The sequence below is a fragment of the Pseudomonas sp. REB1044 genome, from assembly GCF_038813925.1.
Lineage (GTDB): Bacteria > Pseudomonadota > Gammaproteobacteria > Pseudomonadales > Pseudomonadaceae > Aquipseudomonas > Aquipseudomonas boreofloridensis.
Genome location: NZ_CP046139.1, coordinates 516044 through 1433080, shown reverse-complemented (window position 1 = coordinate 1433080; position 917037 = coordinate 516044). Strand labels below are relative to the sequence as shown.

Genomic DNA, 917037 nt, shown 5'->3' with positions numbered 1-917037 from the left:
ACCGGCGTCTTGTCGTCCACGGTGCGGATAGCCTCCAGTAGCGTGGCCGACAACGCGGGCAGATCCCTGGCACTGCCTTGGACTTGGTCATACCAGCGCTGCATGTCAGCCAGCGCCGCATGCTCGGCCAGACCGCCGCGCTTTTCAGGGGCCGGCTCATTGACCAGATTGAATGCAGCCACCGCGGGATGATCCTTCAGCGCCTTGGCCAGATCGCGCCAAAAAGCGGCGGATTGCTCCCAGTAGCGCTTGTCCTGCCACAGACGATCGTCAAATTGGTCCTGGTTGTTCTGCGCCCAGCGCATGCCCGGCAACGACAAGGGCGCGATGACCACTTTCAGGCCCGAGCGATGCGCACGATCCAGCACCGCCACCAAGGTCTGCAGATCGGCCTGAGCCAAACCCGCGTACTCATCGGCATCTCCCAGCAGGAAATCCCTTCCTGCGGGCTGCCACTTGTCATAGGACAACCGCACCCAGGACGCACCGTAGCCTTTCAAGGCGTCGAAATAGGCTTGATCCGGCGGCAGTCGATTGAAGCTGTTGGCGCCGTGGCGCGGTTCGTCCCAGAACGCGATCAGATCGGCGGCCAACGCCGGAAGCGGGGTCAGGGCCAGCAAGCTGGCGAGCAGTCGGTCACGCATGGCGGGTGTCCTGATGAGTCGAAGAGCACCGAGCCTAGCCTCGCTAATCACGGGAAGTATCTGCTATGCATGAAGGGCGATTCCGAACTGACGCCTCCAGACCGATCAGCCCGCCAGCGCCAAACCGACTACGACGGCCAACTCGATCAACTCCAGCAGAGCCCCAGCGGTATCGCCCGTGGTGCCGCCCAGACGCCGGCACATCTGCCGACGCAGCCCGACGAACACCAGTAGCGCCAGCAGGGCCACCCCTATCGCCGTCCAGCCACCGAGCACTACACAGACGGCCACGCTTCCCGCTAGCACTCCGCGCGCCGCGCGCCTAGGCAGGTGTTCCGCCAAGGCCGCCCCCAGACCACCAGCCCGCACATAAGGCGTGCACAGGAACAGCCCGAGCAAGGCCGTGCGCCCCAAGATCGGCGCCAGCATCAGCCAGGCAGCCGCTCCCCGCTCGACCAGCACCCACAGGGCACAGAACTTGAGCAGCAGCACCAGCATCAGCGTGACCACAGCGATCGGCCCGCTGCGCGGATCCTTCATGATCTGCAAGGTGCGCTCGCGATCGCCGAAGCCGCCCAGCCAGGCGTCGGCGCTGTCGGCCAGACCATCGAGGTGCAGCGCGCCACTGAGCAGCACCCAGAGCGCTAGCAGCAAGGCAGCCTGCAGCGGCGCCGGCGTGCTGTGCAACAACGCGCTGGCCGCCCACAGCAACACGCCGAACAACGCCCCGACTGCAGGGTAGAACAGCAGCGAACGTCCCATCTGCCGCGGCTCGGGCATGCCCGCCAGCGTCACCGGCAGGCTGCTCAAAAACTGCAAGGCAATCCAGAACGGCAGCATCACGCCCGCTCCGTCAACTGGCCGTCGGCCGCCACGTCCAGACGCCGCAACGCTCCGTGCCCGACCTCGACCTGCAGCAGCTGCTCGCGTGGCAAGCCGCGGGCGCGCGCCAACAGCAGGCGCATGACGCCGCCATGGGTCACCAGCAGCACACGCTGCCCCGTATATCGACCCGCCAACTGCTCGACGCTGCGCTGCACGCGCTCGGCGAAATGGCTGACCGGCTCACCGCCGGGCGGGGTGCAGGCATAGGGATCGGCCCAGAAACGCCCGAGCAAATCGGCTTCGGTCTGCATGATCTGCGCCGCGCTGCGCCCCTCCCACTCGCCGAAATGCAATTCGCGCACCCCCGCCTCCACCTGCACCGGCAGCGCCAGGCGCTCGCCCAGTTCCTCGGCGAAGCGTGCGCAGCGCTGCAAGGGCGAGCTGACCAGCACGTCCCAGGGACCACCCTCGCTCACCGCTGCGCGCATCTGCGCCCAGCCCTGGGCGGTCAGGGCATCGTCCAGGCTGCCACGCAGCCCACCACCGCATTCGGTTTCGCCATGGCGCAGCAGGTCGAGGATCATGCCGGGCGATCCGCCACGGCCGCTTCGGCGAAAGTCGCCATCTGCCCGTGCAGCGCGCATGCCAGGCGCATCAGCGGCACCGCCAGCGCCGCACCGCTGCCTTCCCCCAGGCGTAGACCGAGGGCCAGCAGCGGCTGGGCCTGCAGTGCTTCGAGCACGGCGCGGTGACCTGGCTCCGCGCCCTGATGGGCGAACAGCAGCCACGGCTGGCATTGCGGGTTGAGGCGCACGGCTACCAGTGCGGCGACACTGCAGATGAAGCCGTCCACCAGCACCGCCACGCCCTGCTGGGCACAGGCCATGTAGGCTCCAGTCAATGCCGCGATCTCGAAGCCGCCGACGCAGGCCAAGACACGCAACGGCTCATCGCCAGACAGCGCATGCAGCGCCAGCGCGCGCTGGATCACCTCGGCTTTGTGTTGCACGCCTGCGCTGTCCAAGCCTGTACCCGGCCCGCTCAACAGGTTGGCCGCGCAGCCCAGCAAGGCGCTGGCCACGGCTGCCGCGGCCGTGGTGTTGCCGATGCCCATCTCGCCACCGATGAACAACTGGGCGCCCTGCTTGGCAGCGCGCAGGGCGCTGTCGCGGCCGGCGCCTAATGCCGCCTGCAATTGCGCCTCGCTCATCGCCGGCTGGCGGGCAAAGTTGGCCGTACCAACGCCCAGGCGCAGGTGATGCACGCCCGGTAGGTGCAGGGTGGGATCGACAGTGCCCAGGTCGATCACCTCCAGCGTCGCGCGCAGTTCGCGCGCCAGTACGCTGATCGCCGCGCCTCCCCCGACGAAGTTTCGCAGCATCTGCCCGGTCACGGCCTGGGGATAGGCGGAGATGCCCTCCTCCACCACACCATGGTCACCGGCGAAGAGGCTGATTGCCACGTGTTCCAGGCTCGGCCGCTCGCAGCCTTGGAGACCGGCCAGGGTGACCGCCAAGGTTTCCAGTTGGCCCAGCGAGCCGGCCGGCTTGGTCAATTGCTGCTGACGGGCGCGCGCCTGCTCCATGGCGTCAGAGTCGAGGGGATGGCAGGCATCGAGCCACCAGGAGGAAGTCATAGAGCAGGTCCTTTAAGCGTGAGAGGAAGGCCAGCGACCGTGAGCACGACACGCTCGCAGCGCTCGGCCACGGCCTGGTGCAGCCAGCCGGCCAGGTCGACGTAACGACGAGTCAGCTCGCCCATGGGCACTACACCCAGGCCGCTTTCGTTGCTGACCAGAATCAACGTGCCCGGCAGACTGGCAAGGCCATCGAGCAGGGCGTCACGCTCCTGAGCCAGGCGCTGGGCATCGTCGAGCATCAGCAGATTGGTTAGCCACAGGGTCAGGCAGTCCACCAGCAGACAGCGCCCTTCGGCGGCCTCGGCGCGCAACACCTGCGCCAGCGCCAGAGGCTCCTCGATCAGCCCCCAGTCGGCCGGGCGACGCTCGCGGTGCAGGCGCACGCGCTCGTTCATCTCGCCGTCCAGCGGCTCGCTGGTGGCGATGTAGGTGACCGGCAGGCCGCTGGCCACGGCCAGTTGTTCGGCCAGGCGACTCTTGCCCGAGCGGGCACCGCCGAGAATCAGGTTACGCATGTCAGGCGACTCCACACAGTGCACGCAGATGCGCAGTATCCAAATGCTGTTCGACCAGGTCGGCTAGACGCTCGATGTCGCGCTCGCGCAAGGCGTGGTAGTCGACGCGCTCGACCGCCTCGAGCCCGGCCCAGCGCAGCAACGCCGCGCACGAATCGCTGCCCTCGAACAGGCCATGCAGGTAGGTCGCCAGGATCTGCCCGTCGGCACTCAGGGCACCGTCGGCGCGGCCATCGGCCAGCCGTAGTGCAGGCCGCTCCAGCGCCGGGCCCTGGGTGACGCCGGCATGGATCTCGTAGCCGCTCACCGCCGCCTGCTCCAGGCTCAGCACGCCGCTGACGTTGCGCAACTGCTTGTCGGCTTCCAGCACCGTCGCGTAGTCGAACAAACCCAGGCCTTCGCTGCTCCCGGCCGGACCTTCCAGGCCCAGCGGATCGTGCACGTGCCGGCCGAGCATCTGCAAGCCGCCACAGATGCCGATCAGCTTGCCGCCGTAGCGCAGATGACGGGCGATGGCGCGCTCCCAGCCACGCGCGCGCAACTGGGCGAGGTCGCCACGTACGCTCTTGGAGCCGGGCAGGATGATCAGGTCGGCCGGCGGAATCGGTTGGCCGGGGCCGATGAACTGCACGTCCACCTGCGGGTGCAGGCGCAACGGGTCGAAGTCGGTGTGATTGCTGATGCGCGGCAGTACCGGCACGATCACCTTGAGCAGCCGATCGCCCTTGGTCGACTGGCGTCGATCGATGCCGTCCTCGGCTTCCAAGTGCAGGTCGGTGACGTAGGGCAACACCCCCAGTACCGGCTTGCCAGTGCGCTGCTCCAACCAGTCCAGCCCCGGCTGCAACAAGGCGATGTCACCGCGAAAGCGGTTGATGACGAACCCTTTCACCCGCGCCTGCTCGCTCGGCGAAAGCAGTTCCAAGGTGCCGACCAAATGGGCGAAGACCCCGCCGCGGTTGATGTCGGCGACCAGAATCACTGGGCAGTCCACCGCCTCGGCGAAGCCCATGTTGGCGATGTCGCCGGCCCGCAGGTTGATCTCGGCCGGCGAGCCGGCACCTTCGACCATTACCACGGGATAGGCCGCACTCAGGCGTTGGTGCGAAGCCAGTACCGCTTGCAAGGCGATGGCTTTGTAGTCGTGGTAGGCGACCGCGTTCATGCTGGTCACCGCGCGGCCATGGACGATCACCTGCGCGCCGGTATCGCTGTTGGGCTTGAGCAGCACCGGGTTCATGTCGGTGTGCGGCGCCAGGTTGCAGGCCTGGGCTTGGACGGCCTGGGCCCGGCCGATCTCGCCGCCGTCGGCGGTCACGGCGCTGTTGAGGGCCATGTTCTGTGGCTTGAAGGGGACCACGGCGATGCCCTGGCGCAGCAGCCAGCGGCACAGCGCGGTGACCAAGGTGCTCTTGCCAGCATCGGAAGTGGTGCCTTGCACCATGAGGGTCGTCATGCCGATTCCTTGTGATAAGCCTGCAAGGCCTGACGCAGGCGCTGTTCGTCCGCCGCATCGCCAGGCAAGCCGAAGCGCAGCGCCGAGGGCGTCTCGAACAGGCGCACGAGAATACCGCGACGGGCGAGGAAGTCCTGCAACTGCGCGGCGCATGGATGGCGCAGGTACTGGAACAGGTCGCAACCGCCGCTGACCGGCAACGCGCAGCCCTCGAGCAGCGTGGCGAGTCGCGCGCTGGCCTGAGCACAGCGCTCGATCTGCGCCCGTTGCTGCTCGACGTCGTCCAGGCAGGCCTGGCCGACGATACGGGCCGGGCCACTGACCGTCCAAGGCCCCAACGCGTGGGCCAGTGCTTGCAGCAGTGGTGCTTCGGCCATCACGAAACCCAGCCGCACACCGGCCAGGCCGAAGAATTTGCCGAACGAGCGCAACACGATCAGTCCGGCGCGCCCGGCTTGATCGACCACGCTGAGGGCCGGCGTGTTGTCCATGAACGCTTCGTCCACCACCAGCCAACCGCCGCGCCGGGCCAGACGCGCATGCCAGTCGAGCAACTGCTCGCGCGACACACAGCGTCCGGTCGGGTTGTTGGGGTTGACCAGCACCAGCACATCGAGGCTGTCCAGGGCGTCCTCGACCTGGGTTTCGTCGAGCTCCAGCAGGCGATGTCCGGCCTGGCGCCAAGCCTGCGGATGCTCGGCGTAACAGGGCCAGAGCACGCCGACCCGACCTCGCGGGCGCAGTTGCGGCAGCGCCTGGATCGCTGCCTGCGAACCGGCCACGGCAAGCAGTTGCGCCACGCCGTAGTAGCTGCGCGCCGCCTGCTCCAAGCCGTCCTCGACTTCAGGCAGCCGCGCCCAGGCCTGCGCCGGTACTTCAGGAATGGGGAATGACCATGGCGCGATGCCGCTGGACAGGTCGAGCCAGTCCTGACGCGCAATGCCGTATTCGCGCACCGCGCGCAACAAACGTCCACCGTGTTCAAGCATACAGCCAGGCTCCCAGGCAGATCACCAGCAACCACAGCCAGACACCGCGCTGCACCAAGCTCCAGCCACGCTCGATGGCGTCGGCGTCGGCCGCCAGCCCTTCACCCAGCCGCGCACGGTCGTGCAGCTCGCCGTGATACACCGCCGGGCCACCCAGCTCGACATCCAGGGCGCCGGCGCCGGCGGCCATCACCGGGCCAGCATTGGGGCTGTCCCAGTGCGGCGCCTGGTTGCGCCAGCAGCGCAGCGCCAGACGGGTCTTGCCGAGCAGCGCGTAGGTCAGCGCCACCAAACGAGCGGGCACATAGTTCAGGGCATCGTCGATGCGCGCCGCCGCCCAGCCAAAGCGCTCGAAGCGCGCCGTGCGGTAGCCCCACATGGCATCCAGGGTATTGCTCAGGCGATACAGCACCACACCGGGCGCACCGGCCACGACAAACCAGAACAGCGCGGCGAACACCGCGTCACTGCCATTTTCCAGCACCGATTCGGTGGCGGCGCGGGCCACGGCGGGAGCATCCAGCTCGGCGGTTTCCCGGCTGACCAGGTAGCCCACGCGCCGCCGCGCTTCGTCCAGGTCACCCTGGCGCAGGGCCTGGGCCACTGGCAGCACGTGCTCGCCCAGGCTGCGCATGCCCAGCGCGCAGTACAATGCCAAGGCTTCCACCAACCAGCCGATGACCGGCAGCCAGGACAGGATCAGCGCCAGCAGGGTCAGCGGCACCACCGCCAGGAACCAGGCGCTGACCCCATGGCTGCGCCACCCTCGTCCGCCGGCGTTCAGGCGCTGCTCCAAACGGGCGGCGAAGTTGCCGAAGGCCACCAATGGATGGCGTCGCTGCGGCTCGCCCAGCAGCGCGTCCAGCGCGACGCCCGCCACGGTCAGCAAGGCGATGCTCATGCCGGCGTCCCCCACTGGTTCTCGTAGAGCATCTCGCTCAGCGGGCGTTCGCGGGCCCAGTCCTCCAGCACCAGCATCGGCGCCTCGTAGAACTGCGCCACCGGGCCCAGGCACAGCACGGCCACCGGCTGGGCACCGGCCGGCATGCCCAGCAGTTCGGCCAGCGCCTGCGGGTCGAACAGCGACACCCAGCCCATGCCCAGCCCCTCGGCGCGTGCAGCCAGCCACAGGTTCTGGATGGCGCAGGCGATGGAGGCCAAGTCCATTTCCGGCAGCGTGCGACGGCCAAAGATGTGCGGCTCGCGCTGATCCATCAAGGCCGCGACCAGCACTTCAGCGCACTCGCCGATGCCCTCGACCTTGAGTTTCATGAAGTCGTCGGAGCGCTCGCCGAGCGCCTCGGCGGTGAGCACTCGCTCCTGCTCCACCAGTGCCTGGATGCGCGCGCGCAGCGTGGGCTGGCTGATGCGGATGAAACGCCACGGCTGCATCAGACCGACACTGGGTGCCTGATGCGCGGCCGCCAGCAGCCGGGCGAGCAGCGTCGGCGCCACCTCGCCGCCGATGAAGTGACGCATGTCGCGACGCTCGCCAATGACGCGATAGACCGCCGCGCGCTCGGCCGCACTGAAGGCATGTGGGTTCATGGTCGCAACAGCGCCGCCGCCGCCTCTGGATTGGAAGGAAAATAGAAGTGCACGTAAGAGGCCGTCAGCCGGCCCTGTCGATAGACTGCTTCGTTGCCGCGTCCGCCGTTGGGACTCTGGCCCCGGGCGATGGGAACCAGGTCGGTGCTGGTCAGCGAGTGATGGTAGGTGTGGCCACGCAGCGCACCCTCGGGCAACTCGACTGTCTGCAGCGCCAGTGCGGCCAGACGCTTCTGCATCACCGCTTCGCCGGGCAGCAGGCCGAGCAGCTCGACGCGCTCGCCGGACACGTCGGTCAAGGCCTGGAGTAGATAAAGCATGCCACCACATTCGGCGAGCAACGGCTTGCCCTGCGCATGATGGGCACGGATCGCCTGGCACATCGGCGTGTTGGCCGCCAGGGCAAGGTGATGGAGCTCGGGGTAGCCACCCGGCAGATACAGACTGTCGACCACCGGCAACTGGCTATCATGCAGCGGCGAAAAGAACACCAGTTCGGCGCCCTGGTCGCGCAGTAAATCAAGGTTGGCGCCATAGAGGAAGGCGAAAGCCTCGTCGCGGGCCACGCCGATGCGCACGCCGGCCAAGCTGGCCTGCCGCCGCTGGGCTGGCGGTTTGACGAAACTCACCGGTGGCGGCAGGGCTGCATCGCAACTGGCGCCCAACGCCTCGGCAGCGGCATCCAGGCGTGCGTCCAGGTCGTTCAGCTCGCTGGCCTGGACCAGCCCCAGATGACGGCTGGGCAGCTCGATGCCGCGCTCGCGGGAAAGCCCACCGTACCAACGCAGGCCTTCGGTCAGGCTGCCTTCGAGCAGTTGCGCGTGGCGCAGGCTGCCTACGCGGTTGGCCAACACGCCGGCAAACGGCAGGTCGGGCTGATAGCGCGCCAGACCCAAGGCCAGGGCGCCAAAGGTCTGGGCCATGGCAGTGCCGTCGATCACCGCCAGCACCGGCACGCCGAAATGCCGCGCCAGATCGGCGCTCGAGGGCGTGCCGTCGAACAGGCCCATCACACCTTCGATCAGGATCAGGTCGGCATCGGCAGCCGCCTCCCACAACAGGCGACGGCTTTCGGCCTCGCCGATCATCCACATGTCCAACTGGTACACCGGCGCGCCGCTGGCCCGCTCGTGGATCATAGGATCAAGAAAGTCAGGCCCGCACTTGAACACTCGAACCCGGCGTCCAAGGTTGCGATGCAGACGCGCCAGGGCGGCGGTGACGGTGGTCTTGCCCTGGCCGGAGGCAGGGGCTGCGATCAGCACCGCCGGGCATTGCCGAGTGCCTGAGGTCACAGCTCGACGCCCTTTTGCGCGCGGATTCCGGCCTGGAAGGCGTGCTTGAGCATACCCATCTCGGTGACGGTATCGGCCAGTTCGATCATTTCCGGCTTGGCGCCGCGGCCGGTGACGATGACATGCTGCATCGGTGGCCGTGCCTGGATATCGGACAGGACCTGATCCAGCTCCAGATAGCCGTGCTTGAGGGCGATGTTGAGTTCATCGAGCACCACGAACTGCACGCCAGGGTCTTGCAGCAGCGCGCGTGACACCTCCCAGGCGGCTTCGGCGGCAGCGATGTCACGCTGACGGTCTTGGGTTTCCCAAGTGAAGCCCTCACCCATCACGTGATAACGCACCTGCTCGGGGAACCGCCGGAAGAACAGCTCTTCGCCGGTGCTGTTACGGCCCTTAATGAACTGCACAACACCGCACTGCATGCCGTGGCCCATGGCACGGGCGAGCATGCCGAACGCCGAACTGCTCTTGCCCTTGCCGTTGCCGGTGAGCACCAGCAGCAGGCCGCATTCGTTGGGGGAGTTGGCGATGCGTTCGTCGATCACCGCCTTCTTGCGCTGCATGCGCGCCAGGTGGCGTTCGTCGCGTTCGGGGATTCGCTCATGTGGGTACTCCGCAAGCTGTCGACGCGCCGGTCGGGCACTCGCGGGTGGGCACCAGGCAGCGACAGGTAATCAAGGCAGGCAGGCGCAGACGGGAGCACGCAATGGCCGCGGACAGACCACGGGACCGCGCGCATCACCCTCCGTGATGCCGTTGGCAGTGACAGGCCGGTCTCCGGGCTCATGAGTTGGGCTCTGGCCCGAAACCGCGCGCCTTCCCGGACTCTGCCCAGTGGCCATGCGCGGCCTTGACTCACCTACCGTTGCGGGGGCAGCGCCGGACTCGCGCCCTGCGGCGCCCACCGGCTTCCCAGTTTCACTCTGCCGGAGGCTGTCCGCAGAGCACCTGAAACACGCGGCGAAGGTTAGAGGGTTGCACCGGGAGCGTCAATTGAACACGGATGGCGAACGACTCTTCAGGGCGCTTGTCTGAAGAACAAGGAAGTGATATCACATAGCCATCAATCGGCTGAACGCGATCATAAATAAAAGGAGAACGCGTCATGCAAGGCTTGATCATCCACAACCCGCACCTGGAGTTCCTGCGACCGGTATTCGAGCGCTGGGTCGAATGCATCGACCGCTTCAATCAGATCCACGGTGAAAGCGACGCCCCCTACTGGCATGGCGCCCAGGCCAATGCCGGCCTGCTGGCCGCTGCCGCCTGGCAGGCCGAGCGTGTCACGCTGCAGCAGTATCAGGGCAAGAAACAACGTGACGAAGGTGACCGCGAGGGACGTTGCGACCTGTGCATCGCCGATGCCGAACAATCCCTGCATTTGATTACCGCGCAGCGTTGGCCAAAGATCGCCCGACTGGACCTCGCCACCGCCCTGCAAGAAACCGCCGCACTGGCGCGCCTGTCGGTCTACCCCAGCCAGTTCAAGGCGGGGGCTCTGTTCATCAGTCCGTGGAAGGCCGGCCAGCATGCCAGCCCGGAAGAGTTGCAGGACATGGTCGACGACCTGAGCAAGCACACGGCCTGCGCCATCGCCTGGTACTTCCCTTACGCTTATCGCAAGCTGCACAACGAAGCAGGGCAGTATCACCCGGGTGTGGCGGTGTTGATCAAGCAGGCGTGAAGCACTAGGGGCCGGTCAGCGGCCCCACGTCCGCCCGCTAGGGATTCTGTGCCAGATGGCCCGAGGGATTGAGCACTCGTTTGGCCTGCAGGTAGGCCCTGGACCAGTAGCTGTTGGACAGGTAGTCCAGGCGCACGGTGCCACCGCTGGACGGCGCATGCACGAACCGCCCCTCGCCCACATAGATGCCGGCATGGCTCACCCGGGAACCGCCCGCGGTGGCGAAGAACACCAGATCGCCCGACTGCAGCGCGTTGATGTTCACAGTCGGCGCGCGCATGACGATCATCTCGCGGGTCGAACGCGGCAGGCTGATGTTTGCCGCATCGCGATACACATAGCCGATCAGACCACTGCAATCGAAGCCCGAGTCCGGGGTATTGCCGCCCCAGCGGTAGGGTGTGCCCACCAGACCGATGGCACGGATCAGCACATCGTCGGCCACAGGCGAAGAGGACGGTTGATCGACGAAGACCACCGGCGGCTTGACGGCGGGTGGCGGAGTGGGAGCACGGCTGGAACAGGCGGCGAGCAGAGCCACCATCGAGAGGAATGCGAAGCGCGTCATGATCGCCATGGGTCAGAACCTGTCTGAAACCGATCGGCCGCAGCCGATGAAAGAGTTGAGAATTTAGATTAGACGCTATTCGTAAATGCGCACGGCGACTCGCTTTTCAGCCAGTCGCCGTGTTGAGAGTACAGCAAAATGCTATTAGTTTCGTGACAACGTGGTGGTCGGTGCCATGGCCAAGGCGCGCTTGGCTTCGAGGAAGGTTTTGCTCCAGTAGCGATCACCGAGGCTGTCGATGCGCACGCCACCGCTGCGGCGGCTGCTGGAGTGGATGAACTGGTTGTCGCCCAGGTAGATGCCAGCGTGGCTGACACGGCCACGGCCATTGGTGCTGAAGAACAGCAGGTCGCCTGGCTTGAGCTTGTTGCGCGCCACTTTAGGGGCGTCAACGTTGATCATCTCGCGGGTGGAGCGCGGCAGGTTCATGCCCGCCTCTTCGCGGAACAGGTAGCCGATGAAGCCGCTGCAATCGAAACCGGACTGCTCCGAAGTGCCACCGAAGCGATAGCGGGTGCCGATCAGCGCCATGCCACGCTCGAGAATGCTGTCAGCCAGCACCGGGAGCTCGTAGGGTTTGCTATTGCGGGAAAAGGCCTGGAGGTCTTCTTCGGTGGCCAGGTCTTCCTCGTCGAACACCGACGAGTGCGAAGCCTTGGCTTTGGCCGCGCTCTGCGCGGTCACCGAGGGGCGATCCTGGGGCTGGGAAACTGGGCCTTGGGCCGCGCAGCCAAAAAGCAGGGTCACGAGTGCGAGGGGCACGAGGGGTGCGAAGCGCTTCAGCATGGGCACGACCGTGTCTGGAATCCGTTGGAAGGGGGAAACTATGCCTTCTATCGGAATCATTTGCAAATTTTATCGAAGAAAATGTGACTTCTGTGTTCTAAGGCGTCGGCGACCTCTAGAACTACCAGCCAAGCGTCTCTTTAAGGAAGGGGATGGTCAGCTTGCGCTGGGCCTGCAAGGAGGCCTGATCGAGACGTTCGAGCAGATCGAACAACGCACTCATGCTGCGCGTGCCACGGGTCAGAATGAAGTGTCCGACTTCGTCAGTCAGGTGCAGACCGCGCCGCGAGGCACGCAATTGCAGAGCGCGCAGCTTGTCTTCGTCGGACAAGGCGCGCATCTGGAACACCAGCGCCAAGGTGAGTCGCGATTTGAGATCGGCCAGTTTGATCGGCAGCTCGCGCGGCGAACTGGAAGCCGCCAGCAAAAGACGCCTGCCGCTGTCGCGCAAGCGATTGAACAGGTGGAACATCGCCTCTTCCCAATCGGCCTTGCCGGCGATCACATGCAGGTCGTCGATGCACACCAACTCGTACTGCTCCAGGTGATCGAGCAACTCCACGCCACGCTCGAGCAATTGCGCCAGCGGCAGGTACACCGCCGGCTCGCCGAGTTGCTGGAAGCGGTGAGTGGCAGCCTGCAAAAGGTGCGTGCGCCCTGCCCCCTGCTTGCCCCACAGATAGATGAGACTCTCGGTCCAGCCGGCGTCCGCTTCGCACAGCCGCTCGACATAGCCCAATGCTGCGGCATTGGCGCCCGGATAATAGTTGATGAAGGTGGCGTCATCGCGCAGGCGCACACCCAGGGGCAACTGGATCGGTTTCATGCTGGCTGGCGGTCGCGAGGACCAAAGGGGACCTTTGGTGAAAGTGTGCAAAGTCTATACCTGGCGGACGGGCGGCACAATCGGGCAAGGAAATAGAGCCTGCCAAATCAGAGACTTGGCTGGGTTTTGGTCCCAGTAGCGGTTTTAGCCTTATCGCGACGGTCTTTGAATCCGCCACGGCCAAGCGCTCACGCAATAAGCAGGCCGACATTCTACGCAAAAAACGCAAAGATTCTTAGCCCAATACCTGGATTATCAGTAAACCTGCATTCAATTAGCGTGGAGTCATAAAAAGCGCTCGGTCTGCGCTCGCGGATTCGGGCAAATCCCTGCTGTGACACCCCAGAGATCGCTACCGTGACCCAGCATCTATTACGCCCTTTGCAACTTGGCCCGTTCACGCTCCCCCACCGCATCGCCATGGCCCCGCTCACGCGCTCCCGGGCTGATCGACACACAGCGGCGCCAGGCCCACTCAACGTTGAGTACTATCGTCAGCGAGCCAGTGCGGCGCTACTCATCACCGAAGCCACGCAAATTTCGCAGCAGGGCCAGGGCTATGCCTGGACCCCGGGCATCTACACAGAAAAGCAGGTCCACTGCTGGCGTGCGGTGAGCCAAGCCGTTCACCAGGAGCAGGGGCTGATCTTCATGCAGCTCTGGCATGTGGGGCGCGTGTCCCATCCCTGCTTTCAACCGTACAACGGCCGTCCGGTTGGTCCCAGCGCCCTACCGGTGCCCGGCCAGACATTCATCCTCGACGCCAACGGCAATGGAACCTGGGCCGAGATTCCCGTGCCACGCGAACTGACGATCGAGGAGATCGCCGCCATCATCCACGACTATCGCGTCGCCGCACGCAATGCCTTGCGTGCCGGAATGGACGGCGTAGAGATCCATGCCGGTAACGGCTACCTGCTCGACCAGTTCATCAATAGCAGCAGCAATCAGCGCAATGACCGCTATGGCGGCAGCATCGTTTCGCGCGTGCGGCTTCTGCTAGAGGTCGTCGAGGCGGTCGTTGGCGAGATTGGCGCCGAGCGGGTCGGCGTACGCATGACGCCCATGGGGCGTTTCATGGGCATGGGCGACGAAACGCCCGAAGCCACCTTCACCTACGCCGCGCGTCAACTCAACCGCTGGCCGCTGGCCTACCTGCATCTGGTAGAGCCCGCCGTAGTGGGAACTACCCGGGCAGAGGAGCACGACCCTGCCTGGGACAACATGATGTCACTCATGCGCGAGTCATGGCTGGGGACACTTATCGTCGCCGGCGGTTATGACCCGCAAAGCGCCGAGCAGGCTTTGGCCAGCGGGCGCGCCGACATGATCGCCTTCGGCCGGGCGTTCCTGGCCAACCCTGATCTGCCACGGCGCATCCGCGAGGGACTCGCCTTGAACGCACCTAGCCCAGAGTCATTCTTCGGCGGCGACGCCTGCGGCTACACCGACTATCCCTTCCACCCCTGAACCCGCTACACGCCAACGCTTGCCGATTCAGGTAACTGCAGCGGTCGGCGCCCTTTTCGGAGACACCCGTCATGGCCTTGCACACACTGGCTCACTATTCGATTCGCACCACCGACCTCCAAGCCTCCAGACGGTTCTACATCGACGTGATGGGGCTGCGCGAGGGCTATCGCCCGCCGTTCGATTTTCCAGGCGTATGGCTGTACCTGGGGGACGACGAACAGCAATTCGGCGTGGTGCACATCATCGGTATCGACGCCGACAATCCACACGGTCTGTTGGACTATCTAGGCGGAGCAAGCGATCAGGCAGAAGGTACCGGAACCCTGGACCATATCGCCTTCCTGGCCACCGACCTGCAGGGCTTCCACCAGCGACTGAAGGCAGCCGGTCACCGTTGGCGCGATCGTCTGGTTCCCAGCCTGGGTCTGCATCAACTGTTCGTCGAAGACCCCTCCGGCGTGACCCTCGAACTCAACTTCCCAGCCAGCGAAGCTATAGCCGCCGGCCTCGACACGCCTCGCTGATCCGCTCAACGCCAAGGAGAAATACCCATGAACACGACTTCAGCATCCCGTCGCGCAATCATCGTCGGCGGCTCACTCGGCGGCCTGTTCACCGCCAATCTGCTGCTGCGCAACGGCTGGCAAGTGCAAGTGTTCGAGCGTGTAGCCGATGCCCTGACAGGCCGCGGCGCGGGGATCGTGACCCATCCGCAACTACTCGATGGGCTGCTCAAGGCCGGCGTGAAAGTAGACGACGACCTTGGGGTACGAGTATCGACCCGCGTCACCTTGCACCAGGATGGCACCGTGGAGGCCGAACACGAGCTACCGCAACTACTCACGGCCTGGAGCAGGATGTACCACGTACTGCACCAGGCGCTGCCGGCCGAGCACTACCTGACCGGACGCAGCGTACGTGCAGTCCAGCACTTACCGGACCGGGCGCGGGTGATCCTCGATGACAACAGCGTCCATGAGGCTGATCTGGTGGTCGCTGCTGACGGACTGCGCTCGCGAATCCGCCAACAACTGATGCCCGAGGCTCAGTTGCAGTATGCCGGCTATGTCGCCTGGCGCGGCCTGGTCGAGGAACAGGACCTTTCGGACACCACGCGCCAAGCGCTGTTCGACCGCTTCGCCTTCTGCCTGCCACCGCACGAGCAAATCCTCGGTTATCCGGTGGCTGGCGCGCTCGACAGCACGCGCGTGGGCCAGCGACGCTATAACTTCGTCTGGTATCGCGCCACTGATGAACAGCACGCACTGGCCGATATGCTGACCGACGAGCATGGAAAACGCTGGCCCGATGGAATTCCACCTGGACTCATCCGCGGCCAGGTCATTCAAGACATGAGACAGGCAGCACATCAGTTGCTGGCACCAGCATTCACCGAGGTGGTGGAGAAGACCTCGCAACCACTGTTCCAACCGATCTATGACCTGCAAGTGCCGCGCATGAATCACGGCCGAATCGCGCTGCTGGGTGATGCGGCCTTCGTCGCTCGACCGCACTGCGGGATGGGCGTGGCGAAAGCCGCCGGGGATGCCATGGAGTTGGTCAACGCGTTGGCTGGCACGGCCGATGTGAGCGCTGCACTGGCGTCGTACAGCCAGCGCCGTACGCCCTATGGCGCAGCAATCGTGCAGCACGCGCGCCATTTGGGCGCCTACATGCAAGCACAGCTGCTGAGCGACATGGAACGCACCATGGCCGAGCGCTATCGCACCCCTGAAGCCGTCATGCGCGAAACCGCCGTCGATCCAGAGTTCTAAACCAAGCATTGCGCAACACGCAAAGCTCAATAGCGATGCCCCCCTGTTATCAGGCACTGGGGTCCGTGCCAACATCGACTCACCTCAAAAACGCTATGGAGTGTACGCCATGAATCTAACCATTACCTTGACCTCCGACTTCATCTGCCCATGGTGCTTCGTCGCCGAACGCCGCCTGCAACAGGCGCTGGACAGCCTTGAGGAAAAACCCGAGGTGCAGTATCAGTGGCGTCCTTATCTGCTCAACCCTGACATGCCGGCCGAAGGCATGGACCGCAAGGTGTACCGCTCGAACAAGTTCGGCAGTTGGGAACGCAGCCAGATGCTCGACGCGCAAACGGTCGCCGCCGCCAAAGGCGATGCGCTGACCTTCAACTATCCGGCGATGCGCCGAACCCCCAGCACGCTGGCCGCGCACCGCCTGATGCTCTGGGCCGATGCTCAGGGCCAGGCCCATGCGCTGGCCGACGCCATTTTCAGCGCCTACTTCGAACAAGGCCGCGATATCGGCGATGTGGCGGTACTGGCCGCGCTGGCCGGAGAAGTCGGCCTGAACGCCGAGCAGGCCGCTGATTACCTGCGCAGTGACGAGGGACGCGACCGCATTTTCGAGTTGGACCGCCAAGCGCGCGAACGCCAGGTACGCAGCGTGCCACTGGTCGAGATCGGCACCGGCGTGATCAGTGGCGCACAGGCTCCGGAAGCTTTCCTGCATGCCTTGCAAATGGCCGTTGATCACGCTTGAACGCCACGCCTGGATCAGGCCTCGCCGGACGAATTGGAGGAACACCGCATGACCCCTGCACAGCAACCCAACGCTATCATCATCGGAGGCTCGCTCAGCGGCCTGTTCGTCGCCAACACCTTGCGCTCGATCGGATGGAACGTCGACATCTACGAGCGCTCGCCCGCCGCGCTGGACAGTCGCGGTGGCGGCGTAGTGCTGCAACCTGAAGTGCTCACGGCCTTCAAATTCTCCGGCATCGAACCGGACCAGGCAGTAGGCGTGCGATCCCACAACCGCACCGTACTCAACCGCCGCGGTGATACGCGGAGCAAGCAGTACGCCCCACAAACCCAGACCTCGTGGAACACCATCTACCACCACCTCTATCAGGCGTTGCCCGAGCATCACTATCACCGAGGCAAGACCTTCACCCACTTCGAGCAGGACGGGGACACCGTGGTCGCGTATTTCCAGGACGGCACGAGTGTGCCTGGCGATCTACTGATCGGCGCGGACGGCGGCCACTCGCAAGTGCGTCAGCAGGTACTGCCGGGGTGGTGCCGAGCTATTCCGGGTACGTGGTGTGGCGGGGGCTGGTCGAAGAACCGCGACTCTCCGAAGCGTCCAAGGCGCTGATCTACGAGGACTTCGTGTTCCAGCCAGACGCGGAGTCGCTGATGCTCGAGTACATGGTGCCTGGCGTCGATGGCGCGAGCGACGTACAGCGCCGACGCTTCAACTGGCTGTGGTACCTGAAGGCGGCACCTGGCCCCGAACTCGATGCCATTCTCACCGACAAGAACGGGCGCCGTCGCGAACATTCCATCCCACCGGGCGCCATCGCTCCCGACCAGGCCCGCCGGTTCATCGAGCGCGCGCGTGAACAGATCAACCCGGCCTTCCTGGAGTTGATCGAACTGACCGAAGACATTTTCGTGCAGTCGATCCTCGACCTCAAAGTCCCACGCATGGTGTTCGACCGCGTGCTGCTGCTGGGCGATGCTGCATTCATCCCGCGCCCGCACACTGCAGGCAGCACCGCCAAAGCGGCGCATAACGCCGTGAGCCTGGCCAAAGCACTGGCGGACCACGACGACCTGAGCACGGCCCTGAAACGCTGGGAGGTCAGCGCACTGCAGGAGGGCACAGCAATGAGTGACTGGGGTATCGACATGGGTAATCGGATCATGAACATCACCGCTTAGATGTGCTTGGCACCTGCGCCCCCCACCCCGCTAAAGCTGCCCACTTTCGGCCAAACGACTACCCAGACGTTTGGCCGATGGCGTTTCCATGCACCGCCGAACAGGTAACGCGCCTTCTACGGGTGGCAACTCTCAAGGGAATCTATGCATAGCGCGCAACGCTGTTAGCCGTATCCCCTCGCTTATCAGGCTATTGCCGCTTCCATACCATTGAATCCAACACACGGACGCTCGCAATCGTCAGCGCCCGCTCCCGATTCCCCTGATGAGATGCAGTTATGAACAGATCACAGAAAATCGCCTTATCGTCGATCGTGGCACTCGGCGTGATCGCCGTCGCCTTGAAACTGACGATTCCCAACGGCCTGTTTGGCGCAGGCGACTCGACGCCGGCCCTGATCGCCCCGCTCAAGGTCGCCGTTGCGCCGGCCACACGCGAACAGCGTTTCGTACAGCGCAGAGGAATCGGTGAAATCGAGGCCGCGCAACAGGTGCTGATTACGGCTGAAACCGGCGGCAAGGTGACGCGCATCCTGTTCAAGGCCGGTGACGCGGTGAAAAAAGGCGACCTGCTGATTCAACTCAACGACGCGCCTGAACAAGGTCAACTAGCCAGTCTCCAGGCTCGCTTGCCCAATGCCAAGAACCGCTACGACCGCGCAGTGCGGTTGCAGGCGCTGAGCGCGTCGACCGTTGAAGACCTGGAGCAGAAGAAAGCCGAATACCAGCAACTCCAGGGCGACATCCGTAACATCCAGGCCAGCATCGATCAGAAACAGATCCGCGCACCTTTCGACGGTCAATTGGGCGTGCGCCGCGTGAATTTGGGTGAATACGTCGGATCCGGCGCACCCATCGTCTCTCTGGTCAACCCGAACACCATGTACGCCAACCTCATCATGCCCGAGGCGGTGCTCGCCGATCTGACGGTAGGGCAACAGGTTGCGGTGCGCAGCGACGCGTACCCAGGGAAGATCTTCAACGGCGTGCTGACCACTGTCGAATCGATGATCGACCCCCAAACGCGCACGATCAAAGTCCAGGCCACCTTCGATAACTCCGACCGGGCATTGCGGCCGGGATTGTATGTCAACGGTGTCATCACCAAGGCCCAACGCTACAGCGTGATCACAGCGCCGGATACGGCCATAGGCTACAGCAGCTACGGCGATTACGTCTTTGTCGTCGACCGCAGCCAGACCCCACCGCAGGTCAGGAAAGTCAGCGGCGTCAAGGTGGGTGAGCACTTCGACGGCAAGGTCGAGTTGCTTGATGGCATCGAGGAGGGCCAGGAACTGGTGACCTCCGGACAACTGCGCCTGTACGACAAAGCCAAGGTCGAGGTGCTGCCCAGCGATATCGTCTCGATCGCCCAGAGCGATGCCAAGCGTTCCCTCCAATAGTTCGGCGATCAGGAAAAGTTTCCCATGAAATTCACAGACATCTTCGTCCGACGCCCTGTGGTGTCGCTGGTGCTGAGCCTACTGGTGCTGCTATTGGGCCTGGTCGCCGCCAGCAAACTGCCCATCCGGCAATACCCGGCGATCAGCAGCGCCACGCTGACGATCACCACCAAGTTCCCCGGCGCCTCGCCGGACACCATGCAAGCGTTCGTGACCCAGACCATCGCCCAATCGGTGGCGACCGTGGAAGACATCGACTACATGACCTCGAGCTCGATCCAGGGCCAGAGCCTGATCTCCATTCGCCTGAAGCTCAACGCCGATTCGAACAAGGCCATGACCCAGGTGATGGCCAAAGTCAGCGAGGTCAAATACCGGTTACCGCAGGCAGCCTACGACCCTGTGATCGAGAAGAGCGCCGGTGAAGCGTTGGCAGTGATCTACGTCGGCTTCGCCAGCAAGACCATGACCACCGCCGAGATTTCCGACTACATCGAGCGCGAGGTCAAACCGCAGTTGTCTTCGATCAAAGGCGTGGGCAGCGTGATCATGCCCGGCTCGCAGAAAATGGCCATGCGCATCTGGCTCGATGCCGACCGTATGTCGGCCCATGGCATCTCGGCCAGCGAGTTGTCCGACGCGCTGAAGGCCAACAACGTGCAAGCCGCGCCTGGCCGCGCCAAGGGTTACTTCACGGTCAACGACATCAGCGTCAACACCGAGTTGAAATCGGTCGACGACTTCCGCGACATGGTCGTCAAGAATACACCCGAAGGGATCATCCACCTGCGAGACATCTCCAAGGTCGAATTGGGTTCAGCGTCGGTGGACAGCAGCGCGCTGATGGACGGCGAAAACGCGGTCTACATCGGCCTGAACGCAGCGCCCAGCGCCAACCCGCTGGATATCGTAGCCGATGTCAACCAGGCTCTGCCCAGCATCAAGGCCAGTGCGCCCGCCGGGATGACCATTGCCATTCCCTACGAACAGGCGCGCTTCATCAGTGCCTCGATCGATCAGGTGCAGCACACCCTGATCGAGGCCATCGTGATCGTCATCCTGGTCATTTACCTCAGTTTGGGCAACCTGCGAGCGGTACTGGTGCCCGTGGTCACCATTCCGCTGTCAATGCTTGGCGCCACCATCTTCATGGTCGCGCTGGGCTTCAGCATCAACCTTCTGACCCTGCTGGCCATGGTGCTGGCAATCGGTCTGGTGGTGGATGACGCGATCATCATCGTGGAGAACGTGCACCGTCATATCGAGGAAGGTAAGTCGCCCACCATTGCTGCGTTGATCGGTGCCCGCGAAGTGGCCAAACCGGTGATCGGCATGACCCTGACCCTGGCCGCCGTCTACGCGCCCATCGGATTCATGGGAGGCCTGACAGGCGAGCTGTTCAAGGAATTCGCCTTCACGCTGGCCTCCTCGGTCATCGTGTCCGGCTTCATTGCGCTGACCCTTTCTCCGGTAATGAGCTCCTACCTGCTCAAAGCCCACGGCCAACAAAGCTTCGTGTCGCGAATCTCAGAGTCCTTCTTCCACACTCTGAGCACAGGCTATGAGCGCATCATTCAGCATTCGCTGCGCCACCGCTGGATCACGGTAGTGTTCACCGCAGCGCTGATTGCCTCGCTGCCGGTCTTGCTCAGCCACATCAAGACCGAACTGGCACCGGTCGAAGACCAGGCCATCGTATTCACCATGGTCAAATCGCCGCAGAACGCCAACATCGACTACGTCGAAGCCTTCTCGCGTAAATGGAACGATGCCCTCAAAGATATTCCCGAAGGCGATTTCACTTGGCTCATCAACGGCAGCGACGGGATCTCCAACAGCATCGGCGGCGTGAACCTGGTGGACTGGTCCAAGCGTCACCGCGAAGCCGGGCAGATCCAGGCCGACATGCAGGAGCGCGTGGGGAGCATTGAGGGCAATAACGTGTTCTCCTTCCAATTGCCACCGTTGCCTGGATCCACGGGCGGGCTGCCGGTGCAGACCGTGGTCAAGGGCCCAGCCGATCACCAGGCGGTGTACAAGGTGATGGAGTCGATGAAGGAAGCCGCTCGCGCCAGCGGACTGTTCGCGGTCGTCGACAGCGACCTGGACTTCAACAACGCCATGGTCAGGCTCGACATCGACCGGACCAAAGCCAACCGCTTGGGCGTCACCATGCAGGACATCGGCGACACCTTGTCGGTGCTGGTCGGTGAAGACTACATCACCCGCTTCCAGATGCAGGGCCGCAGCTACGACGTGATTCCCCAGGCGGTCCGTGAGCAGCGCCTGACCGCTGAGTCGCTGACCGGTTACTACGTCAAGAGCAGCTTCGGCGGCCAGGTGCCGCTGTCGAACCTGGTGAGCATCTCGTACTTCACTGCGCCCAACAAACTGACCCAGTACGATCAGATGAACGCTTCGACCTTCCAGGCGGTGCCAGCCCCCGGCGTCACCATCGGCCAAGCCGTAGATTTCCTCGAACAGTACATGAAAACTCAGCTACCCCCAGGCTACAGCTATGACTGGTTGTCCGACGCCCGCCAGTACAAATATGAAGGGGGTTCGCTGAGCCTGGCATTCGTGTTCGCGCTGATCGTCATCTATCTGGTGCTCAGCGCTCAGTATGAAAGCCTGCGTGACCCACTGATCATCCTCATCAGCGTGCCGCTGTCGGTCTTCGGGGCACTGGTGCCGCTGGCACTGGGAATGGGCACCATCAACATCTACACCCAGATCGGTTTGGTCACGTTGATCGGCCTGGTGAGCAAGCACGGCATTCTGATGGTGGAGTTCGCCAATGAGCTGCAGCACGAGCAGCGCATGGGCAAGGTGCAGGCGGTGATCGAAGCCGCCAAGGTACGGCTGCGGCCCATCCTGATGACCACGGCTGCTATGGTGGTCGGGCTCATTCCACTGATCTTCGCCAGTGGCGCGGGCTCCCACAGCCGGCACGACCTGGGTGTGGTATTGGTGTTCGGCATGCTGGTCGGCACCCTCTTCACCCTGTTCGTGGTGCCGGTGACCTACTCGTTCATCGCCGTCGACCACAATGGCGGGCACAAGTCGCAGCGTGAACGGGAGCTGGAAGACGCCAGTCTGTACACCTGACCGCAAGGGCGGCCTGTTACCCAAGCGTACGCACAGCGCGCCAGTCTATCGACCGGCGCGCTGTGCGTTCAGCCCTGAGTACCCCTGCATTCCCAATAAGGCGGATCACCGAATTGCTCGGCGAGAAAATCAATGAAGGCGCGAACCTTCTTCGAACCTCGACGGGTTGGCAGGTACAGGGCATGCACCGACTCATCGTCGTTGTCGATCCCCGCACGCCACTGCCCCAGCACCTGAACCAGGCGTCCGGCGCGAATATCATCTCCCACCAGCCAACTCGGCATGAGAATGATGCCTAGACCATTGAGCGCGGCCTCACGCAGCATCTGCGAATTGTTGGCACGCAGCGGCCCAGAGACCTTGACCGACTCGACCTGCCCATTGGTGAACTGCCAGACCTGGCCGCCAGTGCTGTACGAAAACCGCAGACACCGGTGCTGCTCCAGATCGATAGGGTTCTCAGGAATGCCATGCTTGAGCAGGTACGCCGGACTGGCGCACAGCAGACGGGTGTGGGGTGCCAGACGGTGGGCGATGACGTTGGTGGCGTTGATCCCACCCAGGCGAACGGACAGGTCCAAGCGCTGGGCAGCCAGGTCGACCACGTGGTCATTGAGGTCGATATCCAGGCTGATGCCGGGGTATAGCTCGATGAACCGGTGCAGGATCGGCGCGACATGCAATTGCCCGAACGCTACCGGCAGGCTCACGCGCAACAGGCCAGTGGGCGGGCCGTCGGCTTCGGCGACCTCGCGGTGCGCGCTTTCCAGGTCCGTGAGCAGACGCTGCGCATGCTCGTAGTACACCTCCCCTGCTGCGGTCAGCGACACTTTACGTGTCGTGCGATGCAGCAGGAAGGTCGCCAAGTGACGCTCCAGGCTGTCGACCTGGCGGATTACCGACGATGTGGCCACTTCCAGATGGCGGGCGGCAGGCGCGAATCCACCATGCTCGACAGTGGTGACAAATGCTTTGATCGCGGCGAAGGTATCCATGAGGCCGATCCTTACAGTGATAGAGGTCTGTGCGTTGTACGCATAGATGCTTCGCTATTTAACCGGATTATCAGGGCAAGGCAAAAGCAATAAAGTTGATTCATACCGAAGACGCAGCGGATAGCTCGGTGCTACCGCCTCGTCGATGCCATTGAATCCTTGTGGAGCACACCTGATGACGCCTTCGACCCTCCATTATTTCTACGACCCCTTCTGCGGCTGGTGCTACGCCGCCGCCCCGATGGTCAGCGCCGCCCAGGCCATCGACGGCTTGACCGTGCAGCCCCACGGCGTGGGCATGCTCTCGGGCGATCAAGCCATCGACATGAGCGCGCAATGGCGCGACTTCGTCAGACCCCACGAACAGCGCATCACCGCCCTGAGCGGCCAGACCTTCGGAGCGCCCTACGTCGACGGCGTGCAGATGCGCACCGATATCCACTTGGACTCCACACCGCCGATCGCCGCGATGCTGGCTGCCGAGCAGTTGTCCGACCAAGGCGTCGAGATGGTCAAGCAATTGCAACATATGTACTACCAGCAAGGCCGCGCCATTGCCGAGCGCGAAGTCCTGCTCGAAGCCGCGCAAGCGATTGGCCTGGAGCCCAAAGCGTTTGGCGACGCCCTGGATCGGCTACTGGGTGATCGGGTCGAAATGCACATCGATGCCAGCAACGCCCAACTCCGATCGCTGGCCGCCAGCGGATTTCCGACCTTCGCCCTTGAGCGCGATGGGCAATTGCAGGTGCTGCCTCTGGGCCGTTACCTGGGGCGCCCGGAGAAATTTGCCGATGCGCTCACCCAACTGATGAGCGACGAACCTGCCGCGTGACCGATGCCTGTCCTCACCGCCAAGGGCAGGCCTGGCATTCCACTTTCGATCGAGATCTCGCCATGAAACGATCACTGCTGTCCGCGGGCCTGACAGCCTTCATCCTGAGCGGTTGCTCATTGATTCCCGAGTACCACCGGCCCGAGACGCCCGTCGCTACCCAATGGCCGCAAGGCCCGGCTGACTCGCCAGCCGCAGCAGCGCAGGTGGCGGCGGCCGAACAAGGCTGGCGCCAGGTGTTTCAGGATCCGGCACTTAAGCAGTTGATCCAGACCGCGCTGCTCAACAACCGCGATCTGCGCGTGGCCGCCTTGAACATCCAGGCCTATCGCGCCCAGTACCGCATCCAGCGCGCCGAACAGGTGCCACAAGTCTCGGCCAACGCCAATGGTAGCCGTCAACGACTGTCTGCGCGGGTAAGGGACAGCGGTAACGCCGGCATCGACAGTCAGTACGCGGTTACCTTAGGTGTCAGCGCTTATGAGCTGGATCTGTTCGGTCGGGTGCGCAGCCTCAGCGAAGAGGCCTTGCAGACCTACCTGTCCTCCGAACAAGCCCGCCGCTCCATCCAGATATCACTGGTCGCCAGCGTCGCCAACGCTTATTTCACTTGGCAGGCCGACCAAGCCCTGCTCGCACTGACCCAAGACACCCTGCATTCCTACCAGGAAAGCTTCGAGCTAACCCGCCAGAGCCATGACATCGGCACCGCTACCGCACTGGAGGTCAGCCAGGCGAAGACCTCCGTCGAAAGCGCCCGCGCCAATTACGCGAAATACCAGCGCCAGGTGGCGCAGGACCGCAATCAGCTTGCGCTACTTTTGGGTACCAGCCTCCCGGACGATCTCGCCAAGCCTTTGGAGCTGGAGGCCGCTCAAATGGCGCAGGTACCGGCGGGTCTGCCTTCGGACCTGTTGACTCGACGCCCCGATATCCTCCAGGCAGAACACCTGCTGCAAGCCGCCAATGCCAATATCGGCGCGGCACGCGCGGCATTCTTCCCGAGCATCAGTCTGACCGCCAATGCCGGCACATTGAGCCCGGATATGGGTGGGCTGTTCAAGGGCGGATCGGGCACCTGGCTGTTCCAACCGCACATCAACCTGCCGATCTTCACCGCAGGCCGCCTGAAGGCCAATCTGGATTACGCCAAAATCCAGAAGAACATCGACATCGCCCGCTACGAGAAAACTATCCAGACCGCCTTCCAAGAAGTGGCCGACGGGCTGGCGGCACGCACTACCTATGCGGCGCAGTTGCAGGCCCAACGCGACCTGGTCGGTGAAACCCGCACCTATTATGAGTTGGCCGAGCAACGCTATCGCCTGGGCGTGGATAACCACCTGGTGTTCCTAGACGCCCAGCGTAGCCTGTTCGGCGCGCAGCAGGCGCTGATTCTGGAACGTCTTTCGCAACTGACCAGCGAAGTCAACCTGTACAAGGCCTTGGGCGGCGGTTGGCAGGAAGACTCACACATACGCGATGCCGGTGACATCGCACTCAACCGTCTGAACAGGAAGTCATGACATGAGCCTGAACACGCCTCAGCAAACGCTTGCAGCGTTGATCGAATCCGGTGTCAAGAAAGCCCATCTGCCTATACACAAGATGCTGATCCTGGGTTTCATGGCGGGTGCGCTGGTGGGCATGGCTTATCTGCTCTCCATCCGGGTCAGCACGGTGATCCCCGAGCAATGGGCATCGCTGGCGACGCTCCTGGGCGCGGCCGTTTTTCCGGTCGGCCTGGTCCTGATCATCCTCGCCGGTGGCGAACTGCTCACCGGCAACCTGATGAGCGTGTTCCTGGCCCGCCTTGCACGGCGCATCACCCTCAGGGACTTGATCCGCAACTGGCTGATCGTCGGTCTGGCCAATGCCCTCGGCGCGATGTTCGTCGCGTACGCCTTTGGCCACGTGGTGGGCCTGAGCGAAGGGATCTACCTGGAGCACACCCTGCACGCCGCCCACGGCAAAGTTGAACCGACGTTCGTGCCTACCTTCGTCTCGGCCATCGGCTGCAACTGGTTGGTCTGCCTGGCGGTATGGATGTCCTACGTCGCTCGGGACATGACCGGCAAGATTCTCGGTATCTGGTTCCCGATCATGGCTTTTGCGGCCATCGGCTTCCAGCACGTGGTCGCCAACATGTTCCTGCTGTCGGCGGCGCTGTTCGCCGGCGACCTGAGCGTTGGCCAGGTACTGGGCAACGTGTCCAGCGTCCTGCTCGGCAACGCCGTGGGCGGCATCGTTTTCGTCGGCCTGGCGTTCTACGTCTCCTACGCGTCTCCAAACAAAGCCTCAGCGCGTGGCCAGCGGGTCAACGTGCTGGCACTCGAGCCTGGTAGTCCGGCCAAGCCCGGCCCCCAACGTGCAACATCGAACTGACCCACCCCTGATGAGGAAAAGACCATGAGCACTGTCCATAATCTCCCTGTTTCCCAGACTCCGGTACAGGACGCCGAGTACTTCGAGTACAGCAAGGCCGCCAACCCCATCGCCGCCAAGCTGATTTCCCAGGTTCCCTTCCAGACCTTTCCCAGCTCGCTCTACAGCGACGGCCCGAGCCGAATCGTGGCACTGGACCTGAGCGAGCGCCTGGGCACCGAAGGCCCTGCCACCAGCCCGGGGCTGAGCGCCAACTTCATCCGTCTCAATGCCGGCGACAGCTTGACGCTGCAACCCAATGCCACGTCTCAAGTGCTCTATGTGATCGAAGGTGCTGGCAGCTTCACCTATGGCAGCGAATCCTTCGACTGGGACCGTGGCAGCTTCATCACCATGCCGGGCATGCACGACACCGTTCTCAAAGCCACCCAGGACGCGCGGTTGTACTACGTGCATGACGAGCCGCTGCTGCGCTACCTCGGAGTCAAGAGCGCCAGCGAACGCTTCACCCCGACGCTCTACCCGGCCGAAGTGGCCAATGCCAAGCTTCAGGAAGCTGCAAACGACCCGCGTGCATCTGACCGTAGCCGGGTCAGTATCCTGCTGGGCAACAAGCATTTCCCTCAGACCCGTACCGTGACCCACGTGCTCTGGGCCATGTACGGCATCGTGCCTTCCGGTGCCGTGCAGAAACCGCACCGTCACCAGTCCGTGGCGTTGGACTTCATCATCGACTGCCCACCTGGCTGCTACACCCTCGTGGGTACCGCCTTGGACGACAACGGTCAGATCGTCAACCCGACCCGAGTCGACTGGGAGCCCGGCCTGGCCTTCGTCACCCCGCCTGGCTACTGGCACGCGCACTACAACGAGTCCAAGGACCAGGATGCCTACCTGATCCCAATCCAGGACGCCGGTCTGCAGACCTACCTGCGCTCGCTGGACATTCGCTTCAGCTGATAGGCACCGTCATCTTGGGCTGACGCACCGTCGGCCCCTTCCAATCATTCCCCTGAGCCAGGCGGCGGTTGCCCCCTGGCGAGGTACCCCTCATGTCCACAGTCAATGCGCAACTACTCATCTGGGCACCCACGGATAAAGTCTGGGAGAAAATCGCAGGCTTCGGCTCGTTGGCGTCATGGTGCTCCAGCGTGAATACCTGCCACTTGTCCGACGACGGGCTGTATCGCTACTTGCAGACCCGAGACGGTGACAGCGTGGTCGAACGGCTTCTTGGCTACTCGGAAAAAAATCGTTTCTACAGCTACACCATCACCTCGGCACCGTTTCAAGTAGAGGCCTATGAAGCCACCTTGAGCGCTACCGCATCCGGCCCGGATGCGACTCTGGTGACCTGGAGCTGCGAATTTCGCGCAGGTGCGAAGGAGACGGATACGCTCAGGCATGCTTTCGCGGAGTTGTTCCATGCAGGATTGCAGGACTTGCGCAACGCCCTCGAACTGCCGCGCAAGTCGTGAACGGATGACCACGTGCCGAGGCGTCAGTCACCTGCAGGGGATGTGATGCCTCGGCGCTGCAGTGCGCGCTGGTAGATGCCCTGGCGCGCTTTGATCATGGGGTCAGCGCTCGGCGAGATACCATCAGGCAGATTGCCTGGATTGAACCCCATCCGCTGCTGTTGCTGCAGCTGATCGGCAGCAGGTACCAGGCGTTCGAGCGTGATCTCACCCAGCTCCAACTGTGGGTTGCTGGCTGGCCAGGCGATCGACCCATCGGCGCTGTTGTCGCGCGCGGTGGCCAGTTGCAACACCAGGCGAAGGCGAATCGGCCCGGCGGCCAAGCGTGCGGCCAGCTCCTCCTGAAGGTAGTCCTCAGGCATCGCAGCGGCCTGTGACGAGCTGAGTACACCTGAGGCCAGCATCGGTTCGATGCGGTAGCGCCCCACGTGCAACTGCCCCTTATCATTGATGAACTGAAACGCATTGACGCCGTAGTAGGCAATCCCGGCATAACTGCGTGGCGCCGGCTTGGGCGTCTCGAGAAACGCTTTGGCCTGGGCATGGGTGGCCAAAAACGCTTGCAGCGGACGCTCATCGGGAGTCGAGCCGCCATTGGCTGCGATCCCGCGTAAAAAGGCCAGAAACGCCTGGGGGTGGCGACTGGAAAACCGTTGAAGGAATGACTGACGATGTCTGTCGAGCTGCCGTCGGGCAACGCGAAGCGTATGGCCAAACCATGGGGGCTGGCCATGGGATCGCCGTCCGCCGTGCCCGGCAGGCCGCTGAAATTGGAAAACCGCGCCATCACTGCAACCGGCTCGCCTTGCAGATGCGCGGCGCGGCTGAGGGTACGCGCCTGTGGGCTGGCAACGAAAGTACCGCTGAGCAATAAGCCCTTGGCATGCGCGACACGAAAGCCCGGATGCTGACCGAACGTTGCGTACAGCGCATCGAGCAAAGCGTCATAAAGCGCATCTTGATTCATCGAACTGCTCCAGCAGGAAGATTCCACCGCGTGAGGTCCTTTACACGCCTGGACCGGGAAGGGTACCGCGCAGAGCGAAAGGCTCGAGGCGACCAGGACAGCCCGCAGACACGGCCCTGGTCGTTTAAGTGAGGCAGGCACGTCAGCGACGCATGCCTGGATTGAGCGCTATGTGCTTGTGCTCGAGGAAATCATCCAGCGCCGCCAGCCCGTTGAGCCGCCCTTTGCCCGATTGCTTGTAGCCACCCTCTTCGAACTCGTCATACACCACCGCCCAGTCGTTGATCCACACAGTCCCGGCTTCGATGTCACGCGCCGCACGCATGGCCAGGTCGACATCTCGCGTCCAGACGCTGGCCGCCAGGCCATACTCGCTGTCGTTGGCCAACTCGATCGCCTCAGGCTCGCAACCGAACAGTTGAACGGTCAGCACTGGCCCGAATACCTCTTGATGGACGATAGGCAGCGCCGGGTCGTCGACCTGAAGCAGCGTCGGGCGATAGAAGGCACCTTTGCCCAAAGGGCCCTCGGTCACCGCACCACCACGCACAATCACTTTGGCGCCGCTGGCGATCGCCGCTTCGACCAAACGCTCGACGCGCAGAACATTCTGTTTGTCGATCAGCGGCCCCATTTCACTGGCCGGATCCGTTGCGGGCCCCACCTTGATCGCCTGCAGCGCAGTCGCCAATCGCTCGATCAGCGCCGTGGCGATATCGCGGTGCACCAGCAGACGCGAACCGGTCATACAGAACTGCCCGGCGAACACGATCAGTGCCTGCACCAAGGTCGGAACCACGGCATCGAGATCAGCATCGGCGAATACCACCATTGGCGTCTTGCCACCCAGTTCGAGACCGAAGCGTTTCAGGTGAGCCGCGCCGACCGCCGAGATCGCCCGTCCTGTCGCCGTGCTGCCGGTAAAACTGATAACCGGAACCTTGGGCGATTCCACCAGCAGCTTGGAACCCTCCATGCCCAACTCGCTGAACAGGTTGATCACGCCTTTGGGCAGCGACTTGGACTGGGACAAGATGCGGGCGATCAACGCGTTGGTCTGTGCTGTCTGCCCAGGCATCTTGATCACCGTGGTGCACCCTGCAGCCAGTGCTGGGGCCAGGGAGCGGATCAGCAGCACTACCGGCGAGTTCCAGGGCACGATGATTCCGGCCACGCCGACCGGCTGGCGGATCATCAGCGACAGCTTGCCAGGCGCAGGCTCAGCGCTGCGGCCATACTCGGTTCGGGCTGCCGAGGCGTAATAGCGCAGCTTGGACGGCACCATCGAGACCTCGAACTCGGCTTGAGACTTGAGCTTGCCATTCTCCAACGCCAGCAAATTGATCAACGGCTGGGCATTGCGCTCGAACGCATCGGCCAATTCCAACAGCACCCGCGCGCGCAGCAGCCGATCATCTTTCCAGGCGCTGTCCCTGAACACCCGGCGCGCGGCTTCAATGGACAGCCTCGCCTCTTCACGGCTGCCGTCGGCGTAGCGCCCAATGCACTCTGAAGTTGCAGGATCAATCGACATCTTTTGTTGTTCACTGTCGACCCAGTCACCGTCGATCCAGTTGAAAGCAATCATGGGTTGCATACCCGTACTACTCCTTACCCTCGTAAAGCGCGGCAATTTTCTCGGCCGGAGCGATCACCGTGATAGTGGTGGCTACTGACGGAACGTCAGACAGAATGGAAGCGTCGACCACGCTCAGTCCCTCAAGGCCGCTGACACGAGCCTGCGCATTGGCCACAGGCGGTGGAGTGCCAGGGTTCACACCGGTACGGTCGAGGTAGGAGGGTGGGAGGTGCCCAGGGGAGGCGGACACCGATCCAGATCGAATGAATGACCCGTCGCCACCGACAGCGCATGCCCCCTCCCCCTCTCGCTGAGTCGCCGCAGAAGCACAGCCCCGGCGCCGACGACGTCGCAATGGATTCGGCCGCTGCGCAGATCTGTCACACATCGGTCCGCGATGGCATTTTCCATCTCTGCCGTCATATCTAATTCCTCAATCGTTTCGCCTACGGACAGCCGGTACTTTAGGAGAGAGACGCAGGACTCATAAGACGGCGAAAACCAAACGGTCGATTCGTCTAGGCCGAACCCTCCTGCAATGGGCGGTCGGCATCGAGGATCATGCTGTCCCACGGCGAGGGCTCGCTGATCTGTTGCGAAAGGAAGGTGGCGAGCGCTTTGATTTTGGGCGAATCGCGCCGGGAGGGTCGATAGACCAGCGAAAAGTGTCCACCCGGTGGCGGGTGATCGGCCAATACCACCTGCAACTGCCCAGACGCGATCGCCGTTGCTGCGAGGAAGGTCGGGAGAATGGCCAGGCCCATGCCCGCCTTGGCGCATTCGAGCAACTGAAAGCCATTGTCGGTGCGTAGTCGACTGCGAACTCGGAATGACTTCAGTTCGCCGTTCACCGCAAGGGTCCACATGCCATGGGGCTCGCGATTGAGATAAAGCATCGCATGGTGGTCCACCAGGTCTTCGGGCTTGCGTGGAGTGCCGTGACGACTTAGATAGTCGGGGCTGGCGCAGATCACATGACGATTGGGTGCCAGGGTTCTACTGATCAACGTGTTGTCCTGCACCTGACCGATGCGAATAGCCGCGTCGAAGTCATGCTCTTGCAGACGCAAATGGCGGTCGTCGAACTCGATATCCAGATTCAGCGCCGGATACAGGCTCGCGAACTGCGCCATGATCGAGGCCAAGTGGCCACAACTGAAGACCATGGGCGCGGACAAGCGCAGGTTACCGGTCAGGTGAGTGCTACGCAGCGAGATCGAATCCTCGGCGCGGGCGACATCCTCGAGGATACGCACGCACTGGCTGTAGAAGGTCTGGCCCGCCTCGGTCAAGGTCAGTTGTCTGCCACGCTCAAGCAGAATGCAGTGCAACCGCATTTCCATTTGGCGAATGCGCTGGCTGATAACGGATTTGGCAATTCCCATTCGACGTGCGGCGTCAGCGAAACTGCCGCTGTCCACCGCACTGACGAAACTTTGCATCTCGGACAGTTTGTTCATGTTTCCCCACAAGATCGACACAGCGATGTCCGAATGGCAAAGATCCGGCGAGGAAGCAATACACTGCGGTTCAGGACTTCTTATACGCCAATGCACGCGGCTGTGAACCGCTACCCTCGCGGACAGAGCAACGGCCGCTTTGAAGTACAAAGCGTAAAGAGGCAAGTCGGACAAAACTAATTAGTTCTCCCGATAGCAGCTATCACCCGCAGTGACAGAACCAGCAACGCTGATGCTCCACTCGCCTGGGCAATGCGCAAGCGCCAATGCTGGCAATAGCTGGAGTCGCCCATCAGCGCAATGGAGCAGCTCGCCGACACCTTTCGAGGCCTGGCCGTGGCGAAGATGGGCAGATCATGGGAAAGGCAGGATTCGTGCCTCATCAAATTTCAGCCAATAAAAAACCCCGAGTGCTATTAGCAACTCGGGGTTTTCTAAATATGGCGGAGAGATAGGGATTTGAACCCTAGGTACTGTTGCCAGTACAACGGATTTCGAATCCGTCCCGTTCGACCACTCCGGCATCTCTCCAGTGGCGCGCATCATACCAGCGTTTTCGTTCCTGGCAAACTTTTTTTGAAAAAATTCGCGTGGTATCAGACGCTTGCGTGAAGGCGCAGATTACAACGGCACGCCCACACGCTTGGCGACTTCTTCGTACGCCTCGATGACATCACCCAGGCCCTGGCGGAAGCGGTCCTTGTCCATCTTCTTGCGGGTTTCCTTGTCCCACAGACGGCAGCCGTCAGGGCTGAACTCGTCGCCCAGTACGATCTGGCCGTGGAAGACGCCGAATTCCAGCTTGAAGTCGACCAACAGCAGGCCAGCGTCGTCAAACAGCTTGCTCAGCACGTCGTTGACCTTCAGCGACAGCTTCTTCATCTCCACCAGTTGCTCGGCGGTGCCCCAGCCGAATGCCACCACGTGAGATTCGTTGATGAAGGGGTCGCCCTTCTCATCGTTCTTCAGGAACAGCTCGAAGGTGGAAGGCTCGAGTTTGATGCCCTCCTCCACGCCCAGGCGCTTTACCAGGCTGCCAGCAGCATAGTTGCGCACCACGCACTCGACCGGAATCATGTCCAGCTTCTTGACCAGGCACTCGTTGTCGCCCAGCAGCTTGTCGAACTGGGTCGGCACGCCCGCTTCTTCGAGCTTCTGCATGATGAAGGCGTTGAACTTGTTGTTGACCATGCCTTTACGATCGAGCTGCTCGATGCGCTTGCCGTCGAACGCCGAGGTGTCGTTACGGAACAGCAGGATCAGGCGGTCGGCGTCGTCGGTCTTGTACACCGATTTGGCCTTGCCGCGGTAAAGTTCGTCGCGTTTTTCCATGATGGGCTCCGCTTGCTTGAATGGTTGGGCTAGGCGATTTCGCGCCAGTCGAGCCCGTGTTCCTGATTCGCCACCTGGAGCCAGTCCGGGTCGCACCCCAAGGTGTCGACGAAGCACTGACGCGCCAGTTGTGGCAGGTTGTTCTTGCTGCTCAGGTGGGCCAGCACCAGATGCTGCAGGTGTCGCCAGCCCAGCTCGGCCACCAGGTTGGCGGCCTGATGGTTGTTCAGATGGCCCTGATTGCCGCCGACCCGCTGCTTGAGAAAGTACGGATAGTGCCCGCGAGCCAGCAGATCACGGCAGTGGTTGGCTTCGATCAGCAAGGCGTCGAGGCCTTCATAGCGTTGCAACAGGCGCGTGTCGTAGCTTCCCAGGTCGGTGAGCATGCCGAAACGGCGGCGGCCGTCGCTGACCACGTACTGCAGTGGCTCCTGCGCGTCATGCTCGACCCGTGCAGCGCTGACCTGCAGGCTGCCGACCTCCAACACATCGCCACAACCGAGAAAACCGGCGACCTCCACCGGCTTGCGCATGCCGCGCAGCGTGCCTTGGCTGAGGTACACCGGTACATTGTAGCGCCGCGCCAGCAACCCAACGCCATGCACGTGATCGGCATGTTCGTGGGTCACCAGCACAGCGCTCAGCTGTGCGGCCGACACCCCGAGCAGCGCCAGGCGCCGCTCGGTTTCGCGCAGGGAGAAACCGCAGTCGACCAGGACGAATGTGTCGTCGCTGGCGATCAGCGTGCCATTTCCCTGGCTGCCGCTTCCCAGTACCGCGAAGCGCACTTAGCCCAGTCGGTCCTGGATGGCGCTCAGCACGCGACGGGCCACATCGGCCGGCGCCACGGTGTTGATGTTCTTCTCGACGGTGACCTGAACGTTCTCACCCACCTTGCTCAGGCGAACCTGATAACGCTCGGCGCGGGCTTCACGCTCTTCCTTGCTCGGCGCACTGCCGAACAGGCGACTGAAGAAGCCGGGCTGATCGTTCTTGTCCTCGGGTTTCTCGGACAGGTTGATGTAGTACAGGCCCAGGCTGCGGTTGATGTCCTCGACGCGCCACTCGCCCTGCTCCAGCGCACGACCTACGCCCGACCAGGCGCGGTCCAGGTCGGAACCGAGGAACAGCACCGGGTTGCCGCTGCCGTCTTCGGTCAGGCTGACCTGGCTGGGCACGTCGAAGTCGCGCTCGGCGAGCAACGACACCGAACCACCCTTCTCGGCGCTGCGGTTCATGCTGGCCAGCAGTTCGTCGACCAGCAGTGCATCGACGCCCGTATTGCTCGACGTGCTCGGGAAATCGGGCTCGGCACTGCTGCCGGCCGGACGCTCGACGCTGACCACATAGACTTCCGAGGTGTTGCGCTGCACACCCGGCTCCATGCGCACCCGTACACGTACTTCGCTGTTCGGGCTGCTGGAGGTGCTGGCCAGACGCTGGCCGAGCGAGGCGGACAGCTCATCGAAACGCTGCCAGGTGGTGTTGAATTCGCCAGTCTGCGGGCGCTCTTCGGCAATGCGGAAGCCGTTGTCCTCGAAATACTGGCGGGTAACCGGCCAGACCTCGGCGGGCGAGCGTTGAGCCAGCACCCAACGATTGGCGCCACTGCGCTGCAGGGTGAACTCGCTGACGTCGGCGCTGGCCGACAGCGGCTGCGGACGAGGCACCTCGAACTCGCCGGTGGCGGTGTCGTCGGCCACGTTGCGCGGGATCGGCAGCAGCGGATCCATGCGTTTGACATGCGTGGCGTCCGGCGGCAGCTGCATGGGCGCAGTGGAGTGCGCCTGCAGGTAATCGCTGCCGCGGTCGCGGAAATAGCCATCTTCGCCCCAGAGCCAGCCGCACCCACTGGTGCTGGAGATGATCAGGGCGAGAGCGGAAAGACCAGCCAGTCGCTTCATGCGGTGTACTTCCTCGATTAAACCAGTACGCCGGACTGGCGCAAGGCAGTACGGACTTGTTCGTGACAACCCTGGCTCAGCCAGGTGAGCGGCAGGCGAATACCTTTGTGCATCAAACCCATTTCAACCATCGCCCATTTCACCGGGATCGGGTTGGCTTCGCAGAACAGGTTCTTGTGCAGCGGCATGAGTCGATCGTTGATCTCGCGGGCCTTCTCGGCATTGCCCGCAAGGGCGGCCTCGCACAGATCGGCCATTTCGCGCGGAGCGACGTTGGCGGTGACGGAAATATTGCCCTTGCCGCCCAGCAGGATCAGTTCGGCAGCGGTCGGATCATCGCCGGACAGCACCAGGAACTCTTTGTCGACGCCTTCGATGATCGCCTTGGCACGGGCCAGGTCGCCCGTGGCTTCCTTGATGCCGATGATGTTCTTGACGCTCGACAGGCGGATCACGGTCTCGGCCTGCATGTCGCAGGAGGTGCGGCCGGGCACGTTGTACAGAATCTGCGGGATATCGACGGTTTCGGCAATGTGCTTGAAGTGCTGGTACAGGCCTTCCTGGGTCGGCTTGTTGTAGTACGGCACGACCAGCAGGCAGGCATCGGCTCCGGCGCTTTTGGCATTCTGCGTGAGGTGCACGGCCTCGGCCGTCGAGTTGGCGCCGGTGCCAGCGATCACCGGGATGCGGCGCGGGCTGCGCTTGACGCGCTCGACCACGTGCTTGATGACCAGGATGTGTTCTTCGACGTCGAGGGTGGCGGACTCGCCGGTAGTGCCGACGGCAACGATCGCGTGAGTGCCTTTTTCCAGGTGGAAGTCGACCAGTTTATCGAGGCTTTCCCAATCCAGACGCCCTTGTGCATCCATGGGTGTGACGAGTGCCACCATACTGCCCGCGATCATGAACCTGCTCCTGCCGGAAAAAGAGAGCGGTAATGGTACTGGCGCCATCGACCTTGCACAAGCGAAGCTGGCGGGCGGAGCATTCCCCTCGGCGCCGCTTTTCGCTACCCTTGACCCTTTGATCGGCGCAGTGCAGCCCGCCGGGCTGTCGACGGTGCCTTCAGTCGGTGTTTCAGCGTCCTCGGGCGCTACCCACACCGGCCACGAGCAGGCCTGCCGTCGTCCTGCGCCGACCGCTCATCGCTTTAGGAATGCTGCATGTCCACCGCTCCCCGCGAACAGTTCCTCGTCATCAGTGCCCTGGGCCCCAATCCCATGGAGCTTGCCAATGTCCTCAGCCGCGCGGCTTTTGAAAACCGCTGCGCGGTGGTCACCTCGCGCCTGTCGCGCCACGGCGAAACCAGCGCCCTGGTGCTGCAGGTCGGCGGCAGCTGGGATGCCCTGGCTCGCCTTGAAACGACCTTGCCAGGTCTGGGCAAGAAGCATGGCCTGACCCTCGATGTGGTGCGCAGCGCGGAGCAGGAGGTCCGCCCTCAAGCCCTGCCCTACGTCGCCTACGTCAGCGCCGCCTACCGCCCGGACATCGTCAACGAACTGTGCCAGTTCTTCCTCGATCACCGCGTCGAACTCGACGCCATGACCTGCGACACCTACCTGGCGCCGCAGACGGGCAGCAGCATGCTCAATGCCCAGTTCACCGTGATCCTGCCAGCCGGCACGCAGATCAGCTGGCTGCGCGACCAGTTCCTGGACTTCGCCGACGCCTTGAACCTGGATGCGCTGATCGAACCCTGGCGCCCACAGAACCCTGTCTAAGGAGTCATGCCCATGGCCGTAGCCCTCGATCAACCCGTCACCGACTTCCAGGCCCAGGCCACAGGCGGTCGCACCGTCACGTTGTCGGAACTTCAAGGCAAACAGGTGGTGCTGTATTTCTACCCCAAGGACAGCACGCCGGGCTGCACGACCGAAGGCCAGGGTTTCCGCGACCAGCAGCCGGCATTCGAGGCCGCCAACACCGTGATCTTCGGCGTCTCGCGCGATGGCATCAAATCGCACGAGAACTTCAAGGCCAAGCAGGGCTTCACCTTCGAGCTGATCAGTGACAAGGACGAAACGCTGTGCAAGCTCTTCGACGTGATCAAGCTGAAGAAGCTCTACGGCAAGGAATACCTAGGCGTCGATCGCAGCACCTTCCTGATCGACCAGCACGGCGTGCTGCGGCAGGAGTGGCGCGGGGTCAAGGTGCCAGGGCACGTGGATGCCGTGCTGGCGGCCGCGCAGGCGCTGAGCAAGGCGTAGGAGCAGCCCGGACGGGTGGTGGGTGAACCCGTCACCCGGCCGCCCCGAACCTAGAGCATCGGCGCAACCGTAGGCTCCTGCCGCGGCCAGGCATCGAGTACCGCCTTGAACAAGGTCGCCAGCGGAATGGCGAAGAAGATCCCCCAGAAACCCCATAGCCCGCCAAACAGCAGTACCGCGCAGATGATCGCCACCGGGTGCAGGCTCACCGCTTCGGAAAACAGCAGCGGCACCAGCACGTTGCCGTCCAGCGCCTGGATGATCGCGTAAATCGCCATCAGGTAGATGAACTGATCGCCCCAGCCCCACTGGAACAGTGCGATCAGCGTGACCGGCACGGTCACCACCACCGCCCCCACATAGGGCACCACCACCGACAACCCGACCAACAACGCCAACAGCGCGGCATAGTTGAGCCCCAAGGTAATGAAGGCGATGTAGGTGGCGCTGCCGCAGATCAGGATCTCGATACCCTTGCCACGGATGTAGTTGGCGATCTGCCGGTTCATTTCATCACCCACCCGGGTCAGCAATCGCCGCTCGCGGGGCAGGTAGCCGCTGACCCAACGGGCGATCAGTTCGCGGTCCTTGAGGAAGAAGAACACCAGGATCGGCACCAGCACCAGGTAGATCATGGCATTGACCAACAGCGGCAGGCTCGACAACGAGAAGGTCAACGCCCACTGACCGAACTTGCCGATTTCGCCACGCACCGACTCGATGGCCCGCAGCACCTGCTCGTCGGAGACCAGATGCGGGTAGCGCTCGGGTAGCAGCAGCAACAATGACTGCCATTTGCCGAGCATGCCCGGCAGTTCGTTGAACAAGGTGATCAACTGATGCCACAGCAACGGCACCAGCACCAGCAGCACCACCGCCAGCGCCCCGAGGAACAGCGCAAACACCAGCCACACCGCCGCACGCGTGGGCACCCTGAAGCGCTCCAGGGCATTGACCAGCCCCTGCATCAGGAACGCCAACACCATGCCCGCCAGCACGGGCGCGAGCATGCCGCCGAGGGTGAGGACCACCGTGAAAGCGAGAAACAGCAAGACCGCCAACACCACCGCTTCCTCATCGGAGAAGTAGCGCTGCATCCAATCACGAAGCACCTTGAACATTGACGATCCTTGCAGAAAAAGACTCAGGCCTTGCGCAGCCAATAGGTGTAGACACCGGACTCGGCAGCCTCGGCCAGCAAGCTGTGACCGGAGAGCTGGGCAAAGGTGCGGAAATCGCGCTGCGAACCGGCGTCGGTCGCCACCACCTTGAGCACTGCGCCACTGTCCAGTCGATTGAGCGCCATCTTGGCCTTGAGCAGCGGCAGCGGGCAGTTCAGCCCACAGGCATCGAGTTCGGCGTCGCAGGTCGGGGTATCGGTCATCGCGCGGGCTCCAGGGTGTGACGACAGGCAGGGCCGCTAGGATACCTGCACTGGTCTGCGCGGTGCGAGCGGGCTACAGTAAGCGCTTTGATCGACACGAGCTTCGTGCATGAACCTACTGCGCCCCACCCTGCTGACGCTGGCCTGCCTGATGGCCCTTCCTGGCCACGCCGACGACCTGCCGTCGCTGGGTGATGCCAGCTCCGCAATCGTTTCGCCGCAGCAGGAACACCAGCTCGGTCGCGCTTGGTTGAGTCTGCTGCGTGGCCAGGTCAATCAGCTCAACGATCCACAACTCAAGGACTACGTCGAGACCAGCGTGTACAAGCTGGCCGAAACCAGCCAGTTGCAGGACCGCCGCCTGGAATTCATCCTCATCGACAGCCGCGAGCTGAACGCCTTCGCCGCGCCCGGCGGCATCGTCGGAGTCAACGGCGGCTTGTTCCTCAACGCCCAAACCGAGGGCGAGTATGCCTCGGTGCTGGCCCACGAATTGGCGCACCTGTCGCAACGCCACTTTGCCCGCGGCGTGGAGGCCCAGCAGCGCATGCAGTTGCCGATGATGGCCGCGCTCCTGGCCGGTATCGTGCTGGCCGCGGGCGGTGGCGGCGATGCTGGCATCGGCGTGATCGCCGGCACCCAGGCGGCCGCCATGCAGGAACAACGACGTTTCTCCCGGCAGAACGAGCAGGAAGCCGACCGCATCGGCATCCTCAATCTGGAAAAGGCCGGTTACGACCCACGCAACATGCCGAGCATGTTCGAGCGCCTGGCCCGGCAATACCGCTACGATGCCAAGCCCCCGGAATTCCTGCTGACCCACCCGGTCACCGAATCGCGCATCGCCGACACCCGCAACCGCGCCGAACAGGCGCCCAAGGGCGGCGTCGAAGACAGCATGCGCTATCAACTGATTCGCGCCCGCGTCGCCCTGACCTACGAAGGCACCCCAGGGCTTGCAGCCAAGCGTTTCCGCGCCCAGCTCGATGAAAACCCCAACCTCGATGCTGCCCGCTATGGCCTAGCGCTGGCGCAAATCAAGGGCGGTCAGCTCAACGAAGCGCGCGAGAACCTCAAGCCGCTGCTGGCCAAGGCACCCAACGACATTACCTACAACCTCGCGCAGATCGACCTGGACATCACCAACAACCGCCTGGCCGACGCCCAGCAGCGCGCCGAACGCATGCAGGGCTTGTATCCGGGGAACTACCCGCTCAAACAGGTACGCGCCGACCTGCTGGTCAAGCAGAGCAAACCGGCCGAAGCGGAAAAAGTGCTGGACGATCTGGTGAAGAATCGTCCGGACGATCCGGATGTCTGGTACGACGTGGCCGAGGTACGTGGTCTGTCGGGCAATATCATTGGCCTGCACCGGGCGCGGGCCGAATACTTCACCTTGGTCGGAGATTTCGAACAGGCGATTCAGCAACTGGACTTCGCCAAGCGCCGGGCGGGCACCAACTTCCCACTGGCCTCGCAGATCGAACAGCGTCAGCGGGAGATCATGGAGCAGCAGCGTATGGTCAAGGAGATGATGCGCTGACCAACGAAAAGGGCCGCTCAGCGGCCCTTTGCACGTCTGCTCAGGCGTTGCCGGAAAGCTTCATCCGCGCCGCCTGGGTAAAGTCCAGCATGCGCTTGAGCGGCTTGATCGCACGGGGAATCAGCGCCGGCTCCACGAAGATTTCGTTGCTGCCCTGACGCAGGCAGTCCAGCGTGCGCTCCAGGGTGTTCATCGCCATCCACGGACAGTGCGCGCAACTGCGGCAGGCTGCGCCGTTACCCGCGGTCGGCGCTTCGATGAAGACCTTGTCCGGACACAACTGCTGCATCTTGTAGAAGATGCCGCGATCGGTGGCGACGATGAAGGTGGTATTGGGCAAGGTCTGCGCAGCCTTGATCAACTGGCTGGTGGAGCCCACCGCATCGGCCAGCTCGATCACCGACTCTGGCGACTCCGGGTGCACCAGCACCGCTGCGTCCGGATACAGCGCTTTCATATCGGCCAGTTGCCGCGACTTGAACTCTTCGTGGACGATGCAGGCACCGTCCCACAGCAGCATGTCGGCGCCCGTCTGCTTCTGAATGTAGCGCCCCAAGTGCTGGTCCGGCCCCCAGATCAGCGTCTCGCCGTTGTCCATCAGGCTCTCGACGATTTCCAGGGCGCAACTGGACGTCACCACCCAGTCCGCGCGCGCTTTCACCGCCGCCGAGGTGTTGGCGTAGACCACCACGGTACGCTCGGGATGCTGATCGCAGAACGCCGAGAACTCTTCCACGGGGCAACCCAGGTCCAGCGAGCAGGTCGCCTCGAGGGTGGGCATCAGGATGCGCTTTTCCGGGGTGAGGATTTTCGCCGTCTCGCCCATGAAACGTACCCCAGCCACCACCACGGTGTCGGCCGGATGGTTGTTGCCGAAGCGGGCCATTTCAAGGGAGTCGGAAACGCAACCACCGGTTTCTTCGGCCAGCGCTTGAATCACGGGATCGCAATAGAAATGGGCGACCAGCACTGCGTTCTGCGCCTTGAGCTCGGCAGCGATGGCCGCACGGTAATCGGCCTCTTGCTCGGGCGTCAGCGGATGGGGCTGCTTGGCGTCAAGATGGGCTTGAACCAGGAGACGTTCGGAAATCTGAGTCATGATCGCTGGACCTGCATGCGCGTCGATCGAGTGTATCACCCGGCCCTGGCAGATCGGCTAAAGGTGCCGCAGACCCCAGATGGCGGGTCATCGCGGCCCACCTGCGGGCACGGATTGTTATTCGGACGGCGAAGGCTACAGGCAATCGGGGCAATGCAAAAGCGCTTTTTCAGACAGCTGAATCGCCCACCCCCTGCGGCATTGCACCGTAGGGGACAGGCGACTCGCCAGACAACGCCTGAGCGATCAGCCTTGAGGCGACAGTACAGCCAGTTGCGCGCTCATCATCATGACGAATTCCTCGACCGGCATCTTCTTGCCGTTGAAGTCGACCATGCCGTCGGCGTAGTTCAGGCTCGACACCACGTCATTGCCCTCGACAGTGGCCATGCCGCTCTGCAACGCCATCACGCCAAGCATCTCGCCGGCCTGGCTGGACTGCATGGCGATCGCCTGGGCGTCGGTCTGACCGTCGAGCAGCGCCTGTAGGGTGGTGAGGTCGCTGACCATCGCCTTCGACACCGTCAACTTGCTCTGCAGGCGCGAGACCAGTTGCTTGATCAGTTGATCAGGCGGCAGGTCGAAGGAGGTGGGGTTGGCGAAGTCCATGCTCAGATTGAAGCGACTCTGGCCATTGGCGGTCTTGAACGACAGTTCCTCCAGCGCGAACTGAGGCTTGTCGGCCAGCAGCTTCTGCAGATCGGCCTTCACCTTGGCCTCTTCTTCGGGGGTCATCTGCGGCGCCATTTGCCCTTCGCCCTGGGCAGCGGCTGCCTGCAGCTCGGGCAACTTGCTTTGGTACCACTCGAGCAGTGCCTGCGCCGCTGCCATATTCACCGACTTCATGCTCATAACCATCTGGCCACTGCCCACCTGGCGACCGGCATAAGTGATATCGGACACCTTGTACTCCACGCGCCCGCCTACCCGATCCTTACCCTCGGCAGTAGACAAGCTGTTCTGCTCCAGCCCTTTGACTACCAGGACCTCTTGCTTGGGCCCGAGAGTGGCCTGCAGATTGGCCAGATACAGGTCGAGATGGCCAAGATAGAGCATGTCGTGACCGGACTTGCTGAGCTCGCCGCCCATTTTGAAGCCACTCATCTGTACCTTCACCGGCGGATGGTCATCACCCACCAGGGTCATGTCGAGGCGCTGGGACTCGCCATGGATCTCGAGGTCCTTGCCTTCCTTGTCGCCCTTGAGCAGCAGTTGCATGCCACCGAAGTCCAGGACATTACCGTCGCCTTCATCGAGTTTGACCGGTGCCAGCTGGATATCGCTCTGCACACCACCGCCGTAACCCAGGGCGACATGACCGACGACGGGCGATTTGTCGCCTGCGGCGGCGAACCAGGACGCTGTGGTGTCGTCCTTCTGCAGGTGGCTATTGCTGACCGCCATCACCGGCAACAGCTTGAGCACTTTGACCCGCGACCAAGGGAAAGGGCCATGCTCGATGTGGTCGTTGACGCCCACCTCGAAACTCACTGGCTCACCATCGTTCAGGCGCAGATCATTGGCCTTCAGACGATATTGGGCGTCACTGGTGAATAAGTGCTGGTCCAGCGAGACCAACTCGATGGTCATGGTCCCACCGGTGCCTACCAGGGCTTTCTGCAACTCCGCGTTGCCGCGCGTGATGGATTGCTCCAGCTCGGCGGGCAGTTGCTTGCCGGTATACCAGGCGCCGGCGGTGGTGACGACGGCGATGGCGACGGCCAGGCCGGAGAGAATGCCTACTGATTTCTTCATGAATAGAACCGTTTGCTGTCCATATGGCTGAGGGGACGCAGCGCTTGCGCCGGGTACGAAGGGTAGCACTGTCGGCGGTTCAGGCGATCACGCGTTCGTGAGTTTTTGCTGCAGTTGCCTGTCGCCGACCCGTCGACACCCATCGCCCAGGAAGGCTCAGCGCACCTCTCGCCTGCTGACATAGCCTAGGAAGTCGTCGAGGTCGGCACTGCTGAGCATGCGGGCGACCTCCTTCACTTCTTCTACTGGCCAGTTCCACCAGGCCGCGTCGAGCAAGGCCTCACGCACCGGCTCATCGAAACGCCATCGAATGAACTTGCAGGGATTGCCACCGACGACCGCATAAGGCGGTACGTCCCGCGACACTAACGCACCTGCCGCGACGATCGCGCCGTGGCCTATCGTCACTCCGGAGAGGATCACGGCATTGGTACAGATCCAGCAATCGCTACCGATAACCACATCACCTTTACTGGGTGCGTAGTCCTTGATGTCTTCCAGGCCGTCGATCATGGCTGGGAACGGGTAAGTGGTCAGCCAATCGGTACGGTGCTCGCCGCCTAGCAGAATCTGAACGCCCGCAGCGATAGAGGTGTAGTTGCCGATACGCAATACCGCGTCATCCCCGAAATCGGCGACCTCAGGTATGCCATAGCTCCCTACGCCCACGGTGCTGCGTGGATAGCGAAGGCGAATTTTCTCGGCAGCGCGCTCGAGTTTATCCATTGCGCGAAGCCGCTTGCGCTCCCGACGGTGAGCCAGGAGTGTGAAAAACTTCATGCCAGGTGCTCCTAGATCGGCATCAACGATGGAAAATAAGGCGCTTGATGCGTCTGAATGTGGTCTTGTTGTAGTGACGTAGAGGGATACTGCGCAGAAGACTCCATGCATAGGGCTTATCGTCGACCACTGCATATTTCAACGCTTTGTGTACCAGCACCGTACGTGCATGGTCGTAGCCGGGACGTTCCTTGTAAGGCGCAATGGCCTGCAAGTCAGCCTCGAGCATCACTCGGTACTTGCGCGACAGGTTGCCAGGATGGCGCCGATAGCGTGTAACGCACACCGGCAACTCATGAACCTGGTAGCCCTGCGCGGCAATACGCAGCGTCATCTGAAAGTCCTGAACCTTGATCGACGGGTCGTAGAAACCCGCATCACGTAGCGCCTGCATGCGATACAGCGACGTCGGCGCGCCTGTGACGACCGCGTCATACAGTATCTGGGCAAAATCATAGGTTCTGATGGCACTGCGGCGCTGCGCCTTGATATCACGGCCTTCGCTATCCATGTAGCTGATGAGCGCTGCAACACAGCCAACTTCCGGGTGCGCGTCCAGGTAGGCTGCACGCACACTCAAGGACTGGGGGAGCATCAAATCATCCAGATCAGGCGTCGCCACATACACCCCGCGTGCATGTTTGAGCCCCGTATTGAGCGCACTGCTGACCCCCTGGTTGGCTTGGGTCAGCAGCGTGAACGAGTAGGTTGACTGCAGGGCCTGCAGCATTGCCAGGCTCTGATCTGAGGAACCATCATCAACGATGATGACCTCGAAGTTCGGATAGTCCTGCGCGAAGATGCTTTCAAGCGCCGCATGAAGGAAACGTTCAGCGTTGAAACAGGGCGCAATTACCGATATCAGCGGGCGTGAGGCGATGTGACCGGGTGAAGAACCTTGAGTCATTATAATTCCAGCCTCTTGGCGCCGAGCGTCGTACGACCATCGGCATGGGTCAAGCTACAAAAAATCAAAAGTATACCCATCCTGGTGAAGTCCGAACCTCAAAAATTAAGATCATAGAAATTCCCTATCGGTAGAGTTGGCTTAATTAATTTAGTTTCGCGACCGCGCCTGCTTATCGTTGCCGTTGCACAACAACGACGATGACTATCAGGAGTTCCAGCCATGAAGCCCGTGACATCCCCCTACCCCGCTAGCCGCCTGCTGTTGACGGCCAGTTTCTGCGCCAGCCTGTTCTGCAGCGCTGCCCAGGCCACCCCGCTGACCCGCGATAACGGCGCGCCGGTGGGTGACAACCAGAACTCACAGACCGCCGGTGCCAATGGCCCGGTACTGCTGCAGGACGTACAGCTGCTGCAAAAGCTGCAACGCTTCGACCGCGAGCGCATTCCAGAACGCGTGGTGCATGCCCGCGGTACTGGCGCCCACGGCGAGTTCACGGCCAGCGCCGACATCAGCGACCTGACCTCGGCGAAAGTCTTCCGCCAAGGTGAGCACACCCCGGTATTCGTGCGCTTCTCAAGTGTTGTGCATGGCAACCACTCGCCGGAAACGCTGCGCGATCCACGCGGTTTCGCCACCAAGTTCTATACCGCTGACGGCAACTGGGACTTGGTCGGCAACAACTTCCCGACCTTCTTCATTCGCGATGCGATCAAGTTTCCCGACATGGTCCACGCCTTCAAGCCCGATCCTCGCACCAACCTGGACGACGACTCGCGTCGCTTCGACTTCTTCTCCCACGTACCAGAGGCCACGCGTACGCTGACCCTGCTGTACTCCAATGAGGGCACGCCGGCCAGCTACCGTGAGATGGATGGCAACAGCGTGCACGCCTATAAACTGGTCAACGCCAAGGGCGACGTGCATTACGTGAAGTTCCACTGGAAGAGCCTGCAAGGCCAGAAGAACCTCGACCCACGGCAGGTGGCCGAAATCCAGGCCCGCGACTACAGCCACATGACTCACGATCTGGTGACGGCGATCGGCAAGGGCAACTACCCCAAGTGGGACTTGTACATCCAGGTGCTCAAGCCCGAGGACCTGGCCAAGTTCGACTTCGACCCGCTGGACGCCACCAAGATCTGGCCTGACGTGCCCGAGCGCAAGGTGGGCCAGATGGTGCTCAACCGCAATGTCGAAAACTTCTTCCAGGAAACCGAACAGGTGGCCATGGCGCCGTCGAACCTGGTGCCTGGCATCGAGCCTTCCGAAGACCGTCTGCTGCAGGGGCGCCTGTTCGCCTATGCCGATACCCAGATGTACCGCATCGGTGCCAACGGCCTGAGCCTGCCGGTCAACCGCCCGCGTAGCGACGTCAATACCGTCAACCAAGACGGTGCGATGAATGCCGGCCACACCCAGAGCGGCGTCAACTACCAACCCAGCCGTCTGCAACCCCGGGACGAACAAGCCAGCGCCCGCGCCGTGCAGACGCCCCTGAGCGGTAGCACCCAGCAGGCGAAGATCCAGCGCGAGCAGAACTTCAAGCAGACCGGTGAATTGTTCCGTTCCTACAGCAAGAAAGACCGTGAGGACCTGATCCAGAGCCTCGGCGAGGCCTTGGCGATCACCGATGAGCAAAGCCGCTACATCATGCTCTCTTACTTCTACAAAGCCGACAGCGACTATGGCACGGGCCTGGCCAAAGTGGCCAAAGCCGACGTGCAGCGCGTGCGCGACCTGGCAGCGCAGTTGAAGGACTGATCTCAGGCGCCAGCCCTGGCAATTAGCCGGGCTGGCCTCCATCGCTTGCAGGAGCCCCATCATGCTCAAATGGACCACTGCACTGTGCCTGTCCCTGTGCGCGCTGTGCGCTCAGGCCGGCGACCCGCCGCCGGTACAGGATCAACTGCGCGACTATTTCCTGGACGCTGCCCGGCGCGGCGACCAGGCCATGCTCGAAGCGTTCGTCAAGGCGCACTATGACCTCGATGTGCAGGACAGCACCGGCTACACCGCGCTGATTCTTGCCGCCTACCATGGCCACCTGGCGGCGGTCGAGCAACTGATCGACGCCGGCGCCAACCCGTGCAAGCAGGATACGCGCGGCAACACGGCATTGATGGGCGCGATCTTCAAGGGCGAAGTCCGCATCGCTCGGCGCCTGATCGAAGCGCCGTGCAGCACGGACCAACGCAACGGCGCCGGCCAGACCGCGGCCATGTATGCCGCCTTGTTCAACCGCCACGATCTGCTGCAGGCACTGGCCGAGCACGGCGCTGACCTTCAAATCCAGGACGCACTGGGCAACAGCGTGAACAGCCTGAGCAGAGGTGAGCTCAATGGCGGCCAGCGCCGCTGATCTGTTGCACCAAGCGAGCGTCCTTCCTCCACGGGCAGGCTTTGGCAATGTGCTACTCTGCGCCGCGCGCGCCGGTGTGAAATCGGCTGTCAGCTCGAAGGAAGCGGGGCCTCAAGGCCCAGGTCAGATCAGGACTCCCCACTCATGCCGTTCTACAAGAGCATCAGCTCGCTACGCGCCCTGGCCGTAGTGTTCGTCGTTCTTTATCACTTCAAGATTCCCGGTTTCGACGCTGGCTTCATCGGGGTCGACCTGTTCTTCGTGATTTCCGGCTTCCTCATGACCCGCTTGATCATCGGCGGATTGCAGGCCGAACGCTTTTCCCTGGTCGCCTTCTATGCGGCCAGAGCCCGAAGGATCATTCCCGCGCTGGCACTGCTGTGTCTGACGCTGACCCTTCTCGGGTACTTCTTCCTCGCCACCGACGACTATCGAGAACTGCTGCGCACCATCAAGGAAAGTCTGCTGTTCTCTTCAAACCATTATTTCGCCCGGGACGGCAGCTACTTCGATGCGCCCTTGCATGAAAACTGGTTGCTGCATACCTGGTCATTATCGGTGGAATGGCAGTTCTACCTGCTCTACCCGCTGATTCTGATGGCGCTGGCCAGATGCTGCGCGATGCACACACTGAAGTGGCTGGTCGCGGTGCTGGGCGTCTGTTCGTTGGCCCTGTCATCTATTTACAGCTTCAGCCATCCCGTGGCCTCATTCTTCTTTCTCCCAACGCGGGCCTGGGAAATGATCGCCGGCGGCCTGGTGTTCCTGTTTCCACTGAGCCTTTCGCCCCGCGGCAAAAGCGTCTGCGAAAATGCAGGGCTCCTCGTCATTGCCGGGTCGATGATTGGGCTATCGGCAGACATGGCGTGGCCGGGTTACATGGCGCTATTGCCCGTGATCGGCGCAGCATTGGTTATCCAGGCCAACGCCAACAGCGCCTTCGCCGTTACGCCCCCTCTGCAGTATCTCGGCAAGATTTCCTATTCCGTTTACCTGTGGCACTGGCCGCTGGTGGTAGTGCTCTACACCTGCGGCCTGCTCGACAGCACGACGGCCGTCGGTTGTGCGATCCTGCTGACGCTCGCGCTCGGCGCTCTGTCCTATCACGCCGTCGAGGCCAGGACCCGCACGCTTACCCGTCCTGCACTGGGGCTGCTGAGGTACGCAGGCATCGGCGTGCTGGTCACCGCGATCGCGGTGATCACAGGCTCGGTCATCAAACACCAGCCTGCTCTGCGCTGGGTGCAAGACGAAGAGCAACCGCACTATAAAAGCGTGCTCTACACCCAGCATTGCAACAGCAACGCCTTCGGCGCCGATGAGTGCGTGCTGGGCGAAGGAACGATCAACGCCATCATCCTCGGCGACAGTCACGCCCAGTCCACCGCTGCCGCATTGATGCTGGAAAACCCAGGTGCTGCGCTCGGCTGGGCGCGTGCAGGCTGTCCGACCCTGCTCGACTTCCAGATGGGCAACAAAGAGGTCGAAGACCCATGCAAACGCTTCAATGCCGACAAGTTCTCTCAACTTGAACAGGCTTACCCAGGCGTGCCGCTCTTTCTGTTCAGTCGCGCCGGGCTGTACTCGGACCAACGCCGCCCCAGCGGCTACAGCCTGTACTTCGCTGGGAACACACATCAGAAAGCGCCGGCGTACGAACGATCGTTCATCCAGGCCTACACCGATACCGTCTGCAGCCTGGCCAAACAGCGCCCGGTGTATGTGCTCAAACCGGTTCCAGAAATGCCGTTCAACGTGTTCAAGGGCCTGAACCTGCACAAGCGTATTTTTGGCGACAGCACGGATATCTCGGCGCCCTTGGAGGACTACTTCGAGCGTAATCGGCTGGCACTCAAGGCTATCGAGACAGCCACGGCGCACTGCAATGTCATCGCCCTCGACCCCGTGCCTTACCTGTGCCCTGACGGCGAATGCCTCGGCTCGAAGGACGGCTTGCCCCTTTATTTCGATGACAATCACTTGGTGGATGCTGGCAATCAGCAAATGCGCCAAGTGTTCAGCGGGCTGTTGAACAGGCCGTAGTGCCGCGACGCTATCTTGACCGGCTATCTCGGCACGGGAGCGCCCACAGACTTCGGCTTGTTCAGCGTGACCGGCTTCGACAGCACGGCACTGTTCGTCTGGATCAGCAAGACCTTCGATCTGAGCTACGAAGCGTTCGAAGCGCCCTTGGATGTCGTCCACCATTTCCTCGGTAAATGGGTGGCCTGGGTCGTGGTAGCGCTGCACATCGCCGCTGCGGCCTTCCACCATTGGGGACGCCGCGATGACGTCCTCAAACGCATGCTGCCCCAGTTCAGACCCTAAAAGCGCCCGACGCGCCCAGGAATAGCGATGAACCGATCACAACGCATGCTGCCGGTGGCCATCGCCGTGTTGCTCGCCAATCACCCTGTGCAGGCGCTTGAGTTGTACGCCGACGATGATCGTCACGTGAACGCTGACATCACGGCCGTGTGGGGCACGTTCAACAGCCGCAAGAACTACGACGGCACGTCGGGCGGTTCCACATGGCGTGAGGGGTTCATCAAGTACGGCCTGAGCGCCGACCAACGTCTGAGCGCAACGAGCGCGCTGTATGGCAGCCTGAACTGGGTAAGCTCCGGCACCTGGGGTGATGGCGATGCTGCCGGGAACACGAACGGCTCCGAACGCACCACCAAGATCGAGGACGCTTTTCTGGGCTGGCGCTCGGGCGACCTGTTCCCTGCGCTGGGCAAGGACGGCATCGACTTCTCCGCAGGCCGCCAGACCCTGCGCGTGGGCAGCGGCTTTCTGATCAACGACGATGGTCCGAACCTGGGCAAAGGCCCAGCCGAGGGGCATTGAACCGTGGTGGCGCTTACTACCTGGCGGCACGTCACGCGTTTGATCGCACCGCTCGGCTCAGAATCGGCGGTGATGACGGCCTGCATGGCAGCCTGCTGTGGCTGAAGTCCGACAATCGCGCCCAGGCCAATACCGAATTGGCCGCCGGCACCTTGGACTACACCCACGCACTGGGCACCCTGGGGCTCACCTGGATTCACGGCATCGACGTGGACGACCGCTGGGCCAGCGTTTCACAGAGTGCTCGCAAGGACATGGACGTGTACAGCCTTCGGGGTGAAGGCAATGCGGGCATCGACAACGCCCACTTCGCGTTTGAATACGCTCACCAGAACACACGCGGCGGTGCTGAGCAGGCGTGGTATCTGCAGGCTGGCTACGGCTTCGACCAGTTGCCTTGGACGCCGCAGATCACCTATCGCTACAGCCGCTATTCAGCCGGCTGGGATTCGCTGTTCAGCGGGCTGGCCAGCGGCTATGGCACTTGGCTGCAAGGCGAAGTCGCCGGAAACTATGCCGGCCCCTTCAACAGCAATGCTGGCGTGCATCATCTGGGGCTCAAGGCAACGCCCAGGAGTAACCTGACGGTTGGCGCGCTGTACTTCGAGTTCGATACGTTGCGCACCCGCGACCGACTAAACCTCGCAGCCAGGGAACTGGACCTGTATGTCGAGTGGGCGATCAACGATCACTTGATCGTCACCCCGCTGGTGGGTCTGTATCAGCCGCGCAAGGATGAGCACGATGGCGGCAATCAGGTGGGCGGCAGCGGTACCAACCTCTATAGCCAGTTGGTGGTGGCCATGCCGTTTTGAAGCGCTCCGAGGGAAATTCGGATAGCCAGACACGAAAAAGCCCGCCAATGGGCGGGCTCCTCGTATGAATCTCACCGGGTGCGAGATGGGCATCAGCACGGGTGCGCGTTGCCGCTGTCTCTCACTAACCGCTGTGAAAATGGTGGGTCGTGTAGGATTCGAACCTACGACCAATTGGTTAAAAGCCAACTGCTCTACCAACTGAGCTAACGACCCGTTGGATGGCGCGTATATTACTGATTTCTCACATGAAATCAACACCCCATCGTATTTTTTTCAAAAATAACGTGTCGGATCCGCGACCCCTGCGGCCTTGAATCCCTCGGCGCGCAAGCGGCAACTGTCGCACTTGCCGCACGCGCGGCCGTCGTCGTCAGCCTGATAGCAAGACACGGTAAGGCTGTAATCCACACCACGCGCCACGCCCGCTTGGACGATCTGGGCCTTACTCAAATTTTGCAGCGGTGCCTGGATCCGGAATCCCTGCCCTTCAACGCCAGCCTTGGTGGCCAGATTGGCCATGCGCTCGAACGCTTCGACGAATTCGGGGCGACAGTCCGGGTAACCCGAATAGTCCACCGCATTGACGCCAATGAAGATGTCCCGCGCTTGCAACACTTCGGCCCAGCCCAACGCCAGCGAGAGGAAGACGGTATTGCGCGCCGGCACATAGGTGACCGGAATCCCTTCTGTGGGTGCCTCGGGCACATCGATACTGCTGTCGGTGAGCGCCGAGCCGCCGATGCCATCGAGATTCAAGCCAATCACCTTGTGCTCGACCACCCCTTGGTCGCGGGCGACGCGCGCCGCTGCGTTGAGCTCGGCCCGGTGGCGCTGGCCGTAATCGAAGCTCATGGTGTAACAGCTATAGCCGTCAGCCTTGGCCATCGCGACCACGGTGGCCGAGTCCAGCCCGCCCGACAGCAGGATCACTGCGCGTTTATCAGTCATGTCGTTTACTCTGTTGATCAGCGTCCAGGTTCGTCATTCCACAGCAACTTGTGCAATTGCAGTTGGAAACGAACCGGCAGGTTGTCTGCGATGATCCAGTCGGCCAGATCGGTCGCGCTCACTTGGTGATGGCTTGGAGAAAAGAGCACCTCACTGACGCGTTGGTCGAGGTTGTACTGGATCAACTTGGATACGGCCCAGTCATAGTCCTCGCGCGAGCAGATCACGAACTTGACCTGATCGTTGGCCGTGAGGTGATCGATGTTCGCATAGAGATTGCGATGAGCCTCCTGCGAGCCTGGAGTCTTGAGGTCGACCACGCGGCTGACACGGGTATCCACCTGCGAGATATCCAGCGCTCCGCTGGTTTCCAGCGAAACTTCGAAACCGGTATCGCACAGGCGCTTGAGCAGAGGCAGGGCATTGGGCTGAGCCAAAGGTTCGCCGCCGGTCACGCAGACATAGCGCGGACGATAGCCGGCAACCTGCTCCAGGATATCGTCCAGAGTGCGTACGGTGCCGCCACTGAATGCGTAGGCGCTGTCGCAGTACTGACACCGCAATGGGCAGCCGGTGAGACGCACGAATACGGTGGGCAACCCAGCCGTGCGTGTTTCACCCTGCAAAGAGTAAAAGACTTCGGTGATGCGTAATGTGTCTTGCATGATCGCCACGGGCGTGACAGCTATACAGGCTGACCGCCTCCGTCAGGCACTGTCACGGACTCGACATGGCGTTATCCGCGACAGCGTGTTTACGAAAAAAGGGCACAGAGTCTAACGAAAAAACCCGCGACGGGCGCGGGTTTCTTTCGAACGGTAACGCTCAGAGCTTCTGCAGATCGCGCTGTGCCAGTTGTGCGGCTGAGGTGCCAGGATACTGGTTGATAACCTGCTGCAGGATACCCTTGACCTTGTCCGTATGGCCCAGGCGTCGCTCGACGTCAGCCAGTTTGTACAGGGAATCAGGAACCTTGCTGTGCTTGGGGTAAAGCTGACTGACCTTGGCGAAAGCCTGGCTGGCACCTTGTAAGTCGCCTTTGGCCAGATTCACCTCACCCAGCCAATACTGTGCGTTTCCGGCGTACTGGCTGTTGGGGTACTTGCGCAGGAAGGCCGCGAAAGCCTGGCTGGCCTTGTCGAAGTCTTTCTGCTTGATCAGATCGAAAGCGGCGTCATAGAACAGCTTTTCTTTCGCCGGATCGGCTGGCTCGGCATTGGCTGCCGGTTGCTGCGCGGCGCTTGCACCGGCAGCAGCACCTGCGGCGCCGGAGGCACCACCGGTGGAGGAATTATCGGGTGTTGCGGCGGGTGCAGCGGCTGCACCGCTGTTGATGCGCTTGTCCAGATCCTGGTAACGCTCCAGGTTTTCCTGCTTCATGCGCGACACATCGTTCTGCAGCTCTTCGATGATGCCTTGCTGGCGGGAGATCTGGTCCTGCATCTGTTGCAGCTGCAGGAACAGCTGGCCCTGCGCGGACGCAGGAGCCGAAGCCCCTGCGCCGGCATAGGCGCCGCTCGTGCCATAACCCGAGGGCGGATAGCTGCCCCCGTTGTCATCTACTACAGGAACCGCAGCCAGTGCCGAGAGCGGCAGGCTGAGGGCGAGGACGGTTACTACACGGCGGCCCATACGCATGAGAACTTACTTACGCAGTTCTACGCGACGGTTCTGAGCCCAGGACTGCTCGTCGTGGCCGGTGGCAACCGGACGCTCTTCACCGTAGGAAACCAGTTCCAGCTGAGCAGGGGAAACGCCCTGCAGAACCAGGTAGCGCTGAACGGCCTTGGCACGACGCTCACCCAGAGCCATGTTGTACTCGCGGGTACCACGCTCGTCGGTGTTGCCTTCCAGGACAACGCGATTGCCGTTGGCTTTCAGGTCCTTGGCGTGAACGTCCAGAGCGCGCATGGCTTCTGGCTTCAGGTCCGAGCTGTCGTATTCGAAGTAGAAGGTGGTGATAGCGCGCAGAGCGGCTTCTTCGCTCAGGGAACCGTCGACAGCGCCGGTGTTTGCACCGTAGCCAGCGTTAGGATCAACTGCTGCGCCTTCGCCAGCATTGTCACCGCCCTTCGAGGAGCAACCTACGGCCACAGCCATGGCCAGAGCCAGCGCAGCGAATTTACCAAACTTCAGCATTTCCATCGTGAAACTCCTAATGAAACCCCAGTGTGTTAAGCAATATTGTTACGCCGCAATCAGTTCAGGTAGGGGGACCAGGACGGTTCTCTGACTTCGCCTTGAGCGGTAGGAAGTGGGAGCCTCACACGGCCGTTAAGCGACACGAGCATCAAGACTCCCCGGCCCTGCTGGCGGGTGGCGTAGATTAGCATGGTGCCGTTGGGCGCAACAGTGGGAGACTCATCAAGACTGGTTTCGGAGAGAATCTTTACACTTCCGCGCTGCAAGTCCTGTGCCGCCACCTTGAAGTTGGTGAAACCGTCCTGACGATGGATCATCACCAGCGTTTTTTCATCTGCCGAGAGTTTCGGGTTGGCGTTGTAGTTACCGACGAAGGTGACACGCTCGGCGCCACCACCACTGACCGACGTTTTGTAGATCTGCGGCTTGCCGCCACGGTCGGAGGTGAAGTAGAGGGTGTTGCCATCTTTGCCCCAGAACGGCTCGGTATTGATACCCGGGCCAGCAGTGACGCGGCTGATCTGACGCGAACCCATGTTCATCACGTAGATGTCGGGGTTACCGTCCTTGGACAGTACGAACGCCAGGCGATTGCCATCCGGCGACCAGGCCGGCGCGCCGTTGAGGCCTTCGAAGTTGGTGATCTGCTCACGACGACCGGTGTCGATGTTCTGCACGAAGATGCGCGGACGTCGCTGCTCGAACGAGACATAGGCGATGCGCTTGCCATCGGGTGCGAAACGTGGCGACAGGATCGGTTCGCGAGACTGCAGCAAGGTCACCGCACGCGCACCGTCATAGTCGGACCGCTGCAGGGTGTAGCGGGTGTTGTTGGTCGAGAAGCGCTCGGCGGTCACGTAGAGCATGCGCGTGGAGAACGCGCCCTTGATACCGGTGAGTTTCTCGAACGACTGGTCGGCGATGTAGTGCGCCATGTCACGCAACTGATCGACGCTGCCGCCGACGCTGCCGGTCAGCACCTGCTGCTCGGTCGCGACGTTGAACAGCGCGTAGCTCACCTGCAGGCGACCGCCTGAAGGCACCACGTTGCCGACCATCACATACTGCGCGCCCAGCGCCTTCCAGTCACGGAAGATGACTTCGCTGGCCTGGGTCGGCTGGCTGATCATGTTCTGCCGTGGAATAGGCGCGTAGTAACCCGAGTTACGCAGGTCGTTGCCAATGATGTCGGCCATGTCCTCGGGTAGCACGCTGCCGCCCTGCAGGCCGAATGGCACCACTGCGATAGGCGTTGCCCGGTCGCTACCGCTGGTGACCAGGATGTTCTTTTCCTCTGCCACCGCCATGCCTGCCACGCAGCAGAGCACGACCAGCAGTCCTCTCAGACGTTTAATCACAACGCAAGATCCTCAGGTGTAAATGTCATCTTGAACGAACGATACGGATTGAATTCGTTCGGCTTCAAGCCCTGCATTTCGGTCAATCGGCCGATGTTCTTCACAGCCGCTACCGCCGAACTGTCGAACGGCCCGTCGCCACTGGACTTGGCCACACTCACGTTGGTGATGGTGCCGTCCGGGAGCATGTTGATCTGCAGCACTACCGTCATGCCTTTGCGAGCCGAGGGCGGCCTTGCCCAACCTTCGGCAGCGCGCATACGGATCAGGTCATCGAAATCACCCGCCACTTGGTCGCCCTGCTCGTCGGCCAGCGCCTGCTGTCGCTCGGTGGTGTCGGACAACAATTCGGCCAGCGCCTGCGCCTTCTTGTCCTCAGCAGCCTTGCGAGCCGCTTCCTGAGCCTTTTTCTTCTGCGCATCCGCAGCGGCCTTTTTCTTGGCCTCCTCGGCTGCTTTCTTTTTCGCGTCCTCGGCTGCCGCCGCTTTCTTCTTGGCGTCCTCGGCCGCTTTTTTCTTGGCGTCTTCAGCGGCTTTCTTCTTCGCCTCTTCGGCAGCCGCTTTCTTGGCCTCTTCTTCAGCCTGCTTCTTGGCTTCGTCCTCGGCCTTCTTCTTGGCGATGTCAGCCTGCTGTTTCTTGGCCTCTTCTGCCTTCTTCTGCTCGGCGGCTTTTTTCGCGTCGGCGGCCTTGGCAGCCTCTTCGGCTTTCTTGGCCTCAGCGGCCTCACGAGCTTCTTCGGCCTTTTGAGCAGCGTCGGCTTTCTTTTGTTCCGCCGCCTTCACCGCTTCCTGCTCGACCTTCTTCTGCTCCATCTGCTCGACTTCAGTCTGGCGCGAGGCGGTTTTCTTAGCCTCCCCGGCAATCTTCTGATTGGTCTGGGTGGTTGCCTGACTCTTGGACTTGAGCTGATAGAGCGTAGCCTGGACGATCGGTTTGGACGGCGGCAGCTCAGGCGTCATGGCAAAGCTGACGAACAGCAGGGCGAAGACCAGGACATGCAGGCCGATGGCCCAGACGCTGGGCCAGAAGTAGCTTTCCGAGGCGGATGGCTCTCGCTGTTGCATCAGGGCGCCTCGGTAATCAGGCCAACGTTACCGACACCGGCCTTCTGCAAACCGCCCATGGCGCCCATCACTGCGCCGTAGTCGACGGCCTTGTCACCGCGGATGAACACCTGGGTCTGCTTGCCCTGGTCACGACCAGCAGCGATGATCTTGGTCACCGCGCCGGTCATCTCTGGCAGGGTCATGGCCTTGGCCATCTGCTTGTCGGTATCGACTTCGCTGCCCAGGTTCCAGTAGTAGGTCTTGTCGGCCTTGATCGAGATGGTGAGGATCTGGACGTTGTTGTCCTGCGGCAAGGCTTCGCTGGAAACCTTGGGCAGGTCGACCTTCACGCCCTGGTTGAGCATGGGTGCAGTCACCATGAAGATGACCAGCAGCACCAGCATCACGTCGATGTAGGGCACCACGTTCATCTCGGCGACCGGCTTGCGTTTGTGGCGAACTCGGGCCATGGATGTCTACCTGATTACTCTTCGCTGGTGTGCACTTTGCGGTGCAGAATCGCCTGGAACTCGTCGGCGAACGTGTAATAGCGACCGATCAAGGTCTCGCTGCGCGCGGCGAAGCGGTTGTAGGCGATGACCGCCGGAATCGCGGCGAACAGGCCGATCGCAGTGGCGACCAGAGCCTCGGCGATACCCGGAGCCACAGTGGCCAGGGTCGCCTGCTGGGCGCTGGCCAGTCCGCGGAAGGAGTTCATGATGCCCCAGACGGTACCGAACAGACCGATGTACGGACTGGTGGAACCGACAGTCGCCAGGAACGGCAGGCTCTGCTCGAGCTTTTCTTCCTCACGCGAGATGGCCACGCGCATGGCGCGTCCTACGCCTTCCATGACCGCATCAGGGTCGACCCCCGGCTGCTGACGCAGGCGCGAGAACTCCTTGAAACCGGCACGGAAAACCTGCTCCACACCGGAATCCGGATCTGGATTGCTGCCTGCCTGTCGATACAGTTTGGACAGGTCGATACCCGACCAGAAGCGCTCCTCGAAAGCGTCCAGCGCACGACGACCGGCGCGCAGCATGGTGCTGCGCTGGAAGATCATGATCCAAGAGGTCACCGAGGCTGCCACAAGAGTCAGCATCACCAGCTGAACCACCACACTGGCATTGGCGACCAGGCTCCACATGGAGGTATGGTCGACGACGTTTGCTTCCACGCTTATTCTCCTGCGTTCGATTGAGTACCCGAGCCGTGCGCGATGAACGCGTCGCGCAGTTCGACGGGAATGGCCCGGGGTTTGAAAGTGTCGGCGCGCACGGCGGCCACCAGGAACTGCCCTTCGCAGAGCAGCGTTTCATCCTTTTCCCGCCACACCTGCTGCACGAAGCGCAGGCTGGCGCGATTGAGTTCAAGCACTTGCGCAGTCACTCGAAGCGCATCGTCCAGTCGCGCAGGCGCATGATAGCGGGCCTCACTGGAGTGGACGACGAACAACAGGCCCTGCTCTGCCAGCTCAAACTGGGAAAACCCCAGATGGCGCAGGCACTCTGTGCGAGCACGCTCCATGAATTTCAGATAGTTGACGTAGTACACCACCCCACCCGCATCGGTATCTTCGTAATAAACCCGACAGCGATGTGCGAACGGCTCTGGCCGATTTTGCGCGCGCATACTCTAGTGCTTACTCCTCAGCTTGCCAATCCGCTCCGGCAACTGTTTTTTTGCCTGGAAATGGGATGATGTTCGCTCTGCCTCAAGGTGCTGGCGCTATGACCACGAAATGCCCGATTTGATCGATTACAGATCGTCAGGATCGGAAAATTCTCCTCCCTCGGCAAAGCGTCCAGGAATGTTCAGACCAAAATGCAGGTAGGCATGGCGGGTGACCACACGACCGCGTGGCGTGCGCATGATATAGCCCTGCTGAATCAGATAAGGCTCCAGCACATCCTCGATGGTATGGCGCTCCTCGCTGATGGCCGCAGCCAGGTTGTCGACGCCCACCGGACCGCCGTCGAACTTCTCGATCATGGTCAGCAGCAGGCGTCGGTCGGAGTGATCGAAACCGCGCTCGTCCACGTCAAGCAGGTTGAGCGCCATGTCAGCGATGTCTTTGCTGATCTGGCCTTTGCCGCGAACCTCGGCATAGTCACGTACACGGCGCAGTAGCCTATTGGCGATACGTGGCGTACCACGGGCACGACGGGCGATCTCGAAGGCGCCCTTGTCTTCGATGACCAGACCGAGAATGTGCGCGGAGCGGCTGACGATGGTTGCCAGGTCTTGATTGCTGTAGAACTCGAGGCGCTGGACGATACCGAAGCGATCGCGCAGTGGATTGGTGAGCATGCCAGCGCGCGTGGTGGCGCCGACAAGCGTGAAGGGCGGCAAGTCCAGCTTGATCGAGCGCGCCGCCGGCCCTTCACCGATCATGATGTCGAGCTGGAAATCCTCCATGGCGGGATAGAGCACTTCCTCGACCACCGGAGACAGGCGGTGGATTTCGTCGATGAACAACACATCGTGCGGTTCCAGGTTGGTCAGCATCGCCGCCAGGTCGCCAGGGCGCTCAAGAATGGGGCCAGATGTGCTCTTGACCGAAACGCCCATTTCATGGGCGATGATATTGGCCAGCGTGGTCTTGCCCAAACCTGGCGGACCGAAGATAAGGGTATGGTCGAGCGATTCGTGGCGACCGCGCGCGGCCTGGATGAACAACCCCATCTGCTCGCGCACGACTGGCTGGCCGATATAGTCGTCCAGGCTCAAAGGACGGATGGCGCGGTCCTGAACCTCTTCGCGATCCCGCCCGCTGGCGGCGATGAGACGGTCGGCTTCGATCACTTGACGATCATCCCCTTGAGGCTGTGACGGATGAGCTCTTCACTGCTCATGCTCGTCTTGTCCTTGATCGCCGACACCGCCTTGCTCGCTTCCTGCGGCTTGTATCCCAGCGAGATGAGAGCACTGACCGCATCGGCTTCGGCACTGGAGGTACTGGCCACCGGCAGCGGACCATCGGACACCAAGGTGAACATGGCAGGCGACGATTCCCAGGCCTTGAAGCGGTCCTTGAGCTCCACCAGCAGGCGCTCGGCGGTCTTCTTGCCAACACCGGGCACACGCACCAGGGCAGAGGCGTCCTGAGCCTGCACGCAGCGCACCAGCTCATCCACCTCCAGGCCCGACATCAGTGCCAGCGCCAATTTCGGACCGACACCATTGAGCCGGATCAGCTCGCGGAACAGCTCGCGCTCGCGTTTTTCGAAGAAGCCATAGAGCAGGTGAGCGTCCTCGCGAACCACCAGATGGGTATGCAAGGTCACCGTTTCACCGACCTTGGGCAGGCGGTACAGCGTCGTCATCGGCACCTCCAGCTCGTAGCCCAGGCCATTGACATCGATAATCAGGTGCGGCGGCTGTTTCTCCGCCAGGGTGCCACGCAAACGTCCAATCACGTTCCGATCCTTTCTCTAGACTGCCCGGCCAGTGACCGGTCAACCCTATCAGCAAATACGGCGGGTGAACGCGCCACCCGGACAAAATGTGTATCAGCGCATGAAGTGGTTACAGGCGCAAGCGGCCTGCGCGTCGACGCGCAGTCGTCAGGCCGTGCGGCACCAGACTGGAGCGTGTATGGGCGTGGCACAGGGCGATCGCCAGCGCATCGGAGGCATCGATCTGAGGTTTCTGAGTCAGCTTGAGCAGGTGCATCACCATCAGCATCACCTGCTCCTTGTTGGCCCCGCCGCTTCCGGCCACCGACTGCTTGACCTGACTGGCGGTGTATTCGGCGATCTCAAGTCCCGCCTCGGCGGCAGCGACGATGGCGGCACCACGGGCCTGGCCCAGTTTGAGCGCCGAGTCGGCGTTGCGCGCCATAAACACCCGCTCGATGCCCATGGTGACGGGACCGTGCAAGCGGATGACCTCGCTGACACCGCGAAAGACGATCTGCAGCCGCTCATGCAGCTCACCGCCGCCAGTGCGGATACATCCCGAAGCCACGTACTCGCAGCCACGCGGCGTATGGCGTACAACGCCGTACCCGGTGATGCGCGAACCGGGGTCGATACCTAAAATCAGCGTCATAAGGCCTGCAGTTGTCAACACGTTGCGTCGGCTGCTTCGCTGCGGCGACTTGCCCACGAAGCAGCCCTGAAGGCCAAGAAAACCTTAGCCGAGTTTGTCCATGATCTCGTCGCTGATCTGCGCGTTGGAATAGACGTTCTGGACATCGTCCAAGTCCTCGAGCATATCGATCAACTTGAGCACCTTCTGTGCAGCGTCTTCATCGAGCTCCGCACTGGTGGTCGGCTGCATGACGATTTCCGCGTCCGCAGCCTTGAAGCCGGCCTCCTCCAAGGCGCTACGCACGGCGTAGAAAGCGCCGAAGGAGGTGAAGACATCGAAGGAGCCGTCGTCATTGCCGACCACATCATCGGCATCGGCCTCCATGGCCGCTTCCATCAAAGCGTCTTCCTCGATGCCCCGCGCGAAGCTGATCTGGCCTTTGCGCTCGAACAGGTAGGCCACAGAACCATCGGTGCCCAGGTTACCGCCGCACTTGGCGAACGCGTGGCGCACGGCGGCAGCGGTGCGGTTGCGGTTGTCGGTCATGGCCTCGACCATGATCGCCACGCCACCCGGACCATAGCCCTCGTAGCTGAGCTCTTCGACGTTGTCGCTTTCGTTGGTGCCGGCGCCGCGCGCCACTGCGCGATCAATGATGTCGCGACTCATGTTGGCACCCAGGGCCTTGTCCAGCGCCAGGCGCAAACGCGGGTTGGAGGACGGATCGCCGCCGCCCTGCTTGGCCGCGACGGTCAGTTCGCGGATCCACTTGGTGAAGATCTTGCCTCTCTTGGCATCCTGGCGTTCTTTGCGGTGCTTGATGTTCGCCCACTTGGAATGACCGGCCATAACGACTCCAAATTCGTGAAACAGAAACAGGTTCCGCCCCGAAGGGCGGAACGCGAAAATCCTGCGCGGCAGCGCGAGGCGCCCCGCTCACGGGGCGCACAGATCGATCACTCGACCTTGGTCTGCTCACGCAGGCGGATGTGCAACTCACGCAGCGCCTTGGCATCGACCTGGCCTGGAGCCTGGGTCATGACATCGGCGGCGCTCTGGGTTTTCGGGAAGGCGATCACTTCTCGGATCGACTGAGCGCCGGTCATCAGCATGACCAGGCGATCCAGACCGAAGGCCAGACCACCATGGGGCGGCGCACCGAACTTCAGGGCATCGAGCAGGAAGCCGAACTTCTCTTCCTGCTCCGCGGCCTCGATGCCCAACAAGCGGAACACGGCCTGCTGCATTTCCTTGCGGTGGATACGGATCGAACCACCGCCCAGCTCAGTGCCATTGAGCACCATGTCGTAAGCGCGCGACAGGGCACCGGCCGGATTGGCTTCGAGCTCTTCAGGGGTGCACTTGGGCGCGGTGAACGGGTGGTGAAGTGCGCTGAAACTACCGTCATCGTTCTCTTCGAACATCGGGAAGTCGACGACCCACATTGGCGCCCACTCGCAGGTCAGCAGATCGAAATCGTGACCCAGACGGATGCGCAGCGCGCCCAAGGCTTCACTGACGACCTTGAACTTGTCGGCACCGAAGAACACGATATCGCCATCGACCGCGCCGACGCGATCGAGGATCACCTCGAGGTTGGCCTCAGGAATGTTCTTGACGATGGGCGACTGCAGGCCTTCGACACCCTTGGCACGTTCGTTGACCTTGATGTACGCCAGGCCCTTGGCACCATAGATGCCGACGAACTTGGTGTACTCGTCGATCTTGCTGCGCGGCATGGCAGCGCCGCCCGGTACGCGCAGGGCGGTGACGCGGCATTTGGGATCGTTGGCAGGACCAGCGAAGACCTTGAAGTCGACATCCTTCAACTGGTCGGCGACATCCACCAGTTCCAGCGGGTTACGCAGGTCAGGCTTGTCGGAGCCGTAACGGCGCATGGCTTCTTCGAAGGTCATGTGCGGGAAGTCGCCGAACTCCAGATCCAGCACTTCCTTGAACAGCTTGCGGATCATGCCCTCGGTCAGGCCCATGATCTCGGACTCGTCGAGGAAGCTGGTCTCGATGTCAATCTGGGTAAACTCTGGCTGGCGGTCAGCGCGCAGGTCTTCGTCGCGGAAGCACTTGGCAATCTGGTAGTAACGGTCGAAACCCGCCACCATCAGCAACTGCTTGAACAGCTGAGGCGACTGCGGCAGTGCGAAGAAGCTGCCGGGGTGGGTGCGGCTGGGCACCAGATAGTCGCGGGCGCCTTCTGGCGTGGCGCGAGTCAGGATCGGCGTTTCGACGTCCAGGAAGCCGTTTTCGTCGAGGAAGCGGCGGATGCTGCTGGTGATGCGTGAACGCAGACGCAGCTTGTCGGCCATTTCCGGACGACGCAGGTCGATGAAGCGGTAGCGCAGGCGGGTTTCCTCGCCGACATCGGAATACTCGTTCAGCGGGAACGGCGGCGTTTCGGCTTCGTTGAGCACGTTCAACTGATAGCCCAGCACTTCGATGGCGCCGGAGGCCATGTTCGCATTCACTGCGCCGTCAGGACGCTTGCGCACCTTGCCGGTGATCTGCACCACGTACTCGCTGCGCACGCGGTCGGCGGCGGCGAAGGTGTCGGCGCGATCCGGATCGAACACGACCTGGGCCATGCCTTCGCGGTCACGGATATCGAGGAAGATCACCCCGCCGTGGTCGCGACGACGGTGGACCCAGCCGCAAAGGGTGACTTCCTGGCCGTCCAGGCTCTCGTTCAGTTGGCCGCAATAATGGCTGCGCATCATGATCGTGGTTTCGCTTCTCGTGATTCGTGTAGTCGGTGGCGGTCTTGCATGCCCTAAAGGCTAATAGTGCAAGACCCTGTCGCTGCAATTCAACTCAGTCGGCCTTGTCGCCGGCCAGGTTCTTTTTCGCGCCGGTCTTGAAGTCGGTTTCATACCAGCCACTGCCGCTCAGGCGGAAGCCGGGAACCGAGAGCAATTTCTTCAAGGCGGGTGCCTGGCAGGCGGGACATTCGGTCAACGGCGCTGCGCTGGTCTTCTGCAACGCCTCCAGGCGATGGTCGCAAGACGCGCATTGATAGTCATAAAGGGGCATGAAGGTCTCTCGTCAACCACAACGCAGGCTGCCATGGCAGCAAAAAGCGCGATTATATATGGTTGTGCCGTACAGCGCAGCCCGCCCAGCGATCAGTGCGTCCGTGGCGGATCCAGCAGCCATGCGACGCAGATCACCCGGATCAACCCACTGAAGTTGCGCACACCGCCTTGACGCAGATGCACTTCGCGGTCGACATAGGACAGCACAGCGCTGACCGAGCAACCGTTGGCCTGAGCGATACCCTCGAGAATTCGCCAGTAGACGGCCTCCAGACGCAGGCAGGTGGCGAACCCATTGAGCCTGACCGAACGCGAAACCGGCACGACCAGCATCATGTCGAAGTCTGCCCTGAAAGGGTCCTTGCAATCCTTGCTCGGCCAACCACCATTTCTGCTCCCCTGCCCCATAGATGCGCCCCTCGACGCTGATCGATCGCCCCTGGAGCAACAGCGCCAGGATGGCGCAATGAAGCGCCGTTGAGGCGTTACAGAGCAGCAGCAAGCGTTTCCCACCAACGAAAAGGCCCGGAGTTCACACGCGACCCCGGGCCTTTTGGCGCACAATCACACAGGCAGTACAGCGTTACTGGCCGTCCAGCAGCACCCGCAGCATCCAGGCAGTTTTCTCATGGACCTGCATGCGCTGGGTGAGCAGATCGGCGGTGGGCTCATCGCTGACCTTGTCCACCACCGGGAAGATGCTACGCGCAGTGCGCACCACAGTTTCCTGCCCCTGCACCAACTGACGGATCATTTCGTCGGCGGGCGGCACCCCGGCCTCCTCTTCGATCGAAGAATGACGTGCATAGAACGCGTAGGAACCCGGTGCTGGAAAGCCCAGCGCACGAATGCGCTCGGCAATCGAGTCGACGGCCAGAGCCAATTCGTTGTACTGCTCCTCGAACATCAGGTGCAGCGTACGAAATGAAGGCCCAGTGACGTTCCAATGGAAGTTGTGGGTCTTCAGATACAGCACATAGGTGTCCGACAACAGGCGCGACAGCCCTTCGACAATGGACTTACGGTCTTCTTCACTGATACCGATATCAATAGCCATGAATCTCCCCTTTCCATAAGGCTTGACGATCAAGCAGACCAAACGACTGTACCAAGATGCGTGGGACGCTTCCCATGAAACGATTCAATCGACCCGTTTACGGTAGCCGGTTTGAGAAGCCCCTGGCTTTACTGTTAAATAGGCACCGTGCCACCCGTGCGGACCGTTATTGCCGGGTGCATAGGCTGACTGTCACGTGATCGCGCCCTCAGTTTTCGCGCACCGTGCCATCAGCTCTTCCTGTGATCGGCCTTATCCACCATGTGAGCCCACCTAATGTTCAAGATCGTCCATCTGGTGACGGGCGTCGCAGCTTTGCTGCTCTCGCTCATACCCAGCCTCAGAACCGACGCTGCACCTCTACTGCAACAACCCGAAGCCCTTTACCTGGCCCTGCTTGGGCTAATCAACCTGGTATTGGCGCCCGTGGTACCGCTTTACTACCGCACCCTGCGTCAACGGCTACAGAATTTGACCAGCGCTTTGCTAGTGGCCGCGGTCATCCTTCAGACCATTACCTTGCTTGCCCGCCCCGAACTCGGCAGCCTGTGGGCGTTACTGTGCGCAGCCCTGGCGGTGCTTCTGCACCTGTTCGCCGGTTTCGCCCGCAGCCCACGCCTCGCACGCAGCAGCCCTGCCGACGCGGCGCAGACCAGCAAGCGCGACACCGGAACCGTGAAGTGGTTCAACACCTCGAAAGGCTTCGGATTCATCTCGCGTGATAGCGGCGATGACATCTTCGTGCACTTTCGCGCCATCCGTGGCGAAGGCCACCGCGTCCTGGTCGAAGGCCAGCGCGTGGAGTTCTCGGTGATGCATCGCGACAAAGGCCTGCAGGCCGAAGACGTGGTCGCGGTGTCACGCCGCTGACCCCAGCCGCCTCCGCCGCCCTCAGTAATGAGGTGGTGGAGGCTCATCCTCTCCGGCTTCGTACTGGCCAACCATTTCCTCATAGCGCTTGAGCAGTTCAGCCATCTGCAATTGCAGGCGCTCGATCACTCGACTCTGTTCCGCCAATTCATCGTTGAGCGCCTGAATAGTGTCGTCCTGAAAGGCTTGGCGCGTTTCCAGCTCTATGACGCGTGGCTCCAGCGACATTTTCAAATCTCCACGAAACCATCGAGCGCCAGCGCCTTGATGCGTTGACGCAGGGCGTCCACCTGACCTGGCGTATAATCGCGTGCAGGCACCTTCCCCCACACCGGCGCGGGCCATGCTGGATCCGTGCGGTGGCGGACGACGACGTGCATGTGCAACTGGCTCACCACATTGCCCAGCGTGGCGACGTTCATCTTGTCGGCCGCAAACTCGACCTTCAGCGCCTCGGCCAGCGCCGTCACCTCGACCCACAATTGCTGGCGATCAACTTCGTTCAGCTCGAATAGCTCGCATACATCGGGGCGCCGGGGCACGAGAATGAACCAGGGATAATTGGCATCCCGACTGACCAACAGACGGCACAACGGCAAATCCCCCAGCACCAGTGAATCTTGTTGTAGACGCGCATCCAGAACAAACACCACAAACCTCCCCACTCGTGACGATCCGGCTTGGGCGCCGGAAAAGCGCAAGCATACCTTGGCGACGGCGCCCCAGGCAGGCCATACGCCCCACAGGATGAAGCCGCCGGAACCCAATGCACCGCAAGCGGTAACACTGCGCTACTTTTCGCACCAAAATGAGGCGAGGAAAACACCCATTCAACAGTCACACAGCACAAACTACTCAGCATGAACAGTCGACGGTAACACCTTGACCTGAAAGCCAGCATTCGAACGCGGCCAGCACTCACCGCACGGCATACCATCAGACACTCGACACCCCATGTTTTCGGGCGATCTGAGATGCCCACCCGCCATTTGTGAAAATTTCATCAAACGGAACAGTTTTTGTGCATGCTTGTTGCATTCAGAAAAAGCCAGGTCGACAGGTCATCCGCGCAGGCAGCACAGGCGCGGTAAATGACAACAGCGGCAGGATTTGCCACGAGACTTGCTTCCCTGCCATTACGGCTGCGTTACGAGGAACAAGCAGCGCCGAGTTTGTATAACCCTGATCAAGGGGGCGTGATTTGCGACATGGAAATAACTGTCAGCGACACGACCATAAACTTACCGAAAGGTTCCGTTTTTGGTGTCGCCAAGATTACCCAGCGTGATATACATTTTTCGCGGACATAAAAAGAAAGCGCTGCCCCGTATAACCAAAAACAGTTGGGCGTAGCGGTACTCTTCCTAAACCAAAGGAGCAAATCACGATGCGCGTGATGAAGTGGAGCATGATCGCCCTGGCTGTTGCAGCAGGGACTTCGCAGATGGCTGTCGCCTCTTCGCAGGACGAGTCCAAGGGCTTCGTCGAAGACAGCAAGCTGAACGTTAAGATGCGGAACCTGTATTTCAGCCGTGATTTCCGTAACCGTGAAAACAATCCTCTGGGGCCGACCCAAAGCCGCGCAGCTGAGTGGGGACAGGGCTTCACTGGCACCTTCGAATCTGGATTTACTCAGGGCTCCGTAGGTGTGGGTGTAGATGCAATCGGCATGCTGGGCATAAAGCTGGACGGCGGTAAAGGCACGTCGGGCACAGGCCTCTTCCCCACGGGATCGGATGGTCGCTCGGAGGATGACTACTCCAAAGGATACGGCGCGGTGAAGCTTCGTGTCTCCGACACCGTGCTCAAGTACGGCGGCCAATTCACTGCACTGCCAGTATTTGCGACCGATGACAGTCGACTGCTGCCAGAAGCCGCCGAAGGTTTCTTGCTAACCAGTAGAGAAATCAAAGGCTTGGAGCTGAACGCAGGTCATTTCACGCGCCTGGATGCTCAGGCCGCTAGCTACAAAGACAGCATTGGCGGCCTCGACAATAATCGCATCAAGAGACCCGGCCTGACCGAAGCAAACTTCTTCGGGGGCACCTACACGATTACAGATGGCCTAAGCACCAGCCTCTACTACTCCAAAGTCGAGGACTACTGGCGTAAATACTACGGCAACGTGAATTGGGCGGTGCCACTCTCCGACAAGCAGGGCCTGACGTTCGACTTCAACATCTATGACACCAAGAGCGTTGGCAGCGCCAACTACAAAGCCTACGATGGTGACAAGCTGGACAACCGTGCTTTCAGCCTCTCGGCCGCCTACAATCTCGGCGCGCACACCTTTACAGTGGTTTACCAGAAAGTCACCGGCGACGGCGACTATGGTTACGGCGTCGATGGCGGCGGTACCGTGTTCCTAGGCAACTCCGTGGCCCGATCCGACTTCAACGCCGAAGGTGAAAAATCCTGGCAGGCGCGCTATGACCTGAATTTCGCCGAATTCGGCGTGCCCGGCCTGAGCTTCATGACCCGGTACGTGCGCGGGACCGGCGCCAACGTTGCTTCTCCAAGCGACCCCCTTGTTTCTATAAACAACGGCAAAGAGTGGGAGCGTGACATCGACGTGAAGTACGTCCTGCAGGAGGGCCCTGCCAAGGATCTGAGCTTCCGCGTCCGCCAGGCCACCTACCGCTCCAGCGATGGCGTCTACTACGGCTCTAATTCGATCGACGAACTGCGCCTGATCGTCGAATACCCGCTGAGCATCCTGTAAGCCCCGGCTTGCATCGTTGCGCCACGAAGAAGCCCGGCATTCGCCGGGCTTTTTCATGGCTGACAAAGGCAGGCGCCCTGGGGCATCCTGTACGCCTTCCTCTGACGCCCGTACAATGCGGGGTCTTTTCAAATACTCAGGCAATCGACACGGCTTCCCATGCGCACCAGTCAATATTTGCTCGCCACCCAGAAAGAAACTCCGGCAGACGCCGTCGTCATCAGCCACCAGCTCATGCTGCGCGCCGGCATGATCCGCAAGCTGGCCTCCGGCCTGTACACCTGGCTGCCGATGGGCCTGCGGGTAATGCGCAAGGTCGAGCAGGTCGTGCGCGAAGAAATGAACGCTGCCGGCGCCCTCGAAGTGCTCATGCCCAGCATCCAGCCCGCTGAACTGTGGCAGGAGTCTGGGCGCTGGGAGCAGTACGGCCCTGAGTTGCTGCGCGTGAAAGACCGTCATGACCGTGAGTTCTGCGTGGGCCCGACCCACGAGGAAGTGATCACCGACCTGGCGCGCAACGAGCTGTCCAGCTACAAGCAATTGCCACTGAACATGTATCAGATCCAGACCAAGTTCCGCGACGAAATCCGTCCGCGCTTCGGGCTGATGCGTGGCCGCGAGTTCATCATGAAGGACGCCTACTCCTTCCATGCCGACCAGGCTTCGCTGCAGGAAACCTACGACCGCATGCACCAGGCCTACACCAACGTCTTCACCCGCCTGGGCCTGGACTTCCGGCCCGTGCAAGCCGACACCGGCTCCATTGGCGGTAGCTACTCCCACGAATTCCACGTCCTGGCCTCTTCCGGCGAGGACGATGTGATCTTCAGCGACAGCTCCGACTACGCCGCCAACATCGAGAAAGCCGAAGCGATTCCGCGCGAAACCGTGCGCCCGGCACCCACCGAAGAACTGCGCCTGGTCGATACGCCCAACGCCAAGACCATCGCCCAATTGGTGGAGAGCTTCGGCCTGCCGATCGAGAAGACCGTCAAGACCTTGATCGTGCGCGGCAGCGAGGAAGGCAAGCTGGTTGCCCTGGTGGTACGCGGTGATCATGAGCTCAACGAAATCAAGGCCGCCAAGCTCGAACAGGTCGCCGACCCACTGGTCATGGCCAGCGACGCGGAATTGCGCGACGCCATCGGCGCCGGCGCAGGCTCGCTGGGCCCGCTGAACCTGCCACTGGAATGCGTCATCGACCGCTCGGTCGCCTTGATGAGCGACTTCGGCATCGGCGCCAACATCGACGATAAACACTACTTTGGCGTGAACTGGGAGCGCGATCTGCCGGTGCCACAGGTGGCCGACCTGCGTAATGTGGTCGAAGGCGACCCGAGCCCGGATGGCCAAGGCACGCTGGTGATCAAGCGCGGTATCGAGGTGGGGCACATCTTCCAGCTCGGCACCAAGTACAGCGAAGCGCTGAAGTGCCAGGTACTGGGCGAAAACGGCAAGCCCGTAGTGCTTTCCATGGGCTGCTATGGCATCGGTGTCTCCCGCGTGGTTGCTGCGGCCATCGAGCAGAGCCACGACGACAAGGGCATCATCTGGAATGATGCCTTGGCGCCGTTCCAGATCGCCCTGGTACCCCTGCGCTACGAAACCGACGCCGTACGTGAAGCCACCGACAAACTGTATGCCGAGCTGACGGCGGCTGGCTTCGAGGTGCTGCTGGACGACCGCGACAAGAAGACCAGCCCCGGCATCAAGTTCGCCGACATGGAACTGATCGGCATCCCACATCGCATCGTCGTCAGCGACCGAGGCCTGGCCGACGGCAACCTGGAGTACAAGCACCGTACCGAGCAGGACGCACAACCGCTGCCACTGAACGAAGTGCTGACCTTCCTGCAGGCCCGCATCCGCCGCTGACCCATACCGCACGAGTGACCATGTCCAAGCGAAGTACCTTTACCCTGGGGGGCGCCGCACTCTGCGGCGCCCTGTTCCTCAGCGGCTGCGCCAACCCGATGTCCCAGCGCAGCGAACACGAGGAGCGTGTCGAGCGCAAACTGCTCGAACACAGTCTGCAGATCGATGTCGGCGAGCCCAAGGTCATGGAGCTGCCGCAACGACGCGTGCGCGTCAACGAGCAGCGGCGCTTCGAAGTCACCGAGTTCGAGGTCACTCGCCGCTACGACCGCTACACGCCCTACCAACCCTGGCGGGAGATCTACGAGATTCCGCTGGGCGCGGTGGCCGTGGTGGCCGGCATCGGTGCCAATGTGGTCAACGTGCTCACCTTCGATAGCTTGCCCGAAAGCGTCACCCACGATTGGCTGAGCTATGGCCTTGCTGGGCTCAATCCGTTCATGAACGTGCAGTCCAACGGGCGTGCCCAGCAGAACCTGGCGGGCATCAGCGAAGTGCAGAAGGACCAGCGCGAAGAATTCACTCGCCTGCCATGGAACGAGCGCCTGGTCGAGGTCAAGGCCGGCAGCAAAACCCATGAACTGACCACTGACAAGAATGGCGTACTGCGCCTGAACCTGCTCGACAGCCCGTTTGCCGAGCAGAACCTCAATCGTGTCGGCACGCTGCACCTGGCGGTCGTCGACGAGGACAGCGGTATTCGCGGCGACGCCAGCCTGCTGGTGAGCGCCGGCCTGCGCAGCAAGCTGGTGGAGGCGCGCGAGCTGATCTTCGACGACCTCGAGGACGATGACGTGGGTCAGTGGGTACACCGGGTCAAGCGCCTTTCGGAGCTGGGCCTGGAAGAGGAAGCCAGCGAGCTGGAGCAGAGCCTGATCGAACTGACCCGTAACGATCCGGAGCTGCAGCAGGAATTCCTCAAGACCCTGACCAAGGAAACGGGCCGACTGGTTGCCGATCCAGGCGAGCGATAGCCGCCAGCACCCTGAAAGGGCCGCAATGCGGCCCTTCCTTTATAGCGTGGAAAATAACTCCAGCTGCTCATGGGCTCCGCGCAAGTCACGAAGCCGCACCCCGACCCCCAGCAATCTCACCGGCTTGCCGCCGCGAGCGAACGCCTGACTGAGCAGTTGCCGGTAGCTCTCCAGATCCCTGCCCGCCCCTGCCTGCTCCAAGGTGGTCTGACTGAAATCATGGAACTTGACCTTGACGAAGGGCTTGTCTGGCCGGTAGCTCGCGTCCATCCGCGCGATCCGCTGATTCAAGGTCTCGAGCAGGTCTGGCAATTTCTCCAGACAACTGCCCAGATCCGGCAGGTCATTATCGTAGGTGTTCTCGACGCTGACCGACTGACGCCGGCTGTCGGTCTGCACGGCACGCTCGTCGATTCCATGGGCCAGCCCCCACAGCCGTTCGCCGAAGCTGCCGAATTCGCGCACCAGGCTCAGACGTGACCACGCTCGCAACGCCTGGCACGTATCGATGCCAAGTCGCGACAACTTGTCGGCAGTGACCTTGCCGACGCCATGCAAGCGGGCAACGGGCAACTCGGCGACGAACGCTTCGACCTGCTCCGGCCTGATCACGAACAGCCCGTTGGGCTTGCGCCAGTCGCTGGCGATCTTGGCGAGGAATTTGTTGGGCGCCACTCCGGCAGACACGGTGATGTGCAGGGTTTTCGCGACACGCCGGCGGATATCTTCGGCAATGCGCGTGGCGCTGCCGGAAAACCACTGGCTGTCGGTGACATCCAGATACGCCTCATCGAGCGACAAGGGCTCGATCTGGTCGGTGTAGTCGCGAAAGATCGTGTGAATCTCCCTGGAGGCTTCACGATAGGCCTCGAAGCGCGGCTTGACGATCAACAAGTCGGGGCATAGCTTCACGGCGTGCCCTGAGGACATCGCCGAACGTACCCCGTAGGCCCGCGCCTCATAATTGCAGGTGGCGATCACCCCGCGCTGACCCGGCTGCCCGCCCACGGCCATGGGCCGACCTGCCAGACGCGGGTCGTCACGCATCTCGATGGCCGCATAAAAGCAGTCGCAATCAATGTGGATGATCTTGCGCAGAGACATGGATGACCGTCACCACTGTAAATTCATACAGATATTACAGCATGGCTTCCATGTGCCGTCAGCCCCGACATGCACTGTCAAACGCATCCGTGCGCACCTAGCGACACCGCTGAAACAGCATTGCCCAAGAGGCAACATCGGGCGATGCTCACCCGCACAACGCTAAGAGATTGAACCAAAAAGGTTTTTTTGAAATAAAGCTTGACTCCCTCAAGGATCTGCGTAGAATTCGTTTCCACAGGCGCGGGATGGAGCAGCCTGGTAGCTCGTCGGGCTCATAACCCGAAGGTCGTCGGTTCAAATCCGGCTCCCGCAACCAGATTCGAGAGAAGGCCACTATTCACACAGTGGCCTTTTTCTTTGCCCTGGAAAAATATTCCTTAAAATCAAAGATTAACGCTTGACACCCCAGCTACATTGCGTAGAATGCGCACCACTGACGCGGGATGGAGCAGCCTGGTAGCTCGTCGGGCTCATAACCCGAAGGTCGTCGGTTCAAATCCGGCTCCCGCAACCATATTCGTCAGAACAGGCCCCGCCTATCCCAGGATAGCGCGGGGCTTGTTGCGTTCGGCGTTTAAAAAGTTTCGCCTGCGCACGCTGTAGCCGTCTGCCACCTCAATGAACTAACTTTAACTAACCTGAAACGGATAAAGCTGCTCCACCCGGAGTACTATCTGGACACGTTTTCCAAAGGGACTTTCACTTGGCCGCACGTCTCCTCTGCCTCGCGCCCGTTGTCCGAGGTATCTCATGACTTCCAGCTCTCCCGATTCCCAGGCCCCCATCACCGCCGCGCTGCCCACTGCCGCACAGCGCCTGCCGTGGCTGGAGCGACTGAGCAAATATCGCCAACCTTTAGGGCTGGCAATCACGCTGCTGCTGTTCGCCATGGCTTTGATCGCCTGCCGCCACCTGCTCAGCGAGCTGGACATCTATGCGCTGCACGACGCCATGCTCAGCGTGCCGCGCCAGGCATTGCTCGGTGCGTTCGTCGCCACAGCGGCAGGTTTCGTCATTCTGCTGGGCTACGAGTGGTCGGCGGCCCGCTATGCTGGCGTCAAGCTGCCGCCCAGGATCATGGTGCTGGGCGGCTTCAGCGCGTTCGCCATCGGCAACGCCATCGGCCTGTCCATGCTGTCAGGCGGGTCGGTGCGCTATCGGCTTTACGCAAGGCAGGGCATCGGCGCTGCCGAAGTGGCGCGGATGACCGTTTTCGCTAGCTTGTCGTTGGGTTGTGCTCTGCCACCCTTGGCTGCGCTGGCAACGCTGAGCGATCTGCAATCGGCCTCTACTGCGCTGCGGCTGTCGCCACTTCTGCTAGGCAGTATTGCCACTGCGGTGCTGCTGGCGAGCGTGGTCCTGGCCGTCGGCCTGTATCGTCGCCGTGCCGAAGAGCAGCCGCTGGCCGACAACCTGCTGGTCAAGCTGGGCCGTCGCACGCTGCGCTTGCCCAGCGCGCGCCTGACCGGCCTGCAACTGCTGATCACCGCACTCGACGTGGCCGCGGCTGCCACGGTGCTCTACCTGCTGCTGCCCGAGGCGCCGCCCTTCGGTGCGTTCGTCCTGGTGTACCTGTTGGCCCTGGCGGCCGGGGTACTCAGCCACGTTCCTGGCGGTGTCGGCGTGTTCGAAGCCATCCTGCTGGCAGCCTTCGCCAATCAGTTGGGTGCTGCGCCCTTGGCTGCCGCGCTGCTGCTGTATCGGCTGATCTACGTGGTACTGCCGCTGCTGGTCGCCTGCGTGCTGTTGCTGGTCAACGAGGCCCGTCGCCTGCTGTTCACGCAGCAAGCGATCAAGGCTGCCTCGGGGCTGGCCGCTCCGGTGCTGGCCATCCTGGTCTTCCTCTCCGGTGTGGTGCTGCTGTTCTCCGGCGTGACCCCTGAGATCGACAGCCGCCTGGAGCACATGGGCTTTCTCATTCCGCATCGACTGATCGACGCTTCGCACTTCGGTGCCAGCCTGATCGGCGTACTGTGCCTGCTGCTGGCCCAGGGGCTGCGGCGACGCCTGTCGGCAGCCTGGCTGCTGACTACCATCCTGCTGCTGGCCGGTGCCTTGCTTTCGCTGCTCAAGGGCTTCGACTGGGAAGAGGCGTCGATGATGATCTTCACCACCGCCCTCCTTGCGCTGTTCCGCCGCTCGTTCTACCGACCCAGCCGCCTGCTCGAACTGCCCTTCTCGCCCATTTACCTGGTGGCCAGTGCCTGCGTGGTCGGCGCCTCGGTCTGGCTGCTGCTGTTCGCCTACCAAGACGTGCCTTACAGCCACAGGCTCTGGTGGCAGTTCACCCTCGACGCCGATGCCCCGCGTGGCCTGCGCGCCGCGCTGGGCAGTGCGGTACTGCTGGTGATCGTCGCGCTGACCTGGCTGTTGCGCACTGCGCGTCCGGTCATCCACCTGCCCACTGAAGAAGAACTGCAGCGCGCCAACCGCGTCCTGCTGGCCTCCGACCAGCCCGACGGTGGTCTGGCGCTGACCGGCGACAAAGCGCTGCTGTTCCACCCCAACGACAATGCGTTCCTCATGTATGCCCGTCGCGGCCGCAGCCTGGTCGCGCTGTACGATCCGATCGGTCCGGCCCAGGAGCGCGCCGAGATGATCTGGCAATTCCGCGACCTGTGCGACCTGCATCACGCTCGCCCCGTGTTCTACCAGGTCCGCGCCGAGAACCTGCCGTTCTACATGGACATCGGCTTGACCGCGATCAAGCTCGGCGAGGAGGCGCGGGTCGACCTGGGCCGCTTCGACCTGGAAGCCAAGGGCAAGGAGATGAAGGACCTGCGCTACACCTGGAACCGAGGCGCACGCGACGGCCTCACTCTGGAAGTCCACGAGCCGGGCATGGCACCCCTCGAGGAACTGCGGGAAATCTCAAATGCCTGGCTAGCCGGCAAGAACGTACGCGAAAAAGGCTTCTCCCTCGGCCGCTTCAGCCCGGAGTACCTCAAGCACTTCCGTATCGCCCTGATCCGCTTCCAGGGCCGCCCGGTGGCGTTCGCCAACCTGCTGGAAACCCACAGCAACGAGTTGGCCAGCCTGGACCTGATGCGCGCCCATCCTGAAGCGCCGAAGCTGACCATGGAATTCATGATGCTCGGCCTGATCCTGCATTATAAAAGCCACGACTACGCCCGCTTCAGCCTGGGCATGGTGCCGCTGTCCGGCCTGCAACCACGCCGCGGCGCCCCCCTGACCCAACGCCTGGGCTCGATGGTGTTCCAGCGCGGCGAGCAGTTGTACAACTTCCAGGGGCTACGGCGCTTCAAGGACAAGTTCCAGCCGGACTGGGAACCTCGTTACATGGCAGTGCCTGCCGGGCTTGATCCCCTGGTCGCACTGGCCGATACCGCCGCCCTGATTGCTGGCGGCCTGACTGGATTGGTGAAACGCTGATGATCCGACGTTACTGGCTGTACCTGCTGATCCCCGTGCTGCTGGCCGCATTGGCCGGCGGCGTGGCCTTCTGGATGTGGACTCGGCCTGCGCCCGAAGCCCGAATCGAACACCTCACCCTGGACGATGGCAGCAACCTGACCCGCGTCACGCCCGGCGTGCGGGCCAAGAGCCTGGTGGCCGTCGGCGTGCCGCACGATCAGGCACTGACCGACAAGCAACTGCTCGACCTCAGCCAAGCCGGCGAAGCGCAGCTGGTGCAGGTGATCCTGCCGACTGGCGACTGCGGCAAACAGCAAGTGGCGCTGGACCAGGCCATGGCCAAGCTGTCCGGGAAACCGACCCTCGTCGCCGGCATCGGTCCAGGCGCCTCCCAAGCGTGGCGCTGGCTCGCCGCGCAACGCGACGACAAGGCGCGCGCCATCTCGGTGGACTTCAATCTCGAACAGCCTGGCTGCCAGGTGGCGATGCCCAAGACGGCTGCGCACGGTCACTGGAACGTAGCCTGGAACGACAATCCGGATGACGCCAGCGCCGCCTTCGTGCGTGATCAGCCCAATGCCGAGACCAGCATCAGCGACTATGACATTCACTTGCCGCAAGTGCTCAAGGCCCAACTGACGCAGGCCTTGGTAGGCCGCGACGGCAATGCGCTGGCCATTCCCGTGGTCGAGGTGCCGGCCGGACAAACCACGGACACCGTCACCCTGTTCCTCTCCGGCGACGGCGGCTGGCGCGACCTGGACCGCGATGTCGCCGGCGAGATGGCCAAGCTGGGCTATCCGGTGGTTGGTATCGATACGCTGCGTTACTACTGGCAGCACAAAACCCCTGAGCAGAGCGCCGCCGACCTGTCGGAACTGATGCAGCACTATCGTCAGAAATGGGGCACCAAGCGCTTCGTGCTGACCGGCTACTCGTTCGGTGCCGACGTGTTGCCGGCCATCTACAATCGCCTGCCTGAAGCCGATCAGAAACGTATCGACGCCGTCATCCTGCTGGCCTTCGCCCGCAGCGGCAGCTTCGAGATCGAAGTCGAAGGCTGGCTCGGCAAGGAAGGCCAGGAAGCACCGACCGGCCCGGACATGGCCAAGTTGCCGGCTGCCAAAGTGGTGTGCATCTACGGCGAAGAAGAGACCGACGAAAGCGGCTGCACCGACAAGACCGCGGTGGGCGAGCGTCTGAAACTGCCAGGCGGCCACCATTTCGACGAGAACTACCCGGCGTTGGCCAAACGCCTGATCGGTGAGATCGAGACCCGCCAGGGCAAATCGAACGTCGCCGAGCAGTAACAGCACAAGGGCCGCATCGCGGCCCTTGTAGTTTCATTCAGATCTCGACCTGGGTGCCCAGCTCGATCACCCGGTTCAGCGGCAGGTTGAAGAAGCGCAGATTGCCGTTGGCATTCTTCAGCAAGAAGGCGAACAGGTTGCTGCGCCAGCGCGACATGCCTACCAGACGTGAAGCAATCACCGTCTCGCGGCTGAGGAAGTAGGTGGTACGCATGGGGCTGAAATCCAGCGCATCGAGATGGCACAGGCGCAGCGCTGCCGGCACGTCCGGCTCATCCATGAAACCGAAATGCAGCAGCACCCGGAAGAAGCCGTCGCCATAGGCTTCCACCTCGAAGCGCTCGGCCTCCGGCACCCGTGGACGGTCCTCGCTGATCACCGTCAACAGCACCACCTGGCTGTGCAGCACCTGGTTGTGCAGCATGTTGTGCAACAGCGCGTGGGGCACAGCGTCCGCCCGCGCAGTCAGGAACACTGCGGTGCCTTCGACCCGGTGCGGTGGCTGGACACGGATACTGCCGATGAACACGGGCAACGGCAGCGCGCCCTCGTCGATACGCTCCACCAGGATCTGCTTGCCACGCTTCCAGGTACTCATCAATACGAACAACACGATCCCCGCCAAGACCGGGAAGGCACCGCCCTGGACGATCTTCGGCACGTTGGCAGCGAAGAACAGCCCGTCTACCAGCAGGAAGCCCACCAACAAGGGGACAGCCAGCAGCGGCGGCCACTTCCACAGCAGCAGCATCACCGCAGCGACCAGAATGGTGGTCATCAGCATGGTGCCCGTCACCGCGACGCCGTAGGCCGCAGCCAAGGCGCCAGACGACTCGAAACCGATGACCAGCAACACCACACCCACCATCAGCGTCCAATTCACCGCGCCGATGTAAATCTGGCCCTGCTCATCGCTGGAGGTGTGCTGGATCTGCATGCGCGGCACATAACCGAGCTGGATGGCTTGGCGAGTCAGGGAGAAGGCCCCGGAAATCACCGCCTGCGAGGCAATCACCGTGGCCAGGGTCGACAGCGCCACCAGCGGCAGCAAGGCCCAGTTCGGGGCCAGCAGGTAGAAGGGGTTGCGCGCCGCCTCCGGGTTCTGCAACAGCATCGCCCCCTGGCCGAAGTAGTTGAGCACCAGTGCTGGCAGCACCAAGGCGAACCAGGCCCGGGCAATGGGCTTGCGGCCGAAATGGCCCATGTCGGCGTAGAGGGCTTCGGCGCCGGTCAGCGCCAGCACCACGGCCCCAAGAATGGCCACGCCCATGCCCGGATGGACGATGAAGAAGTTCAGCGCCCATCCCGGATTGAACGCCTTGAGTACCTCCGGGCTCTGCTGGATGCCGTGCATGCCGAGCACCGCGAGCACCAGGAACCACACCACCATGATCGGTCCGAATGCCTTGCCGATCTTCTCGGTACCGTGCTTCTGTACCAGGAACAACGCCACCAACACCACCAGCGAGATCGGCACCACCCAATGGTCGATACCCTCGAATGCCAGCCCCATACCTTCAACCGCCGACAGCACGGAAACCGCCGGCGTGATCATGCTGTCGCCATAGAACAGCGAAGCGCCGACCAGCCCGCAGCCGACCATCAGCATGCGCAAGCGCGGGTATTCAGCCGTGGCGCGTCGCGCCAGTGCGGTGAGTGCCATAGTGCCGCCCTCGCCCTGGTTGTCCGCGCGCAGGATGAACATGACGTACTTGAACGACACGACCCACAGCAGCGACCAGAGAATCAGCGACAAAATGCCCAGCACCCCGTCATGGTCAACCTGTACGCCGTACCCCCCGGTAAAGACTTCCTTGAGCGTATACAACGGGCTGGTGCCGATATCGCCATAGACCACCCCCACAGCTGCCACCAGCAGGCCCAACGGCCGTGCCGCCCCGTGCCCGCCCTCGGCGTGACTGCTTGCCTGAACCATCGACCACTCCCGCAGACGGCCCCACCGGGCCGATAGTATTCGCACCGGACGCACTGCGCAGACTTCAAAGCACAGCCTGAGACGTCCGAACCGCCGTCGTGCTCCAGCCATTGGCGACAGCCAGAGTCGACGGCGCGAAGCATAGCGCAGCGCTCGTCGCTTTTGTGCTGGTCAAGCGACCCCGTGCTCGCTAGAATTGCGCACTTTTTGATCAGAGGCGCTGAAAACGCCCGCCTGGATCGCTCCGCCAACGGCCGGGGCGACCTGTTTCAATACCGAGGTTAGCCATGTCCACCACTCCCGCCACGCCGAAGGTCGGCTTCGTCTCCCTGGGTTGCCCGAAAGCCCTGGTCGACTCCGAGCGCATCCTCACCCAACTGCGCATGGAAGGCTACGAAGTCGTACCGACCTACGAAGACGCCGACGTGGTGGTGGTCAATACCTGCGGCTTCATCGACAGCGCCAAGGCCGAATCGCTGGAAGTGATCGGCGAAGCGATCAAGGAGAACGGCAAGGTCATCGTCACCGGCTGCATGGGCGTCGAGGAAGGCACTATCCGCGACGTGCACCCCAGTGTGCTGTCGGTCACCGGCCCTCAGCAGTACGAGCAGGTAGTCAACGCCGTTCACGAAGTGGTCCCGCCGCGCCAGGACCACAACCCGCTGATCGACCTGGTACCGCCTCAGGGCGTCAAGCTGACCCCGCGTCACTACGCGTACCTGAAGATTTCCGAAGGCTGCAACCACAGCTGCAGTTTCTGCATCATTCCCTCGATGCGCGGCAAGCTGGTCAGCCGCCCGGTCGGCGAAGTGCTCAGTGAAGCCGAGCGGCTGGTCAAGGCGGGCGTCAAGGAGATCCTGGTGATCTCCCAGGACACCAGCGCCTACGGCGTGGACGTCAAGTACAAGACCGACTTCTGGAACGGCCGCCCGGTCAAGACGCGCATGCTCGAACTGTGCGAAGCGTTGAGCAGCCTGGGTGCCTGGGTGCGCCTGCACTACGTGTACCCCTACCCCAATGTCGACGACGTGATCCCGCTGATGGCCGCCGGCAAGATCCTGCCGTACCTGGACATCCCCTTCCAGCACGCCAGCCCGAAAGTGCTCAAGGCCATGAAGCGCCCGGCCTTTGAGGACCGCACCTTGGCGCGCATCAAGCAGTGGCGTGAGCAGTGCCCGGAACTGGTCATCCGCTCGACCTTCATCGTCGGTTTCCCCGGCGAGACCGAGGAAGACTTCCAGTACCTGCTCGATTGGCTCACCGAAGCCCAGCTCGACCGCGTCGGCTGCTTCCAGTATTCGCCGGTCGAAGGCGCCCCGGCCAATGACCTGGGCCTCGACGAGGTGCCGGACGACGTCAAGCAGGATCGCTGGGACCGCTTCATGGCTCACCAGCAAGCCATCAGCAGCGCACGCCTGCAACTGCGTATCGGCAAGGAGATCGAGGTATTGATCGATGAAGTCGAGGAGCAGGGTTCGGTCGGCCGCAGCTTCTTCGATGCGCCGGAGATCGACGGCAGCGTGTTCATCGACGGCGATCACGGCTTCAAGCCCGGCGACAAGGTGCGCTGCCGCATCGTCGATGCCGACGAGTACGACATGTGGGCCGAACCCCTCTGAGCGGCATCCCCGGTGGCGGCGTGACGGTTTCCCAACCGCCTCGCCCGCTGCTATGGCCTCTACGATAATCCCAGGCGCTCACCATGACCTCGACGCTGACGCTCCATACGCCGCACTACACGGACTATCCGGAGCTGGTGCGCGTCTGGGAGGCCTCCGTCCGAGCCACCCACGATTTCCTGCCGGAGCACTACATCGTGCTGTTGCGCGAGCAGGTCCTGAACCGCTACCTGGACGCTGTGATGCTGACTTGCTGCCGTGATGGCGCAGGCCGCATCCTCGGTTTCGCCGGCGTGTCCAAGGGCCATGTAGACATGCTGTTCGTCGCCCCGGAGTCCCGTGGTCAAGGCGTCGGCAAGAAATTGCTGCGCCACGCCATTGAGGTGCTCGGCGCCGAGCGTCTGGATGTCAACGAGCAGAATACGCAAGCTTTGGCTTTCTACCTGCACGAAGGCTTCGAGGTGACGGGACGCTCGGACACCGACGGGCTGGGTCAGCCGTATCCGCTGCTGCACATGCAACTGCGGGCGATCGCCGGGTAGGACCGGGCCTTGGACATCGTATGAAGGGGCCCGGCTCGCGCAGATTGCCCGCCGCAGTCCAGCAGGGACGGGTACAATGAGCACCTTTCCCTGCCCTGCGAATACCTGCTCATGTCCGAACCCGTCCGCCTGTCAAAACGCCTCATCGAACAGCTCGGCTGCTCCCGCCGCGAGGCCGAACTGTATATCGAGGGTGGCTGGGTCACCGTCGACGGCGTGGTCATCGAGCAACCGCAGTTCAAGGTCGAGTCGCAACAGGTGGCGTTGCTGCCTGGCGCACGTGCCGAGAGCCTGGAACCGGTGACACTGCTGCTCAACCAACCCGCTGGGATGGACAGTGAAACGGCCCGCAGCAGCCTGAATATGGCCACACTCAGCGAAGCCCATCGCGAGGGTGTGCGGCCACTGCATGGTCATTTCGCCCGCCTCAACTGCCTGGCCCCGCTGGAGCGCGGCGCCAGCGGCCTGCAGGTCTTCACCCAGGACTGGCGGGTGACCCGCAAGGTGGAAGCCGACCTGCGTCGCCTCGAGCAGGAATACATCATCGAGGTGCGCGGCCAGGCTACTCCACAGGCCCTGGAGCGGCTGGCGCGAGGCGCTACACGCAACGACGGTGAGCTGCCTCGGGCCAAGGCCAGTTGGCAGAACGAAACCCACTTGCGCCTGGCCATCAAGCACCCACAACCCGGGCAGATTTCCGAACTATGTGCCTACCTGCGCCTGGAAATGCTCAGCCTGCGTCGCATCCGGCTCGGCGGTGTGTCGATGGGCAAGCTGGCACTTGGGCAATGGCGCTACGTGGCCGGCAGCGAACGTTTCTAAGCGATACAGCCGCCCTTCTGGGTGGCCTTGAAAAGGATTCGACTCACATGATCCACAACGATGTCCTGCGCAGCCTGCGCTACATGCTCAAGCTGAACGACGCCAAGATGGCCGAGATCATTGCCCTGTCCGGCCTCGAGGTGAACCCGGTGGTACTGGCCGGGTACATCAAGAAAGAAGACGAGGCCGGTTTCGTGCGCTGCCCGGAGCGGGTCATGGCGCATTTTCTCGACGGCCTGGTGATCCACCGTCGCGGCAAGGACGACACCCGTGCGCCGCAGCCGGTGGAGTTGCCGGTGACCAACAACACCGTCCTGAAAAAACTGCGAGTGGCCTTCGAACTGAAGGAAGACGATCTGCACGTCATTCTCAAGTCGGTCGATTTCCCCGTATCCAAGCCCGAGCTCAGTGCCCTGTTCCGTAAAGTCGGCCACGACAACTACCGCGCCTGCGGCGACCAGTTGCTGCGTAACTTCCTCAAGGGTCTGACCCTTCGCGTGCGTGGCTGAGACGACCATGCAACACAGCGTCTCGCCAGTCGGCATCGTTCGCTCCTGCTTCAAGGAAAAGTTCGCCATTCCCCGTCAGCCGCGCCTGGCGCCTGCGGCTCGCGGCGTGCTGGAACTGCTGCCACCGTTCGATCAAGGCGAAGCGGTACAGGGCCTAGAGCAGGTCAGCCATGTCTGGCTGCTGTTCCTGTTCCACCAGGCCTTGGAAGACACACCACGCTTGAAAGTGCGTCCTCCACGCCTGGGCGGTAACAAAAGCATGGGGGTGTTTGCCACCCGCGCAACCCACCGACCCAACGGCATCGGTCAGTCAGTCGTGCGTCTGGACGGCATAGCGCCCGGGCGGCTGCTGCTGTCAGGGATCGATTTGCTGGACGGCACGCCGGTACTCGACATCAAGCCCTATGTGCCCTATGCCGACTGTATCGAGGATGCACGCAACCAGATGGCCAGCGATGCGCCACAAACCATCGCTGTTCAGTGGGGCGAAAGCGCTTTGTCCCAGGCGCGCGAGCACGCTCTGCGTTTGGCAGAACCGTTGGTTGAGCTCATCGAGCAATGCCTGGCACAGGATCCACGTCCGGCTTACCAGGTGCCATCGCCGGAGCGCGTGTATGGCGTGAAGTTCTGGGATGTACAGGTGCGGTGGCATTATCCGCACCCAGCGCTGATCGAGGTGCTGGAAGTTGCAAGCGAAGGCTGAATGCTGCTTTCGCCAACGGCCATGCCGCAGGTGAAACCAGTGTGATAGAGACTTGCAGGCATAAAAAAACGCAGACTGGGTCTGCGTTTTTTTGCTGGACTCGCCTTACTTCTCGACGAAGGCCCGCTCGATCAGGTAATCACCTGGCTCGCGCATGCGCGGGGAGATCTTCAGGCCAAAGCTATCCAGCACTTCGCTGGTCTCATCGAGCATGCTCGGGCTACCGCAGATCATCGCACGGTCATCCTGCGGATTGATCGGCGGCAGACCGATGTCGGTGAACAGCTTGCCGCTGCGCATCAGGTCGGTCAGTCGACCCTGATTCTCGAACGGTTCGCGGGTCACAGTGGGGTAGTAAATCAGCTTTTCGCGAACCGCCTCACCAAAGAACTCGTTCTGCGGCAGATGCTCGGTGATGAACTCGCGGTACGCGACTTCATTCACGTAGCGTACGCCGTGAACCAGGATGACCTTCTCGAAGCGCTCATAGGTTTCAGGATCCTGAATCACGCTCATGAACGGCGCCAGGCCGGTGCCGGTACTCAGCAGATAGAGGTGCTTGCCCGGATTCAGGTCATCCAGCACCAAGGTGCCGGTGGGCTTCTTGCTGATGATGATCTCGTCGCCTTCCTTCAAATGCTGCAGTTGGGAGGTCAGTGGACCATCAGGCACCTTGATGCTGAAGAACTCGAGATGCTCTTCCCAGTTGGGCGAGGCGATCGAGTAGGCACGCATGAGCGGACGGCCGCCTTCCTGCTGTAGGCCGATCATCACGAACTGACCGTTCTCGAAGCGCAGGCCCGGGTCGCGGGTGCACTTGAAGCTGAACAGGGTGTCGTTCCAGTGGTGCACACTGAGGACACGTTCGTGGTTCATGTTGCTCATCGAGTGGGGCTCCTGAAGAAAAACGCAGCGCGCACGGGCGCACAATTGCGCGATAGTTTAGGGGCAGCGGGAATATCTGTTAACTTAATTATCAAGATAAGTGTTATCGGTTATATAGATATGCGATTCACGCTTCGTCAACTTCAGGTCTTCGTCGCCGTCGCCCAGCACCAGAGCGTGTCGCGGGCTGCCCATCTGCTGGCGCTGTCGCAGTCGGCCGCGAGTACCTCGATCACTGAGTTGGAACGCCAATCCAGTTGCCAGTTGTTCGATCGCGCCGGCAAGCGCCTGAGCCTCAATGCCCTGGGACACCAACTGCTGCCGCAAGCCGTGGCGTTGCTCGACCAGGCCAAGGAGATAGAGGACCTGCTCAATGGCAAGTCTGGCTTCGGCTCGCTGGCGGTCGGCGCAACCCTCACCATCGGCAACTACCTGGCGACCCTGCTGATTGGCAGCTTCATGCAGGTGCACCCGGAAAGCCAGGTTAAGCTGCACGTGCAAAATACCGCGCACATTGTGCACCAGGTGGCGCACTACGAAATTGACCTGGGTCTGATCGAAGGCGACTGTAGCCATCCTGACCTTGAGGTGCAGCCCTGGGTCGAAGACGAATTGGTGGTGTTCTGCGCGCCCCAGCATCCAATGGCGAAAACCGGCCGGGCCGACATCGCGGCGCTCTCCCAGGAAGCCTGGATCTTGCGCGAGCAAGGCTCGGGCACGCGTCTGACCTTCGATCAGGCCATGCGCCATCACCGTGCCAACCTGAACATTCGCCTGGAACTCGAACACACCGAGGCGATCAAGCGCGCCGTGGAATCGGGCCTTGGCATCGGCTGCATTTCCCGACTGGCCCTGCGCGATGCCTTCCGGCGCGGCAGCCTGGTGGCGGTGGAAACACCGGAGCTGGATCTACTGCGGCAGTTCTATTTCATCTGGCACAAACAGAAGTACCAGACCTCGGCCATGCGCGAGTTTCTCGAACTGTGCCGCAATTTCACGGCCGGCGTGCGACGTAGCGATGAGATCGTGCTGCCGGCCATCGCCTGAGCTCTAGCCGAGCAGGATCACACCCCAGACCAGTGCAACCATGCTCAGCGCCACCAATTGCGCCGCGCTGCCCATGTCCTTGGCGTTCTTCGACAAGGGATGGCGCTCCAGCGAGATGCGATCGATGGCAGCCTCGACTGCCGAGTTGAGCAATTCGACGATCAGCCCCAACAAGCAGACGGCAATCAGAATGGCGCGCTCGCCCCGGCTGACCGGCAACCAGAAGGCCGCGGGAATCAACAGCACATTGAGCAGTACCAGTTGGCGAAAGGCCGCCTCGCCCTTGAAAGCAGCGCGCAGGCCGTCCAGGGAGTAGCCAGCTGCATTGAAGATACGTTTCAGGCCGGTCTGGCCCTTGAATGGCGACATGAAGGTCCACCTGAGAAAAGCCGGCAGGCTAGTGCAGGCCGGGTCAAAAAAGCGTGAAGCCGCTCGCGTCAGTGCGTCGATACCGATTCAAGTTGTTGCAGCAGCAGCGCAGCCTGCGTCCGGGTGCGCACACCCAGCTTGCGGAAGATGGCCGTGACGTGGGCCTTGATGGTGGCCTCGGAAACGTTCAGTTCATAGGCGATCTGCTTGTTCAGCAAGCCTTCGCAGACCATGGTCAGCACCCGGAACTGCTGCGGCGTAAGGCTGGCGAGCCCCTCGCTGGCAGCCTTGGCCTCGGCCGAAACATCGATTTTGTCGAACGCCTGGGGCGGCCACCACACCTCGCCGTCCAGTACCTTCTGCACCGCATCTTGAATGGTTTCCAAGGGACTGGACTTGGGAATGAAGCCGCTGGCACCGAATTCGCGGGACTTGACCACCACCGCCGCTTCTTCCTGTGCGGACACCATCACCACCGGAATCTGCGGATACTGCCCACGCAGCAGGACAAGCCCGGAAAAACCGTAGGCGCCCGGCATGTTCAAATCGAGCAAGACCAGGTCCCAGTCGGCTTTTTCGGTGAGGCGGGTTTCCAGCTCGGCGATGCTGGCGACTTCCACCAAGCGCACCTGTGGCCCGAGACCGAGGGTCACGGCCTGGCGCAGCGCGCTGCGAAACAGCGGGTGGTCATCGGCAATCAGGATTTCGTATGTAGCCATCGATCCAGGGGTCCTGTTCTGTGTCGAGCACGGCAACGGCGACTTCGTGGCCGAATCGGCGCCAAGGATGCCGAGCACCGTGCAGAGGGTCAAGCCAATTACCGAGCGGTTTGGCGCCTGCGGCCGTTCTGACAGTATGAACCTGTCCGGCCGGCCTGCACCTTGGACTATAGGAAGGTATGCAAGCGCCGATGCGCCTCATCGTCGGGGTCCAGTGCCAAGTGCCGTTTGCCACTCAGGTAATGAAGGCTGAAGACATCGAGGTAGGCGTCCAGCGCTTGAGAGGCGCGTTGATCGCCGGCCAGATCCAGGCACATGGCGGCCACTTCGGCAGTACAGAAATGATCATCGCGCTTGGAACGGCGCAGGCGATAGCGCGACATCTGCTCGGCCTCCAGACTCAAGACCGGAAAGCGGTCGAGGTAAGGGCTCTTGCGAAACATCTTGCGCGCCTCGGTCCAGGTGGCGTCGAGGAGGATGAACAGCGGCCGTTTGCCGGGATCGCATGCCACCTCGTTGACCACGCGCTGCGGCTCGACGAACTCGCCGGGAAATACGATATAGGGCTGCCAATGGGGATGCTCGAGCAGTGCCAGCAGACGCAAATCCACGTCTGTGCGCTGCCAGCCAAAGGCCCAGGTGTCCTGGATCAGGTCGGCGATCAGCCAACCTGTGTTGGTCGGTTTCAGCGGTTCGGTATCATGCATCACCAGGCACATACCCGCACGCGCATCGACACGGGGCTTCCAGGCGCACAGGCAATGGCTGGCAATCACTCGGCAGTCCGGACAACGCTCGGCGCGTGAACCACGGGCGATAAAGGGTTTATTGCTGCGAGCCAGACGCTCGGCGCGCAGGCGCGCGACGGCATGACTCATGGCTGCAAGCCTGCAGCGGAGATCGGGACGAACACGGAGGCGACTCGACGGGAACAAAGGCCGCAGTTTACCAGAGCGCATACAGGATTGGCGTGCAGACCCCTGCTGCCCGCGCCTATAATCGACGCCTCGCGGCGCCCGACGCTCAGACCGGGTCAGTTCATGGAACGCCGCCCCTCTGCACCTGTCCAAGCGCCAGTCACCGAACCAGGAGAGATTCATGCTGCGTCTTATCATCCCGACCCTGAGCCTGATGCTCGCCCTGCCATTGGCAGCCCAGGCGGCGTCCAAACAGGACTACGAGCTGGAGCAGATGCTGCAGAAGGTTGCCAAGAAAAGCAGTGTCGGCACACCTCGCGCCATCAATGAGGATATCCTCGACCAGGGCTACACCGTGGAGAAGGGCAAGGCGCTGGTCAATCATCTGAGTGTGAGGGCCGGGCAGGCTGCGGACATGCAACGAAACCCGGAAACAGTTCGCGACCAGTTGGGCCTAAGTGTGTGCCACAACACCGGTTATCGCCAGTTGATGGCCAAGGGCGCGGTAATGGTGTACCGCTTCACGGTGTACAAGACCAATCAGCCGATCATGGACCAGGCATTCGATTCAGCCAGCTGCCAGGCCGGCAACAAGAAGAAGTAACTCGACACTCGTCGGTTCCCCGCGCGCCGTTGAGGTTCATCGGCGCGCAAATTCATGCCCTCCCCATCTTGCCCTCCAATCACTCCATCCGTTCGTGCTGAGTCCCCCAATCGGCGTGACTGCCGCCTGGCGTCTAGATTGACAATCAACGCCGGCCGCAAACTTACTCACTGAGCGGGCGCGCCAAGGTTCGCGCGCGGGGTACAAACCCAATGCAATACTCCGCCTGTACACTCCAACGTCAGCCATTATTGACACATGCAGCGTTGTGATCGGGACATGAGGTCAGCCGGTCGAAAGTGTGCTGCACAAGGAGACGTTGAATGCCCTATTCTTCCAATGAGCAGTTATCCGAATACTTCAGCGGACAAGGCCTCGACCTGAGCGCCGTCGACGGACTGCTCCAGCAAGCGGCGCCGGACAGCCCCAACCTGCCACTCTATCGCGACATGATGCTGACCATCCTGCGCATGGCCTGTGATGATGCCGACCGCTGGAACGCCAAGATCACGCTACAGGCGCTGCGTGAACTGGAGCATTCATTCCGAATACTGGAGCGCTACAAAGGGCGACGCAAAGTCACCGTATTCGGCTCCGCACGCACGCCCCAGGAACATCCGATGTATTCCCTCGCGCGTGAGCTCGGTGCCACGCTGGCGCGTTCGGAGCTCATGGTCATCACAGGCGCCGGGGGCGGCATCATGGCTGCGGCCCATGAAGGCGCAGGCGCTGAAAACAGTCTGGGTTTCAATATCAGGCTGCCGTTCGAGCAACATGCCAATGCGACAGTGGACGGCACGGACAAGCTGCTGCCCTTTCACTTCTTCTTCATCCGCAAACTGTTCTTCGTCAAAGAGGCCGATGCCTTGGTGCTCTGCCCTGGCGGATTCGGCACCCTCGATGAAGCACTCGAAGTACTGACATTGATCCAGACCGGCAAAAGCCCTTTGGTGCCGGTGGTCTTGCTGGACTCGCACGATGGCAGCTTCTGGCAGGAAGCGCTGGGCTTCATCAGCCGTCAGTTGGAAGAGAACCGCTACATCTTGCCGCGAGACCTGAAACTGGTACGCCTGGTACAGAGCGCCGAAGAGGCCGTGCAGGAGATCAATCAGTTCTACAGCAACTACCACTCAAGCCGCTGGCTGAAGAGCCAGTTCGTGCTGCGCATACAGCATCCCTTGAGCGAGGCAGCACTAGACGAGGTTCGAGATACATTTGCCGACTTGTGCCTGAGTGCAAGCTTCGAGCAACTACCCGCTAGCAGTGCGGAGCAGGAGGACGAACGTTACAGCCACCTGACCCGCCTGACCTTCGCTTTCACAGGGCGAGATCAAGGCCGCTTACGAGAACTGGTGGACTTCATCAACCTGCCGGAAAACTGGTGTGAGTCCATGCCAAAGCATGCGACTGAACCAAATCAGGAAGCCTTGAAGAGTGGCTGAATGAAAAACGGCCGTAAGGCTGACCTGACAAGCACCTGTCAGGTCAGCCTTACGGCCGTCAGTCATCAGGATCGCGCCCGCTAAGCAGTCGACCGATCATGTCGAGAGAAAAACCTCGGTACGCCAAAAAACGTGTTTGCTGCGCCCGGCTGCGTGGGTCTCGAGGACGCTCGCCGCTGAATTTCCGTTGCCAGACGTCACGCAATCGAGCTGCCCAGTCGACGCCGCTATCACGCAGCGCTTGCTCCACATCACCCCGATCCAACCCGCGCTGGCCCAATTCCTCACGAATTCGCGAGGGACCGTAGCCAGCATTGGACCGATAATGGATGAAGCTTTCCAGATAGCGGGCCTCACTCAAGAGCCCTTCTTCAGCGAGCCGATCAAGGGCAGGCTCGATCAGCTCATCAGTAGCGCCACGCTGGCGCAGCTTGCGGATCAACTCAACCCGACCATGTTCGCGGCGGGCGAGTAGATCCATGGCAGTGCGCCGAACGGCAACGGGCGTGTCGAGTACGACGGACATTGGCGCTCAACCGTGTGGATCAGTAACCGGCGTCTGCATCGGCTACGTCGCTGGCATCTGCCTGGGCGGCTGCAGTCTTGCCCGCAGCAGCTACCGCGCCAGCATTGAGCAGCTTGTCGCGAATCTGCTTCTCGATTTCAGCACCGATGGCTGGGTTTTCTTGCAGGTACTTGGCAGCATTGGCCTTGCCCTGACCGATCTTGTTGCCTTGGTAGCTGTACCAGGCACCGGATTTTTCGACCAAGCCTTGAGAAACGCCCAGGTCGATGATCTCACCATTACGGTAGATACCCTTCCCGTAGAGAATCTGGAACTCGGCCTGACGGAACGGTGGTGAGACCTTGTTCTTGACCACTTTGACGCGGGTCTCGCTACCGACCACTTCGTCGCCTTCCTTCACCGCGCCGGTGCGGCGGATGTCCAGACGTACGGAGGCGTAGAACTTCAGCGCGTTACCACCGGTGGTGGTTTCCGGGCTACCGAACATCACGCCGATCTTCATACGGATCTGGTTGATGAAGATGACCAGGCAGTTGGCGTTCTTGATGTTACCGGTGATCTTGCGCAGCGCTTGGGACATCAAACGGGCCTGCAAGCCGACGTGCATGTCACCCATCTCGCCTTCGATTTCAGCCTTGGGCACCAGGGCCGCCACGGAGTCGACGATGATCACGTCAACGGCGTTGGAGCGCACCAGCATGTCGGTGATTTCCAGGGCCTGCTCGCCAGTGTCTGGCTGGGAGACCAGCAGATCGTCGACGTTAACGCCAAGCTTGCCAGCGTACTCGGGATCAAGGGCGTGCTCGGCATCGACGAAGGCGCAGGTGGCACCACTTCTCTGAGCTTCGGCAATGACCGACAGCGTCAGTGTGGTCTTACCCGAGGACTCCGGACCGTAGATCTCGACGATCCGGCCCTTTGGCAGACCGCCAATGCCGAGGGCGATGTCCAGCCCCAGGGAGCCGGTGGAGATGGCGGGAATCGCTTGGCGCTCGTGGTCGCCCATGCGCATGACCGCGCCCTTGCCGAATTGGCGTTCGATTTGACCCAGGGCCGCAGCCAAGGCGCGCTTCTTGTTGTCGTCCATTGAAATCCTCACGTGTTCGACTTGGCCCTGATGGCCGGGAATACCTGTATAAGTAGCCAGTATTATTCCACAGGGAATTCTTTCCGCCTACCCCCGTCCAGCGATTTACTCCCCGCCAAGCTGTAACAAGCCGTCTAACGCGGCCAGCACCGTTTGCCGCCGTACCGCTTCGCGGTCGCCGTCGAACTGGCGGCGCTGGCTGACGACGCGCGCGCCATCGGCCCAAGCCAGCCATACGGTACCCACAGGCTTGAGCGGCGAGCCGCCGCCCGGCCCTGCAATACCACTGACAGCCACGGCGAAACGTGCACCGCTAGCGGCCTGCGCGCCACGGACCATGGCCTCGACCACTTCCTGACTGACCGCACCGACCTGCTCGAACAGCGGCGGCGGCACGCCAAGCTGGCGCGTTTTCTGAGCATTGGAGTAGGTCACATATCCGGCTTCGAACCAGGCCGAACTGCCGGACACGCGGGTAATGGCCTCGGCGATGCCACCGCCGGTGCAGGATTCGGCGGTGCTCACCTGTACCTGAAGACGGCTCAGGTGCTCGCCCAGGCGTGCAGAAAGAACGGTGATGGGGTCCATGACAGGCTCCTGGGTGACAGCGCACTACCCTACCACCCTCGCCCGCCCAGGCAAGTGTTCAAGGTGCCAGCGCGCGAATGTAGGCCTGACAGGCACGCAGGGCGATCATTGCGCGGTCGCCGTCGTCGGTGATGGCGATAATTCGTCGAGCATGCGCCGGGTCAAGTCGGGCGCGTACGGCGCCATGATCCACGCCGCCGGCGCCGGTGGCGGCGGGCACTGGGGCGCAGGCGGTGTCGCGCTCGACCAGGACCGACAGGCGCAGATCGGCAGTAGCAAGGCGGTCACGCAGGCGAGCTTGATTGTGTTGGGCATCGGTCAGTTCCTGGAAATGTCTGGATTCACTGTCGCTCAGGCGGGCCTCGAGCCCCAGGCGCTGTTCCTGCTCGCGACGCAGTTGGGCATGCAGCACCTCGGCCTGCTCGACCCGCTGCTGCGCCTGCAACTGCTCGGACTCGGCCAGCAATCGCTCGCAGCGCCAGCCCTGCACCTGCCAGGCCAAGGTGGCCGCCGTCAGCATCAGCACGGCGCACACGGCAACCTGCCAGCGGCTCAGCACAGCACCTCCCGGGCACGGGCCCAGAGCTTGAGGCGCTCGTCGAGGCCATTCAGGCCGCCGTTGATATGTCGGGTGATGCGGTTGAACTCACCCTGGTCAGCCAGGGCATTGAGGCCTCGCGACTGCCAGAACCACGCCGCTGATTCGCTGGCCCAGCGTGGTTGCTCGAGCAGTTGCGGTTGCGCCAGCAGGCGCTCGTCGCCGAACAGCGCACGACTGCAGGCCTGGTAGTTGTTGCGCCCGGTCACTTGGATCAGACCTCGGCCACGGTACAGCTGACCGTCGCCATCGGCCTGTGGCGTATTACCCAGGCGCAGCGCCAGCGCACCGGTGTCGTAACGCGCCAGATAGGCATCACTGCCCAACTCCCTGACGTAGCGCAGTTGCCCTGACTCATGGCCGATCTGAGCCAGGAAGGCGGCCACACGCTTGGGATGATCGATCTGCCAGTGCGCCATGGCGGCGTTGAGCGGATCGATGAACAGGCCGGCACGTTGGCCGGCCAGGGGAAAAATCTGAGTGAGTTGCGTCTCGGTGAGCATGCGCCACCTCCGTATCACGAAAAAAGCCCAGGCAATGCCTGGGCGGTTTCAGAGGGTGATTGAAGGCGTCGGGTCAGATGCCCAGCGAGGCCATTTCCAATGGCGAGCGGTAGGTCGCCGCAGCCTGCGCGATGCAGGCGCGGGCCTGGAGGTTGGCCTGGCTCAGATCATCGATGAGATCGGCAATCCGTTGCGCTTCCTTGAGCATCCACATCCGTGAGTACACGGCGGCGGCAACGCCGCCGACAACGACGATCAAGTTGGAGAAGAGCTCGGCCAGCCGTTGCGAACAAAGGCTGATCTGCTCGACGGTGGTACGCACCACTTCCACCACCTCCTCGTTGTAGTCGAGGTTATTGGCCACGCTGGCCCCCCAAATGCTGGTGACCAGCGCCTTGCAGTCCTGAATTTCCTGTGCGGTGAGCGACATGATGACATTCTCCATTGCTATCAGTGGGATCGGCGGACATCTCCGCCAAGTGATCGCTCGAAGGCGAAGGCTCGAAGCACGAGGCTTTCACATGATTCAAGGTGCGGCAGCGACCGCATTTGATCTGGAGCTCGGAAGCGGGGGTGATGCGCGCCAGCAGCTTCTTGCACTGGCCGCAGCGAAAGTCGACGAACATCGGCGGCTCCTTTGCGGATGGATTGGACCGACTCACGCCTTGAGCGAGCCGGCCTTGCGGGGTCGATGGCCTTTGCTTGCAGCCTTGCCGGTCTTGCCACCATTGCACTGCACGGTGGTGCGCCAGCCCGACGGGGTGAACACCTGCTCGACCGAATCGATCAGGTACTGGCCATCGAGGCCGTCGACGAAACCGCTGATATCGAGGCTGCGCTCGACGAACAGGTCGGTGCGCCCTGGCATGTCCAGACGCACATGGGCCGTATCGCGGTTGAAGCTGGCCAGGTGCGCACGCGCTGCCTGCTCGGCAGCGGCGCGGTTGGGGTACAGATGACGGTCCATGTGCACCGGCCGGGCGCTGCCCGAGGTGTTGTCGTTAACCAACTCGACCACCTCGCGGGCGCCGCTGGCCGGACTCTGGTGGCAGGTGCGCACCGCCTTGCGCGAGGCCTTGTCGTCCAGGCGAAACTGCCACTGGCTGACCTCGCTGCGCTTGAGCGTCACTACCCCCAACGCCTGGCCGCTGGCGCTCTGGCCGCCTTGGCGCGGCAGCACCAGCAACTGGCCGTTGGCAAGCTTGGCGGTGCTGTCGTACTGGCGAGCCAGTCGGGTAATGAAGTTGAAGTCCGACTCGCGAAACTGATCGACCCGCGGTACCACCCGCGTGACTGGGCAGATGGCCTGCCAGCCGTTGCGCGCACCGATCTCAGCGACGATGCGCTGCAACGAGACATTCTCCCAACTGCCACTGCGAATGGTCCTGCCACTGCCGCACAGGTCGCTGGCCTTGCCGCGAATGACGAGGGTGTCCGGTGGACCGGACAGCTCCACCTCATCGACCGTGAAGCGGCCGAGCAAGGTTAGCGGCTGACCGGCATAACCCAGGTGCACCTCCAGCACCGCGCCACGTGACGGCAGGGCCAAGGCGCCGTCACGGGCGTCGATGCGCAATTCGAAGTCGTCGGAGTCCAGCCCCGGCTTGTCAGTGGTACGCAGCGACAGTAGACGGTCGTTGATCAGCGCGGTGATGTCCTGGCCGTCGGCGCGGATGCTGAAGACGGGTCTCATGATTCAGGTCTCCATTGCAAAAAAAACAGGGGCACTCAGTCCCAAAGCTGCACGGCGCTGGCCATGGAGGTCGGTAGGTCCGGCAGCAGGATGACCACCTCGGCAGGCAGCGGTTGGGGGACGTCCGCCAGTCCTTGATTGGCCTGCAGCACGGCTTCCACCGTGCCCTGCAGATGGCCGTAATAGTGCTGGCAGAGGGTATCGAGCAGATCGCCGTCAGACGTTTTGCAGATCTTCGCCATAGCGTGTGAACTCCAGTGAGAAACCCTGTTTGCGTGGAATGCCACCGGCCAGCAGGTTGCTCTGGTCTTCGTCGATGCTGGTCAGGCACCAGTTGCCGAGCACCTCGCCGTAACCGGTGGTCAGGCTCAACGGCAGCAACTGCCGACCGATGCTACGCAGGGTCTGCAACTGGCCCAGGCCACCTTTGAAGGAGGGAAAAATCGCCCCCGAATGCTGATGGTTTCCTCGCCTTGGGCGACGGCCTGCTGGGCGCTGTCACGACTCAAACGCTCCTGCGCAGCCCAGCGGAAACGGGTCTGCCGGCGCAGTTGGTCGAACGCGGCGGTGTCGAGGTTGAAGTAGTAAGGCGCTGCATTGGGCTTGAGTGGCTGCAGCACCAATAGATGAGGAAAGGGTTTGACCGCCTCGGCGGCCGGGGTGGTGAGTGGCGCAAAACCGAACGCGGCCAGTACCCCGCGGCCGACGGCACGAACGTCGCCGACCACTTTGCGGATCGCCGCCCCCGCCTTGCCCAAGTGCTCTGAAAAGGTGTCGATGCGTGCCTGGACCTTGCGCACCTCGTCGACCGTCTTGTCATAGCGGGCGATCACTTTGTTCACTCGCCCGTGCGCCGAGTCGAGGGCGCGCATCGTGCGCTGCAGGCGCTTGCCAATCGCCGGCCCAACCCAAGGCAAGGCTTCGAGTTCGCTTGCCGCCTGCTTGACGTGGTCCACCGCCTGATCCATCGGATCGAGCATGGCACCGGCACGCCGACGACCCTCTTCGCCCGCCTTGACCAGGGCGTGCAGTGCACCTTGCAACTGCTCCAGGTAGGTCATGAATATCGCTCCCGTTCAAAAGCCTCGCAGAGGATCCGCCAAGCGGGCCTCCTCGGCCCTCTGCCGTTTCTCCAGCACGCTGCGCACGGCCGCTTCCAGGTCCAGCGTCAACTGGTCGTGGTCAAAGGCCGGGCCTTGCACCGTGATGGGGATGTGGGTGGTGAAATTGAGTGGCTGACTGACCACGGCCTGCGCAGTCGCATTGACGGCGACGGGCGGCGGCGACACGTCTTCGGGCAGCATGCTGCTCGTTGCGGGCACCGTGACCTGCGCCGCCGGTCGTTGCAGACTCACCGACAGCGGGAAGCGAATCGGTATTGGCGCGATGCCTGGCATGGTCGACATGCCGGGCATGGTCGGTGGCCATGTCGGGTTGCCCACTGCGCTGGAAGACGATTCGGCAGGTCGCTGATCGCGCGTGACATTCGGCGCCTGGCGGGGCGCATGGGAAGACGGCTTGTCGACGACACGTTCCAGCGAAACGACAGGTTTTACCTGGACCGGCGTTGGCTCTGGCGACCCGCCGGCTTTGTCCAATTCACCCCTTGCTGCCGCCTCCGAGGCCTGCGCCTCAATCTTCGGTAGCCCCACCGTAGAAGCCGGCCTTGACGGTTTCTGACGGAGTTGGACGGGCCGGGGCTTGGTGCCTGCCGCCGCGTGACCGGGAATCTGAATGTCGAGTGGTGGCAAGGGGGCGATGCCCGGTACGAGCGAAGGGCTGGGGATCCTGGGCGGCCAGAGCGGTCTGTCGGGCGTGACGATCGACTGGGCGCGCTGTTCGGTGGTGCTGGCCATCACGGGTTCAGGACCCTCGGTCACAAGCGCTGAGGCGTCCTGCGGTTGTAGCGAGATCGCTTGTGGCGGTGACGCCGCTGGCTCGTCAGCGCCTTTTGCAGCTTCTGCCTCGGATGAAAAGAACGTCGCGCCAATGTAGCCACCGATGGCCGAACCGAGTTGATCGCCTAGGAAATTACCAATCATCACGCCCATCGGTGCGGCTTGAGGCAAGCCCATCCAGGTGAGCGCCGCCCCTGCTCCGGCGCCCAACAACACACCGCCCACTGCGCCACCATAACCGGCACCGCGCTCCTCGGCCGTTTTGGCGGTCGCGGCGGTGTACGCCCACTTGGCAGCCCCTTCAACGGCCAGCCAGGTCACAGGATTGTAAGCCAGCCCCTTGCTCAGTGCGGAAGTGAGTGAGGGCAGCGGCCCACGCCAGAGACGTTGCTTGGCCGACTCCCAGAGCGCTGCGCCGCTGGCGACAATGCCAGTCGTGGCGACCGCATCCTTGATGGTGTGCATCATCTTCGAATACGGATCGACCTGCGGCGGCGCCGCCACGGCTTGTGGCGAGGAATCGGTGTTGCTTGCTCCCACGGCGGGCGTAGCCATCAGTGCTTTGCCGATGACCGGCCCTGCTTTGTCGGCGGCCATGCTGAGACCGATACCGCCTACCTCCGACGCTACCTTGCCAGCAGTCCGGTTGAACAGGAACGCGCCTGCCGCCTTGCCTAGCAGCCCTGCCAAAGGCGCTCCGAACGCGCTGATATAGCCGGCAACCTGTTGCTCGGGCGTCTTGGCATTCAAGGTAGTGAAAGTACCCTTCAACGCGATGTCCAGAGCCGTACCGGATCGTGCACCCCTGGCTTCCTCAAGCGCCCTGTGTACACGGGAGGGCTCGACTGCGGCGACCGGTGACCTCGAAACCGTCTCGCCCCCGGCAGTCCGAGGTGACTGCGCAACTGCGGCTGCGGACTTCACCGGGCGCGATGCGCTTCGCTTGGTCCGCTTAGCCCTGTTTCGCGATCTGGAGGGCCGGACTCTTGGCTCAGGTTCAGCGGTAACCACGGTCGGCGCAAGAACAACGGCGCCCTTTTGTACCGCCCCCTCGACACCTGAATTGACGTTAGCAATCGAGGCAGTCGGGCTGCCCATTCCAGGGACACTGGGCTGCGCTTTGCCGTCCGGGAAGGACGCAGCAGCATAAGGTGCACCGAGGCCGGCAAACGCCGGCCTGTAGCCCCCTGCGCAGCGATTGATGCGGGTCCAGACGCGTGGGTGTCCCCCATCGCGCTCCAAGGGGGATGCCACTGCCCCGCAACCGGGGATGCCTGCACAGGCGCATAATCGTAAGACGCCCAGTGATCAGCAAACCTGGCGCGGTAGGCCTCGAACGCATTCGGGGAGGCCGAACGGGATGCGTAGGCCTCCCCAGAACACTCTCTGGTTGTTTCGCCATGCAGTACTCCTCTCAATCCGACAGCCACCAGGCCATGTCGCTGAACGACATGGCCATGATTTCGCTTGCGGAAAAGTTCAGCTCCTTGGCCAGCCGCCTGGCGGCGGCCTTCTGCCGGGCAGGGTCAAACCGCGTCGTCCTGCACCAGGCGAAAGTACCCGGCCTGCAAGCGGCCGTAGTCCTTCAGGGTCAGGCCTTCGAGGTCCTTGATGCCGACTTCGGCCAACGACGCGAACAGGTTCAGTTCGCGCTGCTCGTCATCCTTGGCCCCGCCAGCCTGGGCGTTGCGCATGTCACGCACCGTCGGGGCGCGCAGCGACAGGCTGTCGACCTGCACGCCGTTGGCCTCGCTGGGACGCGACAGGCGCACGGTGACGCGCTCGGCGGTCAGGTGCAGCCAGGTCGGCTGCGTAGTCTGCTCAGTCATCCGGCGCTCCTTACAGGCCCAGCGCAGCACGCTGCGCCGCCAGTTGATCGACGCCGTCGATGACCCGCTTCATGCCCAGAGCATCGATCTCGTAGACCAGGCGACCGTCGACCTCAAGCTTGTAGTAGGTCAGCGCGACGCTGTGCTTGATCTCGGCCTTGTCGCCGGACTTCCAGTCGCCCATGTCAATTTCCTTGAGCGAACCGCGCAGGGTGACGATGACCGGATTGATCTGGCCCTTCAGGCCCTTGAAGGCACCGCGGAACGTACCGTTGAAAGCGGTGCCGTCGGCCAGGCCGAAGAACTTCAGCGACTCGCGGCGCACGCCGGTGGTGGTGAAGGCCGCCTCTTGCTTTTCCATGCCCTGGTCCATGTGGACCGGCATGTCCATGCCACCGGGACGGTGCTCTTCCATCTTCAGGGTGAGCTTGGGCAGGGTCAGGCTGGGGACATCGCCCTGGAAGCTCACACCGTCGACGAACAGGTTCAGGTTGGCCAGGGTTTCGGGAATCATTGCCATGTAGATGCGCTCCTTAAGCGGCGGTATCGAGGACTTCGGTCAGCCACTGGTTGGTGACTTCGACGCGGAAATTGGGGTTTTCGGCAGGCGGGACGTCAGTGAAGCGGATGTTCCAGTACACCTTGCCCTGCTCCAGTTGGCTGGCGGTGTTCAGCTCCGGGTCAGCGAAGACCTCGAAGTTGATGATCGCGCCCTGGTTCTTCAGGTCGCGCATGAAGGCCTGCAGGCCCTCGGTGACGTCCTTGACGTAGGTGGCGGTGATGGAGCGGTCGACGGCCCATTTGTGGCCGTAGAGGATCGCGTCCATGACGATGTCCAGGGTGCGCACGCGGGTGACGAAGGCCCATTTCGGATCACTGGACAGGGTGCGGTTGCCCCACAGACGGAAGCCGTCGTCGCGGATGATGGTGGCGATGTTGGCGTTGTTCAGCAGATTGGCGCGGCAGCTGTCATCGCCATCGAGGAACTCCACCGGACGGGTGGTGCCGGTGATGCCCACCAGCTCCTTGTTCGACGGCGAGGCCCAGAAGCCGTACTCGCGGTCGGTCCAGGCGAACAGACCCGCGACCCAGGCCGAGCTCGGCGCATCGACCGTGGCCTCGGCGGCGGTGTCGAAGTAGCGCACGCCTGGGTCGACCAGGAAGGCACGCTTGGCACCGAAGTTCTTGGCGTAGGCCACGGCCGCTTCATCGGTGGTCGCCGGACCGTCGATGATGGCGATGCCACGCAGCTTGTCGGCCAAGGCCACCAGCGCGGTACCGACCGCCTGGGTGGCGCTGTGCTTGGGGGCGACCAGCAAACGGGGCTGGGCGTTGAACCGGCTCTTGCCGTCGAGCAGGGCCTGCAGGCCAGTACGCTTGCCATCGGCCAGCACGCTACCGATGACGGCGGCGGTCTGTTCGGCCGAGTCGTCGAGCTTGGCCACGCCACAGGCGACGATCACCGCCTTGGCGCGGCTGTAGATGGCGCGGCAGGCCTTGGTGATCGCCGCATCGGCGCCGAAGGCGGCGACCGCTTCGCGTTCGCTGGTGATGAGCACCAGGTCGTTGGCCTTGGCCGAGACGCCGGCCCCTTCGGTGAAGGTGTCGACCAGGCCGATGATCGAGGACGACGGCAAGGCAATGTTGCGGGCGCCGGTGTCGACGTTGGTGACGGTGACGCCGTGGAAGAATCCACTCATATAGGGTTACTCCGATTCAGATATGAAAAACCCCGCAGAATGCGGGGTCCAATGGGATGGCGCTTTGGCATAGCCGCAGGCCGTGTAATCAGCTGACTAAAGTGAGCGTTTGAAACCTCTTATCGGCGAGGCATTAGGACAGCTGCTCAATGCTCTTATCTGGAGTGAGCAGGCGTTCGAAAGAATCTAGAAGCGCTGTGATGCTCTGGATTTTATCGACGAACTCTTGGTAGCGGGCCTGTCTGACTTCGCCGTCCAAACTCAGCAGTTCTTGTTTGCGCAATCGAATACCAGCCAATGCTTCGAGTGCATCACGACGTTGTACAGCCTTATCTAGAATCAGATCGGCTGCCCCTTTTAGTTGAAGGCCAGTGACAGCAGCGTAATGGGTGATCCAGCCTCCTCCATCGCCCTCATATCCCGCTTCGCGATAAGCACTAGCAGCCTTTTCACGGGCTGCATACTCGGGTTCGAAACGAACCCAAGCCGCGTAGGCGAAAGCCACATAGTCATCGATACGATGAAACAGTTCGTCAACGCTCGGCCAGGTAAGTGCAGACTCGACAAGCCGAGGAAGTGGTTGGGAAAAATCGATTACTTTTCCTTCGCTTTGCCCCTTCAATAATTGCCCGTGGAGCTCATCAGTAATCGCTTGAGCATCCGCAGGTAACGATAGCGACACTTCGTCGCTGTAAAACGCTTTGTTTTCGCTGCTTGCATAAATGGTCATTTCGGTTCCATGAAAGAAATCTCAAACTTCACGGGCGTGCTCAATAACCCAGCGCACGCCAGTGGATAGCACGAGCGTTATTCGAGTAGTTATCGTTGAATACCTGGCCTTCAAAGCCTGTCAGACTTGGAAGGCTGTGACTGACCTCTTGTCGTGACAGGCGATAGGAGGCATCGTGGTCGTAGTCGTCGATTGCGATGCCTACCGTAACGACGAGGCTCAAACAGGCAGCTGAAAAAGCGACCGGGAACACTGTGTCAATGGTTAGACTGGAGGCGCCCAGGAGGGAATGACGCGTGCCCCACTGCTCAATCAGCCCATTCGGTAACCGGTAATAACCCGAAGTCCCCAAGTACTTGGCCCAAGGCTGCCGGAGGTGGTCAACTCCGGTACCCAGCATCAACCACCTTCCCACCTCAATGCATGTCAAGTCCACGTAGGTATCAGGTGGAAGCTGTCGCGCCAGTTTCGACGATGGGCTTGCTAGGCTTGCCTGTATTTCGTCGGAGCCTTGAGGTGAAATTGCCAACTGTTGAGAACCCCAGTTGTGAATTCTGATCGTAATGCCTGGGCGACTTGCGAACAGTGCGGAGTTGGGCACGACATAGCCCTGGGCCCACCACCCCAAAAATGCACGACCCCCCCACATGAGCGACCGTACCTACAACCACATCGCTGCCGTTGTAAACCGACACACTATTGAATTGCTGGCCTCGCGCATTTACGAAGTCTGTGTTGGCCACGGCTGTATTGACAGTGAAACGCGGCTGCGTCGGAGCCGTGGGATTACCGGTGAACATCGGACTGGCCAGAGGCGCCTTGAGGGCAAGCGCGCTGTCCACCTGAGCAGTCGTGTAAACGTCGGTCAAACCATAGCCGTCAACAGTGGTTGGATTCGTCGCCGAGACTACGCGCCCGTACTTGTCGACCACTACACTGCGATAGGTACCAGCAGGCACACCGGTACGACCGAACGCCATCTCATAATCCTGCGCACTGACGCCGACCGTGATCGGCCCATCGCTGACCAACTGCCAGCCACTGTCGCCGTTGACCGTGCCGCGCTCGACCAGCACCAGCAGGCCCGGGGTGAGCTTGGCGTCGGTGTCTGCATCGCGACTGCGGGTCCAACTGCCCGCCGCAACCAAGTAGAGACCATTGTCCTTGGCATTGGTCTGATTCTTCACCAGCACCCGCGCGCCGGCAGACAAGGCCACCCCATCCACGGACTGTATACCGCTCAAGGCGATGTTGGTGGTGGTTGCCACCAACACCGAATGCTTGAAATCCTGCTTGGCCAACTCCTCGCTGACCCACTCTCGGGTAGCCAGCACTACCGCTGGGTCGATCTTCAATTGCACATTGCTGGCGCTGCTGACCACCAGGTTCATGCGCACCACCTGGGTACGGCCAGAGCCTTGACTGAGCAGCGGTTTATAAGTGGGTGCGCAGTTGGCCACAGCGACCATGTCGCCATCGGCGTCGTACAGCGCAATTTCACGGATCCACTTACCGCCGACGTCTGCCGGAATGACCTGTTCGGCGACGATGATTGCGCTGTTCCTGTCGTCCACCTTGAGTTGGTTCAGCGGCGCACGGCGCCATTCATTGAGCAGACTGACCTGGGTGGCATTGGGCGTGGGGTCGGTGCCGTTGGCATCGCCCACGCCCATGTGAGTGATGGTCCATGGGATGCCCAAGGCATCCGCGTTGGCCTGCTTCGCCGCACCCACGTTGGTGAGGATGGCGTAGAACTGGGAATTCTGATCAACCATGTGCAATGTCCAAGGTATCGATTGTGTGTTCGCGGCCGCCGCGACCAATGACGCCGTTGACGGCGATGTCGCGGGCTGCCAATGGATAGATGTCGAGCTCGTCGCCATCCTGTAGCGCGCAGCCGAAGTACAGACCTCCCTTGCTTTCCAGGCTGATCACAAGCCCTGTCATGTGCCGACTGACCGGGCGCGCGTCGTCGATCAGCGCCGACAGCTCGTTGTAGGTCCGTTCGCTGATACCGGCGTCGGCAACGCCGACCTTCAGCGCGAAGGTGCCCGGCACGCCGGCAGGCTTGGCTTGCCACCATTCCTGCACCTCGATGAGGTAACCGAATGGCTCGACCACTCGCCTGAGGGCGCCGAGGGTGCCCTTGTGGGCGTGGACGAAGAAGGTGGAGCGGATCACCGAACGCTTGATCGCCTCGCTCCAGCTGTCGTCCCAGCGGTCCACCGACCAGGCCCAGGCCAATTGGTAAAGCAGATGCGCCGGGCAAGTGTCGGGGTTGTACAACTGGCGCAGGGTGACTTTCAGGTCCTCGTCGCTCGCGCGTTCCAGAGCCCGCTCCAGCGGTGTGCGATTCAGGGGCAGGAGACTGTTCATATCAGCCTCCGCGCTTGAGATCGAAACCGGTGCACCACGCTGCCTGAGCCTTGCTCGGGCGAATGTCGGTCCAGTCAATCAGCTCGACCCGGCTGACGCCGTCGATGTGCAATTGCGCATCGATGCCCGAGCGGGCTACCTCGACGCCCAGCCGACGGCGAGGGTTGACCCAGGCCTGCAAGCGGCGCTGGCACTCGCTGAGGATGGCCTCGTATTCCGGACCGCTGTCGGCCATGTGCAGCACCGCGTTGATCCGATACGGCAGCACCTGGGCGCTGCGCACATTGACCCGGTCAGCGACCGGGCGAATGTCGTCATCGTTGAGGTAGGCGCTGACTTCGTCGAGCAGTGCCTGGGAAGCCACGCCCTGGTCATCGATGCTCAACACCGTGACATCGACCACTGCCGGCGACGGACTTTCGGCGGTCGCGTCAGCGACCCGCCCCGAAGCGTTACGGGCGTGGAGGATGTAGCTGTTGCGCGGACCGGCGGTGGTGAGGCCTTCATAGACCAGTTGCACCCGCTCGCGCAGGGCGTCGTCTGACTCGAGAATGGCCTCGGTGGGTGGCAGACTGGTCGAGTCGGCGGGCTGGACCACCAGGCGCTGCAGGGCGACGTTGGCGGCCAGTTGATCGAGGTCGCTGCCTTGGGCGTACGCCAGCAGCAAGGCCTTGGCGGCATCGTTGACACGGGCGCGGTTGAGCAGTTTGCGGTAGGCCCCGACTTCGAGCAGCTTGGTCACCGGATCGCTCTCCAGTGGCGCGGTCCAGTCATCGCCCATGTGTGCACGGAAGGTGTCGAGGTCCGCCTGGTAGAGCGCCTCGAAGTCCAGGTCTTCGAGCAGTTGCGGCGCCGGCAATTTCGACAGGTCGACCTGACTCATACGCTCACCTCCACCAGGGCTTCATCGCCCAGGTAGCGGCCGCTCAGCGCTAGGCTGACCTGGCCATCGAGCACCGCCACGACCTTGACCCGCTCCAGCTTGAGGCGCGGCTCCCAGCGCCCCAAAGCGCGGGCGACCTCGGCCTGAACGGCACTTTTCCAACCTTCATTGACCGGCAAGTCGACATAGCGACGCAGCTGACTGCCGTATTCTGGGCGCATGCGCCGACTGCCCAGGGGCGTGGTGAGGATGTCCTCGATGGACTGGCGCAGATGGGCGATACCGGCCAGCGGCTGACCGGTGCGGCGGTCCAGTCCGATCATGGGGCGCCTCCCGGTAAAGCCTGGGCGCGTTGATAGGCATCCATGGCATTCTCCTGGCGTAGAAATGCCCGCGTTGCGGGCGGGTTTCAGTGTTTGTGATTGGGTGTGTTGCCGGCGGTATCGATGATGCGTGCGCCGCCGAGGATGTCGGCACTGACGGTCAGCGGGCCGTTGATGGCGACCTTGCCGGTGAGGGTGATGTTGGCGGCGTCGAGGGTGACGGCGCCGTCCGTCAGTACCAGGGTGCTGGCGCCCACCTTGATGCGGGCGGTGCCGGTGGGCAGGTCGATGTCGTAGCGCTTGGCCTGCCAGTCGTAGATCAGCGAGCCACCGTCGGCGAAGCGCCAGACTTCGGCATGCTCGCGGGTGTCCGGCGCATTGCCAGCGTTGCCGTAGAGACCCGCGAAAAACGTTCCTTGGGCGGGTTCGCCGCTGGGACTGAGCAGAACCCCCTGCTCGCCCAGGCTTGGCGCTCGCCAGTGACGGGCCTGACCGGCGGCCTGGGCATGCCAGCGCACCCAAGCGCTGGTCCAACCGCTGCCGTCGGACACCCGGACCCTGGCCGCGGCCAGGTCAACCGCCACCACTCGACACGGGATGACCAGGCTGGCGAGCATGCGATCATGCAAGGCACTCACATAGCTCATGCCAGGTCCTCCGGGGCGAAATAGTGCGGTTCGTTGCCTTTACCGGTGTCAGGGCTGAAGCCCAGCTTGAGGCTACCGGCCGGCTCATCGGGCCAATCCCATTGCAGCTCGCCGAGCAGCACGGGTTGGTCCCATCGTACTCGCCAGCCTGAGCCTGCGAAGAAAGCCCGCACGTTGCGACTCGGCTCGACGAATTCCAGGCCCCAGAGTTGCTGGCGCAACAGGTCCATCACTTGCGCCGCCAGGACGCTGCCCTGCAGACGCGCCTGAGGGTTCGAGGCAGCCGGGGTGATGTCCGCCTCGAAGGTGGTGACCAGCACCGACCGACCATCCCTGGGCGCTGAGTCGGCGACCATGCGCACGATGCCGTGGCGCAGTGACGGCAACGCCGGTGCCTTTTCCGCTTCGGTATAGGTATCGACCGACGCCAGTTCCGGAATCGCCTCTCGAATGGTTGCAGTCAAAGCCGCGTGCAACGTGGCCAATTCGCTCATGAACATCGCTCCTATTGCTCTTCCCTCAAGCCAAGGCGCTTGGCTGCCCAGCGCTCGTAAAGGCCGATGGCGACATCGGCACCGGCCATGGCGGTGAGGCAACCGAAGGCGCTCGCGCTCCAGATCGACATGCCGCTGGCGTACAGCAGCATCACCGTCGAGACCCCGCACACCATGCAGGCCCCCGATCGCAACGCCAGACGCCGCAGCAGCGACCACCCGCGAGCACCGGCTTTGTCGGCCCGCCACATCTCGCCGGACAAACCGCCCAGCAGTGCCAGGACGATTACCAGCCAGAGCGGCATTTCCAGTAACGTCTGTTGCTCGCTCGTCACTGTCCTGTCTCCTGTGTAATGGCCGTCGGCGACTGCCGACGGATCCCTTGCCGTATCACGCGGCATTCCAAAGGGTCCGTTGGCACAGGCCCTTCAGTAATGCGTTGTCGAACCGCCGGCCACAGCTGGTGACGCCGGGCGGTTCCGCTTCAAATTGGTGACTCCGACCGCGGCCGCCTGCCCGCCGGATAACTGATCGTGGTGCTTTACGCTGCACACCCGGGCCAGTTGCCAACCCTCTGAACAGTCAAGGCCTGTTCATCGCTGCCTGTGTATCAACCGGTTACTGACCGGCTTGGGACACAGGTTATGCATCTATGCATATGCAGTCAATGCATTTTTGAAAATATTTTTGCACCGGGAAATGCTTATATGCATGAAAGCTTTGGGAGCTGTGGCTTGTAGGGGTTTTCGCTAGGTGGGAAGCGGGGCTGGTGCAGCGGAGGGGGCGTGAGGACATCGCAGCCGGTCGAGATGGGCATTCAACAGGCATGAAAAAACCCGCCTAGGCGGGTTTTAGTGAAGTCATACACAGTCAGCGTGCGTACATGCCCCACCAGAAAACGTGGCCGAGCAAGCTGATCTGCTCATCCTGCATCTGTTGGAAGCTGTAATCCTCGTCGGGGTGCTCGTCCCGGTTGAAGCTGCGCAGGCGAATGCCGGTCGGCAGGCGATACACTTGTTTGACCCGCAATTGGCCATTGTGATTGATGGCATACAAGTCACCATCGATGATATCCCCGATGGCGCATTTACCCGTGTTGACGCCGACGGTGGCGCCGTCACGCAGCACCGGTAGCATGCTGTTGCCACGCACCGTGACACACTTGGCCTGGTCGAACTGCACACCGTTGTGGCGCAAACTGCGCTTGCCGAAACGCAAGCGGGCACGCTCGCTTTCCTCTATCACGAATCTTCCTGATCCTGCTGCCAATTCGACCTCTCGAAGGAAGGGCACGGACACCTCGTCGTCCTCGACGGGTGTTTCATCGTCCCACAAGCTGATATCGCTCAATTCCGCATGGCCTTGGAGGGGCTCAGCAGCACGGGAGTCGCCCAGCTCGAGGCGACCGCGCAATTGATCGGTGCTCACGCCGAAATACTCGGCGATCCTCGAGACGTGCTTGTCCGACGGATCGACTATTTTCTCGCTGAGAATCCGCGACAAGGTGGATTGAGGGACGCCCGTGCGCCGATGCAGCTCCGTCGGGGACAGGCCGTGGCGATCGAGCAATGCTCTGAGTACTGAGGCTACGTTGCGCTTTTGCATAAAATGCATAGTGCTCGGGTTTTTCCAGAAATGCAAATGCATGTTCAGCCTGCTGCCCTGCAGTGGCCGACAAAAGCCTGTACCATTGCCGGTTTCGAAATAGCCACCAGACCACTGCTCCAAGGCCCTGAATGTCTGATCTCTCCGCACACACCCCGATGATGCAGCAGTATTGGAAGCTGAAAAACCAGCATCCAGACCAGCTGATGTTCTACCGCATGGGCGACTTCTACGAAATCTTCTACGAAGATGCGAAAAAAGCCGCGAAACTGCTGGATATCACCCTGACCGCTCGGGGCCAGTCGGCAGGTCAGTCGATTCCCATGTGCGGGATTCCCTTCCACTCGCTCGAGGGTTATCTGGCCAAGTTGGTCAAACTCGGCGAGTCGGTGGTGATCTGCGAGCAGATCGGTGACCCGGCCACCAGCAAAGGGCCCGTCGAGCGTCAGGTGGTGCGCATCATCACGCCTGGCACCGTCAGCGACGAGGCTTTGCTGGACGAGCGCCGCGACAACCTGATCGCCGCCGTTCTGGGCGATGAACGCCTGTTCGGGCTGGCCGTGCTGGACATCACCAGTGGCAACTTCGGCGTTCAGGAAATCAAAGGCTGGGAAAATTTGCTGGCCGAGCTGGAGCGTCTGAATCCGGTCGAGCTGCTGATTCCCGACGATTGGCCGCAAGGCCTGCCGGCGGAGAAGCGCCCAGGCGCGCGGCGCCGCGCCCCCTGGGACTTCGATCGCGATTCAGCGCGCAAAAGCCTGTGCCAGCAGTTCGCGACCCAGGACCTGAAAGGCTTCGGCTGCGACAAACTGACCTTGGCCATCGGCGCTGCCGGTTGCCTGCTGGCCTACGCCAAGGAAACCCAGCGCACCAGCCTGCCGCACTTGCGCAGCCTGCGCCATGAGCGCATGGACGACACCGTGATCCTCGACGGCGCCAGTCGCCGTAACCTGGAGCTGGACATCAACCTGGCTGGCGGCCGCGACAACACCTTGCAGTCGGTCATCGACCGCTGTCAGACGGCCATGGCCAGTCGCCTGCTCAGCCGCTGGCTGAACCGTCCTCTGCGCGACCTCAAGGTGCTACAGGCGCGCCAGGACTCGATTCGCTGCTTCCTCGATGGCTACCGTTTCGAAAAGCTGCAACCGCAGCTCAAGGAAATCGGTGACATCGAGCGCATCCTCGCGCGGATCGGCCTACGTAATGCGCGTCCGCGCGACCTGGCGCGACTGCGTGACGCCCTCGGCGCCCTACCAGAATTGCAGAACGCCATGGCCGAACTGGAGGCGCCGCACCTGGCGCGTCTGGCGGCGATCACCGGCACCTACCCCGAGCTGGCGAGCCTGCTCGAACGGGCGATCATCGACAATCCTCCCGCAGTGATCCGTGATGGCGGCGTACTCAAGACTGGCTATGACAGCGAGCTCGACGAACTGCTGGCCATCAGCGAAAACGCCGGGCAATTCCTGATCGACCTTGAAACCCGCGAGAAAGCCCGCACCGGCCTTGCCAACCTGAAGGTGGGTTACAACCGCGTACACGGCTACTTCATCGAGCTGCCAACCAAGCAGGCCGAACAGGCTCCAGCCGACTACATCCGTCGCCAGACGCTCAAGGGTGCCGAACGCTTCATCACGCCTGAACTCAAGACCTTCGAAGACAAAGCTCTGTCGGCCAAGAGTCGCGCCCTGGCCCGAGAGAAGATGCTCTACGACGGGCTGCTTGAAACCCTGATCAGCCACCTTGCTCCGCTGCAGGACAGCGCGGCCGCGTTGGCCGAGCTGGACGTGCTGAGCAACCTCGCCGAGCGTGCGCTGAACCTCGACTTGAACTGCCCACGCTTTGTCGACGAGCCGTGCATGCGCATCGAGCAGGGTCGCCACCTGGTGGTCGAGCAAGTGCTGACCACGCCCTTCGTGGCCAATGACCTGGGGTTGGATGATCGCACCCGGATGCTGATCATCACCGGACCGAACATGGGCGGTAAATCCACCTACATGCGCCAGACCGCACTCATCGTGCTGATGGCCCACATCGGCAGCTTTGTCCCAGCCGCGCGCTGCGAGCTGTCGCCAGTGGACCGCATCTTCACCCGCATCGGCTCGAGCGACGACCTCGCCGGCGGTCGTTCGACCTTCATGGTGGAGATGAGCGAAACCGCGAACATACTGCATAACGCGACCGAGCGCAGCCTGGTACTGATGGACGAGGTGGGCCGCGGTACCAGCACCTTCGATGGCCTCTCCCTGGCATGGGCTGCCGCCGAGCGCTTGGCGCAAGTGCGCGCCTACACGCTGTTCGCGACCCATTACTTCGAGCTCACCGTATTGCCGGACAGTGAGCCGCTGGTGGCCAACGTGCACCTCAATGCCACTGAGCACAACGAGCGCATCGTCTTCCTGCACCATGTCCTGCCAGGTCCTGCCAGCCAGAGCTACGGCCTGGCAGTGGCGCAGTTGGCAGGCGTGCCGACGCCGGTCATCCAGCGCGCCCGCGAACATCTCGGTCGCTTGGAAACCGCGAGCCTGCCCCACGAACCGTCGATGACTCGGAGCACGCGCGAGCCGCAGGTACCGCATCAGAGCGATCTGTTCGCCAGCCTCCCGCACCCCGCCATCGAGAAGCTGGGCAAGCTGGACCTGGACGACATGACGCCGCGTCAAGCTATCGAAATGCTATATCAACTGAAAAACCTGTTATAACGGCGATCCGCGCAAGCTGGTAGAATCCGCCGCGGTTTGCCGGAGCTGCAGGTTATTAGCCTGGCCAGCAGTCACCGTGAACCGCGCCGCCCTCAAAGGAAGGGTGCGCCGCCGTCGCCTGAGGAGAGAATTAGAAATGACCTTCGTCGTCACCGACAACTGCATCAAATGCAAGTACACCGACTGCGTGGAAGTCTGTCCGGTGGACTGCTTCTACGAAGGCCCGAATTTCCTGGTCATCCACCCGGACGAGTGCATCGACTGCGCACTGTGCGAACCCGAGTGCCCGGCCCAGGCAATCTTCTCCGAAGATGAAGTGCCATCGGGTATGGAGAACTTCCTCGAGCTCAACGCCGAGCTGGCCGAAATCTGGCCGAACATTACCGAGCGTAAGGATCCGCTGCCGGATGCCGAAGAGTGGGATGGCAAGACGGGCAAGATCGCTGATCTGGAACGTTGATCCACTCAGCGTTTCAGAACGAAAAAAGGCCCGTCAGGGCCTTTTTTGATGTCTCGGATTCGGAATCACACCGGATCGGAGGCTGAATCGCAGACAAAAAAAGGGGCGGTTTGACCCGCCCACATTTTTTCCGTAGTCCCTGCTTGTCCCTTTCATCATCCTGATGAATCGCATCCTGCGATGTCCTTGGCAATCATCCTTGAAAGCCTGCGCCAGTCCGTCGGCGCAGTTCAGATACTACTGTTTTCCCTGAGGGGAGCAACCAGCGCACCTTACAAGATGCTACGACAGCAACACATTTACATATCTATAAAGTACCTATAAATCATAGACTTATAAAAACAGCCAAGCTGCAAACGACAATACTTTACTTACACTACGCATGAAGGCTTACAGCTTTGGTAAGTGATCTCCTACAGCCCAAACTGCAAAGCGACCAGCATGAAACATTTCCATCGCCCACAAAAATGCCCCGGAATCAGCGGGGCATTGTCGACTGGCCTGCAGGCGGTTACTGGAACAAGGATTCGCTGGAGAGCCCATTCTTCTCAAGAATTTCACGCAGACGCTTGAGACCTTCGACCTGGATCTGGCGAACCCGCTCCCGGGTCAGACCAATTTCCAAGCCAACATCCTCCAGCGTACTGCTCTCGTGGCCACGCAGGCCGAAGCGGCGGATCACGACTTCACGCTGTTTGTCGGTGAGTTCGCCCAGCCATTGGTCGATGCTCTGGGAGAGGTCATCATCTTGCAGCAGCTCGCAGGGATCGGTGGGGCGGTCATCGGTAAGCGTATCGAGCAGGGTTTTGTCCGAATCAGGACCCAGTGACACGTCCACAGAGGAGACTCGCTCGTTGAGGCCCAGCATGCGCTTGACCTCGGCCACCGGCTTTTCCAACAACCCGGCTATTTCCTCTGGGGATGGCTCGTGATCGAGCTTCTGGGTAAGCTCGCGCGCCGCCCGAAGATACACGTTGAGCTCTTTGACCACATGGATCGGAAGACGAATGGTGCGGGTCTGATTCATGATCGCCCGCTCGATGGTTTGGCGAATCCACCACGTGGCGTACGTGGAGAAGCGGAACCCACGCTCGGGGTCGAACTTCTCGACCGCGCGGATAAGGCCCAGATTACCCTCTTCGATGAGATCCAGGAGCGAAAGACCACGATTGACGTAACGCCGAGCGATCTTCACCACCAAGCGCAGATTGCTCTCGATCATGCGCTTGCGACCTGCAGGATCACCCTTCTGGGAAAGACGCGCGAAATGCACCTCTTCTTCAGGAGAGAGCAGCGGTGAAAATCCGATTTCGTTGAGGTACAGCTGCGTAGCGTCGAGCGCACGGCTGTAATCGATGTACTTGTGCTGTTTGAGCGATGAGCCGGACTTGGCCCTGGTCCGAACCGGAGGTACTACAGGTTCGTCTGACACCACATCCGTTTCCAAAACGATGCCTGTCTCCATCACTAGGAGGTCATCGTCGATGTCAAACTCCGGCGCTTCTTTGCTGAGAGCCATTGTTATAGTCCTTTGCTGAGTTCGAACCTCAGACTCTAGCGTCACCTGATTCCCTGGCAGCGCTAAAGCCTGTCCCCGTTACGTCCTCAGGAACAGGCTGGTGCAACAATCAACGGCGTGGCAGAAATTGTAGAGGGTCGACGGGTTTGCCCTGGCGGCGAATTTCGAAATGCAGCTTTACCCGATCAGTGCCTGTGGACCCCATTTCCGCGATCGTCTGCCCTGCCTTGACCTGCTGCCCCTCCCGAACCACGAGCCTGCGGTTATGGCCGTAGGCACTGACGTAGGTATCGTTGTGCTTGATGATGATGAGCTCGCCGTAGCCCCTCAAACCGCTCCCGGCGTAAACCACAGCACCGTCAGATGCAGCAAAAACAGGCTGTCCCAAATCACCGGCGATATCAATGCCTTTATTCAAACTACCGTTTGAAGCAAATTTTCCAATCAACACGCCATTGGCCGGCCAGGTCCAGCCACCGACAGCACGTTCAGCCGCTGGCACTTGAGTCACGACTGGCGCAGTGGCAACAGAGGGGGCAGTTGCCGACTTGTCACGATTTGTTGCTGGAGAAGAGGATGCGCCGACAGGACGCCGAGTGACCGTGGTACGGCTCGACGACGATGGGCCTGAAGTGACTACCGTGGTGCTGCCACCGGAGCCGCTGCTGAAGCGAATCGGCTGACCAGGACGAATGGTGTAAGGCGGCGCGATACCGTTGCGGGCGGCCAGCTCTTTGTAATCCCAGCCATAACGGAATGCGATGGAGAACAAGGTGTCACCCGGCTTGACCACGTACTGGCCGGACGTCACGGTGGGACGCTTGGGCGCCGCGCTATTGCGATCGACCACCCGGGCGCCACTGGAACCGGAGCTGGAGCATCCCGCCAGCAGGGTTCCCATGGCCAGCGCAATCACCAGTAGCTTGAAACCCGACCAATCCTTGCGCTGCCGAATGATTGTGTGACCCACCCGCGCTCCCCTCATGGTGCCGAAATCTGGATAAGACGATATGCAATATTGTTGCAATTATAACCGAGGCCAACGTGATTGGCTGCTGCGCTCACGCGTGCGGCAATTGTAAGTGGGATTGCCTCATACCGCCTGATAGACAGGCAGGCGCCGCAAGAATTCGTTACGGATGCAAATATTGACGATTCGACGCTGGCCCTCAGGCCAGCGGTCCATTGAGCAAAGGCACGAAACGCACAGCGCCCAGCGCCCGTCGAGAGAAACCGTGCTCCTCACGCACGATGAGCAGCAGTTGCTGAGCCTCCCCCGCTGGACCGACCGGAATCACCAGACGGCCACCCGGTGCCAACTGATCGAGCAGCGCCTGCGGCACTTCCGCTGCCACTGCGGTGACGATGATGCCGTTATAGGGCGCCAAAGCAGGCCAGCCCTCGCACCCATCCCCCCAACGGAACACCACGTTGCGCAGGTTCAACTCGACCAGTCGCTCCTTGGCGCGATCCTGCAGTACCTTGATGCGCTCGACCGAAAACACTCGCTCCACCAACTGCGCCAGAATGGCGGTCTGATAGCCCGAACCGGTGCCAATCTCCAGCACCTTGTCCAGCGGGCCGGCCTCGAGCAGCAATTCGCTCATGTGCGCAACCATGAATGGCTGAGAGATCGTCTGGTTATGGCCGATAGGCAGCGCAGTGTCTTCGTAGGCTCGGTGCGCCAGGGCTTCGTCGACGAACAGATGGCGCGGTGTGCGGCGGATGGTCTCGAGCACTTGCGTGTTGGACACGCCCTCTTCGTACAGGCGCTGAATCAGCCGCTCGCGGGTACGCTGCGAGGTCATGCCGATACCGCCGCGGCGTTGCAGATCGTCCTGATCGCGCATCAGAGCAAGCCCTCCAGCCAGCTCTCCAGGCCTTCGAAAACCTCCTTGAAGGTTCGATCCAACTGCAACGGGGTAATCGAGACGTAGCCCTGCATCACAGCATGGAAATCGGTCCCCGGACCACCATCCTCGGCGTCACCGACCGCTGCGATCCAATAACCCTCCTTGCCCCGTGGGTTGATCACCTGGGTCGGGACTGCCGCACGCGCACGATGACCCAGGCGGGTCAGGCGCACACCACGGATATGCTCAAGCGGCAGATTGGGAATGTTGACGTTGAGCACGGTGCGTGGCGGCAGTTGCAGACGCGACTGCGCCGCCACGACCCGTCGAGCCACATGGGCTGCCGTCGGCAAGTTGTCTGGCTGGCGCGACAACAGGGAGAACGCCAGCGACGTACCGCCGAGAAAGCGTCCCTCCAGCGCAGCGCCGACCGTACCGGAATACAGCACGTCGTCCCCCAGGTTCGCGCCCAGGTTGATGCCGGACACCACCATGTCGGGGGGTTCTGGCAACAGGCCATTGATCCCCAAGTGAACGCAATCGGTCGGTGTGCCGTTGAGGCTGATGAAGCCGTTGCCCAGTCGCGTGGGGTGCAGCGGGCGGTCGAGCGTCAGCGAACTGCCAGCACCGCTCTTGTCTTGGTCCGGGGCGATCACCGCACACTCGGCATGATCCTTGAGCGCATCGTAAAGCGCAGCGAGGCCGGGAGCGGTGACACCGTCGTCGTTGGAAATCAGAATACGCATGGGCTGTCCGTCTGCCCTGCCGGCACCAGATCCACAAGCTCGCGCACCACGACGGTGGCGAAGCATCCGGCCGGAAGGACGAATTCCAGTTGCAGGATATCAGGCTCGGGATAATGCCACGTCAGGCGCGCAATAGGGAGCCGCAGTATGCGCCGTTCGTGATCCAGTCCCGCCTTGCCCAGCCACTGACACAGCGCCGGTTGCCGTGCACCGACGGCGCTTTCCAGCGCCGCCACAGCGTCACGAGTGGGTGGCAGCCCTGCGCCCCACATCGGTCCAGTGGGATGCAGATCCAGAATGGCCAGCCTTCGATCAGAACATTCCGCCTCGCTCGCCGGAAAGAAACTACGGCTATCTGTGAATGCCAGCAGGTCACCGACCTGACCGAGGTTCCAAGTCCCCTCGGTCACTCGCGCAGCCAGCACCTGATTGAACAGATAACTGCGCGCCGTGGAGAGCAACCGCGAACGCACGTTGCGCTGTTCCGGCAACGCTTCGCGAGCGGCCCAGCTCAGGGCGTCGTGGACATTGCCACCGGCATGACCAAAGCGCTGGCTACCGAAATAATTCGGCACGCCGTGCGTCTTGATCCGTTCCAGACGCGCATCCAGCGCCGAATGATCGGCATTGAGCGCCGTGAGCCGCAACCTGAAACCATTGGCCGAATGCGCGCCACGCTGCAGCTTGCGCTGATGGCGAACCCGCTCGAGCACCCGCAGGCTCTCATCCTCGGCCCGGGACAGGTCCGGGTCGGCCTTGCCCGGCAGGTGAAGACTGAACCACTGGCGGGTCAATGCCTGGCGGTCTTTCAGCCCGGCATAGCTGATGGCACGCAACGGCACGCCTGCGGCACGAGCCAGGCGGCGAGCCGCCTCCTCGGTATTGAGCTCACGCTTTTCCACCCACAGCCACAGGTGCTCGCCCTGGCCAGACAGGGGAATGTCCAAGACTTCGTCGACTTGAAAGTCTTCGGCGGTCGCCTTGAGCACCGCGCAGCCCAGGGCCTCGCCGCTGGCGCGCGGGCCCAGCAGTTCCAATTCGGTCATGAGGCCAGCAGCAGGGCGACCGCATGCACGGCGATCCCCTCCTCCCGCCCGGTGAAGCCCAGCTTCTCGGTGGTGGTGGCCTTGACGTTGACCTGGTCGAGTTGGACCTGCAGGTCTTCGGCGATCAACTGGCGCATGGTCTCGATGTGCGGCGCCATCTTCGGCGCCTGGGCGACGATGGTGGCGTCGACGTTACCGACCTTCCAGCCCTTGGCCTGCACGACGGCGAGGACGTGACGCAACAGCACGCGGCTGTCCGCCCCTTTGAATTGCGGGTCGGTATCGGGAAAGTGTTTGCCGATGTCGCCCAACGCAGCCGCGCCGAGCAAGGCATCGCTCAGGGCATGCAGCAGCACGTCGCCATCGGAATGGGCCAGCAGGCCGTATTTATGGGCAATACGCACCCCACCCAAGGTAATGAAATCACCGTCGGCAAAACGGTGCACATCGTAGCCGTGGCCAATACGCATAGAAAAACGCCCTGATTGAGTCAGGGCGGGATTCTACCTGTATTTGCAGCCGCAGGCTGCTCGGAAACGGCACGCTGCAAGCTACAAGCTACAAGCTACAAGCTACAAGCTACAAGCTACAAGCTACAAGCTACAAGCTGAAGCCAAGCCTAGCGCGGGCTGCTTCTCTCTTGCCGCTTGCCGCTTGCCGCTTGCCGCTGTTTTTCAACCGTGCAACGCACGGGCGTGATGGCGCAGGTGGTCATCGATGAAGCTGGCGATGAAGTAGTAGCTGTGGTCATAGCCCGGTTGCAGGCGCAGGGTCAGGGCATGCCCGGCCTTGCGAGCGGCCTGCTCGAGCGCCTGAGGCTTGAGCTGTTTGTCGAGGAAATCGTCGCGATCGCCCTGATCGACCAACAGCGGCGGGCAGTCGCTCGACTCTGCCAGCAACACGCTGGCGTCCCATTCGCGCCAGCGCGAGCGGTCTTCGCCCAGGTAGCGGGAGAAGGCCTTCTCGCCCCAGGGGCAGTCCATGGGATTACTGATCGGCGAGAACGCCGAAATCGAGCGATAGCGCCCCGGATTGCGCAGCGCGCACACCAACGCGCCGTGCCCGCCCATGGAATGACCACTGATGCTGCGCTGCTCGGAGGCCGGGAAATGCGCCTCGATCAAGGTCGGCAACTCATGCACCACGTAGTCGTGCATCCGGTAATGCTGAGCCCATGGCTGCTGGGTGGCATTGAGGTAGAAACCGGCACCGAGGCCGAAATCCCAGGCCCCATCAGGGTCGCCCGGCACCTGCTCGCCACGCGGGCTGGTATCCGGCGCGACGATGATCAACCCCAGCTCGGCGGCCAGGCGCTGGGCGCCGGCCTTCTGCATGAAGTTCTCGTCGGTGCAGGTCAGGCCACTGAGCCAGTACAGCACCGGCAGTTTCCCGCCCAGCTCAGCCTGAGGAGGCAGATAGACGGCGAATACCATGTCGCAGCCCAGCACTTTGGACGTGTGCCGATAGCGCTTGTGCCAGCCGCCGAAGCTTTTTTGACAGGAGATGTTTTCCAGGCTCATGGCTGACCTCAGAAGTGGATCACGCTGCGAATGCTCTTGCCTTCATGCATCAGGTCGAAGGCTTTGTTGATGTCTTCCAGACCCATGGTGTGGGTGATGAAGGTGTCCAGCGGAATTTCGCCCTTTTCGGACATTTCCACGTAGCTCGGCAGCTCGCTGCGGCCGCGCACCCCGCCGAACGCCGAGCCGCGCCAGACGCGCCCGGTGACCAACTGGAATGGCCGGGTGGCGATTTCCTGGCCAGCGCCAGCGACACCGATGATCACCGACTCGCCCCACCCTTTGTGGCAGCATTCCAGCGCCGCACGCATCAACTGGACATTGCCGATGCACTCGAAGGAGAAGTCCACACCACCATCGGTGAGATCGACGATCACTTCCTGGATCGGACGATCGTATTCCTTGGGGTTGATGCAATCGGTGGCGCCCAACTGGCGAGCGATCTCGAACTTGGCCGGGTTGATGTCGATCGCGATGATGCGCGAGGCCTTGGCCTTCACCGCACCGATGATTGCCGACAGACCAATGCCGCCCAGACCGAAGACGGCCACGGTATCACCCGGTTTGACCTTGGCGGTGTTCAGTACCGCGCCGATACCCGTGGTTACGCCGCAGCCCAGCAGGCAGACCTTCTCCAGCGGAGCCTCCTTCTGGATCTTGGCCACCGAAATCTCCGGCAGCACGGTGTACTCGGAGAAGGTCGAGGTGCCCATGTAGTGGAACAGTTGCTGGCCTTTGTAGCTGAAGCGAGTGGTGCCGTCCGGCATCAGGCCCTTGCCTTGCGTGGCACGGATGGCCTGACACAAGTTGGTCTTGCCGGAGAGACAGAATTTGCATTTGCCGCACTCAGGCGTGTACAGCGGAATGACATGATCGCCCACGGCAACCGAAGTGACACCCTCACCGACCGCCTCGACGATGGCGCCGCCTTCGTGGCCGAGGATCGAGGGGAAAATACCTTCTGGATCCGCGCCGGAGAGGGTATAGGCATCGGTGTGGCAAACGCCACTGGCCACCACGCGCAGCAGCACTTCGCCCGCCTTGGGCATGGCCACGTCGACTTCGACGATTTCCAGGGGTTTCTTCGCTTCGAAGGCAACGGCAGCGCGGGACTTGATCATCAGGCTCTCCAGCAGGGTTCTATTGAGAGAGGCAGTGTAATTCACCAACTTTTGATAAATAATCCCAGCACTAGCAAAACATTATTGCCATGCAGGGATAATCAATGACCAGCCGCTGGGAAGGGATCGATGAATTCGTAGCCGTTGCAGAGGCCGGGCAATTCACCGCAGCGGCCGAGCGCTTGGGTGTGTCTTCTTCACATATCAGCCGACAGATCGTCCGACTGGAAGAGCGGCTACAGACCCGCCTGCTGTATCGCAGCACGCGGCGAGTGACCCTGAGCGAAGCCGGGCAAACCTTTCTACAGCACTGTCAGCGCCTGCAGGACGGACGCGAAGAGGCGCTGCGGGCGATGGGCGATCTGGCCAGCGAACCCAAGGGCTTGCTGCGCATGACGTGCGCCGTGGCCTATGGCGAACGCTTCATCGTGCCGCTGGTGACACGCTTCATGGCGCGCTATCCACAGCTTCGGGTGGACGTGGAATTGAGCAACCGTACCCTCGACCTGCTACACGAAGGCATGGACCTGGCCATCCGCCTGGGTCGCCTGCAGGACTCCAGGCTGATCGCCACGCGGTTGGCACCGCGGCGCATGTACCTGTGTGCCTCGCCGGCCTATCTGGAACGCTATGGCCGTCCCCACAGCCTGTCGGAACTGGCCCGACACAACTGCCTGGTCGGCAGTTCGGACCTGTGGGTGCTGCAGCAGGATGGACGAGAAATCAGCCAGCGCGTGCAAGGCAACTGGCGCTGCAACAGCGGTCAGGCAGTGCTGGACGCGGCGCTACAGGGCATGGGGCTGTGCCAACTGCCGGACTACTATGTGCTCGAACATCTGCAAAGCGGCGCGCTGGTGTCACTGTTGCAGGCGCACCAGCCACCCAATACCGCCGTGTGGGCGCTGTACCCGCAGCAGCGGCATCTCTCGCCGAAGGTTCGACGATTGGTGGATTACTTGAAAGAGGCGTTGGCGGGATTACCGGAGTATCGGCAAGACTGACGCACGGCGTTTGGAGCGCAGGCGTCTCAGCGCCGACCAGCCCAGCGCTGGCGCAACCATTCCAGATCCTCAGGGCGAGTGACTTTGATATTGTCACTGCGCCCTTCGACCAGGCGTGGAGCCAGCCCGGCCCACTCGACGGCGGACGCTTCGTCGGTCACCGCCACATCCGCGACCAGACACTCGGCGAGTGCACGATGCAGCAGACCGAGCCTGAACATTTGCGGTGTATAGGCTTGCCACACGGTACTGCGATCGATCGTGGCACTGACGCGGCCTTGGGCGTCAGCACGCTTGAGGGTGTCGCGAGCCGGTACAGCCAGCAGGCCGCCGACAGGATCGTCAGCCAGTTCCGACAGCAGTTTGTCCAGGTCACTGCGAGCCAAGTTCGGCCTGGCCGCATCATGTACCAACACCCAGTCATCATCGGCAGCGCCTTGCGCATGCAACAGCAGCAACGCATTGAGCACCGAATCGGCACGCTCGCGCCCGCCTGTCGCGCGGCGGATGCGCGGGTCGCGAGCGCAGGGCAAGCCTGGCCAGAAGGGGTCGTCTTCGGCAACGCTGACCACCACACCCTTGAGCAGCGGGTGGTCGAGAAAACGGTCGAGGCTATGCTCGAGGAGTGTCTGCCGGCCCAGTTGCAGATACTGCTTGGGACGGTCGGCAGCCATGCGGGCGCCAACGCCCGCGGCAGGAATCACGGCCCAGAAGGCTGGCGTCTGTTGGGTCATTTCTGTGGCAACTGGTAGAGGGTTTCGCCCTCCTTCACCATTCCCAATTCGTGGCGAGCCCGTTCTTCCACGGTTTCCATACCTTTCTTCAACTCCAGCACTTCAGCGTCGAGCACGCGATTGCGCTCCAGCAGCCGCTCATTTTCAGCATGCTGGTCGGCGATCTGCTGCTGCAACTCGGCCACTTGCGCCAGACTGCCATTGCCTACCCACAGGCGATACTGCAAGCCTGCAAGCAACAACAGCAGAACGAGGAACAACCAATAGGGACTGCGCATGAAGGTATCCAGGATAAAAGGCCGCCGCAGGCCGCAGCGAGCTTCCGATAGCACGAAGCCTGGCCGAGGCCAGGCTTCGATGACAGAAACCAGTCTGAAAGCGCTGAAAGCTCAGTAAGAGCGTTCAGACAGCCACGGCTGCTGCCTTTTTACCATCTCTCGCTCAGCCGCGAAACTCGGCGCGGCCACGGTAGACGGCCTTGGCACCCAATTGTTCCTCGATACGCAACAGCTGGTTGTACTTCGAGACGCGGTCGGAGCGGCACAGCGAGCCGGTCTTGATCTGGCCAGCGGCAGTGCCCACAGCCAGGTCGGCGATGGTGGAGTCTTCGGTCTCACCGGAACGGTGCGAAATGACCGCAGTGTACCCAGCCGCCTTGGCCATCTGGATGGCTTCCAGGGTTTCGGTCAGCGAGCCGATCTGGTTGAACTTGATCAGGATCGAGTTACCGATGCCTTTCTCAATGCCTTCCTTGAGGATCTTGGTGTTGGTCACGAACAGGTCGTCGCCGACCAGTTGCACCTTGGCGCCGATCTTGTCGGTGAGGATTTTCCAGCCCGCCCAATCGGACTCGTCCAGGCCGTCTTCGATCGAGATGATCGGGAAGCGCTCGGTGAGACCTTTGAGGTAGTCGGCGAAGCCTTCGGCATCGAACGACTTGCCTTCACCGGACAAGTTGTACTTGCCGTCTTCGTAGAACTCGGAGGCGGCGCAGTCCAGGGCCAGGGTCACATCGGTGCCGAGGGTGTAGCCCGCTTTCTCGACTGCTTCGGCGATGGCAGCCAGTGCATCTTCGTTCGAGGCCAGGTTCGGGGCGAAGCCACCTTCGTCACCCACGGCGGTGCTCAGACCACGGGCCTTGAGCACGGCTTTGAGGTGGTGGAAGATCTCGGTACCCATGCGCAGACCGTCGGAGAAAGTCTTGGCGCCGACCGGCTGGACCATGAACTCCTGAATGTCGACGTTGTTGTCGGCGTGCTCGCCGCCGTTGATGATGTTCATCATCGGCACCGGCATGGAGTACTGACCTGGGGTGCCATTGAGGTTGGCGATGTGCGCGTACAGCGGCAGGTCCTGGTCCTGTGCAGCAGCCTTGGCGGCCGCCAGCGACACGGCGAGGATGGCATTGGCGCCGAGTTTTGCTTTGTTCTCGGTGCCGTCGAGTTCGATCATCGCACGGTCGAGTGCTTTCTGGTCGCAAGGGTCCTTGCCCAGCAACAGATCACGGATCGGACCGTTGATGTTGCCGACGGCTTTGAGCACGCCTTTGCCCAGGTAACGGCTCTTGTCGCCATCACGCAGCTCGAGCGCTTCGCGCGAGCCGGTGGAAGCACCGGACGGCGCACAGGCGCTGCCGATGATGCCGTTGTCGAGCAGTACATCGGCTTCCACGGTGGGGTTGCCACGCGAGTCGAGAACTTCACGACCTTTGATGTCGACGATCTTTGCCATTGTTGTAAGCACTCCAGAATTGACGAAAACAACGCAGCTTGAGGAATTCTTGCCTTGCGCCAGGCGGACATGCGATCGGCAGGCCGGGCCAAGGACGCCTCCGACCGGCAGATCGGAGGCGGAACGGGCGGTACTTTACCCGAGAAATGGGTTTTACGCGGTTTCTACCGTCGGAAAACTCTTCACCAGGTCGTCCAGTTGCTTGAGCTGCGCCAGGAACGGCTCCAGTTTGTCCAGACGAAGCGCGCAAGGACCATCGCACTTGGCGTTGTCAGGATCCGGGTGCGCCTCGAGGAACAGTCCGGCCAGGCCCTGGCTCATGCCCGCCTTGGCCAGGTCGGTGACCTGAGCACGACGGCCACCGGCCGAGTCGGCGCGACCGCCCGGGGTCTGCAGCGAATGGGTGACGTCGAAGAACACCGGGTACTCGAACTGCTTCATGATGCCGAAGCCGAGCATGTCGACCACCAGGTTGTTGTAGCCGAAGCTCGAACCACGCTCGCACAGAATGAGCTGATCGTTGCCGGCCTCCACGCACTTGGCGAGGATGTGCTTCATCTCGTGCGGCGCCAGGAACTGCGCCTTCTTGATGTTGATGACCGCGCCGGTCTTGGCCATGGCCACCACCAGGTCGGTCTGGCGCGAGAGAAACGCCGGCAACTGAATGATGTCGCAGACCTTGGCTACCGGTTCGCACTGGTAGGGCTCGTGCACATCGGTGATCACCGGCACGTCGAAGGTGCGCTTGATCTCTTCGAAGATCTTCAGCCCTTCTTCCATGCCCGGGCCTCGATAGGACGTGACCGAGGATCGGTTGGCCTTGTCGAAGCTGGCCTTGAACACATACGGGATACCGAGTTTCTCGGTCACCCGTACATATGCTTCGCAGACCTTCAGAGCCAGGTCACGGGACTCCAGAACGTTCATGCCGCCGAACAGGACGAACGGCTTGTCGTTGGCGATCTCGATGTTGCCGACGCGAATGATCTTCTGGGTCATGGATCAGGCCTTGTTCTTCTGCTTCAGAGCAGCCTTGACGAAACCACTGAACAGCGGGTGGCCGTCGCGCGGGGTCGAGGTGAACTCCGGGTGGAACTGACAAGCGACGAACCATGGGTGATCCTTGGATTCGACCACTTCGACCAGTGCGCCATCTTCTGAGCGACCGGAAACCACCAGACCCGCATCAACCAATTGCGGCAGCAGGTTGTTGTTCACTTCGTAGCGGTGGCGGTGACGCTCGGTGATCACGTCCTTACCGTAGCAATCGTGCACGTTGGAGCCGGCCGCCAGTTGGCAGTCCTGCGCGCCCAGGCGCATGGTGCCGCCCAGGTCGGAGGCTTCGCTGCGGGTTTCGACTGCACCGGTGGCATCGGCCCACTCGGTGATCAAGCCCACGACCGGGTGGCCGCTGTTGCGATCGAACTCGGTGGAGTTGGCATCCTTCCAGCCCATCACGTTACGGGCGAACTCGATCACAGCCACCTGCATCCCCAGGCAGATACCCAGGTACGGCACCTTGTTCTCACGGGCGTACTGCACCGCAGTGATCTTGCCTTCCACGCCGCGCAGGCCAAATCCGCCCGGTACCAGAATGGCATCGGCACCTTCGAGCAGGCGGGTGCCCTGGTTCTCGATGTCTTCGGAATCGATGTAGCGCAGGTTGACCTTTGTGCGATTGGTAATGCCGGCGTGGCTCATCGCTTCGATCAGCGACTTGTAAGCATCCAGCAGTTCCATGTACTTGCCGACCATGGCGATGGTGACTTCGTGCTCAGGGTTGAGCTTGGCATCTACCACCTTGTCCCACTCGGACAGATCGGCACCGTTGCACTGCAGACCGAAGCGCTCGACGACGAAATCGTCCAGCCCCTGGGCATGCAGCACGCCTGGGATCTTGTAGATGGTGTCGACGTCTTCCAGGGAGATCACCGCGCGCTCTTCAACGTTGGTGAACAGGGCGATCTTGCGACGCGAAGACGCATCGACCGGATGGTCGGAGCGGCAGATAAGGACGTCAGGCTGCAGGCCAATGGAGCGCAGCTCCTTCACCGAGTGCTGGGTCGGCTTGGTCTTGGTCTCGCCGGCCGTGGCGATGTATGGCACCAGGGTCAGGTGCATCAGCATGGCGCGCTTGGAGCCCACTTCGACGCGCAACTGGCGAATCGCTTCGAGGAACGGTTGCGACTCGATGTCGCCCACGGTACCGCCGATTTCCACCAGGGCCACGTCGGCATCGCCGGCACCCTTGATGATGCGGCGCTTGATCTCGTCGGTGATGTGCGGGATGACCTGGATAGTGGCGCCCAGGTAATCACCACGGCGCTCCTTGCGCAGCACGTGCTCGTAGATACGGCCGGTGGTGAAGTTGTTGTTCTGGGTCATGGTGGTGCGGATGAACCGCTCGTAGTGGCCCAGGTCGAGGTCGGTCTCGGCGCCATCCTGGGTGACGAATACTTCACCGTGCTGGAACGGGCTCATGGTCCCCGGATCGACGTTGATGTACGGGTCCAGCTTGAGCATGGTGACCTTGAGCCCCCGCGCTTCCAGGATGGCCGCCAGGGAAGCCGAGGCAATGCCTTTCCCCAATGAAGAAACAACACCGCCCGTGACGAATATGTAGCGCGTCATGAAAAACCCTAGAAGTCTGCGTTAAGGCGGTCAGCGCCGCCGGAGAAAGCGAAGGAAGGCCGAAGCCCCCGATCACCTGCGTCAATCACAGTGCATCTCGAACAACTGCCGCGTCTGTACAGACCGGGGGTATCCCCAGTGTGGAGTTCGCTCGTCATTTTAAGAATCAGCCCAGCAAAAAACTGCTTGGTAATCGGCAACCGCTGTGATTTCGAGGAAGCCACAGAAGTTGTATCAAGAAGGGAGGGTAGTCTACCGGAATGTCGGCATCAGCTCAAACCTTGCACGCGGCCCGGCGGCTGCCACTGCAGTTGCCAGTCGCTCTGCACAAGCGCTGGCAGGTTGGCCACGGCCAGCAGGCGCGAGCCTTGATAGAGTAGCGGCAGGCGTTGGCGGACGAAGTGCGGAAGCTGGCGCTCATTGAGCAGACGCTTGAGGTCGCGCTCGCCACGCCCAGGCACATTCAGCCGCTCGCCGCCCTGGCGATAGGCAATGCGCAGCCCTTCGGGCGGTTTTGCCCCCTGCAGCCAAACCGCGCCATTGCCAGGCAGGATCAACGGCTGATCGGGATCAGGCCAACCCCATTGGCCAGCTTCCCACTGGCGCCAATCATCGCCCAGCCACCAGAGCCGCCCGTGGCTGCGCTGCAACTCGCCATCGGTCAGGCGCCAGATCGGCTGGGCATCAGGCGCAGCGTCGCGTAGCGCGTTCCAGCCGGCCCAGTGCCTGGCGTCAGGCAGCCGGGTACGGCGGCTGAGCCAGTACTGCAACGCATTGCGCTGACGCGCCGGCGACAACGCACGCACGGCGCCCAGATCCAGAGACGCGAGCCCCAGCCAAGCGAAGGGCGCGCCCTGCTCGGCCGAACGCAAATCCTCGGCAGCCAGTTCATCGAGCAGCCCCAGCGCCTCGCCCAGGTGCTCGGCACTGCGGGCCATCTGCTGACTGGCTTGCGGCCAACGCTGGCGCAGTTGCGGCATCACCTGAGCCCGCAGGTAGTTGCGCGAAAATCCGACGTCCTGATTCGACGGGTCGTCGATCCAGCTCAACCCCTGCGCCTCGGCGTAACGCTGCAAGTGCTCGCGTGAGTCGGCCAGCAGCGGCCTGACCAACATCCCCTGCCCCAACGTCCGCGACGACGGCATGGCCGTCATCCCACGCAAACCCGCCCCACGCAGGAGCCTGAACAGCAGGGTCTCAGCCTGATCGTCGAGGTGCTGGCCAGTGAACAAGACATCGCCCGGGCCAAGGCGACTGGCCAACGCGGCGTAGCGCGCGTCGCGTGCAGCCTGCTCCAGGCTGGCACCCGCTGCGACCACCACGGGGATGACCTCCAATTCGACGCCCAGGGCATCGCACACAGCGCGACAGTGCTCGGGCCAGGCATTGGCGGCAGTCTGCAGACCATGGTGAATGTGGAGGGCGCGCAAGGGCGGCGCAGGATGACGACGACAGTGAGCCGCCAGGCGATGAAGCAGAACGGTCGAGTCGAGTCCGCCAGAGAAGGCGACGAACCAGGTGGGGGCGTTGAGCCAGGGGGTGAGGTCGAGCATCACAGCCTCACAAGGGGCGCATAGCGCCCCCGGGATCCTATCAGAGACCGTAGCTCATCAGGCGGTCGTAGCGGCGCTTGAGCAGGGCGTCCTGGTCAAGCTTGCCCAGCATGCCCAATTGCTCGAGCAGGTCGGCACGGATGTTGGCGGCCATGGCAGCCGGGTCACGGTGGGCGCCGCCCAGCGGTTCGCCGATCACTTTGTCGACGATATTCAGGCTCTTCAGGCGCTCTGCGGTGATGCCCATGGCTTCAGCAGCGTCTGCGGCTTTGTCGGCGGTCTTCCACAGGATCGAGGCACAGCCTTCCGGCGAAATGACCGAGTAGGTGGAGTACTGCAGCATGTTGAGTTGGTCGCACACGCCGATGGCCAGCGCGCCGCCCGAACCACCCTCACCGATCACGGTGGCGATGATCGGCGTTTTCAGACGCGCCATGACCCGCAGGTTCCAGGCAATCGCTTCGCTCTGGTTGCGCTCTTCGGCGTCGATGCCGGGATAAGCGCCCGGGGTGTCGATGAAGGTCAGGATCGGCATCTTGAAGCGTTCGGCCATCTCCATCAGACGACACGCCTTGCGGTAGCCCTCCGGACGCGGCATGCCGAAGTTGCGCCGCACCTTTTCCCGCACCTCACGACCTTTCTGGTGACCGATGACCATCACCGGTTTGCCGTCCAGGCGCGCGGTGCCGCCAACGATGGCAGCGTCGTCGGAGAAATGACGGTCGCCGTGCAATTCCTCGAACTCGGTGAAGATGTGCTCGATGTAGTCGAGGGTGTAAGGACGACGCGGGTGACGCGCCAGGCGCGCGATCTGCCAACTGGTCAGGTTGCCGAAGATACTTTCGGTCAGGGTGCTGCTCTTGTCTTGCAGACGGGCAATTTCATCGCTGATGTTCAGCGAGTTGTCGTTGCCAACCAGGCGCAGGCCTTCGATCTTGGCTTGCAGGTCGGCAATCGGCTGTTCGAAATCGAGAAAATTCGGGTTCATAGGCATCCGTCTTGGGTCTACGGCCAGGCGGCCGGCCGGTTGATCCGTTTTGGCGCCATACCTTACGGGATCTGGCGCCTTGAGGTCGAGATTAAAATGCGTCGTTTCAACGGTATTGCAGGAAGACGTTCTCACGCCCGAACTGGTCACGCAGTGTCTGAATCAAGCCATCAGCAGGGTCGATCGACCATTCGTCGCCAAACTGCAGCATGGCCTTGGCGTCGCTGCCGGTGTACTCGAGGGTGATCGGGCAGCCACCGCGATGACGCGTGATCAGCTCACCCAGCCACGTCAGGCGATCGCCCTTGAGCGCCTCATGGGCAATTTTCAGGCGCAGACTCTCGGCCAGCTTGGTGCGCGCATCTTCGAGCGTCATCACCTGCTTGACCCGCAGCCGCAGGCCACCGGAGAAGTCATCGTTGCTCACCTCGCCCTCGACCACCACCATTGCGTCGTTTTGCAGCAGCGCCTGGGCGGCCATGAAGGCGTCGGCGAACAGCGAGGCTTCGATGCGCCCGGAACGGTCGTCGAGGGTGACGAAGCCCATCTTGTCGCCTTTCTTATTCTTCATGACTCGCAGGGCAATGATCATCCCAGCGATGGTCTGGGTCTCGCGCGACGGCTTGAGATCGACGATGCGCTGGCGGGCGAAGCGGCGGATCTCGGCTTCGTATTCATCGATCGGGTGACCGGTGAGGTAAAGCCCAAGGGTGTCCTTTTCGCCTTTCAGGCGCTCCTTGAGCGTCAGGTCGCGCACCCTGTGGTGGTTGCCATAAACGTCGGAGTCCTCTTCGACGAACAGCCCGCCAAACAGGTCGATGTGACCGCTGTCGGCGGTGCGTGCAGTCTGCTCGGCCGCCTTGATCGCCTCTTCGAGCGCCGAGAGCAACACGGCGCGGTTGCGGTCGATGTTGGCGTGGTAGGCCTTGATCTCGTCATGGAAGTGCGGACCGAGACGGTCGAGCGCACCGCTGCGGATCAAGGCGTCGAGGGTGCGCTTGTTGATGCGCTTGAGGTCCACGCGGGCGCAGAAATCGAACAAGTCCTTGAACGGCCCGCCCTCGGCGCGCGCCTCGACGATGGCTTCCACCGGCCCCTCGCCCACGCCTTTGATCGCACCCAGGCCATAGACGATGCGCCCGTCCTCGTTAACGGTGAACTTGAAGTCGGAAAAATTCACGTCCGGGGCGTCGAGGCGCAGCTTCATGCTGCGTACTTCCTCGACCAGCACCACCACCTTGTCGGTGTTGTGCATATCCGCCGACAGCACCGCCGCCATGAACGGCGCCGGGTAGTGGGTCTTGAGCCAGGCGGTCTGGTAAGAAACCAGGCCATAGGCAGCGGAGTGAGACTTGTTGAAACCGTAGCCGGCGAACTTCTCTACCAGGTCAAAGATGTTTCCTGCGAGGTTCGCATCGATGCCGTTATTGGCACAGCCTTCGATAAAGCCGCCACGCTGCTTGGCCATCTCCTCGGGCTTCTTCTTGCCCATGGCCCGACGCAGCATGTCGGCGCCACCCAGGGTGTAGCCGGCCATCACCTGTGCAATCTGCATCACCTGCTCTTGATACAGGATGATGCCGTAGGTCGGCGCCAGCACCGGTTGCAGACCGTGGTACTGATAGTCAGGGTGCGGATAAGCCAGCTCGGCGCGACCGTGCTTGCGGTTGATGAAGTCGTCGACCATACCCGATTGCAGCGGGCCAGGGCGGAACAGCGCCACCAGTGCGATCAAGTCTTCCAGGCAGTCGGGCTTGAGCTTCTTGATCAGCTCCTTCATGCCGCGCGATTCGAGCTGGAATACGGCCGTGGTTTCAGCCTTTTGCAACAGCTCGTAGGTCTTGCGGTCATCGAGCGGGATGAAGTCGATGTTGACCTCGGGCAGGTCCTTCTTGGCCTGCTCGCGGTTGATGATCTCCATCGCCCATTTGATGATGGTCAGGGTACGCAGGCCGAGGAAGTCGAACTTCACCAGGCCGGCGGCCTCGACGTCATCCTTGTCGAACTGGGTAATAAGGCCGCCGCCTTCTTCATCACAGGCGATCGGCGAGAAATCGGTGAGCTTGGTCGGCGCGATCACCACACCCCCGGCGTGCTTGCCGGTGCCGCGGGTGACCCCTTCGAGCTTGAGCGCCATGTCCCAGATTTCCCGGGCGTCCTCATCGCCCTTGAGGAAGTCGCGCAGGATTTCTTCCTGCTCGTACGCCTTCTCCAAGGTCATGCCCACTTCGAACGGAATCATCTTCGACAGGCGATCGGCCAGGCCATAGGACTTGCCCTGCACGCGCGCTACGTCACGCACCACCGCCTTGGCAGCCATGGTGCCGAAGGTGATGATCTGGCTGACCGCATTGCGCCCATAAGCTTCGGCCACGTAGTCGATGACCCGGTCGCGGCCGTCCATGCAGAAGTCGACGTCGAAGTCGGGCATGGAAACACGTTCAGGGTTGAGGAAACGTTCGAACAGCAGGTCATAGGCCAGCGGGTCGAGGTCGGTGATCTTCAGGACATAGGCCACCAGCGAGCCGGCACCCGAACCACGGCCAGGCCCCACCGGGACGCCGTTGTTCTTGGCCCACTTGATGAAGTCCATGACGATGAGGAAGTAACCCGGGAAACCCATCTGGATGATGATGTCCAGCTCGAACTTCAGCCGGTCCAGGTAGACCTGGCGTTTCTCATCGTAGTCAGGCGTGGTTTCCTTCGGCCAGAGTACCGCCAGACGCTCTTCCAGGCCTTCGTGGGACACGTGGCGCAGGTAGTCGTCGATGCCCATGCCATTGGGCGTCGGAAAATCGGGCAGGAAGTATTTGCCCAACTGCACGGAGATGTTGCAGCGCTTGGCGATCTCCACGGTGTTGGCGATCGCGTCTGGCAAGTCGCTGAACAGCTCGGCCATTTCCTCGGCCGACTTGAGGTATTGCTGATCGCTGTACAGACGTGGACGGCGCGGATCGTCCAGGGTCCAGCCTTCGCCGATGCAGACACGGGTTTCATGGGCGTCGAAGTCGGACTGCTTGATGAAGCGCACATCGTTGGTTGCCACCAGGGGCGCGCCGAGCTTGTCTGCCAGGGCCACGGCGGCGTGGACATATTCTTCGTCACGCGCGCGATTGGTGCGCTGCACCTCAACATAGAAGCGCTCGGGCAGCATCTGCATCCAGTCGCGCAGCAACGCCTCGGCCTCATCCTGACGGCCGGCCAACAGCGCCATGCCGATATCGCCTTCACGCGCGGCGGACAAACCGATCAGCCCTTCGCTGGCCGGGGCAATCCACTCGCGCTGGATGATGACCAGGCCGTTGCGCTGGCCATCGGTCCAACCGCGAGAAATCAGCTCGGTGAGGTTGCGATAGCCTTCCGGGCTCATGGCCAGGAAGCAGATGCGCGACAGCGGCGCTTCCGGCTCGGCACCGGCCAGCCACAGGTCGGCACCACAGATCGGCTTGATGCCAGCCCCCATGGCAGACTTGTAGAACTTGACCAACGAGCACATGTTGCTTTGATCGGTGATCGCCACCGCCGGCATGTTCATTCCGGCCAGGGCCTTGGCCAGCGGCTTGATCCGCACCAGGCCATCGACCAGGGAGAATTCGGAATGCACGCGAAGGTGAACGAAGGAGACCGGCATGGAGGATCCTGTGACAGCGATGAACGACAAAGGCGCGATTGTAGCGTAATTGGCCGCAAGGATTGCGACCGCTGCTCGCGCGGCGGGAGCGGTTAGATCAACGAAGAGGTGTGCCCGACCCGCGCCTCATAGGCGGCACGAACCGGCGCGAAGGAACGCCGATGAATCGGCGTCGGACCCAGCCGCGCCAAGGCTTCGAGATGCACTGGCGTTGGGTAACCCTTGTGTCCGCCGATGCCGTATCCCGGATAGATCAGCTCGAACGCGCTCATTTCGCGATCACGGGTAACCTTGGCCAGGATCGACGCGGCGGCGATGGCCGGCACTTGCGAGTCGCCCTTGACCACCGGCGAGGCAGGCACGGCCAACTGCGGACAGCGGTTGCCGTCGATCAACGCCAGTTTCGGCTGAGTGCTCAGTCCATCGACGGCACGCTGCATGGCCAGCATCGTGGCATGCAGGATGTTCAGTCGATCGATTTCTTCGACACTGGCGCGAGCGATGCAGAAGGCCAGCGCCTTTTCGCAGATTTCCTCGAACAGCGACTCGCGGCGTGCTTCGGTCAGTTTCTTGGAGTCGTTCAAGCCGAGAATCGGCCGATCCGGATCGAGGATCACCGCGGCGGTGACCACGTCACCGCACAGCGGACCCCGACCCACCTCGTCGACACCGGCAACGAGTTCCTCGACCAGCTTGAAATCCAGTCCCATCTGCATATCAGTGCTTCCCGAGCAAGGCCAGCACGGCCTCGGCAGCCTGGTTGGAGGCGTCGCGGCGTAAGGTGCGGTGGATCCGGTCGAAACTGTCGGTCTGCTCGCCACCCTCGCGCACCAGCGGTGCCAAGGTCGTGGCAAGGGCCTCAGGCGTGGCGGCGTCCTGCAACAACTCAGGCACCAACAGGCGCTGGGCGAGCAGGTTGGGCAAGGACACGTAGGGGCTGCGAACCATTCGCTTGAGAATCCAGAACGTCAACGGTGCCAAGCGATAGGCCACCACCATCGGACGCTTGTACAACAAGGCTTCAAGGGTGGCCGTGCCGGAAGCGATCAGCACCGCATCACACGCCGCCAGCGCCAGGTGAGACTGACCGTCGAGCAGCGTCAGTGGCAGATCGCGGCCTTGCAGCATCTGCTCGAGCTGTGCACGGCGTGCCGGGTTGGCACAGGGAGAGACGAAGCGCACTCCAGGAATCAAGTGCTGCAAGCGCTTGGCCGTGTCCAGGAACACCTCACCCAAGCGTCCGACCTCACCACCGCGACTGCCCGGCATCAGTGCCACCAGCGGTCCATCGCCAAACCCCAGAGACGCGCGCGCAGCACTGCGATCGGCTTGCAGGGGAATAGTGTCGGCCAGCGGATGACCCACGAAGCGTACAGGCACGCCTTGCTCTTCGTAGAACTTCGCCTCGAAGGGCAGCAGGGTGAGCATCAGGTCGCAGCCTTCGCGGATCTTGAACACCCGCTTCTGCCGCCAAGCCCAGACGGAGGGGCTGACGTAATGCACGGTCTTGATCCCGGCCTGACGCAGCTTCAATTCGATGGTGAGGGTGAAGTCCGGTGCGTCGATGCCGATGAACACGTCGGGCTTCTCGCCGATCAGCGTCTGGATCAGGTCCTTGCGGCGCTTGAGCAGTTCGCGCAAACGTCCCAGCACCTCGACCAGACCCATCACCGACAGGCGCTCCATGGGGAAGTAAGACTGCAGCCCTTCGGCCTCCATCAGAGGACCACCGACGCCAATGAAACGGACGTCGGGGTGACGTGCCTTGAGCGCACGCATCAGACCCGAGCCTAGGATGTCGCCGCTGGCCTCACCGGCGACCAGCGCTACGCAAAGTGAGGCCATGTCAGCGCGTGATGCCGCGGGCGGAACTGAGGATCGACTGACGGAACAACTCGACTTCAGGATTCAGAGCCGCCAACTCATCCAGTTCCTTGACTGCGTCCTCCACCGTCAAGCCCTGACGGTAAACGATCTTGTAGGCGCGTCGCAGGTTCTGGATCACGTCATCGCTGAAACCACGACGGCGCATGCCTTCGAAGTTCATGCTGCGCGCTTCGGCCGGGCTGCCGAACACCGTGACGAATGCCGGCACATCCTTGCCAATGGCCGTGCCCATGCCGGAAAAGGCGTGGGCGCCGATGTGGCAATACTGATGCACCAGGGTATAGCCAGACAGGATCGCCCAGTCACCTACATGCACATGGCCGGCCAGCGCCGTGTTATTGACCAGGATGCAGTGATTGCCGATCACGCTGTCGTGGCCGATATGGGCATAGGCCATGATCAGGTTGTGGTCACCCAGCGTAGTCTCGAAGCGGTCCTGAACGGTTCCACGGTGAATGGTGACGCCTTCGCGGATCACATTGTGATCACCAATCACCAGACGGGTAGGCTCGCCCTTGTACTTGAGGTCCGGGGTGTCTTCACCGATGGAACTGAACTGGTAGATACGGTTGTGCCGGCCGATTCGGGTCGGCCCTTTGAGCACTACGTGCGGGCCGATAACACTGCCCTCCCCGATTTCGACATCGGGGCCTACGATCGACCAGGGGCCAATCTCGACACCGTCAGCCACCTTGGCCGACGGATCGATGATCGCCCGCGGATCAATCGAACTCATAGGGAGCGTTCCGCACAGGTGATCTGGGCCGAGCAGACCGGCTTGCCGTCGACCAGAGCACGGCACTCGAACTTCCAGATCATGCTTTTGCGGCTGAGGAACGTGGCTTCGAGTACCAACTGATCGCCGGGCAGCACCGGCTGGCGGAAGCGCAGTTTGTCGGAGCCGACGAAGTAATAGAGCGTGCCATCGGCAGGCTTCGCATCGAGCATCTTGAACCCGAGAATCCCGGCTGCCTGGGCCATCGCTTCGATGATCAGCACGCCAGGCATGATCGGATGCGCCGGGAAGTGACCGTTGAAGAACGGTTCATTGATGCTGACATTCTTGTAGGCACGAATGCTCTGGGCCTCGAAGTCCAGGTCCGTGACCCGGTCCACCAGCAGGAACGGATAACGGTGAGGCAGGTATTCGCGAATCTCGTTGATGTCCATCATTTCGGGGGGAAGCCTGTAATAAGAATAGGGAGCGCAGGTGCTGACCACACGCTCCTTTTGCAGTCCAAAGAGGAGCCAGCGAGCGACTGTTCACTCTTGCTCAGGAAATGGTATCAGCCTTCTGATGCCGGCTGGCCACCTGAGGTCACGGTGTCGACACGTTTTTCCAGTTGCTGCAACCGTTTGGACATGTCGTCAAGCTGCCGAATCCGCGCAGCGCTCTTGCGCCATTCGGCCAGAGGCTGCATGGCGGTGCCGGAAGAATAGCCACCGGGCTCGGTAATCGAGCGGGTCACCATGGTCATGCCGGAGACGAAGACGTTGTCGCAGACATCGATGTGACCGACCATCCCGACGCCACCTGCGATCATGCAGTGCTTGCCGATCCGGGTGCTACCTGAAATACCGACACAGGCAGCCATCGCGGTGTGGTCACCGACCTGCACGTTGTGAGCAATCTGGATTTGGTTGTCGAGCTTGACCCCATTACCGATGCGCGTATCGGAAAGCGCCCCTCGGTCCACCGCAGTATTGACACCGATTTCTACATCGTCGCCGAGCGTAACACCACCAATCTGCGCGATCTTTTGCCAGATGCCTTTCTCAGTGGCGAAACCAAAGCCCTCACCGCCAATCACTGCGCCGGACTGAATCACCACGCGCTTGCCGATGGTCACATCGTGGTACAGCGTGACCCGCGGCGCCAACCAGCCGCCCTCACCGATAACGCAACGTGCACCTACGAAACAATGGGCACCGATGGTGACGTTCGCCGCGATGCGTGCGCCACTCTCGATCACCGCGAACGCGCCGACGCTGGCACTGGCATCCACCTGTGCATCCTCTGCAACAACGGCGCTAGGATGTATACCTGCCACAGCCTTGGGCTTCGGATCGAACAGGTGGGAGATGCGCGCGTAAGCCAGATACGGATCAGGCACGATCACTGCGTTGCCGGTGAAGCCCTCGGCATCCTCGGCCGTGATCAACACCGCCGCCGCCTGACTCTCGTCGAGGAATTTGCGGTACTGACGATTGGCCAAAAAGCTCAACTGCCCGGGTCCGGCTTCCTGCAAGGTCGCCAGACCGGTGATCGCAAGCGACTCGGGGCCACTGAGTGTGGCCCCGAGGGTGTCGGCCAACTGGCCGAGCGTGATGGTCAGGGTCATATCAACGCGCTTGATTCATGCGCTCGATAACCTGGCGGGTGATGTCGTACTGAGGTTTGACATCGATTACCGCGCCACGCTCGAGAACCAGGTCGAAACCGCCTTTCTTGATGACTTCTTCCACAGCACCATCGAGCTTGGGCTTGAGCTGCTTGAGCATGTCGCGGTCAGCAACGGCTTTGGCCTCGTTCAGTTCCTTGGACTGGAACTGGAAGTCGCGAGCCTTCTGCTTGAATTCAAGCTCCAGGCGCTCACGCTCAGGCTGCTGCATCTTGTCGCCGCCCTTGATCAAGCGGTCTTGAATGCCTTTGGCGCTGCTTTCGAGGGTCTTGAGCTGGTTGAGCTGTGGACCAAACTTTTTCTCGGCGTCAACGGCGTACTTCTTAGCCGCATCGGATTCGAGCAGCGCCATCTGGTAGTTCAGAACGGCAACCTTCATTTCGGCGAAAGCCGGGGTGGCGACCAGCGCCGCGGCCACTACGGCCAGTTGAGTCAACTTACGCACGATGCACTCCTGGATAAACCGTTGTCGTTAAGCAAGGGCCCGCTTAGAAAGTCTGGCCCAGAGAGAATTGGAATACCTGGGTTTCGGCGTTGTTCGGCTTCTTGATCGGCGTTGCCAAACTAAAGCTCAACGGACCCAGCGCGGTGATCCAAGTTACACCCAGACCGACGGAGCTCGCCATGTCCGAGAAACCGACCTTGGCGCAGTCTGGTTTGGAGCCACAGTTGGTGTCGAACACGTTACCGACATCCCAGAATACCGAAGTACGCAGCGAGCGCTGATCCTTGACGAATGGCAGCGGGAACAGCAACTCGACACCACCCTGCACCAGGACGTTACCACCGAAGGCCAACGGATCCTGATCGGGATCACGAATGGTGCCTGGGTTTCGACCCGAGCTAGGCGTGCTTCGCGGCCCAAGAGTGTTGTCCTTGAATCCACGCACGGAGTTGAAACCACCCGCATAGTAGTTCTCGTAGAACGGTAGACCCGAAGTGCCACCAAATCCATCGCCATAACCCAGCTCGGTGTGCAGACGCAGGGTGTAGTCATTGCTCAGAGGCTTGAACACCTGGCCGCGGTAGTCGAGCTTGTAGAACGACAGGTCGCTGCCCGGAACGGTGGTTTCCAACGTCAGGCTTTGAGAGTGACCACGGGTCGCCAGGACACCTTTGTTCAGGGTGGATTCGGACCAGCCGATCGACGCCTTGAAGTTCAGGAAGCTATCGCCTTCCTTGTTGAGGAAGTCGAAGATCTCATCCACGGTATAGCGACCGGTTTTGATCTTGTCCTGCTGCACGGTCAGGCCGTAGGTCAGACGCGATGTTTCGCTGATCGGATACCCCAGGCTGACACCGGCACCCAGGCTGTCCACCGCATAGCTGGCCACGTCGACATCGAGGTCGTCATAGTCGGTCTTGCGATAGAAGGCGTTGTAGCCCAGGCTCACGCCGTCTGGCGTGAAGTAGGGATCGACGAAACCGAAGTTGTAGCGGGTCTGGTACTGGCTGCGGGTCAAACCGATGGAGACCTTGTTACCGGTACCGAGGAAGTTGCTCTGGCTGATCGAGCCACCGAGAATCAGGCCGGCGCTCTGGGCGAAACCAACGCTGGCGGTGATCGAGCCGGACGCCTGCTCCTCGACCGCATAGTTGACGTCGACCTGGTCATCGGTGCCCGGCACAGACGGAGTCTCGACGTTGACTTCCTTGAAGAAGCCCAGGCGCTCGAGACGGGTCTTGGACTGGTCGATGAGGTAGGTGGACGCCCAGCCGCCCTCCATCTGACGCATCTCACGACGCAATACTTCGTCTTCGGTCTTGGTGTTGCCGCGGTAGTTGATGCGGTTGACGTAGGCACGCTTGCCCGGATCGACGACGAACATGATGTCGACGGTGTGATCCTGATCGTTGGGCTGCGGAACGCCATTGACGTTGGCGAAGGTGTAGCCTTCGTTACCCAGGCGTCGGGTAATCAGGTCGGACGTGGTGGTCATGACCTTGCGCGAGAACACCTGACCGGGCTGGACCAGCATCAGCGACTTGACCTGGTCTTCCGGCACCTTGAGGTCGCCGGACAGCTTCACGTCACGAACGGTGTACTTTTCACCTTCGTTGACGTTGACGGTGATGTAGACGTGCTTCTTGTCCGGCGTGATGGACACCTGAGTGGAGGCGATGTCCATGTTGATGTAGCCGCGGTCCAGATAGTAGGAACGCAGGCGTTCCAGGTCACCGGACAATTTCTCGCGTGCATACTTGTCATCGTTCTTGAAGAACGACAGCCAGTTGGTGGTCTTCAGCTCGAACAGTTGAGACAGCTCTTCATCGCCGAATACGGTGTTGCCCACCACGTTGATGTGCTGGATGGCAGCAACCGTACCTTCGTTGATCTTGATCTTCAGGCTGACGCGGTTACGTGGCTGCGGCACCACTTCGGCGTCCACCTCAGCCGAGTAGCGACCTTGGGCCACGTACTGGCGCTGCAGTTCGTTACGAACGCCTTCGAGAGTCGCGCGCTGGAAGATCTCGCCTTCGGACAGACCGGACTGCTTGAGGCCTTTCATCAAGTCGTCGGTGCTGATCGCCTTGTTGCCTTCGATCTCGATGCTCGACACCGATGGACGCTCGACCACGTTGATGATCAGGACATTGCCATCGCGATCCAGTTGAATGTCCTGGAAGAACCCGGTCTTGAACAGGGAACGGGTGGACTCCACCAAGCGCCGGTCATCGACCTGGTCGCCCACATTCAACGGCAACGCGCCGAACACGCTGCCGGCGGAAACCCGCTGCAGGCCGTTGACACGAATATCGGAGATGGTGAAGGACTCGGCGTGAACTTCAGCGATCATCAGTGCGGAGAGCACCGCAGTTAGCAGCAGACGTTTCATGAAGTCCTTTTATTCCAACTGGCAATAAACAACCCGCCACCGCAGTACGGCGGCAGGTTCGCAATAGAGCGAAGCGTTAAAGTCGACCCAGATCGTTGATCAGGGCGAGCAACATCACCCCTATGACCAAACTGATACCGATCTGGACCCCCCAACCTTGCACCCGATCGGAAAGCGGACGACCGCGCGCCCACTCGATCAGGTAAAACAGCAAATGCCCCCCATCCAGTACCGGGATGGGCAGCAGGTTCAGAACCCCCAGGCTTATGCTCAGGTAGGCCAGGAAATTCAGGAAATCCCCAACGCCCGACTGGGCTGAAGCGCCCGCCACTTTAGCAATGGTTATCGGTCCGCTCAAGTTTTTTACCGAGAGCTCGCCGAAGAGCATTTTCTTCAGCGATTCGAGGGTCAGGACACTCATGTTCCAGGTCCGCGACAAGCCCTCGCCGACCGCTTCGAGCGGTCCATAGCTAACCTCGCGGAGCATGTTCGCCGGCCACTCGCCACCCTTGACGCCCGCACCGAGGTAGCCTGCTGCCGCCTGGCCCTCGCCCTTGCTGGCAAGGGTCACCGGCAGCTCCAACTGCGCGCCGTCTCGCTCGAGGCGCACCTGGACCTGGGTCTTGGGATGGGCACGGACCCGGTCGACGACTTGCTGCCAGTCGCTCACGGCCGTCCCGTCCAGCGCCAGCAGCCGATCGCCGGTCTTCATGCCCGCCGCGGCTGCCGGGCCTTTCGGATCGATCTCGGCCAGCACCGGCGGCAATACCGGACGCCATGGGCGCAAACCCAGTGACTGGATCGGATCAGGCTCGTCGGCCCCTTTGAGCCAATGGTCCAGGCTGATCTCAAGCTGACGCTCGAGCGTGGCGCCCTCGTCGCGCACACCGACGCGCAAGCTTCCGCTCTCGCCGAGGCGCCGAACCAACTGCAAGTTGACTGCGGACCAACCGTTGGTCGGCTTGCCATCGATGGAAACGATTTCCTGCCCAGGCATCAGACCCGCTGACGCCGCCAGGCTGCCCGACTCCACCGCACCGATGACCGGACGCACCTGTTGACTGCCGAGCATGGCGACCAGCGAAAAGAACAGGATCGCCAGCAGGAAATTGGCGATCGGACCGGCAGCGACGATCGCGATACGCTGCCCCACCGGCTTGCGATTGAACGACTGCCCGAGCAGTGCAGGTGGAACGTCGCCTTCGCGTTCGTCGAGCATCTTGACGTAACCACCCAGCGGAATCGCCGCGACGACGAACTCAGTGCCATGGCGATCATGCCAACGCAGCAGCGGCGTGCCGAAGCCCACCGAAAAACGCAGCACTTTGACCCCGCACTTGCGCGCCACCCAGAAGTGGCCGAACTCATGAAACGTGACCAGTACACCCAACGCCACCAAGGTGCCGATGATCATGTAGAGCGCTGTCATATCCATCTCCGAATGCTGTTCAGCCGGGCTTTTGGCCGACAGGGGTCAGCGACCGTGGCGCCTCAACCATGCCTGGGCATGCTCCCGGGCACGCTGGTCGGCGGCGAACACAGCCTCCAGCGAAGCCAGCGCGACGACCGGCTCCTGCTCGAGGACCTGCTCGATCATACTCGCGATTTCCGGGAAGCGGATACGCCCCTGGAGGAATGCCTCCACCGCCACTTCGTTGGCCGCATTGAGCACGGCCGGAGCGCTATTGCCGGCTTCGGCTGCCGCACGCGCCAGTCGCAAACACGGGAAGCGCTGCTCGTCGGGCGTCTGGAAATCCAGACGCGCTATCGCGAACAGGTCCAGCGGCGCGACACCCGAATCGATTCGCTGCGGCCAAGCCAGCGCATTGGCGATCGGGGTTCGCATGTCAGGATTGCCCAACTGCGCCAGTACCGAGCCGTCGACGTAGTCGACCAGCGAATGAATGACGCTTTGCGGATGCACCACCACTTCCACAATCGAAGGGGCGGCATCGAACAGCCAGCACGCCTCGATCAGCTCGAGTCCCTTGTTCATCATGCTGGCCGAATCGACGGAAATCTTGCGCCCCATCGACCAATTCGGATGAGCACAAGCCTGCTCGGGCGTGACATCCATCAACGCGGCCGCCGAGGTGTCGCGGAAGGGCCCGCCGGACGCCGTCAGCAGGATGCGACGCACCCCCACCTGCGCCAGACCTCGGGAGTAATCCCCAGGCAGGCACTGAAAAATTGCGTTGTGCTCGCTGTCGATGGGTAGCAGCACGGCGCCGCTGTCGCGCACCGCTTGCATGAACAGCGCGCCGGACATCACCAGCGCTTCCTTGTTGGCCAGCAACACCTTCTTGCCGGCGCGCACGGCTGCCAGGGTGGGACGCAATCCCGCTGCACCGACGATGGCGGCCATTACCGCGTCCACTTCGCTGGCGCAGGCGACCTGACAGAGCCCAGCCTCCCCTTCCAGCACTTCGCAGTCGCAACCTGCCGCCACCAGCCCGTCACGCAGGCGAGACGCGGAACGGGCATCGGGCACGACCGCATAGGCTGGACGGTGTCGCAGGCAGAGTGCCAGCAACTCCTCCAGACGCGAGTAGCCCGTCAAGGCGAACACTTGATAGCGGTCGGGATGACAGGCGATCACGTCCAGGGTGCTCAGGCCGATCGAACCGGTCGCCCCGAGTACGGTGATGCGCTGCACTTGGCTCACATCACACCCCATTCGGCCGCCCAGAGCAGCACAGCGAACATGGGAATCGCCGCTGTCAGGCTGTCAATACGGTCGAGCACGCCGCCATGCCCAGGCAGTAGATTACTGCTGTCCTTGATGCCTTCGCGGCGCTTGAACATGCTTTCAGTCAGATCCCCAACCACCGACGACATGACCACGATCAGCGCGCCGACCAGGCCGAGCAGAATCTGTCCTATGCCCCAGTCGCGCACCAGACCGACCACCAGCGTAATCAGCAGGCTCACCGCCATGCCGCCGTAGACACCTTCCCAGCTCTTGCCAGGACTCACCTGCGGCGCCAGCTTGCGCTTGCCGAAGGCACGCCCGGAGAAATAAGCGCCAATATCCGCCGCCCAGACCAGCACCATCACCGACAGGATCAAGCCGTTACCCAGCGGCCAGTGCTTGAGCAGCACCAGGCCCTGCCAGGCCGGCAGCAGCACCAGCAGGCCGATCAGCAGCCGGCAGGCGGCACTGCCCCACAGTTCGCTGCTGCGTGGATAGGTCAGCACCAGCCAGGTCGCCAACCCCCACCAGATCACCGAAGCGCCCAGCACCCAGGGCGCCAGGTCGGGCATGAGGTAGAGCAGCATCAGCGCTCCGGCGACCACGGCAGCGTAGGCCAGGCGCAGCGGCTGGGCGGTCAGCCCGGCCAAACGTGCCCATTCCCAGGCGCCGACGGTGACCACGAAACCGATGAACAGCGCGAAGTCGGCGCCGCCGAGCAGGAAGAATCCGCCCAGCGCGACCGGCAGCAGGATCAGCGCGGTAATGATGCGTTGTTTAAGCATTAAGCACGGGCTCCAGCTTCGACCTGCTCGCTGGTCTTACCGAAGCGGCGCTGGCGCGAAGCGAAATCGGCCAACGCAGTGCGCATGGCCTCGTGTTTGAAGTCCGGCCAGTAGAGGTCGGAGAAATACAGTTCGGCGTACGCCAACTGCCAAAGGAGGAAATTGCTGATGCGGTGCTCGCCACCGGTGCGAATGCACAGGTCGGGCAGCGGCAAATCGCCGGTCGCCAGGCAGGTCTGCAACAACTCAGGGGTAATGTCATCGGCCCTCAGGTGGCCAGCCTGCACTTCGCGTGCGAGACGTTGAGCCGCCTGGGCGATATCCCACTGCCCGCCATAGTTGGCCGCGACCTGAAGAATGAAGCGGTCATTGCCGGCGGTCAGCGCCTCGGCTTCGCGCATTGCCGCCTGCAATTCCGGATGAAAACGCGAACGATCGCCGATGATGCGCAGGCTGATGTTGTTGTCATTCAGGCGCTTGGCTTCGCGGCGCAAGGCCGAAAAGAACAGCTCCATCAACGCACCCACTTCATCAGCCGGACGCTGCCAGTTCTCGCTGGAGAAGGCGAAGAGCGTGAGCACTTCGACCTTCGCCTCGGCACAGACCTCGATCACCGCACGTACCGCATCGACGCCCGCCTTGTGCCCGGCAACACCGGGCAACAGGCGCTTCTTCGCCCAGCGGTTATTGCCGTCCATGATGATCGCGACATGACGCGGCACCACAGACGGTGCCGCCAGCTTGGTCTTATCCATGAACAAACCCCGGCCTCAGACGGCCATCAGGTCCTTTTCCTTGTCTTCCGTAGCCTTGGCGATCTGCGCCTCGAAATCCTTGATCAGCTTGTCGATGTCGGCGCTGGCGCGACGCTCTTCGTCCTCGCTGATTGCCTTGTCCTTGGACAGCTTCTTCAAATCGCCCAGCGCATCACGACGAATGTTACGCACTGCAACACGGGCATCTTCAGCGGCCGCTCGGGCCTGCTTGGTGAAGCCCTTGCGGGTCTCTTCGGTCAGTGGCGCCATCTTGACCAGCAGCAGCTCGCCCAGGTTGGTCGGGTTGAGGTTCAGACCGGCACTGCCGATAGCCTTGTCGATTGCGGCCAGCATGTTGCGCTCGAAAGGCACCACTTGCAGCGTCTGGTTGTCCTTGACGGTCACGTTCGCCACGCCGGTCAGCGGGGTGTCGGTGCCATAGTAGGGCACCATCACGCTACCGAGTACGCTTGGATGCGCCTTGCCGGTACGGATCTGGCCAAAGGCATGGGCCAGCGATTCCAGCGACTTCTTCATCCGCTCCTGAGCGTCTTTCTTGATTTCGTTGATCATTTTTGAACTTCCTCGATCAGAGTTCCTTCAGCACCACCATGCACGATATTCAGCAGGGCGCCGGGCTTGTTCATATTGAAGACACGCAGCGGCATCTTGTGATCACGGCAAAGGCAGATTGCCGTCAGGTCCATCACGCCCAGCTTGCGATCCAGCACTTCATCGTAAGACAGATGATCGAACTTCTCGGCATGCGGGTCTTTGAATGGGTCTGCAGTGTATACGCCATCCACCTTGGTTGCCTTCAATACCACGTCGGCATCGATTTCGATGGCGCGCAGGCAAGCGGCGGAGTCGGTGGTGAAGAAGGGGTTGCCGGTGCCGGCGGCGAAAATCACCACTTCCTTGGCGTTCAAGTGGCGCATGGCCTTGCGACGATCATAATGATCGGTCACGCCCACCATGGAAATCGCCGACATGACGACGGCGGTGATGTTCGCCCGCTCCAGGGCATCGCGCATGGCCAGAGCGTTCATCACGGTAGCCAGCATGCCCATATGGTCGCCAGTCACTCGGTCCATGCCGGCAGCACTGAGGGCTGCACCACGGAACAGGTTGCCGCCACCGATCACCAGGCCGACTTGAACGCCGATGCCGACCAGCTGGCCGACTTCCAGCGCCATGCGATCCAGGACCTTGGGGTCGATCCCGAACTCTTCCGAGCCCATCAGGGCCTCGCCGCTAAGTTTGAGTAGAATGCGTTTATAGCGAGCCTGATGACCACTACCCTGCTGAGCCATTGCGAATCTCTCCTGCGGCGTTTGTAAAAAATCTGGCGGGCTGTATCAGCCTACGCGTAACTCTAACGTGACGCAGCGAATGCGTCAGCGAACAGCGGCCTGATAAACCGCGGCCGCTTTGACAAAGAGGCTGCGCGCGTGAGCGGGCAGCCTCTTCGGGGCGACAGACGGGGCTGTCTTACTGCTTGGCGGCAGCGACCTGGGCGGCAACTTCTTCAGCGAAGTTGTCGACCGGCTTCTCGATGCCTTCGCCGACTTTGAAGTAGGTGAAGGAAACGATTTCAGCGCCGGCTTTCTTGGCCAGATCACCGACCTTGACTTCCGGGTTCATGACGAACGCCTGCTCTTTCAGCGAGGCTTCTGCCTTGAACTTGGTGATACGGCCGTTGATCATGTTCTCGACGATGTTTTCCGGCTTGCCGGCGATCTTGTCGGCGTTGAGTTGCAGGAAGACACCCTTCTCGCGCTCGATGGCCTCGGCGGAGATTTCCGACGAATCCAGGAACTCGGGGTTCGAGGCTGCAACGTGCATGGCAATGTTCTTCGCCAGCTCAATGTCACCGCCTTTCAGAACGACGACAGCGCCGATCTTGTTGCCGTGCAGGTAAGCACCGACAACGTCACCTTCAACGCGCACCAGGCGACGGATGTTGACGTTTTCGCCACACTTGGCAACCAGGGCCTCACGATCAGCCTCACGCGAATCAATCAGTGGAGCAGCGTCGGTCAGCTTCTGAGCGAAGGCCTCTTCCAGGCTTTCGGCGACGAAGTGCTTGAAGTCGTCTTGCAGGGCCAGGAAGTCGGTCTGCGAGTTCACTTCCAGCAGAACGGCGGATTTACCGTCGGTCTTGACTGCGATGGCGCCTTCAGCGGCGACGTTGCCGGCTTTCTTGGCGGCCTTGATGGCGCCCGAGGCACGCATGTCGTCAATGGCTTTTTCGATGTCGCCGCCGGCCTTTTCCAGGGCCTTCTTGCAATCCATCATGCCTTCGCCGGTACGCTCGCGCAGTTCTTTGACCAGCGCTGCAGTAATTGCTGCCATTTCAAAATCCTCTTGGAAAGTTTTTCAACCATTCCACCCGTGCATCACGGGCGTTCTAAATCTGCAAATCCACTGTCTTCACACCTGCCCGGCACATGATGCGCCCGTCGGCTGACAGGAGGATTTCAGGTGGCAAAAAGGGGGCCAAGCCCCCTTTTCGCGTACCAAGTAGACGCTGGGCGTCAATTACTCGGCCGCTGGTGCCGCCGCTTCTTCAGCGTAGACTTCGGTGCCGCCAGCAACGTTGTTGCGGCCGCGGATGACAGCGTCAGCCATCGAAGTCATGTACAGCTCGATAGCGCGAATGGCGTCATCGTTACCTGGAATGATGTAGTCGACGCCTTCCGGGCTGCTGTTGGTATCGACGACGCCTATGACCGGGATGCCCAGCTTGTTGGCTTCGGTGATCGCGATGCGCTCGTGATCGACGTCGATGACGAACAGTGCGTCAGGCAGACCGCCCATGTCCTTGATGCCGCCCAGGCTGCGATCCAGTTTTTCCAGATCACGCGAACGCATCAGGGCTTCTTTCTTGGTCAGCTTGGCGAAGGTGCCATCGTCGGCCTGGGTTTCCAGGTCGCGCAGACGCTTGATCGAAGCACGGATGGTTTTGTAGTTGGTCAGCATGCCGCCCAACCAGCGGTGGTCGACATACGGCGAGCCGCAGCGTGCTGCTTGCTCGGCGACCAGTTTGCCGGCCGAACGCTTGGTGCCGACGAACAGGATCTTGTTCTTGCCCTGGGCCAGGCGCTCGACGAACGACAGTGCGTCGTTGAACATCGGCAGGGTTTTTTCCAGGTTGATGATGTGGATCTTGTTGCGCGCGCCGAAAATGTACTTGCCCATTTTCGGGTTCCAGTAACGGGTCTGGTGGCCGAAGTGCACACCGGCCTTCAGCATATCGCGCATGTTGACTTGGGACATGATAGTTCCTTGATAAGTCGGGTTGGGCCTCCACGTATCCCAATGACCAACCCACGGATCCTGAGATCCCGGGCACCCAGGCCATCGTGTCGACACGTGTGTGGGTTAGAGCTGACGGGGACACCCCCGAAAGCGGCGCATGTTATACCACAGACTCCCACGGGTAGAAAGAGCCGCGAGCTACAAGCTGCAAGCTACAAGCTGCAAGCTGCAAGACGAAGCGGCGGGGGATGACTCACCTGCTTGCGGCTTGCGGCTTGCCGCTTATCGCTGCCGCGTGGCGCTGGCGGCTCTGATAGAATGCCGGTTTTCCCGTTTTGTTGGGCGCCGCTCGGCGCCGTAGAGAGCCTGTCATGACCGTTACCATCAAAACCGCAGAAGACATCGAGAAGATGCGCATCGCCGGCCGCCTGGCCGCCGAAGTTCTGGAGATGATCGAAGAGCACGTCAAGCCCGGTGTGACCACCGAGGAACTCAATCGCCTCTGCCACGACTACATCGTCGATGTCCAGCAAGCGATCCCCGCTCCGCTCGACTACAAGGGCTTTCCCAAGTCGATCTGCACCTCGATCAACCATGTCGTCTGCCACGGCATTCCCAACGACAAGCCGCTCAAGAACGGCGATACGCTGAACATCGACGTGACCGTGATCAAAGACGGCTTCCACGGTGACACCAGCCGCATGTTCCATGTCGGCAGCGTCGCGCCCTGGGCCGAGCGGCTGTCCAAGGTCACCCAGGAATGCCTGTACAAAGCCATTGAACTGGTCAAGCCAGGCTGCCGCCTGGGCGACATCGGCGAAGTGATCCAGAAGCATGCGGAAAAGAACGGCTTCTCCGTAGTGCGCGAGTTCTGCGGTCACGGCATTGGCCGAGTGTTCCATGAAGAGCCGCAGATCGTGCACTACGGCAAGGCCGGCACGGGCATGGAACTCAAGGAAGGCATGACCTTCACCATCGAGCCGATGATCAACCAAGGTAAAGCCGACACCAAGGTGCTGGGCGACGGCTGGACGGCGGTGACCAAGGACCACAAGCTCTCGGCACAGTGGGAGCACACCCTCGTGGTGACCGCCACGGGCTACGAAATCTTCACCCTGCGCAAAGACGACACCATCGCCCGAACCTCGGCGTAAATTCAATTCAGGAAGGCGACCCGATGCCCCAGGTGGATCCCGAGTTGTTCGATCGCGGCCAGTTCCAGGCGGAGCTGGCGCTCAAGGCAAGCCCTATCCCCGCCTTCAAGAAAGCCTTGCGCCAGGCCGGCGAGGTGTTCGACAGGCGCTTTCGCGAAGGCGCCGAGATTCGCCAGTTGATCGAGGATCGCGCCTGGTTCGTCGACAATATCCTGCAGCAGGCCTGGAATCAGTTCGACTGGGGCAACGTGGACGGCATCGCCCTGGTGGCGGTGGGCGGCTATGGCCGCGGCGAACTGCACCCCTGGTCGGACATCGACCTGCTGATCCTGCTCGACTGTGCCGAGCACGAACAGTACCGCGATGCTATCGAGCGCTTCCTGACTCTGCTGTGGGACATCGGCCTGGAAGTCGGACAGAGCGTTCGCACGGTCGAGGAATGCGCCGAACAGGCGCAAGCGGACCTGACGGTGATCACCAACTTGATGGAAAGTCGCACCGTGGCCGGCCCTGAATCCCTCCGTCAGCGCATGCTGGAGGTCACCAGCACAGCGCACATGTGGCCGAGCAAGGCGTTCTTCCTGGCCAAGCGCGCCGAACTTCAGGCCCGGCACCACAAATACAACGACACCGAATATAACCTCGAGCCCAACGTCAAAGGCTCGCCCGGCGGTCTGCGCGATATCCAGACCGTGCTCTGGGTCGCGCGCCGTCAATACGGCACGCTCAACCTCAACGCCCTGGCCGGCGAAGGCTTCCTGCTGGAAAGCGAGAACGAACTGCTGGCCTCCTCCCAGGCCTTTCTCTGGCGCGTGCGCTATGCCTTGCACATGCTCGCCGGGCGCGCTGAGGATCGCCTGCTGTTCGACCACCAGCGCAGCATCGCCACGCTGCTCGGCTATGGCGACGACAACCCCAAGCGCGCCATCGAGCAGTTCATGCAGCAGTACTACCGGGTGGTGATGAGCATCAGCCAGCTGTGCGACCTGATCATCCAGCACTTCGAGGAAGTGATCCTGGCCGATGACAGCGGTAGCACTCAGCCGCTCAATGCGCGCTTTCGCGTGCACGATGGCTATATAGAAGCGGTCAGCCCCAACGTGTTCAAGCGCACGCCCTTCGCCATGCTCGAAGTGTTCGTGCTGATGGCCCAGCACCCGGAAATAAAGGGCGTTCGCGCCGATACCGTGCGCTTGCTGCGCGAGCATCGTCATCTGATCGACGACAAGTTCCGCCACGACATCCGCAACACCAGCCTGTTCATCGAGCTGTTCAAGTGCGAGATCGGCATCCACCGCAACCTGCGCCGCATGAACCGCTACGGCATCCTTGGCCGCTACCTACCGGAGTTCGGCCTGATCGTCGGGCAGATGCAGCACGACCTGTTCCACATCTATACGGTCGATGCGCACACGCTCAACCTGATCAAGCACCTGCGCAAGCTGCAGTACACCCCGGTGTCGGAGAAATTCCCGCTGGCCAGTAAGCTCATGGGGCGCCTGCCCAAGCCTGAGCTGATCTACCTGGCAGGCCTCTACCACGACATCGGCAAGGGCCGTCAGGGCGATCACTCCGAGCTTGGCGCCGTCGACGCTCAAGCCTTCTGCGAACGCCACCAGTTGCCGGCGTGGGACTCCAGACTGATCGCCTGGCTGGTGCAGAACCACCTGGTGATGTCCACCACCGCCCAGCGCAAGGACCTCTCCGACCCTCAGGTCATCCACGATTTCGCCTTGCACGTGGGCGACGAAACGCGCCTGGACTACCTCTACGTGCTCACCGTGGCCGACATCAACGCCACCAACCCGAGCCTGTGGAACTCCTGGCGCGCCAGCCTGCTGCGCCAGCTCTACACCGAGACCAAGCGGGCGCTGCGCCGAGGCCTGGAAAACCCGCTGGACCGCGAAGAGCAGATCCGGCAAACCCAGAGCGCCGCGCTGGACATCCTGATTCGCGAGGGCACCGACCCGGATGATGTGGAACAGCTCTGGTCGCAACTGGGCGATGACTACTTCCTCAAGCACACCGCCGCCGACGTGGCCTGGCACAGCGATGCGATCCTGCAGCAGCCGGCCGACGGTGGCCCGTTGGTGCTGATCAAGGAAACCACCCAGCGCGAATTCGAAGGGGGCACGCAGATCTTCATCTACGCCCCCGACCAGCATGATTTCTTCGCCGTGACCGTGGCAGCGATGGCCCAGCTCAACCTGAACATCCACGATGCGCGCATCATCACCTCCAGCAGCCAGTTCACCCTCGACACCTACATCGTGCTCGACAATGACGGGGGCTCGATCGGCGACAACCCGCAGCGGGTCAAGCAGATCCGCGAAGGGCTGACCGAAGCCCTGCGCAACCCCGAGGACTATCCGACCATCATCCAGCGTCGCGTGCCGCGCCAGCTCAAGCACTTCAACTTCGCCCCGCAGGTGACCATCCACAACGACGCCCAGCGGCCGGTGACCATCCTCGAGATCATCGCCCCGGACCGCCCCGGTCTGCTGGCGCGCCTGGGGCGAATCTTCCTGGAGTTCGACCTGTCGCTGCAGAACGCCAAGATCGCCACACTCGGCGAGCGCGTGGAAGACGTGTTCTTCATCACCGACGCCGACAACCAGCCCTTGTCCGACCCGCACCTGTGCAGCCGCCTGCAGGAAGCCATCGTCCAGCAGTTGCAGGCCGGCCAGACCCACGATAGCAGCGCCACCCGCGTGACCTTCTGACGATTACGAGACCTTGCGCCGATGAACCATGCCTTGACCCAGCTTCAGCCCTACCCCTTCGAAAAGCTGCGCGCCCTGCTGGGCAGCGTGAAGCCTGCGGCGGACAAACGCGCCATCGCCCTGTCGATCGGTGAGCCGAAGCACGAATCCCCGGCGTTCGTCGCCAAGGCCCTGGCCGACAACCTTGACAAGCTCGCGGTCTACCCCAGCACCCTGGGCCTGCCTGCCCTACGCCAGGCCATCGGCCAATGGTGCGAGCGGCGCTTCGGCGTACCGGCTGGCTGGCTCGACGCCGAGCGGCACATCCTGCCGGTCAACGGCACCCGCGAAGCACTGTTCGCCTTCACCCAGGCGGTGGTGAACCGGGCTGACGACGGCCTGGTGGTCAGCCCCAACCCCTTCTATCAGATCTACGAAGGCGCAGCGTTGCTGGCCGGAGCCATCCCGCACTATTTGCCGTGCCTGGAAAGCAACGGTTTCAACCCGGACTTCGGCGCCGTGCCAGCCGAGGTGTGGCAGCGTTGCCAGATCCTGTTCCTGTGCTCGCCGGGCAACCCGACCGGCGCACTGGTGCCGATGGACACCCTCAAGCAGTTGATCGCGCTGGCCGACGAGCATGACTTCGTGATCGCCGCCGACGAATGCTACAGCGAGCTGTACTTCGACGAAGAGGCGCCGCCACCGGGTCTGCTCAGCGCCTGCGCGGAGCTGGGTCGCAACGACTTCAAGCGTTGCGTGGTGTTCCACAGCCTGTCCAAGCGCTCCAACCTGCCGGGGCTGCGCTCAGGCTTCGTGGCGGGCGACGCCGAGATCATCAAGCCCTTCCTGCTGTACCGTACCTACCATGGCTGCGCCATGCCGGTGCAGACCCAACTGGCCAGCATCGCTGCCTGGCAGGACGAAGCCCATGTGCGTGCCAACCGCGACCAGTACCGCGCCAAGTACGAAGCGGTGCTGCAGATTCTGCAGCCGGTGATGGATGTCCAGCGCCCCGATGGCAGCTTCTACCTGTGGGCCAAGGTGCCGGGCTGCGATGCCGACTTCACCCGCGACCTGTTCCAGGCCGAGCACGTGACCGTAGTGCCGGGCTCCTATCTGTCCCGTGACGTGGACGGCGTCAATCCTGGAGCCGGGCGCGTGCGCATGGCGCTGGTGGCACCGCTGGCCGAGTGCATTGAGGCGGCGCAGCGGATCCGCGCGTTTCTCCAGGCTCGCGGCTGAAATGCTGCGCTAGCGCACCGTTCCCAGATTCGCCTCACTCATGTCCAGCTCGCCCAGCACCTGACGCACCACTTCATCGCCGACCAGGTGCTGGCGATGCAGGCTGTAAAGCTCCAGGCGCTGAGCGCGCAACGCGCGCAGGCGCAGGCGGCGCTCCAGCAGGTCCATCTGCTCGGCCAGGGCGCGGGCTTCGGCCGTGTCACTGTAGCTTTTCAACTGGTCGCGGTACTCGGCCATCAACCGTGCCTTGAGCTCGACGGCCTGTGTGGCCAGGGCCGCGTCCTGCTCGGCACCGGCGTCCACCACATCCTCGGCCTCCAGCGCATGCACAGCGGCCTCGGCGGTGCGTCGCCACGCCTCCTTCACCTCCTGATGCAGGCGCTCGTCGGGGCTCAGCGTGATACCGCGCAACAGCAGCGGCAGCGCGATGCAGGCACTGACCAGCGACAGCAAGATCACGCCGGCGGCGATGAAGATCAGCAGGTCGCGCTCGGGGAAAGGCTGGCCGGCACTGATCAGCAGCGGCACCGACATGACACCGGCCAAGGTCACCGCACCGCGCACGCCGCCGAGGGTCAACAGCCAGCAGGAGCGTGCACTGGGCACCATCACCAAGGCCGGCTTGCCACGCCAGCGCCGCACCGCGCCGATGGCGCGCCAGACGCTCTGCACCCAGATGTAACGCAGCAGCACCAGCGCCACGAAGATCGCCACCACGTCCAGGCAACGCCAGGCCAAGGTTGGCCACAGCGACGTTTCGTGGCTGACGACCGCCTTGATGATGTCCGGCAGTTGCAAGCCCAGCAGCAGGAAGATCAAGCCATTGAAGGCGAATTCCAGCAGCGACCAGACACTGCGGTTGAGCAAGCGTGTACTGGTCTGGCGCGGCAGCAGGTCGAGCCAGCTCTGCATCATGCCCGCCGCCACCGCCGACAGAATACCCGACACGCCCAGGCGCTCGGCCAGCACATAGGCCGCGAAGGGCAACAGCAGCATGAACACCACGTGGGTCGCCGGATCGTCCCAGCCACGGGCGATCATCCAGGCGCGCAAGCGCCCCACCAGCCAGCTCAGCGCAACGCCCGCCGCCAGCCCGCCGATGGCCACCAGGACGAAGCTCAGGCTGGCGTCAGCCAGGGAAAACACGCCGGTGATGGCCGCCGCCAGGGCGAACTTGAAGGTCACCAGGCCCGAAGCGTCGTTCATCAAGGCCTCGCCCTGGAGCATGTGCATCAGCGGCTTGGGCAGACGGTCCTGGGTGATCGCCGAGACGGCCACGGCGTCGGTGGGCGACAGCACGGCGGCCAAGGCGAAGGCCACAGGCAAGGGGATGCTCGGCAGGATCCAGTGAATGAAGTAACCCGCGCCCACCACGGTGAACAGCACCAGCCCGACCGCCAGCCCCACCACCGGCCCGCGCAGGCGCCACAGCTCGCGCTTGGGCATGCGCCAGCCGTCGGCGAACAGCAGCGGGGGCAGGAACAGAAACAGGAACAGCTCGGGATCGAGGGCCACATGCAGGCCCAGGGTCGGCCAGGCCAGCAGCGCTCCGGCGCCGATCTGCACCAACGGCAGCGGCAGCGGCAACAGGCGCCCGAGCAACTTGGAAACGCTCACCAGCATCAGCAGGATGAGGACGGTATAGGCTGATTGCATCGCAAGGTTTCCTGACTACGGGGTGAAGAACTGACCAACGGATCGGCCATGGCCGATGTTACCGGCTCGCGGCCAGCGCTGCCGCTGAACGATGGTCGCAGGCGCATGGCGCGCTCTGGACCCTGCTACTCGACCGGACATGACATAAAGGGTTCCAAAGCACAGGGCAGCCAGCCGTGGCGCCCTCGGCATCGATCCCGCATAATCGCCCCACCCATTCTTCGAGGAGTATAGGGTCGGCTCGGCCAGCGCCGACGGCCCAGGCATTCAATGGCATACACTCTCTACGGCATCAAAGCCTGCGACACCATGAAGAAGGCCCGTACCTGGCTTGACGAACAGGCCATCGACTACGCCTTCCACGACTACAAGACCCAAGGCATCGACCGTGACAGCCTCGAGCGCTGGTGCGACGAGCATGGCTGGCAGGTCGTGCTCAACCGCGCTGGCACCACCTTCCGCAAACTCGACGACGCCAGCAAGGCCGATCTGGATCAGGCCAAGGCCGTCCAACTGATGCTGGCGCAACCGTCGATGATCAAGCGTCCGGTGCTCGATCTGGGCGAGCGCACGCTGGTCGGCTTCAAGCCGGACCAGTACGCCGCAGCCCTCTCCTGAATTCGCTCCATACCCTTTTCGTACGAGGTAATTGCATGTCCACCACTTTGTTCAGCCTGGCCTTCGGTGTCGGCACCCAGAACCGCCAGGGCACCTGGCTGGAAGTCTTCTACGCACAGCCATTGGTCGCACCGAGCGCCGAACTGGTCGCCGCCATCAGCCCGATCCTCGGCTACGAGGGTGGCAACCAGGCCATCGCCTTCAGCCCGGCCCAGGCCGCGCAACTGGCTGACGCCGTAAAAAGCGTGGACGCCAACCAGCATGCACTGCTGACCCGCCTGGCCGAAAGCCACAAGCCGCTGGTGGCGACGCTGATCGCCGAAGACGCCGCGCTCACCTCCACCCCCGAGGCGTACCTCAAGCTGCACCTGCTGTCGCATCGCCTGGTCAAGCCGCATGGCGTTTCCCTGGCCGGCATCTTCCCGCTGCTGCCGAACGTCGCCTGGACCAACCTGGGCGCCATCGACCTGAGCGAACTGGCCGAGCAGCAACTCGAAGCACGCCTGAAAGGCGAATTGCTGGAAGTCATCTCGGTGGACAAGTTCCCGAAGATGACCGACTACGTGGTGCCGAGCGGCGTGCGCATCGCCGACACCGCCCGCGTGCGCCTGGGCGCCTACATTGGCGAAGGCACCACCATCATGCACGAAGGCTTCGTCAACTTTAACGCCGGCACCGAAGGCCCGGGCATGATCGAAGGCCGTGTGTCGGCCGGTGTGTTCGTCGGCAAGGGCTCGGACCTGGGCGGCGGCTGCTCGACCATGGGCACCCTCTCCGGCGGCGGCAACATCGTGATCAAGGTCGGCGAAGGCTGCCTGATCGGCGCCAACGCCGGCATCGGTATCCCGCTGGGCGACCGCAACACCGTCGAAGCCGGTCTGTACATCACCGCAGGCACCAAAGTGAACCTGCTGGATGAACACAACGAGCTGGTCAAGGTGGTCAAGGCCCGTGACCTGGCCGGGCAAACCGACCTGCTGTTCCGCCGCAACTCGCTCAACGGCGCCGTGGAGTGCAAAACCCACAAGTCGGCGATCGAGCTGAACGAGGCACTGCACGCGCACAACTGAGTGGCAGGCCGCGCGCCCACCCCCAGCGGTTCGAAGTGCTAAGATCGGGTCTGGCAATTGCTGTCAGACCCGATTTTCATTCCAGGCCCCGCACTCATGTTCCAGCCCTCCCCCTGGCGTGCCGATTTTCCCGCCATCGCCGCCCTGCAACGCCAGCACCAGACCTACCTGGACAGCGCTGCCACCACGCAAAAACCCCAGGCGCTGCTCGACGCCATGAGCCACTACTACACCCAGGGCGCCGCCAACGTTCATCGTGCCCAACACTTGCCCGGCGCCCTGGCGACCCAGGCGTTCGAGTCCAGTCGGGCCAAGGTCGCTGCCTGGCTCAATACGGGCGATGCCGGGCAGATCATCTTCACCCACGGCGCCACCTCCGCGCTCAATCTGCTGGCCTACGGCCTGGAGCATGGCCTGCAGCCGGGTGACGAAATCGCCGTCAGTGCACTGGAACACCACGCCAATCTGCTGCCCTGGCAGCAACTGGCGCAGCGTCGCAACCTGCGTTTGGTGGTCCTGCCGCTGGACGCCCAAGGCCAGATCGACCTCAACCAGGCACTGCAACTGATCGGCCCGCGCACCCGCCTGCTCGCGGTCAGCCAGTTGTCCAACGTACTCGGTACCTGGCAACCGCTGCCGGCCCTGCTGGCCCATGCCCGCGCCCAAGGTGCGTTGAGCGTGGTCGACGGCGCTCAAGGGGTGGTCCACGGCCGTCACGACGTCCAGCAACTGGGCTGCGATTTCTACGTATTCTCCAGCCACAAGCTCTATGGCCCCGATGGCGTCGGCGTGCTCTACGGCCGCACCGAGGCCTTGCGCCAAGTACGTCATTGGCAATTCGGCGGTGAGATGGTGCAGGTGGCCGACTACGACCAGGCCAGTTTCCGCCCGGCGCCGCTGGGCTTCGAAGCCGGCACCCCGCCGATCGCCGGGGTGATCGGGCTGGGCGCGTCCCTCGATTACCTTTGCGCTCTCGACCCCGCCGCAGTGGCCGCCCATGAAGGCCTGCTGCACCGGCACCTGCTGCACGGCCTGGCCGAACGCGACGGTGTCCGCCTGCTGGCCAGCCCGCAGGCCGCCCTGGCGAGTTTCGTCGTGGAGGGCGTGCATAATGCCGACATCGCCCACCTGCTCACCGAACAAGGTATCGCCGTGCGTGCCGGGCATCACTGCGCCATGCCGCTGTTGAAAAGCATGGGACTGGAAGGCGCGATTCGGGTGTCACTGGCGCTGTACAACGACAGCGACGACCTGCAGCGCTTCTTCGACGCCCTCGATCAAGGCCTGGAGTTGCTGCGATGAGTCTGCCGCAACAAGCCCATGAGGCACTCGAAACGTTCAACCGCTGCCAAGGCTGGGAGCAGCGTGCCAGGCTGCTGATGCAGTGGGGCGATCGGCTGCAACCCTTGGACGATGAGCACAAGGTCGAGGCCAACCGCGTGCATGGCTGCGAAAGCCGGGTATGGCTGGTGGCCGAACGCGTCGACGAGCGCTGGCAATTCAAGGCCAGCAGCGACGCCCGCCTGTTGCGCGGCCTGCTGGCCTTGCTGCTGGCGCGCGTACAAGGCCTTGGCAACCACGCGCTGGCCGACGTGGACCTGCGCGCGTGGTTCACCCAACTGGGCCTGGAACGCCAACTGTCGCCCTCGCGCAGCAACGGGCTGCACGCCGTGTTGCAGCGCATGGCCGAACTGAGCGCCCACGCCTGAGGCGCACTACGCGCAACGCAACGGTCAGTCGGGCTTGGTCCGCTCCGACGGCCGTCGAGCACCGGCCACCAGCTTTTCCACGGCCTTGCTGACCGCCACCATGGCGAAGGTCGCGGTCACCATCATTACCGCGCCGAAGCCGCCGGCACAGTTCAGGCGCACGCCGTCGCCGACGAAGCTCTTTTGCAGGCACACGCTGCCATCGCCCTTGGGGTAACGCAGTTGCTCGCTGGAGAACACGCAGGGCACGCCATAGTTGCGGCTGACATTGCGCGAAAAGTTGTAGTCGCGGCGCAGGGTGGAACGCACCCGCGACGCCAGGGGGTCGTTGAAGGTCTTGTTGAGGTCGCCGATCTGGATCTGCGTCGGATCGATCTGCCCGCCTGCACCACCGGTGGTGACGATGGCAATCTTGCGCCGCCGGCACCAGGCGATCAGCGCCGCCTTGGCCTGCACGCTGTCGATGCAGTCGATCACGCAGTCCAGGTCTTCGGTGATGTGTTCGAGCAGGGTCTCTCGGGTGACGAAGTCAGCCACCGCATGCACCGTACAAGCCGGATCGATGGCGCGCAGACGCTCGGCCATGACCTCGACCTTCGGCCGCCCCACCTGGCCCTCCAGGGCATGGGCCTGACGGTTGGTGTTGCTGACGCAGACGTCGTCCAGGTCGAACAGGCTGATTTCGCCGACGCCACTGCGCGCCAGCGCCTCCGCCGCCCAGGAGCCGACGCCGCCGATGCCGACCACGGCCACGTGGGCCTGGCGCAGGCGCTGCAGCCCTTCGTCGCCGTACAGCCGGGCGACGCCGGCGAAGCGTGGATCTTCTGTGCTCATGCTGCTACCCCGAAAAAACCGGGGCGCATTATAGGCCATGCGCGCCCGTCAGCCAGGTCTTGTCGACGCGATGCGTCCCCGGCAACCCGGCATTAGGAAAGAGCCTGTCAATCCTGCTTTAATGTCCAATCGTAAGTCGGCTGTGGCCGGCTCGGGGCTGTTTCTGCACCGCCCACACCCGAACCTGGATTCGCCCTGGCTCTTGCCTGCACCTTGCCTGGAAGCTCACGCACTTATGTCATCACGCAAATTCGGTCTCAACCTGGTGATCGTCCTGGCCATCGCCGCGCTGTTCACCGGCTTCTGGGCGCTGATCAATCGCCCGGTATCGGCGCCGGCCTGGCCGGAACAGATCTCTGGTTTCTCCTATTCACCCTTCCGCCTCGGGGAGAGCCCGCAGAAGGGCCAATACCCCAGTGAAGACGAGATGCGCCAGGACCTGGAGCAACTGAGCAAGTTCACCGACAACATCCGTATCTATACCGTCGAGGGTACCCAGGCCGAGATTCCGCACCTGGCCGAAGAACTGGGCCTGCGCGTGACCCTGGGCATCTGGATCAGCACCGACCTGGAGCGCAACGAACGCGAGATCGAGAAAGCCATCGGCTTGGCCAACAGCTCGCGCAGCGTGGTGCGGGTAGTGGTAGGCAACGAAGCGCTGTTCCGCGAAGAGATCACCCCCGAGGCGCTGATCCAGTACCTGGACCGCGTGCGCGCGGCGGTGAAGGTGCCCGTGACGACCAGCGAACAGTGGCACATCTGGAAGGCGCACCCTGAGCTGGCCAAGCATGTCGACCTGATCGCCGCGCACATCCTGCCGTACTGGGAGTTCGTGCCGATGAGCGACTCGGTGCAGTTCGTCCTGGACCGCGCCCGCGACCTGCGTCATCAGTTCCCCCGCAAGCCCCTGCTGCTGTCGGAAGTGGGCTGGCCGAGCAACGGCCGCATGCGTGGCGGCGCCGATGCCACCCAGGCGGATCAGGCGATCTACCTGCGAACCCTGGTCAACACCCTGAACCGCCGCGGCTTCAACTACTTCGTGATCGAAGCCTACGACCAGCCCTGGAAAGCCAGCGACGAAGGCTCGGTCGGCGCCTACTGGGGCGTGTTCAACGCCGAGCGCCAGCAGAAATTCAACTTCGAGGGGCCGGTGGTGGCCATCCCGCAATGGCGCGCCTTGGCGGTGGCCTCGGTGGTGCTGGCGATGATCGCCCTGGCCGTGCTGCTGATCGACGGCTCGGCGTTGCGTCAGCGCGGTCGCACGTTCCTCACCTTCATCACCTTCCTGTGCGGCTCGGTGCTGGTGTGGATCGCCTATGACTACAGCCAGCAATACAGCACCTGGTTCAGCCTGACGGTAGGCGTGTTACTGGCCCTGGGCGCCATCGGCGTGTTCATCGTGCTGCTCACCGAGGCCCATGAGCTGGCCGAAGCGGTCTGGACTCACAAACGACGAAGAGAATTCCTGCCGGTACAAGGCGACACCGCCTACCGGCCCAAGGTGTCGGTGCACGTGCCCTGCTACAACGAGCCACCGGAGATGGTCAAGCAGACCCTCGACGCCCTCGCCGCCCTCGACTACCCGGACTACGAAGTGCTGGTGATCGACAACAACACCAAGGACCCTGCGGTGTGGGAGCCGCTCAAGGCCCACTGCGAAAAGCTCGGCGAGCGCTTCCGCTTCTTTCACGTCGCGCCGCTGGCCGGCTTCAAGGGCGGTGCACTGAACTACCTGATCCCGCACACGGCCAAGGATGCCGAGGTGATCGCGGTGATCGACTCGGACTACTGCGTGGATCGCAACTGGCTCAAGCACATGGTGCCGCACTTCGCCGATCCGAAGATTGCCGTGGTGCAGTCCCCCAGGACTACCGCGACCAGCACGAAAGCGCTTTCAAGAAACTGTGCTACAGCGAATACAAGGGCTTCTTCCACATCGGCATGGTCACTCGCAACGACCGTGACGCGATCATCCAGCACGGCACCATGACCATGACCCGGCGTAGTGTGCTGGAGGAACTGGGCTGGGCCGAATGGTGCATCTGCGAAGACGCCGAACTCGGCCTGCGGGTGTTCGAGAAAGGCTTGTCGGCCGCCTATGCCCACAACAGCTACGGCAAGGGCTTGATGCCCGACACCTTCATCGATTTCAAGAAACAGCGCTTCCGCTGGGCCTATGGCGCCATCCAGATCATCAAGCATCATGCCGGCGCCCTGCTGCGCGGCAAGGGCAGCGAACTGACCCGTGGCCAGCGCTATCATTTCCTCGCCGGCTGGCTGCCCTGGGTGGCCGATGGCATGAACATCTTCTTCACCGTCGGGGCGCTGTTGTGGTCGGCGGCGATGATCATCGTGCCGCACCGCGTCGATCCGCCGCTGATGATTTTTGCCATCCCGCCGCTGGCGCTGTTCTTCTTCAAGGTCGGCAAGATCATCTTCCTCTACCGCCGCGCGGTGGGGGTGGACCTGCGCGATGCCTTCGCCGCCGCCCTGGCGGGCCTGGCGCTGTCGCACACCATCGCCAAGGCGGTGCTCTACGGCTTCTTCACCAGCAGCATGCCGTTCTTCCGCACACCAAAGAATGCCGACAGCCATGGTCTGCTGGTGGCCATCTCCGAAGCCCGCGAAGAGCTGTTCATCATGCTCTTGCTGTGGAGTGCGGCGGCCGGCATCTGCCTGGTGCAAGGCCTGCCCAGCTCCGACATGCGCTTCTGGGTGGCGATGCTGCTGGTGCAGTCGCTGCCGTACCTGGCGGCCTTGATAATGGCCTTCCTGTCCTCGCTGCCCAAACCGGCGCACACCGCGGTCGAGCCGCAGCAGGCTTGAGGCCCTGTGCAGTGCAGGGGTGCATCGCGTCCCCTGCGCCGGCCCGTTTGATATAAGATAACGCCCCCAGATTTTTCGCCTTGCCTTGCCCCCGGAGTTCTCCATGACGGCCCCAGCCGAGCTCTCGCCTACCCTTCAACTGGCCTGCGACCTGATCCGCCGCCCCTCGGTGACGCCGGTCGATGCCGACTGTCAGACCCAGATGATGAATCGCCTGGGTGCGGTCGGCTTCCAGCTCGAGCCGATGCGCATCGAAGATGTCGACAACTTCTGGGCCAGTCACGGCCAGCAGGACGGTCCGGTGCTGTGCTTCGCCGGTCACACCGACGTGGTGCCCACAGGCCCCGTGCAGCAATGGCAGCATGAGCCCTTCGACGCGCTGATCGATGCCGACGGCATGCTCTGCGGCCGCGGCGCCGCCGACATGAAAGGCAGCCTGGCCTCGATGGTGGTCGCCAGCGAACGCTTCGTGCGCGACTATCCTGATCACCGCGGCCAGGTCACGTTCCTGATCACCAGCGACGAAGAAGGGCCAGCGCATCATGGCACCAAGGCTGTGGTCGAGCGCCTCAAGGCACGCCAGCAGCGTTTGGACTGGTGCATCGTCGGCGAACCCTCGAGCACGTCCCTGCTCGGCGACGTGGTGAAGAACGGCCGCCGCGGCTCGCTCGGCGCGCACCTCACCGTGCGCGGCAAACAGGGCCACGTTGCCTATCCACATCTGGCGCGCAACCCGATCCACCTGGCGGCGCCCGCGCTGGCCGAGCTGGCGGCCGAGCATTGGGACCAGGGCAATGCCTTTTTCCCGCCGACCAGCTTCCAGATCTCCAACCTCAATGCCGGCACCGGCGCTACCAATGTCGTGCCGGGCGAACTGACCGCGCTGTTCAACTTCCGCTTCTCCACCGAGTCGACCGTAGAAGGCCTGCAGCAGCGCGTGGCGGCGATCCTCGACAAGCACCAGTTGGACTGGTCGATCGACTGGGCACTCTCGGGCCTGCCGTTTCTCACCGAGCCGGGCGAGCTGCTCGATGCGGTGTCGTCGAGCATCAAGGCCGTCACCGGCCGTGACACCCAGCCTTCGACCAGCGGCGGCACCTCCGATGGCCGTTTCATCGCCACCCTGGGCACCCAGGTGGTCGAGCTGGGGCCGGTCAACGCCACCATCCACCAAGTGGACGAGCGCATCCTGGCCAGTGACCTGGACCTGTTGACGGAAATCTACTACCAGACCCTGGTGCGGTTGCTCGCCTGATGCTGGCCTGCCCCCTCTGCCAGGCGCCACTGGCGCAGCTCGACAACGGCGTGGCCTGTGCGGCCGGCCACCGTTTCGACCGCGCTCGCCAGGGCTATCTGAACCTGCTGCCGGTGCAGCACAAGAACAGCCGTGACCCGGGCGACAACCAGGCCATGGTCCAGGCCCGCCGCGATTTCCTCGACGCCGGCCACTACGCGCCGGTGGCCGCGCGACTGGCGCAACTGGCTGCCGAACGCACCCCCGGCGCGTGGCTCGACATCGGCTGTGGCGAAGGCTACTACACCGCACGAATCGCCGAGGCGCTTCCTGCCGCCGACGGCTACGCCCTGGACATTTCCCGGGAGGCGGTCAAGCGTGCGTGCCGGCGCGCCCCGCAGCTCACCTGGATGGTCGCCAGCATGGCCCGCGTGCCCATGGCCGATGCCAACTGCGACTTCATCGCCAGCGTCTTCAGCCCCTTGGACTGGCGGGAAGCGAAACGCCTGCTGGCGCCGGGCGGCGGACTGATGCGCGTGGGGCCGACCAACGGCCACCTGATGGAACTGCGTCGCCTGCTCTACGATGAAGTGCGCCCTTACGCCGACGACAAGCACCTGGCTCTGGTGCCAGCAGGCATGCAGCACGCCCACAGCGAGGTCCTGGAATTCACCCTGACCTTGCCCGAAGCCCAGGCCCGTGCCGACCTGCTGGCCATGACCCCGCACGGCTGGCGTGCCAGCGCCGAAAAGCGCACTCGCGTGATCGAGCAGCCCGCGCCCCTCGAGGTCACGGTATCCATGCGTTATGACTATTTTGTGCGCCAAGACTGAGCACACCAGGAGCCCTGAAATGCGCCAACCCGATATCGAAATCTACCTCAAGGACGCAGACGTCGATCACAAGCAGATTGCCGCCTGGCTGACCGAGGCCCTGGGCCCGTGCAGCGAGTGGAAGCAGAAAGGCCAGACCTTCAAGTGCATGGCCGGTAACATCCCGGTCACTTGGTTACCCAAGGCTGTAGGGAAATGGAACAGCCTCTACCTGGAAAGCGACCAGACCCCATGGGTCGATGACATCGCCTGCGCCCGAGCCGCCTTCGCCGCGCTCAACGTGGAAGTGCGCTGCGCGCCGGGCAGTTGGGCCGAAGAAGACGGCGAAGAAGACGCCGACCGCTGGATCCGCATCAGCACTGACGGCGAAGAAGAAATCACCTGGCGCACGTGAAAGCAGCGGCGCGCTTCAGGAAAGCAGCGGCGAGCTTCAAGCTTCAAGCGGCAAGACCGGTGAACTCACGTCGGTATTGGCATCGCTTGCAGCTCGTCGCTCGCCACTCGTAGCGGTCTTAGAGGCCGACGACGTCCTCGGCCTGCAGGCCTTTCTGGCCCTGCACCAAGGAATATTCCACCTGCTGTCCCTCGACCAGGGTGCGGTGACCCTCACCGCGGATGGCGCGGTAGTGGACGAAGACATCGGCTCCACCCTCGCGCTGAATGAAGCCAAAGCCCTTGGCATCGTTGAACCACTTCACGTTCCCAGTCTCACGAGACGACATCTGCAACACTCCGGATTTTTATTTTCAAGATCGCCGTGCAGACAGAGGATTTTCTTCCTCTGGCTACGCAGCTTGCGGAAACTTCCTGCAAGGTGCGGACCGAGTATCTGTCGGATAACAAAAATTTTTATGACATGGCTTCAAATGGCCTATTTTTGCTGAACTTATGCCGATACGGCAGCCTAACTTGCTGGTATATCTCCTGAAACATTTTCCCAGGGCAATCACCCCATGACCCGTTCTCCCCTGCGCCGCCTGATTTTCGGTGCCCTGCGTCGCGTCCTGTACCTGTGGGTGCGCTCCGAGACCATCAACCAGTCCTCGCTGACGCTCAACCTCGACCGCAGCCGACCGGTCTTCTACGCCCTGCCTTCACCCTCGCTCACCGACCTGGCGGTGATCGACCGCGAGTGCACCAAGGCGGGGCTGCCCCGCCCGGTACTGCCCGTGGCCGTCGGCCCGCTGCACGAGCCTGCGGCGTTCTTCTACTTGACCCCCGACCCGGACTGGCTCGGTCGCCAGGACAAGCGCGGCGCACCGCCGACCTTGCAACGGCTGGTGACCACCCTCAGCGAACACGCCGAGGAAGATGCACAGATCATCCCGGTCAGCGTGTTCTGGGGGCAGACGCCCGCCAGTGAGAACAGCCCGTGGAAACTGCTGTTCGCCGACAGTTGGGCAGTTACCGGGCGTTTGCGCCGGCTGCTGACCGTGCTCATCCTCGGACGCAAGACCCGCGTGCAGTTCTCCGCACCCATCCACCTGCGCGAACTGGTGCAGCACAACAAAGGCCATGAACGCACGGTGCGCATGGCCCAGCGCGTGATGCGGGTGCATTTTCGCAATCTGCGCACGGCGGTCATCGGCCCGGATATTTCCCACCGGCGCAATCTGGTCAAGGGCCTGGTCCACGACCCGCTGGTTCGCCAAGCTATCAGCGACGAGGCTGAGCGCGAGAAGATCCCCTACGCCAAGGCCGAAGCCAAGGCCCTGCACTATGGCAACGAAATCGCCTCGGACTATACCTACACCGCGATTCGCTTCCTTGAAGTGGTGCTGAGCTGGTTCTGGAACAAGATCTACGACGGCATCAAGGTCAACCACATCGAGCAGGTGCAAGAACTTGCCCCCGGCCATGAGGTGATCTATGTCCCCTGTCACCGCAGCCATATCGATTATCTGCTGTTGTCCTACCTGCTGTTCCGCAACGGCCTGACGCCGCCGCACATCGCCGCGGGCATCAACCTCAACATGCCGGTCATCGGCAGCCTGCTGCGCCGGGGCGGCGCCTTCTTCATGCGCCGCACCTTCAAGGGCAATCCGCTATACACCGCCGTCTTCAACGAATACCTGCACACCCTGTTCACCAAGGGTTTCCCGGTGGAGTACTTCGTCGAGGGCGGACGCTCGCGCACCGGGCGCATGCTGCAACCGCGCCCCGGCATGCTGGCGATCACCCTGCGCAGCTTCCTGCGCTCATCGCGCACGCCGATCGTCTTCGTACCGGTGTACATCGGCTACGAGCGCGTGCTCGAAGGCCGCACCTACCTGGGTGAGTTGCGCGGGGCAAGCAAGAAGAAGGAGTCGATCTTCGATATCTTCAAGGTCATCGGCGCGCTCCGGCAGCGCTTCGGCGAGGTCTACGTCAATTTTGGCGAACCCATTCACCTGAACGGCTTCCTCGACCAACAACAACCGGGGTGGCGCGAACAGGACCTGGCGCCGCAGTTCCGCCCGACCTGGCTCAACGACACCACCACGCACCTGGGCGCGAAGGTGGCCCAGCACCTGAACGGCGCGGCGGCGATCAATCCGGTCAACCTGGTGGCCTTGGCGCTGCTGTCGACCAGCCGCCTGGCCCTGGACGAGCGGGCGCTGATCCGCGTGCTCGACCTGTACCTGGCGTTGCTGCGTCAAGTGCCCTACTCCGCGCACGTCACCCTGCCGGAGGGCGACGGTCGCGCGCTGATCGAGCACGTCAGAGGCATGGAGCTGCTGTCCGAACAGAAAGACGCGCTGGGCCGCATCCTGTACCTGGACGAAGCCAACGCGGTGCTGATGACCTACTACCGCAACAACATCCTGCACATCTTCGCCCTGCCGGCGCTGTTGGCGAGCTTCTTCACCAGCAGTGCACGGATGAGCCGTGAGTTGCTCGGGCAGTACGTGCACGCGCTGTATCCGTACCTGCAGGCCGAACTGTTCCTGCGCTGGACACCCGAAGCGCTCGACGAAGCCATCGATCAATGGCTGGCTGCGCTGGTGGAACAGGGGTTGCTGCGCGAAGAGCACGGGGTGTACCTGCGTCCGGCACCGAGTTCACGGCAGTTCGTGATGCTTACCCTGCTGGCCCGCGCCATCACTCAGACCCTGCAACGCTTCTACATGGCCACCTCGCTGCTGCTCAACAGCGGCCAACACAGCCTGGACGCCGAGGAACTGGAAGCGCTATGCGTGATGATGGCCCAGCGCTTGTCGATCCTGCATGGCCTCAATGCACCGGAGTTCTTCGACAAGACACTGTTCCGTCACTTCATCCAGACCCTGGTCAGCGAAGGCGTACTGCAACCGGACGACAGCGGCAAGCTGGGCTACCACGACAAGCTCGGCGAACTGTCCGAAGGGGTGGCAAAGCGCGTGCTGTCGGCGGAGCTGCGCCTGTCGATCCGCCAGGTGGCGCTGCATCGGGACGATACCCCCGTCGCGTGATAGGGTGCATGTCTGATGCCCATCGGTGCGCGGATCGGAGCCGATCCGCGCACCGAGTTCGATTCACTTTCTGCCCTCAAGGACGCCTTCATGATTCGTTCCTCCCTGCGCTTGACCACCCTGTGCGCCGGTCTGCTGCTGTCGGCCAGCGCCCTCGCCCTGTCGCTGGGCAACCTGTCCCAGCAAGATGCTGCCGGCGGCCTCAAGGACGCCCTGACCCAAGGCGCGCAGATCGCCGTCAAGCAACTGAGCACGCCCGGCGGTTTCAGTGACAATCCCGATGTGCGCATCGAGTTGCCCGGCAAGCTCGGCAAGGCGGCCCAGGCCATGAAAATGTTCGGCAAGGGCGACCAGGTCCAGGCTCTGGAAACCAGCATGAACAAGGCGGCCGAAGCCGCTGTGCCGCAGGCCCAGGCGATTCTGGTGGACGCGGTGAAGAAGATGAGCGTGACCGATGCCAAGGGCATCCTCAGCGGCGGCGGCGAAGCGGCGACGAAGTATCTGGACAAGAGCAGCCGCGAGCAGATCCGCGCCAAGTTCCTGCCGATCGTCAAGCAGGCCACCGACAAGGTCGGCCTGGCCCAGCAGTACAACAGCTTCGCCGGCCAGGCCAAAGGCCTGGGCCTGATCAAGGACGACGCCAACATCGAGAACTACGTGACCGAAAAAGCCTTGGACGGTCTGTTCGAGATGATCGGCAAGCAGGAGCAGAGCATCCGCCAGAACCCTGCGCAAGCGGCCACCAGCCTGGCCAAGAAGGTCTTCGGCGCGCTCTGAGCCTCTCCGCATCCCCTTCGCGGGCGCCCTGCCCGCGAAACACCGCCAGTCACCGCCCGGCCGACTGGCGCTGAGGCTGATCGCACACGATCGACCGCGGACGCCCACTTCCTTTCCAGGCGAATGCCTACCTGTCACATGCGACCTGCACCCTAGGGCTCTGTGCAGCGTGTTCGCGCGTTCGCGCCGACCGCCGCTACATGACGCGAGTGCCCTTTTTGCGCCAGGAGTCGATGACATGAGGCCAGAAATCGCTGTACTTGATATCCAAGGTCAGTACCGGGTGTACACGGAGTTCTATCGCGCGCAGACCGCAGAGCGGACCATCGTTCTGGTCAATGGCTCGCTGGCCACCACCGCCTCCTTCGCCCAGACCGTGCGCAGCCTGCATCCGCACTTCAACGTGGTGCTGTACGACCAGCCCTACGCCGGCAAGTCCAAGCCGCACAACCGCCATGAGCGGCTGCTGAGCAAGGAGACCGAAGCGCATATCCTGCTGGAGTTGGTCGAGCACTTCCGGGCCGACCACGTCATGTCCTTTTCCTGGGGCGGCGCTTGCACCCTGCTGGCTCTGGCGCACCAGCCGCAACGGGTGAACAAGGCGATCATCAGTTCGTTCTCGCCGGTGATCAACGGCCCCATGCGCGACTACCTGGAGCGGGGCAGCCAATACCTGTCGGCCTGCGACCGCCCTGGAGTGGGCAATCTGGTCAACGACACCATCGGCAAGCACCTGCCCTCACTGTTCAAGCGTTTCAACTATCGCCACGTCAGCAGCCTGGACAGCCACGAGTACGCGCAGATGCACTTCCATATCCACCAAGTGTTGGATCATGACCTGCAGCGGGCATTGACCGGGGCGCGCAACATCGATATTCCGGTGTTGTTCATCAACGGCGAGCGTGACGAATACACCACGGTCGAGGACGCCAGGCAGTTCGCCCGGCATGTGGACAGGAGCGCGTTCAGCGTGATTCGCGACGCCGGGCACTTCCTGGACATGGAGCACAAGGCAGCCTGCGAAGACACCCGCAGCGCGATGCTGGGTTTTCTGCAACCGGCCCGTACACCTCGGCAGCGCTATGGCTATGAGGCGGGTCAGCAGGCGTTGGCGGGGTGAGTACAGCGTGGGGTGGGGCCTGCCAGCCGTAGACAAGCGCTGCTGCAAGGCTTTTTTGCTGCTTGGACTTTCCAGGACACCAGGATTCTGGTAAAAAGTCGGGCTGCGAAGCGGGTATAGTTTAGTGGCAAAACGAAAGCTTCCCAAGCTTTAGTTGAGGGTTCGATTCCCTCTACCCGCTCCACATTCTTCGCACTGCGCATCTGATTGCAGCCCCCAAAGAGCCCTCGGCTCTTTTTTCATGTCTACGCCCTTCGTTGACCTGCCCCATCGCTTTGCTCGCCGCAATCGGCTTGAATTCAGCCCCCACGACACGCTGCATGAGACTTGCAAGCGAAGCGGCTTCAGGTGCATATCGCTCCTGCGCACCCAGAAATCATCAAAGGACTGCCCATGTTTCTTTCCCGCTGGCTGCCGGGCCTGGCCAACCTCCTGCACTACCGCCGCGAATGGTTCCGCGCTGATCTGCAAGCCGGCCTGTCGGTGGCGGCGATCCAGATTCCGATCGCCATCGCCTATGCCCAGATCGTCGGTTTGCCGCCGCAGTACGGTTTGTATGCCTGTGTACTGCCGATGATGGTCTACGCCTTGATCGGCAGCTCACGGCAACTGATGGTCGGCCCCGATGCGGCCACCTGTGCGATGATCGCTGGCGCCGTGGCGCCCTTGGCGATGGGCGATCCGCAGCGGATCGCCGAGTTGTCGGTGATCGTCACGCTGCTGGTCGGGGTGATGCTGATCGCTGCCGGCGTGGCCCGCGCCGGCTTCATTGCCAGTTTCTTCTCGCGGCCGATCCTGATCGGCTACCTCAATGGCATCGGCCTCAGCCTGATCGCCGGGCAACTGTCCAAAGTGGTGGGCTTCAGCATCGAGGGTGACGGCTTCATTCTCAGCCTGATCAATTTCGTCGAGCGCCTGGGCGAGATCCACTGGCTGACCCTGGTCATCGGCCTGGGCGCACTGGCGCTGCTGATCTGGCTGCCGTGCCGCTATCCGAAACTGCCCGCAGCGCTGGTCACCGTTGCCGTGTTCACCCTGCTGGCGGGGCTGTTCGGGCTGGACCGCTTCGGCGTGGCCATCCTCGGCCCGGTGCCGGCCGGCATGCCCGAACTGGCCTGGCCGCAAAGCACCTTGGCCGAGACCAAGAGCCTGCTGCGCGACGCGCTGGGGATCGCGACGGTCAGCTTCTGCAGCGCCATGCTCACGGCGCGCAGCTTCGCGGCCCGGCACGGCTATGCGATCAATGCCAATCACGAATTCGTCGCCCTGGGCGTGAGCAACCTGGCGGCGGGGCTCTCCCAGGGCTTTGCCATCAGTGGCGCCGACTCGCGCACCGCGGTCAACGACATGGTCGGCGGCAAGAGCCAACTGGTGGGCATCATCGCCGCCTTGGTCATCGCGTTGATCCTGCTGCTGTTCACCGCGCCCATGGCCTGGATTCCTCAGGCGGCACTCGGCGCGGTGCTGCTGATGGCGGGCTGGGAGCTGATCGACGTGAAGTCCCTGGGCAAGATCCGACGCCTGAGTCGCTTCGAGTTCTGGTTGTGCCTGCTGACCACGCTCGGCGTACTCGGCCTCGGCGTGCTGCCGGGCATCGTCTTCGCCGTGACCCTGGCCATCCTGCGGCTGCTCTACACCATCTACCAGCCCACCGACGCCGTGCTGGGCTGGATGCCCGGCATCGAAGGCCAGGTCGATGTGCGCCAGCATCCGCAGGCCCGCACCGTGCCCGGCCTGGTGGTGTACCGCTTCGACGATGCCGTGCTGTTCTTCAATGCCGACTACTTCAAGATGCGCCTGCTCGAAGCCGTGCAACGCGAGCCCGATCCACAGGCGGTACTGTTCGACGCCGAAGCGGTGACCAGCATCGACGTCAGTGGCATTGCCGCCTTGCGTGAGGTACGCGACACCCTCCAGGCGCAAGGCGTGCACTTCGCCATCGCCCGCGCCCGCGGCACCTTCCTGCGCATGCTGGTGCGCTCGGGCATGGCCCGCGAGATGGAGGACCGCTTGCTGTTCGGCTCGGTGCGCGCTGGGATTCGGGCGTATCGGGTTTGGCGCAATCGTGAGCGAGGCGACCGCTGATCACGATCACGCGCAACCGCGATTCATTCAGGCAATCAAAACCCTAACGCCTGCAACACCTGCCCTTCATCCGCCACCGCCGGTCGCTGGTAAAAGCGCAGCAACGTCCCGGCCCGGTTGGTGAAAATGCCATCCACCCCGGCGTCCATCGCCTTGGCGAAGTCTTCGCGATCGTCCAGGGTGTAGGCATGCACCAGCAGGCCACGCGCGTGGCTGGCCTGGTTCATCCACGGCTGGATCAGGTCGGTGTAACTCTGCTCGCCCAGGCGGCTACGCTGCGCGGAGGGACCGGTGCCGATGGCGCCGCCGGCCTTGGCGGCATCCAGCCAGCGCAGCAGCTCCTTGCGGTCCTTGGGCGCCTGACGCGCATAGAAACGTGCTTTGTCCTGCTCGCCCGAGTCGGCGAAGTCCTGGCCCGACTTGGGTTCGATGCTGCCCTTGCCTACCCACAGCAGCAGAATCTTCGGCACCTGCGGCATCTCCTGGTGCAGCAGGGCCAGGCTGTCGCGGTCGAAAGTCTGCAAGATCACCCGCCCAGGTCTGTCGAGCCAGCCACGGGCCTGGAGCCGCGCCTTGAGCTGGCGTTCGATGCCGGGAAACTGCTTGGGCACCTTGGTTTCGATGTACAACCCCGGCTGACGCTCGGGATTGCCCTCGGCGATGTCGATCACTTCATCGAGGGTCAGGATCTGCTGCCCGGCGAAGCTCGCCCTGGCGCGCTGCGGGTAGGCCTGGTTGAACCAACTGCCAGCGTCCAGCGCTTTCAGTTCGGCCAGGGTGAAGTCGCTGACCGGACGCCCGGCACGCCCTGGGAAGCGCGAGGCGACGTCGCTGGTGCGCGCCAGCACATCGTCATGCACCACCACCAGCACATTGTCGCGGCTGCGTTGCAGGTCCAGTTCCAGGTAATCGGCGCCCAGCTCGCGCGCCAGCAGATAGGCCGCAGCGGTGGATTCAGGCGCGTCGAAGGAGGCCCCACGGTGAGCGATCACCGCTGGATAGGGGATGGACTGGGCCTTGGCCAGGGCCGCACCGTCATCGGCTCGGACATCCATCGTCGACAACAGCAAGCCCAGCAGGGGCGCTACGCGTATACGCATGTTCAGATCCTCTCGGGCCGCACCCCGCACGCGCGGCGCAGCGGATTCCTTGGAGGGCCAAGCCTCTCACAGCTTCGATGACATGCTAAAGTCCCCGCTCACCGCTGCCCCACGGATGCTCGATGCCCTCTCTCGATTCTCAGCTCGCCCAATGGTCCGATCTCGATGCCCGCCACCCCTGCACCGCCCTGCTGCTGGGCAACGGCGCCAGCCGCGTGTTGTGGAAGCCGTTCGGCTATTTCTCGCTGTACGAGCAAGCGCAGAAGGCCGGGCGCAAGAGCGGCCTGGCGATCAGCGACCAGGCGCTGTTCAAGTCGCTGGGCACCGAGCTGTTCGAGCCGGTGCTGAGCATGCTCAATACCACGGTGCGCACCAATGCCGCCCTGGCGATCAACTCCACCGCGCCGCTGAACCGCTACTACTCGATCAAGGAAGCGCTGATCCACGCCCTGCGCGCCGTGCACCCGCCGCATGCGCTGTTGTCCAGCGCCACAATGGCCACGATCAACGCGGCCCTGCGTCAGTACCGCAGCGTCTACACCAGCAACTACGACCTGATCCTGCCGTGGGCGATGGAACAGGCACCGCAAGGTTTTGCCCAGCTGTTCGATGACGAAGGCTTCTTCGATGTGCGCCGCACCGCCAGCCCCGGCACCCGTGTCCTGCACCTGCATGGCGGCCTGCACCTGCTCAAGCTGCCCGACGGCAGCACGCGCCAGCGCAGCGCTATCGGCGCCGAACTGCTCGAAGGCGTTGCCGTGAACATTCCCGGCGAGGTGCCGCTGTTCGTCAATGAAGACCGCAGCGAGCACAAGCTGCGGGCCATCCGCCAGTCGGACTACCTGTCCTGGAGCCTGGCCCAGCTTGCGGGCGAACAGGGTGGCCTGTGCCTGTTCGGCCAGCACTTGGACAGCAGCGACGAGCACCTGCTGCTGGCCATTCGCCAGGCCAGGCCGAAACACCTGTGCATCGCCATCCGCCCTTTGAACGACGCCTCGATCCTCAACCAGAAGCAGCATTTCACCGAGCGCCTGGCCGGTGCGGTCGATGGCGCCCTGCACTTCTTCGACGCCAGCAGCCATCCGCTCGGCGCCGCCGAACTGGCCCTGCCCGTGCCCCTGACCCACGCCCGGCGCCTCTGAACGAGGCGCCACGCCTGGCTAGCAAATGTAAATAATTCTCGATAAGATCCGCACCCTTTCTCCAGGCCAGCCCGGAAAGCGTGCATGCAGCGCCTCAAGCCCGATCCCGCCCCCGCCGACACCTGCCGCAGTTTCTACGCCGAAATCCTGCATTTCCTGCGCAAGCGCATGGACAACGCCAGCGATGCCGCAGACATGACCCAGGACGTGTTCGCCCAATGGCTCGGCTACCGTGACCGGGCCAAAGTCGAGCAACCGCGTGCCTTCCTGTTTCGCATGGCACGCAACCTGCTGAGCGATCACTGGCGTCGGCAACAGGTGCGTCAGAGCGTGCTGGAGGAGACGACCATCGACCCCGCCACCAGCGCCAACGATCCCCTCGATCACGCCCAGCGCCGTCAGCGCTTGGAACAATTGCGCCAAGTACTCGCCGAGCTCTCGCCGCGGCGACGAGAAGCCCTTATGCTGCACCGCTTTGAACGCCTGACCCAGGCGCAGATCGCCGAACGCATGAATATTTCCGTAAGCATGGTCGAAAAGCACATCGCTGCGGCCCTGCTGCACTGCAAGCAACGGCTGGACAGTGAAGATGGCAGGGAGCAGCCGTAATGAGCCTCACCGACGAGACCGATCCACGCCCGCTCGACGCCCAAGCCGCCAGTTGGTTCACGCGTAACCGCAACGCGACAACGCGCGAGCAGCGCAAGGCCTTCGCCCAGTGGATTCGCCATCCCGAGCACGCCCGCGCCTACCGTCAGTTCGAGCAACTGTGGGCAGACATGGCCGCGCTCAAGCAGGTCAACCACCCCGTCGCGCGGGTGCAGTATCGATCGCCGCGTTGGCGTCCACTGATCGCCACGGCGGCGGCGCTGCTGTGCGCGCTGCTGGCGGGCAACCTGGGCAGCGGCAGCACGCCGATACGCCAGGCCCTGGTCGCCGGTAGCACGATGCGCAGCCTGCACTTGCCCGACGGCAGCCAGTTGTACGTCAATGCCCGCACCCGTGTGCAACTGGACTTCACCGCACAGCGACGGCTGATCACGCTGGAACAGGGCCAGTTGTACATTGACGTGGCGCCAGACAAGGAGCGGCCGCTGTTCGTCGATGCCGGCAGCGCGCTGGTGCGCGTGGTCGGCACCGGCTTCGACCTGCGCCGTGGCGCACGCGAGTTGACCCTGAGTGTCGCCCATGGCCAGGTCGCCTTCGAAACCTCCGGCGAGAACCAGGCGCCCATGCTGGTCGAGGCCGGCCAGCGCGTCACCTACGAGCCGTCTCGTGGCAGCCTGCTGCGCCAGAACCTGGGCGAGCAGCGCGTGGCCGACTGGCGCGACGGTCATGTCAGCTTCAGGAACCGCGAACTGGCGAGCCTGATCGATGAACTGAGCCTGTACCGCCAGCAGCCGGTGCTGCTGGCCGACCCGAACCTGGCTCGCTACAAGGTTTCGGGCAATCTCGACGTACACGACCCCGACGCGCTGCTCAACGCGCTGCCTGCCTTGCTACCGGTGAAAACCGTGCGCCTGGGCGATGGCCGTTTGCGCATCGAGCACCGCGCGCATTAATTTGAGAATTTTTATCATTCGCAGGTGAGGATTTTTCCCAACACCGCGTCTCCTTCCCCGCCTGCCGGATGAACGGTGGGCTTTTTTCCGGCCATTTGCCGTTTGGGGGAATCCATGTCGTCTGCGTTGCGTCCGCTGCAAGCCTTGCCCGTCCGTCCTACCCTGCTGGCCTTGTGCCTGAGCCTGAGCCTGGCCGCCCAGGCCGCGCCTGTGCAATTGGACCTGCCAGCGCAACCGCTGGCCCAGTCGCTGAGCCAACTGGCGCAGCAGGCGCAGGTTCAGTTGCTGTTCGATGAAGCGCTGCTCAGCGGTGCGCGTGCACCGGCCCTGCGCGGCGCCTTCGAGCCACAGGACGCCATCGCCCGCTTGCTGACCGGCAGCCGCTTCGCCCTGGTGCGCGTGGGCGAGACTTTCGTGGTGCGTCAGCACGAGCCTGTCGCACCTGGCGAAGCCGCACAGGCGGATAACAGCATTCAGCTCGGCGCCCTGAGCATCGTCGGCGACGGACAGCAGATCGGCCCGCAGAACGTCGGGCGTTCGACCCTGGACCAGGAACAGATCGACCGCTACCAGCCCAGCAACATCCCCAGCGTGATCGCCACCCTGCCCGGCGTGAACATGGGCGGCTCGGCCAAGCCGGGCGGTCAGACCATCAATATCTGGGGCCTGGGCGATGCCGAAGACGTGCCGATGACCGTCGATGGCGCGACCAAGAGCGGCTTCGAGCGCTACCAGCAAGGCACCGTATTCATCGAACCCGAGCTGATCAAGCACATCGAGGTGGAGAAAGGTCCGCACTCGGTCAAGACCGGCAACGGTGGCTTCGGCGGCAGCGTCAACATGACCACCAAGGATGCCGGCGACCTGCTTCAGGACGGCCGCAACAGCGGTGCCATGCTCAAGTACGGCTATGCCAGCAACGATCACCAGCAGGTGTACAGCTCCGCGCTGTTCGGGCGCAGCGACGACGGCCGTATCGACGGCCTGGCCTACCTGACCAAGCGTGACGGCGGCGACATGAAGCTGGCCAGCAACCTCCCCGATCCCGACGGCGCTTACCCGATCAATCCTACCCGCCTGCCCAACAGCGCGCTGGACCTGGAAGGCGCACTGTTCAAGGGCAACCTGCACGTGAGCGACGAACACAGCCTGGGCTTTTCCTGGTCGCGTTCGCAGAGCGAACGCTGGGCGCCGTTCTCTTCCACGGCCTATCCGACACCGCCGAGCGCCGCCAATATCCGCCGCTACGGCTACGCCGCCGCACTGACCCGCTTCCTGGCCAACCGCACCACCACCGACACCACATGGTCGAGCACCTACACTTATCAGCCGTTGGATAACCGTTGGGTCGATCTGGAGGTCAAATACTCCGACTCCGACACTCAGCAGACCGACGAGCGACCTGCGACCGCGTTCTTCCAGCCAGCCACCGGCGGGCGCAAGATGGATACCGAGTACCGCGACCGCATGCTTGCAGTCACCAACACCAGCCTGTTCGAGACGGCAGCGCTGGAGCACGCGCTGACGGTTGGCGCGCAGATCCGCCGGCACAACCGCGACACGCAGATGTGGATGCCTGGCAGCCTCTACGAAACTGCGCGCTACAACTACGGCCACTATCAGCCCTACTTCATGCCCAGCGGCACGGTGCGCAGCCAGGGCTATTACCTGCAAGACGCCATCACCCTGGGCGATGTCACCCTCACCCCATCGCTGCGCTACGACCAGGTGACCAACGACGGCAAGCCCAATGATGCGCCGCTGTACGACAACCCCGCCGCCGGCCACGACTACAGCGCCAAGACCTACCGCGGCTGGTCGCCGCGCCTGGCACTGTTCTGGAAGGTGACGCCCAATGCTGCACTGTTCGCCGACTACAGCAAGACCTGGCGCGCGCCGGTGCTCGACGAGCAGTATGAGGTGCAGGGCAGCGGCAGCCGGACCGCCACCAGCCGCGACCTCGACCCTGAACGCATCACCGCATTGCGCGTGGGCAGCGTGTTCGACTTCGACAACCTGCTGTCGGCCAACGACAGCGCCCAGGTGCGCACCACCCTGTTTCGCAACCATATCGAGGACGAAATCTTCAAAGCCACCGGCATCGGCTGCCCACAGCAGTTGCTCACCGGCGGCTCCATCGCCAACACCTGCGGCGGCGGCCTGATGTCCAACTACCGCAACATCGGCGATGTGGTGATCAAGGGCTTCGAGATCGAGAGTTTCTACGACGCCACCTACCTGTTCGGCTCGGCGTCGTTTTCCTGGATCACGGGTCGGCACCAGGGCGCCTACACCAACCCCTGGGGACCGGACGTGTGGGCCAAGGACATCCCTGCGCCCAAGTGGATCACCACCCTGGGCGTGAAGATTCCGGCCTGGGACGCACGGGTCGGCTGGACCGCGCAGTTCGTGCGCAAGACCGACCGCCTGCCCAGCGACCGCTACTACAGCGGACCCGGCAGTGTGCTGGGCGACCGCTACTACGACCAGTACGCCAACGGCCGCTATCAGATCCACGGTCTGTTCGCCAACTGGAAACCGCAGCAGGCCTACCTCAAGGGCACCGAGGTGAACCTCACGGTGGACAACCTGTTCAACGAGTCGGCCCGGCCTGAGCTGTCAGGGGAGAATGCGCTGATGCAGGGGCGCAATGCCAAGGTCAGCGTGACGCGGTTCTTCTGAGTGACGATACGCTCAGCCGGGGATCAGGCCGTCGGCACGCAGCAGGGTTTCCAGGCAGTGCTCCTGCACGCCGTAGAACGCCTTGAGCTGGGCGATCTTCTCCAGCAGCGCGGCGTTATCGCCGGCCTGGCGGCGCTTGACCGCCAGGATCATCTTGTTCTTGTTGGTGTGCTCCAGGGAGATGAACTCGAACACCTTGGTCTCGTAGCCGCAGGCCTCCAGGTACAGCGCACGCAGGCTATCGGTGAGCATTTCGGCTTGCTGGCCCAGGTGCAGGCCGTACTGCAGCATCGGTTGCAGCAAACCCGGGCTGTGCAACTGCGGGCGGATCTGCTTGTGGCAGCACGGTGAGCACATGATGATCGACGCGCCGCAGCGGATGCCGGTGTGGATGGCGTAGTCAGTGGCGATGTCGCAGGCATGCAGGGCGATCATCACCTCGATGGCCTCGGGCACCACGCTGCGCACGTCGCCGCACTCGAATACCAGGCCCGGATGCTGCAGACGCGCCGCGGCGGCGTTGCACAGTTCGACCATGTCCGCACGCAGCTCCACGCCGGTCACCTGCGCTTCGCGGCCCAGGGTGTGGCACAGGTAGTCGTGCATGGCGAAGGTCAGGTAGCCCTTGCCCGACCCGAAGTCGGCCACCCGCAGCGGTTGCGTCTGGGTCAGCGGCGCACTGGCCAGGGCATGGTCGAAGACTTCGATGAACTTGTTGATCTGCTTCCACTTGCGCGACATCGACGGAATCAGGGCGCCTTGCCCGTCGGTCACGCCCAGGTCGCGCAGGAACGGCCGCGACAGCTCCAGGTAACGTTTCTTCTCCCGGTCGTGGCCGCTGCTGGCCTGCTGGCTCGGCGCCTGGGCAGCGTGGCGCTGCAGCAGCGCCTTGCCTTTCTTGCTGAAGCCCAGTTGCACTTCGCCCTCGGCGGTGAACAGGTGAGCATTGCGAAACTGCTCGGGCAGCAGCTCGGCCACCAGCGTCAGCGCCGCGTCCAGGGGCAGGTTGCGGGTGATGTCGCGGGTCTGGTGGCGATACACCAGCGAAAGGCAGGCCTGGCCCTTGAGCTGCACCGGTTTGGCAATGATGCGCTGCAGGCTGCCGTCGGCCCCGACAGGGCGCGCCAGCACCAGTTTGAGCAGGTGCTGGCGGTGCAGGGCGTCGCTCAGCAGGCTGAGAAATTGGTCGCGGGCGTCCGGCGCAGGTGTGGCGGAAGACATGAAAGGAGCAGCCTCGAAAATGCGTGATGGCCGGCATTCTACAGGGTTTACCGGCCGGCGCCCGAGGCTCAGTCCAGGACCACCAGTTGATTAGTCAGTTGATTGCGCCGCCCAATCGAAGGCAGCGTGCGCCCCAGCAGTTCGCCACAGGCATCGATGCACTCGACGAAACCTTGCAGGGTGCTGCCTTGGTTCACCCGCTCGCTCAAACGCGCCACCAGTGCCGCACGGACGGCATCGTCGAGGTGTCGGGCGGTGCCTTGATCGGTAAGGATGGTGACGAAGCGCTCGGCCTCGCAGACGAAGATCAGCACGCCACTGGTGCCGGCGGTGCGCTGCAGGTGCTGCTCGTGAAACTGCTGCTGGGCGAAAGCGGCGGCGCGGCGGCGGCGCAGCAAGCGCGGTGCCAGGCGGGCGGCCAGCCAGGGCGTGCGCAGCAACAGGCAGAAGGCGACGAACAGCAGCACTTGGGTCACCAGCAAGCCGCGCAGGCCCGGCCAGCCAAGCAGCCACTGCAGCAGCGCCGGCAGCAGTACGGCCAACAGCGCGGCCCACAGCAGGGGCAGGTAAGGATAGTCGTCGGCGCGACGGGCCAGTACGGCCACCAGTTCGGCATCGGTGCGCTGTTCGGCGCGGGCGATGGCTTCGGCCACCTGGCGGCGTTGATATTCGTCGATGGGGATCATGCCCGGAGGTACTCGCTCGTTCTTATTGTCGTGGTCCCGGCGACGGGACGCCGGCAGTGTATCTCATCGGCACGCGCTTATAGGGCATAATCCGCCGCAGCCGCAGGGCGCAGTACGGCCAGCGCACCACAACAACAGTCGCCGCGAAGCCACAGCGGCGAGCGAATCGATGGATGATGGAATTGATGATGAAATTGCCGTTGCTGGGCCTGGCCATGGGCCTGGTCAGTCACGTGGCCCTGGCGGCCCCCTCCGCCCCGCCTCTGGAAGACAAGGCGGCCTTCATCGACCACCTGATCGGCCAGATGAGCGTCGAAGAAAAAATCGGCCAGTTGCGCCTGATCAGCATCAGTCCGGAAATGCCGCGCGAGAAAATCCGCGAGGAAATCGCCGCCGGGCGCATTGGCGGCACCTTCAACTCGCGCACCGCCCCGGAAAACCGCCCGATGCAGGACGCGGCGCTGCGCAGCCGGCTGAAGATCCCGATGTTCTTCGCCTACGACACCCTTCACGGCGAACGCACGATCTTCCCGATCAGCCTGGGCCTGGCCGCGACCTGGGACATGGACGCCATCGCCAAGGTCGGCCGCACCTCGGCCATCGAAGCGTCGGCCGACGCTCTGGACATGACCTTCGCGCCGATGGTCGACATTGCCCGCGATCCGCGCTGGGGCCGCACCAGCGAAGGCTTCGGTGAAGACACCTACCTGACCTCGAAGATCGGTCAGACCCTGGTCCGCGCCCTGCAGGGCAAGAGCCCGGCCGAGCCGGACAGCATCATGGCCATCGTCAAGCACTTCGCCCTGTATGGCGCCGTGGAAGGCGGGCGCGACTACAACACGGTCGATATGAGCCTGCCGAAAATGTACAACGACTACCTGCCGCCGTACCGCGCCAGCCTCGACGCCGGTGCAGGCGGGGTGATGGTGGCGCTGAACTCGATCAACGGCGTGCCGGCCACTGCCGACACCTGGCTGATGAACGACCTGCTGCGCAAGCAGTGGGGCTTCAAGGGCGTGACCATCAGCGACCATGGCGCGATCCAGGAATTGATCCGCCACGGCGTGGCCCGTGACGGCCGAGAGGCGGCCAAGCTGGCGATCAAGGCCGGCATCGACATGAGCATGAACGACACGCTCTACGGCCAGGAGTTGCCGGGTCTGTTGAAGTCCGGCGAAGTCACCCAGGCCGAGCTCGACCAGGCCGTGCGCGAGGTGCTCGGCGCCAAGTACGACATGGGTCTGTTCAAGGATCCCTACGTGCGTATCGGCAAACCCGACACCGACCTCAAGGACTACTACGGCGAAGACCGTCTGCACCGCGAGGCCGCCCGCGACGTGGCTCGACGCAGCCTGGTGCTGCTGGAGAACCGCGATCAGACCCTGCCGCTGAAGAAGGCGGGCACCATCGCCCTGGTCGGCCCGCTGGCCGACGCCCCCATCGACATGATGGGCAGTTGGGCCGCCGACGGCCGGCCCGAGCACTCGGTGACCGTGCGCGACGGCCTGCGCCGTGCCACCGAGGGCAAGGCCAAGCTGGTGTATGCCCGCGGTTCGAACATCAGCGGCGACAAGGCCATCGTCGACTACCTGAACTTCCTCAACTTTGCCGCCCCGGAAATCGTCGACGACCCGCGTCCGGCCGCCGTGCTGATCGACGAAGCGGTCAAAGCCGCGCGTCAGTCCGATGTCGTGGTGGCCGTGGTCGGCGAGTCGCGTGGCATGTCCCACGAGTCCTCCAGCCGCACCACCCTGGAAATCCCGGCCGTGCAGCGCGAGCTGATCAAGGCCCTGAAAGCCACCGGCAAGCCGCTGGTGCTGGTGCTGATGAACGGCCGTCCGCTGTCCATCGCCTGGGAGCGCGAGCAGGCCGACGCCATCCTGGAGACCTGGTTCAGCGGCACCGAGGGCGGCAATGCCATCGCCGATGTGCTGTTCGGCGACTACAACCCGTCGGGCAAGCTGGCGATCACCTTCCCGCGCTCGGTCGGGCAGATCCCGGTGTACTACAACCACCTGAGCATCGGTCGCCCCTACACCCCAGGCAAACCCGGCAACTACACCTCGCAGTATTTCGAGGAGCCTAATGGGCCGCTGTATCCGTTCGGCTACGGTTTGAGCTACAGCCAGTTCGAGCTGTCGGACCTGGCCCTGTCCAAGACGGCCATCAAGCGCGGCGACACCCTGCAGGCGGAGGTGACGGTGAAGAACACCGGCAAGTTCGACGGCGAGACCGTGGTGCAGCTCTATGTCCAGGACGTCAGCGCGTCCATGAGCCGCCCAGTCAAGGAGTTGAAGCACTTCCAGAAGGTGCTGCTCAAGGCCGGCGAAGCGCGCACCCTGACCTTCGCCATCAGTGAGGACGACCTGAAGTTCTACAACGGCCAGTTGCAGCATGTCGCCGAGCCGGGACAGTTCAACGTCCAGGTGGGATTGGACTCGCAAGCGGTGCAGCAGCAGAGCTTCGAGCTGCTGTAGCGCGCAGGTACCGCTCCTGCAAGGGATCTGCAGGAGCGGCCTAGGTTCGACACGGCCAACAGCCCCCCAGGACCCGCCCATGCCTTCATCACTGCGCGCCCTACGTCTGGGCCTGATCATCCTGCTGATCCTGATCGGCACCGCCCTGAGCGCCAGTTGGGCCATGCAGCACGCCAAGCGCCAGGCGATGCAGGCCGATGCACGGCGGGCCAGCGAACAATTGACGCTCTACGCCAATGGCCTGCACACACTGATCGAGCGCTACCGCGCCCTGCCCGCAGTGCTGGCGCTCGACCCGCAGTTGATCGACGCGCTGCGCGGCCCGGTCGGCGAACCCCTGCAGCGCGTGCTCAACCACAAGCTCGAACGCATCAACGGCGCGGCCAATTCCTCCACCCTGGAGCTGCTGGACCATACCGGACTGGCGGTGGCCGCCAGCAACTGGCGCCTGCCGACCACCTATGTCGGCTCCAACTACGGCTTTCGCCCTTACTTCAAGCAGACCCGCGTGCAGGGGCGCGGCAGCTTCTATGCTGTCGGCGTGACCAGTGGCGTGCCCGGCTACTTCCTCTCCAGCGCAGTCACCGACGAACAGGGGCGCTTCCTCGGTGCGATGGTGGTCAAGCTCGAATTTCCCGAACTGGAACGCGAATGGCGGCAAGGCAATGACGACGTGCTGCTGGTCAGCGACGCGCGCGGGATCACTTTCATCGCTAACCAGAATGGCTGGCGCTACCGTGAACTGCTGCCGTTGAGCGACGACGACCGCGCCGAACTGGCCCAGACCCGCCAGTACGACAAGCAACCGCTGATACCGCTGCCGCATCAGTTGCTCAGCCGCTTCGATGAGCGCAGCACGCTGCGCCGGGTGAAGGGGCCGGAGGGCAGCGCCGACTACCTCTGGGAAAGCCTGCCGCTGACCACCGAGGGCTGGACCCTGCACCTGCTGCGCAAACCCCAGGTGAGCGAGGACGCCCGCAACGCCGCCTTGCTCGGCGCGGCGGTGTGGTTGAGCCTGGCCTTTGCCGTACTGTTCGTCAGCCAGCGCCTGCGCATCGCCCGCCTGCGCCAACGCAGCCGCGAGGAGCTGACGCGTCTGGTGGAAGCCCGCACCCGCGAGCTGCGCACCGCCCAGGAAGGTCTGGTGCAGTCGGCCAAACTGGCCGCGCTGGGGCAGATGTCGGCGGCCCTGGCCCATGAAATCAACCAGCCACTGACCACCCAGCGCATGCAACTGGAGACCCTGCGCCTGCTGCTCGACCACGGTCGTATCGAACAGGCCCGCCAGGCACTGGAGCCGCTGGAACACATGCTCACGCGCATGGCCGCGCTCACCGGCCACCTGAAGACCTTCGCCCGCAACAGCCCCGGCGGGCTGCGCGAACGGCTGGACCTGGCCGGTGTGGTCGACCAGGCGCTGGAACTCATGGACACGCGTCTACGCAGCGAGCAGGTCGAGGTGGCGCTGTATCTGGCGCGCCCGGCCTGGGTGCGCGGCGATGCAATCCGTCTGGAGCAGGTGTTGATCAACCTGCTGCGCAACGCCCTCGACGCCATGCTTGACAAGCCTTACAAGCGCCTGGAAATCCGCATCGAAGCCGGCGACGGGCAGTGGCGCCTGAGCGTGCTCGACTCCGGCGGCGGCATCGCCCAGGCCGATCTGGCCAAGGTTTTCGACCCGTTCTTCACCACCAAGCCCGTGGGCGAAGGCCTGGGCTTGGGCCTGGCGATTTCCTATGGCATCGTCCATGAGGCGGGCGGTCAGTTGCAGGTCGACAATCTGCCTGGCGGCGCCCGCTTCACCCTGACCCTGCCCCGCGACCTGGAGCCTGCATGTTGAATTCAGTGATCGTCGTCGACGACGAAACGAGCATCCGCACGGCGGTCGAGCAGTGGCTGAGCTTGTCCGGCTTCAGCGTGCAACTGTTCGCCCGAGCCGAAGAGTGCCTGGCGCAACTGCCCCCTCACTTTCCCGGGGTGGTCATCAGCGATGTGCGCATGCCGGGCATGGATGGCCTGCAGTTGCTCGAACGCTTGCACGCACTGGACGCCGAACTGCCGGTGATCCTGCTCACCGGCCACGGCGACGTGCCCATGGCGGTGGACGCCATGCGCAACGGCGCCTACGACTTCCTGGAAAAGCCCTTCACACCGCAGCACCTGCTGGGCAGCTTGCGCCGGGCGCTGGAGAAACGCCAATTGGTGCTGGCCAACCGCGCATTGCACCAACAGGCCGATTTGAAGGAACGCCTGCAAGGCACCTTGCTCGGCATGTCGCAAGGCTTGCAGCAGTTGCGCCGCCAGGTGCTGGAGTTGGCCGCACTGCCGGTCAACGTGCTAATTCGCGGCGACACCGGCAGTGGCAAGGAACGCGTGGCGCGCTGCCTGCATGACTTCGGTCCACGCTCAGAAAAACCCTTCGTGGCACTGAACTGCGCCGCCATCCCCGAAGCGCTGTTCGAAGCCGAACTGTTCGGCCACGAGAGCGGTGCGTTCACCGGCGCCCAGGGCAAGCGCATCGGCAAGCTGGAATATGCCAATGGCGGCACGCTGTTTCTCGATGAAATCGAAAGCATGCCGCTGGCCCAGCAGGCCAAGCTGCTGCGGGTGATTCAGGAGCACACACTGGAACGCCTGGGTGGCAATCAGAGCATCCGCGTCGACCTGCGGATCATCGCCGCGACCAAACCCGATCTGCTCGAAGAGGCCCGCGCCGGGCGCTTTCGCGAAGACCTGGCCTATCGCCTGAACGTCGCCGAGCTGCGGCTGGCGCCCTTGCGCGAACGGCGCGAGGACATCCCCCTGCTGTTCGAGCACTTCGTGCGCACCGCCGCCGAGCGTCTGGGCCGCAGTGCCCCGCCGCTGTCTGGCGCGATGCTGGCGCAGTTGCTGGCGCGCGAGTGGCCGGGCAACGTGCGGGAACTGGCCAATGCCGCCGAACGCCATGCCCTGGGCCTGGACTCGACACCGGTCGAACCTGCGCCGGGTGCGCACTCGCTCAGCGAGCAAATGGAGGCCTTCGAGGCACAGTGCCTGCGCGCGGCGCTGCGTCAGCATGGGGGGGAAATCAAGGCGGTGATGGAAGCATTGCAGCTACCGCGACGCACGCTCAACGAGAAAATGCAGCGTCATGGCCTGACCCGTGAGGATTTTCTCGATCCTCAATGAGCGGATTATTGCCCACGACCGCGCTTGGATAAGCGGAAAACCGCTCATGACGGGTCATGCGTGCCATGTAGAGGTGCAGCGGGAAATCCTGCCAAGGCCTCAGCCACGAGGCCTAGCGCCCTGAAACGGCGCAGCGTGCTCCCATTTGGCACAGCTTCTGCAATCCCTTTTTCAAGCGCGACCCTGCGCGTCTCACAAAAACAACGAAAAAGGTATCCCCTGATGGATAACGCCACCACCCTGCCCACCGGGGCGGCCACTGCGCCCGCTGCCGAAAAGACCACCGCCAGTCGACTGAAATCGATCTTCAGCGGATCGATCGGCAACATGGTCGAATGGTACGACTGGTACGTCTACGCCGCCTTCTCGCTGTACTTCGCCAAGGCCTTCTTCCCGGCTGGCGACACCACCGCACAATTGCTCAATACCGCCGCCATCTTCGCCGTGGGCTTCCTCATGCGTCCGATCGGCGGTTGGCTGATGGGCCTGTACGCCGACCGCAAGGGCCGCAAGGCGGCGCTGATGGCCTCGGTCCTGCTGATGTGCGCCGGCTCGCTGGTCATCGCCTTGACTCCGGGCTATGAAACCATCGGCGTCGCAGCGCCCGTGCTGCTGGTCATCGCGCGCCTGATGCAAGGATTGTCGGTCGGCGGCGAATACGGCACTTCCGCCACCTACCTCAGCGAGATGGCCAGCAAGGAGCGTCGCGGCTTCTTCTCCAGCTTCCAGTACGTGACCTTGATTTCCGGCCAACTGATCGCCCTGGCGGTGCTGATCATCCTGCAGAACACCCTGACCACCGAGCAGTTGTACGCCTGGGGCTGGCGCGTACCATTCGTGATCGGCGCGCTGTGTGCAGTGGTGGCGCTGTACCTGCGCCGCGGCATGGAAGAGACCGCCTCCTTCACCAAGAAGGAGAAATCCAAGGAAAGCCTGATGCGCACCCTCATGCGCCATCCCAAGGAACTGCTGACCGTGGTCGGCCTGACCATGGGCGGCACCTTGGCCTTCTACACCTACACCACCTACATGCAGAAGTACCTGGTCAACACGGTGGGCATGAGCATCAGCGACTCGACGACGATCTCGGCCGCGACGCTGTTCCTGTTCATGTGCCTGCAACCGATCATCGGCGGGTTGTCCGACAAGATCGGTCGACGTCCGATCCTGATCGCCTTCGGCGTGCTCGGTACGCTGTTCACCGTGCCGATCCTCAGCACCCTGCACACCATCCAGAGCTGGTGGGGCGCGTTCTTCCTGATCATGGCGGCACTGATCATCGTCAGCGGCTATACCTCGATCAACGCGGTGGTCAAGGCCGAGCTGTTCCCCACCGAGATTCGCGCCCTGGGCGTGGGCCTGCCGTATGCACTGACCGTGTCGATCTTCGGCGGCACGGCCGAGTACGTGGCGCTGTGGTTCAAGAGCATCGGCATGGAGACCGGCTTCTACTGGTATGTCACCGGCTGCATCGCGTGCTCGCTGCTGGTCTACGCGACCATGAAGGACACCAAGCAGCATTCGCGCATCACCACTGACTGAGTGACAGTGCTCGGGGCCGGGGTCGCACTCGCGATTCCGGCCTGCGTTTCAGACCATTCCCACCCCAGCCAAGGCTTGGCACACTAGGCGCTTCGTTCATCCCAGAGGAAGGGCCGCGGCCCTGTACCGATGTACTACTACGAACCCGCCCTAGGCCACGGCCTGCCCCATGACCCCTTCAACGCCATCGTCGGTCCCCGCCCCATCGGCTGGATCTCCTCCCATGATCGCGACGGCCGCCTGAACCTGGCGCCTTACAGTTTCTTCAATGCCTTCAACTACATCCCACCGATCATCGGCTTCTGCAGCGTCGGTCGCAAAGACAGCCTGAACAACATCGAGCAGACGGGCGAGTTCGTCTGGAACCTGGCCACCCGCCCTTTGGCCGAGCAGATGAACCAGAGCTGTGCAGCGGTCGCGGCCGACGTCGATGAGTTCGACCTGAGCGGCCTGACACCCGCCGCCTCGAAGGTGGTGAGCGTGCCGCGTGTGGGCGAAAGTCCGGTGAACTTCGAGTGCAAGGTCACGCAGATCGTGCAGCTCAAGCGCGCCGACCAGGCGCTGGTGCCTAGTTGGTTGATCCTGGGCGAAGTGGTCGCCGTGCACATCGCCGAGCACCTGCTCAAGGACGGTCTCTATGACACCGCCGCCGCCGAGCCTATCCTGCGTGGCGGCGGCCCGGCGGACTACTTCGAACTGGGCAACCTGTTCCAGATGCGTCGCCCACAGGCCTGATCACCAGATCAGTTCACCCGCGTCATCGACGCCCTGCAGGCGCTCCAATTCGGCGCTGGCGACCGCATCGGTCGCCACTGCCGAAGCCAATACCTGGCCCTCGAGGATCTTGTGAAAACGCGGTGCACCGCCGCCGTTCAGGGCTTTCACCGCGATTGCCGGGTGATAGCCACCGCCCTCGGCTGGAACCATCGCCGAAACGGCTTCGAAACCTGGGAATTCTCTGCGTGCCATTACTGCCCTCCAGCAGTCGATCGAAGGGCGCAATTCTACTGCAAGCGCAGGACCGATGCGGTCAGTCGAAGGTGTGCAGGTCCATGCTTGCCACCACCCGCTCCTGCACCAGGTCGCCGAACAGCGTGAGGGTGGGCGAGGCGAAGTAGCGACTCATGGCCTGCTGGTCCTGCCAACTGCCGGTGAGCAGCCAGAGGTCGGCATCGGCCTGCGAGCGCTGCACGCTGAAGGCCAGGCAGCCGGGGCTGCGCTGCGAAGGCTCGAGCAGATCGCGCAGGCGCATGCCGAGTTCTGCCGAGCGGCCGCGGCTGGCACGGATGAAAGCCAAGTGGGTGACCGGTTGCTGCAGGGTCATGATCGATCTCCTTGAAAGCCGGCGAGACGGGAAAGCCAGGCTGCCAAGATTAGGATCCGCCCGATGCGGGGCGTTAGGCCAAAACTGCCGGTCGATTGCCTGATCCTGTCAGCGTGCAGGATCAGGCAATCGACCGGCAGTATCTGGCTAGCGCTTGGCGTTGCCCAAACCTATGCTGGCCCCGTCCCTGAAGGAATTCGACCATGACCACAGCCCTCGCCGCCCTCGATCCGACCCTGGAGCGCCAGCGTCAGGAACTCGCTGACCTGATCCTGCGGCACGCCGGCGATCCTCATGGACCGCCCTCGGCCATCGAGCAGTTGTACCTGTCACGCTACACCGACAACATCCGCTCCAAGCCCGGACTGGCGCTGCCCGCGCTGTGCGTAATGGCCCAGGGCAGCAAGAGCCTGTTCCTCGGTGATCAGCAGTATGCCTACGACCCCCTGCACTACATGGTGGTGTCGGTGGCCATGCCGATCAGTCGGGTGCGCCTGGACGCCAGCCCGCAACAGCCGGTGCTGGGCCTGCGCATTGACCTGGACGCCGCCGAGATCAGTCAGTTGATCGCCGAAAGCGGCCCGATGCTGGTGCCCAACGTGCAGTCCGGGCTCGGGCTGTACGTGGAGCGCACCGACCCGTCGCTGCTCGATGCCCTGCTGCGCTTGGTGCGCCTGCTCGACACCCCGCGTGATATCCCGATGCTTGCTCCGTTGTTTCGCCGCGAGATCCTTTATCGTCTGCTGCGCGGCCCGCAGGGGCATCGGCTGTACGAAATCGCCCTGGCCAACAGCCAGACGCACCGGGTGAGCCAGGCGATCACCTGGCTCAACCAGCATTTTCACTTACCGCTGCGCATCGAGGAGTTGGCCCGGGAAGTGAACCTGAGTACCTCGACCTTGCATCATCGGTTCAAGGCCGTGACCTCCATGAGCCCGCTGCAGTATCAAAAGCAACTGCGCCTGCAGGAGGCGCGGCGGCTGATGATCAATGATGGCCTGGAGGCCGCGGTGGCAGGTTACCGAGTGGGCTATGAAAGCCCTTCGCAGTTCAGCCGTGAGTACAGCCGGCTCTACGGCGCACCGCCGATCCGCGACATGGCGCGCTTGCGCTCGGGTGCCAGCTAGCGGCGAATCAGTAACCGACGGTGAAACGCTGACGCGAATGGGCCGGCTTCTCCAGCTCGTCGATCAGGGCGATGGCATAGTCGGCGAAGGTGATCCAGCTCCTGCCGTCGGCGCCGATCAGCAGATGGTCCAGGCCCAAGGTGTAGCGCCCGCTGCGCTCGCCTTCGACGAATTCGGCCGAGGGCGAGAGGAAGGTCCAGTCCAGCTCCGACGCTTGGCGCAGTGCGTCGAGAAAGCGTACCCCGGCACTCGCTTCGGCCTTGTAGGCGTTTGGAAAGTCAGGGCTGTCGATCACCCGTTGCCCGGACGGCAGTAGCAAACTACCGGCACCGCCGACCACCAGCAGGCGCTTGACCCCGGCGCGCTTGACCGGGCCGATGATTGCCTGGGGTTCGAGGGTGGAGAAATGCGCGGCACTCAACACCGCATCGACGCCGCTGACGGCCGCTTGCAGTGCGTCACCGTCTTTGGCGTCCAGCGCCTTGACCGTGACGCCTGGACGTCCTTGCAGCGACGACGGGTCGCGGGCGATGGCGACCACCTGATGGCCCCGGCGCACGGCCTCTTCCAGCAACTGGCTGCCGGCGCGGCCGGTGGCACCGATGATTGCGATCTTGCTCATGGGAAACACTCCATCAAGGTTGTAAGGGGTTACCACTTCATTTCACCTTTCGCGACCTTGGCGCTGAGCTCGAGCGAGCTTTCATCGGCCAGGTTCGGATAGCGCTGCTTCATGGCTGTGATCAGCGTCGCCGCATCGGCAGCCTTGGCGGTTTCGCTGTCGAAGGCGCGGATGTAATCGGCCGTGAAGCGCACGGCCTCCAGCGAGCGACTGCCCTGTCCCAGGTAATGGCCAGGGATCACCGTACGCGGCGCCAGGTGCTCGATGTGCGCCAGGGTCGCCAGCCAGTCGGTGTGGGATTGGGCTGACTGGGTGTCGGCCATCCACACATGGATGCCCTCGGACACCACCACACCGCCGACCACCGCTTTGATCGAAGGAATCCACACGAAACTACGGTCCGGCTGCGGCCCATCCAGGCCCATCACTTGCAAGGTCTGACCTTCCAGTTCCAGGCGATCGCCTTGCAGCACGTGCGGCACGATCAGCTTCGCGGGCTTGTCGTTGCCCATCTGCGGGCCCCAGTAAGCGAGCTTGGCTTCTCGGGTCTGGCGGATGTGCGCAACGGTAGCGGCGCAGGCCACCACCTTGGCTTTGGGGAAGGCGCGCGTCAGGGTGTCGAGACCGAAGTAGTAGTCCGGATCGCCATGGCTGATGTAGATGGTGGTCAGGCGCTTACCGCTGGCGCGCAGTCGCTGCACCACCTGCTCGGCCTGCGACTTGCCGAATTGGGCGTCGATCAGCACCGCGTCGTGTGCACCGCTGACGATCACCGAGCTGACCGGAAACAGTCCATCGTGGCCGGGGTGGTAGACGTCCAGTTGCAGGGCCGGTCCGGCCTGGGCGTACCCAGTCAAGGCGGCGCAGGCCAACAGCAGGGCGCGGAGGGAGGAAAGAACGGACATGCGAAGATCCTGTGAAAGAGAAGGATTGCGCACAGCTTAGTTGCCCAATTCGTTACAAAAAATGCGATGCTTGGACATAGTTTGTTTCTGAAATCGAGCGAATCATGGACCGTCTTACTGCCATGCGGGTGTTCGTCAATGTCGTCGATCTCGGCAGCCAATCGGCGGCTGCGGAGTATTTGCAACTGTCCAGGCCGGTCGTCTCGCGCTACCTGGCCGAACTGGAGACCTGGGTCGGCGCCCGCCTGATGCAACGCACCACGCGCAAGCTGAGCCTGACGGCGGCGGGCCAGGAAATCCTGCCGCGCTGTCGGCAAATGCTGGAGTTGGCGGGGGATCTGCAAAGCGCCGTGCGTCAGCCCGACGAAGCCCCTCGTGGCGAGTTGCGCATCAGCGTCAGTACCTCGTTCGGCTACGCGCAACTGGCCGACGCAGTCGCTGAGTACGTACACCGTTATCCCGGAGTGAAGGTGGAATTGCAGATGCTCGACCGGACGGTCAATTTGATCGAAGAGCGCATCGACCTGGCCATCCGCACCAGCAATGACCTGGACCCCAACCTGATCGCACGACGCCTGACCGTCTGCCGCTCGGTGGTCTGCGCCAGCCCCGCCTATCTCAGCGCCCACGGCGTACCCCAGCAGGTCGAGGATCTGGCCGCGCACAATTGCCTGACCCATGCCTACTTCGGCCATGGTGTATGGCATTTCGAGGTGAACGGGGAATCGGTGGCGGTGCCCGTGCAAGGCAACATCAGCGCCAACGAGGCACTGACCTTGCAGCGAGCGGCGCAGGCGGGTGCGGGCATCGCCATGCTGCCGACCTATCAGGCCGCCTCGGCCTTACGCAGCGGCGAACTGGTGAGCGTGCTGCCCCATGCGCGTCCACGTGAGCTGAACCTGCATGCGGTGTACACCTCGCGCAAGCACATGCCGGCGACCTTGCGCAGCATGCTGGACTTTCTTGCCCAACGCTTCGGCGACGACTCGGAATGGGACTGCGACTGAGCTGAATACAGGATCATTCAGCAGGAGTGGTAGCGCTCATCTGACCTATGCTTGCAGGTATCCCTGTAAGCATTGCAGGAGGTCGACAAGATGGGTATCAAATCCAGACGCTGCGTCATCGTCCTGGCCCTGGTGGCCGTGGCCGGGCTTTACGCCTCGGCCTGTTGGCGCGTCGAACTGCTGCGCAGCCAGCCCGCTAGCGCAGCCAGTTGCAGCCACGCACACTGCATACCGCACACCGCGACCTTGAGCGCCCTCAGGTAGCGCGGCAGTTGCCGCTCACTCCTCGACGCTCATGTACTCCTTGGCCCAGCGGATGTAATCCTCGGGCTGCGTATAGGTGTGCGAAAGCTCGGTGGCGCTGAGGTTCTCGGACTTGTTCTGCTGACCGCGCTGCAGGCGTAGGCAGTCGTAGGTTGCCTTGATGGCAGCGAAGTACGCCGCGTGACCGTCCACCACGATGCGCACGCCCAGGCGCGCCAGGCGCTCGTCGTCGCGCAGATTGGGGTTGCCGTAGCTGACCAGCATCAGCGGCACGCTCAGGTGCTGGCTGATCTGCTCCAGTTGCTCGAAATCCTTCACGCCAACCATGCAGATGCCATCGGCACCCGCCTTCTGGTAGCTCTGGGTGCGGAAGATGATTTCTTCGGTGCTCAGTACCCCGGCATTGGTACGGGCGATGATCGACAGCGAGGTGTCGACCCGCGCTTCGAGCGCTGCACGAATCTTGCCAACGCCCTCTTCCACGGAAATCAGGTCGGTGGACTTGCGACCGAATTGGGCCGGCAGCAGGGTGTCTTCGATGGTCAGCGCAGCGACACCGGCACGCTCCAGCTCAGTGACCGTGCGCATCACATTCAACGCATTGCCGTAGCCGTGGTCGGCGTCGGCCAGCACTGGCAGTTGAGCGACGCGGCCGATGCGGGTGGCCTGCTCGACGAATTCGCTGAGGGTGATCAGGGCGAAGTCAGGCGCGGCCAGTACCTGCAACGAGGCGACGGAACCACCGAGGATGCCGACCTCGAAGCCCAGGTCGGCGGCGATGCGTGCAGACATGGGATCGAACACGGACGCTGTGTGATAGCACGAACCTGAGGCGAGGAGTTCGCGAAAGGCAAAACGCAGATCTTGGTGGGACGCTTTGGGCATGGTCACTCCGCATGAAGATGGAATTCGAACTGGCTGACTACCGACTCCTGCCGGGAAACACGTTGCCGGGTGTGACTATGATCACAGGCACCATGCAGAGAGTGGAATAGACGGCGTGGGAATACGGCGATGCGGAAACCTGGAGCAATGTGCACCAAATGGGTGCAATCCAGTGTATTTCGGCTGCTTTGATCGCCCACGATATCACGCTGCCCTGATACTCCGGGTGAAAGCAGGTATGCCGATCGCGCATAGGCGATGCAGGTAGTACATAGGAAGCTACCTAACTCAGGTTACACTTTGCGACACGCTCGCCACGGCCCCGCACTTTTCATGAAGGCTGGCGACGCGCTTTTCTTCATCACCCGACCAGAAGGTGTGAACCGTGACCGCCGCCCTGCCCCCGCCGTCTTGCGCAGCGTGCTCAGCGCGCTGATGCTGGCGATTCTTCTCGGCGCCCTGGACCAGACCATCGTCGCCGTTTCCCTGCCCGCCATTTCCGCGCAGTTCAACGATGTGGGCCTGCTGGCCTGGGTGATTTCAGGCTATATGGTGGCCATGACCGTGGCGGTGCCCATCTACGGCAAGCTCGGCGACCTGTATGGTCGGCGCCGAATGATCCTCACCGGTACCGCCGTGTTCACCCTGGCCTCGATCGGCTGTGCCCTGGCGCAGAATATGGAGCAACTGGTGCTGGCGCGCGTGCTGCAAGGCATCGGCGCAGGCGGAATGGTCTCGGTGAGCCAGGCGATCATTGGCGATTTCGTGCCGCCACGTGAACGCGGGCGCTATCAAGGCTACTTCAGCAGCATGTATGCGCTGGCCAGCGTTGCCGGCCCGGTGCTGGGCGGCTGGCTCACCGCCTATCTATCGTGGCGCTGGGTGTTCTGGATCAACCTGCCGCTGGGCGTGTGCGCCTGGTGGGTGATCCGCCGCGCGTTGCAGGGAATGCCGGTCAGACGGCGGCAGGCGCAGGTCGACTACCTCGGCGCGCTGCTGCTGATCGTCGGGCTGGGCAGCCTGCTGCTGGGCATCACTTTGGTCGGCCAGGGCGCAGCCTGGACCGCACCGGCGGTGCTGGCCCTGTTCGGCTGCGCAGCGCTGGGCATGTCACTGTTCATCGCCCATGAACGGCGCTGCCCTGAGCCGCTGTTGCCCTTGAAACTGTTCGGCAATTGGGTGGCGGTGTTGTGCTGGTGTGTGATTTTCTTCGCCAGCTTCCAGTCGATTTCTTTAACCATGCTCATGCCGCTGCGCTTGCAGAGCATTACTGGGGCCGGGGCCGACAGCGCAGCACTGCATCTATTGCCTCTGGCCATGGGACTGCCGCTGGGGGCGTTCACCGGCGGCCGCCTGACCAGCCTCACCGGACGCTATAAACCGCAGATTCTGGCTGGCGCGGTGCTGATGCCGCTGGCGATCGTCGGCATGGCCCTGACCGCGCCGCAGTCCGTCTGGCTGAGCGGGGCGTTCATGCTGCTGACCGGCATCGCCTGCGGATTGCAGTTTCCCACTTCGCTGGTGGGCACGCAGAGCGCGGTGGACATCAAGGACATCGGCGTGGCCACCAGCACCACCAATCTGTTCCGCTCGTTAGGCGGTGCAATGGGCGTAGCCTGCATGTCCAGCCTGTTGCTGGCGCTGTTGCAGGTCGGCGGATTGCACAGCGTCGGTAATCCTTTGCTCGGCAGCCTCCAAGGTAGCGTGGCCGATGCGTCGAATCAGGCGCACCTGACGCAGACATTCAGCTATCTGCTGCTGGCCAGTGCAGGGGTCGCGGTGCTGGGGCTGGTCGCGGCGCTGGTATTGCCGGATCGACAGCTGCGCGGTCATGACTGAGAGCGCATCAGGATCGATAATCCCCCGTTAATCCTGCGGGGAAAGACTTCCTCACAAACCTTCACAAAGTCTTATTTGCGCAGCGCGGGGCTCAAGCGCAGCATATCCAGCCCTGCATCGACCCATTTGTCCGCATCGCGCAACAGCTCGAAGCTGTCCGGCAGTAGCAGCCAGCGCCCGATCAGACCGTCGATGTAGGCAAACATGGCGATGGCCGCCCGCTCGGTATCCAGATCGACGGGTAACTGGCCGCGCCGAGCGGCATTGGCCAAGGTTCTGCTGATGCCATCGTGGCATTCGGCGACAGCCTGCTGCCGTTGCTGGCGGATTTCACACATTTCATCGGTGAACTCGCACTTGTGATGCAAGATCTCATTGATGCGCCGGGTCCGGGCGTCGAGCACCAGCTCGCTGAACACTTGCACCAGCAGTTTGCGCATGCAGCCGAGCGGGTCGGGTTCGTCCTCGCTCTCGCCAGCGCGTGCCAGGTGGTCATGGGTTTCGTGCAGGCTGTCGAGCAACGCCTGCACCAGGTCGGCTTTGTTGCTGAAGTGCCAGTAGATCGCACCGCGGGTCACGCCGGCGATCTCGGCGATATCGGCCAGGGTGGTACGAGCGACGCCACGTTTGTAGAAGGCGCGCTCGGCCGCGTCGATGATCTGCGCGCGAGTCTCCTGTGCTTCCTCTTTGGTACGACGAACCATGGCAGCTCAACCTCATCAGAACCCCACGCGATGGGCGCGCGGGTTGTACCGGGCGCGCCTCTGCAGGGCGGGTCCCGAATGCATTGATCACGTACTGCGGTAGTAGCCTGATACCACCACCGCGCTATTTACAAACAACCATGAATGTAAGTATATTCGTTAGTAAGCTACTTATCCACCGAATAGCGTTTTTTCTGACAATACTCTTCCACTATTCTTGAGCTCCCCCTGCTCCTGCGACCCGAGGATCCTCATGCACTTCAAGCCAGCCGTTACCGCCCTGGTATCCGCCGTCGCCTTGGCCACCCTGCTCAGTGGCTGCAAGAAAGAAGAGGCCCCGCCTGCCGCGCAGACGCCTCAGGTCGGCGTCGTCACCTTGCAGCCCCAAGCCTTCACGCTGACGTCGGAACTGCCGGGGCGTACCAGCGCCTACCGCGTGGCCGAAGTTCGGCCACAGGTCAACGGCATCATTCTCAAGCGCCTGTTCAAGGAAGGCAGCGACGTCAAGGAAGGGCAGCAGCTCTACCAGATCGACCCTGCGGTGTACGAAGCCAACCTGAGCAATGCCCAGGCCAACCTGCAGGCCACGCGCTCGCTGGCCGGGCGCTACAAGCAGTTGATCGATGAGCAGGCGGTGTCCAAGCAGGAATACGACGACGCCAATGCCAAGCGTCTGCAGGCCGAGGCCACACTCAAGAGCGCGCAGATCGACCTGCGCTACACCAAGGTACTGGCACCGATCAGCGGCCGCATCGGTCGCTCGGCGGTCACTGAAGGCGCGCTGGTGAGCAATGGCCAGAGCAACGCCCTGGCCACTATCCAGCAACTCGACCCGATCTACGTCGACGTTACCCAGTCCACCGCCGAACTGCTCAAGCTGCGCCGCGACCTGGAGAGCGGGCAGTTGCAGAAAGCCGGCGAGAACGCCGCCAAGGTCCAGCTCATTCTCGAAGATGGCAGCACGTTCGCGCGCGAAGGTCGCCTGGAGTTTTCCGAGGTCTCGGTCGACGAGTCCACCGGTTCCGTGACCCTGCGCGCCGTCTTCCCCAACCCGGACCACACGCTGCTGCCAGGCATGTTCGTGCATGCGCGCCTGCAGGCTGGGGTCAACGCCAATGCGATCCTGGCGCCCCAGCAAGGGGTGACCCGCGACCTCAAGGGCGCGGCCACCGCGTTGGTGGTGAACCAGGACAACAAGGTCGAACTGCGCCAGCTCAAGGCGACCCGCACCTTGGGCAACGAGTGGTTGGTCGAGGATGGCCTGAAGGCAGGCGACCGCCTGATCACCGAAGGTCTGCAGTACGTGCGTCCAGGTGCCGAGGTCAAGGTCAGCGAGGCCACCAACGTCAAGAAGCCGGGCAGCCCTGACCAGCCCAACTCGGCGAAAGCAGACGCCAAAGCGGAGTAAACCATGTCGAAGTTCTTTATCGATCGCCCGATCTTCGCCTGGGTGATCGCCTTGGTGATCATGCTGGTCGGGGCCCTGGCAATCCTCAAGCTGCCGATCAACCAGTATCCCAGCATCGCGCCGCCGGCCATCGCCATCGCCGTGACCTACCCGGGCGCCTCCGCGCAGACCGTGCAGGACACCGTGGTGCAGGTCATCGAGCAGCAGCTCAACGGCATCGACAACCTGCGTTACGTGTCCTCGGAGAGCAACTCCGACGGCAGCATGACCATCACCGCGACGTTCGAGCAGGGCACCAACGCCGATACGGCGCAGGTCCAGGTGCAGAACAAGCTCAACCTGGCCACGCCCCTGCTGCCACAGGAAGTACAACAGCAAGGTATCCGCGTCACCAAGGCGGTGAAGAACTTCTTGCTGGTGATCGGCCTGGTGTCCGAAGACGGCAGCATGACCAAGGACGACCTGGCCAACTACATCGTCTCCAACATGCAGGATCCGATCTCGCGTACCGCCGGTGTCGGTGACTTCCAGGTGTTCGGTGCACAGTACGCCATGCGTATCTGGCTCGACCCGGCCAAGCTCAACAAATACCAACTGACCCCGGTAGACGTGCGCACGGCCGTGACCGCGCAAAACGTCCAAGTGTCCTCAGGGCAACTGGGCGGCCTGCCTGCCATGCCTGGCACCCAGCTCAACGCGACCATCATCGGCAAGACCCGCCTGCAGACCGCCGAGCAGTTCGAGAAGATCCTGCTGAAGGTCAACAACGACGGTTCGCAAGTGCGCCTGGGTGACGTGGCCAAGGTTGGCCTGGGCGGCGAAAACTATGCCGTCAGCGCCCAGTTCAACGGCAAGCCGGCCTCCGGACTGGCAGTCAAGCTGGCTACTGGCGCAAACGCCCTGGATACCGCCAAGGCGCTGCGCAAGACCGTGCAGGACCTGGAGCCTTTCTTCCCGCCAGGGGTCAAGGCGGTGTTCCCGTATGACACCACCCCGGTGGTCACCGAATCGATCAGCGGCGTGATCCACACCCTGATCGAAGCGGTGGTGCTGGTGTTCCTGGTGATGTACCTGTTCCTGCAGAACTTCCGCGCCACCATCATCACCACGATGACCGTACCGGTGGTCCTGCTGGGCACCTTCGGCATCCTTGCCGCAGCGGGTTTCAGCATCAACACCCTGACCATGTTCGCCATGGTGCTGGCCATCGGCTTGCTGGTGGACGACGCCATCGTCGTGGTGGAAAACGTCGAACGGGTGATGTCCGAGGAAGGGTTGCCGCCCAAGGAGGCGACCAAACGCTCGATGGAGCAGATCCAGGGCGCCCTGGTGGGTATCGCCCTGGTGCTGTCGGCGGTATTGCTGCCCATGGCCTTCTTCGGCGGTTCCACTGGCGTGATCTACCGGCAGTTCTCCATCACCATCGTCTCGGCCATGGGTCTGTCGGTGCTGGTGGCACTGGTCTTCACCCCAGCGCTGTGCGCAACCATGCTCAAGCCGCTGAAAAAAGGCGAGCACCACACGGCCAAGGGTGGTTTCTTCGGTTGGTTCAACCGCAACTTCGATCGCAGCGTACAAGGCTATGAACGCAGCGTCGGCGGTATCCTGCGCAACAAGATCCCGTTTTTGCTGGCCTACGTGTTGATCGTGGTGGGCATGATCTGGCTGTTCATGCGTATCCCCACCGCATTCCTGCCCGAAGAAGACCAGGGCGTGCTGTTCGCCCAGGCGCAGACGCCGGCCGGCTCCAGTGCCGAGCGCACCCAGGCGGTGGTCGACCAGATGCGCGAGTACCTGCTCAAGGACGAAGCCGACACCGTGTCGTCGGTGTTCACCGTGACCGGCTTCAACTTCGCCGGCCGCGGCCAGAGCTCGGGCATGGCCTTCATCATGCTCAAGCCCTGGGGCGAGCGCTCGTCGGAGAACAGCGTCTTCAACCTGTCGACCCGTGCGCAGCAGCACTTCTTCGGCTTCCGCGATGCCATGGTATTCGCCTTCGCCCCGCCTGCGGTACTGGAGCTGGGTAACGCAACCGGCTTCGACGTCTTCCTTCAGGACCGTGCTGGTGTCGGCCACGAGAAACTCATGGAAGCGCGCAACCAGTTCCTCGCCAAGGCCTCGCAGAGCAAGATCCTGGCCGGGGTACGCCCGAATGGCCTGAACGATGAACCGCAGTACCAACTGATCGTCGACGACGAACGCGCCAGCGCTTTGGGCGTGACCATCGCCGATATCAACAACACCCTGTCGATCGCCCTCGGCGGCAGCTACGTCAACGACTTCATCGATCGCGGCCGGGTCAAGAAGGTGTACATCCAGGGTGAAGCCAATGCCCGCATGAGCCCGGAAGACCTGCAGAAGTGGTACGTGCGCAACGGCAAGGGCGAAATGGTGCCGTTCTCCTCCTTCGCCAAAGGTGAATGGACCTACGGCTCGCCGAAACTCTCGCGCTACAACGGCGTGGAAGCGGTCGAGGTGCTCGGCGCACCGGCGCCCGGTTACAGCACCGGTGAGGCGATGGCCGAGGTCGAACGCATCATTGGCGAGTTGCCAAGCGGTGTGGGCTTCTCCTGGACCGGCATGTCCTACGAGGAAAAACTCTCTGGCTCGCAAATGCCCGCGCTGTTCGCCCTGTCGCTGCTGTTCGTGTTCCTCTGCCTGGCAGCGCTGTACGAAAGCTGGTCGATTCCGATCGCCGTGGTCCTGGTAGTGCCCCTGGGCATCATCGGTGCGCTGATCGCCACCAGCTTGCGCGGCCTCTCCAACGACGTCTATTTCCTGGTCGGACTGCTGACCACGATCGGCCTGGCGGCGAAGAACGCCATCCTGATCGTCGAGTTCGCCAAGGAGCTGCACGAACAGGGCAAGAGCCTGTACGACGCGGCAATCGAGGCGTGCCGCATGCGTCTGCGCCCTATCATTATGACCTCGCTGGCGTTCATCCTCGGCGTGGTACCGTTGACCATCGCCAGCGGCGCCGGTGCGGGCAGCCAGCATGCCATCGGTACCGGCGTGATCGGCGGCATGATCAGCGCAACCGTGCTGGCGATCTTCTGGGTACCGCTATTCTTCGTCGCAGTGTCGTCGCTGTTCGGCAGCAAAGAGCCGGAACACGACTTCACCCCTGAAACTCCACGTAATGAGGCTGGGCAATGACCAAGTCTTTGCTGTCCCTGACAGTCACCGCGTTCATTCTCGGCGGCTGCTCGCTGATTCCCGATTACAAGACCCCGGACGCTCCGGTGCCCGCGCAGTGGCCACAAGGCCCGGCCTACTCGCCGACCGAGTCGGCCGACGTGGCCGCCGCCGAGCAGGGCTGGCGCCAGTTCTTCAACGACCCGGCGCTGCAGAAGCTGATCCAGACCGCGCTGGTCAACAACCGCGACCTGCGCGTGGCGGCGTTGAACATCGACGCCTACCGTGCGCAGTACCGCATTCAGCGCGCCGACCTGTTCCCGGCGGTGTCGGCCACCGGCAGCGGCAGTCGCCAGCGAGTGCCAGCGAACATGTCGCAGACTGGCAACTCGAACATCAACAGCCAGTACTCGGCGACCCTCGGGGTCAGCGCTTACGAGCTGGACCTGTTCGGCCGCGTACGCAGCCTCAGCGAGCAGGCCCTGGAAATCTACCTGTCCAGCGAACAGGCACGGCGCTCCACGCAAATCAGCCTGGTGGCCAGCGTGGCCAATGCCTACTACACCTGGCAGGCCGATAAGGCGCTGCTGGTGTTGACCCAGGACACGCTGAAGAACTACGAAGAAAGCTTCAACCTGACCCGTCGCAGCAACGAGGTGGGGGTGGCGTCAGCGCTCGACCTGAGCCAGGCGCGCACCGCCGTCGAAGGCGCACGGGTCAAGCTGTCGCAGTACCAACGCCTGGTGGCGCAGGACCTCAACAGCCTGACCGTGCTGCTGGGTACCGGCGTGCCGAGCGATCTGCCGGCTCCGCTCAAGCTCGATGCCGACCAGCTCGCCCAAGTGCCGGCCGGCCTGCCGTCGGACCTGTTGCAACGCCGGCCTGACATCCAGGAAGCCGAGCATCAGCTCAAGGCCGCCAACGCCAACATCGGCGCGGCGCGCGCGGCGTTCTTCCCGAGCATCAGCCTGACCGCCAATGCTGGCACCCTGAGCCCGGACATGGGCGGCCTATTCAAGGGCGGCTCGGGCACCTGGCTGTTCCAGCCGCAGATCAACCTGCCGATCTTCAACGCCGGCAGCCTGCGCGCCAGCCTGGACTACTCGAAGATCCAGAAGGACATCAACGTCGCCAAGTACGAAAAGACCATTCAGACGGCCTTCCAGGAAGTCTCCGATGGCCTGGCGGCACGCAAGACCTTCGAGGAACAGTTGCAGGCCCAGCGCGATCTGGTGGCGGCCAACCAGGACTACTACCGCCTGGCCGAGCGCCGCTACCGCATCGGTATCGACAGCAACCTGACCTTCCTCGACGCCCAGCGCAACCTGTTCAGTGCCCAGCAGTCGCTGATCAGCGATCGTCTGTCGCAGTTGACCAGCGAGGTCAACCTGTACAAGGCCTTGGGCGGTGGCTGGTACGAGCGCACCGGTCAGGCCAATCAACAGGCTTCGATGCAGGCGCCCAAGGGCTGAGTGATCAGCCTTCGACACAGAGCCCACCCTTGCGGTGGGCTTTTTGTTGTCCGGTTTTCAGCGACCGCCTGCCGCCTGTGACAGCGGTTCGCCGCAGCGATGTCTGCGCGTCTACGCCCTGACGCGCTGGAGCGCAACAATACGTTCGATTACCGCCCCATTCCGCTCGACACGAATTGCCTGGCGCCAAGCCCATCACGCACCATCGGCTACGCAACGTTGCACAAGTTCTCAAGAAAAGCGTCGACCTATGGGCACTCCCGTAGGGCCTCGGCTCGCCCAATAAAAACAAGAGATCCAAGACAGATGAGCATTCTGCAACCTGCACGCCCGTTGCTGCCGGGCCTTCTGGCCCTGTCCTGCACCCTGCCCGCCTTCGCTGACGACGGCGGTTTCGCAGAGGATGCCAAGGCCGCTCTCAACCTGCGCAACTTGTACATCAACCGCAATTTCGTCGATCCGGCCAGAGCTCAGGGCAAGGCCGAGGAATGGACACAAAGCTTCATCCTCGATGCCCGCTCGGGCTTCACCCAAGGAACCGTGGGCTTCGGTGTCGATGTGCTGGGGCTGTACTCGCTCAAACTCGATGGCGGCAAGGGCACGGCCGGCACGCAACTGCTGCCGGTGCACGACGATGGCCGACCGGCGGATGACTTCGGTCGCCTGGGCGTAGCGCTGAAGGCGCGGGTTTCGCAAACCGAACTCAAAGTCGGTGAGTGGATGCCGGTATTGCCGATCCTGCGTTCGGACGACGGCCGCTCGCTGCCGCAGACGTTCCGCGGCGGTCAGATCACCTCCAAGGAGATCGCCGGCCTGACCCTCTACGGCGGCCAGTTCCGCGGCAACAGCCCGCGCAATGATGCCAGCATGGAGGATATGGCGCTGTTCAGCCGCCCTGGCTTCACCTCCGACCGCTTCAACTTCGCCGGCGGCGAGTACAGCTTCAACGACAAGCGCACCCAAGTCGGGCTGTGGCATGCCCAGCTCAAGGACATCTACCAGCAGCAGTACCTCAACCTGATCCACAGCCAACCCCTGGGCGACTGGACCCTGGGCGCCAACCTGGGCTACTTCATCGGCAAGGACGACGGTGCCGCCCGCGCCGGCAGTCTGGACAACCGCACGGCGTCGGCGATGCTCTCGGCGCGCTACCAGGGCCACACGTTCTATGTCGGCCTGCAGAAGGTCAGCGGCGACACCGAGTGGATGCGGGTCAATGGCACCAGCGGGGGCACCCTGGCCAACGACAGTTACAACGCCAGCTTCGACAATGCCAAGGAGCGCTCCTGGCAGGTCCGTCACGACTTCAACTTCGCCACCGTCGGGATCCCTGGGCTGACCCTGATGAACCGCTACATCAAAGGCGACAACGTACAGACCGGCACGGTCACCGATGGCAAGGAATGGGCGCGGGAAACCGAGTTGGCCTACGTCATCCAGTCCGGCACTTTCAAGGACCTCTCGCTGCGCTGGCGTAACTCCAGCATGCGGCGTGACTTCAACACCAACTCGTTCGACGAGAACCGTCTGATCCTCAACTATCCGTTGAGCCTGCTCTGACAGGCGCGAAATCGCTACAGCGAGTCGCAAGCAGGCTATTCTGATGGGCAGCACTCACTTGTCCTAAAGGCGACAAGGGATCCTGCCCTGATGGAGGCACAACCATGAAGACCCTCGTCGAACACCTGAGTCAGTACGCGGCCTACCACCGTGACCCGCGCAACATCACCACCCACTTCGTCGGCATTCCGCTGATCGTGCTGGCGGTCAGCATCCTGTTGTCCAGGCCCGGCTGGAGCGTGGCGGGCCTCTGGTTGTCTCCGGCATTGCTGGTCGCGGCGGCTTCGGTGTGGTTCTACTTGCGCCTGGACCTGCGCTGGGGGCTGCTCATGGGCACATTGCTGGGGCTGTGCCTATGGGCAGGGCAATGGCTGGCGCAACAACAAACCGGCCTGTGGCTGAGCATTGGCCTGGGCCTGTTCGTGGTGGGCTGGATGATCCAGTTCATCGGCCACGCCTACGAAGGACGCAAGCCAGCCTTCGTCGACGACCTGAGCGGCCTGATCATCGGGCCGCTGTTCGTGGTGGCGGAATTGGCCTTCATGCTTGGCCTGTGCCCCGACCTGAAACGCGCCGTGGAGGCCAATGCCGGGCCGGTGGCGATACGCCGCAAACCCGCAGCGGCGTAACCGTTCACTGGCGTCGGCTGGCAAGCACGCATGGCCGACGTTGCGCCCTACTCGCGCGATTCGACGCCCAGCTCGTCCCACACCGACTCGGCCAGGTGGAACGTGGCATTGGCCGCCGGAATGCCGCAGTAGATTGCGCTCTGCATCAGCACTTCCTTGATTTCCTCACGGGTCACGCCGTTGTTGGCGGCCGCGCGCAGGTGCAGCTTAAGTTCATCATTGCGGTTCATGCCGATGAGCATGGCGATGGTGATCAGGCTACGGGTGTGGCGCGGCAGCCCTGGGCGGGTCCAGATGTCGCCCCAGGCGTGCCGGGTGATCATTTCCTGGAACTCGCCGTTGAAGTCGTTGAGCTTCTCCAGACTGCGGTCCACGTGGGCGTCGCCCAGCACCGCGCGGCGCACGTGCATGCCGGCGTCGTAGCGTTGTTTTTCGTCCATGGGGCGCTCCTCAGTGGGCCAGCAGAAAATCGAGCACGCAACGGCTGAACGGCTCGCCGACTTCGACGTTGGACAGGTGCGCGGCCTGGAAGCCAGCGTATTGCGCCCCCGCGACATGCGCCTGGATGAATTGCCCGCCCGACGGTGGCGTGACCGCATCGGCTTCGCCGGAAATCACCAGCAGCGGCACCGCGATGGCGCCCAACTGGTCACGGAAATCGGCATCGCGCACAGCCGCGCAATTGGCCGCATACCCTTGCGGCGAAGTGCTGGCCAGCATCTCGGTGATGCGTGAAACCTGCTCGCCATGGGCCGCCGACCACGCCGGCGTGAACCAGCGCTCGATGGAGGCATCGCGCAGGCCACGCATGGCCGCCGCGCCGTCTCGCAGCACCGTTTCGATGCGCGGGTTCCAGGTGTCCGGCGAGCCGATCTTCGCCGCCGTATTGCACACCACCAGGCGCAGCAGGCGCTCACCGGCGTGAATGCCCAGCCACTGGCCGATCAACCCGCCCATCGACAGGCCGCAGAAGTGCGCGCGCTGGATGTGCAGGCCATCGAGCAAGGCCAGCACATCATGGCCCAGTTGTTCGATGCTGTACGGGCCTTCGGTGACCTGCGAGTCGCCGTGGCCGCGGGTGTCGTAGCGCAGCACGCGAAAATGCGGGGTCCACAACGGCATCTGGGTGTCCCACATGTGCAGGTCGGTGCCCAGCGAGTTGGACAACACCAGCACCGGGGCATGCTCGGGGCCGTCGAGTCGGTAGTTCAGTACGCCATCGGGCAGTTGCAAATGCGCCACAGCGGTCTCCTTCAGACAGTCAAACGTTGATGTTCAGCCACTGCGCGCGCCACCCAGACACGGGCCTGACCGAGGTAGTGGGCGGGATCGAGCAAACGGTCGAGTTCTTCGCCGCTGAGTTGCTCGGTCACCTGGCGTTCATCGCCGAGCACGGCGCGCAGGTGGCGCCCCTCGGCCACGGCGCGCTGGCAGCACTGTTCCAGCAAATGGTGGGCGGTATCGCGCCCCAGGCGTTGCGCCAGCACGATGCTCACCGCCTCGGCCAGCACCAGACCTTGGGTCAGTTCCAGGTTGCGGCCCATACGCTCGGCGTCCACCTCCATGCCCTCGGCGATCAGCCGTGCCTGCTGCAGCGCGCCAGACACTAGGCAGCAGATCTCCGGCAGGGTTTCCCACTCGGCATGCCACAAGCCAAGGCTACGCTCGTGCTCCTGGGGCATGGCGGCGAACAGCGTCGAGAGCAGGCCGGGCACGCGGGTCGCGGCGCCGATCAACACCGCCGCGCCTACTGGATTGCGCTTGTGCGGCATGGTCGAGGAGCCGCCTTTGCCGGGCGCCGAAGGCTCGAACAGTTCACCGGCCTCGGTCTGCATCAGCAGGCTGACGTCGCGGCCGAACTTACCCAGGCTGCCGGCGATCAGGCCCAGCACCGAGGCGAACTCCACCAGCCGATCGCGCTGGGTGTGCCAAGGCTGTTCGGGCGAATTCAGGCGAAGTTGCGCGGCCAGCGCTTCGGCCACCGGCAGCGCCTTGCTGCCCAGCGCGGCCAGGCTGCCGGAGGCGCCACCAAACTGCAGGCAGGTCAGGCGCGGGCGCAGTTCGCGCAGGCGCTGGCGGTGACGCGTCAGCGCACCCAGGACACCGGCCAGTTTCATGCCCAGGGTCACAGGCGTTGCATGCTGCAGCCAGGTGCGCCCCACCAGCGGCGTATCGGCATGCTGCAGGGCCTGCCGGGCCAGGGCCTCGGCCAACCCAGCCAGCTCGACTTCGATCAGGTCCAGCGCGTCACGCAATTGCAGCACCAGGCCAGTGTCCATGGCGTCCTGGCTGGTGGCGCCTAAGTGGACGTAACGCTCGGCCTCGGGCACACCGCTGGCGACCACTTTGCCCAGCGCCTTGACCAACGGAATGGCCGAATTGCCGGCCACCGCGATGGCCTGGGCCAGGGCCTGGACATCGTAGCGCTCGGCCTTGCACGCGGCCTCGATGGCCGGCACCGCCGTGTGCGGTACCAGCCCGACACTCGCCTCGGCGCGGGCCAGGGCCGCCTCGAAGTCGAGCATGCCCTGTAGCCGGCCACGGTCGGAGAAAATCGCGCGCATCGCCGGGGTGGTGAAGTAAAGATCGAATAGCTGGTTATCCGCCTGACTCATCGAAACGCCTCAGTGATCGTGGTGCAGGTACGCCGCCTGCTTGGGCAGGCGCAGGCTGAACAGGAAGGCGATAGCCATCATTGCCGTCACGTACCAGTAGAAGGTGTTCTCCATGCCCAGGCTCTTCAAGCCCAAGGCCACGTACTCGGCGGAACCGCCGAACACCGCATTGGCCACCGCGTAGGCCAGGCCGACGCCAAGGGCACGCACTTGCGGCGGGAACATCTCGGCCTTCACCAGGCCGCTGATGGAGGTGTAGAAACTGACGATGCACAGTGCCAAGGTCACCAGCACGAAAGCCATGAACGGACTGCTTACGGTTTTGAGCGCCATCAGCAGCGGCACGGTGAACAGCGTACCCAACGCACCGAACCACAGCATCGAGTTACGTCGACCGATGCGGTCGGAGAGCATGCCGAACAGTGGCTGCAGGATCATGAATAGAAACAGCGCGCCGGTCATCACGAAGCTCGCGCTCTTGGCGTTCATGCCGGCCGTGTTGACCAGGTACTTCTGCATGTAGGTGGTGAAGGTGTAGAAGATCAGCGAACCACCCGCGGTGTAGCCCAGCACCGTGATGAACGCGGCGGTATGGTTGCGGAACAGCCCGGCGATGCTGCCGGCGTCCTTGTCCTGACGGGTTTCGGCGCTGCTGGTTTCCTTCAGCGAACGGCGCAGCATCAGCGAAATCAGCGCAGCGACGGCGCCGACCACGAAGGGAATGCGCCAGCCCCAGGCGCGCAGCTCTTCATCGCTGAGCAGTTGCTGCAGGATCACCACCACCAGCACCGCCAGCAATTGGCCGCCGATCAGGGTGACGTACTGGAACGAGGCGAAGAAGCCGCGTTGACCGCGCAGCGCCACCTCGCTCATGTAGGTCGCGGTGGTGCCGTACTCGCCGCCCACCGACAGGCCCTGCACCAAGCGGGCGAACAGCAGCAGCGCCGGGGCCCAGGCGCCGATGCTGGCGTAGGTCGGCAAACAGGCGATCAGCAGGGAACCGGCGCACATCATCAGCACCGAGATCATCAACGAATGCTTGCGTCCGTGACGGTCGGCCAGGCGACCGAAGATCCAGCCGCCGATCGGTCGCATCAGAAAGCCCGCCGCGAACACGCCGGCGGTGTTGAGCAGTTGAACGGTGGGATCGCCCGATGGGAAGAAGGCGGGGGCGAAATAGATGGCGCAGAAGGCGTAGACGTAGAAGTCGAACCATTCCACCAGATTGCCCGAGGAGGCACCGACGATAGCGAAGATGCGGCTTTTGCGCTCTGCGCCCGTGTAATGAACTGAGGTCATGGGTTGCTTGCTCCTGGAGGGATACCGTGAAGTCTAGACATACCCGGTAACAGTCTCGTTCCGCCTCGGGTCTGACCAGTGGCCATGCGTCGTATTGACCGGCCCCATCACGGTTGAATCCGCGATGAGGCCGACGCGCATCAGACCCGCTCGATCGCCAACGCCAGGCCTTGCCCCACGCCTACGCACATGGTCGCCAGGCCCTTGCGCCCGTCGCTCTTCTCCAATTGATGCAGCGCCGTCAGCACCAGACGCGCGCCGCTCATGCCCAGCGGATGACCCAGGGCGATGGCGCCGCCGTTGGGATTGACCTGCGGCGCATCGTCGGCCACACCAAGCTCGCGCAGCACCGCCAGTCCTTGGCTGGCGAACGCTTCGTTGAGCTCGATGACATCGAAGTCGGCCACGGCGATGCCCAGGCGCTCGCACAGCTTGCGCACCGCCGGCACCGGGCCGATGCCCATCACACGGGGCGCGACACCCGCACTGGCCATGCCCAGTACCCGGGCGCGCGGGGTGAGGCCATGTTTTTTCACCGCCTCGGCGGAGGCCAGAATCAATGCCGCTGCACCATCGTTGACCCCCGAGGCATTGCCGGCCGTGACGGTCTTGTCGGGCCCGTTGACCGGTTTGAGCCGGGCCAGCGCTTCCAAGGTGGTGTCAGGACGCACGTGCTCATCCTGCTCGACCCAGGTCTCACCCTTCTTGTGGGCGATGCGCACTGGCACGATCTCCTCAGCGAAGAAGCCGGCGGCTTGGGCGGCGGCCGCTTTCTGCTGGCTGCGCACAGCGAAGGCATCCTGGTCGGCGCGCGACACCTGATAGTCGTCGGCCACGTTATCGGCGGTCTCGGGCATGGCATCGACGCCGTACTGGCTTTTCATCAAGGGATTGACGAAACGCCAGCCGATGGTCGTGTCTTCCAGCTTCATGGCACGCGAATAGCCGCTTTCGGCCTTGCCCATGACGAACGGCGCGCGCGACATCGACTCCACGCCACCGGCAATGGCCAGCTCCATCTCACCGCTGGCGATAGCACGGAACGCCGTACCGACCGCGTCCATGCCCGAGGCACACAGGCGGTTGAGGGTGACACCGGGAACGTTCTCCGGCAGCCCGGCCAGCAGCAGCGCCATGCGTGCGACGTTGCGGTTGTCTTCGCCGGCCTGATTGGCACAGCCGAGGAACACTTCGTCGAGCTGCGCCCACTGCACCTGTGGATTGCGCTCGATCAGCGCCTTGAGCGGGACGGCCGCCAGGTCGTCGGCGCGAACGCTGGCCAGGGCGCCGCCGAAGCGGCCGATCGGCGTGCGGATGGCATCGCAGATGAATACCTCACGCATCAGGCTTCTCCTGCGCTTTGGCCGTGGGCGGCGGCGGTGCGTGCTTCCAGGTCGCGCAGCGCGGTCAGTTCGTGATCGCTCGGCGCTTGCGTGGTCTGCACGCTGTCGGCGAAACGGATGGCCCAGCCAGTGGCGGCGACGATCTGCTCGCGCGTCACGCCTGGATGAATCGAAGTCACCACGAACTCATGGCTGCCGGCTTCCGGCTCCATGATGCACAGGTCGGTAATGATCCCCACCGGGCCCTCGCCCGGCAGGCCCAGGCGCTTGCGCGAGTCGCCGCCTTCGCCATGGCCGACCGACGTCATGAAGTCGAGCTTGTCGACGAAGGCGCGCTTGGACTGCTTGAGAATGATCAGGACCTGCTTGGCGGAACCGGCGATCTCCGGCGCGCCGCCCGCGCCCGGCAGGCGGGTCTTGGGCGCATGGTAGTCGCCGACCACGGTGGTGTTGATATTGCCGAAGCGGTCGACCTGCGCGGCGCCGAGGAAGCCGACGTCGATGCGTCCGCCCTGCAGCCAGTAACGGAAGATCTCGCCGGTCGGCACCACGGTGTCGGCGGTCTCGGCCAGTTCACCGTCGCCGATCGACAGCGGCAACACGCTGGGCTTGGCGCCGATGGGGCCGGACTCGTAGATCAGCACGACGTCGGGGGAAGAGGTCAACCGTGCGAGGTTGGCGGCCTTGGACGGCAGGCCGATGCCGACAAAGCAGACCGCGCCGTTGCGCAGGCGTCGGGCGGCAGCCACGGTCATCATTTCCGAGGTGGAGTAGCTCATTGTGCGGCCTCCAGCGTGCGCTTGAATTCGGTGAAATCGGCGGTGCCGCGGATGTAGGTGTCGATCCAGGCGGTGAAGGCTTCGCGGTCGCGCGCGATCGGATCCCAGGCCTGGTAGAAGCGATTGTCACGCTCGTAGTAGCCGTGGGCGTAGGAGGGATGCGCACCGCCCGGCACCAGGCACACGGCGCTCAGGGCCCAGGTCGGCAGCACGCAGGCGTTCATCGGTGCCTGCAGGTCGTCGACGATCTCCTCGACGGTGACGATGCAGCGCTTGGCCGCCAGCGCGGCTTCCTTCTGCACGCCGAGGATGCCCCACAGCAAGACGTTGCCCTTGCGGTCGGCTTTTTGCGCATGGATCACCGTGACGTCCGGGCGCACCGAAGGCACGGCCGCCAGTACTTCGCCGGTGAACGGGCAGGTGACTGACTGGATCAGCGGGTTGACCTTCGGCAGGTCGGAGCCGGCGTACGCGCGCAGCACCGCGAACGGCAGGCCGGAGGCCCCGGCGACGTAGGCATTGGCCAGGTCAGCGTGGCTGTGCTCTTCGATTTCGAGGGCGTGCGGCCATTGCTTCTCGACCGCGTCGCGCAGGCGGTGGAGCGAGCCGACACCGGGGTTACCGCCCCAGGAGAAGATCAACTTGCGGGCGCAGCCAGCGCCGATCAGTTGGTCGTAGATCAGGTCTGGGGTCATGCGCACCAGGGTCAGGTCACGCTTGCCCTGGCGAATGATCTCGTGGCCGGCGGCGGTGGGAATCAGGTGGGTGAAACCTTCGAGGGCAACACAGTCGCCGTCGTTGACGAATTGCTTCACGGCGTCGTGAAGCGAGAGGATTGCTGCCATTGCAGACTCCTGGTCAGGCTGAGTCGAGTACGGGTGCAGCGGGGCTGCGATGGGTTCAGAGTAAGGAGGCTGGTGGAGCGCTACAATCCGATAATCGACCTTTTGGGCGGTTATCGAACGCTTTGAGTGGTGAGTCCGTGCTATCGATGCAGGCCCGTGTCGAGGGTAAGACGGCGCGCTCACCCTCGGCCGGCGCCATGGATCACGTCGCGTCGGCGTGACTCACCAGTCCTTTCACGATCACGCCCACGGCCGCCAACGCAGCAGGCACCAGCAAGGCGGTGAGCACCTGCTCGAAGGTCCAGCCGAGCCCCAGCAAGGTCGCGCCGCTCCAGGCACCGAGAATCGCACCGAAGCGACCGATACCCAGCATCCACGACACGCCCGTGGCGCGCCCCTGGGTCGGATAGAAGCGCGCCGCCAGAGACGGCATGGCCGACTGTGCACCGTTCACGCACATGCCTGCCACCAGCACCAGCACGGCCAGCAAGGTGATGTTGCCCAGGCTCTGGCCGACGGCGTAGGCGAAGATCCCGGCCAGCAGGTAGAACAAGCCGATCACCTTGTGCGGATTGAAGCGGTCCATCGCCCAACCCACGGCGACCGCGCTGAGCACACCACCGAACTGGAACAACGCGCCGATGAACGCGGCCTGCTCCATGCTCGCGCCGCTGTCGCGCATCAGCGTCGGCAGCCAACTGGTCAGCAGGTAGACGATCACCAGGCCCATGAAGTAGGTCAGCCACAGCAGCACCGTGCCCAGCCCATAGGTGCCGGAGAAAATCACCGCGAAGACGTTGCGCGTGGCCACGGCCTTTTGCTCCGGTACGCTGAAGCTCGCCGCTTGTGCCACCACGGCCGGGGCAATCGGCGCCAGGGTGCGGCGTACCTTGTCGGTCCCGCGATTGCGCACCACCAGAAAGCGCGCCGACTCCGGCAGCCACACCAGCAACACCCCGGCAAGCAACAGCGGCAGCACGCCGCCGAGCACCAGCAGGCTGTGCCAGCCGTAGGCCGGGATCAGCTTGGCAGAGACGAAGCCACCGCCAGCCATGCCCAGGTTGAAGCCGCAGAACATGCTGGTGACCAGCAACGACTTCAGGCGCTCAGGGGTGTACTCGGACAACAGCGTGGTGGCATTGGGCATGCCGGCGCCCAGGCCCAAGCCGGTGAGAAAGCGCAGCACCAGCAACTGGTCGACGTTGGTGGCGTAGGCCGAGGCCAAGCTGAAGCCGCCAAAGACCAAAACAGCGCCTACCAGCACACCCTTGCGGCCGAAGCGATCAGCCAGCGGCCCCGAGCCCAGCGCACCGAAGACCATACCGATCAGTGCCGCGCTCATCACCGGGCCCAGACTGCCCCGGTCGATACCCCACTCCTGGGACAACGCCGGGGCGATGAAGCCCATGGCGGCGGTATCCAGTCCATCGAGGAAGACGATGAGGAAACACAGGATCACCACCCGCCACTGATAACGCGACAGCGGCTGGGCATTGATGAAGGACTGGACGTCGAGGCATTGGCCGACGGCGGATTGCGGTGTGGTCATAGTGGTTATCCAGAAGAGGGGCGCAAGTACACCGCTGCGCCAGGCAAGGCACAGGGCTGGTGGAACCGGGTACGGGCGTTGCGATCAACTGGGTCGGCGGGCAACTGCGCCAGGCAGCGAGGGGACAATGGTCATGGAGGTCTCTCGTGTTGTTATTGTGCGGTCGGCGCTGCCGACCGTTGCGAGAAACAGTAATCAGCGCCAGACGAGGGCGCAATCGCTGCACAGCGACATTGTGCGTTTATCGAACAGGAACTGCTGCGTTGGTCATTCAACCGAGCAACTGATGGCAGAGGTCGCGACTGGCCGCCAGCAGGATCGGCAGAAAGCGCTGCTCCAGCTCGTTACGAGTAACCCGGCCGACATGGGTGCTGACGTTCAGCGCCGCCAGCACCTGCCCGGACGCGTCGTAGATGGGCACGGCGATCGAACGCAGGCCCTGCTCCAGTTCCTGATCGACCACGCACCAGCCTTGGGCGCGGACCTGTTGGATGCAGGCGAACAGCGACTCCGGGTCGTTCAGCGTACGGGTGGTACGGGCCTTGAGGTCGGCACGCTCGAAATACTCGCGAAGGCTGGTGTCGTCCAACGCGGCGAGGAGGATACGACCCATCGAGGTGCAGTAGGCCGGCAGACGACCACCGACCGAGAGGTCGACCGATATCAGACGCTCCACCGTCGCCGAGCGGGCGATATAGAGAATATCGTCGCCTTCGAGCGTGGCCATGTTCGCCGCTTCGTGAAGCTGCTCGCTGATGCGGTCCAGATAGGGTTGGGCAGAAACGGCCAGGGGCGTGGAGGACAAATAGGCATGGCCGAGTGTCAGCACCTTGGGCAGTAGCGAATACGTACGCCCGTCGGAGGTGGCATAACCCAGTTTCATCAGGGTATGCAGGCAACGGCGCACAGCGGCGCGGGGAATTTCTGTGCGGTGGCTGATCTGCGCGATGGTCAGGTGGCGCTTGCGCTCCTGAAACGCCTGGATGACCGCCAGACCGCGCGCCAGCGAGGTCATGAAGTCGGGATCACCCGTGAATGCCTGGATACGTTTGGCCGGGGACGCCACGATGGGCGGAGCCAGCGCGGGAGCCACTGGCGGCAGTGGATCGCTGGGCGGAAAAGACGGGGTTTCATCGTTCATCGGCAGACCTCAAAAAAACGGCGCTTTGTGCGATTATCGAACAAACGGCCGATAATCGCAATTGACCGCCGACACGTTTGCTTATACCTTTCCAGTGCCCTTGTGGCTTCTTTGGAGAGACTGGTCAGGTACCCACCGTTGAAGACTCGAGGCAGCGGCCTTGCCCCACGGCGAGGCCGTTTTTATTTGCGCGACTCAGCGCGCGAACTTTTCCAAGATGTCTTCCTCAAACTTTCCAACACCCGCGTGCCTTGGCCGATGCGTTAGTTCGACGTACTTCACAGCCTCCGGCAAGTTCACCAGGAACTGCGTGTGCGGGCGTGGAGCACTGGTTATACTCCGCGGCGCCGGCCCTACCCGGTGTTGAACATGGAACCCAAAGCCTTTCGCAGCCACAGCGCTCGCCCCGGGCTATTTCAACTTAATTCAGGTCGATACTGTGACGAAAGATGAACTGCGCGCCGAACTCGAGCGCCAGGCAGAACGTTACAAGGATGTTTATGGTGGCGAAGTCACCACCTATGCTGCCCAACCGGAACCGGAACGCAAACCTTGGCGCAAACGTGCCAGCTTGCTGGACCAGGCATTTTCCGAAGAACTGGAAAAGATGGAAAAGGAACTGCGTCCAGTTGAACCGGAGCGTTGATCCTGCGCTCACCGGACGTCTGTTTTTTACGGAAGCTGACGTCCGGTGAGGCAATTCAAATGGCTCAGAAATACGTGCACATAAATTTCATACGACCGTTTTAAACGATAGATACCCTCCGGTGCTTGAGCGTTACCCTCCGATTCGCTGGATTTTGCGCTTTTTAGCGCAGTCGCCAGGGATTGATACGCATCAACGCTTTTCCGGATTCGACGGTTAAATCGTCCCGCCAGCGCGTCGAGGGTGCATCGATTGCCATGGTTTTCTGGCATAATCCGCCCCCCTACGACCGCCAGACAACCTTCATGATCGATTTATTCAGCGGACTGGATGCCTGGGTAGCCGTGAGCCTGGTGCTCGCCCTTACCTTCGTGCTTGCCTTCGAGTTCATCAATGGCTTTCATGACACCGCCAACGCGGTGGCCACCGTCATCTACACCAAAGCCATGCCGCCGCACCTGGCCGTGTTCTTCTCGGGTGTCTTCAACTTCCTCGGCGTTTTGCTCGGCGGTGTCGGGGTGGCCTATGCCATCGTCCACCTGCTGCCGGTCGAACTGCTGATCAACGTCAATACCGGGCACGGACTGGCGATGGTGTTCTCGTTGCTCGCAGCCGCCATCACCTGGAACCTGGGCACCTGGTACTTCGGTATCCCGGCTTCCAGTTCCCATACCTTGATCGGCTCAATCCTCGGTGTGGGCCTGGCCAACGCGCTGCTCAACGACATCGCGCTGGGCGATGGTGTCAATTGGCAGAAGGCGATCGACATCGGCCTGTCGCTGGTGGTTTCGCCGATCGCTGGCTTCGCCATCGCCGCCCTGGTGCTGATCGGCCTGAAGTGGTGGCGCCCGCTGTCGAAGATGCACAAGACCCCGGACCAGCGCCGCAAGCTCGACGACAAGAAGCACCCGCCTTTCTGGAATCGCCTGGTGCTGGTGATCTCGGCCATGGGCGTGAGCTTCGTGCACGGCTCGAATGATGGCCAGAAAGGCATCGGCCTGATCATGCTGGTACTGATCGGCATCGTGCCGGCCAAGTTCGTCCTCGACCTGAACAGCACCACCTACCAGATCGAACGCACCCGCGACGCGACCCTGCACATGAGCCAGTTCTACCAGCGCAATGCCGCCACCCTCGGTGAGTTCCTGGCGTTGGGCAAGGCCAAGTCGACCGATCTGCCGGAGCAATTCAGTTGCAACCCGCAGCAGACCGAGCCGACCATCGCGGCGCTGCAGACTTCGCTGCAAGGCGTGACCGACTACCGCGACCTGAGCGCCGAGCGCCGGGTCGAGGTGCGCCGTTACCTGCTGTGCCTGGACGACACAGCGAAGAAGGTCGGCAAGCTGCCGGGCCTGGACAGCCGCGAGAAGTCCGATCTGGACAAGCTGCGCAAGGACCTCACCGCCACCACCGAGTACGCGCCGTTCTGGGTGATCGTCGCGGTGGCGCTGGCATTGGGCCTGGGCACCATGGTCGGCTGGCGCCGCGTGGTGCTCACCGTCGGCGAGAAGATCGGCAAGCAAGGCATGACCTATGCCCAGGGCATGTCGGCGCAGATCACGGCGGCCTGCGCCATCGGCATGGCCAACGTGTTCAGCCTGCCGGTGTCGACCACCCATGTGTTGTCCTCGGGTGTCGCCGGCACCATGGTCGCCAACAAGAGCGGCCTGCAGAGCAGCACGGTGAAGACCATCCTGATGGCCTGGGTGCTCACCCTGCCCGCCTCCATGGGACTGGCCGCCGGCCTGTTCTGGCTGGCGTCCAAGGCCATCGGCTGAAGCGTATTGCGATAGGAACGGCGCCCGGCCGTTCCTATCGTCTGCTCAACGCTTCTTGCCGCCCAACAACGACCCCATCAACCCCCGCACCAACTGCCGACCCAACTGGTTGGCGGCTTGGCGTACCGCCGATTTGATCGCCTGCCCCGCTGCGCCCTGCAGAAACTCCCCGGCCTTGTCGGCGAAGCTCTCCTGCTCGGCCTGGGGCTGTGGTGCCGGCTCGACCGGCTCACCCTTGCGCTGGGTGAGCCGTTCATAGGCCGACTCGCGATCGATCGGCTGGTCATAGCGCCCGGCCAAGGGCGAAGCGGCGATCAGCGCGCTGCGTTCGGCCGCCGTCAGCGGCCCGATGCGCGATTGCGGCGGGGCCACCCGCACACGCTGCACCAACTCAGGCGTGCCCTTGTCCTGCAGCGTGCCCACCAAGGCCTCGCCAATGCCCAACTCGGTCAACACCGCCAAGGTGTCGAACGCCGGGTTCGGGCGAAAACCCTCGGCCACGGCGCGCAGCGCCTTCTGCTCGCGAACGGTGAAGGCCCGCAGCCCGTGCTGGATACGCAAGCCCAGCTGGGCGAGCACCGCATCCGGCAGATCGCTCGGTGACTGGGTAACGAAGTACACCCCGACGCCTTTCGAGCGGATCAGCCGCACCACTTGTTCCAGCCGGTCCTGCAAGGCCTTGGGCGTGCCGTTGAACAGCAGGTGCGCTTCGTCGAAGAACAGCGCCAGCACCGGTTTGTCCGCGTCGCCGCGCTCTGGCAGTTGCTCAAACAGTTCCGCCAGTAACCACAATAGGAAGGTCGCATAGACCTTGGGCGCTTCGTGCACCAGGCGACTGGCGTCGAGCAGGTGAATGCGCCCGCGACCGTCGGCATCGACCCGCAACAGGTCCTCCAACTGCAGAGCCGGTTCGCCGAACAAGGCCTCGGCGCCCTGCTGCTCCAGGGTTGCCAGGCGCCGCAGCAACGCCTGGGTGGAGCCTGTGGTCATCAACGCCCGGTCATCGCCAAGCAGTTGCGGGTTGTCCCTCAGGTGCGCGAGCAGCGCCTTGAGGTCCTTGAGGTCGAGCAGCAGCAAACCTTCTCGATCGGCGACCTTGAACGCGGCATACAGCGCCGCTTGCTGGCTGTCGGTGAGCTCCAGCAGGTTGCCCAGCAGCAACGGCCCCATTTCGCTCAAGGTAGTGCGCAGTGGATGACCGCTTTGCCCGGCGATGTCCCACAGCGTCACCGAATAAGCCCGCGGTTGGTGCTGCAGCCATGGCATGTCGGCGATACGCTCGGCCACCTTGCCCGCAGGCGCACCGGCAGCGCCCAGCCCACACAGATCACCTTTGATGTCGGCGGCGAAGACCGCCACCCCGGCATCGCTGAACACCTCGGCCAGGCGCTGCAGCGTGACCGTCTTGCCCGTGCCGGTGGCCCCGGCGACCAGGCCGTGACGGTTGGCCAGACGCATGGCCTGGCCAACGGGCAGGCCGTCAAGACCGGCACCTACAACGATTTGCGAAGAATCTGACATCTTCTTTCTTCCTCTTCTCAAGCTTTGCCCCAAGGCGGCCGATAGCCAGAGGCGTTAATGGCCCAACTGCAGGAAGCAACCCACCAGGCCCGCAAAATTGTTGCGCTGTTCTTTCTGCTGCTGTGCGTTGTGCGAGCGACCCGATAAACCTTAGCGGACCGGATTACGTCATGAACAAAAGCCTTCGTTTCAGCCACAAGATTCTCTTGGCGGCGTCCCTTATCGTGATACTGGCCTTCGCGCTGTTCACTCTGTACAACGATTACCTCCAGCGTAATGCCATTCGCGAAGACCTGGAGAACTACCTGACGGAAATGGGTCAGTCCACCTCGACCAACATCCGCAGCCTGTTCGAAGGGCGTATCCGCCTGGTAGAGAACCTGGCGCAGAACATTGCCCAGAGCCCCAGCGACGCCGAAACCCTGATGGGTCAAAAAGCCCTGATCTCCAGCTTCCTCACGGTTTACCTGGGCAAGGTCGACGGCGGCTTCAGCGTGCGCCCCGACAGCAAGATGCCGGACGGATACGATCCGCGCGTGCGCGGCTGGTACAAGGACGGCATGAATGCCGGCGGCCCGATCCTCACCGAACCCTACATCGACGCCACCACCGGCAAGATGGTGATCGGCGTAATCGACAAAGTCTCCACCAGCGTCGGCGTGGTCGGCGGCGACCTGGCGCTCGATGGTCTGGTGCAGATCATCAACTCGCTGAACTTCGGCGGCCTGGGCTATGCCTTCCTGGTCAACGACCAGGGCAAGATCCTGGTGCATCCTGACAACGCCCTGGTGATGAAGCCGCTGACCGAAGCGTTCCCGCAAAACACCCCGAAACTGACCGGCAAACTCACACAAGTCGAGGTCGACGGCCACCAGCGCCTCATTACCTTCACCCCGATCCAGGGTCTGCCGTCGGCCAACTGGTACATCGGCCTGTCGGTGGATAAAGACAAAGCCTTCAGCATGCTCAGCACCTTCCGCACTTCTGCGGTGATCGCCACCGTGGTGGCGGTGGTGATCATCATCGCCCTGCTCGGCCTGCTGATCCGCGTCCTCATGCAGCCGCTGATGACCATGACCCGCGCTATGGAAGACATCGCCGAGGGTGAAGGCGATCTGACCAAACGCCTGACGATCCATAATCACGACGAATTCGGCGTGCTGGGCAGTGCCTTCAACCGCTTCGTCGAACGCGTGCATGGCTCGATCCGCGAAGTGTCGTCGGCCACAGAGCAGGTCAACGAGGTGGCCATGCGGGTGATCAGCGCCTCCAACTCGTCGATGCACAACAGCGACGAGCAGGCCAACCGCACCAACAGCGTGGCCGCCGCCATCAATGAACTGGGCGCCGCGGCCCAGGAAATCGCCGGCAACGCCGCCCAGGCCTCGCAGCATGCCAGCTCGGCACGGCTGCTGGCCGAAGAAGGTCAGCAGGTGGTGGAGCGCAACATCCAGGCGATGAATCGCCTGTCGGACCTGATCGTCAGTTCCAGCGCCAACATCGAAACCCTCAACGACAAGACCGTGAACATCGGTCAGATCCTCGAAGTCATCACCAGCATCTCCCAGCAGACCAACCTCCTGGCACTGAACGCCGCGATCGAAGCGGCACGCGCGGGCGAAGCGGGACGAGGGTTCGCCGTGGTCGCCGACGAAGTGCGCAACCTCGCCCACCGCACCCAGGAATCGGCGCAGCAGGTGCAGTCGATGATCGAAGAGCTGCAAGTCGGCGCCCGCACTTCAGTGGAGACCATGGACCAGAGCCAGCGCCACAGCCAGGACAGCATGCAGATCGCCAACCAGGCCGGTGAGCGCCTGGGCAGCGTGACCCAGCGCATCGGCGAGATCGACGGCATGAACCAGTCGGTCGCCACCGCCACCGAGGAACAAACTTCCGTGGTGGAGTCGATCAACATGGATATCAACGAAATCAACATGCTCAATCAGGAAGGCGTGGAAAACCTGCAGGCTACCTTGCGTGCCTGCTCCGACCTTGAGCAGCAGACCGTCCGCCTCAAGCAGCTGGTCGGCAGCTTCCGCATCTGATCCGCCACTCGCCGCGCTGTCTGCGACACCCGTCGCAGGCAGCGCAGCGTGCCCCACCCCGATCGAACGAACCCGGCCCAGCCAAGGTCAATCGTTAGGCGCGTCACCCCCGGCCTGTTACCGCCGGATGACAGACCCGAAGACGATCCCGGAGGGATGCTGATCGTGCACATCGCTGACATCACCATGTTCTATGCCCCCGCCAGCGGCGGCGTACGGACCTATCTTGATGCCAAACACCACCGTCTGGATGCCATGGCCGGCGTGCGTCACAGTCTCCTCATTCCCGGGGCCCACGCCCGCCATGCCGACGGCATCTATCACGTGCCGGCGCCGCCGCTGCCGTTCGGCAAGGGCTACCGTTTCCCCGTGCGTCTGGCGCCCTGGTGCAATGTGCTGCGGCGCTTGCAGCCAGACCTGATCGAAGTCGGCGATCCCTACCTCACCGCCTGGGCGGCGCTGGAGGCGCGGCGGCAGTTGGATGTGCCGGTGATCGGCTTCTACCATTCCGACCTGCCACTGTTGGTCAGCAACCGCATGGGCAACTGGTTCACCCCCAACGTCGAGGCCTATGTCAGCAAGCTGTATGGCAACTTTGATCGGGTGTTGGCGCCCAGTCAGGTGATGGCCGACAAGCTGCGCCGTCTTGGCGTACGCGAAGTGCATGTGCAGCCACTGGGTGTCGATCTGCAGACGTTCCATCCGAGCAAACACGACGATCAGGTTCGCGCCGAACTGGGCTTGCCCGATACCACGCGCTTGCTGGTGTTCGCGGGTCGCGGTTCGCGGGAAAAAAACCTGCCGGTGCTGCTCGAGTGCATGCGCCAACTCGGCAGCCCCTATCATCTGTTGCTGGTGGGCTCGGGCATGCCGGCCAGCGTGCCGGAGAATGTCAGTGTGATCGACCACTTCTGCCCGGCCGATGAAGTCGCGCGCCTGCTCGCCAGCGCCGACGTGCTGGTGCATGCCGGCGACCAGGAAACCTTCGGTCTGGTGATTCTCGAGGCCATGGCCAGCGCTACGCCCGTGGTGGCGGTGCGCGCGGGTGCGTTCGGCGAAATCGTCACCGACCAGTGCGGCCGCCTGTGCCGCCCAAACGATGCCCGCGCCATGGCCGATGCCGTGCGTGAAACCTTCGAGGGGGACGTGGGCGCCCTGGGCGCGCAGGCCCGGCGCCATGTGGAGCAGCACTATGCCTGGGACTGCGTGGTCGATGGCCTGTTGCAGCACTACCAGGCGGTGCTCGGTCACCAACCCCAGGTGCGTGCCCATGCGTGACGCCCACACCTCTGCGCGCAGCCTCATGCTGGTGCTGCACGACGTCGCCCCGGAAACCTGGCCGGACTACCAGCCCTTCGTCGAGGCCATCGACGCCCTGGGCGAGGTGCCCATGACCTGGTTGGTGGTGCCGGACTTCCATCACCGCAATGCCCTGCATCGCTCACCGACCTTTTGTCGCTTGCTCGACCGTCGCCTGGCACGCGGTGACGAGCTGGCGCTGCACGGTTTCTACCACGCCGATGACGGCCCCGCACCGCGCGGGCCAGGCGAATTCTTCATGCGCAGGATCTACACCCATGAAGGTGAGTTCTATGCGCTGGAGCAGCAAGAGGCGATGCAGCGCCTGGAGGCAGGCCTGGAGTTGTTCACGGCCTTGGGCTGGCCGGTGTCCGGCTTCGTCGCCCCGGCCTGGCTGATGAGCGAAGGCACGCGCCAGGCCGTGCGCCAGTTGCCCCTGCGCTACACCAGTACCCCGCAGCATCTGTACAGCCTGCCGGATTTCACCGCGATCGAAGCACCGGGCCTGGTCTGGAGTGCGCGCAGTGCCTGGCGCCGGGGTCTGTCGCGAGTGCTTTGCGACTGGCAGGTGCGGCGTTGGCACAAGGCCGAGACACTGCGCCTGGGCCTGCATCCAGTGGACATGCGCCACGCCAGTTCGCGCGACTACTGGCTGCGCACCGTGCACGAGCTGGTCGAGCAAGGGCGCCAACCTTTGACCAAATCCGCCTGGCTGGAGCGCAGGTTGTCTGCATGAACCGCCTGCTCTGGCTAGGCCTGGCGTTGCTGGTGGCTGTGCTGGTGCCCGCTTGGCTTGGCGGCGGCGAGCTGTTGCCGCGCCTGCAGCGATTCGATCCCGGACTGATGACGACCCTGCTGGGCATGATCGTGCTGTGCTGGATCATCAACGCGGCGCGCCTGCGCCTGCTGCTCGGCCAGCAAGGCGCGCAACTGGGCCGACTGCGCAGCCTGGGCGTGGTGATGGCCACGGAATTTGCCATCTGCACCACCCCCGGCGGCAGCGGTGGCCCGCTCACCTTGATGACCCTGCTGGCGCGCGAGCGCATCGGTGCGGCGCGCAGTGGCGCGGTGTTCGCCATGGATCAATTGAATGACCTGCTGTTCTTCTTCTGCGCCATGCTGGCCATCGCCGGCTATGCCCTGTCCCACAGCCTTGGGCGTAGCCAGGAAGGCATGCTGCTGGGCAGCGCGGCCTTGCTGTGCGTGGCGTTGGCGGTGATCGTGCTGCTGTCGCGCTATCGCCGCGCGATGATGCGCGTTAACGGGCGTCTGCTGCGGCGTCTGGGCGTTTCGGCAGCGCGGCTGCGGCGCTGGGCGCGCAAACTGTTGCATTTCGTCCACGCGCTGATCGACACCTGGCGCCTGCCCAAGCGCATCCTGGTGCTGGTCTTCGCGCTCACCTGCGTGCACTGGAGCCTGCGCTACAGCGTGCTGTATCTGGTGCTAAAGGGACTGGGTGTGGACCTGGCGTGGATTCCGAGCTTTCTGGTGCAGATGCTCTCGCTCAGCGCCGGTCAATTCAGCCTGCTGCCAGGCGGTGCGGGGGCCGCCGAGCTGACCTCGGCCACCCTGCTGTCACCGCTGGTGGGCAGCTCGACTGCGGCGGCGGCGATCCTGATCTGGCGCGCCATCACCTACTACTTCTACCTACTGGCCGGGGGACCGGTGTTCGTCTGCCTGCTGGCGCGTCCGCTGCTGGAGCGCTGGCGTCGTCAGGCCGGTTGAGCTGCGCCCAGAGCTGGGCGGCGCCCTCGAACGCCGTGCCGAGCTCATCGCTCAGCGCATCGGGGTCATAGCGGGCCAGACAGCCTTCGCCAAGGGTTGGCGTGGGCTGAGCAGCGGCTTTGTCACGCGGATCGGCCATCGACGCCCCTTTTGTCTAAGTCAGTCGAACACCACGGTCTTGTTGCCATGGACCAGCACGCGGTCTTCCAGGTGGTAGCGCAGGCCACGGGCCAGCACCATTTTCTCCACGTCACGGCCGAAGCGAACCATGTCCTCGATGCTGTCGGCGTGATTCACCCGCACCACGTCCTGCTCGATGATGGGACCGGCGTCCAGCTCTTCGGTCACGTAGTGGCACGTGGCGCCGATCAGCTTGACCCCGCGCAGGGCCGCCTGATGATAAGGCTTGGCGCCGACGAACGATGGCAGGAAGCTGTGGTGGATGTTGATGACCCGCTGCGCGTAGTCCTGGCAAAGTTGCGGCGGCAGGATCTGCATGTAGCGCGCCAGCACCACCACGTCGGCACCGTACTCGGCGACCAGACGCGACACTTCGGCGAAGGCCGGTGCCTTGTCCTTCGGATCGACCGGCACGTGATGGAATGGAATGCCATGCCACTCGACCATGCTGCGCAGGTCGTCGTGGTTGGAAATCACGCAGGGAATGTCGCAGTCCAGCTCATCGGTGTGCCAGCGGTGCAGCAAATCAGCCAGGCAGTGGGACTCGCGGCTGGCCATCAGCACCACGCGCTTCTTCTGCGCCGAATCGGTGATGTGCCACGCCATGGAGAATTCGTCGGCAATCGGCGCGAAGGCTTCGCGGAAGGCTTCCAGGCCGAACGGCAAGGATTCGGCGCGGATTTCATGGCGCATGAAGAACCAGCCGCTCTGCTCGTCGGAATGGTGGCTGGCTTCGGTGATCCAGCCGTTGTACAGGGCCAGGAAGTTACTGACCTTTGCCACGATGCCGACACGGTCGGGGCAGGCAATCGTCAGGCGATAGGTGCGCATCAATGAAAACTCCGAATACTTCGCAAAGGCGCATATTCTAGCCACCTGCCGAGAAAAACGCAGTAGTCATCGACGGGTCGGTCGCCGCTGGGGTAGCGCTTGATGCAGTGTCGACGCGCGACCCTGCGCAGAGAAAAAGGCGCAGCATTACCCGGTTAAATTTTCTTAATCTTCACCGTGTTAATTGTTGCTTCAACACATTTCAACATGTCCACTGATTATTACTTGTTTACTTGCGAGTATCGCCTGTCTATTATTGGCGCACTGTCTCCCTGTACATTTACCAAGGAACACCCCATGTCCCTGATCAACGAATACCGCGCCACTGAAGAAGCCATCAAGGAACTTCAAGCTCGTCTGGCCAACCTGTCGCAAGATGACAAGCTGAAAAAAGAGCTGGAATTCGAAGGCAAACTGCGCACGCTGATGGGCGAATACTCCAAGTCGCTGCGTGACGTCATTGCCCTGCTCGACCCAGAGTCCAAACTGAGCAAAGCCCCACGCGGCGCGGTCAAGACCACCGGCACCAAGCGTGCACGCAAGGTCAAGCAGTACAAGAACCCGCACAATGGCGAAGTCATCGAAACCAAAGGTGGCAACCACAAGACCCTGAAAGAGTGGAAAGCCAAATGGGGCGGTGATGTGGTCGAAGGTTGGTCCACGTTGCTGGACTGATCCTGCAGTTGCTGATCCCGTACAAAAAACGCCAGCGCATTGCTGGCGTTTTTTATTGTCTATCACTCTGTCAGGCTGTAGTCCGAACGCAATTGCCGCGCATGCACCAGCCACGCCTCGAGCACCGCGCGTCCACCCTCGCCAGCCCCCTCCATGTGCGCTCCCGCCGCCTGCTCGAAAGCCTTCAACGTGTTGGGTGCACCCAATCCGGGATCCATCAGGCGTTGCTGACAGAAATGTTGCCAGCGCTGCTGCTCCTGCGCACTCAGTGTCTCGTTGAAGTTGCGCGCCCGATAACGGAACAGCAATTCAGGCAGGCGCTGATCGTCGAACATCCACTGCCCGTCGGCCAAGTGTCGCGGCTCACTGAGTCGAACTTGCTCGCACAGGCGTCGATCACGGTCGCCAATAAATCCGTCATACAGTTGTTGTTCGGGATCTTCGCTCGGGGCAAATTCCTCGGCGCCGTAGATCTCCCCAAGCTTGTCTTGCCACGCCCCCTGCTGCTGAATCAATCGTTCGGCGCGCTCGTTCACGTGCGACATATCCAGGCCTAACCGTTGTTGATCGACCGGGCGTAACACACTCAAAGGTGCCACCACTGGGCACTTATTGATGTGCACCAACTTCAGCGGAACGGGTAGTTCTCCGTCAGCCATTTCGTCGCGACGCCGGTACAAACGGCGACGCAATGCTTCGGCACTTTCCCCTATCAAAGGCAGGGTTTCCATGTGCAGGTCGCATACTATCAGGGCATTACGGTTGCGCGGATGCCAAGCCAACGGTAATACCACGCCCAAATAACTGCGTTCGCTGGAAAAGCGACCCGAAATATGCACCAGGGGTTGCAGCAGATGAATTTGCTCCATCACCTTGTGCTTGCTACGCAACTGGAACAGCCAGTCGTAAAGCCTGGGCTGTCGTTCACGCACTCTTCGCGCCAAGGCGATGGTAGCCCGCACATCGGACAGCGCCTCATGGGCCTGACCATGTTCGATGCCATTGGCCTGGCTAAGCAACTCCAGGCGCAAGCTGGTGCGGCCGTCCTGCTGTGGCCAGACGATGCCCTCCGGGCGCAAGGCATACGCGGTGCGCAGCACGTCGATCAGGTCCCAGCGGCTGTTGCCGCCCTGCCACTCGCGCGCATAAGGATCGAAGAAATTGCGGTACAGGCTGTAACGGGTCACTTCGTCGTCGAAGCGCAAGGTGTTGTAACCGGCGCCACAGGTGCCCGGGCGCGCCAACTGGGCGTGCACGCGGGTCATGAAATCCGCTTCGCACAGGCCTTTTTCGGCCAACTGTCGCGGGGTGATGCCCGTGACCAGGCAGGCCGCCGGATGCGGCAGGATGTCGTCGGAGGGACGGCAATACAGGTTGACCGGTTCCTCGATCTCGTTCAGGTCGAAGTCGGTGCGCACGCCGGCGACCTGCAGCGGTCGATCGCAGCGCGGGTTGATGCCGGTGGTTTCGTAATCGTGCCAGAAGATGCTGGAGCTCACGGTGTCGTCCTGTACAAAGTTCGCGGACGAGTCTACCGGACGAACAACCTCACGCCGACTCGTTGAGCGGCCTGAAGCTGAAGAACTCGCGCAGCGAGCGCACGAACTCGTCGTACTCGCGCGGCGCCTGCAACAGCATGAAGCCTGCATCGTAATAGCCGGGGGTCTGATCCTCGCGGCTCCACAGGCAACTGGCGGTCAGGTTGATGAACTGGTGACCGCCCCCTGCAAGCGGCACGCGCAGTTGCAGCTCGAAATCCGGGCCGACCATGATGGGCAGTTGGCTGATCACCATGACGCCATGCTCGGAGGCGTTGCCCAGAAAACCGATCTCCTGATCGGTGAACCGGTTGAACACTCTGAGCACGTAGGGCAGTTGGTGTCGATCGATCTGTCGTTCGGTGAACATGATTCTCCGTACCTTCCAAATGAGCAGGTACCGTCGGCGCGTTGAAGGTACTGTAGAGCCTAGCTCAGCCTGCGGCGCAGGCACGTTGAAATCATCGGTCGAGGCAATCAGCGCCAGGGCGCGGCGGGTGCCGCGTGTATGACAGCCGCTTCGCCACGCAGATGGCCAAGCTGCTGCAACGTCTGCAGACGCGCCTGGGCGCGATAGGCGTACTCGTTCTGCGGGTAGCGCTGGATCAGGAACTGATAGGTCTGCGCCGCATCGACGTAGAGTTTCTGCCGCTCCAGACACTGCCCACGCAGCATCGCCACTTCGGGGTGAATGAACGGCCGCGCCCGGCTGGTGCGGTCGACCTGCGACAGCTCCAGCATCACACGTTGGCAGTCGCCGCGGTCATAGGCCCGGTAGGCATTGTTCAGATGGTGGTCCATGGACCAACGGGTGCAGCCAACGACACTGGCCGCCATGACTAAAACGATCAGGGCTCGCATGGGAATCTCCTTTGCTGCACAGCCTATCGGCCGCGTCCAAGGATTCTTCAGCCGCAAGCGACAAGCTGCAAGCTGCAAACAAAACCAGCCCCCGCCGCCACCCGCGCTTTTTCTTGTAGCTTGCCACTTGTAGCTTGCAGCTTTTCCCCCCGCCTCCTGAGTGACTACAGCCAAATTCAGGAGTAGCCTTTCGCTGCGCTTCACTATAGGAGTCTGTGCATGACCATCCGCCGTACCAAAATCGTCGCCACCCTGGGCCCCGCCAGCAACTCGCCCGAAGTGATCGAACAACTGATCCTCGCTGGCCTGGACGTGGCACGTCTGAACTTTTCCCATGGCACTCCGGACGAGCACAAGGCCCGCGCCCGGCTGATCCGTGACATCGCCGCCAAGAATGGCCGCCATGTCGCGCTGCTCGGTGACCTGCAAGGCCCGAAGATCCGTATCGCCAAGTTCAGCAACAAGCGCATCGAACTGAAGATCGGTGACACCTTCACCTTCTCCACCGCTCACCCGCTCACCGAAGGCAACCAGGACATCGTCGGCATCGACTACCCCGACCTGGTCAAGGACTGCGGCGTGGGTGACGAGCTGCTGCTCGACGACGGCCGTGTGGTCATGCGCGTCGAAACCGCCACTGCCGATGCCCTGCATTGCGTGGTGATCGTCGGCGGTCCGCTGTCCGACCACAAAGGCATCAACCGCAAAGGTGGCGGCCTGACCGCTCCGGCGCTGACCGAGAAAGACAAGGCCGACATCAAGCTGGCCGCCGAAATGGACCTGGACTATCTGGCCGTGTCCTTCCCGCGCGATGCCAAGGACATGGAATACGCCCGCAAGCTGCGTGATGAATCCGGCGGCAGCGCTTGGCTGGTGGCCAAGATCGAACGCGCCGAAGCCGTGGCCAACGACGAAACCCTCGACGGCCTGATCGCCGCCTCCGACGCGGTGATGGTCGCCCGTGGCGACCTGGGCGTGGAAATCGGCGACGCCGAGCTGATCGGTATCCAGAAGAAGATCATCCAGCACGCCCGCCGCAACAACAAAGCGGTGATCGTCGCGACCCAGATGATGGAGTCGATGATCCAGAACCCGATGCCGACCCGTGCCGAAGTGTCCGACGTGGCCAACGCCGTGCTGGACAACACCGATGCGGTGATGCTGTCGGCCGAGAGCGCCGCCGGTGCCTACCCGATCGAAGCCGTGCAAGCCATGGCGCGCATTTGCCTGGGCGCCGAAAAGCACCCGACCAACCAGCGCTCCAGCCATCGCCTGCACACCACGTTCGAGCGCTGTGACGAGAGCATCGCCCTGGCGGCCATGTACACCGCCAACCACTTCCCGGGCGTGAAGGCGATCATCGCCCTCACCGAAAGTGGCTACACCCCGCTGATCATGTCGCGCCTGCGCTCGCACGTGCCGGTGTTCGCCATGTCGCCGCACCGCGCCACCCAGGCCCGCGTCTCGATGTTCCGCGGCGTCTACCCGATCGCCTTCGATCCGGCTTCGCAGCCGGCCGACAAGGTCAGCCAGGCAGCGGTCGACGAGTTGCTCAAGCGTGGGCTGGTCGAGCAAGGTGACTGGGTGATCCTGACCAAAGGCGACAGCTACCACACCATCGGCGGCACCAACGGCATGAAGATCCTGCACGTCGGTGATCCGCTGGTCGGCTGACCCTCAGCCCGAGGCGCTCTTACGGCCCATCGCGAGTAACGCCGCGATGGGCCGTAAGGCGCACCATCCCTTCAAGCCCTCTCGCTGAACACTTCGGCCAGCACCTGGTTCCTCGGCACCCCGGCCAGGAACAGCCGACGCGCCACCTGCTCCACCCACTGCGGCGAACCACACACCAGCGCCACCGTCTGGCGCGACGACACCTGAAACCCCGCCAGCGCCTGCTCCGCACCTTCTCGGCTCACCTGCTCGACACGCACCCGCTCCCCAGCCAATGCCTGCAATGCCTCGGCCAGGTAAGGTGTGCGGGCCACATGCAGGATCCTGATCGGCCCCTCATGCCCCTGACGCAGTGCTTCGCGCAGGATGCTCCACAACGGCGCCAGTCCCGTTCCCGCCGCCAGCAGCCACAACGGCCGCGTCTGCCAGTCTGGATCGTACTGCAGCGCGCCACCGCTCAATGCGCCCAATGCCAATGCATCCCCCACCTTCAGGCCCCGCGCCTGATCGCAGAACGCACCGGGTCGGCGGCAGTCGATGTGGAACTCGAGCAAGGCGTCTTCGCCTGGCAGGCTCGCCAGCGAATAGGGCCGCGCCACCGGGCCCAACCACAGCAGCAGATGCTGGCCGGCGCGGTAACGCAGCGCGCGTGCCGGACGCAGGTGCAGGCGCAGCACATCACCCAGCCAGTGCACCGCGCTCACTTCAGCCGGCACGCCATCGGTCTGCGGGTCGAACACCGCCACTCGAAGGTCGCCCGTCACCTGACACTGACAGGCCAGGCGCCAGCCCTGCTCACGGGCGTCCGTGCTCAGCGCCTCGGGCCGCGCATCGTCGGGCAGCCCGTCCAGGCAGCGCACCAGGCACGCCTGGCAACTGCCGGCGCGGCAGCTATAGGGCACGTTCAAGCCGGCGCCGTTGAGGGCGTCGAGCAGGTTGCTGCCGGAGGGCACCGCCCAGCAGCGGTGGCCCACGCAGAGTTCGGGCATTCGGGGTTTCTCCGCCGATTGAGTGGTCATCGTCGCGCCATAGGAGCGCCCGGATGACGCTGTTCGTGTAAGAGCGGCCTGGTATCGCGACACCGCGGCAACGATTCTAAGCCCCTCGCCTGCTTGGCGCTGCAAAACTGCGGCCAGCATCCGACCGACCTTGGTCCAGCGCGCGTGCAGGTGTACCGCGCCAGGATGCGCGCTATACTGCCGCGCCCTTTTTGCGCCGGCCTGACCTGCCGGCGCGCCTTGCAAGGTGATTCGACGCGCTGGTCGGCGGTGTCGAGGCCTTTACGAATGTTCCCGTCTTCAAGAGGAGCGCGCAGCATGACCGTGATCAAGCAAGACGACCTGATTCAGAGCGTGGCCGACGCCCTGCAATTCATCTCGTACTACCACCCCGTCGATTTCATCCAGGCGATGCACGAGGCCTACCTGCGCGAAGAGTCGCCAGCAGCCCGCGACTCGATCGCCCAGATTCTGATCAACTCGCGCATGTGCGCCACCGGCCACCGGCCGATCTGCCAAGACACCGGCATCGTCACCGTGTTCGTGCGCGTGGGCATGGACGTACGCTGGGACGGCGCGACCCTGAGCCTGGACGACATGATCAACGAAGGCGTGCGCCGCGCCTACAACCTGCCGGAGAACGTCCTGCGCGCCTCGATCCTGGCCGACCCGGCGGGCGCGCGCAAGAACACCAAGGACAACACCCCGGCAGTGATCCACTACTCCATCGTGCCCGGCGACAAAGTCGAAGTGGACGTGGCCGCCAAAGGCGGCGGCTCGGAGAACAAGTCGAAGATGGCCATGCTCAACCCGTCCGACTCGATCGTCGACTGGGTGCTCAAGACCGTGCCGACCATGGGCGCTGGCTGGTGCCCGCCCGGCATGCTCGGCATCGGCATCGGCGGCACCGCCGAGAAAGCCGCGGTGATGGCCAAGGAAGTGTTGATGGAATCCATCGACATCCACGAATTGAAAGCCCGTGGCCCGCAGAACCGCATCGAAGAGATCCGCCTGGAGCTGTTCGAGAAGGTCAACCAACTGGGCATCGGCGCCCAGGGCCTGGGCGGCCTGACCACCGTGCTCGACGTCAAGATCATGGACTACCCGACCCATGCCGCCTCCCTGCCGGTGTGCATGATCCCCAACTGCGCGGCCACCCGTCACGCCCACTTCGTGCTCGATGGCTCCGGCCCTGCGGAACTCGAAGCGCCGTCGCTGGACGCCTACCCGGAAATCGTCTGGGAAGCGGGTCCGAGCGCGCGCCGGGTCAACCTCGACGACATAACCCCGGAAGAAGTCGCCAGCTGGAAGCCAGGCGAGACTGTCCTGCTCAACGGCAAGATGCTCACCGGCCGCGACGCCGCGCACAAGCGCATGGTCGAGATGCTCAACCGTGGCGAACAACTGCCGGTGGACCTGAAAGGCCGCTTCATCTACTACGTGGGTCCGGTCGATCCGGTCGGTGACGAAGTGGTCGGCCCAGCCGGCCCTACCACTGCCACGCGCATGGACAAGTTCACCCGCCAGATCCTCGAACAGACCGGTCTGCTGGGCATGATCGGCAAGTCCGAGCGTGGCCCGACCGCCATCGAGGCGATCAAGGACAACAAGGCCGTGTACCTGATGGCCGTCGGCGGCGCGGCCTACCTGGTGGCCCAGGCGATTCGCAAGTCGAAGGTCCTGGCGTTCGCCGAGCTGGGCATGGAAGCGATCTACGAGTTCGAGGTCAAGGACATGCCGGTCACCGTGGCGGTGGACAGCAACGGCGAGTCGGTGCACATCACCGGTCCCGCCTTGTGGCAGAGCAAGATCGCCCAGAGCCTGGCGGTGGAAGTGAAGTAACCTACGTCCAGCGCTACAAGAAACGCCCGGCTCGCCGGGCGTTTTCGGTGATGCCCACCTGTGCTGAATTATCGATCTTGGCTCTGGGCCCTTTAGCGACACAGGCCGGCAGCCCCAACTGACATTTTTGTTAGTTCACAACACGAATCTTCCACTCTACCGTCCATCTATGCCGACCTGTGGAGATTCGATCATGTCCAAGACTCCTTCGCCAAAACCGCAATGGCTTGACGAATTCAGCCTCTATCTGACTTCCCGCAGTGACCGTGTCTACAACAATGGTCGCCAGCAGCTCGAACTGACCGTGCTGATCATTCCAGCCGACGGTCAGACGCTGAGTGATGCGCAGTTCGACTCCATTGGCCTGGCCTACCAGAGCGAAAACGGCGAGTGGCTCGACCTCGCCCAACAGGATGCGGCCTGGTTCTATGAGACCGCGCATGACCCACGCTATGACCACTATCCCTCGATCACCGATATGTCGGAGCCTGTGGTGGTGCCTGCGTACGCGAGCCACGGTTGCCTGAAACGGCTCTATGTCCGCTGCAGCGCAGCGCAGGGCGAATCGATCAACGTGCGAGGCACTATCATGGGTGCGACCGACACCGTGTTCTCGACGCCAGAGCACGTGGTGACGCTCATCGCCGAGCAATCGCCCACCTACGGCTTTCCCGAAGATTACGAGTGGCTGAAAAGAACGCGAGTGGGTGACCGGCTGTTCGAGGGCAGCGATATCTGCGATGAACACTTCATCATCGAACATACGCTGCGCCCCAAGCACGTGGCGTTTTCCTCTGCCCAGCTTGCACAGCCCGTGACCCATAGCGGTCAGTTGATACGCTGGGGCGATATCGACCCCTCTGCCAACCGGGCGAGCTTGGTCAGCCTTGCGTTTCCAGGATCGGCGGATGTGACGCTGACCAGCACAATACAGGCCGACCCTGCATTGAGCCAGCGGCTGGTCAAGCAGCCCATCTCGTCCAGTCAAGGGCAGATCGTCGTTGTACTGCAGGGCGAACCCGAGGTGCCTCGCACATTGTCGGGCAATGCCGAGCACGCCCCATTGCAGATCGAAGCCTACGACCGCCATGGCGCCCGGCACCCGTTGTCGATTGATTTCAAAACGCCTGACGACCGTTTTGAACTTGACGTGGCCAGTACATTCGAGGCTGAGCTACAGGATGTCGCCAATATCAGTTACTTCAGGGTCGCGGGCTTGAATTCGTCCACCGACGGGGCTCGCTGTCCGCTGTACAACAACGGTCGCCAGCAGACTTATGTGCAAGTGATCATCGAGGCCACCGACGAGAGAGACCAAGTTATTACAATTCCGGACAGCGTAATCAATAAAATTACGCTGGTGGATTACAACACGGGCGCGGCATTACCGGGCAGCTACACCATTAGTCGGTCTCGGAGCGCGGTCGACAAGCGCTTTGTGTATTACCCCACACAGATCGCCGGCGATGAGTCGTCGGCGGCCGAGACACTCCGTCAGAGTGTGACCTTCTACATAAAAACCTCGACCACTGAAAACAGACGAATTGCTGCCAAATTGATACACGGCGGAAAAACGTATCACACCTACGACCCGTCGCTCCCTGCGGGAGACGGAAAAACCCAGTCGGGACGATCCAACACTTCCGCGATGATCGAGCCCAAGATCCAGAACTACCATTTCGAACAACAAAGTGACTATGTGGGTGTTCAAAAGGATCTGGGGGTAGGTCTAGACCCATACATCAGCGACGTCGACCGTTTCGAAGTACGTCTTAAAGAGGGACTGGCGCACCACCTTGTTTATTCAAGACACTCAGATAACCATTTCGGCTGGTTTCACAGCGGAAACGCCTGGAAATATAACTGGATCTACATGTTCCAATTCAATGGAAACACCTCGAGGAAAGCCGTCAAGGGAGCGATTTACCAGAACCTTACAGTTCCTGACAATGCATTTTGTTTAGCGCGCGTGCGTGTCACTAGCGTCAACTGGTCGGACGGCGCGGCATCTCAAGAACGGGGGTGCGCTATACCGTTTGTGACGAGCAGGGGAACGAGCATCGTGTATGGGTGATTTCCAAAGAGCGTATGAATCGAGTGACCCTCTGAAAGGTTTCATTCCTCTCTCACTTTCGTTCATACGGAGAATGATGTCATGCCTAACTTTCATACCGATCCGGCGCTGTGGCTCGAAACGTTCAAAGTGGAATTGACCTCCGCCAGTGCCAATCTTTATGGTAATGGACGGCAGCAGTCTCAGATCCGATTGACCGTCGAATTGCAAACGGGCCAGCCGCCGCTTACCGAGGCCCAACAAAAGAGCCTCAAACTTGTTCTGGAGCGGGACGACGGCACGTATGAGCCTCTACCTTTCGAGGGGGCAAACGCTCTTTTGTGGGCGCAGACCTCCGTTAAAGACGAGCGCTACGATCTCATGCCCGGATCCGGCACGCAGGCACCCATTGCGCCTGATACCGCGCGTGCCTTTAGTAAGGTGATGTACGTCACCACGCGTGCAGCGGGCGGTGCCAACGCAAAACTGCGCGCGATGATTCAAAAGGATGAGCGCACCACGTACTACACCGACAACGAATCCGGTTTCGATTCCTATGTCATTCTCTCCACCATCACGCCGCCCACCTTTTCAGAAGGTGACTACGTCTGGGTCCGTTCTTATGAGCGCGGCAATATCAACAATGTCTTTCTCCACGAATACAAGTTGCAACTCAAGGGGCTGGGTCTGTCATCACCCACTCAGACGATTGCCCCCGGAATGATCCGTTGGCAACGTAACGAACCCAGCGAAACCTATGCGACCTATGTAGGCATGGCTTACCCAGGCACGGACAAGACCGTCCACTACGAAAGTGCGATCAAAACCGGTAACACGTTCGTACCTGCACGCCAGGCCAACACCCCAGGTAATGACGCACTGGTCCTGGTGCTCAATGGCGCCGACAACATCAACTTTTACAGCGACGGACTGGACTATGGCGGCCCATGTTCAGTCAAAGTCACAGATCGCCACGGTAATGAACATATTCTTTCCTTCGCCTTTGCCAGTGAAGGAAGCGATCTGGAGCGGCGAAGCAAAATCGTCGTGAGCTATTCATGACTTCTGCCCGCCCTTGATCACAAAGCGCCTGCTCACCTGATAGGAAGGCCTGCCCATGACCCACTCCCGTGCCGATGAGTCCAGTGCCACGCCCCACCTCTTCAACGCCAGTGACATTCATACTCAGGGCAACAACTTCCTGCACGCGGTGCAAACCAGTGCCGACCCGCGCACGGGTCAATTCAACATGGCGATCACTGTTCCACTGGGCCAAGCCAATTTCATGGGTGGCCCTAACTGGTCGTTCACGCTCTCCTACAGCATCTTGTCTTCTCAGCAGGACAGCGGTTTCGGTCTGGGTTGGTCGTTGCAGTCTACGCAACTGACGCGTCGGCAGAACATCTGGACCCTGCGTCTGTCTTCTGGCGAACAGTTCGTAGTTGACCTGTCGCAATCAGATTTGCAACCCGGTGGCCGATTAGTGCTGGAAGACTTCAAGCTGGAATCCATGCAAGTCACCCGGCTGGACAGTGATGATCCCAACGGCGAAATGCGCTTCAGAATCTTCCACAAGACCGGCGAGATGGAGTTTCTTCAGCGGCTCAATGGATCAGGTGACACCTACCTGTTGTACGAGATGCGCAGCGCTGAAGGTCATCGTTTGCATTTCGACTGGCTCCGGGCCAACGACCTTTACCACCTGATGGCGGTGCGCGATGAGCAGCGCACACTCCTGCGTTACGACCGCATGAAAAAGCACGTGATCCTGGAGCCAGGATCACCCATCGAGTCCACCCTCCAATTGATCCAGAGCAATGGCGAACTGAGCCGATTGATATTGCCCGAAATCGACATGCCATTTGTTTTTCACTACATCAATCGGCAGGTAGGCGACCAGTTTCTACGCTTGCCGGATCGTCTCAGTGGGCCGCTCGGTGCACTCGATACCATTAACTGGAGCAGCACGCTCAGCGCCTCCCATGCCTTGCCGAAGAATGCGCCCCTGGCCTTCGTGCCCCGTGTCATCAGTTGGCTGCACAGCGATGGTCCGTTCTCAACGAGCTTGTTGCGCCGCTATGGCTGGAGTGGATCGCGCAACTACCTGGGTGGCGGCAGCAGTCAGGCCTTCGATTGGGAAGCGGGGCACGACTCGCTCTATCGATTAACGACGCGTTACGAGTACAGCAATACCGAAACACAGATCAGCGGAGATCTACGCACGTTGGAGTGGCTTCAAGCCACCGAGCGGCTCCATGCAACGGTTGCGCAGATCGACACCGAGGCCTTGTTGACGACCCTGCTCGCCGCTGACGTGGTGGCCGAGAATGCGACGATCACGCGGACCTGGGACCGGCATCACCTGCTGATCAAGGAAGTGACCCTGAGCGGGACGTGTGAAACCACACGAGAAACCCAATACGGCGTCGATTACGCAAAAACCTGGAAAGCACAGATTCCCCAATGTCAGTTACCGCACCAGATATCGACCACCTACCGCGACACCCTGACCGATCGTACGCTGACCGAACTCACCACCCATGAGTACGATACGTTCGGCAATACGCTGCGCACCTGCTTGCCCACGCTGGTCGAGGAAGTCAGCGACTACTACCCCGCCTCTGGTGAACTGAAGGGCTGTCCCGCCGATGCGTCCGGCATGGTGCGTTTCCTCAGACGCAAAACCATCCACCCTGCGCCGGACTGTCCGGGCGAAGCACCAACGCTCTACACCTACTACGAGTACGATGCCCTACCGTCGCTGATCACGGGTGACCCTGACCATGCGGTGGCGTGCCTTGAGCAATTGGGTGACGCGTGCTCCGAGGAAGTGATCGAGAGCACCGAACAAAGCTATGAGCGCCAGCAGGGCGAACACTATGGTCGGCAAAAGAAAGTCGTTACCACCCTCAATGGCAAATCCACCACGATCCTGTTCGATTACCGCATCACCCGCGATGCCAATGAACCCCCGCTGCTGTGGACCACGACCAAGACCCAAGGCTTTGAAAACAACGAACTCACCACCTCCAGCAGCGAAGACGCGCGGTCTCTGCTCAGTGGCCTGACCTACTGCCAAGTCAGCACGGCCGGCGTGCGGACGCTCTATACCTACGACCGCCTGGGTCGCGTCATCCGCACCCTCATCGCCCAGGGTACGGCGTTCGAAGTCGAACGCACCTGCAACTTTCACCTGGATGATGAGTTCGTTGCCCAGCACGCACCGCGCATCGGTGACGAACTGACGTCGATGGTGGCACTGGAAGAAACCGATGCCACCGGCCAGCGCAAGCGGACCTGGCTCGATGGCAGCAGCCGCGCCGTGCTGATTCAACTCGAGGACATCGACAACAGCCCTGACATTTTTCGCGACGTCACGGTTTTGAGTTACGACGCGTGGGGACGTGAAATCGAGGAAATTTCAAAAGACTGGGACAGCGACGGTGAATGTCTATTCGCCTTGACGTCCAGCACCGCCTACGACGACTGGGGGTTTGTGTGCCGTCAGACTCATCCCACAGGCGTCATGACTCACACCCTCACCGACCCAACGCGCAGGACGGTCGCCACTTGGCAGGAAGGCACCGACGGAACACTGACGAGTCACCAGACCACCACCTCGAACGCGGCGGGAAGCCCACTGCAAACGGTGCGTTCAGACGAGAAAGGACAGACCGCAGTCACCACCCGATTCACCCGCGACGGTCTCGATCGGGTGATCGAAATGCGCACTGAGCCTCGCGACGGTCTGGCTCGGATCACCGAATTCGAGTACGACTGTTATTCACGACTCATCGCACGTCTGGAGCACATTCGCCAGAGCGAAGAAGACGAAGACTACCCCATTCGCATCACCCGCTGGCAGTACGCCGCGCACAGTGACGCCGAGCACCCTGAGGCGCTGTCTGTGGAAGTGGTCAAAAGCGGCGATGAGCCCCGGAGGTGCGCCATGAATAGCAGGCCTCAGACCAATGTGCTCATGCTGGCAACACAGGACTTCGACGGTCTGGACCGTCCACTGAGCCTGTGCGTCGGCGGCCGTAGCACGCACTACCGTTACGTTGCCAATCAATTACCCGCAAGCTGCCATGTGCTTGCTGATGGCCAGGAAGTGGAATATGGCTATGTTCCAGCACTGGGTAACCTGGTTCGCCAGATTCGAGCGCAAGGCGAGGCCCCCCAGGACTACAGCTACGATCCGTTGCTCGGCCTGATTCAGACTCGCAAGGGCGCACTTGGCCAACAAACGACAACCTACAACGCCAGTGGCCAACCCAGTACCGATACGTGGTCGGTGGAGGGGCCAAGTACCTCACCACTTGGCATCACAGCCTCTGTCGGCGCCTGTTGGGGCTCGAAGATGCGAGCAAGCTGACGCACAGCCGCGATTACGATGAACATGGAAGGCTCTGCCAATTCCAAATCGATCAGATCACCTGCTGCATCGATTACGACGAGCTTTCCCGACCTTGCACTCACACCACCACCGATTCTGCCAGCGGACAAACCCTGGTGCGGACCCAGACGTTCGACCACCTCGGCCGCGAGCTGACTCGCCGCTTCGTCTACACTGACGGCAATGTGACATCCACCCAAGTGCAGACGTTGACCTACACCGATCTCGATCAGATCAAGACCCGGCATTGGCAAGAGGGCACCCGCCAGAGCCAGGAAAACTATCGGTATGACGTGTTGGGTCGCCTGGTGCTGTATACGGCGACACCGGGCATCACCCAGGATCCGTTCGGCAATTGGGTGGTCGAGCAGTCTTTTACCCTGAATCCGCTGGATGGCTACGACAGCGTGCGCACTACCTTTGCCGATGGCAGCAGCGATCAGGCCAGTTATCACTACGACAATGCCGAGGATCCCTGCCAGGTCACCGCTATCGACCACACGCATCCCAGTTGGCCCGCACGGATCAGCTTGAGCTACGACGCACGTGGCCGCCTGGCTTCCGATAGCCTGGGCCGTCGCCTGACATGGGACGCTCAGGACCGCGTCACTCAGGTGGAGTACCAGGGTCAGGTGTGTACCTATGGCTACGATCCAAGTGGCAACCTGTGTGATCGCCAGATCGGCACGCAAACCAGCCGCGCCTTCTACAGCGCCGACCAGTTGACCCACGAACAGCGCGGCGATGATTTGATCCAAGTGCTAAGCGATGCAAATGAGCGCTTCGCGCTGAACCGTCTGACCCAGGATGTCCGTCAAGGTGTCATGTTGCTGGGCTGTGATGGGCAAGGCAGCGTCTGCGTGGAAGCCGACTCTCAGGTTCGCCACCGCCACTACACTGCCCATGGAGCGGAGGCGACAGCGCCAACGCTTGGGGACAATCCTTTCGGCTTCGCCGGTGAGCGTCGCGAGCCTCTGACGGGCTGGTACATAGCGGGCGGATACCGACCTTACGACCCACTGCTGCTGATGTTCCTCGCCCCGGACAGCGCGAGCCCATTCGCTGAGGGTGGAATCAATGCCTATGCCTACTGCGGTGGCGATCCCGTCAACCGTATCGACCCGGACGGCCATGGTGCGTGGGACTGGGTGAAGGTAGGAATGGGTATCACACTGGGTGTGGTGGGAGCCGTGATCAGCTTCGGCGCCTTGGCCCCAATCCTAGCCGCGGGCCTCAGCGCGCTGACGGTAAGTGCGGTGCTCTCTCTGACTTCCGCCACTCTCGGTATCATCTCTTCGGCCACAGGGGTGGCATCGACGTTGTTCATGTTGGCCGATAAGGACAGCAAAGCGGGTGAAGTCCTGGGTTACATCTCCCTCGTCACTGGGTGGGCCAGCACCATTACAGGGGCAGGCGCGAAGTATCTGGATTGGCGTAAAGAGACCGTATCGCCTAGGGGCTTCTCCCTGAACCGAGCCAGATCCAGGTCCTCGAGTACAGACGGCCTAAACATCGGCACATTCCGAGCGCGTACATTCAGAGCAGGGTCGCGCAGTGCCTCCACTTCGCCCAGCCTCTCACTGCGTACCCCCTCAGGAAGCCCGGTGTCGCAAGGAGCCGCCCGCGCGCTCAACAACCCAAACACTCAGCTCCTGGAAACGCCTGGGATCGAGATGGACGTGCTCAATCGGCCGGGCACGCTGCGCACAGGCAGCACTTCGACGGGGATAGGCCCACGCACGCCATCGCCATCGCCATCGCCATCGCCATCGCCCAGCGTCAGCTCGGCGGACGTCGCCTCCAGCCCGCCCCCGCGGCCGGGTGAGTTGAGCACGGCGGGCCACACGCCCCCACCTCATAATCGTTTCGGACAACTGTCTGCCGACACGAATGGCGCGGGCAGCCCATTCGCCGCCCGCGGCTCGGCCTCCCAACGGCCACCCGTAGAAAGATTGTTCGGTTACTACTATTCCATGGGCCACTTCTGATCAACCACGGACGAAGGTCATGGCCATGAAATCATCGGCAGGGTTGTCGGTCGCCAGGCGTTCGACGGTCTGGGACGCCAGATCACGGTCGAGGTCGGTGGTCGCCGCACAGGCTTCGACTACCAGCCGGGGCGGTTGCCGACCTGTGCCAACCAGCTTGCCGATGGCACGCGCATCGCCTACACCTATGAAGCCAACCTGGACGAGCGCCCGCTGACCATCGCGCCAACCGGCGGGGCGATCCATGCCTTTGCCTACGATCCTGTCTTAGGTCTGCCGTCGTCGCGCAGCGGCCCGCTCGGAACTCTCGAGTTCAGACACGAGCGGTCCGGTCGGCCAGTGGAAGACGTCTTGACCATCGATGGCCAAGTGCACTCGACGCAGTGGCGGTACTCGCTGAACAAGCAACTGTGCGGTTTAACGAATGCCCTAGGTGCCGACCATACGTATCACTATGATGCTTCCGGGCGACTCGCCCAGCATGTGCAGGGCGAAATCACCACCACCTTCACCTTCGATACTTTCTCGCGCATCGATACCCTCACCACCACCCATGGCAAAAACACCTTGGTCCGCACGCTCAACTATGACAGCCAGGGCCGCGAGCACAGCAGAACCTTCAGCCTGGACACCGCTGGCAAGCATCAAAAGTGCACGCAGACGCTGGGCTATACCGACCTGGATCAGGTGGCCATACGAACCTGGGAAGACGGCGATCACAACGGGGGGAAACCTTCAGTTACGACAATCTGGGACGCCTTGTGCGCTACACCGCCGACATCGCCGTCGCTCCAGAGGATCCGTTCGGCAACCGCGTGATCGAGCAGACTTTTGCTCTCAACGCGCTTGATGGCTATACCGAAGTCCACAGTCGGTTCGCCAACGGCGGCACCGACCAAGCCACCTTCTTCTACGACAACCCTGCGGATCCCACCCAAGTCAGCCGCATTACGCACACCTACGCCAGTTGGCCCGCACAGATCGACCTGACCTACGACGCCTGTGGACGCATGATCGCCGACAGCCTCGGTCGCCAGCTCACCTGGGATGCCCAGAGCCGTCTGGCTCGCGTCGATTACCAAGGCCAGCGCTGCGACTACCGGTATGGTCCCAGTGGCGAACTCATCGACCGGGTGCTGGATGGCGCGCTTACCCGCTGCTTCTTCAGCGGCGACCTGCTGACCCATGAGCAAACAAGCAAAGAGGTCCAGCAGTGCATTGGCGACAGCGGCACGCTGTTCGCGCTCAATCGGATTACCGAGGGCGTGCGCAAGGTCACCCTGATCGGTTGCGATGCACAGCGCAGCGTGCGTGTGGAAGCCGACGACACGCTGCGGACCCGTCGCTACAGCGCGCACGGCGCCGAGACCGAGGCGGCTGGTAACGGCCCGTATGGCTACGTCGGGGAGCGTCGCGAACCTTTGACCGGCTGGTACATTCCAGGCGGCAACCGTCCCTACGACCCCATGGTGATGGGGTTTCTGAGCCCCGACGATGAAAGCCCGTTCGGACGTGGTGGCTCAATCGCTATGCCTACTGCGGGGGCGATCCGATCAACCGCATCGATCCAGACGGCCATGCCTGGTGGACATGGGTGATCGCAGGTGTCGGCACAGTATTGGGCGTGGTGGGCACCGTAGCCACGCTTGGCGCTGCAGCCCCGGCTTTCGCAGCCCTCCTCGCCGGGGTCTCTCCACCCTGACCGCCACCAGCGTCATGGCGATGACGGCTGCCACCTTGAGCGTCGTGGCGCTGGGAACCGGCATCGCATCGACGGTACTCGAGGCGACCAATACCGACTCGAAAGCAGCCAACATCCTGGATTCAAGTGGCAAGATGGTGCGGCCAGAACGGGTGGCGCTCGAAATACAGGACTGGATGGTTGCTAACGGTAGACCAGACGGAGAACCCTTTACCTTGGTGGCGTGCTGGGCGGGTAAGTCCGGCGCAGCCAAAAGGTCAGCGACGTGACAGGAAGGCCGGTGACTGCGTACATGGACGCAATAATGGTGGAAGATCCCCTCATGTCCACGAAACTGACCAATAAAACCGTCCCCATGGCCGAGGCGCCAAAATCCTGGTGGGCCAGCCTCACCGGGCAGCCCACGCAGCACACACCTGCACCGTCGCGGATTTTCATCCCACAGGTCCGAATCGTATAAGCGCCGGAGCCCGAAAGACCGACGCCCACTCGCCCACGGCCCTGCCGGGTCACAACGCTGTTGGACGCAGTGGCTTCAGTCGATGGCCATGTGCTCAGGCCAGTCGCGTCGTGTCAGCACTTGCCCTTCGCTACGCAAACCCACCACAGCGTCCAGGTCCAGTTCGCCCACCAACCACTGGCTGTGAGCGGGCATCAGGTGCTCGCTCTGGGCCAGCACCCCATCGCTCGGCATGCCATGGTCCGGCGGCACATACAAACCGGCGCGGCCGATGTTCTCGTCCAACGCTGGCGACCAGGGCGCCAGCCCCACGGTCGGGCTCTGCAACACCGCCACCTGGTTCTCCAGCGCCCGCGCCTGGGCGCCGATGCGCACGCGGTGATAACCGGCCTCGGTGTCGGTGCAACTCGGCGCCAGAAGCAAGTCGGCGCCCTGCTCGGCCAGACGCCGTGCCAACAGGGGAAATTCAGTGTCGTAGCAGATCAAGATGCCCAGACGCCCCAGCGCCGTATCGAACACCTTCAGGCCCTGCCCGGCGGCAATGTTCCAGTGCTCGCGCTCGAAGCGGGTCATCATCAGCTTGTCCTGAAAACCCAGCGCACCGCTTGGACCGAACAGCCAGGCACGGTTGCGATAGCGGCCATCGGCGTCGAGCACCGGCAGCGTGCCAGGTTGCAGATACACCCCCAAGTCTTTGGCGAGGCCCTCGCACAACGCCCACCAAGGCGCGACCAAAGGCTGGATACCGGCGATCGAACCGTGCAGGTCACTGCGCTGGTCGGGCGGTAACTGGCCACTGAGCGCCAGCCCTGCGTACTCGGGCAGCAGCAACAGTTGGGCACCGCTGCGCGCCGCTTCGACGCACAGGTCGCGCAGATGATCGGCATAGGCATCCCAGGTTTCATGCAGTTCGATGGCGTACTGGCACGCTGCGAGCCGAATCATGGCAACAGGTCCTTGAGCCAGAACGACAAAGTCTTGTCCGACACATCGTCCTGATCCAGGTCGCGCCAGGCATAGGTGGTGCGCAACGATGCCTGATGAAGAAAGCCGCGGTTGCGCCAGAAACCATGCAGTGGCTTGTAGTCATCGGGCCGCAGCGGGTGTCCGTTGGGACGCTCCACGGTGCAGAACGTGCAGTAGTGAAAACCGCCGAGCTTGTGCGCATAGGATTCGCGCTCGATGAAGAAGCGCACGCCCAGCCCACGCCCCCGATAGGCCGGCAACAGCACGGACTCACCGAAGTAGTAGACGGTATCCGGGTCGCGGCCTTGATCCAGGAAAGGCTGGCGAAAGGCATCGGTTTCGTCGCCCAGGGGCAGGCCGGTGGAGGCGCCCACCACCTGGCCGTCGTCCACCGCCAGCACCACCAGGCTGCGCTCGGAGGCCATGTAGGTGGCGAGGTAGTCGGATTCGTACTCCGGCGTGCCGTCATAGAGGTAGGGAAACTCGCGAAACACCGTCAGGCGCAGGCGAGCGAGGTCATCGAGGTAAGGCGCGATGGCAGCGCCGTGCAGCAGGCGTATTTCCATGCGGGACGGTCGTTTTGTCGATAGGGATGACGCGCTCGGCTAAGCCGGGCCTGAAGGGAAACCCTATCATCGGCGGCACGCTCGGCCCTTTCCCCTCCGCGACAGGTATTTCTCCATGACCGCTACCGAACTCGTCACCGCCTACTACGCCGCCTTCAACGCCGGTGACATGCCAGCCTTCCTCGCCCTGCTCAGCGAAGACGTGATCCACGACATCAACCAGGGCGAGCGGCAGATGGGCAAGGCCCGCTTCGCCGCCTTCATGCACAAGATGAACCGCTGCTACCGCGAGCGCCTGGCCGACATCGTGGTAATGCAGAACGCCGACGGCAGCCGAGCCGCCGCCGAGTTCACCGTGCACGGTGAATACCTGGCCGACGACGAAGGCCTGCCCGCCGCCAACGGTCAGACCTACGTGTTGCCGGCCGGGGCGTTCTTCTATATTCACTGCGGCAAGATCGCCCGGGTGAGCAACTACTACAACCTCAACGATTGGCTCGAGCAGGTGAGCTGAAGCCGGTCACCCCCACTCACGAAATGCGTGTACCCAGCACCTTGAGAAACGCTGCCAGCCAGGCCGGATGCGCAGGCCATGCGGGCGCGGTGACCAGATTGCCATCGACATGGGCCTGGTCCACGGCAATGTCCACGAATTGCCCACCGGCCAGCTTCACTTCCGGCGCACACGCCGGGTAAGCACTGCACCGCCGCCCCTGTAGCACGCCGGCAGCGGCCAGCAGTTGCGCGCCGTGGCACACCGCGGCAATGGGTTTGCCGGCCTGGTCGAACGCCCGTACCAAGGCCAGCACGCGTTCGTCCAGGCGCAGATATTCCGGGGCGCGTCCGCCAGGGATCACTAGGGCGTCATAGCGTTCAGCACGCACCTGGACGAAATCGAAGTTCAGGGCGAACTGATGACCCGGCTTCTCGCTGTAGGTCTGGTCGCCTTCGAAGTCGTGGATGGCCGTGCGCACCGTCTGCCCGGCGATCTTTTCCGGGCAGACCGCATGCACGGTGTGGCCCACCATCTGCAGGGCCTGGAACGGCACCATCGCCTCGTAGTCTTCGACGTAATCACCCACCAGCATGAGAATCTTCTTGGCCGTCATCGCATCCACTCCTTCGTGTGCAGGGAACATTCCCTGCACCATAGTCGGCTTCGTCGATGACCGATACTGCGCGCCGCGTCAGCTGCGCCGGTCGAGCAGAATCACCACCAGTCGGTCGAGCCAGCCCCAGAGCCGTTGCTGCGCCCGCCGCCACAGTGGCCGGGCTTTCCAGTGATCCAGGTCGACCTCTTCGCTGAGCGCGAAGTCGCGCTGAAAGCTGGCCACCACCGTTTCGGTGAACGGCCGATCCAGTGCTTCCAGGTTGGCTTCCAGGTTGAAGCGCAAGTTCCAGTGATCGAAGTTGCATGAGCCGATGCTGACCCAGTCGTCCACCACCGCCATCTTCAGGTGCAGGAAGCACGGCTGGTACTCGAAGATGCGCACGCCGGCGCGCAGCAGGCGGGGATAGTAACGATGGCCGGCATAGCGTACCGACGGGTGATCGGTGCGCGGGCCGGTGAGCAGCAGGCGCACGTCGACGCCGCGTTGCGCGGCACGGCGCAACGAGCGACGCACGCTCCAGGTCGGCAGGAAATACGGTGTGGCCAGCCAGATGCGCTGCTGGCCACCGCTCACGGCGCGCACCAGCGCGCGCAGGATGTCGCGGTGCTGGCGGGCATCGGCGTAGGCCACCCGGCCCAGGCCCTGACCCTGCGCAGGCATCCTCGGCAGGCGCGACAGACCGAAGCCTTGGGGCGGACGCCAGGCCGTGCGGCGGTGGTTGGCATGCCACTGGCGGTCGAACAGCAGTTGCCAGTCGAGCACCACCGGACCTTGCATGCGCACCATCACCTCGTGCCACTCGCTGGTGGCATGACCAGGCGTCCAGAACTCATCGGTGACCCCGGTTCCCCGACAGCCGCCCACTGCTCGTCCACCAACAACAACTTGCGATGATCGCGGTACAGGTTGCGCAGGCCGCGGCGCCAGTGCAGAGGGTTGTACAGCCGCAGTTCGACGCCCGCGGCGTGCAACCGCTTGCGCAGGGCCGTCGCAAAGGCCAGGGCACCGTAGGCGTCGAACAGGCAGCGCACGCGCACGCCGCGTGAGGCTGCATACTCCAGTGCCTCCACCACCGCCTGGGCGCAGGCGCCCGCTTCGACCAGGTAGAGCTCAAGGTCGACCTGACGCTCGGCGCGCTCGATCGCCGCGAGCATGACAGGAAAGAACTCGGGGCCGTCGACCAGCAGTTCGAACTGGTTGCCATCCCGCCAGGGGAAGACCGGCCCTGGCATGTCAGCGGGCGGTGAAGATCAGCACCGCATTGACCGGTACCGACGGGTTGATCGACTTGAGCCCGGCGAAACTGCGCAGCGTTTCCAGACTCGGCAGCAGGTCGAAATCCTGGGCCTGCAACACCAGCGGTTCCAGGGTCACCACCTGAAAGCGGCGCTCGTCCAGACGCGTGACCAGCAGCAGGGCATTGTAGGTGTGGGATTGGTCGCGCAACGTCACTGTCACCGGCAGGCGCAGCTCCAATTGGGCGCCATTGGCCAAGTCGCTGACCGGGCGCAGGTCCAACTGGGCGCTCACCGTCGCCTCGGGAAAGCGCGCCACCTCGAACAGACCGTCACGCATCCGTTCGTCGCGCAGCGGGATGCCGCTGCTGACCGAATCCATCTCGATGCTCAGCCCCGCCGCGCCCTTTCGGTCGATGGTGCCGTGCAACACCAGAAAGCGTTGCACGTCGGCGGTGTCGCCGTTGTTACCGGTGATGAACGACAGGCGCGAGGACTCACCGTCCAGGTGCCAGTTGGCGTGGGCAGGCAGGCACAGGGCCAGGAACAGCGCGGGCAGCAGACGCAGCAGCATGGAGATACCTCGGAAAGCGAGACCGCCAACCTTACCGCGTGGCCATTCACGGCAGCAAGCGACAACCCTCGCGCGGCCCCTGCCACGCCGCCTGGCTCTGACGGCCCAGCCCTTGGGCGAGCGCGCGGCGGGTGTCGGTGTGCTCCTCCAGGCGCGTGAGCGGCAGGTACTGCTTCACATAGCCCCGGCAATAGCCCTCGTCCCAGCCCATGACGAAGCGGCATGAGCAGTACTCCTTGGCCGAGTAGGCCGGCAGGATGCCGGGGAAATCCACCAGTGCCTGGCGCTCGAACCAGGCCCAGATCGCCATGCCCAGCAGGGCTATCGACAGCACCCCATACCGACGCTTCATCGCACCTCCTCCCCCAGTGCCGCCAGCACCCGCTTGAGCAACTCGTCATGGCGGTAGCTGCCATCGCGGTCGTCCGCGTAGCGAACGATCACCAGTTTCTGCGTCGGCAGGATGTACAACGCCTGCCCCCAGTGGCCGAGGGCAGCGAAGGTGTCGGTGGGGGCGTGAGGCCAAGGACGCGGCTGGGCGGGCAGCGGCTGATTCAGCCACCAGTGACCACCCGGGTTGGCCTCGCCTGGCACCGGCTCGGCCTGGGGAACAGCGTACGGTTGAACGTCACCCAGTCGGCGGGCAGCAACTGCCGGTCGCGCCACCGCCCATCGCGCAGCATCAGCAGGCCGATGCGCGCCAGGTCGCGGGCGCTGAGGTAGAGGTAGGAGGAGCCCACGTAGGTGCCAGCGCCGTCGCGTTCCCACACCGCATGGGCAATGCCGAGGGGCTCGAACAGTGCCTGCCAGGGATAGTCGGCGTAGCGCTCCGGCGCCAGCATGCCGCGCAGCGCGGCGGCCAGCAGGTTGCTGTCGCCGCTGGAGTAGACGAAGCGCCGCCCGGGCGTCTCGGCCTGCGCCTTGCCGGCCGCATAGGCGGCCATGTCGTGGCGGCCGCGGGTATAGAGCATGGCCACCACCGAAGAGTTGAGCGGCGCATACTCGTAGTCTTCCTGCCAGGCAAGACCACTGGCCCAGTGCAGCAGATCCTGCAGACGCACCTGCGGGTGCGCCGCGAGTGCCGGGTAGTAGCGCGCAGCCGGATCGCCGAGCTGGAAACGTCCTTCCCCCTGGGCGATGCCCAGCAGCGTGGCCAGCACACTCTTGCTGATCGACCAGGTCAGGTGTGGCGTGTCGGCGGTGGTGGGCGCTGCGTAGCGTTCATGCAGGATGCGGCCATCGCGCACGATCAACAGGGCGTCGCTGCGCACGCCACGGCGCTCGACGTCATCGCGCGGGGCGAAGGCGTAACGATCCACCGCTTGCCAATCATAGTGTGCGGGATCTTCCAGCCATTGGCTGTCGGGCCACGCCGTGGCCAGCGCCGGCAAGGCGAACAGTTGCAAACAGCACCACAACCCTCTGTTCCAGAACATCAGCATCTCCCGCCGCAGGCACTGCGTGCAGCTTCCCATCTGCGCATGACAATCCGGCGGCGACGCACCGCCCAGCCTGTCATGCAAGCATCACTAAAGAGTCATGGAGGTGACACTGCCTCTACCTAGGCTGACGTTGCACAACAAAGCCGACCGGCCGCCCTTGGCTGGCTTATGGAGACTCGCAATGACTCGGATCGCTCGCTCTGGCCACAACAGCACTGAACGCCGTCTGCAAGCCCAACGCTTGGTCGGCGCCGCGGCCCTGCAGGAAGCCCAGGCCCTGCGCTACAAGGTGTTCAGCGCCGAATTCAAGGCCAAGCTCAAGGGCGCCGAACACGGCCTGGACATGGACGACTACGACATCCATTGCCGCCACATCGGCGTGCGCGATCTAGCCACCGGGCAGTTGGTCGCCACCACCCGCCTGCTCGACCACCAGGCCGCCAGCAGCCTGGGGCGTTTCTACAGCGAAGAAGAATTCAGCCTGCACGGGCTGCTGCAACTGCAAGGCCCTATCCTCGAGCTGGGCCGCACCTGCGTCGATCCGGGTTACCGCAATGGCGGCACCATCGCCGTGCTCTGGGGCGAGTTGGCCGAGGTGCTCAACGAAGGCGGCTACAGCTACCTGATGGGCTGCGCCAGCATCCCCATGCAGGATGGCGGCGTTCAGGCCCATGCGATCATGCAGCGCCTGCGCGAACGCTACCTGTGTAACGAACACCTGCGCGCCGAACCGAAGAAGCCGCTGCCGTCGCTGGCTTTGCCGAACAACGTCATCACCGAGATGCCGCCGTTGCTCAAGGCCTACATGCGCCTGGGGGCGAAGATCTGCGGCGAACCGTGCTGGGACGAAGACTTCCAGGTGGCCGACGTGTTCATCCTGCTCAAGCGCGACGACCTCTGCCCGCGCTACGCCCGTCACTTCAAGGCGGCGGTCTGATGCCGAGCGTGCGGGCCAGTGCCCGCCTGGTGCGCCTGATGCTGGTGCTGCTGCTGGGCGTGGCCATGGCCACGCTCATCGCCGTCGGCGAACGTCTTGGCCTGCGCGCCGGCAGCGAACGCCGCCAGCGCTGGAGCTGCCGCTTCATGAAACACCTGGTCGGCGCCCTGCCCTTCGAAGTGCGGGTGATCGGCACCTTGCCGCAGCAACCGATGCTCTGGGTCAGCAATCACATTTCGTGGACCGACATCCCATTGCTGGGCATGCTCACGCCGCTGTCGTTCCTGTCCAAGGCCGAAGTGCGCCAGTGGCCGCTGGCCGGCTGGTTGGCGGAGAAGGCCGACACCTTGTTCATCCGCCGCGGCGGCGGCGACAGCCAGCGCCTGCGCGAGCAGATCGGCGCGCGCCTGGGCCAGGCCTGCCCGCTGCTGATCTTCCCCGAAGGCACCACCACCGATGGCCGCGCCCTGCGTACCTTCCACGGGCGCCTGCTGGCGGGCGCCATCGATCACGGCACACCGGTCCAGCCGGTGGCTATTCAATACCTGCGTGAGGGCGAGCCGGACCCGATTGCGCCGTTCGTCGGCGACGACGACTTGCTGTCGCACCTGCTGCGGCTGTTCGGCCAGGCGCCTGGCCAGGTACTGATCCACCTGCTGCCGCCCTTGCACAGCCAAGGCAAGGAACGCGCGGTGCTGGCATTGCAGGCTCAGCAGGCGATCCATCTGGCGCTGTATGCCGAGCAGGAAAGCGAGCCGCTGCCGCAACGCCAGGCCAAGGCAGCGTGAGGCATCGCGGGCGCGGCGCGCTCAGCGTCGCGTTGCCGCAAATGCCTGCAACTGCGGGTAGAAGGCGCGGAAATCAGCCGTCAGTGGCTCGTACAACGCTTCCAGTTCAGCCATCACGCCGAGCAGCGCTTCGGGCCGCGACAGCCGTCGCCCAATGCCTCGAAACACCGCCTCCAGCGTCGCGAAATCGGCATAGGCCCCCAACCAGTCATCTGCGGCCATTAACGGCGCAATCCGCGCCAGGCGTCCTGGCAACTCGGGCTCGGCTAGCAGCACCTGGTAGAAGCGCTCGGTGAACAGCGCCAGCGGCTGCTGGGCGTAATCCTGCCAATGCAGGGCCAGGCAATGGTCGAAGAACACGTCGAGCACGATGCCGGCAAAGCGCCGCCGCTCTTTGGGAAAGCGCGCCAGCGCGGCCAGCACCAGGGGATGGCTGTCGGTATAGGTATCGATGTGACGGTGCAGCCTGATCGCCGCTTCGAGTTCGGGAGCGAAGCGGCCTTGCAGCGAGCCTTTGACGAAATCGCCATACAGGCTGCCGAGCAGTTGCTGGGGCGCAGGGCCGCCCAAGTGGAGGTGTGCCAGATAATTCATGGCGGCAGTCTAGCACCGCCGCCGCACATATCGTTATAACGCGATATAACGATTTCGAACCAACTCAGAACGGCTCGGTCTTTATATATCGCGAGCAGACGATCTATATTTCGCTCTATCGCGATATACCGCTACAGACCACGAGCCCAGCCATGCCCCTCGATCTCGACGACATCATCAAAGCCCTGACCCATCCGGTCCGCCGAGACATTCTCAATTGGCTCAAGGACCCCGCCGCGCATTTCCCAGAACAGCATCACAGCACCGAGTTCGGCGTGTGCGCCGGTCAGATCGACCAGCGCTGCGGCCTGTCCCAATCGACCGTGTCGGCGCACCTGGCCACCTTGCAGCGCGCTGGCCTGATCAGCAGCCAAAAGGTCGGGCAATGGCATTTCTTCAAACGCAACGAGTCGACCATCCAGGCCTTCCTCGAACAGATGAGCCAGGAGCTTTGACCGTTACCCCACTTGTGCGGCGCCCTCGGGCGCTGCCTTCACCGTCCACCCTACCCTTGCGAGGCTTCTGACATGACCACGCTTTTCGATCCGATCACCCTGGGCGACCTAACCCTGCCCAACCGCATCATCATGGCCCCGCTGACCCGCTGCCGCGCCGACGAAGGCCGCGTGCCCAATGCGCTGATGGCCGAGTACTACGTGCAGCGTGCCAGCGCTGGGCTGATTCTCAGCGAAGCCACCTCGGTGACGCCGATGGGCGTCGGCTACCCGGACACCCCCGGCATCTGGTCCACTGAGCAGGTGCGCGGCTGGCTCAATGTGACCCAGGCGGTGCACGCTGCCGGCGGGCGAATCTTCCTGCAACTGTGGCATGTCGGGCGCATCTCCCACCCGTCCTACCTGAACGGCGAACTGCCGGTGGCGCCTAGCGCGATCAAGCCTGAAGGCCATGTGAGCCTGGTGCGTCCGCTGAGCGACTACCCCACGCCGCGCGCGCTGGACACCGAAGAAATCGCCGACATCGTCGAGGCCTACCGGATGGGTGCAGAGAACGCCAAGGCCGCCGGCTTCGACGGCGTGGAGATTCACGGCGCCAACGGCTACCTGCTCGACCAGTTCCTGCAGAGCAGCACCAACCAGCGCACCGACCAGTACGGCGGTTCGCTGGAAAACCGTGCGCGGTTGATGCTGGAAGTCACCGATGCGGTGATCGAGGTGTGGGGCGCTGCGCGCGTCGGCATGCACCTGGCGCCACGGGCCGATGCCCATGACATGGGCGACGCCAACCGCAGCGAGACCTTCACCTACGTTGCGCGGGAGTTGGGCAAGCGCGGCATCGCCTTCATCTGCTCGCGCGAGAAGGAAGCCGACGACAGCCTCGGCCCGCAGATCAAGGCAGCGTTCGGCGGTCCTTACATCGTCAACGAGCGCTTCACCAAAGCCAGCGCCAATGCCGCCCTGGCCAGCGGCAAGGCCGATGCCGTGGCGTTCGGCGTACCCTTCATCGCCAACCCGGATCTGCCAGCACGTCTGGCGGCCGATGCTGCGCTGAACGAGCCGCACCCTGAAACCTTCTACGGCAAAGGCCCGGTGGGCTATATCGACTATCCGCGTTTGTGATCGCGCAGCAGAGAATGAGCCGGCCCGGCTCATTCTCTGCCTTCAGTCGATCATCTGACGCGTTGGGCAGGCCGCTTGACGTTGGCTATCGCGCGCAAGCCTGGTTCGTGACCGACCTGATATTTTTGTCAGTTTCCAAACAAAGGCCCACACCGCTCAATAGAACATCACACACCCCCGCCGCTTCACCGGGAGCCGATGATGTCGACAACACCGCACCTCCATGCGCCAAGGGAGCTACTGCCCAGTCCCACGGTGGACTATGCCGAAAGAGGGGCATTGGACCCCGACAAGGTACCTGCCAGTGGTACCCGCATCCGGGTACTGACAACCGCCAACACTCAGGTCGGTGACATTCTCCATGTCTACTGGACAGGGCCGGAAAACGACGAGAACGACTCGCTTACCGACTACATGCCGATCAACGCACAAAATGCGGGGCGCGAGATTCCTTTTCCTGTCGCCAAACGATTGGTGTCTGCCAACGAGGGGCAACAAATTACAGTCGGTTACGAAATCGAACGGGAACGACAACGACTCCCCTCCGAGGTACTGCGCCTGACAATCGGCGGTGCGCAAGGCCAATACCCCCGGCCTAAAGTGGTACAAGCCCCTGCCGACACGCTTGATCCCATGACGGCGCGCAACGGAGTCGAGGTCGTGGTCACCTATCCCACCATGAGCACAAGCCAGAACATCACGCTGCACTGGCAGGGCACGCCGGGTGCAGGGACCCCCGATCCACAATCCGAACGGGGTAGTGCGTCGGGAAGCCAGTCTTTCGACATTCCTGCCGCAGTCGTCGGGGCCAATGTCGGTAAAAGCGTGACGCTTTACTACCGCGTGACCTCGCAAAATGCTGAGCCGATAGCGTCAGAGCGCACGATACTGACGGTATCCCCCTTCGCCGCGACCGACCTACCCAGCCCAGACGCTGAGGAAAGCCGCAATGCAACGCTCGACCTCAGCACCTTCGCATCGGATGCCCACCTCACGACCGTACCCTGGCCGCTGATTGCCATCGGACAACGTTTTTGGATGCAGGCTGAAGGTGAGAACAGCGACGGCTCGCGTTACTCCAAGGCTGTTGCCACCGCCCAACTCGTTACATCCTCACATCTCAACGACGGACTGCGCTTGCCACTGGCGCGCAGGGATCTGGAAGGCTTGCGCAACAACAGCACGCTGACACTTTCGTTACGGGTCACTTTCGACGGGGCCAATGATGCTGCCTCGGCTCAGCCATTTACTCCGACGAACCTGCGGGTGGTGGTGCAACCTGCAGCAGCGCTACCTGCTCCGGTCATCATCCAGGCAGTGGGGGGCAAACTTGACCCTCTGAATGCCCTTGGCTCGGCCATCGCCAGGATCCGTTATCCCGATATGCTCCCGAGCGACACACTGGTGCTCTATTACCGAAACGATTCTGGCACATACGTGCCCGTAGACGGCTATGTGTCAGGCAGTGTCACCCAGACCCAATACATGAACGTCCCACACGCAATAGTGGCATTGCACATCGGACGCTCTCTGGTCATGCAATACCGATTGACTCGGGCCGACGTCAATCTTCCCGACGCCAGCAGCGAGGAGCTCAAGCTGGACATCCAGCCTTTTTCGCCAGAGCTGCTGCGCGCGCCCATGCCTGAGCAAGCCGTCAACGGCGTACTGGATCTTAAACGCTTCGCCACGGATGCAGCACTGGTGCTAGAAGATTGGTTCTGGATGGCCGCTGGGCAACGGCTATGGCTCACCGTCAGCGGCACGCTCGCCAGCGGCAGGCCTTTCAGTCGCAAGCTTGCCGAAGCACAGCTCATCACCGCCCAACAGGCGGGGCTGGCCTTGGTCTATACATTGGAGAGAAGCGATCTGGCATCGCTCGAATCGGGCAGCGAACTTCACTTCGAAACCTCGGTGAATTTCGAAGGCAACGACCGAAAGTCACGCGCATTGGCCTTCCCGGCCTCGAAGGTCACGATCCGCCTCTAACTGCGCAGGCAAAGACTCGAGCCCGCGCAATCACCAAGGTGAGTGAGCGGGCTCGAGCGTTTTCAGAAGTTGTAACGCAAGCCGAGATTCACACCATAGGGCTGCTCGATGTTTTCGCCGTTGCTGTATTGGAACTCGCCATGCAACTGCAATACCTCGGATACCTGAGCCGCCAGGCCGACGGCGAATTCTCCGCGGGTGCCGGACAGGTCGTTGCTGAAGCGGTTGTCATTGACCCTGACCTTGTTGCCCTTTATGAACTCATGAGCCGCAGCCGCCTTGACATAGGGCTGCACAGTTGCGCCCCCCTCGAGCTGAACATTGCGCCCGAACTGAGCCCCCATCTTGCCCAGCACCGAATCGGCACCGTCACTGCGCGCTCGCAAACCGTTGTCCAGCGAGTAGCTGTCAGAGCCGACCCACAGAGTCGACAGTTGAGTGAAGGGTTCCACATACCAGCCACCGTCGAGTTTGATGTGTTTGCCGACTTCGACCGAGGCGCCCAGGCCGCTGTTGTCATAGCTGCCTTTGCTGCGCACGCCATCACTCATGATCACATCGCCGCGATTGTCGAAGCGGTTGTACTTGATCACGCCGTCAACGTAATAGCCGGCGTCGGACATCCACGTGGTATAGGCACCCACATAGTAGCTCTTGACCTCGCCGGACGACCCCAGGCTGAAGCTCAGGTCAGATTCGCTGTAGCCGCCCATGACCCCAACCAGCCAGCGCCCATCGTAGCCAGGCACAGCGCCGTCGGCACCGACGCTCAGTCCGCTCTGACTCTGCTGGTAGGCGACACCGCTACCGGCGGACGTATTGAACCGATTGCCATAGCTGCGCATCCAGACGCCCTGCCCCTGCCCCAGGCGCAACTCGCCCATACGGGTCCGCAGCGACGACAGCTCGCCATACCAGACGGTGGGCGCTGCACTGAACAATCCGAGGACTACGCGAGCGCCAGGGGTGACGATCGGGCCGCCCCCGTCATCGACCTTTTGCACCAGATACCAGTTGTCGTCGTTCTCGCCCTTTTCCAGGGTATAGACGAACGCTCCCCGATCGACATCGTTCTGCAGACCGAACTGAGCACTACCGCCCCCGGTCTGCACGAGCAGTTGCGGCTTGGCACCGTCCTTGGGTTCGCTGCCGGTGCTGCTGACGCTCAACTGGTGATTGCCATTGGCCTCATTCCTGACCACCAATTTGTCGCCTTCGGATTCGGCCAGATCGACCTTCATCACGAATACGCCATTGCCCGACAAGCTATCGACGGTCAGGGTCTTGAATCCTCCGGATACCGTGCCATCGGTATTGAGCACTACCCTGCCGCCATTGAGCGAAAGGTCCTTCACTCCATCGCTCTGCAATTGACTCAGCACCCAGGTGGCGTTGTCGATCCCCAGGCTTCGCACATTGCTCATATTGCCGGTCAGGGTCGCCTGATTACGCAGGGTGACATCTGCATTACTGCTGGCATCGACCACGATATCGCCTTGAAGCGCGCTGTCGTCGACAACAAAGTCTGCCGTCATGCCCCGATTGACTTCCAAAATGTTGCCGTTGCTCCCAGAGAGCTGGCTCTTGTTTCCCACCAGAATATGCGCTGTGCCCTTGTTGCCGTTACCACTGTCCCTGACAACGATGGCAGCGCCGTTCTGGCCCACCACAGTGGAACCATCGAGGTTGACACGCGCCTCGGGCGCCGCAGTGTTTCGATCCTGGCGCATTTCGATACCCGAAGTTGCGCCAGTGATGGTTGTACCTTGCGAGGCATTGAGTGTCGAACCCAATATGAACGCCCCCACGCCGCTGGTCCCAGTGACGGAGGTACCCGCCAGATCCAGCGTACTCCCACTCGCAAAGCTCACGCCGCTTTGGCCAGTGATGCTGCCGCCAGTGGCACTCATGGTCGAAGCCAAGGCGCCGGTGGCGCCAAAGCTGCCGCCGGTTACCGTCGCATTGCTCAGGCGCGCCGAGCTGCCATCGGTCAGAGACAAGCCGGAAGCCAAGCCTCGCGCTTGAATCGTACCGCCATCGACGACCACACTGGAGCCACTGCGCGCCTCCACATCCAGGACACTGCCGCCCGAAACCACCTCGAGGCTGGAGCCGTTGAGCAAGGTGTAGAAATCGGATTCAGGCGCATCGACACGTGCGCTCTCCCCGTCGAGGGTCTTGGCATGGGCGAAGCCGTTGACTGTCATCGCTACCAGGGTGGCGACAAAGGTGAGGCGTGAGGTGTGCGTATAAAGGGCCATGCTGAGTCTCCTGCGTTGAATCGCCTTCCTGATTCTGCTCAGCGCATTCGAATGGCGGCAGATCATGTCCCCAACTCCAGGCCTACTTACTGCCGGCCCCGGAAACATCATGGCGAAAATTGGATGGCCGCGGATTATCCAGATCCTTTGAGATCATTTATGTAGGAATTTTCCGGGCCTTTTAATGAATCCATGGGTCTGCAACGCCCTTTACGGTTGCTCAGCCTGGTCTGCAGCGTGATAGGTGAACGGATCGCCCTTGCCATACTGGCTCTCATCCAACCGAATCACTGGCACCCAGAGATGGGTACGGGCCTTGTACTTTGTCTGGTACACCTTGGCGTCCGCCCCGGCTCCGGCCTTGCCGGCAATGTAATAGAAGGCTTCGATCGGCAGTTTCTCGCCGATGTTCTGAGGCCAGGTCTGGATGAGTATCTCGTTCCAGCCAGAATTCATGTTGGGCAACGAGGTGGCCCTGGCTTGCAAGGCGGCCAGGAACTGAGAGGGCACCTGGGTGCTGAGCGAGCATTGGTAGCCTGAGTCACGCACGCTACGCGCGTGACTGACCCACTGCGCGGCAGTGGTGACGTTGATTGCGGCGCAGGAGCTCTGGTCGACGACGCTGAAGGTGCGCAACCCACAGCCGTTATTGATGGCGTTGGTCGCAGTACTTGCGTTGTAAGGGTAGATACAGCGCAAGGTCTGGGCCTTTCCTTGAGCGATGGCGGTTTCCTGGTCCGTGAAGATGAAACCACTGCGTCCGAACAGACCGGGGGTATGGGAATCCATGCGGCTGAATGAGAACGACACCGATCCCAGCCTTTGCGAACCCGGACTTGGATTCCAGGGATCGAAGGCGTCGTTGTTCGTGCCCCGCGTTATCACGCCACTGCAGTAATAGGCCGGGGTATTGCCGGCGCAAGCCGCGGGTAGCGCCCGATAACGTTCGTTCAACCGCGCAGCGACGAGTTCTCCAGGGGACAAGGCGGATTTGACGATCTTCAGATCCAAAGGTGCGGATATCACCAAAGGTTTACCCTCTCGCCCTAGGCTCGCTGTGATGCGCACGGTCTTGTCCACGTTTTTGGCGACATCGTCCTTGTTGATCTGGAAGCGGATATCTCCGGTGCCGTCATAGCGTTGCGTGGGCGGTTCCAGGCGGTCTACCCCCTGCCAACGCAGTCCGACGATGTCATCGCGGCGCAGCGCTGAACCGTCTACCTTGATCGGAGTGCTGACACCGATCCGATTGAGATCAAGCTCACCCTGCACCCCCTGCTCGGCGATGGGCGCGGCTATCGGCGACGGCGTCAGTATCCGCGCACTAACCGCCTGGGAAATACGCAGTGGATTACCATCGCCTCCCACGCTCGCCGTGATCATCACCGCGCTACCGAAATTCTGGTCGACGATGCTCGGCGGTACTTTGAACAGTACAGGCCCGATGGTCCCAATCTTCTGCACGGGCAGCGTACTGGTCACGCGGCCCATCCATTTAAGGCCGACGGTATCCCCCAGTTTCATGGCGGGATAGTCGACTTCGACCGTCGCGTCACCGTTACCTGGAAGATAGTCCCCCCCGGGCCAATCCCGACCAACTTCGGTGCAGGAATATCGAAAGGCAACGACTGCACGACCTGTACGTCGAGCGGTTTCGAGATGATCAACGGCAAGCCCGTGACACCGACGCTGGCGGTCACTCGTACGGTCGTGCCGACATCGCTCTGGACCACACTTCTGGGCACCTTGAACACCAGCGTACCGACCTGTTCGACCTTCTGCACCGGCAGGTCATGGGACTGCTGACCGCGCCAACGCAAGCCAACGGTATGGCCTGCAACCATCGACGCATAGTTCACATGCACGCTGACCTGATCACCGAAACTGTCAAGACCGATCACCCGATCGCGACTTTCGACCAGGATCGGCGCCGGCACCTCGAAACGCGCGAGGTCCGCGTTCTCGCGTACGCCTACGTCCTGCCCCTTATCTGTGCATCCCGCTGCCATGAGCAGTACTGAGCTGAGCATGGCTATCCACATAGTGACTTTCATGGCATCACGCCTTGATCCGCTGGGTTATAGGTGAATGGGGCGGCCTGATTCTGGAAGTTGACTGAGATCAGCGGAACCCAACGCTGGGTTTGGTTTCGGAACTTCTGCTGGAAGACCTTGGCATCAGCCAGGCTGGCCGCCTGACCAGCCTTGTAGAAGAACGCCACGATAGGGAGCTTTAATCCTGAGCCGGCTGACCACGTCTGGATCATCAGTTCGTTCCAGGCATTGTTGAGATTGGTCGTAGGATTGCGCCTGGCCTCCTGGGTGAGTTCGAACTGCTGTGGGACCTGCACGCTCAAGGAGCACTGGCGGGACTGATTGGGGATATTGAGGGTAAACGCCTGCCACGTCGCGAGCGTGGTCGCTGGAGGCGCCGTCATGGCGCAGGTACTCAAGTCGGTAGGGCTTGTGCTGGGAATGTCGCGCGAGCCGCAACCTTTGGTGAGGGCCTGATCCCTGCCCGTTCCGGCATCAAAAGGATAGATGCACAGCGGCTGCACCGACTTGCCCAGCTTTTCGGCCTCGTCCAGGGGGGCAAAAATGAAGCCCGCTGCACGATAGGTATCGCGAACCACGGCATCCTTGCGCATATAGGAGAATGACGTGCCGCCAATTTGGATCTGGCTGCTGCTCGGATCCCACGGATCGAAATTGCCGTTATCCACTGAACGTACTATTACGCCATTGCAGTAGAAGGCCGCACGATTGTTGGCACATGCACCGACGCTGTTGTAGAGCGCATCGAGGCGGGCAAGGATATCGGCGCCGGTGGGTTGAACGATTGCCACTGTCAATGGCGGCGAGACCACGATCGGTGTCCCGTTGCCCCCACGGCTAGCCGTCAACCGGACTTCGCCATCTTTGTCCTGGAGAAAAACGCTGCGATCGACCTGAAAGGTCACCGGACCCGGGCCGGCGGCCGTGACGATGGGCGTCAGATACTCCGTCTTGCCCTTGATCAGGACGCGTATCGTCGAACCTGCAATCGTTCCCGGATCGTCGAAGACCACCGTCACCTTGTCCGCCACATCGTTGAGATCTAGTCGTCCCGGGGTCGCTTCGGTCACCGTGGGTGCAGCGATGGTAAGCCGCTCTCCCACCACCTTGACGCTCACCCCTTGGGAAATCAGCAAAGGCCCGCCCGCGCCTACACTGGCACTCACTACCGCGGCGCTATCGGCGTCATCGGCCATCTGAGCGGTGGAGATTCTCAGCGTCGCGGGCCCTACCTGCTGCACCGTGAACACAGGACTCCAATGAGACAGCTTGCCTTTCCAGAGCACCCTGATCGTGTCCCCCACTTTCATGGTGGGGTAATCGACAACCACCCGTGCATCGCCCTGGCTCAGATCGTACTCACCCTCGGCATTGAGCCCTGTTACCACAGGCGTGGGGATCGGCAGGGCCAAATCATCCTGTACCGCTACCGTCAGTGGATCGGAAATGATCAGCGAAGGTATACCTTCTCCCCCCACGCTGGCCGTCAATCGGGCCGTACGACCAGTATCCTTGGCGATCTCCGCTTTGGGTATCCTGAAGACCAGAGTGCCAATCTTGCTGACCCGTTGCGTCGGAGCACTAAACTCGCCCGCCCCTTTCCAGCGCAACCCGACCACGTGACCGACTGCCATGTCGGGATAGCTGACGTGAACCGTCACATAGTCGGTGAAATTGTTAAGCCCCAGCGTATGCTGACGGTTGATCACCTGCCCTTGGACCAGCAGTGGTGCCGGAACGGTGAAGTCGGCCGCCGCGATACCGCTGGTTGTCATGGTGACACCTGTGTCCTGGGTATCATCAGACGCAGTGCGAAGGGTGCTGCAAGCGCCGAGCGTCAAGATACTCACTAGCAAGAGCACGCTCCGAACGCATGACCTTGTGTTCATGATGAAAGCTCCTTGAGTGCCATCCCGTCCTGGCCCCGAACAGGGTCAGGACGGATGAGTCGCCTCGGATTGATGTGCGCTTACAGCTTCAGCCTGAGCACCTGCGAGAAAAGCAAGCGCTCCGTGGGCAGTTGGCGATAGATGCTGTAGTTCACCAGCACCGTTTTCCCTGCGTTTTCGGTGACCCAGGCTTGATTGATCACGAACTCAGTACCGTTGGGGTTTACCAACTTGGTATCCGTTTCCCTGAGCTGTACGCCATCCCAACGGACCTTGACCGTGTGATTCGCAGCAGCCTGGGCATAGCGCACCGTGACGGTGCGGCTGGCTGCGGCATAGCTGGGTGGCCCCAGCAGAATCGGCTGTCGCGCAACAACCAACGACAACACATCGGAAGACTCCCGGCTTGCACCGCCCCTGCGCAGGACGGTGTAATTGACCGGTACGGTCTGTCCGATCGAGTCGATCAGCTCCATTCTTGGCACTTGGAAAATGAGATCGATCAGCGCCCCCACGGTGACAATCTCAGAGCGCCACGCCGAGCGTGGATTAAGCCAGCGCAACATCACCGTGTCGCCAGCAGCCATGCCGGCATATCTGCGCACCGTCACCCTGACACTGGATGCGGAGTAGAAATCGTTCATATCCAGTCGGTCTTTGTTTGCACCAGTGGCTTTCTGGACCTCTGGCACCTGCAGACTCTTCTCCACGACTGTGACCCGTGTCGGCGGAAAGTTCTGCACATTGGACGAGTCGTTGACGCCTTCGAAGTTCACCTGCAAAGTCAGGCTCAACTGCTCACCCATCTTGAGCAAGGTCAACTGGCTTCGCTGAATGGGGAGCTCGAGTTTTCCGTTTTTGACATCATCGGCGTTGAGGGTCACGTTGGTCCTGAATGCGTGCAGATAATCCCCGCCCGTTTTCAGCGTGCCACGCCCGACGAGCCAGTAGCGCTGCCCCACCGCGGCGAATGGCCAGAGCTCAACGCGCAATTGGGCATCACCGGTGAAACTCTTCAGGTCAAGCTCGCCATTGACCGCCTGCACTAGTACGGCTGTTTTCAGGTCGGTCGATTGCAGGTACTGAATTCTCAGCGGCAGTACACCTGAGTCCCGGTCATTGCCACCCCGACTGCGTGTGTACTTGACTTCCACGGTCTTGCCAATATTGGCGCCAACAGCCGTGGCCGGCACATCGATATTGACGAAACCCGCCGAGCGCCCTGCGACAGGCGCGATGGTCGGAGTACCAGGCCCTGAGACCCCCACCCACTGCAACGTGATCTGATCGCTTTGCACCATTGCTGGATACGCAACTTTCACCACGGCTTTGGCCCTGGCAAGTATCGGGTTGAGTACCCCAGCTGGCGCACCGTCAACCTCAGGCTCAGGCAGATCTCCAGCGCCCGCCCCATCGGTGACAAGTACCTCCAGCACCGGAAAGCCCTGCGTCTGCGCAAAATCATTGGTGCCCGCGAAGTTGACCTTGAGTGTCAGACGCAGAGGTTTGTCGAGCTCGAGCTTTTCAAGCTCTGATCGTTCGATCTGAGTAATGACCAGGCCCGCACTCACTTCAGCCGCTGTAACCGAGACGTTCTGGCGGAACACGTGATCGAAGTTGCCGCCGCCTTTGAGCGTGCCGGTGCCCGCAAGCCAATAACGCTGTCCTTCAGCGATGAATGGCCAGGGCTTGACGCGTAACGTGGGATTCCCCACGAAGCGGTCCAGATCCAGTTTACCTTCGCGTGCTTCATCGAGCGTGGGGCGTTCCAGATTCCGGGCATTGAGATACTGGATACGCAAGCTCAGCACCTGCGAATCACGTGTGGAGCCGCTACGCGTCCTGATGTAACTCACCTCGACGCTCTTGCCGATGTTGGCCCCGACCGCGCTGGCCGGCACGTCGATATCGACGTAGCCACGGGTGTTGCCAGGGACTGGACTGATCGATGGCGTTCCGGCCCCCGCTACGCCCTTCCAACTGAGTGTGATCTGGTCACTGGCCGTCATCTGCGGATAGGAGACCCGCACCCGCGCACCTGTCCTTGCGTTAATCGGATCCAGCACGTTGCCAGTACTACCGGTTACGACCGGTTCAGGCAGATCGCCCACCCCCACCCCGCCTGTAACTACTACCTCACAGGGCTCGAACGCCTGGGCGTTGAATGGATCGTTTTCGCCTTGGAAATTGACCATGAGGTTCAAGGTGAACGGCTTACCGGACGCCAGCGTCTCCAGTTCGTTTCGATAGACCTCCATCGCCAGTCCATCGCTGACCTGTGCTGCGACGACGGGAATATGCGACCTGAACTCGTAGCGATAAGCGCTGCCGTCAGCTTTCTCGCCAGTTCCTACCAGCCAATAACGCTGACCTGTCGCGATGAAGGGCCAAGGCTCGACACGCAGCAAAGGGCTGCCCGTAAACGAATCCAGATCCAATTGCCCATTGTTGACATGATCGAGTCGTAGCTCGCTCAGCACGTTCTTATCGAGGTCATCGACTACCAACTCCAGCACCTGCGATGCAGTGGCAATCCCATCTCGGGTGAGGATGAAACTAACCTGGACTGATCGACCAATACTCTTACCCACCGTGGCGACCGGAATCAGGACGTCAACGGAACCCGAAGCCTCTCCAGAGACCGGTTGCACGGGTGGCGCATCGACCCCTCGCCATCTAACCTCGATAAGATCACTCGCCTGCATACCTGGGTAGCTCACCGTCACATGTGCGCCATTGCGCGCCTGCATGGGGTCTAGGAGGCTACCGGCAGCCTCTTTGACTGTCGGGGCCGCCAATTCGGAGGACAACGCTCGAATCTTCAGCGTGAAGATATCGGAGTCCAATGGCCGGTTGAGCATCCGGCAATAGACTTTGACGTCTTTCTCGATATTGCGGGTGATGTATTTCGGATCGATCTCGAACGCCTGATCCTGTTGAGCCTGATTACCGGTAAGGGATCGTTGCTCACGATAGGTATCATCACCCTCAGTCTGTGTGGGCCTTCCCACCACATCTCAAGCTCGTCACCCGCCGCGAACAAACCTTTGCGGCAGATCACCGTCGTGCCGTTGGGCGCATCCTTGGGATCCAGCACATCGCCCTTAGCATCGCGTACCTCAGGACGTGGCATGGGTGAATTCTCTTTCACCGTCAGGCTCTGCTTGCCAGACATCGAGGTGGCGCCACCGATACTGGTGAGCGTGTAGTAGAGTTCGAGCGAGCCTCCGGCGATATGCTGGACAACGGCCTTGTCAAACAGCAGCTCGATGGGCTTGCCCACCTGAACTTCCTTCACGGTGACAGTTCGGTTGTGATAACTGACGCCTCCAGAGCGGGTCTTGCCTATCCATTCAACGAGCAATAGGTCACCTGCTGCCATGCTGGCGTACCGCTCAACCCTCACACTGGCCCCGTGCGCCGGTACCGCGACAGGGTCCAATGTCGAATTGTCGGCCTCCAGCACTCTGGGCGCCGCAAGCGAAATACGCCCAACCACCCGGATGCTCGTGCTTCGAGATACCGGGTTGGCGCCTGCGAGGAGCTGGTATCTGAGCCGCGCTTGCCCCTGCAGCACTGCGGCCACCTCGGCTTTCGGCACCTTTACGACTGCTCCAGTGATCAAGTCTTGGGCCACTACGGTATGCAGGAGGTTGAAGTCTGGCAGCGCCCCACCGCCTGCACTTTCGCCCTTCCAGGTGAGAATCAACCGATCATTGAGCTTGATACCCGTATAGGGTCCCAACACCACGTCCAAGTCGCCAGTCAACGCTTCATAGTCCACACGCCCTTGGTCGTCGGCACTGGGAACGCGAGGCGCATCCAGCGTCCCACTGCCCAGATCCACCACGCCACCGGCCGATGGTGACCATTTCGAGCGGTTGTTGACCTCATCGCGGATCTCATAGCGCACCACCAACTGGTCGGTATCGCCCGCCCGCGCGATGACGTCCTGATCGACGTGAATCGTGAACGACTGAACACCCGAGGGAACTTCCAGCTGCACCATCTCGCCGTGCCAACTGAGCCAGGCGATGTCTCCTACCTGTCGGTTCTCGTAAGAGTCGATGATGACATCCACGCCTTTGGCTGCCTGATTGGCATCGATCACTGAGGGGATGCCCCCGGGCGCTGTGAGGTTTTCGTTGATCTCGGTGGAAGGGTCAGGATCGACGCCGCCCGGAACCTCGCGCTTGACCATGACATCCAGCGGCGTGGACTCATCGGGTATGGGGGCCAATGGATCTTCCCAGGTGTAGTGCACGCGGCCGCTGCCCTCGGGGATACGCGACGGTGCGACCAGAAATGTCATTTGCGACCCATCCGCGGGCAGGTAAATCTTGCTCTCCAGGAGCACACCGTTCCAATACAGCGTGATGATGTCGTCTGGCTGCAGATGCACCGCCAGCACCGTCACCGCGAGCGGGCGTCGCTCATCGTCCAACAGGTGCTGGCCCACGCCGCGGCCCTCATGGGCGGCAGGGATGCTGGGCGGTGGGAGACGGGGAGGCACCCTGCGTGTAGCCTGCACCGACGAGAGTGATTGATCATGGTTCATGTTCAGCTCCTGACGCTGGCCGCCGGATCAACCGGCGGCCGCGTTGCCAGATACGTTCATCGAACGATGGCCTGCACAAGCCTGGAAGGCGCTTGCGCAGGAGACGATAGATTCAACGCGTGGGGATCGGGCAGGTTGGCGATCCACTTTCCCGGACGGCTACAGGCGTCCGATTCGCCTCCGACTTCACCGGCGTCACGGGTGTGAGTTTTGGATTGGTGGCGGTGTAATAAGGCGTGGCAGAGCCGCGGCACACAATGAACGCCCATGCTCGCCGAACCTCAGCCGTGATATAGCCCTGATCGATATGTTTCTGCACGACGGTGATCGGGGCCAAGGTATCGGTCGCCGCCGGAATATCCTTCCCTGGTCTACTGTTCGTTGAATCGTCCGCACTCAAATAAATCTCGACGATGTCGCCGACCGCCATATTGATGTACGCGTCGATTCGCAACGGCAGGTCCGATGCGGCTTCCACGCGTCCAATGGCACCGTTTGCGTTCAGCCGCGTGAAGACCGGTTTTGCGAGTGGAGTTCCCCCGCCAGGCAGATCGGCGCCACTGAGCACCTTCACAGTCTGAGCGGGCGAGAGCGAAGTGTTCGTCTCCCCGCCAGCGCCGAATGGCCGGGTGACCGTATAGCTCATCGACACCTCGCCACTGCCTTCGGCCAAGAGTAGAGCCGAAGGTACGGGGCGCTCTAGATCAACGGCCCCCGAAGCTTCTCCCGCCGTGACTGGGTCAAGCGGGTGAGGTGATTGTGAGCCCCATAGCAAGGCCAAGCTGTCGCCAGCCTCGAAAAGAACATTGCCATCGACCGTTTCAGGAGAAATGAACAGTGTGGCGTCAATTTTCAAGTCTTCAGGCGAGAGCTCATTCGTTGCTCCTGAATCGCCGCCGACGATATCTGCCGGTTTGAGGTTTTCGTGTTCTGGGGTCTCTGGATCAGGATCCGTACCTCCCGGAACCCGCAGTTCGACCTCGACCACAGCGGGTGCAGCGGGTTTACCGATAAGAGAACCACTGCGCCAGAGCTCGTAGGTGACGTCGACCGAGCCAGTTTGCTTGTCAAGGATGAGCAGATTGTAGAGCAACATCACTTCAAGCAAAGGCTCGACAGTGGGGATGGTGGTAATCGGCGCCGGATCGGCCCGTTGCGCCCCCCAAATCACTATGATCTGGTCACCGACCGAGGCCTCGGGGAACAGAGGAATCTGGACCACGACCCCAGCTCGGGCATGCTCATCCAGAATCAGACCTTCACTGTCGAAGATCGGTACGATCGGCGTAGGCAGAGGGTTGACCGGAGCATTTTTCAGCAAAAGCTCCAGTACACGCGGCTGCGATACGATCGAACGATTGCCGGCTTTATCGACGATCTCATAGGTGAAGGTGATAGGCGCCAAATCCGGCAGCGCTTGCAGTTTGGAAAGTTCAAACTCTGCGTCTGTATATCGGCCCGAATTCGTGACGGTGAACGGTCCGAATGTCACGTCTTGGGTACCGTCAGTGGCGGTGACGGTAATGAGGTCTCCTGATTCTTGATTGACGTACCCTTTGATCTGTACCGGCAACTTGTCTGCCACGAAATCACTGATGAGAATTCGATTACGGGCCTCGACCAAACGAGGGAACTCGATAGCTGCAAGTGTTTCAGGGGTATGGCCACCCGGTGGCAGCTTATCGATGCGCAGCAGGCGGGTAGGACCAGGATCACCGTCAGGGTCCGGGAAAGGAATACTGTTATAGCCGAGCGTGAAGGTGACATCTTGCCCCTCCGCGACCGAGTCCCAATTAGACGCGAGAAAGGTCAACACGAATTCGAAGTTAGGATCCGCTTTCTCAGTGGCAGTAATTTGATGTTGTGCCTCTGGGCCAGTGAGCTCCTGGCCATTCCACGTCAGAACGAGTATGTAGTCCTCTTCGCTCTCAGGCCAATTGGGGATAACCACCTGGAGGTCTTTATCCTGATCAGCCACCGGCAATATCACATCGTCGATCAGGCCAGAAATCTTCATCTCGGGGAGGTCGAGAATGCCTGGATCCTGGGTAAGTTTGATCGAGCGCGCACCGGGCTTCACCTGAACACTGCTGCGTTGAATCACTGTATTATCTGCGGTCATGGTAGAACTCCGTAGTGTCAGCTTACCTATGAAGTAACCTTGCACGTGCTATTTGAATAACCGCTTAAGTTATCAAATCACAGGCACACGTTCTCGCGGGCTAATTCATGCAGCACATGAATTAGCGAACTCGTTATTCGGAAAACTTGCAAAGCGATCCGGACGGCCAGGGTGTGTAACTCTTCGGCCAAAACAGTACCCCTCAGCCTCGAGGGCACCCTGTTTAGGGTTCACCTGTTCGTTCGCTATCGCAGTGCTGCAAAAAAACTTAGCAAGAATGGACGCACCGCACACCTGACAAAACTGATAGGTCGACTCGGCAGATCGGCCCTGAGCTTCAGCTGACATTTTTACCAGTTGCCGGCCTAGGCACATTTACTTACGGTCGGTGCAGCGCCGCTAGGGCGCCGCGCTGACAGGGCGCTAACGACACCATCAACCCTGCAAGGGATCCGCCATGTATCCATACCCCGTCATACTGAAGCTGAGCGTGCTTGCAGTAAGCCTGGCTCTTGGCCACACGGTGGCAGTGGCGTCCTCCGGGCCGGAAACGGCAACGGCGCTGCAGGCGCGTTACGATGACGCCCCCGTCAACTGCGGCAGCAGCAATAAACCTCGGTTCCTGTGCGCCGGCGTGATCCTTCGAGGCACGACCCACCTGAATCAGGAAAAAAGCTGGAACCCCTCACCCGAAGAGCGCGCCAACGGCGGCACGGCCTACATGTATCTGGCCAAGAATGCCACTTTCAACCGCCTGGCCTTCAACGATACCGACGGCTATATCATCTACCCCGGTGACGACCGACCGACAGGTATCCAAGCCTTGCAGGTGCTGTGCTTCTTTCCAGCCGATGGAGGGCAGCAAACACGCTCCGAGCAGGGCTGTGGGCCGTCACAAGTGGGCGGAGCCAGCAGTCGAGCCTGCCACTTGCAGGGCATCAGCACAGCCCAAGGCTGGCTTGCCAACTACGGCAATCATCCCGGCCGACAATGCGGCTTTTCGGTCGTCAGCGGATTGGGGCAGGTCGCGGTAAGCGGCTTCAACGCTGGAGTGGGGGCCACGGCACTGCTGCCGGCCACACCCTACAAACAAAACAACGAATTGCGTGCAGAGACCTGGGACATGGATATCCCGACCCGTCTGCCGATCCAGGCATTTTTCTATCTGCACGACAGGCCGTTGGGATTGCCCAAAGCGCAGCAGGCTCAACGCAGGTTCTATCAGGAGACCGGAACATTCGTCCCGATCATTACCCTGACATTGCCACAACCTGGGCGCGATGCCCGTTTCGACTATGTCGAAGCGTCCCAGGCCAAGCTCGGTGATGTGATCTGCGCACGTTACTTCGTGTCCGGCCACTGGTTCGAGCGCAGCGATGTCAATCCACCTAAGAAGGAATGGGCACTTGGCCTGGTGCCGACAGACTGCGCCCGGGCAGTGAAGGCGAACCCGTCAGCGGATGCGGAAAATGCTGCGGATCGAGAAATGCGTGAAAAATTCAGCAGCGATTGGCAGTGGGTCCAAAATGACAACGGCGGCATGACCCAACAGATGGTCTGCCACATGCGTATTGCCCATGACAAACCGGAATGGAACCTTGAACCCTTCCGCCCAAACCGGCCGCTGGAGGACTACCTCAGAGCCGGCTGCAATTTGCGTTGAAACGCGATTCGCTCAAGGTCGCGCGTTGAGCTGCTGCTGAAGGTTTTGAATTTGGCTTTGCAAGGTGTTGAGGCTGCGGGTGGTCTGGCCACGGAAGGCATCGAACTCCTGCACGGACGCCCCCGCAGCCTGCGCGGCCGGACGGTTGTCGGCCTGGCTCTTGAGCACCAGCACATCCTGGGCGAGGCTGTCGATGGCCGCGCCTTGCTTCTTCAGGTTGGCCACTTCGCCACTGAGGCTTTTGAGCTGACCATCGAGCTTGCCACCGTCCACCTGACCCGACTTGAGCGCCGCCAGCTCGCCATTCACCGCCTTGAGCTGCTCCTGCAACTGGGCCTGCATCTCGGTGAGCGCTTTCTGCTGCGCGGCGGTCTGCTCCAGCACCTGCTCCAGACGCTTGCCCATATCACCCGCCTGACCAGCGACACCTTCCTGCTGCTTGCCCTGCTCAGCCAACGCCGCCTGCAACTGGCTGATCTGTTGCTTCAGGGCTTCGCTGCCAGAGCTGTTGCTCGACTCGCTCGCCTCCACCTTGCCACTGATCACCTGCAACCGACCCGCCGCTTCTTCACTGATGCGGGCGAAGCTTTCCTGGGTGGCGACCAGTTGCTGCTCCATCAGCGAAATCTGCTGATAGCTCCACCAGCCAAGACCGCCGAGGGCGACGAACGAGGCCACCAGCAGCGCCCATAGTGGCCCGCTGCTGGCGGGACGTTCGGCCTTCTGGCGCACGCGGGCCACATGGGTCGGCAGCAGTTCGTCATCGTCGGGCGTACCGGCTCTGAGAACGGGGACGTCATCGAAATCGTCGTGGGCATCGTTGCGCATGGGTAGGTTCGACCGAACTGATAGCAAAAAAGGCACATTATAAACAGAGCAGGCGACGTCGTGATGACCGTGACCGGTTCGGCGGATTCAGCGCGAGCCCGGCAGGTGCTGCCACCAGGTGCAGAATTCATCCAGGGCGGTCCACAGACTGACCTTGGGGCGATAGTCCAGATTATGCCGGGCGCGGCTGATATCGAGGGTGAAATCCTGGCTCATCACCTGCACCGCCGTGCGGCTCAGGGTGGGTTGCGGGCGGCCGGGCCAGAGCAGGCAGGCGGCCTCGTTGACGGCGGCCATGCTGTAAGCAAGGCCGTAGGAGCGGTAGCGGGTGACCTGCGGCAGTTGCATCTGGCGCATCACGTAATTGACCACATCCCACACCGGCAACGGCTGGCCGTTACTGATGTTATAGGCCTGGCCGAGGGCCGGCGCGTCGGCGAACAGGGCGCTGAGCAACGCCTCGTTGAGGTTGTGCACGCTGGTAAAGTCGACCTTGTTCAGGCCATTGCCGATGATCGCCAGGCGCCCCTTCTGCTGCAGGCGCATCAGCCTTGGGAAGATGCTCGCGTCGCCGGCCCCGGTGACCAGGCGCGGGCGCAAGGCCAGCACCTCGAGACCGAACTCCTGGGCACCGAAGACCTTCTGTTCGGCCAGGTGCTTGGTCAGCGCATAGTGGTCGTGGAAGCGCCGCGGCACCTGGTCCTCACGCACCTCCAGACGCGAGCGGCCGGTGAAGCAGATCGACGGCGAGGACAGGTGCACCAGGCGCCGTACATGCTCTTTCAAACAACCTTCGACCACGTTCTCGGTGAGCACCACGTTGCCGTGATGAAAGTCCTGATAACGCCCCCAGGTGCCCACCGCCCCGGCGCAATGCACCACCGCATCAACGCCTTGACACAACCGCCGGGCCACCTCGGCATCGCCCAGGTCACCCGGAATGAACTGCGCGCCGCGCTTGACCAGATGCTCGACGCCCTCGGCGCGACGGCCGTTGACCCGCACCTGCAGGCCCTGCTCCAGGGCGAAGCGCGCAAAGCGCCCGCCGATGAAGCCGCTTGCGCCGGTGACCAGAATTCGCATGTAAGACTCCGCCTTGCCAGATTACAGATGCAGTTGACGCTGCCCGTGCCTACAAGGGCACCAGCCACGCCGGCGCCGACTGGCGCAGGTGTTCGGTCAAGTCGGCGAGCAGTTGCCCGCCATTGCGCCAATGATGCCAGTACAACGGCACGTCGATGGGGGTATCGCTGCAGATTTCCATCAACTGGCCGCTGGCCAACGGCTCGCGCGCTTGCAACTCAGGCACCAGTCCCCAGCCAAGCCCGGCTCCGGTCAGACGCAGAAAACCCTCGGAGGATGGACACAGGTGATGGATGAAGCCGTCGCTCAGGCCCAGGGACGCAAGGTAACGGTGTTGCAGGAAGTCGTCGGGGCCGTAGACCACGGCGGGCGCGCGGGCCAGGCGCGCGACCTCGAAGCCGCGAGGGAAATACCGGGCCATGAAGGCCGGACTGGCCAGCGCGCGGTAACGCATCGCTCCCAGCGCCAGACTGCGTGCGCCGGCCACTGGCCGCTCGCTGCCACACAGGCACGCCGCCACTTCGCCGGCGCGCATGCGCCGCAGGCCGACGTCCTGGTCCTCCACCACCAGGTCCAGCAGCACCTGCTGGCCGGCGCAGAAATCGCCCACCGCACCTGCCCACCAGGTGGCCAGGCTGTCGGCGTTCAAGGCGATGCGCAGGCGCTCAGGGATGCCCTGCTCGTCCAGTGCCGGCACCTGACGCTGCAGGTCGCGCTCAAGCAGGCGCACCTGCTGGACATGGTTGAGCAACTGCCGCCCGACTTCGGTCGGGCTTGGCGGCGTGGCGCGTACCAGCACTGGCTGACCGACCCGCGCCTCGAGCAGTTTAATGCGTTGCGACACCGCCGATTGCGACAGGCCCAGCACCTGGGCGGCCCGCTCGAACCCACCCTGCTCGATGACGGCCGCCAGTGCGGCGAGCAATTTGTAGTCGAACATCGATTTCACTAATGCCTAATCAGCTTTATTTGTTTTTCTTATACCTCTGCGCTCAGCACAATGGCCAGCCTCTTCTCAGGCAACCGCGTCGCACCTTGCAGTGGCGCTCTTGGAGTCTATGGCCATGTGGCAAAGTTATATGAACGGCATGTTGGTGGCTTTCGGCCTGATCATGGCCATCGGTACGCAGAACGCGTTCGTCCTGGCCCAGAGTCTGCGCCGCGAACACCATGTGCCCGTGGCACTGCTGTGTGTGGCCTGCGACGCGCTGCTGGTGGCCGCAGGTGTGTTCGGACTGGCCACCGTGCTGGCGCACAACCCGATGTTGCTCGCAGCGGCGCGTTGGGGCGGCGCGCTGTTTCTGATCTGGTACGGCGCCAAGGCGCTGCAGCGCGCCTGCTCGAAACAGAGCCTGGCGCAGCAGGAGGGCCAGGGCCTGCGCTCACGGCGCGCGGTACTGCTCAGCGCCCTGGCGGTGACCCTGCTCAACCCCCACGTGTACCTCGACACCGTGCTGCTGATCGGCTCGCTGGGCGCCCAGCAGAGCGTCCCCGGTGCTTACGTGGCAGGGGCTGCGAGCGCTTCGCTGGTGTGGTTCTTCACCCTCGCGCTGGGCGCCGCCTGGCTCGCGCCCTGGCTGGCGCGCCCGACGACCTGGCGACTGTTGGACCTGATGGTCGCGGTGATGATGTTCGCGGTGGCAGCGCAGTTGATTCTCGGCTGATCGCCACGCGGCCTCCTGTCGCTGTCGCCACCCTCGCGCCGGAACCCTTAATCCCTATAGTTGTTGCGTGGTTATGCGCGGGGGCCGGTGCTATGATCGAACGCTTACGTCGCAAAGAGTAAAGACTCGCCGACGTACAAAGGGCCGCCCGTGATCGGCCCTGCGCAAACCGCGAACTAGACCTGAATCAGGAGATCCACCATGGCTTTTGAATTGCCGCCGCTGCCCTACGCCCACGATGCCCTGCAGCCGCACATCTCCAAGGAAACCCTGGAGTATCACCACGACAAGCACCACAACACCTACGTCGTGAACCTGAATAACCTGGTCCCAGGTACCGAATTCGAAGGCAAGTCGCTGGAAGACATCGTCAAGACGTCGTCGGGAGGCATCTTCAACAACGCCGCGCAGGTCTGGAACCACACCTTCTACTGGAACTGCCTGGCGCCCAACGCCGGCGGCCAACCGACTGGCGCCCTGGCCGATGCCATCAACGCTGCCTTCGGTTCCTTCGACAAGTTCAAGGAAGAGTTCACCAAGACGTCGGTCGGTACTTTCGGCTCCGGCTGGGGCTGGCTGGTGAAGAAGGCTGACGGCTCCCTGGCCCTGGCCAGCACCATCGGTGCCGGCAACCCGCTGACCAGCGGCGACACCCCGCTGCTGACCTGCGACGTCTGGGAACACGCCTACTACATCGACTACCGTAACCTGCGTCCGAAGTACGTCGAGGCGTTCTGGAACCTGGTCAACTGGGCCTTCGTGGCCGAGCAGTTCGAAGGCAAGACCTTCAAGGCCTGACCGAGCCTGAAGTGGTTCCGGACCGGAGGATGAACTGAATCCCCTTGGTCTGAGCCAAGCCGCTCAAGCCCGATGCCCCTCAAAAGGCATCGGGCTTTTCATTTTCAAGCCCCCTGATATTTCTGTCAGTTGCTAGATGTGCATGGATCGGCCGACTCTTTGAGCGCCTATATCACCCACTTTTCACCGGTGTGAAACAGTCGAGGAGAGACTCATGAGCGAAGACTTTGGTGGATTCGACTGCATTACGATCGATGAGCGCACGGGCCGCGGACACTTCCAATTGCCGATCGCAAGTTTTCTGGATATCGGCGCTGGACCTGCCTTCACACTTGAACTGACCGGCAGCCTGACGGATATGGCGTTACGGCTTTTCGGCTATGGCACGTGGTCGCTTTACTGGGGAGGACTGGGCAGTTCGACCTCACGCTTGAGCCTCAACGACCTGCCTTGCATCAATGAGCAGCGAATTTCCTGCCAGGTCGATATGCACGGATTTGTACGCGGCAATGATTATCTGCTGGATGCCAGCGCCTTCACCAAAGCCCGCGTCGCCAATGTCGAAGAAAATGACAACTACAAATCAGACACCCACGAGAAACATATCTGCGTGATGCTGAAGAATGGCGTCGCTCAAGTGTATGAATTGGTGAGCACTGGGAAGAACGCGTTGGGCAACGTTCTACTGACCCAAGTGGTGGCGCCCACCGGTCAGTCGGTAGAGCTCACCTGGATCGACAAGGCTACACAGCCTCGGTTAGCCGCAGTCAGCGACGCGCAAGGCGATTTGCTGCAGGTAAAATGGCAGGCGGACAAACTCAGTCAGCTGCGGGTCTATCCAGACACCGACCAGGCGATGACGATCCACGCTAAACATGAAACAGACAGTATCGAACTCGCGTTGAGCGGTGCAGGCACATACGCCACCAAGAAAATCTATCGCTTGGCCCTCACGGGCCAGCGTGTCGAAAAACTCGAAGTGATCCGTACCTACGATGAACGCGGTGACCACCCACTGACGGATACGGCACTCTTTACGTACAACAAATCAGCGGTGGCCAGCTACAGCCTGCTGCTACACGGCCAAACGCACGCCAATCGATTCACAGCCGCCTATCGTTACGCCGATGACAGCAAGCATAACACCAGCACAACGACCGTAACCTGCACGCAAGGTACGTGGGTCGACAACGATGGAACATCCAAACCCCATACGCTGGGTAAATATACCTACGTGTACGAGGGAGGCTGGCTCAATTCGTCTACCTTCGAAGTGGACGGCAGCGTAGTAAAGACTACGCACGAACTCAGTGTCGTCAAACATAAGAATCGAAGCCAAATTACGACGACCCGCTCACAGGATGGCCAAGAAGATGGAAAAGTGACTTGGCAATTTGATGCCTACGGGAATTTGGTGGCATATGAAGATGCCGACACGCTCACCGAATGGACATACTACAACGACTACGAAGTCTACAATATCAAGGAAGAAAATGAGAGAGTGTCAGAGATCGACCTCGAAAACTGGTTGAGTAAGTGGCACCTCGCTGCAGTGGATTACGCCAATCCGGTAGGCTTGGGCTTTTACTTCTTTGGTAACAAGGGCCTGACATGGTATACCGTCGCGCACACCACCGGTGACCTTGTCCCACACGGGCACCGATTACGCACAAAGCGCGTTCCAGCTCCCTATCGAACTGAAGTATCCCGGTAGCAGCGCAGGGTTCTCATCCCACCCTGAGTCAGAACTGGTGTTTGTACGCAAGCAGGGCACACTGCATGCGCAGAGGCTGAACTTCTATGGCTATGCGAAGCTGACGCCTATCCAGCAGCCCCACGTGAACAGAGCGCACGTCTTGGTGCCGTCCCGAAAGCTGACCATATTCGAGCCAGCATTCGAACGTACGGATATCACGGAACTGCAATTGAACATCGCCAAACGCTGGGCGAAATCCTACGTCGACAGTCTGAAAGCGCAACTAAAGGCCTCACAGGATGAAGAAGAGCGTAGTGCATTCAAGGAGATGATGGCCAGTCTGGATAGATCTTTGGCGTGGCAGAGTAAACAGAACTCGACAGGATTCAAGTTGAAAAAGCCGTGGGCGGCAGACGCGATGCAGGTCGAGGAATTGCTCTACGAAACCGACAAGAAAAAGCCGGGATTTGGTCGAGTCACTACAAATACCCTGTATGCCCTCGATTGTGAAGGGGCAGAGATTGCCTCTACCAAAGTCATTACCTCTGTGACCTACAGTCAACCGCAGGGACATCCGCGCGCACTGACCCGACTCGTGAAAGTGGTATCCCCCGAGAACGAGCCCAGTGTGTCCAGCAGCACGCTATCGACGCTGACCAATACCTTGCTGAATCGAGTCGATGCCGAGGGCACCGATACCCAGTGGACGTACGACAAAACCGGGTGTCTGACGAACGTCAAGTCCACCCGGGCTGGAGCAGTGGTCCATGAAACGACGCATACGCGCACGCAGCTTGCATCAGGGTATTTGCAGCATGAGGTTCATGAGACCGGAACCACACTGGCCAGTCGTCTGACCGTCGATGCGCAGGGACGAGCCCTGGAAACCTCGATCACCTACGATGGTAAAAACTGGTTGCTGATGGCGTCAGCCGATTACGATGATCTGGGCCGCCAGTGTGCGACGAGGATCTTCGATTACGATGCGGGACACCAATGCCTGCATCAGTTGGAAACGCTGTATACCTTTCTCCAAGACCAATCAGGTCATACCACCACCTCAAGACTCAAAGATGCCGCAGAAAACGTACTGGATAGCAAGTCGGTCGACATCACCTACAGCGCCCATTCCAGAAAAGCCGTGCACGGCAATTTCAGCTATGCAACTAGATGGGATCCGGTAACAGGCACTCTGACGGAGGAGTCGGGCCTGGACAAGGCCAATCGAGGCACATTGCAGATCAACTCGGTTTTCGATGCTCAGGGCCGCAAGACATCCATCGAGTCGCGCAGACTGGATGTGAAAAACGCCGCCCTGCTCAGCGCTACTCAGTTGAGCTACTCCGAGGATGGCTTACTCGCTGGCGTGCACCGAAAAGCGGGCGGGCAATCATTCGAGCAAACATTTGAATACGATGAACACGGCAGACTGATCAAGCAGAATGAAAACGGCTTGATCATCGAAAACCGATACTCCGCCGATAATCATTCCTCGTTCGCCAACGAGGCAACACTGACGCGGGTCAGCACTGACAATAACGAAAAAACATCAAAACCTATTGTGCTCGGTTCACAAACGGTCGATGCCCTTGGCCAACTGCATACCCGGACGGTCAATGGGGTCGTCGAGTCGTTCACGGCGTCGGACGATACCCCCAACGACGGATCTCCTCCTCCCCTAAAAGCATTTTCATCGACGTGGGACAGCGCCACTCGGACGCTGGATGTTCTCTGTCCGGTGAGTTATGAGCTGGATGGAAAGATCATCGAATCGTTGAACACCCGCACGCTTTACAGCCTGCGGGGCCAGATCCTGAAGAAGAAAGACATCGTAGGCCAGACCACCGCTTATACTTACGATGCGTTTGGTCGGGTCACCGAGCAAGTCAATGAGGTCTGCAAAACGACTTTTACCTACCAGGATGATGGTCTGCTGTCCCAGGAATGCATAGAAGACGTTGGAAAAAAACGCACGCTCACCGTTCACTATGCCTACGATGCACTAAGTAATGAAGTATCACGCACCTTTACATGCCCGGGCATGGCAACTCATGTATTGAGCCGCACGCTCTCGGCGGACGGCCAACTGACCAGCAGCACGCTGAAGGTCGGGAACGATGAACACTCGAGCGACCGCTATGTTTATGATGCACATGGACGGCTGATCAAGTGGTCGGGCAGTGGAAAACACTTCATGTTCCATGAAGGGGCCATGGTCGAACAGGTTTTTGACTATGACCTGCTCGGCAATGTCACCCGCACTCAATACATCGAAAAGATTGGGGGCCCGGCACTTCTCGATGGAGCCCTGTATTCGAAAGATCCTACGTGCCGCAAAAGCCGGGGTTATTGCACAAACACGGCACTCAAACGATCAAGAGCGATAATCTCGGCCGCTGGCTAGGAAGAGACGCCAGCTTCTACGGTAACGGCCAACCTAAAAAGTCGGGCTCCTTCGATGTAAAGGATATGGTCACCTATACACACGGTTACGACGACCTGGGCAGACTACGCAGCGTACACTCCAGCAGTAATTTTTCCGAGAGTTACCAGTTTCATTATTTCGCTGGCAGCGTTTACGCACGCTCCAAGGTCAGGATGGTCGACTCCAAAAAACCGCCGCTTCGCGACTACCATGTCTTGGTGAACGACAGCCCAGGCTGTTACAGGCAACAGCGCTGGACCGATGGCGAGCTCGTCTCTTCGAGTTTCGAAATGCGCGATGCCAGTGGCACGATATTTGCGAATTTCGGCGACGACGATACCCTCGAGTATCACACCTATTCGCCCTACGGATATCGAGCGTTTCAAAGCCGGTCCAATGTCTGGCTCGGGTTCAAAGGCGAGCCCATGCTACCAGACGGCACTTACTACCTGGGCAACTACCGGCTCTACAACCCAGAGTACTTGTCGTTCCAGAGCCCGGACAGCTTGAGTCCTTTCGGCCCAGGTGGGCCGGCCGCGTATGCCTACTGCGGTGCCGACCCCATCAACTTCCATGATCCCAGCGGCCACCAACGGGTCGCCCAGTACTCTCGCAAGGTATCCGGCACCTTGTTGGAAAGTAAGGAGTTTCGTTACGCGATGGCAGCGGTCGGGGTCATGACCGCACCCTTCACCGGCGGCACCTCCTTGGGTCTCGCGCTGGCAGTTACCGGACTTGCGCTGATCTCGTCTGGATTCGAGATCGCGTCGTTGGTTCTGGAAGACAGTGACCCGCAGCTCTCACAAACCTTGGGTTATGTATCACTCGGCATTGGTCTCTCAGGAGCGGCGGTGGGTGCGCTCATCGCGGGACGGGCGGCGACCCGGATAGCCACACGCTCAATGGCCAGTCGCTCAGCGCTCAGGACGCGGCCCATGATCCCGGGCAACTTAGGTGGCAAGACGAACGGCCTGAAACGATTCGGTCAATTGTCGCGCGGTGTCCAGACCGTCACGCTACCCCGGTTCCAGCGAATCCCTCAATGGTATGAAGAGGCCGTAACAGGACCCCAGGCGAAAATGCTGTGGGGCTCGGACATGGCCGTCGTTCACTCCGATATTCAGGAGCCAATGATCCGCATCGCGCGGCGTAATTCCATGAGCGATATCCACATCTATTCGGGCGCTCATGGCAGTAAAGTCGGCGACAACTGGACGAGCTATAAAAATGCCTCGGGCAAGGTCACGGTCCGGCGAGACCCTTACCTGAACGATGGTGAATTTTTTGCAGAGGATACTGGCGCCTACAAGCACTCCGTTGCCCGCCACCGAACCCGAAGACTGGTCTCGCAGGAGCAAGTGGACTTCTACAACGCAATCCGATACACCAACGATGATTACCGACAGGTTCGGCAGAACCTGCGCAAACGCAAGATTCATATTCATGATCTGCGGGGGCCGGACGGAAAAGGGATAACAGTGGATGAACTCCAGGCCCTGGAGTCGAAACCCGGACACCATATCGGAGGTTTCTGTTACTCAAGAAACGACGAACGCTGGTTGCACGAGTACGGATTACCGCCCGTGATCAGTTATATCGATTAGGGCCTGTGCCAAGGCTGGTGAGCCGCGCCTGGTGACCTCGGTCGCTTCGACGGCCCAAGCACTCCCCCGGAGTGCTTGGGCCGTAAGACAGAACCGTTCGAGGTCATTCCCCGCCCCGCGGCTTCAGCAACGGGCTATTCTTTGGATTTCTCCAACCTGCCCCATGCTCGATCCGTGCCCTTGCACCGTGCACGAAGGTTGACGCCTGCATGATCCTGCCCTCCAGCGCTTGCCCCGCGCCCATAGCGCGCTAACATCAACCATCTGGAAAGTTGACGCAGGACATTCAAGTCCCCGGGTCGCTTAACCGATACAATCACCAGGGTGCATCCAGCGACGGGCTCCTCGCCTGCCGCGGCAATCGGTCGATAGTGTATTGCCAGGGTTGATGGCAAAATAATGGCATGCGCATGGATTAAGGAACCCCCTTTGAAGCTGGAATTTCGGAACAGCTTGTCCGTCAAGTTGCTCAGGGTCGTGCTGCTGGCGGCGCTCGCGGTGGGCGTGGTGCTCAGTTGCGCGCAGATCGTCTATGACACCTACAAGACCCGCCAGGCCGTCGACAACGACGCCCAGCGCATCCTCGACATGTTCCGCGACCCGTCCACCCAGGCGGTCTACAGTCTCGACCGAGAGATGGGCATGCAGGTGATGGAAGGTCTGTTCCAGGACCAGTCGGTGCGCATGGCCTCCATCGGCCACCCCAACGAGACCATGCTCGCGCAGAAATCCCGCCCGCTGCAGGACATGCCACTGCGCTGGCTGACCGACCTGATCCTCGGCCAGGAACGCACCTACACCACGCAACTGGTCGGCCGTGGCCCCTACAGCGAGTACTACGGCGACCTCAGCATCACCCTCGACACCGCCAGCTATGGCGAGGGCTTCCTGGTCAATGCGGTGATCATTTTCATCTCCGGCGTGCTGCGCGCCCTGGCCATGGGCCTGGTGCTTTATCTGGTCTACCACTGGCTGTTGACCAAACCGCTGTCGAGGATCATCGAACACCTCACCCAGATCAATCCGGATCGACCCAGTCAGCACCAGATCCCCCAGCTCAAGGGCCATGAACGCAACGAACTGGGGCTGTGGGTCGACACGGCCAACCAACTGCTGGCCTCCATCGAGCGCAACACCCACCTGCGCCACGAAGCCGAGACCAGCCTGCAGCGCATGGCTCAGTACGACTTCCTCACCGGCCTGGCCAATCGTCAGCAACTGCAGCAGCAGTTGGACAAGATCCTGGCCGATGCCGGACGTCTGCAGCACCGGGTGGCGGTGCTGTGCGTGGGACTGGACGACTTCAAAGGCATCAACGAGCAATTCAGCTACCAAGTGGGCGACCAATTGCTGCTGGCCCTGGCCGATCGCCTGCGCGCCCACAGCGGTCGGCTCGGTGCCCTGGCGCGCCTGGGCGGCGACCAGTTCGCCCTGGTCCAGGCCAATATTGAACAGCCCTACGAAGCGGCGGAACTGGCGCAGAGCATTCTCGACGACCTGGACACCCCGTTCGCCCTCGACCACCAGGAAATCCGCCTGCGCGCCACCATCGGCATCACCCTGTTCCCGGAAGATGGCGACAGCACCGAAAAGCTGCTGCAAAAAGCCGAGCAGACCATGACCTTGGCCAAGGCCCGCTCGCGCAACCGCTACCAGTTCTACATCGCCAGCGTTGACAGCGAGATGCGCCGCCGCCGCGAGTTGGAAAAGGACCTGCGCGAGGCGCTGCCGCGTAACCAGCTGTACCTGGTGTACCAGCCGCAGATCAGCTACCGCGACAACCGCGTGGTGGGCGTCGAGGCGCTGCTGCGCTGGCAGCATCCAGAGCTGGGCATGGTGCCGCCGGACCAGTTTATTCCCCTGGCCGAGCAGAACGGCAACATCATCAGCATCGGTGAATGGGTGCTCGACCAGGCCTGCCGTCAACTGCGCGAATGGCACGACCTGGGCTTCAGTGACCTGCGCATGGCCGTCAACCTGTCCACCGTGCAATTGCACCACGCCGAGCTGCCACGGGTGGTCAACAACCTGTTGCAGGCCTATCGCTTGCCGCCGCGCAGCCTGGAATTGGAGGTCACCGAAACCGGCCTGATGGAAGACATCAGCACCGCCGCCCAGCACCTGCTCAGCCTGCGCCGCTCCGGCGCGCTGATCGCCATCGACGACTTCGGCACCGGTTATTCCTCGCTCAGTTACCTGAAGTCGCTGCCGCTGGACAAGATCAAGATCGACAAGAGTTTCGTCCAGGATTTGCTCGACGACGATGACGACGCCACCATCGTTCGCGCCATCATCCAACTGGGCAAGAGCCTGGGCATGCAGGTCATCGCCGAAGGCGTGGAAACCGCCGAGCAGGAAACCTACATCATCGCCCAAGGCTGTCACGAAGGTCAGGGCTACCACTACAGCAAGCCGCTGCCGGCGCGTGAGCTCACGGCCTTCCTCAAGCAGGCCCAGCGCAACCAGGTGTCGGTGCTCTGATCGGCAGCGACCTCGAAGGTCGCGGCAACGCCATTTTCGCGAAAAGCGCCACTGACGCTTTACATCAAATGCAAATCTTTCGCATCATGTGCTGGTTCAGCGTGCCATCACGCACCGGCCGCACCACATGGTCCAACCACACGACGCAGGGATACTCACAATGATTCGAATGCCTCTGGCCTCCGCCAGTCTGCTGGCCATCGCCATCGCTCTCGCCGGTTGCGGCGAAGGCAAGGACGACAAGGCTGCCGCCCCGCAAGCCCAGGCACCGGCTGCCAGCACCGCTGCCAGCACCGCTGCCAGCGCGTCGGCAGCGGTCGACGAGGCAGCGGCCAAGGCCGTGGTCAAGCAGTATGCCGACATGGTGCACGCGGTCTACAGCGACTCGCTGAGCACCGCCAAGCACCTGCAAACCGCCATCGATGCATTCCTCGCCCAACCCAACGACGACACCCTCAAGGCCGCCAAGCAGGCCTGGGTCGATTCGCGCGTTCCGTACCTGCAAAGCGAGGCCTTCCGCTTCGGCAACACCATCATCGATGACTGGGAAGGTCAGGTGAACGCCTGGCCGCTGGACGAAGGCTTGATCGACTATGTCGACAAGAGCTACGAGCACGCCCTGGGCAACCCCGCCGCCAACGCCAACATCATTGCCAACCCGGAAATCCAGGTGGGCGAAGACAAGATCGACGTCAAGGACATCACCCCCGAGAAGCTCGCCAGTCTGAACGAGCTCGGCGGTTCGGAGGCCAACGTCGCCACCGGTTACCACGCCATCGAATTCCTGCTCTGGGGCCAGGACCTCAACGGCACCGGCCCTGGCGCCGGCAATCGTCCAGCGTCGGACTACCTGGAAGGCCCAGGCGCCACCGGTGGTCACAACGACCGTCGCCGCGCCTACCTCAAAGCGGTGACCGATCTGCTGGTCAGCGACCTGCAGGAGATGGTCGACAACTGGGCACCGAACGTCGCCGACAACTACCGCGCCTCGCTGGAAGCCGAGCCGGTCAAGGACGGCCTGCGCAAGATGCTGTTCGGCATGGGCAGCCTGTCGCTGGGCGAACTGGCGGGCGAGCGCATGAAAGTCTCGCTGGAAGCCAACTCGCCTGAAGACGAGCACGACTGCTTCAGCGACAACACCCACTGGTCGCACTTCTACGACGCCAAGGGCATCCGCAACGTCTATCTGGGCGAGTACACCCGTCCCGACGGCTCCAAGGTCAGCGGCCCGAGCCTGTCGTCGCTGGTGGCCAAGATCGACCCGGCCACCGACGCTACGCTCAAGGCCGACCTGCAGGACACCGAGGCGAAGATCCAGGTGATCGTCGACCACGCGCTCAAGGGCGAGCACTACGACCAACTGATCGCCGCCGACAATGCCGCCGGCAATCAGATCGTGCGCGACGCCATCGCCGCCCTGGTCAAGCAGACCGGCGCCATCGAGCAGGCCGCCGGCAAGCTGGGCATCGACAACCTGAACCCGGATACTGCAGACCACGAGTTCTGATTCGGGCAAGGTGACTGAAAGGGGCGGCCTTTGGGTCGCCCTTTTTCATGGAGCAGGCGTGGCGGGCGATCCTGGTCCTGTGCACCGGCCGCAGGCTTTTCAACCGGTAGTTGCAAATTGCTCTTATTCAAACATCCCCGTTTTGCTAAGCTTGCCGCCGGTTTTTCGCTCATGCTCAGGATTGTCGATGTCCTCGCCGCTGTCCCGACTGCCCCTCTTGCTGCTGGCTAGCGTCCTGGCCGCCTGTGACGACGCCCCGCGTTTCACCCAGGCCGAGCCCGGCGAAGCCCTGTCCGGCGGCCAGGCGACGGTGCTGCGCAGCGACCGCAATGCCTATTCCATGCCATCGGCCAATCTCACGCCCGAGCGGCGCCTGAATTTCAGCGTCGGCAACAGCTTCTTCCGCAATCCCTGGGTCATCGCGCCGTCCACCACCACCGCACGCGACGGCCTGGGCCCGCTGTTCAACACCAACGCCTGCCAGAACTGCCATGTGCGCGACGGTCGCGGGCACCCGCCCGAGGCCGATTCGAACAATGCCGTGTCGATGCTCGTGCGCGTGTCGATTCCTGACCAACCCGCCTACGTCAAGGAAATCCAGCGCCTGGGCGTGGTGCCCGAGCCGGTCTACGGCACTCAATTGCAGGACATGGCCATTCCCGGCGTGCGCCCCGAGGCCAAGGTGCGGGTGGACTACAGCGTCGAGCCGGTCACTTTCGAGGATGGCTACCAGGTCGAATTGCGCCGCCCGCGCCTGCAGATCACCCAGCTCGGGTACGGCCCGATGCACCCCGACACCCGTTTCTCCGCGCGCATCGCGCCGCCGATGATCGGCCTCGGCCTGCTCGAAGCCATTCCCGAAGCCGCGATCCTGGCCAACGAAGACCCGCAGGACCGCAACGGCGACGGCATTCGTGGCCGCGCCAATCGGGTCTGGGACGACGCCCAGGGCAAGACCGTGGTCGGCCGCTTCGGTTGGAAGGCCGGGCAACCGAACGTCAACCAGCAGAACGTGCACGCCTTGGCCGGCGACATGGGCCTGACCAGCACCCTCAAGCCCGAGGACGACTGCACAGCAGCGCAGGTCGAGTGCCTGGCCGCGCCCAACGGTGACGGCCAGAACGGCGAGAAGGAAGTCAGCGACAACATCCTGCGGCTACTTACCTTCTATACCCGCAACCTCGCCGTGCCCGCGCGGCGCAAGGTCGACGCACCCCAGGTCCTGGCCGGCAAGACTTTGTTCTTCCAAGCGGGCTGCCAAGGCTGCCACACCCCGCAATTCACCACCGGCAGCAACAGCGAGCCGGAGTTGGCCAATCAGCTGATTCGCCCCTACAGCGACCTGCTGCTGCACGACATGGGGCCGGGCCTGGCCGACAACCGCAGCGAGTTCGCTGCCGGTGGTCAGGACTGGCGCACCCCGCCGCTGTGGGGCATCGGCCTGAGCGAAACCGTCAGCGGCCACACCCAGTTCCTGCATGACGGCCGCGCGCGCAACCTGCTCGAAGCCGTGCTCTGGCACGGTGGCGAAGCCGAGGCCGCACGCCGTCACGTACTGACCTTCGATGCCGAGCAGCGCGCCGCGCTGCTGGCGTTCCTGAACTCACTGTAATCGCGCAAGGAGCCGGGCATGTTCCGACCCAAACTGTTGTTCACCAGCCTCGCCGCCATCGCCCTGGGCGCCTGCTCGCCGCAGGATCCGCAAGCCGTCACCTCGGCCGCCATCGCCCAGCAGGTGATCCTGCCCACCTACAGCCGCTGGGTCGAAGCCGACCGTCAGCTGGCCGCCAGCGCGCTGGCCTACTGCGAAGGCAAAGAGAGCCTGGACAGCGCCCGCGCCGACTTCCTCAACGCGCAGAAAGCCTGGGCTGAACTGCAGCCGCTGCTGGTCGGACCGCTGGCCGAAGGCAACCGCGCCTGGCAAGTGCAATTCTGGCCAGACAAGAAGAACCTGGTCGGTCGCCAGGTCGAGCAACTGGTGGCTGGCGACACGCCGGTCGATGCCCAGGCGCTGAGCAAGGCCAGCGTGGTGGTGCGTGGCCTGTCGGCCTACGAGTACATTCTCTTCGACAGCAAGCCGGACATCGCCAGCGCCGAGCAGAAGGCGCGCTACTGCCCGCTGCTGGTGGCCATCGCCGAGCACCAGAAAGCCCTGGCCGAGGAGATCCTCAAGAGCTGGAACAGCACCGACGGCATGCTCTCGCAGATGACCAAGTTCCCCAACCAGCGCTATGCCGATTCCCACGAGGCCATCGCCGATTTGCTGCGGGCCCAGGTCACCGCACTGGACACGCTGAAGAAGAAACTCGGTGCCCCCATGGGTCGCCAGAGCAAAGGCATCGTCCAGCCACTGCAAGCCGAGGCCTGGCGCAGCCATTCCTCGCTCAAGAGCTTGGAAGCGTCGCTCAAGGCGGCTGAAACGGTCTGGACCGGCGTCGACAACAAGGGCCTGCGCGGACTGCTGGGCAAGGACCAGAGCGCGCTTGCACAAAAGATCGACGATGCCTACGCCACATCAGCCAAGCTGCTGGCCGACAATCAAAAGACCTTGGGCGAACTGCTCGCCGACGATACCGGCAAGCAGACCCTCAACCAGATCTACGACAGCCTCAACGTCGTCCACCGCCTGCACGAAGGCGAACTGGCCAAGGCGTTGAACATTCAGCTGGGCTTCAACGCCAACGACGGTGACTGATCATGCTGCGACGCCAGGCCCTCAAACTCGGTAGCGTAGTGCTCAGCGCCCTGACGCTCGGCGGCTGGACGCTGATGCGCAACAAGGGCAGCGAGCCGCTGTTGCTGTCGGCGCGCGACGATGCCGAGGGCGGCCACTATGCCGTGGCCTATCGCCTCGACGGCACCCAAGTGTTCGCCACCCAAGTGGCCCAGCGTTGCCATGCCATCATCCATCACCCCGAACAGCCGATCGCGCTGTTCGTGGCCCGCCGTCCCGGCACCGAGAGCTACCTGATCGACCTGCGCGACGGACGCCTGCTGCAAACCCTCGCCTCGCAGCCGAACCGGCATTTCTATGGCCACGCGGTCATCCACAAGGACGGCCACTGGCTGTACACCACCGAGAATGACACCCGTGATCCTGGACGTGGCGTACTGGGGGTGTACCGGTTCGAGGGCGAGCGTCTGGTGTACACGGGTGAACTGTCCACCCACGGTATTGGCCCTCACGAGGTGGCCTGGATGCCCGACGGCGAAACCCTGGTGGTGGCCAACGGCGGCATTCGCACCGAGGCCGAAAGCCGGGTGGAAATGAACCTTGATGCCATGGAACCGAGCCTGGTGCTGATGCAACGCGACGGCACGCTGCTGAGCAAGGAAACCCTGACCCAGCAGATGAACAGCGTGCGCCATTTGGCAGTGGGCACCGACGGCACCATCCTGGCCTGCCAGCAGTTCATGGGCAGTGCCGAGGAGACCGCCGAGCTACTGGCAATCAAGCGCCCCGGTCAGCCGTTCCAAGCGTTTCCGGTAGCGGATCGGCAGTTGCAGTCGATGGCCCAGTACACCGCCAGCGTCGCGGTGCACAGCGACCTGCGCCTGGTAGCGCTGACCGCGCCGCGGGCCAATCGACTGTTCATCTGGGACATGGACAGCGGCGCGGTGAAACTCGATGCGCCGATGCCTGATTGTGCCGGCGTTGGCGCTGTCGCAGACGGTTTTGTGGTGACCTCCGGGCAAGGGCGTTGCCGGTTCTACGACTGCCGACAGCGCGAGCTGGTGGGTAAGCCGCTGAACCTGCCTTCAGGATTGTGGGATAACCACCTGCATCTGGTGGGATGATCCAGGCCTGCCCGGGCCACGTTGCTGAGACAGCATGTTTTTCGGCAAAAACGCAAAGGGCCGCGAAGCGGCCCTGAAGTGCTGGAAAATCCAGGCGTCAGCCAAACGGCCTCAAGCCTTGGCGCATGCCGAACAGAAACAGCAATAGATCATTATCCGGTTTCGCCTGCCCCTGCTCCGCCTTGGCCACACGCGGCAACGCGCACTGGCCGGCAGCATCGCTCTTGCTGAACACCGTGGGCCGCGCTTCGCCCCAAGAGGCAGCAGCGACGGTGGTCACACCCAACGCCCCTATCAGGAACAAAGCTCGAGCTATTTCTAGTTTCATTACCCTAACCCTTTGACAGCGCTGCCAAACGCACTCTGATAAAAGTAGAGCAGAGTTTCAAATTCTGCCGTGTTCAGCGACGAATGGCGCCGAAGCTGGCGCAAGTCGTTGTAGGCAGCACGCTGACAACTGATGCGTCGGCGGCATTTTTCCAGATCCAGCAACGCCACTTCAGCGCGCATCTGATCATCCTCGCCGATCACCTTTACAAAAACATGCTTGCCGTACAGGCAGCCGTGTTGCCAATGCCCCAGGTGCATGCGTGCCAGATTAGCCGCCAGTTCTTCGAGCATGCGCTCGTGCAGCACCTGCGGATAACGCTCACGGGCGCCCTCGGCATGCCAGGTATCCAGGTCGACGAACCCGTCCAGCGCCTCGCTGACCAACAGCGCACGCCATTGTTGATCGGCGTCGCGCTCGGCACCGGCGAACACGATGCGCGGAACACGTACCCCCAGTTGTTCGAAACGGGTGAGCGCATCCAGCTCGCGCAACACTGTCGGACGGCCGAACGGATGTAACAGGCTGCGATAGATATGCCCTACCTGACGCTTGGCGTAGAGCAGTTGACCGCTGCCATCGTCCAGACGCTGAACGCCGCTTTCGCCACCGCGGCGCTGGTTAGGCGCTTCGACCCACTCGCCCTGCTGCTGCCAGTAATAGTCGAACCGCGACGTCTGATCCCGAACTGTTGCCATGAAACCGTTACCCCTTGCGTAATACGTAAACTCGCCACATGGCATAGAACGGGAGGAAGTCCAGTCGTTCCTGAATCCTGAAGCCTGCCGAAATAAATTCCTGCTCAACCGTAGCAGCAGGTAACACAAAGCGATTCTGGTAACTGTCCTGCTCCACCTTGGCGCGGCGGCGTGCCTCGAGCTTCTGCCGGCGCCAGGCTTTGAAGTTGCCATCCACCCACAGCGAAAGTATCACGCTGTCGCGACTAACCCGCTGAAATTCAGAAAGAATCTGCTTGCGGTGAGCGGGATCGCCGATGTGGTGCAGCAGACGCATACAGAAGATGCTGTCAACCGCGTTGTCAGGCAAATCGATGGCAAAGGCGGAAGTCTGCAAAGGTCGTACCCGCGCGACGACCTCTGGCGATTGCGCGGCACAGGCTGTCTCGATCATCGCCGCCGAGTTGTCGGCGCCAATGATCACGCGGTTGGGCTTTTCTGCCAGCAACGGCCAGAAGCGGCCGGCACCGCACGGCAGATCGAGCACCAGACCCGGTTCACCGGCCAGCGTCAGGGCGCGACGGGCGAGTTGCTCGTCGCGAGTGTGGGACAGACGCCGGGCCAGTCCTTCCTGGTGCTTGAGCAAGTACTCCCGCGCGTGTTGCTGGTCGTACTTTTCGGAAAACGCGAGTTTGATAGGGCTACGCATGGACGATCTCCTGAATCGATGCCGGCCACCTTAGGCGGGCAAGCGTCGGCATCAGGTCATGACCGTGTGAAAAATCTGTCACACCAAGGAGATAGGTCTTACGAGATATGTAGAATAGGGTACTAGATCAGCGGGGCTTGAACAGCCCCGCGCTGTTACTGGGCCGGCTCTTGCTCTTGGAGCACCGGACTGCCCTGGCTGAGATCGACCTGAAAGCGGCAGCCGTGGGGCGAGGTTGCGGTGAGGGTCACCCGCCAGCCCTGGTCATCGCAGATCCGCTGCACCAGCGAAAGGCCCAGGCCGAGCCCTTCGCCACGGCGCTCGTCCCCGCGTACGAACGGCTTGAACATGGCCTCGCGCTGTTCCTCAGGAATGCCCACACCGCTGTCCTCGACGCTGAAGCCACTGGCTTCCAGGCTCAGGCGGATATAGCCGCTGTCGGTGTAGTGCGCCGCATTGCGCAGCAGGTTGCCCATCACCGATTGCAGGAAGGTGGCGTTGTACAGGGTCGCACTGGCGCTGACCCGACCGTCGTAATACAGCGTCAGGCCTTTCTGCTCGATGGTGTCGCGCCAGACGCCGATCAGGTCGTCGCCCACCTCGCGCAGGCTCGCCCGCGAGGCCACCGCCCCTTCGTCGCGCTGGGCACGCGCCAGCATCAGGAAGGTCTTGACCAGCTCGCGCATTTCCTCGGTGGCCCGCGCGATGCGCTCCACCTGACTGCGTGACCGGCTGTCCAACCCTGGATTTTCCATCAGCAGCTCGCACGAGGTGGCCAGCACCATCAACGGGGTACGCAACTCATGGCTGACGTCGCTGGTGAACAGGCGCTCGCGGGTCAACGCATCGCGCAGCCGACCCAGGGTGTCGTCGAAGGCCACGGCCAATTGGCCGACTTCATCGGCCGCGTAGTCCGGTGCCAGCGGCGGTGCCAGGCCGAGCAGTTGATCGCGATGACGCACCTGGCGAGCCAGGCGGATCACCGGCGCCATCACCCGGCGCGCCAGCAACCAGCCGAGGAAGGCCGCCAGTGCCAGGCTGAGCACGAAGCCCACGGTCACCACGGCGAACAGCACCCGTTCGCGCTCCTCGAAGTCACTCTGGTCCTGCAGCAGGACGTAGTGGCGGCCGTCCACCACCTCGACCATGGCGTGGTAGGACAGTTGGTCGCGGAATACCTCATGGAAGCCGGCTTCCAGATGGCGCAGGTCCTTGGGTAACTCGAAATCGTCGCGCCCGCCGTCGAAGTAGAACAACTGGTCCGGACGCGGGCGATGGCTCCAGTCGCTGACACTGTCCATGCGCAGCAGGCGCTGCAGATCGCCACCGAGCACCGAGGAAATCAGCCGCTCTTCGACCAGGTGGACGGTGGCGACGATGCCGAAGGCGAACGCCCCGGCGACCAGCGCGCTCATCAACGCGAAGGCGATGATGATGCGCTGGGCAAGGCTTTGCTTAAACTCCATCGCGACCCTCGGCGAGGCGATAGCCGACGCCATGGACGGTATGCAGCAGGGGCTTTTCGAACGGTTTGTCGATCACTTGGCGCAACTGGTGCACATGGCTGCGCAGGCTGTCGCTGTCGGGGCAGTCATCGCCCCACAGGGCCTCTTCGAGCACCTCGCGGCGCAGCACGTGCGGGCTTTTCTGCATGAGCACCGCCAGCAGTTTCAGGCCCACTGGGTTGAGTTTGAGCAGCTTGCCCTGCCGGGTTACCTCCAGGGTGTCCAGGTCGTAGCTCAGGTCGGCCACTTGCAAGGTGCGCCGCCCGCCGCCCTGGGCGCGACGCAGCACCGCTTCGATGCGCGCCGACAGCTCGGACAGGGCGAACGGTTTGAGCAGGTAATCGTCGGCACCGGAACGGAAGCCCTGCAGGCGGTCGTCCAACTGGTCGCGGGCGGTGAGCATGATCACCGGGGTGTCGCGGCGGGCGTCTTCGCGCAGGCGCTTGCACAGGGTATAGCCATCGATGCCCGGCAGCATGATGTCGAGCACGATCAGATCGTAGTGTTCGGTGGCGGCCAGGTGCAGGCCCGACAGGCCGTCCTGGGCGCAGTCGACGGTATAGCCTTTCATGCCCAGGTAGTCGGCCAGGTTGGCGAGGATATCGCGGTTGTCTTCAACCAGTAGAATGCGCATCGGGGTCTCCTGTGCGGCGCTTCGCTGTGCGCGGCAGGCGCAGCTTACGGCCAATGGCCAGGCATCGCCAGCCTTGACGAACATTCAAGGCAACTGACGTTTTTTTCACGCAAGCTTCACGCACCCAGCATAGCGACAGCCCGAGAATGCCCGATCTTTTGTCTCGAGCCCGTGCCTCAGGAGCCGCCATGCACCCCACCCGTCCCCGTCCGATCAATCTCTGGCTGTACCTGGGTGTTCCGCTGGCGGTCGCGGTGGCGCTGCTGTTGCTCGAACTCACCTCCCTGGACATGGACCTGGCCAAGCTGATGTTCGATCCCTCGGCCGGTCAATTCATCGGGCGGCGCAGCTACTTCCTGGAGACCGTGCTGCACGACTGGGTCAAGCAGGCGGTGATCGGCGTAGGACTGCTCTCGGTCGGTGCGTTGATCCTCAGCTTCCTCTGGTCGGGCCTTTCCAGTTGGCGCCGCGAGTTGGGTTGCCTGGTGCTGGCGCTGACCATCTCCACCGGCATGGTCACCCCGCTCAAGCAATTGACGGGCGTGCAATGCCCATGGAGCCTCACCGAATTCGGCGGCAAGGAAACCTATAGCAAGCTGCTCGAAACCCGTCCGGCCACCGACAAGCCAGGCCTGTGCTGGCCGGGCGGGCATGCCACCACCGGTTTCAGCCTGTTCGCCCTGTTCTTCATGCTGCGCGACCGCAAGCCACGCCTGGCCCGCGCCGCATTCGGCCTGGCCGCAGGCCTGGGCATCGTGCTGTCACTGGGCAGGATGATGCAGGGCGCGCATTTCCTCTCGCACAATGTCTGGACGGCGGTGTTCTGCTGGCTGATCGGTCTGGGCTGCTATTACCTGCTGCTGTATCGCCATGGGTCGACGCAAGCCGCGCTGGCCGAACGCCGGTTGGCGTGACGCCGGGCCGACTCACTCAGGGCAGGGGCTCGCGCGCCCTGACCCGTACCTGCTGCGCCGGTACCCGGGCATGCCATTGCACCACGCCGAGCGCCTCCACCTGGAACTGGCTGCGCACCACCTGCCCCGCTTCCTCGAAGGACAACTGCAACAGGAAATGCCCGCTGTTGAGCAGCAACCCTTCGCTGAGCCGGGTGAAGGTTTCGTCGTCCACCGCCCCCAGCGCCTGACGCAGCGCCAAAGCATCGACATACCCAGAAGGCGGATGATTGCTGACGATCCGGCTCAGCAGCGCGCGTGAAAAGCGGCCTTCGTAGAGTGCTTCGAGCAAGGGCAGGTGTTGCAGGTCGAGGGCGTTGGCATTCAACCGCCAAGCGCCGGTCAGCGGCAACGCGCAGAGCATCGGGTAGCGCGCCTGGCGCAGCGCATCGGGCTCGAGCAGCAGGTTGAGCTCACTGGTATCGACCATGGGCTGGTTGGCGGCCAGGCGCGGCGGGCGCTGACGCAGGTACTGCGCACTCTCGGCGCCGTGCAGGCGACTGTCGCTGTCGGCGTCGAGCCAGTCGGCCAAGGCATCGACCAGCCGCTCGGCCGCCAGGTCGTCACCGAGCAGACGCCGCAGTTGCCGCTCGGCGCGCTCGGCATCCTCGCCGAGCAGCGCGTTGACGTTGAAGCAACTGTGCTGGTCGCGCACCTGCAAGCGCGCCGTGCCTGCACCGAAGTCATAGCTCAGCGCCTGACCGCGCAGGGCCTGCCAGAACAGCGGACTGGCGCGCCAGGCTGGATCGCGCAAGGCCTGGCTGGCATAGGCCAGGCCCGCCTGTTCCATGGCGCGAATCTGCACGCGCTGGCGCAGCAAGCGGGTTTCGTCCACCTGGCGCCGTCCCTCCTCCACCAGCCAGGCCAGACCCGCCGCCAGCATGCCCAATGCCAGCATCACCATCAGCAGGGCCACGCCCCGTTGTCGTTCGGCACTGTTCACAGGGCGCCTCGTCGTTCATCGAAGGCGACAGTCAACAGGGCGGGTGTTGCAGAGAGATGGCAGCCGTCACCTGAGCGTCATCTGAGCCAGGCAGGATTGGCGCTCTTTTCGCGACCTGACGGAGTTTTCGCAGATGGGTGGTATTGGCATCTGGCAACTGGTGATCGTGCTGTTGATCGTCTTCCTGCTGTTCGGCACCAAGCGCCTCAAAGGCCTGGGCAGCGATGTCGGCGAGGCCATCCAGGGCTTTCGCAAGTCGATGGGCGGCGAGAGCGACAGCAAAGCTGCAGCCGACACCCAGGTTCAGGCGCAACAGTCGACGGAACGCCAGGGCTGATGTTCGAGGTCGGCTTCAGCGAGCTGCTGCTGGTGGGCATCATTGCGCTGCTGGTACTCGGTCCCGAGCGACTGCCGTTGGCGCTGCGTAGCGTCGGTCGGGGTCTGGGCCAGGTGCGCCGGGCGATGAACCAGTTGCGCGCTCAGGTCGAGCGGGAGATCGACCTGCCGGCACTGGACAGCGCGCCGCTGCGCGCACTCGAACAGGAGATCCGTGAAGGCGTGCGCCTGACCGAGGCCCCGGCCAAGGAGCCCACGCCATGAGCCTGGCCCTGCCCGAACACAGGGCCCTGCCGCTGACCGAGCACCTGCGCGATCTGCGCCGGCGCCTGCTGCGCATGCTGCTGGCCCTGGCGCTGGTGTTCGCCGCACTGTTCCCCTTCGCACAGACGCTCTACACCCTGGTCTCCGAACCCCTGCGGCGCTACCTGCCCGAAGGCGCGAGCATGATCGCCACCAGCGTCACCTCACCCTTTCTCACGCCGTTCAAACTGACCGCGATGTGCGCCGTGTTCATCAGCATGCCGCTGCTGCTGCATCAGGTCTGGGGCTTCATCGCCCCGGGTCTGTACCGGCGGGAAAGACGCATTGCCGTGCCGCTGCTGGTGTCGAGCATCCTGCTGTTCTACGGCGGCATGGCGTTCGCGTTCTTTCTGGTGTTTCCACTGATGTTCGCGTTCTTCGCCAGCGTGACACCGGACGGGGTGGCGATGATGACCGACATCGGCCAGTACCTGGACTTCATCCTGGCGCTGTTTCTGGCGTTCGGCCTGGCATTCGAAATCCCGGTGGCCACCTTCATCGTGGTGTGGGCGGGGCTGACCGATGTCGCCAGCCTGCGCCGCAGTCGCCCTTACGTGATCGTCGGCTGCTTCGTGGCCGGGATGATCCTGACGCCGCCCGATGTGTTTTCCCAGACCCTGCTGGCCGTGCCGATGTGGCTGCTGTTCGAGGCGGGCCTGCTGGCCTGCGCCGCGCTGCGCGAGAGTGTCAGATTTTTTGTGTGCGGGCCGATAACGGCCTGCCGTCAGGCTGGCCATGCTTTTACCAGGTCGGCCTGATAAATCGATCTCCGTACAGCATCGCGAATTGATTCATCGCATTTTTCCAGTCATGGGCCGCTGAGCCCCAGTTTGCCGTGATGTTCCGCAGCCCCAGCCAGATCAGCTTGGTGGCGGCCTCATCCGTTGGGAAGTGACCACGCGTTTTGATGATCTTGCGTAGCTGGGCGTTGATGCTTTCGATCGCGTTGGTCGTATAGATCACTTTTCGAATGCCCGACGGGAAGACAAAGAATGGAATCACTCGATCCCAGGCTCTTCTCCATGCCGCAACTACCGTTGGGTACTGTTTGCCCCAAGGGCCGTTTTCAAAGGCATCCAGTGCCTGCTCAGCCGCCTCGGCGTTGATGGCCTGATAGATCGGCTTGAGCGCTTTGGCCAGATCACGACGCTTATCCCACGCTGCATAATCGAGACTGTTGCAGATCAAGTGGACGATGCATGTTTGCAGCGTGGTGGCCGGAAACACGGCGCTTAGCGCATCTGGCATCCCTTTGAGGCCGTCGGTGACGGCGATCAGCACATCCTCAACGCCGCGCGTCTTAAGGTCATTGAAGACCTTCATCCAGAACTTCGCACCTTCGGTATTTTCGATCCAGATCCCGAGAATATCGCGCGTCCCATCGGGTAGAACGCCCAGCGCCAAGTAAATCGCTTTGTTGCGCACAAGCCCTTCTTCGCGAATCTTGACTCGCAGCGCATCAAAGAAAATGACCGGGTACATCGGCTCCAGCGGCCGCTGTTGCCACGCGCCGATTTCCTCCATCACCTCGGCCGTGACCGAACTGATGAAGTCGTGCGAAACATCCGTTCCGTACTGTTCAGAGATGAATGCGCGAATTTCCCGAACGGTCATGCCTCGGGCATACATGGCGATGATCTTGTCATCGAAGCCGGTGTAACGGCGCTCATGTTTGGGAATCAGGATGGGCGCAAAACTACCGTCTCGATCACGGGGGATATCCAGCCGCAGCGGCCCCTCTCCAGTCAGAACCGTCTTGCCAGTCCTGCCATTGCGCTGATTGGTTTCATCCTCTGGACGCTGCGCGCCCGGCAGATACCCCAGATGGTGACTGAGCTCGGCGTTCAAGGCCCGTTCGATCAGCGCCTTCTTGAATGCCGCAGAGGCATCTTCGATAGCCTCCGCAGTCATCAGGCCCTCACCGAACTGCTCAAGCAGCTCCTTGGGGATTTTTGGTAGGTCACGCAGGGGTTTCTTCTTGGTTGGCATACATGCACCTCTTGCTCATGTTATGCCCGAACACAAAATTTCTGACATACCCCGCTGCGCTCGCCGCAGCCCGCCGGCGAAACCTCGGCATAGCCTGCACAACGGGAAGGGGTTGCAGGCTCCAAGCAGCCCAGCGCTACTCACATGCTGGAGACTTCACCTGCCGATGAGTCTCCCCCATGACCGCCGCGACCCTGCATACCACCTTCGCCCTGGACCGCCTGACGCAACTGGCCGAGCACCTTTCTTCGGCGCAGCTCCACTCGCTGCTGGCCCCGGTGTTCGGTGACGACCTGCCTGCCACGTGCTACCAGGGACTGCATGACGCACTGCGCAACGGCACTGTGCGTAACCCCAGTCACCGGATCGACCCTGAATTGCCCGGCAAAGCCTGCTACGACAACCTCACCCGCTGCATCCACCTGCACCCACAACTGATCGCCGATGCGCGCCAGGCGCCGCAGGCGAGCTGCGAGCTCGCCACCGTGCTGCTCCACGAGTTCGGCCATCATCTGGACAACCTGCTGCGACACGATTACGCGCTGCTGCGCGAGCAGGGCACAACGCTGGCCGAAGATGCCGTACTCGAGGAAGGCGCGCGTTTCGCCTACCTGTTCAACTCGGCTGCGCATAGCCAGCCAGGTCTGCACTGGGTCGCACGACTGGTCGAAGACCAACGCAGCCTCAGCTTCGAAGTCGAGGGGCAGGCATTGCAGGTGTACCTAAGTCAGCACCAGGGTGAACAGGCGCAACGGATCGAAGCCGCCACCGGCTCGCGCGAAGGCTTTTCGGCTGGACGCGGCGACAAGAATCGTCCAGAGCTGTCATGGGGTCACGAGTCGATCGAAGAGGACCTGAAGCTGGCCGGTTTCAATGCTCAGCAACGCCAGGCCATCTATTTCGGCAACTGGCTGCGCGACTATTCGCAGTTGCTCGACCCCAAGCTGGTCAGAGCACCCGACGCGCCCAAGGACTTCCCGGCCAAGCTGTCGCGCGAGGTGCTGACGCAATTGGTCGACCTGCTCGCGCTCAGGGCCTTTCCCAAGCTGCAAGACACGCCGCAAGGGCGCAGCGAGTACACCGTGACGCCGCAGATGCTGGGGGTCTATCGGCCCAGCGAACACATCGACAACCCGTTCAACCCCAGCCCTGCAGCCTCGGATCCACGCCGCATCGACCCGGATTTCGAAGCACCTGTGGGCAAGGACGATGCGTTGTTGCAGGTCGACGCGAAAACCTCGATGAAGCGCTACATCAGCACGTCGGTCGAATTCATGTGCGAACGCCTGGGTGTGGCCATGGCCGAAGGCCCGACCGCCAAGGGATTGCGTGAATTCGGCGCTGCCTTGCATGTGTTGGAGGACTACTTCGCCCACTCCAACTACGCCGAACTGGCCCTGCGCCAACAAGGCCACGACACGGTGCTGACCTGGACCGCACAGGCCGACTGCACCCACGGCTGGCCAGTGGTGACCGGCATGTTCGGCGGCAGCGATGTGATCGCCAGCCTCGCCGAGCCCATGGCCAAGGTGCTGTTCCCGGTGTCCGCCGGCTTCAAGGAGATCACCCCCGGCCAGCGTGCCGACGAAGAACTGGCGCTGCTGATCCTGCTGCGCGATCACCCCGATCCGAAGTGGCAGGAATACCTCAAGACCTCACTGGAGGTGCGCGACACCCTGGCAGATATCCCCGGCTTCAATGGCGTGCGCCTGGTGTCATGGATTCTCGGCTCCCCCCTGCGCGGGGTCGCGGACCTGACCAAACTTGGCTACCAGGCCATTCTCAACCTGGCCGGCAACGCGGTGGACGACATCCAGACCCTCACCCAGGGCAACCCGATGCTCACCGGCTCCACCCACCCGACCCACTCGCAATTGGCCAAGGACCATGACGTCCACCCACTGCACACCTTGGCGACACTGATGGCCCGCGTGGCGGTGCGCGAGGTCGGCTTTGCCCTTTACAAATACTGGGAGGGAGGTCGCCTGCGCGATCCGGTGAAGGTCGCTCGTACATTCTTCACCCACCCCAACGACAGCGACTGGCAGCACGAGCTGGTACGCACCTGGGCCAGCGAGCATCCCGACAAGATTCGTCAGGCCAGCGACGCCAGCGTGTTCGAAAAGCTCCAGATTCCCCACACCGCAACCGTGGATAAATCGGTCTGGGAACGTCTGGCCGGGCTGTTCGACTGACCGCCTGAAAACGACAAGCCCCGGCAGAAGACTGACGGGGCTTGTCGATTGCAGCGCGTCACCGCGAGAACGACGACGCTAGGCTCTGTTTTCAACGCAGCATGAACGAGTATCAAGGCTTTTCAGACAGAGCCTAGTAGTCGGCCAGCGGCCAGACCTCGTACGCCGGCGTCTGGTAAGGATGGCTGTGCTTCAGAGCGGCGACTACCTGAGCGACATGCTCATCGGCCACCACCAGCTCGACCTTCCACTCCTCCACCGCCTCGACCTGACCGGCTCGCCCGATGAACGGCTGGCTGCCGTCCAGCGGGCGAAACTGGCCCTGGCCCAGGGTTTGCCAAGCGCAGTGGTCATAGTCGCCGATACGCCCGCCACCGGCGGCGAACACAGCGGCCTTGACCACCTCGACATGGCTGGCAGGCACGAAGAAGGCCAGCTTGAACACTCAGTTCACCCACACCCGCGCGTTGCGGAACATGCGCATCAGCGCGGCATCTTCCTGCCACTCGTCCGGGCGCCAGGAGTTCTGCACGGCACGGAACATCCGCTCAGGGTGCGGCATCATGATGGTCACGCGGCCGTCGCGGCTGGTCAGGCCGGTGATACCCCGGGGCGATCCGTTCGGGTTCGCCGGGTACTGCTCGGTCACCTTGCCGTGGTTGTCGACGTAGCGCAGGGCCACGCAACCAGACACGTCGGCCTCCAACAGCGCCTCTTCGCTGGCGAACTCGGCATGGCCCTCGCCGTGGGCGATGGCGATCGGCATGCGCGAACCGGCCATGCCCTGCAGGAAGATCGAGTTGGACTTCTGCACCTCGACCATGGCCACCCGCGCTTCGAACTGCTCCGAGCGGTTCCGCACGAAGTGCGGCCAGTACTCGGTGCCGGGAATCAGCTCATGCAGGTTGGACATCATCTGGCAGCCGTTGCACACGCCCAGGGCGAAGCTGTCGGTGCGCTCGAAGAACGCCTGGAAGGCGTCGCGGGCGCGGCTGTTGAACAGCGCCGACTTGGCCCAGCCTTCACCGGCACCGAGTACGTCGCCATAGGAGAAGCCGCCACAGGCGACCAGGCCCTTGAACGCCTCGAAGTCGACGCGACCGGCGAGGATATCGCTCATGTGCACGTCGATGGCCGCGAACCCGGCGCGGTCGAAGGCCGCAGCCATCTCGACCTGACCGTTGACGCCCTGCTCGCGCAGGATCGCCACTTGCGGACGCACGCCTTTCTTGATGTACGGGGCGGCGACATCCTCGTTGACGTCATAGCCCACCTTGACCGACAGCCCGGGGTTGTCTTCCTCGAGCAGCGCGTCGAATTCCTGGTCGGCGCACTCGGCGTTGTCGCGCAGGCGCTGGACCTGGTAGCTGGTTTCGGCCCACTGGCGCTGAAGCAGGCGACGGTCGTCGTCGAACAGCACTTCGCCATTGAGGCTGATGGACACCTGGCCATTGTTGACCGGCTTGCCGATCACCGCCACGCACTGTTCGCCGATGCCGGCAGCGCTGAACTGGGCCAGCACATCCGGGGTGGCGTCCTGGCGTACCTGGATGACCGCACCGAGTTCTTCGTTGAACAGGATGGCGGCGACGTCGCGACGGCTGTCGGTCAGCGGATCGAGGTGCAGGTCGAGGCCGCAGTGGCCGGCGAAGGCCATTTCCAGCACGGTGACCAGCAATCCGCCATCGGAACGGTCGTGGTAGGCCAGCAGGTGGCCGTCCTCATTCAGGCCCTGGATCACCGCGAAGAATGCCTTGAGGTCTTCGGCGTCGTCCAGGTCCGGTGCCTGGGCTGCGAGCTTGCCGAAGGTCTGCGCCAGGATCGAGGCACCCATGCGGTTCTTGCCACGGCCCAGGTCGATCAGGATCAGGTCGGTTTCGCCCTTGTCCATGCGCAACTGCGGGGTCTGGGTCTTGCGGATGTCGGTCACCGGGGCGAAGCCGGTGATGATCAGCGACAGGGGCGACGTCACGCTCTTGTCGACGCCTTCATCGGTCCACTGGGTCTTCATCGACATCGAGTCTTTACCGACCGGGATGGTGATGCCCAGCTCCGGGCACAGCTCCATGCCGACGGCCTTGACGGTGTCGTACAGGCGGGCGTCTTCGCCGGGATGGCCGGCCGCGGACATCCAGTTGGCCGACAGCTTGATGTCGGACAGCTTGTCGATACGTGAAGCGGCCAGGTTGGTGACGGTCTCGCCGATGGCCATGCGCCCGGACGCCGGGGCATCGAGCAGGGCCAGCGGGGTGCGCTCGCCCATGGCCATGGCTTCGCCGGTGTAGACGTCGAAGCTGGTGGCGGTGACCGCGCAGTCGGCCACCGGCACCTGCCATGGCCCGACCATCTGGTCGCGGGCCACGAGCCCGGTGATGGTGCGGTCGCCAATGGTGATCAGGAAGCTCTTGCTGGCCACCGCCGGGTGGTGCAGGACGCGCTCGACGGCGTTGTCCAGGTCCAGCGCGCTGGGGTCGAAGTCATCGCCCAGTTCGGCTTCGCGGGTGACCGAACGGTGCATGCGCGGCGGCTTGCCCAGCAGCACGTCGAGCGGCATGTCCACCGGCGTGTTGTCGAAATGGCTGTCGGTGACGGTCAGGTGCGGCTCGGCGGTGGCTTCGCCGACCACGGCGAACGGGCAGCGCTCGCGCTCGCAGATGGCCTGGAAGCGCTCGAAGTCTTCGGCGCTGACCGCCAGCACGTAGCGTTCCTGGGATTCGTTGCTCCAGATTTCGTGCGGGGCCATGCCTGGCTCGTCGTTGGGCACGTTGCGCAGCTCGAAACGACCGCCACGGCCGCCGTCGTTGACCAGTTCGGGGAAGGCGTTGGAGATGCCGCCGGCGCCCACGTCATGGATGAAGGCGATGGGGTTGGCGTCGCCTAGCTGCCAGCAGCGGTCGATGACCTCCTGGCAGCGCCGCTCCATTTCCGGGTTTTCCCGCTGCACGGAGGCGAAGTCCAGATCGGCCGAGCTGGCGCCGGTGGCCACCGACGAGGCAGCGCCGCCGCCCAGGCCGATGAGCATGGCCGGGCCACCGAGCACGATCAGCTTGGCGCCGACGGTGATCTCGCCTTTTTGCACGTGGTCTTCGCGGATGTTGCCCATGCCGCCGGCGAGCATGATCGGCTTGTGGTAACCGCGCACCTCTTCACCGTGGGGAGTATTGACGGCCTGCTCGAAGGTCCGGAAGTAGCCGGTCAGCGCCGGACGACCGAATTCGTTGTTGAACGCCGCGCCACCCAGCGGGCCCTCGACCATGATGTCGAGGGCATCGACGATGCGCTCCGGCTTGCCGTAGGCCTGCTCCCACGGCTGCTCGAAGCCGGGGATACGCAGGTTGGACACGGTGAAGCCGGTGAGACCGGCCTTGGGCTTGGCGCCACGGCCGGTGGCGCCTTCGTCGCGAATCTCGCCGCCGGAACCGGTGGAAGCGCCGGAGAACGGGGCGATGGCGGTCGGGTGGTTGTGCGTCTCGACCTTCATCAGGATGTGCACCGGCTCCTTCACCGCGCCGTACTGGCGGGTTTCAGGGTTCGGGAAGAAGCGGCCGGCGACGCTGCCGACGATGACCGAGGCGTTGTCCTTGTAGGCCGACAGCACGCCTTCGCTGTGCATCTGGTAGGTGTTCTTGATCATGCCGAACAGGCTCTTTTCCTGAGCCTGGCCGTCGATGTCCCAACTGGCGTTGAAGATCTTGTGACGGCAGTGTTCAGAGTTGGCCTGGGCGAACATCATCAGTTCGATGTCGTTCGGGTTGCGCTTGAGGCCTTGGAAGGCGTTGACCAGGTAATCGATCTCGTCTTCGGCCAGGGCCAGGCCCAGCGCGACGTTGGCTTTGGCCAGGGCGTCGCGACCGCCAGCGAGGATGTCCACCGAGGTCATGGGCTTGGGCTGGGCATGGTTGAACAGGTCGGCGGCCTGCTCCAGTTGGCCGAGCACGCGCTGGGTCATGCGGTCGTGCAGTTCAGCCGCGACACACGCGGCATCGGCCTCGCTGAGGTTCCCGGCGACGTAGTAGGCGATGCCGCGCTCCAGGCGCTGGATCGACTGCAAGCCGCAGTTGTGGGCGATGTCGCTGGCTTTGGAGGCCCAGGGCGAAATGGTGCCCAGGCGCGGCACGACCAGGAACAGGCGGCCGTTGGGCTCCTGTACCGGTACGCTCGGACCGTACTTGAGAAGACGCCCCAGCACCTGCTGCTGGTCGACGGTCAACTCGCCGTCAACGTCGGCGAAGTGGGCGAATTCGGCATACAAACCAGAAACAGCGGGGACTTTCTGGCTCAGTTGCTCGAGTAATTTACCGTGGCGAAAGGCAGAAAGGGCAGGAGCGCCGCGCAGGATCAACATCGTCGGGACAGCCTCAGGAAGGGGTGTACTTGGAGGCCGTGCATTCTAGCCTAAATGAATGGCTTTCGGCACCCGCTGTACGCCATGCCGGCCGGGCGGTTGAACCGGACTTTCGGGTCAGAAAAGCAGCGGCAAGCTACAAGCTACAAGCGGCAAGAAAGAGCGAATTGCGCCACGCCCGCTTTTTCTTGCAGCTTGCCGCTTACCGCTTGTAGCTTGCTCCTTGCTGCTTGCCGCTCAAAAGCTGCTATCAGACTCCCTGGTCGTTGTCGAGATATGGCGCCAGCAGTGCTTTGCGTATACTGCACCCCATGTTCGCCCACACTGCTTTGCGCCAGCGTTGCGCCAGATGGCTTTTCGCAACCGGACTCTTCCTGATGCTCGGTGCCTGTGTTGAAAAACCCAGCACTCTCGAGCGTGTGAAGGAGGACGGTGTGCTGCGCGTGGTCACCCGCAACAGCCCGGCCACCTACTTCCAGGACCGCAACGGCGAAACCGGCTTCGAGTACGAATTGGTCAAGCGTTTCGCCGACGATCTCGGCGTTAAGCTGGAGATCGAGACCGCCGACAACCTCGATGACCTCTTCGCCCAGCTCGGCAAGCCGGCCGGCCCGGTGCTGGCCGCCGCCGGGCTGGTCAGCAGTGCGCAGCGCCAGACCCAGGCCAAGTTCTCCCATCCGTATCTGCAAGTCACGCCTCAGGTCATCTACCGCAACGGCCGCTCGCGTCCCACCGAACCCAAGGATCTGGTAGGCAAGAAGATCATGGTGCTCAAAGGCAGCAGCCATGCCGAACAACTGGCCGAGCTGAAAAAACAGTATCCGACGCTAGAATACGAAGAATCTGACGCGGTCGAGGTGGTGGACCTGCTGCGCATGGTCGACGAGGGCCAGATCGACCTCACCCTGGTCGATTCCAACGAGCTGGCGATGAACCAGGTGTACTTCTCCAACGTGCGCGTGGCCTTCGACCTGGGCGACGCTCGCGACCAGCGCTGGGCGGTGGCGGCCGGCGAAGACAATAGCCTGCTCAACCAGATCAACGACTTCATCGACAAGGCGCAGAAGAACGGCACCCTGCAGCGCCTGAAGGACCGTTACTACGGCCATGTCGACGTGCTCGGCTATGTGGGCGCCTACACCTTCGCCCAGCACCTGCAGCAACGCCTGCCCAAGTACGAAAAGCACTTCAAGAGCTACGCCAAGACCGAGCAGGTCGACTGGCGCCTGCTGGCAGCGATCGGCTATCAGGAGTCGATGTGGCAGCCGGAGGTCACCTCCAAGACCGGCGTGCGCGGTCTGATGATGCTGACCCAGCGCACCGCCCAGGCGATGGGCGTGTCCAACCGGCTCGACCCACGGCAGAGCATCATGGGCGGCGCCAAGTACTTCATGCTGATCAAGGAGCAACTCGACGACAGTATCGCCGAGCCGGATCGGACCTGGTTCGCACTGGCCGCCTACAACGTCGGCACCGGTCATCTGGAAGACGCCCGCACCCTGGCCAAGCGCGAAGGGCTGAACCCGAACAAGTGGCTGGACGTCAAGAAGATGCTGCCGCGCCTGTCGCAGAAGCAGTGGTACAGCAAGACCAAGTACGGTTATGCCCGCGGCGGTGAACCGGTGCACTTCGTGGCCAACATCCGCCGCTATTACGACATCCTTACCTGGGTGACCCAACCGCAGCTCGAAGGCCAGGTCGCCGAGGGCAACCTGCATGTACCGGGCGTGAACAAGGACAAGCCGGCCGAACAGTCGCCGCCGATGTAACCCGCGCCCGCGCTACCAGCGCCACTGCCGCTCGCCACTGCTGGCCTCAGGCCCCAGCCATTGTGCGCCACGCAGCAAGGGTGTCAGCGCCGCCTGGGGCTGCACCGCGAAGGTCAGCCGACCCCGCCGAGCCCCCAAGAAAGCCTCCAGATAGGCCCGGTGCTGCCCCGCCAGCGCCAGCGCCCCCTGCACCCGCCAGTCGTCGTCGCACTGCAACTGCAACCACCCCTCCCCCAACGCCATCGACCATCCACCCCATGACTTCGCGCCTGCCCATACTGCTTGCCATCGACACCGTCATCCTCAACCCACTTCATGTTGGGCCACGGATATTGGGCAGGCTGGGTGACAGTTTGATGGCAGAAATCGGACACGCCTGGCGAAAAGGTTAGGCAAATCTTGTTACTAATAGCGCCAGGTTTTAAGCGCTCATTAACATTTCTGCCAATGAATCATCACACTTGCCGCCTAGAGTCGCGGTTCCCTCTGTTCAACCACTACAAGGAACCCCTGATGAGTCGAGAAAGCGGCGACAACCTGGACCGGAACCCCAGCAGCAACCTGCCGATGGCCAGCGTGATGGATGCCTACCTCAGTCGTCGCACGGTGATGCGCGGCAGCCTCGGTGCGGCCATCGCGATGATCGCAGGAACCGGCCTGACCGCCTGCTTCGACGGAGGTGGCGGCAGTTCCCACCATGACGCGCCGACCACTCCGCCGCCCACCACCGAACCCCCGGCCAAGCTCAAGCTGGGCTTCCAGTCGATCGCCGGCTCGCGCACCGACGCCTGCGTGGTCGCCGCTGGCTACAGCGCTTACGTGATCGCGCCGTGGGGCACCCCGCTCAACAGCAATGGCAACCCGTGGAAGTCCGACGGTAGCAACACCTCGACCGACCAGGCCAATGCCATGGGCATGAACCATGACGGCATGCACTTCTTCCCCATCAATGGCAGCTCCGAGGACGGTCTGCTGGCGATCAACTTCGAGTACATCGAAACCGACGCCTTGCACCCGAACGGTCCGACCGTGGATGCCGCCGGCAAGCGGCCGGTGGAGGAAGTGCGCAAGGAGATCAACGCCCATGGCGCCGGCGTGGTGCGCTTGAGCAAAGTCAACGGGCGCTGGCAGGTGGTGCAGAACGACCCGCTCAACCGTCGCTTCACCACCGCCTCGCTGATGGATATCGCCGGGCCGATGCGCGGCACCGATCACGTCAAGACCAAGTTCTCGCCGACCGGCACCCAGGCCCGCGGCACCAACAACAACTGCGGCAACGGCTACACCCCGTGGGGCACTTACCTGACCTGCGAGGAAAACTGGCCGGGCATCTTCGTCAACAAGGCCACGCGCTCGGCCGATCAGGTGCGCATCGGCGTCAGTGCCACGCGGGGCCAGTACCGCTGGGAAACCGCTGCGGGCGATGCCAGTGAAGTGCAGGACGAATTCACCCGCTTCGATGTCACCCAGACTGGCGCCAGCGCCACAGACGACTACCGCAACGAAGCCAGCACGTATGGCTATATCGTCGAGATCGACCCCTACAACAGCGCCACGCTAGCGGTGAAGCGCACCGCCTTGGGCCGCTTCCGCCACGAGGGCTGCTGCCCGGGACTGCCGGTGGCCGGTAAGCCGCTGGTGTGGTACACCGGCGACGACTCGAACAACGAGTACCTGTACAAGTTCGTCTCCGAGGCGGTCTGGGATCCGGCGGATGCCAAGCCCGCCGACCGCCTGGCCACCGGTGCCAAGTACCTGGACAAGGGTAAGCTCTACGTGGCGCGCTTCAACGCCGACGGTTCGGGTGTCTGGCTGCTGTTGGACGTGGCCACGCCAACCATCGCCGGCAGCACCTTGGGCGCGCAGTTCGGCGACCTGCCGGGCATCATCCTAAATACCCGTGGCGCAGCGGACGCGGTGGGCGCGACGCCCATGGACCGTCCGGAATGGACTGCAGTCAACCCGCTCAATGGCGACGTCTACCTGACCTTGACCAACAACAGCGCGCGTACCGCGGCCAAGGTCGATGCGGCCAACCCGCGGGGGCCGAACCGTCACGGGCACATCATTCGCTGGCACGACAGCGACGATCACCAGCGTTTCACCTGGGACATCTTCGTGTTCGGCGCCAATGCGGGCGGGGCACCTGAGATCAACCGGTCCGGGCTGACCGAACTGAACCAGTTCGCCAGTCCCGACGGCATGAGCTTCGATAGCCGGGGGGTGTTGTGGTTCGAGACCGATAACGGTGAGAGCAGTGTCACCAGTTACACCAACGATCAACTGCTGGCGGTGATTCCGACTGACCTGGTCGATGCGGCCGGTAAGCAGGTGCCGGTCAATGCGCAGAACCAGGTGGACTTGCGGCGGTTCTTCGTTGGGCCCAATGGGTGTGAGGTGACGGGGATTACCTTTACGCCGGATAACAAGACGTTGTTCATCAATATTCAGCATCCGGGGAATTGGCCTTATACCGATAAGGCGACCGATGTGACGCCGGCGGGGGGAAGGTTCGGCCGCGGGCCTCTACGGTGGTGATTCAGCGGGATGATGGGGGGTGATTGGGACGGCTTGAGGTTTCTGGGGTTTTGGGTTTTTTGGGGTGATTATCCGTTGGCTTTGGTGGGGCTGGGTATGTCAGAAATTTTGTGTTCGGGCATAACATGAGCAAGAGGTGCATGTATGCCAACCAAGAAGAAACCCCTGCGTGACCTACCAAAAATCCCCAAGGAGCTGCTCGAGCAGTTCGGTGAGGGCCTGATGACTGCGGAGGCTATCGAAGATGCCTCTGCGGCATTCAAGAAGGCGTTGATCGAACGGGCCTTGAACGCCGAGCTCAGTCACCACCTGGGGTATCTGCCGGGCGCGCAGCGCCCAGAGGATGAAACCAATCAGCGCAATGGCAGGACTGGCAAGACGGTTCTGACTGGAGAGGGGCCGCTGCGGCTGGATATCCCCCGTGATCGAGACGGTAGTTTTGCGCCCATCCTGATTCCCAAGCACGAGCGCCGTTATACCGGTTTCGATGACAAGATCATCGCCATGTATGCCCGAGGCATGACCGTTCGGGAAATTCGCGCATTCCTCTCCGAGCAGTATGGAACGGATGTTTCGCATGACTTCATCAGTTCGGTCACGGCCGAGGTGATGGAGGAAATCGGCGCGTGGCAACAGCGGCCGCTGGAGCCGATGTACCCGGTCATTTTCTTTGATGCACTACGAGTCAAGATTCGCGAAGAAGGCCTTGTGCGCAACAAAGCGATTTACTTGGCGCTGGGCGTTCTACCCGATGGGACGCGCGATATTCTCGGGATCTGGATCGAAAATACCGAAGGTGCGAAGTTCTGGATGAAGGTCTTCAATGACCTCAAGACGCGCGGCGTTGAGGATGTGCTGATCGCCGTCACCGACGGCCTCAAAGGGATGCCAGAGGCGCTAAGCGCCGTGTTTCCGGCCACCACGCTGCAAACATGCATCGTCCACTTGATCCGCAACAGTCTCGATTATGCAGCGTGGGATAAGCGTCGTGATCTGGCCAAAGCGCTCAAGCCGATCTATCAGGCCATCAACGCCGAGGCGGCTGAGCAGGCACTGGATGCCTTTGAAAACGGCCCTTGGGGCAAACAGTACCCAACGGTAGTTGCGGCATGGAGAAGAGCCTGGGATCGAGTGATTCCATTCTTTGTCTTCCCGTCAGGCATTCGAAAAGTGATCTATACGACCAACGCGATCGAAAGCATCAACGCCCAGCTACGCAAGATCATCAAAACGCGTGGTCACTTCCCAACGGATGAGGCCGCCACCAAGCTGATCTGGCTGGGGCTGCGGAACATCACGGCAAACTGGGGCTCAGCGGCCCATGACTGGAAAAATGCGATGAATCAATTCGCGATGCTGTACGGAGATCGATTTATCAGGCCGACCTGGTAAAAGCATGGCCAGCCTGACGGCAGGCCGTTATCGGCCCGCACACAAAAATCTGACACTCTCGTGGGGCTTAGCCACCGGATATTCACCCAAAACCACCTCCCAGAAATCCCCCAACCAAAGAAAACGAAAAAGCCCCACACAAGGCGGGGCTCTTCGTTTACAGCAAGGTGGGGAGGACCTTACATCATGCCGCCCATACCACCCATGCCACCCATATCCGGCATGCCACCACCGGCCGGCTTGTCTTCCGGCAGATCAGCAACCATCGCCTCGGTAGTGATCATCAGACCACCGATCGAAGCAGCCGCTTGCAGGGCCGAACGAGTCACCTTGGCAGGATCCAGAATACCCATCTCGATCATGTCGCCGTACTCGCCAGTCGCAGCGTTGTAGCCGTAGTTACCCGAACCCTGCTTGACCTTGTCGGCCACCACGCTCGGCTCGTCACCGGCGTTGGCGGTGATTTGACGCAGCGGTGCTTCGACAGCGCGACGCAGCAGTGCGATACCAACGTTCTGGTCTTCGTTGTCACCTTTCAGGTCGGCGATCGCAGCCAGGGCGCGAACCAGGGCAACACCGCCGCCAGGCACCACGCCTTCTTCGACGGCAGCACGGGTAGCGTGCAGGGCGTCTTCGACACGGGCCTTCTTCTCTTTCATTTCGACTTCGGTGCCAGCACCGACCTTGATCACGGCAACACCGCCGGCCAGCTTGGCCAGACGCTCTTGCAGCTTCTCACGGTCGTAGTCGGACGAGGTCTCTTCGATCTGCGCACGGATTTGCTTGACGCGTGCTTCGATGTCGCCGTCTACACCCGCACCGTCGATGATGGTGGTGTTTTCCTTGGACAGGATCACGCGCTTGGCGTTACCCAGGTGCTCCAGGGTAGCGGTTTCCAGCGACAGGCCGATTTCTTCGGAGATGACCTGGCCGCCAGTCAGGACAGCGATGTCCTGCAGCATGGCCTTGCGACGGTCGCCGAAGCCTGGGGCCTTGACCGCAGCGACCTTGACGATGCCGCGCATGTTGTTGACCACCAGGGTAGCCAGGGCTTCGCCTTCGACGTCTTCGGCGACGATCAGCAGCGGACGACCGGCTTTGGCCACGGCTTCCAGAACCGGCAGCAGTTCACGGATGTTCGAGATCTTCTTGTCGACCAGCAGCAGCAGCGGGCTGTCCAGCTCGGCGACCATGGTGTCAGGCTTGTTGACGAAGTACGGCGACAGGTAGCCACGGTCGAACTGCATGCCTTCGACGACGGACAGTTCGTTTTCCAGACCCGAACCTTCCTCGACAGTGATCACGCCTTCCTTGCCGACTTTTTCCATGGCTTCGGCGATGATTTCACCGATGGAGTTGTCGGAGTTGGCGGAGATGGTGCCGACCTGAGCGATGGCCTTGGAATCGGCGCACGGCTTGGACAGGTTCTTCAGCTCGGCGACGACGGCGGAAGTGGCCTTGTCGATACCGCGCTTGAGGTCCATCGGGTTCATGCCGGCAGCGACAGCCTTCAGGCCTTCGTTGACGATGGCCTGGGCCAGGACGGTGGCGGTGGTGGTGCCGTCACCGGCCGCATCGTTGGCCTTGGAAGCGACTTCCTTGACCAGTTGCGCGCCCATGTTCTCGAAGGCGTCTTTCAGTTCGATTTCCTTGGCGACCGAAACACCGTCTTTGGTGATGGTCGGCGCGCCGAAGCTCTTGGCCAGGACCACGTTGCGGCCTTTCGGGCCGAGGGTCGCTTTTACCGCGTCAGCCAGAACGTTGACACCAACGAGCATTTTCTTGCGAGCGGAATCGCCGAATTTTACGTCTTTAGCAGCCATGATCGTTTAATCCTTGGAATTCTGTGGAGTAACGGGAAGTCGGGGAAATCAGCCTTCGATGACGGCCAGGATTTCGTTCTCGGCCATGACCAGCAGGTCTTCACCATCGACTTTCACGGTGTTGCTGCCCGAGTACGGGCCGAAAACCACTTTGTCACCCACTTTCACGGCCAGCGCGCGCACTTCGCCGTTATCCAGGACACGACCGGTGCCGACGGCGACGACTTCGCCACGGTTGGGTTTTTCAGCGGCCGAACCTGGCAGGACGATACCGCCAGCGGTTTTCGATTCTTCTTCGCTGCGACGGATGACGACGCGGTCATGCAGAGGACGAAGCTTCATTGTCGATCTCTCCTAATGTGTGGTTTTCATCGGCCGGTGTGACACCGGCGGGTTGAGCTATCCGGCGTTGCCGGTGGGGGCCCGCACCGGGCGAGCCCCACATGTCATGTCTGGTGTCGCCACCAGAAACCTTGCGGTGACCACTACATGAGGCCGCGCAGTTCGATTACAAGGGTGAAGCTGGAAATTTTTTTCTCCCAGCCGCCTATAAATGAACAAGCCCGCGCCACCGAAATGGCACGGGCTTGATAGACAGGGGCCTGGTTACTGATCGCGGCGCTCGTACTCGCCCTCGATGACATTGGGGCGATGACCGCCATCACGCGGCTGCCCATGCAGCGGGTCATCCTGGAACGCACGCTGGCGGGTGGCCTGGGCCTCGGCACGCTGGCGCAGTTTGCGCGCCGCCAGATGGCGAGTGAAGGGCAGCAAGCACAGCAGACCCAGCACGTCGCTGATGAAACCCGGCAGCAGCAGCAAGCCACCACCGACCGCCAGCATCATGCCCTGGAACATGTCTTCGGCAGGCAACTCGCCACGCTGCAGGCTCTCACGGGCACGCAGCGCCGTGGCCAGGCCCGCGATACGCATCACCAGCAGCCCCAGGGCCGAGCCGGCAACGATCAGCAGCAAGGCTGGGAAGAAGCCAATCGCGGCGCTGACTTTGACGAAGACGAACAACTCCAGCACCGGAAAAATCAGGAACAGCAATAGAAAAGCACGCATCAAGGATTCCTCGACGGAAGTGAACCTTCCAGTAAGACCATCAGATGGATGCCGATGCTGCGGAGTTCAACCCCGATTCATTTCGTAAACCGGCCAGCGGTCAGCACGCGCCAGCAAAACCAAGGCTTCGCGTACTTGTGTCGGCGTATTGCAAATGCTGGGAAACGCCAGCCAATGGATCGCATGGCCGATGCGCAGGTGCAGCCCTTCGCTGTCGATGCCGACCAGTTCGGCAGGCACACGGCGCGGCAGAGCACAGAGCTCGACATAATGTGCGATGGCGCTGGCATGGTCGCTGTTCATGTGCGCAATCATGCTGGCCTCGACCGCGCCAGCGAAGGGGTTGGCCAGGGTCACCTGATCGAGCCAGTGAATGGCGCCAAAGCCACCGATGTAGCGGTGACGCACCGGCTCCAGCACCCAGAAATCGAAGTCGTGGGCCTTGTGGTAGTCGCTGGCATCGGGGAAGTAGCGGTAGTAGCGGTCGGCAGCAGCCTCGATGGCTGCCGACTCGGCCAGCTTGCGCGCCTCGGCCATCACCGTCAGGCGCCCCACGGCCTGCACATCCTCAGCCTCGCGCTCGCCCACCAGCAACGAGCACTTGGGATCTTGCTGCAGGTTATGGGTGTGCTGGGCAATGCGGCTGATCAAGAGCAGCGGCCGCCCTTGCTCATCGAGGCAATAAGGCACCACCGAACCGAAGGGAAAGCCGGGCATGGATTTGGACAGGGTCGACAGCACGCCGCGGTATTCCTTGAGCAGCAGCTCCCGAGCGGGTCGAATGGCGTGGGTACTCACAGCGGGTCTCCTTGGCGGTCAGCTACGGAAAGCAGCTGCAAGCTATTAGCTACAAGCGGCAAGAAAAAGCAAGCGTGGGACGTGCCTCTGCGGCACCTCCCACCACTCTTCTTGACGCTTGTGGCTTGCCGCTGCCTTACCAGGCGACGCCGAAGCCTGCGGTGTAGCGGGTCTTGTCCAGGTCGCTGTCGCGGGTGCCGCGGATCAAGTCTTTCTCGGCCTTGAGGTTGAGGGAGGCCCAATCGGTGACCTTGTAGCGCAGGCCCACCTCGGCATCCAGCGAGTAATCGGCCACCGAACCGATCGGCTTGCCAAGCTCGCCGTTGGTGAAGAACTCGATCTTCTTGCCGATCAGGTAGCGGTTGTAGTCCCACTTCACGGCGGCGGAATAGAAGTTGTCCTTGCCGCCGTCGCTGTACTCGTAGTCGGTGCGGTTGATCAGCGTTCCGAGCGAGAAGGCGCCCAGTTCGTTGTCCCAGAACTGATAGCCCGGGCCGGTACCGACCGTGCGCTGGCGCGCCAGGTCTTCGATCATGTCGCGCTTGTACTCCAGGCGACCCTGCCAGAACCACTTCTCGGTGAGGAAGCGGTCCAGCGCGTACTCGGCGCTCCAGTTGTTGGTGGTGGTCACGTCGTCCTTGGTTTCGCGGTTGTACTCGCCTTCGGCGGTGTGCCGCCAGCGGCCGTGGCGGGCGGTGGTCTTGAAGTCGATGTCGTAGTCGTCGGTGTTCTTCTCGGCGCGCTTGTAGTCCAGCGCCAGGTCGACGTTGCCCTTCCACATGAAGTCTTCCACCAGCGGGCGCGGCTTCATGATCTGCTCGATGCTGGCGAGCTCGACGGTCTTGGGCGCCTCACCGTTGGCCAGGATCACTTTGCCGGACTCGGCAGGCTTGAGCGACTTGGCTTTCTCGCCGGTCTCGGCATCCTGCTTGACCAGCAACTCCTGGTCGCTTTCCAGGGTCTTGATCTGCTTCCAGTCCAAGGCAATGTTGCCGCCATAAGGCGTCTGCAGTAGCAATTTGCCGCCATCGAAGACCTTGATCTTGCCGGTCAGGCGGTCACCGTTTTTCATCCAAACGGTATCGGCGAGGACGGGCGCTGAAAGGGAAGCGGCGAAGAGGCACAGCAGGGCTCTAGAATACATAAGCAAATTTGCGTTCGATTGGCTGGAAACGTCGGGCATTATCCAGATACCCGAGATCGGAGCAAGGAAAGACCAGACCTATGCCTACGAGTTCAATTCTCATTTCGCTCATTCATTTGGGTGCTTTCCTTCCCAACCCAGGGATAGCCTGATGTTGGAACAATCGATTCCGCACAATGGGGACCCTCAAGTCCGACGAACGGCACTCTATGTGGTGCTCGATCAAGTGCCCGCAGGCAAGGTGGTCAGCTACGGCCAGTTGGCGGAAATGGCCGGTCTGGGGCGAGCGGCGCGCTGGGTCGGGCGTACCTTGGGCCAGTTGCCGAGCGACACTCGCCTTCCCTGGCACCGTGTGCTGGGCGCCGGCGGACGACTGAGCCTGGCACCGGGCACCCCCTCTGGCGACGAGCAGCGCGCCAGGCTGCGCGCAGAGGGCGTGAATGTCGCCAACAATCGCGTGGATATGTCGCGCCATGGCTGGCGCCCGATGGAGCACAGCGGTTAGAGTGCGCGCTTTGTTTTCGCAAATTTGAGGCAGATGTTGGCCCATGCCCCGTAAAACCTGGCGCGCTGCGCTCGCTGCCTATGCCAGCCCGTCAACGCTGGTGCTGTTGTTGCTCGGCTTTGCCGCTGGCCTGCCCTACATGCTGGTGTTTTCCACGCTCTCGGTGTGGCTGCGCGAAGCGGGAGTCGCCCGCGAAACCATCGGCTACGCCAGCCTGATCGGTCTGGCCTATGCCTTCAAGTGGGTCTGGTCACCGCTGCTGGACCAATGGCGTCTGCCGGTACTGGGCGGTATGGGCCGACGTCGCTCCTGGTTGTTGCTGTCACAAGTGCTGGTGGTGGTGGGGTTGATGGGCATGGGCCTGTGCGACCCGCAGAAGCACCTGTCTTGGCTGATTGCCCTGGCGGTGCTGGTAGGGTTCGCCTCGGCCACCCAAGACATCGCCGTCGATGCCTACCGCCTGGAAATCGCCGACGACCAGCGCCAGGCCGCCTTGGCGGCCAGCTACATGGCTGGCTATCGGGTCGCTGCACTGCTGGCCACCGCAGGCGCGCTGTTCTTCGCCGAATGGTTTGGCTCCACCGGTTTCAGTTATCTGCACAAAGCCTGGACCGGCACCTATGTCCTGTTCGGCGTGCTCATGCTGCCCGCGCTGTTCACCACCTTGGTGATGCGCGAACCGGCGGTGCCGCTGCGCACCCAACTGTCGGCCGCGCGCTATGGCCTGATGCACCAGTTGGCCTCGGTGTTCGTGCTGATCATCCTGTTGGTGTCGGTACCGGCAAGCTTCACCCAGATGTTCAACACCGACTGGGCCAGCGTGGTGTTCGGCAATGCGACGATGCTCGACCTGCTGCGCGAAGACCGTGCCTTCCTGCGCCTGATCCTGTACGCGCTGCTGACCTGGGCCTGCCTGTCGTCCATGGGCCGGCGTGGCCTGGCGCCGGTGCTGACGCCGGTCAACGACTTCATCGTCCGCTATCGCTGGCAGGCCCTGCTGTTGCTGGGGCTGATCGCTACCTATCGAATGTCGGACACGGTGATGGGCGTGATGGCCAACGTGTTCTACATCGACATGGGCTTCACCAAGGATCAGATCGCCAGCGTGAGCAAGATCTTCGGCCTGATCATGACCTTGGTGGGTGCTGGCGTCGGCGGGCTGCTGATCGTGCGCTTCGGCATCCTGCCGATCCTGTTCATCGGCGGCATCGCCTCGGCGGCCACCAACATCCTGTTCGTGATGTTGGCCGACATGGGACCGAACCTGGAGATGCTGGTGGTGACCATCTCGCTGGATAACTTCAGCTCAGGGATGGCCACCTCGGCCTTCGTCGCCTACCTGTCGAGCCTGACCAACCTGAAGTTCTCTGCCACCCAATACGCGCTGCTGAGCTCGATCATGCTGCTGCTGCCACGCCTGATCGGCGGCTACTCGGGCGTGATGGTGGAGAAGTTCGGTTACCACAACTTCTTCATCATCACAGCCCTGTTGGGCGTGCCGACGCTGATCCTGATTGCCCTGCACTGGCATCAGGAGATCAAACGCGGCAAGCAGGTCGAGGCGCAAACCCAGACGAGCGAGCAGCCCTGATCGGTCGCCGCGCAGCAGTGATCGATTCACGCGCGCCTCAACCCGCGACGACCCCTTCCCCGCCCGCCCGCCAACGATGAACCACAGCGGCCAGATCGCCAGTGCACCGGCGATCCCCGCCGCCAGCGCGAAGTGCAGCAAGCTGGCGCCGGCGCCGATCATCGCCAGCAACGCGCCGCCGAGCCCCAGCAGGGCGATGGTGATCATGCCCAGCATGGCCGAGACCAGCCCCTTGCTCTGCTCGCTGGCAAACAGCGTCATGCGGTACAGCACCGCGTTGGCCACACCCAGGCCCAATGCGTACAGCGACATGCCGGCCACCACGCTGATCACCGTCGGTCGTAGCCAGGTCGCCAGCACCAGCAACCCCAGACCCGCCAGGTAAGGCCACAGCGCACCGCGCACCAACACGGGAAGCGGGTAACGGTCGGCAATCCGGTTGATGATCAGATTGCCCAGGATCAACCCGCCGAACACCGGCAATTGCCACAGGGCGTAATCCAGAGTGCTCAGCCCTTCGTCATGGATCAGCAGCACCGGCGACAAGCCGATCCAGCCAATCAGTGGCAGCCCCACCAGACCCAATGCCGCGCTGCCAGCAACGAACTGACGGTTCCTCAGCAGTTGCCCGTAGCCGGCCAGCAGCGGCAGCAGATGGATCGGCGTGAACGCCAGGCGCGAGCCATCGCGACGTTCCACACCCAGGGTTTCGGGCATCAGCCGGTACAACAATCCCCAGCACAGCAAGGCACCGACGGCGAAGGCCACGAACAGCCAGCGCCAGTCCAGCCATTGCAGCAGCAAGGTGCCGACCAGCGGTCCGAGCAACGGCGATAGCAGGGCGATGTTGGCCATCAGCGCCATCATCCGCACCGCGTCCGCTTCGCTGAAGGCTTCGTTCAGCGCCGGATAGCTCACCGTCACCACGAAGCCCAGGCCGATGCCCTGCAGCAGGCGCAGCAGGTTGAACAGACCAATGTCCTGGACCCAGAAGGTCGCCAGGCAGGCAATGCCGAAGAAAATGCAGCCACCCAGCAGCAGCGGGCGACGGCCATAGCGGTCGGCCAAGGGTCCGATCAGCCACTGCAGCAGCACGCCGCCGAGCAGGTAGAGGTTCAGCGCATGGGGAATGAACTCGGGACTGGCCTGCAGGTGGTCGACCACCACCGGCATGGCCGGCATCACGGCGTCGCTGGCCAGGTAGGTGAGCAACTCGAACAGCGCCAGGGTGAGGCCGAAGAGCAGCGCGCGCAGAGGGGTGATGTACAGCAGTGGTTTCATGGTGGGGTATCGCGGCAAGGCAAAGGGAGGGCCAGGGTATATGCCATAAACGGCGGGCCAGTGTTGTGAGCAAGTGTAAAGGTGCGATTCGCTGACCCTGCTGAGACGGCAAAAGGCCGCGCTTGCTAGGGAGATTCCCTGCAAGCGCGGCCTTTTGCCGCTGCGAAGCCGACTATGCGCCGGCCTTGGAGACGCGCTTATTGCGCAGCCGCCTCCTGCACCACGCGAATCACCCGCTGCGGGAACGGGATGTCGATGCCTTCGGCCTTCAGCCGGTCACGGGCCTGCTCGTTGAGCATGAACATCATGTCCCAGTAGTCGGAGGTCTTGGTCCACAGGCGTAGCGAAACAGTGATCGAACTGTCGCCCAGGTTCGACACCACCGCCACCGGCGCAGGATCGGCCAGTACGCGCGGATCCTTGGCCAGCTCCAGCAACACATTGCGCGCTTTCTGCAGGTCGGCTTCGTAATCGACGCCGACATCGAACACCACCTTGCGCGTCGGCTGGCGGTTGGTGTTGGTGATGATGCCGTTGGACAGACTGCCGTTGGGCAGGATCACCGTCTTGTTGTCACCGGTGCGCAGCACGGTATGGAAGATCTGGATGCTGTCGACGGTGCCGCTGACGCCCTGGGCTTCGATCCAGTCGCCAATGCGGAACGGTCTGAACAGCAGGATCAGCACGCCGCCGGCGAAGTTCGCCAGGCTGCCCTGCAGCGCCAGACCGATGGCCAGTACCGCACCCCCCATGGCAGCGACGAACGAGGTGGTTTCGATGCCGATCATCGACGCCACGCTGATCGCCAGCATCACTTTCAACGCGATATTGGCCAGGGTGCGAATGAAGCCCTGCAAAGCCGGATCGGCGACGCGCAAGCCCACCAGCCGTCCCAGGCGGTCACTGATCTTGCTAGTGACCCACCAGCCGATGGCGAGTGTGAGCAGCGCCAGCAACAGGCGGCTGCCGTAGGCCATGATCAAGGGAATCCAAGTCTGGGACTGGCGAACCAGTTGGTCGACTTCGGCGTTCAAATCCATGTTCTTCTCCTGAATGCCTGACGGCAGGTCTTGAATGAAGCAGGCCGCCGTGCGTCCAGCGGCCCGGAACCGATGGACCGCTCATGCCGCCATCGGGTTCCTGGGAAAAGCCTGATCAATCGCGGAAGTTGTTGTACTGCAACGGCATCTCGAATTCCTTGGTGCGCAGCAGGGCAATGGCTTCCTGCAGGTCGTCACGCTTCTTGCCGGTGATGCGGACCTGCTCGCCCTGGATGGCGGCCTGGACCTTGAGCTTGGCATCCTTGATGGTGGCGACGATCTTTTTCGCCAGGTCCTTGTCGATGCCCTCGCGGAACTTGGCTTCCTGCTTCTTCTCCTTACCGGAGGCGTAGGGGTCTTGGGTTTCCAGGCACTTCACGTCGATCTTGCGCTTGACCAGTGCCAAGCGGAGGATCTCCAGCATGGCCTCGAGCTGGAACTTCTCCTCAGCAGTCAGCAGTATGGTCTGATCTTTGTCCTTGAACTCGAAGGTGCCCTTGCCCTTGAGGTCGTAGCGGCGGTCCAGATCCTTGATAGCGTTGTCGACCGCGTTCTTCACTTCGTGCTTGTCCAGTTCCGATACCACGTCGAACGACGGCATGGGTGTTCTCCATAAAAAAGCGCGCTCGATGCGAAGATGGAGCGCGTCGGGTTTGACGGTTAAAATGCCCGCTCATTATAACGGGTTGCGAAACGCAGATGAGCAGCACCTGGCACATTCTCGGCGCCGGCAGCCTCGGTAGCCTCTGGGCCTGCCGCCTGGCGCGGGCGGGCAAAGCCGTTCAGTTGCTGCTGCGCGACCACCAGCGCCTGGCCGCCTACCGGGCCGCCGGTGGGCTGACGCTGGTCGAAGCGCAGCAGACCACCTCGTTCGCCATTCCCGCGCAGTGTTGCGACGACAGCGGCCCGATCCGTCGTGTGCTGGTGGCCTGCAAAGCGTATGACGCCGCGGCTGCCGTCGCCCGCATCGCCCCACGGCTGGCGAGCGACGCGCAGTTGATCCTGTTGCAGAACGGCCTGGGCTGCCAGGACGAGGTGGCGGCGCTGGTCCCCAGGCGCGTTGCATTTTCGCTTCCAGCACCGAAGGCGCGTACCGTGAGCAGGACTGGCAGGTGCGCTTCGCCGGCCAAGGCTTCAACTGGCTAGGCGACCCGCTGAATCCAGCCCAACCTGACTGGTTCGTCGACCTGCAAGACGCCGGCATCCCCGCCGAGTGGACCGTGGACATCCTCACTCGCCTGTGGCGCAAGCTGGCCCTGAACTGCGCGATCAACCCGCTGACAGTGCTGCACGACTGCGCCAACGGCGGCCTGCTCGGGCACCTGGACGCAATCGACAGCCTGTGCCGGGAGCTCGGCGAGTTGCTCGAACAGGCCGGCCAACCCCAGGCCGCGCAGGATCTGGCCGAGGATGTGCAGCGGGTGATCCTGGCCACCGCGGCCAACTATTCTTCCATGTACCAGGACGTGCAGGCCGGACGCCGCACCGAGGTGCACTACCTGCTCGGCTACGCCTGCCGGGTCGCCAAGCGCCATGCCGTGGCGACACCTGCCCTGGAACGCCTGCACCAGCGGCTGGTCGATAAGCTGCAGGCGCGCAACCTGCCCTGCGACTAACGTCGCCCACCCTTCCACACGGACCTTGCCATGACCTTGCGCCAACGCCTGGAAAACCTCCCGGTCGGGCAGAAACTGCTGGCCGCGCTGCTGGTGCTTTTGGTGACCATTCTGCTCGTAGCCAACCTGGCCTTCATCAGCGCCGCCTACTGGATCACCCAGGACAGCATGGGCCCGCAAGCCCTGCAGACCATTGGCCGCCTGGTGGCCAATCCCCAGCTTTCGGCGCAGGCCAGCGAATCCGCGGAGGACGCCCACGCGCTGCTCAAGGAGTTGAACAGCTACACGCCACTGCGCGCCGCGGTCGTCTACGGCAGCGATGGCAAGCTGCTTGCCCAGCTCCATCATGGTCAACCGCTGAGCATGCCCAAGCGCTACCGCAACATCGACGGCTGGCGCCTGACCGAATTTCGCAATACCCAGTTGATCGCCCTGCCGCGCCCCGGCAACCCGCCCGCGCACCTGCTGCTGGTGGCCAGCAGCGAGCTGCCGATGGCCTTCTACACCGGCACCCTGTCGGCGAGCCTGGCGATCCTGGTGTTCAGCGTGCTGCTGTGGCTGGTCATCGCCCGGCAGATCAAACGCTTGATCACCCAGCCGATCAACCGCCTGGAAGAGTTGTCGCGCCAGGTCACCCGCGAAGAGAGCTACGCCCTGCGCGCCCAGCGCGGCAACGACGACGAGATCGGCAGCCTGGCCGCAGCCTTCAATACCATGCTGTCGCGCATCGAGGCGCGCGAAGACCAGCTTAAGCGTGCCCGCGACGAGTTCCAGTCGGCCTATGACCAAGCCCAGGGCCTGGCTGAGGAAACCCGCCACACCAACCGCAAGCTGGAGCTGGAAGTGCAGGTGCGCAGCAAGATCGAGAAGAAGCTCACCGGCTTTCAGAACTACCTCAACAGCATCATCGACTCCATGCCTTCGGCGCTTATCGCCCTCGACGAACAGCTCTACGTCACCCAGTGGAACCAGGAGGCCACGGCGCTCTCCGGCACGCCGCTGCACCAGGCGCTGAACCAGCCGATCTTCATCGCCTTCGAGCCACTCAAGCCGTTCCTGCCGCAACTCAAGGACACCGTGCAGAAGCACCGGGTGGCCAAGATCGACCGGGTCACCTGGCCCAAGGACGACGAGCCGCGCCACTACGCCCTGACCTTCTATCCCTAACCGGCGGCGGCGGACGCGGCGTGGTGATCCGAATCGACGACATCACCCAGCGCCTGTCGCTGGAGGAAATGATGGTGCAATCGGAAAAGATGCTCTCGGTGGGCGGTCTGGCGGCGGGCATGGCGCACGAGATTAACAACCCGCTTGGCGCGATACTGCACAACGTGCAGAACATCCGCCGGCGATTGTCGCCGGAGTTGCCGCGCAATCAGCAGCAGGCCGAGGAGTTGGGCATCGAACTGGCTACCGTCAACCGCTACCTGGACAGCCGCGAGGTGCCGCAACTGCTCGAAGGTATTCGTCAGGCAGGCGCGCGCGCAGCGAAGATCGTCACCCACATGCTCAGTTTCAGCCGCCGCAGCGATCGACAACTGGCGCCCTGCGACCTGCCCGCCCTGATCGACCAAGCGCTGGAAATTGCCGGCAACGACTTCGACCTGACCGGCGGCTTCGACTTCAAGGGCCAGGCCATCGTCCGCCAGTTCGATCCCGAGTTGGGGCCAGTACCGTGCACGGCGAACGAACTGGAGCAGGTGCTGCTCAACCTGCTGAAGAACGCCGCCCAGGCCATTCACCAGCGCCCGGCGCCCAGCGAGCCAGGGCGCATCGTGTTGCGCACACGGCTCAATCCCCCGTGGGCCGAGATCCAGGTGGAAGACAACGGCGTGGGCATGCCCGAGTCGGTGCGCAAGCGCACTTTCGAGCCGTTCTTCACCACCAAGGAGATCGGCCAGGGTACGGGCCTGGGGCTGTCGGTGTCGTACTTCATCATCACCAACAACCACAAGGGGCAGATGGAGGTGCACTCCACCCCGGGCCAGGGCACCTGTTTCACCCTGCGCCTGCCCCTCAGTCAAGCGGGCGCGCACCGCTCGCAGCAGACGGAGGCATGACATGGGCTATCGCCTGTCGAAGATCTACACCCGCACCGGTGACCAGGGCGAAACCGGCCTGGGCGATGGCCGCCGCGTGCCCAAGGACCACCCGCGCATCGAGGCCATGGGCGAGGTGGACATGCTCAACAGCCAGTTGGGCCTGCTGCTGGCGGGACTGGCTGAACACGGATTGGTCGAACTGAGCGAGGTGCTCGAACCTTGCCAGCACCGGCTGTTCGACCTCGGTGGCGAACTGGCGATGCCCAGTTACCAGGCGTTGAACCAGGCGGAGGTGGGCCGACTTGAAGCGGCCATCGACCGTTGGAACGACGAACTGGGACCGTTGAAGAACTTCATCCTGCCCAGCGGCTCGGCCTTGGTGGCCCAGGCCCACGTGTGCCGGGCGCAGGCCCGTAGCGCCGAGCGGCGGTGTCAGCAGCTCAACGCCCTGGAGCCGTTGGAAGGGGTGGGGTTGGCGTACATCAATCGGCTGTCCGATCTGCTGTTCGTGGCGGCAAGGATTATCGGAAGACGCCAGGGTATTGCTGAGGTGCTGTGGCAGGCGGCGGAGAAACCGCAGGGATAGGCGGACGGCGGCAGAACGTGGGCCGCAGCGCGGCCCTGCCCTGCTGCACCAGAGCCAAACTCGTCAGACCTCAGGCCAGAACGCCCGAATGCCTGCAACGCCCTGCCCGCCCACCTGCCAGGCACGCGCTCGGTCCTCAGGACCGACGCCACCCAACAGAAACACCGGATGCTCGAACCCAGCGATCAACCGCTGCGCTTCGCCCCAACCGATTGGCGTCGCGTCGGGGTGCGTTTGCGTCGGCTGCACGGGCGACAGGGTGACGAAGTCCACCCCATCTGCCGGGCCAGCTCCAGCTCCTCGGCGCCATGGCACGAGGCCGCCAGCCAACGGTCGGTGGGAAACGGACGGCCTTTGGCGGCGTACTTGCGCAACTGCGCCGCAGTCAGGTGCCAACCGGCGGAAGGAAAGTCGCCCAGCCACTCCAACGGCCCCTTGAGCATCAACTGCGCCTTGCCCGCGCACAGTCCTACCGCATCTACCGCCACATCGCGGTACTGCGGGTCGTACATGTCCGGGGCACGCAGTTGGATCAAGCGGATGCCGTCAGCCACCGCTTTCTGGATACCTCGCAGCAGTTGCGGTGTTTCCAGGCCGTCCGGGGTGATCAGATACCGGTCGGGCAACCGCGCTGCAGCGACGATCGGTGTGTTGGCCTCGGGGAAGCTGTACTGCGGCAACTCGCGCGGCGACACCCAGGCCAGCGGCTGGCCCTCGGCACCGTGGGGCTGGCCGCGGAACGCGGTGACCTCACGCACATCCAGCAGCACGTGCTTGTCCGGATAATCGTGACTGACCTGGATCAGCGGACGCGAAGCGCCGACTTCGATGCCCAGCTCCTCGCGCAGCTCGCGGGCCAGCGCCGTCTCGACGTCTTCACCCGATTCGACCTTGCCACCGGGAAACTCCCACAAGCCGCCCTGATGCTGGGAGTCAGCACGCCGGGCGATCAGGATGCGGCCATCCTCGCCGCGAATCACGGCTGCCGCGACATGCACCCGCTTCATCCGGCACGCTCCGCCAGACCGGCTTGCTGCCAGGCCTGGAAGGCCGGCCAGTTGTAGATCGTCTCGATGTAGGCCGCAGCCTCCGCCGGCACGGCCACGCGATAGGTGCGCAAACGCACGGCCACCGGGGCGAAGAAGGCATCGGCCAGGCTTGCACGACCGAACAGGAAGGGACCGCTGTCCTTGGCCACCAGGCGGCACTCGGACCACAGCGCGACCATGCGGTCGATGTCGGTCTGCACGTCGAGCGGCACACTGTCCAACGCCTGATTGCGCGACAGGTCGAACGGCATAGCACCGCGCAAGGCGAAGAAGCCACTGTGCATCTGCGCACAGGCCGAGCGGGCCTGAGCGCGCGCGGCCACGTCCGCCGGCCACAACTGCGCCTGGGGATGCTGTTCGTTGAGGTACTCGGCGATGGCCAGGGAGTCGGCGATGGTGCCGTGTTCGGTCTTGAGTACGGGTACTTTACCCGTGGCCGAATGGGCCAGAAGACGCGTGGAGGTATCGGCCTGGTTAAGTTTGACGAGCGTTTCCTCATAAGGCACGCCGGCCAGTTCCAGAGCCAGCGCACCGCGCAGGGACCAGGAGGAATACAGCTTGTCGCCGATGATCAGGTGATAGTTCATGGGGTCGGCTCCATCGATCGGAAGAGATGGGGCCGCCCTGCGGCCCCGGGTGTATCAGGTACGGTACTCGGCGTTGATCTTCACGTACTCGTGGGACAGGTCAGTGGTCCAGATCGTCTCGCTGCACTGGCCCCGGCCCAGCTCGATACGGATGGTGATCTCTTCCTGAGCCATCACCGCCGAGCCCTGCTCTTCGGTGTAGCTCGGGCTGCGACCACCCTGGCTGGCGATGCACACGTCTCCCAGGTAGACATCGATCAAGCTCACGTCCAACTCCGGTACACCCGCGCGGCCGACGGCCGCGAGAATACGGCCCCAGTTCGGATCGGAGGCGAACAGGGCGGTCTTGATCAGCGGCGAGTGGGCCACGGCATAACCGACGTCCAGGCACTCCTGGTGATTACCGCCGCCGTTGACCTGCACGGTGACGAACTTGGTCGCCCCTTCGCCGTCGCGCACGATGGCCTGCGCCACCTCCATGCACACCTCGAACACCGCCTGCTTCAGCGCCTCGAACAGCGCGCCGCTGGCCTGGGTGACCTCCGGCAGGTCGGCCTGACCAGTGGCGATCAGCATGCAGCAGTCGTTGGTCGAGGTATCGCCATCGATGGTGATGCGGTTGAACGACTTGTTGGCGCCGTCGAGCATCAGGTCCTTGAGTACGGCCGGAGCGACCTTGGCGTCGGTGGCGATGTAGCCGAGCATGGTGGCCATGTTCGGACGGATCATGCCCGCGCCTTTGCTGATCCCGGTGACGGTGACGGTCACGCCGTCATGCTGGAACTGGCGGCTGGCCCCCTTGGGCAAGGTGTCGGTGGTCATGATGCCGGTGGCGGCTTCAGCCCAGTTGTTTTCCGACAGATCGTCCAGCGCCGCCTGCAAGGCGCCCTCGATCTTCTCGACCGGCAGCGGCTCGCCGATCACGCCGGTCGAGAATGGCAGCACCGCTTCGGCAGGCACGCCCGCCAGCTCAGCGAGCTTGGCGCAGGTGCGCTCGGCAGCGGCCAGCCCCGGCGCGCCGGTACCGGCGTTGGCGTTGCCGGTGTTGGTCAGCAGGTAGCGCACAGGACCGTGGACACGTTGCTTGGAGAGGATCACCGGCGCCGCGCAGAAGGCATTGAGGGTGAACACGCCGGCCACGCTGGAGCCTTCGGCGCAGCGCATGACCACCACATCCTTGCGTCCGGGGCGCTTGATGCCCGCCGAGGCGATGCCGAGTTCGAAACCGGGAACCGGGTGCAGGGTAGGCAGGGGACCGAGACCGACAGCCATTGGAACGCTCCTTGGAAATGAATGGATTGCGAAAAGCAGGGCCGCTTTGCGCCCCATCGCGGCACAAGGCCGCTCCTACAGTGATTTGAAATACCTGTAGAAGCGGCCTTGTGCCGCGATGGGGCGCGAAAGCGGCCCCGGATGTGACGTCACCGCGAGAGGATCAGATCACTCGATCTGGCCGTGGCAATGCTTGAACTTCTTGCCCGAGCCACACCAGCACGGTTCGTTGCGACCCAGCTTCTGCTCGTTGCGAACCGGCATGGCAGCCACGGCCACCTCAGCGCCCTCTTCGCTCAACGGCTCGCTTTCCAGGCCTGGCGCAGACGCATGCTGGAATTGCATGCGGCTGGCCAGTTCCTCGGCTTCGCGGCGCAGACGGGCCTCTTCCTCGACCGGATCTTCGCGGCGCACCTGAACGTGGGACAGCACACGGATGGTGTCGCGCTTGATCGACTCCAGCAGCTCCTGGAACAGAGTGAACGACTCGCGCTTGTACTCCTGCTTCGGGTTCTTCTGGGCGTAGCCGCGCAGGTGGATACCGTGACGCAGGTGGTCCATTGTCGACAGGTGGTCTTTCCACAGGTCATCCACCACGCGCAGCAGGATCTGCTTCTCGAAGGTGCGCAGGGCATCGATCCCGGCCTGGTCTTCCTTCTCGGTGTAGGCGGTGGTGATTTCGTTCAGCAGCTTCTCGCGCAGGGTTTCCTCGTAGAGGTGGTCGTCCTCGTCGAGCCACTGCTGGATCGGCAGCTTCATGGCGAAGTCACTGGACAGCGACGCTTCCAGACCGGCGACATCCCATTGCTCAGGCAGCGATTGCGGCGGAATGTGCTGGCTGATGGTAGCGTCCAGCACTTCCTTGCGGAACTCGCCGATGGTGTCGCCGATGTTCTCGGCGGCCAGCAGGCTGTTACGCATGTGGTAGATGACCTTGCGCTGCTCGTTGGCCACGTCGTCGTATTCGAGCAGTTGCTTGCGGATGTCGAAGTTACGGCCTTCGACCTTGCGCTGCGCCTTCTCGATGGCGTTGGTGACCATGCGATGCTCAATGGCTTCGCCGGACTGCATGCCCAGGGCCTTCATGAAGTTCTTCACCCGATCGGAGGCGAAGATACGCATCAGGCTGTCTTCCAGCGACAGGTAGAAACGGCTGGAACCGGCGTCGCCCTGACGACCAGCACGGCCGCGCAACTGGTTGTCGATTCGGCGCGACTCGTGGCGCTCGGAAGCGATCACGTGCAGGCCACCGGCTTCCAGCACTTGCTGGTGACGCTTCTGCCAGTCGGTCTTGATGTGGGCGATCTGCTCTTCGGTGGGGTTGTCCAGGGCGGCGACTTCGGCCTCCCAGTTACCGCCCAGCAGAATGTCGGTACCGCGACCGGCCATGTTGGTGGCGATGGTCAGCGCACCCGGCGCACCGGCCTGGGCGATGATCTCGGCTTCCTTCTCGTGGTACTTGGCGTTCAGTACCTTGTGCTCGATGCCTTCCTTGTGCAGCAGGTTGGACATGTGCTCGGAGGTCTCGATGGTCGCAGTACCGACCAGCACGGGACGGCCCTTGGCCATGCTCTCCTTGATGTCGGTGATGATCGCCGCGTATTTCTCCTCGGCGGTCAGGTACACCAGGTCGTTGAAGTCCTTGCGCGCCAACGGCTTGTTCGGCGGAATGACCATCACGTTGAGGCTGTAGATCTGGGCGAACTCGAACGCTTCGGTGTCGGCGGTACCGGTCATGCCGGACAGCTTGGTGTACAGACGGAAGTAGTTCTGGAAGGTGGTCGAAGCCAGGGTCTGGCTCTCGGCCTGGATGTTCAGGTTTTCCTTCGCCTCGATGGCCTGGTGCAGGCCTTCGGACAGGCGGCGACCCGGCATGGTCCGGCCGGTGTGTTCATCGATCAGCAGGATCTGACCGTCCTGGACGATGTACTCGACGTTGCGGTGGAACAGCTTGTGGGCACGCAGACCGGCGTAGACGTGGGTCAGCAGGCCCAGGTTGTGCGCCGAGTACAGGCTCTCGCCCTCGGCCAGCAGGCCGACCTGGGTGAGCATTTCCTCGATGAACTGGTGACCGGCTTCGTTGAGCTCGACCTGGCGGCTCTTCTCGTCGATGGTGAAGTGACCTTCCTGGGTCACCTGGCCTTCGACCTCCTCGATGTGCTGCTTCAGGCGCGGGATCAGGCGGTTGATCTCGGTGTACAGCTTGGAGCTGTCTTCGGCCTGCCCGGAAATGATCAGCGGGGTACGCGCTTCGTCGATGAGGATCGAGTCCACTTCGTCGATGACCGCGAAGTTCAGCTCACGCTGGAACTTCTCGTCCTGGCTGAAGGCCATATTGTCGCGCAGGTAGTCGAAGCCAAACTCGTTGTTGGTACCGTAGGTGATGTCGGCCGCGTAGGCGGCGCGCTTTTCTTCCGGCGGCTGGAAGGCCGAGACGATGCCGATGGTCAGGCCGAGGAACTCGTACAGCGGACGCATCCAGTTGGCGTCGCGACGGGCGAGGTAGTCGTTGACCGTGACCACGTGCACGCCTTTGCCGGACAGCGCGTTGAGGTACACCGCCAGGGTGCCGACGAGGGTCTTGCCCTCACCGGTACGCATCTCGGCGATCATGCCCTCGTGCAGGGTCATGCCGCCGATCAACTGGACGTCGAAGTGGCGCATGCCCATGACGCGCTTACCGGCCTCACGGGCCACGGCGAAGGCTTCGGGCAGCAGTTGGTCGAGGGTTTCGCCTTTGGCCAGGCGCTCTTTGAACTCTGCGGTCTTGCCGCGCAGTTGTTCGTCGGAGAGGGCCACCATCTTCTCTTCGAAGGCATTGACGGCACTCACCGTCTTGAGCATGCGCTTGATCTCACGCTCGTTCTTGCTTCCAAAAAGTTTTTTCAACAAAGGCGCAAACATATCGGCTGGTTCTTCCACACTTAGGGATGGAGGGCGGCCCCGAGAGTCGCCCGTGCAGCCCTTGGGCCGCATGCGAACGAGCATTCTACCCGGAAACGATGGTGAGGAAAGTGGTGGATTTCCACGATGCTGGCACAGCGCTTTTAGCGGGGCTTACCTAACATAGGGATATTTTTTCCAAGTTCAAGGCGCCAGATCATGAAAGCTGCGATTGCCGCACCTGCCCCGCGCATCGGCGCGCTGAGGCATGCCGCACAACGTCGGCGATGCCATCTGTTAGACTGCCGATCTTGTAACCTCGTGCGTACCCCGATGGCCTATAAACCGCCTTCTGCCCAGCCCCCGCCACCCTGCTGCGCCAGGCCAGGCCACTGCGTCTGCTGCTCAACCAGGCCGAGCGCCTGGAGCATCTGCAGCGCCTGCTGGAAAGCCAACTGCAGCCGGCCGCCCGCGAGCATTGCCATGTCGCCTCGTGGCGCGATGGTTGCCTGCTGCTGGTGGTCACTGACGGGCACTGGGCGACCCGCCTGCGCTATCAACACAAACGGCTGCTGACGGCCCTGCGCGGCATGGACGCCTTCGGCAACCTGCAGCGCATTCGCTTCCAGGTACAGCCGCCGGTGGCAGCGCCGAAACGACAGATACACGCCAGTGAGTTATCGCGCCACGCCGCGCAGAGCCTGCGCGAAACCGCCGAAGCCATCGAAGACCCGAAACTGCGCGCAGCGCTCGAGCGTCTGGCCGCCCATGCACCAGACAACAGCTGATCGCACAATGAAAAAGGCCACCCGAAGGTGGCCTCAATGAACTAGAGAGTGTTCGAACTTACACGGCCGCAACAGGGCGCATGTAGGAGATCGGTGCCGTGCTGGCATCTTCGAAGGTGACCACTTCCCAGGCATCGGTTTCGGCGATCAGCTTGCGCAACAGTTGGTTGTTCAGCGCGTGTCCGGACTTGTAGCCCTTGAACTCGCCGATCAGGCTGTTGCCCAGCAGGTAGAGATCGCCGATGGCGTCGAGGATCTTGTGCTTGACGAATTCGTCTTCGTAACGAAGGCCGTCCTCGTTGAGCACACCGGTCTCGTCGACCACGATGGCGTTCTCGACGCTGCCACCGAGCGCCAAATTATGCTGGCGCAGGTACTCGATGTCGCGCATGAAGCCGAAGGTGCGTGCGCGGCTGACTTCCTTGACGAAAGACGTGCTGGAGAAGTCGACGCTGGCGCTCTGGGTCCGGTTGCGCAGGACCGGATGGTCGAAGTCGATCTCGAAGCTCACCTTGAATCCGTCGAAGGGCATGAAGGTGGCGCGCTTGTCGCCCTCCTCCACGGTCACTTCACGCAGGATACGGATGAACTTCTTGGCGGCGTCCTGTTCTTCCAGGCCGGCGGATTGAATCAGGAATACGAAGGGTCCGGCGCTGCCATCCATGATCGGCACTTCCGAGGCGGAGAGCTCGACGTAGGCGTTATCGATGCCCAGGCCCGCCATGGCGGAGAGCAGGTGCTCGACCGTATCGACCTTGATGTCACCGTTGACCAGCGTCGTCGACATGGTGGTCTCGCCGACGTTGGCCGCACGTGCCGGGATCTCGACCACAGGGTCAAGGTCGGCACGGCGGAAGACGATGCCGCTATCCACCGGTGCCGGCTTCAGAGTCAGGTAGACCTTCTCTCCGGAGTGCAGGCCGACACCTGTGGCACGAATGGTATTCTTCAGGGTGCGTTGTTTGATCATGGCATTGGCCGCTTTAGCGCTAATTGCGAATTGGTATCAACAAAGGCTGGGAATGATAGCAGACCCGGCCTTTGCTGAACACCAATCACCCTCATAGCCCTGATAAATTCCATCAATCGGCCTGGCGACGCAGGAAGGCCGGGATGTCCAGGTAATCCAGATCGTCCTGTGGGTTGAGTTTGGCCGCAGCGGCAGCACCGGCGTGAGCCTGGTTGCGCATCACGGTCGGACGCTCCAGCTCACGGTAATTGACCGATGGCTGTTCTGGACGCACGGGTGCCGGATTGGACGCTTCGTACACCTGTTGCGCGGTCTGCAGGGTGTTGTCCACCACTTTGACCGGCTTCTCGATACGCGCACCCAGGCCAGTAGCGACCACGGTGACGTGCAGCTCGTCGCGCATGTCCGGATCGATCACGGTACCGACCTTGACCATTGCGTGGTCGGAGGCGAAGGCTTCGATGATGCTACCCACATCCGAGTACTCACCCAGCGACAGGTCAGGACCTGCGGTGATGTTCACCAGGATGCCGCGAGCGCCCTGCAGGTTGACGTCTTCGAGCAGCGGGTTGCGGATCGCCGCTTCGGTGGCCTCGCGGGCACGGTTCGGACCGCTGGCGCAGCCGGTACCCATCATGGCCATACCCATTTCGCCCATCACGGTGCGCACGTCGGCAAAGTCGACGTTGATCATGCCGGGACGCTTGATGATGTCGGAGATACCGCGCACGGCACCGGCGAGCACATCGTCCGCCTTGGCGAACGCCGACAGCAAGCTGGCGTCCTTGCCCAGGATGGTCAGCAGCTTCTCGTTGGGAATGGTGATCAACGAGTCGACGCTTTCAGCCAGCATGCGAATGCCTTCGTCGGCGATCTGCATGCGCTTGCGACCTTCGAACGGGAACGGACGGGTCACCACTGCGACGGTGAGAATGCCCATTTCCTTCGCCACTTCGGCGATGATCGGCGCTGCACCGGTACCGGTACCGCCGCCCATGCCGGTGGTGATGAACACCATGTTGGTGCCCTGCAGCACTTCGGCGATGCGCTCACGGTCTTCCAGCGCGGCCTGACGACCGACTTCCGGATTGGCACCTGCGCCCAGGCCCTTGGTGACGCCGGTACCCAGTTGCAGGATGGTGCGTGCACCGATGCTCTTCAGCGCCTGTGCATCGGTGTTGGCGCAGATGAACTCCACACCTTCAATGTTGCTTTTGACCATGTGGTTGACGGCGTTGCCACCACCACCACCGACGCCGATCACTTTGATGACCGGGCTTTGCGGGACGTTGTCTACGAGCTCGAACATTTTCCCTCTCCTTACAGTTCTCTAGTTTTTTAGCGCCTACCACTACTGCTTTGAAACTTAGAAATTGCCTTGGACCCAGCGCTTGAAGCGCTCAAGCACCGGGGCCTTCGGTTCATCGCCATAGCTGTTGCTGCTGCTGTTGCCGGTCAGGGGCAGGTCCTCGGTCTGCTTGTGCAGGCCGTAGGTGAGCAGTCCCACGCCGGTTGAATAGATCGGGTTGCGCACCACATCGCTCAGCCCCCGAACGCTGTGCGGCACGCCAAGGCGTACCGGCATGTGGAAAATTTCTTCGGCCAGCTCCACCGCGCCTTCCATCTTCGCGGTACCGCCGGTGAGGACGATGCCGGCCGGCACCAGGTCTTCGTAGCCACTGCGGCGCAGCTCGGCCTGGATCAGGGTGAACAGCTCGTCGTAACGCGGCTCGACCACCTCGGCCAGGGCCTGGCGCGACAGTTCGCGCGGCGGACGATCGCCGACGCTCGGCACCTTGATGGTTTCGCCGGCACCCGCCAGCTTGGCCAGGGCACAGGCGTAGCGGATCTTGATTTCCTCGGCGTACTGCGTCGGTGTGCGCAGGGCCATGGCGATGTCGTTGGTAACTTGGTCGCCTGCAATCGGAATCACGGCGGTGTGACGAATCGCGCCTTCGGTGAAGATGGCGATGTCGGTGGTGCCGCCGCCGATGTCCACCAGGCACACGCCCAGTTCCTTCTCGTCGTCGGTCAGCACCGAGTAGGCCGAGGCCAGTTGCTCGAGGATGATGTCGTCGATTTCCAGGCCACAGCGGCGCACACACTTCTCGATGTTCTGCGCTGCGTTGACCGCGCAGGTGACCACGTGGACCTTGGCCTCCAGGCGAACGCCGGACATGCCCAGGGGCTCACGCACGCCTTCCTGGTTATCGATCACGTAGTCTTGCGGCAGGGTGTGCAGCACGCGCTGGTCGGCAGGAATGGCCACGGCCTGGGCGGCGTCGAGTACGCGCTCCAGGTCGGCGGCGCTGACCTCGCGGTCGCGGATCGCGACGATACCGTGGGAGTTCAGGCTGCGGATATGATTGCCGGCCACGCCGACGAAAGCCGAGTGGATACGGCAGCCCGCCATCAACTGCGCCTCTTCCACCGCGCGCTGGATCGACTGCACGGTCGATTCGATGTTCACCACCACACCTTTCTTCAGGCCGCGGGACGGATGAGTACCGATCCCGACGATCTCCAGGGTGCCGTCCGCCGCCACTTCGCCCACCAGGGCGACGACCTTGGAGGTGCCGATGTCCAGCCCGACGATCATTTTGCCGCTATGCGCGTTTGCCATGGTCCTGCCTCTCTCTAATTCTTCGCAACGGCGGGTTGGGCCGTCGTCGGTGCAATCGGTTCCCGCCAGCCAACGGCTAATCCGTTGGCGTACCGCAGATCGACGCGGGCGATGTTGGCGATCTGCTCTTTGAGTGTCTTGTCGTAAATGGCAATGAACCGGCGCATCTTCTCCACCAGATGATCGCGTCCCAGCAGCAGCTCGATGCCTGGACCGGTGCTACCCGCACCCGTGGTCAGGAACCAGCTGCCTCGCTCGCGCAGCTCCAGGCGAGCGATGGAGAACCCCAGGGGACGCAGCATCTGGCTCAGTACCTGATACTGCTGCATGACTTGTTGCTGAGCGCGCTGCGGGCCGAACAACTGCGGCAGGTGCTCATAGTTGGCCAGCTCGCGCGGGGTGAAGGCCTGGCCCTGGTTGTTGAGCAAGGCCTCGTCGCCCCAGCGCGCGACAGGCAGTTGTTCCTCGAGGCGAATCACCACCTCGTTGGGCCAGACCCGACGCACTTCGGCGTGGGCGATCCACGGCATCTGCTCGAGCTCGGTGCGCATCGCCGGCAGGTCGACGCTGAAGAAGCTCGCCGCCACGTAAGGCGCAATACGCTGCTGCACCGCCTGCTGGCTGATGTAGCTGAGGTCGCCCTGCACGGCGATCTTGGTGATCGGCCGGTCGGCATAGGGCATCAGCCTGATCGCCCCTCATAGGCGCCGAAACCGGCCGCCACCAGCAGCACCGGCCACAGCAGGCGCTTGAGCCCGCCGAAGTTCGGCCGAGGCAGGCGCGCCGATACGGGCTCGTCGGCCACCAGTCGGCTGGCACCGCGCGGCACCGGCTTGCTACGGCCGGTCACGGGTTGCTGCTGACGTATCATTGCGCCTTGCATGGTGATTAACCTCGCGTCGCTACGCTGTCGGCCAGGATCGCCAGCACCAGTTGCTGGAAGTCCAGTCCGGCCGCGCGGGCCGCCATGGGCACCAGGCTATGATCGGTCATGCCCGGTGCGGTGTTGACTTCGAGCAGCCAGAACCGGCCCTGCTCGTCCTGCATCACGTCCAGACGGCCCCAGCCCTCGATGCCGATGGCATCGCAGGCGCGCGCGGTCAGGTCGATCAGTTCCTGTTCCTTGTGGCGGTCCAGCCCGCACGGAATGCGGTACTGAGTGTCGTTGGCGACGTACTTGGCGTCGTAGTCGTAGAACACGTGCGGGGTACCCAAGGCGATCGGTGGCAGCACTTGGCCGCGCAGCACCGCGATGGTGAACTCCGGACCGTGGATCCACTGCTCCACCAACACTTGGGAATCGTAGCGAGCGGCGTCCTGCCAGGCAGCGACCAGTTCCTCGACGTTGTTCACCTTGGCCATGCCGATGCTCGAACCTTCATGGGCAGGTTTGACGATCAGCGGGAAGCCCAGTTCCTTGCCTGCCTCGACACAGTCGTTTTCAGTGCTGAGCACGGCGTGACGCGGGGTTGGAATGCCCAGGCTCTGCCACACCTGCTTGGTGCGCAGTTTGTCCATGGCCAGTGCCGAAGCCAGGATGCCGCTACCGGTATAAGGAATGCCCAGGCACTCCAGCAGGCCCTGCATGCTGCCGTCTTCGCCGCCACGGCCATGCAGAATGATGAACGCGCGGTCGATCCGCTCGTGCTGCAAGCGCTCGAGCAGGTCGTCGCCGACATCGATGGCCACCACGTCCACCCCCGCTGCCGTCAGCGCCTCGATCACCGCAGCGCCGGATTTCAGCGACACCTCGCGCTCGGCGCTTTTGCCCCCGTAGAGCACGGCCACCCGGCCGAAGGCCTGGATGTCGAGGGTGGAGTGCAGTTTGTCGTACGCGGTACTCACAGCGATTTCTCCTGCTGGGCGACGGCGCCAGCGAACAACGGGCTTTTCATCAGTTGTGGCGCCAGGCCGCCGACATCGCCGGCGCCCTGGCAGATCAGGATGTCACCGGCGCGCAGCAGCGGCTTGACCAGTGGCGCCAGTTCAGCGCCGCGCTCGATGTAGATCGGGTCGAGCTTGCCGCGCTGGCGGATGCTGTGGCACAGCTGACGGCTGTCGGCGCCCGGAATCGGCTCTTCACCGGCCGGGTACACCTCCATCAACAGCAGCACGTTGGCATCGCCCAGCACCTGTACGAAATCGTCGTACAAATCGCGGGTCCGGCTGTAGCGGTGCGGCTGGTAGACGATCACCAGGCGCCGGCTCGGCCAGCCACCACGCACGGCCTTGATCACGGCCGCCACTTCGGTCGGGTGATGACCATAGTCGTCGACCAGCATCACGCTGCCACCTTCGACCGGCAGTTCGCCGTATACCTGGAAGCGTCGCCCAACGCCCTGGAAACCCGACAAGCCCTGGACGATGGCCTCGTCGCTGATGCCCTCGTCGGTGGCGATGGCGATGGTGGCCAGCGCATTGAGCACGTTGTGGTTGCCGGGCATGTTCACCGACACCTCCAACGGCTCGCGGTCGCGGCGCAGCACGGTGAAGTGGGTCTGCATGCCCTGCTGGCGAACGTTGATGGCGCGAATGTCGGCCTCGTCGCTGAAGCCATAGGTGACGGTCGGACGTTTGACCTGGGGCAGGATTTCACGCACCACCGGATCGTCCAGGCACATCACGGCCAGACCATAGAACGGCAGGTTGTGCAGGAACTCGACGAAGGTCTTCTTCAGCTTGTTGAAGTCGCCTTCGTAGGTCGCCATATGGTCGGCGTCGATGTTGGTGACCACCGCAACCATCGGTTGCAGGTGCAGGAAGCTGGCATCGCTTTCATCGGCCTCGGCGATCAGGTAGCGGCTGGTGCCCAGTTGCGCATTGGTGCCGGCGGCGGTCAGGCGCCCCCGATGACGAACGTGGGGTCCAGGCCACCGGCTGCGAACACCGACGCCAGCAGGCTGGTGGTCGTGGTCTTGCCATGGGTGCCAGCCACGGCGATGCCGTGACGATAGCGCATCAGTTCAGCGAGCATCTCGGCGCGTGGCACTACCGGAATACGACGTTCCAGGGCAGTGGCGACCTCCGGGTTGGCCGGATTGATGGCACTGGACACCACCAGTACGTCGGCGGTGGCCGCGTTTTCGGCGCGGTGACCCACGAAGATCTCGGCGCCGAAAGACTCCAGGCGCTGGGTGACCGGCGAGGCCTTGAGGTCCGAGCCGGATACTTCGTAGCCCAGGTTCAGCAGTACTTCGGCGATCCCGCACATGCCCACGCCGCCGATACCGACGAAGTGGATACGGCGGATGCGGCCCATCTTGGGTTGCGGCATGGCTTTCTGGCTTTCAACCATGGGCCACCTCCAGACAGATGTCGACTACGGTGCTGGTTGCGGCAGGTTTGGCCAGGCGGCGAGCGGTGCCGGCCATGGTGTCGAGTTTCTCGGGTTGCATCAGCACCTCGTTCAGGCGTTCAGCGAGCTGCGCTGCGCCAGTTGTCGCTTGTGGCAGCAGGAAGGCGGCGCCTTCCCGAGCCAGGTATTGGGCGTTGTGGGTCTGGTGGTCGTCGATGGCGTGGGGCAAAGGCACCAGCATCGAAGGCAGGCCCGCCGCCGCGAGTTCGCTGACGGTCAGGGCTCCGGCCCGACACACCACCATGTCTGCCCAGCCGTAGGCGTGGGCCATGTCCTTGATGAAGGGCTCCACCTGGGCTTCGATCCCGGCCTCGCGATAACGCTCGGCGGTGACCTCGGCGTGTTGCTTGCCGGCCTGGTGGAACACCTCGGGACGAAGGTCGACGGACACTTCGGACAGGGCCTTAGGCAGCAATTTGTTCAATGGTTCCGCACCCAGGCTACCGCCGAGCACCAGCAGCCGTGCGCGGCGCTCGGCCAGGGACAGGCGTGGCGACTCCAGGAACAGTTCGCGGCGTACCGGATTACCGGTGGTGCGGCGTTTCTCGCTGGCCTCGAACGTGTCGGGGAAGGCTTCGCAGACCCGCGCAGCCAACGGCACAAGCAGGCGGTTGGCGGTGCCAGCGCGGGCGTTCTGCTCGTGGATCACCAGCGGTACACCGCACAACCGCGCGGCGACGCCGCCGGGGCCTGTGACATAGCCACCGAAACCGAGCACGCATACTGGCTGCAGTTCGCGGATGATGCGCCGTGCCTGTAGCACGGCCTTGACCAAGGTAAACGGCGCCTTGAGCAGGGACAGCTTGCCCTTGCCGCGCAAACCGCTGACCTGGATCAGGTGCAGCGGCAGGCCAGCCTGCGGCACCAGCTCGTTCTCGATACCGCGAGGGGTACCCAGCCAATGCACGCTGTAGCCACGGGTCTGGAATTCACGCGCGCAGGCCAGCGCCGGGAACACGTGCCCGCCAGTGCCACCGGCCATGATCAAGACGTTCTTGCCGTCAGCGCCCATGACTGGTCTCCTCGGCAAAATCGCTTTCCTTGAACTCGTGCTCTTCGCTGCCCAGGTGCGTTCGGCTCTCCCATTCGATGCGCAGCAGCAGCCCTACGCAGGCGCAGCAGATGACCAGCGAACTGCCTCCGTAACTGAGGAACGGCAGGGTCAGGCCTTTGGTGGGCAGCAGACCGACGTTTACACCGATGTTGATGAGGAACTGACCAATCCACAGGAACGCCAGGCCGAATGCCATGTAGGCAGCGAAGAATTGTTTGGCCTTTTCTGCCCACAGACCGATGTAGAGGGCGCGGATGGTGACGAACACGAACAGCGCCACGGTGCACAGCGAGCCGACCACACCCAGTTCCTCGGCCAGTACCGAGAACACGAAGTCGGTGTGCGCTTCGGGCAGGTAGAACTGTTTCTGCACGCTGTTGCCGAGGCCCACGCCCAGCCACTCGCCGCGACCGAAAGCAATCAGCGCCTGGGTGAGCTGGTAACCGGAACCGAACTGATCGGACCAGGGGTCGGTGAAGGTGATCAGACGCGCCATCCGGTAAGGCTGGGCCTGCACCAGGACGAACACCGCCACCACCGCCAGTACCACCATCAGCGAGAAGCGGAACAACCCCACCCCACCTAAGAACAGCATCGCGGCCGCAGCGCCCATCATCACCACCGTGGCGCCAAAGTCCGGCTCCATCAGCAGCAGGCCGGCCATCGGCAGCAGCACGATGAACGGCTTGAAGAAGCCCATCCAGCTCTCGCGCACTTCGGTCTGCCGGCGTACCAGGTAACCAGCCAGGTAGATCACCACGAACACCTTGGCGATTTCCGATGGCTGTACGTTGAAGAAGCTGAAACCGATCCAGCGCATCGAGCCGTTCACTTCACGGCCAATGCCGGGCACCAGCACCAGCACCAGCAGGCCGAAAGCGCCGATCAGCATCATGAAGCCCATGCGCTGCCAGGTGGCGATCGGCACCATCATCGTCACGCCGCAGGCGCCAAGGCCCAAGGCGACATACACCAGGTGGCGAATCATGTGGTACAGCGGGTTGCCCGACTGCACCGCAGCCACTTCCGACGACGCCGAGGTGATCATCACCAGGCCCAGGCCCAGCAGCGCCAGGCAGCCGGCCAGCAGCGGGAAGTCCAGGTCGATGCCACGCCCGCTGATCAGCGGCGACGGATACGGCTTGATGATGCCGAGAATCATGCCAGCCCCTCCGCTGCCTGGGCGAACAGACGCCCGCGTTCTTCGAAATTCCTGAACATGTCCAGGCTCGCGCACGCGGGCGACAGCAGCACCGCATCGCCCGGCTCGGCGAGTTCAGCGCAGCGCTGCACGGCCTCCTCCAGGCTGGCGACTCGCACCAGCGGCACCGCGCCTTCAAGCGTCTCGCTCAGGCGTTGGGCATCACGACCCAGCAGCACCACGGCGCGGCAATGCCGGCCGGTCGGCTCGCGCAGGGCGGCGAAATCAGCACCCTTGCCGTCACCGCCGGCGATCAGGACCAGCTTGCCTTCGATGTCTGCGCCCAGGCCTTCAATGGCCGCCAGCGCGGCACCGACATTGGTGGCCTTGGAATCGTCGTACCAGTTCACACCGTTGCGCTCGCGCACCCATTGGCAGCGATGAGCCAGCCCGGTGAATTCGCGCAGCGCCTCGATCATCGGCTCGAACGGCAACCCGGCTGCATGACCCAGGGCCAACGCCGCCAGGGCGTTGCTCTGGTTGTGCGCACCGCGGATCTTCAGCTCACGCACAGGCATCAACGATTGAAATTCGAACGCCAGGTACTTCTCACCATCCGCTTCTCGCAGGCCGAAAGCCTTGAAGTCCGGCGCGTTGAGACCGAATGTCCAGCAGGGACGCCCTTCGACCGGCAGCGGCCGGCTCAAGGCGTCCTGACGGTTCACCACCACCTGGCGAGCACCTCGGAAAATGCGGTGCTTGGCCAGGTGATAGGCCGGCAGACCGCTGTAGCGGTCCATATGGTCTTCGCTGATGTTGAGCACGGTGGCCACTTCAGCGTTGAGCTGATCGGTGGTCTCCAACTGGAAGCTCGACAGTTCCAGCACGTACAGCTCGACGCTGTCGTCGAGCAGATCCAGTGCTGGCGTGCCGAGGTTACCGCCGACGGCCACGCGCTTACCGGCCTTGGCCGCCATCTCGCCGACCAGGGTGGTGACGGTGCTCTTGGCGTTGGAGCCGCTGATCGCCACGATCGGCGCCTTGGCCTGACGAGCGAACAACTCGATGTCGCCGGACAGCGTCACGCCGCGCGCAGCGGCCTGCTGCAGCGCTGGCGTGGACAGGGCCAGGCCGGGGCTGACATACAAGGTGCTGGCGCGGCACAGGAAGTCGACGTCCAGCTCACCACAGCGTACTTCCACCTGCGGGTAGTCACGGCGCAGGGTGTCCAGTTCCGGCGGTTGCTCGCGGGTGTCGGCGACCGCAAAGGCGATGCCCTGGCTCGCCAGGAAGCGAACCAGGGACATGCCGCTCTTGCCGAGGCCGACAACGATGCGGAATTGGTCGGAAGCGATCAGTGACACGCTCGTTTACCTCAGTTTCAGGGTGGCAAGGCCGACCAGCACCAGAATCACGGTGATGATCCAGAATCGGACGATCACCCGCGGCTCGGGCCATCCCTTGAGTTCGAAGTGGTGATGAATCGGCGCCATGCGGAACACGCGCTTGCCCGTGAGCTTGAAGGAGGCGACCTGAATCACCACCGACAGGGTTTCCATGACGAACACACCGCCCATGATGAACAGCACGATTTCCTGGCGGACGATCACGGCGATGGTGCCCAGCGCAGCGCCCAGCGCCAGCGCGCCGACGTCGCCCATGAACACCTGGGCCGGATAGGTGTTGAACCACAAGAAGCCCAGGCCGGCGCCGATCAGCGCGCCGCAGAACACGATCAGTTCGCCCGAACCCGGCACGTAAGGAATCAGCAGGTACTCGGCGAACTTCACGTTGCCCGACAGGTAGCAGAAGATGCCCAATGCGCCGCCGACCATCACCGTCGGCATGATCGCCAAGCCATCGAGGCCATCGGTCAGGTTGACCGCGTTGCTCGAGCCGACGATGACGAAGTAGGTGAGGATCACGAAGCCGGCACCCAGCGGGATGGTGAAGTCCTTGAGGAACGGCACAATGAGGGTGGTTTCGACGCTGGTGGGCGCGGTCATGTAGAGGAACACCGCAGCGCCCAGGCCGAATACCGATTGCCAGAAGTATTTCCAGCGGCTTGGCAGCCCTCGGGAGTTCTTCTCGATCACCTTGCGGTAGTCGTCGACCCAGCCAATGGCGCCGAACAGCAGGGTGACGATCAGCACCACCCACACATAGCGATTGCTCAGGTCCGCCCACAGCAAGGTGCTGATGGCGATGGCCGAGAGGATCAGCGCGCCGCCCATGGTGGGCGTGCCGGATTTGGACAGGTGCGATTGCGGGCCGTCGTTACGCACGGCCTGACCGATCTGGCGAACTTGCAGGGTACGAATCATCCACGGCCCCAGCCACAGCGCCAGGGACAGCGCAGTCAGCACGCCCAGGATCCCGCGCAGGGACAGGTACTGGAAGACCGCGAAGCCCTTATAGAACTGTTGCAGATACTCAGCCAACAGCAGCAGCATTAATGTTTCTCCCCGCTGGTCTCGCACAGTGCAGCCACGACGTGTTCCATCGCAGCGCTGCGCGAGCCCTTGATCAAGATAGTGGTATCGCCGGCGGACTCGACCTGTACGGCGTCGATCAGCTCGGCTTGTGTGGCGAAATGGCGGCCATGGGCGCCAAATGCCTGGACCGCGTGGGCCATGTTGGTACCGGTGGCGTACAACGCGTCGATCTTGCCCTGCGCGTACTCGCCGACCTGACGGTGGCCTTGCTCGGCCCACTGGCCCAGTTCGCCGATATCCCCGAGCACCAGGACGGTACGGCCGGAAAAGCCGGCGAGTATATCAATGGCCGCGCAGACCGAGGTGGGATTTGCGTTGTAGGTGTCGTCGATCACCCGCACGCCACTCGGGGCGATCTGGGCGACCGAACGGCCCTTGACCGGCTGCACCGCCGCCAGCCCTGCCGCGATGCCCGGCAGGCTCACGCCGACAGCGTGGGCAGCGGCAGCGGCGGCCAGGGCGTTGCTGACGTTGTGCACGCCCAGCAGATTCAGTTGCACCGCCGCGCTGCCCGCCGGGCTGTGCAGGGTGAACGAGGGACAGCCACGGGCATCGCGACCGATGTCGCTGGCGTGGAAGTCGGCGCGCGGGTCGCTCAGGGCGAAGCTCAGCACTTTGTGCTGGCCGGCGCGCGCGTGCCAGATCGGGAACGCCTTGTCGTCCAGATTGAGCACGGCAGTACCGCCCTCGCCCAGCCCTTCGAGGATTTCGCCCTTGGCCTCGACGATTTTCTCAGGACCGCCGAACTCGCCTACATGGGCGGTGCCGGCATTGTTCAGAATCACCACCTGCGGCTGGGTGAGGCCGACGGTGTAGCGAATTTCGCCGATCCGCGAGGCGCCCAGCTCGATCACCGCAGCCGTGTGCTCTGCGGCGATTTCCAACAGGGTCAGCGGTGCGCCGAGGTCGTTGTTCAGGTTGCCGCGGGTCGCGTGCACCAGTCCGCGCGTGCCTAGGACGCACGCGAGCATTTCCTTGACCGTGGTCTTGCCGCTGGAGCCGGTAATGGCCACCACGGGCTTGTCGAAGGCTGCACGGTTCAACGCGCCCAATTGACCCAGTGCCAGACGGCAGTCAGCGACGCGCAACTGCGGCAGGTCGACACCGTCGATTTCACGCTCGACCAGTGCCGCGACTGCGCCCTTGGTTTTTACATCGGCCAGATAATCGTGGCCGTCGAAACGCGGACCAGCCAGCGCAACGAACAGTTGCCCTGGCATCACGCTGCGACTGTCGATGCTCACGCCGGTAAAGCTTGCGTCGGCACCGACCAGATGAGCACCCAATGCTGTGGTCAGCTGGCTGAGTGTCATTGGCTTAAGCATGTGGAGCCTCCCAGGCTGAAAGGGCCTTCTCGGCTTCGAGCAAATCGGAGAACGCCAGGCGTTCGCCATTGATCTCTTGGTAGTCCTCGTGCCCCTTGCCCGCCAGCACGATCACGTCGTGCGCAGCGGCGCTGGCGATCAAATGGGCAATGGCCTGGCCACGACCGCCCATAAACTCGACGGCGTCGGCGGCGCGCAGACCGGGACGGATATCATCGAAGATCCTCAGCGGATCTTCAGTGCGTGGATTGTCGTCGGTGACCAGCACCCGATCGGCCAGGCGCTCGGCCACTTCGGCCATCAGTGGACGCTTGCCGCGGTCACGGTCGCCGCCACAGCCGAACAGGCACAGCAGCTGGCCCCGGGCGTGCGGACGCAGGGCTTGCAGCACTTGCTCAAGCGCGTCGGGGGTGTGGGCGTAATCGACCACCACCAGCGGCTTCTCGCCGCCGCCCAGGCGCTGCATGCGACCCACCGGGCCCTGCAATTGCGGGATCACCTTGAGGATGTCGTCCAGCGGGTGCTCCAGCGCCAGCAGCGTGGCCACTGCCGCCAGCATGTTGCTCAGGTTGAAGCGGCCCAGCAGTTGACTGCGCAGGGTACGCTCGCCTTGGGCAGTGACCAGGATCGCGCGCACGCCATCGTCGTCGAAGCAGGCTTCGCGGCAGTACAACGAGGCGTCCCGGTTTTCCAGGCTATAGCTGAGCAATCGGGTCTCGATATGATCGGCAGCAGGTCGCTGGGCGTAGGCCTTGGCCAGGCGCCGACCAAAGTCGTCGTCCAGATTGACCACCTGACAACGCAGGCTTGGCCAAGCGAACAGCTTGGCCTTGGCCGCCTCGTAGGCCTGCATGCTGCCGTGGTAGTCCAGGTGATCGCGCGACAGATTGGTCATCACGGCGATATCGAACGCCAACGCCGCCACCCGGCCCTGTTCGAGGGCATGGGAGGAAACCTCCATGGCCACGGCCTTGGCGCCGGCCTTTTTCAAGTCGTTGAGCGTCGACTGCACGGCGATGGGATCTGGCGTGGTCAGTCGGCCGCTTTGCAGCTCACCGTGAAAACCGGTACCCAGGGTGCCGATCAGGCCGCAACGCTGACCCAGCAGGTCGAGCGCCTGGGCCACCAGTTGAGTGACGCTGGTCTTGCCGTTGGTGCCGGTGACCCCGATGAGCTCAAGCTGACGGCTCGGTTCGCCGTAGAAGCGCCCGGCAATCGACGACAGCTGGCCAATCAGGCCCTTCACTGGAATCAGTGGAACATCGGTCAGCGGCAGTACGGTGGCGCCCTGCTCTTCATAAGCAATGGCGGCTGCGCCACGCGCCAGGGCATCGGCGATATGCACGCGCCCGTCGAGCTTGGCCCGGGCACCGCCAGGAACAGATCGCCGGGGCGCACGTTACGGCTGTCGAGGGTCAGCTCGCGGATCAGCGGATCGCGGCTGGCGTGGGCGAACAGTTTGCTCAATGGCATCGTCATCAGCCACGCCCTCCATTGGCGGATACTGCACTGGCCTGCTGGGCATTGGCCGGCGGCAGGTTGTCAGGCGGCACGTTCATCAACCGCAGGGTGCCGGACATGACCTTGCTGAACACCGGCGCAGATACCAGGCCACCGAAGTAACCGCCCTTGCCCGGCTCGTCGATGACCACGACGATGGCATAGCGCGGGTCGCTCATCGGGCCGAAGCCGGCGAACAGCGAACGGTAGGCGTTTTCGGTGTAGCCCTTGGAGCCCACGGTAGCCTTACGCGCGGTGCCCGACTTGCCGGCCACGTGGTAGAACGGCACTTGGGCACGGAACACGCCGCGCGGGGCTTCGATGACCTGCTGCAGCATGCCTTGGATGGTCTTGGCGGTTTCTTTCGGAATGGCCTGGACGGTGTCGGGCTGTTTGTCGACCTTGAGGATCGACAGCGGCACCATCTTGCCGTCGTTGGCCAATGCGGCGTAGGCATGCACCAGTTGCAGCGCGGTGACCGACACGCCGTAGCCGTACGACAGGGTGGCCGTTTCAGCCTTGCGCCATTCGCGGTGATTGGGCAGGTTGCCGACCCGTTCGCCTGGGAAGCCCAGGCCAGTGTATTGACCCAGGCCGACCTGCGACATCACCCGGTAAATGGCTTCGCCGCCGATGTCGAAGGCGATCTTGCTCATGCCGACGTTACTGGAGTTGATCAGGATGCCGGTGAGGTCGAGGATCGGCCCTTCACTCTTGGACACGTCTTTAATGGTGTAGCGACCGATCTGCAGACTGCCGGGATACACCTCGACCTTGTCGGTCGGCTTCCAGCGCCCGCTTTCCAGCGCCGCGCTCATGGAGATCGGCTTGACCGTGGAGCCTGGCTCGAACACGTCGATGATCGCGCGGTTGCGCATGGCCGCCGGGAACATGCTGCGGCGGTTGTTGGGGTTGTAGGTGGGCTGGTTGACCATCGCCAGCACCTCGCCGGTCTTGACGTCCATGATCACCAGGCTACCGGCCTTGGCATCCTGCTCGGCGATGGCGTTGCGCAGCTCGCGGGTCGCCAGGTATTGCAGGCGCAGGTCGATCGACAACGCCAAGGTCTTGCCGGCCTTGGCGTTCTTGGTCACTTGGATGTCCTTGATCAGCCGTCCACGACGGTCTTTGATCACTTGTCGCTTGCCTGGCACGCCGGCGAGCCACTCGTCGTAGGCGAGCTCGACACCTTCGCGGCCGTGGTCGTCCAGGTCGGTGAAGCCCACCATGTGCGCGGTCACATCACCTGCTGGGTAGAAGCGACGGAACTCTTCCAGCCCGTATACACCGGGTACTTTCAGGTCGAGCACCTGTTGCCCCTGCTCAGGCGTGAGGCCGCGGACCAGATAGATGAATTCCTTGTTGGCTTGCTGGGTGAGGCGCTCGATCAGTTGCTGCGGGTTCTGCCCGAGCACCGCGGCCAGTTGCGGCCAGCGCTCCTTGGAAGCCTGCATTTCCTTGGGATTGGCCCACAACGTGGTGACCGGCGTACTGACGGCCAGCGGTTCACCGTTGCGGTCGGTAATCAGACCACGGTGTGCGGGAATCGGGATATGACGCAGGCTGCGGGCATCGCCCTGGCCCTTGAGGAAGTCGCGGTCGACCACCTGAAGGTCGATGATGCGCCAACTGATGGCGCCGACCATGAGCGCGAGCAGGCCCACCACGACGCGGAAGCGCCAGGGATACAGTGCCCCCTCGAGCTTCATCATGGCGTCACCATCCGCACTTCGTCGGCATTGGGCACACGCATTTTCAACTGGCCCGACGCCAGGCTCTCGATGCGACTGTGGGCAGTCCAGGTGCTTTGCTCGAGAATCAGCCGGCCCCACTCGGCTTGCGCCTTGTCGCGCTCGCTGAGTTCGTTGTAAAGGGTGTTGAGCAGTTGGCGGTTCCAGTGCGCGCTGTAGGAGACGGCAATGGCCGAGCCCAGCACGCCGACGAACAGCAGCAGCATCAGGAAGCTTCCGCCCGGCAGCGGCTTGGCGAACAGCCGGCTCACCGCAGTTTCTCCGCCACGCGCATGACGGCGCTACGCGCCCGCGGGTTGGCCTTGAGTTCTTCATCGGAGGCGAACTGCGCCTTGCCGATCAGCCGGATCTTCGGTTCGAAGGCCTTGTGCTGAACCGGCAGGTTGCGCGGCAGGTTGTCTGCTTCGCCCTTGACCAGCTTGCGCATGAACAGCTTGACGATGCGGTCTTCGAGCGAATGGAAGCTGATGACCACCAGGCGACCACCCACCTCCAATGCGTCGAGCGCTGCTTCGAGGCCAGCTTCAAGATCGCCCAGTTCGTTGTTGACGTGGATGCGCAGCCCTTGGAAAGCACGCGTGGCCGGGTTCTTGCCCTTCTCCCAGGCGGGGTTGGCGACCTTGAGCACTTCGGCCAGATCGGCGGTGCGGGTGAACGGCTGCTGTTCACGGCGCTGGACCACGGCACGGGCCATGCGCTTGGCGAAGCGCTCTTCGCCGTATTCCTTGAACACCCGGGCAATGTCCTCTTCTGCCGCCGAGGCAATGAATTCGGCGGCGCTGACGCCCTGACCGGGGTTCATGCGCATGTCCAGCGGACCGTCGTTGAGGAAGCTGAAGCCGCGCTCAGGGTCATCCAACTGTGGCGAGGACACGCCCAGATCGAGCAGTACACCACTGACTTTGCCGTGCAGGTCGCGCGTGCGTACTTCATCGCCCATCTCGGCGAAGCTGCGCTGCACAATGACAAAGCGGCCGTCTTCGGCCGCCAGCGCTTGCCCCGTGGCAATCGCTTGTGGATCTTTGTCGAAACCCAGCAGCCGCCCCTGCGGCCCCAGTCGACTGAGCATGAGACGGCTGTGGCCGCCCCGCCCGAACGTGCCGTCCAGATAGCAACCGTCGGCGCGCAAGGCCAGTGCCTCGACAGCTTCGTCGAGCAGGACGGTAATGTGGTTGAAGCCGCTATCTATGGTCACAGGATCAGGTCACGCAGTTCGTCGGGCATGGCGCCCGGTTGTTGGATAGCGGCGAGGTCGGCTGCCGAAACCGCGTTCCAGGCATCCTCATCCCACAGCTGGAATTTGTTCAGTTGCCCCACCAGCATCGCCTTCTTGTCGAGCCGGGCGTACTCACGCAGGCGAGGCGGCACCAGGAAACGACCACTGCCATCGAGCTCCAGGTCCACCGCGTTGCCAATCAGCAGACGCTGCAGGCGACGGTTTTCCTCACGCAACGATGGCAAGGCACGCAACTTGGCTTCTATCTGCTCCCACTCGTCGAGCGGATAAACGCACAGGCAAGGATCTACAGCGTCGATGGTCACGATGAGCTGGCCGTTGCAACGCGAATCGAGCTCGTCACGGTACCGGCTCGGCATAGCGAGACGGCCCTTGGCATCGAGACTGACGGCGTTGGCTCCGCGAAACACGGCTGCGATTCCCCACAATGTTATCGTTTTTGTGCCAGAAAACCCACTTCATCCCACTTTCTGCCACTTGCGCACACTATAGGAATCCGCCCGCCGCACCGTCAAGGCACGTTCATAAGGAAAACCCTTACAGGACCGAGATTTAGCGCAACAAAGCAAGGGGGAAAGACTACCGGGAGACAAAATTGACGGAAAAAATCACACGCACTCAAATGGATAGAGTGCGAAGTTAAAGTGATTTATTAAGAGTAAGAACTTTTCGGCATTACCACAGGGGATCTGCTATCGATTGCAGCAGAGAAAGGGGAAGGTGGAGAGTCGATCTGTAAGCCGGGTTTTGTCGAGGACAGTCATTCCTCTACGACGGCCATCACTGGACGCCTCTAGCAACCTACCCGGTTCCGACGCGGGCCACGCCATAAGGAACCCTATTTGGTCTTGCTCCGAGTGGGGTTTACCTAGCCACGAACTGTTGCCAGTCGTGCGGTGCGCTCTTACCGCACCTTTTCACCCTTACCGGCACCGAAGTGCTTAGGCGGTTGTTTTCTGTGGCACTTTCCGTAGGCTCACGCCTCCCAGGGGTTACCTGGCACTCTGCCCTGCGGAGCCCGGACTTTCCTCCCCTACTTTTGCGGAACAAAAGCAGGCAGCGACTGTCCGATCGACTCTCCGCCGACAAGGGTAACGGCAGGCGGGCGCAAGAACAAGCCTTCACTTAAACAATATCATTAAGCCACTACTGGCTTTTTTGTTTATCCAATGCCGCCTGATAAAGAAGATTCTTACGCACGCCAGTAATTTCAGCCGCCAATGCTGCCGCCCGCTTGAGCGGCAACTCTGCCAATAGCAGGTCCAGGATCCGCTGGGCTTCGCTACTGATGGCCTGCTCGTCCTGGGGGGCCGTCCAGCCTGCCACCAGCACGACGCACTCGCCACGCTGCTGATTGGAATCGGCAGCGACGAACTCGCGCAACTCGCCCAACGGCAGCCCCTTGAGCGTCTCGAACGTTTTGGTCAGTTCGCGTGCTAGCAATGCAGGACGCTCGTCGCCGAACACCGCCTGCATATCTTCCAGACATTCGAGAATCCGGTGCGGCGCTTCGTAGAAGATCAGCGTACGCGGCTCCTCCCGGACCTGTTCGAGACGAGCGCGACGTCCGGCCGACTTGGCTGGCAGGAAGCCTTCGAAAATGAAACGGTCCGAGGGCAGGCCGGCCGCCGAGAGCGCGGCGATCAGGGCGCAGGCGCCCGGCACAGGCACCACTTTGATACCGGCCGCGCGCGCCTGACGCACCAAATGGTAGCCAGGATCGGAAATCAACGGTGTGCCGGCGTCGGACACCAGCGCCACATCATCGCCTGCCAGCAGTCGCGCAATGAAGCGGCTGCCCTCGTCGCGCTCGTTGTGCTCATGGCAGGCGGCCAGGGGAGTATCAATGCCGAAATGCTGCAGCAGGCGTACCGAATGGCGGGTATCCTCGGCGGCGATCAACGCTGCACCGGCCAGCACCTTGAGCGCCCGGGCGCTCATGTCATCGAGGTTGCCGATGGGCGTGGCCACGACGTAGAGCGTCCCGGCGGTAGATTGTGAAACCCCTGCAACATCCGTCACTGCGCGCACCTGTCTTGCCGATCAAAGGCGCCATTGTAGCCCGAGCACTTGCAACAGCGCGCAAACAACTTCGAACTCGGACCGCGACAAGCGACCTATAGTGAAGCTTCACCGTCAGCGACATCGCGCCCCGGCCAGTGCTTGGGTACAATCGCCCACCTCCTTGATCGAGTAACAGGACCCTTACATGATCGCTTGCCTGCGGCTGCTCTCAGCCTTCTGTCTCGCTGCCCTGCTGGCAGCCTGCGCCAGCTCGCCCTCATCCAGCCTGGGCGAGTTACCGCGCACCCCGGACGCCAGCATCGAGCAGTTGCTCGAGAAGGCCGCGTCGAGCAAGTCCGCCGAAGACGCCGCACTGCTGCGCCTGAGCGCGGCCGACATGGCCTACCGGCAGAAGGACTTCCCGCGCGCCGCGCGCATCCTCGAACAGGTGCCACTGGAGGGCCTCAAGCCTGCCCAGCAAATCTTCGCCAGCACCCTCGCTGCCGAACTGGCCATGAGTCGCAACCAGCCCAAGGCTGCCCTCACTGCCCTGGCGCACCCAAGCCTGCAACATGTCGGCGAACTGCCCGAGCCACAGCAAGTGCGCACTTACAGCGTGCATGCCGCTGCCTTGGAAGCCGACGGCCAGGCCCTGGCCGCCGCCCAACAGCGCGTCCTGCTGGCGCCACTGCTCAGCGGCGAACCGGCGGCGAAAAACAACGACGCCATCTGGTCGCTGGTCGCCTCGCTGCCTGCCGAACAACTGCAGCAGCCAAGCGCCGACGCAGCCTTGACCGGCTGGACCAGCCTGGCCCTGGCAGTCAAGAGTGCCGGCACCCTCGAACAGCAGCAGGCGGCCATCGACGCCTGGCGGCAGCAGCACCCCGACCACGCCGCTGCCAAGCAACTGCCTGAAGCCTTGGTCAAGCTCAAGCAGCTGGCCAGCCAACCGCTGACCAAGATCGCCCTGCTGCTGCCCCAGGAAGGCCCTCTGGCAGGCGTGGCCCGCGCCCTGCGCGACGGTTTCATGGCCGCCCACTTCCAGGCACAGCAGTCCGGTCAGCCAGCTCCGGCCGTGCAGGTGTTCGACAGCTCGCGCCTCACCTCGCTGGATGATTTCTACCGCCAGGCCCAGGCCGCAGGCGTGCAGTTGGTCATCGGACCTCTGGAAAAGCCGCTGGTCAAGAAACTCGCCGATTACCCGCAGCTGCCCATCACCACCTTGGCGTTGAACTACGCCGAAGCTGGGCAGAAATCCTCGCCACAACTGTTCCAGTTCGGTCTCGCTGCCGAAGACGAAGCCCGAGAAGTGGCGCGTCGAGCCCACGCAGATGGTCTGGTGCGCGCCGTGGCCCTGGTGCCGAGCGGCGAATGGGGTGACCGTGTGCTGGCAGCCTTCCGCCAGGACTGGGAAAGCAACGGCGGCACTTTGCTCGCCGCCGAGCGCATCGCCCAGCCCGTGGCTCTGGCTCAGCAAATTGCCGACCTGTTCCAACTGCGCCAGAGCGAAGGTCGCGCCAAGAGCCTGCAGAGCGCCGTGGGCGGCAACATTGCAGCCCAACCGTCGCGCCGCCAGGACATCGACTTCATCTTCCTCGCCGCCACGCCACAACAAGCGCAGCAGATCAAGCCCACGCTCAACTTCCAGTACGCTGGCGACGTGCCGGTCTATGCCACGTCCAACCTGTACAGTGCCAGCGGCGATGTGAACCAGTACAACGACATGAACGGCATCCGCTTCTGCGAAACGCCATGGCTGCTGGACACCGGCAACAGCCTGCGCCAGCAGGTAGTGCAACAGTGGCCGCAAGCCGGTGGCAGCCTCGGACGCTTGTACGCCATGGGTGTTGACGCCTACAGCCTGGCGCCACGCCTGGGTCAGCTCAAGGCCCTGCCCGACAACCGCATGCAAGGCCTGTCCGGCAGCTTGAGCATCAACGCCAACCAGCGTGTCGAACGCCAACTGCCGTGGGCAGAATTCGCCGGTGGCCAAGTCAAACGCCTGCCGGACACGCCACGCTGATGCACCACGCATCGCCCGCCAGCGCCGGGCTTGCTGCGGAATGCCATGCCCTGGCCTTTCTTCAGGGTCACGGCCTGCAGCTGCTGACGCGCAACTGGCGATGCAAGGGAGGCGAGCTTGATCTGGTCATGCTCGACGCCGATACAGTAGTATTCGTCGAAGTCCGCTACCGTTTGCATGCGGGCTTCGGCGGCGCCCTGGAGAGTATCGACGGGCGCAAGCAGAAACGCCTGGCGCTGGCCGCCACCGAGTTCCTGCAGAAGGAGTCGCGCTGGGCCCATCGCCCCTGCCGCTTCGACGTCGTCGCCCTGCAGGGCAGCCACCACGCAGGTCGGCCGCTTCAATGGCTGAAAAACGCCTTCGAATGCTGAACCCATTCCGATTTCTTTGCTCTATGTTTCGCGGGCCGGCCCCTGTTGCGCGTCGCGCAGGCCTCCGCCGCACTTAAGGTCACACCAGATGGACATGCAATCCCGAATCCGCCGGCTGTTTCAGGCCAGCATCGATACCAAGCAACAGGCAATGGACATCCTGGCACCCTACATCGAGCAGGCCAGCCTGGTCATGGTCAATGCCCTGCTCAACGAGGGCAAGATGCTCGCCTGCGGCAACGGCGGCTCGGCAGGCGATGCCCAGCATTTTTCCTCGGAACTGCTCAACCGCTTCGAGCGCGAACGGCCGAGCTTACCGGCCATCGCCCTGACCACCGATAGCTCGACGCTGACCTCGATCGCCAACGACTATAGCTACAATGAGGTGTTCTCCAAACAGATTCGCGCCCTGGGTCAGCCCGGCGACGTGCTGCTGGCCATTTCCACCAGCGGCAACTCCGCCAACGTGATCCAGGCGATCCAGGCGGCACATGATCGTGAAATGATTGTCGTAGCATTGACCGGACGTGACGGCGGCGGCATGGCCTCGCTGCTGCTGCCCGAGGACGTGGAAATCCGCGTTCCGGCCATGGTCACTGCGCGTATCCAGGAAGTCCACCTGCTGGCGATCCACTGCCTGTGCGATCTGATCGACAGCCAACTGTTCGGGAGTGAAGAATGATCCCCAAGCGCCTCGGCCTGATGGCCTTGACCCTGTGCCTCGGCATCACCGGCTGCAGCTCGGTGCTGAACGAGACCCGCAATTCGCCTATCGAGGATGACCGCAGCACCCGCACCCTCGGCAGCAAGATCGACGACTCGCTGATCGAGACCAAGGTCTCGGTCAACGTGGCCAAGGCCAGTCCTGACCTGGACAACGGCTCGCACGTGGTGGTCAGCAGCTACAACGGGATCGTCCTGCTCGCCGGCCAAGTGCCGCGCGCCGACCTCAAGAGCCTCGCTGAGCAGACTGCCAGCCAGGTGCAGCGCGTCAAGAAGGTACACAACGAGCTGCAGGTGATGCAGCCTTCGTCGATCCTGGCACGCAATAACGATGCCTGGCTGACCACCAAGATCAAGACCCAGATGCTCGGCGATCCCAACGTCTCCAGCTCACGCATCAAGGTGATCACCGAAAATGGCATCGTCTATCTCCTGGGTCTGGTGACCCAGCAACAAGCCAACGCGGCAACCAATGTGGTACAAGGTGTGTCGGGTGTGCAGAAGATCGTCAAGCTGTTCGAGTACATCGACTGACACCCTGGCGCGGCAGTACCGATGCTCGCGCCATCGCGCACATGAATTCGTCTCGTTTCTGACCATTCAGGAAAAGCCATGAAGAAGTCTTTGCTATCCCTCATCGCCATCGCCGGTTTCGCTGCCCTGGCAGGTTGCTCCACCCCGAGCGTGATCACCCTCAACGACGGCCGCGAGCTGCAGACCCTCGACAAGCCCAAGTTCGATGACGATTCGGGCTTCTACGAGTTCAAGCAGCTCGATGGCAAGCCGACCCGCATCAACAAGGATCAGGTCCGCACCATCAAAGACCTGTAATCCGGGCTTGAAAGCAAAAAGGCGATCCTTCCGGATCGCCTTTTTTGTTACTTGACCACCTTCAAGCTTGGTCGACCGCTGGGTCGCGGTGGCTGACCTCCACCTTCCGGTGGACCGTCGTCATCGGGCTGGACGCTATCGTCTTCCTCGAGCGCCTCATCCTCCATCAGCGCAGGCTCCAGCTCGAAGACCATGCCCTGGCCGTTCTCGCGTGCATAGATGCCCAGAATCGCGGCGCTCGGCACGTAGAGCGAATGGGCCACGCCACCGAAACGCCCCTCGAAACTCACCGCATCGTTGTCCATGTGCAGGTTGCGCACGGCGCTGGGCGAGATATTCAGCACGATCTGACCATCGCTGGCAAAGCCTTGCGGGACCTGGACCGCTGGATACTCAGCATTGACCAGCATGTGGGGCGTGCAATCGTTGTCGACGATCCACTCGTACAGTGCTCTAACCAGATAGGGGCGACTGGAGTTCATCAACGGCTCCTTAAAGCTTGCGCATTTCACGTTCGGTAGCGGACAGGCTCGCCTGGAAAGGCTCGCGGGCGAACTGTCGCTCCATGTAATCCAGCAGCGGCTTGGCTTGCCGCGGCAGTTCGATACCCAGTACCGGCAAACGCCAGAGGATGGGCAGTAGACAGCAATCGACCAGGCTTTGCTCCTCGCTCATGAAGCAGGCGAACTCGCCGAACAGTGGCGAGACGCCGGTCAAGCTCTCACGCAGCGACTTGCGCGCCTCGCTGCGCGAGGTTTCGCCGGTCCGCGCATCAAGGATGAGATCGGCCAGCGCACACCAGTCACGCTGGATGCGGTGCATCAGCAGCCGACTGTTGCCACGCGCCACCGGATACACCGGCATCAGCGGCGGATGGGGGTAACGCTCTTCGAGGTATTCCATCACCACGGTCGGCTCGTACAAGGCCAGGTCGCGATCGACCAGGGTCGGCACGCTGCCGTAGGGGTTCACTTCGACCAGCTTGGGCGGCAGCCGACCGGCGACGACGTCGACGATCTGCGCATTGACGCCCTTCTCGGCGAGCACCAGGCGCACACGATGGGAATAGTGGTCGGCGGGGTCGGAATAGCAGGCTAACCTGTTGGTTGCGCCCATGTAGCGGCTCCTCGCGGGGGTATGCGTGTGAAACTGCAAATGCAAACGCGCCCTGGAGGGCTGCCGTGCATTCGCATGGCAGCGCCCCAGGGCGCGTTCAACTACCAGCAACTACTGCGTGATCAGTGCACGTCCTTCCAGTATTCGCGCTTGAGCAAGTAGGCGAACACGAAGAAGAAAGCCAGGTACAGCAGGACATAAGTGCCGATGCGCTGACTTTCCAGTTTGACCGGGTTGGCCGAATAGGCCAGGAAGGTCACCAGGTTCTTGACCTTCTCGTCGAACTGCTCGGCCGTCAGGGTACCGGATTTCGGCTCCACGGTCAGCTGATCGCAGGCTTCATGGGTCAGCGGAGCGCCGGTCAGCGGGTCGAACTGCTTCTTGCCATCGACCACGGTCTGGATCTGCTTGCAGCCGATCACCTGATTGCCCTGCAGGCCCACCAGCACGTTGGGCATGCCGACGTTGGGGAAGACCTTGTTGTTCACACCGTAGGGGCGCGACGGGTCCTGGTAAAAGCTGCGCAGGTAGCTGTACAGCCAGTCGTTGCCGCGGACCCGGGCGACCAGCGTCAAGTCCGGCGGCGCCGCGCCGAACCAGGTCTTGGCGTCATCGGGACGCATGCCGATCTTCATGTGGTCGCCGATCTTGGCGCCCGTGAACACCAGGTTTTCCAGCATCACCTCATGCGGGATACCCAGGTCGTCGGCGACTCGCTCATAACGCTGGAACTTGGCGCTGTGGCAACCCATGCAATAGTTGGCGAAGGTCCGAGCGCCATCCTGCATCGCGGCCTTGTCAGCCAGGTCGATATCGACCTTGTCCAGCTCAACGCCATGCTCAGCAGCGAACGACAGGCCAGGCATCAATGCCAGGCAAAGTACTGCAATTAACTTTTTCATCAGCCAGTCACCCTTTCCGGAACCGGTTTGCTCTTCTCGAGCCTCGTGTAGAAGGGCATCAGCACGAAGTAGGCGAAATACAGCACGGTACAGATCTGCGACAGCAGGGTCCGCCCGGGCGTTGGCGCCAGCACGCCGAGGATGCCGAGGATGATGAAGGCCACGCAGAACACCAGCAGGAACAGCTTGCTCAGCCAGCCCTTGTAGCGCATCGAGCGCACTGGACTGCGGTCGAGCCAGGGCAGCACGAAGAGCACCGCGATCGCCGCGCCCATGGCGATGACACCGAAGAGCTTGTCAGGAACCGCACGCAAGATGGCGTAGAACGGCGTGAAATACCATACCGGGGCGATGTGCTCAGGCGTCTTGAAGGCGTTGGCCTGCTCGAAGTTCGGTTTTTCCAGGAAGTAGCCACCCATTTCCGGGAAGAAGAACACCACTGAACAGAATACGAAGAGGAAGACCACCACCCCGACGATGTCTTTCACGGTGTAGTACGGGTGGAACGGAATGCCGTCGAGCGGGATGCCGTTTTCGTCCTTGTGCTTCTTGATGTCGATGCCGTCAGGGTTGTTCGAACCCACTTCATGCAGCGCCAGGATGTGCAGCACCACCAGGCCGAGAATGACGATCGGCAGGGCAACCACATGCAGGGCAAAGAAGCGGTTCAGCGTGATGCCGGAGATCAGGTAGTCACCGCGGATCCACTGCGTGAGATCGTCACCGATCACCGGAATGGCACCGAACAGCGAGATGATCACCTGGGCACCCCAGTAGGACATCTGGCCCCAGGGCAGCAGGTACCCCATGAAGGCCTCGGCCATCAGCGCCAGGTAGATCAGCATGCCGAACAGCCACACCAGCTCGCGCGGCTTCTGGTAGGAGCCGTAGAGCAACCCACGGAACATGTGCAGGTACACCACGATGAAGAACGCCGAAGCGCCGGTCGAGTGCAGGTAGCGCAGGATCCAGCCGTACTCGACGTCGCGCATGATGTACTCGACCGAGGCGAAGGCCTCTTCAGCCGAGGGCGTGAAGCTCATGGTCAGCCAAACGCCGGTGACGATCTGGTTGACCAGCACCAACAACGCCAGGGAGCCGAAAAAGTACAGGAAGTTGAAATTCTTGGGCGCGTAGTACTTGCTCAGGTGCTCTTCCCACATCTTGGTGGCGGGGAAGCGCGCATCCACCCAGTCCATGAACTTGCTCATCATGCGTTCTCCTGATCGACGCCGATGACGATGATGTCGTCAGACTCGTACGAATGCGGCGGCACGGGCAGATTGAGCGGCGCCGGCTGCGACTTGTACACGCGACCAGCGAGGTCGTAGTGCGAACCGTGGCAAGGGCAGAAATAGCCGCCCACCCACTTTGGACCCAGGTCGGCTGGCGCCACTTCCGGACGGAAAGTGGGCGAGCAGCCCAGGTGCGTGCACAGCCCGACGAGGATGAGGATTTCCGGCTTGATCGACCGAACCTGCGGATCGACGTAGGTCGGCTGCACCGACTCCTTGGACTGCGGGTCGGAGAGCTCGCCCGTGAGCTTTTGCAGATTCCCGAGGATCTCCGGCGTTCGCCGCACGATGAACACCGGTTGCCCACGCCATTCAGCGACCATCTGCTGCCCTGGCTCGATCTTGGCGATATTGACCTTCACAGGTGCCCCAGCCGCCTTGGCCTTGGCGCTTGGGAACCATGATCCCACGAACGGTACCGCAGCCCCGACCGCCCCTGCAGCCCCCACCACGGATGTGGCAGCTACGAGGAAGCGGCGCCGGCCTGCGTTGACGCCGTCATTGCTCATTCAATCCTCTCCCATCAGCTTTCTTCTCGCCCGTCGCAACAGGCGTCTATTAGTAATGTCTGTGGCGCTAAAAATTGGTCGCCATGGTAGGAAACAAGTCCACACACTGACAAGGTGATTAGCGCTGCCAAGGACACAACCCGCGCTTTGCTTGATCTACGTCTATGTGGCAAGCGCCCGCGAATCCGCTGGGGAGAAATGGCAGACATAAAAAAAGCCCGGTTCCAAAGAACCGGGCTTTTTTCGACTGCCGAAGCGGTATTAACGCTTGGAGTACTGAGGACGCTTACGCGCTTTACGCAGACCCACTTTCTTACGCTCGACTTCACGAGCGTCGCGGGTGACGTAGCCAGCACGACGCAGAGCGCCACGCAGGGTTTCGTCGTATTCCATCAGAGCGCGGGTGATACCGTGGCGGATCGCACCGGCTTGACCGCTGACACCACCACCGGCGACGGTGACGTAGATGTCGAACTTCTGGGTGCTCTCGGTCAGCTCCAGCGGCTGGCGAACAACCATGCGAGCGGTTTCGCGACCGAAGAAGGTGTCCAGAGGACGGTTGTTGATGGAGATGTTACCAGTGCCCGGACGCAGGAAAACGCGAGCGGTTGCGGTCTTGCGACGGCCAGTGCCGTAATTTTGAGTCGCCGACATAATGAACTATCCCGTTAGATCTTCAGTTCTTGAGGCTGCTGAGCAGTGTGAGGGTGAGCAGCACCCGCGTACACTTTCAGCTTGCGGTACATGTCGCGACCCAGCGGGTTCTTCGGCAGCATGCCTTTGACCGCGGTCTCGATGACACGCTCAGGGCCTTGTCGATCAGCTTCTCGAAGCTGATTTCCTTGATGCCGCCCGGGAAGCCGGAGTGGGAGTAGTACATCTTGTCCGAAGACTTGGCACCAGTGACACGAACCTGCTCGGCGTTGATGACGACGATGTAGTCGCCAGTGTCAACGTGAGGGGTGTACTCTGCCTTGTGCTTGCCACGCAGGCGACGAGCGATTTCGGTAGCCAGACGACCCAGGGTCTGACCAGCGGCGTCAACTACGTACCAGTCGCGCTTTACTGTTTCCGGTTTAGCAGTAAAAGTTTTCATTCTCTAAAGCCTCAGAGGCCGCCCAGCGAAAAATAGACGGCGAATCTTACTGGATAGTGCACAGCTTGCCAAGGGCAAGCGCGCAGCCTCGCATTGGGCGCTAAGTGGGGGCTCGGGTCGGCGCGTCCAATGTTCGACAAAGGTTCCTCCTGCATGGTGGTGCATCACTTCCGCCACACGGAGAGGGTCGTCATTATCCAGATTGCGCTGAGAAGATCAACCTGCTTTGATGGCTTATTTCAACTGCAGAGAGCCTTCCCCATGCATTACCGCAAGCTCGGCCGTACCGACCTCGACGTCAGCGCCCTGTGCCTGGGCACCATGACCTGGGGCGAGCAGAACGTCCAGGACGAGGCCTTCGCCCAGATCGGCCTGGCCAAGGCCGCCGGCATCAACTTCATCGACACCGCCGAGATGTATCCGGTGCCGCCGCGCCCGGAAACCTACGCCGCCACCGAGCGCATCATCGGTAACTGGTTCCGCGCCAACGGCGACCGTGACGACTGGATCCTCGCCAGCAAGGTGGCCGGCCCCGGCAACGGCATCAGCCATATCCGCGACGGCCAGCTCAAGCACAACCGCCAGCACATCGTCGCGGCGCTGGATGCCAGCCTTGAACGCCTGCAGACCGATCGCATCGACCTCTACCAATTGCATTGGCCAGAGCGCTCCACCAACTTCTTCGGCAAGCTGGGCTACCAGCACCAGCCCAATGACCTGTTCACGCCGCTGGAGGAAACCCTGGAGGTGCTCGACGAACAGGTGCGCGCCGGCAAGATCCGCCATATCGGCCTGTCCAACGAAACGCCCTGGGGCACCCTGAAGTTCCTGCATCTGGCCGAGATCCGGGGCTGGCCACGGGCGGTATCGATCCAGAACCCCTACAACCTGCTCAACCGCAGCTTCGAGGTGGGCTTGGCGGAAGTGGCGATCCGCGAGCAATGCGGTCTGCTGGCCTACTCGCCGCTGGCTTTCGGCATGCTGACGGGCAAGTACGAGGACGGCGCCCGCCCCGAGAACGCCCGCCTGACCCTCTTTAGCCGCTTCGCCCGCTACTCCAACCCGCAGACCGTGGCCGCCTGCAGCCGCTACGTGCAACTGGCCCGCGAGCACGGCCTGGACCCCGCACAGATGGCCCTGGCCTTCGTCACCGGCCAGCCTTTCGTTACCAGCAACATCATCGGCGCCACAGACCTGAAGCAACTGCAAAGCAACCTCGCCAGCGCCGATCTGGTGTTGAGCGACGAACTCCTGGCAGCGATCGAATCCCTGCACCAGCAGCAGCCCAACCCCGCCCCTTGAGGAAGCTGCAAGCGGCAAGCGGCAAGAAAAAGCAGGGCGTGGGTGCGTAGACTATCGCTTTCATCTTGCAGCTTGCAGCTTGCAGCTTGCAGCTTGTCGCTTGTCGCTTGTCGCTTGTCGCTTGCCGCTTGCCGCTTGCCGCTTGCCGCTTAAAGCTTGCAGCCAACCGGAAAACATAAGACGATCCAGCCGGTGATTGACCACTTTCCCCTATAAGAACAACGACGATGATGTTTACCCAACCCTCCGCGTCATTGCGGCGCGTCAGCATCCTGGCAATCGATAAAGTCTTCGCATCGACACTGATGCAGGCCAAGGACTTCTTCCACTTGGCCAGCCTGCGCTACAGCAAACAGCTGGGCCTGGGCCTGCAGTCGATGTTCGAGATTCATCTGGTAAGCCCCGATGGCCAGCCCGTCAACAGCTTCAGCGATGTTCAGTTGCCCGTGGACGGGGCACTGGGTGACGCCGACGTGATCATCCTTCCGGCCTTCTGGGAAGACTTCGACATCCTGCTCGCCCGCTATCCCCAAGTGCTGCCCTGGCTGCGCGAGCAGCACGCCCGCGGCGCCGTGCTCTGCGGCGAAGCCAGTGGCGTGCTCTGGCTCGCCGAATCCGGGCTGCTCGACGGCAAGGAGGCGACCACCTACTGGCGCTTCTTCAACAGCTTCGCCGAGCGTTTCCCGAACATTCGCCTGAACCAGGACAAGCACCTGACCGACGCCGACAACCTGTACTGCGCAGGGGGCACCACCTCGGCCTGCGATCTGTACATCTACCTGATCGAGCGTTTCTGCGGCGCGAACGTGGCGCGCGCCGTGGCCCGCGACATCCTCTACGAGGTGCAGCGCAACTACACCCCAGGACGCATGGGCTTTGGTGGCCAGAAGCTGCACCAGGACCTGATCATCCTGCAGGTCCAGCACTGGCTGGAGGAGCACTTCGCCGACAAGTTCCGCTTCGAGGACGTGGCGCGCAACCATGGCATGAGCATTCGCAACTTCATGCGCCGCTTCCAGGGCGCCACTGGCGACAAACCGCTGCACTACCTGCAGCGCCTGCGCATCGAAACGGCCAAGGGCCTGCTCTCCAGCACCCGCAAGAGCATCAAGACCATCAGTTACGAAGTCGGCTACGACGACGCCAGCTTCTTCGCCCGTCTGTTCCGCCAGCACACCGAACTGTCCCCCAACCAGTATCGCCAGCAATTCATGCAGGAGGCCTAGGCCTCCTGCAGCGGCAAGCTGTGAGCTTCAAGCTGCAAGAAAAAGCCAGAGCGGATCGCATTCTGCTCTGGCTTTTTCTTGCAGCTTGCAACTTGAAGCTTGTCGCTTGTCGCTTGCCGCTGCCCGCTAGGGCTTGTGTGCGCGCGACAGGAATTCGTGGGACTGCATTTCCAGCAGGCGGCTGAGGGTGCGCTGGAATTCGAAGCTCAGGCGACCGCCGGTGTAGAGGTCTTTGAGCTCGACTTCGGCCGAGATGATCAGCTTGACGTTGCGGTCGTAGAACTCGTCGACCATGTTGATGAAACGCCGGGCGATGTCGTCGGTGGTGACGCCCATTTGCTCGACGTTACTCAGCAGCACGGCGTGGAAGATCTTGCCCAACTCGATGTAGTCGTTCTGGCTGCGCGGGCCGTCGCACAGCGCGCGGAAGTCGAACCAGGCGACATCGTCGCAGGTGCGCAGGGCATGGATCTCACGGTTCTCGATCACCAGCACATCGTTCTCGACGGCCTGGGTGCACTCCGGCGTCAGCGCCTTGAAGCTGGCGCGCATGCTCTGCTCGGCAGCCTCGTTGAGCGGGAAATGGAACAGCTCGGCCTGCTCCAGGTGACGCAAGCGATAGTCCACGCCACTGTCGACGTTCACCACCTCGGTGTACTGCTTGATCATGGCGATGGCCGGCAGGAAGCGTGCGCGCTGCAGGCCATCCTTGTACAGGCCGTCCGGCACGATGTTGGAGGTGGCCACCAACGACACGCCGTTCTTGAACAACTCTTCCATCAAGGTGCCGAGAATCATGGCATCGGTGATATCGGAGACGAAGAACTCGTCGAAGCAGATGACCCGCGCTTCCTGGGAGAAGCGCTTGGCGATGATCGTCAGCGGATTCTTCTCACCCTTGAGGGTCTTCATTTCCTCGTGCACGCGCTTCATGAAGCGGTGGAAGTGGGTACGCATCTTCTCCTTGAACGGCAGCGCCTCGAAGAAGGTATCGACCAGGTAGGTCTTGCCCCGGCCTACCCCGCCCCAGAAATACAGGCCTTTGACCGGCGTCTGCTCCTTCTTGCCGAACAGCTTGCCGAGCATACCTGGCTTGTTGTTCTGCGCGGCGATCAGGTCGTCGTACAGGCGCTGCAAATGACGCACCGCCGTTTCCTGCGCCGCGTCATGGAAGAAGTCGGGGCGTTTGAGATCTGCTTGGTATCGTTCTAGGGGCGTCATGATTTCGTTAGCGAGGCAACAAAAAACGGGCCGTCACTGTAGCGAGCGGCCCGCATAATGGCAATTGGCGTTGCGGCGGATTGCTTCGGTCAGGCTGACTCGGTCAGATCGACTCAGTCGGCCTGTGGCGCAAGCGCCTCGCGCAGACGTTGTACAGCAGCATCGCGACCCTGCTCATCGGCCGCCTGCGGCCCTTCGGCCACCTGCTCGTCCGCCAGCCACAGCGAGAAGCCCAGGCCCTCGACCCGCACATCAGCGTCGCCGCCCTGCTGCAGTTGCTTGCTCACGGCACCCGCGCTCTTGCCGTCGGCGAAGCGCTTGGACAGCAGCAACTGCTCACCGTCGGCGGCCAGCAGGCGGAAGCGGAAGCTGCCGTCTTCGTCGCGGAAGCTGACGAAGCGTGCACTCTTGACCGCCTTTTTCTTGCCTTCGGCGCTGGTCTGAACGCTGCTGCGGAACGAACGCAGGCCGACCGATTCGCGAAGTTGCTCGAGGAACGGCGTGGCGATCTTGCGGGCTTTGGCAGCGCCCGCCAGGAGGATGTCTTCGAGATCGGCAGGGCGCGCGATGAGCTGATGATAGTGCTCGCGCTTCTCGGCCAGTTGGCCGTCGAGCAGTTGGAACAGACGCTGCTTCGCTTCGCCCCAGCCCAGGCCTTGCAGCAGCTCCTCGCGGAACTCGCCTGCCTGGTCCACGCTGGCGAAGGCCTGGTACAGAGTGAACAGGTGCGCGTTGTCCGGATCCTTGGCCTCGCCCGGGGCGCGCGAATCGGTGACGATCCGCGAGATGGCGTCCTTCATGTCCTTGGCGCTGGTGAACAACGGGATGGTATTGTCGTAGCTCTTGGACATCTTACGCCCGTCCAGGCCCGGCAGCGTGGCCACGCTTTCCTCGATCAGCGCCTCGGGCATGACGAAGAACTCCTTGCCCTGGCCGAACAGATGGTTGAAGCGCTGGCCGATGTCGCGGGCCATTTCCACGTGCTGGATCTGGTCACGGCCGACCGGGACCTTGTGCGCGTTGAACATGAGGATGTCGGCGGCCATCAGTACCGGGTAGCTATACAGGCCCATCGACACACCGGCGTCCGGGTCTTCGCCGGTTTCCAGGTTCTTGTCCACCGACGCCTTGTAGGCGTGGGCGCGGTTGAGCAGGCCCTTGGCGGCAACGCAGGTCAGCAGCCAGGTGAGCTCGGGAATTTCCGGGATGTCGGACTGGCGGTAGAAGGTGACCTTGTTCGGATCCAGGCCGCCGGCCAGCCAGGTGGCGGCGATTTCCAGGCGCGAGCGCTGGATGCGGAGTGGATCGTCACACTTGATCAGGGCGTGGTAGTCGGCCAGGAAGTAGAACGAGTCGGCACCGGGCTGCTGGCTGGCAAGGATCGCCGGGCGGATGGCGCCGGCGTAGTTGCCCAGGTGCGGGGTGCCGGTGGTGGTGATACCGGTGAGAATGCGCGTGGTCATGGGAGATCGCTTGTTCAGGCTTGGCTCAGTTCGAAAGACGCGGCAGCAGCAGATCCTTCAGATCGGTCAGCTTGCCATGGAAGAAGTGTCCGCATTCTGCCACTTTCAGCAGCTCATGGGGGCGCGTCAGCGCGTCGGACCATTCATAGACCAACCGAGGCTCGACCACCTCGTCGGTGTCAGGCTGGATCACCGTCAGCGTGCAGCGCTGCGCCAACGGGAACTGCTCGGTCAGACGCATCACCGCCGGGGCGACCATGAACAGGTGCGCCAACTCCACGCCAGCCGCCTCCAGGCGACCGGCCAGGCTGGCCGCGACGAAGCCACCGAAGGAGAACCCCATCAGCAATAGCGGCAGGCCAGGATGGCGCTCGCGCAGCCAGGCCGCTGCCGCTTCGGCATCAGCCACTTCGCCGGCGCCCATGTCGTGGCTGCCAGCGCTCTGGCCGACGCCCCGGTAGTTGAAGCGCAAGGTGACGTAGCCGGCGTCACGGGCGGTACGTTGCAGGGTCGAGACCACCTTGTTGAGCATGGTGCCACCCTGGACTGGGTTGGGGTGGCAGATCAGTACCGCGCCACGGGCGTCGGCCACATCCAGGTACAGCGCCTCCAGAGGACCGCAGGGGCCATCGATGAACAAGGGGGTTTCGCGGACAAGCAAGGCACTACTCCGTGACCTTGGCAAAGGTCGATTCGTCTAGGAGGGGAATTCTGTTCTGATTTGCGATCGCTCGCGGTATACAGCGCAGGTCTGAGCCGTTAACGTAAAGCAAAGCCGTTTATAGAGGAAGGACTCGTGGAACACTCGCTCCTTGTTTGGTTGCTGCCGACCGTGGCACTGGTCGTTGGTGTCGTCGTCGGTTTCGCCCTGGCCCGCCTGCTTCCCAATGCGGCTCCCAGCAGCACGCAACGCCAGTTGGACGACATCCAGCAGCGTTTCGACAATTACCAGAACGAAGTGGTCACCCACTTCAACAGCACCGCTTCGCTGGTGCGTAAACTCACCCAAAGCTACCAGGACGTGCAGGAACATCTGGCCGACGGCGCCAATCGCCTGGCCCTGGACGAACTGACGCGTCAACGTCTACTGGCCTCGCTGCACCCCGATGCCGCCCACGGCCCGCGTGATCGCCTCACGCCACCGAAGGACTCTGCCGAGGTGCCGCTGGACTACGCGCCGAAAGCCCCGAATTCGCCCGGTATGCTGGACGAGAGCTACGGCCTGAAGCGCTGAAACTCGAACCAGGCCGCTTAAAGCGGCCTTTTTCATGTCTGGACGAAGGTGAGCAACGGCGTTTCAGACACTCGCCCGTAACGCCTGACCCAGGTCGGCCAGCAAGTCCTCGATGTCCTCAAGCCCTACCGACAGCCGCACCAGCCCTTCGGAAATGCCGTGTTCGACCCGCTCCTGGGCGGTATAGCTGGAATGTGTCATGCTCGCCGGATGCTGGGCCAGCGACTCGGCATCGCCCAGGCTCACGGCCCGGCTGAACACCTGCAGCGCGTTCATGAACCGTCGCCCGGCCTGCTGCCCGCCCTTGAGTTCGAACGCGATCATGCCGCCGGGCAGGCGCATCTGTCGCTGGGCCAAACCGAACTGGGGAAAACTCGACAGGCCAGGGTAGCGAATCACCTCGATCTGCGCCTGGCGCTCGAGGAACTGCGCGACGCGCAACGCGTTGCTGCAGTGACGCTCCATGCGCAGCGCCAGGGTCTTGAGGCCGCGCATGAGCAATGCAGCGTCCTGCGCCGAGAGCACCGCGCCGGTCATGTCCTTGAGGCCTTGCAGGCGAATGCGCTCGATCAGTGCCTGGCGCCCCAACACCAGTCCGGCGGTGAGATCGCCGTGACCGCTGAGGTACTTGGTGGCCGAGTGCACCACCAAGTCCGCCCCCAACTCCAGTGGCCGTTGCAGATAAGGCGTGCAGTAGGTGTTGTCGACCGTCACCAGTAGCTCATGCCGACGGGCCACGCCGACCACTGCGGGGATGTCGACCAGGTGCATGTTAGGGTTCGCCGGGGTCTCGAAATAGATCATGCGCGTCTGCGGGGTGATCGCCGCTTCGAGGGCGGCGAGGTCGTTCAAATCGACGTGACGGATCATCACGCCGAACTCGCCGATGCCGTGGTGCAGGAACGCGAAGGTGCAGCCATAGAGGGTCTCGCCGACGATCAGCTCATCGCCAGGGCGCAACAAGGTCCACAGGGTCGAGGTGATGGCGCCCATACCCGAGGCCAGCGCCAGCCCGGCCTCGGCCCCCTCCAGCGAGGCCATGCGTTGCTCCAGCAAGGCCAGGGTCGGGTTGGAAATACGGCTGTAGACGTGCCCGGCCTGTTCGCCGGCGAAACAGGCTGCGCCATATTCGACACTCTCGAAGGCGTAGGTGGCAGTTTGATAAACCGGCGGCACCAAGGCGCCGCCGTGGGACTGAGGGTCGTAGCCCTGGTGAATGGCGCGGGTGGAAAATCCTGGCTTGTCGCTGGCAACGCGCATGGCATCGGCCTCGTTGTTATTTGTTCTAAGCTTATGCCGGGTGACAGGCGAAACTATTCCAAAATGTCCCGCTGCTGGACGAATTCCTGGAATGGAAACACTCAATAGAACGAACAAAGGGCATAACATGCCAACGCCTCTGGACCGCACCGACCGCGCTCTTCTGAACGCGCTGCAGAACAATGCTCGCCTGACCGTGGCCGAGCTCGCCGACCAGGTGTCGCTGACCACCTCGCCCTGCTGGCGGCGGGTCAAGCTGCTGGAAGAAGCCGGCTACATCACGGGCTATCAGGCCACGTTGTCACCCAAAGCCCTGGGCTACGGCGTTACGGCCTTCGTCAGCATCATGATGGAGTCACATAACAAGGAAGCCGCTCGAGTGTTCGAGCAACGGCTGATGGAGATTCCGCAGATCGTCGCCTGTCACAACGTGTCCGGACGCTATGACTTCCTGCTGGAAATCCTGGCCCACGATCTTGAATCGTTCGGCGAATTCGCCCGCGAAGTGCTGCAGACGCTGCCGGGGGTGAAGGAGATCTACTCGAGTTTTTCGTACAAGGCGGTGAAGCAGCGGCGGGTGATTCCGGTGGCGGAGCGACCGTTATAAACCCGCTCAACCGTCGGCCAACGTTCTGCCGCTTTGGGCGCGTACGACTTAGGTGAGGCGCTCGGGCGTCGAATCGGCGCCCGTATGGATTCAGTAAAGACTTGGCCGACAGCACCGGGCTGCTGCGCAACCCCGTGACTGTCGGCCAATCACCCAACTGGCGCGGAACCTGGAGTCCGCGTCCTAACGCAGCGCTTAGAGGGCGCCGCGCTGGCGCAGCACCTCAAGCACCTGCTTCACGCCTTCCTCGACGCTGGTGCTCTGGGTATCGATCACCAAATCCGCATCCAGCGGCACATCGAACGGGAAGCTCTCGCCCGGGATGTTGTCGCCACCGGCAGCGTACAGCCCCTGCGGGTCGCGCTCGCGGCAGACCAGCGGCGAAGCCTGCACGTAGACGGTGACCAAGCGTTCCTTGCCGATCAGCGCCTTGGCCTGCTCACGGCCTTCGGCATCCGGGGCGACGAACGCCGCCAGGGTCAGCAGACCGGCTTCGTTGAACTGGCGCGCCACATGGGCGGCACGGCGCCAGTTCTCGGTACGCCCGGCGCGATCCTGCGGCAACCCCTTGTTCAAGTCATGGCGCAGGTTCTGCCCGTCGAGCACGTACACCGCGCGGCCCATGTCGAACAGCTTGCGCTCCACGGCGTAGGCCAAGGTGCTCTTACCGGCGCCGGACAAGCCGCTGAACAGCACGGTCGCCGGCTGCTGGCCGAAGCGCAGGGCGCGTTCCTCGGTCGAGACGTGCGCGGCCTTGCCGTGCTGACCGGCGCCGCCATGTGGCAGTACAGGCTCGGCGATGATCATGCCGGCACCGACGGTGCCGTTGGTCAGGCGGTCGATGACGATGAACGCCCCGGTGGTGCGGTTGCTGTCGTAGCCGTCGAGGGCGATGGCAGCGTCCAGCGACACCTTGACCCGGCCGATCTCGTTCAGTTGCAGCGCGCTGGCGGCGCCCTTCTCCAGCGTGTTCACATCGACCTTGTGGGCGATGCTGGCGATCGAGCCCGGCACATAGCTGGTGGCGCGCTTGATGTCGTACTTCTTGCCCGGCAGCATCGGCTCTTCGGCCATCCACACCAGCATGGCGTCGAACTGGTCGGCCACCTGCGGCACGTTGTCGGCATGCACCAGCAAGTCGCCACGGGAGATGTCGATCTCGTCTTCCATGGTCAGGGTCACGGCCTGGCCAGGCCCGGCGTTCTCCAGCTCACCTTCGTAGGTGACGATGGACTTGACCCGGCTGCTCTTGCCCGATGGCAGGACCACGATCTCGTCGCCCTTGTGCACCACGCCACTGGCCAGGGTGCCGGCGAAGCCGCGGAAGTTCAGGTTCGGACGGTTGACGTACTGCACCGGGAAGCGCAGGTCGGTGACATTGCGGTCGGCCGCCACTTCCACGGTTTCGAGGATTTCCATCAGCGCAGGGCCGGTGTACCACGGCGAACGCTCGCTGCGGTTGACCACGTTGTCGCCCTTGAGCGCCGACATGGGCACGAAGTGCAGGCTGCTCGGCTTCAGGTCGATGGCTTCGGCGAACGCCAGGTAATCGGCCTTGATCGACTCGAAGACCTGCTCGTCGAAGCCCTTGAGGTCCATCTTGTTGACCGCGACCACGATGTGCTTGATGCCCAGCAGCGAGGCAATATAGCTGTGGCGGCGGGTCTGGGTCTGCACGCCATAGCGGGCATCGACCAGGATGATCGCCAGGTCGCAGGTGGACGCACCGGTGGCCATGTTGCGGGTGTACTGCTCATGGCCGGGGGTGTCGGCGATGATGAACTTGCGCTTGGCGGTAGAGAAGTAGCGGTAGGCGACATCGATGGTGATGCCCTGCTCGCGCTCGGCCTGCAGGCCATCGACCAGCAGCGCCAGATCGACTTCCTCGCCGGTGGTGCCGGACTTCTTCGAGTCACGGGTGATGGCCTCGAGGTGGTCCTCGTAGATCATCTTCGAATCGTGCAGCAGGCGCCCGATCAGGGTGCTCTTGCCGTCATCGACGTTGCCGCAGGTAAGGAAACGCAGCAGTTCTTTGCGCTCGTGCTGAGCCAGGTAGGCGAGGATATCCTCGCTGATCAAATCGGATTGGTGACTCATTTCATTCGAGCTCCAAGCTGTAAGCGTCAAGCGGCAAGCCTGTCGGCGTACAACTAGTTAGACATTCTGTTGATCAACCCACTCAGCATTCTGGAGAGCTCGCGGGTTTCATTAATCCAGCCGCTAGCCAGCCCAGCGTCGATGTAACCTATCTCACCACCGATCATCAGCTGCGTACGCAACTCCCCGCAGGACGCTTTCGCAACGCTGAGATACCAAACCTTCTCTCTGCTCCCGCGCCGCTCCATGCCCTCGGCAATATTGGACGGGATGGAAAGTGCTGACCGCGTGACCTGATCCTTGAATCCATAATCACGACACCCAGCCAGTATCCGGTACAACTCAATGGCCAAACGCTTACTTCGTTGCCAAACTGCCAGCTTCTCAAAATCCATTACGAGCACTTCGAGCCGCCCGCAATACGGCGGCAATCTACAAGTCTCAAACGCTACGCGTTCAGCTTCTGTCTTGCAGCTTGCCTCTTGTAACCTGAAGCTTAGAAATACCCTTGGCGTTTCTTGTCTTCCATGGAACCGGCGCCATCGTGGTCGATGACACGGCCCTGGCGTTCGGAAGTGCGCGTCAGGAGCATTTCCTGAATGATGTCGGTGAGCGTCTCGGCTTCCGACTCGACAGCACCCGTCAGTGGGTAGCAGCCCAGGGTTCGGAAACGCACCTTCTTCTTGACGATGCGGGCTTTCTCTTCATCGGTCAGATGCTCGAGAATGCGCTCGTCGTCGATCATGATCAGGGTGCCGTTCTTCTCGATGACTTCGCGCTCGGCGGCGAAGTACAGCGGCACGATCGGGATGCCTTCGAGGTAGATGTACTGCCAGATGTCCAGCTCGGTCCAGTTCGACAACGGGAAGACGCGGATCGACTCGCCCTTGTTGACCTTGCCGTTGTAGACGTTCCACAGCTCCGGACGCTGGTTCTTCGGATCCCAGCGGTGCTTGCTGTCGCGGAACGAATACACGCGCTCCTTGGCCCGCGACTTCTCTTCGTCGCGGCGCGCACCGCCGAAGGCGGCGTCGAAGCCATGCTTGTCCAGCGCCTGCTTGAGGCCCTGGGTCTTCATGATGTCGGTGTGCTTGGCACTGCCGTGGGTAAAGGGGTTGATGCCCTGCGCCACACCCTCGGGGTTGACGTGGGTGATCAGCTCCAGGCCCATTTCCTCGACCATCTTGTCGCGGAAGCGGTACATCTCCTGGAATTTCCAGCGGGTGTCGACGTGCATCACCGGAAACGGCAGCTTGCCCGGGAAGAAGGCCTTGCGCGCCAGGTGCAGCATCACGGCGGAGTCCTTGCCGATCGAGTACAGCATCACCGGATTGTCGAACTCGGCGGCCACCTCGCGGATGATGTGGATGCTTTCCGCCTCCAGCTGTTTCAAGTGCGTCAGTTTGTCGACCATGGCTACTCACGAAAAACGATCTTATGGACGGCCAGCGGGCCGTGTTCGAGCGGAGCACTTTATCACAGCGTCTGATTCTATTTAGGCGGGCAGCTAGATCGAAACGGTCTAATGATATGACTGCCGGTTTGGCCCTGGCCCACGGTATTCAAATCGGATTGGGGCAGTCGATGAACAGGTGTTCGAGGGCGAAGCGCCTGGCCAGATAGTCGCCCAGCGCCTGCACGCCATAGCGCTCGGTGGCGTGATGCCCGGCGGCGATGAAGCTGACGCCGTTCTCGCGGGCACTGTGGAAGGTTTGCTCGGACGCCTCGCCACTGATGAACAGGTCCACACCGGCAGCGATGGCAGCATCGATGTAGCCCTGCCCGCCGCCGGTGCACCAGCCCACGCGGCGAACCAGGCCTGGGCCCTCGATCAATAGCGGCTCACGGCCCAGCGCCTCATGCACGCGGCGGGCGACATCGCTGGCGGCCATGGGCTCGGCCAGCGAACCGATCAGGCCGATCACCCGTGGGTTGTCCGGATCGAGCGGGCCTTCGACGGTGATGTCGAGTTGGCGCGCCAACTGCACGTTGTTGCCGACTTCCGGGTGCACATCCAGCGGCAGGTGGAACGCCAGCAGGCTGATGTCGTGCTTGAGCAGGGTCTTGATGCGGCGCTGCTTGATACCGGTGATGCACGGGCTTTCGCCCTTCCAGAAATAACCGTGGTGCACCAGCACCAGGTCGGCGTCGGCCTCGACCGCCGCGTCGAGCAAGGCCTGGCTGGCGGTGACGCCGGTGACGATGCGCCTGACCTGCGCACGCCCTTCGACCTGCAAGCCATTGGGGCAGTAATCCTGGATCTTGGCGCTGCCGAGGTAGCGCTCGGCTTCCTCGACCAGGGTGCTCAGGGCGACGGCCATCCACATATCTCCTCGTAATTCGCTGCTTCAACGGGCGCAAGGCCTCGTATACTGGCCGCCATTATGGGCTGTCGCGGTAGCCGGGGGAACCGGAGCCTGCGGCGCGGGCAAAGCCGCGCCTACAGGTGTATCATCGCGCGCGTTCGCGTTCAGGCCCCCGCCCCACTCCAGGATTTTTTCGATGTTCAAGGCTCTGCGTTACTTTGGCTGGCCCCTGCTCACTGGCGTGCTGATCGCCGCACTGATCATCCAGCGGTTCCCGGAATGGGTCGGCCTGCCCAGCCAGGACGTCAACCTGCAGCAGGCGCCGCAGACTTCGCGGATCGTGCAGGGCCCGGTCAGCTATGCCGACGCCGTCACCGTCGCTGCCCCAGCCGTGGCCAACCTGTACACCACCAAAGCGGTGAACAAGAACGCTCACCCGCTGTTCGAAGACCCGCAATTCCGCCGCTTCTTCGGCGACAACCTGCCCAAGCAACGGCGCTGGGAGTCGAGCCTGGGCTCGGCGGTGATCATGAGCCGCGAAGGCTACCTGCTGACCAACAACCACGTCACCAGCGGCGCGGACCAGATCGTGGTGGCGCTCAAGGACGGCCGCGAAACCCTGGCGCGGGTGATCGGCAGCGACCCGGAAACCGACCTGGCGGTGCTGAAGATCGATCTCAAAGACCTGCCGGCCATCACCATCGGCCGCTCCGACAACGTGCACATCGGTGATGTCTGCCTGGCCATCGGCAACCCCTTCGGCGTCGGCCAGACCGTGACCATGGGCATCATCAGCGCCACGGGCCGCAACCAACTGGGGCTGAACAGCTACGAAGACTTCATCCAGACCGACGCGGCCATCAACCCGGGCAACTCCGGCGGCGCGCTGGTCGATGCCGACGGCAACCTGATCGGCATCAACACCGCGATCTTCTCCAAATCCGGCGGTTCCCAGGGCATTGGCTTCGCCATCCCGGCCAAGCTGGCGTTGGAGGTCATGAAGTCGATCGTCGAGCACGGCCAGGTGATTCGCGGCTGGCTGGGCATCGAAGTGCAGCCGTTGTCGCAGGAACTGGCCGAGTCGTTCGGCATGCAGGGGCGTCCCGGCATCGTCGTGGCCGGCATCTTCCGTGACGGTCCGGCCCAGCGCGCGGGCCTGCAACTGGGTGATGTGATCCTGAGCATCAACGGCGAGCCGGCCGGTGATGGCCGCAAGTCGATGAACCAGGTGGCGCGGATCAAGCCGAACGAGAAGATCAGCATCGAGGTGATGCGCAATGGCAAGCAGCTCAAGCTGATCGCCCAAGTGGGCCTGCGCCCGCCACCGGCGCCGGTGGCCAAGCAGGAAGAGAAGTAAGCCAACCCCACGCCTCCAGAAGCGGGCAAGCCGCTTCTGGAAGGCCCCGCGTCATCAGTGCAGGATCTGGCTCAGGAACAGCTTGGTGCGGTCGCTGCGCGGGCGGTCGAAGAAGTCGTCCGGCGCGGCCTGCTCGACGATCTCGCCCTTGTCCATGAAGATCACCCGATTCGCCACGGTGCGGGCAAAGCCCATCTCGTGGGTCACGCAGAGCATGGTCATGCCGTCTTCGGCCAGTCCGACCATGGTGTCGAGCACCTCCTTGACCATTTCCGGATCCAGCGCCGATGTCGGCTCGTCGAACAGCATGATCTTGGGTTTCATGCACAGCGCGCGGGCGATGGCCACCCGTTGCTGCTGACCGCCGGACAACTGCCCAGGATACTTGTGCGCCTGCTCGGGAATGCGCACCCGCTCCAGGTAATGCATGGCGATTTCCTCGGCCTTGCGCCGTGGCAGCTTGCGCACCCACATCGGCGCCAAGGTGCAGTTCTCCAGAATGCTCAGGTGCGGGAACAGGTTGAAGTGCTGGAACACCATGCCGACCTCGCGGCGGATCGCCTCGATCTGCTTGAGGTCGTTGGTCAACTCCACGCCATCGACCACGATGCGCCCCTGCTGGTGTTCCTCCAGCCGGTTGAGGCAGCGGATGGTGGTGGACTTGCCCGAGCCCGACGGGCCGCACAGGACGATGCGCTCGCCCTGACGCACGTTGAGGTTGATGTCCTTGAGCACATGGAACTGGCCGTACCACTTGTTCACGCCCTGCATCTGGATGATGCCTTCGGGGCCGGCGCTGTGTCTGATCGCTTCACTCATCTCGAAACTCCTAACGCTTGTGGCCAGTGTCCAGCTTGCGCTCCAGGTGCATGGAGTAGCGCGACATGGCGAAACAGAAAATCCAGTAGACCAGGGCGGCGAATACGTAGCCCTCGGTGGCCATGCCCAGCCAGGCAGGGTCTGCCGTGGCTTGGCGGGTGCTGTTGAGCAAGTCGAACAGGCCGATGATGATCACCAGGCTGGTGTCCTTGAACAGCGCGATGAAGGTGTTGACGATGCCCGGAATCACCAGCTTCAAGGCCTGGGGCAGGATCACCAGGCCCATGGCCCGCCAGTAGCCCAGGCCCATGGCGGCGGCGGCCTCGTACTGCCCTTTGGGGATGGCCTGCAAGCCGCCACGCACCACCTCGGCGATGTACGCCGACTCGAACAGGATGACGAAGATCATGGCCCGCAGCAGTTTGTCGAAGCTGGTGCCCTCAGGCATGAACAGCGGCAGCATCACCGACGACATGAACAGCACGGTAATCAGCGGAATGCCGCGCCAGAACTCGATGAAGGTGACCGAGACCGCCTTGACCACCGGCATGTTCGAGCGCCGGCCCAGCGCCAGCAGAATCCCCAGTGGCAAGGCGGCGGCGATGCCCACGGTGGCGATCACCAGCGTCAGCATCAATCCGCCCCACTGCGAAGTCGGCACGCTGCTCAGGCCGAAGCTGCCGCCGTGCAGCAACAGGTAGGCGAGGATCGGATACAGCACCAGGTAGCACAGGCCGTAGGGCAGTTTTCGCGCAAAACGCCGGATGAACAGCGGCGCGGCGCCGATCACGCCCAGCCACACGCTCAAGTCCACCCGCCAGCGCAACTCGCTGGGGTAGTAGCCATACATGAACTGGCCGAAACGCTGCTGGATGAACACCCAGCAAGCGCCCTGCCCGCTGCAGTCGGCGCGGGTACTGCCGGTCCAACTGGCGTCGAGGAACGCCCAGTGCAGCAGCGGCGGCACGATCAGCCAGATCAGGTACAGCGCGAACAGCGTCAGCAGGGTATTGGCCCAACTGGAAAACAGGTTGGCCCGCAGCCAGGCGAGCACGCCGACGGTTTTCACCGGCGGCGGCATGTCGGGTTTGAAAACATGGGGAGTCATGCGCCGGCCCTCATCGTTCGATCAGCGCAATGCGCTTGTTGTACCCATTCATCAGCAACGAGATGCTGATACTGATGGTCAGATACACGCCCATGGTGATCGCCATCACCTCCACCGACTGGCCGGTCTGGTTCAGCACCGTACCGGCGAACAGCGACACCAGTTCGGGGTAGCCGATCACCGCCGCCAGCGACGAGTTCTTGGTCAGGTTCAGGTACTGGCTGGTCAGCGGTGGAATGATCACCCGCATGGCCTGGGGGATGATCACCTTGCGCAGGGTCGGCCCTTCGCGCAGCCCCAGCGAGCGCGCCGCCTCGGTCTGGCCATGGCTGACCGAGCGGATGCCGGCGCGAACGATCTCGGCGATGAACGCTGCGGTGTAGATCGACAGCGCCAGGGTCAACGCCAGGAACTCGGGAATCAGCACCCAGCCGCCGGTAAAGTTGAACCCTTTGAGCTGCGGCACCTGCCACTGCAGCGGGTTGCCGAACAGCAGCACGCACACCCCCGGGATACCGACCAACAGCAGCAGGCCGACCCAGAATTTGTGAAACGGCTGGCCGGTTTCATCGAAACGCCGGTTGGCCTGGCGCACCATCACCACGATTGCCACCAGCGCCAGCAACAGGGACACCACGAACGGCCAGAAGCCTTCGCCCATCGACGCACCGGGCATGTTCACACCGCGGCTGCTGATGAAGAACAGGTCATCGATGTTGATGCTGCCCCGCGGTCCCGGCAGCGCGGTGAACACGGCGAAGTACCAGAACAGGATTTGCAGCAACGGCGGGATGTTGCGGAAGGTCTCGACGTACACCGCCGCCAGCTTGCCGATCACCCAGTTCGACGACAGCCGCGCCACGCCGATGATGAAGCCGAGCACGGTGGCCAGGACGATGCCGATGGCACTGGCCAGCAGGGTATTGAGCAACCCCACCAACAGCACGCGGGCGTAGGTGTCGGTCTCGTTGTAGTCGATCAGGTGCTGGGCGATGCCGAAGCCGGCACTGCGTTCGAGGAAATCGAAGCCCGAGGTGATCCCCCGGTGCTGCATGTTGGTCTGGGTGTTGTGAATGAGGAACCAGCCCAGGGCGATCACGGCCACGACCGTGACGACCTGGAACAGCCACGCACGCACGCGCGGATCGCTCAGGGACAGCCCTTTGCGCGCGCCGGTTGGATTGTTCATGAAAGGCACCGAAAGCAAGGAAGTGGAACGACCCGCGACGGCCACATGCCGTCGCGGGTGACGGCGATCAGCGCACCGGTGGCGCGTACTGGATACCGCCGTTGTTCCACAGGGCGTTCAGCCCACGGTCGATCTGCAGCGGCGTGCTCTTGCCCAGGTTCTTCTCGAACACTTCGCCGTAGTTGCCCACCTGCTTGACGATCTGTACCACCCAGCCCTTGGGCAGCTTGAGGTCCTTGCCGTACTCACCGTCGGCACCGAGCATGCGCGCCACGTCCGGGTTCTTGGTGGACTTGGCCTCGGCTTCGACGTTCTTGGAGGTCACACCGGCTTCTTCGGCGTTGAGCATGGCGAACAGCGTCCAGCGCACGATGCTGAACCAGTCTTCGTCACCCTTGCGCACTACCGGGCCGAGGGGCTCCTTGGAAATGGTTTCCGGCAGTACCACGTAGTCGCCCGGCGCGGCCAGCTTGGAGCGCTGTGCATAGAGCTGCGACTTGTCCGAGGTGAGCACGTCGCAACGCCCGGACTCGAGCGATTTGGCGCTCTCGTCGGAGGTATCGAAGGTGATCGGGGTGTACTTCAGGCCATTGGCGCGGAAATAGTCGGAAACGTTCAGTTCGGTGGTGGTGCCGGCCTGGATGCAGATGGTGGCGCCGTCGAGTTCCTTGGCGCTTTTCACGCCGAGCTTGTTGTTGACCAGGAAGCCGATACCGTCGTAGTAGGTAACGCCGGTGAACACCAGGCCCATGCCGGAATCGCGCGAGCTGGTCCAGGTGGTGTTGCGCGACAGCACATCGACTTCACCGGACTGCAGCGCGGTGAAGCGCTCCTTGGCGTTGAGCTGGCTGAACTTGACCTTGCTGGCATCGCCGAACACGGCCGCCGCCACGGCGCGGCAGACATCGGCGTCGATGCCGACGATCTTGCCCTGGGCGTCAGGGACGGAGAAGCCCGGGAGGCCGTCGCTCACGCCACACTGGACGAAGCCCTTCTTCTGCACCGCATCGAGCGTGGCCCCGGCCTGTGCGGTGCTCACGGCACCGAAGGCGGCGGCAGCGGTCAGGACTGCCAGCGTGGTTTTCAACATCTTCATCAACAACCTCCAAATGCTCTTGTTGTATCGAGCCGGAATTGCACCGCGCCCTCATGAGGCGCATCCGACCCTGGTTGGCGTGTTATTCGGGTCAATTGGCGCAACGGGCCGTTCTGTGACAGCCTTTCCTGCAAGTGGACGGTGTTACCGGTCCGGTTTCGCCCCGTGCAGCGACATGGACATAGCAAGGGGCGTACCACAGTGACCGCCTAAAGCGTTTAAGCAGACGTCAAGAGGGTAAAGTTGCGGCGTTGCGACATGCAGTTATAGCCCTCGCCATCCACGCCGCCTTTTCACGCACTCAATGAGTTCCCACGCACTTTTTCGGAGCATTCATGACCCAACCGTTGATCCTCGAACCCCAGAATACGGCCGATGCCTGTGTGATCTGGTTGCACGGCCTGGGCGCCGACCGTTACGACTTCCTACCGGTGGCCGAATTTCTTCAGGAACGACTGCACAGCACGCGCTTCATCATGCCCCAGGCGCCGACCCGCCCGGTGACCATCAACGGCGGCTATGCCATGCCCAGCTGGTACGACATCAAGGCCATGAGCCCGGCGCGGGCCATCGACGAAGCGCAACTGGACGCCTCCGCCGCGCAGGTCATCGACTTGATCCAAGCCGAACAGGCCAAGGGCATCGACCTGGCCCGCATCGTCCTGGCCGGTTTCTCCCAGGGCGGCGCAGTGGTGCTGCACACCGCGTATATAAAGTGGCAAGAGGCCCTGGGCGGCGTCATCGCCCTGTCGACCTACGCCCCGACCTTCAGCGACACGCACCAGCTCAGTGCCTGCCAGCAGCGCACGCCTGCCCTGTGCCTGCATGGCGTGCACGACCCGGTGGTCATTCCCTCCATGGGGCGCACGGCGTTCGAGTACCTCAATACCTGGGGCGTGGCTGCGCGCTGGCACGAATACCCCATGGAACACGAAGTGCTGGTGGAAGAACTGAGCGACATCCACGACTGGCTGGCGCAGCGGCTTCAGTGATTTCCCACGCGCCTGTAGTCGCGGGCGCATTGCACTACGCCGAGTGGGGTTCTTGCATTACACTGCCCGGCGTACATTCCTTAATCAATTGACGAGACGACCGTGCTCAAGGCACTCAAGAAGATATTCGGCAAAGCCGACGCCGCCCCGCAGGCCGTCGCGCCCTCTGCCCCCGTGTCAGCCCAAACGCCGCAGCCCACTGCCGCTCACCCGCCCAAGCCCGAGCGCGCCACCGCGCCCAGCCCTCAGGCGGAGCCAGCGCCTCAGGCCACTGTACCGGTCGCCCGGACCCCGCGGGAAAAACCGCGCCGCGAACGCAAACCCAAGCCGCAGGCCAGCCTGTGGAAACCGGAAGATTTCGTGGTCGAACCCCAGGAAGGCAAGACCCGCTTCCACGACTTCAAGCTCTCCGACACGTTGATGCATGCCATCCACGACCTGGGTTTCCCCTACTGCACGCCGATCCAGGCGCAGGTGCTGGGCCACACCCTACGCGGCCAGGACGCCATCGGTCGGGCCCAGACCGGCACCGGCAAGACTGCCGCGTTCCTCATCTCGATCATTGCGCAACTGCAACAGACGCCGCCGCCCAAGGAACGCTACATGGGCGAGCCGCGCGCATTGATCATCGCGCCCACCCGTGAGCTGGTAGTGCAGATCGCCAAGGACGCCGAAGCCCTGACCCGCTACAGCGGGCTCAGCGTGATGAGCTTCGTCGGCGGCATGGAGTACGATAAGCAGCTCAAGGCCCTGGAGAAACGCCACTGCGACATTCTGGTGGCCACGCCCGGGCGCCTGCTGGACTTCCAGCAACGCGGCGAAGTGCACCTGGACATGGTCGAGGTGATGGTCCTTGACGAGGCCGATCGCATGCTCGACATGGGCTTCATTCCGCAGGTGCGGCAGATCATCCGTCAGACCCCACCCAAGAGCGAACGTCAGACCCTGCTGTTCTCCGCCACCTTCACCGACGATGTGATGAACCTGGCCAAGCAGTGGACCACCGATCCTGCCATCGTCGAGATCGAGCCGGAGAACGTGGCCAGCGAAACCGTCGAGCAGCACGTCTATGCCGTGGCCGGCAGCGACAAGTACAAGCTGCTGTACAACCTGGTGACGCAGAACGGCTGGCAGCGGGTGATGGTCTTCGCCAACCGCAAGGACGAGGTGCGGCGCATCGAGGAGCGCCTGGTGCGCGATGGCGTCAACGCCGCGCAACTGTCCGGCGACGTGCCGCAGCACAAGCGGATCCGCACCCTGGAAAACTTCCGTGAAGGGCGCGTCACCGTGCTGGTGGCCACCGACGTGGCCGGACGCGGGATTCACATCGACGGCATCAGCCATGTGATCAACTTCACCCTGCCGGAAGACCCGGACGACTACGTGCACCGCATCGGCCGCACCGGGCGTGCGGGCACCAGCGGGGTGTCGATCAGCTTCGCCGGCGAGGACGACGCCTACCAACTGCCGGCGATCGAGGAACTGCTGGGGCGCAAGATCAAATGCGAGATGCCGCCGGACGCGTTGCTCACGCCGGTGCCGCGCAAGGCCCAGGCGAGCGCCAACCCGTCGGTGTAGACGCGCGTGGCTACTGCCAGCGCTCGACCGCGTCCTGGTCGCTCTGACGGCCTTCCACCCAGCGCGGCCCCTCCTGGGTGGTTTCCTTCTTCCAGAAGGGCGCGCGGGTCTTGAGGTAGTCCATGATGAAATTGCAGGCGTCGAACGCCGCCTGCCGGTGCGCGCTGGCCACGCCGACGAAGACGATCGGCTCGCCCGGCTCCAGCGCGCCGATGCGATGCAGCACCTCGACCTTCAACAACGGCCAGCGCTGCTGCGCCTCGTCGACGATCTTGCCCAGCGCCTTCTCGGTCATGCCCGGATAGTGCTCGAGGAACATCCCCGCCACCTCGCGCCCGTCGTTGAAGTCGCGCACGTAGCCAACGAACCCCACCACCGCACCCACGCCGACATTCGCCGCGTGCAGGGCATTGAGCTCGTAGCCCGCATCGAAGACGGCCTGCTGAACCCGTATGGCCATACTCAGCCTCCCGTTACCGGTGGGAAAAAAGCCACCTGGTCGCCCTCCTCCACGGGCTCGTCGAGCCGGCACAATTCCTCGTTGCGGGCGCACATCAGGTTCTGCTCGGCCAGCACCGCGTACGCGCCGCCCTTGGCCAGCAACGCCTGGCGCACATCGTCGAGCACCTGGAAATCGCCGTCGAGCGACTCGCCGTCGAGCCCGAGCCGCTCGCGGTAGCGGGCGAAATACAACGTCCTGACCTTCATCACACAGACACCTGGTAATGGCCGCTCTTGCCGCCGATCTTCTCCAGCAGGCGCACCTGCTCGATGACCATGCCTTTGTCGACGGCCTTGCACATGTCGTAGATCGTCAGGGCGGCGACACTCGCGGCAGTCAGCGCCTCCATCTCCACCCCGGTTTGCCCGGCCAGCTTGCAGCGGGCGAGGATGAGCACGGCGTCTTCGCCGTCGGCGCGCAGCTCCACCTTGACGCTGGTGAGCATCAGCGGATGGCACAGTGGGATCAGGTCGCTGGTTTTCTTCGCCGCCTGGATACCCGCGATGCGCGCCACGGCGAACACATCACCCTTGGGGTGCTCGCCCTCGACGATCATACGCAGCGTGGCCGGCAACATGCGCACCCGCGCCTCGGCGCTGGCCTCACGTGAGGTCACGGCTTTTTCAGTGACGTCGACCATGTTGGCGCGCCCCTGGGAATCGAGATGAGTCAGCACTGCTCTGCTCCTGTGAAGAGAGTGCAGAGTGTAAACCGCTACTGGGCGAATGTGCAGGCAAAGCGCCCCAGCGCCGGCGAACCGGCGTTGAGGCGTTGGGGGCTACATATGCGACTCGGCGTACTCGGCCAGCACCGAGCGCGGCACACCCTGCAGGGTGATGTGCACGCCGTGGGGGAAGTCCTTGAAGCGCTCGGTGAGGTAGGTCAGGCCCGAGCTGGTGGCGGACAGGTAGGGGGTGTCGATCTGTGCCAGGTTGCCCAGACATACCACTTTCGAGCCGGAGCCGGCACGGGTGATGATGGTCTTCATCTGGTGCGGGGTGAGGTTCTGGCATTCATCGATGAGGATCAGGCTCTGCTGGAAGCTGCGCCCGCGAATGTAGTTCAGCGACTTGAACTGCAACGGCACGCGCTCGAGGATGTACTCCACGCTGCCATGGGTGCTCTCGTCATCCATGTGCAAAGCTTCGAGGTTGTCGGTGATGGCGCCCAGCCAAGGCTCCATCTTCTCCGCCTCGGTGCCCGGCAGGAAGCCGATTTCCTGGTCCAGGCCCTGCACGCTGCGGGTGGCGATGATGCGCCGGTAGCGCTTGCTGACCATGGTCTGCTCGATGGCAGCGGCCAGCGCTAGGATGGTCTTGCCCGAACCGGCGGCGCCGGTCAGGTTGACCAGGTGGATGTCCGGGTCGAGCAGGGCGAACAGCGCCAGGCTCTGATGGATGTCGCGCGGCTTCAGGCCCCAGGCCTCCTGGTGCAGCAATGGCTCCTGGTGCAGGTCCAACAGCAGCAGTTCCCCTTCGCGCACCCCTTTGATCCAGCCGACGAAACCTTGCTCGTCGATGATGAACTCGTTCACGTGCACCGCCGGCAGCGGCTCGCTCAGTTGCACGCGATGCCAGGTACGGCCGCGCTCCTGGCGGGTGTCGACCTTGCTCACGCGATCCCAGAACGAGCCGCTAACCGAATGGTAGCCCTTGGACAAGAGCGACACGTCGTCGACCAACTGGTCGGTGCTGTAGTCCTCGGCGGCGATGCCGCAGGCCCGCGCCTTCAGGCGCATGTTGATGTCCTTGGTCACCAGCACCACGTCCAGGTCACCGCGCCGAGCCCGCAGCTCCAGCAACTGGTTGATGATGATGTTGTCGTTCAGGTGTTCGGGCAGCAGCCGCGACGGCTCGTGGCGCGGACTCATCAGGATCGACAGGAAACCCTTGGGGCCGCTCTTGCCACGCTGGATCGGCACGCCCTGTTCGACGTCGGTGGGCGAGGCCTCGCCCAGGGTCTGGTCGATCAGGCGGATGGCCTGGCGGCATTCGGCGGCGATGGTCTGCTTGCCGGTCTTGAGCTTGTCGAGTTCCTCCAGCACCGTCATCGGGATGGCGACATGGTGCTCCTCGAAATTGAGCAAGGCGTTGGGGTCGTGTATCAGGACGTTGGTATCGAGGACATACAGGATGGGCTTGTTGGAGGAAGGGTTGCGTCCTTGGTCATCCATACTCGGTCACCTTATGTGAAAGCAGGACGGCACAGGCGTACTGCGCCGCAGAGTGACCGCCGTTCTCCCCGTATCCGCGTCGTTACGGGCGGGGAGCGCACCTGGCAGAAGGAGGGCCTGGATGACGCCACCTGTGCTGCAGGAATCGGCTGTCTGGCTCCTTCATACCGCAAAAAGCGTGACGGAAAAAAGACTTTTTACGCGCACATGAAGTTTATTTTGCTGAATGACGAAGCGCCCTTGGCGTGATCCGCAACGACGACTACAGTCAGGGATGGAGCCGTTTTTTCTCCTGCACGACCGTCAGCGCGCCGTCGCGTAGGCGTGGCAGTCTTCCCAGCCGATGCCGCTCTGCGCCGTGTGCTGCAGCAGCCATTGGAGCGCAGGCTGGGCCTTGGGCTGGCTGTCATGGAATTGGATCACGCCCTTGCGCCACAACAGCATCAGCGTCAGCACGCGTTGCGCCGATTGCTCGGCGTCCAACGCGGTGTCGTCCTGGGCATCGATGTCCCACAACGACACCTGTAGCCCCTGCGCGGTCATGAAGCCTTCGCCATCGGCGCGGCGCTGGCCATAGGGCGGTCGAAACAGAGGCACATACTGCTCGGGCATCAACGCCTGCACCTGCGCCTGGCTGCGCCGCAGCGAGTCCTGCCAGTCCTGCCACTGGGCATGCGAGCGGTATTCCCAGCCCTGGATGCCCACGCACTGCCCGGCGTACAAGCTCGCCACATCGGCGCCCTGGCTGGCGTCGCGGCGCTGCTGCACGCGGCTGCCGAGCACGAAGAAGGTGCCGCCCAGCTTCTGCCGGCGCAGGTAGTCGGCGAGTGTATCGCTGCTGCTACCCACCGGGCCCGGGCCTCCGGCGAAGGTCAGCAGGAACACCCGATCGTTGAGCTCGTCGCCGCTGCGCTCGCGGCTGGAGAGACGTTCGACCTCGCTGCTGGTCTGCGGAAACAGCGCGGCCTTGCGCAATTGCTCGTCCAGGTAGCGCTGGTTGAAGCGATGACTGGGCTCGACCCACCCCTGGTAGAACTCGCCCACCTCGCTGGCGAAGGTCGCCGAGCGCGTGCGCAGATCCGCCATCGAGTCCACGGCGTAGCAGAACGACGCATCCTCCTCGCAGCTCAGTTGCGCCTGCTGGTAGTTCTCCCACAGGCGCTGCCACATCCGCGCCCGCACCGCGCGCACCACCGACAGGTTGATCTGGCGCAGCCCCAGGCGCGCCGCCAGGCTGCCTTCATCGAGCATCTCGCTTTCATGCAGCACCTGAGCGAAGGAAAGGATCTGCGCCCGCGAGGCCACATCGAACAGGACCGGGCTATCGAGCTGTTCCGGCCACAGGCTGCGGTCGAAACTGACCGCCAGCGGCGGGGCGGCCTGCGCCGCCGTAGCGAACAGCGCGAACAGAAGAGCGAGGGCGATGCGCACGAGCAGTCTCCACGATGTGAACTGACGCACTATAGCGTCACAGCCGCCGATGGTCTGTGCCTATGGCAGGCATAGTTTGGCGCGCCAGCGCAGGCCCCCGTAGAATCACGCCAACCTTTCCAGGAGCCGACCCCATGTTGACGGTGATTTCCCCCGCCAAGACCCTCGACTACGACACCCCACCCGTCACCCAGCGTCATACCCTGCCCCAGCACCTGGATCATGCGCAGATCCTCATCGAGCAACTGCGCGATTTTTCGCCGGCGCAGATCGCCGAACTGATGCACCTGTCCGACAAGCTCGCCGGCCTCAACGCCGCCCGCTTCGGTAGCTGGACGGCCGACTTCACCCCCACCAACGCCAAGCAGGCGCTGCTGGCCTTCAAGGGCGATGTGTACACCGGGCTGGACGCCGAAAGCCTGAGCGAAGACGACTTCGCCTACGCCCAGCAGCACCTGCGTATGCTCTCTGGCCTGTACGGACTGCTGCGTCCGCTGGACCTGATGCAGCCCTATCGCCTGGAGATGGGCACCAAGCTGGCAAACGCTCGCGGCAAGGACCTCTATGCCTTCTGGGACACGCGCATCAGCGAATGGCTGAACCAAGCCCTGGCCGACCAAGGCGATGACCTGCTGCTGAACCTGGCCAGCAACGAGTACTTCGGTGCGGTGAAGAAAAACGCGCTCAAGGCGCGGGTGATCGACGTCGACTTCAAGGACCTGAAGAACGGCCAATACAAGATCATCAGTTTCTACGCCAAGAAAGCCCGTGGCCTGATGAGCCGCTTCGTGATCCAGGAGCGCATCGCCGATCCCGAGCAGCTCAAGGGCTTCGACGTCCAGGGCTACTACTACAGTGCCGAGCAGTCGCGGCCAGACCACTTGGTGTTCCTGCGCGACCAGCCCGAGCCCTGACCCCACCGCCCCGCCACGCCCGGGCGGGGCTAATCGGCGACCCACACCCACCCCGCCTCCAGGCCCTGGACCTGCACGCCCGTCACCTGCGGGAGGTCCACGTATGGTCACGAACAATGAGCCTCGATCCCTGGTCACGAAAGCCACAAAAACCCGGCGGTTAAATGCAGCCGTCTGTGGTCGTCGTCAGCTCAGCGAAAATTCGACACCAGAAACGCCAAAAAATGGTCGCCAAAAAAACCATCAACTCTGTCTGTGGCCTAGGTTCATGAACGACCACTCGTAAATTTCCGACTTTTTTTGAAAAAAAATTTCCGATGCTGGCATATAACCATCCCACCTCGTTTTGCCCCTTTATATATCGGGACGAAACCGGACCGTGCCATCAGAATGAAAGTATTTATCATTGAAAAAATATTTAGAAATCTTTCATCTGCGTCGAACCCACCCCGGAACTTACCTTCCGAGGACCGCTCATACCACCCGTAACGATTCACCAGCGTGCAACGTGAGAGATGACTTACAGCTAACTTAAGGCCGGTTTCCACTGCCGGCCCCGACAACTTCGGCTACCGCTTCGGGTACACCCAGCGGCCGGTCCAAGAAGGAGAGACGCGCCCCTTACTACTCGTCCTAGTGGTTGATTTCAAAGGATTTACTCACTTGAAAGAACAAGCACAGCAACGCGCCGCATAAGGCGTTGCAATAAAGACGGCTGCATTCAAGGGCACGCCTTTTAATTACTGGCCATTTAATTGCCAAGTTTGAGCGCACTGCATTATGCGCTCCGGATTCGTTCATGCCTGCGCCCGGTGAAGTGTCACTTCGCCATGGATCCGTGCGCCTGCAAGAGCAGGTCAATCAACCCGGCTCGGTTCTGTGAAAGAACCGGCGTGATATACACACGAGGTGAATACGATGCGTATCAGCATCTTTGGTTTGGGTTACGTAGGTGCCGTCTGTGCAGGTTGCTTGTCGGCACGCGGTCATGAAGTGATCGGCGTGGACGTGTCCACCACCAAGATCGACCTGATCAATCAGGGCAAGTCGCCCATCGTCGAGCCGGGCCTGGAGCAATTGCTGCAACAGGGCATCGCCACTGGCCGACTGCGTGGCACCACTGACTTCGCCGAAGCGATCCGCGCCAGCGACGTGTCGATGATCTGCGTCGGCACCCCGAGCAAGAAAAATGGCGACCTGGGGCTTGAGTACATCGAATCGGTGTGCCGCGAGATCGGCTATGTGCTGCGCGACACCACCCGTCGCCACACCATCGTGGTGCGCAGCACCGTGCTGCCGGGCACCGTGAAGAACGTGGTGATTCCGATCCTGGAAGACTGCTCCGGCAAGAAAGCGGGCGTCGACTTCGGCGTGGCGGTCAACCCCGAGTTCCTGCGCGAAAGCACCGCGATCAAGGACTACGACCAGCCACCGATGACCGTCATCGGCGAACTGGACAGCGCCAGCGGCGACGTGCTCCAAGCCATCTACGAAGAGCTCGACGCGCCGATCATCCGCAAGCCGATCGAAGTGGCCGAGATGATCAAGTACACCTGCAACGTCTGGCACGCCACCAAGGTCACCTTCGCCAACGAAATCGGCAACATCGCCAAGGCGGTCGACGTCGATGGCCGCGAAGTGATGGAGGTGGTCTGCCAGGACAAGGCCCTGAACCTGTCGCAGTACTACATGCGCCCAGGCTTCGCCTTCGGCGGCTCATGCTTGCCCAAGGACGTGCGCGCCCTCACCTACCGCGCTGCCAGCCTCGACGTCAAAGCGCCGCTGCTCGATTCGCTGATGCGCAGCAACGAGTCCCAGGTGCAGAACGCCTTCGACATCATCGAAAGCCACCACAAGCGCAAGGTCGCCCTGCTTGGCCTGAGCTTCAAGGCCGGCACCGACGACCTGCGCGAAAGCCCGCTGGTGGAACTGGCCGAGCGCCTGATCGGCAAGGGCTACGAGCTGAACATCTACGACCAGAACGTCGAGTACGCCCGTGTCCACGGCGCCAACAAAGACTACATCGAGTCGAAGATCCCGCACGTGTCCTCGCTGCTCAACGCCGACTTCCAGCAGGTGATCGACGGCGCCGACATCATCGTCCTGGGCAACCGCGACGAGCAGTTCCGCGCCCTCGCCCAGCAGGCGCCGGCAGGCAAGCAGGTGATCGACCTGGTCGGCTTCATGAGCAAGCCCACCAGCACCGCCAGCCGCACCGAAGGCATCTGCTGGTAAGCCAGCCCGACGCGGGGCCACCCGGCCCCGCCTTTTCCCGATTTCTCGCGACGGATGCTGAACATGCAAAGGCTCCAGACAGTGCTGCTGCAGTGCGCCGGATGGCTGCTCTTCATGAGCCTGCTCATGCTGATCGCCCTGGCCCTGCCCAGCGATATCTTCGACTCGCAATCGAAGCACTTCATCTTCCTGGTCGGCGCTGTCGGCATCTGGCGCTACTCCATGGGCGCCACCCATTTCATCCGCGGCATGATCTTCCTCTACCTGGTCTACCCCTACCTGCGGCGCAAGGTGCAGAAGCTGGGCAAGGCCGCCGATCCGTCGCACGTGTACCTGATGGTCACCAGCTTTCGTATCGATGCGCTGACCACCGCCCAGGTGTACAGCTCGGTGATCCGCGAAGCGATCGACTGCGGCTACCCCACCACCGTGGTCTGCTCGCTGGTGGAAAAGTCCGACGAGTTGCTGGTCAAGAGCCTGTGGGCCAAGTACAACCCGCCCGAGCACGTGGCGCTGGACTTCGTGCGCATCGCCGGCACCGGCAAACGTGACGGCCTGGCCTATGGCTTTCGCGCCATCTCCCGCTCGCTGCCGGACGAGAACGCCGTGGTGGCGGTGATCGACGGCGACACCGTGCTGGCCGAAGGCGTGGTGCGCAAGACCGTGCCGTGGTTCAAGCTCTACCCCAACGTCGGTGGCCTGACCACCAACGAATTCTGCGAAGTGCGCGGCGGCTACATCATGAGCGAGTGGCACAAGCTGCGCTTCGCCCAGCGCCACATCAACATGTGCTCGATGGCCTTGAGCAAGCGCGTGCTGACCATGACCGGGCGCATGTCGATGTTCCGCGCCAGCGTGGTCACCAACCCCGAGTTCATCGCCGACGTCGAGAGCGACTCGTTGATGCACTGGCGCCTGGGCCGCTTCAAGTTCCTCACCGGCGACGACAAGTCCAGCTGGTTCAGCCTGATGCGCCTGGGCTACGACACCTTCTACGTGCCGGATGCGGCGATCAACACGGTCGAACACCCACCGGAAAAGAGCTTCCTCAAGGCCAGCCGCAAGCTGATGTACCGCTGGTACGGCAACAACCTGCGGCAGAACTCCCGCGCCCTGGGCCTGGGCCTGCGGCGCCTGGGGCTGTTCACCAGCATCGTGCTGTTCGACCAGCGCGTGTCGATGTGGACCAGCCTGCTGGGCCTGACCGTGGCGCTGATCGCCAGCTTCAAGTTCGGCCTGCAGTTCCTGCTGGTGTACCTGCTGTGGATCGGCATCACCCGCCTGATCCTCACCGTCATGCTGCTGTGCTCGGGGCACAGCGTCGGCCCGGCCTACCCGCTGATCCTCTATTACAACCAGATCGTCGGCGCGCTGATGAAGATCTACGTGTTCTTCCGCCTCGACAAGCAGTCCTGGACCCGTCAGCCGACGGCCCTCAAGCGTGACCTCGCCAGCTTTCAACAATGGTTCAACACCTGGTCCTCGCGGACCATGACCTTCTCGGCGGCCAGCATCTTCGTCGCTGTGCTGTTCATGGTCGTGTGAGCCCAACCCGGATCGATGCAAAGGAACAAATCGCCATGAATAACGCTGTCAACGTCAACGTCGTGCATGAGTCCGAGGCCCAGCGCCAGCACGCTCGCGTGCGTATTCCCGCCAAGCTGCGCTACCTCGACGGCGAGCGCCAGCAGCAGGAGGTCAAGGTCGACGACCTGTCCGCCGGCGGCCTGTCGTTCCATGCCAAGCGCGCCCTGCCGGTCGGCGAACTGCTGCGCGGCCGCCTGCAGTTCGTGGTCGACAACCTCGGCCTGGCAATGGACGTCGAGCTGCTGGTGCGCTCCAGCGACACCAGCAGCGGGCGCATCGGCGCCGAGTTCCAGAACCTGGAACCGCGCGACATCGCCACCCTGCGCCACATCATCACCAGCCACCTGTCCGGTGAGCTGATCAGCGTCGGCGACGTGCTCAGTACCCTGCAACGCGACAACTTCACCAAAGCGCGCAAGCAGAAGGACGCCGGTTCCGGCCTGTCGCCCTTCGCCCGTCTGCGTGCGGTCAGCGTCACCCTCGGCGTGTTCGTGGTCGGCATCGCCGCCTTCGGCTTCGTCGCCAAGTCGCTGTACGGCCTGTACTTCGTCAGCCACGCCGAAGCCGGGGTGGTCGCCGTGCCCACCACCACCATCACCATGCCCCGCGACGGCAGCCTGCAGGGCCTGGTGCAGACCGGCGCGCAGATCGGCAAGGGCGCGCCGCTGGCCACCTTCGACACCAGCATGCTGGACCTGCTCAAGGGCCACCTGGACGACTCGCAACTGGAGCCGGCCAAGGTCGAGGAGCTGTTCGGCAAGCAGCTCTCCGGCACCCTCACCAGCCCCTGCGACTGCGTGGTCGCGCGGCAACTGGTGGACGACGGCCAGTACGCCAGCAAAGGCCAGCCGGTGTACCAGTTGATCCCGCGCACCACCAACCCGATGGTCGAAGCACGCTTCAGCTATCGCCAGTTCGACGAGGTCAAGCCCGGCACCCGGGTCAACTTCCAGGTGGCTGGCGAAGACCAAGTGCGCACCGGCGTGATCGTCGGCAGCAGCAGCCTGGACACCGACAACCTGGCCTCGGACATCCGCGTGCAGATCAAGCCTGACGGCGCGTTGCCCGCAGAGCTGGCCGGGCGTCCAGCCTCGGTGAACAGCGACCGTGGCCCGTCGATGGACTGGCTGATCGACCGCGCCGTGGCCCGCGGGCTGTAAGGGGACCGGGGATGAAGCCTTTGAACGGTGTTTCTTCGGTGGCGGCGATGCTGCCTCCCACCGGTACGGCGCTGGAGACGACCGCTGTGGGCGCGGGCTCGTCCCGCGGTCGGGCGAACAGCGCCCGCCCACTGACCTGGTGTGCCCTGGCCGCCGCCATCGCCCTGGCCGGCTGCTCCGGCCTGCCCGACCAGCGCCTGGCCAACGAAGCGCTGAAACGCGGCGACATCGCCACCGCCCAGGCCAACTACAAGGCCCTGGCCGACCTGGGCTACAGCGATGCCCAGGTGGGTCTGGCCGATATCCAGGTCGGCAGCCGCGATCCGGCGCAGCTCGAACAGGCCGAAGCCACCTACCGCGCGGCCGCCGCCACCTCACCACGAGCTCAGGCGCGTCTGGGCCGCCTGCTGGTGGCCAAGCCCGGCAGTACCCAGGCCGAGCGCGAAGAAGCCGAAACCCTGCTCAAGCTCGCCGCCCAGCAAGGCGAGGGCAATACCCTGATTCCGCTGGCCATGCTCTACCTGCAATACCCGCAGAGCTTCCCGGACATCAACGCCCAGCGCCAGATCGACCAGTGGCGCGCCGACGGCAACCCCGAGGCGGGCCTGGCCCAGGTGCTGCTGTACCGCACCCAGGGCAGCTACGACCAGCACCTGGACGATGTCGAGCAGATCTGCAAGGCCGCGCTCAGCGCCGCCGACGTCTGCTATGTGGAACTGGCCACCGTCTACCAGAAGCGTGGCCAGAGCGACCGCCAGGCCGCCCTGCTCGACCAGCTCAAGTCGGCCCACGCCCGTGGCACGGTGCCGGCCACCCGCGTCGACAGCGTCGCCCGGGTGCTGGCCGACCGCAGCCTCGGCCAGACCGACGAGAAGACCGCCCAGGCCCTGCTCGAATCGGTCGCCCCGAACAACCCCGCGTCCTGGGTGAGCCTGGCGCAACTGCTCTACGACTTCCCCGAGCTGGGCGACACCGAACAATTGCTGGCCTACCTCGACAAAGGTCGCGACGCCGAACAGCCGCGCGCCGACCTGCTGCTGGGCCGTCTGTACTACGAAGGCAAGCAGGTGCCGGCCGATGCTCACAAGGCCGAGCAGCACCTGCAGGCCGCGGCCGATGCCGGCGAAATCAGTGCCCATTACTACCTCGGCCAGCTCTACCGCCGTGGCTACCTGGGTCAGGTGGAACCGCAGAAGGCGGTCGATCACCTGCTCAGCGCCGCCCGTGGCGGTCAGCTCAGCGCCGACTATGCCCTGGCCCAGTTGTACAGCGAAGGCCACGGCATCCGTCCCAATCCGGGCAACGCCTGGGTGTTCGCCCAGCTCGCCCAGCTCAACCCCACTGAGCAGTCCAGCGAGCTGCTGCAACAGCTCGAACCGCAGCTCGACGCCGAGCAGCGCAGTCAGGCCCAGCGCCTGCTGGAGCAGGAAAAGACCGCGCGGGCCGGGATGCTCCAGGCCAGCACCAGCAACCTGGCCCTGGACGCCCTGCAGGACGGCAACGACCAGAACGACGCAGACGCCGAGGATTCGCTATGACGCTCAACCCCTTCGTGAAAGCCGGCATCGGCCTGAGCTTCGCCCTGTTGTGGTCGCTGCCGACCCTGGCCGCCGAGACCGCCGCCAAGAACTTCGGCCTGGAGGTCAAAGTCACCGGTCAGTCCGAAGACGACCGCGACCTGGGCACCCGTCCCGGCGGCGACGTCAACGGCCTGGGCCTGGACCTGCGCCCCTGGGTCTATGGCGAACGCGGTAACTGGAGCGCCTATGCCATGGGCCAGGCCGTGACGGCCACCGACACCATCGAGACCGACACCCTGCGCCAGAACGACGACGGCACCGCGGTGGACACCGGCGACGACAGCCGCAAGCCGGACAAGAGCTACCTGGCCCTGCGCGAGTTCTGGGTCGGCTACAGCGGCTTCACGCCCTACCCCGGCGAGCAACTGCGCTTTGGTCGCCAGCGCCTGCGCAGCGACGACGGCATGTGGCGCGACACCAACATCGAGGCGCTGAACTGGAGCTTCGACACCACCCTGCTCAAGGCCGACCTGGGCGTGGCGCAGCGCTTCAGCGAATACCGCACCGACCTCACCGAACTGGCCCCCGAAGACAAGCACCGCACCCATGTCTACGGCAATGTCGCCACCCAGTGGACGCCCGGGCACTGGGTCGGCCTGCGCGCCCATCACACCCACGACAGCGGCAGCCTGAAAAACCCTGGGGAGCGCGTCGATGCCCTGGACAAGACTCGCACCGGCGATCTCACCTGGCTGGGCCTTGAAGCCAACAGCGATGCCTACAACTGGCGCAACGACCATACCGTCAACTACTGGGGCAGCCTGACCTGGCTGACCGGCAACCGCGACACCCTGAGCAGCCAACTGGTGGGCGACGAGCAGGTCGCCACCGGCACCCGCAGCGGCGACGTCAACGCCTGGGCCACCGACCTGGGCATCCGCCTGCGCCTGGACCCCAACTGGCAGGTCGGCGCGGCCTATGCCCGCGGCAGCGGCGGCGGCAGCGACGGCTCGAACAACTTCGAGCAGACCGGCCTTGAAAGCAACCGCTCCAACTTCACCGGCACCCGCTCGCGCGTGCACCGCTTCGGCGAAGCCTTCCGTGGCGAGCTGGGCAACCTGCAGGCAGCCACCCTGTTCGCTTCCTGGCAACTGCGCGAGGACTACGACGCCAGCTTCATCTACCACAAGTTCTGGCGCGTGGACGGTGAGCAGAACATCGGCTCCAGCGGTATCAACGCGGTGGTCAACGACGACGGCATCAACCGTCCGCTGGTCAATGGCGAGAAAGACCTGGGCCAGGAAATGGACGTGGTGGTGACCAAGTACTTCAAGCAGGGCCTGCTGCCCGCCTCGCTGAGCCAGTCGATCGACGAGCCCTCGGCGCTGGTACGCCTGCGCGCCGGCGTGTTCAAGCCCGGCGATGCCTACGGCAAGGAAGCGGACTCGTACATGCACCGCGCTTTCGTCGACGTGATCTGGCGCTTCTAAGGCCGGCCAAGGACTTTTATGAACCTGCACCCGAACCTTCGCCACAGCCTGCTGGCCAGCGCCCTGCTGCTGGCCTGCGGTATGGCCGCCGCGGAACCTGCGCTCACCGCTAAGGGGCTGCAACAGGCCAAGACCTACACCGTGGCCGCCGCGCCCAGCGAACCGTTGCAGATGGACCCACCGACGCTGCCCGACCTCTCCGGCTACACCGCCGAGGCCGTGCAGCGCAAGATCGACCGTCGCCATAAGGGCAAGGTCAGCGTGCGCCGCATGCTCCAGGAAGATGCGCTCAAGGAGTTCATCGGCGGCGACAACAAGGCCGCCGAGTGGGTCCAGCGCCAACACGGCATTCCCCAGGCGATTTTCGTCGACGACGGGCATGTCGACCTGACCGAACTGAGCCGCAAAGTGCCCGCCCAGTACCTGCGCGAGACCGCGCCGGGCGTGTACCTGGCGCGCCTGCCGATCGTGGTCGGACGCCACGGCGTGCTGGAGATCGACGGCAAGGTCAAGGAGCTGCGCCTGTCCCAGGAAAGCGGCGCGTTCCTGATCAACGACGGCAAGCTGTTCGTGCGCGACACCCAGGTCACCGGCTGGCGGGAAAAGGACAACGGCCCGGCCACGTTCCGCTCGCCCAAGGAATTCCGCCCGTTCCTGCTCAGTTGGGGCGGCACCGAGACCTACATCGTCAACAGCAAGATGGCCAGCTTCGGCTACGCCAAGTCCAAGTCCTACGGGGTGAGCATTTCCCAGTACACGCCGAACATGGCCAAGCAGATGGGCCGCCCCGAACCGACCGGCTGGATCATCGGCTCCGCGTTCAGCGACATGTGGTACGGCTTCTACTGCTACGAGACCCAGGGCTTCGTGATCAAGGACTCGACCTACCGCGACAACATCGTCTACGGCATCGACCCGCACGACCGCTCGCACGGCCTGATCATCGCTGGCAACACCGTGCATGGCACCCAGAAGAAGCACGGCATCATCGTCTCGCGTGAGGTCAACGACAGCTGGATCATCAACAACAAGAGCTTCGACAACAAGCTCTCGGGCGTGGTGATCGACCGCAACAGCATCAACAACCTGGTGGCCTACAACGAGATCTACCGCAACCACACCGACGGCATCACCCTCTACGAGAGCGGCGACAACCTGATCTGGGGCAACCAGGTGATCAACAACCGCCGCCACGGCATCCGCGTGCGCAACAGCGTGAACATCCGCCTGTACGAGAACATCGCCATGGCAAACGGCCTGGTCGGGATCTACGGCCACATCAAGGACCTCACCGACACCGACCGCGACATCGCCCTGGACCCCTTCGACGCCAAGGTCTCGCTGATCGTGGTCGGCGGCGAACTCACCGCCAACGGCTCCGGCCCGCTGTCGATCGACTCGCCCCTGTCGGTGGAGCTGTACAAGGTGGCCATGCTCGCCCCGCGCAAGTCCAGCGGCATCAGCCTCAACGGCGTGCTCGGCGAGCGCCAGGACGAAATCCTCGACCTGCTGGTGCGCCAGCAGAAGGCCGTGCTGATCGACCCGGTCGAGCGCCAGAGCGAAATGATCGATTAAGGAAGCCCAGACCATGACCCCACACTTGATCAAACTGCTCGGCCTGTCCGCCGCCCTCCTGGCCATCAGCCAGGGCGTGCGCGCCGAGCAGGTGCAGGCGCCGAGTTTCAGCGCCGAGCCCTGCTGCCAGCTGTGCCCCGAGGCGCATGACGCCAGCCGCTACGTGACCCGCTACCAGCAGAACTTCACCACGCTGGTGCAGGCCCAGGGCGACTGGCTGTTCCGTACCCGCGAAGACCTGCGCACCGAGTTCGACACCACCCCCGGCGGCTACAAGCGCCTGCAGCAGGTGCACGATGCGTTCAAGAAGCGCGGCATCGAACTGGTGATGGTGTACCAGCCCACCCGTGGCCTGGTGAACCGCAACATGCTCAAGCCCGAAGACAAGGCCGCCTTCGACTACCAGAAGGCCCTGCACAACTACCAGGCCATGCTGCAGCGCTTCGCGAAGATGGGCTACAACGTGCCTGACCTGTCGCCCCTGACCAACGAGCAGTTGGCCGCCGCCGACCAGGGCAAGGACTTCTACTTCCGCGGCGACCAGCACTGGACGCCCTACGGCGCCCAGCGCGCGGCGCGCATCGTGGCCGACACGGTGCACCAGATGCCAGCGTTCGAGGGCATCCCGCGCAAGGAATTCGAGACCCAGAAATCCGGGCGCATGGGCAAGACCGGCACCCTGCACAACGTCGCCGGGCAGTTGTGCGGCACCAGTTACGCGGTGCAGTACATGGACCAGTTCACCACCGAGCCGAAGGGCGAAAGCGGCGGCGACGACCTGTTCGGCGACTCGGGCAACGCCCAGATCACCCTGGTCGGCACCAGCCACAGCGGCAAGAACTACAACTTCGCAGGCTTTCTCGAACAGGCCATCGGCGCCGACGTGCTCAACGTCGCCTTCCCCGGCGGCGGCCTGGAAGGCTCGATGATCCAGTACCTGGGCAGCGAGGAGTTCCACAAGAACCCACCTAAGATCCTGATCTGGGAATTCTCCCCGCTCTATCGCCTGGACCAGGAAACCATCTGGCGACAGATCCTCGCCCTGCTCGACGACGGCTGCGACGACCGCCCCGCGCAGATGAGCGCCAGCGCCACGCTCAAGCCCGGCAAGAACGAATTGCTGGTCAACGGTCGCAATGGCGTGATCAAGGACCTGGTCAACCGCAACCACCAGCTCGACATCCGCTTCGAGGATCCGTCGGTCAAGGTGCTGCAAGCCACCCTCTGGTACCTCAACGGTCGCCACGAGGACATCAAGCTGGAGAAGCCGGAGACCTCCGACACCGACGGGCGCTTCGTCTTCCAGATGCGCGAAGACGAGGACTGGGCCAGCCAGAACCTGCTGGCCCTGGAAGTCCAGGGACCGGAAAGCGGCACCCAGAAGGTCGAGGCCAAACTCTGCAAACGCAACAACTTCGCCGGCAGCGCGCGCCACACCGCGCAAGCCGGCCAGTGAGGCGAACATGACGGCATTCACGCGCACCCTGCGTCCTGCATTACTGACCCTGGCCCTGTTCGGCGGCGCCGCCCACGCGGCCCTGGTCCCGCCGCAGGGCTACTACGAGGGTATCGAGAAGCTCAAGGTCAGCGACGGCAACTTCCGCTGCGAACCGGCGCCCAAGCCCTACACCGGCGCGCTGCAATTTCGCAGCAAGTACGAAGGCTCGGACAAGGCCCGGGCCACCCTGAACCTGGCCTCCGAGCGAGCCTTTCACCAGTCCACCGCCGACATCACCACGTTGGAGAAGGGCGTCAGCAAGATGGTCGGTCAGTACATGCGCGACGGACGCCCGGCGCAGCTCGACTGCGTGCTCGGCTGGCTCGACCGCTGGGCCGAGGCCGATGCGCTGGAGTCCACCGACTTCAACCACACCGGCAAGTCCATGCGCAAATGGGCGCTGGGCAGCATGAGCGGCTCCTGGCTGCGCCTGAAATTCTCCAGCGCCCAGCCCCTGGCTGCGCACCGCGCCGAGGCCCAGCGCATCGAGCGCTGGTTCGCCAAGCTGGCCGAGCAGACGGTGCGCGACTGGAGCGACCTGCCGCTGGAGAAGATCAACAACCACAGCTACTGGGCGGCCTGGTCGGTGATGGCCACTGCCGTGGCCACCGACCGCCGCGACCTGTTCGACTGGGCGATCAAGCAATACAAGGTCGGCATCAACCAGATCGACGACCAAGGCTTCCTGCCCAACGAGATCAAGCGCCGCCAGCGCGCCCTGGCCTACCACAACTACGCCCTGCCGCCGCTGGCGATGATCGCCAGCTTCGCCAAGGCCAACGACGTCGACCTGCGCAGCGAGAACAACTTCGCCCTGCAGCGCCTGGGCGAAGGCGTGCTGGCCGGCGCTCGCGACCCGGTGCATTTCGCCGAGCGCGCCGGGGTCAAGCAGGACCTCAAGGACCTCAAGGTCGACAGCAAGTACGCCTGGCTCGAACCCTGGTGCGCGCTGTACCAGTGCGTCGGCGACACCCAGCAGCGCAAGCACGGCATGCAGCCGTTCAACAGCTTCCGCATGGGCGGCGATATGACCCGGGTGTACGACCCGAACGCAGAACGCAAGAAATGAAATGACCCCTGTGGGAGCGAGCTTGTCGCGCACCCACAGACACCAAGGTGATCCGCCGCGTTTTCGTGGGGGGTTTGGGGGGCGCTGTGCCCTGGCTGCTGTGAATAAAAAGGAGAACCGGGATGGTCTTTTCGTCCAACGTGTTCCTGTTCCTGTTCCTGCCGGTTTTCCTCGGCTTGTACTACTTGAGCGGCAACCGTTATCGCAACCTGCTGCTGCTGGTCGCCAGCTACATTTTCTACGCCTGGTGGCGGGTGGACTTCCTCGCACTGTTCGCCGGCGTGACCCTGTGGAACTACTGGATCGGCCTGAAAGTCGGCGCCGCCGGCGTGCGCAGCAAACCTGCCCAGCGCTGGTTGCTGCTGGGCGTGGGCGTGGACCTGGCGATTCTCGGCTACTTCAAGTACGCCAACTTCGGCGTCGACAGCCTCAACGCGATCATCGCCTCGTTCGGCCTGGAACCGTTCATCCTCACCCATGTACTGCTGCCGATCGGCATCTCGTTCTACATCTTCGAGTCGATCAGCTACATCATCGACGTGTACCGCGGCGACACCCCGGCCACGCGCAACCTGATCGACTTCGCTGCGTTCGTGGCGATCTTCCCGCACCTGATCGCCGGTCCCGTGCTGCGCTTCAAGGACCTGGTGGAGCAGTTCAACCACCGCACCCACACCCTGGACAAGTTCTCCGAAGGCTGCACCCGCTTCATGCAGGGTTTCATCAAGAAAGTGTTCATCGCCGACACCCTGGCGGTGGTCGCCGACCACTGCTTCGCCCTGCAGAACCCGACCACGGGCGATGCCTGGCTCGGCGCGCTGGCCTACACCGCGCAGTTGTACTTCGACTTCTCCGGCTACAGCGACATGGCCATCGGCCTGGGCCTGATGATGGGCTTTCGCTTCATGGAGAACTTCAAGCAGCCGTACATCAGCCAGTCGATCACCGAGTTCTGGCGGCGCTGGCACATCAGCCTGTCGACCTGGCTGCGCGACTACCTGTACATCACCCTGGGCGGCAACCGCAAAGGCACCCTGGCCACCTACCGCAACCTGTTCCTGACCATGCTGCTGGGCGGTCTGTGGCACGGCGCCAACTTCACCTACATCATCTGGGGCGCCTGGCATGGCCTGTGGCTGGCCATCGAACGGGCGCTGGGCATCGACACCAACCCGCAGCGCTTCAATCCAATCAAGTGGGCCTTCACCTTCCTGCTGGTGGTGGTCGGCTGGGTGATCTTCCGCGCCGAGAACCTGGAAGTGGCCGGTCGCATGTACGGCGCCATGTTCAGCTTCGGCCAGTGGCAACTGTCGGAACTCAACCGCGCCCAGCTCACCGGCTTGCAAGTGGCCACGCTGGTGGTCGCCTACCTGAGCCTGGCGTTCTTCGGCCTGCGCGACTTCTATCGCAACGCCACCCCGCCGATTGCGGCGCGCGTGCCGGCGCAGGTCCACGGCGACGGCACCCTGAGCCTGGACTGGACCCGGGTGATGACCCGCGCCCTGGTGCTGCTGTTCGTTGCCTCGATCCTCAAGCTTTCGGCGCAGAGCTACTCGCCGTTCCTGTACTTCCAGTTCTGAGGGGATGACATGAACCGGACACTTCGCATCACTTATTCGTTGTCGTTCCTGGGCCTGCTGGTCGGCCTGGGCGCCTGGTCGCTGGGCGGCCTGGACAGCTTTACCCGCACGCAACAGATGACCCTGCTCGACGGCAAGTTGGCCAAGGCCGCCGAGACCCACTACGACGAACAGTTCCCGATCAAGCGCGTGGGCACCAACCTGTGGGCGGCGCTGGACTTCACGCTGTTCAACGAAGGCCGTCCCGGCGTGGTGCTGGGCCGTGACCAGTGGCTGTTCAGCGACGAGGAGTTCAAGCCCGACGCCAGCGCCGGCCAGCAGATGCAGGACAACCTGGCGCTGATCCGTGGCGTGCGCGATACCCTGCAGCAGCGCAACATCGAGCTGGTGCTGGCGATCGTGCCGGCCAAAGCGCGGGTGTACGCCGAGTACCTGGGCAAGGAACAGCCGGCCAGCCTGCACGGCGAGCTGTTCAACCAGTTCCACGCCCAGGCGCGCCAGGCCAACGTGTTCGCCCCCGACCTGCTGGCGCCGCTGCAGCAGGCCAAGGCGCGCGGCCAGGTGTTCTTGCGCACCGACACGCACTGGACGCCGATGGGCGCCGAAGTGGTCGCGCAGAGCCTGGGCGAAGCGGTCAAGCGCCAGCAACTGCTCAAGGCCGAGCCCCAGGCCTACATCACCGAAGCGGGCAAGAGCGCGCCGTACAAGGGCGACCTGACCAACTTCCTGCCGCTCGACCCGCTGTTCAGCGACCTGCTGCCACACCCCGACACCCTGCAGCAGCGCACCACGCGCCCCGCCCAAACCCAGGGCGAAGGCGACGACGCGCTGTTCGCCGACGCGTCCATTCCGGTTGCGCTGGTGGGCACCAGCTACAGCGCCAACCCGCACTGGAACTTCCTCGGCGCGCTGCAGCAGGCGCTGCACAGCGATGTGGCCAACTACGCCGAAGACGGCCATGGCCCCATCCAGCCGATGCTCAAGTTCCTGCAGAGCGACGCCTTCAAGAACACCCCGCCGCAGGTGGTGGTCTGGGAATTCCCGGAACGCTACCTGCCCATGGGCACCGATCTCAGCAGCTTCGATCCGCAGTGGATCGCGCAGTTGAAGAACACCCGTCAATCCGAAGCACACCTGGCCCTGTCGTCCACCCGGACGACCCACTGAAAGAGAGGAACACGCACATGACTCGCAAGCCATCCATCGCCAAAGCCCTCACCCTCGCGGCCGGCCTGTCCCTGGCATCGCTGCAGGCCTCCGCCGGCGCCGACGCCGCCCTGTACGGCCCCAGCGCACCGAAAGGCTCGACCTTCGTGCGCCTGTACAACGCCGGCTCCGCACCCACGGCAGCCTCGGTGGGCAACACCCAGATCAAGCAGGTCGGCGCCCAGGCCAGCAGCGACTTCAGTTTCCTGCCCGGCGGCGACTACACCGCCCAAGTGGGCGGCCAGAGCGTGCCGGTCAAGCTGGCCGCGGACAAGTACTACACCCTGGTCAACAACGCCAGCGGCACCCCGCAACTGGTCGAAGAACCGCCGTTCAAGAACAAGCAGAAGGCGCTGGTGCGGGTGCAGAACCTCAGCGACCAGGCCCTGACCCTGAAGACCGCCGACGGCAAGACCGAAGTAGTCAAGTCGGTGGCGGCCAAGGGGCGCGGCGAGCGCGAGATCAATCCGGTCAAGGTCAACCTGGCCTTGTTCGAAGGCAACAAGAAAGTCGGCGACGTCAAACCCGTCGCTCTGGAGCGCGGCGAAGCGGCCGTGCTGTACGTCACCGGTTCCGGCACCCGCCTGTCGCCGGTGTGGGTCACTCGCCCCGTGGCTAGCAACTGATCCCTGCCTCTCAACGACTATTGGAGAAACACGATGATCCCGGTAATTCTTTCTGGTGGTAGCGGTTCGCGTCTGTGGCCTTTGTCGCGCAAGCAGTTCCCCAAGCAGTTCCTGGCCCTGACCGGCGAGCACACGCTGTTCCAGCAAACCATCGAGCGCCTGGTGTTCGAGGGCATGGACACCCCCATCGTGGTCTGCAACAAGGACCACAAGTTCATCGTCCAGGAACAGTTGGGCGCGCTGAAGCTCGAGACCCAGGCGATCCTGATGGAGCCGTTCGGCCGCAACACGGCGCCGGCGGTGGCGATGACCGCGATGAAGCTGGTCAATGAAGGGCGCGACGAGCTGATGCTGGTGCTGCCGGCCGACCATGTGATCGAGGACCAGAAGGCCCTGCAACGCGCCCTGGCCCTGGCCACCGTGGCCGCCGAGCGGGGCGAGATGGTGCTGTTCGGTGTGCCGGCGACCAAGCCTGAGACCGGCTACGGCTACATCCGCTCCAGCCAGGATGCGCTGCTGCCCGAGGGCGTGGCGCGGGTCGCGCAGTTCGTCGAGAAGCCCGATGAGAAACGCGCCAACGAGTTCGTCCGCGCCGGCGGTTACTTCTGGAACAGCGGCATGTTCCTGTTCCGCGCCAGCCGCTTCCTCGAAGAACTGAAAAAGCACGACCCGGACATCTACGACACCTGCCTGCTGACCCTGGAGCGCAGCAAAGAAGACGCCGATGCGCTGAGCATCGACGAGGCCACCTTCGCCTGCTGCCCGGACAGCTCCATCGACTACGCGGTGATGGAAAAGACCCAGCGCGCCTGCGTGGTGCCGCTGTCGGCCGGCTGGAGCGATGTGGGCTGCTGGTCGTCGCTGTGGGATGTACACGAGAAGGACGACAACGGCAACGTGACCAAGGGCGATGTGGTGGTGCAGGACAGCCACAATTGCATGATCCATGGCAACGGCAAGCTGGTGTCGGTGATCGGCCTGGAGAACATCGTGGTGGTCGAGACCAAGGACGCAATGATGATTGCCCACAAGGACAAGGTCCAGGGCGTCAAGCAGATGGTCAACACCTTGGACGAGCAGGGCCGCAGCGAGACCCAGAATCACCTGGAGGTCTACCGTCCGTGGGGCTCCTACGACTCGGTGGACATGGGCGGGCGTTTCCAGGTCAAGCACATCACGGTCAAGCCCGGCGCCAGCCTGTCGCTGCAGATGCACCACCACCGCGCCGAACACTGGATCGTGGTGAGCGGCACTGCCGAGGTGACCTGCGACGAGAACGTGTTCCTGCTCACCGAGAACCAGTCGACCTACATCCCCATCGCGTCGGTGCACCGCCTGCGCAACCCGGGCAAGATCCCGCTGGAGATTATCGAGGTGCAGTCCGGCAGCTACCTGGGCGAGGATGACATCGAGCGCTTCGAGGACGTCTACGGCCGCACCTCCACCCCGGTCGAACGCGGCGTCTCGGTCAAGACGATCGCGCAGTAGGCCTCAGGCCTACGGCCAGCTTTGAGCGGCAAGCGGCAAGTAAAAGCTGCAAGCTGCAAGCTGCAAGTAGAAGCGGGCCGGTGGGGCGTTCGAAATCGAGCGCTCACCACCGTCCCGCTTTTTCTTGTCGCTTGTCGCTTGCCGCTTGCCGCTTGCCGCTTGCCGCTTGCCGCTACAAGCTTGTAGCTTGTAGCTTTCCGAAGGCCTGGGCACGTCATGATCATCGGTGCGTTTCTCATCCTTACCTGGTTGGTGCTGCTGCTGCGTTATCCAAGCAAGGCCTTGCCGATTTCGCTGGCGGCGCTGTGCGGACTGGGGCTGGTCGCGCTGGTCGTGGTCTGGCAGGACAGTCGTGAGGCCTCGCAACTGGCGCGACTGGACATTCGCCTGAGCTATGCGCCTGGGCAATGTCCTGCCGATCGGGCGCTGCACGTCAGCATAAGAAACGCCAACAAAGCCCCGCTCAGCGAACTGCGCTGGCGCGTGGGCGCTTATGCGCCGGGCGATACCGTCAACCTCGCTGAAAACACCTACGCTGCGCCGCGCTATCGCGGGCCGGGTGAGCTGCAGGCCGGGGCCGAGTGGAACGACTGCCTGCCGCTGCCGCCGCTGCGCGCCGGGTATCGGCCGCAAACCCTGGAGTTTCGCGCCGAGCATCTGCAAGGCACCTTCGCCAATTGATCCGACCTGCCCCAACTAAAGGCTTTGACCATGACTACCGTGCTCATCACCGGTTGCTCCAGCGGCATCGGCCGCGCCCTGGCCGACGCCTTTCGCGATGCCGGTCACGAGGTCTGGGCCACCGCTCGTAAAGACGCCGATGTTCAGCGCCTGCACGAGGCCGGCTTCAGCGCCCGCCAGCTCGATGTCAACGACGCCCTGGCCCTCGACCGCCTGGCCGTAGAGCTGCCGCACCTCGACATCCTCATCAACAATGCCGGTTACGGCGCCATGGGACCGCTGCTCGACGGCGGTGTCGAGGCGCTGCGCCAGCAATTCGAAACCAACCTGTTCGCCTTGGTCGGCGTGACCCGCGCGCTGTTCCCGCTGCTGCGTCGCTCCCGTGGCCTGGTGGTGAACATCGGCAGCGTGTCCGGCGTGCTGGTCACCCCGTTCGCCGGGGCCTATTGCGCGTCCAAGGCCGCGGTGCACGCCTTGAGCGATGCCCTGCGCCTGGAACTGGCGCCGTTCGGCATCCGCGTCATGGAGGTGCAGCCGGGGGCCATCGCTTCGCAGTTCGCCAACCATGCCCAGCACTCGGTCGAACAGCTGCTGGCGGCAGACTCGCCATGGTGGCCGTTGCGCGAACAGGTGCAGGCACGGGCGCGAGCTTCGCAGGACCGCCCGACCCCGGCCAGCGTGTTCGCCCAAGGGCTGCTGGCCGCGACCCAGCGCTCGCCGGTGCCGGCGCTGGTGCGCTTGGGCAATGGCAGCAGCGCACTGCCGCTGATTGCCCGGTGGCTGCCGCGACGGCTGCTGGACTGGGTGCTGCGCAAGCGCTTCGGCTTGCTGCGACCGCTGTAAGCTGCGCGGCGGCGCTCGACCTCAACCCAGATCGAACGCCTGCCAACCGCCACCGAGCGCCTTGTACAGCCCCACCAACGCCTGCGACACCGCCGCCGAACTGTCGATCCACTGCTCTTCGCTGGCCAGCAGCGCCGACTGCACCGACAGCACGTTGAGAAAGTCCACCGCCCCTTCCACGTACTGACGCTGCGCCGTTTCCAGCGCGATGCGGTTCTGCTTCACCGCTTCGGCCAGATGGTCGCGCCGCAACTGGCTGGCGTTGTACAGGCGCAGCACATCGTCGATCTCGTGCCAGGCGCCGAGCACCACCTTGCGGTAGTTCAGCGCCGCTTCCTGTTGCTGGGCCTCGCGCAACTGCAACTGCCCTGTGAGCCGTCCACCTTCGAAGATCGGCAGCGACACCTGCGGCCCGAAGGCGAAGCGCCGCGCATCCCAGGCGCCGAAGTCGGCGAGCTGCAGCGACTGGAACCCGGCGCTGCCGGACAAGCGAATGCTCGGGTAGAAGTCGGCCTTGGCCACCCCGATGCTGGCGGTGGCAGCGTACAGACGGGCCTCGGCCTGGCGGATGTCCGGGCGCCGCTCGGCCAGTTGCGACGGGATGCCGATGGCGAAGCGCTGCTGCGGCGCCGGCAGCTCGCCGGGCGCCAGCAGGGTACTCTGCAAGCTGCGCGGCGGTTCGGCGGCCAGCAGGCTGAGGGCATTGATCAGGTCGTCGCGACGCGCCTGCAAGGTCGGCAGCCGCGCTTCGATCATCGCCACCTGGGCGTTGGCCTGGGCCACGTCGAGCCGGGTGGCGACGCCTTCGGCCTGGCGCTGTTCGGAGAGTGTCAGGCTGTGCCGGGCCAGGTCGAGGTTGTCCTCGGTGATCTGCAAGGTGTGCTGCACGGCGCGCAACTGAATGTAGTCACCAGCGGTTTCGGCCAGCAGTGCCAGCAGCACGGCATTGCGGTCGTTCTCGGCCACCGCGACATTGGCATCGGCCGCCTCCACCTGACGCCGCACGCGCCCCCACAGGTCCAGCTCCCAGCCGGCCACCAGATCCCCTGCCAGAGGTTGTAGGCCGACTTGCCGGCGTTGCCGGACGGATCGTTCAGGCCCTCGGCACTGTTGCGCGAGCGGCTGTAGCCGGCCTCGGCTGCCACCGACGGCGCCTGGTCGGCGGCCACGCTGCTGCGCAGCGCCCGGCTCTGCAGCAGGCGCGCGCTGGCCATCTGCAAATCCAGGTTGCGGGCCGCCACCTGCTCAATCAGGGCACTCAGGCGCGGGTCGTGGAAGCGCTCCCACCAACGCTGTTGCAGCGGCTCGGCCAGGGGTTGGCTGGCGGCCTGCTCGCCTTGCACGGCGCCCCACTGCTGCGGCGCCTGGCTGTCGGGGCGCTGGAAGTCCGGGCCCAGGGTACAGCCGCTGAGCAGCGCGACGAGTAACAGGGTGACGGCTGGCTGGCGGCTCATCGTGCGCTCACCTGTTTACCGGCGAGGCCGTCATGCTGCGTATCGATGGTCGCCTCCACTGACATGCCCACCCGCAGGCGCTCGCGCAAGGGCTGGTCGTCATCGAAGACGATGCGCACCGGGATGCGCTGCACCACCTTGGTGAAGTTGCCGGTGGCGTTGTCGGGCTTGACGGCGGCAAAGGTCACGCCGGTAGCCGGAGCGATGCTCTCGACCCGCCCGTGCAAGGTTTCACCCGAAAAAGTGTCGACGCTGATGCGCACCGCTTGGCCCGGCTGGACGTGGGTGAGCTGGGTTTCCTGGAAGTTGCCCACCACGTAGGCCTGCTGCAGCGGCACCACCGACAGCAAGCGCGCGCCTGGATTGACGTAGGCGCCTACGCGCAACGCGCGTTCGCCGACCATGCCGTCCACCGGCGCGACGATGCGCGTATAGGACAGGTCCAGCTCGGCCTTCTCCACCCCGGCCTCGGCGCGTTTGAGCTGGCCGTCGGCACTGCCGACCTGGGCCTGGAGAATGTCCACCTGCTTGCGCGTGGCCAGCAGCGCCGCCTGGGCGTTGGCCAGCCGTGCCCGCGCCTGGTCGACCCGGCTGCGCGCCTGCTGGGCGTTCTGCACCGTGCCGGCGCCCTGCTCGGCCAGGCGACTGTAACGGGTTACTTCATGGTCGGCGAAGCCGACTTCGGCCTGCGCCGCTTTCACCGCCGCCTCGGCCTGGGCGATCAGCGCCGCCTGACGATCCAGTGTGGCGCGGGCATCCAGGCTCTGCGCCTTGGCCACCAGCAACTGGGCCTGGGCGGCATCCAGCGCGGCCTGGTAATCGCGGGCGTCGAGGGTGGCCAGCAACTGACCGGCCTTGACCTGCTGGTTGTCCTCCACCAGCACCTGCTTGACGAAGCCCGCCACCTTCGGCGCGACCACGGTGTAGTCGGCGGTGACGTAGGCGTCGTTGGTGCGCTGCTGGTGGTCGCTGCCCAGCAGCCAGGGGCCGACCACGGCGGCCAGCAGGGCCACGGCGAGCACCGCCGCGATGATGAGTGTCTTGCGCGTGTGGGTCATTTTCGCTTGTCTCGAACGGGATCAGGCCACGGCACGGGGTGGGAAGACCCGGGTAGGCACGAAGGGAATCAGGCAGATCAGGGCAACGGCGACAGCCGCCATCACCAGGTACAGGTCGGCACTGGTCAGCACCAGGGCCTGCTGATGCAGGCGCCCGGCCAGATTGGCCGCCGCATCGTCCACCAGCGGCGCGTTACCCAGGCTGTCGACCAGGTGGTTGGAATGGAAATGCCGGCGCAGGGTGCCCAGCGCATCGAGCAGGCCGGCGGCGACCGCCGCCGACAGCCCTTTGACCGTGTTGAACCAGGCCGAGGCGAACGGGCCATCCTGCGGACTCATGCCGGTGGTGGAGAGCATCAGCAGCGGCAGCACCGCCATCGGCTGACCGAACACCTGCAACACGTAATACGGGTAGAAGTCGCCGCGAATCCACTGGCTGGTCAGCAGGCTGCTGCCCAGGCACGAAGCTGCGAGCATCGCCAGCCCGGCCGCCAGCACCCAGCGGCAGTCCACCGCGCGGATATTGCACAGCGCGGCGGTGAGCGGCAGGGCCAGCAGTTGCGGCAGCGCCACCAGCAGCATCAGCGGGCTGGTCTGCGCCGGGCGATAGGCCTGGATCTGCGCCAGGTAGGCCGAAGGAATGCTGGCCACCCCTGAGAGTACGATCAGCACCCCAGCCACCGTCACTAGGGCAAAACTCAGGTTGCGCCGCGACAGCAGGCGCAACTGGAAGAACGGCAGCGGTTCGGACCATTCGTTGTACAGGAACAGCACCAGCAGCAGGCTACCTCCGCCGAGCAGCCAACAGATGAGCGGCGAGTCGAACCAGCCCCAGCGGTCGCCCAGCGACAGGCCCAACACCAGGCCGCTGATGGCCGGCAGGCCCAGCAGCACGCCGCGCCAGTCGAACTGGGCGAAGCGTTCCAGGCGCAGCGGATCCTGCGGCAACCCCCAGGCCACGCAGCCCATGGCCAGCAGCGACGGCAGGATGATCTGCCAGAACGCCCACTGCCAGCCGACGTATTCGGTCCAAAGCCCGGCCAGCGGCGTGCCCAGGTTCGGCCCGAAGGTGGCGGTGAGGGCATAGCAGGCCAGCCCATAGACCTTGATTCCCGGCGGCAGAAAACGCAGCGCCACGCTCATCAGCATCGGCGGCAATGCGCCGGAGGCGAAGCCTTGCAACACGCGCAGCAGCATCAGGCTGTGCAGGTTGGGGGCGAACGGCTGCACCAGGCCGAGCCCGGCAAAGGCGGCAATGGCGATGAGGGTGAAGCGGCGCAAGGAAAAGGTGGTGGCCAGCCAGGGCGAGAAGGCCATGGCCGACACCGACGCCGCGGCATACACCGCCAGCAGCCAGGCCCCTTCATCGGCGCCGATCCCCATGGCCCCGCGTATATCGGCCAAGGCAATCTTGGTCACCCCCTCATTGAGCCCGGCACACAGCACCGCCAGCAGCACGCCGAACAGCCCCACCACCACCCGCAGGCCAAACGGCGACTGCGCAGGCGCTGCGGCCACCGGGGCGGCGATAGCAGGTGCGGTCAGGGCACTCATGATTCAGACATCTCCAGCAACAATTCTCGGCTGGAGGGATTTTAGAGGCGGCCAATGCTTACGAAAACTGACTTGTCGGAAGGTTAGAGTTGCGCGGGGCGCAACTCTAACCAGCGGCAAGCTTCGAGCGGCAAGCTGCAAGTAAGAGCGGATCGCGGCGCCTTTGATTTTCTTGCAGCTTGCAGCTTGCCCCTTGCAGCTCGCCTTTTCCGCTTGCAGCCTAAAGCTAAGCGCTGCTAGGCGGCGCAGTCCTTGACGGTGCGGCGTAGCCAGCGGTGGGCGGGGTCATTGTCGAAGCGGGGGTGCCAGGCTTGCATCACTCGCACTTTTTCCAGGGGGACCGGGATCTCGAAGGCGCGTAGCGGCAGGCCGAATTCCAGGACATTGCCGAGGATGTTGGCCGGCATCGGCAGGATCAGGTCCGACACCGGCAGCGAGAACATCGCTGAGTGGAAGCTGGGGGTGATCAGCGCGATGCGCCGTTGCAGCTTGTGGTTGGCCAGTTCCACGTCGATTGGGCCATTGGCGCGGCCACGGCGCGAGACGCTGATCTGTGGATAAAGGGTAAAGCGCTCGGGGGTGATGGGCTGCGCGAAGATCGGATGCTGCTCGCGGGCCAGACCGACGAAATGGGTGTCGAACAGGTGCTGCACCTTGATCTCCGGGCCCAGGTCGATGCTCGAACTCACTACCAGGTCGATCTGGCCCTGGCGCAGCACCAGGTCGTCGTCACCATGCGCCTCCGGCACGAAGCGCAGCACCGTGCGCGGCGCCTGCTCCTGCATGACGTGCAGCAGGCGTGCGCCGTACAAGGCGACGAACAGGTCGTTGGTGCGGATATTGAACGTGCGCTCCAGGCCTAACAGGTCTACGTCCTCGCCGCTGTTGAAGACCTGCCCGGCCTGCTCCACCAGCGCCCGCACCTGATCGCGCAGGGCCAGCGCCCGGGGGTCGGCACCAGGCCGCGCCCGGCGCGCACCAGGATCGGGTCGCCGAGCGCCTCGCGAATGCGCCCCAGGGTCCGGCTCATCGCAGCAGGGCTGAGATTCATGCGCTGCGCTGCGCCCACCACGCTGCCCTCGTCGAGCAAGGCGTCGAGGGCGACCAGCAGGTTCATGTCCGGAAGTTGCATGGGCGATTACCGTGATCCGTGTGTGAAGCGCGATGGTAGCAGGTCGCACGATTGCGTCTGGTGCAATGACGACATGCGCGGCAGGCGCTTTATCGTGGCAGGCAAAGGCGCAAGAATGCGAGCGGTCGTTTGCGGGTCAATCGCTGCGGCGAACCCCACCCCGCCAGGAGTTTCCATGCCTCAGCCGATCCTCATCGCCATCGACGCCTCCCCCGCCAGCACCGCGCTGATCGACCTCGCGCGTCGCTATTGCCACCCCGACCAACACCGCCTGCACGTGCTCCTGGCCATCGACCCGACCTTCGCCGTGCACGCGCGCCCGGCGACCTACTCCGAAGAGGAGCGCGAGGAATATCCTGCGGCCTGCGACGAGCAGCAACTGGCCGAGCGCGCCCTGCAGCAGGCCGTGGCCACCTTGCGCGAGGCGGGCTTCGACTGCGAGAGCGCCATGGTCGCTGGGCAGCCACAGGACGCTATCGTCGCCAAGGCCCAGGCATTGGACTGCGCCCTGATCGTCATGGGCCACCGGCACCTGTCGCGGCTGGGGCGACTGCTGGACCCGTCGATCAGTGCCAAGGTGATCGACCGGGTGAAGGTGCCGGTGCTGGTCTGCCCCGCGTCCTGACACCTGCTCACAGCCTGTCGCGAAGGCCTGGCGCGCAGCGCGCCGTCATCAGCCATCGCGGGGTTTCAGGATGATTTCGGTCGCCAGGTGTTGCGGCCGCTTCGCGGCGGACTCAGTCGTCAATGCTCGGCGTCACCACCACCGTACAGGTGGTGCCCGCCGCCAGCAGATAGCCCTCGGGCACCTGGTCGATGTGAATGCGCACGGGCACCCGCTGGGCCAGGCGCACCCAGTTGAAGGTCGGGTTGACGTCCGCGACCAGCTCGCGGCTCTGCGGGTTGTCGCGGTCGTAGATACCTCGGGCGATGCTCTCCACATGCCCTGCAGCACCTCGCCGCTCATCATCTGCAACTCGGCCCGATCGCCCGGCTTCACATGGGGCAGCTTGGTCTCCTCGAAGAACCCGTAGACCCTGAACGACTGCTCGTCCACCACCGCCATCACCGCCTCGCCGCTGCGGGCGTAGTCGCCCTGATGGACGTTGAGGTTGGTCACGTAGCCGTCGACGCTGGCGAGGATCTCGGTGCGCTTGAGGTTCAGCTCAGCCGCCGCCAACTGCGCCTGGGCCTGCTGGTAATCGGCCAGCGCGGCGTTGGCGAGGTTGCTGGCGTCGTCGCGGTTCTCCTTGGAGATCACCAGGTTGTCCAGATCGGCGCGGCGGCGGGCGTTGTCCTTGCGCATCTCCCAAGTGGCCTTGCGCGAAGCCACCAGCGCGCGCGCCTGATCCAGCGCCACCCGGTAATGCGCGGGGTCGATGCGAATCAGCACCTCGCCCTTCTTCACCCGCTGGTTATCGTGCACCGGCACCTCGACCACATAGCCAGGTACGTCGGCAGCGACGTTGATGATGTCGGCGCGCACGCGGCCATCGCGGGTCCAGGGGGTGGTCATGTAGTGCAGCCACAACTGGCGACCGATCACCACCGCAGCGGTGAGCACCAGCAAGGTGGCCAGCAGGCTGAAGAACTTTTTCATCGGGGCATTCTCACCAGTAGACCGACAGCGCCATCACGCCGAACAGGCAGACGAACAGGGACAGGCGCAGCAGCGCCGGGTGCCAGAAAAAACGGTAACCGTCATGGCTGGCGATGAAGCGGTCCAGGCCCCAGGCCAGGCCCGCAGCGAGCAGGAACATCAAGGTCATGGTGGGCAGGTACACGCCATGGAAGGCGATCTCACGGGGCATGGTGCAATCCTTTGGCCGGGGCCAGGGGTGACTGGGGGTCGAGCAGGGAGCTGCGGATGAAGTGCAGGTAACTCTGTGTGCGGCGCAGTACCGAGGTGTCGAAGTGCCGGGCGAACGGTTCGTCGGTGGCCTGCACGCGGCTGATGGCGTGATCCACGGCCACCAGCGCACGCTCGTGGTTGGCGGCACTGGGTTGCAGGAACAGCCGCGCCAAGGCCCGGCCCATCACCCGGATCGCCTGGCGCCACGCCTGCGACTCGGCGTAGGCCGGGTGCACCGGGGCGTTGGCCTGCTCCTTGCGCAACTCGATGATGGCGTGGCCGACCTCCGACACCACGAACATCCAGTCCATCAGTTCGGCCTGCACCTGCGGCTTGCCAGCGGCCAGACCGTAGGCCTGGTGCAGCAGGTCGCGGGTGCGGCTCTCGAACGCCGACCCCAGGCCGCGCAGGCGGCCGCCGATGGCGAACAGCACCTGCTCGCGCAATGCCTGCTGCAAGCGGCTCCACAGCCAGCGGCTGTTCGGCGGCAGGATGATCGCCCCGGCCGCAGCGCATACCAGCATGCCGATGACCATGCCCAGGTAGTCGTTGATGAAGCTGTATGGGTCGTAGACCGTGAGGTTGTTCGGCACCGAGCCGATCGAGAAGAACACCAGCAGGCCCACCCGTAGCCGGCATAGGCCGGGCGCGAGGCGAGAAACGCACCGAGCGCGAACACCGGCGCCAGCACCAGGCACAGCAGGGTAAAGCCGTCGATCCAGGGAAACACGAAGAAGGTTTCGAAGAAGCCGATGAAGGCTCCGAGCAAGGTGCCGCAGGCCATCTGGAACGCCATCCGCCGCGGGTTGGGCGAGGCCGCCGAGAGCCCGGCGGTGACCGTGGCGACCAAGGTCATCATGGCGCCGCTGGGCCAGTCGCTGAGCAGCCAATAGCTGCCCAGCAGCAACAGCACGGCAGCGCCGCGCACTCCGGCGGCCAGCGACACCAGCCAACTGGTCTGGGCCACGTAGGGCTCGTCCCAGCGTTCGCGCTCGTGGTTGTGCGCCGCCAGCGACGCGTGGGTCTGGGCGTAGCTGTAGAGCTCGTCGATCAGGCGATAGAGCAGCTCGTAGGTGGTGTGGAAATCCAGCAGGTCGGCTTCGCTGGGTGACGTCTCCAGGTAGGCAGCGCGCAGGCTGCGCACCTGGGTTTGCAGGCCGTCCTTGTAGGCGGCCAGTTCCAGGGTCAGGCGCAGGGCGTCAGGGTCGGTCAGGTAGCGGTTCACGTAGGGTTCGAGCAACGCCACCAGGGTCTGCACGCCTGGCTCGATGGCCACGACGATCTGCGCAGGCCCGCGCGCGCGCAGCCGCTCCAGCAGCCGGTGCAGCGCGTTGAAACGGGTGGTGATGGCCATGAACTCGCTGTTCATGCGCATCAGCCGGCCGGAGCGGCGGCGCATGTGCGGGTCTTCGAAGGCGGTGACGTTGCGCAGGCTTTCCAACCCCACGGCCTCGGCGATGAAGCGCACGTTGCGGGTCTCGAGCTGGGCGCGCTCGCTGTGGCCGCGCAAGGCTTCGACCATCACCCCGGCGTACACGCCGAAGCGCTGGTAGAGCGCGTGGCGCATGGCCGCGCTGGCCGATTGCGGCAGGATCGCGGCACTGACCAGGGTGGAGACGAGGATGCCCAGGGAAATCTCCAGCAGGCGCCACACCGCCGCCATGAACGCCTCGTCCGGGTGCTGCAGCACCGGCAAGCCGATCATCGCGGCGGTGTAGCCGGCCAGCACGAATCCATAGGCGCGAAAGGTGCGGTAGCGCATGGCCCCGGCCGAGCACAGGCCCACCCACAGCGCCAGGCTGGGCAGGAACAGCTCGGTGTTCTGCGGGAACAGCGCGATCAGCGTGACCATCATCGCCGAGCCGACCAGGGTGCCAAGCAGGCGATAGAAGCTCTTGGCGAACACATGACCGCTCTGCGGCTGCATGACGATGAACACCGTGATCATCGCCGTGCGCGGCTGCGGCAATTCCAGGCGCATGGCCAGCCAGAGGGTCAGGAAAGCAGCGGCCAGCACTTTGAAGATGTAGATCCAGGTGACGCCGTCGGTGCGCGCCCAGGCGAAGAAACCGCGGCGCCACTCAAGGCGCGCCAGCCAGTCCCTCATCGTGGCGGCTCCGACGGCACATCAGCCCCTGCACCCAGCCCGCCACCCAGCGCGGTGACCAGGTCGGCATGCACGCTCAGGCGCGCGGCCTGCACCTGCTGCTGTATCTGCTGCTGGCGAAACAGCAGGGTCTGGGCATTGAGCACATCGAGGTAATCGGTGAGCCCGCGCTGGAACGCCAGGGTGGCCATGTCGTAGGTCTTCTGCGCGGCGGCGACCGACTCGGTGGCAAAACGCGCCTGCTGCTGCAACGACTCGCGGCGGATCAGTCGATCGGACACCGCTTTCAAGGCGTCGATCACCGTGGCGTTGTAGTGCGCCACTGCCAGGTCGTACTCGGCCGAGGCCGCGCCCAACTGCGCGCGCAGGCGGCCGCCGTCGAAGATCGGCAGGCTGATGGCAGGGCCCACGTTGTAGCTGAACTTGCGGCCGCTGAGAAACGCCAGCGGGCCACCGCCAGTGGCCATGAAACCCAGGCCGCCGACCAGGTCGACATTGGGGAAGAACGCGGCGTGGGCCACATCGATACCCCGGGCCTGGGCTTGCACCTGCCAGCGGCTGGCGACCACATCCGGGCGCTGGCCGATCAGCTCGGCGGGCAACGCCGACGGCAGGGCCAGCGGCGCGGCCAGCGACAGGCTCGGCCGCGCCAGGCGGGCGCCCTCCCCCGGTCCTTTGCCAGCCAGCGCCGCCAGTTGGTTGCGACTCAGGGCGATGGCCTCGTCGAGGCCGTCGAGCTGGCGATGGGTTTCCGGCAGCGGCGCCTCGGCCTGGCTCACTTGCAGGTGGGTACCGATACCGGCGGCCAGGCGACGCTGGGCCAGGTCGAGAATCTGCTGCTGCTGGGCCAGCTCGGCGGCGACGATGTCGCGCCGGGCGAACTGCAGGCTCAGGTCGATGTAGGCACGCACCACATTGTTCTGCAGCTCCAGGGCCGCCTGCCGGGCTTCGGCGACGCGCACGTGGGCCTGGTCCACGGCCTGCTCGCTGGCGTTGCGCTCGGCGCCCCACAGGTCCAGGGCGTAGCGCAGGCCGAGGTGGGCATCGTTGTCCCAGGTGTTGGCGCCGGACAGCGCGCCGGGGCCATAGAACTGATCGTCCGGCCAGTTGTGGCGCTTGAGGGTGAGCGCGCCATCGCCCTGAAGCTGCTCGCGCGATTCGACTACGCCCGCCATGGACCGGGCCTGACGCACACGGGCGGCGGCCATGGCCAGGGTCGGACTGCCGGCCAGGGCCAGTTCGATCCAGCGGTCCAGTTGCGGATCGCGGTAGGCTCGCCACCACTGCTGGGCTGGCCAGGCGGCGTCCTGTGCGGCCGCGCCGATGGCGTGGTCGATGCTCAGTTCATTGGGTTGCAGGGTGTGGCTTTGCGGGGCGATGCCCAAGGTGGCGATGCAGCCGCTCAAGGTCAGACTGAGGGCACAGGCACTGAGCGTTCGAAACGCTCCGAGGTGGCGACGCGGCACTGCGGCGATTTCCCGAGGATGAGGTGGTGGGCCGGGCAATTCTAGGGGCGGGTTTCATTGGCGATAAGCACGTATTCCTGCGAATCTTTGTTACCGAAACAGCGATAATCCGGCTTTGGTCGCACGTGCTTTTTTGTCGCGGCATGTCACAATTTCGCCCTCTAAATCGAGAGTGACCCATGGACACCCTGCAAAACATGCGTGCTTTCAGTTGCGTCGCCCAGCTCGGCAGCTTCACCGCCGCTGCCGGGCAATTGGACACCACCACCGCGAACGTGTCGCGGGCGGTCTCCAACCTGGAAGCCCATCTGCAAACCCGCCTGCTCAACCGCACCACCCGCCGCATCGCCTTGACCGAGGCCGGCAAGCGCTACCTGATGCGCTGCGAACAGATCCTCACCTTCGTCGAAGAAGCCGAGGCCGAGGCCAGCGACGCCCATGCGCGTCCGGCCGGGCAATTGAAAGTGCATTCGATGACCGGCGTCGGTCAGCACTTCGTGGTCGATGCCATCGCCCGCTACCGCGAAACCCACCCGGACGTGACCTTCGACCTGACCATGGCCAACCGCGTGCCGGACCTGCTCGACGAGGGCTATGACGTCTCCATCGTGCTGGCCACCGAGCTGCCCGACTCGGGTTTCGTCTCCCAGCGCCTGGGCATCACCTACAGCATCGTCTGCGCCTCGCCGGACTACGTGGCCCGCCACGGCAGCGCGCAAAAGCCCGCCGAACTGCTCAAGCACCAATGCCTGCGCATGGTCAGCCCGGTCATTGCCCTGGAGAAGTGGCTGTTCAACGGCCCCGAAGGACAAGAGGTGGTGAACGTCACCAGCTCGCCGTTCCAGGTCAATTCCGCCGACGCCATGAAGACTGCGATCCGCAGCGGCATGGGCGTGGGCGTGCTGCCCATCTATTCAGCCATCGACGGCCTGCGCGACGGCAGCCTGGTGCGGGTGATGCCCGAGTACCGCCTGCAGGAGCTGAACCTCTACGCCATCTACCCCTCGCGCCAATACCTGGACGCGAAGATCAAGACCTGGGTGGAGTACCTGCGCAATTCGCTGCCGGAGATCCTCGCCGCGCATGAGGCCGATCTCAAGACCCACCTTTAGAAAGCGGCCGCGGCTTTTTCTCGCCGCCGTAAACGCGTAGCGTGTAGCGCTTCCCAAGGAGTAGCCCATGAAAAAGACCGTCCTGGCTTTCAGCCGTATCACGCCGGCCATGGCCGAGCGCCTGCAGCAGGATTTCCACGTGATCCTGCCCAACCCCAAGCTCGGCGACATCAGCGCCCAGTTCAACGAGGCGCTGCCCGAGGCCCACGGGCTGATCGGCGTCGGCCGCAAGCTGGGCCGCGCGCAGCTCGAAGGCGCGGGCAAGCTCGAGGTGGTGTCCAGCGTCTCGGTGGGCTACGACAACTATGACCTGGACTACTTCAACGAACGCGGCATCGCCCTGACCAATACCCCCGACGTGCTCACCGAAAGCACCGCCGACCTGGGCTTCTCGCTGATCATGGGCTGCGCCCGACGCACCGCCGAGCTCGATGCCTGGACCAAGGCCGGACACTGGCAGGCCAGCGTCGGACCGGCGCAGTTCGGCAGCGACGTGCACGGCAAGACCCTGGGCATCGTCGGCCTGGGCAACATCGGCGCGGCCATCGCCCGACGCGGCCGGTTGGGCTTCGGCATGTCGGTGCTGTACGCCGGCAACAGCCGCAAGCCGGCGCTGGAGCAGGAACTGGGCGCGCAATACCGCAGCCTGGAGCAGTTGCTGGGCGAAGCCGATTTCGTCTGCATCGTGGTGCCGCTGTCCGACGCTACGCGCAAGCTGATCGGCGCCCGCGAACTGAAACTGATGAAGCCCAGCGCGTTCCTGATCAACATCGCCCGGGGCCCGGTGGTGGACGAGGCAGCGCTGATCGAAGCGCTGCAAGCCGGTACGATTCGCGGCGCCGGACTTGACGTGTACGAGAAAGAGCCACTGGCCGACTCGCCGCTGTTCACGCTGCCCAACGCCCTGACCCTGCCCCATGTGGGATCGGCCACCGCCGAAACCCGCGAGGCCATGGCCAACCGCGCCCTCGACAACCTGCGCGCGGCGCTGCTCGGCGAGCGGCCGCGCGATCTGGTCAATCCGCAGGTGTGGAAGGGCTGAGGCGATCGGCGCCGGCTACACGGACGGCGTCGTCACCGGGGCGCGCGGCTGCCGCCGCCGCCCCTGCACCTTGCGCACCACATAGCGCGGACGGTGCTTGGTCTCCTGGTAGATGCGCCCCACGTACTCGCCCAGGATGCCGATACCGATCAGTTGCACCCCGCCGAGGAACAGGATCGCCGACAACAGCGACGGATAGCCTGGCAGGTCCACGCCCCACAGCACCTTCTGCACGATCAGGTACACGGCGAAGAACAGCGCGAACAGCGACACCGCGGCGCCGATGTAGGTCCACAAGCGCAGCGGCACCGTGCTGAACGAGGTGATGCCGTCCAGCGCCAGGTTCCACAGCCGCCACAGGCCGAACTTGCTCTCCCCCGCTACCCGTGGCGGGCGGTCGTACTCGATGATCTCGGTGCGAAAACCCACCCACGACAGCACGCCCTTCATGAACAACTGCTGCTCAGGCAACTGGCGGATCGCCGCGACCACCTTGCGGTCGAGCAGGCGGAAGTCGCCGACGTTCTCCTCGATATGGGTGGACGCGATGCGGTTGTGCAGCCGGTAGTACAGGCGCGCGGTCCAGCGTTTGAGTGGGGTGTCGGCGTTGCGGCTGCGGCGCTTGGCCAGGACCACGTCGGCGCCCTGGCGCCAGCGCTCGACCATCTGCGCGATCAGCTCGATGGGGTCTTGCAGGTCCACGTCGATCGGCACCATGGCATCGCCATCGGCGTACTCCAGCCCGGCGAACAGCGCCGACTCCTTGCCGAAGTTGCGCGAGAAGTTGATCACCGTCACCCACTCGTCGCGCAGCGCCAGTTCCGCGCACAGGGCTTCGGTGTCGTCGCTGCTGCCGTCGTTGACGAACAGGATCTCCACCGTCATGCCCTGCAGCGACGGCTCGGCGCGCACGGTGCGGTAGAAGTGCTCAAGGGTGTCCTGCTCGTTGTACACCGGCACGATCAAGGTGATGTTCATGGCGTCCTTCCTCTGAAGACCACACGGCGTGAAAAGCTGTAGCCCAACACCAGGCTCAGCGCGGAAAAGCTAGACAGCGTCAACCACGGCGACAGTTGCGCCCAGTCGGAAATCGCGCCCAAGGCCAGGCTCAAGGCGCCGATGCCGGACATGAACAGCAGGTAGCGGCGCTTGCTGGGGCGTGCGGCGAAGGTGTAGCGGGCGTTGACGTAATACGACAGGCTTGCGGCGGCCAGGAAGGCCAGCAGGTTGCTGGTGGCCTGGCGCAGGCCCAGCAGCAGGTAGAGGCCGAAGAATACCGCCCAGTGGGTCAAGGTGTTACCCACCCCGACCAGGGCATAGCGACGCATCTGCCGCCACAGGCCATGCGCGTGTGGGGTCATGGCAGTGTCCAGGGGCGGCGCTGCGGCTTGGTCACCACGTAGCCCTCGTCCCCGACCAGATAAATGCGATAGAGCCGATTGTCCACGATCGGGGCGAGGGCAGCGCCGGCCAGGGTATCGATCTGCCAAGCAGGCGGCGGACTTCGATTGGTATGCACGTTGATGTAGAACTGGCCAAGGCCGACCTGGGTCATCATCTCGGGCAGCAGCACGAAGTTCGAATTGCGGATGAAGGCCAGTACCGGGACGTGGTCCAAGGTTCCCGAAGCGGCGGGCAGCCAGCCCTCGGACTGGTGCGCGTCCAGCACATAGAATCGCTGGGCTTTGTCCAATTCGCGATGACTGAGGATGTCCTGGCCGATGTACTGGGCGATGGCCGCCGTCTGCGTTTTCTGCGCCTCCAGCACGCGGCCATTGGCATAGGCCAGCGACAGCATCGACAACAGCGGTAGGCAAAGGATCAAAGCTCGATCAGGCGAAGCCTCGCCCAGGCCGAGTCTGGCAAGGAGGAACAGCAGCACCAGCACGCAGGCGAAGCCCATCAAGGTCCGCGCGCCATGGCTGAAGTCAGCGAACACCAGCATGATCCCGGAGGTCATGACCAGCAGCACCAGCACTGCCAGCCCCAGCCCAAGACCGCGTATCAGCAAGACCACAGCGCCTCGCTCACGCAACGACGAGCGAGCCGCGCGCAGCCCGCCCAGCAGCGCCAACAGTACAAGGCCGATGCCCAACATCACATTGCCGGGCGTGAACAACAACGCGACATGCTCGAACACCACGCCCAGCCGCCGCAGCACTTCGCCGGGCCATGCCGAATCGAACGCCAGCAACGCCAGGCGCTGCCCGGACATCCACGGCAACGCCAGCAGCAAGTACAGCACCCCGCCCGACAGCGCCTGAAGCAACCGCCGCCCCGCTGCCCCGAGCACCTTCGTCAGTTCATCGCCACGCAGCAGCCCGCGTACCGCCTCGATGCAGCACAGGCCGACGAACAGGTTCAGCGTCACCTGATAAAAACCCAGGCCGCAGGCGATGAGCGCCGCGCCAGCCAACAGGCGGCGCGGCCCGACGGTAATGGCCAGGATCATCGCCGACACCCCCAGCGCCATCGCCGGGCCGTCGTACTGGTACGACAGGTTCTGCAAAAAGAACGGGCTGTACCACAGCGGCAGCACCACCAGCAGATCGCTGGGTCGCGGCTCGATGAAATAGTGCTGGGCCAGCCGCGCCAAGGCGTAGGCCACCACGGGCAGGACCAGCAGCAACGGCAAGGGAAACAGGTTGATCGCGCCACCGGAAAAGCCCAGACCTGCATGCAGCCACTGGGTCAGCAAACGGCCCTCGCCGCTCCAATGACCGATGGCGGTCTGCGCCCGCCAGACATCGTCGAGGTACATCGCGTCGGCGAGGATCAGCGGCAACACATGCAACGCCAGCGCGCACAGGCAGATCAATTGCGCCTGGCGCAGGGTGAGCGGGCGATTCCATGACGAGACTGACTGCATGACCTACCTGGCGGGATCTGAGGGAGTGGGCCAAGTGTAGACGCTCCCGCGCTGGCGTCTGCTGCAATCCCGCCAGGCACGCCCGTCACTTCATCGCCAAAGCCGCGCCTGGCGCTTTGATCGGTCGTGGCTTGCGAAACACCAGCACATTGCCGGCCATCACCGCCAGCAGGCCCAGCAGCGCCGGTGGCGTCCACTGGTAACCCTCGGCGAAAGCCGAGACGTTCAGCGCCACCAGCGGGAACAGCACGGTGCAGTACGCCGCACGCTCCGGCCCCAGGCGTCCAACCAGGGTGAGGTAGGCGGTGAAGGCGATCACCGAGCCGGGAATCACCAAGTACAGCAGCGAGCCGATATAGCGCGCGTTCCATTCCACGCTAAACGGTACGCCGCTGACCAGGCAGTACAGGCCCAGCAGAATCGCACCGTAGACCATGCCCCAGGCGTTGGTGGTCATCGGCCGCAGGCCCGCCTTCTGCTGCAGGCTGGAGAGCAAGTTGCCCGCCGAGAAACACAAGGTGCCGAACAATGCCAATGCCAGGCCGACCAGGGTTTCGGTACTGGCGGTATGGTCCGACAGTTCAGGCCAGAACAGCAGCCCCAGGCCGAGCAGCCCCAGCGCACCGCCGCCGAGCACATTGGCGGCGATGCGCTGGCCGAAGAACAGCCGCGCGTTCAGGGCGTTCCACAAGGTCGCCGTGGAGAACACCACGGCGATCAGCCCACTGGCGATCCATTGGCTGGCGGTGAGAAAACACATGAAGTTGACGCAGAACAGGCACAGGCCCTGGGCCAGACAGATCAGGTGCCCCCGCCGCCCCATCGGTTGCAGGCGGCGGGTCAGCAGCAGGACGGCGAACAGGATCAACCCGGCCAGCGCGAAGCGGTAGACGATCGAGACCGGGATGGCCACCACGCCCAGTTGCAGCTTCAGTGCGATCCAAGTGGTGCCCCAGATCAGGACGGTGAGCAGGTACAGGGACAGGTTCATAGCGTGGATCCTTGCGCGAAAAGTGACGGCTGGGCGTGCGCGGCCCGACCTCGACCGCCGCAGTCTTCACCGGCTGGCGCCACCGCGCTTGCACAAACTTGCGCTTTTGCGCTGCGCCCTCTGCGCAACGCGCCCGCCGCGCAGTAGGATGCGAGTCACGAGGAACCCGCCGATGCCGCCACTTCATCAACTGCACGTGTTCAATGCCCTGCACAGCTCGCCGCGGGCGCGCCTGGAGTCCAGCGCGCAGCTCGGCGAGGGGCTGGCCGTGGCCTTGTGGAACAACCGGGACGACACCCGCGACTATCAGGCGCCGAGCCACCACACGCTGTCGTGCTACATCGCCGATGGCACGGGCACCTATCGCCGCCAGCGCCCCGCCGACAAAGGCGCGCCGGGCAAGCTGTGCATCATGCCGGCCGGCCATGAGTCCAACTGGGTGATCGACGGCAGCATCCGCCTGGCCCACCTGTACATCAGCGACGAACGCTTCGCCCTCGGTTGCCTGCGCCTGCTGGACCGCGAGCCGCGTCAGATGCAGTTGCACGAAGCGATCTTCATCGACGAGCCGCAGCAAGCCTTGCGCTTTCGTCAATTGATCGACCTGGGCTGGGACGAGCCGGGCGAGCGCCTGCTGGCCAGCAGTCTGGCGCATGCCATCGTCGACCACGCCGTGCTCGGCCAGGTCGGCCTGCGCCAGGGCCTGCGGCTCAAAGGCGGGCTGGCGCCGCACCAGCGCAGGCAACTGACCGACTACATCGAGGCGCATCTCGACCAGCCGCTGGCCCTGGCGGATCTGGCGCAGCGTTGCAACCTGTCCGAATATCACTTCGCGCGGATGTTCCGCGAAAGCTTCGGCCTGCCGCCACACCAGTACCTGCTGGCGCGGCGCCTGGAGCTGGCGTGCCGCCTGCTGCGCCAGGGCGACCTGCCGCTGGGGCAGGTGGCGCTGCTGTGCGGCTTCGCCAGCGCCAGTCACTTCAGCAACCGCTTCCGCCAGGCCCTCGGCGCTACGCCGGGAGCGTATCGCGCCGCGTTTGCCTGAGCCTGCGCGTTCAGCGGGGCGTCAGAACTCCAAGGTGCTCGACAGACTGATCTGCCGTGCATCGCCGATGGCGACGAAGTAACGGTTCACCGCCGAGCTGTAGTAGACCTTGTCGAACAGGTTCTTCACGTTCAGTTGCAGGCGCACCTTGTGCTCGTCCAACCGGGTTTCGTAGCTGGCGAAGGCGTCGGCCACGGTGTAGGCCGGCAGGTCGAAGTCGTTGCTCGGGTTGCCGGCACGCTCGCCCACGTAGCGCGCACCGGCGCCCAGGCGCAGGCGGTCGCCGCCGAACAGGCTGCCGTAGTCGTACACCGCCGACAGCGAGCCGCTGTGGCGCGCCACGTTCTGCAGGCGATTGCCCTTGAGCGCCGGATCCTTGGTGACTTCGGCGTCGGTGAAGGCGTAGCTGCCGATCAGGCTCCAGCGCTCGCTGAGCTGGCCACTCAGGTCGAGTTCGACGCCGCGCGAATTGACCTCGCCGGCGTTGCTGTAGAGGGTTTCGCCCGAGCGTGGATCGAGGTTGGCCACCAGCACGTTGCGCTTGGTGATGTCGAACAACGCCAGGGTGCCGGTGATCTGACCCGGAATATCGAGCTTGGCGCCCAGCTCCCAGGCCTTGCCCTGCTCCGGCGCGATGGAGGCGTCAAGCACGCGCCCACCGGTCAACGGCGCAATGCTGGAATTGGGCTTGAACGACTCGCTGTAGCTGCCATAGAACGACAACTGCTCGTCGACCTTGTAGACCAGCCCGGCATGCGGGGTCCAGGCGTGGTCGCGGGTATCGGTATTGACGTTGAAGGGGCGTCCGCGTCCGGCGAGTTGGTCGTACTGCTGCAGGCGCAGGCCCGCCACGGCGATCCAGTGATCGTCCAGGTGCACGGCGTCCTGGGCGAACAGCGAGTCGGTGCGTAGCTTGTCGGTCTGGTCGCTGTCGCTGGCGCGCACGGTCGTGCCTTCCGGCTCACGACCATAGATCGGGTTCAGGTAGCTGAACCTTGAACGACTGGCCTGGCGGATCAGGTCGGCGCGGTAGACCTTGCGGTCTTCGTGGTCCATGCCCAGCAGCAGGTCGTGCTGCATGCCGGCCAGTTGCACGTTGCCGGTCAGGCTCAAGGTGGCGAACTGGTCGCGACTCATGGCGCCATGGGTGCCGTCGATACTGCGGTTCAAGGTGCCAAGGGCATCGTTGACGCCGGTCACCCGCACCTGGCTGGCATCGTAGGTTTCGCGGTTGAAGCTGTAACCCATGTGCACTTTCCAGTCGTCGGCCAACTGGTGGTCGACTTCCAGGCGATACAGGTCCGAGCGCCCTTCCATGTCGTTGAACTTCTCGTCCAGGCGACGCGTGGCCGGGATGTCCAGCGGGTGGTTGGTACGGTTGCTGATCGCCGTGCCACGGTCGAATGGCGAGAGGAACTCGCGGTGCTCGTAGGCGAAGGTCACCTGGGTGTCTTCGCCGTACCAGGCCAGCGACGGTGCCACCAGCGACTCGCGGTGCACGCCGAAATTGCGCCAGTAGTCTTCGTCTTCGTGGTCGACGATCAGGCGATAGGCCAGGTTGCTGTCGCCCAGCGCGCCGGTACTGTCGAAGCTGCCGCCACTGCCGTTCTTGCCACTGCCGTAGCTGGAGCCGCGCACGGTCAAGGCGTTGTACTGCTGCATCTGTGGGCGCTTGCTGACCACGTTGATCACCCCACCCGGATCCTGGATGCCGTAGAGCAGCGAGGCCGGGCCTTTGAGCACTTCGACCCGCTCGGTGGTGGCGTTGAGGCTGCGGCCCTGCACCAGCGGCATGCCGTCGCGCATGATCGAGCCGTCGCGGTTGTCGCCGAAGCCGCGCTTCATCACCGTGTCGGCGGTGCCGCCGAAGTTGTTGCCCTGAGTGATGCCGCTGACGTTGGCCAACGCGTCGTCGAGGTTGCGCGGGGCCTGGTCGCGTAGCACCTGGGCAGACACCACGTTGATCGCGTGGGGGATCTCCAGGTTCGGGCCCTGGCCGCGCATGATCGAGGCGCTGGCCGGCGGCTGATAACTGAAGTTGTCCAACTGCGAGGTGACGTTGGTGGCTTGCAGGCTGACGGCGCCAGCGGTATCCAATGCCTCCAGGGTGAAGGTGCGGGCGTCGAGACGACGCCAGATCAAACCCGACTGGCCGAGCAACTGCTGCAAGGCCTGTTCGGCGCTCAAGGCGCCGTTCAGCGCCGGTGCCTGCTGGCCGGACAGCGCCAGGGTGTACACCACGCTCTGCCCGGTGGTCTGGCTGAACGCCGCCAGTGCCTGGGCCAGAGGCTGGGCGGGCTGGGCGAAGGTGAACAGCTGGACCTGCTCGGCCGCACGGGCCAGTGGCGCCTGCGTCAGCAGGGACGAGGCGCAAAGACCGAACCAGAGAGGGACGCAACGCGGGGTGAACTTCATGGACGCAGACCTGTGAGGAAACGGTTTGGTTGCGAATGAATCGCACTTTCACTCACTACACGGATGCGAGCCCGTTCCACCTCACCCGCTTTTGAAAATATTTTTCGACGGCGCCCCGGGCCTGCTGCACTCAGCGAATGATCGTCACCCGGCCCAAGAAGGTCTGCGGCGTGAAACCCAGCACCTTGCCCAGCGACGCCAGGGCCTGCAACGGCTCCTGTACCGGGAAACTGCCGCTGACCGGGCGCTGCGCCAACGCCTCGTCGAGCAGCAGCAGGCGTCCTGGGTAATAGCGCTGCAGGTCGTCGACCACCTGCGCCAACGGCACCTGGTAGTAGTTCAGCCAGCCCTGACGCCACGCCAGCCGGCTGTCGCTGTCCACCGTCTGCATTTCTCCGGCGTGACCCTCGGCATAACGCAGTTGCTGATTGGCGACCAGTTCGCGCGGTGTCGCGCCCGGCGCCGGCGTCACCGCCACGCGTCCGCTGCGCACGGTGACCTCGGCGCTGTCGCCGCGCTCGCGCACCTCGAACTGTGTGCCCAGCACCCGTACTTCGCCGCCAGCGGCCTGCACCAGGAATGGCGCGCCGGTGTGGGTCACCTCGAAGAACGCCGCACCACGCAACAGGCGCACACGGCGCTGGCCGGCGGCGAAGTCCAGGGCCACGGCGCTGCCAGCATCCAAGGTCAGGCGCGAGCCGTCGCTGAGCGTGACCTGCCGCACCTGCGCCGCGCTGCGGTAATCGGCGCGCAGATCCTGCAGCCAGAACTGCGGCTGCCAGCCGGCCAGGCTGCCGAGCGCCAGCACCAGGCAGGCCGCCGCCGCCAGCGCGGCGCCACGCCAGCGCCGACGCGTCGATGACGGGCGCATGGCCTGGAGATACTGCTGCAGTTGCGCCTGCTCTTCTTCGGCCAGGCGCAGCGCCGGGCCCTCGCTCTGGTGCCACAGTGCCTGGGCCTCGGCGTAGGCGTCACGGTGCGCCGGGTGCGCCAGCAACCAGCGTTTGAACGCCGCGCCGTCGGCGGCGGCCGGCTGCTCGTTGATACGGCTCAGCCAGCCCAGGGCCATGCGCGACTGCTCGGCGGTGATCGGCTCGGACGGACTCATCGGCGCTCGCTCCCTGGCCTGCGCGTTGCGGTGGCGGGCTCGGCGACACTCGCCTTGCACGCTTCAAGGGCGCGCATCATATGCTTTTCCACCGCACTCTGGGACAGCTGCATGGCCTTGGCGATCTCGCCGTACTTGCAGCCGTGGATACGGTTGAGCAGGAAAATCTGCCGGGTGCGCTCGGGCAGATCGCGCAGGGCCTGTTCGATTCGGCGCAGGTCGTGATCGACCTCCAGCGCCTGCTCGGGCGCCTGGGCCGACGGCTCTTCATCGTCCAGATAAAGCCCCTCGGCCACCCGCCCGCGACTGCCTTCGCTGCGCAAGTGGTCGATGGCCAGGTTACCCGCGCAGCGCAGCAGGTAGGTGTCCAACGCTTCGACCTTGACCGTAGGTCGGCGCCAGAAGCGCAGGAACAGTTCCTGGACCAGGTCCGAAGCCGTGGCGCGACAGCCCACGCGCCGACTGACCAAGGCCTCCATGCGTCCACGCTGGGCCAGGAACACCTGAACGAAGCGCGCCCGACCACCGGCCTCGTCGAGTTCCGGCTCGCTCACGCGGCGAACACCGCCAGCAGCGGCGCCAGCACCAGACTGGCGCCCGCCAGGCCCAGCAGCACGCGCGGCAGGTAGGGCAGGCCGAACACCCACAGGGTCAGGCCGGCCATCAGCAGCGCCGTCCACTCCACCAGCCCCAACGCCAGCCCGCGCACGTGCACGGCCAGCAGCAGCGCCAGCAGCAACAGCGTCGCGCCGCCCACGCGCAAGACCCGCAACTCCACTGCGCGTGGCTTGCGTGCGAGCAACTCGGTGAAGTGCTTGTCCATGGCCAGGCACAGGGCGACCAGCGCCGCGAAGTTGAACAGGGCAACGCTCAGCATCAGTTCGCTTCCAGAGTGGGGCCGGCAGCCTTGTCACGGCCCGCGCGCTTGGCCATGGGCTTGGGCGCGCGCAACATCTTCGCCCCCGCCCAGGCCAGGAACAGCCCAGTGCCCAGGGCGGTGAGGTCGAAGCCGGCCATGGCCCAATCGCCCACGGCGATCGAATGGTTCAGGCCCTGTCCGGTGGTGAGGCCGTTGAGCAGCGGCAGCAGGCCGAACGCCGCCGCGCCTAGGGCCAACTGCTCGCCCCAGGCACGCCGGCCGGGACGCAGCGTGGCATGCACCAGCGACAGTCCCCAAGCCATGAAGAAGGCCCTGATCTCCCACTCGGCGCGGCCTTCGAGCGCCACTGGCACCAGCCGATTGGCCCAGAAGAATGCGGCCACGCCGAGCAGCAGCCCGGCCATGCTGGCGATGTTGAGCACCTCGACCAGGCGCAGTTCGGGCGGCTGACGCTCGCGCTTGGCGTGCTTGAGCTGGCGCTTGCCCAGCCACATCACCAAGCCCGTTCCGATCACCGCCGTGCCGGCGACGCCGAACACGAAATACAGCCAGCGCAGCCAAGGGCCAGCGAAATTGCCCATGTGCAGACCGACGAAGGTGAAGGAGGTCATCATCGCCGCGCTTTCCGCCGCGCCCTGCGACAGCAGCGCGCCGTCGGCGCCGTTGAAGGTCCAGTTGGCGCTGCGCCTGTAGGCGACGCTGTCGGCCGAGGCGCGGCTGAGGGTCACCCGCGCGCTGGCATCGCCCGGATTCTCCACACGAATCAGATTGATCTGTGCGCCCGGCGCTTGCTCCAGCACCTTGTGATACAGGGTCGAGAGCGGCACCTGCGGCGCAGCGCCGAGGCTTTCGATGCTTTCGTCGCGTCCGAACAAGTCGTTGAAGTAACTGTTGGTGTCGCCATAACTGGCGAGAATCCCGGCAGGCATCACCATGTACATGAAGATCACCAGGCTGCTGTAGCTGATCATCAGGTGAAACGGCAGCACCAGCACGCCGATGGCGTTGTGGCCGTCCAACCATGAGCGCTGGCCCTTGCCGGGTCGGAAGGTGAAGAATTCCTTGAAGATTTTCTTGTGGGTGATGATGCCGGTCACCAGCCCCAGCAGCATGATGAAGGCGCAGAACGTCGACAACCAACGGCCCCAGGGGTGTGGCATCTCCAACTGGAAATGGAAGCGATAGAAGAATTCGCCTCCCCGGCTGTCGCGACCTTCGACCGGCTGGCCGCTGGCAGCATCCAGTTCCTGGCCGTTGAAACCGCGCCGCCCCGAATGCTCGGGCTCGCGATAACCAACGCTCAAGGCCGCCTCGCGCTCGCTGGGCAGGCGAATGAACCAGGTGCTGGACTGGGCGGCATGGGCTTGCAGGTAGCGCTGGGCCAGATCGAGGCTCGCGGCCCGGTTCAACGGATGGCTCTGGATCTCCGGCTTGGTCCAGTGGGTGATCTCTTCCTTGAAGTACGACAGCGTGCCGGTGAGGAAGATGGCGAACAGCAGCCAGCCGAAGATCAGCCCGGTCCAGGTGTGCAACCAGGCCATGGCCTGACGGAAGCCTTCCTTCATGGCTGCTTCACCCACCAGGCCAAGACACCGACCGCGCCCAGCACCAATGCCGGCAGCAGCACGCCCAGCCAGGCGCGCAGCGCGCTACGGCAAGCGAAGCACCAGAGGAAGGCGAGCACGTAGAACACGAACGACAGCATCATCCCGGTCAGCGCCGCATCGACCTGGGCACCCGGCATCAGCAGGCTGGTGCAGACACTCACCGCCGAAGCCAGCAGATAACCGCCGAACAAGGCGGCGAGGCTGCGCGAGGTGACGGCCAGGCGATAGCGCAAAGGCAGGCCGGCGGCTTGGCTTTTCATGGTGCGGCAGTCCGAAGCGAAGATGAAGATGTGCAATAGTAATGATTTCAATTCTCACAAGCAAAGCTTCGAGACGGTCCGCCTCCAGAGACTCGCCCGTCGCAGCGCGGGCGCGAATGCAACAGCACATTTATTTTCAGCCAGGGGTTGAAATCCCTTGGCGCTTGCCTGACGTTAGAGTCAAGAGGCGAAGCATTTCCAAGGGCCTCAAGGGCCTGAGCACGCCTCCACGCGAGCAAGCTGAATAAGGATTGAATCATGCAAATCCAGGTCAACAGCAGCAACCATATCGACAGCAGCAGCCGTCTGAACGAATGGGTCCGCAGCACGCTGGAAAGCACGCTGCAGCGCTACGAGGATGACCTCACCCGCATCGAGGTCCACTTGCGTGACGAGAACGGCGACAAGGCCGGTCCGCAAGACAAACGCTGCCAAATGGAGGCGCGGCCCAAAGGCCATCAACCGATTTCAGTCAGCCACACCGCCGATTCGCTGGACCATGCGATCGAAGGCGCGGCGAACAAGCTGAACAATGCCTTGGAACATCTGTTCGGCAAGCTGCGTAGCAAGCGCAGCGTGTTGCAGCCCGTCGAAGAAGAATGACGGTTCACTGAAAACGCCCGGTGCACTGCACCGGGCGTTTTCGCGTGCGGCCTTCAGGGCATTCAGGGCGCCCTGATGCGGGCTCACCTCAGCGACGACGCTGAACCATCTGCCCTGTCCGTCGGTCAATGCTTGCACACCTTTGCGAAGATGCAGGCCCATGACCAATCCCTTCGACCTGATCAGCGACGCCTTTGCCCCGCATTACCGGGTCAACCTCAGTATCGAACGCCTGGACGGCAGCATCATGCTGACCCTGTCCAAGGACACCGGCGTGGTCGCCAAACGCCTGATCAGCGCCGCGCAGCGCAACGACCCGGTGCGCCTGCGCCGTGTGGTCGACAGCATCCGCCTGGGACTGGCCATCGAGCAGGGCGAAGACGCGCTGGAACTGCTCGCCGCCATGACCGACCGCGGTGCCCATGAGCGGGTACTGCAGACGGCGGGCATCGCGCGCTAGGCGTCAGACCTTGCCGTCGTCCATGTCCTTGCCGCTGGCGTCGATCACCCGGGTCGACGGATAGCGGTACGAGGCGTAGCGCACCACCAGGATCGCGAACGCCAGCAACAGAATCCCCCCACAGACGTACAGCAGGCCCACGTCCGGCGCCTTGTGGTGCGACACATCGCCGATCAGCAGGCGGGTGAGCGCGGTAATCGCCACGTAGAGCAGGAAGCGGATGGGCATGTGGTTGGTCTTGAAATAGATCCCCACCATCGCCCCGAGCTCCAGGTAGATGAACAGCAGCAGGATGTCATCGACGCTGATGCCGCCCTTGGACAGCATGTCGATGAAGGTCAGCACCGCCGCGTAGGCAGTGATCGCCCCGATGCCGAACAACGCCAGGTAGTGGAAGGACTCGACGCACAGGTTGCCCAGTGAGTCGGCGGAGCCGTGCAGGCCCTTGCGCAGCTTTTCAGCCCATTTGATGTTCACGATCGTTCGATTCCCCATGACGACAGGCAGCATGATGCGTCAGCCTTGTGACGCTTGTGGCATGCAGTTAAAGGGCCAGGCCCCGTGCTTGGAAGGCGGCCGAGCGCCGCACGACACCTATGGTCATCAACTGGCGACAGGGCGCCCGCTAAAATCAAATGGCCACTCGCCAGGTCAGTGGCGATAGACTAGGCTCGACACTGTATAAAAATACAGCTATCGTGCACCCCATATTTTCCAACCCATATACGCAAAAGGCACAGAGGTGATGAATGGCCGTCGAAGTGGTGTACCGCAGCAGCCGCGACCCGGAGCGCTTGTTCATGGATAAAGCCGAAGCCGATCGTCATGACAAGATGCTCGAATTGGCCGAGCGCCTGGCCGAAGTCCTGCAAAAAGCCGTGCCGTCGCTGAACGAGCAGCAGGTGGAGGAAGCGGGTATCTACATGGCCAAGAACCGCGACGTGTTCGCCCGCGCGTTCAAGAGCCAGCCCGACGCATTGGCCGAGTTGCTCGAAGACACGCCTGCCGAAGCCGGATAGGCCGGAATCTCACCCATACAACAGCCGCTCGGCAAGCCAGTGCGCCACGCGCGCAGGCGAGCGTTTTTCGGCTTGGGCGTGGGCGAACACTTCGGTCAGCCGCTCGGGAATGCGGGCCAGATGCGCGGTGATGGTGCGTGGGTCGGCGCCACGGTGGGTCAGGGCCACGTGAATCAGGCCACCGGCGTTGATCACATACTCCGGCGCGTAGAGAATCCCGCGCGTCTCCAGTCGGTCGGCCACCTGCAAGTCGGCCAGTTGCTGGTTGGCGGCACCGGCCACCGCTGCGCAGCGCAAGGTCATCACGTTCTGTGCATTGAGCACCGGTCCGACACCACAGGGTGCGAACAGGTCACAGGGCGTGCTGATCAGCGCGTCGTGCGCCACGGGGTGCGCATCGAGCTGCTCCACCGCCAGCCTCACCCGCCCGGGGTCCAGGTCGCTGACCAGCAGTTCGGCGCCGGCCGCATGCAGTTGCTCGGCCAGTGCATAGCCCACGTTGCCCAAGCCCTGCACGGCCACCCGCAGCCCTTCGAAGTTGTCGCTGCCCAGGCGCGCCATGGCCGTGGCGCGAATGCCTGCGAACACCCCCAACGCTGCGTGCAGCGAAGGATCGCCACAGGCTGTCGTGCTGCTGACATGGGGCGTGGCTCGGGCGATGCAGTCCATGTCCTGAACGGACGTCCCGCTGTCCACCGCCGTGATGAAACGCCCTTGCAGGGTGTCGACGAAGCGCCCGAATGCCTCGAACAACGCCGCCCGATTCTCGACATGGACATTGCGCAGGATGACCGCCTTGCCCCCGCCGAACGGCAAACCGGCCAACGCCGCCTTGTAGCTCATCACCTGCGCCAGTTGCACCGCCTCGCTCAGTGCACGCTGCTCATCGGCGTAAGGCAGGTAGCGACAGCCGCCCAATGCCGGTCCCAGGTGCTGGCTGTGGATGGCCACCACGGCCTTCAGGCCCGTGTCCGGATCGGTCCACAGGTGCAGGGACTGGGTGCGGGTGCTTTGCATGAGCGCGAACATCGACGGGCTCCCCTTCGCGGTGCTCATCCAGTATAGGCAGTTCGCCATCGCCCGGGCGTCGGCCAGACCACTGGACGAACGCGCCTACCGAGGCTACACCTCAAGTGTCCTGTCTCGAACATGTGCTGCTCAGGTTTGCCAGTGACCGCTTCCCCCCAAGCCACTCGGCCCAACTGAAACCGCGGATGTTCGAGACAGGGCATTTGTGTGTGCGGAGAAGTCCCATGAACCCACGTCACGCCTGCCTGGCCTGCCTCGACCGCTCACCGGTCGCCCTGTTGGAAGCCACCTTGTGGATCGCCGCGGAGCACCACCGCGACGTGGATGTGCCTGCCTGCATCAGCCAATTCAACGGCCTGTATCAGGACATCAATGCCCGCCTGCCGATGCTGCCAGTGGTCGAGCTGGCTCAGCCGCTGTTGCGCCAACTCAGTGCCCTGGGTTTCCAGCAGGACGAGTTCCATCCGCTGCGGCCTCAGGCTGCGCTGATGGACAACGTGCTACAGCGCCGACGCGGCCAGCCGTTGCTGCTGGCGATTCTGACGCTGGAGCTGGCACGACGCTTGTCGATTCCGCTGGAAGGCGTGAACTTCCCCGGCCACTTCCTGCTGCGGGTGCCGGGGGCGGATCATCTGCTCGACCCCTGCGGTGGCCGACGCCTGTACCCCAACGACTGCCGCGAACTGCTGGCCCGCCAGTACGGTCCGCAGACGACCCTGAGCGCCGAGCACCTGCGCGGCGCCACGCCAGCGCTGATGTTGCAGCGCCTGTCACGCAACCTGCGCCAGTTGCACATCAGCAACGACAAGCCCCTGGCCGCGCTGATCGATGCCGAGCGGGTGATGCAGTTGGGGCCGGTACAGGTCACCGACTACCTGACCCGCGCCGCGCTTTACCAGCAACTGGATTGTCCCCAGGCCGAGCGCTTCGACCTGGAGCACGCGCTGCTGTTGACCGATGATCCGATGCAGCGCCTGAAACTCAGCGATCGCCTCGGACAACTGCCCACGGCCACGCGCTCGATCCACTGATTCAAGGCGTATCGGCTTGATTCGCCGGATGCGCGGCGATGAATGCCGGATGCTGCCCAGCCAGGGCAGCGACACGAAGAATGCGCGCAAACGGCGCCAAGTCGACCTCGAATCGCTCAGCCGCGTACACCTGTGGCAGCAGGTACACATCCGCCAGCCCCGGCGCCGTACCGAAGCAGAAGCCCTCATCGCCGATCAGCCGTTCCACCGCCGCCAACCCTTGGCTGATCCAGTGGCTGATCCATTGTTTGACCTGCGCCTCGTCATGGCCGAGCTGACGCAGGTGGTTGAGCACGCTGACGTTGTGCAGCGGATGCACGTCGCAGCCGATGAGCGCGGCCACAGCGCGTACCCTGGCGCGTGCCTCGGCACCCTGGGGCAATAACGCAGGGTCGGCAAAGCACTCTTCCAGGTACTCGATGATCGCCGACGACTGCACCAACAGCGCGCCGCTGTCGCAGCGCAGCGCCGGCACCCGGCCCTGCGGGTTGAGTGCCAGGTAGTCGGCGCCGCGCTGCTCGCCCTGCAGCAGATTGACCGGCAGCGCCTGATAGCCAAGGCCTTTGAGCGCCAGGGCGATGCGCACCCGATACGACGAAGTGGAGCGGTAGTAGGTGAACAGTTGCATCGCCCTGCCCTCCTCAGTTGGCCGCGACGATCCTGCCGCGACACTCGCCGAAGCCGATGCTGGCAGCGCCTGCACGGCTGCAACGGGCACGCAGGATGATCTCGTCGCCGTCCTCGAGGAATGTGCGCACCTCGCCGCTGGCCAGTTGCACCGGCTGCTTGCCGCCCTCGGTGATCTCCAGCAGGCTGCCGAACGAGCCGGGCTCGGCGCCCGACAAGGTGCCGGAACCGAACAGATCGCCCGGCTGCAACTGACAGCCATTGACGCTGTGGTGGGTGACCATTTGCGCCACGGTGAAGTACATGCTGCGGCTGTTGCTCAAGGTCAGGCGATGGGCCGGCAGGCCTTCGTCGCGCATGCGCTCGGTGAGCAGCAGCACTTCCAGCTCGATGTCCAGGGCACCTTGGGCCTGGTCGCGTTCGTCGTACAGGTACGGCAGCGGCTGCGGATCGCCTTGCGGACGCGGTGCCTGGGCGCTGCGGAACGGCGCCAGGGCCTCGGCCGTCACCACCCAGGGCGACAGCGTGGTGATGAAACTCTTGGACAGAAACGGACCGAGCGGCTGGTACTCCCAGGCCTGGATGTCGCGCGCCGACCAGTCGTTGAGCAGGCAGTAGCCCGCCACGTGCTCGGCGGCATCGCCAATGGCGATGGCCTGGCCCATCTCGTTGCCCTGGCCGATCCAGATGCCCAGTTCCAGCTCATAGTCCAGCCGTGCACAGGGACCGAAGGTCGGTTCGCTGTGCCCGGCCGGCAAGGTCTGACCCTTGGGACGGCGCACAGGGGTACCGGACGGGCGCAGGGTGGACGCACGGCCATGGTAGGCAATCGGCACATGCTTGTAGTTGGGCAGCAGCGGGTTGTCTGGGCGGAACAGCTTGCCGACGTTGCGGGCATGCTCGATGCCCACGTAGAAATCGGTGTAGTCACCCACCTTGGCCGGCAGGTGCATCTGACACGCGTGCGCCGCATGCAACGCGCTGGTCAGCGCCTGCTGATGCGCACTGTGTTCGCCCAGCAATGCCTGCAAACGCTCCCGCAAGGCCACGCGCGGCCCTCGACCCAGGGCGAAGAAGGCATTCAGCGCACCGCCTCGGGTGGCCTCGACGGCCGCCTTGGCCTCCCCCTCCAGAAGGCCCAGGGCCAGCACCGCCTCCAGATCGAGAATTGCATCACCGATGGCCACGCCGCAGCGTGGCGTCTGGCCCGCTGGGCTGAAAATGCCCAACGGCAGGTTCTGCAGGGGGAAATCGCGATGCCCGTTGGCGTGTTCGACCCAGCTACGGGCCATGGCGGTTTGGTTCATCGGTCATCTCCGGTTCGGGTTGAAGGTGCTCGGCAGGCTTGCCCAGCAGCGGTCGTAGTCGGTTTGCAGCTGCGCGCTGTCGAGGGCCTGCTGGCTGGGTCGCAGCACCTGGCTGGTCTCGAACATGAAGGCCATGGTCTGTTCGATCTTGTGCGGCGCCAGTTGGGCAGCGATGGCCTTGTCACAGGTTTCGGCATCTGGACCGTGGGCGCTCATCACCCCGTGCAACGAAGCCCCGCCGGGCAGGAAGCCTTCGGCCTTGGCGTCGTAGGCGCCGTCGATCAGGCCCATGAACTCGTTCATCAGGTTGCGGTGGAACCACGGCGGGCGGAAGGTGTTCTCGGCCACCATCCAGCGCGGCGGGAAAATCACGAAGTCCAGGTTGGCCAGGCCCTGCACGCTGCTGGGCGAGGTCAGCACGGTGAAGATCGACGGGTCCGGATGGTCGAAGCTGACGGTGCCCAGGGTGTTGAAACGCCTCAGGTCATACAGATACGGCACGTTGCTGCCGTGCCAGGCGACCACGTCCAGCGGCGAGTGCTGCAACTCGCACGCCCAGTGCTCGCCGAGGAATTTCTGCACCAGTTGCACCGGCGCCTGGCGGTCTTCGTAGTGCGCCACCGGCGTGAGGAAATCACGCGGGTTGGCCAGACCGTTACTGCCGATCGGCCCCAGGTCGGGCAAGCGCAGCGGCGCGCCGTGGTTTTCGGCGATGTAGCCGCGGGCCTGGCCGTCGAGCAGTTCGACACGAAACTTCATGCCGCGCGGGATCACCGCGATCTGCTGCGGCTCGACCTGCAACACACCCAGCTCGGTGGCGATGCGCAATCGGCCCTGTTGCGGCACCAGCAGCAACTCGCCGTCGGCGTCGAAGAACACCCGGTCCATGCAGCGGTTGGCCGTATACAGGTAGATGCTCACGCCAGCAGGGCTGCTGGCCTCGGCATTGGCCACCATGGGTCGCCAGCCTTCGATGAAGTCGGTGGGCGCGTCGGGAATCGGCTGAGGATTCCAGCGCAGGCGATTGGGATTGCCAGGTGCGAGCGGGCCAGCCAGGGGTTGGCGCTCAAGGCGCTCGAAGCGTGGGTGCAGCGCCGAAGGTCGGATGCGATACAGCCAGGTGCGACGCAGTTCGCTGCGCGGCATGGTGAACGCGGTGCCGGACAGGAGTTCGGCGTACAGGCCGTAGGGCGCTTTCTGCGGCGAGTTCTGTCCGACCGGCAGGGCACCGGGCAGCGCTTCACTGGCGAACTCGTTGCCGAAGCCGCTCAGGTAGGTGAGATCGGCAGAGGTGTCGCGGGTCATCAGGGCCTCCGGGCTCGGGGAGCCGTCGCTGGCGGGCGGTGTCGCTTCGGCTCGGCACAGCCCGAGCACTGTTGGCGCAACCCACGCCCTGGAAAATTATTTTTATCGTAATCCAATTACGAATAACGTAATTTGCCGCTACGCCCGCGTCAAGCTATAAAGGCGCCACGACGACTCCCGGACCCGCCCGACAATGGCCAAAGACACGCCCGCTCCCGACAACCCCAAGCAGAAAGTGCGTTCGGCCGAAGTCGGCACCGACATCCTCAAGGCCCTGGCCGAGCTGTCGCCCTCCACCGCGCTGTCGCGCCTGGCCGAGCACGTGCAGATGCCAGCGAGCAAGGTCCACCGTTACCTCCAGGCGCTGATCGCCAGCGGCTTCGCCGAACAGGACCCGGTCACCAACCATTACGGCCTGGGCCGCGAAGCCCTGCGCGTGGGGCTGGCGGCGCTGGGCAGCATCGACGTGCTCAAGGTGGCCGCGCGGCCCTTGTCCGACCTGCGCGATGCACTGAACGAAAGCTGCTTCATCGCCGTGTGGGGCAACCAGGGCGCGACGGTGGTCAACATCGAGCCGGCGGTACGTGCGGTCACCGTGGTCACTCAGATCGGCTCGGTGCTGCCGCTGCTCAGTTCGTCCACCGGCCTGGTGTTCGCCGCGCACTTGCCGGAACGCGAAACCCTCGAGTTGCGCGACCGGGAATTGGCCCTACTGGGGCAACGCGTCGAAGACTACGTCGAGCCGTTGGCGCAGATCCGTGAACGAGGCCTGCACCACGTCCACGGTTTGCTGATGCCGGGGGTCGATGCCCTGTCGGCCCCGGTGTTCAACGCCCTCGGCCAGATCACCGCGGTGATGACCGTGGTCGGCCCCACCTCCATGTTCCATGCCGATGCCGCAGGGCCGGCCGCGGTGCAATTGCTCCAGGCTACTCAGGCAGTGAGTCGGCGCATGGGCTTCGAGCCTCGCTGACTCAAGTGGTCCAGGTCTTGAGCTCCACCAGCTTGAGCAATTCGTCGTCGAAACCGTCGTACAGGGCGGGCAGCACCTCCGAGGCAGTATCCGCACCGAAGTCGTCCGCCAGTTGCACGATCCATTTGCCGTACGGCACCTTTTTCACCACGATGCTCGGCGCCTGCGGTTGATGGCCCAACAGGCCGCGCAAGGACTGCGACACGCGGCCGAGCACCCGCCCTAAGGCGCCGCTGGAAGCGAACAGCCCCAGCGCGCCCACGCCCAGTCGGGTGTAGAACGCGGCACGGTCGCCATCTTTCCAGGCTTGCCCCGCACTGAAGAACGACCTCACCGCGCACCCGATGCCCACCAGCATGTTTGCTGGCGGAATAGGGATGGTCAGCAGCCCCGCCGCGACGATCACCCACTCGACCACCAGCGACGAGACCCGCTCCGCCACGCTGGTGCTATGGCGATCGGCATCGGCGATCAGACGCCGCACACGGGGCGCCAGATCGTCGGCCAGGTCGCGCAACGGCTCATCCCGGTAAGCCTGAATGGCGCGCATCAGCACGTCGTGGCCCCCATCACCGTCGCGCATGAACCGTTGATGCAGGCTGCCGATCCTGGGCTGATTGCGCCAGGAGGCACGGGCGTAGAAATAATCGCCCAGCCGATCTTCGCGCCAGCGTTGGGCCAAGTGCGTTCGGGAACGATAGGCCGGACCCTGGGCGACGTCTGGCAGGTAGAGCGCTTCCCCGGCCTCGGGTTTGGAGGCGCGGTACAACCGGTAGGCGCCTTCGATCCGACAGCCGTCCAGCCTCAAGTCGACCACCGCGAAGTCGTCGGCGATCTGCGCCGTGGCCAGACTCTCGACGCCCTCGAGCAGCCAACCGGCGACCTGTTCCGGGATCTGCCCCTGCATCCGTTGACACAGCAGGTCGCGGCGCATCTTTAGCGACACCAGCAACCGGTGCAGCTCACGCTGGCGGGTGTAGCCCGGCGCCGCCGGGTCGAGGTAGCGACCTTTGAGCAACTCGATGTAGCGTTCACCGAGCCTGGCGCTGCGCACATAGCTGGCCAGCACGACGCGATCCAAGTGCGAGACATCCTGGCCAAGCTGGGTGGTGAAATCGATTCGCGCAAACTGAGCGAAGTTGTAGCCGGTGTCATGGCCTTTTATGACCAACTCGGTGAGGCTCAGGCTGCGATCCTCGTCCAAATGCACGGTCACCTTGTCCGGGTCGATGCGTCCGGCACGATTGCCGGGCAAGCTATTGATGTACTGGCTCACCTCGTGCCGGGCGTAGTCCTGGAAACTGACCAAGGGCGTCGCGAGGCGGTACACCGCCAACACCTGTTCCAGCTCTTGATCGGTATCGCCGAGCGCTTGGCGCAGCGCGACGCTCGCCTCGAGATACCACTGTGGCGTTGCCGCCAGCAGATCCTCGGGCATGGCCTGGCAGCGTCGCGCGCACACGGCCCGTAGCACCTGCGACCACGTCTGTGAATCGATCCAATGCACGTTGACGGTCTGCGACGTCCACAGCGTCGGTTTGCGAACGACCTCGGCAAGCTGGCGCGACAGCGCCTCGCGGTCAGCCAGCGCCGACTGCTCCACCAGGTACTCGACCCCCGATGCCTGGGCCGTCCAGCCTCCCACGGCCAAGGACAGCGCCGTGAACGATGGGTAGACGAGAAAATCGCCATCGGGTGAACCCGGCGCGTAAAGCAAATGCGTGCTGCCATCGGTCAGGTACAGCAGGTGCTTGAGCGCGGACGTCGCCTGATCGATGCGCAGCAGCCCGGCCTTGATGCCCCGCTGCGCCATCTGGTCGGCGATGGCGGCCTCGATCAGGTCGCAGGCGGGGGCAGCCGCACCTTGGAATCGCGCCGCGCAACTGGCCAGCGCCAGACGTGCAGCAATGGCCGCCTGCACGTCGAGCTGGGTCTTTTCGTGCTGATACAACTGCTTGACCGCCTCGATGTAACGCACGCGCAAATCGAGGGTGTCGATCATGCGCTGTACGCTGGCGACGTCCAGGGCCGATGCCAGCAGCGGGTCGAGCACCTTAACCGCCAGGCGCTCGCCCCGGTAGCCGCCGCGCAACGCCCAGTGCAGTAGCGTCGTGCGCCCACTGCCGTCGCCTGCGTCGGTGGTGGCGAACCGACGCTCGATCTCAAGCTGCACCGTCGCAGGGTCCAGGGTCAGCGCCAGGTGCTTCTGCAGGTAATCGGACACGGCCTGCTGTGCGTAGGCATCGACACTGGCCAGCGTCCCCAGGTGTGCGACACACTGCTGCTCGGCCTGCAGCATTTGCTGTTCGAGCTGGACATAGCGCTCTAGGTCACCGCCGCGCAGGTTGCGCCGCCATTGCGGCAGCAGGCTGTGGCGATAGGCGGCCATCTGTGCGGCGGCATACTGCTGCGCCTGGGCGACGAACGCATCTAGGCGCGCGGCGGCATCCCACTGGGCGACCGTCTGGACGATGTCGGCATGCCGTTGCAACGCCCTGCTCGACAGCATCGCCTGCACCTGACCCAGATCCTCCACCACCGCCTTGTACAGCGAACGCTCCAGAGGCTCGAATTCCAGGTCGCACTCCTGCGCGTCCCGCAGTTGTTCCCGATTGGTCTCGCTCAGCAGTTCGAACCAAACGCCCCCCTTCAACAACGCGGCCCGCAGGCGCCGGGCCACGCGCTTGGGTTGAGCATCGAACCACACGCCGGTGGCCACGCAGTGCACCAGCAGATCGGTCGGCGCCGCGTCGGGCGCCGAGTCAGGGAGACCGGCATAGGTGCCCGGCAGTGCAATGCGTTGCTCGCCCGCCACCAACCACACCCGTTGCAACTCGCAGGCCTCTCCCCGGGTCAGCAGCAACGCCTCGACAGCCTCGCGTTCGCTCTGGCGGGTGTGCACGAACGTCAACGCTTCGAGATCGACCAGGCGCAGGAGCAGCGACGCCAACGAGGCGGTGTCCAGCTTGACCACCGAGTGAATTGCCCACCACTGCGCCAGCGCGGCGCTGCGACCTGACCGCGCAGCGTCCAGGCCTTCGACGCCCTCCAGTGCTGGAGCGATCGTGTGCAGATGGGGGGCGGTACGCAAACAGCGCTGTATCTGCAAGCAGCACCTGGCCAGCTCCAGCAGCAGGTCCTCACGCGGCGCCTGCGCGTCGACCGCCGCCTGACCATCAGGCCCTTGGGGAAAAAGCTCGAAACCGAGTGAATCAATCATCGCCGACGCTCCGCTGTGGAAAGTCGCGATGGTGAGCACGGCGCCGCCAGGAGTCAGTCGGGAAGCGCTGCCTGACTTTTACCCCAGAGGTAAAGGTGAATGTCGCAAGACGCTATTTTTCCCGATGGATCAGAGGCTTATCCTGCGCCTCGTTGGGTCGCGCGAACGGCACCATCCCCCTCCGTCGTTCGCCTGTCCCAGGTTCACCGACGTTGATTTTGAAGCTCCTTGATCTGACGTCTCGATTGGCCGCTGCCCGTGCAGCGGCTTTTTTTTCGTCTTCGCGGCGCTACTGATCGGCGGGATAGCGCTCAAGGTTGGCCATCATCTGCTGCAACGCCTGCAAGCTGTCTTCAGGGTGTACGGCGCCGTCGAAATCGCCGATCTGCGCCCAATGCTCGGCCACCTGTTCCGGGGTAAAGCCAGCGTTCGGGTCGAAACCCACCCCCAGGCTACGCTCCCAGCGCACCTTGCCCACCCATCCACCGCCCACTTCGTACAACTGGCCGCTGTCCTGGCACTGTTCGCTGCCCAAATACACCACCAGCGGACTGACCAACTCGGGCCGCAGCCGCTCGAACACCTGCGGCGCAATCAGACCCTCGGTCATGCGCGTCCCCCAGTAGGGGCGATGGCATTGACCAGAATGCCGTGCTTGCGTCCTTCCAGTGCCAGGGTGCGGGTCAGGCCGTACAGGCCGAGCTTGGCCATGCCGTAATTGGCCTGACCGAAGTTGCCATAAATGCCGGAGGTGGACGCGGTGAAGATCACCCGACCCCAGTTCTGCCCGCGCAGGTGCGGCCAGGCGGCATGGGTCACTCGATAGGCACCTTCGACATGGACGCGGTACACCGGGTCCCAGTCGGCCGCGTCCATCTTGTGGAAGGTCTTGTCGCGCAGGATGCCGGCGTTGTTCACCAGCACGTCGAGGCGTCCGAAGCTGTCCAGGGCCTGCTCGACGATGCGCGCGCCGTCGGTCACCGAGTCGTGGTTGGCCACCGCCTGACCGCCCGCAGCGCGAATGTCCTCGACCACGCGGTCGGCTGCCGAGGCGCTGGCGCCTTCGCCGTGGGTGGAACCGCCCAGGTCGTTGACCACCACCCGTGCCCCACGCGCAGCGAACAGCCGGGCGTGGGCCCGGCCCAGGCCGCCGCCGGCCCCCGTGACGATGACCACACGGTCTTGCAGGCTGATCGGCTCGCTCATGCTCATGGCTCCAGGCAGGACAGGAAAGCCTGGAGTGTCGGTCAGCACCGGGCGACGGACAATCAAGCGCACCCGCCCTGAATGACCGTCGATAACACCCAGCGATGATCGCCGCGCTCAGGACCAGGCCACCCGCTGCGGCAGCCACTTCAGCGGCTGCTTGCGAAACGCCAGGTAATGACGCAGCACCTGCGCCGGCGCCTCGGTATGCGGGAAGTGGCCGATGCCCGGCAGCAACACGGCGTCGGCCTCGGGCAGCAATTGCCGGTAGCGCTCCACCACGCGCGCGCCGTGCAGCGGATCGACCGCGCCCTGGATCAGCCGCAGCGGTACACCTGGCGCTTGCAACGCGTCCACCCAGCGCTGCCGGTATCGATGACGCTCCGGCACCCAAGTCATCAGCTTGTGCAGAATGCGTGTGCCACGGTTGGACAGCAGCAGGCTCCAGCAGTCGTCCAGCGCACTTTCGCTGAGGTGCGTGCACGGTCCGTACAACTGGCTGACCGTGTCGACCAGGTCGTCACGCCCGAACGAGCGCGCCACCAGCCAGCCCAGCGGACTGAGCAGCAACTTGTGGATCAGCGGCGAAGGGCACAGTTCGGGAAACAACGGGCTGTTGAGCAAGGCGCAACTGGCGATGTTCGCCCGGCCTTCGTGGTGACGCGCCAGCAGTTCCTGGGCGACGCTGCCGCCATAGTCGTGGGCCAGCAAGTGTACCGGCTGGACGATGCGCAGGTGCTCGAGCAGCGCCTGTTGCAGGTCGGCCTGCTCGATCAGGCTGTAGCGGTGATCGAGCGGTTTGGCCGAATCGCCGAAGCCCAGCATGTCGCACGCCACCACGCGAAAGCGCTGCGCCAAGGGTGCCCACAGGTAGTGCCAGTCCCAACTGGCGGTAGGAAATCCGTGCAGCAGCAACAAGGGCGCGCCCTGCCCTGCTGTCCAATAACGAATGCCCTGGCCCCGAAAGGTGAAACTGCGCCCACGGGTACGCCAGACGCACAATGGAATCTCGGCCAAAGGCATCGGAATAGTCCCGCTGGTCAGGTAATGACGGTGTCGATGAAGGTGTACGACAAGGCTGCGTTCATTGCATTGCACCTCGGCACTTGCATGTGCTCTCTGTGTCGAAGCCCAGTCTAGTCAGGCCCTCACGCGGCGGAACTCGCCTTGGCAGCCAGCTTGATGACCGTGCGGGACAGTGGCACGAACGGTCACAGCAGGTGCAGCAGCAAAGGCGCGGCGAACAAGTTGAGCAGACCGGTGAGCACCATCACCAGCCCCGCCACCGAGCCCTCTTCGCCACCCACCTCATGGGCGCGGCTGACCCCGGCGCCGTGGGCGCCAACGCCATAGAGGGCGCCTCGCGCCAAGGGCGTGCGCAGCGGCAGCACCTTAAGCAACACGCCGCCGAACAGCGCCCCGAGCACGCCGGTGAACAGCACGAACACAGCCGTCAGTTCCGGCACCCCGCCCAGGTCGTGGCCATCGGCATGGCGAAGGGCGTGGTGATCGAGCGCGGCAGCAACGAACGACTGACCGCATCGTCCAGCGCCAACAGATGCGCCAGGCCCCAGGAACTGCCGATCGAGGCCAGGCTACCGGCGAGCATCCCCAGCAACAGCGCCGGCCAGTGCCGGGCCAGCATCGCCCGCTGCTGCCAGATCGGCACAGCGAAGGCCACCGTCACTGGGCCGAGCACGCCGACCAGCCACTGGGTGTCGCGCGCATAGTCGGCATACGCGGTGTGCAGCGGCACCGCCACCGCCAACAGCAGGACCGGCACCAGCACCAGCGGCGACAGCAGGTAGCGCCCGGTGCGCCCGTACAGCCAGCGGCTGAACAGGTAGGCCAGCAAGGTCAGCGCCAGCCAGAATAGCGACATCGGCTCAAGATTCATGGCGCAGGCTCCAGCGGCACACCAGTTCCACCGTGGCAGCGGTGACCACCATCACCACCAAGGTGCTCAAGGAGATTACCAGTAGAATCCGCCATCCCTCGCTGCGCACCAGACTGCCGTAATCGAGCAGGCTCATCAGCGCAGGGATGAAGAACAGCAGCATCTGCGCCATCAGCCAGCCGGCGCCACGCTGCAAGGTGCCGGGCTGCACGGCGCCGATGGCGAACAGCACCAGCAGCAGCGCCATGCCCATGACACCGGCCGGAATTGGCCAGCCGGACCAGGCTGCCAACCGGCCGCCGATCAGGTACAGCACGAACAGCACGGCGAGTTCGCCGAGCAGGCGCAACAACGGGGTGCAGCGGGAAAGATTCATAGTGGGATCCTCGACATGCGCGCATTGTAGAAAGCCGCTGCCCAGGCCAGAAGCGAATTGTTAGACTGCCTGCCATTCCAAAATGGAATTCATAAGATGGACTTCAAACAGCTCCGCAGCTTCATCGAGGTGGTCAATCGAGGCGGCTTCACCCAGGCCGCGCTGACGCTGCATATCAGTCAGTCGGCGGTGAGCAAGCAGGTGGCACAGCTTGAGGCCGATCTCGGCCAGCCCCTGCTGGAACGCCAGGGCTCGCAACTTCACCTCACGGCCGCCGGGCGCATCGTGCTCGAGCGTGGCGAAGCCCTGTGGCGTGGGCGCCAGGCATTACTCACCGAACTCGACGACCTCAGCCAACTGGCCCGCGGCGAACTGCGCCTGGGCTTGCCGGTGATCGGCGGGGAAGCCCTGTTCGCCAGCCTGTTCGCCGAGTACCGGCGGCGCTACCCGAACATCCGCGTGCAGTTGATCGAAGGGGGCAGCCGTATCGTCGAACAGGCCGTGCGCAGTGGCGAACTGGAGCTGGGCGGCAGCGTCACGCCGAGCGATCCGGCGTTCGCTCGCCAGCCGTTCTGCAATGAACCGCTCGACGCGCTGCTGCCGGCCGGGCATGCCCTGGCCGGGCGCGATGGGGTAACGCTGAGCGAGCTGGCAGACACACCGTTCCTGCTCTACGACCGCAGCTTCATGCTCAATGACAAGCTGCTCAGCGCCTGCCAGCAGGCCGGTTTCACCCCCAAGGAAGGGGGCGCAGCGGCCAGGCCGACTTCCTCGCCGCCTTGGTCGCCGCTGGCCAGGGCGTGGTACTGCTGCCCAGCGTGGTCGCCCGCCGCCTGCAGCGCGATGGCGTGGTACGCCTGCCGCTGCTGGCACCGGATCACCTGCGTTGGGACATCGCCTTCATCTGGCGCCAAGACGCTTACCTGTCGCACGCCGCGCAGGCCTGGCTGGACCTGGTGCGCGAGCGTGGGCCGCTGGCGGACCGCTGAAGATCAACCTTTGAGCAACGCCGCCAGTTGCGCCAGCCACGGCTCGGCATCCGCTTCCGGGGTTACTGTCTCGCTGGCGTCCAGGCGCAGCATGGGCTGCACTTCGTGCACGCCCAGTTCGGCGAACAGTTCGCGCATCTGCTCGCCGCCGCCGCAGTAGGTGTCGCCGTAGCTGGAGTCGCCCAGGGCGATGACCGCGCCTGGCAGCCCGCGCCATTCGCCGGGCAGCACATCGCGCAGGGTGGCATACAGCGGCATGAGGTTGTCTGGCAACTCGCCCATGCCGGTGGTCGAGGTTACGGCCAGCAAGGCTTCGGGCGCGAAGCCGCGAAGGTCGTCGAGGCTGGCGCGGGCGGCATGCCAGGCCTCAAGACCGGCGGCCTTGAGCAGCGATTCAGCGTGGCGGGCAACTTCTTCGGCGGTGCCGTACACCGAGCCGGAAATAATGGCGACTTTCATCAACAGAGGATTCCGAAACCGAGTAAAAGCGTAGGATACTAGCACTCGACGCCGGGAAAATGCCTAATACTGCCGGTCATTCAGGCCGGGTAGGGGGGGGCGAGCGCGATGACCGCCTGTCCAGCGGCCTGAACCTTTGCCAGCATTTTCAGTCCATGGCTGCGTAAAACTCCGTGAACACGCCTGATTCGAGCCCGATCATGCCAGCCGACGCCCTCCTCACCCAGGATGAGCTGGATTTCATCCAGGACATGCAGCATGTGCCGCAGTTGAACCAGCCAGCGCCTAGCGCGAGCCTGCTGGTCAACGGCGACCCGCGCCTGCAGCAATTGCTCACCCGCCTGGTGGCCAGCGAGCAGGTTACGTTGCAGGCGCAGTTGGACAACCAGCAAATCAGCATTCCCCTGCAATTGGTCGAGGACGAATTCCACGCGGTGCACCTGCAACTGGGCTCCCCGGAAATCTACGAAGAAGGCCCCAGGCTGCGGCCCTGGCGCCTGTCGCTGGACCCACCCACGGCCCTGCTCGATGCACAGGGCAAGTCCAGCACGCTGTGGGTCCGCGACATCTCGTTCAAAGGGGTGCTGCTGGAAGTGCGCGGCAAGCGCCCGCCACCGGCTCGCTTCGAGCTGTTCTTCGCCCCGTGCGGGCTGCAACCGATCGCCTTGATCGGCACGCTGCGCCGGTGCATCGACGCCGACCTGGCGGCCTACGACCTGGCCCACAGCGCGCCTGATGAAATTGACCGACTGCGCGAATACATCCTGCAGGCGCATCCCGAATTGAACGCCCGCACCTCGGCCTGACCGATCACCTCGACGGCTGTCATACTCCGCGCCCGATTCTTGCATACCAGCCTGTGTCGCCCACCACCCCGGGCACAGGCCAGGGGCCGGCTACCCGCCAGCCCCGTCGTCAGGAGATACACGATGTCTACCGTACCCGTCACCCTCATGGTGTCGCGCCGCGCCGCCGATGGCCGCTACCAGGACCTGTTGGCCTGGCTGCACGAAGGCGAGCAATTGGCCACCGACTTTCCCGGCTACCTCGGCTCCGGCATCCTCGCCCCGCCCGCCGAGCACGACGCCTTCCAGATCATCTTTCGCTTCAGCGACGAGCCCACCCTGCACGCCTGGGAGCACTCGGCCTCGCGGCGAGCCTGGCTGCAACGCGGCGACGGGCTGTTCGAGCGCCCCGAAGAGCGGCGCGTGAGCGGCATCGAGGGTTGGTTCGGCACCGAAACAGTGCGCACGCCGCCGCGCTGGAAGCAGGCCACGGCCATCTGGTTGGCGTTCTTCCCAGTGTCGCTGCTGTTCAACCTGCTGTTCGGCCACTGGTTGGCGCCGCTGCCCTTGCTGCCACGCGTGCTGGTCAGCACCTTGGCCCTGACGCCCTTGATGGTGTACCTGTTCATCCCACTGTCCACTCGGCTGCTGGCCGCGTGGCTGCATGCGCCGCGCCGCACGCCGCAGGCACCGCGCGACGGCCTGCGCAGCCGCTGAGCGGGCGACTCGCAAGCCTGCACAGTTCGGGTATGCTGGGGCCCGAACGAACGGACGAACAGACTGCCCCGCACATGAACAGCCCAATCCTCATCACCGGAGCCAGCCAGCGCGTCGGGCTGGCCCTGGCGCTGGCGCTGGCCGAGGCCGGCCATCAGGTGGTCAGCGCCAGCCGCCGCCTGCAGCCACAGGCGGCTCACCCGAACATCCGGCAATTCCAGGCCGATCTCACCCGCGAAGCCGACCGCCTGGCGCTGATCGAGCACCTGCAGCAGCACTACGACGGACTGCGCGCGATCATCCACAATGCGTCGCTGTGGCTGGACGACGACCTGCAGAGCCTGGACACCATGTTCCGCCTGCACGTCGAGGCGCCCTACCACCTGAACCTGGCCCTCGGCGAGCACCTGGCCAAGCTGGACAAGGCCGACATCATCCACATCTGCGACGAGACCTCTTCGCGCGGCAGCAAGAGCCACATCGGCTATGCCGCCACCAAGGCTGCGTTGCAGAACATGGTGCTGTCGTTCGCCGAAAAGTACGCGCCCACGGTGCGCGTCAACGGTATCCTGCCCGGCCTGCTGATCCTCAAGGAGGGCGGCGACGAACAGTATCGCCAGCAGACCCTGAAAAAGGCCCTGCTGGAATTCGAACCCGGCGCCCAGCCGCTGATCGAGGCGGTGATGTTCCTGCTCGACAGCCAGTACAGCACCGGCAGCCAGGTGGTCATCAACGGTGGCCGCCATCTGAAGAACCGCATGACCTGAGGCAAGACCATGACCGAGCAACAGCAACTCGAACTCGAAGCCGCCGCCTTCCGGCGCCTGGTCGATCACCTGCAACAGCGCACCGACGTGCAGAACATCGACCTGATGAACCTCTCCGGCTTCTGCCGCAACTGCCTGTCCAAGTGGTACAAGGCCGCCGCCGACGAGCGCCAGGTGGAGCTGAGCCTGGACGACGCCCGCGAGGCGGTCTACGGCATGCCCTATGCCGAGTGGAAAGCCCTCCACCAGAAAGAAGCCAGCGCCGAGCAGAAAGCGGCGTTCGAACAAGGAAAACCCCGTGACTGACCTGAACACCCTGCGTGGCCGTCTGGCCAGCGGCGAACATGCCTTCGCCGACACCCTGGCCTTCGTCGCCGCGAACTACCAGTACCAGCCCCAGGCCTTCGATAACGGTGGCGTGAAAAGCGCCGCCGGGCAGAATGAAGGTTCGTGCAAAACCCTCGGCCTGGCCCTGCTCGAAGGTCTGAGCGACCAGGAAGCGCTGCTGGCGTTCGGCGAGCACTACCGCAGCGTGCTGGCCACGCCCGAAGGCAGCGACCACGCCAACATTCGCGCACTGATGGTCCACGGCCTGGCCGGCGTGACCTTCGAAGCGCCGCCGCTCACGCGCAACGCCTGAGGCGGCAAGCGCGGCGGCTGTCCCCTCAACCGGACGACAGCGGCCGCGTCACCCCGGGGTGCGCAACGCCTCCAGGCGCGCCCCGCGATAGCGCGTCTGCCGGGAGAACTTCCAGCGCCCGAACAGCCCGTAGATATGGGTCACCCGGCCCTGCTCGCGGTAGCCCATGCGCAGGTGCATCTTCATCGCCGGCACATTGTGCGTCTCCACCACATCCACCAGCTTGCGGTAGCCCCTGTCGTGCATGAGCTGCCACATATCGGCTTGGGCGGTCACCGACAGTTCGCTGCCGAAGTAGCGCCGGGTCATCTCGCCGCCGAATTGGAAGTATTCGCCCGGCTCGATGGCGAAGGTACAGCCGTAGTAATGGCGGTCGTGGTAGTCGCCGGTACTGGCCCAGATGAAAGCGACCGCCTGCCCTTGCTCGTCCACGTACATCAGACCCGTATGCCCCTCCCGGGCCAGCTCGGCCATGGTCTGCACGCGATCGCCAAAGTTGGCGGCGAATGCCTCGACGTTGTCCGGTGTGATTTCGAGTCGGGTGACGGGGGGATGGGCGCGTAGCCGGTGTTCAGGCGCCGGCGTGGTCAGGTCACGTTCGGTCCAGAGTAATTCCCAGTGAAAGAAGACGTAGCGCTCGAAGAGGGTCTTGCACACACGCTTGAAGCCTTTCTGACGAATGCGCTGTTGTAGTTTTTCTAATACGCCCATGCATACTCCTGTGGCCCGCGCAAAATGAGCGGCCAGTAGCTGCTGTATAGAACAGGGAGGTCAAGGGAAGCGGCAGGCATTGCCAGGGAAGTTGTTACAAGGTATTTCAAAAATAAGCGCCGCCGCACCGCCAGATGTGGCGGCGCGGCGGTCGTCTGGCTTACAGCTCGACGCAGTCGAAACGCACGTCGGTGACCACGTCCTGGTCGTAGTCGACATCGGCGCGCTCGAAGCCGAACAAGTTGAGGAACTGCTTCTTGTAACCGGCGTAGTCGGTCAGCTCGAACAGGTTCTCGGTGGTCACCTGTGGCCACATGACCTTGCAGGCGTCCTGCACGTCATCGCGCAGTTCCCAGTCGTCCAGACGCAGACGCGCCTTTTCGTCGACTTCGGCCGGGGTGCCATCGGCGCGGTACAGGCGATCGCGGAACATGCGGTCGAGCTGGTCCTGGGTGCCTTCGTGGACGCCCTTCTCCTGCATGATCTTGAACACCATCGACAGGTACAGCGGCATCACCGGAATGGCCGAGCTGGCCTGGGTGACCACCGATTTGAGCACGGCCACGTTGGCCCCGCCCTTCACGTCGGCGGCCAGCTTCTTGTCCAGGCGCAGTGCGGTCTCGTCCAGGTCCTGCTTGGCCTGGCCCAGGGCGCCGTGCCAGTAGATCGGCCAGGTGATCTCGGTGCCGATGTAGCTGAAGGCCACGGTGCGCGCGCCTTCGGCCAGCACGTCGGCGCCGCTCAGGGCGTCGATCCACAGCTGCCAGTCCTGGCCACCCATGACGGTGACGGTGTCGGCGATTTCCTGCTCGGTGGCCGGCTCGATGCTGGCCTCGATGATGCTGTCCTTGTTGGTGTCGATGGCGGTCGACTTGTACGGCTGGCCGATCGGCTTGAGCGCCGAGCGCACCAGTTCGCCGGTCTGCGGCAGTTTGCGCACAGGCGAGGCCAGGGAGTAGATGACCAGGTCGACCTTGCCGCCCATCTCGTTCTTGATCAGCTCGATGACCTTGGCCCGCGCCTCGTCGGAGAACGCGTCACCGTTGATCGACTTGCTGTACAAGCCGTCGGCCTTGGCGAATTTATCGAACGCGGCGGCGTTGTACCAGCCAGCGGTCCCGGCCTTGGTCTCGGTGCCTGGTTTTTCGAAGAACACGCCCAGGGTGTCGGCCTTGAAGCCGAAGGCTGCGGTGATGCGCGCGGCCAGGCCATAGCCACTGGAGGCGCCGATCACCAGAACTTTCTTCGGACCATCCTCGCGCACGCCCAGTTTGCGGGTGGCTTCGATCTGGTCACGGACGTTGAGCTCGCAGCCCTTAGGGTGAGTCGTGGTGCAGATGAAACCGCGTACCTTGGGATGAATGATGGCCAATGTCTGTACCTCGTCAGGTTTATGCTGGGGAAGCGCCGTCGAGGGCGATTCCGTTCGATCAGGGGGTGAGACTACCCCCACAGGTTATCCGACACATATTACGGAGTGCCTGGGCGAGATTCCATGCCCGATGCCCTGCTCACGAACCACAGCCCTGCAGCCGCGCCTTGCCCAGCCATTGACTCAATTGCATCGGCGGCAGGTGCACCAGCCCCGCCGGGGTTTCGCACACCGGCTGGATGAAGTTGTCGCTGAACAGCAGCTTGCCGTGCACGAAATGCTCGTTGGCGCGCAGGTTGGGGTTGTCGATGCGCGTACCGAGCCGAGCCGCCAACCACTTGCCGATCTCGTAGTGGCTGATCCAGCGTTCGCGCTTCAGCGCCTCCAGCGCCTGCTGCGGCGCGTCGCGGCTGATGACGATCATCGGCACGTCGCTGACTTCCGGCACCAGGTCGTTGTGCCCCCACTGGCCGTTCTCGCCCAGGCGCTGGCCGTGGTCGCCGGTGATCACCAGGTAGCGCTCGCCGTCGAGCTGGTCGAAGCGGGCGATCAGCAGGCTGTAGGGCAACAGCACGCTGAACGCCGCATGCCAGTGCGCGCCCAGGCTGTGCCAGGCGGTCTGCCTGACTTCGCCAGGCTCGCGCAGCAGGCTGCGGATGTCGATGGCGCTCAGCGGCTCGCCGAAAAAGCTGATGTTGGCCAGTTGCAGCAGTTGCATGCCGGCGAATACCGACAGGATCGCCACCACCAGCCCGCGCAGGTTGCACAGCCACAGGACCAGGCAGAACACCCACAGCCCGGCCACCCAGCCGGCCTCGAGTTCGGCGCGGTTGTTGGGGCTGAACCGTTGCTGGATGAAATCGTCGGCCAGCAGCAGCACGCAGCTCAGGCTGGCCAGGACGAGCAGGCGCAGCCAAGCGGCGGCGCTGTCATTGCGCCGAATGAAGGTGAAGAACATCGACATGAAGGCTCTCGCGGTCAGTGATCGTCAGGCACGCGGCGACGGCCGGTGAGCATCGACAGCGGCAGGTTCTCGCGCAAACGCAGGCTCTCCACCAGCGCCGCCAGCAGGTGCACGCACACCAGCACCAACAGTCCGTCGGCCAGCCAGGCATGCAGGTTGGCCGGCCAGTCCGCGCCCCACAGCGCGTCCACTTCGCGCATCAGAAAGCCGCTCAGGCCCAGACCGCCGATGCAGCCGAGCATCGCCAGCATCACCAACGCGCCAATCGGCGAATGGCCCAGGCGGTGAAACGGTTGCCCGCGCAGCAAGGCCTTGGCATGGTCCGCCAGGCGCGCCGGCGTGGGCCAGAAGTCGGCCCAGCGGACGCTACGCCGCGACGTGGAGCTGGTGCTGGACGAAGACGGCCCCAGCCCGGTACACGCCGACCCGACGGCCATGACCGTGATGCTGCAGAACCTGGTGGGCAACGCGCTGCAATTCAGCCCGCCCGGCAGCGAAATCACCGTGACCTTGCGCCGCCAGCCGGGCTGGACCGAGTTGCAGGTGCTCGATCAAGGCCCCGGCGTCGCCAGCGAAGCGCTCACCCGCCTCAGCGACCGTTTCTACAGCGCCAACAACCCGGCCGGCGCCGGCCTGGGGCTGACGATCGTGGCGCTGGTGATCGACCAGCTCGATGGCGCACTGGAGTTCTTCAACCGCGAGGGCGGCGGCTTCGGCGTGCGCGTGCGGGTGCCGAGCTGATTCATTTGCAAAGCCGATCAATGGCAAAGAAAAACAAACTTCTCAAATCAGCGCCCGCCAGGGATGCTGTGCCATCCTTCACCGTCTGCGGAGAACAACAATGAAAGAAGTCGCCATCGTCGCCGCCACCCGCACTGCCATCGGCAGCTTCCAAGGGGCCTTGGCCAACGTCTCGGCCGTCGACCTGGGCGCTGCGGTGATCCAGCGCCTGCTGGCCCAGACCGGCCTGGACCCGGCGCAGGTCGACGAGGTGATCCTCGGCCAGGTACTCACCGCAGGCGCCGGGCAGAACCCCGCGCGCCAGGCGGCGGTCAAGGCTGGCCTGCCCCACGCGGTGCCGGCACTGACCCTGAACAAGGTCTGCGGCTCGGGCCTGAAGGCCGTGCACCTGGCGGCCCAAGCGATTCGCTGCGGCGATGCCGAGGTGGTGATCGCCGGCGGTCAGGAGAACATGAGCCTGGCGCCGTACGTGCTGCCCTCAGCACGCACCGGCCAGCGCATGGGTCACGGTCAACTGGTCGACAGCATGATCACCGACGGCCTGTGGGACGCCTTCAACGACTACCACATGGGCATCACCGCCGAGAACCTGGTGAGCCAATACGGCATCAGCCGCGAGGCCCAGGACACCTTTGCCGCCGAGTCCCAGCGCAAAGCACTGGCGGCCATCGAAGCCGGGCGCTTCGAGGACGAGATCACGCCCATTCACATTCCTCAGCGCAAAGGCGAACCGCGGGTGTTCGACACCGACGAGCAACCGCGCCCCGGCACCACGGCCGAATCGCTGGGCAAACTGCGGGCGGCGTTCAAAGCCGATGGCAGCGTCACCGCGGGCAACGCTTCGAGCCTGAACGATGGCGCCGCTGCGGTGCTGCTGATGAGCGTGGAAAAAGCCCAGGCGCTGGGTCTGCCGGTGCTGGCCACCATCAGTGGCTACGCCAGCGCCGGGGTGGATCCGGCGATCATGGGCATCGGCCCGGTGTCGGCGACCCGTCGCTGCCTGGACAAAGCCGGTTGGCAGTTGGCGGACCTCGACCTGATCGAAGCCAACGAAGCCTTCGCCGCCCAGGCCCTGGCGGTGGGTCAGGAACTGGGCTGGGACGCCGCGAAGGTCAACGTCAACGGCGGCGCCATCGCCCTGGGCCATCCCATTGGCGCCTCGGGCTGCCGGGTGCTGGTGACCCTGCTGCACGAGATGATCAAGCGTGACGCGAAGAAAGGTCTGGCCACCCTGTGCATCGGCGGTGGCCAAGGCGTGGCGCTGACGCTGCAGCGCTAGGCCGCCGTCTTCTGCAGGACCGCCAGCTCCGGGGCGCTGGCGGCCTTGGCCAGTTGCACCACTTCCCGGCATTTCTGCACGGCAAAGGCCAGCGCGCTTTTCGAATCGACGCAGGGGTCATCGCCCTGCTCCAGCGCACCGTGCAGCAGCGGGCACGACGGCGCCACCCACAGTCGGTCGCCCAGGCGCTCGGCGGCATGGCGCAGCACCTCGAAGGCGTTGTCCAGGTCGCAGGCACCGACGTTTCCGCCGTCGACCACTCCCAGCGACAGCACCTTGTAAGCCGGCAGACGGTCGAGGACGGTCGGGTACTGCTCAGGGGCGCGCACCAGATCGATGTGCAGGCCATCGACCGGCAGGTTGGCGGCCAGCCCCAGGTTGCCGGCAAGCCCGTCGAAGTAAGTGGCCACCAGCTTTTTCAGCGGTGCGCGTTGCAGGATGTTGTAAACGCGCTCGTAGGCATTCTTCCAGTCCTGGGGCAGGTCCAGTCCCAGGATCGGCTCGTCGATCTGTACCCATTCCACGCCTTGGGCAGCCAGGCGATTGAAGATGTCGTCGTACAGCGGCAGCAGGCGATCGACCAGTTCGAGCGTGTCGAACCCGGCGTCCTTGGCCTTGCCCAGCCACAGGTAGGTCAAGGGGCCGAGCACCACGGGTTTTACCGCATGACCCAGGGCCTTGGCTTCGTCGACCTCCTCGAACAACGGCTCCCAGCTCAGGGCGAAACGCTGGTCAGCGCTCAATTGCGGGACCACGTAGTGGTGAGGGGTATCGAACCACTGGGTGGTGTCCTGGCCATGGGCAGCGCCACGGGCCAGGTCGGACAAGGTGTGCAAGGTCGGGGCAGCGCCTTGCGCCTGACCGTAACGCTCGGGGATCACACCGAAGGCCAGCGAATGGGTCAGCACTGGGTCATACCAGGCGAAGTCGCCGACCGGCAGCAACTCGATACCGGCGTCCTTCTGCGCCTGCCAGTGGCTGGCGCGCAGCGTGCGACCGACGGCACGCAGGCCGGCCTCATCCAACTCACCCGCGCAGAAGGCGTCCAAGGCTTTTTGCAACGCATGATCATGTGCGATGCGTGGGAAACCCAGGTTGTGTGCCAGTGCCATTGTCCTACCCCTGCCGTGGAAAATTCGATGAAGCAAATTCTGGCGGTACGCAGAACGTGAGACAAACTCACAAAATTTGAGATCAAGTTCACTTTTCCTCATGTTTGACCTAACCTCTGCGTCGCGCCCAGGCGCCTGTGTCTGTTCCAGAGCGGTCGCGTACGCGTGCAGACAAGCCGCCGCGCTGTGTCCAGGCGACACTGTGATCCTGCCCGTCCTTCGGTATTTTTCATGAGCCTGCTCAGACAAGCCCTGCACGACCACTCCTTCGTTTGTGTCATGGAGTTCGTGCCCAAGCCCTCGGCCAAGCGCTTCGCCGAGCTGGCCAGCATCATGGCCCGCAAGCACCTGTGCGGCTGGCCACTGGCGGTGTCGATCGGCGATCGCGTCGGCAGCGCGCTGGACCTGTCGCCGCTCGACGCCTGCCAGAGTTTCGAGACGCCGGTGCCGACGCTGCTGCACTTTTCCGGTAAGGACCGTGAGCGCCAGGAATTGCTGGCGCAGTTGCCGCGCATGGATGCCGCCGGCCTGGACCAACTGCTGGTGCTGACCGGCGACCGCCTGCCCGGTCACACGCCGGGGCAGCGTCCGGTGCGTTACCTGGAATCGGTGGCGGCGCTGCAGATCGTGCGCCAGGCGCGCCCCGGCTGGCTGCTGGGCGCGGCGCTGAATCCGTTCAAGTACCGCGAAGAGGAAGGCGGCGCGCAGTATTTCAAGGCCGAAAAGAAACTCGCGGCCGGGGCCGACTTCTTCATCCTGCAACTGGGCTTCGACTTCCAGAAATACCGCGAGGCCCAGCGCTGGATGCAGCGCCAGCCCACGTCCCGGCCCATGCTGGCCTGCATCATGGCGCTCACTGAAGGTCGTGCGGCGATGCTCGAGCATGTCGCTGGCGTCACCGTCAGCCCGGCCATGCGCCGGGTGCTGGCCGCCGAGGCCGCCGTGTCCAAGGCCTTCGCCAGCCAGCGCGGCATCGAGCGCCTGGCCTTGCAGATCATCGGCCTGCGTCTGTTGGGCTATGCCGGGATCAACCTCTCCGGGGTGCATTCGCTGGAGCAGTTCGAGGCGCTGGAGCAGGCGCTCGATACCCGGCTGGCGCACGTGCAGACGCTCGATGACTGGCAGACAGCTTGGGACCAGGCCTGGCAGATGGCGGGCGTGGAAACGGTGAGCTTCCACCCGCCTGGCCACCCTTGGCAGGAAGGCCAGCGCGGGGTGCGTGCATCGGCGCTCGAACAGACCCGCTACCACCTGCTGTCGGCCCTGCACCATCAACTGTTCGACCGCCAGACGCTGCTCAGCAGGGCATTCGGCTGGGGCGTGCGCCAGCCCCTGTGGTCCGCGCCCAAGGCGGCGCGCCTGCTGCACCGGCTGGAGCGCAGCCTCAAGCGGCCGCTAGTGGGGTGCGATACCTGCGGGCAGTGCCGGTTGCAGGACACCCTGTACATCTGCCCGGAAACTTGCCCCAAAGGCCTGGCCAACGGGCCGTGTGGCGGGACGCAACTGAACCGCTGCGAGTTCGGCGACCGCGAATGCATCCATAGCCGCAAGTACCGCACGGCGGTGTCGGTGGGGCAGACCGAAGTGCTCACGCAGCGCCTGATTCCGTGCGTGGAGGTGGGCGGGCGGCAGCGCAGTTCGTGGCCTCGGTGGTTTGCCGAATCCGCGACGAGCGTGGGCAACGAGGCTCAGCAGGAATTGACGCAGGGCTAGCCTGGCGCGAGCCAAAACCGCATTGCCCGTCATCCCTGGCATCATGAGCCGCCCAGTCCACCCGCCGATCAGGATGCCCGCGTGACCCGCGACCAACTCGAAACCCAGCAGATTCCCGTCTACCTCGTGACCGTCTGCATCGCCCTCGCCATCGGCCTGCTCGCGCCGGGTGTGGGCAGCACCCTGCAGGCGCTGATCACGCCCACCATCGCCGTGCTGATGTACGCCATGTTCCTGCAGATTCCATTTCTGGACCTGCGCCAGAGCCTGTCCAACCGGCGCTTCATCGCCGCACTGCTGCTGGCCAACTTCGTCCTCGTTCCGCTGCTGGTGTGGGCGGCCACCCGTTCCCTGCTGGACCACCCCGCCCTGCTGATCGGCGCCTTGCTGGTGCTGCTCACTCCGTGCATCGACTACGTGGTGGTGTTCACCCACCTGGGCCGGGGCGACGCACGCTTGACGCTGGCGGCCACGCCGCTGCTGCTGGTGCTGCAACTGCTCCTGCTGCCGCTGTACCTGGGCGTCATGCTCGACGGCTCGCCACCTGTGGCACTTTCCGTCGCGCCGTTCGTCGAAGCCTTCATGCTGCTGATCGTCCTGCCGCTGACCCTGGCCGTGCTGAGCGGCGCCGGGGCTCGTCGCTCGGTCGTGTTGGCGCGCTGGAACGCGGCCTGGGCCTGGCTGCCGGTACCGGCCATGGCGTTGGTGCTGCTGGCCGTGATCGGCTCGCAGATCGCCGCGCTGGCTGAGGATGCCACCCGCCTGTTGCCGCTGATTCCGCTGTACATCGGCTTCATGGTGCTGGCGCCTGTGCTCGGTTGGGCCTGCGCCCGGAGCCTGCGTCTCCCGGCCGAGCAGGCGCGTGCGGTGAGCTTCAGCGCCGCCACGCGCAACTCGCTGGTGGTGTTGCCGCTCGCCCTGGCCCTGCCGGAGCCGTTGAGGGCGCTGGCCGCCGCCGCGGTGATCACCCAGACGCTGATCGAATTGATCGGCGAGCTGGTCTATGTACGACTGATTCCGCGGCTGGTGCGCTAAACACTGGGCCGTCGGCAAGCAAGGCAAAATGCTATCATCGAGAGGCCTTTGGTGAGTGCTTCAAGTGGAAACGACCGTGAACGACCTGACCCGCGAACAACTTGAAGCCGAGGTGGCGCGCCTGCGCGAAGCCCTGACCACGGCCGGCCTGGACGTTGAGCACCTGGACGAAACCAAGGAACGCTATCGCCTGGCGGCCAAGGCCACCAACGACGCGATCTGGGACTGGGACCTGATGTGCAACCACGTGCAGTGGAACCCCGCCCTGGAACAGGCCTACGGCCATTCGCCCGCGCAGATCCTGGCGACCGGCGAATGGTGGTTCGAGCACATCCACCCTGAAGACCGCGCCCGTGTGCACACCTCGATCCACGCCGTGATCGATGGCCAAGGCAGTGCCTGGACCGACGAGTACCGCTTCCGCCGCAGCGACGGCGGCTATGCCGATGTGCTCGACCGAGGCCACGTCATCCGCAACGCCCAAGGCCAGGCCGTGCGCATGATCGGCGCCATGCTCGACCTGACCCACACCCGCTCGGCCGCCACCGCCCTGCGCAAGAGCGAGGAACGCTTTCGCACCATCATCGAGACCATCGAAACCGCGTTCGCCATCGTCGAGGTCAAGTTCGACGAACGCGACGAACCGGTCGACTACCGCTTCATCGAGGTCAACCCGGCCTTCGAGCGCGAGTCGGGGGTCAACCTGCGCGGCAAGTGGGTCACTGAATACGCGCCAGACCTGGAAAGCTTCTGGTTCCAGACCTACGGCCACGTCGCCAAGACCCGCGAGCCCGCCAACTTCGAGAACTACGCCGAGGCCTTCGGCCGTTGGTTCGACGTGCGTGCCGTGCCGGTGGGCGACCCCAGCGAGCGGCAGATCGGCATCTTCTTCAACGACGTCACCGCCCGCCGCAACGCCCAGGAACGGCTGCGTGAAAGCGAGGAACTGGCGCGCTCTAACATCGAGCGGGTGCAACTGGCCCTGGCCGCCGGGGCCATTATCGGGACTTGGCACTGGGACTTGCCCACCGACTGCTTCACCGTCGACCCGGCCTTCGCCCAGGCCTTCGGCCTCGACCCGGCGCTGGGCCGCACGGGGCTGAGCCTGGAACAGGTGATCGCCACCGTGCACCCGGACGACCGCGCCGGGTTGATTGCCGCCATCGACGACGCCATCGGCCGTGGCGGCGCCTACGCCCACCAGTACCGCGTGCGCCGCGCGGATGGCTGCTACTACTGGCTGGAGGCCAACGGCCGGGTCGATTACGCCGATGGCAAGCCCAAGGATTTCCCCGGCGTGCTCATCGATGTCGAGGACCGGCGCACCCTGGAGGCCGAGCGCGACCGCGCCACCGCCGCCCTGCGCGCCCTCAACGACACCCTCGAACAGCGGGTGGCCGAGCGTACCGCCGAGCTGATGCAGGCCGAGGAAAAGCTGCGGCAGTCACAGAAGATGGAAGCGGTCGGGCAGCTCACCGGCGGCCTGGCCCACGACTTCAACAACCTGCTCACTGGCATCTCCGGCTCGCTGGAACTGATGAATGCGCGCCTGGCCCAGGGTCGCTTGACCGACCTGGACAAGTACATCGGCGCCGCCCAGGGCGCCGCCCGCCGCGCCGCTGCCCTCACCCACCGGCTGCTGGCGTTCTCCCGGCGCCAGACCCTCGACCCGCAGCCGACCGACGTCAACGCGCTGATCATGGGCATAACCGACCTGATCCAGCGCACGGTCGGCCCAGCCATCAGCATCGAGACGCTCGGCGCCAGCCATCCGTGGCCGGCGCGGGTGGACCCCAGCCAACTGGAAAACGCCCTGCTCAACCTGTGCATCAATGCCCGCGACGCCATGCCCGACGGCGGTCGCGTGCGCATCGAGACCGCCAACCGCTGGATCGACCACGAGGTGGCACGCAGCCTGGACCTGGTCCAGGGCCAATACCTGTCGCTGAGCGTCAGCGACACCGGGACCGGCATGAGCCCCGACGTGGTGGCCAAGGCCTTCGACCCGTTCTTCACCACCAAGCCCCTCGGCCAGGGCACCGGCCTGGGGCTGTCGATGATCTACGGCTTCGCCAAGCAGTCCGGCGGCCAGGTGCGTATGCAGTCGGAGGTGGGCGTCGGCACTGAAGTGAGCATTTACCTGCCGCGCTACGTGGGCGATGTCGAGGGCGAACAGAACCTGGACGAACAGTCGCACGATGCCACGTCGCGCGCGGGGCAGACCATCCTCATCGTCGACGACGAGCCGACCATTCGCATGCTGCTCACCGATGTGCTCCGCGACCAGGGCTACGCGGTGATCGAGGCCGCCGACAGCGTCGCCGGGCTCAAGGTGCTGCGCTCGGACGTGCACATCGACCTGCTGATCAGCGACGTCGGCCTGCCCGGCGGCATGAACGGCCGGCAGATGGCCGATGCCGGCCGCGAACTGCGTCCGGGCCTGGGCATCCTGTTCATCACCGGCTACGCCGAGACCGCCGCCGTGGGCGATGGCCAGTTGGAAACAGGGATGCAGGTGCTGACCAAACCCTTCGCCGTGGAAGAGTTGGCGGCGCGGGTGCGGGCGGCGATGGGCGAAGCGTGAACCTCGCCCGCTACACCTGAGAAGTACTCACCGGCTGATCATCGCCGTCGCGCTGGCGCGAAACATTTTTGGGGTGGACCGGGACACCCAGAGCAACACCGTATACTCGCATCTGGCCAAATGATGGCAATGATTGTCACTTCTGTCGGGTACGCGGGGAATCGATGAAGCGAGCCGAATTGATGGGTCGATTGCAACACGGGATCGACGAATGCTATCGAGGCGACATCGATGAAGCGGTCACTTGCCACTTGGAGCTGATGCTTGGCCACTACAGGCGCAAACCCTTCTTCTACAAAAGCCTGATGAAATACGACCGGCTGATGGTGGTGATGGCGCTGCTGTGCTTTCACTTCCGCGACCCGCTGACGCCGCTGTCACGGGTCAAGGAGTTTTGCGAGCAGCGCGGCTACCTGTCGCGCAACAGCCTCGAATCATACTTCTCGTTCTTCATCATCACCGGTTACATGCATGTCTGGGCGCACCCGGAGGACGCCCGCCTGCGCCTGTACCGACCGACACGCACGGCGCTGGAGGAAGCCGTCAATGTCACCCGTGCCTATCTGCTGCCCGCCCAGTTGCTGCGCCCAAGCGCCCCGACGCTGGACCTGGACAACCCGCACCCCTGGCTGCGCGACTATTTCGTCAGGCTGGGCCAGTTGCTCGAGGCCGATCTGATGCTCGACAGCCTGCTGCCGGGCGCTAAATGGATCATGAACAAGGACGGCGGTCACCTGCCGATGCTGGCGCTGCACCTCGATGCGCTCGCCCATCGCCCAGTAGGCGGCGGCTACAAGGTCTCGACCTACGCCGAGCTGTCGGCGCGCCTGTGCGTGTCCAAGACCCACCTGATGCGGCTGGTGCGCGAAGGCGAGCAAAAAGGCTACTTCCGTTGTGTGGGCACGCGGGTGGAAATGCGACCGGCCTTCGCCGAGCTGGTCAGACACACCATGGCAATTAATTTCGCCGTCGCGCAGGTCAGCATGGAGTTGTGTGTGGATGCCCAGGAATCTCGAATCGCTCAGCCCGACGCCCAGTGCCTCGGCTAGGCATGAACAGCGTATCCGGCTGCTACTGCGCCAGGGCATCATTGCCGCCCAGTTGCTGGTGATCTTCACCTGGGTCCTGGTGCATGTGCTGCTGCTCGAACGCCTCAGCCGGCCCGGCGCCTGGGTCACCCTGGCCGCGTTGTCAGGGCTGTTTCTGATCCAGACCTTCACCGTTTCCCAACGCGTCTGGCGATTTTCCGGGCTGCTATTCGTGTTGGCAGCGGTCAGCGGATTTCGCCTGATCTTCGAGGAATACCCGCTGCTGTACGAACGCTATGCCCTGCCCCTGACGGTGATGGCAGTGGTCGGTGCCTCGCTGCTGATTCGCGGCCCCATGGATTACCTGGTGGTCGCCTCGCTCACCTGGCTGCTGGTCTGGCCCTTCACAGGCTCCGCGTACGACAGCGCGCGCTGGAGCTATCTGGCGCTGTTCGTGATCTTTTCCATTGGTCTGGGCTGGATCAATAGCCGCACTTATCTGCGCGCGCTGCAGGTCACCCTGGACGTGGAGCAGCACTACCGTACGCTGTCGGAGACCGATCACCTGACCGGGCTGCTCAACCGCCGCGCGCTCATGGAGCGCTTCGAGCGTTTCGTCGCCAGCCATCCGGCGGGCTACTTCATGATGATCGACGTCGACGACTTCAAGCGGGTCAACGACAGCCTGGGCCATGCGGCGGGCGACCAGGTGCTGTGCCTGCTGGCCCGGCGCCTGAAAGCCAAGGCCGGGGCCGACTACGTCGGCCGTCTGGGCGGCGAGGAGTTCGGCATCATCCTCAATACAGAGGACGCGTCGCGGGCCGTGGCCTGGGCAGAAAGCCTGCTACAGGAGGTACGTCAGTCGCGCGACGCCCCCGCGCCTTTCACCTTCAGCGCGGGCCTGGTGCCCTTCGTCCACGGCCAGGCGCTGTCGGACATCCTCATCCATGCCGACCGCAACCTGTACCGGGCCAAGCGCGCCGGCAAGGACCGCGTGCACCTGGGCAGTCCCACCGGCCTGCCGGTGTAACACGCGCGCGGGTGAGGCGTTGCCGGGGCGGATGAAATAGGCCTCGGTCGGCGAGTCGATGGTTTCCAACGCCCCTTCCTGCCGTTACTCTCGGCACTCCTCATTGTCCGAGCCTCCCTGATGCGCCGCTTCCTCATTCCCCTCGTGCTGGCCTGCACCAGCGCGCTCGCCCAAGCGCAGACCAGCGCGCCGGCGGCCTGGACCCTCAAGGACCAGTTCGACACCGCCTACACCCTGGGCCCGACCACACGCGTGGTGCTGATCGCCCGCAGCCACGCCACCGCCAACCTGGTCAACAGCGCCGTGGAGCACACCCAGCCCGGCTATCTGGATGCCCGCAAGGTGGTCTTCGTCGCCGACATCGCCCGCGTGCCGGGGCTTGTACTCAAATTCCTGGTGCCGAACATGCGCTCGGCCAACTACCGCATCCTGCTCGACCGCGACGGCCAAGTGGCCGAACGTTACGCCGGCGATCGCGAGACGGTGCAGTGGCTGGACATGGACCAGGGCAAGGTGGTGCGCGAGCGTCATTTCGAGGATCTCGCCAGCCTGCGCCAGGCCCTGGCCTCGCTGGTGCCGCCGCAGGGTGACGGGCAAGCGGCGCAGACGCGTCCGTAAGCGGCTTTGTTCAGCGTCGTTCGGCACGTCTGCGACAGGCGGTGGTCCAAGCTCTGACCGAGATCGAATAAGCCGAGGGTTTGCGTCATCAGAACGCCAACCCACAGCCGACTTCATTGCATTAGCCCGGAGCCGCCATGAGCCAGCCCATCTTCCCCCAGCCCTTCGAAGCCATCGGCTGTGCACAATGCCGCAACCTGAAAAGCCTGGGTTTCGACATCACCATGGCATTCCAGCCCATCGTCCATGTGCCCACGGGCAAGCCCTTCGCCTATGAGGCGCTGGTGCGCGGGCTGAACGGCGAAGGCGCGGCGGACATTCTGGCCAAGGTCTCGGCCGACAACATGTACCGCTTCGACCAGGCCTGCCGGGTCAAAGCCATCGAGCAAGCCGCGGCACTGGGCCTGAATCGCCTGGACCACTGCAAACTGAGCATCAATTTCCTGCCCAACGCGGTCTACCGCGCCAGCACCTGCATCCGCGCCACCCTTGAAGCCACCCGCACCTTCGACTTCCCGGCCGACAAACTGATCTTCGAAGTGACCGAAGGTGAGCGCGTGGAGGATCCCGAGCACCTCAAGTCGATCTTCGCCGAATACAAGAACCAGGGTTTCACCACCGCCATCGACGACTTCGGCTCGGGCTATTCGGGCCTGAACCTACTGGCCGAGTTCCAGCCGGACATCCTCAAGCTGGACATGGCCCTGACCCGCCGCATCAGCAAAGACCCCGTACGCCAGGCCATCGTCGCCGGCATCGTGCTGGTGGCCCTGCGCCTGGGCATCACGCTGGTCGCCGAGGGCATCGAGACCCAGGCCGAGTGCGATGCCCTGTCCGACCTGGGGGTGGAGTTGATGCAGGGTTATCTCTTTGCCAAACCTGAAGTGAATGCATTGCCGCTGGTGGAGCGGCTGCGCGGCTGAGCGCCAGGCCGCGGTGGCTCGCCAGCGATGCGGTCAAAGCGGCCCGGCAAGGCGCGAGTTGTCATCCACCGAGAATGCGCATACCTCTAGCGATTGGCACAGCCGCGTCAGTTGCTGTTCGACTTGGCTGAGCGCAGCGTCGGACCACGCGGCGCCGAACTTGAGCGATTTCTGTGCTCTATAGCTCGATGAATGTGTCGTGGTCCTGGTAGTAGTTCAGTGCCCTGACGTAGTCCTCGTGCCGGGCATCAGGCCTGGACTGTTGCAATGACCACACCACATCTGCGAACTGCTGACCTGAGTAAAGGTAGCTCAGGCCTTCATGCTGAACAGCCGGCGGATACACTTCACGATCGTGTTCGACATCGGGATAGCCGGCAATGAAGTAGCGCGCGGCCAAGTCGAGGTCGTCCTGATCCTCGCCGTAGAGGCAAAAGTAGTCGCCCTGTTCACCCTCCACCTTCACCGCCTCGATGATGTCGGCCAGCCCGTGGAACGCATTCAGTTGCAGCATGAGCGTCTCCTTTTACTGTGCTTCAAATACGCTATCCACATATTTTCGTACAGGCAAGCGGGCGACTTCCGACATACGCTACGACGATGAATGCCTAATCTCGCGATCCAGCCAACGTTGAGCGTGCGCTGCTCTGCCGGGCAGCCTCCATGCCTCGCACAGGATCGTCGTGTGGACCGCATAAATATCGAAAATATCCCTGGATCGTCATTCCGCGCAATCGCCTTGGCTCGCACGGAATGACTCATCAATACGCAAAAGCTGTTCGCGGCGATTGATAGAGATTTCAACATAGCAGGGGCAGGCGTGGTGTATGCCGACCCGCACTACAAACCTTTGGTATTACGAGAATTTCAACCCCTCTGCAGCCCTCCCCCCAAGAAGTTGCTGATTCATAAGCTTCTGCACCCCGTTGCCCCCGAGCAATACATACAGCGGCATGCAAATGATCCACGGCAGTCGCGGCTGCTTCAGGAGTTGGCGAACACAAGCTTGAGTTGTGCAGGCGCGGTGGGTAGCTTGGTATTGATGTGGATGGGTGGCGCCCTGACCGTCTTTACTGGCGGACCTGGGCTAGTGCTTAGCATGGCAGGATATGCAGCCTTAGCAGCCTCAGCAAGCCAATGCGGGCTTGGTGCATACCGAGTAGGGCTGGAGATACATGATCCATTGATGAACGATGCGCTAGATAGTGAGACTTGGTTCAATATCATATCGCCCCTGCTAGATGCGATATCGCTACTTGGGGCTAGCGCTTCTCTCGCAACAGTAACCAAGCAATTGTTAATACGTAAAAAAGCGACGGGACTTAGCTGGTACTTATTAGGCACAAAATTAAGTCGACAGCAACGAACTCAACTAATGAAAGAAATAATTTCCATTAAACACCCTACCCTGACCGCCAAGCAAATCAAACTTCAACAGCGCATTGGAGCGCTTCCCAAACGCTATACACCCCTTCAAATAAGAAAATCCACATTAACACTTATTGGTGAGTCACTGAATACTGCGATAGGCTTTACTGGAAGTAGCTCGATCCAGAACATGGCAGTCACACTGATCGAAGATAACCCAACATAATGCCTACCTTACTCAATCGGTCCAGGTTCTTTAGCCGTTTCTTCCCAATTGCTGCCCTCAGTATGCTGCTAACGATCATCGGAAGTTCGATAGCCACCGTCTGCATGGCCTCTCTTTACTTATCCGGAAATCCCCACCTCCATGAATTCGCGGTCACTACGTTGATGCTCTGCATTTTGATACTCACGACTGCCCAATACGCCGTCATCCGAGGCTTGGGAGAAGCCACGTGGTTAATTGTCATGCTACTGATTCTTTGTCTGATGTGCTGCATGTGGTCTTATGTAAGGTCAAATATGCCGCTGTACGCTTTGGTTGGAACGGTAACGGCCAGCTCGGCGTTGGCCTGCCTCAACAGCCGTCGCTACCGCCAGTTGTGCAAGCGGGTAAAGGTGATTCGTCGAATGCGTGAACGCTTGTCACACACGTTCTGAAATTCACACCATCCGACACTGTCGCGCGCGTCTTATGGGAGCAGCCTCGTGTCGCCACAGATCCGCGCAGAGTTACAGGCCTCAAGGCTGTGTACTTACTAAGCAACGCCTGGAGAACACCCAGTCACTTCACCGCGAGGCAACTCCCCTACCGCCTACCGGCCCTTTCCTCCACAGTCGTCGAACAACGCACCGCATTGCTCTGCCATTAACCGGGTGATGATACGGATCGCCTGATGAATGCCCGCCGTACTGCGCACACTCAACTGCGGATTGTGCTCGCACTCGAGCAAGTCATCCTGCTGGGCCAGCGCCTCGCCCAGTAACTCGAGTGTCCAGGCATAGGATTGAATGGTCGAAAGCCGCTCCCGGTCAGTCATGACGCACCTGCCTGGGCTGTTGCTTGAATTCGGGATGAGCGGGGTACGGAGGGGCGCCACGTGCAGAGCGGCGGAGAACGGATGCGAGGATCCTGCGAGGGATAGCGGTGAGCATGCATGAAACTCCAAGTTAGGTTGGAGCTGCCACGCATCGTCGCCAAACAATTGGGTGGCAGCTGTACGCAGGTTGGCGAACCGGGAACTTGGAACCCGGCAGACCCGAAGGTCTCCCACGCACAGCCGCCATGGCACGAGGCTGCGGACGCAAAAAAAGCGCCTGCAATCGTGTGGGGCGCCGCTGCGCCAAGTTGTCCCGGGTCGCCAAACCCGATCGCGGAGATTGCCGCGACAGACAGAATTTAGGCCTATCGCTGACTCAGTGCAAGCCGCTGAGGGCGTGCGCCGCGCTGCGACGTAAGTTTTGGGAACCGTCCGACGCGCAGCACTGCGTTGCACAAGCGCGCCATCCTTCACCAAGGCAATCGACATGAGCATTGCTCATCAAGCGGCTCGCTCTCCAAACGGGCGATAGGCGGCGGCGCTAGGACCGGAACTACATGAAATATTCTTCAGAACGCATTAGTCCCGCTGAGTGCTGGCGGTCGCTAACATGGCGTTTTTACCCAGAGAAATACCGATGACTCGCATACTGTCCCTTGCGGCCCTTATGGTCGCTTCCATGACATGCTCGGCCGCTGATGCAACGTCGGCACAGACCCTCACCGTTCTGAGTTCCGGCGGCATCATGGGTGCGATCCAGGCCGTCGCGCCGACTTATGAAAAGCAGTTCGGCGTGAAACTCGAAGTGCTTGCCGCGCCCTCGATGGGCGACACGCCTCAGGCCGTTCCAAACAGGCTGGCGCGTGGTGAGCACGCTGACGTCGTGCTCATGGTAGGTTCGGCGCTGGACAATTTGGTGAAAGCGGGCCAAGTGGATAAAACCAGCCGGGTCGACCTCGGCGAATCGTTCATTGCCATGGCCGTGCGTAAAGGCGCCCCGAAACCGCAGATCGGCACCATGGAGCAGTTTCGCACAGTGCTCTTGAACAGCAGCTCGGTCGCTTACTCCGACAGCGCGAGCGGTGTCTACCTGTCCAAGACTCTGTTCCCGCGCATGCAACTGGGCGAGCAGTTTCTGGCCAAGGCTCACATGATCCCTGCTGAACCGGTCGGCTCGGTGGTCGCTCGCGGCCAGGCCGAAATCGGCTTCCAGCAGCTAAGCGAACTCAAGCCGGTACAGGGTATCGACATCGTCGGTCTGATTCCCGACCAAGCGCAGAAAATGACCCTGTATTCTGGCGCAGTCGTCAGCAAGAGCGAGCATCACGCAGCAGCCCAGGCGCTGCTCGATTACCTGGCATCGACGAAAGCTGATAAAGCGATCCAGGACAGCGGCCTGAAGCCAGTGGCTCATTCAGCACACTGATGCGCGTCAAACCGGGCGCAACGTGGGGCTTGAGCGGGTGACCGACAAGCCCTCGCGCGCGGGTCAGGTCATACAACCGAGCCCGCCCTGGGCCACAGCTCTGGCAACGGCGATGCGCGCCCCGCCCCGTACCGTCAACGATTAGGCCATTTGGCCAACAGAATCGATACGAACTTCTCCGCCGCTGGCGACAGAGACGCCCCTCGGCGATACACCAATCCCAGGGTCCGGGTGACTTGGGGATCGATCAGCGGCACACTGACCAGCGTGGGATGGTCGGCAGTGGGCATCGCCAAGCTGGGCATGGCCGATACGCCCAAGCCGGCCTCGACCATGCCCAGTGAAGTCGACAAGTGCTGCACCTCGTAGAACCACTTCGGCCGCAACGTGAGTCCGGCCAGCGCATGGTCGAGCAGCATCCGGTTGCCACTCAGTCGGCCTACGCCAATCAATCGATAGTCGGCCAGCTCGGTCCAGGTCACGACATCCTGCTTGGCCAAGGGGTGGTCACGTCGGCAAGCCAGGACGAAATGCTCCTGCACCAAAGGAACGAACTCAATGTCCGGATGCTGGCCGCTCATCATGTTGATGCCGAAGTCAGCCTCACCGCGCAACACCGCCTCCAGGCCATCGTTGGCGCTCAGGTCCAAGAGGCGGATGCGGATTTTCGGGTACTGCTCGTTGTAGTCGCGGATGACCGAGGGCAGAAAATAGAACGCCGCCGTCGGAATGCACGCCAGTGTGACTTGTCCGCTTTGACGCTCAGCGAGTTCCCGAATACTCAGGATCGAATCCTCGAAGTCATCGAGCAGGCGTCGGGCCTTGGGTAGAAAATCCCGTCCAACGCTCGTCAGGCTGACGCGACGCGTGGTCCTTTCGAGTAAGGGCGTGCCCAGCCCGTCTTCCAATTTTTTATTCGGCGGCTCAACGCAGGTTGGGACAGGTGTAGGAGCTCGGCTGCCTCATGAAAGCTGCCAACTTCCGCGATCTTCACGAAAGATCGAATATCTTGCAGCTCATATTCCATTTCGGATCACTCTCTGGCTACCAACAAACTATTTTGCCATACGCAATAATCATGACGATTTTTGCATTGGATTGATTGATGAGGCCCTGTCACTCTTGCCCGCACAACATCAATGATGCCCATTGATCAACAAGAGTGCGAAATTATGCAACGAATTCCTTGCGTGCTCATGCGCGGTGGCACCTCCAAGGGGCCTTTTTTCCATGCCTGGGATCTCCCTGCCAACGTGGTCGAACGCGACGAATTGCTCATCAACCTGATGGGCTCGGGGCACGAACTGGAAATCGACGGTATCGGTGGCGGCAGCCCACAGACCAGTAAAGTGGCGATCGTCAGTCCGTCCCTGCATGCTGATGCGGACGTCGACTACCTGTTCGTCCAAGTGATGGTCGCCGATCGGCGAGTCGACACCGCCCCAACTGCGGAAACATGCTCTGCGCCGTAGGCCCTTTCGCCATCGAGCAAGGACTGGTCAAGGCTGAAGATGGCAAGACACTGGTGCGCATCCGCAACCTGAATACCGATACCTTGGTCAATTCTCTGGTGGAAACGCCTGGAGGAATCGTGCGCTATGAGGGTCGGACGGCCATCGACGGCGTACCGGGCACGGCGGCCCCTGTGCACTTGACCTTCCTCGACGCGGTGGGCAGCAAAACCGGGAAGCTGTTCCCGACCGGCAAGGCCCAAGAAGTGATCGACGGCGTACCGGTGACCTGCATCGACATGGCCATGCCGATGATGATCATCGATGCCCATCAGTTGGGCATCACCGGCTCGGAAACCCCAGCGCAACTGGATGCGAACAAGCCCCTGCTGCGGCGCCTGGAAGCACTGCGGCTCAAAGCGGGCAAGGCCATGGGCCTAGGTGACGTCAGCGCAATGGTGGTTCCCAAGCCCGTGTTGGTTTCCCAACCGCGTCATGACGGGACGCTGCAAGTGCGTTACTTCATGCCTCACAACTGCCATCGTGCACTGGCCATCACCGGTGCAATCGGGTTGGCGACCGCCTGCGTCAGCCCTGGCACGGTAATCATGGATATGCTTGGCGATCAGGCCCAGCACTTGGAAGAGGTCCGTTTGGAACACCCCAGTGGGGGCATCGATGTGGCGCTCTCGCGCACGGGCACCGACGGTAAAACGTTGCAGGCTTCCGTCGTCAGGACTGCCCGTCGATTGTTCTCTGGCTTCGTATACGCCCCGACCCTGCGTAGGTTGGCGGGCTAGGCAGGCCTAGCCACACATCGCTTACCCGCACATCCGCACAATTTCAATAATGGGTGATGCAACATGAAACTCGCTAAATCACTGTATTTCCAGATTCTCTGCGCCGTCCTGCTGGGCGTGGTGGTCGGTCATTTCTGGGCGCAACAGGCCGTTGCGCTCAAGCCACTGGGTGATGCCTTCATCAAGTTGATCAAGATGATGATTGCCCCGGTCGTCTTCTGCACCATCGTCACCGGTATCGCCGGCATGACCGACAAGCGATCGCTGGGTCGGTTGATGAGCAAGACGCTGATGCTGTTCCTGGTGCTCACGATCATCAGCCTGATCATCGGCCTGGCAGCGGTCAACCTGCTGCGCCCCGGCGTCGGCATGAACATCGACCCGGCCACCCTGAGCACCGCGGGGCTCGATCAGTACACGGCTTCGGCGGCCAAGCTGAGCGTGGTCGATTTCTTCCTGCACATCATCCCGGACACGTTCATCGGCGCGTTCAACCATGGCGAAGTGCTGCCGGTGCTGTTCATCGCCGTGCTCAGTGGCTTCGCCTTGTCGTCAATGGGCGACAAGGGCAAGCCTGTATTACAGGTGCTAGAGTCGGCCTCGACCATGGTGTTCCGCATCTTTGGTTATCTGATGCGTTTCGCGCCAGTGGGCGCCTTCGGCGCACTTGCCTTCACGGTTGGACAATACGGCGTGTCCTCCCTCGGTTCCCTGGCCAAGCTGATAGGTACGCTCTATATCGCGTGCGCGTTCTTCGTGCTGGTGGTGCTCGGTGGCCTGTGCCGGGCCTACGGTTTCAGCCTGTGGAAGCTGTTGCGCTATTTCCGAGAGGAATTTCTAGTCGTGCTCGGGACCTCCTCCACCGAACCGGTCTTGCCGCGGATGCTGGAAAAGCTGGAAAGGCTGGGCTGCAAGAAAGGCGTGGTCGGACTGGTACTGCCCACCGGCTACTCCTTCAACCTGGACGGTACAGCCATCTATCTGTCGCTGGCCGCGCTGTTCATCGCTCAGGCCTGCAACATCGATCTGACCCTCGGCCAGACCGTCACCATGCTGGCGATCATGTTGCTGTCGTCCAAGGGCGCGGCCGGGGTCACCGGAAGCGGATTCGTGGCACTGGCCTCGACCTTGACCGTCATTCATGACATCCCACTGGCAGGACTGGCGTTGTTGATCGGCATCGATCGTTTCATGTCTGAGGCACGTGCCCTGACCAGCCTGGCCAGCAATGCCGTGGCCACCGTGGTCATGTCCCTGTCGGAAAACGCCTGCGATCGCGAAACCTTGCTGCGCCAGTTGAATGAGCGCCCATCGGATTCGCCCAAAACGCAGGTCGCCTGGTCTGCCGAGTCTGGGCGTCAGAGCTAAACGCCTCATTCACCTCCTGTCGCATCGAAATCCCACGGCACCTCGTTGAGAGATGCCATGGGACAGGAGGCCGTCTGCCTTGCAGATGGCCACATGACAATAAAAACAAGAGAGAAAACCATGCTCGCACTTCTGGGCCTGATCATGGTGGTGACCTTCACCTACCTGATCATGAGTAAACGCCTGTCGCCGATCGTTGCCCTGACCGTCGTCCCCATCGTCTTTGCGGTGATCGGAGGCTTTGCCCCCGAGCTGGGAAAAATGATGCTCGATGGCTTGAAGATGGTGGCCCCCTCAGCGGCGCTGTTGCTGTTCGCCATTCTGTTCTTCGGCCTGATGATCGATGCTGGCCTGTTCGATCCGCTGATCCGGATGATCCTCAAACGCGTCAACGGCGACCCGATCAAGATTGCCATCGGTACTGCGCTGCTGTCGTTGCTGGTGGCGCTCGACGGTGATGGCACCACCACTTACATGATCACCTGCGCAGCCATGCTGCCGCTGTACAAGCGCATCGGCATGAATCCGATGATCCTGGCCACGGTATCGATGCTGTCGCTGAGCATCATGAGTGGCATGAGTCCTTGGGGAGGACCGGCGACCCGCGCTATCGCAGCGCTCGGGCTGGATGCGACCGAATACTTCATCCCGATGCTGCCGACTGTGATCGGCGGAGCCGCCTGGGTGGTCTTCACGGCGTACCTGCTGGGCCGAGCCGAGCGCAAGCGTATCGGCAACATTGCCCTGGAGTCCGGCGGCGGGAATTGCTACATCAAGCAGATTCTCGGGGAGGCGCCGCATAAACGCCCGCGACTGGCTTATGTGAACCTGGTGTTGGTGATCGCCGTCATGACCGCACTGGTACTGGGGGTGATGCACGCCGCGATCTTGTTCATGATCGGTTTCGTCGCCGCCCTGATGATCAACTACCCGCAACTGGAGTTGCAGAAAGAACGCATTCTGGCCCATTCGGGCAATGCCATGACTGTCGTGCTGCTGGTTTTTGCAGCCGGCATCTTCGCCGGTATCTTCTCCGGCACGAAAATGGTCGATGCGCTGGCCCAAACGCTGGTGGACTGGATTCCGGAAGCCTGGAGCCACTGGTTCCCACTCGTGGTGGCGTTGACCAGCATGCCGCTGACGTTCGTTCTCTCGAACGATGCGTACTACTTCGGCGTGGTGCCCATTCTCGCCAACGCCGCCGCTGCCTATGGAATTGATCCCATCGAAATCGCACGCGCTTCGGTACTGGGCCAACCGGTGCACCTGATGAGCCCGCTGGTGGCCTCGACCCTGCTGCTGGTCGGCATGGTGGATCGGGATATCGGCGACTTCCAGAAAGCGACCGTGAAATGGGCGGTACTGACATCACTGGTCATTACCGCGCTGGCGTTGCTCACCGGGGCACTGTCCTTCTTCGTCTGATCTGTCCAGGGCGCAGCGCGCGCCCGGTTATCCAATAACAACAAGAGAGTACCGCACATGTCCCGAATCCTTTTCCGTGGGGCCGCCTGTGGCGTGCTCTGCGGCTGGTTGCCTGTGGCCGGCGCTGCCGGTTTCATCGAAGACAGCGCGCTCAAGCTGCAATTACGCAACGTGTATTTCAACGAAAATTTCCGTGACGAACAGGGCATGAGCCCCCGCGCGGCCGCCAACGCCAAAAGCGAGCGGGTGGAATGGGCGCAAGGTGCCCTGCTCGATTACCAGTCAGGCTTCACCCAAGGCACCGTGGGCGTCGGAGTCGATGCCTTGGGGCTCTTTGGCCTACGCCTGGATTCGGGGCGCGGTCGCAGCGGGACCGGTCTCCTACCGGTACACGAGGGTGGCCGCGCCGCCGAGGAATTCGCCAGTGCCGGGGTGACGGCCAAGCTGCGTGCGGGACAGACTGTGGTCAAACATGGCACGTTGCTACCCAAGATCCCAGTGCTGGTCTACAACGACGCACGGTTGCTGCCGCAGACCTACCAAGGCACACAACTGACCAGCACTGACATCCAAGGGCTCACCTTGAGCGCCGGTTACCTGGATCGTTTCAAGCAGCGTGACTCGTCCAACAGCACCGGCTTGTACCTGGATGGCTATGGCGGCCGGCAATCGGGGGACTTCAAGTTTGCTGGCGCCGACTACGCCCTGAGCAAGCAACTACGCCTCAGCTATTTCCACGGCCGCTTGGAAGACTTCTATCGCCAGGACTACCTGGGCCTGGTCCACACACTCCCCGTCGCCGGCGGCGCTCTGACTACCGACCTGCGCTACTTCAAGAGCCGCGACAGTGGCGCCGCTTATGGGGGCGTGATCGATAACGACCTGTTCAGCGGGCAATTGTCCTATACCCACTCCGGCCACACCGTTGGGGCCGGCTACCAGGTTCTCAATGGCGAAGCGGGCTTGCCCTATATCAGCGGGGCGACGGTCTACTCGTTCAGCAACGTCGGCATCGGCAAGTTCATCGAAGAGGACGAGAAGACCTGGATGGCCAGCTACGCCTACAATTTTGCTGCCGCAGGGGTTCCAGGGCTTACCTTCATGGCTCGCTACCTGAGCGGAGACAATGGACGCTCCAACGACGCTGAAGTCAACGAATGGGAGCGGGACATGGAGCTGGCGTATGTCGTGCAGTCCGGCCCCATCAAAGGGCTGGGCGTCAGACTGCGCAACTATGTCTACCGCTCTGACTTCGCCCGCGGACGCGACAGTAACCGGATCTACTTGACCTACGAGGTCGCGCTCTGGTGACAACACCACGAGTAAAAGTCCATGCCCAGTGGGCGCTCACGGACGACGGGATCATCGTCCTGGCCTCGTAATCCACGCTACCGCACAGCGCCCGAGGCTGGCACCCGGGCGCTCGCCCACGCGTTGAGCCGCGTTTGCCCTGACCTGCCTCCCAGCCAATACCCCGCAGCAGCGATCCTGATGATTCTCTGGAATGTCGGACAACTGAGATGATCACGCTCGGGACACTTCGCCGCATGCCGCAACCCTTTGCTCAAGGCCTGCAGACGTTTGATACGTGCATCCAGTTCATCGGCCTTGGCGACCAACTTGCTGCGATCGACCTGCCCCTCGACCAGCATGGCCCCACCTCTTCCAAGGAAAAACCCGCCGCTTGCCCGAGCGCGATAAGTGCCAGACGGTCTATCACGTCCGCCGCGAACTGCCTCCGTTGCCCATGACCGGCCAACGAAGTGAGCAAGCCCTTCTTCTCGTAGTAACGCAATGTCGAAGCGGGCACGCCCGTGCGCCGGGCGACGTCTGCAATGTCCATCTTTGCCTCTTGAGTTGAAGTCGACTTCAACTTGTATGCTGCGCGGCGTAAAGATCGACGTCAATCAACGAGAGGGTTTCACATGACGATCACTGCACTGTTCTTTGCAGCCCTGACGATTGGTATAGGCGCCACCGTAGTGATGGATCTGTGGAGTTTGATCTTGAAGCGGCTGGGCGTCGCCACACTCGACTTCGCGATGGTCGGCCGCTGGGCGGGGCACTTGCTGAAGGGGCGTTTCAAGCACACGGCGATTGCCAAAGCGGAGTCGGTGCGGCGTGAGCGCTGGGTGGGCTGGGTGATTCATTACGCCGTTGGCGTGATGTTCTCGGTGGTGCTGGTGTCTGTCATGGGCACGGGTTGGTTGTTGACACCTACGCTAGGGCCGGCGCTGGTGGTTGGGGTCGTTACAGTCGTTGCACCGCTCTGCATCCTGCAGCCGGCCATGGGGGCGGGATTCTTCGCGTCTAAAACTCCGACGCCGTTGGTTAATTGCATCAAGAGCTTGATCACGCACCTGGTGTTCGGGGCCGGACTTTTTCTGAGTGCCCAAGTGTTGGCAGGGTTAATACGGTCGATAAGCGTGGGGCCATAGGCGATCCAGCACGGGGTATGTCAGAAATTTTGTGTTCGGGCATAACATGAGCAAGAGGTGCATGTATGCCAACCAAGAAGAAACCCCTGCGTGACCTACCAAAAATCCCCAAGGAGCTGCTCGAGCAGTTCGGTGAGGGCCTGATGACTGCGGAGGCTATCGAAGATGCCTCTGCGGCATTCAAGAAGGCGTTGATCGAACGGGCCTTGAACGCCGAGCTCAGTCACCACCTGGGGTATCTGCCGGGCGCGCAGCGCCCAGAGGATGAAACCAATCAGCGCAATGGCAGGACTGGCAAGACGGTTCTGACTGGAGAGGGGCCGCTGCGGCTGGATATCCCCCGTGATCGAGACGGTAGTTTTGCGCCCATCCTGATTCCCAAGCACGAGCGCCGTTATACCGGTTTCGATGACAAGATCATCGCCATGTATGCCCGAGGCATGACCGTTCGGGAAATTCGCGCATTCCTCTCCGAGCAGTATGGAACGGATGTTTCGCATGACTTCATCAGTTCGGTCACGGCCGAGGTGATGGAGGAAATCGGCGCGTGGCAACAGCGGCCGCTGGAGCCGATGTACCCGGTCATTTTCTTTGATGCACTACGAGTCAAGATTCGCGAAGAAGGCCTTGTGCGCAACAAAGCGATTTACTTGGCGCTGGGCGTTCTACCCGATGGGACGCGCGATATTCTCGGGATCTGGATCGAAAATACCGAAGGTGCGAAGTTCTGGATGAAGGTCTTCAATGACCTCAAGACGCGCGGCGTTGAGGATGTGCTGATCGCCGTCACCGACGGCCTCAAAGGGATGCCAGAGGCGCTAAGCGCCGTGTTTCCGGCCACCACGCTGCAAACATGCATCGTCCACTTGATCCGCAACAGTCTCGATTATGCAGCGTGGGATAAGCGTCGTGATCTGGCCAAAGCGCTCAAGCCGATCTATCAGGCCATCAACGCCGAGGCGGCTGAGCAGGCACTGGATGCCTTTGAAAACGGCCCTTGGGGCAAACAGTACCCAACGGTAGTTGCGGCATGGAGAAGAGCCTGGGATCGAGTGATTCCATTCTTTGTCTTCCCGTCAGGCATTCGAAAAGTGATCTATACGACCAACGCGATCGAAAGCATCAACGCCCAGCTACGCAAGATCATCAAAACGCGTGGTCACTTCCCAACGGATGAGGCCGCCACCAAGCTGATCTGGCTGGGGCTGCGGAACATCACGGCAAACTGGGGCTCAGCGGCCCATGACTGGAAAAATGCGATGAATCAATTCGCGATGCTGTACGGAGATCGATTTATCAGGCCGACCTGGTAAAAGCATGGCCAGCCTGACGGCAGGCCGTTATCGGCCCGCACACAAAAAATCTGACACTCTCCCAGCACGCGTTGATGCCTCAAACAGCAAATCTGCTCTGAAGACGGCCCTCAATGCCCCACGATTTTGCACAGCCTCGCAGTTGCTTCTAGAATTGCGCCACAACCCACATCCCGAGGTGTTCGTCATGCGCCATTGATGCCGCCGTCTTCACGACGGCCAGTCTCCACCTACCCCCACGAGCAGGGGGAGTTCTTGGCATCCATGGAAATGACTTATGACTAGCCCCTTTCTCACGCTGGAAGGCGTGTCTCATGTGCTGCCGGACGGCAGCACTTTATTCCGCGAACTCAACGAGCAATTCGACCAGCGCCCCACGGGTCTGGTCGGGCGCAATGGTGTCGGCAAAACGATGCTGGCGCGCCTACTGGCGGGACAGGTGCAGCCCACGACCGGGCGCTGCGCGCGGTCGGGCAGCGTGCATTACCTGAGCCAGCACCTATCGCCCGCGCCGGATATCACCGTCGCAGGCCTTGCCGGCGTGCAGGCCACCCTCGACGCGCTCGAACGTATCGAGGCGGGCAGCAGTGAGGTCGAAGATTTCGAGGCGGTGGGCGAGCGCTGGGATATACGCGCACGCCTGCAACACGCGCTGGACCGCGCCGGCCTGACTTATCTCGATGCCCGCACGCCTGCCAGCGCACTCAGTGGCGGCGAGGCCATGCGCGTCGCGCTGATCGGCGCCTTCTTGTCGGAGGCGGACCTCCTCATTCTGGATGAACCCAGCAATCATCTCGACCGAATCAACCGGCAGGCACTGATCGCGCAGTTGCAGCAGTGGACGCGCGGGCTGCTGGTGGTGAGTCACGACCGCCAGTTGCTGGAAACAATGGCGCGAATCGTGGAGTTGTCCTCTCTGGGACTGCGCAGCTATGGCGGTAACTACGGCTTTTACGCGCAATGCAAAGCGCTGGAATTACAGAACGCCGAGCAGCAACTTGAACAGCGCAAGCTCGAGCGTCAACGCGAAGAACGATCCTTGCGCGAACAACGCGAGCGCCTGGAACGCCGCCAGGCCCGTGGTAATCGCCGGGCTCAGGACGCTAATCAAGCCAAAGTGCTGCTGGGCCGTCAGAAAGAACGTAGCGAGGGCTCGGCAGGCAAGTTGCGTCAACAACAGGCGGCGAGCCGCGAACGACTCACCCAGCGCGTCTGTGAGGCCGCTCAACAGGTCGAAGACAACATGGCGATCACGGTGCACGCTTTACCTGTGGTATCCCCTTCCCAGAGACGAATCGCTGAATTGGAGAACGTGGAACTTCCGTTCGTGTCGGGTGCTACTCGCACCATCAGCTTGATGTTGACCGGACAACAGCGGGTTGGCGTCGTCGGCCCCAACGGGTGCGGCAAGTCCACTTTGCTCAAAGTGCTCGCCCGGCAACTTCAGCCGTTGTCCGGGAGTTGCCAAGTGTTTGTGGAAGGCTTCTATCTAGACCAGCGGCTATCGAATCTGGCGCCGCGGCGGACGGTGCTGGAGCAGATGCTGGCGGCCAACCGCGCTGCCACCGAGGGGGAACTGCGGATGCGCCTTGCGCAACTTGGGCTGGATGCGCAGAAAATTACCGTGCCGAGCGCTTCGCTCAGTGGCGGGGAACGCCTGAAAGCGGCGCTGGCTTGCGTGCTCTACGCTGACCCACCTGCGCAGTTGTTGTTGCTGGATGAGCCTAGTAATCATTTGGACCTGGCTTCGGTTCAGGCGTTGGAGGTGATGCTGAGCGGGTATCGGGGTGCGTTGGTGGTGGTGTCGCATGATGAGGCGTTTATGGAGGGTGTTGGGTTGACGCATCGGTTGGTAGCGACTGGGGAAGGCTGGGGGATGAAAGAGATGCTGAGAGCCTAGGCGCTGTCTGACCAGCCTTGATACCCGGTGATGCGAGAGTGTCAGATTTTTTGTGTGCGGGCCGATAACGGCCTGCCGTCAGGCTGGCCATGCTTTTACCAGGTCGGCCTGATAAATCGATCTCCGTACAGCATCGCGAATTGATTCATCGCATTTTTCCAGTCATGGGCCGCTGAGCCCCAGTTTGCCGTGATGTTCCGCAGCCCCAGCCAGATCAGCTTGGTGGCGGCCTCATCCGTTGGGAAGTGACCACGCGTTTTGATGATCTTGCGTAGCTGGGCGTTGATGCTTTCGATCGCGTTGGTCGTATAGATCACTTTTCGAATGCCCGACGGGAAGACAAAGAATGGAATCACTCGATCCCAGGCTCTTCTCCATGCCGCAACTACCGTTGGGTACTGTTTGCCCCAAGGGCCGTTTTCAAAGGCATCCAGTGCCTGCTCAGCCGCCTCGGCGTTGATGGCCTGATAGATCGGCTTGAGCGCTTTGGCCAGATCACGACGCTTATCCCACGCTGCATAATCGAGACTGTTGCGGATCAAGTGGACAATACATGTTTGCAGCGTGGTGGCCGGAAACACGGCGCTTAGCGCATCTGGCATCCCTTTGAGGCCGTCGGTTACGGCGATCAGCACATCCTCAACGCCGCGCGTCTTAAGGTCATTGAAGACCTTCATCCAGAACTTCGCACCTTCGGTATTTTCGATCCAGATCCCGAGAATATCGCGCGTCCCATCGGGTAGAACGCCCAGCGCCAAGTAAATCGCTTTGTTGCGCACAAGCCCTTCTTCGCGAATCTTGACTCGCAGCGCATCAAAGAAAATGACCGGGTACATCGGCTCCAGCGGCCGCTGTTGCCACGCGCCGATTTCCTCCATCACCTCGGCCGTGACCGAACTGATGAAGTCGTGCGAAACATCCGTTCCGTACTGTTCAGAGATGAATGCGCGAATTTCCCGAACGGTCATGCCTCGGGCATACATGGCGATGATCTTGTCATCGAAGCCGGTGTAACGGCGTTCATGCTTGGGAATCAGGATGGGCGCAAAACTACCGTCTCGATCACGGGGGATATCCAGCCGCAGCGGCCCCTCTCCAGTCAGAACCGTCTTTCCAGTCCTGCCATTGCGCTGATTGGTTTCATCCTCTGGACGCTGCGCGCCCGGCAGATACCCCAGATGGTGACTGAGCTCGGCGTTCAAGGCCCGTTCGATCAGCGCCTTCTTGAATGCCGCAGAGGCATCTTCGATAGCCTCCGCAGTCATCAGGCCCTCACCGAACTGCTCAAGCAGCTCCTTGGGGATTTTTGGTAGGTCACGCAGGGGTTTCTTCTTGGTTGGCATACATGCACCTCTTGCTCATGTTATGCCCGAACACAAAATTTCTGACATACCCGGTGATGCTGCTTGGAAAACCGCCTGGATCGCCAGCCCGGTGGGTATGCTCATTTACAACGCGTGAAATCGAGCGCGACTCCGACCGTCCCTCGGCGGTTTTCGCCTTGGCTGACCTTCGTCTCAAGACTTTTCAAACAGCGCCTAGAAAACGGCGACGAGCATCCTCTTGTCCTGGGCGCCTTTGACTGGGTGAGTTACAACAGCTCCCGGAACGCGATCCTCGCCATCGAGTGAGGTGCTAACCCACGCTCAAACATGACGCCCAGGAGCCTTTCAAATCCTCCTCACACCGCCACTGACACCGAGGCCCTCGACCGCCAAGCAAAGCCCAACACCATCAACAACCCCACCCCGGCCATCGCCGCCCCGCCAGGGAAATCGCCGGAAAACCCAACCCTGCTTTGATCACCGCGCCCCCCAGCGCCGCGCCAATTGCGTTGCCAAGGTTGAACGCACCGATGTTCACCGCCGAGGCGAGATTAGGCGCGTCCTTGGCGGCTTCCATGACGCGCATTTGCAGCGGTGGCACCAAGGCGAAGCTGGCGATGCCCCAGATCAAAATGGCTGCGGCGGCCGGCAGCGGCCAGCGCATTAATACGGTAAACGCCAGCAGGACCAGGATAAGCACGCTCAGCGAGATGATCAGGGTGCGGTCTATCGAGCGGTCGGCGGCTTTGCCACCCCACATATTGCCCAGTGTCAGCCCCACGCCGAACAGCACCAGCATGGCGGTGATGAAGGCAGAGGAGACGTGAGTTTCGCTACTGAGGATCGGTGCGATGTAGGTGAAGACGGTGAACATTGCCCCCGAGCCGACGACGGTCAGGGCCAACGCGCCCAACACCGGGGCTCGACCCATTACCCGGATTTCGGCCATGACACCGACGCTTGGCGATGCCTGAAGGTCGGGCAGGGCGAACCACAACGCGGCCATGGTCACCACGCCAAGGCCGGTGATCCCCAGAAAGCGGTGCGCCAACCGAACAATTCGCCAAACCAGGCGGCTAGCGGCACACCGCCAATGGTTGCGAGGGTGAGCCCCATGAACATGGCTGCTACTGCGCCAGCACGTTTCTCAGGGGCCACCACGCTGGCGGCGACGATCGAACCGACGCCAAAGAATGCACCGTGATTCAGTGAGGTCACCACCCTGGCGATCATGAGGCTGTAGTAGTCGGTCGCCAGTGCGGACATGAGGTTGCCCAGAGTGAAAATCGCCATCAGACCTATCAGCAGATAGCGTCGGGGAATCTTGCCGGTGGTGAGTGTCATCAGCGGCGCGCCCAGCAGCACGCCCAGGGCATAGGCGCTTACCAGCAAGCCCGCAGCCGGAATCGAAACGCCGAGGTCCGCAGCGATGCCCGGCAACATGCCCATGGGGGCGAATTCCGTCACGCCGATGCCAAAGGCACCTACGGCGAGTGCAACAAGAGGTGGATTGATACGCATGGCAGGCTCCTTATCTATGCCCGCAATGCTATTATCCGGCGCTTTATGGCGGTAGATGGCGTTTTTGGTAATCACCTTTGCCTAAGAGGCACAAATGGACTTCAACGGTAGATCAGGTGAAATGTTCGTATTCGCCACCGTGGCACAAGAAGGTAGTCTGTCGGCCGCCGGACGTGCATTGGCGCTCACGCCCTCGGCAGTCAGTCGAATCATCGCGCGTGCCGAAAAACGGCTGGGTACCCGGCTGTTGTTACGCACCACCCGGGCGATCACCTTCACCGCCGAGGGCGAAGCGTTTTTGCGCGGCGCTCGGCGCATCTTGGCCGACATGGATGAGGTGGAAGAGTCCATTGCTGACCAAGGCGTACCGAGGGGGCGATTGCGGGTCAGCGCTGCCCTTGGCCATGGGCGTCTGTCCATCGTTCCCCTGGTCGCGGCCTTCAGCGAGCAGTACCCGAACATCGTCGTCGATCTCACTTTGGGCGACGAAGTGGTCGACATCCTCGGCGGCCAAGCTGATGTGGCCGTACGTTTTGGTCACCTGCCCGACAGTCCGCTTACCGCACGCAGGATCGGCGACACGGGTCAAGTGGTGGTGGCATCGCCCGAATACCTACAGCGCCACGGCACCCCTCAGGAACCTGAAGACCTGTTGCGGCACAACTGCCTGCGCTTCAACTTCCGGCGTGCTGAACCCAACTGGCCGTTTGCGCGCGACGGTAAGGAATTTTCCCTCAAAGTCAGCGGCAACATCGAGTGCAGCAGCGGAGAAGCGCTTGCCCAACTTGCGCGAGTCGGCGCCGGTATTGCGCGTATCGGCGAGTTCACCGTCAGCGATGACCTGCGGCGGGGCGACCTTGTAGCGCTGCTGCAAGCCTGGAACCCCGGTGACCGAGAACCGATTCATGCGGTTTTCATTGGCGGCCCGACGATGCCGGCGCGGGTGCGGTTATTCGTGGATTTTTTGCTGGAGCAGCATCGAATGTAGGCGAGCGCGTTGGCTGGATCGTTTCGGTGAGGGATGTTCAGGGCCTCGAGTAGCGGGGCCTTGCTGACTGGCGCAATCGGGAGTCGTTGCCTCAAGGACGGATGCTTACACATCAGGGGCCGGAATGAGAGGCTGCTTTCGGCCCAGAACAGTCACTGGGATCTTGCGGCTGTTTGCCGGGCCATGGCCGGTGCGCTCGGCTACAGGTAGACAATTGAATGCCGTAGCTCAGAAGAAATCGATGCTGCTTACCATCGCACCAGGGGTTGGCAGTGGACCGCACTTTCGTAAATTCTGAATTTGCTAAATATCTTGATCGCGAGTTCATCAGCATCGGGAAAGCTTGGAGCCTCACCAAGGCGGGAGACTTCAATGGCACCTTGGCTAAGGCGCTCCTGCGTAATCACGTCTGCATTCGAAAAGAGGTCAGCGCGCAGCCTAATGGCCTCATGAGTCGGGAAACTAAGCCCGTGAACTGACCACCAGTGGGTCGCGGAAACAGAAAACCGGCCAGAAGGCCAATTTAGAGGGTTTCCACAGCATTCAGCGGATGCAGTGGAGCTGGATGTGGTGCCGGAGACAGGAATCGAACCTGCGACCTTCGCGTTACGAGTGCGCTGCTCTACCGACTGAGCTACACCGGCGTGTGCGCAACGCTACCACTGCCGTGCGCGTTACGCAAACCTCTGTTTCGCCTCACTTATTCCCCTGCCCTTCGCCCTGCCCCGCCAACCCGGCGCAACCGCTGGGCGCGAGGTCGCTTTCCAGGTCCGTACTGCATGCCCAGCCCGTGGCCGAACGGGTCAGCGTCAGCCGTTTGCCCAGTACGTTGGCGGGTGCATCGAGCAGGGTGCAGACAATGCTGCCGGTGCCCGCCGCCGCCGTGCCGCTGGCGAGGATGGCGCAGTGCGCGGTGCTGGCCTGTCCGCCGAGGCTGGCGGCGTCGGTCACGTCCTTGCCTTCGTTCAAGCGCAGATCCATCGGGGTCTTGAGGGCGGAGATTTCCAGCAACCCGGCGGCTGCTTTACCGCGGGCCTGGTGGTTGGTGTACATGGGGATGGCGATGGTGGCGAGGATGCCGATGATCGCTACGACGATCATCAGTTCGATGAGGGTGATGCCGCGTTGCCCTTTCATAACAGGTTCCTTGTCGATTCGGTCTGGCCGCGACCTGGGGTCGGGGGCCGGCTGGCGCGCAGTAGAGCCCAATGGACACCTTTTGTCACCCCTGCGCGGTGGGACGTCATGTCCGCTGACCTACTCTAGTGAGCGTCTGCAATTTCTGCCCTGGGAAGGGCGTGGCGAGCTGTTACCGGGCTTGTCGGTGGCCAAGGAGGCTGTGATGGGGGCGATGCGGTGGTATGCGTGGGAAGGGGCGGATGCGCACGGGGCGCGGCTGACGGGTCGGGTGCAGGGGCGCAGTCCGGCGTATGTGCGGGCGGGGTTGCTGCGCCAGGGTATTCAGGCGGCGCGGGTGTGGCCGGCGAGCGAGGTGGACTGGCGGTTGCCGGGGCGGCGCGAGGGGGTGAATGCGCCGGGGTTTTCGCGGCAGTTGGCGACGCTGCTGAAGGCGGGAGTGCCATTGTTGCAGGCGTTCGAGGTGATGGGGCGCAGTGGTGCGGATGCGGCGATGGTGGCGCTGTTGGGGCGGGTGCAGCAGGAGGTGGCGGCGGGGTTGAGTTTGGCGCAGGCGTTGCAACGTCAGCCGCGCGGCTTCGATGGGTTGTACTGCAACCTGGTGCGGGTGGGTGAGCAGTCGGGGACGCTGGATCGGCAACTGGAACAGTTGGCGGACATGCTCGAACGGCGTCAGGCGCTCAAACGGCGGGTGCGCAAGGCGATGCTGTATCCGTTGATCCTGCTGCTGACCGGGCTGGCGGTGGCGGCCTTGTTGCTGCTGGAGGTGGTGCCGCGCTTCGAGGGCATGTTCACGGGGTGGGCAAGGAGCTGCCGGTGTTCACGCAGTGGGTGATCGATGTGTCCGACGGACTGGGTCGGCATCTGCTGATGATACTGACGGTGTTGGGGATAACCGGGGTGGGCTGTGTGCAACTGTACCGTGGGCATCTGCCGACGCGGTTGTGGATGATTCGTCAGGCGCTGCGGCTGCCGATGTTCGGGCGGCTGCTCAGCCACGCGGCGCTGGCGCGCTTCGCGCGCAGTCTGGCGACGGCCTATGGCGCGGGGGTAGCGTTGCTCGATGCGCTGCACACGGTGGCGCCGGCGTGTGGCGATGCGCTGCATGAGCGGGCGGTCGGGCAGTTGCGTCAGGGCATGGCCAATGGTTTGGGGCTGCACCAGGCCATGGCGCTGGAGCCGCTGTTCGCGCCGTTGCTGGTGCAGTTGACGGCCATTGGCGAGTCCAGCGGCACGCTGGACGCGATGCTAGACAAGGCGGCCTGTCATTACGAGGAACAGGTGGGTCTGGTATTGGAACAGTTGACCAGCCTGCTGGAGCCGGCCATCGTGCTGATCCTCGGCGTGCTGGTGGGTGGCCTGGTGGTGGCCATGTACTTGCCGATCTTCCAGTTGGGTAGCCTGATCTGACATGAACCTGTGGATATTGCTTGTCGACCAGCCGGGACTGTTCCTGGCCGGTGCGGCGCTGCTTGGCCTGCTGGTGGGCAGTTTTCTCAATGTGCTGGTGCTGCGGTTGCCAGTGATGCTGGAGCGCCAGTGGCGGAGGGAGGCGCGTGAGGTGCTGGGCTTGGGCCAAGTGTCCTACCCGCGTTTCGACCTGTGCCTGCCTGCGTCGCACTGCCCGGCGTGCCAGCATCGGATTCGGCCGTGGGAAAACATTCCGCTGCTCAGTTACCTGTTGTTGCGCGGGCGCTGTTCGGCGTGCCGGGGCGGATAAGCCTGCGCTATCCGCTGGTGGAACTGAGTTGCGCGCTGGTGTCGTGGCTGGTGGCGTGGCATTTCGGCGTGAGCGAGCAGGCGCTGCTGGGCCTGTTGCTGACCTGGTGCCTGCTGGCCCTGAGCCTGATCGATACGGACCATCAGTTATTGCCGGACGTACTGGTGCTGCCGACCCTGTGGCTGGGCCTGGTGATCAATGCCTTCGGGGTGTTCGTGCCGTTGGCCGATGCGCTGTGGGGGGCGGTGCTCGGTTACCTGAGCCTGTGGTCGGTGTACTGGGTGTTCCGGCTGATCACCGGCAAGGAAGGCTTGGGCTACGGCGACTTCAAACTGCTGGCGCTGCTCGGGGCCTGGGGCGGCTGGCAGGTACTGCCGCTGACCTTGCTGCTGGCCTCGTTGGTGGGGGCGCTGGTCGGGGTGTGTCTGCTGAAGCTCAAGAAGGCCTCGTTGCAGACCACACTGCCGTTTGGACCTTATCTGGCCATTGCGGGGTGGATCGCCTGGCTCTGGGGTGATGAAATACACGCTTCCTACCTGCAACTGCTTGGATACTGATGACCACTGCAGCCTTCACCCCTTGGATTCTCGGACTCACCGGCGGCATCGGCAGCGGCAAGAGCGCGGCGGCCGAACGCTTCGTCGAGCTCGGCGTGCACTTGGTGGACGCCGACCAGGCCGCGCGCTGGGTGGTGGAACCGGGCCGGCCGGCCCTAGCCAGCATCGTCGAGCGCTTCGGTGCGGGGGTCTTGCTGGAGGACGGTACGCTAAACCGCTCGGCGTTGCGCGAGCGCATCTTCAGCGACCCCACGCAGCGGCGCTGGCTCGAACAGTTGCTGCATCCGCTGATTGGCCAGGAGATCTTCAGCTACCTGGCCAAAGCGCAATCGCCCTACGCGGTGTATGTCTCGCCGCTGCTGATCGAATCCGGCCAGTACCAGAAAACCCAACGCATCCTGGTGATCGACGTGCCGCAAAGCGTGCAGATCGCTCGCACGCTGCAACGCGACGACACCAGCGAAGCCCAGGTGCAGGCGATCCTGGCAGCGCAGCTGTCGCGCGAGGAACGTCTGCGCCATGCCGACGATGTGGTGGTCAACGACCGCGACCTGCCGTGGCTGCATCAGCAGATCGATCAGTTGCATGCCTTTTACCTGACTTTACGAGGAGGCCAGCCTTGAGCCAGCCAATGACCGTCGATTGCCCCACCTGTGGCGCCCCCGTGGAATGGAGCGCGAACAGCCCGAACCGGCCGTTCTGTTCGGACCGCTGCAAGTTGATCGACCTGGGCGCCTGGGCGGCCGAAGAGCACAAGATTCCGGCGGCACCGGAGTCCGAAGACGAACTGTATTCGGGGGATCTTGAACCCCGGCATTGAGCGCGGCGAGCTGAACGCCGTCAGTCTTCCTTCCAAGGCGCCTGCAAGTAGCGGGTGCGGTTGAAGGTTTCCAGCCACTCGGGACAGAACACCACCAACGCGCTGATGACGGTGCCGTTGATGAAGGCCTCGGGGAACATCATCAGCCACAGGTAGCCAATGAAGTCGCCGAGCCATTCGGGCATGGCGAACAGGCCATCCAGCCACAGCAGCGCCATGCCTGCCAGCAGGCACACCAGGGTTGCCAGGGCGGCGGCGAAGAACCCGGAGCAGAAAATGTAGACGAACAGGTTGCGTGGCTGGGCCCGTTCGACCCGCGTGGCGCAGGCTTCGGTGACTAGCACGGGCAAGGCCACGATCAGCAGGCCGTTGATGCCCAGGGCGGCGAGGTCCTGGCGCCCCAGGGCGAGCAGGCCGAGCTGCGCCAGGCAACCGCCGAGCACCGCCAGCGGCCAATCCAGCAGCAGCGTCACGGCGGTCATGCCGAGGAAATGGTAGGACACGCCCGAGTCGAAATCGCGCCGCACCATCCACAGCGCAAACAGCGCGAGCACCGTGCCGAACAGCAGGTGCTGGCGGCGCGGGTCGCTGAACAGCTCGACCCAGCGGGTGCGGCTGGCGGCCCACAGCAGCAGCGGTGCGTAGGCCAGCCAACCGAGGGTCAGGCTGGTGCTGGACAGGACCTGGGCGCTGATCATGACGACCTCGCATCGGTGGCGGATGCCGCCGAGTCTACACCCGAAGCCGGTTCGCGAATCTTGCGTGAAGACAAGACCTTATCCTTCACAATTGCAGACTAAGCTTGTTGCCATGGATGACTCAGATTACCTGCGCCTGCTTACCATCCAGGCCGAACAAGCCAATGCCTTCCTGTCCAATGCCCGCAAATGGGAGCGTGAGCGTTGGGTCTGCCAGCGCCTGCTGCAAGGGCTGAACATCCCCTACCGCAGCGAAGACTTCACCCCGGCCGGCCAGGAGCCACCGGACGTGCTGTTTCGCGATGCGGCCTTCGAAGTGTTCTTCGTGCTCGACCAGGGCCGCCGGCTCAACGACGAATGGCGCGAGGAACTGCAGCGTCGACGCAGCGCGTTTTCGCTGGCGCAACTGGTGCGTCGCGAGGCGCGTCCACGGCGCATCAGCGCCCAGGAACTGATCGGCCGCCTGGGGCCGACGCTGGGCAAGAAAGCGCGCAATTACCGCGAGCGCGGGCTGGACCTGGGCGAGCTGGACATCATCGCCTTCGCCAGCCTCAAGCGCGAAGTGCTCGACCTCAACAGCCACTTCCCGCCGCCCACCGAGTACCTGCGCCAGGGCTGGCGCTCGCTATCGCTGGTGGGACCGACCTTCGCCCGGGTGCTGTTCGCACACCCGGACGCGCCGGATTTCCTGCGCGCCAACCTGGGCCGCAGCATCGTGTTCGACGTCGGCATCAGCCTTTGATCGTGTGCCGTGTGACGTTGCAATGACGTACACTCGGCGGCGCAGATGAAAGGTATTATCATTCGTTTCAACTTCTTTCCAAGGCTGTAGGAAACGTTGTACCGCGCCTGCACTCCAAGACGTCTACCCCACGACGCGCCGTCCTGCCCCGGACGCTGCCCGTCGAGCCGCCCGCCACGTGGACCGGTGCTATGAGCTGCCTTGCGCTCGCCCTCCCCTGTGTCGAAGCGGCCGGACCTCGTGTCCCCGAATTCCGTAAAACTTGTGAGATATCCCATGACTCATCGCATCGTGATTGTCGGCGGCGGCGCCGGCGGCGTGGAACTGGCAACCCGCCTGGGCAAGAGCCTGGGCAAGGGCAAGCGCGCCGAGATCACCCTGGTCGACGCCAACCTGACGCACATCTGGAAACCGCTGCTGCACGAAGTGGCCGCCGGTTCGCTCAATTCCTCCGAAGACGAGCTCAACTACGTGGCCCAGGCCAAATGGAATCACTTCAACTTCCAGCTCGGGCGCATGAGCGGCCTGGACCGTGAAGGCAAGCGCATTCAGCTGGCCGCCACCCTCGACGAGGAAGGCCGCGAGTTGCTGCCGGCGCGCACCCTGGGCTATGACACGCTGGTGATCGCCGTAGGCAGCAACACCAACGACTTCGGCACCCTGGGCGCGGCGCAGCACTGCCTGTTCCTCGACAGCCGCAAGCAGGCCGAGCGCTTCCACCAGCAACTGCTCAACCATTATCTGCGCGCCCACGCCGGCGACACCGCCAGCGAGAAGATCAGCGTGGCCATCGTCGGCGCCGGTGCCACCGGCGTGGAACTGGCGGCCGAGCTGCACAACGCGGCCCACGAGCTGGCGGCCTATGGCCTGGACCGTATCCGTCCGGAAGATATGCACATCACCCTGATCGAGGCCGGCCCGCGCGTACTGCCGGCGCTGCCCGAGCGCATCAGCCAGCCGGTACACAAGACCCTGGAAAAACTCGGGGTGACGGTGATGACCAACGCGGCCGTCAGCGAGGTGACCGAGGACGGCCTGAAGACCGCCAGCGGCGAGGTGATCCAGGCGAGCCTGAAGGTGTGGGCGGCGGGCATTCGCGCGCCGGGCTTCCTCAAGGACATCGATGGCCTGGAGACCAACCGCATCAACCAGTTGGTGGTGCGTCCGACCCTGCAGACCACCCGCGACGACGACATCTTCGCCTTCGGCGACTGCGCCGCCTGCCCGCAGCCGGGCAGCGACCGCAACGTGCCGCCGCGCGCCCAGGCGGCACACCAGCAGGCGTCGCTGCTGGCCAAGAGCCTGAAGGCTCGGCTGGAGAACAAGCCGTTGGCCACCTACACCTACAAGGACTACGGCTCGCTGGTCTCGCTGTCGCGGTTCTCGGCGGTGGGCAACCTGATGGGCAACCTCACCGGCAGCGTGATGCTCGAAGGTTGGCTGGCGCGGATGTTCTATGTGTCGTTGTACCGCATGCACCAGATGGCGTTGTACGGTGTGTTCCGCACAGCCATGCTGATGCTGGGCAGCAAGATCGGCCGCGGCACCGAGCCGCGCTTGAAGCTGCACTGAGTCGATCGGGGGAGCCATTGAGCCGCTCCCCAACTCCTCGCCCCTATTGCTGCAGATGGGCGAGCAACCGCGCCACCGTCTCAGCCAGCGGCCCGGAGTTATCCAGCAGCAACAAATGGGGGTCGGCCTCGCGCGCTTCGCTGGCGAAACGGGCGTTGCGCGCCAGGCGCGCCTCCACTTCCTCCGGGGTTTCCCGACCGCGCGCCAGCAGCCGCTGACGCAACACGTCCTGCGCCACACTGAGCAACACCACCTGCAACTGTGGATAACGCAGCCGGGCCTGGGCCAGGTACCCGCGTGAGCCGTTCACCAGCACGTCGTGCCCTTGTTCGAGCCATTGGTCGATGATCCGTGGAATCCCGTACTGCAACCCGTTGGCCTGCCAATGCAAGGCAAAGGCGCCCTCCTCGCGCATCTGCTCGAACTGCGCCGCGCTGACCGCCATGGCGGCCTCGCCGGTGGCCTCGGCCGAGCGAGTGATGACGCGCCGGGCGATGCACGCGCCCTTGGCCGTCAACTGTTCGCGAGCCGCGTCCAGCAGGCTGTCCTTGCCTGAACCGGACGGCCCGATGAGGTAGATCAACCTGCCTGCCATCGCCTTCCCCTTTACCTTCGAGCCACTGCGCCAGCGTGACAGGGCGTCATGACCGAATTGTCGCAGTGTGCGCGACAGATCGCGACCTGCAACCCGACGTCGGGCTGCAGCCCTTGATGTGCGCGGCGTCACGTTCTGCAAGACGCTAGCACATGCGTACTATTTCCAGCGCGCCGAGCGCTCCGGATACTCCCCCTGTCAACACGTCGCACCTATGGAACGCCAAGGCCTTGATGGCCGGCAGCCACTAGCGTGGCCTCTAATGGAGTATCTGGAGTCGCTATGAACCCCCTATTCAACCTCTCCCCGCTCGCGTTCGCGATCACGCTCAGCGTGCTCCCGAATGCCCAGGCGGCGGACTACAACATCAACAGTGGGCAGGAAACCTGGAGTAGCGATCGCGGCATCGATGGCTCGATTTCGCTTCGCCCCAGTAACGGCACCCCAGCCGGCCTGACCATCAACAACGGTGCCCAGGTCGTCAGCAAAGGCGGACGAATCGGCGGCTCATCGACCAACAGCGAAGCCAACACGGCCATGGCCACCGTCGTGGTCGAAGGCGCCGGCACCCGCTGGGTCGTGCCACGCACCAACGCGGTGCTGGATAACGCCATCGTCATAGGCGGTGCGGGCCAGGGGACGCTGAACGTGCTCGACGGCGGCCAGGTGTCGGTGCGCGATCTCCAGCTCAGCGACAACGGTAACGCCGGCAACGGTTTGTCCCGGGCGAACCTGTTGGTCAGCGGCCAGAACGCCAAGGTGGATGCGGTCAATGTGACCTCCGGCGGCGTCTTCATCTACGACTCGCGCATCAACCTGCAGAACGGCGGCCAGCTCGCCAGCGAACGCGTCGCCATCGACTCGATCAGCACCCTGACCGGCGCCGGCACGCGTTGGGACAACACCGGCACCTTCAAGAACCGCAACGACCTCAGCCTGAGCGACGGCGCCGTATTGACCAGCGACTCCATGGAACTGGGCGCAGCCAGCATCGGCCGCAACACCGTGGTCAGCGTTTCCGGCGAAGGCACGCGCCTGGCCACCCGTGCCCTGACCCTGGGCACCACCACCCGCAGCACCAACATGATGCTGGCCAATGGCGCCGAGCTGAGCAGCACCGACGGCATCGACATCAGCGTGCTGACCAGCATCAACTCTGCGGCCCGTGGCGCCTTGAGCATCGGTGGCGCCGTGGTGCGCGACGACGACCGTACCGACATCGACTCGATCACCGCCAGCGCCGCCCAGGCCGCCGGTCGCCTCGACCCGCAGACGGCGATCCGCTTCGGTGCCGGCAGCGGCGCGCTGGCGTTCAACCATACCGACAGCGACCTGCAACTGAGCAACCGCATCAGCGGCGCGGGCCGGGTCTACTCGTTCAGCGGCAACACCACCCTGAGCGGCGACCTCACCGGGCTGTCCGGCAGCACCGTGGTACGTGGCGGTCGCTTGGTGCTGGCCGGCGACGTCGACCAGACCAACCCGCGCGGCACCTCGTTGCTGAGCGTGGGCAACGGCACCTTGGTGGTCAACGGCACCGTCGGCCACACCGACGCCTCCGGCAACTACAGCAACCGCGCCCAGGTGCTGGACGGCGGTGTGCTGGCCGGTCGCGGCCAGGTCGGCAGCACCCAGGTGGCTTCCGGCGGTACCCTGTCGCCAGGTGAAGGCGCACTGGGCAACCTGTCGATCAAAGGCGACCTGGACATGGCGGCGGGCTCGCGTTACGCGGCGGACATCGCTGGCGACGGCGGCTCGGACCAGGTCAACGTCAGCGGCACTGCCACCCTGCGTGGCACCCGCGTGGACGTCACCACGCTCAACGAAGCGCAGAGCTACCAGAACGGCCAGACCTACACCTTGCTCACCGCCCAAGGCGGCGTGGTCGACGGTGCGGCGGCCGGCACGGCTTACGCGCAAGCCTTCAGCAACTCGGCCTTCCTCGACGTCAGCCTGCAGCGCACGGCCAACGCCCTGAACCTGACCATCGCGCAGAAGACCACCACGCCACCGGTAGAGCCACCCGTCGAGCCCCCTGTGCAGCCGCCGGTCGAGCCGCCCGTAGAGCCACCGGTTCAGCCTCCGGTCGAACCCCCCGTAGAGCCGCCGGTTCAGCCTCCGGTCGAACCGCCTGTCGAGCCACCCGTCCAACCGCCTGTGCAGCCTCCGGTCGAGCCACCGGCAACCGGCGGCACGCCAGGCATCTTCCAGACCGTGGCGCTCACCGAGAACCAGTGGAACACCGCCGGAGCCCTGAGCGTGCTGCAGCAGAGCGGTGATCCGCTGCGCCTGTACAACAACTTGCTGGTGCTCGATGCCGCCAGCGCGCGCAACGCCATCGATCAGCTCTCCGGCGACTACCACAGCAGCACCGGTACCGCGCTGATCGTCAACAGCCAGGTGGTGTCCGGCGTACTGGGCTCGCGCCTGCGCACGCTGCTCGACAGCAACACCGTGCGCATGCCGCTCGGCGCCTCGAGCTTCATGCCCGCCGCACCCGATTACCAGGGCGGCGCCTGGGCCCAGACCTTCGGCAACTGGTCGCGCCTGGACGGCAACAACGGCTCCAGCGGCCTGCGCCAGCGCACCGGCGGAGTGCTGATCGGTGCCGACGGCAGCATCACCCAGGACTGGCGCGCGGGCGTCTACGGGGGCTACAGCCGCTCGAAGTTCGATGCTGACGACCGCGACGCCAAGGGCAACAGCGACAACTACCACCTGGGTCTGTACACCGGTGCCCAGCTTGATGCCCTGCGTCTGAGTGCGGATGTCGGCTACACCTGGCACAAGCTCGACAGCGAGCGCAACGTGGGCTTCGCCGGGTTCAACGACCACCTCAAGGGCAAGCGCGATGCCAATACCCTGCAAGCCAGTGGCGAGGCGGCTTACCGCATCGGCCTGGGCGCAGTGGCCTTGGAGCCGTTCGTGGGCGTGTCCTACGTGAAGTACGACGCCGACAGCTTCCGCGAAAAAGGCGGTGCCGCGGCGCTGGACGTGTCCAGCGAGAAACAGGACACCTGGTTCTCGACCGTGGGCATGCGCGCCTCCACCCATACCCGCGTGGCCAACCGCGACACCCAGGTGTATGGCTCGCTCGGCTGGCGCCGCGCTTATGGCGACCTGGACCCACGCAACGAGCAGTCCTTCGCGGGCGGTCCTGACTTCGAAGTGCAGGGCATCGCCCAGACACGCAACGTGGCACTGACCGAAGTGGGCGCGAAGATGCGTCTGACCCGCCAGACCGACCTGGACCTGTCGTACCAGGGCCAGTTCGGTTCGGACACCCGCTTCCACTCGGTGAATGCGGGCATCACGGTTCGCTTCTAAACGCACTGCGGTGGCCTGCACCGGCCACCGTTCACCCGCGCGGACCTGCTGCTGGACGACAGCAGCAGGTCCGCGCGCCTTCAAGAGAATCTTCATGAAAACAGCATGCTCGACAGCCCTGGCGCTGGTCATCGGCCTGGGCCTGATCACCGGTGATCCAGCCCACGCCAGCACTGACGCCCAGGTAACCGCCAAAACCCACGCGTTCGATGTCTCACAGTTGCCAGTCTCGACCGTGTCCCTGGGCGCCTTCCCCTACATCGCCCTGCCGGACGGCTACACCACCGGCAGCACACCGGAGGTGTCCGAGTTCGATCAGATTCCGTTCTGGACCGGCGATCGGCTGGAACCGGTGGAAGGGCGCGTCTGGTCGGCGAACATCACCAATAGCGAAGGCAAGACCTTCTCCGACCTCGAACTGGCACGCAATGTCGAAGCCGTGGTGAAGGCACTGGGCGGCCAGCAGATTTTCAACGGCACCCTGACGCGAGAAACCACGGACGCACTGCAAAACTGGCCGCGCCATTTCGCCGAGAAGTACAACAGCGGCCTGGGCGATGTCTGGAACGACCCTGCGCACGTGTTCGTCATCCACCGGGAAGATCGAGACATCTGGGTGCACCTGTGCGCTTATGCCTTCGGCGCCGGACTGTTGATCGTCGAGAGCAAACCGCTGGCAATCACTGCACGGCCGCAACCGGCAACCCCATGAAGAGCCTGCTGGAAACCTCCGTATAGCACACCTGTACTAGCCCACGTGCGCTATTTCTAATGCGGTATGAGTTCGACATGATCATGCCTCTTCATACTTGTGCTGAACGGATTCCACGTCCTCAAATGACTTGCCAAATAATTGTGGCAGATGAACATCCGCTATACCGCGAGGGGATGATTGGGCTACTGAAATGCTTGCTACCGGATGCACACATCAGCCAGGCCGGAAACTTCGAACAGGTTCGGTTACTGCTCGGCAATCTGCCTTCGGCCGACATGTTGATGATCGAACTACGTCTGCCCGGCCTGGCGTCCATCGCCGAACTCGCGAAGTTGCGCGAGACCACGGAAAGTTCGCTGATCATTATTGTGATGTCGGCCCTGGAAGATCCCGAACTGGTCGAACTGGTTGTGCAAACGGGGGTGAATGGATTCATCGGCAAAAGTTGCTGCGCCGAACAAGTGCGCAAGACACTCGGGGAAATCCGCAAAGGCAAGGTGGTGGTCAGTTGCCAGGCGATTGAAGCGGCCGCCTTCGACAGCGATGACCCGGTGTGCCGGCTGACCGCCCGGCAACGTGAAGTCTGGCATCTGGTCGCCCAGGGCAAGACCAACAAGGAAATTGCCGCCGCCCTGGACATCTCCCCCTACACCGTGCGCGTGCACGTATCGTCGTTGATACGCGCGCTGAACGTGCCCAATCGCGCCGTGGCCGCAGCCCGCTTCGCCGGCCTCTACGCCGGACAGCCGTTGTAAAGGCGCCTATACGGCGCAGCGCTCGGCAGCCATCACCTTCACCTGCTCGAGCAGCACCGCGCGCAACTCCGGTGGCCGCACCGGCTTGGCCAGCACCGAGATGTTCTGGTCCTGCACCAGGGCGCGGATGCGCGCCATCTCATGGCCAGTCATGATCATCGCCGGCACCTCCCAGCCCCGTCGCTCACGGATGGCGGCGATGCACTCGGCGCCCGAAATCTTCGTGCCCAGGTCATAGTCGGCGATGATGATGTCGCAGTCAGTGATCACGTTCAGGCCGTCGCTATGGCCTTCCACCTCGCAGCCCCATTTCTCGAGCAAGGCCGAAGTCGCCATCAAGACACTGGCGTCGTCCTCCACCAGACACACGCGCAGGCCTTGAAGGCGGCTCTGCACCGGCGCTGGACGGGCGACAGCGATACGCGGCGCAATGGCTTTCAAACCTCGGACGCTGGCACAGGTACCGCGCTCGACACGCGAGTGCAAGTGGACTTGCAGGCCGATCAAGCGACCGATGCGCTGGACGATGGACAGCCCGAGTCCCAATCCCTCGACGTCTTTGTCACGCTCGTGGCGCACCCGGTAGAACTCCTTGAACACCTCAGGCAGATGCTCGGCGGCGATACCTCGGCCTTTGTCATAGATGACGATGACCAGTTCACTGCCGCGCCGCCGAACACCGATGAGCACCGGCTGACCGGCGGCGTACTTCAGCGCGTTGGACACCAGGTTCTGCACCAGGGTCGTCAGCAGTCCCGGATTGACCTCGACCCAGTACCGGCAAGGCCGCAGGCGCAACTCGACCCCCGCCCAGCGCGCCGCCTCCTGGTTCTGCTTGACCACATCGCGCAACAGCGCGTCGAGGTTCACAGGCTCGGACTGAGGCTCGAGTTGGCCGTTGTCCAAGGTATAGATGTCCAGGATCGAGCGGAACAACTGCGAAACCGTGTGCAGTGAGCGGTCGATGTTATCCACCAGCCGCAACTCTTCGCGTGGCAGGTTGGCGTCGCGCAGGCAAGCGGTGAACAACCCGATGGAGTGGATCGGCTGACGCAGGTCGTGGCTGGCCTGGGCCAGGAAGCGGGACTTTTCCTGGTTGGCAACCATGGCCTCCTGGGACGCCTGGCGCGTGCGCTTGAGCAGGACATCGGCGTAGGCTGGCACCACGATGGTGGTCACCATCAACGTCAGAAACATATAAGGCTGGGAATGCCAGTAAGGGTCGAACCAGAACACCAGGACCAACGTGGCCAGTGCGATCCCGGTGGCCCAGGCCAGATAGCGCGGACCAAAGCGCATCCCGTTGCCCAGGGTGACCCACAACAGCGCGACGTAGATCGGCAACGCCGCCTCTCCGCCCAATGCCAGGGCGAAGGCGATGCCGGCGTAGTCGTGGAACATGGACAGTAGCCGGCGCCAGAAGTAATGCCCGGGCCAGCGCTTGATCGCCAGGCGCAGGAACACCGAGACAAAAATGAAGGTGGTGATGTAGGTGATGATCGGCAGGTAGGTCATCGCGCGGTCCGCGTTGAATACCGCCAGTGCCAGCATGTAGACAAGCGCGATACTGCTGACGATCAGCCTCAACGTGGCTTGATCGACCTCGCTTTTCACCTCGGCCATGTTCATCCCGCGCAAACCTGCGCCAGTGCTATTCAACTCAAACCTCCTTGTCGAGACTCAGACCGCCAGGCGGGCATCTTCCATGGCCTTCACCTGCTCCAGCAACACTGCCCGCAGCTCCGGCGGCCGCACCGGCTTGGCCAGCACCGAGATGTCCTGGTCAGCCACCAAGGCGCGGATACGCGCCATCTCATGCCCGGTCATGATCATCGCCGGCACGTCCCAGCCGCGGCGCTCACGAATGACAGCAATGCACTCGGCGCCGGAAATCTGGGTACCCAGATCATAGTCGGCAATGATGATGTCGCACTCGGTGATCACGTTCAGGCCATCGCTATGGCCCTCCACCTCGCAGCCCCACTTCTCCAGCAGCGCCGAGGTGGCCATCAGGACACTCGCGTCGTCTTCCACCAGGCACACGCGCAGACCTTGCAGGCGGCTCTGCACGGGGGCCTGGCGTACGATCTCCTGACCGGGGGCGATGGCCTGCAAGCCATGAATGGTTGCGCAGGTGCCATGGTCGACCCGCGAATCCAAGCGAACCTGCAGGTCGATCAACTCGCCGATACGCCTGACGATGGACAAGCCCAGGCCCAAGCCTTCCACGTCCTTGTCGCGCGCATGACGCACCCGGTAGAACTCCTTGAACACCTCGGGCAAGTGTTCGGCGGCGATCCCACGGCCTTTGTCGTAGATGACGATGGACAGACCCTTGCCGTGGCGGCGCACCCCCACCAGTACCGGCTGACCGGCGGCGTACTTGAGGGCGTTGGAGATCAGGTTCTGCACCATGGTACTCAGCAGCCCCGGATTGACGTTCACCCAGTGCTGGCAGGGCCGCAGGCGCAGCTCCACCCCCGCCCAGCGCGCCGCCTCCTGGTTCTGCTTGATCACATCCTGCAGCAGCGCGTTGAGGTTGACCGGCTCCGATTGCGGTTCGAGCTGGCCGTTGTCGAGGGTGTAGATGTCCAGGATCGAGCGGAACAACTGCGAAACGGTGTGCAGCGAGCGGTCGATGTTGTCCACCAGGCGCAGTTCCTCGCGCCCCAGGCGGGCGTCGCGCAGGCAGGCGGTGAACAGGCCGATGGAGTGGATCGGCTGGCGCAGGTCGTGGCTGGCCTGGGCCAGAAAGCGCGACTTTTCCTGGTTGGCGGCGATGGCTTCTTCGGAGGCGATGCGCGTGCGCTTGAGCAGGATGTGCGCATAGGCCGGTACCACGATGGTGGTCACCATCAGCATCAGGAACATGTAAGGCTGCGAGTGCCAGAACGGGTTGATCCAGAACACCACGACCAGCATCGACAGCGCGATCATGGTCGCCCAGGCCAGGTACTGCGAGCCGAAGCGCATGCCGTTGCCCAACGTCACCCAGAGCAGTGCCGCGTAGACCGGCAGTGCGCCCTCGCCGCCGACGCACAAGGCGAAGGAGATGCCGGCATAGTCATGGAACATGGCGAATATCCGCCGCCAGAAGAAGTGCCCCGGCCGCCGTTTGATCAGCATGCGCAGAGGCACTGCCACGCTGATGAAGAACGCCATGTACCAGAGGATCGGCGCGTAGGTGGCGAAGTTGCTCGATGGCAGGCAGGCCACGATGAAGATGTACATCGATGCGCAGGTACTGACCGTCAGGCGCAACGTGGCCTGGTCGAGTTCGCTGTTCTTCTCGGTCATGTTATCTGCACCTCTACGCGCGTCTGGGCGCGGTTGAATTTGAACCCTGGGTCAAGGTTTGCGCTACTATGCGCCCACTCGGGCGTCGGATGGATCTGGAACATGTCGTGCAGAATCATAGTGGCGGATGACCACCCGCTGTTTCGCGAGGGCATGCTGCGGACGTTGGAACGGCTCCTGCCGGGTGCGCAGATCGAACAGGCCGGCAACCTGGATGAAGTACTGGCCCTGGCCCGCCACGGCGGCGAAATCGATTCGTTAGTGCTCGACCTCCGGTTTCCGGGCCTCACGTCACTGTCGGTCATCGGCCAACTGCGCCAGGAATTCAAGCGCACCTCCATCATCGTGGTGTCCATGGTCGATGACCTGGACGTCATTTCCCAGGTCATCGGCCAAGGCGCCGATGGCTTCATCGGCAAGAATGTCGACCCTGCCGGTATCGCCGAGGCCATCATGGCCATCCGCGAGGGCGAAGTGGTGGTCCGCTACAACCCGGAAAATCCGATCCTGGACCCCAGTCTTTCCAACCTCACCGCCCGGCAGAAACAGGTGCTTGGCCTGATCGCCGCCGGCAAGACCAACAAAGAGATCGCCAAGGAACTGGGTATTTCGCCGTTCACCGTGCGCATTCATGTCTCCACGCTGTTGAAGACACTGGGCGTGCCCACTCGGGCGGCAGCGGCGGCTCAATTCAGCAACTTTCCGGTGACCGGTAGTTGGACGCTGGAGCGCTGAAATGTGTAAGTTGGTGAGCTGACTCAGCGGCGGTTAGTACAGTTACCTGGCAATGAACAGCAACCCGTCGCCAGTATAAACACTCCACTTCTGCGCGCCGTTAGTACAGGTGTGCTATAGCCGAGAAAGAGCAGCAGGCATACCCTCTGCCGGCACTTTCACTCATTGAAAAGGCTGCTCTAGTTCACACTTCGGCGTCGCGTTGTGGGCACCTGTGTGTCTCGATTCGATAGCCGTCAACTTCCACTGGAACAGCCGCGACCTTTTACAGGTGACGCTATGGCTCGCACACATAAACAATTCATGCACATCGGCTTGGCTGTATGCCTGATGACCGGTGCTCTCACCGGCTGCAGCAGCTCAGGCAACTTCGTCAACCCACTCGATTCGGGTTCACAGAAGTACAACGTGGCCTACCTGAAGCAGACGTTGATCCCCGGCAAGACCACCAAGTCCCAGGTGCAACAACTGTTCGGCACGCCCGCAGAGGAAGCCCTGGACGCCTCCAGCCGCAGCAATGGTTCTAACTGGACGTACAGCAAGAGCGAAGAGGGTCTGGACAAGTACATGGCCCTGGCCCACAAGTATGTGTCCACCGAAAATAGCCTGAAGATGTACAACGCTTCTGCACAGGTTTCCAAGGCGCAGGGCGTGATGAGCGACGTGGGTAGCGTCACTGGGATGACCAAGCCAGCAGGCCAGGCACAAGGCTCCCGGCTGATCATCTACTTCGTGGATGATTTGGTGGATTACTACCGGGTGTACTGAGCAAGGCGGGGGCGCGGTCGCGCGCCTTACTGGAGGCAAGTGGAGCGCATCGCCGGGCAGGGACGCCCGACATAGCCTCTGGAAGCGCCATCAGGCAAGCAATGGCAAAAACGAAAAAGCCCGCCATATGGGCGGGCTGTTTCTTGTCCTCATCACACTGAAGCAGAACTTCTTCTCGCTTCATTCAGCTCCCACTACATCAGGAACCGCTGTGAATATGGTGGGTCGTGTAGGATTCGAACCTACGACCAATTGGTTAAAAGCCAACTGCTCTACCAACTGAGCTAACGACCCGGAAAATGGTCGGGGTGAGGGGATTCGAACTCCTGACATCCTGCTCCCAAAGCAGGCGCGCTACCGGACTGCGCTACACCCCGAAATTGGCTCCGCGACCTGGACTCGAACCAGGGACCCAATGATTAACAGTCATTTGCTCTACCGACTGAGCTATCGCGGAACTGCACTTCGTACAACCTTAAAACTGCGAAGCTTGTGTTAGCTTCGATCTCTTTAGCGTTGTCGCTGCTGAGGCCGGCTATTCTACATTCTTCGTTTTGCTTGTCAACCACTTTTTTTCACCCAACTTACTGATTTGTAAGTTGTTTTCAGATCACCTGTACCGCCGTTGATCTGGGTAGTGCCTGACAGCGGTGCGAATATTAGGCGTACCGTTTTCATTGTGCAAGCATTTTTTTCAAAATTTTCAGCGAGTTAGCACGGAGCGAGAAAAATCAGGGATTTACGCACCTCGCCCCTGCACGGTGACAAGAAAAAGCCCCGCGGATGCGTAATGCGGTTCACTTAAGATCTGTATTGCTGGAATTGGGGCTGCTGCGCAGCCCATCGCGGCATAAGGCCGCTCCCAAAGGTCCGTACAGCCCCATGTTTCAGGGTTTGCGCGGACTTTGTGGGAGCGGCCTTGTGCCGCGAAAGGGCCGCGAAGCGGCCCCAGCATTCTTTAAGTGAACAGCATTACCGCAGATGCGGGGCTTCTCGACCACGTGACGACTCAGGCGAAGACGATCTCGTCGCCCTCCACCTGCGCCGTGATCGCCGCACCTGGCACGAACTGGCCCGCGAGGATCAATTGCGCCAGCGGGTTCTCGATCCAGCGCTGGATCGCGCGTTTCAGCGGGCGCGCGCCATACACCGGGTCGTAACCCACTGCGATCAACTTGTCCAAGGCCTCGGGGCTGAGGTTCAAGGTCAGCTCGCGTTCGGCCAGACGACCGCGCAGACGACCAAGCTGGATCTCGGTGATACCGGCGATCTGCTCGCGGCCCAGCGGCTCGAACACCACCACTTCGTCGATACGGTTGATGAACTCCGGCCGGAAGTGCGCGCCCACGGCATCCATCACAGCTGCACGCTGGGCCTCGCGGTCGCCGACCAATTCCTGGATCTGCGCCGAGCCCAGGTTCGAGGTCATCACGATCACCGTGTTGCGAAAATCCACGGTACGGCCGTGGCTGTCGGTCAGACGGCCATCTTCCAGCACCTGCAGCAACACGTTGAACACGTCCGGGTGGGCCTTCTCCACTTCGTCGAGCAGCACCACCGAGTAGGGTTTGCGCCGCACCGCTTCGGTCAGGTAACCGCCCTCTTCATAACCCACGTAGCCCGGCGGAGCACCGATCAGCCGCGCGACCGAATGCTTCTCCATGAACTCGGACATGTCGATGCGCACCATGGCCTCTTCGGTGTCGAACAGGAACTCGGCCAGCGCCTTGCACAGCTCGGTCTTGCCCACCCCGGTGGGGCCGAGGAACAGGAACGAACCGCTGGGCCGGTTGGGGTCGGACAACCCGGCGCGCGAGCGGCGCACCGCATTGGCCACGGCGGTCACCGCCTCGTTCTGGCCGATCACCCGCTCGTGCAGCAGGCTTTCCATCTTCAGCAGTTTGTCGCGCTCGCCTTCGAGCATTTTCGACACCGGAATGCCGGTCCACTTGGAGACCACCTCGGCGATTTCCTCCTCGGTGACCTTGTTGCGCAGCAGTTGGTTGTCGGTCTTGCCATGCTGGTCGACCATCTGCAGGCTGCGCTCCAGATCCGGGATCACCCCGTACTGCAGTTCGGCCATGCGGCTCAGGTCGCCCTTGCGCCGGGCCGCTTCGAGTTCCTGGCGGGCCTGTTCGATCTTCTGCTGGATCTGCGCCGAACCCTGTACCTCGGCCTTCTCCGACGCCCAGATCTCTTCCAGGTCGGAGTACTCACGCTCCAGACGGGCGATTTCCTCGGTGAGCTTCTCCAGACGCTTCTTCGCCGCGTCGTCCTCTTCCTTCTTCAGCGCCTGGGATTCCACCTTGAGCTGGATCAGGCGACGGTCGAGACGGTCGAGCACTTCGGGTTTGGAGTCGATCTCCATGCGAATGCGGCTGGCGGCTTCGTCGATCAGGTCGATGGCTTTGTCGGGCAGTTGACGATCAGTGATGTAGCGGTGGCTGAGCTTGGCCGCCGCGATGATCGCGCCGTCGGTGATCGCCACCTTGTGGTGCACCTCGTAGCGCTCCTTGAGGCCACGCAAAATGGCAATGGTGTCTTCCTCGCTCGGCTCCTCGACCAGCACCTTCTGGAAGCGTCGCTCCAGCGCCGCGTCCTTCTCGATGAACTGGCGATACTCGTTGAGGGTGGTCGCGCCCACGCAGTGCAGCTCGCCGCGCGCCAGCGCCGGCTTGAGCATGTTGCCGGCGTCCATGGCGCCCTCGCCCTTGCCAGCGCCGACCATAGTGTGCAGTTCGTCGATGAACAGGATTACCTGGCCGTCCTGCTTGGACAGCTCGTTGAGCAGCCCCTTGAGGCGCTCCTCGAACTCACCGCGGTACTTGGCGCCGGCGATCAGCGCGCCCATGTCCAGGGCCAGCAGACGCTTGCCCTTGAGCCCATCGGGCACTTCGCCGTTGATGATGCGCTGGGCCAGGCCTTCGGCGATGGCGGTCTTGCCCACGCCGGGTTCGCCGATCAGCACCGGGTTGTTCTTGGTGCGGCGCTGCAGCACCTGCACGGTGCGGCGGATTTCGTCGTCACGGCCGATCACCGGGTCGAGCTTGCCTTCCTCGGCGCGCTTGGTCAGGTCGACGGTGTACTTGTCCAGCGCCTGGCGCGATTCCTCGACGTTCGCGTCGTTGACCGCCGCGCCACCGCGCAGGTTGTTGATGGCGTTTTCCAGGGCCTTCTTACTCACGCCCTGGCCGAGCAGCAACTTACCGACCTTGCTGTTCTCGTCCATGGCGGCGAGCAGCACCAGTTCGCTGGAGATGAACTGGTCGCCCTTCTGCTGGGCCAGGCGGTCGGCCTGGTTGAGCAGGCGCGCCAGGTCCTGGGACATGTTCACGTCGCCGGTGGGATTCTGGATCTTGGGCAGTTGGTCGAGCTCTTTGGTCAACGCCTTGCGCAGGCTGTTGACGTCGAAGCCAACCTGCATCAGCAGCGGCTTGATCGAGCCGCCCTGCTGCTCGATCAGGGCCTGCAGCAGGTGCACAGGTTCGATGGCCGGGTGGTCCATGCCCACGGCCAGGGATTGGGAGTCGGATAACGCCAGTTGCAGCTTGCTGGTCAGTCGGTCTATTCGCATGGGGGATACCTTCCTTAAAAAGGGCAGGCGGAGCGATAAACAGCACCCGTTAAGAAGAACCTGCCGGAGATGACCAGTACATAGGGCCAATTCTGGAAGATTCAAGCTTAGCGGGGTTGACCAGGATCAGTGTGGGCGAGGTGCGGAACGTGACGGGAGGGGCGCTTGGCCGCCCCTCCCCGGGTTCTTCAGCGCACCCCAGTCTGACGCAGCGCGTTGGGCTGGAAGTCCGCCTTGTTAGCGGTGAAGGTGAAGTCATAGGACTTCTTCTCTTCGTTCTTCATGCCCAGCGCCAGGTAACGACCCGACTGCAGGTCGTAGATGGCTTCGAGGGTGTACCACGGCACCTGGTTGTTGTAATACGGCTGGGCGAAGGCTTCCGATACTCGCCACAGTTGCCCACGACCGTCGTACTGGTCGATCACCGCCGCCTGCCAGGTGTCCTCGTCGATGTAGAAGTCGCGCTTGGCGTAGATGTGCTTCTGACCCGGCTTCAAGGTCGCGACCACATGCCACACCCGGCGCAGCTCGTAACGCGCCAGGTCCTGGTTGATATGACCGGCCTTGATGATGTCCGCGTACTTGAGTTTGGGATCGTCGAGCTTGAACGCGTTGGAGGCGATGTACATCTCTTTCTTGCCTTCGAGCTTCCAGTCGTAGCGGTCAGGCGCGCCGTTGTACATGTCCAGGTTATCGGAGGTGCGCAGGCCGTCGGCGGCAGTACCCGGTCCGTCGTAGGACACTTGCGGCGCCCTGCGCACCCGGCGCTGACCGGCGTTGTAGATCCACGCCGAGCGCGCCTCCTTGACCTGGTCGAGGGTCTCGTGCACCAGCAGCACGGTCCCGGCCAGACGCGCCGGCGCGGTCACTTCCTGCTTGAAATAGAACAGCACATTACCTGGGTTGTTCGGGTCGTAGTCCTTCATCTTGTCGCGAAACACGAACTGATCGCTGAAGTACACCAGGCTATAGGTACCGTTTTGCTGCGGCGTAGCCTGGGTCACCAAGCGCGCCACGCTGCCACCGCGGTAGCGCGTGATGTGGTTCCACACCACCTCGACGCCACTCTTGGGAATCGGGAACGGCACCGCACCGCGGAAGTTGTCCAAGCCGTTGCCGCCCTGCACCAAGGTGGCCTTGGTGGCATTGGCCTTGATGTCGGCGAACACCGAGTCCGGCACGGTGGCACCGCGGTGGGTCTTGTACACCGGCAGTTTGTAGGTGTCCGGGTAGCGCTTGAGCATCGCCAATTGGCCAGGGGCAAGCTTGTCCTTGTACTGCTCGGCATTGGCCGCAGTGATGGTGAACAGCGGCTTCTCGCTGCCGTACGGGTCGGCCAGGAAGCCGCGTCCATCGACGCTGCCAGCATTCTTGGCCAGTGGCTCCCAGGGGCCGATGGAGCCATCGGCGTTGCCGGCCTTCTCGGCGCCCATGGGGGTGAGCGTGGAGCCGAGCTTGGCCGCTTCGTCGGCGGACACCGCCGCCATGACACTGCCCGCCAGCAGGGACACACCCAGCACACCGGCCTTGAGCAGACTTGTAGTCATCGTCATCGTCGTCATCCTGAATCTGAATGCTTAGAAGGTCACGCCGAAGCTGAGGGCGACGAAGTCGCGGTCATCCACGGTGCTGTACTTGCCGTCGAAGAAGTTGGTGTAGGAGAGGCTCGCCGTGTAGGTGTTCTGGTACTCGGCGTCCACGCCCAGGCTGATCGCCTTGCGCCCTTCCTCGAAGTTGCCGCCCGGCCCCGGCGAGTAGCCGGACACGTCGTGGGACCAGGCCACGTTGGGCTTGAGGTTGACCCCGGCGAACACGTCGTTGTAGTCCCAGATCACCCGGGCGCGGTAGCCCCAGGACGTGCTGGTGGTGTAGCCGTCGTTCTCGCACTTGCGGTTCAGGTTGGCAGTAGAAGCTCCCGCTCCGGCGCCGGCGATGGTGCTGGCGTTGAGCGCCTGGCAGGTATTGGCACCGCCGGTGGCCGGCAGCGGCCCTGGGCCGAACACCGGGTCGCGACCGTAGCGGGTGTCGTAGGCACTCTCCAGACCGCCCACATGGGTCACGCCCAACTCGCCGACCACGGTCATGCGGCTGGCGCCCATCACCTGATCGAAGAAGTGCGTCAGGGTGGTCTGGAACTGGGTGATCTCCTTGCGCTGGTAGCCGTGCAGGTCCTGGCCAGGCGTGCCGTTGAGCAGCGAAGCGTTGGCCAGCGCGCCGCCCAGCGGGCGTACGCCGGCGAACAGGATGTCGGTGGTGTTCAACTGCACCGGAGCGTTGGGCCGGTAGCTGATCTCGCCGCTCCAGGCCGTACCGGTAGGCAAGGTGGTGGAGAAGCTCAGGCCGTACAGGCGAATGTCCTCGGGGTACTCGACGAAGTATTGCGAGTTACCCGCGACGATCAGCGGCGCCAGCGGACGCAGGTTGGCCGGCAGCGACGGGATGGCGGCGAATACGCCCGGCGGCGCGCCGGTGGCGCTGAAGATCGGCGCGCGGCTGTGGTAGTTCATGAAGTAGGCGCCGAACTCGGTGTCCAACGGCTCGAACATGTAGCGCAGGGCAACGCCGAACTGGCCGCTGTCACGCGCGTCGCGGTCAGCGCCACGGCGCACCATCACCCCTTCCTGGTTGATGTTCACACCCCGGCTGGCGAGGAACTGCTGGGCGGCGGCCGGCACCGTGCGGCTGCTGTTGAGCACGCGCAGGTTGTCGTTGCAGCCGTCGGAGATGATGTCCGGCTGGGAGAAGAAGGTGCCGCAGTTGTCGGTGACGGTCTGGTCCCATTCGAGCTGGTAGAAGGCTTCGGCCGACAGGTTGTCGGTCAGGCTCTGGGACACGTAGAACATGTTGACCGGGATCAGGCCTTCCTTGATCTCGGCGCCAGGTCGGCGGAAGGCGGCGACGTCGATCGGGTTGATCGAGTTGATGCCACCGCCGATGAAGGTGCTCTCGCCCCAGCTCACCACCTGCTTGCCCAGGCGCACGGAGCCGGGCATGTCGCCGATGGAGTAGTTGTGATAGACGAACGCATCGAGCAGTTGCGCCCCCGAGGACTTGGCCCCGGACTTGCGCCCTGAATCGCTGATGTTCTTGAACTCGCGGTTTTCGTCCTTGAGCTCGAAGTCGTACCAGTACTTGCCGCGCACGAACACGCCGGTGTCGCCGTACTTGAGCTCGAGGTCGTGGATGCCCTTGAAGATCTTGGAGAAGGTTTCGCCTTTCTTGAAGTTCAGGTGACCGTCGTCGGAGGTCTGCGACAGCCCCTTGCCGCCATTGTTGACGCCGATCAGGTTGCGGTTGGGGTTGGCCGTGGACCAACTGGCCCCAACGGAGAGCGACGAATCGAACTGACCTTCGATTTCCCCGATGTTGAAACTCACAGCGAAAGCAGGACTGGCCAGCGTGGAAGCGAGACTGACGGCCAAGGGCAGCTTGGCCCGACGCCAAAGCGGGTTTGCAGATGTCATCGACGCTACTCCATGTACATTTTTGTTATGGCAACGAGTGTTTGCAGAAACGACCCCGGCACCTGAACGGCAGATGCACCGGCAGGCGGCGCGCAGGGCGTGCCCCTCCCCGTTCCTGACAATCCCCTGAACCGACTATAGCCAGCGCCCGACAACGCTTGATCCCTCTAAAGTGTGATTTGCGTCGTGTCGCCGGCGGCAATTGCAATTTGCCACCGTGTTCGCTGGCCGTGCTGAAGCATGGCTGAAATTCCGCGTTTGACAAGCCGCAATGGCTCTAACTCGCCGTTCGGACTGTCTGGCGCGGTCGTTACAAGGTCGACAGGAAGGCGCTGTTGCTGGCCTGCCACTGACCGATCTCCACACGGATGCGCTTCTTGTCCAGTTTGCCGACACTGGTCTTGGGAATTTCAGTAACAACGGCGATCTGGCTGGGAATGGCCCACTTGTTGATGTGCCCCAGCTCGACGAACGGCTTGAGGTGTTCCTTGAGCGCCTTGGCGTCCAGTTGCCGATCCGGGTGCACCACCAGCAGCGCGAACGGCCGCTCGCCCCACTGCGGGTCGGGCACGCCGACCACCGCCACCTCGCGCACCGCCTCGTGACGGCTGATCAGGTCTTCCAGGTCCAGGGACGAGAGCCATTCGCCGCCGGTCTTGATCACGTCCTTGATACGGTCGCGGATGTCGATGAAGCCCATGCTGTCGAGGGTGGCTACATCGCCGGTGTGCAGCCAACCGCCGCGCCACAGCTCGGCGCTCTTGTCCGCCTCCTGGTAATAGCCCTGGGTCAGCCACGGCGCGCGCAGCACCAGCTCGCCCTGGGACTCGCCGTCGTTGGGCAGGAAGCGGCCGTGTTCGTCGATGATCGCCGCCTCCACCATCGGCACCGGCACCCCCGCCTTGATGCGGTAGCTGACGCGCTCGTCCTCGCTGCCGGCCAGCAGTTCGTCGTTCAGGTGCGCACAGGAAATCAGCGGGCAGGTCTCGGACATGCCATAGGCCGCCGTGAGCTGAATGCCACGGGCCTGGGCGGCCTGGTACAGGGCGCGGTTGAGCGCGCTGCCGCCGATGATGATTTTCCAGCCGCCGAAGTCCTGGCCCTTGGCCGTGGGGCAGTTGAGCAGCATCTGCAGGATGGTCGGCACGCAGTGGGAGAACGTGACCTGTTCCTCGCGCCACAGCCGAATCAGCATGTCCGGCTCGTAGCGTCCGGGATACACCTGCTTGATGCCCATCAGCGTGGCCACGTAGGGAATGCCCCAGGCGTGCACGTGGAACATCGGCGTGATCGGCATGTACACGTCGCTGCTGCTGAGCAGGCGCACGCTGTCGTCGCCGCCGAGCACCGCCGCTTCGGCCAGGGTGTGCAGCACCAGTTGGCGGTGGGTGAAGTACACGCCCTTGGGGTTGCCCGTGGTGCCGGTGGTGTAGAAGGTGGTGGCCACCGAGTTTTCGTCGAAGTCGGGAAAGTCGTAGCGAGGGCTGGCGCCGGCGAGCAGCTGTTCGTATTCGCCGACCAGGTTCGGCAGCTCGGCGCTGCGCTCGGGGCCGTCGGTGATCAGCAGGGTCTTGTCGACCGTGGTCAATTGCCCGGCGATGCCCTGGTAGAGCGCGACGAAATCGCTGTTGACCAGCACGAAGCGGTCCTCGGCGTGGTTCATGGTGTAGAGGATCTGCTCCGGTGACAGGCGCACGTTGATGGTGTGCACCACCGCGCCGATCATCGGGATGGCGAACATGCATTCGAGGTAGCGATGGCTATCCCAGTCCATCACCGCCACGGTGTCGCCGGCCTTGACCCCAGCCTCGGTGAGCACGTTGGCCAGCCGCGCGATCCGCTCGCCCAGCTCGCGGTAGCTCAGGCGCACCTGATCGCGGTAGACGATCTCGCGGGTTTTCTCGTAGCGCCCGCCCGACAGCAGCAAGCGCTTGATCAACAACGGATAGGCGTAGGCGCCCTCGGTGGGTTCGAGAATTCGGGTCTGCAGCATGATTGTCCCTTTTCTGAAAATGCGTGCCGAAGTGTCAAGGCGCTACTGTAGAGCGGCCAGGCGCCGATCAAATCAGCCGAAGGAATGATTCGCACCCTGCGCGCGGCAGGTCCGCGGGTAACACACTTTGACGCATCAACCGCTTGACTCTACCTCCAGGGGCATACCTTAGCCTCGATGACTCCTTAATGACGTGGAGTCGAAATGAGCAAGCGTATCCTGGTGGTTTTGGGCCACCCCTCCTCCGACAGCTTCTGCGCCGCCCTGGGCCAGACCTATGTCCAGGCCGCCAGCAAAGCCGGTCATGAGGTGCGAACCCTCGACCTGCCGGCCCTGACGTTCGATCCAGTGCTGCACGAAGGCTACCGGCAGATCCAGCCGCTGGAGCCGGACCTGCGCCAGGCCCAGGAGCAGATCCTCTGGGCCGAACACCTGGTGTTCGTCTATCCCATCTGGTGGGGCGGCATTCCAGCGCTGCTCAAGGGCTTCTTCGACCGTGCGTTCCTGCCCGGCTTTGCCTTCAAGTACCGCAAGGACTCGGCCTTCCCGGAGCAATTGCTCAAGGGCCGCACCGCGCACCTGCTGGTGACCATGGACACGCCGCCCTGGTACTACCGGTGGGTCTACCGCATGCCCGGCCTGCACCAGATGCGCAAGACCACCCTGGCGTTCTGCGGCATCAAGCCCACCCGCACCCTGACCTTCGGCCCGATCCTCGGTTCGACCGACATCCAGCGCCAGAACTGGTTGGATCGCGTGCGCCGCACCGCCGCCGGCTGAAGCGACGAAGCGACGACCGGACACTGTGATCAACTTCACAGTGTCCAATCCTTGTGTAAGATAGCGCGCCCTAACCCCCCTACCTCGCGTGGTCGCCCGAATTGCCGGTGGCCGCACGCGGTTGCGCGCTCTTACCAAGGAAGGAACACGCCATGTACATCGGAAAAGTCGCCCAATTGTCGGGCACCACGGTCAAGTGCATCCGCCACTACGAAAAGATCGGCCTGCTCCCCGAGGCCCAGCGCGAAGGCAAGTACCGGGTCTACAGCCAGCAGAGCGTGGAGTTGGTGAGCTTCATCAAGTGCGCCCAGCAACTGGGGTTCAAGCTCAAGGAAATGCAGGCGATCTTCCAGAACTACAGGGGCCAGGACATTCCCTGGGACCTGGCCCAGCGCGCCATCGCCGAAAAGAAGCAGGAACTGCGCGCGCAGATCGAGCACCTGCAAAGCCTGCACGACGGCCTCGAAGCCTTCGAGGGCAGCGTGCAGGAAGCCCGCGAGCAGTGCCATTTCGAGCAGGCCCGCACAGCGAACCCGCTCGCCGTGCCCGGCTGAACGTACCTGTATCGACTGTTACGCCAGTTCTGCGCGAGCACCCGACTCGCGGCCGAGCGCTGAAGGCTGTTCGACCCGTGGCTTGATCGTGGCGAAGAACCACGGCGAGATCAGCGTCACCAGCAGCAGCGTGCTGATGCCACTGGACGACAGTGCCAACGCCACCAGCGTGCCGAGGTCGATGATCGGCTTGTAGTCGGAGAAGAACAGCGCCATGAAGCCACCGGAGAAGATCGCCACGTTGACCAGCGTCGAGCGACCGATGCCTTCCATCGCGCCGAGCAGCGCCGCGTCCACCGTCGCGCCCTCTTCGATGAGGAACTTCATGCGCGACAACAGGTGCACGGCATAGTCCACCACCCCGACCACCAGGAAGGTCACCAGCGTGGTGCCGATGTTCAGCTCGATGTCCAGCAAGTACATGGCGCCGTAGACGATTACCGAGGTGGTCAGCAAGGTCAGCATGCCGAGCAGGCCCAGGCGCACCGAGCGCAGCCAGCCCATCATCATCAGCGTCACCACCAGCAGCGCCAGGGTGAAGCTGAGCATCTGGCCCTGGGTGATTTCCTTGAGTACGCCGGTCCAGATGTAGGCGGTGCCGGCATGGGTCACCTCTAGGTGCGCCGGCTTGTTCTGGCTGACCCAGGCATCGAGGCGGTCGAGCAGCGCCTGGTAGTCGCCGGCCACCGAGCTGGTCATGGTGTAGAGCGTCACCGCCTTGGAGTAGTTGGCATTGAGCACGTTGCGCAGGTCAGAGCCGCCGCCGTTCTCGAACAGCATCACGTGCTGCTCGATCAGCGCATTGCCGTCCACCTCGAAGCGCTCCGGGCGGCCCTGTTCGTCGAAGCCCTTGACCTCCTCGCGCACCTGCGGCACCCGCAGGAACGTCGGGTCCATGTCGTTGAGCACCAGGTTCATGCGCTTGATGTAGGTGGCCAGCGAGTAGGTGTAGCTGACGTGCGGCTGCTCGCGCAGGAACTGGTCGAGGCGGTCGAGGAACTGCACCACCTCGGTGTCGAGCATGCCGCGCGGGGCCTTGCTGTCGAAGGCGATCCAGCCCGGTGCGGTGCCGGCCACCCGGGCGCGGTTGATGAACTCGTCGGCGGTGCGCACCGCGCTGTCCGGTTCGAAGTAGGCGATGCCCGAATCTTCGATGTCCACCTTGAAGGTCAGTACCGCCATTACCGCCACCAGCGGCAGGGTGATCAACAAGGCGGGCCGGCGTCGTGGAATCAGCCAGGCGCAGCAGCGCACCAGCGCGGTGGACAGCGGCGACGGCTTCTCCACGGCGGCCTCGGACGGCACGTGGTTCTTGCCCCAGACGAAGATCCACGCCGGAATCAGCAGCAACGAGATGATCAGCGCTGCCGTCAGGCCAATGGACATGAACAGGCCGAAGTTGCCGATGCTGACGATGTTGTTGGTGGTGGAAATGACGAAGGTGGCGATGGTGGTCGCGGTGGTCAACACCACCGGCACCATCATCAGGCGCATGGTCTGCCGCCCGGCTTCGCGGTAGGGTTTGCCGGCCTTGAGCTGCTCGTAGTACTCGGCCATGACGTGGATCGCGTCAGCGCAACAGATGGTGAACAGAAACACCGGCAGCACGCTGGTCAGCAGGTCGAACGGCACCTTGAACAGGGCCATCAGCCCGACCGTCCAGATGGTGCAGAACAGGATGTTGAACAGCGGCAGCAACACCCCCAGCGGCCGGCGGAAGAAGAAGATCAACAGCAGCGTCACCAGCACGAACACCGCCGGGAACAGCACCGCCATGTCGTGATCGATGATTTCCTGCTGCGCCGCGATGAAGATCGGCATGCCGGCGATGAACACCTCGCCGCGCAGTTGCGGATGGGCCTGCTGGTAGTCGGCGAGCATCTGCCGCACCAGGTGATAAGCGCGCAACTGCGCCTGGGCATCGTCCTGCTTGGTGCCCAGCTCGGTGACCACCAGGGCGACGCGCTTGTCCGGCGACACCAGGCCGCCGACCAGCAGCTCGTTGTCCATCACCAGCGCCTCGACGGCACGCGGGTCCATGTCGCTGGCATTGAGGGTCTTGTGGATCCACAGTTGGCCGTCGCTGGCCAGGCTGATGTTCTCGGTGTCGGCGATCGACGCCATCTCCTTCACCGGATTGACCCGCTCGGCGAGAAAACGCAAAAATTGCTGGTCGTGGCTGTCCCAGGCATTGGCCTGGGCATGGTCGCGCAGGCGCATCAGGTCGCCCTGGTCGCGCTGGGCGAAGCCCTCGGTCAGCACCTTGTGCGCCAGCGCCTGGGCCTGCGTGTCAGCGGGATGGCGACCGAGCACCTCGCGCAGGGTGTCGCGGTCCTGATCGTTGGCCAGCATCAGTTGGCGCATCGAGCGGGAAATGGCGAACACGGCATTGAGGGTTTCGCGGTTGAACACCCCGTCCGGGTCGGTGAAGGCGATCATCACCGAGTCGTAGGTGCCACTGAACTCCTTTTGCAGATCGAGAATGGTCTTGCGCGCCGGGTGATCTTCCTTGAGCAGATAGGGGTTGGTATCGGCGATCACCGCGCCGAGGTAATAGGCGAAGCCAGCGGTGATGGCCACCAGCACGAAGACGATGGCGCGGGCGTTGCGCTCGACCAGGTCGAGGTAACGCTCCATCAGACGGCTGCCCAGGCTCATCGTGCCGACACCCGGAAGTCAGGCGTGTCGCCGGCTTTCAAGCCGCGGCGGATCGAGGTCTGGGTGAACAGCCGGTCGTCGAGCTCGACGTTGTACTGCAGCTTGTTGAAGCGCAGTTGCGAGCGGGTGCCGTTGACCAGGTGCTGCACCTCGCTGAGCAGGATACTGTCCACCCCGTCGATGGTCTCGACTTTGCGCGTGTACAGTTGCTTGGTCATCACCCCGCGCACATCGAAGTAGTCCTGGCGCATCACCAGGTGGTTCTGCTTGTCGATCCACACCTGCAGGCGGTCGTAGCCGGTCTTGGCCAGCACCTGCTCGGACGCCGGACGGCGTTCGATCACATAGCACTCGCGGCCTTCGATGACCTCCTCGCCGACCAGCGTCTGGCGGTAATCGTCGACGCGGATCTTGTCGAGATCGGCGTAGGAGAAATCGCTGCCCATGAACGAGCCGCGCTTGTCGGTGGTGGAGATCCGGCGGGTCTGGCGGCTGACCGGCAGGTACATCCACTGGCTGTCTTCCAGGCCCAGCGCCTCGCGCGGGTTTTCGATGTGGAAGGCGACATCGCGTACATCGCTCGGGCTTTCGAAGTGCATGGTGAATTTGTCGCTGTCGGCGTAATCCTTTTGCAGGTAGGCGAACTCGCGCACGCGCGTATTGCCCTGCTTGTCCACGAGGATCAGCGACACCTGGGACATGAAGCTCTTGCCATCGTCCCGGTCGCGGGCCTGGCGCAGGATATCGTCGGCGCTGGGCGCGGCCAGGGCGCTGGTGCTGGCCAGCAGCGCAGCGGCCAGGGTGAAGCCTTTGATCGAAGGCAGCATGGGGAAGTCCTTTTGAGTGTTGTCGAGAAGGGTCAGAACAGGTAGCCGGCCGACAGGCGCAGTTGGTCGCGTTCGTCGTACTCGCCGAACGCGCGGTCGCGGCGACCGGTGAACACGTCGATCTCCAGGCCGAGCTTCAGCCAGTCGACCGGTTTGTAGGTGAAGATGCCCTGCAGCAGCAGGTCGTCGCCGGCCGGCGGCGACATCGCCAGCACCAGCCGGGTCTTGAGCCGGTCCTGGAAGTGGTTGCCCTCCCCGGACAGGGTGAACAGGTGCTCGCGCTTGTCCTGCAGCATGCCCGGCCGCCAGCCGGTCAGTTGCTGCTCCTGCCACTGCGCGGAGATCAGCCAGTTGCGCCACAGGTAATCGACCCCGAGCAAGGCCTTGACCATGGGGCTGCGGTCGCTGCCATAGGCACGCTCCGGGTTGCTCACGCGCCAGTCATCGAACCAGGCCAGTTCGCTGCGGACCACCACGCTGTGCCCGGCGTCGTAGGCCAAGCCCGCGCCGTACAGGGTGTAGCGCGGGAACTGGCGCTGCACGGCCAGCCGGCCGTCGTCGCTGAGGCCGCGTACGGCATACACCGGGTCCTGCTGACGGGCGTTGAGCAGCACGGCGGTCAGGTCGAAGCGACCTACCCGACCGTTGGCGGAAAAGCCGTAGCCAAAACCCTGGTCGTGGTCGTAGCCGGGTTTGGACACCACGTCGAACACCGCAGGATCGGGACGCGCGAACAACGGTGCGTCGAACTCACTGCCGGCGGCCGGCGGCTTGTTCTTGACGAAGGTCGGCAGCCACAGGGCCTCCAGCTCCCACTCGCCCAGCGGCTGGGTAAAGCGCACCATCGGCACGGCGATGCGACTGTCTTCCAGCAGCGCGGTCAGGCCTTCGCGGTAGTCCACCGGGTTGACCTGATCGAGCACGCGCAATTCGTCGGCGCGGCCCCACACCACCTGCTGCCAGCCCAGGGTCAGCTCGCCCTCGCCAACGTAGTAGCCCAGGTAGAGCTGGCGCCAGTCAGCGGTGAAGCGGTAATCGTCGGCCGCTTCGCGACTGTAGGGATTGTCATGCTCATAGCGCAGGTCGTAGCGTACCCGCCCACTGGCCTTGTAATAACCGCCGTCCCAACTGTCGTCCAGCGCGGCCTTGAAGTACACCTGCTGCTGGGTGACCTGGTCGCCGCCATGCAGGCGCACGGCGCTGGCCACGCCGACTTCGGCCTGGGCATGCTGCGGCAACAGATCGGCTAGGGCCGGACAGGCGGGCGCCAGGGCCGCCAACGCCAATAGCGCGCGTGCAGTGCTGTGCATGCCTACATCCCCAACCCGACGCCGCCGTCGAGCATCAGGCTCTGGGCGGTGAGGCCCGCCGCCTGCTCGCTGGCCAGGTACTGGACCATGCCCGCCACTTCGCTGGCCGCGATGAAGCGTCGCAGCGGCAGCTTCTTGCGGGCGTTGCGCAGGATCTCGCGCTCGCTGATCCCGGCGATGCGCGCCTGCACCGCCAGCTCGCCGCGCAGCATCGGCGTGTCGATCCAGGCCGGCAGGATCGCGTTGACGGTGATGCGCCGTGGCGCCAGGTCCAGCGCCAGGGCTTTGGTCAGGCCGATGATGCCGTGCTTGGAGGCGCAGTACGCGGTATTGCGCACCTTGCCGGCGCGGCCGAGGATCGAGGCCATGTTGACGATGCGACCGCCATCGGCCAGCAACGGCAGGCACAACGAAGTGACCTGGAAGGTGCCGTGCAGGTTGACGTCGATCACCCGCCGCCAGTTGTCCAGGTCCTCGGGTTCGTTTTCGGTGCAGATGCCGGCGCTGTTGACCAGCACGTCCACCTGCGCCAGGCGCCGGGACAGGTCGTCGAACAGCCCCTGCACCTGAGGCAGGCTGGCGATGTCGCAGGCCTGGGTCTCGACCTCGGCCTGCCAGTTGCGCGAGGCCAGGGCCTGGTGCAAGCCGGCCGGGTCGAGGTCGACCAGCACCAGGTGGTTGCCAGGGGCGTCGAAGGCCTCGGCCACGGCCAGGCCGATGCCCTTGGCGGCACCGGTGATCAGCAGCGTACGCGGTGCGCTCATGGCATCTTCATCCCGCCGTTGACCGCCAGCACTTCACCGGTCAGGTAACTGCCCTGCTCGGCCAGGAACAGCACCGCGGCAGCGATCTCTTCGGGCCGAGCACAGCGCTTGACCAGCAGCCGGGCATGGATCTGCTCGGCGTGGGCCTGCATCAGCGCCTCGCTCATCTCGGTCTCGACCAGGCCGGGCGCCACGGCGTTGACGCGGATGTTGCGCGGCGCCAGTTCCACCGCCAGGGCGCGGGTCAGGGCCTCGACCCCGCCCTTGGCCGCAGCGTAGTTGGCCTGGCCACGGCCAGGCTTCTGCGCCGCCACCGAACTGATGTTGACGATGCAGCCATGCCGCTGGCGCATCATCTCGGGAATGACCTGCTGACAGCACAGCAGGGTGCCGACCAGGTTGGTCTGGATCACCTCGTGGATGTCTTCCAGGGCTTGCGTGGCAAGCAGGCCATCGCGGGTGATGCCGGCGTTGTTGACCAGCAGGTCGATGTGCCCGAGCCAGGCCTGGGCCTCGGCGAAGAATCCGGCGACGCTCTGCGCCTCGCGCACATCGCAGTGCAGCGCCAGGGCCTCGGCGCCGCGTTCGCGGGCCTGGGCGCACACTGCTTCGGCGGCCTCGCGGCCGCGCACGTAGCTCAGTGCGACCCGATAGCCGGCCTCGGCCAAGGCCAGCACCAGCGCCTTGCCAATGCCCCGGCTGCCACCGGTGACCACGGCAGTCTTGTGTTCCATCTGTGGCTCCTTACAGGGAATTGTCGGTCTTGAACTGCGCCAGGCCGAAGCCGTGCAGGCGCGCCAGGGCACGGATCTGCTGCACCTGCTCGCGGCTGATGTCGCCATAGGAATAGTGCTGGCGCATGCCGCACAGCCCCATCAACACCGACTCGGCCATGCAGGCATACAACTGCCCGGCCTTGAGGTAGGCGCGCACGTTTTCGTCCAGGCCATCGCCGAGCGGGGTCTGCACGATGCCGCCGTGCATGTACAGCACGTCCGGGCGTTCGCGGGTCAGGTTCTGATCGACATTGAGCGGCACGGCGATGTCGCAGATCACGCTGCGCTCGGCGAAGTGGCTGGCGTCCAGGAACGCCTGCGGGGCATTGGCCGCGCACAGCACGATGCGCGCCTCGCGCAGGCAGGCCAGGTCGTTGCTGACCTGGATCCAGGCCTCGGCGCCCAGGCGCTCGTCGACCCACTGCTGGATGACCTTGCCCAGGTCGTTGCGCCCGACGTGGCTGTCGAGCAGCGCGCCGAAGCCATCCAGGGCCTGCAGGCGCCGGGCCAGGCGATCCTGGTCGGTGCGGCCCTTGAGGATCGAGCGCGCGGCGTCGGCATAGATCAACTGTGCGGTCTTCTCCAGGCGCCGCAGCGAGCCGTCGCGGCCGCTGCCGATGAGGATCAACCGATCGACCGATTCGGACAGCAGCGAAGCGTAGGTCGAGGCGATGTTGCCGGCGGCGCCGATCACAGCGGCAGTCTGCCCGGCCAGATCGATGCCCTGCTGCTGACAGGCCTGCTCAATGGCTTCCAGGCCCATGCCGATGGTCAGGGCGTTGCCGGAGGTCAGCGCCATGTCGGCGATCTGCAGCGCCTGGCAGTTGTGGGTGACGATCGAGGTGTACATGCCCAGCCCGGCCACCTGATGGCCATCGGCACGGGCGTCGAGGATGCGGTTACCCACCTCGTCGCGAATCACGTCCAGCTCGCCGCTGGCGATGTAGGCCGCCATGTCGTTGGAGTCCATGCACAGCGGGTAGAGGGTGAACTCCACCGCCATGCCCAGGCGCGAGCGAATCAGCACCGGACCCAGTGGCACCACGCGGCGTTCCGGGCGCGTGCGGCGAATGAAGTCGCGCTTCTGCGCGGGGCTGAGCAGCGCCAGCGACGGGTCGGCCTCGCTCAGGGCATCGGCGTCGATCAAATGGTTGATGAACGCCACCTTGGCCACCACCGGCACATGCGGGTCATTGCGCAGGCCCAGCGCCTGGACGCGGAAGGCGGTGTCGCGCGGCGCCACCCGATCGATGCTGTCGGCGCACACACCGGCCGCCAGCGGCAGGGCATCGCCGCGCTGCAGCAGGTCGCAGACCTTGCCCATGGCCAGCAGCAAGGCGTCCATTTCGGCCTGGGTGACACACACCGGCGGCTCCAGGCGCAGCACGTTGGAGTTGCTGCCCGAGGGCGCCACGCGCACGCCTTCGAATTGCAGCAGGTAGCCGGCGATCAGGTAGCCCAGCGCATCGTTGTACTGGGCCGAGGCCTGCACCAGCGAGGCATGCTGCGCCACCGGGTGCAGCTCGATGCCCAGCAGCAACCCGCGCCCGCGCACATCGGCGATCACCTGCGGGTAGGCGGCCTGCAACTCCTGCAAGCCACGCTTGAGGTAATCCCCTTGTCGCGTACCTGGCGCAGCACTGCCTGGTCGTCGACGAACAGGCGCTTCAGGGCGCTGCGGGCGATCTCGCAGGAAGCGTCGTCCTCGGCGAAGGTGGAGCTGTGGATGTAGCTGAATTCGCTTTCGTAGTGGCTGGCGCGGATCACCGTGGCGGCGATCTTCATCAGGCCGCCACCGAGGGCCTTGGACAGGCAGTAGTAGTCGCCCTGCAGGTTGAAGTGCGTGCAGCCGAGCAAGGTGCCGGTGCGGCCGAAACCCGATTGCACTTCGTCGAGGATCAACGGGCACTGCTGCTCGTTGCACAGCTTGCGCAGGCCGCGATAGAACGCCTCGGCGTGCTCGCGAATCCCACCCTCGCCCTGGATCGGCTCCAGCAACACCGCGGTCAGGGCGCTGAAGGCGTGCCGTTGCAGGTGCAGGGCATGGCCGTCCCAGTGCACGCCCAACCAGTGCCGGGCATGCCGCTCGGCCAGGGCGGGCAACTGCTCGGGGTGCTGCGGATCGGCGAACTCCACCTGCAGGCCGAAGCGCGCGAACGGCTGGCGGTACTGCTTGCCGTAGGTCAGTTGCACGGTGTTGACCAGCTTGCCGTGGAAGCTGCCACGCACGGCGACGAACACCGGCTCCACGTGCAACTGCGCGAGGTTGTACTGACGCACCGCCTCGACCACCTGGCGCACGGTGACCTTGAGCAGGGTGTCAGGCAATAGCCCGGCGGGCAGCGCCAGGCTGTCGCGCTCCAGCTCGCGGTAGGCGCCCGCTTGGTCGAGCACCTGGCTCAGGGCGAAATCGAGCGCGTCGAACTGCGCCTGCATGCGCTTCTGCCGACTGAACTCGGCATGCTTGACGGCGATTTCCACCGACTCCGCGCCGCTGTTGGAGAAGGTCGAGAGGTAGCGCTCGTCGGTGCCCAGTTCGCGGTTGAACGCCTCGCTCAGTTCACGGCCCAGCTCGCCGGCTGCACTGCGCACCGACAACTGGGCGTTGAATGGCACACCGCCGCGTAGCAGGTCACACAACTGCTCGACGAACTGTGGGTCGTTGTGGCCAAACAGCGCCGCCCCGTAGCCGCCGAGAAAGTCGCTGACCGCCACCTCCCGGCCCTGCGTGTCGGTGTAGAACAACTGGCTGCCGGCGGCGCGCTCGAAGGCACGGTCCAGGCCCAGCGCCTGGAGCAGCTCGACGTACTTGGGCCGGACGAAATCACGGTAGTGCATGGGGGAAGATCCTTCTTGAGAATGGCAATTCGTGGCTCACGGCAGTCCGGCGTCGCTGCGTTGCAACAGGCAGGCACTGCTGAATCCATTGGCGTCGCGGCCGACCACCAGCGCCGCGTCTAGGGCGGCGACACGCACCTGGTCACGCACCAGTGCAGGGGTGTCGAGCACCGCTGCATGCAGCCCGGCAATCGGCGGCACTTCGCCTTCGAGCAAGGCCTGGCGCGCCAACAGCACGTCAGCGAACAACGGCGCGGCCGCCAGCAGGCCGGTGACCGGCAGGGCGCTGGTGACATGCTCGGCGCCGCAGTCCAGCAGGCGCTGCAACAGCGCGCGGTCGAGCGCCGGGCGTCCGCTGCCGCTGCTGACGGCCAGCGCCAGCGGACGATCCGGCAGATTCAGCCGCGCCAGCTCGGCATGACTGCCCAGCGGCTGCACCTGCACGCAAGGCCCGGCGATGTCCTGGTGACGGCGCAACACCAGGGCCACCGCCCCTTCGCCGGCGATTCCGCCACGGCTGTGGCGGTCGAATGGCAGCACCTGCGCCGCGCCCTCGGCACTGATCGTGCCTTCGCGCACCAGGTCGGCCAGGGCCAGCGGATCGCAATCGCTGCCCGCGCCGACCAGCAGGGCGACGTCGATACGACCGGCGTGCAGCGCGGCGCAGGCCTCCTGCAACGCGGCCTGGTTACCGGCCACGCCCTGCATGAAGGCGTTGCCCTCGCAGTACAGCTTCATGTCCAGGCTCAGCACCCCGAGCAGGACGCTGTTCAAGCTCTTGATCACCACGAACGGATCGACCGCGCGCTCCTGCATCACCTGCCGGGTCAACTCGCGCAGGTCGGCCACGCCGTCGCGGCGACAGGCCTGCAGCACCGCGCCGTAGGACGCCATCGACGGATGGGTATAACCGCCCTGACAGGCGTACAGGCCATAGCGCAGGCCATCGTCACCGGGCGCCAGTTCGCTCTCGGCCAGGGCCTCGCGCAACGCGGCCGCGCCCCAGAACAGCGCTGGCGTGCAGTAGCGTTGCAAGTTGCGCGCAATGGCCGTGCGCGCGCGCCCATCGTCGGCCTCCGGCACCTGGGCGAATGCCGTCACCCGCTCGCTGCGCAGCAGCGCCGAGCGCAGCGGGCCGACGCAGGCGCGCGCCTCACGGGCAGCGGCCCAAAAGGCCGGCACCCCCGTGCCGCTGGCCAGCACTGCACCGGCACCGGTCACTGCGATGCCCCCGCTCATCGACCCGCCTCCCGGTACTTGCCCACCACCAGCGAGGTGTTCAGGCCGCCGAAACCGAAGGAATTGCTCAGTGCCACGTCGACCTGTCGCGACACCGCGCGGTGCGGGGTGTAGTCCAGGTCGCAACGCTCGTCGGCGGCGTCGAGATTGAGCGTGGGCGGCACCCGGTCGTCACGACACGACAGCGCCGTGGCGATCAGCTCGGGGGCGCCGGCGGCCGCGATCAGGTGGCCGAATTGCGACTTGTTGGCGGTCACTGCCAGGCGGCGGTAGTGCTCATCGACGGCGAACACCTGCTTGATCGCCTCGGACTCGGTGGCGTCGTTCAGCGGCGTGGAGGTGCCGTGGGCATTGATCAGGTCGATGCGCCCAGGGGCCAGGCCGGCATCGTCGAGCGCCGCCTGCATCGCCAGGACCGCGCCGCGCCCCTCGGGATCGGGCGCGGTGACCTTGTAGCCGTCCAGGCTGCTGCCGTAGCCGAGGATTTCGGCATAGGGCGTGGCGCCACGGGCCAAGGCCCGTTCCAGGCTTTCCAGCACCAGGAAGCCACCGCCCTCGCCCGCCACCAGACCGCTGCGGTGACGATCGAAGGGCCTGCACAGCCGTTCGCCCCAGCGCTGCTCGCTGCTGGCGGCGCCCAGCAGGTACAGCGCGCCGAGGGTGTCCAGGCTCAGCACCGAGTCGGCGCCACCGGCCAGCGCCACCTCGACCTCGCCGCGGCGGATCAGGCGAAAGGCATTGCCGATGGCCTGGGACGCCCCGGCGCAGGCGCTGCTGATGTTGACCACCGGGCCTTCGAGGCCGAGGTCGTCGGCGATCACGCGGGCCAGGCGATCGTTGCCCTGGCGCAGCGAGCCGCACGGGTTGACTTGGGCTTGGCGCGCCATCAGGTGGCGCCAGTGCGCGCCCTCGCCGGCCGCGCGCCCGTCGCACAAGAGCATGTCGGCCAAGTCGTGCTGCGGGGCCCGGAGGCGCAGAACAACGCCGCGTCGCGCCAGTCGCCCGCCCCCAGACCACTGTCGCGCACCGCTTGACTGGCCGCCAGCCAGCCCAGCCGACTGCGCCGCTCCAAGGCCATCGACCAGGCCGGGTGAGCAGCCAGTTCGAGGGGCAGCGCATCCAGATCCACCGGTGCGGCATAGCGCACCGGGAAGCTGCCTGGCTCGACGCCTTCAGGCTGCCAGGCGCGGATGCAGTGCTCGCCGTCGAGCATGCGCTGCCACAGCGATTGCCAGTCGAAGCCGAATCCGGTCACCGCGCCCATGCCGGTGATGACCACCCGTTTACCGTTCATGCCACCTCCTTGTGCGGGGCGACCAGCAGCACCGCGCCCCAGTGTCCTGCCCGGCTGCGTTCGAGCAGCAGGGTGTGATCCGCCGTACCGCCGCTGCGTTGGCGGTACAGCGCCAGCGCCGCCTCGCCGAGCGGTTGCGCCGCGCCCAGGTCGCCGATCAGACCGGCGATGCCATCGACCAGGCGCACGTCGGCATCGAGCCATTGGCGAATCAGGCTGTCGTGCGAATCGACCACCACGCGGCCGATGTCGCCCAGCGTTAGGCGCTCGGCGCGCAGGGCCTGGTCGATGACCCGTTGCGCCACCTGCAGGGCACGCGCCGGATCGTGGCTGTAGCCCCGACCGATACCGGCGATGCGCAGGCTGTCGGCGTCGCCCTGGCAATCGAGCAGCAGGGCCGCCGCGCCCTCGCCGTGCACACGCAGCGTCAGGTCGGTTTCGCGCAGGTACAGCGCCGGGGTGATGTTGGGGCTGCTGCCGACCACCAGCGCGGCGTCGCCCTGGCCTTCGCTGAGTTGGCTGCACGCCTCGGCCAAGGCATCGATGCCGGCATTGGCCTGGGAGCAGAAGCCGCCCATCGCGCCGCGAATGCCCAGGCCCTGGGCCAGGTAGGCCATGACGCTGCTGTTGAGCAGGGTCAGCGCGTGCATCGGCGGGGTGTGGGCCATGAACTGTTCGAGCAGGCGCTGAGGCTGGTCGATGATCGCCTCGACGGCGTCCCAACTGGTGCTGGGACCGTCGACTTCCGGGATCGCGGCGGTCAGTACTCGCCGCGCCGCAGGCACCTGCAGCGCCTCTAGCGCCTCGGCCAAGGCGTCGGCGCAGTGCAGGATGCGCAGCCCCTGGGGCTCCAGGCCACGGCTGATGCGGCGGTCGAAAACCTTGCTGGCCAGGGTGATCGGCGCCAGCACATGGCCAAGCCGGTTCGGGTCGAACGCCAGCGGTTGCGCCACAGGCGCCGGACCGAGCAGGTCGGCGCAGTGTTCGCCGGCCGCACTGATCAGCGCCGCGGCCCGCAGGTAGACGGGGCGGTTCTTGCAAGGGTGCATGGTCAGGCCCTCCCGAGGACCAGGGAACTGTTGATGCCACCGAACCCGAAGGAGGTGGACAAGGCGTGATCGATCGCCTGGTGACGGACGTGGGTGACCACGTCCAGATGGGGAAACTCGGAGCCTTCGGCCTGGTAGTTGAGCGTGGGCAAGACGATTCCGCGCTCCATCGACATGAGCGTCAGCACCGCCTCCAGGGCGCCGCTGGCGGCCAGCGAGTGGCCGAGCGCGGACTTGCTGGCGGTGATGCTCACCTGCCCCAGGGCCGCACCGAACACCCGCTCCAGGGCCAGGGCCTCGCAACTGTCGTTGCTTGGGGTCGAGGTGCCGTGGACGTTGACATGCCCGATGCTGGCCAGCGGCACGCCGGCGTCGTCGATGGCCGCCTGCATGCACTGGGCATAGCGGCTGCCGTCGCGACTGCTGGAGGTGATCTTCTGCGCTTCGCAGGCGTTGGCGTAGCCCAGCACCCGGCCGCGCACCCGCGCCTGGCGACGCCGTGCATGGTCGGCGGACTCCAGCACCAGCAGCGCGGCGCCCTCGCTCATCACGAAGCCGCAGCGGTCCTTCATGAAGGGCCGGCTCTGGGTCGCGGCGGGCCAGTCGCCGCGTGGGCACAGCGCGCCGAGACCGTTGAAGCTGTAGCAGGAGATCTGCGTGGCCATCAGCTCGCTGGCGCCGCACAGGGCCAGGTCGATCTCGCCGCGAGCGATGGCCCGATAGGCACTGCCGATGGCGGTGGTGCCAGCGGCGCAGGCATCAGCCAGGGTCGCGACGCGTTCGCGTACCTGCAGCAAGGCCGCCAGGTGAGCGGTCTGCTGATCGACGCGGCGGGCGAAGGCCGGTTCATGCGCGTCGGCGTCATCGAGCAGCGCGTCGAGATCGACGCAGGCCTGCTCGTCCATGCAGCGACTCAGCGCCTGCAGCTCGCTGCCGGAGGCGCAGAACTTGTTGCAGCCCAGGAACAGGCCGCTGGCCGTACGGGCGAAGGCCTGGCGCGTCAGCCCGGCATCCTCCAGCACCTGGTCGGCCAGGTACTCCACCAACCGCGACTGTGCAGGCAAGTGGCGGGCCGCCGGCACGGCCGCGTCGATGCGCTGCCATTGGCCGTCGTCCAGATAGCCCGCCGCCGAATTGGCAAAGCCCAACTGCTCGAAGCGCGGGTGCCGGCGCAGGCTCGACTGACCGTCGGCCAAGCGCGCGAACAAGCTTTCGGCATCCATCGCCATGGGGGCGACCAGCGCCATGCCAGTCACCACTACGTCCTGTCCCGACATTCCTGGCTCCTAGGCTTGTGCCGGTGCACGCGCCGCCACGAAACGCTCGACCAGCAGGCGCGAGACGCTGTCGCCGTCCAGCGGCGTCAAGCGCGCGCTGCACGCCGCACACACCACCTGCTCGCGCTCGTTCAAGCGTGCTTGATTGGCCGCGCACTGTGGGCAGGTGGCAGGCAGGTGATCGAACAGGCCCCGGCACTGCTGCGCCCAGTTGCGCACGGTGGTGCGGGCGAAGATGTCGGCGGGGGTCAGCCCGGCCTTGAGCTGGCCGGGGACATAGGCGCTCAGGCTGCCTTCGAGCAGTTCCACACCGGCCTCGGTGAGGCGACCCTGGTGCAGGTACTCGCTGGCGTCGCCGCACACGGCGACGGTGTGATCCAGCACGCTGGTCTTGGGCAGGGCGCAACCGTAGCGGCGGCCCAGTTGGAAGCTCAGGTCGACGATGTCCAGCGAATCGGCGCCGAGGTCTTCGACGATGCTGCTGTCAGCGTCGATCTCCTCCAGCTCCAACACAAGCAGTTGCGCCAGGATTTCCCGGACGCTCATGATCACCTGTTCCAGTTCCAGTGGATTGTTCATCGTGCCGCTCCTTCGCCTTGAATGCATGCGGTAGCCGCCGGTAAGTGCCGGGGGTTCCCAGTGAGGCCGCGAAGGCTAAACTCTGCCCCTAGGGGAGAGTCAACGAATGGTTAATAGCAATTTGACATAAATCATCACGCGGGCCTTTCCGTCATATTTTTGTCACCCGAGACCGCGCCGTCGCGGTCTTGTCTCGTCTTGCACAGGAGTCGCAATGACCGCCAGCCGACACGCCGTTTTTCTCGACCACGACTCGCTCGACCTGGGCGACCTGGACCTCGCCGTCCTGCGCGAAGGCTTCGATGAGCTGACCTTGCACGGCTCGACGTCGGCCGATCAGGTGAACGAACGCCTGCGCGGCGCCAGCGTGGCGATCAGCAACAAGGTGCTGCTCGACGCCGAGGTGCTGGCTGCCAATCCACAGCTGAAGTTGATTCTCGTGGCCGCCACCGGCACCAACAACGTCGACCTCGCGGCAGCACGCGCCCAGGGCATCACCGTGTGCAACTGCCAGGGCTACGGCACGCCGTCGGTGGCCCAGCACACCCTGGCGCTGTTGCTGGCCCTGGCGACTCGCTTGTGCGATTACCACCGGGCGGTGCAGGACGGCGCATGGGCCAAGGCCAGCCAGTTCTGCCTACTGGATTTCCCTATCGTCGAATTGCAGGGCAAGACCCTCGGCCTGCTCGGCCATGGCGAGCTGGGTGGCGCCGTGGCCAAGCTGGCCGAAGCGTTCGGCATGCGCGTGCTCAGCGGGCAGATTCCCGGACGCCCGGCGCGCGCCGAGCGCCTGGCACTGGACGAACTGCTGCCGCAGGTCGACGCCCTGACCCTGCATTGCCCGCTGAACGAGCAGACCCGCCATATGCTCGGCACCCGCGAATTGGCATTGCTCAAGCCGGGGGCGCTGGTGGTCAATACCGCGCGTGGCGGGTTGATCGACGAGCAGGCGCTGGCCGACGCGCTGCGCAACGGGCATCTGGGCGGCGCGGCGACCGATGTGCTCAGCGTGGAACCGCCGGTGCACGGCAATCCGCTGCTGGCAGCGGACATCCCGCGCTTGATCGTCACCCCGCACAGCGCCTGGGGCGCGGTGGAATCACGCCAGCGCATCGTCGGGCAATTGGCCGAGAACGCCCAGGCCTACTTCGCGGGACAGCCACGGCGGGTGGTGGGTTGACGGGGCCGGTAGCAGCGGCCATGCACGGCTCCGGTTGTTGCGCCAATGGCCGCGGCGAGGCGGAACACCTCGGAGCGCGACGCGGTCCGCTCGCGGCGCCGCGCTTGCCAAGTGATACACTTCGCGCTTTTTTCAGGAGACGTCCGACATGGACCCGCGCAGTGAAGTGTTGCTCCGCCAGGCGGACCTGTTCCAAGGCCCGCTGCTGATCGCCGGAGCCGCCGCCGATGGCCTGCTGGGGCAACTGCCGCAGGCCCAGGCCTGGACCTGGCATGCGGGGGATCACGGGTGGCTGCAACAGCGCTTCGCCGGTCGCAGCCACTTCGGCGTGGACGTTCCCGAAGTGGCCTTCGACGCCGCCGTGCTGTGCCTGCCCAAGTCGCGCGACCTGGCCGCCTATCTGCTCAACGCACTGGCCGCGCGCCTGGCCGGACGCAGCGTGTACCTGGTGGGGGAAAAGCGCAGTGGCATTGAGGGCGCGGCCAAGCTGTTGCAGGCGTTCGGCAAGCCGCGCAAGCTCGACAGCGCCCGCCACTGCCAACTGTGGCAGGTGACGGTGGACCGCGCCCCCGAGGCTACGCCGCTGGACAGCCTGGCCCAGCGCTTCGAGCTGGCGCTGGACGATGGCCCACTGCAGGTGATCAGCCTGCCTGGCGTGTTCAGCCATGGGCGCCTGGATCGCGGCACCGCCCTGCTGCTGCAGCACCTGGAGCACCTACCAGTGGGCCATGTGCTGGACTTCGGCTGCGGTGCCGGAGTGCTGGGCGCCACCCTCAAGCGCCGCTATCCGCAAAGCCAGGTGACCCTGCTCGACGTCGATGCCTTCGCCGTCGCGGCCAGTCGCCTGACCTTGGCCGCGAACGGCCTGCAGGGCGAGGTCATCAGCGGCGACGGCATCGACGCTGCCCCCGATGAACTGAGCGCGATCGTCAGCAATCCGCCGTTCCACACCGGGGTTCATACCGACTATCAGGCCTCGGAAAACCTGCTGCTAAAATCGGCTAAAAAGCTGGTAAAAGGCGGAGAAATGCGGATAGTCGCCAACAGTTTCCTGCGCTATCAACCGCTCATCCAACAGTCTTTGGGCAACTGCGAAACCCGCGCCGAAGGGGACGGTTTCCGAATTTATCGGGCCATTCGCGGCTAGAAAAAAAGCGCTTGCCGAAACCGAATCGGCTAGGCAGAATCCGCTCCGTCCTAGGGGAGTAGTCTCCCGCAAGCGTCCTCAGCTTGCCCGGCACGCGTCAACACACTTGGCCCACAGGCCATGGCGCGTGCGACCTCACGGCTCACACAGATGAGCCCAGGGTTTGACAAGACCTATGACACGCACACCTTACCCGGGGCGGGAAGGCTGTACGTGTCATAGCCGTGTCGACCCGCCCCCGTAGGAAGCCTGATGCTCGAATCCCTGCTGGTCCCCACCGCCATCGTTGCGCTCGCCGAAATTGGCGACAAGACGCAACTGCTCGCGCTCATTCTCGCCGCCCGTTTCCGCAAGCCCTGGCCGATCATCGCCGGTATCGTCGCCGCGACCCTGGCCAACCATGCGGCCGCCGGTGCGGTTGGCGCCTGGGTCAGCGGTTTCTTCACCGAAAGCGTGCTGCACTGGATCCTCGCCGCGAGCTTCACCGCCACGGCCCTGTGGACCCTGGTGCCGGACAAGATGGACGACGACGAGAGCAGCAACGCGCGGCGCTTCGGGCCGTTCCTGACCACGTTGATCGCGTTCTTCCTGGCCGAGATCGGCGACAAGACCCAGGTCGCCACGGTGATGCTGGCCGCGCAGTACCCGCACCTGATCCTGGTGATCGTGGGCACCACCCTGGGCATGCTGATCGCCAACGTGCCGGTGGTACTGGCCGGCAACTTCGCCGCCGACAAACTGCCCCTGACCCTGATCCGCCGCCTGGCCGCCGCCGCCTTCTTCGTACTGGCCGCCGTGGCCGTCTACTCGGCCATGAAAACCAGCGGTTGGGTGTAGGGCAGCGGCAAGCGGCAAGGGGGTGAAGCAGCCGCAAGTTTCAAGCTTCAAGCGGCAAGAAGGCGCGGCGCGGCTTGACTTGCCGCTTGCCGCTTGCAGCTTGCAGCTTGCAGCTTGAAGCTCGTAGCCGCTACTTAGCCGCCTGTTGATACAAGGGCATGACTTTGGGAATGGCCGCTTGCAGGGAGGCGATGCGGCTGCTCGAGGCGGGGTGAGTGCTCATGAACTCGGGCGGGGCGCCTTCGGAGGCCTTGCTCATCTTGTTCCACAAGGTGATCGCCGCGTTCGGGTCATAACCGGCGCGGGCCGACAGCTCGAGACCGATCAGGTCGGCTTCGTTCTCGTTGGCGCGGCTGTTGGGCAAGGTCATGGCGTAGTTCACCACGGTGTCGGCCAGCGCCATGCTGTCCTGGCCCAGGCCGAAGATGGCACCGGCGCCCTGGCGCGCCATGTTGATGCCGTAGGCCTTGGACATGGCTTCACGGCCGTGCTCGCGCAGGGCGTGGGCGATTTCATGGCCCATCACCGCCGCCAGCTCGGCATCGGTGAGCTTGAGCTGATCGATCAGGCCGGTGTAGACGATGATCTTGCCGCCAGGGCCGCAGTTGGCGTTGAGCTCATCGCTCTTGATCACGTTGACTTCCCACTTCCACTGCGCCGCATCCGGGCGGAACTTGGGCGCCTGGGCGATCAGGCGGTCGGCGATCAACTGCACGCGTCGTGCGTCATTGCTGGTCTTGTCCAGCACGCCTTTGCTCGAGGCTTCGCCGAGGGTCTGCTGGTACGACTGGGCGTACATCTGGTTCACCTCGTCGGTGGACAGCATGCTGAACATGTACTGCTTGCGCTCCACGCCCACCGCACCGCCGCTGGTGGTGTTGACCGCCTGGCAGCCGCCCAGCAGGATGCTGGCACTCAACAGGCTGACCACGAATGACTTACGCATGAAAAGACTCCCTCTTTTTACATGCCGCGTATCCTAGGCCCAGTCGTGCGCCCCTGCCAGAGGTGCGTCGAAGATTTCTGACAACCGTCCTCATGCTTTGCCCAGCCCACGCCGATAACCCAGGACAACGACCTCCTGGCGTGGAGCTTTTCGATCATGAAGTTCAAGTCGATCCAGTTTTCCGTGGCGGCGCTGGCCGGTGCCATCGTGTTGAGCATCGTCGCCGCCCTGGTGCTCTACGCCGTGTACGCCGGAGCGCGCACCCAGGCCCTGGTACAGCAGCGCACCCAGCAGCAGTTCGAGACGGTCATCGAACAGCGCCTATCGGCGCTGGCGCGCACCCAGGTCAGCGAAATCCAGCGCGGCCTGGAAGCGCCGCTGCTGATCAGCCGCAGCCTGGCCACGCTCAACGGCCTGCTCGGCGCGCAGGATGCAGATGGCAAACCGCTGATGCAGATCGACCGCGCCTACCTGAGCAACCTGCTCAAGCGCACCGTCGAGGACAACCCCAGCGTGCTCGGCGCCTACCTAGGCTGGGAACCCAATGCCCTGGATCACGCCGACGTCAACGGCGAACGCTTCCTGCCCTGGTGGTTCCGCAACGCCGACGGCAGTCTCGGCCAGGATCGCCTGGTCGACGTCAACGATCAGACCATCCTGGCCACCGGCGTGCGCGCCAGCGAGTACTACCTGTGCCCCAAGGAAACCAAGAAGGCCTGCGTGATCGATCCCGCGCCTTACAAGGTGGGCGACAAGACAGTGATGCTCGCCTCGTTCGTCGAACCGATCATGCTCAACGGCCAATTCCAGGGCATCGCCGGGGCCGACCTGTCGGTGGACTTCATCCAGGACTTGCTCAACGCCGCCGACCGCCAACTCTATGATGGCGCCGGCGAACTGGCCCTGGTGTCGAGCAACGGTCGCCTGGTGGCCTACACCAAAGACCCGTCCAAGTTCGGCGAAAAAGCCAGTGACGTGCTGGATTCGGCCGAGTCGGCCGCACTGGTCAGCAGCAATGGCGATGCGCTGCACTATCAACTCGACCGGGACAAGGACCGTATCGAGCTGTACCTGCCGTTCAAAGTGGCCCACACCGATGCGCGCTGGGTGCTGCTGCTGCAACTGCCGCTGAGCACGGTGATGGCCGATGTCACGCAATTGCAGAAAGACCTCGGCGAGCAGCGCCGCACCGATATCCTCGGCATGACTGCGGTCGGCCTGGGCATCGCCGTGCTCGGCCTGCTGGTGATCGGGCTGCTGGCCCATGGCATCGCCCGTCCGCTGAAGCAGATGGTGGCCATGCTCGACGATATCGCCCAGGGCGAAGGCGACCTCACCCGCCGCCTGCACAGTGACCGCGCCGACGAACTGGGCGCCATCGCCAGCGGCTTCAACACCTTCCTGGCCAAGCTCCAGGCGATGATCAGCCAAGTGGTGAGTTCGGTGCAGAAGGTCAGCGACTCCTCGGAGCACACCGCCGACATCGCCATTCGCACCAACCAGGGCGTGCACAAGCAGATGGCCGAAATCGACCAGGTGGCCACTGCCGTGCAGGAAATGACCGCCACCGCCCAGGACGTGGCGCGCAACGCCACCCAAGCCGCCCAGGCCGCCAGCAACGCCGACCAGGCCGCCAACCAGGGCATGCAGATCGTGCATGACGCCTCGCAGTCCATCAGCAGCCTGGCCAGCGAAATCGGCCGCGCGGTGACCGTGGTGCAGACCCTGGCCCGCGACAGCGAGAACATCAACACCATCCTGGTGACCATCCGCGCCATCGCCGAGCAGACCAACCTGCTGGCGCTCAACGCCGCCATCGAGGCCGCCCGTGCCGGCGAGCAGGGTCGAGGCTTCGCGGTGGTCGCCGACGAGGTGCGCAACCTGGCGCAGAAGACCCAACAGGCGACCCAGGAAATTCAGCAGATGATCCAGCAACTGCAGCAGGGCACCCGCGATGTGGTCAAGGTCATGGAAGACAGCCAGGGCAAGACCGACGACAGCGTGCAGCAGGCCAATCGTGCGGCGCTGGCGCTGGAGAGCATCACCCAGGCGGTGTCGGTGATCAACGACATGAATACGCAGATCGCCAGTGCGGCCGAGCAGCAGAGCGCGGTGGCCGAGGACATCAACCGCAACGTCACCAACATCGGCCAGGTGGCCAGCGAGGTGGCCGGCGGCGCCGACGAGTCGAGCCAGGCCAGCGCCGAGTTGACCCAACTGGCCGAGCAGCAGCGGCGCCTGATCAATCAGTTCAGGGTGTGATCGGTCAAGCGGCTGGGCTCAGGCCGGCGTCAAGCACTGCGGTCCATCGAGCTGCGGGTCGTTGACCAGAGGCGCCAGCGCCCGCTCGCGCAAGCTCGCCGGCGGGCTGGCCAGCAGTTCATGCAGGCGCGCCTGCGGCGTCTGCGGATCCAGCCAGGCGGCCTGGCCTGCCTCGTCGAGAATCAATGGCCGACGCTGGTTCATGGCCGCCTGGGTGACCACGGCGCAACTGAGCCAGACCTGCTCCTGCACCGGATACGCCTCCCACACCGCCGCGTAGAACAGCGAGGCGCCCTCCCCGGGCGTCACCCAGTACGGCCGCTTGCGCGCCGTGCCGCGCCATTCGTAGAAACCGTTGGCTGGCATCAGGCAACGGCGCAGGCGAAAGGCCTCGCGAAACATCGGCTGTTCGGCCAGGGTTTCGGCGCGGGCATGGGCGGGGGTGCGCGACAGGTCGGTGAGCCACGGCGGCGTCAGCCCCCAGCGCGCCCTGGCCAGCTGCAACTGGTCGTCGATCTGGCGCTGGATCAACACCGAGGCACCGGGCGAGATGTTCCATTGCGCCTGCTGGTCGACGGGAAACCCCGGCAGGGCGGCGAAGGCCTGGGACCAGCGAAACAGGGCGTAGCGTCCACACATAAGACAGGCAAACCTAGCAGATCAAGGTGCCGGGACAGGCGTCGGGCTCGTCACCGGCAAGGGGCTGAGCGGCATTGTACGCATCGATCAACTGCCGTGCGTACCCCGCCTGCTCGTCGTCCACCGCCAGGGCCAACAGCCCCTGCAGCGGCAGGTCACCCATCGCACCGACCAGATCGGCGCCGATCAGGTGCACGGCAATGCCCTCGCTGGCCAGCATGCCCACCAGCATCTGCGCCTCGATCAGGCTTTCCGGCTCGTAGATTCTGCGCATCAGGCATCGTCCTCACGGCGCACCTCGAGCAACCATTCGTCATCGTGCACCTGCAAAATGCACACGATCGGCCGGCAACAGACCTGGCAGTCATCGATGTAGTGCTGATCGCCGGCAGAAATGTCGACGGTGGTTTCGACGCGTTCGCCGCAGTAGGGACAGTCATAGAAGTCGATTTCGAGCATCGGGGGCCTGCGCGGTGACTTATGCGTATAATTGCCGGTCTGTTTACGGGGTCCGTGTGTGTCCGAGCCGTTTTCTCGGCCCCGCCCCTACTTTATTACTCTAGCCGTTTCCAACAAGAGAGCATGATGGGCGCATTCGATGCCATCCGACCCTACGACGACGCTGAAGTCCCTGCCGTTCTGGCACGCCTGCTCAGCGACCCGGCATTCCTCGATATCCTCACCCACTTTCGCTTCCCGCGCCTGGCCAGCGCCTTCGGCTGGCTGCTCAAGCCGCTGATCGCGCGCCGCCTGCGCAAGGAATTCGCCGGCGTGAGCAGCGTCGCGACGCTGCAGGACAAGGTCGAGTACTACGTCGACCGCACCATCGACCGCGCCACCGACGGGGTCACGTACACCGGCGTCGAGCAGCTCAAGGCCGGCTGCGCCTACCTGTTCCTGGCCAATCACCGCGACATCGTCATGGACCCGGCGTTCGTCAACTACGCGGTCTATCACGCCGGCCTGCCCACCCCGCGCATCGCCATCGGCGACAACCTGCTGCAGAAGCCTTTCGTCAGCGACATGATGCGCCTGAACAAGAGCTTCATCGTGCACCGCTCCATCAGCGGTCGCCGCGAGAAGCTGGCGGCCTACCAACTGCTCTCGGCCTACATCAACCACTCGATCCGCGACGACGGCACCTCGATCTGGATCGCCCAGGCCGAAGGCCGCGCCAAGGACGGTGACGATCGCACCGATTCGGCGATCCTCAAGATGTTCCACATGAGCCGCAAGGACGAAGCCTTCGGCGCGGTGATCCAGAGCCTGAACCTGATTCCGGTGTCGATCAGCTACGAATACGACCCCTGCGACCAGGCCAAGGCCCGCGAGCTGTACATCCGCGCCAGCACCGGCAGCTACAGCAAGGTGCCAGGCGAAGACGACAACAGCATCGCCTTGGGCATCACCGGCTACAAAGGCCGGGTGCACATCAATTTCGCGCCGCCGGTGACCGAGTACCACGAAGACACCAAGCAACTGGCCCAGGCCATCGACCGACAGATTCTCGCCGGCTATCGCCTATTCCCGGTGCACTACCTGGCTTATGCCATGTGGGATCAACAGGACACGGCGCTGGCGGTGCCCACCGCCGACAAGCTCTTTCCGGCCGACGAGCTGGCGCGGGCGCAGGAAGAATGGCAGCGCCGCCTGGAGGCCTGCCCGGTCGAGCATCGGCCTTACCTGGTGCAGCAGTACGCCACGCCGGTGCGCAATCAGTATCAGGTCAAGCGCCAGGCAGAAGTGGCCTGAGTGCAGGCTCTTGTGGCGCTCCTGGCACACTGTGCGGCCGGAGCGCCATTGGTCAGCGCCTAGACATCGCCCCCTAAATTTCGCCTGTCATACGCTCGTCATCCGAAGAGGCCACCCTGTCGGCCTTCTCGATACCGGAGCTTGACATGCTGCACGCCGAAAACCAGGACCGTCTCTACCTCGTCGCGCCCAGCGACGAGCAGCAGGCATTGATCGACGGCTTCGCGATCAACGTCCACGACCGTGGCTGGCTGGTGTACTGCGCCCTCGGCGGCCATGCGCACCATGACCTGCCGGAAGTGGACCTGGGCACCGGCTTCAGCGTGCTGGACTTTGCCATCGAGGCCGCCTGATCCACGGTGTATCACCCACAAAAAAGCCCGCTGCCTGGTCCCAGGCAGCGGGCTTTTTCAGGGCATCGAAAGGCTTACTCAGCCAGCATCTGACCGATCGACGGATCCTTGAACAGACGGGTCAGGGCGTCGCTGAGCACATCGCTGACCAGCTTGGTGTTGGTTTCCTGGTTCGGTGCCATGCCGAAACGCTGGTCCAGCGAGGCGCCGTAGCGACCGCTGTAGCGACGGTTGGCGTTGGACACGTCAGCGCGGAACGTGGCGCCGATGGTCGCTTCGGTGACGTACATCTTGTCCTTGGGCGACTGGTACTTGAGTTCGGCCAGGGTCACGGTCAACTGCGGCGCGTTGCCACTGCCGCGGGTCGGGGTGAAGCCCAGCAGACGCACGGCAGCCTCGGCCTGGGCCTGCAACTTGGGCACCACGTCGTTGCCACTGACGCTGATGGTGCTGGTCTCGGGGTACATGCCGCCGCGGGTGCCCAGCGATTGCGAAGCACGGCCATCGACCACCTTGACCTCCACCGGCTGGCCGCGGCCGACCGCGTTGAGCTGCGTGGTGAGCTTGGGTTGCGGGCTCAACTGCTGCGGGCTGTGGGCACAGCCGACCAGGCTCAGGGTAGCCACCGCCATCAAACCGAACAACAGACGTTGCAGCATGCGCATTTCTCCAGAAAAAAGCGGCAAAGGCCGACAGTATAACGAGAGGCACGCTACCCGCGGCAAGCTTCGCGAGATGAAGCCTTGGCGCCGTCTGGGCACGCGATTGTCATGCCGGGAACACGCCGCTGTCACGAGGGTTTAATGGTGCTGCGGGTAAGCTTGCCGCACGTCCGAATCAGACAGGATTTTCCGCCATGGCCTCGCTCTGGACCCTGCTCCTGCAACGCCCGCGTCACACCACCTATGCCCGCCTCGCCGAAGACGGCACGTGCCTGGCCTTCAAGCAATGCGCCCAGGCCCCTGCCGGCAGTGGCTGGGTCCAGGTCAGCGAAGCCCACCTAGGCTGGCTGGGCCAGGCGCTGCCGGCCAGCGCCCGGGTTTGCCCGCCGGCACGGCGCCGCTGGCAGCAACGCCTGCTCGCGGCCTGACAAACGCGGCAATAAAAACCCAAGAAGTCCGACCTTTCTGCCCGCGACCTCGTTATAATCTCCCCCCGATTATAAGGACGTCTCCTGATCGGGCCCCGCATTCGCCGCTTGACCCCGGCACCTTCACCGCTTCGCCCACAGAGAGCCTTCCACTCAGGTCTTGCATCGGCTGTCGTGCCTGCTGTCTCTGGCCGTCTGCTGCACATGAACCTGCGGGTTGCCCTCGCGCAGTCCACTTTTGAGGTTCACGACTCCAAAAGAGCGTGAAAAAACGGTTTTTCACAACTTCACGAGAGTGTGGCGAGCAAATGAACAGTCTGGCATGTGCAGGTGCGACAAAGACGTTTTCTACAGCCCTGAGCAGACGGCCCAGGCGCTCATCCTGGATGGGAGCCTGAGGCCGGTCCATAACCCACGACGGACCACCTGACCATAAGTCGAATTGCCGCAGTGGTGGCAAATGGCGTTCAATGACCGAACACCCAAAGACCGATTGGCGGTGTCCGCTGGAGTTGCAACAACTGCGAAGAGTCGGACATGGCGATCCTGGCCAACCCAGGGGTCCTATGCTGTCAATTAGGTGCTGTAGATTGTGGAGACGCGTTAAATGGCGCAGAACGAATCGGTTGATGTAGTACTGGTAGGCGCGGGCATCATGAGTGCCACCCTGGCCGTACTGCTCAAGGAGCTGGACCCTGCGATCACGCTGGAAGTCGTCGAGGCGATGGACTCCGGGGCCGCAGAAAGCTCCAACCCCTGGAACAACGCGGGCACCGGTCACGCCGGGCTGTGCGAACTGAACTACACGCCGCAGGCCGCCGATGGCAGCATCGACATCAAGAAGGCGGTGCACATCAATACCCAGTTCGAGGTTTCGCGCCAGTTCTGGGCCTACCTCAGCCGCCAGGGCGGCTTGGGCGATCCCCGCGCCTTCATCAACCCGGTACCGCACCTGAGCTACGTCGAAGGTGACAAAGGCGTCGCGTTCCTGAAAAAGCGCTTCGACATGCTCAAGCAGCATCACGCCTTCGCCGAGATGGAGTACACCGAAGACAAGGCCGTGATGAACCAGTGGATGCCGCTGATGATGCCGGGCCGCCCGGCCGACCAGCACATCGCCGCCACCCGCGTGCTCAAGGGCACCGATGTCAACTTTGGCGCACTGACCAACCAGTTGCTCAAGCGCCTGGGCGACAGCCCCGACGCCCAGGTCAAGTACAGCAAGAAGGTCACCGGCCTGCGCCGCAAAGGCGATGGCTGGACAGTGACGGTCAAGGACGTCAACAGTGGCAGCAGCCGTGACGTCGACGCCCGCTTCGTCTTCCTCGGCGCCGGCGGCGCGGCGCTGCCGCTGCTGCAAGCCTCGGGCATTCCGGAAAGCAAGGGCTTCGGCGGCTTCCCGGTCAGCGGCCAGTGGCTGCGCTGCGACAACCCGGAGATCGTCAGCCAGCACCAGGCCAAGGTCTACAGCCAGGCAGCGGTGGGCGCCCCGCCCATGTCGGTGCCGCACCTGGACACGCGCGTGGTCGATGGCAAGAAGTCGCTGCTGTTCGGTCCTTACGCCGGCTTCACCACCAAGTTCCTCAAGCACGGTTCGCTGATGGACCTGCCGCTGTCGGTGCGCATGGGCAACATCGGTCCGATGCTGGCCGTGGCGCGCGACAACATGGACCTGACCAAGTACCTGGTCAGCGAAGTGATGCAGTCGATGGAGCAGCGCCTGGAATCGTTGCGCCGCTTCTACCCCCAAGCCAAGGCCGAGGACTGGCGCCTGGAAGTGGCGGGTCAGCGCGTGCAGATCATCAAGAAGGATCCGAAGAAAGGCGGCATCCTGCAGTTCGGCACCGAGCTGGTCTCGGCCGCCGACGGCAGCCTGGCCGCCCTGCTCGGCGCTTCGCCGGGTGCGTCGGTCACCGTCTCGATCATGCTCGAGCTGCTCGAGCGCTGCTTCCCCGAGCAGACCAAAGGCGCATGGGCGACCAAGCTCAAGGACATCTTCCCGGCCCGCGAGAAGACCCTGGCCACCGATGCCGCGTTGTATCGCCAGATCAGCGCGGACAACGATGCCGCCCTGGGCCTGGTCCAGGAAAACCCGGCCAAGCACTACGCCTGAGGCGCAGGCGCACGTAATGGAGGAGCGGCGCTCGCCGCTCCCCTGGCCTCATCCCCGCGCCTTGCCGATTACCTCGATGTACTCCGGCGCATTGCGCTGGTCGGCGATGGCCTCGGCGAAGGTCTTGCCGTGCTCGTCCTTGCCGTCGACGTCATACCCGGCCTCCACGAAGAACCCCACGAAACGCTCGAAGTCGTCGATGCGCAAGCCGCGATAGGCCTTGATCAGCTTGTGGTGCGAGGGCGAGGTCTGGCCATCGGCCGGCTCGAACTGCAGGAACGTCTTGATGTAGTCGTCGCTGATCTCGTCACCGATAACCTGCTTCTTGTCTTTACGCATTTGCCGACTCCAACGGTGCCATCACGGGCGTTTCAAAGGCGGGCAGTGTACCCGGCGTGCGCCACGGCGCTCAACGCGTACGTACGGTGCCGGTGTGCAGATCGGCCCAGACATGGCCGTTGGCATAGCTGAGGAATTGCACGTAGAGCGTTTCGTTGCGCAGCAGGTCCATGATCACCCGGTAGTCGGCCTGGGGATAATTCAGGGTCAGGGTGCGTGTAGCCTCGTCGTAAGCGGGACGCTTGAGGCTCTTGCCACCCTCGCCGTCGAAGGTCACCAGCACCTGGCTGACGGTCGCGCCCTTGCTCATCGGCTTGCCCTTCAGGCGCAGGGTCAGCGACGAGGTGATGGGAATCGGCTGTTGATTGGATTGGCGCTGGGCGCCGACCACCACCGAGTAATCGGTGACCTGCAGCAGTTGCTGGGACTCGGGCGCCTGCTGGCGCAGGGAAAGGTCGTCAGGTGGCAGGAACTGGCTGTGCAGCGGTGCAGCAGACAGCGGCAGGCTCAGCGCCAGCAGCAGAGGGATAACGGCACGCATGAGAGGCTCCTTGGCGGGCAGGAGCACTCGAGTGTCCTGTCCTGGAAATAGGCTGTTCACTGCTGGCGGCGTCTTGGGCGCCCGGCCGACGGTGCCACGCCTCGCCATAACCCTGCCATGACGCGTCCTGGCGCCATGCCCGAACACCCAAGTCACTCGCCAAGCGTGAACGTATTACCGAGACAGAACCCTAGCATGGCAGGATCACGCACGATCAGTCGAACTGAGCGCGCATCCAGGCCAGGTACTCGGGCATGCCGTCCTCGCCTTCGCGCGGCGCCCAGGCCGCCATCTCGCCATCGCTGACCGGACGTTAAGGCCCGGCCTTGCATTCGAACAGAATACTGTCTTCTTCCAGCACCACCAGCCCGTGGTAGGTGCCCGGCGGCACATCGACGCCCAGGCAGTCGCCACCGGCCTGCAGCACGCGCGTGTCGGTCACCGCCCCCTGCTCATCGAAGATCAGCAGACCCAGGCGTCCCTTGAGCACGATCAGCGCCTCGGCCTTGTCTGCGCTCAGGTGGCGATGCGGCGGAATGTAGGTGTGAGTCTGCAGGCCCACCGCCATGCGATGGCAGGGCTCTTCCATGTCATGGAAGTTGTGGTGCTGGCGGCCGCGTGGATTGCTGGCGGCTTTGGCGGCCAGCCCGTCGATCAACGTCTTGTCGATGAAAGCAGGCTGGCGCATGGCTTACATCCCCTTCACGGCGAAGATGCCATTGGCGTTGCGCCAGTAGCCCTTGTAGTCCATGCCGTAACCGAAAATGTAGCGATCCACGCACGGCAGGCCGACATAGTTGGCCTTCAGGTCCGGGCTGGCCTTGCGGTCATGGTCCTTGTCGATCAGCACGGCGGTGTACACCGAACGCGCGCCGGCATGTTTGCAGAAGTCGATGATCGCGCTGAGGGTGTGGCCCTCGTCGAGGATGTCGTCGACGATCAGCACGTCGCGGTCGATGAACGACACTTCCGGCTTGGCCTTCCAGAACAGCTCACCGCCGCTGGTCTGGTTGCGGTAGCGGGTGGCGTGCAGGTAGGAGGCTTCCAGCGGGAACTGCAGGTGGGTGAGCAGCTTGCCGGCGAAGATCAATCCGCCGTTCATCACGCAGAACACCACCGGGTTCTTGTCGTGCAGGTCCTTGCAGATCCGCTCGCCGACTTGGGCGATGGCCGCTTCGACCTGGGCTTCGGTGTACAGGCAATCGGCCTCGTTCATCACTTGGCGGATATGCTCTAGATCGGCGGACATGGCGCTCTCCAGCAGGTGCATTTTGGAAAAGCGGGCAAAGGTACGCACCCGCTCGCCGCAGATCAAGCCTTTATGGACTAACGTGCACAATGACTGCACGACAGCACGGACTGAATAGATTAATCTTACGCGGTTTTTTTGCCCGCCTTCCGGAGCCCTCCCCTATGCCCACTCGTGAGATCCGCCATCCGCTGATCCGCCACAAGCTCGGCCTGATGCGCCGTGCCGATATCAGCACCAAGAATTTTCGCGAACTCGCCCAGGAAGTCGGCGCACTGCTGACCTATGAAGCCACCCAGGACCTGCCCCTGGAAACCTACGAGATCGACGGCTGGTGCGGCAAGGTCCAGGTCGAGAAGATCGCCGGCAAGAAGATCACCGTCGTGCCGATCCTGCGCGCCGGTATCGGCATGCTCGACGGCGTGCTCAGCCTGGTGCCGGGCGCCAAGGTCAGCGCCGTGGGCGTGGCGCGCAACGAGGAAACCCTCGAAGCGCACACCTACCTGGAGAAGCTCGCGCCGGACATCAACCAGCGCCTGGCGCTGATCATCGACCCGATGCTGGCCACCGGCAACTCGATGGTCGCCACCATCGACCTGCTGAAGAAAGCCGGCTGCAAGGAAATCCGCGCCATGGTACTGGTGGCCGCGCCCGAAGGCATCGAGGTGGTCAACAAGGCGCACCCGGATGTGCAGATCTACACCGCCTCGATCGACCAGCGCCTGAACGAGCACGGCTACATCGTGCCGGGCCTGGGCGATGCCGGCGACAAGATCTTCGGCACCAAGCAGAAGGACGCCTGACCATGCAGGACGGCTACAACGACCCGCTCTGGCGTCAGGTCGTTTCGGGCGCACAGATGCTCTTCGTGGCATTCGGTGCGCTGGTGCTCATGCCGCTGATCACCGGCCTGGACCCCAACGTGGCGCTGTTCACCGCGGGCCTGGGCACGCTGTTGTTCCAATTGGTCACGGGGCGCCAGGTGCCGGTGTTCCTGGCCTCCAGCTTCGCGTTCATCACACCGATCATCCTCGCCAAGGGCCAGTTCGGCCTGGCCGCGACCATGGGCGGGGTAATGGCCGCCGGCTTCGTCTACACCTTCATGGGCCTGATGGTGAAGGTCAAAGGCACCGGTTTCATCGACCGCATGCTACCGCCGGTCGTCATCGGCCCGGTGATCATCTCCATTGGCCTGGCCATGGCGCCGATCGCCGCCAACATGGCCATGGGCAAGGGCGGCGACGGTAGCGCGTTGATGCCCTACCAGACCGCCATGCTGATCTCCATGCCGGCGCTGCTGACCACCTTGATCGTCGCGGTGTTCGGCAAAGGCATTTTCCGCCTGGTGCCGATCATCGCGGGCGTGCTGGTCGGCTTCGCCTTGTCCTTCGCCTTCGGTGTGGTGGACACGGCGAAGATCGCCGCCGCGCCATGGCTGGAACTGCCCAACTTCACCGCGCCGGAGTTCAACTGGCAGGCGATCCTGTTCATCGTGCCAGTGGCCCTGGCCCCGGCCATCGAGCATATCGGTGGGGTGATCGCCGTGGGCAGCGTGACCGGCCGCGACTACCTGAAAAAGCCCGGTTTGCACCGCACGCTGCTCGGTGACGGCCTGGCCACCACTGCGGCCGGCCTGTTCGGCGGCCCGCCCAACACCACCTATGCCGAAGTGACCGGCGCGGTGATGCTGACCAAGAACTACAACCCGAAGATCATGACCTGGGCGGCGGTCTTCGCCATCACCCTGGCCTTCATCGGCAAGTTCGGCGCGCTGCTGCAAAGCATCCCGGTGCCGGTGATGGGCGGCATTCTGTGCCTGTTGTTCGGCTCGATCGCGGCGGTGGGCATGAACACCCTGATCCGCCACAAGATCGACCTGGCCGAAGCGCGCAACCTGGTGATCGTCTCGGTGACCCTGGTGTTCGGTATCGGCGGCGTATTGATCGGCAGCGGCGACGGCCCTGACGATTGGGGCCTGAAGGGCATCGCGCTGTGCGCGGTAGTGGCCATCGCCCTGAACTTGATTCTGCCGGGCAACGATGGCTGGAAGAACAAGACGCTGGACGATCAGTTGCCTTGAGCCTGCGTTGAACTCACGGGGGCTGCACTGCAGCCCCTGCTGTTTTCACGCCTTCTCGCACATCCCCGCCAGCACCTGCGCCCACTGCGGGTGATCGTTCAGGCACGGCACCAGCACCAACGCTTCACCGCCGGCCTCGATGAACTGCTCCTTGCCGCGATCACCGATCTCTTCCAGCGTCTCGATGCAATCAGCGACGAACGCCGGGCACATCACCAACAGCTTCTTCACCCCGGCCGCCGCCAGCTCGTCCAGGCGCGTCTCGGTGTAGGGCTCGATCCATTTGGCCCGTCCCAGACGCGACTGGAACGAGGCCGACCACTTGCCGTCGGGAATGCCTGCCGCTTTGGCGAAGGCGGCCGCACTGGCCAGGCACTGCGAGCGATAGCAGACCTTGCGCACTTGGGGGCAGGCGGTTTCACAGCAATTGGCGCTCTGCAGGCAATGCGAGCCGGTCGGATCGAGCTTCTTCAGATGGCGCTCCGGCAGACCGTGGAAGCTCAGCAGCAGGTGGTCGTACTCCTGCTGCAGGTAAGGCTGGGCACTGGCCACCAGCGCGTCGATATAGTCGGGTTCGTCGTAGAAGGGCTGCAGCACTCGCAACTCCATCGCCAGCTTCTGCTCGGCCAGGGTCTTGCGCGCCTGCTCCACCACGGTGGTCACGGTGCTGTCGGCGAACTGTGGGTACAACGGTGCCAGGGTCACCTTGCGCACACCTTGCGCCGCGAGCCGCTCCAGGACCTGGGGCAGCGCCGGCTGGCCGTAGCGCATGGCGACCTCCACCGGACCGTGGGGCCAGTGCGGGGTGATGGCCGCTTGCAGACGGCGGGTCAGCACCACCAGCGGCGAGCCCTCGTCCCACCAGATCGACGCGTAGGCGTGGGCCGACTGTTCCGGGCGCTTGATCAGGATCAGCGACACCAGCAGCCGACGCACCGGCCAGGGCAGGTCGATGACGTAAGGGTCCATCAGGAACTGGTTGAGGTAACGGCGCACGTCGGCAACCGAAGTGGAAGCCGGTGAACCCAGGTTGACCAGCAGCAGGGCGTGATCGGTCATGCAGCGTCCTATGTCAGAGGCGTTCGGACAGATCGTCCAACGCCGATTGCAGATCGTCGAAGCGGAACGTGAAGCCTTCTTCCAGCAACCGTGCCGGGCGGGCCCGCTGTCCACCCAGCAACAAGGTGGACAGCTCGCCCAGACCCGCCTTGAGCAGCAGGGCGGGCACCGGCAGTATGGCCGGTCGATGCAGCGCGCGACCCAGTGCCTTGGCGAACGCCCGGTTGCGCACCGGCTCCGGCGCGCAGGCATTATAGGGACCGCTGGCGTCGGTGCGCTGCAAGAGAAAATCAATCAGGGCGATGTGATCCTCGATATGAACCCACGGCATCCATTGCCGTCCATCGCCCAGCGGCCCGCCCAGGCCGAGTTTGAACGGCAGCCGCAGGCGCGACAAAAAGCCGCCGTCGCCAGCCAGCACCAGCCCGGTTCGCACCAGTACGACTCGCAGTCCCAGCGCTTGGGCGCGTTGGGCGGTTTCTTCCCAGGCGATGCACAACTGGCTGGCGAAATCCTCCTTGACCGGCGGCGACGCCTCGGTCAACTCACGCTCGCCGCCATCGCCATACCAGCCCACTGCCGAGCCGGACACCAGCACCTCGGGGCGCTGCTCACGCGTTTCGAGCCACGCCAGCAGTTGCTCGGTCAGGGTGATACGGCTGGCCCACAGCAGGTGACGGCGCGAAGCCGTCCACGGTCGGTCGGCAATGGGTGCACCGGCCAGGTTGACCACCGCATCGACCTGATCGCTCGACGCAATATCCTCCAGCCGAGCGATGCCGCGCACGCCTTCGCCACAGTGCCGAGGCACCTGAGCGGGATCGCGACTCCAGACGGTCAAGCGATGTCCCTGGCTCAACCAGCGTCGGCACAGATGCCGTCCGATCAAGCCTGTACCCCCTGTCAGCACGATGTGCATGGCTGTGTCCTCGCATGCTGTGGCTATGGTCTATTTTTAACTTCAAGGCACTTTTTCAACCCGACGCTCTCGGATAAACATAGGCCAACCTGTTCCACCGGGTGGAATAACCTTATACAAAACTTCTGCATTGTACAGGTTTGTCTGACAGCGTAGTCTGCTTCCAGCACGGTTCGAAGAGGCCATCATGACAGTACCTATCGCGATCATCGGGGCCGGCATCGCCGGCCTGTCCGCCGCCCAGGCCCTGCAGAAGGCCGGGCAGACCGTGCATGTGTTCGACAAGGGCCATGGCAGTGGCGGGCGCATGGCCAGCAAACGCAGCGAGGCGGGCGCCCTCGATCTGGGCGCACAGTACTTCACCGCCCGTGATCGACGCTTCGTCGAACACGTGCAGAGCTGGGTCGCCGCCGGTTGGGCGGCGCAATGGAAGCCGCAGCTCTACAACTACCGCGACGGCCAACTCACCCCCTCCCCCGACGAGCAGACCCGCTGGGTCGGTGTACCGCGCATGAGCGCCATCACCCGAGGCCTGCTCGAAGACGTCACCGTGCACTTCGGCTGCCGCATCGCCGAAGTGTTTCGCGGCAAGCAGTTCTGGCACCTGCAGGACACCGAAGGCTGCAGCCACGGCCCCTATAGCCGCGTGGTGATCGCCGTGCCGGCACCGCAGGCCACGCCGCTGCTGGCAGCCACACCCAAGCTGGCGGCGGTTGCCGCGAGCGTGCAGATGGAACCCACCTGGGCGGTCGCGCTGGGCTTCAACGCGGCCTTGAACACCCCGATGCAAGGCTGCTTCGTGCAGGACAGTCCCCTCGACTGGCTGGCGCGCAACCGCAGCAAGCCCGGCCGTGACGAGCACCTCGATACGTGGGTGCTGCATGCGACTTCCGCCTGGAGCCGGCAGCACATCGACCTGCCCAAGGACGAGGTGATCGATACGCTGCATGGTGAGTTCGCCGAACTGGTTGGGTGCGTCGTGCCCGCACCGACCTTTGCCTTGGCCCACCGCTGGCTCTACGCCCGGCCCGCCGGCAGCCATGAGTGGGGCGCACTCGCCGATGCCGACCAGGGGCTCTACGCGTGTGGCGACTGGTGCCTGTCCGGGCGGGTCGAAGGCGCCTGGCTGAGCGGCCAGGAGGCGGCGCGCCGTCTGCTGGAGCACCTCGAATAGCGTTGTACAAGAAATTCTTCTTGCATAAGTTTTTCGATGTGCTGGAATAGACCTGTACAAGAAATCAACCTTGTACAAGTTTAGGGAGCGGCAGCATGGACCCCCAGCACTCGACACGTAAACCCCGCATCGCCATCAGCGCCTGCCTCGCCGGCCAGGACGTGCGTTACAACGGCGGTCACAAGGCCTCGGACTTGTGTCATTCGCTCGACGAGCATTTCGACTGGGTGCCGTTGTGCCCTGAAGTAGCCATTGGCCTGGGCATTCCCCGCGAGGCGATCCGCCTGGTGGGCGACCCTCAGTCGCCGGAAGTGATCAATCCGCGCAATCCCGGCACCGACCTGGCGCCACCGCTGCGTGCCTATGGCCAGCAGATGGCCGAGGCGCTCGACGATATCTGCGGTTATGTATTCATGCAGAAATCGCCGTCCTGCGGCCTGGAACGGGTCAAGGTCTATCAAGACAACGGCCGCCCATCGCTGCAAGGCGGCCGCGGTGCCTATGCCCAGGCGTTCTGCGAACGGCGCCCGGATCTGCCGGTGGAGGAAGAAGGCCGCCTGCACGACCCGGTGCTGCGCGAGAACTTCATCAGCCGCGTCTATGCCTACGCCGACTGGCAGAATCTGCTGTCGCAGGGGCTGAGCCGCGCGGCCTTGCAGGGTTTCCACGCCCGCTACAAGTACCTGTTGATGGCGCACAATCCCCAGGCCTATCGGCAACTGGGCCACCTGCTCGGCAGCATGACCCGCAACGACGATCCCGACGAGCTCGGTCCGCGTTACTTCACGCAGTTGATGCAGGCCCTGCGCCGGTGTGCCAGCCGCGGCACCCACAGCAATGTGCTGCAGCACCTGTGCGGCTACCTGCGCGATGCCCTGGACGGCAGCGACAAGGCCGAGCTGCAGCATCTGATCGGCCAGTACCAGGAGGGCATCGTCCCGCTCGTGGTACCGCTGACCCTGCTCAAGCATCACCTGCGCAATCATCCCGATCCCTATCTGCTGCAGCAGGCCTACCTACAACCGCATCCGGAAAACATGGGGCTGCGCAATGCACTCTGAAGATGAGCTGCCCATCGGCGAGCTGGCCCGACGTACCGGCGTCAACCCAGTGACCCTGCGCGCCTGGGAGCGCCGCTACGGCCTGCTGGTGCCCGACCGCACGCCCAAAGGACATCGCCTGTACCGCGAAGCGCATGTCCAGAAGGTGCAAGAGATCCTGCAATGGCTGGAACGTGGCGCCTCGGTCAGCCAGGTGCGCGACCTGCTGGAGAACAGCGGCAGCGCGACGCCTGTGCTCAACAGCGACTGGCAAGCGCGTTGCGGGAAGCTCATCGACGCCATCGCCAACCTTGCCCAGCGCTCGCTGGACCAGCAGTTGAACCAGGCCATGGCGCTGTACCCGGCCTCGACCCTGTGTGACCAACTGCTGCTGCCCTTGCTCGAGCAACTGGAGCAACGTTGGCGCCATCACTTCGACGCACGGCTGGAACAGGCCTTCTTCCACACCTGGCTGCGCAGCAAGCTGGGAGCGCGGGTCTATCACGACAATCATTCGCTCGAAGGCCCACCGGTGCTGCTGGCCACCACCGCCGAGCAACCGTTCAACGAACGCCTGTGGCTCACCGCCTGGCTGCTGAGCAGCAGTGGCATGGCGGTGGAGATTCTCGAACAGCCGGTGACCGGCAAACAGCTACTGCACGCCATCGACCGCTTGCAACCCAGGGCGTTGGTGCTGCACTTGGGCGCACGACTGGACGTTCCGTCATTGATGCCACTGGCCACTGTCACGCTGGTGAAACTCCTGGGGGGTGCCAGCGCGCCCATACATGAAGAGCGGCTGCGCGCGTTGGGCCTTCCCGCCTCGCAACTGTTCGACACACCCCAGCAAGCCTTGCGTCTGCTCCAGCAGTCGACCTCAAGCTTCAGTGCGAGACCCTGACATGCAATTGATCTGGCTGCGCAGCGATCTGCGCATCGACGACAACACCGCACTGAGCGCTGCCACCCAGCAGGGGCCGAGCATTGCCTTGTGGATCGCCAGCCCCAAGCAATGGCAAGCGCACGACGACGCACCGGCCAAGGTCGATTTCTGGCTGCGCAACCTGCGTGACCTGCGCCATGCACTGGACGCCCTGAACATTCCGCTGCTCATCGGCCACACGGACACCTGGCAACAGGTGCCGCAAACAGTCCTAGCGGTCTGTCAGAAGCACAAGGTGCAGACCGTCCATTGGAACGACGAATACGGCCTCAACGAAGCGCAGCGCGATCAGCAGACGCGCGAATGCCTGGAACACGCCGGCATTGCCGTGAAAACGCACCTCGATCAACTGCTCTTCAAGCCCGGCACGCTGCTGACCAAGGCCGGCAACTACTTCCAGGTGTTCGGCCAGTTCCGCAAAGCCTGTCTCGAGCACTTGCACCGCAGCCTGCCCGCCCAGGCCCACCGCGTGAAAGCCCAGGCACCGCTGTCCATCGCCCACGACCCGATCCCGCAGCATATAGCCGGTTTCGACAAGCCCGCGCAGAGCATTCGCGACCACTGGCCGGCGGGCGAGCAGGAAGCACAGGCCCGGCTCGGCCGCTTCGTCGATGAGCTGATCGACGATTACCACGTCGCGCGCGATCTGCCGGCCACACCCGGCACCAGTCAACTGTCGGCCTACCTGGCCGCTGGCGTGATCTCGCCCCGGCAATGCCTGCATGCCGCCCTGACCAGCAATCGCGGCGAACTGGACAGTGGCAGTCAGGGTGCACGCACCTGGATCGAAGAGTTGCTGTGGCGCGAGTTCTACAAACACATCCTGGTGGGTTATCCACAGGTGTCCCGGCACAAGGCATTTCGTGCCCATACCGAAGCACTGCCCTGGCGCACTGCGCCGGACGACTTCGAAGCCTGGCAACAGGGTCGCACCGGCATTCCCCTGATCGATGCGGCCATGCGCCAGCTGCTGCACACCGGTTGGATGCACAACCGGCTTCGAATGGTAGTGGCCATGTTCCTGAGCAAGAACCTCTTGATCGATTGGCGTAAAGGCGAGCAACATTTCATGCGTCACCTGATCGACGGCGACCTTGCTGCCAATAACGGCGGCTGGCAATGGAGCGCTTCGACTGGAACCGATTCAGTGCCCTATTTCCGGATCTTCAACCCTGTGACCCAGTCGCAGCGATTCGATCCAGACGGGCGATTCATTCGCCATTGGTTGCCCGAACTCACGCAACTGGATAACAAGACCATTCATTTGCCAGTGAAATCCTGTGATTTATTTGATACAAGTTGCTACGTCAGCCCGATCGTTGACCTAGGGAAAAGTCGACAAAGAGCACTTGCGGCGTTCAAGGGGCTGTCCGCCGCCTCCAGTTAAGGACGCAGAATTGAGTAGTACTCGCAGTTTCTGGATTACCGGAGCCACACGTGGGCTCGGAATGGCAATGGCGCAGCAGCTGCTCGCCGACGGGTATCGAGTCGCGGTCAGTGGCAGGCACAGCCACGAACTCGAAGCCCTCATCGAGCTTCACGGTGCACGCCTGCTGCACCTTCCAGGCAACCTACACGAACTCGCCGACGCCCAATCGGCCGGTCAACACCTGCAATCGCAGTGGGGCACGCTGGATGCCTTGATCATCAACGCAGGGACCTGTGACTACCTGGCCCCTAACCTCCCGGCAGCAGAGATCGTCGAGCAGATCCTGCAAAGCAACTGGCACGCCACCGAACAGGCGGTGGCCTGCGCCCTGCCCTTGCTGGCACGGGGCGAAAATCCCCGAGTGATGGCGATTTTCAGTCGCTACTCGGCCTTGCAGCGCTACTCTCCAGCGCAAAGTCCCGCTGGGCATAACAGTCTGCCGCACTGGCTGCGCGAACAACGCAAGGCATTGGGCGATCTGGGCGTGAAGCTGACCATAGCCGCACCGCAGTTGACCAAATCGCCCGTAAGCAATGCCCTGGCGTTGCCGGAGCAGTGGACGGCCGACAGCGCGGCGCAGGAATTGCTGAGCAAGCTGGACAGCGAGCACCGCGAACTGGTGCTGGAAGTGCTGGATCCGACCTTGCTATGGCCGCTGCCCAGCGAAGACTGAGCGCAACGCAGGCTGATGCACAGCGCTGGCTGCGCCTCAGCCGCTGAACGCCATGACCTGCGCCACCGGCGCATCCCACAACGCAGGTAACACCTCGCGCAGCCGCTGCGGCTCGGCACTGCTGAAGAACTCGGCGTCGCGCGCCGGGCCATCGGCGAGCAGATTCCGGCCCAGCAGCAGACGCTGCAACTGCCTGGCCACGGCAGCGCCGGTATCGATGATCGCTACGTCTTCGGGCACCATCTGCGCCAGCAGCGGGCGCAGGAAAGGGTAATGCGTGCAGCCCAGGATCAGCGTGTCGCAGCCGGCCACCAGCAATGGCTGGACATAACCCTCCAGCAAGACACGCAGTGGCGGGCTGCTCAAGTCGCCCCGTTCGATCAATTCCACCAATCCCGGACACGGCTGAGTGACGACGCGCACATCGCCTGCGAAGCGATCGAGCAAGGCCGCGAATTTGGCGCTCTGCAAGGTGCCAGTGGTCGCCAGCACGCCGACCACGCCAGAGCGGGTCGCCGCCGCCGCCGGCTTGACCGCAGGCTCCATGCCAACCAATGGCCATTCGGGGTAGCGCTGACGAAGGTCGGCTACCGCCGCCACCGTCGCCGTATTGCAGGCCAGCACCATGGCCTTGGCGCCACGCGCCTGGAAAAACGCGGCAATGCGCCGGCAGCGCTCGCGGATGTAGTCCGGCGACTTCTCGCCGTAGGGCACATGGCCGCAGTCGGCCACGTAGAGCAGCGACTCGGCCGGCAACAGGCGGTAGATATCGGCCAGCACCGACAGACCGCCCACCCCGAATCCATGACGCCGACCGGCGCCGAGCGCTCAGCCATGGCGGCTGCCGCACACGGCGCACTGTGGGTCGCGCTTGACCCGCAGCTCGCGAAAGCGTGTACCTAAGGCATCGATGAGCAACAGGCGTCCTACCAGCGGCTCGCCGAAACCGGCCAACAGCTTGAGCGCCTCCAGCGCTTGCAAGCTGCCGACCAGGCCCACCAGCGGGCCGATCACCCCGGCTTCGCTGCAGGTCAATTCGGCTTCGCTGCCATGGCCATACAGGCAGTGGTAGCAGGGGCTGTGCGCCTGCCGTGGATCGAACACCGACAACTGCCCCTCCAGGCGAATGGCCGCACCGCTAACCAACGGTTTGCCGGCTGCCACGCACGCCGCGTTGACCGCCTCGCGGGTGGTGAAGTTGTCGCAGCAGTCCAACACCAGGTCCACGCTGGCCACTGCCGCCGCGAGGGAATCCTCATCCAGGGCCTGGCGATGGGCGACCAGGCGGACCTGCGGATTGATCGCCTGCAAGCGCCGCAGCGCCGAGTCGACCTTGCTCAGCCCGAGGCTGTCGGTGTCATGCAGCACCTGGCGCTGCAGGTTGGTCAGCTCGACCGTGTCGAAATCGGCCAGATGCAGCTCGCCCACGCCTGCGGCCGCCAAGTACAGCGCCACAGGCGAGCCCAGACCACCCAGTCCGACCACCAGCGCCCTGCTCTGCTTGAGCCGCGACTGACCGTCGATATCCACCTGCGCCAGCAGGATCTGGCGGCTGTAGCGCAGCAGCTCGTCGTCGCTCAGCACGGCAGGCGGCCCAGACTGATGCGCTCATGACCGCCGAGATCGCGGCGACTACCAACGTCGCTGAAGCCGCTGGCCGTGAGCAATTCACGCACCGCGCTGGCCTGGTCGTAGCCGTGTTCGAGCAGCAGCCAGCCACCGGCCACCAGGTGCTGGGGCGCCCGGGCAATGATCAGGCGCAGGTCGTCCAGGCCATCGGCGCCGGCCACCAGTGCACTGCTCGGCTCGAAACGCACGTCACCGGCACTCAGGTGCGGGTCTTCGCTGGCGATGTAGGGCGGGTTGCTGATGATCAGATCGAAGCGCTCACCGCCGAGCGCCTCGAACCAATGGCTGGCGCGCACCTGCACGTTGGCCAGGTGCAGACGCTGGCGGTTACGCTCGGCCAAGGCCACGGCCTCCTCGACACGGTCCACGGCCGTCACCTGCCAGGCCGGACATTCGCTGGCCAGGGCCAGGGCGATGGCCCCGGTGCCGGTGCCCAGGTCCAGTACCTGCGCAGCGCTTGCCGGCAGCAACTCCAGCGCTGCCTCCACCAGCAGCTCGGTGTCGGGTCGAGGAATCAGGGTGTGGGGCGCCACTTCCAGATCGAGTTTCCAGAAACCCTGGTGACCCAGAATGTAGGCCACCGGCTCGCCGGCGCGGCGGCGCTCCAGCCAGGCGGCGTAGGTGTCGGCCGCCTCGCTGCTGACGATGCGCTCGGGCCAGGTGTGCAGGTAGCTGCGCGACTTGCCCAGGGCCGCAGACAACAGCAGCTCGGCGTCCAGACGCGCGCTGGAGGAGTCGGGCAACTGCGCATTGCGCAACAGGCTGGCGATGATGGTCATCAGTCCCCCAGGGCGGCCAGTTGATCGGCCTGGTATTCGGCGAGCAAGGGCTCGATCACGGCATCGACGCCGCCGGCGAGCACATCGTCCAGCGAATACAGCGTCAGGTTGATGCGGTGGTCGGTCACCCGGCCCTGTGGATAATTGTAGGTGCGGATACGCTCGGAACGATCGCCCGAGCCGACCAGCAACTTGCGCTCGCTGGCGATGGCGTTCTGCGCGGCGCTGGTCTGCAGGTCATTGAGCTTGGCCGACAGCCAGGACAGGGCACGGGCACGGTTCTTGTGCTGGGATCGCTCTTCCTGGCACTCGACCACGATGCCGGTCGGCAGGTGCGTGATGCGAATGGCCGAGTCGGTCTTGTTGACGTGCTGACCGCCCGCGCCCGAGGCACGGTAGGTATCCACGCGCAGGTCGGCCGGGTTGATCTCGATCGCCGCCTGCTCGTCGGGCTCGGCGAGTACCGCCACGGTGCATGCCGAGGTGTGGATACGGCCCTGCGACTCGGTTTCCGGCACACGTTGCACGCGGTGCGCGCCGGACTCGAACTTGAGCTTGGCGTAGACGTTGTCGCCCTCGACGCGGGCGATGATCTCCTTGTAACCGCCGTGCTCGCCTTCGTTCTCCGACAGGATTTCCAGGCGCCAGCCGCGCTTTTCGGCGTAACGCGAGTACATGCGGAACAGGTCGCCGGAGAAGATGGCGGCCTCGTCACCGCCGGTCCCGGCGCGGATTTCCAGAAACACGTTGCGCCCGTCATTGGGGTCTTTGGGCAGCAGCATGCGCTGCAGTTGCGCCTCCAGGGCAAGCAGTTGTTCCTTGGCCTCGCGCACTTCCTCCACGGCCATTTCGCGCAGGTCAGGGTCGCTGTCCTTGAGCAGCGCCTGGGCGCCCTCCAGGTCGTCCTGCACCTTGCGCCAGGCGCTGTAGGCGACGAACACCGGCTCGACTTCGGCGTATTCACGGGAATAGGCGCGAAAGCGAGTCTGGTCGGAAATGACCTCGGCATCGCCCAGCAGGGCGGTGAGTTCTTCGAAGCGGTCCTGGAGAATCTCCAGTTTTTTCAGCAGCGACGCTTTCATTGCGGGGTCTTGTCCGTGGCGCCTTCGTGAAGGGCAAAGAGTTCCTGGGCCATGGCCAGCGCATCGACGCGGCCTTCGGCGGAGAGCTTCTTCAGTTGCACGCTGGGGGCGTGCAGAAGCTTGTTGGTCAGACCGCGAGCCAACTGGGCGAGCACCTCTTCGGGGTTGCCGCCGTTGGCCAGCAGGCGCTGGGCCTTGTGCAGTTCTTCGTCACGCAGGCGCTCGCTCTGCTGGCGGTAGGCCTTGAGCACGTCCACCGCCGCCAGCTCGCGCAGGCGCCCCATGAAATCCTCGGCGCCGACACTCACCAGCTCTTCGGCAGCCTGGGCCGCGCCCTGGCGACTCTTGAGGTTTTCCGCGACCACTTCGTGCAGGTCGTCGACGGTGTACAGGTAGACGTCGTCCAGATCGCCCACCTGCGCCTCGATGTCGCGCGGCACGGCGATGTCGACCATGAAGATCGGCTTGTGGCGGCGCTGCTTGAGCGCACTTTCCACCGCGCCTTTGCCGAGGATCGGCAACTGGCTGGCCGTGGAGCTGATGACGATGTCGCTGTGCGCCAACTCCTGTGGAATGTCGGCCAGCAGCACCGCATGGGCGCCGAACTGTTCGGCCAGCAGGCTGGCGCGCTCCAGGGTGCGGTTGGCCACCACGATGCGCTTGACCCCCTGCTCGTGCAGGTGACGGGCGACCAGGGTGATGGTCTCGCCGGCGCCGATCAGCAGCGCCTGGCTGCGTCCTAGGTCGGCGAAGATCTGCTTGGCCAGGCTGACCGCCGCGAAGGCCACCGACACCGGGTTTTCGCCAATGGCGGTGTCGGTGCGCACCTGTTTGGCGGCGCTGAAGGTGGCCTGGAACAAACGCCCCAGCAGCGGACCGATGGTGCCGGCCTCACGCGCCACGGCATAGGCCGACTTCATCTGGCCGAGGATCTGCGGCTCGCCCAGCACCAACGAGTCGAGTCCGGACGCCACACGCATCATGTGCCGGACCGCGTCATGCTCCTCGTGGATGTAGGCGCTGGCGCGCAGTTCGTCCAGGCTCAAGCGATGGTAGTGGGCCAGCCACTGCAGCACGTCGTCGGCGCTGAGCTGATCCTGTTCTATATAGAGTTCGCTGCGGTTGCAGGTGGAGAGGATCGCCGCCTCGCGGCTGGCGGTCATTCGGCAGAGCTGCTGCAGGGCGTCGACCAGCTGCTCGGGCGTAAACGCCACGCGCTCGCGTACGTCGACCGAGGCAGTCTTATGGTTGATACCGAGGGCAAGAAAGGCCATGCAAGATCGCTGGTGGGACGGGAAGCCGATAATTGTCCTACTTCGCAGGATTCAGGACAACCACCGTTCGCTATCGCGACCATGACCATCGTCTATAGACAGCGCACCCGATGACAGCCGCGTACGAGACCTGTCGCCGAACGTCCCGGGCCCGGCACGGTCACACACTACGCAGGTGGGTTTGCCCCCACGCTTGTGTCATCATGCTCCGACCGCCGGTTAGTCCTCCAAAGCCCCTATGAACAGATCCTACGCATTGCTGCTTGCCTTCGCCCTGCTCCAGGGCTGCCAGAGCCTGGTCCCGCACAAGAGCGAGGAACAGCCGGCCGTTGCCGAGGCCGACAAGCCCGAAGCCAAACCGCCGGTGGTCTATGGATCGTTCAAGCCCGACACCCTCTACAGCCTGTTGGTGGCCGAACTCGCTGGCCAGCGCAACCGCTTCGACATCGCCCTGGCCAACTATGTCGACCAGGCGCAGAAGACCCAGGACGCCGGTGTTTCCGAACGCGCCTACCGCATCGCCGAATACCTCGGCGCCGACGAGCCGGCCCTGGACACCGCGCTGATCTGGGCACGCAACGACCCACAGAACCTCGACGCGCAGCGCGCCGCGGCCATCCAACTGGCCCGCGCCGGACGCTACGACGACTCCATGGCCTACATGGAGAAGGTACTTCAGGGCCAGGGCGACACCCATTTCGATTTCCTCGCGCTCTCGGCCGCCGAAACCGACCAGGCGACCCGCGACGGTCTGCTCAAGAGCTTCGATCGTCTGCTGGTGAAGTACCCGGACAACGGTCAACTGGTGTTCGGCAAGGCCTTGCTGCTCAACCAGGACGACAAGACCGAACAGGCGCTCGAGCTGCTGGAACAGCACCCGCCGCGCAACGGCGAAATCGCGCCGATCCTGCTGCGCGCACGCCTGCTGCAAACCCTCGAGCGCGGCGACGAAGCGCTGCCGCTGCTGCGCACGGCGATCCGCGACAACCCCGAGGACAAGCGCCTGCGCATCACCTACGCGCGCACGCTGGTCGAGCAGAACCACATCAGCGAAGCCAAGGCCGAGTTCGAGAGCCTGCTGCAGCAGTACCCCGATGACGACGAACTGCGTTATTCGCTGGCACTGGTGAGCATGGAGAACAAGGACTGGGACGAAGCCGAGGGCTACCTGCAGGAAATGGTCGAGCGCGACAGCAACGTCGACGCCGCGCACCTGAACCTGGGACGCATCCGCGAAGAGCGCAACCTGCCAGCGGCCGCCCTGCGCGAATATGCGCTGGTAGGTCCGGGCCCAGATTACCTGCCCGCGCAACTGCGCCAGGCCGACATCCTCATCGCCAATGGCCGCAGCGCCGAGGCCTCGCGACACCTGGCCGAGGCCCGTGAAGCACAGCCCGACTACGCGATCCAGCTGTACCTGATCGAAGCCGAGACCCTGGGCAACAACGGTAAGGAAGACCAGGCCGACCAAGTGCTGCAGCAGGCGATCAAGCGCTACCCCGATGACCTCAACCTGCTCTACACCCGCGCCATGCTGGCGGAAAAGCGCGACGACATCGTGCAGATGGAGCAGGACTTGCGCGCCATCATCACTCGCGAGCCGGAAAACGCCATGGCCCTCAATGCCCTGGGCTACACCCTCGCCGACCGCACCACCCGTTACGGCGAAGCCAAGGCGCTGATCGAGAAGGCCAGCCAGATCACCCCCGATGACCCCGCCGTGCTCGACAGTTTGGGCTGGGTCAATTATCGCCTGGGCCACCTGGACGAGGCCGAGCGCCTGTTGCGCCAGGCCCTCGAGCGCCTGCCCGACCCCGAAGTGGCCGCCCACCTGGGCGAAGTGCTGTGGGCCAATGGCAAGCGCCGCGAGGCCCGCCAGGTGTGGGCCAAGGCCTTCGCCGAGCAGCCCGACAACCCCATTCTGCGCAAGACCGTCCTGCGCCTGACCGGATCCGAGACCCTCTGAACCATGCCTGTGCGTCATCTTCTTACCTTCGCCCTCATCGCCCTGCTGGCCGGCTGTGCCGGCATGGGCTCCCGTGAAGCCGTGCAGGGCAAGGGCAGCCCGCAACTGTGGCGCGAGCACAAGACGCAGTTGAGCAGCCTCGACGGCTGGCAGATCAACGGCAAGGTCGGCATCCGCGCCCCGCGCGACTCTGGCAGCGGCACGCTGTTCTGGCTGCAGCGCCAGGACTACTACGACATTCGCCTGGCCGGCCCGCTGGGCCGTGGCGCCGCGCGCCTGACCGGGCGACCCGGCGGCGTGGTGCTGGAAGTGGCCAACCAGGGCCGCTACGAGGCCACCAGTCCCGAAGCCCTGCTCGAAGAACAACTCGGCTGGCGCCTGCCGGTGTCGCACCTGGTATGGTGGGTACGTGGCCTGCCGGCCCCCGACATCAAGAGCCAGCTCACCCTCGATGGCGACAGCCGCCTGGCGCGTCTGACCCAGGATGGCTGGGAGGTGGAGTACCTGAGCTACAGCGAGCAGAACGGCTACTGGCTGCCCGAGCGCCTCAAGCTGCACGGCGAGAACATCGACGTGACCTTGGTGATCAAGGACTGGCAGCCGCGTCAGTTGGGGCACTGAACCGATGTCCCGACTCACCCTGCCCGCCCCGGCCAAGCTCAACCTGTGGCTGCACATCACCGGGCGTCGCGCCGATGGCTATCACGAACTGGAAACCGTGTTCCAGTTCCTCGACCACGCCGACGAATTGTCCTTCGAGCGGCGTGACGACGGCCAGATCCGCCTGCATACCGCCATCGACCACGTGCCCCACGACAGCAACCTGATCGTGCGCGCCGCCCGCGCGCTGCAAGCCCAGTCCGGCTGCGGCCTGGGCGCCGATATCTGGCTGGACAAGGTTCTGCCCATGGGCGGCGGCATCGGTGGCGGCAGTTCCGATGCCGCCACTACCCTTCTAGCCCTGCACCATCTCTGGCAGCTCGACTGGAGCGTCGATCGTTTGGCTGCGCTGGGCCTGACCCTGGGCGCCGATGTGCCGGTGTTCGTCCGTGGGCACGCGGCCTTCGCCCAGGGCGTGGGCGAGCAGCTCACGCCGGTCGATCCGCCCGAGCCTTGGTATGTGGTGTTGGTGCCGCAAGTGTCTGTCAGCACAGCGGAAATTTTTTCGCATCCGGAGTTGACACGTGATTCCCTCCCCCTTAAGATGCGCCCCGTTCCCGAGGGAAACAGTCGAAATGACTGCCAACCGGTGGTAGAGCAACGGTATCCAGAAGTTCGCAATGCGCTGAATTCATTGGGTAAATTCACCGAAGCTCGAATGACCGGCACTGGAAGTTGTGTGTTTGGGGCCTTCCCAAGCAAAGCCGAAGCTGGTAGAGTTCTGGCCCTTCTTTCAGCGACCCAAGCAGGGTTTGTGGCAAAGGGAAGCAACGTTTCGATGTTGCATCGCAAGCTGCAGAGTCTGATCAAGAAGTCGAGCGCATAAGCGTTCGCAGCAACAGATACAGGGGCGTCGCCAAGCGGTAAGGCAGCAGGTTTTGATCCTGCCATGCGTTGGTTCGAATCCAGCCGCCCCTGCCATTTTCCTTATACTCATCCAGGTTACCCTCAGCCTTCAGGTACTGCGCGTGTCCAAGATGATGGTCTTCACGGGGAATGCCAACCCCGATCTGGCTCGGCGTGTCGTACGTCAGCTGCATATCCCACTGGGTGATGTTTCTGTCGGCAAGTTCTCCGACGGCGAAATCAGCACTGAGATTAATGAGAACGTCCGCGGTAAGGACGTGTTTATCATTCAGCCGACCTGCGCCCCGACCAACGATAATCTGATGGAACTGGTAGTGATGGCCGACGCCTTCCGCCGCTCCTCAGCTTCGCGAATCACCGCCGTGATTCCCTATTTCGGATACGCCCGCCAGGACCGTCGTCCGCGTTCGGCACGTGTAGCCATCAGCGCCAAAGTGGTCGCTGACATGCTCACTGTCGTGGGTATCGACCGTGTACTCACCGTCGACCTGCACGCAGACCAGATCCAGGGGTTCTTCGATATCCCCGTCGACAACATCTACGGCTCGCCCGTACTGGTCGACGACATCGAAGACCAGCGTTTCGATAACCTCATGATCGTTTCCCCCGACATCGGTGGCGTTGTGCGCGCGCGCGCCGTGGCCAAGTCGCTGGGCGTCGATCTGGGGATCATCGACAAACGCCGCGAGAAAGCGAACCACTCCGAGGTGATGCATATCATCGGCGACGTCGAAGGACGCACCTGCATCCTGGTAGACGACATGGTCGACACCGCCGGCACCCTGTGCCACGCGGCCAAGGCCCTGAAAGACCACGGCGCTGCCAAGGTCTACGCCTATTGCACTCACCCGGTACTGTCGGGTCGTGCGATCGAGAACATCGAGAAGTCGGTACTCGACGAGCTGGTGGTGACCAACACCATCCCGCTGTCTGCCGCTGCTCAGGCCTGTGACCGTATCCGCCAGTTGGATATCGCACCGGTCGTCGCTGAAGCGGTCCGCCGCATCAGCAACGAAGAATCGATCAGCGCGATGTTCCGCTAAGCGGAACGCACGCTGACGAAAAGCGCCCCGCCCCAACACCCGTTGTTGGGGCGGGGCTTTTTTGCCATCCCCGTTGACGCTGGTCGCAAACGTCCTCGGGGGCTATTTTGGAGAAACACAATGAACGAATTCACCCTGAACGCCCAAGCGCGTACTGACCTGGGGAAAGGTGCGAGCCGCCGCCTGCGTCACTCGCTGAGCATCCCTGCCGTTGTCTACGGTGGTAACAAGGACGCCGAGTCCCTGACCATCCTGACCAAGGAAATCACCAAGCTGTTCGAAAACGAGGCTGCCTTCAGCCACGTTCTGGAACTGAACGTCGACGGCAAGAAGCAGAACGTCCTGGTCAAGGCACTGCAGCGTCACCCAGCCAAAGGCTTCATCATGCACGCCGACTTCGTCCGCGTCGTGGCTGGCCAGAAGCTGACCGCCAAGGTCCCGGTTCACTTCATCGGCGAAGAAGCGCCGGTCAAGAAAGGCGGTGAAGTCTCCCACGTAGAAAACGAAATCGAAGTTTCCTGCGAAGCGAAAGACCTGCCTGAGTTCATCGAAGTCGACCTGGCAAACGCTGAAATCGGCACCATCATCCACCTGTCCGACCTGAAAGCGCCGAAAGGCGTTGAATTCGTCGCACTGGCCCACGGTGATGACAAGGCTATCGCCAACGTTCACGCACCACGCGTGTCCGCTGAAGCCGAAGAAGAAGGCGCTGCCGAGTAATCCACTCGCGCGCCGGTGTCGGTCGGGTTACAGTGCCGCGCGCCCTGTAACCCCGCCACTCCAAGGAAGAGTCCCTGACGTGACCGCCATCCAGTTGATCGTCGGCCTGGGTAACCCCGGCCCCGAATACGAACAGACCCGGCATAACGCAGGGGCTCTTTTCGTTGAACGCCTTGCCAGCGCCCAGCGCGTGTCGCTGACCGTCGACAAGAAGTATTTCGGCCTGACGGCTAAGTTCAGCCATCGAGGCCAAGACGTTCGCCTGCTCATCCCCACCACCTACATGAATCGCAGCGGCCAGTCCGTGGCGGCTCTGGCGAATTTCTTCCGCATCAAGCCGGAAGCGATCCTGGTGGCGCATGACGAACTCGACCTGCCCCCAGGCGTCGCCAAGCTCAAGCGCGGCGGCGGCCACGGCGGGCATAACGGCCTGCGCGACATCATCGCTCAGCTCGGTAACCAGAACGACTTCCATCGCCTGCGGCTTGGCATCGGCCACCCGGGCGATGCAAAACTGGTCTCCAACTTCGTCCTGGGCCGCGCGCCGCGCGCCGAGCAGGACAAGCTCGACACCAGCATCGATTTTGCCCTCGGCGTGCTGCCGGACGTCCTGGCCGGCGACTTCGCCAAGGCCATGCGCGAGCTGCACAGCCAGAAGGCCTGACTCTCTAGAAAGGGGAATTCCCATGGGTTTCAATTGCGGCATCGTCGGCCTGCCCAACGTCGGCAAGTCCACCCTGTTCAACGCCCTGACCAAATCTGGTATCGCGGCGGAGAACTTCCCTTTCTGCACCATCGAGCCGAACAGCGGCATCGTGCCCATGCCCGACGCCCGCCTGGCGGCGCTGGCCGAGATCGTCAAGCCCAACCGCATCCTGCCGACCACCATGGAGTTCGTCGACATCGCCGGCCTGGTCGCCGGCGCCTCGAAGGGTGAAGGCCTGGGCAACAAGTTCCTGGCCAACATCCGCGAGACCGATGCCATCGCTCACGTGGTGCGCTGCTTTGAAGACGAGAACGTGATTCACGTCTCCAACAGCGTCGACCCCAAGCGCGACATCGAGATCATCGACCTGGAACTGATCTTCGCCGACCTCGACAGCTGCGAGAAACAGTTGCAGAAAGTCGCGCGCAACGCCAAGGGCGGCGACAAGGAAGCCCTGGCGCAGAAAGCCATCCTCGAGCAATTGATCCCGCACTTCACCGAAGGCAAGCCCGCGCGCAGCCTGATGAAGCACATGAGCGCCGATGAAAAGGCCGTGGTGCGTGGCTTCCACCTGCTGACCAGCAAGCCGGTGATGTACATCGCCAACGTGGCCGAAGACGGCTTCGACAACAACCCGCACCTGGACGTGGTCAAAGCCATCGCCGAGGAAGAAGGCGCGGTGGTGGTGCCGGTGTGCAACAAGATCGAAGCCGAGATCGCCGAGCTCGACGACGGCGAAGAGAAGGATATGTTCCTCGAAGCCCTGGGCCTGGAAGAGCCCGGTCTGAACCGGGTGATCCGCGCGGGTTACGAGCTGCTCAACCTGCAGACCTACTTCACCGCTGGCGTTCAGGAAGTCCGCGCCTGGACCGTGCGCGTCGGCGCTACCGCCCCGCAGGCTGCCGGCGTGATCCACACCGACTTCGAGAAAGGCTTCATCCGCGCCGAAGTGGTTGCCTATGACGACTTCATCCAGTTCAAGGGTGAAGCCGGTGCCAAGGAAGCCGGTAAATGGCGCCTGGAAGGCAAGGACTACATCGTCAAAGATGGCGACGTGATGCACTTCCGCTTCAACGTCTAAATGTAAATTCCGTCGGACACCATGGAACACCGCCCCTTGAAGAACGCTACTTCAAGGGGCTTTTCTTTCCAGCAAGATGTATCAAGCGAGCTAAACGATCCGCGATTTTAACGGATACGCCACTGGGTACTGAGTAACCACTGACTTTTCAGACTCTGCACGAGAAGTCTTGGCACTCGGCGACGCTGCGTTCAAATCAGCAGAGCGCGCCAGCCCGGTCGGAAGGCTCATTTCTAACCTGTAAAGCAGAGCGCGACACCGGCCACTCCTCGGTTGTTTTCCCCTTGCCTGATCTTCGCCCGAAGACTCTTCAAGTAGAGCCCAAACACTCCTCAAACTCACACACGCTGCGTCACGCGCCCCGGCGGGTCGATACCCCTGCGCTGTGCGCTAGTACAGATCGACTTGACGCTATCAGTGGCCGGGTCATTCATCAGAGCATGATGCTGATGCCGCTGTACCACAGTTCGTACCCCTAAACCGGCGAGTACGAGCAGCGCCATGGCCAGCACTGCATGAAGCAGGAACTCGATCAGCAAGCACAGCGACACTGTAACCAGTACAAGAAAGAGATCGATCAGTCTCATGATGCTGCTCCCGCGTGCGCCAAGGCGGCTATTCATCCACCACTGGCATGATTTCAGAAAGGGATGAATGAGAACAACGGGGAATTCAGGGCCAGCGCGACGCCTGCTGTCAGCAAAAACGCTGCGATGCCATGAAGAAGGTCGATGATGTTCACGTCGCTGTCCTCGGATCAAACCCGGTTCGCAAATGATTAGGGGCTGACGCAAAGATATGTCGCCGCCAAGCGTGGGGGAAATGCAACGCGTTGCTAGGGAACATCGATCACGTTGATGTTTCGCCGCGTCGCTGTCGCAGACCTCGGCGTGAAAATGTGGTGTTTTACGGAACCGCGCTTCGCTTTTCGCGAACACCAATGCCCACAATGCCGCGATGTTTGCACTTATGATCTGTAGCGAACTTGCGATCACCTCCCTGAGACGTCCTGCAGTCATTGCGATCCCCGCCAACAGGTAGGCGTGAACAGTCGAAGGCACCTATCCTCGCTCGATGCGCGGCACGTGTTCGCACAGGGAGATGGGCAATCCGCTTACTCCTTTTCAATCCGGTGAAATAATGAAAACGCTTAATGGGATCATGGGTAGCCTAATGCTTATGTTGGCGACCCAAGCGCCTGCGGCGATGGTCGCCAAGCCGATCGCCTACACTGTGGATGCCCTACCCTTCGAGGGCTATCTGGTCTACGACGACGCGCAAACTGCGGCACGCCCTGGCTTGATGATGGTACCTAACTGGATGGGCGTTACCCCCAACGCCATCGACAAAGCCAAGCTGGTCGCCGGCAAACAGTACGTCGTGTTCGTTAGCGATATCTTCGGTAAAGACATTCGGCCGGCCAACGCAAGCGAAGCTGAAGCGGCTGCGACCAAAGTGCGCAGTGACCGAGCGAGCATGCGTAAGATCGCCCAAGCCGCTGTCGATGTACTCAAAGGTCAAAAGCTCGCCGCCGTGGACAACCGCAGGGTTGCCGCGATCGGGTTCTGCCTGGGCGGCACCAGCATTCTCGAATTGGCCAGATCTGGGGCCGATCTGAAGGCGTTCGTATCGTTTCACGGTAATCTCGATACGCCCAATCCCGCAGATGCCAACCATATAAAAGCGCCTGTTCTGGTTCTTCATGGCGCCGATGACCCAACTGTTTCCGAGTCGGAAATCAGAGACTTCATCAAGGAAATGAAAGCGGCGCCCAACGTCGATTGGCAGTTCGTCGCCTACAGCAATACCGTCCATTCATTCACTAATCCAGATGCCAAGGTGCCAGGGAAGTACGAGTACAACCCGCGTACAGCAGCGCGCTCGTACAAAGCGATGAATGATCTACTGGACGAACAGTTCTCCGCCGTCGCTCATTGATCCGCTGTCGCGTCCGGGGCGAGAGTCGTTGCGTACCCTTGGGTTGCACCGATTCCAGCCCGGCGCCAGCAAGACCGGTGCGCATGAGGCCGGGTGATTTGCGTATTCGGTAAATACTTGTGCCCCGCCGACCTGCACAGCTCATCTTCGAGCCTCTCAGGCTTATGTTCGACAACAGTGGGTTAGCCATGCCCCTGACGCGGCTGCGCGAGTTCGGGCGTACCCTCAGACCGCTAACACCTCTGGACACACCCGGCTTTCACAGTGAGGTCACAGGCACTGTTTTTGAAAACCAAGAACCCTGAAAGCGCACGACGATTGCCTGCCAGGATGGAGTGAGGCAGAGCGTCCACTGAAAAAGGAACGCCCATAATACGCAGCCCATCTTCTCGTTTCGGGCTTCGCTCGTTCTAAAAAAACGAACTCAGCTTCCTCTTTTTCAGCGGTCCCGCGATCATCAGATACTGGATACAGTCCCCTCATGGATTCCCAGACACCATGAGAGACTGAACTATGCCTGACTTGCCAAACGACCCGTCCAGACGCAGCGTTGTCGTAGGTGGTATCACCATCGCAGCCTCGCTCGCCGCAGGTATGGGTGCCTCTGATGCACGTGCAAATGTCAGGAGTCAACCGATTGCTAAAGGCCCGCACAAAAAAGGGACACCCGCCGTCTTCGATGTGGTCATCGTCGGTGGTGGATCCGCGGGCGCAGTCCTCGCTCGGCGCTTGAGCGAAACCGGTAAGCGCACAGTACTGTTGCTTGAAGCCGGTCACAGCTACGCGCCTGAGAGCTATCCCGACCTGGTCGCCAAGAGCGACATCGTCGGCGCCAATGGCAATCCCGAATTCGAGTGGGGCTACAAAACTCAGACCGGCTACATAGACCATCCTATTGGCGCGTTGCGCGGCAAAGTGCTCGGTGGCAGCTCGGCCATCAATGGTGCGGTAGCCCTGCGCGCCCGAGACACCGACTTCAAACGCTGGGATCTCCCGGGCTGGAGTTACCAAGAAGTGCTGCCCTTCTTCAAGAAACTCGAAAACCGCAGCGCTGGCGCCAGCACCCTACACGGCCATGACGGCCCGCTGCCAGTCAATCAGTTGAAGCGTGCGGATACGACCCCCATGCAGCAGGCGTTCATGGACGCCACTGTGGCAAACGGGTTCAAGCTCGTAGATGATTTCGACGGCGCCGATGCCAACGGTGTGGGGCCCTACCCCATGAACATAGTGAATGGCATAAGGGTCAACACTGGCATGGCCTACCTGACCGAGCAGGTGCGTGCTCGGGACAATCTGGTCATCGAGCCCGACAGTCTGGTCGACAAGGTGCTCTTCACAGGCAAACGTGCAGTCGGCGTTCGTTTGGCCAGCGGTGAGACCGTGCAGGCTGGGGAAGTGATTCTGGCAGCAGGTACCTATGGCAGCGCGGCCATCCTGCTGCGCTCAGGAATCGGCCCCAGCGACCATTTGAAGTCACTGGGCATCGAACAGGTGGCAGATCTACCCGTCGGACAACACTTGGTGGATCATCCGTTCTACTACAATGCTTACGCTGCCAAGCCAGACCTGATCGGTCGCCAATCGCCCGCCATCGGCGCGAAGCTATGGACGCACAGTGACAGCGCCGCTCAAGGCGACCTTGACCTGCACATCACGGCCACCCACCTGTTCCCGCATGATCAGAGCCCGACCAAAGTCGGTTTCGTACTGGCTGTGGCTTTGACTCGGCCACTTTCCAAAGGCAGCCTAACGCTCGCCAGTCGTGATCCGTTCGTTGCGCCGCTCATCGACCTGAACTTCCTGGACCGCGAAGAGGACCGTCGGCGTCTGCTCGACGGCATTCGACTGGCGCGCAAGATAGCCAGCACGCCGCCGCTGCGTGACATGATTCATTCGGAACTCAACCCTGGTCCAGCGGCCGAGTCCGAAGCCACTATCCTGGCAAGTGCCAAGGCCACACTCGACACCTATCACCATCCGACCTCGACCGCGCCCATGGGCCGTCCCGGTGACACTGCCGCCGTGGTCGATGTGCATGCCAGGCCATTCGGCATCCAGGGTTTGCGCGTGGTCGACGCCTCGATCTTGCCGGACGTTCCGTCAGTGGCCACCAACATTACCGTTATCGCCCTGGCCGAGAAAATTGCCAGTGAATACATCTGATCAAGGGCTCGCCAGCATGGATATGACACCAACACTGAATTGGATCGATGGTCGTTGGCTAGACTCTGGCAACCACAAGGAGTCGATCGACCCTGCGACCTATAGGGTCATCGGACGCTATGCCGATGGCGGCCTCAACGAGGCCAAGCTTGCCATCGAGGCTGCGCGAAAGGCATTTCGCGACAGCGAGTGGAAGCGCGACCGCCTGTTGAGAGCGCAGGTCTTGCTTGAGCTGGCCGACGCGTTCGAGCGCCACAGTGAAGCATTGATCGACCTGCTAGCCTTGGAAAACGGCAAGATCCGCCCCGAAGCGACGTTCGAAGTGAGCATGGTACCGCCCAAGTTGCGCTTTTATGCCTCCTTGGCCCGTACCCACTACGGCCGCGCATCCGACCCCAGGTCCGGGAAGCTGTCGATGGTCGTCCATCAACCCATGGGCGTGGCAGGTATCATCACGCCGTGGAACTCACCCGTGGTGTTGATGATCCGCTCGCTCGCCCCTGCGCTTGCGGCAGGCTGTACCACGGTGATCAAGATGCCCGGACAGACAGCGCAAACCAACGCCCTGGTCGCCAAGATCATGTCCGAAGCGCCCTCCTTGCCGGTTGGGGTGATCAACCTGTTCAGCGAGCTGGGGGCTGAAGGCTCGAAGCACCTGGTGGAATCGCCCGACGTTCCGGTGATCAGCTTCACCGGAAGCACGGGTACGGGTCGAGCGATCTCGGCGGCAGGCGCGCAGCATCTGAAGCGCTTCGGTCTGGAATTGGGTGGCAAGACGCCGATGATCGTACTGGCAGATGCCGATTTGGATGCAGCGATTCCCACGTTGGTGAAAGCCCTCACGGTGTTTGCCGGGCAGTTTTGCATGACCGGTTCGCGCTTGCTGGTACAGCGCGACGTCGCCTCGACCGTGATCGAACGGCTCACGGCGTTGCTTGAAAGCCTGCGCCTCGGCCCTGCCGCCGACCCTGCCAGCGAGATGGGACCGTTGATCGACAAGGCCAATGTGAAGCGGGTCGATGAGGTGGTGCAGCACGCCATTGCCAGCGGCGCCCATGTTCTCGTCCGCGGTGGGCCGGTCACCAACGGGCCGCTGGCTGACGGGGCCTTCTATCGCCCCACGCTGCTGCAGGTCGAAGATCCTTCGATGGACATCGTTCAGAAAGAAACTTTCGGCCCTGTGCTGACGGTGCAGATCTTCGATGATCAGGCCCAGGCTATCGAACTGGCCAACGACAGTGAGTTCGGCCTGGCTGCGAGCGTTTGGACCCGCGACCTCGATCGGGCATTGCAAGTGGCGAACGAAGTTGAGGCTGGCACCGTCTGGGTCAACGATTGGGCTGTGGTCTACGACGAGTTCGAAGAGGGCGGATTCAAGCAGTCAGGACAGGGACGCCTCAATGGCGTAGCAGCCATGGACGATTTCATCGAGCACAAGCATATCGCGCTCAATCCCGGCCGAAGCCGTTGATACTGCCCAATAGGAACATGCCCGATGACCACCTCCGATCTGTTACACCATCCGTTGAAAGTTGGAGCCCTGACACTCGCCAACCGAGTGATCATGGCACCTATGACACGCGCACGTTCTGAACAGCCGGGTGATGTGCCCACGACACTGAATGCCGAGTACTACGGTCAGCGTGCCGGGGCAGGACTCATCATCAGCGAGGGCATGCCCATCTCGCCCTCCGGCAAAGGCTACGCGTTCACACCCGGCATCTACACCGATGCTCAGCAGGCCGGCTGGAAGCGGGTGACAGACCGGGTCCATGCCAAGGGCGGGTTGATGGCTGCGCAACTTTGGCACGTGGGGCGGATCTCCCATCACTCGGTCCTTGCGCCGAATGCCGCGCCGCTTGCCCCGTCGGCCATCCGAGCGCGAAGCAAGACGTTCGCGTTCGACGACAATGGTCTGCCGGGTATGGTCGACTGCGACATGCCAGTTGCGATGGACAAGGACGACATAGCGCGCGTAGTCGAGGAGTTCGCCGAAGCAGCACGCCGGGCGATGGCAGCAGGATTCGACATGGTCGAACTTCATGCCGCCAATGGCTACTTGCTAGAGCAGTTTCTCTCGGTGAGTACCAACCAGCGTACGGACAACTATGGCGGATCATTGATCAACCGTGCTCGATTCGTGCTTGAGGTGGTCGATGCCGTGATCGAAGCGGTGGGGCCGGAACGCGTCGGTATTCGCTTGTCGCCTTGGTGCCCTCCTGCGGTCAATGACATGGACTTCCAAGTTCAGGCGCGTGAGATTGTCCTTTATCTGGCCACTGGGCTCAGTGCTCGCAACATCGCCTACATCCACTTGGCCGAATGGCCGAGCGGAGCCTACTCGACGGAGTTTCGCAGCGCGCTGCGTACGGCCTTCGAGGGCGCCATTCTAGTCTGTGGGGGCTACGACCAGGAAAAAGCAACCACGGTATTGGAGCAGGGGTTCGCCGATGCCGTGGCGTTTGGCACTGCATTCATCGCCAACCCGGACCTGCCTGAGCGCTTCGCTCGCGGTGCGCCATTGGCTCAGGCAGACACCAACACCTTCTACGGAGGCGGTGCCCGGGGCTATACCGACTACCCGTACTACTCACCGATCGGGGCGTCTACGCCATAAAAAGCACACGCACTGCCGGCTGCATCCGCTTCAAGCCACTCTCACCAGAAACTTTTCATGCAGCCGATCATTGCTTATTTCCGTGTCATGATTCACCCAGGGGACGCCTTGCTGCGCTTTGCCCTACGTACCACCGCGGCGGGCGTGCTGACCCTCTACCTCGCCTTCATCTTCGAACTTGACCAACCAAAATGGTCGTTGATGGCGGTCATCATCATCAGTCAACCGCAAGCTGGCATGACATTGGCCCGTAGCTTCGGTCAGGTGTCGGGGACGGTGTTCGGCGCGGTAGTGGCGGTGCTGATCATGATGGCCTTTCCCCAGGCTCCGCTACTTTTTCTACTGACGCTCGGCCTCTGGCTGGCCATCTGCACCGCCGCAGGCACATTACTGCGACATACCCGCTCTCAAGCCATCGTACTCAGCGGCTACACCGCCGTCGTGGTCGCCATGCTGTCCATCCCGGATCAGGGAAATACCTCGATCCTCGCCATCACCCGAGTGACTGAAACCCTACTGGCGGTGGCTAGCGTGTGCATGGTCACGTTACTCACCTCAGGTCCCGAATCCGTGCTCGCAGATTATTTGGGCAGGATCGACAAGCTGCTAAAGCTGCTCGCCACTCACGCAGCGTCGGTGATCCGCGCGGGCGAGCCTGAGGAGGCTTTTCAGAAGCGCGAAAAGCACTTATTGCGCGAAGTCAGCGCACTGGAGGGTATACGCCAGTACTTGAGCTTCGACTCGCCGCGCCTGCGCAATGCTCACAGCCTATTGACAATGCTTGGCAACCAGTTACTGCTACTGACTTCGAATCTAACCGTGCTGCATCACCACCATGAACTCTTGCGCGCGCGCGCGGATGAGCCATCTTGGCAGGCCCTACGGCACTTGCGTGCCGACGCGTTAGCCCTTCTCGAACAGCTGGCGTTGCAAGGGCACGCACTACCTTCCGGGCCGCGACGACGATTCGCTGACGTGCAGCGACGCTTCGACGATCTGGTTGGTCAGGCCGAGCATCAGTCCGATACCTTGCCGCTCGCTGTACGCTCACTGGCCTGGGCCCTGCGCTGGGAGCAGGCGCAGATGCTCCAGCGACTGCAAGCCATTCTGGAACTCAGCGAGGCCATCAGCCAAGGGCGAGCGGCCAGTAGCATCCATGGCGAGGGACGCACCCATTCGCTGCACCTGGACTGGCCGCTGGCGACGATGAACGGCATCCGAGCCTTCGTCGCGCTGATGGCGGTCGGCTGGCTATGGATAGAAACCGGGTGGGACGGTGCCCGTTCCAGCCTGGTACTGGTAGGTATTCTCTGCTCACTAATGGCCACTTTGCCCAGGCCCTTGCTGGCCGTGCAGAACTACCTGCGGGGTCAGATAGTGGCACTTCTCGTCTGCGCTGTTTATGTGTTCGGTCTATTACCACTGGTGGGCGACTTCGAGTGGCTGGCGCTGTTGCTCATACCTCTGCTGTATACGGTGGCAGTGGGCTTGGCCGACCCCACGACCGCCGGTATCGCCATGGGTCTTGGCCTGACCAGCCTGTTGATGATCGGCCCGCAGAATATCGGGGCCTGGCAGAACTCCGCCGACCAGTGGTTCGAGTTCGCCGGGGCCTACCTCATGGGCGGTGTCTTGAGCCTGTTCTGCTACCGCTTGATCTTTCCGTTCGATCCGGTGCGTCGCATCCGCCGCCTGTTTAACGACAGCTGCGAGCAGTTAGCTGACTTGCAAGAGGTTCCGGCTACCGATCACCAGCAGTTCGTTTTCGAAACGCGTCTGGTCGACCGCCTCTTCCAGATGCTGGCACTGCTGCCGGAGATCGACGCAGACCGCGCGTCGATCAGACGCTTCGAAACCACTCTGGCGTGCCTGCCAGTCGGCGTTGCCATGCTCCATCTAGGTCGGCAGGACCTGGATCGGCCATGGCTGCTCCCGGCGCCTCACCTTGACATGCGCCACCTGTTGAAGCGCATTGGCGACTACGTGGCGGGACGGGACGCTGTCGAGCTCGCGGACCTGTTGGCGCAGTTGCGCGCAGTGGCTCATCTGCTGGATTGGCCTCAGGACGGCCAGGCTACGTTGGCGTGTGAGCACATGGGCGCACTACTGCACATGCGCGTTTCACTGCTGGTCATAGGTGATTTTCTAGAGCGACTAGAAGCCACACGGCAGTTCATCGACACAGGAGACTCGGTACGTGCTCAATGACCTTGCGGTGGGCGGTGTGTACCTGCCGCCCATCGCTCAAGCGCTGCTGCTGGCCACTCCCGTTTTTTTGCTCCTCAACCGGGGGCTGCGACGGCTGGGTGCCTTTCGCTTCATCTGGCATGACGCGTTGTTCGAGGGCGCGCTGTACGCCATCGTGTGTGCAACTGTCGTGCTGTCGATGGGGAGCTTGGTGCGATGAGAGCTGCCCTGCGCCGATCGCTCACCTTGCTGACCGTGGCCGTCGCACTCGTTTTGGGGGGATTGGCCTGGCAGCATTACACCCACGCGCCTTGGACGCGTGACGCTCGAATTCGGGCGGACGTGGTCACCCTGTCGGCAGATGTCGCCGGGCGTATCACTCACCTGCTGGTACAGGACAACCAAGCCGTTCACCAAGGCCAAGTCCTGCTTGAAATCGATTCGGCACGCTATGCACTGGCGCTTGAGCGGGCGCAGCGCTCAGTGGAGGTTGCCCGCGCCAGCCTCAGTCAGGCCGAGGCATCGATCGTCTCGAGTCGTGCGCTACTCAAGCAGCGGCGCAGCGAAGAGCGACGACGCCGTAGTTTGAAGCGCGACGCTGCCATTTCTGGCGAAGAGTGGGAGAAATCGAATACGGATGTGGCAGTTGCCCACGCCGACTTGATGCGTGGTCAAGCTAATCGGACCCTTGCCCAAGCCAACGTCGATCTCGCCGAAGCCGAGTTCGCTCAGGCGCAATTAGACCTGCAACGCACGCGTGTATTGTCTCCTGTCGACGGGTATGTCACCAATTTGCAGACCCGTGAAGGCGATTACGCCACGATCGGCGGTCCGCTGCTGGCATTGGTGGACGGTCATTCGTTCTACGCCAGTGGCTATTTTGAAGAAACCAAGCTGCCACGTATCCGCGAGGGCCTTGCCGTACGTATCCAGCTGATGAGCGGGGAAAGCTTCAGCGGGCGCGTGCAAAGTATCGCGTTCGCCATCACCGACCGTGAGAACACTCAGGGCAGTCGCCTGCTGGCGGACATCAATCCGAGTTATACGTGGGTCAAGCTGGCTCAGCGGGTGCCTGTCAGGATCGCCATCGACCCCTCTGAGCTGGCCAAGCACCGGCTACGCGCCGGGACCACGGCGTCGGTGTCGGTACTGGAGTGACTACCCCAGCCCCCGCAGAAATGGAGGCGCGACAGCGACACAGCCCCATAAGCCGAAGCGCTGCACGAAAAAATAGCGCTACGATCCTGTCGAGCCGAATCGTAGCGCTATTGATACGTGTCTTCCCACGCTGCCCGTCAGCACTGTCCACCTAGTTGGAACATGAACACGCTGACTGCCGGTGTTCTCTAATGCCGCGTGACGACCGGCTATACCGCGTCCAGGTCCTGCGCAAGGCCCACCCTGGCGATGGCTGGAAATCCGGTCTCTGACTATTCCAGTCTGTCCCTGGCAGAGACCGGACTTCCTTATTCACTTTGTCATGATGGGAGAACTTTTGATATGCGCTGAACAATCGGAATTTCATTCAGGCAAATCGCTTTCTCCGAACGACCTCTGGAAGGCGTCGAGCCTTCTGCACAAGGCGCTGATTCAACCTGAAACATCCTCTTCCTGCCCCGTGCTCTTACCCTGCAACGCAGCCCGACACCGCTCCTCGGCGATATCCAGCTCCAACTGCATCTGTTGAATGTCCAACAACTGCTGATCGAGTTGCATCCGCCGCTCGGTGATCTTGCCCAGCATGTTGGTGAGCTGGTTGCTGTTGTCACCTTGCGGGTCGTACAGCTCGATCAGCGCCTTGCATTCGGCGAGAGAAAAGCCGATGCGTTTACCGCGCATGATCAGCTTGAGGGTGACGCGGTCCTTGGGGGTGTAGATGCGCTCCTGGCCACGCCGACTCGGCGCCAGCATGCCCTGCTCTTCGTAGAAACGAATGGTCCGGGTGGTCACGTCCAGCTCGCGTGCCAGCTCGGAAATGCTGTAGGTCTTGGCAGCCACGGTGAATCCTTTTAAGAAAGAGCACGAGCTCCAGGCGCAGCGACTTGGGCTCGCAAAAGCGGTAGACCGACGCTAGCAACTCATTACGTTAACGTCAACGCATGATGCCACCATCACCCAATCCCCCAAATCACCGAGGTGCGGTAAGCACATCGCCCTGTTGACACTTTTCTACCGCACCTTTACGTTAACGTAAAGGTGAAAATCGAACGACGTCTATCCTTCCCTCATCCGAACAATAATCAAGGTGAGCCATGACCTACCCCAGCCTGAACTTCGCCCTGGGCGAAACCCTCGACATGCTCCGCGAGCAAGTGCAGAGCTTCGTCGCCGCCGAACTGGCGCCACGCGCCAGCGCCATCGATGCTGAAAACCAGTTCCCTGCGGACCTGTGGCGCAAGTTCGGTGACATGGGGCTGCTCGGCATCACCGTCGACGAGCAATACGGCGGCTCCGGCATGGGCTACCTGGCGCACGTCATCGCCATGGAAGAAATCAGCCGCGGTTCGGCTTCGGTGGCCTTGTCCTATGGCGCCCACTCCAACCTGTGCGTCAACCAGATCAAGCGCAACGGCAATGCCGACCAGAAAGCCCGCTACCTGCCCAAGCTGGTCAGCGGCGAGCACGTCGGCGCCCTGGCCATGAGCGAGCCGAATGCCGGTTCCGATGTGGTCAGCATGAAGCTGCGCGCCGAAAAGCGCGGTGAGCGCTATGTGCTCAATGGCTCCAAGACCTGGATCACCAATGGCCCGGATGCCAACACCTACGTGATCTACGCCAAGACCGACCTGGACAAGGGCGCCCATGGCATCACCGCGTTCATCGTCGAGCGCGACTGGAAAGGCTTCTCCCGCAGCCAGAAGTTCGACAAGTTGGGCATGCGCGGCTCCAACACCTGCGAACTGTTCTTCGACGACGTCGAGGTGCCCGAGGAAAACATCCTCGGCCAGGAGAATGGCGGCGTGCGCGTGCTGATGAGCGGTCTGGACTACGAACGCGTGGTGCTCTCCGGTGGGCCGGTCGGCATCATGCAGGCCGCGATGGACGTGGTGGTGCCGTACATCCACGACCGCAAGCAGTTCGGCCAGAGCATCGGCGAGTTCCAGCTCATCCAGGGCAAGATCGCCGACATGTACACCCAGCTCAATGCCAGCCGCGCCTACCTCTACGCCGTCGCCCAGGCCTGCGACCGTGGCGAGACCACGCGCAAGGATGCCGCCGGGGTGATCCTCTACACCGCCGAGCGCGCCACGCAGATCGCCCTGGAAGCGATCCAGATCCTCGGCGGCAATGGCTACATCAACGAGTTCCCCACCGGGCGCCTGCTGCGCGATGCCAAGCTCTACGAGATCGGTGCCGGCACCAGCGAAATCCGCCGCATGTTGATCGGTCGCGAGCTGTTCAACGAGACCCGTTGAAATCCCCGCACGCTCAAGCATCACTGGCGCACCGCTACCGAGGCTCACATGGCTATCCTGACGTCCCAGATCAACGTTCGCAGTCCCGACTTCGCCGCCAACCGCGCGGCCATGCTCGATCAACTGGACGAGCTGCATCGACTGCTCGCCCGCATCCACCAGGGCGGTGGCGAGAAAGCCCAGGCGCGGCATGCCTCGCGTGGCAAGCTGCTGCCCAGGGAGCGGATCGATCGCTTGCTCGATCCCGGCTCACCGTTCCTCGAGATCGGCCAGCTCGCCGCCCATGAGGTCTATGGCGAAGAGGTGGCTGCAGCCGGGCTGATCACCGGCATCGGCCGCGTCGAAGGCGTGGAGTGCATGATCGTCGCCAACGACGCCACGGTGAAAGGCGGCAGCTACTACCCACTGACCGTGAAAAAACACCTGCGCGCCCAGGCCATCGCCCGCGAGAACCGTTTGCCGTGTATCTACCTGGTGGACTCCGGCGGCGCCAACCTGCCGCGCCAGGACGAGGTGTTCCCCGACCGCGAGCATTTCGGGCGGATCTTCTTCAATCAGGCCCACCTCAGTGCCCTGGGCATCGCACAGATCGCCGTGGTCATGGGCTCGTGCACTGCTGGCGGCGCCTATGTGCCGGCCATGAGCGACGAGACCATCATGGTGCGCCAGCAGTCGACCATCTTTCTCGCCGGCCCGCCGCTGGTCAAAGCCGCCACGGGGGAAGTGGTCAGCGCCGAAGAACTGGGCGGTGCCGACGTGCACTGCAAGACCAGCGGCGTGGCCGACCACTATGCCGAAAACGACGAGCACGCCCTGGCCCTGGCCCGACGCTGTGTCGCCAACCTGAACTGGCGCAAGCTCGGCCAGCTCGATGTACACGCCCCCATCGCACCGCGCCATGCCGCCGACGAGCTGTACGGGGTGATTCCCAAGGACCCCAAGCAGCCCTTCGACGTGCGCGAGGTGATCGCGCGCCTGGTCGACGACTCGCAGTTCGATGAATTCAAGGCCCTGTTCGGCACCACCTTGGTGTGCGGCTTCGCCCGACTGGCGGGATACCCGGTGGCGATACTGGCCAACAACGGCATCCTCTTCGCCGAGGCGGCGCAGAAAGGCGCCCATTTCGTCGAACTGGCCTGCCAGCGTGGCATCCCGCTACTGTTCCTGCAGAACATCACCGGCTTCATGGTCGGCAAGAAATACGAAGAAGGCGGCATCGCCAAGCACGGCGCCAAGCTGGTCACCGCGGTGGCCTGCGCCCAGGTGCCGAAGTTCACGGTGATCATCGGCGGCAGCTTCGGCGCCGGGAACTACGGCATGTGCGGACGCGCCTACGACCCGCGTTTCCTGTGGATGTGGCCCAACGCCAAGATCGGTGTGATGGGTGCCCAGCAGGCGGCCGGGGTGTTGGTGCAGGTCAAACGCGAGCAGGCCGAGCGCAGCGGCGAGCACTACTCGGCCGAGGACGAGCAGCGCCTCAAGCAACCCATCGTCGAGCAGTACGAGCAGCAGGCGCATGCCTTCTACTCCAGCGCCCGGCTCTGGGATGACGGCGTGATCGACCCGGCACAGACCCGCGAGGTGCTCGCCCTGGCGCTCTCGGCCAGCCTCAATGCGCCGATCGAGCCGACCCGCTTTGGCGTCTTCCGTATGTGAGGCGCCTCGGGCGCCCTCCTTTCGTCACGTGACAGGCCTGACCATGACCGACTTCACCACCCTGCACCTGGAACACGACCCACGCGGATTCGCCACCTTGTGGCTGAACCGCCCGGACAAGCACAACGCGTTCAACGCCCAAATGATTGGCGAACTGATCCAAGCGCTGGACCTGATCGCAGCCGACGCCTCGCTGCGCTTCCTGCTGCTGCGCGGGCGCGGCAAGCACTTTTGCGCGGGCGCCGACCTTGCCTGGATGCAGCAGGCAGCCGGGCTCGACTACGACGCCAATCTGCGCGACGCCCACCAATTGGCCGAGCTGATGTACAGGCTCGCCGAGTTGCCGATGCCGACCCTGGCAGTGGTGCAAGGCGCGGCTTTTGGCGGCGCGGTCGGCCTGGTCAGTTGCTGCGACATGGCCATCGGCACCCACGACAGCCTGTTCGCCCTGTCGGAAGTGCGTATCGGCCTGGCGCCGGCGGTGATCAGCCCCTTCGTCGTGCAGGCGCTGGGCGAGCGCGCCACGCGGCGCTACGCCCTGACCGCCGAACGTTTCGACGGCCACTGCGCGCGCGAGCTCGGCCTGCTCGCCGCCACCTGCGCTGCCGACGAGCTGGACGCGCAGTGCCATCGCTGGATCGCCCAACTGTTGCAGAACAGCCCCCAGGCCATGCGCGTCAGCAAGCGCCTGCTGCGTGACGTCGGCAGCGGCGCCCTGAGTGCCGATCTGCGCGCCCGCACCGAAGCGGACATCGCCGGACTGCGGGTCAGTGCCGAAGGTCAGGAGGGCTTGAATGCCTTCCTGGAAAAACGTCAACCGAGCTGGCAGGAATCGCATCCATGAACCTTCTCGACACGCTGTTGATCGCCAACCGAGGCGAAATCGCCTGCCGGGTGATGCGCACCGCCAAAGCCATGGGTATCCGTACCGTGGCGGTCCATAGCGCCATCGACCGTGACGCGCGGCATGTGCGTGAAGCCGATCTGGCGGTGGACCTGGGCGGTGCCAAGCCGGCCGAGAGCTACCTGTTGATCGACAGGATCATCGACGCGGCCAAGGCCAGCGGCGCACAGGCGATCCATCCCGGCTACGGCTTTCTCTCGGAAAACGCAGGCTTTGCCCGCGCCATCGAACACGCCGGGCTGCTCTTCCTCGGTCCGCCCGCCTCGGCCATCGAAGCCATGGGCAGCAAATCGGCCGCCAAAGCGCTGATGGAGCGCGCCGGGGTGCCCTTGGTGCCGGGCTATCACGGCGAGGCCCAAGACCTGGAAACCTTCCGCGCCGCGGCCCAGCGCATCGGCTATCCGGTGCTGCTCAAGGCTGCGGCCGGCGGTGGTGGCAAGGGCATGAAAGTGGTCGAGCGCGAAGCCGAACTGGCCGACGCTTTGGCCAGCGCGCAGCGCGAGGCGCAATCGTCGTTCGGCGACGCGCGCATGCTGGTGGAGAAATACGTCCTCAAACCGCGCCACGTGGAAATCCAGGTGTTCGCCGACCGCCACGGCCACTGCCTGTACCTCAACGAGCGCGATTGCTCGATCCAGCGCCGCCATCAGAAGGTGGTCGAAGAAGCCCCGGCACCGGGCTTGTCCGCCGAGCTGCGCCGCGCCATGGGCGAAGCGGCGGTCAAGGCCGCGCAGGCCATCGGCTATGTGGGTGCGGGCACGGTGGAATTTCTGCTCGACGAAAGCGGCGATTTTTTCTTCATGGAGATGAATACCCGCCTGCAGGTCGAGCATCCGGTCACCGAACTGATCACCGGCCTCGACCTGGTGGCCTGGCAGATTCGCGTGGCCCGTGGCGAGCCGCTGCCCTTGCAGCAGGCGCAGGTGCCACTGCGCGGCCATGCCATCGAGGTGCGGCTGTATGCCGAAGACCCCGATCACGATTTCCTGCCAGCCACCGGCACCCTTTCGCTGTACCGCGAGGCCGCCGAGGGGCCGGGTCGGCGCATCGACAGCGGCGTGGCCCAGGGCGACGGCGTGTCGCCGTTCTACGACCCGATGCTGGGCAAACTGATCGCTTGGGGCGAGAACCGTGAAGAGGCGCGCTTGCGCTTGCTGGCAATCCTCGATGAGACCCTGGTCGGCGGCGTGAAGACCAACCTGGCGTTCCTCAGGCGCGTGCTCAGCCATCCAGCGTTCGCCCGTGCCGAGCTCGACACCGGGTTCATCCCCAGGCATCAGGCGCAGCTCTTGCCTGCGCCCGTAGCCCTGCCAGACGCCTTCTGGCACTGCGCCGCCGATGCCTTCATCCAGAGCGAGCCACTGCGCAGCCGTGCCGACGATGCCTACTCACCGTGGACGGCGACCTCCGGCTGGCGGTCCGGCGGCGGCGCCGAGATCCAACTGCACCTGAGCTGCCAGGGCGTGGAGCGCCGCGTGCGCGCCCATGGCCAGAACCGCTTGCAGGGCGAGCAGTTGCGGGTGGCTGGCCAGCCGAGTCAACGTCTCCCCGCCGTTCGCCAGGGCGACACGCTGTATCTGAAATGGGCGGGAGAGCTGCACGCCATCACCCACTTCGACCCCATCGCCGCCTGCGCCAGCCACGCTCACCCCGGCGGCCTGAGCGCGCCCATGAATGGCAGCGTTGTACAGGTGCTAGTGGCCCCGGGCGATCAGGTCGAAGCCGGCGCGGCACTGGTGTTGCTCGAAGCGATGAAGATGGAGCACAGCATTCGCGCGCCGCACAGCGGGACGGTGAAAGCGGTGTTTTGCAGCGCGGGTGAGTTGGTGGCCGATGGGGCTGTGCTGGTCGAGTTTGAGGAAGGGCCTTGAGTCTTCAGACTGCCGTGCGCCGGGTGGAGGCCGATTGGCGCTCGTGTTCGCTCAACGAGCATCGAAAGGCCGCTATTTCAGCGACAGTCCCAACGCTTGGGCCTTGCTAGCAACTTATTCACGCAGGCGTTACTCCTGATGGGATGCTCTTCCAATGCCTTGGAGAACTGATCGAACGTTTGCCCCTCGAGCAAAAACTGACGTTGCTCAAGAAGTACCTGCTCGGCACGCTTGCACGCTGCGTCGAGCACGAACGTGGTGCGATCTCCGCCCACGATCTCAATGGCAGCATCGATAAGAGCGCGGCGATGCTCAGTGACTCGCATGTTCAACGCCACGGATTTGCTTCGATCCTTGCTGCGCAGTTCACTCATGGAGAGCTCCTGATACCTGAATGGCGTGTTGGACGCCGCAACGGAAGGTACAACCGCGTAACGCAGATTTGTAGCCGCACAGCCAAAAGCGTGACCGATAGAAAGCGTGGGAATTTTCTGAAGCCTTCAGGCGGATCTTCATGTGCCACTACTTGGGAACTATCCTACGCCCGCTCCAGAAGCGTCGCTGTTGTTGGGCATGGCAAGCAGGGCTAATTTCCCCAGGTCGTCATTTGGCGACCGGGTGTGAGAGCCCGGCGATACATCGTGCCAGCGTTATGGCAGCCGTTCGCGGGCAGGCTTCGGCCTGGCCGGAATTCCGATGTTCGCCGGTCTCTCACCCCGCGTACGGCTGCCACCTGATTCTGTGAGAGGAAAACATCTGGCAGGTTCTAGAGACGAACTCGGAATAAAGCCATGAAAAAGAGCGTCCCCGATCCTCCTGACACCACTCGGCCACATCCCCTCTTCACCCTCAAACCCAACCTGCCGATCCCGGACGCCCTCGTCCATCTCGTCCAACTGCTGCGCGGTATCGAGGACACCCTCGACGAATTCTGCTGCGCCAACGCGGGCGCAGCAGGCACGGCGATGTTGCTCAATGCCGCACAAAGCGCGCAATTGGGCCGACAGTTGGCCGAGCATGCACTCGCCGACCGCAGCGGTTGAGCACGGCGCTTAGCGTCGCTCAGTCCTCGAAGATGAAGTCGAACTCGGCCTCGTGCAGCGTATGCAGGTAAGCGTTGAAGTCAGAGGCGATCACCTTGTAGCTGTCAGGGTCGTGCAGGTAGCGCACCACCTGCCCCGACACCCCGCCCGGTGCCGGGTCGAAGTCGACGTACAACTGCGAGGTGCCGCCATTGTTGATGCAGTAGGCGAAGCACAACCGTCGATTGAGCGGCGCATGAGCATCGATGCCGGCCCCGAGCAACTCGGGGTCTTCGTCCAGATATTCCTCATAGATCTGCGCGATGCTGGTCGGCGCGGCCTCGCTGTCCTCGAGGATCTGCGCCACCGAGCGCAGGTAGTACGGGTACTCCACCACATCGGAACCGAGGATCGGTACGGCGATTTCGCCGCCCGGATATTCGCGCCAATGGGTGCCGTCCACCTGCTGCAGCAAGCCGATCAGCGCCGGCGGGCACTGTGGGTAGCGTTGCACCAGGCGCTGCAGCTCTTCAGGCGAAGCGCCATGGGCGCGGGCGAACTGCTCGGCTTCGTCTTCGCCCAGGCGCTTGCGCACTTCGGCCAGGTAATCGGTGGCCAGGGTCAGGCTGTGCTGATGGGCGTCGAGCGTCATGTCGTCGGTTCCTCAGAAGGCTTTTGGGCATCTTGCAGCAGCACCATACTCTGCGGCGAAGACAGCGCAATGCCTTCATCGCGCAGGCGGCCGAGAATGGTGAACAGCAGGTCGCTGCGCGCGCCCCCCACCTGGCGGGGGCTGGCCACGTAGCCGCTGGCGCTGATCAGCATGCCGCTGGCGGTCAAATCCTTGAAGGTCACCGACGGCGCCGGGGCATCGAGAATGCCTTCATGTTCCTTGAACGCTTGCAGCAGCAACTCGCGCACCCGCCCGGCATCGGTGTCCAGCGGCAGGGTCAGGGTCACGCCGACCACACCCAGGGCGTTGGCCATGGTGACGTTGCGCACGTTCTGGGAAATGAACTGCGAGTTGGGCACGATCACCGTCGAGCGATCGGACATCTGGATCTCGGTGGCGCGCACATTGATGCGCCGGATATCGCCCTCGACGCCGGCCAGGCTGACCCAGTCGCCGACCTTCACCGGTCGCTCGGTGAGCAGGATCAAGCCGGAGATGAAGTTCTGCACGATCTGTTGCAGGCCGAAACCGATACCCACCGACAGCGCACTGACCACCCAGGTGAGGCTGGTCAGGTTGATGTGCAGGGTCGACATCACCAGCATGGCCAGGAACAGGAAGCCCAGGTAACCGACCAGGGTCACCAGCGAGGCGCGCATGCCGGCGTCCATGTCGGTTTCCGGCAGCAGCCGCTCGCTCAGCCAGCGCTTGAGCACGCGCAAGGCGAACAGGCCGCCGAGGAAGATCGCCAGGGCCAGGAAGATGTCCTGGGGCACGATGTTCAAATTGCCCAGCAGCTTGCCGCCGCTGCCGTCCCAGTCGGCCAGGCTCAGCAGCAGCTCGCTGGGGCTGGTGCCCGAGGGCATGAACGCCAGCAGTGCGGCGATGAACAGCATCACCGTGCGCCCCAGCCCGCCCAGCAAGGTACTGGCCTGGGCCTGATGGCGGTGCTGCAGGCCCAGCGCCGAGGCCAGGGCCGCGCCGCCGGGTTGACGTGGCGACAACAGGGTTTCGCAGAGGTCGCCGAACACCGTGACCAGCAGGTAGGCGCACACCGCCACCACGCTGATCCACAGCAGCTTGGCGGTGAGGAAGTAGGCCAGGGTCAGGTAGCCGGCGAGCAGAGACGCCAGAATCGCAATGACCCACAGCACCACCACGAACGGAATCAGCCCGGCCAGGCCGGCGGGGCGCTCCAGGCCGTGCTGGCGTCGGGTGCGGCGGTAGCGCACCAGCGCCGCGACGAACAGCAGCGACACCACCAGCGCGGTCAGGCCGTTGGTGGCCAGGGTCAGCGCCAGGCTGGTGCCGATCACGCTGTTGATGCGCTCCTGGGTCAGCAGCAGCACCAGGGTCAGGGCCAGCACTTGCGGGAACCAGGCCAGCGCTTCGGCCACCTCGTCGGGGATCGGCGGCAAGCGCCACGACGGCCGTTGCAGCATCAGCATGGCGCGGCCCAGGCCGGAGATGAAGGCGCTGAACACCACCAGGGTGAGGATATGGTTGGTCAGGCTGGCCAGGTCCGCGCCCAGCTCGGCGCTGCTTTCCAGGCCCCAGCGCAGCAGCGACACCGACCCGGAAATGGTCGCCAAGGTGGCCAGGGCCACGCTCAGGGCCAGGGCACTGCGACGCAACCGGCCTTCGGGGAGCCAGCGGATCATGGCGTCGGCCAACAGCCGTTCGAGCACGCGGCGCACCAGGGTCCAGACCAGAATCGCCGCCACCAGCGAGGTGATGAACCACCAGCGGTGCTCGGCATTGAACGCCGTGGCCACGGCATCGGCGGCTTCGCCGCGCAGGTCGCGCAGGCGCGACACGTCTTCATCGGTGGGGCGAATGAAGCTCGACCAGAACGCCGGGCTCAGCGGGCTGGCCGCACGGCTGCTGATCTGCGAGTTGAACAGGCTGCGGCGCAGGTTGACGATCTGCGTGGACAGGTCGCGGGCCGACTGGGTCAGTTGGGTGGCCTCGGTCTGTTCGCCGACCAGCGCCTTTTTCTGCTTGTCCAGTTGCTGGCGCTGGCGGGTCAGGCTGTCGGGCTCGTCCGGCTGCACCGGGCCGAGTACGTTGAGCTGATCGTCCAGACGGGCGACGTCGGCGGTGCGCTGGGTGGCCAGGGCATCGGCCTGGCGCTGCACCTGCAAGGCCGACTGGCGCAGTTGCGACAGCACATCGTCGTTGGCGTTGGTGGTGACGCCCTGGCGGATCTGGTCGAGCCGATCGCTCAAATCCTGCAGGCTGGCGTGTTCGTCCAGGGTCTGCTGCTCGGCGGCCGCCAGGCTCGCCGGGGCATCGCCGGGTGCCGACCAGGCCGGCGTCGCTACGCACAACAACAAAGCCAAGATCACTGCATAAAAACGCTCAAGGCTGACATGCCTCATCGACTTCCCCTCTATGCAAATCGATAGGCGAAGAATTCTACGCTGCCTCCGCGCTCAGGTGAGCACCGTTTCTCGTTTCAGCAGTGCACGTTTGCGCGCCACGCCCCAGCGATAGCCGCTCAGATCGCCATCGCGGCGCACCACCCGATGACAGGGAATGGCCACGGCGATGCGATTGGCCGCACAGGCCAGGGCGACCGCACGCACCGCCTTGGGCGCGCCGATGCGCTCGGCGATATCGCTGTAGCTCACCTGCGTGCCGGCCGGCACCTCGCGCAGGGCTTGCCAGACCCGCTCCTGGAAGGCCGTGCCCTGTACGTCCAAGGGCAGGCGCAAGCCCAGCGACGGCTGTTCGACGAAGCCCACCACCTCGGCCACCAGACGCTCGAACGCGCTGTCGCCACCGATCAGTTCGGCCTTGGGAAACTGATCCTGCAAGTGTTCGAGCAGCACCTGCGGGTCATCGCCCAGCGCGATGGCGCAAATGCCCCGCTCGCTCTGCGCCACCAGGATCGCCCCCAGAAAACACTGGCCCAGCGCGAAGCGAATGCACGCTCCGGCGCCACCGGCCCGGTAGTCACGGGCGCGCATGCCCAGGCGCTGGTCGGCGTCGGCGTAGAACCGGCTGTTGGAATTGAAGCCGGCCTCGAAGATCGCCTCGGTGATGCTGCCCGCTTGCTCCAACCCATCGCGCAGTCGCCTGGCCCGAAACGCCGTGGCGTACGCCTTGGGCGTGAGGCCGGTTTCAGCCTTGAACAGGCGATGCAGATGAAAGGGACTGACCGCCAGTTGCCCAGCCAACTGCGCGAGTGGCACGGCGCTGTCGCTGGACTCGATCAGGCGGCAGGCCCGAGCCACCAGCGTAGCGCGTCGGGTCTCGGGTTCGCCGCTCTTGGCCGTGCAGCGCTTGCAAGGCCGGTAGCCCGCCGCCTGGGCGGCGACGGTGTCGCTGAAGAACTCGATATTTTCGCGCTTGGCCAGGCGCGAGGGACAACCGGGATGGCAATGGATGCCGGTGCTGCGCACGGCATACACGAAGTGGCCACGCGCGGCAGGGTCACGGGTCTGTACGGCCTGCCAGCGCTGAGCATCGGTGCAGTAGGGAATGACAGACATGATCGACGCCTCTGACGGAATTGGCTGCAACGGTGACAGGCGCCGCTCAGGCGAGCACTCCGCTTCTTGCTCGGTTATTGTCAGGCACGCCAGAGATACCAGGCTGCCACGGTTCGATACGGACGCCACGGCTCGCCCAACACGCGCATCTGCGCAGGCGTCGGCGCGCGCTCCAGCCCCTTCAGGCGACGGTACCCCTCGCGTATGCCGAAGTCATCCACCGGCAGGATGTCCGAGCGCTCAAGGCTGTAGATCAGCAGCATTTCCACGGTCCAGCGGCCGACACCGTGCAGGCTCACCAGGCGCTCGACCAGCGCAGCGTCGGCCATCGTCCGCGCCTCCTGCAAAGTCGGTACTTGCCCGTCCAGGCGGGCCTGGGCGATGCCCAGGATGGTCGCCAGCTTGCGCGCCGAGAGCCCGCAATCGCGCAGTACCTGCGGATCGACCGCGAGCAGTTGCTCGGGCGCGGGGAAGCGTTGATTCGGGTACAGCGCCAGCAGCCGACCGAGAATCGCCTCGGCGGCCCGGGCGTGCAATTGCTGGTAGGCCACCGCGCGCACCAACGCCTCGAAGGGTTCCCGTGCGGGTTTGGCGCGGTGCAGGCAGGGGCCGACGCGGGCAACGAGCCGAGCCCAGTCCGGGTCCAGGTCGCTGAGACACGCGCGGGCCTGCTCGAAAGCCTGGGGCGAAAGGTCGGCGTGGATCATAGGGCGGCTACCGGTGGCGCAGGGACGAAGCCCACAGGGTAGACCACGCGCGGCTCAGCGTATCGCCGAATCCTGCGCAGCGAATTCGCACTGCGCCATTGCTGGCAGATCGTCACGCGCCTAGAATTGAGAACCATTAACAATCGTACTTCCACCCTCTTTCCCTCCAGGACCGCCGTCTGATGCCGCTCAACGACACGCTCGCGCCTGCCGACATCGATCAGCTCTACCAGACCCACAACGCCTGGCTGCGTGGCTGGCTGCGGGCGCGGGTCGGCTGTCGGGAGCATGCCGCCGACCTGGCCCAGGACACCTTCGTGCGCCTGCTGCGTGCGCGCAATGTTTCGCCGCTCAAGGAACCGCGCGCTTATCTGAGCAGCGTCGCCCGCGGCCTGATGATCGACCAGTACCGCCGCCGCGCCCTGGAGCGTGCCTATCAGCAAAGTGTGGCCGGCGTGCCGGAAGGCGAGGCGCCGAGCGAGGAACACCGTCTGGTGATCCTCGACACCCTCGAGCGCCTGGATCGCGCCCTGCATCAGCTCAAGCCGCGCACGCGGGAGGCCTTTTTGCTAGCCCAGCTCGACGGTCTGAGCATCGCCCGGATCGCCGCACACCTGAAGGTGTCGAGGGCCACCGTCGAACGCGACCTGGCCAAGGCCTTGGCCGCCTGCTACCGGGTGCACTATGCCGAACACTGAGCAGTCACCAGCCCAGGCGCAGGTGGACGAGGCCATTGCCTGGCTGGTCAAGCTGCGCTTCGACGAGCCGAATGCACGGCTTGAACGGCAGTTCCAGGACTGGCTGCAGCGTCATCCGCTCAACGCCCTGGCCTGGCAGCGGGTCAGCCGCATGGGTGAGGAATTGGCGGGTCTGCCCTCGGCCCTGAGCCGGCGCACCCTCGACCACAGCCAGCGCCAGCGCTTGGCCCGGCGCGACACGCTCAAGCTGCTGGCGGGCCTGGCGGTGTGCACGGGCGCGGCCTGGGGCCTGCGCGAGCCGTTGGGCCTGCCCGCGCTGATGGCCGACAGCCGCACCGCCACTGGCGAGCGCCGCGACCTGCGGGGCAGCGACGGCAGCCGCCTGCAACTCAATACCGCCAGCGCCATCGACCTGCGCTACAGCGCCAACCAACGGTTGCTGACGCTGATCCGGGGTGAGGTCAGCCTGGCCAGCCAGGCCGACGATAAGCGCCCCTTCCATATTCAGACGTCGGTCGGCGAACTGAACACCCGCGACGGCCATCTCCTGCTGCGCGAGCATGACGCCGGCCTGCTGCTGGCCGTGCGCAGCGGCGAGGTGCAGCTGTTCCCGGCGTCCGCTCAGTCGCGGCGCGTGGGGCCGGGTGAAGTGCTGAACGTCGGTCCTGCAGGCGGGGTCGAGGCGGCCCACTTGCAGCGTGATCCGTGGGGCTGGACCGAGGGCGTGTTGAGCGTGCAGAAGATGCCGCTCGGTGCCTTCGTGACGGAGTTGTCACGCTATCGACCAGGGTTTATCCGCTGCGCCCCGCAGGTGGCCGGGCTCGAGGTGTCGGGCACCTATCAGTTGGCCGACACCGATCAGATTCTGTATCTGATCGCCCACACGCTGCCGGTGCGTGTCGATTATCGGACGCGGTATTGGGTGGCGATCCGTAACGTGTGACACACCTGGCCAAAAATAAATGAGGTGGAATCTCATTCTCGTCCGGCCTGAAGGAATCAAGCCCATACGTGGCTCACCCCACCTTCAGGAGCGCTCCATGATTCGCCCGTGTTCTCCCTCCTCCACTGGACTGCGCCGTGCCATCCACGCCGCCGCCTTCGGCCTGGGCCTGGCCGGCAGCGCCCTTTGTGTCAAAGCCGTGGCCGCGCCGGCCGACCAACGTCAGCAGCTTTCATGGAACATTGCTCCGGGACCCTTGGCCGCAGCGCTGGAACAACTGGCGCGCCAGGGCGGGCTGAACCTCTCGTTCGATGCCGCCAGCCTCGCGGGCAAGACCACCGGCGGCGTGCAGGGCCGCCATGACAGCGCCCAGGCCCTGTCGATCCTGTTGCAGGGCAGCGAGGTGCAGGCCCAGCAGCAAAGCGCGAACAGCTTCATCCTGATGCCGGCGCTGGACGTCGGCGATGCCCTGCAGTTGGGCGCCACCAGCATCTCCAGCGACCTGCTGGGCGAAACCACCGAACACACCGGCTCCTACACCACCGGTGCGGTGACCATCGGCAAGACCCCGCAGAGCATCCGCCGCACACCGCAGTCGGTCACCGTGGTCACCCGCCAGCGCATCGACGACCAGCAGATCACCAACCTGACCAACCTGCTGGAGCAGACGCCCGGCGTGGTGGTCAACCTCACCGACAGCGAGCGGGTGCAGTACTACTCGCGCGGCTACTCCATCGACGCCATCCAGTACGACGGCGCCACCGTGGTGCAGAGCAGCGGCGGCGGCTCTTTCATCCAGAGCGATGCCGCGATCATCGACCGTGCCGAGATCCTGCGCGGGGCCACCGGCATGCTGCGCGGCTCGGGCAACCCGTCGGGCACGGTGAACCTGGTGCGCAAGCGGCCGACCTACGACTACCAGGGCAGCGGCAGTATCACCCTCGGCACCTGGAACGCCCAACGCTATGTGGCAGACGTCTCCGGCCCGCTGACCGACACCGGCAACGTGCGCGGCCGGATCATCGCCGTGCACGACGACAAGGACCACTTCCAGCGCTCGCGCCAGGAGCGCAAGGACGTGCTGTATGGCGCGCTGGCCTTCGACCTCAGCGACAGCACCACCCTGACCACCGGTCTTGAATGGACCCAGCTCGATGCCACCGGGGCCTGGGGCAACCTGCCGGCCGACTACGACGGCTCGCCCCTGCCGCTGGGCCGCAGCACCTACCTGGGCGCCGACTGGAACCGCTGGAACCGCAGCAACCTGCAAAGCTTCGCCGAACTCGAACACCGCTTCGACAACGACTGGACGCTCAAGCTGATGGCCCAGCGCACCCATTTCCAACTGGCCGACGACGGCTTCAAGCAGACCTACTTCACCCGCGCCACCGGCACCGCCAATCCCACCAACAACCCCTACCTGATGCGCTACCAGGTCACCGAGGGCGATGGCGGCGAAAGCCTGCAGAACAACCTCAGCGCCACCCTCAACGGGCCGTTCGACCTGTTCGGTCGCACCCATGAACTGATGGTCGGGGTCGAGCGCATTCGCAACGATTCCTACGCCTCGGCCACCAACTTCGTGCAGTCGGGGCTGTTCGACATCCGCACCTGGGACCCCAAGCGCAGCCTGGCCAATCCCCCGATCGACATCACCGCGCACCCGGTGCGCACCCGCACCACCCAGGAAGGGGCCTACGCCACCTGGCGCATTTCCCTGGCCGACCCACTCACTGCCATCATCGGCGCGCGCAGCAACTGGTATGACTACGAGCAGGAAAACAACACCCGCTCCAACGGCACATTCAGCGTCGACAACAAGGTGGTGCCCTACGCCGCGCTGATCTACGACCTCAACGACACCTTCAGCACCTACGCCAGCTACACCGAAATCTTCAACCCGCAGACTGCCACCAACGCCAGCGGCTCGGTGCTCGCACCGGTCACCGGCGAAGCCTACGAGACGGGCATCAAGGGCGAGTTCTACGACGGCCGACTGAACACCTCGCTGGCGTTCTTCCGTATCTACCAGGTCGGCAACCCGCTGGACGACATCAGCGGCCCCAACCCCTGCCCGCCGAACTACACCAGCGGCTACTGCAAGGTGGCGGCCGGCAAGAACCGCAGCCAGGGCTTCGAGCTGGAGATTTCCGGCGAAGTGCTGCCGGGCTGGAACGTCAGTGGCGGCTACACCTACAACACCACCGAATACCTCAAGGACACCACCGGCAACACCGGCAACGCCATTCGCACCACCGACCCCAAGCGTCTGCTGCGCCTGTTCACCAGCTATCGCCTGCCAGGCGAATGGGAGGCGTGGACCGTTGGCGGTGGGGTGCAGGCGCAGAGCGACATCTACAACCGCAGCGGCAACGCGGTGGCCAGCCAGTCGGGCTACGCGGTGTACAACGCCATGGTCAACTACCGCTTCAACGATCAGTACTCGCTGCAGGTCAACGCCAACAACCTGTTCGACCGCCGCTACTACCGTCAGGTGGCGCCGACGCCGACTGGCTACTACTGGGGTGACCCACGCAACGTATCGGTCACCCTGCGCGGCAGCTTCTGAGGCCTAGCCCGCCTGGACTGACACCCGCTGCACCTGCCGATACGCCTGGCGGGCGAAGCACACGAACAGCCCGGCCATCAGCGCCAGGGCCATGGGCAGGCCGTGGGGCGCGACATCCATCGCCGCCCCGCTGAGCAACGGGCCGACCAGGCTACCGGCGCCCCACAGCAGCCCGACGCTGGCGTTGGCGGTGACCAGGTCGCGTCCTTTGAAGCGCTGGCCGATCAGCACCAGCGCCAGGGTGTAGATGCCGCCGGCCACTGCGCCAAGCAGCACCAGCAGCGGCCATAACAGCCACGTCAGGTTCAGCAGCCAGGGCAAGGCGATGCCGATGGCCATGGCCACCACGCCGCACAGCAGGTGCAGCCCGGTACGCTCGACCCGATCGGCCAGCCAGCCCAGTGGCAGTTGGAAGAGCATGTCGCCGGCGAACACCACCGTCACCATCAACGCCGCCACGCCCACGGCAAAGCCGTGGCTGGTGGCGTAGACCGGCAGCAAGGAGAGCACCACAGCGTCGAAGAACGAGAAAAACAGCACCGCTACGCACAGTGCCGGTGCGACGCGGAAGAAGCCCGCCAGGGTGAAGCTGCGTGCGTCCTGCTCGTCATACTCGACGCAGTCGTTCGGCACGCTGAACACAATGCACAGCAGGGCCAGGCCGTAACCGGCGGTGACCACGGCGGTGATCCATGGGCTGTTCGGCCCGAACAACGCCAGCAGCGCCGGGCCGAGCACCTGAAAGCCGGTGAAACTGGTGGCGTACAGCGCCATGATCTTGCCGCGGTTGTGCTCCGCGCACAGCGCATTGACCCACGACTCGCCGAGAATGATGGCGATGCCCATGCCGATCCCCAAGGCCAGGCGCAGCAGCGCCAGCAGCCAGAGCCTGTCGAAAGCCCATTCCAGCAAACCGATGCTCAAGGCGCATAGGCTGAAGCACAGCAGGTAGAGGGTGCGCCGGGTGAAGTGCCGACAGCAGGCATCGACCATGAAGGCCGAGAGCATCATCCCGGCGGCAGGAATCGCCGAGACCATGCCGATTTCCAGGGTGCCCGCCCCGGCCTGGTGCAGACGCAACGACACCAGCGGCAGGCTGGCCCCCAGGCTGAAGCCCACCACCGACACGGCGAACAACAGGCCCGCCAGCAAACGCATGTTCATGTACTTTTCCACCCCACCGAAGGATCGACAAACGCAGGCGCCCACGGCCGTGTCGAGAACACACGGCAGACGCAGGCCTGGATCAGCTCGAGGCGAGGTGCGGGGAGAAGGTGAAGGCGAACAGCACGCTGCGTCGACGCTTGAGCACCGTGTCGCTCGGCCACGCGCGGCGCGCTGTCGGGGCGACAGGCTGGCAGCAGGGGCTGAGGCTACGGGTGCGGCGCATTGCGAGGTTCGCTGCAAGAAGATGAGGGGGTCGGACTCTAGGCCAGGGCCGCCTAATCCGTCAACGCCCAGGCAGCGCCGGGATGCTGTTCACTCAAGATCTGTAGTGTTGGGCATTGGGGCTGCTGCGCAGCCCTTTCGCGGCACAAGGCCGCTCCCACAAGTTCCGCGCAGCCCCATGTCTACGGCTTTACGCGGACTTTGTGGGAGATTCTATGGTTGTGGGCAATGCTTTTTGCCGCCTTTGCTCACGTATTCGCCTTGAGTCTTCATCAAGGCGAATGCAATTCTGGCCAGCTTTCGCGCCAGGATGACCAGGGCCTGAGTGGTTGCCTTACCTGTACTCCGATAATGTTCATAGACCTCCTTCCAGGCCTCGGTTTTGCTAGCGGACATGGCGGCGTTGTGCAAGAGTCGGCGCACTTCTGAGCAGCCGCGCTTGGTCAAGCGTCTGCGTCCGCATTTCTGGCCTGATTCGGAAACTTCCAGATCCATACCCAGAAAAGCGATGAAGGAGTCGCTTCGCTTAAAGTCGCCACGGATGAAGGCAGTGACCAAAGCGACAGCCGTTAGAAAACCAATGCCTTCAACTGCTTGGCAGCGGGCAACCTGCTCGCTCAGCCCTGCCTCTCTCACTGATGTCTTCAAACGCTTTTGAATCAGCAGATCAAGCGATGCAAAGTGCTTGGCAAAACTTTTGAAGGCTTCTTTGAGGGACACTTCGTTTCCCCAGCTCTGGGTCAGGCTGGTGCGTGCCGACACCAGTGCTGCTCGGCGTCGCAGAAGGCTCTGGAGCTTGCTGTAGACGGCTGGAGGGGGCGTCCAAGGACGAAGCGCACTGCCCTCACGATTAAGGAAACGGGCGAGTAGACAGGCATCAGACGCGTCGGTTTTGACACGCCCGCCAATTCCTTTTCGGTAGTTGCTCAGCTGGAACCCATCGACGACATAGACGGCAAAACCCACTTCGTAAGCCATCTCCACCAAGTCCAGGTGATAAACGTTGGTGGCTTCAACACAGATGGCCGTATTGGCAGGCTGAAGTGCCAGCCATTTGCGGATCTCAGGCTTGGTATTTTTAAACGCGTGTTGTTGAGCAGTGTCCTCGCAGTAACTGACCAGTTCGACCTTGGCGACATCGACGCCAATGATGAACTTCTCGACTCGCATTGCCATGACCTGAACTCCCACGGTATGGTTTTTGGGCTCGGAGGGGGTTCACCAAGAGGCGCTGGCTTGCTTCTATCGTCGCTTGCAAACGATGCATTCTTTATCGGCGCTTTGGTGAAGGGGTGGGGCGAGGTCTCCCACGGTCTGTACTGTTTGTGGACAGTCAGATTCGGCCTTTTCGTCCCACCACCCCTTCGAGTATCACCATACAAGCGGCCTTGTGCCGCGATTGGACCGCTTAGCGGCCCCGGCTCAACGCTTCCCGGTCGATGGCAGGAACACCGCCAGCAAGCCGAACAACGGCAGGAACGAGCACAATCCGTACACGTACTCGATCCCGCGCAGGTCGGCCAGGTAACCGAGCAGCGCAGCGCCGATGCCGCCGAAGCCGAACATCAGGCCGAAGAAGATCCCGGCGATCATGCCCACGTTACCCGGCACCAATTCTTGCGCGTACACCACGATCGCGGAAAACGCGGAGGCCAGGATGAAACCGATCACCAGGCTCAGCACGGTGGTCCAGAACAGATCGGCATACGGCAGCGCCAGGGTGAATGGCGCCACCCCCAGAATCGAGAACCAGATCACCGCCTTGCGCCCGATGCGGTCACCGATCGGCCCGCCGAAGAAGGTGCCAGCGGCTACGGCGCCGAGGAACAGGAACAGGTGCAATTGCGAACTGGCCACCGACAGGCCGAACTTCTCGATCAGGTAGAAGGTGAAGTAGCTGGTGAAGCTGGCCATGTAGAAGTACTTGGAGAACACCAGCAGGCCCAGCACCACCAGCGCCGCCAGCACGCGTCGACGCGACAGCCCATGGCTGGCGACGCCGCCCTTGCGCGCCTTGTACTGGTTCAGGTGGTCCTTGTACCAGCGCCGCAGCACCAGGGTCACGCCGAAGAAGAACAGGGCTGCCAGACCGAACCAGGCCACATGGGTCTGACCAAACGGAATGACGATGGCCGCTGCCAGCAATGGGCCGAATGCGGAGCCGGCATTGCCGCCTACCTGGAAGGTCGACTGCGCCAGGCCGAAGCGCCCACCCGACGCCAGCCGGGCGATGCGCGAGGTCTCCGGGTGGAAGGTCGACGAGCCGATGCCCACCAGCGCCGAGGCCAGGAGGATCATCGGAAAGCTGCCGACAAAGGCGAGCATGACGATCCCCACCAGGGTGCACAGGGTGCCCATCGGCAACAGGTTCGGTGTGGGGCGTTTGTCGGTGTAGAAGCCGACCCAGGGCTGCAGCAGCGAGGCGGTCACCTGGAAGGTCAAGGTGATCAGGCCGATTTGGGCGAAGCTCAGGTCGTAGTTGGCCTTGAGCATCGGATAGATGGCCGGCAGGACCGACTGGATCAGGTCATTGATCAGGTGCGCCAGCGCGCAGAACGTGATGATCCGCATCACCAGCGGACTGCTGCCGGAGGACGGCGTAGCGCTGGGGATCGCGGGGCTGCTCGGGGTACTGCTGATGGCCATGGGCTCGACATCCGTGCTCTGGTTGGGCTCCGATTATTAGAAACATCTCGATACGAAGCCACCCCTAATTTCCCAGCAGCGTGCCATCCATCCGATGCGTACTTGTAAATGGTTCTCACTACAATTAGCATCTTCCGCTCCCTTCCCTCAGTTCCGGGCACCCTGCCCGCTTCGCGAGCCGACCGATACCATGAGCCCGATGCCAGCCGCGCGGTTCGACCCTGATCCCCACCAAGAAGCGCTGCGGTGGCTGGCCCTGCTGAGCCGCCCCGGCAGTCACGCGCAGCAGCGCAAGGCCTTCGCCCAGTGGTGCCAGGACCCGGAAAACGCTCGCGCCTTTGCCGCCCTGCAGCACCGTCCTGGCTCAGTGCCGACCCCGGCCGGGCGGCCGCGTCCACGACCGCTGGCGCTGCGCCGCAGCCACTGGGGCAGCCTGCTCGGCGCGCTGTTCCTGCTGCTGCTGGCCGCACTGGCCTTTGTCTACTGGCCACTGATGCAGCGCCTGGGCAGCGAACTGCACACCAGTGCTGGCGAGCGGCGCAGCGTGCGTCTGGCCGATGGCTCCACCCTGCACTTGGACGGTGCCAGCGCGATGAACGTGGACTTGCGCGGTCGCACCCGACAGTTGCAACTGGTGCAGGGCTTGGTGGATCTGGAGGTCAACCTCGATGGGCGCGCGCTGGAAGTTCAGGTGGACGACGTGTCGATCCAGGTCTTCGCCACGCGCCTGAGGCTCAGCCGCTACGGCGATCACGACGAGCTGGTGGTGCTCAACGGCAAGGCTCTGATCCGCCAGGGCGGCGACCAGCGCCTGCTCTCGGCCGGCGAGCGGGTGCGGTTCGATTCGGGGCATCTGGAGGCGGTGGAAAAAATCGACACCCGCAGCCTTCAGGCGTGGCGCGACGGTCGCTTGATCGCCCGCGACCTGCCTTTGCAGCAGGTGCTGGAGGCGCTGGCCGGTTATCGGGGTATGCGGGTGTGGGTGCTGGACGCGCAGATCGGGCAACGCCGAATCAGCGGCGATTTTGCGCTGGACCCTGCCAGCAATACGCTGGATGCGCTGATCGCCGACCAGCAACTGCGGGCCTACCCCTTGCTTGGCCAGGCGCTGATCGTCCATTGAGGTGAGGTGCACGGCTAAGCGTCTGAAACCGTGTGGATTTTTTTTGAAATGAGTGTTGACACAGGGGCATCACAAGAGAATAATGCGCGCCATTGGCTACATAGCTCAGTTGGTTAGAGCATAGCATTCATAATGCTGGGGTCCGGGGTTCAAGTCCCTGTGTAGCCACCAAACCTGAAAAGGGCTTACCGCAAGGTAAGCCCTTTTTCTTTGCCTGCGATTTCTTCAGCTTCTTCAGCGCACGCCCGCCGCGGCCACGGTCAACCACGTGCTGTCGCTCGATCATCATTTCCGTTTGGTTCACAAATAAGCGGCCAGGTATCGTGCGCTCCTCAATTTCCCACTAAGGACAGTGCAGTGTTTTGGAACAGGAATAAAACGCTCAAAGTTGAATGGCTGACACCGTTGACCATCTCTACACATGCCGCCGAACAACCACCGCAAGCGCTTGATCAGTCAAAAGTTACAAAAGCCAATACTGACCTCGCGTTCAAACTTGTGGCTACGGGTGCTTGGAGCATTCAAGGTGGTCTGCTGGTGTATGGTTATTCGACGCTGATCGGCTCGTACGACAGATTCGGTATCGATATCAACGAGATTGCCTTGGGTATACCGACCCTACTGTTATATGGGTACGTCAGTGCATGGTCGGGCGCGATGAGTGCAGCGAATAGCGTGCCAATCATCGGCCCTGCGCTCGTGGCACTGGCATTCATTGTGATAGCCGCGATCTTCGTGTCTTTGGTCACCAAGCGACTACCCTTCCCGGTTGTATTAGGGCTCTCCACATGGATTGGAATCACCCTGTTCACAGCCTTCATGGCACCGGCCATAGGCGTGCAGCGGGGATTGAAGAATGGTCTGGACGACTTTGCAAAATACACCGGCCTGGAGGCCTCCCAGGGTCTCGACAGTACAGTGACGGTCATCACAAGCACGTCAACAAGATTGACGGGACATCTGATCTTGGTCGATAGCAAGAGTATGTTCTTGCTGGTTGACAGAACGGTGTACAAGATTGATGGCGCCACGGGGCGTGTCATTCGAGAAACGCAACTTTCACCCAAGCCCCTACGCACACCGGTGAAGCCAAAGCAGTCTGAACACGACTGAATCAGACGGGATGGCCTGCATACGCTGCACCCAAGCGGCCATCGCCGCCCCTGCAAAACAGGCGGCTCACGCGTCGAGACATGATGTTTGCAAGCGTAGCGCCTTATTATGGACAGCCCGCCGGCCCCGGCGGCCACCGACAAGGAGTTACGCATGCACAAGCTGGCTGTATCGGCCCTGGCCGCCCTCGCCTTCAGCGGCCTGGTCCAGGCCGATGCGCGCATCGACCTGGGCGACGCGCAGCGGGTCACCCGCCTGTTCGCCTTTCCCAATAATTGCCATGTGATCTGCTTTCGCGACTGGACTCTTGAGCAGACCGTCGAGCACTACCTGACCCAAAGCGTGCGTCGCGACGGCTACGCCAACGCTCAGGTTCAGGTCAGTCGAAACAGCGACGACCATGTGCAAGCCCTCATCAGCGATGTCCCACCGAGCTACGCCGAGCCGCTGCGCCAGTTGCTCGACAGTGGCGAGCTGGCCTATCAGGGCGCCACCCGTCTGAACAAGGACGGCAAATGGGCCTACGACTGGTACCTGTTCCTGCCGCTGGGCATGGCCCTGGAGAACCGCCGCAGCATCGAGCTGCTGCATTTCCCACCGGATTACTCGCTCACCCAGGCCCAGGACTACCTGCGCTCTAACACCACCGACCGTTGGGCACAGTTGCTCATCTTCAACGGCATCGACGCCAGCCAGACCCCGGCCTACCAGACCATCGTCGACATCGCCCCGATCGCGGCGCCCGCCAGCGCCGGCAAGGACCTGGAGGGCACCTACACCTACTTCAGCGACTACCAGACGCGCATGGTCAAGCAGATGACCCTGCGCCAGGGCACCCAGCCGCTGCCGATGGTGGCCTTCGGCGCCCCGGTGCGCAGCTGGATCCAGCAGCAGTACGGGCCTAAGGTGAACGTGCTGGGGCTGGTCAGCATCAGCCCGCAGGCCGGCAGCCAGGTGCCGGTGCTCGGCGCCAACCACCCCAGTGCGATCTGGTATGCAGCGGACAAGAACAACACCGGCGGCGATCAGGACAAGGCCGACGCGGCGGGGCTGAAGATGATGGGCCAGGATCTGACCGCCGCCTGCTGGCAGGCCGGAATGGGGCGCAATCCTAACGCCGATGCCAAAGCGACGCTGGAGGCCTGTGCGACCAAGTGGCAAGTGACGCAGAAGAAGCAGACCTGCGAGCTGTTCTACCGCAGCATCCGCGACATGACGCCGGCACAGGCCGCCGCCAAGTGCAACACCGGGAGCGTGACGCGCAGCCTGCGCGATTTGCGCAGGCCGGCCGAAGTGGAGCTTTAGCCCGCGTCAGTCCTCGAGCAAGGTGCAGGCCATCACCAACGCATCTTCGCGTCCGCCCGGCGCCGGGTAGTAGTCCCGGCGCCGGCCGATTTCGTTGAAGCCGTAACGCTCGTACAACCCATAGGCCGACTGGTTGCTGGCGCGCACTTCCAGGAAGCATTCCCGGCCATTGAGCTGCCAGGCCCGTGCCATCAGGTGCTGCAGCAGGCGCAGGCCCAGCCCACGCCCCTGGTTCTCCGGCTTGACGGTGATGTTGAGCAGGTGCGCTTCGTCGATGATCACGTTGATCACCCCGTGTCCCACCTGCTGCTGGCCGTCGAACATCAACCACACTTCGTAGGACTTGAGCGCATCCTGAAAGATGCCGCGGGTCCAGGGATGACTGAAGGCGGCATATTCGATCTTCAGTACGGCATCCAGATCTGCCTCGGTCATCGGGCGGAAACTGATCGAGTCACTCATTCAACGCTCTTCCAGCGCGCCATCAGCTGGCGCATGGCTTTCCAGACGAGCGCCTTGCGCGGCGGCTCGTCCATCAACAATTCAAGACCCGGCAGTGGCCAGACCTCGCCCAGGCCCTCGACCGTCAGCATCTGGTAGTACGCCTGCTCGTCGGCAGCGGCGGCGAAGCGTACCGCCGGCAGGCCGACCAACCACACACAGTGGCTGGGGACTTCCTCCAGGCGCGCCTGGACAAAACCCTGGACGAAGTCGCGCGCCGACTCCGGGCCCTGGTCCATGGTGCTGCGCAACAGCAGCGGCCAACGCACCGGCTCGCCGACGATCTGCGGGGCGTCGGGCAGGCCGGCAGCGCGCAGCATGTCCTTGAGCAGCAGATAGGACGGGTCACGGCTCTGGAACGGCTGACCGGTGGCCAACTCCACCAACAGCAGGCAATTGCCCGCGCGCAACAGTTGCAAGGCGAAGCGCGGCGGCGGCACCGGCGCGGGCCTTGCGACCTTGGGCGCCTCCGGCTCGCGCTCGGCCACCGGGGCGGCCGGTTTGGGCGTGCTGCCTGGGCGCGGAATCTCGATCTTCGGCCGCTCGATCTGGCGCACCTGGCCGGCGACCGGCACGGCCTCGGCCTGAGTGGCGGCTGCCGGGCGCGCCGGCTGCACCTCGAAGTCCGGTGTCTCCACCGGCGCCACCGGCAGCAGCAACTCGGGCCGCGAAGGCGCCGCGAACGGCAGTTCGGCGCGCGGCAGCCAGTGCACCACTTGCATGGCGGACAGGTAGGCGCGGCGGCGGGGCTCGGTCAGCACGGCTCAGGTTCCGGAGGGTTGGGTGGCGGTCGGGCATTCTAACGCCGTTGGCGGAAATTTTCCGAGCCAATCCCGCTTCCGAGGCCGCGCGCACCGCCCAGGCGCGGGTTCATCCGCGACCAGGCCACCCAGGCCGGGCAAAACCCGGACCAAGGGGTGAAATCCTGCCCCCCTGATGCAGTACAATCGCCGCTTTTATTTGGCAACGAGTCGACCCGCCAATGATCGAACCCAAGCGCGTCCTGCGCGCCCTAGCCGAACACTGGGCCTTGATCGAGCCGCTGTGCGAGCGTTTCGACCAGGGCACCCTGAGCCTGGTCGAGCTGCGCCAGCAACTGGCCCGCCAGCAGGTGGAGAGCACCGCGCAGGACATCACCCAACTGCTCGACGTGTGGATCCGCCTGGACATCCTGGTCCCGGTGGCCAAGAGCCCGAACCGCTTCGAGCTCAACGCGCAGATCCACGATTTCCTCGCCTACCTGCGCCGCGAGCACCGCCTGGGCCTGTGCCTGGAGATCGAAGCCTACCTGCGCCACCTCGAGCGTCTGGCCGGGCATATCCAGGACGCCTTCGACAACCGCGACAGCGACGACCTGGCGCGCCAACTGCGCCTGCTCGACATGCGCGTGCGCGACGTGCTGAAGAAGCTCGATAACGACGAGCAGGCGCTGGTGGCCGTGGCCGAACGGGCCAAGACCAGCAACCGCCAGATCCCCCTGCGCCAGCGCTACGCCGAAGTGCTGGCGACCTGGGACGAATACGTCGAGCCGATGATCCAGTTGGTCAATGCCGACGGCGCCTTCGAGCAGGGCGTACGCAAGGTCGAGACCGTGCTGCTGCGCCTGCTCGGCGAGCAGGCACGCCTGGGTCATCTGGTCGACGACGACATGCTGCTGCGCACCCACGCGCGCATCCTCGAGATGCAGACCAGCGCCCAGCTCACCCTGCGCCATGCCCGCGAACTGCTGCTGCCGCTGCGCGAGGAAGCGCGTCGGCATAACGCCGTGACCCGCGGCGCCGCGCTGGCCCTGTCGGTGATCCGCAAGAAAGGCCTGGACGCCGTGCCACAGGCGGCCATGCCGCTGTTCACCCGACCGCAGAGCACCTTCCTTGGCAGCGCCAGCCAGGTCGAAGCCTATGTGTATGCGCTGGCCCGCTTCGAGCCCAAGCCGGCGCGCTTCCCCAAGGCGCACAGGACCGACAAAGGCCCGCTGCCGCGCGCGCCACGCACGGTCAAGGAAATGCTCGAACGCTGCGAAGACGCCCTGCCGCTGCCCGACCTGATGGTTTGGTTGCTGGAGCAGGAGCCCGAAGGTGCCACCGACGAACTGCTGTACTGGTTCTCGCGCCTGTCGCGTGAAAAGCGCTTCAGCCGCGCGCGCCTGGAGCGCCAGGACTACCTCACCCGCGAACACGTGGTCAGCCTGCGCTCCTTCGCCCTGACCTCCAGCCGCGAGCCCTCGCCGGCCACCACCGAATCCACCGCGAGTCCCGTCCATGCATCTTGATCTTTCCGAACTGTCCCAGCTCGCGCCGATCTTCCGCGAGCTGTTCAAGGGCTTCCACATCAGCCGCCGCGACCCGGAGCTGTACGCCCAGTTGTCGAACTTCCAGGATGCCTACCGCAGCCTGTTCAAGGCCTTGGGCTTCGAACTGGTGTGCGACACCCGCGGCTTCTACTACTTCGTCCCCGAACAGGCCGCCGCGCAGGTGAACAAGACCGCCCAACGCCTGGCACTGTTCACCTTCATCCTGGTCGAGCACCTGGCCGACCAGGGCCGCGACCCGATCGCCGTGCTCGACGGCGGCAGCATCGGCCGCGACGAGTTGCCCTCGCTGCTGGAGAAGTACCGCGACCTGTTCCTGCAGGCCGAGGTGCAGACGGTCGAGGAGCTCGAAGAAAAAATCCTGCGGCGCATGACGCAATTGGGCTTCGCCTTCGAGGAAGGTGGCATCTATCGCTTCCTGCCGCCGATGCACCGCTTCCTCGACGTGTGCCTGTCGGTCCAGCAGGACCGCGACCTGGCCGCCACCCTGCACAGCGACCTGCCGTTGCCGACACCGGTGCTGATCGAGGAAGAAACCCCCGAAGAACTGCACCGCACCGACGACCCGCTGGACCTGACGCCGTTCGACGGCGAGGAGTCCGAAGAAGACGCCCTGGCCCGTGCCATCCGCGAAGAGCAACAGGAGATTGACGCATGAGCCAGGAACGCTACGGCATTCGCCGCTTCGCACTGCTCAACACCGCCGGCTACAGCCTCGGCCTGTTCCCGCTGGAGCACCCGCTGTCGGTGTACGGCGCCAACAACCTGGGTAAATCGGCATCGATCAACGCGCTGCAATTCCCGATTCTGGCGCGCATGTCGGACATGGCCTTCGGCAAGTACAGCCTGGAGCAGTCGCGGCGGTTCTACTTCGCCAGCGACACCAGCTATATCCTCTGCGAACTGAACCTGCCCCACGGCCCGCACGTGATCGGCGTGGTCGGCCGTGGACCTGGCGGCGGTTTCGGTCACCAGTTCTTCGCCTACCAGGGTGAACTGGACCTGGCCCATTACCAGAAAGACGACACCTGCCTGCGCCAGAAGGAGCTGTTCACCAACCTGGAGCGCAATGGCCTGAAGGCCTACGAGCTCAAGCCGGACGAACTGCGCCGGCTGCTGGTGGGCGGGCACACTTCGGTGCCGCTGGACCTCACCCTGATTCCGCTGCGCTCGACCAGCGAACAGAGCCTGAAGACCTTCCGCGCGCTGTTCATTAACCTGCTGCACATGCGCGAGATCACCGCCGCCAAGCTCAAACAACTGTTCCTCGACGCCTTCGAGCACAGCCTGCGCTCGGGCAGTGTCGACTACATCGCGGCGTGCGAAGAAGCTTTCCGCGACGTGCGACGCATGGAGCAGGACTACAACGCGCTGGTCGCAGCCGGTCCGCTGGTCGAGGCCCTGGCCGGTGGCGTGGCTCAGCGCGACATTCTGCGCGGTAAGCTGCACCGCCTCTCGCCGCTGCTCGACAGCCTGCTCGGCACCTGGCAGGACTACGCGGCCGCGCGCAAGGACGAACTGGTGATCCAGGCCGAGCACTACCGGGCCGAGCAGGATGCCCTGCAGAACGACCAGCGCGGCGGCACCCAGGAGCTGATGCGCCTGGAGCGGGAGATCACCGGCATCCAGCGCTGGCTTGGCGAGCTGTCGGTGCTCAAGCACCGCTTCGCCCTGGTCGATGACGTCAAGGTGCTGGAGCAGCAACTGCTGGCGGCCAAGGACGCCCACGACGAACTGGCCGGCGCCCTGGCGCAGTCGCGCCAGTTCTCCGCCGAAGACCTCGACGAGCGCGTGCGCGACCTGGAAAAACGCCTCAAGGCCGTCAAGCAGCAGCTCGAGCACGCCGACAACAACAGCTATGCGCGCCTGCGCGAGGAATTCTCGCAGCAGGACGTCGACCGCCTGATGCGCCTGTTCAACGGCGCGCTGTTCAGCCTGCCGCTGGGCGAGCGCGGCATCGAGGTGGACGACGGCGATCAGTGGGTGAGCACCCTGGAGCAGGTGCTCGACCGCTTCAAGGGCGAACGTTTCGAAGTGCCGGGGCTGTCCATCGACCTGTCGCACATCGAACCGCCGGCGCTGCAGGCCCTGGCCGACCGCGCCGCCCTGCGCGATCAGAAGGAGCGCCTGGAAAAAGAGCTGCGCCAGCTCAAGACCCAGCAGGCCGTGGCTCTGGATCGCGCCGCGAGCAAGGCCCAGACCGAGGCGCTGTACCAGCAGGTGCTGGACGCGCAGAAGGCCCTGGAAGACTTCCGCCGCAGCGAGACGCTGAGCGCAGAAGAGCCGGAGAAGCTCGAACAGCTGGCCCAGTTCGAAGCGGCCCAGGACGAACTCAAGCGCTCCAGCGACGCGTTCACCGAGCGCGTCCAGCAACTGTCGGCCAAGCTGCAACTGGTCGGCCGCCAGATCGCCGACATGGAAGCCAAGCAACGCACCCTGGACGACGCCCTGCGTCGCCGTCAACTGCTGCCGGCCGACCTGCCATTCGGCACGCCGTTCATGGAGCCGGTGGACGACTCGATGGACAACCTGCTGCCGCTGCTCAACGACTACCAGGACAGCTGGCAGGCCTTGCAGCGCGTGGACAACCAGATCGAGGCGCTGTATGCCCAGGTGCGCCTCAAGGGCGTGGCCAAGTTCGACAGCGAAGACGACATGGAGCGCCGCCTGTCGCTGTTGATCAATGCCTATTCGCACCGCACTGAGGAAGCGCTGACCCTGGCCAAGGCCCGCCGCGCCGCCGTCACCGACATCGCCCGGACCTTGCGCAACATCCGCAGCGACTACGACAGCCTCGAGCACCAACTGGCCCTGTTCAACCGCGAGATTAACCGCCGCCAGGTGTCGAACCTGGAGAGCTTCCGCGTGGTGCTGGCGCCGAACAAGGAAGCGCTCAAGCACATCGACCAGATCATCCACAGCGCCGGCCAGTACGAGGAAGGCGAGACCCTGTCGGTGTTCGACCTCACGCAGAACGCCGAGCAGGACAACAAGAACGAAGAGGCCAAGGAGTACCTGGCGCGCCTGGTGGCGGCCAACCACAACCAGTTGGGCCTGAAGGACCTGTTCGAACTGGCCTTCGAGATCACCAAGATCAACAGCCAGCCGGTGATCCACGCCGACATCGACGGCGCCGCCTCCAACGGCACCACCATGACCATCAAGGCGCTGACCAACATGTACCTGTTGCTGCACCTGATGGACCGCGACCTGGCCGGCCGCATCCGCCTGCCGTATTACCTCGACGAAGCGGCGGACATCGACGAACGCAACCAGGCGGCGCTGTTGGAAACCAGCCAGCAGTTGGGCTTCGTGCCGATCCTGGCGAGCGTGAAGCCGCAGGTGTCGGCCCACGTGGCGATCGACCTGGAAGGCGGCAGCGGGCCGAACGGGATCTACATCGACGAATCGGACTGGAAGTACATCAGTCGGCGGGATGTGGAGAAGGCGATCGTGCGGGAGCACGCTGAAGAGACGACAGCCTGAGCATTGACTGCACGGGGCCTTTCCAGGCCCCGATCCAGGCCGTGGCCGCAACGTGTTACCGTTTTTACGTGAACTAGTCGTTTTTTTAACGCTTTGAAGCCAGCATTAGCGTTTTGACCAAGTCTTGGGCATTATCGTTTTGGCATTCTGCTCAACGAAAATTAATGCTTCTGCACTGCGATTAAAGGATTTGCACCATGCAGGTTGGCTTCCATGCCCTCGCCGAACGATACGGCATCTCATTGGTGCAACCCCTGCGCGTCAACTCGTTGATCGGAACCAGTCGCCAAAGCCGTGACAGTGGAGAGCAAATTGAGAATCGCTATCCGCCCAACTACCGTCCCAACGACGACTTTGCCGGTCACTTCGCATTCGGGCTGAAATACGAAGAGATTCACCTTGAGTTCTTCGCACGGCTGTTCGCAGCCATCGGACCCCAGCCAATCGAATCCTGGTGCCGGGATGAGCCTTTCGGCCAGTATGCCCGCCGCACCGCATTCTTTTACGAATGGCTGACCCAGAAATTCTTGGATCTCCCGGACATCACCAACGGCGGCTACATCGACGCCATCGCATCCGACCGCTACCTCACACGCACCGAACCAGTACGCATTCGCCGCTGGCGAATCAACAACAACCTTCCAGGAACTGAAAACTTCTGTCCTGTCGTTCGAAGGACAGCAGCGGTACAAGAGGGCTTGCGATTCGATCTGGGTGCAGAACTCAGTGAACTGGATCGCACTTACGGGGCGGACATACTCCTGAGAACAGCCAGCTGGCTGACCTTCAAGGAATCGCGCGCCAGTTTCCTGATCGAGAGAGAGGCAGACCAGGCGGATCGCATTCAACGCTTCGCTCACGTCATTGCGCAACATTGTGGCCGTATCCACGAGCCGCTCAGCGGCCAAAGTCTTCAGGCACTGCAAACGGAGATTCTTGGCCGCGATGCATTTGGTCTTGGGCTGCGGCGGTCACCGGTTTTTGTTGGGCAGGCCACGATGCGAGACAACATCGTGCATTACATTGCACCTCATTTCGATGACCTGACTTCAATGCTCGAGGGTTTGAAGGGCTTCGAGCGTGCCACCGAGGGAGCCGAGTCACTCGCCCGCGCTGCAGTGATTGCATTCGGGTTCGTCTACATTCATCCCATGCGCGACGGTAACGGGCGAATCCATCGTTTTCTGATCAACGATACCCTTGTGCGTGACAGGGCCATACCGGAAGGTGTGATTCTGCCGGTGTCGGCCACCATTACCAGCTCGGCCGAATTTAGAGCAGGGTATGACCGTGCATTGGAAGTATTTTCGCGGCCTTTCATGCGACGTTATGCGACTGCCTACCACTTCGGCGAGACGATCGTTCACGAGGATGGAACACCCAGCAACTTCTTTTTCGACGATTACGAGGACGCCAGATTCGCTTGGCGATACCCGGACTTGACCGAGCACGTGCTGTATACAGCACGTGTTGTCTCTCACACCGTTCGCAGGGAAATGGCGGAAGAGGCCAGGGTATTGATGGTCTTCCAGCGCGCCTTGGAACGCATCAAGGATGTCGTTGAAATGCCGGACCCCGATGCCAACCGTATTATTCGCTCCATCAAGGAGAACGGCTGGAAGATTTCCGGGAAGCTCAAGAAACAGTACCCGCCACTTGAAGACGAACGCCGGGCGGCTCGCATTCTGGAAGCCATCCGGTCCGCATTCGAAGGCGACGACGTCAACGAAGCCGAAGAATAGTCACTCAGTTCTGCACTGCGAAGGGCCTGCTAGCTGAAATCGACACGCGCCACGGAAGCGTCATTGCGCCCACGGCCGGATCGGAATTGCCGTCACCGCATTCTGCGGGCTGCCTTCGACGATACGGTCGCTGTACACCAAATACACCAGCGTGTTGCGCTTCTTGTCGAGGAAACGCACCACCTGCATAGTCTTGAACACCAGCGAGGTGCGCTCCTTGAACACCACCTCACCGTCCTTGAGCTCGGTCTTGAAGCTGATCGGCCCGACCTGACGGCAGGCGATGGAGGCCTCGGCGCGGTCTTCGGCCAGGCCCAGCCCACCCTTCACCCCGCCGGTCTTGGCCCGCGACAAATAGCAGGTCACACCCTCTACCTTGGGATCGTCGAAGGCCTCGACCACGATGCGGTCATTCGGTCCAAGGAACTTGAACACCGTCGACACCTGACCGATTTCATCGGCCCCCGCCAACATCGGCAGCGCCAGCGCGGCCACGGCAATCATCCTTTTCAGCATGTGCGAACTCCTCAGACCAGTACCAGATTGTCGCGGTGCACCAGCTCCGGCTCGGCGCTGTAGCCCAGCAGACGCTCGATGGCATCGGACGGCTGACCGATGATCTTCTGCGCCTCCAGGGCGCTGTAGTTGGCCAGGCCGCGTGCCACTTCAAGACCGTCCGGGCCCACGCAGACCACCATTTCGCCGCGCCGGAAACTGCCCTGGACGGTCTTCACGCCGACCGGCAGCAGACTCTTGTGCGACTCGCGCAGGGCCTTGACGGCGCCGGCATCGAGCACCAGCGTGCCACGGGTCTGCAGATGGCCGGCCAGCCACTGTTTACGCGCCGCGAGCATGCCGCGCTCGGGCGACAGCAGCGTGCCCAGGCGCTCGCCGGCCTTGAGCCGATCGAGCACGCGCTCGATGCGCCCGCCGATGATGATGGTATGGGCACCGGAACGGGCTGCCAGGCGCGCGGCGCGCAGCTTGGTCTGCATGCCACCGCGACCGAGCGCGCCACCGGTGCCGCCGGCCACGGCGTCGAGCGACGGGTCGTCGGCACGGGCTTCATGGATGAGCTGGGCTTCGGGGTTGTTGCGCGGGTCGGCGTCGAACATGCCATCACGGTCGGTGAGGATCACCAGCAGGTCGGCCTCGACCAGGTTGGCCACCAGCGCCGCCAGGGTGTCGTTGTCGCCGAAACGGATCTCGTCGGTGACCACGGTGTCGTTCTCGTTGATCACCGGCACCACACCCAGGTCGACCAGGGTGCGCAGGGTACTGCGGGCGTTGAGGTAGCGCTTGCGGTCGGACAGGTCGTCGTGGGTCAGGAGGATCTGTGCGGTGTGCTTGCCGTGCTCGCCGAAGCTCGACTCCCAGGCCTGCACCAGACGCATCTGGCCGATGGACGCGGCAGCCTGCAACTCGTTCATCGCGCTCGGTCGGGCAGTCCAGCCCAGTTGGCTCATGCCCGCGGCCACGGCCCCGGAGGACACCAGCACCAGTTCCACGCCCGCTTCGCGCAGCGCCACCATCTGCTCGACCCAGACCGCCATCGCACCACGATCCAGGCCCTTGCCGTCGGCGGTCAGCAGCGCACTGCCGATCTTCACGACCCAGCGCCGGGCGCCCGTCACCTTGCTTCGCATCTTCTCTTCCAACCCATGTCGAATCTGTAGATACCAAAACGCCGCTCATTCGAGCGGCGTACCGTGAGAGGGTGTTGAGGCCATCGCGGGACAAGCCCGCTCCCACAAGGATCGCAGCGGACCTGTGGGAGCGGGCTCGTCCCGCGATGGGCTCAACGCCCAAGCCTGATCACGGCACACTACTCGAAGAGCGGCGTTCAGTGTACTGCAACCGGTCAGTCGCGCACGTAAATGATTTCCGGACCGTCTTCGTCGTCCTCGAAGTCGTCCCAGTCGTCATCGTCGCCGATGTCATGCACGCTCTTGACCCCGGTGCGGCGCAGGGTGCGGGCGTCATCCAGGGCTTGCAACTGGGCCCGGGCCTCGTCTTCGATGCGCTGGTCGAGCTCGTTGAGCTCGGCGGCATAGGCCGGATCGTTGGCCAGGCGGTCGGCGCGGTCTTCCAGGTAACGCATGAGGTCGTGGCTGAGCTGCTCGGTGCCCTGCTTGGCGATGGCCGAGATCACATAGACCGGGCCTTCCCAGTTCAGGCGCTCGACCACTTCCTTGACCCGCGCGTCGCGGTCCTCGTCCATGATCATGTCGGCCTTGTTCAGCACCAGCCAGCGCTCGCGGTCGACCAACGCCGGGCTGAACTGCGCCAGCTCGTTGATGATCACTTCGGCGGCATCGGCCGGGCTGCTTTCATCCAGCGGCGCCAGGTCGACCAGGTGCAGCAGCACGCGGGTACGCGCCAAGTGCTTGAGGAAGCGGATACCCAGGCCGGCGCCTTCGGAAGCCCCTTCGATCAGGCCGGGGATGTCGGCGATGACGAAGCTCTTCCAGCGGTCGACGCTGACCACGCCCAGGTTCGGTACCAGGGTGGTGAACGGGTAGTCGGCGACCTTCGGCTTGGCGGCCGAGACCGAGCGGATGAAGGTGCTCTTGCCTGCATTGGGCAGACCCAGCAAGCCGACATCGGCCAGCACCTTCATTTCCATCTTCAGGTCACGCTGCTCGCCCGGCTTGCCTGGCGTGGTCTGGCGCGGCGCACGGTTGGTGCTGGACTTGAAGCGGGTGTTGCCCAGGCCATGCCAGCCGCCCTGGGCGACCATCAGCTTCTGGCCGGGGGTGATCAAGTCACCGATGATCTCCTGGGTGGAGGCGTCGATCACCGTGGTGCCGACCGGCACGCGCAGGTACAGGTCCTCGCCCTTCTTGCCGGTACAGTCGGTGCTGCCGCCGTTCTGCCCGCGCTGGGCTTCGTGGTGGCGGGTGTAGCGGTAGTCGACCAGGGTGTTGAGGTTCTCGTCGGCCACCATGAACACCGAGCCGCCGTCGCCACCGTCACCGCCGTTGGGACCACCGTTCTCGATGAATTTTTCGCGGCGGAAGCTCATGCAACCATTACCGCCGTCACCGGCTTTTACCCGGATCGATACTTCGTCAACAAACTTCATTCAAAACCGCCTCTCGCCGAACGACGAGTTGAAAACCAGAAAACCTTGAGGCTCTTGCAAAAATGAGCGCGGCGGCCCCGTACGAACCAGAAACCAACGCCGGCAGCCCAGACAAACAGCTTTGCAAGAGGCTCACCACAAACGAAAAAGCCCCGTCGCATGACGGGGCTTCTGGAGCGACGTCGCGATCAGGCGGCGACGATGCTCACATAGCGGCGGTTGAACTCGCCTTTCTTCTCGAACTTGATCACGCCGTCGATCTTGGCGAACAAGGTGTGGTCCTTGCCCATGCCAACGCCGTAGCCCGCGTGGAATTCGGTACCGCGCTGACGGACGATGATGTTGCCCGGCTTGATGACCTGGCCGCCATACATCTTCACGCCAAGGCGTTTCGATTCTGAGTCGCGACCGTTACGAGTACTACCACCAGCTTTTTTGTGTGCCATGGTTCAATTCTCCAATAAATTCAGGGGATCGTGGCAATTAAGCCTGGATACCGGTGATTTTGATTTCGGTGAACCACTGGCGGTGGCCCATGCGCTTCATGTGGTGCTTACGACGGCGGAACTTGATGATGCGAACCTTGTCGTGGCGGCCTTGCGAAACGACTTCGGCCACTACTTTAGCGCCAGCAACGACTGGAGCACCGATGGTGACGGCGTCACCGTTGGCAACCAGCAGAACGCGATCGAAGGTCACGGATTCGCCAGTGGCGACTTCCAGTTTCTCGATCTTGAGGAATTCACCTTCAGCGACTTTGTACTGCTTGCCGCCGGTAACGATTACTGCGTAGGACATTTTGAATCTCCGATAATCCTGCTCACCCAGCGCTTTATATGATGAGTATTGGCTGGCATGGCTGCACGAGGCTGGAACGGCCCGGCGCAATTGCGTAAGGCAGGTGCTGCCCAGGAAGTTAGGGTGCGCGATTGTACGCAACCGGTCGAAGCCTTGCAAGTGCCGGCCCTGCGGCGCAGGCGGCGCGCCTTGACACACCGGGACCCGCGACCTAGCATGCCGCGCAACCTCAATGGAGCAGCCGATGCAACCCCAATCCTTCTACCGCGCGGTGGCTGACGATTTCAGTGCCGTCGACGAGATCATCAAGAAGCAGCTGACCTCGCGCGTGCCGCTGGTATCGAAGATCGGCGACTATATCACATCAGCCGGTGGCAAGCGCCTGCGCCCGCTGCTGGTACTGCTGTGCGGCAAGGCCCTGGGCCGCGAAGGCGACGATCTGCGCCTGCTGGCCGCGACCATCGAGTTCCTGCACACCGCCACGCTGCTGCACGACGACGTGGTGGACATGTCCGGCATGCGCCGCGGCCGCTCCACCGCCAATGCCCTGTGGGGCAATGCGCCCAGCGTGCTGGTGGGCGACTTCCTCTATTCGCGTTCGTTCGAGATGATGGTCGAACTGGGCTCGATGTCGGTCATGCAGATCCTCTCCAAGGCCACCCGGGTGATCGCCGAGGGTGAAGTGCTGCAACTGTCGCGGGTACGTGACGCCAGCACCAGTGAAGAGGTGTACATGGACGTCATCCGCGGCAAGACCGCCATGCTCTTCGAGGCCTCCACCCACAGCGCCGCGGCGCTGGCCGGTGCCAGCGAGCAGCAGCGTGAAGCCCTGCGTACCTTCGGCGACCACCTGGGCGTGGCCTTCCAACTGGTCGACGACCTGCTCGACTACAAGGGCGACTCCGAGACCCTGGGCAAGAACGTCGGCGACGACCTGGCCGAAGGTAAGCCCACCTTGCCACTGATCTACACCATGCGCGAAGGCACTGCCGAGCAGGCCGCACTGGTGCGCCAGGCCATCCAGAAAGGCGGCCTGGAAGACCTCGAGCAGATCCGCCTGGCCGTCGAAGCCTCCGGCGCGCTGGACTACACCGCGAACCTGGCCCGCGACTACGTCGCCCGCGCCATCGCCTGCCTGGAAGTGCTGCCGGCGAGTGACTATCGCGATGCGCTGGTGGAGCTCAGCGAGTTTGCAGTCGCGCGTACGCACTGAGCGATAGACCCCATCGTGCTTATCGCGGGGCAAGCCCGCTCCCACCAGGATCGTCGTCATCCTGTGGGAGCGCGCTTGCCCCGCGCTTGCGTTGGCCCAGAGAAAATACCTCTGCGCGGCAAAACCTTATACAATGTGCGCCTTTGATCCCCTATCTACCAAGGAACCGAAGTGAGCACTTTGCCGCCCTGCCCTGCCTGCAACTCCGAATACACCTACGAGGATGGCACCCAGCTGATCTGCCCCGAATGCGCCCACGAATGGTCGGCCAGCGGCGAAACCGAGGTGGCCAGCGACGACGTGGTGAAGAAGGACTCGGTCGGCAACGTCCTGCAGGACGGTGACACCGTTACCGTGATCAAAGACCTCAAGGTCAAAGGCTCGTCGCTGGTGGTCAAGGTCGGCACCAAGGTCAAGAACATCCGCCTGTGCGATGGCGATCACGACATCGACTGCAAGATCGACGGTATCGGCGCCATGAAGCTCAAGTCCGAGTTCGTGCGCAAGGTCTGACCTGCCGCCGCCGGGCTGCCCACGGGCGGTCCGGCCGGGTCCTGCAACGGGGTCCGCTGCACCATTTGGCAGAATTCGGCTAATAGACACTTGCTATTCTGATAATAAGAATTATTCTCATTGGAAATCGCTCTCCAAGGAGAATTGCCATGACCTACCTGATCGACGCCTGGCTCGACCGTCCCCATCCCTACCTGCGCATCCTGCACCGCGAAACCGGCGAAGTCTGCGCCGTGCTCGAAGAAGAAGCGCTCGACGAACTGCGCGACCAGGGCGACCTGGATCTCACTGGGCTGAATTCGAGTGAACCGGGGGTGCTGAAAGAGGTGGTGCGCAACCTGTTCCTGTTCTGCTATGCACGGGCGTTGCGCCCTGGCGGAACCGATTGGAATTGAGTGTGGCAGGGCCGACGACATCCCAGGGTGAACCCGCCGCCTGCCGACACGGGCTTACCCTGGGATGAATACGCAGCGGTTTTACAGAACGTCGAGCAGTTCGACGTCGAACACCAGTGTGCTGTGCGGCGGGATGCTGCCCACGCCTTGGGCGCCATAGGCCAGTTCGCTCGGCACGTACAGGCGCCATTTGCTGCCGGCATTCATCAGTTGCAGCGCCTCGGTCCAACCGGCGATCACGCCACCGACCGGGAATTCGGCTGGCTGGCCGCGCTCGTAGGAGCTGTCGAACACGGTGCCGTCGATCAAGGTGCCGTGGTAGTGAGTGCGCACGTTGTCTTCACGGCTCGGTTTGGCGCCGCTGCCGGCGGTCAGCACTTCGAACTGCAGACCCGAGGCCAGGGTGGTGACTCCGTCGCGCTTGGCGTTGTCGGCCAGGAACTGCTTGCCAACGGCAGCAGCGGCTTCGGCCTTGGCCGCCGCTTCGGCCTGCATCACTTCGCGGATGACCTTGAAGCTGGCAGACAGGTCCGCCTCGCTGACACGGCTGTCGGCGCCATTGAAGGCGTCGGTCAGGCCCGCCAGGATCGCTTCCAGGCTCACGCCCGGCGGCGGGTTGTCACGCAGTTGGCCACCCAGCTGACGGCCGATGCCGTAGCTGACGCGGGTTTCGTCGGTGGACAGATTCAGTTCGGACATTGCTCGCTCCACTTGAGGGCGCCTGACATCCGCGCCCTTCGTCAAAAGGGCGAGCAGCCTAACACCCGGCAGCGGGACGCTGCCAGCGGCAAGCTACAAGCTACAAGCTACAAGCTACAAGCGAGAGCCCATCACCTATCCGCTCTTTCTTGCCGCTTGAAGCTCGAAGCTTGCCGCTCAATGCTTGGTGAGCTTGTCCAGGTAGCCCATGACGAACGCAGACACCACGAAGGTCATGTGGATGATCACGTACCACATCAGGTACTCGGTGGAGATGTTCTGCGCGTCCATGAACACCCGCAGCAGGTGGATCGAGGAGATGGCGACGATGGAGGCGGCGACTTTCATCTTCAGCGACGAAGAGTCCATCTTGCCCAGCCAGTTGAGCTTCTCCTTGCTGTCGTCGATGTCCAGTTGCGAGACGAAGTTCTCGTAGCCGGAGATCATCACCATCACCAGCAAGCCGCCGACCAGCGACATGTCGATCAACGACAGAATCACCAGGATCAGGTCGGCTTCGCTGAGTGAGAAAACGCTGGGCAGGAGGTGGATCACTTCCTGGAAGAACTTCAGCGCCAGGGCCAGCAGGCCCAGGGACAGGCCGAAATAGATCGGTGCGAGCAGCCAGCGTGAGGCATACATCGCATTTTCGAGAATACGTTCCATGGAGGCTAGGGACTCGTGAATGACGCACATAGGGCGCGCGAGTATAGCCAGCCACCTGTGACAGCAAAAGCCCGCAGCGTTGCCTCAGCGACGTTCAGTTGTCTGGACGGAAGCGATAGTCACCCAGGTTGCGGCAGCGGTCACCATTGATCTGACGCAACTGTGCCTGCAGGTGCAGGCACCAGATCTGTGGGTCGTCGCTGAGCTGGTAGCCGTGCAGGGTAAGGCTGTCGACCACGGCGTTCATCACCGATTCGGCCACCTGCGGACCGTGGAACGGGCCTTGGGCCTTGATGGCCGATGGCTGCTCACCGGCCATGCCGGCGGCAAACAGCAAGGTCCACAGACCATTGTCGCCGGCCAGCGGACGAATGCTGCATTCGATACGTGTCACCAGGCCGAGGCACTGGCGGGTAAGGCTGAGGTTGCGCATGGCAGCGTCCCCTCCTTCAAAGCCCTGTTCAGCCTGCGACTGGCAGGCTGTTTTCATCCTGAACCTTGGAAGCGTCCTTAGTTCCAGCCTAGACGCCTTCAGGTCGAGTTGGAAAACCGGCGCCGAACGGTAGCAACTGGCTGCCAGCGCCGGTTTGTTGACTCAGGCGGGTTTGGCCTGGGCCACCATCTCTTCCAGCCGTTCCTTGTCGGCATCCTTGATGTCGTCCTCGCTGATCATCTCGGCGATGACCCGCAGGCGTTCCACTACACGCGCATTGACGCTGCCTTCGGGGAACTCGCCGTTTTCGTCCGGCGTGCCGGCTTCCTCGCCCACCAGCAAGCTCAGCGCCTCGTCGGCCTGACTGACGGCGTACACATGGAAGCGCCCCGCCTCCACCGCCTGCAGCACGCGCTCGTCGAGCATCAGCGTGGCGACGTTAGCGCGCGGAATGATCACCCCCTGCTCGCCGGTCAGGCCGCGTGCCTCGCACAGCCGGAAGAAGCCTTCAATCTTCTCGTTGACCCCACCGACCGCCTGCACTTCGCCGAACTGGTTGATCGAACCGGTAATGGCGAAGCATTGCTTGAGCGGCGTGCGCGACAGCGCCGAGATCAGCGTACAGGCCTCGCCCAGCGAGGCACTGTCGCCATCGACGTAACCGTACGACTGCTCCAGGGCGATGCTCGCCGAAATGGCCAGGGGGAATTCCTGGGCGTAGCGGCTGCCCATGTAACCGGTGAGGATCATCACGCCCTTGGAGTGGATCGGCTGACCGAGGTTGACCTCGCGCTCGATGTCGACGATGCCGCTGCCACCGGGATAGACCGTGGCCGAGATCCGCGCCGGCATGCCGAACGCCGAGTCGCCCACCTCCAAGACGGTCAGGCCGTTGCACTTGCCGATGGCCGCGCCTTCGCTGTCGATCAGGATGATGCCGGCGAGCATGTCGTCGAGGACTCGCTGCGACACCCGACCGGTGCGCGTGGCCTTGGCCTTGAGCGCCCGCTCGATGTGCCCGGCATCGGTCATCTCGTCACCGGCCAGTTGGCGAATGAAGTCGGCCTCGCTGACCAACTGGAACAAGTCGCCGATGCGCGCCGACAGTCGCGCCTGATTCTCCGCCAGGCGTGCGCTGAAGGTAGCCAGGCGCGCCACCGCATCGCTGGTCAGCGGCGCCATGCCTTCCTCGTTGGTGCGCGTGCGCAGCAACTGGGCGAACTGCTCCAGGTTCTCGTCGACCATCGGCATGTCTTCGTCGAAGTCGACCAGGACGCGGAACATCTCCTGGAAATCTGGATCGTGGTCCTGCAGGGCGTAATAGAGCTGGCGTGAGCCGATGATCACCAGCTTGACGTTGAGCGGGATCATCTGCGGCGTGAGGGTGACGGTGGCGATACGCCCCAATTCGCCGAGCGGTGACTCCATCTTCAGCTTGCGCGATTGCAACGCGCGCTTGAGGGCATCCCAGACGAAGGGCTCGCCAAGCATTTTCTCGGCTTCGAGAATCAGGAAGCCGCCGTTGGCCCGGTGCAGAGCCCCGGAGCGCAGTTGCCGGTAGGAGGTGGACAGCGCGCCCTGGTCGGTGCTGTATTCGATGCGCCCGAACAGGTTGTCGTAGGTCGGATGCGGCTCGAACACCACCGGCGCGCCGCCGTCCAGCGGATGACCGACCACCAGGCTCGGCGCGTATTGCTCTTCGAGCATCTTGCGCGCCACGGCGTCGGTCTTGGCATCGTCGACCAGTTGCTCGACCACGGTGCGCAGCAGGTTCAACTGCATCGATTGCAGGTAAGCGCACACCGCCGCGTTCTCGGCGTATTTTTCCGACAACGGCGCCAGCAGCGGTTGCAGGGCCAGGGTGATGGTCTCTTCGTTGAGCTCGCGCAGTTGATTGTTCGACTCGCGCTTCCACTGCGGCAGGCTGAACAGCTCCTCGTTGAGGCGCTCCTCCAGCGCGGCGATGTCCTCGTGGAACTGTTCGCGCACCTCTTCGGGCAACTGGGCGAACTCGGCTTCATCCAGCGCCTTGCCGTCGGCCATGGGGGTGAAGGCCACGTTGCTGGCGTCGCGGTACAGCGCCACGTCCTTTTCCAGCGACGCCCGCTCGATCACATCCAGGGCGCGGTCGTAGCGTTGGTTGAAGGCGCGGTCGATGGCGCCTTTCTTCTGCTGGTAGGCCGGGTGTTCGAACACCGCCGGGAAGGTCGCCAGCAGGTTGCCGATCAGGCCATTCATGTCGGCGATGAATTCGCTGGCGCTGGCTGACGGCAACTCCAGGGCGCGCGGCTCGCGCAGGTCGTCGAAGTTGTTGACGTAGACCCAGTCCGAGGGTGTCTTCTGGCGCTTGCCCTCGGCCTTCAGGTAGCGTTTGACGAATGAGAAGCGGCCGGTGCCGGGCTCACCCATCACGAAGACGTTGTAACCAGGCCGCGGCATGGCCACACCGAATTGCAGGGCCTCGACGGCACGTTCCTGGCCCAGTACTCCGCGAAACGGCTCCAGATCGTCGGTGTGGGTGAAGGCGAACTGCTCGGGCGTGAAACGCCGGGTCAGGGCTTCGGGCGCCAGACGCAGGCGCGCGGCAACGGGATCGGGCATCGGGTTTCCTTACTTCGGCGGGGCGGATGAAGGCATTCTGGGGCTGTGGGCGCGCGCCTGGCAAGGCTCGCCGAGACTTTATGTCGCAGCGCAAAAAGCGCATGCAATAGAATTTTTCGCAATCGCTGACGCAACTAATCGTTAGCGCCTAAACTCCAAACTGCGCGGGTGGGTATCATGCTTTCCCGCCTGGCAATGAACTGCCAGACAACCCTGATCATTGATACGTATCGAAAAAGAGAATAACGCTATGAAACGGATTCTTCTGGGTACCTTGTTCGCCGCGGTTTCGATCAACGCCATGGCAGAAGCGCCAGGCGGCCCGAACTGCGGTTGGGGCAACCTGCTGTTTGAAGGCCAGCGCGGCACGCCGGCGCACTTCCTGGCTTCCACCACCAACGGCACCTCCGGTAACGCCACCTTCGGTATGACCTCCGGCACCAACGGCTGCTCCACCAAGGCTGCGCTGACCTACGGCGGCAAATCCTGGCTGGCCATGAACGGCACCATGAACGAGCTGTCCGAAGACATGGCGCAAGGCCAGGGCGAAGCCCTGACCACCTACGCCGTGGTCATGGGCGTGAAACCAGAAGACCGCGCGCGCTTCGCCTCGGTCACCCACGACCACTTCCAGCAGATCTTCAACAGCGCTAACGTCACTGCAGAAGACGTTCACAGCAACACCATCGCTGTCCTGAAAAACGATCCGCAACTGGCCAAGTACGCCACCGAGGCGTAAGTTCGGCCCATCCCGCCCCACACGGGGCGGGATTCGTTCGCCTTCCTTTGGCACCTTTCAGAAGTAGTTGCCCCACATGCTCAAACGCCTCGCCTACCTGACGCTATGCGCCTGCGCGCCCGCCTATGCGACCCCTTCGCTGGACGAAGCCCGCGTGCAACGCCTGGCCGCCGATCGCTACTGGATCGCCCTGGGCCATTACGAGACCGCCAAGCTCGGCGGTTGGCGCAGTTATGTGGACGATGACAAATTCTTTCTCGCCGCCGATGGCGCCCATCACCCGGACCGCGAACTGCGGGCCACGGTCGATGCGCTGTACGCGCCGGCGAGCCTGGGCGACAAGCACGCCCAATGCGTTTTCCCGGCGCGCACCCGCTGGCTGCGCGAGCAACTGCAGCTCACCGACCTGCCCACGCCGGACTGCCAGGAATACCAGCGCTGGTACGCCGACGTGGCGCCGCACAGCGCGGTGCTGATCTTCCCGGCGGCTTACTTGAACAGCCCGTCCTCGATGTTCGGCCACACCCTGCTGCGCATCGACAAGGCCGACACCCGCAGTAACGACACCACGCTGCTCAGCTACGCGATCAACTTCGGCGCCTACATCGAAGGCAGCGACAACAGCATCCTCTACGCCTGGAAAGGCCTGATGGGCGGCTACCCCGGACTGTTCGCGATGATGCCGTACCAAGAAAAACTCTCCGAGTACCGCAGCCTGGAGAACCGCGACCTGTGGGAGTACCAGCTGGACCTGACGCCGGAAGAGACCGGGCGCATGGTCGAGCACGTGTGGGAACTCAAGCAGGTGCAGTTCGACTATTTCTTCTTCGACGAGAACTGCTCCTACCGGTTGCTGGAGCTGCTGCAGGTGGCCCGCCCCGGCCTGGACCTGACCTCGCAGTTCCCGCTCACCGCCATCCCTACCGACACGGTCAAGGCGGTCAAGCAGTCCGGCTTGGTGTCGGACGTGCGCTACCGCCCTTCGCGCGAGCGCGAATTGCTGGCCCGTGCCGAGCCGCTCGATCACAACGAGAAGCAGCAAGTGCTGGCGGTCAGCGCCGACACCGCGCAGTTGCAAGGCCCGGCCTTCAACGCCCTGCCCCGCGAGCGCCAGGCCTTGGTGCAGGACGCCGCCTATCGCCTGGAGCGCTACCGCGCTACCGGCCAGGAACGCGACCCCGAGCAAGCCAAGCGCAGCTTCGAGCTGCTGCGGGCGATCAACCGCAACCCGCCACCACCGCTGGACATCCAGCGCCCGGGCCTGCCCGAAGACGGTCACCAGTCGCGCACTTGGCAACTGGGCGTCGGCACCCGCGAGGACCGTGCCTTCGCCGAGTACGGCCTGCGCATGGCCTACCACGACCTCAACGACAACGCCTATGGCTTCCCGTTGGGTGCGCAGATCGAGATCCTCCAGCTCAAGCTGCGTCAATACGAACACAATGAATGGCAGGTACAGCGACTGGACCTGGCCACCATCCGCTCGCTGACGCCACGCAACGAGCTGCTCAAGCCCTGGTCCTGGCAGGTTGCAGGCGGCTTGGAACGGATACCGGGCAAACACGACGACGAGGTGCTGGTCAGCCACGTCAACGGCGGCGGCGGTGGGACCTGGCAACTGGCCGATGGGCTGCTCGGCTTTGCCCTGGGCACGGTCCGCGTCGAGCACAACAACGACTTCGCCGAGTTCGTCTCGCCAGCGGCCGGCTTCAATGGCGGTCTGTTGTGGCGCAACGGCTTGGGCAACATGACCCTGGAAGCCAAAGGTGACTACTTCACCAATGGCGAAGTGCGCCGCAGCCTGAGCCTGAACCAGCAGTGGGAAATTTCCCAGAACCTGGGCCTGCGGCTCAGCGCCAAGCGCGAGTTCAGCCACCTGGCCAGCGCACAGAACGAAGTGATGCTGGAGTTGAAGTGGTACCAGTACTGAGCCTGTCCCCAAGACTGCCGGCCTCGCGGATGAACACACCACCTCGGTAGGCACCGCGTAAAGATCGCAATCCGGTTACGGCATTTTGACATCGCCGCGACAATTCCCGGCCTAGACTCTCCTTATGACCCGGAGGTCCAGTGTCCATGTCGCGGTATGGCTTCGCTCTGTGCTTCACCCTGCTGCTGGTTGGCTGCCAGTCCACCCACGAGCAGATGCTCCATCAAGGCTATCCGCCCGCCTACGCCGACGGTTTTCAGGACGGCTGCGGCAGCGGTCGCCAGGCGGCGGGGTTGATGGTCGGCGATTTTCGCAAGGACGTGCCGCGCTACCTGCACGAACGCCAGTATGAAACCGGCTGGGACGATGGCTTCCGCCAGTGCAACGCAATGCAGAACACTGAAGACCTGCGCCAGTACCGCGAGCGCTACTGGGATGAGCGTGACCGCGATTGGCAACAGGAAAAAGACCGTGACGCTGCGCGCGCTTATCGCCACAACTGAGTCGGCCACAGGCATCCGCTGAAACCCCGCCTCCCCCACCATGGTCTGCTCATAAAGGAGGCCATTCATGAGTCGAGCATTCGTCAACGAGGACCAGGCCGCCGCCCAGGCGAGCCAGCCGGTGGAACGCCAGGTCAGCGACCAACCCAACTACGTCACCGCCAGCGGACTGGCACAACTGCAGCAACGCGTCGCTGATCTTGAGGCTTTGCGCAGCCGCCTGAAGGCCGAAGGCGAACGCGCCGACAAACAGCAGTTGGCCGACACCGAGCGCGACCTGCGCTACTTCCGTGCGCGGGTGCAAAGCGCCCACGTGGTGCCGCCTGCCCATTCACAGGAGAAGGTGCAGATCGGCAGCCGCGTGCGGTTCGTCGACGAGCAGGATGAAGAGCATGCCGTGCAGTTGGTCGGCGAAGACCAGGCCGATGCAGCACACGGCCTGATCAACTGGGGCTCGCCATTGGGTCGTGCGTTGCTGGGGGCCAAGCCGGGGGATGAGGTGCTGTGGCGCCGGCCTAGGGGCGATGTGAACATCGCAATCCTGGCCGTTGAGATCGGTGGCTGACTGACCGACACGTCATCACCGTGTCTCGCTGCCTCGCCATCTCTTAGGCCTGGCTCGGAATGGCCCATGTGCGCAGAAGCTCCAGGCGCCTTGACGCTGCCGACGCTGCGTGGAAAACCGCCCGGGACGCGATCGCGAACGTTGCCCGTAGGTATTCATCTTGCCTGAATTTCGTGTCAAGACTGTTCAGACAGGCCTAGCATTTCTATCAGTTGTTGGATAGGCGAAGCCGCCTCTAAGTTAAGTGGCCATGTTGGCACAACACGCAGAGGGACTTGACCATGTCAACCACGAAGCCCAATTCAGCACCTGCTACCCCGCTCGAAGAAGTCATCATCGATGACTCCGAAGGCAAGGACTCAGTCAACAGTGACCTGGCGACCTTCGCCCAGCACGTCAAGAAGACCTACCCGGCCGACACCAATGATCCACAGCGACCCTTCATCCAAGGCGCGCTGATTGGCGTCGGTAACGCAGACCTCGGCATCAACGACGAAGTGGTAGAGCAGTACAACGACAGCGTACTGGTCATCGTGCCGCCGTACAAAGGTATGAAGGCGGGCGAGCTGGTAGTCGTCTTTTGGAATGATGTCATCGTCAGCCTCAAGCTGATCGACAAAAACGATGTGGGTCGCTACCTGACGTTACGCGTTGACGGCGCAGATATTCCAAAAGGGAGTCGCACGCTGTCCTACCATGTTCAAGATGACGGCAAGATTCGCTTGACCTCGCCAAGCAGCAAGACGTTGTTCCGAATTGGACAGCCGGGTGTCGATGGCGCCAAGGGTGTCGACGAAGAACTCAGCGCGCCCATCGTCACCCTGCCTGCATCGAAAGTGATCGGTGCGGCCGATGCGAAAGCCAAAATCAAGGTGACCGTTCCTCCCTACCTGAGCATGAATGTATCGGACGTGATCACGCTGTACTGGGGCGATGAAACGATCGACCATGTCGTCACGGCGGCAGAGGTGGGCAAGTCGGTGGTCATCATGGTCGATGAAGCCGTCATCAAGAAAGCAGGGGACAGCAAGCAACTGCCCGTTTACTACTTCGTCACCGACGTAGTGGGCAATGAATCTGAATGGTCGAAAGATGCCTTCGTGCATGTGCAGCTGCAACCCGCTCCACTGACCGCGCCCGTGGTGGTCGGGGCTGACGGCAAGGTCAATACCACCGGCAAGATCGACCTGACCATGTTGGGCAGCGACCATGTGCTGATCCGGATTACAGGCCAGTTCAAGGCCAAGGACCTGATCACGCTCAACTGGAACGGAACCACCGGTACAGGACAGGTCATTCCCGTAACCTACGGGCCTGAGGAAGTAACCAAAGACAGCACTCAGTTGGAGTTCAAGGCGCCGTTCGAAGCGCTGGCAGCGCTATCCGGCGGTAGCACGCGCCTGACCTATACACTGAAACGCAACGGCACCGAGACCACCTCCGAGGCAGCGTTCATTGATATCGAGGGTGAAGCGGTCGGCCTCCCCCGCCTGTGCTTAACAAAGACAAGAACGAGGATTACTGGATCGGTGCCGACCACACGGTTTTGCATGTACGCATACCGGTCGAAGCCGGACTCAAGGAAGAGGACGAAGTGACGGTACGCTGGATCGGCGTCACCTCGGACAACAAACCCTTGGTCCTGAGCAGCAAGATGATCAGGGTGAGCAAGAGCCGGGTGGGCAAAGTGCTGTCCGTGCAGTTACGGGGTTCGGTGTTCCTCAAGCCTCTGGACGGCGGTTGGGTGAATGTTTTCTACCAGATCAAACGAGGGGAGAAAATCATCGAGTCCGATTCGGCCAGGTATGACATCGGATACCTGTCAGAAACACTACCCGCACCGTTCACCGAGCAAGCCCTGCCCAGTAACGTGCTGGATCCCGAATTGCCAGAGTATGAATACGACCTGGAGATCTTCATTCCCAAAACAGCGACTCAACCGACGCCCTGCACGGTAACGCTGTATTGGGAAACGTCCGAGGGCGGTTACTTCGAAGACGAACAGCGCTTGCAAGCCGGCGACGAAGTCAGCCCCTTCCAAGTGCCTGCAGAATACTTGAACGTGAAGGGCAACATCCCAGTCAAGGTGACGGTCTACTATATCGTCAGTTGGGAGAATGACGATAAACCGGACCAGGCCTCGCAAGACTTCGTCTTCAATATGGCCACCCAAGCCATGCTGCAAAAACTCAGCGGCCCACTGACAGTTCCGGCGTTCCCCAACGGCTCGATTGACCTGAGCAAAATTACGCGCACCGGCTTGGTCATCGAAGTGCCGCATTATCACAATATGGCGGTCGGTGACGTCATCAGCATCAAATTCGGCAACACCATCCTCAAAAGCCAACAGGTCACCACACTGGGTAAACAGTCCATCACTCTCACGCTTGCAGACGTGGCGAAACTGAATACACAGGAGGTGGTGCTGAGCTACCATGTCGAGCGTCACCCTTCGGGCGATACGTTTACCTCACAACCCTCCTCGTTCACGATGAAGGGCAGCCTGATCCTGTCGGCGCATTATGAAAACTTCAATTACTACTCTTATCAATTCAGCTTCAGACGGAACGCTCCAGTCAACTACTATCTCTGCACCGTAGAACTGCTAAGTGGCAGTGCCTCCCAGCCATTTAATTGGAATTCCAGTTGGTTTCCTACGATGGGCGCCCTCGTATATGCACACCAACATAGTCAGGTGTTATTCCGACTAAAAGTACGGGCACGTTCGATAGCGTTTGATATCGCGGACGCGTCGAGAGTCCCAAGCCGAGTGGAGTTTTTCGATTACGACGGTCGGCTGATTGGCTCGATAAACACCCCAGCGTTCACCAACTATCCATCTGCCGGCTATACGATCTATAGCACGCGAGTGTCTTACATCACGCCTGGCGAGCTGATCAGTTCGTTCAAGTTCATTGATGGCGGTGGAGATACGTTCATCGATAACCTGGTCTTGAACTACGTCTGATCGGCATCTCGCCTGCGAGGTGTACGGCCCGCGAGGCGCCGTACACCTTGGTTCGACAGGGGCTAAGCCTCACACCACCCCTTGCGCCAACATCGCATCGGCCACCTTGACGAAGCCTGCAATGTTGGCCCCCTTCACATAATTGACCGAACCATCCGCCTCTTCCCCGTAATGCACGCACGCATGGTGAATCGACTGCATGATCGCGTGCAGCTTGCTGTCCACCTCGCCTGCGGTCCACAGCAGGCGCATGGCGTTCTGCGACATCTCCAGCCCCGACACTGCCACGCCGCCGGCATTGGACGCCTTGCCCGGTGCGAACAGCGTTCCGGACTCGATGAACAGGTCCACCGCCGCCAGCGTGGTCGGCATGTTGGCGCCTTCGGCCACGCACAGGCAGCCATTGCTCAGCAGCGCGCGGGCGTCCTCCAGGTCCAATTCGTTCTGCGTGGCGCACGGCAAAGCGATATCGCACGGCAGGCTCCAGGGCGTTTGGCCCTTGCGGAACTCAAGGCCAAAGCGCTCGGCCAGCTCGCTGATGCGACCGCGCTTGACGTTCTTGAGCGCCAACAGCGCATTCCACTGCTCGTCGTTCAAACCCGCTTCGCAGAACAGCGTGCCTTCGGAGTCGGACAGGGAAATGACTTTGCCGCCCAGGTCCATCACCTTGCGCGCGGCGTACTGGGCGACGTTGCCTGAGCCTGAAATCGCCACCCGGCGACCGTCGATGCGCAGGCCTTGGCGCTTGAGCATCTCTTCGGCGAAATACACGCACCCGTAGCCAGTGGCTTCGGGGCGGATCAGGCTGCCGCCGTAGGTCATGCCCTTGCCGGTCAGCACCGAGGTGAACTGGTTGGCCAGGCGCTTGTACTGGCCGAACAGGAAGCCGATTTCGCGGGCGCCGACGCCGATGTCACCGGCCGGTACGTCCAGGTCGGCACCGATGTGCCGGTACAGCTCGCTCATGAAGGCCTGGCAGAAGCGCATCACTTCGGCGTCGCTCTTGCCCTTGGGATCGAAATCAGAGCCGCCCTTGCCGCCGCCCATGGGCAACGAGGTCAGGGAGTTCTTGAACACCTGCTCGAAGGCCAGGAACTTGAGCACGCCCAGGTTCACCGACGGGTGGAAGCGCAGGCCGCCCTTGTACGGGCCGATGGCGCTGCTCATCTGGATGCGATAGCCACGGTTGACCTGCACCTTACCCTGGTCGTCGACCCACGACACGCGAAACAGCACCGCGCGCTCCGGCTCGACCATGCGCTCGAGAATGCCGGCCTGCAGGTAATGGGGGTTGGCTTCGAGGAACGGCCAGAGGCTGCGTAGCACCTCTTCGACGGCTTGGTGGAACTCGGGCTGGGCAGGGTCACGCTGCTTGAGGCGTGCGAGGAAATGGTCGACGGATTCGATCATGGTAGACATCTCACCAAGAGGATTGGACTTATTGATTTTTCCGGACTCTAGCAAGAAGCCATCGCACTGCAACAGGGCGAAATGTCGTTTTTTTGAATTTTTTTGGTGCAATTATATAAATGTATACAAATGCTACCGCGTTCTTGAGTACGCCACAGGCCCGCTCTGAAACGGCCTTTTCGGCTACAGTACCCCGCTGCAACGCCAACATATCCTTGCGGTCAGGCACAAAAACGGGGCCCTGAGGGCCCCATCCTTGTGCATCCGACGCTGGGTTACTGCGCCAGCTTCTTGTGCCGTACGCGGTGCGGCTGGGCAGCGGCGTCGCCCAGGCGCTTCTTGCGATCAGCTTCGTACTCGGTGTAGTTGCCCTCGAAGAACACCACGTTCGAGTCGTCTTCGTAGGCCAGGATGTGAGTCGCCACACGGTCCAGGAACCACCGGTCGTGGGAAATCACGATGGCCGCGCCTGGGAAGTCCAGCAGCGCTTCCTCCAGCGAACGCAGGGTTTCGACGTCCAGGTCGTTGGACGGTTCGTCGAGCAGCAGGACGTTGCCGCCCTCCTTCAGGGTCAGCGCCAGGTGCAGACGACCACGCTCACCGCCGGACAGGTCCTTGACGAACTTCTGCTGGTCGCCGCCCTTGAAGTTGAAGCGACCGACGTAGGTACGCGACGGAATCTCGTAGCTGCCGATGCGGATCTGGTCGGAGCCGTCGGAGATCTGCTGGAACACGGTCTTGGCACCGTCCAGGTCCTCGCGGCTCTGGTCGACGCAAGCCAGTTGCACGGTTTCGCCGATCTCGATGCTGCCCGAGTCCGGCTGCTCCTTGCCCATGATCATGCGGAACAGGGTGGATTTACCGGCACCGTTCCCGCCGATCACGCCGACGATGGCGCCCTTGGGCATGGCGAACGACAGGTTGTCGATCAGTACCCGATCGCCGTAGCCCTTGCTGACGTTCTTGAACTCGATGACCTTGTCGCCCAGGCGCGGACCGGCCGGGATGTAGATCTCGTTGGTTTCGCTGCGCTTCTGGAATTCCTGCGACTGCATTTCCTCGAAGCGCTGCAGACGGGCCTTGGACTTGGACTGGCGGGCCTTGGCGCCTTTGCGCACCCACTCCAGTTCTTCCTTCATGGCCTTCTCGTGGGCGCTCTGTTGCTTGGATTCCTGCTCCAGGCGCGAGGACTTGGCTTCCAGCCAGCCGGAATAGTTGCCCTCGTACGGAATGCCGGCGCCGCGGTCGAGCTCGAGGATCCAGCCCGCGACGTTGTCGAGGAAGTAACGGTCGTGCGTGATGGCGACCACGGTGCCGGGGAAGTCATGCAGGAAGCGCTCGAGCCAGGCCACCGAGTCGGCGTCCAGGTGGTTGGTCGGTTCGTCCAGCAGCAGCATGTCAGGGGCCGACAGCAGCAGGCGGCACAGGGCCACACGGCGCTTCTCGCCACCGGACAGGTGCTCGATGCGCGCGTCCCAGGCCGGCAGGCGCAGGGCGTCGGCGGCCACGTCCAACTGACGCTCCAGGTTATGGCCGTCGGCCGCTTGCAGGATGGCTTCGAGCTTGGCCTGCTCGGCGGCCAGCTTGTCGAAGTCGGCGTCCGGATCGGCGTAGGCGGCGTAGACTTCGTCCAGGCGCGCCTGGGCGTCCTTGATCACGCTGACCGCTTCCTCGACCACTTCACGCACGGTCTTGCTCGGGTCCAACTGCGGCTCCTGGGGCAGGTAGCCGACGTTGATGTCGGGCATCGGACGGGCTTCGCCGTCGAACTCCTTGTCCACGCCCGCCATGATCCGCAGCAGGGTCGACTTACCGGCGCCGTTCAGGCCCAGCACGCCGATCTTGGCGCCGGGGAAGAACGACAGGGAGATGTTCTTGAGGATTTCCCGCTTCGGCGGCACGACCTTGCTCAGCCGATGCATGGTGTAGACGTATTGAGCCATTCCAGGCACCTCGATGATGATGAGTGAATCCCGTTGAGCCGCGCCAGGACGCGTTGACGGCATGGGAGAGAACACGTGCCGCGCGCCTGGGCGCGCCAATGGAGGCCTACTGGCCCCGCTGCGCTCGGATGTCCTGGCGCTCGCAGCCAAGCCGGGCATTATGTCCGCCCCGCTGTGCCAACTCAACCGCGGCACCTGCACTGGGGCAAGGCGGCGCGGTGGCGTGAATCCAGCGCACGGCTGAACAGAGTGCCGCTGGCTACGTCACGTTCATGCCAGGAGCCCTCGAACGCCCGACCTCAGACGTGCCGCTGCCTGCCCTTGCCACGCGGCAGCCGCGACTGCCCTTGCTGCTCGGCCAAACGTGCGGCCCATTCGGCCTTGGCGCTGAACCCACCCGCGCGGGCCGGCGTCTGCACGGTCTTGCCAGCCGGTTTGCTGGCGGGCTTGGTCACCGCCTTGGGCGCTGGCGTGCCCTGAGCCGCGACGGCTGCAGCCACCGCCACTGGCTCGACCGCGGCCTTGGCCGACTTGCGCAGCTCGGCCAGCGATGGGCTCTTGCGCACCGCCGTCGCCGCCTCGGGCTTGGCGAACGAACGCTGACAGGATTTACACGACACCTGTTCGGTCACGGCCGTGCTGGCCAGCGTCTGGCTGCTGCGCCCGCAGGCGGAATCGAGACCATTGGTGGAATAGTGGGTAACCAAACCGAGCTTCTCCGATGCATTGACTATGAAACGGCCGGCATTCTCGCACAGCTTGCCCACCGTGCAGAACGCCACACCGTCCAGCGAATGGCGGTTTTAGGGGCTGGCACTTAGCCATAATCCAAGGCATGCTAGCCGCTTTCGTGCGACCGGCCTATAGTGCGCCACGGCGGCCTGCCGCGTGCATGCCTGCCCCTGCCTACGCCAGCCCAATCGCAGGACCAACGCTTGACCCACTTCATTCGACCGCCTATTGAGTCACCGGCGTCGCCCGCCTCGTTGCGTGGCTCGCTCAAGGGTGCGCTCGCCCTGCTGGCCCTGGTGCTGCTCGGTCTGCTGGCCTGGCAACTGTTCTCGCAGTTCCGCCAGACCCAGATCGACGTGCGCGAGCAGAGCGTGGCAACAGGCGAAGAGTTGGCCAATCACCTGACCTTGAGCATGGCTCTTGAGGCGCAACAGGCGATAAACCTGGTTCAGCCCTACGCCAATCCACCGTCGCCTGAAGCCCTTCCGGCGCTGCTGCAGTCCTTGCGCGAGCAACTGCCCAGCTTGCGCGACCTCGCCTGGCTGGACCGTGACGGGGCGATGCGCAGCGACAGCCTGAGCGCCAGCCCGGACCGCGAGGCCATCGAGCGCCTGCTGCGCCAGAGTCAGGGCGCCGGCTTCTTCTATGGCAATGCCGCCGACCACAGCCTGATCTACCTGCTGTTGCGCCAGTCCAGCGAGCCGACCTCTGGCTACTGGCTGCTGCGCCTGTCCAACGACTACTACCAGGTGCTGACTCGCCGATTCAATGGCGCCCGGCATCCGCTGTGGCTATTGGAGAACAGCCGCGATGGCAGTGTGCTCGACACCAGCGCGAGCGCGCGTGGCGATCTGTCGGCCCTGCACAGCATCCTGCTGACCTTCATCGACAACAGTACCTGGCAACTGCGCGGGCTCTACGACCCCAACGCTGTGCGCAACAAACTGCTGCCGCCGCTACTAGGCAAGAGCCTGCTGGTGCTGTTCTGCGCGATGCTGCCGGGCCTGGCGCTGATCAACATGCGCCGTCGCCACCGCGCCTTGCAGGAAGACCGTCGCCGCTATCAGGACATCTTCGACAGTACCGGCGTGGCCCTGTGCGTGCTCGACCTCTCCAGCCTGCCCGCTCAACTCGACCGTCACCACACGCGCAATCACACCGCGCTCAAGCACAGCCTGGCGCTGGAGCCGACCCTGCGGCGCAACCTGTTGCAGGAACTGAAAATCACCGAGATCAACCAGGTCGCCCGTCAGTTGCTCAACGTGTCCAGCAGCGAAGGGGCCTGGCAACGGCTGATCGAGGGCAGCGGCGAAGGCCGTGACAGCATCGGCATGCAACTGCTCGACGCCCTGATCGAGCAGCGTGCCCAGTTCGAGCTGGAAGTGCGCCTGCCCGCGCCCCGAGGCGGCGACCTGCACCTGTGGCTGATGGCCCGCCTGCCGCAGCAGCGCCGCGACTATCAGGCGGTGATCCTGAGCATCAGCGACATCACCAGCCGCAAGCAGGTGGAGCTGTCGCTGCTGGAGCGCGAAAGCTTCTGGTCGGACGTGGTACGCACCGTGCCCGACCAGTTGTATGTGCAGGACGTGCACAGCCGGCGCATGATCTTCAGCAATCGTCACCTCGGCCAGACCCTGGGCTACGACCGCGCGGAACTGGCGCAGATGGGCGATCACTTCTGGGAGGTGCTGCTGCACCCCGAGGACGCCGACCAATATCAGCGCCTGCGCCAGTTGCGCCGAGACACCGGCCATAGCCAATTGCTGCACTGCCAGTTGCGCTTCCGTCACCGCGACGGCAACTGGCGCTGCTACGAGATCCGCGAACAGGCGCTGACCCGCGACCCTGCCGGCCAGGTCACGCGGATCATCGGCGTGGGCAAGGACGTCACCGTGCAGATCGAGGCCAGCCAGTCGCTGCGCGACAGCGAGCAGCGCTACCGCATGCTCGCCGAGAGCATCAGCGACGTGATCTTCTCCACCGACAGCGCGCTGCAACTGAACTACATCAGCCCGTCGGTGCACAGCGTGCTCGGCTACTCGGTGGACTACATCTTCGAGAACGGCTGGCCGACGGTGGTGGCCAACCCAGCCCAGCTCAGCGGTATCCACGCGCTGATGGAGCGGCTCACCCAGGCGCTGGGCAACCGCGAGCAACTGCAGGCCCTGCGCAGCCAATTGCCGACCCAGGTGTTTCTGTTCGACTGCCTGCGCGCCGATGGCCGCAAGATTCCCATCGAGCTGCGCCTGGTGCTGGTGTGGGACGACCAGGAGCATTTCGAAGGCCTGCTCGGCGTGGGCCGCGACATCAGCCAGCAGCGCCGCGCCGAAAAAGACCTGCGCATGGCCGCGACGGTGTTCGAGCACTCCACGTCGGCGATCCTGATCACCGACCCGGCCGGGTTCATCGTCCAGGTCAACGAGGCCTTCAGCCGGGTCAGCGGCTACGCGCCGGACGAGGTGCTCGACCAGCGCCCGAACATGCTCACCGTCGAAGGCCAACAGGACGCCCACCTGGGCTATGTGCTCAAGCAACTCAACCAGCGCGGCACCTGGGAAGGCGAAGTGTGGCTCAAGCGCCGCAGCGGCGAGCATTACCCGGCGTGGGTCGGCATTACCGCAGTGCTGGACGAAGAACGCGACCTGGCCAGCTACGTGTGCTTCTTCACCGACATCAGCGAGCGCAAGGCCAGCGAACAGCGCATCCACCGCCTGGCCTACTACGACGCCCTCACCCACCTGCCCAACCGCACGCTGTTCCAGGACCGTCTGCACACCGCGTTGCAACAGGCCGAACGGCACAAGTCGTGGGTGGTGCTGATGTTCCTCGACCTGGACCGCTTCAAGCCGATCAACGACTCCCTCGGCCATGCCGCTGGCGACCGCATGCTCAAGGACATGGCCGAGCGCCTGCTGGCCTGCGTCGACGAAGACGACACCGTGGCGCGCATGGGCGGCGACGAATTCACCCTGTTGCTGCAACCGCGCAGCAGCCGCGAGATGGCCCTGAACCGGGCGATCCATGTGGCCGAGAACATCCTCGGCAGCCTGGTGCGGCCGTTCGTGCTGGAGAGCCGCGAATTCTTCGTCACCGCCAGCATCGGCATCGCCCTGAGTCCGCAGGACGGCAACGAGCTGAGCCAGTTGATGAAGAACGCCGACACGGCCATGTACCACGCCAAGGAGCGCGGCAAGAACAACTTCCAGTTCTACCAGGCCGACATGAACGCCAGCGCCCTGGAGCGCCTGGAGCTGGAGAGCGACCTGCGCCACGCGCTGGAGCAGAACGAGTTCATCCTCTACTACCAACCGCAGTTCAGCGGCGACGGCAAGCGCCTGACCGGCGCCGAGGCGCTGCTGCGCTGGCGTCATCCGCGTCGCGGCCTGGTGCCGCCGGGCGATTTCATCCCGGTGATCGAGGAGCTGGGGTTGGTGGTGGATGTCGGCGACTGGGTGCTGCGTGAGGCCTGCCGCCAGCTCAAGGCCTGGCACAAGGCCAAAGTGCGGGTCCCGAAGGTGTCGGTGAACATCTCCGCACGGCAGTTCTCCGACGGCCAGTTGGGCACGCAGATCGCCAGCATTCTCGAGGCCACCGGCCTGCCGCCGGCCTGCCTGGAGCTGGAACTGACCGAGAGCATCCTGATGCGCGAGGTCAACGAGGCCATGCACATCCTCGACAGCCTGAAGAACCTGGGCCTGAGCATCGCGGTGGACGACTTCGGTACCGGCTATTCGTCGCTCAACTACCTCAAGCAGTTCCCCATCGATGTGCTGAAGATCGACCGTACCTTCGTCGACGGCCTGCCCGAGGGCGAGCAGGACGCGCAGATCGCCCGGGCGATCATCGCCATGGCCCACAGCCTCAACCTGGCGGTGATCGCCGAGGGCGTGGAGACCCACGAGCAGTTGGAGTTCCTGCGCGAGCACGATTGCGACGAAGTGCAGGGCTACCTGTTCGGTCGGCCGATGCCGGCGAACCAGTTCGAAGCCCAGTTCAGCAACGAAACGCTGTTCATGTTCCAGTAACGTGAGACCCCATCCCGCCCCGCTCGCTCTCGGTAGGAGCGGCCTTGTGTCGCGATCGGGCGCGAAGCGGCCGTCATTCGAGCACCGCCGTGTGTCAAGCAGTCCCGCGTCGTCTGCTTGGCCGCCGCTGCCACGAAGCATGCTGGATTCTGCAAAGGCTGCCCAGGATCCTGAACACCTTTGCGCCGCGACATGACGCCACTTCATGTGCCAGCCCCGGAGCAATGGGTTAGAATGCCACCCCACTTCAGCCCCGATCCTTGAGGACCGCCATGTTCAGCCGTGATTTGACCATTGCCAAGTACGACGCCGAGCTCTTCGAAGCCATGCAGCAAGAAGCCCTGCGCCAGGAAGAGCACATCGAGCTGATCGCTTCGGAAAACTACACCAGCCCAGCGGTCATGGAAGCCCAGGGTTCGGTTTTGACCAACAAGTACGCCGAAGGCTATCCAGGCAAGCGTTACTACGGCGGCTGCGAGTACGTCGACGTGGTCGAACAGCTGGCCATCGACCGCGCCAAGCAACTGTTCGGCGCCGACTACGCCAACGTTCAGCCGCACGCCGGTTCCCAGGCCAACGCGGCGGTCTACCTGGCCCTGCTGTCGGCCGGCGACACCATCCTGGGCATGAGCCTGGCCCACGGCGGCCACCTGACCCACGGCGCCAGCGTGTCGTCCTCGGGCAAGCTGTACAACGCCATCCAGTACGGCATCGACGGTAACGGCCTGATCGACTACGACGAAGTGGAGCGTCTGGCGCTCGAGCACAAGCCGAAGATGATCGTCGCCGGGTTCTCCGCCTACTCCCAAGTGCTGGACTTCCCACGCTTCCGCGCCATCGCCGACAAGGTCGGGCCTACCTGTTCGTCGACATGGCCCACGTTGCCGGTCTGGTCGCAGCAGGCGTCTACCCCAACCCGGTGCCGTTCGCCGACGTGGTCACCACCACCACCCACAAGACCCTGCGCGGTCCGCGCGGTGGCCTGATCCTGGCGCGCAAGAACGAAGAGATCGAGAAGAAGCTGAACTCCGCCGTGTTCCCAGGCGCTCAAGGTGGCCCGCTGGAGCACGTCATCGCGGCCAAGGCGATCTGCTTCAAGGAAGCGCTGCAGCCTGAATTCAAGGCCTACCAGCAGCAAGTGGTGAAGAACGCCCAGGCCATGGCCAGCGTGTTCATCGAGCGCGGTTTCGACGTGGTGTCCGGCGGTACCGAGAACCACCTGTTCCTGCTGTCGCTGATCAAGCAGGAGATCTCCGGCAAGGACGCGGACGCCGCCCTGGGCAAAGCGTTCATCACCGTGAACAAGAACTCGGTGCCGAACGATCCACGCTCGCCTTTCGTCACCTCCGGCCTGCGCTTCGGTACTCCGGCCGTCACCACCCGTGGCTTCAAGGAAGCCGAGTGCCGCGAACTGGCCGGCTGGATCTGCGACATCCTCGCCGACCTGAACAACGAGGCAGTGATCGACGCCGTGCGTGAAAAGGTCAAGGCCATCTGCAAGAAGCTGCCGGTCTACGGCAACTGATCGCAGGCTACGCCTGAGGGCCGCTCCTGCGGCCCTTAGCTGACACGAAGCCGCTGCCGTCCACGCAGCGGCTTCGTCGCATCCGGGCAATGCCCGCCCCTTCCTCCCTGCATCCGCCTGCCTGAGCATCCCGATCGAATGGTCGCTGCACCAGCGTCCAATGATCGAAGGCAATCCCCATGCTCAGCCACCGCCAACAATCCTTCCTCGCCACCCTGCACCTGCAGGATCGCCCCCTTAATACGCTCGATGCACTGCTCGGCAAACCTGCGTGGGTCAATTGGTTCGGCAACGCCTCGACCTTGCCGCAACTGGTCAGCACCGTGCGCAATGACTCCTCGATGCTCAGTTGCCAGCCGGGCGTCGGCAACGACGCGGTGCTGCTGTACTTCCGCCACAGTCCGGGCGGCTACCGCCTCTACTCGCGCACTCCCGGCGAGCACTTCGGCAAGGGCGTGCGGTTGTACGGGCATGGCCATCTGGGCCTGGGGTCGGTGACTCAGCACGAGCCCTGCCTGCTGACGCTGCAAACGCCGCAGGGCGGTGCGGTGATGCTGGACCGATGGGTCGGGCCTCGGCACCCGGTGGTGCTGAGCACTGAGCAAGGCCACGTCCATCCGCGACGACGGCCCAGCTCCGCGTTCGAATACCTCAGCGGCCAAGGCCTCACGCCGCTCACCTGGACCTTGACCCTCATCGAGCGTGAGGTGCCGTGGCTCGATAGCCCGCAAGAGGTGTGAGCGAGTGGTCAACGGAACCCCTTCCGACTTCGCCGCGCACGCCCCGCTTCGTACCGTTCAGCTCCCTTTCTAGGAGAGCAAGCGCATGTCCAAGCAGCGTTCATTCATCGCCACCCTGTCATTCAATGGGCAGCCCCTGAACGGCTTTGCCGAATCGACCCGTGGGCCGGTTGTCCTGGAGACACCCGGCACCCTTCCAGCCACGACGGTCGATGGCGACAAGGCACTGGGCTATCTGGACGGCAGCGAAAGCGACTTCGCCCACGGCCAGGAAATGGGCCTGATCACCTTCGAAAAGGCCCCGCAGCCCGCGCCGCTGCGGCTGTACTTTCGCGACAGCGAACGTGGGTACCGGATTTATGTACGCGGCGGTGTCTTGCATGGCCAGGGTGTGTTCGTCGCACAGTCCGGGCTGGTGGAGATCAACCCCGTCGAGCGACACGATCCGACCTGCTGGCAGATCGACGAGCTGAACGGCGGTGCACCCCTGGACGTGCTCCAGCAGGCCGGCGATACGCTGCGCGTGACGATGACCAGCGAAGCCGGGCACAGCCTCTATACGCAGTTGCTGTACCCGGTCGGCGGCTTCCTGGCGTGCCTGCCGCAGGCAGAGCCCTCGTGCTTCGGTCTGACGATCCTCGAGCGCGAGGTCGACTGGCTCAGCGCTAGCTGAAAGCACCAGACAGCCAAGCTTCGCGGCTCCGGAGCCCTCAGCGGCCGAGCGCTGCGAAGCCTTCGCGGATCTTCTCCTGGGGCAGCTCGTCGCCGATGAACACCATCACGCTTTCCCGTGCCTCGCCGTCCTGCCACGGGGCATCCCAATCGAAACCGTAGAGCTTGAGCACGCCCTGGAACACCAGGCGGCGATCTTCGCCGGCGATGTTCAGCACCCCCTTGTAGCGCAGCAACTGCTTGCCGTGCGCTTCGAGCAACCCATTCATGAAGTCGCTGAGCTGGTCGATGTCCAGCGCCATGTCGCTGCGCAGCACCAGGGTGGAGATACGGTCCGGGGTGGCGGGCTTCAACACGGGGCGCAGCGTCGGCTTGAGGCTGGCGCCCAGGTCCGGGTTGAGGTTGAAACCGCGCACATCGAGCAACTCGGCCAATTCGATGCGACCTTGCTCGACCACCCGCAACTGCGCGCGGCCGTTGATGCGCGCCAGCCGCTCACGCAGCGCCTCCACCGCCGCCGGTTCGACCAGGTCGGTCTTGCTCAGCAGCAAGCGGTCGGCAAAGCCCACCTGGGCCTGGGCGATGGCCTGGGTCAGGTGGAACTCGGCGTGCTTGGCATCGACCAGGGTGATGATGCCGTCGAGGATGTAGCGATCGCGCAGCTCTTCATCGATGAAGAAGGTCTGGGCCACCGGCGCCGGATCGGCCAGGCCGGTGCACTCGATCACCAGACGGTCGAAGGCGATTTCGCCCGCGTCCAAGCGCTCGAGCAGCAGGTACAGCGCACGGGTCAGGTCGCCGTGGATGCTGCAGCACACGCAGCCGTTGGCCAGTGTCATCACCTGTACCGGTTCGTCGCCCAGCAGTTGGCTGTCGATGCCAGCGTCGCTGAACTCGTTCTCGATCACGGCGATCTTCAGGCCGTGCTCGGCCTTGAGCATGTGCTTGAGCAGGGTGGTCTTGCCAGCACCGAGAAAGCCGGTGAGCACGGTAACGGGAATGGGGGTATGCACGCGTTTGCCTCCTTGAAGCCGAAAAAGACTGTGGGAGCCTGCTTGCGCGGGCTCCCACAGGGTCAGGCAGGGTAGCGACTCAACAGCACTTGGGCCCGGACTTGCCACCGTAGCGGGCTTCCTGGCGTTCGCGGAAGAACGCCTCGTAGCTCATCACCGGCTGGTCCGGATGGGTCTTTTGCATGTGCTCGACATAGTTGTCGTAGTCGGGCATGCCGACCATCAGCCGAGCGGCTTGCCCCAGGTACTTACCCAGTCGTCCCAGGTCGTTGAACATCGCAGCGGTCCTCTCAAGCGTCAGGCAGAGCCTGGAACGGGGTTTCCTTGTCGCTGCGCTCCTTGCGGCCGAGGGCGGCGATGCCGACCTTGATGGCGAAGAACAGCACGCTGAACACCACCACCAGGAACAGGATGGTGAGGCCGGCGTTGGTGTAGGCGTTGAAGATCACGTGCTGCATCTGCCCGATGTCCTTGGCCGGGGCCAGCACCTGGCCGGCGTCCAGCGCGGTGCTGTACTTTTTGGCCAGGGCCAGGAAGCCGACGGCCGGGTTCGGGTCGAACAGCTTGATCAGACCCGCGGTGGTGGTGCAGATCAGCAGCCACAGCGCCGGCATCAGGGTGACCCAGATGTAGCGCTCGCGCTTCATCTTGATCAGCACCACGGTGCCGAGCATCAAGGCGATACCTGCCAGCATCTGGTTGGAGATGCCGAACAGCGGCCACAGCGTGTTGATGCCGCCCAGCGGATCGATGACGCCCTGGTACAGCAGGTATCCCCACAGCGCCACGCAGCCGGCGGTGCCGATCAGGTTGGCGGTCCACGACTCGGTGCGCTTGAGCGCCGGCACGAAGCTGCCCAGCAGGTCCTGCAGCATGAAGCGTCCGGCGCGGGTGCCAGCGTCCACGGCGGTCAGGATGAACAGCGCTTCGAACAGGATCGCGAAGTGGTACCAGAAGGCCATGGTATTTTCACCCGGCAGCACCTGGTGCAGGATCTGCGCGATCCCCACCGCCAATGTCGGCGCGCCCCCGGCACGGGCCAGGATGGTGTGCTCGCCGATGTCACGGGCGGTCGCCTCGAGCTGTTCGGGGGTGATGGTGAAGCCCCAACTGCTGACCGTCTGCGCCACCGCCACCACGTCGCCACCGACCACGGCCGCCGGGCTGTTCATGGCGAAGTACACGCCCGGTTCGATGACCGACGCCGCGACCATGGCCATGATCGCCACGAACGACTCCATGAGCATGCCGCCGTAGCCGATGTAGCGGGCGTTGGTTTCGTTGTCCAGCAGCTTGGGCGTGGTGCCCGAGCTGATCAGGGCATGGAAGCCGGACACCGCGCCGCAGGCGATGGTGATGAACAGGAACGGGAACAGGGTGCCCTTCCACACCGGGCCGGTGCCGTCGGTGAACTGGGTCAGGGCCGGCATTTTCAGCTCGGGCGCAATGATCAGAATGCCGATGGCCAGGCCGATGATGGTGCCGATCTTGAGGAAGGTCGACAGGTAGTCACGCGGCGCCAGCACCAGCCACACCGGCAGCACGGCAGCGACGAAACCGTAGCCGACCAGCATCCAGGTGATCTGCACGCCGGTGAAGGTGAACGCCGGACCCCAGGTCGGATCCGCCGCGATCACACCGCCCAGCCAGATGGAGGTGAGCAGCAGGACCACGCCGATCAGCGAGATCTCGCCAATGCGCCCCGGGCGGATGTAGCGCATGTAGATGCCCATGAACATGGCGATCGGGATGGTCGCCATCACCGTGAACATGCCCCATGGGCTCTCGGCCAGGGCCTTGACCACGATCAGCGCCAGCACCGCGAGGATGATGATCATGATCAGGAAGCAGCCGAACAACGCGATGGTGCCGGGGATGCGGCCCATCTCCTCGCGCACCATGTCGCCCAGCGAGCGGCCATTGCGGCGGGTGGACAGGAACAGCACCATGAAGTCCTGCACCGCACCGGCCAGGACCACGCCGGCGATCAGCCACAGGGTGCCCGGCAGATACCCCATCTGCGCGGCCAGGACCGGGCCGACCAGGGGACCGGCGCCCGCGATGGCGGCGAAGTGGTGACCGAAGAGGATGTGTTTGTTGGTCGGGACGTAGTCCAGGCCGTCGTTGTTGAGGACCGCCGGGGTGGCCCGGCGCGGATCGAGTTGCATCACTTTGGTGGCGATGAACAGGCTGTAGTAACGGTAGGCGACCAGGTAGATGGCCACTGCCGCGACCACGATCCACAAGGCATTGATCGCTTCACCGCGACGCAGGGCGACCACACCCAGCGCGCAGGCTCCTATGATTGCCAGCGCCAGCCACGGAATGTGGCGGAGCAGGCTATTATTGTTGTTCATGGTTGGCTTCCAGCTGGTGAATTGGAATGAGACCGCCTTTCGAGTCTAGAGCCAGTCATTGCGCATTGCCATACTTGCTTTGGTCTAGAGCCTCTGCGAGCCGATTACGCCCCTCTACTTTCCCCCAGGCCGAACGCCGAGGACTGTCCCATGAGCGACCATGACGAGCGTCGACGTTTCCAGCGCATCGCCTTCGATGCCCCCACCGAGTTGCGCCAGGGCGAGCGCCGTTGGCCGGTGACCCTGCTCGACCTCTCCCTCAAAGGCCTGCTGGTGGAGCGACCCGAAGCCTGGGAAGCGGACTTGAGCCAGGATTTCGAAGCCATCATCCACCTGGACAAGGCCACCGAGGTGAGGATGCAGGTCGAACTTCGCCACGAAGAGCCTGAGCGACTCGGTTTCATCTGCCTGTACATCGACCTGGAATCCATGTCCCACCTGCACCGACTTGTGGAATTGAACCTGGCCGACAGCACCGAAATGATGCGCGAGCTGCGCGAACTGATCGAATATTGAAATCTGTTAGCTCGCTAAGCATCTAGCCGCGTCGCAAAACCTGCCTAACCAGACAGCTTTAAATGGGGTGTATGGTTTTTTGTACACACCCCTCTGGCACCGTCTCCCTCACCTGGAACGCATTCTGCATTAGCGCTAGGCACCCCTTCCTGGCGCTCCTGGGGCGGCTTGATCAAAATATTGTATACAATTCATGTAGCAATGATTTGTAAGAGCTGTCTACAGTAGCGGCACAACAATAAACAGAGAGCCTGCTCCCATGACCACGTCTCACAGCACGTCTCCCGCCCGGCGCCCCGAGGACGAAAACCTCGGCGTCGGGGCCAACCTGGCCTACGGCCTGCAGCACGTCCTGACCATGTACGGCGGCATCGTCGCCGTACCGCTGATCCTTGGCCAGGCGGCGGGACTGGCGCCGGCGGAGATTGGCTTGCTGATCGCCGCCTCGCTGTTCGCCGGTGGCCTGGCAACCTTGCTGCAGACCCTCGGCCTGCCGTTCTTCGGCTGCCAGTTGCCGCTGGTGCAAGGGGTGTCGTTCGCCGGCGTGGCGACCATGGGCGCGATCCTCGGCAGCCAGAATGGCGGCGGCATGCCGGCCGTGCTCGGCGCGGTGATGGCCGCCTCGCTGATCGGCCTGCTGATCACCCCCGTGTTCTCGCGCATCACCCGCTTCTTTCCGCCGCTGGTGACCGGCATCGTCATCACCACCATCGGCCTGACCCTGATGCCGGTGGCCGCGCGCTGGGTGATGGGCGGCAACAGCGCCGCCGCCGATTTCGGCAGCATGGCCAACGTCGGCCTGGCGGCTCTGACCTTCGCCATCGTGCTGCTGTTGAGCAAGCTGGGCAGCGCCAGCATTTCACGCCTGTCGATCCTCCTGGCGATGGTCGCCGGCACCTTGATCGCCTGGGCGCTGGGCATGGCCGACTTCAGCAAAGTGGGCGACGGCCCGCTGCTGGCCTTCCCCACGCCCTTCCACTTCGGCCTGCCGACCTTCCATATCGCCGCGATCCTGTCGATGTGCATCGTGATCATGGTGACCTTGGTGGAAACCTCGGCGGACATCCTCGCCGTGGGCGAGATCATCGACACCAAGGTCGATTCCCGGCGCCTGGGCGACGGCCTGCGCGCGGACATGGCCTCGAGCATCCTGGCGCCGATCTTCGGCTCCTTCACCCAGAGCGCGTTCGCCCAGAACGTCGGCCTGGTGGCGGTGACCGGGGTGAAGAGCCGCTATGTGGTGGCCACCGGCGGGCTGATCCTGGTGGTGCTCGGTCTGCTGCCGATCATGGGCCGGGTGATCGCCGCTGTGCCCACACCCGTGCTGGGCGGCGCCGGCATCGTGCTGTTCGGCACGGTGGCGGCCAGCGGCATCCGTACCCTGTCCAAGGTGAGCTACACCAACAACGTCAACCTGATCATCGTCGCCGCCTCGCTGGGCTTCGGCATGATCCCCATCGCCGCGCCAAACTTCTACCACCAGTTCCCCGGCTGGTTCGAGACCATCTTCCACTCTGGCATCAGTTCGGCGGCGATCATGGCCATCGTGCTCAACCTGATCTTCAACCACCTCAAGACCGGCAACTCGGACCAGCAGTCGGTGTTCGCCGCCGGCTACGAGCGCACCATCCAGTACTCGGACATCTCGCAGTTGCGTGACGGCGACTACTTCAAGGACGGCAAGCTGTTCGATGCCGAGGGCCACGAAGTGCCGGTGAAGAACGAGGCCGAGCCGGGCGCTCGGGGCCGGCGGCGCAAGGTGGTGGCGGAGCATTGAAGCCGCCCGCTGGTCGACGGGCAGTTGCCCTCGCCCGCAATATCACTCGAACAACGCATCCAGCGCCTGCTCCAGTCGCGTCACCGCGATCACCTGCAGTCCAGCCGGCGCTTCCTTGGGGGCATTGCCCTTGGGCACGATGGCGCGCTTGAAGCCGTGCTTGGCCGCTTCCTTCAGGCGCTCCTGGCCACTGGGCACCGGGCGCACCTCGCCGGACAGACCGATTTCACCGAACACCAGCAGGCCGTGGGCCAGCGGGCGGTTGCGCAGGCTGGACATCACCGCTGCCAGCAGCGCCAGGTCCGAGGCGGTCTCCAGCACCTTGACCCCGCCGACCACGTTGAGGAACACGTCCTGGTCGTGGGTGGGAATGCCACCGTGACGGTGCAGCACCGCCAGCAACATGGCCAGGCGGTTCTGGTCCAGGCCCAGGGTGACCCGGCGCGGGTTGGCCAAGTGGCTGTCGTCGACAAGCGCCTGCACCTCCACCAGCATCGGTCGGGTGCCCTCCCAAGTCGCCATCACCACGCTGCCGGGCACTTCCTCCTGGGTCCGGTTGAGGAAGATCGCCGAGGGATTGGAGACTTCCTTCAGGCCACGGTCGGTCATGCCGAACACACCCAGTTCGTTGACCGCGCCGAAGCGGTTCTTCACCGCCCGCAGCAAACGCAGGCGGCCGTCCGATTCGCCTTCGAAATACAGCACGGTATCGACCATGTGCTCGAGCACGCGCGGCCCGGCCAGCGAGCCTTCCTTGGTGACGTGGCCGACCAGGAAGATCGCCGTGCCGCTCTGTTTGGCGTAGCGCACCAGCAGCGCCGTGCTCTCGCGCACCTGGGCCACGCCGCCGGGCGCCGATTGCAGTTGCTCGGTGAAGATGGTCTGGATCGAGTCGATGACCATCACCCGCGGCTTTTCCTGGCGAGCGGTGGCGATGATAGTTTCGATGCAGGTCTCGGTCATCACCTTGAGCTGGTCCTGGGGCAACCCCAGGCGCCGCGAGCGCATGGCCACCTGTTGCTGCGACTCCTCACCAGTGACGTACAGCGCCGGCATGTGGGTGGCGATGTTGCACAGGGTTTGCAGCAGGATGGTGGACTTGCCGATGCCCGGATCACCACCGATCAACACCACCGAGCCGTCGACCAGGCCGCCGCCGAGCACGCGGTCCAGTTCCGTGCTGCTGGTGGTGAAACGCGGGATTTCCTCGACGCTGACTTCGGCCAGGGTCTTGATCTGCGCCTGCTGCCCGGTCCAGCCGGCGCGCCCGGCCGGGGCCGCTGCAGCGCCGCTCTCGATCATGGTTTCGACCAGGGTATTCCAGGCGCCGCACTCGCCGCACTGGCCGGCCCATTTGGGAAAGGTCGCGCCGCACTCGGTGCAGCCATACAAGCGCTTGGCCTTGGCCATCGGGTCAGTCTCCTGGGCAAAGACCGCCATGATAGCCGAACGCGCGCGTGCCTCGGCGGCGACGGCCAGCGACAAAACTATTCAGGCTGATGGCAGTCTGTACCCCACGCAGTACAAGAATCGATTCCGTGGCTTACACTGCGTTTACTCATCACTTGTTACAAAGGAAAAACACATGGGCGTGCTCAACGAATTCAAGGCCTTCGCGGTCAAGGGAAATGTCGTCGATATGGCGGTGGGTATCATCATCGGCGCGGCCTTCGGCAAGATCGTCTCGTCGTTCGTGGGCGATGTGATCATGCCGCCATTGGGCCTGCTGATCGGCGGCGTAGACTTCAGCGACCTGGCAATCACCCTCAAAGCCGCCCAAGGCGATGTGCCGGCGGTGGTACTGGCCTACGGTAAATTCATCCAGACGGTGATCGACTTCATCATCGTCGCCTTCGCCATCTTCATGGGCGTCAAAGCGATCAACCGCCTCAAGCGCGAGGAGGCCAAGGCCCCCAGCGTGCCCCCGGCCCCGACCCCGCAGGAAACCCTGCTCACCGAAATCCGCGACCTCCTCAAGAACAACAGCGGCAAGCTATAAGCGGCAAGCGACAAGCGGGAGCGCGCACCGCACCGCTCCTACTTGCCGCTTGTAGCTTGCAGCTTGCAACTACCTGCAACTTGCCGCTCCCTCACCAGTACGTCTCGACCGCGACTTGGCCGGGGCGTTTGCTGAGGCTCAGTTGCAGGTCGCGGGCTTTGAGGACTTTGCGGGTCTCGTCGATCATCTCCGGGTTGCCGCAGAGCATGATGCGCGAGTGCTCGGGCGACAGCTCCAGGCCCGCAGCGCGCTCCAGCTCGCCGGTTTCGATCAACGTGGTGATACGCGCGTTCAGCGCGCCGGGGTGGGATTCGCGGGTGACCACTGGGATGAACTGCAGCTTGCCGGCGAACTCGGTCAGGTACTCACGCTGCTCGAGGCCCGCGATCAGATCCAGGTAGGCCAGCTCCTTGGCTTCGCGCACCGAATACACCAGTTTGATTGTGTCGAAGCGCTCCCAGGCCTCGAAGTCCTGGAGGATCGACACGAACGGCGCGATGCCGGTGCCGGTGGCCAGCAGCCACAGGTCGCGGCCATCGACGAAGCGGTCCAGGGTCAGGTAGCCGTAGGCCTGGCGCTCGATCAGCAGGCTGTCACCCTTCTGCAAGCGGCTCAGCTCGCTGGTGAATTCGCCATCCGGCACCACGATAGAGAAGAAATCCAGAAACTCGTCGTGCGGGGCGCTGACCATCGAGTACGCACGCCACACCACGCTGCCATCGGCCTTGGTCACCCCCAGACGCGCGAACTGGCCCGAGCGGAAACGAAAGCCCGGATCGCGTGTGACCCGCAGACTGAACAGGTTCGGCGTCAGTGGCTGCACATCGAGCAAGGTCTGGGAGGTGTATTTGTCGGCGCTGGCGGTCATTGGGGGGCTCCTGGAATGATTGCGCCCAGTGTCTCGCAAACCGCCGCGAAGAAACACCGCGCGGCTGTAGGCGTATAGCTTATGAGGAAGAAATTACCCTACACTTCGTCGCTATAGCCAAAAATTCCCAGCGGTTTTTACAGCTTTTCCTACACTCAAGTGGGCAAGTCCAATCCTGGATCCAACTGGAGTAGCGTCATGCCGCACTGGAAGCAAGAAAAGCTGCAGACCCTGCTCGGGGAGCGGCACCCCGAAAGAATGTTCGACCAGGCCATCTTGCTGGCGCAAGAGATGGGCATGGTGTACCTCGGGCTGGTGTTGCATCTGCACATTCCGGCACGTCACCCGCAGACCATCCTGTACAACAATTTTCCCGAAGCGTGGAACGAGCGCTTTCGCGCCGACCGCGATTTCATCCTCCAGGACCCGGCCATCAACCGCAGCCGCATCAGCGCCGTTCCGGTGCTGTGGGAGGATGAGTTGTACGAGGAAGTGCCCGATTTTCGTGAGGCCGCCTGCACCCATGGCCTGCGTCATGGCTGGACGCAGTCGCTCTACGACCGCTACAACCACGAGAGCCAATTGAGCGTGGCACGCAGTGAGCGCCGTATTTCTGCCCACGAACTGCTCAGCAAAAGCGCACAGCTTTTATGGTTGCACAATGTGCTGCACGAGCTGATCTGCGAGCACCACCGCCGAGCGGAAAGTCCGTCCCATGAGCTGACAGAGCGCGAACTCGAAGTCACCAAATGGACAGCCGACGGCAAGACCGCTTCAGACATCGCCTGCATCCTCTCCCTCTCCCTCTCCCCCAGCACCGTGAACTTCCACATCCGCAGCGTCATCACCAAACTCGGCGTCACCAACAAGACCGCTGCCGTTGCGGTCGCCGCGGCTCGCGGTTTGATCTGGAAGTGACTGCCGCTGCCTGGCAAAGCCTTGTAGAATCGAGCGCTTTCCAGCACGCAGACGATCTCTGCGCGCGCAGCCGTTTCGAGCCCGTTTCCCATGCCTCTGCTCACCAGCCCCTTCGCCGAACTCGACCTGATCCGCCAGCCGGAGCAGAACAACGACCCGCTACAGGCCTTCGACGCCGCCGACGAATACCTGCTCTCGCACCTGGCCACCCAGGCGCCCGCCGCCGACGCCCGGGTGCTGATTCTCAACGACAGTTTCGGCGCCCTGGCCGCGAGCCTGGCTGGGCAAGTGCAAGTGATCAGCAGCGGCGACTCGCACCTGGCTCACCTGGCACTGGAGAAGAACCTGGCGCGCAACGGCAAGCCCTTCGACAGCGTGCCATTCGTGCCGGCCAGCGCCGCTTGGCAGGGGCCGTTCGACCGCGTGCTGGTGCGCGTGCCGAAGACCCTGGCCTTGCTCGAAGAGCAGTTGATTCGCTTGCAGGGCCATCTGGCGCCGGGCGCCGAAGTGATCGCCGGCGCCATGATCAAGCACCTGCCGCGCGCGGCGGGCGATTTGCTGGAGCGCTACATCGGCCCGGTGCAGGCGTCGCTGGCGCAGAAGAAAGCGCGTCTGCTGACCGCCACGTTCGCCGAACGCCCACAGGCCGCGTCGCCCTATCCCACGCGCTACCGCCTGGACAGCCCGGCGCTGGAGCTACTCAACCACGCCAACGTGTTCTGCCGCGAAGGCCTGGACATCGGCACCCGCGCCTTCCTGCCCCACCTGCCGCGCGACTTGGGCCAAGCACGTATCGCCGACCTGGGGTGCGGCAACGGCGTGCTGGGCATCGCCAGCGCGCTGCTCAACCCGCAAGCGCAGCACACCCTGGTGGATGAGTCGTACATGGCCGTGCAGTCGGCGCGGGAGAACTGGCAGGCGGCATTGGGCGAACGGCTGGCGGATATCCGTGCGGATGACGGGCTGGCGGGGCAGGACAAGCAGTCGCTGGACGTGGTGCTGTGCAACCCACCGTTCCACCAGCAGCAGGTGGTCGGCGATTTCCTCGCCTGGCGCATGTTCCAACAGGCGCGCGAAGCGCTGGTGGTGGGCGGCGCCCTGTACATCGTCGGCAACCGCCACCTGGGTTATCACAGCAAACTGGCGCGGCTGTTCCGCGGCGTTGAACAAGTGGCCGCGACGCCCAAGTTCGTGGTGCTCAAAGCGCGCAAGTAACGCCTGGACATGTGTGGAAGTGGCCCCGGCGATGGGTGCGGCGAAGCTGAAAACCTGGGACCGCTGCGCGGTCCATCGCGACGCAAGGCCGCTCCCACAAGGGCCGGTGAGCTGCCAGAAATTGAGCAAGACAGTCGCGCCCTTAGCCCCTTGCGCTCGATGATCTCCTAATCTGTCTGACATGGCGCCGGCTGCGTGGGAGCGGCCTTGCGTCGCGAAAAGGGCCGCAAAGCGGCCCCGGCGATCTCAAGCGATCACTCGCTCTGCCCCACACTCAATGGGTGGTCAACCCCGCCGCATTCATGAACAGGCGCATGCCATAGGCCACCACGCCCAGTGCCGCGACGCTCAGTGCCCAGATCAGCACCAACCAGCCCAAGCGCTGCCATAACGGCTTCTTCTCTTCGACCGTCATCACCCTGCCCTCCTCAGTGATACCCGTCATCGTGGCGCACCTTGCCGCGGAACACGTAGTAGCTCCAGAAGGTGTACCCCAGGATCAGCGGCAGGATGAACAGCGTGCCCACCAGCATGAAGCCTTGGCTCTGCGGCGGCGCAGCGGCCTCCCAGATGGAGATCGACGGCGGAATGATGTTCGGCCACAGGCTGATGCCCAGCCCGCTGTAGCCCAGGAAGATCAGCACCAGCGTCAGCAGGAACGGCAGGTAGTTGGCATGCCGCGCCACCGCCTTGAGCAAGCCGTAGAAGGTCACCAGCACCAGCACAGGCACCGGCATGAACCAGATCAGGTTGGGCATGCTGAACCAGCGCTCGGCGATCTGCCCGTAGGCCAGCGGCGTCCACAGGCTGACGATGCCGATCACCACCAGCAGCACCAGCGCCAACGGCCGGGCCAGGTCGTGCATCTGCTTCTGCAGCGGGCCTTCGGTCTTCATGATCAGCCAGGTGCAGCCCAGCAGCGTGTAGGCCACGATCAACCCCACCCCACTGAACAGGCTGAACGGCGTCAGCCAGTCCAGCGAGCCACCGGCATAGTGCCGATCGACCACCTTGAAGCCTTCGATGAAGGCGCCCAGCGCCACGCCCTGGAAGAACGTCGCCACCAGCGAACCGCCAATGAACGCCTTATCCCACAGGTGACGCTTGTCGTCGGTGGCCTTGAAGCGGAACTCGAAGGCCACACCCCGGAAGATCAGGCCCACCAGCATCAGCATCAACGGCAGGTACAGCGCCTCCAGCACCACCGAATAGGCCAGCGGAAACGCCCCGAACAACCCCGCGCCGCCCAGCACCAGCCAAGTCTCGTTGCCGTCCCAGACCGGGGCGACGGTGTTCATCATCACATCGCGGTCACGCTCGCCCTTGACGAAGGGGAAGAGCATGCCGATACCCAGGTCGAAACCATCCATGACCACGTACATCATCACCCCGAAGATGATGATCACGGCCCACATCAGTGGCAGATCGATACCCATGGCTCAGTTCCCCTCGTTCAGGCTGGCGTGCTGCGGCGTACCGCGATCATCGGCGGCGGACAACGGCCGCGCCGGCGTGCGTTGCTGCCCCGGACCACCCGGCGGCTGACTGTCGCCCTCGCCGCTGGCCGGGCCCTTGCGCACCAGGCGCATCATGTAGCCCAGGCCGGTGCCGAACAGCGCGAAGTACACCACCACGAACATCACCAAGGTGAAGCCAAGTTGCAGGGTACTGTGGTTGGACACCCCATCGGCGGTACGCATCAGCCCATACACCACCCACGGCTGACGCCCCACCTCCGTGGTGAACCAACCAGCCAGAATGGCGATCAGCCCGGATGGACCCATCCACAGCGTCAGGTACAGGAACGGCCGCGAGCTGTACAAGGTGCCACGCTTGCGCAGCCACAAGCTCCACAGACCGACCAGGATCATCAGCATGCCCAGCCCGACCATGACCCGGAACGACCAGAACACGATGGTCGAATTGGGCCGGTCCTCAGGCGCGAACTCCTTCATGGCCGGCACTTGCTGGTCCAGGCTGTGGGTCAGGATCAAGCTGCCCAGCGCCGGAATCTCGATCTTGAACCGCGTGGTCTCGGCCTGCATGTCCGGCAGCCCGAACAGGATCAGCGGCGTCGGCTCGCCCGGCGTGTTCTCCCAGTGCCCTTCGATGGCCGCGATCTTCACCGGCTGGTGCTTGAGCGTGTTCAGGCCATGCAAGTCGCCGATCACCGCCTGGATGGGCGCGACGATCAACGCCATCCACATGGCCATCGACAGCATCTTGCGCACCGCCGGGTTGTCCCGCCCGCGCAGCAGGTGCCAGGCCGCCGACGCACCGACGAAGAACGCCGTGGCCACGAACGCGGCCGTGGCCATGTGCATCAGGCGGTAGGGGAACGACGGGTTGAAGATGACCAGGAACCAGTCCATCGGCACCACGCGACCGTCGATGATCTCGTGGCCCTGGGGCGTCTGCATCCAACTGTTGGAGGCGAGAATCCAGAAGGTCGACACCAACGTGCCGATCGCCACCATCACCGTGGCGAAGAAGTGCAACCCCCGGCCCACGCGGTTCCAGCCGAACAGCATGACGCCCAGGAAACCCGCTTCCAGGAAGAAGGCGGTGAGCACTTCGTAAGTGAGCAGCGGGCCGGTGACGGCACCGGCGAAATCGGAGAACCCGCTCCAGTTGGTGCCGAACTGATAGGCCATGACCAGCCCGGAGACCACGCCCATGCCGAAGTTGACGGCGAAGATCTTCGACCAGAACTGGTAGAGGTCACGGTAGACGCGGTTGTCGGTCTTCAGCCAGAGGCCTTCGAGCACCGCAAGATAGCTCGCCAGACCAATGGTGATGGCCGGGAACAGAATGTGGAAGGAGACGGTAAACGCAAACTGGATTCGGGCGAGCTCCAAGGCTTCCAAACCGAACATGATGCTTCCTCTTCAGGTAATCAGGCGTTCGGGCTCGTGACCCGCACGCTCACTGCCCTACAGATGATCGAGTGCGCTGTTGTCGGATTGTTCTGTTCGATCGCAGGGAACCTGGCCGGTCGGCCATATCGTTGCATCTGGAACGATTGATCCAGATCAACGACTGAAGCCAAGCATAGACCCGAACGCCAGCACAGGCTGTGTGGTTGTTTGCCGCGTGACCGGTTGCCTCACCCTCTTTACCTTCGCAACATTTCGTGCGCAAACCTCCGGCAACGCCAATGGAACCCTTGGCCAAAGGCCAGAGTCCACTTTTCAGGCCCACTTTCCCGCGGCCTTCACGAGGAGACACCCATGAAAGGTACTGCGCTTTCCGCCGTATTCGCGGCTGCCACCCTGCTGGCCTCGCCGGTGTTCGCTGCCGACAACCTGTGTACGATCAACCTGCAGAAGATCGACAACCAGATGGCTACTACCGGCTCCACCTCCGAAGGCCTGGTCGATGCCCTCAACAAGCACATCGACGAAGCCAAGGCCGCCCAGGCCAAGGGCGACACCAAGGAATGCATCACCATCACCAACAAGGTGCTGGAGCGTCTGAACAAGACTGAAAAAGGCAGCAGCGGCGCCTGATTCAGGGCCGTGGAAAGGGCGGCGGCACCCGCTGTCGACGCCGCCCCTGTAAAGGCGTATACTGCGCGGCACGTGTCGTGAGATACGTCAGCTAGAGCTGAGTGTGGGGCCGATTAGGATTCGACGCCGGTCGCGAAACTCTAGGTGCATGCCGAGTTGGTAACAGAACTCGTAAATCCACTGTTGCAACTTTCTATAGTTGCCAATGACGAAAACTACGAGGGCTACGCTCTCGCTGCGTAAGCAGCTGAGCCCGCTCTCCTGGTAGCTTCGGCTCCAGCAATCACCAGGGGATGCCTGTAAACCCGAAGTGATTGTCATACAGAACAGGATCGTCGTGTAGCACGTTGGGGGCAAAGCGACTAAAACTTACCCAACTCGTCCAAAGCACCCTGCCACTCGGGCGGCTGCGGATTAACTCAGTTGAGATGGCTAAGCATGTAGTACCGACAGCGGAGTACTGGCGGACGGGGGTTCAAATCCCCCCGGCTCCACCACTTCAACATCTAAAGACGTCCACGGACGTCTTTTTTGTGCCTAAATCTCAGTAAAATCAAGGATTTAAGCTCCATATTGGTCTTTGAACGTCCATAACCATCTACACAGCCGTGTATTCCAAGTGGTATTCCAAGCTCCCGCCTGCTATTTTTTGGAATACATGAACTGATCGGAATACACCATGGGAGCTCACGCCGCGCGTCTTTCTGACGTGAAGGTCAAAGCCGCCAAACCAAAGGAGAAGGACTACATCCTGACTGATGGTGATGGCCTACAGATGAGGGTTAGAGCCAATGGCTCGAAGCTGTGGAATTTCAATTACATTCACCCGGTGACCAAGAAGCGGGTCAACATGGGCCTGGGCACCTTCCCCGAGGTAAGCCTGGCTCAAGCACGGAAACGCACCGTTGAAGGGAGGGAGCTGGTTGCCCAAGGCCTCGATCCGAAGGAGAAGCGCGACGCGGACCGGCAGACGTTAAAGGCGACCACGGAGCATACCTTCAAAAATGTGGCCACAGCCTGGTTTGATCTCAAAAAAGACTCAGTGACCACCGCGTACGCTGAAGACATCTGGCGCTCGTTAACACTGCACGTCTTTCCCGACTTAGCGCTAACGCCGATTTCAGCGATCACTGCGCCAGCGGTGATTAAATTGCTTAGACCTCTTGAGGCAAAGGGCAGCCTAGAGACGGTTAAGCGACTTAGCCAGCGTCTCAACGAAATCATGACTTACGGGGTGAATGCTGGCCTAATTTTTTCAAATCCGCTTAGTGGCATCCGCTCTGTCTTCAAAAAACCGAAGAAGCAAAATATGGCAGCACTCGCGCCAGATGAGCTGAGAGAGCTGATGCTAGCAGTCGCCAATGCCAGCATCAAAAGGACTACGCGCTGCTTGATTGAGTGGCAGCTCCACACCATGACCCGCCCAGCGGAGGCTGCTACCGCTCGCTGGGCGGACATCGACCTCGAAAGGAAGATATGGACGATTCCACCGGAGCGGATGAAAAAGCGTCGCACGCATATAATACCGCTCACGCAGCAAGCTCTAGAGCTTCTGGAAGCTATCAAGCCTTTCAGTGGACACCGTGAGTATGTTTTCCCCGCAGATCGAAATCCTCGCACCCACTGCAACAGCCAGACCGCCAATATGGCGCTTAAGCGGATGGGATTCGCGGGCCGTCTAGTCAGCCACGGTATGCGGTCAATGGCGAGCACCATACTGAACGAGCATGGCTGGGACCCAGAGTTGATCGAGGTTGCACTCGCGCATGTTGATAAGGACGAGGTACGCAGCGCCTATAACCGGGCTGACTACATCGAGCGCAGGCGCCCAATGATGAAATGGTGGAGCGAACACATCCAGGGCGCCGCTACCGGGAGTCTTTCGATGTCCGCAGTCATGAACGTGGTAGGGAGTTCAGCGCTCGCAGCGGCTAATTTTTCCGCTGATAACGTTGACTAGCATGCGCAGATAGCATATTGCCCAGCTCGAGATGCTTTACACCCGCCAGCGCCAACACGCACGTCCTTCGCCGTGAAAATTGTCGTACAGATCACAAAAACTCACCCGGTGGCTGACCGAGTGGGGGTTATCGACTCAATCCCGCGATACGCCTGGGCGAGTCCTTGCTAGCCTTGGTATCAGCAGGGTTGTAAGATGGATTCCGCGTAGGCAATCCGTCACACAGACGCCGCAGGCCATCACGTTTGTGACAACCCTTTGCATTTGCAGCCCCCTAAGCATGAGATGGCAATGAATTCAGCAACAAAAATCTCCGCTGATAGTGATTTCCTTCAGCCAAGGCTCAACATTGAAAAAAAATCTAGAGTCAGTCGTCTACCTTGGCGTGGACAGTTCTCTCCGGAGTTCGTGGAGTACATTTTAGAAACCGCGCTATCGAACGCGAAGCATATCTTTGATCCGTTTTGTGGTAGTGGCACTGTGATTTATGAAGCCGCTTTCAAAGGGCGCACGGCAGTAGGTACTGAAGTTAACCCTTCAGCATGGCATCTTGCGGCACTTGCCTCTCTGGCAAGGTCTACATCGTCCAGAATCGACTCCATATGTATCGAACTGGATAGAATAATCCTTGAGCTTTCTAACTGCGGATATTCTGAAAGTTCCGTGCGCGGAATATTGTCATCTAGATCCATTCTTGAGGATACAAAAAAGTGCTTGATTGCATGCATCCTTCTCGGGATGAAAAATAGTGCTGATCTGAACGAAAAAAATGTTCAGTACGGCGCTACGACTGTAAAAAAGGTTCTCCGAGAAGTAGGCATTTACAAAGGCGGTGGGGAGTGTCTACTAGAAGATGCAAGACATACCTCTTTAGAAACCGACACTATTGATGGCGTTATTACCTCCCCCCCTTATATAAACGTCTTCAACTATCACCAGAACTACCGCCCAGCCACGGAGCTGCTTGGCTGGAATCCGTTGAGCGCTGCGAAATCTGAGATTGGGGCTAACCGAAAACATCGCCAAAATCGGTTTCTTACTGTAGTCCAGTATTGCCTTGACATGGCGATGGTAATAGATGAACTAGCTAGAGTTTGCAAAAAAGACGCCACTGTTGTTATGGTGGTAGGAAGGGAATCAAACATTCTAGGCACTTCCTTCTTGAACTCGAAACTCATTGCAAGACTATTCAATGAAAGTCATGCATTTACATTCTCAAATAAGGCGGAGCGGGTATTTACCAACAGATTTGGCCAAGAGATATACGAAGATATTCTTGTTCTAAACTGTATTGGGAAAGGCTACATCCCTCAAGATAGAGCCAGAGCCATAGGCGTAGACGCCTTATCATCAGCACTCAGCAGCGCACCTTCCAGCGCCGTAGATCTGCTGCGGCTCGCAATAAATTCTGCAGCAAAAGTACTGCCTTCTCCGAAGCTGGATCTGAAAAGACCGTATTGATAGGATATTGATGTGAAGGTTTCTCACCCCGAAACACATGGCAGCAAACTAAAAGCACTGGCCAACAACCCCAGTTTGCCATCTGGTGACAGACAGAGAGTGGCCGATGCTATCGATAGATACGAAGAGTGGCGCTCGGCCCTATCAGAGATGTCTGGTGAAGGGAAAGAGCTCCTGGGCAGTCTCGTCACCCTCCTAAATAGTTACAAGAACTCGATTGATCTTGATCTGATATTTGGCTCACAAAGTGATTTTCTATACCGCCAAAATGGACAACTTAAACTCTCCAATAGCATATTGGAGGAGTTCTTACCTTACGTATTCGACGAGCGCATGGTTCCCGGATTTAAGAGATTATCCAATGTAGTATGTGGCCCTCAGTCATCGTTCGCAGGCCTCAGTTTTGGCTCTCCATTTTTAGAATTAGATGCTGGCGGCGTTTACCTTAAAAGTAAAGATCAAGATTTCTCGGTAGCTAAGACGCACCGCATTACCATCAGCGATTTCCCAGCTACTGACAAGTCGTACACCGCGAAGTTTTGCGTCTCGCATTTTGCTACAGAAATAAAAACAAACCTAGATAAGACGATGTTCCAAGAAGCATCTCAGACCGCGAACGAGCTAAAAAAAGCCGTTCCTGGATCAAAGTACATTCTGCTTTGCGAATACCTGGATATGACCCCATCACAACGAAGCTCACTTCCATTGACGAAGTAGTTGTGTTGAGAAAAGCCAAACGCCTGGCATCAAACGTTCGCAAGTCATTTAGTACGTATGCTGGCAGACAAATCAGCTTGGCCGCATACACAAAGTTTGTGCACGACAACCCGATTCATATTTCCAGCTTCGAGCGCTTCCTCGCTCATCTCGATGAATGTTTTCCAGAGGCCGGGGATGACACCGTTGATACCGTGCTCGAACGGGGATATTTTTAAAAACAAGGGCAATACCTATTACATCATAAGGCCGGGTTCTACCCCTGGCCTTCTTAATCATTAGCGCTGCCAGACGACCTAGCATCCATTCCAACGATGAAACCTACTTTCCATAGCAGCACCGCTGTGAGGCTTTTACCGACTCAGTGCATCTACTCGCCTGCCCATACTGGATGCTTTCATGTTTTGCAGGGTCCAGCGCCTCGATCTCTATCAACACCTGGCGTATCAGCCCCCAATCGCGCTTATTTTTTATTTACGTCTGCTTAAGGAATTATTGAATCCGCGAGGGACTTGTACAGCTCTGCAAAAGCAGAGAAGTGTGTGGACTGTAATTGGATTGCGGGTTGACCGAAATGTCTGCTCACTGGGGTCACCAGTAAGTCGCCTGGGCCATACCCCTGCCTCAACGAGCCGGTAGGAGGCATGAGAAAATGTATGACTGTGGCTTTGAAGTCTGCACGACACTTTTTCGAAGAATGAGCTACGCGGTTCCTTATGGAGGAGGCGTGACCAAGAAGAGGCCCTTTGATTTTTACGTTGCCAAACCCGTGTGCGCTGAATAGAAAATCTGCTTGGCTTGTGACCCAGTTCGGATCAGTAACTTTGAGATAATCGTAACCGCTCCATGAACCCCACATTCAAAGCGCGAAGTTGATCCCCAATGCTGTGCTCCCGATCTCTTTCTGGAGCCAGCCCCGTCATGATGCGACCCGACGCCAAAGTCGAAAAAGTCTATCTCTACCCCAAGCCCGTCGACTTCCGAAAGTCGATTGACGGCCTGGCCGCTCTGGTCGAACTGGATATCAAAGTGGCGGTGTTTGACCCCGTGCTTTTCGTGTTTCTCAACAAGCCGCGCAACCGCGTGAAGATCCTCTACTGGGAACGAAACGGCTTCTGCCTTTGGCTCAAGCGCCTCGAATCCGAGCGTTTCAAAACATCGCCTGACGCCACCGACGAGGCGATCATTCTGACCGTCCAGGAACTCAACTGGCTGCTCGACGGTTTTGACCTCTGGCGTAATCGTCCTCATCAGGTTTTGACGCCGCGCTACGTGGCGTAACCCGGTATAATCCGGGCCATGATTTCTCTGCCCGATGACCTTCCTGATGATCCTGTTTTGCTTAAGCAACTGTTGCTTGAGGCCCTCAATCGTCAGGAGGAAACCACTCAGGCTTATCAGACTCACATCGTCGACCTGAAAGAACAGATCAAGCTGTTGCGTGACCGTTTGTTTGGACGCAAGTCCGAGCAATCCGTGGAACCCAACACGCCACAGTTGGCCTTGTTCAATGAGCCTGAAAGCGAGCCAATGCCGTTGGTTGGCGACGTCGATGAAGAAGTTGTCGCACCGACACCACGCCGTGGCAAACGCAAGCCGTTGGCGGCCGATCTGCCGCGTATCGAAGTCATCCACGAACTGCCCGAACACGAACTGACCTGTGCTTGCGGTTGCCGCAAACATGCCATCGGGGAAGAAACCAGTGAGCAACTGGATATCGTGCCGATGCAGATCCGGGTCATCAAACATATCCGCAAGATCTACGCTTGCCGTGGCTGTGAAGCCGCACCGGTCACCGCCGACAAGCCTGCCCAGTTGATCGAGAAAAGCATGGCCAGCCCCAGCGTGCTGGCCATGCTACTGACCACCAAGTATGTCGACGGTTTACCGTTGCATCGGTTTGAAACGGTACTTAGCCGCCACGGTATCGATATCCCTCGGCAAACGCTGGCACGCTGGGTGATCCAGTGCAGCGAGCATTTCCAGCCACTGCTTAATTTGATGCGTGATCGGTTGCTGGAAAGCCCAGTGATTCACTGCGATGAAACCCGTGTACAGGTGTTGAAAGAACCGGATCGAGATCCGACCAGCCAATCCTGGATGTGGGTGCAAGCCAGTGGCCCACCGGATCGAAAAGTTGTGCTGTTTGATTACACGTCCAGCCGTGCGCAGGAGGTGCCGTTGCGCTTGCTGGAAAGTTACCGTGGCTATGTCATGACTGATGATTACGCCGGCTATAACGCGTTGGCGTTGCAGCCGGGCGTGGAGCGACTGGCGTGCATGGCCCATGCGCGACGCAAGTTCGTGGACGCGCAAAAAGTGCAGCCCAAAGGTAAAACCGGACGGGCTGATATCGCGCTGGCGATGATCAACAAGCTGTACGGCATCGAGCGCGAGTTCAAAGACGTCAGTGATGAACAGCGGTTTGCTGGTCGACAGGAGAAAAGCCTGCCGATCCTGACACAACTGAAAAGCTGGCTGGATAAAACCCAGTCGCAGGTGACCGCACAAAGTGCGTTGGGCAAGGCAGTGCATTACCTGGCGAACAACTGGAGTCGACTGGAGCGCTATGTCGAAGCGGGTTACTTGCCCATCGATAACAATACGGCCGAAAGAGCGATCAAGCCGTTTGTCATAGGGCGCAAGGCCTGGCTGTTCAGCGACACCGTCAACGGCGCCAGTGCCAGCGCGAAGATCTACAGCCTGATCGAGACCGCCAAGGTCAACGGCCAAGAGCCTTATACGTGGCTGCGCCACGTACTAGAGCGGCTACCGCACGCCTCGTCGGTAGCAGACTACGAAGCGCTGCTACCGTGGAACTGCTCGCCAGAGATGCCACGGTAACCCGTTCCCCCACTGTTGGGCAGGTGGGGTTTATGGATCGCGTACAGATAATCTTTCCTCGAACTGAATTTCGGGTTATTTGATAGCACTTGGTAAGCGTGCTCAATTGAGGTAGCACGCCCAAATTTTGGTGTGGGTCTGTAGCCTGTTCCAGTCTTGGCTCCGGCCACATAGCGAACTAGCGCCATCTCCAGAAATTCTTCCCATGATGCCACCACGCCCATGAAGGCGAGCTCCACTACCTGCCGAACATGCTTAGTACGCGATCCATAAACCCCACCTGCCCAACAGTGGGGGAACGGGTTACCGTGGCATCTCTGGCGAGCAGTTCCACGGTAGCAGCGCTTCGTAGTCTGCTACCGACGAGGCGTGCGGTAGCCGCTCTAGTACGTGGCGCAGCCACGTATAAGGCTCTTGGCCGTTGACCTTGGCGGTCTCGATCAGGCTGTAGATCTTCGCGCTGGCACTGGCGCCGTTGACGGTGTCGCTGAACAGCCAGGCCTTGCGCCCTATGACAAACGGCTTGATCGCTCTTTCGGCCGTATTGTTATCGATGGGCAAGTAACCCGCTTCGACATAGCGCTCCAGTCGACTCCAGTTGTTCGCCAGGTAATGCACTGCCTTGCCCAACGCACTTTGTGCGGTCACCTGCGACTGGGTTTTATCCAGCCAGCTTTTCAGTTGTGTCAGGATCGGCAGGCTTTTCTCCTGTCGACCAGCAAACCGCTGTTCATCACTGACGTCTTTGAACTCGCGCTCGATGCCGTACAGCTTGTTGATCATCGCCAGCGCGATATCAGCCCGTCCGGTTTTACCTTTGGGCTGCACTTTTTGCGCGTCCACGAACTTGCGTCGCGCATGGGCCATGCACGCCAGTCGCTCCACGCCCGGCTGCAACGCCAACGCGTTATAGCCGGCGTAATCATCAGTCATGACATAGCCACGGTAACTTTCCAGCAAGCGCAACGGCACCTCCTGCGCACGGCTGGACGTGTAATCAAACAGCACAACTTTTCGATCCGGTGGGCCACTGGCTTGCACCCACATCCAGGATTGGCTGGTCGGATCTCGATCCGGTTCTTTCAACACCTGTACACGGGTTTCATCGCAGTGAATCACTGGGCTTTCCAGCAACCGATCACGCATCAAATTAAGCAGTGGCTGGAAATGCTCGCTGCACTGGATCACCCAGCGTGCCAGCGTTTGCCGAGGGATATCGATACCGTGGCGGCTAAGTACCGTTTCAAACCGATGCAACGGTAAACCGTCGACATACTTGGTGGTCAGTAGCATGGCCAGCACGCTGGGGCTGGCCATGCTTTTCTCGATCAACTGGGCAGGCTTGTCGGCGGTGACCGGTGCGGCTTCACAGCCACGGCAAGCGTAGATCTTGCGGATATGTTTGATGACCCGGATCTGCATCGGCACGATATCCAGTTGCTCACTGGTTTCTTCCCCGATGGCATGTTTGCGGCAACCGCAAGCACAGGTCAGTTCGTGTTCGGGCAGTTCGTGGATGACTTCGATACGCGGCAGATTGGCCGCCAACGGCTTGCGTTTGCCACGACGCACTGTGGGTGCAACGACTTCCTCATCAGCGTCGCCAACCAACGGCATTGGCTCGCTTTCAGGCTCATTGAACAAGGCCAACTGTGGCGTGTTGGGTTCTACGGATTGCTCGGACTTGCGTCCAAACAAACGGTCACGCAACAGCTTGATCTGTTCTTTCAGGTCGACGATGTGAGTCTGATAAGCCTGAGTGGTTTCCTCCTGACGATTGAGGGCCTCAAGCAACAGTTGCTTAAGCAAAACAGGATCATCAGGAAGGTCATCGGGCAGAGAAATCATGGCCCGGATTATACCGGGTTACGCCACGTAGCGCGGCGTCAAAACCTGATGAGGACGATTACGCCAGAGGTCAAAACCGTCGAGCAGCCAGTTGAGTTCCTGGACGGTCAGAATGATCGCCTCGTCGGTGGCGTCAGGCGATGTTTTGAAACGCTCGGATTCGAGGCGCTTGAGCCAAAGGCAGAAGCCGTTTCGTTCCCAGTAGAGGATCTTCACGCGGTTGCGCGGCTTGTTGAGAAACACGAAAAGCACGGGGTCAAACACCGCCACTTTGATATCCAGTTCGACCAAAGCGGCCAGGCCGTCAATCGACTTTCGGAAGTCGACGGGCTTGGGGTAGAGATAGACTTTTTCGACTTTGGCGTCGGGTCGCATCATGACGGGGCTGGCTCCAGAAAGAGATCGGGAGCACAGCATTGGGGATCAACTTCGCGCTTTGAATGTGGGGTTCATGGAGCGGTTACGGTCTACTTCGGGTGGGCGTCCAGCCATTTTAATCACTCCTTGATGTCTATAGCGCACTACAGTATCCGGCTAAGGCACATGTGTCTATTCATGCATACGTAGGATGAAGCAGCCTATCAGTTCGTGAAATGACGGGGCGCCCTCCCGCCATTCGCGAGTAATGCCACAGGGCGTCGCCTTGAGAGATTGCTGTCGCCTCAGAGCGGTTGCTTGGGGAGCGGCAACAGAGGCTGCTAGAGCCGCACTAGGAGCGCAGCCAATCCTTCATTGCTTCATAGAGATCTCTGCCAGCCTTGGTAGCAGATCGGCTGGCGTATCTCGGATTGGATTGCAAACTGTGGGCGGTAAAGTCGAACTCTTTACAGCTATAGGATACCCAAGCACCCGGAGTATGAAGCTCGGTCACCGCAATCGCTTTATTGCTCCAGCGTTGGCGATAACCTCTTGTCGGAGGTGATGCGGCCAGATCCGGTTCCGGTGCAAGTAGCTTTCGGATGGCTTGTATATCGAGGGCAGCCGGGATGCGAGCGATTCCATGAAGATGCAAGGGATGGTTCTCTCCGCTGTCACTGTTGGCAAACTCCAAGACAAAAACGAGGTCTACAATGCCGAGTGATTTGAGGAGAGCGGAAAGATAGTCGGTCGGTCCTTTCTTGGCTGACAAGGCGGCTTCAGCTACCTCATGGCCTAGACGAAAATTTATGACCTCAGCGCCAGACTTCAATGCAAACCCTAGAAAGCTGAAAGCACGCTTTGTGTCAGCCGGCAACCTTCGTTTCCAGTCTTGAAGAAGTACGTCAGAAGCGTAGTCCTGTGCGATTGCTTTTAGGTGAATGTTGTTGGCTTTCAGGGTATCTATTCTTGCTTGGTCTTTTGTTTCCTGAAGCTCTAATCCCCCTAATACTGCTAGGTTCTTCACATAGGACGTATAGAAGCCCGCCAAAACCCCCGCGATAGCTGGTGTGCAGCGTTTTTTTGCTGGTGGCGTAACAGCAGCCTTTTTTGGAAAAGGGCCGCTCGCCTTGATGGTGCCTCCCTCAACAAAATTTCCGGTGCTGAGCTCCGTGTGCTGATGCGTCATGATTTAACTCGGCACCGATGCGATATATTGGATTTTCAAAATGGTCATCCCGGCAGAGGCCCCAGGGTGTTCGATACTTACACTGCGTTCTAAGGGTTTGACACTTGGTCAGTCAGGTTCCGGTCATGAGTGAGTCATCGCCCTCACAGACGATTTCGTCATCCGCCTGCTTCAGCTGGGCCAAACGTCTGCTTTCCATCCAGCGCAAATTCTCAAGCTCGTCTTCAACACCCTGTAGCTCTCCATTGCGTTCAGCTTCCTCTAGGCGCTGTTGTGCCCGCATTTCTGCGACATCGTCTTCCGTCATGATGTGAATCCGGAGCTCCGGTATTTCGTCAATTTCTAACGCCTGATTCAGCTTCTCAATGGGTAGGGCGCGGCGCGTAACGTCTTGTGTCAGCTTGAGCGTTGTCGACGCTGCGGCCAGCCCCCGGAACGCCACCGGGTCAGCGGGATCGAGACTTTCTATTGCGTTTGCAAGCTTAGCCCGTATCTGCTGAGTCAGCGCCAGCTCATCAGCAATCAACGACGCAGCGGCCTGCTGCACCGACTCCAAAGAGTAAGCGGTGGTCAGCAGCTCGTCTCTTGCCTTCTCGATCAATGCCTGGGTGGCTGCACCAGCGACGGCATTATGTTTCTTCAGCAGGCGCTGAACGGTGCTGATACTAATGACCAGGCGATCAGCAATGGCAGATACGGTCCATCCTGCCTCTCTGAGTATCACAGCCTGTGTAGCTTGGTCTGGCGTTTTCTGTTTGCCTGCCATGATCATGCCCCTTCTGTAACGGTTGAGGTCTTGCTGGCGCATGCTCGCTTGACTGCGGCAACGGAGATTTCAAACTGCGTGGCGGTTTCCTGGATTGTTGCTGAGTTTTCTCTCCGCCAAACGCGGACCGCTTCATCATCAATCCGCTTCGGAGCACCAAGCTTCTGCCCTGTCGCACGAGCGCGGGCGATGCCGGCCATCTGACGGGCTTTGATGTTCGATCTTTCTAACTCAGCCACAGCTGCGAGCATAGTAAGCATCGCTTTTCCAATCGAAGATGAGAGGTCAAAGCCTTCCCGCATAGAGACGACTGCTACACCTTTGGCTTTCAGAGCCTCGACTGTTTCCAGCAAATCAATGGTGTCCCGTCCCAGACGATCAATTGCAGATACGATCAAGGTATCGCCCTTGCGAGCGAACTTGAATAGCTCTGCGAAGCCGGGGCGGTGTAGGGCTTTCGTTGCACCGCTTGTTGCCTCGTCCGCGTACCAGTGTTCCACGTTGTGCAGTGCAGCAATCGAATGGCGCTGCGCGTCAGTGCTTTGATCTTCTGTACTGACTCGGACGTAGGCTAGGACTGTCATCGGATGTGTCACTCTGCGGCTCAAAAGTATGGCTCAGAATATATAGCATAGCTCAGATTAAATCAACACATCTGAGCCATATGATCACCTAACGTTTTCACCGAAGAAGCGAGGGTGATTTTCTGGCTCAAAAAGTACACCTTCTGAGCCAGCGAGCCTCATCACAATATAAGCTGCCAATGCTGGCTAGGGCGCTGGAGAACGATCTTCCCAGCTATTTCCAAGTAGAGACCGGATTGCTGTCTCATCGGGACCGAACAACCTCAAACCCTCCGCCACCGAAATGACTGTGACCCCTTTCGCCTTCATCGCTCGAAGCACGACACGTATTTCTGCACGGTCGGAGCCTAGCCGATTCAGGCTCGAAATGATCAACATGTCTCCCGGGCGGGCAAATTTCCGCAGGTCGAGAAATCCAGGGCGATCTAGAGCGTTAGTCGTCCGGATCGTCGCCATATCTGCAAACCAATAGAGGTTGTCAGAATCCTCGTCCCTAACATTGAGCTTAGGGGAGGTTTCCTGACCATTAGGGTCCACAAAGACATAGGCAAGCGCTGTCATACAGCCTCCCCCCTAACGCTGGAGCTCAACGGTGCCCCTTCTGAAATTCGCTCCTCTACCCACATTTCGATGGCGACAGAATCCCACCCCACGGCACGCGCGCCGAGAGAGACGGATTTAGGAAAGCGCCCTTGGCTCATCAGGTTGTAAATATGAGCCCGCTTGAATCCGGTGCGGAGCTCGACCTCCGGGAGCCGAAGGATTCTGCGAGGGTGAAACGACCGCGTTGGAATTTCCATGTATTGCTCCTTTGCGCTGGTTGGCGCTGCTTGGTGTAGGAGCAAGGTACGGCATGGTTGGAAAGCTTCGGCTCAACTGAGATTCACCAAAATCTCATTTGGACTTTTTGCCAGACCGAGCCGCGTTTCCCCATTCGAGAAATTTGACGACCGTAGTCCTCCCCGGCATAGCGATCCCGTTGGCTGCTCCAGCTTGAATGATCGCGTCTGCCACACTCCAAGGTTTAGTGATGTTAGTGGGAGACATAGTGGCCAATGCTGCAATGATCGCCCCGGCACTAGCCTTTTCGCGGTCGTCCAGGACATCATTGTCAGACGGGACCCTAAGCAATCTTCCCAATAATGCAGTGACGTCTGCTGGCTTAATCATCAGTTCCGCCGAGCCTACGTCAATCAGCGCCTCCCACACCCTCGTAACCTCGTTGAAGCTGTCATCGTCACGAAATACGGGGCCGGCCATGCTAATCATGGTTGGTATCCCAGGACGTGCCTTCCTGATGGCAAAGATGCTCAACACCTTTTGTGGCCCAGCTTGATAAACCCTTTCGGGTAAGTCGTCGGGCTCGCCTGATACCTGCGTCAGCCCACTCGCGCTCGGTAGCCGGATGTACAGCGAGCAGTTACCATTTTCGCATTGCAAAAGGAGATCATCCGTATCCATCGGCAAGGACGTCGCGCTCGTTAGGTTTAGGAGGGCTTGACCTATGGTAAGAAATTGGAGATGGGAATGATCTCGACGCATTGGGATCTCGCGTGGCTAGAGGCTTCAGAACTACTGAGTCTATAAGGCTCCGTCGCTTGTGCAAATTTCATCAACGAGCGCATGCGTCCACCGCAGGCTTCATCCCCGCAATTACGCATTAGCATAAAAAGGCCACGGAGTAGGCTGTCTGGTAGTCCCGTCCAGAAGTCGACCGCTATTGAACCTAAACCACCGTTGATAACGCTCTGGTCATCGACCATGCATTCCAAAATGCATTCCTGACAGAGAAGGTAAAATGTAAATTTTCATAATATTCAATAGGTTATTAGGACTGTTCAGATTACCCCGGCTCACAGGTATAGAAAGGACTAAGCCACAATAAAGCGATCACGACCACTGCCTACCCTTGATCTCCCAGCACCACCCCACTTCAAGCCGGCACATAAAAATAAGTCAAAGGCACCAACCGCTTAGTCTGCGGATCAGTAGCCGGATAATGCGCCATCAACGTCCGCGCTAGCTCATCCAACGTCCACATCGTTAGATGCACATTCGCTCGCTCTCCCTCATACAGCGCGTCTTTCGTAAACCCGCCCGTGCTCACATACAAACCCCGATCATCCTTGTGGCGTCCACTGAGAAAGCTACGAATTTCATTGCTGCCCATTCGAGCTTCACGGTGCTTCACCTCGACCACGATTCGCGGCGGCTCGAAGCCGAACCCATCTGGAGACGCAATGATGTCTTTACCTCGATCAGCGCCCGCAGGCGAGACGAGTGTCTTGTATCCCATCGCTCGCAGAATGCCCGCTACCAACTCCTGCATGTCTGCCCAGTCCAGGCTGTTGATCTGGTCCTTGATCCGCTCGAAGGCAATTTCCTGCACGCCTTTCAATGGGTCTTCCAATACTTCGGTTTCTTCGATGGCATCCTTCACCGAGGCGGACAGTGTCTTGCCATTGGCGAGTGCCAGCAGCTCTTTCTGCGCATCTTCAGCGACATTGAAAACGGTCAATGTAGAACCCAGGCTGTTACGGCTGGCGCTGGTGAGCTTATCGCGGTCGACTTCAAGCGAATACCATTCCACTGGGCGGGCCAGCGCCATGCCGTCATGTGCCAGGTCTTCACGGTACTGACTGGGGCCTGTGAACGCGCCGACCAAATAGATGCGGTTGGCAGGGGAGTATGTGACGACGGTGTCGCCGATTTTTATCTCGTTAACGAAGCGGAAAACCTGCGAGGCGCCGGAAACGGCAGTGGCGTCTTTGATACCAGGCTGGAGGTCTTTGTAAGCTTGGATAAGGGCTTTGCGAGAAACACCGGGCTTAGCTTCAACGGCAAGTTGAGCCCAGCCGATAGCTGCCAGGCTACGGTCACGAAAATCATCGTAAAGTCGGCCGCCGTCACCTCGAATCATCCACATCGCGGGCATGCTGATAGTCTTCCTGTCCATGAGTTGCCGGAGATTTTAGCAGGGTGGGCTAGCACAGGCTCTGCCAATAATCGCCCGAGCCCCCTCTGATATAGACAGAGGGCGTATCGCAAGGAATGGGCGACTGCAAAGCCGCAACTCTTCACATCAGTTTTCTTTACGGGCCAAAAGCCGAGCGAACATTGCAGTCATAAGGTCTTTACTCACCTCACTCAGTTCATATTCAAGATCTTGAAGCTCCTCCACCGTAAAGCTGGCTGACACTTTGCCTGCGAACTCTTCACCCAAGCATATGATTCGATCGACCTTTACACTCTCAGGCAACCTCGACTCTGTTAACTCCAGCATTCTCGTTGTGAATTCAAGGTACTGGTCAGCATGAACTGCATATAGCCTATCTTCAACACCTCCCTTTTTAGCCCAAACATCATGCTGGATACGATTTCGGCGAGGCCGTATCGAATTCATCCGATCTAGGACTTCATTGACATTTTTCAGCTCTCCACCAGCGAGACACTCAGTTGCGATATTCCTTGCCCCCTCAGCTGCCTGTGCGGCCGTTTTATATCTTTTTAATCTATAGGCGGCATCGTCAGGCGTCACATTTAGTAAGACTGCAAAAAGACAGTTCAGGTGTACTTCAGTCTGCGCCCAGCACGCCGCTATTTCGCCTATTTTTTTGGAAAACTGGGGCATCTCCCGAACAACGTGTGGGCCAACCTCCATGAGCAGCGACCCATCACTATTGAAAAACTGCAAACCGTATTTTTCCTGCATGCGTAACCTCCTGAGTAAATTAACCAAGAACATCAGAACAGCTAGCACGATAGCTCAATGAATCGCCCCTGCTTTCCTAGACTCTCTCGAAGAGCCAGGAATCAAGTGATTCCACTCTTTATCTTCCCGTCAGGCATTCGAAAAGTGACCCATACAACCAACGCGATCGAAAGCATCAACGCCCAGCTACGCAAGATCATCAAAACGCGTGGTCACTTCCCAACGGATGAGGCCGCCACCAAGCTGATCTGGCTGGGGCTGCGGAACATCACGGCAAACTGGGGCTCAGCGGCCCATGACTGGAAAAATGCGATGAATCAATTCGCGATGCTGTACGGAGATCGATTTATCAGGCCGACCTGGTAAACGCATGGCCAGCCTACTCCCCCCACCTGATAAATCTACCAGTTGCCCCCCTCCCCCCCCTCACCGAATATCAACCCCGAAACCGCAAACGCCGCTGCGTCACTGCCTACTCAACACGCAAACGCAGCCCACCCTTGCGGCATTTATCGTTATCTGGATCGAACACAGGGGTTCGCCCTACTGGAGCACAAGATGACCGCGATGAGTGAGCTTTACAAGAACGCCAAAGTATCCTACACCACTGATTACTTTAAGGACCTGAAGCCCCGCACTGAACTCGATGGTGAAGTGCAAAGGCCCGGCTATACACTCAAGCTCACCCCCAATACCACAGAAGCGACGTTCCTGGTGGTCGATGCCGATAATGATCGACACAGTATCCTCGTCTATGGAAACAACGGGCATTTCGCTTCTGATGCATCCTTCGAACTGACCTTCGATAAACCCACCAACTACATCGCGCTGCAATGCTTCTCTTCTTCCTGGGACTACAGTCGGGTGGTCATCTATGACAAAGACGGCAACCCGCTGCATCATGCCCCTGTAAACTTCGACACCACGGTTAAATATTTCGGCCCCGGCATCCATCGAGCGGTCTACGAAGGTCCCGTAGAAGAGTTCGAGCTGAGCCTCAACTTGGTTTCCGTCACCCATGGTCTGGGCCGTCTCAAGAACGTTTAAGTGCTGGCGACCGGAAGGCGCTGACACTCCTTGTCAGCGCCATGCGTCCTAAATGGCAAGAGGGCCCCGCCCCCTCACCTCACCAAATACCCCCCATCCACCACCACAACCTCCCCCGTCACATAACTCGCCGCCCCCGAACACAAAAACACCGCCACCGCCGCCACTTCCTCCGGCTGCCCCACCCTCCCCATCGGCGTCATTTCCATCCACTTACAAAACCACGCCTCATTCTCCATCCCCTCTCGCGACAAATCCGTCTCGATATACCCCGGCGCCACGGCATTCACCCGAATCCCCTGCCCCGCCACTTCACTGGCCAAGCTCTTGGTCAACATATGCACCGCCGCCTTGGACGCGTTATACGCCACCTGCTGCTGCGGCACGTTCGACACCAACCCCGATATGGACCCGACATTCAACACCGCCCCGCGCCGCTGTTCGCGCATGATCGGCAGCGCGGCGCGGCAGCAGCGGAACACGGCGTCGAGGTTGACCGCCATCACGTCGCGCCAGGCCTGGTCGGGGTACTGCTCGGTGCAGCCGTGGCTGGCGATGCCGGCGTTGTTGACCAGCACATCCAACCGGCCGTGCCACTGGTGGGCGCGCGCCACCAGGCGGGCGGCGGCCTCGGGTTCGGTGAGTTCGGCTTCGATGAAGCGAAAGGCTACGCCTGCTTCTTCCAACACCGCGGCTGCGGCGTCGTTGAAGCGGCGGCCGCTGATGACCACATAGGCCCCCACCTCGCCCAGGGCCTGGGCGATTGCCAGACCAATGCCGCGTGTTCCGCCGGTCACCAGCGCGACCTGGCCGTCGAGCCTGAATTTATCAAGGATCATGTCTACCTCTTCTTATGATTGTGGGTGCAGTCGCGAGGACGCTCTACAGATCGACATTGCTCGGCAACACCACCAGATCGCGCACCGTGACGTTGCGCGGGCGGCTGAGCATGAACAGCACCGACTCGGCCACTTCGCGCGGCTCCATCAGCGAGCCGTTGGCCAGGGCTTCGTTGAGCTTGTCCTTGGGCCAGTCCTTGAGCAGTGCGGTGACCACCGGGCCTGGCAGCACCGAGCAGACGCGGATGCCGTGGCGCGCCACCTGGCGGCGCACGGTGTGGGCGAAGGCCTGCACGGCGAACTTGGAGGCGGTATAGACCGGCTCGCACACCACCGGCACCACGCCGGCCACGGAGCTGGTGATGACGATGTCGCCGGTGCAGCGCTCGACCATGTGCGGCAGCACCGTGCGGATGGCGCGGAAGGTGGCGTTGACGTTGAGGTTGAGCATGCGGTCCCAGGCGTCCGGGTCCGCTTCGAGCACGTCGCCGCCGACGTAAGCGCCGGCGTTGGCGTGGAAGATGTCCAGGCGGCCGTAGCGCCTGAGGATGGCGGGCAGCAGGCCGTTGACGCTCGCGGGATCGAGCAGGTCGGCGACCCAGGGTGAGGCGTTGCCGCCGAGTTCGTGGCAGGCCTGCTCCAGGGCCTGCTCGGAGCGGTCGATCAACATGACCTTGGCGCCTTCGGCGAGCATCGCCCGTGCGCATTCCAGGCCGATACCGGCCGCTGCGCCGGTGATGGCGGCGACTTTTCCAGTGAGGGTGTGCATGGTGTATCCCTTACAGCCAGACGGTTATGGAAAACCAATCCTTGACCCGACCTGTCCGTAGATCGGGCTGCCCGGCCACACGCGCGGCGGGTTGCCATGGCGCGTGCGGCGGGCCCATGCCTGCCTTTGCCCCGAGGGGCGGTCAGGGCAGTGTAGTCGCTGTGGCGGGTTGTGCGAGTGGTTGTGCTCAGCGCACGGGGTTGAGCTTGAGCAGCGCGCCGTCGTACCAGACCAGCGCCAGGTCACCGGCGGCGTTGCTATAGAACGTGGGACTGGCACCTTGGACCGGTCCCCAGTGGCCGGTTTCGCAGTGCACGGAGTAAGCGGTGGTGTCGTGCAGCCCCAGCTTGTCGAGCAGCGCGCGGGCGTCTTCGTCAGGCGCGGTGGAGATCGTATTGATCACTGGCTGACTGCAGGTATCGCCCGAACCTTGCGGGGCATCCCACTTGAGCAACTTGGCGCTGAAGGTGAGGGTCTCGTTCATGAGGCTCGGGTCGTTATCCACCAGCGCTTGCACGCCATCGTCGGACACCGCCACACCGGCGACGCTCCAGCGGCCATCGAAGGAAAAGCCCTGCGCCTCGGTGGCCGAGGGCTTGGCAGTATTGCCCGCATCGCAGGCGGCCAGTGCCAGCAGCCCAACGGTCAAGACAAAGGGTTTGGCCAACGGATACATTCAACTATCTCCCTGAAAGAAATATCTGAAGTGTTGGGGGCAGGCTGGAAACAACCCGCCTGGATAGTTCAGCACGTAAAGGTCATCCGTTCGAAGCGCTGCCGCGCGAACGCGCCGTGCTAGCATCCTCACACTTGGATGTGGGGCAATGACTTGGACCAGGATGGGTTGTCGGTCGATACAGGGTCGGCGGTGGGTTCGACGTCATCGTCACGTGCAGCACAACACACATTGAAGAGCGCCCATGCATACCCAGACGCTAGAGCTGTCGCAGTATTTGTCTCAACCCGAGAGAAATGCCATTGCCGAGATCGAAGCCACCACCAGCATCCTCAGGCTAGTGACTCGTATCACCCGCATGAAGTTCGCGGCGATTGCCAAGTTCAACGAAGACGAATGGCTCACCTGCTCGGTGCACGACCCCGACGACATCGGCCCGGAGGTCGGCGAAAGCGTGCCGATCGAAACCACCATCTGCGATGAATTCCGCACCCTGCCCAACGCCTTGCTGATTCCGTCGATCAGCGAGGTGAAGCGCTTCGCGCAAAAGCCGATCGTGCGTCAGTACGACCTGGAAAGTTATGCCGGCGTGCCGATCTTCCTGCCGGACGGGCGTTTGTACGGCGCGCTGTGTGCGTTGGACACCACGCGCACCGCCCTGGACGATCCTGACCTGGCAGAAACCCTCACGCTATTCTCGCGGCTGATCGGCTGCATCTTCTACAACAACCTGCAGCAGGACGCCGACGACCCGTCGATGCAGTACGCCCGCTGAAAACACCCGCTCGCTAAACGCCTACAGGGCACCACGCTGCTTGCAGCGGGTGCCCTGTTCAGGGTGGCGCCGATCAGAGGCGGAAGCGGCCGACCAGGTCGTTGAACGAGATGGCCAGGCGCGACAGCTCCTGGGCCGAGGCGGTGGTCTGGTGGGCGCCGGCTGCGGTCTGGGTGGAGAGGTCCTGGATGTTGACCAGGTTCTTGTCCACTTCGCGGGCCACGTGGGCCTGCTCTTCGCACGCGGTGGCGATCACCAGGTTGCGGTCGTTGATGCTGGCGATGCCCGAGGCGATGGATTCAAGCGCCTGACCGGTGGCCGTGGCCAGTTGTTGGGTGTTGTTGACCAACGTCTGGCTCTTGGCCATGGCCACCACCGCTTGGTCGGCACGGGCCTGGACGCTGCCGATCATCTGCTCGATCTCCACCGTCGAGGACTGGGTCCGGGCAGCCAGCGCCCGCACTTCGTCGGCGACCACCGCAAACCCGCGTCCTTGCTCGCCGGCACGGGCGGCTTCGATGGCGGCGTTGAGTGCCAGCAGGTTGGTCTGCTCGGCAATGCCACGGATCACGTCCAGCACCTTGGCGATGTCTTTCACCTGGCCGGCCAGGTGCTCGACGGTGTCCGAAGAGGCCTGGATTTCCACGGTGGCGTTGTTCACCGCAGCCACCGCCTCACGGGCCTGGCCCACGCCTTGGTCGGCCTGTTCGCGGGCAGCTTTCGAGGCTTCGGAGGTGGACACGGCGTTGCGCGCCACTTCGTCCACCGACGAGGTCATCTCGTTGACGGCGGTGGCCGCCTGTTGGATTTCGTCGTTCTGCTTGAGCAGGCCACGGCTGCCATCTTCGGTCACCGAGTTGAGCTCTTCGGCGGCCGAGGCGAGTTGGTTGGCGGCGTCGGAGATCTGGTGCAGGGTCGACTTGAGGCTGTTCTGCATATCGCCGATGGCATTGATCAGTTCGCCGGTTTCGTCGCCGCTGGTGCTGGAGACTTTCTGGGTCAGATCGCCCTGGGCGACGCGCTGGGCAGCCGTCACGGCTTCGACGATGGGTCGGCTGATCAGGCGGCTGATGAACAGACCCAGGGCGAAGGCGATGATGAAGGCGATGACGATACCGGCGTACAACACCGTGGTCACTTGGGTTTCCAGCGCATCGGCGGCCTTGGCCCCCTCACCGATCTGACGGTTGTTGGATTCGACCATGATGGTCAACTCGGACAGGATCTTGTCGTACGACTGTGCCAACTCACCCGACAGCACCGCACGGGCACTTTTCAGATCACCCGCCTGGGCCAGGTTGACCACCTGCTGCAGTTGCGCCTGATACACCGGCCACAACTTTTCCATGCGATCGCCCGCCGCGCGCTCGTCATCTTCCAGCGGCGTCGCGCGATAAGTGGCGAAGGCTTTTTCACTGGCGGCGCGGTCGGCTGCCATAGCACGCAGGATTTGATCCTTGATCGCTTGATCAGCGTTTTCGGCAGTCGCGGTAATCAAAGAATAAAGGTCGCGCTGCTGGGAAATGGCCATAGCCCTGGCCTCCCCGGTTTTGGACACCGACACCAGGTTGTTGGAGAACACCAGGCCGAGGCTCTGCGCCATCTGGCTGACACCGCGCCCGCCCAGCAGACCGATGGCCAGAGTGATGAGCGCGCAGACACCGAAGGCCGTCATCAGTTTGGTCGATAATCGTGCGTTTCTGATGAAATTCATTTCAATCTCGAATGTAAGTGGATATACCAAACGGATCGGCACTCTAACGCCATTATTGAATGTTTATTTTAGGATCCAATAGATACAGTGCGCCCATACAGCTTGTTCGTAATGAGAGTAATTCCGAGTAAATTATTGTGCTGAATGCCTATACAGGTGCGCGTATATGTCGCACTTCGACAGTTTTAAGTTAATAGACAGCGGTGCACTCGACCGGTACGGGAATGCCGCTCTGATAGATTCGTCTACAGCCGTACGTAAATCCCAACTACGCTAAACAGCAGCGGCGCATCGCTCGGCCTGGGTCGGACGGTCAGCGCCAGGCACAGTCATTACAGGAGTCGTCGATGAAGCTCACCCCCTCTCTGCTGCTGGGAACCCTGTTCACCTGCTGCACCCTTCAGGCCACTGCCGCCGATCAATACTTGCCGGATCTGGTGCAAAAAGCGCCCTACAAGGCGGCCTACGCCAAGATGCTGATGCTGCCGGAGTGGATCAGCCAGGCCAAAGGCACCGCCTCGCCGCTGCGCAAGGTCAAGCTGGGCGACGACACGGTGCTGGTGGGTAACGTGTGCAAGCCCCACGACTGCAAGGACAACCAACTGGTGGTGGTCTTCAACGCCAAGGGCACGCAATCATGGGGCTTGCTGGCCACCCGCGAGGACAGCGATGGCGCGTTCGAGAAGCACTACCTCGGCTCGCCGAACGAGGCCGTGAGAGCGCTGTTGGAAACCACCTTCGAGCGCGACAATCCCGACGACTGAACACCACGGCCGGGGCTGCACGGCAGCCCCGCCGCGCCTTAACCGCGCATCATGTCCGCAGCCTGCTCGGTGGCTTCGGTGGTGCGCGTCGCCAGCTTCCTCACCTCATCGGCCACCACGGCGAAGCCCCTGCCCGCCTCGCCGGCACGGGCCGCTTCGATGGCCGCATTGAGTGCCAGCAGGTTGGTCTGGCTGGCGATGCTCTGGATGGTGCCGACGATCTGCGTCAGCTTGGTGATGTTTGATTCCAGGGTGCGCTGGTGCGCCGCCTCGGTCTCGCGCATGGCGTTCTGCTGGTGCTGCAGGTCCACGTCCACCAGGGCCCCCACCACCCGCAGCGGCGCGCCGCTGGCATCGCGCTTGGTCTGGCCACGGGCACGGAACCAGCGGTACTCGCCGCTCTTCATCTTCAGCCGGTACTCGACATCGAAGGGGGTCTTGCCGCTGCGGTCATTCAGGTGCGCCTGGAAGGCTTCCAGGCTGTAGCCCTTGTCGTCCGGGTGCAGGCGCGAGGCCCAACTGTCGAGCACATCGGGGAATTCCTCGACGGTCTCGAAACCGAGCAGACGGCGGAACTGCGGCGACCACCAGAAGGGGTTCTTCGGGTTCACCGGATCCCCGGCGATCACTTCCATGTCCCACAAGCCATCGGAAAGCATTTCGCGCGCCAGCTCGAAGCGGGTGATGATCACCTCGTGCTCGGCCGCGCGCTCGAGCTCATCGTGGATGTCGCGCAGGGCACCGGCCACGCGCAGCGGCGTGCCACGGCCGTCGCGCAGGGTTTCGCCCTGGGCGAAGAACCAGCGGTAGCTGCCGTCCTTCATGGCCAGGCGATTCTTGACCCGATAGGGCGTCATGCCGGACTTGTCGTTCAGGTGGCGGGCGAAGGCATCCAGCGTGGCCGCGCGGTCGTCCGGATGCAGCCGGTCGGCCCAACTGGCCAACACGTTGGGAAAGTCCTGCTCATTGCGGAAGCCGAGCATTTCGCGGAACTGCTGCGACCACCAGAAGCGGTTGCGCGGGTTGACCGGGTCGCCCGCGACCACTTCCATGTCCCACAAGCCCTCGCTGGAGGCGCGGTTGACCAGGTCGAAGCGGGTTTCCGAAGCACGCGCCGTGCCGTCGGCCTCGGCCAGCAACTGACGCGCCGACTCCAGCTCGCGCTCGAGTTCGGCAATGCGCGCCTGGTCCTGCGCGGCTTGCGATTCACGGGAGGTCCAGGCCTGTTGCACGGCCATCCAGTTGGCCGGGCCTTGGCCTGCAAGGGATAACGATTGGGTCAGCTGTTTGAGCGCCTGAAGCTCGCCGGACCGGCGGAAGAGATGCAGCATGATTGGGGTACTCGAAGGAAGACGGGGCGCCTTTCCATGGCTGACGAGGAAGATCTGCAAGGCACGCCGGTGCGGGCTGCACAAGCCCGGCACGGGCAACGCGACCTTCGACCCGCGCGGCAGTCGAAAGGTTGCGCTGCATTACTGGCGATATGATATCCAAGCCCTGGGATTTGCGCTGCGTCCTCATCGAACCACCGGTCGCCCGCCGCCTTCGCGCACCGGCTACGGCATGCCCAACCAGGCCGGCAAGGCCAGCGAGATGAACGGCACGTAGGTCACCAGCACCAGGAACAGCAGCAGGATCGACAACCACGGCAGCGCCGCGCGAATGGTCTGGCCCAGGGTCAAGCCGGTCACCGCGCTGGTGACGAACAGGTTCAGCCCCACCGGCGGGTGCACCAGGCCGATCTCCATGTTCACCACCATGACGATGCCCAGGTGGATCGGGTCGATACCCAGCTTCATGGCGATGGGGAAGAAGATCGGCGCCAGGATCAGGATGATCGCCGACGGTTCCATGAAGCTGCCGGCCACCAGCAGCACCACGTTGACCATGATCAGGAAGCCCAGCGGCGTCAGGCCCTCGGACAGCACCCATTGGGTGATCTGCTGGGGAATCTGCTCGGTGGTCAGCACATGGGCGAAGAGCATGGCGTTGGCGATGATGAACAGCAGCATGATGGTCAGCCGGCCGGATTCGAGCAGCACCTTGGGGCACTCGCGCCAGCTCATGTCGCGGTACACGAACAGGGCGATGAACGCCGAGTACACCGCCGCCACTGCCGCCGCTTCGGTGGGGGTGAACATGCCGCTGTAGATGCCGCCGAGGATGATCACCAGCAGCAACAGCCCCCAGAATGCGCGGCGCGCGGTGCGCAGCCATTCGGCGAAGCTGGCCCGTGGCTGCGCGGGCAGCTTCTTGATGCGCGCCACGATGTAGATGGTCACCATCAGGAACAGGCCCAGCAGGATGCCCGGCACCACACCGGCCATGAACAGCTTGCCCACCGAGGTTTCGGTGGCGGCCGAGTACACCACCATGACGATCGACGGCGGAATCAGGATGCCCAGGGTGCCGGCGTTGCAGATGATCCCGGCGCCGAATTCCTTGGGATAGCCCGAGCGCACCATGCCGGCCACGGCAATCGAGCCCACCGCCGCGACGGTGGCGGGTGATGAACCGGACAACGCGGCGAACAGCATGCACGCCAGCACCGCCGCAATCGCCAGGCCGCCGCGAATGTGCCCGACGCAGGCGTTGGCGAAATCGATCAGACGCTGGGCCACGCCACCGGTGGTCATGAACGCGCCCGACAGCAGGAAGAACGGGATGGCCAGGAAGGTGTAGCTGTCGGAGGTCTCGAACAGCTTGATCGCCAGCGAGCTGAGCGAATCCTGGCTGAACAGCAGGATCGACACCGCACCGGACAGCCCCAGGGAAATGGCGATCGGCACGCCCAGGAACATGAACACGAACAGCAGCAGGAACAGGCAGATGACGGTCATCAGTGTGACTCCTCGCCCGGGTTGGCCAGTTTGCTCGCCTCGGCGGCTTCGTCTGCCAGGCCCAGTCCGGTCTGGCGGTGGGTGACGATGCGGTAGAGGATTTCCAGGTAACGCACGATGATCAGGGCGAAGCCGAACGGCACGATCAAGGCGATGTGGCCGACCTGGATACCGTAGCGGTCCAGGTCCTCGGCACCGATGCCGGCGGTGAGCACGGCACTCACCCACTTGAGGCTGGCGATCAGGAACAACCCGGCGTAGGCCAGGCAGCAGGCGCAGGCGACCATCGCCAGCACGCGCTGCACCGGTTTGCGCGCACGCCGCACCAGCACGTCGACGCCCAGGTGGCCGGCGGTGCGCACGCCATAGGCGATGCCGAAGAAGATCAGCCAGCCGAACAGCGCCTTGGTCAGGGCGATGCTCCAGGTCATTTCCTGGGCGTACCCCATCAGGTGATCGCCGATGTCGAGCAGCGGCTCGCTGACGAAGCTAAAGCGGTCGCTGAGGCTGTAGAACAGCGTATAGAGGTTGTTCACGGCCACGTAGATGAAGGTGATCAAAGTCATGGCCGCCAGGAGCAAGGCGATCATGCCTTCCTCGAAATGCTCCCAGACGTATCTGATCCGTTGCATGGGCAATCTCCGGACAGGAAGGGGCCGGGCCGCCTGGCGAACAGGCGGCCGTAGGCGGTGACGTCGATCAGGACGGGGAATTGGCGGCGTCGGCGGCCTTGATCAGGTCGGCGCCGATCTGCTCGGAGAACGTGTCCCACACCGGACGCATGGCCTCGCGCCACTGCGCGCGTTGCTCGGGGGTGAGCGCGTCGATCTCGCTGGTCTTGGCGTCGATGATTTTCTGCCGCGAGGCCAGGTTCAGTTCCTCGGCCTGCTTGTTCACCTCGACCGTGACCTTGTCCATGATCGCCTGGAGTTCGCCGCGCACGTCTTCGGGCAGGCTGTTCCAGAACTTGGCGTTGGTGATCACCATGTAGTCGATCAGGCCGTGATTGGTCTCGGTGAAGAACGGCTGCACTTCGTTGACCTTCTGGCTCTCGTAGTTCGACCAGGTGTTCTCGGTGCCGTTGACGGTACCGGTCTGCAGGCCCTGGTAGACCTCGGCGAAGCTCATCTTGCGCGGGTTGGCGCGGATGGCCTTGAACTGTTCTTCGAGCACGCTGGAGGCCTGCACGCGGAACTTCAGGCCACGGGCGTCCTTGGGCAGGATCACCTTCTTGTTCGCCGACAGTTGCTTGAGGCCGTTGTGCCAATAGGCCAGGCCATGAATGCCCTTGTCTTCCATGGAGGTGAGCAAGGCCTTGCCCTGCGGGCCGTGCTGGAAGCGGTCGACGGCGGCCAGGTCGTTGAACAGGAACGGCAGGTCGAACAGTTGCACCTGCTTGTTGTAGTGCTCGAACTTGGCCAGCGACGGCGCCAGCATCTGCACGTCACCCAGCAGCAGGGCTTCCATTTCCTTGCCATCGCCGAACAGCGAAGAATTGGGGTAGACCTCGACCTTGACCTTGCCCTTGAGCTGCGGGTCGGCCTCCACCAGTTTCTGGAACATCAGCGCGCCCTGGCCTTTGGGCGTGCTGTCGGCCACCACGTGGGCGAACTTGATGATCACAGGGTCGGCGGCGTGGGCGAGCCCGGCCATGGAGACGGCGGCGGCGCACAACAGCGCCTGGGTCAGCTTCAACATCGATGTCACCTTTTATTGTTGTTGGATGGATCAGCAGGGAAGCGTGCCAAGGGTACGATGGCCCATGTGGGCGTGTGTGCAGAATCTGCTTTTGTGTAAGCCTGCGTTTGGCTGGGGTGAACGCCCGCCTCGCGCTGGCGTGTTGGCCGAGGGTCCAACCGCTCGCGATCAGCCCAGTGCCAACAACCGCTGCGCGCGCAACAGCACCGGCGCATCGACCATCTGCCCGTCGAGCTGGAACGCCCCGGCGCCCTTGGCCGCGACACTGGCCTCGACCACCCGCCGCGCCCAGGCCAGCTCGTCGCTGCTCGGCGCCAGCACGCCATGAATCAACGGCACCTGGCTGGGATGAATGCACAGCGCCCCGCCATAACCCATGTCGTAGGCATGGCGCATGGCCCGTTGCTGGCCCTCGGGATCGCCGATGGCCGGGAACACGCCGTCCAGCGGCGGCGCCAGATCGGCCCCTCGCGAATGCAACTGCACGGCCATGCGCGCCTGGTCGAGAAAACGCTGCGCGGCAGCGCTTTCGCTGTTGAGGTTCAGGTCCAGCGCCAGGTCGAGGCTGCCGAACGACAGGCGCTCGACGCCCTCGGCCCCGGCGATGCGTTCCAGCGCCAGCAAGCCCTTGGCCGTCTCGATGATCGGCAGCACCGGCTTGCCGGTGCGCCAGGCCAGCGCCACCTGCGCGGCGCTCTCCACCTTCGGCAGCAGCACCGCGACCACCCCCGCGTGCAGGGCGCAGAACGCCAGGTCGTCGGCATGCCCGGGGTGCTGCGGGGCATTGACCCGCACCCACACCCGCGCCTGCGGCTGGGCGCAGAGGAAGGCGGCGAGGTTGTCGCGGGCCTGGGCCTTGAGCGCTTCCTCCACCGCGTCCTCGAAATCGACGATCACAGCATCGGCCCCGGCTGCCAAGGCCTTGGCGAAACGCTCGGGACGACTGCCGGGCACGAACAGCGCGGAACGCACGATGGATCGTTGCATCGGTATCGGCTCCATGTCCTTACACCACACCGGCGGCAGCGAGCCGGGCCTGGTCATCGCGGGAGAACCCCAGCTCTTCGAGAATCACCGCACTGTGCTCGCCCAGGCCCGGCACCGGATCCATGCGCGGCGTGAAGGCGCTGTTGCGCCCTGGCGGCAGCAGCGACGGCAGCGCACCGGACGGACTGTCCACCTGGCGCCAGCGGTCGCGGGCCGCCAACTGCGGGTGCTGCCACACGCCGTGCATGTCGTTGACCCGGGCATTGGCGATCTGCGCCGCCTCCAGGCGCGCGACCACCTCGTCCAGCGACAGCGTGGCGAAGCCATCGACGATGATCTGGCGCAACACCTCACGATGCTCGGAACGGCGGAAGTTGGCCGAGAAGCGCGGGTCGCTGGCCAGCGCCGGGTCGAGCAGCACCTGCTCGCAGAACACCTGCCATTCGCGCTCGTTCTGCAGGCCCAGCATGATCGTGCCGCCGCCACCGGTGGGAAACGGCCCGTAGGGGTAGATGGTCGAGTGCGAGGCCCCCGCGCGCGGCGGCGGCGGCGCGCCGTCGTAGGCGTAGTACATCGGGTAGCCCATCCACTCCACCAGGCTTTCCAGCATCGACACATCGATACGGCTGCCCACGCCGGTCCTGTCGCGCAGCAACAGCGCCGAGAGCACGCCGGTGTAGGCGTACATCCCGGCGGCGATGTCGGCCACCGAGCAACCGGCCTTGGCCATCTGTTCCTCGCCCGGCCCACCAGTCACCGAGAGGAAGCCGCCTTCGCTCTGGATCAGCAGGTCGTAGGCTTTCTTCTTCTCGTAAGGCCCGCCCTCGCCGTAGCCGGAGATGTCGCACACGATCAGCCGTGGATAGCGCGCGTGCAGGGCCTCGAACGACAAGCCCATGCGCGCCGCCGCGCCCGGCGCCAAGTTCTGCACCAGCACGTCGGCCTTGGCCAACAGGCCGTGGAGAATGCCGTCGGCCTCGGCCTGCTTGAGGTCCAGGGTGAGGCTCTGCTTGGAGCGGTTGGTCCACACGAAGTGCGAGGCCAGACCCGCCACGCGCTGGTCGTAGCCACGGGCGAAGTCGCCGCTGCCGGGGCGTTCGATCTTGATCACGCGCGCGCCCAGGTCCGCCAGTTGGCGGGTGCAGAACGGCGCGGCGATGGCATGTTCCAGGCTGACGACGGTGATGCCGTCCAGCGGGCGGGGAGCCGGTTGAGTCATGGCGAATTCCTGTTCGGTAGTCAGTGCAGATCGGCCAGCGACTGCGCATCGCGCAGTTGCCAGACACGCTCGATCAATACCCGGCCCTCGTCCGCGCTGCGCTGCCCGGCATAGGCCAGCAGGCGCTGGAACTTGGCTTCCAGTTCGGCACGGCTGAGGGTATTGCCCGGATCGCCCTTGGGCTGGTCGATGGCGGCGCTGAAGGTGCGGCCATCGACACCGCGCACCTCGACCCGGCCCAGCCAGCGCGCCGGGTAGGCGGCGTCCACTTCAGGGTCCAGTTGCATGCGCACCTTGTCGCGAAACGCCGCCACCTGCGGGTCGCTCAGGGCCAGGTCGCGGAACTCCAGCAACTGCGCACGACCGTGCACGGCGATCAGGCCCAGCACGGTGCCCATGGAAAACTTGGCCTGGTGCACCGTGGTCGGCGTGCTCACCCGCCCCAGCACATCGATGGCGCCTTGATGCACGCGAGTGACCACCTCGGCGATGTCCCCGTGCGCCAGCCCTTCGCGCTGCATCAGGTGCAACAGGGCGTCGGCGGCGGGATGAGTGTGGCGGCAGGAGGCGTGGAACTTGAACGAGGTTTCCGCCAACGCCCAGCGGGTGCCGAGACGGTCGGACAAGCGCGACGGATCGGCATCGCGGGACATGCCCGCCGCCAATCCCTGCTCGCCTTCGAGCACATTGCGCGCCCCGGTCAGGCCATCGGCGGTGAGGTAGGCGGCCAGCAGGCCGTCGGCGGCGGCCTTGGCCGTGTGCAACTGCTTGGAGTCGGCCGCATCGCGCAGGAACTCCCACAGCCCGGCGGCCTGGGTGCCGGCGCTGCCCAGCAGGTTGACGAACTGCTCGCGGTCGAAGGCCATGAGCTTGCCCACGCCCACCGCAGCGGCCAGGGTGCCGACCGTGGCGGTGGTGTGGAAGATGCGGTAGTGCGAGCGGCCAAGGAACTCGCCGATACGAATACCCGCCTCGTAGCCGGCCACGGCAGCCAGCAGCAGTTCCTGGCCGGACTTGCCCAGGTCCTGGGCCGCCGCCAGCACGGCGGAGAACACCACGGTGGCCGGGTGCAGCACCGAACTGTTGTGCAGGTCGTCCTGCTCCACCAGGTGCGAGGCGGCGCCGTTGACCAGCGCGGCGAAGTACGGCGAAGTGCGTCGCCCGCTGGTCAGCACCCGCGCCCGGCCCGAAGACGGGCCCATGCGCTCGGCATAGCGCTCGAACAGCGGAATCGGGTGCGAGCCCTGGCTGGCCAGGGCCGAGCCGAGCCAGTCGAGGAACAGGTCTTCGGTTCGGTTCAGCACGGAAGCGGGTATGTCGCTGTAGCGAAGTTCGGCGAGGAAGCCGGCCAGGGCCTGGGTATCGCGCATGGTCAGGCCCTCAGAAGCTGCGCGGCAGCTCGAGCAGGTGCTCGGCCACGTACGACAGGATCAGGTTGGTGGAGATCGGCGCCACCTGGTACAGGCGGGTTTCGCGGAACTTGCGCTCGACGTCGTATTCGTTGGCGAAGCCGAAGCCGCCGTGGGTCTGCAGGCAGGCGTTGGCCGCTTCCCACGAGGCCTTGGCCGCCAGGTACTTGGCCATGTTCGCCGCGGCCCCGGCATTGGCGCCACGGTCGTACTCGGCGCAGGCGCGCCAGCGCATCAGGTCGGCGGCCTCCAGTTCGATATGGGCTTCGGCGATAGGGAACTGCACGCCCTGGTTCTGGCCAATCGGACGGCCGAACACCACGCGGTCGCGGGCGTACTGGCTGGCCTTCTCGACGAACCAGCGACCGTCGCCGATGCACTCGGCGGCGATCAGCGTGCGCTCGGCGTTGAGGCCGTCGAGAATGTAGCGAAACCCCTTGCCCTCCTCGCCGATCAGGCTGCTGGCGGGAATCTTCAGGTTGTCGAAGAACAGTTCGTTGGTCTCGTGGTTGACCATGTTGGCGATCGGCTGCACGGTCAGGCCCTGGCCGATGGCCTCGCGCAGGTCGACCAGGAAGATCGACATGCCTTCGGACTTCTTCTTCACCTCGGCCAGCGGCGTGGTGCGCGCCAGCAGGATCATCAGGTCCGAGTGCTGCACACGCGAGATCCACACTTTCTGGCCGTTGATCCGGTAGTGGTCGCCCTGGCGCACGGCGGTGGTCTTGAGCTGGGTGGTGTCGGTGCCGGTGGTCGGTTCGGTGACGCCCATCGATTGCAGGCGCAGTTCGCCGCTGGCGAGCTTGGGCAGATAGAAACGTTTCTGTGCCTCGCTGCCGTGTCGCAGCAAGGTGAACATGTTGTACATCTGCCCGTGGATGGTCCCGGAGTTGCCGCCGCAGCGGTTGACCTCCTCCAGGATCACCGAGGCCTCGGCCAGGCCAAGGCCCGAGCCGCCGTACTGTTCCGGGATCATCGCCGACAGCCAGCCGGCGTCGGTCATGGCCTTGACGAAGGCTTCCGGAAAGCCTTTGCGCTCGTCGAGCTGGCGCCAGTACTCGGCGGGGAATTCGGCGCACAAGGCGCGCACGCCTTCGCGGATGGCAGTGAGGTCATCGCTGTCGTAGCTGTGCATGGGGGCGTCTCTGCTGAGGGTCAGTCGAAGGTCACGTCGGCGCTCTGGGCGATGCCATCGGCGTTGCCGGCCCACAGCCGGGCCGTGCCGGGCACGTCGAGGCAGCCGCTCACCTGGAAGGGCGTGGGCAAGGTCAGCGGGCGCAGGCCGCGGTAGGCGAAATGACGCACGCGCTTGTCAGGATGGGCGCGCCTGAATGCGCGCAGGCTGAGGGTGGCGATCAGCGGACCGTGCACCACCAGGTCTGGGTAGCCTTCGCTGTGGGTGACGTAGGGCTGGTCGTAGTGGATGCGGTGGCCGTTGAAGGTGACGGCCGAGTAGCGGAACAGCAGGGTCGACGTCGGTGCGATGGTTTCGCTCCACTGGCCCGCTTCGCAGCCCTGGCCGCTGCCGGTCTTCGGCGGGTTGGGCTCGCGGTAGACGATGTCCTGTTCTTCACGCACGCACAGCCGGCCGTCCTGGCTGTAGTCATGGCGCACGGTGACGAACAGCAAGGCGCCGCTGCGTCCGAGCTTCTCTTCGATGTGGGTGATGGTGGAGAGGCGATGGGCCTCACCGCCAACGATCAACGGCTCGATGAACTCGACCCGCCCGCCGGCCCACATGCGGTTGCGGTTGTCGGCCGGCGGCAGGAAACCGCCCCGTGCCGGATGGCCATCGCCGCCCAACTGCGCCTCATCGACCGGCTCCTGGAAAAAGCACCAGGTCCACAACGGCGGCAGCGCCTCGCCATGCCCCGGCGCCGTTTCGCCAAAGGTGGCGGCAATGCGCTTGACCAGATTGCGGCTGAGCACATCCCAGGCCTCTTCGGTGCGGCCGATCCAGGCGCTGTAGTCGGTAGGGTGCATCGGAGCAGTCATGAGTGGGGCCTCTGCGTCTTGTTATTGTGTGAGGAAGCAGTGCCAAGCGGCGACCTGCAGGCTCTGCGCGACCGGCTTGCCGCTTACGGCTCGCCGCTCGCCACTGCCCTTCAACCGATGATGCGAGGCGCCCGGCATTCTGTGAATTTGCATTTGCGTAAGCCAGCGTTCATAACTCCCGAACGCCATCACCGTGACAGGACCTCCCCATGCACTTCGATCTGGCAGACCTGCGGCTGTTCATCCACATCGGCGAGTCGCCGAGCCTGACCCAGGGCGCGCGCCGCGCCTTCCTCTCGCCGGCGGCGGCCAGCGCGCGGATCAAGGCGCTCGAAGCGCAGCTCGACACGCGCCTGCTGTACCGCGACAGCCGTGGCGTGGAGCTGACCCCAGCCGGGCACACGCTGCTCACCCACGCGCGGCTGATCATGCGTCAGGTGGACTATCTGAAAGCCGAGTTCACCCGCTTCGGCACCGACTCGGCCGGGCATATCCGCATCTTCGCCAACACCACGGCGGTCACCGAATTCCTGCCCGAGGTGCTGGCCGGTTTTCTCGCCGAGCGCCCTGGGGTCACGGTGGACCTGCAGGAGCGGCTGTCACGGGACATCGTGCGCGGCGTGCTCGACGGCAGCAGCGACATGGGCATCATCGCCGGGCCCGTGGAAGCGTCGGGGTTGCAGGTGATGCGCTTCAGCACCGACCGTCTGGTGTTGATCGTGCCGGCCGGCCACGAGTTAGCCGGGCGGCGGCAGGTGACGTTGAAGCAGACCCTGGCCTACCAGCACATCGGCCTGCACGACGGCAGCACGCTGCTGACCTTTCTGCGCGACCATGTCGAACGCATGGGGCAGAGCTTGGCGCTGCGCATCCAGATGTCGAGTTTCGAGGCGATCTGCCGGATGGTCGAGGCCGGCGTGGGTATCGGCATCATTCCCGAGTCGGCGGCGCTGCGTCACAGCCGCACCATGAACCTGGTGACCATCGCCCTGGACGAATCCTGGGCGATCCGCGAGCGCAGCATCCTGGTGCGCGAACTCGATGCCCTGCCCGGCACCGTCCGCGCGCTGATCACCACGCTGATGCCGGACGACGCACCCGTGCCGATGGTTTAGGACCCGGCCTGGTGGCGGGGCGGTGTGTCAGGCCGTTGCGTATCGTCTGCCTTGCGGCCGCTGCGCGCCCGATCGCGACACAAGGCCGCTCCTACACGAATCTGAGCTGCGCACCGATCGTTGAACACCTGTCCACTGTTCAGGCGTGGCTCAGGCCTTTGTAGGAGCGGCCTTGCGTCGCGATGGGCCGCGCAGCGGCCCCTATCAGAATGAGGACTGTGGGCACTCCACAGGCCAATTCAACCCCTCACCCCTGTGCGTGCAACGCGTCAAGCCGGAGCTTGGCCTGCGCGCAGGCATCGTAGGCGCGCAAGAGATCCATCAACGCCTGCGCATCCAATGACTGGCCCTGGTGCGTCAGCCCGTAGCAGATCAACGTCACCTGCGGTTGGACACCATCTTTGACCTTGGCCCTGGGCATCCAAGGCCCCAGCCGATTGCGTGGGCGCGGCAGGACTGTGCCTGGCTTGAGGGTGAGCACGATGTGCAGGTCCCGCCCCTGCCTGACCCGCCCCTCGACCAGGTCGACCAAGGCCAATTCCCGGTCCAGGCACGCGAACCACAACCGCTCATGGGTCAGGCGCAGCAGCGCCTGCTGCCCCGGGTCACGCTGCAGCCACAGGCTGCGGATCGCCAACGCGGCTAACAGCCATAGCGGCACGCTCACCGGCCAGGCATCCTTCAGACACCAGAGCGCCAGCCCGGACAACACCACCACACCCACCGCCAACATCCCGCGCACCTGGGGCGACTGCGTCAGTTCGGTCACCTCCGGCACGGCCGCCAGTTGGGCCTCGTGCTCGGCGATGGCTGCACGACGGCGGGCGTCCATGCGTGCGTCGAACTCACGCCCCAGCGACTGCACCAAATCGTCGAGCGAAGCGCAATCGCTACTCATGCTCAAGCCCCTCGGCTGGGCGCCTGCTGGGCACCGAGCAAACCTTCGAACCAGCGCCGGTCTTCCTCGCTGGGCACCCGCGTGGCGGTCGCCAACAGCTCGGCGTCGGCCTTGACCTTCAGTTCACGCAAACGCAGCGCGGTCGGTGGATGGCTGTCGAACGGGTGGGCCAGGGCGTGTTGCAACACCTGCTCGTCCAGCACCAAGGGATGCTCGCGCAGATGCCCCTGCCAGGCCTGCAGCAGGTTATCGCCTCCGCGCGCCGCCAACACCTGGGGCAACGCCTCGTCCAGGGCGATGATCCGCAACAGCGCCTGGCCAAACACCTGCGTGCCGGCCACCTGGGCCCCGACACGGTCCGCCGCCAGCTCCTGCACCCGGCTCCAGTGCTGCACCGCACGCTCGAACTGCTCCAGGAACTGCCCCGCCATCCACAGCGCCGGTCGTTCCAACCACGGCGGCGGGCCATCGTCCTCGGTCAGGCTGGCGTAGTGCGCGCACATCAGGCCGAACTGCGCAGCCAGGGCACTGCTGCGCTCGGTGTCCTGGGAACGGAAATGCCCCAGCTCGTGGCCGATGATCGCGGCGGTCTCGGCCTGGCTGAGTGCGCATAGCGCGGTGAGCGGCAGGTACAGCGTGCGACCGTGCAGCGCTTGACCCGAGGGTTGTAGGACCACCGGCACGCTGGTGACGAAGAACGACTGGTCCAACCCCACCACCAGATGGTTGGGTGTCGGCGCCCCGACCTGCTCGGCCAGGCTGCGCACCCAGGCCCACACCGCCGGCGCCTGTTGCAGGCTCAGAGGGCGTCCCAAAAAGCTCGACGATGGCGACTCCAGCACCGTCCACTGCCGACGCAAGCGGTCGATCATCACCACGCCAGCACAGATCATCGAGACCATGGATAGCACGATGATCAGCGCGCTCAAGCCGCCTTGCTTGAAGTTGCTGTAGCCCCAACTGATCTCGTACAGCAGCGCCAGCCCCAGCGCGCCCACCAGCAGGCCGGTGTAACCGATCAGGCAGCGTCCCAGCACGTGCCAACTGCGTGCCAGGCGCTGTTCCAGAAAGTCTTGCGAAAGCCGCGCCCGCCAGGCGTCGATGCGGATCTTCAGCCAGGTGCCGACGCCTGCCAGCAGCGCCGCCACCGCCAGCCAGTACGCCAACTCGCCCAGCCAGGCGCGCAGGTGCAGCGAGCCGGCGTCGGCGTCGACCAGGTCGATCTGGCGCTGGAAATACCGGGCGCGATCTTCAGGGCGGATCACGTCATTGCGCTCGCGCGCCGACAGTTTTGCCAGCAAGGTGTCGTCGGACGTGGCGATCCACTGGCGCATGATCTCGGCGGTTTCCAGGTCATGGTTGGCGCGCCAGGACTGCTGGGCGGTCCAGGCCATGAGCAGCAGTGGCAGCAGGATCACGGGCAGCGCCCACCACAGGCGTTTGGTCAGGTTCACCGGCGTATCTCCAACTCGATGACTTCAGCGCGCAGCACCGAAGCGCTGCACCTGTGGATAGAGCTCGCCCAGGGTGCGCCGCGCCTGCGCCGCTTCGATGTAGTCCAGCAGCAGGGACGTCAGCGCCTCGAAGTCGATGCGCTGGCCGTTGAGGGTGGCAACGCACAGCCAGAGCTCTACACTCAGGCCGCCGGCCACCGGATGGGCATCGGGCGCGGTCAGCGACTTGAAGCAGGCGGCGTGCAGCGCCGGTGCGCGGGCGTGCGCGGCGACTCGAAAGGTCAATACCGTTCTCAGGTGACGCTGGTCGATCTCGAAGCCCGAAAAGGTGTGCAGTGGCACCGCACCGTTCGAGTTGGAGAACGTCAGGGTGTCCGGGGTCAGGGCCAGGACACACTGGCCATGCCGGCGGCGCAACGCTTCGGCCAAGGCCAGCGCGGCGACACCGGCCAGCACCAGCGCCAGGCTGACACCCCAGGCCAGCAGGAACACGGGCTTGCCGGGCGTGATGCCGATCACCACGAAGACCCACGACAACCAGCCTCCCAGGGCCACCATCAGCCCGCCGAACACCGCGCAGGCCAGCGACTTGCCACGCGAGGACTCACGGATCTCCAGACGCTCGGTCGGCCCGTCGGCCAGACGCTGCAGGTCGATCAGATGCGCTTCGCGAGCGGCTTCATCCACGCGGCTGTACCACCGCGAGCTGACGCTCGGCGCAGGCGGCATCGCGATACGCTTCCAGCAACGCCGACATCTCGCGGACCGAGACCTTGCGGCCTCCACTCATCAAACCGGCCGACATGATGCGGATGCAGGGCTCGGGCTCCGTATCGACCACGGCCTGGTCGGCGAAGAACACCATGTGCCGCACCCGGTGGGTCGGCAGGATGGCCTCGCGGCTCAGGGTCAATTCCTGGGTGGTGAGCAGGCCCTCTTCCTTGACGCTGATGTCTTCGACATCGGCCAGGTCCACCGGCGCCGACAGGGTATCGACCCAGACCTGACGACGGGTCAGGCGCATGAACACCTGGGTACCGGCGTTGCGGTGCTGCCAGAACAGGGCGGCACCGAACAGCACCAGCGCCCCGCCGCACAGCACCACCAGCAGCTTGCCGCTGGAGAGGCCGAAGAACACACCGCCTACGCCGGCCAGGGCGATCACCGGTCCCCACCGTTTGTAGCGGGGAGCGTTGGTGAACTCGGTCTGCTCGGGCACGCGCTCGAGGGTCTGCTTGAGCTCGGCGATCACGCGGCCGAGCTGGGCCTGGCTGGACCCTGAGGCGTCGCTGCCGGATGGTTCGTTCAGCGGGTCGGGTTTTTCTGGGTTATTCACGCAAAACACTCTCTGGATAGGGGAAAGCGACGCTGAAAAGCGTTTCGATGCGGCAGCGTCATCCCTGACGCAGCAGCAGGTCCAACTGACGCTGCGCACGCGCAGCATCGCGGTAGGCGGCCAGGATCGCGCCCATTTCATCCACATGCACCCGGCGTCCAGCGGTCATGATGCCGGCGGACATGATGCGGATATGCGGGCGCGGCTTTTTCAACGCCATGGCCTGGTTGCCGAACAACTGGAATTTCGCGGCACGGTGGGTGGGCAGTGCAGCCTCGCTGCTCAGGTCGAGCTTCTGCTGCATCACCTGGCCTTCGTCCTTGACGCTGATGTCCTCGACATCAGCCATTTCCACCGGCGCCGACAGCGAGTCGACCCACAACTGCCGGCGATTCAGGCGCATGAACACCTGCGTGCCAGCCGTGCGGTGCTGCCACGACATCACCCCGAACAGCACCGCCATGATCACGCCAAGCCAGGTCAGGCCAGCGCTGCCGGTCTTCATCCCACCGAAGGCGATGGCCAGGCTGACCAGTAGCAGGATCGGCCCCCACACCTTGAAACGCGGCGTGTTGGTGAACTCGATCTGCTCGGGCACCTGGTCGATCACCTGTTTCAGCTCGGCGATCACCTGCTCGCGCTGGGCAGCGCGGGACTGGTCGTATTCGGCGCCAAGCGAATCGGACAGTGCGTTAAGCGAGTTAGGCTGGTCTGGCGTGCTCATGGGCAAGGCTCTCGGCAAAAGGAGGGGTAGTTATTTTTGTGCGTTCAGGTAATCGGTCAGGAACGCTTGAGCATTGCCCTGCTCGGACAACGACTCGGAGTAACCCAGTTTCAGCGCCTGGGCTTCACCCGGCAGGTACAGCTCGCTGGCGGCCCAACTGTCCGAACCCTGGATCACCAGCGCGGCGAATTTCTGGCCATCGACGGTGGTGTAGTAACGGGTGGCCTTGTCGGTCTTCTCGACCTTCATCTTCTGGATCTTCATGTTCCAGTCGTGGTCCACGCCCTCGACCTGCACCAGGGCTTCGTTGGCGCTGCGCTCGCCGATGCGCAGGGTCCACACCTTCACGCCTTGCTCGCCAGCATAGGCCACCACCTTGTCGGCCACGGGCGGACGATCCTCGGCCTGGGCCTGCGCGATGCCCATGAACAGGGCTACGGAAGTGGCCAGTACGGCCGCCCATCTACGATACGTCAGCATGCTCGTCGCTCCTCGGAGGTCAAAAGTGGAGTATTGAAGTGGACCCCCAGGGAACTGCCAAGCCATTTGGCCGTCTCTCACAACTAACGGCCCGCCACTCACAACGGCTGACGGTAAAGATGTGGACGCGTTAACATTGCGCACCGCGTCACTCACCTCATTCACAGACGCGCTCGCCCCATGAACAGCCCGAACCCCTATCTCGACACCCACTTCAGCTTCGACAGCCCGTCATCCCTGGCCCAGGCCGGTGTGTTCGACCGCCGCACGGCGCAGGTCATGGGCAGCGCGGTGGGCCACTATCATGCGCATACCGTGCGCGAGCACCTGCAGTACTTCGACTGCGACCTGCAGTTCCCCGAGCCACTGCGCATCGAGAAGGTGTTGCCCGGCAGCCTGTGCATCGTCCAGGTGCTGGACGGCCAGTGGCAGCACCGTATCGAGGGTCGGCTGAACCAGTACGAAGCCGGCACGCCCCATGTGCTGGGCCTGAGCGAGAGCATGCTGGCGGTCGACACCCTGGCCCCCGGCAGCCACGCGCGCATGGCCGGGCTGCGTGTGGCCGGCCCTTACCTGCGCGAGTTGGCCGAGGAAGATCCAAACCTGCGCCCGTTGCTGGCGCTGCTGGGCGATGGCATGAGCTTCAGCGCCCTGCCCGCCTGCCCCGCCGTGGGCCGCCTGCTCGAACAGCTCTACCACTGCCCGTACCACGGCGCGCTCAAGCGCTTGCACCAGGAAAGCCTGAGCCTGGCCGTGCTGGTGGAGTTGGGGGCGCATGTGGCCGGCCGCGTAGCCCCGCCCGACGCGCCGCAGCGCGGCCAGCAGGACCTGGCTCACGAGGCTCGGCGTCTGCTCGACGAACACCTGGCCGATCCGCCGACGGTACTGGAGCTGGCGCGCCAGCTAGGGGTCGGCGAAACCACCCTGCGCCGCGCCTTCGCCAAGGTATTCGGCCAGTCGATGCTGCAGTACTTGCGCCAGCAGCGCATGGAGCTGGCGCGCACGCTGTTGCTGCAACGCAAATGGCAGGTGGCGCAGATCGCCTATCGCCTGGGCTACGCCAACCCGGCCAACTTCAGCAATGCCTACAAGGCCTACCACGGCCACCCGCCCGGCATGGCCTGAGCGCCGCTGCGCTCAGCGCTGGGCGCGGGTCATGTGCATCACCAGGGTGAAGCGGTCGCGTGGGTAGACGGTTTCGGACACCGAGATGATTTCACCGGCCTGATCGCGGTAATGGCGGATGATGTTCAGTCCCAGATCGCCGCTGGGTGCTTTCAAGCTCGCGCTCAGCTCGGCGGTGAGCTGCACCGGGCTGACCTCCTGGTCCACCGACTCGATGCTCTTGGCGAAGGCCTTGCCGATCAAGGCGGCGATCAGCTCGCCCGGATGCGCCTCGGCCTCGGCCACCACCTCGGCGAAGCGCTGTTCGGCGTAGACGTCGGTCCAGCACAGCGGATAGCGCCGCTCGCCACTTTCGACCTTGATGCTCGACACGCAGAAGTAATGCCCGCCCGGCGTTAGCCCCAGGCGCTTGGCCAGGGCGATGTCGGCCACGAAATGGCGCACGCCCTGTATTTCACGGACATGGGATTCGGCCACCTGAACCAGGTCGGTGATCGAATCGATCGCCTGCGAATAACCGCTGCGCGGCTCCGCCGCCTCGACCCGCGTACCGACCTTTCGTCGCCGCGAGACCATGCCCTGGCCCTGCAACTGGTCGATGGCCGCCCGCACCGTGTGCCGCCCCACGCCGTACAGCTCGCACAGCTCAAGCTCGGTGGGCAGCAGCGAGCCGACCGGGTGATCGCCACGGGCGATCTTGTCGGTGAGGTCTCTGGCGATATCGGAGTAGCGGCCACGGGTGCTCATTGACGGCTCATGTTCACGGAAGGCAAAGGGTTGACAGTGTACCAAATGTGGCAGACCATTTTGTTCGGATGTATTAAATAAGTTCGATTAATTTCGGACAAATACCGAACAAGAAAGGATCCGCCATGTCCACCACCGTCTTCGATTCCGCCCTGTTCCGCGACATGTTCGGCACCGCCGAAATGCGCGGCGTGTTCTCCGACAAAGCGCTGATCGAGCGCTACATCGAAGTGGAGATCGCCCTCGCCCGCGCCGAGGCCCGCTGCGGCGTGATTCCGGCCGCTGCCGCCGACGAAATCGCCGCCAAGGCCACCTACGCCTCGCTGGACCTGGCGCTGATGCAGCACGAGACCGAGATCGTCGGCTACCCGATCCTGCCCTTGGTCGAGCAACTGTCGAAAACCTGCGGCGAAGCCGGACGCTACGTGCACTGGGGCGCCACCACCCAGGACATCATGGACACCGCCGTGGTCTTGCAGGTGCGCGCCGCCCTGGTCATCGTCGAACGCGATATCCAGGCCGTGCGTGGCCTGCTCGCCGACCTGGCGCAGCGCTACCGCGACACGCCGATGGCCGGTCGCACCCACTTGCAGCACGCCCTGCCGATCACCTTCGGCTACAAGTGCGCGGTGTGGCTGAGCATGTTCGACCGCCACGCCGAGCGCCTGGTCGAGCTGCGCCCACGGGTGGAAATCGGTCAGTTCGCCGGCGCCGCCGGCACCCTCGCCTCACTCGGCGACAAAGGCCTGGACGTGCAGGAAGCGCTGATGGCCGAGCTGGGCCTGGGCGTGCCGCAAGCCACCTGGCACGTGGCCCGCGACGGCCTGGCCGAAGCCCTGAACTTCCTCGGCCTGGTCAGCGGTTCGCTAGGCAAGGTCGCGCTGGACGTGATGATGATGATGACCAGCGAGCTGGGCGAGGCCTACGAACCCTTCGTCAAAGGCCGGGGCGCCAGCAGCACCATGCCGCAGAAACGCAACCCGATCTCCTGCGAGCTGATGTACGCCGCCGCCAAGGGCGTGCGCCAGCAGGCCGGGCTGATGCTCGATGCGATGATCCAGGACTTCGAGCGCTCCACCGGCCCGTGGCAGGCGGAATGGATCGCCATTCCCGAAGCCTTCGCCCTCACCGCCGCCTCCTTAGGCCAGGCCAAGTTCATGCTCGCCGGCCTGGAAGTGCGCACCGAGCGCATGCGCCAGAACCTGGACATGACCCGTGGGTTGATCGTCGCCGAAGCGGTGATGATGGGCCTGGCGCCGGAGTTGGGTCGCCAGGTCGCCCACGACGTGGTGTATGCCGCGTGCCGCGTGGCCAACGACGAAGGCGTCAGCCTGCTCGATGCGCTGCTGCGCGATGCCGAGGTCAGCGCGCGCCTGCCACGCGCCGAGCTCGAACGCCTGACCGACCCGGCCAACTACCTGGGTCTGGCGCCGCAGATGGTCGACCGCGCCCTGGAGCGCCAAGGCCGCGTGCCGCGTTGATGCAAGACGCGGGCTGTGTGCAGCCCGCGTGGTTTTCTCGACAACGACAACAATGAGAATTCGACCATGTCATCTGCCCCTGCAAAACCCTTCTACCGCGACCTGACCTTCCAGGTGGTCGCGGCCATGCTCATCGGCATCGCCTTCGGCTTCATCGCCCCGGAGCTGGCGGCCAAGTTCAAGATCCTCGGCGACATCTTCCTCAAGCTGATCAAGACCGCCGTGGCCCCCCTGGTGTTCTTCACCGTGGTCCACGGCATCGCCTCGGCCGGCGACATCCGCCGCGTCGGCAAGGTCGGTATCCGCGCGCTGATCTACTTCGAGGTGGTCTCCACCCTGGCCCTGGCCATCGGCCTGGGCTGGGGCAACCTGATCGACATCGGTTCGGGCATGCATGGTGCCCATCCCAACAGCGCCACCTCGGCCGCTGCCGCTGCCGCCGTGGCCAAGGGACACGCGCCGCAGTCGACCCTGGACTTCATCTACGGCATCTTCCCCGACAACTTCGTCGGCGCCTTCGCGGGCGGTCAGTTGCTGCAAGTGCTGGTGATCTCGGTGCTGTTCGGCTTCGCCCTGCTGGCGCTCAAGGCCGAGCGCCGCGCGGTGGTCGAGGACGGCCTGAACCGCGTCTCGGAGTGCTTCTTCGAGTTCATCAACCTGATCATGAAGCTCGCCCCGCTGGGCGCCTTCGGCTCGGTGGCCTACGCGGTGGGCAGCAACGGCACGGCGGTGCTGATGTCGCTGGCCAACCTGGTGCTGATGTTCTACGTGGCGGTGCTGTTCTTCATCTTCGTGATCCTCGGCACCGTGTGCCGCCTGTGCGGCTTCAGCCTGTGGCGCTTCCTCAAGTACATCAAGGATGAAGTGTTCATTGTGCTCGGCACCGCCTCGTCGGAAAGCGCCCTGCCGCGCCTGTTGCAGAAGCTGGAGAAGTTCGGCTGCTCCAAGCAGAGCGTCGGTCTGGTACTGCCCACCGGCTACGCCTTCAACCTCGACGGCACGTCGATCTACATGTCGCTGTGCGTGCTGTTCATCGCCAACGCCTATGGCGTGCCGCTGAGCTGGGAACAGCAACTGGGCATCATCGCCATCATGCTGGTGACCTCCAAGGGGCGGCGGCGGTGTCCGGTGGCAGCTTCGTGGTGTTCGCCGCCACCGTCACGGCCATCGGCAACCTGCCGGTCGAAGGCCTGGCGCTGCTGTTCGGGGTGTACCGCTTCATGTCCATGGCCATCGCCACGTGCAACACCATCGGCAACAGCGTGGCCACCGTGGTGGTCGCCAAGTGGTCCGGCGAGTTCTCCGAGCAGCAGGCCCAGGGCGAGTACGAGCGGGTACTCGGACGTGCCTCGGCGGCGCCGCTCTGAGCCATGGAGAAGCCCATGCAAGCCTTTCGTCTGGAACACGACGCCTTCGGCGCGGTGCAGATTCCCCAGGACAAGTACTGGGGCGCCCAGACCCAGCGCGCCATCGGCGTGTTCGGCGCCGGTCGCGAGCAGTTCCCGCCCGCGCTGGTGCATGCCTTCGGCCAGCAGAAGCTGGCCTGTGCCCGCGCCAACCGGCGCCTGGGCACACTGGACGCGGCGCTGGCCGAGGTGATCGAGCAGGCCGCGCAGGCGCTTGCGGACGGCCACTTCGACAGCCACTTTCCGCTAACGCTGTGGCAGACCGGCTCCGGCACGCAGACCAACATGAACGCCAACGAGGTGATCGCCAACCGCGCCAACCAGTTGCTGGGCCAGCCTTTGGGCGGCAAGACGCCGGTGCACCCGAACGATCACGTCAACCGCTCGCAGTCGTCCAACGACACCTTCCCCACGGTGATGCACCTGAGCACCCGCCTGGCCTTGAGCCAGGCACTGCTGCCGGCGCTGGTGCAGTTGGAGGCCGCGCTGCAGGACAAGGCGCAGCAGTGGCAGGCGGTGCTGAAGATCGGTCGCACGCATTTGATGGATGCCGTGCCCATGACCCTGGGCCAGGCCTTTGCCAGCTTCGCCGCGCAGATCGCCCATGGCATCGAACGCGTGCACGGCTGCCTGCCCCGGCTGAGCAGCCTGCCCCAGGGCGGCACGGCGGTAGGCACTGGACTGAACGCACCGCCAGGCTTCGCCGAAGCCTTCTGCGAAGCGCTGTCGCAGATCACCGAGACCCCGTTCACCGCCAACCCGTGTGCGTTCGAGGGCATGGGTACCCACGATGTGTTCGTCGAAGTGTCGGGGGTGCTCAACGTGCTGGCGGTGTCGCTGAGCAAGCTGGCCAACGACATTCGCCTGCTCGGCTCCGGGCCGCGTTGTGGGCTGGGCGAGCTGATCGTGCCGGACGACGGGCTGACGTCCTCGATCATGCCGGGCAAACGCAACCCGACGCTGGCCGAGGTGCTGGCCCAGGCCTGCATGCAGGTGATGGGCAACCACACCACGGTGACGGTGGCCGGCGCGTCCAGCCTGTTCGAGCTGAACGTGGCGAAACCGGTGATCATCCACAACGTGTTGCAGTCGATCAGCGTGCTGAGCGAGAGCATCGTGCGTTTCACCGAGCATTTGCTGCTGGGTCTGGAAGTGGATCGCGCGGTGCTGGCGCGCAACGTGGAAGGCTCGTTGCTGCTGGCCACGGCGCTGAACCCAGTGCTGGGCTACGACCAGGTGGCGCGCATCACGCGCAAGGCGGCCGATGAAGGACTGACACCGAAACAGGCCGCCGTAGCGCTGGGCCTGCTGACCGAACAGGCTTACGACGCACATGTTCGGCCAGACCAGATGGTCGGGCGCTGAGGCCAGTAGGTTCAGCTTCGCCGCGGCCATTGCCGGGACCGCTCTGCGGTCCAATCGCGGCAAAAGGCCGCTCCCACAAGCTGGCCGGTGTAGGCTCAGACAGCCTGGGCGGGCCTCGTGCGCTGAGGCCTTTGCGGGCAACTGTCATGCTCAATTTCTGGCAGCTCGCACGCTCTCGTGGGAGCGGCCTCGTGTCGCGATTGGACTGCGCAGCAGTGCCAGGTTTTCAGCTTCGCCGTGGCCATTGCAGGGACCGCTCTGCGGTCCAATCGCGGCACAAGGCCGCTTGTATGGTGATACTCGAAGGGGTGGTGGGACGAAAAGGCCGAATCTGACTGTCCACAAACAGTACAGACCGTGGGAGACCTCGCCCCACCCCTTCACCAAAGCGCCGATAAAGAATGCATCGTTTGCAAGCGACGATAGAAGCAAGCCAGCGCCTCTTGGTGAACCCCCTCCGAGCCCAAAAACCATACCGTGGGAGTTCAGGTCATGGCAATGCGAGTCGAGAAGTTCATCATTGGCGTCGATGTCGCCAAGGTCGAACTGGTCAGTTACTGCGAGGACACTGCTCAACAACACGCGTTTAAAAATACCAAGCCTGAGATCCGCAAATGGCTGGCACTTCAGCCTGCCAATACGGCCATCTGTGTTGAAGCCACCAACGTTTATCACCTGGACTTGGTGGAGATGGCTTACGAAGTGGGTTTTGCCGTCTATGTCGTCGATGGGTTCCAGCTGAGCAACTACCGAAAAGGAATTGGCGGGCGTGTCAAAACCGATGCGTCTGATGCCTGTCTACTCGCCCGTTTCCTTAATCGTGAGGGCAGTGCGCTTCGTCCTTGGACGCCCCCTCCAGCCGTCTACAGCAAGCTCCAGAGCCTTCTGCGACGCCGAGCAGCACTGGTGTCGGCACGCACCAGCCTGACCCAGAGCTGGGGAAACGAAGTGTCCCTCAAAGAAGCCTTCAAAAGTTTTGCCAAGCACTTTGCATCGCTTGATCTGCTGATTCAAAAGCGTTTGAAGACATTAGTGAGAGAGGCAGGGCTGAGCGAGCAGGTTGCCCGCTGCCAAGCAGTTGAAGGCATTGGTTTTCTAACGGCTGTCGCTTTGGTCACTGCCTTCATCCGTGGCGACTTTAAGCGAAGCGACTCGTTCATCGCTTTTCTGGGTATGGATCTGGAAGTTTCCGAATCAGGCCAGAAATGCGGACGCAGACGCTTGACCAAGCGCGGCTGCTCAGAAGTGCGTCGACTCTTGCACAACGCCGCCATGTCCGCTAGCAAGACCGAGGCCTGGAAGGAGGTCTATGAACATTATCGGAGTACAGGTAAGGCAACCACTCAGGCCCTGGTCATCCTGGCGCGAAAGCTGGCCAGAATTGCATTCGCCTTGATGAAGACTCAAGGCGAATACGTGAGCAAAGGCGGCAAAAAGCATTGCCCACAACCATAGAATCTCCCACAAGTTGGCCGGTGTAGGCGCAGACAGCCTGGGCGGGCCTCGTGCGCTGAGGCCTTTGCGGGCAACTGTCATGCTCAATTTCTGGCAGCTCGCACGCTCTCGTGGGAGCTGCCTCGTGTCGCGATTGGACTGCGCAGCAGTCCCAGGTTTTCAGCTTCGCCGCGGCCGCTTGCGTTAGCGGAGGGTCTTGAAGAAGCCCATGCGCTGGCCCAGTGCATCGGCCAGCGCCAGCAACTCCTGGCTGTCCTGCACCAGGCGCGTGGAGCCGGCCTGAACCTGCTGCGACGAGCCCTGGATGCGCTGGATATCCTGGCCCAGCAGCGTCGCCGCCGTGTCCTGCTGCGAAGACGCCGTGGCGATCTGCTCGTTCATCCGACTGATCGCCGCCACCTCGCGGCGGATCTCGTTCAACGAACGCTGCGCCACCTGCGTGCGCTGCACTGTCTCCTGGGCCAGCTCGCGGCTGCTGCCGACGATCTGCGCAGTCTTGCCGGCGCCGTCCTGCAACTTGCCGATCATGGCGCTGATCTCGCGGGTCGATTCCTGGGTGCGGTTGGCCAGCGAGCGCACCTCGTCGGCGACCACCGCGAAGCCCCGGCCGAACTCGCCGGCGCGCGCCGCTTCGATGGCCGCGTTGAGCGCCAGCAGGTTGGTCCGTTCGGCGATCGAGTTGATCACCTCGATGATGCTTTCGATGGCCTGGCTGTCCGAGGCCACTTGCAGCACCGCCTCGCTGGCCGACTCCAGCACCTGGGACAACGCCTGCATCGAATCGGCCGTGCCTTCGACCACGGTCTTGCCGGCGTCCACTTCCTGGTCCGCGGCGGCGGACGCTTGCGCAGCGGTGGCGGCGTAGGCGGAGATCTGGTTGATCGCGGCCACCAGTTGGGTCACGGCGCTGGCCATCTGCTGGGTGTCGTCACCCTGCTGCTGCATGCGCCCCTGGTTGTCCGATGCGTTCTGGCGCATGCGGCTGGAGGACTCGACCAGGTCGCTCGCCACCTGGTTGACCTGGGTGACGATCTCGGTGAGGTGACGGTTGGTGGTGCCCAGCGCGCCCATCACGCTGTGCGGGTGCTGGCTGCGCAGGTTCGGGTCGATCTGGCCTTCGGCCAGGCCGCGCAACAGACGCGCCACTTCCTCAGGCTCGGCACCGAGGGTCGAGCGGATGCTGCGGATGATCAGCAGGGAGGCGACCAGGCTCAGCAACGCGGCCAGAGCCACCGACCACAGCATCAGCCCGGCGAAGCCCGAGGCACTCGCACGCACCTGGGCGATGTCGTGCACCACGTCCTTTTCCTGGAAGTCGATGAAGGCGTTGATGCTGCGCAGCCATTCCTTGTAGTCCGGCCCCACCTGAGCCAGCAGCAGTGCCTGGGCCTGGGCGAAATCGCCTTGCCGGCGCAGTCCAAGCAACTGCGCGGTGGCCGCCTGGGCGCTGCGTTCGGCGACCTGGATCTGCTGCTGCAGACGCAGTTCTTCGGCACTGCCCTGCCCCTCGCCGAGCATCTTGGCCAACGGCGCGGCCGAGGTCTGATAGACGTCGTCCAGACGCTGGATGTCCTGGAGAATCGGCGTCAATTGGCTATCCTCGTGCACCAGCACCGCGTCGCGCAGGGCGATGGCGCGGTCGTGCACGCTGCCGCGCAGGTTGATGGCATAGCGCTGTTTGACAGTGGTCTGGCTGCTGACCTGGGTCAGTCGCTCGTCGATGCCGCCGACTCGCCGCACGCCGATGGCCGTGACGATCAGCATCAAACCCACGACCAATGCGAAGCCGAAGGCCAACCTTTTGGTGATACCGATCTTGCCGAACATGTTCATCCCCAAGCGCTAAAAGCTATTTGCCAGCATTCTCTACGAGAATCTGGGACGCGCGTATTAAAAAACTGCCTATGGGATGAATTGACTGCGCACATGGCTCGCGCGCACGGCGGGCAGGAACTAGCATCGAAGGCACGCGGTTTACCATCGCTGCACATTGAGGTTGCCTGCATGCCACACGCGCTCCGACGCTTTCTGCTCCTGCTGTTGACCAGCCTGCTGAGCGCCCAGGCCTTGGCCGCCCCCCAGACCCTGCGCCTGGGCACCGCCGCCCCCTACGCCTTCCTCGCCTTCGCCAACGACGACCTGCAGCGTGCCAGCCTGCCCGTGCAGCGGGCGGTGATCGTGCTGCACGGCGTGCGCCGCAACGCCGACGACTACTACCAGGCGGGCGAGCGACTGCTGAGCGCGGCGGGGCTGACCGCCAACGACACCCTGCTGCTGGCGCCGAACTTCCTCACCGTCAACGACCGCCTCGCCACACCGGACATGCCGTTATGGCCCAAGAACCTGTGGATGCAGGGCACCGAATCGCGCAGCGGGCGTGCAGGCATCGCCGGCTTCAGCGTGCTCGACGATCTGCTGGCCTACCTGAGCGACCGCCAGCACTTTCCCGCGCTCAAGGACATCCTGGTGATCGGCCACTCCGCCGGCGGCCAGTTGCTGCAGCGCTACACCCTGCTCGGCGCCGGCGACCAGGGCTTGGGCGCGCGCGGTATCAACGTGCGTTACCTGGTGTCCAGCCCGTCGTCCTACCTGTACCTGGATGCCAACCGCCTGCGCGATGGCGTCTTTAAGCCGCTGGCCAGTCACGATTGCCCTGACTACAACCACTACCGCTACGGTCTGGAGCAGGCGCCGGCGTACTTCACTCGCCAAGGCCTGGACGCCGTGCAGGTGTTCCGACGCTACGCCGCGCGCGACGTGACCTACATGGTCGGTCAGCTCGACGACAAGCCGGACGACCCGGTCATGGATCACGCCTGCGGCGCCGCCGTTCAAGGCGCCACCCGGCTGACACGCCAGCTCGCCTACCTGCGCTACGAGGCGTTTCTGGCCCAGCAGTGGCAAACGCCCGTCGCGCATCGACAGTTCCAGGTGCAGGGCGTCGGCCACAACGCGGCGCGGCTGCTGGTGGCCAAGGACGTGGTCACGATGGCGCGCGCGCCGCACTGACACCCTCAGCCGGCGTCGAGGGCGTAGAACTCCTGCAACTTGGCCTGAAGCAGTGCCTTGTCCGGCAGCTGGGTCTGGTACTCGGCCACCAGCGCCGGGCTCATGCTGCGGTTGAGGGCATACTCGACCACTTCGTCATGCTGGCTGGCACACAGCAGCACACCGATGCTCGGGTTCTCATGGGGTTTGCGCACCGTGCGGTCCAAGGCCTCCAGGTAGAAATTCAACTTGCCCAGGTGCTCGGGCTCGAAGCGTCCCACCTTGAGCTCTACCGCCACCAGGCAGTTGAGGCCCCGGTGGAACAACAGCAGGTCGAGGGCGAAGTCGCGTCCACCGACTTGCAACGGGTACTCGGCGCCGACGAAGCAGAAATCGCGCCCCAGCTCGATGAGAAAACGCTGCAGACGCTGCAACAGGCCTCTGTGCAGGTCGGCCTCGGCGTGGGTGTCCGGCAGGTCGAGGAACTCGAGCAAGTAGGTATCGCGGAACACCGACAGTGCCTGCGGGTGAGCGTCGGCTAGGGAGGCCGAGGCCTTGACCGGATCGGTGACGCTGCGCTCGAACAGGGCGGTGCGCATCTGGCGTTCGAGTTCGCGACTGGACCAACGTTCGCGTACCGTCATGCGTAAGTAAAACTCCCGCTCTTCCGGTCGCTTGCTCTGGGTGAGGATGGTCAGGTTTTGCGTCCAGGGTAATTGTGTCAGCAGTGCTGACACTTTCTCGTCGTAACGATAGGCCTCGTAAAACTGACGCATGCGAAACAGGTTCCGTCGGGTAAACCCGCGCAACCCCGGCTGCGTCCGCGCCAGGTGTGCGGCCAACTGAGTGACCACCGCATCGCCCCATTCGGCGCTCTCGATCTTGCGGCTGATGTAAGCACCGACCTGCCAATACAGCTCGATCAAGTGCGTGTTGACCGCCTGCAGGCAGCGCTGGCGCGCGCCGTGAATCAGGGTCACCACTTCGGCGAAGCGGTCTTCGCCCTGACCTTGCGGTGAAGTGTTTTCGGGCGTGTTGCGGGGTGTGGACATGGGCGCACTCCTGGCAGGAAGGTAAGCCAGGAAGCCTATCCAAGGGCGCCGCTCAATCGCTGTCGGACCGCTCCGAGTGGGCTGTGGTAAACGACAGAGGGGCGCCCGGTAAAGGCGCCCCTCTTCACATCGAGTTACACGCGCGGCGTTCAGCCCATCGAGCCCGCCACGATCTTGCGCGCATGCCCACGGGTGGTGACGATGCCCAGGAACGAGATCAGGATCGCCAGGCTCAGGGTCGCGCTGACTTCGGCACGATGTTCCTCGGTGAACATCATCACCGCCAGCGCGCAACTGATGAACACGATCACGCCCCAGGTCAGCCAGGGGAACAGCCACATGCGGAACTTGAGTTCGGTGCTTTCGCGCTCCAGGCGACGGCGCATGCGCAGTTGCGAGATGGCGATGACCAGGTACACCAGCAAGGCGATGGCGCCGGAGCTGGCCAGCAGGAACTCGAACACGCCTTTGGGGGCGAAATAGTTCAGCACGGCGATGGCGGCGCCGATCAGCGTACTGCCGAACACCGCGGCACGAGGCACACCCACTTTCGAGGTGTGCTTGAGCAGGGCCGGCGCGTCGCCGCGCTTGGCCAGCGAGTACATCATGCGCGAGGCGATGTAGATCGACGAGTTCATGCAACTGGTCACCGCCACCAGCACCACCATGTCGACCATGAAGGCGGCGTTGGGGATGTTCATGATCTCCAGCGCGCGCTGGTAAGAACCCACCACGGCCAACTGCGGATCATTCCACGGCACCACCGAGATGATCACGAAGATCGACAGGATGTAGAAGGTGCTGATCCGCCAGATCACCGAACGGGTGGCCTTGGCGATGTTGCGCGACGGGTCGCTGGACTCGGACGCGGCGATGGTCACCGCCTCGGTGCCGATGAAGCTGAACATCACGGTGATGAACGCACCGATCACCGCCGACCAGCCGTTGGGGGCGAAGCCGCCGTGTTGCGCCACCAGCGTGCTCAGGCCACTGACTTCGCGGTTGGGCAGCCACCCCATCAGCGCGGCGAAGCCTAGGCCGATGAAGCCGAGGATCGCGGTGACCTTGAGAATGGCGAACCAGAATTCGAACTCGCCGTACTTGGCGACGCTGAACAGGTTGGTGCACGCCAATAGCAGCACCGAGGCCAGGGCAAAGATCCAACTGTCCACTTGCGGGAACCAGGCGTTGAGCACGTGCCCGGCGGCGAGCGCTTCGATGGGAATGACCAGCACCCAGAACCACCAGTACAGCCAGCCGATGGTGTAGCCGGCCCAGCGGCCAATGGCCTGGTCGGCGTAGGTGGAAAACGAACCGGTGTCGGGATGGGCGACAGCCATCTCGCCGAGCATGCGCATCACCAACACGACCAAGGTGCCGGCAACGAAATAGGAAAGGATGGTAGCGGGGCCGGCGGCCGCGATGGCGTGTCCGGAGCCGACGAAAAGTCCTGCACCAATGATGCCCGCGATGGACAGCATCGTTACATGACGTGGCTTGAAACCTTGAGCAAGGTTGCCATCAGTACCCACGGTGTTCATTGATATTGTTCTCTTTTTGCTGACACAAGTAAGGACGGGCAGGCGTAGGCGGAAACGATCTCCTTTTAAAACAATGAATTGCACGCAGTCCACGTGATGTTGTTGAGGTTGTTCACGGGTTGACGGACTGCGGCGTCGAAGTGGGCTTCATTCAAACAGTGCGGGTGCAGGGCTAATTGTTCGAGAGCGCCGCGAAGGTGTTCGATCACGACACCGGTTATCCGCGCACGCCACCGAGAGGGGCGCCGCCTGCGTCAGGACTCAGCGCAGCGCCCGGTCCACCAGCACTTGCAGGCGGCCACGCGAGCATTGTTCGACCCGCGCCTCGACGCCGTACACCTGCGCCAGCAAGTCCGGCGCCAACACCTGGGCCGCAGTGCCGCAGGCCACCACCCGGCCTTTCTCCAGCATCACCAGGCAATCGGCATGGCTGGCCGCCAGGTTGATGTCGTGCAGCACCGCCACCGCCAGCAGGCGATGGCGCACGACACGCTCGCGCACCGCATCCATCACCCGCAGTTGGTAGTGCAGGTCCAGCGCGCTGGTGGGCTCGTCGAGCAGCAGCACCTGGGGGTTGCGCGCCAGCAATTGGGCCAGGGCCACCAACTGGCGCTGGCCGCCGGACAGGCTGTCGAGCCCCTGCTCGGCCAGGTGCTCGATGCCGAGTTGGCGCAGCGCCTCGTACGCCGTGCCCAGCACGTCCTGCGCCGCGCCCACGCGCAGTGCGGCGACGATGCTCTCCAATACGCCCAAGGCCAACCCCGGCGGCAACTGCTGGGGCATGTAGGCCAGGCGCCGGGCGCGCTCGGCGAACGGCAGGCGGGTGACGTTCTCGCCGTCGAGATGCACGGCGCCCTGCATCCGCTCCAGCCCGGCCAAGGCGCGGAGCAAGGTGGACTTGCCGGCGCCGTTGGGCCCGACCAGCGCCACCAGGCTGCCGGCCGGCAGCTCCGGCAGGCTCAGGCCCTGGATGATCGAACGTCGGCCATAGGCCACCGAGACCTCGTCGATACGCAGACTCACAGTCGCCTCCCGCGCTTGAACACCAGCACCACGAACACCGGCACGCCGACCAGCGCGGTGACGATGCCGACCGGCACGATCACCCCCGGCAGGATCAACTTGCTGGCGATCGACGACAGCGACAGCAGCAGCGCCCCGACCAGGGCGCTGGCCGGCAACAGGAAGCGCTGGTCCTCGCCCACCAGCAAGCGCGCGATGTGCGGGCCGACCAGGCCGATGAAACCGATGGTGCCGACGAAGGCCACGGCGGTCGCCGACAGCAGGCTGATGCGCAGCAGCGAGGCCACACGCAAGCGTCGGGTATCCACACCGAAGCTGCGCGCGCGGTCCTCACCCATGCGCAGCAAGGTCATGGCCGACGCGCTGCGCAAGGAAAACGGCATGACCAGCGCCAGCACCGCAGCGAGGATGCCAAGCTTCTGCCAGTTGGCCCGGGCCAGGCTGCCGAGGGTCCAGAACACCAGTTGCTGCAACACGTCCTCGGTGGCCAGCAGTTGCAGCAACGACACCAGCGCGTTGCAACTGAACACCAAGGCGATGCCGAACAGCACCAGGCTTTCGACCCCCGCGCCGCGCAGCCGCGACATGCCCTGCAACAGCAGCACCGACAGGCACGCGAAGACGAACGCCATCACCGTCACCTGGGCGCTGGGCGAGAGCCAGGCCACGCTCAGCGGGTAGGCGATGGCCAGCGAGGCGCCGAGCGCGGCGGCCGACGACACGCCCAAGGTGAACGGGCTGGCCAGGGGGTTGTCGAGGATCGCCTGCATTTCGGCGCCGGCCAGCGCCAGGGCCGCGCCCACCAGCACCGCCATCAGCGCATAGGGCAGGCGCACGTTCCAGATGATCACCCGCTCGGTGGCGCTCAGCGTGCTCGGGTCGAACACCCCGTGCAGCAATTGCCCCAGGCCCATGCCCGAGGCGCCGCTGGCCAGGTCACCGAGCACCGACAGCAGCAACAGCACGGCCAGGCCGCCGACCAGTGCGGTACGCCGCCACAACAGGCGTCGATACTGCCAGGCCGCCTGTTCGACGCCTGGCAGCGCCTGGGCCTGGGCCTGGGCCGTCACTGGGCGTCGATCCAATAGTGGCCGTCCAGGCCGACTTCGAGCATCCGGTTGATCTGGCCCATGGTCGCCTGCGGGTCCAGGTCCTTGAAGCGCTCGGGGTGAATCCAGCGGGCCATGGCTTCGATGGCCAGGATGTTGAACGGCGAGTTGTAGAAGTCGTGCCACAGGCCATGGGCCTGGCCCTCGCGGATCGGCCGCAGCGGCGCGAATTCGGGGCGCGCGGTGATCTTCGCCAGGCTCTGGCGTGCGCTGTCGGCGCTTACGCCAGCCCCGAGCAGCACGCCTGGAGCACGGTTGCCGGTGGCGATGTAGACGTCCGGGTCGGCCTTGAGCACATATTCGACGCTGACATCGCCCAGCGCGCCGGGCACCACGTCGGCGGCGATGTTATGCCCACCGACTGCCTCGACCACGCTGCCCAGGCCGCTCTTGCCCGTGGTATGGCCCGGCGCCTGCCAGACACCGGCCAGCAGTTCGAGGAACACCTTGGGCCGCTGGCTGGGCTCGAGCCCCGCCAGCGCATCGGTGACTCGCTTGAGGTGACTGTCGTAGAAGCTCAGGTACTGCTGCGCTTGCTGCTCACGGCCGAGCAACGTGCCCAGCGCTTGCAGGCTGACCCGGGTGTTCTCGATCGGGTGCACGCGGAAATCGATGAACAGTACGGGAATGCCCGCCTGCTCCAGCAGGTCGGCCACCGGGCTGTGCTGGGTCGGCCCTTCGCCGGCGATGCTGAAGATCGCCAGGTCCGGCTTGAGCGCCAGGATCTGCTCGGCGCTGACGCTCTGCTCCGAGGCCTGGCCGATCAGCGGCAGCTTGGCCACCTGTGGATAACGCTTGGCGTAGACCTCATAGGTGTGCGGGTCGAGCAGGCGCATGTCGTTCTGCCAACCGACCACACGCTGGAACGGGTTGTCGCGGTCGAGCAGGGCCAGGGCGAAGAACAGCCGGCCCTCGCCGAGGACGATGCGTTGCGGCGCGTGGTCCATCTCGACCTTGCGTCCGAGCACGTCGGTGACTTGGGTGGCGCTGGCGGTCTGGGCGATGCCCAGTCCGGCCGCGAGAAAGACCACGAGCGGCAGCAACTGCCGCGCGCGACGGAGAATGGCGGACATGCGAGGGCTCCTGCGACTGCGGATGCGTGACAGAGAATCGGTCTCATTCAAGCCGCGCATTCTAGTCGCCGCCGTGCCCTGGGCAGCGTGTCGGAATGTAATGGAATGTCATGCGCTGGCGCGGTGACTGTGAGGCCGTACCACCCCATGCTCCAGGGGTTTATGCGGACATCGCGCAAGCCAACTGTCTTTCACCTACCACCGACCCGCGGTCTTGCTTAACTTCTTGGGGGCTGCACGATCTCGTGGGAGCGGCCTTGCGTCGCGATTGGACCGCAGAGCGGTCCCGGCAATGGCAGCGGCGAAGCTGAAAACCTGGGACCGCTACGCGGTCCAATCGCGACGCAAGGCCGCTCCCACAAAACCGCGCTGGACGCTGGAGATCATGCGCTGCAGATGAACAGCAAACGCATGTTCACGCGGTGTCGCAATCTCGGCGCCAGCGGCCGTCAGTCCAACATCGCCTTCAAGGCCCGGCAATCCGGGGCGTGCCAGTCGGCCAGGCCCGGCCAAGGGTTGTCCGCCAGGTTCACCAGGACCGTGCCGGCACCGGCGGCGCGACCGCAATCCAGGTCGTGGCGGTGATCGCCGACCATCAGCAATTGCGTGGGGGCCACGCCCCAGGCCTTGGCGATGTGCAGCAGGCCTTCGGGTTCGGGTTTGGGCGCTGCTTCGTCGCGACCCAGCACCTGCTCGACGGGGAAACAGTCGGCCAAGCCAATCGCCTGCAAGGTGATATGCGCCAGCTCGCGGGCATTGCGGGTGAGGATCGCCAGGCGACAGCCCCGCGCCGCCAACTCGCGCACCAACTCCACGGCGCCGCTGGCAGCGGTCGAGGTCAGCGCCAGTTCGCGCTCATGCTCCAGCAGCCAGGCGTGCTTGGCGGCCGCCTCGGCCGGCGGCAGCGCGGCGAGATGGCCCAGGATGTCGTCCTCGGGCGGAATCTGCAGCGTGCGGCGGATGGCGGCGAAATCGTGCACCGCCACGGTGAGGGTGCCGTCCATGTCGAACACCCAATGGCGCGCCTCGTGCAGCTTCATGCCCAGTCCTTGCGGTGGCGGATCAGGCCTTCCTGGGTGGTCGAAGCCACCAGTTGCCCGGCGCGGTTGAAGATGCTGCCGCGGCTGAAGCCGCGGGCGTTGCCGGCCCAAGGGCTGTCGGTGGCGTACAGCAGCCACTCGTCGGCACGCAGGTCGCGGTGGAACCACAGCGCGTGGTCGAGGCTGGCGATCTGCATGTCCTTCTGCCACACCGAGCGGCCATGGGGCAGCAGTGCAGTGGTCAGCAGGCCGAAGTCCGAGGCATAGGCCAACAGGTACTTGTGCAGCGCTGGAGTGTCGGCCAGGTTGCCGTCGGCGCGGAACCAGGCGTACTTAACCGGATCGCCGGGCTTGGGGTCGAACGGATCACGCTCGGTGACCGGACGGATCTCGATGGGCTTGGCGCACAGCACCTTGTCGCGGATGCGCTCGGGCAGCTTGTCGGCCATGGCCCGGGCCAGTTCTACTTCGCTGGGCAGGTTTTCCGGCCCGACCACCTCGGGCATCGTCGCCTGGTGCTCGAAACCGCCCTCGTCGTACTGGAACGAGGCGCTGCAGGTAAAGATCGGATTGCCCTTCTGGATCGCCGTGACCCGGCGCGTGCTGAAGCTGCCACCGTCGCGCACCCGGTCCACCGAGTACACCACCGGCATGCTGGCATCGCCCGGGCGCAGGAAGTAGCCGTGCAGCGAATGCACGTGGCGGGCGTCCTCCACCGTCTGGCTGGCCGCCGACAGCGACTGGCCCAGCACCTGGCCGCCATACAGTTGGCGGAAGCCCAGGTCCTGGCTGCGACCTCGGAACAGGTTTTCTTCGATGGGTTCGAGGCTCAACAGGTCGACCAGGTCGTCCAGTACGTGGCTCATCGGCGATGTCTCCTACGGCATTGCGGCAATCGGTTGAATGGCGCGAATCATACAGAATTTGTCAGCGCCGCCGCGCGCAAGTGCCGTTCAGCCGCGCACGCTACGTTCCCAGTGCGCACGGTCCATGCGATAGAGCACGTGCGGGCGCAGCGGGTGGCCCTCGGGAAGACGCGGGTGCTCGAAGCGGCCCGCTTCGTCCTCACGCATGCCGATGGCCTGCATCACTTTCTGCGACGGCACGTTGTCCTGGCTGGTGAAGGCCACCACCTCGTCCAGACGCAACTGCGCGAACGCGCAGCGCAGGCAGGTCCACGCCGCTTCGCTGGCGAAACCCTGCCCCCAGTGGCGCCGGGCCAGGCGCCAACTGATTTCCACGGCCGGTGCGAAGGGCGCTTCGAAATTGACGTTGAGCAGCCCGGTCAGGCCGATGAACGCGCCGCTGTCCATGCGCTCCAGGGCCCAGAGGCCGTAGCCGTATTCGCTGAAATGCCCGCGAATGCGACCGATCAGCGCGGCGCATTCCAGGCGCGTCAAGGGCGCTGGAAAGTAGCGCATCACCTGCGGGTCGGCGCACATCTCGGCGAAGGCCGGCAGATCATCGTCGTGCCACTGGCGCAGGTTCAGGCGTGCGCTTTCGAGGGTGAGGATGGGGGTCATGGACGGGGCTCCGGCTGGCACTGGGCTGCAGTCTACAGCGTAGGCAATGGATGAAGATTTCCTCATGTGCCGGGGCCAATGGATTTTTCACAACGGCTTCACCGGGCTCCCACAGATCCGTTCGCACAATTGCCCCACACCCGCCGCCGCCCTGTTCGCGGCCCTTTCCTGCCGGAGCCCGCGCATGCTGTCGAGCGACACCTTTATCCCCTTGGTCATGCCCACGCGCCGTACGTGGCAGCGCCTGCCGCGCATCACCCTGGCCCTGGGCCTGGCACTGCTGTTAACCGCCGCATCGGCACTGCTGTGGGCGTCGACGAGGACCACCATCGTGAACCTGGGCAACGAACGACACTTAAACGCCAGTGGCCTGCTGCAGCAGTGGGCTGAAGGTGCGGTCATCGTGATGATCCGCCATGCCGAGCGCTGCGACAGCGCGCCCGGCCCGTGCCTGGACGACGCCACCGGCATCACCGTGGCCGGCAGCCAGGCCGCCAGCCGCGTCGGCGAAGGCCTGCAGCACCTGGGCCTGGCGGGCGCCGACCTGCTTAGCAGCCCGAAACTGCGCACCCGCCAGACCGCGCACTTCATTGTCGGCGACACGGTCACCAGCGAGGACTGGCTCGAAGGCTGCAACGCCCACTTCACCGAACAGGCCCTGGCGCACAAACGCAGCGGTCACAACCTGGTGCTCATCACCCATGACGGCTGCGTCGATCATTTCCAGCGCTCGCTGAGCGTCGCGCCCGGTCAACGCGACAGCGCCTACGCCAGTGCCCTGTTCGTCTCGGTCGATGGCAACGGCAAAGCGCGGATTCTGGGGCGCATGAACGAGCCGGACTGGCAGCGGGTGCTGGCCACGCGGCAGCGCTGAGCGCTCGTCTTGCGCCGCATCGCCGGGGACAGGCAAGATCAGCGCTGCCTTTCGCCGCGACCCTCGCCATGTCCCTGCCCCTGATCTACCACGACGACTACAGCCCGGAATTCCCGCCCGAGCACCGCTTTCCAATGGACAAGTTCCGCCTGCTGCGCGACCACCTGGTCGCCAGCGGCCTGACCCAGGACGAGGCGCTGCTGCGCCCGGCCATCTGCCCCGATGACATCCTCGCACTGGCCCACGACCGCGCCTACATCGACCGCTACATGAGCGGCGAGCTGTCGCGCGAAGACCAGCGCCGGCTCGGCCTGCCCTGGAGCGAGGCGCTGGCCCGGCGGACCGTGCGGGCCGTCGGCGGCTCGCTGCTCACCGCCGAAATGGCGCTGCAACAGGGTATCGCCTGCCACCTGGCCGGCGGCACCCACCACGCTCACTACGACCACCCGGCGGGTTTCTGCATCTTCAACGACCTGGCGGTGATCAGCCGCTATCTGCTCGAAGCCGGGCGCGTCCAGCGGGTACTGATCTTCGACTGCGACGTGCACCAGGGCGACGGCACCGCGCGCATCCTTGAGGACACCCCGGACGCCATCACCGTCTCGCTGCACTGCGAGCAGAACTTCCCGGCGCGCAAGGCGTGCAGCGACTGGGACATCCCGCTGCCACGCGGCATGGGCGATGCGGCCTACCTGCAGGTGGTGGACGATGCGCTCAACTACTTGTTGCCGCTGTATCAGCCTGACCTGGTGCTGTACGACGCCGGCGTCGATGTCCACCAGGACGATGCCCTTGGCTACCTGCAACTGACCGATGCCGGGGTTGCCGCACGCGACGAGGCGGTGCTGCGTCATTGCCTGGGCCGCGACATTCCGGTGGCTGGGGTGATCGGCGGCGGCTACAGCAAGGACCGCGAGGCCTTGGCCCGTCGTCACGGCATTCTCCACCACAGCGCAGCGCGGGTGCTGGGTTACGCACAATGACTGTGGAACCGCCTGTGGATAACCTGAGCGAAAGCCGCTACAGCCCTTTAACTGCCTGATGTGCAAGCATCTGATCATTTTTTGTACAGTGCCTGCGGACCCAGCGCTGGGGTAGAATGCCGGGTCTTTTCCACAGCCGCCTGCCGCCATGACCGACTCCTGCCCCGCTCGCCCTCCCTCGTCGCCGTGATCGGTGCCGGTCCCGCCGGCCTCATGGCCGCCGAGGCGCTGGCCCAGGCGGGTGTGACGGTGGAGGTGTTCGACGCCATGCCCTCGGTCGGCCGCAAGTTCCTGCTGGCCGGCGTCGGCGGCATGAACATCACCCACTCGGAGCCCTACCCCGCCTTTGTCGGTCGCTACGGCGAGCGCCGCGACGCGCTCGATGCGCTGCTGCGCGACTTCGACGGACAGGCGCTACGCCAGTGGATTCACGGCCTGGGCATCGAGACCTTCGTCGGCACCTCGGGTCGGGTGTTTCCCACCGACATGAAGGCCGCGCCACTGCTGCGCGCCTGGCTCAAGCGCCTGCGCGAAGCCGGCGTGGTTATCCACACCCGGCACCGCTGGCTGGGCTGGACTGCCGAAGGGGCGCTGCGCATCGGTTATCCACAGGGCGAACGGCACGGGCACGCCCAGGCGGTGGTGCTGGCCCTGGGCGGCGGCAGTTGGGCGCGCCTGGGCTCGGATGGCGCCTGGGTGCCCGTGCTGGCCGAGCGGGCTGTGGATATCTCGCCACTGCGCCCGAGCAACTGCGGGTTCGAGGTCGAGGGCTGGAGCGAGGTGCTCAAGGCCAAGTTCGCCGGGGCGCCGCTGAAGAACATCGCCCTGAGCGTACCGGGCAGCGCGCCGCGCAAGGGCGAGTTCATCCTCACGGCACAGGGGGTCGAGGGCAGCCTGGTGTACGCCTGGTCGGCGCCGCTGCGCGCCAGCCTGGAACGCGAAGGTCGCGCCACGTTGTTGCTCGACCTGCTGCCGGACCGGCCTGTGGACAAGATCGCCCAGGCCCTGGCCAAGCCGCGCGGTTCGCGGTCCATGGCCCGGCACCTGCAAGGGCAATTGGGCATCGATGGGGTGAAGGCTGCGCTGCTGCGCGAACTGACCGACCCGGCGACCTTCGTCGATCCGCAGCGCTTGGCCGAAGCGATCAAGGCGCTGCCCATCGAGTTGGTGCGCACACGGCCACTGGACGAAGCGATCAGCAGTGCCGGCGGGGTGCGCTTCGAGGCGCTCGACGACGGCTTGATGCTCAAGGCACTGCCGGGCGTGTTCTGCGCCGGCGAGATGCTGGACTGGGAAGCGCCGACCGGCGGCTACCTACTCACCGCCTGCTTCGCCAGCGGCCTGCGCGCCGGACGGGCTGCGGCGCAGTGGGTCGCTGAACACCAGCCCGCCTCGACTACCCCATGACACCCCACCTGCAGTCAACCTCGTCTCGCGGTCGGCCTTGCGCCACTAGGGTTTGCGCTTACGCGGTCCGCCATTGAAACTTGGCACCTTGCGTACCGGCTTGACCGTCGGCGCAGCGTCCTCGGCGCTGTCCATCCACTTGCCCAAGCCGCGCTTGGCGCTGTTCCCCTTGGGCTTCTTGGGTTTTTTCGGCTTCTTCAGCACCTGGCCGCTGGCGTCGGTCATCGGCACCCGGTGATCGGGGATGAAATCCGCCTCTTCATGGCGCGGCAAGGTCTGGCGGATCAAGGTTTCGATGGCCGACAGCAGTTGCACTTCATCGGCGCACACCAGCGAGATCGCCTCGCCCTTGTTGCCGGCGCGACCGGTGCGGCCAATGCGGTGCACATAGTCCTCGGCAACGATCGGCAGATCGAGGTTGACCACCAACGGCAGGTCGTCGATGTCCAGACCGCGCGCCGCCACGTCGGTGGCCACCAGCACCTGGATCTCGCGCGCCTTGAAGGTATCCAGCGCGCGCTGGCGGGTGGCCTGGGGACGGTCGCCATGGATGCCGTCGGCCTTGATGCCGTCGGCGAGCAAGCGCTCGACCAGTTGATCGACACCGTTGCGCGTCTTGGCGAACACCAGCACCTGGCTCCAGCGCTGCTTGCGCAGCAGGTGGCAGAACAGGTCGGTCTTGCGCTTCTTGTCCACCGGCACCAGCCACTGCTTGACCGTGGTGGCGGCGGCATTGCGCGGGCTCACTTCGATACTCAGCGGATCGCTCAGCGCCAACCCGGCGAGCAGGCGGATCTGCTCGGAGAAGGTGGCCGAGAACAGCAGGGTCTGGCGCTTGCGCGGCAGCGCGGCGTACACCGCCTGCAATTCTTCGGCGAAACCCAGGTCGAGCATGCGGTCGGCTTCGTCGAGTACCAACATTTGCACCTGAGCGAATTTCAGGGCGTTCTGGCGGAACAGGTCGAGCAGCCGACCCGGGGTGGCTACCAGCAGGTCGACACCGCGGCGCAGGCGCATCATCTGCGGGTTGATGCTGACACCGCCATACACGGCATAGGTGCTCAGCGGCAGTTGCTCGGCATACTCGCGGATGTTGGCGTGGACCTGCTCGGCCAGCTCGCGGGTGGGCACCAGCACCAGGGCGCGGATCGAGTTGCTGTCCACCTTGCCGCCCTCCAGCGCCAGGCGTTGCAACACGGGCAGGGCGAAGCCGGCGGTCTTGCCGGTGCCGGTCTGGGCGGCGGCCATCAGGTCGCGGCCGGCCAGCACGGCGGGAATGGCCTGGGCCTGGACCGGCGTTGGAGTGCAATAGCCCAACTGCTCCAGGGTGCGCAGCAGCGGTTCGATCAGGCCGAGTTTGGCGAAAGTCATGGATGTACCGTCAGAGGGGGTTCAGCGAAGGCGGCAGTTTACCGCAAGCCTGCCTTCGCTGTGGCCTTGCGCTGCTCAGGCCACCTGACGCGGCGCCCGTCGCCACTGCGGCAGGCCGATCAGCACCACTGCGCCGACGATCACGCCCATGGCCAAGGCTTCCTCGGCACCGATCCGCTCGCCGGCGAAAGCGATACCCAGCAGCACCGCCACCACCGGGTTGACGTAGGCATAGCTGGTGGCGGCCGCCGGGCGCACGTGCTTGAGCAGATACATATAGGAACTGAACGCCACGATCGAACCGAACACCACCAGATACGCCAGCGCACCCCAGCCCGCCGCGCTCGGCATCTGCGTCAGGCGCTCGCCGCTGAGGGCGCTACCCAGTAGCAAGGCGCCGCCACCGACCAGCATTTCCGCCGCGCTGGCCATGGCGCCCTGAGGCAGCGGCAGGGTCTTGCTCCACACCGAACCGAAGGCCCAGGCAGCGGCAGCGAAGATCAGCAGCGCCGCGCCCATGGGGCTGGCCTGCAGGTTAGAGCCCAGGTTGAGCAGCGCGATGCCGGCCAGCCCAAGCAGAATGCCCGCCCACTCCAGGCGCGAGTTGCGGTGGCCGAACCACAGGCCGAACAGCAGGGTGAACAGCGGCACCGTGGCCACCGCCAGGGCCGCAACGCCCGAAGCGACACCGGCGTGCTCGGCCAGGGTCACGCCACCGTTACCACAGCTGAGCAGCAGAAAGCCGATGGCGCCGGCCGAGCGCCACTGCGGCCAAGTGGGCGCCGGCACGCCGCGCCAACGCAGGAAGCCATACAGCAGGCTGCCGGCAATGACGAAGCGCACCCCCGCCATCAACATAGGCGGCCAGGATTCGACACCGATGCGGATGGCCAGGTAAGTGGAACCCCAGACCAGGTACAGCGCCGTGAAGGCGCCCAGGAGCAACCAGGGAAAGCGACGGGAGGCGGGCATGATAAAAGACTCGAAATCCGTTTACGGGTGTCTTAGTTTAGAAAGGCGCCTGGGCAAACATAAGTTACAAAACAGGTTTAATCAGGCATGACACTTTTCAATCAACGGTAATTACACGGATTTACCGTCGATTGCCGGAACGAGGCTCCGATGGACAAATACGACCGCATGCTGCTCGCCGCCCTGCTCGAGGACGGCCGCGCCTCCTACGCCCAACTCGCCCGCCAGGTCAACCTGTCCCCCCGGCCGTGGCCGAACGGGTGGCCAAGCTCGAGGCCAGCGGCGTGATCACCGGCTATACCGCCAAGGTCGATCTGGAAAAGATCGGCCTGCCGATCCAGTGCGTCATCGAGCTGCGGCTGAACAGCCATGGCAACCAGCAGGCCTACGACGCCCTCACGCGTATTCCCCAGCTCACCGAATGCCATCGGGTCACGGGTGACCCCTGCGTGATCATGCAGGCGGCGGTGGCGTCGATGCCCGAGCTCGAAGCGCTGATCAATCAGGTGTCGCAACTGGGTTTCAGCAAGACCGCGATCATCTTGTCCAGCGCCGTGGAACGGCGGGTGCCGCTGGATCACCTGATGGGCAACGGCAAGAAAAACTAATGACGCAGCAGCAAGTTGCCTTCAATTGGCACATAGCCCGTCGCCGCGCGGATCAGTGACAGCGCCGTGAGCCCCGGCGCACCGTAAACCAGCGTTTCGACACCGAAACGGCGCATCACCCGCTCCAGCAACTGGTCGAAATCGCCGTCGCCGGAGGCCAGCACCACCAAATCGACTCGGCTGGCGGCCTCGTACACGTCCAAGGTGATGCCCACGTCCCAGTCGCCCTTGGCCGAGCCGTCGCTGCGCTGGATATAGGGCTTGAGGCGCACCTCGAAACCCAGGTTGCGCAGGATCTGCTGGAACTGCTGCTGCTTGCTGTCACCGCGGTCGATGGCATAGGCCAGCGCCTCGACGATTTCGCCCTGGGCGCTGACCTGCGACCACAGCGCGCTGTAGTCGAAGTGGCAGCCATGGGCTTGGCGCACGGTGTAGTAGAGGTTCTGGACGTCGGCGAACAGTGCGATCTTTTTCAACTGGCAGCCGCTCCCGCTGGAATGCGCTCAATCGTGGCAGCGGCCTGGCGCCGCGAAAAAAGGGGCGCTGGGCGCCCCTGGGATTCGCGTCAGTATGCCTGAGGCTCAGACGAAGGTGTCGTCATCGTCGAAGAAGCCGCCGCCGCTGTCGTAGTCGCTGTCCACGTAGCCGCCCTGATCCGTGTTCCAACTGCTGTCGTCGGCGACCTGGCGCTGGCTGTCCTGGTCGTTCCAGCCGCCGGTGTCGCTGGCCGGCGCCGGTTCGTCATGGATCACCTCGACCACCTCGTTGGGCTGCGAGTTGTGGTTGAACAGGCTGCTGATACCTTGCGCCAGCAGCACACCGCCCGCCACCCCGGCCGCCGTCTGCATGGCGCCGCCAAGGAAGCTGCTGGCGCCGCTGCGTGCAGGCGCCGCACCGAAGCCTTGCGCCTGGGCCTGGGCTTGCGGCGGCTGGGCGTAGGCTTGCGGGGCCGGTGCCGGGTCGCGCCAGCCACCACCGGACGCGGGCGGTGCCGCTGGCCGTTGCGGCTCGGGGGCGGGACTGCGCGGGCTGCTGCCGAAGAGACTGGAAAGGAAGCCACCACTGCTGCGCGACGCTTCCGGCGCCTGCTCGCGCGCCTGCTTGAGCTGGGCCTCGAGGTCCTTGACGCGGGCGTCGAGCTGCTTGAGCGCCGCCTCTTGCACCAGGATCGCCTGAGCCATGTAGTACGGCGCCGCCGGTTGCTGGCGCAGGTGTTCTTCGATACGTGCCTGGGCCTGAGTGTCGCGCGGCTGTTGCGGATCCTCGGCCTGCTTGATGCGGGTGAACAAGCCGTCGATCAGGGTTTGCTCTTCAGTGTTCATGGGCTACCTCGTGGGCCATGCGGAACATCGGACACCTGCAAAGATGGGGCGCGCAAGCGACGGATTCAATCGCCGGAGCGATGAAAGTTTTTTCAGGCAGGCGCGGCTGGGCTAAAGTGATGCACCGCTTTTTTCCTGCGATCCGGACCGATGAACCCGCTGACCATCCTGCGTGACTCCCTGTACTTCTTCCGCCGCCACTTCACCAGCATCGTGCAGCTGTGCCTGCCGCTGGTGGTGCTCGAAGCCCTGTTCACCCAACTGCTCTATCGCCAGATGGGCGACAGCGCCTCGCCGGCTTACGGCATGCTGGTCAGCCTGCTGTTCTACCCGCTGTACAGCGCCGCGCTGATCCTCTATCTGGACACCCGCAGCCAGGGCCAGGACACCCGCAAGCGCGACCTGTTCGCCCGCGCCGTGCAGCTGTGGCCAGCCTTGGCCCTGCTCATCCTGATCAGCTCGCTGCTGATCATGGCGGGCCTGGCGCTGTTCGTGCTCCCCGGCATCTGGATCATGATCAACCTGGTGTTCGCCGAATACCTGCTGGTACTGCGCGGCCTGCCCGTGATCGAGTCGATGCGCACCAGCGCACGCATGACCACCGGCCACTTCCTGCGCATCCTGATGTGCGTGTTGGCGGTACTGGCGCCGCTGTGGCTGCTCGACGGCCTGCTGCTGATGGCCTTCCCCGAGCCGCAGCCTGGCGTGCAACTGGCGCTGGACAGCCTAAGCGGCTTCCTGCAGTTGTTCAGCAGTGTGGTGCTGTATCGGCTGTTCATGTTGCTGGAGGACAAGGCTCACGCTTGATTCATCGACGCTGTGCAGGTGGGGTACAGGTTGAAGCTTTTGACCCTGCCGCCTCGGCAAGCGGCCCCTAGTCTGGGGCCTCTTCCCTACTCCGAGCCGCTCACCATGCATTCAGACATTCTCGCCCTGTATGGCCGCTCTTTCCGCGCCCAGCTTTATCTCAACAGTGCGCGCGGCCTCAAGCCCCTGCGCCTGAGCCGCTCGGACGACAGCTTCAGTTGGACCGGCATCGCCGAAGATGACTGGTTGCAGGTCGGTAGCGCTGGACAAAGCCCCGCCATGAACTTCGTGTTTCGCCACAGCAGCAGCGACAGACTGTATTTCGACATCACCCTGCCGGGTCCACCCCGCGACAGCAGCGGCCAGGGCTCGGCCAAGCGCCTTGGCATAAGCATCAACGGCTTCCTGGGGTTCTACTGGGTAGCTGACGTGACCGAGCCCTGGAAAATCGAGCCGCTAGCGATGGACGAATCGGGCTTGCTCTGCCACTTGCGAGACCACCTCGGACAGCGGGTGGCGATACGGCCAGGCAACACAATGCGTAACGGCCAGCGGGCGCAGTGGCTGAACACCCTCGAGGGCCAGGTGCAGACCTTCGTCCTGCGCCAGGCTTGAACCCAGAGCGTCGTACAGGACGAGCGCCTATTCAGGACAGCCGGAGCGCGGTGATCCTCCGCGCCCCAGTGGCCTCCGACTGCCTATGCCTCGACGGACTGCGCCCCAAGCCAGAGGCCTTCGCCACCCTGGGCATGAGCTGTGGCAGCCATGATTACCGCCAGGGCACCTTCGAGGGGGGATGCCGCTGTCGGAGAACAGCAAGGCCGCGCTGCGGGTCCACAGCCTGCTTTGCGACAGCAACGACCAGTGGCGCACCGCGTTCAGCCTCAAGAACGTGTTCGACCGCCGTTACTACGCCGCGGGCCTGGCACAGGCCGTGGCGGTGGGCGATGAGCGCACGGCGCTGATGTCGGTGGCGTACAGCTTCTGAGTGAGGCGGCACGGCCCGCGCGGGCTCAGGACTTCCTGGGCTTGGCCCGCGCGGTCGCCTCGGCGACCAGCGGGTCGTCCGGCCAGTAGTGCTTGGGGTAACGTCCCTTCAGATCCTTCTTCACCTCGGCATAGGTGGTGCGCCAGAAGTTGGCCAGGTCCTGGGTCACCTGCACGGGCCGGCGAGCCGGCGACAGCAAGTGCAACTTGACCTGCTGACGGCCCTGGGCGATGCGCGGCGTGTCGGCCAGGCCGAACAGCTCCTGCAAGCGCACGGCGAGAATCGGCGGCTGCTCGCTGTAGTCCAGGCGGATGTTCGACCCCGACGGCACGCACAGGTGCACCGGCGCCCACTCGTCGAGGCGCTGCGGCAAGGGCCAGGGCAGCAGGTTGCGCAGGATGGACGAGAGGTCCAACTGAGCGAAGTGGCTCAGCCGTGAGACGTTGCCCAGGTAGGGTTGCAACCAGTCTTCGAGGCTCGCCAGCAAGGCGTCGTCGCTCAGGTCGGGCCATTGGCTGACCCCATCGTGTTGCAGATCCAGCTGACGCAATAGTGCCACACGGGCCTGCCACTGGCGCAGCTCGGGATTCCACGGCAACAACGCCAGTCCCTTGCGCCGCACCAGGCCGACCAGCGCCCGCGACCGGGCCTCGTCATCCAGACCCGGCAGCGCCTGGGTGGCCAGCACCAGCTCGCCGACCCTGCGCTGGCGCTCGGCGCGCAACACGTGCTCGCGTTCGTCCCACTCCAGCACATCGACCACCTCGACCTGCTCGGCGAGAATGTCCTCGAACAAAGCCGGATCGAACTCGGCGGCCAGGTAGATGCGCTCCTCGCGCTGACCCTGACGACTGCCCAGCTCGGCAATCACCAGCCAGGCGCACTTCATCAGCGCATCGACTTCAGCGAACAGCGCCGCGCGACCGTTGGCCAGCCGGTACTCGGCGGCCCCCTCGCGGCGCTGACGGGCAATACGGTCCGGATAGGCCAACGCCAGCAGCGCGCCGAGCCAACGCGGGTGGTCAGGGTCGGCGACCGTATTGGCCGCCTTGCCGCGCAGCAGTCCACGGTATTGCCGCGCCAATTGGCGGACCCGCTGCACGGCGCCGCGACTGCCACGCTCGGCCACCTGCGCGCCGCCGACCAGCGCCAGGCGCGTGTGCAGGTCGGCGCCAGCGCCGCGCTGGATATCGCGCTCACCCAGCAGTGCGGCCACCTCGCAGGCCATGTCGGTCAGCCCCAGTTGCTGCCCTCGCAACAGCAGGTGGGCGATGCGCGGATGGGCCGGCAGCTCGGCCATGGCCTGGCCGTGGGCGCCGAGTGCCTCGCGGCTGTCAGGTTTGAAGGCGCCGAGCCGCACCAGCAGGTCCTGGGCCTGGGCATAGGCCGCACTCGGGGGCTGGTCGAGCCAGCGCAGTTGCTCAGGCGCCACGCCCCAGCGGGCTAGTTGCAGGGCCAGTCCAGCCAGATCGGCCTGCACTATTTCTGCGCTGCCGTGCGCAGCCAACTGCTCATGCTGCGCTTCGGACCACAGGCGATAGCACACCCCAGGCTCCAGACGGCCGGCCCGACCGGCACGTTGCGTGGCGCTGGCGCGTGAAATGCGCTGGGTGTCCAGGCGGGTCATGCCGCTGCCGGGATCGAAACGCGGCACCCGAGCAAGTCCTGCGTCGATCACCACGCGCACGCCGTCGATGGTCAGGCTGGTCTCGGCAATGTTGGTGGCCAGCACCACCTTGCGCTGGCCCGTCGGCGGAGGATCGATGGCGGCGCGCTGGGCGTCGAGGTCCAGCTCGCCGTGCAGCGGACACAGCAGGATGTCGCGACGCTCGCCGAGCGCCGCCTGCAATGCCTGATGCACGCGCCGGATCTCAGCCTGACCGGGCAGGAACACCAGCAGGCTGCCGGGCTGCTCGGCCAGCGCCTGCTGTACGCAATCGACAATGCGTGGCTCGACGAACTCGCCCAACTGCCACGACCTGCCCCAGCGGATATCCACCGGGTACATGCGCCCTTCGCTGCTCACCACCGGCGCGTCGTCGAGCAGGCGCGACAAGCGCTCGCCTTCGAGCGTCGCCGACATCAGCAGGATCTTCAACGGAGGATCGTCGCGCAGCAGCTCGCGGCCGTTGAGGCTCAGCGCCAGGGCCAGGTCGGCATCCAGGCTGCGTTCGTGAAACTCGTCGAAGATCAACAGCCCCACCCCCTCCAACGCCGGATCGGCCTGCAGGCGACGGGTGAGGATACCTTCGGTGACCACCTCGATCTGGGTGCGCGGGCCTATCTTGCTTTCAAGGCGTATTCGGTAGCCGACAGTCTCACCAACCTTCTCCCCCAGCTCACTGGCCAACCGCTCAGCCGCCGCCCGCGCCGCCAGGCGGCGCGGTTCGAGCATGACGATGCGCTGTCCGGCCAGCCACGGTTCATTCAACAGCGCCAGCGGCACGCGGGTGGTCTTGCCCGCGCCTGGCGGGGCTTGCAGCACTACCTCGTCGCGCGCTTGAAGGGCTTTGAGAAGGGCCGGCAAGGCGGCATCGATTGGCAGCGGTGGCATAAGGTCTCCCGAACAAGCGCAGGAGTATATCGAATCGACAGAGGGCATTTGCTTCATTGAAAGTGACCAACGGTCATGTACTCGGCAAGCGGCGCAGTCACATAAGTGACCAATCAGTCAAGATATGGTCAATTGGTTTTTATTCCTTGCTATTTCAATGACCTAGCTCGCACGACCGTGCACATGCGAAAAATTCGTCAGTTTTTTGTGAAAGCCATGTGCTGCACCGTTTAGCTGAAACGTTGAACTTCTGTGCTAGAGCTCATGAACTTTTTTTCATGCAAATCTCTAAGCCTGCGTAGCAAGCCGGGATGGGTCTGAAGTTCGGTCATGCCGCGGCGCGGGAGTTTTCCACGTGCCTTGATCGAGAATCTACCGACCTCCGATGAGAACAAGAATGGAGTCGTCAGTGATGCCGAAGCTGCTTTGCGCTGCACTTTCAACGACCTATAAAGAGGATGCACTGAACCTTGAGGCCTTTGCCCAAAGCGTCGCCCCGTTGATGGTCGACGTGCTGTTACGCGGGGAAACCGGGACGGGCAAGGACACGCTGGCGGAGAAGATCCACCGCATGTCCGGGCGCTCCGGCAAGTTCGTCGCCATCAACTGCGCCGCCATTCCCGAGAGCCTGGCCGAAAGCCAACTGTTCGGGGCCAACTCCGGCGCATTCACCGGTGCCAGCCAGAGCCGCGCGGGGTTCGTCGAGGCGGCGCATAACGGCACGCTGTACCTGGACGAAGTCGACAGCATGCCTCTGACGCTGCAAGCCAAGCTGCTGCGGGTGCTGGAATCGCGGACCGTCCAGCGTCTGGGTTCGACCCAGAGCATTCCAGTGAACATGCGGGTGATCGCGTCAGCCCAGTGCCCGCTGGCAGAGATGGTCGAACGCGGAGAGTTTCGCCGCGACCTGTACTTCCGGCTGAACATCGTCAGCCTCAAGCTGCCGCCCCTGCGCAGCCGTCGGGAACGCATCGTGCCGCTGTTCCTGTCACTGGTGAAGCGCGAAGCTGCAGCTCTGGACCGGCCCTACCTGGCCCCCTCTCCGGGTTTGCTTTCGCACCTGGTCGGCCACGCCTGGCCGGGCAACATCCGCGAACTGCAATCGGCTGCCAAGCGCTACGTGCTCGGCCTGCCGCCGCTGCCGCGCGCTGAATTGGCGGAGCGTTGCAGCAGCGCCACGCTCAACCTGAAAGAGCAGTTGCAGCAGTTCGAGAAGGTGCTCATCGAAGACTGCATGCGCCGTCACCACCGCCATATCGACACCGTCATCGCCGAGCTGGGCATCGCCCGGCGCACGCTCTACTACCGGATGAAGTGCCTGGAAATTTCGACGAATTGAGTGACCGGCGTGGAACCGTTTCGACCAGAACGGCCACGCAGGTTACGAGACAGTCACACGCGTCTCGCCATTCAACCGATCCGGAGACACGACTATGAGTTTTGGTGGAGCTTCTCTTGCGGCCTCCATGGCGGCCATGCAGCAGATGGATGCGACCTCGGCCGCGATGACGACCATGAAATCCCAATTCGACCAGCAGAAACTGGTCGCCGACACCATGAACGCCATCTCGGCCGAGTCCATGGACAGCGCCACCAAGGCCATCACGGCCATGGGGGAGGCGTCCAAGAACATACGCTTCTGACGACCCGCTTCAAACCCCGCTGAGGCGGGGTCTCTTCGAGCGCGATGAGATCAGACCCATGCCTATCGATCGGCTGAACAGCCTTCGCCCCCCTGCTGCCCTACTGCCTGACGCCCACGCGCCGCGCCGCGACTCGGTCACCCAGCGCGTGGCCGATGCGCTGACCGAGCACGTCACCCGCCATGCCGGCAGCGGCCGACTGAAGGAGTCGCTGCTGCGCTGGGGCGCTGAACACACTGGCGCAGGCGGGCGCTCGCCTTTGGTTTGGCAACCGCCCCAGCAGGACCTGGCGCTGCCCACGCAAAGTCCGCTGAACCTGGTCCTCACGGACATCCTGGAAGAAATCAACGGCGGTACCGGCCAGAACCTGGAAGTGGACATCGACGACGCCTATTGCGATGAAGACCTGCTCGGCGACCTGGCGCAGATGCTCGCCCCGCGCAGGCCGCCGCTGGGTGACAACGACATTGGCAACCAGAGCGATTTCGGCAGCGCCAACAACCCGTTCTGCGGCGCCCTGTTCAGCGCCTGGGAGAGCGGCGGTGCGCTGGACCGCAGCCGCGCGAGTCTGCGCTTGCTGCTCAGGCTCATCGCCTTGCTGGGTCGACGCAAGCTGCTGGTGCTGCTGGACCTCGACGACCGTACCGGCCAGGCGCACTACGCCTCGGACGATCAGGACCTGCTGTTCGAAGTCGCAGGCTTCATGGATCAACACCCGCAACGCTACCCGTCGCCTGCCGCCGACGACGCACACGCCGGCACCTGGACCGAGCGCATCGCCCTGGGCACGCCGCTGCAGGATCGCGAAGTCCGGCTGTTCCAGTTGGCGTTGGAGCAACTGGACCTGGCACTGGCCCGCCTCGCGGGGCAGGCCCCACTGGCGCGCCGCCGCGTCAGACGCAGCCGCGAGGCCGTCGAATTCCATCTGAGCGTGACCGGCAGTGCCCGCAACGTGCTGCGGCTGATGTGCGCCTGAACGGCCGCGCCCTTTTCGCTACGCCCCAACCCGATTGGAGACACCCATGGAAATCCAAGCCGTCGATACCCAGCAACTGGCCGCCACCAGCAAGACCGGCGCCAAGCCGCAGGCCAGCGCCGAGACCAGTGACGTCAGTTGGTTCAGCGCGCAGATGCGCGAGAAGCCGCCCGCGCCGGACAACCCGAACAACGTCGCAGCCCGCATCATCGACTCGTTGTCCAGCCGCTCGGGCGAACTGCAGCGTCTGGACGAGCGCGCCAACCGTGATCTGGTCAAGGCCATCCGCACCGCCGACCCGCAGGACATGCTGCAGTCGAACCGCTCGTTGTCGTCGTTCCACCTGGAAAGCCTGATGACCGCCAAGCTGGTCAGCAAGGGCTCCCAGGCCATCGAGAAACTCACCAACCTCCAGTGAAGGAATTGCCGGCCATGTTCATGCGCGCCTGCTCGACGTTGTTGCTGTGCCTGCTGCTCACCGCCTGCGAGGAGCGCTCGACGCTGCACAGTCGTCTCTCCGAGCAGGATGCCAATGAAGTGATCGCGCAACTGGCGGACAACGACATCCAGGCCAGCAAACGCACGGAAAAGGACGGCATGAGCGTCCTGGTCGCGCCTGCCGACCTCAACAGCGCCGTGCGCGTGCTCGAAGCGGCCGGCCTGCCACGGCGCTCACGCGCCAGCCTGGGCGATATCTTTCGTAAGGAAGGGGTGATTTCCACGCCGTTGGAGGAACGCGCCCGCTACATCTACGCGCTGTCCCAGGAGCTCGAATCGACCCTGTCGCAGATCGACGGCGTGGTGCTCGCCCGCGTCCATGTGGTCCTGCCGGAGCGGGTCGCGCCCGGTGAGCCGGTGCAGCCGGCGTCGGCCTCGGTGTTCATCAAGCACACCGGCGCGCTGGACCCGGACAGCATCACGCCACGGGTGCGCAACCTGATCGCCAGCGGCATCCCCGGCATGGCCGACGCGGCGCATAACACCAGCAAGTTGTCGGTGGTGTTCGTGCCCACGTTGCCTTATCAGGAGCGGCGCGAGATGGCGCCGTTCGGGCCGTTCCTGATGAAGGCCGAAGACGTCGGCTACTGGCGAACGGTCATGGTCGTGACCGGCATCGTCTTGCTGAGCCTGCTGCTGGGGGCCGGCTACGGACTCTACCGACTGTGGCGCACAGGTGCCCTGACGCTGCCGCGCGCGCTGCAACAGAAGCTCGCCCGACCCGGCACCGCACCGGGCAATCCAGCAGCCACCTTGTTCGCCGTGAAACCCGCGGGCGCTGCCCCCCGTGACAAAGGCTCGGCCGCATGAGCGCGGCCCTGACCTGGATTCACTGGTGGCACCACGCCTGGCGGCTGGCTAGCATCGACTGGCAGCCACCCGGCCTCGACCGACTGAGCACCTCGCAGTTGCACGCCCTCGCCCGTGGGCACCACGCCGCGCTGGCCAAGGGCTTGGGCATCACGCCGTGCATGCCACCCGAACCGAACCCGGCGATGCAGGCCCTGCTGTGTACGCCCGCCACCTTGACGCTGGCCTGCGAACTGGTGGCCGCCACCTGCTCACCGCGCTCGGCAGCCCCGGCGTTGTCGACGCAGGACCGCGCCTGGTGCGAGCGCACGGCCAAGGCGCTGCGCCCCGGACACTGGCTCGAACCGGACCAGGATCCTCTGGCGCTGCTGCGGGCCTGGCTGGGTGAGCCGACCTGGCAACGCGCGCGCCTGGCCTTCCCCCGCGCCAGGGTCAAGGCCCTCGAGCGCTGGGCGACGCCGCAGCCGCCAGCCGCCAGGCTCGACACGCTGTGGCAGTCGGTCTGCTGGAGGACCGGGCAACGCCCAGCGCCCATCACCCCGCCCGCTCACGACACGGAGACACCCGATGCTCGCCCGTCGCTCGCTTGAACTACGCCCCAACGCTCAAGGCCTGCTGCAACCCTGCATCGCCCGCGAAACCCTGATCGATTGCGGTCGGGCGCAACGGGTCATCGAACAGGCCCAGGAGCAAGCCGCGCAGGTGCTCGAGCAGGCCCGTGACCTGGCCGAGGCCGAACGGCTCGACGCCCTGGCGCGGTTCTGGGAAAACGCCGACGCCGCGCTCGCCGCCTGGGAAGCACAGCGCCAGGCCATGTGGGAGCAGATCGAAGCCAGCGCAGCACGGCTGGTCAACGAGGCGCTGCGCACGCTGCTGGACGAGGTGCCGGAACCGGCGCGCATCGACGTCCTGGTGCGCCAGTTGGCCAGCGGGCAGCGCGAGTCGGCCAGTGCCACCCTGCACTGTCATCCTGACGACCTGACGAACCTGACCCGGACCCTCGGCAACACGGCCGCGCAGCCCTGGACGCTGGTGGCCGATGCCGGCATGGACCGTCACCAACTGAGGCTGCAGACCCCCGCCGGCACCTTCCTACTCGACTGGCCAAGCGCCGTGCAAGCGCTGCACGTGCCGGTGCCGGTGCCGTCATCCAACACCGTTCCTCTGTAGGAACCGCCTTGCCTCGCGATCATCCTGAACACCCGCGATGACTGACTTTACGGCCGCTTCGCGCCCGATCGCGGCGCAAGGCCGCTCCCACAAAAGCCACGCTGGATTCTGAAAATCATGCGCTGCGGATGAACAGCCAATGCACGATCACCCGGTGTCGCATGCCGTGCCCAAGAAGTGAAGCGAGCGCAATCTTGGTGGGAGCGGCCTTGTGTCGCGATCGGGCGCGCAGCGGCCGTGAACCAGGCGACCGATATCGTTCCGAACGCCCGCGATGACTGACTTTACGGCGCAAGGCCGCTCCTGCAACTGCCCAGATCACGACACACGATCACCGGAAAACAGTCGATGGTTTTCCGCCCCCAAGTGGAACCACCTTGGGCTTGACCGCCACTCACCCGGTGAACACGCCCAAGCCCGGAGAATCCGTCCATGTCCTCGATCGATGCCCTGCAGCGCCGCCTCGACAGCTACTTCCAGCGCGCCACCGACAACGTCAACAACGCCGCAATGAACGCCGCGCAGTCCCAGTCGCTGGACGATATGCACACCTTTCTCACCAGCATGAACGGCATGTCGGTCGCGGTGACGGCGGCCACCCAACAGACCACCGCGCACCACAACCTCGCCAAGGCGATCATCGATGCAATGCCATGAGCTGCGCACGCAGCTCATCCGCTGGAGCGCCGACGCCGAACAGCACGAGCACCTGAAGCTGCTCATCGACGATGGCGAAGTCACCTTCGCCCACCTCGACGACGCGCTGCTGCTGTCGGTCGCGCTGCCCGCTGAGGTGTCCCAAGGAGCGTCCCTGGAGCAGGTACTGCGTCTGGCCCATCCAAGCCTGTCGCGCTTTCCCGGCGCCCTGGCGCGCGGTCCCGACGATGCCCGGCTATGGCTGATGGCGCAGGTGGCCCGCGACGCCCATGTCGACGACCTGATCGAGTTGCTCGAAGCCTTGCTCAACCAGCGCGATACCTGGCAATCGATGCTGCACAAGGCACCACGCGGTGCAGCGGCCCCGGTGGCGCGACGGCCCTCGCACGCCCATTTTCTCGGAACAGGACTTCGACATGCCTAACCCGTGGCTCAGACCGTACCGCTGGATTACCGCGAACAGCACGCGCCTTCGCCAGGCACCATCCGCGTTGCTGGCGTTGCTGCTAGCCGGCTCGCTTGGCCTGGCCGCGCCGAGCCAGGCGGCAGCCCCCACCGACTGGAAGAACACCCCCTACGCCTACGACGCCCAGGACACACCGCTGACCAAGGTCCTCGACGACTTCGCCAACACCTTCGGCGTGCAGTTGGTGATCGACGGCACCCTTGCCGGCACCGTGCAGGGGCGGATGCGCGCGGAAAGCCCCCAGGCGTTCCTCGACCGACTGGGCCTGGAGAATCGCTTCCAGTGGTTCGTGTATGGCAGCAGCCTGTACGTCAGCCCGCTGAAGAATCAGCGCTCCAGACGCCTGGAGGTGTCAGCCGATGCCGGGCCGGACATGAAACAGGCGCTGACCGATATCGGCCTGCTGGACCCGCGTTTCGGCTGGGGTGAATTGCCCGATGAAGGCGTGGTGCTGATCACCGGCCCCGAACGCTACGTGCGCCTGGTGACGCAGTTCGCCAAGGCGCGCAAGACGCCCGAGGAGAAGCAGGAAGTCATCAGTTTCCCGCTGCGCTACGCCAGCGCCGCCGACCGCAACATCAAGTACCGCGGCGAGACGCTGGTCATCCCCGGGTCGCCAGCATTCTGCGGGGGCTGCTGGAAAACCGCGGTTCGGCCACCGGCGCGGCGCCGACCGCCCTGCCCCAGGCGTCCATGCAGGGCCTGCAAGGCAATCAATCGATGGCCATGGGCAGTCTCGAACAGTTGGCCTTCAGTGGCATGGGCCAGCCCAACACCCGCCGCGTGCAGCCTGGCCAGAGCAGTGGCGGCAGCCGTGGCAAGATCCGCGTCGAAGCCGACGTGCGCAACAACGCCGTGCTCATCTACGACGCGCCCAAGCGCCGGGAAATCTACACCCCGTTGATCCGCGACGTGGACGTGCCGCGCAAGCTGGTGGAAATCGACGCAATCATCCTCGACATCGACCGCACCCAACTGGCCGAGCTGGCCGCCAACTGGAACGTCGAAAGCGGTGACCTGATCGGCGGCGCCTCGATGCTGCGTCCCGGCGCCAGCTCGACGGTGTTCATCCAGGACTACGGCGACTTCGCCGCGCAACTGCGCGCGCTGGAAGGCCGTGGCCTGGCCTCGGTGGTGGCCAATCCCTCGGTTTTGACCCTTGAGAACCAGCCGGCAGTCATCGACTTCAGCCGCACCGAATACCTCTCGGCGGTTGGCGAGCGGGTGGCCAACATCGAGCCGATCACCGCCGGCACCAGCCTGCAGGTGGTGCCGCACGCCATCGAGACCGGCGGGCACAAGCAGATCCAGATGGCCCTGGACATCGAGGACGGACGCATCGAACCGTCCGCCGTCGGCCAGCGCACGCCCAGTGTGCGCCGTGGCGTGGTCAGCACCCAGGCGGTGATGGGCGAAAGCCGCTCGCTGGTAGTCGGCGGCTTCCACACCGAGGAAACCGGCGACAACCTGGAACGGGTGCCATGGCTGGGGCGCATCCCGCTGGTAGGGCCGCTGCTGTTTTCCTCGACCACCCGCCAGACCAGCCGCCGCGAGCGGGTGTTCATCCTCACGCCACGCCTGATCGGTGACCAGGTCGATCCAGCCCGCTACATTTCCAGCCTCGATCGCCAACAGGTGGACAATGCCATGGCCCGCGTGGAAGAGCGGCGCAACGGCAAGCGTCCGGTCGGGCGCCTGGAGGTCAGCGACGTCCTGGCGCACCTGGCCGACGGCAATATCCCGGCCTCGTTCAAACAAGCCGAGTCGATTCCCTACGCGCCCGAGACGCTGTGCGCCCTGCAGCCCGGATTGACGCTGGATACCGCGCGCGCGCAATGGTTCGCCGGACCCGACTACGGCATCGCCGTGGGCGTGGTGCGCAACGAGGGCCCGCGCCGCGTGCGTTTCGATGAAGCGAGTTGCGGCAGCCGCTGGACCCTTGCCGCCTCCGCCTGGCCGAAGGTCTGGCTGGAGCCGGGCGAGGAAACCGAAGTGTTCGTGGTCATGAACCCGCCGGCTCGCCTGCCGGGCAACGAACGCCCCTCCCTGCTGCACACCACTGCGAGGCTGAACCCATGAAGCGCACCCCCTTGCTGCTCGCCGTACTCCTGAGCCTGCCGGTCTTCGCCGGCTGCGCCAGCCGATCCGGCTGCCAGGGCGCGGCCTGTGAACGGGCCGAGCCCGACAACGGGCGCATCGTGGTCTGGTGGGCGCCGGGCATGCGCGGTGGCCTCGGCACCCCCGAACACCCTCTCGACCACAGCGTCGTCCCTCTGGAGAACTGACCCGGCATGTCTTTTTCGGTGCACAGCGCAAGCACGCGCCAGGCGTTCCAGAAGAACGTCATCGCTGGCATTGCCAGCTACTGGGAAATCGCCCCCGGCATCGAGTTCGGCTTGCGCCGCGAGGCGCACAGCGTAGGGCTGGCGCTGCAAGTGCAAAGCCAGGTGCTGCGCGCCAACCAGATCCAGCAAGCGCTGGAACGGCGCTTCGCCCACCCGCAGGACTACGCGCACCTGTACGTGTTCCTCGACCCGCAGCGCGCGCTGGTGGTGTGGCAGGCGCTGCCGGACGTTCCTTTGACCCCGGAGCTGCTCGACGACCTCCAATCCCGGCAACTGTCGCTGCTGGGCCTGGAAGACCTCGACGAGCGTCCCGCCACCTATTGAGGTTGACCATGACCGCCGACGCCGTTGCCCAACGCTTGATCTCGGCCCTCGCCGACCACCTGCACGCCGACTTGCACCTGGAGCACGGCGTGTGCGCGCTGTATGACGCGCACGACCGCGAAGCGGTGGTCATCGAACTGCCCGAGCACAGCGACCTGGCCATCCTGCATTGCGCCATCGAGCTGCCCGCCCACGCCCCCGGTCTGCACAAGCGCCTGCTGGAGCTCAACTTTCGCCTGGACCTGCTCGGCGGCAGTTGGCTGGCCCTGGATGACAAGGCCTGCGTGCGCCTGTGCGCGCACAGTGCGTTGTCGGGCCTGGACGAGACCCGCTTCTGCCACTGGGTGGTGGGGTTCGTCGCCCAGGTCAACGAGGTACGCCCGCGCCTGCTCGACCTGGCCAAGGCGGTCGAGCCGCGCCCGGCGAGCCTGGCCATGGGCCGCACACGCCTGGTTTGAGGCACGCGCAAAAGCCCCACCAGGCCAACCTGGCGGGGCCAAAGGTAACGTTGGACGTCAACGCAGCTTCATCGCTTCGCCTCCTTTTTCCATGACCTTCTTGGCACTGTCGAGAAAGCCGTTGGTGACCTCGCTCACCGTATCGGCGAACAGCTTGGTCATGTCCGCGGAGGTCTTGACGCGCAGCATCATCGCCTGGCGCTCCTCCATGCCGATCTGCATCGCGAACTGTTGCTCCATCAGTTTCTGCTGACGGGATTGCATATCGTCCAGGTGCGCCTGCTCCGAGCGGGGTACGGGCGGCGGTGTCGTGCGCTCGGACTCGGCCGGAGGCCACGCCCCAGGAGCATGAGACCTGGCCCGCGCCGCGCGGGTGTCATCTCGGCTGCGGGTTCGACCGCGCTGATGCAGCGCCGGCGGCGCCGAGGACGAGCGCCCTCGCGCGTGCAGGCTCTGGCTGCTGCGCGTGTGTTGGGCCTCGAGGGGTTGCTGAGTCAACGAGGGTGAAGAGGATGACGGGGCACTATGCACCCCGTGCAGGGCACCTGCGCGCCCGACAAGGCTCGGATCAGGAGGCATGGGCAATCTCCAGCGAAGGGTTGGGGTCACCGAGTCGGCAGCGCAAAGGCGGTCCGACTCCTCTGCTGAGTGGCAGCGCCGCGTTGGTCGGTTCCGCCCACCGGCTCAGCGCCGGTCCAGCTCGGGAATCTCGATCACCTCGTCCTTGGCTTCATCGTCGAGCTCGCGCAGCACGCGGTAGATATGCGCCACAGCCTGGAGGGTCTCGCGGGGATGAATGCGCCGACGTCCTCACGGTAGATCGTGCGTGCCAGCCAGATGCACTGGATCACCGGCACCCGCGCCGCTTTGGCCCGCTCGATCAACCCCCGGGCTTCGGCGTCCACGCCCTTGACGATGAGCTGCGGCAGCGCCGCGTCCTCAGGTCGGTAGCGCAGGGCGACGGCGAAGTGGGTGGGGTTGACCACCAGCATGTCGGCCTCTTCCACCGGCTTGGCCTCAGGCTCGGCGGATTGTGCGACCAACTGCCGGGCCAGGTTGCGCCGGTGCATCTTGACGTGCGGGTCACCCTCCATTTCCTTGAACTCCTTGCGCACCTCCTCCTCGCTCATGCGCAGGCGCTTGGCGAAGAAGTACTTCTGCAGGCCGAAGTCGACGATGGCCAGCACCAGCAACACCGCCAGGCAGGTGTGCATGATGTGCCGGAACAGGCTGGCCAGGCCGCGCCAGTAGGTAGGCAGGTCGCTGTTGACCAGGCTGACCAGCGCCCCGAGCGCCGGCAGCGTGACCAGGTACAGCACGGCGGCGATGAACACCGCCTTGACCAGCCCCATGAACAGGTTGATCAGCGCTTGCCCGGAAAACATCTGCTGCGCCTGGTTCACCGGGTTCAGGCGATTCGGGTCTGGCCGCAGGGCCTCGGGGGAAAACAGGAAACCGAACTGTATCCAGCCCGCCACCAGGCGCGTGGCGATCGCCAGGCCCACGGTCATCAGGGTGAAGCTGAGCAGCACGCCGCCGGCATGGGCGAGGGTTTCTTCCAGGGCGCGGGTGAAGTTCACCGCCAGGCGGTGCAGCGGGAAGGCCACCAGGTCTTGCAGCGTCTGCAGGCTGTCCTCGGCCAGGGTCAACGCCACTTCGGTGATCACCGCCAGCACCATCAGGCTGCTCAGGTCCTGGCTCTGGCCGACCTGGCCTTTGTTGCGGGCGTCGCGAATCTTCTTCGGTGTCGCGCTCTTGGTCTTTTCGCCACTGTCTTCGCTCATGGGTCAGTCCTGGGTCAGGGCGCCTGCAACAGCAGGTCGAGCAGATGCCGCACTTCGCCATAGCGCAGCAGCCGGCCTGTCATCGCGTCCCACAACGTGGGCAGGTAGAACAGCAGAAAGCCCAGGCCGATCAGGCTCTTGGCCGGCATAGCCAGGATGAACACCTGCAGTTGCGGGCTGTACAGGCTCAGCAGCGCCAAGCTGGCTTCCACCAGCAACAGCAGGCCAATGAACGGCGCGGCATAGAGCAGCATGTGCATGAACATCTCACCGAGCAGGCCGAGGAACACGCCGAAGCCTTCGGCACCGGGCAGCGGAAACCAGGTGGTGGGCGACCAGACCAAGTAGCTGTCCCAGATCACCTGGGTCAAGGTGCCGATGCCCAGGGTGGCGACCAGCAGCAGGATGGTCATCTGCTTGAACAGGTGGCCCAGGGGCGTGGTGTCGGTGCCCAGCGACGGGTTCAACTGCCCGCCGATCAACGCCCCCCGCTGGTTGTCGAGCAAAGCGCCGACCGACTCGTACAGCCAGAACGGCATCGCCAGCAGCACCCCGAGCAACAACCCCAGGATCAGTTCCTTGAGCATCAGGCCGCCGAGGGTCAGCCAGTTGACCTGGGCGTCGAGCAGCGCCTGGCGGATGCCGGGGCGGGCAACATGGCCAGGGCGAAGACGATGGCATGGCGCGGCAGGCCACGCAGGTGCTGGAAGCAGAACACCGGCACCAGGTACGCCACCGGGTAGATGCGCGCCATGCCCAGCGCCACCGACAGCAGCAGGTCGAAGTAGGGCAGCAACGCCGAGCTCGCCATCAGGTGTTGGCCATCATTTCAAAGGCCCGGCGCAGCAAGCCGAGCAGTTCCCCGCCGACCCAGCGGCCGGTGACCAGCAGGGTCAGCCCCACCGCCACCAGCTTGATGCCGAACGGCAGGGTCTGGTCCTGGATCTGCATCAGGGCCTGCACCAGCGAGGTCAGCACCCCCACCAGCACCGCCACGATCAACGGCGGCGCCGAGAGCAGAACCACCAGCAACATGCCTTCCTTGAACAGCGTCATCGCGTCCATCGCCGGGCCTCAGAGGTAGGAATAGAAAAGGCTGTCCAGTAACTGCGTCCAACCCTGGGCAAGCACGAAGATCAGCAGCTTGAGCGGCAACGAGATGGTCATCGGCGCCACCATCTGCATGCCCAGCGCCAGCAGCAGGTTGGAGACGATCAGGTCGATGACGATGAACGGGATGTAGATGAGAAAGCCCATCTGAAAGCCCGCCTCCAGCTCCGACAGCATGAACGCCGGGATCAGCAGCATCAGGTCGTCGCGACTGGCCTGATCGGCGCGCTCCTTGGGCCACATGCGCTGGGTGTTCTCCAGCAAGTGAGTGAGGATGTCCGGGTTGGTGTTGCGCGACATGAAGGCTTGCAACGGCTTGAGTGCGTTCAGAGCCGATTCCTGCAACGCCTCGCTGTGGCTGAAGTCCAGCGGCCGCTCCTTGAGCGCTTCGGCCACGTTGTGGCCGACCGGCGCCATGATGAACAGCGTCGCCGCCAGGGCGATGGCGTACAGCGCCATGTTCGGTGGCACCTGCTGCACGCCGATGGCGTTACGCGCGATGGTCAGCACGATGGCGATCTTGAGGAACGCGCTGCAGATGATCAGCAGCAGCGGCACCAGGGAAATGCCGCCGATGAACAGCGCCAGCAGGAAGGGGTCGACCCCCTGGAAGCTCATCCAGCCACATCCATGCGCACGATCTGCAGGCCCAGGCGGCCGTCGATCTGCACCAGCTCGCCCTGGGCCAGCGGCTGTTCACCGTGGAACAGGGTGGCTGCCCCCGCCGCCACGCCGTGTACCTGCAGCACGGCGCCGGGGGCCAGGTTGCGCAGCTCGCCCAAGGTCAGGTTCAGGTGACCGCAACGCACCGTCAGCGCCAGCGGCAGCGCGTCGAAACGGTCCGGGTGCTCGGCGCCAGCCTTCTGTTCAGTTGCTGAGGCTCGGGCGTCGTCAGCGCTGTCGGTCTGGGCCAGGCTGGCCGGGTCGAAGGCCCCTGCGTCCTGCTCGTCTGCGCCGTAGTGGGCGGTGTCGTCCCAGTCGGGCGTCAGGATATCGGTGTCGGGGGTGTCGTTCATCTCGGTCTCCTCAAGCGCGAGTACGGTCAGGTGCAACGGCGCGGGGTGCTGCTGCGCCTGCACCTGCAAGCAATGCCGGCCCAGGCGAACCTGGCCGTGGCCGGCTGAATCGAACAGGGCGGTCTCGGGAATCACCACGTCGCCAGGACGCAGGGCGGCGAGCTGACCGCTGGGCAACGTCAGGTGCCCGAGCAACAGCGGCACGCGCACCCCGAAACCTTCGCTCCACGGCGTGGCCTGGCGCTGCCAGGGGCGGCGTCGAGCAGGCCCAGCAGGGTCTGCCCAGGCAGCCGCAGATGACTGGCGACGCGCGCATCGCCAACGCGCACGTCGAGGCGACAGGCAATGCCCTCGACCTCGCTCGCGGCCAAAGGCTTGAGAAACCCGAAGGCCTCGCGCAACGGCGCGCTCAGCACCTGATGGAACAGCGACCAGAACCAGTCGTCAGTCGGCCCCGGCTCGGCGGGCACCACCACCGGGCACTCACCGAACAGGCTCAGCACCGGGCCGGGCTCGCCCAGGGCGAAGGCCCCGTGGGCACAGGCGAACACCGCAGGCGCTGCGCCGCTGGGACCGTTGCCCAAGGTCAGCGTCAACGCCCCCGCCTCTCCCGCCACCTCGAACGGCAACTCGACGCCCGCCCCAACCGTTGCCGGGCGGCGGCCTCTTCAGCGCTGACCGATGGCAGCGACAGTGCACAGGCACGCATGTCAGTAATCCTCTTCAATGCGTGCCACCTGCACGCTGATCGGTTGGCCCAGGCTCTGCGCCAAGGCGTCTTCAAGGTGGCCACGGCGGCTCGCCAGGCGCGCCTGTACCGCCTCGTTCTCGCCGCTCAGGCCGATGTCCCAGCCGGGCCCAGCCTCCTGCCGTCGTGCCAGCACCTTGATCCGTCCCAACTGCGGCAGGTGCAGCAGCAGGTCCAGGTGCAGGTCTTGGGTGGCGCGCAAGCGCGGCGTGAGCTGATCGACGAACGCTTCCACCTCGCTGCCCTCCAGGCCCGTCGAGGCCGACAGCGAATGTGCCCCGGCGGTGTCCTGGTGCAGACCGCCGTCCACCGCCTCGACCCATTGGCGGAACCAGTAGCCATCGCTGCGAGCGATCGACACCTCAGGATCGCGCTCCGCGCCGGGGGCGTTGTCGCGCGAAGTCGAACGCGCCACTCGGCTCGCTTGGGCCGGCGCCGGTTCGGCGCCGCGCAACGGCGGGCGACCCAGTGCCGGTGGCGGCTCACGCCGAGGCAGCGGTGCATGATTCACGGGACGTTCATTCATCGCCGGTCTCCTGCCCCAGGCGCGCCATCAGTGCCTTGAGCTTTTCCAGGTCGCGACGCCGTCCACTCAGGCGTTGCTGCGCCGCGTCGGTGTCCTGGGCCTGACGTGCCTGGGCAGCCTCCAGTGCCTGCACGCGTTGGGCGTGTTCGGCCAGCTCGCCGATCAGGCGGCGCTCCTGGGTGCTCCAGGCGTTCAACTCGACCACGCTCAGCGCGCGGCCGCGATGCGCGTCGCCCAAGGCCGCGCGCTCAGCCATCTGGCGCTCGCGGGCGGCCTGCAAGTGCGCGCGGGCGGCGGCGGTTTCGGCTTCGCATTCGCGCAGCCGCTCACGGGCCTGGCGCCAGGCCCGCTCGGCCTGGCCTTCGCGGTGACGACGCACCGGCACCAGGGCTTGCACGTCAGCCCGGCACATAAGCGGTCAACTGCTGCAGGTGCGCGAGGGTCGAGGGCAACGGCTCCGGCTCGCGCAGGTCTTGGCGCAGGAAGCCGTCCAACGCGGCGCGCGACTCCACGGCCAGGTCGGTCAGCGGGTCGGCGCCAGCCTGGTACTCGCCCAGGCGCAGCATCAGCTCGATCTGGTCGTAGGCCGACAGCAGCCGCCGCAGGTTGACGCCGGCCCGCAGGTGTTCGCCGTCGGCCACGTTGACCAGGGTGCGCGACAGGCTCGCCAGCACGTCGATGGCCGGGTAGTGACCGCGCTCGGCGAGCGCGCGCGAGAGCACGATGTGGCCGTCGAGCAAGGAGCGCACTTCGTCGGCCACCGGATCGTTCATCGAGTCCTGCTCGATCAGCACGGTGTACAGCGCGGTGATGGCGCCGTCGTTGCTCAACCCGGCCCGTTCCACCAGACGCGGCAGCAGGCTGTAGACCGACGGTGGCAGGCCGCCGCGGCCCAGCGGCTCACCGGCGGCCAGGCCGATTTCACGCTGCGCACGGGCGAACCGCGTCAGCGAATCGATCAGCAGCAGCACGCGCTGGCCTTGGGCACGAAAGCCCTCGGCCAACGCCGTCGCCGTGAACGCGGCGCGGGCGCGCTCCATGCTGGAACGGTCGGAAGTGGCGCACACCAGCACCGCGCGGGCACGCAGTTCGTCGTCGAGTTCGTGATCGAGGAATTCGCGCAGCTCGCGCCCGCGCTCGCCGATCAGGCCGAACACGATGACGTCGCACTCGACGTTGCGGGCGATCTCGGCCAGCAGCGTGGTCTTGCCGCAACCAGCACCGGCGAACAAACCCACGCGCTGGCCTTCGCCGAGGGTGAGCGGACCGTCGATCGCCCTAACGCCGGTGGTCAGCGCGTGCTGGATGCGCGGCCGAGCGGTGGGCGCAGGCGCTTCGCCGATCACCACAGAGGCGTGCAGCACCGACGCATCGGCGAACGCCCCGACACCGCCGTCGAGCAGCGGCCGACCAAAGCCATCGAGCACCTGGCCCAGCAACTGCGGCCCCACCTGCACCCGGTGCGGCATGCCCAGCGGCTGCACCGCCGCGCCGACGCGCACGCCTTCCAGGCCACCGAGCGCACTGAGCAAGGCGTCGTGCTGGTCGAAGCCGACGATCTCAGCCAGCAGCGGCTCACGGGTATCGCGCTCGATCTGGCACAGGTCGCCGATCTGCGCCTGGGGCAGGCGGCATTGCAGCAGGATGCCGTTGACCCGTTGCACCCGCCCGCGCACCGCCACCGGCGAAAAGCGCTGCAGGCGTGCGTACTGGTCCGTTTCCCAGGCCTGCAGACGGGCCGCTGCGGCGTGTGTCATCACCAGGTGACCTCGTAGCGCTGGTCGCCTTCGAAGGTCACTTTGTCGTTGCCGATGGCGGTCAGGCGCAAGCCATCGATCTGGTCACCGAGAAACAGCCGGCGACCGTCGGAGGTGACCACGTGGCCACGCTTGCCACCGACGATCTGGGCGATCTGGAACGGCAACTGCGTGAGGTGCTCCTGCACCTGGGCCAGCACCTCGACCGAGGGTTGATAGCGGTCGTTGAAGCGCTGTAACAAGCGCTCGACCACCGCCAGGCGCTGGCGCGGCAACTCGCCCACCAGCACCAGGCGATCGCCCTGCGACTCGACCCGCACCTGGGTGGCCAGGTCACGCTCCTGGAGCATGCGCTCCAGTTGCAGACGCACCGTCGCCACGCTGTCCAGCGCCACCTTGCTGCGCGTGAGCGGCGGCGTCGGGCTCGCGGCCACGGGCGGGGTCGGTTGACTGGTGAAGGCCCAGGCACTGGAGGCCACGGTAATCACCGCCGCCGCGATGGCCAAGCGCCTGGACCACGAGGGCCGCGCCGCCGCTTTCGGGCTGAGCGCACTGCCCGCCGCCGACGCAGCACTGTCCAGCGCCTCCTGCGGCCACGGCTGGTCGGCCGAGGCGAGGCATAGCCAGATGCCGGCGACGGCGAACGGCACCTCGACCGGCAGCGCCTGCGCCAGCGCCCAAGGTTGGCCCTGGGCGTCGCACACCGCGCCGTCCAGCGGTTCCAGCCGCCACTGCTGCTCGCTGCGTTGCAGGCGCACGTGGCGGGTGCAGATGCCAGGATCGTAGAGCGCCAGATCGGCCTCCTCGGCCGCCCCCACGACCCACTCGTCGCCCACCAAGGGCAACGCCGCACCCCGGTGCAGACCACTTAAAACGCGCAGCTCGAACATGGCCAATTTCCTCACCTGTTATCGGCAGGCCGCCCGCAAGCGCCGGCCTTCGTTGTATGCAATGGTTCCGTGACGCGACTGGCCCTCAGGCGGCCGCTTCCACCTGTAAGTGATCCTGCTCCAGGTCGAAACGGCCCAGGACGTTGACCTGGGCGTTGCTGTGCAGCTCGCTGTAGGCGAGCACCGGGACGTGGTTGAATTCGTCGCGCAACAGGTCGCGCAGCGGCGCGCGCAGGTCCTGGGCCACCAGCAGCACGGCCACGCGCTTGGCGCGCAGGGGGAAGCCTTCGCGCAGTTGCAGCACCAATGCCCGGGTGTGCCCGCTTTCCAGGGCGAAGAAGGTTTCCGTCTGGGTCTGGCGCAGCGCCTCGCGCAGCAGCGTTTCGCTTTCCGGGGTCAGCAGCCAGGCATGCAGGCCCTCGGCGTCGCGGTACTGGTGATAGATCTGCGACTTCAGGGCGATGCGGGCGTAGTCGGTCAAGGCGCCGACGTCGCGTTCGTGTTGCCCGTGCTCGATCAGCGACTCGGCGATCAGACGCACCGCCCGCAGCGGCACGCCCTCCCCAGCCAGGCGTTGCAGCACGGCGGCGAAGCGCGCCAAGGGCATGGTCCGCTGCAACTCCTGCACCAGCTCTGGCTGGCCCGCTTCGAGCCAGCTGAGGATCGACTTGCTTTCCTGCAAGCCCAGGAACTGCGGGCCGGTGGCGAACATTGCGCGGCTCATGCGCTCCACCAGCAGTTCGCTGGCCGATACCGCTTCCACCTGCTCGTGCGCCAGCAGGGGATCGTCGGGCAGCAACCACAACCACTGCTGCTCGTCGCGCACCTCGCTGCCCACCTGCGCCTGGCGCGGCTCGAACGGCAGCGGCCCGCGCGCCACGGCCACGCGCTCGCCGAAGGTGGCGCGCAACATCGGCACCTCGTGCACGCAGAAACGACACTCGTCGTCCTCCAGCAGCGCGCTGTATTCGATCTCGAAGGGCGGCAAGGTCAGGCCGAACCCGGCCACCAGGCCATTGCGTTTCTTGCGCAGCGTCTGGATCGCCCCGTCGGTGGCCGGGTGCCCCTGCATGGCCACGGAGAACTGCAACAGGTAGGCGCGGGTCGGGTCGAAGCTGCGCAGGTCCTCAGCACCGTTGTCCTCGGGCGCCACCGCCATGGGCGCGTCGTCGCTCTGGCGCGCCTGCCGGGCGCGGGCATACAGCTGGACGACCCCGGCGCTGCCGGTGATCAGGGCGATGACGATGAACACCAGCGTCGGCATGCCGGGCAGCGCAGCGAAGCCCAGCATGCCCACCGAGGCGATCACCCAAGCCTTGGGCTCGGCGGTCAACTGGCTGGCGATCTCCTTGCCGATGCTGCTGCCGGCCGGCTGCCCCTCCGGTGACACACGGGTGATGATCATGCCGGCGGTGAGGGAAATCAGCAGTGCAGGAATCTGCGCGATGAGGCCGTCGCCGATGGTCAGGACCGAATACAGGTGCATCGATTCGGCGGCGCCCATGTCGTGCTGCATCATGCCTACGGAGAAGCCGCCGATCAGGTTGATCACTACGATCACCAGGCCGGCGATGGCATCGCCCTTGACGAACTTCATCGCCCCGTCCATCGCGCCGAACAGCTGGCTTTCCTTGTTCAGCTCTTCGCGGCGGCGACGGGCTTCGCTGACATCGATCAGGTTGGCGCGCAGGTCGCTGTCGATGGACATCTGCTTGCCCGGCAACGCGTCCAGGGTAAAACGGGCGGCCACCTCGGCGACGCGCTCGGAGCCTTTGGTGATGACCAGGAAGTTGACCACGGTGAGGATCAGGAAGATCACCAGGCCCACGGCCAGGTTGCCGCCGACCACGAAGTTGCCGAACGCCTCGACGATATGCCCGGCGTCGCCCTGGAGCAGGATCAACCGGGTGGTGGCCACAGAGAGCGCCAGACGGAACAAGGTGGTCAGCAGCAGCACGGCCGGGAATGAGGAAAAGGCCAGCGGGCGCGGCAGGTACAACGACAGCACGATCAACAGGCAGGAGATGCAGATGTTGATGGCGATCAGCACGTCGACCACCGAGGTGGGCAACGGCAGGATCAGCATGAACACGATGCCCAGCACCACGAATGCACCGGCCACTTCGATGCGCCGCACCGCCGCGCCCGCAGCGCGGTTCAACAGGGCGATCATGCGAACACCCCTTTGATCGGGGCGGCGGTCTGTCCGCGTGTTTCGCCACGGGAACGCTCATCGAGCAGCACCAGCACCGTCTTTAGCGCACTCTGGCGGCTCTTGCCGTCGCGCCAGAGCGCCAGCGGCAGGCGCTTGAGCATGGCGTACAGGCCGTTGAGCGAGACCAGTTGATCGCGCTCCTGTTCGCCCCCGAGTTCGCGGCCGATGCGGCGCACTTCGGCCGCCGACACACCACTGGCCGCCATCCCGAGCAGGCGCTGCAGCAACAGCACCGCCGTGAGCTGACTGGCCGGGCAACCGTCGGCCAACTGCTCCAGCAATTGCCGGCAACTGTGGAGCACGCTGCCCAGTTGAGTGGAGACGGCCAGGCCGATCAGCAACGCCCGCAGCTTGGCGGTGGGGCTCGACGGGGTCTGCGCGGCGATGTCGTCGGCCAGGGCGCGGCGCATCATGTCCAGGCCAGAGACGAACGCGGTTTCGCCGAACAGGCCGAGCAGCGCCTGCATCATGCTCGGCAGCGACTGCTTGAGCACCACGGTGTCGTAGTAAAGGCGGCGCACGGCCTGGCGCAACTCGGGGTCGCCGCCAGCGGCGCGCAAGGCCTCGGCGATGTTCATGCCGGCCTGGATCTGCGCGCCATATTGCTCACGCAGCCGTTGCAGGTAGTCGCGGGCGCGCTGGGCTTCGACCTTGCGCCCTTGCGCCTCGGCCTCGCGCAGCACCTGCTGCAGGATCAGGTCGGTGCGGGCCGGATCTGCGCCGCTGGCCTGCACCAGGTCTTCGAGCGCCGGCTCGCCATAGAGCAAGGCGCCGACCTGGGCGGCCATGGCGCTCAGGCTCAGCTTGCCGGGATGACCGAGCTGGTCGTACCACTCTTCCAGGCGCTCGCGCGTTTCGATCCGGGTCTGGCCCACCTCTTTACGCGCACTGCGGATACGCCGCTGGCTCAGGGCCTTGATGCTGCGCTCCACGTGATGGCTGAAGGTCATGCCGACCTCCTCCATGGAGCTGGACTGCACGGCCTGCTGCGTTGGCGCTGGCGTGCTCAGTTGCGCCAAGGCCGAAACGGCCTGGGCCAGTGGCACGGCACTGCGCATATGTCTCGGCGCTTCTACTTTCATGATGACCATGAGCGTGGTTTCGGATGCTCAGTGGGTGGCAGCACTTCGGCGTTCGGTTCCATCCTCCCCACCGGCTTTTTTCGCGCCTTTCGCTGGACGGCGATGGTGGGCATTTTTACGCGGCCGGGCGGTGCAAATTCTTGCAGTGGCACTGGGCTGGCCTGTGCAGCGGCCTGCACAAACCGTCTGCAACCGTAAAAATAAAATCTTTATTTATCAATTGCTTATTGAGTAATTTGGGTTTGGCACAGGTTCTGCTGATAGGGCTTGTCGACATCGGATCGACGTTATGCACCTATCAGAGGGATTTACTGATGGCTTGTCTGAACTTCGCGTCAACCCCGAACACGTCCGCGCCCGGCATCACCTTCGGCGAAGAGCGCAAGCTGCGTCTGTTCATCCAGAAACGCGTGCTCAACCAGGACGACGCCGACGACCTGATCCAGCTCACGTACCTGGAGGCCTGGCGCAATCAGGAGAAATTCAAAGGGCTGGCCAAGCCGGACACGTGGCTGTGCGGCATCGCCTTGAACCTGATCCGCAACCATTTCCGCCGGTACTACGCGCAGCCGCCGCTGTGCACCTTCGATGAAAGCGAATGCCACGAAATGAGTGACGGCATCGACCTGGGCGAGCAGTGCGACCATCATCGACTGCTGGACCGCACGCTGACGGCCATGGACGCGCTGCCCAAGGAGATGCGCGAAACCCTGTTGACCGCCGTGGACACCGAGAGCAGCTACCGCGACGCCGCCGAGCGCCTGGGTGTGCCGATCGGCACCGTGCGCTCGCGCTTGTTCCGGGCCCGCGAACACCTCAAGCGCAGTGTGTTCGGGGAGGCTCGCGCATGATCGCCAACCGTTTGAACAGTCGCTCCGAGCTGCCCCCTGGGGTGCGTCGCTACACGCCCGAGGACCTGCCGACGATGACCGCGATCTTCAACGAAAGCGCTCTGGGGGGCACCAGCTCCCCCGTGCTCAGAGCGTTTTCCCTGGAGGAAATGACCTTCTTCGTCGACTGCTTCGTCAAGGAGGGCGATCCGATCTATGTGCTCGAACGCGGCGGCGAGGTGGTCGCCTGGCTGATCGTCAATCGCTTCAGTTGGGGCGCCCAGGCGTGCCGGCTGACCGGCGAGGTGTCGATCTACGTGCGCCACGACCACGTCGGCAGCGGTGTGGGCATTCGCCTCGGCCAGGCCGCGGTGGTGCTGGCCCGACGCTACGGCTTCGAGACGCTGGTGGCCTGGATCATCGAGCATAACGCGGCGAGCAAACGTGGCGTGCAAGGGCTGGGGGCCGCGCAATGGGGGCGCTTTCCTGGCATCGCCCGCTTCGCCGAGCTGCGTGCCGATGTGGTGCTCTACGGGCTGCACCTGACCTCGGAACCTTCTACAGACTCCGGTGTGCGTGTGGAGCAGGCTTGTCGGGCGGATGGCACGGGCTTGATCCGTAGCGCGACACCCCCGCCCCCACGGGCAGCCGGTGCAAGAACCGACAGCCCGTGCTGAAGCTCATGTGAGCCAGTGCCTGGCTCACCTTCCGAAGCCCTGCACGCTCCCTATGGGAGCGTCGTCAGGCCACCGACCAGCGCACCGGCAAGGCCTGCGGCCCGCGAAAATTCGGCACGTAGCGCCAGCGCACGCTCTCGGGCGTGCCCTCCAGTTGCAGGCCCGGGCAGCGCTTGAGCAAGGTGTTCAAGGCGATCTCCAGCTCCTGACGCGCCAGCGAGGCGCCCAGGCAATAGTGGGCGCCTTTGCCGAACGCCAGGTGCGGGCATGCTGGGCGTGTGACATCCAGAAGGTCGGGCTGGGCACACAGCGCCGGGTCGCGATTGGCCGATCCCACCACCGCCATCAACAGTTGACCGCGCTGCAAGCGTTGCCCGCCAAGCTCGGTGTCCTGGGTGACGAAGCGCACCATGGCGCGTTCCACCGACGAGTCATAGCGCAGCAATTCCTCCACCGCGTTGGCCATCGAGTCTGGCGAATCGCGCAACTGAATCAGCGTGTGCGGATGTCGCAGGAGCAAGTACACCGCATTGCCGATCATCGACGCCGCCGTTTCATGCCCGGCGACGATCAGCAGGGCGATCATGCTGCACAGCTCGCTGCTGCTGAGCACGTTGCCCTCCTCCTCGACCTGCACCAGCGCCGACACCAGGTCGTCGGTGGGCGCGGCGCGGCGCTGCTCGATCAAGGCCAGCATGTAGCTCGCGAACTCGGCATAGCAACGCTGCAACTCGCTCAGGTCATGCCCGACCTGCTGGACGATGAGCTGGGACCAGCGGCGGAAATCGTCCCGGTCCTGGGCCGGGACACCGAGCAGTTCGGCGATCACGATGATCGACAGGGGAAACGCGTACTGGCTCACCACGTCCAGATGCCCGCTCGGCCCGACCTGGTCCAGCAAGCGCTCGGCGATCTGCTCGATGCGCGGGCGCATGGCGTTGACCGCCTTGAGCGTGAAGGCTTTGTTCACCAAGCGACGCAGACGCCGGTGGCGCTCCCCGTCACGGTTGAGCATGTGGTCGTTGAGAAACGCGATGGACTGATCGCCGCCCATCATCACCGCGAACTGCGGGCTGATGCGGGCCGGATCACGGGCGAAGCGTTCGCTGTCGAGCAGCACCGTTTCCACGTCTTGCGCGCCGGTGACGTACCAGATCGGCAACTGCCCCGGCGGCTGGCTGAGGAACACCGGCGCGGCCTCGCGCAGCGTCGCGTAGTGCTGGTAGGCCGCGCTGCGGAAGGCATCGCTGTTGAAGTCGAGGGTACAGGCGTTGGCCATGGACAAGCTCCGGGGACAAGGGGGTTGTCCCTGAGTGGCCGGGTGCACGGAAAAGATCCCTCGCCGGGTTCTCGAACAGGCCTCTGAACCGATTCGACCGCCCCGCTCACTCAGGGATGACCTTTGCCGATCTGTGGAGCTGACATGACGCACGCACCCGTAGTCCATGGCCATTGCGACCCGCGCTTCGAGCCGGTCAGTGCGGCCTTCATCGCCCTGATGCACAGCCCGTTCGAGCGCGGCGCCGCCCTGTGCCTGCAAGTCGACGGCGAAACCGTCATCGATCTCTGGGCCGGCCTGGCCGGGCCGGAACCGGAGCGCCTGTGGCAACAGGACACCCTGCTCAACCTGTTCTCCTGCACCAAGCCCTTCACGGCGGTGGCCATCATGCAACTGGTGGGCGAAGGCCGACTGGACCTCGATGCCCCGCTCTGCCAGTACTGGCCGTCGTTCGCCGACGCGGGCAAGGCCTCGATCACCCTGCGCCAGGTGCTGTGCCACCGCGCCGGGCTGCCGGCCATCCGCACGCCCTTGGCGCCACAGACCCTGTACGACTGGGACACCATGGCGCAGCTGATCGCCGGGGAACGGCCCTGGGCCAGCGCCGGCGAACGGCAGACCTATTCGCCCTTGCTGTTCGGTTGGATCCTGGGCGAGCTGCTGCGCCGGGTAGACGGCGTGTCGCCCGCCCAGAGCATTTGCAGCCGGGTGGCCGAGCCCCTGGGGCTGGACTTCCACCTCGGCCTGGACGAGGCGACCATGGCGCGCTGCGCGTACATGGCGCGGACTCGCGAGGATATCTGCGACGAGGCCTTCGCCCGTGTGCTGCAGGATGTGCTCAACGCACCCACGACCATGAGCGCGCTGGCCTTCGCCAACCCGCCGATGCTGCTGGGGCGCAGCAACGAACCGGGCTGGAAGCGCATGACCCAGCCGGCGGCCAATGGCCACGGCAATGCCCGCAGCCTGGCGACCTTCTACGCTGGCCTGCTCGACGGCCGCTTGTTGGAATCGCCGATGCTCAATGAAATGCTGCGCGAGCACAGCGCCGAGTACGACCCCACGTTGCAGACACCGGCGCGCTTCGGCCTGGGCGTGATGCTCGACCAACCCCAGGTGGCCAATGGCAGCTATGGCATGGGCCGCGAGGCATTCGGGCACATGGGCGCCGGTGGCACCGTCGGTTTCGCCGACCCGGAGCGCGGTGTGTCGTTCGGCTTCGCCTGCAATACCATCGGCTCGTACGTGTTGATGGACCCGCGTGGCCGACACCTGGCCAGCGTCGCGGCGGCCTGTCTATAGCGTCGGCTCGTCGGCCTGCGCGACCTGCGGGCCGACCGGGACACGCTCGGTCGTGACCCTCCCGGGCGCTTCGCGGTTTGGCGCACCGGGTTGCGCGGCCCTGGCGATCAAGTCCGGCTGCGCGATCAATCGACCTGACGCGGCCATGGGCAGCAGCACGCGTCCACTGGCCCGCCCGCGCTCGGTCGGGTTGAGCATGCGCAGTTCGCGCTCGTGCACACCGGACAGTTGCGCCAGGTGCGCCAGGTCCACCGGTTGCGCCAGGGCGAGCATCTGGAAGTACGGCTGATCGGCGATGGGCTCCAGGTCGATGTCGTAGTCCGCTGGGGCATTGACCAACTGCGACAGCGCCAGCAACCGCGGCACATAGTTCTGCGTCTCGCCAGGCAGCGCCAGGTCCCAGTAACCGGTCGCCAGGCCCCGGGCGCGATTGCGCTCGATGGCCTGGCGCACGCGCCCTTCGCCTGCGTTGTAGGCGGCCAGGGCCAGCAGCCAGTCGCCCTCGAAGTAGTCATGCAGGTAGGACAGGTAATCCAGGGCGGCGCGGGTGGAGGCTGGAATATCCCGACGCTCGTCGTAGCCCGCCCGCTGCTCCAGTCGATAGCGCCGTCCCGTGGCCGGGATGAATTGCCACAGGCCCATGGCCTGGGCGGGCGATTGCGCATTGGGGTTGAAGCCGCTCTCGATGGCGGGCAACAGCGCCAACTCCAGCGGCATGTTGCGCTTGCTCAGTTCGCCGACGATGAAGTGCAGGTAGCGGCTGCCGGCGCGCCCGGTCTGGGTGAGAAACCCCGGACGCTCGATCAGCCAGCGGCGCTGCGCGTCGACCCGCGCCACGCCATCGGTTTCGGGCTGCAGCGAAAAACCCTGGCGCATGCGTGCCCACAGGCTGCCGTCGCTGTGCGGCGCGCGTTGCGCGATGTGCACCAGCGTGTCGGTCGGCGCGGGCGTGCGCCAGCGTAGCTGGGAGCGGTAGGGCTCGTTGGCGAACCGGTCGCCGATGGTCAGCTGCGGTTCGAGGTGCTGGCAGCCGGACAGCACAGTCGCCATGGCCAGCAGGGAAAGCCCTGTGCAGACCGAGCGCGGTGAAGGTGAACGGGACATGGGCGGTCAACCTTGAATGAGGTGGCGCCCATGGGTGGCCGAGAGCGGCCCGGCGGTTCCCCACCTGGCGACGCGACGAAGTGCCCGGAACCGAAAGCTCGCAGGGGTCACTCATCAGCAGCAGGTGCCTCCCGCGCCTGCCTGACGACACGAGGTCACTCATGGCGGCACCTTCCTATTGCAGGCTGATCGATCAGCTCTGTGCACTGACGATGATTCCCAGTCCATCCGCGTTCTATGAACACGCCAACCTGTCGGTCAAGGCGGTCGACTTTTCCCTGAAGCACACCCCCAGCGTGGGCGAGGGTGACGTGTTCATCTACGCCAGCTTCGGACCGCTGCCCACCGCCCACCGCGAAGCGGTGCTGCAACGGCTGCTGGAAACCAACCTGTACCTGCTCAGCGGGCCGTTCTGCCCGTCCCTGGGCTACAACAGCGACAACCAGGAGGTGACGCTGATCGGCCACGTACCGCTGGAAACCCTCACCGCCGAACACCTGCTCGGCCTGATGGGCGGTATCGCCGACATGGCGCTGAACTGGCGCAACGGCTACTTCCTGGACGGCCCGCAGGCCGCGCCACCGGCCAACGCTGCCCAGGCGCCGAAAACCGGCAGACGCCCAGCAGGCTTCACCCACGCGTTGTCGAACTAGGAGAGACACCATGGCAGATTTATCCGTAGGCCAGAGTCTGGCGGTCCAGGGCCAGCAACAGGACGATGCGATCACCACGGCCCCGCCCATTCGGGATGTAACAACCTCTTCCAGAGCATTGGTGCCCTTTCATCTCGGCGCACTGACGCGCGCGCCGTCGCAAGCGCTGCAGAGCAAGCGAAACGAACTTCATCCTGTGATCGCCTCGCTGACCGAGCAGAGCCTGGCCAACACGCCACTGGCCTTTGCCCATCAACGCATGAAGCTCGAAGGCATGGCGCTGGAGGTGGTCGCAGATACTCCTTACCAAGACTTGCACCGGGAACTGGCCGGGATGGGCGGCCGGCCGCACCCGATGTTGTCGGGCAACGATGAAGCCCGGGCCTTCAGCCAAGACTTCACCGCCTACCTGCTCAAACCTCAGGAGCAACGAGACAAGGACGGTGGTTTCACGGCGGTCTGGGATGCCCACTGCGCGCGCGTCGGCGACACCCTGGGGCCTACCACACATTGTGCGAGGAAGTGGTAAAGCACAATGACAACCCCGCTGATCTGCCGCACTTGACCCGCAGTCACGAGGCGTTTCGTGGCTACGCCAAAGGCGTGATCAAGGACATGAGCAAAGACATGCCCGAGCGCCTTGGCATCTTCCTGACAAGCCGTATCGAGCACGCGCAGACGACGGCGAACGACCCGACGCTGCGCAAGCAAACGCGGGAAGACGCGCGCTATGAACTGAACCAGCTACAGGCCGTGCGCACCGAACTGCAAGGTTTCATCAGCAAGGCGCAAGAAGACCAACCACACACCTCGATCCCGCTCGCCCAGGCGACGAAGGCCAGCAAGGGCCTGGATAACGCCCTGAACAACGTCACGCGCCAGGATACGATCAAAGACCTCAAGGCCCACTCCGGCCTGCTCATCGGTGCGGCAGTGTTTCTCGGCGCGGGAATCCCCCAAGGCTTCGCGTCAGCGGGGCATTTCGGTGCAAGCACATCGGCGATCGATGAACGAATGGCCGATGAGCCCTTCATCAATCACATCGCGGCTACCTCGGCGGTGCTGGGCGGTTCACACAAGCTCATCAGCGACGGCATCCGTCCGTTCGTCCAGGCGTCGGTCGACAAAACCATTGGCAGAACCATGGTCAAGGTCGATCCAATGTCCGTGTACCCCACGCCATTGAGAGACATCAGCGTAGACGGGCGACGCGTCGCCAACCCCGATTTCGCCCGCCAGGACACTACCCGGGCAGACCAGCGCAAGGACTTCAAGCGCCTGCAGAACGCCAACAATTTCGGCACCATGAGCGGCGATTTCGCCGGCTACCTGGCCTTCGGCACCGCCCATGCCCTGCGTGAACTGTTGAATCAATACACGTCGCTGACCACCACAGGCATCGGCGCACGCTCGCTCGCGTCGGCCGCAGGCGGCACGTTCATGGCCGGCGGCCAGGCGGTGGCGAAGTACGCCCAGACCCATGGCGAAGAACGCATTCCCACCTACCGAGTGACCCAGCAGACCAAGGACTGGGGCGAGGTGATGCCCGACACGCTGCGCGATGTGCTGGGAAAACTCAACCCAACCGATACTGCCAACTTGAGCGACCTGATCAACCGTATCGTCGGCGCGTTCCCTGGGATCGGGATGCGCACGGGCGTCGGGGATGCCGCCCTTGCGCAATTGAAATCAGCCGCAGCAGCGATCGTCGCCGCGACGGGCATGACCGAGAAACCCGGCGATGTGGAAAAGATGGTGATGGTGATCAGCACCTTTGTCTCCTCGGGCCTGACGCTGCAGCCCTTTTTCGCCAACAGTGTGGCGGCGCCTCTGGAGAACAAGGCCCTGCACGGTGAGGACAAACTCGCCTTGCGGGCCAGCGTTCCGGTGCAGAACATTCTCCATCCAGACCGCGAATCACTTCCCCACACCCAGCCCCCCGGCGTGCGGCGTACGCTGGAAAATGCTTATCACGTGAGCCGCGGCGTGAGTCAGCTCGGTCCGCAAAGCGCTGTGGCTGGGCTCAACGTGGTCGGCGATGCAATCAAGGACAACCTGCCAAGCTCGAAAAAAACGGCCACTCCCGACCCGATCGAGTTGGCAGAACGCGGTCAGTCCACTACTCAAGGCACGCCCACTGACGAAGGACAAACCAGCACCCGTCCTACCTGATGAAACCGTCGCGCCGTCCCTGGCGGGTGGCGCGACACCCCTCGATCAAACGGTCACACAATCGCGGTGGCTCTACCTGGAGCGAGCGGGTATAACGGCGAACCGAAATGGCGGCGGCATGGTCTGATTGCAGGCCGACGCTGATCGGCCAGGTTCCCGTTGTCCTCTTTCCGGAGATTCCCATGCGCATCCCTTCCCGCATCATCGGCGGCGCCCTCATCGCGGTTCTGCTGACTCAAATGACGGCGTGCGGCACTATCATTTATCCCGACCGTCGTGGCCAGATCGAAGGCAAGATCGATCCGGTGGTCGCGGTCATGGACGCCATCGGCATCCTGTTCTGGGTGCTGCCCGGCCTGATCGCCTTCGGCGTCGACTTCGCCACCGGCGCCATCTACTACCCCGGCGGCAAGACCGCGCAGATCGACCCGGCCAAACTCAAGCCCGCCGTCGATGCCCAGGGTAATGTCGACACGCTCAAGCTGCAGGCCATCATCGAAAGCGAGCTGGGCCAGCGCCTGCCGCTGGACGACCCGCGCCTGATCCAGCACCGCGGTAGCGTCGAGCAACTGGCCGCCTTCGGCCTGGTGCCCGCCGCCTGATCTCTCCGTCCGAGGCCTGCCCATGACCACCAACGCCGAACATCAACGCCTGCTGCGCCTGGCCACCCGCGCCTCGCTGTCGGTGGCCAGTATCCTGGTCCTGGCCAAGGCCGTGGCCTGGTGGATGAGCGGCTCGGTGAGCCTGCTGGCCGGCCTCACCGACTCCATGCTCGATGCCGTGGCCTCGTTCCTCAACGTGCTGGCGGTGCATTACGCCTTGCGCCCGGCCGACGACGACCACCGCTTCGGCCATGGCAAGGCCGAAGCACTGGCCGGCATGGCTCAGGCGCTGTTCATCGCGGTCAGTGCCGTGCTCATCGGCCTGCAGGCGGTAGAGCGCCTGCAATCGCCGCAGCCGCTGGGCGATACCGGTGCCGGCATTGCGGTGATGCTGCTGTCGCTGGTGCTGACCGTGGCGCTGCTGGCCTTTCAGCGCAAAGTCATCCGCGTCACCGGCTCCACGGCGGTGCGTGCCGATTCGCTGCATTATCGGTCCGACTTGCTGCTCAACAGCAGCATTCTGCTGGCCCTGCTGCTGGCCCGCTTCGGCTGGCCGCAGTTGGATGCGATCTTCGGCCTGGCCATTGCGCTGTACATCCTCTGGAGCGCGGTGCAGATCGCCCGCGAGAGCACCTCGATCCTGATGGACCAGGAGTTGCCCGGCGAGGTGGTCGAGCGTATGCAGGCGCTGGCGCTGGCGATCCCCGGTGTGCAGGGCGTGCATGACCTGCGCACGCGCATGTCGGGCAGTCACTGGTTCGTGCAACTGCACCTGGAACTGCCCGGCGAGCTGCCGCTGCACGAGGCGCACGCGCTATGCGTGCAGGCCTCGGCGGCGATCCGTGAGGGTTATCCGCGAGCCGATGTGATGGTGCATGCCGACCCGGTGTAACGCCGCGCGCTTCAGTTGACGCTGTAACCCCGTCCGCTCAGGCACGCCGCCAGCGAGCGGCGATAGTCATTAGCCACACCGGGCGGCGGGGCGCTGCTGGCCGTGGCCGGGTCGAAGCCGGACTGGCTGACCGCCCAGCGATGACAGTGGTAGCGGTCCTGCTCCTGCTGCTGCGGGCCTTGGCCATTGGCCGGATAGGCGATCACGTCGTAACCGCCGCCGGGCTGGGGTTCCGGTGGCGGGGCGTAGGCCGGCGCCGTCGGATTGACCACCACATAGTCCTGGCGGTCGGGCTGGTACTGGTAGCAGGTGTCGGCGACCAGGAAATACAACAGCCCACTGAGCCAGACTTCCTGGGCGTAGGACGGCAGCGCGTCGACCCTCAGGCCATACGGCGGGCGCACCACGATGTAGTCGCCGCCGTGGGGGCGATACCAGTAGCCGCCGGAATAGTAGTAGTCCTGACCGCGATACGGCACTCGCCGGTAGCGGTCGGGGAAGCGATCGGTGGTGTAGCCGGGACGGTACTGTGGGCCCGGCCCCAGCCATCGCCATGGCCGTCGGGCCTGCCGTGCCAGTCGCCGCCGGGGCGCTGGCCCGGACCGCCGGCTTCCCAGCGACGGTAATCGCCGGGGCGGCGCGGAATATCCTGGTAGTAACCGGGACGCGGCGGTTCGGTCTGGCGCACTTCGTCGCGCGAGTTCAGGGGCGAACTGGGCACGCCCGGGCCATTGGGATCGGGCGGAGCAGGCCTGCCGGGCGCGTCGCCCGGTCCGATGGCCAGCGCGCCCAGGCTGATGCCCATGCCCAGCACCCCGATTACCGCCCACTGCCCGATGCGCGACCTCATATGATTCCTCTCGCTAGCGCTGCTGCTTGGTCCGCGCAGTCTAACCCGCCGCGCAGGTGAGATTCAGACAATAAAAAAGGGAGGCCAGTCGGCCTCCCCTCGGGAATTGTCGTCCGTGCTCGACGCTTGTGGCGTCGGCTCACCTCGCCAGGTCTTCTGGACCCTGCGCAGCCCGGGGGCCAGTTGATCCGATGGGATGGCTGGCCGCGACCGCCTGCTTGAGGCGCGTCGCTGTGGACATGAGTCCGGGCAGTGATTCTGTGGGTAACGATAGAGGATCGGCACCGGCACAGGATTGCGAAGATTGCGGTGATAAATAGCGCTTGCGCAATTTTTCACTCAGGATCGATAATTCGCCGCAATCCGAACAGAAAAGGCATTGTCCATGAGCAAGCTCGACCGCTATGACCTGAGCATCCTCGCCGAATTGCAGCGCGACGCCCGCATTTCCAACCAGGAACTGGCCGAGCGCATCGGCTTGTCGCCCTCGCCCTGCTCGCGACGGGTCAAGCAGCTCGAAGACGATGGCTATATCTCGCGCCAGGTGGCGCTGCTCGATCGCAAGAAGCTCGGCTTGAGCCTCACCGCCTACGTGTTGATCGGCATGGATCGCCACACCCCCGAGCGCTTCGAGACCTTCGAAGCCGCCATCCGCAGCCTGCCCCAAGTCCTGGAATGCAGCCTGGTCACCGGCATGGACGCGGACTATCAGCTCAAAGTGGTGGTCCCGGACATGGACCATTACCAGAAGCTGCTGCTGGGCAGCCTGACCCGTATCGAAGGCGTCACCAGCGTGCGCTCGAGCTTCGTGCTCAACCAGGTACTGGCCAGTACCGAGATGCCATTGACCCACCTGCGTTGAATCCTGCCGAGGGCGGCGTATGATCGGGCGCTCTGACTGACAGGAGCCGGACGATGGACCCCGCCGTATTCGAAGAATGGATGATGATCGTGCTGGTCAGCGTGCTGATCGGCTTCATGGGCTTCATCGTCTGGGACCTGGCGAAGAAGTCCAAGGCCGGACGCTTCGGGACGCTGATCCTGTTCTTCGTGCTCGGCCTCGGGGTGATGGCGTTCATCATCAAGAGCGTGGTGGTGGGCTTCATCGAAGGCGTGTAGTACCTGGAGCGGGCCTGCCAGCGAGCCGCGCGCCTACAGCTTCGCCGGCACCTCGCGCCAACACCCCTGCTCCAACCCATCCAGCGTCCAATCGCCGATGCGCACTCGCACCAGGCGCAAAGTGGGCAACCCCACCGCTGCCGTCATCCGCCGTACCTGACGGTTGCGGCCTTCGCGAATCACCAGCTCCAGCCACGCCGTCGGCACGCTCTTGCGAAAGCGCACCGGCGGGTTGCGCGGCCACAGCGTCGGCTCGTCCAGCGGCCGGGCCTCGGCGGGTAGAGTCATACCGTCGTTGAGTTCCACGCCTTGGCGCAGACGCTGCAACTGCTCGGCGCTCGGCTCACCTTCCACCTGCACCCAGTACGTCTTGGGCAACTTGTGCCGAGGATCGGCGATGCGCGCTTGCAACTGGCCGTCGTTGGTCAGCAGCAGCAGACCCTCGCTGTCGCGGTCCAGCCGCCCAGCCGGATAGATACCGGGGAGGTCGATGAAGTCCTTGAGCGTGGCGCGCCCCTGGTCGTCGCTGAACTGGGTGAGCACGTCGAACGGCTTGTTGAACAGGATCAGGCGCGGTTCGGCCGGTGGCGCCTTGGGCGGGCGCCGGGGGCCGGTAGGACGCGCCGCCGGGCGGCGCGGTTTGGAGCGGGGAGGCAGGGGCATGGGTCCTCAGCGGAACGGCGGCTCGTCGAAACTGCGCAGTTTACGCGAGTGCAGCGTGTCCAGCTCGGTGCGCAGCAGGTCGAGGGCGGCGATGCCGATCTTCAGGTGCTGGCTGACGGCGCGATTGTAGAACGCATTGGCCGAGCCCGGCAGCTTGATCTCGCTGTGCAGCGGCTTGTCGGAGACGCACAGCAAGGTGCCATAAGGCACCCGCAGTCGATAACCCTGGGCGGCGATGGTGCCGCTTTCCATGTCCACCGCCACGGCGCGCGACAGGTTGATCAATGGCCGCTCCTGGGCCCAACGCAGCTCCCAGTTGCGGTCGTCGTAGGTCAGCACGGTGCCGGTGCGCAGGCGCTTCTTCAACTGCTCGCCGCGTTCGCCAGTGACCTGCGCCGCCGCTTCCTGAAGCGCCAACTGCACCTCGGCCAGGGCCGGGATAGGAATGTTCGGCGGCACCACGCGGTCGAGGATGCCGTCGCGGCGCATGTAGGCGTGGGCCAGCACGTAGTCGCCGATGGTCTGCGATTGGCGCAGGCCGCCGCAGTGGCCGATCATCAGCCAGCAGTGCGGCCGCAGCACGGCCAGATGGTCGGTGATGTTCTTGGCATTGGACGGACCAACACCGATGTTGACCAGGGTGATGCCGTCGCCGTCGGCCGCGATCAGGTGGTAGGCCGGCATCTGGTAGCGGTGCCAGACCACCCCGGCGACCAGGGCCTGAGCTTCGCCGTTGTCCATGCCCTTTTCGATCACCACGTTGCCCGGCAGGACCATGCGCACGAAGCGCGGGTCCTGGTGCAGTTGCTCCAGGCCGTGGGCGATGAATTGATCGACGTAGCGGTGGTAGTTGGTCAGCAGAATCCACGGCTGCATGTGACGCCAGTCGCTGCCGGTGTAATGCACCAGCCGGCGCAGGGAGAAGTCCGTGCGCGCAGCGTCGAACAGTGCCAGCGGCAGGGTTTCGGCGCTCTCCCAGTCGTACAGCCCGTCGGCGATGTTGTCGGTGGCGGCGGACAGGTCGGTGCTGGGGAATACCCGCGCCAGGGTGGCGGCGGTGATGCCGCTGCCGGCCAGTTCATCGCCCTGGTCGACCACATAGGGGTAGGGAATGTTCTGCTCGCTGACGCCGACTTCCACGGTCACCGTGTAGTCATGCATCAACGGGCGCAGCTGTTCGAGCAGGTAGCTGCGGAAGGCCGCCGGCTGGGTGACGGTGACGCTGTAGGTGCCGGCCACCTGGACCTTGGCATAGGCGCGCGTGGTGGCGGCGACTTCGCCCTGGCTGAAGTAGGTCAGGCGAATGGCCGGGTAGCGGAACTGCGCGCGCTGCGCCTCATCCGGCTCGGTACGGTCCTTGAGGTAACGCTTCAGGGCCTGGCTGAGGGCACTGGTGGCTTGTTCATGCAGGGCCGCCAGACGGTCGACGGCCTGTTCGGGGTATCAACGACTACAAACGCTTGGCTCACGCTGGGCTTCCTGTCTTGGACTCATGCATGCAGACCATCTTGCCTGCGATCCATTGCAAATTCATCTGTGGCAGCGGCCCAGTCGAGAAAAGCGCAACTTTTACATCGGCGTCGCCCGCTCCATCAGCGCGAGCACGTCGATGCCATGCGGCAGCGTGCCGTACACGCGACCACCGCTGCCCAGGCGGCTGCCGATGAAGGCATCGCTGACCGTGGCATTGCCCGCCTCCAGCAACAGCTTGGCCTGCAGCGCCACGGCGATGTCTTCGGTCAGTTGCCGGGCGCGGTACTGGATGTCGCCGTTGTCGGCCAGCGCCCCCTTGAGGTTGCCGATGTGCGCGGCCAGGCGCGGGTCGCCATGACCGTCGCCCAGCTCGACGAACAGCGCATCGAGCACGCCCGGCTCCTTGGACAGCGCCCGCAGCACGTCCAGGCACTGCACGTTGCCCGAGCCTTCCCAGGTGGAGTTGACCGGTGCCTCGCGGTACAGGCGCGGGAGAATGCTGTCCTCGACATAACCGGCGCCGCCCAGGCACTCAGCAGCCTCGTTGATCATTCCCGGCGCGCGCTTGCAGATCCAGTACTTGCCCACCGCCGTGACCAGGCGGGCGAAATGCGCCTGCTGCGGGTCGTCCAACTGGTCCAGGGCCTGACCCATGCGCAGGCTCAGGGCCAGCGCCGCCTCGCTCTCCAGCGCCAGGTCGGCGAGCACGTTCTGCATCAACGGCTGCTCGCTGAGCCGCTTGCCGCCGACCTTGCGGTGGGCGCAGTGATGCGTGGCCTGGGTCAGCGCCTGGCGCATCAAGGCACTGGAGCCGACCATGCAGTCGAAGCGGGTCATGGCGACCATCTCGATGATGGTCGGCACGCCGCGCCCTTCCTCGCCGATCATCCAGGCCAGGGCGCCGCGAAACTCCACTTCGCTGGAGGCATTGGACTGGTTGCCCAGCTTGTTTTTCAAGCGCTGGATATAGAACTGGTTGCGCTGGTCGTCCGGCCGATGGCGCGGCAGCAGGAAGCAGCTCAGGCCGCGCTCGGTCTGCGCCAGGGTAAGGAAGGCGTCGCACATCGGCGCCGAACAGAACCACTTGTGGCCGACCAGTTCATAGGCCTGCCCTGGTCCAGGCGCGCCCACGGGGTAGGCGCGGGTGGTGTTGGCGCGCACATCGGTGCCGCCCTGCTTTTCGGTCATGGCCATGCCCAGGGTCACCCCGGCTTTATGCCGGTCGCCGACATTGCGCGGGTCGTACTCGCGGGCCAGCACCTTGGGCAGCCAGTACTCGGCCAGTTCCGGTTGCAGGCGCAGCGCGGGCACCGCTGCGAAGGTCATGGTCAGCGGACAGCCGCTGCCCGCCTCGGCCTGGCTGTGCAGGTAGGTCATCGATGCGCGAGCCACATGCGCCCCAGCACGCGGCTCGGCCCACGGCAGCGAGGGCAGGCCATGCTCGATGGCGGTGCGCATCAGCTCGTGATAGGCGGGATGGAATTCCACCAGGTCGATGCGATGACCATAACGGTCATGGCTGCTGAACTGCGGCACATGCGCATTGGCCAGGAAGCCTGCGGCCATCAGCGGCCCACCGGCCAGCGCGCCATAGGCGTCGATGCGCGCGTGCGCCCAGCCCGCGCCGAAGCGGCTTGACCATTGCTGCAGCGGCAGGTCGAGACGGTACAGGTTGGCGCCGTCCAGCGAAGGGGCTGGTTGGTGACGTCGTGGGTTTCGGCATACTGATGCAGGTTCATCGAAGGCTCCTGGGTGCGCGGTGGCCTGGAAACTTCAGTGAAGCACTCATCGCGGGGCAGGCAAAGGGACGAAACCGCCGTTTCCGACGGGATCGCGGGCAGCGCCAGGGCTGTCTACCTCACCGGCGAATCCGTTATGAACGCTTTGGTGGTAAGCTCGCCGACCATGAATACCTACAGCTCCCGTCCCGTTGTCCTCTGTCTTTCCGGCCACGACCCCAGTGGCGGCGCCGGTCTGCAGGCAGATATCGAAGCCCTGATCGCCCAGGGCTGTCACGCCGCACCCGCCGTGACCGCCCTGACCGTGCAGGATACCGTCGATGTGTCCGACTTCCGCGTGCTCGACCGCCAGTGGGTACTGGCGCAGGCCAATGCGGTGCTGGCCGATTCGCCCGTGGCGGCGGTCAAGCTGGGCATGCTCGGCTCCATCGAGATGGTCGACACCGTCGCCGAACTGCTCGCCGCTCACCCGCACGTGCCGTTGGTCTGCGACCCGGTGCTGCGCGCCGGTGGCGGCGGTCGACTGGGCAAGGATGAAGTGGGCTACGCCCTGCGCGAGCGCCTGCTGCCCCGGGCCACCATCGCCACGCCGAACCTGCCCGAGGCGCGCATCCTCGCCGACCTGCCGTCTGGCAGCGCCGACGACTGCGCGGAGAAACTTCTGCCGTTCTGCGAGCATCTGCTGATCACCGGCGGCCATGGCGACGAAGTGGAGATCCACAACCGTCTGTACAGCCGCAGCGGCCAGCAGCACACCTGGACCTGCCAACGCCTGCCCGGCAGCTACCACGGCTCGGGCTGCACCCTGGCCAGCGCCCTGGCCGGACGCCTGGCCCTGGGCGAGGAACTGGTCAGCGCCGTGCGCAGCGCCTTGGACTACACCTGGCGCACCCTGCGCGACGCCGAGCGACTGGGTCGCGGCCAGTACGTGCCACGGCGCCTGCCCCTGGATTTCTGCCACTGACACGAGGCCGTCCCATGAAGCTACGTGGCCTGTATGCCATCACTGACAGCCAACTGCTCGCCGGGCGCTTTCTGGCGCACGTCGAAGCGGCCCTGGAAGGCGGCGTCTGCCTGCTGCAATACCGCGACAAGGGCGACGACACCGCACGCCGCCTGCGCGAGGCCGAGGCCCTGATGAGGCTGTGCGAGCGCTACGGTACGGCGCTGATCATCAATGACGACGCCGAACTGGCGGCGCGCCTGGGCGTCGGCGTGCACCTGGGGCAGACCGACGGTCCGCTGACCCCGGCCCGTGCCCTGCTAGGGCGCCAGGCCATCATCGGCTCCACCTGCCACGCCAGCCTGGCGCTGGCCGAGCAGGCCGCCGCCGAAGGCGCCAGCTACGTGGCCTTCGGCCGCTTCTTCAATTCCCAGACCAAGCCCGGCGCTCCGGCTGCCAGCCTCGAGCTCATCGGCCAGGCCCGCGCCCAGCTCACGCTGCCGATCGCCGTGATCGGCGGCATCACCCTCGACAACGCCGCCGCACTGGTCGCCCATGGCGCCGACCTGCTGGCGGTGATCCACGGCCTGTTCGGTGCCGACAGCGCGCAGGAAGTGACCCGCCGCGCCCGCGCCTTCAATGCTTTGTTCGCTTGCTGACTTCGAGAGACGATCCCATGTCCCGTTCCGAAACACTGTTCGCCCAAGCCCAGAAACACATTCCCGGCGGCGTCAACTCGCCCGTTCGCGCGTTCAAGAGCGTCGGCGGCACGCCGCTGTTCTTCAAGCACGCCGAAGGCGCCTATGTGGTCGATGAAGACGACAAGCGCTACGTCGACTACGTCGGTTCCTGGGGCCCGATGATCCTCGGCCACGGCCATCCGCAGGTGCTCGACGCGGTGCGCCGTCAGTTGGAGCACGGCCTGTCGTACGGTGCCCCGACCGCCATGGAAACCGAGATGGCCGACCTGGTCTGCTCGCTGGTGCCGTCGATGGAGATGGTGCGCATGGTCAGCTCCGGCACTGAAGCGACCATGAGCGCCATTCGCCTGGCCCGTGGCTACACCGGCCGCGACGCGATCATCAAGTTCGAAGGCTGCTACCACGGTCACTCCGACAGCCTGCTGGTCAAGGCCGGTTCCGGCCTGCTGACCCAGGGCGTGCCGAGCTCGGCCGGGGTGCCGGCGGACTTCGCCAAGCACACCCTGACCCTGCCCTTCAACGACCTGGCCGCCGTCGAAAAGACCCTGGCCGACGTGGGCCAGAGCGTGGCCTGCATCATCGTCGAGCCGGTAGCCGGCAATATGAACTGCGTGCCCCCGGCCGCAGGCTTCCTCGAAGGCCTGCGCAGCCTGTGCGACCAGCATGGCGTGGTGTTGATCTTCGATGAAGTGATGACCGGCTTCCGCGTCTCGCTCGGCGGCGCTCAAGGCCATTACGGCATCACGCCGGACCTCTCCACCTTCGGTAAGATCGTCGGTGGCGGCATGCCGGTCGGCTGCTTCGGCGGCAAGCGCGAGATCATGGGCTGCATCGCCCCGCTCGGCCCGGTCTACCAGGCCGGCACCCTGTCGGGCAACCCGCTGGCCATGGCCGCCGGCCTGACCACCCTGAAGCTGATCAGCCGTCCGGGCTTCCACGACGAACTGACGGCCTTCACCAGCCGCATGCTCTACGGCCTGCAGCAGCGCGCCGACGCCGCCGGCATCCCGTTCGTCACCACGCAGGCGGGTGCGATGTTCGGCCTGTACTTCAGCGGCGCCGACGACATCGTTACCTTCGACGACGTCATGGCCAGCGACGCCGAGCGCTTCAAGCGCTTCTTCCACCTGATGCTCGACGGCGGCGTGTACCTGGCGCCAAGCGCGTTCGAGGCGGGCTTCACCTCCATCGCCCACGGCGAAGCCGAGTTGAAGATCACCCTGGATGCGGCGGAAAAGGCCTTCGCGGCGCTGAAATAAACGGCATCGTCCCCCTGCCTGGCGCCCTCTTCCCCAGTGGGCGTCAGGCACGATGGTCCAGGCACCGGCGGCCGATGTCTTTGTGCTCAGATAAATTAGAGTAAAACTTTGTAAGGTAGGCGCTGCTTATCCCATAATGTGCCATCAACGACATTGGCCGCAGCTTTGCAGAGGTAAGTCGATCCCCATGAACCGCACCGGCCGTGCCCTGACGCTGGGCTGCCTGTTGCTTCTTCAGCCCCTGCTGGCCCTGGCAGAGGGCGGCAATTCGTTGCTGATTCCAGCGACGGGCCGCTGCACTCTCAACGCCCAGCCGCAAGACCTGGAGAACGCACTCAACGCCTGCGCGCAGAGTGCCGAGGCCGGCGATGCTCAGGCGCAGTACGAACTCGGCGAGTTCTACTACAGCGGCAACCAGGCCCCCAAGGACCTGAACAAGGCCCTGAACTGGTTCGAAAAAGCCTCGCTGCAGGGGCACGCCCAGGCCCAGTACCGCCTGGGCGGCATGTTCATGCGCGGTGAAGGGGTTCAGGCCAATCACGTCCAGGCCTACATCCTGCTCAAGATTGCCGCGGTCAACGGCGCCGAAGACGCCCTGGACCTGGCCGACGAGGTGACCGAGCAGATGTCGCGAGAAGAACTGGAACACGCTACCCAGGTACTGGGTCAGATCTTCCGCAAGTACCTGCTGGAGCTGCAGAGCGCCGAAGGCCGCACGCCGTTCTCGCCACTGCCTTGAGCAGTGCGCATGCAACCGATCTGTCGCGCAACGGTCAGATACCTCTGCCACAGTGCCCCATACCCTTGATCGCTTCAGAGCTTTCGCCACCACCGATCAAGGGTTATTCTTCGTTTCACATCCTTCGTCGAGCGCCTTGAACCGACCTTGAACGCACCCATACAACCCCATCGTTTCACCCTCGAACCCTTCGAGGCCCACCGTTTCGCCAACTTGTGCGGCCAGTTCGACGCGCATCTGCGCCTGATCGAACAACGCCTGGCCATCGAGATCCGCAACCGCGGCAATCAGTTCGAACTGATCGGCGAACCCAAGACCACCTCCGCCGCCGAACAACTGCTGCGCCGTCTCTACCGCGAGACCAAGGCCATCGAGCTGTCGCCGGAAACGGTCCACCTCTATCTCCAGGAATCGGCCGTGGAGAACATCGACAATCCCGCCGTCAACGAAGTCAGCGTCTCGCTGCGCACGCGCAAGGGCAACATTCGTCCGCGCGGCGCCAACCAGCAGCGCTACGTCAAGGAAATCCTGGCCAACGACATCAACTTCGGCATCGGCCCGGCCGGTACCGGCAAGACCTACCTGGCCGTGGCCTGTGCCGTCGATGCCCTGGAACGCGAGCAGGTGCGCCGTATCCTGCTGGTGCGTCCGGCGGTCGAGGCCGGCGAAAAGCTCGGCTTCCTGCCAGGCGACCTGGCACAGAAGATCGACCCCTACCTGCGCCCGCTGTACGACGCCCTGTATGAAATGCTCGGCTTCGAGCACGTGGCCAAGCTGATCGAGCGCCAGGTGATCGAGATCGCCCCGTTGGCCTACATGCGCGGTCGCACGCTGAACAACAGCTTCATCATCCTCGACGAAAGCCAGAACACCACCCTGGAACAGATGAAGATGTTCCTCACCCGTATCGGCTTCGGCTCCACGGCGGTGATCACCGGTGACATCACCCAGGTCGACCTGCCGCGTGGCACCAAGTCGGGCCTGGCCCACGTCATCGACGTGCTCAAGGATGTGCCCGGCATCAGCTTCACGCACTTCCAGCCCAAGGACGTGGTACGTCACCCGCTGGTGCAGCGCATCGTCGAAGCCTACGACCGTTTCGAGGCCGCTCAGGCCAAGCCCGAGGCGCGCGGCAACGATGCTTGAACTCGACCTGCAACGGGCCACCGAGGCGGCGGCGCCAGACGACGCCGCCTTCCGCCGCTGGTGCGAACTGGCTCTGCGCCAGCGCAGCGCCGACTCGGAAATGACCATTCGCCTGGTCGAGGAAGACGAAGGCCGCGCGCTCAATCACACCTACCGGCACAAGGACTATGCGACCAACGTATTGTCCTTCCCGGCTGACGTGCCCGACGAACTGCTGGATATTCCCTTGCTCGGCGACCTGGTCATCTGCGTACCCGTCGTCGAGCGCGAGGCCGCCGAACAAGGCAAGTCGCTGGAGGCGCACTGGGCGCACCTGGTGATCCACGGCTGCCTGCACCTGCTGGGCTACGACCACATCGACGACGATGAGGCCGAGGAAATGGAAGCGCTGGAACGCCAATTGCTGGCCGAACTGGGTCATCCCGACCCCTACGCCGACGACGACACCGATTCAATCACCCACTGACCATTGCAAGGACCACGAGTACACCGCCATGAGCGAAGATCGATCGAGCAACGGGCAAAAGTCCTGGCTGGGTAAGCTGACCCAGGCTTTTGCCCATGAGCCGAAAAACCGCCAGGAGCTCCTCGAGCTGCTGCGCGAAGCCCATCAGAACAAGCTGCTCGACAGCGAAGCGCTGACCATCGTCGAAGGCGCCATCCAGGTCGCCGACCTGCAGGTGCGCGACATCATGGTGCCGCGCTCGCAGATGATCAGCATCAAGGCCAGCCAGTCGCCTCGCGAATTCCTGCCGGCGGTGATCGACGCCGCGCACTCGCGCTACCCGGTGATCGGCGAGAGCCATGACGATGTGCTCGGCATCCTGCTGGCCAAGGACCTGCTGCCGCTGATCCTCAAGGAGAACGGCGACAGCTTCAACATCAAGGACCTGCTGCGTCCGGCCACCTTCGTGCCCGAGTCCAAGCGGCTGAACGTGCTCCTGCGCGAATTCCGCGCCAACCATAACCACATGGCCGTGGTCATCGACGAATACGGCGGCGTGGCCGGGCTGGTCACCATCGAGGACGTGCTCGAACAGATCGTCGGCGACATCGAGGACGAGCACGACGTCGAGGAGGACAGCTACATCAAGCCGCTGCCCAGCGGCGACTTCCTGGTCAAGGCCCTGACCCCCATCGAGAACTTCAATGCGTTCTTCGACAGCGCGTTCTCGGACGATGAGTTCGACACCGTCGGCGGTCTGGTCATGAGCGCCTTCGGCCACCTGCCCAAGCGCAACGAGACCACTGAAATCGGCGCCTACCGCTTCCGCATTCTCAACGCCGACAGCCGCCGCGTGCACCTGCTGCGCCTGACCCCGATCACCCGTTAAGGACGACCATGCGCTGGATCACCCGCCCCGGCTGGCCCGGTAACCTGCTGGCCTTGGTGGCCGGCGCCTCCACTTCGCTGGCCCTGGCGCCGTTCGATCTGTGGCCGATCGCGCTGCTGTCGATCATGCTGTTCTACCTCGGCCTGCGCGAGCTCAGCCCGCGTCAGGCACTGGGGCGCGGCTGGTGCTACGGTTTCGGCCTGTATGGCGCCGGCACCAGCTGGATCTACGTCAGCATCAACACTTACGGCGGTGCCTCGCCGCTGCTGGCCACCCTGCTGCTGGTGGCGTTCTTCGCCGCCATCGCCTGGTTCTTCGCCCTGCCAGCCTGGCTCTGGGCGCGCTGGCTGCGCCGCACCGAGGCGCCGCTGGCCGATGCCTTGTGCTTCGCCGCCTTGTGGCTGTTGCAGGAAGCCTTCCGCGGCTGGTTCCTCACCGGTTTCCCCTGGCTCTACGCCGGCTACAGCCAACTCGACGGCCCGCTGGCCGGCCTGGCACCGCTGGGCGGCGTGTGGCTGATCTCCTTTGCCCTGGCGCTGTCGGCAGCCTTGCTGTGCAACCTGTCGCGCCTGCGCGCACGTCCTTCGTTCTTCGCTGTCGGCGCAGTGCTGTTGATAGCGCCCTGGGTGCTCGGCCTGGGCCTGAAAGGCCACGCCTGGACCCGCCCGGCCGGCGACCCGCTGAAAGTCGCCGCCGTTCAGGGCAACGTCGAGCAGGAAGTGAAATGGGACCCGGCCCACGTAAACGCGCAGCTGGCGCTGTACCGAGACATGACCTTGCGCTCGCAGCCGGCCGACATCGTAGTGTGGCCGGAAACGGCGGTGCCGGTGCTCAAGGATCAGGCGCAAGGCTACATCGACATGATGGGCAGCTTCGCCGCGGACCGTCATGCGGCGCTGATCACCGGCGTGCCGGTGCGTCAGGTGGTGCACCAGCAGCGCCGCTACTTCAACGGCATCACCGTCACCGGCGAAGGCGATGGCACCTACCTCAAGCAGAAGCTGGTGCCGTTTGGCGAGTACGTGCCGCTGCAAGACATGCTGCGCGGGCTGATCGAGTTCTTCAATCTGCCGATGTCCGACTTCGCCCGCGGGCCTGATGACCAGCCACTGCTCCAGGCCAAGGGCTATCAGATCGCGCCGTACATCTGCTACGAAGTGGTCTACCCCGAGTTCGCCGCAGGCCTGGCCGCGCGCAGCGACCTGCTGCTGACCATCAGCAACGACACCTGGTTCGGCACCTCGATCGGGCCGTTGCAGCACCTGCAGATGGCGCAGATGCGCGCCTTGGAGGCCGGTCGCTGGATGATCCGTGCCACCAACAACGGCGTTACCGCGCTGATCGACCCGTTCGGCAAGATCACCACGCAGATCCCGCAGTTCCAGCAGGCGATCCTGTATGGCGAGGTGGTGCCCATGCAGCAACTCACGCCGTATCTGCAATGGCGCTCATGGCCGCTGGCGATCATCTGCCTGCTGCTGATGGGCTGGGCGCTGCTGGCCGGGCGCATCGCCAAGACCGCGTGAGCATCGCCTTTGGTCCCTGTAGAAACGGCGTTGCGCCGCGTCTACAGGGACAGCGGATCAGTAGAACAACCGATACCCCACCAGCCCGACGGCCTCATTGAGCAACTGCCCGTTCTGCCACATCGCCCGGCTCTCCGGCAGCAGCCCGGCAAATGGCCGCGCGTGATCGGCGCCAAGGAAGCCCACTGGCGCCGGCACCACCTCGAACCCGACCTGCTCGAAGCTCCAGCGCGAACGCGGCATGTGCCAGGCCTGGGTCACCACGACCACGCGCCGGATGCCCAGCGGTTGCAACATCTGGGCACTGAAGCGGGCGTTTTCCCACGTAGTGCGGCTGGCCTCTTCCTTCCAGGTCACGTTCACGCCGAAATCGGCTTGCAGACGCTGCGCCATCAACTGCGCCTCGCTCGGCGGCGTGCCGTAGTGCAGTCCACCACTGGTCAACACCGGCAGGCCCGAGGCCTTGGCCAACTGCGCCGCGTAACGCATGCGCTCCAGCGCCGAAGGGCTGGGCTGATCGTCACCGCCCCAGGCCGGATCGCCACGTTCACGCCCGGCACCGAGAATGACGATGGCATCGGCGCGCCGGGACAGCGTTGCCCACGCCTGCGGCGCCAGCGGCGCCTCGGTCTCCAGCACTCGGGCCGACTCCTGCACCACCAGCGGCAGGCTCATCAGCCACAACCCGCCCAGTCCGAGGGCAAAACACAGCGCCGCCACGCGTGGCCGGCGTCTGCGCAACCACCAGCCTGCCACGAGTAACAGCAGCAGCAGACCTGGCGGCATCAACCAGTGTTTAATGAAGAATCGAATCGGCATGCATACCTCCGGCAAGGCGTGCAGCCTAAAAGCAACGGGGCCGGGCCACAAGTGCCCGGCCCCGATCGCCAAGGTGGTCAAATCACCGGTGCAGGCCCACTAGCGGGCCGTTTGCTTCCTGGAACCGGACACGGACGCGGGGCGCGTTCGATCCTTGAGCCAGACGATCTTGCCGCGCCCGGCGTCTGCCGACGTACCGCTGCCAGGGCGGGCGAACCGGTGCTCGGGAAGGCGGTCCAGATAGGCCTTGATCACCCGGAACTCCGCCGGGCTGAGGTCCCGCAGTTCCAGTTCGGCGGGCATTTCATCACGCAAGCCGGCGGATGTCCTGGCCACTTCCAAGGCCAGGCCCACCCGGTCGATCAGACGCTCATAGAGCTCGGGTTTGATTGCGGTTAGCTGCGACTCTCCCATCGTTCACCTCATTGAAGGTCAGAATATCTTCCCCCTCCGAACAGCTTAGCGGCGCTGCGCAAAGCAGCTGCCCGTCGCGACAAACGGAGCGCACTGCGCCAATCACATTCAGCGTTTCCCCGAACGCGCGGCGCTCATGTATGCTAGGCCGTTCACTCTCACCGCCACCGGAGTGCCGGACGCAGCGAGGTTGCGCTGCCTGGAAACAAGGTCTCCCTCTCTCATTAAAAGTAGCCATGCACGAACAATACCAGCCCCGTGATATCGAAGCCGCCGCCCAGTCCTTCTGGGACGAGCAACAATCGTTCGCTGTGACCGAACAGCCAGGCCAGGACACCTACTACTGCCTGTCGATGTTCCCGTACCCGAGCGGCAAGCTACACATGGGCCACGTGCGCAACTACACCATCGGCGACGTGATCGCCCGCTACCAGCGCATGCTGGGCAAGAACGTCCTGCAACCGATGGGTTGGGACGCCTTCGGCATGCCGGCGGAAAACGCGGCGATGAAGAACAACGTCGCGCCGGCCAAGTGGACCTACGAAAACATCGATTACATGAAGACCCAGCTCAAGAGCCTGGGCCTGGCCATCGACTGGTCGCGTGAAGTCACCACCTGCAAGCCGGACTACTACCGCTGGGAGCAGTGGCTGTTCACCCGCCTGTTCGAAAAAGGCGTGATCTACCGCAAGAACGGGACCGTGAACTGGGACCCGGCCGACCAGACCGTGCTGGCCAACGAGCAAGTCATCGACGGCCGCGGCTGGCGTTCGGGCGCGCTGATCGAGAAGCGCGAAATCCCGATGTACTACTTCCGCATCACCGACTACGCCGACGAACTGCTGGAAAGCCTCGACGAACTGCCGGGCTGGCCCGAGCAGGTCAAGACCATGCAGCGCAACTGGATCGGCAAGTCGCGCGGCATGGAAGTGCAGTTCCCCTACGATCAGGCCAGCATCGGCCAGTCCGGTGCACTGAAAGTCTTCACCACCCGCCCCGATACCCTGATGGGCGCCACCTATGTCGCCGTCGCCGCCGAGCACCCGCTGGCCACCCAGGCCGCCCAGGGCAATCCGGCGCTGCAGGCGTTCATCGACGAGTGCAAGAGCGGCAGCGTCGCCGAGGCCGACATGGCCACCCAGGAGAAGAAGGGCATGGCCACTTCCCTGCGGGTCGAGCATCCACTGACCGGCGAGAAGCTGCCGGTATGGGTCGCCAACTACGTGCTGATGCACTACGGCGACGGCGCGGTGATGGCTGTCCCGGCACACGACGAGCGCGACTTCGAGTTCGCCCGCAAGTACCAGTTGCCGGTCAAGGCGGTGGTGCGCACCAGCGCCGGTGATGACGTCGGCGCCGAATGGAACGCCGCCTACGGTGAGCACGGTGTGCTGATCAACTCCGGCGAGTTCGACGGCCTGGACTTCGCCGGCGCGTTCGACGCCATCGAAGCGGCCCTGATCCGCAAGCAACTCGGCAAGTCGCGTACCCAGTTCCGCCTGCGCGACTGGGGCATCAGCCGCCAGCGCTACTGGGGCTGCCCGATCCCGATCATCCATTGCCCGTCCTGCGGCGACGTGCCTGTGCCGGAAGACCAACTGCCGGTGCGCCTGCCCGAAGACGTGGTGCCGGACGGCGCCGGCTCGCCGCTGGCGCGCCTGCCCGAGTTCTACGCGTGCACCTGCCCGAAATGCGGCAGCCCGGCCAAGCGTGAAACCGACACCATGGACACTTTCGTCGAGTCGTCCTGGTACTTCGCCCGCTACGCCTCGCCGCACTACGACCAAGGCCTGGTCGACCCGAAAGCGGCCAACCACTGGCTGCCGGTCGATCAGTACATCGGCGGTATCGAACACGCCATCCTGCACCTGCTCTACGCGCGCTTCTTCCACAAGCTGATGCGCGACGAAGGCCTGGTCACCTCCAACGAGCCGTTCAAGAACCTGCTGACCCAAGGCATGGTGGTCGCCGAGACCTACTTCCGTGTGGCCAGCAACGGTGGCAAGGACTGGTTCAATCCCGCCGACGTCGAAGTCGAGCGCGACGCCAAGGCCAAGATCATCGGCGCACGCCTGAAGACCGATGGCCTGCCGGTGGAAATCGGCGGCACCGAGAAGATGTCCAAGTCGAAGAACAATGGCGTCGACCCGCAGGCCATGATCGACGCCTACGGCGCCGACACCTGCCGCCTGTTCATGATGTTCGCCTCGCCACCGGACATGAGCCTGGAATGGTCCGACTCCGGCGTCGAAGGCGCCAGCCGCTTCCTGCGTCGGGTCTGGCGTCTGGCCCAGGGCCATGTCGCCCAAGGTTTGCCGGGCAGCCTCGACATCGCCGCGCTGGACGATGCGCAGAAGGTCATTCGCCGCGCTATCCACGCGGCCATCAAGCAAGCGAGCACCGATGTAGGCCAGTTCCACAAGTTCAACACCGCCATCGCCCAGGTGATGACGCTGATGAACGTGCTGGAGAAAGCGCCGCAGGCCACCGCGCAGGACCGTGCACTGCTGCACGAGGGCCTGGAAGCGGTGACCCTGCTGCTGGCACCGATCACGCCGCACCTCTCGCACGCTCTGTGGCAGGCGCTGGGCCATGCCCAGCCGGTCATCGATGCCGTCTGGCCAACCGTCGACGAGAGCGCCTTGGTGCAGGACAGCCTCACCCTGGTGGTGCAGGTCAACGGCAAGCTGCGCGGCCAGGTGGAAATGCCGGCCACCGCCAGCCGCGAAGACATCGAACACGCCGCCCGCAACAACGAGAACGTCCTGCGCTTCCTCGATGGCCTGACCATCCGCAAGGTCATCGTGGTACCGGGCAAGCTGGTCAACATCGTCGCCAACTGATGGCAAGCCCGCCCTGGCGACGGGGCGGGCGCAACAGGCCCAAAAGGGAGCTACACCATGATCAAACGCAATCTGCTGGTAATTGGCCTGGCCGCTGCGCTGGGCGCCTGCGGTTTCCAGCTGCGCGGTACCGGCACCAACGAACTGGCTTTCAAGGAGCTGGACCTGGGTGCGCGCAACGCTTACGGCGACACCGTCAAACAACTGCGCCAGTCGCTGCAGAGCAGCGGCGTCAAGGTCTACAGCGGGGCACCCTACAAGCTGGTGCTGACCAGCGAGCAGGAATCCCAGCGCGCCGCCACCTACACCGGCGGTAGCCGCTCGGCGGAATACGAGCTGACCACCGTGCTCAACTACGTGGTGCAGGGTCATAACGACACCGTGCTGCTGGAAGACAAACTGGAAGTGCGCAAGGACTACGTCTACGACGGCAACAACATCGCCGGCTCCACCCAAGAATCCGGTCAGATCCGCAAGGAACTGCGCCGCGAACTGGTCCAGGGCATGATGGTTCGCCTGCAGCAGCTCACCCCGGCACAACTGGCCGACCTCCAGCAAAAAGCCGACGAGCGCGCCCGCGCCGAAGCCGAAGCGTTGCGCGAAGCCCAGCGTGTGCAGGACAACACGCCCCAGCAATCGCCGATGGAAGTCCCGGCCAACTGAGGCTCAATGGGGCACCTGCGGTGCCCCTGCCCCGCCATGAAGCTTTCTCCCGCCCAACTCAACAAGCACCTGCAAGGCACGCTGGCGCCGGTCTACGTGGTCAGCGGCGACGATCCGCTGCTGTGCCAGGAGGCCGCTGACGCCATCCGCACGGCCGCGCGCCAGCAGGGCTTCGACGAACGCCAGGTGTTCAGCGCCGACGCCAATTTCGACTGGGGCAGCCTGCTGCTGGCCGGTGCCAGCCTGTCCCTGTTCGCCCAGCGACGGCTGCTCGAATTGCGCCTGCCGTCGGGCAAGCCCGGTGACAAAGGCGCCGCCGCGCTGATGGAGTACTGCGCCCGGCCCGCCGAGGACACCCTGCTGCTGGTCAGCCTGCCCAAGCTCGACGGCAGCGCGCAAAAGACCAAGTGGGGCAAGGCGCTGATCGACGGTGAACAGTGCCAGTTCATCCAGATCTGGCCAGTGGACGCCCAACAGTTGCCGCAGTGGATCAACCAGCGCCTGTCTCAGGCCGGCCTGTCGGCGCAGCGCGATGCGCTCGACCTGATCGCTGCGCGGGTAGAAGGCAACCTGCTGGCTGCGGCCCAGGAAATCGAGAAGCTCAAGCTGCTGGCCGACGGTAATCAGATCACCGTCGAGACGGTGCAAGCCGCTGTCGCCGACAGCGCCCGCTTCGATGTCTTCGGCCTGGTCGATGCCATCCTCAATGGCGAAGCGGCGCATGCCCTGCGCATGCTCGAAGGGCTGCGTGGCGAGGGCGTGGAACCGCCGGTCATCCTCTGGGCCTTGGCCCGCGAACTGCGCCTGCTGGCCGGACTGGCCCAGCAGTTCAGCCAGGGCGTGCCGCTGGACAAAGCCTTCAGCCAGGCCAGGCCACCGGTGTGGGACAAGCGTCGACCACTGGTGAGCAAGGCCTTGCAGCGGCTCTCGGCGCAGCGTTGGACTCAACTGTTGCAGGACGCCCAGCGCATCGATGCACAGATCAAGGGTCAGGCCGAGGGCTCGCCGTGGACCAGCCTGGCGCGGCTGGTGCTGCTGATGGCGGGCCAGCGCATTGGCCTGCCGTCGCAGTGATCACGGGGCTGCGCGCTTTCGCCGCAGCGCACGCAGGTCCGCGACCATAAACAGATTCAATTGGCCCTGCCCTTCAGCGCCCCGTACAGTCGCCCCTCGAACGTCAACCTACCGGGAATCCGCCATGAGCAAAAAGCCGAAAAAGCACGGCCCCAACAAGGCCAAGTCGATCATCGCCCAACCCCTGTTCCGCTGCCGCCAGGAACGACCGGAAAAGGGCAAAGGCAGCTACCGCCGCGAAGCCTTCCAATCGAGAGATTGGGAGGCTTCTTGCTTTCTGGCCGCCTGAAAAAGCCGCAGGCATGATATGGTCGGCACCTGAACTGCAAAACTGGATCTGTGCATGTCCTTCAGTCTTCCCCAGCGCTGGCAGTCCCGCCAGCTGATCGCGGCTTCCAGCTTCATCCTGCTCGTCGCCTGCGCGGAAAAACCTACCGCCGCCGACGCCCTGCCCTTGGCTCCAGCCCAACCCACTGCCAACGTCAGCCTTCCGGCCAGCAGCGCCGACAGCGCCGACAGCAACGGCGATATCCAGCCGCTGCAGACCTTCGCCCAGTGGCAGGCGGGCTTCCGTCAGCAGGCCTTGCAAGCCGGCATCAGCGCGGCCACCTTCGACCGCGCATTCCTCGGTGTCACGCCGGACATGGACGTGATCAAGGCCGATCGCAGCCAGCCGGAATTCAGCCGCCCGGTCTGGGAATACCTCGACAGCGCGCTGTCGCCGCTGCGGGTGCGCAACGGCAAGAAACTGCTGGAGCAGAATGCCGAGTTGCTCTCACGCATCGAGCAACGCTACGGCGTCGATCGCCAGGTGCTGGTGGCGGTGTGGGGCATGGAAAGCAACTTCGGTCAGTTCCAGGGCAACAAATCGGTGATCCGCTCGCTGGCCACCCTGGCCTACGAAGGCCGTCGCCCAACCTTCGCCCAGGACCAGCTCATCGCGGCCCTACAGATCCTGCAGAACGGTGACATTCAGCCTGAAGCCATGCGCGGCTCCTGGGCCGGCGCCATGGGCCAGACCCAGTTCATCCCCACCACCTACAACACTCATGCGGTGGATTTCGACGGCGATGGTCGCCGCGACATCTGGAACAGCACGCCGGACGCCCTGGCTTCCACTGCGCACTACCTGCAGAGCTCAGGCTGGAAGCGCGGGCAACCGTGGGGCTTCGAGGTCCAGGTACCGGCCGGCTTCGATTACTGGCTGGCCGACGGCGCCCAGCGCAAGCCGGTCAGTGAATGGCTGAGCCTGGGTGTGAAGCTGCCCACCGGCACGCAACTGCCTGCGGATAGCAACTCGCTGTCGGCGGCACTCCTGTTGCCAGCGGGCGCGCGCGGCCCAGCCTTCCTGGTGCTGGACAACTTCCGCGCGATCCTCAAGTACAACAATTCCTCGTCCTATGCGCTGGCCGTGAGCTTGCTGGGCGACCGCTTCTCCGGCTGGGGTTTCATCGCCGGAGCCTGGCCGAAGGACGATCTGCCGTTGAGCCGCAGCGAGCGGGTCGAGTTGCAGAACCTGCTCAACGCCCGCGGACACGACGCCGGCAACGCCGACGGCATCATCGGCGCCAATACCCGCAAGGCGATTCGCACGGCTCAGCAGGGCCTGGGCTGGCCGGCCGATGGTTACCCGACGCACAAGCTGCTGGAGAGCCTGCGCTAAGGGCGCAGCTCGAGCGGCGAAGCTGAAAACCCGGGACTGCTGCGCAGTCCAATCGCGACACGAGGCCGCTCCCACGAGAGCGTGCGAGCTGTCTGAGCCTACACCGGCCAACTTGTGGGAGCGGCCTTGTGCCGCTCCCACAAGGGCTAGGCGCTGAACAACGGCTGTTCCAGCGTCAACGTCTGAACGTCGCTGTCCAGCCGCACGCGCGCGCCCAACGGTAGACACACATTCGGGTCGCAATGCCCGCTGCGCCATCCAGCCAGCACGGGCACCTGCAAGGGGCCGAAGATGTCGCGCAACAACGGCTGCAACGACGCCACGGTAATACCGGCGAAGTCCCCCACCAGCACGCCCTTGACCCCCTTCAGTCTGCCCGCCAGGCGCAGTTGGGTGAGCAACCGATCCACCCGGTACAGCGGCTCGTTGACGTCCTCGATGAACAGGATGCTGTCGTGCGTCTCGATCTGCGCCGATGTGCCCAGCGTCGCGCCAAGCATCGACAGGTTGCCGCCGACCAGACGCCCGCTGGCTGCACCGGGCACCACGGTGGTCAACGCGAAGTCCTGCGGATGCGCGATCACATCGCCGCAACCCACCTGCCCACTCAACTGCGCGAGCAGCGAACTCACCGTAGGCTCGCGCTTGTCCCCGAGCAGATCAGCATTGAGCATACCGCCGTGGAAGCTGATGAATCCGGCATGCCGCGCAATGGCCGTGTGCAAGGCAGTGATATCGCTGTAACCGATCAAGGGTTTCAGATGCTGGCGAATCAGCGAGAAGTCCAACCGGTCAAGCAGCCGCATGCTGCCGTAGCCACCACGCATGCACAGAATCGCGTCGATCTGCGGATCGGCAAACGCGTCGTGCAGATCGCGCAGGCGCTGCTCATCGCTCCCTGCCAGATACCCCTGCGCCTGCAACACCCCCGGATAGATCCGGCACTCATATCCGCGGCGCTCGAACCATTGCGTGACCGTGCTCACATCCACCCGCGCCGGTCCCGCCGGTGCCACGATGGCAAACCGCGCCCCTGGCACCAAGGCCTTAGGCAACCCTATTGCAGCTGTTCCAACGCGCTCCACCTTGCACCTCCACCACGCTCACTGCTTGCTGCAAAAAAAAATGCCGATGACGCTTGGCAGCGTACATCGGCATGTTCGACCCGCCCCGACTCAGAGCTTGATCTTGGCTTCGTGGGCCTGCTGGTCGGCGTGGTACGAGGAGCGCACCAGCGGGCCGGAGGCGACATTCTTGAAGCCCATCTTGTAGCCTTCCTCGGCGAACCAGGCGAAGGTGTCCGGGTGCACGAAGCGTTGCACCGGCAGGTGGCTGCGCGACGGCTGCAGGTACTGGCCGAGGGTGAGCATGTCGATCTCGTGCTCGCGCATGCGCTGCATCACCTCGATGACTTCTTCGTCGGTCTCGCCCAGGCCCAGCATCAAGCCCGATTTGGTCGGCACGTGCGGCACCATCTGCTTGAACTTCTGCAGCAGGTCCAGCGACCAGTCGTAGTCCGAACCCGGACGCGCCGCCTTGTACAGGCGCGGCACGGTTTCCAGGTTGTGGTTGAACACGTCCGGCGGGGTCTGCGCGGTGATTTCCAGTGCCACGTCCATGCGACCACGGTAGTCCGGCACCAGGGTTTCGAGTTGCACGCCGGGCGACAAGGCGCGGATCTCGCGGATGCAGTCGGCGAAGTGCTGGGCGCCGCCGTCACGCAGGTCGTCGCGGTCCACCGAGGTGATCACCACGTACTTCAGGCGCAGGTCGGCGATGGCCACGGCCAGGTTCTTCGGCTCGTCCAGGTCCAGCGGCTTGGGACGACCGTGACCGACGTCGCAGAACGGGCAGCGACGGGTGCAGATATCACCCATGATCATGAAGGTGGCCGTGCCGCCAGAGAAGCATTCGCCCAGGTTCGGGCAGGACGCCTCTTCACAGACGCTGTGCAGCTTGTGCTTGCGCAGCAGTTGCTTGATGCGGTCGACTTCCGGAGACACCGGGATGCGCACGCGAATCCAGTCGGGTTTCTTCGGCAACTCGTCGGTGGGGATGATCTTCACCGGGATGCGCGCCACCTTTTCGGCGCCGCGCAGCTTGACCCCGGCCTCGACTTTCTTGGGCGCAGGGCGGGGCGTGACGTCTTGCGTCGCGATCAGATTCGGCACGGCTTCTTGCACAGTAGTCATATTCAGTCGATTCCGCCCGTGAGGGTCGTCTGCTCAGCGTAGTCGAGGTGCCTGACCAGCTGTTCGCGCAGCCTCGTCCTGACCTCGTCGAGTTCGATCGGGCCTGCGTGGTCGCGCAGCTGGGTCATGGCCAGACCCGCATACCCGCAGGGGTTGATTCGGCGAAAGGGCGCCAGGTCCATGTCGACGTTCAGCGCCAGGCCGTGGAACGCGCAGCCGTTACGGATGCGCAGCCCCAGCGAAGCGATCTTCGCGTTGTCGACGTACACGCCGGGGGCGTCAGGCTTGGCCGCCGCCGTGACCTGGTAACTGGCCAGCAGCGCGACCAGACTCGCTTCGATGCGACTGACCAGCTCGCGCACACCGATGCCCAGGCGACGCACGTCCAGCAGCAGGTAAGCCACCAGTTGACCGGGGCCATGGTAGGTCACCTGTCCACCGCGTTCGGTCTGTACCACCGGGATGTCGCCAGGCAGCATCAGGTGCTCGGGCTTGCCGGCCTGGCCTTGGGTGAACACCGGCAGGTGCTCGACCAGCCAGACTTCATCGGGCGTCTGCGCAGTGCGCTGTCCGGTGAAGCGACGCATGGCCTCCAGTACCGGTTCGTACGGCTGCAGGCCAAGCTCGCGGAAGCCCAGGCATCCGGACATTACAGCACCATTTTCACGATGCCGGTGGCACGCAGGGCGCTGTTGATGTCCTGCAACTGGTCTTCGCTTTCGGCGACGATATGCAGTTGCACGGTGGTGTACTTGCCTTCCTTGCTCTGGCGCTCGGCCAGGGTGCTCAGGTCGACTTTTGCATGCTTGCTGAGGATCTCGATCACAGTGTCACGGAAACCGACACCGGTATCGCCGATCACCTTGATCGGATAGTCCTGGCAGGGAAATTCGATTTTGTGCGACTTGACGTCAGCTTCGCTCATGGCGCAAACGCCCTCGTAAGGCGTGGCAACAACGATGCCCCCGGCGTGATGGCTCGGGGCATGGCAGGTCACGTATCAGTTGAACAAACCGTAGAAGAACAGGCGGATGCTATCCCACATACGACGGAAGAAACCACCTTCCTCGACGCCATCAAGGGCGATCAGGTCGGTCGTCTGCACCACTTTGTCATCCAGTTTGACTTCCACTTTACCGATCACCTCGCCCTTGGCGATAGGCGCGGTCAGTTGCGGATTCATGGTCATCGACGCTTGCAGACGCTTGAGCTGGCCCTTGGGCATGGTCATGGTCAGGTCGTTGGCCAGACCCGCCTTGACCTGGCCGGTAGCGCCTTTCCAGACCGGGGCCTGGCTCAGCTCGACACCCTTCTGGTAGAAGGTCTGGGTTTCGAAGAAGCGGAAGCCGTAGGTCAGCAGCTTCTGGGTTTCGGCAGCGCGGGACTGCTCGCTGTTGGTGCCGAACACCACCGCGATCAGGCGCTGACCATCACGTACGGCCGACGCCACCATGCAGTAACCGGCCTCCTCGGTGTGGCCGGTCTTCAGACCGTCGACGGTCTTGTCACGCCACAGCAGCAGGTTGCGGTTGGGCTGCTTGATGTTGTTCCAGAAGAACTCTTTCTGCGAGTAGATGGCGTAGTGGGCCGGATCTTCGTTGATGATCGCGCGCGCCAGCAGGGCCATGTCGTGCGCCGACGAATAGTGCTCGGGGTTCGGCAGGCCGGTGGGGTTCATGAAGTGCGAATTGGACATGCCCAGGTCGGCAGCGGTCTTGTTCATCATGTCGGCGAACGCGTCTTCGCTGCCGGCGATGTGCTCGGACAGGGCGACCGAGGCGTCGTTGCCAGACTGGATGATGATGCCGTGCAGCAGGTCGCTGACGGTCACCTGGCTACCGACCTTGATGAACATGCGCGAACCACCGGTGCGCCAGGCGTTCTCGCTGACGGTTACCGGGTCGTTCTCGCCGATCTGCCCGCGACGAATGTCGAGGGTGGCGATGTAGGCGGTCATCAGTTTGGTCAGGCTGGCCGGCGGCAGGCGCTCGTCGCCGTTGTTCTCGACCAGCACGTTGCCGCTGGACGCGTCCATCAGTACGTAGGACTTGGCTGCCAGTTGCGGCGGTGCCGGCATCATCTGCTCGGCTGCGAAGGCAGCGGGCATGATCATCAGCAGTACGGGCAGGCAAAGGCGTTTGGCAAGGTTGGTGATGTTCATCCGTCTCTCGTAGATCGCTAATGGTCTGATGTTCCGCAGGACGACCGCGGCGTTTCAGTGTATTTCCAGGCTGACATGCAGCCCCGCCCCAAAGGGGCAAAAACCGACATTGTACATGGCATGCCTCGGCAATTCATGAACAAGCTCGAAGCGGTGAGTTACAAGCTGCAAGCTTCAAGCTTCAAGCTGCAAGAACAAGCGGTACGCATGGACAGCTCCTCTTGCAGCTTGCAGCTTTCAACTTGCAGCTTTCAACTTGCAGCTTTCAACTCGTCGCTGGCCACGCGCCGCAGGCGCGTGGCTCAGTCCGTGACGACCTTGGCCTGGCCCAGGTTCGCCAGGCGAATGCTGTCCTGGGCCTGCTGGATTTCACCCTGGCTGCTGATCGGCCCCAGGCGTACGCGGTGCAGGGTCTGCTGGTTGCGCACGATGGAACTGATGAAGACCGGCGCGCTGACCATGGTGCTTAGTTTCGAACGCAGCAATTCGGCGGCATCCGGGTTGGCGAAGGCGCCGACCTGCAGGAAGCTACCGCCGCGATTGCCGGGCACGCTGTTGCCGCCCACCTGAACCGGGACCACGGGCGCGGCGTGCTGCTGCGGCGGAGGCGTCCACTGCTCGACGCGGCCGGTGCTGGCCGGGACCGGCTGGGCCTGGGCGACCTGCGGTTCCTTGAGCATCAGCGGTGGACGCTGGCCCTTCTGCGCCCACCACTGCTGCGGGTCGATACCCTCCACGCGCACGTGGGCGGTACCGGTTTCGGCGTAACCGAGCTTTTTCGCTGCGGCGTAGGACAGGTCGATGATGCGGTCGGAATAGAACGGGCCGCGGTCGTTGACCCGCAGGATCACGCTGCGACCGTTGGCCAGGTTGGTGACGCGCACGTAGGCCGGCAGCGGCAGGGTCTTGTGCGCCGCGCTCATGCCATACAGGTCGTACAGCTCGCCGTTGGCGGTGTTCTGGCCATGGAACTTGGTGCCGTACCAGGACGCCGTACCCTCGGCGCGATAGCTGCGCGCGTCCTGCATCGGGTAGTAGGTCTTGCCCAGCACGGTGTAGGGGTTGGCCTTGTAGGCGCCCGTGTGAACGGTCGGCGTGGCGTCCGGAATCTTGTTGACGTCCACGTCCCACCACGGCGCGCCGTCCTTGTGCGCCCGGTTGATGTCCAGGCCCGGCTGCGAGCGCACGGCCGTGCCGCTCGACTTGGTGGGCGTTGGACGACTGGACGAACAGCTGACCAGCAGCACGCCGATGGCGACGCAGCTCAGCAGCTTGAGGGTGTTGGCTTTGAACAGTTCGCGCATTACTTGACGCCCCGTGCCTGGACCAGCTGTTGCGACAGCTGATGCACCGCCATGGCATACATCACGCTGCGGTTGTAACGCGTGATCGCGTAGAAATTCTTCAGGCCCATCCAGTATTCCGGGCCGTTGTCGCCTTCGAGTCGGAAGGCGGTGACTGGCTGATCGTCGCGCAGCGCATCATGACTCGACCAGCCCAACGCCCGCAACTCCCCGACCGTCTTGACCGGTTCGATGCCCTGGGTCACCCCTTCGTCGACCCGTGGCCCGCTCACCTCGGCGCGGCTGACCACCGGCTCACCGGCCACCCAGCCGTGACGCTTGAAGTAGCTGGCCACGCTGCCGATGGCGTCGTCCGGGTTGGTCCAGATATTGATGTGGCCATCGTGGTCGAAGTCCACCGCGTAGTTGCGGAAACTGCTCGGCATGAACTGCGGCAGGCCCATGGCCCCGGCGTAGGAACCCTTGAGGGTAAGCGGATCGAGCTGTTCCTCGCGGGCCAGCAGGAGGAACTCGCGCAGTTCCTTGCGGAAGAAGTCGGCGCGCGGCGGGTAGTCGAAGCCCAGCGTCGACAGCGCATCGATCACCCGGTAATTACCGGTATTGCGGCCGAAGAACGTCTCTACACCGATGATCGACACAATGTACTGGGCCGGCACGCCGTATTCCTGCTCGGCACGCGCCAGCACCCCCTCGTGCTGGCGCCAGAAGTCCACGCCACGGGCGATGCGCGCATCGCTGATGAACATCGGCCGATAGTCTTTCCACGGTTTGACCCGCTCGGCCGGCCGCGAAATCGCATCGAGGATCGCCTGCTTGCGCTGCACCTCGTGGAACACCGCCGTCAGTTGCTCGCTGGCGAACCCGTAATCGCGGGCCATCTCGCCGACGAACTCGGCCACCTGGGGTGAGCCGTCGTAATCGCCGGCATCGGCCTGCTGGACAGCGCCGAGCAACCCCACCGCGCCGATCCACGGCATACAACGGGCCGCCCAACTACGCACTGCTTGCATGTGATTGTTCACCTTATTCAAACCTGGGCGATCCATTTTCGGTGCGTATGGATCGACATCAGAACGCCAAACGCTGACAGCAGCGTCACCAACGAAGTTCCGCCGTAACTGATGAAGGGCAACGGCACCCCCACCACCGGCAACAGACCGCTCACCATACCGATATTGACGAAGACGTAAACGAAGAATGTCATGGTCAGGCTGCCGGCCAGCAGCTTGCCGAACAGGGTCTGCGCCTGCGCGGTGATGACCAGGCCGCGACCGATCAACAGCAGATAAATGATCAGCAACAGGCAGATACCCACCAGCCCGAACTCCTCGCCGAGCACGGCGATGATGAAGTCGGTGTGGCTTTCCGGCAGGAAATCCAGGTGCGACTGAGTGCCCAGCAGCCAGCCCTTGCCGAATACCCCGCCCGAACCGATCGCCGCCTTGGACTGGATGATGTTCCAGCCGGTGCCCAGCGGGTCGCTTTCCGGGTCGAGGAAGGTCAGCACCCGTTGTTTCTGGTAGTCGTGCATGACGAAGAACCACATCGCCACGGCCACCGGCACCGCCGCCGCCACCACGCTGACGATCCAGCGCCAGCGCAGGCCGCCCATGAACAGCACGAAGGCGCCTGAGGCGAGAATCAGCAGCGCAGTGCCAAGGTCCGGCTGACGCACGATGAGGATGAACGGCATGCCGATCAACACCAGGCTGATCGCCACATGCTTGAGGTGCGGCGGCAAGGTGCGCTTGGACAGGTACCAGGCGATGGTCGCCGGCATGATGATCTTCATGAACTCCGAGGGCTGGAAGCGAATCACGCCGGGAATGTTGATCCAGCGCGTGGCGCCCATGGCGTTGTGCCCCATGACGTCCACCACCACCAGCAGCAGCACCCCGACCACATAGGCCAAGGGCACCCAGCGCGCCATGAAGCGCGGTTCGAGCTGGGCGATGACGAACATCGAGACCAGCCCGATGCCGAACGAGGTGGCCTGCTTCATCAGCAGGTCCCAGTTCTTGCCGCTGGCCGAATACAGGACGAACAGGCTGCCGGCGGCCAGGGTCAGCAGGATGAGCAGCAGCGGGCCGTCGATATGGATGCGCTGCAGGAAGCTGGCGCGCCTGCGCATCACGTCCTCGCTGGAGAGCATGCGATCGAAATTGTTCTTCACGGGGCCGGTTCCTGGGCGACAGTGGCGGTGGCGGTGCCGAACTCAGGCTTGAGCTGGCCGTTCTCGTCGAGCAACCAGGCGTCCATGACCTGGCGCACCACGGGGGCAGCGACACCCGAGCCGGACTCGCCGTTCTCGACCATCACCGACACTACGATCTTCGGGGCCTCGGCCGGGGCGAAGGCGACGAACAGCGCGTGGTCGCGGTGACGCTCCTGGAGTTTGTTGCGGTCGTACTTCTCGCCCTGCTTGATCGCCACCACCTGCGCGGTGCCGCTCTTGCCGGCGATGCGATAGGGCGAGCCGAGCGCGGCCTTGCGCGCGGTGCCGCGGGCGCCGTGCATCACCTGCTCCATGCCATGGGTGACGCGCGCCCAGTCGTTCTTGTCGCGCAGCACGATGTCGGCCATCGGGTTGTCGTCCACCGGCGGCTGACCTTCGATGGTCTTGGCCAGGTGCGGCCGGTTCCATTTGCCCCTGTTGGCGATCAGTGCGGTGGCCTGGGCCAATTGCAGCGGCGTGGCCTGCATATAGCCCTGGCCGATGCCGAGGATCAACGTTTCACCCGGGAACCAGGCCTGGCGGCGGGTGGCGCGCTTCCATTCGCGCGACGGCATCAGCCCGGGCGACTCCTCGAACATGTCCAGCGAGACTTTCTGGCCGATACCGAACTTGTTCATGTAAGCCGAAAGGCGGTCGATGCCCATCTTGTGCGCCAGATCGTAGAAATACGTGTCGTTGGAACGCATGATCGCCACGTCCAGGTCCACCCAGCCGTCACCGGTGCGGTTCCAGTTGCGGTACTTGTGGTCGTAGTTGGGCAGTTGATAGTAGCCGGGGTCGAACACCCGGCTGCTGGCATTGACCACGCCACTGTCCAGACCCGCGATGGCCACCGCCGGCTTGATGGTCGAGCCGGGCGGGTAGAGTCCGCGCAGCACGCGGTTGAACAGCGGCCGATCGATCGAATCGCGCAGCTCGGCATAGGCCTTGAAGCTGATGCCGGTGACGAACAGGTTGGGATCGAAGCTCGGCTGGCTGACCATCGCCAGCACTTCGCCCGTGCGCGGATCGAGGGCGACGATGGCGCCACGACGCCCGCCCAGGGCTTGTTCGGCCGCTTCCTGCAACTTGATGTCCAGGCTCAGGACGATGTCCTTGCCCGGAATCGGATCGGTGCGCTTGAGCACCCGCAGCACCCGGCCACGGGCGTTGGTCTCGACTTCCTCGTACCCCACCTGACCGTGCAACTGGTCTTCGTAGAAGCGCTCGATGCCGGTCTTGCCGATGTGGTGGGTGCCGCTGTAGTTGACCGGGTCGAGCGACTTGAGCTCTTTCTCGTTGATCCGCCCCACATAGCCCACCGAGTGGGCGAAGTGCGCACCCTGCGGGTAATGACGCACCAACTGCGCCACCACTTCCACGCCCGGCAGGCGGAACTGGTTCACCGCCACCCGGGCGATCTGGTCTTCGTTGAGCTCGAAGAGGATCGGCACCGGCTCGAACGGGCGTCGCCCCTGCTTCATGCGCTTCTCGAACAGCGCGCGGTCGTCCTCGGTCAGCTCCAGTACTTCGATGATGGTGTCGAGCACCGTCTGCCACTGCCCCGCCCGCTCGCGGGTCATGGTCAGGCTGAAGCTGGGCCGGTTGTCGGCGACGATCACCCCGTTGCGGTCGAAGATCAGCCCACGGGTCGGCGGAATCGGCTGCACGTGCACCCGGTTGTTTTCCGACAGTGTGGAGTGATAGTCGTACTGGATGATCTGCAGGTAATACAGACGCGCGATCAGCACGGCGACCAGCAGCATGATGGCCACCGCACCGACCACGACGCGGTTGCGCACCAGACGGGCGTCTTTCTCGTGGTCCTTGAGGCGGATCTGCTGCGGCATCGGACAGGCTTACGCGATCATTTGTGGTAGGGGTGCCCGGACAACACCGTCCAGGCGCGATAGATCTGTTCGCCGATGAGTATCCGCACCAGCGGGTGCGGCAGGGTCAGGGGCGAAAGCGACCAGCGCTGTTCGGCGCGGGCACAGACTTCCGGCGCCAGCCCTTCCGGACCGCCCACCATCAGGTTGACCGTGCGCGAATCCAGGCGCCAGCGGTCCAGTTCGACCGCCAGTTGCTCGGTGCTCCACGGCTTGCCGTGCACTTCGAGGGTGACGATGCGCTCGCCCGGTTGCACCTTGGCCAGCATCGCTTCGCCCTCCTGACGAATCAGGCGGGCGACATCGGCGTTCTTGCCGCGGGTGTTCAGCGCAATCTCCACCAGCTCCAGCGACAGCTCCTGGGGCAGGCGCTTGGCGTACTCATGCCAGCCTTCCTCCACCCACTTGGGCATGCGCGAACCCACCGCAATCAGACGCAGACGCATGGCGCGGGCTTATTCCCGGTCCCGGAGCTTGTCGGAATACTCGTGTACGTTTTCCGGGCTGTGGTGCTTGCCGTCACCGGCGCGGCTCTGTTCGGCACCCAGCCACAGGCGCTCCAGGTCGTAGAACTGGCGAGCAGCGGCGGTCATCATGTGGACGATGACGTCGTTGAGGTCCAGCAGCACCCAATCGCTGTCGCCCTTGCCTTCTTCGCCCAGAGGCTGGGCGCCCTTGGCCTTGACCGCCTCGCGAACCTTTTCCAGCATCGCGTTGATCTGCCGGTTGGAGGTACCGGTGGCGATGATCATGTAGTCGGTGAGGCTATGTTTGTCGCGCACGTCGATGACCTGGATGTCCTGGGCCTTGACGTCTTCCAGCGCGGCTTTGGTCAGTTCGACCAGTTCTTCGCCATTGATTTTCTGCTTGGTCATATAAAACTCGTTCAACTCGTTGAATGGGGTGCCCTGCGGCCCCCTCAGTGGGACACACGGTACAGACCGTGCGCCTCGATGTAGGCCAGTACGGCGTCCGGCACCAGAAACCGAACCGACTTGCCGCTGGCCAGCAGCTGTCGGATCTGCGTGGCGGACACCGCAAGCGGCGTCTGCCAGACGAACGAAATGTTTCCCGCCGGGCCGGACATGGCGGTGGGATCGCTCTGCGAGCGCGCAGCCAGCAGGTTGCGCAGCTCGTCGGGGGGTTCGACATCGGCATCCGGGCGCTGCAGCACCAGGATGTGACAGTGTTGCAGCAACTCTTCCCAGCGGTGCCAGCCCGGCAGGCCGCAGAAGGCGTCCCAGCCCAGCACCAGGTACAGCTGATCGTGCGGGTTCAACTCCGCCCGGACCGACTCCAGGGTGTCGATGGTATAGGACGGCTTGTCGCGTTCGAGTTCGCGGGCATCGACGCTCAACCCCGCCACGCCCTGCACCGCGCCGCGCACCATGGCCAGCCGATCGGTGGCGGCCACCTGCGGGGTATCACGGTGCGGCGGGCGCGCGTTGGGCAGCAGGCGCAGTTCGTCCAGGGCCATGAACTCGGCCACTTCCAGCGCGCTGCGCAGGTGGCCGATGTGCACAGGGTCGAACGTGCCGCCCAGGATACCGATACGCCGCACTGCAGTGGCCTTGCTCAACTCAGCACGACCCGCGCAGTTGGCCGTCGCCGATCACCACGTACTTCTCGCAGGTCAGCCCCTCGAGACCGACCGGGCCGCGAGCGTGCAGCTTGTCGGTGGAAATGCCGATCTCCGCGCCCAGGCCGTATTCGAAGCCGTCGGCGAAGCAGGTGGGCGCGTTGAGCATGACCGAGGCCGAATCCACCTCGGCCATGAAGCGCCGGGCATTGCCCTGATGCTCCGTGGCGATGGAATCGGTGTGGTGCGAGCCGTAGTGGTTGATGTGCTCGATGGCCGCTTCCAAGCCCTCGACCACGCGAATGGACAAGATCGCGTCGAGGTACTCGGTGTGCCAGTCGTCTTCGTTGGCCGGCTTGGCGGTGATGATCGCGCAAGTGCGCTCGCAGCCGCGCAACTCCACGCCCTTCTCTTCGAAGCGGCGCGCCATCGACGGCAGAAAAGCCTCGGCGACGCTGGCATCGACCAGCAAGGTTTCCATGGCGCCGCAGATGCCATAACGGTAGGTCTTGGCGTTGAAGGCGATGTTCGCGGCTTTCTCCAGATCGGCATGGGCATCCACGTAGACGTGGCAGATGCCGTCCAGGTGCTTGATCACCGGCACCCGCGCATCACGGCTGATGCGCTCGATCAGGCCACGGCCGCCGCGCGGGACGATGACATCGACGAACTCGGGCATGCTGATCAGGGCACCGACTGCCTCGCGGTCGGTGGTCTCGACCACCTGCACCACGGCCGGCGGCAGGCCGGCTTCGGCCAGGCCCTGCTGGATGCAGACGGCGATGGCGCGGTTGGAATGGATGGCCTCGGAGCCGCCGCGCAGGATGGTGGCGTTACCAGACTTCAGGCACAGGCTGGCGGCATCGATGGTCACGTTCGGCCGCGACTCGTAGATGATGCCGATGACCCCGAGCGGAACACGCATTTTGCCGACCTGAATGCCCGACGGACGGTAGCTCATGTCGCGAATCGCACCCACCGGATCGGGCAGCGCGGCCACTTGGCGCAAACCGGTGATCATGCCGTCGATGCGCGCCGGGGTGAGCGCCAGACGGTCCAGCAGCGCGGGCTCCAGGCCATTGGCGCGGCCAGCGGCCAGGTCACGCTCGTTGGCGGCCGTCAGCACTTCACGGGATGCGTCGAGGGCATCGGCAGCGGCCTGCAAGGCCCGGTTCTTCTGCGCGGTACTGGCACGGCCGATCACCCGCGAGGCCTGGCGGGCGGCGCGACCCAGGCGGGTCATGTAGTCAAGAACGGACTCGGTCATGGGCTCGGTGTCTTGGCAAAGGGGAAATCGGCTGATTATAACTGCGCCGCTCCGGTACGCCCAGCAGCGGGTGGCGGATGGTAGAGGAAGGCGGGGGAAATATGTAGGAAAGATGTAACGGACGGTATCGGAAGCGCCTGAGATTAGTGGTCGCTTTCAGGGAGACGGCGCGTGGGCTTATCCGTTGGCTGGGGTGGGGTTTGACCCAAAACAAATCAAAGCGTAGACACCTGCGCGTCTTCAGCGATAAGCGACACATGCTTACAATCCTGTTCAGCCTCGATTAAGCCTTTCGTTGCTATCATTCCGCCCTTCGCCTCCACGAACCACCAGCATGCCCGATTCCGCCCCTGCCCGAGCCGCGCGCTGCCCGACAGCTTCTTCGACCGCGACGCCCTGACTGTCGCCCAGGCCCTGCTGGGCAAGGTCATCCGTCATCGCCAAGGCGGGCTGTGGCTGGCCGCCCGTATCATCGAGACCGAGGCCTACTGCTTGAGCGACAAAGGCAGCCATGCGTCGCTGGGCTACACCGAGAAGCGCAAGGCGCTATTTCTCGACGGCGGGCACATCTACATGTACTACGCCCGTGGCGGCGATTCGCTGAACTTCAGCGCCCACGGCCCGGGCAACGCCGTGCTGATCAAGTCGGCCTACCCCTGGGTCGACGCCGTTTCAGGCGACGACAGCCTGGCCCAAATGCAGTTGAACAACCCCGACGCCAGCGGCAACCTGCGCCCCGCCGAGCGCCTGTGCGCCGGGCAGACCCTGCTGTGCCGCGCCCTGGGCCTGAAGGTGCCGGACTGGGACGCACGCCGCTTCGACGCCGAGCGACTGTATGTCGAAGACTGCGCCCTGGACGTTCCACAGGTGATCCAGACCACCCGCCTGGGCATCCCACAGGGACGCGACGAGCACCTGCCGTACCGCTTCGTCGACGCCCGATTCGCCCGCTTCTGCACCCGGAACCCGCTGCGTCGGGGCCAGGTCGAAGGTCGGGATTTCTTCATCCTCGAACAAGGAAACTGATCTATGGGCCAATGGCTCGACAGCCTCACCGGCTGGCTCAGCGCCAACCCCCAATGGCTTGGGCTGGCCATCTTCCTGATCGCCTGCATCGAATGCCTGGCCATCGCCGGCATCATCGTGCCGGGCACCGTGCTGCTGTTCGCCGTGGCGGTACTGGCCGGCAGTGGCACCTTCGGCCTGGGCGAAACCCTGCTGCTGGGCTTTCTCGGCGGGCTGTTGGGCGATGCGCTGTCGTATGCCATCGGCAAGTATTTCCACCAAGGCATCCGGCGCCTGCCGCTACTGCGCCATCATCCTGAATGGATCGGCAGCGCGGAAAGCTACTTCCAGCGCTACGGCATCGCCAGTCTTCTGGTCGGTCGCTTCATCGGTCCGCTGCGGCCCATGCTACCGATGGTCGCCGGCATGTTCGACATGCCCCTGCCGCGCTTCATCGCCGTCAGCCTGGTGGCCGCTGCCGGCTGGTCGGTGGCCTACCTGCTGCCGGGCTGGGCCACGGGCGCCGCGATCCGCCTGCCCCTGCCAGAGGGCTTCTGGCTGCAGGCCGGTATCATCGCCGGCGGCCTGGCCGTGCTGGTGGGGCTGAGCTTCAACAGCAGCGTGCGCGACCAGCGCCACGGCACCCGGCTGATCGCCGGCCTGAGCCTGGTGGCGCTGGCGAGCGTGTTTCTTGGCTGGCCCTACCTGCATGCATTCGACCAGGGCATCATGACCCTGGTGCAGGAGCATCGCAGCCAGGCCCTGGATGGTGCCATCGTGGTGGTCACCCGCCTGGGCGACTTCAAGACGCAGTTCTTTCTCGGCGGGTTGCTGACCGGCTTGCTGCTGCTGATGCGTCAGTGGCGCCATGCGGTGTTCGCCGGCATGGCGCTGATCGGTACGGCGCTGTGCAACGGCTCGCTGAAATGGCTGTTCGCCCGGGCGCGCCCGGAAGTGCTGAGCGACCCGCTCACCAGCTACAGCATGCCCAGCGGCCACAGCTCGGCGTCCTTTGCGTTCTTCCTGGTCCTGGCCGTGCTGGCCGGACGCAGCCAACCGCCGCGCATGCGCCTGACCTGGGTGCTGCTGGCGGTACTGCCGGCGCTGTCGATCGCCCTGTCGCGGGTGTACCTGGGGGCGCATTGGCCCACCGACATTCTTGCCGGCGCCCTGCTGGCCTGTTGTGTGACGGCCGTCTGCCTGACGCTGGTGCAATATCGCCAGCCCTTGGTGGCCATGCCGCTCAAAGTGTGGTGGCTGGTCCTGCCGGCGTGCATCGCGCTGCTGACGTTCTTCGCCCTGCACTCACTGCCCAAGGCCCTGCTGCGCTACCAGTATTGAGCAGTACGAACGCGCGGGGCGGGCTGGAAACCAGCCGCCCCGCTCATCGGGCGCTCAGGCTCAGGCGAACAGTTCGCCCTGGATCCGCTCGAGCAGCGACTGGATGGTTTCCAGGCGCCGTTGTGGCGAGTCCATGGCCAGCAGATCGACCTTGTCCTCTTCCGTGAACGGCAACAGATACGCCAACTGATTGGCCAACGACTGCCGTCCATTCACCTCACGCGGCATACCCAGCGCCTCGACCATCGGGTGCTCGCCCAGCGCCACTAGCAGCGCCAGCAGGTCGTCGTCTGCCTCCACCAACGGCGTGTCCGGCAGGTCCGCCAGCCAGTCCACTTTGCCCATCAGCAACTGGTCCTTGAGCACCTCGGTGCCCGCCACGCGAAAGCGCCGCACACCTTCGACACGGATGCCCAACAGCCCGTTGTCCTGTTGCGCGAAGTCGCGGATCAGCGCCTCGCAGCCGAACGCCGCGATGCCAGCAGGCGCCTGGCCCACCTGCTCGCCCTCGGCGATGCACACCACGCCAAAGCCCTCGCCCTGCTTCATGCAGCGACCGATCATGTCCAGGTAGCGCGCCTCGAAGATCTGCAAGTCCAGCAGACAGCCGGGAAACAGCACGGTATTGAGGGGAAACAGGGGTAACGTCATCTCGACTCCTCAGGCCACCAGGCTCACTGCCAATGGCAGCAGCACCGCAGTGGCCACACCCATCAGGCTCATCGCCAGCGCCGCGAAGGCGCCGCACTCGTCACTTTCCTGCAGGGCCACCGAGGTGCCCACCGCATGCGCCGTCACGCCCAGCGACATGCCGCGCGCTTCCGGGCTGTGCACGCCGCAGCGGGTCAACAGCGCCGGGCCGAAGATCGCGCCGATGACCCCGGTGATCAGCACGAAGACCGCCGCCAAGGCGGCGACGCCCCCGATCTGCTCGGCGACCAGCATGGCGATGGGCGAGGTGACCGACTTCGGCGCCATGGTCATCAGGATCATGCGCTCGGCGCCGAACCACGCCCCCAGCAGCACGCAGGCCAGCGTCGCGAACAGACCTCCGACTACCAGCGTAGTCAAGATCGGCCAGAACAGCTGGCGGATGCGCCGCAGATTCAGGTACAGCGGCACCGCCAGGGCCACCGTGGCCGGGCCCAGGAGAATGTTGAGGATCTCGGTGCTGCGCTTGTACTCGGCGTAGTCGATGCCGCAGGCCAGCAGCACGCCGATCACCAGCAGCATCGACACCAGCACCGGCTGCAGGAAGATCCAGCGCGTACGCTCGTAGGCCGCGAGCACCAACTGATAGGCGCCCAGGGTGATGCCGATGCCGAACAGCGGATGGTGGATCACCGCCTCCAGCGCGCCTTGCCAATCCAGGCTCATGGCTGCTGCTCGCGTTTGCCGTGGCGCTGGATCAGCTTCTGCATCAGCACGCCGACGAACACCAGGGTGAGCAGGCAGGAAATCACCAGCGCGCCGACGATGGCCCAGAAGTCTGCGGCGATGTCGCGGGCGTACACCATCACCCCCACCGCCGGCGGTACCAACAGCAGCGGCAGATAGCGCAACAGACTGCCGGCGGCTTCATTGAGCGGCTCGCCGACTTCGCCGCGCACCATCAAGAACACCAGCAACAGCAGCAGGCCGATGATCGGGCCTGGCAGCACGGGCAGGAACAAATGATTGATCGCCGTTCCCAGCAACTGGAACAGCACCAGCCAGGTCAGACCACGCAGCAGCATAAGCATCTCCTTGGGCAACGGGCGCCATTATAAACCTGCGCGCGAGCTGAATACGGCGGCATTCGCCCGCCCTACCCGGCCTTGACCGCCCCCCCGCGCCGTGCTGATCTTGTACGCTCGTTCCATCGCAGCACCTGACCTGAAACGTAGGTCGGGCCACCTGGACAGACAACCCGGAGAGTCACGATGCCTCATGTACCCGTCACGCAGCTCGCGCAGTACGTCGGCAAGGAACTGGGACGTTCCGCCTGGCTGAAGATCGACCAGTCACGCATCAACCTGTTCGCCGAGGCCACCGGCGATTTCCAGTTCATCCATATCGACCCGGAAAAGGCCGCGCAGACCCCGTTCGGCTCGACCATCGCCCATGGCTTTCTCACCTTGTCGCTGATGCCCAAGCTGATGGAGGACATCCTGGTCCTGCCCGAAGGGGTGAAGATGGTCATCAACTACGGCCTGGACAGCGTGCGCTTCATCCAACCGGTCAAGGTCAACAGCCAGGTGCGGCTGAAAGTGGACCTTACCGACGTCACCGAGAAGAAGCCTGGTCAGTGGCTGCTCAAGGCCACGGCAACGCTGGAGATCGAAGGCGAGGACAAACCGGCTTACGTCGCCGAGCCGCTGTCGCTCTGCTTCGTCTGAAAGATCGCTCCGAAGGCTTCGTCCGAAACCCCTCCACACAGCCGTGTGCGCCTGCCGCCACGGCTGTCTCGCGCCCAGAATCTGCGGCATACTCGGCGCACCTTTGTGCCCGGATCCGACCATGCGCCCGCTGCTGCCCCTCGCCCTTGTCCTGCTGCTCGCCGCCTGCGGCGAAGGTGAACCGCTGTCGCCGCCGGATGCACGCCTGCCCGACGGCGGTCGCTACCGGGGCCAGGTGGTCGATGGCCTGCTGCAAGGCGAAGGGCGCATCGACTACCCCAACGGCAGTTGGTATGCCGGCAGCTTCAAGGACGGCCAGTGGCATGGCCAGGGCGAGTGGCACGGCAGCAACGGCGAGGTCTACCGTGGACAGTTCGTCGCCGGCCTGTTCGAGGGCCTGGGCGAACTGAGCACCCCTGGCAGCCACTACGCCGGCACCTTCAAGCACGGCCGACGCGATGGCGAAGGCAGCCTCAAGCAGCACGACCAGACCTACCGAGGGCAGTTCAAGGACGACCAGTACGACGGCGCCGGGCAACTGGAATTGGCCGACGGCAGTCGCTATCAAGGCCTGTTCGCCAAGGGCAAGCCCAACGGTGCCGGGGTGCGCAGCGACGCCAGCGGCAACCAGTTCAGTGGCCAGTTCGTCGACGGTCAGCTCGAAGGCGCCGGCACCTACGACAGTGTCGAGGGCGAGCAGTACATCGGCGACTTCAAGGCCAACCGCCTCGAAGGCCGCGGCCGCTACGAAAATGCCGATGGCGATGTGTGGATCGGCGACTTCAAGGACGGTGCACTGAGCGGGCAAGGCGAACTGCTGGGCAGCGACGGCAGCCGCTACAAGGGTGGCTTCCAGGACTGGCGTTTCGCCGGCCAAGGCCACCTGTTCCTGGCCGATGGCAGCCAGTACATCGGCGCCTTCGACAACGACGCCTACCAAGGCCAGGGTCGGCTGATTCAGGCCGATGGCCAAGTCGAAGCGGGCCGCTGGGTCAATGGCGTGCGCGTGCGCGATGAAAAAGGCGTGCTGCTGCCCGACCCGCTGGACCTGGCGCTGCTCAACCAGGGCAAGCTGCTCGATCAGGCGCTGGCGCAAGTGCCACGCTCCGCAGGGCCGGTCGGCCTGTACAGCCTGGTGCTGGCCGGCGATGGCCAGCAGAGCGTGTTCCTGCGCGAGGCCGACTACGTCAGCAACCTGCTCAAGGTGCGCTTTGGTGCCCGCGGCCAGGTGACCCTGGTCAACCACCGCGATCACCTGAGCGACCGGCCGATGGCCACCCGCGAAAACCTCACCCGGGCCGCGCGTACCCTGGCCGAACGCAGCGGCCCGGACGATCTGGTGTTCATCTACCTGACCAGCCACGGCAGCCGCGACCATCAACTGGTGCTCGACCAACCGCGCCTGCAACTGGCCGACCTCGCGGCCGACGAACTGGCCAGCGCCTTGGCGCCGCTGAAAAACCGCGACAAGGTGGTGGTGATTTCCGCCTGCTATTCAGGTGGCTACATCGCCCCGCTCAAAGACGAGCGCACGCTGATCATGACCGCCGCGCGTCCGGATCGGGTTTCGTTCGGCTGCTCGGAAGAGGCCGACTTTACCTATTTCGGCGACGCCCTGTTTGCCCAGGCATTGAATCAGACCGACGATTTGAAACAGGCGTTTGAACTGGCGCGCGGCAGTGTTGCCGAACGGGAACGAAGGGAGGGCTTCGAGGCCTCGGAGCCGCAGCTCTGGGCGCCGCCGCAGGTGCTCGCACACTGGCAGCGTCTGCGCCGCCAGCAGGCCGAGCAGGCCCTCGAAGACAAGGTTCAGCCAGCAACGCACGGGCAGGCGAAACAGCCTGCGCCCCGCTAAGCTGAGCGCTAAAGAAGGGAGAGTCATCATGTATTTGACGCCTCAGCATGTGCTGCTTGCCGGAGCCACGGGCCTTACGGGCGAACACCTGCTCGACCGCCTGCTCAACGAACCCACCATCAGCCGTGTGCTGGCGCCGACCCGGCGCCCTTTGGCCGAGCATCCGCGCCTGCAGAACCCGGTGGGCGAGCTTTCGACGACGCTTGCGCAGTTGTCCGGGCGGGTCGACATCGCCTATTGCTGTTTGGGCACCACGCTCAAGCAGGCTGGCTCCGAGGCCGCCTTCCGTGCGGTGGACCTGGATCTGGTGGTGGCTTTCGCTCAACGCGCGCGGGAACTGGGCGCGCGTCATCTGCTGGCGATCAGTGCGATCGGCGCCGATCCTCAATCGTCGATCTTCTACAACCGGGTCAAGGGCGAGATGGAAGAAGCGCTCAAGGCCCAGAACTGGCCACAACTGACCCTGGTACGCCCCTCGCTGCTGCTGGGCGAGCGTTTGCAACCGCGCCTGGCCGAACGCCTGGCCGGGCCGTTTTCGCGGCTGTTGCCGGGCAAGTACCACGGCATCGAAGCCTGCACCTTGGCAAGGGCGCTGTGGCGGCTGGCGCTGGAAGAAGAAGACGGCGTGCGCGTGGTCGAATCGGACGACCTGCGCAAGCTGGGCAAGAACTGACACGAACTCGGGGAAGCGGCCATATGTCGCGATCAGACCGCGCAGCGGTCCCTGGCTTCACTCTCGCCGCTGCCATTGCCGGGACCGCTCTGCGGTCCAATCGCGGCACAAGGCCGCTCCCACAAGCTGGACGGTGCAAGGCCAGGCAGCCTGGGAGAGAATGGTGTGCAGATGTTTATGGAAGCACTGCCATGCTCAATCCCTGGCATTTCACACCGCCTCGTGGGAGCGGCCGTGCGTCGCTATCGGACCGCGCAGCGGTCCCTGGCTTCACTCTCGCCGCTGCCATTGCCGGGACCGCTCTGCGGTCCAATCGCGGCACAAGGCCGCTCCCACAAGCTGGACGGTGCAAGGCCAGGCGGCCTGGGGGAGCAGGGTGTGCAGATATTTATGGAAGCACTGCCATGCTCAATTCCTGGCATTTCACACCGCCTCGTGGGAGCGGCCTTGCGTCGCGATTGGACCGCGCAGCGGGCCCAGGTTTTCAGCCTCGCCGCGACCATTGCCAGGACCGCGTGTGCCCGCTCTAGAGCCCGCCAGTGGCGTTGAACCCCACGCCTAAAACGGTCAAGGCCGACAACGGCAGCAACAGGGTATCGAGCAGCATGCTCCCCGGCAGGTCCAGCCGTGGGTAGGCAGGCGCCTCGGCCCCGAAACGGTCCTTGGCGCAACAGCCACCGTCGATCGCATACAGGTCCAGCCGCGTCCCCGCGTACACCACCGGGGCGCCGGGTTGATTGGCATCGAGCGTGCGCACCGTCGCGCAGCCGCCCAGGGCGATCAACAACAGGCCCAGTGCAGCGCGTCTCAATCCTCGACCCCGTAATGGTGCTCGCCCCAACGCGGCAGCATGTCCTGGGGAATGTCGAGCAGGTTGAGTACCCGCGCCACCACGAAGTCGACCAGGTCGTCGATGGTCTGCGGCTGGTGGTAGAACCCCGGCGCCGCCGGCAGAATCACCGCGCCCATGTGCGACAGCTTGAGCATGTTCTCCAGATGAATGGTGGAGAACGGCGCCTCACGCGGCACTAGAATCAGTTGCCGACGCTCTTTCAAGGTAACGTCGGCAGCGCGCTCGATGAGGTTGTTGCAAGCCCCGGTGGCGATCGCCGACAAGGTGCCGGTCGAACAGGGCACCACCACCATCGCGGCCGGCGCGCCAGACCCCGAAGCCACTGGCGACATCCAGTCCTCCTTGCCATACACGCGGATCTGCCCATCAGCAGCTCCCGTGTACTCGGTCAGAAACGCCTGCATCGCCTGGGGCTTGGCCGGCAATACCACGTCGGTCTCGGTGGCCATCACCAGTTGCGCCGCTTTGGAGATGAGGAAATGCACCTCACGCTCCTCACGCACCAGGCAGTCGAGCAACCGCAGGCCGTACTGCGCGCCCGAGGCGCCGGTCATGGCCAGGGTGATGCGTTGCGGGCCGCTCACTTGAGGGCCTCGGCCAGCTTACCGTGCAGGCCGCCGAAGCCGCCGTTGCTCATGATCACCACATGGGTGCCCGGCCGCACCTGGTCCTTGACGCGCGCGATGATCGCCTCGAGGCTGTCGGCGACCACGCTCGGCACCTTGCACTGGGCCGCAGTGGCGGCCAGATCCCAGCCCAGGTTGGCTGGGGCGTACCAGATCACCTGATCGGCGTGGTTGACGCTGTCCGGCAAGCCGTCACGGTGCGCGCCGAGCTTCATCGAATTGGAGCGCGGCTCGATCACCGCGATCACCGGCGCCTCGCCCACTTGCTTGCGCAAGCCGTCGAGGGTGGTGGCGATGGCGGTCGGGTGGTGAGCGAAGTCATCGTAGATGACCACACCCTGCACTTCTGCCACCTTTTCCATCCGCCGCTTGACGCTCTTGAAGGCGCTCAAGCCTTCGATGCCCATGGCCGCCGCCACACCCACATGGCGCGCCGCCGCCAAGGTGGCCAGGGCGTTGGCGACGTTGTGCTGACCAGTCAACGCCCAGTCGACCACGCCTTGCACCTGACCGTCGAACAACACCTCGAACCGCGAGCCATCCGCACTGAGCAGGCGCGCCTGCCACTGCCCGCCCTCACCGGTGGTCTGCACCGGCGTCCAGCAGCCCATGCCGATAACCCGCTCCAGCGCAGGCTCGGTGGTCGGGTGGATGACCAGGCCTTCGCTGGGAATGGTGCGCACCAAATGGTGGAACTGTCGCTCGATGGCGGCCAGGTCCGGGAAGATGTCCGCGTGGTCGAACTCCAGGTTATTGAGGATGGCGGTGCGCGGGTGGTAGTGGACGAACTTGGAGCGCTTGTCGAAGAACGCGCTGTCGTATTCATCGGCCTCGACCACGAAGAACGGCGTGTCGCCCAGGCGCGCCGACACCGAAAAGTTCTGCGGCACGCCACCGATCAGGAAGCCCGGGCTCATGCCCGCATGCTCCAGCACCCAGGCCAGCATGCTGCTGGTGGTGGTCTTGCCGTGGGTGCCGGCCACCGCCAGCACCCACCGGCCTTGCAGCACGTGGTCGGCCAGCCATTGCGGGCCCGAGACGTAGGGCAGCCCCTTGTTCAGGACGTATTCCACCGCCGGATTGCCGCGCGACATGGCGTTGCCGATCACCACCAGGTCCGGGGCCGGTTCGAGCTGGGCCGGGTCGTAGCCCTGGGTCAATTCGATGCCCTGCGCCTGGAGCTGGGTGCTCATCGGCGGGTAGACGTTGGCGTCCGAACCGGTGACGCGATGACCGAGTTCCTTGGCCAGGACCGCCAGCGAACCCATGAAAGTGCCGCAAATACCGAGAATGTGAATGTGCATGATCGACCTCGCAAAACGTCGAGGCAGGGTAGCCCAGGGCGCGGGAAATCGCACCCGCTGTTTCGCTCAACCGGCGCGGGCGATGCCGTGCTTGCGCAGTTTGCGGTACAGGGTATTGCGGCTGATACCCAGGTGCTCGGCGACGCGGGTCAGGTGCCAGCGGTGCTGGGCGAGCGTCGACAGCAGGGCCTGGCGCTCCGCGCTCTGCAGCGGTGCGCCAGCTTGTGGGCGAGCGTGTCCCGCGATGAGATCGGCCGCGTGTCCGGTGTCATCCGCGCCACCGCCCTCGCGGGGCGAGCCCACATCTACAGATGCGTGAGGTGCTCTGACAGCGGGCGGCAGATCCGACAGATAAATGCGCTGACCCTCACAGAGCGCCACCAAGGTGCGCAGCACGTTGCGCATCTGGCGCACGTTGCCCGGCCAGGCGAAGTCCATCAGCGCCTGGCGTGCCTGGGGTTCGAGGCTGATCGCCTGGCCCGCGGCTTCCTCGGCCAGCAGCGCGTCGAGCAGTTGCGCCCGGTCGCCCCGCTCACGCACGGCGGGAATGTTGATTTCCAGGCCGTTGAGCCGGTAATAGAGGTCTTCACGAAAACTGCCCTCTTCCACCCGCTGCAACAGGTCACGGTGGGTCGCGCTGACGATGCGCAGGTCCACCGCCTGAGGCTCGCCGCCGATGGGCACCACCTGGCGTTCTTCCAGCACCCGCAGCAGACGGGTCTGCAAGGCCAGCGGCATGTCACCGATCTCGTCCAGCAGCAAGGTACCGCCATCGGCCTGCAGCAACTTGCCGCGCATGCCCTCCTTGCGCGAACCGGTGAAGCTGCCGCCGCGATAACCGAACAGTTCGCTCTCGATCAGGCTTTCCGGAATCGACGCACAGTTGATCGCCACGAACGGCTTGCCGCGCCGTTCGCTGGCCTGATGCACCGCCAGGGCGAAGGCTTCCTTGCCGCAGCCGGTCTCACCACGCAGCAACAGCGGCACATCGCGTGGATACACACGCAGCGCGCGTCGGAAGTCCGCTTGCAGGACCGGGTCGTGCAGGCAGATGCCCGGATCGACCGCCGCCGCTGGCGAGGGACGCGCCAGCGGGTAGATAGGCACGCGGGCCCGCCCGCGCAGGCTGGCGAACACCTGTCGACCGTCATGAGTGCGCAGCGGCCAGGCCGTGCTGCCCTGGGGCGACGCGTGACCGAACAGTTCCTCATGGCTGCAGGCGAAGAACCGCTCCATCGGCATGCCCAGCAGCCCGTCCCGGCGACTGCCCAGCAGGTTCAGCGCGCCCTGGTTGACTGCGCAGATGTGTCCATCACCGTCGAACGCCAACAGTCCCTCGCTGAACAGCCCGACCGATTCGGCGTGCAGGTGGAAACGCAGCAACCAGTGCTGCTCGAAGTGACGCAGGAAATAACAGCTCTCGATCATCTTCGCCGAGAGGTTGACCAGGGCCATGGTGTGGAACTGGCTCTGCCGCGAGACCTCCGCGCGGGCCGAGGACACGTCGAGCACCGCCAGCAGCTCGCCGTGGGGATCGAACACCGGGCTGGCCGAGCAGGTGAGTCCGGTGTGCTGGCCGCGAAAATGTTCATCCTGATGAATGGTCACCGGCTGGCGTTCGACGACACAGGTGCCGATGCCATTGGTGCCTTCGCAGGCTTCGCTCCAGTCGGCGCCGAGCCACAGCCCGGCGCGCTCGAAGACATGTCGCTCGCTGGGTGCGGTGACGCAATTGAGGATCACCCCGCGCGCGTCGGTGAGCAGCACCGCATGGCCGGCGCCGGACAACTGCTGGTGCAGGCTATTCATCTCGCTCTCGGCGATCTGCAACACCTGGTGCAGGCGCGCACGACTCTCCTGCAAACGCGCCTGTTCAAGCACCACCGGGGCCTGGGCCAATGCCGGGTCCAGGTGGTGATCCTGCAGGCAGCGCAGCCAGGAGCGGGCGATGGACGGATCGCTGCCCGGCCCACTGGTCGATCCCTGGGCAACGGTGAGCACCTGCTGAGCATGGCGGCTGAAAGCGTTGCTCTGCATGTTTGTTGTTCTCCGCAGATAGAGCGTTGCGCCAGCATCCTCCTGCGCCGCGTGGTTTGCAATCACGAGGCGACTGGCGAGTCAGTGACGTCACAGGAACGGGACAAAGTGTCACGCCCGCCGTACCGGTCCTGATACCCAACGCCCGACCGCCATTCAGCGAAATGACCTAAGTCATTGATTGCAAAGGTATGCACCACACTGGCCCACGGTTTGCTCTACGCTTGTCCACTCCCCAACAAACACAATAGCCAGGAGAGACACCATGCGTTACGCACATCCCGGTACCGAAGGCGCCAAGATTTCCTTCAAGCAGCGCTACGGCAACTACATCGGTGGCGAATTCGTAGCTCCGGTCAAAGGCCAGTACTTCGAAAACACCTCTCCGGTCACCGGCAAGCTGATCGCCGAATTCCCCCGCTCCACGGCCGAAGACATCGACAAAGCGCTGGACGCGGCCCATGCCGCCGCCGACGCCTGGGGTCGCACCTCGGTGCAGGACCGTTCCAACGTGCTGCTGCGCATCGCCGACCGCATCGAGCAGAACCTCGAAGTGCTGGCCATCACCGAAACCTGGGACAACGGCAAGCCGATCCGCGAAACCCTCAACGCCGACATCCCACTGGCGGTCGATCACTTCCGCTACTTCGCCGGTTGCCTGCGCGCCCAGGAAGGCGGCGCCGCCGAGATCAATGAAAACACCGTGGCTTACCACATCCACGAGCCGCTGGGCGTGGTCGGCCAGATCATCCCGTGGAACTTCCCGCTGCTGATGGCCGCCTGGAAACTCGCACCGGCCCTGGCCGCCGGCAACTGCGTGGTGCTCAAGCCCGCCGAGCAGACGCCTTTGGGCATCACCGTGCTGATGGAATTGATCGGCGACCTGCTGCCCAAGGGCGTGCTCAACGTGGTGCAGGGCTATGGCCGCGAAGCCGGTGAAGCGCTGGCCACCAGCAAGCGCATCGCCAAGATCGCCTTCACCGGTTCCACCCCGGTGGGCTCGCACATCATGAAATGCGCCGCGGAAAACATCATTCCGTCCACCGTGGAGTTGGGCGGCAAATCGCCGAACGTCTACTTCGAAGACATCATGCAGGCCGAGCCGAGCTTCATCGACAAGGCCGCCGAAGGTCTGGTACTGGCGTTCTTCAACCAGGGCGAGGTGTGCACCTGCCCGTCGCGCGCGCTGGTGCAGGAGTCGATCTACCCGCAGTTCATGGACGTGGTGATGAAGAAGGTGCTGCAGATCAAGCGCGGCGACCCGTTGGACACCGACACCATGGTCGGCGCCCAGGCCTCGCAGCAGCAGTTCGAAAAGATCCAGTCCTACCTGAAGATTGCCCAGGAAGAGGGCGCCGAGCTGCTGACCGGCGGCAAGGTGGAGCAACTGGACGGTTCGCTGGCTAGCGGCTACTACATCCAGCCGACCTTGCTCAAGGGCAACAACAAGATGCGCGTCTTCCAGGAGGAGATCTTCGGCCCGGTGGTCAGCGTCACCACCTTCAAGGACGAAGCCGAAGCCCTGGCCATCGCCAACGACACCGAGTTCGGCCTCGGCGCAGGCGTGTGGACCCGCGACATCAACCGTGCCTACCGCATGGGCCGCGGTATCAAGGCCGGCCGCGTGTGGACCAACTGCTACCACCTCTACCCCGCCCACGCCGCGTTCGGTGGCTACAAGAAGTCCGGTGTCGGCCGTGAAACCCACAAGATGATGCTCGACCACTACCAGCAGACCAAGAACCTGCTGGTCAGCTACGACATCAACCCGCTCGGCTTCTTCTAAAAAAAAGCTGCAAGGGGCAAGCGACAAGAAAGAGCGGACCGTGCGCCGGCTGCTTTTTCTTGCAGCTTGCAGCTTGCCGCTCGTAGCTGGAGCGGCTGGCCGCTCGCGCCGTTGGCGCGCTTTCTGCAACACCTGAATCACCAAAGGCCCGGCGTCCCTCCGGCGACCTAAAACAACAAACAGGTGAAATCATGCCAAGCGAACATTCCGCCGGTACACCGGCCGGTTCTTCGGTCGACTTCGAAAAGGTCGGCTCCGACTACTTCCAACAACGCGAACTCAAGAAAGGGGCTGCGGGCTGGGTTCTGCTGGTGGGCCTGGGCGTGGCCTATGTGATCTCCGGCGACTATGCCGGGTGGAACTTCGGCCTCGCCCAAGGCGGCTGGGGCGGGATGTTCCTCGCCACCTTGCTGATGGCCACCATGTACCTGTGCATGTGTTTCTCGCTGGCTGAACTGTCTTCGATGATTCCCACCGCTGGCGGCGGCTATGGGTTTGCCCGCAGCGCCTTCGGGCCTTGGGGCGGCTTTCTCACCGGTACGGCGATCCTCATCGAGTACGCCATCGCACCCGCCGCCATCGCTACGTTCATCGGCGCCTATTGCCAGTCGCTGTTCGGCATCGGCGGCTGGATGATCTACCTGGCGTTCTACGTGGTGTTCATCGGCATTCATATCTTCGGCGTGGGTGAAGCGCTGAAGCTGATGTTCGGCATCACCGCCATCGCCGCCATTGCCCTGGTGGTGTTCCTGCTGGGCATGCTGCCCCATTTCGATGCCGCCAACCTCTTCGACATCGCCCAGACCGACGCCGCCGGCGCCAGCAGCTTCCTGCCGTTCGGCTATGTCGGCGTGTGGGCGGCAATCCCCTATGCGATCTGGTTCTTCCTCGCGGTCGAAGGCGTACCCCTGGCCGCCGAAGAAACCAAGAACCCACGGCGCGACCTGCCACGCGGTTTGATCGGCGCGATGCTGGTGCTGCTGGCCTTCGCCCTGCTGATTCTGGTGGTCGGCCCCGGCGGCGCCGGCTCCGAAGCGCTCAAGGCCTCGGGCAACCCACTGGTCGAAGCCCTGGCCAAAGCCTACGGCGGTTCCACCTGGATGAGCGGCTTCGTCAACCTGGTTGGCCTGGCCGGACTGATCGCCAGCTTCTTCTCGATCATCTACGCCTATTCCCGGCAGATTTTCGCCCTGTCGCGCGCTGGCTACCTGCCGCGCAAGCTCTCGGAAACCAACAAGAGCAAGGCGCCGGTACTGGCCTTGGTCATCCCTGGATTGATCGGCTTCGCCCTGTCGCTGACCGGCCAGGGCGATCTGTTGATTCTGGTGGCGGTGTTCGGTGCCACGCTGTCCTATGTGCTGATGATGGCCGCGCACATCACCCTGCGCATCCGTCGGCCGAAGATGGCCCGCCCCTACCGCACCCCTGGTGGCATCTTCACTTCGGGCCTGGCCCTGGTGCTGGCGTGCATTGCGGTGGTGGCCGGCTTCCTGGTCGATCCGCGCGTGGTGATTGGCGCTGCGCTGATCTATGCAGTATTAATTGCCTACTTCGCGTTCTACAGTCGTCATCACTTGGTTGCCGGCACGCCGGAAGAGGAATTCGCCGCGATCCAGCAGGCCGAAGAGGCCCTGCACTGATCGCCGACCCACGCCGCAGGCCCGGCCTGCGGCGCTCTGGAGGTTCTGTATGGCACGTTTCGTACACACGGTCGGCAATCTGGTCTACCGTTTCGACAGCCTCAAGGAGGTCATGGCCAAGGCCAGCCCGGCGCGCTCCGGCGACTTCCTCGCAGGCGTGGCCGCCGCCAACGACGGTGAACGGGTCGCCGCGCAGATGGCCCTGGCCGACATCCCCCTCAGCCACTTCCTCAGCGAAGCGCTGATTCCCTACGAGCAGGACGAAATCACCCGGCTGATCGTCGACACCCACGACGCCGAGGCCTTCGCCCCGGTCAGCCACCTCACGGTCGGTGGCCTGCGCGACTGGCTGCTCAGCGAAGCGGCCGACGAGTCCAGCCTGCGGGCGCTGGCTCCGGGCCTGACCCCGGAAATGGCCGCTGCGGTGTCGAAGATCATGCGCGTGCAGGACTTGGTGCTGGTCGCGCAGAAGATCCGTGTGGTCACCGCGTTTCGCGGCACCATGGGGCTGCGCGGGCGATTATCGACCCGCCTGCAACCCAATCACCCCACCGACGAACCGGCGGGTATCGCTGCCAGCATTCTCGACGGGCTGCTGTACGGCAACGGCGACGCCATGATCGGCATCAACCCGGCCACCGACAGCATCGCCTCCATCTGTGCCCTGCTGGAAATGCTCGACGCCATCATCCAGCGCTATGACATTCCCACCCAATCCTGCGTGCTGACCCACGTCACCACCTCGATCGAGGCGATCAACCGCGGCGTGCCGCTGGACCTGGTGTTCCAGTCCATCGCCGGCACCGAGGCTGCCAACGCCGGCTTCGGCATCAACCTCAACGTCTTGCAGGAAGGCTACGAGGCCGGGCTGTCGCTGCAACGCGGCACCCTCGGACAGAACCTGATGTACTTCGAAACCGGCCAAGGCAGCGCGCTGTCGGCCAATGCCCACCACGGCGTCGACCAGCAGACCTGCGAGACCCGCGCCTACGCCGTGGCCCGGCATTTCAAGCCGTTTCTGGTCAACACCGTGGTCGGCTTCATCGGTCCCGAGTACCTGTACAACGGCAAGCAGATCATCCGTGCGGGGCTGGAGGATCACTTCTGCGGCAAGCTGCTCGGCGTACCCATGGGCTGCGACATCTGCTACACCAACCACGCCGAAGCTGACCAGGACGACATGGACACCCTGCTCACCCTGCTCGGCGTTGCCGGGATCAACTTCATCATGGGCATCCCCGGCTCCGACGACATCATGCTCAACTACCAGACCACCTCGTTCCACGACGCCCTCTACGCCCGTCAGACCCTGGGCCTGAAACCGGGTCCGGAGTTCGAAGCCTGGCTGGAACGCACCGGCATCCTGACCCAGGCCGACGGCCGCGTACGCTTCGGCGACAACCTCCCGCCGGCCTTCCGCCAGGCCTTGGCACAGCTCGCATAGGCACGACCATGGACCGACACGTACCCACTCCCGACAACCCCTGGCTGGCCCTGCGCAACCTGACCCCGGCGCGCATCGCCCTGGGCCGCACCGGCACCAGCCTGCCCACCGGCGCGCAACTGGACTTCCAGTTCGCCCACGCCCAGGCCCGCGACGCCGTGCACCTGCCCTTCGACCACGCCGCGCTGCGCGAGCAGTTGCAGGCGCGCGGGCGCGACAGCCTGCTGCTGCACAGCGCGGCCGCCGACCGTCACCAGTACCTGCAACGGCCCGACCTCGGCCGCCGCCTGTGCGACGCGTCGGCGGCCACGCTGCGCGAGCATGCCCAGGCCAACGCCGGCGGGGTCGATCTGGCGATCGTCGTCGCCGACGGGCTCTCGGCCCTGGCCGTACACCGTCACACCCTGCCGCTGCTGAGCCGCTTCGAAGAGCAGGCCAGCGCCGAGGGCTGGACGACGGCGCCGGTGATCCTGGTGCAACAAGGGCGGGTGGCGGTGGCCGACGAAGTGGGCGAGCTGCTGGGCGCACGCATGACCGTGATGCTGATCGGCGAGCGCCCCGGCCTGAGTTCGCCCGACAGCCTGGGCCTGTATTTCACCTATGCGCCGAAGGTGGGCCTGACCGACGCCTACCGCAACTGCATCTCCAACGTGCGCCTGGAGGGACTGAGCTACGGCATGGCCGCGCATCGCCTGCTGTACTTGATGCGCGAGGCCTGCCGACGGCAGTTATCCGGGGTGAACCTCAAGGACGAGGCCGAGGTCCACAGCCTCGACAGCGATCAGCCCGGCGGCAAGACCGGCAACTTCCTGCTCGGCGAGGACTGAGCCTGCGTTCCCCCAGGCAGATTGCGTATGCAGACTGCCTTGGGGCAGCATGCCATCACGTGGCGACGTGCATCATCCCGTTCCCAATGGACTCTGAGGCCTGCTCATGCGCATCATCAAGGCAACCCTGGAACACCTCGACCTGCTCACCCCGCTGTTCGTCCAGTACCGCGAGTTCTACGGGCAACTGCCCTATCCCGACACTTCGCGGACCTTTCTGCGCAAGCGCCTCACGCGCGGCGAGTCGGTGATCTATCTGGCCCTGCCGGATGACGACGACAGCCGCCTGCTGGGTTTCTGCCAGCTCTACCCGAGTTTTTCATCGCTGTCGCTCAAGCGCGTGTGGATCGTCAACGACATCTATGTGGCCGAAGACTCGCGGCGCATGCTGGTGGCCGACCACCTGATGCGCGAAGCCAAGAAGATGGCCAAGCAGAGCAACGCCATCCGCCTGCGGGTGTCGACCAGCAGCGACAACGAGGTGGCGAAGAAGACCTACGAGTCCATGGGCTTTCGCAAAGACATCGAGTTCGAGAACTACATCCTGCCGATCAGCCAGGACTGAGCCGAACGGATTGCTGCACGAGCCGTAACCACTCGCTACAAACTCCCCGGGCATCTTCACGACTTCGCCGTATAATGCCCCCCTCGTCATATGTGAAAAATCACTCCCCGTTCGGGGAAGATACCCACGCCAAAAATGACTTCGTCCGTCATCGCGCGCCCGTAGAAGCGGGTCAAGACAACAGGTGCTGTACATGGAATTCAACCCGCTGGACCTTATCCTGCATCTCGATGCCTACCTTGACCTGCTGGTGACCAACTACGGTCCCTGGATCTACGCCATTCTGTTCGCGGTGATCTTCTGCGAAACCGGCCTGGTGGTCATGCCCTTCCTCCCAGGCGATTCGCTGCTGTTCATCGCGGGCGCCGTGGCCGCCGGTGGCGGCATGGACCCGGTCCTGCTGGCCGGTCTGCTGATGCTCGCGGCGATCCTCGGCGACAGCACCAACTACGTGATCGGGCGCACGGCGGGCGAGCGGCTGTTCCGCAATCCCAATTCGAAGATCTTCCGCCGCGACTACCTGCAGCGCACCCATGAATTCTACGAACGCCACGGCGGCAAGACCGTCACCCTGGCGCGCTTCCTGCCGATCCTGCGCACTTTCGCACCGTTCGTCGCCGGCATTGCCCACATGCACTATCCGCGTTTCCTGGCCTTCAGTGTGGCCGGCACCCTGCTGTGGGTCGGCGGTCTGGTGACCCTGGGCTACTTCTTCGGCAACGTGCCGTTCATCAAGCAGCACCTGTCACTGATGGTGGTCGCCATCATCATCCTGTCGCTGGTGCCGATGATCCTCGGCGTGCTGCGCAGCCGCCTGGGTCGCACCGCCAAGGCGTCCTGAGCGGCCATGTGGTCGTTGGCCGCCTGGCGGCGCAAGCGCACCCTGGCGCGCTACCCCATCGACCCGGCGCTGTGGCAGGCCGTTCGCGAACGCCTGCCCCTGCTCGACGGCATCAGTGACGAGCAGGACCGCTGGCTGCGCGAGGCCAGCGTGCTGTTCCTGCACGACAAGCACCTCACCACCCTGCCCGGCGTCGAACTGGACGACGAGCAGCGCCTGTTCCTCGCCGCCCAGGCCCAGTTGCCGCTGCTGAATCTGGGCGAGCTGAACTGGTACCAGGGCTTCCACGAGCTGATCCTCTATCCCGACGACTTCAAGAGCCCCCAGCGCCACCGCGATGCCAGCGGCGTCGAGCATGTCTGGGACGCTGAACACAGCGGCGAGGCCTGGCTCCAGGGCCCGGTGATCATGGCCTGGCCAGGCGTGCTGGCCAGCGGCGGCTGGGACGCCTACAACCTGGTGATCCACGAGCTGGCGCACAAGCTCGACATGCTCAACGGCGACGCCAACGGCCTGCCGCCGCTGCACCCGGATATGGACGTCGGCGCCTGGGCGCAGGCCATGCAGCAGGCCTACGACGACCTCAACCGTCAGCTCGATGCCAACCCGGACCTGGAAACCGTCATCGACCCCTACGCGGCGGAAAACCCGGCGGAGTTCTTCGCCGTCACCAGCGAGTATTTCTTCAGCGCTCCCGACCTGCTGCAGCAGAGCTACCCCAAGGTCTACCAGCAACTGGCGCTGTTCTATCGCCAGGACCCGCTGGCGCGCCTGACCCGCCTGCAAGCCGAACATCCGCAGTACCGCGACGCCCCGGCCTGAGCGGCGGCGGCGCAGGCCGACCGTGGCATGCAGGGGCGGAATATGCCTATAATCGCCGCCACTTTTTCTGGTCAATCAGGGGGCTAAGCCCAATGAGCTACAGCAAGATTCCTGCGGGCAAAGACCTGCCGAACGACATCTACGTCGCCATCGAGATCCCGGCCAACCACGCGCCGATCAAATACGAGATCGACAAGGACAGCGACACCCTGTTCGTCGACCGTTTCATGGCCACCCCGATGTTCTACCCCGCCAACTACGGCTTCATCCCCAACACCCTGGCCGACGACGGTGATCCGCTGGACGTGCTGGTGGTCACCCCGTACCCGGTCGCGCCAGGCTCGGTGATCCGCGCCCGTCCGGTCGGCGTACTGAACATGACCGACGACGGCGGCGGCGACGCCAAAGTCATCGCCGTGCCGCACGACAAGCTGTCGCAGCTGTACGTGGACGTCAAGGAATACACCGACCTGCCGCCGCTGCTGATCCAGCAGATCGAGCACTTCTTCGCCAACTACAAGGATCTGGAGAAGGGCAAGTGGGTCAAGATCGAAGGTTGGGACGGCGCAGACGCCGCCCGCGCTGCGATCACCAAGTCGGTAGCGGCCTACAAAGGCTGATACCGCACAGGAACGGGGTCGCCATGCGGCCCCGCTTCCAGCTTCTTCTCGGAAAGCGCTGACCTATCACGTCAGAAGCATCCCACAGCACCTTTCAAACGCTTCTTACACATCCCGCCAAGACCCGCTCCCTCCCCCATCACCGCGTTTATTCCCTCGCCACGCGCCACCCACTAGACTCGCCGCCATGAACAATTCCGGTGATCGTCTCAAGACCCTTCTGCAGGAATGCGGCCTGACCTCGTCCGACTTCGCCGCCCAGCGCCATGTCACGCCCCAGCACGTGAACAACTGGTTCAAGCGCGGCATCCCGCTCGCACGTCTGGACGAGGTGGCCGATCTGTTCTGCGTCAATCGCCGCTGGCTGCGCAGCGGCGAAGGCCCCAAGCACCCCAGCCCGATCCTGCGCCCCTGCCCCACTCAGGTCGAACCCGCACCGCCCGGCCATGGCGGACGGCAGGTCTGTGTCGACTTCCATCGCCTCGTCGACGGCCTGCTGCAGCCGGACTCCGAGCGCCATCTGCTGATCTCGGCGCAAGCGCTGGACACCCTGGGCATCCTCGCCGAACACGTGGTATGCCTGGACATGCCGGCGGCCAACATGGCACCGCTGATGCCCATCGGCGCCGCCCTGGCCATCGACCGCAGCCTCACCCGTGTGGTCGATGGCCAAACCTACGCCCTGCTGCACGAAGGCCGGCTACGTGTGCACAGCCTCAGCCTCGGGCAGAACGACACCCTGTGCCTGCACAGCCACGACCGGCGCAACTACGCCGTGGAGCGCTACACCAGCGCCCAGCGTCACGCCCAGGGCATGCAGGTGCTGGGTTGGGTGTTCTGGTGGTCGTGGTTCAGCCGCCAGCGGCCACTGTAAGCGGCGCGGCAATTTCCGCTGGGCATCCCCGGTGCACCCTTGTATGCTACGCGGCACATTCTGCTCTGGTCGGCCAAGCCGCATTCCAGAGCACCTGACGACGCCCCACACGGCCGCCCGTCATCTTTTTCAGGCCTTCATGGCCAACCCGTTAAGGCGGTTGCGGCTTATCAAAAATGAGCCAAGCCCGTCCCCGAAAGCCGGCCACAAGCCGGCTTTTTAATGCCTGAGTCACGCCTGTCCGCCCCCCCGTATTTGCAGAACCTAATGACCAGACGCTCCGACTCGGCACGTCAAATACCAGCAGAGCCGGTGCCTATTACACCCTGCTATCACTCGGCCATTGCCCTGGCACCCCTCAAGTGGGATTATTCGCAACTGCATCTGATTCCCATCCAAGGCTGACCCTCGTGCCCGTCCAGCTCCTGCTCGCCGAAGACGACCCCCACCTGCGCCACGACCTGCAGCAGCATTTCCAGCGCCGCCAGTTCAGCGTGCAGGCCTGTGCCAATGGCACCGAGGCACTGAAGGCGCTGGCCTCGGGTCGGTACGACCTGATCCTGCTGGACATCCTGCTGCCCGGCATCGACGGCCTGAGCCTGCTCGACGAACTGCGTCGTGGCCAGGCCGTGCCGGTGATGCTGATGTCGGCCCTGGGCGCCGAGCAGGACCGCATCAGCGGCTTCACCCGTGGCGCCGACGATTACCTGCCCAAGCCGTTCAGCCTCGCCGAACTGGATGCGCGGGTCGACGCCCTCCTGCGCCGCGTCGCCCTCGACCGACACCCACCTGCCGCCTTCACCGAAGGCGCGCTGTGCTTCGATCCACTCGACCAGGATGTCACTCACCACGGCCTGCGGGCCGGGCTGACCGGCTCGGAGTTTCGCCTGCTGAGCACCCTCAAGGCGCATGCAGGCGAGGCGCTGAGCAAACCATTTCTGTACCAGAGCGTGCTGCACCGCCCCTACATGCGCCTGGATCGCGGCCTGGACGTGCACGTGTGCAACCTGCGCCGCAAACTGGCAGCCATCGGTGCCGGGCATTTGCAGATCCAGGCCGTGCGCGGCCAGGGCTACGTGCTGATCGACACGGTCCACGCCTGATGCGCCGCCATCCGCTGCTGTGGAAACTGGCGCTGCTGCAGGTGTGCTTCTGCCTGTTGCTGACCTGGCTTCTATGGACCTGGGGCCTGTCGGTGGAGCGCAGCACCTACTTTCTCGCGCCAGCCGAACGTGACTACCTGGCGCACTTCGCCGAACAGGCCGAGCAGGCCTGGCAACGCGATGGCGCCCAGGGCGTGGAGCAGTACCGACGCGCGCTGCAACGCCGCGAAAACACCTGGGTCGCTATCGTCGGCCCGCGCCTGCAAAGCCTGGGTAGCACGCCGCTGAGCGCCGAAGAAGCCAGTCGCCTGACCTTCATGCGCAAGCTCGACTGGCCCATGAGTCGGCGCCTGCAAGACGAGCTGCCCTACGTCAGCATCGCTTTTCCCACGCGGCCGCAGGACGGTCGCCTGGTCATCCAGTTGCCCGAGCACCTGCTGCCCACCGGCCTGACGCCCTGGACCCACGTCATCACCCATGGGGTGGCGCCTGCGCTGCTGGCGTTGCTGCTCGGCCTGCTGCTGTACCGACACCTGGTAGCGCCGCTCAACCGCCTGCGCGACCGCGCCGACGCCCTGCGCGCGGACAACCTGGACAGCCCCGGCCTGGCCCTGCACACCCGCCACGACGAGCTGGGCGAACTGGCCCAGGCCTTCGAGCACCTGGCCCTGCGCCTGCGCCGCAGCCTCGATCAGCAGCGCCTGCTGCTGCGCACGCTGTCCCATGAACTGCGCACCCCGCTGGCGCGCCTGCGGATCGCCCATGACAGCCCACTGCCCCCCGAGCAACTGCGCCAGCGCCTGACGCGGGAAGTGGACGACATGCAGAAACTGCTGGAGGACACCCTCGATCTGGCCTGGATGGACACCGAGCGGCCACAGGTGCCGACCGCGCCGCTGCAGGTGCTGTCGGTGTGGGAGGCGCTGGTGCAGGATGCCTGCTTCGAAAGCGGCTGGGCGGCCGAGCGCCTGCCCTGCGCGCTGGGGCCTGACTGCGTGGTGCAGGCGCACCTGGACAGCCTGGCCCAGGCCTTGGAAAACCTGCTGCGCAACGCCATCCGCCACTCACCGCCGGGCGGCCGGGTGTGCCTCGACGGCTGGCGCGAGGGCGAACACTGGCACCTGTGCCTGCGCGATCAGGGCAGCGGGGTGCCGGACGACGCGCTGGAACGCATCTTCCAGCCCTACCAGCGCCTGCCCGACAGCGGCAGCGGCTTCGGCCTGGGCCTGGCCATCGCGCGCAGTGCCGTCGAGCTGCAGGGCGGTACGTTGTGGGCCAGCAACGGCCACCCAGGGTTGGTCCAGCATCTGCGGCTGCCGGCGGCGACAAGTGTTTAGAAAGTTAATGCGCTTTACTCTCAAATAGGAGTAATTACCATCTGTGATCTCTTGAATTCAGCCCGCCGTGCCGGAGATCCCAATGTCGCCCCGCTCGCTCAGTCCCGCCCCTTTCCTGCTGCTCTCCAGTTACCTGCTGGCCAGTGCGGTGCACGCCGCCACACCGCCTGGGGGAAGCGAACCGATCGAACTGGAGACCCAGACCGTCGTCGCCACCGCGCTGGAGGAAACCAAGCAGGCGCCGGGGGTCTCGGTGATCACCGCCGAGGACCTGAAGAAACGCCCGCCGGCCAATGACCTGTCGCAGATCATCCGCACCATGCCCGGCGTCAACCTCACCGGTAACTCCACCAGCGGTCAACGCGGCAACAACCGCCAGATCGACATCCGTGGCATGGGTCCGGAAAACACCCTGATCCTGGTCGATGGCAAGCCGGTGGCCAGCCGCAACGCCGTGCGCTATGGCTGGCGCGGCGAGCGCGACACCCGTGGCGACAGCAACTGGGTGCCGGCCGACCAGGTCGAGCGCATCGAAGTGATTCGCGGCCCGGCCGCTGCGCGCTACGGCTCCGGTGCCATGGGCGGGGTCATCAACATCATCACCAAGCAGCCGGGCGAGCAGACCCACGGCAACATGACCGTGTATCAGAACTTCCCGCAGCACGGCGAGGAAGGCGCCAGCAAGCGCGTCAGTTTCGGCCTCAACGGCCCGCTGACCGACGCCCTCAGCTACCGGGTGTACGGCAACGTGGCCAAGACCGATGCCGACGACTGGGACATCAACGAAGGCCACCAGTCCACGCGCAGCGGCAACCAGGTCGGCACCCTGCCTGCCGGTCGGGAAGGCGTGCGCAACAAGGACGTCAATGGCCTGCTGAGCTGGAAACTCGACCCTCGGCAGACGCTGGACCTGGAAGCCGGCTTCAGCCGCCAGGGCAACATCTACAGCGGCGACACCCAGAACACCAACTCCAATGCCACGGTCAAGCGCCTGCTCGGCCACGAAACCAACCTGGTGTACCGCGAGAACTACGCCCTCACCCATCGCGGCGACTGGGACTTCGGCACCAGCATGGCCTATCTGCAATATGCCAAGACCCGCAACAGCCGCATCAACGAAGGGTTGGCCGGCGGCACCGAAGGCATTTTCAGCAACGCCGACATGTCTACCTCGACCCTGCGCGACCTCACCGCCCACGGCGAGCTGAACCTGCCGCTGCACGCCTGGCGCGACCAGACCCTGACCCTGGGCAGCGAATGGAGCCAGCAGAAGCTCGACGACCCCAGCTCCAACACCCAGAGCACCAGCGAAGGCGGCAGCGTCGCGGGCCTGGCCAGCAGCGGCCGCAGCACCACTTCGCAGGCGCAGATCTTCTCGCTGTTCGCCGAGGACAACATCGAACTGAAACCGGGCACCATGCTCACCCCGGCCCTGCGCCTGGACCATCACAGCGTGGTCGGCGACAACTGGAGCCCGTCGCTGAACCTGTCCCACGCGCTCACCGATGAACTGACGCTCAAGGCTGGCATCGCCCGCGCCTACAAAGCGCCGAACCTGTACCAGCTCAACCCCGACTACCTGCTCTACAGCCGTGGCCAGGGCTGCTACGGCCAGAGCACCAGTTGCTACCTGCAAGGCAACGACAAGCTCGAAGCCGAAACCAGCGTCAACAAGGAACTGGGCATCGAGTTCCAGCGCGACGGCCTGGTGGCCGGCATCACCTACTTCCGCAACGACTACAAGAACAAGATCGACTCCGGTCTGGGTCGCATCGGCAGCGCCAGCGGCGGCACCGGCAGCTACGCCAATGCCGCGATCTACCAGTGGGAGAACATTCCCAAGGCGCTGGTCGAGGGTCTGGAAGGCACGCTGACCCTGCCACTGACCGAGCAGTTGAAGTGGACCAACAACTTCACCTACATGCTCCAGTCGAAGAACAAGGAAACCGGCGACACCCTCTCGGTGACCCCGGCCTACACCCTCAATTCGATGCTCGACTGGCAGGCCAGCGACGACCTGTCGATGCAACTGAGCGTGGCCTGGTACGGCAAGCAGAAGCCGAAGAAATTCGACTACCACGGCGACCGCGTGACCGGCTCGTCCAACGACCAGGTGGCGCCCTATGCGCTGGTCGGCGCCAGCGGCACCTACGCGATCACGAAGCACCTGAGCCTGACCGCCGGCATCGACAACCTGTTCGACAAACGCCTGTTCCGCGCCGGCAACGCCCAGGGAGTGAACAACATCGACGGCGCCGGGGCCGCCACTTACAACGAACCCGGCCGCACCCTGTACACCAGCCTCACCGCCTCGTTCTGAGGCCGGTCGCCGCGCCGCCGCCCCGGCGCGGCCCCCATGGACGACCTGACGAGACCGCCTGATGAACACGTTTTTTTGCGCCCTGGCCCTGCTGCTGCCGCTGGCCGCGTTCGCGCAACCCGCGCCCGAACAGACGATCGACACTCACCTGCTGCAATGCCACGACCTGCCCTATCGTTTCACTACCCTCGACCTGGACTCGGCCGATGGCCAGCGTCACTACCGCCTGTGGATCGGCAAGCCCGAGCGCCCAGCGCCGCCCGCCGGTTACCCGGTGCTGTGGATGCTCGATGGCAATGCGGCCTTCAGCGCCTTGCAGGCCCCGGCCCTGCGCCGACTGGCCGATGGACAGGCGCCGGTGCTGGTCGCCATCGGCTACCAGAGCGAGCAGCGCATCGAGCGCAGCGCCCGCACCTTCGACTACACGCCGCAGGTGCCGGGTCTTGCCGAGCAGCGCGACCCGCTGAGTGGTCAGCCCAGTGGCGGCGCCGATGCCTTTCTCGATCTGCTGGAGCAGCGCATGCGTCCGCTGCTGGCAGCGCAGCTCGCGCTGGATGCGCGGCACCAGACCTTATGGGGACACTCCTATGGCGGTCTGGCGGTGCTGCACGCGCTGTTCACTCGCCCGGGGATGTTCAGCGACTACGCCGCCGCCAGCCCGTCACTGTGGTGGCGTGATGGCGTCATCCTCAGCGAAGCCGACGGCCTGGCCGAGCGCCTCAAGGACCATCGCCCCCGCCTGCTGCTGATGCGCGGCAGCGAGGAGCCGGCCAACCCACGTGCGCCGCTGGGCAGCGACAGCGAAAACGCGCTGCAGCAACTGCGCACCACGCTGGCGCCGATTCAGGCATTGCAGGTGAGCTACCGGCGCTTCGAGGGCCTGGGGCACGGACCGATGCTACCGGCGTCACTGGCGGCGGTGCTGGAATCACTGGCCAACAGCCCCACCCCCTAGCCGCCCTGGCAGCGCCAGACGGTCTCGCGCAGGAAGCGGTCCAGCGCGGCGCTGTCACCGCGTTCGCCGCGCTCCACCTCCACCTCCTCGGCGCGCATCAGCTCGGACTCGATGAACTGATGCAGCACGTCGTCGCGCGGCCCCACCTGCGCTTCGCCGGCCCGGCGCTTGCGCACCAGCAGGCGCTCGATCGCCTCGCGCAGTGGCGGCCCCTCGACCGTGCGGTCGAACAGCGTAGTGAAGGCCGTCGGCGGCATACCCAGCCCACGGTCGATCCAGCGCACCGCCAGCAGTGGGCGGATCACGTACAGGTACTTCTTCAGACGCACCGTGTCGCCCAGCAAGTAGCCGCGCAGGTTCTTGCGCGCCATCGACAGATAATGATGGCGCACCGCACGCGGCGAATAGAACGCGTGACCCAGCGCCGTCAGTTGCTCGCGCGCCTGCGCATCGGCACGATACACCAAGGGTGAACCTAGCCATTCGAGCAGGCTCGGGTTGGCCCCGCGCAGCAGGCGCAGCGCCTTGCGCAGTTCCCAGCCGCTGACGTCCAGCTCATCGCTGAGCGGCCGCTCGATGACGTCGCGCGGCTCGTCTACCCGCAAGTACCACTGGGCGCGGTGAACGTAGATGAATCGCACATCGTAGTCGCTGTCCGGCGAGGCGAAGCCCCAGGCGCGACTGCCGGATTCGCAGGCGTACAGCACCGTGACGTCATGCTCGCGCTCGATGCGCTGAAGTTCTTCGAGCACCCGCGCACGCATGGCGTCGGACAGGGGATGGGGATCGTGCTCGTACATGGTGACTCTCCTCGCTTGAGCGCCTTGCCGGCGCTCCTCTCAACCTTTCACGCACACCACCTGACGCAGGGTGTGCAACACTTCGACCAGCTCGCGCTGGGCGTTCATGACCGCATCGATGTCCTTGTAGGCCATCGGGATTTCGTCGATCACCGCCGCATCCTTGCGGCACTCCACATGGGCGGTGGCGCGACGCTGGTCTTCGACGGTGAAACGCTGCTTGGCCTGGGTCCGGCTCAGCACCCGACCCGCGCCGTGGCTGCACGAGCAGAACGACTCGGCATTGCCCAGGCCCCGGACGATGAAACTCTTGGCGCCCATGGAGCCAGGAATGATGCCCAGCTCGCCCTGGCGCGCCGACACCGCCCCCTTGCGCGTCACCAGCACCTCCTGGCCGAAATGCTGCTCACGCTGCACGTAGTTGTGATGGCAGTTGATCGCTTCCAGGCTGGCCTCGAAGGGCCTGCCCAGCACACTGCGGGTCGCTGCCACGGTGGCGCGCATCATCAGCTCGCGGTTGTGCCGGGCGAAGTCCTGAGCCCACCCCACCGCCTCGACGTAGTCGGCGAAATACCGACTGCCTTCCTCGAAATACGCCAGGTTGCGATCCGGCAAATTGGCCAGGTGCTGACGCATGTCGGCCTGGGCGCGCTCGATGAACAGGCTGCCGATGGCATTGCCCACCCCGCGCGAGCCGCTGTGCAGCATGAACCAGACCCGGTCGGCTTCGTCCAGGCATACCTCGACGAAATGGTTGCCGCCGCCCAGGGTACCCAGGTGCTGGCGGTTATTGGTCTTCTCCAACTGAGGGTACTTGTCGGTGATCGCCTTGAAGCGCCCCGCCAGCGCGCTCCATGCCTGGTCGGCCTGGCTGGGCACATCGCCCCACGCCCCTTGGTCGCGACGCCCGTGCGTCTTGCCATGGGGCACCGCTTTCTCGATGGCGCTGCGCAGGCCGTGCAGGTTGTCCGGCAGGTCGCGGGCGTGCAGCGACGTGCGCGCCGCGATCATGCCGCAGCCGATATCGACACCCACCGCCGCCGGGATGATCGCCCCGACGGTGGGGATCACACTGCCGATGGTCGAACCCTTGCCTACGTGCACGTCGGGCATCACCGCCAGGTGCTTGAAGATGAACGGCAGGCGCGCCGTGTTCATCAGTTGCTGGCGCGCGGCGTCATCTACCGGCACGCCGTCGGTCCACAGTTTGATCGGCTTGCCGCCGGCCACTTCCAACAGATTCATCGTCGTGTTCCTTGTCGTCGCTCAGCCGGTCTTGAGGCTGACCAATCCATTCAATACGTGATCCAGACCACCGAACACGGAGATCCGGTCGATACGTTCGGCCACCCGCTCCAGGGTTTCCAGTTCCTTCAGGCGCAACGCCGTCGGGCTGCCTTCCATCACCTTGGCGGTGTTGAGCAGCGAGCGCGTCGCCTGGGTTTCCTCGCGGCGCCGGATCACGTTGGCCTGGGCCGCCTTCTCCGCTTCCACCACTTGCGCCAGCAGGGTCTTCATCTCGCCCGGCAGGATGATGTCGCGCACACCGAGGGTGCTGACCTCCAGGCCGCTGTCCGGCAGCAGCGCCTGCAAGTGCTCGCCGATGCGCGCGTCGATGTACTGCTTGTCGTCGAGCAACTCGTCCAAGGTGCGCGTGCCGACTGCCGCACGCAGGCCCAGTTGCAGCTCACGGTACAGGTGCTCCACCGGTTTGCTGAAGCGTGCATGGGCCATCAGCACATCGCTGTAGCGCCAGTTGGCGACCAGGTTCAGGCGCAGGCTCACCTTGTCGCGGGTGAGGATTTCCTGACCGTTGACTTCCAGCGCCTGCACTCGGGTATCGACGGTCTCCACGGCGACCTGGCTACCGCAGCGCCAGAAGCCGTATTGACCGGCCTGCAGGAGGTCGACCACGGCACCGTCGATCTTCAGCACACCCACATGGAACGCTGGCACGGTGACCAGCAGTACATGCTCGAGCCCAGCCAGCCCCGGCCGGTTCAGCCGCGCCAGCAAGGCGGGTGGCACGCGGCGGCCCTGGGTCAGGTCGATGCGCTCCAGCGTGTGCTGGGCTTGGCCTTTCCAGTACAGGCGGCGGCTGTCCGGGCCGAGCAGTTCCATCAGCTTGCCATCCTCCAGGCGCAGGCCCAGTTCGTGCTCGCCCAGGTCCATGCGCTCGAAGTAGTGTTCGACCAGTTGTGGCTGGTGCTGGCGCAGGTAGCCGGCCAGGGGATGGTCGAACAGCGGGGTGTTGAGGTTGAAGGTCTGCACCGCCAGCCGGTCGTGCCAGTCGAAACGCGGATACAGCCCAGGCTCCAGGATCGCCTGGAAATCGCCCTCGTCGAGCAGCAGGCCGCGTTCGTTCTTTTTCACGATAAAGCGTTTCATCCATTTCATTGTTCTGTTCCTCTCATTCATGTGCAGGGTGCCGGTGGTGCCGACTCACCGGGCACTGGGGGCGGAACCCGGCGCAGTTCTGGGGCCGGGAGCCAGGCTCCAGCGGCGGCCGTCGTTGCGCCAGGTCCGGCCAGCAGGCCGGGTGAATCGGCGGTGGTGCCGGCAATGCTTGCCGACGAGGGCCTTCCTGGCCCTGCACCGCACCAGCGGGTGTTGCGTCATAGCTACCTTCGGAGGGTAGTGCCGGGTCTCCCCGGCGAGCGTTCGCGCAGCCGTTTCACGGGTCAGCACGAGAACGACCGGTCGTTGCAGCGGCGGCATGCACGACACCGACACCGGAGTGGGTACGTGCACCGGCGGGGTGCTAACCCCTTGCCCGAGGGCCTGCCTGGCGATGCGGTCAGAGAGGTGATTGCGAACGCTGTGCCAGCTTTCCAGCGACACAGCGCATAAAAATTTATCTCATTGATTTATAAGAATTTATTTTCATTATCTGGTTTGTCGAAATTTCCCACGGGTGATCGGAAGCTGAAATTTAATATACGCTTGGATCGTCACTTATCTTTTTGGATAAACCCGTGAACAAGTCACGCGTCGCCATCGGCTTTCTCGGCTCCACCCTCGACCGCAACGGCAAGGGCGCCGCGCGCTGGAACCGCTGGCGCCCCACCATCGGCCTGTGCCGCCAACCCGACCTGCCGCTGGATCGCCTGGAACTGATCCATGGCCCCAGCGCCCGCGACCTCGGCCTAGCCGAGCGCATTCGCGCCGACGTGCAGCAGGTTTCGCCCGCCACCGAAGTGCGCCTGCACCCGCTCACCCTGCGCAACCCCTGGGACTTCGAGGAGGTCTACGGCGCCCTGCACGACTTCGCCAGCGACTACCGCTTCGACACCGAGCGCGAGGACTACCTGGTGCACATCACCACGGGCACCCATGTCGCGCAGATCTGCTGGTTCCTGCTGACCGAGGCGCGCTACCTGCCGGCGCGCCTGGTGCAAACGGCACCCTCACGCCAGCGCGACGAAGCCAGCGACCCCGCCGGCACCGCCACCCTGATCGACCTCGATCTGTCGCGTTACGACCAGATCGCCTCGCGTTTCCAACGCGAGCAGGCCCAGGGTCAGTCGCTGCTCAAGTCCGGCATCGCCACGCGCAACGCCGCCTTCAACCGCACCATCGAGCAGATCGAACGGGTCGCCCTGCGCTCGCGGGCGCCGGTGCTGCTGGTGGGGCCGACCGGCGCCGGCAAGTCGTTCCTGGCCCGGCGCATTCACGAACTCAAGCGCGGTCGCCACCAGCTCGAAGGGCGATTCATCGAAGTGAACTGCGCGACCCTGCGCGGCGACGGCGCCATGTCTGCTCTGTTCGGCCACGCCAAGGGCGCCTTCACCGGCGCGCAAAACGCCCGCGAAGGCCTGTTGCGCGCAGCCGATGGCGGCATGCTGTTCCTCGACGAGATCGGTGAACTGGGCGCCGACGAGCAGGCCATGCTGCTCAAGGCCATCGAGGAAAAGCGCTTCTTCCCGCTGGGCGCTGACCGCGAAGTGCAGAGCGATTTCCAGCTCATCGCCGGCACCCACCGCGACCTGCGCGCCAGAGTCGCCGACGGCTCGTTCCGCGAAGATCTGTTCGCCCGCATCAACCTGTGGACCTTCGCCCTGCCGGGCCTGGCCCAGCGCCGCGAAGACATCGAGCCCAACTTGGACTTCGAGCTGCAACGCCACGCCCGCGAGCAAGGTCGCCAGGTACGCTTCAACCTGCAAGCCAAACGCCGTTACCTGGCCTTCGCCCATGCCAGCGAAGCGCGCTGGGCCGGCAACTTCCGCGAGCTGTCGGCTTCGATCACGCGCATGGCCACCCTGGCCGACAGCGGGCGCATCGACGAAGCTTTGGTCAACGAGGAAATCGAGCGATTGCGTCACGCCTGGGGGCTGGATAGCCAGACCGAGGACGATACGCTGCTGGCCGGGCGCGAACTCGACCTGTTCGATCGGGTGCAGCTACGCGCCGTGATCGACGTGTGTCGGCGCTCGGCCAGCGTGTCCGAGGCCGGACGCGAGCTGTTTGCCGTGTCGCGGCAAGAGAAGGCCAACCCCAACGACGCCGATCGCCTGCGCAAGTACCTGGCGCGGTTTGGGTTGGCGTGGCAGCAGGTGAAGGGCGAGAGGTGAAGGCGTTGCAGAAGCGGTCAACCTGGAGCGACTCGCGGCACGCTCGCCCACGCATGACGTGAGCGAGCGACTGGACATCAGGACGGGAGCTTGAGCGGCGTTTTCGCCAGCTGTCGCCAGGTGCTCACGATGACCTCGGGAACACCCAGCGAGTTGCGCAACTCGGACTCCTTGAGCGTCTTGTATGCCTCGAAATGCTGCAGCAACAGGTCCTTGTTCGGGTCGTTCCCCTCTTTGTCGCGGCCGGCCTGACGACATTCCATGACCTTGGTCTTCCAACTCGCCGGCAGCGGGACTTCACCGACCTCCAGATCATCCACATACCAGACGAAGTGGCGGCAACTGCCGCCGCTGGTATCGCCCAGGGCACAAAGGGTCTGCTCGTGCTGATGCACTTTCGCCCTTCGGTCGGCGATGATCTTCGGCCAGAGCTTCTCGGCGAAATCGGCGTACTTCAATGCTGCCTTGGCCACAGTTCCGTCGTCGGGGCGGCCGTAGCTGGACAGCAGTGGATCACGCGCTACGCCGTCGCGCCCCAGATTGCCGGGATCGACCACGGCCATCTCCTGGAACAGGGCCAACTGCAGGCTCGCCGCGATCAGAAACACGCTGAAGCCCAGTTTCGCGTACTTGTCGCTCATCAGGGTGCCCAGCATGCCCCCTGGCCCGGACAGGAAAGTGGACTCATATTTCTGTAGCAGGGTGAACAGGTGCTTGCGGTCTTCCAGCACAGTCAGATCCCGAGCGGCCTTGGCCGGCAGGTACTCGTACTCCAAGTGCTGCTGGATGCTCTTGATGGCACCGTCGACGCTGTCGATCAAGCTCTGCTGCAGCTCTTGGCCGACGATCCGCTTCATCTCTACGTAGACTTTGTCGAAGTAGCTGGGCACCCCTGGCGGGAATACCGACTCGAACAACGACTTGGCGATCGCCCCACCGAGCGAAGACAGCAAGCTACCCGCAAGCTTGGAGCCGATGGTCGCCAGCACCTCCTCAGGGTTGTCCAGGAACAGTTCAGTATCGGCCGTGTCGGACAGCACCTTGGGCATCGCCCCGAGGAAAAGCAGGCGTCCGTCCTGATCCACCGCCACTTCCTTGAACAGATAAACCAATTGGCCGAAGTTGGTGGTGCGCAGCAGCACGACAGATCGAGGACGTGCACCGTTGAAGGGTTTGTTCAAGTAGGTGAACGTTTCGTCCTGCAGCACTTCGCCCTCGAGTAGCGGCGTTTCACGCTGTATCGACTGCATGACGCACGCCGTGCGCGCAGCATGTTGGCGCAGTACAGAATCACGCAGGGACGGCAAAGCGTCGGGTGACGCCACGGGGATCGCCGACATCGGCGCAATCATCTTGCCCAACGTGGCCTCGTCCATGTCATGCGTACCGTGATGGGCGAGATACTGCAGCATGTGTCGCCTGGCGTAGTCTGGCGGCGCGTCGGGGTAGACCTGGGCGATACCGAAGATAAAACCGACATTGATAACGTGATCGAGCGCTTTTGCGTCTTGCATCATGACTCCTGGATCCCTGGGGAGAGCGAGAGTGGACGGTAGTTATCAGAGCTGGAAATAAGGATGTGCCGGACGGCGACGAGAGCCGAAATGGAGAGGTTTGAGTGGGTAGCGCTCCGCAATTGATATCAAAGCGCCATCAATAGCCGAATTGGCGATACCACGCAATAGCCATTCGATCAGGCGTGCTCACCCGCGCAGTGCCTGATCGTTGGCATGACTGTTTCACGACGACTGTTTCACGACGACTGTTTCACGACGACTGTTTCACGACGACTGTTTCACGACGACTTCACTGAGCCCACAGCGCCAAGGCCCTTCACGCATAGGCGTACTTGAGCACGTACACACTCAGTTCCCGGAACACCGACTGCGGAATCGCCGGCATCAGCGCCTGGGCCTTTTCCAGCGTCTGGCAGCAGCGCTGCACCATCTGCTGGCGAGCGGACGCATCGACCATCCCGGCATGCACCACCTGCGAGTACTGCACGTAGGAACAGGGGAAGTTGGCCTGTTCGCTGCGGACGATCTGGAAGTGCGGATTGAGCTGCGGCGCTGTCACGAACGGCCGGCCCTTGAAGTCCGGCTGCGGCGTCAAAGCGGCGGGCGCCTCGCAGCGGCTATGGCACAGCGCCTGGCTTTCCATGCCGGTTTCGAACCCTCGGTGATACAAGGTGATCTCCGAGCCGGGCGCCTGGGTGCAGGCATTCTCGAACGCATCGAGGATGGCGCGGGCATTGCCCTGGGAGGTCTCGATCTTGCTCAGCGGCACGAAACGCTCGAATTCGTCCTTTGCCACCGCCTTCACGCCACGGTGCAGCGTGGCCCAGTGACTGAACTCCTTCTGGCAAGCGATCAGGTGCACCTCGAAGCGATAGCCGAGCGCCACAGCGGTCGCGGGGAAGCTGGCGAAGTCGGCGCTGTCCAGCGCGCTCTCCATGATGATGTTGTAGCGGTTCTGGAAGGCATAGCTGAACAGCTTGTTGCCCAATGCCCAGATGAACGGCTCGGTCTGCGCGTAGACTTCCAGCCCGCTCAACGCGCGCATCTGCTCATAGCGTGGATGCAGGGCGCGATACGCCGGCACATAGAGGCGAACGTAGTTGTCGTAGGCGTTGCCGGGCAACAGGTGGTTTTCCAGCAGGTAGGTTTTGCCTGAGCCCTGCGCACCCGCGACGATGAGCAGCTTTGGCTGGGGCTGACCGTCACTGCCCACATCGCGGGTCTTGTCGAACAAGGTGGCGCTGATGGCCTCGAACACGGCCTGCAACTCGGCTTCGGTGTAGGGATAAGGATGGGACATGAGGACGTTCTCCGGGCGAATGACCCGTGATCGGGTCGGCCGCTGAACTGTCCATCAGGTGCTACCGGCGAGCGCGGTAGATAATGCCCGCACCCAGTCCTCGCTGGACTGGGTGCAGAGCACGGGCTCACTGCAGTTTCAACTGGGCCTTGAGAAATGCATACAGCAGTGCTGCGCTCTTGCGATAACCGTCGGCTGTCAGGTGCACCAGGTCGGGCCGCCCCAGGCCGCTGGCCTGCCAGGCGGCGATCGAGCACGGTCCACCCATTTCGGCCTGCCAATCCCAGAACAGTGCCTTGTACTTCTGCGCCGTCTGGCGCTGGATACGCACCACACCGGCCAGGGGCTGCGGCTGACGCGCCGCGCAACTGGCCGCGCGGCGCTGCTTGATCGAGTCCGGCGGGCCAACCAGCAGGATCGCCGCCTTGGGCATCTGCTGGCGCAGTTGGCTGAGCGTGGCCTCGAGGTGCGCCTGGTACGCCTGGAGGTCGAGCGTGTCGTCGAACGCTTCGTTGGTGCCATAGGCCAGGATCACCAAATCCGGGCGCAACGCCTTGAGCGTGTCCTGCCAGCCGGCCTGCCACTTGTCCACCACCTCCAGCCGCGCGCCGTTGATGCCCAGCGACGAATAAGTCACCCCGGTGTTCTTCTGCCCCTGGATGTACCAGCCGCCCAGCGCTACCCCCTTGGCACCCTCGACGCTCAACTTCACCGGCAATCCGAGGTTGACGAACGCCGGACTCAAGCGCCATTGGCCATTGCTGGCCGGCAGCGTGCGCCGTTGGCTACCGTTGGCAACCAGCGTGGCGCTGCGGCTGGCTTGATACAGCGCGGAGATCCGGTAGCGCTGCGCGTCGGGATCGCGCGCCTGGATGTTCACCGCCGCGCGTTCGGCCAGCGGCGTCGACAGATAGCCGCCGAGGGGGAAGCGCTCGCTCTGCTGATTGCGCGCCGATACCAGTTCCCACTGACGCCGCTCGCTGGTGATGATCACCCGGTCGCTGCGAATGCCCGGCACCGGCGAAGCCGGCACCAGGCCGATGCCGCCGTCGCCATAACGCGCTTGCAGCAGCTTGCGCAGCTCGCCGCTGAACAGGTCGGCAGCCGTGTGCGAGTCGCCCAATTGCACGATGGAGATCGGCGTGCGCCCCGCCGTCCGGAACTTGCCGGCCAGCAGCGCCAGGTTGCCGTCGTCGCGCGCGGCAACGCTGGCGCGTACAGGTGCCTTGGCGTTGGCCTGGGGCGGCGCGCTGGCGCCGGTGCTGCAAGCCGGCAAGGCGCTGACGAGCAGCGCCACGCCCAGCAGGTGATGCCATTGGCGCATCTCAATGTCCTGTTGCGGTCAGGACCGGGAAGTCGATCAACGACAGCACCTGTGCGGCGATCATCTTCTGGCCCGTGATGGTGAAATGAATGCCGTCGTCGACCCGGACCTTGACCCGCTTGCCCTCCGGCGTTTGCACCGTATACGAGAACTGATCGTCGTCATAGCCGAGAATCGGATTGGCAGAAATGTAGTGCTGGCCGAACTGCGCGGTGCGTTCCTGATACAGCCCGCTGAGGTACTGCATGGCCGTCGACAGCCGCGCTTTCTCCATGTTCGGCGGGCCGACCCAGATCACTTGGACGTTATGCTCGCGCGCGCGTTCCAGAATGGCGTCGATGCGCGCGCGATAGGCCGACTCCCAGTCCGGCGACTTGAAGCGCAGGAAGGGTCTGCCCTTGCCTTGAGGCATGTCCCAGGGATCGTTGGGACCGAGGAACACCACCATCAGACGGATCTTCGGATCGCCGGCCAAGGTGTCGGCCACGGTCTGCGGCCAGTCGAAGAATCCGGGGTAAGCCAAGCCGGTGCTCTGCCGACTGAGGTTGATGGTGTTGATCTGGTAACGCTTGCGCAGGCTGTTGGCCAGATGAGGGGCGACACCCTGCATCAGCGAGTCACCCACCAGGAACACTTCGTCGCCAGCGGCGAGGGTGGCCATGGCTCCCTTGGCAGGCATCGGCGCATCGGCGGGCGCCACAGCAGGCGTCGGCGTTACCGGTGCGGCGGGCTCATGGACAGGCACCGCTGCGGGCACCGGCGGGTGCACGGCGGCAGGCGTCTGCACGTCGACGGTGACCACCGGCAACGCGGGCGGCAAGTCCACCAGCGGCGGGGCCTCGGCCAACGCGATCTGCCCACGCAGGCTGTCGAGGAAGCTGTCGCGACCCTGCTCCAGCGCCGCCGTCAGGCCGGCACCGAGGCGCCAGGTGGACGACTGCCCCAGCAGCGGCAATTCGCAACTGCGATGGTACTTCTGCTGGCAATACAGGCCGATCGAATCCTGATTCAACCAGAACAGCACGACGGTGGTCACCAGCAGGGCATACAGCGTGCGCAATGCGCCGATCTGCACCTGGAACAGGCGGCTGTCAGAAACTGGCATAGATGAACCCCGGCACGCCTGACTGCGAAGCGAAGATGACCAGCGACACGAACAGCGCCAGCGGCAAGGGATACACCTGCCAGGGCAGGCGCTGGCTGGCGGCGAAGCCTTGGCGCAGGGTGGTCAGCCACAGCGGGTAGGTGGCGATGTACAGCACGCAGGCCAGCAGTAGCACGCCGGTGCTGGAGTCGAGTCCGGCCAAACTTATCTGGCCGATGTCACCGAGCATTTCCCAGGCGCCCTCCAGCGTCGGGCTGCGGAAGAAAATCCAGGCGAAGGCGACATAGTGGAAGGTCAGCAGGCGTGCCAGCAGATCGGAGCCCGGCACGCGGGCGAAGCCGGGGCACCACTGTTCGAACAGCTTGTACACCGCCAGGCCAACGCCGTGTAGCGCACCCCACAGGATGAAGTTCAGGCTGGCGCCATGCCATAGGCCGGAGATCAGCATGGCCAGCAGCATGTTCAGGTTGCCGCGCCATACGCCTTGGCGATTGCCGCCCAGGGGAATGTAGATGTAGTCGCGGATGAAGCGCGACAGGCTGATGTGCCAGCGCCCCCAGAACGCCTTGAGGTTACGCGCGGCATAGGGTGCATTGAAGTTGTCCGGCAGCCGGAAGCCCAGCAGCAAGGCGATGCCGGTGACCAGGTGGGTATAGCCGCTGAAGTTGAAGTAGATCAGCAAGCTGTAGCCATAGACGGCGAGCAGCACCTGCTCGGGGGTGTGGCTGCCAGGCGTCTCGAACACCGGATCGACCCACTGGCTGCCCAGCCAGCCGCTGAGCAGGAACAGCTTGACCACGGCCAGGGCAATCAGCCCGAGCGCGCGCTGCGGTTCGAGCACCTCGCGCAGGGTGGTGGAGCGGATCTGCGGCAGCAGGTGCTCGGCGCGGTTGACCGGGCCAGCGATCAGACTGGGGAAAAAGGCCAGGTACAGGGCCAGGTCCAGTGGCGCAGCCGAGCCCCTTTCGCCGCGGTTGATCGACACCAGGTAGCTGACCGAATGAAAGGCGTAGAACGACAGGCCGATGGGCACCAGCAATTCGAGCACCGGCAGCGACAGGTCGAGCCCGGCGCTGGCGAAGGCGCTCTGCACGCCGCTGGCGAAAAACTCCTGGTACTTGAACAGGTAAAAGCAGCCCAGCACCAGGGTGAGCAGCAGCGCGCCATTGAACCAGCGTCCCGGCTGGCGCGCCGCCAGCAAGCCGAGCAGATACACCGCCCCGCTATAGCCGAGCAGGACGTACAACGACTCCAGGCTGAAACTGGCCACCAGGGCATAGCTGGCCACCAGCAACAACAGGTTCTGCAGCCGCACGCTCCAGCACAGACACCAGTAGAGGACGAAGAAGAGCGTGAAGCTCAGGCCGAATTCGATCGAAAGGAAGCTCACACTGTAATCCGTTACGTGACCTTGAAGGCTTGGGGAGAGGCGCCCGATTAAGCGCCGTTGAGGCTCGGAGCGGTGCGTGATGCAAGTCACTCAAGACTGCTTGGCAGACCCGAAGGCATTGAGTGAAGAACATCCCAAGATCAGAGCGGGCAGGATTATGGCAGAGGGTAAATGGGTGCTCAATCCGACTGATCTTCAAAATGCAATAAGAATGTTCCGAGTCAAATGCAACAAAATGCGTCAAACACCCTGCGTCAGATTCCCGGCCGCCATTTGCTCGCTCCGCGTCGCTCTGCTAGTGTCGCGCCGTTGAAACCGCCACCGAGACAGCCGCCATGGCCCGCAAGAAGACCTCCATCGATTTCGAACAATCCCTCGCCGACCTGCAAGCCTTGGTCGAGCGCCTGGAGACCGGCGAGCTGTCGCTGGAAGAGTCGCTGGCAGCGTTCGAGCAGGGCATCGCCCTGACCCGCGACTGCCAGGGCGCCCTGTCCCAGGCCGAGCAGAAGGTGCAGATCCTCCTCGAGCGCGACGGCGAGCTGGCCGCCCAGCCCTTCGACGCGGAACCGGAGGCATGATCGCGCGCTACCAGGCCCAGAGCCAGGCGCGCGTCGACGCCGCCCTCGAACCGCTGTTCGTGGCGCCGTCCAAGGAACTCGAGCGTCTTTACGCGGCCATGCGCTACAGCGTGATGAATGGAGGCAAGCGTGTGCGTCCGCTGCTCGCCTATGCCGCCTGCGAAGCGTTCGGTGTCGAGGCCGAGCGTGCCAACGGCGCAGCCTGCGCGGTGGAGCTGATCCACGCCTACTCGCTGGTGCACGACGACCTGCCGGCCATGGACGACGATGACTTGCGCCGTGGCCAGCCGACCACCCATAAGGCCTTCGACGAAGCCTGTGCCATCCTCGCCGGCGACGGCCTGCAGAGCCTGGCCTTCAGCGCCCTGCTCGACGATCGTCTGAGCCCGCAGCCCGATGCCATCCGCCTGGCCATGGTGCAGGCCCTGGCCCTGGCTGCGGGGCCGGCCGGCATGGTCGGCGGCCAGGCCATCGACCTCGGCTCGGTCGGCATCAAACTCGACCAGCCCGCCCTGGAATTCATGCACCGGCACAAGACCGGCGCACTGATCGAAGCCAGCGTGCGCCTCGGCGCCCTGGCCAGTGGCCGCGCCGAGCCTGGGCAGTTGCAGGCGCTGCAAGGTTATGCACGCGCAGTCGGCCTGGCGTTCCAGGTGCAGGACGACATCCTCGACGTGGAAAGCGATACCGCGACCCTGGGCAAACGCCAGGGCGCCGACATCGCCCGCGACAAACCGACCTACCCGGCGCTGCTGGGCCTGCAGGCGGCCAAGGCGTACGCAATCGAACTGCGCGACCAGGCGCTGGTCGCACTTGAAGGGTTCGGCGAAAACGCCGAGCCGTTGCGGGACCTGGCGCGCTACATCGTCGAACGCCGCCACTGAATGTGCGGGGCTGCTGCACGGCCCCCGCTACCCCCGTCTGAATGGGCAGCTTTTCCTCCAATGGGGTAAACTGCCGCGTCTTCAAACCTATAACGACTCGCCTGATGCCCACGACGTTTCAAGAGATCCCCCGCGAACGCCCGGTCACGCCTTTGCTGGACCGCGCCGACACGCCCGCCGGCCTGCGCAGGCTAGCCGAAGCCGACCTGGAGAGCCTGGCCGACGAACTGCGCCAGGAGCTGCTCTATACCGTGGGGCAGACCGGCGGGCATTTCGGTGCCGGCCTGGGCGTCATCGAACTGACCATCGCCCTGCACTACGTCTTCGACACGCCCGACGACCGTCTGGTGTGGGACGTGGGCCACCAGGCGTACCCGCACAAAATCCTCACCGGACGCCGCGAGCGCATGCTCAGCCTGCGCCAGAAGGACGGCATCGCCGCCTTCCCGCGCCGTAGCGAAAGCGAGTACGACACCTTTGGCGTCGGCCATTCCAGCACCTCGATCAGCGCGGCGCTGGGCATGGCCATCGCCGCCCGCCTGCAGCACAGTGCGCGCAAGTCCATTGCCGTGATCGGTGATGGCGCGCTCACCGCCGGCATGGCCTTCGAGGCGTTGAACCACGCCCAGGAAGTGGATGCCGACATGCTGGTCATCCTCAACGACAACGACATGTCGATTTCGCGCAATGTCGGCGGGCTGTCCAACTACCTGGCCAAGATCCTCTCCAGCCGCACCTACGCGAGCATGCGCGAGGGCAGCAAGAAGGTGCTGTCGCGCCTGCCGGGCGCTTGGGAAATCGCCCGCCGCACCGAGGAATATGCCAAGGGCATGCTGGTGCCCGGCACCCTGTTCGAGGAGCTGGGCTGGAACTACATCGGCCCGATCGACGGCCATGACCTGCCCACGCTGATCGCCACCCTGCGCAACATGCGCGACCTCAAGGGCCCGCAGTTCCTGCACGTGGTGACCAAGAAAGGCAAGGGCTTCGCGCCTGCCGAAGTCGATCCGATCGGCTACCACGCCATCACCAAGCTGGAGCCGACCAACCGCCCCGCCGCGCCGAAGAAACCCAGCGGGCCGAAGTATTCCGCCGTGTTCGGCCAGTGGTTGTGCGACATGGCCGCTGCCGACAACCGCCTGGTGGGCATTACCCCCGCCATGAAGGAAGGCTCCGACCTGGTCGCCTTCAGCGAACGCTTCCCAGAACGTTACTTCGACGTGGCCATCGCCGAGCAACACGCGGTGACCTTCGCGGCCGGCATGGCCTGCGAAGGCGCCAAACCGGTGGTGGCGATCTACTCCACCTTCTTGCAGCGCGCCTACGACCAGCTCATCCACGACGTGGCGGTGCAGGACTTGGACGTGCTATTCGCCATCGACCGCGCTGGTCTAGTGGGCGAGGACGGCCCGACCCACGCCGGCAGCTTCGACCTCTCTTACCTACGCTGCATCCCCGGCATGCTGGTGATGACGCCAAGCGACGAGAACGAGCTGCGCAAGATGCTCAGCACCGGCCACCTGTACAAAGGCCCGGCTGCGGTGCGCTACCCGCGCGGCACCGGCCCCAACGCGCCGATCGACGGCGACCTGGCGCCGCTGGAAATCGGCAAGGGCGTGATTCGCCGTCAAGGCGCGAAGGTGGCGCTGCTGGTGTTCGGCGTGCAACTGGCCGAGGCCTTGCAGGTGGCGGAGCGTCTCGACGCCACGGTGGTGGACATGCGCTTCGTCAAGCCACTGGACGAGGCCCTGGTGCGGCAAATGGCCGACAGCCACGAACTGCTGGTCACCCTCGAGGAAAACGCCATCATGGGCGGCGCCGGTTCGGCGGTCAGTGAGTACCTGGCACGCGAGGCGGTGGTCATGCCGCTGCTGCACCTGGGCCTGCCAGATCACTACGTGGAACACGCCAAGCCCGAGCAGATGCTCGCCGAATGTGGCCTGGATGCCACCGGCATCGAAGCGTCGATCACGGCACGACTCACCCAGCTCGGTCTCTGAACGACGCCGCGCCCCTCACCAGCGGTGTTTTCATCGCGCTTGAGCCCGCTGCCACAGCGCAGCAGGCTCAAGCGCATCTGCTATGGAACGGCACATGAAACCCTCGACCCTGCTCGCCCTCCTCTGCCTCCCCGCCCCGCTGTTGGCCGCCAGCCGCGACGACGCCCTGAAACTCGCCGACACCCTCGTCAGCGCCAACCGGCAGGTGGAGTCACGCACCAGCAGCAGCGCGGCCAACACCGTGTTCACCCGCAGCGACATCGACCGTCTGCAACCGAGCAGCGTCACCGACCTGCTCAGCCGCGTGCCCGGCGTGCAAGGGGCGCCCACCGGCGGGCGCGGCAGTCTGCCGGGTATCTTCATCCGCGGCACCAAGACCGCGCAAAGCCTGGTGCTGGTCGACGGCGTGCGCATCGCCAACGCCAGCTCCGGCGACAGCGGCTTGCAGTATCTCGACGTCGACCAGATCGAGCGCATCGAAGTGCTGCGCGGCTCTCGTTCGGCGGTGTATGGCAGCGACGCCATCGGCGGGGTGATCCAGATCTTCACCCGCCGCGCCAGCGGCCCGGGCCTGCAACCGCGCCTGCGCCTGGCTGCGGGCAGCCAGCAGACGTTCCAGCGCAGCCTGGGCCTGTCCGGCGGCGATGGTCAGACCCGCTTCAACCTGGGTGCCAGCCTCGACGAAACCGCCGGTATCGACTCGACCGGGCCGTCCTTCGCCAGCGACGGCGACCACGATGCCTACCGCAACAAGACCGTCAACCTGAGCCTGAGCCATGTCTTCAACGAGCGCTTCGAAGCCGGCCTGAACCTGCTCGACAGCCGGGGTCGCAGCGAGTACGACAATCCGTTCGGCCGCTTCGACCCCGTGACCTTCGACAGTTTCGGTCAGAAGCCCTATACCGATTTCACCGTCAGCAGCCTGGGCAGCTACCTCGATGCCCAGCTCAGCGAGCGCTGGCACTCGCGCCTGGAACTGGGCCACAGCGAAAACCGCGACCGCAAACGCGACACGCTCAGCGACGACGGCAGTGTGTTCAATACCTACCGCGACCAGATCACCTGGCAGAACGACCTGACCCTCGACGCCGGCCATAGCCTATTGCTGGGTGGCGATTGGTATCAGGACCGGGTGCACGGCAGCACCCGCTTCGATAAAGACAGCCGCAGCAACCGCGCGCTGTTCCTCCAGCATCGCTACCACGGCGAAGCGTTCTCCACCGAGTTGGGCGTGCGCCGCGACCAGAACCAGCAGTTCGGCGGCCAGACCACCTGGAGCGGCAGCCTGACCGTACCGCTGAATGCCGACAACGACCTGCTGCTGTCCTACAGCGAAGGCTTCCGAGCACCGACCTTCAACGACCTGTATTACCCGCAGTACAGCAACCCGGACCTCAGCCCGGAGCGCTCCAGAAGCTATGAGGTGCAGTGGCGCAGCCAGTTGAGTGCCGCCAGCCAGTTGGAGGCCTCGCTGTACCGGACCGACCTGCGCGATGCCATCGTCTTCGGCGAAGGCTCGATCCCGCGCAACGTCGCCTCCGCCCGGATCGACGGCGCGGAGTTGGCGCTGACCCAGGACTGGGGCCCATGGCGCAGCCAGCTCGGCCTGGCGGTGATCGACCCGCGCGACCGTGACAGCGGCCATACCCTGGCCCGCCGTGCGCGCCGCACCGCGAGCTTGGATCTGGACCGTCAATTCGAGCGTTTCACCCTCGGCGGCAGTTGGCAGGCCGTCAGCAGCAGTTTCGACGACGAAAGCAACCGCCAGCGCCTCGGTGGCTACAGTCTGTTCGGCCTGCGCGGCAGTTGGGCGGTGAGCGACACGCTGAAGTGGGAGGCCAAGCTCGACAATCTGTTGGACAAGCGCTACAGCCGCGCCCTGTACAGCTACGACGGCAGCACCTACGGTTATCGGGAAGCGGGTCGCACCTGGCTGCTGAGCCTCACTTGGACGCCGGCGCTCTAGCGTCGAGCAGCACACACAGACGCGCAGTCGCTTCGATCATCTGTCCGCTGGGACGCTCCAGTCCTTTGTCGGGTACCACCAGCAGACGCCCGCCCGCCACCGCGCTGAGCGTTGGCCAGGCCTGCCAACTGCTCAATTGCGCCGTGTCGCCCGCCAGAATCGCCTCGGGATCGCGCGCCAGCACCGATTCGACGCTCACCTGCGGCGCGGGCTGGGCCAGATCGGCGAATACATTGCGCGCACCGCACACGGCCAGGGCGTCGCTGACCACCTGGCCACCGCCCAGGGTATACAGCGGTCGATCCCACACCTGGTAGAACACGCGCAGTGGTCGGTCACGTCGATAGTGCTCGCGCAATTGGGCCAGGCGCAGACGCAGTCGGTCGGTGTAGCGCTGTCCCGTCTCTGCGCGGCCCAGACGCACGGCGATGGCCTGGATCTGATCGATCAGTTGGTCGAGGTCATGGGGTTCGCCGCTGAACGTGGCGATGCCCAGTTGGCGCAACTGCTCACGCTGGGCCGGTGGCACGCTGCCGGGCCACAGCAGAAACAGGTCGGGTTTGAGCGCCAGCAGTCGCTCCATGTCGAGCTGCCCATAGCCGCCGACCGACGCCAGCCCCTGCAAGCGCTGCGGCCGCTCGCCGCTGTCGAGCACCCCCACCAGCAGGTCGTCGGCGTCCAGCTCCAGCACGATCTCGGTCATCGACGGCGCCAGGCTCACGACCCGGGGCGCTGTATCGGCCCACGCCGCGCTGCTCAACAGCAGCGCCAACCAGCAGGCACGCATCGACATCAGCGCCGGATCAGGCCTGGGGCACTTCGCCCTGGTGCTGATTGCCCATCATGTGACCGAGCTTGTCGGCTTTGGTCGCCAGGTACAGGCGGTTGTGCGGGTTCTGCCCGGTGTGCAGCGGCACGCGCTCGGCCACGGCGATGTTCATGTCGGTGAGCGCCTTGACCTTGCGCGGGTTGTTGGTCATCAGGCGCAGCGACTTGACGCCCAGGTGCTCGAGCATCGGCAGGCAGATGGCGTAGTCGCGCTGGTCGGCAGCAAAGCCCAGACGCTCGTTGGCCTCGACGGTATCGGCACCGCCATCCTGCAGTTCGTAGGCGCGGATCTTGTTCAGCAAGCCGATGCCGCGACCTTCCTGACGCAGGTACAGCAGCACGCCACGCCCTTCCCGGGCAATGGCCTGCAACGCGGCTTCCAGTTGCGAACCGCAGTCGCAGCGCTGGCTGAACAACGCATCGCCGGTCAGGCATTCGGAATGCAGACGCCCGAGTACCGGTTGGCCGTCGGCAATGTCACCCAGGCTCAGCACCACGTGCTCGCGGCCGGTGGCCTGTTCGAGAAAGCCATGCATGGTGAAGGTCGCGAAAGGCGTCGGAAGCTTGGAAGCGGCAACAAAGACGACGGGCACGTTGTGCTCCTGAGAAAGTGGGAAATTTCGATGAGCGAGATTGTATCAGCAGCCTGACGGCCGTGGGCACGCGGATATTCGTGGCTTCGGATCGAAAGATTCGATCATGGCTCGAGCCGGGTAAGCCGCCTCAATGCGGCTGACTGTCCGCCGAGAACGGATACGGCTGCTTCCAGCGCTGGAAGATCGGCTTCAGCTCACCGCTGCGTACCAGCGTTTCCATGCGTTGGTCGAACAGTTCGCGCAGCGCACGGCCGCGCTCGCTGTCGGTGAACGCCAGGTACAGCGGTAGCTCGGTGAGGTGACTGCGACGAAACCGCGAGGGCTGGTCGGCGTGCTCGAGCACGTAGTCGACCTCGGTCTGCGCATCGATGTAGTAGTCCACACGGTCATGCTCGAGCATCGGCAGGATGCCTTCACGGCGCTGGATCTCGCGGAAGTTGCTCACATCGGGCAGGTACTTCTGGAAGTCGTAGCCGCGCACCCAGGCCAGCCGGGCGCGGCCGATAGTTGCCACTTCCGGCACCGGCTTGTCGACCAGGCTCAGGGCATAGATATGATCCATATCGAAATGCCAGCGCGGGTAGAGGTTGTCGGTGTCTTCCTGCTTGTACGAGCCGACCCAGGCATCGGCCTCGCCCCGCTTGACCAGGCCAATGGCTCGACTGTAGGGCGCGCTCTCGGTCTGAACGGTCACCCCCACCGGCTCGAAGACCTTGCGCAGGACATCCCAGGCCACGCCGCTGCCGTCGGCGTTGGTGTAGTCGATCCATTCTTCGCTGACCAACCGCACCTGCTTCGGCCGCTCGGCCGCCACGGCACTGCCTATCAGCACACTCAACGCCAGCAACACAGTCTTCATGACCATCGACCTGCTCCCTGTGTATCAGGCCACCGCCCAGACCAGCACCTGCATGCCCAGCCAGGCGAATACCCCGGCCAGGACGTCGTCGAGCATGATGCCGACGCCGCCGTGCACATGGCGATCAATCCAGCGGATCGGCCAAGGCTTGAGAATGTCGAAGAAACGGAACATCAGGAACCCTGCCAGCAGCCACTGCCATCCCTCGGGCACCAGCCACAGGGTGATCCACATGCCGACCATTTCGTCCCAGACGATGCCTTCATGGTCGTGCACGCGCAAGTCGTTGGCCACCTTGCCGCACAGCCAGAAGCCAAACAGCATGGTGATGCCCAGCAACAGCCAGTAGCCCCAGTCCGGCAGCATCTGCCACAACGGAATGAACGGCAGCGCCACCAGTGAACCCCAGGTTCCAGGCGCTTTGGGCAATGTACCCGAGCCGAAACCGAAGGCGATGAAGTGCCATGGATTGCGCCAGACCGAAGGCGGAACGAACTCCGCAGGCACCTGATTGGGGTGGTCGGTCACGGTGTCTCCCTGAAGTGTTGGTAGCCCCGTTGCACCGGGGTGATGTCATGACCCTGGCCGTCCCTGAGCGTAACGCCTTCTCCGGGCAGCACGCGGCCGATGACATGAACATGGATGAAGCCCGGCAGCACCAGGCGCTGTAACGCCTCGGGCGCGATGGTGAAGGCCAGCACGTAGTCGTCGCCGCCGGTGAGCGCAGCGTGAAGGGCCGCGTCGCGACCGAGCAGCGCCTGCAGTTCGGTAGATACCGGCACCTGCTGCTGGTTCACTTCGAGCGCGACACCCGAGGCTTTGGCGATGTGGCCGCAATCGGCCAGCAGGCCGTCGGAGATGTCCAGCGCGGCGCTGGCATGACCGCGGAGCAACTGACCGAGGGTCGATTGCGGCATCGGCGCCCAGTAGCGGGCGAGCAGCGGACGCGCCAGCTCCTGGGCGGCCTGGCGCTCGCCGAGCACCAGCGACAAGGCACCGGCAGCATCGCCCAGGTGATCGCCGACGCACAGCAGATCGCCGGGCCGCGCGCCGTCACGGCGCAGTGCCTGTCCAGCCGGAACACGGCCGAATACGGTGACGGTGAAGCTCAGCGGCCCGCGCGTGGTGTCGCCTCCGATCAGACTCATGCGGCAGCGGTGAGCCATGCGGCTCAGGCCGTCGCTGAAGTCCTTCAGCCACTGTGCATCGACCTCGGGCAAGGTCAGCGCCAGGGTGAAGCCGATGGCTTCGGCGCCCATCGCCGCCAGGTCGCTCACCGCCACGGCCAGTACCCGCTGGCCGAGCAGCGAAGGATCGCACACAGCAGGAAAATGCACGCCTGCCACCAGGGTATCGGTGGACACCGCCAGTTGCTGGCCGGCGGCCAGCTCCAGCAGGGCGCAGTCGTCACCGATGCCCAGGGCCACGCCCTCGACGGCCTGCGCGCAGTGCGCAGAGGCAAAGAACTGGCGGATCAGCTCGAACTCACCCATGGCTGGTCAGCGCCACGGTCAGCGCTTGTTGGCCCTGACTTCGGCTTCGCGCAGGGTGGGCGCGAGCTTGTCGAGCACACCGTTGACGAACTTGTGGCCGTCGGTGGCACCGAAGACCTTGGCCAGCTCGACGCCCTCGTTGATCACCACGCGGTACGGCACGTCGACGCGCTTGATGAACTCCCAGGTGGACAGGCGCAGCACGGCCAGTTCGACCGGGTCGAGCTCGTCCAGGGCCAGGTCCAGGCACGGCGAGAGGGCGTTGTCGATTTCAGCCTTGATCGCCGGAACCCCATGGAGGATTTCGCGGAAATAGGCACCGTCGACATCGGTGAAATCGTTGTCGACGCGGAACTGCGCCTCGATCTCGTTCAGCGAATGCTGCGCCATGTGCCACTGATACAGCGCCTGCGTGGCGAGCTTGCGGGCTTCGCGGCGCTTGGCGCTCTTGGAGGGCTTGCCGGCATCCGCAGGTTTTGGATCGCGCGGGTTGAAACGATCGCTCTCGTCGCTAATCACTTGGCCTCCAACTGCGCCAGCAGGCTGACCATTTCCAGAGCCGACAGGGCCGCTTCGGCGCCCTTGTTGCCGGCCTTGGTGCCGGAACGCTCGATGGCCTGTTCGATGGAGTCGACGGTCAGCACACCGAAGGCGACCGGCACGCCGAACTCCATGGAGACCTGGGCCAGGCCTTTGGTGCACTCGCCCGCCACGTATTCGAAGTGCGGGGTGCCGCCACGGATCACGGCGCCCAGGGCGATGATCGCGCTGTAGTCACCTTGCTGGGCGACCTTCTGCGCCACCAGCGGGATCTCGAACGCGCCAGGGGCACGGATGAGGGTGATGTCGCTTTCGCTGACGCCGTGGCGTACCAGGGCATCGACGGCACCGCTCACCAGGCTTTCGACGACGAAGCTGTTGAAGCGGCCAACCACCAAGGCGTAGCGACCTTTGGGGGCGATGAAGGTACCTTCGATGGTCTTCAGGGTCATTCCGGTAATCTCATATTAAAGAGCGAGGCCGCTACGGCGGCCTTCGATAGGGTTCGGACACGAGCGCCAGGGCCAGGCTGGCGCGTCGGTATCACTCGGAGGGCACGTATTCTACAACTTCCAGATCGAATCCGGATATCGCGTTGAACTTCATCGGCGAGCTCATCAGGCGCATCTTGCGCACACCGAGGTCACGCAGGATCTGCGAGCCGGCACCGACGGTGCTATAGGTGGTCGGTGTCTTGGTCGGCAGGTCGCCGGCACTTTCGCGGATATGCGCCAGCAGCACGTCGCCATCCAGCGGGTGCCCCAGCAGCAGCACCACGCCACTGCCGGCTTCGGCCACGGCGCTCATCGCCGCGCGCAGGCTCCAGCGCCCCGGCTGCTTGACCAGCAGCAGGTCGCGCAGCGGGTCCATGTTGTGCACGCGCACCAGGGTCGGTTCTTCGGCGCAGATGGTGCCCAGGGTCAGGGCCATGTGCACGTCGCCTTCGACCGCATCGCGGTAGGTGACCAGGTTGAATTCGCCCAGCTCGCTCTCGATCGGCTGCTCGGACACGCGCTGCACGGTGCGCTCGTGGATCATGCGGTAGTGGATGAGGTCGGCGATGGTGCCGATCTTCAGGTTGTGCTCGGCGGCAAACACTTCCAGCTCGGCGCGGCGGGACATGGTGCCGTCATCGTTCATCACCTCGCAGATCACCCCGCTCGGCTCGAACCCGGCCATGCGCGCCAGGTCGCAGGCCGCTTCGGTGTGACCGGCACGGGCCAGGGTTCCGCCCGGCTGGGCCATCAGCGGGAAGATGTGCCCAGGGCTGACGATGTCCTCGGCCTTGGCGTCCTTGGCCGCAGCCGCCTGCACGGTGCGTGCGCGGTCGGCGGCAGAGATGCCAGTGGTCACGCCCTCGGCAGCCTCGATCGACACGGTGAACTTGGTGCCGAAGCCTGAACCGTTGCGCGGCGCCATCAGCGGCAGCTTGAGGGTCTCGCAGCGCTCGCGGGTCATCGGCATACAGATCAGGCCACGGGCGTGCCTGGCCATGAAATTGATATGCTCGGGCAGGCAGCACTCGGCCGCCATGATGATGTCGCCTTCGTTTTCGCGGTCTTCGTCATCCATGAGGATGACCATTTTGCCCTGGCGGATGTCTTCGACCAGTTCTTCGATGCTGTTGAGCGCCACTGGCACCCCCTTCTCAATCAGGATTTCAGGTAGCCGTTGGCGGCCAGGAAGCTTTCGGTGATGCCACTGCTTTTACTTGGCTCGGCGGCCTTGTCGCCCAGCAGCAGGCGCTCGAGGTAGCGGGCCAGCAGATCCACCTCGAGGTTGATGCGGCGTCCCGGACGGTAGTCGGCCATGATGGTTTCGGCCAGGGTGTGCGGAACGATGGTGAGTTCGAATTCGGCGCCGTCGACTTCGTTGACCGTCAGGCTGGTGCCGTCGACGGTGATCGAGCCCTTGTGCGCGATGTACTTGGCCAGCTCTTTCGGGGCCCGGACGCGGAACTGGATGGCGCGGGCGTTATCGCTGCGCAAGACGATCTCGCCGACGCCGTCGACATGACCACTGACCAGGTGACCGCCCAGGCGTGTAGTGGGCGTGAGGGCCTTCTCCAGGTTGACCCGGCTGCCGCTCTTGAGCTCGACCATGGCGGTGCGCTTGAGGGTTTCCACGCTGACGTCGGCCCAGAAGCCGTCACCGGGCAGCGCCACGGCGGTGAGGCAGACACCGTTGACGGCGATGCTGTCGCCGAGCTTGACGTCGGCAAGATCGAGCTTGCCGGTCTGGACGTAGACACGCACGTCACCGCCCTTAGGGGTGATGTTGCCGATGGTGCCGATGGCTTCGATGATGCCGGTGAACATGCGGGTCTCCTCAGGTACGGGCTGCGCAGCGCAAGCCCGGCATTATACGCCGGGCGCGGACGTGGGAATGGCGATGACTCGCCAGTCATCGCCCACGGCGCGCATTTCGATGATCTTCAGCCGGGGGGCATCGGCCATGCGTTCGAGCGGCCAGTCCAGTAAAGGACGGGCCTGGGAGCCCAGGAAGGTGCCAGCGACGAACAACTGGTACTCGTCGATCAGCCCGAGCTGGGCGAAAGCGCCGACCAGGCCGGCACCGGCTTCGAGCAGGATTTCGTTGGCACCGCGCTCGGCCAGCAGGCGCAGCAGCGCCGGCAGGTCGACCTGGCCATCGTTGCCAGGCAGCACCAGCAATTCATGACCGGCAGCAGCGTAGCGTGGGTCGGCCGCCCGGGCGGTGACCACCAGCGCGGGACCGGCCTGGAAGAACGGTGCGTCCAGCGGCAGGCGCAGGCGACCGTCGATCAGCACGCGCTGCGGCGCACGTGACAGGGCCAGGGCCGTGGTGTCGGGATCCAGCCCCAGCTCGGCGCCGCGCACGGTCATGCGCGCGTTGTCGGCCAGCACGCTTTGGGCGCTGGTCAGCACCAGGCTGGAACGGGCGCGCAAACGCTGCACCGCGCCACGCGCGGCGGCGCCGGTGATCCATTGGCTTTCGCCACTGGCCATGGCGGTGCGACCGTCCAGGCTCATGGCCAGCTTGGCGCGCACGAACGGCACGCCGTGCTCCATGCGTTTGAGAAAGCCTGGATTGAGCGCCCGCGCTTCGGCCTCGAGCACGCCGCTGGCGACCTCTACACCCGCCTCGGCCAAGCGCCGCAGGCCGCGCCCGGCCACTTGCGGGTTGGGGTCCTGCATCGCCGCCACCACCCGCGCGACCCCGGCCTGCACCAGTGCCTCGGCGCACGGCGGCGTGCGCCCGTGGTGGCTGCACGGTTCGAGGGTGACGTAGGCGCAAGCGCCGCGGGCGCGCTCACCGGCCTGGCGCAGCGCATGCACCTCGGCGTGGGGCTCGCCGGCGCGCACGTGCCAGCCTTCGCCAACCACTTCGCCCTGGTTGACGATCACGCAGCCTACCCGGGGTTGGGGTGGGTGCTGTACAAGCCCTTGCGGGCCAGTTCCAGGGCGCGGGCCATGTAGTGGGCGTCGAGGATGGCGGTCTGGCTGGACATGCTTACTCTTTGGCTGGCTCGCGGGCCAGACGGTCGATTTCTTCGCGGAACTCGTCCAGCGCCTGAAAGCGCCGGTACACCGAAGCGAAACGGATGTAGGCGACTTCGTCGAGCTTGCGCAGCTCGGACATCACCAGTTCGCCGACCACCAGCGATTTGACTTCACGCTCGCCGGTGGCGCGCAGACGGCTCTTGATGTGCGCCAGCGCGGCTTCCAGGCGCTCGATGCTCACCGGACGCTTCTCCAGCGCCCGCTGCATGCCCGCGCGCAGCTTGTCTTCGTCGAACGGTTGGCGCGTGCCATCCTGCTTGATCAGCCGGGGCAGAACCAGTTCGGCGGTCTCGAAGGTGGTGAAGCGTTCGCCACAGGCCACGCATTCGCGGCGCCTACGGACCTGTTCGCCCTCGGCGACCAGGCGCGAATCGATGACCTTGGTGTCGTTGGCACCGCAAAAGGGACAGTGCATGGTGGCAGGCAACAAAAAAAGGGAGGGCCATGGTAGCGCATCCCACTGGCAAGACAAGCCAAAGGGGTTACCATCCAGAGAAATCTGCCCGTGAAGGATTGCCACATGCACCACCGTGCTCTCGTCGTGCTGTGCCTGGCCGGCCTGCTTGCCGCCTGCGGCAGCGACCGCCCCAAGCCCGAAGCGTCCGCCCCCGCTCCCGTGGCCAAGGCGGTGAAGAAGCCCGTCGACGAACCGGGTCCGTTGCCCGCATACCAGCGCGAACTGAGCGGCACCTTGCTGGAGATCCCGGCTGGCGCCGAGGTCGAATTGGCCCTGCTGGTGATCGACGAGCGCGGTCGGCCGCAGCGCCTGTTGGCCAGCAGCGACCTGACCGGCACCGGCCAAGCCCTGCCCTATCACCTGCGTTTCAATCCCGAGGCCTTTCCCGCCGGCGCCCGCGTCGAACTGCGTGGGCGCGCCAGTCGCTCCGGCCAATTGATCCTGCACCTGCCGCCGCAGCGCATCGCCCAAGCGCAGACCCAGGCCACCGGTGCGCTGCGTTTCGAAAAGGCGCCATGAGGTGACGCCGCTGCACTTGCAACAGGCGCTGTCCGCGCTGATCGGCGAGGCGCGCCTGAGCATCACCGAGTTGCCAGACTGCGATCTGAAGCTGTGGCTGATCGACGCGCAGAACATGGACCGCGCGTTCAGCCCCGATGAAACCCGGCGCATCCTCCACGAGCCCCCTTACTGGAGCTTCTGCTGGGCCAGCGGCCTGGCCATGGCCCGCTACCTGGCGCAGCACCCGCACTGGGTGCGTGGCAAACGGGTCCTGGACTTCGGCGCCGGTTCTGGCATCGCCGGGATCGCCGCCGCCCGCGCAGGGGCGCTGGAAGTGGTGGCCTGCGACCTCGATCCGCTGGCGCTGCACGCGTGCCGGGCCAACGCTGCGCTCAATGAGGTGCAGTTGGGCTACAGCGCCGACTTCTTCGCCGAAGCCGACCGCTTCGACCTGATCCTGGTGGCTGACGTGCTCTACGACCCTGCCAACCTGCCGCTGCTCGACGCCTTCCTGCTGCGCGGGCGCGACGCACTGGTCGCCGACTCGCGGGTACGGCACTTCAGCCACCCGCTGTATCGCCCCTTGGGCGTACTCGAGGCGCTGACCTTGCCGGACCTGGCCGAGCCACACGAATTCCGCCGCGTCAGCCTGTACCACGCCAGCCGCGAGCCTTTATAGTGGTTGCCATTCCGGATTTGCGAGAGTCGTGATGAGCCAAGCTTCTTCCAACGCCACGCCCTACATCTTCGACGTCACCGATGCTGAGTTCCAGCAGTTGGTGATCGAGAACTCCTTCCACAAACCCGTGCTGGTGGACTTCTGGGCCGAGTGGTGCGCGCCGTGCAAGGCGCTGATGCCGCTGCTGGCGAAGATCGCCGAGGGTTACCAGGGCGAACTGCTGCTGGCCAAGGTCAACTGCGACGTGGAGCAGCAGGTGGTGGCCCAGTTCGGCATCCGCAGCCTGCCGACCGTGGTGCTGTTCAAGGATGGCCAGCCGGTCGACGGTTTCGCCGGTGCGCAACCGGAGTCGGGCATTCGTGCCATGCTCGAACCTCATGTGCAGATGCCCGCCGCGCCCACCGCCTCGCCGCTGGAGCAGGCCAAGGCGCTCTTCGCCGAAAGCCGTTTCAGCGAGGCCGAAGCCTTGCTGCAGGCGCTGCTCGCTGAAGACAACAGCAACGCCGAAGCGCTGATTTACTACGCGCGCTGCCTGGCCGAGCGCAATGACCTGGACGGCGCGCAGCAAGTGCTCGATGCGGTCAAGAGCGATGAGCACAAGGCCGCGCTGGCCGGTGCCAAAGCCCAGCTGACCTTCCTGCGCCAAGCGGCCAGCCTGCCGGAAGTCGCCGAGCTCAAGAGCCGTCTGGCGCAGGATCCACAAGATGACGAAGCGGCCTACCAATTGTGCATCCAGCAACTGGCGCGCCAGCAGTACGAAGCCGCGCTGGACGGGCTGCTGAAGCTGTTCCAGCGCAATCGCGCCTATGAGAGCGGACTGCCACAGAAGGCCCTGCTGCAGGTGTTCGACCTGCTGGGCGGCGATCATCCGCTGGTGGGCGTCTATCGCCGCCGGCTGTCCTCGGCGATGTTTTGAGCCACGACGCGCTCGCGTTGGAAGGGGGTCAGCCGACCCACCGGTAGAGCGGCGCGTGCGCAGCGCTGTCCACCTTCACCTCGCTGCTGTGACGCAAGCGCACCAGCAACCGCTTGCCCGCTGCGACGCTGCCCGTCAGGCCCTCCAGGCGCTCCAGCAACTCAGGCCCGCTGAGCTGTCCGGCCTGACGCAGCAACGCACAGGCCGCTGACCACTGGCCGTCATCCTGGCACACGGGGGCGGCTGCCGTGGCCGGCACGGCTTGCGCCACGGCGGGCGCCTCCTGCAATTGACGCCCCAGGTGCGCCCATTCGTGCGGTTCCAGTTCGATGCTCAGGTCCACCGGCCAGTCGCCGATGTGTCCTCGAATTCTCACGCTGCCATCCTTCAATCGCGGGTCGATGCCCGGCATGCTCCCACGACATGAAACCTGCGCCAAGCCTCTGGCATCGGCGTCAAAATCCGTTATAACATTACCAAACATGTCCCCCAGCCCTCCGAGGTCGTCCATGCGCCGCCTGCTCCTCGCCTTGCCCTTCGCCCTGCTGCCCCTGGCCGTTGCCCAGGCCCATGATGACCACGATCACGAGCACGGTACCCTGCCCGCCCATGAGCATGGCGTGGCCCGCCTGAACGTCGGCCTGGACGGCAACACCCTGGAACTGGCCTTGGAAAGCCCGGCCATGAACCTGGTGGGCTTCGAGCACATGCCCGGCAGCGATGCCGACAAAGCCAAGGTAGAAGCGGTGCGCAAGCAGCTCGAACAACCGCTCAAGTTGTTCGGCCTGGCCAGTTCGGCCGGCTGCAAGGAGGACCAGCAGGAACTGGAAAGCCCGCTGTTCGGCAGCGATCCCGCCGCCAAGCATGACGATGATGACGACGACGATCACGATCACGATCACGATCACGCCCATGAGCATCAGCACAGCGAGATCCACGCCCACTATCAGCTCACCTGCGCCAGCCCGGCCAAGCTCACCCAGATCGACCTGTCGCCGCTGTACAAGGCCTATCCGCAGACTCAGAAGATCAACGTGCAATTGGTCGGTCCGAACGGGCAGAAGGGTATCGAAAGCACGCCAGGCAACGCCGTGGTTTCCTTCTGAATGGACCAGCCGCTGATCGAGTTGCATGACCTGGTGTTCGCCTGGCCAGGGCAGCCGCCCTTGCTGAACATTCCCCAGTTCCGCCTGGAGGCTGGCGAGGCGCTGTTCCTCAAAGGCCCAAGCGGCAGCGGCAAGACCACCCTGCTCGGCCTGCTGGGCGGGGTCAACCTGCCTGCCCAGGGTCAGGTGCGCCTGCTCGGGCAGGACCTGGCCACGCTCGGTCAGGCGGCTCGGGACGCGTTCCGGGTCGACCACACCGGCTACATCTTCCAGCAGTTCAACCTGCTGCCGTTTCTGTCGGTGCAGGAAAACGTCGAGCTGCCCTGCCGCTTCTCGCGCAGCCGCACCGAACGTGCCACACAGCGTCACGGCAGTGTGTCGCAGGCGGCGGCCACGCTGTTGGCGCACCTGGGGCTCAAGGATTCGGCCTTGCTCTCACGTCGCGCCGACACCTTGTCGATCGGCCAGCAGCAGCGAGTCGCGGCGGCGCGCGCGCTGATCGGCCAACCGGAACTGGTGATCGCTGACGAGCCGACCTCCGCCCTCGACGCCGATACCCGCGAAGCCTTCATCCGCCTGCTGTTCGACGAATGCCGCAGCGCCGGTTCGAGTTTGCTGTTCGTCAGCCATGACCAGAGCCTGGCGCCCTTGTTCGACCGCGACCTGTCGCTGGCCGAACTCAACCGTGCGGCCACGCCTCGGGAGGCCTGATGTACCTGCTCCGTCTAGCCCTGGCCAGCCTGGCCAATCGGCGCTTCACCGCCCTGCTCACCGCGTTCGCCATCGCCCTGTCGGTGTGCCTGCTGCTGGCCGTGGAACGCGTGCGCACCGAGGCGCGCGCCAGCTTCGCCAGCACCATCAGCGGCACCGACCTGATCGTCGGCGCCCGCTCGGGTTCGGTGAACCTGCTGCTGTACTCGGTGTTCCGCATCGGCAACGCCACCAACAACATCCGCTGGGACAGCTTCGAGCACTACGCCAAGGATCCTCGGGTCAAGTGGGCGATTCCCATCTCCCTGGGCGACTCGCACCGTGGCTATCGGGTGATGGGCACCAACGCCGACTACTTCAGCCACTACCAGTACGGTCGCCAGCAGCACCTGCAACTGAGTCAGGGCCGTCAGTTCGCCAGCGATCCGTTCGAGGTGGTGCTGGGCGCCGAGGTGGCCGACGCCCTGCACTACAAGCTCGGTGACAGCCTGGTGCTGGCCCACGGCATCGCCACCATCAGCCTGGTCAAGCACGACGACAAGCCGTTCACAGTGGTCGGCATCCTGCAACGCACCGGTACACCGGTGGACCGCACCCTGCACATCAGCCTGGCCGGCATGGAGGCCATCCACGTCGACTGGCACAACGGCGTGCCGGCACGCGGCGCCGGACGCATCAGCGCCGAGCAAGCGCGCACCATGGACCTGCAACCCACCGCCATCACCGCGTTCATGCTCGGCCTGAACAACAAGATCGCCACCTTCAGCGTGCAGCGCGAAATCAACGAATTCCGGGGCGAACCGCTGCTGGCGATTCTCCCAGGCGTGGCATTGCAAGAGCTGTGGGGCATGATGAGCATCGCCGAACAGGCGCTGTTCGTGGTCTCGCTGTTCGTAGTGCTGACCGGCCTGATCGGCATGCTCACCGCGATCCTCACCAGCCTCAACGAGCGCCGCCGCGAGATGGCCATTCTGCGCTCGGTGGGCGCGCGGCCCTGGCATATCGCCGGGCTGCTGGTGCTCGAGGCGCTGGCACTGGCGCTGAGCGGCATCGTCGTCGGGCTGGGCTTGCTCTATGGCGGCATCGCCCTGGCGCAGGACGCGGTCCAGACCAATTATGGTCTCTACCTGCCGTTGGCCTGGCCCAGCGCACATGAATGGACGCTGCTGGCGATCATCCTCGGTGCGGCGCTGGTGATGGGCAGCGTGCCGGCCTGGCGGGCCTATCGCCAGTCATTGGCCGATGGCTTGTCGATTCATCTCTGAGGAGTGGTCATGTCGATGCCTGTAGGCGCCGCGATTCGCCGTGGCGCCTTACCCGCGAAGAAGGCGCTGCAGATACTCCTGCTGTTGCTGCTGGTGCTGGTCATCCCGGCCTGGGCGGACGAGCCGCGCGAGCTGGACTGGCCAGCGCTGATTCCCGAGGGCGCGCCGGTCATCCCGCCACAGCTCACACCGCTGCACGACCTGTCGCAGATGGGCAACTCCCTGGGCGACGCCCTGGCGGCCGAGTCCGCCCCGGCAGCGCGGCAACAGGCGCCCGATGCGCCGGTGGTCAAGGCGCTCGACGGCCAGCAGATCAAGCTGCCCGGCTACATCGTGCCGCTGGAAGTCAGCGAAGAAGGCCGCACCACCGAGTTCCTGCTGGTGCCTTACTACGGCGCCTGCATCCACGTCCCGCCACCGCCGTCCAACCAGATCGTGCACGTGTTCAGCGAGATGGGCGTACGCATCGAGGATCTCTACCAGCCGTACTGGATCGAAGGGCGCATGCAGGTGAGGAACACCAGCAGCGAACTGGCCGACGCCGGTTATCAGTTGGACGCCGAAAAAATCTACGCTTACGAACTCAAATGAGCGTCAGCTGCCCCTGAGCGACGTGCTTCGTTGAGCTGAATCAAACAATCCGTTTAGGTAGCTACTTACCATTGGACCACTCGATTTCCTCACGTCCTCTGGGAGCTTCCATGAACAAGAACTTGCTCGGTGCCTCGCTCGTTGCGCTGGCGCTCGCAGCCCCCGTTGCCCACGCCCACCAGGCCGGTGACTTCATCCTGCGTTCCGGCGCCATCACCACCGCGCCCAACGAAGACAGCGGCAACCTCAAGCTCGACGGCGCCAAGGTCTCCGGCACCAAGGCCACGCTGGACAGCGACACCCAGTTGGGCCTGGCCTTCGCCTACATGCTCACCGACCACATCGGCATCGAACTGCTGGCGGCCACCCCCTTCAAGCACACCGTGGGCGTCAAAGGCCTGGGCGGCGGCCTGGATGGCAAGCTGGCAGACATCAAGCAACTGCCACCGACCCTGTCGCTGCAGTACTACCCGATGGAAGCGTCGTCCAAGTTCCAGCCCTATGCCGGTATCGGCGTGAACTACACGCTGTTCTTCGATGAAGAATTGAGCAGCTCGCGCAAGCAGCAAGGCTTCAGCAACATGAAGCTGCAGAACTCCGTCGGCCTGGCCGGGCAACTGGGCATGGACTACATGCTGACCGACAACCTGCTGCTCAACGCTGCGGTGTGGTACGTGGACATCAACACCAAAGCCAGCATCGATGGCCCGAGCGCCCTGGGCGTGGGCAAGACCAAGGTCAATGTCGAAGTGGATCCTTGGGTGTACATGGTCGGCGTCGGCTACAAGTTCTAAAACCCGAGACGGGCTGGAACAGATTCACAGATTGGGGCCGCTTCGCGGCCCTTTTCAGTGTTTGCCCAACAACCGCGCCAGCCCTTGGACCATGGATGTCGGCTCGGGGAAGTCGAATCGCGCCAGCAGACGCTGGTTATCAGCCCGGGAGTGGCGAATATCGCCGGACCGCGCGGGGCCATGGCTGACGCTCGGCAGTCCACCGACCACCTGCGCCAGGGCTGCGAGCAGTTGGTTCAGCGAGGTGGCCTGATTCAAGCCGATGTTCACTGCCCCTTCCTGTACCTGTTCCTGCTCCAGCGCCTGCACCATCACCTGCACCAGGTCACCCACATACAGGAAGTCGCGCGTCTGCTCGCCATCGCCGAACACGGTGATAGGCAGACCCTGGCTGGCACGTTCGCAGAAGATGCTGATCACGCCGGAGTACGGCGAGGAAGGATCCTGGCGCGGCCCGAAGATATTGAAGAAGCGGAACACCACCGGCTCCAGCCCGTGCTGGCGGCGATAGAAATCCAGGTACTGCTCACCGGCCAGCTTGTCCACGGCATAGGGCGTCAACGGCGCTTTGGGCGTGTCCTCGGCGATCGACAGGCCTTCGCCATTGTTGCCATAGACCGCCGCACTGGAGGCGAACAGTACTCGGCGCACGCCATTCAAACGCATGGCTTCGCAGACGTTGAGCGTGCCGATGAAGTTGCTCTGGTGAGTCTTGACCGGATCGTCCACCGAGGCCTGCACCGAGGCCACCGCCGCCAAATGCACCACCGCTGCGCACCCGGCAACTGCGCGGGTGACCAGTGCGGCATCGGCCACATCGCCCTCTATCAATTGCAGGCGCGGATGATCGAGGTGCAGGTTGCTGCGCTTGCCGGTGGACAAATCATCCAGCACACGCACCGCTCGGCCCTTGTCCAGCAACGCGTCGCACAGGTGCGAACCGATGAAGCCCGCGCCGCCGGTGATGAGGATGGGTGCGTCAGCCATGGCGATAGAAACGCTCCAGCAGAGGCGGCAAACCCGCGCGCCAGGCACGCGGCTTGATGCCGAAGGTATGAAGGATTTTCTTGCAGGCCAGCACCGCGTGCTGCGGCTCCTCGCTGGCATCCGGGCGGGCTGCGTGGGCCTGGGCGGTCGGCGACTGGATGGCGTGCGTGTGCCACTGCGCGGCCTCGGTCAGGATCGCCTGGCCCAGCGCCAACGGCGTGGTCGCCTCATTGCCAGCGTAGTGGTAGGTACCCCACAGCGGCGCCGCGCAGTCGAGTTGCTTGAGCACCGAGAGGATCACCCGCGCGGCATCGTCCACCGGCGTCGGGTTGCCGCGACGGTCATCGGCCAGCAGCAGTTCATGAGGCTGCTCGGCACGCGTGAGGAAGCGCCCGAGAATGCCGTCGGGACTTTCGTCCAGCAACCAGCCGAAACGCAGCAGCACATGCTGCGGACAGGCCGCCCGCACGCTCTGCTCGATGCGCCACAGCGCCTGGCCGCGCGTACCCAGTGGCACGGGCTCGTCCTTTTCGCTGTAGGAGGTGGCCCGCGAACCGTCGAACACCCGGTAGCTGGACGGCTGCAGCAAGGTGATTTCGTGGTGCTGGCAGAGTTCGGCCAGACGCTCGATCGCCCGCTCCTGGGACGCCAGGCGCGGCTCGCTGACCGACTCGGCCTGGAACCAGTCGAAATAGTAGGCCAGGTTGACCAGGGTATCGGGGCGGTGATCGTCGAGCAGTTGGGTCAGGCTGGCCGCGTCCCAGCCATTTTCCGGCGGGCGCGGCGCCAGGAACGCGATGTCTTCCTCGGCCCCGAGACGAATCAGCGCTTGCCCGAGGGCATTGCCACCACCCAACAGCATCAGGCGCATACGCATAGAGTCAGCAGGTCCGCTCAGATCGATTAGAAAGGAGGCATTTTGCGGTTTCCGCCCGGGGAAGTCCAACCCGGACGCCTGGCGCTTCGGGCAGCCCGCAGGATTTTGCGGGCAGCGCTTCTGCGCCACCTGAAACTGACCGATACTGCCAGGCGATCATTCGAGTCGCAGCAGGAGCGCCATGGACTTCGTTACCCGCACCGAGCACCGCAGCCGCTGGCAGTACGACGAGCCCGCTCCCGGCCGGGAAGGCTTCATCGACGAAACCTTCGACGGCTACCACCAACAAGCCCGACTGTTGCTGCCGGAGGTGGAGCGAGCACCCGCCATGTTCGTGGTCGGCGGCGCGCGGTCGGACTTCACCCGGCTCAATCCGCTGCTGTATCGCCTGCAACGCCAGGGCATCGGCTCACTGACCGGCAACCTCTCCGGCCACAGCCAGGCCAGCGAGCCCGGTGCCGCTGCGCCGTCGCTGGCAGTCAACCTGATAGAAGCGCAGCGTTTCATGGCGCATCTGGGCGAGGGCTGTACGACGCTGGTCGGCCACAGCCTGGGCGCGTCGATTGCATTGAAGCTGGCCGCGCAACGGCCGCAGATCGACAAGCTGGTACTGATCTGCCCGGCGGTGTACCCCGACGCCGCCCACAGCGCGCCCTTCGGCCCTGCCTTCAGCGCCGCGATCCGCACGCCCTGGGCCTTCCTCGATTGCGACAGCTACGCGTTCCTGCGCCAGTTTTCGGGACGGGTGCTGCTGGTGATCGGCGAATACGACGGCCTCAATTCCAAGACCCATGGCCAAGGTCCCGGCACCTCGGCCGGCACTCGCCTGCTGCGCGGCGTTCCACGCTACAGCCCGATCCCGGAGGAAGTGACCCACGCCCTGCTGCGCTCGGTGCCCGCGCCGCATGTGCAATGCCTGCTGTTGACCGACTGCGATCACGGCATCGCCTCGCACCTGCGCGACGCCCCGCAGGTCGCCGATCAGGTGGCCGAGACCGTGGCGCAATTCATCCTTGAAGACGGTTGATCGACTCACGCACAAACGCGCCGCTATTCGATCTCGAACAGCCCATTGCTGACCGTCCCGGCGCTGAGTCGCTCGCGAATGTCGTCGTCGATGCGCGGATCGTCCGGTCGATACAGCTTGACCTGGCGATAGGCATTGATGCGGTTGATTTCCTCGCCGAGGAATTCCCACACCACACGCGTGCAGGCCGGGTTGCGCCGGTCGCCGCTGGACACGCCGGTCTTCAGGCCGTTCAGGCGGGTGATGCGGCTCTTGAAGCTAGGGATGAGCACGGTCTGGCTCATTTCGTTGAGGGTCAGCGACTCGTAGTCGATGAGAAACAGCCGGTCCTGCAACTGAAACGCCGCGCCCAGGTAGCGACAGCGCACTTCGGCCTGTTGCAGTCCGGCGCTGCTGCGCTCCTGGCGTTCCTGACGCTCGAACAGAAAACTGCCGCGTTCCTCCCAGAGATGCACCAGCGACACCAGAATCGAACCTGGCACCGACATGCAGTTGGAATATTCGAAGTAGTAGCCGCAGTAGCGCGACAGATTGCCGGCCTGGGCATGCAGCGGCTTGAACAGTTCGCTGATCGGATCGTTTTGCGGCCCGGAGGTGGCCGAGGCATTGCGCGCACCGATCAGGCGGGCGAACTGCTCGGGAGGGAGCTTGAGTTCGTAATCCTCCACACCGAAGAAGTCGCCGATGCGCTTGAGGTTGTATTTCGTCGGTTCGCTCTGGCCACTCAGGTATTTGTTGAATTGCGCGCGATGAATGGCGAGCTGACGGCAAACCTCTGAAATAGAGCGGTAGTGACTGCAGGCGAGCTTGAGATTGGCGGCTAGAAAATCGGCCATGGGGGCACTTCCAGATGATGCGAGTGCTGCAATTCTAGCAGCATGTCGCAGCAAAACAGAGCAACCCGCGAAATTGTAACCACAGGTGTCATGGCCAACCATGCGCGGCAACGATAGCGTGCGCCCCTGCCGCCGCTGGTCACTCCACATAAAAAATAAGAATCGAGGTCATTTTCCAATGCTCGAAGCACTTAACGATTTCCTGTCAGGAAAACTGCTCATCGTCCTGATCGTCGGGCTCGGTAGCTACTTCACCATTCGATCCCGGTTCGTCCAGTTCCGTCATTTCGCCCACATGTTCGGCGTGTTCAGGGAATCGCTGCGTGGCCAAGCTGGCCAGCTGAGCTCGTTCCAGGCGCTGATGCTGAGCCTGGCCGGTCGTGTCGGCGCGGGCAACATCGCCGGTGTCGGTATCGCCGTGACCCTGGGCGGCCCAGGCGCGGTGTTCTGGATGTGGGTCACCGCGCTGGTGGGCATGTCCAGCAGCTTCTTCGAATGTACCCTGGCCCAGGTGTACAAGCGCGCCGACGGTGACGGCCTGTACCGCGGTGGCCCGGCCTACTACATCCAGCATGGCCTGAAGCTCAAGAGCATGGCCATCGTGTTCTCGGTGCTGCTGCTGGTGACCTACGGCTTCGCCTTCATCGGCCTGCAGTCGTACACCGTGACCCACTCGCTGCAGAACGCCTTCAACTTCGATCCGCGCCAGACGGGCATCGTCCTGGCAGTGCTGCTGGCCATCACCTTCATCGGTGGCATCAAGCGTATCGCGGCGGTGTCCGACCTGCTGGTACCGATCAAGACCCTGGCCTACATCGGCGTCACGCTGTACGTGATCGGCACCCAGATCGAACACGTGCCAGCCATGCTGGAAACCATCTTCAAAAGCGCCTTCGGCCTCGACCCTGCCTTCGGCGGCCTGCTCGGCAGCGCCATCGTCATGGGCGTGAAGCGTGGCGTGTTCGCCAACGAAGCCGGTCTGGGCAGTGCGCCGAACGTGGCCGCCGTCGCAGCCGTCAAACACCCGGGCGCCCAGGGCGTGGTCCAGGCCTTCAGCGTGTTCCTCGACACCTTCGTGATCTGCACCTGCACCGCGCTGCTGATCCTGCTGTCGGGCTTCTACACCCCGGGCTTCGAAGGCGACGGTATCGTCCTGACCCAGAACTCGCTGGCCGCCGTGGTCGGTGACTGGGGCCGTATCTTCGTCAGCGTCGCCCTGTCGCTGTTCGTCTTCACCTGCATCCTCTACAACTACTACCTGGGCGAGAACAGCCTGCAGTTCATGAGCCGCAACCGTGCCGTGCTGATGGTCTTCCGTGGCCTGGTACTGGCCCTGGTGGTCTGGGGTTCGATGCAAGACCTGTCGACCGTGTTCGCCTTCGCCGACATCACCATGACCTGCCTGGCGTTCGTCAACCTGGTGGCCCTGGCCCTGCTGTTCAAGGTCGGCCTGCGCGTGATGCGCGACTACGATGCCCAGCGCAAGGCTGGCATCAAGCAGCCGGTGTTCGATTCGTCGAAGTTCACCGACCTGGACCTGGACCGCGCCGCCTGGCCGGCCAACCCGGCTGTTGAAGCCGCTGCCGACAAGGCTGCCGGCGAGCTTCAGCACCAGCGCTGATCCGCCCTCTCCAGCCGCCCCGTTCGCGGGCGGCTGACTCCTTTCTCGATTCGCTTCGGAATGCTTCCATGGACGCAGTCAAGAACCTTCTCGTGCTCTATACCGGCGGCACCATCGGCATGCTGCAGACCCCCGAAGGTCTGGCACCGGCCGGCGGCTTCGACGCGCGCATGCGCGAACACCTGGCCCAACGCAGCGACGCTCCGGACCTGCAATGGACCCTGCGCGAACTCAATCCGCTGATCGATAGCGCCAACATGCAGCAGGCCAACTGGCTGGCGATGCGCGACGCGATCGTCGAGGCGGTCGAACGCGATGGCCATGACGGCGTACTGGTGCTGCACGGCACCGACACCCTGGCCTACAGCGCCGCGACCCTGTCGTTCCTGCTGCTCGGCCTGCCGGTGCCGGTGCTGCTGACCGGCTCCATGTTGCCGGCCGGCACCCCGGACAGCGACGCCTGGGACAACCTGGTAGGCGCCCTGCGACACTTCGAGCGCGGCCTGGCCAACGGTGTGCAACTGTACTTCCACGGCCAACTGCTGCAGGGCTGCCGCGCCTCCAAGCTGCGCAGCGAAGCCTTCGACGCCTTCGCCGTGCTGCCGCGCCATCGCGACAGCGAGCGCGCACAGCACCTGCCAGCCGAACTGGGCTACGGTCAGGTCCGTCAGCCGGTGAAGCTGGCGGTGCTACCAGTGTTCCCGGGGTTGTGCGCCGACTATGTGCAGGGGCTGGTCGAAGCCGGCGTGCAGGGCCTGCTGCTGGAATGTTATGGCAGCGGCACCGGGCCGTCGGACGACCAGGCACTGCTCGATGCCTTGCACCAGGCACGTCAACGCGGCGTGATGATCGTCGCCATCAGTCAATGCCCGGAAGGCGCGGTGGTGTTCGACACCTATGCCGCTGGCAGCCGCCTGCGCGACACCGGCCTGGTCAGCGGCGGCGGCATGACCCGCGAAGCGGCGCTGGGCAAGCTGTTCGCCCTGCTAGGCGCGGGGCTGGACGTCAAGACGGCCGAACGCTGGTTCGCGCTGGATCTGTGTGGAGAGCGGGCTTAATCATCGGTAGGAGGCGTGGCCTGGTGTAGCGATGGGGCGCTGCGGTGTGTCAGGACGTCTGGCACCGTCTGGTAGGCGGCCGCTGCGCGCCCGATCGCGACACAAGGCCGCTCCCACCGAGATTGCGCTCGCCTCACTTCCTGGGCACGGCATGCGAAACCGGGTGATCATGCATTTGATGTTCATCTGCAGCGCATGAATTCCAGAGTCCAGCGCGGCTTTTGTGGGGGCGGCCTTGTGTCGCGATTGGACCGCAAAGCGGTCCCGGCAATGGCAGCGGCGAAGCTGAAAACCTGGGAAGGGGCGGGCTGCCGATGCGTGTATCGGGAAAATGGCGGAAGGCAGCGGGAGTCGAACCTGCCCGGGAACGGGTGCCGTCCCCAACCGGGTTTGAAGCCCGGCCGCGCCACCGGGCGCGATTGCCTTCCTTGAATTCAGGGCCTGGGCTGATGCCGGGCCAGGGCGCTGTCCGCGCGGATGTAGCGTTGATCGCCTACCCTGCGGGTCAGGCCAACACGGTCGAAGTACTCCAGTATTTGCACACTGCGCTTGCGACCGATGCACAACATATCGCGAAACGCCGCCACCTGCACTACCGGTGAGCCCTCGGCCTGACTCAACAGCAACTCGACCATGCGCTGAAGCGTCTGCTGCGGATAGAACAGATCGCGCACCACCTGGTGCAGCACACCCAGGCGCGCCAGCTTGCGCATCAGCAATCGAACCTGCGCTTCCTCCACCTGCTCGACAGCGGCCAAGGTCCTGACCCACGGCGGATCGAACGCGGCTTCGAGCAGGTGCGGCTGCAAGCGCGCCCACAAGGCGGTGTCGGCCTCGCTCAACTGCACCTTGTGATCCGGCAGATGCAGCCACGGACCACTGCTGGCGATGAAACCGTCGCTGAGCAATTCGTCCACCAGACTGACGAAGGTCGGCCGCTCCAGCGCCAGCGCGCAGAAGCGGCGCAGACGGTCGCGGTCAGGGCCGAGCTGGTCCGGTTCCTGAGCATGAAAACGGGCCAACTGTGCCAGGACGTCGTCGCGCAGCGCCTGCCACTGTTGGCGGTCGAACAGCACACTGTCTTGGCGCGTGGCGATCACCTCGACGCTCTCGGGCAATTGCCAGCTGTCGCGCAGCCGATTGAACTGGCGCTCCAGACGGTGCGGATCGAGCCCGGCCGGTGCGCTGGCGAGCAAGGCCGGCAGTGCCTGCTCCAGGTCGGTAGCCTCGCGCAGCACCTGCAATTGCCGCAGCCGTGCGTCGCTGCGACGGTGGCGACTGGGCGCGAACGGGTCGAGCACCCGGCCGCCGCCCAGGGTGCGCTGAGCGCGCTGGTCACGCAGCACCAGGCGGTCGCCATGCACGGCCTGCAGCGGCGCATTGAGCAGTAACTGGGCGAACATGCGCTGCCCGGCGGCCAGGGCCTGGCCCTCCAGCAGCGCCACCCGCGCGGTGACATCTTGCGTCCCGAGATGCACGTGCACCGCGCTGAAGTGTTCGAAGGCGCGGGGCTCGCTCGCCAGCAGCGTCAGCTCGATGTCGATGCGCGAACTGGGCGCGTGCAACCACGCTGGCACCAGCCAGTCGCCGCGGTGTACCTGCTCCACAGCCAAGCGCTCGGCACTGATGTTCAGCGCCACTCGCTGCCCGGCTTCGGCCACCAGCGCCGCCTGGTTCTGCGCATGCAAACCGCGCACGCGCACTGGCTTGCCGAGCTTGCCCAACAGCAGCGTGTCACCCGTGCTCACCCGGCCGGCCAGCGCCGTGCCGGTGACCACCACACCCGCACCGGACACGGCGAAGGCGCGGTCGATGGCCAGGCGCAAACCGCCCTGAGTGGAGCGTCTGCGAACCTGGGACGCGGCCGCCAGCAGCGCCTGGCGCAGGGCCTCGACACCGGCCCCGGTCACGCTCGACAACGGAAACTGCAACGCCCCGGCATAGGGGCCTGGCGCCAGCAACGCCTCGACCTGCTGCTGCACCTCGGCCACGCGCGCCGGTTCCACCCGGTCGCACTTGCTGATCGCCACCAGCGCCTGGGGAATGCCCAACAGCTCGATGATCGCCAGGTGCTCGCGGGTCTGCGGCATCACCCCATCGTCCGCTGCGATCACCAGCAGCACCAGGTCGATACCCTGGGCCCCGGCCAGCATGTTGTGAATGAACCGCTCGTGCCCCGGCACATCGATGAAGCCGGTCAAGGGCTCGCCGTCTGCCAGGGCCGCGTAGCGGTAACCCAGGTCGATGGTCATGCCCCGGGCACGCTCTTCCTGACGGCGGTCGCCGACCTGCCCGGTGAGCGCTTCGAGCAACGCGGTCTTGCCGTGGTCGATGTGCCCGGCGGTGCCGACGATCACTGCACAGGCCCCAGGTGCAGCGCCGGCAGTTGCGCCAGCCACTGCGCCTCATCGTCCAACTGCCGCAGGTCGAGCCACAGGGCGTCGTCGTCGATGCGACCGAGCACCGGCACCGGCAGGCCACGCAGCGCCTGCTCCAGCACTCGCAAGCTGCGCCCACGCAGTTTCTTCGACACGCGCGCGCGCAGGCACAGGGCTGCACTGGGCAGCCGCGCCACCGGCTGGCTGCCGCTGCCGATCATGCCCAGGGTCGGCTCGACGCTGACTGTCCAAGGCTCGCCCAGGCGCGCGGCCAGTTCCGGCGCCAGGCGCTCGGCCTGGGCGGCGATGTCAGCGTGTGGGCGCGTCAGTAGACGCAGGCTCGGCAGACGCTCGGCCAGCCGGTCCGGGTCGCGGTACAACGCCAGCACCGCCTCCAGCGCCGCCAGGGTGATCTTGTCGACGCGCAGGGCGCGCTTGAGCGGGTTCTTCTTGATCCGCGCGATCAGTTCCTTGCGGCCGACGATGATGCCCGCCTGCGGGCCGCCGAGCAGCTTGTCGCCGCTGAAGGTGACGATATCGGCACCGTCGAGCAGGGCCTGGCGCACCGTCGGCTCGGCCGGCAGGCCCCAGCGGGTGAGGTCGAGCAGGCTGCCGCTGCCCAGGTCTTCGAGCAACGGCAGTTGATGGGCATGGGCGATGCGTGCCAGTTCGGCGGTCGGCACCTGGGTGGTGAAGCCCTGGATGCTGTAGTTGCTGCAATGCACACGCATCAGCAGCCCGGTGCGCGGATTGATCGCCGCCTCGTAGTCGCGGGCATGGGTGCGGTTGGTGGTGCCGATCTCATGCAGTCGCACGCCGGCCCGGGCCATGATATCGGGAATGCGGAACGCGCCGCCGATCTCGATCAGTTCGCCCCGGGAGATGATGCCCTCGCGGCGTGCGCCCAGGCTGTTGAGCGCCAGCAGCACGGCGGCGGCGTTATTGTTGACCACCGTGACCGCCTCGGCACCGGTCAACTCGCGGATCAGGCCCTCGATCAAGTCGTCGCGGTCACCGCGCTTGCCGGTGGCCAGGTCGAACTCCAGGTTCAGGGGGTAGCGCGCAGCGCTCTGCATGGCTTCGACGGCCGCTTCGGGCAACAGCGCACGCCCCAGGTTGGTGTGCAGCACCGTGCCGGTCAGGTTGAACACGCGCCGCACCTGGCTGCGCTGCTGAAGCGCCAGGCGCTCACCGGCGCGCCCGAGCAGCACCTCGGCGGCCAGTTCCACGGCACTCAGTTGACCCAGGCGAGCCGGCTCGCGCAGGTCGTCGAGCAACTGGCGCAGCGTGGCCAGGGTGGCATCGCGGCCATGGCGCTCGAGCAGAGGGGCGCAGGTAGGGTGACGCAGCAGGGTGTCGATGGATGGCAGACGTGGAGCGGGGGTGGCATTGCTTGACGACATGCGGGTACGACCTTGACTGATCCGGTGTCTGATTCGCGCTCATCGCCAATGAACCCGCTCCTGGCAGGAGCGGGCTCACGCGCAACGAGCACGACGAGATCCAGCAGTGTAGCCCGTTACCCGCCCCCTGGCGCCAGCATCAGGTTGGGCGCCATCCGCTGGAAGCCCTCCTCGTTCAGACGCATGTCCAGCGCCAGACTGGCCAGGTCGTCGGCCAAGGCCTCGGCGGCCGCGTCGTTTTCCAGATAGCAGTGCTTGAGGTAGGTGTTGCAGCCCGGACAGCATTCGGCCCGCAACGGCGCCTTGCCCGGCCCGTGGCGGTCATCCTCCAGACTGGTGTAGCGCAAGTCCTTGCTCGACTCGCAGTACACGCACTTGACCCGCACCACATGCCACTCGCAGGCGCACAGCGAACAGGCCAGGTAGCGCAGCCCATTGTGCTTGCCGCGGTTGCGCACCAACCCGGCCATGGCCGGCGAGCCGCAGCAGGGGCACTGCGCCAGACTGCCGCCCGGCTTGAGTTCGTCACTGGGCAAGGCCCGTCGCCAACTGGCCCAGGCCGCCTGCAATGCCGCCCCGATAAACGGCACCAAGGCCGCCGGCAGCGCATCGTATTGGCCACCGAGCAAGGCGATGCCCCAGCCCTTGCGCTGCACGTCATCGCTGTCGCGCAAGGTCTGCAACGCATCGGACAACGCACCCGGCGCGGGTGCATCGAAGTGGTCGAGCAGCGCCTGCAGCCAGATCAGCCAGGAGCCCTCGCGCACCAGACTGTCGGCCGCCAGCGGCGGCAGACCATGGCTGATGCACAGCCGCTGACGTGCTTCGGCCACCGGCACGTCGGAAGGCGGATCATCCAGCAACTGTTGCTGCACCCGGCACAGCCGGGCGATCAGCCGCAGGTACTCGCCCAGTGCATGGCCCTGCGCCAAATGCTCGAGGCGCAGCGCCCGCAGTTCGAACAGGTTGTCGGCGGGCAGGTGCAGAAACGGCGGCATCACCGCCGACGCTTCGATCTGCCCAGGTTCGAGAATCGTGCTCACGCGCTCATCCTTTCTTTCCACCGTGATTATGTGGCGTCTTGTCGCCGGTCACATCGCGGTACCACAGTTCATGATGCTTGCGTGCCCAGGCGCGGCTGACCCAACCATGCAGCATGGCGCCGATCGAGCCCTTGATCCAGATGCCGGCATAGATGTGCACGATGATGCTCAGCACCAGCACGAACGCCGCCAGGGCATGCATCAAGGTGGCCAGGCGGATCGCGCCGATACCGAAGAACGCGCTGAAGTAGGCGCGCCAGATCACCACACCGCTGACCAGCAGGATCAGCATGCACGCCAGCAAGGTCCAGAACAGCAGCTTCTGCCCGGCGTTGTACTTGCCAATTGGCGGCACGCCTTCTTCTTGGTTGCGCATCACCCGGTCGACGCGGCGCAGCCACAAACGGTCGTTGGCGGTGATGAAGTTGGCGCGCCAGAAGCGCACCACCAGGCCGAGGAAGAACACGAACATTGCCACGCCGAGAAACGGATGCAGGATCCGCGTCCACGGCCCACCGCCGAACAAGTTGCTCAGCCAGAACAACGCCGGATGAAACAGCGCCAGCCCGGACAGCCCGGCCATGAAGAACAGGATCGCGACGATCCAGTGGTTGGTCCGCTCGTTGGCGTTGTAGCGCAGGATAGGCTTGTTGTCGTTCATGGCCGCTGCTCCCCTTCCCCGCCGGGCTTGCCCGGATCATAGACATGCACTGCCGGGTCCACCTGATGCACGCCCGTATCGGCAGGCTCAGGGCGCTCGTCCTCTTCCACCCGCTGTGGACCGACGCGCACGTAGTGGAAGAAGCCGGCCAGCACCGCCGCGCCCATCGCCAGCAGCGACAGCGGCTTGCTGATGCCCTTCCACAGCCCCACCAGCGGGCTGATCACCGGCTGATCCGGCAACCCGGCGTACAGCCTCGGCGTGTCGGCATGGTGCAGCACATACATCACATGGGTGCCGCCCACCCCATCCGGGTCGTACAGGCCGGCGTTCTCGTAGCCGCGCGACTTGAGGTCGACGATGCGTTCGTCGGCATGCACCTTCATCTCGTCCTTGCTGCCGAAGACGATCGCCCCGGTCGGGCAGGTCTTCACGCACGCCGGCTCCAGCCCCACGGCCACGCGGTCGGAACACAGGCTGCACTTGTAGGCCTTGTGGTCTTTCTGCGAGATCCGCGGAATGTTGAACGGGCAGCCGGTGATGCAGTAGCCGCAACCGATGCAGTGGTCCTGGTTGAAGTCGACGATGCCGTTGGCGTGCTTGATGATCGCACCCGGGCTCGGGCAGGCCTTCAGGCAGCCGGGCTCGGCGCAGTGCATGCAGCCGTCCTTGCGGATCAGCCACTCCAGGTTGCCATCGTCGCGCTCGTGCTCGGTGAAGCGCATCAGGGTCCAGGTGTCGGCGGTCAGGTCCTGCGGGTTGTCGTAGGTGCCGTGGTTGTGGCCGACCTCGTCACGCAGTTCGTTCCATTCCGAGCACGCCACCTGGCAGGCCTTGCAGCCGATGCACTTGGTGGTATCGATCAGCTTGGCGACTTGCTCTTGCTGACGGACCGAGGACGGAACGGTCGTGGTGGCCGAGCGGGCGATGATATCTTGCTGGGCCATCAGATTTTCTCCACGTTGACGAGGAACGACTTGGACTCCGGCGTCTGGGTATTGCCATCACCGAGGAACGGCACCAGGGTGTTGGTCAGGTAGCCATGCCGGGTCGAACCGGTGAAGCCCCAGTGCAGCGGGATGCCGATCTGGTGCACGGTCTGGTTGTTGACCTGCAGCGGACGGATCCGCTTGGTCACCACCGCCACCGCCTCGATGTGCCCGCGCTTGCACGACACCCGCACCCGATCACCGGCCTTGATGCCCTTCTCGCCTGCCAGCACCTCGCCAATTTCCACGAACTGCTCGGGCTGGATGATGGCGTTGAGCCGAGCGTGCTTGCTCCAGAAGTGGAAGTGCTCGGTCAGCCGGTAGGTGGTCGCCGCGTAAGGGAATTCATCACGTGTGCCGAGGGTTTCCCACACCGAATCGAAGATCCGTCCGGCCGGATTGCTGATGACCTTCTTGTTATTCGGGTGCAGTGGGTTGATCCCGATCGGTGTTTCGAACGGCTCGTAGTGCTCGGGGAACGGCCCTTCGGCCATCTTGTCGATGGCGAAGAAGCGCGCCACGCCCTCGGGGTTCATGATGAACGGGTTCATCCCCGCTTCCGGCGGCGAATCGACCTTGAAGTCCGGCACATCGGTGCCGCCCCAGGACTTGCCGTTCCACCACACCAGACGCTTCTTCTGCGCATCCCACGGCTTGCCTTGCGGGTCGCTCGAAGCACGGTTGTAGAGAATGCGGCGGTTGGCCGGCCAGGCCCAGGCCCAGTTCTGCGCCTGGTGCATGCCGTACGGGTCGCTGTTGTCGCGCCGGGCCATCTGGTTGCCCTGCTCGGTCCAGCAGCCGGCGAAGATCCAGCAGCCGGACGCCGTGCTGCCGTCGTCTTTGAGCTGACCGAACCCGGACAACTGCTGGCCGCCCTTGACCGTCAGGCCGGTGGCGTCGGTCATGTCGGTGACGGCGTAACCGTTCATCTCCTTGGCCAACTCTTCCGGCGAGGGTTCGTCGGGGATCTTGTACGGCCAACTGATGTTGAGCAGCGGGTCTGCGTAGCTGCCGCCTTCGTTCTTGTAGCGCTGGCGCAGGCGCAGGAACAGCTCACTCATGATCTGCACGTCGGTGCGGGTCTCGCCCGGACCATCGGCGCCCTTCCAGTGCCACTGCAGCCAGCGGCTGCTGTTGACCAGCGAGCCATCTTCCTCGGCGAAGCACGTGGTGGGCAGGCGAATCACTTCGGTCTGGATGCTGGATGTGTCGACATCGTTGTACGGGCCGACATTGCGCCAGAACTCGGACGTTTCGGTGGCCAGGGGGTCCATGACGACCAGCCACTTGAGCTTGCCCAGCGCGGCGGTGACGCGGTTTTTATCCGGCAGCGCGGCGATGGGGTTGAAGCCCTGGCACATGTAGCCGTTGACCTTGCCCTGGCTCATCATCTCGAACATGCGCAGCACGTCGTAGGCGGCCACGTCGAGCTTGGGCAGCCAATCGTAGCCCCAGTTGTTCTCGGCGGTGGCGTTGTCGCCATACCAGGCCTTCATCAGGCTGACGTGGAACTTGCCGTAGTTCTGCCAGTACGACAACTGCCCCGGACGCAACGGCTTGGAGGCGCGCTTGTCGATGTAGGCGGCGTAATCCTGCTCGGCGTCACCTGCCAAGGTCAGGTAGCCCGGCAGCGAGTTCGACAGCAGCCCGAGGTCAGTCAGCCCCTGGATGTTGGAGTGTCCGCGCAGGGCGTTGACGCCACCGCCAGGCATGCCGACGTTGCCCAGCAGCAACTGGACCATGGCCGCGCTGCGAATGATCTGCGCGCCGATCGAATGCTGGGTCCAGCCCAGGGCATAGAGGATCGTCATGGTCTTGCCCGGCGCCGAGCACGTGGCGATCTCTTTCCACACCTTCATCATCTGATCGAGGGGCATGCCGCAAGTCATGCTGGCGATTTCCGGCGTGTAGCGGCTGTAGTGCTGCTTCATCAACTGGAACACGCAGCGTGGATGCTGCAGCGTCGGGTCGACCTTGGCGTAGCCGTCCTCGCCCAGCTCGTAACCCCAACCAGACTTGTCGGCATAGATCCGCTTGGCCGCGTCGTAGCCACTGAACAGGCCGTCTTCGAAGCCATAGCCTTCTTTGACGATGAACGACACGTCGGTGTAGTTGCGCACGTACTCGTGCTGGATCTGATCAGTGCTCAGCAGGTAGTTGATCAGGCCGCCCATGAAGGCGATGTCGCTGCCGGTACGAATCGGCGCGTAGTAGTCCGCCACCGAAGCGGTGCGGGTGAAGCGCGGATCGACCACGATCAAGCGCGCCTTGTTGTGCGCCTTGGCCTCGGTGACCCATTTGAATCCGCAGGGATGGGCCTCGGCTGCGTTGCCGCCCATGACCAGCACCAGGTTTGCGTTGGCGATATCGGACCAGTGATTGGTCATCGCGCCACGGCCGTACGTCGGGGCAAGACTTGCCACCGTCGGGCCGTGTCAGACACGCGCCTGGTTATCGAACCCCAGCATGCCGAGCGAACGGATGACCTTGTGGGTCAGGTAGCCTGCTTCGCTGGACGCTGCCGACGCCGCGAGGAAGCCGGTGGTCAACCAGCGATTGACCGTCTGCCCTTGGGCGTTCTTCTCGATGAAGTTGGCATCGCGGTCCTGCTTCATCAGCGCGGCGACGCGATCCAGCGCCTCGTCCCAACTGACCCGCACCCACTCGTTGCTGCCCGGTTTGCGCACTTCGGGGTACTGCAGGCGGCTCGGGCTGTGGATGAAATCGAGCAGGCCGGCACCTTTGGGGCACAGGGTGCCTCGGTTGACCGGGTGATCGGCATCGCCCTCGATGTGGATGATGTTCTGTTTGACGTTCTTGCCCGCATCGCCCTGGCTGTACAAGATCAGGCCGCAGCCAACCGAGCAGTAGGGACAGGTGTTGCGGGTTTCTTTGGTGTGCGTCAGCTTGAAGTGGCGCACCTGCTCGGCGAACGCGGGCGTCGGGGCCATGCCCAACGCCGCGAGGCTAGAGCCTCCAAGGCCGACAGCGGCGACCTTGAAGAATTGCCGACGGTTGAGATCCATCGTGCACTCCTGATCAGGTTTGGACGCACGGTCATGGCCGGCGCCTCTCGGAAATCACGGCGGCGACATACAGAGGTCGCCAACGCTAAGACTAGCCGATAACACTGAAAGTGCGGTGACATAAATCAGTTTAAGCTGTAGGCATTTGTAGTAAGACCCGCCGATCGGGTGCTCTATCGACTTACTTCATCAACTGCTTGAGCCGGCGAGTCCAACTGAAGTCGGTGCCCTGGAGGGCGTCGTCGCCTTCCTTCACCCCATCTCGGTCCACGGCATAGGAAAACAGGCCACCCTTGTTGCCCTGGCTGGGCTGCCAGAGTGCGTAGTGCCGGGCCGTGCTGGTATCGAAGTCTCGTGTATCGCCCCATTGTGCCCCGCGCTCTTCGTAGAACGAAAAGCCCACCATGAATTTCCGGGGCGCGAGAAAGTCGGCGAACAGTCGGTCGAAGTGTTGCTGCACCTGATCGGTTTTTTGCCCATAGGCCTGGAAAAGCACATAGTCCAACGCGCTCTCCAGCGAGCGCAGCAAATCCATGTCGCCTATCTCACTGGTGTCGTAGATGAACAGCTTGCCCTCCTGCTTCAGACGCTTGGCCAAAATCAGCGAGACTTCGCGGGCTTTGTTGCGCTGGGCCTCGGACAAGCGCTTTTCGAGATCCACATCCAGCCCATCCAGGCCCTGCACCGAGAGGAAACGGCTCTGGAGATGGTCGGCCAATTGCTGGTAGCCCTCGGCCGAATCGGGGAAGTCCGGATTGATCAGCTCATCGATGAACAGGGTGCGCACGACCTTGATGCCTTTGGCGTGCATCGCCGGAATCATTTCCGCTTCCAGCTTTTGCCAGAACTGCGGCGTCTCCTCGCCATTGGGAAAAACGAATGCGATATCGACTTCTTCGGGCAGTTGCAGCATTGAGCAGTGGTTGCCCACCTCACCATTGGCGGTGTCGCGCCAAGAGCGGAAGTAACAGCCCATCAAGGGTTTCGGAGAGTTGGACATGAGCGGCTCCATCGATGCAAAAGGAGCCGCGATTCAAGCGTCTGTCGCCAGACGCCGGAATCCTGAACGCTTTCCATGATGCTTGCGGGCAAGCCTATGACGGCTCGAACATGAGCGCCCCTAGCGCAGCAAATTGTTCTTCGCCAGATTCACCAACTCCTTGGCCCGACCATCCATGACCGCACGCAGCATGAACAGGCCGAAGCCTTTGACGTTCTCGGCGGTGATTTCCGGCGGCATGATCAATTCCTGTCGCTCACTCACCACATCGACCAACACCGGCCCATCGTGGGCGAAGGCCTCGCGCAGCGCCGCTTCGAGTTCCTGCGGTTGCTCCACTCGAATGCCCTTGATGCCCATGCTTTGAGCGAACGTGGCGAAGTTGGGGTTCTTGAGCTCGCAGCCAGTATCCAACAGGCCGCTGGCTTTCATCTCCATTTCCACGAAGCCCAAAGTGCCGTTGTTCAGCACGATCACCTTGACCGGCAGATTGGCCTGACTCAGGGTGAGGAAATCGCCCATCATCATGCTGAAACCTCCATCACCCGACATCGACACCACTTGCCGCCCCGGACAGCTCGCCTGGGCGCCGATGGCCTGCAGCATGGCATTGGCCATCGAGCCATGGTTGAACGAGCCAATCAGCCGGCGCTGACCGTTCATCTTCAGGTAACGCGCCGCCCAGGCGGTGGGCGTACCGACATCACAGGTGAAGATGGCGTCCTCGTCGGCCAGCTCGCTCACCAGTCGATTGAGGTATTGCGGATGGATGATCGAGCTGTTGGGGCTGCTTTCGGCAAGCCCATCAAGGCTCTTGCGGGCGTCGCGATAGTCGGCCAAGGCCTTGTCCAGGTGAGCGGTGTCGGTGCGCTCCGGTAGAAGCGGCAGCAGTTGCTCGAGCGTGTGCTTGATGTCGCCGATCAGGCCAATCTCCAGCGCGCAGCGATTGCCCAGCGCCTCGGGCTTCAAATCGATTTGGGCAATACGTGCTTTCTCGGGGAAGAATTGCCGGTAAGGGAAGTTGCTACCCAGCATCAGCAGCGTGTCGCAATCCTTCATGGCATTGAAACCCGACGCGAAGCCGATGAGCCCCGTCATGCCGACGTCGTAGGGATTGTCATACTCCAGGTGCTCCTTACCCCGCAGCGCATGCACGATGGGTGCCTTCAACTGCTTGGCCAGGGCGACCACTTCAGCGTGGGCGCCGGCGCAGCCTGCCCCGCACAGCAGCGTGATGCGTTTGCCGGCGCTCAGGAACTGCGCCAGCTCATCGAGTTTGGCAGGTTCAGGCACCACCACCGGCGGTGTCGGCGTTAACCACCGGCCGACCTTGGCATCGAGCGGGGCCAGTGCCACGTCGCCGGGAATCACCACCACCGCCACCCCGCGCCGGCTGACCGCCACACGCATGGCGCGCTCGAGAATCTGCGGCAACTGCTCGGGCCTCGACACCAGTTCGACGTAGTGACTGCACTCTTTGAACAGCGATTCGGGGTGAGTGGCCTGGAAGTAGTCGATGCCGATCTCGCTGCTGGGAATATGCGCGGCGATCGCCAGCACCGGCACACCGCTGCGATGGCAATCGAACAGGCCATTGATCAGGTGCAGGTTGCCCGGTCCACAGCTCCCGGCGCACACCGCCAGCTCGCCAGTGAGATGGGCCTCGCCGCCGGCGGCGAAGGCACCGGCTTCTTCGTTGCGCATGTGAATCCAGTCCAGTCCACCCAGGCGGCGCATGGAGTCGGTGAACCCGTTCAATGAATCGCCGACAACCCCGTAAACACGTTTGACGCCGGCTTGTTTGAGGGTGTTGACCATGAAATCAGCAGCGGTGGCCATGGGAGGGTCCTTGAATGACGGTGAGTTCAAGGTCTGAGTCCAGGCAAAACGCTCGTGTTCCAACGCGATCATTAAGAAAAAGCTAAGCGGCCCAACGATCAGTCGTCACATTCGGTGGAATGGATATCGGCGGGCAGAAAAAAAGCGAAGCCAGGTTTCTGGCTTCGCTTTGGGTGTTTACCGCGTCGAGGACGGTTTCTTAGAACGGAATATCGTCATCGAAGCTGTCGAAGTCAGCGGCGGGCTGGGGCGCCTGCTGCTGTGGCGCGGGACGCTGCTGTGCCTGCTGCGGACGCGGTGCCTGCTGACGTGGTGGGGCTTGGTTGTATTGCTGCTGACCACCGCCCTGGTTGTAGTTGTTGCCACCACCCTGGTTGTACTGATCGCCGCCTTGCTGGTTCTGCGGACGGCCGCCGAGCAGCTGCATGGTGCCCTGCATGTCGACGATGATTTCGGTGGTGTAACGCTTGATGCCGTCCTTTTCCCACTCACGGGTCTGCAGCTTGCCTTCGATGTAGCACTGCGAACCCTTGCGCAGGTACTCGCCAGCGATCTCGGCCACTTTGCCGAACAGCGAGACGCGGTGCCACTCGGTGCGTTCGACCTTCTGCCCCGACTGCTTGTCGGTCCACTGTTCGCTGGTGGCCAGGCTCAGGTTGGTCACGGCGTTACCGTTGGGCAGGTAGCGGACTTCGGGATCCTGGCCGCAGGTACCGACCAGAATGACTTTGTTAACCCCACGGGCCATAACGTTCTCCTAGGCTTCGCACGCCGTCGGGGCTGGGTTCACCAGACGCTCGAGGGTCGCACGGTCCAAAATTTTCGTATCCAGTTTGATATAGATGGCGGCTTCTTCTGCCACCACCACGGCGTCGGTCACACCCGTCACGGCCATCAGACGTTCGGCCAGTCCGGCTTCCCGAACCGCCTCCGGCGTCAGCGGCATACGCAGGCTGGTGACATAAGGCGGTTCGTTCATGCCCAAGGCAGATACCAGCCAGATACCACACAGTACAGCACATCCGAGGAACACCGTGCCCAGGCCTCCGTGCTGGAACAACCAGCCACCGATGATGCCTCCCAGCGCCGCGCCGAGGAACTGGCTCGTGGAATAGACTCCCATGGCCGTCCCCTTGCCGCCAGCGGGCGACACCTTGCTGACCAGCGAAGGCAAGGATGCCTCCAACAGGTTGAAGGCCGTGAAGAATATCACGGTGCCGGTCACCAATGCCCGCAGGTCGTCAGCCCAGCGCCAGAAGAACACCTCGGTGAGCAGCAGCACGGTGACTGCACCCACCAACACGCGCTTCATCTTGCGCTTCTTTTCGCCGTAGATGATGAAGGGCACCATTGCAAAAAATGAGATCAGCAATGCGGTTAGGTATACCCACCAGTGCTGTTCCTTGGGTAACCCGGCGCGCTCGACGAAGGCTAGTGGCAGGGCCACGAAGCTGGCCATGAGGATCGCGTGCAGCACGAAAATGCTCAGGTCCAGGCGTAGAAGGTCCGGATTGCGTAGGGTCGGGCCGAGGGCCTGACGCGCCACGCCCGATTCTCGATGCTGCAACACGCTGTGCGTGCTAGGCACGACGAAGGCGATCAAGGCGATACCCACTACCGCCAGTCCTGCGGTGGCGAGGAACAATCCTGACAAACCGAAGGCACTTGTCAGCAACGGGCCAACCACCATGGCAACGGCGAACGACACGCCGATGCTCATGCCGATCATGGCCATGGCCTTGGTGCGGTGTTGCTCGCGGGTCAGGTCGGAAAGCAGGGCCATGACGGCTGCGGAAATGGCACCCGCCCCCTGCAGAATACGGCCGGCGATCACGCCCCAGATCGAATCGGCCTGCGCCGCCAGTACGCTGCCCAGGGCGAACACCACCAGCCCCAGGTAGATCACCGGGCGTCGGCCAATCCGGTCGGAAATCATCCCGAACGGAATCTGCAGGACCGCCTGGGTCAGGCCATAGGCACCGATGGCCAGACCGATCAGCGCGGGGGTGGCGCCGGCCAGGTCCATGCCGTAGGTGGCCAGCACGGGCAAGACCATGAACATACCCAGCATACGAAAGGCAAAGACCAGGGCAAGGCCGCCTGCGGCGCGGGTTTCGCTGCCGCTCATGCGTTCTTGATGGATGTCGTGCATGGATGAACCTCGTCTGAACCGGCGGCGATTCTATCAGTCCCACGACCAGACGGCATCTGCGCGACGCTTTGCCGCGTAGTGGCAGCGCGCCGTATACTTCTTCGTTTACGCCCGCCGAGCGAGGCTGCTTTGGACACGATCCTGATCCGTGGGGCACGCACCCACAACCTGAAGAACATCGACCTGACCCTGCCACGGGACAAACTGATCGTCATCACCGGTCTGTCCGGTTCCGGCAAGTCTTCCCTGGCCTTCGACACCCTCTACGCCGAGGGCCAACGTCGCTACGTGGAGTCGCTGTCGGCCTATGCCCGACAGTTCCTGTCGATGATGGAAAAGCCCGACGTCGACACCATCGAAGGCTTGTCGCCGGCGATCTCCATCGAGCAGAAGTCCACGTCGCACAACCCGCGCTCGACCGTGGGCACCATCACCGAAATCTACGACTACCTGCGCCTGCTCTACGCGCGCGTGGGCACACCGCGCTGCCCGGATCACGATATTCCGCTGGAGGCGCAGACCGTCAGCCAGATGGTTGACCTGGTGCTGGAACAACCCGAGGGCAGCAAGCTGATGCTGCTGGCACCGGTGGTGCGCGAGCGCAAGGGCGAGCACTTGGCGGTGTTCGACGAGATGCGCGCCCAAGGCTTCGTCCGCGCCCGGGTCAACGGCAAGCTCTACGAGCTGGATGAACTGCCCAAGCTCGACAAGCAGAAAAAGCACAGCATCGACGTGGTGGTCGACCGCTTCAAAGTCCGCGAAGACCTGCAGCAGCGTCTGGCCGAGTCGTTCGAGACGGCCTTGAAGCTGGCCGACGGCATCGCCCTGGTGGCGCCGATGGACGACGAAAGCGGTGAAGACATGATCTTCTCGGCGCGCTTCGCCTGCCCCGTGTGCGGCCATGCGATCAGCGAGCTGGAACCCAAGTTGTTTTCCTTCAACAACCCGGCCGGTGCCTGTCCGACCTGCGACGGCCTGGGGGTCAAGCAGTTCTTCGACACCAAGCGCCTGGTCAACGCCGAGCTGACCCTGGCCGAAGGCGCGATCCGCGGCTGGGACCGGCGCAATGTGTATTACTTCCAGATGCTCGGCTCATTGGCCGCGCACTATGGCTTCAGTCTCGACCAGCCTTTCGGCGAACTGGCGGCCGAGCACCAGAAGGTCATCCTGCAGGGCAGTGGCAAGCACAGCGTCGACTTCAAGTACCTCAACGACCGCGGCGACATCGTCAAACGCTCGCACCCCTTCGAGGGCATCGTGCCGAATCTGGAGCGGCGCTACCGCGAAACCGAGTCGGCCACCGTGCGCGAGGAACTGGCCAAGTTCCTCGGCACCCAGCCCTGTCCAGACTGCCGCGGCACTCGCTTGCGCCGCGAGGCACGGCATGTCTGGGTCGGTGAGAAGACGCTGCCGGCGGTCACCAACCTGCCGATCGGCGACGCCAGCGAATACTTCGCTGCGCTAACCCTGACCGGCCGACGTGGCGAGATCGCGGCGAAGATCTTGAAGGAAATCTGCGAGCGGCTGCAGTTTCTGGTCAACGTGGGCCTGGACTACCTCACCCTCGACCGCAGCGCCGAAACGCTCTCCGGTGGCGAAGCGCAGCGCATCCGCCTGGCCAGCCAGATCGGGGCGGGCCTGGTGGGGGTCATGTACATCCTCGACGAGCCATCGATCGGCCTGCACCAGCGTGACAACGATCGCCTGCTGGCCACCCTCAACCACCTGCGCGACCTGGGCAACACGGTGATCGTGGTGGAGCACGATGAGGACGCCATTCGCCTGGCCGACTATGTCGTGGACATTGGCCCAGGCGCTGGTGTGCATGGCGGGCAGATCGTCGCCGAAGGTACGCCGGACGAGGTCATGGCCCATCCAGACTCGGTGACCGGCATGTATCTGTCCGGTCGCAAGAAGATCGTCGTCCCGGCCAAGCGCACACCCCGCAACAAGAAGCTGCAACTCAAGCTGAAAGGCGCGCGCGGCAACAACCTGCAGAATGTCGATCTGGAAGTCCCCATTGGCTTGCTGACATGCGTCACCGGGGTTTCGGGGTCAGGGAAATCGACACTGATCAACAACACCCTGTTCCCCCTGGCAGCCACCGCCCTGAACGGTGCCAGCAGCCTGGAGCCGGCCGCCCACAGCAGCATTGACGGCCTGCAGCACCTGGACAAAGTGGTCGACATCGACCAGAGCCCAATCGGTCGTACCCCACGCTCCAACCCGGCGACTTACACCGGCATTTTCACGCCGATTCGCGAGCTCTTCGCGGGCGTGCCAGAGTCACGCTCACGCGGCTACGGTCCGGGACGGTTTTCTTTCAACGTCAAGGGCGGACGCTGCGAGGCGTGCCAGGGCGATGGCCTGATCAAAGTGGAGATGCACTTCCTGCCAGATATCTACGTGCCGTGCGATGTGTGCAAGAGCAAGCGCTACAACCGCGAAACGCTGGAGGTCAAGTACAAGGGCAAGAACATCCACGAAGTGCTGGAAATGACCATCGAGGACGCCCGCGAGTTCTTTGATGCGGTTCCGGCACTGGCGCGCAAACTGCAGACGCTGATGGATGTGGGTTTGTCTTATATCAAACTGGGACAATCGGCGACGACGTTGTCGGGCGGTGAAGCGCAGCGAGTGAAACTGTCGCGCGAGCTGTCCAAGCGCGATACGGGCAAGACACTGTACATCCTTGACGAGCCCACCACAGGCTTGCACTTTGCCGATATCCAGCAACTCCTGGACGTCCTCCACCGTTTGCGCGACCACGGCAATACCGTGGTGGTGATCGAACACAACCTGGATGTGATCAAAACCGCGGACTGGCTGGTGGACCTGGGTCCAGAAGGGGGCTCACGCGGCGGGCAGATCATCGCCTGCGGCACACCGGAAGAGCTCAGCAAGATGAAGCAATCCTACACCGGGCATTATCTGAAACCGCTATTGGAACGGGACCGGGCATAACGCAAAAGGCCGCGCTTATAAAACAGTGCAGGTCTGATGATCTGCACAGTCTTGTAAGCGCGGCCTCATGTGTCGAGAGGGCTAAACAGCGGCCCTGCTGGTGTCACATCTGCGATTGCAGGTAGTTCTGCAGCCCGATGGATTTGATCAACCCCTGCTGCTTTTCCAGCCAGTACGTGTGATCTTCCTCGGTATCAGCCAACTGCGCGCGCAGGATGTCGCGGCTGATGTAATCCTTGTGCGACTCGCACAACTCGATGCCCTTGCACAGGGCAGCACGCACTTTGTACTCCAGGCGCAAGTCGGCCGCGATCATTTCAGGCACTGTGGTGCCGATATCGAGGTCGTCCGGCCGCATGCGCGGCGTGCCTTCAAGCATGAGGATACGACGCATCAGAGCATCGGCATGCTGCGCCTCTTCTTCCATCTCGTGATTGATACGCTCATAGAGCTTTGAAAGGCCCCAGTCTTCGTACATGCGCGAGTGGATGAAATACTGATCGCGTGCCGCCAGTTCGCCCGTAAGCAACGTGTTGAGGTAATCGATGACGTCCGGGTGACCTTGCATCGCCCTGATACTCCTGAATAACGCTTGATAGGCTCATAGTGTGAACCATGATTTTCCCAAGGTCACTCGATACCGCGCAATTTATGCGAAAAAACTCGACAAACAGTAGTGATTTTCATTGAAAAACCGCCCAAATGCGGGCGGTTCTCCTTATCACTTCGACTCAGAACAGATTGATGCCTAGCGCCTTGGCAATACCGCCACCATAAGCCGGATCGGCTTTATGGAAGTGCTGCAACTGGCGTCGAACCACTTCTTCCGTCACTCCCGCCATAGTGCCTGCGATGTTGTCGATCAACAGCGCTTGTTGCTCAGGACTCATCAACCGGAACAGTGCACCGGCATGGCTGTAGTAGTCGTCGTCCTCACGATGATCGTGACGATCGGCTGCGCCATTGAGCGCCAAGGCGGGTTCCGCGTGGCGCGGGGACTGCTTGGGCGCGTCGGCGAAGCTGTTTGGCTCGTAGTTAGGAGCACTGCCATAGCTACCCATGCTCATGGCACCGTCGCGCTGATAGCTGTTTACCGCGCAGCGCGGCGCATTCACCGGCAAGTGTTGGTGATTGGTACCGACGCGGTAACGATGGGCGTCAGCGTAAGCGAACACGCGACCCTGCAGCATACGATCAGGCGACAAGCCCACGCCGGGTACCATGTTGCTCGGGCCGAATGCAGCCTGCTCGACTTCGGCGAAGTAGTTGAGCGGATTACGGTTGAGCTCAAGTACGCCAACTTCGATCAGCGGATATTCTTTCTGCGACCAGGTCTTGGTGACGTCGAACGGGTTCTCGGCTCGGTTGGCAGCCTCCTCCTCGCTCATGACCTGAATGCATACTGTCCAACGCGGATAGTTGCCCTGCTCGATGGCCTCGAACAAGTCACGCTGGGCGTAGTCAGGGTCAGTGCCTGCGATACGCGCCGCATCGGCCGGCGTCAGGTTCTTGATGCCCTGCTGCGTCTTGAAGTGCCATTTGACCCAGGTGCGCTGTCCCTCGGCGTTTATCAGGCTGTAGGTGTGGCTGCCGAAGCCGTGCATGTGGCGGTAGCCATCCGGAATGCCACGATCAGAGAACAGGATGGTGACCTGGTGCAGCGCCTCAGGCGAATGCGACCAGAAGTCCCACATCATTTGCGCACTTTTCAGGTTGGTCTGAGGGTTGCGCTTCTGCGTGTGGATGAAGTCGGGGAACTTGAGTGGATCGCGAATGAAGAACACGGGCGTGTTGTTCCCCACGATGTCCCAGTTGCCCTCTTCCGTGTAGAACTTGACGGCGAAGCCACGTGGATCGCGTTCGGTGTCGGCAGAGCCGCGCTCGCCACCTACGGTAGAGAACCGCAGGAAGGTCTCGGTCTGCTTACCGATGCCATCGAAAAGCCGAGCACTGGTGTACTCAGTGACATCGCGAGTCACGGTGAAGGTGCCATAGGCACCCGAGCCTTTTGCATGCACACGGCGCTCAGGGATGTTTTCGCGGTTGAAATGGGCAAGCTTTTCGATCAGGTGGAAATCGTCGAGCAGCAATGGACCGCGCGGACCGGCGGAGCGGGAATTCTGGTTGTCGGCAACGGGTGCACCGCTGGCGGTGGTGAGGATCTTGCTCATGGGCTCTCCTTATCAGACGCAAATGTCGGCTTGATCGGCTTGGAGAGCAGTATGGCGAGCACAGATACAAAGATCTAATGCATTGATATTTTATGTTCGATAGATTTTTACAATTTATTCGAACACAAAAAAACCGGGCACTAGGCCCGGTTCTTTGTAGCAGACGGAACGTCTTACTCGGCAGCTTCTACAGCACCACCGACTGGACGATCAACCAGCTCGACGTACGCCATAGGCGCGTTGTCGCCAGCGCGGAAACCGCACTTCAGGATGCGCAGGTAGCCGCCCTGACGAGTGGCGTAGCGCTTGCCCAGATCGTTGAACAGTTTGCCAACGGCAGACTTCGAACGGGTACGGTCGAAGGCCAGACGACGGTTGGCAACGCTGTCTTCCTTGGCCAGGGTGATCAGCGGCTCGGCAACGCGGCGCAGTTCCTTGGCTTTCGGCAGGGTGGTTTTGATCAGCTCGTGCTCGATCAACGACACTGCCATGTTCTGGAACATAGCCTTGCGGTGAGAGCTGGTACGGCTCAGGTGACGTCCACTTTTACGATGACGCATGATTCATTCCTTACCAAACACTACGTTCGGTGATTACGACGATCAGGCAGTCGCCTTGTCGTCTTTCTTAAGACTTGCAGGCGGCCAGTTGTCGAGGCGCATGCCGAGAGACAGACCACGAGAGGCCAGGACGTCCTTGATTTCGGTCAGGGACTTCTTGCCCAGGTTAGGAGTCTTCAACAGCTCTACTTCGGTACGCTGAATCAGGTCGCCGATGTAGTAGATGTTCTCCGCCTTGAGGCAGTTGGCCGAACGTACAGTCAGTTCCAGGTCGTCAACCGGGCGCAGCAGGATCGGATCGATCTCGTCTTCCTGCTCGACCACGACCGGCTCGCTGTCACCTTTGAGGTCGACGAACGCGGCCAGCTGCTGTTGCAGGATGGTCGCGGCCCGACGGATGGCCTCTTCAGGATCCAGGGTGCCGTTGGTTTCCAGATCGATGACCAGCTTGTCCAGGTTGGTACGCTGTTCAACACGGGCGTTCTCGACCACGTAGGCGATACGACGCACCGGGCTGAACGAAGCGTCCAGCTGAAGACGGCCAATGCTGCGGCTTTCGTCTTCGTCGGTTTGACGGGAGTCGGCCGGCTCGTAACCACGACCACGAGCTACGGTGAGCTTCATGTTCAGGGCGCCGTTGGACGCCAGGTTCGCGATTACGTGATCGGGGTTGACGATCTCGACATCGTGATCCAGCTGAATATCGGCAGCGGTAACCACCCCCGAACCCTTTTTCGACAAGGTCAGCGTAACTTCGTCACGACCGTGCAGCTTGATAGCCAGACCTTTGAGGTTCAACAGGATTTCAATGACGTCTTCCTGTACACCTTCGATCGCGGAGTACTCATGGAGTACGCCATCGATCTCGGCCTCGACTACTGCACAGCCAGGCATGGAGGACAACAGGATGCGACGCAGCGCGTTGCCCAGGGTATGGCCGAAACCACGCTCGAGAGGCTCGAGGGTGATCTTGGCGCGGGTTGGACTGACCACCTGAACGTCGATGTGACGGGGCGTCAGGAACTCATTTACCGAAATCTGCATGGATGCACCTATTTTCTAGCCCTTACTTGGAGTAGAGCTCGACAATCAGGTTTTCGTTGATGTCGGCGGACAGGTCGCTGCGAGCAGGAACGTTCTTGAAAACGCCCGACTTTTTAGCGGAATCAACGTCTACCCACTCAACGCGGCCACGCTGAGAGCACAGTTCAAGGGCCTGAACAATGCGCAGCTGGTTCAGCGACTTCTCGCGAACTGCGACCACGTCACCCGGACGAACTTGGTAGGATGGAATGTTTACGGTCTTACCGTTGACGCTGATCGCTTTGTGCGAAACCAGCTGACGGGACTCGGAACGAGTCGAGCCGAAGCCCATACGGTAGACGACGTTATCCAGACGGCACTCGAGCAGTTGCAGCAGGTTCTCACCGGTTGCGCCTTTTTTCGAGGCAGCAGCTTGGTAGTAACCGCGGAACTGACGCTCCAGAACACCGTAGATACGACGGACTTTTTGTTTCTCGCGCAGCTGGGTACCGTAGTCGGACTGACGGCCACGGCGCTGGCCGTGGATACCTGGGGCTGCTTCGATGTTGCACTTCGATTCCAGAGCGCGAACGCCGCTCTTCAGGAACAGGTCGGTGCCTTCACGACGAGACAGTTTGCATTTTGGACCAATGTAACGTGCCATTCTTCTGTCTCCTGATTACACGCGACGCTTCTTCGGCGGACGGCACCCGTTATGCGGGATAGGCGTCACGTCGGTGATGCTGGCGATCTTGTAGCCGCAGCTGTTCAATGCACGAACGGCGGACTCACGACCTGGACCTGGACCCTTGACGTTCACGTCGAGGTTCTTCAGACCGTATTCCAGCGCAGCTTGACCAGCACGCTCAGCAGCGATCTGAGCTGCGAACGGGGTGGATTTGCGCGAACCACGGAAACCCGAACCACCGGAAGTCGCCCAGGACAATGCGTTGCCCTGACGATCGGTGATGGTCACGATGGTGTTGTTGAAAGAAGCGTGGATGTGGGCGATGCCATCAACCACTGTCTTTTTGACTTTTTTACGAGGACGAGCAGCAGGTTTTGCCATGTCTATATTCCTGGGCGATTACTTGCGGATCGGCTTACGCGGGCCCTTACGGGTGCGTGCGTTGGTCTTGGTGCGCTGACCGCGAACCGGCAGACCTTTACGATGGCGCAGGCCGCGATAGCAACCCAGGTCCATCAAGCGCTTGATCTTCATGTTGATGTCACGACGCAGGTCACCTTCGGTGGTGAACTTCGCAACTTCGCCACGCAGGGTTTCGATTTGCTCGTCGCTCAGATCCTTGATCTTAGCGGCTGGATTTACACCAGCGTCTGCACAGATTTTCTGTGCAGTAGTGCGACCGACACCATAGATGTAGGTCAGCGAGATAACAGTATGCTTGTTATCTGGAATGTTGACGCCTGCAATACGGGCCATTCAGTGGGACTCCAATTGACAGCTACCTACGCCCCGGAAGCCAAGAAATAGGGCGCGAGATAATATCGCTGTAGAAACGAATAATCAACCCAGCAGCGCACTAGCTGCTGGGTTTGAAGCGCAGATCACACTCAGCCTTGGCGCTGCTTGTGACGCGGTTCCGCGCTGCAGATCACGCGCACGACACCTTCGCGACGAATGATCTTGCAGTTACGGCACAGCTTTTTCACCGATGCACGAACTTTCATTACCGACTCCTCGAACCTTAGGGGGTCTATCAGCGCAGCAGACCGCTGCCACCGTAGCCTTTCAGGTTGGCTTTCTTCATCAGGGATTCGTACTGGTGCGAAACGAGGTGCGATTGTACTTGGGACATGAAGTCCATCACAACCACCACCACAATCAGCAACGAGGTCCCGCCAAGGTAGAACGGCACGTTTGCAGCTACCACCAGGAACTGGGGCAGAAGGCAGACGGCCATCATGTAAAGAGCACCGAACATGGTCAGACGAGTCAGAACGCCATCAATGTAGCGTGCCGACTGCTCACCAGGACGGATACCCGGAATAAAGGCACCGGACTTCTTCAGGTTTTCCGCTACGTCTTTCGGGTTGAACATCAACGCTGTATAGAAGAAGCAGAAGAAGATGATCCCTGCACTAAACAGCAGAATGTTCAACGGCTGACCAGGAGCGATCGACTGCGAGATGTCCTGCAGCCAGCCCATACCTTCAGACTGACCGAACCAGGCACCCAACGAAGCCGGGAACAGCAGGATGCTGCTGGCAAAAATGGCGGGAATGACGCCCGCCATGTTTACCTTCAACGGCAAGTGGCTGGTCTGCGCGGCGAAGACCTTGCGGCCCTGCTGACGCTTGGCGTAGTGAACGGCGATACGACGCTGACCACGCTCGATGAACACCACGAAACCGATGATCGCTACTGCAAGCAAACCGATAGCGACCAAGGCGAAAATATTGATATCGCCTGTGCGCGCAGACTCGAAAGACTGCCCGATTGCTCTCGGAAGACCGGCAACGATACCTGCGAAAATCAACATCGAGATACCGTTGCCTACACCGCGCTCGGTGATCTGCTCGCCGAGCCACATCATGAACATTGCGCCGGCCACGAAAGTGGAGACGGCAACGACATGGAAGCCCAAGCCTACAGAAAACGCCACGCCCTGGTTGGCCAGGCCAATGGACATGCCAATGGCTTGAACCAGCGCCAGGATAACGGTGCCGTAGCGGGTGTACTGGCTGATCTTGCGACGGCCAGCTTCACCTTCCTTCTTCAACTGCTCCAGTTGTGGGCTGACCGCGGTCATGAGCTGCATGATGATCGACGCCGAAATGTACGGCATGATCCCCAATGCAAAAATACTCATGCGCTCCAGCGCACCACCGGAAAACATGTTGAACAAGCTAAGAATGGTCCCCTCATTCTGCCGAAACAGATCCGCCAGACGGTCTGGATTGATGCCGGGCACCGGGATGTGCGCGCCGATCCGGTAGACGATGATCGCCATGAACAGAAAGCGCAGACGAGCCCAGAGTTCCGACATCCCGCCCTTACCGAGCGAAGAGAGAGCACCTTGCTTAGCCATTTATTCCTCGAACTTGCCGCCAGCTGCTTCGATAGCCGCACGCGCACCTTTGGTGGCTGCGATGCCCTTGATGGTGACAGCGCGAGTGACTTCGCCCGACAGCATGATTTTCACACGCTGAACGTTCTGGCCAATCACGTTGGCGTCCTTCAGGGACTGTACGGTAACCACGTCACCTTCCACCTTGGCCAGCTCGGACAGACGCACTTCGGCGCGGTCCATAGCCTTCAGGGAGACGAAGCCGAACTTCGGCAGACGACGGTGCAGCGGTTGTTGACCGCCTTCGAAGCCCGGAGCGATGGTGCCACCGGAACGGGAGGTCTGACCTTTGTGGCCGCGGCCACCAGTCTTGCCCAAACCGCTACCGATACCACGACCCGGACGATGCTTCTCGCGACGGGAACCCGGCGCTGGACTCAGATCATTGAGTTTCATCGATTAACCCTCGACGCGCAGCATGTAGTAAGCCTTGTTGATCATCCCGCGATTCTCGGGAGTATCCTGGACTTCTACAGTGTGACCGATGCGACGCAGACCCAGGCCTTTAACGCACAGAATGTGGTTAGGCAGACGGCCAGCGGTGCTCTTGATCAGCGTTACTTTTACGGTTGCCATGATCAGAAGATCTCCTCGACGCTCTTGCCGCGCTTGGCAGCAATGGATTCAGGAGATTGCATGGCTTTCAGACCCTTGAAGGTGGCGTAGACCACGTTCACTGGGTTGGTCGAACCGTAGCACTTGGCCAGAACGTTCTGGACACCAGCAACTTCCAGGACAGCACGCATTGCGCCGCCGGCGATGATACCGGTACCTTCCGAAGCAGGCTGCATGTAAACCTTCGAGGCGCCGTGGGCAGCCTTGGTGGCGTACTGCAGGGTGGTGCCCTTCAGGTCGACCTGGATCATGTTGCGACGTGCAGCTTCCATGGCTTTCTGAATCGCAGCAGGTACTTCGCGCGACTTGCCACGGCCGAAGCCGACGCGGCCCTTACCATCACCTACCACGGTCAACGCGGTGAAGGTGAAGATACGGCCGCCTTTGACGGTTTTAGCAACGCGGTTAACTTGAACCAGCTTCTCGATGTAGCCTTCGTCGCGCTTTTGATCGTTATTTGCCATAACTTAGAACTCCAGCCCGCCTTCACGAGCAGCATCGGCCAGCGCTTTGACGCGGCCATGGTACTTGAAGCCGGAACGGTCAAAGGCAACTTGAGATACACCGGCGGCTTTCGCACGCTCAGCAACCAGCTTGCCAACCTTAGTGGCCGCGTCGATGTTGCCGGTGGCGCCATCACGCAGGTCTTTGTCCAAGGTCGAGGCGCTTGCCAGAACCTTGCTGCCGTCGGCCGAAATGACCTGGGCATAGATGTGCTGCGAGGAGCGGAACACGCATAGACGCACGGCTTCGAGCTCGTGCATTTTCAGGCGTGCTTTGCGAGCGCGACGCAGTCGAGTAACTTTTTTGTCGGTCATTTGCTAGGCCCTACTTCTTCTTGGCTTCTTTACGACGGACTACTTCGTCCGCGTAACGCACACCCTTGCCTTTGTAAGGCTCTGGCGGACGGAAGTCGCGGATTTCAGCGGCCACCTGACCCACCAGCTGCTTGTCAATACCCTTGATCAGGATATCGGTCTGGCTTGGGGTTTCTGCGGTGATACCGGCTGGCAGTTCGTAGTCCACTGGATGCGAGAAGCCCAGAGCCAGGTTCAGGACAGTGCCCTTGGCCTGTGCCTTGTAACCAACACCGACCAGCTGGAGCTTGCGCTCGAAGCCTTGGCTTACGCCCTGGACCATGTTGTTCACCAGAGCACGGGTGGTACCGGCCATGGCGCGAGCTTGCTGGTCACCATTGCGAGCGACGAAGCGCAGTTCGCCGGACTCTTCGGTAACTTCAACAGACGAGTGAACGTTCAGTTCGAGAGTGCCCTTGGCACCCTTCACCGAAAGCTGCTGACCGGCGAATTTGACTTCGACACCGGCAGGCAGCTTAACGGGGTTCTTAGCAACGCGAGACATGCCTATCTCCCCTTAGAACACTGTGCACAGAACTTCGCCACCGACACCGGCAGCGCGCGCAGCGCGATCAGTCATCACACCTTTGTTGGTGGAGACGATAGACACGCCCAGACCGCCACGTACTTTCGGCAGATCGGTGACGGACTTGTACTGGCGCAGGCCTGGACGGCTGGAGCGCTTCAGTTCCTCGATGACCGGACGGCCTTCGAAGTACTTCAGTTCGATCGACAGGGAAGGCTTGGCCTCACCAGTTACCTGGTAGCCGGCGATGTAACCTTCATCTTTCAGAACTTTGGCAACCGCGACCTTCAGGGTGGAGGAAGGCATGCTTACGACGGACTTTTCAGCCATCTGGGCATTACGGATGCGAGTTAGCATGTCCGCTAACGGGTCCTGCATACTCATGGGCTAGATGCTCCTGATACAAGAATTATTAGCCTTGCGGCTATCACAACCACCTAAGCAGGCAGGGCAAAATACCCAGGCCCAGGTGAGCCGGTCATTCTAGACACAAGACAGAAACGAAACAAGCCCCATGAAGGGGCTTGTTAGTTGGCGAGGCAACCGGTGGTCGGAGATTTCTCCCCTTCCGCCGGAAATCACACCAGCAGCGCTTACCAGCTGGCCTTGACCAGACCTGGTACGTCGCCGCGCATTGCAGCCTGGCGCAGCATGTTACGGCCCAGGCCGAACTTACGGTAAACACCGTGAGGACGACCGGTCAGGCGGCAACGGTTGCGCAGACGTGCGGCGCTGGCATCACGCGGTTGCTTCTGCAGCGCGACAACGGCAGCGAAACGCTCTTCAGGAGAGGCGTTCAGGTTGACGATGGTCGCTTTCAGCTCGGCACGCTTTTTAGCGTACTTGGCTACCGTGAGCTGACGCTTCAGCTCGCGGTTTTTCATGCTCTTCTTGGCCATTTTCCTACTCCAATCAGTTGCGGAACGGGAACTTGAAAGCACGCAGCAGAGCGCGGCCTTCGTCGTCCGAACGAGCAGTGGTGGTCAGGGTGATGTCCAAACCGCGCAGAGCATCGATCTTGTCGTAGTCGATTTCCGGGAAGATGATCTGCTCTTTCACGCCCATGCTGTAGTTGCCACGACCGTCGAAGGACTTGGCATTCAGGCCGCGGAAGTCGCGAACCCGAGGCAGGGAGATCGCCAGCAGGCGGTCCAGGAACTCGTACATTTTTTCGCGACGCAGGGTCACCTTGACACCGATCGGCCAGCCCTCACGGACTTTGAAGCCCGCGATGGATTTACGAGCGAAGGTCACGACCGGCTTTTGGCCGGTGATCTTTTCGAGATCGGCAACAGCGTGCTCGATGACTTTCTTGTCACCGATCGCTTCGCCCAGACCCATGTTCAGGGTGATCTTGGTAACGCGCGGAACTTCCATTACGTTCGACAGCTTAAGTTCTTCCTTAAGCTTGGGAGCGATTTCGTTCCGGTAAATCTCTTTCAGTCGTGCCATGGTCTTCTACCTAGCAGTGTTCAAGCATCAACCGCTTTTTGGGTCGACTTGAAGACACGAATTTTCTTACCGTCTTCTACTTTGAAACCAACACGGTCAGCCTTGTTGGTTTCGCCATTGAAGATGGCCACGTTGGAAGCGTGCAGAGGCGCTTCTTTCTCGACGATACCGCCCTGAACGCCTGCCATCGGGTTCGGCTTGGTATGACGCTTGACCAGGTTGACACCACCAACGACCAGACGGTCGTCAGCGAGCACCTTCAGCACCTTACCGCGCTTGCCCTTGTCTTTGCCGGCGATCACGATGATCTCGTCGTCACGACGAATCTTTTGCATGTCGGATCTCCTTACAGCACTTCAGGGGCGAGCGAGACGATCTTCATGAACTTCTCGTTACGAAGCTCACGGGTCACTGGCCCGAAGATGCGAGTACCGATCGGCTCTTGCTTGTTGTTCAGCAGAACAGCAGCGTTGCCGTCGAAACGAATGATGGAACCGTCAGCGCGACGTACACCGTGACGGGTACGGACGACAACAGCGGTCATCACCTGGCCTTTTTTGACCTTACCGCGAGGAATCGCTTCCTTGACGGTTACTTTGATGATGTCACCGATGCCAGCGTAACGACGATGCGAACCGCCGAGCACCTTGATGCACATGACGCGACGAGCGCCGCTGTTATCGGCCACATCGAGCATGGATTGAGTCTGAATCATAAAATTTCTCCGACCCCTAGCCCTTAGACTTCAACAGCGCGTTCGAGGACTTCAACCAGCGCCCAGGACTTGGTCTTGGCCAGCGGACGGGTTTCGGTGATGGAAACCTTGTCGCCGATTTTGCACTGGTTGGTTTCGTCGTGCGCGTGCAGCTTAGTCGAACGCTTAACGTATTTACCGTAGATCGGGTGCTTGACGCGACGCTCGATCAGAACGGTGATGGTCTTGTCCATTTTGTCGCTGACGACACGGCCAGTCAGCGTACGGACGGTTTTTTCAGCTTCAGCCATGATCACTTACCTGCCTGCTGGTTGAGCACAGTTTTCACGCGAGCGATGTCACGCTTAACTTGCGAGAGCAGGTGCGACTGCCCCAACTGGCCAGTTGCTTTCTGCATACGCAGATTGAACTGGTCGCGCAGCAAGCCGAGCAGTTGCTCGTTCAGTTGCTGTGCCGATTTTTCACGAAGTTCATTCGCTTTCATCACATCACCGTCCGCTTAACAAAGGAGGTGGCGAGAGGCAGCTTTGCAGCGGCCAGAGCGAAAGCTTCGCGCGCCAGCTCTTCAGAAACACCCTCGATCTCGTACAGGACTTTGCCTGGCTGGATCTGGGCAACCCAGTACTCCACGGAACCCTTACCTTTACCCATCCGCACTTCGAGAGGCTTCTTGGTAACTGGCTTGTCCGGGAAGACGCGGATCCAGATCTTGCCGCCACGCTTAACGTGACGGGTCAGTGCACGACGTGCCGACTCGATCTGACGGGCGGTGAGGCGACCGCGAGCAACAGCTTTCAGGGCGAACTCGCCGAAGCTGACCTTGCTACCGCGCAGTGCCAGACCACGGTTGTGGCCGGTCATCTGCTTGCGGAATTTTGTACGCTTTGGTTGCAACATTTGGCGTACCCCTTACTTAGCAGCTTTTTTACGAGGCGCTGGTGCTTGCGGCTTCAGCTCTTCCTGGCGACCACCAATCACTTCGCCTTTGAAGATCCAAACCTTCACACCGATCACACCGTAGGTGGTGTGAGCTTCGTAGGTGTTGTAGTCGATATCGGCACGCAGGGTGTGCAGTGGCACACGACCTTCCCGATACCACTCAGTACGGGCGATCTCGGCACCGCCGAGACGACCGCTCACCTGGATCTTGATGCCCTTGGCACCAATACGCATGGCGTTCTGTACTGCGCGCTTCATGGCGCGACGGAACATAACGCGGCGCTCCAGCTGCTGGGCAACGCTTTGAGCAACCAGCATGGCGTCGAGCTCCGGCTTGCGGATCTCTTCGATGTTGATGTGCACAGGCACACCCATCTGCTTGGTCAGGTCCTGACGCAGCTTCTCGACATCCTCACCTTTCTTGCCGATAACGATACCGGGACGAGCAGTGTGGATGGTGATGCGTGCAGTTTGAGCCGGACGATGAATATCGATACGGCTTACGGACGCGCTTTTTAGTTTGTCTTGGAGGTACTCACGCGTTTTCAGATCCTTCAACAGGTAATCTGCGTAAGTAGCACCGTCTGCGTACCAGACGGAGGTGTGCTCCTTGACGATTCCCAGGCGAATGCCAGTGGGATGTACTTTCTGACCCATCTGATCGACTCCGTTACTTGTCCGCAACCTTGACAGTGATATGGCAAGACCGCTTGACGATGCGATCAGCGCGGCCTTTGGCACGCGGCATGATGCGCTTAAGCGAACGCCCTTCGTTGACGAAAACGGTGGAGACCTTCAGGTCATCAACGTCTGCGCCTTCGTTGTGTTCGGCGTTGGCAACGGCCGACTCGAGGACTTTCTTCATGATTTCAGCGGCTTTTTTGCTGCTGAAGGCCAACAGGTTGAGCGCTTCGCCCACCTTCTTCCCGCGGATCTGGTCGGCGACCAAGCGGGCTTTCTGGGCGGAGATTCGAGCGCCCGACAACTTAGCGGCTACTTCCATTTCCTTACCCCTTAACGCTTGGCTTTCTTGTCAGCCACGTGCCCGCGATAGGTGCGGGTACCGGCGAACTCGCCCAGTTTGTGGCCGACCATGTCTTCGTTCACGAGAACGGGGACGTGTTGGCGACCGTTGTGTACCGCGATGGTCAGACCGACCATTTGTGGCAGGATCATCGAACGGCGCGACCAGGTTTTCACCGGCTTGCGATCGTTCTTTTCCACCGCCACTTCGATCTTCTTCAGCAGGTGAAGATCGATAAAAGGACCTTTTTTCAGAGAACGTGGCACTGTCGTATCCCTCTAGTTACTTGCGACGACGGACGATCATGTTGTCGGTACGCTTATTACCGCGGGTCTTCGCACCCTTGGTTGGGAAGCCCCATGGCGATACCGGATGACGACCACCGGAGGTACGACCTTCACCACCACCATGTGGGTGGTCAACCGGGTTCATGGCAACACCACGAACGGTTGGGCGAACGCCGCGCCAGCGTTTAGCACCTGCTTTACCCAGCGAACGCAGGCTGTGCTCGGAGTTCGAGACTTCACCCAGGGTCGCACGGCATTCAGCCAGTACTTTGCGCATCTCACCGGAGCGCAGACGCAGAGTCACATAGGCACCTTCACGAGCGATCAGCTGAGCCGAAGCGCCAGCGGAACGAGCGATCTGTGCACCTTTACCCGGCTTCAGCTCGATGCCGTGAATGGTGCTACCTACTGGGATGTTGCGCAGCTGCAGGGAGTTACCAGCCTTGATTGGGGCCAGTGCACCTGCGATCAGCTGGTCGCCAGCGCTCACGCCTTTAGGGGCGATGATGTAGCGACGCTCGCCGTCTGCGTAGCACAGCAGTGCGATGTGAGCAGTACGGTTCGGGTCATATTCGACGCGCTCGACAGTGGCAGGGATGCCATCTTTGTCGTTGCGACGGAAGTCGACCAGACGGTAGTGCTGCTTATGACCACCACCCACATGACGGGTAGTAATACGGCCATTGTTGTTACGACCACCAGACTTCGATTTCTTCTCGAGCAGCGGTGCGTGAGGAGCGCCTTTGTGCAGCTCCTTGTTGACCACCTTGACCACGAAACGGCGGCCAGGGGAAGTCGGTTTGCATTTAACGATTGCCATGATGCACCCCTTCCTTACTCAGCACTGCTGCTGAAATCGAGATCTTGGCCTGGCTGAAGGGATACGATCGCCTTCTTCCAGTCATTGCGCTTGCCCAGACCACGTGCGGTACGCTTGGTTTTACCCATCACGTTGACAGTCGACACGTTTTCAACTTTTACGTTGAACAGGCCTTCGACAGCTTTCTTGATTTCCAGCTTGGTTGCATCGGTAGCAACCTTGAATACGAACTGGCCTTTTTTCTCAGCCAGAACGGTAGCCTTCTCGGAAACGTGCGGGCCAAGGAGGACTTTGAATACGCGTTCCTGGTTCATCCCAGCAGCTCCTCGAATTTCTTCACGGCGGAGACAGTGATCAACACTTTCTCGTAGGCGATCAGGCTTACCGGGTCGGAACCTTGTACGTCACGTACGTCGACGTGCGGCAGGTTACGAGCAGCCAGGTACAGATTCTGATCAACTGCGTCCGAAACGATCAGAACATCGTTCAGGCCCATGCCGTTCAGCTTGTTCAGCAAGTCTTTGGTTTTCGGCGCTTCGACAGCGAAGTCCTGAACCACGACCAGACGATCGCTACGCACCAGCTCGGAGAGGATGGAGCGCAGAGCTGCGCGGTACATCTTCTTGTTGAGCTTCTGAGAGTGATCTTGAGGGCGAGCTGCGAAGGTGACACCACCGCCACGCCAGATCGGACCACGAGTGGTACCGGCACGAGCACGGCCAGTACCCTTCTGACGCCATGGGCGTTTACCGCCACCGGCCACGTCGGAACGGGTCTTTTGCTGCTTGGTGCCCTGACGGCCGCCGGCCATGTAGGCCACGACTGCTTGGTGTACCAGCGTCTCGTTGAATTCGCCACCGAAAGTCAGTTCGGAAACTTCGATCGCCTGAGCGTCATTTACATTAAGTTGCATGTCAGTTTCCCCTTAACCGCGAGCCTTGACAGCTGGACGCACAACCACGTCGCCGCCAGTAGCGCCTGGAACGGCACCCTTGATCAGCAGAAGGTTGCGTTCAGCGTCTACGCGTACTACTTCCAGGGACTGAACAGTCACGCGCTCGGCGCCCATGTGACCGGACATCTTCTTGCCCTTGAATACACGACCAGGAGTCTGGCACTGGCCGATGGAGCCAGGGACACGGTGCGATACGGAGTTACCGTGGGTGTTGTCCTGACCACGGAAGTTCCAACGCTTGATGGTACCGGCGAAGCCTTTACCTTTGGACTGACCGGTTACGTCTACCAGCTGGCCTGCAGTGAAGAGTTCAGCTTTGATCAGATCGCCAGCCTGGAAATCGCCTTCTTCAAGACGGAACTCCCAGACACCGCGACCAGCGGCAACGTTAGCCTTGGCGAAGTGACCTGCCTGAGCGGCAGTCACGCGCGAAGCACGACGCTCGCCGACAGTGACTTGCACTGCACGGTAGCCATCGGATTCTTCAGTTTTGAACTGGGTGACGCGATTCGGCTCGATCTCAATGACCGTGACCGGAATGGAGACACCTTCTTCGGTGAAAACGCGGGTCATACCGCATTTGCGACCGACTACACCAATAGTCATGTTGTAAACCTCATGAGTGTACGGGGCTTTCACCCGCTATGGCCGCCCATTTCAGAGCGTTACACGACTAGGACCGAAGTCTTAGCCGAGGCTGATCTGCACTTCCACACCTGCCGCAAGATCAAGCTTCATCAGCGCATCAACGGTTTTATCCGTCGGCTGGACGATGTCCAGAACGCGCTTATGAGTGCGAATCTCGTACTGGTCACGCGCGTCTTTGTTGACGTGCGGGGAGACCAGAACGGTGAAACGCTCTTTGCGGGTAGGCAGTGGAATTGGACCACGCACTTGTGCACCAGTACGTTTCGCGGTTTCCACGATTTCCTGGGTGGATTGGTCGATCAGGCGATGGTCGAAAGCCTTCAACCTGATACGGATTTGCTGATTTTGCATTGGATTTCAGACTCCAGGCTGTTCCCAACGGACGCACTACGCCCGCTAAAAGGAGGCGTGATTCTATAGACGCCCCCATTTAGTGTCAACCCAATAAAAAAAGCCCCCGCTGAGCGGGGGCTTTTTCAATCGGTCGAGTGATTACTCGATGATTTTAGCTACGACGCCGGCGCCGACGGTACGACCGCCTTCACGGATGGCGAAGCGCAGACCGTCTTCCATTGCGATGGTCTTGATCAGAGTGACAGTCATCTGAATGTTGTCACCTGGCATTACCATTTCAACGCCTTCCGGCAGTTCGCAGTTACCGGTCACGTCAGTGGTACGGAAGTAGAACTGAGGACGGTAGCCTTTGAAGAACGGCGTGTGACGGCCACCTTCTTCCTTCGACAGGACGTAGACTTCTGCGGTGAACTTGGTGTGCGGCTTGACCGAACCTGGCTTGACCAGAACCTGGCCACGCTCAACGTCGTCACGCTTGGTACCACGCAGCAGAACGCCGCAGTTCTCGCCAGCACGACCTTCGTCCAACAGCTTGCGGAACATCTCAACGCCGGTGCAGGTGGTGGTGACGGTGTCACGCAGACCAACGATTTCCAGCGCATCCTGAACGCGGACAATACCACGCTCGATACGACCCGTTACAACGGTACCACGGCCCGAGATCGAGAATACGTCTTCGATCGGCATCAGGAACGGCTGGTCGACGGCACGAACTGGCTCAGGAATGTAGCTATCCAGAGTCTCTACCAGCTTCTTGACAGCAGTAGTGCCCATTTCGTTGTCGTCTTTGCCTTCCAGCGCCATACGAGCCGAACCGATGATGATCGGGGTGTCGTCGCCTGGGAAGTCGTAGGTGGACAGCAGGTCGCGAACTTCCATCTCGACCAGTTCCAGCAGCTCAGCGTCGTCTACCAAGTCAGCCTTGTTCAGGAAGACCACGATGTACGGAACGCCAACCTGACGGGACAGCAGGATGTGCTCACGGGTTTGCGGCATCGGACCATCAGCGGCCGAGCACACCAGGATCGCGCCGTCCATCTGGGCAGCACCGGTGATCATGTTCTTCACGTAGTCAGCGTGACCTGGGCAGTCAACGTGAGCGTAGTGACGAATGGTCGAGTTGTACTCAACGTGAGCGGTGTTGATGGTGATACCGCGCGCTTTTTCTTCCGGAGCCGAGTCGATCTTGTCGAACTCAACGGCTGCCGAACCGAAAACTTCGGAGCAAACGCGAGTCAGAGCTGCGGTCAGAGTGGTCTTACCGTGGTCAACGTGGCCGATGGTGCCGACGTTAACGTGGGGAAGGGAACGATCAAATTTTTCTTTAGCCACGACAGTGAACCTCTTGCCTAAAGGGGATTAGCCTTGTTTTTTAACGAGTGCTTCGACGATGTTCGACGGAGCTTCGGCGTATTTGGAGAATTCCATGGAGTAGCTTGCGCGACCCTGAGACATGGAACGAACGTCGGTCGCGTAACCGAACATCTCTCCGAGCGGAACTTCAGCGCGGACGACGCGGCCGGAGACCGACTCATCCATACCCTGTACCAGACCACGACGACGGTTCAGGTCACCCATCACGTCACCCAGGTAGTCTTCCGGGGTTACAACTTCGACCTTCATGATCGGCTCGAGGACCACGCCACCACCCTTCTGGGCCAGTTGCTTGGTTGCCATCGAAGCAGCGATCTTGAACGCCATTTCGTTGGAGTCGACGTCGTGGTACGAACCATCGAATACCGAGGCCTTGAGACCGATCAGAGGATAGCCGGCGACGACGCCGTTCTTCATCTGCTCTTCGATACCCTTCTGGATCGCAGGGATGTATTCCTTAGGAATCACACCACCGACGACTTCGTTCGAGAACACCAGACCTTCGGTGATGTTGCCCTTGTCATCCTGATCCGGCTCCGAGAAACGGATCCAGCAGTGACCGAACTGACCACGACCGCCCGACTGACGAACGAACTTGCCTTCGATTTCGACGTTGGACTTGGTGATCTTCTCGCGGTACGAAACCTGCGGCTTACCGATGTTCGCCTCAACGTTGAACTCGCGCTTCATACGGTCAACGAGGATGTCCAGGTGAAGCTCGCCCATACCCGAGATGATGGTCTGGCCGGTTTCTTCGTCGGTCTTGACGCGGAACGACGGGTCTTCTTGGGCCAGCTTGCCCAGCGCGATACCCATCTTCTCCTGGTCAGCCTTGGTTTTCGGCTCTACGGAGAGCGAAATTACCGGCTCCGGGAAGTCCATACGCTCAAGGATGATCGGCTTGTCGGCGTTGCACAGGGTGTCACCAGTGGTGACGTCCTTCATGCCGATCAGAGCGGCGATGTCACCAGCGCGCACTTCCTTGATCTCTTCACGCTGGTTGGCGTGCATCTGCACCATACGGCCAACGCGCTCTTTCTTGCCCTTGACCGAGTTGATGACGGAGTCACCAGAGGTCAGGAAGCCCGAATAGACACGAACGAAGGTCAGGGTGCCAACGAACGGGTCGGTAGCGATCTTGAAAGCCAGAGCCGAGAACGGCTCGTCGTCGCTAGCGTGGCGCTCGTCATACTGCTCAGCAGTGACTTCATCCTTCGGCACTTCTGCCAGATCAGGGTGGATACCCTTGATCGCAGGGATTTCAGTCGGTGCTGGCAGGAAGTCGATGACAGCGTCGAGAACCAGGGGAACGCCCTTGTTCTTGAACGACGAACCGCAGACAGCCGGAACGATTTCGCTGGCCAGGGTGCGCGCGCGCAGGCCTGCCTTGATCTCTTCGACGGTCAGCTCACCTTCTTCAAGGTACTTGTTCATCAGCTCTTCGCTGGCTTCGGCGGCGGCTTCAACCATGTTGTTGCGCCACTCTTCAGCCAACTCCAGCATATCGGCAGGAATTTCTTCCTCACGATAGGAGGTGCCTTTGTCGTCATCGTTCCAGTAGATGGCTTTCATCTTGATCAGGTCAACCTGACCCTGGAAGTCATCTTCTGCACCGATAGCCAGCTGGACCGGAACCGGGGTATGACCCAGACGATTCTTGATCTGACCGACAACGCGCAGGAAGTTGGCACCCGCGCGGTCCATCTTGTTCACGTAGACAACACGTGGAACACCGTACTTGTTGGCCTGGCGCCATACGGTTTCGGACTGCGGCTCAACGCCGGAAGTACCGCAGAACACGACGACCGCGCCGTCGAGTACACGCAGCGAACGTTCAACTTCAATGGTGAAGTCAACGTGGCCGGGGGTATCGATGACGTTTACGCGGTAGTTGTCGTACTGACCACGGGAACCTTTCCAGAAGGTGGTAACGGCAGCGGAGGTAATGGTGATCCCCCGCTCCTGCTCCTGCACCATCCAGTCGGTGGTCGCGGCGCCGTCGTGGACCTCGCCCATCTTGTGGCTCAGACCTGTGTAGAACAGGATCCGCTCGGTAGTGGTAGTCTTACCCGCATCAACGTGCGCGCAGATACCGATGTTACGGTAGCGGTTAATTGCTGTAGTACGAGCCATAAAGCCCTCGCAAAATGATTGATGCTTGAATTAGAAGCGGTAGTGCGAGAACGCTTTGTTGGCCTCGGCCATACGGTGCACGTCTTCACGCTTCTTGACTGCAGCACCCTTGCCTTCAGCAGCATCCAGCAGCTCGCCAGCCAGGCGCAGAGCCATCGACTTCTCGCCGCGCTTGCGGGCGTAGTCTACGAGCCAGCGCATTGCCAGAGCGTTACGACGGGATGGACGAACTTCAACCGGAACCTGGTAAGTGGCACCGCCGACACGGCGGGACTTGACTTCGACCAGCGGAGCGATGGCGTCGAGAGCTTTCTCGAAGATTTCCAGGGGGTCGCTGTTCTTGCGTGCTTTGACGGTATCCAGAGCACCGTAAACGATGCGCTCGGCTACGGCCTTCTTGCCGCTTTCCATCACGTGGTTCATGAACTTGGCGAGGATCTGCGATCCGTATTTCGGATCGTCCAGGATCTCACGTTTTGCTGCTACACGACGTCTTGGCATGATAAGCCCTCAAACGGTCTTCAGGTTAGCCCGGGACTTGGGTCTTCGACCCCTGCCCGACCTTACTCTTATCGACTCAAATAAATGGATGTCTGCAAACGGCCGATTACTTCGGACGCTTGGTACCGTACTTCGAACGACCCTGGTTACGGCCTTTGACGCCCGAAGTATCCAGAGAGCCGCGAACGGTGTGGTAACGAACACCTGGCAAGTCTTTTACACGGCCGCCACGGATCAGGACGACGCTGTGTTCTTGCAGGTTGTGGCCTTCACCACCGATGTACGAGGAAACCTCGAAACCGTTGGTCAGACGCACACGGCATACTTTACGCAGTGCCGAGTTAGGTTTTTTCGGCGTGGTGGTGTACACACGGGTGCACACGCCACGGCGTTGCGGGCAGTTCTGCAGCGCAGGTACGTCGGATTTCTCGACGGTACGCTTGCGCGGCTGACGTACCAGCTGGTTGATAGTTGCCATCTACTAGCTCCACTGAATGTCTTGCGACGCTATTGTCTTGCAAGAAAGCCAAAAATTGGCGAGACGGAGCCTCACCAAATTTAAGGGTACAAAAGTCTAAAGAGGATCTTGCACCCAGTCAAGACAAGGCCCCGACCCTTCCTGCCCGGTCATCGGCAACAATTCATGTCATCGATGCGGGGAGGAAGAGGCCGGGGCCCCACCTCTACCTTAGTTACCGCTGGAATTCAGCGCTTCGGTCAGTGCGGCTTCCACCTCACTGGCGCTCACACGCAGCGGTTTGTCGGCATCACGACGACGCTTGCGCTCGCTGTGGTAAGCCAGACCGGTACCCGCCGGGATCAGACGACCCACGACCACGTTCTCTTTCAGACCGCGCAGATAGTCGCGCTTGCCGGTTACCGCCGCCTCGGTCAGTACACGGGTGGTTTCCTGGAAGGAAGCCGCCGAGATGAACGATTCGGTGGACAGCGAGGCCTTGGTGATACCCAGCAGCACACGCGAGAACTTCGAGATGAACTTGTCTTCGCTGGCCAGACGCTCGTTCTCCACCAGCACCTGAGTCAGTTCCATCTGGTCGCCTTTGATGAAGCTGGAGTCGCCCGACTCGCTGATCTCGACCTTGCGCAGCATCTGACGCAGGATGGTCTCGATGTGCTTGTCGTTGATCTTCACGCCCTGCAGACGGTACACGTCCTGGATCTCGTTGACGATGTACTTCGCCAGCGCGCTCACACCCAGCAGACGCAGAATGTCATGCGGATCGCTCGGACCGTCCGAGATCACCTCACCGCGGTTGACCTGTTCGCCTTCGAAGACGTTCAGGTGGCGCCATTTCGGAATCAGCTCTTCGTACGGATCGCTGCCGTCGGTCGGGGTAATGACCAGACGGCGCTTGCCCTTGGTCTCTTTACCGAACGCGATAGTACCGCTGACTTCCGCCAGGATCGACGCTTCCTTCGGACGACGCGCCTCGAACAAGTCGGCAACGCGCGGCAGACCACCGGTGATGTCGCGGGTCTTGGACGTTTCCTGCGGAATACGCGCGATAACGTCACCGACACCGATCTGAGCACCGTCAGCCACACCGACGAGGGCATTGGCTGGCAGGAAGTACTGAGCCGGTACGTCGGTACCTGGCAGGTACAGATCCTTGCCATTGGCATCGACCATCTTGATCGCTGGACGGATTTCCTTGCCAGCAGCCGGGCGATCCTTCACGTCCATCACTTCAATGTTGGTCAGACCGGTCAGTTCGTCGGTCTGGCGCTTGATGGTGATGTTCTCTTCCATGCCCACGAAGGTCACGGTACCTTTCAGTTCGGTGACGATCGGGTGGGTGTGCGGGTCCCACTTGGCGACGATGGCGCCAGCTTCGACCTTGTCGCCTTCCTTCACCGAAATCACGGCACCGTACGGCAGTTTGTAGCGCTCACGCTCACGACCGAACTCGTCGGCAATGGCCAGTTCACCGGAACGCGATACCGCGACCAGATTGCCATCGGCACGCTCGACCTGCTTCAGGTTATGCAGACGCACCATGCCGCCATTCTTCACCTGAACGCTGTCGGCAGCCGAAGTACGGCTTGCAGCACCACCGATGTGGAAGGTACGCATGGTCAGCTGGGTACCCGGCTCACCGATCGACTGCGCGGCGATGACGCCGACAGCTTCACCGATGTTCACCTGGTGACCACGGGCCAGATCGCGACCGTAGCACTTGGCGCAGATGCCGAAGCGGGTTTCGCAGCTGATCGGCGAACGCACGATCACTTCGTCGATGCTGTTCAGCTCGATGAATTCGACCCACTTCTCGTCGACCAGGGTGCCGGCCGGAACGATGACGTCTTCGGTACCCGGCTTGAACACGTCACGGGCAATGACACGACCCAGTACGCGCTCGCCCAATGGCTCTACGACGTCGCCGCCTTCGATGTGCGGAGTCATCAGCAGACCGTGGTCGGTACCGCAGTCGATCTCGGTCACCACCAGATCCTGCGCGACGTCCACCAGACGACGCGTCAGATAACCGGAGTTCGCAGTCTTCAGTGCGGTATCCGCCAGACCCTTACGAGCACCGTGGGTCGAGATGAAGTACTGCAGTACGCTCAGACCTTCACGGAAGTTCGCAGTGATCGGCGTCTCGATGATCGAGCCGTCCGGCTTGGCCATCAGACCACGCATACCGGCCAACTGACGGATCTGTGCAGCGGAACCCCGCGCACCGGAGTCAGCCATCATGTACATCGAGTTGAAGGATTCCTGATCGACTTCGTTACCTTCGCGGTCGATGACTTTCTCTTTCGAGAGGTTGGCCATCATCGCCTTGGACACTTCGTCGTTCGCCTTCGACCACAAGTCGATAACCTTGTTGTACTTCTCGCCCTGAGTGACCAGGCCGGAGGCGTACTGACTCTCGATTTCTTTAACTTCATCAGTGGCCGAGCCAATGATGCGGGCTTTTTCGTCAGGGATAACGAAGTCGTTAACACCGATCGAAACGCCGGAAATGGTCGAGTAGGCAAAGCCGGTGTACATCAACTGGTCGGCAAAGATGACGGTTTCCTTCAAACCAACCACGCGATAGCACTGGTTGATCAGCTTGGAAATGGCCTTTTTCTTCATCGGCTGGTTGACCACGTCGTACGGCAGACCTGCCGGAACGACTTGGAACAACAGGGCACGGCCGACGGTGGTGTCGACGATACGAGTGTTCTTGACCACAGAACCGTCACGCTCTTTCACGGTTTCGTTGATACGAACCTTGATTTTCGCGTGCAGAGCGGCTTCGCCGGCGCGGAATACGCGGTCGACTTCCTGCAGGTCGGCGAATACACGACCTTCACCCTTGGCATTGATGGCCTCACGGGTCATGTAGTACAGACCCAGTACAACGTCCTGCGACGGAACGATGATTGGCTCACCGTTGGCTGGCGACAGAATGTTGTTGGTCGACATCATCAGCGCACGCGCTTCGAGCTGGGCTTCCAGCGTCAGCGGCACGTGAACGGCCATCTGGTCACCGTCGAAGTCGGCGTTGTACGCAGCACAAACCAGCGGGTGCAGCTGGATAGCCTTGCCTTCGATCAGAACCGGCTCGAACGCCTGGATACCCAGACGGTGCAGGGTCGGTGCACGGTTGAGCAGTACGGGGTGTTCGCGGATCACCTCGGCGAGCACGTCCCACACCTCAGGCAGCTCGCGCTCGACCATCTTCTTGGCAGCCTTGATGGTGGTCGCCAGACCACGCATTTCCAGCTTGCCAAAAATGAACGGCTTGAACAGCTCGAGGGCCATCTTCTTCGGCAGACCGCACTGGTGCAGACGCAGGGTCGGGCCTACGGTAATTACCGAACGGCCAGAGTAGTCCACGCGCTTGCCGAGCAAGTTCTGACGGAAGCGACCCTGCTTACCTTTGATCATGTCGGCCAGGGACTTCAGCGGACGCTTGTTCGAGCCAGTGATGGCGCGACCGCGACGGCCGTTGTCGAGCAGGGCGTCGACCGCTTCCTGCAGCATGCGCTTTTCGTTGCGCACGATGATGTCCGGTGCCGACAGATCGAGCAGGCGCTTCAGACGGTTGTTACGGTTGATCACCCGACGATACAGGTCGTTCAGGTCGGAGGTCGCGAAGCGGCCGCCATCCAGCGGCACCAGCGGACGCAGGTCCGGCGGCAATACTGGCAGGACGGTCAGAACCATCCACTCAGGCAGGTTGCCCGAGCCCTGGAAAGCTTCCATCAGCTTCAGGCGCTTAGACAGCTTCTTGATCTTGGTTTCCGAGTTGGTCTGCGGAATTTCTTCACGCAGGCGGCCAATCTCGTGCTCCAGGTCGATCGCGTGCAGCAGCTCGCGGACAGCCTCGGCACCCATGCGGGCGTCGAAGTCGTCACCGAACTCTTCCAGCGCTTCGAAGTACTGCTCGTCGTTCAGCAACTGACCCTTTTCGAGCGTGGTCATGCCCGGATCGATGACGACGTAGCTCTCGAAATAGAGCACGCGCTCGATGTCACGCAGGGTCATGTCCATCAGCAGGCCGATACGGGACGGCAGCGACTTCAGGAACCAGATGTGGGCAACGGGCGAGGCCAGCTCGATGTGCGCCATACGCTCACGACGAACCTTGGCCAGAGCAACTTCAACGCCGCACTTCTCGCAGATCACGCCGCGGTGCTTGAGGCGCTTGTACTTGCCGCACAGGCATTCGTAGTCCTTGACTGGGCCAAAGATCTTGGCGCAGAACAGGCCGTCACGCTCAGGCTTGAACGTACGGTAGTTGATGGTCTCCGGTTTCTTGACTTCACCGAACGACCACGAGCGGATCATTTCAGGCGACGCCAGACCGATGCGGATGGCGTCGAACTCTTCGACTTGACCCTGGTTTTTCAGCAGATTCAGTAGGTCTTTCAAGGCCTTTCCTCCTGGCGGAGCAGGGAGCGGGCATTACCTGCCCCACCCCCTTCGCGTCACGTGTTATTCGGTTTCCAGATCGATATCGATACCGAGCGAACGGATCTCTTTGATCAACACGTTGAAGGACTCGGGCATGCCCGGCTCCATACGGTGATCGCCATCCACGATGTTCTTGTACATCTTGGTACGGCCGTTCACGTCGTCCGACTTCACTGTGAGCATTTCTTGCAGGGTGTATGCCGCGCCGTATGCTTCCAGCGCCCACACTTCCATCTCCCCGAAACGCTGACCACCGAACTGCGCCTTACCACCCAGCGGCTGCTGGGTAACCAGGCTGTAAGAACCAGTGGAACGCGCGTGCATCTTGTCGTCCACCAAGTGGTTCAGCTTGAGCATGTACATGTAACCAACGGTCACTGGACGCTCGAACTTGTTGCCGGTACGACCATCGAACAGCACCATCTGGCCGCTCTCTGGCAGATCGGCCAGCTTCAGCATGGCCTTGATCTCGCGCTCCTTGGCACCGTCGAAGACTGGAGTGGCCATTGGCACGCCTTTCTTCAGGTTGTTGGCCAGGGCGAAGATCTCTTGATCGGAGAACTCGTCGAGGTTTTCCTGACGACCACCGATCTCGTTGTAGATCTCGGTCAGGAAGCTACGCAGTTCGGCAGCCTTGCGTTGCTCTTCGATCATGCGGTCGATCTTCTCGCCCAGCCCTTTGGCCGCGAGGCCCAGGTGGGTTTCGAGAATCTGACCGACGTTCATACGCGAAGGTACGCCCAGCGGGTTCAGTACGACATCGACCGGTGTACCGTTGGCGTCATGCGGCATGTCTTCAACCGGCATGATCACCGAGACGACACCCTTGTTACCGTGACGACCGGCCATCTTGTCACCCGGTTGGATGCGACGGCGGATAGCCAGGTAGACCTTGACGATCTTCAGTACGCCTGGAGCCAGGTCATCGCCCTGCTGCAGCTTACGCTTCTTGTCTTCAAACTTGTCGTCGAGCAGACGACGGCGATCAACGATGTACTGCTGAGCCTTTTCCAACTGCTCGTTCAGTGCATCTTCGGCCATGCGCAGCTTGAACCACTGACCATGCTCTAGACCGCCCAGCACTTCGTCGGAGATCACGGTGCCTTTCTTCAGGCCCGCGCCGCCGTCGACCACTTGGCCGTTCAGCGCAGAGCGCAGACGCTCAAAGGTCGCGCCCTCAACGATACGGAACTCTTCGTTGAGATCCTTGCGGATCTCGTCCAGCTGCATCTTCTCGATGGCCAGGGCTCGGCTGTCGCGCTCGACGCCATCACGGGTGAAGACCTGAACGTCGATAACGGTGCCCTTGGTGCCAGTTGGCACACGCAGGGAGGTATCTTTGACGTCGCTGGCCTTCTCACCGAAGATCGCCCGCAGCAGTTTCTCTTCTGGCGTCAATTGGGTCTCGCCTTTCGGAGTGACCTTACCGACCAGAATATCGCCGGCGCCAACCTCGGCACCTACGTAGACGATACCGGCTTCGTCCAGCTTGTTCAGCGCAGCTTCACCCACGTTCGGGATGTCCGCAGTGATTTCCTCTGGGCCAAGCTTGGTGTCACGCGCCACACAGGTCAGTTCCTGGATGTGGATCGTGGTGAAACGGTCTTCCTGAACCACACGCTCGGAGAGGCAGATGGAGTCTTCGAAGTTGAAGCCGTTCCACGCCATGAACGCGATGCGCATGTTCTGGCCCAAAGCCAGCTCACCCATATCGGTGGACGGACCATCGGCCATGATGTCACCACGCGCGACAACGTCACCTTTGCTGACCAGCGGACGCTGGTTGATGCAGGTGTTCTGGTTCGAGCGGGTGTACTTGGTCAGGTTGTAGATATCCACACCGGCTTCGCCGGTCTCGACTTCATCATCCGCGACGCGAACCACGATCCGGCTGGCATCGACCGAGTCGATTACACCGCCACGACGAGCGACTACACAAACGCCGGAGTCACGGGCAACGTTGCGCTCCATGCCGGTACCTACCAGCGGCTTGTCGGCACGCAGGGTGGGTACAGCCTGGCGCTGCATGTTCGAGCCCATCAATGCACGGTTGGCGTCGTCGTGCTCGAGGAACGGAATCAGCGAGGCTGCAACGGAAACGACCTGCTTCGGCGAAACGTCCATCAGGGTGACGTCTTCCGGCGCCTTGACGGTGAACTCGTTCAGGTGACGAACAGCAACCAGCTCATCGATGAGCTGCTTCTTGTCGTTCATCGCAGCCGAAGCCTGGGCGATCACATGATCGGCCTCTTCGATTGCCGACAGGAACACGATGTCGTCGCTGACCACACCTTCTTTCACCACGCGGTACGGGCTTTCCAGGAAGCCGTACTGGTTGGTGCGGGCATAGGCCGCCAGGGAGTTGATCAGACCGATGTTCGGACCTTCCGGCGTTTCGATGGGGCACACGCGGCCATAATGGGTCGGGTGTACGTCACGCACTTCGAAGCCGGCACGCTCACGGGTCAGACCACCTGGGCCGAGCGCGGAAACGCGGCGCTTGTGAGTGATCTCGGAGAGCGGGTTGTTCTGGTCCATGAACTGGGAAAGCTGGCTGGAACCGAAGAACTCCTTCACCGCCGCCGCAACCGGCTTGGCGTTGATCAGGTCCTGCGGCATCAAGCCTTCGCTTTCAGCCATCGACAGACGTTCCTTGACTGCACGCTCTACGCGCACCAGGCCAACACGGAACTGGTTCTCGGCCATCTCGCCAACGCAACGTACGCGACGGTTGCCCAGGTGGTCGATGTCGTCGACGATGCCCTTGCCGTTACGGATGTCGACCAGCGTCTTCAGCACGTCAACGATGTCTTCCTTGCTCAGCACGCCCGAACCTTCGATCTCGGTCCGACCGATACGACGGTTGAACTTCATGCGGCCTACGGCCGACAGGTCGTAACGCTCAGCGCTGAAGAACAGGTTGTTGAACAGGGTTTCGGCAGCGTCCTTGGTCGGCGGCTCGCCTGGACGCATCATGCGATAGATTTCGACCAGTGCTTCCAGCTGGTTGCTGGTAGTGTCGATCTTCAGCGTATCGGCAATGAACGGACCGCAGTCGATGTCGTTGGTGTACAGCGTCTCGATGCGCACGACCTGAGCTTTGGCGATTTTGACCAGCAGATCGGTAGTCAGCTCAGTATTGCACTCAGCCAGGATCTCACCCGTTGCCGGATGCACGATGGCCTTGGCAGTGGTGCGACCAATGACATATTCCAGCGGGACTTCCAGCTGTTTGACGCCGGACTTCTCGATCTGGTTGATGTGACGCGCGGTGATCCGGCGACCCTGCTCGACGATGACCTTGCCGGTTTCGTCGGTGATATCCATCACCGCGACTTCACCACGCAAACGCTGGGCAACCAGCTCCAGGCTCAACTTCTCGCCGGAAACGTGGAATACGTTGGTGGTGTAGAAGGTGTCCAGGATCTCTTCGGTGCTGTAGCCCAGCGCGCGCAGCAGGACGGACGCCGGCAGCTTGCGACGACGGTCGATACGCACGAACACGCAGTCCTTCGGATCGAACTCGAAGTCCAACCACGAGCCGCGGTAAGGAATGATGCGAGCGGAGTACAGCAGCTTGCCGGAGCTGTGAGTCTTGCCACGGTCGTGGTCGAAGAACACACCTGGCGAACGGTGCAGCTGGGAAACGATCACACGCTCGGTACCGTTGATAACGAAGGTACCGTTCTCAGTCATCAGGGGGATTTCACCCATGTAGACTTCTTGCTCTTTGATGTCCTTGATCGCTTTGTTCGACGACTCTTTGTCGAAGATGATCAGGCGCACCTTGACCCGCAGTGGGACCGCGAAGGTCACGCCACGCAGGACACATTCCTTCACATCGAAGGCAGGCTCGCCCAGGCGATAGCCTACGTACTCCAGGGCAGCATTGCCGGAGTAGCTGATGATCGGGAATACCGATTTGAAGGCCGCATGCAGACCGACGTCGCGGAACTGATCCTTGGATGCTCCCGCCTGCAGGAATTCGCGATACGAATCCAGCTGGATGGCCAGGAGGTACGGCACATCCATGACGTCCGGCAACTTGCTAAAGTCCTTGCGGATACGTTTTTTCTCAGTGTATGAGTAAGCCATCAGCGTTCCCCAGCTTGGTCACCTGCTTGTTTGGCTTCTCCCGGCGGGAGCAGCCAGAAAATCGTGCAAACCCCTTGGTTTGCGCCACCCACATGGGTGTCTTGCAGCTCGTTATCGGGGCCGACAGGATCGGCCACCAATAACGGAAAAAGGCCGGTGGCACAGGCCACCAGCCATCAGCCCTACGCTTGACGCTCAGGCTGCAGTCGCAAAGTCGAAATTACTTCAGCTCGACTTTAGCGCCAGCTTCTTCCAGCTTCTTCTTAGCGTCTTCAGCGGCTTCTTTCGAAACGCCTTCAGCTACGACCTGAGGAGCGCCATCGACTTTCTCTTTGGCTTCTTTCAGGCCCAGACCAGTCAGTTCGCGAACGGCTTTAATGACGTTCACTTTCTTGTCGCCAGCTTCGAGCAGGACAACGTTGAACTCGGTTTGCTCTTCGGCAGCAGGAGCGGCAGCAGCTGGGCCAGCGGCAACAGCGGCAGCAGCGGTAACGCCGAAGGTTTCTTCCATCGCTTTGATCAGTTCAACAATTTCCAGAACGGTTTTCTGGCCGATCGCTTCGATGATTTGCTCGTTAGTCAGAGACATGACTATGAATTCCTGTATTGGGGTGACAGCCTACGCGGCCATCAAATTAAACGTTTGATTTCGAGAGAAACTACGCTGCCTCAGGCAGCCGCTGCTTCTTTCTGGTCGCGCAGAGCAGCCAGGGTACGTGCCAGCTTGCTGGTTGCACCTTGGATCACGCTCATCAGCTGTGCGATAGCCTCGTCGCGAGTTGGCAGAGTTGCCAGCACGTCGATCTGGTTAGCGGCAAGGAACTTGCCGTCGAACGCAGCTGCCTTGATCTCGAACTTGTCCTGACCCTTGGCGAATTCCTTGAACAGACGGGCAGCGGCGCCCGGGTGCTCGTTGGAGAACGCGATCAGGGTCGGGCCGGTGAAAGCGTCGTTGAGAACACTGAATTCAGTGTCAGCAACAGCACGCTTGAGCAGGGTGTTACGTACGACACGTACATAAACACCAGCTTCACGAGCCTCTTTACGGAGTCCGGTCATTGCGCCTACAGTCACACCACGGGCATCAGCCACGACAGCGGACAGAGCGACTTTGGCAGCCTCGTTGACTTCAGCGACGATGGCCTTCTTGTCTTCGAGTTTAATTGCCACGGGTTTACTCCTGGTTTCTACCGTTTCATCTGGCCGAGGCCGGATGTCGTTTTGGTGTCTGATTCGCGAGCGAATCGGGAGCACCATCTGCGTAGGCTTGGGTTTTAAGACTTGCGTCGCCTACGGTCTTGGACAGCCCCCGCCAGGCAGGGACCCCAATCTTGTTGCCGTCGGCGCGCTCTAGAGAGCGCACCGACGCTGTATTACACGTCCAGCGAGCTCTGATCGATGACCAGACCCGGGCCCATAGTGGTGCTCAGGGTAACGCGCTTGACATAGATACCTTTCGAAGAAGCCGGCTTGATGCGCTTCAGGTCAGCGATCAGGGCCTCAACGTTTTCCTTCAGCTTGCCAGCTTCGAAGCCGACCTTGCCAACGGAGGTGTGGATGATACCGTTCTTGTCGGTACGGTAGCGAACCTGACCAGCCTTGGCGTTTTTCACGGCAGTGGCTACGTCTGGGGTAACAGTACCGACTTTCGGGTTAGGCATCAGGCCACGAGGACCGAGAACCTGACCCAACTGACCAACGACACGCATGGCATCAGGGGATGCGATGACTACGTCGTAGTTCAGATCGCCGCCTTTCATTTCAGCAGCCAAGTCGTCCATGCCGACGCGGTCTGCACCGGCAGCCAGAGCGGCTTCAGCAGCAGGACCTTGGGTGAAGACGGCAACACGTACGGTCTTGCCAGTGCCGTGTGGCAGCACGGTAGCGCTACGAACGACCTGGTCGGATTTACGCGGGTCAACACCCAGGTTTACGGCGATGTCGTAGGACTCGACGAACTTGGCAGCAGGCAGCGAGGCCAGCAGCGTTGCAGCTTCTTCGAAGTTGTAGGCTTTGCCAGCTTCGATTTTTTCGGCGATAGCCTTTTGGCGCTTGGTCAGCTTAGCCATTACACACCCTCCACGTTCAGGCCCATGCTGCGGGCAGAGCCAGCGATGGTGCGTACAGCTGCGTCCAGGTCAGCGGAAGTCAGATCGGCCTGCTTGGTCTTGGCGATCTCTTCCAGCTGAGCACGGGTGACGGTACCGACTTTGACGGTGTTCGGACGTGCCGAACCGCTGGTCAGGCCGGCAGCTTTCTTCAGCAGAACCGAGGCAGGCGTGCTCTTGGTCTCGAAGGTGAAGCTACGGTCACTGTAGACGGTGATGATCACTGGAGTCGGCAGACCAGCTTCTTGACCCTGAGTACGGGCGTTGAAAGCCTTGCAGAACTCCATGATGTTCACACCGTGTTGACCCAGTGCTGGACCAACGGGTGGGCTTGGGTTGGCCTGGCCGGCCTTTACTTGCAGCTTGATGTAAGCCTGAATCTTCTTAGCCATGAGCTACTCCAAAATCGGGTTCGAACGCCTGGTGGCTCCCCGGATAACTTGCGTTTTATCCCAGTGACGACAAAACCCCGCAGCACGTAGAGCTGCGGGGTAAGGGATGCGCCGTCCAGTTAGACCTTTTCGACCTGACTGAACTCGAGCTCCACCGGAGTGGAACGACCGAAAATGAGCACCGCAACCTGCAGACGACTCTTTTCGTAGTTAACTTCTTCGACGTTGCCATTGAAGTCAGCAAACGGACCATCAATGACACGAACCACTTCACCGGGCTCGAACAACGTCTTCGGCTTAGGCTTGTCGCTACCATCGGCAACGCGACGCAGAATAGCTTCGGCCTCTTTATCGGTGATTGGCGCAGGCTTGTCTGCTGTACCACCAATGAAACCCATGACGCGAGGGGTATCCTTGACCAAGTGCCAAGTCCCTTCGTTCATTTCCATCTGCACCAGGACATAACCTGGGAAGAATTTACGCTCACTCTTGCGCTTCTGGCCGTTGCGCATTTCGACGACTTCTTCGGTCGGGACGAGAATCTCGCCAAACCCGTCTTCCATGCCTGCCAGCTTTACGCGCTCGGTGAGGGAGCGCATGACATGCTTCTCGTAACCCGAGTAAGCATGCACAACATACCAACGCTTAGCCACGAGACACCCTTAGCCAACAATCAAGGAAACCAACCAACCGAGCAGGGAATCGAGACCCCACAACAGCAGCGCCATAACGAGCACGACAGCAACAACGATCAACGTGGTCTGCGTAGTCTCTTGGCGGGTCGGCCACACGACTTTACGAATCTCGGCACGTGCTTCCTTCGCAAGCGTAAAGAACGATTTACCCTTCGCGGTCTGCAGAGCAACGAAACCTGCAGCAGCTGCCAGGGCAAGGAGCGCCAGAACGCGGTACAGGATAGGAGCAGCGGAGTAATACTGGTTACCCACAACGCCTACGACAACCAATGCAACTACAGCCAGCCACTTGATCAGATCGAAACGCGATTCTTGGGCTTCAGTTTTGGGAGTCATCGGGGAGGATCCTGTAAGAAGAAAGCCAATCACACCGAGGTGAATGGCAGGTCAGGAGGGAATCGAACCCCCAACCTACGGTTTTGGAGACCGTCGCTCTGCCAATTGAGCTACTGACCTTTAACGCTGTATCAGGCCGGCCATTATGCCGACCTGATCGAGATAAATCAACTACTTATTCAATAATTTTAGCTACGACGCCGGCGCCGACGGTACGACCGCCTTCACGGATGGCGAAGCGCAGACCGTCTTCCATTGCGATGGTCTTGATCAGAGTGACAGTCATCTGAATGTTGTCACCTGGCATTACCATTTCAACGCCTTCCGGCAGTTCGCAGTTACCGGTCACGTCAGTGGTACGGAAGTAGAACTGAGGACGGTAGCCTTTGAAGAACGGCGTGTGACGGCCACCTTCTTCCTTCGACAGGACGTAGACTTCTGCGGTGAACTTGGTGTGCGGCTTGACCGAACCTGGCTTGACCAGAACCTGGCCACGCTCAACGTCGTCACGCTTGGTACCACGCAGCAGAACGCCGCAGTTCTCGCCAGCACGACCTTCGTCCAACAGCTTGCGGAACATCTCAACGCCGGTGCAGGTGGTGGTGACGGTGTCACGCAGACCAACGATTTCCAGCGCATCCTGAACGCGGACAATACCACGCTCGATACGACCCGTTACAACGGTACCACGGCCCGAGATCGAGAATACGTCTTCGATCGGCATCAGGAACGGCTGGTCGACGGCACGAACTGGCTCAGGAATGTAGCTATCCAGAGTCTCTACCAGCTTCTTGACAGCAGTAGTGCCCATTTCGTTGTCGTCTTTGCCTTCCAGCGCCATACGAGCCGAACCGATGATGATCGGGGTGTCGTCGCCTGGGAAGTCGTAGGTGGACAGCAGGTCGCGAACTTCCATCTCGACCAGTTCCAGCAGCTCAGCGTCGTCTACCAAGTCAGCCTTGTTCAGGAAGACCACGATGTACGGAACGCCAACCTGACGGGACAGCAGGATGTGCTCACGGGTTTGCGGCATCGGACCATCAGCGGCCGAGCACACCAGGATCGCGCCGTCCATCTGGGCAGCACCGGTGATCATGTTCTTCACGTAGTCAGCGTGACCTGGGCAGTCAACGTGAGCGTAGTGACGAATGGTCGAGTTGTACTCAACGTGAGCGGTGTTGATGGTGATACCGCGCGCTTTTTCTTCCGGAGCCGAGTCGATCTTGTCGAACTCAACGGCTGCCGAACCGAATACTTCGGAGCAGACGCGAGTCAGAGCTGCGGTCAGAGTGGTCTTACCGTGGTCAACGTGGCCGATGGTGCCGACGTTAACGTGGGGAAGGGAACGATCAAACTTTTCCTTAGCCATCGATACAATCCTCCGCAGAAGAAAAATGGTCACTACACTGATAAAACAAAGGCAGATATTTTCATATCTGCCTTGTTTAAATGGAGCTCTTGAGCGGACTTGAACCGCTGACCTCACCCTTACCAAGGGTGTGCTCTACCAACTGAGCTACAAGAGCAAAACTCTTTGTGCAACAACAGCAAACTTGGAGCGGGTAGCGGGAATCGAACCCGCATCATCAGCTTGGAAGGCTGAGGTTCTACCACTAAACTATACCCGCGAGCTTGCAGCTCTCGCTAAAACTGGTGGAGGGAGAAGGATTCGAACCTTCGAAGCTCTCGCAACGGATTTACAGTCCGTCCCCTTTGGCCGCTCGGGAATCCCTCCAGATGTGGCCGGCATTCTAGTTGGCTGCCGCACCATCGTCAAGCATTTTTTCAATTAAATCTGAAAGTTAGCTGCTTTGACGACACTTGCAGTTGAACCGTATGAGCGGTGTTCCCTGCGAAGCGGGCGCCATTCTATCAATCTATTCAGCAGTTGCAATACCTTGGCAGAAAATAATTTTGTGCTTCAACTCTTTGAAATCACTGGAAAGAGTGGCCAGCACGTTGCCATCCAGCAACCGCTCGCTCTCAGCCCCAATCTTGAGCCAGAACCCTTCCGCGCCCGGTAGTAGCCCCTGGACTTGGCGGGCACTGATATCAAGACTCAGCAGGCGTTGGCGCAGAGCGTCGACATCATCCTGACTTCGCAATCCACCCACCACCAAGCATTCGTCCTGTCGTCGAGCAGGTGCTTGAGCGGCTGTCTCGCGCAACAGCCGAATCTCCTGCTGGCTTCCCTTGTACAGCGAGAGCGGCGCTATTTCCTTGATACGTAATGGCGCCTCCTGCTGGTGCCACACGTAGTAGACGACATTGAGCACCAGCAACAACAGGAACAACCAACGCATAGGCACCTCAATTCAAGGGGCAGGCCATCGCAAGGCCGACAAAGACCAAGTCGGGAACAACCCGCGCTCCAGGTGCCGAAACGTCCACGAGAGGCGCATCCCCACCGGTGAGGAATATGCTGAATTCGTCACCCCACAAGGCGCGAGCCTGATCAATCTGCGTGCGAGCGAAGCCCTGCAACATCAACACGCACCCGCGCTCTACCGCTTCGACCGTCGAGCGGCCGGGGAGCAAACTGGTCAATGCGCGCTCGGCTGAGGCATCATCGTAGCGAATTCGGCGCGTATGGGTACGTAGCTGGCTGCGCATCAAAGGCATACCCGGACAGATGTACCCGCCTAGATGCTGTCCATCGGCCGCCACGAAATCGGCTTTGGCAGCTGTACCAAAATCCATTACCAAGCAGGCGCCCTTGGCCAGATGAAAAGCACCCACAGCAGCAAGCCAACGGTCCATTCCCAAGCGCTGATGATCTGTGTAGCCATTGCGCACGCCCGCCATTTCAGTGGCCGGATGCGCAGCCTGAACGATCACACCGAAATCACGAGTGATCGCCCTCATCAGCGCATCGGTTTCCTCTTCACTGCGCACGCTGACCATTCTGGCCCCACGAAGATGCGCATTAGGCAGTTTTGCTACCTGCGCGATCAAGGCCTGGTCCGAGTCAACGATACCGCCACCCACAATAATGGCGTCATCAGCATGGATCACCCGCCATTTGATAAAGCTGTTACCACAGTCGAGCTCAAGAATCATTCCGCAACCTCAACCCAAGCTCTCCGCCGCTGAAGCTCTTCTCGACGCCGTTGACGTTCATACGCAGGCCACCCTGCCCGTCCACACCCAAAACGACACCATCCACCGTATGATTGCCGGCTATCAGCGAGACGCTTCTGCCCTGCCATACATGCGCCTGCTCCCATTCATGCTGGAATCCGAGGAAGCCTTCGTGATGATGACGTGCAAGCACATGCTGTAAATTTCCGTTGAGCCGAGCAACCAGCTGGTTGCGGTCGATAAGTTCGCCCGTCTCACGCCGTATCGAAGTCCATTGCTGATCAACCTGGTTGTTATTCTGCATGTTCACGTTGATACCAATCCCCAGTACCACATGGCAGACATCTGCAGGATCGCCGACCAGCTCGAGCAGAATGCCAGAGATCTTCCGGGTACCGACTAACACGTCATTCGGCCATTTGAGTCCCGCCTCCGCCACCCCAAACTCCTGCAGAGTACGCATCACGGCAAGCCCGACCACCAGACTTAGACCTTCAAGCTGACGCATGCCGCCTTCGACGCGTATCACCAGGCTGTAGTAAAGGTTTTCAGCGAACGGACTGACCCACTGCCTGCCACGTCGACCACGGCCGGCTTTCTGGCGCTCGGCAATAATGACAAAAGGCGCGGCCTGACCCTGTGCTACACAGCGCAAAGCCTCGGCATTGGTGGAGTCGATGATGTCGTGAACCTGAACTGGCCATGCCTCACTTTCGGCGTAGGCCGCAATCGCCGTTGAGTCGAGAAGGCTCAGTGGCGTTGCCAGCTGGTAACCGCGCCCACGCACTTTGTGGATAACCAAATCCAGCTCGGCCTCCAGGTGCTGAAGCTGCTTCCAAACCGCACTGCGGCTTACCCCCATGGATTGCCCTAAAGCCTGGCCGGAATGAAACCGCCCATCCTTAAGGAGATTCAACAACTTCAGCATGCCAGTCTCGACTTGTAATAAGGCAGGCATGATAGCCACGGGTTGCTGGATTGCATAGGGAAAGGGCCGAGCCCAGCCAACACACTCCAGACATGGTAGCTATGAGGCACCGACTTGTGAGGGCAGCGCTGATATTGAAAACACCAAAAAGACAAAACCCCTACCTGCTCACGCAGATAGGGGTTTTGCGAAATGAATCTTGACGATGACCTACTCTCACATGGGGAAACCCCACACTACCATCGGCGATGCATCGTTTCACTGCTGAGTTCGGGATGGGATCAGGTGGTTCCAATGCTCTATGGTCGTCAAGAAATTCGGTTGCCAGTGCGTCCCTGCGGACACCCCAGCCTATTCGGATATGTGATTCTGTGGTTCGTCGCGAACTTTCGGTTCTCTCGTCTTCACCACCACAATTCGGCGCTCACGCTCAAATTGCTTGGGTGTTATATGGTCAAGCCTCACGGGCAATTAGTATGGGTTAGCTCAACGCCTCACAGCGCTTACACACCCCACCTATCAACGTCGTAGTCTTCGACGGCCCTTCAGGGGATTCTAGATCCCAGTGAGATCTCATCTTGAGGCAAGTTTCCCGCTTAGATGCTTTCAGCGGTTATCTCTTCCGAACATAGCTACCCGGCAATGCCACTGGCGTGACAACCGGAACACCAGAGGTTCGTCCACTCCGGTCCTCTCGTACTAGGAGCAGCCCCTCTCAAATCTCAAACGTCCACGGCAGATAGGGACCGAACTGTCTCACGACGTTCTAAACCCAGCTCGCGTACCACTTTAAATGGCGAACAGCCATACCCTTGGGACCGGCTTCAGCCCCAGGATGTGATGAGCCGACATCGAGGTGCCAAACACCGCCGTCGATATGAACTCTTGGGCGGTATCAGCCTGTTATCCCCGGAGTACCTTTTATCCGTTGAGCGATGGCCCTTCCATACAGAACCACCGGATCACTAAGACCTACTTTCGTACCTGCTCGACGTGTCTGTCTCGCAGTCAAGCGCGCTTTTGCCTTTATACTCTACGACCGATTTCCGACCGGTCTGAGCGCACCTTCGTACTCCTCCGTTACTCTTTGGGAGGAGACCGCCCCAGTCAAACTACCCACCATACACTGTCCTCGATCCGGATCACGGACCTGAGTTAGAACCTCAAGGTTGCCAGGGTGGTATTTCAAGGATGGCTCCATGAGAACTGGCGTCCCCACTTCAAAGCCTCCCACCTATCCTACACAAGCAAGCTCAAAGTCCAGTGCAAAGCTATAGTAAAGGTTCACGGGGTCTTTCCGTCTAGCCGCGGATACACTGCATCTTCACAGCGATTTCAATTTCACTGAGTCTCGGGTGGAGACAGCGCCGCCATCGTTACGCCATTCGTGCAGGTCGGAACTTACCCGACAAGGAATTTCGCTACCTTAGGACCGTTATAGTTACGGCCGCCGTTTACCGGGGCTTCGATCAAGAGCTTCGCTTGCGCTAACCCCATCAATTAACCTTCCGGCACCGGGCAGGCGTCACACCCTATACGTCCACTTTCGTGTTTGCAGAGTGCTGTGTTTTTAATAAACAGTCGCAGCGGCCTGGTATCTTCGACCGGCATGGGCTTACGGAGCAAGTCCTTCACCCTCGCCGGCGCACCTTCTCCCGAAGTTACGGTGCCATTTTGCCTAGTTCCTTCACCCGAGTTCTCTCAAGCGCCTTGGTATTCTCTACCTAACCACCTGTGTCGGTTTGGGGTACGGTTCCCAGTTATCTGAAGCTTAGGAGCTTTTCTTGGAAGCATGGCATCAACCACTTCGTCGCCTAAAGGCAACTCGTCATCAGCTCTCGGCCTTGAAATCCCGGATTTGCCTAAGATTTCAGCCTACCACCTTAAACCTGGACAACCAACGCCAGGCTGGCCTAGCCTTCTCCGTCCCTCCATCGCAATAACTGCAAGTACAGGAATATTAACCTGTTTTCCATCGACTACGCTTTTCAGCCTCGCCTTAGGGACCGACTAACCCTGCGTCGATTAACGTTGCGCAGGAAACCTTGGTCTTTCGGCGTGCGAGTTTTTCACTCGCATTGTCGTTACTCATGTCAGCATTCGCACTTCTGATACCTCCAGCAAGCTTCTCAACTCACCTTCACAGGCTTACAGAACGCTCCTCTACCGCATCACCAAAGGTGATACCCGTAGCTTCGGTGCATGGTTTGAGCCCCGTTACATCTTCCGCGCAGGCCGACTCGACTAGTGAGCTATTACGCTTTCTTTAAAGGATGGCTGCTTCTAAGCCAACCTCCTAGCTGTCTAAGCCTTCCCACATCGTTTCCCACTTAACCATGACTTTGGGACCTTAGCTGACGGTCTGGGTTGTTTCCCTTTTCACGACGGACGTTAGCACCCGCCGTGTGTCTCCCATGCTCGGCACTTGCTGGTATTCGGAGTTTGCATCGGTTTGGTAAGTCGGGATGACCCCCTAGCCGAAACAGTGCTCTACCCCCAGCAGTGATACATGAGGCGCTACCTAAATAGCTTTCGAGGAGAACCAGCTATCTCCGAGCTTGATTAGCCTTTCACTCCGATCCACAGGTCATCCGCTAACTTTTCAACGGTAGTCGGTTCGGTCCTCCAGTCAGTGTTACCTAACCTTCAACCTGCCCATGGATAGATCGCCCGGTTTCGGGTCTATACCCAGCGACTAAGCGCCCTATTAAGACTCGCTTTCGCTACGCCTCCCCTATTCGGTTAAGCTCGCCACTGAATATAAGTCGCTGACCCATTATACAAAAGGTACGCAGTCACCTAACAAAGTAGGCTCCCACTGCTTGTACGCATACGGTTTCAGGTTCTATTTCACTCCCCTCTCCGGGGTTCTTTTCGCCTTTCCCTCACGGTACTGGTTCACTATCGGTCAGTCAGTAGTATTTAGCCTTGGAGGATGGTCCCCCATGTTCAGACAAAGTTTCTCGTGCTCCGTCCTACTCGATTTCATTGAAAAGAGACTTTCGTGTACGGGGCTATCACCCACTATGGCCGCACTTTCCAGAGCGTTCCACTAATCTCAAATCAACTTAAGGGCTGGTCCCCGTTCGCTCGCCACTACTAAGGGAATCTCGGTTGATTTCTATTCCTCAGGGTACTTAGATGTTTCAGTTCCCCTGGTTCGCCTCTTGCACCTATGGATTCAGTACAAGATACCTAGGTTATCCTAGGTGGGTTCCCCCATTCAGAGATCTCTGGATCACAGTCTGTTTGCCGACTCCCCAAAGCTTATCGCAGGCTACCACGTCTTTCATCGCCTCTGACTGCCAAGGCATCCACCGTATGCGCTTCTTCACTTGACCATATAACCCCAAGCAATCTGGTTATACTGTGAAGACGACATTCGCCGAAAATTCGCACGTCGCTCTTTCGAGCAGAACTCACAAATTTTACCTCAGCCTGATGTCCAGCAGTGAAACTGGTCATCAGTCTGTATCTATCACATATCCGAATTTTTAAAGAACGATCTGGCAAAAGCCAGAAATCAACATTCCAACGCGGCGTCAACGCGACGCGCGAATGCTCATTTCTGAGTTCTAACAGTGCTGTACAAAGGTGGTGGAGCCAAGCGGGATCGAACCGCTGACCTCCTGCGTGCAAGGCAGGCGCTCTCCCAGCTGAGCTATGGCCCGTGTATCTGCTACATCTCGTAGGCCGCACCAAGTAATTGGTAGGTCTGGGCAGATTTGAACTGCCGACCTCACCCTTATCAGGGGTGCGCTCTAACCAACTGAGCTACAGACCTATAACAGGGTCGCGTTACAGCATCGTCTTTTCACAATGAATCAAGCAATTCGTGTGGGAGCTCATCAGCAGGCTGATGTCTTCGATTAAGGAGGTGATCCAGCCGCAGGTTCCCCTACGGCTACCTTGTTACGACTTCACCCCAGTCATGAATCACACCGTGGTAACCGTCCCCCGAAGGTTAGACTAGCTACTTCTGGTGCAACCCACTCCCATGGTGTGACGGGCGGTGTGTACAAGGCCCGGGAACGTATTCACCGCGACATTCTGATTCGCGATTACTAGCGATTCCGACTTCACGCAGTCGAGTTGCAGACTGCGATCCGGACTACGATCGGTTTTGTGAGATTAGCTCCACCTCGCGGCTTGGCAACCCTCTGTACCGACCATTGTAGCACGTGTGTAGCCCAGGCCGTAAGGGCCATGATGACTTGACGTCATCCCCACCTTCCTCCGGTTTGTCACCGGCAGTCTCCTTAGAGTGCCCACCATAACGTGCTGGTAACTAAGGACAAGGGTTGCGCTCGTTACGGGACTTAACCCAACATCTCACGACACGAGCTGACGACAGCCATGCAGCACCTGTGTCAGAGTTCCCGAAGGCACCAATCCATCTCTAGAAAGTTCTCTGCATGTCAAGGCCTGGTAAGGTTCTTCGCGTTGCTTCGAATTAAACCACATGCTCCACCGCTTGTGCGGGCCCCCGTCAATTCATTTGAGTTTTAACCTTGCGGCCGTACTCCCCAGGCGGTCAACTTAATGCGTTAGCTGCGCCACTAAAATCTCAAGGATTCCAACGGCTAGTTGACATCGTTTACGGCGTGGACTACCAGGGTATCTAATCCTGTTTGCTCCCCACGCTTTCGCACCTCAGTGTCAGTATCAGTCCAGGTGGTCGCCTTCGCCACTGGTGTTCCTTCCTATATCTACGCATTTCACCGCTACACAGGAAATTCCACCACCCTCTACCGTACTCTAGCTTGCCAGTTTTGGATGCAGTTCCCAGGTTGAGCCCGGGGCTTTCACATCCAACTTAACAAACCACCTACGCGCGCTTTACGCCCAGTAATTCCGATTAACGCTTGCACCCTCTGTATTACCGCGGCTGCTGGCACAGAGTTAGCCGGTGCTTATTCTGTCGGTAACGTCAAAATTGCAGAGTATTAATCTACAACCCTTCCTCCCAACTTAAAGTGCTTTACAATCCGAAGACCTTCTTCACACACGCGGCATGGCTGGATCAGGCTTTCGCCCATTGTCCAATATTCCCCACTGCTGCCTCCCGTAGGAGTCTGGACCGTGTCTCAGTTCCAGTGTGACTGATCATCCTCTCAGACCAGTTACGGATCGTCGCCTTGGTGAGCCATTACCTCACCAACTAGCTAATCCGACCTAGGCTCATCTGATAGCGCAAGGCCCGAAGGTCCCCTGCTTTCTCCCGTAGGACGTATGCGGTATTAGCGTTCCTTTCGAAACGTTGTCCCCCACTACCAGGCAGATTCCTAGGCATTACTCACCCGTCCGCCGCTGAATCGAGAAGCAAGCTCCTCTCATCCGCTCGACTTGCATGTGTTAGGCCTGCCGCCAGCGTTCAATCTGAGCCATGATCAAACTCTTCAGTTCAATACTGCTTGGGTTTTTAAGAAACCCTAAACTTGGCTCAGCAATCTCAAATGACTATGTGATTTCTCGCATGGCCACTTGTGATGCTGATAATCTAGGCGACGATCAGTCCATACTCACAAGCACCCACACGAATTGCTTGATTCGATTTGTTAAAGAGCGTTTGGCTAAGAGCGCTTCGTCTCAACCGAGGCCGCGCATTCTACAGCAGCCTTACTTCGTGTCAAGCGTTTATTTTGAAGTTCTTTCCGAGAAACTCGTTTAGCTTCAAACACTTGACTCGCTGCGATCTCTCGTAGCGGGAGGCGAATCATACAGCACCATTCGATGCTGTCAACTGCCTTTTTCACCGCTTTCAACCCGAGGATCGAAGCCCTTCGCACCGCACCGAACTCGATTAACTCGTTGATTCTCAAGGAGTTTCGCGTTCCGTTTGCTGCGGAAGTGGGGCGCATTATAAGGGGATCTGAACAGCGGTCAAGGCTTAATTTCAAATAAATTCAAATAGTTGAAACAAAGCGGGGCGGCCTGTCGGCCGCCCCGCTTTTATATAGCTACTCAACCACGTGCTATCACTCAGCCTTCAACGTCACTCGAGCAAAGGCCTTCTTGCCAGCCTGGCAAACATGTATGGCTCCCAAGACAAACATGAAGTCCTTCTCAACCACCACGCCATCTACTTTCACCGCGCCACCGCTAAGCAAGTCGCGCGCCTGCGCCGAATTCTTAACAAGACCCGCCCGGTTGAGCACGGCGGCAATCGGCAAGTCGGCATCTGCAACCACCTCGATCTCCGGCAGATCCTCAGGCAGCTCACCCTCCTTCATTCGATTACCGGCAGCACGGTGAGCATTGGCTGCAGCCTCCTCACCATGGAAACGCGCCACAATTTCTTCGGCGAGCTTGATCTTGATGTCGCGCGGATTCGACCCCTTCTCCACATCAGCACGGAACGCGTCGATTTCCGCCATCGAACGGAAGCTCAGCAGCTCGAAGTAGCGCCACATCAGCGTGTCAGGAATCGACACAAGCTTGCTGTACATCACGCCCGGCGCTTCCTGGATGCCCACATAATTGCCCAGCGACTTGGACATCTTCTTGACGCCATCCAAGCCTTCGAGCAGCGGCATGGTGACGATGTTCTGAGCCTCCTGACCGTACGCGCGCTGCAACTCGCGCCCCATCAGCAGGTTGAAACGCTGGTCGGTGCCGCCCAGCTCCACATCGGCCTTGAGCGCCACGGAGTCATAACCCTGCACCAGAGGGTAGAGGAACTCATGAATCGCGATCGGCTGCTGGCCGCTGTAACGCTTGTCGAAGTCGTCACGCTCGAGCATGCGCGCCACCGTGTACTGCGAGGCAAGGCGAATGAAATCAGCCGGGGTCAGGGAGTCCATCCAGGTGGAGTTGAAGGCAACCTCGGTCTTGGCCGGGTCGAGGATCTTGAACACCTGCTGCTTATAGGTCTCGGCGTTATCCAATACCTGCTCGCGGGTGAGCGGCGGGCGGGTGGCGCTCTTGCCGCTCGGATCGCCGATCATGCCGGTGAAGTCGCCGATCAGGAAGATCACCTGATGTCCCAGCTCTTGGAACTGGCGCAGCTTGTTGATCAGCACGGTATGCCCCAGGTGCAGGTCGGGCGCGGTCGGATCGAAGCCCGCCTTGATGCGCAATGGCTGGCCGCGCTTGAGTTTCTCGACCAGCTCCGACTCGACCAACACCTCTTCCGCACCGCGCTTGATTAGCGCCAGCTGCTCTTCAACCGACTTCATAGACAGACCCGCAAGGCTCAGATTCAAAGGGGAACAACGATACAAGATCGCCCATCAAATACAAGTTTGACGACCGGATGTGACCTGAAGCAAGGATTGAGGCGTCTACGCGCCCTTGCGCGAAAACGGTTTTGGTTATATTTTATACAGTTATTTCATCTTCATCATGTCATTCATCTTTTCCACCGTGTCTTGCAGCGATCTCAGTCACCTTTTTCATTCACTTTTTCAAAGTCACCTCACCTATGACCAACGACACGCCTAAAGCGCCGCCGCTTTATCCGAAGAGCCACCTGTTGGCCGCCAGCGGCATCGCCGCCCTGCTCAGCCTGGCCTTGCTGGTATTTCCCTCCAGCGACGTAGAAGCGAAAAAAACCACCCTCAGCCTCGAGCTCGATACCCCGGCCGAGCAACTCAACGACGAATCCCGGGCTGCCCCCTGGTGCAATCCACCGAAAACAGCGGATCGCCCTTCGCGCAAATCGAAGGTGACGACAGCAACACCGAGCAGGCCGCCGAGCGCGCTCAGCCGGTCGCACAAGAAAAACCTGAAGACAAAGCCCCAGGCCATCGGGAAGTGGTCGTAGCCCGTGGCGACACCCTCTCCACACTCTTCGCCAAGGTGGGCCTGCCCGCCAACGCGGTCCACGACGTTCTGGCCAGTGACAAGCAGGCCAAGCAGTTCAGTCAGCTCAAACACGGCCAGGTGCTGCAGTTCGAACTGGACAAAGAGGGCCAACTGACCAGCCTGCACAGTCAGGTCAGCAAGCTCGAGAGCATCCGTCTGAACAAGACCGACAAGGGTTACGCCTTCGCTCGCGAGATCAGCAAACCGGTGGTGCGTACCGCCTACGCCCATGGCGTGATCAAGAGCTCGCTGTCCGCTTCGGCCCAACGCGCCGGGCTGTCCCACAGCATGACCATGGATATGGCCCGCGTGCTCGGCTACGACATCGACTTCGCCCAGGACATCCGCCCAGGTGACGAATTCGATGTGGTCTACGAACAGAAGGTGATGGACGGCAAGGTGGTCGGCACCGGCAATATCCTCTCCGCACGCTTCACCAACCGCGGCAAGACCTACACCGCCGTGCGCTATACCAACAAGCAGGGCAATACCAGTTACTACACCGCCGACGGCAATAGCCTTCGCAAGGCATTCATTCGCACACCAGTCGACTTCGCCCGCATCAGCTCGCGCTTTTCTGCCGGACGCAAGCATCCAATCCTGAACAAGATCCGCGCGCACAAAGGCGTGGACTATGCGGCGCCACGCGGTACGCCCATCAAGGCTGCAGGTGACGGACGCATCGAACTGGCGGGCCGGCGTGGTGGTTACGGCAACACCGTGATCATTGCCCACGGCAACAGCTACAAGACCTTGTACGGTCACATGCAGGGCTTCGCCAAAGGCATCAAGACCGGCAGCAGCGTCAAGCAGGGTCAGATCATCGGCTACATCGGCACCACCGGTCTGTCCACTGGGCCGCACCTGCACTATGAGTTCCAGGTCAACGGTGTACACGTCGATCCGCTGAGCCAGAAAGTGCCGATGGCCGATCCGATCGCCAAGGCCGAGCGTCAGCGATTCCTGCAGCAGAGCCAGCCGTTGATGGCCCGCATGGATCAGGAAAAAGCCACCTTGCTCGCCGCGAACAAGCGCTGAGATGACGCTTTACCTGGGGGTGATGTCCGGCACCAGTCTCGACGGACTGGACATTGCCTTGATCGAACAGTCGGATCAGCCACGGCTGCTCGCCACCTGCTATCTGCCCATGCCTGCCGATCTTCGCCAGGACTTGCTGAGCCTGTGCGCCAGCGGCCCTGACGAGATCGCCCGTGCTGCACTGGCAGAGAATCGCTGGGCCAAGCTGGCTGCACAAGGCATACAGCAGTTACTGAAAGAGCAAGATCTCGCCCCCGAGGCGATCCGCGCCATCGGCAGCCATGGCCAGACCATTCGCCATGAGCCGACCCAAGGCTTCACCGTGCAAATCGGCAACCCGGCCCTGCTCGCCGAGCTGACAAACATTTGCGTGGTCGGCGACTTCCGCCGTCGCGATGTCGCCGCTGGAGGCCAGGGCGCTCCCTTGGTACCGGCCTTCCATGAAGCCTTGTTCGGCCATCTGGGTCAGCGCCTGGCCGTACTCAACGTGGGCGGTTTCAGCAACCTGAGCCTGATTGCGCAGAACACGCCAGTTCGCGGCTTCGATTGCGGGCCAGGCAATGTCCTGCTCGATGCGTGGATCGAGCGCAAACGCGATGAAGTCTTCGACGCAGATGGCGCTTGGGCAGCCAGTGGCAAGGTACAGAGCGACCTGCTTACAGCGCTGCTGGGCGATACCTTCTTCGCCGGCAGTGGCCCGAAAAGCACAGGACGGGAAGTCTTCAACCTGCCTTGGCTGGACGGCCACCTGGCGCGATTGCCGCACTACCGCGACGAAGACGTGCAAGCGACGCTTCTGGAACTGACCGCACGCAGCATCGTAGATGCGCTGGTTGAAGCCCAGCCGCGCACCGATGCCCTGATGGTGTGCGGGGGCGGTGCGCGCAATGGTGCGCTGATGCAACGCCTGACCTCATTGTTGAACGGCACCACGGTGACCAGCACGCAGGCACAAGGGATCGATCCGGATTGGGTCGAGGCCATGGCGTTTGCCTGGCTGGCCCATTGCTGCCTCGAAGGAATTCCGGCCAATCGCCCAAGTGTCACGGCAGCCAGAGGCTTGCGCGTGCTCGGCGCGATCTACCCCGCCTGATCGAAAGAAACGAAAACGCCGCGCACAAGCGCGGCGTTTTCGTGAGTGGCAGCGGACTCAGATCGAGAACGACGATCCGCAGCCGCACGTGGTGGCGGCATTCGGATTCTTGATCACGAAGCGCGAGCCCTCCAGACCTTCCTGGTAATCGACTTCGGCACCTGCCAGGTACTGGAAGCTCATCGGATCGACCACCAGCGACACGCCTTCGCGCTCGACGATGGTGTCGTCCTCGGCCACGTCCTCATCGAAAGTGAAGCCGTACTGGAATCCCGAGCAGCCACCGCCGGTCACGAACACGCGTAGCTTGAGGCGGTCATTGCCCTCTTCGGACACCAGGGTCTTCACCTTGTGCGCAGCACCCTGGGTAAATTCCAGGGCGGTGGGGGTGAAGGTTTCGACGCTCATGTTGGTTCTCCCGGCGTAAGCCGCCATAACACTCGATGACGCGCATTATCCGCTTCTCCGAGAAAATTGGTCAACAATTAGGCATGAGGCGAACGGCAAGCGGCTAGCTCAAGGGCAGCAGCACGCCTGCCTGTGCCACTTATGGCAGCAAGCCGGCGTGGCTCAAGCCCATGCGCTCATCCAGGCCGAACAGGATGTTCAGGTTTTGCACGGCCTGGCCGGAGGCGCCTTTGACCAAGTTGTCGATGACCGACAGGACCACCACCAGATCACCGCCCTGCGGACGATGCACGGCGATTCGGCACACGTTGGCGCCGCGCACGCTACGGGTTTCCGGGTGGCTGCCCGCCGGCATGATATCGACGAACGGCTCATCGGCATAACGCTTCTCGAACAGCGCTTGCAGATCGACCGAAGTGTCGACCACGTTGGCATAGAGCGTCGCGTGAATGCCGCGAATCATGGGCGTGAGATGAGGCACGAAGGTCAGCCCGATGTCCTTGCCCGCTGCCAGACGCAGCCCCTGACTGATTTCCGGCAGGTGGCGATGCCCCTTGACCGCATAGGCTTTCATGCTTTCACCCGCTTCGCAGAACAGCGAACCCACCGCAGCACCGCGACCGGCGCCACTGACGCCCGACTTGCAGTCGGCGATCAGGCGCGACGGGTCTGCCAGTCCGGCTTCGAGCAGCGGCAGGAAACCGAGCTGGGTCGCGGTCGGGTAGCAGCCCGGAACGGCGATCAGGCGCGCCTGGCGGATCTTGTCGCGGTTGACTTCGGGCAGCCCATAGACCGCTTCCCCCAACAACTGCGGCGCGCCATGGGGCTGGCCATACCACTTGCCCCATTGCTCGGCATCCTGCAGACGGAAGTCCGCAGATAGATCGATGACCCGAGTGCCGGCCGCCAGCAACTCACCGGCCAGCGCGTGGGCAACACCGTGAGGGGTGGCGAAGAACACCACATCGCAGGCGCCCAGGGTCTTGCTGTCCGGCACGCTGAACTGCAGGCCGTCATAGTGGCCGCGCAGGTTCGGGTACATGTCGGCCACCGCCACACCGGCCTCGGAACGCGAGGTGATGACCGCCACCTCGGCCTGGGGGTGCTGTGCCAGCAGGCGCAACAGTTCGACACCGGTGTAGCCCGTGCCGCCGACGATACCGACCTTGATCATAATGCTTGCCCCTCATCAACGAGACCACTGGAAAGCGCACGATGATAGGGTGACGTGGCGCCTGTAACAACTCTTGGCTAGCCCATGGCAGTACCGGGCCACTACTCTCTGACCACCGTGAAAACCTGAAGGAACACCCTATGCTCTATCTCTGGATCAAGGCCCTGCACATCGTCTGCGTGGTCTGCTGGTTCGCTGGCCTTTTCTACTTGCCGCGCCTGTTCGTCTACCACGCACAAAGTCAGGACAGCATCAGCCAGGAACGCTTCGTCACCATGGAGCGCAAGCTGTACCGCGGCATCATGAATCCGGCCATGATCGCCACCTACGTGTTTGGCCTGTGGATGCTCTATCTGACGCCGGGGTGGCTGAGCCAGGGCTGGCTGCACGCCAAGCTGACACTGGTGCTCCTGCTCACTGGCTACCATCACATATGCGGCGCGCAGCGCAAACGCTTCGCTGCCGGGCAGAACACCCGTAGCCATGTGTACTACCGCTGGTTCAACGAAGTGCCTGTGGTTTTCCTGCTGGCCATCGTCATCCTGGTGGTCGTGAAACCGTTCTAAGCCTCACCTGAGCGAAGGAGTCTCGCCATGTCCCTGCCCAAGGTTCTCCAGCAGCGCCTGCGCTTGCCAGCGGTCGCAGCGCCAATGTTTCTCATCTCCAATCCACAGTTGGTGCTGGCATGTTGTGCCGAGGGCGTGGTGGGCAGCTTTCCGGCGCTGAATCAGCGCGACAGTGCCGGGTTCAAGGCATGGCTGGAAGAGATCGAGACGGGGCTGGCGCAACTGCACGCCCCTGCACCCTACGCGGTCAACCTGATCGTGCACCCGAGCAATCCTCGCCTGCAGGCAGATTTGGCGCTGTGCGTTGAGCACCGAGTGCCGATTGTGATCACCAGTCTCGGCGCAGCCAAGGAAGTGGTGGATGCCGTGCACAGCTATGGCGGGGTGGTCTTCCACGATGTCACCACCCGCCGGCATGCGGAAAAGGCCGCCGAGGCCGGCGTAGATGGTTTGATCGCTGTGGCAGCCGGCGCTGGAGGGCATGCGGGAACCTGGAGTCCCTTCGCGCTGGTCGCCGAGATTCGCCAGTTCTTCGACAAGACGCTGCTACTGGCGGGTTGTATCAATCATGGCCACGAGATCCTCGCCGCCCGCCTGCTGGGCGCCGACCTCGCGTACATCGGCACACGCTTCATCGCCACCGCCGAAAGCCATGCCCAAGCGGCATATAAACAGATGCTGCTGGATGCCCACGCAGCAGACATCGTGCACACCCCTGCCGTTTCGGGCGTGCCCGCCAGCTTTCTGCGCCAAAGCCTGGAGCAGGCCGGCTACGACATGACCGCGCTCAAGTCCACAGCCGAGGCGACCCGGCTCAAACCGATGGATGAAGAAGCCAAGGCTTGGAAAACCGTGTGGTCCGCGGGACAAGGCGTCGGCGCAATCGGCGACCTGCCATCCGCTGCGACGCTGATCGAACGACTGCGCCAGGAGTACCTGAGCGCTCTTTCCAAAGGCCCCGACCTGGCGCTCTGAGACCTGCGCAAAAGCCAACAAGTCGGCCAACCACGCTGTACACTAGCGCCCCTCTTCAGCCGCCAGGAGCCTTGCATGACCCGTTACGCCATGATCACCGGAGCTTCCAGCGGCCTGGGACTGGCCCTGGCGGAGGCCCTGGCGCGCCGCGGGCGCAATCTGATCCTGGTGGCACGGCATCGCGAGACGCTGGAGCCCATCGCCATGGAGTTGAACCAGCGCTTCGGCGTCGAGGTGTTGCTGCGTGCGTGCGATCTCAGCCAGCCATTGCGCCTGTCGGGCTTCGTACTGGAACTCGAGGAGGGCGAGCGGCGCATCGACCTGCTGGTCAATTGCGCCGGACAGCGCACCTACGGCCCCTTCCTGGCTCATGAATGGGCCGACGAGCAGGATCTACTCGAAGTCAACGTCCTGGCCCTCACCCGCCTGTGTCATGCGATCGGCAACCTGATGGCGGTTCAGGGCGGCGGCCAGATCCTCAATGTTGCCTCGCTGGCCGGTGTCGCGCCTGGGCCCTGGATGGCGTGCTACAGCGCCAGCAAGGCCTACGTGCTGAGCTTTTCGCAGGCCCTGCGCGAAGAACTGCGGCGCACCGGAATAAAAGTCTCGGTACTGTGCCCCGGACCGATCCGCTCGGCGCGCCGACGCATCCCACGGCTCGAGGGCAGCACCCGCTGCCTGAGCCCAGAGGAAGTGGCGCTGCACACCGTGCGCGCGCTGGACCGCAATCGCGCGCTGATCATGCCGGGCCGGCGCAATCGCTGGCTCGCCTTCGCCCCTCGGCTGCTGCCGCGCTGGCTCAGCCGCAAGCTGGCGGGAATGATCCATCGTCGCTACTGCCCGATCGAAGCCGAGTAGGCCCTGTCCGAGCGACGCCGCGCTCAGTACACTGCGCTTCGACCCTCACCAAGGAGCAAGTGAAGTGGACGATCTATTCCTCAAGATCATCAACCGGGAAATCCCGGCGGATATCATTTATGAAGACGACCAGATCCTGGCGTTCAAGGACATCGCACCTGCGGCCCCGGTGCACTTTCTGGTCATTCCGAAAAAACACATCCCCACGCTGAATCACCTCACCGAAGAGGACAAGGCCCTGGCCGGGCACATCCTGTTCACCGCACAGCGCCTGGCGGTCGAGCAAGGTTGCGAGGAGGGCTTTCGGGTGGTTATGAACTGCAATCCGCAAGGCGGGCAGACGGTCTATCACATCCATATGCATGTGCTCGGGCAGCGCCAGATGAACTGGCCGCCGGGCTGACTCAAGGCAAGCCCCGCCCTGGGGATTGCGGTAGACTGTCGGGCACCACTTCAGCGGAGGTGCCCGATGGCTACCGAACGTCACTACTCGCCGCTCGACCGCTTGTTGCTGCAGGCCGATACCGCCATGCGCACCTTGCTGCCCTTCAGCGGCCAACCTTCCCGCCCCTCGCCTGCCATCATCCAGCCGAATGCCGAGCTGGACGACTCGCAAACGCGTCACATCGCCGGCCTCATGCGCATCAACCATACCGGTGAGGTATGCGCCCAGGCGCTGTACCAGGGTCAGGCCCTGACCGCCAAACTGCCACAGGTTCGCAAGGCCATGGAGCATGCAGCCGAGGAAGAAATCGACCACCTGGCCTGGTGCGAGCAGCGTATTCGCCAACTGGGCAGTCATCCCAGCGTCCTCAACCCACTGTTCTACGGCATGTCGTTCGGCATCGGCGCGCTGGCCGGGCTGGTGAGCGACAAAGTCAGCCTGGGTTTCGTCGCGGCCACCGAGCAGCAGGTATGCAAGCACCTGGACGAGCACCTGGAGCAGCTTCCGGAGCAGGACGAAAAGTCGCGCGCCATTCTCGAACAGATGCGCGTCGATGAAGAACACCACGCCGAATCGGCTCTGCAGGCCGGCGGCTATCGCTTCCCTGCTCCGGTGAGGTTCGGCATGAGCGTGCTGGCCAAGGTGATGACCAAGAGCACTTACCGAATCTAGGCTTTGTATGAAAAGCCTTGAGACGAAGGTCAGGCAAGGCGAAAACCGCCGAGGAACGGTCGGAGTCGCGCTCGACTTTACGGGTTGTAAATGAGCATTCCGACCGGGCTGGCGATCCAGGCGGTTTCAACGCAGCATCACCGAGTATCAAGGCTTTTCAGACAAAGCCTAGGAAACACGATGACCGAGCGCTTCGATACCAAGGACCTGGCCAATGCTGTAAGCGCTGGCATCCTGCAACCTGGCCAGGATCGAGCCCTGCTCGAGTTCCTGCGCCGTCGACCGCAGCAGCAGGGCCAGTTCCAGTTGGCCAATGTCGCTTTCTACTTCGGTGGCCTGCTGATCATGGGCGCCATGGGCTGGCTGCTGACCGAAGCCTGGATGCGAATTGGCGACTGGGCGTTGCTGGCAGTGGCCATACTCTACATTGCCGTCCTCACTGGGTTGGCGCTCGCCTTGCAACGTCGCGAGCAGATCGTCCCCGCTGGGGTGCTGGCGGCGGTCGCTGTGAGCATCGTGCCCCTGGCCGTGTTCGCGGTGGAACTGCTGATCGGCTGGTGGCCCATGGGTGAGGCGCAGGGCGAGTACCACACCTACTACACCTATGTGCAGGCCAGTTGGCTGTGGATGGAAGCGGCCACGGTGCTGGCCGGGCTGCTGATGTTGCGCCTGGTGCCCTTCCCGTTCATCGTCATGCCGATCGCCTTGGCGCTGTGGTTCATGTCGATGGATCTGAGCGAATGGCTCTACAGCGATGCTTTGACCTGGGCTCAACGAGAACAGGTATCGGTGTGGTTCGGGCTCGCTGTGCTGGTGGCGTTCGTGGTGATCGACGGGCGAAGTCGACGCGATTACGCCGAGTGGGGTTACCTGGCAGGACTTCTGGCCTTCTGGTGTGGCCTGACGTCGATGAACAGCGACAGCGAGGTGAACAAGGCCTTATATTGCCTGATCAACCTGGCGTTGATGGCCTTCGCGGTGCTGCTGCGCCGTCCGGTCTTCATGGTCTTCGGCGCACTGGGTGTGGCCTCGTACTTGGGCTACCTGTCTTACGAAGTGTTCGCCGACTCACTGCTGTTCCCAGTGGTGTTGACGCTGATCGGACTGGCAGCCATCGGCTTGGGCCTGGCCTACCAGAAACGCCAGGAACAGTTGAGCGCAGCAGTACGGGCCCGCTTGCCGCATTGGCTGCTACAGGCAATGCCTGCGCTGCGCGACTGAAAAACGGGCCACCTGGCTCAACCCAGTTCGACGATCTCGTAACCGTGGGTGATTTCAACGCCAGCGCGGTCGAGCATGATCGAGGCCGAGCAGTACTTCTCGGCCGACAACTCAACGGCCCGCTTGACCTGTGCTTCCTTCAGGCCTCGACCTTTGACCACGAATTGCAGATGGATCTTGGTGAAGACCTTCGGGTCCTCGCCAGCGCGCTCGGCCTCCAGGAAAGCCTCGCAACTTTCAACGGCCTGCCGGGACTTCTTCAGGATGCTGACCACATCGAAACTGCTGCAGCCGCCGAGCCCCAGCAGCAGCATTTCCATCGGCCGAACGCCCAAATTGCGACCGCCCGCTTCGGGAGGACCGTCCATGACCACGACATGCCCACTCCCCGACTCACCGAGGAACATGGCCTCACCGGCCCACTGGATGCGTGCCTTCATCTATACGGACTCCTGACTGTGGAAAAGGCCGTCAGCTTAGACCTTGTAACGTATTCGGAAAAGCTCAAGAAGTTGGCGGTTGATGCCGATAAGTCAGAAGCGTCTGATAAGCTGGCGCCAAATCACTGGCGCACATGCCAGCTCCCTCCTAGCAAGAGCCTCTGCGTACCTTGAACAGGATTTCGTGATGGTAGCTTCAACCCTTCCGGGCAAGATCAAGAATATCGACAAGCTGCTGGTGCACTGCCAACGCCGCCGCTATGCCGCCAAGAGCAATATCATCTGCGCGGGCGACCGGGCACAGACCCTGTCGTATATCGTGAAGGGCTCGGTGACCATCCTGATCGAGGATGACGAAGGCCACGAAATGATCATCGCCTACCTCAACAGTGGCGACTTTTTCGGCGAACTGGGCCTGTTCGAGTCGGACGGGCCGCAGCAGCAGCGCAGCGCTTGCGTTCGCGCCAAGACCGAATGCGAGGTCGCCGAAATCAGCTACGAGAAATTCCGCGAACTGGCCCGTCACGACCCGGACATCCTCTACGCCCTTGGCAGCCAGATGGCCCAGCGCATTCGTAACACCACACGTAAAGTCGGCGACCTGGCGTTCTTCGACGTTACCGGCCGGGTGGCTCGCTGCCTGCTCGATCTGTGCAAGCAGCCGGACGCCATGACCCATCCTGATGGCATGCAGATCAAGATCACCCGTCAGGAAATTGGGCGGATCGTGGGCTGCTCGCGAGAGATGGTCGGCCGCGTCCTCAAGGACCTGGAAGAACGCAGCCTGGTGCACGTCAAAGGCAAGACCATGGTGGTCTTCGGCACCCGTTAATCCTCGGGCAGTGCGCCGAGTACCTCGGCGTACACCTTGGACAGGCGCTCGAACCAAGGCGCCGCCGGCGCCACTTCGTGCAGCGCGATATGGCTGTCGGCGCGGCAGCGCTGCTCAAGTGCGCAGCACTCATTGAAGCGATTGACCGCAGCCACCATCGATTCGCGCTCGTTGTCCAACAGCAGTGCACCGTGAACCAGCACTACCGGCCGCTTGCCGCCCAGTCCCTGGCGCCAGCGTTGAGCGGTCCCGACCAGCTTGCGGCCCTCGAGATTGACGTTGTAACGCCCGTCGCAGAAAGCGCCGTCGATCTCGCCGACCGACGCCACCCCACCCCATTCACGCAGTACCTCGCACAGGGGCAGGCACAGCCGCTCGTAGGCCTTCTGGATACGCCCATGATCGCCCTCGCTTCGCGGCGCCACGTAAACCAGCGCTACGTTGACCGTGGCGTGGGATTGCGGCACCGGCTCGCCCCCTGTTTCGCGCAGCAGCACCGGCCAGCCGGCGATCGCCAACTCCGCGCATGCCGTTTCGAAGTGCTCCAGACGGCTCATGCGGCGCGGCATGACCAGTGCGTGGTCGGTAGGTCGCCAGAACAGCACACCGGACTCGCGTTCGCCACGGCAGACGGCAGCAAGCAGATCCTGCTCGGCATGCAGACCTTGTTCGACAGTAAGGGCCAGGGGTTGCTCGGTCATGGTGCACCTTCGAGAATGTGGGGCCTTGGCGCAGGTGAATCCGCTTCCAAAGGCCGCAAGCAAAGACAAAAAAGCCGGCATCGCGCCGGCTTCGTTGCGCTCAGTCCAGCGACTGAACGGTTTTCTTCACCTGGTCGGGGAAAAACAGCCGCTGCAGTTCCAGGCCCGGTTGCTCGGCGCGCATGAACGCTTCGCCGACCAGGAAGGAATACACCTCATTGATTTCCATCAGTTCCACGTCGGCGCGGTTGAGGATGCCGCTCTCGGTGATGGCCAAACGGTCGCGGGGAATGCGGGGCAGCAGGTCCAGGGTGGTGTCCAAGCTGACCTCGAAGGTGTGCAGGTTACGGTTGTTGACCCCCACCAGCGGCGTATCCAGGGTTTTCAGCGCCCGCTCCAGCTCGTCGCTATCATGGACTTCCACCAGCACGTCGAGGCCGACGTCTTTGGCCGTAGCGGCAAGCTCGGCCATCTTCACGTCGTCCAGCGCCGAGACGATCAGCAGCACGCAGTCGGCGCCCAAGGCTCGGGCTTCGACGATCTGATAGGGGTCGACCATGAAGTCCTTGCGAATCACCGGCAGCGATACCGCCGCCCGGGCCTGTTGCAAGTACTGGTCGGCGCCTTGGAAGTAGTCCACATCGGTGAGCACCGACAGGCAAGTGGCCCCCCCCTTCTCATAGCTCACGGCAATGTCCGCGGGCTCGAAGAGCTCGCGAATCACACCCTTGCTCGGCGACGCCTTCTTGATCTCGGCGATGACCGCCGGCTGCTTGGCCCGGGCCTGCTTGATCAAGGCATCGGCAAAGCCACGCGGGGCATCGGCCGCCTTTGCCAGTCGCTCCAGTTCGGCCAGGCTGACGCGAGCACTGCGCTCGGCCACTTCCTGGAATTTGCGGACGATGATCCGCTCCAGCACCGTCGGTACGCTCATGCTCCGTTCTCCTGCTTGAATACGGCGGTAAAGGCGCCCAGTTCCTGGAGTTTTTCCCAGGCAAGGCCAGTGTGCAGCACATCGTGGGCCAGTTCGACGCCCGACTTCAGGCTCATGGCATGGTCGGCGGCATACAGCGCGGCGCCCGCGTTGAGCACGATCATTTCAGCGGCCTTCTGGCCATTTTCGGTCTTGCGCCGGCCCAGCGCGTCGCGGATCAGCGCCAGCGACGCCTGTGGATCTTCGACCGCCAGCCCATGCAGGCTCTGGCTTTTCATGCCGAGGTCTTCAGGCTCGACCCAGTATTCGCTGATCTCGCCGTTCTTGAGTTCGGCCACGAAGGTCGGCGCGGCCAGACTGAACTCGTCCAGGCCATCCTTGGAGTGCACCACCAGCACGTGCTTGCTGCCCAGTCGCTGCAGCACCTCGGCCAGCGGGCGGCACAGCGCCTGGGTGAACACCCCCACCACCTGATGCTTCACCCCGGCCGGATTCGTAAGCGGGCCGAGCATGTTGAACAGGGTGCGCAGGCTGAGGTCGCGGCGCGGACCGGCGGCGTGCTTCATGGCGCTGTGGTGAGTCTGGGCGAACATGAAGCCGATGCCCAGGCTGTCGATGCAGCGCGCGACCTGGACCGGCGTCAGGTTCAGGTAGATGCCGGCCGCTTCCAGCAAGTCGGCGCTGCCGCTCTTGCCGGACACCGCGCGGTTGCCGTGCTTGGCCACCGGGCAGCCAGCGGCCGCGAGCACGAAAGCCGAGGCCGTGGATACGTTGAAGATATTGGCGCCATCGCCACCGGTGCCGACGATGTCGACCACGCCGTCGAGGCTCTGCAGTTCGACCTTCTCGGCCAGCTCGCGCATGACCGACACGGCACCGACGATCTCATCGATGCTCTCGCTCTTCATGCGCATGCCCATGAGGAAGGCGCCGATCTGCGCCTCGCTGCATTGGCCAGTCATGATCTGGCGCATGACATCGCGCATCTCGTCGGTGGTGAGGTCGAGGTGGCCAACGATGCGACTCAGCGCGTTCTTGATATCCATGTCGTTCCTTAACGGCGGCCGCCGGTCTGCTTGAGGAAATTGGCGAACAGCTCGTGGCCCTGTTCGGTGAGGATTGACTCCGGATGGAACTGTACGCCTTCGATGTTCAGGGTCTTGTGACGCAGGCCCATGATTTCGTCGACCGAGCCATCTTCGTGCGCCGTCCAGGCGGTGACTTCCAGACAGTCCGGCAGGGTATCGCGCTTGACCACCAGCGAGTGATAGCGGGTCACGGTCAGGGGATTGTTCAATCCGGCGAACACACCCAGGTCACGGTGGAACACCGGACTGGTCTTGCCATGCATCACCTGGCGCGCGCGCACCACCTCGCCCCCATAGGCCTGGCCGATGGACTGGTGCCCCAGGCACACGCCGAGGATCGGCAGTTTGCCGGCAAAATGCAGGATGGCTTCGATGGACACCCCAGCCTCGCTCGGCGTGCAGGGGCCGGGAGACACGACGATGCGTTCCGGATTCAAGGCTTCGATCTGGGCGATGGTCATTTCATCGTTGCGAATGACCTTGACCTCGGCACCCAACTCGCCAAGGTACTGCACCACGTTGTAGGTAAAGGAATCGTAGTTGTCGATCATCAGTAACATCGGGGCAACCTCTTGAACTTACTGACTGTACTTTCGGACCTGCCTGCGTCGTTCATGGGCGCGGCGATACCGCGACGGCGATGTGGAACGGCAGGAGGCAAACGGGACGGGCCGGGCAAGGCCGGCAGGGGAAAGTGTCAGGCGCGCCAACGCCAACGGGCGTGAGCCTTGATAACGCGCATCAGGAGTTTGCTGACGATCAACACGGGGGAGTTCTCGCTCATACGTCCCGGCACAGTAGCCTACCGCAACAACGGGCGCAATACGCGGCAAACCCCGGCAAACGCAGAGGCCTGGAACCTACCGGCGGTTTTTTTGCTAAGGTCTGCGAGCTGTTCCTCAAAACAACAACGAAACGGAATTTCATCCATGCGCCAGCCACCGTTCCTGCGTACTACCCTGTGCCTGCTCAGCCTGGTCTGCAGCCAGGCCATGGCAGCGCCCTCCCCTTATTCTTCCCTGCTGGTTTTCGGCGACAGCCTCAGCGATGCGGGACAGTTCCCGGACCTGACCGGCAGCGCGCAGGGCCTGCGCTTCACCAATCGCCAGGGCAATGGCGACTACGCGCCCGTGTCACCGATGATCCTCGGCACCAAACTAGGCTTTTCCGCCACGTCATTGGGACCTTCGACTTCGCTGAGCAACCTGCTGCAAGGTCGGCCCGACGGCAATAACTGGGCGGTCGGCGGCTACACCACGCAGCAAGTCCTCGACTCGATCACCGAAACTTCCCAGGCAGTGATTCCGCCCGGGCGCCTGGGCGCCGGCCTGGTGCTGCGCGAGCGTCCCGGCTATCTGGCCGGCGGACTGCGCGCCGACCCCAACGCGCTGTACTACCTCACCGGCGGCGGCAACGATTTTCTCCAAGGCCTGGTGAACAGCCCCGCCAGCGCCGCCGCAGCCGGTGCCCGCCTGGCGGCCAGCGCCCAGGCCCTGCAGCAGGGTGGAGCGCGCTACATCATGGTCTGGCTGCTGCCGGACCTGGGCCAGACACCGAACTTCAGCGGCACGCCGCAGCAAGCGCCGCTGTCGCAGCTTTCAGGCGTGTTCAATCAGTCGTTGCTCGGCCAACTGCGCCAGGTGGACGCCGAAGTCATCCCGCTGAACATTCCCACGCTGCTCGGCGAAGCGCTGCGCAGCCCGGCGCAATTCGGCCTGGCCGCCGACCAGAACCTGGTCGGCACCTGCTACAGCGGCGACGGCTGCACCGCCAATCCGGTGTACGGCGTGAACGGCAGCAATCCCGATCCCTCACGGCTGCTGTTCAACGATTCGGTACACCCAACCATCGCCGGTCAGCAATTGATCGCTGACTACGCTTATTCCATTCTCGCTGCGCCCTGGGAGCTGACACTGCTGCCAGAAATGGCTCACGCCAGCCTGCGCGCGCATCAGGACGAACTGCGCAATCAATGGCGCTCGCCCTGGCAGCCGGTCGGCCAGTGGCAGGCGTTCGTCGCCACCGGTGCCCAGGACCTGGATTTCGGCAGCCAGCGTAGCGCCGCCAGCGGCGACGGGCGCGGCTACAACCTGACCCTGGGCGGCAGCTACCGGCTCGACGACGCTTGGCGCGTAGGCATTGCAGCGGGCGCCTATCGGCAGAAGCTCGAAGCAGGGCCACGGGATTCGGACTACGCGCTCGACAGTTACCTGGCCAGCGCCTTCGCCCAGTTCCGTCAGAACCGCTGGTGGGCCGATGCAGCGCTGACCGCCGGTCACCTGAACTACGACAATCTCAAGCGCAACTTCGCCCTCGGCGCAGGCGAGCGTAGCGAGAAAGGCAGTACCGACGGCGAGGCCTGGGCGCTCAGCGGCCGACTGGGCTACAACCTGGCGACCGACGACAGCGCCTGGCAGTTGGCGCCATTCATCAGCGCGGATTACGCGCGGGTGAAGGTGGACGGCTATGACGAGAAGAGCGGACGTTCGACGGCGCTGGGCTTCGACGACCAGGACCGCACGTCACGGCGACTGGGGGCAGGCGTGCTGGGCAGTGTGCAGGTGATGGCCAATACGCGGTTGTTCGCCGAGGTGGCACGCGAGCACGAGTTCGAAGACGACCGCCAGGACCTGACCCTGCACCTGACCAGCCTTCCAGCCAACGACTTCACCCTCGCCGGGTACACGCCCCACAGCAACCTGACGCGGGCGAGCCTGGGCATCAGCCACGAGCTGGTGCCGGGGGTGAAGCTAGCGGGGAACTACAACTGGCGCAAGAGCGACGAACTGCGCCAACAAGGGATGAGTGTGGGCGTAAGCGTGGACTTCTAACGCTTCAAGTCGGCGCAAGGCCGCTCCTGCAGACAGACTGATCGTCTTGCAGGCGCGGCCTGAGCGTCATGCTGTTCACTTAAAGATGCTGGGTCCGCTTCGCGGCCCTTTCGCGACACAAGGCCGCTCCCACAATGTCCGCGCAAACCCTGAAACAGGGGCTGTACGGACCCTGTGGGAGATTCTATGGTTGTGGGCAATGCTTTTTGCCGCCTTTGCTCACGTATTCGCCTTGAGTCTTCATCAAGGCGAATGCAATTCTGGCCAGCTTTCGCGCCAGGATGACCAGGGCCTGAGTGGTTGCCTTACCTGTACTCCGATAATGTTCATAGACCTCCTTCCAGGCCTCGGTTTTGCTAGCGGACATGGCGGCGTTGTGCAAGAGTCGGCGCACTTCTGAGCAGCCGCGCTTGGTCAAGCGTCTGCGTCCGCATTTCTGGCCTGATTCGGAAACTTCCAGATCCATACCCAGAAAAGCGATGAAGGAGTCGCTTCGCTTAAAGTCGCCACGGATGAAGGCAGTGACCAAAGCGACAGCCGTTAGAAAACCAATGCCTTCAACTGCTTGGCAGCGGGCAACCTGCTCGCTCAGCCCTGCCTCTCTCACTGATGTCTTCAAACGCTTTTGAATCAGCAGATCAAGCGATGCAAAGTGCTTGGCAAAACTTTTGAAGGCTTCTTTGAGGGACACTTCGTTTCCCCAGCTCTGGGTCAGGCTGGTGCGTGCCGACACCAGTGCTGCTCGGCGTCGCAGAAGGCTCTGGAGCTTGCTGTAGACGGCTGGAGGGGGCGTCCAAGGACGAAGCGCACTGCCCTCACGATTAAGGAAACGGGCGAGTAGACAGGCATCAGACGCATCGGTTTTGACACGCCCGCCAATTCCTTTTCGGTAGTTGCTCAGCTGGAACCCATCGACGACATAGACGGCAAAACCCACTTCGTAAGCCATCTCCACCAAGTCCAGGTGATAAACGTTGGTGGCTTCAACACAGATGGCCGTATTGGCAGGCTGAAGTGCCAGCCATTTGCGGATCTCAGGCTTGGTATTTTTAAACGCGTGTTGTTGAGCAGTGTCCTCGCAGTAACTGACCAGTTCGACCTTGGCGACATCGACGCCAATGATGAACTTCTCGACTCGCATTGCCATGACCTGAACTCCCACGGTATGGTTTTTGGGCTCGGAGGGGGTTCACCAAGAGGCGCTGGCTTGCTTCTATCGTCGCTTGCAAACGATGCATTCTTTATCGGCGCTTTGGTGAAGGGGTGGGGCGAGGTCTCCCACGGTCTGTACTGTTTGTGGACAGTCAGATTCGGCCTTTTCGTCCCACCACCCCTTCGAGTATCACCATACAAGCGGCCTTGTGTCGCGATCGGGCTGCGTAGCAGCCCCAATTCCAGCAATACAGATCTTAAGTGAACAGCATTACGGCCTGAGCGGGACTGCGCAACAGCCCCGATGCGAAGGGTTTACTTGAGCGTGGTCTGCTCAGCCAGCGCCACCGCGCGGAACATGGCGCGGCGCTTGTTGATGGTTTCTTCCCACTCCAGCGCCGGCACCGAGTCGGCGACGATGCCGCCACCGGCCTGTACGTGCAGTTCGCCGTCCTTGATCACCGCCGTGCGAATGGCGATGGCGGTATCCATATTGCCGTTCCAGGCGAAATAGCCCACCGCGCCACCATAGACGCCGCGCTTGACCGGCTCCAGTTCGTCGATGATTTCCATCGCGCGGATTTTCGGCGCACCCGACAAGGTGCCGGCCGGCAGGATCGCACGCAAGGCATCCATCGCCGTGAGGCCCTCGGCGAGTTCGCCGGTGACGTTGGAGACGATGTGCATCACGTTGGAGTAGCGTTCGATCACCATCTTCTCGGTCAGCCGCACGCTGCCGGTGGACGACACCCGCCCCACGTCGTTGCGCCCCAGGTCGATCAGCATCAGGTGCTCGGCGATTTCCTTGTCGTCCGACAGCAAGTCGTCTTCCAGCGCCCGGTCCGCTTCCTCGGTGGCACCGCGCGGGCGGGTGCCGGCGATGGGACGGACCGTGACCAGATTGTCCTCGACCCGCACCAGCACTTCCGGCGAACTGCCGACCACGTGGAAGTCGCCGAAATTGAAGAAGTACATGTAGGGCGTCGGGTTGAAGCAGCGCAGCGCACGGTACAAGTCGATGGGCGCAGCCTTGAAATCGATGGACATGCGCTGCGACGGCACCACCTGCATGCAATCGCCGGCCAGGATGTACTCCTTAATCCGGCCCACGGCCTTCTCGTAGTCGTCGCGGGTGTAGCTGGAGCGGAACGCCGGTTCTGCGGGCATCGGGCCGCCGAGATCCAGGCCACGGCGTGGGGTGATCGGCTGGCGCAACGTGTCGAGCAACCCGGCCAGCCGCGCCTGGCCCTGCTCGAAGGCCTGCGTATCCTCCGGATCGACCAGCACGATGGCGTGCATCTTACCGGCCAGGTTATCGAACACCACCACCGCGTCGGACACCATCAGCAGGATGTCCGGCACGCCCAGTGGATCAGGATTCGGGCTGGCTCCCAGGCGTTTCTCGACATAGCGCACGCAGTCATAGCCGAAGTAGCCGACCAGACCGCCGTTGAAGCGCGGCAGACCGGCGATGTCGGCGACCTTGTAGCGCTGCTTGAACGACTCGACGAAGGCCAGCGGATCCTCGACCTCATGGCTTTCCACTTCGACCCCGTCTTCCAGGATGCTCACCCGGTAGCCGTGAACCCGCAGCACCGTGCGCGACGGCAGGCCGATCATCGAATAACGGCCCCACTTCTCACCGCCCTGCACGGACTCGAGCAAGTAGGTGTTGGGCTGGTCGGCCAGCTTGAGGTAGATCGACAGCGGTGTGTCGAAGTCGGCCAGGGTTTCACAGGCCAGGGGAATGCGGTTGTAGCCGGCAGCGGCCAGGCGCAGGAATTCTTCGCGGGTCATGGGTAGCCTCGGGGCAAGCAGCAATGGGGTCGGACGAGCAGACGAGCCGGCAGGCGCCGGCGGGCAGGAGTCAGGCGCGCCAGCGCCAGCGGGCCAGGGCCTTGATGACTTTCATCCAGAATTTGCCGGTGACACCCACAGTGCGATCTCTGTCTTTGGAGGCGTGAAGGTTTGCCCACGTTATCCCAGTGTCGGTGACGACGCAACCGGGCAACAGCAGACGCAAATCATCCAGCACCAGGCTTGGCGATTCCTCTTCGATCGGCCGCCCGTGGTTGTAGCCGTAGGTCAAGCCGACGCTCTTGACCCCCGCTGCCGTGGCCGCCAGCACATCGTTGCGCGAGTCGCCGACGAACAACGCGTGCTCCGGAGCGATGCCCGCCATCTGCATGACGAACAGCAGTGCGGCCGGGTCGGGTTTCTTCTGAGGCAGGGTGTCGCCGCCGATGATCCAGCGGAAGTAGCGGCCGATCTTCATCTGGTCGAGCAAGGGCGCGACGAAGCGTTCGGGCTTGTTGGTGATCAGCGCCATCTCCACACCCTGCTTGTGCAGCCAGCGCAGGGTGTCGCGCACGCCGGGATAGACCACCGTCAGCTCATGGCTTTCGCCATAGGCTTGCATGAACAACGCCAAGCCTCGCTCAGCCAGTTCGGGGTCCACGTCGGCATGCTCGAGACTGCCGGCCAAGGCGCGGCGTACCAGCACCTCGGCGCCATTGCCGACCCACTGACGCACGGCTTCTAGACCCGCAGGCGGGCGACCCAGGGCAACCAGCATGTGGTCGACGGCGGCGGCCAGGTCCGGCACCGAGTCGATCAGGGTGCCGTCCAGGTCGAACATGACCAGCTTGGGCAGCGTCCCCGGGAACAACTGCTCGAAGCCACTCATGGGCGCGCCTGGGCGAGCTCGGCATGCATCTTGGCGATGACTTCGGCGTAATCCGGCGCGTTGAAGATCGCCGATCCGGCGACGAAGGTGTCAGCGCCTGCGGCGGCGATCTCACGGATATTGCCGACATTGACCCCGCCATCGATCTCCAGGCGGATATCACGGCCGCTGGCGTCGATCAGTGCGCGTGCTTCGCGCAGTTTGTCGAGGGTGCCGGGAATGAACTTCTGTCCGCCAAACCCTGGGTTGACACTCATCAGCAGGACCATGTCGACTTTGTCCATCACGTACTTGAGCACGTCCAGGCCAGTGGCCGGGTTGAACACCAGGCCGGCCTTGCAACCGCCGTCACGGATCAGTTGCAGCGAACGGTCGATGTGCTGGGTCGCTTCAGGATGGAAGGTGATGAAGGTGGCACCGGCCTCGATGAAATCGCCGATGATGCGATCGACCGGGCTGACCATCAGGTGCACGTCGATCGGGGCGGTCACGCCGTACTTGCGCAGCGCGCTGCAGACCATAGGGCCGATGGTCAGGTTGGGCACGTAGTGGTTGTCCATGACATCGAAGTGGACGATGTCGGCCCCCGCGGCCAGGACCTTGTCCACGTCCTCGCCCAGGCGGGCGAAGTCGGCGGAAAGAATGGAGGGGGCAATAGCGTAGGGCTGCATGGCGCACCTGTTGGCAGAATCACGGTGGCGCGCATTGTAACTCAGGCGAATGGATCGGGGCTGATTGGTATCAAAACCGCAGTTGCCTGTACCGGCCTCATCGCGGGACGAGCCCGCTCCCACAGGGATCCCACTGTTCATGAGTGCAGTGCTCTACCTGTGGAGCGGGGTTGCCCCGCGATGAGGCCGACACTACCGCCGCAGAGTCAGCCAGGTTGCTGGGTACGCAGCTTCTCGCTGCGCCCGCGCAGCCACTCCAGGGTCAGCAGCAACACCACCGAAAAACCGATCAGCAGCGTCGCAGCGGCGGCGATGGTCGGACTGAGGTTCTCGCGAATGCCGCTGAACATCTGCCGTGGCAGGGTGGCCTGCTCGGGACCGGCGAGGAACAGCGTCACCACCACTTCATCGAACGACGTGGCGAAGGCGAACAGCGCCCCGGAAATCACCCCGGGCGCAATCAGCGGCAAGGTCACCCGACGGAATGCCAGCAGCGGCGAGGCGCCCAGGCTGGCCGCCGCGCGAACCAAGTTGTAGTTGAACCCCTGAAGCGTCGCCGACACGGTGATGATCACGAACGGCACACCCAGCACCGCGTGCACCAGGATCAGCGAGAGGAAACTGTTGCCCAGCCCCAGCGGCGCGAAGAACAGGTAGCTGGCCACCCCGATGATCACCACAGGCACCACCATTGGCGAAATCACCAGCGCCATCACCAGCGACTTGCCGGGAAAATCGCCACGGGTCAGGCCGATTGCGGCCAGAGTGCCGAACACCATCGCCAGCACCGTGGCCGCCGGGGCGACGATGATGCTGTTCCTGAGCGCGCGCATCCACTCGGCCGAGGCGAAGAAGTCCTGATACCACTGCAGCGAAAAGCCTTGCAGCGGGTAGACCAGGAAACTGCCGCTGTTGAACGACAGCGGGATGATGACCAGCACCGGCAGCACCAGGAACAGCAGGATCAGGCCGCAGAGAATGCGCAGGCCGTAGAACCAGACCCGCTCCACCGGCGACATGTAAGGGCTCAACATGACAAGGCTCCTCAGCTCAGGCGCAGGCGGCTGGCGCCGACCAGCCAGCTATAGATCAGGTACAGCAGCACCGTGGCCAGCAGCAACAACCCGCCCAAGGCGGTGGCCATGCCCCAGTTGATGCTGGTGTTGGTATAGAACGCGACGAAGTAGCTGACCATCTGGTCGTTCGGGCTACCCAGCAGCGCCGGCGTGATGTAGTAGCCGATGGCGAGAATGAACACCAGCAGGCAACCGGCGCCGACACCGGCGTAGGTCTGCGGGAAGTACACGCGCCAGAAGCTGGCGAACGGATGACAGCCCAGGGAGATCGCCGCACGCATGTAGCTTGGCGAAATGCCCTTCATCACGCTGTACAGCGGCAAGATCATGAAGGGCAGCAAAATGTGGACCATGGAGATGTACACGCCGGTGCGGTTGAACACCAACTCCAGCGGCTGATCGATGACGCCCATGGCCATGAGTGCACTGTTGATCAGGCCGCCCGATTGCAGCAACACGATCCACGCGGCCACCCGCACCAGAATCGATGTCCAGAACGGCAGCAGCACCAGGATCATCAGCAGGTTGCTTTGACGGGTCGGCAAGTTGGCCAGCAGGTAGGCCAACGGATAGGCCAGCAGCAGGCAGA

The 917037-nt window shown here is 63.3% G+C and carries 815 protein-coding genes, 17 tRNA genes, 3 rRNA genes, 2 other RNA genes, 48 pseudogenes and 2 riboswitches (2 of these 887 only partly in view); of the genes and pseudogenes, 366 read left to right on the top strand and 519 right to left on the bottom strand.

The window, feature by feature from the left end; translation table 11 throughout:
* From GKC70_RS06715 to cobO, 11 genes are all read right to left on the bottom strand, one after another.
* Positions 1-644, bottom strand: partial view of a cellulase family glycosylhydrolase gene (locus tag GKC70_RS06715; protein ID WP_342650832.1) — the 5' portion only. It extends 544 nt beyond the left edge of the window; the window shows 644 of its 1188 coding nt (coding positions 1-644); its start codon is at positions 642-644; its stop codon lies off the left edge, out of view.
* A 105-nt stretch (positions 645-749) separates the two neighbouring features.
* Positions 750-1484, bottom strand: a complete 735-nt coding sequence (locus tag GKC70_RS06710; protein ID WP_342650831.1) for an adenosylcobinamide-GDP ribazoletransferase — start codon at positions 1482-1484, stop codon at positions 750-752.
* On the bottom strand, positions 1484-2053 hold the full coding sequence (cobC, locus tag GKC70_RS06705) for an alpha-ribazole phosphatase family protein (RefSeq protein ID WP_342650830.1): 570 nt from the start codon (positions 2051-2053) through the stop codon (positions 1484-1486). The genes GKC70_RS06710 and cobC overlap by 1 nt, the downstream gene beginning before the upstream one ends.
* Complete coding sequence (gene cobT / locus GKC70_RS06700; protein WP_342650829.1) at positions 2050-3105, bottom strand: nicotinate-nucleotide--dimethylbenzimidazole phosphoribosyltransferase; 1056 nt, start codon at positions 3103-3105, stop codon at positions 2050-2052. The genes cobC and cobT overlap by 4 nt, the downstream gene beginning before the upstream one ends.
* The gene (gene cobU, locus GKC70_RS06695) at positions 3102-3623 is read right to left on the bottom strand and encodes a bifunctional adenosylcobinamide kinase/adenosylcobinamide-phosphate guanylyltransferase (RefSeq protein WP_029611855.1); all 522 of its coding nucleotides are present in this window, start codon (positions 3621-3623) and stop codon (positions 3102-3104) included. The genes cobT and cobU overlap by 4 nt, the downstream gene beginning before the upstream one ends.
* Position 3624: 1 nt before the next feature.
* Entirely contained in the window at positions 3625-5079 is a 1455-nt protein-coding gene (locus GKC70_RS06690) for a cobyric acid synthase (protein WP_342650828.1), read from the bottom strand.
* Entirely contained in the window at positions 5076-6068 is a 993-nt protein-coding gene (gene cobD / locus GKC70_RS06685) for a threonine-phosphate decarboxylase CobD (RefSeq protein ID WP_342650827.1), read from the bottom strand. Before cobD ends, GKC70_RS06690 begins: the two co-directional genes overlap by 4 nt.
* Positions 6061-6969 (bottom strand): adenosylcobinamide-phosphate synthase CbiB, encoded by a 909-nt coding sequence (cbiB, locus tag GKC70_RS06680; RefSeq protein ID WP_342650826.1) that lies wholly within the window; start codon positions 6967-6969, stop codon positions 6061-6063. The genes cobD and cbiB overlap by 8 nt, the downstream gene beginning before the upstream one ends.
* Entirely contained in the window at positions 6966-7616 is a 651-nt protein-coding gene (bluB, locus tag GKC70_RS06675) for a 5,6-dimethylbenzimidazole synthase (protein ID WP_029611859.1), read from the bottom strand. Before bluB ends, cbiB begins: the two co-directional genes overlap by 4 nt.
* Positions 7613-8911 (bottom strand): cobyrinate a,c-diamide synthase, encoded by a 1299-nt coding sequence (locus GKC70_RS06670; RefSeq protein WP_342650825.1) that lies wholly within the window; start codon positions 8909-8911, stop codon positions 7613-7615. Before GKC70_RS06670 ends, bluB begins: the two co-directional genes overlap by 4 nt.
* Positions 8908-9477 carry a cob(I)yrinic acid a,c-diamide adenosyltransferase gene (cobO, locus tag GKC70_RS06665; RefSeq protein WP_342650824.1) on the bottom strand — a complete coding sequence of 190 codons (570 nt, stop codon included), beginning with the start codon at positions 9475-9477 and terminating at the stop codon, positions 8908-8910. Before cobO ends, GKC70_RS06670 begins: the two co-directional genes overlap by 4 nt.
* 187 nt (positions 9478-9664) lie before the next feature.
* Positions 9665-9881: riboswitch (cobalamin riboswitch) on the bottom strand.
* Between the two features lie 138 nt (positions 9882-10019).
* Here cobO and GKC70_RS06660 point away from each other — a divergent pair.
* Positions 10020-10598, top strand: coding sequence for a hypothetical protein (locus tag GKC70_RS06660; RefSeq protein ID WP_342650823.1), 579 nt, complete (start codon positions 10020-10022; stop codon positions 10596-10598).
* A 37-nt stretch (positions 10599-10635) separates the two neighbouring features.
* Here the strand turns inward: GKC70_RS06660 and GKC70_RS06655 are convergent, their stop codons facing one another.
* The 3 genes from GKC70_RS06655 to hda form a co-directional block, all read right to left on the bottom strand.
* Positions 10636-11175 (bottom strand): C40 family peptidase, encoded by a 540-nt coding sequence (locus GKC70_RS06655; RefSeq protein ID WP_304483537.1) that lies wholly within the window; start codon positions 11173-11175, stop codon positions 10636-10638.
* A 135-nt stretch (positions 11176-11310) separates the two neighbouring features.
* Entirely contained in the window at positions 11311-11952 is a 642-nt protein-coding gene (locus tag GKC70_RS06650; RefSeq protein WP_039579442.1) for a C40 family peptidase, read from the bottom strand.
* Between the two features lie 121 nt (positions 11953-12073).
* Positions 12074-12778 (bottom strand): DnaA regulatory inactivator Hda, encoded by a 705-nt coding sequence (gene hda / locus GKC70_RS06645; RefSeq protein WP_304483539.1) that lies wholly within the window; start codon positions 12776-12778, stop codon positions 12074-12076.
* 357 nt (positions 12779-13135) lie between these two features.
* Between hda and GKC70_RS06640 the strand changes: the two genes are divergently transcribed.
* From GKC70_RS06640 to GKC70_RS06605, 8 genes are all read left to right on the top strand, one after another.
* The gene (locus tag GKC70_RS06640; RefSeq protein ID WP_342650822.1) at positions 13136-14248 is read left to right on the top strand and encodes an alkene reductase; all 1113 of its coding nucleotides are present in this window, start codon (positions 13136-13138) and stop codon (positions 14246-14248) included.
* Between the two features lie 71 nt (positions 14249-14319).
* Positions 14320-14775, top strand: coding sequence for a VOC family protein (locus tag GKC70_RS06635; RefSeq protein ID WP_342650821.1), 456 nt, complete (start codon positions 14320-14322; stop codon positions 14773-14775).
* A gap of 27 nt (positions 14776-14802) precedes the next feature.
* Positions 14803-16026 (top strand): FAD binding domain-containing protein, encoded by a 1224-nt coding sequence (locus GKC70_RS06630; RefSeq protein WP_342650820.1) that lies wholly within the window; start codon positions 14803-14805, stop codon positions 16024-16026.
* Between the two features lie 109 nt (positions 16027-16135).
* The gene (locus GKC70_RS06625; RefSeq protein WP_342650819.1) at positions 16136-16771 is read left to right on the top strand and encodes a DsbA family oxidoreductase; all 636 of its coding nucleotides are present in this window, start codon (positions 16136-16138) and stop codon (positions 16769-16771) included.
* 48 nt (positions 16772-16819) lie between these two features.
* Positions 16820-17389 carry an FAD-dependent monooxygenase gene (locus GKC70_RS06620; protein ID WP_342650818.1) on the top strand — a complete coding sequence of 190 codons (570 nt, stop codon included), beginning with the start codon at positions 16820-16822 and terminating at the stop codon, positions 17387-17389.
* Positions 17311-17958 (top strand): hypothetical protein, encoded by a 648-nt coding sequence (locus GKC70_RS06615; RefSeq protein WP_342650817.1) that lies wholly within the window; start codon positions 17311-17313, stop codon positions 17956-17958. Before GKC70_RS06620 ends, GKC70_RS06615 begins: the two co-directional genes overlap by 79 nt.
* Positions 17959-18236: 278 nt before the next feature.
* Complete coding sequence (locus GKC70_RS06610; RefSeq protein ID WP_342650816.1) at positions 18237-19361, top strand: efflux RND transporter periplasmic adaptor subunit; 1125 nt, start codon at positions 18237-18239, stop codon at positions 19359-19361.
* Positions 19362-19385: 24 nt separating this feature from the next.
* Complete coding sequence (locus tag GKC70_RS06605) at positions 19386-22469, top strand: efflux RND transporter permease subunit (RefSeq protein ID WP_304483547.1); 3084 nt, start codon at positions 19386-19388, stop codon at positions 22467-22469.
* A gap of 68 nt (positions 22470-22537) precedes the next feature.
* On the opposite strand, the gene GKC70_RS06600 is transcribed toward GKC70_RS06605, so the two are convergent.
* On the bottom strand, positions 22538-23464 hold the full coding sequence (locus GKC70_RS06600; protein ID WP_342650815.1) for a LysR substrate-binding domain-containing protein: 927 nt from the start codon (positions 23462-23464) through the stop codon (positions 22538-22540).
* A gap of 175 nt (positions 23465-23639) precedes the next feature.
* Here GKC70_RS06600 and GKC70_RS06595 point away from each other — a divergent pair, with 175 nt between their 5' ends.
* The 5 genes from GKC70_RS06595 to GKC70_RS06575 all read left to right on the top strand — a co-directional run bounded on the left by GKC70_RS06595 (position 23640) and on the right by GKC70_RS06575 (position 28159).
* Positions 23640-24296, top strand: a complete 657-nt coding sequence (locus GKC70_RS06595; RefSeq protein WP_342650814.1) for a DsbA family protein — start codon at positions 23640-23642, stop codon at positions 24294-24296.
* A 62-nt stretch (positions 24297-24358) separates the two neighbouring features.
* The gene (adeC, locus tag GKC70_RS06590) at positions 24359-25822 is read left to right on the top strand and encodes an AdeC/AdeK/OprM family multidrug efflux complex outer membrane factor (protein ID WP_342650813.1); all 1464 of its coding nucleotides are present in this window, start codon (positions 24359-24361) and stop codon (positions 25820-25822) included.
* Position 25823: 1 nt separating this feature from the next.
* Positions 25824-26681, top strand: a complete 858-nt coding sequence (locus GKC70_RS06585; RefSeq protein WP_342650812.1) for a formate/nitrite transporter family protein — start codon at positions 25824-25826, stop codon at positions 26679-26681.
* Positions 26682-26705: 24 nt separating this feature from the next.
* Entirely contained in the window at positions 26706-27641 is a 936-nt protein-coding gene (locus tag GKC70_RS06580; RefSeq protein WP_342650811.1) for a cupin, read from the top strand.
* Between the two features lie 92 nt (positions 27642-27733).
* Positions 27734-28159, top strand: a complete 426-nt coding sequence (locus GKC70_RS06575; RefSeq protein WP_342650810.1) for an SRPBCC family protein — start codon at positions 27734-27736, stop codon at positions 28157-28159.
* Between the two features lie 23 nt (positions 28160-28182).
* Here the strand turns inward: GKC70_RS06575 and GKC70_RS06570 are convergent, their stop codons facing one another.
* The 10 genes and pseudogenes from GKC70_RS06570 to dapA form a co-directional block, all read right to left on the bottom strand.
* Positions 28183-28713: a catalase gene (locus GKC70_RS06570; protein WP_342650809.1), complete on the bottom strand. Its 531-nt coding sequence runs from the start codon at positions 28711-28713 to the stop codon at positions 28183-28185.
* Between the two features lie 116 nt (positions 28714-28829).
* A pseudogene (locus GKC70_RS06565) lies at positions 28830-29126 on the bottom strand (catalase); the annotation flags it as partial.
* Positions 29127-29268: 142 nt separating this feature from the next.
* Positions 29269-30723: an aldehyde dehydrogenase family protein gene (locus tag GKC70_RS06560; RefSeq protein ID WP_342650808.1), complete on the bottom strand. Its 1455-nt coding sequence runs from the start codon at positions 30721-30723 to the stop codon at positions 29269-29271.
* Between the two features lie 7 nt (positions 30724-30730).
* Complete coding sequence (locus GKC70_RS06555) at positions 30731-31093, bottom strand: GMC oxidoreductase (RefSeq protein WP_342650807.1); 363 nt, start codon at positions 31091-31093, stop codon at positions 30731-30733.
* A gap of 130 nt (positions 31094-31223) precedes the next feature.
* On the bottom strand, positions 31224-32165 hold the full coding sequence (locus tag GKC70_RS06550; RefSeq protein WP_342650806.1) for a LysR family transcriptional regulator: 942 nt from the start codon (positions 32163-32165) through the stop codon (positions 31224-31226).
* Between the two features lie 441 nt (positions 32166-32606).
* Positions 32607-32696, bottom strand: a tRNA-Ser gene (locus GKC70_RS06545).
* Between the two features lie 90 nt (positions 32697-32786).
* Entirely contained in the window at positions 32787-33497 is a 711-nt protein-coding gene (gene purC, locus GKC70_RS06540) for a phosphoribosylaminoimidazolesuccinocarboxamide synthase (protein ID WP_342650805.1), read from the bottom strand.
* A gap of 29 nt (positions 33498-33526) precedes the next feature.
* A complete protein-coding gene (locus tag GKC70_RS06535; RefSeq protein WP_029611873.1) occupies positions 33527-34285 on the bottom strand; it encodes an MBL fold metallo-hydrolase in 759 nt (252 codons plus the stop codon).
* Positions 34286-35401, bottom strand: a complete 1116-nt coding sequence (bamC, locus tag GKC70_RS06530) for an outer membrane protein assembly factor BamC (protein WP_029611874.1) — start codon at positions 35399-35401, stop codon at positions 34286-34288.
* Between the two features lie 17 nt (positions 35402-35418).
* A complete protein-coding gene (gene dapA / locus GKC70_RS06525; RefSeq protein ID WP_342650804.1) occupies positions 35419-36306 on the bottom strand; it encodes a 4-hydroxy-tetrahydrodipicolinate synthase in 888 nt (295 codons plus the stop codon).
* A gap of 258 nt (positions 36307-36564) precedes the next feature.
* Between dapA and GKC70_RS06520 the strand changes: the two genes are divergently transcribed.
* Complete coding sequence (locus GKC70_RS06520) at positions 36565-37122, top strand: glycine cleavage system protein R (RefSeq protein WP_029611876.1); 558 nt, start codon at positions 36565-36567, stop codon at positions 37120-37122.
* 12 nt (positions 37123-37134) lie between these two features.
* The gene (locus tag GKC70_RS06515) at positions 37135-37608 is read left to right on the top strand and encodes a peroxiredoxin (RefSeq protein WP_342650803.1); all 474 of its coding nucleotides are present in this window, start codon (positions 37135-37137) and stop codon (positions 37606-37608) included.
* A 50-nt stretch (positions 37609-37658) separates the two neighbouring features.
* Here GKC70_RS06515 and GKC70_RS06510 read toward each other — a convergent pair whose 3' ends face one another.
* Positions 37659-38729, bottom strand: a complete 1071-nt coding sequence (locus GKC70_RS06510; RefSeq protein ID WP_342650802.1) for an AI-2E family transporter — start codon at positions 38727-38729, stop codon at positions 37659-37661.
* 23 nt (positions 38730-38752) lie between these two features.
* Positions 38753-38992 carry a sulfurtransferase TusA family protein gene (locus GKC70_RS06505; protein WP_029611879.1) on the bottom strand — a complete coding sequence of 80 codons (240 nt, stop codon included), beginning with the start codon at positions 38990-38992 and terminating at the stop codon, positions 38753-38755.
* Between the two features lie 109 nt (positions 38993-39101).
* On the opposite strand from GKC70_RS06505, the gene GKC70_RS06500 reads away from it, so the two are divergent.
* Positions 39102-40535, top strand: coding sequence for a M48 family metalloprotease (locus tag GKC70_RS06500; RefSeq protein ID WP_342650801.1), 1434 nt, complete (start codon positions 39102-39104; stop codon positions 40533-40535).
* 40 nt (positions 40536-40575) lie between these two features.
* On the opposite strand, the gene nadA is transcribed toward GKC70_RS06500, so the two are convergent.
* The 4 genes from nadA to GKC70_RS06480 all read right to left on the bottom strand — a co-directional run bounded on the left by nadA (position 40576) and on the right by GKC70_RS06480 (position 45076).
* A complete protein-coding gene (nadA, locus tag GKC70_RS06495; protein WP_029611882.1) occupies positions 40576-41634 on the bottom strand; it encodes a quinolinate synthase NadA in 1059 nt (352 codons plus the stop codon).
* A gap of 246 nt (positions 41635-41880) precedes the next feature.
* Entirely contained in the window at positions 41881-43389 is a 1509-nt protein-coding gene (locus GKC70_RS06490) for a YdgA family protein (protein WP_342650800.1), read from the bottom strand.
* A 156-nt stretch (positions 43390-43545) separates the two neighbouring features.
* Positions 43546-44169 (bottom strand): CatB-related O-acetyltransferase, encoded by a 624-nt coding sequence (locus tag GKC70_RS06485; protein WP_342650799.1) that lies wholly within the window; start codon positions 44167-44169, stop codon positions 43546-43548.
* A gap of 22 nt (positions 44170-44191) precedes the next feature.
* Positions 44192-45076, bottom strand: a complete 885-nt coding sequence (locus GKC70_RS06480; protein WP_342650798.1) for a glycosyltransferase family 2 protein — start codon at positions 45074-45076, stop codon at positions 44192-44194.
* Positions 45077-45298: 222 nt separating this feature from the next.
* On the opposite strand from GKC70_RS06480, the gene katB reads away from it, so the two are divergent.
* From katB to GKC70_RS06455, 5 genes and pseudogenes are all read left to right on the top strand, one after another.
* Complete coding sequence (gene katB / locus GKC70_RS06475; RefSeq protein WP_342650797.1) at positions 45299-46840, top strand: catalase KatB; 1542 nt, start codon at positions 45299-45301, stop codon at positions 46838-46840.
* A gap of 61 nt (positions 46841-46901) precedes the next feature.
* On the top strand, positions 46902-47438 hold the full coding sequence (locus GKC70_RS06470; protein WP_342650796.1) for an ankyrin repeat domain-containing protein: 537 nt from the start codon (positions 46902-46904) through the stop codon (positions 47436-47438).
* Positions 47439-47582: 144 nt separating this feature from the next.
* Positions 47583-49481 carry an acyltransferase family protein gene (locus GKC70_RS06465; protein WP_342650795.1) on the top strand — a complete coding sequence of 633 codons (1899 nt, stop codon included), beginning with the start codon at positions 47583-47585 and terminating at the stop codon, positions 49479-49481.
* Between the two features lie 15 nt (positions 49482-49496).
* On the top strand, positions 49497-49766 hold the full coding sequence (locus GKC70_RS06460; protein WP_342650794.1) for a cytochrome b/b6 domain-containing protein: 270 nt from the start codon (positions 49497-49499) through the stop codon (positions 49764-49766).
* 45 nt (positions 49767-49811) lie between these two features.
* Positions 49812-51103: pseudogene (locus GKC70_RS06455) on the top strand (hypothetical protein).
* A 140-nt stretch (positions 51104-51243) separates the two neighbouring features.
* On the opposite strand, the gene GKC70_RS06450 reads toward GKC70_RS06455, so the two are convergent.
* The 18 genes from GKC70_RS06450 to GKC70_RS06365 form a co-directional block, all read right to left on the bottom strand.
* Positions 51244-51319, bottom strand: a tRNA-Lys gene (locus GKC70_RS06450).
* 60 nt (positions 51320-51379) lie between these two features.
* Positions 51380-52054, bottom strand: a complete 675-nt coding sequence (gene queC / locus GKC70_RS06445) for a 7-cyano-7-deazaguanine synthase QueC (protein ID WP_029611888.1) — start codon at positions 52052-52054, stop codon at positions 51380-51382.
* A gap of 17 nt (positions 52055-52071) precedes the next feature.
* Entirely contained in the window at positions 52072-52719 is a 648-nt protein-coding gene (gene queE / locus GKC70_RS06440; RefSeq protein WP_342650793.1) for a 7-carboxy-7-deazaguanine synthase QueE, read from the bottom strand.
* Positions 52720-52879: 160 nt separating this feature from the next.
* A complete protein-coding gene (gene ybgF / locus GKC70_RS06435; protein ID WP_039579477.1) occupies positions 52880-53692 on the bottom strand; it encodes a tol-pal system protein YbgF in 813 nt (270 codons plus the stop codon).
* A 6-nt stretch (positions 53693-53698) separates the two neighbouring features.
* Positions 53699-54199: a peptidoglycan-associated lipoprotein Pal gene (pal, locus tag GKC70_RS06430; protein ID WP_029611891.1), complete on the bottom strand. Its 501-nt coding sequence runs from the start codon at positions 54197-54199 to the stop codon at positions 53699-53701.
* A 53-nt stretch (positions 54200-54252) separates the two neighbouring features.
* Entirely contained in the window at positions 54253-55503 is a 1251-nt protein-coding gene (gene tolB / locus GKC70_RS06425) for a Tol-Pal system beta propeller repeat protein TolB (RefSeq protein ID WP_240327016.1), read from the bottom strand.
* Between the two features lie 47 nt (positions 55504-55550).
* Positions 55551-56618, bottom strand: coding sequence for a cell envelope integrity protein TolA (tolA, locus tag GKC70_RS06420; protein WP_037027296.1), 1068 nt, complete (start codon positions 56616-56618; stop codon positions 55551-55553).
* Positions 56618-57070 carry a protein TolR gene (tolR, locus tag GKC70_RS06415; protein WP_029611894.1) on the bottom strand — a complete coding sequence of 151 codons (453 nt, stop codon included), beginning with the start codon at positions 57068-57070 and terminating at the stop codon, positions 56618-56620. The genes tolA and tolR overlap by 1 nt, the downstream gene beginning before the upstream one ends.
* A gap of 14 nt (positions 57071-57084) precedes the next feature.
* Positions 57085-57780 (bottom strand): protein TolQ, encoded by a 696-nt coding sequence (tolQ, locus tag GKC70_RS06410; protein ID WP_039579479.1) that lies wholly within the window; start codon positions 57778-57780, stop codon positions 57085-57087.
* Positions 57781-57782: 2 nt separating this feature from the next.
* Positions 57783-58235, bottom strand: a complete 453-nt coding sequence (ybgC, locus tag GKC70_RS06405; RefSeq protein WP_029611895.1) for a tol-pal system-associated acyl-CoA thioesterase — start codon at positions 58233-58235, stop codon at positions 57783-57785.
* Between the two features lie 126 nt (positions 58236-58361).
* Complete coding sequence (ruvB, locus tag GKC70_RS06400) at positions 58362-59408, bottom strand: Holliday junction branch migration DNA helicase RuvB (RefSeq protein WP_029611896.1); 1047 nt, start codon at positions 59406-59408, stop codon at positions 58362-58364.
* Positions 59405-60022: a Holliday junction branch migration protein RuvA gene (gene ruvA, locus GKC70_RS06395; protein WP_342650792.1), complete on the bottom strand. Its 618-nt coding sequence runs from the start codon at positions 60020-60022 to the stop codon at positions 59405-59407. The genes ruvB and ruvA overlap by 4 nt, the downstream gene beginning before the upstream one ends.
* Positions 60023-60131: 109 nt before the next feature.
* Positions 60132-60656, bottom strand: a complete 525-nt coding sequence (gene ruvC, locus GKC70_RS06390; RefSeq protein ID WP_029611898.1) for a crossover junction endodeoxyribonuclease RuvC — start codon at positions 60654-60656, stop codon at positions 60132-60134.
* An 84-nt stretch (positions 60657-60740) separates the two neighbouring features.
* Positions 60741-61487, bottom strand: coding sequence for a YebC/PmpR family DNA-binding transcriptional regulator (locus GKC70_RS06385; protein WP_342650791.1), 747 nt, complete (start codon positions 61485-61487; stop codon positions 60741-60743).
* Between the two features lie 107 nt (positions 61488-61594).
* Entirely contained in the window at positions 61595-63370 is a 1776-nt protein-coding gene (aspS, locus tag GKC70_RS06380; protein ID WP_039579485.1) for an aspartate--tRNA ligase, read from the bottom strand.
* Positions 63371-63464: 94 nt separating this feature from the next.
* Positions 63465-63683, bottom strand: coding sequence for a zinc ribbon domain-containing protein (locus GKC70_RS06375; protein WP_342650790.1), 219 nt, complete (start codon positions 63681-63683; stop codon positions 63465-63467).
* Between the two features lie 92 nt (positions 63684-63775).
* Positions 63776-64093 (bottom strand): ribbon-helix-helix domain-containing protein, encoded by a 318-nt coding sequence (locus GKC70_RS06370; RefSeq protein ID WP_342650789.1) that lies wholly within the window; start codon positions 64091-64093, stop codon positions 63776-63778.
* A gap of 175 nt (positions 64094-64268) precedes the next feature.
* Entirely contained in the window at positions 64269-64742 is a 474-nt protein-coding gene (locus GKC70_RS06365) for a Dps family protein (RefSeq protein WP_342650788.1), read from the bottom strand.
* 276 nt (positions 64743-65018) lie between these two features.
* Between GKC70_RS06365 and GKC70_RS06360 the strand changes: the two genes are divergently transcribed.
* Positions 65019-65612: a cold-shock protein gene (locus GKC70_RS06360; protein ID WP_342650787.1), complete on the top strand. Its 594-nt coding sequence runs from the start codon at positions 65019-65021 to the stop codon at positions 65610-65612.
* Between the two features lie 21 nt (positions 65613-65633).
* Here the strand turns inward: GKC70_RS06360 and GKC70_RS06355 are convergent, their stop codons facing one another.
* Together GKC70_RS06355 and GKC70_RS06350 are read right to left on the bottom strand one after the other, a co-directional pair.
* Entirely contained in the window at positions 65634-65840 is a 207-nt protein-coding gene (locus GKC70_RS06355) for a SlyX family protein (protein ID WP_342650786.1), read from the bottom strand.
* Positions 65841-65842: 2 nt separating this feature from the next.
* On the bottom strand, positions 65843-66262 hold the full coding sequence (locus GKC70_RS06350; protein WP_342650785.1) for an HIT domain-containing protein: 420 nt from the start codon (positions 66260-66262) through the stop codon (positions 65843-65845).
* Between the two features lie 737 nt (positions 66263-66999).
* Here GKC70_RS06350 and GKC70_RS06345 point away from each other — a divergent pair.
* From GKC70_RS06345 to GKC70_RS06335, 3 genes are all read left to right on the top strand, one after another.
* Positions 67000-68334, top strand: a complete 1335-nt coding sequence (locus GKC70_RS06345; protein ID WP_342650784.1) for an OprD family porin — start codon at positions 67000-67002, stop codon at positions 68332-68334.
* Positions 68335-68493: 159 nt separating this feature from the next.
* Positions 68494-70209 carry a proline--tRNA ligase gene (locus tag GKC70_RS06340; protein WP_116888785.1) on the top strand — a complete coding sequence of 572 codons (1716 nt, stop codon included), beginning with the start codon at positions 68494-68496 and terminating at the stop codon, positions 70207-70209.
* A 20-nt stretch (positions 70210-70229) separates the two neighbouring features.
* Positions 70230-71183 (top strand): hypothetical protein, encoded by a 954-nt coding sequence (locus GKC70_RS06335; RefSeq protein ID WP_116888787.1) that lies wholly within the window; start codon positions 70230-70232, stop codon positions 71181-71183.
* A gap of 39 nt (positions 71184-71222) precedes the next feature.
* Here the strand turns inward: GKC70_RS06335 and dinB are convergent, their stop codons facing one another.
* Complete coding sequence (gene dinB / locus GKC70_RS06330) at positions 71223-72281, bottom strand: DNA polymerase IV (protein ID WP_162889595.1); 1059 nt, start codon at positions 72279-72281, stop codon at positions 71223-71225.
* Between the two features lie 248 nt (positions 72282-72529).
* Here dinB and GKC70_RS06325 point away from each other — a divergent pair.
* The 4 genes from GKC70_RS06325 to GKC70_RS06310 all read left to right on the top strand — a co-directional run bounded on the left by GKC70_RS06325 (position 72530) and on the right by GKC70_RS06310 (position 76975).
* Positions 72530-72606, top strand: a tRNA-Met gene (locus GKC70_RS06325).
* Positions 72607-72727: 121 nt separating this feature from the next.
* Positions 72728-72804 (top strand) — tRNA-Met (locus tag GKC70_RS06320).
* Between the two features lie 236 nt (positions 72805-73040).
* Complete coding sequence (gene mprF / locus GKC70_RS06315; protein WP_342650783.1) at positions 73041-75683, top strand: bifunctional lysylphosphatidylglycerol flippase/synthetase MprF; 2643 nt, start codon at positions 73041-73043, stop codon at positions 75681-75683.
* Positions 75683-76975: an AcvB/VirJ family lysyl-phosphatidylglycerol hydrolase gene (locus tag GKC70_RS06310; RefSeq protein WP_029611908.1), complete on the top strand. Its 1293-nt coding sequence runs from the start codon at positions 75683-75685 to the stop codon at positions 76973-76975. The genes mprF and GKC70_RS06310 overlap by 1 nt, the downstream gene beginning before the upstream one ends.
* 37 nt (positions 76976-77012) lie before the next feature.
* Here the strand turns inward: GKC70_RS06310 and GKC70_RS06305 are convergent, their stop codons facing one another.
* Complete coding sequence (locus GKC70_RS06305; protein WP_342650782.1) at positions 77013-78911, bottom strand: potassium transporter Kup; 1899 nt, start codon at positions 78909-78911, stop codon at positions 77013-77015.
* A 287-nt stretch (positions 78912-79198) separates the two neighbouring features.
* On the opposite strand from GKC70_RS06305, the gene rimO reads away from it, so the two are divergent.
* The 5 genes from rimO (at position 79199) to tsaA (ending at position 83106) form a co-directional block, all read left to right on the top strand.
* Positions 79199-80530, top strand: coding sequence for a 30S ribosomal protein S12 methylthiotransferase RimO (gene rimO, locus GKC70_RS06300; RefSeq protein ID WP_342650781.1), 1332 nt, complete (start codon positions 79199-79201; stop codon positions 80528-80530).
* A gap of 83 nt (positions 80531-80613) precedes the next feature.
* The gene (locus tag GKC70_RS06295) at positions 80614-81072 is read left to right on the top strand and encodes a GNAT family N-acetyltransferase (RefSeq protein ID WP_029613474.1); all 459 of its coding nucleotides are present in this window, start codon (positions 80614-80616) and stop codon (positions 81070-81072) included.
* A 111-nt stretch (positions 81073-81183) separates the two neighbouring features.
* Positions 81184-81894, top strand: coding sequence for an rRNA pseudouridine synthase (locus GKC70_RS06290; RefSeq protein WP_342650780.1), 711 nt, complete (start codon positions 81184-81186; stop codon positions 81892-81894).
* Between the two features lie 47 nt (positions 81895-81941).
* Positions 81942-82403 carry a DUF1456 family protein gene (locus GKC70_RS06285; protein ID WP_029613473.1) on the top strand — a complete coding sequence of 154 codons (462 nt, stop codon included), beginning with the start codon at positions 81942-81944 and terminating at the stop codon, positions 82401-82403.
* Between the two features lie 7 nt (positions 82404-82410).
* On the top strand, positions 82411-83106 hold the full coding sequence (gene tsaA / locus GKC70_RS06280) for a tRNA (N6-threonylcarbamoyladenosine(37)-N6)-methyltransferase TrmO (protein ID WP_342650779.1): 696 nt from the start codon (positions 82411-82413) through the stop codon (positions 83104-83106).
* 105 nt (positions 83107-83211) lie between these two features.
* Here the strand turns inward: tsaA and fpr are convergent, their stop codons facing one another.
* On the bottom strand, positions 83212-83991 hold the full coding sequence (fpr, locus tag GKC70_RS06275; RefSeq protein WP_029613471.1) for a ferredoxin-NADP reductase: 780 nt from the start codon (positions 83989-83991) through the stop codon (positions 83212-83214).
* A gap of 120 nt (positions 83992-84111) precedes the next feature.
* Between fpr and finR the strand changes: the two genes are divergently transcribed.
* Positions 84112-85038 (top strand): LysR family transcriptional regulator FinR, encoded by a 927-nt coding sequence (finR, locus tag GKC70_RS06270; RefSeq protein WP_029613470.1) that lies wholly within the window; start codon positions 84112-84114, stop codon positions 85036-85038.
* Between the two features lie 3 nt (positions 85039-85041).
* Here finR and GKC70_RS06265 read toward each other — a convergent pair whose 3' ends face one another.
* The 3 genes from GKC70_RS06265 to GKC70_RS06255 form a co-directional block, all read right to left on the bottom strand.
* Entirely contained in the window at positions 85042-85407 is a 366-nt protein-coding gene (locus tag GKC70_RS06265; protein ID WP_295485820.1) for a diacylglycerol kinase, read from the bottom strand.
* 68 nt (positions 85408-85475) lie between these two features.
* A complete protein-coding gene (gene erdR, locus GKC70_RS06260; protein WP_342650778.1) occupies positions 85476-86126 on the bottom strand; it encodes a response regulator transcription factor ErdR in 651 nt (216 codons plus the stop codon).
* A gap of 167 nt (positions 86127-86293) precedes the next feature.
* The gene (locus tag GKC70_RS06255) at positions 86294-87004 is read right to left on the bottom strand and encodes a tRNA-uridine aminocarboxypropyltransferase (protein ID WP_342650777.1); all 711 of its coding nucleotides are present in this window, start codon (positions 87002-87004) and stop codon (positions 86294-86296) included.
* A gap of 220 nt (positions 87005-87224) precedes the next feature.
* Between GKC70_RS06255 and GKC70_RS06250 the strand changes: the two genes are divergently transcribed.
* Complete coding sequence (locus GKC70_RS06250; RefSeq protein WP_342650776.1) at positions 87225-87647, top strand: quorum-sensing-regulated virulence factor family protein; 423 nt, start codon at positions 87225-87227, stop codon at positions 87645-87647.
* 323 nt (positions 87648-87970) lie between these two features.
* A complete protein-coding gene (locus tag GKC70_RS06245; RefSeq protein WP_342650775.1) occupies positions 87971-89089 on the top strand; it encodes an LOG family protein in 1119 nt (372 codons plus the stop codon).
* 58 nt (positions 89090-89147) lie between these two features.
* Here GKC70_RS06245 and recX read toward each other — a convergent pair whose 3' ends face one another.
* The 24 genes and pseudogenes from recX to GKC70_RS06125 all read right to left on the bottom strand — a co-directional run bounded on the left by recX (position 89148) and on the right by GKC70_RS06125 (position 106578).
* Positions 89148-89615, bottom strand: a complete 468-nt coding sequence (recX, locus tag GKC70_RS06240; protein WP_342650774.1) for a recombination regulator RecX — start codon at positions 89613-89615, stop codon at positions 89148-89150.
* Between the two features lie 19 nt (positions 89616-89634).
* Positions 89635-90702, bottom strand: a complete 1068-nt coding sequence (recA, locus tag GKC70_RS06235) for a recombinase RecA (RefSeq protein WP_039579520.1) — start codon at positions 90700-90702, stop codon at positions 89635-89637.
* A gap of 105 nt (positions 90703-90807) precedes the next feature.
* Positions 90808-91290: a CinA family protein gene (locus GKC70_RS06230; protein ID WP_342650773.1), complete on the bottom strand. Its 483-nt coding sequence runs from the start codon at positions 91288-91290 to the stop codon at positions 90808-90810.
* 58 nt (positions 91291-91348) lie between these two features.
* Positions 91349-91810 carry a lysis system i-spanin subunit Rz gene (locus tag GKC70_RS06225; RefSeq protein WP_342651475.1) on the bottom strand — a complete coding sequence of 154 codons (462 nt, stop codon included), beginning with the start codon at positions 91808-91810 and terminating at the stop codon, positions 91349-91351.
* A gap of 32 nt (positions 91811-91842) precedes the next feature.
* Positions 91843-92391 (bottom strand): glycoside hydrolase family 19 protein, encoded by a 549-nt coding sequence (locus GKC70_RS06220; protein ID WP_342650772.1) that lies wholly within the window; start codon positions 92389-92391, stop codon positions 91843-91845.
* A 73-nt stretch (positions 92392-92464) separates the two neighbouring features.
* Entirely contained in the window at positions 92465-92821 is a 357-nt protein-coding gene (locus GKC70_RS06215) for a hypothetical protein (RefSeq protein ID WP_029613460.1), read from the bottom strand.
* 52 nt (positions 92822-92873) lie between these two features.
* Positions 92874-93017, bottom strand: a pseudogene (locus GKC70_RS06210) (Com family DNA-binding transcriptional regulator); the annotation flags it as partial.
* Positions 93018-93049: 32 nt separating this feature from the next.
* Positions 93050-94084, bottom strand: coding sequence for a contractile injection system protein, VgrG/Pvc8 family (locus tag GKC70_RS06205; protein ID WP_342650771.1), 1035 nt, complete (start codon positions 94082-94084; stop codon positions 93050-93052).
* A gap of 35 nt (positions 94085-94119) precedes the next feature.
* Positions 94120-94326, bottom strand: a complete 207-nt coding sequence (locus GKC70_RS06200; protein ID WP_029613458.1) for a tail protein X — start codon at positions 94324-94326, stop codon at positions 94120-94122.
* Positions 94301-95145: pseudogene (locus GKC70_RS06195) on the bottom strand (phage tail protein). The gene GKC70_RS06200 and the pseudogene GKC70_RS06195 overlap by 26 nt, the downstream one beginning before the upstream one ends.
* Positions 95146-95160: 15 nt before the next feature.
* Positions 95161-96753 (bottom strand): hypothetical protein, encoded by a 1593-nt coding sequence (locus GKC70_RS06190; protein WP_342650770.1) that lies wholly within the window; start codon positions 96751-96753, stop codon positions 95161-95163.
* A gap of 755 nt (positions 96754-97508) precedes the next feature.
* A complete protein-coding gene (locus GKC70_RS06185; protein ID WP_342650769.1) occupies positions 97509-97811 on the bottom strand; it encodes a phage tail assembly protein in 303 nt (100 codons plus the stop codon).
* Positions 97812-97821: 10 nt separating this feature from the next.
* Positions 97822-98331, bottom strand: a complete 510-nt coding sequence (locus tag GKC70_RS06180; protein ID WP_029613455.1) for a phage major tail tube protein — start codon at positions 98329-98331, stop codon at positions 97822-97824.
* Between the two features lie 13 nt (positions 98332-98344).
* Positions 98345-99511: a phage tail sheath family protein gene (locus tag GKC70_RS06175; protein WP_342650768.1), complete on the bottom strand. Its 1167-nt coding sequence runs from the start codon at positions 99509-99511 to the stop codon at positions 98345-98347.
* A gap of 133 nt (positions 99512-99644) precedes the next feature.
* The gene (locus GKC70_RS06170) at positions 99645-100241 is read right to left on the bottom strand and encodes a hypothetical protein (RefSeq protein WP_342650767.1); all 597 of its coding nucleotides are present in this window, start codon (positions 100239-100241) and stop codon (positions 99645-99647) included.
* 40 nt (positions 100242-100281) lie between these two features.
* Entirely contained in the window at positions 100282-100641 is a 360-nt protein-coding gene (locus tag GKC70_RS06165) for a hypothetical protein (RefSeq protein WP_342650766.1), read from the bottom strand.
* A gap of 43 nt (positions 100642-100684) precedes the next feature.
* Complete coding sequence (locus GKC70_RS06160; RefSeq protein WP_342650765.1) at positions 100685-102016, bottom strand: phage tail protein; 1332 nt, start codon at positions 102014-102016, stop codon at positions 100685-100687.
* Positions 102009-102617, bottom strand: coding sequence for a phage tail protein I (locus tag GKC70_RS06155; protein WP_342650764.1), 609 nt, complete (start codon positions 102615-102617; stop codon positions 102009-102011). Before GKC70_RS06155 ends, GKC70_RS06160 begins: the two co-directional genes overlap by 8 nt.
* 1 nt (position 102618) lies before the next feature.
* On the bottom strand, positions 102619-103500 hold the full coding sequence (locus GKC70_RS06150) for a baseplate J/gp47 family protein (protein ID WP_342650763.1): 882 nt from the start codon (positions 103498-103500) through the stop codon (positions 102619-102621).
* The gene (locus GKC70_RS06145) at positions 103497-103823 is read right to left on the bottom strand and encodes a GPW/gp25 family protein (RefSeq protein WP_029613450.1); all 327 of its coding nucleotides are present in this window, start codon (positions 103821-103823) and stop codon (positions 103497-103499) included. The genes GKC70_RS06150 and GKC70_RS06145 overlap by 4 nt, the downstream gene beginning before the upstream one ends.
* 86 nt (positions 103824-103909) lie before the next feature.
* Positions 103910-104470, bottom strand: coding sequence for a phage baseplate assembly protein V (locus GKC70_RS06140; protein WP_342650762.1), 561 nt, complete (start codon positions 104468-104470; stop codon positions 103910-103912).
* Positions 104467-104964, bottom strand: a complete 498-nt coding sequence (locus tag GKC70_RS06135) for a hypothetical protein (protein ID WP_029613449.1) — start codon at positions 104962-104964, stop codon at positions 104467-104469. Before GKC70_RS06135 ends, GKC70_RS06140 begins: the two co-directional genes overlap by 4 nt.
* 11 nt (positions 104965-104975) lie before the next feature.
* Entirely contained in the window at positions 104976-105299 is a 324-nt protein-coding gene (locus GKC70_RS06130) for a phage holin family protein (RefSeq protein WP_039579545.1), read from the bottom strand.
* A 535-nt stretch (positions 105300-105834) separates the two neighbouring features.
* Positions 105835-106578 (bottom strand): XRE family transcriptional regulator, encoded by a 744-nt coding sequence (locus GKC70_RS06125; RefSeq protein ID WP_080754755.1) that lies wholly within the window; start codon positions 106576-106578, stop codon positions 105835-105837.
* Positions 106579-106700: 122 nt separating this feature from the next.
* Between GKC70_RS06125 and mutS the strand changes: the two genes are divergently transcribed.
* Positions 106701-109271 (top strand): DNA mismatch repair protein MutS, encoded by a 2571-nt coding sequence (mutS, locus tag GKC70_RS06120; RefSeq protein ID WP_342650761.1) that lies wholly within the window; start codon positions 106701-106703, stop codon positions 109269-109271.
* Between the two features lie 136 nt (positions 109272-109407).
* Entirely contained in the window at positions 109408-109731 is a 324-nt protein-coding gene (fdxA, locus tag GKC70_RS06115) for a ferredoxin FdxA (protein WP_029613446.1), read from the top strand.
* 511 nt (positions 109732-110242) lie between these two features.
* Here the strand turns inward: fdxA and rpoS are convergent.
* From rpoS to GKC70_RS06075, 8 genes are all read right to left on the bottom strand, one after another.
* Positions 110243-111250, bottom strand: a complete 1008-nt coding sequence (gene rpoS / locus GKC70_RS06110) for an RNA polymerase sigma factor RpoS (RefSeq protein ID WP_029613445.1) — start codon at positions 111248-111250, stop codon at positions 110243-110245.
* A 109-nt stretch (positions 111251-111359) separates the two neighbouring features.
* A complete protein-coding gene (locus GKC70_RS06105) occupies positions 111360-112220 on the bottom strand; it encodes a peptidoglycan DD-metalloendopeptidase family protein (protein WP_342650760.1) in 861 nt (286 codons plus the stop codon).
* A gap of 199 nt (positions 112221-112419) precedes the next feature.
* On the bottom strand, positions 112420-113058 hold the full coding sequence (locus GKC70_RS06100) for a protein-L-isoaspartate(D-aspartate) O-methyltransferase (protein ID WP_162889596.1): 639 nt from the start codon (positions 113056-113058) through the stop codon (positions 112420-112422).
* Between the two features lie 41 nt (positions 113059-113099).
* Complete coding sequence (gene surE, locus GKC70_RS06095; protein ID WP_342650759.1) at positions 113100-113849, bottom strand: 5'/3'-nucleotidase SurE; 750 nt, start codon at positions 113847-113849, stop codon at positions 113100-113102.
* Positions 113837-114895 carry a tRNA pseudouridine(13) synthase TruD gene (gene truD, locus GKC70_RS06090; RefSeq protein WP_342650758.1) on the bottom strand — a complete coding sequence of 353 codons (1059 nt, stop codon included), beginning with the start codon at positions 114893-114895 and terminating at the stop codon, positions 113837-113839. Before truD ends, surE begins: the two co-directional genes overlap by 13 nt.
* Positions 114892-115365 (bottom strand): 2-C-methyl-D-erythritol 2,4-cyclodiphosphate synthase, encoded by a 474-nt coding sequence (gene ispF / locus GKC70_RS06085; RefSeq protein WP_342650757.1) that lies wholly within the window; start codon positions 115363-115365, stop codon positions 114892-114894. The genes truD and ispF overlap by 4 nt, the downstream gene beginning before the upstream one ends.
* Before the next feature lie 204 nt (positions 115366-115569).
* A complete protein-coding gene (gene fghA / locus GKC70_RS06080; RefSeq protein WP_342650756.1) occupies positions 115570-116415 on the bottom strand; it encodes an S-formylglutathione hydrolase in 846 nt (281 codons plus the stop codon).
* Positions 116416-116423: 8 nt separating this feature from the next.
* The gene (locus tag GKC70_RS06075) at positions 116424-117536 is read right to left on the bottom strand and encodes an S-(hydroxymethyl)glutathione dehydrogenase/class III alcohol dehydrogenase (RefSeq protein ID WP_039579556.1); all 1113 of its coding nucleotides are present in this window, start codon (positions 117534-117536) and stop codon (positions 116424-116426) included.
* Positions 117537-117640: 104 nt separating this feature from the next.
* Between GKC70_RS06075 and GKC70_RS06070 the strand changes: the two genes are divergently transcribed.
* Positions 117641-118537 carry a LysR substrate-binding domain-containing protein gene (locus tag GKC70_RS06070; protein ID WP_342650755.1) on the top strand — a complete coding sequence of 299 codons (897 nt, stop codon included), beginning with the start codon at positions 117641-117643 and terminating at the stop codon, positions 118535-118537.
* A 26-nt stretch (positions 118538-118563) separates the two neighbouring features.
* Here GKC70_RS06070 and ispD read toward each other — a convergent pair whose 3' ends face one another.
* From ispD to rpsB, 23 genes are all read right to left on the bottom strand, one after another.
* On the bottom strand, positions 118564-119271 hold the full coding sequence (ispD, locus tag GKC70_RS06065) for a 2-C-methyl-D-erythritol 4-phosphate cytidylyltransferase (protein ID WP_342650754.1): 708 nt from the start codon (positions 119269-119271) through the stop codon (positions 118564-118566).
* The gene (gene ftsB, locus GKC70_RS06060) at positions 119268-119549 is read right to left on the bottom strand and encodes a cell division protein FtsB (protein ID WP_029613437.1); all 282 of its coding nucleotides are present in this window, start codon (positions 119547-119549) and stop codon (positions 119268-119270) included. The genes ispD and ftsB overlap by 4 nt, the downstream gene beginning before the upstream one ends.
* Positions 119550-119712: 163 nt before the next feature.
* Positions 119713-121002, bottom strand: coding sequence for a phosphopyruvate hydratase (gene eno, locus GKC70_RS06055; protein WP_039579560.1), 1290 nt, complete (start codon positions 121000-121002; stop codon positions 119713-119715).
* A gap of 153 nt (positions 121003-121155) precedes the next feature.
* Positions 121156-122001: a 3-deoxy-8-phosphooctulonate synthase gene (kdsA, locus tag GKC70_RS06050; RefSeq protein ID WP_039579563.1), complete on the bottom strand. Its 846-nt coding sequence runs from the start codon at positions 121999-122001 to the stop codon at positions 121156-121158.
* A 3-nt stretch (positions 122002-122004) separates the two neighbouring features.
* On the bottom strand, positions 122005-123633 hold the full coding sequence (locus GKC70_RS06045; RefSeq protein WP_295485757.1) for a CTP synthase: 1629 nt from the start codon (positions 123631-123633) through the stop codon (positions 122005-122007).
* Between the two features lie 269 nt (positions 123634-123902).
* Positions 123903-125186 (bottom strand): tRNA lysidine(34) synthetase TilS, encoded by a 1284-nt coding sequence (tilS, locus tag GKC70_RS06040; RefSeq protein ID WP_342650753.1) that lies wholly within the window; start codon positions 125184-125186, stop codon positions 123903-123905.
* Positions 125187-125226: 40 nt separating this feature from the next.
* Positions 125227-126174 carry an acetyl-CoA carboxylase carboxyl transferase subunit alpha gene (gene accA / locus GKC70_RS06035; RefSeq protein ID WP_342650752.1) on the bottom strand — a complete coding sequence of 316 codons (948 nt, stop codon included), beginning with the start codon at positions 126172-126174 and terminating at the stop codon, positions 125227-125229.
* A 106-nt stretch (positions 126175-126280) separates the two neighbouring features.
* Positions 126281-129805: a DNA polymerase III subunit alpha gene (gene dnaE / locus GKC70_RS06030; RefSeq protein ID WP_342650751.1), complete on the bottom strand. Its 3525-nt coding sequence runs from the start codon at positions 129803-129805 to the stop codon at positions 126281-126283.
* Between the two features lie 92 nt (positions 129806-129897).
* The gene (gene rnhB, locus GKC70_RS06025; RefSeq protein WP_342650750.1) at positions 129898-130521 is read right to left on the bottom strand and encodes a ribonuclease HII; all 624 of its coding nucleotides are present in this window, start codon (positions 130519-130521) and stop codon (positions 129898-129900) included.
* A gap of 1 nt (position 130522) precedes the next feature.
* The gene (gene lpxB / locus GKC70_RS06020; protein ID WP_342650749.1) at positions 130523-131650 is read right to left on the bottom strand and encodes a lipid-A-disaccharide synthase; all 1128 of its coding nucleotides are present in this window, start codon (positions 131648-131650) and stop codon (positions 130523-130525) included.
* 1 nt (position 131651) lies between these two features.
* Entirely contained in the window at positions 131652-132428 is a 777-nt protein-coding gene (lpxA, locus tag GKC70_RS06015) for an acyl-ACP--UDP-N-acetylglucosamine O-acyltransferase (RefSeq protein ID WP_342650748.1), read from the bottom strand.
* The gene (gene fabZ, locus GKC70_RS06010; protein ID WP_029613427.1) at positions 132425-132865 is read right to left on the bottom strand and encodes a 3-hydroxyacyl-ACP dehydratase FabZ; all 441 of its coding nucleotides are present in this window, start codon (positions 132863-132865) and stop codon (positions 132425-132427) included. Before fabZ ends, lpxA begins: the two co-directional genes overlap by 4 nt.
* Before the next feature lie 113 nt (positions 132866-132978).
* Complete coding sequence (lpxD, locus tag GKC70_RS06005; protein WP_342650747.1) at positions 132979-134034, bottom strand: UDP-3-O-(3-hydroxymyristoyl)glucosamine N-acyltransferase; 1056 nt, start codon at positions 134032-134034, stop codon at positions 132979-132981.
* 1 nt (position 134035) lies between these two features.
* Positions 134036-134539 (bottom strand): OmpH family outer membrane protein, encoded by a 504-nt coding sequence (locus GKC70_RS06000; RefSeq protein WP_029613426.1) that lies wholly within the window; start codon positions 134537-134539, stop codon positions 134036-134038.
* Between the two features lie 43 nt (positions 134540-134582).
* Positions 134583-136931 (bottom strand): outer membrane protein assembly factor BamA, encoded by a 2349-nt coding sequence (gene bamA, locus GKC70_RS05995; protein ID WP_342650746.1) that lies wholly within the window; start codon positions 136929-136931, stop codon positions 134583-134585.
* A 76-nt stretch (positions 136932-137007) separates the two neighbouring features.
* On the bottom strand, positions 137008-138360 hold the full coding sequence (rseP, locus tag GKC70_RS05990; RefSeq protein WP_342650745.1) for an RIP metalloprotease RseP: 1353 nt from the start codon (positions 138358-138360) through the stop codon (positions 137008-137010).
* 45 nt (positions 138361-138405) lie between these two features.
* The gene (gene ispC / locus GKC70_RS05985; RefSeq protein ID WP_342650744.1) at positions 138406-139596 is read right to left on the bottom strand and encodes a 1-deoxy-D-xylulose-5-phosphate reductoisomerase; all 1191 of its coding nucleotides are present in this window, start codon (positions 139594-139596) and stop codon (positions 138406-138408) included.
* Positions 139593-140408, bottom strand: coding sequence for a phosphatidate cytidylyltransferase (locus GKC70_RS05980; protein ID WP_039579592.1), 816 nt, complete (start codon positions 140406-140408; stop codon positions 139593-139595). The genes ispC and GKC70_RS05980 overlap by 4 nt, the downstream gene beginning before the upstream one ends.
* Positions 140408-141163 (bottom strand): polyprenyl diphosphate synthase, encoded by a 756-nt coding sequence (uppS, locus tag GKC70_RS05975; protein ID WP_029613421.1) that lies wholly within the window; start codon positions 141161-141163, stop codon positions 140408-140410. Before uppS ends, GKC70_RS05980 begins: the two co-directional genes overlap by 1 nt.
* 15 nt (positions 141164-141178) lie before the next feature.
* Positions 141179-141736 carry a ribosome recycling factor gene (gene frr / locus GKC70_RS05970; RefSeq protein WP_029613420.1) on the bottom strand — a complete coding sequence of 186 codons (558 nt, stop codon included), beginning with the start codon at positions 141734-141736 and terminating at the stop codon, positions 141179-141181.
* The gene (gene pyrH / locus GKC70_RS05965; RefSeq protein ID WP_029613419.1) at positions 141733-142476 is read right to left on the bottom strand and encodes a UMP kinase; all 744 of its coding nucleotides are present in this window, start codon (positions 142474-142476) and stop codon (positions 141733-141735) included. Before pyrH ends, frr begins: the two co-directional genes overlap by 4 nt.
* Before the next feature lie 178 nt (positions 142477-142654).
* On the bottom strand, positions 142655-143518 hold the full coding sequence (gene tsf / locus GKC70_RS05960; protein ID WP_342650743.1) for a translation elongation factor Ts: 864 nt from the start codon (positions 143516-143518) through the stop codon (positions 142655-142657).
* Positions 143519-143704: 186 nt separating this feature from the next.
* Positions 143705-144442, bottom strand: a complete 738-nt coding sequence (gene rpsB / locus GKC70_RS05955) for a 30S ribosomal protein S2 (RefSeq protein WP_039579597.1) — start codon at positions 144440-144442, stop codon at positions 143705-143707.
* A gap of 353 nt (positions 144443-144795) precedes the next feature.
* On the opposite strand from rpsB, the gene map reads away from it, so the two are divergent.
* The 3 genes from map to dapC are packed head-to-tail and all read left to right on the top strand — an operon-like array spanning position 144796 to position 149522.
* Positions 144796-145578: a type I methionyl aminopeptidase gene (map, locus tag GKC70_RS05950; RefSeq protein ID WP_029613416.1), complete on the top strand. Its 783-nt coding sequence runs from the start codon at positions 144796-144798 to the stop codon at positions 145576-145578.
* A gap of 23 nt (positions 145579-145601) precedes the next feature.
* The gene (locus GKC70_RS05945) at positions 145602-148301 is read left to right on the top strand and encodes a [protein-PII] uridylyltransferase (protein WP_342650742.1); all 2700 of its coding nucleotides are present in this window, start codon (positions 145602-145604) and stop codon (positions 148299-148301) included.
* 21 nt (positions 148302-148322) lie between these two features.
* Positions 148323-149522 carry a succinyldiaminopimelate transaminase gene (dapC, locus tag GKC70_RS05940; RefSeq protein WP_342650741.1) on the top strand — a complete coding sequence of 400 codons (1200 nt, stop codon included), beginning with the start codon at positions 148323-148325 and terminating at the stop codon, positions 149520-149522.
* Positions 149523-149531: 9 nt separating this feature from the next.
* Here dapC and GKC70_RS05935 read toward each other — a convergent pair whose 3' ends face one another.
* The gene (locus GKC70_RS05935; protein WP_342650740.1) at positions 149532-151178 is read right to left on the bottom strand and encodes a Na+/H+ antiporter; all 1647 of its coding nucleotides are present in this window, start codon (positions 151176-151178) and stop codon (positions 149532-149534) included.
* 270 nt (positions 151179-151448) lie between these two features.
* Here GKC70_RS05935 and GKC70_RS05930 point away from each other — a divergent pair, with 270 nt between their 5' ends.
* The 4 genes from GKC70_RS05930 to GKC70_RS05915 all read left to right on the top strand — a co-directional run bounded on the left by GKC70_RS05930 (position 151449) and on the right by GKC70_RS05915 (position 154575).
* A complete protein-coding gene (locus tag GKC70_RS05930; RefSeq protein ID WP_342650739.1) occupies positions 151449-151796 on the top strand; it encodes an ArsC family reductase in 348 nt (115 codons plus the stop codon).
* A 35-nt stretch (positions 151797-151831) separates the two neighbouring features.
* Complete coding sequence (dapD, locus tag GKC70_RS05925; protein ID WP_039579608.1) at positions 151832-152866, top strand: 2,3,4,5-tetrahydropyridine-2,6-dicarboxylate N-succinyltransferase; 1035 nt, start codon at positions 151832-151834, stop codon at positions 152864-152866.
* Between the two features lie 96 nt (positions 152867-152962).
* Positions 152963-154168, top strand: a complete 1206-nt coding sequence (locus GKC70_RS05920) for a cysteine desulfurase (protein WP_342650738.1) — start codon at positions 152963-152965, stop codon at positions 154166-154168.
* Positions 154165-154575: a SufE family protein gene (locus GKC70_RS05915; RefSeq protein WP_342650737.1), complete on the top strand. Its 411-nt coding sequence runs from the start codon at positions 154165-154167 to the stop codon at positions 154573-154575. Before GKC70_RS05920 ends, GKC70_RS05915 begins: the two co-directional genes overlap by 4 nt.
* A 24-nt stretch (positions 154576-154599) precedes the next feature.
* Here GKC70_RS05915 and tcdA read toward each other — a convergent pair whose 3' ends face one another.
* Positions 154600-155409, bottom strand: coding sequence for a tRNA cyclic N6-threonylcarbamoyladenosine(37) synthase TcdA (tcdA, locus tag GKC70_RS05910; protein ID WP_029614932.1), 810 nt, complete (start codon positions 155407-155409; stop codon positions 154600-154602).
* A 235-nt stretch (positions 155410-155644) separates the two neighbouring features.
* Here tcdA and GKC70_RS05905 point away from each other — a divergent pair.
* From GKC70_RS05905 to GKC70_RS05890, 4 genes and pseudogenes are all read left to right on the top strand, one after another.
* Positions 155645-158235: pseudogene (locus GKC70_RS05905) on the top strand (glycosyltransferase).
* A gap of 103 nt (positions 158236-158338) precedes the next feature.
* Positions 158339-159490: a succinyl-diaminopimelate desuccinylase gene (dapE, locus tag GKC70_RS05900; RefSeq protein WP_039579616.1), complete on the top strand. Its 1152-nt coding sequence runs from the start codon at positions 158339-158341 to the stop codon at positions 159488-159490.
* Positions 159490-160302 (top strand): putative RNA methyltransferase, encoded by an 813-nt coding sequence (locus tag GKC70_RS05895; RefSeq protein WP_342650736.1) that lies wholly within the window; start codon positions 159490-159492, stop codon positions 160300-160302. Before dapE ends, GKC70_RS05895 begins: the two co-directional genes overlap by 1 nt.
* Positions 160303-160321: 19 nt before the next feature.
* A complete protein-coding gene (locus tag GKC70_RS05890; RefSeq protein WP_029614931.1) occupies positions 160322-160696 on the top strand; it encodes a hypothetical protein in 375 nt (124 codons plus the stop codon).
* 118 nt (positions 160697-160814) lie between these two features.
* Here GKC70_RS05890 and GKC70_RS05885 read toward each other — a convergent pair whose 3' ends face one another.
* Positions 160815-161024 carry a cold-shock protein gene (locus GKC70_RS05885; protein ID WP_029614930.1) on the bottom strand — a complete coding sequence of 70 codons (210 nt, stop codon included), beginning with the start codon at positions 161022-161024 and terminating at the stop codon, positions 160815-160817.
* Between the two features lie 231 nt (positions 161025-161255).
* On the opposite strand from GKC70_RS05885, the gene plsB reads away from it, so the two are divergent.
* The 5 genes from plsB (at position 161256) to GKC70_RS05860 (ending at position 167715) form a co-directional block, all read left to right on the top strand.
* A complete protein-coding gene (gene plsB / locus GKC70_RS05880) occupies positions 161256-163733 on the top strand; it encodes a glycerol-3-phosphate 1-O-acyltransferase PlsB (RefSeq protein WP_342650735.1) in 2478 nt (825 codons plus the stop codon).
* A 90-nt stretch (positions 163734-163823) separates the two neighbouring features.
* Positions 163824-164510 (top strand): DUF4197 domain-containing protein, encoded by a 687-nt coding sequence (locus GKC70_RS05875; protein WP_342650734.1) that lies wholly within the window; start codon positions 163824-163826, stop codon positions 164508-164510.
* 238 nt (positions 164511-164748) lie between these two features.
* A complete protein-coding gene (locus GKC70_RS05870) occupies positions 164749-165630 on the top strand; it encodes an alpha/beta hydrolase (protein ID WP_342650733.1) in 882 nt (293 codons plus the stop codon).
* A 110-nt stretch (positions 165631-165740) separates the two neighbouring features.
* Positions 165741-165814: transfer RNA gene (locus tag GKC70_RS05865), tRNA-Gly, on the top strand.
* Between the two features lie 209 nt (positions 165815-166023).
* Positions 166024-167715: a SulP family inorganic anion transporter gene (locus GKC70_RS05860; RefSeq protein ID WP_342650732.1), complete on the top strand. Its 1692-nt coding sequence runs from the start codon at positions 166024-166026 to the stop codon at positions 167713-167715.
* Positions 167716-167750: 35 nt separating this feature from the next.
* On the opposite strand, the gene GKC70_RS05855 is transcribed toward GKC70_RS05860, so the two are convergent.
* Positions 167751-168815, bottom strand: a complete 1065-nt coding sequence (locus tag GKC70_RS05855) for a glycerophosphodiester phosphodiesterase family protein (RefSeq protein WP_342650731.1) — start codon at positions 168813-168815, stop codon at positions 167751-167753.
* 122 nt (positions 168816-168937) lie between these two features.
* Between GKC70_RS05855 and GKC70_RS05850 the strand changes: the two genes are divergently transcribed.
* The 4 genes from GKC70_RS05850 to GKC70_RS05835 all read left to right on the top strand — a co-directional run bounded on the left by GKC70_RS05850 (position 168938) and on the right by GKC70_RS05835 (position 174201).
* Positions 168938-169957, top strand: a complete 1020-nt coding sequence (locus tag GKC70_RS05850; protein WP_342650730.1) for a DUF4917 family protein — start codon at positions 168938-168940, stop codon at positions 169955-169957.
* An 84-nt stretch (positions 169958-170041) separates the two neighbouring features.
* Entirely contained in the window at positions 170042-170566 is a 525-nt protein-coding gene (locus tag GKC70_RS05845; RefSeq protein WP_342650729.1) for a sigma-70 family RNA polymerase sigma factor, read from the top strand.
* Positions 170566-171519, top strand: coding sequence for a FecR domain-containing protein (locus tag GKC70_RS05840; protein ID WP_342650728.1), 954 nt, complete (start codon positions 170566-170568; stop codon positions 171517-171519). The genes GKC70_RS05845 and GKC70_RS05840 overlap by 1 nt, the downstream gene beginning before the upstream one ends.
* 114 nt (positions 171520-171633) lie before the next feature.
* Entirely contained in the window at positions 171634-174201 is a 2568-nt protein-coding gene (locus GKC70_RS05835) for a TonB-dependent hemoglobin/transferrin/lactoferrin family receptor (protein WP_342650727.1), read from the top strand.
* Between the two features lie 12 nt (positions 174202-174213).
* Here the strand turns inward: GKC70_RS05835 and GKC70_RS05830 are convergent, their stop codons facing one another.
* The gene (locus GKC70_RS05830) at positions 174214-175422 is read right to left on the bottom strand and encodes an SAM-dependent methyltransferase (RefSeq protein ID WP_342650726.1); all 1209 of its coding nucleotides are present in this window, start codon (positions 175420-175422) and stop codon (positions 174214-174216) included.
* A 68-nt stretch (positions 175423-175490) separates the two neighbouring features.
* Positions 175491-176108: a hypothetical protein gene (locus GKC70_RS05825; RefSeq protein WP_342650725.1), complete on the bottom strand. Its 618-nt coding sequence runs from the start codon at positions 176106-176108 to the stop codon at positions 175491-175493.
* Between the two features lie 185 nt (positions 176109-176293).
* On the opposite strand from GKC70_RS05825, the gene bglX reads away from it, so the two are divergent.
* From bglX to GKC70_RS05800, 5 genes are all read left to right on the top strand, one after another.
* Entirely contained in the window at positions 176294-178585 is a 2292-nt protein-coding gene (bglX, locus tag GKC70_RS05820) for a beta-glucosidase BglX (protein ID WP_342650724.1), read from the top strand.
* Between the two features lie 79 nt (positions 178586-178664).
* Positions 178665-180425 carry an ATP-binding protein gene (locus GKC70_RS05815; RefSeq protein ID WP_342650723.1) on the top strand — a complete coding sequence of 587 codons (1761 nt, stop codon included), beginning with the start codon at positions 178665-178667 and terminating at the stop codon, positions 180423-180425.
* Positions 180419-181753 carry a sigma-54 dependent transcriptional regulator gene (locus tag GKC70_RS05810; protein ID WP_342650722.1) on the top strand — a complete coding sequence of 445 codons (1335 nt, stop codon included), beginning with the start codon at positions 180419-180421 and terminating at the stop codon, positions 181751-181753. The genes GKC70_RS05815 and GKC70_RS05810 overlap by 7 nt, the downstream gene beginning before the upstream one ends.
* A 222-nt stretch (positions 181754-181975) precedes the next feature.
* Complete coding sequence (locus GKC70_RS05805; protein ID WP_039579642.1) at positions 181976-183295, top strand: MFS transporter; 1320 nt, start codon at positions 181976-181978, stop codon at positions 183293-183295.
* Between the two features lie 129 nt (positions 183296-183424).
* Positions 183425-184030, top strand: coding sequence for a flavin reductase family protein (locus tag GKC70_RS05800; protein WP_342650721.1), 606 nt, complete (start codon positions 183425-183427; stop codon positions 184028-184030).
* Here the strand turns inward: GKC70_RS05800 and GKC70_RS05795 are convergent, their stop codons facing one another.
* Both GKC70_RS05795 and GKC70_RS05790 read right to left on the bottom strand, forming a co-directional pair.
* Positions 184031-184264, bottom strand: a complete 234-nt coding sequence (locus tag GKC70_RS05795) for a hypothetical protein (RefSeq protein WP_342650720.1) — start codon at positions 184262-184264, stop codon at positions 184031-184033.
* 61 nt (positions 184265-184325) lie between these two features.
* Positions 184326-184619, bottom strand: a complete 294-nt coding sequence (locus GKC70_RS05790; RefSeq protein ID WP_029615039.1) for an antibiotic biosynthesis monooxygenase — start codon at positions 184617-184619, stop codon at positions 184326-184328.
* Between the two features lie 203 nt (positions 184620-184822).
* Here GKC70_RS05790 and GKC70_RS05785 point away from each other — a divergent pair, with 203 nt between their 5' ends.
* Positions 184823-185746, top strand: a complete 924-nt coding sequence (locus GKC70_RS05785) for an AraC family transcriptional regulator (protein WP_039579648.1) — start codon at positions 184823-184825, stop codon at positions 185744-185746.
* 7 nt (positions 185747-185753) lie between these two features.
* Here the strand turns inward: GKC70_RS05785 and GKC70_RS05780 are convergent, their stop codons facing one another.
* Both GKC70_RS05780 and GKC70_RS05775 read right to left on the bottom strand, forming a co-directional pair.
* Positions 185754-186368, bottom strand: a complete 615-nt coding sequence (locus tag GKC70_RS05780; RefSeq protein ID WP_342650719.1) for an NAD(P)-dependent oxidoreductase — start codon at positions 186366-186368, stop codon at positions 185754-185756.
* A gap of 29 nt (positions 186369-186397) precedes the next feature.
* Positions 186398-187273, bottom strand: a complete 876-nt coding sequence (locus tag GKC70_RS05775; RefSeq protein WP_342650718.1) for an MBL fold metallo-hydrolase — start codon at positions 187271-187273, stop codon at positions 186398-186400.
* Between the two features lie 104 nt (positions 187274-187377).
* On the opposite strand from GKC70_RS05775, the gene GKC70_RS05770 reads away from it, so the two are divergent.
* Positions 187378-188280: a LysR family transcriptional regulator gene (locus GKC70_RS05770; protein WP_342650717.1), complete on the top strand. Its 903-nt coding sequence runs from the start codon at positions 187378-187380 to the stop codon at positions 188278-188280.
* 90 nt (positions 188281-188370) lie between these two features.
* On the top strand, positions 188371-188544 hold the full coding sequence (locus GKC70_RS05765; RefSeq protein WP_162889558.1) for a hypothetical protein: 174 nt from the start codon (positions 188371-188373) through the stop codon (positions 188542-188544).
* Between the two features lie 15 nt (positions 188545-188559).
* On the opposite strand, the gene GKC70_RS05760 is transcribed toward GKC70_RS05765, so the two are convergent.
* A complete protein-coding gene (locus GKC70_RS05760; protein ID WP_039579656.1) occupies positions 188560-189429 on the bottom strand; it encodes an oxaloacetate decarboxylase in 870 nt (289 codons plus the stop codon).
* 435 nt (positions 189430-189864) lie between these two features.
* On the opposite strand from GKC70_RS05760, the gene GKC70_RS05755 reads away from it, so the two are divergent.
* The gene (locus GKC70_RS05755) at positions 189865-191268 is read left to right on the top strand and encodes an MDR family MFS transporter (protein WP_342651474.1); all 1404 of its coding nucleotides are present in this window, start codon (positions 189865-189867) and stop codon (positions 191266-191268) included.
* Positions 191269-191339: 71 nt separating this feature from the next.
* On the opposite strand, the gene GKC70_RS05750 is transcribed toward GKC70_RS05755, so the two are convergent.
* Entirely contained in the window at positions 191340-191972 is a 633-nt protein-coding gene (locus GKC70_RS05750) for a TetR family transcriptional regulator (protein ID WP_029612890.1), read from the bottom strand.
* Between the two features lie 253 nt (positions 191973-192225).
* Between GKC70_RS05750 and GKC70_RS05745 the strand changes: the two genes are divergently transcribed.
* The 5 genes from GKC70_RS05745 to GKC70_RS05725 all read left to right on the top strand — a co-directional run bounded on the left by GKC70_RS05745 (position 192226) and on the right by GKC70_RS05725 (position 200176).
* Positions 192226-193380 carry an efflux RND transporter periplasmic adaptor subunit gene (locus GKC70_RS05745; RefSeq protein WP_342650716.1) on the top strand — a complete coding sequence of 385 codons (1155 nt, stop codon included), beginning with the start codon at positions 192226-192228 and terminating at the stop codon, positions 193378-193380.
* A gap of 3 nt (positions 193381-193383) precedes the next feature.
* Positions 193384-196536: a multidrug efflux RND transporter permease subunit TtgB gene (gene ttgB / locus GKC70_RS05740; protein WP_342650715.1), complete on the top strand. Its 3153-nt coding sequence runs from the start codon at positions 193384-193386 to the stop codon at positions 196534-196536.
* Positions 196533-197987 carry an AdeC/AdeK/OprM family multidrug efflux complex outer membrane factor gene (locus tag GKC70_RS05735; protein WP_342650714.1) on the top strand — a complete coding sequence of 485 codons (1455 nt, stop codon included), beginning with the start codon at positions 196533-196535 and terminating at the stop codon, positions 197985-197987. Before ttgB ends, GKC70_RS05735 begins: the two co-directional genes overlap by 4 nt.
* 306 nt (positions 197988-198293) lie before the next feature.
* The gene (locus GKC70_RS05730; protein ID WP_342650713.1) at positions 198294-199547 is read left to right on the top strand and encodes an OprD family porin; all 1254 of its coding nucleotides are present in this window, start codon (positions 198294-198296) and stop codon (positions 199545-199547) included.
* Positions 199548-199651: 104 nt separating this feature from the next.
* Positions 199652-200176, top strand: coding sequence for an Mpo1-like protein (locus GKC70_RS05725; protein ID WP_342650712.1), 525 nt, complete (start codon positions 199652-199654; stop codon positions 200174-200176).
* A gap of 47 nt (positions 200177-200223) precedes the next feature.
* On the opposite strand, the gene pcaC is transcribed toward GKC70_RS05725, so the two are convergent.
* The 9 genes from pcaC to pcaR all read right to left on the bottom strand — a co-directional run bounded on the left by pcaC (position 200224) and on the right by pcaR (position 209747).
* On the bottom strand, positions 200224-200616 hold the full coding sequence (gene pcaC / locus GKC70_RS05720) for a 4-carboxymuconolactone decarboxylase (RefSeq protein WP_116888925.1): 393 nt from the start codon (positions 200614-200616) through the stop codon (positions 200224-200226).
* 10 nt (positions 200617-200626) lie between these two features.
* Positions 200627-201418, bottom strand: coding sequence for a 3-oxoadipate enol-lactonase (gene pcaD, locus GKC70_RS05715; protein WP_342650711.1), 792 nt, complete (start codon positions 201416-201418; stop codon positions 200627-200629).
* A gap of 11 nt (positions 201419-201429) precedes the next feature.
* Positions 201430-202791 carry a 3-carboxy-cis,cis-muconate cycloisomerase gene (locus GKC70_RS05710; RefSeq protein ID WP_342650710.1) on the bottom strand — a complete coding sequence of 454 codons (1362 nt, stop codon included), beginning with the start codon at positions 202789-202791 and terminating at the stop codon, positions 201430-201432.
* A gap of 9 nt (positions 202792-202800) precedes the next feature.
* A complete protein-coding gene (locus GKC70_RS05705; RefSeq protein WP_342650709.1) occupies positions 202801-204090 on the bottom strand; it encodes an MFS family transporter in 1290 nt (429 codons plus the stop codon).
* Positions 204091-204230: 140 nt separating this feature from the next.
* Complete coding sequence (gene pcaF / locus GKC70_RS05700) at positions 204231-205436, bottom strand: 3-oxoadipyl-CoA thiolase (RefSeq protein ID WP_317871727.1); 1206 nt, start codon at positions 205434-205436, stop codon at positions 204231-204233.
* Positions 205433-206212 carry a CoA-transferase subunit beta gene (locus GKC70_RS05695; protein WP_342650708.1) on the bottom strand — a complete coding sequence of 260 codons (780 nt, stop codon included), beginning with the start codon at positions 206210-206212 and terminating at the stop codon, positions 205433-205435. The genes pcaF and GKC70_RS05695 overlap by 4 nt, the downstream gene beginning before the upstream one ends.
* The gene (locus GKC70_RS05690) at positions 206209-207057 is read right to left on the bottom strand and encodes a CoA transferase subunit A (RefSeq protein WP_039579687.1); all 849 of its coding nucleotides are present in this window, start codon (positions 207055-207057) and stop codon (positions 206209-206211) included. Before GKC70_RS05690 ends, GKC70_RS05695 begins: the two co-directional genes overlap by 4 nt.
* Positions 207058-207259: 202 nt before the next feature.
* On the bottom strand, positions 207260-208606 hold the full coding sequence (locus GKC70_RS05685; protein WP_342650707.1) for an MFS transporter: 1347 nt from the start codon (positions 208604-208606) through the stop codon (positions 207260-207262).
* Positions 208607-208877: 271 nt separating this feature from the next.
* Complete coding sequence (pcaR, locus tag GKC70_RS05680; RefSeq protein ID WP_342650706.1) at positions 208878-209747, bottom strand: pca regulon transcriptional regulator PcaR; 870 nt, start codon at positions 209745-209747, stop codon at positions 208878-208880.
* Between the two features lie 439 nt (positions 209748-210186).
* Here pcaR and GKC70_RS05675 point away from each other — a divergent pair, with 439 nt between their 5' ends.
* Together GKC70_RS05675 and GKC70_RS05670 are read left to right on the top strand one after the other, a co-directional pair.
* Positions 210187-210393: a hypothetical protein gene (locus GKC70_RS05675; RefSeq protein WP_029613952.1), complete on the top strand. Its 207-nt coding sequence runs from the start codon at positions 210187-210189 to the stop codon at positions 210391-210393.
* Between the two features lie 305 nt (positions 210394-210698).
* A complete protein-coding gene (locus GKC70_RS05670; protein ID WP_029613953.1) occupies positions 210699-212171 on the top strand; it encodes an inorganic phosphate transporter in 1473 nt (490 codons plus the stop codon).
* 45 nt (positions 212172-212216) lie between these two features.
* Here GKC70_RS05670 and GKC70_RS05665 read toward each other — a convergent pair whose 3' ends face one another.
* Positions 212217-213692 carry a helicase HerA-like domain-containing protein gene (locus GKC70_RS05665; protein WP_342650705.1) on the bottom strand — a complete coding sequence of 492 codons (1476 nt, stop codon included), beginning with the start codon at positions 213690-213692 and terminating at the stop codon, positions 212217-212219.
* Between the two features lie 170 nt (positions 213693-213862).
* Between GKC70_RS05665 and GKC70_RS05660 the strand changes: the two genes are divergently transcribed.
* From GKC70_RS05660 to GKC70_RS05645, 4 genes are all read left to right on the top strand, one after another.
* Positions 213863-215737, top strand: coding sequence for a methyl-accepting chemotaxis protein (locus GKC70_RS05660; protein WP_342650704.1), 1875 nt, complete (start codon positions 213863-213865; stop codon positions 215735-215737).
* A 156-nt stretch (positions 215738-215893) separates the two neighbouring features.
* Positions 215894-217015 carry a glycosyltransferase family 1 protein gene (locus GKC70_RS05655; protein WP_342650703.1) on the top strand — a complete coding sequence of 374 codons (1122 nt, stop codon included), beginning with the start codon at positions 215894-215896 and terminating at the stop codon, positions 217013-217015.
* Positions 217008-217772 (top strand): DUF2334 domain-containing protein, encoded by a 765-nt coding sequence (locus tag GKC70_RS05650; RefSeq protein ID WP_342650702.1) that lies wholly within the window; start codon positions 217008-217010, stop codon positions 217770-217772. The genes GKC70_RS05655 and GKC70_RS05650 overlap by 8 nt, the downstream gene beginning before the upstream one ends.
* Positions 217769-218761 (top strand): lysylphosphatidylglycerol synthase transmembrane domain-containing protein, encoded by a 993-nt coding sequence (locus GKC70_RS05645; RefSeq protein WP_342650701.1) that lies wholly within the window; start codon positions 217769-217771, stop codon positions 218759-218761. Before GKC70_RS05650 ends, GKC70_RS05645 begins: the two co-directional genes overlap by 4 nt.
* Before the next feature lie 159 nt (positions 218762-218920).
* On the opposite strand, the gene purU is transcribed toward GKC70_RS05645, so the two are convergent.
* Positions 218921-219772 (bottom strand): formyltetrahydrofolate deformylase, encoded by an 852-nt coding sequence (gene purU, locus GKC70_RS05640; RefSeq protein WP_039579703.1) that lies wholly within the window; start codon positions 219770-219772, stop codon positions 218921-218923.
* 297 nt (positions 219773-220069) lie between these two features.
* Between purU and mvaT the strand changes: the two genes are divergently transcribed.
* Positions 220070-220447 (top strand): histone-like nucleoid-structuring protein MvaT, encoded by a 378-nt coding sequence (gene mvaT, locus GKC70_RS05635; protein WP_029613774.1) that lies wholly within the window; start codon positions 220070-220072, stop codon positions 220445-220447.
* A 62-nt stretch (positions 220448-220509) separates the two neighbouring features.
* Here the strand turns inward: mvaT and sbcB are convergent, their stop codons facing one another.
* The 3 genes from sbcB to GKC70_RS05620 form a co-directional block, all read right to left on the bottom strand.
* Positions 220510-221946, bottom strand: a complete 1437-nt coding sequence (gene sbcB, locus GKC70_RS05630; protein WP_342650700.1) for an exodeoxyribonuclease I — start codon at positions 221944-221946, stop codon at positions 220510-220512.
* A gap of 49 nt (positions 221947-221995) precedes the next feature.
* On the bottom strand, positions 221996-222355 hold the full coding sequence (locus GKC70_RS05625) for a PilZ domain-containing protein (RefSeq protein ID WP_029613776.1): 360 nt from the start codon (positions 222353-222355) through the stop codon (positions 221996-221998).
* Between the two features lie 107 nt (positions 222356-222462).
* On the bottom strand, positions 222463-222846 hold the full coding sequence (locus GKC70_RS05620; RefSeq protein ID WP_342650699.1) for a tetratricopeptide repeat protein: 384 nt from the start codon (positions 222844-222846) through the stop codon (positions 222463-222465).
* A gap of 219 nt (positions 222847-223065) precedes the next feature.
* Here GKC70_RS05620 and pyk point away from each other — a divergent pair, with 219 nt between their 5' ends.
* Positions 223066-224520 (top strand): pyruvate kinase, encoded by a 1455-nt coding sequence (gene pyk / locus GKC70_RS05615; RefSeq protein WP_039579708.1) that lies wholly within the window; start codon positions 223066-223068, stop codon positions 224518-224520.
* A gap of 71 nt (positions 224521-224591) precedes the next feature.
* Here the strand turns inward: pyk and GKC70_RS05610 are convergent, their stop codons facing one another.
* Positions 224592-225509 (bottom strand): iron-sulfur-binding ferredoxin reductase, encoded by a 918-nt coding sequence (locus GKC70_RS05610; RefSeq protein ID WP_295485597.1) that lies wholly within the window; start codon positions 225507-225509, stop codon positions 224592-224594.
* Positions 225510-225836: 327 nt separating this feature from the next.
* Here GKC70_RS05610 and GKC70_RS05605 point away from each other — a divergent pair, with 327 nt between their 5' ends.
* The 5 genes from GKC70_RS05605 (at position 225837) to GKC70_RS05585 (ending at position 235797) form a co-directional block, all read left to right on the top strand.
* Positions 225837-227360: a fumarate hydratase gene (locus GKC70_RS05605; RefSeq protein ID WP_295485595.1), complete on the top strand. Its 1524-nt coding sequence runs from the start codon at positions 225837-225839 to the stop codon at positions 227358-227360.
* A 193-nt stretch (positions 227361-227553) separates the two neighbouring features.
* Positions 227554-229434: a hypothetical protein gene (locus GKC70_RS05600; RefSeq protein ID WP_342650698.1), complete on the top strand. Its 1881-nt coding sequence runs from the start codon at positions 227554-227556 to the stop codon at positions 229432-229434.
* 81 nt (positions 229435-229515) lie between these two features.
* Positions 229516-230475 carry a hypothetical protein gene (locus tag GKC70_RS05595; protein ID WP_342650697.1) on the top strand — a complete coding sequence of 320 codons (960 nt, stop codon included), beginning with the start codon at positions 229516-229518 and terminating at the stop codon, positions 230473-230475.
* Positions 230476-230530: 55 nt separating this feature from the next.
* Positions 230531-233788, top strand: coding sequence for a hypothetical protein (locus tag GKC70_RS05590; RefSeq protein ID WP_342650696.1), 3258 nt, complete (start codon positions 230531-230533; stop codon positions 233786-233788).
* Entirely contained in the window at positions 233761-235797 is a 2037-nt protein-coding gene (locus GKC70_RS05585; RefSeq protein WP_342650695.1) for an RHS repeat-associated core domain-containing protein, read from the top strand. Before GKC70_RS05590 ends, GKC70_RS05585 begins: the two co-directional genes overlap by 28 nt.
* Here the strand turns inward: GKC70_RS05585 and GKC70_RS05580 are convergent, their stop codons facing one another.
* Positions 235798-236043, bottom strand: coding sequence for a hypothetical protein (locus GKC70_RS05580; RefSeq protein ID WP_342650694.1), 246 nt, complete (start codon positions 236041-236043; stop codon positions 235798-235800). It lies immediately after the preceding gene.
* Positions 236044-236148: 105 nt separating this feature from the next.
* On the opposite strand from GKC70_RS05580, the gene GKC70_RS05575 reads away from it, so the two are divergent.
* Together GKC70_RS05575 and GKC70_RS05570 are read left to right on the top strand one after the other, a co-directional pair.
* Positions 236149-236616, top strand: a complete 468-nt coding sequence (locus tag GKC70_RS05575) for a hypothetical protein (protein ID WP_342650693.1) — start codon at positions 236149-236151, stop codon at positions 236614-236616.
* The gene (locus GKC70_RS05570) at positions 236559-237395 is read left to right on the top strand and encodes a hypothetical protein (RefSeq protein WP_342650692.1); all 837 of its coding nucleotides are present in this window, start codon (positions 236559-236561) and stop codon (positions 237393-237395) included. Before GKC70_RS05575 ends, GKC70_RS05570 begins: the two co-directional genes overlap by 58 nt.
* Before the next feature lie 639 nt (positions 237396-238034).
* Here the strand turns inward: GKC70_RS05570 and GKC70_RS05565 are convergent.
* Together GKC70_RS05565 and GKC70_RS05560 are read right to left on the bottom strand one after the other, a co-directional pair.
* On the bottom strand, positions 238035-238904 hold the full coding sequence (locus tag GKC70_RS05565; protein WP_342650691.1) for a carbon-nitrogen hydrolase family protein: 870 nt from the start codon (positions 238902-238904) through the stop codon (positions 238035-238037).
* Positions 238901-239491, bottom strand: coding sequence for a GNAT family N-acetyltransferase (locus GKC70_RS05560; protein WP_342650690.1), 591 nt, complete (start codon positions 239489-239491; stop codon positions 238901-238903). Before GKC70_RS05560 ends, GKC70_RS05565 begins: the two co-directional genes overlap by 4 nt.
* A 115-nt stretch (positions 239492-239606) precedes the next feature.
* Between GKC70_RS05560 and GKC70_RS05555 the strand changes: the two genes are divergently transcribed.
* Positions 239607-240005, top strand: a complete 399-nt coding sequence (locus GKC70_RS05555; RefSeq protein WP_342650689.1) for a nuclear transport factor 2 family protein — start codon at positions 239607-239609, stop codon at positions 240003-240005.
* Between the two features lie 16 nt (positions 240006-240021).
* On the opposite strand, the gene GKC70_RS05550 is transcribed toward GKC70_RS05555, so the two are convergent.
* From GKC70_RS05550 to GKC70_RS05530, 5 genes and pseudogenes are all read right to left on the bottom strand, one after another.
* On the bottom strand, positions 240022-240600 hold the full coding sequence (locus tag GKC70_RS05550; protein ID WP_342650688.1) for a DJ-1/PfpI family protein: 579 nt from the start codon (positions 240598-240600) through the stop codon (positions 240022-240024).
* A 78-nt stretch (positions 240601-240678) separates the two neighbouring features.
* Positions 240679-241835: pseudogene (locus GKC70_RS05545) on the bottom strand (phosphatidylserine/phosphatidylglycerophosphate/cardiolipin synthase family protein).
* Position 241836: 1 nt separating this feature from the next.
* Complete coding sequence (locus tag GKC70_RS05540; RefSeq protein WP_342651473.1) at positions 241837-242418, bottom strand: YceI family protein; 582 nt, start codon at positions 242416-242418, stop codon at positions 241837-241839.
* A 40-nt stretch (positions 242419-242458) separates the two neighbouring features.
* Positions 242459-242764 carry an amidase gene (locus tag GKC70_RS05535; RefSeq protein ID WP_342650687.1) on the bottom strand — a complete coding sequence of 102 codons (306 nt, stop codon included), beginning with the start codon at positions 242762-242764 and terminating at the stop codon, positions 242459-242461.
* A pseudogene (locus GKC70_RS05530) lies at positions 242761-243848 on the bottom strand (serine hydrolase). Before GKC70_RS05530 ends, GKC70_RS05535 begins: the two are co-directional and overlap by 4 nt.
* A 187-nt stretch (positions 243849-244035) precedes the next feature.
* Here GKC70_RS05530 and olsB point away from each other — a divergent pair.
* Both olsB and GKC70_RS05520 read left to right on the top strand, forming a co-directional pair.
* Positions 244036-244791, top strand: a complete 756-nt coding sequence (olsB, locus tag GKC70_RS05525; protein ID WP_342650686.1) for an L-ornithine N(alpha)-acyltransferase — start codon at positions 244036-244038, stop codon at positions 244789-244791.
* The gene (locus tag GKC70_RS05520; protein ID WP_342650685.1) at positions 244791-245579 is read left to right on the top strand and encodes a lysophospholipid acyltransferase family protein; all 789 of its coding nucleotides are present in this window, start codon (positions 244791-244793) and stop codon (positions 245577-245579) included. Before olsB ends, GKC70_RS05520 begins: the two co-directional genes overlap by 1 nt.
* A gap of 21 nt (positions 245580-245600) precedes the next feature.
* Here GKC70_RS05520 and GKC70_RS05515 read toward each other — a convergent pair whose 3' ends face one another.
* Positions 245601-246173, bottom strand: coding sequence for an ACP phosphodiesterase (locus GKC70_RS05515; protein ID WP_342650684.1), 573 nt, complete (start codon positions 246171-246173; stop codon positions 245601-245603).
* A gap of 152 nt (positions 246174-246325) precedes the next feature.
* Here GKC70_RS05515 and GKC70_RS05510 point away from each other — a divergent pair, with 152 nt between their 5' ends.
* The 3 genes from GKC70_RS05510 (at position 246326) to GKC70_RS05500 (ending at position 249739) form a co-directional block, all read left to right on the top strand.
* Positions 246326-246628 carry a helix-turn-helix transcriptional regulator gene (locus tag GKC70_RS05510; protein WP_342650683.1) on the top strand — a complete coding sequence of 101 codons (303 nt, stop codon included), beginning with the start codon at positions 246326-246328 and terminating at the stop codon, positions 246626-246628.
* A gap of 72 nt (positions 246629-246700) precedes the next feature.
* The gene (locus GKC70_RS05505; RefSeq protein ID WP_342650682.1) at positions 246701-247750 is read left to right on the top strand and encodes an alkene reductase; all 1050 of its coding nucleotides are present in this window, start codon (positions 246701-246703) and stop codon (positions 247748-247750) included.
* 279 nt (positions 247751-248029) lie between these two features.
* A complete protein-coding gene (locus GKC70_RS05500; RefSeq protein ID WP_342650681.1) occupies positions 248030-249739 on the top strand; it encodes a hypothetical protein in 1710 nt (569 codons plus the stop codon).
* Positions 249740-249801: 62 nt separating this feature from the next.
* Here GKC70_RS05500 and GKC70_RS05495 read toward each other — a convergent pair whose 3' ends face one another.
* From GKC70_RS05495 to GKC70_RS05470, 6 genes are all read right to left on the bottom strand, one after another.
* Positions 249802-252000, bottom strand: a complete 2199-nt coding sequence (locus GKC70_RS05495; protein ID WP_342650680.1) for an autotransporter outer membrane beta-barrel domain-containing protein — start codon at positions 251998-252000, stop codon at positions 249802-249804.
* Positions 252001-252210: 210 nt separating this feature from the next.
* Positions 252211-253482 carry a hypothetical protein gene (locus GKC70_RS05490; protein ID WP_342650679.1) on the bottom strand — a complete coding sequence of 424 codons (1272 nt, stop codon included), beginning with the start codon at positions 253480-253482 and terminating at the stop codon, positions 252211-252213.
* A gap of 38 nt (positions 253483-253520) precedes the next feature.
* On the bottom strand, positions 253521-254054 hold the full coding sequence (locus GKC70_RS05485) for a hypothetical protein (protein ID WP_342650678.1): 534 nt from the start codon (positions 254052-254054) through the stop codon (positions 253521-253523).
* Positions 254051-255829, bottom strand: a complete 1779-nt coding sequence (locus GKC70_RS05480; RefSeq protein WP_342650677.1) for a hypothetical protein — start codon at positions 255827-255829, stop codon at positions 254051-254053. Before GKC70_RS05480 ends, GKC70_RS05485 begins: the two co-directional genes overlap by 4 nt.
* A 194-nt stretch (positions 255830-256023) precedes the next feature.
* The gene (locus GKC70_RS05475; RefSeq protein WP_342650676.1) at positions 256024-258957 is read right to left on the bottom strand and encodes a hypothetical protein; all 2934 of its coding nucleotides are present in this window, start codon (positions 258955-258957) and stop codon (positions 256024-256026) included.
* A gap of 1656 nt (positions 258958-260613) precedes the next feature.
* Entirely contained in the window at positions 260614-262623 is a 2010-nt protein-coding gene (locus GKC70_RS05470) for a hypothetical protein (protein ID WP_342650675.1), read from the bottom strand.
* Between the two features lie 457 nt (positions 262624-263080).
* Here GKC70_RS05470 and GKC70_RS05465 point away from each other — a divergent pair, with 457 nt between their 5' ends.
* Entirely contained in the window at positions 263081-264286 is a 1206-nt protein-coding gene (locus GKC70_RS05465) for a DUF2599 domain-containing protein (protein WP_342650674.1), read from the top strand.
* Between the two features lie 12 nt (positions 264287-264298).
* Here GKC70_RS05465 and GKC70_RS05460 read toward each other — a convergent pair whose 3' ends face one another.
* From GKC70_RS05460 to GKC70_RS05450, 3 genes are all read right to left on the bottom strand, one after another.
* Positions 264299-265114 carry an ATPase gene (locus tag GKC70_RS05460; protein ID WP_342650673.1) on the bottom strand — a complete coding sequence of 272 codons (816 nt, stop codon included), beginning with the start codon at positions 265112-265114 and terminating at the stop codon, positions 264299-264301.
* An 87-nt stretch (positions 265115-265201) separates the two neighbouring features.
* A complete protein-coding gene (locus GKC70_RS05455) occupies positions 265202-266197 on the bottom strand; it encodes an NAD-dependent epimerase/dehydratase family protein (protein ID WP_342650672.1) in 996 nt (331 codons plus the stop codon).
* 49 nt (positions 266198-266246) lie between these two features.
* The gene (locus GKC70_RS05450) at positions 266247-267137 is read right to left on the bottom strand and encodes a LysR family transcriptional regulator ArgP (RefSeq protein WP_342650671.1); all 891 of its coding nucleotides are present in this window, start codon (positions 267135-267137) and stop codon (positions 266247-266249) included.
* A 124-nt stretch (positions 267138-267261) separates the two neighbouring features.
* On the opposite strand from GKC70_RS05450, the gene GKC70_RS05445 reads away from it, so the two are divergent.
* The 10 genes from GKC70_RS05445 to GKC70_RS05400 all read left to right on the top strand — a co-directional run bounded on the left by GKC70_RS05445 (position 267262) and on the right by GKC70_RS05400 (position 282170).
* Positions 267262-267861 (top strand): LysE/ArgO family amino acid transporter, encoded by a 600-nt coding sequence (locus GKC70_RS05445; RefSeq protein ID WP_342650670.1) that lies wholly within the window; start codon positions 267262-267264, stop codon positions 267859-267861.
* A 201-nt stretch (positions 267862-268062) separates the two neighbouring features.
* Positions 268063-268659 carry a Fe-Mn family superoxide dismutase gene (locus tag GKC70_RS05440; protein ID WP_029613794.1) on the top strand — a complete coding sequence of 199 codons (597 nt, stop codon included), beginning with the start codon at positions 268063-268065 and terminating at the stop codon, positions 268657-268659.
* Between the two features lie 214 nt (positions 268660-268873).
* On the top strand, positions 268874-270373 hold the full coding sequence (locus GKC70_RS05435) for a hypothetical protein (RefSeq protein WP_342650669.1): 1500 nt from the start codon (positions 268874-268876) through the stop codon (positions 270371-270373).
* 37 nt (positions 270374-270410) lie between these two features.
* A complete protein-coding gene (locus GKC70_RS05430) occupies positions 270411-272759 on the top strand; it encodes a hypothetical protein (RefSeq protein ID WP_342650668.1) in 2349 nt (782 codons plus the stop codon).
* Positions 272684-274384, top strand: coding sequence for an RHS repeat-associated core domain-containing protein (locus GKC70_RS05425; protein ID WP_342650667.1), 1701 nt, complete (start codon positions 272684-272686; stop codon positions 274382-274384). The genes GKC70_RS05430 and GKC70_RS05425 overlap by 76 nt, the downstream gene beginning before the upstream one ends.
* A gap of 429 nt (positions 274385-274813) precedes the next feature.
* Complete coding sequence (locus GKC70_RS05420) at positions 274814-276865, top strand: bifunctional diguanylate cyclase/phosphodiesterase (protein WP_295485558.1); 2052 nt, start codon at positions 274814-274816, stop codon at positions 276863-276865.
* A 160-nt stretch (positions 276866-277025) separates the two neighbouring features.
* Positions 277026-278372, top strand: a complete 1347-nt coding sequence (locus tag GKC70_RS05415) for an imelysin family protein (RefSeq protein WP_342650666.1) — start codon at positions 277026-277028, stop codon at positions 278370-278372.
* A 187-nt stretch (positions 278373-278559) separates the two neighbouring features.
* On the top strand, positions 278560-279984 hold the full coding sequence (locus GKC70_RS05410) for a di-heme oxidoredictase family protein (RefSeq protein ID WP_342650665.1): 1425 nt from the start codon (positions 278560-278562) through the stop codon (positions 279982-279984).
* An 18-nt stretch (positions 279985-280002) separates the two neighbouring features.
* Positions 280003-281067 carry an imelysin family protein gene (locus tag GKC70_RS05405; RefSeq protein ID WP_029613797.1) on the top strand — a complete coding sequence of 355 codons (1065 nt, stop codon included), beginning with the start codon at positions 280003-280005 and terminating at the stop codon, positions 281065-281067.
* A 2-nt stretch (positions 281068-281069) separates the two neighbouring features.
* Complete coding sequence (locus GKC70_RS05400; RefSeq protein WP_342650664.1) at positions 281070-282170, top strand: DUF1513 domain-containing protein; 1101 nt, start codon at positions 281070-281072, stop codon at positions 282168-282170.
* 97 nt (positions 282171-282267) lie between these two features.
* Here GKC70_RS05400 and GKC70_RS05395 read toward each other — a convergent pair whose 3' ends face one another.
* The 5 genes from GKC70_RS05395 to colR form a co-directional block, all read right to left on the bottom strand.
* Positions 282268-282498 carry a hypothetical protein gene (locus GKC70_RS05395; protein ID WP_342650663.1) on the bottom strand — a complete coding sequence of 77 codons (231 nt, stop codon included), beginning with the start codon at positions 282496-282498 and terminating at the stop codon, positions 282268-282270.
* Complete coding sequence (locus tag GKC70_RS05390) at positions 282498-283196, bottom strand: lipopolysaccharide kinase InaA family protein (protein ID WP_342650662.1); 699 nt, start codon at positions 283194-283196, stop codon at positions 282498-282500. Before GKC70_RS05390 ends, GKC70_RS05395 begins: the two co-directional genes overlap by 1 nt.
* A 7-nt stretch (positions 283197-283203) precedes the next feature.
* A complete protein-coding gene (locus tag GKC70_RS05385; protein WP_342650661.1) occupies positions 283204-283884 on the bottom strand; it encodes a methyltransferase domain-containing protein in 681 nt (226 codons plus the stop codon).
* Positions 283885-284039: 155 nt separating this feature from the next.
* Positions 284040-285350, bottom strand: coding sequence for a HAMP domain-containing sensor histidine kinase (locus tag GKC70_RS05380; RefSeq protein WP_317871633.1), 1311 nt, complete (start codon positions 285348-285350; stop codon positions 284040-284042).
* Entirely contained in the window at positions 285340-286023 is a 684-nt protein-coding gene (gene colR, locus GKC70_RS05375) for a two-component system response regulator ColR (RefSeq protein WP_039579755.1), read from the bottom strand. Before colR ends, GKC70_RS05380 begins: the two co-directional genes overlap by 11 nt.
* 188 nt (positions 286024-286211) lie before the next feature.
* Between colR and GKC70_RS05370 the strand changes: the two genes are divergently transcribed.
* Positions 286212-286937, top strand: a complete 726-nt coding sequence (locus tag GKC70_RS05370) for a phosphatase PAP2 family protein (RefSeq protein WP_342650660.1) — start codon at positions 286212-286214, stop codon at positions 286935-286937.
* A gap of 16 nt (positions 286938-286953) precedes the next feature.
* Here the strand turns inward: GKC70_RS05370 and gspK are convergent, their stop codons facing one another.
* Positions 286954-287880: a type II secretion system minor pseudopilin GspK gene (gene gspK, locus GKC70_RS05365; protein ID WP_342651472.1), complete on the bottom strand. Its 927-nt coding sequence runs from the start codon at positions 287878-287880 to the stop codon at positions 286954-286956.
* Positions 287881-288052: 172 nt separating this feature from the next.
* Between gspK and tatA the strand changes: the two genes are divergently transcribed.
* The 3 genes from tatA to tatC are packed head-to-tail and all read left to right on the top strand — an operon-like array spanning position 288053 to position 289316.
* The gene (tatA, locus tag GKC70_RS05360; RefSeq protein ID WP_029613804.1) at positions 288053-288256 is read left to right on the top strand and encodes a twin-arginine translocase TatA/TatE family subunit; all 204 of its coding nucleotides are present in this window, start codon (positions 288053-288055) and stop codon (positions 288254-288256) included.
* Positions 288256-288519 (top strand): Sec-independent protein translocase protein TatB, encoded by a 264-nt coding sequence (tatB, locus tag GKC70_RS05355; RefSeq protein WP_342650659.1) that lies wholly within the window; start codon positions 288256-288258, stop codon positions 288517-288519. Before tatA ends, tatB begins: the two co-directional genes overlap by 1 nt.
* Complete coding sequence (tatC, locus tag GKC70_RS05350; protein WP_342650658.1) at positions 288516-289316, top strand: twin-arginine translocase subunit TatC; 801 nt, start codon at positions 288516-288518, stop codon at positions 289314-289316. Before tatB ends, tatC begins: the two co-directional genes overlap by 4 nt.
* Here the strand turns inward: tatC and GKC70_RS05345 are convergent.
* A complete protein-coding gene (locus GKC70_RS05345) occupies positions 289300-290547 on the bottom strand; it encodes an IS256 family transposase (protein ID WP_342650657.1) in 1248 nt (415 codons plus the stop codon). The genes tatC and GKC70_RS05345 overlap by 17 nt on opposite strands.
* Positions 290548-290726: 179 nt before the next feature.
* On the opposite strand from GKC70_RS05345, the gene GKC70_RS05340 reads away from it, so the two are divergent.
* On the top strand, positions 290727-292742 hold the full coding sequence (locus tag GKC70_RS05340) for an HET-C-related protein (protein WP_342650656.1): 2016 nt from the start codon (positions 290727-290729) through the stop codon (positions 292740-292742).
* A 133-nt stretch (positions 292743-292875) separates the two neighbouring features.
* Here the strand turns inward: GKC70_RS05340 and GKC70_RS05335 are convergent, their stop codons facing one another.
* Positions 292876-293187, bottom strand: coding sequence for a YqfO family protein (locus GKC70_RS05335; RefSeq protein WP_039579771.1), 312 nt, complete (start codon positions 293185-293187; stop codon positions 292876-292878).
* Positions 293188-297087, bottom strand: a complete 3900-nt coding sequence (gene purL, locus GKC70_RS05330) for a phosphoribosylformylglycinamidine synthase (RefSeq protein ID WP_342650655.1) — start codon at positions 297085-297087, stop codon at positions 293188-293190.
* 311 nt (positions 297088-297398) lie between these two features.
* Between purL and mltF the strand changes: the two genes are divergently transcribed.
* Entirely contained in the window at positions 297399-298856 is a 1458-nt protein-coding gene (gene mltF / locus GKC70_RS05325) for a membrane-bound lytic murein transglycosylase MltF (protein ID WP_295485519.1), read from the top strand.
* A 12-nt stretch (positions 298857-298868) separates the two neighbouring features.
* Here mltF and GKC70_RS05320 read toward each other — a convergent pair whose 3' ends face one another.
* Positions 298869-299099: a hypothetical protein gene (locus GKC70_RS05320; RefSeq protein ID WP_342650654.1), complete on the bottom strand. Its 231-nt coding sequence runs from the start codon at positions 299097-299099 to the stop codon at positions 298869-298871.
* Between the two features lie 270 nt (positions 299100-299369).
* Between GKC70_RS05320 and GKC70_RS05315 the strand changes: the two are divergent.
* Positions 299370-301417: pseudogene (locus GKC70_RS05315) on the top strand (PhoX family phosphatase).
* A 121-nt stretch (positions 301418-301538) separates the two neighbouring features.
* Positions 301539-302786, top strand: coding sequence for an IS256 family transposase (locus GKC70_RS05310; RefSeq protein ID WP_342648746.1), 1248 nt, complete (start codon positions 301539-301541; stop codon positions 302784-302786).
* A 179-nt stretch (positions 302787-302965) separates the two neighbouring features.
* On the opposite strand, the gene groL is transcribed toward GKC70_RS05310, so the two are convergent.
* The 5 genes from groL to GKC70_RS05285 all read right to left on the bottom strand — a co-directional run bounded on the left by groL (position 302966) and on the right by GKC70_RS05285 (position 307619).
* Positions 302966-304609: a chaperonin GroEL gene (gene groL / locus GKC70_RS05305; protein ID WP_029614824.1), complete on the bottom strand. Its 1644-nt coding sequence runs from the start codon at positions 304607-304609 to the stop codon at positions 302966-302968.
* Between the two features lie 48 nt (positions 304610-304657).
* Complete coding sequence (locus GKC70_RS05300) at positions 304658-304951, bottom strand: co-chaperone GroES (RefSeq protein ID WP_029614823.1); 294 nt, start codon at positions 304949-304951, stop codon at positions 304658-304660.
* Between the two features lie 264 nt (positions 304952-305215).
* Positions 305216-305677 (bottom strand): FxsA family protein, encoded by a 462-nt coding sequence (locus tag GKC70_RS05295; RefSeq protein ID WP_029614822.1) that lies wholly within the window; start codon positions 305675-305677, stop codon positions 305216-305218.
* Between the two features lie 66 nt (positions 305678-305743).
* A complete protein-coding gene (locus tag GKC70_RS05290; RefSeq protein WP_342650653.1) occupies positions 305744-306475 on the bottom strand; it encodes a DUF2470 domain-containing protein in 732 nt (243 codons plus the stop codon).
* Positions 306476-306611: 136 nt separating this feature from the next.
* Complete coding sequence (locus tag GKC70_RS05285) at positions 306612-307619, bottom strand: DUF481 domain-containing protein (RefSeq protein ID WP_342650652.1); 1008 nt, start codon at positions 307617-307619, stop codon at positions 306612-306614.
* A gap of 151 nt (positions 307620-307770) precedes the next feature.
* Between GKC70_RS05285 and GKC70_RS05280 the strand changes: the two genes are divergently transcribed.
* Complete coding sequence (locus GKC70_RS05280; protein WP_029614819.1) at positions 307771-308124, top strand: MGMT family protein; 354 nt, start codon at positions 307771-307773, stop codon at positions 308122-308124.
* Between the two features lie 43 nt (positions 308125-308167).
* Positions 308168-309715 (top strand): AmpG family muropeptide MFS transporter, encoded by a 1548-nt coding sequence (locus GKC70_RS05275; RefSeq protein WP_342650651.1) that lies wholly within the window; start codon positions 308168-308170, stop codon positions 309713-309715.
* A 48-nt stretch (positions 309716-309763) separates the two neighbouring features.
* Here the strand turns inward: GKC70_RS05275 and GKC70_RS05270 are convergent.
* The 3 genes and pseudogenes from GKC70_RS05270 to GKC70_RS05260 form a co-directional block, all read right to left on the bottom strand.
* A pseudogene (locus GKC70_RS05270) lies at positions 309764-310996 on the bottom strand (MFS transporter); the annotation flags it as partial.
* Between the two features lie 197 nt (positions 310997-311193).
* Positions 311194-312036 (bottom strand): mechanosensitive ion channel domain-containing protein, encoded by an 843-nt coding sequence (locus tag GKC70_RS05265; RefSeq protein WP_295481178.1) that lies wholly within the window; start codon positions 312034-312036, stop codon positions 311194-311196.
* A 115-nt stretch (positions 312037-312151) separates the two neighbouring features.
* Complete coding sequence (locus GKC70_RS05260) at positions 312152-312637, bottom strand: YajQ family cyclic di-GMP-binding protein (protein ID WP_342650650.1); 486 nt, start codon at positions 312635-312637, stop codon at positions 312152-312154.
* Between the two features lie 98 nt (positions 312638-312735).
* On the opposite strand from GKC70_RS05260, the pseudogene GKC70_RS05255 reads away from it, so the two are divergent.
* From GKC70_RS05255 to GKC70_RS05245, 3 genes and pseudogenes are all read left to right on the top strand, one after another.
* Positions 312736-313652, top strand: a pseudogene (locus tag GKC70_RS05255) (putative 2-dehydropantoate 2-reductase).
* A 30-nt stretch (positions 313653-313682) separates the two neighbouring features.
* Positions 313683-315712, top strand: a pseudogene (locus tag GKC70_RS05250) (ATP-binding protein).
* Position 315713: 1 nt separating this feature from the next.
* Positions 315714-316280: a cob(I)yrinic acid a,c-diamide adenosyltransferase gene (locus GKC70_RS05245; protein ID WP_342650649.1), complete on the top strand. Its 567-nt coding sequence runs from the start codon at positions 315714-315716 to the stop codon at positions 316278-316280.
* A gap of 63 nt (positions 316281-316343) precedes the next feature.
* Here the strand turns inward: GKC70_RS05245 and GKC70_RS05240 are convergent.
* The 4 genes and pseudogenes from GKC70_RS05240 to secA form a co-directional block, all read right to left on the bottom strand.
* Positions 316344-317287 (bottom strand): annotated as a pseudogene (locus GKC70_RS05240) (Nudix family hydrolase).
* Positions 317284-317916: a glutathione S-transferase family protein gene (locus GKC70_RS05235; RefSeq protein WP_342650648.1), complete on the bottom strand. Its 633-nt coding sequence runs from the start codon at positions 317914-317916 to the stop codon at positions 317284-317286. The pseudogene GKC70_RS05240 and the gene GKC70_RS05235 overlap by 4 nt, the downstream one beginning before the upstream one ends.
* A gap of 54 nt (positions 317917-317970) precedes the next feature.
* Positions 317971-319188, bottom strand: a complete 1218-nt coding sequence (gene argJ / locus GKC70_RS05230; RefSeq protein WP_342650647.1) for a bifunctional glutamate N-acetyltransferase/amino-acid acetyltransferase ArgJ — start codon at positions 319186-319188, stop codon at positions 317971-317973.
* Positions 319189-319356: 168 nt separating this feature from the next.
* The gene (gene secA, locus GKC70_RS05225) at positions 319357-322092 is read right to left on the bottom strand and encodes a preprotein translocase subunit SecA (RefSeq protein WP_342650646.1); all 2736 of its coding nucleotides are present in this window, start codon (positions 322090-322092) and stop codon (positions 319357-319359) included.
* Positions 322093-322404: 312 nt separating this feature from the next.
* Between secA and GKC70_RS05220 the strand changes: the two are divergent.
* Positions 322405-322859, top strand: a pseudogene (locus GKC70_RS05220) (DciA family protein).
* Positions 322860-322917: 58 nt separating this feature from the next.
* Here GKC70_RS05220 and lpxC read toward each other — a convergent pair.
* The 18 genes and pseudogenes from lpxC to rsmI all read right to left on the bottom strand — a co-directional run bounded on the left by lpxC (position 322918) and on the right by rsmI (position 342251).
* Positions 322918-323829 carry a UDP-3-O-acyl-N-acetylglucosamine deacetylase gene (gene lpxC, locus GKC70_RS05215; RefSeq protein ID WP_029612152.1) on the bottom strand — a complete coding sequence of 304 codons (912 nt, stop codon included), beginning with the start codon at positions 323827-323829 and terminating at the stop codon, positions 322918-322920.
* A 112-nt stretch (positions 323830-323941) separates the two neighbouring features.
* Positions 323942-325138 (bottom strand): cell division protein FtsZ, encoded by a 1197-nt coding sequence (ftsZ, locus tag GKC70_RS05210; protein WP_029612151.1) that lies wholly within the window; start codon positions 325136-325138, stop codon positions 323942-323944.
* A 57-nt stretch (positions 325139-325195) separates the two neighbouring features.
* Complete coding sequence (gene ftsA, locus GKC70_RS05205) at positions 325196-326452, bottom strand: cell division protein FtsA (protein ID WP_342650645.1); 1257 nt, start codon at positions 326450-326452, stop codon at positions 325196-325198.
* A 14-nt stretch (positions 326453-326466) separates the two neighbouring features.
* Positions 326467-327335, bottom strand: a pseudogene (locus GKC70_RS05200) (cell division protein FtsQ/DivIB).
* A 5-nt stretch (positions 327336-327340) separates the two neighbouring features.
* Positions 327341-328297, bottom strand: a complete 957-nt coding sequence (locus tag GKC70_RS05195) for a D-alanine--D-alanine ligase (RefSeq protein WP_342650644.1) — start codon at positions 328295-328297, stop codon at positions 327341-327343.
* Positions 328294-329747 (bottom strand): annotated as a pseudogene (murC, locus tag GKC70_RS05190) (UDP-N-acetylmuramate--L-alanine ligase). The gene GKC70_RS05195 and the pseudogene murC overlap by 4 nt, the downstream one beginning before the upstream one ends.
* Entirely contained in the window at positions 329740-330819 is a 1080-nt protein-coding gene (gene murG / locus GKC70_RS05185) for an undecaprenyldiphospho-muramoylpentapeptide beta-N-acetylglucosaminyltransferase (protein ID WP_342650643.1), read from the bottom strand. Before murG ends, murC begins: the two are co-directional and overlap by 8 nt.
* Positions 330809-332020 (bottom strand): putative lipid II flippase FtsW, encoded by a 1212-nt coding sequence (ftsW, locus tag GKC70_RS05180; protein WP_342651471.1) that lies wholly within the window; start codon positions 332018-332020, stop codon positions 330809-330811. Before ftsW ends, murG begins: the two co-directional genes overlap by 11 nt.
* A complete protein-coding gene (gene murD, locus GKC70_RS05175) occupies positions 332020-333366 on the bottom strand; it encodes a UDP-N-acetylmuramoyl-L-alanine--D-glutamate ligase (RefSeq protein WP_342650642.1) in 1347 nt (448 codons plus the stop codon). Before murD ends, ftsW begins: the two co-directional genes overlap by 1 nt.
* 6 nt (positions 333367-333372) lie before the next feature.
* Entirely contained in the window at positions 333373-334455 is a 1083-nt protein-coding gene (mraY, locus tag GKC70_RS05170; protein WP_342650641.1) for a phospho-N-acetylmuramoyl-pentapeptide-transferase, read from the bottom strand.
* On the bottom strand, positions 334455-335822 hold the full coding sequence (gene murF, locus GKC70_RS05165; RefSeq protein WP_342650640.1) for a UDP-N-acetylmuramoyl-tripeptide--D-alanyl-D-alanine ligase: 1368 nt from the start codon (positions 335820-335822) through the stop codon (positions 334455-334457). The genes mraY and murF overlap by 1 nt, the downstream gene beginning before the upstream one ends.
* Positions 335815-337301, bottom strand: a pseudogene (locus tag GKC70_RS05160) (UDP-N-acetylmuramoyl-L-alanyl-D-glutamate--2,6-diaminopimelate ligase). Before GKC70_RS05160 ends, murF begins: the two are co-directional and overlap by 8 nt.
* Positions 337301-339031 (bottom strand): penicillin-binding protein 2, encoded by a 1731-nt coding sequence (locus GKC70_RS05155; RefSeq protein ID WP_162889597.1) that lies wholly within the window; start codon positions 339029-339031, stop codon positions 337301-337303. Before GKC70_RS05155 ends, GKC70_RS05160 begins: the two are co-directional and overlap by 1 nt.
* Complete coding sequence (ftsL, locus tag GKC70_RS05150) at positions 339031-339324, bottom strand: cell division protein FtsL (RefSeq protein ID WP_029612141.1); 294 nt, start codon at positions 339322-339324, stop codon at positions 339031-339033. The genes GKC70_RS05155 and ftsL overlap by 1 nt, the downstream gene beginning before the upstream one ends.
* The gene (rsmH, locus tag GKC70_RS05145) at positions 339321-340262 is read right to left on the bottom strand and encodes a 16S rRNA (cytosine(1402)-N(4))-methyltransferase RsmH (RefSeq protein ID WP_295481191.1); all 942 of its coding nucleotides are present in this window, start codon (positions 340260-340262) and stop codon (positions 339321-339323) included. Before rsmH ends, ftsL begins: the two co-directional genes overlap by 4 nt.
* Positions 340263-340264: 2 nt before the next feature.
* Positions 340265-340720, bottom strand: a complete 456-nt coding sequence (gene mraZ, locus GKC70_RS05140) for a division/cell wall cluster transcriptional repressor MraZ (RefSeq protein WP_029612140.1) — start codon at positions 340718-340720, stop codon at positions 340265-340267.
* A gap of 310 nt (positions 340721-341030) precedes the next feature.
* Positions 341031-341389: RNase P RNA component class A (gene rnpB / locus GKC70_RS05135), an RNA gene on the bottom strand.
* A gap of 67 nt (positions 341390-341456) precedes the next feature.
* Positions 341457-342251: a 16S rRNA (cytidine(1402)-2'-O)-methyltransferase gene (gene rsmI / locus GKC70_RS05130; protein WP_342651470.1), complete on the bottom strand. Its 795-nt coding sequence runs from the start codon at positions 342249-342251 to the stop codon at positions 341457-341459.
* Between the two features lie 268 nt (positions 342252-342519).
* Between rsmI and GKC70_RS05125 the strand changes: the two genes are divergently transcribed.
* The 5 genes from GKC70_RS05125 (at position 342520) to GKC70_RS05105 (ending at position 346262) form a co-directional block, all read left to right on the top strand.
* On the top strand, positions 342520-344337 hold the full coding sequence (locus GKC70_RS05125) for a penicillin-binding protein activator (RefSeq protein ID WP_342650639.1): 1818 nt from the start codon (positions 342520-342522) through the stop codon (positions 344335-344337).
* Positions 344337-344708 (top strand): YraN family protein, encoded by a 372-nt coding sequence (locus GKC70_RS05120; protein ID WP_342650638.1) that lies wholly within the window; start codon positions 344337-344339, stop codon positions 344706-344708. Before GKC70_RS05125 ends, GKC70_RS05120 begins: the two co-directional genes overlap by 1 nt.
* 88 nt (positions 344709-344796) lie before the next feature.
* A complete protein-coding gene (locus GKC70_RS05115) occupies positions 344797-345390 on the top strand; it encodes a phosphoheptose isomerase (protein ID WP_342650637.1) in 594 nt (197 codons plus the stop codon).
* Positions 345387-345965: a BON domain-containing protein gene (locus GKC70_RS05110; protein ID WP_039579865.1), complete on the top strand. Its 579-nt coding sequence runs from the start codon at positions 345387-345389 to the stop codon at positions 345963-345965. The genes GKC70_RS05115 and GKC70_RS05110 overlap by 4 nt, the downstream gene beginning before the upstream one ends.
* 78 nt (positions 345966-346043) lie before the next feature.
* Positions 346044-346262 (top strand): YgdI/YgdR family lipoprotein, encoded by a 219-nt coding sequence (locus GKC70_RS05105; RefSeq protein WP_029612136.1) that lies wholly within the window; start codon positions 346044-346046, stop codon positions 346260-346262.
* 47 nt (positions 346263-346309) lie between these two features.
* On the opposite strand, the gene GKC70_RS05100 is transcribed toward GKC70_RS05105, so the two are convergent.
* From GKC70_RS05100 to rplM, 7 genes and pseudogenes are all read right to left on the bottom strand, one after another.
* The gene (locus GKC70_RS05100) at positions 346310-346744 is read right to left on the bottom strand and encodes a ClpXP protease specificity-enhancing factor (protein WP_029612135.1); all 435 of its coding nucleotides are present in this window, start codon (positions 346742-346744) and stop codon (positions 346310-346312) included.
* Between the two features lie 10 nt (positions 346745-346754).
* The gene (locus GKC70_RS05095) at positions 346755-347378 is read right to left on the bottom strand and encodes a glutathione S-transferase N-terminal domain-containing protein (protein ID WP_342650636.1); all 624 of its coding nucleotides are present in this window, start codon (positions 347376-347378) and stop codon (positions 346755-346757) included.
* 122 nt (positions 347379-347500) lie between these two features.
* Positions 347501-348280: a cytochrome c1 gene (locus tag GKC70_RS05090; protein WP_039579871.1), complete on the bottom strand. Its 780-nt coding sequence runs from the start codon at positions 348278-348280 to the stop codon at positions 347501-347503.
* Positions 348280-349491 carry a cytochrome bc complex cytochrome b subunit gene (locus tag GKC70_RS05085; RefSeq protein ID WP_342651469.1) on the bottom strand — a complete coding sequence of 404 codons (1212 nt, stop codon included), beginning with the start codon at positions 349489-349491 and terminating at the stop codon, positions 348280-348282. The genes GKC70_RS05090 and GKC70_RS05085 overlap by 1 nt, the downstream gene beginning before the upstream one ends.
* Complete coding sequence (petA, locus tag GKC70_RS05080; RefSeq protein WP_029612132.1) at positions 349491-350084, bottom strand: ubiquinol-cytochrome c reductase iron-sulfur subunit; 594 nt, start codon at positions 350082-350084, stop codon at positions 349491-349493. The genes GKC70_RS05085 and petA overlap by 1 nt, the downstream gene beginning before the upstream one ends.
* 261 nt (positions 350085-350345) lie before the next feature.
* Positions 350346-350738 (bottom strand): 30S ribosomal protein S9, encoded by a 393-nt coding sequence (rpsI, locus tag GKC70_RS05075; RefSeq protein WP_029612131.1) that lies wholly within the window; start codon positions 350736-350738, stop codon positions 350346-350348.
* Positions 350739-350752: 14 nt separating this feature from the next.
* Positions 350753-351180 (bottom strand): annotated as a pseudogene (gene rplM / locus GKC70_RS05070) (50S ribosomal protein L13).
* 261 nt (positions 351181-351441) lie between these two features.
* On the opposite strand from rplM, the gene GKC70_RS05065 reads away from it, so the two are divergent.
* Positions 351442-352482 (top strand): NADP(H)-dependent aldo-keto reductase, encoded by a 1041-nt coding sequence (locus tag GKC70_RS05065; RefSeq protein ID WP_342650635.1) that lies wholly within the window; start codon positions 351442-351444, stop codon positions 352480-352482.
* A gap of 329 nt (positions 352483-352811) precedes the next feature.
* Positions 352812-353708 (top strand): GlxA family transcriptional regulator, encoded by an 897-nt coding sequence (locus tag GKC70_RS05060; RefSeq protein ID WP_162889598.1) that lies wholly within the window; start codon positions 352812-352814, stop codon positions 353706-353708.
* A 126-nt stretch (positions 353709-353834) separates the two neighbouring features.
* Here GKC70_RS05060 and zapE read toward each other — a convergent pair whose 3' ends face one another.
* The 3 genes from zapE to GKC70_RS05045 form a co-directional block, all read right to left on the bottom strand.
* Positions 353835-354929, bottom strand: coding sequence for a cell division protein ZapE (gene zapE / locus GKC70_RS05055; RefSeq protein WP_029612127.1), 1095 nt, complete (start codon positions 354927-354929; stop codon positions 353835-353837).
* A gap of 113 nt (positions 354930-355042) precedes the next feature.
* Positions 355043-356392, bottom strand: coding sequence for a tryptophan--tRNA ligase (locus tag GKC70_RS05050; protein WP_342650634.1), 1350 nt, complete (start codon positions 356390-356392; stop codon positions 355043-355045).
* A gap of 25 nt (positions 356393-356417) precedes the next feature.
* The gene (locus tag GKC70_RS05045; protein ID WP_342650633.1) at positions 356418-357053 is read right to left on the bottom strand and encodes an alpha/beta fold hydrolase; all 636 of its coding nucleotides are present in this window, start codon (positions 357051-357053) and stop codon (positions 356418-356420) included.
* A gap of 135 nt (positions 357054-357188) precedes the next feature.
* Here GKC70_RS05045 and GKC70_RS05040 point away from each other — a divergent pair, with 135 nt between their 5' ends.
* Positions 357189-357626, top strand: coding sequence for a DUF1043 family protein (locus GKC70_RS05040; protein ID WP_029612124.1), 438 nt, complete (start codon positions 357189-357191; stop codon positions 357624-357626).
* A gap of 63 nt (positions 357627-357689) precedes the next feature.
* On the opposite strand, the gene GKC70_RS05035 is transcribed toward GKC70_RS05040, so the two are convergent.
* Positions 357690-358886 carry a methionine gamma-lyase gene (locus GKC70_RS05035; RefSeq protein WP_342650632.1) on the bottom strand — a complete coding sequence of 399 codons (1197 nt, stop codon included), beginning with the start codon at positions 358884-358886 and terminating at the stop codon, positions 357690-357692.
* Between the two features lie 127 nt (positions 358887-359013).
* Between GKC70_RS05035 and GKC70_RS05030 the strand changes: the two genes are divergently transcribed.
* Complete coding sequence (locus GKC70_RS05030; RefSeq protein ID WP_029612123.1) at positions 359014-359493, top strand: Lrp/AsnC family transcriptional regulator; 480 nt, start codon at positions 359014-359016, stop codon at positions 359491-359493.
* A gap of 195 nt (positions 359494-359688) precedes the next feature.
* Here the strand turns inward: GKC70_RS05030 and cysN are convergent, their stop codons facing one another.
* The 4 genes from cysN to GKC70_RS05010 all read right to left on the bottom strand — a co-directional run bounded on the left by cysN (position 359689) and on the right by GKC70_RS05010 (position 363911).
* Entirely contained in the window at positions 359689-361590 is a 1902-nt protein-coding gene (gene cysN / locus GKC70_RS05025; protein WP_342650631.1) for a sulfate adenylyltransferase subunit CysN, read from the bottom strand.
* A 53-nt stretch (positions 361591-361643) separates the two neighbouring features.
* Entirely contained in the window at positions 361644-361985 is a 342-nt protein-coding gene (locus GKC70_RS05020; protein ID WP_029612122.1) for a four helix bundle protein, read from the bottom strand.
* Between the two features lie 101 nt (positions 361986-362086).
* The gene (gene cysD, locus GKC70_RS05015; protein WP_029612121.1) at positions 362087-363004 is read right to left on the bottom strand and encodes a sulfate adenylyltransferase subunit CysD; all 918 of its coding nucleotides are present in this window, start codon (positions 363002-363004) and stop codon (positions 362087-362089) included.
* A 148-nt stretch (positions 363005-363152) separates the two neighbouring features.
* Entirely contained in the window at positions 363153-363911 is a 759-nt protein-coding gene (locus tag GKC70_RS05010) for a Nif3-like dinuclear metal center hexameric protein (RefSeq protein WP_116889016.1), read from the bottom strand.
* Between the two features lie 181 nt (positions 363912-364092).
* On the opposite strand from GKC70_RS05010, the gene algW reads away from it, so the two are divergent.
* Complete coding sequence (gene algW / locus GKC70_RS05005) at positions 364093-365253, top strand: Do family serine endopeptidase AlgW (protein ID WP_342650630.1); 1161 nt, start codon at positions 364093-364095, stop codon at positions 365251-365253.
* Positions 365254-365307: 54 nt separating this feature from the next.
* Here the strand turns inward: algW and GKC70_RS05000 are convergent, their stop codons facing one another.
* From GKC70_RS05000 to GKC70_RS04985, 4 genes are all read right to left on the bottom strand, one after another.
* Entirely contained in the window at positions 365308-366072 is a 765-nt protein-coding gene (locus GKC70_RS05000; RefSeq protein ID WP_039579896.1) for an amino acid ABC transporter ATP-binding protein, read from the bottom strand.
* A gap of 10 nt (positions 366073-366082) precedes the next feature.
* Entirely contained in the window at positions 366083-367180 is a 1098-nt protein-coding gene (locus tag GKC70_RS04995; RefSeq protein ID WP_342650629.1) for an amino acid ABC transporter permease, read from the bottom strand.
* Between the two features lie 10 nt (positions 367181-367190).
* Positions 367191-368369: an amino acid ABC transporter permease gene (locus GKC70_RS04990; protein WP_039579901.1), complete on the bottom strand. Its 1179-nt coding sequence runs from the start codon at positions 368367-368369 to the stop codon at positions 367191-367193.
* 67 nt (positions 368370-368436) lie between these two features.
* Positions 368437-369465 carry an amino acid ABC transporter substrate-binding protein gene (locus tag GKC70_RS04985; protein WP_342650628.1) on the bottom strand — a complete coding sequence of 343 codons (1029 nt, stop codon included), beginning with the start codon at positions 369463-369465 and terminating at the stop codon, positions 368437-368439.
* A gap of 335 nt (positions 369466-369800) precedes the next feature.
* Between GKC70_RS04985 and GKC70_RS04980 the strand changes: the two genes are divergently transcribed.
* A complete protein-coding gene (locus tag GKC70_RS04980) occupies positions 369801-370457 on the top strand; it encodes an alpha/beta fold hydrolase (RefSeq protein ID WP_342650627.1) in 657 nt (218 codons plus the stop codon).
* A gap of 102 nt (positions 370458-370559) precedes the next feature.
* Positions 370560-372035 carry an ATP-dependent RNA helicase RhlB gene (gene rhlB, locus GKC70_RS04975; RefSeq protein ID WP_342650626.1) on the top strand — a complete coding sequence of 492 codons (1476 nt, stop codon included), beginning with the start codon at positions 370560-370562 and terminating at the stop codon, positions 372033-372035.
* A 10-nt stretch (positions 372036-372045) separates the two neighbouring features.
* Here rhlB and moaE read toward each other — a convergent pair whose 3' ends face one another.
* The 5 genes from moaE to GKC70_RS04950 all read right to left on the bottom strand — a co-directional run bounded on the left by moaE (position 372046) and on the right by GKC70_RS04950 (position 376141).
* Positions 372046-372495: a molybdopterin synthase catalytic subunit MoaE gene (gene moaE, locus GKC70_RS04970; protein WP_029614992.1), complete on the bottom strand. Its 450-nt coding sequence runs from the start codon at positions 372493-372495 to the stop codon at positions 372046-372048.
* 2 nt (positions 372496-372497) lie between these two features.
* On the bottom strand, positions 372498-372743 hold the full coding sequence (locus GKC70_RS04965; RefSeq protein ID WP_342650625.1) for a MoaD/ThiS family protein: 246 nt from the start codon (positions 372741-372743) through the stop codon (positions 372498-372500).
* Positions 372743-373213: a cyclic pyranopterin monophosphate synthase MoaC gene (moaC, locus tag GKC70_RS04960; protein ID WP_342650624.1), complete on the bottom strand. Its 471-nt coding sequence runs from the start codon at positions 373211-373213 to the stop codon at positions 372743-372745. Before moaC ends, GKC70_RS04965 begins: the two co-directional genes overlap by 1 nt.
* 102 nt (positions 373214-373315) lie before the next feature.
* Positions 373316-374710 (bottom strand): PhoH family protein, encoded by a 1395-nt coding sequence (locus GKC70_RS04955; RefSeq protein WP_039579916.1) that lies wholly within the window; start codon positions 374708-374710, stop codon positions 373316-373318.
* A gap of 303 nt (positions 374711-375013) precedes the next feature.
* A complete protein-coding gene (locus tag GKC70_RS04950; protein WP_039579919.1) occupies positions 375014-376141 on the bottom strand; it encodes a polysaccharide deacetylase family protein in 1128 nt (375 codons plus the stop codon).
* Positions 376142-376275: 134 nt separating this feature from the next.
* Between GKC70_RS04950 and yaaA the strand changes: the two genes are divergently transcribed.
* The 15 genes from yaaA to GKC70_RS04875 all read left to right on the top strand — a co-directional run bounded on the left by yaaA (position 376276) and on the right by GKC70_RS04875 (position 395613).
* Positions 376276-377055 carry a peroxide stress protein YaaA gene (yaaA, locus tag GKC70_RS04945; protein WP_039579921.1) on the top strand — a complete coding sequence of 260 codons (780 nt, stop codon included), beginning with the start codon at positions 376276-376278 and terminating at the stop codon, positions 377053-377055.
* A gap of 918 nt (positions 377056-377973) precedes the next feature.
* The gene (locus GKC70_RS04940; protein ID WP_342650623.1) at positions 377974-379290 is read left to right on the top strand and encodes a UDP-glucose/GDP-mannose dehydrogenase family protein; all 1317 of its coding nucleotides are present in this window, start codon (positions 377974-377976) and stop codon (positions 379288-379290) included.
* 63 nt (positions 379291-379353) lie between these two features.
* Positions 379354-380835 (top strand): mannuronan synthase, encoded by a 1482-nt coding sequence (alg8, locus tag GKC70_RS04935; protein WP_317871674.1) that lies wholly within the window; start codon positions 379354-379356, stop codon positions 380833-380835.
* A 35-nt stretch (positions 380836-380870) separates the two neighbouring features.
* Entirely contained in the window at positions 380871-382037 is a 1167-nt protein-coding gene (locus tag GKC70_RS04930; RefSeq protein ID WP_342650622.1) for an alginate biosynthesis protein Alg44, read from the top strand.
* A gap of 11 nt (positions 382038-382048) precedes the next feature.
* On the top strand, positions 382049-383575 hold the full coding sequence (algK, locus tag GKC70_RS04925; RefSeq protein ID WP_342650621.1) for an alginate biosynthesis TPR repeat lipoprotein AlgK: 1527 nt from the start codon (positions 382049-382051) through the stop codon (positions 383573-383575).
* Entirely contained in the window at positions 383572-385047 is a 1476-nt protein-coding gene (locus GKC70_RS04920; protein ID WP_342650620.1) for an alginate export family protein, read from the top strand. The genes algK and GKC70_RS04920 overlap by 4 nt, the downstream gene beginning before the upstream one ends.
* Before the next feature lie 18 nt (positions 385048-385065).
* Entirely contained in the window at positions 385066-386622 is a 1557-nt protein-coding gene (algG, locus tag GKC70_RS04915; RefSeq protein WP_342650619.1) for a mannuronan 5-epimerase AlgG, read from the top strand.
* Positions 386623-386635: 13 nt separating this feature from the next.
* Positions 386636-388078 carry an alginate O-acetyltransferase gene (locus GKC70_RS04910; protein ID WP_116889036.1) on the top strand — a complete coding sequence of 481 codons (1443 nt, stop codon included), beginning with the start codon at positions 386636-386638 and terminating at the stop codon, positions 388076-388078.
* A gap of 7 nt (positions 388079-388085) precedes the next feature.
* Entirely contained in the window at positions 388086-389189 is a 1104-nt protein-coding gene (locus GKC70_RS04905) for a mannuronate-specific alginate lyase (RefSeq protein WP_039579939.1), read from the top strand.
* Between the two features lie 122 nt (positions 389190-389311).
* Complete coding sequence (locus tag GKC70_RS04900) at positions 389312-390769, top strand: MBOAT family protein (RefSeq protein WP_342650618.1); 1458 nt, start codon at positions 389312-389314, stop codon at positions 390767-390769.
* A gap of 9 nt (positions 390770-390778) precedes the next feature.
* A complete protein-coding gene (locus GKC70_RS04895) occupies positions 390779-391936 on the top strand; it encodes an alginate O-acetyltransferase (RefSeq protein WP_039579944.1) in 1158 nt (385 codons plus the stop codon).
* Between the two features lie 17 nt (positions 391937-391953).
* Positions 391954-392601, top strand: a complete 648-nt coding sequence (locus GKC70_RS04890) for an alginate O-acetyltransferase AlgF (RefSeq protein ID WP_342650617.1) — start codon at positions 391954-391956, stop codon at positions 392599-392601.
* A gap of 33 nt (positions 392602-392634) precedes the next feature.
* Positions 392635-394089, top strand: coding sequence for a mannose-1-phosphate guanylyltransferase/mannose-6-phosphate isomerase (locus GKC70_RS04885; RefSeq protein ID WP_342650616.1), 1455 nt, complete (start codon positions 392635-392637; stop codon positions 394087-394089).
* A 216-nt stretch (positions 394090-394305) separates the two neighbouring features.
* Positions 394306-394770: a multidrug transporter gene (locus tag GKC70_RS04880; protein ID WP_342650615.1), complete on the top strand. Its 465-nt coding sequence runs from the start codon at positions 394306-394308 to the stop codon at positions 394768-394770.
* 30 nt (positions 394771-394800) lie between these two features.
* Positions 394801-395613, top strand: a complete 813-nt coding sequence (locus GKC70_RS04875; protein ID WP_342650614.1) for an SDR family oxidoreductase — start codon at positions 394801-394803, stop codon at positions 395611-395613.
* A gap of 21 nt (positions 395614-395634) precedes the next feature.
* Here GKC70_RS04875 and GKC70_RS04870 read toward each other — a convergent pair.
* The 4 genes and pseudogenes from GKC70_RS04870 to GKC70_RS04855 all read right to left on the bottom strand — a co-directional run bounded on the left by GKC70_RS04870 (position 395635) and on the right by GKC70_RS04855 (position 400811).
* Positions 395635-397067: pseudogene (locus GKC70_RS04870) on the bottom strand (efflux transporter outer membrane subunit).
* Complete coding sequence (locus GKC70_RS04865) at positions 397064-398125, bottom strand: HlyD family secretion protein (RefSeq protein WP_342650613.1); 1062 nt, start codon at positions 398123-398125, stop codon at positions 397064-397066. Before GKC70_RS04865 ends, GKC70_RS04870 begins: the two are co-directional and overlap by 4 nt.
* 21 nt (positions 398126-398146) lie before the next feature.
* On the bottom strand, positions 398147-399679 hold the full coding sequence (locus GKC70_RS04860; protein ID WP_342650612.1) for an MFS transporter: 1533 nt from the start codon (positions 399677-399679) through the stop codon (positions 398147-398149).
* A 236-nt stretch (positions 399680-399915) separates the two neighbouring features.
* Positions 399916-400811, bottom strand: a pseudogene (locus GKC70_RS04855) (LysR family transcriptional regulator).
* 175 nt (positions 400812-400986) lie between these two features.
* Here GKC70_RS04855 and GKC70_RS04850 point away from each other — a divergent pair.
* On the top strand, positions 400987-401436 hold the full coding sequence (locus GKC70_RS04850; protein WP_342650611.1) for a universal stress protein: 450 nt from the start codon (positions 400987-400989) through the stop codon (positions 401434-401436).
* Positions 401437-401548: 112 nt separating this feature from the next.
* On the opposite strand, the pseudogene GKC70_RS04845 reads toward GKC70_RS04850, so the two are convergent.
* From GKC70_RS04845 to GKC70_RS04830, 4 genes and pseudogenes are all read right to left on the bottom strand, one after another.
* Positions 401549-402411, bottom strand: a pseudogene (locus GKC70_RS04845) (HlyD family secretion protein).
* 10 nt (positions 402412-402421) lie between these two features.
* A complete protein-coding gene (locus GKC70_RS04840; protein ID WP_029614886.1) occupies positions 402422-402622 on the bottom strand; it encodes a DUF1656 domain-containing protein in 201 nt (66 codons plus the stop codon).
* Positions 402612-404770: pseudogene (locus tag GKC70_RS04835) on the bottom strand (FUSC family protein). Before GKC70_RS04835 ends, GKC70_RS04840 begins: the two are co-directional and overlap by 11 nt.
* Positions 404767-406236 (bottom strand): efflux transporter outer membrane subunit, encoded by a 1470-nt coding sequence (locus GKC70_RS04830; RefSeq protein WP_342650610.1) that lies wholly within the window; start codon positions 406234-406236, stop codon positions 404767-404769. Before GKC70_RS04830 ends, GKC70_RS04835 begins: the two are co-directional and overlap by 4 nt.
* Before the next feature lie 179 nt (positions 406237-406415).
* Here GKC70_RS04830 and GKC70_RS04825 point away from each other — a divergent pair, with 179 nt between their 5' ends.
* Complete coding sequence (locus GKC70_RS04825; RefSeq protein WP_039579983.1) at positions 406416-407348, top strand: LysR family transcriptional regulator; 933 nt, start codon at positions 406416-406418, stop codon at positions 407346-407348.
* A 67-nt stretch (positions 407349-407415) separates the two neighbouring features.
* Positions 407416-408390 (top strand): D-glycerate dehydrogenase, encoded by a 975-nt coding sequence (locus tag GKC70_RS04820; RefSeq protein ID WP_342650609.1) that lies wholly within the window; start codon positions 407416-407418, stop codon positions 408388-408390.
* 15 nt (positions 408391-408405) lie between these two features.
* Here the strand turns inward: GKC70_RS04820 and GKC70_RS04815 are convergent, their stop codons facing one another.
* The 4 genes from GKC70_RS04815 to GKC70_RS04800 all read right to left on the bottom strand — a co-directional run bounded on the left by GKC70_RS04815 (position 408406) and on the right by GKC70_RS04800 (position 412250).
* Complete coding sequence (locus GKC70_RS04815; protein ID WP_039579988.1) at positions 408406-409368, bottom strand: glycosyltransferase family 2 protein; 963 nt, start codon at positions 409366-409368, stop codon at positions 408406-408408.
* Positions 409365-409751 carry a GtrA family protein gene (locus tag GKC70_RS04810; protein WP_342650608.1) on the bottom strand — a complete coding sequence of 129 codons (387 nt, stop codon included), beginning with the start codon at positions 409749-409751 and terminating at the stop codon, positions 409365-409367. The genes GKC70_RS04815 and GKC70_RS04810 overlap by 4 nt, the downstream gene beginning before the upstream one ends.
* Positions 409748-411259 (bottom strand): glucosyltransferase domain-containing protein, encoded by a 1512-nt coding sequence (locus GKC70_RS04805; RefSeq protein WP_342650607.1) that lies wholly within the window; start codon positions 411257-411259, stop codon positions 409748-409750. Before GKC70_RS04805 ends, GKC70_RS04810 begins: the two co-directional genes overlap by 4 nt.
* 85 nt (positions 411260-411344) lie before the next feature.
* Positions 411345-412250, bottom strand: coding sequence for an EamA family transporter (locus GKC70_RS04800; RefSeq protein WP_342650606.1), 906 nt, complete (start codon positions 412248-412250; stop codon positions 411345-411347).
* Between the two features lie 172 nt (positions 412251-412422).
* Here GKC70_RS04800 and GKC70_RS04795 point away from each other — a divergent pair, with 172 nt between their 5' ends.
* The gene (locus GKC70_RS04795) at positions 412423-413295 is read left to right on the top strand and encodes an AraC family transcriptional regulator (RefSeq protein WP_342650605.1); all 873 of its coding nucleotides are present in this window, start codon (positions 412423-412425) and stop codon (positions 413293-413295) included.
* Between the two features lie 21 nt (positions 413296-413316).
* On the opposite strand, the gene GKC70_RS04790 is transcribed toward GKC70_RS04795, so the two are convergent.
* The 6 genes from GKC70_RS04790 to GKC70_RS04765 all read right to left on the bottom strand — a co-directional run bounded on the left by GKC70_RS04790 (position 413317) and on the right by GKC70_RS04765 (position 419565).
* Positions 413317-415710: a TonB-dependent receptor gene (locus GKC70_RS04790; RefSeq protein WP_342650604.1), complete on the bottom strand. Its 2394-nt coding sequence runs from the start codon at positions 415708-415710 to the stop codon at positions 413317-413319.
* A gap of 130 nt (positions 415711-415840) precedes the next feature.
* Complete coding sequence (locus GKC70_RS04785) at positions 415841-416818, bottom strand: FecR domain-containing protein (RefSeq protein WP_342650603.1); 978 nt, start codon at positions 416816-416818, stop codon at positions 415841-415843.
* On the bottom strand, positions 416815-417372 hold the full coding sequence (locus GKC70_RS04780) for a sigma-70 family RNA polymerase sigma factor (protein ID WP_029615014.1): 558 nt from the start codon (positions 417370-417372) through the stop codon (positions 416815-416817). Before GKC70_RS04780 ends, GKC70_RS04785 begins: the two co-directional genes overlap by 4 nt.
* Positions 417369-417695 carry a DUF3325 domain-containing protein gene (locus tag GKC70_RS04775; protein WP_295487375.1) on the bottom strand — a complete coding sequence of 109 codons (327 nt, stop codon included), beginning with the start codon at positions 417693-417695 and terminating at the stop codon, positions 417369-417371. Before GKC70_RS04775 ends, GKC70_RS04780 begins: the two co-directional genes overlap by 4 nt.
* Positions 417695-419263: a PepSY-associated TM helix domain-containing protein gene (locus GKC70_RS04770; RefSeq protein ID WP_342650602.1), complete on the bottom strand. Its 1569-nt coding sequence runs from the start codon at positions 419261-419263 to the stop codon at positions 417695-417697. The genes GKC70_RS04775 and GKC70_RS04770 overlap by 1 nt, the downstream gene beginning before the upstream one ends.
* Entirely contained in the window at positions 419260-419565 is a 306-nt protein-coding gene (locus tag GKC70_RS04765) for a DUF3649 domain-containing protein (protein WP_295487369.1), read from the bottom strand. The genes GKC70_RS04770 and GKC70_RS04765 overlap by 4 nt, the downstream gene beginning before the upstream one ends.
* Before the next feature lie 258 nt (positions 419566-419823).
* Here GKC70_RS04765 and GKC70_RS04760 point away from each other — a divergent pair, with 258 nt between their 5' ends.
* Both GKC70_RS04760 and GKC70_RS04755 read left to right on the top strand, forming a co-directional pair.
* Positions 419824-420168: an HPF/RaiA family ribosome-associated protein gene (locus GKC70_RS04760; protein WP_029615012.1), complete on the top strand. Its 345-nt coding sequence runs from the start codon at positions 419824-419826 to the stop codon at positions 420166-420168.
* 160 nt (positions 420169-420328) lie between these two features.
* Positions 420329-420628, top strand: coding sequence for a DUF3509 domain-containing protein (locus tag GKC70_RS04755; protein WP_342650601.1), 300 nt, complete (start codon positions 420329-420331; stop codon positions 420626-420628).
* 3 nt (positions 420629-420631) lie between these two features.
* On the opposite strand, the gene GKC70_RS04750 is transcribed toward GKC70_RS04755, so the two are convergent.
* Entirely contained in the window at positions 420632-421105 is a 474-nt protein-coding gene (locus tag GKC70_RS04750) for a phosphate-starvation-inducible PsiE family protein (protein ID WP_037028783.1), read from the bottom strand.
* A gap of 272 nt (positions 421106-421377) precedes the next feature.
* Between GKC70_RS04750 and GKC70_RS04745 the strand changes: the two genes are divergently transcribed.
* The gene (locus tag GKC70_RS04745; protein WP_317871694.1) at positions 421378-421647 is read left to right on the top strand and encodes a YebG family protein; all 270 of its coding nucleotides are present in this window, start codon (positions 421378-421380) and stop codon (positions 421645-421647) included.
* 9 nt (positions 421648-421656) lie between these two features.
* Here GKC70_RS04745 and GKC70_RS04740 read toward each other — a convergent pair whose 3' ends face one another.
* A complete protein-coding gene (locus GKC70_RS04740; RefSeq protein WP_342650600.1) occupies positions 421657-422676 on the bottom strand; it encodes a Glu/Leu/Phe/Val dehydrogenase dimerization domain-containing protein in 1020 nt (339 codons plus the stop codon).
* Positions 422677-422900: 224 nt separating this feature from the next.
* On the opposite strand from GKC70_RS04740, the gene GKC70_RS04735 reads away from it, so the two are divergent.
* On the top strand, positions 422901-423707 hold the full coding sequence (locus tag GKC70_RS04735; protein ID WP_029614663.1) for a tetratricopeptide repeat protein: 807 nt from the start codon (positions 422901-422903) through the stop codon (positions 423705-423707).
* A 1-nt stretch (position 423708) separates the two neighbouring features.
* Here the strand turns inward: GKC70_RS04735 and maiA are convergent, their stop codons facing one another.
* The 3 genes from maiA to hmgA are packed head-to-tail and all read right to left on the bottom strand — an operon-like array spanning position 423709 to position 426946.
* Positions 423709-424335, bottom strand: a complete 627-nt coding sequence (gene maiA, locus GKC70_RS04730) for a maleylacetoacetate isomerase (RefSeq protein WP_342650599.1) — start codon at positions 424333-424335, stop codon at positions 423709-423711.
* A gap of 13 nt (positions 424336-424348) precedes the next feature.
* Entirely contained in the window at positions 424349-425641 is a 1293-nt protein-coding gene (gene fahA, locus GKC70_RS04725) for a fumarylacetoacetase (protein ID WP_342650598.1), read from the bottom strand.
* 3 nt (positions 425642-425644) lie between these two features.
* Positions 425645-426946 (bottom strand): homogentisate 1,2-dioxygenase, encoded by a 1302-nt coding sequence (gene hmgA, locus GKC70_RS04720; protein ID WP_304484583.1) that lies wholly within the window; start codon positions 426944-426946, stop codon positions 425645-425647.
* A 193-nt stretch (positions 426947-427139) separates the two neighbouring features.
* On the opposite strand from hmgA, the gene GKC70_RS04715 reads away from it, so the two are divergent.
* Positions 427140-427919 carry an IclR family transcriptional regulator gene (locus GKC70_RS04715; RefSeq protein ID WP_342650597.1) on the top strand — a complete coding sequence of 260 codons (780 nt, stop codon included), beginning with the start codon at positions 427140-427142 and terminating at the stop codon, positions 427917-427919.
* A 1-nt stretch (position 427920) separates the two neighbouring features.
* Here the strand turns inward: GKC70_RS04715 and GKC70_RS04710 are convergent, their stop codons facing one another.
* The 5 genes and pseudogenes from GKC70_RS04710 to GKC70_RS04690 all read right to left on the bottom strand — a co-directional run bounded on the left by GKC70_RS04710 (position 427921) and on the right by GKC70_RS04690 (position 434618).
* Positions 427921-431139, bottom strand: coding sequence for a hypothetical protein (locus tag GKC70_RS04710; RefSeq protein ID WP_342650596.1), 3219 nt, complete (start codon positions 431137-431139; stop codon positions 427921-427923).
* Between the two features lie 289 nt (positions 431140-431428).
* Positions 431429-432345: pseudogene (locus GKC70_RS04705) on the bottom strand (SDR family oxidoreductase).
* A 117-nt stretch (positions 432346-432462) separates the two neighbouring features.
* Complete coding sequence (locus tag GKC70_RS04700) at positions 432463-433368, bottom strand: alpha/beta hydrolase (protein ID WP_342650595.1); 906 nt, start codon at positions 433366-433368, stop codon at positions 432463-432465.
* Between the two features lie 188 nt (positions 433369-433556).
* A pseudogene (locus tag GKC70_RS04695) lies at positions 433557-434242 on the bottom strand (LrgB family protein).
* Positions 434232-434618, bottom strand: a complete 387-nt coding sequence (locus tag GKC70_RS04690; protein ID WP_342650594.1) for a CidA/LrgA family protein — start codon at positions 434616-434618, stop codon at positions 434232-434234. The pseudogene GKC70_RS04695 and the gene GKC70_RS04690 overlap by 11 nt, the downstream one beginning before the upstream one ends.
* A 96-nt stretch (positions 434619-434714) precedes the next feature.
* Here GKC70_RS04690 and GKC70_RS04685 point away from each other — a divergent pair.
* Positions 434715-435607 (top strand): annotated as a pseudogene (locus GKC70_RS04685) (LysR family transcriptional regulator).
* 3 nt (positions 435608-435610) lie between these two features.
* Here the strand turns inward: GKC70_RS04685 and GKC70_RS04680 are convergent.
* The gene (locus GKC70_RS04680) at positions 435611-436066 is read right to left on the bottom strand and encodes a flavodoxin (RefSeq protein WP_342650593.1); all 456 of its coding nucleotides are present in this window, start codon (positions 436064-436066) and stop codon (positions 435611-435613) included.
* Between the two features lie 200 nt (positions 436067-436266).
* Here GKC70_RS04680 and GKC70_RS04675 point away from each other — a divergent pair, with 200 nt between their 5' ends.
* From GKC70_RS04675 to GKC70_RS04655, 5 genes are all read left to right on the top strand, one after another.
* Positions 436267-436872 carry a hypothetical protein gene (locus GKC70_RS04675; protein WP_039580050.1) on the top strand — a complete coding sequence of 202 codons (606 nt, stop codon included), beginning with the start codon at positions 436267-436269 and terminating at the stop codon, positions 436870-436872.
* 123 nt (positions 436873-436995) lie between these two features.
* Positions 436996-437568, top strand: a complete 573-nt coding sequence (locus GKC70_RS04670) for an antibiotic biosynthesis monooxygenase (protein WP_342650592.1) — start codon at positions 436996-436998, stop codon at positions 437566-437568.
* Between the two features lie 32 nt (positions 437569-437600).
* Positions 437601-438335, top strand: a complete 735-nt coding sequence (gene folM, locus GKC70_RS04665; RefSeq protein WP_317871706.1) for a dihydromonapterin reductase — start codon at positions 437601-437603, stop codon at positions 438333-438335.
* A gap of 9 nt (positions 438336-438344) precedes the next feature.
* On the top strand, positions 438345-438641 hold the full coding sequence (locus tag GKC70_RS04660; protein ID WP_029615006.1) for a DUF1244 domain-containing protein: 297 nt from the start codon (positions 438345-438347) through the stop codon (positions 438639-438641).
* Positions 438634-438975 carry a HopJ type III effector protein gene (locus GKC70_RS04655; RefSeq protein WP_342650591.1) on the top strand — a complete coding sequence of 114 codons (342 nt, stop codon included), beginning with the start codon at positions 438634-438636 and terminating at the stop codon, positions 438973-438975. The genes GKC70_RS04660 and GKC70_RS04655 overlap by 8 nt, the downstream gene beginning before the upstream one ends.
* 48 nt (positions 438976-439023) lie before the next feature.
* Here the strand turns inward: GKC70_RS04655 and GKC70_RS04650 are convergent, their stop codons facing one another.
* The 4 genes and pseudogenes from GKC70_RS04650 to GKC70_RS04635 all read right to left on the bottom strand — a co-directional run.
* Positions 439024-439686, bottom strand: a complete 663-nt coding sequence (locus tag GKC70_RS04650; protein ID WP_342650590.1) for an N-acetyltransferase — start codon at positions 439684-439686, stop codon at positions 439024-439026.
* A 160-nt stretch (positions 439687-439846) separates the two neighbouring features.
* On the bottom strand, positions 439847-441058 hold the full coding sequence (fabV, locus tag GKC70_RS04645) for an enoyl-ACP reductase FabV (protein WP_342650589.1): 1212 nt from the start codon (positions 441056-441058) through the stop codon (positions 439847-439849).
* Positions 441059-441197: 139 nt separating this feature from the next.
* Positions 441198-442022, bottom strand: a complete 825-nt coding sequence (locus tag GKC70_RS04640; RefSeq protein ID WP_342650588.1) for a hypothetical protein — start codon at positions 442020-442022, stop codon at positions 441198-441200.
* 14 nt (positions 442023-442036) lie between these two features.
* Positions 442037-442393 (bottom strand): annotated as a pseudogene (locus GKC70_RS04635) (cytochrome b/b6 domain-containing protein); the annotation flags it as partial.
* 64 nt (positions 442394-442457) lie between these two features.
* Here GKC70_RS04635 and GKC70_RS04630 point away from each other — a divergent pair.
* On the top strand, positions 442458-442763 hold the full coding sequence (locus GKC70_RS04630) for a sensor histidine kinase (protein WP_342650587.1): 306 nt from the start codon (positions 442458-442460) through the stop codon (positions 442761-442763).
* Between the two features lie 100 nt (positions 442764-442863).
* Positions 442864-444042 (top strand): acetyl-CoA C-acetyltransferase, encoded by a 1179-nt coding sequence (locus tag GKC70_RS04625; protein ID WP_029614392.1) that lies wholly within the window; start codon positions 442864-442866, stop codon positions 444040-444042.
* Here GKC70_RS04625 and GKC70_RS04620 read toward each other — a convergent pair.
* A pseudogene (locus GKC70_RS04620) lies at positions 444042-445154 on the bottom strand (5-methyltetrahydropteroyltriglutamate--homocysteine S-methyltransferase); the annotation flags it as partial. The gene GKC70_RS04625 and the pseudogene GKC70_RS04620 sit on opposite strands and share 1 nt — an antisense overlap.
* A gap of 231 nt (positions 445155-445385) precedes the next feature.
* Here GKC70_RS04620 and GKC70_RS04615 point away from each other — a divergent pair.
* The 7 genes from GKC70_RS04615 (at position 445386) to GKC70_RS04585 (ending at position 454085) form a co-directional block, all read left to right on the top strand.
* Entirely contained in the window at positions 445386-446867 is a 1482-nt protein-coding gene (locus tag GKC70_RS04615; protein ID WP_342650586.1) for a methylenetetrahydrofolate reductase C-terminal domain-containing protein, read from the top strand.
* An 81-nt stretch (positions 446868-446948) separates the two neighbouring features.
* Positions 446949-447902: an arsenic resistance protein gene (locus tag GKC70_RS04610; protein ID WP_342650585.1), complete on the top strand. Its 954-nt coding sequence runs from the start codon at positions 446949-446951 to the stop codon at positions 447900-447902.
* A 112-nt stretch (positions 447903-448014) separates the two neighbouring features.
* Complete coding sequence (locus GKC70_RS04605; protein ID WP_342651468.1) at positions 448015-450486, top strand: PAS domain-containing protein; 2472 nt, start codon at positions 448015-448017, stop codon at positions 450484-450486.
* A gap of 182 nt (positions 450487-450668) precedes the next feature.
* On the top strand, positions 450669-451535 hold the full coding sequence (locus GKC70_RS04600) for a hypothetical protein (RefSeq protein WP_342650584.1): 867 nt from the start codon (positions 450669-450671) through the stop codon (positions 451533-451535).
* Positions 451486-452544, top strand: a complete 1059-nt coding sequence (locus GKC70_RS04595) for a GGDEF domain-containing protein (protein WP_342650583.1) — start codon at positions 451486-451488, stop codon at positions 452542-452544. Before GKC70_RS04600 ends, GKC70_RS04595 begins: the two co-directional genes overlap by 50 nt.
* A 120-nt stretch (positions 452545-452664) precedes the next feature.
* The gene (locus tag GKC70_RS04590; RefSeq protein WP_342650582.1) at positions 452665-453162 is read left to right on the top strand and encodes a hypothetical protein; all 498 of its coding nucleotides are present in this window, start codon (positions 452665-452667) and stop codon (positions 453160-453162) included.
* Between the two features lie 137 nt (positions 453163-453299).
* Positions 453300-454085 (top strand): EAL domain-containing protein, encoded by a 786-nt coding sequence (locus GKC70_RS04585; RefSeq protein ID WP_342650581.1) that lies wholly within the window; start codon positions 453300-453302, stop codon positions 454083-454085.
* A gap of 178 nt (positions 454086-454263) precedes the next feature.
* Here GKC70_RS04585 and GKC70_RS04580 read toward each other — a convergent pair whose 3' ends face one another.
* Positions 454264-454599, bottom strand: a complete 336-nt coding sequence (locus tag GKC70_RS04580; protein ID WP_342650580.1) for a hypothetical protein — start codon at positions 454597-454599, stop codon at positions 454264-454266.
* Positions 454600-454905: 306 nt separating this feature from the next.
* Between GKC70_RS04580 and GKC70_RS04575 the strand changes: the two genes are divergently transcribed.
* A complete protein-coding gene (locus GKC70_RS04575) occupies positions 454906-455679 on the top strand; it encodes an NAD synthetase (RefSeq protein WP_342650579.1) in 774 nt (257 codons plus the stop codon).
* 589 nt (positions 455680-456268) lie between these two features.
* Here GKC70_RS04575 and GKC70_RS04570 read toward each other — a convergent pair.
* Positions 456269-456493 carry a hypothetical protein gene (locus GKC70_RS04570; RefSeq protein ID WP_342650578.1) on the bottom strand — a complete coding sequence of 75 codons (225 nt, stop codon included), beginning with the start codon at positions 456491-456493 and terminating at the stop codon, positions 456269-456271.
* A 637-nt stretch (positions 456494-457130) separates the two neighbouring features.
* Between GKC70_RS04570 and GKC70_RS04565 the strand changes: the two genes are divergently transcribed.
* Complete coding sequence (locus GKC70_RS04565) at positions 457131-457919, top strand: substrate-binding domain-containing protein (protein WP_304484565.1); 789 nt, start codon at positions 457131-457133, stop codon at positions 457917-457919.
* A 134-nt stretch (positions 457920-458053) separates the two neighbouring features.
* Here GKC70_RS04565 and GKC70_RS04560 read toward each other — a convergent pair.
* Positions 458054-458946, bottom strand: a pseudogene (locus tag GKC70_RS04560) (LysR family transcriptional regulator).
* Between the two features lie 145 nt (positions 458947-459091).
* On the opposite strand from GKC70_RS04560, the pseudogene GKC70_RS04555 reads away from it, so the two are divergent.
* The 4 genes and pseudogenes from GKC70_RS04555 (at position 459092) to GKC70_RS04540 (ending at position 464274) form a co-directional block, all read left to right on the top strand.
* A pseudogene (locus GKC70_RS04555) lies at positions 459092-460170 on the top strand (4-oxalomesaconate tautomerase).
* 63 nt (positions 460171-460233) lie between these two features.
* Positions 460234-461538, top strand: coding sequence for a dicarboxylate/amino acid:cation symporter (locus GKC70_RS04550; protein WP_039580101.1), 1305 nt, complete (start codon positions 460234-460236; stop codon positions 461536-461538).
* 120 nt (positions 461539-461658) lie between these two features.
* Positions 461659-462963 carry a citrate:proton symporter gene (locus GKC70_RS04545; protein WP_039580104.1) on the top strand — a complete coding sequence of 435 codons (1305 nt, stop codon included), beginning with the start codon at positions 461659-461661 and terminating at the stop codon, positions 462961-462963.
* Between the two features lie 57 nt (positions 462964-463020).
* Positions 463021-464274, top strand: coding sequence for an OprD family porin (locus tag GKC70_RS04540; RefSeq protein WP_342650577.1), 1254 nt, complete (start codon positions 463021-463023; stop codon positions 464272-464274).
* A gap of 77 nt (positions 464275-464351) precedes the next feature.
* Here the strand turns inward: GKC70_RS04540 and GKC70_RS04535 are convergent.
* Positions 464352-464806 (bottom strand): annotated as a pseudogene (locus tag GKC70_RS04535) (helix-turn-helix domain-containing protein).
* 82 nt (positions 464807-464888) lie between these two features.
* On the opposite strand from GKC70_RS04535, the gene GKC70_RS04530 reads away from it, so the two are divergent.
* The 3 genes from GKC70_RS04530 (at position 464889) to GKC70_RS04520 (ending at position 468614) form a co-directional block, all read left to right on the top strand.
* Complete coding sequence (locus GKC70_RS04530) at positions 464889-465401, top strand: DUF2938 domain-containing protein (protein ID WP_342650576.1); 513 nt, start codon at positions 464889-464891, stop codon at positions 465399-465401.
* A 65-nt stretch (positions 465402-465466) separates the two neighbouring features.
* Positions 465467-466714: an IS256 family transposase gene (locus GKC70_RS04525; RefSeq protein WP_342648746.1), complete on the top strand. Its 1248-nt coding sequence runs from the start codon at positions 465467-465469 to the stop codon at positions 466712-466714.
* A 277-nt stretch (positions 466715-466991) separates the two neighbouring features.
* Positions 466992-468614 (top strand): ABC-F family ATP-binding cassette domain-containing protein, encoded by a 1623-nt coding sequence (locus GKC70_RS04520; RefSeq protein ID WP_342650575.1) that lies wholly within the window; start codon positions 466992-466994, stop codon positions 468612-468614.
* A 95-nt stretch (positions 468615-468709) separates the two neighbouring features.
* Here GKC70_RS04520 and GKC70_RS04515 read toward each other — a convergent pair whose 3' ends face one another.
* Both GKC70_RS04515 and GKC70_RS04510 read right to left on the bottom strand, forming a co-directional pair.
* Complete coding sequence (locus GKC70_RS04515) at positions 468710-469957, bottom strand: IS256 family transposase (protein ID WP_342648733.1); 1248 nt, start codon at positions 469955-469957, stop codon at positions 468710-468712.
* A 338-nt stretch (positions 469958-470295) separates the two neighbouring features.
* Positions 470296-471460, bottom strand: a pseudogene (locus GKC70_RS04510) (MFS transporter).
* Between the two features lie 94 nt (positions 471461-471554).
* Between GKC70_RS04510 and GKC70_RS04505 the strand changes: the two are divergent.
* The gene (locus GKC70_RS04505; RefSeq protein WP_342650574.1) at positions 471555-472448 is read left to right on the top strand and encodes a LysR family transcriptional regulator; all 894 of its coding nucleotides are present in this window, start codon (positions 471555-471557) and stop codon (positions 472446-472448) included.
* A gap of 272 nt (positions 472449-472720) precedes the next feature.
* The gene (locus tag GKC70_RS04500; protein WP_342650573.1) at positions 472721-472927 is read left to right on the top strand and encodes a hypothetical protein; all 207 of its coding nucleotides are present in this window, start codon (positions 472721-472723) and stop codon (positions 472925-472927) included.
* An 89-nt stretch (positions 472928-473016) separates the two neighbouring features.
* Here the strand turns inward: GKC70_RS04500 and GKC70_RS04495 are convergent.
* Together GKC70_RS04495 and GKC70_RS04490 are read right to left on the bottom strand one after the other, a co-directional pair.
* Positions 473017-473092, bottom strand: a tRNA-Thr gene (locus GKC70_RS04495).
* Positions 473093-473144: 52 nt separating this feature from the next.
* On the bottom strand, positions 473145-473585 hold the full coding sequence (locus tag GKC70_RS04490; RefSeq protein ID WP_342650572.1) for a pilin: 441 nt from the start codon (positions 473583-473585) through the stop codon (positions 473145-473147).
* 205 nt (positions 473586-473790) lie between these two features.
* Between GKC70_RS04490 and GKC70_RS04485 the strand changes: the two are divergent.
* From GKC70_RS04485 to yacG, 4 genes and pseudogenes are all read left to right on the top strand, one after another.
* Positions 473791-474995: pseudogene (locus GKC70_RS04485) on the top strand (type II secretion system F family protein).
* Between the two features lies 1 nt (position 474996).
* A pseudogene (locus GKC70_RS04480) lies at positions 474997-475862 on the top strand (A24 family peptidase).
* A complete protein-coding gene (gene coaE / locus GKC70_RS04475; protein WP_116889126.1) occupies positions 475862-476485 on the top strand; it encodes a dephospho-CoA kinase in 624 nt (207 codons plus the stop codon). The pseudogene GKC70_RS04480 and the gene coaE overlap by 1 nt, the downstream one beginning before the upstream one ends.
* The gene (gene yacG, locus GKC70_RS04470; RefSeq protein ID WP_029614418.1) at positions 476482-476682 is read left to right on the top strand and encodes a DNA gyrase inhibitor YacG; all 201 of its coding nucleotides are present in this window, start codon (positions 476482-476484) and stop codon (positions 476680-476682) included. Before coaE ends, yacG begins: the two co-directional genes overlap by 4 nt.
* A gap of 20 nt (positions 476683-476702) precedes the next feature.
* On the opposite strand, the gene GKC70_RS04465 is transcribed toward yacG, so the two are convergent.
* Entirely contained in the window at positions 476703-477380 is a 678-nt protein-coding gene (locus GKC70_RS04465) for an energy-coupling factor ABC transporter permease (RefSeq protein ID WP_039580129.1), read from the bottom strand.
* Positions 477381-477492: 112 nt separating this feature from the next.
* On the opposite strand from GKC70_RS04465, the gene GKC70_RS04460 reads away from it, so the two are divergent.
* Together GKC70_RS04460 and GKC70_RS04455 are read left to right on the top strand one after the other, a co-directional pair.
* Positions 477493-478122, top strand: a complete 630-nt coding sequence (locus tag GKC70_RS04460) for a DUF1780 domain-containing protein (RefSeq protein WP_039580132.1) — start codon at positions 477493-477495, stop codon at positions 478120-478122.
* A gap of 276 nt (positions 478123-478398) precedes the next feature.
* Positions 478399-479694 carry an NAD(P)/FAD-dependent oxidoreductase gene (locus GKC70_RS04455; protein ID WP_039580135.1) on the top strand — a complete coding sequence of 432 codons (1296 nt, stop codon included), beginning with the start codon at positions 478399-478401 and terminating at the stop codon, positions 479692-479694.
* Positions 479695-479737: 43 nt separating this feature from the next.
* On the opposite strand, the gene phnN is transcribed toward GKC70_RS04455, so the two are convergent.
* Entirely contained in the window at positions 479738-480289 is a 552-nt protein-coding gene (gene phnN / locus GKC70_RS04450) for a phosphonate metabolism protein/1,5-bisphosphokinase (PRPP-forming) PhnN (protein WP_342650571.1), read from the bottom strand.
* A gap of 282 nt (positions 480290-480571) precedes the next feature.
* Here phnN and GKC70_RS04445 point away from each other — a divergent pair, with 282 nt between their 5' ends.
* The 3 genes from GKC70_RS04445 (at position 480572) to GKC70_RS04435 (ending at position 485086) form a co-directional block, all read left to right on the top strand.
* Positions 480572-483616 (top strand): autotransporter domain-containing protein, encoded by a 3045-nt coding sequence (locus GKC70_RS04445; RefSeq protein WP_342650570.1) that lies wholly within the window; start codon positions 480572-480574, stop codon positions 483614-483616.
* 94 nt (positions 483617-483710) lie between these two features.
* Positions 483711-484328, top strand: coding sequence for a hypothetical protein (locus GKC70_RS04440; protein ID WP_342650569.1), 618 nt, complete (start codon positions 483711-483713; stop codon positions 484326-484328).
* Between the two features lie 77 nt (positions 484329-484405).
* The gene (locus tag GKC70_RS04435; RefSeq protein WP_342650568.1) at positions 484406-485086 is read left to right on the top strand and encodes a response regulator transcription factor; all 681 of its coding nucleotides are present in this window, start codon (positions 484406-484408) and stop codon (positions 485084-485086) included.
* Positions 485087-485092: 6 nt separating this feature from the next.
* Here the strand turns inward: GKC70_RS04435 and GKC70_RS04430 are convergent, their stop codons facing one another.
* Together GKC70_RS04430 and GKC70_RS04425 are read right to left on the bottom strand one after the other, a co-directional pair.
* Positions 485093-486709, bottom strand: a complete 1617-nt coding sequence (locus tag GKC70_RS04430; RefSeq protein ID WP_342651467.1) for a hybrid sensor histidine kinase/response regulator — start codon at positions 486707-486709, stop codon at positions 485093-485095.
* 57 nt (positions 486710-486766) lie between these two features.
* The gene (locus GKC70_RS04425) at positions 486767-488383 is read right to left on the bottom strand and encodes a hybrid sensor histidine kinase/response regulator (protein WP_342650567.1); all 1617 of its coding nucleotides are present in this window, start codon (positions 488381-488383) and stop codon (positions 486767-486769) included.
* A gap of 102 nt (positions 488384-488485) precedes the next feature.
* Here GKC70_RS04425 and GKC70_RS04420 point away from each other — a divergent pair, with 102 nt between their 5' ends.
* Entirely contained in the window at positions 488486-489118 is a 633-nt protein-coding gene (locus GKC70_RS04420; RefSeq protein WP_342650566.1) for a response regulator transcription factor, read from the top strand.
* 279 nt (positions 489119-489397) lie between these two features.
* Positions 489398-489886 (top strand): hypothetical protein, encoded by a 489-nt coding sequence (locus GKC70_RS04415; protein ID WP_342650565.1) that lies wholly within the window; start codon positions 489398-489400, stop codon positions 489884-489886.
* Positions 489887-490104: 218 nt separating this feature from the next.
* Here GKC70_RS04415 and GKC70_RS04410 read toward each other — a convergent pair.
* From GKC70_RS04410 to GKC70_RS04380, 7 genes are all read right to left on the bottom strand, one after another.
* Positions 490105-490180, bottom strand: a tRNA-Lys gene (locus GKC70_RS04410).
* Between the two features lie 6 nt (positions 490181-490186).
* Positions 490187-490263: transfer RNA gene (locus GKC70_RS04405), tRNA-Pro, on the bottom strand.
* A gap of 4 nt (positions 490264-490267) precedes the next feature.
* Positions 490268-490343 (bottom strand) — tRNA-Asn (locus GKC70_RS04400).
* Between the two features lie 552 nt (positions 490344-490895).
* A complete protein-coding gene (gene clpB / locus GKC70_RS04395; protein WP_342650564.1) occupies positions 490896-493460 on the bottom strand; it encodes an ATP-dependent chaperone ClpB in 2565 nt (854 codons plus the stop codon).
* A 188-nt stretch (positions 493461-493648) separates the two neighbouring features.
* Positions 493649-495013 (bottom strand): DUF1329 domain-containing protein, encoded by a 1365-nt coding sequence (locus tag GKC70_RS04390; RefSeq protein ID WP_342650563.1) that lies wholly within the window; start codon positions 495011-495013, stop codon positions 493649-493651.
* Between the two features lie 24 nt (positions 495014-495037).
* Entirely contained in the window at positions 495038-496924 is a 1887-nt protein-coding gene (locus tag GKC70_RS04385) for a DUF1302 domain-containing protein (protein WP_342650562.1), read from the bottom strand.
* A gap of 310 nt (positions 496925-497234) precedes the next feature.
* The gene (locus tag GKC70_RS04380) at positions 497235-498917 is read right to left on the bottom strand and encodes a fatty acid--CoA ligase (RefSeq protein ID WP_039580158.1); all 1683 of its coding nucleotides are present in this window, start codon (positions 498915-498917) and stop codon (positions 497235-497237) included.
* Positions 498918-499121: 204 nt separating this feature from the next.
* Between GKC70_RS04380 and GKC70_RS04375 the strand changes: the two genes are divergently transcribed.
* Positions 499122-499697, top strand: coding sequence for an NAD(P)H-dependent oxidoreductase (locus tag GKC70_RS04375; protein WP_342650561.1), 576 nt, complete (start codon positions 499122-499124; stop codon positions 499695-499697).
* 152 nt (positions 499698-499849) lie between these two features.
* Positions 499850-500251 (top strand): MerR family transcriptional regulator, encoded by a 402-nt coding sequence (locus tag GKC70_RS04370; protein ID WP_029614239.1) that lies wholly within the window; start codon positions 499850-499852, stop codon positions 500249-500251.
* 18 nt (positions 500252-500269) lie between these two features.
* On the opposite strand, the gene GKC70_RS04365 is transcribed toward GKC70_RS04370, so the two are convergent.
* From GKC70_RS04365 to GKC70_RS04315, 11 genes and pseudogenes are all read right to left on the bottom strand, one after another.
* Entirely contained in the window at positions 500270-502888 is a 2619-nt protein-coding gene (locus tag GKC70_RS04365) for an MMPL family transporter (RefSeq protein ID WP_342651466.1), read from the bottom strand.
* 17 nt (positions 502889-502905) lie between these two features.
* Positions 502906-503736 (bottom strand): outer membrane lipoprotein-sorting protein, encoded by an 831-nt coding sequence (locus tag GKC70_RS04360; protein WP_295481152.1) that lies wholly within the window; start codon positions 503734-503736, stop codon positions 502906-502908.
* 32 nt (positions 503737-503768) lie between these two features.
* Positions 503769-505046 (bottom strand): hypothetical protein, encoded by a 1278-nt coding sequence (locus GKC70_RS04355; protein ID WP_342650560.1) that lies wholly within the window; start codon positions 505044-505046, stop codon positions 503769-503771.
* Between the two features lie 2 nt (positions 505047-505048).
* Positions 505049-505810 carry an SDR family NAD(P)-dependent oxidoreductase gene (locus GKC70_RS04350; protein WP_295481154.1) on the bottom strand — a complete coding sequence of 254 codons (762 nt, stop codon included), beginning with the start codon at positions 505808-505810 and terminating at the stop codon, positions 505049-505051.
* Positions 505807-506544, bottom strand: coding sequence for a 3-oxoacyl-ACP reductase family protein (locus GKC70_RS04345; RefSeq protein ID WP_342650559.1), 738 nt, complete (start codon positions 506542-506544; stop codon positions 505807-505809). The genes GKC70_RS04350 and GKC70_RS04345 overlap by 4 nt, the downstream gene beginning before the upstream one ends.
* A gap of 10 nt (positions 506545-506554) precedes the next feature.
* Positions 506555-509424 (bottom strand): annotated as a pseudogene (locus GKC70_RS04340) (aminotransferase class III-fold pyridoxal phosphate-dependent enzyme).
* Between the two features lie 36 nt (positions 509425-509460).
* Positions 509461-510663, bottom strand: a complete 1203-nt coding sequence (locus tag GKC70_RS04335) for a beta-ketoacyl synthase N-terminal-like domain-containing protein (protein ID WP_342650558.1) — start codon at positions 510661-510663, stop codon at positions 509461-509463.
* A pseudogene (locus tag GKC70_RS04330) lies at positions 510660-511957 on the bottom strand (beta-ketoacyl-[acyl-carrier-protein] synthase family protein). The gene GKC70_RS04335 and the pseudogene GKC70_RS04330 overlap by 4 nt, the downstream one beginning before the upstream one ends.
* Positions 511954-513006, bottom strand: coding sequence for a beta-ketoacyl synthase (locus GKC70_RS04325; RefSeq protein ID WP_342650557.1), 1053 nt, complete (start codon positions 513004-513006; stop codon positions 511954-511956). The pseudogene GKC70_RS04330 and the gene GKC70_RS04325 overlap by 4 nt, the downstream one beginning before the upstream one ends.
* A gap of 2 nt (positions 513007-513008) precedes the next feature.
* Positions 513009-514283 (bottom strand): beta-ketoacyl-[acyl-carrier-protein] synthase family protein, encoded by a 1275-nt coding sequence (locus GKC70_RS04320; RefSeq protein WP_342650556.1) that lies wholly within the window; start codon positions 514281-514283, stop codon positions 513009-513011.
* 9 nt (positions 514284-514292) lie between these two features.
* Positions 514293-514862 (bottom strand): acyl carrier protein, encoded by a 570-nt coding sequence (locus tag GKC70_RS04315; protein ID WP_342650555.1) that lies wholly within the window; start codon positions 514860-514862, stop codon positions 514293-514295.
* A 214-nt stretch (positions 514863-515076) separates the two neighbouring features.
* Between GKC70_RS04315 and GKC70_RS04310 the strand changes: the two genes are divergently transcribed.
* The 3 genes from GKC70_RS04310 to GKC70_RS04300 all read left to right on the top strand — a co-directional run bounded on the left by GKC70_RS04310 (position 515077) and on the right by GKC70_RS04300 (position 518026).
* A complete protein-coding gene (locus GKC70_RS04310) occupies positions 515077-516042 on the top strand; it encodes a 2-hydroxyacid dehydrogenase (protein WP_342650554.1) in 966 nt (321 codons plus the stop codon).
* Between the two features lie 148 nt (positions 516043-516190).
* Complete coding sequence (locus tag GKC70_RS04305) at positions 516191-517189, top strand: class I SAM-dependent methyltransferase (RefSeq protein ID WP_342650553.1); 999 nt, start codon at positions 516191-516193, stop codon at positions 517187-517189.
* A 41-nt stretch (positions 517190-517230) separates the two neighbouring features.
* Positions 517231-517344, top strand: a riboswitch (yybP-ykoY riboswitch).
* Positions 517345-517441: 97 nt separating this feature from the next.
* Positions 517442-518026 carry a TMEM165/GDT1 family protein gene (locus GKC70_RS04300; RefSeq protein WP_029614231.1) on the top strand — a complete coding sequence of 195 codons (585 nt, stop codon included), beginning with the start codon at positions 517442-517444 and terminating at the stop codon, positions 518024-518026.
* A 130-nt stretch (positions 518027-518156) separates the two neighbouring features.
* Here GKC70_RS04300 and GKC70_RS04295 read toward each other — a convergent pair whose 3' ends face one another.
* Positions 518157-518972, bottom strand: coding sequence for a M48 family metallopeptidase (locus tag GKC70_RS04295; protein ID WP_039580166.1), 816 nt, complete (start codon positions 518970-518972; stop codon positions 518157-518159).
* A 156-nt stretch (positions 518973-519128) separates the two neighbouring features.
* On the opposite strand from GKC70_RS04295, the gene GKC70_RS04290 reads away from it, so the two are divergent.
* Complete coding sequence (locus GKC70_RS04290; protein ID WP_342650552.1) at positions 519129-521234, top strand: methyl-accepting chemotaxis protein; 2106 nt, start codon at positions 519129-519131, stop codon at positions 521232-521234.
* An 18-nt stretch (positions 521235-521252) separates the two neighbouring features.
* Here GKC70_RS04290 and GKC70_RS04285 read toward each other — a convergent pair whose 3' ends face one another.
* From GKC70_RS04285 to GKC70_RS04275, 3 genes are read right to left on the bottom strand one after another with little or no spacing between them, the layout of a single operon-like run.
* A complete protein-coding gene (locus tag GKC70_RS04285; protein ID WP_029615116.1) occupies positions 521253-521873 on the bottom strand; it encodes an SOS response-associated peptidase in 621 nt (206 codons plus the stop codon).
* A 13-nt stretch (positions 521874-521886) separates the two neighbouring features.
* The gene (locus tag GKC70_RS04280; RefSeq protein WP_029615115.1) at positions 521887-522147 is read right to left on the bottom strand and encodes a DUF2007 domain-containing protein; all 261 of its coding nucleotides are present in this window, start codon (positions 522145-522147) and stop codon (positions 521887-521889) included.
* The gene (locus tag GKC70_RS04275) at positions 522147-522332 is read right to left on the bottom strand and encodes a CPXCG motif-containing cysteine-rich protein (RefSeq protein ID WP_342650551.1); all 186 of its coding nucleotides are present in this window, start codon (positions 522330-522332) and stop codon (positions 522147-522149) included. The genes GKC70_RS04280 and GKC70_RS04275 overlap by 1 nt, the downstream gene beginning before the upstream one ends.
* A gap of 126 nt (positions 522333-522458) precedes the next feature.
* Here GKC70_RS04275 and GKC70_RS04270 point away from each other — a divergent pair, with 126 nt between their 5' ends.
* On the top strand, positions 522459-523625 hold the full coding sequence (locus GKC70_RS04270) for a 1-acyl-sn-glycerol-3-phosphate acyltransferase (protein WP_342650550.1): 1167 nt from the start codon (positions 522459-522461) through the stop codon (positions 523623-523625).
* Positions 523626-523771: 146 nt separating this feature from the next.
* Positions 523772-523978 (top strand): hypothetical protein, encoded by a 207-nt coding sequence (locus GKC70_RS04265; protein ID WP_029615113.1) that lies wholly within the window; start codon positions 523772-523774, stop codon positions 523976-523978.
* 74 nt (positions 523979-524052) lie between these two features.
* Here the strand turns inward: GKC70_RS04265 and GKC70_RS04260 are convergent, their stop codons facing one another.
* On the bottom strand, positions 524053-524637 hold the full coding sequence (locus tag GKC70_RS04260; RefSeq protein WP_342650549.1) for a YajG family lipoprotein: 585 nt from the start codon (positions 524635-524637) through the stop codon (positions 524053-524055).
* Positions 524638-524834: 197 nt separating this feature from the next.
* On the opposite strand from GKC70_RS04260, the gene GKC70_RS04255 reads away from it, so the two are divergent.
* Positions 524835-525068 (top strand): hypothetical protein, encoded by a 234-nt coding sequence (locus GKC70_RS04255; RefSeq protein WP_342650548.1) that lies wholly within the window; start codon positions 524835-524837, stop codon positions 525066-525068.
* A gap of 607 nt (positions 525069-525675) precedes the next feature.
* Positions 525676-527181 carry a malate dehydrogenase (quinone) gene (gene mqo / locus GKC70_RS04250; protein WP_342650547.1) on the top strand — a complete coding sequence of 502 codons (1506 nt, stop codon included), beginning with the start codon at positions 525676-525678 and terminating at the stop codon, positions 527179-527181.
* A 48-nt stretch (positions 527182-527229) separates the two neighbouring features.
* On the opposite strand, the gene GKC70_RS04245 is transcribed toward mqo, so the two are convergent.
* From GKC70_RS04245 to GKC70_RS04230, 4 genes and pseudogenes are all read right to left on the bottom strand, one after another.
* Positions 527230-527520, bottom strand: coding sequence for a PA4642 family protein (locus tag GKC70_RS04245; protein ID WP_342650546.1), 291 nt, complete (start codon positions 527518-527520; stop codon positions 527230-527232).
* Between the two features lie 70 nt (positions 527521-527590).
* Positions 527591-528061: a hypothetical protein gene (locus GKC70_RS04240; protein ID WP_342650545.1), complete on the bottom strand. Its 471-nt coding sequence runs from the start codon at positions 528059-528061 to the stop codon at positions 527591-527593.
* 214 nt (positions 528062-528275) lie between these two features.
* Positions 528276-528749, bottom strand: a pseudogene (locus tag GKC70_RS04235) (WbuC family cupin fold metalloprotein).
* A 3-nt stretch (positions 528750-528752) separates the two neighbouring features.
* Complete coding sequence (locus tag GKC70_RS04230) at positions 528753-529310, bottom strand: hypoxanthine-guanine phosphoribosyltransferase (RefSeq protein WP_342650544.1); 558 nt, start codon at positions 529308-529310, stop codon at positions 528753-528755.
* 164 nt (positions 529311-529474) lie between these two features.
* Between GKC70_RS04230 and upp the strand changes: the two genes are divergently transcribed.
* Both upp and GKC70_RS04220 read left to right on the top strand, forming a co-directional pair.
* Complete coding sequence (gene upp, locus GKC70_RS04225; RefSeq protein ID WP_029615105.1) at positions 529475-530113, top strand: uracil phosphoribosyltransferase; 639 nt, start codon at positions 529475-529477, stop codon at positions 530111-530113.
* Positions 530114-530115: 2 nt separating this feature from the next.
* On the top strand, positions 530116-531390 hold the full coding sequence (locus GKC70_RS04220; RefSeq protein ID WP_317870856.1) for a uracil-xanthine permease family protein: 1275 nt from the start codon (positions 530116-530118) through the stop codon (positions 531388-531390).
* A gap of 45 nt (positions 531391-531435) precedes the next feature.
* On the opposite strand, the gene hemH is transcribed toward GKC70_RS04220, so the two are convergent.
* Positions 531436-532449 carry a ferrochelatase gene (gene hemH, locus GKC70_RS04215; RefSeq protein WP_029615103.1) on the bottom strand — a complete coding sequence of 338 codons (1014 nt, stop codon included), beginning with the start codon at positions 532447-532449 and terminating at the stop codon, positions 531436-531438.
* 13 nt (positions 532450-532462) lie between these two features.
* Positions 532463-533368 (bottom strand): TIGR01777 family oxidoreductase, encoded by a 906-nt coding sequence (locus GKC70_RS04210; protein WP_342650543.1) that lies wholly within the window; start codon positions 533366-533368, stop codon positions 532463-532465.
* Positions 533369-533555: 187 nt separating this feature from the next.
* Between GKC70_RS04210 and GKC70_RS04205 the strand changes: the two genes are divergently transcribed.
* The 5 genes from GKC70_RS04205 (at position 533556) to GKC70_RS04185 (ending at position 538627) form a co-directional block, all read left to right on the top strand.
* A complete protein-coding gene (locus tag GKC70_RS04205; protein ID WP_039580182.1) occupies positions 533556-534542 on the top strand; it encodes an NAD(P)/FAD-dependent oxidoreductase in 987 nt (328 codons plus the stop codon).
* A gap of 95 nt (positions 534543-534637) precedes the next feature.
* Positions 534638-535603, top strand: a complete 966-nt coding sequence (locus GKC70_RS04200; protein ID WP_342650542.1) for a DUF523 and DUF1722 domain-containing protein — start codon at positions 534638-534640, stop codon at positions 535601-535603.
* The gene (locus tag GKC70_RS04195; RefSeq protein WP_342650541.1) at positions 535593-536483 is read left to right on the top strand and encodes a MerR family transcriptional regulator; all 891 of its coding nucleotides are present in this window, start codon (positions 535593-535595) and stop codon (positions 536481-536483) included. The genes GKC70_RS04200 and GKC70_RS04195 overlap by 11 nt, the downstream gene beginning before the upstream one ends.
* A 1-nt stretch (position 536484) precedes the next feature.
* Entirely contained in the window at positions 536485-537912 is a 1428-nt protein-coding gene (gene phrB, locus GKC70_RS04190) for a deoxyribodipyrimidine photo-lyase (protein ID WP_342650540.1), read from the top strand.
* A 67-nt stretch (positions 537913-537979) separates the two neighbouring features.
* Entirely contained in the window at positions 537980-538627 is a 648-nt protein-coding gene (locus GKC70_RS04185) for an SDR family NAD(P)-dependent oxidoreductase (protein ID WP_342650539.1), read from the top strand.
* A 36-nt stretch (positions 538628-538663) separates the two neighbouring features.
* Here GKC70_RS04185 and murI read toward each other — a convergent pair.
* From murI to hemA, 5 genes and pseudogenes are all read right to left on the bottom strand, one after another.
* Positions 538664-539463 (bottom strand): annotated as a pseudogene (gene murI, locus GKC70_RS04180) (glutamate racemase).
* Positions 539456-540211 (bottom strand): molybdopterin-synthase adenylyltransferase MoeB, encoded by a 756-nt coding sequence (locus GKC70_RS04175; protein WP_342650538.1) that lies wholly within the window; start codon positions 540209-540211, stop codon positions 539456-539458. The pseudogene murI and the gene GKC70_RS04175 overlap by 8 nt, the downstream one beginning before the upstream one ends.
* Positions 540205-541035: a peptide chain release factor N(5)-glutamine methyltransferase gene (prmC, locus tag GKC70_RS04170; RefSeq protein ID WP_342650537.1), complete on the bottom strand. Its 831-nt coding sequence runs from the start codon at positions 541033-541035 to the stop codon at positions 540205-540207. Before prmC ends, GKC70_RS04175 begins: the two co-directional genes overlap by 7 nt.
* Entirely contained in the window at positions 541035-542117 is a 1083-nt protein-coding gene (gene prfA / locus GKC70_RS04165) for a peptide chain release factor 1 (protein WP_039580202.1), read from the bottom strand. The genes prmC and prfA overlap by 1 nt, the downstream gene beginning before the upstream one ends.
* Positions 542114-543391 carry a glutamyl-tRNA reductase gene (gene hemA, locus GKC70_RS04160; RefSeq protein WP_039580205.1) on the bottom strand — a complete coding sequence of 426 codons (1278 nt, stop codon included), beginning with the start codon at positions 543389-543391 and terminating at the stop codon, positions 542114-542116. The genes prfA and hemA overlap by 4 nt, the downstream gene beginning before the upstream one ends.
* Positions 543392-543629: 238 nt before the next feature.
* On the opposite strand from hemA, the gene GKC70_RS04155 reads away from it, so the two are divergent.
* The 8 genes from GKC70_RS04155 to ychF all read left to right on the top strand — a co-directional run bounded on the left by GKC70_RS04155 (position 543630) and on the right by ychF (position 550434).
* Entirely contained in the window at positions 543630-545357 is a 1728-nt protein-coding gene (locus GKC70_RS04155; protein WP_342650536.1) for a tetratricopeptide repeat protein, read from the top strand.
* 3 nt (positions 545358-545360) lie between these two features.
* A complete protein-coding gene (lolB, locus tag GKC70_RS04150; RefSeq protein WP_342650535.1) occupies positions 545361-545978 on the top strand; it encodes a lipoprotein insertase outer membrane protein LolB in 618 nt (205 codons plus the stop codon).
* Between the two features lie 4 nt (positions 545979-545982).
* Positions 545983-546843 carry a 4-(cytidine 5'-diphospho)-2-C-methyl-D-erythritol kinase gene (gene ispE / locus GKC70_RS04145; RefSeq protein ID WP_342650534.1) on the top strand — a complete coding sequence of 287 codons (861 nt, stop codon included), beginning with the start codon at positions 545983-545985 and terminating at the stop codon, positions 546841-546843.
* Between the two features lie 20 nt (positions 546844-546863).
* Positions 546864-546938 (top strand) — tRNA-Gln (locus tag GKC70_RS04140).
* Positions 546939-546985: 47 nt separating this feature from the next.
* Entirely contained in the window at positions 546986-547927 is a 942-nt protein-coding gene (locus tag GKC70_RS04135; protein WP_029614333.1) for a ribose-phosphate pyrophosphokinase, read from the top strand.
* Positions 547928-548047: 120 nt separating this feature from the next.
* Entirely contained in the window at positions 548048-548647 is a 600-nt protein-coding gene (locus tag GKC70_RS04130; protein ID WP_029614334.1) for a 50S ribosomal protein L25/general stress protein Ctc, read from the top strand.
* 79 nt (positions 548648-548726) lie between these two features.
* Entirely contained in the window at positions 548727-549311 is a 585-nt protein-coding gene (gene pth, locus GKC70_RS04125; RefSeq protein ID WP_342650533.1) for an aminoacyl-tRNA hydrolase, read from the top strand.
* 22 nt (positions 549312-549333) lie between these two features.
* Positions 549334-550434, top strand: coding sequence for a redox-regulated ATPase YchF (gene ychF, locus GKC70_RS04120; RefSeq protein WP_029614336.1), 1101 nt, complete (start codon positions 549334-549336; stop codon positions 550432-550434).
* A gap of 338 nt (positions 550435-550772) precedes the next feature.
* Here ychF and GKC70_RS04115 read toward each other — a convergent pair whose 3' ends face one another.
* Positions 550773-551021 carry a hypothetical protein gene (locus GKC70_RS04115; RefSeq protein WP_342650532.1) on the bottom strand — a complete coding sequence of 83 codons (249 nt, stop codon included), beginning with the start codon at positions 551019-551021 and terminating at the stop codon, positions 550773-550775.
* A gap of 592 nt (positions 551022-551613) precedes the next feature.
* On the opposite strand from GKC70_RS04115, the gene GKC70_RS04110 reads away from it, so the two are divergent.
* From GKC70_RS04110 to GKC70_RS04080, 7 genes are all read left to right on the top strand, one after another.
* The gene (locus GKC70_RS04110) at positions 551614-552372 is read left to right on the top strand and encodes a dienelactone hydrolase family protein (RefSeq protein WP_342651465.1); all 759 of its coding nucleotides are present in this window, start codon (positions 551614-551616) and stop codon (positions 552370-552372) included.
* 513 nt (positions 552373-552885) lie between these two features.
* A complete protein-coding gene (locus GKC70_RS04105; protein ID WP_342650531.1) occupies positions 552886-554538 on the top strand; it encodes a GMC family oxidoreductase N-terminal domain-containing protein in 1653 nt (550 codons plus the stop codon).
* Positions 554539-554554: 16 nt separating this feature from the next.
* Positions 554555-556009 carry an aldehyde dehydrogenase family protein gene (locus GKC70_RS04100; RefSeq protein WP_342651464.1) on the top strand — a complete coding sequence of 485 codons (1455 nt, stop codon included), beginning with the start codon at positions 554555-554557 and terminating at the stop codon, positions 556007-556009.
* Between the two features lie 24 nt (positions 556010-556033).
* Entirely contained in the window at positions 556034-557155 is a 1122-nt protein-coding gene (locus GKC70_RS04095) for an alkene reductase (protein ID WP_342650530.1), read from the top strand.
* A gap of 57 nt (positions 557156-557212) precedes the next feature.
* A complete protein-coding gene (locus GKC70_RS04090; RefSeq protein WP_342650529.1) occupies positions 557213-559363 on the top strand; it encodes an FUSC family protein in 2151 nt (716 codons plus the stop codon).
* Positions 559353-559562 (top strand): DUF1656 domain-containing protein, encoded by a 210-nt coding sequence (locus GKC70_RS04085; protein ID WP_342650528.1) that lies wholly within the window; start codon positions 559353-559355, stop codon positions 559560-559562. Before GKC70_RS04090 ends, GKC70_RS04085 begins: the two co-directional genes overlap by 11 nt.
* Positions 559559-560500, top strand: coding sequence for an HlyD family secretion protein (locus GKC70_RS04080; protein ID WP_342650527.1), 942 nt, complete (start codon positions 559559-559561; stop codon positions 560498-560500). Before GKC70_RS04085 ends, GKC70_RS04080 begins: the two co-directional genes overlap by 4 nt.
* A 432-nt stretch (positions 560501-560932) precedes the next feature.
* Here GKC70_RS04080 and GKC70_RS04075 read toward each other — a convergent pair whose 3' ends face one another.
* Entirely contained in the window at positions 560933-561340 is a 408-nt protein-coding gene (locus tag GKC70_RS04075; protein WP_342650526.1) for a MerR family DNA-binding transcriptional regulator, read from the bottom strand.
* Positions 561341-561594: 254 nt separating this feature from the next.
* On the opposite strand from GKC70_RS04075, the gene GKC70_RS04070 reads away from it, so the two are divergent.
* From GKC70_RS04070 to GKC70_RS04055, 4 genes are read left to right on the top strand one after another with little or no spacing between them, the layout of a single operon-like run.
* Positions 561595-562758: an isovaleryl-CoA dehydrogenase gene (locus GKC70_RS04070; protein ID WP_342650525.1), complete on the top strand. Its 1164-nt coding sequence runs from the start codon at positions 561595-561597 to the stop codon at positions 562756-562758.
* Between the two features lie 48 nt (positions 562759-562806).
* A complete protein-coding gene (locus tag GKC70_RS04065; RefSeq protein WP_342650524.1) occupies positions 562807-564414 on the top strand; it encodes a carboxyl transferase domain-containing protein in 1608 nt (535 codons plus the stop codon).
* Positions 564415-564457: 43 nt separating this feature from the next.
* Positions 564458-565258: a gamma-carboxygeranoyl-CoA hydratase gene (locus tag GKC70_RS04060; RefSeq protein WP_342650523.1), complete on the top strand. Its 801-nt coding sequence runs from the start codon at positions 564458-564460 to the stop codon at positions 565256-565258.
* Positions 565255-567189, top strand: coding sequence for an acetyl/propionyl/methylcrotonyl-CoA carboxylase subunit alpha (locus GKC70_RS04055; RefSeq protein ID WP_342650522.1), 1935 nt, complete (start codon positions 565255-565257; stop codon positions 567187-567189). Before GKC70_RS04060 ends, GKC70_RS04055 begins: the two co-directional genes overlap by 4 nt.
* A gap of 77 nt (positions 567190-567266) precedes the next feature.
* Here GKC70_RS04055 and GKC70_RS04050 read toward each other — a convergent pair whose 3' ends face one another.
* Complete coding sequence (locus GKC70_RS04050; protein ID WP_342650521.1) at positions 567267-567563, bottom strand: DUF1778 domain-containing protein; 297 nt, start codon at positions 567561-567563, stop codon at positions 567267-567269.
* 417 nt (positions 567564-567980) lie between these two features.
* Here GKC70_RS04050 and GKC70_RS04045 point away from each other — a divergent pair, with 417 nt between their 5' ends.
* A complete protein-coding gene (locus tag GKC70_RS04045; protein WP_342650520.1) occupies positions 567981-568232 on the top strand; it encodes a hypothetical protein in 252 nt (83 codons plus the stop codon).
* Positions 568233-568251: 19 nt separating this feature from the next.
* On the opposite strand, the gene GKC70_RS04040 is transcribed toward GKC70_RS04045, so the two are convergent.
* The 4 genes from GKC70_RS04040 to GKC70_RS04025 all read right to left on the bottom strand — a co-directional run bounded on the left by GKC70_RS04040 (position 568252) and on the right by GKC70_RS04025 (position 573088).
* Positions 568252-568863 carry an SMI1/KNR4 family protein gene (locus GKC70_RS04040; RefSeq protein WP_342650519.1) on the bottom strand — a complete coding sequence of 204 codons (612 nt, stop codon included), beginning with the start codon at positions 568861-568863 and terminating at the stop codon, positions 568252-568254.
* A complete protein-coding gene (locus GKC70_RS04035) occupies positions 568860-571265 on the bottom strand; it encodes a DUF3772 domain-containing protein (RefSeq protein ID WP_116889190.1) in 2406 nt (801 codons plus the stop codon). The genes GKC70_RS04040 and GKC70_RS04035 overlap by 4 nt, the downstream gene beginning before the upstream one ends.
* Before the next feature lie 54 nt (positions 571266-571319).
* The gene (gene ada / locus GKC70_RS04030; RefSeq protein ID WP_342650518.1) at positions 571320-572381 is read right to left on the bottom strand and encodes a bifunctional DNA-binding transcriptional regulator/O6-methylguanine-DNA methyltransferase Ada; all 1062 of its coding nucleotides are present in this window, start codon (positions 572379-572381) and stop codon (positions 571320-571322) included.
* A gap of 80 nt (positions 572382-572461) precedes the next feature.
* Entirely contained in the window at positions 572462-573088 is a 627-nt protein-coding gene (locus GKC70_RS04025; protein WP_342650517.1) for a DNA-3-methyladenine glycosylase, read from the bottom strand.
* 182 nt (positions 573089-573270) lie between these two features.
* Between GKC70_RS04025 and GKC70_RS04020 the strand changes: the two genes are divergently transcribed.
* From GKC70_RS04020 to GKC70_RS04010, 3 genes are all read left to right on the top strand, one after another.
* Positions 573271-573786 (top strand): sigma-70 family RNA polymerase sigma factor, encoded by a 516-nt coding sequence (locus GKC70_RS04020; protein WP_342650516.1) that lies wholly within the window; start codon positions 573271-573273, stop codon positions 573784-573786.
* A complete protein-coding gene (locus GKC70_RS04015; RefSeq protein WP_342650515.1) occupies positions 573773-574729 on the top strand; it encodes a FecR domain-containing protein in 957 nt (318 codons plus the stop codon). The genes GKC70_RS04020 and GKC70_RS04015 overlap by 14 nt, the downstream gene beginning before the upstream one ends.
* 97 nt (positions 574730-574826) lie before the next feature.
* Positions 574827-577298 carry a TonB-dependent siderophore receptor gene (locus GKC70_RS04010; protein ID WP_342650514.1) on the top strand — a complete coding sequence of 824 codons (2472 nt, stop codon included), beginning with the start codon at positions 574827-574829 and terminating at the stop codon, positions 577296-577298.
* 3 nt (positions 577299-577301) lie between these two features.
* Here GKC70_RS04010 and GKC70_RS04005 read toward each other — a convergent pair whose 3' ends face one another.
* The 4 genes from GKC70_RS04005 to GKC70_RS03990 form a co-directional block, all read right to left on the bottom strand.
* The gene (locus tag GKC70_RS04005) at positions 577302-578462 is read right to left on the bottom strand and encodes an MFS transporter (protein ID WP_342650513.1); all 1161 of its coding nucleotides are present in this window, start codon (positions 578460-578462) and stop codon (positions 577302-577304) included.
* Positions 578463-578544: 82 nt separating this feature from the next.
* On the bottom strand, positions 578545-578688 hold the full coding sequence (locus tag GKC70_RS04000) for a hypothetical protein (RefSeq protein ID WP_295481403.1): 144 nt from the start codon (positions 578686-578688) through the stop codon (positions 578545-578547).
* Positions 578689-578900: 212 nt separating this feature from the next.
* Positions 578901-579863 carry a transposase gene (locus GKC70_RS03995; RefSeq protein ID WP_342650336.1) on the bottom strand — a complete coding sequence of 321 codons (963 nt, stop codon included), beginning with the start codon at positions 579861-579863 and terminating at the stop codon, positions 578901-578903.
* Positions 579864-580109: 246 nt separating this feature from the next.
* On the bottom strand, positions 580110-581333 hold the full coding sequence (locus GKC70_RS03990; protein WP_342650512.1) for an MFS transporter: 1224 nt from the start codon (positions 581331-581333) through the stop codon (positions 580110-580112).
* Between the two features lie 199 nt (positions 581334-581532).
* Between GKC70_RS03990 and GKC70_RS03985 the strand changes: the two genes are divergently transcribed.
* From GKC70_RS03985 to GKC70_RS03970, 4 genes are all read left to right on the top strand, one after another.
* On the top strand, positions 581533-582456 hold the full coding sequence (locus tag GKC70_RS03985) for a FecR domain-containing protein (RefSeq protein WP_342651463.1): 924 nt from the start codon (positions 581533-581535) through the stop codon (positions 582454-582456).
* 94 nt (positions 582457-582550) lie between these two features.
* Positions 582551-582627 (top strand) — tRNA-Met (locus tag GKC70_RS03980).
* A gap of 186 nt (positions 582628-582813) precedes the next feature.
* Complete coding sequence (locus tag GKC70_RS03975) at positions 582814-583569, top strand: hypothetical protein (protein WP_342650511.1); 756 nt, start codon at positions 582814-582816, stop codon at positions 583567-583569.
* Positions 583570-583722: 153 nt separating this feature from the next.
* The gene (locus GKC70_RS03970; protein ID WP_342650510.1) at positions 583723-584874 is read left to right on the top strand and encodes a hypothetical protein; all 1152 of its coding nucleotides are present in this window, start codon (positions 583723-583725) and stop codon (positions 584872-584874) included.
* A 6-nt stretch (positions 584875-584880) separates the two neighbouring features.
* Here the strand turns inward: GKC70_RS03970 and rimI are convergent, their stop codons facing one another.
* Both rimI and GKC70_RS03960 read right to left on the bottom strand, forming a co-directional pair.
* Entirely contained in the window at positions 584881-585336 is a 456-nt protein-coding gene (gene rimI / locus GKC70_RS03965; RefSeq protein WP_342650509.1) for a ribosomal protein S18-alanine N-acetyltransferase, read from the bottom strand.
* Positions 585333-586136 (bottom strand): energy transducer TonB, encoded by an 804-nt coding sequence (locus GKC70_RS03960; RefSeq protein ID WP_342650508.1) that lies wholly within the window; start codon positions 586134-586136, stop codon positions 585333-585335. Before GKC70_RS03960 ends, rimI begins: the two co-directional genes overlap by 4 nt.
* 221 nt (positions 586137-586357) lie before the next feature.
* Between GKC70_RS03960 and mksB the strand changes: the two genes are divergently transcribed.
* The 4 genes from mksB to GKC70_RS03940 all read left to right on the top strand — a co-directional run bounded on the left by mksB (position 586358) and on the right by GKC70_RS03940 (position 592911).
* On the top strand, positions 586358-587644 hold the full coding sequence (mksB, locus tag GKC70_RS03955; RefSeq protein ID WP_342650507.1) for an Mks condensin complex protein MksB: 1287 nt from the start codon (positions 586358-586360) through the stop codon (positions 587642-587644).
* Positions 587634-588341 (top strand): Mks condensin complex protein MksE, encoded by a 708-nt coding sequence (gene mksE, locus GKC70_RS03950; protein ID WP_029614188.1) that lies wholly within the window; start codon positions 587634-587636, stop codon positions 588339-588341. Before mksB ends, mksE begins: the two co-directional genes overlap by 11 nt.
* Complete coding sequence (mksF, locus tag GKC70_RS03945) at positions 588338-591169, top strand: Mks condensin complex protein MksF (protein ID WP_295481397.1); 2832 nt, start codon at positions 588338-588340, stop codon at positions 591167-591169. Before mksE ends, mksF begins: the two co-directional genes overlap by 4 nt.
* Before the next feature lie 197 nt (positions 591170-591366).
* On the top strand, positions 591367-592911 hold the full coding sequence (locus GKC70_RS03940) for a Fic family protein (protein ID WP_342650506.1): 1545 nt from the start codon (positions 591367-591369) through the stop codon (positions 592909-592911).
* Positions 592912-592971: 60 nt separating this feature from the next.
* Here the strand turns inward: GKC70_RS03940 and GKC70_RS03935 are convergent, their stop codons facing one another.
* The 5 genes from GKC70_RS03935 to rplU all read right to left on the bottom strand — a co-directional run bounded on the left by GKC70_RS03935 (position 592972) and on the right by rplU (position 596794).
* Entirely contained in the window at positions 592972-593427 is a 456-nt protein-coding gene (locus tag GKC70_RS03935; protein ID WP_295481395.1) for a CreA family protein, read from the bottom strand.
* 11 nt (positions 593428-593438) lie between these two features.
* Entirely contained in the window at positions 593439-594557 is a 1119-nt protein-coding gene (gene proB, locus GKC70_RS03930; protein WP_039580289.1) for a glutamate 5-kinase, read from the bottom strand.
* A gap of 215 nt (positions 594558-594772) precedes the next feature.
* Positions 594773-595996, bottom strand: a complete 1224-nt coding sequence (gene cgtA / locus GKC70_RS03925) for an Obg family GTPase CgtA (protein ID WP_039580292.1) — start codon at positions 595994-595996, stop codon at positions 594773-594775.
* 188 nt (positions 595997-596184) lie between these two features.
* Positions 596185-596442, bottom strand: a complete 258-nt coding sequence (gene rpmA / locus GKC70_RS03920) for a 50S ribosomal protein L27 (protein WP_029614211.1) — start codon at positions 596440-596442, stop codon at positions 596185-596187.
* 37 nt (positions 596443-596479) lie between these two features.
* Positions 596480-596794 carry a 50S ribosomal protein L21 gene (gene rplU / locus GKC70_RS03915; protein ID WP_029614212.1) on the bottom strand — a complete coding sequence of 105 codons (315 nt, stop codon included), beginning with the start codon at positions 596792-596794 and terminating at the stop codon, positions 596480-596482.
* 244 nt (positions 596795-597038) lie between these two features.
* On the opposite strand from rplU, the gene GKC70_RS03910 reads away from it, so the two are divergent.
* From GKC70_RS03910 to GKC70_RS03900, 3 genes are all read left to right on the top strand, one after another.
* Entirely contained in the window at positions 597039-598007 is a 969-nt protein-coding gene (locus tag GKC70_RS03910) for a polyprenyl synthetase family protein (protein ID WP_039580294.1), read from the top strand.
* Between the two features lie 171 nt (positions 598008-598178).
* The gene (locus GKC70_RS03905; protein WP_342650505.1) at positions 598179-598520 is read left to right on the top strand and encodes a zinc ribbon domain-containing protein YjdM; all 342 of its coding nucleotides are present in this window, start codon (positions 598179-598181) and stop codon (positions 598518-598520) included.
* Between the two features lie 149 nt (positions 598521-598669).
* Positions 598670-598915: a hypothetical protein gene (locus tag GKC70_RS03900; protein ID WP_029614214.1), complete on the top strand. Its 246-nt coding sequence runs from the start codon at positions 598670-598672 to the stop codon at positions 598913-598915.
* Between the two features lie 81 nt (positions 598916-598996).
* On the opposite strand, the gene GKC70_RS03895 is transcribed toward GKC70_RS03900, so the two are convergent.
* From GKC70_RS03895 to GKC70_RS03880, 4 genes are all read right to left on the bottom strand, one after another.
* Positions 598997-599614, bottom strand: a complete 618-nt coding sequence (locus GKC70_RS03895) for an FKBP-type peptidyl-prolyl cis-trans isomerase (protein WP_039580298.1) — start codon at positions 599612-599614, stop codon at positions 598997-598999.
* 177 nt (positions 599615-599791) lie between these two features.
* Positions 599792-600280 (bottom strand): TIGR00645 family protein, encoded by a 489-nt coding sequence (locus GKC70_RS03890; protein WP_342650504.1) that lies wholly within the window; start codon positions 600278-600280, stop codon positions 599792-599794.
* A gap of 94 nt (positions 600281-600374) precedes the next feature.
* Complete coding sequence (locus GKC70_RS03885) at positions 600375-600713, bottom strand: hypothetical protein (protein WP_029614217.1); 339 nt, start codon at positions 600711-600713, stop codon at positions 600375-600377.
* 162 nt (positions 600714-600875) lie between these two features.
* Entirely contained in the window at positions 600876-603314 is a 2439-nt protein-coding gene (locus GKC70_RS03880; protein ID WP_342650503.1) for an AAA family ATPase, read from the bottom strand.
* Positions 603315-603564: 250 nt separating this feature from the next.
* Between GKC70_RS03880 and GKC70_RS03875 the strand changes: the two genes are divergently transcribed.
* From GKC70_RS03875 to GKC70_RS03850, 6 genes are all read left to right on the top strand, one after another.
* Entirely contained in the window at positions 603565-604053 is a 489-nt protein-coding gene (locus GKC70_RS03875; RefSeq protein WP_342650502.1) for a DUF3015 domain-containing protein, read from the top strand.
* Between the two features lie 76 nt (positions 604054-604129).
* Positions 604130-605983, top strand: a complete 1854-nt coding sequence (locus GKC70_RS03870; RefSeq protein ID WP_342650501.1) for a DUF4105 domain-containing protein — start codon at positions 604130-604132, stop codon at positions 605981-605983.
* Between the two features lie 146 nt (positions 605984-606129).
* Entirely contained in the window at positions 606130-606486 is a 357-nt protein-coding gene (locus GKC70_RS03865; RefSeq protein ID WP_342651462.1) for a hypothetical protein, read from the top strand.
* Between the two features lie 67 nt (positions 606487-606553).
* Positions 606554-607051, top strand: coding sequence for a GreA/GreB family elongation factor (locus GKC70_RS03860; protein ID WP_342650500.1), 498 nt, complete (start codon positions 606554-606556; stop codon positions 607049-607051).
* A gap of 281 nt (positions 607052-607332) precedes the next feature.
* Positions 607333-608649 (top strand): hypothetical protein, encoded by a 1317-nt coding sequence (locus GKC70_RS03855; RefSeq protein ID WP_342650499.1) that lies wholly within the window; start codon positions 607333-607335, stop codon positions 608647-608649.
* Positions 608544-610019 (top strand): hypothetical protein, encoded by a 1476-nt coding sequence (locus GKC70_RS03850; protein WP_342650498.1) that lies wholly within the window; start codon positions 608544-608546, stop codon positions 610017-610019. The genes GKC70_RS03855 and GKC70_RS03850 overlap by 106 nt, the downstream gene beginning before the upstream one ends.
* Before the next feature lie 69 nt (positions 610020-610088).
* Here GKC70_RS03850 and gdhA read toward each other — a convergent pair whose 3' ends face one another.
* The 3 genes from gdhA to GKC70_RS03835 all read right to left on the bottom strand — a co-directional run bounded on the left by gdhA (position 610089) and on the right by GKC70_RS03835 (position 614079).
* Entirely contained in the window at positions 610089-611429 is a 1341-nt protein-coding gene (gene gdhA, locus GKC70_RS03845; RefSeq protein WP_116889218.1) for an NADP-specific glutamate dehydrogenase, read from the bottom strand.
* 275 nt (positions 611430-611704) lie between these two features.
* Entirely contained in the window at positions 611705-613372 is a 1668-nt protein-coding gene (ettA, locus tag GKC70_RS03840; RefSeq protein WP_039580317.1) for an energy-dependent translational throttle protein EttA, read from the bottom strand.
* 299 nt (positions 613373-613671) lie between these two features.
* Positions 613672-614079, bottom strand: a complete 408-nt coding sequence (locus GKC70_RS03835) for a hypothetical protein (RefSeq protein WP_342650497.1) — start codon at positions 614077-614079, stop codon at positions 613672-613674.
* Between the two features lie 228 nt (positions 614080-614307).
* Here GKC70_RS03835 and GKC70_RS03830 point away from each other — a divergent pair, with 228 nt between their 5' ends.
* The 4 genes and pseudogenes from GKC70_RS03830 (at position 614308) to GKC70_RS03815 (ending at position 621067) form a co-directional block, all read left to right on the top strand.
* Positions 614308-618129: an EAL domain-containing protein gene (locus GKC70_RS03830; protein ID WP_342650496.1), complete on the top strand. Its 3822-nt coding sequence runs from the start codon at positions 614308-614310 to the stop codon at positions 618127-618129.
* A 272-nt stretch (positions 618130-618401) separates the two neighbouring features.
* A pseudogene (gene glyA / locus GKC70_RS03825) lies at positions 618402-619654 on the top strand (serine hydroxymethyltransferase).
* A 179-nt stretch (positions 619655-619833) separates the two neighbouring features.
* Positions 619834-620394: a hypothetical protein gene (locus GKC70_RS03820; RefSeq protein WP_342650495.1), complete on the top strand. Its 561-nt coding sequence runs from the start codon at positions 619834-619836 to the stop codon at positions 620392-620394.
* 85 nt (positions 620395-620479) lie between these two features.
* Positions 620480-621067, top strand: coding sequence for a hypothetical protein (locus tag GKC70_RS03815; RefSeq protein ID WP_342650494.1), 588 nt, complete (start codon positions 620480-620482; stop codon positions 621065-621067).
* Between the two features lie 37 nt (positions 621068-621104).
* Here the strand turns inward: GKC70_RS03815 and yjiA are convergent, their stop codons facing one another.
* The 3 genes from yjiA to GKC70_RS03800 form a co-directional block, all read right to left on the bottom strand.
* A complete protein-coding gene (yjiA, locus tag GKC70_RS03810; RefSeq protein WP_342650493.1) occupies positions 621105-622079 on the bottom strand; it encodes a GTPase in 975 nt (324 codons plus the stop codon).
* A 79-nt stretch (positions 622080-622158) separates the two neighbouring features.
* The gene (locus GKC70_RS03805) at positions 622159-622356 is read right to left on the bottom strand and encodes a YbdD/YjiX family protein (RefSeq protein ID WP_029614786.1); all 198 of its coding nucleotides are present in this window, start codon (positions 622354-622356) and stop codon (positions 622159-622161) included.
* A 13-nt stretch (positions 622357-622369) separates the two neighbouring features.
* Positions 622370-624436, bottom strand: coding sequence for a carbon starvation CstA family protein (locus GKC70_RS03800; RefSeq protein WP_342650492.1), 2067 nt, complete (start codon positions 624434-624436; stop codon positions 622370-622372).
* Between the two features lie 150 nt (positions 624437-624586).
* Between GKC70_RS03800 and GKC70_RS03795 the strand changes: the two genes are divergently transcribed.
* Positions 624587-624952, top strand: coding sequence for a PilZ domain-containing protein (locus GKC70_RS03795; RefSeq protein WP_116889222.1), 366 nt, complete (start codon positions 624587-624589; stop codon positions 624950-624952).
* A gap of 259 nt (positions 624953-625211) precedes the next feature.
* Complete coding sequence (locus GKC70_RS03790) at positions 625212-626729, top strand: nucleobase:cation symporter-2 family protein (protein ID WP_342650491.1); 1518 nt, start codon at positions 625212-625214, stop codon at positions 626727-626729.
* Positions 626730-626771: 42 nt separating this feature from the next.
* On the opposite strand, the gene radA is transcribed toward GKC70_RS03790, so the two are convergent.
* Entirely contained in the window at positions 626772-628139 is a 1368-nt protein-coding gene (radA, locus tag GKC70_RS03785) for a DNA repair protein RadA (protein WP_029614776.1), read from the bottom strand.
* A 175-nt stretch (positions 628140-628314) separates the two neighbouring features.
* On the opposite strand from radA, the gene mscL reads away from it, so the two are divergent.
* Positions 628315-628728, top strand: a complete 414-nt coding sequence (mscL, locus tag GKC70_RS03780) for a large-conductance mechanosensitive channel protein MscL (RefSeq protein WP_304485429.1) — start codon at positions 628315-628317, stop codon at positions 628726-628728.
* Positions 628729-628819: 91 nt separating this feature from the next.
* Here mscL and GKC70_RS03775 read toward each other — a convergent pair whose 3' ends face one another.
* Positions 628820-629596: a ferredoxin--NADP reductase gene (locus GKC70_RS03775; RefSeq protein WP_342650490.1), complete on the bottom strand. Its 777-nt coding sequence runs from the start codon at positions 629594-629596 to the stop codon at positions 628820-628822.
* Between the two features lie 198 nt (positions 629597-629794).
* Here GKC70_RS03775 and GKC70_RS03770 point away from each other — a divergent pair, with 198 nt between their 5' ends.
* A complete protein-coding gene (locus GKC70_RS03770; RefSeq protein WP_342650489.1) occupies positions 629795-630514 on the top strand; it encodes an autoinducer binding domain-containing protein in 720 nt (239 codons plus the stop codon).
* A 90-nt stretch (positions 630515-630604) separates the two neighbouring features.
* Positions 630605-631729, top strand: a complete 1125-nt coding sequence (locus tag GKC70_RS03765) for a methyltransferase (protein WP_342650488.1) — start codon at positions 630605-630607, stop codon at positions 631727-631729.
* A gap of 274 nt (positions 631730-632003) precedes the next feature.
* Here the strand turns inward: GKC70_RS03765 and GKC70_RS03760 are convergent, their stop codons facing one another.
* The 3 genes from GKC70_RS03760 to GKC70_RS03750 are packed head-to-tail and all read right to left on the bottom strand — an operon-like array spanning position 632004 to position 634605.
* Positions 632004-632144: a DUF2474 domain-containing protein gene (locus tag GKC70_RS03760; RefSeq protein WP_037028932.1), complete on the bottom strand. Its 141-nt coding sequence runs from the start codon at positions 632142-632144 to the stop codon at positions 632004-632006.
* A 13-nt stretch (positions 632145-632157) separates the two neighbouring features.
* On the bottom strand, positions 632158-633165 hold the full coding sequence (cydB, locus tag GKC70_RS03755; protein WP_342650487.1) for a cytochrome d ubiquinol oxidase subunit II: 1008 nt from the start codon (positions 633163-633165) through the stop codon (positions 632158-632160).
* Positions 633166-633168: 3 nt separating this feature from the next.
* Positions 633169-634605, bottom strand: coding sequence for a cytochrome ubiquinol oxidase subunit I (locus tag GKC70_RS03750; protein ID WP_342650486.1), 1437 nt, complete (start codon positions 634603-634605; stop codon positions 633169-633171).
* A gap of 354 nt (positions 634606-634959) precedes the next feature.
* On the opposite strand from GKC70_RS03750, the gene GKC70_RS03745 reads away from it, so the two are divergent.
* The 7 genes from GKC70_RS03745 (at position 634960) to GKC70_RS03715 (ending at position 642220) form a co-directional block, all read left to right on the top strand.
* On the top strand, positions 634960-635238 hold the full coding sequence (locus GKC70_RS03745) for a hypothetical protein (protein WP_342650485.1): 279 nt from the start codon (positions 634960-634962) through the stop codon (positions 635236-635238).
* A 105-nt stretch (positions 635239-635343) separates the two neighbouring features.
* Positions 635344-635735, top strand: a transfer-messenger RNA (tmRNA) gene (gene ssrA / locus GKC70_RS03740).
* A 182-nt stretch (positions 635736-635917) separates the two neighbouring features.
* A complete protein-coding gene (locus tag GKC70_RS03735) occupies positions 635918-637198 on the top strand; it encodes an integrase domain-containing protein (protein WP_342650484.1) in 1281 nt (426 codons plus the stop codon).
* 291 nt (positions 637199-637489) lie between these two features.
* Positions 637490-638659, top strand: a complete 1170-nt coding sequence (locus GKC70_RS03730; RefSeq protein WP_342650483.1) for a DNA methyltransferase — start codon at positions 637490-637492, stop codon at positions 638657-638659.
* A 12-nt stretch (positions 638660-638671) separates the two neighbouring features.
* Complete coding sequence (locus GKC70_RS03725; protein ID WP_342650482.1) at positions 638672-639376, top strand: Bpu10I family restriction endonuclease; 705 nt, start codon at positions 638672-638674, stop codon at positions 639374-639376.
* A 921-nt stretch (positions 639377-640297) separates the two neighbouring features.
* Positions 640298-640657, top strand: coding sequence for an IS66 family insertion sequence element accessory protein TnpB (gene tnpB / locus GKC70_RS03720; protein WP_029614001.1), 360 nt, complete (start codon positions 640298-640300; stop codon positions 640655-640657).
* Between the two features lie 18 nt (positions 640658-640675).
* Positions 640676-642220 (top strand): IS66 family transposase, encoded by a 1545-nt coding sequence (locus tag GKC70_RS03715; protein ID WP_342649213.1) that lies wholly within the window; start codon positions 640676-640678, stop codon positions 642218-642220.
* Between the two features lie 303 nt (positions 642221-642523).
* On the opposite strand, the gene GKC70_RS03710 is transcribed toward GKC70_RS03715, so the two are convergent.
* The 9 genes from GKC70_RS03710 to GKC70_RS03670 form a co-directional block, all read right to left on the bottom strand.
* Positions 642524-644068, bottom strand: a complete 1545-nt coding sequence (locus GKC70_RS03710; protein ID WP_342650481.1) for an IS66 family transposase — start codon at positions 644066-644068, stop codon at positions 642524-642526.
* An 18-nt stretch (positions 644069-644086) separates the two neighbouring features.
* On the bottom strand, positions 644087-644446 hold the full coding sequence (gene tnpB, locus GKC70_RS03705) for an IS66 family insertion sequence element accessory protein TnpB (protein ID WP_029614001.1): 360 nt from the start codon (positions 644444-644446) through the stop codon (positions 644087-644089).
* A gap of 331 nt (positions 644447-644777) precedes the next feature.
* Complete coding sequence (locus GKC70_RS03700) at positions 644778-645614, bottom strand: hypothetical protein (protein ID WP_342650480.1); 837 nt, start codon at positions 645612-645614, stop codon at positions 644778-644780.
* 112 nt (positions 645615-645726) lie between these two features.
* On the bottom strand, positions 645727-646380 hold the full coding sequence (locus GKC70_RS03695) for a helix-turn-helix domain-containing protein (protein ID WP_342650479.1): 654 nt from the start codon (positions 646378-646380) through the stop codon (positions 645727-645729).
* A 2-nt stretch (positions 646381-646382) separates the two neighbouring features.
* Positions 646383-646964: a recombinase family protein gene (locus GKC70_RS03690; RefSeq protein WP_342650478.1), complete on the bottom strand. Its 582-nt coding sequence runs from the start codon at positions 646962-646964 to the stop codon at positions 646383-646385.
* Positions 646965-647521: 557 nt separating this feature from the next.
* Positions 647522-647764 carry an AlpA family transcriptional regulator gene (locus GKC70_RS03685; RefSeq protein ID WP_342650477.1) on the bottom strand — a complete coding sequence of 81 codons (243 nt, stop codon included), beginning with the start codon at positions 647762-647764 and terminating at the stop codon, positions 647522-647524.
* A 94-nt stretch (positions 647765-647858) separates the two neighbouring features.
* Entirely contained in the window at positions 647859-648431 is a 573-nt protein-coding gene (locus GKC70_RS03680; protein WP_342650476.1) for a hypothetical protein, read from the bottom strand.
* 466 nt (positions 648432-648897) lie between these two features.
* On the bottom strand, positions 648898-649899 hold the full coding sequence (locus GKC70_RS03675; RefSeq protein WP_342650475.1) for a restriction endonuclease: 1002 nt from the start codon (positions 649897-649899) through the stop codon (positions 648898-648900).
* A 147-nt stretch (positions 649900-650046) separates the two neighbouring features.
* Positions 650047-650676 carry a hypothetical protein gene (locus GKC70_RS03670; protein ID WP_342650474.1) on the bottom strand — a complete coding sequence of 210 codons (630 nt, stop codon included), beginning with the start codon at positions 650674-650676 and terminating at the stop codon, positions 650047-650049.
* A gap of 87 nt (positions 650677-650763) precedes the next feature.
* Here GKC70_RS03670 and GKC70_RS03665 point away from each other — a divergent pair.
* A pseudogene (locus GKC70_RS03665) lies at positions 650764-651042 on the top strand (transposase); the annotation flags it as partial.
* Between the two features lie 192 nt (positions 651043-651234).
* Positions 651235-651723: a hypothetical protein gene (locus tag GKC70_RS03660; RefSeq protein ID WP_342650473.1), complete on the top strand. Its 489-nt coding sequence runs from the start codon at positions 651235-651237 to the stop codon at positions 651721-651723.
* Positions 651724-651797: 74 nt separating this feature from the next.
* On the opposite strand, the gene GKC70_RS03655 is transcribed toward GKC70_RS03660, so the two are convergent.
* The 3 genes from GKC70_RS03655 to GKC70_RS03645 form a co-directional block, all read right to left on the bottom strand.
* Entirely contained in the window at positions 651798-652562 is a 765-nt protein-coding gene (locus GKC70_RS03655) for an SDR family NAD(P)-dependent oxidoreductase (RefSeq protein WP_342650472.1), read from the bottom strand.
* 43 nt (positions 652563-652605) lie between these two features.
* Positions 652606-653331 (bottom strand): SDR family oxidoreductase, encoded by a 726-nt coding sequence (locus tag GKC70_RS03650; protein ID WP_039580381.1) that lies wholly within the window; start codon positions 653329-653331, stop codon positions 652606-652608.
* 187 nt (positions 653332-653518) lie between these two features.
* Complete coding sequence (locus tag GKC70_RS03645) at positions 653519-654007, bottom strand: hypothetical protein (protein ID WP_342650471.1); 489 nt, start codon at positions 654005-654007, stop codon at positions 653519-653521.
* A 244-nt stretch (positions 654008-654251) separates the two neighbouring features.
* On the opposite strand from GKC70_RS03645, the gene GKC70_RS03640 reads away from it, so the two are divergent.
* A complete protein-coding gene (locus GKC70_RS03640) occupies positions 654252-654782 on the top strand; it encodes a GAF domain-containing protein (RefSeq protein WP_342650470.1) in 531 nt (176 codons plus the stop codon).
* A 73-nt stretch (positions 654783-654855) separates the two neighbouring features.
* Here GKC70_RS03640 and GKC70_RS03635 read toward each other — a convergent pair whose 3' ends face one another.
* Positions 654856-656496, bottom strand: coding sequence for a methyl-accepting chemotaxis protein (locus tag GKC70_RS03635; RefSeq protein WP_342650469.1), 1641 nt, complete (start codon positions 656494-656496; stop codon positions 654856-654858).
* 347 nt (positions 656497-656843) lie between these two features.
* Here GKC70_RS03635 and GKC70_RS03630 point away from each other — a divergent pair, with 347 nt between their 5' ends.
* Positions 656844-657260 (top strand): Ivy family c-type lysozyme inhibitor, encoded by a 417-nt coding sequence (locus GKC70_RS03630; protein WP_342650468.1) that lies wholly within the window; start codon positions 656844-656846, stop codon positions 657258-657260.
* A gap of 38 nt (positions 657261-657298) precedes the next feature.
* Here the strand turns inward: GKC70_RS03630 and GKC70_RS03625 are convergent, their stop codons facing one another.
* The 9 genes from GKC70_RS03625 to GKC70_RS03585 form a co-directional block, all read right to left on the bottom strand.
* Entirely contained in the window at positions 657299-658591 is a 1293-nt protein-coding gene (locus tag GKC70_RS03625; RefSeq protein ID WP_342650467.1) for a PAS domain-containing protein, read from the bottom strand.
* 225 nt (positions 658592-658816) lie between these two features.
* On the bottom strand, positions 658817-660100 hold the full coding sequence (gene dctM / locus GKC70_RS03620) for a C4-dicarboxylate TRAP transporter large permease protein DctM (RefSeq protein ID WP_039580398.1): 1284 nt from the start codon (positions 660098-660100) through the stop codon (positions 658817-658819).
* Positions 660100-660732 (bottom strand): TRAP transporter small permease, encoded by a 633-nt coding sequence (locus GKC70_RS03615; protein ID WP_342650466.1) that lies wholly within the window; start codon positions 660730-660732, stop codon positions 660100-660102. The genes dctM and GKC70_RS03615 overlap by 1 nt, the downstream gene beginning before the upstream one ends.
* A 67-nt stretch (positions 660733-660799) precedes the next feature.
* Positions 660800-661798 (bottom strand): TRAP transporter substrate-binding protein, encoded by a 999-nt coding sequence (locus tag GKC70_RS03610; RefSeq protein WP_342650465.1) that lies wholly within the window; start codon positions 661796-661798, stop codon positions 660800-660802.
* A 168-nt stretch (positions 661799-661966) separates the two neighbouring features.
* A complete protein-coding gene (locus GKC70_RS03605; protein WP_342650464.1) occupies positions 661967-662785 on the bottom strand; it encodes a CoA ester lyase in 819 nt (272 codons plus the stop codon).
* A gap of 19 nt (positions 662786-662804) precedes the next feature.
* Positions 662805-664004 (bottom strand): CaiB/BaiF CoA-transferase family protein, encoded by a 1200-nt coding sequence (locus tag GKC70_RS03600; protein ID WP_342650463.1) that lies wholly within the window; start codon positions 664002-664004, stop codon positions 662805-662807.
* 20 nt (positions 664005-664024) lie between these two features.
* Positions 664025-665374, bottom strand: a complete 1350-nt coding sequence (locus GKC70_RS03595; protein ID WP_342650462.1) for an MmgE/PrpD family protein — start codon at positions 665372-665374, stop codon at positions 664025-664027.
* A gap of 10 nt (positions 665375-665384) precedes the next feature.
* On the bottom strand, positions 665385-666548 hold the full coding sequence (locus GKC70_RS03590) for an acyl-CoA dehydrogenase family protein (protein ID WP_342650461.1): 1164 nt from the start codon (positions 666546-666548) through the stop codon (positions 665385-665387).
* Positions 666549-666568: 20 nt separating this feature from the next.
* Positions 666569-667396, bottom strand: a complete 828-nt coding sequence (locus tag GKC70_RS03585) for a MaoC family dehydratase N-terminal domain-containing protein (RefSeq protein ID WP_342651461.1) — start codon at positions 667394-667396, stop codon at positions 666569-666571.
* A 221-nt stretch (positions 667397-667617) separates the two neighbouring features.
* On the opposite strand from GKC70_RS03585, the gene GKC70_RS03580 reads away from it, so the two are divergent.
* Complete coding sequence (locus GKC70_RS03580; protein ID WP_342650460.1) at positions 667618-668523, top strand: LysR family transcriptional regulator; 906 nt, start codon at positions 667618-667620, stop codon at positions 668521-668523.
* 247 nt (positions 668524-668770) lie between these two features.
* Here the strand turns inward: GKC70_RS03580 and GKC70_RS03575 are convergent, their stop codons facing one another.
* The 6 genes from GKC70_RS03575 to GKC70_RS03550 are packed head-to-tail and all read right to left on the bottom strand — an operon-like array spanning position 668771 to position 673415.
* The gene (locus GKC70_RS03575; protein WP_342650459.1) at positions 668771-669421 is read right to left on the bottom strand and encodes a hypothetical protein; all 651 of its coding nucleotides are present in this window, start codon (positions 669419-669421) and stop codon (positions 668771-668773) included.
* A gap of 2 nt (positions 669422-669423) precedes the next feature.
* Entirely contained in the window at positions 669424-670875 is a 1452-nt protein-coding gene (locus GKC70_RS03570) for a M48 family metalloprotease (protein WP_342650458.1), read from the bottom strand.
* Positions 670876-670899: 24 nt separating this feature from the next.
* Entirely contained in the window at positions 670900-671562 is a 663-nt protein-coding gene (locus tag GKC70_RS03565; protein ID WP_342650457.1) for a hypothetical protein, read from the bottom strand.
* Positions 671555-672211 carry a hypothetical protein gene (locus GKC70_RS03560; RefSeq protein ID WP_342650456.1) on the bottom strand — a complete coding sequence of 219 codons (657 nt, stop codon included), beginning with the start codon at positions 672209-672211 and terminating at the stop codon, positions 671555-671557. Before GKC70_RS03560 ends, GKC70_RS03565 begins: the two co-directional genes overlap by 8 nt.
* A gap of 58 nt (positions 672212-672269) precedes the next feature.
* Positions 672270-672935 carry a hypothetical protein gene (locus tag GKC70_RS03555; RefSeq protein ID WP_342650455.1) on the bottom strand — a complete coding sequence of 222 codons (666 nt, stop codon included), beginning with the start codon at positions 672933-672935 and terminating at the stop codon, positions 672270-672272.
* Positions 672936-672965: 30 nt separating this feature from the next.
* Positions 672966-673415, bottom strand: a complete 450-nt coding sequence (locus GKC70_RS03550) for a hypothetical protein (RefSeq protein ID WP_029615174.1) — start codon at positions 673413-673415, stop codon at positions 672966-672968.
* Positions 673416-673595: 180 nt separating this feature from the next.
* On the opposite strand from GKC70_RS03550, the gene GKC70_RS03545 reads away from it, so the two are divergent.
* Positions 673596-674540, top strand: a complete 945-nt coding sequence (locus GKC70_RS03545; protein WP_342650454.1) for an AraC family transcriptional regulator — start codon at positions 673596-673598, stop codon at positions 674538-674540.
* 12 nt (positions 674541-674552) lie between these two features.
* Here the strand turns inward: GKC70_RS03545 and GKC70_RS03540 are convergent, their stop codons facing one another.
* Entirely contained in the window at positions 674553-675287 is a 735-nt protein-coding gene (locus GKC70_RS03540) for a GntR family transcriptional regulator (protein ID WP_342650453.1), read from the bottom strand.
* 125 nt (positions 675288-675412) lie between these two features.
* Between GKC70_RS03540 and GKC70_RS03535 the strand changes: the two genes are divergently transcribed.
* The 4 genes and pseudogenes from GKC70_RS03535 to GKC70_RS03520 all read left to right on the top strand — a co-directional run bounded on the left by GKC70_RS03535 (position 675413) and on the right by GKC70_RS03520 (position 680994).
* Entirely contained in the window at positions 675413-676768 is a 1356-nt protein-coding gene (locus tag GKC70_RS03535; protein WP_342650452.1) for an adenylosuccinate lyase family protein, read from the top strand.
* A 66-nt stretch (positions 676769-676834) separates the two neighbouring features.
* Positions 676835-678135, top strand: a pseudogene (locus GKC70_RS03530) (cation:dicarboxylase symporter family transporter).
* A 15-nt stretch (positions 678136-678150) separates the two neighbouring features.
* Positions 678151-679539, top strand: a complete 1389-nt coding sequence (locus GKC70_RS03525) for a class II fumarate hydratase (protein ID WP_342650451.1) — start codon at positions 678151-678153, stop codon at positions 679537-679539.
* 492 nt (positions 679540-680031) lie between these two features.
* Positions 680032-680994 carry a transposase gene (locus tag GKC70_RS03520; protein ID WP_342649421.1) on the top strand — a complete coding sequence of 321 codons (963 nt, stop codon included), beginning with the start codon at positions 680032-680034 and terminating at the stop codon, positions 680992-680994.
* A gap of 183 nt (positions 680995-681177) precedes the next feature.
* On the opposite strand, the gene GKC70_RS03515 is transcribed toward GKC70_RS03520, so the two are convergent.
* Positions 681178-682821: a methyl-accepting chemotaxis protein gene (locus GKC70_RS03515; protein ID WP_342650450.1), complete on the bottom strand. Its 1644-nt coding sequence runs from the start codon at positions 682819-682821 to the stop codon at positions 681178-681180.
* 177 nt (positions 682822-682998) lie between these two features.
* Here GKC70_RS03515 and GKC70_RS03510 point away from each other — a divergent pair, with 177 nt between their 5' ends.
* The gene (locus tag GKC70_RS03510) at positions 682999-684003 is read left to right on the top strand and encodes a hypothetical protein (protein ID WP_342650449.1); all 1005 of its coding nucleotides are present in this window, start codon (positions 682999-683001) and stop codon (positions 684001-684003) included.
* Between the two features lie 5 nt (positions 684004-684008).
* Here the strand turns inward: GKC70_RS03510 and GKC70_RS03505 are convergent, their stop codons facing one another.
* The 8 genes from GKC70_RS03505 to GKC70_RS03470 form a co-directional block, all read right to left on the bottom strand.
* The gene (locus GKC70_RS03505) at positions 684009-685034 is read right to left on the bottom strand and encodes a PDDEXK nuclease domain-containing protein (protein ID WP_342650448.1); all 1026 of its coding nucleotides are present in this window, start codon (positions 685032-685034) and stop codon (positions 684009-684011) included.
* A gap of 149 nt (positions 685035-685183) precedes the next feature.
* On the bottom strand, positions 685184-686575 hold the full coding sequence (gene gabP / locus GKC70_RS03500; protein WP_342650447.1) for a GABA permease: 1392 nt from the start codon (positions 686573-686575) through the stop codon (positions 685184-685186).
* A gap of 261 nt (positions 686576-686836) precedes the next feature.
* The gene (locus tag GKC70_RS03495; protein ID WP_342650446.1) at positions 686837-687598 is read right to left on the bottom strand and encodes an ABC transporter ATP-binding protein; all 762 of its coding nucleotides are present in this window, start codon (positions 687596-687598) and stop codon (positions 686837-686839) included.
* Positions 687595-688668, bottom strand: coding sequence for an iron ABC transporter permease (locus tag GKC70_RS03490; protein ID WP_342651460.1), 1074 nt, complete (start codon positions 688666-688668; stop codon positions 687595-687597). The genes GKC70_RS03495 and GKC70_RS03490 overlap by 4 nt, the downstream gene beginning before the upstream one ends.
* Entirely contained in the window at positions 688665-689780 is a 1116-nt protein-coding gene (locus tag GKC70_RS03485; RefSeq protein WP_116889294.1) for an ABC transporter substrate-binding protein, read from the bottom strand. Before GKC70_RS03485 ends, GKC70_RS03490 begins: the two co-directional genes overlap by 4 nt.
* 449 nt (positions 689781-690229) lie before the next feature.
* The gene (locus tag GKC70_RS03480) at positions 690230-690820 is read right to left on the bottom strand and encodes an HAD family hydrolase (RefSeq protein ID WP_342650445.1); all 591 of its coding nucleotides are present in this window, start codon (positions 690818-690820) and stop codon (positions 690230-690232) included.
* Positions 690817-691686 carry an acyl-CoA thioesterase II gene (gene tesB, locus GKC70_RS03475; protein WP_039580443.1) on the bottom strand — a complete coding sequence of 290 codons (870 nt, stop codon included), beginning with the start codon at positions 691684-691686 and terminating at the stop codon, positions 690817-690819. Before tesB ends, GKC70_RS03480 begins: the two co-directional genes overlap by 4 nt.
* An 87-nt stretch (positions 691687-691773) precedes the next feature.
* Positions 691774-692343 (bottom strand): GNAT family N-acetyltransferase, encoded by a 570-nt coding sequence (locus GKC70_RS03470; protein WP_295488472.1) that lies wholly within the window; start codon positions 692341-692343, stop codon positions 691774-691776.
* Between the two features lie 184 nt (positions 692344-692527).
* Here GKC70_RS03470 and GKC70_RS03465 point away from each other — a divergent pair, with 184 nt between their 5' ends.
* The 3 genes from GKC70_RS03465 (at position 692528) to GKC70_RS03455 (ending at position 695607) form a co-directional block, all read left to right on the top strand.
* Positions 692528-693217, top strand: a complete 690-nt coding sequence (locus tag GKC70_RS03465; protein WP_342650444.1) for a histidine phosphatase family protein — start codon at positions 692528-692530, stop codon at positions 693215-693217.
* 68 nt (positions 693218-693285) lie between these two features.
* On the top strand, positions 693286-694200 hold the full coding sequence (locus tag GKC70_RS03460) for a histone deacetylase (protein WP_342650443.1): 915 nt from the start codon (positions 693286-693288) through the stop codon (positions 694198-694200).
* A gap of 186 nt (positions 694201-694386) precedes the next feature.
* On the top strand, positions 694387-695607 hold the full coding sequence (locus tag GKC70_RS03455) for a TIGR03862 family flavoprotein (RefSeq protein WP_342650442.1): 1221 nt from the start codon (positions 694387-694389) through the stop codon (positions 695605-695607).
* Between the two features lie 45 nt (positions 695608-695652).
* Here GKC70_RS03455 and GKC70_RS03450 read toward each other — a convergent pair whose 3' ends face one another.
* Both GKC70_RS03450 and yedA read right to left on the bottom strand, forming a co-directional pair.
* Positions 695653-696978 carry a DEAD/DEAH box helicase gene (locus GKC70_RS03450; protein WP_342650441.1) on the bottom strand — a complete coding sequence of 442 codons (1326 nt, stop codon included), beginning with the start codon at positions 696976-696978 and terminating at the stop codon, positions 695653-695655.
* A 75-nt stretch (positions 696979-697053) separates the two neighbouring features.
* Positions 697054-697950, bottom strand: coding sequence for a drug/metabolite exporter YedA (yedA, locus tag GKC70_RS03445; protein ID WP_342650440.1), 897 nt, complete (start codon positions 697948-697950; stop codon positions 697054-697056).
* A gap of 150 nt (positions 697951-698100) precedes the next feature.
* Between yedA and GKC70_RS03440 the strand changes: the two are divergent.
* A pseudogene (locus tag GKC70_RS03440) lies at positions 698101-698558 on the top strand (Lrp/AsnC family transcriptional regulator).
* On the opposite strand, the gene GKC70_RS03435 reads toward GKC70_RS03440, so the two are convergent.
* Both GKC70_RS03435 and GKC70_RS03430 read right to left on the bottom strand, forming a co-directional pair.
* On the bottom strand, positions 698555-699034 hold the full coding sequence (locus GKC70_RS03435) for an NYN domain-containing protein (protein ID WP_295488487.1): 480 nt from the start codon (positions 699032-699034) through the stop codon (positions 698555-698557). The pseudogene GKC70_RS03440 and the gene GKC70_RS03435 overlap by 4 nt on opposite strands.
* Before the next feature lie 105 nt (positions 699035-699139).
* A complete protein-coding gene (locus GKC70_RS03430; RefSeq protein WP_342650439.1) occupies positions 699140-699880 on the bottom strand; it encodes a DUF2076 domain-containing protein in 741 nt (246 codons plus the stop codon).
* 150 nt (positions 699881-700030) lie between these two features.
* Here GKC70_RS03430 and GKC70_RS03425 point away from each other — a divergent pair, with 150 nt between their 5' ends.
* The 3 genes from GKC70_RS03425 to GKC70_RS03415 all read left to right on the top strand — a co-directional run bounded on the left by GKC70_RS03425 (position 700031) and on the right by GKC70_RS03415 (position 701675).
* A complete protein-coding gene (locus GKC70_RS03425; protein WP_342650438.1) occupies positions 700031-700687 on the top strand; it encodes a YciC family protein in 657 nt (218 codons plus the stop codon).
* A gap of 105 nt (positions 700688-700792) precedes the next feature.
* Positions 700793-701302: a hypothetical protein gene (locus tag GKC70_RS03420; protein WP_342650437.1), complete on the top strand. Its 510-nt coding sequence runs from the start codon at positions 700793-700795 to the stop codon at positions 701300-701302.
* Between the two features lie 181 nt (positions 701303-701483).
* Positions 701484-701675: a hypothetical protein gene (locus GKC70_RS03415; protein ID WP_342650436.1), complete on the top strand. Its 192-nt coding sequence runs from the start codon at positions 701484-701486 to the stop codon at positions 701673-701675.
* 25 nt (positions 701676-701700) lie between these two features.
* Here GKC70_RS03415 and hrpB read toward each other — a convergent pair whose 3' ends face one another.
* Positions 701701-704229, bottom strand: a complete 2529-nt coding sequence (hrpB, locus tag GKC70_RS03410; RefSeq protein WP_342650435.1) for an ATP-dependent helicase HrpB — start codon at positions 704227-704229, stop codon at positions 701701-701703.
* A gap of 412 nt (positions 704230-704641) precedes the next feature.
* On the opposite strand from hrpB, the gene GKC70_RS03405 reads away from it, so the two are divergent.
* From GKC70_RS03405 to GKC70_RS03345, 13 genes and pseudogenes are all read left to right on the top strand, one after another.
* The gene (locus tag GKC70_RS03405) at positions 704642-705568 is read left to right on the top strand and encodes a sigma-54 dependent transcriptional regulator (RefSeq protein WP_295488499.1); all 927 of its coding nucleotides are present in this window, start codon (positions 704642-704644) and stop codon (positions 705566-705568) included.
* A 94-nt stretch (positions 705569-705662) separates the two neighbouring features.
* Positions 705663-705872 carry a hypothetical protein gene (locus GKC70_RS03400; RefSeq protein ID WP_029612820.1) on the top strand — a complete coding sequence of 70 codons (210 nt, stop codon included), beginning with the start codon at positions 705663-705665 and terminating at the stop codon, positions 705870-705872.
* Positions 705873-705930: 58 nt separating this feature from the next.
* A complete protein-coding gene (locus tag GKC70_RS03395) occupies positions 705931-706848 on the top strand; it encodes a type III secretion protein (protein ID WP_342650434.1) in 918 nt (305 codons plus the stop codon).
* Between the two features lie 46 nt (positions 706849-706894).
* Complete coding sequence (sctI, locus tag GKC70_RS03390) at positions 706895-707266, top strand: type III secretion system inner rod subunit SctI (RefSeq protein ID WP_039580498.1); 372 nt, start codon at positions 706895-706897, stop codon at positions 707264-707266.
* Positions 707267-707280: 14 nt separating this feature from the next.
* Complete coding sequence (gene sctJ, locus GKC70_RS03385; protein ID WP_342650433.1) at positions 707281-708156, top strand: type III secretion inner membrane ring lipoprotein SctJ; 876 nt, start codon at positions 707281-707283, stop codon at positions 708154-708156.
* Positions 708153-708746: a type III secretion protein gene (locus GKC70_RS03380; protein WP_342650432.1), complete on the top strand. Its 594-nt coding sequence runs from the start codon at positions 708153-708155 to the stop codon at positions 708744-708746. Before sctJ ends, GKC70_RS03380 begins: the two co-directional genes overlap by 4 nt.
* Positions 708724-709326 carry a type III secretion system stator protein SctL gene (sctL, locus tag GKC70_RS03375; protein ID WP_342650431.1) on the top strand — a complete coding sequence of 201 codons (603 nt, stop codon included), beginning with the start codon at positions 708724-708726 and terminating at the stop codon, positions 709324-709326. The genes GKC70_RS03380 and sctL overlap by 23 nt, the downstream gene beginning before the upstream one ends.
* 432 nt (positions 709327-709758) lie before the next feature.
* Entirely contained in the window at positions 709759-709983 is a 225-nt protein-coding gene (locus GKC70_RS03370; RefSeq protein WP_039580508.1) for a type III secretion protein, read from the top strand.
* Positions 709970-710407, top strand: coding sequence for a type III secretion system chaperone (locus GKC70_RS03365; RefSeq protein ID WP_342650430.1), 438 nt, complete (start codon positions 709970-709972; stop codon positions 710405-710407). Before GKC70_RS03370 ends, GKC70_RS03365 begins: the two co-directional genes overlap by 14 nt.
* A pseudogene (gene sctC / locus GKC70_RS03360) lies at positions 710400-712528 on the top strand (type III secretion system outer membrane ring subunit SctC). Before GKC70_RS03365 ends, sctC begins: the two are co-directional and overlap by 8 nt.
* Entirely contained in the window at positions 712525-712734 is a 210-nt protein-coding gene (hrpT, locus tag GKC70_RS03355) for an HrpT family type III secretion system protein (protein WP_342650429.1), read from the top strand. The pseudogene sctC and the gene hrpT overlap by 4 nt, the downstream one beginning before the upstream one ends.
* 6 nt (positions 712735-712740) lie before the next feature.
* Complete coding sequence (locus GKC70_RS03350; protein WP_039580517.1) at positions 712741-713118, top strand: hypothetical protein; 378 nt, start codon at positions 712741-712743, stop codon at positions 713116-713118.
* A gap of 8 nt (positions 713119-713126) precedes the next feature.
* Positions 713127-713576: a type III secretion system chaperone gene (locus GKC70_RS03345; RefSeq protein ID WP_342650428.1), complete on the top strand. Its 450-nt coding sequence runs from the start codon at positions 713127-713129 to the stop codon at positions 713574-713576.
* Between the two features lie 57 nt (positions 713577-713633).
* Here the strand turns inward: GKC70_RS03345 and GKC70_RS03340 are convergent, their stop codons facing one another.
* From GKC70_RS03340 to sctW, 12 genes and pseudogenes are all read right to left on the bottom strand, one after another.
* A complete protein-coding gene (locus GKC70_RS03340; RefSeq protein WP_342650427.1) occupies positions 713634-713816 on the bottom strand; it encodes a hypothetical protein in 183 nt (60 codons plus the stop codon).
* Between the two features lie 444 nt (positions 713817-714260).
* Positions 714261-715360 (bottom strand): annotated as a pseudogene (sctU, locus tag GKC70_RS03335) (type III secretion system export apparatus subunit SctU).
* Positions 715361-715374: 14 nt separating this feature from the next.
* A pseudogene (gene sctT / locus GKC70_RS03330) lies at positions 715375-716171 on the bottom strand (type III secretion system export apparatus subunit SctT).
* Entirely contained in the window at positions 716171-716425 is a 255-nt protein-coding gene (gene sctS, locus GKC70_RS03325; protein ID WP_029613975.1) for a type III secretion system export apparatus subunit SctS, read from the bottom strand. Before sctS ends, sctT begins: the two are co-directional and overlap by 1 nt.
* A gap of 9 nt (positions 716426-716434) precedes the next feature.
* On the bottom strand, positions 716435-717088 hold the full coding sequence (sctR, locus tag GKC70_RS03320; protein ID WP_342650426.1) for a type III secretion system export apparatus subunit SctR: 654 nt from the start codon (positions 717086-717088) through the stop codon (positions 716435-716437).
* A complete protein-coding gene (gene sctQ, locus GKC70_RS03315; protein ID WP_342651459.1) occupies positions 717085-717828 on the bottom strand; it encodes a type III secretion system cytoplasmic ring protein SctQ in 744 nt (247 codons plus the stop codon). The genes sctR and sctQ overlap by 4 nt, the downstream gene beginning before the upstream one ends.
* A gap of 368 nt (positions 717829-718196) precedes the next feature.
* Positions 718197-718760, bottom strand: a complete 564-nt coding sequence (locus GKC70_RS03310; RefSeq protein WP_342650425.1) for a type III secretion protein — start codon at positions 718758-718760, stop codon at positions 718197-718199.
* Positions 718753-719172, bottom strand: a complete 420-nt coding sequence (locus GKC70_RS03305) for a hypothetical protein (RefSeq protein WP_342650424.1) — start codon at positions 719170-719172, stop codon at positions 718753-718755. The genes GKC70_RS03310 and GKC70_RS03305 overlap by 8 nt, the downstream gene beginning before the upstream one ends.
* On the bottom strand, positions 719159-720517 hold the full coding sequence (locus tag GKC70_RS03300; RefSeq protein ID WP_342650423.1) for a FliI/YscN family ATPase: 1359 nt from the start codon (positions 720515-720517) through the stop codon (positions 719159-719161). The genes GKC70_RS03305 and GKC70_RS03300 overlap by 14 nt, the downstream gene beginning before the upstream one ends.
* Positions 720517-721407, bottom strand: a complete 891-nt coding sequence (locus GKC70_RS03295; protein ID WP_342650422.1) for an FHA domain-containing protein — start codon at positions 721405-721407, stop codon at positions 720517-720519. The genes GKC70_RS03300 and GKC70_RS03295 overlap by 1 nt, the downstream gene beginning before the upstream one ends.
* Positions 721408-721492: 85 nt before the next feature.
* Complete coding sequence (gene sctV / locus GKC70_RS03290; protein WP_342650421.1) at positions 721493-723580, bottom strand: type III secretion system export apparatus subunit SctV; 2088 nt, start codon at positions 723578-723580, stop codon at positions 721493-721495.
* Positions 723577-724713 carry a type III secretion system gatekeeper subunit SctW gene (gene sctW / locus GKC70_RS03285; RefSeq protein ID WP_342650420.1) on the bottom strand — a complete coding sequence of 379 codons (1137 nt, stop codon included), beginning with the start codon at positions 724711-724713 and terminating at the stop codon, positions 723577-723579. Before sctW ends, sctV begins: the two co-directional genes overlap by 4 nt.
* A 305-nt stretch (positions 724714-725018) precedes the next feature.
* On the opposite strand from sctW, the gene GKC70_RS03280 reads away from it, so the two are divergent.
* Entirely contained in the window at positions 725019-725555 is a 537-nt protein-coding gene (locus GKC70_RS03280; RefSeq protein WP_342650419.1) for an RNA polymerase sigma factor, read from the top strand.
* On the top strand, positions 725552-726211 hold the full coding sequence (locus GKC70_RS03275; RefSeq protein ID WP_342650418.1) for an N-acetyltransferase family protein: 660 nt from the start codon (positions 725552-725554) through the stop codon (positions 726209-726211). The genes GKC70_RS03280 and GKC70_RS03275 overlap by 4 nt, the downstream gene beginning before the upstream one ends.
* 64 nt (positions 726212-726275) lie before the next feature.
* Here the strand turns inward: GKC70_RS03275 and GKC70_RS03270 are convergent, their stop codons facing one another.
* On the bottom strand, positions 726276-727490 hold the full coding sequence (locus tag GKC70_RS03270; protein WP_342650417.1) for a cytochrome P450: 1215 nt from the start codon (positions 727488-727490) through the stop codon (positions 726276-726278).
* A gap of 144 nt (positions 727491-727634) precedes the next feature.
* Between GKC70_RS03270 and GKC70_RS03265 the strand changes: the two genes are divergently transcribed.
* Positions 727635-728792, top strand: coding sequence for a serine hydrolase domain-containing protein (locus GKC70_RS03265; RefSeq protein ID WP_342650416.1), 1158 nt, complete (start codon positions 727635-727637; stop codon positions 728790-728792).
* Here the strand turns inward: GKC70_RS03265 and GKC70_RS03260 are convergent.
* Positions 728787-729896, bottom strand: a complete 1110-nt coding sequence (locus GKC70_RS03260; RefSeq protein WP_342650415.1) for a transglycosylase SLT domain-containing protein — start codon at positions 729894-729896, stop codon at positions 728787-728789. The genes GKC70_RS03265 and GKC70_RS03260 overlap by 6 nt on opposite strands.
* Before the next feature lie 161 nt (positions 729897-730057).
* Between GKC70_RS03260 and GKC70_RS03255 the strand changes: the two genes are divergently transcribed.
* The 5 genes from GKC70_RS03255 to GKC70_RS03235 all read left to right on the top strand — a co-directional run bounded on the left by GKC70_RS03255 (position 730058) and on the right by GKC70_RS03235 (position 734215).
* Positions 730058-730549 (top strand): type III effector, encoded by a 492-nt coding sequence (locus tag GKC70_RS03255; RefSeq protein WP_342650414.1) that lies wholly within the window; start codon positions 730058-730060, stop codon positions 730547-730549.
* A 10-nt stretch (positions 730550-730559) separates the two neighbouring features.
* Positions 730560-731078, top strand: coding sequence for a hypothetical protein (locus tag GKC70_RS03250; RefSeq protein WP_342650413.1), 519 nt, complete (start codon positions 730560-730562; stop codon positions 731076-731078).
* A gap of 86 nt (positions 731079-731164) precedes the next feature.
* The gene (locus GKC70_RS03245) at positions 731165-732721 is read left to right on the top strand and encodes a type III effector (protein ID WP_342650412.1); all 1557 of its coding nucleotides are present in this window, start codon (positions 731165-731167) and stop codon (positions 732719-732721) included.
* A gap of 182 nt (positions 732722-732903) precedes the next feature.
* Complete coding sequence (locus tag GKC70_RS03240) at positions 732904-733323, top strand: polyribonucleotide nucleotidyltransferase (protein ID WP_342650411.1); 420 nt, start codon at positions 732904-732906, stop codon at positions 733321-733323.
* A 22-nt stretch (positions 733324-733345) separates the two neighbouring features.
* Positions 733346-734215 carry a cation diffusion facilitator family transporter gene (locus GKC70_RS03235; protein WP_342650410.1) on the top strand — a complete coding sequence of 290 codons (870 nt, stop codon included), beginning with the start codon at positions 733346-733348 and terminating at the stop codon, positions 734213-734215.
* Positions 734216-734226: 11 nt separating this feature from the next.
* On the opposite strand, the pseudogene GKC70_RS03230 reads toward GKC70_RS03235, so the two are convergent.
* Positions 734227-735065 (bottom strand): annotated as a pseudogene (locus GKC70_RS03230) (DUF6515 family protein).
* Between the two features lie 385 nt (positions 735066-735450).
* Here GKC70_RS03230 and GKC70_RS03225 point away from each other — a divergent pair.
* Together GKC70_RS03225 and GKC70_RS03220 are read left to right on the top strand one after the other, a co-directional pair.
* Complete coding sequence (locus GKC70_RS03225; protein ID WP_029611921.1) at positions 735451-735927, top strand: Lrp/AsnC family transcriptional regulator; 477 nt, start codon at positions 735451-735453, stop codon at positions 735925-735927.
* A 53-nt stretch (positions 735928-735980) separates the two neighbouring features.
* Positions 735981-736184 (top strand): DUF2788 domain-containing protein, encoded by a 204-nt coding sequence (locus GKC70_RS03220; RefSeq protein ID WP_029611922.1) that lies wholly within the window; start codon positions 735981-735983, stop codon positions 736182-736184.
* Positions 736185-736217: 33 nt separating this feature from the next.
* Here GKC70_RS03220 and GKC70_RS03215 read toward each other — a convergent pair whose 3' ends face one another.
* The 3 genes and pseudogenes from GKC70_RS03215 to GKC70_RS03205 form a co-directional block, all read right to left on the bottom strand.
* Positions 736218-736847, bottom strand: coding sequence for a pseudouridine synthase (locus GKC70_RS03215; RefSeq protein ID WP_039580560.1), 630 nt, complete (start codon positions 736845-736847; stop codon positions 736218-736220).
* 6 nt (positions 736848-736853) lie between these two features.
* A pseudogene (gene amn / locus GKC70_RS03210) lies at positions 736854-738316 on the bottom strand (AMP nucleosidase).
* Positions 738317-738416: 100 nt separating this feature from the next.
* A pseudogene (locus GKC70_RS03205) lies at positions 738417-740059 on the bottom strand (acyl-CoA dehydrogenase family protein).
* Positions 740060-740225: 166 nt separating this feature from the next.
* On the opposite strand from GKC70_RS03205, the gene GKC70_RS03200 reads away from it, so the two are divergent.
* From GKC70_RS03200 to lnt, 8 genes are all read left to right on the top strand, one after another.
* Positions 740226-741023 carry a hydroxymethylpyrimidine/phosphomethylpyrimidine kinase gene (locus tag GKC70_RS03200; protein WP_039583283.1) on the top strand — a complete coding sequence of 266 codons (798 nt, stop codon included), beginning with the start codon at positions 740226-740228 and terminating at the stop codon, positions 741021-741023.
* Positions 741024-741037: 14 nt separating this feature from the next.
* Entirely contained in the window at positions 741038-741661 is a 624-nt protein-coding gene (gene thiE, locus GKC70_RS03195; protein WP_116889355.1) for a thiamine phosphate synthase, read from the top strand.
* Between the two features lie 17 nt (positions 741662-741678).
* On the top strand, positions 741679-742962 hold the full coding sequence (gene hemL, locus GKC70_RS03190; protein WP_342650409.1) for a glutamate-1-semialdehyde 2,1-aminomutase: 1284 nt from the start codon (positions 741679-741681) through the stop codon (positions 742960-742962).
* A gap of 187 nt (positions 742963-743149) precedes the next feature.
* Entirely contained in the window at positions 743150-743701 is a 552-nt protein-coding gene (locus GKC70_RS03185) for a tetratricopeptide repeat protein (RefSeq protein ID WP_029611925.1), read from the top strand.
* Between the two features lie 147 nt (positions 743702-743848).
* Positions 743849-744847: a PhoH family protein gene (locus GKC70_RS03180; RefSeq protein ID WP_039580574.1), complete on the top strand. Its 999-nt coding sequence runs from the start codon at positions 743849-743851 to the stop codon at positions 744845-744847.
* Positions 744840-745313: an rRNA maturation RNase YbeY gene (gene ybeY, locus GKC70_RS03175; RefSeq protein WP_039580578.1), complete on the top strand. Its 474-nt coding sequence runs from the start codon at positions 744840-744842 to the stop codon at positions 745311-745313. Before GKC70_RS03180 ends, ybeY begins: the two co-directional genes overlap by 8 nt.
* Positions 745314-745341: 28 nt before the next feature.
* Entirely contained in the window at positions 745342-746181 is an 840-nt protein-coding gene (locus GKC70_RS03170; RefSeq protein WP_029611926.1) for an HlyC/CorC family transporter, read from the top strand.
* Between the two features lie 8 nt (positions 746182-746189).
* Positions 746190-747707: an apolipoprotein N-acyltransferase gene (lnt, locus tag GKC70_RS03165; RefSeq protein ID WP_295488590.1), complete on the top strand. Its 1518-nt coding sequence runs from the start codon at positions 746190-746192 to the stop codon at positions 747705-747707.
* A 57-nt stretch (positions 747708-747764) separates the two neighbouring features.
* Here the strand turns inward: lnt and GKC70_RS03160 are convergent, their stop codons facing one another.
* Together GKC70_RS03160 and GKC70_RS03155 are read right to left on the bottom strand one after the other, a co-directional pair.
* A complete protein-coding gene (locus GKC70_RS03160; RefSeq protein WP_342650408.1) occupies positions 747765-748526 on the bottom strand; it encodes a YdcF family protein in 762 nt (253 codons plus the stop codon).
* 99 nt (positions 748527-748625) lie between these two features.
* Positions 748626-748940, bottom strand: a complete 315-nt coding sequence (locus GKC70_RS03155; protein ID WP_342650407.1) for a hypothetical protein — start codon at positions 748938-748940, stop codon at positions 748626-748628.
* A gap of 236 nt (positions 748941-749176) precedes the next feature.
* Between GKC70_RS03155 and leuS the strand changes: the two genes are divergently transcribed.
* From leuS to GKC70_RS03130, 5 genes are all read left to right on the top strand, one after another.
* Positions 749177-751783, top strand: coding sequence for a leucine--tRNA ligase (gene leuS, locus GKC70_RS03150; protein ID WP_342650406.1), 2607 nt, complete (start codon positions 749177-749179; stop codon positions 751781-751783).
* A gap of 57 nt (positions 751784-751840) precedes the next feature.
* Entirely contained in the window at positions 751841-752446 is a 606-nt protein-coding gene (gene lptE, locus GKC70_RS03145; protein ID WP_342650405.1) for an LPS assembly lipoprotein LptE, read from the top strand.
* A 36-nt stretch (positions 752447-752482) separates the two neighbouring features.
* Positions 752483-753520: a DNA polymerase III subunit delta gene (gene holA / locus GKC70_RS03140; protein ID WP_342650404.1), complete on the top strand. Its 1038-nt coding sequence runs from the start codon at positions 752483-752485 to the stop codon at positions 753518-753520.
* A 124-nt stretch (positions 753521-753644) separates the two neighbouring features.
* Positions 753645-753809 (top strand): alternative ribosome rescue factor ArfA, encoded by a 165-nt coding sequence (arfA, locus tag GKC70_RS03135; RefSeq protein ID WP_039580593.1) that lies wholly within the window; start codon positions 753645-753647, stop codon positions 753807-753809.
* 54 nt (positions 753810-753863) lie between these two features.
* Positions 753864-755183 carry a lytic murein transglycosylase gene (locus GKC70_RS03130; RefSeq protein ID WP_342650403.1) on the top strand — a complete coding sequence of 440 codons (1320 nt, stop codon included), beginning with the start codon at positions 753864-753866 and terminating at the stop codon, positions 755181-755183.
* 146 nt (positions 755184-755329) lie between these two features.
* Here GKC70_RS03130 and GKC70_RS03125 read toward each other — a convergent pair whose 3' ends face one another.
* The 13 genes from GKC70_RS03125 to GKC70_RS03065 all read right to left on the bottom strand — a co-directional run bounded on the left by GKC70_RS03125 (position 755330) and on the right by GKC70_RS03065 (position 767790).
* Complete coding sequence (locus GKC70_RS03125; protein ID WP_342650402.1) at positions 755330-756238, bottom strand: LD-carboxypeptidase; 909 nt, start codon at positions 756236-756238, stop codon at positions 755330-755332.
* A gap of 120 nt (positions 756239-756358) precedes the next feature.
* Complete coding sequence (gene lipA / locus GKC70_RS03120; RefSeq protein ID WP_039580601.1) at positions 756359-757375, bottom strand: lipoyl synthase; 1017 nt, start codon at positions 757373-757375, stop codon at positions 756359-756361.
* A gap of 2 nt (positions 757376-757377) precedes the next feature.
* A complete protein-coding gene (gene lipB, locus GKC70_RS03115) occupies positions 757378-758025 on the bottom strand; it encodes a lipoyl(octanoyl) transferase LipB (RefSeq protein ID WP_342650401.1) in 648 nt (215 codons plus the stop codon).
* The gene (locus tag GKC70_RS03110) at positions 758025-758300 is read right to left on the bottom strand and encodes a DUF493 domain-containing protein (RefSeq protein ID WP_029611929.1); all 276 of its coding nucleotides are present in this window, start codon (positions 758298-758300) and stop codon (positions 758025-758027) included. Before GKC70_RS03110 ends, lipB begins: the two co-directional genes overlap by 1 nt.
* A gap of 75 nt (positions 758301-758375) precedes the next feature.
* The gene (locus GKC70_RS03105) at positions 758376-759536 is read right to left on the bottom strand and encodes a D-alanyl-D-alanine carboxypeptidase family protein (protein ID WP_039580607.1); all 1161 of its coding nucleotides are present in this window, start codon (positions 759534-759536) and stop codon (positions 758376-758378) included.
* Positions 759537-759838: 302 nt separating this feature from the next.
* A complete protein-coding gene (locus tag GKC70_RS03100; protein WP_342650400.1) occupies positions 759839-760840 on the bottom strand; it encodes a septal ring lytic transglycosylase RlpA family protein in 1002 nt (333 codons plus the stop codon).
* The gene (gene mltB, locus GKC70_RS03095; RefSeq protein WP_342650399.1) at positions 760840-761850 is read right to left on the bottom strand and encodes a lytic murein transglycosylase B; all 1011 of its coding nucleotides are present in this window, start codon (positions 761848-761850) and stop codon (positions 760840-760842) included. Before mltB ends, GKC70_RS03100 begins: the two co-directional genes overlap by 1 nt.
* Positions 761851-761867: 17 nt before the next feature.
* On the bottom strand, positions 761868-762971 hold the full coding sequence (gene rodA / locus GKC70_RS03090; protein WP_052192236.1) for a rod shape-determining protein RodA: 1104 nt from the start codon (positions 762969-762971) through the stop codon (positions 761868-761870).
* A gap of 38 nt (positions 762972-763009) precedes the next feature.
* The gene (gene mrdA, locus GKC70_RS03085) at positions 763010-764905 is read right to left on the bottom strand and encodes a penicillin-binding protein 2 (RefSeq protein WP_342650398.1); all 1896 of its coding nucleotides are present in this window, start codon (positions 764903-764905) and stop codon (positions 763010-763012) included.
* A gap of 17 nt (positions 764906-764922) precedes the next feature.
* Positions 764923-765390: a 23S rRNA (pseudouridine(1915)-N(3))-methyltransferase RlmH gene (rlmH, locus tag GKC70_RS03080; RefSeq protein ID WP_039580612.1), complete on the bottom strand. Its 468-nt coding sequence runs from the start codon at positions 765388-765390 to the stop codon at positions 764923-764925.
* Positions 765391-765399: 9 nt separating this feature from the next.
* The gene (rsfS, locus tag GKC70_RS03075) at positions 765400-765819 is read right to left on the bottom strand and encodes a ribosome silencing factor (RefSeq protein ID WP_029611933.1); all 420 of its coding nucleotides are present in this window, start codon (positions 765817-765819) and stop codon (positions 765400-765402) included.
* Between the two features lie 44 nt (positions 765820-765863).
* On the bottom strand, positions 765864-766523 hold the full coding sequence (gene nadD / locus GKC70_RS03070; protein WP_342650397.1) for a nicotinate-nucleotide adenylyltransferase: 660 nt from the start codon (positions 766521-766523) through the stop codon (positions 765864-765866).
* Position 766524: 1 nt separating this feature from the next.
* Positions 766525-767790, bottom strand: a complete 1266-nt coding sequence (locus GKC70_RS03065) for a glutamate-5-semialdehyde dehydrogenase (RefSeq protein WP_342650396.1) — start codon at positions 767788-767790, stop codon at positions 766525-766527.
* Positions 767791-768093: 303 nt separating this feature from the next.
* Between GKC70_RS03065 and GKC70_RS03060 the strand changes: the two genes are divergently transcribed.
* The gene (locus GKC70_RS03060; RefSeq protein WP_342651458.1) at positions 768094-768816 is read left to right on the top strand and encodes a DNA-3-methyladenine glycosylase; all 723 of its coding nucleotides are present in this window, start codon (positions 768094-768096) and stop codon (positions 768814-768816) included.
* Positions 768817-768819: 3 nt separating this feature from the next.
* A complete protein-coding gene (locus GKC70_RS03055; protein WP_342650395.1) occupies positions 768820-770136 on the top strand; it encodes a bifunctional DedA family/phosphatase PAP2 family protein in 1317 nt (438 codons plus the stop codon).
* A 60-nt stretch (positions 770137-770196) separates the two neighbouring features.
* Here GKC70_RS03055 and GKC70_RS03050 read toward each other — a convergent pair whose 3' ends face one another.
* From GKC70_RS03050 to GKC70_RS03040, 3 genes are read right to left on the bottom strand one after another with little or no spacing between them, the layout of a single operon-like run.
* Positions 770197-770787, bottom strand: coding sequence for an LON peptidase substrate-binding domain-containing protein (locus GKC70_RS03050; protein ID WP_342650394.1), 591 nt, complete (start codon positions 770785-770787; stop codon positions 770197-770199).
* 9 nt (positions 770788-770796) lie between these two features.
* A complete protein-coding gene (locus GKC70_RS03045; RefSeq protein ID WP_342651457.1) occupies positions 770797-771507 on the bottom strand; it encodes an LrgB family protein in 711 nt (236 codons plus the stop codon).
* 2 nt (positions 771508-771509) lie between these two features.
* Complete coding sequence (locus GKC70_RS03040; RefSeq protein WP_342650393.1) at positions 771510-771872, bottom strand: CidA/LrgA family protein; 363 nt, start codon at positions 771870-771872, stop codon at positions 771510-771512.
* 186 nt (positions 771873-772058) lie between these two features.
* Between GKC70_RS03040 and GKC70_RS03035 the strand changes: the two genes are divergently transcribed.
* The 3 genes from GKC70_RS03035 to GKC70_RS03025 all read left to right on the top strand — a co-directional run bounded on the left by GKC70_RS03035 (position 772059) and on the right by GKC70_RS03025 (position 775042).
* Positions 772059-772514 carry a MaoC family dehydratase gene (locus GKC70_RS03035; RefSeq protein ID WP_342650392.1) on the top strand — a complete coding sequence of 152 codons (456 nt, stop codon included), beginning with the start codon at positions 772059-772061 and terminating at the stop codon, positions 772512-772514.
* Between the two features lie 121 nt (positions 772515-772635).
* Complete coding sequence (locus GKC70_RS03030) at positions 772636-774369, top strand: C13 family peptidase (protein ID WP_342650391.1); 1734 nt, start codon at positions 772636-772638, stop codon at positions 774367-774369.
* A gap of 28 nt (positions 774370-774397) precedes the next feature.
* Complete coding sequence (locus GKC70_RS03025; RefSeq protein WP_295488643.1) at positions 774398-775042, top strand: oxidoreductase; 645 nt, start codon at positions 774398-774400, stop codon at positions 775040-775042.
* A gap of 526 nt (positions 775043-775568) precedes the next feature.
* Here GKC70_RS03025 and GKC70_RS03020 read toward each other — a convergent pair.
* The 4 genes from GKC70_RS03020 to GKC70_RS03005 form a co-directional block, all read right to left on the bottom strand.
* The gene (locus tag GKC70_RS03020) at positions 775569-775853 is read right to left on the bottom strand and encodes a YceK/YidQ family lipoprotein (protein WP_039580629.1); all 285 of its coding nucleotides are present in this window, start codon (positions 775851-775853) and stop codon (positions 775569-775571) included.
* Positions 775850-776479: a flavin prenyltransferase UbiX gene (gene ubiX, locus GKC70_RS03015; protein WP_295488648.1), complete on the bottom strand. Its 630-nt coding sequence runs from the start codon at positions 776477-776479 to the stop codon at positions 775850-775852. Before ubiX ends, GKC70_RS03020 begins: the two co-directional genes overlap by 4 nt.
* A complete protein-coding gene (gene mpl / locus GKC70_RS03010; protein ID WP_342650390.1) occupies positions 776476-777825 on the bottom strand; it encodes a UDP-N-acetylmuramate:L-alanyl-gamma-D-glutamyl-meso-diaminopimelate ligase in 1350 nt (449 codons plus the stop codon). The genes ubiX and mpl overlap by 4 nt, the downstream gene beginning before the upstream one ends.
* 66 nt (positions 777826-777891) lie before the next feature.
* Positions 777892-779862 (bottom strand): sigma-54-dependent Fis family transcriptional regulator, encoded by a 1971-nt coding sequence (locus GKC70_RS03005; protein ID WP_342650389.1) that lies wholly within the window; start codon positions 779860-779862, stop codon positions 777892-777894.
* A 265-nt stretch (positions 779863-780127) separates the two neighbouring features.
* Between GKC70_RS03005 and GKC70_RS03000 the strand changes: the two genes are divergently transcribed.
* The 13 genes from GKC70_RS03000 (at position 780128) to GKC70_RS02940 (ending at position 794996) form a co-directional block, all read left to right on the top strand.
* Positions 780128-781648: an aldehyde dehydrogenase family protein gene (locus tag GKC70_RS03000; protein WP_039580640.1), complete on the top strand. Its 1521-nt coding sequence runs from the start codon at positions 780128-780130 to the stop codon at positions 781646-781648.
* 191 nt (positions 781649-781839) lie between these two features.
* Positions 781840-783288, top strand: coding sequence for an ethanolamine permease (gene eat / locus GKC70_RS02995; RefSeq protein ID WP_039580643.1), 1449 nt, complete (start codon positions 781840-781842; stop codon positions 783286-783288).
* Between the two features lie 49 nt (positions 783289-783337).
* Positions 783338-784732, top strand: coding sequence for an ethanolamine ammonia-lyase subunit EutB (locus GKC70_RS02990; protein WP_029611944.1), 1395 nt, complete (start codon positions 783338-783340; stop codon positions 784730-784732).
* Between the two features lie 8 nt (positions 784733-784740).
* Entirely contained in the window at positions 784741-785559 is an 819-nt protein-coding gene (gene eutC, locus GKC70_RS02985) for an ethanolamine ammonia-lyase subunit EutC (RefSeq protein WP_029611945.1), read from the top strand.
* Positions 785560-785665: 106 nt separating this feature from the next.
* Positions 785666-786124, top strand: a complete 459-nt coding sequence (locus tag GKC70_RS02980) for a GNAT family N-acetyltransferase (protein WP_342650388.1) — start codon at positions 785666-785668, stop codon at positions 786122-786124.
* A gap of 193 nt (positions 786125-786317) precedes the next feature.
* Positions 786318-786965: a DedA family protein gene (locus GKC70_RS02975; RefSeq protein WP_029611947.1), complete on the top strand. Its 648-nt coding sequence runs from the start codon at positions 786318-786320 to the stop codon at positions 786963-786965.
* Positions 786966-786971: 6 nt separating this feature from the next.
* Positions 786972-787787 carry a M90 family metallopeptidase gene (locus GKC70_RS02970; protein ID WP_116889395.1) on the top strand — a complete coding sequence of 272 codons (816 nt, stop codon included), beginning with the start codon at positions 786972-786974 and terminating at the stop codon, positions 787785-787787.
* A gap of 92 nt (positions 787788-787879) precedes the next feature.
* Positions 787880-788407: an inorganic diphosphatase gene (ppa, locus tag GKC70_RS02965; RefSeq protein ID WP_029611948.1), complete on the top strand. Its 528-nt coding sequence runs from the start codon at positions 787880-787882 to the stop codon at positions 788405-788407.
* Positions 788408-788594: 187 nt separating this feature from the next.
* The gene (locus GKC70_RS02960) at positions 788595-789281 is read left to right on the top strand and encodes a helix-turn-helix transcriptional regulator (protein ID WP_342650387.1); all 687 of its coding nucleotides are present in this window, start codon (positions 788595-788597) and stop codon (positions 789279-789281) included.
* A gap of 410 nt (positions 789282-789691) precedes the next feature.
* The gene (locus tag GKC70_RS02955) at positions 789692-790384 is read left to right on the top strand and encodes a response regulator transcription factor (RefSeq protein ID WP_342650386.1); all 693 of its coding nucleotides are present in this window, start codon (positions 789692-789694) and stop codon (positions 790382-790384) included.
* Positions 790384-791721 (top strand): sensor histidine kinase, encoded by a 1338-nt coding sequence (locus GKC70_RS02950; protein WP_342650385.1) that lies wholly within the window; start codon positions 790384-790386, stop codon positions 791719-791721. The genes GKC70_RS02955 and GKC70_RS02950 overlap by 1 nt, the downstream gene beginning before the upstream one ends.
* Before the next feature lie 82 nt (positions 791722-791803).
* Complete coding sequence (locus GKC70_RS02945) at positions 791804-794041, top strand: TonB-dependent siderophore receptor (protein ID WP_342650384.1); 2238 nt, start codon at positions 791804-791806, stop codon at positions 794039-794041.
* Between the two features lie 61 nt (positions 794042-794102).
* Complete coding sequence (locus GKC70_RS02940) at positions 794103-794996, top strand: alpha/beta hydrolase (protein ID WP_342650383.1); 894 nt, start codon at positions 794103-794105, stop codon at positions 794994-794996.
* Here the strand turns inward: GKC70_RS02940 and GKC70_RS02935 are convergent.
* Genes GKC70_RS02935 through GKC70_RS02925 form a run of 3 tightly spaced genes read right to left on the bottom strand, consistent with a single transcriptional unit; the run spans position 794993 to position 798193 of the window.
* Positions 794993-795796 (bottom strand): nucleotidyltransferase domain-containing protein, encoded by an 804-nt coding sequence (locus tag GKC70_RS02935; RefSeq protein WP_342650382.1) that lies wholly within the window; start codon positions 795794-795796, stop codon positions 794993-794995. The genes GKC70_RS02940 and GKC70_RS02935 overlap by 4 nt on opposite strands.
* A 39-nt stretch (positions 795797-795835) precedes the next feature.
* Positions 795836-797041 carry an RtcB family protein gene (locus GKC70_RS02930; protein ID WP_029614523.1) on the bottom strand — a complete coding sequence of 402 codons (1206 nt, stop codon included), beginning with the start codon at positions 797039-797041 and terminating at the stop codon, positions 795836-795838.
* Positions 797042-797062: 21 nt separating this feature from the next.
* The gene (locus tag GKC70_RS02925; RefSeq protein WP_342650381.1) at positions 797063-798193 is read right to left on the bottom strand and encodes a slipin family protein; all 1131 of its coding nucleotides are present in this window, start codon (positions 798191-798193) and stop codon (positions 797063-797065) included.
* A 578-nt stretch (positions 798194-798771) separates the two neighbouring features.
* Here GKC70_RS02925 and rtcR point away from each other — a divergent pair.
* Positions 798772-800367, top strand: a complete 1596-nt coding sequence (gene rtcR, locus GKC70_RS02920; protein ID WP_342650380.1) for an RNA repair transcriptional activator RtcR — start codon at positions 798772-798774, stop codon at positions 800365-800367.
* Positions 800368-800444: 77 nt separating this feature from the next.
* Here rtcR and GKC70_RS02915 read toward each other — a convergent pair whose 3' ends face one another.
* The 5 genes from GKC70_RS02915 to GKC70_RS02895 all read right to left on the bottom strand — a co-directional run bounded on the left by GKC70_RS02915 (position 800445) and on the right by GKC70_RS02895 (position 807003).
* Positions 800445-801881 (bottom strand): hypothetical protein, encoded by a 1437-nt coding sequence (locus tag GKC70_RS02915; RefSeq protein WP_029614521.1) that lies wholly within the window; start codon positions 801879-801881, stop codon positions 800445-800447.
* 319 nt (positions 801882-802200) lie between these two features.
* On the bottom strand, positions 802201-803184 hold the full coding sequence (locus GKC70_RS02910; RefSeq protein ID WP_342650379.1) for a zeta toxin family protein: 984 nt from the start codon (positions 803182-803184) through the stop codon (positions 802201-802203).
* A 127-nt stretch (positions 803185-803311) separates the two neighbouring features.
* Positions 803312-804508 carry an SGNH/GDSL hydrolase family protein gene (locus GKC70_RS02905; protein ID WP_342650378.1) on the bottom strand — a complete coding sequence of 399 codons (1197 nt, stop codon included), beginning with the start codon at positions 804506-804508 and terminating at the stop codon, positions 803312-803314.
* 1 nt (position 804509) lies between these two features.
* Entirely contained in the window at positions 804510-805613 is a 1104-nt protein-coding gene (locus GKC70_RS02900) for a DUF459 domain-containing protein (RefSeq protein ID WP_342650377.1), read from the bottom strand.
* Positions 805600-807003 carry an MBOAT family O-acyltransferase gene (locus GKC70_RS02895; RefSeq protein WP_342650376.1) on the bottom strand — a complete coding sequence of 468 codons (1404 nt, stop codon included), beginning with the start codon at positions 807001-807003 and terminating at the stop codon, positions 805600-805602. The genes GKC70_RS02900 and GKC70_RS02895 overlap by 14 nt, the downstream gene beginning before the upstream one ends.
* Positions 807004-807338: 335 nt before the next feature.
* Here GKC70_RS02895 and GKC70_RS02890 point away from each other — a divergent pair, with 335 nt between their 5' ends.
* From GKC70_RS02890 to GKC70_RS02875, 4 genes are all read left to right on the top strand, one after another.
* A complete protein-coding gene (locus GKC70_RS02890; protein ID WP_029614518.1) occupies positions 807339-807581 on the top strand; it encodes an exodeoxyribonuclease VII small subunit in 243 nt (80 codons plus the stop codon).
* On the top strand, positions 807578-808465 hold the full coding sequence (gene ispA, locus GKC70_RS02885; RefSeq protein ID WP_342650375.1) for a (2E,6E)-farnesyl diphosphate synthase: 888 nt from the start codon (positions 807578-807580) through the stop codon (positions 808463-808465). The genes GKC70_RS02890 and ispA overlap by 4 nt, the downstream gene beginning before the upstream one ends.
* Before the next feature lie 104 nt (positions 808466-808569).
* Complete coding sequence (gene dxs / locus GKC70_RS02880; RefSeq protein WP_295488706.1) at positions 808570-810465, top strand: 1-deoxy-D-xylulose-5-phosphate synthase; 1896 nt, start codon at positions 808570-808572, stop codon at positions 810463-810465.
* Positions 810466-810559: 94 nt separating this feature from the next.
* Positions 810560-812431, top strand: coding sequence for a TonB-dependent receptor (locus GKC70_RS02875; protein ID WP_342650374.1), 1872 nt, complete (start codon positions 810560-810562; stop codon positions 812429-812431).
* Here GKC70_RS02875 and GKC70_RS02870 read toward each other — a convergent pair.
* The 11 genes and pseudogenes from GKC70_RS02870 to nrdR all read right to left on the bottom strand — a co-directional run bounded on the left by GKC70_RS02870 (position 812409) and on the right by nrdR (position 820704).
* A complete protein-coding gene (locus tag GKC70_RS02870; RefSeq protein WP_342651456.1) occupies positions 812409-813218 on the bottom strand; it encodes a cobalamin-binding protein in 810 nt (269 codons plus the stop codon). The two genes, GKC70_RS02875 and GKC70_RS02870, sit on opposite strands and share 23 nt — an antisense overlap.
* Before the next feature lie 16 nt (positions 813219-813234).
* The gene (gene ribA / locus GKC70_RS02865; RefSeq protein ID WP_029614517.1) at positions 813235-813852 is read right to left on the bottom strand and encodes a GTP cyclohydrolase II; all 618 of its coding nucleotides are present in this window, start codon (positions 813850-813852) and stop codon (positions 813235-813237) included.
* Positions 813853-813982: 130 nt separating this feature from the next.
* Positions 813983-814720 (bottom strand): transporter substrate-binding domain-containing protein, encoded by a 738-nt coding sequence (locus tag GKC70_RS02860; protein WP_342650373.1) that lies wholly within the window; start codon positions 814718-814720, stop codon positions 813983-813985.
* Between the two features lie 18 nt (positions 814721-814738).
* Positions 814739-815242: a phosphatidylglycerophosphatase A gene (locus tag GKC70_RS02855; protein WP_029614515.1), complete on the bottom strand. Its 504-nt coding sequence runs from the start codon at positions 815240-815242 to the stop codon at positions 814739-814741.
* On the bottom strand, positions 815239-816207 hold the full coding sequence (gene thiL / locus GKC70_RS02850) for a thiamine-phosphate kinase (protein WP_342650372.1): 969 nt from the start codon (positions 816205-816207) through the stop codon (positions 815239-815241). Before thiL ends, GKC70_RS02855 begins: the two co-directional genes overlap by 4 nt.
* An 18-nt stretch (positions 816208-816225) precedes the next feature.
* Entirely contained in the window at positions 816226-816726 is a 501-nt protein-coding gene (nusB, locus tag GKC70_RS02845) for a transcription antitermination factor NusB (RefSeq protein ID WP_342650371.1), read from the bottom strand.
* Positions 816723-817199 (bottom strand): 6,7-dimethyl-8-ribityllumazine synthase, encoded by a 477-nt coding sequence (gene ribE, locus GKC70_RS02840; protein ID WP_029614513.1) that lies wholly within the window; start codon positions 817197-817199, stop codon positions 816723-816725. Before ribE ends, nusB begins: the two co-directional genes overlap by 4 nt.
* Positions 817200-817290: 91 nt before the next feature.
* Complete coding sequence (gene ribBA, locus GKC70_RS02835) at positions 817291-818382, bottom strand: bifunctional 3,4-dihydroxy-2-butanone-4-phosphate synthase/GTP cyclohydrolase II (protein ID WP_342650370.1); 1092 nt, start codon at positions 818380-818382, stop codon at positions 817291-817293.
* A gap of 17 nt (positions 818383-818399) precedes the next feature.
* The gene (locus tag GKC70_RS02830) at positions 818400-819065 is read right to left on the bottom strand and encodes a riboflavin synthase (RefSeq protein WP_342650369.1); all 666 of its coding nucleotides are present in this window, start codon (positions 819063-819065) and stop codon (positions 818400-818402) included.
* A gap of 42 nt (positions 819066-819107) precedes the next feature.
* Positions 819108-820237, bottom strand: a pseudogene (gene ribD / locus GKC70_RS02825) (bifunctional diaminohydroxyphosphoribosylaminopyrimidine deaminase/5-amino-6-(5-phosphoribosylamino)uracil reductase RibD).
* A 2-nt stretch (positions 820238-820239) separates the two neighbouring features.
* Positions 820240-820704, bottom strand: coding sequence for a transcriptional regulator NrdR (gene nrdR, locus GKC70_RS02820; protein WP_029614510.1), 465 nt, complete (start codon positions 820702-820704; stop codon positions 820240-820242).
* Between the two features lie 105 nt (positions 820705-820809).
* On the opposite strand from nrdR, the gene GKC70_RS02815 reads away from it, so the two are divergent.
* From GKC70_RS02815 to trxA, 3 genes are read left to right on the top strand one after another with little or no spacing between them, the layout of a single operon-like run.
* Positions 820810-821265 (top strand): hypothetical protein, encoded by a 456-nt coding sequence (locus GKC70_RS02815; RefSeq protein ID WP_342650368.1) that lies wholly within the window; start codon positions 820810-820812, stop codon positions 821263-821265.
* Position 821266: 1 nt separating this feature from the next.
* Entirely contained in the window at positions 821267-821926 is a 660-nt protein-coding gene (locus GKC70_RS02810) for a 50S ribosomal protein L11 methyltransferase (protein ID WP_342650367.1), read from the top strand.
* 31 nt (positions 821927-821957) lie between these two features.
* On the top strand, positions 821958-822842 hold the full coding sequence (trxA, locus tag GKC70_RS02805; protein WP_116889460.1) for a thioredoxin: 885 nt from the start codon (positions 821958-821960) through the stop codon (positions 822840-822842).
* Between the two features lie 28 nt (positions 822843-822870).
* Here trxA and GKC70_RS02800 read toward each other — a convergent pair whose 3' ends face one another.
* Complete coding sequence (locus tag GKC70_RS02800) at positions 822871-823218, bottom strand: hypothetical protein (protein WP_342650366.1); 348 nt, start codon at positions 823216-823218, stop codon at positions 822871-822873.
* A 133-nt stretch (positions 823219-823351) separates the two neighbouring features.
* On the opposite strand from GKC70_RS02800, the gene GKC70_RS02795 reads away from it, so the two are divergent.
* From GKC70_RS02795 to GKC70_RS02775, 5 genes are all read left to right on the top strand, one after another.
* Positions 823352-823948, top strand: coding sequence for a DUF2796 domain-containing protein (locus GKC70_RS02795; protein ID WP_342650365.1), 597 nt, complete (start codon positions 823352-823354; stop codon positions 823946-823948).
* Positions 823949-824659, top strand: a complete 711-nt coding sequence (locus GKC70_RS02790; RefSeq protein WP_039580760.1) for an ATP-binding cassette domain-containing protein — start codon at positions 823949-823951, stop codon at positions 824657-824659.
* Positions 824659-825924, top strand: a complete 1266-nt coding sequence (locus GKC70_RS02785) for an ABC transporter permease (RefSeq protein ID WP_342650364.1) — start codon at positions 824659-824661, stop codon at positions 825922-825924. Before GKC70_RS02790 ends, GKC70_RS02785 begins: the two co-directional genes overlap by 1 nt.
* A 66-nt stretch (positions 825925-825990) precedes the next feature.
* Complete coding sequence (locus GKC70_RS02780; RefSeq protein ID WP_342651455.1) at positions 825991-826515, top strand: DUF3299 domain-containing protein; 525 nt, start codon at positions 825991-825993, stop codon at positions 826513-826515.
* Between the two features lie 110 nt (positions 826516-826625).
* Positions 826626-827309 (top strand): OmpW family outer membrane protein, encoded by a 684-nt coding sequence (locus GKC70_RS02775; RefSeq protein WP_029614555.1) that lies wholly within the window; start codon positions 826626-826628, stop codon positions 827307-827309.
* A gap of 54 nt (positions 827310-827363) precedes the next feature.
* Here the strand turns inward: GKC70_RS02775 and GKC70_RS02770 are convergent, their stop codons facing one another.
* Positions 827364-828296 (bottom strand): NAD-dependent epimerase/dehydratase family protein, encoded by a 933-nt coding sequence (locus GKC70_RS02770; protein ID WP_342650363.1) that lies wholly within the window; start codon positions 828294-828296, stop codon positions 827364-827366.
* Positions 828289-829173 carry a sugar nucleotide-binding protein gene (locus GKC70_RS02765; RefSeq protein ID WP_080754769.1) on the bottom strand — a complete coding sequence of 295 codons (885 nt, stop codon included), beginning with the start codon at positions 829171-829173 and terminating at the stop codon, positions 828289-828291. The genes GKC70_RS02770 and GKC70_RS02765 overlap by 8 nt, the downstream gene beginning before the upstream one ends.
* 181 nt (positions 829174-829354) lie before the next feature.
* Between GKC70_RS02765 and GKC70_RS02760 the strand changes: the two genes are divergently transcribed.
* The gene (locus GKC70_RS02760) at positions 829355-830200 is read left to right on the top strand and encodes an alpha/beta hydrolase (RefSeq protein ID WP_342650362.1); all 846 of its coding nucleotides are present in this window, start codon (positions 829355-829357) and stop codon (positions 830198-830200) included.
* Positions 830201-830223: 23 nt separating this feature from the next.
* Here the strand turns inward: GKC70_RS02760 and GKC70_RS02755 are convergent, their stop codons facing one another.
* The gene (locus tag GKC70_RS02755) at positions 830224-831036 is read right to left on the bottom strand and encodes a helix-turn-helix transcriptional regulator (protein WP_295488742.1); all 813 of its coding nucleotides are present in this window, start codon (positions 831034-831036) and stop codon (positions 830224-830226) included.
* A gap of 178 nt (positions 831037-831214) precedes the next feature.
* Between GKC70_RS02755 and GKC70_RS02750 the strand changes: the two genes are divergently transcribed.
* The gene (locus GKC70_RS02750) at positions 831215-832657 is read left to right on the top strand and encodes an alanine/glycine:cation symporter family protein (protein WP_342650361.1); all 1443 of its coding nucleotides are present in this window, start codon (positions 831215-831217) and stop codon (positions 832655-832657) included.
* A 68-nt stretch (positions 832658-832725) separates the two neighbouring features.
* A complete protein-coding gene (locus GKC70_RS02745) occupies positions 832726-833715 on the top strand; it encodes an asparaginase (protein WP_342650360.1) in 990 nt (329 codons plus the stop codon).
* Between the two features lie 332 nt (positions 833716-834047).
* Here GKC70_RS02745 and GKC70_RS02740 read toward each other — a convergent pair.
* From GKC70_RS02740 to GKC70_RS02690, 11 genes are all read right to left on the bottom strand, one after another.
* Positions 834048-834143, bottom strand: a tRNA-Sec gene (locus tag GKC70_RS02740).
* Positions 834144-834149: 6 nt separating this feature from the next.
* The gene (selB, locus tag GKC70_RS02735; RefSeq protein WP_342651454.1) at positions 834150-836072 is read right to left on the bottom strand and encodes a selenocysteine-specific translation elongation factor; all 1923 of its coding nucleotides are present in this window, start codon (positions 836070-836072) and stop codon (positions 834150-834152) included.
* The gene (gene selA, locus GKC70_RS02730) at positions 836069-837496 is read right to left on the bottom strand and encodes an L-seryl-tRNA(Sec) selenium transferase (protein WP_342650359.1); all 1428 of its coding nucleotides are present in this window, start codon (positions 837494-837496) and stop codon (positions 836069-836071) included. The genes selB and selA overlap by 4 nt, the downstream gene beginning before the upstream one ends.
* A 116-nt stretch (positions 837497-837612) precedes the next feature.
* Positions 837613-838539 (bottom strand): formate dehydrogenase accessory protein FdhE, encoded by a 927-nt coding sequence (gene fdhE / locus GKC70_RS02725; RefSeq protein ID WP_342650358.1) that lies wholly within the window; start codon positions 838537-838539, stop codon positions 837613-837615.
* Positions 838540-838543: 4 nt separating this feature from the next.
* Positions 838544-839200: a formate dehydrogenase subunit gamma gene (locus GKC70_RS02720; protein WP_029614560.1), complete on the bottom strand. Its 657-nt coding sequence runs from the start codon at positions 839198-839200 to the stop codon at positions 838544-838546.
* A complete protein-coding gene (gene fdxH / locus GKC70_RS02715) occupies positions 839197-840147 on the bottom strand; it encodes a formate dehydrogenase subunit beta (RefSeq protein ID WP_039580784.1) in 951 nt (316 codons plus the stop codon). Before fdxH ends, GKC70_RS02720 begins: the two co-directional genes overlap by 4 nt.
* Positions 840147-843215 (bottom strand): formate dehydrogenase-N subunit alpha, encoded by a 3069-nt coding sequence (gene fdnG / locus GKC70_RS02710; protein WP_342650357.1) that lies wholly within the window; start codon positions 843213-843215, stop codon positions 840147-840149. Before fdnG ends, fdxH begins: the two co-directional genes overlap by 1 nt.
* Positions 843216-843396: 181 nt before the next feature.
* The gene (locus GKC70_RS02705; RefSeq protein WP_342650356.1) at positions 843397-844215 is read right to left on the bottom strand and encodes a hypothetical protein; all 819 of its coding nucleotides are present in this window, start codon (positions 844213-844215) and stop codon (positions 843397-843399) included.
* A 120-nt stretch (positions 844216-844335) separates the two neighbouring features.
* Positions 844336-846054, bottom strand: a complete 1719-nt coding sequence (poxB, locus tag GKC70_RS02700; protein ID WP_342650355.1) for a ubiquinone-dependent pyruvate dehydrogenase — start codon at positions 846052-846054, stop codon at positions 844336-844338.
* A gap of 199 nt (positions 846055-846253) precedes the next feature.
* Positions 846254-846802, bottom strand: a complete 549-nt coding sequence (locus tag GKC70_RS02695; RefSeq protein WP_029614564.1) for a single-stranded DNA-binding protein — start codon at positions 846800-846802, stop codon at positions 846254-846256.
* A gap of 9 nt (positions 846803-846811) precedes the next feature.
* A complete protein-coding gene (locus tag GKC70_RS02690; protein ID WP_039580798.1) occupies positions 846812-848206 on the bottom strand; it encodes an MFS transporter in 1395 nt (464 codons plus the stop codon).
* Between the two features lie 129 nt (positions 848207-848335).
* Here GKC70_RS02690 and uvrA point away from each other — a divergent pair, with 129 nt between their 5' ends.
* Positions 848336-851170: an excinuclease ABC subunit UvrA gene (uvrA, locus tag GKC70_RS02685; RefSeq protein ID WP_342650354.1), complete on the top strand. Its 2835-nt coding sequence runs from the start codon at positions 848336-848338 to the stop codon at positions 851168-851170.
* Between the two features lie 103 nt (positions 851171-851273).
* On the opposite strand, the gene bfr is transcribed toward uvrA, so the two are convergent.
* From bfr to tyrS, 55 genes are all read right to left on the bottom strand, one after another.
* Positions 851274-851738 carry a bacterioferritin gene (gene bfr, locus GKC70_RS02680; RefSeq protein WP_039580802.1) on the bottom strand — a complete coding sequence of 155 codons (465 nt, stop codon included), beginning with the start codon at positions 851736-851738 and terminating at the stop codon, positions 851274-851276.
* Positions 851739-851901: 163 nt separating this feature from the next.
* Positions 851902-853341, bottom strand: a complete 1440-nt coding sequence (locus tag GKC70_RS02675) for a catalase (protein ID WP_342650353.1) — start codon at positions 853339-853341, stop codon at positions 851902-851904.
* 173 nt (positions 853342-853514) lie between these two features.
* Positions 853515-853901 (bottom strand): 50S ribosomal protein L17, encoded by a 387-nt coding sequence (gene rplQ, locus GKC70_RS02670; RefSeq protein ID WP_003255451.1) that lies wholly within the window; start codon positions 853899-853901, stop codon positions 853515-853517.
* A 42-nt stretch (positions 853902-853943) separates the two neighbouring features.
* Positions 853944-854945: a DNA-directed RNA polymerase subunit alpha gene (rpoA, locus tag GKC70_RS02665; RefSeq protein ID WP_003255452.1), complete on the bottom strand. Its 1002-nt coding sequence runs from the start codon at positions 854943-854945 to the stop codon at positions 853944-853946.
* Between the two features lie 22 nt (positions 854946-854967).
* Positions 854968-855588: a 30S ribosomal protein S4 gene (gene rpsD / locus GKC70_RS02660; protein WP_029614568.1), complete on the bottom strand. Its 621-nt coding sequence runs from the start codon at positions 855586-855588 to the stop codon at positions 854968-854970.
* Positions 855589-855603: 15 nt separating this feature from the next.
* Positions 855604-855993 (bottom strand): 30S ribosomal protein S11, encoded by a 390-nt coding sequence (rpsK, locus tag GKC70_RS02655; protein ID WP_003255454.1) that lies wholly within the window; start codon positions 855991-855993, stop codon positions 855604-855606.
* Between the two features lie 18 nt (positions 855994-856011).
* Positions 856012-856368 carry a 30S ribosomal protein S13 gene (gene rpsM, locus GKC70_RS02650; RefSeq protein WP_003255457.1) on the bottom strand — a complete coding sequence of 119 codons (357 nt, stop codon included), beginning with the start codon at positions 856366-856368 and terminating at the stop codon, positions 856012-856014.
* A 131-nt stretch (positions 856369-856499) separates the two neighbouring features.
* Complete coding sequence (gene rpmJ / locus GKC70_RS02645; protein ID WP_002555468.1) at positions 856500-856616, bottom strand: 50S ribosomal protein L36; 117 nt, start codon at positions 856614-856616, stop codon at positions 856500-856502.
* 29 nt (positions 856617-856645) lie between these two features.
* Complete coding sequence (secY, locus tag GKC70_RS02640) at positions 856646-857977, bottom strand: preprotein translocase subunit SecY (RefSeq protein ID WP_003257108.1); 1332 nt, start codon at positions 857975-857977, stop codon at positions 856646-856648.
* Positions 857978-858412, bottom strand: coding sequence for a 50S ribosomal protein L15 (gene rplO, locus GKC70_RS02635; protein ID WP_039580851.1), 435 nt, complete (start codon positions 858410-858412; stop codon positions 857978-857980).
* Positions 858413-858415: 3 nt separating this feature from the next.
* The gene (gene rpmD / locus GKC70_RS02630; protein WP_029614570.1) at positions 858416-858592 is read right to left on the bottom strand and encodes a 50S ribosomal protein L30; all 177 of its coding nucleotides are present in this window, start codon (positions 858590-858592) and stop codon (positions 858416-858418) included.
* Between the two features lie 2 nt (positions 858593-858594).
* A complete protein-coding gene (gene rpsE / locus GKC70_RS02625) occupies positions 858595-859095 on the bottom strand; it encodes a 30S ribosomal protein S5 (RefSeq protein ID WP_003255465.1) in 501 nt (166 codons plus the stop codon).
* 3 nt (positions 859096-859098) lie between these two features.
* Positions 859099-859449, bottom strand: coding sequence for a 50S ribosomal protein L18 (gene rplR / locus GKC70_RS02620; RefSeq protein WP_029614571.1), 351 nt, complete (start codon positions 859447-859449; stop codon positions 859099-859101).
* 10 nt (positions 859450-859459) lie between these two features.
* Complete coding sequence (gene rplF, locus GKC70_RS02615) at positions 859460-859993, bottom strand: 50S ribosomal protein L6 (protein ID WP_009681972.1); 534 nt, start codon at positions 859991-859993, stop codon at positions 859460-859462.
* 12 nt (positions 859994-860005) lie between these two features.
* Complete coding sequence (rpsH, locus tag GKC70_RS02610; protein ID WP_008089805.1) at positions 860006-860398, bottom strand: 30S ribosomal protein S8; 393 nt, start codon at positions 860396-860398, stop codon at positions 860006-860008.
* Positions 860399-860607: 209 nt separating this feature from the next.
* Positions 860608-860913: a 30S ribosomal protein S14 gene (gene rpsN / locus GKC70_RS02605; RefSeq protein ID WP_009397499.1), complete on the bottom strand. Its 306-nt coding sequence runs from the start codon at positions 860911-860913 to the stop codon at positions 860608-860610.
* Between the two features lie 13 nt (positions 860914-860926).
* A complete protein-coding gene (rplE, locus tag GKC70_RS02600) occupies positions 860927-861466 on the bottom strand; it encodes a 50S ribosomal protein L5 (RefSeq protein WP_012316517.1) in 540 nt (179 codons plus the stop codon).
* A 20-nt stretch (positions 861467-861486) separates the two neighbouring features.
* On the bottom strand, positions 861487-861801 hold the full coding sequence (gene rplX / locus GKC70_RS02595; protein ID WP_016715319.1) for a 50S ribosomal protein L24: 315 nt from the start codon (positions 861799-861801) through the stop codon (positions 861487-861489).
* Positions 861802-861812: 11 nt separating this feature from the next.
* Positions 861813-862181 (bottom strand): 50S ribosomal protein L14, encoded by a 369-nt coding sequence (rplN, locus tag GKC70_RS02590; RefSeq protein ID WP_011063774.1) that lies wholly within the window; start codon positions 862179-862181, stop codon positions 861813-861815.
* Positions 862182-862204: 23 nt separating this feature from the next.
* Positions 862205-862471, bottom strand: a complete 267-nt coding sequence (gene rpsQ, locus GKC70_RS02585) for a 30S ribosomal protein S17 (RefSeq protein ID WP_023534981.1) — start codon at positions 862469-862471, stop codon at positions 862205-862207.
* A gap of 2 nt (positions 862472-862473) precedes the next feature.
* Positions 862474-862665: a 50S ribosomal protein L29 gene (rpmC, locus tag GKC70_RS02580; protein WP_002555481.1), complete on the bottom strand. Its 192-nt coding sequence runs from the start codon at positions 862663-862665 to the stop codon at positions 862474-862476.
* A complete protein-coding gene (gene rplP, locus GKC70_RS02575; protein WP_009397508.1) occupies positions 862665-863078 on the bottom strand; it encodes a 50S ribosomal protein L16 in 414 nt (137 codons plus the stop codon). Before rplP ends, rpmC begins: the two co-directional genes overlap by 1 nt.
* Positions 863079-863090: 12 nt before the next feature.
* The gene (gene rpsC, locus GKC70_RS02570; protein ID WP_003255481.1) at positions 863091-863777 is read right to left on the bottom strand and encodes a 30S ribosomal protein S3; all 687 of its coding nucleotides are present in this window, start codon (positions 863775-863777) and stop codon (positions 863091-863093) included.
* A gap of 13 nt (positions 863778-863790) precedes the next feature.
* Positions 863791-864123, bottom strand: a complete 333-nt coding sequence (gene rplV / locus GKC70_RS02565) for a 50S ribosomal protein L22 (RefSeq protein ID WP_003103908.1) — start codon at positions 864121-864123, stop codon at positions 863791-863793.
* A gap of 11 nt (positions 864124-864134) precedes the next feature.
* Positions 864135-864410, bottom strand: a complete 276-nt coding sequence (gene rpsS, locus GKC70_RS02560; protein ID WP_010486981.1) for a 30S ribosomal protein S19 — start codon at positions 864408-864410, stop codon at positions 864135-864137.
* Positions 864411-864426: 16 nt separating this feature from the next.
* A complete protein-coding gene (gene rplB / locus GKC70_RS02555) occupies positions 864427-865251 on the bottom strand; it encodes a 50S ribosomal protein L2 (protein WP_029614573.1) in 825 nt (274 codons plus the stop codon).
* Positions 865252-865265: 14 nt separating this feature from the next.
* Entirely contained in the window at positions 865266-865565 is a 300-nt protein-coding gene (gene rplW, locus GKC70_RS02550) for a 50S ribosomal protein L23 (RefSeq protein ID WP_029614574.1), read from the bottom strand.
* Positions 865562-866164, bottom strand: coding sequence for a 50S ribosomal protein L4 (gene rplD, locus GKC70_RS02545; RefSeq protein WP_009397517.1), 603 nt, complete (start codon positions 866162-866164; stop codon positions 865562-865564). Before rplD ends, rplW begins: the two co-directional genes overlap by 4 nt.
* Before the next feature lie 12 nt (positions 866165-866176).
* The gene (gene rplC, locus GKC70_RS02540; protein ID WP_039581041.1) at positions 866177-866812 is read right to left on the bottom strand and encodes a 50S ribosomal protein L3; all 636 of its coding nucleotides are present in this window, start codon (positions 866810-866812) and stop codon (positions 866177-866179) included.
* An 81-nt stretch (positions 866813-866893) separates the two neighbouring features.
* A complete protein-coding gene (gene rpsJ / locus GKC70_RS02535) occupies positions 866894-867205 on the bottom strand; it encodes a 30S ribosomal protein S10 (RefSeq protein ID WP_003186070.1) in 312 nt (103 codons plus the stop codon).
* Between the two features lie 141 nt (positions 867206-867346).
* On the bottom strand, positions 867347-868540 hold the full coding sequence (gene tuf / locus GKC70_RS02530) for an elongation factor Tu (protein ID WP_342650351.1): 1194 nt from the start codon (positions 868538-868540) through the stop codon (positions 867347-867349).
* Positions 868541-868567: 27 nt separating this feature from the next.
* Positions 868568-870715: an elongation factor G gene (fusA, locus tag GKC70_RS02525; protein WP_342650352.1), complete on the bottom strand. Its 2148-nt coding sequence runs from the start codon at positions 870713-870715 to the stop codon at positions 868568-868570.
* A gap of 30 nt (positions 870716-870745) precedes the next feature.
* Complete coding sequence (gene rpsG, locus GKC70_RS02520) at positions 870746-871216, bottom strand: 30S ribosomal protein S7 (RefSeq protein ID WP_003246741.1); 471 nt, start codon at positions 871214-871216, stop codon at positions 870746-870748.
* A gap of 106 nt (positions 871217-871322) precedes the next feature.
* The gene (rpsL, locus tag GKC70_RS02515) at positions 871323-871694 is read right to left on the bottom strand and encodes a 30S ribosomal protein S12 (protein ID WP_003257088.1); all 372 of its coding nucleotides are present in this window, start codon (positions 871692-871694) and stop codon (positions 871323-871325) included.
* A 210-nt stretch (positions 871695-871904) separates the two neighbouring features.
* Positions 871905-876104, bottom strand: a complete 4200-nt coding sequence (gene rpoC / locus GKC70_RS02510) for a DNA-directed RNA polymerase subunit beta' (protein ID WP_029614354.1) — start codon at positions 876102-876104, stop codon at positions 871905-871907.
* Positions 876105-876167: 63 nt separating this feature from the next.
* Positions 876168-880241: a DNA-directed RNA polymerase subunit beta gene (gene rpoB / locus GKC70_RS02505; protein ID WP_039581072.1), complete on the bottom strand. Its 4074-nt coding sequence runs from the start codon at positions 880239-880241 to the stop codon at positions 876168-876170.
* Positions 880242-880461: 220 nt separating this feature from the next.
* Complete coding sequence (gene rplL / locus GKC70_RS02500; RefSeq protein WP_029614619.1) at positions 880462-880830, bottom strand: 50S ribosomal protein L7/L12; 369 nt, start codon at positions 880828-880830, stop codon at positions 880462-880464.
* Between the two features lie 80 nt (positions 880831-880910).
* Entirely contained in the window at positions 880911-881411 is a 501-nt protein-coding gene (gene rplJ / locus GKC70_RS02495; RefSeq protein ID WP_029614620.1) for a 50S ribosomal protein L10, read from the bottom strand.
* A 203-nt stretch (positions 881412-881614) separates the two neighbouring features.
* Positions 881615-882310: a 50S ribosomal protein L1 gene (gene rplA / locus GKC70_RS02490; protein WP_029614621.1), complete on the bottom strand. Its 696-nt coding sequence runs from the start codon at positions 882308-882310 to the stop codon at positions 881615-881617.
* Complete coding sequence (rplK, locus tag GKC70_RS02485) at positions 882310-882741, bottom strand: 50S ribosomal protein L11 (protein WP_028633698.1); 432 nt, start codon at positions 882739-882741, stop codon at positions 882310-882312. Before rplK ends, rplA begins: the two co-directional genes overlap by 1 nt.
* A gap of 119 nt (positions 882742-882860) precedes the next feature.
* On the bottom strand, positions 882861-883394 hold the full coding sequence (gene nusG / locus GKC70_RS02480; protein WP_029614622.1) for a transcription termination/antitermination protein NusG: 534 nt from the start codon (positions 883392-883394) through the stop codon (positions 882861-882863).
* Positions 883395-883403: 9 nt separating this feature from the next.
* On the bottom strand, positions 883404-883772 hold the full coding sequence (gene secE, locus GKC70_RS02475; protein WP_029614623.1) for a preprotein translocase subunit SecE: 369 nt from the start codon (positions 883770-883772) through the stop codon (positions 883404-883406).
* Between the two features lie 44 nt (positions 883773-883816).
* Positions 883817-883892, bottom strand: a tRNA-Trp gene (locus GKC70_RS02470).
* Positions 883893-883947: 55 nt separating this feature from the next.
* On the bottom strand, positions 883948-885141 hold the full coding sequence (gene tuf / locus GKC70_RS02465) for an elongation factor Tu (RefSeq protein WP_342650351.1): 1194 nt from the start codon (positions 885139-885141) through the stop codon (positions 883948-883950).
* 81 nt (positions 885142-885222) lie between these two features.
* Positions 885223-885298 (bottom strand) — tRNA-Thr (locus tag GKC70_RS02460).
* A gap of 28 nt (positions 885299-885326) precedes the next feature.
* Positions 885327-885400, bottom strand: a tRNA-Gly gene (locus tag GKC70_RS02455).
* A gap of 23 nt (positions 885401-885423) precedes the next feature.
* Positions 885424-885507, bottom strand: a tRNA-Tyr gene (locus GKC70_RS02450).
* A gap of 142 nt (positions 885508-885649) precedes the next feature.
* Positions 885650-886075, bottom strand: coding sequence for a hypothetical protein (locus tag GKC70_RS02445; protein WP_029613949.1), 426 nt, complete (start codon positions 886073-886075; stop codon positions 885650-885652).
* A 7-nt stretch (positions 886076-886082) separates the two neighbouring features.
* Entirely contained in the window at positions 886083-886832 is a 750-nt protein-coding gene (locus GKC70_RS02440; RefSeq protein ID WP_342650350.1) for a pantothenate kinase, read from the bottom strand.
* On the bottom strand, positions 886822-887781 hold the full coding sequence (birA, locus tag GKC70_RS02435; RefSeq protein ID WP_342650349.1) for a bifunctional biotin--[acetyl-CoA-carboxylase] ligase/biotin operon repressor BirA: 960 nt from the start codon (positions 887779-887781) through the stop codon (positions 886822-886824). Before birA ends, GKC70_RS02440 begins: the two co-directional genes overlap by 11 nt.
* Before the next feature lie 197 nt (positions 887782-887978).
* Positions 887979-888094, bottom strand: a 5S ribosomal RNA gene (gene rrf / locus GKC70_RS02430).
* A 137-nt stretch (positions 888095-888231) separates the two neighbouring features.
* Positions 888232-891122 (bottom strand): 23S ribosomal RNA (locus tag GKC70_RS02425).
* A gap of 366 nt (positions 891123-891488) precedes the next feature.
* Positions 891489-891565: transfer RNA gene (locus tag GKC70_RS02420), tRNA-Ile, on the bottom strand.
* An 86-nt stretch (positions 891566-891651) separates the two neighbouring features.
* A 16S ribosomal RNA gene (locus tag GKC70_RS02415) occupies positions 891652-893187 on the bottom strand.
* The 16S, 23S and 5S rRNA genes sit together here with 1 tRNA gene alongside, the layout of an rRNA operon.
* A gap of 572 nt (positions 893188-893759) precedes the next feature.
* Complete coding sequence (tyrS, locus tag GKC70_RS02410) at positions 893760-894959, bottom strand: tyrosine--tRNA ligase (RefSeq protein ID WP_342650348.1); 1200 nt, start codon at positions 894957-894959, stop codon at positions 893760-893762.
* A 245-nt stretch (positions 894960-895204) separates the two neighbouring features.
* Between tyrS and GKC70_RS02405 the strand changes: the two are divergent.
* Positions 895205-896625 (top strand): annotated as a pseudogene (locus tag GKC70_RS02405) (peptidoglycan DD-metalloendopeptidase family protein).
* A gap of 1 nt (position 896626) precedes the next feature.
* Positions 896627-897718, top strand: a complete 1092-nt coding sequence (locus GKC70_RS02400) for an anhydro-N-acetylmuramic acid kinase (RefSeq protein WP_342650347.1) — start codon at positions 896627-896629, stop codon at positions 897716-897718.
* 57 nt (positions 897719-897775) lie between these two features.
* Here GKC70_RS02400 and erpA read toward each other — a convergent pair whose 3' ends face one another.
* On the bottom strand, positions 897776-898126 hold the full coding sequence (gene erpA / locus GKC70_RS02395) for an iron-sulfur cluster insertion protein ErpA (RefSeq protein WP_029615063.1): 351 nt from the start codon (positions 898124-898126) through the stop codon (positions 897776-897778).
* A 139-nt stretch (positions 898127-898265) separates the two neighbouring features.
* Entirely contained in the window at positions 898266-899300 is a 1035-nt protein-coding gene (argC, locus tag GKC70_RS02390; protein ID WP_342650346.1) for an N-acetyl-gamma-glutamyl-phosphate reductase, read from the bottom strand.
* Between the two features lie 140 nt (positions 899301-899440).
* On the opposite strand from argC, the gene hemJ reads away from it, so the two are divergent.
* From hemJ to GKC70_RS02360, 6 genes are all read left to right on the top strand, one after another.
* The gene (gene hemJ / locus GKC70_RS02385; protein WP_342650345.1) at positions 899441-899866 is read left to right on the top strand and encodes a protoporphyrinogen oxidase HemJ; all 426 of its coding nucleotides are present in this window, start codon (positions 899441-899443) and stop codon (positions 899864-899866) included.
* Between the two features lie 27 nt (positions 899867-899893).
* Positions 899894-900841, top strand: coding sequence for a nitronate monooxygenase family protein (locus GKC70_RS02380; protein WP_342650344.1), 948 nt, complete (start codon positions 899894-899896; stop codon positions 900839-900841).
* Between the two features lie 75 nt (positions 900842-900916).
* Positions 900917-901699 carry an SDR family oxidoreductase gene (locus GKC70_RS02375; protein ID WP_317870997.1) on the top strand — a complete coding sequence of 261 codons (783 nt, stop codon included), beginning with the start codon at positions 900917-900919 and terminating at the stop codon, positions 901697-901699.
* Between the two features lie 64 nt (positions 901700-901763).
* Positions 901764-902102 carry a histidine triad nucleotide-binding protein gene (locus tag GKC70_RS02370; RefSeq protein WP_029615065.1) on the top strand — a complete coding sequence of 113 codons (339 nt, stop codon included), beginning with the start codon at positions 901764-901766 and terminating at the stop codon, positions 902100-902102.
* Between the two features lie 66 nt (positions 902103-902168).
* A complete protein-coding gene (gene coq7, locus GKC70_RS02365) occupies positions 902169-902816 on the top strand; it encodes a 2-polyprenyl-3-methyl-6-methoxy-1,4-benzoquinone monooxygenase (protein ID WP_342650343.1) in 648 nt (215 codons plus the stop codon).
* Positions 902817-902996: 180 nt separating this feature from the next.
* Positions 902997-904037 carry a DUF2157 domain-containing protein gene (locus tag GKC70_RS02360; protein WP_342650342.1) on the top strand — a complete coding sequence of 347 codons (1041 nt, stop codon included), beginning with the start codon at positions 902997-902999 and terminating at the stop codon, positions 904035-904037.
* Positions 904038-904054: 17 nt separating this feature from the next.
* Here GKC70_RS02360 and GKC70_RS02355 read toward each other — a convergent pair whose 3' ends face one another.
* Positions 904055-904477 carry an OsmC family protein gene (locus GKC70_RS02355; protein ID WP_029615067.1) on the bottom strand — a complete coding sequence of 141 codons (423 nt, stop codon included), beginning with the start codon at positions 904475-904477 and terminating at the stop codon, positions 904055-904057.
* A 187-nt stretch (positions 904478-904664) separates the two neighbouring features.
* Here GKC70_RS02355 and crp point away from each other — a divergent pair, with 187 nt between their 5' ends.
* Positions 904665-905309, top strand: a complete 645-nt coding sequence (gene crp, locus GKC70_RS02350) for a cAMP-activated global transcriptional regulator CRP (RefSeq protein WP_342650341.1) — start codon at positions 904665-904667, stop codon at positions 905307-905309.
* Here the strand turns inward: crp and GKC70_RS02345 are convergent.
* From GKC70_RS02345 to GKC70_RS02330, 4 genes are all read right to left on the bottom strand, one after another.
* Complete coding sequence (locus tag GKC70_RS02345) at positions 905306-906010, bottom strand: lipoate--protein ligase family protein (RefSeq protein ID WP_342650340.1); 705 nt, start codon at positions 906008-906010, stop codon at positions 905306-905308. The genes crp and GKC70_RS02345 overlap by 4 nt on opposite strands.
* Positions 906011-906110: 100 nt before the next feature.
* A complete protein-coding gene (gene trpC, locus GKC70_RS02340; protein ID WP_342650339.1) occupies positions 906111-906944 on the bottom strand; it encodes an indole-3-glycerol phosphate synthase TrpC in 834 nt (277 codons plus the stop codon).
* On the bottom strand, positions 906941-907990 hold the full coding sequence (trpD, locus tag GKC70_RS02335) for an anthranilate phosphoribosyltransferase (protein ID WP_039581110.1): 1050 nt from the start codon (positions 907988-907990) through the stop codon (positions 906941-906943). The genes trpC and trpD overlap by 4 nt, the downstream gene beginning before the upstream one ends.
* Positions 907991-907998: 8 nt before the next feature.
* Positions 907999-908592, bottom strand: coding sequence for an aminodeoxychorismate/anthranilate synthase component II (locus GKC70_RS02330; RefSeq protein ID WP_342650338.1), 594 nt, complete (start codon positions 908590-908592; stop codon positions 907999-908001).
* Positions 908593-908961: 369 nt separating this feature from the next.
* Between GKC70_RS02330 and estP the strand changes: the two genes are divergently transcribed.
* A complete protein-coding gene (gene estP / locus GKC70_RS02325) occupies positions 908962-910863 on the top strand; it encodes an esterase EstP (protein ID WP_342650337.1) in 1902 nt (633 codons plus the stop codon).
* 184 nt (positions 910864-911047) lie between these two features.
* On the opposite strand, the gene GKC70_RS02320 is transcribed toward estP, so the two are convergent.
* The 6 genes from GKC70_RS02320 to GKC70_RS02295 all read right to left on the bottom strand — a co-directional run.
* Positions 911048-912010: a transposase gene (locus GKC70_RS02320; protein ID WP_342650336.1), complete on the bottom strand. Its 963-nt coding sequence runs from the start codon at positions 912008-912010 to the stop codon at positions 911048-911050.
* Between the two features lie 320 nt (positions 912011-912330).
* On the bottom strand, positions 912331-913812 hold the full coding sequence (trpE, locus tag GKC70_RS02315) for an anthranilate synthase component I (protein WP_317871002.1): 1482 nt from the start codon (positions 913810-913812) through the stop codon (positions 912331-912333).
* 70 nt (positions 913813-913882) lie between these two features.
* Entirely contained in the window at positions 913883-914701 is an 819-nt protein-coding gene (locus GKC70_RS02310; protein ID WP_039581120.1) for a phosphoglycolate phosphatase, read from the bottom strand.
* Complete coding sequence (gene rpe, locus GKC70_RS02305) at positions 914698-915372, bottom strand: ribulose-phosphate 3-epimerase (protein ID WP_295485157.1); 675 nt, start codon at positions 915370-915372, stop codon at positions 914698-914700. The genes GKC70_RS02310 and rpe overlap by 4 nt, the downstream gene beginning before the upstream one ends.
* Before the next feature lie 206 nt (positions 915373-915578).
* The gene (locus tag GKC70_RS02300) at positions 915579-916406 is read right to left on the bottom strand and encodes an ABC transporter permease (RefSeq protein ID WP_029615070.1); all 828 of its coding nucleotides are present in this window, start codon (positions 916404-916406) and stop codon (positions 915579-915581) included.
* 11 nt (positions 916407-916417) lie between these two features.
* On the bottom strand, positions 916418-917037 hold the 3' end of the coding sequence (locus GKC70_RS02295; RefSeq protein WP_039581125.1) for an ABC transporter permease. Its footprint extends 628 nt past the window's final position; 620 of the gene's 1248 nt are visible here — the last part of the coding sequence; its start codon lies off the right edge, out of view — the gene reads right to left on this strand; it ends in the stop codon at positions 916418-916420.

Excerpts from the sequence above, each read along its gene's own strand:
- GKC70_RS04205 (WP_039580182.1), top strand. The coding sequence starts at position 533,556 with ATGACAGTACCTATCGCGATCATCGGGGCCGGCATCGCCGGCCTGTCC.
- crp (WP_342650341.1), top strand. The coding sequence starts at position 904,665 with ATGGTAGCTTCAACCCTTCCGGGCAAGATCAAGAATATCGACAAGCTG.
- rpsE (WP_003255465.1), bottom strand. The coding sequence starts at position 859,095 with ATGGCAAATAACGATCAAAAGCGCGACGAAGGCTACATCGAGAAGCTG.
- GKC70_RS05110 (WP_039579865.1), top strand. The coding sequence starts at position 345,387 with ATGATCCCCAAGCGCCTCGGCCTGATGGCCTTGACCCTGTGCCTCGGC.
- GKC70_RS03710 (WP_342650481.1), bottom strand. The coding sequence starts at position 644,068 with ATGATTTCTCTGCCCGATGACCTTCCTGATGATCCTGTTTTGCTTAAG.
- GKC70_RS03880 (WP_342650503.1), bottom strand. The coding sequence starts at position 603,314 with ATGCCCGATCCCGTTGCCGCGCGCCTGCGTCTGGCGCCCGAAGCCCTG.
- rpsI (WP_029612131.1), bottom strand. The coding sequence starts at position 350,738 with ATGTCGGCGACTCAAAATTACGGCACTGGCCGTCGCAAGACCGCAACC.
- recX (WP_342650774.1), bottom strand. The coding sequence starts at position 89,615 with ATGTCCGTCGTACTCGACACGCCCGTTGCCGTTCGGCGCACTGCCATG.
- rplA (WP_029614621.1), bottom strand. The coding sequence starts at position 882,310 with ATGGCTAAGCTGACCAAGCGCCAAAAGGCTATCGCCGAAAAAATCGAA.
- GKC70_RS05505 (WP_342650682.1), top strand. The coding sequence starts at position 246,701 with ATGACCACGCTTTTCGATCCGATCACCCTGGGCGACCTAACCCTGCCC.
- GKC70_RS03295 (WP_342650422.1), bottom strand. The coding sequence starts at position 721,407 with ATGTTCGAGCTGCGCGTTTTAAGTGGTCTGCACCGGGGTGCGGCGTTG.
- GKC70_RS06520 (WP_029611876.1), top strand. The coding sequence starts at position 36,565 with ATGTCCACCGCTCCCCGCGAACAGTTCCTCGTCATCAGTGCCCTGGGC.
- GKC70_RS04520 (WP_342650575.1), top strand. The coding sequence starts at position 466,992 with ATGACTAGCCCCTTTCTCACGCTGGAAGGCGTGTCTCATGTGCTGCCG.
- ychF (WP_029614336.1), top strand. The coding sequence starts at position 549,334 with ATGGGTTTCAATTGCGGCATCGTCGGCCTGCCCAACGTCGGCAAGTCC.
- GKC70_RS04385 (WP_342650562.1), bottom strand. The coding sequence starts at position 496,924 with ATGACATCTGCAAACCCGCTTTGGCGTCGGGCCAAGCTGCCCTTGGCC.
- GKC70_RS03660 (WP_342650473.1), top strand. The coding sequence starts at position 651,235 with ATGACCGCGATGAGTGAGCTTTACAAGAACGCCAAAGTATCCTACACC.
- GKC70_RS05795 (WP_342650720.1), bottom strand. The coding sequence starts at position 184,264 with ATGGCACGCAGAGAATTCCCAGGTTTCGAAGCCGTTTCGGCGATGGTT.
- GKC70_RS04055 (WP_342650522.1), top strand. The coding sequence starts at position 565,255 with ATGAACCTTCTCGACACGCTGTTGATCGCCAACCGAGGCGAAATCGCC.
- GKC70_RS03465 (WP_342650444.1), top strand. The coding sequence starts at position 692,528 with ATGCTGTCGAGCGACACCTTTATCCCCTTGGTCATGCCCACGCGCCGT.
- GKC70_RS05510 (WP_342650683.1), top strand. The coding sequence starts at position 246,326 with ATGCCCCTCGATCTCGACGACATCATCAAAGCCCTGACCCATCCGGTC.
- rpsK (WP_003255454.1), bottom strand. The coding sequence starts at position 855,993 with ATGGCAAAACCTGCTGCTCGTCCTCGTAAAAAAGTCAAAAAGACAGTG.
- GKC70_RS03240 (WP_342650411.1), top strand. The coding sequence starts at position 732,904 with ATGCGCATCCCTTCCCGCATCATCGGCGGCGCCCTCATCGCGGTTCTG.
- tatB (WP_342650659.1), top strand. The coding sequence starts at position 288,256 with ATGTTCGAGGTCGGCTTCAGCGAGCTGCTGCTGGTGGGCATCATTGCG.
- GKC70_RS05600 (WP_342650698.1), top strand. The coding sequence starts at position 227,554 with ATGTCCAAGACTCCTTCGCCAAAACCGCAATGGCTTGACGAATTCAGC.
- GKC70_RS04805 (WP_342650607.1), bottom strand. The coding sequence starts at position 411,259 with ATGCAGTCAGTCTCGTCATGGAATCGCCCGCTCACCCTGCGCCAGGCG.
- GKC70_RS02790 (WP_039580760.1), top strand. The coding sequence starts at position 823,949 with ATGGACCAGCCGCTGATCGAGTTGCATGACCTGGTGTTCGCCTGGCCA.
- GKC70_RS03000 (WP_039580640.1), top strand. The coding sequence starts at position 780,128 with ATGCGTTACGCACATCCCGGTACCGAAGGCGCCAAGATTTCCTTCAAG.
- GKC70_RS04920 (WP_342650620.1), top strand. The coding sequence starts at position 383,572 with ATGACGCTCAACCCCTTCGTGAAAGCCGGCATCGGCCTGAGCTTCGCC.
- GKC70_RS03700 (WP_342650480.1), bottom strand. The coding sequence starts at position 645,614 with ATGACGCATCAGCACACGGAGCTCAGCACCGGAAATTTTGTTGAGGGA.
- rpoB (WP_039581072.1), bottom strand. The coding sequence starts at position 880,241 with ATGGCTTACTCATACACTGAGAAAAAACGTATCCGCAAGGACTTTAGC.
- GKC70_RS04840 (WP_029614886.1), bottom strand. The coding sequence starts at position 402,622 with ATGCCCCGTGAGATCGCCTTCCATGGCGTGTACCTGCCCACCATGACC.
- GKC70_RS04515 (WP_342648733.1), bottom strand. The coding sequence starts at position 469,957 with ATGCCAACCAAGAAGAAACCCCTGCGTGACCTACCAAAAATCCCCAAG.
- GKC70_RS06355 (WP_342650786.1), bottom strand. The coding sequence starts at position 65,840 with ATGTCGCTGGAGCCACGCGTCATAGAGCTGGAAACGCGCCAAGCCTTT.
- coaE (WP_116889126.1), top strand. The coding sequence starts at position 475,862 with ATGACCACTGCAGCCTTCACCCCTTGGATTCTCGGACTCACCGGCGGC.
- ispF (WP_342650757.1), bottom strand. The coding sequence starts at position 115,365 with ATGCGTATTGGCCACGGCTACGATGTGCACCGTTTTGCCGACGGTGAT.
- dctM (WP_039580398.1), bottom strand. The coding sequence starts at position 660,100 with ATGACCGTCATCTGCCTGTTCCTGCTGCTGTTCGTGTTCATGTTCCTG.
- GKC70_RS03310 (WP_342650425.1), bottom strand. The coding sequence starts at position 718,760 with ATGAATGAACGTCCCGTGAATCATGCACCGCTGCCTCGGCGTGAGCCG.
- GKC70_RS05730 (WP_342650713.1), top strand. The coding sequence starts at position 198,294 with ATGAGCATTCTGCAACCTGCACGCCCGTTGCTGCCGGGCCTTCTGGCC.
- GKC70_RS05945 (WP_342650742.1), top strand. The coding sequence starts at position 145,602 with ATGCCCCAGGTGGATCCCGAGTTGTTCGATCGCGGCCAGTTCCAGGCG.
- GKC70_RS06215 (WP_029613460.1), bottom strand. The coding sequence starts at position 92,821 with ATGTCGCTCACCGCACAGGAAATTCAGGACTGCAAGGCGCTGGTCACC.
- GKC70_RS05625 (WP_029613776.1), bottom strand. The coding sequence starts at position 222,355 with ATGTTCACCGAACGACAGATCGATCGACACCAACTGCCCTACGTGCTC.
- GKC70_RS03580 (WP_342650460.1), top strand. The coding sequence starts at position 667,618 with ATGCACTTCGATCTGGCAGACCTGCGGCTGTTCATCCACATCGGCGAG.
- GKC70_RS04765 (WP_295487369.1), bottom strand. The coding sequence starts at position 419,565 with ATGAAAAGCCAAGCCGCCGGCCTGCCTTTGCGCTATCGCCTGGCCGTC.
- GKC70_RS06250 (WP_342650776.1), top strand. The coding sequence starts at position 87,225 with ATGCTGCGTCTTATCATCCCGACCCTGAGCCTGATGCTCGCCCTGCCA.
- rimO (WP_342650781.1), top strand. The coding sequence starts at position 79,199 with ATGTCCACCACTCCCGCCACGCCGAAGGTCGGCTTCGTCTCCCTGGGT.
- GKC70_RS03395 (WP_342650434.1), top strand. The coding sequence starts at position 705,931 with ATGCCTATCGATCGGCTGAACAGCCTTCGCCCCCCTGCTGCCCTACTG.
- GKC70_RS03765 (WP_342650488.1), top strand. The coding sequence starts at position 630,605 with ATGCCTCTGCTCACCAGCCCCTTCGCCGAACTCGACCTGATCCGCCAG.
- GKC70_RS03345 (WP_342650428.1), top strand. The coding sequence starts at position 713,127 with ATGACCGCCGACGCCGTTGCCCAACGCTTGATCTCGGCCCTCGCCGAC.
- uppS (WP_029613421.1), bottom strand. The coding sequence starts at position 141,163 with ATGGATAAGACCAAGCTGGCGGCACCGTCTGTGGTGCCGCGTCATGTC.
- cgtA (WP_039580292.1), bottom strand. The coding sequence starts at position 595,996 with ATGAAGTTTGTTGACGAAGTATCGATCCGGGTAAAAGCCGGTGACGGC.
- GKC70_RS06490 (WP_342650800.1), bottom strand. The coding sequence starts at position 43,389 with ATGAAGAAATCAGTAGGCATTCTCTCCGGCCTGGCCGTCGCCATCGCC.
- rplN (WP_011063774.1), bottom strand. The coding sequence starts at position 862,181 with ATGATTCAGACTCAATCCATGCTCGATGTGGCCGATAACAGCGGCGCT.
- ppa (WP_029611948.1), top strand. The coding sequence starts at position 787,880 with ATGAGCTACAGCAAGATTCCTGCGGGCAAAGACCTGCCGAACGACATC.
- GKC70_RS05030 (WP_029612123.1), top strand. The coding sequence starts at position 359,014 with ATGCCAACGCCTCTGGACCGCACCGACCGCGCTCTTCTGAACGCGCTG.
- rpmA (WP_029614211.1), bottom strand. The coding sequence starts at position 596,442 with ATGGCACACAAAAAAGCTGGTGGTAGTACTCGTAACGGTCGCGACTCA.
- ftsB (WP_029613437.1), bottom strand. The coding sequence starts at position 119,549 with ATGCGCAGTCCCTATTGGTTGTTCCTCGTTCTGCTGTTGTTGCTTGCA.
- fpr (WP_029613471.1), bottom strand. The coding sequence starts at position 83,991 with ATGAGCAACATGAACCACGAACGTGTCCTCAGTGTGCACCACTGGAAC.
- dapC (WP_342650741.1), top strand. The coding sequence starts at position 148,323 with ATGAACCATGCCTTGACCCAGCTTCAGCCCTACCCCTTCGAAAAGCTG.
- GKC70_RS06125 (WP_080754755.1), bottom strand. The coding sequence starts at position 106,578 with ATGCATTTTATGCAAAAGCGCAACGTAGCCTCAGTACTCAGAGCATTG.
- GKC70_RS04445 (WP_342650570.1), top strand. The coding sequence starts at position 480,572 with ATGAACCCCCTATTCAACCTCTCCCCGCTCGCGTTCGCGATCACGCTC.
- GKC70_RS02975 (WP_029611947.1), top strand. The coding sequence starts at position 786,318 with ATGGAATTCAACCCGCTGGACCTTATCCTGCATCTCGATGCCTACCTT.
- tolB (WP_240327016.1), bottom strand. The coding sequence starts at position 55,503 with ATGGCGGTGGCAGAGGAAAAGAACATCCTGGTCACCAGCGGTAGCGAC.
- pyk (WP_039579708.1), top strand. The coding sequence starts at position 223,066 with ATGACCATCCGCCGTACCAAAATCGTCGCCACCCTGGGCCCCGCCAGC.
- GKC70_RS02765 (WP_080754769.1), bottom strand. The coding sequence starts at position 829,173 with ATGCGTATGCGCCTGATGCTGTTGGGTGGTGGCAATGCCCTCGGGCAA.
- GKC70_RS02935 (WP_342650382.1), bottom strand. The coding sequence starts at position 795,796 with ATGTACGAGCACGATCCCCATCCCCTGTCCGACGCCATGCGTGCGCGG.
- GKC70_RS02695 (WP_029614564.1), bottom strand. The coding sequence starts at position 846,802 with ATGGCCCGTGGGGTTAACAAAGTCATTCTGGTCGGTACCTGCGGCCAG.
- adeC (WP_342650813.1), top strand. The coding sequence starts at position 24,359 with ATGAAACGATCACTGCTGTCCGCGGGCCTGACAGCCTTCATCCTGAGC.
- GKC70_RS05515 (WP_342650684.1), bottom strand. The coding sequence starts at position 246,173 with ATGAATTATCTGGCACACCTCCACTTGGGCGGCCCTGCGCCCCAGCAA.
- GKC70_RS02375 (WP_317870997.1), top strand. The coding sequence starts at position 900,917 with ATGACCCGTTACGCCATGATCACCGGAGCTTCCAGCGGCCTGGGACTG.
- GKC70_RS05870 (WP_342650733.1), top strand. The coding sequence starts at position 164,749 with ATGAGGCCAGAAATCGCTGTACTTGATATCCAAGGTCAGTACCGGGTG.
- GKC70_RS05660 (WP_342650704.1), top strand. The coding sequence starts at position 213,863 with ATGAACAAAAGCCTTCGTTTCAGCCACAAGATTCTCTTGGCGGCGTCC.
- GKC70_RS06305 (WP_342650782.1), bottom strand. The coding sequence starts at position 78,911 with ATGGTTCAGGCAAGCAGTCACGCCGAGGGCGGGCACGGGGCGGCACGG.
- truD (WP_342650758.1), bottom strand. The coding sequence starts at position 114,895 with ATGACCGAATTGGAACTGCTGGGCCCGCGCGCCAGCGGCGAGGCCCTG.
- rpsQ (WP_023534981.1), bottom strand. The coding sequence starts at position 862,471 with ATGGCTGAAGCTGAAAAAACCGTCCGTACGCTGACTGGCCGTGTCGTC.
- GKC70_RS06485 (WP_342650799.1), bottom strand. The coding sequence starts at position 44,169 with ATGAAGTTTTTCACACTCCTGGCTCACCGTCGGGAGCGCAAGCGGCTT.
- katB (WP_342650797.1), top strand. The coding sequence starts at position 45,299 with ATGAAGCCCGTGACATCCCCCTACCCCGCTAGCCGCCTGCTGTTGACG.
- dxs (WP_295488706.1), top strand. The coding sequence starts at position 808,570 with ATGCCCACGACGTTTCAAGAGATCCCCCGCGAACGCCCGGTCACGCCT.
- GKC70_RS04265 (WP_029615113.1), top strand. The coding sequence starts at position 523,772 with ATGCTGCACGCCGAAAACCAGGACCGTCTCTACCTCGTCGCGCCCAGC.
- GKC70_RS05465 (WP_342650674.1), top strand. The coding sequence starts at position 263,081 with ATGTATCCATACCCCGTCATACTGAAGCTGAGCGTGCTTGCAGTAAGC.
- GKC70_RS05440 (WP_029613794.1), top strand. The coding sequence starts at position 268,063 with ATGGCTTTTGAATTGCCGCCGCTGCCCTACGCCCACGATGCCCTGCAG.
- GKC70_RS06285 (WP_029613473.1), top strand. The coding sequence starts at position 81,942 with ATGATCCACAACGATGTCCTGCGCAGCCTGCGCTACATGCTCAAGCTG.
- GKC70_RS04240 (WP_342650545.1), bottom strand. The coding sequence starts at position 528,061 with ATGCGTGCCGTTATCCCTCTGCTGCTGGCGCTGAGCCTGCCGCTGTCT.
- GKC70_RS04570 (WP_342650578.1), bottom strand. The coding sequence starts at position 456,493 with ATGACTGACCGGGAGCGGCTTTCGACCATTCAATCCTATGCCTGGACA.
- GKC70_RS03695 (WP_342650479.1), bottom strand. The coding sequence starts at position 646,380 with ATGGCAGGCAAACAGAAAACGCCAGACCAAGCTACACAGGCTGTGATA.
- GKC70_RS05890 (WP_029614931.1), top strand. The coding sequence starts at position 160,322 with ATGCGCCAACCCGATATCGAAATCTACCTCAAGGACGCAGACGTCGAT.
- GKC70_RS03220 (WP_029611922.1), top strand. The coding sequence starts at position 735,981 with ATGGACCCCGCCGTATTCGAAGAATGGATGATGATCGTGCTGGTCAGC.
- GKC70_RS04675 (WP_039580050.1), top strand. The coding sequence starts at position 436,267 with ATGCCAGCCGACGCCCTCCTCACCCAGGATGAGCTGGATTTCATCCAG.
- GKC70_RS05915 (WP_342650737.1), top strand. The coding sequence starts at position 154,165 with ATGAGTCTGCCGCAACAAGCCCATGAGGCACTCGAAACGTTCAACCGC.
- radA (WP_029614776.1), bottom strand. The coding sequence starts at position 628,139 with ATGGCCAAGGCCAAGCGCTTGTATGGCTGCACCGAGTGCGGCGCGACC.
- bfr (WP_039580802.1), bottom strand. The coding sequence starts at position 851,738 with ATGCAAGGTCACCCGGACGTCATCGATTACCTCAACACGTTGCTTACG.
- trxA (WP_116889460.1), top strand. The coding sequence starts at position 821,958 with ATGAGCCAAGCTTCTTCCAACGCCACGCCCTACATCTTCGACGTCACC.
- GKC70_RS05155 (WP_162889597.1), bottom strand. The coding sequence starts at position 339,031 with ATGAAGCTCGAGGGGGCACTGTATCCCTGGCGCTTCCGCGTCGTGGTG.
- GKC70_RS02445 (WP_029613949.1), bottom strand. The coding sequence starts at position 886,075 with ATGCGTTGGTTGTTCCTGTTGTTGCTGGTGCTCAATGTCGTCTACTAC.
- GKC70_RS02795 (WP_342650365.1), top strand. The coding sequence starts at position 823,352 with ATGCGCCGCCTGCTCCTCGCCTTGCCCTTCGCCCTGCTGCCCCTGGCC.
- cobO (WP_342650824.1), bottom strand. The coding sequence starts at position 9,477 with ATGCAGCGCAAGAAGGCGGTGATCGACGAACGCATCGCCAACTCCCCC.
- GKC70_RS04335 (WP_342650558.1), bottom strand. The coding sequence starts at position 510,663 with ATGAGCGGGGGCATCGCAGTGACCGGTGCCGGTGCAGTGCTGGCCAGC.
- GKC70_RS03130 (WP_342650403.1), top strand. The coding sequence starts at position 753,864 with ATGTCCTTCAGTCTTCCCCAGCGCTGGCAGTCCCGCCAGCTGATCGCG.
- GKC70_RS04615 (WP_342650586.1), top strand. The coding sequence starts at position 445,386 with ATGAGCCTGCTCAGACAAGCCCTGCACGACCACTCCTTCGTTTGTGTC.
- GKC70_RS05725 (WP_342650712.1), top strand. The coding sequence starts at position 199,652 with ATGAAGACCCTCGTCGAACACCTGAGTCAGTACGCGGCCTACCACCGT.
- GKC70_RS04900 (WP_342650618.1), top strand. The coding sequence starts at position 389,312 with ATGGTCTTTTCGTCCAACGTGTTCCTGTTCCTGTTCCTGCCGGTTTTC.
- maiA (WP_342650599.1), bottom strand. The coding sequence starts at position 424,335 with ATGCAACTGTTCACCTACTACCGCTCCACTTCGTCGTATCGGGTGCGC.
- GKC70_RS04815 (WP_039579988.1), bottom strand. The coding sequence starts at position 409,368 with ATGAACATCACCTTGATCGTGCCGGTGTACAACGAGCAGGACACCCTT.
- GKC70_RS03585 (WP_342651461.1), bottom strand. The coding sequence starts at position 667,396 with ATGCACCCTACCGACTACAGCGCCTGGATCGGCCGCACCGAAGAGGCC.
- GKC70_RS06375 (WP_342650790.1), bottom strand. The coding sequence starts at position 63,683 with ATGCCCCTTTATGACTATCAATGCGCGTCTTGCGACCATCGCCTGGAG.
- GKC70_RS06205 (WP_342650771.1), bottom strand. The coding sequence starts at position 94,084 with ATGAGACCCGTCTTCAGCATCCGCGCCGACGGCCAGGACATCACCGCG.
- GKC70_RS04370 (WP_029614239.1), top strand. The coding sequence starts at position 499,850 with ATGTACATCGGAAAAGTCGCCCAATTGTCGGGCACCACGGTCAAGTGC.
- GKC70_RS05245 (WP_342650649.1), top strand. The coding sequence starts at position 315,714 with ATGGGCTATCGCCTGTCGAAGATCTACACCCGCACCGGTGACCAGGGC.
- GKC70_RS04460 (WP_039580132.1), top strand. The coding sequence starts at position 477,493 with ATGGATGACTCAGATTACCTGCGCCTGCTTACCATCCAGGCCGAACAA.
- rplE (WP_012316517.1), bottom strand. The coding sequence starts at position 861,466 with ATGGCACGACTGAAAGAGATTTACCGGAACGAAATCGCTCCCAAGCTT.
- GKC70_RS04940 (WP_342650623.1), top strand. The coding sequence starts at position 377,974 with ATGCGTATCAGCATCTTTGGTTTGGGTTACGTAGGTGCCGTCTGTGCA.
- GKC70_RS04545 (WP_039580104.1), top strand. The coding sequence starts at position 461,659 with ATGCTCGCACTTCTGGGCCTGATCATGGTGGTGACCTTCACCTACCTG.
- mksB (WP_342650507.1), top strand. The coding sequence starts at position 586,358 with ATGATCGAACCCAAGCGCGTCCTGCGCGCCCTAGCCGAACACTGGGCC.
- GKC70_RS04770 (WP_342650602.1), bottom strand. The coding sequence starts at position 419,263 with ATGAAGGAAGGCTTCCGTCAGGCCATGGCCTGGTTGCACACCTGGACC.
- GKC70_RS05650 (WP_342650702.1), top strand. The coding sequence starts at position 217,008 with ATGCGTGACGCCCACACCTCTGCGCGCAGCCTCATGCTGGTGCTGCAC.
- GKC70_RS04295 (WP_039580166.1), bottom strand. The coding sequence starts at position 518,972 with ATGCGTAAGTCATTCGTGGTCAGCCTGTTGAGTGCCAGCATCCTGCTG.
- secA (WP_342650646.1), bottom strand. The coding sequence starts at position 322,092 with ATGTTTGCGCCTTTGTTGAAAAAACTTTTTGGAAGCAAGAACGAGCGT.
- GKC70_RS03855 (WP_342650499.1), top strand. The coding sequence starts at position 607,333 with ATGTCAACCACGAAGCCCAATTCAGCACCTGCTACCCCGCTCGAAGAA.
- GKC70_RS04930 (WP_342650622.1), top strand. The coding sequence starts at position 380,871 with ATGAATAACGCTGTCAACGTCAACGTCGTGCATGAGTCCGAGGCCCAG.
- GKC70_RS05485 (WP_342650678.1), bottom strand. The coding sequence starts at position 254,054 with ATGAAAGTCACTATGTGGATAGCCATGCTCAGCTCAGTACTGCTCATG.
- GKC70_RS05790 (WP_029615039.1), bottom strand. The coding sequence starts at position 184,619 with ATGACCCTGCAGCAACCGGTCACCCACTTGGCTTTCATCCGTGCCAGC.
- GKC70_RS05815 (WP_342650723.1), top strand. The coding sequence starts at position 178,665 with ATGCCTTCATCACTGCGCGCCCTACGTCTGGGCCTGATCATCCTGCTG.
- GKC70_RS04820 (WP_342650609.1), top strand. The coding sequence starts at position 407,416 with ATGAAAAAGACCGTCCTGGCTTTCAGCCGTATCACGCCGGCCATGGCC.
- sctV (WP_342650421.1), bottom strand. The coding sequence starts at position 723,580 with ATGATCGCCCTGTTGAACCGCGCTGCGGGCGCGGCGGTGCGGCGCATC.
- gdhA (WP_116889218.1), bottom strand. The coding sequence starts at position 611,429 with ATGATCGAATCCGTCGACCATTTCCTCGCACGCCTCAAGCAGCGTGAC.
- GKC70_RS05020 (WP_029612122.1), bottom strand. The coding sequence starts at position 361,985 with ATGGATTTTGAGAAGCTGGCAGTTTGGCAACGAAGTAAGCGTTTGGCC.
- aspS (WP_039579485.1), bottom strand. The coding sequence starts at position 63,370 with ATGATGCGCAGCCATTATTGCGGCCAACTGAACGAGAGCCTGGACGGC.
- GKC70_RS04040 (WP_342650519.1), bottom strand. The coding sequence starts at position 568,863 with ATGACGCTCGACGCCCATCAGCACAGCCTGACCCTGGCCACCGATTAC.
- GKC70_RS03525 (WP_342650451.1), top strand. The coding sequence starts at position 678,151 with ATGCAAGCCTTTCGTCTGGAACACGACGCCTTCGGCGCGGTGCAGATT.
- eno (WP_039579560.1), bottom strand. The coding sequence starts at position 121,002 with ATGGCAAAGATCGTCGACATCAAAGGTCGTGAAGTTCTCGACTCGCGT.
- GKC70_RS03270 (WP_342650417.1), bottom strand. The coding sequence starts at position 727,490 with ATGGCCAACGCCTGTACCCTCGACTTCAACAGCGATGCCTTCCGCAGC.
- GKC70_RS02905 (WP_342650378.1), bottom strand. The coding sequence starts at position 804,508 with ATGCGCCAATGGCATCACCTGCTGGGCGTGGCGCTGCTCGTCAGCGCC.
- tuf (WP_342650351.1), bottom strand. The coding sequence starts at position 885,141 with ATGGCTAAGGAAAAGTTTGATCGTTCCCTTCCCCACGTTAACGTCGGC.
- GKC70_RS05810 (WP_342650722.1), top strand. The coding sequence starts at position 180,419 with ATGTTGAATTCAGTGATCGTCGTCGACGACGAAACGAGCATCCGCACG.
- GKC70_RS06135 (WP_029613449.1), bottom strand. The coding sequence starts at position 104,964 with ATGAGCGAATTGGCCACGTTGCACGCGGCTTTGACTGCAACCATTCGA.
- GKC70_RS04995 (WP_342650629.1), bottom strand. The coding sequence starts at position 367,180 with ATGACTCCCCATGTTTTCAAACCCGACATGCCGCCGCCGGTGAAAACC.
- GKC70_RS03550 (WP_029615174.1), bottom strand. The coding sequence starts at position 673,415 with ATGCTGACGTATCGTAGATGGGCGGCCGTACTGGCCACTTCCGTAGCC.
- bluB (WP_029611859.1), bottom strand. The coding sequence starts at position 7,616 with ATGAACCCACATGCCTTCAGTGCGGCCGAGCGCGCGGCGGTCTATCGC.
- GKC70_RS04305 (WP_342650553.1), top strand. The coding sequence starts at position 516,191 with ATGGACCCGCGCAGTGAAGTGTTGCTCCGCCAGGCGGACCTGTTCCAA.
- GKC70_RS04355 (WP_342650560.1), bottom strand. The coding sequence starts at position 505,046 with ATGCACAGCACTGCACGCGCGCTATTGGCGTTGGCGGCCCTGGCGCCC.
- GKC70_RS04005 (WP_342650513.1), bottom strand. The coding sequence starts at position 578,462 with ATGAACATGCGTTTGCTGGCGGGCCTGTTGTTCGCCGTGTCGGTGGTG.
- GKC70_RS05435 (WP_342650669.1), top strand. The coding sequence starts at position 268,874 with ATGAGCGAAGACTTTGGTGGATTCGACTGCATTACGATCGATGAGCGC.
- moaE (WP_029614992.1), bottom strand. The coding sequence starts at position 372,495 with ATGGCCATACGGGTTCAGCAGGCCGTCTTCGATGCGGGCTACGAGCTC.
- rsfS (WP_029611933.1), bottom strand. The coding sequence starts at position 765,819 with ATGACCAAGCAGAAAATCAATGGCGAAGAACTGGTCGAACTGACCAAA.
- GKC70_RS05310 (WP_342648746.1), top strand. The coding sequence starts at position 301,539 with ATGCCAACCAAGAAGAAACCCCTGCGTGACCTACCAAAAATCCCCAAG.
- GKC70_RS02785 (WP_342650364.1), top strand. The coding sequence starts at position 824,659 with ATGTACCTGCTCCGTCTAGCCCTGGCCAGCCTGGCCAATCGGCGCTTC.
- GKC70_RS04200 (WP_342650542.1), top strand. The coding sequence starts at position 534,638 with ATGGACCCCCAGCACTCGACACGTAAACCCCGCATCGCCATCAGCGCC.
- GKC70_RS06335 (WP_116888787.1), top strand. The coding sequence starts at position 70,230 with ATGTCCAAGCGAAGTACCTTTACCCTGGGGGGCGCCGCACTCTGCGGC.
- GKC70_RS02345 (WP_342650340.1), bottom strand. The coding sequence starts at position 906,010 with ATGACCGAGCAACCCCTGGCCCTTACTGTCGAACAAGGTCTGCATGCC.
- GKC70_RS05115 (WP_342650637.1), top strand. The coding sequence starts at position 344,797 with ATGGACATGCAATCCCGAATCCGCCGGCTGTTTCAGGCCAGCATCGAT.
- queC (WP_029611888.1), bottom strand. The coding sequence starts at position 52,054 with ATGACTGATAAACGCGCAGTGATCCTGCTGTCGGGCGGGCTGGACTCG.
- GKC70_RS02890 (WP_029614518.1), top strand. The coding sequence starts at position 807,339 with ATGGCCCGCAAGAAGACCTCCATCGATTTCGAACAATCCCTCGCCGAC.
- GKC70_RS06230 (WP_342650773.1), bottom strand. The coding sequence starts at position 91,290 with ATGGACCCCATCACCGTTCTTTCTGCACGCCTGGGCGAGCACCTGAGC.
- GKC70_RS04850 (WP_342650611.1), top strand. The coding sequence starts at position 400,987 with ATGCCTCAGCCGATCCTCATCGCCATCGACGCCTCCCCCGCCAGCACC.
- GKC70_RS06185 (WP_342650769.1), bottom strand. The coding sequence starts at position 97,811 with ATGACTGAGCAGACTACGCAGCCGACCTGGCTGCACCTGACCGCCGAG.
- ybgC (WP_029611895.1), bottom strand. The coding sequence starts at position 58,235 with ATGCGCGCGCAAAATCGGCCAGAGCCGTTCGCACATCGCTGTCGGGTT.
- GKC70_RS04260 (WP_342650549.1), bottom strand. The coding sequence starts at position 524,637 with ATGCTGCAACGTCTGTTGTTCGGTTTGATGGCGGTGGCTACCCTGAGC.
- rplX (WP_016715319.1), bottom strand. The coding sequence starts at position 861,801 with ATGCAAAAGATTCGTCGTGACGACGAGATCATCGTGATCGCCGGCAAA.
- GKC70_RS02760 (WP_342650362.1), top strand. The coding sequence starts at position 829,355 with ATGGACTTCGTTACCCGCACCGAGCACCGCAGCCGCTGGCAGTACGAC.
- GKC70_RS04195 (WP_342650541.1), top strand. The coding sequence starts at position 535,593 with ATGCACTCTGAAGATGAGCTGCCCATCGGCGAGCTGGCCCGACGTACC.
- GKC70_RS05050 (WP_342650634.1), bottom strand. The coding sequence starts at position 356,392 with ATGACCACGCGCATTCTCACCGGTATCACCACCACCGGCACCCCGCAC.
- GKC70_RS03615 (WP_342650466.1), bottom strand. The coding sequence starts at position 660,732 with ATGCAACGGATCAGATACGTCTGGGAGCATTTCGAGGAAGGCATGATC.
- rseP (WP_342650745.1), bottom strand. The coding sequence starts at position 138,360 with ATGACAGCGCTCTACATGATCATCGGCACCTTGGTGGCGTTGGGTGTA.
- GKC70_RS05885 (WP_029614930.1), bottom strand. The coding sequence starts at position 161,024 with ATGTCGTCTCGTGAGACTGGGAACGTGAAGTGGTTCAACGATGCCAAG.
- tsf (WP_342650743.1), bottom strand. The coding sequence starts at position 143,518 with ATGGCAGCAATTACTGCAGCGCTGGTCAAAGAACTGCGCGAGCGTACC.
- GKC70_RS05775 (WP_342650718.1), bottom strand. The coding sequence starts at position 187,273 with ATGTCCGTTCTTTCCTCCCTCCGCGCCCTGCTGTTGGCCTGCGCCGCC.
- GKC70_RS03985 (WP_342651463.1), top strand. The coding sequence starts at position 581,533 with ATGCCAGCCGCGCGGTTCGACCCTGATCCCCACCAAGAAGCGCTGCGG.
- GKC70_RS03630 (WP_342650468.1), top strand. The coding sequence starts at position 656,844 with ATGAAGCTCACCCCCTCTCTGCTGCTGGGAACCCTGTTCACCTGCTGC.
- GKC70_RS06225 (WP_342651475.1), bottom strand. The coding sequence starts at position 91,810 with ATGCTGACGGCGGCCACCTTGGCCTGGCAGGTGCAGGGCTGGCGCTGC.
- GKC70_RS03605 (WP_342650464.1), bottom strand. The coding sequence starts at position 662,785 with ATGCAACGATCCATCGTGCGTTCCGCGCTGTTCGTGCCCGGCAGTCGT.
- sctR (WP_342650426.1), bottom strand. The coding sequence starts at position 717,088 with ATGAGCTTCCAGGGGGTCGACCCCTTCCTGCTGGCGCTGTTCATCGGC.
- GKC70_RS05395 (WP_342650663.1), bottom strand. The coding sequence starts at position 282,498 with ATGAAACTAGAAATAGCTCGAGCTTTGTTCCTGATAGGGGCGTTGGGT.
- GKC70_RS02940 (WP_342650383.1), top strand. The coding sequence starts at position 794,103 with ATGAACACGTTTTTTTGCGCCCTGGCCCTGCTGCTGCCGCTGGCCGCG.
- GKC70_RS04415 (WP_342650565.1), top strand. The coding sequence starts at position 489,398 with ATGGCTCGCACACATAAACAATTCATGCACATCGGCTTGGCTGTATGC.
- thiE (WP_116889355.1), top strand. The coding sequence starts at position 741,038 with ATGAAGCTACGTGGCCTGTATGCCATCACTGACAGCCAACTGCTCGCC.
- GKC70_RS06650 (WP_039579442.1), bottom strand. The coding sequence starts at position 11,952 with ATGCTGAAGCGCTTCGCACCCCTCGTGCCCCTCGCACTCGTGACCCTG.
- GKC70_RS05830 (WP_342650726.1), bottom strand. The coding sequence starts at position 175,422 with ATGTCTTCCGCCACACCTGCGCCGGACGCCCGCGACCAATTTCTCAGC.
- dapA (WP_342650804.1), bottom strand. The coding sequence starts at position 36,306 with ATGATCGCGGGCAGTATGGTGGCACTCGTCACACCCATGGATGCACAA.
- rpsM (WP_003255457.1), bottom strand. The coding sequence starts at position 856,368 with ATGGCCCGTATTGCAGGCGTCAACATTCCAGATAACAAGCATACTGTT.
- eutC (WP_029611945.1), top strand. The coding sequence starts at position 784,741 with ATGGACCGACACGTACCCACTCCCGACAACCCCTGGCTGGCCCTGCGC.
- GKC70_RS06360 (WP_342650787.1), top strand. The coding sequence starts at position 65,019 with ATGTTCAAGATCGTCCATCTGGTGACGGGCGTCGCAGCTTTGCTGCTC.
- GKC70_RS03875 (WP_342650502.1), top strand. The coding sequence starts at position 603,565 with ATGAAACGGATTCTTCTGGGTACCTTGTTCGCCGCGGTTTCGATCAAC.
- GKC70_RS03995 (WP_342650336.1), bottom strand. The coding sequence starts at position 579,863 with ATGGCAATGCGAGTCGAGAAGTTCATCATTGGCGTCGATGTCGCCAAG.
- GKC70_RS03595 (WP_342650462.1), bottom strand. The coding sequence starts at position 665,374 with ATGCGCGATACCCAGGCCCTGGCCGGCTTCCTCGCCGAACTTCGCTAC.
- purU (WP_039579703.1), bottom strand. The coding sequence starts at position 219,772 with ATGCGCACCTATCGCCTGACGATTGCCTGCCCCGACCGTGTCGGCATC.
- GKC70_RS05035 (WP_342650632.1), bottom strand. The coding sequence starts at position 358,886 with ATGCGCGTTGCCAGCGACAAGCCAGGATTTTCCACCCGCGCCATTCAC.
- GKC70_RS06510 (WP_342650802.1), bottom strand. The coding sequence starts at position 38,729 with ATGTTCAAGGTGCTTCGTGATTGGATGCAGCGCTACTTCTCCGATGAG.
- cydB (WP_342650487.1), bottom strand. The coding sequence starts at position 633,165 with ATGGGTATCGATCTGCCACTGATGTGGGCCGTGATCATCATCTTCGGG.
- mpl (WP_342650390.1), bottom strand. The coding sequence starts at position 777,825 with ATGCACATTCACATTCTCGGTATTTGCGGCACTTTCATGGGTTCGCTG.
- GKC70_RS04525 (WP_342648746.1), top strand. The coding sequence starts at position 465,467 with ATGCCAACCAAGAAGAAACCCCTGCGTGACCTACCAAAAATCCCCAAG.
- GKC70_RS04810 (WP_342650608.1), bottom strand. The coding sequence starts at position 409,751 with ATGACCCCACACGCGCATGGCCTGTGGCGGCAGATGCGTCGCTATGCC.
- GKC70_RS03215 (WP_039580560.1), bottom strand. The coding sequence starts at position 736,847 with ATGCCCCTGCCTCCCCGCTCCAAACCGCGCCGCCCGGCGGCGCGTCCT.
- mksF (WP_295481397.1), top strand. The coding sequence starts at position 588,338 with ATGAGCCAGGAACGCTACGGCATTCGCCGCTTCGCACTGCTCAACACC.
- GKC70_RS06660 (WP_342650823.1), top strand. The coding sequence starts at position 10,020 with ATGCAAGGCTTGATCATCCACAACCCGCACCTGGAGTTCCTGCGACCG.
- GKC70_RS04185 (WP_342650539.1), top strand. The coding sequence starts at position 537,980 with ATGGCGCAGCAGCTGCTCGCCGACGGGTATCGAGTCGCGGTCAGTGGC.
- GKC70_RS04010 (WP_342650514.1), top strand. The coding sequence starts at position 574,827 with ATGATTCGCCCGTGTTCTCCCTCCTCCACTGGACTGCGCCGTGCCATC.
- GKC70_RS04080 (WP_342650527.1), top strand. The coding sequence starts at position 559,559 with ATGAGAGCTGCCCTGCGCCGATCGCTCACCTTGCTGACCGTGGCCGTC.
- GKC70_RS04880 (WP_342650615.1), top strand. The coding sequence starts at position 394,306 with ATGATCATCGGTGCGTTTCTCATCCTTACCTGGTTGGTGCTGCTGCTG.
- GKC70_RS06690 (WP_342650828.1), bottom strand. The coding sequence starts at position 5,079 with ATGACGACCCTCATGGTGCAAGGCACCACTTCCGATGCTGGCAAGAGC.
- GKC70_RS03405 (WP_295488499.1), top strand. The coding sequence starts at position 704,642 with ATGCCGAAGCTGCTTTGCGCTGCACTTTCAACGACCTATAAAGAGGAT.
- GKC70_RS04430 (WP_342651467.1), bottom strand. The coding sequence starts at position 486,709 with ATGGCCGAGGTGAAAAGCGAGGTCGATCAAGCCACGTTGAGGCTGATC.
- GKC70_RS04255 (WP_342650548.1), top strand. The coding sequence starts at position 524,835 with ATGGCCTCGCTCTGGACCCTGCTCCTGCAACGCCCGCGTCACACCACC.
- GKC70_RS04280 (WP_029615115.1), bottom strand. The coding sequence starts at position 522,147 with ATGCGCAGAATCTACGAGCCGGAAAGCCTGATCGAGGCGCAGATGCTG.
- GKC70_RS04745 (WP_317871694.1), top strand. The coding sequence starts at position 421,378 with ATGGCCGTCGAAGTGGTGTACCGCAGCAGCCGCGACCCGGAGCGCTTG.
- GKC70_RS04090 (WP_342650529.1), top strand. The coding sequence starts at position 557,213 with ATGCAGCCGATCATTGCTTATTTCCGTGTCATGATTCACCCAGGGGAC.
- GKC70_RS03540 (WP_342650453.1), bottom strand. The coding sequence starts at position 675,287 with ATGAGCACCCGTGGCCGCTACTCCGATATCGCCAGAGACCTCACCGAC.
- GKC70_RS02870 (WP_342651456.1), bottom strand. The coding sequence starts at position 813,218 with ATGCGTGCCTGCTGGTTGGCGCTGCTGTTGAGCAGCGCGGCGTGGGCC.
- GKC70_RS06605 (WP_304483547.1), top strand. The coding sequence starts at position 19,386 with ATGAAATTCACAGACATCTTCGTCCGACGCCCTGTGGTGTCGCTGGTG.
- secY (WP_003257108.1), bottom strand. The coding sequence starts at position 857,977 with ATGGCTAAGCAAGGTGCTCTCTCTTCGCTCGGTAAGGGCGGGATGTCG.
- GKC70_RS03770 (WP_342650489.1), top strand. The coding sequence starts at position 629,795 with ATGCCGCACTGGAAGCAAGAAAAGCTGCAGACCCTGCTCGGGGAGCGG.
- GKC70_RS02815 (WP_342650368.1), top strand. The coding sequence starts at position 820,810 with ATGCACCACCGTGCTCTCGTCGTGCTGTGCCTGGCCGGCCTGCTTGCC.
- GKC70_RS03155 (WP_342650407.1), bottom strand. The coding sequence starts at position 748,940 with ATGGGAGAGTCGCAGCTAACCGCAATCAAACCCGAGCTCTATGAGCGT.
- GKC70_RS03260 (WP_342650415.1), bottom strand. The coding sequence starts at position 729,896 with ATGTCCCGTTCACCTTCACCGCGCTCGGTCTGCACAGGGCTTTCCCTG.
- GKC70_RS05840 (WP_342650728.1), top strand. The coding sequence starts at position 170,566 with ATGAGCCTCACCGACGAGACCGATCCACGCCCGCTCGACGCCCAAGCC.
- GKC70_RS03800 (WP_342650492.1), bottom strand. The coding sequence starts at position 624,436 with ATGAACAACAATAATAGCCTGCTCCGCCACATTCCGTGGCTGGCGCTG.
- GKC70_RS03305 (WP_342650424.1), bottom strand. The coding sequence starts at position 719,172 with ATGTGCCGGGCTGACGTGCAAGCCCTGGTGCCGGTGCGTCGTCACCGC.
- GKC70_RS03275 (WP_342650418.1), top strand. The coding sequence starts at position 725,552 with ATGATCGCCAACCGTTTGAACAGTCGCTCCGAGCTGCCCCCTGGGGTG.
- GKC70_RS02400 (WP_342650347.1), top strand. The coding sequence starts at position 896,627 with ATGACGCTTTACCTGGGGGTGATGTCCGGCACCAGTCTCGACGGACTG.
- GKC70_RS04100 (WP_342651464.1), top strand. The coding sequence starts at position 554,555 with ATGGATATGACACCAACACTGAATTGGATCGATGGTCGTTGGCTAGAC.
- GKC70_RS05835 (WP_342650727.1), top strand. The coding sequence starts at position 171,634 with ATGTCGTCTGCGTTGCGTCCGCTGCAAGCCTTGCCCGTCCGTCCTACC.
- purC (WP_342650805.1), bottom strand. The coding sequence starts at position 33,497 with ATGGAAAAACGCGACGAACTTTACCGCGGCAAGGCCAAATCGGTGTAC.
- rodA (WP_052192236.1), bottom strand. The coding sequence starts at position 762,971 with ATGCGCAGGCGCGCCAGCTTCCTGCAGCGCATCCATATCGACGGCCCG.
- GKC70_RS06470 (WP_342650796.1), top strand. The coding sequence starts at position 46,902 with ATGCTCAAATGGACCACTGCACTGTGCCTGTCCCTGTGCGCGCTGTGC.
- rpe (WP_295485157.1), bottom strand. The coding sequence starts at position 915,372 with ATGCAGCCCTACGCTATTGCCCCCTCCATTCTTTCCGCCGACTTCGCC.
- GKC70_RS05755 (WP_342651474.1), top strand. The coding sequence starts at position 189,865 with ATGCTGGCGATTCTTCTCGGCGCCCTGGACCAGACCATCGTCGCCGTT.
- GKC70_RS05555 (WP_342650689.1), top strand. The coding sequence starts at position 239,607 with ATGACCGCTACCGAACTCGTCACCGCCTACTACGCCGCCTTCAACGCC.
- GKC70_RS05685 (WP_342650707.1), bottom strand. The coding sequence starts at position 208,606 with ATGACCACACCGCAATCCGCCGTCGGCCAATGCCTCGACGTCCAGTCC.
- GKC70_RS05705 (WP_342650709.1), bottom strand. The coding sequence starts at position 204,090 with ATGACCTCAGTTCATTACACGGGCGCAGAGCGCAAAAGCCGCATCTTC.
- GKC70_RS05645 (WP_342650701.1), top strand. The coding sequence starts at position 217,769 with ATGAACCGCCTGCTCTGGCTAGGCCTGGCGTTGCTGGTGGCTGTGCTG.
- GKC70_RS04735 (WP_029614663.1), top strand. The coding sequence starts at position 422,901 with ATGAACCCACGTCACGCCTGCCTGGCCTGCCTCGACCGCTCACCGGTC.
- GKC70_RS05860 (WP_342650732.1), top strand. The coding sequence starts at position 166,024 with ATGTTTCTTTCCCGCTGGCTGCCGGGCCTGGCCAACCTCCTGCACTAC.
- GKC70_RS05770 (WP_342650717.1), top strand. The coding sequence starts at position 187,378 with ATGGACCGTCTTACTGCCATGCGGGTGTTCGTCAATGTCGTCGATCTC.
- GKC70_RS04360 (WP_295481152.1), bottom strand. The coding sequence starts at position 503,736 with ATGCTGCCTTCGATCAAAGGCTTCACCCTGGCCGCTGCGCTGCTGGCC.
- tesB (WP_039580443.1), bottom strand. The coding sequence starts at position 691,686 with ATGAGCCACGTACTGGACGACCTGGTCGACCTGTTGAGCCTCGAACCC.
- GKC70_RS05780 (WP_342650719.1), bottom strand. The coding sequence starts at position 186,368 with ATGAGCAAGATCGCAATCATCGGTGCCACCGGCCGCGCCGGCAGCCAG.
- GKC70_RS05655 (WP_342650703.1), top strand. The coding sequence starts at position 215,894 with ATGCTGATCGTGCACATCGCTGACATCACCATGTTCTATGCCCCCGCC.
- ispD (WP_342650754.1), bottom strand. The coding sequence starts at position 119,271 with ATGACCCAACAGACGCCAGCCTTCTGGGCCGTGATTCCTGCCGCGGGC.
- GKC70_RS06140 (WP_342650762.1), bottom strand. The coding sequence starts at position 104,470 with ATGAGCTATGTGAGTGCCTTGCATGATCGCATGCTCGCCAGCCTGGTC.
- GKC70_RS05385 (WP_342650661.1), bottom strand. The coding sequence starts at position 283,884 with ATGCGTAGCCCTATCAAACTCGCGTTTTCCGAAAAGTACGACCAGCAA.
- rpmD (WP_029614570.1), bottom strand. The coding sequence starts at position 858,592 with ATGGCAACCGTAAAAGTAACGCTGATCAAGAGCACCGCTGGCCGTCTG.
- GKC70_RS04130 (WP_029614334.1), top strand. The coding sequence starts at position 548,048 with ATGAACGAATTCACCCTGAACGCCCAAGCGCGTACTGACCTGGGGAAA.
- GKC70_RS02945 (WP_342650384.1), top strand. The coding sequence starts at position 791,804 with ATGTCGCCCCGCTCGCTCAGTCCCGCCCCTTTCCTGCTGCTCTCCAGT.
- GKC70_RS04955 (WP_039579916.1), bottom strand. The coding sequence starts at position 374,710 with ATGGATGACCAAGGACGCAACCCTTCCTCCAACAAGCCCATCCTGTAT.
- GKC70_RS05805 (WP_039579642.1), top strand. The coding sequence starts at position 181,976 with ATGGATAACGCCACCACCCTGCCCACCGGGGCGGCCACTGCGCCCGCT.
- GKC70_RS04680 (WP_342650593.1), bottom strand. The coding sequence starts at position 436,066 with ATGAAAGTCGCCATTATTTCCGGCTCGGTGTACGGCACCGCCGAAGAA.
- bamC (WP_029611874.1), bottom strand. The coding sequence starts at position 35,401 with ATGAAGCGACTGGCTGGTCTTTCCGCTCTCGCCCTGATCATCTCCAGC.
- mutS (WP_342650761.1), top strand. The coding sequence starts at position 106,701 with ATGTCTGATCTCTCCGCACACACCCCGATGATGCAGCAGTATTGGAAG.
- GKC70_RS05105 (WP_029612136.1), top strand. The coding sequence starts at position 346,044 with ATGAAGAAGTCTTTGCTATCCCTCATCGCCATCGCCGGTTTCGCTGCC.
- GKC70_RS05535 (WP_342650687.1), bottom strand. The coding sequence starts at position 242,764 with ATGAAGCGTCGGTATGGGGTGCTGTCGATAGCCCTGCTGGGCATGGCG.
- pal (WP_029611891.1), bottom strand. The coding sequence starts at position 54,199 with ATGGAAATGCTGAAGTTTGGTAAATTCGCTGCGCTGGCTCTGGCCATG.
- GKC70_RS06265 (WP_295485820.1), bottom strand. The coding sequence starts at position 85,407 with ATGTCGCCATTCAAGGGCCAGACCGGCCTGAAACGTATCTTCAATGCA.
- mraY (WP_342650641.1), bottom strand. The coding sequence starts at position 334,455 with ATGCTGCTGCTGTTGGCTGAGTATCTGCAACAGTTCTATAAGGGCTTC.
- GKC70_RS05090 (WP_039579871.1), bottom strand. The coding sequence starts at position 348,280 with ATGAAAAAGTTAATTGCAGTACTTTGCCTGGCATTGATGCCTGGCCTG.
- trpC (WP_342650339.1), bottom strand. The coding sequence starts at position 906,944 with ATGAGCGTACCGACGGTGCTGGAGCGGATCATCGTCCGCAAATTCCAG.
- GKC70_RS05520 (WP_342650685.1), top strand. The coding sequence starts at position 244,791 with ATGCCGAGCGTGCGGGCCAGTGCCCGCCTGGTGCGCCTGATGCTGGTG.
- GKC70_RS03600 (WP_342650463.1), bottom strand. The coding sequence starts at position 664,004 with ATGACTCAACCGGCTCCCCGCCCGCTGGACGGCATCACCGTCGTCAGC.
- GKC70_RS02330 (WP_342650338.1), bottom strand. The coding sequence starts at position 908,592 with ATGTTACTGATGATCGACAACTACGATTCCTTTACCTACAACGTGGTG.
- GKC70_RS05495 (WP_342650680.1), bottom strand. The coding sequence starts at position 252,000 with ATGGCCCTTTATACGCACACCTCACGCCTCACCTTTGTCGCCACCCTG.
- erdR (WP_342650778.1), bottom strand. The coding sequence starts at position 86,126 with ATGGCTACATACGAAATCCTGATTGCCGATGACCACCCGCTGTTTCGC.
- selA (WP_342650359.1), bottom strand. The coding sequence starts at position 837,496 with ATGTCGTCAAGCAATGCCACCCCCGCTCCACGTCTGCCATCCATCGAC.
- GKC70_RS06385 (WP_342650791.1), bottom strand. The coding sequence starts at position 61,487 with ATGGCCGGTCATTCCAAGTGGGCGAACATCAAGCACCGCAAAGAACGC.
- petA (WP_029612132.1), bottom strand. The coding sequence starts at position 350,084 with ATGAGCAATGACGGCGTCAACGCAGGCCGGCGCCGCTTCCTCGTAGCT.
- GKC70_RS05280 (WP_029614819.1), top strand. The coding sequence starts at position 307,771 with ATGTTGGAACAATCGATTCCGCACAATGGGGACCCTCAAGTCCGACGA.
- GKC70_RS05670 (WP_029613953.1), top strand. The coding sequence starts at position 210,699 with ATGATCGATTTATTCAGCGGACTGGATGCCTGGGTAGCCGTGAGCCTG.
- rsmI (WP_342651470.1), bottom strand. The coding sequence starts at position 342,251 with ATGAGCGCCCGGGCGCTCAAGGTGCTGGCCGGTGCAGCGTTGATCGCC.
- leuS (WP_342650406.1), top strand. The coding sequence starts at position 749,177 with ATGCACGAACAATACCAGCCCCGTGATATCGAAGCCGCCGCCCAGTCC.
- GKC70_RS03650 (WP_039580381.1), bottom strand. The coding sequence starts at position 653,331 with ATGCACACCCTCACTGGAAAAGTCGCCGCCATCACCGGCGCAGCGGCC.
- GKC70_RS06500 (WP_342650801.1), top strand. The coding sequence starts at position 39,102 with ATGAACCTACTGCGCCCCACCCTGCTGACGCTGGCCTGCCTGATGGCC.
- rplQ (WP_003255451.1), bottom strand. The coding sequence starts at position 853,901 with ATGCGTCATCGTAAAAGTGGACGTCACCTGAGCCGTACCAGCTCTCAC.
- GKC70_RS04785 (WP_342650603.1), bottom strand. The coding sequence starts at position 416,818 with ATGAGTCCGTCCGAGCCGATCACCGCCGAGCAGTCGCGCATGGCCCTG.
- GKC70_RS04490 (WP_342650572.1), bottom strand. The coding sequence starts at position 473,585 with ATGAAAGGGCAACGCGGCATCACCCTCATCGAACTGATGATCGTCGTA.
- rplC (WP_039581041.1), bottom strand. The coding sequence starts at position 866,812 with ATGACTATTGGTGTAGTCGGTCGCAAATGCGGTATGACCCGCGTTTTC.
- GKC70_RS04455 (WP_039580135.1), top strand. The coding sequence starts at position 478,399 with ATGACTCATCGCATCGTGATTGTCGGCGGCGGCGCCGGCGGCGTGGAA.
- mksE (WP_029614188.1), top strand. The coding sequence starts at position 587,634 with ATGCATCTTGATCTTTCCGAACTGTCCCAGCTCGCGCCGATCTTCCGC.
- proB (WP_039580289.1), bottom strand. The coding sequence starts at position 594,557 with ATGCGAAGCAAGGTGACGGGCGCCCGGCGCTGGGTCGTGAAGATCGGC.
- mrdA (WP_342650398.1), bottom strand. The coding sequence starts at position 764,905 with ATGCCGCAGCAGATCCGCCTCAAGGACCACGAGAAAGACGCCCGTCTG.
- ettA (WP_039580317.1), bottom strand. The coding sequence starts at position 613,372 with ATGGCTCAATACGTCTACACCATGCATCGGCTGAGCAAGGTCGTGCCG.
- GKC70_RS04625 (WP_029614392.1), top strand. The coding sequence starts at position 442,864 with ATGAAAGAAGTCGCCATCGTCGCCGCCACCCGCACTGCCATCGGCAGC.
- tcdA (WP_029614932.1), bottom strand. The coding sequence starts at position 155,409 with ATGAGCACAGAAGATCCACGCTTCGCCGGCGTCGCCCGGCTGTACGGC.
- GKC70_RS04890 (WP_342650617.1), top strand. The coding sequence starts at position 391,954 with ATGACTCGCAAGCCATCCATCGCCAAAGCCCTCACCCTCGCGGCCGGC.
- trpD (WP_039581110.1), bottom strand. The coding sequence starts at position 907,990 with ATGGATATCAAGAACGCGCTGAGTCGCATCGTTGGCCACCTCGACCTC.
- rplL (WP_029614619.1), bottom strand. The coding sequence starts at position 880,830 with ATGTCTCTGACTAACGAGCAAATCATCGAAGCGATCGGCCAGAAAACC.
- GKC70_RS05095 (WP_342650636.1), bottom strand. The coding sequence starts at position 347,378 with ATGGGCGCAACCAACAGGTTAGCCTGCTATTCCGACCCCGCCGACCAC.
- GKC70_RS06505 (WP_029611879.1), bottom strand. The coding sequence starts at position 38,992 with ATGACCGATACCCCGACCTGCGACGCCGAACTCGATGCCTGTGGGCTG.
- queE (WP_342650793.1), bottom strand. The coding sequence starts at position 52,719 with ATGCAAGACACATTACGCATCACCGAAGTCTTTTACTCTTTGCAGGGT.
- GKC70_RS03025 (WP_295488643.1), top strand. The coding sequence starts at position 774,398 with ATGTATTTGACGCCTCAGCATGTGCTGCTTGCCGGAGCCACGGGCCTT.
- GKC70_RS04565 (WP_304484565.1), top strand. The coding sequence starts at position 457,131 with ATGACTCGCATACTGTCCCTTGCGGCCCTTATGGTCGCTTCCATGACA.
- GKC70_RS04220 (WP_317870856.1), top strand. The coding sequence starts at position 530,116 with ATGCAGGACGGCTACAACGACCCGCTCTGGCGTCAGGTCGTTTCGGGC.
- GKC70_RS03200 (WP_039583283.1), top strand. The coding sequence starts at position 740,226 with ATGAATACCTACAGCTCCCGTCCCGTTGTCCTCTGTCTTTCCGGCCAC.
- GKC70_RS06575 (WP_342650810.1), top strand. The coding sequence starts at position 27,734 with ATGTCCACAGTCAATGCGCAACTACTCATCTGGGCACCCACGGATAAA.
- GKC70_RS03160 (WP_342650408.1), bottom strand. The coding sequence starts at position 748,526 with ATGCCGATTCGATTCTTCATTAAACACTGGTTGATGCCGCCAGGTCTG.
- GKC70_RS03970 (WP_342650510.1), top strand. The coding sequence starts at position 583,723 with ATGCACAAGCTGGCTGTATCGGCCCTGGCCGCCCTCGCCTTCAGCGGC.
- GKC70_RS05760 (WP_039579656.1), bottom strand. The coding sequence starts at position 189,429 with ATGCCCAAAGCGTCCCACCAAGATCTGCGTTTTGCCTTTCGCGAACTC.
- sctI (WP_039580498.1), top strand. The coding sequence starts at position 706,895 with ATGGAAATCCAAGCCGTCGATACCCAGCAACTGGCCGCCACCAGCAAG.
- GKC70_RS03860 (WP_342650500.1), top strand. The coding sequence starts at position 606,554 with ATGAGTCGAGCATTCGTCAACGAGGACCAGGCCGCCGCCCAGGCGAGC.
- GKC70_RS03415 (WP_342650436.1), top strand. The coding sequence starts at position 701,484 with ATGCCGCTGTCGGAGAACAGCAAGGCCGCGCTGCGGGTCCACAGCCTG.
- GKC70_RS06180 (WP_029613455.1), bottom strand. The coding sequence starts at position 98,331 with ATGGCAATGATTCCCGAAACCCTGGCCAACCTGAACCTGTTCGTCGAC.
- GKC70_RS03575 (WP_342650459.1), bottom strand. The coding sequence starts at position 669,421 with ATGAGTAGCGATTGCGCTTCGCTCGACGATTTGGTGCAGTCGCTGGGG.
- GKC70_RS04065 (WP_342650524.1), top strand. The coding sequence starts at position 562,807 with ATGGCTATCCTGACGTCCCAGATCAACGTTCGCAGTCCCGACTTCGCC.
- GKC70_RS03185 (WP_029611925.1), top strand. The coding sequence starts at position 743,150 with ATGAACCGCACCGGCCGTGCCCTGACGCTGGGCTGCCTGTTGCTTCTT.
- GKC70_RS02440 (WP_342650350.1), bottom strand. The coding sequence starts at position 886,832 with ATGATTCTTGAGCTCGACTGTGGTAACAGCTTTATCAAATGGCGGGTG.
- GKC70_RS03670 (WP_342650474.1), bottom strand. The coding sequence starts at position 650,676 with ATGCAGGAAAAATACGGTTTGCAGTTTTTCAATAGTGATGGGTCGCTG.
- tilS (WP_342650753.1), bottom strand. The coding sequence starts at position 125,186 with ATGCTCGACCTCACCCCCTGGCTCAACGCCCCCACCTGGTTCGTCGCC.
- GKC70_RS06160 (WP_342650765.1), bottom strand. The coding sequence starts at position 102,016 with ATGGTTGATCAGAATTCCCAGTTCTACGCCATCCTCACCAACGTGGGT.
- GKC70_RS04465 (WP_039580129.1), bottom strand. The coding sequence starts at position 477,380 with ATGATCAGCGCCCAGGTCCTGTCCAGCACCAGCCTGACCCTCGGTTGG.
- GKC70_RS06100 (WP_162889596.1), bottom strand. The coding sequence starts at position 113,058 with ATGACCTCGCAGCGTACCCGCGAGCGGCTGATTCAGCGCCTGTACGAA.
- rpsN (WP_009397499.1), bottom strand. The coding sequence starts at position 860,913 with ATGGCCAAGAAGAGCATGAAAAACCGCGAGCTGAAGCGTCAGCTCACG.
- plsB (WP_342650735.1), top strand. The coding sequence starts at position 161,256 with ATGACCCGTTCTCCCCTGCGCCGCCTGATTTTCGGTGCCCTGCGTCGC.
- cysN (WP_342650631.1), bottom strand. The coding sequence starts at position 361,590 with ATGAGTCACCAATCCGATTTGATCAGCGAGGATATCCTCGCCTACCTG.
- GKC70_RS03280 (WP_342650419.1), top strand. The coding sequence starts at position 725,019 with ATGGCTTGTCTGAACTTCGCGTCAACCCCGAACACGTCCGCGCCCGGC.
- GKC70_RS03795 (WP_116889222.1), top strand. The coding sequence starts at position 624,587 with ATGAGCGACCATGACGAGCGTCGACGTTTCCAGCGCATCGCCTTCGAT.
- rpsD (WP_029614568.1), bottom strand. The coding sequence starts at position 855,588 with ATGGCACGTTACATTGGTCCAAAATGCAAACTGTCTCGTCGTGAAGGC.
- GKC70_RS02675 (WP_342650353.1), bottom strand. The coding sequence starts at position 853,341 with ATGAGCAAGATCCTCACCACCGCCAGCGGTGCACCCGTTGCCGACAAC.
- dapE (WP_039579616.1), top strand. The coding sequence starts at position 158,339 with ATGACGGCCCCAGCCGAGCTCTCGCCTACCCTTCAACTGGCCTGCGAC.
- GKC70_RS04590 (WP_342650582.1), top strand. The coding sequence starts at position 452,665 with ATGCGCCGCTTCCTCATTCCCCTCGTGCTGGCCTGCACCAGCGCGCTC.
- GKC70_RS04865 (WP_342650613.1), bottom strand. The coding sequence starts at position 398,125 with ATGACCCACACGCGCAAGACACTCATCATCGCGGCGGTGCTCGCCGTG.
- GKC70_RS04800 (WP_342650606.1), bottom strand. The coding sequence starts at position 412,250 with ATGAACCTGTCCCTGTACCTGCTCACCGTCCTGATCTGGGGCACCACT.
- GKC70_RS04980 (WP_342650627.1), top strand. The coding sequence starts at position 369,801 with ATGACCCAACCGTTGATCCTCGAACCCCAGAATACGGCCGATGCCTGT.
- cbiB (WP_342650826.1), bottom strand. The coding sequence starts at position 6,969 with ATGAGCATCGCCTTGCTGACCGTGGCGGGCGTCGCGCTGGACGCGCTG.
- algW (WP_342650630.1), top strand. The coding sequence starts at position 364,093 with ATGTTCAAGGCTCTGCGTTACTTTGGCTGGCCCCTGCTCACTGGCGTG.
- GKC70_RS06155 (WP_342650764.1), bottom strand. The coding sequence starts at position 102,617 with ATGAACAGTCTCCTGCCCCTGAATCGCACACCGCTGGAGCGGGCTCTG.
- GKC70_RS05710 (WP_342650710.1), bottom strand. The coding sequence starts at position 202,791 with ATGAGTCAGGCGGATAACCAGCTATTCGATCTTTACTTCACCACCCCG.
- GKC70_RS04390 (WP_342650563.1), bottom strand. The coding sequence starts at position 495,013 with ATGACGATGACTACAAGTCTGCTCAAGGCCGGTGTGCTGGGTGTGTCC.
- GKC70_RS02915 (WP_029614521.1), bottom strand. The coding sequence starts at position 801,881 with ATGCAAGACGCAAAAGCGCTCGATCACGTTATCAATGTCGGTTTTATC.
- phnN (WP_342650571.1), bottom strand. The coding sequence starts at position 480,289 with ATGGCAGGCAGGTTGATCTACCTCATCGGGCCGTCCGGTTCAGGCAAG.
- GKC70_RS04795 (WP_342650605.1), top strand. The coding sequence starts at position 412,423 with ATGCCGCCACTTCATCAACTGCACGTGTTCAATGCCCTGCACAGCTCG.
- rplU (WP_029614212.1), bottom strand. The coding sequence starts at position 596,794 with ATGTCCTACGCAGTAATCGTTACCGGCGGCAAGCAGTACAAAGTCGCT.
- GKC70_RS03870 (WP_342650501.1), top strand. The coding sequence starts at position 604,130 with ATGCTCAAACGCCTCGCCTACCTGACGCTATGCGCCTGCGCGCCCGCC.
- GKC70_RS03865 (WP_342651462.1), top strand. The coding sequence starts at position 606,130 with ATGTCGCGGTATGGCTTCGCTCTGTGCTTCACCCTGCTGCTGGTTGGC.
- GKC70_RS04435 (WP_342650568.1), top strand. The coding sequence starts at position 484,406 with ATGATCATGCCTCTTCATACTTGTGCTGAACGGATTCCACGTCCTCAA.
- GKC70_RS06370 (WP_342650789.1), bottom strand. The coding sequence starts at position 64,093 with ATGGGGCAGGGGAGCAGAAATGGTGGTTGGCCGAGCAAGGATTGCAAG.
- nrdR (WP_029614510.1), bottom strand. The coding sequence starts at position 820,704 with ATGCACTGTCCCTTTTGCGGTGCCAACGACACCAAGGTCATCGATTCG.
- GKC70_RS04285 (WP_029615116.1), bottom strand. The coding sequence starts at position 521,873 with ATGTGTGGACGCTACGCCCTGTTTCGCTGGTCCCAGGCCTTCGCCGCC.
- GKC70_RS04640 (WP_342650588.1), bottom strand. The coding sequence starts at position 442,022 with ATGTCGATGTTCTTCACCTTCATTCGGCGCAATGACAGCGCCGCCGCT.
- argC (WP_342650346.1), bottom strand. The coding sequence starts at position 899,300 with ATGATCAAGGTCGGTATCGTCGGCGGCACGGGCTACACCGGTGTCGAA.
- lpxA (WP_342650748.1), bottom strand. The coding sequence starts at position 132,428 with ATGAGTTCGATTGATCCGCGGGCGATCATCGATCCGTCGGCCAAGGTG.
- GKC70_RS04350 (WP_295481154.1), bottom strand. The coding sequence starts at position 505,810 with ATGAGCGCACCGCGTACGCTGCTGATCACCGGTGCCGCCAAGGGCATC.
- GKC70_RS06585 (WP_342650812.1), top strand. The coding sequence starts at position 25,824 with ATGAGCCTGAACACGCCTCAGCAAACGCTTGCAGCGTTGATCGAATCC.
- GKC70_RS04290 (WP_342650552.1), top strand. The coding sequence starts at position 519,129 with ATGAAGTTCAAGTCGATCCAGTTTTCCGTGGCGGCGCTGGCCGGTGCC.
- GKC70_RS05665 (WP_342650705.1), bottom strand. The coding sequence starts at position 213,692 with ATGTCAGATTCTTCGCAAATCGTTGTAGGTGCCGGTCTTGACGGCCTG.
- GKC70_RS05735 (WP_342650714.1), top strand. The coding sequence starts at position 196,533 with ATGACCAAGTCTTTGCTGTCCCTGACAGTCACCGCGTTCATTCTCGGC.
- GKC70_RS06075 (WP_039579556.1), bottom strand. The coding sequence starts at position 117,536 with ATGATCAAGTCCCGCGCTGCCGTTGCCTTCGAAGCGAAGAAACCCCTG.
- GKC70_RS05460 (WP_342650673.1), bottom strand. The coding sequence starts at position 265,114 with ATGCGCAACGATGCCCACGACGATTTCGATGACGTCCCCGTTCTCAGA.
- GKC70_RS06610 (WP_342650816.1), top strand. The coding sequence starts at position 18,237 with ATGAACAGATCACAGAAAATCGCCTTATCGTCGATCGTGGCACTCGGC.
- fghA (WP_342650756.1), bottom strand. The coding sequence starts at position 116,415 with ATGAGCCTGGAAAACATCTCCTGTCAAAAAAGCTTCGGCGGCTGGCAC.
- GKC70_RS05275 (WP_342650651.1), top strand. The coding sequence starts at position 308,168 with ATGCCCCGTAAAACCTGGCGCGCTGCGCTCGCTGCCTATGCCAGCCCG.
- GKC70_RS05100 (WP_029612135.1), bottom strand. The coding sequence starts at position 346,744 with ATGAACTCCAGTCGCCCCTATCTGGTTAGAGCACTGTACGAGTGGATC.
- GKC70_RS02745 (WP_342650360.1), top strand. The coding sequence starts at position 832,726 with ATGGACGCAGTCAAGAACCTTCTCGTGCTCTATACCGGCGGCACCATC.
- GKC70_RS06290 (WP_342650780.1), top strand. The coding sequence starts at position 81,184 with ATGTCCGAACCCGTCCGCCTGTCAAAACGCCTCATCGAACAGCTCGGC.
- GKC70_RS05560 (WP_342650690.1), bottom strand. The coding sequence starts at position 239,491 with ATGGAAATACGCCTGCTGCACGGCGCTGCCATCGCGCCTTACCTCGAT.
- GKC70_RS04505 (WP_342650574.1), top strand. The coding sequence starts at position 471,555 with ATGGACTTCAACGGTAGATCAGGTGAAATGTTCGTATTCGCCACCGTG.
- GKC70_RS03250 (WP_342650413.1), top strand. The coding sequence starts at position 730,560 with ATGGCAGATTTATCCGTAGGCCAGAGTCTGGCGGTCCAGGGCCAGCAA.
- GKC70_RS02910 (WP_342650379.1), bottom strand. The coding sequence starts at position 803,184 with ATGTCCCATCCTTATCCCTACACCGAAGCCGAGTTGCAGGCCGTGTTC.
- upp (WP_029615105.1), top strand. The coding sequence starts at position 529,475 with ATGCCCACTCGTGAGATCCGCCATCCGCTGATCCGCCACAAGCTCGGC.
- GKC70_RS05235 (WP_342650648.1), bottom strand. The coding sequence starts at position 317,916 with ATGAACTATCACCTGATCATCGGCGACAAGCTGTATTCCTCCTGGTCC.
- GKC70_RS03990 (WP_342650512.1), bottom strand. The coding sequence starts at position 581,333 with ATGGCCATCAGCAGTACCCCGAGCAGCCCCGCGATCCCCAGCGCTACG.
- GKC70_RS04905 (WP_039579939.1), top strand. The coding sequence starts at position 388,086 with ATGACGGCATTCACGCGCACCCTGCGTCCTGCATTACTGACCCTGGCC.
- GKC70_RS05380 (WP_317871633.1), bottom strand. The coding sequence starts at position 285,350 with ATGGAGTTTAAGCAAAGCCTTGCCCAGCGCATCATCATCGCCTTCGCG.
- GKC70_RS02380 (WP_342650344.1), top strand. The coding sequence starts at position 899,894 with ATGTCCCTGCCCAAGGTTCTCCAGCAGCGCCTGCGCTTGCCAGCGGTC.
- sctJ (WP_342650433.1), top strand. The coding sequence starts at position 707,281 with ATGTTCATGCGCGCCTGCTCGACGTTGTTGCTGTGCCTGCTGCTCACC.
- fusA (WP_342650352.1), bottom strand. The coding sequence starts at position 870,715 with ATGGCTCGTACTACAGCAATTAACCGCTACCGTAACATCGGTATCTGC.
- zapE (WP_029612127.1), bottom strand. The coding sequence starts at position 354,929 with ATGACGCCCCTAGAACGATACCAAGCAGATCTCAAACGCCCCGACTTC.
- recA (WP_039579520.1), bottom strand. The coding sequence starts at position 90,702 with ATGGACGACAACAAGAAGCGCGCCTTGGCTGCGGCCCTGGGTCAAATC.
- GKC70_RS04775 (WP_295487375.1), bottom strand. The coding sequence starts at position 417,695 with ATGCTGAGCGTTGCCCTGTTCAACTTCGCGGCGCTGGTCGCCCTGTGC.
- GKC70_RS03300 (WP_342650423.1), bottom strand. The coding sequence starts at position 720,517 with ATGACACACGCCGCAGCGGCCCGTCTGCAGGCCTGGGAAACGGACCAG.
- erpA (WP_029615063.1), bottom strand. The coding sequence starts at position 898,126 with ATGAGCGTCGAAACCTTCACCCCCACCGCCCTGGAATTTACCCAGGGT.
- GKC70_RS05065 (WP_342650635.1), top strand. The coding sequence starts at position 351,442 with ATGCATTACCGCAAGCTCGGCCGTACCGACCTCGACGTCAGCGCCCTG.
- gspK (WP_342651472.1), bottom strand. The coding sequence starts at position 287,880 with ATGGTGATGCTGGCATTGGGCATGCTGGCGGCGGGTCTGGCCTGGCTG.
- GKC70_RS03245 (WP_342650412.1), top strand. The coding sequence starts at position 731,165 with ATGAGCAAAGACATGCCCGAGCGCCTTGGCATCTTCCTGACAAGCCGT.
- GKC70_RS04095 (WP_342650530.1), top strand. The coding sequence starts at position 556,034 with ATGACCACCTCCGATCTGTTACACCATCCGTTGAAAGTTGGAGCCCTG.
- yaaA (WP_039579921.1), top strand. The coding sequence starts at position 376,276 with ATGTTGACGGTGATTTCCCCCGCCAAGACCCTCGACTACGACACCCCA.
- GKC70_RS06170 (WP_342650767.1), bottom strand. The coding sequence starts at position 100,241 with ATGACCATTTATGCAAGCAGCGAAAACAAAGCGTTTTACAGCGACGAA.
- rplD (WP_009397517.1), bottom strand. The coding sequence starts at position 866,164 with ATGCAACTTAATGTAAATGACGCTCAGGCGATCGAAGTTTCCGAACTG.
- GKC70_RS03235 (WP_342650410.1), top strand. The coding sequence starts at position 733,346 with ATGACCACCAACGCCGAACATCAACGCCTGCTGCGCCTGGCCACCCGC.
- GKC70_RS06580 (WP_342650811.1), top strand. The coding sequence starts at position 26,706 with ATGAGCACTGTCCATAATCTCCCTGTTTCCCAGACTCCGGTACAGGAC.
- GKC70_RS06465 (WP_342650795.1), top strand. The coding sequence starts at position 47,583 with ATGCCGTTCTACAAGAGCATCAGCTCGCTACGCGCCCTGGCCGTAGTG.
- GKC70_RS03635 (WP_342650469.1), bottom strand. The coding sequence starts at position 656,496 with ATGAATTTCATCAGAAACGCACGATTATCGACCAAACTGATGACGGCC.
- secE (WP_029614623.1), bottom strand. The coding sequence starts at position 883,772 with ATGACTCCCAAAACTGAAGCCCAAGAATCGCGTTTCGATCTGATCAAG.
- GKC70_RS03510 (WP_342650449.1), top strand. The coding sequence starts at position 682,999 with ATGCCACACGCGCTCCGACGCTTTCTGCTCCTGCTGTTGACCAGCCTG.
- GKC70_RS02990 (WP_029611944.1), top strand. The coding sequence starts at position 783,338 with ATGGCACGTTTCGTACACACGGTCGGCAATCTGGTCTACCGTTTCGAC.
- GKC70_RS02310 (WP_039581120.1), bottom strand. The coding sequence starts at position 914,701 with ATGAGTGGCTTCGAGCAGTTGTTCCCGGGGACGCTGCCCAAGCTGGTC.
- GKC70_RS04375 (WP_342650561.1), top strand. The coding sequence starts at position 499,122 with ATGAGCAAGCGTATCCTGGTGGTTTTGGGCCACCCCTCCTCCGACAGC.
- GKC70_RS06245 (WP_342650775.1), top strand. The coding sequence starts at position 87,971 with ATGCCCTATTCTTCCAATGAGCAGTTATCCGAATACTTCAGCGGACAA.
- GKC70_RS03895 (WP_039580298.1), bottom strand. The coding sequence starts at position 599,614 with ATGTCCGAACTGAATCTGTCCACCGACGAAACCCGCGTCAGCTACGGC.
- cobT (WP_342650829.1), bottom strand. The coding sequence starts at position 3,105 with ATGACTTCCTCCTGGTGGCTCGATGCCTGCCATCCCCTCGACTCTGAC.
- GKC70_RS05480 (WP_342650677.1), bottom strand. The coding sequence starts at position 255,829 with ATGACAACCAGCGGTATCGCGGCGGCCGACTTCACCGTTCCGGCACCA.
- GKC70_RS05445 (WP_342650670.1), top strand. The coding sequence starts at position 267,262 with ATGTGGCAAAGTTATATGAACGGCATGTTGGTGGCTTTCGGCCTGATC.
- GKC70_RS02690 (WP_039580798.1), bottom strand. The coding sequence starts at position 848,206 with ATGCACGACATCCATCAAGAACGCATGAGCGGCAGCGAAACCCGCGCC.
- GKC70_RS03365 (WP_342650430.1), top strand. The coding sequence starts at position 709,970 with ATGCAATGCCATGAGCTGCGCACGCAGCTCATCCGCTGGAGCGCCGAC.
- argJ (WP_342650647.1), bottom strand. The coding sequence starts at position 319,188 with ATGGCTGTCGGTCTCGGTCCCCTGCCTACCCTGCACCCGGTTCCCGGT.
- ftsZ (WP_029612151.1), bottom strand. The coding sequence starts at position 325,138 with ATGTTCGAGCTCGTAGACAACGTCCCGCAAAGCCCGGTCATCAAAGTG.
- GKC70_RS05855 (WP_342650731.1), bottom strand. The coding sequence starts at position 168,815 with ATGCGTATACGCGTAGCGCCCCTGCTGGGCTTGCTGTTGTCGACGATG.
- ispE (WP_342650534.1), top strand. The coding sequence starts at position 545,983 with ATGTCCCGACTCACCCTGCCCGCCCCGGCCAAGCTCAACCTGTGGCTG.
- GKC70_RS05580 (WP_342650694.1), bottom strand. The coding sequence starts at position 236,043 with ATGGATCGCCCCGCCGGTTGGCGCGATGGTCAGCGGGCGCTCGTCCAG.
- GKC70_RS03730 (WP_342650483.1), top strand. The coding sequence starts at position 637,490 with ATGAATTCAGCAACAAAAATCTCCGCTGATAGTGATTTCCTTCAGCCA.
- GKC70_RS03745 (WP_342650485.1), top strand. The coding sequence starts at position 634,960 with ATGAAAGGTACTGCGCTTTCCGCCGTATTCGCGGCTGCCACCCTGCTG.
- GKC70_RS05370 (WP_342650660.1), top strand. The coding sequence starts at position 286,212 with ATGCACCCCACCCGTCCCCGTCCGATCAATCTCTGGCTGTACCTGGGT.
- GKC70_RS02860 (WP_342650373.1), bottom strand. The coding sequence starts at position 814,720 with ATGGTCATGAAGACTGTGTTGCTGGCGTTGAGTGTGCTGATAGGCAGT.
- GKC70_RS05340 (WP_342650656.1), top strand. The coding sequence starts at position 290,727 with ATGACCGCCGCGACCCTGCATACCACCTTCGCCCTGGACCGCCTGACG.
- GKC70_RS02900 (WP_342650377.1), bottom strand. The coding sequence starts at position 805,613 with ATGCCAGTTTCTGACAGCCGCCTGTTCCAGGTGCAGATCGGCGCATTG.
- GKC70_RS02705 (WP_342650356.1), bottom strand. The coding sequence starts at position 844,215 with ATGTCCAACTCTCCGAAACCCTTGATGGGCTGTTACTTCCGCTCTTGG.
- GKC70_RS05085 (WP_342651469.1), bottom strand. The coding sequence starts at position 349,491 with ATGAGCAAGTTCATGGACTGGGTGGATGCGCGCTTCCCCGCCACCAAG.
- GKC70_RS05595 (WP_342650697.1), top strand. The coding sequence starts at position 229,516 with ATGCCTAACTTTCATACCGATCCGGCGCTGTGGCTCGAAACGTTCAAA.
- murG (WP_342650643.1), bottom strand. The coding sequence starts at position 330,819 with ATGGGCGCTGACGGCAAGAACGTCTTGATCATGGCCGGTGGCACTGGC.
- GKC70_RS06175 (WP_342650768.1), bottom strand. The coding sequence starts at position 99,511 with ATGAGTGGATTCTTCCACGGCGTCACCGTCACCAACGTCGACACCGGC.
- rplB (WP_029614573.1), bottom strand. The coding sequence starts at position 865,251 with ATGGCAATCGTTAAATGCAAACCGACTTCCCCTGGCCGCCGTTTCGTG.
- GKC70_RS03685 (WP_342650477.1), bottom strand. The coding sequence starts at position 647,764 with ATGGAAATTCCAACGCGGTCGTTTCACCCTCGCAGAATCCTTCGGCTC.
- GKC70_RS03460 (WP_342650443.1), top strand. The coding sequence starts at position 693,286 with ATGTCCCTGCCCCTGATCTACCACGACGACTACAGCCCGGAATTCCCG.
- mvaT (WP_029613774.1), top strand. The coding sequence starts at position 220,070 with ATGTCCCTGATCAACGAATACCGCGCCACTGAAGAAGCCATCAAGGAA.
- hemJ (WP_342650345.1), top strand. The coding sequence starts at position 899,441 with ATGCTCTATCTCTGGATCAAGGCCCTGCACATCGTCTGCGTGGTCTGC.
- bglX (WP_342650724.1), top strand. The coding sequence starts at position 176,294 with ATGATGAAATTGCCGTTGCTGGGCCTGGCCATGGGCCTGGTCAGTCAC.
- GKC70_RS06515 (WP_342650803.1), top strand. The coding sequence starts at position 37,135 with ATGGCCGTAGCCCTCGATCAACCCGTCACCGACTTCCAGGCCCAGGCC.
- folM (WP_317871706.1), top strand. The coding sequence starts at position 437,601 with ATGCTGGGGCCCGAACGAACGGACGAACAGACTGCCCCGCACATGAAC.
- GKC70_RS03805 (WP_029614786.1), bottom strand. The coding sequence starts at position 622,356 with ATGTTCAACGACCTGGGACGACTGGGTAAGTACCTGGGGCAAGCCGCT.
- GKC70_RS06480 (WP_342650798.1), bottom strand. The coding sequence starts at position 45,076 with ATGACTCAAGGTTCTTCACCCGGTCACATCGCCTCACGCCCGCTGATA.
- tnpB (WP_029614001.1), bottom strand. The coding sequence starts at position 644,446 with ATGATGCGACCCGACGCCAAAGTCGAAAAAGTCTATCTCTACCCCAAG.
- rplV (WP_003103908.1), bottom strand. The coding sequence starts at position 864,123 with ATGGAAGTAGCCGCTAAGTTGTCGGGCGCTCGAATCTCCGCCCAGAAA.
- rpsG (WP_003246741.1), bottom strand. The coding sequence starts at position 871,216 with ATGCCAAGACGTCGTGTAGCAGCAAAACGTGAGATCCTGGACGATCCG.
- GKC70_RS06070 (WP_342650755.1), top strand. The coding sequence starts at position 117,641 with ATGACCAGCCGCTGGGAAGGGATCGATGAATTCGTAGCCGTTGCAGAG.
- GKC70_RS02775 (WP_029614555.1), top strand. The coding sequence starts at position 826,626 with ATGAACAAGAACTTGCTCGGTGCCTCGCTCGTTGCGCTGGCGCTCGCA.
- GKC70_RS06045 (WP_295485757.1), bottom strand. The coding sequence starts at position 123,633 with ATGACGCGCTACATATTCGTCACGGGCGGTGTTGTTTCTTCATTGGGG.
- GKC70_RS05785 (WP_039579648.1), top strand. The coding sequence starts at position 184,823 with ATGACCACAGCCCTCGCCGCCCTCGATCCGACCCTGGAGCGCCAGCGT.
- pcaR (WP_342650706.1), bottom strand. The coding sequence starts at position 209,747 with ATGAACGATGAAACCCCGTCTTTTCCGCCCAGCGATCCACTGCCGCCA.
- rpsC (WP_003255481.1), bottom strand. The coding sequence starts at position 863,777 with ATGGGTCAGAAAGTACATCCCACTGGCATTCGCCTGGGAATCGTCAAG.
- GKC70_RS04885 (WP_342650616.1), top strand. The coding sequence starts at position 392,635 with ATGATCCCGGTAATTCTTTCTGGTGGTAGCGGTTCGCGTCTGTGGCCT.
- GKC70_RS02770 (WP_342650363.1), bottom strand. The coding sequence starts at position 828,296 with ATGGCTGACGCACCCATCCTCATCACCGGCGGCGCGGGCTTCATCGGT.
- GKC70_RS03005 (WP_342650389.1), bottom strand. The coding sequence starts at position 779,862 with ATGCAGAGCAACGCTTTCAGCCGCCATGCTCAGCAGGTGCTCACCGTT.
- GKC70_RS04990 (WP_039579901.1), bottom strand. The coding sequence starts at position 368,369 with ATGAACAATCCAACCGGCGCGCGCAAAGGGCTGTCCCTGAGCGATCCG.
- GKC70_RS04210 (WP_342650543.1), bottom strand. The coding sequence starts at position 533,368 with ATGCACATCGTGCTGACAGGGGGTACAGGCTTGATCGGACGGCATCTG.
- GKC70_RS06365 (WP_342650788.1), bottom strand. The coding sequence starts at position 64,742 with ATGGCTATTGATATCGGTATCAGTGAAGAAGACCGTAAGTCCATTGTC.
- mltF (WP_295485519.1), top strand. The coding sequence starts at position 297,399 with ATGTTCGCCCACACTGCTTTGCGCCAGCGTTGCGCCAGATGGCTTTTC.
- GKC70_RS03735 (WP_342650484.1), top strand. The coding sequence starts at position 635,918 with ATGGGAGCTCACGCCGCGCGTCTTTCTGACGTGAAGGTCAAAGCCGCC.
- GKC70_RS05895 (WP_342650736.1), top strand. The coding sequence starts at position 159,490 with ATGCTGGCCTGCCCCCTCTGCCAGGCGCCACTGGCGCAGCTCGACAAC.
- GKC70_RS04320 (WP_342650556.1), bottom strand. The coding sequence starts at position 514,283 with ATGTCGGGACAGGACGTAGTGGTGACTGGCATGGCGCTGGTCGCCCCC.
- GKC70_RS02830 (WP_342650369.1), bottom strand. The coding sequence starts at position 819,065 with ATGTTCACCGGCATCATCGAAGCCATCGGCACCATCGGCAACATCACC.
- GKC70_RS03940 (WP_342650506.1), top strand. The coding sequence starts at position 591,367 with ATGCAGGTTGGCTTCCATGCCCTCGCCGAACGATACGGCATCTCATTG.
- GKC70_RS03420 (WP_342650437.1), top strand. The coding sequence starts at position 700,793 with ATGCATTCAGACATTCTCGCCCTGTATGGCCGCTCTTTCCGCGCCCAG.
- GKC70_RS03545 (WP_342650454.1), top strand. The coding sequence starts at position 673,596 with ATGAACAGCCCGAACCCCTATCTCGACACCCACTTCAGCTTCGACAGC.
- hrpB (WP_342650435.1), bottom strand. The coding sequence starts at position 704,229 with ATGCCACCGCTGCCAATCGATGCCGCCTTGCCGGCCCTTCTCAAAGCC.
- poxB (WP_342650355.1), bottom strand. The coding sequence starts at position 846,054 with ATGGCCACCGCTGCTGATTTCATGGTCAACACCCTCAAACAAGCCGGC.
- alg8 (WP_317871674.1), top strand. The coding sequence starts at position 379,354 with ATGCAAAGGCTCCAGACAGTGCTGCTGCAGTGCGCCGGATGGCTGCTC.
- GKC70_RS05415 (WP_342650666.1), top strand. The coding sequence starts at position 277,026 with ATGATTCGAATGCCTCTGGCCTCCGCCAGTCTGCTGGCCATCGCCATC.
- GKC70_RS05295 (WP_029614822.1), bottom strand. The coding sequence starts at position 305,677 with ATGCGTGCTTTTCTATTGCTGTTCCTGATTTTTCCGGTGCTGGAGTTG.
- groL (WP_029614824.1), bottom strand. The coding sequence starts at position 304,609 with ATGGCTGCTAAAGACGTAAAATTCGGCGATTCCGCTCGCAAGAAAATG.
- GKC70_RS03655 (WP_342650472.1), bottom strand. The coding sequence starts at position 652,562 with ATGATCCTTGATAAATTCAGGCTCGACGGCCAGGTCGCGCTGGTGACC.
- GKC70_RS04965 (WP_342650625.1), bottom strand. The coding sequence starts at position 372,743 with ATGAAGGTCAGGACGTTGTATTTCGCCCGCTACCGCGAGCGGCTCGGG.
- GKC70_RS05000 (WP_039579896.1), bottom strand. The coding sequence starts at position 366,072 with ATGAGTGAAGCGATCAGACACAGCGCCGGCCCCGAAGGCATCATCCAG.
- ruvC (WP_029611898.1), bottom strand. The coding sequence starts at position 60,656 with ATGACGCTGATTTTAGGTATCGACCCCGGTTCGCGCATCACCGGGTAC.
- GKC70_RS03340 (WP_342650427.1), bottom strand. The coding sequence starts at position 713,816 with ATGGAGCAACAGTTCGCGATGCAGATCGGCATGGAGGAGCGCCAGGCG.
- hrpT (WP_342650429.1), top strand. The coding sequence starts at position 712,525 with ATGAAGCGCACCCCCTTGCTGCTCGCCGTACTCCTGAGCCTGCCGGTC.
- tatC (WP_342650658.1), top strand. The coding sequence starts at position 288,516 with ATGAGCCTGGCCCTGCCCGAACACAGGGCCCTGCCGCTGACCGAGCAC.
- rlmH (WP_039580612.1), bottom strand. The coding sequence starts at position 765,390 with ATGCGTCTGCGTCTGATTGCGGTGGGTTCGCGCATGCCCAAGTGGGTG.
- GKC70_RS04020 (WP_342650516.1), top strand. The coding sequence starts at position 573,271 with ATGCCGCTCAACGACACGCTCGCGCCTGCCGACATCGATCAGCTCTAC.
- GKC70_RS05850 (WP_342650730.1), top strand. The coding sequence starts at position 168,938 with ATGCCCTCTCTCGATTCTCAGCTCGCCCAATGGTCCGATCTCGATGCC.
- GKC70_RS03100 (WP_342650400.1), bottom strand. The coding sequence starts at position 760,840 with ATGCGCGAACTGTTCAAAGCCAACACCCTCAAGCTGCTGAGCTGCGTC.
- rplK (WP_028633698.1), bottom strand. The coding sequence starts at position 882,741 with ATGGCTAAGAAGATTCAGGCTTACATCAAGCTGCAAGTAAAGGCCGGC.
- GKC70_RS05010 (WP_116889016.1), bottom strand. The coding sequence starts at position 363,911 with ATGGCCGTCGCCCTGAGCACCCTGGTCGAGGAAGCCGAGCGCTACCTC.
- GKC70_RS03890 (WP_342650504.1), bottom strand. The coding sequence starts at position 600,280 with ATGGAACGTATTCTCGAAAATGCGATGTATGCCTCACGCTGGCTGCTC.
- nadA (WP_029611882.1), bottom strand. The coding sequence starts at position 41,634 with ATGACTCAGATTTCCGAACGTCTCCTGGTTCAAGCCCATCTTGACGCC.
- GKC70_RS02300 (WP_029615070.1), bottom strand. The coding sequence starts at position 916,406 with ATGTTGAGCCCTTACATGTCGCCGGTGGAGCGGGTCTGGTTCTACGGC.
- bamA (WP_342650746.1), bottom strand. The coding sequence starts at position 136,931 with ATGAAACGTCTGCTGCTAACTGCGGTGCTCTCCGCACTGATGATCGCT.
- ada (WP_342650518.1), bottom strand. The coding sequence starts at position 572,381 with ATGTCTGTCATTCCCTACTGCACCGATGCTCAGCGCTGGCAGGCCGTA.
- tnpB (WP_029614001.1), top strand. The coding sequence starts at position 640,298 with ATGATGCGACCCGACGCCAAAGTCGAAAAAGTCTATCTCTACCCCAAG.
- GKC70_RS04595 (WP_342650583.1), top strand. The coding sequence starts at position 451,486 with ATGCCCAGGAATCTCGAATCGCTCAGCCCGACGCCCAGTGCCTCGGCT.
- GKC70_RS05920 (WP_342650738.1), top strand. The coding sequence starts at position 152,963 with ATGTTCCAGCCCTCCCCCTGGCGTGCCGATTTTCCCGCCATCGCCGCC.
- rpsJ (WP_003186070.1), bottom strand. The coding sequence starts at position 867,205 with ATGCAAAATCAGCAAATCCGTATCAGGTTGAAGGCTTTCGACCATCGC.
- ribE (WP_029614513.1), bottom strand. The coding sequence starts at position 817,199 with ATGACCCTGAAGACCATCGAAGGTACCTTCATCGCCCCCAAAGGTCGC.
- GKC70_RS05260 (WP_342650650.1), bottom strand. The coding sequence starts at position 312,637 with ATGCCGTCGTTCGACGTGGTATCGGAACTGGACAAGCACGAAGTGAAG.
- GKC70_RS03480 (WP_342650445.1), bottom strand. The coding sequence starts at position 690,820 with ATGAAGCTGCACGAGGCGCGCCATTGGGTGTTCGACATGGACGGCACC.
- GKC70_RS03515 (WP_342650450.1), bottom strand. The coding sequence starts at position 682,821 with ATGTTCGGCAAGATCGGTATCACCAAAAGGTTGGCCTTCGGCTTCGCA.
- GKC70_RS05125 (WP_342650639.1), top strand. The coding sequence starts at position 342,520 with ATGATCGCTTGCCTGCGGCTGCTCTCAGCCTTCTGTCTCGCTGCCCTG.
- rimI (WP_342650509.1), bottom strand. The coding sequence starts at position 585,336 with ATGAGTGACTCGATCAGTTTCCGCCCGATGACCGAGGCAGATCTGGAT.
- GKC70_RS05470 (WP_342650675.1), bottom strand. The coding sequence starts at position 262,623 with ATGACCGCAGATAATACAGTGATTCAACGCAGCAGTGTTCAGGTGAAG.
- GKC70_RS03035 (WP_342650392.1), top strand. The coding sequence starts at position 772,059 with ATGCCTCATGTACCCGTCACGCAGCTCGCGCAGTACGTCGGCAAGGAA.
- GKC70_RS04155 (WP_342650536.1), top strand. The coding sequence starts at position 543,630 with ATGAACAGATCCTACGCATTGCTGCTTGCCTTCGCCCTGCTCCAGGGC.
- rpmC (WP_002555481.1), bottom strand. The coding sequence starts at position 862,665 with ATGAAAGCGAATGAACTTCGTGAAAAATCGGCACAGCAACTGAACGAG.
- birA (WP_342650349.1), bottom strand. The coding sequence starts at position 887,781 with ATGCTGAAGTTGTTGAATCTCCTTAAGGATGGGCGGTTTCATTCCGGC.
- GKC70_RS03555 (WP_342650455.1), bottom strand. The coding sequence starts at position 672,935 with ATGAGCACGCCAGACCAGCCTAACTCGCTTAACGCACTGTCCGATTCG.
- GKC70_RS03690 (WP_342650478.1), bottom strand. The coding sequence starts at position 646,964 with ATGACAGTCCTAGCCTACGTCCGAGTCAGTACAGAAGATCAAAGCACT.
- GKC70_RS05765 (WP_162889558.1), top strand. The coding sequence starts at position 188,371 with ATGGGTATCAAATCCAGACGCTGCGTCATCGTCCTGGCCCTGGTGGCC.
- GKC70_RS04035 (WP_116889190.1), bottom strand. The coding sequence starts at position 571,265 with ATGAGGCATGTCAGCCTTGAGCGTTTTTATGCAGTGATCTTGGCTTTG.
- colR (WP_039579755.1), bottom strand. The coding sequence starts at position 286,023 with ATGCGCATTCTACTGGTTGAAGACAACCGCGATATCCTCGCCAACCTG.
- eat (WP_039580643.1), top strand. The coding sequence starts at position 781,840 with ATGCCAAGCGAACATTCCGCCGGTACACCGGCCGGTTCTTCGGTCGAC.
- GKC70_RS03450 (WP_342650441.1), bottom strand. The coding sequence starts at position 696,978 with ATGACTTTCGCCAAACTCGGCCTGATCGAACCGCTGCTGCGCACCCTG.
- fdxH (WP_039580784.1), bottom strand. The coding sequence starts at position 840,147 with ATGGCCCAGCAAGATATCATCGCCCGCTCGGCCACCACGACCGTTCCG.
- GKC70_RS03105 (WP_039580607.1), bottom strand. The coding sequence starts at position 759,536 with ATGAACATCACCAACCTTGCCAAACGCCTTTGCCTGCCCGTACTGCTG.
- GKC70_RS03900 (WP_029614214.1), top strand. The coding sequence starts at position 598,670 with ATGACCTACCTGATCGACGCCTGGCTCGACCGTCCCCATCCCTACCTG.
- GKC70_RS04530 (WP_342650576.1), top strand. The coding sequence starts at position 464,889 with ATGACGATCACTGCACTGTTCTTTGCAGCCCTGACGATTGGTATAGGC.
- GKC70_RS04105 (WP_342650531.1), top strand. The coding sequence starts at position 552,886 with ATGCCTGACTTGCCAAACGACCCGTCCAGACGCAGCGTTGTCGTAGGT.
- rpsH (WP_008089805.1), bottom strand. The coding sequence starts at position 860,398 with ATGAGTATGCAGGACCCGTTAGCGGACATGCTAACTCGCATCCGTAAT.
- GKC70_RS03470 (WP_295488472.1), bottom strand. The coding sequence starts at position 692,343 with ATGACCCCCATCCTCACCCTCGAAAGCGCACGCCTGAACCTGCGCCAG.
- GKC70_RS05550 (WP_342650688.1), bottom strand. The coding sequence starts at position 240,600 with ATGACGGCCAAGAAGATTCTCATGCTGGTGGGTGATTACGTCGAAGAC.
- GKC70_RS06145 (WP_029613450.1), bottom strand. The coding sequence starts at position 103,823 with ATGATCGGACTGGACCGCCGCACCGGTCAGCCGCTGGCCGGTATCGCC.
- GKC70_RS04115 (WP_342650532.1), bottom strand. The coding sequence starts at position 551,021 with ATGAGACTGATCGATCTCTTTCTTGTACTGGTTACAGTGTCGCTGTGC.
- GKC70_RS04600 (WP_342650584.1), top strand. The coding sequence starts at position 450,669 with ATGGGTCGATTGCAACACGGGATCGACGAATGCTATCGAGGCGACATC.
- lpxC (WP_029612152.1), bottom strand. The coding sequence starts at position 323,829 with ATGATCAAACAACGCACCCTGAAGAATACCATTCGTGCCACAGGTGTC.
- pcaC (WP_116888925.1), bottom strand. The coding sequence starts at position 200,616 with ATGGACGAAAAACAACGCTACGACGCCGGCATGCACGTGCGCCGCGCG.
- GKC70_RS03760 (WP_037028932.1), bottom strand. The coding sequence starts at position 632,144 with ATGACGGTCGAAGAGAAGAAGCCGTTATGGCAGCGCTTGGGCTGGTTG.
- pyrH (WP_029613419.1), bottom strand. The coding sequence starts at position 142,476 with ATGGCTCAGCAGGGTAGTGGTCATCAGGCTCGCTATAAACGCATTCTA.
- GKC70_RS04110 (WP_342651465.1), top strand. The coding sequence starts at position 551,614 with ATGTTGGCGACCCAAGCGCCTGCGGCGATGGTCGCCAAGCCGATCGCC.
- GKC70_RS06630 (WP_342650820.1), top strand. The coding sequence starts at position 14,803 with ATGAACACGACTTCAGCATCCCGTCGCGCAATCATCGTCGGCGGCTCA.
- holA (WP_342650404.1), top strand. The coding sequence starts at position 752,483 with ATGAAGCTTTCTCCCGCCCAACTCAACAAGCACCTGCAAGGCACGCTG.
- hda (WP_304483539.1), bottom strand. The coding sequence starts at position 12,778 with ATGAAACCGATCCAGTTGCCCCTGGGTGTGCGCCTGCGCGATGACGCC.
- GKC70_RS03170 (WP_029611926.1), top strand. The coding sequence starts at position 745,342 with ATGAGCGAAGATCGATCGAGCAACGGGCAAAAGTCCTGGCTGGGTAAG.
- GKC70_RS03425 (WP_342650438.1), top strand. The coding sequence starts at position 700,031 with ATGAACCCGCTGACCATCCTGCGTGACTCCCTGTACTTCTTCCGCCGC.
- rnhB (WP_342650750.1), bottom strand. The coding sequence starts at position 130,521 with ATGCAGATGGGACTGGATTTCAAGCTGGTCGAGGAACTCGTTGCCGGT.
- lipB (WP_342650401.1), bottom strand. The coding sequence starts at position 758,025 with ATGTCCGGATGCCTGGGCTTCCGCGAGCTTGGCCTGCAGCCGTACGAA.
- GKC70_RS06255 (WP_342650777.1), bottom strand. The coding sequence starts at position 87,004 with ATGAGTCATGCCGTCGCGCGCCTGCGCGCCGAGCGTCTGGCTCGCAGC.
- GKC70_RS05345 (WP_342650657.1), bottom strand. The coding sequence starts at position 290,547 with ATGCCAACCAAGAAGAAACCCCTGCGTGACCTACCAAAAATCCCCAAG.
- GKC70_RS02950 (WP_342650385.1), top strand. The coding sequence starts at position 790,384 with ATGCGCCGCCATCCGCTGCTGTGGAAACTGGCGCTGCTGCAGGTGTGC.
- GKC70_RS04860 (WP_342650612.1), bottom strand. The coding sequence starts at position 399,679 with ATGAGTGCCCTGACCGCACCTGCTATCGCCGCCCCGGTGGCCGCAGCG.
- GKC70_RS05120 (WP_342650638.1), top strand. The coding sequence starts at position 344,337 with ATGCACCACGCATCGCCCGCCAGCGCCGGGCTTGCTGCGGAATGCCAT.
- GKC70_RS06625 (WP_342650819.1), top strand. The coding sequence starts at position 16,136 with ATGAATCTAACCATTACCTTGACCTCCGACTTCATCTGCCCATGGTGC.
- sctL (WP_342650431.1), top strand. The coding sequence starts at position 708,724 with ATGCTCGCCCGTCGCTCGCTTGAACTACGCCCCAACGCTCAAGGCCTG.
- frr (WP_029613420.1), bottom strand. The coding sequence starts at position 141,736 with ATGATCAACGAAATCAAGAAAGACGCTCAGGAGCGGATGAAGAAGTCG.
- GKC70_RS02875 (WP_342650374.1), top strand. The coding sequence starts at position 810,560 with ATGAAACCCTCGACCCTGCTCGCCCTCCTCTGCCTCCCCGCCCCGCTG.
- GKC70_RS02960 (WP_342650387.1), top strand. The coding sequence starts at position 788,595 with ATGAACAATTCCGGTGATCGTCTCAAGACCCTTCTGCAGGAATGCGGC.
- GKC70_RS04670 (WP_342650592.1), top strand. The coding sequence starts at position 436,996 with ATGTCTACCGTACCCGTCACCCTCATGGTGTCGCGCCGCGCCGCCGAT.
- GKC70_RS04310 (WP_342650554.1), top strand. The coding sequence starts at position 515,077 with ATGACCGCCAGCCGACACGCCGTTTTTCTCGACCACGACTCGCTCGAC.
- rplO (WP_039580851.1), bottom strand. The coding sequence starts at position 858,412 with ATGAAACTCAATGATCTGAGTCCAGCGCCGGGTTCCCGTCGCGAGAAG.
- GKC70_RS06550 (WP_342650806.1), bottom strand. The coding sequence starts at position 32,165 with ATGAACAAACTGTCCGAGATGCAAAGTTTCGTCAGTGCGGTGGACAGC.
- GKC70_RS05750 (WP_029612890.1), bottom strand. The coding sequence starts at position 191,972 with ATGGTTCGTCGTACCAAAGAGGAAGCACAGGAGACTCGCGCGCAGATC.
- mltB (WP_342650399.1), bottom strand. The coding sequence starts at position 761,850 with ATGCAAGCAGTGCGTAGTTGGGCGGCCCGTTGTATGCCGTGGATCGGC.
- sctW (WP_342650420.1), bottom strand. The coding sequence starts at position 724,713 with ATGGTCATCATGAAAGTAGAAGCGCCGAGACATATGCGCAGTGCCGTG.
- GKC70_RS04690 (WP_342650594.1), bottom strand. The coding sequence starts at position 434,618 with ATGAATCTTTCCCGCTGCACCCCGTTGTTGCGCCTGCTCGGCGAACTC.
- rpmJ (WP_002555468.1), bottom strand. The coding sequence starts at position 856,616 with ATGAAAGTTCGTGCATCGGTGAAAAAGCTGTGCCGTAACTGCAAGATC.
- GKC70_RS03815 (WP_342650494.1), top strand. The coding sequence starts at position 620,480 with ATGTCCAAGCAGCGTTCATTCATCGCCACCCTGTCATTCAATGGGCAG.
- GKC70_RS04025 (WP_342650517.1), bottom strand. The coding sequence starts at position 573,088 with ATGATCCACGCCGACCTTTCGCCCCAGGCTTTCGAGCAGGCCCGCGCG.
- GKC70_RS04700 (WP_342650595.1), bottom strand. The coding sequence starts at position 433,368 with ATGCCTTTGGCCGAGATTCCATTGTGCGTCTGGCGTACCCGTGGGCGC.
- fdxA (WP_029613446.1), top strand. The coding sequence starts at position 109,408 with ATGACCTTCGTCGTCACCGACAACTGCATCAAATGCAAGTACACCGAC.
- GKC70_RS03265 (WP_342650416.1), top strand. The coding sequence starts at position 727,635 with ATGACGCACGCACCCGTAGTCCATGGCCATTGCGACCCGCGCTTCGAG.
- GKC70_RS02360 (WP_342650342.1), top strand. The coding sequence starts at position 902,997 with ATGACCGAGCGCTTCGATACCAAGGACCTGGCCAATGCTGTAAGCGCT.
- GKC70_RS03055 (WP_342650395.1), top strand. The coding sequence starts at position 768,820 with ATGGGCCAATGGCTCGACAGCCTCACCGGCTGGCTCAGCGCCAACCCC.
- accA (WP_342650752.1), bottom strand. The coding sequence starts at position 126,174 with ATGAACCCGAATTTTCTCGATTTCGAACAGCCGATTGCCGACCTGCAA.
- GKC70_RS04050 (WP_342650521.1), bottom strand. The coding sequence starts at position 567,563 with ATGAGTGAACTGCGCAGCAAGGATCGAAGCAAATCCGTGGCGTTGAAC.
- GKC70_RS06150 (WP_342650763.1), bottom strand. The coding sequence starts at position 103,500 with ATGAGTCAGGTCGACCTGTCGAAATTGCCGGCGCCGCAACTGCTCGAA.
- GKC70_RS03225 (WP_029611921.1), top strand. The coding sequence starts at position 735,451 with ATGAGCAAGCTCGACCGCTATGACCTGAGCATCCTCGCCGAATTGCAG.
- thiL (WP_342650372.1), bottom strand. The coding sequence starts at position 816,207 with ATGGGTGAGTTCGAGCTGATCCGCCAGTTCTTTGCCTCTGCGCACTGC.
- GKC70_RS03065 (WP_342650396.1), bottom strand. The coding sequence starts at position 767,790 with ATGACCGAGTCCGTTCTTGACTACATGACCCGCCTGGGTCGCGCCGCC.
- GKC70_RS06600 (WP_342650815.1), bottom strand. The coding sequence starts at position 23,464 with ATGGATACCTTCGCCGCGATCAAAGCATTTGTCACCACTGTCGAGCAT.
- cysD (WP_029612121.1), bottom strand. The coding sequence starts at position 363,004 with ATGGTCGACAAACTGACGCACTTGAAACAGCTGGAGGCGGAAAGCATC.
- GKC70_RS02355 (WP_029615067.1), bottom strand. The coding sequence starts at position 904,477 with ATGAAGGCACGCATCCAGTGGGCCGGTGAGGCCATGTTCCTCGGTGAG.
- surE (WP_342650759.1), bottom strand. The coding sequence starts at position 113,849 with ATGCGTATTCTGATTTCCAACGACGACGGTGTCACCGCTCCCGGCCTC.
- GKC70_RS03535 (WP_342650452.1), top strand. The coding sequence starts at position 675,413 with ATGTCCACCACCGTCTTCGATTCCGCCCTGTTCCGCGACATGTTCGGC.
- sctS (WP_029613975.1), bottom strand. The coding sequence starts at position 716,425 with ATGGACGCGATGACGCTGTTCAAGGAAGGCATGTTGCTGGTGGTTCTG.
- GKC70_RS03400 (WP_029612820.1), top strand. The coding sequence starts at position 705,663 with ATGAGTTTTGGTGGAGCTTCTCTTGCGGCCTCCATGGCGGCCATGCAG.
- GKC70_RS05980 (WP_039579592.1), bottom strand. The coding sequence starts at position 140,408 with ATGCTTAAACAACGCATCATTACCGCGCTGATCCTGCTGCCGGTCGCG.
- GKC70_RS05930 (WP_342650739.1), top strand. The coding sequence starts at position 151,449 with ATGGCATACACTCTCTACGGCATCAAAGCCTGCGACACCATGAAGAAG.
- GKC70_RS06220 (WP_342650772.1), bottom strand. The coding sequence starts at position 92,391 with ATGCTCACCGAGACGCAACTCACTCAGATTTTTCCCCTGGCCGGCCAA.
- GKC70_RS04710 (WP_342650596.1), bottom strand. The coding sequence starts at position 431,139 with ATGATTGATTCACTCGGTTTCGAGCTTTTTCCCCAAGGGCCTGATGGT.
- GKC70_RS05300 (WP_029614823.1), bottom strand. The coding sequence starts at position 304,951 with ATGAAGCTTCGTCCTCTGCATGACCGCGTCGTCATCCGTCGCAGCGAA.
- GKC70_RS05605 (WP_295485595.1), top strand. The coding sequence starts at position 225,837 with ATGACCGTGATCAAGCAAGACGACCTGATTCAGAGCGTGGCCGACGCC.
- GKC70_RS03645 (WP_342650471.1), bottom strand. The coding sequence starts at position 654,007 with ATGTATCCGTTGGCCAAACCCTTTGTCTTGACCGTTGGGCTGCTGGCA.
- rplP (WP_009397508.1), bottom strand. The coding sequence starts at position 863,078 with ATGTTGCAACCAAAGCGTACAAAATTCCGCAAGCAGATGACCGGCCAC.
- GKC70_RS03430 (WP_342650439.1), bottom strand. The coding sequence starts at position 699,880 with ATGAACACTGAAGAGCAAACCCTGATCGACGGCTTGTTCACCCGCATC.
- GKC70_RS05455 (WP_342650672.1), bottom strand. The coding sequence starts at position 266,197 with ATGCGAATTCTGGTCACCGGCGCAAGCGGCTTCATCGGCGGGCGCTTT.
- tyrS (WP_342650348.1), bottom strand. The coding sequence starts at position 894,959 with ATGAAGTCGGTTGAAGAGCAGCTGGCGCTAATCAAGCGCGGTGCGGAA.
- hemA (WP_039580205.1), bottom strand. The coding sequence starts at position 543,391 with ATGGCCTTTCTTGCCCTCGGTATCAACCATAAGACTGCCTCGGTCGAC.
- GKC70_RS05400 (WP_342650664.1), top strand. The coding sequence starts at position 281,070 with ATGCTGCGACGCCAGGCCCTCAAACTCGGTAGCGTAGTGCTCAGCGCC.
- cobD (WP_342650827.1), bottom strand. The coding sequence starts at position 6,068 with ATGCTTGAACACGGTGGACGTTTGTTGCGCGCGGTGCGCGAATACGGC.
- GKC70_RS05695 (WP_342650708.1), bottom strand. The coding sequence starts at position 206,212 with ATGAGCTACTCCACCTCGGAAATGATGACCGTGGCTGCCGCCCGACGC.
- GKC70_RS04425 (WP_342650567.1), bottom strand. The coding sequence starts at position 488,383 with ATGACCGAGAAGAACAGCGAACTCGACCAGGCCACGTTGCGCCTGACG.
- GKC70_RS05825 (WP_342650725.1), bottom strand. The coding sequence starts at position 176,108 with ATGATCCCCATCGACGAATATCAACGCCGCCAGGTGGCCGAAGCCATC.
- ttgB (WP_342650715.1), top strand. The coding sequence starts at position 193,384 with ATGTCGAAGTTCTTTATCGATCGCCCGATCTTCGCCTGGGTGATCGCC.
- ybgF (WP_039579477.1), bottom strand. The coding sequence starts at position 53,692 with ATGCGTATGGGCCGCCGTGTAGTAACCGTCCTCGCCCTCAGCCTGCCG.
- dnaE (WP_342650751.1), bottom strand. The coding sequence starts at position 129,805 with ATGCCGGTCTCCTTCGTTCACCTTCGCGTGCATTCCGAATTCTCCCTG.
- GKC70_RS06295 (WP_029613474.1), top strand. The coding sequence starts at position 80,614 with ATGACCTCGACGCTGACGCTCCATACGCCGCACTACACGGACTATCCG.
- GKC70_RS02970 (WP_116889395.1), top strand. The coding sequence starts at position 786,972 with ATGTGGTCGTTGGCCGCCTGGCGGCGCAAGCGCACCCTGGCGCGCTAC.
- map (WP_029613416.1), top strand. The coding sequence starts at position 144,796 with ATGACCGTTACCATCAAAACCGCAGAAGACATCGAGAAGATGCGCATC.
- clpB (WP_342650564.1), bottom strand. The coding sequence starts at position 493,460 with ATGCGAATAGACCGACTGACCAGCAAGCTGCAACTGGCGTTATCCGAC.
- algK (WP_342650621.1), top strand. The coding sequence starts at position 382,049 with ATGAAGCCTTTGAACGGTGTTTCTTCGGTGGCGGCGATGCTGCCTCCC.
- rpsB (WP_039579597.1), bottom strand. The coding sequence starts at position 144,442 with ATGTCCCAAGTCAACATGCGCGATATGCTGAAGGCCGGTGTGCACTTC.
- GKC70_RS03610 (WP_342650465.1), bottom strand. The coding sequence starts at position 661,798 with ATGTTGAAGCTGACCCAGGCGCTGTTGTGCGCCGCCGCCGTCTCCATG.
- ispA (WP_342650375.1), top strand. The coding sequence starts at position 807,578 with ATGATCGCGCGCTACCAGGCCCAGAGCCAGGCGCGCGTCGACGCCGCC.
- arfA (WP_039580593.1), top strand. The coding sequence starts at position 753,645 with ATGAGCAAAAAGCCGAAAAAGCACGGCCCCAACAAGGCCAAGTCGATC.
- lptE (WP_342650405.1), top strand. The coding sequence starts at position 751,841 with ATGATCAAACGCAATCTGCTGGTAATTGGCCTGGCCGCTGCGCTGGGC.
- algG (WP_342650619.1), top strand. The coding sequence starts at position 385,066 with ATGAACCTGCACCCGAACCTTCGCCACAGCCTGCTGGCCAGCGCCCTG.
- GKC70_RS04270 (WP_342650550.1), top strand. The coding sequence starts at position 522,459 with ATGGGCGCATTCGATGCCATCCGACCCTACGACGACGCTGAAGTCCCT.
- GKC70_RS06655 (WP_304483537.1), bottom strand. The coding sequence starts at position 11,175 with ATGGCGATCATGACGCGCTTCGCATTCCTCTCGATGGTGGCTCTGCTC.
- GKC70_RS04825 (WP_039579983.1), top strand. The coding sequence starts at position 406,416 with ATGGACACCCTGCAAAACATGCGTGCTTTCAGTTGCGTCGCCCAGCTC.
- GKC70_RS05285 (WP_342650652.1), bottom strand. The coding sequence starts at position 307,619 with ATGTATTCTAGAGCCCTGCTGTGCCTCTTCGCCGCTTCCCTTTCAGCG.
- GKC70_RS05690 (WP_039579687.1), bottom strand. The coding sequence starts at position 207,057 with ATGGCAGCAATCCTCTCGCTTCACGACGCCGTGAAGCAATTCGTCAAC.
- GKC70_RS05800 (WP_342650721.1), top strand. The coding sequence starts at position 183,425 with ATGTACTACTACGAACCCGCCCTAGGCCACGGCCTGCCCCATGACCCC.
- GKC70_RS04760 (WP_029615012.1), top strand. The coding sequence starts at position 419,824 with ATGCAAATCCAGGTCAACAGCAGCAACCATATCGACAGCAGCAGCCGT.
- GKC70_RS04275 (WP_342650551.1), bottom strand. The coding sequence starts at position 522,332 with ATGCTCGAAATCGACTTCTATGACTGTCCCTACTGCGGCGAACGCGTC.
- GKC70_RS03775 (WP_342650490.1), bottom strand. The coding sequence starts at position 629,596 with ATGACCGCCAGCGCCGACAAATACACCTCCCAGACCTTGCTCGATGTG.
- GKC70_RS03820 (WP_342650495.1), top strand. The coding sequence starts at position 619,834 with ATGCTCAGCCACCGCCAACAATCCTTCCTCGCCACCCTGCACCTGCAG.
- olsB (WP_342650686.1), top strand. The coding sequence starts at position 244,036 with ATGACTCGGATCGCTCGCTCTGGCCACAACAGCACTGAACGCCGTCTG.
- rpsL (WP_003257088.1), bottom strand. The coding sequence starts at position 871,694 with ATGGCAACTATCAACCAGCTGGTACGTCAGCCGCGCAAGCGTACCGTC.
- gabP (WP_342650447.1), bottom strand. The coding sequence starts at position 686,575 with ATGAACACCGTGGGTACTGATGGCAACCTTGCTCAAGGTTTCAAGCCA.
- GKC70_RS04060 (WP_342650523.1), top strand. The coding sequence starts at position 564,458 with ATGACCGACTTCACCACCCTGCACCTGGAACACGACCCACGCGGATTC.
- rplW (WP_029614574.1), bottom strand. The coding sequence starts at position 865,565 with ATGAACCAGGAACGCGTATTCAAAGTCCTCCTTGGCCCGCACGTTTCC.
- GKC70_RS04580 (WP_342650580.1), bottom strand. The coding sequence starts at position 454,599 with ATGCTGCAACTGAATGCGTTCCACGGGCTGGCCGACATCATCGAGGCG.
- GKC70_RS02750 (WP_342650361.1), top strand. The coding sequence starts at position 831,215 with ATGCTCGAAGCACTTAACGATTTCCTGTCAGGAAAACTGCTCATCGTC.
- rplR (WP_029614571.1), bottom strand. The coding sequence starts at position 859,449 with ATGACCGACAAAAAAGTTACTCGACTGCGTCGCGCTCGCAAAGCACGC.
- GKC70_RS04630 (WP_342650587.1), top strand. The coding sequence starts at position 442,458 with ATGACCGTGATGCTGCAGAACCTGGTGGGCAACGCGCTGCAATTCAGC.
- GKC70_RS04380 (WP_039580158.1), bottom strand. The coding sequence starts at position 498,917 with ATGCTGCAGACCCGAATTCTCGAACCCACCGAGGGCGCCTACGCCTAT.
- GKC70_RS02720 (WP_029614560.1), bottom strand. The coding sequence starts at position 839,200 with ATGAACGACAACAAGCCTATCCTGCGCTACAACGCCAACGAGCGGACC.
- GKC70_RS04365 (WP_342651466.1), bottom strand. The coding sequence starts at position 502,888 with ATGGAGCGTTACCTCGACCTGGTCGAGCGCAACGCCCGCGCCATCGTC.
- GKC70_RS03050 (WP_342650394.1), bottom strand. The coding sequence starts at position 770,787 with ATGACGTTACCCCTGTTTCCCCTCAATACCGTGCTGTTTCCCGGCTGT.
- GKC70_RS02755 (WP_295488742.1), bottom strand. The coding sequence starts at position 831,036 with ATGGCCGATTTTCTAGCCGCCAATCTCAAGCTCGCCTGCAGTCACTAC.
- GKC70_RS04245 (WP_342650546.1), bottom strand. The coding sequence starts at position 527,520 with ATGCGTAAAGACAAGAAGCAGGTTATCGGTGACGAGATCAGCGACGAC.
- GKC70_RS03520 (WP_342649421.1), top strand. The coding sequence starts at position 680,032 with ATGGCAATGCGAGTCGAGAAGTTCATCATTGGCGTCGATGTCGCCAAG.
- GKC70_RS04420 (WP_342650566.1), top strand. The coding sequence starts at position 488,486 with ATGTCGTGCAGAATCATAGTGGCGGATGACCACCCGCTGTTTCGCGAG.
- murF (WP_342650640.1), bottom strand. The coding sequence starts at position 335,822 with ATGCTTAAGCCAATGACACTCAGCCAGCTGACCACAGCATTGGGTGCT.
- GKC70_RS05450 (WP_342650671.1), bottom strand. The coding sequence starts at position 267,137 with ATGTTCGACTACAAATTGCTCGCCGCACTGGCGGCCGTCATCGAGCAG.
- GKC70_RS04875 (WP_342650614.1), top strand. The coding sequence starts at position 394,801 with ATGACTACCGTGCTCATCACCGGTTGCTCCAGCGGCATCGGCCGCGCC.
- GKC70_RS04585 (WP_342650581.1), top strand. The coding sequence starts at position 453,300 with ATGAGCCAGCCCATCTTCCCCCAGCCCTTCGAAGCCATCGGCTGTGCA.
- GKC70_RS03350 (WP_039580517.1), top strand. The coding sequence starts at position 712,741 with ATGTCTTTTTCGGTGCACAGCGCAAGCACGCGCCAGGCGTTCCAGAAG.
- GKC70_RS03935 (WP_295481395.1), bottom strand. The coding sequence starts at position 593,427 with ATGCTGAAAAGGATGATTGCCGTGGCCGCGCTGGCGCTGCCGATGTTG.
- GKC70_RS06340 (WP_116888785.1), top strand. The coding sequence starts at position 68,494 with ATGCGCACCAGTCAATATTTGCTCGCCACCCAGAAAGAAACTCCGGCA.
- phrB (WP_342650540.1), top strand. The coding sequence starts at position 536,485 with ATGCAATTGATCTGGCTGCGCAGCGATCTGCGCATCGACGACAACACC.
- GKC70_RS05410 (WP_342650665.1), top strand. The coding sequence starts at position 278,560 with ATGTCCTCGCCGCTGTCCCGACTGCCCCTCTTGCTGCTGGCTAGCGTC.
- tatA (WP_029613804.1), top strand. The coding sequence starts at position 288,053 with ATGGGTGGTATTGGCATCTGGCAACTGGTGATCGTGCTGTTGATCGTC.
- ybeY (WP_039580578.1), top strand. The coding sequence starts at position 744,840 with ATGCTTGAACTCGACCTGCAACGGGCCACCGAGGCGGCGGCGCCAGAC.
- GKC70_RS04045 (WP_342650520.1), top strand. The coding sequence starts at position 567,981 with ATGAAAAAGAGCGTCCCCGATCCTCCTGACACCACTCGGCCACATCCC.
- GKC70_RS04345 (WP_342650559.1), bottom strand. The coding sequence starts at position 506,544 with ATGGAACACAAGACTGCCGTGGTCACCGGTGGCAGCCGGGGCATTGGC.
- cobU (WP_029611855.1), bottom strand. The coding sequence starts at position 3,623 with ATGCGTAACCTGATTCTCGGCGGTGCCCGCTCGGGCAAGAGTCGCCTG.
- GKC70_RS06595 (WP_342650814.1), top strand. The coding sequence starts at position 23,640 with ATGACGCCTTCGACCCTCCATTATTTCTACGACCCCTTCTGCGGCTGG.
- lipA (WP_039580601.1), bottom strand. The coding sequence starts at position 757,375 with ATGACTACTGTGCAAGAAGCCGTGCCGAATCTGATCGCGACGCAAGAC.
- GKC70_RS04315 (WP_342650555.1), bottom strand. The coding sequence starts at position 514,862 with ATGAACAATCCACTGGAACTGGAACAGGTGATCATGAGCGTCCGGGAA.
- GKC70_RS03590 (WP_342650461.1), bottom strand. The coding sequence starts at position 666,548 with ATGCACAGCTACGACAGCGATGACCTCACTGCCATCCGCGAAGGCGTG.
- GKC70_RS05845 (WP_342650729.1), top strand. The coding sequence starts at position 170,042 with ATGCAGCGCCTCAAGCCCGATCCCGCCCCCGCCGACACCTGCCGCAGT.
- GKC70_RS06310 (WP_029611908.1), top strand. The coding sequence starts at position 75,683 with ATGATCCGACGTTACTGGCTGTACCTGCTGATCCCCGTGCTGCTGGCC.
- GKC70_RS05320 (WP_342650654.1), bottom strand. The coding sequence starts at position 299,099 with ATGGCGTTGGGGGAGGGGTGGTTGCAGTTGCAGTGCGACGACGACTGG.
- yedA (WP_342650440.1), bottom strand. The coding sequence starts at position 697,950 with ATGCCCGCCTCCCGTCGCTTTCCCTGGTTGCTCCTGGGCGCCTTCACG.
- GKC70_RS06560 (WP_342650808.1), bottom strand. The coding sequence starts at position 30,723 with ATGCAACCCATGATTGCTTTCAACTGGATCGACGGTGACTGGGTCGAC.
- GKC70_RS03505 (WP_342650448.1), bottom strand. The coding sequence starts at position 685,034 with ATGTCCACACCCCGCAACACGCCCGAAAACACTTCACCGCAAGGTCAG.
- GKC70_RS05390 (WP_342650662.1), bottom strand. The coding sequence starts at position 283,196 with ATGGCAACAGTTCGGGATCAGACGTCGCGGTTCGACTATTACTGGCAG.
- GKC70_RS03030 (WP_342650391.1), top strand. The coding sequence starts at position 772,636 with ATGCGCCCGCTGCTGCCCCTCGCCCTTGTCCTGCTGCTCGCCGCCTGC.
- ftsA (WP_342650645.1), bottom strand. The coding sequence starts at position 326,452 with ATGGCAAACGCGCATAGCGGCAAAATGATCGTCGGGCTGGACATCGGC.
- GKC70_RS04660 (WP_029615006.1), top strand. The coding sequence starts at position 438,345 with ATGACCGAGCAACAGCAACTCGAACTCGAAGCCGCCGCCTTCCGGCGC.
- tsaA (WP_342650779.1), top strand. The coding sequence starts at position 82,411 with ATGCAACACAGCGTCTCGCCAGTCGGCATCGTTCGCTCCTGCTTCAAG.
- GKC70_RS03715 (WP_342649213.1), top strand. The coding sequence starts at position 640,676 with ATGATTTCTCTGCCCGATGACCTTCCTGATGATCCTGTTTTGCTTAAG.
- lolB (WP_342650535.1), top strand. The coding sequence starts at position 545,361 with ATGCCTGTGCGTCATCTTCTTACCTTCGCCCTCATCGCCCTGCTGGCC.
- dapD (WP_039579608.1), top strand. The coding sequence starts at position 151,832 with ATGTCCACCACTTTGTTCAGCCTGGCCTTCGGTGTCGGCACCCAGAAC.
- GKC70_RS06710 (WP_342650831.1), bottom strand. The coding sequence starts at position 1,484 with ATGCTGCCGTTCTGGATTGCCTTGCAGTTTTTGAGCAGCCTGCCGGTG.
- GKC70_RS04300 (WP_029614231.1), top strand. The coding sequence starts at position 517,442 with ATGCTCGAATCCCTGCTGGTCCCCACCGCCATCGTTGCGCTCGCCGAA.
- GKC70_RS04715 (WP_342650597.1), top strand. The coding sequence starts at position 427,140 with ATGGCCAAAGACACGCCCGCTCCCGACAACCCCAAGCAGAAAGTGCGT.
- GKC70_RS04015 (WP_342650515.1), top strand. The coding sequence starts at position 573,773 with ATGCCGAACACTGAGCAGTCACCAGCCCAGGCGCAGGTGGACGAGGCC.
- prfA (WP_039580202.1), bottom strand. The coding sequence starts at position 542,117 with ATGAAAGCGTCGCTGCTGAAAAAACTGGAGATTCTCCAGGACCGCTTC.
- cobC (WP_342650830.1), bottom strand. The coding sequence starts at position 2,053 with ATGATCCTCGACCTGCTGCGCCATGGCGAAACCGAATGCGGTGGTGGG.
- GKC70_RS02930 (WP_029614523.1), bottom strand. The coding sequence starts at position 797,041 with ATGAATCTGTTGGAAGTGGCCGGCGGCAAGCCGATCAAACTGTGGACC.
- GKC70_RS04650 (WP_342650590.1), bottom strand. The coding sequence starts at position 439,686 with ATGGGCGTATTAGAAAAACTACAACAGCGCATTCGTCAGAAAGGCTTC.
- hemL (WP_342650409.1), top strand. The coding sequence starts at position 741,679 with ATGTCCCGTTCCGAAACACTGTTCGCCCAAGCCCAGAAACACATTCCC.
- lpxB (WP_342650749.1), bottom strand. The coding sequence starts at position 131,650 with ATGGCCTCACTTTGCGTAGCGCTGGTCGCCGGTGAGGCCAGCGGCGAC.
- GKC70_RS06555 (WP_342650807.1), bottom strand. The coding sequence starts at position 31,093 with ATGTGTGACAGATCTGCGCAGCGGCCGAATCCATTGCGACGTCGTCGG.
- GKC70_RS03625 (WP_342650467.1), bottom strand. The coding sequence starts at position 658,591 with ATGCTGCATCTCTTCCGCCGGTCCGGCGAGCTTCAGGCGCTCAAACAG.
- GKC70_RS03885 (WP_029614217.1), bottom strand. The coding sequence starts at position 600,713 with ATGCGCAACCTCAGCCTTACCCGCCAGTGCCTCGGCCTGGTGACACGT.
- GKC70_RS03485 (WP_116889294.1), bottom strand. The coding sequence starts at position 689,780 with ATGTCCGCCATTCTCCGTCGCGCGCGGCAGTTGCTGCCGCTCGTGGTC.
- fahA (WP_342650598.1), bottom strand. The coding sequence starts at position 425,641 with ATGAACCAAACCGCCATGGCCCGTAGCTGGGTCGAACACGCCAACGGG.
- tolA (WP_037027296.1), bottom strand. The coding sequence starts at position 56,618 with ATGCAACAGCGAGAGCCATCCGCCTCGGAAAGCTACTTCTGGCCCAGC.
- GKC70_RS05590 (WP_342650696.1), top strand. The coding sequence starts at position 230,531 with ATGACCCACTCCCGTGCCGATGAGTCCAGTGCCACGCCCCACCTCTTC.
- estP (WP_342650337.1), top strand. The coding sequence starts at position 908,962 with ATGCGCCAGCCACCGTTCCTGCGTACTACCCTGTGCCTGCTCAGCCTG.
- lnt (WP_295488590.1), top strand. The coding sequence starts at position 746,190 with ATGCGCTGGATCACCCGCCCCGGCTGGCCCGGTAACCTGCTGGCCTTG.
- mscL (WP_304485429.1), top strand. The coding sequence starts at position 628,315 with ATGGGCGTGCTCAACGAATTCAAGGCCTTCGCGGTCAAGGGAAATGTC.
- GKC70_RS06165 (WP_342650766.1), bottom strand. The coding sequence starts at position 100,641 with ATGCTGGGTACCGGAGTTGACCACCTCCGGCAGCCTTGGGCCAAGTAC.
- GKC70_RS02320 (WP_342650336.1), bottom strand. The coding sequence starts at position 912,010 with ATGGCAATGCGAGTCGAGAAGTTCATCATTGGCGTCGATGTCGCCAAG.
- GKC70_RS03380 (WP_342650432.1), top strand. The coding sequence starts at position 708,153 with ATGAGCGCGGCCCTGACCTGGATTCACTGGTGGCACCACGCCTGGCGG.
- prmC (WP_342650537.1), bottom strand. The coding sequence starts at position 541,035 with ATGACCATCATCGCCAGCCTGTTGCGCAATGCGCAGTTGCCCGACTCC.
- GKC70_RS04985 (WP_342650628.1), bottom strand. The coding sequence starts at position 369,465 with ATGAAGATGTTGAAAACCACGCTGGCAGTCCTGACCGCTGCCGCCGCC.
- GKC70_RS05610 (WP_295485597.1), bottom strand. The coding sequence starts at position 225,509 with ATGCCCGAACTCTGCGTGGGCCACCGCTGCTGGGCGGTGCCCTCCGGC.
- GKC70_RS05935 (WP_342650740.1), bottom strand. The coding sequence starts at position 151,178 with ATGCAATCAGCCTATACCGTCCTCATCCTGCTGATGCTGGTGAGCGTT.
- GKC70_RS05265 (WP_295481178.1), bottom strand. The coding sequence starts at position 312,036 with ATGGATTTGAACGCCGAAGTCGACCAACTGGTTCGCCAGTCCCAGACT.
- hemH (WP_029615103.1), bottom strand. The coding sequence starts at position 532,449 with ATGACCGATCACGCCCTGCTGCTGGTCAACCTGGGTTCACCGGCTTCC.
- GKC70_RS02980 (WP_342650388.1), top strand. The coding sequence starts at position 785,666 with ATGCGCATCATCAAGGCAACCCTGGAACACCTCGACCTGCTCACCCCG.
- GKC70_RS03750 (WP_342650486.1), bottom strand. The coding sequence starts at position 634,605 with ATGTTCGGTTTGGAAGCCTTGGAGCTCGCCCGAATCCAGTTTGCGTTT.
- purL (WP_342650655.1), bottom strand. The coding sequence starts at position 297,087 with ATGTTGATCCTGCGCGGCGCTCCTGCCCTTTCTGCCTTTCGCCACGGT.
- coq7 (WP_342650343.1), top strand. The coding sequence starts at position 902,169 with ATGGCTACCGAACGTCACTACTCGCCGCTCGACCGCTTGTTGCTGCAG.
- GKC70_RS05405 (WP_029613797.1), top strand. The coding sequence starts at position 280,003 with ATGTTCCGACCCAAACTGTTGTTCACCAGCCTCGCCGCCATCGCCCTG.
- GKC70_RS05620 (WP_342650699.1), bottom strand. The coding sequence starts at position 222,846 with ATGCGAGCCCTGATCGTTTTAGTCATGGCGGCCAGTGTCGTTGGCTGC.
- tolR (WP_029611894.1), bottom strand. The coding sequence starts at position 57,070 with ATGGCCCGAGTTCGCCACAAACGCAAGCCGGTCGCCGAGATGAACGTG.
- GKC70_RS03910 (WP_039580294.1), top strand. The coding sequence starts at position 597,039 with ATGCAACCCCAATCCTTCTACCGCGCGGTGGCTGACGATTTCAGTGCC.
- mqo (WP_342650547.1), top strand. The coding sequence starts at position 525,676 with ATGGCGCAGAACGAATCGGTTGATGTAGTACTGGTAGGCGCGGGCATC.
- GKC70_RS06345 (WP_342650784.1), top strand. The coding sequence starts at position 67,000 with ATGCGCGTGATGAAGTGGAGCATGATCGCCCTGGCTGTTGCAGCAGGG.
- hmgA (WP_304484583.1), bottom strand. The coding sequence starts at position 426,946 with ATGACCCGCGACACCTCTGCCGATCTCACCTACCTGAGCGGCTTCGGC.
- GKC70_RS03370 (WP_039580508.1), top strand. The coding sequence starts at position 709,759 with ATGTCCTCGATCGATGCCCTGCAGCGCCGCCTCGACAGCTACTTCCAG.
- GKC70_RS04325 (WP_342650557.1), bottom strand. The coding sequence starts at position 513,006 with ATGCACCCTTGCAAGAACCGCCCCGTCTACCTGCGGGCCGCGGCGCTG.
- GKC70_RS03790 (WP_342650491.1), top strand. The coding sequence starts at position 625,212 with ATGACCACGTCTCACAGCACGTCTCCCGCCCGGCGCCCCGAGGACGAA.
- rpoS (WP_029613445.1), bottom strand. The coding sequence starts at position 111,250 with ATGGCTCTCAGCAAAGAAGCGCCGGAGTTTGACATCGACGATGACCTC.
- mprF (WP_342650783.1), top strand. The coding sequence starts at position 73,041 with ATGACTTCCAGCTCTCCCGATTCCCAGGCCCCCATCACCGCCGCGCTG.
- GKC70_RS06635 (WP_342650821.1), top strand. The coding sequence starts at position 14,320 with ATGGCCTTGCACACACTGGCTCACTATTCGATTCGCACCACCGACCTC.
- GKC70_RS03110 (WP_029611929.1), bottom strand. The coding sequence starts at position 758,300 with ATGAGCGAAGCTGACGTCAAGTCGCACAAAATCGAATTTCCCTGCCAG.
- rpoA (WP_003255452.1), bottom strand. The coding sequence starts at position 854,945 with ATGCAGATTTCGGTAAATGAGTTCCTGACGCCCCGTCACATCGACGTT.
- GKC70_RS05745 (WP_342650716.1), top strand. The coding sequence starts at position 192,226 with ATGCACTTCAAGCCAGCCGTTACCGCCCTGGTATCCGCCGTCGCCTTG.
- GKC70_RS03640 (WP_342650470.1), top strand. The coding sequence starts at position 654,252 with ATGCATACCCAGACGCTAGAGCTGTCGCAGTATTTGTCTCAACCCGAG.
- finR (WP_029613470.1), top strand. The coding sequence starts at position 84,112 with ATGCGATTCACGCTTCGTCAACTTCAGGTCTTCGTCGCCGTCGCCCAG.
- GKC70_RS04070 (WP_342650525.1), top strand. The coding sequence starts at position 561,595 with ATGACCTACCCCAGCCTGAACTTCGCCCTGGGCGAAACCCTCGACATG.
- GKC70_RS06200 (WP_029613458.1), bottom strand. The coding sequence starts at position 94,326 with ATGGCGAAGATCTGCAAAACGTCTGACGGCGATCTGCTCGATACCCTC.
- GKC70_RS04440 (WP_342650569.1), top strand. The coding sequence starts at position 483,711 with ATGAAAACAGCATGCTCGACAGCCCTGGCGCTGGTCATCGGCCTGGGC.
- GKC70_RS04230 (WP_342650544.1), bottom strand. The coding sequence starts at position 529,310 with ATGTCCGCCGATCTAGAGCATATCCGCCAAGTGATGAACGAGGCCGAT.
- rplF (WP_009681972.1), bottom strand. The coding sequence starts at position 859,993 with ATGTCTCGCGTTGCTAAGAACCCCGTTAAGCTGCCTGCCGGTGTCGAA.
- GKC70_RS04550 (WP_039580101.1), top strand. The coding sequence starts at position 460,234 with ATGAAACTCGCTAAATCACTGTATTTCCAGATTCTCTGCGCCGTCCTG.
- GKC70_RS02925 (WP_342650381.1), bottom strand. The coding sequence starts at position 798,193 with ATGAAATGGATGAAACGCTTTATCGTGAAAAAGAACGAACGCGGCCTG.
- GKC70_RS04540 (WP_342650577.1), top strand. The coding sequence starts at position 463,021 with ATGTCCCGAATCCTTTTCCGTGGGGCCGCCTGTGGCGTGCTCTGCGGC.
- GKC70_RS04910 (WP_116889036.1), top strand. The coding sequence starts at position 386,636 with ATGACCCCACACTTGATCAAACTGCTCGGCCTGTCCGCCGCCCTCCTG.
- trpE (WP_317871002.1), bottom strand. The coding sequence starts at position 913,812 with ATGACCCGCGAAGAATTCCTGCGCCTGGCCGCTGCCGGCTACAACCGC.
- GKC70_RS04000 (WP_295481403.1), bottom strand. The coding sequence starts at position 578,688 with ATGCGCCGCACCCGTAGCCTCAGCCCCTGCTGCCAGCCTGTCGCCCCG.
- GKC70_RS04740 (WP_342650600.1), bottom strand. The coding sequence starts at position 422,676 with ATGTTCGCGCTCATGCAAAGCACCCGCACCCAGTCCCTGCACCTGTGG.
- GKC70_RS04755 (WP_342650601.1), top strand. The coding sequence starts at position 420,329 with ATGACCAATCCCTTCGACCTGATCAGCGACGCCTTTGCCCCGCATTAC.
- GKC70_RS03675 (WP_342650475.1), bottom strand. The coding sequence starts at position 649,899 with ATGCCCGCGATGTGGATGATTCGAGGTGACGGCGGCCGACTTTACGAT.
- lpxD (WP_342650747.1), bottom strand. The coding sequence starts at position 134,034 with ATGACCCTGACCATCACGCTCGGCCAGTTGGCCGACACCCTCGGGGCC.
- GKC70_RS05565 (WP_342650691.1), bottom strand. The coding sequence starts at position 238,904 with ATGATTCGGCTCGCAGCGTGCCAGTACGCCATCGAACTGCATGAAACC.
- GKC70_RS03040 (WP_342650393.1), bottom strand. The coding sequence starts at position 771,872 with ATGCTGCTGCGTGGTCTGACCTGGCTGGTGCTGTTCCAGTTGCTGGGA.
- GKC70_RS03255 (WP_342650414.1), top strand. The coding sequence starts at position 730,058 with ATGGCGGCACCTTCCTATTGCAGGCTGATCGATCAGCTCTGTGCACTG.
- GKC70_RS05875 (WP_342650734.1), top strand. The coding sequence starts at position 163,824 with ATGATTCGTTCCTCCCTGCGCTTGACCACCCTGTGCGCCGGTCTGCTG.
- GKC70_RS04790 (WP_342650604.1), bottom strand. The coding sequence starts at position 415,710 with ATGAAGTTCACCCCGCGTTGCGTCCCTCTCTGGTTCGGTCTTTGCGCC.
- GKC70_RS06620 (WP_342650818.1), top strand. The coding sequence starts at position 16,820 with ATGACCCCTGCACAGCAACCCAACGCTATCATCATCGGAGGCTCGCTC.
- kdsA (WP_039579563.1), bottom strand. The coding sequence starts at position 122,001 with ATGACCCAGAAGATCATTCGCGTCGGCAACATCGAGATCGCCAACGAC.
- GKC70_RS04895 (WP_039579944.1), top strand. The coding sequence starts at position 390,779 with ATGAACCGGACACTTCGCATCACTTATTCGTTGTCGTTCCTGGGCCTG.
- fabZ (WP_029613427.1), bottom strand. The coding sequence starts at position 132,865 with ATGATGGACATCAACGAGATTCGCGAATACCTGCCTCACCGTTATCCG.